Annotated in this window: 868 protein-coding genes, 5 tRNA genes, 3 rRNA genes, 1 other RNA gene, 5 pseudogenes and 3 riboswitches (2 of these 885 cut by a window edge); of the genes and pseudogenes, 432 read left to right on the top strand and 450 right to left on the bottom strand. The window is 72.4% G+C overall.

The genetic code is table 11. The features are described from left to right. Nucleotides 1–326, bottom strand: partial view of an FGGY family carbohydrate kinase gene (locus tag DEJ43_RS11165; protein ID WP_015033455.1) — the 5' end (the start) only. Its footprint begins 1,114 nt before the window's first position; the window shows 326 of its 1,440 coding nt (coding positions 1–326); it begins with the start codon at nucleotides 324–326; its stop codon lies beyond the left edge, outside the window. 29 nt (nucleotides 327–355) lie between these two features. Beyond that, nucleotides 356–667, bottom strand: a complete 312-nt coding sequence (locus tag DEJ43_RS11160; protein ID WP_015033454.1) for a hypothetical protein — start codon at nucleotides 665–667, stop codon at nucleotides 356–358. A 170-nt stretch (nucleotides 668–837) separates the two neighbouring features. On the opposite strand from DEJ43_RS11160, the gene DEJ43_RS11155 reads away from it, so the two are divergent. From DEJ43_RS11155 to DEJ43_RS11145, 3 genes are all read left to right on the top strand, one after another. Beyond that, a tRNA-Asn gene (locus tag DEJ43_RS11155) sits at nucleotides 838–910 on the top strand. Between the two features lie 5 nt (nucleotides 911–915). Continuing rightward, a tRNA-Asn gene (locus DEJ43_RS11150) sits at nucleotides 916–988 on the top strand. A 166-nt stretch (nucleotides 989–1,154) separates the two neighbouring features. Then, nucleotides 1,155–1,231: transfer RNA gene (locus tag DEJ43_RS11145), tRNA-Ile, on the top strand. A 264-nt stretch (nucleotides 1,232–1,495) separates the two neighbouring features. On the opposite strand, the gene DEJ43_RS11140 is transcribed toward DEJ43_RS11145, so the two are convergent. The 8 genes from DEJ43_RS11140 to DEJ43_RS11105 all read right to left on the bottom strand — a co-directional run bounded on the left by DEJ43_RS11140 (nucleotide 1,496) and on the right by DEJ43_RS11105 (nucleotide 9,329). Beyond that, complete coding sequence (locus tag DEJ43_RS11140) at nucleotides 1,496–2,746, bottom strand: chloride channel protein (protein ID WP_015033453.1); 1,251 nt, start codon at nucleotides 2,744–2,746, stop codon at nucleotides 1,496–1,498. Nucleotides 2,747–2,768: 22 nt separating this feature from the next. Further along, entirely contained in the window at nucleotides 2,769–3,179 is a 411-nt protein-coding gene (locus DEJ43_RS11135; RefSeq protein ID WP_015033452.1) for an amphi-Trp domain-containing protein, read from the bottom strand. An 82-nt stretch (nucleotides 3,180–3,261) separates the two neighbouring features. Beyond that, a complete protein-coding gene (locus tag DEJ43_RS11130) occupies nucleotides 3,262–3,939 on the bottom strand; it encodes a GAP family protein (RefSeq protein WP_015033451.1) in 678 nt (225 codons plus the stop codon). 41 nt (nucleotides 3,940–3,980) lie between these two features. Continuing rightward, entirely contained in the window at nucleotides 3,981–4,397 is a 417-nt protein-coding gene (locus DEJ43_RS11125) for an SHOCT domain-containing protein (protein ID WP_015033450.1), read from the bottom strand. A 94-nt stretch (nucleotides 4,398–4,491) separates the two neighbouring features. Next, nucleotides 4,492–5,910 carry a DUF2252 domain-containing protein gene (locus tag DEJ43_RS11120; protein ID WP_015033449.1) on the bottom strand — a complete coding sequence of 473 codons (1,419 nt, stop codon included), beginning with the start codon at nucleotides 5,908–5,910 and terminating at the stop codon, nucleotides 4,492–4,494. A 35-nt stretch (nucleotides 5,911–5,945) separates the two neighbouring features. After that, nucleotides 5,946–6,401 (bottom strand): DUF7144 family membrane protein, encoded by a 456-nt coding sequence (locus DEJ43_RS11115; protein WP_041662359.1) that lies wholly within the window; start codon nucleotides 6,399–6,401, stop codon nucleotides 5,946–5,948. 220 nt (nucleotides 6,402–6,621) lie between these two features. Beyond that, nucleotides 6,622–8,676, bottom strand: coding sequence for a phosphocholine-specific phospholipase C (locus tag DEJ43_RS11110; RefSeq protein WP_015033447.1), 2,055 nt, complete (start codon nucleotides 8,674–8,676; stop codon nucleotides 6,622–6,624). 236 nt (nucleotides 8,677–8,912) lie between these two features. After that, nucleotides 8,913–9,329, bottom strand: a complete 417-nt coding sequence (locus tag DEJ43_RS11105; RefSeq protein ID WP_015033446.1) for an organic hydroperoxide resistance protein — start codon at nucleotides 9,327–9,329, stop codon at nucleotides 8,913–8,915. A gap of 108 nt (nucleotides 9,330–9,437) precedes the next feature. Between DEJ43_RS11105 and DEJ43_RS11100 the strand changes: the two genes are divergently transcribed. Then, the gene (locus DEJ43_RS11100) at nucleotides 9,438–9,920 is read left to right on the top strand and encodes a MarR family winged helix-turn-helix transcriptional regulator (protein ID WP_015033445.1); all 483 of its coding nucleotides are present in this window, start codon (nucleotides 9,438–9,440) and stop codon (nucleotides 9,918–9,920) included. On the opposite strand, the gene DEJ43_RS11095 is transcribed toward DEJ43_RS11100, so the two are convergent. The 5 genes from DEJ43_RS11095 to DEJ43_RS11075 form a co-directional block, all read right to left on the bottom strand. After that, complete coding sequence (locus DEJ43_RS11095; protein ID WP_015033444.1) at nucleotides 9,917–11,515, bottom strand: prenyltransferase/squalene oxidase repeat-containing protein; 1,599 nt, start codon at nucleotides 11,513–11,515, stop codon at nucleotides 9,917–9,919. The genes DEJ43_RS11100 and DEJ43_RS11095 overlap by 4 nt on opposite strands. A 45-nt stretch (nucleotides 11,516–11,560) precedes the next feature. Continuing rightward, on the bottom strand, nucleotides 11,561–12,067 hold the full coding sequence (locus tag DEJ43_RS11090) for an NUDIX domain-containing protein (RefSeq protein ID WP_041662358.1): 507 nt from the start codon (nucleotides 12,065–12,067) through the stop codon (nucleotides 11,561–11,563). Nucleotides 12,068–12,200: 133 nt separating this feature from the next. Continuing rightward, nucleotides 12,201–13,682: an MFS transporter gene (locus tag DEJ43_RS11085; protein ID WP_015033442.1), complete on the bottom strand. Its 1,482-nt coding sequence runs from the start codon at nucleotides 13,680–13,682 to the stop codon at nucleotides 12,201–12,203. Beyond that, nucleotides 13,679–14,377 (bottom strand): NAD(P)H oxidoreductase, encoded by a 699-nt coding sequence (locus DEJ43_RS11080; protein ID WP_015033441.1) that lies wholly within the window; start codon nucleotides 14,375–14,377, stop codon nucleotides 13,679–13,681. The genes DEJ43_RS11085 and DEJ43_RS11080 overlap by 4 nt, the downstream gene beginning before the upstream one ends. A gap of 120 nt (nucleotides 14,378–14,497) precedes the next feature. Further along, entirely contained in the window at nucleotides 14,498–15,265 is a 768-nt protein-coding gene (locus DEJ43_RS11075) for an SDR family oxidoreductase (protein WP_015033440.1), read from the bottom strand. A 132-nt stretch (nucleotides 15,266–15,397) separates the two neighbouring features. On the opposite strand from DEJ43_RS11075, the gene DEJ43_RS11070 reads away from it, so the two are divergent. The 4 genes from DEJ43_RS11070 (at nucleotide 15,398) to DEJ43_RS11055 (ending at nucleotide 24,433) form a co-directional block, all read left to right on the top strand. Continuing rightward, a complete protein-coding gene (locus DEJ43_RS11070) occupies nucleotides 15,398–18,817 on the top strand; it encodes an AfsR/SARP family transcriptional regulator (RefSeq protein WP_015033439.1) in 3,420 nt (1,139 codons plus the stop codon). A 46-nt stretch (nucleotides 18,818–18,863) separates the two neighbouring features. Next, a complete protein-coding gene (locus DEJ43_RS11065) occupies nucleotides 18,864–19,310 on the top strand; it encodes a GNAT family N-acetyltransferase (protein WP_015033438.1) in 447 nt (148 codons plus the stop codon). A gap of 89 nt (nucleotides 19,311–19,399) precedes the next feature. Then, the gene (locus tag DEJ43_RS11060; RefSeq protein WP_051026045.1) at nucleotides 19,400–20,596 is read left to right on the top strand and encodes an MFS transporter; all 1,197 of its coding nucleotides are present in this window, start codon (nucleotides 19,400–19,402) and stop codon (nucleotides 20,594–20,596) included. A 153-nt stretch (nucleotides 20,597–20,749) separates the two neighbouring features. Continuing rightward, a complete protein-coding gene (locus DEJ43_RS11055) occupies nucleotides 20,750–24,433 on the top strand; it encodes a S8 family serine peptidase (RefSeq protein WP_015033436.1) in 3,684 nt (1,227 codons plus the stop codon). Between the two features lie 66 nt (nucleotides 24,434–24,499). Here DEJ43_RS11055 and DEJ43_RS11050 read toward each other — a convergent pair whose 3' ends face one another. The 4 genes from DEJ43_RS11050 to mreB all read right to left on the bottom strand — a co-directional run bounded on the left by DEJ43_RS11050 (nucleotide 24,500) and on the right by mreB (nucleotide 30,016). Beyond that, on the bottom strand, nucleotides 24,500–25,948 hold the full coding sequence (locus tag DEJ43_RS11050) for an acyl-CoA synthetase (RefSeq protein ID WP_015033435.1): 1,449 nt from the start codon (nucleotides 25,946–25,948) through the stop codon (nucleotides 24,500–24,502). 59 nt (nucleotides 25,949–26,007) lie between these two features. After that, nucleotides 26,008–27,192 carry a nitrate/nitrite transporter gene (locus tag DEJ43_RS11045; RefSeq protein WP_106433835.1) on the bottom strand — a complete coding sequence of 395 codons (1,185 nt, stop codon included), beginning with the start codon at nucleotides 27,190–27,192 and terminating at the stop codon, nucleotides 26,008–26,010. 138 nt (nucleotides 27,193–27,330) lie between these two features. After that, complete coding sequence (locus tag DEJ43_RS11040) at nucleotides 27,331–28,887, bottom strand: GAF domain-containing protein (RefSeq protein WP_015033433.1); 1,557 nt, start codon at nucleotides 28,885–28,887, stop codon at nucleotides 27,331–27,333. Nucleotides 28,888–28,954: 67 nt separating this feature from the next. Continuing rightward, nucleotides 28,955–30,016 carry a rod shape-determining protein gene (mreB, locus tag DEJ43_RS11035; RefSeq protein WP_015033432.1) on the bottom strand — a complete coding sequence of 354 codons (1,062 nt, stop codon included), beginning with the start codon at nucleotides 30,014–30,016 and terminating at the stop codon, nucleotides 28,955–28,957. A gap of 255 nt (nucleotides 30,017–30,271) precedes the next feature. Between mreB and DEJ43_RS11030 the strand changes: the two genes are divergently transcribed. Continuing rightward, nucleotides 30,272–31,168 carry an SCO2400 family protein gene (locus DEJ43_RS11030; protein ID WP_015033431.1) on the top strand — a complete coding sequence of 299 codons (897 nt, stop codon included), beginning with the start codon at nucleotides 30,272–30,274 and terminating at the stop codon, nucleotides 31,166–31,168. Between the two features lie 28 nt (nucleotides 31,169–31,196). Here DEJ43_RS11030 and DEJ43_RS11025 read toward each other — a convergent pair whose 3' ends face one another. Then, on the bottom strand, nucleotides 31,197–31,646 hold the full coding sequence (locus tag DEJ43_RS11025; protein ID WP_015033430.1) for a MarR family winged helix-turn-helix transcriptional regulator: 450 nt from the start codon (nucleotides 31,644–31,646) through the stop codon (nucleotides 31,197–31,199). Between the two features lie 105 nt (nucleotides 31,647–31,751). Here DEJ43_RS11025 and DEJ43_RS11020 point away from each other — a divergent pair, with 105 nt between their 5' ends. The 5 genes from DEJ43_RS11020 to DEJ43_RS11000 all read left to right on the top strand — a co-directional run bounded on the left by DEJ43_RS11020 (nucleotide 31,752) and on the right by DEJ43_RS11000 (nucleotide 35,374). Beyond that, complete coding sequence (locus DEJ43_RS11020) at nucleotides 31,752–32,771, top strand: NADP-dependent oxidoreductase (protein ID WP_015033429.1); 1,020 nt, start codon at nucleotides 31,752–31,754, stop codon at nucleotides 32,769–32,771. Between the two features lie 64 nt (nucleotides 32,772–32,835). Further along, nucleotides 32,836–33,261, top strand: a complete 426-nt coding sequence (locus DEJ43_RS11015; protein ID WP_041662357.1) for an organic hydroperoxide resistance protein — start codon at nucleotides 32,836–32,838, stop codon at nucleotides 33,259–33,261. 103 nt (nucleotides 33,262–33,364) lie between these two features. Then, nucleotides 33,365–34,204: an EI24 domain-containing protein gene (locus DEJ43_RS11010; RefSeq protein WP_015033427.1), complete on the top strand. Its 840-nt coding sequence runs from the start codon at nucleotides 33,365–33,367 to the stop codon at nucleotides 34,202–34,204. Between the two features lie 14 nt (nucleotides 34,205–34,218). Beyond that, nucleotides 34,219–35,049 (top strand): pectate lyase, encoded by an 831-nt coding sequence (locus tag DEJ43_RS11005; protein WP_015033426.1) that lies wholly within the window; start codon nucleotides 34,219–34,221, stop codon nucleotides 35,047–35,049. Nucleotides 35,050–35,170: 121 nt separating this feature from the next. Then, nucleotides 35,171–35,374: a transposase gene (locus DEJ43_RS11000; protein ID WP_015033425.1), complete on the top strand. Its 204-nt coding sequence runs from the start codon at nucleotides 35,171–35,173 to the stop codon at nucleotides 35,372–35,374. A 15-nt stretch (nucleotides 35,375–35,389) separates the two neighbouring features. On the opposite strand, the gene DEJ43_RS10995 is transcribed toward DEJ43_RS11000, so the two are convergent. Beyond that, entirely contained in the window at nucleotides 35,390–35,779 is a 390-nt protein-coding gene (locus DEJ43_RS10995; RefSeq protein ID WP_015033424.1) for a helix-turn-helix transcriptional regulator, read from the bottom strand. Between the two features lie 111 nt (nucleotides 35,780–35,890). Here DEJ43_RS10995 and DEJ43_RS10990 point away from each other — a divergent pair, with 111 nt between their 5' ends. Together DEJ43_RS10990 and DEJ43_RS10985 are read left to right on the top strand one after the other, a co-directional pair. Continuing rightward, nucleotides 35,891–36,319: an STAS domain-containing protein gene (locus tag DEJ43_RS10990; protein WP_015033423.1), complete on the top strand. Its 429-nt coding sequence runs from the start codon at nucleotides 35,891–35,893 to the stop codon at nucleotides 36,317–36,319. Between the two features lie 53 nt (nucleotides 36,320–36,372). Next, nucleotides 36,373–36,720, top strand: a pseudogene (locus tag DEJ43_RS10985) (IS5 family transposase); the annotation flags it as partial. A 157-nt stretch (nucleotides 36,721–36,877) separates the two neighbouring features. Here the strand turns inward: DEJ43_RS10985 and DEJ43_RS10980 are convergent. Continuing rightward, on the bottom strand, nucleotides 36,878–37,840 hold the full coding sequence (locus DEJ43_RS10980; protein WP_041662355.1) for a LysR family transcriptional regulator: 963 nt from the start codon (nucleotides 37,838–37,840) through the stop codon (nucleotides 36,878–36,880). 158 nt (nucleotides 37,841–37,998) lie between these two features. Between DEJ43_RS10980 and DEJ43_RS10975 the strand changes: the two genes are divergently transcribed. Then, nucleotides 37,999–40,185, top strand: coding sequence for a M4 family metallopeptidase (locus DEJ43_RS10975; protein WP_233447941.1), 2,187 nt, complete (start codon nucleotides 37,999–38,001; stop codon nucleotides 40,183–40,185). Nucleotides 40,186–40,282: 97 nt separating this feature from the next. Here the strand turns inward: DEJ43_RS10975 and DEJ43_RS10970 are convergent, their stop codons facing one another. Both DEJ43_RS10970 and DEJ43_RS10965 read right to left on the bottom strand, forming a co-directional pair. Continuing rightward, on the bottom strand, nucleotides 40,283–40,996 hold the full coding sequence (locus tag DEJ43_RS10970; protein ID WP_015033419.1) for a carbon-nitrogen hydrolase family protein: 714 nt from the start codon (nucleotides 40,994–40,996) through the stop codon (nucleotides 40,283–40,285). Continuing rightward, nucleotides 40,993–41,583 (bottom strand): TetR/AcrR family transcriptional regulator, encoded by a 591-nt coding sequence (locus tag DEJ43_RS10965; RefSeq protein ID WP_015033418.1) that lies wholly within the window; start codon nucleotides 41,581–41,583, stop codon nucleotides 40,993–40,995. Before DEJ43_RS10965 ends, DEJ43_RS10970 begins: the two co-directional genes overlap by 4 nt. 162 nt (nucleotides 41,584–41,745) lie before the next feature. Here DEJ43_RS10965 and DEJ43_RS10960 point away from each other — a divergent pair, with 162 nt between their 5' ends. After that, on the top strand, nucleotides 41,746–44,193 hold the full coding sequence (locus DEJ43_RS10960) for a glycoside hydrolase family 3 protein (protein ID WP_015033417.1): 2,448 nt from the start codon (nucleotides 41,746–41,748) through the stop codon (nucleotides 44,191–44,193). Between the two features lie 63 nt (nucleotides 44,194–44,256). On the opposite strand, the gene DEJ43_RS10955 is transcribed toward DEJ43_RS10960, so the two are convergent. Next, nucleotides 44,257–45,150: an SGNH/GDSL hydrolase family protein gene (locus DEJ43_RS10955; RefSeq protein ID WP_015033416.1), complete on the bottom strand. Its 894-nt coding sequence runs from the start codon at nucleotides 45,148–45,150 to the stop codon at nucleotides 44,257–44,259. Nucleotides 45,151–45,409: 259 nt separating this feature from the next. On the opposite strand from DEJ43_RS10955, the gene DEJ43_RS10950 reads away from it, so the two are divergent. Beyond that, entirely contained in the window at nucleotides 45,410–45,904 is a 495-nt protein-coding gene (locus tag DEJ43_RS10950; RefSeq protein WP_015033415.1) for a DUF3145 domain-containing protein, read from the top strand. Nucleotides 45,905–45,992: 88 nt separating this feature from the next. Here DEJ43_RS10950 and fabF read toward each other — a convergent pair whose 3' ends face one another. From fabF to fasR, 5 genes are all read right to left on the bottom strand, one after another. Further along, nucleotides 45,993–47,255 (bottom strand): beta-ketoacyl-ACP synthase II, encoded by a 1,263-nt coding sequence (gene fabF / locus DEJ43_RS10945; protein ID WP_015033414.1) that lies wholly within the window; start codon nucleotides 47,253–47,255, stop codon nucleotides 45,993–45,995. A 79-nt stretch (nucleotides 47,256–47,334) separates the two neighbouring features. Further along, entirely contained in the window at nucleotides 47,335–47,583 is a 249-nt protein-coding gene (locus DEJ43_RS10940; RefSeq protein WP_015033413.1) for an acyl carrier protein, read from the bottom strand. A 56-nt stretch (nucleotides 47,584–47,639) separates the two neighbouring features. After that, the gene (locus tag DEJ43_RS10935) at nucleotides 47,640–48,671 is read right to left on the bottom strand and encodes a ketoacyl-ACP synthase III (RefSeq protein ID WP_041662353.1); all 1,032 of its coding nucleotides are present in this window, start codon (nucleotides 48,669–48,671) and stop codon (nucleotides 47,640–47,642) included. Nucleotides 48,672–48,689: 18 nt separating this feature from the next. Further along, nucleotides 48,690–49,607 (bottom strand): ACP S-malonyltransferase, encoded by a 918-nt coding sequence (locus tag DEJ43_RS10930; protein ID WP_041662352.1) that lies wholly within the window; start codon nucleotides 49,605–49,607, stop codon nucleotides 48,690–48,692. An 89-nt stretch (nucleotides 49,608–49,696) separates the two neighbouring features. Beyond that, a complete protein-coding gene (gene fasR / locus DEJ43_RS10925) occupies nucleotides 49,697–50,878 on the bottom strand; it encodes a fatty acid biosynthesis transcriptional regulator FasR (protein WP_015033410.1) in 1,182 nt (393 codons plus the stop codon). Between the two features lie 116 nt (nucleotides 50,879–50,994). Between fasR and DEJ43_RS10920 the strand changes: the two genes are divergently transcribed. Beyond that, nucleotides 50,995–51,663 (top strand): pirin family protein, encoded by a 669-nt coding sequence (locus DEJ43_RS10920; protein ID WP_015033409.1) that lies wholly within the window; start codon nucleotides 50,995–50,997, stop codon nucleotides 51,661–51,663. A gap of 19 nt (nucleotides 51,664–51,682) precedes the next feature. Here the strand turns inward: DEJ43_RS10920 and DEJ43_RS10915 are convergent, their stop codons facing one another. Continuing rightward, a complete protein-coding gene (locus DEJ43_RS10915; RefSeq protein WP_015033408.1) occupies nucleotides 51,683–52,852 on the bottom strand; it encodes a L,D-transpeptidase in 1,170 nt (389 codons plus the stop codon). 206 nt (nucleotides 52,853–53,058) lie between these two features. Between DEJ43_RS10915 and DEJ43_RS10910 the strand changes: the two genes are divergently transcribed. The 5 genes from DEJ43_RS10910 to DEJ43_RS10890 are packed head-to-tail and all read left to right on the top strand — an operon-like array spanning nucleotide 53,059 to nucleotide 58,828. Continuing rightward, on the top strand, nucleotides 53,059–54,234 hold the full coding sequence (locus tag DEJ43_RS10910) for a lipid II:glycine glycyltransferase FemX (RefSeq protein WP_041662350.1): 1,176 nt from the start codon (nucleotides 53,059–53,061) through the stop codon (nucleotides 54,232–54,234). Continuing rightward, entirely contained in the window at nucleotides 54,231–55,895 is a 1,665-nt protein-coding gene (murJ, locus tag DEJ43_RS10905) for a murein biosynthesis integral membrane protein MurJ (protein ID WP_015033406.1), read from the top strand. The genes DEJ43_RS10910 and murJ overlap by 4 nt, the downstream gene beginning before the upstream one ends. Nucleotides 55,896–55,947: 52 nt before the next feature. Then, a complete protein-coding gene (locus DEJ43_RS10900) occupies nucleotides 55,948–56,631 on the top strand; it encodes a response regulator transcription factor (protein ID WP_015033405.1) in 684 nt (227 codons plus the stop codon). Between the two features lie 8 nt (nucleotides 56,632–56,639). After that, nucleotides 56,640–58,217, top strand: a complete 1,578-nt coding sequence (locus DEJ43_RS10895) for a sensor histidine kinase (RefSeq protein ID WP_106433834.1) — start codon at nucleotides 56,640–56,642, stop codon at nucleotides 58,215–58,217. Beyond that, nucleotides 58,214–58,828: a hypothetical protein gene (locus tag DEJ43_RS10890; protein ID WP_015033403.1), complete on the top strand. Its 615-nt coding sequence runs from the start codon at nucleotides 58,214–58,216 to the stop codon at nucleotides 58,826–58,828. Before DEJ43_RS10895 ends, DEJ43_RS10890 begins: the two co-directional genes overlap by 4 nt. A gap of 84 nt (nucleotides 58,829–58,912) precedes the next feature. Here DEJ43_RS10890 and DEJ43_RS10885 read toward each other — a convergent pair whose 3' ends face one another. Beyond that, complete coding sequence (locus DEJ43_RS10885) at nucleotides 58,913–59,743, bottom strand: serine hydrolase domain-containing protein (protein ID WP_015033402.1); 831 nt, start codon at nucleotides 59,741–59,743, stop codon at nucleotides 58,913–58,915. Between the two features lie 61 nt (nucleotides 59,744–59,804). Between DEJ43_RS10885 and DEJ43_RS10880 the strand changes: the two genes are divergently transcribed. Together DEJ43_RS10880 and DEJ43_RS10875 are read left to right on the top strand one after the other, a co-directional pair. After that, nucleotides 59,805–60,212: a MerR family transcriptional regulator gene (locus DEJ43_RS10880; RefSeq protein ID WP_015033401.1), complete on the top strand. Its 408-nt coding sequence runs from the start codon at nucleotides 59,805–59,807 to the stop codon at nucleotides 60,210–60,212. After that, nucleotides 60,209–61,225, top strand: a complete 1,017-nt coding sequence (locus DEJ43_RS10875; RefSeq protein WP_015033400.1) for an aldo/keto reductase — start codon at nucleotides 60,209–60,211, stop codon at nucleotides 61,223–61,225. Before DEJ43_RS10880 ends, DEJ43_RS10875 begins: the two co-directional genes overlap by 4 nt. Before the next feature lie 14 nt (nucleotides 61,226–61,239). Here the strand turns inward: DEJ43_RS10875 and DEJ43_RS10870 are convergent, their stop codons facing one another. The 7 genes from DEJ43_RS10870 to DEJ43_RS10840 form a co-directional block, all read right to left on the bottom strand. Beyond that, a complete protein-coding gene (locus DEJ43_RS10870) occupies nucleotides 61,240–62,457 on the bottom strand; it encodes an acyltransferase family protein (RefSeq protein WP_015033399.1) in 1,218 nt (405 codons plus the stop codon). Then, on the bottom strand, nucleotides 62,454–63,434 hold the full coding sequence (locus DEJ43_RS10865) for an alpha/beta hydrolase (RefSeq protein ID WP_015033398.1): 981 nt from the start codon (nucleotides 63,432–63,434) through the stop codon (nucleotides 62,454–62,456). Before DEJ43_RS10865 ends, DEJ43_RS10870 begins: the two co-directional genes overlap by 4 nt. 181 nt (nucleotides 63,435–63,615) lie before the next feature. Further along, nucleotides 63,616–64,296, bottom strand: a complete 681-nt coding sequence (locus DEJ43_RS10860) for a response regulator (RefSeq protein WP_015033397.1) — start codon at nucleotides 64,294–64,296, stop codon at nucleotides 63,616–63,618. Beyond that, the gene (locus DEJ43_RS10855; protein WP_041662348.1) at nucleotides 64,293–65,669 is read right to left on the bottom strand and encodes a sensor histidine kinase; all 1,377 of its coding nucleotides are present in this window, start codon (nucleotides 65,667–65,669) and stop codon (nucleotides 64,293–64,295) included. Before DEJ43_RS10855 ends, DEJ43_RS10860 begins: the two co-directional genes overlap by 4 nt. A gap of 104 nt (nucleotides 65,670–65,773) precedes the next feature. Next, nucleotides 65,774–66,652, bottom strand: coding sequence for a DUF4429 domain-containing protein (locus DEJ43_RS10850; protein WP_041662347.1), 879 nt, complete (start codon nucleotides 66,650–66,652; stop codon nucleotides 65,774–65,776). 74 nt (nucleotides 66,653–66,726) lie between these two features. Continuing rightward, the gene (locus DEJ43_RS10845) at nucleotides 66,727–67,941 is read right to left on the bottom strand and encodes an alpha/beta hydrolase (protein WP_015033394.1); all 1,215 of its coding nucleotides are present in this window, start codon (nucleotides 67,939–67,941) and stop codon (nucleotides 66,727–66,729) included. A gap of 50 nt (nucleotides 67,942–67,991) precedes the next feature. Beyond that, the gene (locus tag DEJ43_RS10840) at nucleotides 67,992–68,627 is read right to left on the bottom strand and encodes a TetR/AcrR family transcriptional regulator (protein WP_015033393.1); all 636 of its coding nucleotides are present in this window, start codon (nucleotides 68,625–68,627) and stop codon (nucleotides 67,992–67,994) included. Nucleotides 68,628–68,744: 117 nt separating this feature from the next. Here DEJ43_RS10840 and DEJ43_RS10835 point away from each other — a divergent pair, with 117 nt between their 5' ends. Both DEJ43_RS10835 and DEJ43_RS10830 read left to right on the top strand, forming a co-directional pair. Then, nucleotides 68,745–70,370 carry an MFS transporter gene (locus tag DEJ43_RS10835; protein ID WP_015033392.1) on the top strand — a complete coding sequence of 542 codons (1,626 nt, stop codon included), beginning with the start codon at nucleotides 68,745–68,747 and terminating at the stop codon, nucleotides 70,368–70,370. 150 nt (nucleotides 70,371–70,520) lie between these two features. Next, nucleotides 70,521–70,892, top strand: coding sequence for a peptidase inhibitor family I36 protein (locus tag DEJ43_RS10830; protein WP_041662346.1), 372 nt, complete (start codon nucleotides 70,521–70,523; stop codon nucleotides 70,890–70,892). Here DEJ43_RS10830 and DEJ43_RS10825 read toward each other — a convergent pair. Further along, nucleotides 70,873–71,730, bottom strand: coding sequence for a potassium channel family protein (locus DEJ43_RS10825; protein ID WP_015033390.1), 858 nt, complete (start codon nucleotides 71,728–71,730; stop codon nucleotides 70,873–70,875). The genes DEJ43_RS10830 and DEJ43_RS10825 overlap by 20 nt on opposite strands. A gap of 112 nt (nucleotides 71,731–71,842) precedes the next feature. Then, entirely contained in the window at nucleotides 71,843–74,575 is a 2,733-nt protein-coding gene (aceE, locus tag DEJ43_RS10820) for a pyruvate dehydrogenase (acetyl-transferring), homodimeric type (protein WP_015033389.1), read from the bottom strand. Nucleotides 74,576–75,026: 451 nt separating this feature from the next. Between aceE (DEJ43_RS10820) and DEJ43_RS10815 the strand changes: the two genes are divergently transcribed. The 6 genes from DEJ43_RS10815 to DEJ43_RS10790 all read left to right on the top strand — a co-directional run bounded on the left by DEJ43_RS10815 (nucleotide 75,027) and on the right by DEJ43_RS10790 (nucleotide 79,464). Continuing rightward, the gene (locus tag DEJ43_RS10815; RefSeq protein WP_041662345.1) at nucleotides 75,027–75,449 is read left to right on the top strand and encodes a DUF3052 domain-containing protein; all 423 of its coding nucleotides are present in this window, start codon (nucleotides 75,027–75,029) and stop codon (nucleotides 75,447–75,449) included. Nucleotides 75,450–75,568: 119 nt separating this feature from the next. After that, a complete protein-coding gene (locus DEJ43_RS10810) occupies nucleotides 75,569–76,027 on the top strand; it encodes a peroxiredoxin (protein ID WP_015033387.1) in 459 nt (152 codons plus the stop codon). Nucleotides 76,028–76,189: 162 nt separating this feature from the next. Then, entirely contained in the window at nucleotides 76,190–76,765 is a 576-nt protein-coding gene (locus tag DEJ43_RS10805; RefSeq protein ID WP_015033386.1) for a TerD family protein, read from the top strand. 80 nt (nucleotides 76,766–76,845) lie between these two features. Then, nucleotides 76,846–77,421, top strand: a complete 576-nt coding sequence (locus DEJ43_RS10800; protein ID WP_015033385.1) for a TerD family protein — start codon at nucleotides 76,846–76,848, stop codon at nucleotides 77,419–77,421. Between the two features lie 29 nt (nucleotides 77,422–77,450). Continuing rightward, complete coding sequence (locus DEJ43_RS10795) at nucleotides 77,451–78,596, top strand: DUF475 domain-containing protein (RefSeq protein WP_015033384.1); 1,146 nt, start codon at nucleotides 77,451–77,453, stop codon at nucleotides 78,594–78,596. 130 nt (nucleotides 78,597–78,726) lie between these two features. Next, a complete protein-coding gene (locus DEJ43_RS10790; protein WP_015033383.1) occupies nucleotides 78,727–79,464 on the top strand; it encodes a TerD family protein in 738 nt (245 codons plus the stop codon). Nucleotides 79,465–79,497: 33 nt separating this feature from the next. Here DEJ43_RS10790 and DEJ43_RS10785 read toward each other — a convergent pair whose 3' ends face one another. Then, the gene (locus DEJ43_RS10785) at nucleotides 79,498–80,487 is read right to left on the bottom strand and encodes a TerD family protein (RefSeq protein ID WP_015033382.1); all 990 of its coding nucleotides are present in this window, start codon (nucleotides 80,485–80,487) and stop codon (nucleotides 79,498–79,500) included. Between the two features lie 177 nt (nucleotides 80,488–80,664). On the opposite strand from DEJ43_RS10785, the gene DEJ43_RS10780 reads away from it, so the two are divergent. The 3 genes from DEJ43_RS10780 to DEJ43_RS10770 all read left to right on the top strand — a co-directional run bounded on the left by DEJ43_RS10780 (nucleotide 80,665) and on the right by DEJ43_RS10770 (nucleotide 85,232). Further along, nucleotides 80,665–81,861 carry an HpcH/HpaI aldolase/citrate lyase family protein gene (locus DEJ43_RS10780; RefSeq protein WP_015033381.1) on the top strand — a complete coding sequence of 399 codons (1,197 nt, stop codon included), beginning with the start codon at nucleotides 80,665–80,667 and terminating at the stop codon, nucleotides 81,859–81,861. A gap of 18 nt (nucleotides 81,862–81,879) precedes the next feature. Then, the gene (locus tag DEJ43_RS10775; RefSeq protein ID WP_015033380.1) at nucleotides 81,880–84,324 is read left to right on the top strand and encodes a phosphoribosyltransferase; all 2,445 of its coding nucleotides are present in this window, start codon (nucleotides 81,880–81,882) and stop codon (nucleotides 84,322–84,324) included. Nucleotides 84,325–84,437: 113 nt separating this feature from the next. Beyond that, nucleotides 84,438–85,232 carry an HAD family hydrolase gene (locus DEJ43_RS10770; protein ID WP_041662344.1) on the top strand — a complete coding sequence of 265 codons (795 nt, stop codon included), beginning with the start codon at nucleotides 84,438–84,440 and terminating at the stop codon, nucleotides 85,230–85,232. Between the two features lie 13 nt (nucleotides 85,233–85,245). On the opposite strand, the gene DEJ43_RS10765 is transcribed toward DEJ43_RS10770, so the two are convergent. After that, entirely contained in the window at nucleotides 85,246–85,461 is a 216-nt protein-coding gene (locus DEJ43_RS10765; protein ID WP_015033378.1) for an FmdB family zinc ribbon protein, read from the bottom strand. A gap of 60 nt (nucleotides 85,462–85,521) precedes the next feature. Then, nucleotides 85,522–86,841, bottom strand: a complete 1,320-nt coding sequence (locus DEJ43_RS10760) for a coiled-coil domain-containing protein (RefSeq protein ID WP_051025862.1) — start codon at nucleotides 86,839–86,841, stop codon at nucleotides 85,522–85,524. A gap of 237 nt (nucleotides 86,842–87,078) precedes the next feature. Here DEJ43_RS10760 and DEJ43_RS10755 point away from each other — a divergent pair. The 4 genes from DEJ43_RS10755 (at nucleotide 87,079) to DEJ43_RS10740 (ending at nucleotide 88,539) form a co-directional block, all read left to right on the top strand. Next, nucleotides 87,079–87,150: transfer RNA gene (locus DEJ43_RS10755), tRNA-Val, on the top strand. A gap of 518 nt (nucleotides 87,151–87,668) precedes the next feature. Continuing rightward, on the top strand, nucleotides 87,669–87,899 hold the full coding sequence (locus DEJ43_RS10750; protein ID WP_233447940.1) for a helix-turn-helix domain-containing protein: 231 nt from the start codon (nucleotides 87,669–87,671) through the stop codon (nucleotides 87,897–87,899). Between the two features lie 183 nt (nucleotides 87,900–88,082). Continuing rightward, a complete protein-coding gene (locus tag DEJ43_RS10745; RefSeq protein ID WP_015033375.1) occupies nucleotides 88,083–88,262 on the top strand; it encodes a hypothetical protein in 180 nt (59 codons plus the stop codon). A 10-nt stretch (nucleotides 88,263–88,272) separates the two neighbouring features. Continuing rightward, nucleotides 88,273–88,539: a hypothetical protein gene (locus DEJ43_RS10740; protein ID WP_015033374.1), complete on the top strand. Its 267-nt coding sequence runs from the start codon at nucleotides 88,273–88,275 to the stop codon at nucleotides 88,537–88,539. Nucleotides 88,540–88,550: 11 nt separating this feature from the next. Here DEJ43_RS10740 and DEJ43_RS10735 read toward each other — a convergent pair whose 3' ends face one another. Further along, the gene (locus tag DEJ43_RS10735; protein ID WP_041662341.1) at nucleotides 88,551–88,967 is read right to left on the bottom strand and encodes a DUF6221 family protein; all 417 of its coding nucleotides are present in this window, start codon (nucleotides 88,965–88,967) and stop codon (nucleotides 88,551–88,553) included. Nucleotides 88,968–89,112: 145 nt separating this feature from the next. On the opposite strand from DEJ43_RS10735, the gene DEJ43_RS10730 reads away from it, so the two are divergent. Together DEJ43_RS10730 and DEJ43_RS10725 are read left to right on the top strand one after the other, a co-directional pair. Then, nucleotides 89,113–89,457: a DUF6233 domain-containing protein gene (locus DEJ43_RS10730; RefSeq protein WP_015033372.1), complete on the top strand. Its 345-nt coding sequence runs from the start codon at nucleotides 89,113–89,115 to the stop codon at nucleotides 89,455–89,457. 24 nt (nucleotides 89,458–89,481) lie between these two features. Beyond that, entirely contained in the window at nucleotides 89,482–89,691 is a 210-nt protein-coding gene (locus DEJ43_RS10725; RefSeq protein ID WP_015033371.1) for a hypothetical protein, read from the top strand. Nucleotides 89,692–89,792: 101 nt separating this feature from the next. Here DEJ43_RS10725 and DEJ43_RS10720 read toward each other — a convergent pair whose 3' ends face one another. The 53 genes from DEJ43_RS10720 to DEJ43_RS10470 all read right to left on the bottom strand — a co-directional run bounded on the left by DEJ43_RS10720 (nucleotide 89,793) and on the right by DEJ43_RS10470 (nucleotide 127,306). Beyond that, nucleotides 89,793–89,990 carry a hypothetical protein gene (locus DEJ43_RS10720; RefSeq protein ID WP_145953700.1) on the bottom strand — a complete coding sequence of 66 codons (198 nt, stop codon included), beginning with the start codon at nucleotides 89,988–89,990 and terminating at the stop codon, nucleotides 89,793–89,795. A gap of 36 nt (nucleotides 89,991–90,026) precedes the next feature. Next, nucleotides 90,027–90,491 carry a hypothetical protein gene (locus tag DEJ43_RS10715; RefSeq protein ID WP_015033369.1) on the bottom strand — a complete coding sequence of 155 codons (465 nt, stop codon included), beginning with the start codon at nucleotides 90,489–90,491 and terminating at the stop codon, nucleotides 90,027–90,029. A gap of 117 nt (nucleotides 90,492–90,608) precedes the next feature. After that, entirely contained in the window at nucleotides 90,609–90,758 is a 150-nt protein-coding gene (locus tag DEJ43_RS37420; protein ID WP_158506257.1) for a hypothetical protein, read from the bottom strand. 11 nt (nucleotides 90,759–90,769) lie between these two features. Next, on the bottom strand, nucleotides 90,770–90,988 hold the full coding sequence (locus DEJ43_RS37415; RefSeq protein WP_148281994.1) for a hypothetical protein: 219 nt from the start codon (nucleotides 90,986–90,988) through the stop codon (nucleotides 90,770–90,772). Nucleotides 90,989–91,136: 148 nt separating this feature from the next. Next, nucleotides 91,137–91,559 (bottom strand): hypothetical protein, encoded by a 423-nt coding sequence (locus DEJ43_RS10705; protein ID WP_015033367.1) that lies wholly within the window; start codon nucleotides 91,557–91,559, stop codon nucleotides 91,137–91,139. Further along, nucleotides 91,560–91,913, bottom strand: coding sequence for a hypothetical protein (locus DEJ43_RS10700; RefSeq protein WP_015033366.1), 354 nt, complete (start codon nucleotides 91,911–91,913; stop codon nucleotides 91,560–91,562). Between the two features lie 18 nt (nucleotides 91,914–91,931). Further along, a complete protein-coding gene (locus tag DEJ43_RS10695; RefSeq protein ID WP_015033365.1) occupies nucleotides 91,932–92,855 on the bottom strand; it encodes an N-acetylmuramoyl-L-alanine amidase in 924 nt (307 codons plus the stop codon). A gap of 69 nt (nucleotides 92,856–92,924) precedes the next feature. Next, nucleotides 92,925–93,176 carry a hypothetical protein gene (locus DEJ43_RS10690; RefSeq protein WP_015033364.1) on the bottom strand — a complete coding sequence of 84 codons (252 nt, stop codon included), beginning with the start codon at nucleotides 93,174–93,176 and terminating at the stop codon, nucleotides 92,925–92,927. 13 nt (nucleotides 93,177–93,189) lie between these two features. Next, nucleotides 93,190–93,783: a hypothetical protein gene (locus tag DEJ43_RS10685; protein ID WP_015033363.1), complete on the bottom strand. Its 594-nt coding sequence runs from the start codon at nucleotides 93,781–93,783 to the stop codon at nucleotides 93,190–93,192. A gap of 12 nt (nucleotides 93,784–93,795) precedes the next feature. Continuing rightward, on the bottom strand, nucleotides 93,796–94,479 hold the full coding sequence (locus DEJ43_RS10680; RefSeq protein ID WP_015033362.1) for a hypothetical protein: 684 nt from the start codon (nucleotides 94,477–94,479) through the stop codon (nucleotides 93,796–93,798). Next, nucleotides 94,476–95,513: a DUF5047 domain-containing protein gene (locus DEJ43_RS10675; RefSeq protein WP_233447939.1), complete on the bottom strand. Its 1,038-nt coding sequence runs from the start codon at nucleotides 95,511–95,513 to the stop codon at nucleotides 94,476–94,478. The genes DEJ43_RS10680 and DEJ43_RS10675 overlap by 4 nt, the downstream gene beginning before the upstream one ends. A 55-nt stretch (nucleotides 95,514–95,568) precedes the next feature. Beyond that, nucleotides 95,569–97,800, bottom strand: a complete 2,232-nt coding sequence (locus DEJ43_RS10670; RefSeq protein ID WP_015033360.1) for a hypothetical protein — start codon at nucleotides 97,798–97,800, stop codon at nucleotides 95,569–95,571. Between the two features lie 3 nt (nucleotides 97,801–97,803). Further along, nucleotides 97,804–102,147: a hypothetical protein gene (locus tag DEJ43_RS10665; protein ID WP_015033359.1), complete on the bottom strand. Its 4,344-nt coding sequence runs from the start codon at nucleotides 102,145–102,147 to the stop codon at nucleotides 97,804–97,806. Between the two features lie 22 nt (nucleotides 102,148–102,169). Beyond that, nucleotides 102,170–102,523: a hypothetical protein gene (locus tag DEJ43_RS10660; RefSeq protein WP_015033358.1), complete on the bottom strand. Its 354-nt coding sequence runs from the start codon at nucleotides 102,521–102,523 to the stop codon at nucleotides 102,170–102,172. Between the two features lie 65 nt (nucleotides 102,524–102,588). Continuing rightward, nucleotides 102,589–102,915, bottom strand: a complete 327-nt coding sequence (locus DEJ43_RS10655) for a hypothetical protein (protein ID WP_015033357.1) — start codon at nucleotides 102,913–102,915, stop codon at nucleotides 102,589–102,591. Nucleotides 102,916–103,002: 87 nt separating this feature from the next. Next, entirely contained in the window at nucleotides 103,003–103,587 is a 585-nt protein-coding gene (locus DEJ43_RS10650; RefSeq protein ID WP_015033356.1) for a phage tail tube protein, read from the bottom strand. A 69-nt stretch (nucleotides 103,588–103,656) separates the two neighbouring features. Continuing rightward, nucleotides 103,657–104,058 carry a hypothetical protein gene (locus DEJ43_RS10645; protein WP_015033355.1) on the bottom strand — a complete coding sequence of 134 codons (402 nt, stop codon included), beginning with the start codon at nucleotides 104,056–104,058 and terminating at the stop codon, nucleotides 103,657–103,659. A gap of 352 nt (nucleotides 104,059–104,410) precedes the next feature. Then, nucleotides 104,411–104,647 carry a hypothetical protein gene (locus DEJ43_RS10635; protein ID WP_233447938.1) on the bottom strand — a complete coding sequence of 79 codons (237 nt, stop codon included), beginning with the start codon at nucleotides 104,645–104,647 and terminating at the stop codon, nucleotides 104,411–104,413. Between the two features lie 125 nt (nucleotides 104,648–104,772). After that, nucleotides 104,773–105,189, bottom strand: a complete 417-nt coding sequence (locus DEJ43_RS10630; protein WP_015033352.1) for a hypothetical protein — start codon at nucleotides 105,187–105,189, stop codon at nucleotides 104,773–104,775. A gap of 10 nt (nucleotides 105,190–105,199) precedes the next feature. Next, nucleotides 105,200–105,805, bottom strand: coding sequence for an HNH endonuclease signature motif containing protein (locus DEJ43_RS10625; protein ID WP_015033351.1), 606 nt, complete (start codon nucleotides 105,803–105,805; stop codon nucleotides 105,200–105,202). 8 nt (nucleotides 105,806–105,813) lie between these two features. Continuing rightward, complete coding sequence (locus tag DEJ43_RS10620) at nucleotides 105,814–106,803, bottom strand: glycosyltransferase family 4 protein (RefSeq protein ID WP_106433702.1); 990 nt, start codon at nucleotides 106,801–106,803, stop codon at nucleotides 105,814–105,816. Nucleotides 106,804–106,832: 29 nt separating this feature from the next. Then, nucleotides 106,833–107,789, bottom strand: a complete 957-nt coding sequence (locus DEJ43_RS10615) for a phage major capsid protein (RefSeq protein ID WP_015033349.1) — start codon at nucleotides 107,787–107,789, stop codon at nucleotides 106,833–106,835. A 12-nt stretch (nucleotides 107,790–107,801) separates the two neighbouring features. Then, nucleotides 107,802–108,389 carry a coiled-coil domain-containing protein gene (locus DEJ43_RS10610; RefSeq protein WP_015033348.1) on the bottom strand — a complete coding sequence of 196 codons (588 nt, stop codon included), beginning with the start codon at nucleotides 108,387–108,389 and terminating at the stop codon, nucleotides 107,802–107,804. A gap of 54 nt (nucleotides 108,390–108,443) precedes the next feature. Further along, the gene (locus tag DEJ43_RS10605) at nucleotides 108,444–109,214 is read right to left on the bottom strand and encodes a VG15 protein (RefSeq protein ID WP_015033347.1); all 771 of its coding nucleotides are present in this window, start codon (nucleotides 109,212–109,214) and stop codon (nucleotides 108,444–108,446) included. Continuing rightward, on the bottom strand, nucleotides 109,195–110,622 hold the full coding sequence (locus tag DEJ43_RS10600) for a phage portal protein (protein ID WP_015033346.1): 1,428 nt from the start codon (nucleotides 110,620–110,622) through the stop codon (nucleotides 109,195–109,197). The genes DEJ43_RS10605 and DEJ43_RS10600 overlap by 20 nt, the downstream gene beginning before the upstream one ends. After that, nucleotides 110,619–112,349 carry a phage terminase large subunit protein gene (locus tag DEJ43_RS10595; protein WP_015033345.1) on the bottom strand — a complete coding sequence of 577 codons (1,731 nt, stop codon included), beginning with the start codon at nucleotides 112,347–112,349 and terminating at the stop codon, nucleotides 110,619–110,621. Before DEJ43_RS10595 ends, DEJ43_RS10600 begins: the two co-directional genes overlap by 4 nt. Beyond that, nucleotides 112,342–112,776, bottom strand: a complete 435-nt coding sequence (locus DEJ43_RS10590; protein ID WP_015033344.1) for a phage terminase small subunit — start codon at nucleotides 112,774–112,776, stop codon at nucleotides 112,342–112,344. Before DEJ43_RS10590 ends, DEJ43_RS10595 begins: the two co-directional genes overlap by 8 nt. A gap of 340 nt (nucleotides 112,777–113,116) precedes the next feature. After that, nucleotides 113,117–113,392: a hypothetical protein gene (locus tag DEJ43_RS10585; protein ID WP_015033342.1), complete on the bottom strand. Its 276-nt coding sequence runs from the start codon at nucleotides 113,390–113,392 to the stop codon at nucleotides 113,117–113,119. A 289-nt stretch (nucleotides 113,393–113,681) separates the two neighbouring features. Next, on the bottom strand, nucleotides 113,682–113,879 hold the full coding sequence (locus DEJ43_RS10575) for a hypothetical protein (RefSeq protein ID WP_015033340.1): 198 nt from the start codon (nucleotides 113,877–113,879) through the stop codon (nucleotides 113,682–113,684). A gap of 17 nt (nucleotides 113,880–113,896) precedes the next feature. Beyond that, nucleotides 113,897–114,763 (bottom strand): NAD-dependent epimerase/dehydratase family protein, encoded by an 867-nt coding sequence (locus tag DEJ43_RS10570; protein WP_015033339.1) that lies wholly within the window; start codon nucleotides 114,761–114,763, stop codon nucleotides 113,897–113,899. Continuing rightward, the gene (locus DEJ43_RS37410) at nucleotides 114,763–115,362 is read right to left on the bottom strand and encodes a class I SAM-dependent methyltransferase (protein WP_015033338.1); all 600 of its coding nucleotides are present in this window, start codon (nucleotides 115,360–115,362) and stop codon (nucleotides 114,763–114,765) included. The genes DEJ43_RS10570 and DEJ43_RS37410 overlap by 1 nt, the downstream gene beginning before the upstream one ends. Continuing rightward, nucleotides 115,359–116,057 carry a glycosyltransferase family 2 protein gene (locus tag DEJ43_RS37405; protein WP_041662340.1) on the bottom strand — a complete coding sequence of 233 codons (699 nt, stop codon included), beginning with the start codon at nucleotides 116,055–116,057 and terminating at the stop codon, nucleotides 115,359–115,361. The genes DEJ43_RS37410 and DEJ43_RS37405 overlap by 4 nt, the downstream gene beginning before the upstream one ends. 76 nt (nucleotides 116,058–116,133) lie before the next feature. Continuing rightward, nucleotides 116,134–116,712 carry a DUF4352 domain-containing protein gene (locus DEJ43_RS10560; RefSeq protein WP_041662339.1) on the bottom strand — a complete coding sequence of 193 codons (579 nt, stop codon included), beginning with the start codon at nucleotides 116,710–116,712 and terminating at the stop codon, nucleotides 116,134–116,136. Between the two features lie 99 nt (nucleotides 116,713–116,811). After that, nucleotides 116,812–117,096, bottom strand: a complete 285-nt coding sequence (locus DEJ43_RS10555; RefSeq protein WP_015033335.1) for a hypothetical protein — start codon at nucleotides 117,094–117,096, stop codon at nucleotides 116,812–116,814. Nucleotides 117,097–117,105: 9 nt separating this feature from the next. Next, complete coding sequence (locus tag DEJ43_RS10550) at nucleotides 117,106–118,026, bottom strand: hypothetical protein (protein ID WP_015033334.1); 921 nt, start codon at nucleotides 118,024–118,026, stop codon at nucleotides 117,106–117,108. A 33-nt stretch (nucleotides 118,027–118,059) separates the two neighbouring features. Beyond that, on the bottom strand, nucleotides 118,060–118,506 hold the full coding sequence (locus DEJ43_RS10545) for a hypothetical protein (protein ID WP_015033333.1): 447 nt from the start codon (nucleotides 118,504–118,506) through the stop codon (nucleotides 118,060–118,062). Nucleotides 118,507–118,531: 25 nt separating this feature from the next. Further along, nucleotides 118,532–118,774, bottom strand: coding sequence for a hypothetical protein (locus DEJ43_RS10540; protein ID WP_106433701.1), 243 nt, complete (start codon nucleotides 118,772–118,774; stop codon nucleotides 118,532–118,534). 233 nt (nucleotides 118,775–119,007) lie between these two features. Then, nucleotides 119,008–119,490, bottom strand: a complete 483-nt coding sequence (locus DEJ43_RS10535) for a hypothetical protein (RefSeq protein ID WP_015033331.1) — start codon at nucleotides 119,488–119,490, stop codon at nucleotides 119,008–119,010. Next, nucleotides 119,487–120,077: a DUF6197 family protein gene (locus DEJ43_RS10530; protein ID WP_015033330.1), complete on the bottom strand. Its 591-nt coding sequence runs from the start codon at nucleotides 120,075–120,077 to the stop codon at nucleotides 119,487–119,489. Before DEJ43_RS10530 ends, DEJ43_RS10535 begins: the two co-directional genes overlap by 4 nt. A 97-nt stretch (nucleotides 120,078–120,174) precedes the next feature. Further along, nucleotides 120,175–120,366 carry a hypothetical protein gene (locus tag DEJ43_RS10525; protein ID WP_015033329.1) on the bottom strand — a complete coding sequence of 64 codons (192 nt, stop codon included), beginning with the start codon at nucleotides 120,364–120,366 and terminating at the stop codon, nucleotides 120,175–120,177. Between the two features lie 100 nt (nucleotides 120,367–120,466). Then, entirely contained in the window at nucleotides 120,467–120,865 is a 399-nt protein-coding gene (locus DEJ43_RS10520) for a hypothetical protein (protein WP_015033328.1), read from the bottom strand. A 21-nt stretch (nucleotides 120,866–120,886) separates the two neighbouring features. Continuing rightward, nucleotides 120,887–121,129, bottom strand: coding sequence for a hypothetical protein (locus tag DEJ43_RS10515; RefSeq protein ID WP_015033327.1), 243 nt, complete (start codon nucleotides 121,127–121,129; stop codon nucleotides 120,887–120,889). Nucleotides 121,130–121,331: 202 nt separating this feature from the next. Beyond that, the gene (locus tag DEJ43_RS10510) at nucleotides 121,332–123,362 is read right to left on the bottom strand and encodes a hypothetical protein (RefSeq protein WP_015033326.1); all 2,031 of its coding nucleotides are present in this window, start codon (nucleotides 123,360–123,362) and stop codon (nucleotides 121,332–121,334) included. Next, nucleotides 123,359–124,633 carry an SPFH domain-containing protein gene (locus tag DEJ43_RS37400; RefSeq protein WP_015033325.1) on the bottom strand — a complete coding sequence of 425 codons (1,275 nt, stop codon included), beginning with the start codon at nucleotides 124,631–124,633 and terminating at the stop codon, nucleotides 123,359–123,361. Before DEJ43_RS37400 ends, DEJ43_RS10510 begins: the two co-directional genes overlap by 4 nt. 20 nt (nucleotides 124,634–124,653) lie before the next feature. Further along, nucleotides 124,654–124,872 (bottom strand): hypothetical protein, encoded by a 219-nt coding sequence (locus tag DEJ43_RS10495; protein ID WP_015033324.1) that lies wholly within the window; start codon nucleotides 124,870–124,872, stop codon nucleotides 124,654–124,656. Then, complete coding sequence (locus DEJ43_RS10490) at nucleotides 124,869–125,408, bottom strand: DUF6919 domain-containing protein (RefSeq protein WP_015033323.1); 540 nt, start codon at nucleotides 125,406–125,408, stop codon at nucleotides 124,869–124,871. Before DEJ43_RS10490 ends, DEJ43_RS10495 begins: the two co-directional genes overlap by 4 nt. Then, on the bottom strand, nucleotides 125,405–125,563 hold the full coding sequence (locus tag DEJ43_RS37395; RefSeq protein ID WP_158506256.1) for a hypothetical protein: 159 nt from the start codon (nucleotides 125,561–125,563) through the stop codon (nucleotides 125,405–125,407). Before DEJ43_RS37395 ends, DEJ43_RS10490 begins: the two co-directional genes overlap by 4 nt. Then, complete coding sequence (locus tag DEJ43_RS10485) at nucleotides 125,563–125,790, bottom strand: hypothetical protein (RefSeq protein ID WP_015033322.1); 228 nt, start codon at nucleotides 125,788–125,790, stop codon at nucleotides 125,563–125,565. Before DEJ43_RS10485 ends, DEJ43_RS37395 begins: the two co-directional genes overlap by 1 nt. Before the next feature lie 108 nt (nucleotides 125,791–125,898). Then, nucleotides 125,899–126,111, bottom strand: a complete 213-nt coding sequence (locus DEJ43_RS10480; RefSeq protein WP_015033321.1) for a hypothetical protein — start codon at nucleotides 126,109–126,111, stop codon at nucleotides 125,899–125,901. 105 nt (nucleotides 126,112–126,216) lie between these two features. Next, entirely contained in the window at nucleotides 126,217–126,621 is a 405-nt protein-coding gene (locus DEJ43_RS10475) for a RapZ C-terminal domain-containing protein (protein ID WP_015033320.1), read from the bottom strand. A gap of 75 nt (nucleotides 126,622–126,696) precedes the next feature. Further along, nucleotides 126,697–126,834, bottom strand: a complete 138-nt coding sequence (locus tag DEJ43_RS37390) for a hypothetical protein (RefSeq protein WP_158506255.1) — start codon at nucleotides 126,832–126,834, stop codon at nucleotides 126,697–126,699. Beyond that, the gene (locus tag DEJ43_RS37385; protein WP_015033318.1) at nucleotides 126,831–126,995 is read right to left on the bottom strand and encodes a hypothetical protein; all 165 of its coding nucleotides are present in this window, start codon (nucleotides 126,993–126,995) and stop codon (nucleotides 126,831–126,833) included. Before DEJ43_RS37385 ends, DEJ43_RS37390 begins: the two co-directional genes overlap by 4 nt. Continuing rightward, nucleotides 126,992–127,306, bottom strand: a complete 315-nt coding sequence (locus tag DEJ43_RS10470; RefSeq protein WP_015033317.1) for a hypothetical protein — start codon at nucleotides 127,304–127,306, stop codon at nucleotides 126,992–126,994. Before DEJ43_RS10470 ends, DEJ43_RS37385 begins: the two co-directional genes overlap by 4 nt. A 237-nt stretch (nucleotides 127,307–127,543) precedes the next feature. Here DEJ43_RS10470 and DEJ43_RS10465 point away from each other — a divergent pair, with 237 nt between their 5' ends. The 6 genes from DEJ43_RS10465 to DEJ43_RS10440 all read left to right on the top strand — a co-directional run bounded on the left by DEJ43_RS10465 (nucleotide 127,544) and on the right by DEJ43_RS10440 (nucleotide 130,533). Continuing rightward, nucleotides 127,544–127,786 (top strand): hypothetical protein, encoded by a 243-nt coding sequence (locus DEJ43_RS10465; RefSeq protein WP_041662336.1) that lies wholly within the window; start codon nucleotides 127,544–127,546, stop codon nucleotides 127,784–127,786. A gap of 189 nt (nucleotides 127,787–127,975) precedes the next feature. Further along, nucleotides 127,976–128,545 carry an NUDIX hydrolase gene (locus DEJ43_RS10460; protein WP_202490739.1) on the top strand — a complete coding sequence of 190 codons (570 nt, stop codon included), beginning with the start codon at nucleotides 127,976–127,978 and terminating at the stop codon, nucleotides 128,543–128,545. Then, nucleotides 128,542–128,949: an NUDIX hydrolase gene (locus DEJ43_RS10455; RefSeq protein WP_015033314.1), complete on the top strand. Its 408-nt coding sequence runs from the start codon at nucleotides 128,542–128,544 to the stop codon at nucleotides 128,947–128,949. The genes DEJ43_RS10460 and DEJ43_RS10455 overlap by 4 nt, the downstream gene beginning before the upstream one ends. A gap of 134 nt (nucleotides 128,950–129,083) precedes the next feature. Further along, nucleotides 129,084–129,461, top strand: coding sequence for a type II toxin-antitoxin system RelE/ParE family toxin (locus tag DEJ43_RS10450; RefSeq protein ID WP_041662335.1), 378 nt, complete (start codon nucleotides 129,084–129,086; stop codon nucleotides 129,459–129,461). A gap of 113 nt (nucleotides 129,462–129,574) precedes the next feature. After that, nucleotides 129,575–130,228, top strand: coding sequence for a helix-turn-helix domain-containing protein (locus DEJ43_RS38675; RefSeq protein WP_323806178.1), 654 nt, complete (start codon nucleotides 129,575–129,577; stop codon nucleotides 130,226–130,228). Nucleotides 130,229–130,335: 107 nt separating this feature from the next. After that, nucleotides 130,336–130,533 carry a hypothetical protein gene (locus DEJ43_RS10440; RefSeq protein WP_145953697.1) on the top strand — a complete coding sequence of 66 codons (198 nt, stop codon included), beginning with the start codon at nucleotides 130,336–130,338 and terminating at the stop codon, nucleotides 130,531–130,533. A 1-nt stretch (nucleotide 130,534) separates the two neighbouring features. Here DEJ43_RS10440 and DEJ43_RS10435 read toward each other — a convergent pair whose 3' ends face one another. The 41 genes from DEJ43_RS10435 to DEJ43_RS10245 all read right to left on the bottom strand — a co-directional run bounded on the left by DEJ43_RS10435 (nucleotide 130,535) and on the right by DEJ43_RS10245 (nucleotide 146,698). Beyond that, nucleotides 130,535–130,765 carry a hypothetical protein gene (locus tag DEJ43_RS10435; protein ID WP_041662333.1) on the bottom strand — a complete coding sequence of 77 codons (231 nt, stop codon included), beginning with the start codon at nucleotides 130,763–130,765 and terminating at the stop codon, nucleotides 130,535–130,537. Then, the gene (locus DEJ43_RS10430; protein WP_015033311.1) at nucleotides 130,762–131,379 is read right to left on the bottom strand and encodes an acyl-CoA synthetase family protein; all 618 of its coding nucleotides are present in this window, start codon (nucleotides 131,377–131,379) and stop codon (nucleotides 130,762–130,764) included. The genes DEJ43_RS10435 and DEJ43_RS10430 overlap by 4 nt, the downstream gene beginning before the upstream one ends. A 39-nt stretch (nucleotides 131,380–131,418) precedes the next feature. Next, entirely contained in the window at nucleotides 131,419–131,676 is a 258-nt protein-coding gene (locus DEJ43_RS10425) for a hypothetical protein (RefSeq protein WP_015033310.1), read from the bottom strand. Between the two features lie 250 nt (nucleotides 131,677–131,926). Further along, the gene (locus DEJ43_RS10415; RefSeq protein ID WP_041662332.1) at nucleotides 131,927–132,106 is read right to left on the bottom strand and encodes a hypothetical protein; all 180 of its coding nucleotides are present in this window, start codon (nucleotides 132,104–132,106) and stop codon (nucleotides 131,927–131,929) included. A gap of 74 nt (nucleotides 132,107–132,180) precedes the next feature. After that, a complete protein-coding gene (locus DEJ43_RS10410) occupies nucleotides 132,181–132,684 on the bottom strand; it encodes a hypothetical protein (protein ID WP_015033308.1) in 504 nt (167 codons plus the stop codon). Beyond that, a complete protein-coding gene (locus DEJ43_RS37380; protein WP_158506254.1) occupies nucleotides 132,681–132,851 on the bottom strand; it encodes a hypothetical protein in 171 nt (56 codons plus the stop codon). Before DEJ43_RS37380 ends, DEJ43_RS10410 begins: the two co-directional genes overlap by 4 nt. After that, on the bottom strand, nucleotides 132,848–133,051 hold the full coding sequence (locus tag DEJ43_RS10405) for a hypothetical protein (protein WP_015033307.1): 204 nt from the start codon (nucleotides 133,049–133,051) through the stop codon (nucleotides 132,848–132,850). The genes DEJ43_RS37380 and DEJ43_RS10405 overlap by 4 nt, the downstream gene beginning before the upstream one ends. Continuing rightward, nucleotides 133,048–133,365 (bottom strand): hypothetical protein, encoded by a 318-nt coding sequence (locus DEJ43_RS10400; protein ID WP_015033306.1) that lies wholly within the window; start codon nucleotides 133,363–133,365, stop codon nucleotides 133,048–133,050. Before DEJ43_RS10400 ends, DEJ43_RS10405 begins: the two co-directional genes overlap by 4 nt. Continuing rightward, nucleotides 133,362–134,135, bottom strand: a complete 774-nt coding sequence (locus DEJ43_RS10395) for a hypothetical protein (protein ID WP_015033305.1) — start codon at nucleotides 134,133–134,135, stop codon at nucleotides 133,362–133,364. Before DEJ43_RS10395 ends, DEJ43_RS10400 begins: the two co-directional genes overlap by 4 nt. Before the next feature lie 58 nt (nucleotides 134,136–134,193). Further along, a complete protein-coding gene (locus tag DEJ43_RS10390) occupies nucleotides 134,194–134,559 on the bottom strand; it encodes a hypothetical protein (RefSeq protein ID WP_015033304.1) in 366 nt (121 codons plus the stop codon). An 82-nt stretch (nucleotides 134,560–134,641) separates the two neighbouring features. Further along, on the bottom strand, nucleotides 134,642–134,932 hold the full coding sequence (locus DEJ43_RS10385; RefSeq protein WP_015033303.1) for a hypothetical protein: 291 nt from the start codon (nucleotides 134,930–134,932) through the stop codon (nucleotides 134,642–134,644). A 25-nt stretch (nucleotides 134,933–134,957) separates the two neighbouring features. Further along, nucleotides 134,958–135,176 carry a hypothetical protein gene (locus DEJ43_RS10380; protein ID WP_015033302.1) on the bottom strand — a complete coding sequence of 73 codons (219 nt, stop codon included), beginning with the start codon at nucleotides 135,174–135,176 and terminating at the stop codon, nucleotides 134,958–134,960. Further along, the gene (locus tag DEJ43_RS10375; RefSeq protein ID WP_051025861.1) at nucleotides 135,173–135,592 is read right to left on the bottom strand and encodes a P-loop NTPase family protein; all 420 of its coding nucleotides are present in this window, start codon (nucleotides 135,590–135,592) and stop codon (nucleotides 135,173–135,175) included. The genes DEJ43_RS10380 and DEJ43_RS10375 overlap by 4 nt, the downstream gene beginning before the upstream one ends. Continuing rightward, nucleotides 135,486–135,803 (bottom strand): hypothetical protein, encoded by a 318-nt coding sequence (locus DEJ43_RS10370; RefSeq protein ID WP_015033300.1) that lies wholly within the window; start codon nucleotides 135,801–135,803, stop codon nucleotides 135,486–135,488. Before DEJ43_RS10370 ends, DEJ43_RS10375 begins: the two co-directional genes overlap by 107 nt. Nucleotides 135,804–135,880: 77 nt before the next feature. Next, a complete protein-coding gene (locus tag DEJ43_RS10365) occupies nucleotides 135,881–136,132 on the bottom strand; it encodes a hypothetical protein (RefSeq protein ID WP_015033299.1) in 252 nt (83 codons plus the stop codon). Nucleotides 136,133–136,254: 122 nt separating this feature from the next. Further along, nucleotides 136,255–136,506: a hypothetical protein gene (locus DEJ43_RS10360; protein ID WP_015033298.1), complete on the bottom strand. Its 252-nt coding sequence runs from the start codon at nucleotides 136,504–136,506 to the stop codon at nucleotides 136,255–136,257. Then, nucleotides 136,503–136,811 (bottom strand): zinc finger domain-containing protein, encoded by a 309-nt coding sequence (locus DEJ43_RS10355; RefSeq protein ID WP_015033297.1) that lies wholly within the window; start codon nucleotides 136,809–136,811, stop codon nucleotides 136,503–136,505. Before DEJ43_RS10355 ends, DEJ43_RS10360 begins: the two co-directional genes overlap by 4 nt. Then, nucleotides 136,808–137,146 (bottom strand): hypothetical protein, encoded by a 339-nt coding sequence (locus tag DEJ43_RS10350; protein ID WP_015033296.1) that lies wholly within the window; start codon nucleotides 137,144–137,146, stop codon nucleotides 136,808–136,810. Before DEJ43_RS10350 ends, DEJ43_RS10355 begins: the two co-directional genes overlap by 4 nt. Further along, nucleotides 137,139–137,423, bottom strand: coding sequence for a hypothetical protein (locus DEJ43_RS10345; RefSeq protein WP_015033295.1), 285 nt, complete (start codon nucleotides 137,421–137,423; stop codon nucleotides 137,139–137,141). Before DEJ43_RS10345 ends, DEJ43_RS10350 begins: the two co-directional genes overlap by 8 nt. Continuing rightward, nucleotides 137,420–138,157 carry an ATP-binding protein gene (locus DEJ43_RS10340; protein WP_015033294.1) on the bottom strand — a complete coding sequence of 246 codons (738 nt, stop codon included), beginning with the start codon at nucleotides 138,155–138,157 and terminating at the stop codon, nucleotides 137,420–137,422. The genes DEJ43_RS10345 and DEJ43_RS10340 overlap by 4 nt, the downstream gene beginning before the upstream one ends. 2 nt (nucleotides 138,158–138,159) lie before the next feature. After that, nucleotides 138,160–139,023 carry a hypothetical protein gene (locus DEJ43_RS10335; RefSeq protein WP_015033293.1) on the bottom strand — a complete coding sequence of 288 codons (864 nt, stop codon included), beginning with the start codon at nucleotides 139,021–139,023 and terminating at the stop codon, nucleotides 138,160–138,162. Nucleotides 139,024–139,060: 37 nt separating this feature from the next. Beyond that, nucleotides 139,061–139,477, bottom strand: coding sequence for a hypothetical protein (locus DEJ43_RS10330; RefSeq protein WP_015033292.1), 417 nt, complete (start codon nucleotides 139,475–139,477; stop codon nucleotides 139,061–139,063). Beyond that, entirely contained in the window at nucleotides 139,474–139,860 is a 387-nt protein-coding gene (locus tag DEJ43_RS38765) for a WhiB family transcriptional regulator (RefSeq protein ID WP_015033291.1), read from the bottom strand. The genes DEJ43_RS10330 and DEJ43_RS38765 overlap by 4 nt, the downstream gene beginning before the upstream one ends. Next, on the bottom strand, nucleotides 139,857–140,030 hold the full coding sequence (locus tag DEJ43_RS38045) for a hypothetical protein (protein ID WP_233447936.1): 174 nt from the start codon (nucleotides 140,028–140,030) through the stop codon (nucleotides 139,857–139,859). Before DEJ43_RS38045 ends, DEJ43_RS38765 begins: the two co-directional genes overlap by 4 nt. Continuing rightward, nucleotides 140,027–140,398, bottom strand: a complete 372-nt coding sequence (locus tag DEJ43_RS10320) for a hypothetical protein (RefSeq protein ID WP_015033290.1) — start codon at nucleotides 140,396–140,398, stop codon at nucleotides 140,027–140,029. Before DEJ43_RS10320 ends, DEJ43_RS38045 begins: the two co-directional genes overlap by 4 nt. A gap of 28 nt (nucleotides 140,399–140,426) precedes the next feature. Continuing rightward, nucleotides 140,427–141,395 (bottom strand): AAA family ATPase, encoded by a 969-nt coding sequence (locus DEJ43_RS10315; RefSeq protein WP_015033289.1) that lies wholly within the window; start codon nucleotides 141,393–141,395, stop codon nucleotides 140,427–140,429. Further along, a complete protein-coding gene (locus tag DEJ43_RS10310; protein ID WP_015033288.1) occupies nucleotides 141,392–142,231 on the bottom strand; it encodes a PD-(D/E)XK nuclease-like domain-containing protein in 840 nt (279 codons plus the stop codon). The genes DEJ43_RS10315 and DEJ43_RS10310 overlap by 4 nt, the downstream gene beginning before the upstream one ends. Nucleotides 142,232–142,322: 91 nt before the next feature. After that, nucleotides 142,323–142,568, bottom strand: coding sequence for a hypothetical protein (locus DEJ43_RS10305; RefSeq protein WP_015033287.1), 246 nt, complete (start codon nucleotides 142,566–142,568; stop codon nucleotides 142,323–142,325). Nucleotides 142,569–142,674: 106 nt separating this feature from the next. Next, nucleotides 142,675–143,163, bottom strand: coding sequence for a hypothetical protein (locus DEJ43_RS10300; protein WP_015033286.1), 489 nt, complete (start codon nucleotides 143,161–143,163; stop codon nucleotides 142,675–142,677). Between the two features lie 62 nt (nucleotides 143,164–143,225). Next, nucleotides 143,226–143,405: a hypothetical protein gene (locus tag DEJ43_RS10295; RefSeq protein WP_015033285.1), complete on the bottom strand. Its 180-nt coding sequence runs from the start codon at nucleotides 143,403–143,405 to the stop codon at nucleotides 143,226–143,228. An 85-nt stretch (nucleotides 143,406–143,490) separates the two neighbouring features. Then, on the bottom strand, nucleotides 143,491–143,694 hold the full coding sequence (locus DEJ43_RS10290; RefSeq protein ID WP_015033284.1) for a hypothetical protein: 204 nt from the start codon (nucleotides 143,692–143,694) through the stop codon (nucleotides 143,491–143,493). After that, nucleotides 143,691–143,879 (bottom strand): hypothetical protein, encoded by a 189-nt coding sequence (locus DEJ43_RS10285; RefSeq protein ID WP_145953696.1) that lies wholly within the window; start codon nucleotides 143,877–143,879, stop codon nucleotides 143,691–143,693. Before DEJ43_RS10285 ends, DEJ43_RS10290 begins: the two co-directional genes overlap by 4 nt. Nucleotides 143,880–143,899: 20 nt before the next feature. Next, nucleotides 143,900–144,409, bottom strand: coding sequence for a hypothetical protein (locus DEJ43_RS10280; protein WP_015033282.1), 510 nt, complete (start codon nucleotides 144,407–144,409; stop codon nucleotides 143,900–143,902). Then, the gene (locus DEJ43_RS10275) at nucleotides 144,406–145,056 is read right to left on the bottom strand and encodes a hypothetical protein (RefSeq protein WP_015033281.1); all 651 of its coding nucleotides are present in this window, start codon (nucleotides 145,054–145,056) and stop codon (nucleotides 144,406–144,408) included. Before DEJ43_RS10275 ends, DEJ43_RS10280 begins: the two co-directional genes overlap by 4 nt. Continuing rightward, nucleotides 145,053–145,250: a hypothetical protein gene (locus DEJ43_RS10270; RefSeq protein WP_015033280.1), complete on the bottom strand. Its 198-nt coding sequence runs from the start codon at nucleotides 145,248–145,250 to the stop codon at nucleotides 145,053–145,055. The genes DEJ43_RS10275 and DEJ43_RS10270 overlap by 4 nt, the downstream gene beginning before the upstream one ends. Continuing rightward, on the bottom strand, nucleotides 145,247–145,408 hold the full coding sequence (locus DEJ43_RS37375; protein WP_158506253.1) for a hypothetical protein: 162 nt from the start codon (nucleotides 145,406–145,408) through the stop codon (nucleotides 145,247–145,249). The genes DEJ43_RS10270 and DEJ43_RS37375 overlap by 4 nt, the downstream gene beginning before the upstream one ends. After that, nucleotides 145,405–145,653, bottom strand: a complete 249-nt coding sequence (locus DEJ43_RS10265) for a hypothetical protein (protein ID WP_015033279.1) — start codon at nucleotides 145,651–145,653, stop codon at nucleotides 145,405–145,407. The genes DEJ43_RS37375 and DEJ43_RS10265 overlap by 4 nt, the downstream gene beginning before the upstream one ends. Next, nucleotides 145,650–145,865 (bottom strand): hypothetical protein, encoded by a 216-nt coding sequence (locus tag DEJ43_RS10260; RefSeq protein ID WP_015033278.1) that lies wholly within the window; start codon nucleotides 145,863–145,865, stop codon nucleotides 145,650–145,652. The genes DEJ43_RS10265 and DEJ43_RS10260 overlap by 4 nt, the downstream gene beginning before the upstream one ends. After that, the gene (locus DEJ43_RS10255; RefSeq protein ID WP_015033277.1) at nucleotides 145,862–146,077 is read right to left on the bottom strand and encodes a hypothetical protein; all 216 of its coding nucleotides are present in this window, start codon (nucleotides 146,075–146,077) and stop codon (nucleotides 145,862–145,864) included. Before DEJ43_RS10255 ends, DEJ43_RS10260 begins: the two co-directional genes overlap by 4 nt. A gap of 97 nt (nucleotides 146,078–146,174) precedes the next feature. After that, entirely contained in the window at nucleotides 146,175–146,492 is a 318-nt protein-coding gene (locus DEJ43_RS10250; protein ID WP_015033276.1) for a hypothetical protein, read from the bottom strand. After that, nucleotides 146,489–146,698 (bottom strand): helix-turn-helix domain-containing protein, encoded by a 210-nt coding sequence (locus tag DEJ43_RS10245; protein ID WP_015033275.1) that lies wholly within the window; start codon nucleotides 146,696–146,698, stop codon nucleotides 146,489–146,491. Before DEJ43_RS10245 ends, DEJ43_RS10250 begins: the two co-directional genes overlap by 4 nt. 213 nt (nucleotides 146,699–146,911) lie before the next feature. On the opposite strand from DEJ43_RS10245, the gene DEJ43_RS10240 reads away from it, so the two are divergent. From DEJ43_RS10240 to DEJ43_RS10215, 5 genes are all read left to right on the top strand, one after another. Beyond that, nucleotides 146,912–147,415, top strand: a complete 504-nt coding sequence (locus DEJ43_RS10240) for a helix-turn-helix domain-containing protein (protein ID WP_015033274.1) — start codon at nucleotides 146,912–146,914, stop codon at nucleotides 147,413–147,415. 364 nt (nucleotides 147,416–147,779) lie between these two features. Next, nucleotides 147,780–149,072 (top strand): site-specific integrase, encoded by a 1,293-nt coding sequence (locus DEJ43_RS37765; protein ID WP_015033272.1) that lies wholly within the window; start codon nucleotides 147,780–147,782, stop codon nucleotides 149,070–149,072. A 247-nt stretch (nucleotides 149,073–149,319) separates the two neighbouring features. Next, a complete protein-coding gene (locus DEJ43_RS10225) occupies nucleotides 149,320–149,505 on the top strand; it encodes a hypothetical protein (protein WP_106433830.1) in 186 nt (61 codons plus the stop codon). Between the two features lie 135 nt (nucleotides 149,506–149,640). Beyond that, a complete protein-coding gene (locus DEJ43_RS10220) occupies nucleotides 149,641–150,261 on the top strand; it encodes a hypothetical protein (RefSeq protein ID WP_041662330.1) in 621 nt (206 codons plus the stop codon). Between the two features lie 251 nt (nucleotides 150,262–150,512). Then, nucleotides 150,513–151,091 (top strand): hypothetical protein, encoded by a 579-nt coding sequence (locus DEJ43_RS10215; RefSeq protein ID WP_233447935.1) that lies wholly within the window; start codon nucleotides 150,513–150,515, stop codon nucleotides 151,089–151,091. On the opposite strand, the gene DEJ43_RS10210 is transcribed toward DEJ43_RS10215, so the two are convergent. Next, nucleotides 151,078–151,377: a hypothetical protein gene (locus tag DEJ43_RS10210; protein WP_015033268.1), complete on the bottom strand. Its 300-nt coding sequence runs from the start codon at nucleotides 151,375–151,377 to the stop codon at nucleotides 151,078–151,080. The two genes, DEJ43_RS10215 and DEJ43_RS10210, sit on opposite strands and share 14 nt — an antisense overlap. A gap of 159 nt (nucleotides 151,378–151,536) precedes the next feature. Between DEJ43_RS10210 and DEJ43_RS10205 the strand changes: the two genes are divergently transcribed. Continuing rightward, nucleotides 151,537–152,181, top strand: coding sequence for a DUF4231 domain-containing protein (locus tag DEJ43_RS10205; RefSeq protein WP_015033267.1), 645 nt, complete (start codon nucleotides 151,537–151,539; stop codon nucleotides 152,179–152,181). A 21-nt stretch (nucleotides 152,182–152,202) separates the two neighbouring features. Here the strand turns inward: DEJ43_RS10205 and DEJ43_RS10200 are convergent, their stop codons facing one another. After that, nucleotides 152,203–152,961: a GntR family transcriptional regulator gene (locus tag DEJ43_RS10200; RefSeq protein ID WP_015033266.1), complete on the bottom strand. Its 759-nt coding sequence runs from the start codon at nucleotides 152,959–152,961 to the stop codon at nucleotides 152,203–152,205. 186 nt (nucleotides 152,962–153,147) lie between these two features. Between DEJ43_RS10200 and DEJ43_RS10195 the strand changes: the two genes are divergently transcribed. Then, nucleotides 153,148–153,372: a hypothetical protein gene (locus DEJ43_RS10195; RefSeq protein ID WP_015033265.1), complete on the top strand. Its 225-nt coding sequence runs from the start codon at nucleotides 153,148–153,150 to the stop codon at nucleotides 153,370–153,372. A gap of 184 nt (nucleotides 153,373–153,556) precedes the next feature. Beyond that, nucleotides 153,557–153,817, top strand: a complete 261-nt coding sequence (locus tag DEJ43_RS10190; RefSeq protein WP_041662329.1) for a DUF2277 domain-containing protein — start codon at nucleotides 153,557–153,559, stop codon at nucleotides 153,815–153,817. Here DEJ43_RS10190 and DEJ43_RS10185 read toward each other — a convergent pair. The 5 genes from DEJ43_RS10185 to DEJ43_RS37370 form a co-directional block, all read right to left on the bottom strand. Beyond that, a complete protein-coding gene (locus DEJ43_RS10185; protein WP_411572266.1) occupies nucleotides 153,777–154,406 on the bottom strand; it encodes a DedA family protein in 630 nt (209 codons plus the stop codon). The two genes, DEJ43_RS10190 and DEJ43_RS10185, sit on opposite strands and share 41 nt — an antisense overlap. 296 nt (nucleotides 154,407–154,702) lie before the next feature. Further along, the gene (locus tag DEJ43_RS10180; protein ID WP_078508642.1) at nucleotides 154,703–155,275 is read right to left on the bottom strand and encodes a DoxX family protein; all 573 of its coding nucleotides are present in this window, start codon (nucleotides 155,273–155,275) and stop codon (nucleotides 154,703–154,705) included. Nucleotides 155,276–155,461: 186 nt separating this feature from the next. Continuing rightward, the gene (locus DEJ43_RS10175; protein ID WP_015033261.1) at nucleotides 155,462–156,112 is read right to left on the bottom strand and encodes an HNH endonuclease family protein; all 651 of its coding nucleotides are present in this window, start codon (nucleotides 156,110–156,112) and stop codon (nucleotides 155,462–155,464) included. A gap of 425 nt (nucleotides 156,113–156,537) precedes the next feature. After that, nucleotides 156,538–157,206, bottom strand: coding sequence for an HAD-IA family hydrolase (locus tag DEJ43_RS10170; RefSeq protein ID WP_015033260.1), 669 nt, complete (start codon nucleotides 157,204–157,206; stop codon nucleotides 156,538–156,540). A gap of 184 nt (nucleotides 157,207–157,390) precedes the next feature. Next, nucleotides 157,391–158,104: a peptidoglycan-binding domain-containing protein gene (locus DEJ43_RS37370; protein ID WP_146250776.1), complete on the bottom strand. Its 714-nt coding sequence runs from the start codon at nucleotides 158,102–158,104 to the stop codon at nucleotides 157,391–157,393. Nucleotides 158,105–158,650: 546 nt separating this feature from the next. Here DEJ43_RS37370 and DEJ43_RS10160 point away from each other — a divergent pair. Both DEJ43_RS10160 and DEJ43_RS10155 read left to right on the top strand, forming a co-directional pair. Then, nucleotides 158,651–160,723, top strand: a complete 2,073-nt coding sequence (locus tag DEJ43_RS10160; protein ID WP_041663801.1) for an MDR family MFS transporter — start codon at nucleotides 158,651–158,653, stop codon at nucleotides 160,721–160,723. A 110-nt stretch (nucleotides 160,724–160,833) separates the two neighbouring features. Continuing rightward, nucleotides 160,834–161,640 (top strand): hypothetical protein, encoded by an 807-nt coding sequence (locus DEJ43_RS10155; RefSeq protein ID WP_015033257.1) that lies wholly within the window; start codon nucleotides 160,834–160,836, stop codon nucleotides 161,638–161,640. A gap of 12 nt (nucleotides 161,641–161,652) precedes the next feature. On the opposite strand, the gene DEJ43_RS10150 is transcribed toward DEJ43_RS10155, so the two are convergent. The 6 genes from DEJ43_RS10150 to DEJ43_RS10130 form a co-directional block, all read right to left on the bottom strand. Then, entirely contained in the window at nucleotides 161,653–162,138 is a 486-nt protein-coding gene (locus DEJ43_RS10150) for a GNAT family N-acetyltransferase (protein ID WP_015033256.1), read from the bottom strand. 51 nt (nucleotides 162,139–162,189) lie between these two features. Continuing rightward, the gene (locus DEJ43_RS10145; RefSeq protein ID WP_015033255.1) at nucleotides 162,190–162,531 is read right to left on the bottom strand and encodes an antibiotic biosynthesis monooxygenase family protein; all 342 of its coding nucleotides are present in this window, start codon (nucleotides 162,529–162,531) and stop codon (nucleotides 162,190–162,192) included. Between the two features lie 178 nt (nucleotides 162,532–162,709). After that, nucleotides 162,710–162,868: a hypothetical protein gene (locus DEJ43_RS37365; RefSeq protein WP_158506252.1), complete on the bottom strand. Its 159-nt coding sequence runs from the start codon at nucleotides 162,866–162,868 to the stop codon at nucleotides 162,710–162,712. A gap of 589 nt (nucleotides 162,869–163,457) precedes the next feature. After that, a complete protein-coding gene (locus tag DEJ43_RS10140; protein WP_015033254.1) occupies nucleotides 163,458–164,126 on the bottom strand; it encodes an O-methyltransferase in 669 nt (222 codons plus the stop codon). Beyond that, nucleotides 164,123–165,220 (bottom strand): DUF2330 domain-containing protein, encoded by a 1,098-nt coding sequence (locus tag DEJ43_RS10135; protein WP_015033253.1) that lies wholly within the window; start codon nucleotides 165,218–165,220, stop codon nucleotides 164,123–164,125. The genes DEJ43_RS10140 and DEJ43_RS10135 overlap by 4 nt, the downstream gene beginning before the upstream one ends. A 168-nt stretch (nucleotides 165,221–165,388) precedes the next feature. Continuing rightward, nucleotides 165,389–166,654 carry a cytochrome P450 gene (locus tag DEJ43_RS10130; protein WP_015033252.1) on the bottom strand — a complete coding sequence of 422 codons (1,266 nt, stop codon included), beginning with the start codon at nucleotides 166,652–166,654 and terminating at the stop codon, nucleotides 165,389–165,391. A 228-nt stretch (nucleotides 166,655–166,882) separates the two neighbouring features. Between DEJ43_RS10130 and DEJ43_RS10125 the strand changes: the two genes are divergently transcribed. Continuing rightward, complete coding sequence (locus tag DEJ43_RS10125) at nucleotides 166,883–168,052, top strand: steroid 3-ketoacyl-CoA thiolase (RefSeq protein WP_015033251.1); 1,170 nt, start codon at nucleotides 166,883–166,885, stop codon at nucleotides 168,050–168,052. Nucleotides 168,053–168,141: 89 nt separating this feature from the next. Here the strand turns inward: DEJ43_RS10125 and DEJ43_RS10120 are convergent, their stop codons facing one another. The 7 genes from DEJ43_RS10120 to DEJ43_RS10090 form a co-directional block, all read right to left on the bottom strand. Then, nucleotides 168,142–168,543, bottom strand: coding sequence for an aggregation-promoting factor C-terminal-like domain-containing protein (locus DEJ43_RS10120; RefSeq protein WP_015033250.1), 402 nt, complete (start codon nucleotides 168,541–168,543; stop codon nucleotides 168,142–168,144). Nucleotides 168,544–168,829: 286 nt separating this feature from the next. Next, nucleotides 168,830–169,693, bottom strand: a complete 864-nt coding sequence (locus DEJ43_RS10115; protein ID WP_015033249.1) for an ECF transporter S component — start codon at nucleotides 169,691–169,693, stop codon at nucleotides 168,830–168,832. 125 nt (nucleotides 169,694–169,818) lie between these two features. After that, the gene (locus tag DEJ43_RS10110; RefSeq protein WP_015033248.1) at nucleotides 169,819–171,567 is read right to left on the bottom strand and encodes an ABC transporter ATP-binding protein; all 1,749 of its coding nucleotides are present in this window, start codon (nucleotides 171,565–171,567) and stop codon (nucleotides 169,819–169,821) included. After that, complete coding sequence (locus DEJ43_RS10105; RefSeq protein WP_015033247.1) at nucleotides 171,564–172,676, bottom strand: energy-coupling factor transporter transmembrane component T family protein; 1,113 nt, start codon at nucleotides 172,674–172,676, stop codon at nucleotides 171,564–171,566. Before DEJ43_RS10105 ends, DEJ43_RS10110 begins: the two co-directional genes overlap by 4 nt. Beyond that, nucleotides 172,673–173,353: an SCO2322 family protein gene (locus DEJ43_RS10100; protein WP_015033246.1), complete on the bottom strand. Its 681-nt coding sequence runs from the start codon at nucleotides 173,351–173,353 to the stop codon at nucleotides 172,673–172,675. Before DEJ43_RS10100 ends, DEJ43_RS10105 begins: the two co-directional genes overlap by 4 nt. Continuing rightward, on the bottom strand, nucleotides 173,350–174,597 hold the full coding sequence (locus DEJ43_RS10095; protein WP_015033245.1) for an SCO2321 family membrane protein: 1,248 nt from the start codon (nucleotides 174,595–174,597) through the stop codon (nucleotides 173,350–173,352). Before DEJ43_RS10095 ends, DEJ43_RS10100 begins: the two co-directional genes overlap by 4 nt. A 350-nt stretch (nucleotides 174,598–174,947) precedes the next feature. Then, entirely contained in the window at nucleotides 174,948–176,009 is a 1,062-nt protein-coding gene (locus DEJ43_RS10090; protein ID WP_015033244.1) for a Strvi_7410 family MBL fold metallo-hydrolase, read from the bottom strand. A 122-nt stretch (nucleotides 176,010–176,131) separates the two neighbouring features. Between DEJ43_RS10090 and DEJ43_RS10085 the strand changes: the two genes are divergently transcribed. The 4 genes from DEJ43_RS10085 (at nucleotide 176,132) to DEJ43_RS10070 (ending at nucleotide 179,231) form a co-directional block, all read left to right on the top strand. Then, nucleotides 176,132–177,595, top strand: coding sequence for an aldehyde dehydrogenase (locus DEJ43_RS10085; protein WP_015033243.1), 1,464 nt, complete (start codon nucleotides 176,132–176,134; stop codon nucleotides 177,593–177,595). After that, nucleotides 177,595–177,828: a ferredoxin gene (locus DEJ43_RS10080; RefSeq protein WP_041662327.1), complete on the top strand. Its 234-nt coding sequence runs from the start codon at nucleotides 177,595–177,597 to the stop codon at nucleotides 177,826–177,828. The genes DEJ43_RS10085 and DEJ43_RS10080 overlap by 1 nt, the downstream gene beginning before the upstream one ends. Nucleotides 177,829–177,989: 161 nt before the next feature. Next, the gene (locus tag DEJ43_RS10075) at nucleotides 177,990–178,583 is read left to right on the top strand and encodes a hypothetical protein (RefSeq protein ID WP_145953695.1); all 594 of its coding nucleotides are present in this window, start codon (nucleotides 177,990–177,992) and stop codon (nucleotides 178,581–178,583) included. Nucleotides 178,584–178,682: 99 nt separating this feature from the next. Then, complete coding sequence (locus DEJ43_RS10070) at nucleotides 178,683–179,231, top strand: hypothetical protein (protein ID WP_015033240.1); 549 nt, start codon at nucleotides 178,683–178,685, stop codon at nucleotides 179,229–179,231. A gap of 56 nt (nucleotides 179,232–179,287) precedes the next feature. Here the strand turns inward: DEJ43_RS10070 and DEJ43_RS10065 are convergent, their stop codons facing one another. Beyond that, on the bottom strand, nucleotides 179,288–179,926 hold the full coding sequence (locus DEJ43_RS10065) for a TetR family transcriptional regulator (RefSeq protein ID WP_015033239.1): 639 nt from the start codon (nucleotides 179,924–179,926) through the stop codon (nucleotides 179,288–179,290). 207 nt (nucleotides 179,927–180,133) lie between these two features. Between DEJ43_RS10065 and DEJ43_RS10060 the strand changes: the two genes are divergently transcribed. From DEJ43_RS10060 to DEJ43_RS10045, 4 genes are all read left to right on the top strand, one after another. Beyond that, on the top strand, nucleotides 180,134–181,468 hold the full coding sequence (locus DEJ43_RS10060) for a glycosyltransferase family 4 protein (protein WP_015033238.1): 1,335 nt from the start codon (nucleotides 180,134–180,136) through the stop codon (nucleotides 181,466–181,468). A gap of 46 nt (nucleotides 181,469–181,514) precedes the next feature. Then, nucleotides 181,515–182,249 carry a class I SAM-dependent methyltransferase gene (locus tag DEJ43_RS10055; protein ID WP_015033237.1) on the top strand — a complete coding sequence of 245 codons (735 nt, stop codon included), beginning with the start codon at nucleotides 181,515–181,517 and terminating at the stop codon, nucleotides 182,247–182,249. Beyond that, nucleotides 182,246–183,337, top strand: coding sequence for a prenyltransferase/squalene oxidase repeat-containing protein (locus tag DEJ43_RS10050; protein WP_015033236.1), 1,092 nt, complete (start codon nucleotides 182,246–182,248; stop codon nucleotides 183,335–183,337). The genes DEJ43_RS10055 and DEJ43_RS10050 overlap by 4 nt, the downstream gene beginning before the upstream one ends. 123 nt (nucleotides 183,338–183,460) lie before the next feature. Next, nucleotides 183,461–184,012, top strand: coding sequence for a hypothetical protein (locus tag DEJ43_RS10045; RefSeq protein WP_015033235.1), 552 nt, complete (start codon nucleotides 183,461–183,463; stop codon nucleotides 184,010–184,012). 18 nt (nucleotides 184,013–184,030) lie between these two features. Here the strand turns inward: DEJ43_RS10045 and DEJ43_RS10040 are convergent, their stop codons facing one another. From DEJ43_RS10040 to DEJ43_RS10030, 3 genes are all read right to left on the bottom strand, one after another. Next, complete coding sequence (locus tag DEJ43_RS10040) at nucleotides 184,031–185,041, bottom strand: LLM class F420-dependent oxidoreductase (protein ID WP_015033234.1); 1,011 nt, start codon at nucleotides 185,039–185,041, stop codon at nucleotides 184,031–184,033. A gap of 311 nt (nucleotides 185,042–185,352) precedes the next feature. Further along, nucleotides 185,353–186,219, bottom strand: coding sequence for a hypothetical protein (locus DEJ43_RS10035; protein WP_015033233.1), 867 nt, complete (start codon nucleotides 186,217–186,219; stop codon nucleotides 185,353–185,355). A 111-nt stretch (nucleotides 186,220–186,330) separates the two neighbouring features. Then, entirely contained in the window at nucleotides 186,331–187,254 is a 924-nt protein-coding gene (locus tag DEJ43_RS10030; protein WP_079179224.1) for an N-acetylmuramoyl-L-alanine amidase, read from the bottom strand. A gap of 777 nt (nucleotides 187,255–188,031) precedes the next feature. Here DEJ43_RS10030 and DEJ43_RS38040 point away from each other — a divergent pair. Further along, the gene (locus DEJ43_RS38040) at nucleotides 188,032–189,243 is read left to right on the top strand and encodes a hypothetical protein (protein WP_244322128.1); all 1,212 of its coding nucleotides are present in this window, start codon (nucleotides 188,032–188,034) and stop codon (nucleotides 189,241–189,243) included. Continuing rightward, complete coding sequence (locus DEJ43_RS38035; RefSeq protein ID WP_244322127.1) at nucleotides 189,173–189,772, top strand: hypothetical protein; 600 nt, start codon at nucleotides 189,173–189,175, stop codon at nucleotides 189,770–189,772. The genes DEJ43_RS38040 and DEJ43_RS38035 overlap by 71 nt, the downstream gene beginning before the upstream one ends. A gap of 32 nt (nucleotides 189,773–189,804) precedes the next feature. On the opposite strand, the gene DEJ43_RS10015 is transcribed toward DEJ43_RS38035, so the two are convergent. Beyond that, nucleotides 189,805–190,434 (bottom strand): class I SAM-dependent methyltransferase, encoded by a 630-nt coding sequence (locus DEJ43_RS10015; RefSeq protein ID WP_015033230.1) that lies wholly within the window; start codon nucleotides 190,432–190,434, stop codon nucleotides 189,805–189,807. A gap of 46 nt (nucleotides 190,435–190,480) precedes the next feature. Next, nucleotides 190,481–190,837, bottom strand: a complete 357-nt coding sequence (locus tag DEJ43_RS10010; RefSeq protein WP_015033229.1) for an ATP-binding protein — start codon at nucleotides 190,835–190,837, stop codon at nucleotides 190,481–190,483. Nucleotides 190,838–190,972: 135 nt separating this feature from the next. Here DEJ43_RS10010 and DEJ43_RS10005 point away from each other — a divergent pair, with 135 nt between their 5' ends. Genes DEJ43_RS10005 through DEJ43_RS09995 form a run of 3 tightly spaced genes read left to right on the top strand, consistent with a single transcriptional unit; the run spans nucleotide 190,973 to nucleotide 192,517 of the window. Beyond that, complete coding sequence (locus tag DEJ43_RS10005) at nucleotides 190,973–191,821, top strand: helix-turn-helix domain-containing protein (protein ID WP_015033228.1); 849 nt, start codon at nucleotides 190,973–190,975, stop codon at nucleotides 191,819–191,821. Further along, nucleotides 191,781–192,065 (top strand): DUF397 domain-containing protein, encoded by a 285-nt coding sequence (locus DEJ43_RS10000; RefSeq protein ID WP_015033227.1) that lies wholly within the window; start codon nucleotides 191,781–191,783, stop codon nucleotides 192,063–192,065. The genes DEJ43_RS10005 and DEJ43_RS10000 overlap by 41 nt, the downstream gene beginning before the upstream one ends. Nucleotides 192,066–192,067: 2 nt before the next feature. Further along, complete coding sequence (locus tag DEJ43_RS09995; RefSeq protein WP_015033226.1) at nucleotides 192,068–192,517, top strand: hypothetical protein; 450 nt, start codon at nucleotides 192,068–192,070, stop codon at nucleotides 192,515–192,517. On the opposite strand, the gene DEJ43_RS09990 is transcribed toward DEJ43_RS09995, so the two are convergent. After that, nucleotides 192,501–193,376 carry an NAD(P)-dependent oxidoreductase gene (locus DEJ43_RS09990; RefSeq protein ID WP_015033225.1) on the bottom strand — a complete coding sequence of 292 codons (876 nt, stop codon included), beginning with the start codon at nucleotides 193,374–193,376 and terminating at the stop codon, nucleotides 192,501–192,503. The two genes, DEJ43_RS09995 and DEJ43_RS09990, sit on opposite strands and share 17 nt — an antisense overlap. A gap of 139 nt (nucleotides 193,377–193,515) precedes the next feature. On the opposite strand from DEJ43_RS09990, the gene DEJ43_RS09985 reads away from it, so the two are divergent. From DEJ43_RS09985 to DEJ43_RS09970, 4 genes are all read left to right on the top strand, one after another. After that, entirely contained in the window at nucleotides 193,516–193,881 is a 366-nt protein-coding gene (locus DEJ43_RS09985; protein ID WP_015033224.1) for a winged helix-turn-helix transcriptional regulator, read from the top strand. Nucleotides 193,882–193,957: 76 nt separating this feature from the next. Then, nucleotides 193,958–194,647, top strand: coding sequence for a hypothetical protein (locus tag DEJ43_RS09980; protein ID WP_106433697.1), 690 nt, complete (start codon nucleotides 193,958–193,960; stop codon nucleotides 194,645–194,647). Next, entirely contained in the window at nucleotides 194,644–195,102 is a 459-nt protein-coding gene (locus DEJ43_RS09975) for a hypothetical protein (RefSeq protein ID WP_015033222.1), read from the top strand. The genes DEJ43_RS09980 and DEJ43_RS09975 overlap by 4 nt, the downstream gene beginning before the upstream one ends. A 336-nt stretch (nucleotides 195,103–195,438) precedes the next feature. Then, complete coding sequence (locus DEJ43_RS09970) at nucleotides 195,439–195,861, top strand: hypothetical protein (protein ID WP_015033221.1); 423 nt, start codon at nucleotides 195,439–195,441, stop codon at nucleotides 195,859–195,861. Nucleotides 195,862–195,947: 86 nt separating this feature from the next. Here DEJ43_RS09970 and DEJ43_RS09965 read toward each other — a convergent pair whose 3' ends face one another. From DEJ43_RS09965 to DEJ43_RS09955, 3 genes are all read right to left on the bottom strand, one after another. Continuing rightward, nucleotides 195,948–196,352, bottom strand: a complete 405-nt coding sequence (locus DEJ43_RS09965; RefSeq protein ID WP_015033220.1) for a DUF4259 domain-containing protein — start codon at nucleotides 196,350–196,352, stop codon at nucleotides 195,948–195,950. A gap of 85 nt (nucleotides 196,353–196,437) precedes the next feature. Beyond that, the gene (locus DEJ43_RS09960) at nucleotides 196,438–198,045 is read right to left on the bottom strand and encodes a serine/threonine-protein kinase (protein WP_324603798.1); all 1,608 of its coding nucleotides are present in this window, start codon (nucleotides 198,043–198,045) and stop codon (nucleotides 196,438–196,440) included. After that, complete coding sequence (locus tag DEJ43_RS09955; protein WP_015033218.1) at nucleotides 198,042–199,772, bottom strand: serine/threonine-protein kinase; 1,731 nt, start codon at nucleotides 199,770–199,772, stop codon at nucleotides 198,042–198,044. Before DEJ43_RS09955 ends, DEJ43_RS09960 begins: the two co-directional genes overlap by 4 nt. A gap of 135 nt (nucleotides 199,773–199,907) precedes the next feature. Between DEJ43_RS09955 and DEJ43_RS09950 the strand changes: the two genes are divergently transcribed. Further along, entirely contained in the window at nucleotides 199,908–200,873 is a 966-nt protein-coding gene (locus tag DEJ43_RS09950) for an endonuclease/exonuclease/phosphatase family protein (RefSeq protein ID WP_015033217.1), read from the top strand. A 22-nt stretch (nucleotides 200,874–200,895) separates the two neighbouring features. Here DEJ43_RS09950 and DEJ43_RS09945 read toward each other — a convergent pair whose 3' ends face one another. Continuing rightward, nucleotides 200,896–201,399 (bottom strand): YfbM family protein, encoded by a 504-nt coding sequence (locus tag DEJ43_RS09945; protein ID WP_015033216.1) that lies wholly within the window; start codon nucleotides 201,397–201,399, stop codon nucleotides 200,896–200,898. Between the two features lie 196 nt (nucleotides 201,400–201,595). Here DEJ43_RS09945 and DEJ43_RS09940 point away from each other — a divergent pair, with 196 nt between their 5' ends. Genes DEJ43_RS09940 through DEJ43_RS09925 form a run of 4 tightly spaced genes read left to right on the top strand, consistent with a single transcriptional unit; the run spans nucleotide 201,596 to nucleotide 207,873 of the window. Continuing rightward, nucleotides 201,596–203,860: an acyl-CoA dehydrogenase family protein gene (locus DEJ43_RS09940; RefSeq protein ID WP_071891267.1), complete on the top strand. Its 2,265-nt coding sequence runs from the start codon at nucleotides 201,596–201,598 to the stop codon at nucleotides 203,858–203,860. A 12-nt stretch (nucleotides 203,861–203,872) separates the two neighbouring features. Further along, a complete protein-coding gene (locus DEJ43_RS09935; RefSeq protein ID WP_015033213.1) occupies nucleotides 203,873–205,081 on the top strand; it encodes a lipid-transfer protein in 1,209 nt (402 codons plus the stop codon). Nucleotides 205,082–205,130: 49 nt separating this feature from the next. After that, complete coding sequence (locus DEJ43_RS09930) at nucleotides 205,131–206,576, top strand: MFS transporter (RefSeq protein WP_015033212.1); 1,446 nt, start codon at nucleotides 205,131–205,133, stop codon at nucleotides 206,574–206,576. Between the two features lie 10 nt (nucleotides 206,577–206,586). Then, nucleotides 206,587–207,873: a phospholipase D-like domain-containing protein gene (locus tag DEJ43_RS09925; RefSeq protein WP_015033211.1), complete on the top strand. Its 1,287-nt coding sequence runs from the start codon at nucleotides 206,587–206,589 to the stop codon at nucleotides 207,871–207,873. 22 nt (nucleotides 207,874–207,895) lie between these two features. On the opposite strand, the gene DEJ43_RS09920 is transcribed toward DEJ43_RS09925, so the two are convergent. From DEJ43_RS09920 to DEJ43_RS09905, 4 genes are read right to left on the bottom strand one after another with little or no spacing between them, the layout of a single operon-like run. Next, nucleotides 207,896–208,501: a response regulator transcription factor gene (locus DEJ43_RS09920; RefSeq protein ID WP_015033210.1), complete on the bottom strand. Its 606-nt coding sequence runs from the start codon at nucleotides 208,499–208,501 to the stop codon at nucleotides 207,896–207,898. Continuing rightward, nucleotides 208,498–209,652, bottom strand: a complete 1,155-nt coding sequence (locus DEJ43_RS09915; RefSeq protein ID WP_015033209.1) for a sensor histidine kinase — start codon at nucleotides 209,650–209,652, stop codon at nucleotides 208,498–208,500. Before DEJ43_RS09915 ends, DEJ43_RS09920 begins: the two co-directional genes overlap by 4 nt. Before the next feature lie 10 nt (nucleotides 209,653–209,662). Continuing rightward, the gene (locus DEJ43_RS09910) at nucleotides 209,663–210,385 is read right to left on the bottom strand and encodes an ABC transporter permease (RefSeq protein WP_015033208.1); all 723 of its coding nucleotides are present in this window, start codon (nucleotides 210,383–210,385) and stop codon (nucleotides 209,663–209,665) included. Then, nucleotides 210,382–211,305, bottom strand: coding sequence for an ABC transporter ATP-binding protein (locus DEJ43_RS09905; protein ID WP_015033207.1), 924 nt, complete (start codon nucleotides 211,303–211,305; stop codon nucleotides 210,382–210,384). The genes DEJ43_RS09910 and DEJ43_RS09905 overlap by 4 nt, the downstream gene beginning before the upstream one ends. Nucleotides 211,306–211,601: 296 nt before the next feature. Between DEJ43_RS09905 and DEJ43_RS09900 the strand changes: the two genes are divergently transcribed. From DEJ43_RS09900 to DEJ43_RS09890, 3 genes are all read left to right on the top strand, one after another. After that, entirely contained in the window at nucleotides 211,602–212,456 is an 855-nt protein-coding gene (locus DEJ43_RS09900) for a MaoC/PaaZ C-terminal domain-containing protein (protein ID WP_015033206.1), read from the top strand. 19 nt (nucleotides 212,457–212,475) lie between these two features. After that, complete coding sequence (locus DEJ43_RS09895) at nucleotides 212,476–213,552, top strand: Zn-dependent alcohol dehydrogenase (protein ID WP_015033205.1); 1,077 nt, start codon at nucleotides 212,476–212,478, stop codon at nucleotides 213,550–213,552. 87 nt (nucleotides 213,553–213,639) lie between these two features. After that, nucleotides 213,640–214,584 carry a 3-oxoacyl-ACP reductase gene (locus DEJ43_RS09890; RefSeq protein ID WP_015033204.1) on the top strand — a complete coding sequence of 315 codons (945 nt, stop codon included), beginning with the start codon at nucleotides 213,640–213,642 and terminating at the stop codon, nucleotides 214,582–214,584. Nucleotides 214,585–214,745: 161 nt separating this feature from the next. On the opposite strand, the gene DEJ43_RS38515 is transcribed toward DEJ43_RS09890, so the two are convergent. Beyond that, nucleotides 214,746–214,874 carry a hypothetical protein gene (locus tag DEJ43_RS38515; protein WP_086024633.1) on the bottom strand — a complete coding sequence of 43 codons (129 nt, stop codon included), beginning with the start codon at nucleotides 214,872–214,874 and terminating at the stop codon, nucleotides 214,746–214,748. 48 nt (nucleotides 214,875–214,922) lie between these two features. Beyond that, entirely contained in the window at nucleotides 214,923–216,068 is a 1,146-nt protein-coding gene (locus DEJ43_RS09885) for a hypothetical protein (RefSeq protein ID WP_015033203.1), read from the bottom strand. A gap of 210 nt (nucleotides 216,069–216,278) precedes the next feature. Here DEJ43_RS09885 and DEJ43_RS09880 point away from each other — a divergent pair, with 210 nt between their 5' ends. From DEJ43_RS09880 to DEJ43_RS09860, 5 genes are all read left to right on the top strand, one after another. Continuing rightward, nucleotides 216,279–217,313, top strand: a complete 1,035-nt coding sequence (locus DEJ43_RS09880; RefSeq protein WP_015033202.1) for an ABC transporter substrate-binding protein — start codon at nucleotides 216,279–216,281, stop codon at nucleotides 217,311–217,313. Between the two features lie 75 nt (nucleotides 217,314–217,388). Continuing rightward, nucleotides 217,389–218,207 carry a Nif3-like dinuclear metal center hexameric protein gene (locus tag DEJ43_RS09875; protein WP_015033201.1) on the top strand — a complete coding sequence of 273 codons (819 nt, stop codon included), beginning with the start codon at nucleotides 217,389–217,391 and terminating at the stop codon, nucleotides 218,205–218,207. Continuing rightward, a complete protein-coding gene (locus tag DEJ43_RS09870; RefSeq protein WP_181399431.1) occupies nucleotides 218,204–218,947 on the top strand; it encodes a zinc ribbon domain-containing protein in 744 nt (247 codons plus the stop codon). The genes DEJ43_RS09875 and DEJ43_RS09870 overlap by 4 nt, the downstream gene beginning before the upstream one ends. Beyond that, complete coding sequence (locus DEJ43_RS09865) at nucleotides 218,947–220,446, top strand: bifunctional RNase H/acid phosphatase (RefSeq protein WP_015033199.1); 1,500 nt, start codon at nucleotides 218,947–218,949, stop codon at nucleotides 220,444–220,446. The genes DEJ43_RS09870 and DEJ43_RS09865 overlap by 1 nt, the downstream gene beginning before the upstream one ends. A 58-nt stretch (nucleotides 220,447–220,504) precedes the next feature. Beyond that, complete coding sequence (locus DEJ43_RS09860) at nucleotides 220,505–221,329, top strand: GNAT family N-acetyltransferase (RefSeq protein ID WP_015033198.1); 825 nt, start codon at nucleotides 220,505–220,507, stop codon at nucleotides 221,327–221,329. Here the strand turns inward: DEJ43_RS09860 and eda are convergent. Together eda and yaaA are read right to left on the bottom strand one after the other, a co-directional pair. Next, nucleotides 221,310–221,963, bottom strand: a complete 654-nt coding sequence (gene eda / locus DEJ43_RS09855) for a bifunctional 4-hydroxy-2-oxoglutarate aldolase/2-dehydro-3-deoxy-phosphogluconate aldolase (protein ID WP_015033197.1) — start codon at nucleotides 221,961–221,963, stop codon at nucleotides 221,310–221,312. The two genes, DEJ43_RS09860 and eda, sit on opposite strands and share 20 nt — an antisense overlap. A 64-nt stretch (nucleotides 221,964–222,027) precedes the next feature. After that, complete coding sequence (gene yaaA, locus DEJ43_RS09850; RefSeq protein ID WP_015033196.1) at nucleotides 222,028–222,795, bottom strand: peroxide stress protein YaaA; 768 nt, start codon at nucleotides 222,793–222,795, stop codon at nucleotides 222,028–222,030. Nucleotides 222,796–222,970: 175 nt separating this feature from the next. Here yaaA and DEJ43_RS09845 point away from each other — a divergent pair, with 175 nt between their 5' ends. Next, nucleotides 222,971–224,413 (top strand): RNB domain-containing ribonuclease, encoded by a 1,443-nt coding sequence (locus DEJ43_RS09845; protein ID WP_015033195.1) that lies wholly within the window; start codon nucleotides 222,971–222,973, stop codon nucleotides 224,411–224,413. Here DEJ43_RS09845 and DEJ43_RS09840 read toward each other — a convergent pair. Together DEJ43_RS09840 and DEJ43_RS09835 are read right to left on the bottom strand one after the other, a co-directional pair. Beyond that, a complete protein-coding gene (locus DEJ43_RS09840; RefSeq protein WP_015033194.1) occupies nucleotides 224,358–225,440 on the bottom strand; it encodes an integral membrane protein in 1,083 nt (360 codons plus the stop codon). The genes DEJ43_RS09845 and DEJ43_RS09840 overlap by 56 nt on opposite strands. Next, entirely contained in the window at nucleotides 225,437–226,207 is a 771-nt protein-coding gene (locus tag DEJ43_RS09835; protein ID WP_015033193.1) for a MerR family transcriptional regulator, read from the bottom strand. The genes DEJ43_RS09840 and DEJ43_RS09835 overlap by 4 nt, the downstream gene beginning before the upstream one ends. Before the next feature lie 98 nt (nucleotides 226,208–226,305). Here DEJ43_RS09835 and rnpB point away from each other — a divergent pair. Next, an RNA gene (rnpB, locus tag DEJ43_RS09830) (RNase P RNA component class A) lies at nucleotides 226,306–226,704 on the top strand. Between the two features lie 188 nt (nucleotides 226,705–226,892). Here the strand turns inward: rnpB and DEJ43_RS09825 are convergent. The 6 genes from DEJ43_RS09825 to DEJ43_RS09800 form a co-directional block, all read right to left on the bottom strand. Continuing rightward, nucleotides 226,893–227,609 (bottom strand): hypothetical protein, encoded by a 717-nt coding sequence (locus tag DEJ43_RS09825; RefSeq protein ID WP_051025859.1) that lies wholly within the window; start codon nucleotides 227,607–227,609, stop codon nucleotides 226,893–226,895. Between the two features lie 83 nt (nucleotides 227,610–227,692). Then, on the bottom strand, nucleotides 227,693–227,986 hold the full coding sequence (locus DEJ43_RS09820) for a DUF6087 family protein (RefSeq protein WP_015033191.1): 294 nt from the start codon (nucleotides 227,984–227,986) through the stop codon (nucleotides 227,693–227,695). Nucleotides 227,987–228,003: 17 nt separating this feature from the next. Further along, nucleotides 228,004–229,167 (bottom strand): ATP-grasp peptide maturase system methyltransferase, encoded by a 1,164-nt coding sequence (gene tgmC, locus DEJ43_RS09815; protein ID WP_015033190.1) that lies wholly within the window; start codon nucleotides 229,165–229,167, stop codon nucleotides 228,004–228,006. Then, nucleotides 229,104–230,123 carry an ATP-grasp ribosomal peptide maturase gene (gene tgmB / locus DEJ43_RS09810; RefSeq protein ID WP_078508867.1) on the bottom strand — a complete coding sequence of 340 codons (1,020 nt, stop codon included), beginning with the start codon at nucleotides 230,121–230,123 and terminating at the stop codon, nucleotides 229,104–229,106. The genes tgmC and tgmB overlap by 64 nt, the downstream gene beginning before the upstream one ends. Before the next feature lie 5 nt (nucleotides 230,124–230,128). After that, nucleotides 230,129–230,389, bottom strand: coding sequence for a putative ATP-grasp-modified RiPP (gene tgmA / locus DEJ43_RS09805; protein ID WP_015033188.1), 261 nt, complete (start codon nucleotides 230,387–230,389; stop codon nucleotides 230,129–230,131). Nucleotides 230,390–230,462: 73 nt separating this feature from the next. Continuing rightward, nucleotides 230,463–230,669, bottom strand: a complete 207-nt coding sequence (locus DEJ43_RS09800) for a hypothetical protein (protein ID WP_015033187.1) — start codon at nucleotides 230,667–230,669, stop codon at nucleotides 230,463–230,465. A 347-nt stretch (nucleotides 230,670–231,016) separates the two neighbouring features. On the opposite strand from DEJ43_RS09800, the gene DEJ43_RS09795 reads away from it, so the two are divergent. Together DEJ43_RS09795 and DEJ43_RS09790 are read left to right on the top strand one after the other, a co-directional pair. After that, on the top strand, nucleotides 231,017–232,273 hold the full coding sequence (locus DEJ43_RS09795) for a helix-turn-helix domain-containing protein (RefSeq protein ID WP_041662322.1): 1,257 nt from the start codon (nucleotides 231,017–231,019) through the stop codon (nucleotides 232,271–232,273). 16 nt (nucleotides 232,274–232,289) lie between these two features. Next, nucleotides 232,290–232,643 (top strand): hypothetical protein, encoded by a 354-nt coding sequence (locus DEJ43_RS09790; protein ID WP_015033184.1) that lies wholly within the window; start codon nucleotides 232,290–232,292, stop codon nucleotides 232,641–232,643. 113 nt (nucleotides 232,644–232,756) lie between these two features. Here DEJ43_RS09790 and DEJ43_RS09785 read toward each other — a convergent pair whose 3' ends face one another. Further along, nucleotides 232,757–233,221: an Lrp/AsnC family transcriptional regulator gene (locus DEJ43_RS09785; RefSeq protein ID WP_015033183.1), complete on the bottom strand. Its 465-nt coding sequence runs from the start codon at nucleotides 233,219–233,221 to the stop codon at nucleotides 232,757–232,759. Between the two features lie 108 nt (nucleotides 233,222–233,329). Here DEJ43_RS09785 and DEJ43_RS09780 point away from each other — a divergent pair, with 108 nt between their 5' ends. After that, on the top strand, nucleotides 233,330–234,289 hold the full coding sequence (locus tag DEJ43_RS09780; protein ID WP_015033182.1) for an SMP-30/gluconolactonase/LRE family protein: 960 nt from the start codon (nucleotides 233,330–233,332) through the stop codon (nucleotides 234,287–234,289). 7 nt (nucleotides 234,290–234,296) lie between these two features. Here DEJ43_RS09780 and DEJ43_RS09775 read toward each other — a convergent pair whose 3' ends face one another. Continuing rightward, on the bottom strand, nucleotides 234,297–234,827 hold the full coding sequence (locus DEJ43_RS09775; RefSeq protein WP_015033181.1) for a DUF1203 domain-containing protein: 531 nt from the start codon (nucleotides 234,825–234,827) through the stop codon (nucleotides 234,297–234,299). Nucleotides 234,828–234,911: 84 nt separating this feature from the next. Then, complete coding sequence (locus tag DEJ43_RS09770; RefSeq protein WP_015033180.1) at nucleotides 234,912–235,916, bottom strand: helix-turn-helix transcriptional regulator; 1,005 nt, start codon at nucleotides 235,914–235,916, stop codon at nucleotides 234,912–234,914. 85 nt (nucleotides 235,917–236,001) lie between these two features. Here DEJ43_RS09770 and DEJ43_RS09765 point away from each other — a divergent pair, with 85 nt between their 5' ends. Continuing rightward, nucleotides 236,002–236,463, top strand: a complete 462-nt coding sequence (locus DEJ43_RS09765) for a VOC family protein (protein ID WP_015033179.1) — start codon at nucleotides 236,002–236,004, stop codon at nucleotides 236,461–236,463. Between the two features lie 63 nt (nucleotides 236,464–236,526). Here the strand turns inward: DEJ43_RS09765 and DEJ43_RS09760 are convergent, their stop codons facing one another. Next, nucleotides 236,527–237,708, bottom strand: a complete 1,182-nt coding sequence (locus tag DEJ43_RS09760; RefSeq protein ID WP_411572264.1) for a serine hydrolase domain-containing protein — start codon at nucleotides 237,706–237,708, stop codon at nucleotides 236,527–236,529. A gap of 135 nt (nucleotides 237,709–237,843) precedes the next feature. On the opposite strand from DEJ43_RS09760, the gene DEJ43_RS09755 reads away from it, so the two are divergent. Together DEJ43_RS09755 and DEJ43_RS09750 are read left to right on the top strand one after the other, a co-directional pair. After that, entirely contained in the window at nucleotides 237,844–239,112 is a 1,269-nt protein-coding gene (locus DEJ43_RS09755; protein WP_041663787.1) for a sensor histidine kinase, read from the top strand. After that, complete coding sequence (locus tag DEJ43_RS09750) at nucleotides 239,109–239,822, top strand: response regulator transcription factor (RefSeq protein WP_015033174.1); 714 nt, start codon at nucleotides 239,109–239,111, stop codon at nucleotides 239,820–239,822. Before DEJ43_RS09755 ends, DEJ43_RS09750 begins: the two co-directional genes overlap by 4 nt. A gap of 59 nt (nucleotides 239,823–239,881) precedes the next feature. On the opposite strand, the gene DEJ43_RS09745 is transcribed toward DEJ43_RS09750, so the two are convergent. Then, the gene (locus DEJ43_RS09745) at nucleotides 239,882–240,319 is read right to left on the bottom strand and encodes an RICIN domain-containing protein (protein ID WP_015033173.1); all 438 of its coding nucleotides are present in this window, start codon (nucleotides 240,317–240,319) and stop codon (nucleotides 239,882–239,884) included. 226 nt (nucleotides 240,320–240,545) lie between these two features. Between DEJ43_RS09745 and DEJ43_RS09740 the strand changes: the two genes are divergently transcribed. After that, nucleotides 240,546–240,869, top strand: a complete 324-nt coding sequence (locus DEJ43_RS09740; protein ID WP_015033172.1) for a hypothetical protein — start codon at nucleotides 240,546–240,548, stop codon at nucleotides 240,867–240,869. A 97-nt stretch (nucleotides 240,870–240,966) separates the two neighbouring features. On the opposite strand, the gene DEJ43_RS09735 is transcribed toward DEJ43_RS09740, so the two are convergent. Next, the gene (locus tag DEJ43_RS09735) at nucleotides 240,967–241,743 is read right to left on the bottom strand and encodes an SDR family oxidoreductase (protein ID WP_015033171.1); all 777 of its coding nucleotides are present in this window, start codon (nucleotides 241,741–241,743) and stop codon (nucleotides 240,967–240,969) included. Between the two features lie 102 nt (nucleotides 241,744–241,845). Here DEJ43_RS09735 and DEJ43_RS09730 point away from each other — a divergent pair, with 102 nt between their 5' ends. Next, complete coding sequence (locus tag DEJ43_RS09730) at nucleotides 241,846–243,489, top strand: alkaline phosphatase D family protein (RefSeq protein WP_015033170.1); 1,644 nt, start codon at nucleotides 241,846–241,848, stop codon at nucleotides 243,487–243,489. On the opposite strand, the gene DEJ43_RS09725 is transcribed toward DEJ43_RS09730, so the two are convergent. After that, the gene (locus DEJ43_RS09725) at nucleotides 243,476–244,519 is read right to left on the bottom strand and encodes a Gfo/Idh/MocA family protein (protein WP_051025858.1); all 1,044 of its coding nucleotides are present in this window, start codon (nucleotides 244,517–244,519) and stop codon (nucleotides 243,476–243,478) included. The two genes, DEJ43_RS09730 and DEJ43_RS09725, sit on opposite strands and share 14 nt — an antisense overlap. Before the next feature lie 92 nt (nucleotides 244,520–244,611). Between DEJ43_RS09725 and DEJ43_RS09720 the strand changes: the two genes are divergently transcribed. Together DEJ43_RS09720 and DEJ43_RS09715 are read left to right on the top strand one after the other, a co-directional pair. After that, the gene (locus tag DEJ43_RS09720; RefSeq protein ID WP_015033168.1) at nucleotides 244,612–245,916 is read left to right on the top strand and encodes a Bcr/CflA family multidrug efflux MFS transporter; all 1,305 of its coding nucleotides are present in this window, start codon (nucleotides 244,612–244,614) and stop codon (nucleotides 245,914–245,916) included. A gap of 9 nt (nucleotides 245,917–245,925) precedes the next feature. Then, nucleotides 245,926–246,918, top strand: coding sequence for a small ribosomal subunit Rsm22 family protein (locus DEJ43_RS09715; protein WP_015033167.1), 993 nt, complete (start codon nucleotides 245,926–245,928; stop codon nucleotides 246,916–246,918). Here the strand turns inward: DEJ43_RS09715 and ddaH are convergent. Next, nucleotides 246,915–247,745 carry a dimethylargininase gene (gene ddaH, locus DEJ43_RS09710; protein WP_015033166.1) on the bottom strand — a complete coding sequence of 277 codons (831 nt, stop codon included), beginning with the start codon at nucleotides 247,743–247,745 and terminating at the stop codon, nucleotides 246,915–246,917. The genes DEJ43_RS09715 and ddaH overlap by 4 nt on opposite strands. Before the next feature lie 171 nt (nucleotides 247,746–247,916). On the opposite strand from ddaH, the gene DEJ43_RS09705 reads away from it, so the two are divergent. Then, nucleotides 247,917–248,537: a TetR/AcrR family transcriptional regulator gene (locus DEJ43_RS09705; protein ID WP_015033165.1), complete on the top strand. Its 621-nt coding sequence runs from the start codon at nucleotides 247,917–247,919 to the stop codon at nucleotides 248,535–248,537. 115 nt (nucleotides 248,538–248,652) lie between these two features. Continuing rightward, entirely contained in the window at nucleotides 248,653–249,432 is a 780-nt protein-coding gene (locus DEJ43_RS09700; protein WP_015033164.1) for a bifunctional DNA primase/polymerase, read from the top strand. A 208-nt stretch (nucleotides 249,433–249,640) separates the two neighbouring features. Here DEJ43_RS09700 and DEJ43_RS09695 read toward each other — a convergent pair whose 3' ends face one another. From DEJ43_RS09695 to DEJ43_RS38030, 5 genes and pseudogenes are all read right to left on the bottom strand, one after another. Then, the gene (locus DEJ43_RS09695) at nucleotides 249,641–250,699 is read right to left on the bottom strand and encodes an SCO2278 family lipoprotein (protein ID WP_015033163.1); all 1,059 of its coding nucleotides are present in this window, start codon (nucleotides 250,697–250,699) and stop codon (nucleotides 249,641–249,643) included. Continuing rightward, nucleotides 250,656–251,537, bottom strand: a complete 882-nt coding sequence (gene efeU / locus DEJ43_RS09690) for an iron uptake transporter permease EfeU (RefSeq protein ID WP_015033162.1) — start codon at nucleotides 251,535–251,537, stop codon at nucleotides 250,656–250,658. The genes DEJ43_RS09695 and efeU overlap by 44 nt, the downstream gene beginning before the upstream one ends. A 30-nt stretch (nucleotides 251,538–251,567) precedes the next feature. Beyond that, a complete protein-coding gene (gene efeB / locus DEJ43_RS09685; RefSeq protein WP_015033161.1) occupies nucleotides 251,568–252,842 on the bottom strand; it encodes an iron uptake transporter deferrochelatase/peroxidase subunit in 1,275 nt (424 codons plus the stop codon). A 28-nt stretch (nucleotides 252,843–252,870) separates the two neighbouring features. Beyond that, nucleotides 252,871–254,025, bottom strand: a complete 1,155-nt coding sequence (efeO, locus tag DEJ43_RS09680; RefSeq protein WP_015033160.1) for an iron uptake system protein EfeO — start codon at nucleotides 254,023–254,025, stop codon at nucleotides 252,871–252,873. 154 nt (nucleotides 254,026–254,179) lie between these two features. Further along, nucleotides 254,180–254,656: pseudogene (locus DEJ43_RS38030) on the bottom strand (ABC transporter ATP-binding protein); the annotation flags it as partial. Here DEJ43_RS38030 and DEJ43_RS38025 point away from each other — a divergent pair. Further along, on the top strand, nucleotides 254,613–254,891 hold the full coding sequence (locus DEJ43_RS38025) for a hypothetical protein (protein ID WP_261340885.1): 279 nt from the start codon (nucleotides 254,613–254,615) through the stop codon (nucleotides 254,889–254,891). The pseudogene DEJ43_RS38030 and the gene DEJ43_RS38025 overlap by 44 nt on opposite strands. 105 nt (nucleotides 254,892–254,996) lie before the next feature. Further along, nucleotides 254,997–255,707 carry a PhzF family phenazine biosynthesis protein gene (locus DEJ43_RS09670; protein WP_015033158.1) on the top strand — a complete coding sequence of 237 codons (711 nt, stop codon included), beginning with the start codon at nucleotides 254,997–254,999 and terminating at the stop codon, nucleotides 255,705–255,707. A gap of 18 nt (nucleotides 255,708–255,725) precedes the next feature. Here DEJ43_RS09670 and DEJ43_RS09665 read toward each other — a convergent pair whose 3' ends face one another. Together DEJ43_RS09665 and map are read right to left on the bottom strand one after the other, a co-directional pair. Continuing rightward, nucleotides 255,726–256,376, bottom strand: a complete 651-nt coding sequence (locus tag DEJ43_RS09665) for a biliverdin-producing heme oxygenase (RefSeq protein ID WP_015033157.1) — start codon at nucleotides 256,374–256,376, stop codon at nucleotides 255,726–255,728. A gap of 115 nt (nucleotides 256,377–256,491) precedes the next feature. Beyond that, complete coding sequence (gene map, locus DEJ43_RS09660) at nucleotides 256,492–257,349, bottom strand: type I methionyl aminopeptidase (protein ID WP_015033156.1); 858 nt, start codon at nucleotides 257,347–257,349, stop codon at nucleotides 256,492–256,494. Nucleotides 257,350–257,410: 61 nt separating this feature from the next. Here map and DEJ43_RS09655 point away from each other — a divergent pair, with 61 nt between their 5' ends. Continuing rightward, nucleotides 257,411–257,650: a hypothetical protein gene (locus tag DEJ43_RS09655; protein ID WP_015033155.1), complete on the top strand. Its 240-nt coding sequence runs from the start codon at nucleotides 257,411–257,413 to the stop codon at nucleotides 257,648–257,650. A 26-nt stretch (nucleotides 257,651–257,676) separates the two neighbouring features. On the opposite strand, the gene DEJ43_RS09650 is transcribed toward DEJ43_RS09655, so the two are convergent. Both DEJ43_RS09650 and DEJ43_RS09645 read right to left on the bottom strand, forming a co-directional pair. Next, nucleotides 257,677–258,993: an MFS transporter gene (locus DEJ43_RS09650; protein WP_015033154.1), complete on the bottom strand. Its 1,317-nt coding sequence runs from the start codon at nucleotides 258,991–258,993 to the stop codon at nucleotides 257,677–257,679. A gap of 93 nt (nucleotides 258,994–259,086) precedes the next feature. After that, nucleotides 259,087–259,689 carry a hypothetical protein gene (locus tag DEJ43_RS09645; protein ID WP_015033153.1) on the bottom strand — a complete coding sequence of 201 codons (603 nt, stop codon included), beginning with the start codon at nucleotides 259,687–259,689 and terminating at the stop codon, nucleotides 259,087–259,089. A gap of 136 nt (nucleotides 259,690–259,825) precedes the next feature. Between DEJ43_RS09645 and npdG the strand changes: the two genes are divergently transcribed. Continuing rightward, nucleotides 259,826–260,551: an NADPH-dependent F420 reductase gene (npdG, locus tag DEJ43_RS09640; protein WP_015033152.1), complete on the top strand. Its 726-nt coding sequence runs from the start codon at nucleotides 259,826–259,828 to the stop codon at nucleotides 260,549–260,551. A 36-nt stretch (nucleotides 260,552–260,587) separates the two neighbouring features. Further along, a complete protein-coding gene (locus DEJ43_RS09635; RefSeq protein WP_015033151.1) occupies nucleotides 260,588–260,827 on the top strand; it encodes a hypothetical protein in 240 nt (79 codons plus the stop codon). Between the two features lie 27 nt (nucleotides 260,828–260,854). Here DEJ43_RS09635 and DEJ43_RS09630 read toward each other — a convergent pair whose 3' ends face one another. Continuing rightward, nucleotides 260,855–261,649, bottom strand: coding sequence for a site-2 protease family protein (locus DEJ43_RS09630; protein ID WP_015033150.1), 795 nt, complete (start codon nucleotides 261,647–261,649; stop codon nucleotides 260,855–260,857). Nucleotides 261,650–261,763: 114 nt separating this feature from the next. On the opposite strand from DEJ43_RS09630, the gene DEJ43_RS09625 reads away from it, so the two are divergent. Beyond that, nucleotides 261,764–265,144 carry an AfsR/SARP family transcriptional regulator gene (locus tag DEJ43_RS09625; protein ID WP_015033149.1) on the top strand — a complete coding sequence of 1,127 codons (3,381 nt, stop codon included), beginning with the start codon at nucleotides 261,764–261,766 and terminating at the stop codon, nucleotides 265,142–265,144. A gap of 15 nt (nucleotides 265,145–265,159) precedes the next feature. Here DEJ43_RS09625 and DEJ43_RS09620 read toward each other — a convergent pair whose 3' ends face one another. The 3 genes from DEJ43_RS09620 to panB all read right to left on the bottom strand — a co-directional run bounded on the left by DEJ43_RS09620 (nucleotide 265,160) and on the right by panB (nucleotide 267,987). Further along, complete coding sequence (locus DEJ43_RS09620; protein ID WP_015033148.1) at nucleotides 265,160–266,014, bottom strand: ABC transporter permease; 855 nt, start codon at nucleotides 266,012–266,014, stop codon at nucleotides 265,160–265,162. After that, nucleotides 266,011–267,003 carry an ATP-binding cassette domain-containing protein gene (locus DEJ43_RS09615; RefSeq protein WP_041662315.1) on the bottom strand — a complete coding sequence of 331 codons (993 nt, stop codon included), beginning with the start codon at nucleotides 267,001–267,003 and terminating at the stop codon, nucleotides 266,011–266,013. Before DEJ43_RS09615 ends, DEJ43_RS09620 begins: the two co-directional genes overlap by 4 nt. Nucleotides 267,004–267,123: 120 nt before the next feature. Continuing rightward, nucleotides 267,124–267,987 carry a 3-methyl-2-oxobutanoate hydroxymethyltransferase gene (panB, locus tag DEJ43_RS09610; protein ID WP_015033146.1) on the bottom strand — a complete coding sequence of 288 codons (864 nt, stop codon included), beginning with the start codon at nucleotides 267,985–267,987 and terminating at the stop codon, nucleotides 267,124–267,126. Between the two features lie 217 nt (nucleotides 267,988–268,204). Here panB and DEJ43_RS09605 point away from each other — a divergent pair, with 217 nt between their 5' ends. The 4 genes from DEJ43_RS09605 to DEJ43_RS09590 all read left to right on the top strand — a co-directional run bounded on the left by DEJ43_RS09605 (nucleotide 268,205) and on the right by DEJ43_RS09590 (nucleotide 273,322). Further along, the gene (locus DEJ43_RS09605; RefSeq protein WP_015033145.1) at nucleotides 268,205–269,911 is read left to right on the top strand and encodes an MFS transporter; all 1,707 of its coding nucleotides are present in this window, start codon (nucleotides 268,205–268,207) and stop codon (nucleotides 269,909–269,911) included. Between the two features lie 57 nt (nucleotides 269,912–269,968). After that, the gene (locus DEJ43_RS09600) at nucleotides 269,969–270,730 is read left to right on the top strand and encodes a TetR/AcrR family transcriptional regulator (RefSeq protein WP_015033144.1); all 762 of its coding nucleotides are present in this window, start codon (nucleotides 269,969–269,971) and stop codon (nucleotides 270,728–270,730) included. A gap of 203 nt (nucleotides 270,731–270,933) precedes the next feature. Next, nucleotides 270,934–271,956 carry an endonuclease/exonuclease/phosphatase family protein gene (locus DEJ43_RS09595; protein ID WP_015033143.1) on the top strand — a complete coding sequence of 341 codons (1,023 nt, stop codon included), beginning with the start codon at nucleotides 270,934–270,936 and terminating at the stop codon, nucleotides 271,954–271,956. A 127-nt stretch (nucleotides 271,957–272,083) separates the two neighbouring features. Further along, a complete protein-coding gene (locus DEJ43_RS09590) occupies nucleotides 272,084–273,322 on the top strand; it encodes an MFS transporter (RefSeq protein ID WP_071891262.1) in 1,239 nt (412 codons plus the stop codon). Here DEJ43_RS09590 and DEJ43_RS09585 read toward each other — a convergent pair. Further along, nucleotides 273,291–275,048, bottom strand: coding sequence for an NAD+ synthase (locus tag DEJ43_RS09585; protein WP_181399447.1), 1,758 nt, complete (start codon nucleotides 275,046–275,048; stop codon nucleotides 273,291–273,293). The genes DEJ43_RS09590 and DEJ43_RS09585 overlap by 32 nt on opposite strands. A 105-nt stretch (nucleotides 275,049–275,153) precedes the next feature. Here DEJ43_RS09585 and gadC point away from each other — a divergent pair, with 105 nt between their 5' ends. The 3 genes from gadC to DEJ43_RS09570 are packed head-to-tail and all read left to right on the top strand — an operon-like array spanning nucleotide 275,154 to nucleotide 278,147. After that, nucleotides 275,154–276,632, top strand: a complete 1,479-nt coding sequence (gene gadC / locus DEJ43_RS09580) for a glutamate/gamma-aminobutyrate antiporter GadC (RefSeq protein WP_015033140.1) — start codon at nucleotides 275,154–275,156, stop codon at nucleotides 276,630–276,632. A gap of 13 nt (nucleotides 276,633–276,645) precedes the next feature. After that, nucleotides 276,646–277,332, top strand: coding sequence for a DUF998 domain-containing protein (locus tag DEJ43_RS09575; protein ID WP_015033139.1), 687 nt, complete (start codon nucleotides 276,646–276,648; stop codon nucleotides 277,330–277,332). After that, on the top strand, nucleotides 277,329–278,147 hold the full coding sequence (locus DEJ43_RS09570) for an alpha/beta fold hydrolase (protein WP_015033138.1): 819 nt from the start codon (nucleotides 277,329–277,331) through the stop codon (nucleotides 278,145–278,147). Before DEJ43_RS09575 ends, DEJ43_RS09570 begins: the two co-directional genes overlap by 4 nt. Here DEJ43_RS09570 and DEJ43_RS09565 read toward each other — a convergent pair. The 4 genes from DEJ43_RS09565 to DEJ43_RS09550 form a co-directional block, all read right to left on the bottom strand. Beyond that, complete coding sequence (locus DEJ43_RS09565; protein ID WP_015033137.1) at nucleotides 278,132–278,551, bottom strand: CBS domain-containing protein; 420 nt, start codon at nucleotides 278,549–278,551, stop codon at nucleotides 278,132–278,134. The genes DEJ43_RS09570 and DEJ43_RS09565 overlap by 16 nt on opposite strands. Before the next feature lie 123 nt (nucleotides 278,552–278,674). Then, nucleotides 278,675–279,343: a DUF305 domain-containing protein gene (locus tag DEJ43_RS09560; RefSeq protein WP_015033136.1), complete on the bottom strand. Its 669-nt coding sequence runs from the start codon at nucleotides 279,341–279,343 to the stop codon at nucleotides 278,675–278,677. Further along, nucleotides 279,340–279,987 carry a DUF3105 domain-containing protein gene (locus tag DEJ43_RS09555; protein WP_015033135.1) on the bottom strand — a complete coding sequence of 216 codons (648 nt, stop codon included), beginning with the start codon at nucleotides 279,985–279,987 and terminating at the stop codon, nucleotides 279,340–279,342. The genes DEJ43_RS09560 and DEJ43_RS09555 overlap by 4 nt, the downstream gene beginning before the upstream one ends. A gap of 74 nt (nucleotides 279,988–280,061) precedes the next feature. Further along, nucleotides 280,062–280,406, bottom strand: coding sequence for a hypothetical protein (locus DEJ43_RS09550; protein WP_224272680.1), 345 nt, complete (start codon nucleotides 280,404–280,406; stop codon nucleotides 280,062–280,064). A gap of 293 nt (nucleotides 280,407–280,699) precedes the next feature. On the opposite strand from DEJ43_RS09550, the gene DEJ43_RS09545 reads away from it, so the two are divergent. Further along, entirely contained in the window at nucleotides 280,700–282,061 is a 1,362-nt protein-coding gene (locus tag DEJ43_RS09545) for a glutamine synthetase family protein (protein WP_015033133.1), read from the top strand. A gap of 75 nt (nucleotides 282,062–282,136) precedes the next feature. Here the strand turns inward: DEJ43_RS09545 and DEJ43_RS09540 are convergent, their stop codons facing one another. From DEJ43_RS09540 to DEJ43_RS09465, 16 genes are all read right to left on the bottom strand, one after another. Beyond that, nucleotides 282,137–283,402 carry a tyrosine-type recombinase/integrase gene (locus tag DEJ43_RS09540; protein ID WP_015033132.1) on the bottom strand — a complete coding sequence of 422 codons (1,266 nt, stop codon included), beginning with the start codon at nucleotides 283,400–283,402 and terminating at the stop codon, nucleotides 282,137–282,139. An 80-nt stretch (nucleotides 283,403–283,482) separates the two neighbouring features. Beyond that, entirely contained in the window at nucleotides 283,483–283,704 is a 222-nt protein-coding gene (locus tag DEJ43_RS09535; protein WP_015033131.1) for a helix-turn-helix transcriptional regulator, read from the bottom strand. A gap of 433 nt (nucleotides 283,705–284,137) precedes the next feature. After that, on the bottom strand, nucleotides 284,138–285,613 hold the full coding sequence (locus tag DEJ43_RS09530; RefSeq protein ID WP_015033130.1) for a hypothetical protein: 1,476 nt from the start codon (nucleotides 285,611–285,613) through the stop codon (nucleotides 284,138–284,140). A gap of 1 nt (nucleotide 285,614) precedes the next feature. After that, nucleotides 285,615–286,454 carry a bifunctional DNA primase/polymerase gene (locus tag DEJ43_RS09525; protein WP_015033129.1) on the bottom strand — a complete coding sequence of 280 codons (840 nt, stop codon included), beginning with the start codon at nucleotides 286,452–286,454 and terminating at the stop codon, nucleotides 285,615–285,617. A 129-nt stretch (nucleotides 286,455–286,583) separates the two neighbouring features. Then, nucleotides 286,584–286,862, bottom strand: coding sequence for a hypothetical protein (locus DEJ43_RS09520; RefSeq protein WP_015033128.1), 279 nt, complete (start codon nucleotides 286,860–286,862; stop codon nucleotides 286,584–286,586). Nucleotides 286,863–286,871: 9 nt separating this feature from the next. Next, nucleotides 286,872–287,060 carry a hypothetical protein gene (locus DEJ43_RS09515; RefSeq protein WP_015033127.1) on the bottom strand — a complete coding sequence of 63 codons (189 nt, stop codon included), beginning with the start codon at nucleotides 287,058–287,060 and terminating at the stop codon, nucleotides 286,872–286,874. A gap of 23 nt (nucleotides 287,061–287,083) precedes the next feature. Beyond that, nucleotides 287,084–287,335, bottom strand: coding sequence for a hypothetical protein (locus DEJ43_RS09510; RefSeq protein WP_015033126.1), 252 nt, complete (start codon nucleotides 287,333–287,335; stop codon nucleotides 287,084–287,086). A 141-nt stretch (nucleotides 287,336–287,476) separates the two neighbouring features. Continuing rightward, the gene (locus DEJ43_RS09505) at nucleotides 287,477–289,663 is read right to left on the bottom strand and encodes a cell division protein FtsK (RefSeq protein WP_015033125.1); all 2,187 of its coding nucleotides are present in this window, start codon (nucleotides 289,661–289,663) and stop codon (nucleotides 287,477–287,479) included. A gap of 83 nt (nucleotides 289,664–289,746) precedes the next feature. Continuing rightward, nucleotides 289,747–289,950 carry a DUF6257 family protein gene (locus tag DEJ43_RS09500; protein ID WP_015033124.1) on the bottom strand — a complete coding sequence of 68 codons (204 nt, stop codon included), beginning with the start codon at nucleotides 289,948–289,950 and terminating at the stop codon, nucleotides 289,747–289,749. 82 nt (nucleotides 289,951–290,032) lie between these two features. Further along, nucleotides 290,033–290,410 carry a DUF6251 family protein gene (locus tag DEJ43_RS09495; RefSeq protein ID WP_015033123.1) on the bottom strand — a complete coding sequence of 126 codons (378 nt, stop codon included), beginning with the start codon at nucleotides 290,408–290,410 and terminating at the stop codon, nucleotides 290,033–290,035. 13 nt (nucleotides 290,411–290,423) lie between these two features. Beyond that, complete coding sequence (locus tag DEJ43_RS09490) at nucleotides 290,424–290,666, bottom strand: hypothetical protein (protein WP_015033122.1); 243 nt, start codon at nucleotides 290,664–290,666, stop codon at nucleotides 290,424–290,426. A 21-nt stretch (nucleotides 290,667–290,687) separates the two neighbouring features. Then, nucleotides 290,688–291,023: an RRQRL motif-containing zinc-binding protein gene (locus tag DEJ43_RS09485; protein ID WP_015033121.1), complete on the bottom strand. Its 336-nt coding sequence runs from the start codon at nucleotides 291,021–291,023 to the stop codon at nucleotides 290,688–290,690. After that, on the bottom strand, nucleotides 291,020–292,156 hold the full coding sequence (locus DEJ43_RS09480; protein WP_015033120.1) for a hypothetical protein: 1,137 nt from the start codon (nucleotides 292,154–292,156) through the stop codon (nucleotides 291,020–291,022). Before DEJ43_RS09480 ends, DEJ43_RS09485 begins: the two co-directional genes overlap by 4 nt. After that, entirely contained in the window at nucleotides 292,153–292,419 is a 267-nt protein-coding gene (locus DEJ43_RS09475; protein ID WP_015033119.1) for a DUF6284 family protein, read from the bottom strand. Before DEJ43_RS09475 ends, DEJ43_RS09480 begins: the two co-directional genes overlap by 4 nt. Nucleotides 292,420–292,633: 214 nt before the next feature. Next, a complete protein-coding gene (locus DEJ43_RS09470; RefSeq protein WP_015033118.1) occupies nucleotides 292,634–292,831 on the bottom strand; it encodes a hypothetical protein in 198 nt (65 codons plus the stop codon). A gap of 89 nt (nucleotides 292,832–292,920) precedes the next feature. Then, on the bottom strand, nucleotides 292,921–293,379 hold the full coding sequence (locus DEJ43_RS09465) for a hypothetical protein (protein WP_015033117.1): 459 nt from the start codon (nucleotides 293,377–293,379) through the stop codon (nucleotides 292,921–292,923). Between the two features lie 464 nt (nucleotides 293,380–293,843). Between DEJ43_RS09465 and DEJ43_RS09460 the strand changes: the two genes are divergently transcribed. Further along, a complete protein-coding gene (locus DEJ43_RS09460) occupies nucleotides 293,844–294,977 on the top strand; it encodes an NsdA family TPR-like regulatory protein (protein WP_015033116.1) in 1,134 nt (377 codons plus the stop codon). Here the strand turns inward: DEJ43_RS09460 and DEJ43_RS09455 are convergent. Both DEJ43_RS09455 and DEJ43_RS09450 read right to left on the bottom strand, forming a co-directional pair. Then, on the bottom strand, nucleotides 294,961–295,737 hold the full coding sequence (locus tag DEJ43_RS09455; RefSeq protein WP_015033115.1) for an NUDIX domain-containing protein: 777 nt from the start codon (nucleotides 295,735–295,737) through the stop codon (nucleotides 294,961–294,963). The genes DEJ43_RS09460 and DEJ43_RS09455 overlap by 17 nt on opposite strands. Before the next feature lie 93 nt (nucleotides 295,738–295,830). After that, nucleotides 295,831–297,801 (bottom strand): AAA family ATPase, encoded by a 1,971-nt coding sequence (locus tag DEJ43_RS09450; protein ID WP_015033114.1) that lies wholly within the window; start codon nucleotides 297,799–297,801, stop codon nucleotides 295,831–295,833. Nucleotides 297,802–298,006: 205 nt separating this feature from the next. Between DEJ43_RS09450 and DEJ43_RS09445 the strand changes: the two genes are divergently transcribed. From DEJ43_RS09445 to DEJ43_RS09430, 4 genes and pseudogenes are all read left to right on the top strand, one after another. Further along, complete coding sequence (locus DEJ43_RS09445; RefSeq protein ID WP_015033113.1) at nucleotides 298,007–299,341, top strand: SRA domain-containing endonuclease; 1,335 nt, start codon at nucleotides 298,007–298,009, stop codon at nucleotides 299,339–299,341. A gap of 180 nt (nucleotides 299,342–299,521) precedes the next feature. Continuing rightward, nucleotides 299,522–299,608, top strand: a pseudogene (locus DEJ43_RS37760) (glutamine synthetase); the annotation flags it as partial. A gap of 23 nt (nucleotides 299,609–299,631) precedes the next feature. Further along, entirely contained in the window at nucleotides 299,632–300,057 is a 426-nt protein-coding gene (locus tag DEJ43_RS09435) for a hypothetical protein (RefSeq protein WP_233447931.1), read from the top strand. Nucleotides 300,058–300,158: 101 nt separating this feature from the next. After that, nucleotides 300,159–300,653 carry a GNAT family N-acetyltransferase gene (locus DEJ43_RS09430; RefSeq protein ID WP_015033110.1) on the top strand — a complete coding sequence of 165 codons (495 nt, stop codon included), beginning with the start codon at nucleotides 300,159–300,161 and terminating at the stop codon, nucleotides 300,651–300,653. 65 nt (nucleotides 300,654–300,718) lie between these two features. Here DEJ43_RS09430 and DEJ43_RS09425 read toward each other — a convergent pair whose 3' ends face one another. After that, complete coding sequence (locus DEJ43_RS09425; protein ID WP_015033109.1) at nucleotides 300,719–301,150, bottom strand: VOC family protein; 432 nt, start codon at nucleotides 301,148–301,150, stop codon at nucleotides 300,719–300,721. 110 nt (nucleotides 301,151–301,260) lie between these two features. Then, entirely contained in the window at nucleotides 301,261–303,339 is a 2,079-nt protein-coding gene (locus tag DEJ43_RS09420; RefSeq protein WP_041662313.1) for a PIG-L family deacetylase, read from the bottom strand. Nucleotides 303,340–303,597: 258 nt separating this feature from the next. On the opposite strand from DEJ43_RS09420, the gene DEJ43_RS09415 reads away from it, so the two are divergent. Next, nucleotides 303,598–306,585, top strand: a complete 2,988-nt coding sequence (locus DEJ43_RS09415; protein WP_015033107.1) for a bifunctional [glutamine synthetase] adenylyltransferase/[glutamine synthetase]-adenylyl-L-tyrosine phosphorylase — start codon at nucleotides 303,598–303,600, stop codon at nucleotides 306,583–306,585. A gap of 8 nt (nucleotides 306,586–306,593) precedes the next feature. Here the strand turns inward: DEJ43_RS09415 and DEJ43_RS09410 are convergent, their stop codons facing one another. Together DEJ43_RS09410 and DEJ43_RS09405 are read right to left on the bottom strand one after the other, a co-directional pair. Next, nucleotides 306,594–307,472: a DUF4344 domain-containing metallopeptidase gene (locus DEJ43_RS09410; RefSeq protein ID WP_015033106.1), complete on the bottom strand. Its 879-nt coding sequence runs from the start codon at nucleotides 307,470–307,472 to the stop codon at nucleotides 306,594–306,596. A gap of 134 nt (nucleotides 307,473–307,606) precedes the next feature. Next, nucleotides 307,607–308,215, bottom strand: a complete 609-nt coding sequence (locus DEJ43_RS09405) for a TetR/AcrR family transcriptional regulator (RefSeq protein WP_015033104.1) — start codon at nucleotides 308,213–308,215, stop codon at nucleotides 307,607–307,609. 99 nt (nucleotides 308,216–308,314) lie between these two features. Here DEJ43_RS09405 and DEJ43_RS09400 point away from each other — a divergent pair, with 99 nt between their 5' ends. Together DEJ43_RS09400 and DEJ43_RS09395 are read left to right on the top strand one after the other, a co-directional pair. Then, nucleotides 308,315–309,820, top strand: a complete 1,506-nt coding sequence (locus DEJ43_RS09400; protein ID WP_015033103.1) for an APC family permease — start codon at nucleotides 308,315–308,317, stop codon at nucleotides 309,818–309,820. Then, nucleotides 309,766–311,334 (top strand): amidohydrolase, encoded by a 1,569-nt coding sequence (locus tag DEJ43_RS09395; protein ID WP_015033102.1) that lies wholly within the window; start codon nucleotides 309,766–309,768, stop codon nucleotides 311,332–311,334. Before DEJ43_RS09400 ends, DEJ43_RS09395 begins: the two co-directional genes overlap by 55 nt. Here the strand turns inward: DEJ43_RS09395 and DEJ43_RS09390 are convergent. Both DEJ43_RS09390 and DEJ43_RS09385 read right to left on the bottom strand, forming a co-directional pair. Next, nucleotides 311,318–312,280 carry a phosphatase PAP2 family protein gene (locus tag DEJ43_RS09390; protein ID WP_015033101.1) on the bottom strand — a complete coding sequence of 321 codons (963 nt, stop codon included), beginning with the start codon at nucleotides 312,278–312,280 and terminating at the stop codon, nucleotides 311,318–311,320. The genes DEJ43_RS09395 and DEJ43_RS09390 overlap by 17 nt on opposite strands. Nucleotides 312,281–312,391: 111 nt before the next feature. After that, on the bottom strand, nucleotides 312,392–313,420 hold the full coding sequence (locus DEJ43_RS09385; protein ID WP_015033100.1) for a LacI family DNA-binding transcriptional regulator: 1,029 nt from the start codon (nucleotides 313,418–313,420) through the stop codon (nucleotides 312,392–312,394). A 348-nt stretch (nucleotides 313,421–313,768) separates the two neighbouring features. On the opposite strand from DEJ43_RS09385, the gene DEJ43_RS09380 reads away from it, so the two are divergent. The 7 genes from DEJ43_RS09380 to pulA all read left to right on the top strand — a co-directional run bounded on the left by DEJ43_RS09380 (nucleotide 313,769) and on the right by pulA (nucleotide 326,965). Beyond that, on the top strand, nucleotides 313,769–315,043 hold the full coding sequence (locus tag DEJ43_RS09380; RefSeq protein WP_015033099.1) for an extracellular solute-binding protein: 1,275 nt from the start codon (nucleotides 313,769–313,771) through the stop codon (nucleotides 315,041–315,043). 19 nt (nucleotides 315,044–315,062) lie between these two features. Further along, a complete protein-coding gene (locus DEJ43_RS09375; protein WP_041662312.1) occupies nucleotides 315,063–316,076 on the top strand; it encodes a carbohydrate ABC transporter permease in 1,014 nt (337 codons plus the stop codon). A gap of 44 nt (nucleotides 316,077–316,120) precedes the next feature. After that, nucleotides 316,121–316,960: a sugar ABC transporter permease gene (locus tag DEJ43_RS09370; RefSeq protein WP_086024677.1), complete on the top strand. Its 840-nt coding sequence runs from the start codon at nucleotides 316,121–316,123 to the stop codon at nucleotides 316,958–316,960. Between the two features lie 62 nt (nucleotides 316,961–317,022). Next, entirely contained in the window at nucleotides 317,023–318,690 is a 1,668-nt protein-coding gene (locus DEJ43_RS09365; RefSeq protein ID WP_015033096.1) for a glycoside hydrolase family 13 protein, read from the top strand. Further along, nucleotides 318,678–319,745: a LacI family DNA-binding transcriptional regulator gene (locus tag DEJ43_RS09360; protein WP_078508631.1), complete on the top strand. Its 1,068-nt coding sequence runs from the start codon at nucleotides 318,678–318,680 to the stop codon at nucleotides 319,743–319,745. Before DEJ43_RS09365 ends, DEJ43_RS09360 begins: the two co-directional genes overlap by 13 nt. 136 nt (nucleotides 319,746–319,881) lie before the next feature. Beyond that, complete coding sequence (locus DEJ43_RS09355) at nucleotides 319,882–321,597, top strand: carbohydrate-binding module family 20 domain-containing protein (protein ID WP_015033094.1); 1,716 nt, start codon at nucleotides 319,882–319,884, stop codon at nucleotides 321,595–321,597. A gap of 79 nt (nucleotides 321,598–321,676) precedes the next feature. Next, the gene (gene pulA / locus DEJ43_RS09350) at nucleotides 321,677–326,965 is read left to right on the top strand and encodes a pullulanase-type alpha-1,6-glucosidase (RefSeq protein ID WP_015033093.1); all 5,289 of its coding nucleotides are present in this window, start codon (nucleotides 321,677–321,679) and stop codon (nucleotides 326,963–326,965) included. 3 nt (nucleotides 326,966–326,968) lie between these two features. Here pulA and DEJ43_RS09345 read toward each other — a convergent pair whose 3' ends face one another. Continuing rightward, the gene (locus DEJ43_RS09345; protein ID WP_015033092.1) at nucleotides 326,969–327,487 is read right to left on the bottom strand and encodes a GNAT family N-acetyltransferase; all 519 of its coding nucleotides are present in this window, start codon (nucleotides 327,485–327,487) and stop codon (nucleotides 326,969–326,971) included. Nucleotides 327,488–327,539: 52 nt separating this feature from the next. Here DEJ43_RS09345 and DEJ43_RS09340 point away from each other — a divergent pair, with 52 nt between their 5' ends. Then, a complete protein-coding gene (locus tag DEJ43_RS09340; protein WP_015033091.1) occupies nucleotides 327,540–327,872 on the top strand; it encodes a 5-carboxymethyl-2-hydroxymuconate Delta-isomerase in 333 nt (110 codons plus the stop codon). On the opposite strand, the gene DEJ43_RS09335 is transcribed toward DEJ43_RS09340, so the two are convergent. Continuing rightward, nucleotides 327,857–328,591, bottom strand: a complete 735-nt coding sequence (locus DEJ43_RS09335) for a TetR/AcrR family transcriptional regulator (protein ID WP_015033090.1) — start codon at nucleotides 328,589–328,591, stop codon at nucleotides 327,857–327,859. The two genes, DEJ43_RS09340 and DEJ43_RS09335, sit on opposite strands and share 16 nt — an antisense overlap. Before the next feature lie 37 nt (nucleotides 328,592–328,628). Here DEJ43_RS09335 and DEJ43_RS37360 point away from each other — a divergent pair, with 37 nt between their 5' ends. After that, nucleotides 328,629–329,075, top strand: a complete 447-nt coding sequence (locus DEJ43_RS37360; protein WP_015033089.1) for a hypothetical protein — start codon at nucleotides 328,629–328,631, stop codon at nucleotides 329,073–329,075. 21 nt (nucleotides 329,076–329,096) lie between these two features. Here DEJ43_RS37360 and DEJ43_RS09325 read toward each other — a convergent pair whose 3' ends face one another. The 5 genes from DEJ43_RS09325 to DEJ43_RS09300 all read right to left on the bottom strand — a co-directional run bounded on the left by DEJ43_RS09325 (nucleotide 329,097) and on the right by DEJ43_RS09300 (nucleotide 335,683). Then, nucleotides 329,097–330,164, bottom strand: a complete 1,068-nt coding sequence (locus tag DEJ43_RS09325) for a PDR/VanB family oxidoreductase (protein ID WP_015033088.1) — start codon at nucleotides 330,162–330,164, stop codon at nucleotides 329,097–329,099. Beyond that, the gene (locus DEJ43_RS09320; protein ID WP_015033087.1) at nucleotides 330,164–331,048 is read right to left on the bottom strand and encodes a metal-dependent hydrolase; all 885 of its coding nucleotides are present in this window, start codon (nucleotides 331,046–331,048) and stop codon (nucleotides 330,164–330,166) included. Before DEJ43_RS09320 ends, DEJ43_RS09325 begins: the two co-directional genes overlap by 1 nt. A gap of 138 nt (nucleotides 331,049–331,186) precedes the next feature. Continuing rightward, nucleotides 331,187–333,712, bottom strand: a complete 2,526-nt coding sequence (locus tag DEJ43_RS09315) for a hypothetical protein (protein WP_015033086.1) — start codon at nucleotides 333,710–333,712, stop codon at nucleotides 331,187–331,189. A 65-nt stretch (nucleotides 333,713–333,777) separates the two neighbouring features. Further along, on the bottom strand, nucleotides 333,778–334,578 hold the full coding sequence (locus DEJ43_RS09305) for a tyrosine-protein phosphatase (RefSeq protein ID WP_015033085.1): 801 nt from the start codon (nucleotides 334,576–334,578) through the stop codon (nucleotides 333,778–333,780). A gap of 103 nt (nucleotides 334,579–334,681) precedes the next feature. Then, nucleotides 334,682–335,683 carry an NAD-dependent epimerase/dehydratase family protein gene (locus DEJ43_RS09300; RefSeq protein WP_071892419.1) on the bottom strand — a complete coding sequence of 334 codons (1,002 nt, stop codon included), beginning with the start codon at nucleotides 335,681–335,683 and terminating at the stop codon, nucleotides 334,682–334,684. 223 nt (nucleotides 335,684–335,906) lie between these two features. Here DEJ43_RS09300 and DEJ43_RS37355 point away from each other — a divergent pair, with 223 nt between their 5' ends. Together DEJ43_RS37355 and DEJ43_RS09285 are read left to right on the top strand one after the other, a co-directional pair. After that, a complete protein-coding gene (locus tag DEJ43_RS37355) occupies nucleotides 335,907–336,536 on the top strand; it encodes a hypothetical protein (RefSeq protein ID WP_158506250.1) in 630 nt (209 codons plus the stop codon). 51 nt (nucleotides 336,537–336,587) lie between these two features. After that, nucleotides 336,588–338,018 (top strand): PepSY-associated TM helix domain-containing protein, encoded by a 1,431-nt coding sequence (locus tag DEJ43_RS09285; protein WP_015033082.1) that lies wholly within the window; start codon nucleotides 336,588–336,590, stop codon nucleotides 338,016–338,018. A 4-nt stretch (nucleotides 338,019–338,022) separates the two neighbouring features. On the opposite strand, the gene DEJ43_RS09280 is transcribed toward DEJ43_RS09285, so the two are convergent. The 4 genes from DEJ43_RS09280 to DEJ43_RS09265 form a co-directional block, all read right to left on the bottom strand. After that, nucleotides 338,023–338,571 carry a winged helix-turn-helix domain-containing protein gene (locus DEJ43_RS09280; RefSeq protein WP_015033081.1) on the bottom strand — a complete coding sequence of 183 codons (549 nt, stop codon included), beginning with the start codon at nucleotides 338,569–338,571 and terminating at the stop codon, nucleotides 338,023–338,025. A 386-nt stretch (nucleotides 338,572–338,957) separates the two neighbouring features. Then, nucleotides 338,958–339,989, bottom strand: coding sequence for a glutamine synthetase (gene glnII, locus DEJ43_RS09275; RefSeq protein WP_041662309.1), 1,032 nt, complete (start codon nucleotides 339,987–339,989; stop codon nucleotides 338,958–338,960). 138 nt (nucleotides 339,990–340,127) lie between these two features. After that, the gene (locus DEJ43_RS09270) at nucleotides 340,128–341,297 is read right to left on the bottom strand and encodes an ARPP-2 domain-containing protein (protein WP_015033078.1); all 1,170 of its coding nucleotides are present in this window, start codon (nucleotides 341,295–341,297) and stop codon (nucleotides 340,128–340,130) included. Continuing rightward, nucleotides 341,294–342,706, bottom strand: coding sequence for a hypothetical protein (locus DEJ43_RS09265; RefSeq protein ID WP_233447930.1), 1,413 nt, complete (start codon nucleotides 342,704–342,706; stop codon nucleotides 341,294–341,296). Before DEJ43_RS09265 ends, DEJ43_RS09270 begins: the two co-directional genes overlap by 4 nt. Before the next feature lie 269 nt (nucleotides 342,707–342,975). On the opposite strand from DEJ43_RS09265, the gene DEJ43_RS09260 reads away from it, so the two are divergent. Next, complete coding sequence (locus DEJ43_RS09260) at nucleotides 342,976–343,896, top strand: Gfo/Idh/MocA family protein (protein ID WP_041662307.1); 921 nt, start codon at nucleotides 342,976–342,978, stop codon at nucleotides 343,894–343,896. Nucleotides 343,897–343,928: 32 nt separating this feature from the next. On the opposite strand, the gene pdxR is transcribed toward DEJ43_RS09260, so the two are convergent. Together pdxR and DEJ43_RS09250 are read right to left on the bottom strand one after the other, a co-directional pair. After that, nucleotides 343,929–345,347, bottom strand: coding sequence for a MocR-like pyridoxine biosynthesis transcription factor PdxR (pdxR, locus tag DEJ43_RS09255; protein WP_015033075.1), 1,419 nt, complete (start codon nucleotides 345,345–345,347; stop codon nucleotides 343,929–343,931). Then, complete coding sequence (locus DEJ43_RS09250; RefSeq protein ID WP_015033074.1) at nucleotides 345,344–345,799, bottom strand: MarR family transcriptional regulator; 456 nt, start codon at nucleotides 345,797–345,799, stop codon at nucleotides 345,344–345,346. The genes pdxR and DEJ43_RS09250 overlap by 4 nt, the downstream gene beginning before the upstream one ends. 56 nt (nucleotides 345,800–345,855) lie before the next feature. Here DEJ43_RS09250 and DEJ43_RS09245 point away from each other — a divergent pair, with 56 nt between their 5' ends. After that, on the top strand, nucleotides 345,856–346,767 hold the full coding sequence (locus tag DEJ43_RS09245) for an alpha/beta fold hydrolase (protein WP_015033073.1): 912 nt from the start codon (nucleotides 345,856–345,858) through the stop codon (nucleotides 346,765–346,767). Here DEJ43_RS09245 and DEJ43_RS09240 read toward each other — a convergent pair. Next, nucleotides 346,764–347,123 carry an arsenate reductase family protein gene (locus tag DEJ43_RS09240; RefSeq protein ID WP_041662305.1) on the bottom strand — a complete coding sequence of 120 codons (360 nt, stop codon included), beginning with the start codon at nucleotides 347,121–347,123 and terminating at the stop codon, nucleotides 346,764–346,766. The two genes, DEJ43_RS09245 and DEJ43_RS09240, sit on opposite strands and share 4 nt — an antisense overlap. Nucleotides 347,124–347,271: 148 nt before the next feature. Here DEJ43_RS09240 and DEJ43_RS09235 point away from each other — a divergent pair, with 148 nt between their 5' ends. Continuing rightward, a complete protein-coding gene (locus DEJ43_RS09235) occupies nucleotides 347,272–347,547 on the top strand; it encodes a hypothetical protein (protein WP_015033071.1) in 276 nt (91 codons plus the stop codon). Nucleotides 347,548–347,638: 91 nt separating this feature from the next. Here DEJ43_RS09235 and DEJ43_RS09230 read toward each other — a convergent pair whose 3' ends face one another. The 3 genes from DEJ43_RS09230 to glnA all read right to left on the bottom strand — a co-directional run bounded on the left by DEJ43_RS09230 (nucleotide 347,639) and on the right by glnA (nucleotide 351,209). Beyond that, the gene (locus DEJ43_RS09230; protein ID WP_015033070.1) at nucleotides 347,639–348,832 is read right to left on the bottom strand and encodes a cytochrome P450; all 1,194 of its coding nucleotides are present in this window, start codon (nucleotides 348,830–348,832) and stop codon (nucleotides 347,639–347,641) included. After that, entirely contained in the window at nucleotides 348,829–349,554 is a 726-nt protein-coding gene (locus DEJ43_RS09225; RefSeq protein WP_015033069.1) for a cyclodityrosine synthase, read from the bottom strand. The genes DEJ43_RS09230 and DEJ43_RS09225 overlap by 4 nt, the downstream gene beginning before the upstream one ends. A 230-nt stretch (nucleotides 349,555–349,784) precedes the next feature. Further along, entirely contained in the window at nucleotides 349,785–351,209 is a 1,425-nt protein-coding gene (gene glnA, locus DEJ43_RS09220; RefSeq protein ID WP_015033068.1) for a type I glutamate--ammonia ligase, read from the bottom strand. A 223-nt stretch (nucleotides 351,210–351,432) separates the two neighbouring features. Here glnA and DEJ43_RS09215 point away from each other — a divergent pair, with 223 nt between their 5' ends. After that, the gene (locus DEJ43_RS09215; RefSeq protein WP_015033067.1) at nucleotides 351,433–351,900 is read left to right on the top strand and encodes an RDD family protein; all 468 of its coding nucleotides are present in this window, start codon (nucleotides 351,433–351,435) and stop codon (nucleotides 351,898–351,900) included. Between the two features lie 69 nt (nucleotides 351,901–351,969). On the opposite strand, the gene DEJ43_RS09210 is transcribed toward DEJ43_RS09215, so the two are convergent. The 4 genes from DEJ43_RS09210 to lipB all read right to left on the bottom strand — a co-directional run bounded on the left by DEJ43_RS09210 (nucleotide 351,970) and on the right by lipB (nucleotide 355,061). Continuing rightward, nucleotides 351,970–352,674, bottom strand: a complete 705-nt coding sequence (locus DEJ43_RS09210) for a DUF4191 domain-containing protein (protein WP_015033066.1) — start codon at nucleotides 352,672–352,674, stop codon at nucleotides 351,970–351,972. A gap of 10 nt (nucleotides 352,675–352,684) precedes the next feature. Next, nucleotides 352,685–352,900, bottom strand: a complete 216-nt coding sequence (locus tag DEJ43_RS09205) for an SCO2195 family GlnR-regulated protein (RefSeq protein WP_015033065.1) — start codon at nucleotides 352,898–352,900, stop codon at nucleotides 352,685–352,687. 254 nt (nucleotides 352,901–353,154) lie between these two features. Beyond that, nucleotides 353,155–354,111, bottom strand: a complete 957-nt coding sequence (lipA, locus tag DEJ43_RS09200; protein WP_015033064.1) for a lipoyl synthase — start codon at nucleotides 354,109–354,111, stop codon at nucleotides 353,155–353,157. Between the two features lie 152 nt (nucleotides 354,112–354,263). Then, on the bottom strand, nucleotides 354,264–355,061 hold the full coding sequence (gene lipB / locus DEJ43_RS09195; protein WP_041663771.1) for a lipoyl(octanoyl) transferase LipB: 798 nt from the start codon (nucleotides 355,059–355,061) through the stop codon (nucleotides 354,264–354,266). Nucleotides 355,062–355,349: 288 nt separating this feature from the next. On the opposite strand from lipB, the gene DEJ43_RS09190 reads away from it, so the two are divergent. Next, the gene (locus DEJ43_RS09190; protein WP_015033061.1) at nucleotides 355,350–356,888 is read left to right on the top strand and encodes an NsdA family TPR-like regulatory protein; all 1,539 of its coding nucleotides are present in this window, start codon (nucleotides 355,350–355,352) and stop codon (nucleotides 356,886–356,888) included. 65 nt (nucleotides 356,889–356,953) lie between these two features. Here DEJ43_RS09190 and DEJ43_RS09185 read toward each other — a convergent pair whose 3' ends face one another. Together DEJ43_RS09185 and DEJ43_RS09180 are read right to left on the bottom strand one after the other, a co-directional pair. Then, nucleotides 356,954–358,282, bottom strand: a complete 1,329-nt coding sequence (locus DEJ43_RS09185) for an NAD(P)/FAD-dependent oxidoreductase (RefSeq protein ID WP_041663770.1) — start codon at nucleotides 358,280–358,282, stop codon at nucleotides 356,954–356,956. 243 nt (nucleotides 358,283–358,525) lie between these two features. After that, nucleotides 358,526–359,446, bottom strand: a complete 921-nt coding sequence (locus DEJ43_RS09180) for a TIGR01777 family oxidoreductase (RefSeq protein WP_015033059.1) — start codon at nucleotides 359,444–359,446, stop codon at nucleotides 358,526–358,528. 38 nt (nucleotides 359,447–359,484) lie between these two features. Here DEJ43_RS09180 and DEJ43_RS09175 point away from each other — a divergent pair, with 38 nt between their 5' ends. Continuing rightward, nucleotides 359,485–359,985 (top strand): GNAT family N-acetyltransferase, encoded by a 501-nt coding sequence (locus tag DEJ43_RS09175; RefSeq protein ID WP_041663768.1) that lies wholly within the window; start codon nucleotides 359,485–359,487, stop codon nucleotides 359,983–359,985. A gap of 5 nt (nucleotides 359,986–359,990) precedes the next feature. Here DEJ43_RS09175 and DEJ43_RS09170 read toward each other — a convergent pair whose 3' ends face one another. Beyond that, nucleotides 359,991–360,593 carry an MBL fold metallo-hydrolase gene (locus tag DEJ43_RS09170; protein ID WP_015033057.1) on the bottom strand — a complete coding sequence of 201 codons (603 nt, stop codon included), beginning with the start codon at nucleotides 360,591–360,593 and terminating at the stop codon, nucleotides 359,991–359,993. A gap of 152 nt (nucleotides 360,594–360,745) precedes the next feature. On the opposite strand from DEJ43_RS09170, the gene DEJ43_RS09165 reads away from it, so the two are divergent. Next, entirely contained in the window at nucleotides 360,746–361,660 is a 915-nt protein-coding gene (locus DEJ43_RS09165) for a helix-turn-helix domain-containing protein (protein ID WP_051026036.1), read from the top strand. A gap of 13 nt (nucleotides 361,661–361,673) precedes the next feature. Here the strand turns inward: DEJ43_RS09165 and DEJ43_RS09160 are convergent, their stop codons facing one another. Beyond that, entirely contained in the window at nucleotides 361,674–362,324 is a 651-nt protein-coding gene (locus DEJ43_RS09160) for a TetR/AcrR family transcriptional regulator (protein WP_041662301.1), read from the bottom strand. Between the two features lie 132 nt (nucleotides 362,325–362,456). Here DEJ43_RS09160 and DEJ43_RS09155 point away from each other — a divergent pair, with 132 nt between their 5' ends. Continuing rightward, nucleotides 362,457–363,251 (top strand): SDR family NAD(P)-dependent oxidoreductase, encoded by a 795-nt coding sequence (locus DEJ43_RS09155; RefSeq protein ID WP_015033054.1) that lies wholly within the window; start codon nucleotides 362,457–362,459, stop codon nucleotides 363,249–363,251. Between the two features lie 141 nt (nucleotides 363,252–363,392). On the opposite strand, the gene DEJ43_RS09150 is transcribed toward DEJ43_RS09155, so the two are convergent. After that, entirely contained in the window at nucleotides 363,393–363,914 is a 522-nt protein-coding gene (locus DEJ43_RS09150) for a DUF4240 domain-containing protein (RefSeq protein WP_015033053.1), read from the bottom strand. 99 nt (nucleotides 363,915–364,013) lie between these two features. Between DEJ43_RS09150 and DEJ43_RS09145 the strand changes: the two genes are divergently transcribed. After that, nucleotides 364,014–364,943, top strand: coding sequence for an SDR family oxidoreductase (locus tag DEJ43_RS09145; protein WP_041662300.1), 930 nt, complete (start codon nucleotides 364,014–364,016; stop codon nucleotides 364,941–364,943). A 31-nt stretch (nucleotides 364,944–364,974) separates the two neighbouring features. Here DEJ43_RS09145 and DEJ43_RS09140 read toward each other — a convergent pair whose 3' ends face one another. The 6 genes from DEJ43_RS09140 to DEJ43_RS09115 all read right to left on the bottom strand — a co-directional run bounded on the left by DEJ43_RS09140 (nucleotide 364,975) and on the right by DEJ43_RS09115 (nucleotide 374,833). Continuing rightward, the gene (locus DEJ43_RS09140; RefSeq protein ID WP_015033051.1) at nucleotides 364,975–365,934 is read right to left on the bottom strand and encodes a helix-turn-helix transcriptional regulator; all 960 of its coding nucleotides are present in this window, start codon (nucleotides 365,932–365,934) and stop codon (nucleotides 364,975–364,977) included. A gap of 35 nt (nucleotides 365,935–365,969) precedes the next feature. Next, nucleotides 365,970–368,675, bottom strand: a complete 2,706-nt coding sequence (gene aceE / locus DEJ43_RS09135; protein ID WP_015033050.1) for a pyruvate dehydrogenase (acetyl-transferring), homodimeric type — start codon at nucleotides 368,673–368,675, stop codon at nucleotides 365,970–365,972. 292 nt (nucleotides 368,676–368,967) lie between these two features. After that, complete coding sequence (locus tag DEJ43_RS09130) at nucleotides 368,968–369,591, bottom strand: GntR family transcriptional regulator (RefSeq protein ID WP_015033049.1); 624 nt, start codon at nucleotides 369,589–369,591, stop codon at nucleotides 368,968–368,970. Between the two features lie 131 nt (nucleotides 369,592–369,722). Next, a complete protein-coding gene (gene sucB, locus DEJ43_RS09125) occupies nucleotides 369,723–371,513 on the bottom strand; it encodes a 2-oxoglutarate dehydrogenase, E2 component, dihydrolipoamide succinyltransferase (RefSeq protein WP_015033048.1) in 1,791 nt (596 codons plus the stop codon). Between the two features lie 62 nt (nucleotides 371,514–371,575). Next, a complete protein-coding gene (gene lpdA / locus DEJ43_RS09120; RefSeq protein ID WP_041662298.1) occupies nucleotides 371,576–372,964 on the bottom strand; it encodes a dihydrolipoyl dehydrogenase in 1,389 nt (462 codons plus the stop codon). A gap of 360 nt (nucleotides 372,965–373,324) precedes the next feature. Next, nucleotides 373,325–374,833 (bottom strand): leucyl aminopeptidase, encoded by a 1,509-nt coding sequence (locus DEJ43_RS09115; protein ID WP_015033046.1) that lies wholly within the window; start codon nucleotides 374,831–374,833, stop codon nucleotides 373,325–373,327. Between the two features lie 317 nt (nucleotides 374,834–375,150). Here DEJ43_RS09115 and DEJ43_RS09110 point away from each other — a divergent pair, with 317 nt between their 5' ends. From DEJ43_RS09110 to DEJ43_RS09090, 5 genes are read left to right on the top strand one after another with little or no spacing between them, the layout of a single operon-like run. Further along, a complete protein-coding gene (locus tag DEJ43_RS09110) occupies nucleotides 375,151–377,235 on the top strand; it encodes a hypothetical protein (protein ID WP_015033045.1) in 2,085 nt (694 codons plus the stop codon). Nucleotides 377,236–377,261: 26 nt separating this feature from the next. Beyond that, nucleotides 377,262–378,818, top strand: a complete 1,557-nt coding sequence (gene pelF / locus DEJ43_RS09105) for a GT4 family glycosyltransferase PelF (protein ID WP_015033044.1) — start codon at nucleotides 377,262–377,264, stop codon at nucleotides 378,816–378,818. Beyond that, the gene (locus tag DEJ43_RS09100; protein ID WP_015033043.1) at nucleotides 378,815–380,344 is read left to right on the top strand and encodes a hypothetical protein; all 1,530 of its coding nucleotides are present in this window, start codon (nucleotides 378,815–378,817) and stop codon (nucleotides 380,342–380,344) included. The genes pelF and DEJ43_RS09100 overlap by 4 nt, the downstream gene beginning before the upstream one ends. 12 nt (nucleotides 380,345–380,356) lie before the next feature. Next, nucleotides 380,357–380,974, top strand: coding sequence for a spherulation-specific family 4 protein (locus DEJ43_RS09095; RefSeq protein ID WP_015033042.1), 618 nt, complete (start codon nucleotides 380,357–380,359; stop codon nucleotides 380,972–380,974). Then, nucleotides 380,971–381,771, top strand: coding sequence for an endo alpha-1,4 polygalactosaminidase (locus DEJ43_RS09090; RefSeq protein ID WP_015033041.1), 801 nt, complete (start codon nucleotides 380,971–380,973; stop codon nucleotides 381,769–381,771). Before DEJ43_RS09095 ends, DEJ43_RS09090 begins: the two co-directional genes overlap by 4 nt. Before the next feature lie 25 nt (nucleotides 381,772–381,796). Here DEJ43_RS09090 and DEJ43_RS09085 read toward each other — a convergent pair whose 3' ends face one another. Beyond that, nucleotides 381,797–382,603: an adenosylcobinamide-GDP ribazoletransferase gene (locus DEJ43_RS09085; RefSeq protein WP_015033040.1), complete on the bottom strand. Its 807-nt coding sequence runs from the start codon at nucleotides 382,601–382,603 to the stop codon at nucleotides 381,797–381,799. A gap of 25 nt (nucleotides 382,604–382,628) precedes the next feature. Here DEJ43_RS09085 and DEJ43_RS09080 point away from each other — a divergent pair, with 25 nt between their 5' ends. After that, entirely contained in the window at nucleotides 382,629–383,393 is a 765-nt protein-coding gene (locus tag DEJ43_RS09080; protein ID WP_015033039.1) for a hypothetical protein, read from the top strand. Here the strand turns inward: DEJ43_RS09080 and DEJ43_RS37755 are convergent. The 4 genes from DEJ43_RS37755 to DEJ43_RS09060 form a co-directional block, all read right to left on the bottom strand. Next, nucleotides 383,333–384,058, bottom strand: coding sequence for a hypothetical protein (locus DEJ43_RS37755; protein WP_015033038.1), 726 nt, complete (start codon nucleotides 384,056–384,058; stop codon nucleotides 383,333–383,335). The two genes, DEJ43_RS09080 and DEJ43_RS37755, sit on opposite strands and share 61 nt — an antisense overlap. Then, on the bottom strand, nucleotides 384,055–385,833 hold the full coding sequence (locus DEJ43_RS09070; protein WP_015033037.1) for a phosphatidylglycerol lysyltransferase domain-containing protein: 1,779 nt from the start codon (nucleotides 385,831–385,833) through the stop codon (nucleotides 384,055–384,057). The genes DEJ43_RS37755 and DEJ43_RS09070 overlap by 4 nt, the downstream gene beginning before the upstream one ends. Nucleotides 385,834–385,944: 111 nt before the next feature. Then, nucleotides 385,945–387,039 (bottom strand): nicotinate-nucleotide--dimethylbenzimidazole phosphoribosyltransferase, encoded by a 1,095-nt coding sequence (gene cobT / locus DEJ43_RS09065; protein WP_015033036.1) that lies wholly within the window; start codon nucleotides 387,037–387,039, stop codon nucleotides 385,945–385,947. A 56-nt stretch (nucleotides 387,040–387,095) separates the two neighbouring features. Further along, nucleotides 387,096–388,298 (bottom strand): bifunctional adenosylcobinamide kinase/adenosylcobinamide-phosphate guanylyltransferase, encoded by a 1,203-nt coding sequence (locus DEJ43_RS09060; protein WP_015033035.1) that lies wholly within the window; start codon nucleotides 388,296–388,298, stop codon nucleotides 387,096–387,098. 91 nt (nucleotides 388,299–388,389) lie between these two features. Between DEJ43_RS09060 and DEJ43_RS09055 the strand changes: the two genes are divergently transcribed. Continuing rightward, nucleotides 388,390–388,596 (top strand): hypothetical protein, encoded by a 207-nt coding sequence (locus DEJ43_RS09055; RefSeq protein WP_015033034.1) that lies wholly within the window; start codon nucleotides 388,390–388,392, stop codon nucleotides 388,594–388,596. A 58-nt stretch (nucleotides 388,597–388,654) separates the two neighbouring features. On the opposite strand, the gene DEJ43_RS09050 is transcribed toward DEJ43_RS09055, so the two are convergent. The 3 genes from DEJ43_RS09050 to DEJ43_RS09040 all read right to left on the bottom strand — a co-directional run bounded on the left by DEJ43_RS09050 (nucleotide 388,655) and on the right by DEJ43_RS09040 (nucleotide 391,307). Then, nucleotides 388,655–389,731, bottom strand: coding sequence for a S1C family serine protease (locus DEJ43_RS09050; protein WP_015033033.1), 1,077 nt, complete (start codon nucleotides 389,729–389,731; stop codon nucleotides 388,655–388,657). A gap of 128 nt (nucleotides 389,732–389,859) precedes the next feature. Beyond that, nucleotides 389,860–390,636, bottom strand: coding sequence for a class I SAM-dependent methyltransferase (locus tag DEJ43_RS09045; RefSeq protein ID WP_015033032.1), 777 nt, complete (start codon nucleotides 390,634–390,636; stop codon nucleotides 389,860–389,862). A gap of 65 nt (nucleotides 390,637–390,701) precedes the next feature. Continuing rightward, the gene (locus tag DEJ43_RS09040) at nucleotides 390,702–391,307 is read right to left on the bottom strand and encodes a DUF3043 domain-containing protein (protein WP_015033031.1); all 606 of its coding nucleotides are present in this window, start codon (nucleotides 391,305–391,307) and stop codon (nucleotides 390,702–390,704) included. 272 nt (nucleotides 391,308–391,579) lie between these two features. Between DEJ43_RS09040 and DEJ43_RS09035 the strand changes: the two genes are divergently transcribed. The 5 genes from DEJ43_RS09035 (at nucleotide 391,580) to DEJ43_RS09015 (ending at nucleotide 398,085) form a co-directional block, all read left to right on the top strand. Beyond that, a complete protein-coding gene (locus tag DEJ43_RS09035) occupies nucleotides 391,580–392,383 on the top strand; it encodes a PspA/IM30 family protein (RefSeq protein ID WP_015033030.1) in 804 nt (267 codons plus the stop codon). 42 nt (nucleotides 392,384–392,425) lie between these two features. Beyond that, nucleotides 392,426–392,704, top strand: coding sequence for a PspA-associated protein PspAA (pspAA, locus tag DEJ43_RS09030; RefSeq protein ID WP_015033029.1), 279 nt, complete (start codon nucleotides 392,426–392,428; stop codon nucleotides 392,702–392,704). Between the two features lie 176 nt (nucleotides 392,705–392,880). Continuing rightward, on the top strand, nucleotides 392,881–394,083 hold the full coding sequence (locus DEJ43_RS09025) for a sensor histidine kinase (RefSeq protein WP_051026035.1): 1,203 nt from the start codon (nucleotides 392,881–392,883) through the stop codon (nucleotides 394,081–394,083). Continuing rightward, nucleotides 394,080–394,769: a response regulator gene (locus DEJ43_RS09020; protein ID WP_015033027.1), complete on the top strand. Its 690-nt coding sequence runs from the start codon at nucleotides 394,080–394,082 to the stop codon at nucleotides 394,767–394,769. Before DEJ43_RS09025 ends, DEJ43_RS09020 begins: the two co-directional genes overlap by 4 nt. 187 nt (nucleotides 394,770–394,956) lie before the next feature. Continuing rightward, nucleotides 394,957–398,085: an efflux RND transporter permease subunit gene (locus tag DEJ43_RS09015; protein ID WP_015033026.1), complete on the top strand. Its 3,129-nt coding sequence runs from the start codon at nucleotides 394,957–394,959 to the stop codon at nucleotides 398,083–398,085. A gap of 74 nt (nucleotides 398,086–398,159) precedes the next feature. On the opposite strand, the gene nadA is transcribed toward DEJ43_RS09015, so the two are convergent. After that, nucleotides 398,160–399,356 carry a quinolinate synthase NadA gene (nadA, locus tag DEJ43_RS09010; protein ID WP_015033025.1) on the bottom strand — a complete coding sequence of 399 codons (1,197 nt, stop codon included), beginning with the start codon at nucleotides 399,354–399,356 and terminating at the stop codon, nucleotides 398,160–398,162. 262 nt (nucleotides 399,357–399,618) lie between these two features. Between nadA and DEJ43_RS09005 the strand changes: the two genes are divergently transcribed. Next, on the top strand, nucleotides 399,619–399,975 hold the full coding sequence (locus DEJ43_RS09005) for a HesB/IscA family protein (RefSeq protein ID WP_015033024.1): 357 nt from the start codon (nucleotides 399,619–399,621) through the stop codon (nucleotides 399,973–399,975). Nucleotides 399,976–400,059: 84 nt separating this feature from the next. On the opposite strand, the gene DEJ43_RS09000 is transcribed toward DEJ43_RS09005, so the two are convergent. Continuing rightward, on the bottom strand, nucleotides 400,060–401,565 hold the full coding sequence (locus tag DEJ43_RS09000; protein WP_015033023.1) for a hypothetical protein: 1,506 nt from the start codon (nucleotides 401,563–401,565) through the stop codon (nucleotides 400,060–400,062). Nucleotides 401,566–401,627: 62 nt separating this feature from the next. After that, complete coding sequence (locus DEJ43_RS08995; protein ID WP_015033022.1) at nucleotides 401,628–401,834, bottom strand: hypothetical protein; 207 nt, start codon at nucleotides 401,832–401,834, stop codon at nucleotides 401,628–401,630. 129 nt (nucleotides 401,835–401,963) lie between these two features. On the opposite strand from DEJ43_RS08995, the gene DEJ43_RS08990 reads away from it, so the two are divergent. Further along, complete coding sequence (locus DEJ43_RS08990; protein WP_015033021.1) at nucleotides 401,964–402,938, top strand: carbohydrate kinase family protein; 975 nt, start codon at nucleotides 401,964–401,966, stop codon at nucleotides 402,936–402,938. Between the two features lie 550 nt (nucleotides 402,939–403,488). Here DEJ43_RS08990 and DEJ43_RS08985 read toward each other — a convergent pair. After that, complete coding sequence (locus tag DEJ43_RS08985) at nucleotides 403,489–404,871, bottom strand: cysteine desulfurase/sulfurtransferase TusA family protein (protein ID WP_041662295.1); 1,383 nt, start codon at nucleotides 404,869–404,871, stop codon at nucleotides 403,489–403,491. Between the two features lie 444 nt (nucleotides 404,872–405,315). Between DEJ43_RS08985 and ctaC the strand changes: the two genes are divergently transcribed. The 4 genes from ctaC (at nucleotide 405,316) to DEJ43_RS08965 (ending at nucleotide 409,789) form a co-directional block, all read left to right on the top strand. Further along, complete coding sequence (gene ctaC / locus DEJ43_RS08980; RefSeq protein ID WP_015033018.1) at nucleotides 405,316–406,281, top strand: aa3-type cytochrome oxidase subunit II; 966 nt, start codon at nucleotides 405,316–405,318, stop codon at nucleotides 406,279–406,281. Continuing rightward, complete coding sequence (gene ctaD / locus DEJ43_RS08975) at nucleotides 406,278–408,014, top strand: aa3-type cytochrome oxidase subunit I (RefSeq protein ID WP_071891256.1); 1,737 nt, start codon at nucleotides 406,278–406,280, stop codon at nucleotides 408,012–408,014. Before ctaC ends, ctaD (DEJ43_RS08975) begins: the two co-directional genes overlap by 4 nt. Further along, on the top strand, nucleotides 408,011–408,409 hold the full coding sequence (locus DEJ43_RS08970; protein WP_071891253.1) for a cytochrome c oxidase subunit 4: 399 nt from the start codon (nucleotides 408,011–408,013) through the stop codon (nucleotides 408,407–408,409). The genes ctaD (DEJ43_RS08975) and DEJ43_RS08970 overlap by 4 nt, the downstream gene beginning before the upstream one ends. Nucleotides 408,410–408,532: 123 nt before the next feature. Continuing rightward, entirely contained in the window at nucleotides 408,533–409,789 is a 1,257-nt protein-coding gene (locus DEJ43_RS08965) for a L,D-transpeptidase (RefSeq protein WP_015033015.1), read from the top strand. 137 nt (nucleotides 409,790–409,926) lie between these two features. Here the strand turns inward: DEJ43_RS08965 and DEJ43_RS08960 are convergent, their stop codons facing one another. After that, a complete protein-coding gene (locus DEJ43_RS08960) occupies nucleotides 409,927–410,328 on the bottom strand; it encodes a DNA-binding transcriptional response regulator (protein ID WP_015033014.1) in 402 nt (133 codons plus the stop codon). A 202-nt stretch (nucleotides 410,329–410,530) separates the two neighbouring features. On the opposite strand from DEJ43_RS08960, the gene ctaE reads away from it, so the two are divergent. The 6 genes from ctaE to DEJ43_RS08930 all read left to right on the top strand — a co-directional run bounded on the left by ctaE (nucleotide 410,531) and on the right by DEJ43_RS08930 (nucleotide 417,795). Then, on the top strand, nucleotides 410,531–411,151 hold the full coding sequence (gene ctaE / locus DEJ43_RS08955) for an aa3-type cytochrome oxidase subunit III (protein ID WP_015033013.1): 621 nt from the start codon (nucleotides 410,531–410,533) through the stop codon (nucleotides 411,149–411,151). Between the two features lie 74 nt (nucleotides 411,152–411,225). Continuing rightward, nucleotides 411,226–412,035: a cytochrome bc1 complex diheme cytochrome c subunit gene (qcrC, locus tag DEJ43_RS08950; RefSeq protein ID WP_015033012.1), complete on the top strand. Its 810-nt coding sequence runs from the start codon at nucleotides 411,226–411,228 to the stop codon at nucleotides 412,033–412,035. Then, nucleotides 412,032–413,084, top strand: a complete 1,053-nt coding sequence (gene qcrA, locus DEJ43_RS08945) for a cytochrome bc1 complex Rieske iron-sulfur subunit (protein WP_015033011.1) — start codon at nucleotides 412,032–412,034, stop codon at nucleotides 413,082–413,084. The genes qcrC and qcrA overlap by 4 nt, the downstream gene beginning before the upstream one ends. Then, nucleotides 413,081–414,703 (top strand): cytochrome bc1 complex cytochrome b subunit, encoded by a 1,623-nt coding sequence (gene qcrB, locus DEJ43_RS08940; RefSeq protein WP_015033010.1) that lies wholly within the window; start codon nucleotides 413,081–413,083, stop codon nucleotides 414,701–414,703. Before qcrA ends, qcrB begins: the two co-directional genes overlap by 4 nt. Nucleotides 414,704–414,858: 155 nt before the next feature. Further along, complete coding sequence (gene trpD / locus DEJ43_RS08935; protein WP_015033009.1) at nucleotides 414,859–415,923, top strand: anthranilate phosphoribosyltransferase; 1,065 nt, start codon at nucleotides 414,859–414,861, stop codon at nucleotides 415,921–415,923. Between the two features lie 89 nt (nucleotides 415,924–416,012). Then, a riboswitch (SAM riboswitch) is annotated at nucleotides 416,013–416,129 on the top strand. 244 nt (nucleotides 416,130–416,373) lie between these two features. After that, nucleotides 416,374–417,795 (top strand): aminotransferase class V-fold PLP-dependent enzyme, encoded by a 1,422-nt coding sequence (locus DEJ43_RS08930; protein WP_015033008.1) that lies wholly within the window; start codon nucleotides 416,374–416,376, stop codon nucleotides 417,793–417,795. A 70-nt stretch (nucleotides 417,796–417,865) separates the two neighbouring features. Here the strand turns inward: DEJ43_RS08930 and DEJ43_RS08925 are convergent, their stop codons facing one another. Then, complete coding sequence (locus DEJ43_RS08925; RefSeq protein WP_015033007.1) at nucleotides 417,866–418,147, bottom strand: Lrp/AsnC family transcriptional regulator; 282 nt, start codon at nucleotides 418,145–418,147, stop codon at nucleotides 417,866–417,868. Continuing rightward, nucleotides 418,144–418,887 (bottom strand): rhomboid family intramembrane serine protease, encoded by a 744-nt coding sequence (locus DEJ43_RS08920; RefSeq protein WP_015033006.1) that lies wholly within the window; start codon nucleotides 418,885–418,887, stop codon nucleotides 418,144–418,146. The genes DEJ43_RS08925 and DEJ43_RS08920 overlap by 4 nt, the downstream gene beginning before the upstream one ends. A gap of 157 nt (nucleotides 418,888–419,044) precedes the next feature. On the opposite strand from DEJ43_RS08920, the gene DEJ43_RS08915 reads away from it, so the two are divergent. From DEJ43_RS08915 to DEJ43_RS08895, 5 genes are all read left to right on the top strand, one after another. Beyond that, complete coding sequence (locus DEJ43_RS08915) at nucleotides 419,045–419,287, top strand: hypothetical protein (protein ID WP_015033005.1); 243 nt, start codon at nucleotides 419,045–419,047, stop codon at nucleotides 419,285–419,287. 33 nt (nucleotides 419,288–419,320) lie between these two features. Next, a complete protein-coding gene (locus tag DEJ43_RS08910) occupies nucleotides 419,321–420,685 on the top strand; it encodes an NYN domain-containing protein (RefSeq protein ID WP_015033004.1) in 1,365 nt (454 codons plus the stop codon). Between the two features lie 258 nt (nucleotides 420,686–420,943). Beyond that, on the top strand, nucleotides 420,944–421,993 hold the full coding sequence (locus DEJ43_RS08905; RefSeq protein WP_015033003.1) for a C40 family peptidase: 1,050 nt from the start codon (nucleotides 420,944–420,946) through the stop codon (nucleotides 421,991–421,993). Nucleotides 421,994–422,185: 192 nt separating this feature from the next. After that, complete coding sequence (locus DEJ43_RS08900) at nucleotides 422,186–423,196, top strand: C40 family peptidase (protein WP_015033002.1); 1,011 nt, start codon at nucleotides 422,186–422,188, stop codon at nucleotides 423,194–423,196. Nucleotides 423,197–423,244: 48 nt separating this feature from the next. After that, complete coding sequence (locus DEJ43_RS08895; RefSeq protein WP_015033001.1) at nucleotides 423,245–424,471, top strand: hypothetical protein; 1,227 nt, start codon at nucleotides 423,245–423,247, stop codon at nucleotides 424,469–424,471. Here the strand turns inward: DEJ43_RS08895 and DEJ43_RS08890 are convergent. Then, nucleotides 424,468–424,998 (bottom strand): PadR family transcriptional regulator, encoded by a 531-nt coding sequence (locus DEJ43_RS08890; RefSeq protein ID WP_015033000.1) that lies wholly within the window; start codon nucleotides 424,996–424,998, stop codon nucleotides 424,468–424,470. The genes DEJ43_RS08895 and DEJ43_RS08890 overlap by 4 nt on opposite strands. 112 nt (nucleotides 424,999–425,110) lie before the next feature. Between DEJ43_RS08890 and DEJ43_RS08885 the strand changes: the two genes are divergently transcribed. Further along, nucleotides 425,111–426,439, top strand: coding sequence for an MATE family efflux transporter (locus DEJ43_RS08885; protein ID WP_015032999.1), 1,329 nt, complete (start codon nucleotides 425,111–425,113; stop codon nucleotides 426,437–426,439). Here DEJ43_RS08885 and DEJ43_RS08880 read toward each other — a convergent pair. Then, complete coding sequence (locus DEJ43_RS08880; RefSeq protein WP_015032998.1) at nucleotides 426,400–427,674, bottom strand: glycosyltransferase family 87 protein; 1,275 nt, start codon at nucleotides 427,672–427,674, stop codon at nucleotides 426,400–426,402. The two genes, DEJ43_RS08885 and DEJ43_RS08880, sit on opposite strands and share 40 nt — an antisense overlap. Nucleotides 427,675–427,761: 87 nt before the next feature. Between DEJ43_RS08880 and DEJ43_RS08875 the strand changes: the two genes are divergently transcribed. Then, a complete protein-coding gene (locus DEJ43_RS08875) occupies nucleotides 427,762–428,904 on the top strand; it encodes a glycosyltransferase family 4 protein (RefSeq protein WP_041662291.1) in 1,143 nt (380 codons plus the stop codon). Between the two features lie 86 nt (nucleotides 428,905–428,990). Here DEJ43_RS08875 and DEJ43_RS08870 read toward each other — a convergent pair whose 3' ends face one another. Next, nucleotides 428,991–430,787, bottom strand: a complete 1,797-nt coding sequence (locus tag DEJ43_RS08870; protein WP_015032996.1) for an AMP-dependent synthetase/ligase — start codon at nucleotides 430,785–430,787, stop codon at nucleotides 428,991–428,993. Nucleotides 430,788–431,042: 255 nt separating this feature from the next. Here DEJ43_RS08870 and DEJ43_RS08865 point away from each other — a divergent pair, with 255 nt between their 5' ends. The 6 genes from DEJ43_RS08865 to DEJ43_RS08840 all read left to right on the top strand — a co-directional run bounded on the left by DEJ43_RS08865 (nucleotide 431,043) and on the right by DEJ43_RS08840 (nucleotide 435,857). After that, complete coding sequence (locus tag DEJ43_RS08865) at nucleotides 431,043–431,810, top strand: metallophosphoesterase family protein (protein WP_015032995.1); 768 nt, start codon at nucleotides 431,043–431,045, stop codon at nucleotides 431,808–431,810. 91 nt (nucleotides 431,811–431,901) lie between these two features. Continuing rightward, nucleotides 431,902–432,339 (top strand): SRPBCC family protein, encoded by a 438-nt coding sequence (locus DEJ43_RS08860; RefSeq protein WP_015032994.1) that lies wholly within the window; start codon nucleotides 431,902–431,904, stop codon nucleotides 432,337–432,339. Nucleotides 432,340–432,370: 31 nt separating this feature from the next. Then, nucleotides 432,371–433,501, top strand: coding sequence for an ArsA family ATPase (locus DEJ43_RS08855; RefSeq protein WP_015032993.1), 1,131 nt, complete (start codon nucleotides 432,371–432,373; stop codon nucleotides 433,499–433,501). Between the two features lie 43 nt (nucleotides 433,502–433,544). After that, a complete protein-coding gene (locus DEJ43_RS08850; RefSeq protein ID WP_015032992.1) occupies nucleotides 433,545–434,030 on the top strand; it encodes a DUF5304 domain-containing protein in 486 nt (161 codons plus the stop codon). Between the two features lie 66 nt (nucleotides 434,031–434,096). Beyond that, on the top strand, nucleotides 434,097–435,038 hold the full coding sequence (locus DEJ43_RS08845) for an ROK family glucokinase (protein ID WP_015032991.1): 942 nt from the start codon (nucleotides 434,097–434,099) through the stop codon (nucleotides 435,036–435,038). A gap of 72 nt (nucleotides 435,039–435,110) precedes the next feature. Beyond that, nucleotides 435,111–435,857: an endonuclease/exonuclease/phosphatase family protein gene (locus DEJ43_RS08840; protein ID WP_015032990.1), complete on the top strand. Its 747-nt coding sequence runs from the start codon at nucleotides 435,111–435,113 to the stop codon at nucleotides 435,855–435,857. 74 nt (nucleotides 435,858–435,931) lie between these two features. Here DEJ43_RS08840 and DEJ43_RS08835 read toward each other — a convergent pair whose 3' ends face one another. Together DEJ43_RS08835 and DEJ43_RS08830 are read right to left on the bottom strand one after the other, a co-directional pair. After that, nucleotides 435,932–436,603 (bottom strand): hypothetical protein, encoded by a 672-nt coding sequence (locus tag DEJ43_RS08835; RefSeq protein WP_015032989.1) that lies wholly within the window; start codon nucleotides 436,601–436,603, stop codon nucleotides 435,932–435,934. Continuing rightward, entirely contained in the window at nucleotides 436,596–437,378 is a 783-nt protein-coding gene (locus DEJ43_RS08830; RefSeq protein WP_041662287.1) for an alpha/beta hydrolase, read from the bottom strand. Before DEJ43_RS08830 ends, DEJ43_RS08835 begins: the two co-directional genes overlap by 8 nt. A gap of 201 nt (nucleotides 437,379–437,579) precedes the next feature. Between DEJ43_RS08830 and DEJ43_RS08825 the strand changes: the two genes are divergently transcribed. The 4 genes from DEJ43_RS08825 to DEJ43_RS08810 all read left to right on the top strand — a co-directional run bounded on the left by DEJ43_RS08825 (nucleotide 437,580) and on the right by DEJ43_RS08810 (nucleotide 441,309). Further along, a complete protein-coding gene (locus DEJ43_RS08825; RefSeq protein WP_015032987.1) occupies nucleotides 437,580–438,311 on the top strand; it encodes a lysophospholipid acyltransferase family protein in 732 nt (243 codons plus the stop codon). A 36-nt stretch (nucleotides 438,312–438,347) separates the two neighbouring features. Next, nucleotides 438,348–439,571: a MacS family sensor histidine kinase gene (gene macS, locus DEJ43_RS08820; protein ID WP_015032986.1), complete on the top strand. Its 1,224-nt coding sequence runs from the start codon at nucleotides 438,348–438,350 to the stop codon at nucleotides 439,569–439,571. Further along, nucleotides 439,568–440,239, top strand: coding sequence for a response regulator (locus DEJ43_RS08815; RefSeq protein ID WP_015032985.1), 672 nt, complete (start codon nucleotides 439,568–439,570; stop codon nucleotides 440,237–440,239). The genes macS and DEJ43_RS08815 overlap by 4 nt, the downstream gene beginning before the upstream one ends. A 71-nt stretch (nucleotides 440,240–440,310) precedes the next feature. After that, the gene (locus DEJ43_RS08810) at nucleotides 440,311–441,309 is read left to right on the top strand and encodes a 2-hydroxyacid dehydrogenase (protein ID WP_015032984.1); all 999 of its coding nucleotides are present in this window, start codon (nucleotides 440,311–440,313) and stop codon (nucleotides 441,307–441,309) included. A gap of 27 nt (nucleotides 441,310–441,336) precedes the next feature. On the opposite strand, the gene DEJ43_RS08805 is transcribed toward DEJ43_RS08810, so the two are convergent. The 3 genes from DEJ43_RS08805 to DEJ43_RS08795 all read right to left on the bottom strand — a co-directional run bounded on the left by DEJ43_RS08805 (nucleotide 441,337) and on the right by DEJ43_RS08795 (nucleotide 446,293). After that, the gene (locus DEJ43_RS08805; RefSeq protein ID WP_015032983.1) at nucleotides 441,337–443,208 is read right to left on the bottom strand and encodes a phenazine-specific anthranilate synthase component I; all 1,872 of its coding nucleotides are present in this window, start codon (nucleotides 443,206–443,208) and stop codon (nucleotides 441,337–441,339) included. 101 nt (nucleotides 443,209–443,309) lie between these two features. Continuing rightward, complete coding sequence (locus DEJ43_RS38760; protein ID WP_071892416.1) at nucleotides 443,310–443,366, bottom strand: trp operon leader peptide; 57 nt, start codon at nucleotides 443,364–443,366, stop codon at nucleotides 443,310–443,312. A gap of 92 nt (nucleotides 443,367–443,458) precedes the next feature. Next, nucleotides 443,459–446,293 (bottom strand): N-acetylmuramoyl-L-alanine amidase, encoded by a 2,835-nt coding sequence (locus DEJ43_RS08795; protein WP_041662283.1) that lies wholly within the window; start codon nucleotides 446,291–446,293, stop codon nucleotides 443,459–443,461. Nucleotides 446,294–446,448: 155 nt separating this feature from the next. On the opposite strand from DEJ43_RS08795, the gene DEJ43_RS08790 reads away from it, so the two are divergent. Continuing rightward, complete coding sequence (locus DEJ43_RS08790) at nucleotides 446,449–447,801, top strand: class II 3-deoxy-7-phosphoheptulonate synthase (protein ID WP_086024632.1); 1,353 nt, start codon at nucleotides 446,449–446,451, stop codon at nucleotides 447,799–447,801. Between the two features lie 132 nt (nucleotides 447,802–447,933). Further along, a complete protein-coding gene (locus tag DEJ43_RS08785; protein ID WP_015032979.1) occupies nucleotides 447,934–448,173 on the top strand; it encodes a (2Fe-2S)-binding protein in 240 nt (79 codons plus the stop codon). A 10-nt stretch (nucleotides 448,174–448,183) separates the two neighbouring features. Here the strand turns inward: DEJ43_RS08785 and bfr are convergent, their stop codons facing one another. After that, nucleotides 448,184–448,660 carry a bacterioferritin gene (gene bfr, locus DEJ43_RS08780; protein ID WP_015032978.1) on the bottom strand — a complete coding sequence of 159 codons (477 nt, stop codon included), beginning with the start codon at nucleotides 448,658–448,660 and terminating at the stop codon, nucleotides 448,184–448,186. Between the two features lie 178 nt (nucleotides 448,661–448,838). Between bfr and DEJ43_RS08775 the strand changes: the two genes are divergently transcribed. After that, the gene (locus DEJ43_RS08775; RefSeq protein ID WP_041662280.1) at nucleotides 448,839–449,483 is read left to right on the top strand and encodes a sulfite oxidase-like oxidoreductase; all 645 of its coding nucleotides are present in this window, start codon (nucleotides 448,839–448,841) and stop codon (nucleotides 449,481–449,483) included. A 40-nt stretch (nucleotides 449,484–449,523) separates the two neighbouring features. Here DEJ43_RS08775 and DEJ43_RS08770 read toward each other — a convergent pair whose 3' ends face one another. The 6 genes from DEJ43_RS08770 to thiO all read right to left on the bottom strand — a co-directional run bounded on the left by DEJ43_RS08770 (nucleotide 449,524) and on the right by thiO (nucleotide 455,268). Then, nucleotides 449,524–450,081, bottom strand: coding sequence for a DUF4396 domain-containing protein (locus DEJ43_RS08770; RefSeq protein ID WP_015032976.1), 558 nt, complete (start codon nucleotides 450,079–450,081; stop codon nucleotides 449,524–449,526). Between the two features lie 85 nt (nucleotides 450,082–450,166). Continuing rightward, entirely contained in the window at nucleotides 450,167–451,018 is an 852-nt protein-coding gene (locus DEJ43_RS08765) for a deoxyribonuclease IV (protein WP_015032975.1), read from the bottom strand. A 6-nt stretch (nucleotides 451,019–451,024) separates the two neighbouring features. Beyond that, nucleotides 451,025–452,935: a Stk1 family PASTA domain-containing Ser/Thr kinase gene (gene pknB / locus DEJ43_RS08760; RefSeq protein ID WP_181399445.1), complete on the bottom strand. Its 1,911-nt coding sequence runs from the start codon at nucleotides 452,933–452,935 to the stop codon at nucleotides 451,025–451,027. Nucleotides 452,936–453,062: 127 nt separating this feature from the next. Further along, nucleotides 453,063–453,857 (bottom strand): thiazole synthase, encoded by a 795-nt coding sequence (locus tag DEJ43_RS08755; protein ID WP_015032973.1) that lies wholly within the window; start codon nucleotides 453,855–453,857, stop codon nucleotides 453,063–453,065. Nucleotides 453,858–453,862: 5 nt separating this feature from the next. After that, entirely contained in the window at nucleotides 453,863–454,063 is a 201-nt protein-coding gene (gene thiS / locus DEJ43_RS08750; RefSeq protein WP_015032972.1) for a sulfur carrier protein ThiS, read from the bottom strand. Beyond that, entirely contained in the window at nucleotides 454,060–455,268 is a 1,209-nt protein-coding gene (gene thiO, locus DEJ43_RS08745) for a glycine oxidase ThiO (protein WP_015032971.1), read from the bottom strand. The genes thiS and thiO overlap by 4 nt, the downstream gene beginning before the upstream one ends. After that, nucleotides 455,266–455,379, bottom strand: a riboswitch (TPP riboswitch). It overlaps the preceding gene by 3 nt. Before the next feature lie 82 nt (nucleotides 455,380–455,461). On the opposite strand from thiO, the gene DEJ43_RS08740 reads away from it, so the two are divergent. The 5 genes from DEJ43_RS08740 to DEJ43_RS08720 all read left to right on the top strand — a co-directional run bounded on the left by DEJ43_RS08740 (nucleotide 455,462) and on the right by DEJ43_RS08720 (nucleotide 459,849). Then, the gene (locus DEJ43_RS08740; protein WP_015032970.1) at nucleotides 455,462–456,676 is read left to right on the top strand and encodes an NAD(P)/FAD-dependent oxidoreductase; all 1,215 of its coding nucleotides are present in this window, start codon (nucleotides 455,462–455,464) and stop codon (nucleotides 456,674–456,676) included. 43 nt (nucleotides 456,677–456,719) lie between these two features. Then, nucleotides 456,720–457,085 carry an Rv2175c family DNA-binding protein gene (locus DEJ43_RS08735; RefSeq protein ID WP_015032969.1) on the top strand — a complete coding sequence of 122 codons (366 nt, stop codon included), beginning with the start codon at nucleotides 456,720–456,722 and terminating at the stop codon, nucleotides 457,083–457,085. A gap of 169 nt (nucleotides 457,086–457,254) precedes the next feature. Then, the gene (gene thiE / locus DEJ43_RS08730; protein ID WP_041662277.1) at nucleotides 457,255–457,914 is read left to right on the top strand and encodes a thiamine phosphate synthase; all 660 of its coding nucleotides are present in this window, start codon (nucleotides 457,255–457,257) and stop codon (nucleotides 457,912–457,914) included. A 129-nt stretch (nucleotides 457,915–458,043) separates the two neighbouring features. Beyond that, a complete protein-coding gene (gene metF, locus DEJ43_RS08725) occupies nucleotides 458,044–458,961 on the top strand; it encodes a methylenetetrahydrofolate reductase [NAD(P)H] (protein ID WP_015032967.1) in 918 nt (305 codons plus the stop codon). Between the two features lie 54 nt (nucleotides 458,962–459,015). After that, the gene (locus DEJ43_RS08720) at nucleotides 459,016–459,849 is read left to right on the top strand and encodes a hypothetical protein (RefSeq protein WP_071891250.1); all 834 of its coding nucleotides are present in this window, start codon (nucleotides 459,016–459,018) and stop codon (nucleotides 459,847–459,849) included. A gap of 47 nt (nucleotides 459,850–459,896) precedes the next feature. Here the strand turns inward: DEJ43_RS08720 and DEJ43_RS08715 are convergent, their stop codons facing one another. From DEJ43_RS08715 to DEJ43_RS08695, 5 genes are all read right to left on the bottom strand, one after another. Then, nucleotides 459,897–461,306, bottom strand: coding sequence for a phytoene desaturase family protein (locus tag DEJ43_RS08715; RefSeq protein WP_015032964.1), 1,410 nt, complete (start codon nucleotides 461,304–461,306; stop codon nucleotides 459,897–459,899). A gap of 42 nt (nucleotides 461,307–461,348) precedes the next feature. Next, complete coding sequence (locus DEJ43_RS08710; protein ID WP_051025856.1) at nucleotides 461,349–461,996, bottom strand: DUF4126 domain-containing protein; 648 nt, start codon at nucleotides 461,994–461,996, stop codon at nucleotides 461,349–461,351. 269 nt (nucleotides 461,997–462,265) lie between these two features. After that, nucleotides 462,266–462,874, bottom strand: a complete 609-nt coding sequence (locus tag DEJ43_RS08705) for a TetR/AcrR family transcriptional regulator (RefSeq protein ID WP_041662273.1) — start codon at nucleotides 462,872–462,874, stop codon at nucleotides 462,266–462,268. A 43-nt stretch (nucleotides 462,875–462,917) separates the two neighbouring features. Then, nucleotides 462,918–465,014: a YhgE/Pip family protein gene (locus tag DEJ43_RS08700; RefSeq protein WP_015032961.1), complete on the bottom strand. Its 2,097-nt coding sequence runs from the start codon at nucleotides 465,012–465,014 to the stop codon at nucleotides 462,918–462,920. Beyond that, nucleotides 464,986–465,906, bottom strand: coding sequence for an ATP-binding cassette domain-containing protein (locus DEJ43_RS08695; protein WP_015032960.1), 921 nt, complete (start codon nucleotides 465,904–465,906; stop codon nucleotides 464,986–464,988). Before DEJ43_RS08695 ends, DEJ43_RS08700 begins: the two co-directional genes overlap by 29 nt. Nucleotides 465,907–466,070: 164 nt before the next feature. Here DEJ43_RS08695 and DEJ43_RS08690 point away from each other — a divergent pair, with 164 nt between their 5' ends. The 3 genes from DEJ43_RS08690 to DEJ43_RS08680 all read left to right on the top strand — a co-directional run bounded on the left by DEJ43_RS08690 (nucleotide 466,071) and on the right by DEJ43_RS08680 (nucleotide 468,120). Beyond that, complete coding sequence (locus DEJ43_RS08690) at nucleotides 466,071–466,589, top strand: SAV_6107 family HEPN domain-containing protein (RefSeq protein WP_015032959.1); 519 nt, start codon at nucleotides 466,071–466,073, stop codon at nucleotides 466,587–466,589. 66 nt (nucleotides 466,590–466,655) lie between these two features. Further along, nucleotides 466,656–467,444 (top strand): class I SAM-dependent methyltransferase, encoded by a 789-nt coding sequence (locus DEJ43_RS08685; protein WP_015032958.1) that lies wholly within the window; start codon nucleotides 466,656–466,658, stop codon nucleotides 467,442–467,444. Nucleotides 467,445–467,715: 271 nt separating this feature from the next. After that, entirely contained in the window at nucleotides 467,716–468,120 is a 405-nt protein-coding gene (locus DEJ43_RS08680; RefSeq protein WP_015032957.1) for a DUF3040 domain-containing protein, read from the top strand. 170 nt (nucleotides 468,121–468,290) lie between these two features. Here the strand turns inward: DEJ43_RS08680 and DEJ43_RS08675 are convergent, their stop codons facing one another. The 4 genes from DEJ43_RS08675 to DEJ43_RS08660 all read right to left on the bottom strand — a co-directional run bounded on the left by DEJ43_RS08675 (nucleotide 468,291) and on the right by DEJ43_RS08660 (nucleotide 473,742). After that, nucleotides 468,291–470,672: a transglutaminase TgpA family protein gene (locus tag DEJ43_RS08675; RefSeq protein WP_015032956.1), complete on the bottom strand. Its 2,382-nt coding sequence runs from the start codon at nucleotides 470,670–470,672 to the stop codon at nucleotides 468,291–468,293. Then, nucleotides 470,669–472,024 (bottom strand): DUF58 domain-containing protein, encoded by a 1,356-nt coding sequence (locus tag DEJ43_RS08670; RefSeq protein ID WP_015032955.1) that lies wholly within the window; start codon nucleotides 472,022–472,024, stop codon nucleotides 470,669–470,671. The genes DEJ43_RS08675 and DEJ43_RS08670 overlap by 4 nt, the downstream gene beginning before the upstream one ends. Beyond that, the gene (locus DEJ43_RS08665) at nucleotides 472,024–473,043 is read right to left on the bottom strand and encodes an AAA family ATPase (protein WP_015032954.1); all 1,020 of its coding nucleotides are present in this window, start codon (nucleotides 473,041–473,043) and stop codon (nucleotides 472,024–472,026) included. Before DEJ43_RS08665 ends, DEJ43_RS08670 begins: the two co-directional genes overlap by 1 nt. A gap of 159 nt (nucleotides 473,044–473,202) precedes the next feature. Beyond that, nucleotides 473,203–473,742, bottom strand: a complete 540-nt coding sequence (locus DEJ43_RS08660) for a beta-class carbonic anhydrase (protein WP_041662272.1) — start codon at nucleotides 473,740–473,742, stop codon at nucleotides 473,203–473,205. Between the two features lie 327 nt (nucleotides 473,743–474,069). Here DEJ43_RS08660 and rsmH point away from each other — a divergent pair, with 327 nt between their 5' ends. From rsmH to DEJ43_RS08575, 16 genes are all read left to right on the top strand, one after another. Beyond that, complete coding sequence (rsmH, locus tag DEJ43_RS08655) at nucleotides 474,070–475,026, top strand: 16S rRNA (cytosine(1402)-N(4))-methyltransferase RsmH (protein ID WP_015032952.1); 957 nt, start codon at nucleotides 474,070–474,072, stop codon at nucleotides 475,024–475,026. Between the two features lie 50 nt (nucleotides 475,027–475,076). Further along, the gene (gene ftsL / locus DEJ43_RS08650) at nucleotides 475,077–475,640 is read left to right on the top strand and encodes a cell division protein FtsL (protein ID WP_051025855.1); all 564 of its coding nucleotides are present in this window, start codon (nucleotides 475,077–475,079) and stop codon (nucleotides 475,638–475,640) included. 7 nt (nucleotides 475,641–475,647) lie between these two features. Beyond that, nucleotides 475,648–477,630 (top strand): peptidoglycan D,D-transpeptidase FtsI family protein, encoded by a 1,983-nt coding sequence (locus tag DEJ43_RS08645; RefSeq protein WP_041662270.1) that lies wholly within the window; start codon nucleotides 475,648–475,650, stop codon nucleotides 477,628–477,630. Nucleotides 477,631–477,646: 16 nt separating this feature from the next. Next, nucleotides 477,647–479,344, top strand: a complete 1,698-nt coding sequence (locus DEJ43_RS08640; protein ID WP_015032949.1) for a UDP-N-acetylmuramoyl-L-alanyl-D-glutamate--2,6-diaminopimelate ligase — start codon at nucleotides 477,647–477,649, stop codon at nucleotides 479,342–479,344. A 4-nt stretch (nucleotides 479,345–479,348) separates the two neighbouring features. Continuing rightward, nucleotides 479,349–480,773, top strand: a complete 1,425-nt coding sequence (locus DEJ43_RS08635) for a UDP-N-acetylmuramoyl-tripeptide--D-alanyl-D-alanine ligase (protein ID WP_015032948.1) — start codon at nucleotides 479,349–479,351, stop codon at nucleotides 480,771–480,773. After that, on the top strand, nucleotides 480,770–481,840 hold the full coding sequence (gene mraY / locus DEJ43_RS08630) for a phospho-N-acetylmuramoyl-pentapeptide-transferase (protein WP_015032947.1): 1,071 nt from the start codon (nucleotides 480,770–480,772) through the stop codon (nucleotides 481,838–481,840). Before DEJ43_RS08635 ends, mraY begins: the two co-directional genes overlap by 4 nt. Further along, nucleotides 481,822–483,261: a UDP-N-acetylmuramoyl-L-alanine--D-glutamate ligase gene (murD, locus tag DEJ43_RS08625; protein WP_041662269.1), complete on the top strand. Its 1,440-nt coding sequence runs from the start codon at nucleotides 481,822–481,824 to the stop codon at nucleotides 483,259–483,261. The genes mraY and murD overlap by 19 nt, the downstream gene beginning before the upstream one ends. 56 nt (nucleotides 483,262–483,317) lie before the next feature. Continuing rightward, nucleotides 483,318–484,658 carry a putative lipid II flippase FtsW gene (ftsW, locus tag DEJ43_RS08620; protein WP_015032945.1) on the top strand — a complete coding sequence of 447 codons (1,341 nt, stop codon included), beginning with the start codon at nucleotides 483,318–483,320 and terminating at the stop codon, nucleotides 484,656–484,658. A 6-nt stretch (nucleotides 484,659–484,664) separates the two neighbouring features. After that, entirely contained in the window at nucleotides 484,665–485,759 is a 1,095-nt protein-coding gene (gene murG / locus DEJ43_RS08615; RefSeq protein ID WP_015032944.1) for an undecaprenyldiphospho-muramoylpentapeptide beta-N-acetylglucosaminyltransferase, read from the top strand. A 28-nt stretch (nucleotides 485,760–485,787) separates the two neighbouring features. Further along, on the top strand, nucleotides 485,788–486,603 hold the full coding sequence (locus DEJ43_RS08610) for a cell division protein FtsQ/DivIB (protein ID WP_015032943.1): 816 nt from the start codon (nucleotides 485,788–485,790) through the stop codon (nucleotides 486,601–486,603). A gap of 278 nt (nucleotides 486,604–486,881) precedes the next feature. Then, nucleotides 486,882–488,096: a cell division protein FtsZ gene (gene ftsZ, locus DEJ43_RS08600; RefSeq protein ID WP_015032942.1), complete on the top strand. Its 1,215-nt coding sequence runs from the start codon at nucleotides 486,882–486,884 to the stop codon at nucleotides 488,094–488,096. After that, on the top strand, nucleotides 488,093–488,821 hold the full coding sequence (pgeF, locus tag DEJ43_RS08595; protein ID WP_015032941.1) for a peptidoglycan editing factor PgeF: 729 nt from the start codon (nucleotides 488,093–488,095) through the stop codon (nucleotides 488,819–488,821). The genes ftsZ and pgeF overlap by 4 nt, the downstream gene beginning before the upstream one ends. Nucleotides 488,822–488,829: 8 nt before the next feature. Then, complete coding sequence (locus DEJ43_RS08590; protein WP_015032940.1) at nucleotides 488,830–489,549, top strand: YggS family pyridoxal phosphate-dependent enzyme; 720 nt, start codon at nucleotides 488,830–488,832, stop codon at nucleotides 489,547–489,549. Between the two features lie 139 nt (nucleotides 489,550–489,688). After that, the gene (locus DEJ43_RS08585; protein ID WP_015032939.1) at nucleotides 489,689–490,312 is read left to right on the top strand and encodes a cell division protein SepF; all 624 of its coding nucleotides are present in this window, start codon (nucleotides 489,689–489,691) and stop codon (nucleotides 490,310–490,312) included. Between the two features lie 80 nt (nucleotides 490,313–490,392). Further along, a complete protein-coding gene (locus tag DEJ43_RS08580; RefSeq protein WP_015032938.1) occupies nucleotides 490,393–490,683 on the top strand; it encodes a YggT family protein in 291 nt (96 codons plus the stop codon). Between the two features lie 55 nt (nucleotides 490,684–490,738). Further along, nucleotides 490,739–491,833 carry a DivIVA domain-containing protein gene (locus DEJ43_RS08575; RefSeq protein ID WP_015032937.1) on the top strand — a complete coding sequence of 365 codons (1,095 nt, stop codon included), beginning with the start codon at nucleotides 490,739–490,741 and terminating at the stop codon, nucleotides 491,831–491,833. Nucleotides 491,834–492,007: 174 nt separating this feature from the next. Here DEJ43_RS08575 and ileS read toward each other — a convergent pair whose 3' ends face one another. Then, complete coding sequence (gene ileS / locus DEJ43_RS08570) at nucleotides 492,008–495,145, bottom strand: isoleucine--tRNA ligase (RefSeq protein ID WP_015032936.1); 3,138 nt, start codon at nucleotides 495,143–495,145, stop codon at nucleotides 492,008–492,010. A gap of 542 nt (nucleotides 495,146–495,687) precedes the next feature. Between ileS and DEJ43_RS08560 the strand changes: the two genes are divergently transcribed. From DEJ43_RS08560 to DEJ43_RS08535, 6 genes are all read left to right on the top strand, one after another. Beyond that, nucleotides 495,688–496,554, top strand: coding sequence for a TraR/DksA family transcriptional regulator (locus DEJ43_RS08560; protein WP_015032935.1), 867 nt, complete (start codon nucleotides 495,688–495,690; stop codon nucleotides 496,552–496,554). Nucleotides 496,555–496,689: 135 nt separating this feature from the next. After that, the gene (gene lspA, locus DEJ43_RS08555; protein WP_015032934.1) at nucleotides 496,690–497,313 is read left to right on the top strand and encodes a signal peptidase II; all 624 of its coding nucleotides are present in this window, start codon (nucleotides 496,690–496,692) and stop codon (nucleotides 497,311–497,313) included. A 53-nt stretch (nucleotides 497,314–497,366) separates the two neighbouring features. Next, complete coding sequence (locus DEJ43_RS08550) at nucleotides 497,367–498,308, top strand: RluA family pseudouridine synthase (RefSeq protein ID WP_015032933.1); 942 nt, start codon at nucleotides 497,367–497,369, stop codon at nucleotides 498,306–498,308. Then, nucleotides 498,305–498,772 (top strand): GNAT family N-acetyltransferase, encoded by a 468-nt coding sequence (locus tag DEJ43_RS08545; RefSeq protein ID WP_015032932.1) that lies wholly within the window; start codon nucleotides 498,305–498,307, stop codon nucleotides 498,770–498,772. Before DEJ43_RS08550 ends, DEJ43_RS08545 begins: the two co-directional genes overlap by 4 nt. Before the next feature lie 44 nt (nucleotides 498,773–498,816). Further along, nucleotides 498,817–500,403 carry a Na+/H+ antiporter gene (locus tag DEJ43_RS08540; protein ID WP_041663759.1) on the top strand — a complete coding sequence of 529 codons (1,587 nt, stop codon included), beginning with the start codon at nucleotides 498,817–498,819 and terminating at the stop codon, nucleotides 500,401–500,403. 38 nt (nucleotides 500,404–500,441) lie between these two features. After that, nucleotides 500,442–501,011: a dienelactone hydrolase family protein gene (locus tag DEJ43_RS08535; RefSeq protein WP_041662267.1), complete on the top strand. Its 570-nt coding sequence runs from the start codon at nucleotides 500,442–500,444 to the stop codon at nucleotides 501,009–501,011. A 66-nt stretch (nucleotides 501,012–501,077) separates the two neighbouring features. On the opposite strand, the gene DEJ43_RS08530 is transcribed toward DEJ43_RS08535, so the two are convergent. From DEJ43_RS08530 to DEJ43_RS08510, 5 genes are all read right to left on the bottom strand, one after another. Continuing rightward, entirely contained in the window at nucleotides 501,078–502,037 is a 960-nt protein-coding gene (locus DEJ43_RS08530) for a zinc metalloprotease (RefSeq protein WP_106433690.1), read from the bottom strand. Between the two features lie 349 nt (nucleotides 502,038–502,386). Next, nucleotides 502,387–504,036 carry an alkaline phosphatase D family protein gene (locus DEJ43_RS08525; RefSeq protein WP_015032927.1) on the bottom strand — a complete coding sequence of 550 codons (1,650 nt, stop codon included), beginning with the start codon at nucleotides 504,034–504,036 and terminating at the stop codon, nucleotides 502,387–502,389. Between the two features lie 138 nt (nucleotides 504,037–504,174). Beyond that, nucleotides 504,175–504,990, bottom strand: coding sequence for a thioredoxin domain-containing protein (locus DEJ43_RS08520; RefSeq protein WP_015032926.1), 816 nt, complete (start codon nucleotides 504,988–504,990; stop codon nucleotides 504,175–504,177). A gap of 64 nt (nucleotides 504,991–505,054) precedes the next feature. Then, a complete protein-coding gene (locus DEJ43_RS08515; RefSeq protein ID WP_071892411.1) occupies nucleotides 505,055–505,741 on the bottom strand; it encodes a hypothetical protein in 687 nt (228 codons plus the stop codon). Between the two features lie 70 nt (nucleotides 505,742–505,811). Then, on the bottom strand, nucleotides 505,812–507,137 hold the full coding sequence (locus DEJ43_RS08510; protein ID WP_015032924.1) for a DUF2252 domain-containing protein: 1,326 nt from the start codon (nucleotides 507,135–507,137) through the stop codon (nucleotides 505,812–505,814). Nucleotides 507,138–507,296: 159 nt separating this feature from the next. On the opposite strand from DEJ43_RS08510, the gene dnaE reads away from it, so the two are divergent. Then, the gene (gene dnaE / locus DEJ43_RS08505) at nucleotides 507,297–510,836 is read left to right on the top strand and encodes a DNA polymerase III subunit alpha (protein WP_015032923.1); all 3,540 of its coding nucleotides are present in this window, start codon (nucleotides 507,297–507,299) and stop codon (nucleotides 510,834–510,836) included. Nucleotides 510,837–510,921: 85 nt separating this feature from the next. On the opposite strand, the gene DEJ43_RS37350 is transcribed toward dnaE, so the two are convergent. Beyond that, the gene (locus DEJ43_RS37350) at nucleotides 510,922–511,095 is read right to left on the bottom strand and encodes a hypothetical protein (protein WP_015032922.1); all 174 of its coding nucleotides are present in this window, start codon (nucleotides 511,093–511,095) and stop codon (nucleotides 510,922–510,924) included. Between the two features lie 216 nt (nucleotides 511,096–511,311). On the opposite strand from DEJ43_RS37350, the gene DEJ43_RS08500 reads away from it, so the two are divergent. The 4 genes from DEJ43_RS08500 (at nucleotide 511,312) to DEJ43_RS08485 (ending at nucleotide 515,248) form a co-directional block, all read left to right on the top strand. After that, nucleotides 511,312–512,664 carry an NYN domain-containing protein gene (locus tag DEJ43_RS08500; protein WP_041662260.1) on the top strand — a complete coding sequence of 451 codons (1,353 nt, stop codon included), beginning with the start codon at nucleotides 511,312–511,314 and terminating at the stop codon, nucleotides 512,662–512,664. Between the two features lie 20 nt (nucleotides 512,665–512,684). Further along, a complete protein-coding gene (locus DEJ43_RS08495) occupies nucleotides 512,685–513,656 on the top strand; it encodes an ABC transporter ATP-binding protein (RefSeq protein WP_181399449.1) in 972 nt (323 codons plus the stop codon). An 85-nt stretch (nucleotides 513,657–513,741) separates the two neighbouring features. Next, nucleotides 513,742–514,572, top strand: coding sequence for an ABC transporter permease (locus tag DEJ43_RS08490; RefSeq protein ID WP_015032919.1), 831 nt, complete (start codon nucleotides 513,742–513,744; stop codon nucleotides 514,570–514,572). Between the two features lie 34 nt (nucleotides 514,573–514,606). Beyond that, complete coding sequence (locus DEJ43_RS08485) at nucleotides 514,607–515,248, top strand: hypothetical protein (protein WP_015032918.1); 642 nt, start codon at nucleotides 514,607–514,609, stop codon at nucleotides 515,246–515,248. A 24-nt stretch (nucleotides 515,249–515,272) separates the two neighbouring features. Here the strand turns inward: DEJ43_RS08485 and ybaK are convergent, their stop codons facing one another. The 4 genes from ybaK to DEJ43_RS08465 form a co-directional block, all read right to left on the bottom strand. Further along, on the bottom strand, nucleotides 515,273–515,770 hold the full coding sequence (gene ybaK, locus DEJ43_RS08480; RefSeq protein ID WP_015032917.1) for a Cys-tRNA(Pro) deacylase: 498 nt from the start codon (nucleotides 515,768–515,770) through the stop codon (nucleotides 515,273–515,275). 10 nt (nucleotides 515,771–515,780) lie between these two features. Next, nucleotides 515,781–516,518 carry an LON peptidase substrate-binding domain-containing protein gene (locus DEJ43_RS08475; RefSeq protein WP_015032916.1) on the bottom strand — a complete coding sequence of 246 codons (738 nt, stop codon included), beginning with the start codon at nucleotides 516,516–516,518 and terminating at the stop codon, nucleotides 515,781–515,783. Nucleotides 516,519–516,528: 10 nt separating this feature from the next. Further along, nucleotides 516,529–517,620 (bottom strand): hypothetical protein, encoded by a 1,092-nt coding sequence (locus DEJ43_RS08470; protein ID WP_015032915.1) that lies wholly within the window; start codon nucleotides 517,618–517,620, stop codon nucleotides 516,529–516,531. A 157-nt stretch (nucleotides 517,621–517,777) separates the two neighbouring features. Further along, nucleotides 517,778–519,391, bottom strand: coding sequence for a hypothetical protein (locus DEJ43_RS08465; RefSeq protein ID WP_015032914.1), 1,614 nt, complete (start codon nucleotides 519,389–519,391; stop codon nucleotides 517,778–517,780). A gap of 203 nt (nucleotides 519,392–519,594) precedes the next feature. Here DEJ43_RS08465 and hisD point away from each other — a divergent pair, with 203 nt between their 5' ends. The 10 genes from hisD to DEJ43_RS08420 all read left to right on the top strand — a co-directional run bounded on the left by hisD (nucleotide 519,595) and on the right by DEJ43_RS08420 (nucleotide 527,298). Beyond that, nucleotides 519,595–520,947 carry a histidinol dehydrogenase gene (gene hisD, locus DEJ43_RS08460; protein ID WP_015032913.1) on the top strand — a complete coding sequence of 451 codons (1,353 nt, stop codon included), beginning with the start codon at nucleotides 519,595–519,597 and terminating at the stop codon, nucleotides 520,945–520,947. Continuing rightward, complete coding sequence (locus DEJ43_RS08455; protein ID WP_015032912.1) at nucleotides 520,944–522,074, top strand: histidinol-phosphate transaminase; 1,131 nt, start codon at nucleotides 520,944–520,946, stop codon at nucleotides 522,072–522,074. Before hisD ends, DEJ43_RS08455 begins: the two co-directional genes overlap by 4 nt. After that, nucleotides 522,071–522,664, top strand: a complete 594-nt coding sequence (hisB, locus tag DEJ43_RS08450) for an imidazoleglycerol-phosphate dehydratase HisB (RefSeq protein WP_015032911.1) — start codon at nucleotides 522,071–522,073, stop codon at nucleotides 522,662–522,664. Before DEJ43_RS08455 ends, hisB begins: the two co-directional genes overlap by 4 nt. 2 nt (nucleotides 522,665–522,666) lie before the next feature. Then, a complete protein-coding gene (locus DEJ43_RS37345) occupies nucleotides 522,667–522,831 on the top strand; it encodes a hypothetical protein (RefSeq protein WP_015032910.1) in 165 nt (54 codons plus the stop codon). Further along, nucleotides 522,828–523,475 (top strand): imidazole glycerol phosphate synthase subunit HisH, encoded by a 648-nt coding sequence (gene hisH / locus DEJ43_RS08445; protein WP_015032909.1) that lies wholly within the window; start codon nucleotides 522,828–522,830, stop codon nucleotides 523,473–523,475. The genes DEJ43_RS37345 and hisH overlap by 4 nt, the downstream gene beginning before the upstream one ends. 2 nt (nucleotides 523,476–523,477) lie before the next feature. Further along, a complete protein-coding gene (gene priA, locus DEJ43_RS08440) occupies nucleotides 523,478–524,209 on the top strand; it encodes a bifunctional 1-(5-phosphoribosyl)-5-((5-phosphoribosylamino)methylideneamino)imidazole-4-carboxamide isomerase/phosphoribosylanthranilate isomerase PriA (RefSeq protein WP_015032908.1) in 732 nt (243 codons plus the stop codon). Continuing rightward, nucleotides 524,206–524,604 (top strand): RidA family protein, encoded by a 399-nt coding sequence (locus tag DEJ43_RS08435; RefSeq protein WP_015032907.1) that lies wholly within the window; start codon nucleotides 524,206–524,208, stop codon nucleotides 524,602–524,604. The genes priA and DEJ43_RS08435 overlap by 4 nt, the downstream gene beginning before the upstream one ends. Continuing rightward, entirely contained in the window at nucleotides 524,601–525,356 is a 756-nt protein-coding gene (hisF, locus tag DEJ43_RS08430) for an imidazole glycerol phosphate synthase subunit HisF (protein WP_015032906.1), read from the top strand. The genes DEJ43_RS08435 and hisF overlap by 4 nt, the downstream gene beginning before the upstream one ends. Before the next feature lie 119 nt (nucleotides 525,357–525,475). Next, entirely contained in the window at nucleotides 525,476–526,063 is a 588-nt protein-coding gene (locus tag DEJ43_RS08425) for an ArsR/SmtB family transcription factor (protein WP_015032905.1), read from the top strand. After that, entirely contained in the window at nucleotides 526,060–527,298 is a 1,239-nt protein-coding gene (locus DEJ43_RS08420) for an MFS transporter (protein ID WP_015032904.1), read from the top strand. The genes DEJ43_RS08425 and DEJ43_RS08420 overlap by 4 nt, the downstream gene beginning before the upstream one ends. 55 nt (nucleotides 527,299–527,353) lie before the next feature. Here DEJ43_RS08420 and DEJ43_RS08415 read toward each other — a convergent pair whose 3' ends face one another. Beyond that, a complete protein-coding gene (locus DEJ43_RS08415) occupies nucleotides 527,354–527,989 on the bottom strand; it encodes a TIGR03085 family metal-binding protein (RefSeq protein ID WP_015032903.1) in 636 nt (211 codons plus the stop codon). 84 nt (nucleotides 527,990–528,073) lie between these two features. On the opposite strand from DEJ43_RS08415, the gene hisI reads away from it, so the two are divergent. The 11 genes from hisI (at nucleotide 528,074) to lgt (ending at nucleotide 537,177) form a co-directional block, all read left to right on the top strand. Beyond that, nucleotides 528,074–528,448, top strand: a complete 375-nt coding sequence (gene hisI / locus DEJ43_RS08410; protein WP_015032902.1) for a phosphoribosyl-AMP cyclohydrolase — start codon at nucleotides 528,074–528,076, stop codon at nucleotides 528,446–528,448. 11 nt (nucleotides 528,449–528,459) lie between these two features. Then, nucleotides 528,460–529,965 carry an anthranilate synthase component I gene (locus tag DEJ43_RS08405; RefSeq protein ID WP_015032901.1) on the top strand — a complete coding sequence of 502 codons (1,506 nt, stop codon included), beginning with the start codon at nucleotides 528,460–528,462 and terminating at the stop codon, nucleotides 529,963–529,965. A gap of 14 nt (nucleotides 529,966–529,979) precedes the next feature. After that, nucleotides 529,980–530,630 (top strand): TIGR02234 family membrane protein, encoded by a 651-nt coding sequence (locus DEJ43_RS08400; protein ID WP_015032900.1) that lies wholly within the window; start codon nucleotides 529,980–529,982, stop codon nucleotides 530,628–530,630. 157 nt (nucleotides 530,631–530,787) lie between these two features. Next, complete coding sequence (locus DEJ43_RS08395; RefSeq protein WP_015032899.1) at nucleotides 530,788–531,036, top strand: HGxxPAAW family protein; 249 nt, start codon at nucleotides 530,788–530,790, stop codon at nucleotides 531,034–531,036. 77 nt (nucleotides 531,037–531,113) lie between these two features. Beyond that, a complete protein-coding gene (locus DEJ43_RS08390; RefSeq protein WP_411572262.1) occupies nucleotides 531,114–531,689 on the top strand; it encodes a DUF2752 domain-containing protein in 576 nt (191 codons plus the stop codon). A gap of 155 nt (nucleotides 531,690–531,844) precedes the next feature. Further along, entirely contained in the window at nucleotides 531,845–532,654 is an 810-nt protein-coding gene (gene trpC, locus DEJ43_RS08385) for an indole-3-glycerol phosphate synthase TrpC (RefSeq protein ID WP_041662254.1), read from the top strand. A gap of 7 nt (nucleotides 532,655–532,661) precedes the next feature. Then, entirely contained in the window at nucleotides 532,662–532,934 is a 273-nt protein-coding gene (gene trpM / locus DEJ43_RS08380) for a tryptophan biosynthesis modulator TrpM (protein ID WP_041662252.1), read from the top strand. Nucleotides 532,935–533,163: 229 nt separating this feature from the next. After that, nucleotides 533,164–534,402 (top strand): tryptophan synthase subunit beta, encoded by a 1,239-nt coding sequence (trpB, locus tag DEJ43_RS08375; protein WP_015032895.1) that lies wholly within the window; start codon nucleotides 533,164–533,166, stop codon nucleotides 534,400–534,402. Further along, the gene (trpA, locus tag DEJ43_RS08370; RefSeq protein WP_015032894.1) at nucleotides 534,399–535,232 is read left to right on the top strand and encodes a tryptophan synthase subunit alpha; all 834 of its coding nucleotides are present in this window, start codon (nucleotides 534,399–534,401) and stop codon (nucleotides 535,230–535,232) included. The genes trpB and trpA overlap by 4 nt, the downstream gene beginning before the upstream one ends. Nucleotides 535,233–535,295: 63 nt before the next feature. After that, the gene (locus tag DEJ43_RS08365; protein WP_015032893.1) at nucleotides 535,296–536,120 is read left to right on the top strand and encodes a DsbA family protein; all 825 of its coding nucleotides are present in this window, start codon (nucleotides 535,296–535,298) and stop codon (nucleotides 536,118–536,120) included. A gap of 64 nt (nucleotides 536,121–536,184) precedes the next feature. Next, on the top strand, nucleotides 536,185–537,177 hold the full coding sequence (gene lgt / locus DEJ43_RS08360) for a prolipoprotein diacylglyceryl transferase (protein WP_015032892.1): 993 nt from the start codon (nucleotides 536,185–536,187) through the stop codon (nucleotides 537,175–537,177). Nucleotides 537,178–537,240: 63 nt separating this feature from the next. Here the strand turns inward: lgt and DEJ43_RS08355 are convergent, their stop codons facing one another. The 7 genes from DEJ43_RS08355 to DEJ43_RS08320 are packed head-to-tail and all read right to left on the bottom strand — an operon-like array spanning nucleotide 537,241 to nucleotide 545,255. After that, nucleotides 537,241–538,038: an HpcH/HpaI aldolase/citrate lyase family protein gene (locus DEJ43_RS08355; protein WP_071891244.1), complete on the bottom strand. Its 798-nt coding sequence runs from the start codon at nucleotides 538,036–538,038 to the stop codon at nucleotides 537,241–537,243. After that, nucleotides 538,035–539,294 (bottom strand): CaiB/BaiF CoA transferase family protein, encoded by a 1,260-nt coding sequence (locus DEJ43_RS08350; protein WP_015032890.1) that lies wholly within the window; start codon nucleotides 539,292–539,294, stop codon nucleotides 538,035–538,037. Before DEJ43_RS08350 ends, DEJ43_RS08355 begins: the two co-directional genes overlap by 4 nt. Beyond that, nucleotides 539,291–540,229, bottom strand: a complete 939-nt coding sequence (gene rbsK / locus DEJ43_RS08345) for a ribokinase (RefSeq protein ID WP_015032889.1) — start codon at nucleotides 540,227–540,229, stop codon at nucleotides 539,291–539,293. The genes DEJ43_RS08350 and rbsK overlap by 4 nt, the downstream gene beginning before the upstream one ends. Then, nucleotides 540,226–541,599, bottom strand: coding sequence for an ADP-ribosylglycohydrolase family protein (locus DEJ43_RS08340; RefSeq protein ID WP_071891239.1), 1,374 nt, complete (start codon nucleotides 541,597–541,599; stop codon nucleotides 540,226–540,228). The genes rbsK and DEJ43_RS08340 overlap by 4 nt, the downstream gene beginning before the upstream one ends. Further along, nucleotides 541,596–542,750 (bottom strand): ADP-ribosylglycohydrolase family protein, encoded by a 1,155-nt coding sequence (locus DEJ43_RS08335; protein ID WP_015032886.1) that lies wholly within the window; start codon nucleotides 542,748–542,750, stop codon nucleotides 541,596–541,598. Before DEJ43_RS08335 ends, DEJ43_RS08340 begins: the two co-directional genes overlap by 4 nt. Beyond that, nucleotides 542,731–544,260 carry an ADP-ribosylglycohydrolase family protein gene (locus DEJ43_RS08330; RefSeq protein WP_015032885.1) on the bottom strand — a complete coding sequence of 510 codons (1,530 nt, stop codon included), beginning with the start codon at nucleotides 544,258–544,260 and terminating at the stop codon, nucleotides 542,731–542,733. The genes DEJ43_RS08335 and DEJ43_RS08330 overlap by 20 nt, the downstream gene beginning before the upstream one ends. Then, on the bottom strand, nucleotides 544,260–545,255 hold the full coding sequence (locus DEJ43_RS08320; RefSeq protein ID WP_015032884.1) for an ADP-ribosylglycohydrolase family protein: 996 nt from the start codon (nucleotides 545,253–545,255) through the stop codon (nucleotides 544,260–544,262). The genes DEJ43_RS08330 and DEJ43_RS08320 overlap by 1 nt, the downstream gene beginning before the upstream one ends. A 255-nt stretch (nucleotides 545,256–545,510) precedes the next feature. Here DEJ43_RS08320 and DEJ43_RS08315 point away from each other — a divergent pair, with 255 nt between their 5' ends. The 3 genes from DEJ43_RS08315 to DEJ43_RS08305 all read left to right on the top strand — a co-directional run bounded on the left by DEJ43_RS08315 (nucleotide 545,511) and on the right by DEJ43_RS08305 (nucleotide 552,777). Continuing rightward, complete coding sequence (locus DEJ43_RS08315) at nucleotides 545,511–546,239, top strand: VIT1/CCC1 transporter family protein (RefSeq protein ID WP_015032883.1); 729 nt, start codon at nucleotides 545,511–545,513, stop codon at nucleotides 546,237–546,239. 522 nt (nucleotides 546,240–546,761) lie between these two features. Further along, complete coding sequence (gene gltB, locus DEJ43_RS08310) at nucleotides 546,762–551,324, top strand: glutamate synthase large subunit (RefSeq protein WP_015032882.1); 4,563 nt, start codon at nucleotides 546,762–546,764, stop codon at nucleotides 551,322–551,324. Beyond that, nucleotides 551,317–552,777 carry a glutamate synthase subunit beta gene (locus DEJ43_RS08305; protein ID WP_015032881.1) on the top strand — a complete coding sequence of 487 codons (1,461 nt, stop codon included), beginning with the start codon at nucleotides 551,317–551,319 and terminating at the stop codon, nucleotides 552,775–552,777. The genes gltB and DEJ43_RS08305 overlap by 8 nt, the downstream gene beginning before the upstream one ends. Nucleotides 552,778–552,914: 137 nt before the next feature. Here DEJ43_RS08305 and DEJ43_RS08300 read toward each other — a convergent pair whose 3' ends face one another. The 3 genes from DEJ43_RS08300 to DEJ43_RS08290 are packed head-to-tail and all read right to left on the bottom strand — an operon-like array spanning nucleotide 552,915 to nucleotide 555,645. Further along, nucleotides 552,915–553,805: an alpha/beta hydrolase gene (locus DEJ43_RS08300; protein WP_015032880.1), complete on the bottom strand. Its 891-nt coding sequence runs from the start codon at nucleotides 553,803–553,805 to the stop codon at nucleotides 552,915–552,917. Beyond that, entirely contained in the window at nucleotides 553,802–554,521 is a 720-nt protein-coding gene (locus tag DEJ43_RS08295) for a glucose 1-dehydrogenase (RefSeq protein ID WP_015032879.1), read from the bottom strand. Before DEJ43_RS08295 ends, DEJ43_RS08300 begins: the two co-directional genes overlap by 4 nt. Further along, on the bottom strand, nucleotides 554,518–555,645 hold the full coding sequence (locus DEJ43_RS08290; protein WP_015032878.1) for an LLM class flavin-dependent oxidoreductase: 1,128 nt from the start codon (nucleotides 555,643–555,645) through the stop codon (nucleotides 554,518–554,520). The genes DEJ43_RS08295 and DEJ43_RS08290 overlap by 4 nt, the downstream gene beginning before the upstream one ends. A 95-nt stretch (nucleotides 555,646–555,740) precedes the next feature. Here DEJ43_RS08290 and DEJ43_RS08285 point away from each other — a divergent pair, with 95 nt between their 5' ends. The 3 genes from DEJ43_RS08285 (at nucleotide 555,741) to DEJ43_RS08275 (ending at nucleotide 557,381) form a co-directional block, all read left to right on the top strand. Beyond that, nucleotides 555,741–556,331 (top strand): PadR family transcriptional regulator, encoded by a 591-nt coding sequence (locus DEJ43_RS08285; protein WP_041662250.1) that lies wholly within the window; start codon nucleotides 555,741–555,743, stop codon nucleotides 556,329–556,331. Between the two features lie 44 nt (nucleotides 556,332–556,375). Further along, complete coding sequence (locus DEJ43_RS37340; RefSeq protein ID WP_015032876.1) at nucleotides 556,376–556,765, top strand: VOC family protein; 390 nt, start codon at nucleotides 556,376–556,378, stop codon at nucleotides 556,763–556,765. A gap of 97 nt (nucleotides 556,766–556,862) precedes the next feature. After that, the gene (locus tag DEJ43_RS08275) at nucleotides 556,863–557,381 is read left to right on the top strand and encodes a pyridoxamine 5'-phosphate oxidase family protein (RefSeq protein WP_041662249.1); all 519 of its coding nucleotides are present in this window, start codon (nucleotides 556,863–556,865) and stop codon (nucleotides 557,379–557,381) included. A 7-nt stretch (nucleotides 557,382–557,388) separates the two neighbouring features. Here the strand turns inward: DEJ43_RS08275 and DEJ43_RS08270 are convergent, their stop codons facing one another. Together DEJ43_RS08270 and DEJ43_RS08265 are read right to left on the bottom strand one after the other, a co-directional pair. Next, nucleotides 557,389–558,408 (bottom strand): acyl-CoA dehydrogenase family protein, encoded by a 1,020-nt coding sequence (locus DEJ43_RS08270; RefSeq protein WP_015032874.1) that lies wholly within the window; start codon nucleotides 558,406–558,408, stop codon nucleotides 557,389–557,391. After that, entirely contained in the window at nucleotides 558,408–559,553 is a 1,146-nt protein-coding gene (locus DEJ43_RS08265) for an acyl-CoA dehydrogenase family protein (RefSeq protein ID WP_015032873.1), read from the bottom strand. Before DEJ43_RS08265 ends, DEJ43_RS08270 begins: the two co-directional genes overlap by 1 nt. 57 nt (nucleotides 559,554–559,610) lie before the next feature. Here DEJ43_RS08265 and DEJ43_RS08260 point away from each other — a divergent pair, with 57 nt between their 5' ends. From DEJ43_RS08260 to DEJ43_RS08240, 5 genes are all read left to right on the top strand, one after another. Then, on the top strand, nucleotides 559,611–560,747 hold the full coding sequence (locus tag DEJ43_RS08260) for an acyl-CoA dehydrogenase family protein (RefSeq protein WP_015032872.1): 1,137 nt from the start codon (nucleotides 559,611–559,613) through the stop codon (nucleotides 560,745–560,747). Continuing rightward, the gene (locus DEJ43_RS08255) at nucleotides 560,744–561,535 is read left to right on the top strand and encodes an SDR family oxidoreductase (protein ID WP_015032871.1); all 792 of its coding nucleotides are present in this window, start codon (nucleotides 560,744–560,746) and stop codon (nucleotides 561,533–561,535) included. Before DEJ43_RS08260 ends, DEJ43_RS08255 begins: the two co-directional genes overlap by 4 nt. Before the next feature lie 15 nt (nucleotides 561,536–561,550). Beyond that, on the top strand, nucleotides 561,551–562,171 hold the full coding sequence (locus tag DEJ43_RS08250; protein WP_015032870.1) for a TetR/AcrR family transcriptional regulator: 621 nt from the start codon (nucleotides 561,551–561,553) through the stop codon (nucleotides 562,169–562,171). Between the two features lie 46 nt (nucleotides 562,172–562,217). Next, nucleotides 562,218–563,375, top strand: a complete 1,158-nt coding sequence (locus DEJ43_RS08245) for an acetyl-CoA C-acetyltransferase (RefSeq protein WP_015032869.1) — start codon at nucleotides 562,218–562,220, stop codon at nucleotides 563,373–563,375. Nucleotides 563,376–563,989: 614 nt separating this feature from the next. After that, complete coding sequence (locus DEJ43_RS08240) at nucleotides 563,990–565,696, top strand: DEAD/DEAH box helicase (RefSeq protein WP_071891236.1); 1,707 nt, start codon at nucleotides 563,990–563,992, stop codon at nucleotides 565,694–565,696. Here DEJ43_RS08240 and DEJ43_RS08235 read toward each other — a convergent pair. The 5 genes from DEJ43_RS08235 to DEJ43_RS08215 are packed head-to-tail and all read right to left on the bottom strand — an operon-like array spanning nucleotide 565,621 to nucleotide 569,960. Beyond that, on the bottom strand, nucleotides 565,621–566,529 hold the full coding sequence (locus DEJ43_RS08235; protein ID WP_015032866.1) for a tyrosine-protein phosphatase: 909 nt from the start codon (nucleotides 566,527–566,529) through the stop codon (nucleotides 565,621–565,623). The two genes, DEJ43_RS08240 and DEJ43_RS08235, sit on opposite strands and share 76 nt — an antisense overlap. 47 nt (nucleotides 566,530–566,576) lie before the next feature. Then, entirely contained in the window at nucleotides 566,577–567,629 is a 1,053-nt protein-coding gene (locus DEJ43_RS08230) for an NAD(P)H-dependent flavin oxidoreductase (protein WP_015032865.1), read from the bottom strand. Further along, complete coding sequence (locus DEJ43_RS08225) at nucleotides 567,629–568,360, bottom strand: CoA-transferase subunit beta (RefSeq protein ID WP_015032864.1); 732 nt, start codon at nucleotides 568,358–568,360, stop codon at nucleotides 567,629–567,631. Before DEJ43_RS08225 ends, DEJ43_RS08230 begins: the two co-directional genes overlap by 1 nt. Beyond that, a complete protein-coding gene (locus DEJ43_RS08220; protein WP_015032863.1) occupies nucleotides 568,357–569,214 on the bottom strand; it encodes a CoA transferase subunit A in 858 nt (285 codons plus the stop codon). Before DEJ43_RS08220 ends, DEJ43_RS08225 begins: the two co-directional genes overlap by 4 nt. Further along, nucleotides 569,211–569,960 carry an enoyl-CoA hydratase family protein gene (locus DEJ43_RS08215; protein ID WP_015032862.1) on the bottom strand — a complete coding sequence of 250 codons (750 nt, stop codon included), beginning with the start codon at nucleotides 569,958–569,960 and terminating at the stop codon, nucleotides 569,211–569,213. Before DEJ43_RS08215 ends, DEJ43_RS08220 begins: the two co-directional genes overlap by 4 nt. Nucleotides 569,961–570,025: 65 nt before the next feature. Between DEJ43_RS08215 and DEJ43_RS08210 the strand changes: the two genes are divergently transcribed. From DEJ43_RS08210 to DEJ43_RS08200, 3 genes are all read left to right on the top strand, one after another. Further along, the gene (locus DEJ43_RS08210; protein WP_015032861.1) at nucleotides 570,026–570,817 is read left to right on the top strand and encodes an SDR family oxidoreductase; all 792 of its coding nucleotides are present in this window, start codon (nucleotides 570,026–570,028) and stop codon (nucleotides 570,815–570,817) included. A 1-nt stretch (nucleotide 570,818) separates the two neighbouring features. Continuing rightward, nucleotides 570,819–571,694, top strand: coding sequence for an SDR family oxidoreductase (locus tag DEJ43_RS08205; protein WP_015032860.1), 876 nt, complete (start codon nucleotides 570,819–570,821; stop codon nucleotides 571,692–571,694). Nucleotides 571,695–571,859: 165 nt separating this feature from the next. After that, entirely contained in the window at nucleotides 571,860–572,285 is a 426-nt protein-coding gene (locus tag DEJ43_RS08200) for a guanyl-specific ribonuclease (RefSeq protein ID WP_015032859.1), read from the top strand. A 15-nt stretch (nucleotides 572,286–572,300) separates the two neighbouring features. On the opposite strand, the gene DEJ43_RS08195 is transcribed toward DEJ43_RS08200, so the two are convergent. Next, nucleotides 572,301–573,818 carry an ankyrin repeat domain-containing protein gene (locus tag DEJ43_RS08195; protein ID WP_041662246.1) on the bottom strand — a complete coding sequence of 506 codons (1,518 nt, stop codon included), beginning with the start codon at nucleotides 573,816–573,818 and terminating at the stop codon, nucleotides 572,301–572,303. Nucleotides 573,819–573,920: 102 nt separating this feature from the next. Here DEJ43_RS08195 and DEJ43_RS08190 point away from each other — a divergent pair, with 102 nt between their 5' ends. Further along, nucleotides 573,921–574,397, top strand: a complete 477-nt coding sequence (locus DEJ43_RS08190; RefSeq protein ID WP_015032857.1) for a GNAT family N-acetyltransferase — start codon at nucleotides 573,921–573,923, stop codon at nucleotides 574,395–574,397. Here DEJ43_RS08190 and DEJ43_RS08185 read toward each other — a convergent pair. Beyond that, a complete protein-coding gene (locus tag DEJ43_RS08185) occupies nucleotides 574,394–575,278 on the bottom strand; it encodes a hypothetical protein (protein ID WP_015032856.1) in 885 nt (294 codons plus the stop codon). The two genes, DEJ43_RS08190 and DEJ43_RS08185, sit on opposite strands and share 4 nt — an antisense overlap. Before the next feature lie 177 nt (nucleotides 575,279–575,455). Here DEJ43_RS08185 and DEJ43_RS08180 point away from each other — a divergent pair, with 177 nt between their 5' ends. After that, nucleotides 575,456–576,223, top strand: a complete 768-nt coding sequence (locus tag DEJ43_RS08180) for a S1 family peptidase (protein ID WP_071891233.1) — start codon at nucleotides 575,456–575,458, stop codon at nucleotides 576,221–576,223. A 137-nt stretch (nucleotides 576,224–576,360) separates the two neighbouring features. Here DEJ43_RS08180 and DEJ43_RS08175 read toward each other — a convergent pair whose 3' ends face one another. Then, a complete protein-coding gene (locus DEJ43_RS08175; RefSeq protein ID WP_071891228.1) occupies nucleotides 576,361–578,112 on the bottom strand; it encodes a glycoside hydrolase family 35 protein in 1,752 nt (583 codons plus the stop codon). A gap of 109 nt (nucleotides 578,113–578,221) precedes the next feature. Between DEJ43_RS08175 and DEJ43_RS08170 the strand changes: the two genes are divergently transcribed. The 6 genes from DEJ43_RS08170 to DEJ43_RS08145 all read left to right on the top strand — a co-directional run bounded on the left by DEJ43_RS08170 (nucleotide 578,222) and on the right by DEJ43_RS08145 (nucleotide 586,022). Then, nucleotides 578,222–579,109, top strand: a complete 888-nt coding sequence (locus tag DEJ43_RS08170) for a helix-turn-helix transcriptional regulator (RefSeq protein WP_015032853.1) — start codon at nucleotides 578,222–578,224, stop codon at nucleotides 579,107–579,109. 11 nt (nucleotides 579,110–579,120) lie between these two features. Next, the gene (locus tag DEJ43_RS08165) at nucleotides 579,121–579,435 is read left to right on the top strand and encodes a chorismate mutase (RefSeq protein WP_015032852.1); all 315 of its coding nucleotides are present in this window, start codon (nucleotides 579,121–579,123) and stop codon (nucleotides 579,433–579,435) included. After that, entirely contained in the window at nucleotides 579,435–580,421 is a 987-nt protein-coding gene (locus DEJ43_RS08160) for an asparaginase (RefSeq protein ID WP_015032851.1), read from the top strand. The genes DEJ43_RS08165 and DEJ43_RS08160 overlap by 1 nt, the downstream gene beginning before the upstream one ends. A 69-nt stretch (nucleotides 580,422–580,490) precedes the next feature. After that, nucleotides 580,491–582,977: an aminopeptidase N gene (pepN, locus tag DEJ43_RS08155; protein ID WP_015032850.1), complete on the top strand. Its 2,487-nt coding sequence runs from the start codon at nucleotides 580,491–580,493 to the stop codon at nucleotides 582,975–582,977. A 253-nt stretch (nucleotides 582,978–583,230) separates the two neighbouring features. After that, the gene (locus tag DEJ43_RS08150; protein ID WP_015032849.1) at nucleotides 583,231–584,613 is read left to right on the top strand and encodes a pyridoxal phosphate-dependent decarboxylase family protein; all 1,383 of its coding nucleotides are present in this window, start codon (nucleotides 583,231–583,233) and stop codon (nucleotides 584,611–584,613) included. Further along, nucleotides 584,610–586,022 carry a lysine N(6)-hydroxylase/L-ornithine N(5)-oxygenase family protein gene (locus DEJ43_RS08145; protein ID WP_015032848.1) on the top strand — a complete coding sequence of 471 codons (1,413 nt, stop codon included), beginning with the start codon at nucleotides 584,610–584,612 and terminating at the stop codon, nucleotides 586,020–586,022. Before DEJ43_RS08150 ends, DEJ43_RS08145 begins: the two co-directional genes overlap by 4 nt. A gap of 14 nt (nucleotides 586,023–586,036) precedes the next feature. Here the strand turns inward: DEJ43_RS08145 and DEJ43_RS08140 are convergent, their stop codons facing one another. Further along, nucleotides 586,037–587,839 (bottom strand): bifunctional metallophosphatase/5'-nucleotidase, encoded by a 1,803-nt coding sequence (locus DEJ43_RS08140; protein WP_015032847.1) that lies wholly within the window; start codon nucleotides 587,837–587,839, stop codon nucleotides 586,037–586,039. Between the two features lie 158 nt (nucleotides 587,840–587,997). Between DEJ43_RS08140 and DEJ43_RS08135 the strand changes: the two genes are divergently transcribed. Together DEJ43_RS08135 and pyk are read left to right on the top strand one after the other, a co-directional pair. Continuing rightward, nucleotides 587,998–588,681: an SIMPL domain-containing protein gene (locus tag DEJ43_RS08135; protein ID WP_041662244.1), complete on the top strand. Its 684-nt coding sequence runs from the start codon at nucleotides 587,998–588,000 to the stop codon at nucleotides 588,679–588,681. A 146-nt stretch (nucleotides 588,682–588,827) separates the two neighbouring features. Next, nucleotides 588,828–590,255 carry a pyruvate kinase gene (gene pyk, locus DEJ43_RS08130; RefSeq protein WP_015032845.1) on the top strand — a complete coding sequence of 476 codons (1,428 nt, stop codon included), beginning with the start codon at nucleotides 588,828–588,830 and terminating at the stop codon, nucleotides 590,253–590,255. Between the two features lie 107 nt (nucleotides 590,256–590,362). Here the strand turns inward: pyk and DEJ43_RS08125 are convergent. Next, a tRNA-Leu gene (locus tag DEJ43_RS08125) sits at nucleotides 590,363–590,437 on the bottom strand. Nucleotides 590,438–590,535: 98 nt separating this feature from the next. Here DEJ43_RS08125 and DEJ43_RS08120 point away from each other — a divergent pair. Beyond that, nucleotides 590,536–591,189 (top strand): ANTAR domain-containing response regulator, encoded by a 654-nt coding sequence (locus DEJ43_RS08120; protein WP_015032844.1) that lies wholly within the window; start codon nucleotides 590,536–590,538, stop codon nucleotides 591,187–591,189. Nucleotides 591,190–591,256: 67 nt separating this feature from the next. Here DEJ43_RS08120 and DEJ43_RS08115 read toward each other — a convergent pair whose 3' ends face one another. The 7 genes from DEJ43_RS08115 to DEJ43_RS08085 all read right to left on the bottom strand — a co-directional run bounded on the left by DEJ43_RS08115 (nucleotide 591,257) and on the right by DEJ43_RS08085 (nucleotide 600,400). Further along, on the bottom strand, nucleotides 591,257–591,973 hold the full coding sequence (locus tag DEJ43_RS08115) for an ABC transporter ATP-binding protein (protein ID WP_015032843.1): 717 nt from the start codon (nucleotides 591,971–591,973) through the stop codon (nucleotides 591,257–591,259). Further along, nucleotides 591,970–592,959: an ABC transporter ATP-binding protein gene (locus DEJ43_RS08110; RefSeq protein ID WP_015032842.1), complete on the bottom strand. Its 990-nt coding sequence runs from the start codon at nucleotides 592,957–592,959 to the stop codon at nucleotides 591,970–591,972. The genes DEJ43_RS08115 and DEJ43_RS08110 overlap by 4 nt, the downstream gene beginning before the upstream one ends. Nucleotides 592,960–592,962: 3 nt before the next feature. Then, nucleotides 592,963–594,801 (bottom strand): branched-chain amino acid ABC transporter permease, encoded by a 1,839-nt coding sequence (locus DEJ43_RS08105; protein ID WP_015032841.1) that lies wholly within the window; start codon nucleotides 594,799–594,801, stop codon nucleotides 592,963–592,965. After that, on the bottom strand, nucleotides 594,798–595,727 hold the full coding sequence (locus tag DEJ43_RS08100) for a branched-chain amino acid ABC transporter permease (protein WP_041662242.1): 930 nt from the start codon (nucleotides 595,725–595,727) through the stop codon (nucleotides 594,798–594,800). Before DEJ43_RS08100 ends, DEJ43_RS08105 begins: the two co-directional genes overlap by 4 nt. Before the next feature lie 97 nt (nucleotides 595,728–595,824). Further along, nucleotides 595,825–597,057: a branched-chain amino acid ABC transporter substrate-binding protein gene (locus DEJ43_RS08095; RefSeq protein WP_015032839.1), complete on the bottom strand. Its 1,233-nt coding sequence runs from the start codon at nucleotides 597,055–597,057 to the stop codon at nucleotides 595,825–595,827. A gap of 514 nt (nucleotides 597,058–597,571) precedes the next feature. Beyond that, the gene (locus DEJ43_RS08090; protein ID WP_015032838.1) at nucleotides 597,572–598,042 is read right to left on the bottom strand and encodes a PaaI family thioesterase; all 471 of its coding nucleotides are present in this window, start codon (nucleotides 598,040–598,042) and stop codon (nucleotides 597,572–597,574) included. Nucleotides 598,043–598,117: 75 nt separating this feature from the next. Then, on the bottom strand, nucleotides 598,118–600,400 hold the full coding sequence (locus DEJ43_RS08085; protein WP_015032837.1) for an FdhF/YdeP family oxidoreductase: 2,283 nt from the start codon (nucleotides 600,398–600,400) through the stop codon (nucleotides 598,118–598,120). 134 nt (nucleotides 600,401–600,534) lie between these two features. Between DEJ43_RS08085 and polA the strand changes: the two genes are divergently transcribed. Together polA and DEJ43_RS38670 are read left to right on the top strand one after the other, a co-directional pair. After that, a complete protein-coding gene (polA, locus tag DEJ43_RS08080; RefSeq protein ID WP_041662241.1) occupies nucleotides 600,535–603,246 on the top strand; it encodes a DNA polymerase I in 2,712 nt (903 codons plus the stop codon). 170 nt (nucleotides 603,247–603,416) lie between these two features. Next, a pseudogene (locus DEJ43_RS38670) lies at nucleotides 603,417–604,061 on the top strand (serine hydrolase); the annotation flags it as partial. A gap of 208 nt (nucleotides 604,062–604,269) precedes the next feature. Here the strand turns inward: DEJ43_RS38670 and DEJ43_RS08070 are convergent. Continuing rightward, nucleotides 604,270–605,190 carry a DUF4184 family protein gene (locus DEJ43_RS08070; protein WP_015032834.1) on the bottom strand — a complete coding sequence of 307 codons (921 nt, stop codon included), beginning with the start codon at nucleotides 605,188–605,190 and terminating at the stop codon, nucleotides 604,270–604,272. Between the two features lie 240 nt (nucleotides 605,191–605,430). Between DEJ43_RS08070 and DEJ43_RS08065 the strand changes: the two genes are divergently transcribed. The 3 genes from DEJ43_RS08065 (at nucleotide 605,431) to pgfA (ending at nucleotide 608,535) form a co-directional block, all read left to right on the top strand. Next, the gene (locus DEJ43_RS08065; RefSeq protein ID WP_015032833.1) at nucleotides 605,431–607,218 is read left to right on the top strand and encodes a lytic transglycosylase domain-containing protein; all 1,788 of its coding nucleotides are present in this window, start codon (nucleotides 605,431–605,433) and stop codon (nucleotides 607,216–607,218) included. Nucleotides 607,219–607,387: 169 nt separating this feature from the next. Further along, nucleotides 607,388–607,528, top strand: a complete 141-nt coding sequence (locus DEJ43_RS08060) for an SPW_0924 family protein (RefSeq protein WP_106433689.1) — start codon at nucleotides 607,388–607,390, stop codon at nucleotides 607,526–607,528. An 11-nt stretch (nucleotides 607,529–607,539) separates the two neighbouring features. Then, complete coding sequence (gene pgfA / locus DEJ43_RS08055) at nucleotides 607,540–608,535, top strand: cell envelope lipid trafficking protein PgfA (RefSeq protein ID WP_015032831.1); 996 nt, start codon at nucleotides 607,540–607,542, stop codon at nucleotides 608,533–608,535. On the opposite strand, the gene hrpB is transcribed toward pgfA, so the two are convergent. Together hrpB and DEJ43_RS08045 are read right to left on the bottom strand one after the other, a co-directional pair. After that, nucleotides 608,504–611,149 carry an ATP-dependent helicase HrpB gene (hrpB, locus tag DEJ43_RS08050; protein ID WP_041663745.1) on the bottom strand — a complete coding sequence of 882 codons (2,646 nt, stop codon included), beginning with the start codon at nucleotides 611,147–611,149 and terminating at the stop codon, nucleotides 608,504–608,506. The genes pgfA and hrpB overlap by 32 nt on opposite strands. Nucleotides 611,150–611,239: 90 nt before the next feature. After that, nucleotides 611,240–612,079 (bottom strand): class I SAM-dependent methyltransferase, encoded by an 840-nt coding sequence (locus DEJ43_RS08045; RefSeq protein ID WP_015032829.1) that lies wholly within the window; start codon nucleotides 612,077–612,079, stop codon nucleotides 611,240–611,242. Nucleotides 612,080–612,426: 347 nt separating this feature from the next. Between DEJ43_RS08045 and rpsA the strand changes: the two genes are divergently transcribed. From rpsA to DEJ43_RS08025, 4 genes are all read left to right on the top strand, one after another. Further along, the gene (gene rpsA, locus DEJ43_RS08040) at nucleotides 612,427–613,938 is read left to right on the top strand and encodes a 30S ribosomal protein S1 (RefSeq protein ID WP_015032828.1); all 1,512 of its coding nucleotides are present in this window, start codon (nucleotides 612,427–612,429) and stop codon (nucleotides 613,936–613,938) included. Nucleotides 613,939–614,116: 178 nt separating this feature from the next. After that, nucleotides 614,117–615,055 carry a PAC2 family protein gene (locus DEJ43_RS08035; protein WP_015032827.1) on the top strand — a complete coding sequence of 313 codons (939 nt, stop codon included), beginning with the start codon at nucleotides 614,117–614,119 and terminating at the stop codon, nucleotides 615,053–615,055. 31 nt (nucleotides 615,056–615,086) lie between these two features. Next, the gene (coaE, locus tag DEJ43_RS08030; RefSeq protein WP_015032826.1) at nucleotides 615,087–615,692 is read left to right on the top strand and encodes a dephospho-CoA kinase; all 606 of its coding nucleotides are present in this window, start codon (nucleotides 615,087–615,089) and stop codon (nucleotides 615,690–615,692) included. Between the two features lie 123 nt (nucleotides 615,693–615,815). Beyond that, complete coding sequence (locus DEJ43_RS08025) at nucleotides 615,816–616,199, top strand: tetratricopeptide repeat protein (protein ID WP_041663743.1); 384 nt, start codon at nucleotides 615,816–615,818, stop codon at nucleotides 616,197–616,199. 87 nt (nucleotides 616,200–616,286) lie between these two features. Here DEJ43_RS08025 and DEJ43_RS08020 read toward each other — a convergent pair whose 3' ends face one another. Both DEJ43_RS08020 and DEJ43_RS08015 read right to left on the bottom strand, forming a co-directional pair. After that, on the bottom strand, nucleotides 616,287–616,556 hold the full coding sequence (locus DEJ43_RS08020; RefSeq protein ID WP_041663742.1) for a DUF6343 family protein: 270 nt from the start codon (nucleotides 616,554–616,556) through the stop codon (nucleotides 616,287–616,289). A gap of 74 nt (nucleotides 616,557–616,630) precedes the next feature. Next, nucleotides 616,631–616,969, bottom strand: coding sequence for a hypothetical protein (locus tag DEJ43_RS08015; RefSeq protein ID WP_041662237.1), 339 nt, complete (start codon nucleotides 616,967–616,969; stop codon nucleotides 616,631–616,633). Nucleotides 616,970–617,177: 208 nt separating this feature from the next. Here DEJ43_RS08015 and DEJ43_RS08010 point away from each other — a divergent pair, with 208 nt between their 5' ends. The 3 genes from DEJ43_RS08010 (at nucleotide 617,178) to DEJ43_RS08000 (ending at nucleotide 622,211) form a co-directional block, all read left to right on the top strand. Further along, the gene (locus DEJ43_RS08010; protein ID WP_015032823.1) at nucleotides 617,178–620,024 is read left to right on the top strand and encodes a DEAD/DEAH box helicase; all 2,847 of its coding nucleotides are present in this window, start codon (nucleotides 617,178–617,180) and stop codon (nucleotides 620,022–620,024) included. Beyond that, nucleotides 620,021–621,289, top strand: coding sequence for an SWIM zinc finger family protein (locus tag DEJ43_RS08005; protein ID WP_015032822.1), 1,269 nt, complete (start codon nucleotides 620,021–620,023; stop codon nucleotides 621,287–621,289). The genes DEJ43_RS08010 and DEJ43_RS08005 overlap by 4 nt, the downstream gene beginning before the upstream one ends. A gap of 124 nt (nucleotides 621,290–621,413) precedes the next feature. After that, nucleotides 621,414–622,211, top strand: coding sequence for a chaplin (locus DEJ43_RS08000; protein ID WP_015032821.1), 798 nt, complete (start codon nucleotides 621,414–621,416; stop codon nucleotides 622,209–622,211). A 47-nt stretch (nucleotides 622,212–622,258) separates the two neighbouring features. Here the strand turns inward: DEJ43_RS08000 and DEJ43_RS07995 are convergent, their stop codons facing one another. From DEJ43_RS07995 to DEJ43_RS07985, 3 genes are all read right to left on the bottom strand, one after another. Beyond that, entirely contained in the window at nucleotides 622,259–622,948 is a 690-nt protein-coding gene (locus tag DEJ43_RS07995; RefSeq protein ID WP_015032820.1) for a DUF2293 domain-containing protein, read from the bottom strand. A 13-nt stretch (nucleotides 622,949–622,961) separates the two neighbouring features. Beyond that, the gene (locus DEJ43_RS07990) at nucleotides 622,962–623,420 is read right to left on the bottom strand and encodes a hypothetical protein (protein WP_015032819.1); all 459 of its coding nucleotides are present in this window, start codon (nucleotides 623,418–623,420) and stop codon (nucleotides 622,962–622,964) included. Nucleotides 623,421–623,510: 90 nt separating this feature from the next. After that, nucleotides 623,511–624,722 (bottom strand): pyridoxal phosphate-dependent aminotransferase, encoded by a 1,212-nt coding sequence (locus DEJ43_RS07985; protein ID WP_015032818.1) that lies wholly within the window; start codon nucleotides 624,720–624,722, stop codon nucleotides 623,511–623,513. Nucleotides 624,723–624,813: 91 nt separating this feature from the next. Here DEJ43_RS07985 and DEJ43_RS07980 point away from each other — a divergent pair, with 91 nt between their 5' ends. Continuing rightward, on the top strand, nucleotides 624,814–625,458 hold the full coding sequence (locus DEJ43_RS07980; RefSeq protein WP_015032817.1) for a winged helix-turn-helix transcriptional regulator: 645 nt from the start codon (nucleotides 624,814–624,816) through the stop codon (nucleotides 625,456–625,458). 5 nt (nucleotides 625,459–625,463) lie between these two features. Here DEJ43_RS07980 and DEJ43_RS07975 read toward each other — a convergent pair whose 3' ends face one another. The 3 genes from DEJ43_RS07975 to DEJ43_RS07965 form a co-directional block, all read right to left on the bottom strand. After that, nucleotides 625,464–625,847 carry a MerR family transcriptional regulator gene (locus DEJ43_RS07975; protein ID WP_041662235.1) on the bottom strand — a complete coding sequence of 128 codons (384 nt, stop codon included), beginning with the start codon at nucleotides 625,845–625,847 and terminating at the stop codon, nucleotides 625,464–625,466. 26 nt (nucleotides 625,848–625,873) lie between these two features. Beyond that, nucleotides 625,874–626,671, bottom strand: coding sequence for an SDR family NAD(P)-dependent oxidoreductase (locus DEJ43_RS07970; RefSeq protein ID WP_015032815.1), 798 nt, complete (start codon nucleotides 626,669–626,671; stop codon nucleotides 625,874–625,876). 88 nt (nucleotides 626,672–626,759) lie between these two features. Next, nucleotides 626,760–627,176 (bottom strand): VOC family protein, encoded by a 417-nt coding sequence (locus DEJ43_RS07965; RefSeq protein WP_015032814.1) that lies wholly within the window; start codon nucleotides 627,174–627,176, stop codon nucleotides 626,760–626,762. 110 nt (nucleotides 627,177–627,286) lie between these two features. On the opposite strand from DEJ43_RS07965, the gene DEJ43_RS07960 reads away from it, so the two are divergent. Next, the gene (locus tag DEJ43_RS07960; RefSeq protein ID WP_015032813.1) at nucleotides 627,287–627,922 is read left to right on the top strand and encodes a nucleoside/nucleotide kinase family protein; all 636 of its coding nucleotides are present in this window, start codon (nucleotides 627,287–627,289) and stop codon (nucleotides 627,920–627,922) included. A 48-nt stretch (nucleotides 627,923–627,970) separates the two neighbouring features. Here the strand turns inward: DEJ43_RS07960 and DEJ43_RS07955 are convergent, their stop codons facing one another. Both DEJ43_RS07955 and DEJ43_RS07950 read right to left on the bottom strand, forming a co-directional pair. Continuing rightward, entirely contained in the window at nucleotides 627,971–628,885 is a 915-nt protein-coding gene (locus DEJ43_RS07955; protein ID WP_015032812.1) for a carbohydrate kinase family protein, read from the bottom strand. Next, nucleotides 628,882–629,850, bottom strand: coding sequence for a pseudouridine-5'-phosphate glycosidase (locus DEJ43_RS07950; RefSeq protein WP_106433688.1), 969 nt, complete (start codon nucleotides 629,848–629,850; stop codon nucleotides 628,882–628,884). The genes DEJ43_RS07955 and DEJ43_RS07950 overlap by 4 nt, the downstream gene beginning before the upstream one ends. 274 nt (nucleotides 629,851–630,124) lie before the next feature. On the opposite strand from DEJ43_RS07950, the gene DEJ43_RS07945 reads away from it, so the two are divergent. From DEJ43_RS07945 to DEJ43_RS07930, 4 genes are all read left to right on the top strand, one after another. After that, nucleotides 630,125–630,481 (top strand): cupin domain-containing protein, encoded by a 357-nt coding sequence (locus DEJ43_RS07945; protein WP_015032810.1) that lies wholly within the window; start codon nucleotides 630,125–630,127, stop codon nucleotides 630,479–630,481. 312 nt (nucleotides 630,482–630,793) lie between these two features. Then, entirely contained in the window at nucleotides 630,794–632,137 is a 1,344-nt protein-coding gene (locus DEJ43_RS07940) for a discoidin domain-containing protein (RefSeq protein ID WP_015032809.1), read from the top strand. After that, complete coding sequence (locus DEJ43_RS07935; RefSeq protein WP_015032808.1) at nucleotides 632,137–633,507, top strand: MFS transporter; 1,371 nt, start codon at nucleotides 632,137–632,139, stop codon at nucleotides 633,505–633,507. Before DEJ43_RS07940 ends, DEJ43_RS07935 begins: the two co-directional genes overlap by 1 nt. A 3-nt stretch (nucleotides 633,508–633,510) precedes the next feature. After that, nucleotides 633,511–634,506, top strand: a complete 996-nt coding sequence (locus tag DEJ43_RS07930; RefSeq protein ID WP_015032807.1) for a TolB-like translocation protein — start codon at nucleotides 633,511–633,513, stop codon at nucleotides 634,504–634,506. Nucleotides 634,507–634,618: 112 nt separating this feature from the next. On the opposite strand, the gene DEJ43_RS07925 is transcribed toward DEJ43_RS07930, so the two are convergent. Both DEJ43_RS07925 and DEJ43_RS07920 read right to left on the bottom strand, forming a co-directional pair. After that, nucleotides 634,619–635,911 carry an MFS transporter gene (locus DEJ43_RS07925; protein WP_015032806.1) on the bottom strand — a complete coding sequence of 431 codons (1,293 nt, stop codon included), beginning with the start codon at nucleotides 635,909–635,911 and terminating at the stop codon, nucleotides 634,619–634,621. 70 nt (nucleotides 635,912–635,981) lie between these two features. After that, nucleotides 635,982–636,551 carry a methylated-DNA--[protein]-cysteine S-methyltransferase gene (locus DEJ43_RS07920; RefSeq protein WP_015032805.1) on the bottom strand — a complete coding sequence of 190 codons (570 nt, stop codon included), beginning with the start codon at nucleotides 636,549–636,551 and terminating at the stop codon, nucleotides 635,982–635,984. Nucleotides 636,552–636,796: 245 nt separating this feature from the next. Between DEJ43_RS07920 and DEJ43_RS07915 the strand changes: the two genes are divergently transcribed. The 5 genes from DEJ43_RS07915 (at nucleotide 636,797) to DEJ43_RS07895 (ending at nucleotide 643,965) form a co-directional block, all read left to right on the top strand. After that, nucleotides 636,797–637,690 (top strand): MHYT domain-containing protein, encoded by an 894-nt coding sequence (locus DEJ43_RS07915; RefSeq protein ID WP_015032804.1) that lies wholly within the window; start codon nucleotides 636,797–636,799, stop codon nucleotides 637,688–637,690. Between the two features lie 62 nt (nucleotides 637,691–637,752). Beyond that, nucleotides 637,753–639,882, top strand: coding sequence for an excinuclease ABC subunit UvrB (uvrB, locus tag DEJ43_RS07910; protein ID WP_041662234.1), 2,130 nt, complete (start codon nucleotides 637,753–637,755; stop codon nucleotides 639,880–639,882). A gap of 142 nt (nucleotides 639,883–640,024) precedes the next feature. Beyond that, nucleotides 640,025–640,603 carry a TerD family protein gene (locus DEJ43_RS07905; protein ID WP_015032802.1) on the top strand — a complete coding sequence of 193 codons (579 nt, stop codon included), beginning with the start codon at nucleotides 640,025–640,027 and terminating at the stop codon, nucleotides 640,601–640,603. A 174-nt stretch (nucleotides 640,604–640,777) separates the two neighbouring features. Beyond that, nucleotides 640,778–642,724, top strand: coding sequence for a TerD family protein (locus tag DEJ43_RS07900; RefSeq protein WP_041663735.1), 1,947 nt, complete (start codon nucleotides 640,778–640,780; stop codon nucleotides 642,722–642,724). A gap of 233 nt (nucleotides 642,725–642,957) precedes the next feature. Beyond that, nucleotides 642,958–643,965, top strand: coding sequence for a TerC/Alx family metal homeostasis membrane protein (locus DEJ43_RS07895; protein ID WP_015032800.1), 1,008 nt, complete (start codon nucleotides 642,958–642,960; stop codon nucleotides 643,963–643,965). 122 nt (nucleotides 643,966–644,087) lie between these two features. On the opposite strand, the gene DEJ43_RS07890 is transcribed toward DEJ43_RS07895, so the two are convergent. From DEJ43_RS07890 to DEJ43_RS07870, 5 genes are all read right to left on the bottom strand, one after another. Continuing rightward, entirely contained in the window at nucleotides 644,088–646,220 is a 2,133-nt protein-coding gene (locus DEJ43_RS07890; RefSeq protein WP_015032799.1) for a hypothetical protein, read from the bottom strand. 83 nt (nucleotides 646,221–646,303) lie between these two features. Further along, nucleotides 646,304–646,672 carry a hypothetical protein gene (locus DEJ43_RS38015; protein ID WP_051025849.1) on the bottom strand — a complete coding sequence of 123 codons (369 nt, stop codon included), beginning with the start codon at nucleotides 646,670–646,672 and terminating at the stop codon, nucleotides 646,304–646,306. 387 nt (nucleotides 646,673–647,059) lie between these two features. Next, a complete protein-coding gene (locus tag DEJ43_RS07880; RefSeq protein WP_041662233.1) occupies nucleotides 647,060–648,346 on the bottom strand; it encodes an MFS transporter in 1,287 nt (428 codons plus the stop codon). A gap of 152 nt (nucleotides 648,347–648,498) precedes the next feature. Further along, a complete protein-coding gene (locus DEJ43_RS07875; protein ID WP_071891225.1) occupies nucleotides 648,499–649,155 on the bottom strand; it encodes an MBL fold metallo-hydrolase in 657 nt (218 codons plus the stop codon). A gap of 21 nt (nucleotides 649,156–649,176) precedes the next feature. After that, entirely contained in the window at nucleotides 649,177–649,860 is a 684-nt protein-coding gene (locus DEJ43_RS07870) for a maleylpyruvate isomerase family mycothiol-dependent enzyme (protein ID WP_015032793.1), read from the bottom strand. Nucleotides 649,861–650,070: 210 nt separating this feature from the next. Here DEJ43_RS07870 and uvrA point away from each other — a divergent pair, with 210 nt between their 5' ends. Together uvrA and DEJ43_RS07860 are read left to right on the top strand one after the other, a co-directional pair. After that, on the top strand, nucleotides 650,071–653,163 hold the full coding sequence (gene uvrA, locus DEJ43_RS07865) for an excinuclease ABC subunit UvrA (protein ID WP_015032792.1): 3,093 nt from the start codon (nucleotides 650,071–650,073) through the stop codon (nucleotides 653,161–653,163). A 134-nt stretch (nucleotides 653,164–653,297) separates the two neighbouring features. After that, complete coding sequence (locus DEJ43_RS07860) at nucleotides 653,298–653,723, top strand: Rieske (2Fe-2S) protein (protein ID WP_015032791.1); 426 nt, start codon at nucleotides 653,298–653,300, stop codon at nucleotides 653,721–653,723. A gap of 76 nt (nucleotides 653,724–653,799) precedes the next feature. Here the strand turns inward: DEJ43_RS07860 and DEJ43_RS07855 are convergent, their stop codons facing one another. Further along, nucleotides 653,800–654,729, bottom strand: a complete 930-nt coding sequence (locus tag DEJ43_RS07855) for a hypothetical protein (RefSeq protein ID WP_015032790.1) — start codon at nucleotides 654,727–654,729, stop codon at nucleotides 653,800–653,802. A 242-nt stretch (nucleotides 654,730–654,971) separates the two neighbouring features. Here DEJ43_RS07855 and DEJ43_RS07850 point away from each other — a divergent pair, with 242 nt between their 5' ends. Beyond that, a complete protein-coding gene (locus DEJ43_RS07850; RefSeq protein ID WP_015032789.1) occupies nucleotides 654,972–655,595 on the top strand; it encodes a papain-like cysteine protease family protein in 624 nt (207 codons plus the stop codon). Between the two features lie 5 nt (nucleotides 655,596–655,600). Further along, nucleotides 655,601–656,353, top strand: a complete 753-nt coding sequence (locus tag DEJ43_RS07845; RefSeq protein WP_041663730.1) for a hypothetical protein — start codon at nucleotides 655,601–655,603, stop codon at nucleotides 656,351–656,353. 74 nt (nucleotides 656,354–656,427) lie between these two features. Here the strand turns inward: DEJ43_RS07845 and DEJ43_RS07840 are convergent, their stop codons facing one another. Further along, complete coding sequence (locus tag DEJ43_RS07840) at nucleotides 656,428–657,180, bottom strand: SDR family NAD(P)-dependent oxidoreductase (RefSeq protein WP_015032787.1); 753 nt, start codon at nucleotides 657,178–657,180, stop codon at nucleotides 656,428–656,430. Between the two features lie 58 nt (nucleotides 657,181–657,238). Between DEJ43_RS07840 and uvrC the strand changes: the two genes are divergently transcribed. The 14 genes from uvrC (at nucleotide 657,239) to DEJ43_RS07770 (ending at nucleotide 674,497) form a co-directional block, all read left to right on the top strand. Continuing rightward, nucleotides 657,239–659,215 (top strand): excinuclease ABC subunit UvrC, encoded by a 1,977-nt coding sequence (gene uvrC / locus DEJ43_RS07835; RefSeq protein WP_015032786.1) that lies wholly within the window; start codon nucleotides 657,239–657,241, stop codon nucleotides 659,213–659,215. After that, nucleotides 659,212–660,174 carry an RNase adapter RapZ gene (gene rapZ, locus DEJ43_RS07830; RefSeq protein ID WP_015032785.1) on the top strand — a complete coding sequence of 321 codons (963 nt, stop codon included), beginning with the start codon at nucleotides 659,212–659,214 and terminating at the stop codon, nucleotides 660,172–660,174. Before uvrC ends, rapZ begins: the two co-directional genes overlap by 4 nt. Next, complete coding sequence (locus DEJ43_RS07825; RefSeq protein ID WP_015032784.1) at nucleotides 660,171–661,196, top strand: gluconeogenesis factor YvcK family protein; 1,026 nt, start codon at nucleotides 660,171–660,173, stop codon at nucleotides 661,194–661,196. The genes rapZ and DEJ43_RS07825 overlap by 4 nt, the downstream gene beginning before the upstream one ends. Next, complete coding sequence (gene whiA / locus DEJ43_RS07820) at nucleotides 661,187–662,176, top strand: DNA-binding protein WhiA (RefSeq protein WP_030205188.1); 990 nt, start codon at nucleotides 661,187–661,189, stop codon at nucleotides 662,174–662,176. Before DEJ43_RS07825 ends, whiA begins: the two co-directional genes overlap by 10 nt. A 175-nt stretch (nucleotides 662,177–662,351) precedes the next feature. Further along, nucleotides 662,352–665,303 (top strand): M14 family metallopeptidase, encoded by a 2,952-nt coding sequence (locus DEJ43_RS07815; RefSeq protein WP_015032782.1) that lies wholly within the window; start codon nucleotides 662,352–662,354, stop codon nucleotides 665,301–665,303. A gap of 218 nt (nucleotides 665,304–665,521) precedes the next feature. Then, nucleotides 665,522–666,532: a type I glyceraldehyde-3-phosphate dehydrogenase gene (gene gap, locus DEJ43_RS07810; RefSeq protein WP_015032781.1), complete on the top strand. Its 1,011-nt coding sequence runs from the start codon at nucleotides 665,522–665,524 to the stop codon at nucleotides 666,530–666,532. 103 nt (nucleotides 666,533–666,635) lie between these two features. Then, the gene (locus tag DEJ43_RS07805) at nucleotides 666,636–667,847 is read left to right on the top strand and encodes a phosphoglycerate kinase (protein ID WP_015032780.1); all 1,212 of its coding nucleotides are present in this window, start codon (nucleotides 666,636–666,638) and stop codon (nucleotides 667,845–667,847) included. 30 nt (nucleotides 667,848–667,877) lie between these two features. Next, nucleotides 667,878–668,633: a triose-phosphate isomerase gene (gene tpiA, locus DEJ43_RS07800; protein ID WP_041663728.1), complete on the top strand. Its 756-nt coding sequence runs from the start codon at nucleotides 667,878–667,880 to the stop codon at nucleotides 668,631–668,633. A gap of 97 nt (nucleotides 668,634–668,730) precedes the next feature. Continuing rightward, nucleotides 668,731–668,961: a preprotein translocase subunit SecG gene (gene secG / locus DEJ43_RS07795; protein ID WP_030205174.1), complete on the top strand. Its 231-nt coding sequence runs from the start codon at nucleotides 668,731–668,733 to the stop codon at nucleotides 668,959–668,961. Between the two features lie 77 nt (nucleotides 668,962–669,038). Next, nucleotides 669,039–669,374 (top strand): RNA polymerase-binding protein RbpA, encoded by a 336-nt coding sequence (locus DEJ43_RS07790; RefSeq protein WP_071891222.1) that lies wholly within the window; start codon nucleotides 669,039–669,041, stop codon nucleotides 669,372–669,374. A 93-nt stretch (nucleotides 669,375–669,467) separates the two neighbouring features. Next, nucleotides 669,468–670,697 carry an MFS transporter gene (locus DEJ43_RS07785; RefSeq protein WP_015032777.1) on the top strand — a complete coding sequence of 410 codons (1,230 nt, stop codon included), beginning with the start codon at nucleotides 669,468–669,470 and terminating at the stop codon, nucleotides 670,695–670,697. Between the two features lie 56 nt (nucleotides 670,698–670,753). Next, nucleotides 670,754–672,415 (top strand): glucose-6-phosphate isomerase, encoded by a 1,662-nt coding sequence (gene pgi, locus DEJ43_RS07780; protein WP_041663726.1) that lies wholly within the window; start codon nucleotides 670,754–670,756, stop codon nucleotides 672,413–672,415. Between the two features lie 4 nt (nucleotides 672,416–672,419). Then, nucleotides 672,420–672,920, top strand: coding sequence for a PH domain-containing protein (locus tag DEJ43_RS07775; RefSeq protein WP_041662228.1), 501 nt, complete (start codon nucleotides 672,420–672,422; stop codon nucleotides 672,918–672,920). Further along, the gene (locus tag DEJ43_RS07770) at nucleotides 672,917–674,497 is read left to right on the top strand and encodes a PH domain-containing protein (protein WP_015032774.1); all 1,581 of its coding nucleotides are present in this window, start codon (nucleotides 672,917–672,919) and stop codon (nucleotides 674,495–674,497) included. Before DEJ43_RS07775 ends, DEJ43_RS07770 begins: the two co-directional genes overlap by 4 nt. Before the next feature lie 22 nt (nucleotides 674,498–674,519). On the opposite strand, the gene pgl is transcribed toward DEJ43_RS07770, so the two are convergent. The 5 genes from pgl to tkt are packed head-to-tail and all read right to left on the bottom strand — an operon-like array spanning nucleotide 674,520 to nucleotide 681,110. After that, nucleotides 674,520–675,302: a 6-phosphogluconolactonase gene (gene pgl, locus DEJ43_RS07765; RefSeq protein WP_015032773.1), complete on the bottom strand. Its 783-nt coding sequence runs from the start codon at nucleotides 675,300–675,302 to the stop codon at nucleotides 674,520–674,522. Continuing rightward, a complete protein-coding gene (gene opcA / locus DEJ43_RS07760) occupies nucleotides 675,299–676,333 on the bottom strand; it encodes a glucose-6-phosphate dehydrogenase assembly protein OpcA (RefSeq protein WP_015032772.1) in 1,035 nt (344 codons plus the stop codon). Before opcA ends, pgl begins: the two co-directional genes overlap by 4 nt. Then, a complete protein-coding gene (gene zwf, locus DEJ43_RS07755) occupies nucleotides 676,330–677,862 on the bottom strand; it encodes a glucose-6-phosphate dehydrogenase (RefSeq protein WP_015032771.1) in 1,533 nt (510 codons plus the stop codon). The genes opcA and zwf overlap by 4 nt, the downstream gene beginning before the upstream one ends. A gap of 5 nt (nucleotides 677,863–677,867) precedes the next feature. Then, complete coding sequence (tal, locus tag DEJ43_RS07750; RefSeq protein ID WP_015032770.1) at nucleotides 677,868–678,986, bottom strand: transaldolase; 1,119 nt, start codon at nucleotides 678,984–678,986, stop codon at nucleotides 677,868–677,870. 36 nt (nucleotides 678,987–679,022) lie between these two features. Beyond that, the gene (gene tkt / locus DEJ43_RS07745) at nucleotides 679,023–681,110 is read right to left on the bottom strand and encodes a transketolase (protein WP_015032769.1); all 2,088 of its coding nucleotides are present in this window, start codon (nucleotides 681,108–681,110) and stop codon (nucleotides 679,023–679,025) included. 313 nt (nucleotides 681,111–681,423) lie between these two features. Here tkt and DEJ43_RS07740 point away from each other — a divergent pair, with 313 nt between their 5' ends. From DEJ43_RS07740 to DEJ43_RS07730, 3 genes are all read left to right on the top strand, one after another. Next, complete coding sequence (locus tag DEJ43_RS07740; RefSeq protein ID WP_015032768.1) at nucleotides 681,424–682,371, top strand: heme o synthase; 948 nt, start codon at nucleotides 681,424–681,426, stop codon at nucleotides 682,369–682,371. A gap of 118 nt (nucleotides 682,372–682,489) precedes the next feature. Then, nucleotides 682,490–682,810 carry a hypothetical protein gene (locus DEJ43_RS07735; protein WP_015032767.1) on the top strand — a complete coding sequence of 107 codons (321 nt, stop codon included), beginning with the start codon at nucleotides 682,490–682,492 and terminating at the stop codon, nucleotides 682,808–682,810. A gap of 75 nt (nucleotides 682,811–682,885) precedes the next feature. Further along, on the top strand, nucleotides 682,886–683,986 hold the full coding sequence (locus DEJ43_RS07730) for an amidohydrolase family protein (RefSeq protein WP_071891218.1): 1,101 nt from the start codon (nucleotides 682,886–682,888) through the stop codon (nucleotides 683,984–683,986). A 24-nt stretch (nucleotides 683,987–684,010) separates the two neighbouring features. Here DEJ43_RS07730 and DEJ43_RS07725 read toward each other — a convergent pair whose 3' ends face one another. Genes DEJ43_RS07725 through DEJ43_RS07715 form a run of 3 tightly spaced genes read right to left on the bottom strand, consistent with a single transcriptional unit; the run spans nucleotide 684,011 to nucleotide 686,770 of the window. Next, nucleotides 684,011–685,000 (bottom strand): COX15/CtaA family protein, encoded by a 990-nt coding sequence (locus DEJ43_RS07725; protein ID WP_015032765.1) that lies wholly within the window; start codon nucleotides 684,998–685,000, stop codon nucleotides 684,011–684,013. 52 nt (nucleotides 685,001–685,052) lie between these two features. Continuing rightward, nucleotides 685,053–685,838 (bottom strand): ABC transporter permease, encoded by a 786-nt coding sequence (locus tag DEJ43_RS07720; RefSeq protein WP_015032764.1) that lies wholly within the window; start codon nucleotides 685,836–685,838, stop codon nucleotides 685,053–685,055. Then, nucleotides 685,835–686,770 (bottom strand): ABC transporter ATP-binding protein, encoded by a 936-nt coding sequence (locus DEJ43_RS07715; RefSeq protein WP_015032763.1) that lies wholly within the window; start codon nucleotides 686,768–686,770, stop codon nucleotides 685,835–685,837. The genes DEJ43_RS07720 and DEJ43_RS07715 overlap by 4 nt, the downstream gene beginning before the upstream one ends. 300 nt (nucleotides 686,771–687,070) lie before the next feature. Here DEJ43_RS07715 and DEJ43_RS07710 point away from each other — a divergent pair, with 300 nt between their 5' ends. From DEJ43_RS07710 to DEJ43_RS07675, 8 genes are all read left to right on the top strand, one after another. Further along, complete coding sequence (locus tag DEJ43_RS07710) at nucleotides 687,071–687,796, top strand: helix-turn-helix transcriptional regulator (protein WP_015032762.1); 726 nt, start codon at nucleotides 687,071–687,073, stop codon at nucleotides 687,794–687,796. Further along, on the top strand, nucleotides 687,793–689,208 hold the full coding sequence (sufB, locus tag DEJ43_RS07705) for a Fe-S cluster assembly protein SufB (protein ID WP_015032761.1): 1,416 nt from the start codon (nucleotides 687,793–687,795) through the stop codon (nucleotides 689,206–689,208). The genes DEJ43_RS07710 and sufB overlap by 4 nt, the downstream gene beginning before the upstream one ends. Nucleotides 689,209–689,269: 61 nt before the next feature. Then, nucleotides 689,270–690,451: a Fe-S cluster assembly protein SufD gene (gene sufD, locus DEJ43_RS07700; protein ID WP_015032760.1), complete on the top strand. Its 1,182-nt coding sequence runs from the start codon at nucleotides 689,270–689,272 to the stop codon at nucleotides 690,449–690,451. After that, entirely contained in the window at nucleotides 690,451–690,768 is a 318-nt protein-coding gene (locus tag DEJ43_RS07695; RefSeq protein WP_015032759.1) for a bifunctional 3-phenylpropionate/cinnamic acid dioxygenase ferredoxin subunit, read from the top strand. Before sufD ends, DEJ43_RS07695 begins: the two co-directional genes overlap by 1 nt. Before the next feature lie 7 nt (nucleotides 690,769–690,775). Further along, on the top strand, nucleotides 690,776–691,540 hold the full coding sequence (gene sufC, locus DEJ43_RS07690; protein WP_015032758.1) for a Fe-S cluster assembly ATPase SufC: 765 nt from the start codon (nucleotides 690,776–690,778) through the stop codon (nucleotides 691,538–691,540). Continuing rightward, nucleotides 691,537–692,805, top strand: coding sequence for a cysteine desulfurase (locus DEJ43_RS07685; RefSeq protein WP_015032757.1), 1,269 nt, complete (start codon nucleotides 691,537–691,539; stop codon nucleotides 692,803–692,805). Before sufC ends, DEJ43_RS07685 begins: the two co-directional genes overlap by 4 nt. Before the next feature lie 9 nt (nucleotides 692,806–692,814). Further along, the gene (sufU, locus tag DEJ43_RS07680; RefSeq protein WP_015032756.1) at nucleotides 692,815–693,285 is read left to right on the top strand and encodes a Fe-S cluster assembly sulfur transfer protein SufU; all 471 of its coding nucleotides are present in this window, start codon (nucleotides 692,815–692,817) and stop codon (nucleotides 693,283–693,285) included. Then, entirely contained in the window at nucleotides 693,282–693,620 is a 339-nt protein-coding gene (locus DEJ43_RS07675; protein ID WP_015032755.1) for a metal-sulfur cluster assembly factor, read from the top strand. Before sufU ends, DEJ43_RS07675 begins: the two co-directional genes overlap by 4 nt. A 106-nt stretch (nucleotides 693,621–693,726) precedes the next feature. Here the strand turns inward: DEJ43_RS07675 and DEJ43_RS07670 are convergent, their stop codons facing one another. Then, on the bottom strand, nucleotides 693,727–694,800 hold the full coding sequence (locus DEJ43_RS07670; RefSeq protein WP_015032754.1) for a hypothetical protein: 1,074 nt from the start codon (nucleotides 694,798–694,800) through the stop codon (nucleotides 693,727–693,729). 44 nt (nucleotides 694,801–694,844) lie between these two features. Between DEJ43_RS07670 and DEJ43_RS07665 the strand changes: the two genes are divergently transcribed. The 4 genes from DEJ43_RS07665 to DEJ43_RS07650 all read left to right on the top strand — a co-directional run bounded on the left by DEJ43_RS07665 (nucleotide 694,845) and on the right by DEJ43_RS07650 (nucleotide 697,097). Next, entirely contained in the window at nucleotides 694,845–695,183 is a 339-nt protein-coding gene (locus DEJ43_RS07665; RefSeq protein WP_015032753.1) for a DMT family transporter, read from the top strand. Next, nucleotides 695,183–695,731: a TetR/AcrR family transcriptional regulator gene (locus DEJ43_RS07660; RefSeq protein ID WP_015032752.1), complete on the top strand. Its 549-nt coding sequence runs from the start codon at nucleotides 695,183–695,185 to the stop codon at nucleotides 695,729–695,731. The genes DEJ43_RS07665 and DEJ43_RS07660 overlap by 1 nt, the downstream gene beginning before the upstream one ends. Nucleotides 695,732–695,840: 109 nt before the next feature. Beyond that, nucleotides 695,841–696,824, top strand: coding sequence for a 2,3,4,5-tetrahydropyridine-2,6-dicarboxylate N-succinyltransferase (dapD, locus tag DEJ43_RS07655; protein WP_041662226.1), 984 nt, complete (start codon nucleotides 695,841–695,843; stop codon nucleotides 696,822–696,824). Between the two features lie 63 nt (nucleotides 696,825–696,887). Beyond that, nucleotides 696,888–697,097, top strand: a complete 210-nt coding sequence (locus DEJ43_RS07650; protein ID WP_015032750.1) for a hypothetical protein — start codon at nucleotides 696,888–696,890, stop codon at nucleotides 697,095–697,097. On the opposite strand, the gene dapA is transcribed toward DEJ43_RS07650, so the two are convergent. Further along, on the bottom strand, nucleotides 697,076–697,969 hold the full coding sequence (gene dapA / locus DEJ43_RS07645) for a 4-hydroxy-tetrahydrodipicolinate synthase (protein ID WP_015032749.1): 894 nt from the start codon (nucleotides 697,967–697,969) through the stop codon (nucleotides 697,076–697,078). The two genes, DEJ43_RS07650 and dapA, sit on opposite strands and share 22 nt — an antisense overlap. A gap of 136 nt (nucleotides 697,970–698,105) precedes the next feature. Between dapA and DEJ43_RS07640 the strand changes: the two genes are divergently transcribed. After that, the gene (locus DEJ43_RS07640) at nucleotides 698,106–698,861 is read left to right on the top strand and encodes an SDR family NAD(P)-dependent oxidoreductase (protein WP_015032748.1); all 756 of its coding nucleotides are present in this window, start codon (nucleotides 698,106–698,108) and stop codon (nucleotides 698,859–698,861) included. A gap of 61 nt (nucleotides 698,862–698,922) precedes the next feature. Here DEJ43_RS07640 and DEJ43_RS07635 read toward each other — a convergent pair whose 3' ends face one another. After that, nucleotides 698,923–699,366, bottom strand: a complete 444-nt coding sequence (locus DEJ43_RS07635; protein ID WP_015032747.1) for a GNAT family N-acetyltransferase — start codon at nucleotides 699,364–699,366, stop codon at nucleotides 698,923–698,925. A 93-nt stretch (nucleotides 699,367–699,459) separates the two neighbouring features. Here DEJ43_RS07635 and DEJ43_RS07630 point away from each other — a divergent pair, with 93 nt between their 5' ends. Further along, nucleotides 699,460–700,176 (top strand): antibiotic biosynthesis monooxygenase family protein, encoded by a 717-nt coding sequence (locus DEJ43_RS07630; RefSeq protein WP_015032746.1) that lies wholly within the window; start codon nucleotides 699,460–699,462, stop codon nucleotides 700,174–700,176. A gap of 24 nt (nucleotides 700,177–700,200) precedes the next feature. On the opposite strand, the gene DEJ43_RS07625 is transcribed toward DEJ43_RS07630, so the two are convergent. Continuing rightward, complete coding sequence (locus tag DEJ43_RS07625) at nucleotides 700,201–702,063, bottom strand: endonuclease/exonuclease/phosphatase family protein (protein ID WP_015032745.1); 1,863 nt, start codon at nucleotides 702,061–702,063, stop codon at nucleotides 700,201–700,203. Between the two features lie 212 nt (nucleotides 702,064–702,275). Here DEJ43_RS07625 and DEJ43_RS07620 point away from each other — a divergent pair, with 212 nt between their 5' ends. The 4 genes from DEJ43_RS07620 (at nucleotide 702,276) to DEJ43_RS07605 (ending at nucleotide 707,330) form a co-directional block, all read left to right on the top strand. Next, the gene (locus DEJ43_RS07620; RefSeq protein ID WP_015032744.1) at nucleotides 702,276–703,748 is read left to right on the top strand and encodes a hypothetical protein; all 1,473 of its coding nucleotides are present in this window, start codon (nucleotides 702,276–702,278) and stop codon (nucleotides 703,746–703,748) included. 302 nt (nucleotides 703,749–704,050) lie between these two features. Beyond that, entirely contained in the window at nucleotides 704,051–705,505 is a 1,455-nt protein-coding gene (locus DEJ43_RS07615) for an alkaline phosphatase PhoX (RefSeq protein ID WP_015032743.1), read from the top strand. A 66-nt stretch (nucleotides 705,506–705,571) separates the two neighbouring features. Then, nucleotides 705,572–706,255, top strand: coding sequence for a GntR family transcriptional regulator (locus tag DEJ43_RS07610; protein ID WP_015032742.1), 684 nt, complete (start codon nucleotides 705,572–705,574; stop codon nucleotides 706,253–706,255). A gap of 58 nt (nucleotides 706,256–706,313) precedes the next feature. Further along, nucleotides 706,314–707,330, top strand: coding sequence for a 1-aminocyclopropane-1-carboxylate deaminase (locus DEJ43_RS07605; protein ID WP_015032741.1), 1,017 nt, complete (start codon nucleotides 706,314–706,316; stop codon nucleotides 707,328–707,330). 19 nt (nucleotides 707,331–707,349) lie between these two features. Here DEJ43_RS07605 and DEJ43_RS07600 read toward each other — a convergent pair whose 3' ends face one another. After that, the gene (locus tag DEJ43_RS07600) at nucleotides 707,350–708,585 is read right to left on the bottom strand and encodes a TerD family protein (protein WP_041662224.1); all 1,236 of its coding nucleotides are present in this window, start codon (nucleotides 708,583–708,585) and stop codon (nucleotides 707,350–707,352) included. Between the two features lie 45 nt (nucleotides 708,586–708,630). Beyond that, nucleotides 708,631–708,870: a hypothetical protein gene (locus tag DEJ43_RS07595; RefSeq protein ID WP_181399448.1), complete on the bottom strand. Its 240-nt coding sequence runs from the start codon at nucleotides 708,868–708,870 to the stop codon at nucleotides 708,631–708,633. A gap of 274 nt (nucleotides 708,871–709,144) precedes the next feature. Between DEJ43_RS07595 and DEJ43_RS07590 the strand changes: the two genes are divergently transcribed. Continuing rightward, nucleotides 709,145–710,080, top strand: coding sequence for an AraC family transcriptional regulator (locus DEJ43_RS07590; protein WP_041662223.1), 936 nt, complete (start codon nucleotides 709,145–709,147; stop codon nucleotides 710,078–710,080). A 257-nt stretch (nucleotides 710,081–710,337) separates the two neighbouring features. Here DEJ43_RS07590 and DEJ43_RS07585 read toward each other — a convergent pair whose 3' ends face one another. Continuing rightward, on the bottom strand, nucleotides 710,338–711,114 hold the full coding sequence (locus DEJ43_RS07585; RefSeq protein ID WP_015032736.1) for an SDR family oxidoreductase: 777 nt from the start codon (nucleotides 711,112–711,114) through the stop codon (nucleotides 710,338–710,340). After that, the gene (locus tag DEJ43_RS07580) at nucleotides 711,102–711,911 is read right to left on the bottom strand and encodes an NAD-dependent epimerase/dehydratase family protein (RefSeq protein WP_015032735.1); all 810 of its coding nucleotides are present in this window, start codon (nucleotides 711,909–711,911) and stop codon (nucleotides 711,102–711,104) included. The genes DEJ43_RS07585 and DEJ43_RS07580 overlap by 13 nt, the downstream gene beginning before the upstream one ends. Nucleotides 711,912–712,150: 239 nt before the next feature. Between DEJ43_RS07580 and DEJ43_RS07575 the strand changes: the two genes are divergently transcribed. Both DEJ43_RS07575 and DEJ43_RS07570 read left to right on the top strand, forming a co-directional pair. Further along, nucleotides 712,151–713,083 (top strand): 5-dehydro-4-deoxyglucarate dehydratase, encoded by a 933-nt coding sequence (locus tag DEJ43_RS07575; RefSeq protein WP_015032734.1) that lies wholly within the window; start codon nucleotides 712,151–712,153, stop codon nucleotides 713,081–713,083. Nucleotides 713,084–713,163: 80 nt separating this feature from the next. Next, a complete protein-coding gene (locus DEJ43_RS07570) occupies nucleotides 713,164–714,297 on the top strand; it encodes a hypothetical protein (RefSeq protein ID WP_041662222.1) in 1,134 nt (377 codons plus the stop codon). Here the strand turns inward: DEJ43_RS07570 and DEJ43_RS07565 are convergent. From DEJ43_RS07565 to DEJ43_RS07525, 10 genes and pseudogenes are all read right to left on the bottom strand, one after another. Then, nucleotides 714,294–714,479 (bottom strand): FCD domain-containing protein, encoded by a 186-nt coding sequence (locus DEJ43_RS07565; protein ID WP_233447928.1) that lies wholly within the window; start codon nucleotides 714,477–714,479, stop codon nucleotides 714,294–714,296. The two genes, DEJ43_RS07570 and DEJ43_RS07565, sit on opposite strands and share 4 nt — an antisense overlap. 13 nt (nucleotides 714,480–714,492) lie before the next feature. Continuing rightward, nucleotides 714,493–714,665, bottom strand: a pseudogene (locus DEJ43_RS37750) (cytosine deaminase); the annotation flags it as partial. Between the two features lie 18 nt (nucleotides 714,666–714,683). Next, nucleotides 714,684–717,458, bottom strand: coding sequence for a SpoIIE family protein phosphatase (locus DEJ43_RS07560; RefSeq protein WP_015032731.1), 2,775 nt, complete (start codon nucleotides 717,456–717,458; stop codon nucleotides 714,684–714,686). Beyond that, a complete protein-coding gene (locus DEJ43_RS07555) occupies nucleotides 717,455–719,521 on the bottom strand; it encodes a SpoIIE family protein phosphatase (RefSeq protein ID WP_015032730.1) in 2,067 nt (688 codons plus the stop codon). The genes DEJ43_RS07560 and DEJ43_RS07555 overlap by 4 nt, the downstream gene beginning before the upstream one ends. Nucleotides 719,522–719,671: 150 nt before the next feature. Continuing rightward, on the bottom strand, nucleotides 719,672–721,711 hold the full coding sequence (locus DEJ43_RS07550) for a HEAT repeat domain-containing protein (protein WP_015032729.1): 2,040 nt from the start codon (nucleotides 721,709–721,711) through the stop codon (nucleotides 719,672–719,674). Next, complete coding sequence (locus DEJ43_RS07545) at nucleotides 721,708–722,091, bottom strand: hypothetical protein (protein WP_051026031.1); 384 nt, start codon at nucleotides 722,089–722,091, stop codon at nucleotides 721,708–721,710. The genes DEJ43_RS07550 and DEJ43_RS07545 overlap by 4 nt, the downstream gene beginning before the upstream one ends. Nucleotides 722,092–722,292: 201 nt before the next feature. Beyond that, complete coding sequence (locus DEJ43_RS07540; protein WP_015032727.1) at nucleotides 722,293–723,741, bottom strand: peptidoglycan D,D-transpeptidase FtsI family protein; 1,449 nt, start codon at nucleotides 723,739–723,741, stop codon at nucleotides 722,293–722,295. Between the two features lie 97 nt (nucleotides 723,742–723,838). Further along, complete coding sequence (locus DEJ43_RS07535) at nucleotides 723,839–724,456, bottom strand: response regulator (RefSeq protein ID WP_051026030.1); 618 nt, start codon at nucleotides 724,454–724,456, stop codon at nucleotides 723,839–723,841. Nucleotides 724,457–724,491: 35 nt separating this feature from the next. Continuing rightward, nucleotides 724,492–725,748, bottom strand: coding sequence for a sensor histidine kinase (locus tag DEJ43_RS38010; protein WP_015032725.1), 1,257 nt, complete (start codon nucleotides 725,746–725,748; stop codon nucleotides 724,492–724,494). Continuing rightward, nucleotides 725,745–726,740, bottom strand: coding sequence for a hypothetical protein (locus tag DEJ43_RS07525; RefSeq protein ID WP_015032724.1), 996 nt, complete (start codon nucleotides 726,738–726,740; stop codon nucleotides 725,745–725,747). The genes DEJ43_RS38010 and DEJ43_RS07525 overlap by 4 nt, the downstream gene beginning before the upstream one ends. Nucleotides 726,741–726,926: 186 nt before the next feature. On the opposite strand from DEJ43_RS07525, the gene DEJ43_RS07520 reads away from it, so the two are divergent. Then, nucleotides 726,927–727,427: a cupin domain-containing protein gene (locus DEJ43_RS07520; protein WP_015032723.1), complete on the top strand. Its 501-nt coding sequence runs from the start codon at nucleotides 726,927–726,929 to the stop codon at nucleotides 727,425–727,427. Between the two features lie 12 nt (nucleotides 727,428–727,439). On the opposite strand, the gene DEJ43_RS07515 is transcribed toward DEJ43_RS07520, so the two are convergent. Beyond that, nucleotides 727,440–728,210, bottom strand: coding sequence for an IclR family transcriptional regulator (locus tag DEJ43_RS07515; RefSeq protein ID WP_041662221.1), 771 nt, complete (start codon nucleotides 728,208–728,210; stop codon nucleotides 727,440–727,442). A 149-nt stretch (nucleotides 728,211–728,359) separates the two neighbouring features. On the opposite strand from DEJ43_RS07515, the gene DEJ43_RS07510 reads away from it, so the two are divergent. After that, nucleotides 728,360–729,871, top strand: a complete 1,512-nt coding sequence (locus DEJ43_RS07510) for an aldehyde dehydrogenase (NADP(+)) (protein WP_041663718.1) — start codon at nucleotides 728,360–728,362, stop codon at nucleotides 729,869–729,871. Nucleotides 729,872–729,876: 5 nt separating this feature from the next. On the opposite strand, the gene DEJ43_RS07505 is transcribed toward DEJ43_RS07510, so the two are convergent. Continuing rightward, nucleotides 729,877–730,884: a zinc-dependent alcohol dehydrogenase family protein gene (locus tag DEJ43_RS07505; RefSeq protein WP_015032720.1), complete on the bottom strand. Its 1,008-nt coding sequence runs from the start codon at nucleotides 730,882–730,884 to the stop codon at nucleotides 729,877–729,879. A 91-nt stretch (nucleotides 730,885–730,975) separates the two neighbouring features. On the opposite strand from DEJ43_RS07505, the gene DEJ43_RS07500 reads away from it, so the two are divergent. After that, nucleotides 730,976–731,890, top strand: a complete 915-nt coding sequence (locus DEJ43_RS07500; protein WP_041662219.1) for an AraC family transcriptional regulator — start codon at nucleotides 730,976–730,978, stop codon at nucleotides 731,888–731,890. Between the two features lie 33 nt (nucleotides 731,891–731,923). Here DEJ43_RS07500 and DEJ43_RS07495 read toward each other — a convergent pair whose 3' ends face one another. Beyond that, nucleotides 731,924–733,306, bottom strand: coding sequence for an MFS transporter (locus tag DEJ43_RS07495; RefSeq protein ID WP_015032718.1), 1,383 nt, complete (start codon nucleotides 733,304–733,306; stop codon nucleotides 731,924–731,926). A 70-nt stretch (nucleotides 733,307–733,376) separates the two neighbouring features. On the opposite strand from DEJ43_RS07495, the gene DEJ43_RS07490 reads away from it, so the two are divergent. The 4 genes from DEJ43_RS07490 (at nucleotide 733,377) to DEJ43_RS07475 (ending at nucleotide 736,842) form a co-directional block, all read left to right on the top strand. Further along, nucleotides 733,377–734,402: a GlxA family transcriptional regulator gene (locus tag DEJ43_RS07490; RefSeq protein WP_015032717.1), complete on the top strand. Its 1,026-nt coding sequence runs from the start codon at nucleotides 733,377–733,379 to the stop codon at nucleotides 734,400–734,402. A 6-nt stretch (nucleotides 734,403–734,408) separates the two neighbouring features. Next, the gene (locus tag DEJ43_RS07485; protein WP_015032716.1) at nucleotides 734,409–734,885 is read left to right on the top strand and encodes a GNAT family N-acetyltransferase; all 477 of its coding nucleotides are present in this window, start codon (nucleotides 734,409–734,411) and stop codon (nucleotides 734,883–734,885) included. 64 nt (nucleotides 734,886–734,949) lie between these two features. Beyond that, nucleotides 734,950–735,657: a DsbA family oxidoreductase gene (locus DEJ43_RS07480; RefSeq protein ID WP_015032715.1), complete on the top strand. Its 708-nt coding sequence runs from the start codon at nucleotides 734,950–734,952 to the stop codon at nucleotides 735,655–735,657. A gap of 126 nt (nucleotides 735,658–735,783) precedes the next feature. After that, a complete protein-coding gene (locus DEJ43_RS07475; RefSeq protein ID WP_015032714.1) occupies nucleotides 735,784–736,842 on the top strand; it encodes an aminotransferase class V-fold PLP-dependent enzyme in 1,059 nt (352 codons plus the stop codon). Nucleotides 736,843–736,960: 118 nt separating this feature from the next. Here the strand turns inward: DEJ43_RS07475 and DEJ43_RS07470 are convergent, their stop codons facing one another. Beyond that, nucleotides 736,961–737,470, bottom strand: a complete 510-nt coding sequence (locus DEJ43_RS07470) for a MarR family winged helix-turn-helix transcriptional regulator (RefSeq protein WP_015032713.1) — start codon at nucleotides 737,468–737,470, stop codon at nucleotides 736,961–736,963. 112 nt (nucleotides 737,471–737,582) lie between these two features. On the opposite strand from DEJ43_RS07470, the gene DEJ43_RS07465 reads away from it, so the two are divergent. After that, nucleotides 737,583–738,650 carry an alkene reductase gene (locus tag DEJ43_RS07465; RefSeq protein ID WP_041662218.1) on the top strand — a complete coding sequence of 356 codons (1,068 nt, stop codon included), beginning with the start codon at nucleotides 737,583–737,585 and terminating at the stop codon, nucleotides 738,648–738,650. Nucleotides 738,651–738,756: 106 nt separating this feature from the next. Here the strand turns inward: DEJ43_RS07465 and DEJ43_RS07460 are convergent, their stop codons facing one another. After that, nucleotides 738,757–739,860, bottom strand: coding sequence for a pyridoxal-phosphate-dependent aminotransferase family protein (locus DEJ43_RS07460; protein ID WP_041663715.1), 1,104 nt, complete (start codon nucleotides 739,858–739,860; stop codon nucleotides 738,757–738,759). 105 nt (nucleotides 739,861–739,965) lie between these two features. Here DEJ43_RS07460 and DEJ43_RS07455 point away from each other — a divergent pair, with 105 nt between their 5' ends. Next, nucleotides 739,966–741,051, top strand: coding sequence for an amidohydrolase family protein (locus DEJ43_RS07455; RefSeq protein ID WP_015032710.1), 1,086 nt, complete (start codon nucleotides 739,966–739,968; stop codon nucleotides 741,049–741,051). A 153-nt stretch (nucleotides 741,052–741,204) separates the two neighbouring features. Here the strand turns inward: DEJ43_RS07455 and DEJ43_RS07450 are convergent, their stop codons facing one another. Beyond that, on the bottom strand, nucleotides 741,205–741,774 hold the full coding sequence (locus DEJ43_RS07450; protein WP_015032709.1) for a GNAT family N-acetyltransferase: 570 nt from the start codon (nucleotides 741,772–741,774) through the stop codon (nucleotides 741,205–741,207). Next, nucleotides 741,771–743,891: a penicillin acylase family protein gene (locus DEJ43_RS07445; protein WP_041663714.1), complete on the bottom strand. Its 2,121-nt coding sequence runs from the start codon at nucleotides 743,889–743,891 to the stop codon at nucleotides 741,771–741,773. Before DEJ43_RS07445 ends, DEJ43_RS07450 begins: the two co-directional genes overlap by 4 nt. A 112-nt stretch (nucleotides 743,892–744,003) precedes the next feature. Here DEJ43_RS07445 and DEJ43_RS07440 point away from each other — a divergent pair, with 112 nt between their 5' ends. Next, nucleotides 744,004–744,723, top strand: a complete 720-nt coding sequence (locus DEJ43_RS07440; RefSeq protein WP_015032707.1) for a siderophore-interacting protein — start codon at nucleotides 744,004–744,006, stop codon at nucleotides 744,721–744,723. Between the two features lie 311 nt (nucleotides 744,724–745,034). Continuing rightward, nucleotides 745,035–746,033, top strand: a complete 999-nt coding sequence (locus tag DEJ43_RS07435) for an SCO1860 family LAETG-anchored protein (protein WP_015032706.1) — start codon at nucleotides 745,035–745,037, stop codon at nucleotides 746,031–746,033. 168 nt (nucleotides 746,034–746,201) lie between these two features. On the opposite strand, the gene cobC is transcribed toward DEJ43_RS07435, so the two are convergent. Further along, a complete protein-coding gene (cobC, locus tag DEJ43_RS07430) occupies nucleotides 746,202–747,848 on the bottom strand; it encodes an Rv2231c family histidinol phosphate aminotransferase CobC (RefSeq protein ID WP_078508625.1) in 1,647 nt (548 codons plus the stop codon). A gap of 42 nt (nucleotides 747,849–747,890) precedes the next feature. On the opposite strand from cobC, the gene DEJ43_RS07425 reads away from it, so the two are divergent. Beyond that, a complete protein-coding gene (locus DEJ43_RS07425) occupies nucleotides 747,891–748,619 on the top strand; it encodes a ZIP family metal transporter (RefSeq protein ID WP_041663712.1) in 729 nt (242 codons plus the stop codon). A gap of 2 nt (nucleotides 748,620–748,621) precedes the next feature. On the opposite strand, the gene DEJ43_RS07420 is transcribed toward DEJ43_RS07425, so the two are convergent. From DEJ43_RS07420 to DEJ43_RS07390, 7 genes are all read right to left on the bottom strand, one after another. Beyond that, nucleotides 748,622–750,022 carry a cobyrinic acid a,c-diamide synthase CobB gene (locus DEJ43_RS07420; protein WP_015032703.1) on the bottom strand — a complete coding sequence of 467 codons (1,401 nt, stop codon included), beginning with the start codon at nucleotides 750,020–750,022 and terminating at the stop codon, nucleotides 748,622–748,624. Continuing rightward, the gene (gene cobO, locus DEJ43_RS07415; protein ID WP_015032702.1) at nucleotides 750,016–750,624 is read right to left on the bottom strand and encodes a cob(I)yrinic acid a,c-diamide adenosyltransferase; all 609 of its coding nucleotides are present in this window, start codon (nucleotides 750,622–750,624) and stop codon (nucleotides 750,016–750,018) included. The genes DEJ43_RS07420 and cobO overlap by 7 nt, the downstream gene beginning before the upstream one ends. Continuing rightward, a complete protein-coding gene (locus tag DEJ43_RS07410; RefSeq protein ID WP_015032701.1) occupies nucleotides 750,624–752,693 on the bottom strand; it encodes a putative cobaltochelatase in 2,070 nt (689 codons plus the stop codon). Before DEJ43_RS07410 ends, cobO begins: the two co-directional genes overlap by 1 nt. A gap of 73 nt (nucleotides 752,694–752,766) precedes the next feature. Then, on the bottom strand, nucleotides 752,767–754,275 hold the full coding sequence (locus DEJ43_RS07405; protein ID WP_015032700.1) for a cobyric acid synthase: 1,509 nt from the start codon (nucleotides 754,273–754,275) through the stop codon (nucleotides 752,767–752,769). Beyond that, on the bottom strand, nucleotides 754,272–755,234 hold the full coding sequence (locus DEJ43_RS07400; protein ID WP_015032699.1) for a cobalamin biosynthesis protein: 963 nt from the start codon (nucleotides 755,232–755,234) through the stop codon (nucleotides 754,272–754,274). Before DEJ43_RS07400 ends, DEJ43_RS07405 begins: the two co-directional genes overlap by 4 nt. 34 nt (nucleotides 755,235–755,268) lie before the next feature. Next, a riboswitch (cobalamin riboswitch) is annotated at nucleotides 755,269–755,408 on the bottom strand. Nucleotides 755,409–755,536: 128 nt separating this feature from the next. After that, nucleotides 755,537–755,758: a hypothetical protein gene (locus DEJ43_RS07395; RefSeq protein WP_015032697.1), complete on the bottom strand. Its 222-nt coding sequence runs from the start codon at nucleotides 755,756–755,758 to the stop codon at nucleotides 755,537–755,539. 12 nt (nucleotides 755,759–755,770) lie between these two features. Then, the gene (locus tag DEJ43_RS07390; protein WP_015032696.1) at nucleotides 755,771–757,036 is read right to left on the bottom strand and encodes an inorganic phosphate transporter; all 1,266 of its coding nucleotides are present in this window, start codon (nucleotides 757,034–757,036) and stop codon (nucleotides 755,771–755,773) included. A gap of 382 nt (nucleotides 757,037–757,418) precedes the next feature. On the opposite strand from DEJ43_RS07390, the gene DEJ43_RS07385 reads away from it, so the two are divergent. Together DEJ43_RS07385 and DEJ43_RS07380 are read left to right on the top strand one after the other, a co-directional pair. Beyond that, nucleotides 757,419–758,546 (top strand): alpha/beta hydrolase, encoded by a 1,128-nt coding sequence (locus DEJ43_RS07385; protein ID WP_015032695.1) that lies wholly within the window; start codon nucleotides 757,419–757,421, stop codon nucleotides 758,544–758,546. 101 nt (nucleotides 758,547–758,647) lie between these two features. After that, nucleotides 758,648–760,084: a hypothetical protein gene (locus tag DEJ43_RS07380; protein ID WP_078508623.1), complete on the top strand. Its 1,437-nt coding sequence runs from the start codon at nucleotides 758,648–758,650 to the stop codon at nucleotides 760,082–760,084. A 25-nt stretch (nucleotides 760,085–760,109) separates the two neighbouring features. On the opposite strand, the gene DEJ43_RS07375 is transcribed toward DEJ43_RS07380, so the two are convergent. Further along, nucleotides 760,110–760,511: a VOC family protein gene (locus tag DEJ43_RS07375; protein ID WP_015032693.1), complete on the bottom strand. Its 402-nt coding sequence runs from the start codon at nucleotides 760,509–760,511 to the stop codon at nucleotides 760,110–760,112. A 67-nt stretch (nucleotides 760,512–760,578) separates the two neighbouring features. Next, complete coding sequence (gene ypfJ / locus DEJ43_RS07370; protein WP_015032692.1) at nucleotides 760,579–761,469, bottom strand: KPN_02809 family neutral zinc metallopeptidase; 891 nt, start codon at nucleotides 761,467–761,469, stop codon at nucleotides 760,579–760,581. Nucleotides 761,470–761,737: 268 nt separating this feature from the next. Between ypfJ and abc-f the strand changes: the two genes are divergently transcribed. The 3 genes from abc-f to DEJ43_RS07355 all read left to right on the top strand — a co-directional run bounded on the left by abc-f (nucleotide 761,738) and on the right by DEJ43_RS07355 (nucleotide 764,831). Then, nucleotides 761,738–763,336, top strand: a complete 1,599-nt coding sequence (abc-f, locus tag DEJ43_RS07365; RefSeq protein ID WP_015032691.1) for a ribosomal protection-like ABC-F family protein — start codon at nucleotides 761,738–761,740, stop codon at nucleotides 763,334–763,336. Nucleotides 763,337–763,677: 341 nt separating this feature from the next. Continuing rightward, the gene (locus DEJ43_RS07360; protein ID WP_006123601.1) at nucleotides 763,678–763,899 is read left to right on the top strand and encodes a helix-turn-helix domain-containing protein; all 222 of its coding nucleotides are present in this window, start codon (nucleotides 763,678–763,680) and stop codon (nucleotides 763,897–763,899) included. Between the two features lie 131 nt (nucleotides 763,900–764,030). Then, the gene (locus DEJ43_RS07355) at nucleotides 764,031–764,831 is read left to right on the top strand and encodes an enoyl-CoA hydratase/isomerase family protein (protein ID WP_041662216.1); all 801 of its coding nucleotides are present in this window, start codon (nucleotides 764,031–764,033) and stop codon (nucleotides 764,829–764,831) included. Between the two features lie 250 nt (nucleotides 764,832–765,081). On the opposite strand, the gene DEJ43_RS07350 is transcribed toward DEJ43_RS07355, so the two are convergent. Beyond that, entirely contained in the window at nucleotides 765,082–765,870 is a 789-nt protein-coding gene (locus DEJ43_RS07350; RefSeq protein ID WP_015032688.1) for a hypothetical protein, read from the bottom strand. A gap of 93 nt (nucleotides 765,871–765,963) precedes the next feature. Between DEJ43_RS07350 and DEJ43_RS07345 the strand changes: the two genes are divergently transcribed. The 5 genes from DEJ43_RS07345 to amaP are packed head-to-tail and all read left to right on the top strand — an operon-like array spanning nucleotide 765,964 to nucleotide 768,268. Beyond that, entirely contained in the window at nucleotides 765,964–766,437 is a 474-nt protein-coding gene (locus DEJ43_RS07345) for an Asp23/Gls24 family envelope stress response protein (protein WP_041662215.1), read from the top strand. Between the two features lie 58 nt (nucleotides 766,438–766,495). Further along, the gene (locus DEJ43_RS07340; RefSeq protein WP_015032686.1) at nucleotides 766,496–766,687 is read left to right on the top strand and encodes a hypothetical protein; all 192 of its coding nucleotides are present in this window, start codon (nucleotides 766,496–766,498) and stop codon (nucleotides 766,685–766,687) included. 6 nt (nucleotides 766,688–766,693) lie between these two features. Further along, nucleotides 766,694–767,059 (top strand): Asp23/Gls24 family envelope stress response protein, encoded by a 366-nt coding sequence (locus DEJ43_RS07335; RefSeq protein WP_015032685.1) that lies wholly within the window; start codon nucleotides 766,694–766,696, stop codon nucleotides 767,057–767,059. After that, the gene (locus DEJ43_RS07330) at nucleotides 767,056–767,676 is read left to right on the top strand and encodes a DUF6286 domain-containing protein (RefSeq protein ID WP_015032684.1); all 621 of its coding nucleotides are present in this window, start codon (nucleotides 767,056–767,058) and stop codon (nucleotides 767,674–767,676) included. Before DEJ43_RS07335 ends, DEJ43_RS07330 begins: the two co-directional genes overlap by 4 nt. A gap of 4 nt (nucleotides 767,677–767,680) precedes the next feature. Then, nucleotides 767,681–768,268 carry an alkaline shock response membrane anchor protein AmaP gene (amaP, locus tag DEJ43_RS07325; protein ID WP_015032683.1) on the top strand — a complete coding sequence of 196 codons (588 nt, stop codon included), beginning with the start codon at nucleotides 767,681–767,683 and terminating at the stop codon, nucleotides 768,266–768,268. Between the two features lie 3 nt (nucleotides 768,269–768,271). Here amaP and DEJ43_RS07320 read toward each other — a convergent pair whose 3' ends face one another. From DEJ43_RS07320 to DEJ43_RS07295, 6 genes are all read right to left on the bottom strand, one after another. Further along, a complete protein-coding gene (locus DEJ43_RS07320) occupies nucleotides 768,272–769,027 on the bottom strand; it encodes an SDR family oxidoreductase (RefSeq protein WP_015032682.1) in 756 nt (251 codons plus the stop codon). A 4-nt stretch (nucleotides 769,028–769,031) separates the two neighbouring features. Then, nucleotides 769,032–770,822, bottom strand: coding sequence for a glycoside hydrolase family 15 protein (locus tag DEJ43_RS07315; RefSeq protein WP_015032681.1), 1,791 nt, complete (start codon nucleotides 770,820–770,822; stop codon nucleotides 769,032–769,034). Nucleotides 770,823–770,856: 34 nt separating this feature from the next. Beyond that, the gene (locus DEJ43_RS07310) at nucleotides 770,857–771,675 is read right to left on the bottom strand and encodes an SURF1 family cytochrome oxidase biogenesis protein (protein WP_015032680.1); all 819 of its coding nucleotides are present in this window, start codon (nucleotides 771,673–771,675) and stop codon (nucleotides 770,857–770,859) included. A 78-nt stretch (nucleotides 771,676–771,753) separates the two neighbouring features. Beyond that, a complete protein-coding gene (locus DEJ43_RS07305) occupies nucleotides 771,754–771,987 on the bottom strand; it encodes a hypothetical protein (protein WP_015032679.1) in 234 nt (77 codons plus the stop codon). A 64-nt stretch (nucleotides 771,988–772,051) separates the two neighbouring features. Continuing rightward, nucleotides 772,052–773,044 carry a DEDDh family exonuclease gene (locus tag DEJ43_RS07300; RefSeq protein ID WP_015032678.1) on the bottom strand — a complete coding sequence of 331 codons (993 nt, stop codon included), beginning with the start codon at nucleotides 773,042–773,044 and terminating at the stop codon, nucleotides 772,052–772,054. After that, entirely contained in the window at nucleotides 773,041–773,766 is a 726-nt protein-coding gene (locus DEJ43_RS07295; RefSeq protein WP_015032677.1) for a TetR/AcrR family transcriptional regulator, read from the bottom strand. Before DEJ43_RS07295 ends, DEJ43_RS07300 begins: the two co-directional genes overlap by 4 nt. Nucleotides 773,767–773,862: 96 nt before the next feature. On the opposite strand from DEJ43_RS07295, the gene DEJ43_RS07290 reads away from it, so the two are divergent. From DEJ43_RS07290 to DEJ43_RS07255, 8 genes are all read left to right on the top strand, one after another. Continuing rightward, the gene (locus tag DEJ43_RS07290) at nucleotides 773,863–774,660 is read left to right on the top strand and encodes an acetoacetate decarboxylase family protein (RefSeq protein ID WP_015032676.1); all 798 of its coding nucleotides are present in this window, start codon (nucleotides 773,863–773,865) and stop codon (nucleotides 774,658–774,660) included. Then, nucleotides 774,660–775,544: an SDR family NAD(P)-dependent oxidoreductase gene (locus DEJ43_RS07285; RefSeq protein ID WP_015032675.1), complete on the top strand. Its 885-nt coding sequence runs from the start codon at nucleotides 774,660–774,662 to the stop codon at nucleotides 775,542–775,544. Before DEJ43_RS07290 ends, DEJ43_RS07285 begins: the two co-directional genes overlap by 1 nt. A 10-nt stretch (nucleotides 775,545–775,554) precedes the next feature. Then, nucleotides 775,555–776,838 carry an amidohydrolase family protein gene (locus DEJ43_RS07280; RefSeq protein ID WP_015032674.1) on the top strand — a complete coding sequence of 428 codons (1,284 nt, stop codon included), beginning with the start codon at nucleotides 775,555–775,557 and terminating at the stop codon, nucleotides 776,836–776,838. Beyond that, a complete protein-coding gene (locus DEJ43_RS07275) occupies nucleotides 776,838–778,061 on the top strand; it encodes an amidohydrolase family protein (protein ID WP_015032673.1) in 1,224 nt (407 codons plus the stop codon). The genes DEJ43_RS07280 and DEJ43_RS07275 overlap by 1 nt, the downstream gene beginning before the upstream one ends. A gap of 42 nt (nucleotides 778,062–778,103) precedes the next feature. Next, entirely contained in the window at nucleotides 778,104–778,817 is a 714-nt protein-coding gene (locus DEJ43_RS07270) for a VIT1/CCC1 transporter family protein (RefSeq protein WP_041663710.1), read from the top strand. Between the two features lie 136 nt (nucleotides 778,818–778,953). After that, nucleotides 778,954–779,808, top strand: a complete 855-nt coding sequence (locus DEJ43_RS07265; RefSeq protein WP_015032671.1) for a sterol desaturase family protein — start codon at nucleotides 778,954–778,956, stop codon at nucleotides 779,806–779,808. Then, the gene (locus DEJ43_RS07260; protein WP_015032670.1) at nucleotides 779,805–780,449 is read left to right on the top strand and encodes a lysoplasmalogenase; all 645 of its coding nucleotides are present in this window, start codon (nucleotides 779,805–779,807) and stop codon (nucleotides 780,447–780,449) included. The genes DEJ43_RS07265 and DEJ43_RS07260 overlap by 4 nt, the downstream gene beginning before the upstream one ends. Before the next feature lie 18 nt (nucleotides 780,450–780,467). Beyond that, nucleotides 780,468–781,511 carry a zinc-dependent alcohol dehydrogenase family protein gene (locus tag DEJ43_RS07255; RefSeq protein WP_015032669.1) on the top strand — a complete coding sequence of 348 codons (1,044 nt, stop codon included), beginning with the start codon at nucleotides 780,468–780,470 and terminating at the stop codon, nucleotides 781,509–781,511. Between the two features lie 9 nt (nucleotides 781,512–781,520). On the opposite strand, the gene DEJ43_RS07250 is transcribed toward DEJ43_RS07255, so the two are convergent. Together DEJ43_RS07250 and DEJ43_RS07245 are read right to left on the bottom strand one after the other, a co-directional pair. Beyond that, complete coding sequence (locus DEJ43_RS07250) at nucleotides 781,521–782,825, bottom strand: CoA transferase (RefSeq protein ID WP_051025846.1); 1,305 nt, start codon at nucleotides 782,823–782,825, stop codon at nucleotides 781,521–781,523. A gap of 108 nt (nucleotides 782,826–782,933) precedes the next feature. Then, complete coding sequence (locus DEJ43_RS07245; RefSeq protein WP_015032667.1) at nucleotides 782,934–784,472, bottom strand: S8 family peptidase; 1,539 nt, start codon at nucleotides 784,470–784,472, stop codon at nucleotides 782,934–782,936. Nucleotides 784,473–784,745: 273 nt separating this feature from the next. On the opposite strand from DEJ43_RS07245, the gene DEJ43_RS07240 reads away from it, so the two are divergent. The 3 genes from DEJ43_RS07240 (at nucleotide 784,746) to moaA (ending at nucleotide 787,913) form a co-directional block, all read left to right on the top strand. Next, on the top strand, nucleotides 784,746–785,120 hold the full coding sequence (locus tag DEJ43_RS07240; protein WP_015032666.1) for a DUF485 domain-containing protein: 375 nt from the start codon (nucleotides 784,746–784,748) through the stop codon (nucleotides 785,118–785,120). Beyond that, on the top strand, nucleotides 785,117–786,757 hold the full coding sequence (locus tag DEJ43_RS07235; RefSeq protein WP_015032665.1) for a solute symporter family protein: 1,641 nt from the start codon (nucleotides 785,117–785,119) through the stop codon (nucleotides 786,755–786,757). Before DEJ43_RS07240 ends, DEJ43_RS07235 begins: the two co-directional genes overlap by 4 nt. A gap of 166 nt (nucleotides 786,758–786,923) precedes the next feature. Then, nucleotides 786,924–787,913, top strand: a complete 990-nt coding sequence (gene moaA, locus DEJ43_RS07230; RefSeq protein WP_015032664.1) for a GTP 3',8-cyclase MoaA — start codon at nucleotides 786,924–786,926, stop codon at nucleotides 787,911–787,913. Between the two features lie 47 nt (nucleotides 787,914–787,960). Here moaA and DEJ43_RS07225 read toward each other — a convergent pair whose 3' ends face one another. Together DEJ43_RS07225 and DEJ43_RS07220 are read right to left on the bottom strand one after the other, a co-directional pair. Continuing rightward, entirely contained in the window at nucleotides 787,961–788,176 is a 216-nt protein-coding gene (locus DEJ43_RS07225; RefSeq protein ID WP_041662214.1) for a hypothetical protein, read from the bottom strand. A gap of 182 nt (nucleotides 788,177–788,358) precedes the next feature. Next, entirely contained in the window at nucleotides 788,359–788,703 is a 345-nt protein-coding gene (locus tag DEJ43_RS07220) for a DUF3099 domain-containing protein (protein ID WP_015032662.1), read from the bottom strand. A 170-nt stretch (nucleotides 788,704–788,873) separates the two neighbouring features. On the opposite strand from DEJ43_RS07220, the gene DEJ43_RS07215 reads away from it, so the two are divergent. Further along, nucleotides 788,874–789,149, top strand: coding sequence for a GlsB/YeaQ/YmgE family stress response membrane protein (locus tag DEJ43_RS07215; RefSeq protein WP_041662213.1), 276 nt, complete (start codon nucleotides 788,874–788,876; stop codon nucleotides 789,147–789,149). 75 nt (nucleotides 789,150–789,224) lie between these two features. Here the strand turns inward: DEJ43_RS07215 and tyrS are convergent, their stop codons facing one another. The 3 genes from tyrS to DEJ43_RS07200 all read right to left on the bottom strand — a co-directional run bounded on the left by tyrS (nucleotide 789,225) and on the right by DEJ43_RS07200 (nucleotide 793,545). Beyond that, nucleotides 789,225–790,493, bottom strand: a complete 1,269-nt coding sequence (gene tyrS / locus DEJ43_RS07210; RefSeq protein ID WP_015032660.1) for a tyrosine--tRNA ligase — start codon at nucleotides 790,491–790,493, stop codon at nucleotides 789,225–789,227. 54 nt (nucleotides 790,494–790,547) lie between these two features. Further along, entirely contained in the window at nucleotides 790,548–791,939 is a 1,392-nt protein-coding gene (locus tag DEJ43_RS07205; RefSeq protein ID WP_015032659.1) for a metallopeptidase TldD-related protein, read from the bottom strand. Between the two features lie 82 nt (nucleotides 791,940–792,021). Continuing rightward, nucleotides 792,022–793,545 carry a TldD/PmbA family protein gene (locus tag DEJ43_RS07200; RefSeq protein WP_015032658.1) on the bottom strand — a complete coding sequence of 508 codons (1,524 nt, stop codon included), beginning with the start codon at nucleotides 793,543–793,545 and terminating at the stop codon, nucleotides 792,022–792,024. Between the two features lie 208 nt (nucleotides 793,546–793,753). Here DEJ43_RS07200 and DEJ43_RS07195 point away from each other — a divergent pair, with 208 nt between their 5' ends. From DEJ43_RS07195 to DEJ43_RS07170, 6 genes are all read left to right on the top strand, one after another. Then, the gene (locus DEJ43_RS07195; protein WP_150253454.1) at nucleotides 793,754–795,421 is read left to right on the top strand and encodes a hypothetical protein; all 1,668 of its coding nucleotides are present in this window, start codon (nucleotides 793,754–793,756) and stop codon (nucleotides 795,419–795,421) included. Between the two features lie 177 nt (nucleotides 795,422–795,598). Then, nucleotides 795,599–800,125, top strand: a complete 4,527-nt coding sequence (locus tag DEJ43_RS07190; RefSeq protein ID WP_150253452.1) for a P-loop NTPase family protein — start codon at nucleotides 795,599–795,601, stop codon at nucleotides 800,123–800,125. A gap of 1 nt (nucleotide 800,126) precedes the next feature. Beyond that, a complete protein-coding gene (locus DEJ43_RS07185; protein WP_015032656.1) occupies nucleotides 800,127–801,857 on the top strand; it encodes a hypothetical protein in 1,731 nt (576 codons plus the stop codon). Nucleotides 801,858–802,047: 190 nt separating this feature from the next. Beyond that, nucleotides 802,048–802,767: a 3-oxoacyl-[acyl-carrier-protein] reductase gene (gene fabG / locus DEJ43_RS07180; protein ID WP_041662209.1), complete on the top strand. Its 720-nt coding sequence runs from the start codon at nucleotides 802,048–802,050 to the stop codon at nucleotides 802,765–802,767. Nucleotides 802,768–802,770: 3 nt separating this feature from the next. Then, the gene (gene fabI / locus DEJ43_RS07175) at nucleotides 802,771–803,547 is read left to right on the top strand and encodes an enoyl-ACP reductase FabI (RefSeq protein ID WP_071891204.1); all 777 of its coding nucleotides are present in this window, start codon (nucleotides 802,771–802,773) and stop codon (nucleotides 803,545–803,547) included. A gap of 160 nt (nucleotides 803,548–803,707) precedes the next feature. Beyond that, nucleotides 803,708–804,118, top strand: coding sequence for a hypothetical protein (locus tag DEJ43_RS07170; RefSeq protein WP_015032653.1), 411 nt, complete (start codon nucleotides 803,708–803,710; stop codon nucleotides 804,116–804,118). Here the strand turns inward: DEJ43_RS07170 and DEJ43_RS07165 are convergent. Continuing rightward, nucleotides 804,063–804,776, bottom strand: coding sequence for a FadR/GntR family transcriptional regulator (locus tag DEJ43_RS07165; RefSeq protein WP_015032652.1), 714 nt, complete (start codon nucleotides 804,774–804,776; stop codon nucleotides 804,063–804,065). The two genes, DEJ43_RS07170 and DEJ43_RS07165, sit on opposite strands and share 56 nt — an antisense overlap. A gap of 63 nt (nucleotides 804,777–804,839) precedes the next feature. On the opposite strand from DEJ43_RS07165, the gene DEJ43_RS07160 reads away from it, so the two are divergent. The 4 genes from DEJ43_RS07160 to DEJ43_RS07150 all read left to right on the top strand — a co-directional run bounded on the left by DEJ43_RS07160 (nucleotide 804,840) and on the right by DEJ43_RS07150 (nucleotide 807,289). Continuing rightward, nucleotides 804,840–806,240: a CynX/NimT family MFS transporter gene (locus DEJ43_RS07160; RefSeq protein WP_015032651.1), complete on the top strand. Its 1,401-nt coding sequence runs from the start codon at nucleotides 804,840–804,842 to the stop codon at nucleotides 806,238–806,240. A 17-nt stretch (nucleotides 806,241–806,257) separates the two neighbouring features. Beyond that, entirely contained in the window at nucleotides 806,258–806,374 is a 117-nt protein-coding gene (locus tag DEJ43_RS38510; RefSeq protein WP_015032650.1) for an SGM_5486 family transporter-associated protein, read from the top strand. 157 nt (nucleotides 806,375–806,531) lie between these two features. Continuing rightward, nucleotides 806,532–806,735 carry a hypothetical protein gene (locus DEJ43_RS07155; protein ID WP_041663706.1) on the top strand — a complete coding sequence of 68 codons (204 nt, stop codon included), beginning with the start codon at nucleotides 806,532–806,534 and terminating at the stop codon, nucleotides 806,733–806,735. Nucleotides 806,736–806,770: 35 nt separating this feature from the next. Continuing rightward, on the top strand, nucleotides 806,771–807,289 hold the full coding sequence (locus DEJ43_RS07150; protein ID WP_015032648.1) for a SixA phosphatase family protein: 519 nt from the start codon (nucleotides 806,771–806,773) through the stop codon (nucleotides 807,287–807,289). Between the two features lie 103 nt (nucleotides 807,290–807,392). Here DEJ43_RS07150 and serB read toward each other — a convergent pair whose 3' ends face one another. Beyond that, nucleotides 807,393–808,610, bottom strand: a complete 1,218-nt coding sequence (gene serB, locus DEJ43_RS07145) for a phosphoserine phosphatase SerB (protein WP_015032647.1) — start codon at nucleotides 808,608–808,610, stop codon at nucleotides 807,393–807,395. A gap of 221 nt (nucleotides 808,611–808,831) precedes the next feature. On the opposite strand from serB, the gene DEJ43_RS07140 reads away from it, so the two are divergent. Further along, on the top strand, nucleotides 808,832–811,450 hold the full coding sequence (locus DEJ43_RS07140; RefSeq protein WP_015032646.1) for an ABC transporter ATP-binding protein/permease: 2,619 nt from the start codon (nucleotides 808,832–808,834) through the stop codon (nucleotides 811,448–811,450). A gap of 86 nt (nucleotides 811,451–811,536) precedes the next feature. Here the strand turns inward: DEJ43_RS07140 and DEJ43_RS07135 are convergent, their stop codons facing one another. Beyond that, nucleotides 811,537–812,313: a transglycosylase SLT domain-containing protein gene (locus tag DEJ43_RS07135; RefSeq protein ID WP_015032645.1), complete on the bottom strand. Its 777-nt coding sequence runs from the start codon at nucleotides 812,311–812,313 to the stop codon at nucleotides 811,537–811,539. Between the two features lie 429 nt (nucleotides 812,314–812,742). Here DEJ43_RS07135 and DEJ43_RS07130 point away from each other — a divergent pair, with 429 nt between their 5' ends. The 3 genes from DEJ43_RS07130 to DEJ43_RS07120 all read left to right on the top strand — a co-directional run bounded on the left by DEJ43_RS07130 (nucleotide 812,743) and on the right by DEJ43_RS07120 (nucleotide 814,934). Continuing rightward, complete coding sequence (locus DEJ43_RS07130) at nucleotides 812,743–813,888, top strand: GAF domain-containing sensor histidine kinase (RefSeq protein ID WP_015032644.1); 1,146 nt, start codon at nucleotides 812,743–812,745, stop codon at nucleotides 813,886–813,888. Then, complete coding sequence (locus DEJ43_RS07125; RefSeq protein ID WP_015032643.1) at nucleotides 813,881–814,525, top strand: response regulator; 645 nt, start codon at nucleotides 813,881–813,883, stop codon at nucleotides 814,523–814,525. The genes DEJ43_RS07130 and DEJ43_RS07125 overlap by 8 nt, the downstream gene beginning before the upstream one ends. Nucleotides 814,526–814,688: 163 nt before the next feature. Next, the gene (locus DEJ43_RS07120; RefSeq protein ID WP_015032642.1) at nucleotides 814,689–814,934 is read left to right on the top strand and encodes a chaplin; all 246 of its coding nucleotides are present in this window, start codon (nucleotides 814,689–814,691) and stop codon (nucleotides 814,932–814,934) included. Between the two features lie 142 nt (nucleotides 814,935–815,076). Here the strand turns inward: DEJ43_RS07120 and DEJ43_RS07115 are convergent, their stop codons facing one another. Continuing rightward, nucleotides 815,077–815,868: a hypothetical protein gene (locus tag DEJ43_RS07115; RefSeq protein ID WP_015032641.1), complete on the bottom strand. Its 792-nt coding sequence runs from the start codon at nucleotides 815,866–815,868 to the stop codon at nucleotides 815,077–815,079. Nucleotides 815,869–816,024: 156 nt separating this feature from the next. Here DEJ43_RS07115 and DEJ43_RS07110 point away from each other — a divergent pair, with 156 nt between their 5' ends. The 4 genes from DEJ43_RS07110 to DEJ43_RS07095 all read left to right on the top strand — a co-directional run bounded on the left by DEJ43_RS07110 (nucleotide 816,025) and on the right by DEJ43_RS07095 (nucleotide 819,223). Then, on the top strand, nucleotides 816,025–816,822 hold the full coding sequence (locus tag DEJ43_RS07110) for an ABC transporter ATP-binding protein (protein WP_015032640.1): 798 nt from the start codon (nucleotides 816,025–816,027) through the stop codon (nucleotides 816,820–816,822). A gap of 74 nt (nucleotides 816,823–816,896) precedes the next feature. Further along, nucleotides 816,897–817,325, top strand: a complete 429-nt coding sequence (locus DEJ43_RS07105) for an NfeD family protein (RefSeq protein ID WP_041662208.1) — start codon at nucleotides 816,897–816,899, stop codon at nucleotides 817,323–817,325. 93 nt (nucleotides 817,326–817,418) lie between these two features. Further along, nucleotides 817,419–818,357 (top strand): SPFH domain-containing protein, encoded by a 939-nt coding sequence (locus DEJ43_RS07100; RefSeq protein ID WP_015032638.1) that lies wholly within the window; start codon nucleotides 817,419–817,421, stop codon nucleotides 818,355–818,357. A 92-nt stretch (nucleotides 818,358–818,449) separates the two neighbouring features. Next, the gene (locus DEJ43_RS07095) at nucleotides 818,450–819,223 is read left to right on the top strand and encodes a sulfite exporter TauE/SafE family protein (RefSeq protein WP_015032637.1); all 774 of its coding nucleotides are present in this window, start codon (nucleotides 818,450–818,452) and stop codon (nucleotides 819,221–819,223) included. A gap of 63 nt (nucleotides 819,224–819,286) precedes the next feature. Here the strand turns inward: DEJ43_RS07095 and DEJ43_RS07090 are convergent, their stop codons facing one another. From DEJ43_RS07090 to DEJ43_RS07080, 3 genes are all read right to left on the bottom strand, one after another. Continuing rightward, nucleotides 819,287–819,793, bottom strand: coding sequence for an HNH endonuclease (locus DEJ43_RS07090; protein WP_015032636.1), 507 nt, complete (start codon nucleotides 819,791–819,793; stop codon nucleotides 819,287–819,289). A gap of 167 nt (nucleotides 819,794–819,960) precedes the next feature. Then, the gene (locus DEJ43_RS07085; protein WP_015032635.1) at nucleotides 819,961–820,500 is read right to left on the bottom strand and encodes a YbhB/YbcL family Raf kinase inhibitor-like protein; all 540 of its coding nucleotides are present in this window, start codon (nucleotides 820,498–820,500) and stop codon (nucleotides 819,961–819,963) included. Nucleotides 820,501–820,552: 52 nt separating this feature from the next. Beyond that, a complete protein-coding gene (locus tag DEJ43_RS07080) occupies nucleotides 820,553–821,335 on the bottom strand; it encodes a sporulation protein (RefSeq protein ID WP_015032634.1) in 783 nt (260 codons plus the stop codon). An 87-nt stretch (nucleotides 821,336–821,422) separates the two neighbouring features. Here DEJ43_RS07080 and DEJ43_RS07075 point away from each other — a divergent pair, with 87 nt between their 5' ends. From DEJ43_RS07075 to DEJ43_RS38850, 5 genes are all read left to right on the top strand, one after another. Next, nucleotides 821,423–822,085, top strand: coding sequence for a DNA-3-methyladenine glycosylase (locus DEJ43_RS07075; protein WP_015032633.1), 663 nt, complete (start codon nucleotides 821,423–821,425; stop codon nucleotides 822,083–822,085). 515 nt (nucleotides 822,086–822,600) lie between these two features. Then, a 16S ribosomal RNA gene (locus DEJ43_RS07065) occupies nucleotides 822,601–824,126 on the top strand. A 286-nt stretch (nucleotides 824,127–824,412) separates the two neighbouring features. Next, nucleotides 824,413–827,536: ribosomal RNA gene (locus DEJ43_RS07060) — 23S ribosomal RNA — on the top strand. 106 nt (nucleotides 827,537–827,642) lie between these two features. Further along, nucleotides 827,643–827,759 (top strand): 5S ribosomal RNA (gene rrf, locus DEJ43_RS07055). Together the 16S, 23S and 5S rRNA genes form the textbook arrangement of a ribosomal RNA operon. A gap of 137 nt (nucleotides 827,760–827,896) precedes the next feature. Then, complete coding sequence (locus tag DEJ43_RS38850) at nucleotides 827,897–829,960, top strand: tetratricopeptide repeat protein (RefSeq protein ID WP_086024629.1); 2,064 nt, start codon at nucleotides 827,897–827,899, stop codon at nucleotides 829,958–829,960. A 67-nt stretch (nucleotides 829,961–830,027) separates the two neighbouring features. Here the strand turns inward: DEJ43_RS38850 and DEJ43_RS07045 are convergent, their stop codons facing one another. After that, the gene (locus DEJ43_RS07045; protein ID WP_015032630.1) at nucleotides 830,028–831,320 is read right to left on the bottom strand and encodes a DUF1015 domain-containing protein; all 1,293 of its coding nucleotides are present in this window, start codon (nucleotides 831,318–831,320) and stop codon (nucleotides 830,028–830,030) included. 79 nt (nucleotides 831,321–831,399) lie between these two features. Between DEJ43_RS07045 and DEJ43_RS07040 the strand changes: the two genes are divergently transcribed. After that, the gene (locus tag DEJ43_RS07040; RefSeq protein ID WP_015032629.1) at nucleotides 831,400–832,491 is read left to right on the top strand and encodes an HAD hydrolase-like protein; all 1,092 of its coding nucleotides are present in this window, start codon (nucleotides 831,400–831,402) and stop codon (nucleotides 832,489–832,491) included. Between the two features lie 52 nt (nucleotides 832,492–832,543). Beyond that, nucleotides 832,544–833,386 (top strand): ABC transporter ATP-binding protein, encoded by an 843-nt coding sequence (locus DEJ43_RS07035; RefSeq protein WP_015032628.1) that lies wholly within the window; start codon nucleotides 832,544–832,546, stop codon nucleotides 833,384–833,386. A gap of 5 nt (nucleotides 833,387–833,391) precedes the next feature. On the opposite strand, the gene DEJ43_RS07030 is transcribed toward DEJ43_RS07035, so the two are convergent. Next, nucleotides 833,392–833,739, bottom strand: coding sequence for an SCP2 sterol-binding domain-containing protein (locus DEJ43_RS07030; protein ID WP_015032627.1), 348 nt, complete (start codon nucleotides 833,737–833,739; stop codon nucleotides 833,392–833,394). Nucleotides 833,740–833,782: 43 nt separating this feature from the next. Here DEJ43_RS07030 and DEJ43_RS07025 point away from each other — a divergent pair, with 43 nt between their 5' ends. From DEJ43_RS07025 to DEJ43_RS07000, 6 genes are all read left to right on the top strand, one after another. Next, nucleotides 833,783–834,067 (top strand): hypothetical protein, encoded by a 285-nt coding sequence (locus DEJ43_RS07025; protein ID WP_041662207.1) that lies wholly within the window; start codon nucleotides 833,783–833,785, stop codon nucleotides 834,065–834,067. Nucleotides 834,068–834,074: 7 nt separating this feature from the next. Then, complete coding sequence (locus DEJ43_RS07020) at nucleotides 834,075–834,890, top strand: TlyA family RNA methyltransferase (RefSeq protein WP_015032625.1); 816 nt, start codon at nucleotides 834,075–834,077, stop codon at nucleotides 834,888–834,890. Beyond that, nucleotides 834,887–835,810 carry an NAD kinase gene (locus DEJ43_RS07015; protein WP_015032624.1) on the top strand — a complete coding sequence of 308 codons (924 nt, stop codon included), beginning with the start codon at nucleotides 834,887–834,889 and terminating at the stop codon, nucleotides 835,808–835,810. The genes DEJ43_RS07020 and DEJ43_RS07015 overlap by 4 nt, the downstream gene beginning before the upstream one ends. Before the next feature lie 145 nt (nucleotides 835,811–835,955). Then, the gene (gene recN / locus DEJ43_RS07010; protein ID WP_015032623.1) at nucleotides 835,956–837,698 is read left to right on the top strand and encodes a DNA repair protein RecN; all 1,743 of its coding nucleotides are present in this window, start codon (nucleotides 835,956–835,958) and stop codon (nucleotides 837,696–837,698) included. Beyond that, on the top strand, nucleotides 837,695–838,504 hold the full coding sequence (locus DEJ43_RS07005) for a hypothetical protein (RefSeq protein ID WP_015032622.1): 810 nt from the start codon (nucleotides 837,695–837,697) through the stop codon (nucleotides 838,502–838,504). The genes recN and DEJ43_RS07005 overlap by 4 nt, the downstream gene beginning before the upstream one ends. 109 nt (nucleotides 838,505–838,613) lie before the next feature. Continuing rightward, on the top strand, nucleotides 838,614–839,696 hold the full coding sequence (locus DEJ43_RS07000) for a glycosyltransferase family 4 protein (RefSeq protein WP_015032621.1): 1,083 nt from the start codon (nucleotides 838,614–838,616) through the stop codon (nucleotides 839,694–839,696). A 43-nt stretch (nucleotides 839,697–839,739) separates the two neighbouring features. On the opposite strand, the gene DEJ43_RS06995 is transcribed toward DEJ43_RS07000, so the two are convergent. After that, the gene (locus DEJ43_RS06995) at nucleotides 839,740–841,368 is read right to left on the bottom strand and encodes a PucR family transcriptional regulator (RefSeq protein WP_015032620.1); all 1,629 of its coding nucleotides are present in this window, start codon (nucleotides 841,366–841,368) and stop codon (nucleotides 839,740–839,742) included. A gap of 161 nt (nucleotides 841,369–841,529) precedes the next feature. Here DEJ43_RS06995 and DEJ43_RS06990 point away from each other — a divergent pair, with 161 nt between their 5' ends. Together DEJ43_RS06990 and DEJ43_RS06985 are read left to right on the top strand one after the other, a co-directional pair. Continuing rightward, nucleotides 841,530–843,044 (top strand): APC family permease, encoded by a 1,515-nt coding sequence (locus tag DEJ43_RS06990; RefSeq protein WP_015032619.1) that lies wholly within the window; start codon nucleotides 841,530–841,532, stop codon nucleotides 843,042–843,044. A 45-nt stretch (nucleotides 843,045–843,089) separates the two neighbouring features. Beyond that, nucleotides 843,090–844,733, top strand: a complete 1,644-nt coding sequence (locus DEJ43_RS06985; RefSeq protein WP_015032618.1) for a flavin monoamine oxidase family protein — start codon at nucleotides 843,090–843,092, stop codon at nucleotides 844,731–844,733. Nucleotides 844,734–844,758: 25 nt separating this feature from the next. On the opposite strand, the gene DEJ43_RS06980 is transcribed toward DEJ43_RS06985, so the two are convergent. Next, nucleotides 844,759–846,144 carry an FAD-binding oxidoreductase gene (locus DEJ43_RS06980; RefSeq protein WP_015032617.1) on the bottom strand — a complete coding sequence of 462 codons (1,386 nt, stop codon included), beginning with the start codon at nucleotides 846,142–846,144 and terminating at the stop codon, nucleotides 844,759–844,761. A 99-nt stretch (nucleotides 846,145–846,243) separates the two neighbouring features. Continuing rightward, nucleotides 846,244–848,046 carry a glycoside hydrolase family 15 protein gene (locus DEJ43_RS06975; RefSeq protein WP_041662206.1) on the bottom strand — a complete coding sequence of 601 codons (1,803 nt, stop codon included), beginning with the start codon at nucleotides 848,044–848,046 and terminating at the stop codon, nucleotides 846,244–846,246. A 616-nt stretch (nucleotides 848,047–848,662) separates the two neighbouring features. On the opposite strand from DEJ43_RS06975, the gene DEJ43_RS06970 reads away from it, so the two are divergent. From DEJ43_RS06970 to DEJ43_RS06905, 14 genes are all read left to right on the top strand, one after another. Continuing rightward, nucleotides 848,663–850,312 (top strand): CTP synthase, encoded by a 1,650-nt coding sequence (locus DEJ43_RS06970; protein ID WP_041662204.1) that lies wholly within the window; start codon nucleotides 848,663–848,665, stop codon nucleotides 850,310–850,312. Nucleotides 850,313–850,399: 87 nt separating this feature from the next. Then, nucleotides 850,400–851,026, top strand: coding sequence for an NUDIX domain-containing protein (locus tag DEJ43_RS06965; RefSeq protein WP_015032614.1), 627 nt, complete (start codon nucleotides 850,400–850,402; stop codon nucleotides 851,024–851,026). Nucleotides 851,027–851,179: 153 nt separating this feature from the next. Further along, on the top strand, nucleotides 851,180–853,165 hold the full coding sequence (locus DEJ43_RS06960) for a tetratricopeptide repeat protein (protein WP_041662203.1): 1,986 nt from the start codon (nucleotides 851,180–851,182) through the stop codon (nucleotides 853,163–853,165). A 147-nt stretch (nucleotides 853,166–853,312) separates the two neighbouring features. Next, a complete protein-coding gene (ald, locus tag DEJ43_RS06955) occupies nucleotides 853,313–854,428 on the top strand; it encodes an alanine dehydrogenase (RefSeq protein WP_015032612.1) in 1,116 nt (371 codons plus the stop codon). Between the two features lie 449 nt (nucleotides 854,429–854,877). Then, nucleotides 854,878–855,903 (top strand): ParA family protein, encoded by a 1,026-nt coding sequence (locus DEJ43_RS06950; protein ID WP_030212665.1) that lies wholly within the window; start codon nucleotides 854,878–854,880, stop codon nucleotides 855,901–855,903. Beyond that, complete coding sequence (locus DEJ43_RS06945; protein ID WP_106433687.1) at nucleotides 855,888–856,403, top strand: hypothetical protein; 516 nt, start codon at nucleotides 855,888–855,890, stop codon at nucleotides 856,401–856,403. Before DEJ43_RS06950 ends, DEJ43_RS06945 begins: the two co-directional genes overlap by 16 nt. A 45-nt stretch (nucleotides 856,404–856,448) precedes the next feature. Next, nucleotides 856,449–857,468, top strand: a complete 1,020-nt coding sequence (locus tag DEJ43_RS06940; RefSeq protein ID WP_071891192.1) for a segregation and condensation protein A — start codon at nucleotides 856,449–856,451, stop codon at nucleotides 857,466–857,468. Then, nucleotides 857,465–858,079 (top strand): SMC-Scp complex subunit ScpB, encoded by a 615-nt coding sequence (scpB, locus tag DEJ43_RS06935; protein WP_015032608.1) that lies wholly within the window; start codon nucleotides 857,465–857,467, stop codon nucleotides 858,077–858,079. The genes DEJ43_RS06940 and scpB overlap by 4 nt, the downstream gene beginning before the upstream one ends. Further along, the gene (locus DEJ43_RS06930) at nucleotides 858,079–859,437 is read left to right on the top strand and encodes a pseudouridine synthase (protein ID WP_041662202.1); all 1,359 of its coding nucleotides are present in this window, start codon (nucleotides 858,079–858,081) and stop codon (nucleotides 859,435–859,437) included. The genes scpB and DEJ43_RS06930 overlap by 1 nt, the downstream gene beginning before the upstream one ends. Nucleotides 859,438–859,582: 145 nt before the next feature. Beyond that, nucleotides 859,583–860,236 (top strand): nicotinamide riboside transporter PnuC, encoded by a 654-nt coding sequence (pnuC, locus tag DEJ43_RS06925; RefSeq protein WP_041662201.1) that lies wholly within the window; start codon nucleotides 859,583–859,585, stop codon nucleotides 860,234–860,236. Next, on the top strand, nucleotides 860,233–861,312 hold the full coding sequence (locus tag DEJ43_RS06920) for an AAA family ATPase (RefSeq protein WP_015032605.1): 1,080 nt from the start codon (nucleotides 860,233–860,235) through the stop codon (nucleotides 861,310–861,312). Before pnuC ends, DEJ43_RS06920 begins: the two co-directional genes overlap by 4 nt. Next, complete coding sequence (locus DEJ43_RS06915) at nucleotides 861,309–862,076, top strand: NUDIX hydrolase (protein WP_015032604.1); 768 nt, start codon at nucleotides 861,309–861,311, stop codon at nucleotides 862,074–862,076. Before DEJ43_RS06920 ends, DEJ43_RS06915 begins: the two co-directional genes overlap by 4 nt. Further along, nucleotides 862,073–863,095 (top strand): ADP-ribosylglycohydrolase family protein, encoded by a 1,023-nt coding sequence (locus DEJ43_RS06910; protein WP_015032603.1) that lies wholly within the window; start codon nucleotides 862,073–862,075, stop codon nucleotides 863,093–863,095. Before DEJ43_RS06915 ends, DEJ43_RS06910 begins: the two co-directional genes overlap by 4 nt. A 3-nt stretch (nucleotides 863,096–863,098) precedes the next feature. Then, a complete protein-coding gene (locus DEJ43_RS06905) occupies nucleotides 863,099–863,872 on the top strand; it encodes a nucleotidyltransferase domain-containing protein (RefSeq protein ID WP_015032602.1) in 774 nt (257 codons plus the stop codon). Nucleotides 863,873–863,963: 91 nt separating this feature from the next. Here DEJ43_RS06905 and DEJ43_RS06900 read toward each other — a convergent pair whose 3' ends face one another. From DEJ43_RS06900 to DEJ43_RS06890, 3 genes are read right to left on the bottom strand one after another with little or no spacing between them, the layout of a single operon-like run. Beyond that, nucleotides 863,964–864,656: a nucleotidyltransferase domain-containing protein gene (locus DEJ43_RS06900; RefSeq protein ID WP_015032601.1), complete on the bottom strand. Its 693-nt coding sequence runs from the start codon at nucleotides 864,654–864,656 to the stop codon at nucleotides 863,964–863,966. Nucleotides 864,657–864,677: 21 nt separating this feature from the next. Then, nucleotides 864,678–865,166 carry a Rieske (2Fe-2S) protein gene (locus DEJ43_RS06895; RefSeq protein WP_015032600.1) on the bottom strand — a complete coding sequence of 163 codons (489 nt, stop codon included), beginning with the start codon at nucleotides 865,164–865,166 and terminating at the stop codon, nucleotides 864,678–864,680. Nucleotides 865,167–865,211: 45 nt separating this feature from the next. Next, a complete protein-coding gene (locus tag DEJ43_RS06890; protein ID WP_015032599.1) occupies nucleotides 865,212–865,547 on the bottom strand; it encodes a DUF952 domain-containing protein in 336 nt (111 codons plus the stop codon). A gap of 48 nt (nucleotides 865,548–865,595) precedes the next feature. On the opposite strand from DEJ43_RS06890, the gene DEJ43_RS06885 reads away from it, so the two are divergent. From DEJ43_RS06885 to der, 6 genes are all read left to right on the top strand, one after another. Continuing rightward, the gene (locus DEJ43_RS06885) at nucleotides 865,596–866,093 is read left to right on the top strand and encodes a YidB family protein (RefSeq protein WP_469843795.1); all 498 of its coding nucleotides are present in this window, start codon (nucleotides 865,596–865,598) and stop codon (nucleotides 866,091–866,093) included. Between the two features lie 120 nt (nucleotides 866,094–866,213). Beyond that, nucleotides 866,214–866,576, top strand: a complete 363-nt coding sequence (gene aroH / locus DEJ43_RS06880) for a chorismate mutase (RefSeq protein ID WP_041663701.1) — start codon at nucleotides 866,214–866,216, stop codon at nucleotides 866,574–866,576. Next, on the top strand, nucleotides 866,573–867,661 hold the full coding sequence (locus DEJ43_RS06875) for a prephenate dehydrogenase (RefSeq protein ID WP_015032596.1): 1,089 nt from the start codon (nucleotides 866,573–866,575) through the stop codon (nucleotides 867,659–867,661). The genes aroH and DEJ43_RS06875 overlap by 4 nt, the downstream gene beginning before the upstream one ends. A gap of 164 nt (nucleotides 867,662–867,825) precedes the next feature. Continuing rightward, a complete protein-coding gene (gene cmk, locus DEJ43_RS06870; RefSeq protein WP_051025844.1) occupies nucleotides 867,826–868,527 on the top strand; it encodes a (d)CMP kinase in 702 nt (233 codons plus the stop codon). 53 nt (nucleotides 868,528–868,580) lie between these two features. Then, a complete protein-coding gene (locus DEJ43_RS06865; protein WP_051026027.1) occupies nucleotides 868,581–869,168 on the top strand; it encodes a lysophospholipid acyltransferase family protein in 588 nt (195 codons plus the stop codon). Between the two features lie 70 nt (nucleotides 869,169–869,238). Further along, complete coding sequence (gene der, locus DEJ43_RS06860) at nucleotides 869,239–870,687, top strand: ribosome biogenesis GTPase Der (protein ID WP_015032593.1); 1,449 nt, start codon at nucleotides 869,239–869,241, stop codon at nucleotides 870,685–870,687. A 99-nt stretch (nucleotides 870,688–870,786) separates the two neighbouring features. Here the strand turns inward: der and DEJ43_RS06855 are convergent, their stop codons facing one another. Together DEJ43_RS06855 and DEJ43_RS06850 are read right to left on the bottom strand one after the other, a co-directional pair. Continuing rightward, nucleotides 870,787–871,092: a hypothetical protein gene (locus DEJ43_RS06855; RefSeq protein WP_202490722.1), complete on the bottom strand. Its 306-nt coding sequence runs from the start codon at nucleotides 871,090–871,092 to the stop codon at nucleotides 870,787–870,789. A gap of 215 nt (nucleotides 871,093–871,307) precedes the next feature. Next, nucleotides 871,308–872,090 (bottom strand): hypothetical protein, encoded by a 783-nt coding sequence (locus DEJ43_RS06850; RefSeq protein WP_015032591.1) that lies wholly within the window; start codon nucleotides 872,088–872,090, stop codon nucleotides 871,308–871,310. Between the two features lie 341 nt (nucleotides 872,091–872,431). Here DEJ43_RS06850 and DEJ43_RS06845 point away from each other — a divergent pair, with 341 nt between their 5' ends. Continuing rightward, on the top strand, nucleotides 872,432–873,031 hold the full coding sequence (locus DEJ43_RS06845) for a LysM peptidoglycan-binding domain-containing protein (protein WP_015032589.1): 600 nt from the start codon (nucleotides 872,432–872,434) through the stop codon (nucleotides 873,029–873,031). Nucleotides 873,032–873,046: 15 nt separating this feature from the next. On the opposite strand, the gene DEJ43_RS06840 is transcribed toward DEJ43_RS06845, so the two are convergent. From DEJ43_RS06840 to DEJ43_RS06830, 3 genes are read right to left on the bottom strand one after another with little or no spacing between them, the layout of a single operon-like run. Then, nucleotides 873,047–873,691 (bottom strand): ATP-binding cassette domain-containing protein, encoded by a 645-nt coding sequence (locus tag DEJ43_RS06840; RefSeq protein ID WP_015032588.1) that lies wholly within the window; start codon nucleotides 873,689–873,691, stop codon nucleotides 873,047–873,049. Continuing rightward, the gene (locus DEJ43_RS06835) at nucleotides 873,688–876,312 is read right to left on the bottom strand and encodes an ABC transporter permease subunit (protein ID WP_015032587.1); all 2,625 of its coding nucleotides are present in this window, start codon (nucleotides 876,310–876,312) and stop codon (nucleotides 873,688–873,690) included. Before DEJ43_RS06835 ends, DEJ43_RS06840 begins: the two co-directional genes overlap by 4 nt. Further along, nucleotides 876,300–876,704, bottom strand: coding sequence for a hypothetical protein (locus DEJ43_RS06830; RefSeq protein ID WP_015032586.1), 405 nt, complete (start codon nucleotides 876,702–876,704; stop codon nucleotides 876,300–876,302). Before DEJ43_RS06830 ends, DEJ43_RS06835 begins: the two co-directional genes overlap by 13 nt. Nucleotides 876,705–876,818: 114 nt before the next feature. Between DEJ43_RS06830 and DEJ43_RS06825 the strand changes: the two genes are divergently transcribed. The 4 genes from DEJ43_RS06825 (at nucleotide 876,819) to DEJ43_RS06810 (ending at nucleotide 881,150) form a co-directional block, all read left to right on the top strand. Next, a complete protein-coding gene (locus tag DEJ43_RS06825) occupies nucleotides 876,819–877,346 on the top strand; it encodes an MTB12 C-terminal domain-containing protein (RefSeq protein ID WP_015032585.1) in 528 nt (175 codons plus the stop codon). Further along, complete coding sequence (locus DEJ43_RS06820) at nucleotides 877,324–878,652, top strand: ABC transporter substrate-binding protein (RefSeq protein WP_015032584.1); 1,329 nt, start codon at nucleotides 877,324–877,326, stop codon at nucleotides 878,650–878,652. Before DEJ43_RS06825 ends, DEJ43_RS06820 begins: the two co-directional genes overlap by 23 nt. A gap of 90 nt (nucleotides 878,653–878,742) precedes the next feature. Further along, nucleotides 878,743–880,017 carry a glycosyltransferase family 4 protein gene (locus DEJ43_RS06815; RefSeq protein WP_015032583.1) on the top strand — a complete coding sequence of 425 codons (1,275 nt, stop codon included), beginning with the start codon at nucleotides 878,743–878,745 and terminating at the stop codon, nucleotides 880,015–880,017. A gap of 146 nt (nucleotides 880,018–880,163) precedes the next feature. Continuing rightward, nucleotides 880,164–881,150: a helix-turn-helix transcriptional regulator gene (locus tag DEJ43_RS06810; RefSeq protein WP_015032582.1), complete on the top strand. Its 987-nt coding sequence runs from the start codon at nucleotides 880,164–880,166 to the stop codon at nucleotides 881,148–881,150. Here the strand turns inward: DEJ43_RS06810 and ctaD (DEJ43_RS06805) are convergent. Continuing rightward, entirely contained in the window at nucleotides 881,089–882,801 is a 1,713-nt protein-coding gene (gene ctaD, locus DEJ43_RS06805; protein ID WP_015032581.1) for an aa3-type cytochrome oxidase subunit I, read from the bottom strand. The genes DEJ43_RS06810 and ctaD (DEJ43_RS06805) overlap by 62 nt on opposite strands. A gap of 310 nt (nucleotides 882,802–883,111) precedes the next feature. On the opposite strand from ctaD (DEJ43_RS06805), the gene DEJ43_RS06800 reads away from it, so the two are divergent. After that, nucleotides 883,112–883,327, top strand: a complete 216-nt coding sequence (locus DEJ43_RS06800; protein ID WP_041662199.1) for an I78 family peptidase inhibitor — start codon at nucleotides 883,112–883,114, stop codon at nucleotides 883,325–883,327. A gap of 96 nt (nucleotides 883,328–883,423) precedes the next feature. On the opposite strand, the gene DEJ43_RS06795 is transcribed toward DEJ43_RS06800, so the two are convergent. Beyond that, nucleotides 883,424–884,308, bottom strand: coding sequence for a phosphatase PAP2 family protein (locus DEJ43_RS06795; RefSeq protein ID WP_237531594.1), 885 nt, complete (start codon nucleotides 884,306–884,308; stop codon nucleotides 883,424–883,426). A gap of 471 nt (nucleotides 884,309–884,779) precedes the next feature. Between DEJ43_RS06795 and DEJ43_RS06790 the strand changes: the two genes are divergently transcribed. Then, nucleotides 884,780–886,552, top strand: a complete 1,773-nt coding sequence (locus DEJ43_RS06790) for an MFS transporter (protein WP_015032578.1) — start codon at nucleotides 884,780–884,782, stop codon at nucleotides 886,550–886,552. Nucleotides 886,553–886,594: 42 nt separating this feature from the next. On the opposite strand, the gene DEJ43_RS06785 is transcribed toward DEJ43_RS06790, so the two are convergent. Next, nucleotides 886,595–887,029: a cell division protein SepF gene (locus DEJ43_RS06785; protein ID WP_015032577.1), complete on the bottom strand. Its 435-nt coding sequence runs from the start codon at nucleotides 887,027–887,029 to the stop codon at nucleotides 886,595–886,597. Nucleotides 887,030–887,352: 323 nt separating this feature from the next. Between DEJ43_RS06785 and DEJ43_RS06780 the strand changes: the two genes are divergently transcribed. After that, nucleotides 887,353–888,212 carry the 5' portion of a DUF5685 family protein gene (locus DEJ43_RS06780; RefSeq protein WP_015032576.1) on the top strand. 394 nt of this gene lie beyond the right edge of the window, so the window shows 860 of its 1,254 coding nt (coding positions 1–860); the start codon lies at nucleotides 887,353–887,355; its stop codon lies beyond the right edge, outside the window.

Genomic DNA, 888,212 nt, shown 5'->3' with positions numbered 1-888,212 from the left:
CCGAGGGATTCGACGAGGTCGGCGGCGGCGACCTGGGCCCGCTTGTCGTTGCGGACGAGCGCGGGCCGCACCAGGCCGCCCTGCGCGTCGAGCGGCACGAGGCCGTGCTGCTGCGCGGACACGCCGATGGCCTGGACGCCCTCCAGGAGCCCGCCGGTGGCGGCCTCCCCGAGCGAGAGCAGCCAGGTCTGCGGGTCGACGTCGACGGCCTTGGGCTCGCCCGGGTGCGGGGCGTAACCCTGCCGCAGTACGGCACCCGTGTCCGTGTCACAGACGACGATGCGTGTGAACTCCGCTGAGCTGTCGAGTCCGGCGACTATCCCCATGACACATGATTCTGCCGCACGCGCGGCGTTCAGGTGTTGCTGGTGCCCCAGTCGTCCTCCTCGACCTTCCCGTTGGCGCCGCCGCGCCCGGACAGCGCGTGGAACCGGTCGGTCACGGAGGACGGCAGCCGGTCGCCGACCTTGTCGCCCACCACGTGCGCGGCCTTCCCGGCGACCTGGCGGCCGGTCTGGGCGGCGGACTCGGCGGCGTTCCGCACGGCCGGGTTCCGGGCGAGGTCCTTGGCGGACTTCTTCATCTGCTCGTAGCGCTCGCGTCCGGCACGCGTGCCGACCACGTAACCGAGGGCGAGTCCCACGACGAACGTCAGCTTGTATCGCATGGCCACCACCTTCCCTGGAGAGCTTCCTTGATGCATCGCTGGTGCCCAGGCGGTGCCCACGGCGATACCGATTGGCGGAGCACCCCCCTGCTTGCGCTAATGTATGTGTCGCAGCGAGCAACCGCCCGCCCGGAGCATCCGGAGTGGGTACGTTCGGTGCAACGCAGCAATCCCCTGTAGCTCAATTGGCAGAGCAGCCGGCTGTTAACCGGCAGGTTACTGGTTCGAGTCCAGTCGGGGGAGCGCGATCCCCTGTAGCTCAATTGGCAGAGCATTCGGCTGTTAACCGGAGGGTTGCTGGTTCGAGTCCAGCCGGGGGAGCGAAACGGAAAAGGACCCTTCGGGGTCCTTTTTCGCGTCTCCGGGAACCATGCGGTGCGCGGCGGGGTCTTCATGGTCGAGCAGAGCCGATCATCCGGAGCAGGAGATCGTATGAGCGGCTATGCTGCGGCAGACGGCGCGCACACATGTACGCGCCTCACCGTACGGGGCGGTAGCTCAGCCGGTTAGAGCAGCGGACTCATAATCCGTCGGCCGTGGGTTCGAGTCCCACCCGCCCCACCACAGCACCGCAGCAGCAGGAAGGTTTTACCTCCTGGCGGTCATCTCCACGGTGCACTCGGACCGGGCTGCCACGTCGGCGCGACACGCCGAGGTCACCCGGACGCACCACACCCCACGTACGGCCGCGGCCCCCGGATCCGATCCGGGGGCCGCGGCCGTTTCACCCGCGCGCGGGCTTCGCTCACGCGGGAGGCGCGGCCTTGGCCTTCGGGAGGACCTCCGTCGTGACGAGGGAGATCACCGCGGCGAGGATGACGACGGGGATCATCGCGGTGCCGCCGAGCAGGAGGACGACGAGGACGACGCTGCTGACCGGCAGGCGGCGGCGGTCGCGGCCGCCATGCCGGCCGCCAGGGCGGGGACGAGGCCGAAGCCGGGGAGAGGGGCCAGCAGGACGCCGGCGGCGGCCCCGAGGAACAGGGCCGGGAAGACGAGACCGCCGCGGAGGCTGCCCAGGCAGAGGGCGTACGCGGTCCCCTTCAGGAGGAGGACCGCGACGAGGGCGCCGACCCCCCAGGCGTGCGGGTCGGCGGCCAGCTGCCCCAGGGTGGCCTGGCCCGACAGGGCGACCTCGGCGGGGGAGCGGTCGGTGAGCAGGGCGTAGAGCGCCGCGCAGGCCGCCGCGGCGAGGGCGCAGAGGGCGGTGCGGGCGACCGGGCCCGCGGCGACGAAGGCGGCGACGCGACGGGCCGCCCTCAGGAGCGGGTGCAGGAGGGCGGCGACGGCGAGGGCGAGCGGGATCGTCCAGAGCACGTCGCCGATGTCCAGCGCGGGGAAGGGCGTCGGCATGCGGAGGGCGAGGCTGCCGGTCTCGAGACCGGTCCAGCGCCCGAAGCCGGTGAAGACCAGGGCGCCGACGCCACTGGAGAGCAGCGCCGGCAGCATGACCGCGAACAGCCGGGGGCCGCCGGCGCCCGCCACCTCCATCAGGAGCACCGCGGCGACCAGCGGGTTGCCGAAGATCGCGGCGATGGCGGCCGCGGCGCCGGCCGCGCCGAGCAGGACGGTCGTGGCGGGCGTCGCCGGACCTCGCGTCAGGTCTCGTACGAGCAGGGCAAGCCCGCCGCCGAGCGCGATCAGCGGTGCCTCGGGGCCCAGGACGGCGCCGAGCGGCAGGGACGCGGTCGCGGCGATCACGACGCCGGGCAGCGTGGCCGACGAGGCGCCGCCGGCGTGCAGGCCGGACGCCGGGACCTGACCGCCGCCGCCGGGCAGGCGTGCGGCGACAAGGCCGACGACGGCCCCCGCGACCAGCAGGAGGGGCAGCGGCCACCACCAGGGCGGGGTGTCCCAGCCGAGGTCGTGCGGCAGGTCGGCCCAGAGGAGGTGTTCGAGTGCGTGCAGCCCGACGAGGAACCAGAACGCGACGAGCGAGACCGGGACGCCGATCAGGGCGGAGACGGTGAGGGTCTTGAGGTAGCCGGGGGCGAGGAGCAGGCCGCGCAGCCGGTCCGCCTCCAGGGGCTGCTGTTCCCCGCTGCCGGGTTCCTCCGGACGGGCGTCGGTCTCGGCCATGGGCGGCCTCCTCGGTCGCCGCTCAGGACTTCTTCGCGGCAGGCGGCCGGGAACCGGCGGTCTTCTTCGTGCCGGCGGCGGTCCGCTTGGTCCCGGCGGCGGTCCGGGCGGTCCTGGCCGGCGCGCTCTTGCGCCGCGGCGGGGCCTTCGCCGGTTCCGGCTCGGGTGCGGGCTCCTCCCGCCCGCTCTCCCGGGCCTTGCGGGCCCGTGCGGTCGGCCACTTGAACTCGATCTCCAGCTCGATCTCCCCGTTGCCGACCTCGACCTCCACCTCGGAGCGGAGCTCCTCGGGGATGGAGAGGCTCAGCGTCCCCTGGCCGTATTCCAGTTCGACGTCGCCGCCTTCCCGTAGCGCCGCCGCGAGCGCGGCGAGCTGGTCGGCCGCTTCGAGACGCGTCATCGAGCGCTTCTGCTCGAACTTGAGGTCCTTCATCGAAGGTCTCCGATCGGGGAGGAATGGTAGATATCGCCCATTGTGATCTCGGGGGCGCGATCCGACATCCCCTGACCGGGACTCATCCCGTCAGCTGGTACAGACTCCGGCCGACGAGCCACAGCCCGAGCAGGAGGCAGAGCAGGACGATCGCCTGGTCCTTGTGGCGCGACAGCCACGCCCGCAGCCGCGTCAGGTCCCGCTGCGCGTCCTCCGGCGCGAAGACCGTGTACAGCTCCATGGCCAGCAGGGTGGAGGTGGCCAGGACGCAGAAGCCGAGGAGCGCCAGGAAGGACTGGGCGTGCGAGGCGTCGGCCTTCACCACGGTGGCGGCCGCGGCGCTCACCATGCCCCAGGGCTGGAGGAGGACGGCGAGCCCGGCGGCGGACCACCCGGTGGCCTGGTCCATCCGGGAGGCCGGCGAACGCCCGGACCCGGCCGTCCCCTCCCCGTCGTCGGACGCGGCGGTGACGCGGCGGCTGCGGCGGCGCCGGTGCTCGCTGTAGACGACCAGGCTCAGGCCGATGACCAGCGTGGCCGCGAGGGACGCGAGCGACGGAGGAGAGCGGGGCGCCGGCGGCTCTCCGCCCGTGCAGAGCAGGACCAGGGCGATCACGGCGACGAGGCAGGCGAGCCAGGCCGTGATGAACGCCAGCCCCTTGTACACCCCACGGGGCGAGGAGAGCACCAGCACCAGCGCCATGCCCGGCAGCGGGTAGAGCGCGATGGCCAGGCCGATGAGGAAGAGGTCGAGGACCACGGGCGCTCACCCCGCGCCGAAGCCTGCCGGGTCCGGCCCGGTCAGCTCGCGAGGACCTTCGCCTTGGCCTGGGTGAACTCGGCCTCCGTGATGGCGCCGCTGTTCTTCAGCTCGGCGAGCCGGGACAGTTCCTCCGCCTGGCCGCCGCCGCTCCCGGTGGTCTCGCGCACGTACGAGCGGAACTGCTCCTCGTTCTGCCGGATCCGCTTCAGCTCGCGCTCGCCCATGGAGCGCCCGCGGGCGATCAGGTAGACGAACACGCCCAGGAAGGGCAGCAGGATGACGAAGGCGCTCCACCCCGCCTTGCCCCAGCCGTTCAGGTCGTCGTCGCGGAAGATGTCGCCGATGATGCGGAACAGCAACATGAACCAGAGGATCCACAGGAACAGCATCAGCATGGTCCAGAACATGTTCAGCAGCGGGTAGTCCACTGCCAGGTTCACCATCGAGTCCCTCATGGCCGATCTCCTGCCGGTCGTGACGGGCCGCCGCCCTTCACGAGGGCCGCGGTCCGGCGGAACGATCTCTGTCCAGATTGCGCCGCCCCGGAGCTCACCGCACGCCGGGCAACCGGCCCGCGCGTACGGCGTCGACCAGGGCCCGGTGGTCGCGCTCGTTCTGGTCGGCATAGGCCTCCGCGAAGCGCGCGAGCGCCCGGTCGAACGAGTCGCCGCGGCCCAGGTACGCGGCGATCGCGATCCGGTCGCCGGAGCGCGCGTGGGCGCGGGCCAGGGTGAGCCCGCACATGTCGCCGAAGGCCCCCATGCCGCGGGGCAGCATCCGCTCCGGTTCGGCGATGCCCTTCCAGTCACGCAACTGGCGCACGTAGAAGTCGCGCCGCCTGCCGTCGATCCCGTCCACGCGCTCCCAGCCGAGGAGGATGTCGCTGGTGGCCTGCATCAGCCGCTGGCCGGAGACGACGCGCTCGCCCTGGTTGCGGTACGCGCTGGCGCCCGCGTACGGGGCGAGGACGGAGGTGTCCGCCTCCTTGGCCTGGAGGAAGAGCGGGTCCCGGTTGTCACGGCCGAGGAGCAGGAAGATCCAGCAGCGGGTGCCGACGCTGCCGACGCCGACCACCTTGCGGGCGACGTCGGCGAGGCGGTAGTCCGCCAGGAGGGTGCGCCGGTCGGAGGGCAGGGTGGCGCCGTACCGCTCGATGAGGCCGCGGAACTGGCGCTCCAGGGCGGTGCGCCGGAGCTCGGGCAGCAGGTCGGACACCGGCACGAGCAGCGGCGGGTCCGCCGCGATCACCGGCCGGCCGTCGACGGTCCGGGTGAGCCGGTCGAAGGCCTGCAGGCTGTCGCGGGTACGGGCCTTCGCCAGGGCGCGGCTCAGGTCCTTGCGGCCGCGCTTGGCGAGCAGGTCCTTGGTCAGTGCCTCCAGCCGGGCCGCGTCGATCTTCGCGTACCAGACGTCGATGGTGCGCATGCCCGCGAAGCGGATCATCGCCTCGCGGTACGCGCGGACGGTGCGCCGGACGATCCGGGCCCGCTCGGCGTCGTCGAAGCCGTTCGCCCGGGCGGCGATGACGAGGCTCGCCGCCAGCCGTTTGACGTCCCACTCCCAGGGGCCGGGGAGCGTCTCGTCGAAGTCGTTGATGTCGAACATCAACTGCCGCTCCGGCGAGGCGAGGAGACGGAAGTTCAGCATGTGCGCGTCCCCGCACAGCTGGGCCGTGAGCCCCGAGCGGGGGGTGCCGGCCAGGTCGGACGCCATGATCGCGGCGGCGCCCCGGTAGAAGCGGAACGGCGACTCGGTCATGCGGCCGTAGCGGATCGGGACCAGCTCGGGGACCCGGGTCGCCGACTGCGCCTCCAGGATCGTCAGCGGGCCGGGACGGTCCGCGGACGGCCGGTACTCGGCGTGGCCCGACCGCGGCGAGCGGCGCCGGGCCTTCCTGCCGAGCGCCGCACGCTCCTCGGGTGTGGCGTGGTGCGCCGCGCGCAGCGCCGTGGTGACTTTCCGGGGCATCGGCACCCTTCCTGCTCGTCCTCCCGGGGACCGGGTCAGCCGGCGGTGGTGCGCGACCAGCTGGCGCACAGGGCCCAGATGATGAACACGTTGATCGCCATGAGGGTGAGCGCCCACCACGGCTGGTACGGCAGCCAGAGGAAGTTGGCGATCATGCTGAGGCCGGCCAGACAGATACCCGCCGCCCTCGCCCAGTTCGCGCCCTTGAAGAGGCCGACGCCGGTCAGCGCGACGAAGATCCCGAGGATGAGGTGGATCCAGCCCCAGGACGTCAGGTCGAACTCGAAGACGTAGCTGCCGACGCGGGCGTAGACGTCGTCCTCGGCGATGGCCGCGATGCCCTGGAGCACGGCCAGGACGCCCGAGACCGAGAGCAGTACCGCGGCGAACACCGTGCCTCCGCCGGCGACGCCGCCGCCTCCGGGCCGATGGGCCCTCCCCGGTGCGGTACCGGCGCTCCCCTGCCCTCCGGTGGGTGTGTGCTGGCTCATGGCAGTCACCTCGCAGCGTGCGATCCCTTGCCGAGCGACCCCGGGGCCGTCGGTCCGCCCGTGCCTCTCCTGTTCGCCGGGTCGGAGTGCCCTCCTCCGATTATCACGGCCGCAGGGGCGGGGTGCGCGGTGGCGGCCGCTCCGGCCGGGCGCGGGGGCACGGGGCGAGGGCCCGTACCCGTCGGTGGACGGGTACGGACCCCCGGGGCTTTCGCGCGGGTCAGTACGTCAGGATCGCCGGGTCGGACTGGCTCGGCGCGCCTGTCTCGACGTGGCCCGCGAGGCGGCGGACGTAGTCCGTGCTCGCGGAGGACGTGACGGTGATGTCGTACCAGCGGTGGGCGGCGGAGACGTCCACGGCGCGGGTGACCGTGGCGCCCTTCGCGACGGTGAGGGTGGCCGGGGTGCCGCCGTAGGCGTTGGTGAGGGTCACCGTGGCGGTCGTGCCCGCGTTGGTGAAGGTGAGGTCCAGCTGGCCGGTGGTGGCGTTGTGGCGGGCCGTGACCTCGGGGACGGCCGTCTTGCCGGGGGAGCGGAAGCGCCGGACGAAGCCGTTGGGGCCGTGCACCGTGAGGTCGGTGACGCCCTTCGAGTACGTCGTGTTCCAGGTGTCCGAGATCGACTTGGCGGCCTCGGCGGTGTACGTCCACGGGGCGTCCGTGCGGTTCGCCGAGGTCACGTAGAACTGGGCGCCGGCCGCGGGGCCGCCGCTGAAGGTCAGACGGAACTTGCCCGCCGCGATGTCGGCGGCGCCGTCGACGTACGGGGCGTACTTCAGCGGGCGGGTGGGCTTGGCGCCGCGTTCCTGGCGGGGCATCGTGCCGGACGCCGGGGCGGTGGCGAGGAAGTCCGGGTGACGGTTCTTGTCCGGCGGGTAGTAGCCCGCGACCGGCGGCAGCGGGGCCGCCGAGGTGTCCGTGCGCGAGAAGTCGAAGGCCGAGGTCAGGTCGCCGCAGACGGCCCGCCGCCAGGGCGAGATCTGCGGCTCGGTGACGCCGAAGCGCTGCTCCATGAAGCGGATGACCGAGGTGTGGTCGAAGGTCTCGGAGCAGGTGTAGCCGCCGGTGGACCAGGGCGAGACGACGATCATCGGGACGCGCGGGCCGAGGCCGTAGGGGCCGGCGACGTAGCCGGTCTTGCCGCCGAAGTAGTCGAGGGCGGTGGGGGCCGTCGACAGGCCCTGCGCCGCGGAGCCGGGGGCGTACGGCGGGACCACGTGGTCGAAGAAGCCGTCGTTCTCGTCGTACGTGATGAACAGGGCGGTACGGGCCCACACGTCCGGGTTGGAGGTCAGCGCGTCCAGGACCTGGGCGATGTACCAGGCGCCGTAGTTGGAGGGCCAGTTGGCGTGCTCGGAGAAGGCCTCCGGGGCCGCGATCCAGGAGACCTTCGGCAGCCGCCCGCCCTGCACGTCGGCGCGGAGGATGTCGAAGAAGCCCTCGCCGGCCTTGGCGTTCGTGCCCGTGCGGGCCTTGTCGTAGAGGGGGTTGCCGGGCTGGGCGTTGCGGTAGTTGTTGAAGTAGAGCAGCGAGTTGTCGCCGTAGTTGCCGCGGAAGGCGTCGTTGATCCAGCCCCAGGAGCCGGCGGCGTTCAGGCCGTCGCCGATGTCCTGGTAGATCTTCCAGGAGACGCCGGCCGCCTCCAGGCGCTCGGGGTAGGTGGTCCAGCCGTAGCCCGCCTCGGCGTTGTTCAGGACGGGGCCGCCGCCCTTGCCGTCGTTGCCGACGTAACCGGTCCACATGTAGTAGCGGTTGGGGTCGGTCGCTCCGATGAACGAGCAGTGGTACGCGTCGCAGATGGTGAAGGCGTCGGCGAGCGCGTAGTGGAACGGGATGTCCTCGCGGGTGAGGTGGGCCATGGTGGCCTTGGTCTTGGCGGGCACCCAGTTGTCGTACTTGCCCTTGTTGAAGGCGCTCTGGCCGCCCGCCCAGTCGTGGTTGAGGCCCTGGAGGTACTCCATGCCGAGCTTGTCGCTGGTCGGCCGGAACGGGAGCGTGACCTTGCTGCCGTCGGACTGGTTCCAGACGGACTTGCCGCTGGGCAGGGTCACCGGGCGCGGGTCGCCGAAGCCCCGTACGCCCTTCATCGCTCCGAAATAGTGATCGAAGGAACGATTCTCCTGCATCAGGACGACAATGTGCTCGATGTCCTGGATCGTGCCGGTGGAGCCCTGCGCCGGTATCGCGGCGGCCCGCGCGACGCTCTCCGAGAGCATCGTGAACGCGGCGGCGCCGCCGGCGAGTTGAAGGAACCGGCGACGGTCGAGGTCGGCCATGGGGAGTTCTCCTCCGGGTCGGGTGGGGACGGGCACGGGTGGGGGTGCGCGTGCGGTGGCCGGGGGCCCGGCCGAGGGGCGCCCCAAGGAGAGCGCCCGTGAACCACCGCCCGGCGGCCGTTCCATGACTGCCCGTCGTACGGCAGAAGAATCCCCCGTGCCCGAACGGAAAAACCCAGGAACGAACGCCCCCGGTGGTCGTTGACCACCGGGGGCGTACGTGAAGCGACAGAAACCTACTCGACGACGAGGTCGACCTTGATGTTGCCGCGGGTCGCCTTGGAGTACGGGCAGAAGGCGTGGGTCTTCTCCAGGAGGGCGGCGCCGGCCGCGCCCTGGAGGTGGTCGGGGAACTCGGCGCGCATCACGACCGAGAGGCCGAAGCCGCCGTCCGCGGGGTCCTTGCCGATGGAGACCTCGGCGGTGATCGAGGCGTCGGTGATGTCGATCTTCTCCTGGCGGGCGACCAGGTTCATCGCGCTGGCGAAGCAGGCCGCGTACCCGGCGGCGAAGAGCTGCTCGGGGTTGGTGCCCTGGCCGTTGCCGCCGAGGGCCTGGGGGTGGGCCAGCGGGAGGTCGATATGGCCGTCGGAGCTGACGGCGCGGCCCTCGCGGCCGTTGGCGGTGGCGACGGCGGTGTAGATCGCGTCCATGGTGTTCCGTTCCTGTCCTCGGGAGGCGGTGTGTCTCCATTAGTAGCGCACTATTCAGTTGTGCACAACTTAATCGCGTGTGAGCTGCCCCTCGCGTATCCTGAAGCCATGGAGACGCTCGACACCGCCCCCGACGAGGACTTCCTCCGGCTCGACGACCAGATCTGCTTCTCGCTGCACGCCGCGACCCGCGCCTTCAACGGCGTCTACCGCGAAGCGCTCAAGGACCTCGGGATCACCTACCCCCAGTACCTCGTCATGCTCGTGCTCTGGGAGCACGGCGAACTGCCGGTGAAGGGCATCGGAGAGCGCGTCCGGCTCGACTCCGGCACCCTGTCCCCGCTGCTCAAGAGGCTGGAGGCGGCCGGATACGTCGAGCGGCGCCGCAGCCCCGAGGACGAGCGGTCCGTCACCGTGCGGCCCACCGCCGAAGGGACCGCGCTCCGGGAGAAGGCCCGCGGAGTGCCCCGCCGGATCGCCGCCGCCACCGGGCTCGAGCTCGGGGAACTCCGCGACCTGCGGGAACGGCTCGACGCCCTGGCCGTCCGGCTCGGCGGCGTCGACCCGGACGACCTGAACACCTGCCGCTAGGCCCCCGCCCGGCCGCGCGCGGCCGCCGCGTGGTTGAGGCCGAGCAGCACGCACACGTCCGTCAGAAGCGGGACGTGATAGGCGAAGGGCCTCGGCCCCGCCTGGTCCGGCCGGGACACGAAGCCGCCGTCCGGGCGCTGCCGGTCCAGCAGGTACCGCACCGCCCGCTCCGTCGCGGCCACGGCGGCCGGCTCCGCCGGCGTCCGGGCCACCGCGATCAGCGCGTACGCCGTGCTGATCGGGTCGCTCGGATCGGACGGCACGTGCCCCCAGCCGCCGTCCTCGTTCCGGGTGGCCAGCAGCCGCGCCACCGCCCGCGCCCGGGCCCGCCCGGCCCCGGCCGCCGCCGGGCCACCGGGCACCGCCGCCCGGCAGGAGTCGTACGCCAGGACCGTACGGAACAGGGCGTTGCTCTCGTTCAGACTCCAGCTGCGCTCGACCGGGCCCGCCGCCCCCTGCCGGTCCACCAGGAACCGCACCCCGGCCTCCACCACGGATCGGTGCGCCGGAACGGGCGCCAGCGCGTTCACCGCAGCCGCCGTTATCGCCACCTCGGAGGCGGTGCCCGGCTCGAAGGTCGGGAAGCCGCCGTCCGCCCCCGCCCGGGACAGCAGGTACCGCTCACCCGCCGCCACCTCGGCGCCGCACCGCTCGGGGGCCGCCGCCCGCAGGAACTCCACGCAGTACGAGGTGTCGTCCACGTCGCTCTGCGCCACCCCGCGGTCGAAACCCCAGCCGCCGTCGGCGTTCTGGCGCTCCGTCAGCGCCGTCGCCAGCGCCCGCAGGGTGAGCGCCGACGCCCCCGCGCCCGCCAGGGCGAGACCTCCGAGGGCCGTGGCGAACACGTCGAGCCCGGTGATGTAGGGCAGCCCGCCGTCCTCGCGGAGCCCCGCGCGCAGCTCCCGGGCCCGCGCGGCCACGGCCGCCGCGTGCCGGGTGCTGTGCCGGAGCGCGAGCAGCCCGAGGGTCCGGACGAGATGGTTGCCGTACGGGGGAGGGCCCGGCCGCGCGCAGGGGGCGAGCGCCCGCCAGTCCGCCTCGGCGACGAGCCGGGGCGAGCCGGTGCCGAAGGCGTGCAGCACCTTCAGGGCGGCCATCTCCGTGACCAGCCAGCGCTGTTGCCCGCGGGCCTCGAAGACGTCCCCGGGGGAGCGGAGTTCGGGGTACGGATGCGCGCCGAGCTCCGCCAGGACCGTCTGGAACATCAGCCGCTTGCGCCCGGCGGTGAAGTGGTCGAAACCGTCGAGCAGCCGGGCCAGCGCGGCCGGCCCGTCCACGTACTCGCCGAGCGCCGCACGGGCCGCCGCCTCCTGCACGGGATCGGTGCCGCCCTCGTCCAGGGCGGTCTTCAGCCGGCGCGTCAGCCGCTCCTGGGCGTCCGGATCGACCCCGGTCACGGTGAGCAGCCGCAGCGCGAGCGCGGACTCCAGGACGCGGCTCTCGCACGGTGCGCGGAGCAGCCCGTCGGGTGCCGCCGCCGCCACGAGGCGGGTGGCGAGGCGGGCGCGGGCGTGATCGAGCCCGTCGGCGGAGGGCCGGCCCGCTCCGGGGGCGGCGAGGGAGGCACCGGGTAAGGGCGGCGCGCAGTACGTCATGGGGGTGTCCTTCTTCTGTGGGGGAGGGGCGGAACGGGCTTCGGCTCAGAGGGGGAAGAGGCGCCGGACGGCCTCCGCGCCCGCCGGGACCATCGGGGTGTAGCCGCCCGTCATGACCGTGAGCGGTGCGACGAAGCCGCACCAGGCGATCTCCCGTGGATCGGGCCGGGGCGGCCGGTCCGCCACCCAGCGGTGGACGGTCAGGAAGCAGGCGCCGTGCGGATCGTCCACGCGGACGCGGTACGCCTCGGCGATGCCGGGGGCCGCCGTCCAGCCCAGCTCCTCCCGGAGTTCCCGGAGCGCGGCCGCGAGGTACTCCTCGCCGGTCCGCACCGCGCCGCCCACCAGGACGTCGTAGTGGTCGGGGTAGGTCCGGACCGTGGGGGTGCGCCGGTAGAGGAGGACCCGGCCCGCGTGGTCGCTGCAGACGGTGGCCGCGTACCGCCGGAGCAGCCCCGCGGGCGGGGCGTCGGTCCGGCGGCCCTGGGCGACGACCCGGTCCCCGGGGTCGACGTGGTCGACCTGTTCGTGGGTCACGCGTCGTGTTTGCATGACGACACATCGTAGCCTCATGTGGAATGGTCAATTCCACTTCGTCTTCTCGCCTCCCGCCCGGCCCCCACGCACGACCGCTCGCCGCGCGGTGGGCGCGGCGAGCGGTGGCGGGGCCTGGCGAGACGGGCGGTCAGGTGCGGGGGACCTTGCGGAGGAGGGTCAGTACCACCACCGCCGTGACCAGGGCGAAGACCGCGCTCAGCGTCGAGGCCGAGTGGAGGGCCGTCGTGAACGCCTCCCGGGCCTGCTCCCGCAGCCCCTCGTCCGGCAGGGCGAGCGCCGCGCCCACGCTCTCGTGGGCCGCGGCCGGGGCGTCCGCCGGGATGCCGCCCCGGTAGACGGCGACCGCCACGCTGCCGGTGACCGCGATGCCCAGGGCGAGCCCGAGGTCGTAGGCGGTCTGACCGGTCGCGGCCGCCGCACCCGCCTTCTCGGCCGGGGCCGAGCCGACCGCGAGGGCCGTGCCCAGGACGCTGATCGGCGCCGCGCCGAACATGATGACGGCGAGGCCGAGGGCGGCCGCGGTCACCCCTTCGGCCAGGGCGATCACCGCGTACCCGGCGAGGGAGATCAGCAGCCCGCCGGCGAGCACGTACGCCGGGCGGACCCGCCGCGCCGCGAAGGGGGTCAGCTGCGAACCGGCGATCAGACCGGCCGCCCCCGGCAGCAGCCACAACCCCGCTTCGAGCGGCGGGAGTCCGGCGACCGCCTGGAGGTACTGCGGGACCAGGTACTCGACGCCGTTGAGCGCGGTCATCCCCAGGAGCAGGGTGAGCAGGGCGCCGGTGAAGGCCCGGTTCCCGAACAGGCGCAGGTCGAGGAGCGGCGACGCCAGCCGGTTCTGGCGGCGGACGAACAGGACCGTGAAGGCCAGGCCCAGGGCGAAGGCGAGGGCGGCCTCGGCCGTCGGGCCGTGCGCGGCGAGGGACTTGACGCCGTACACCAGCGGAAGCACCGCGAGGAGGAACAGCAGCACGCTCGCCGGGTCGAGCCGGCCGGGGTTCGGATCGCGGTACTCGGGCAGCAGCTGCGGGGCCGTGACCAGGGCGATCACCATGACCGGCAGGCCCATCAGGAACACCGAGCCCCACCACCAGGAGGCGAGCAGCACGCCGCCGATCACCGGGCCGATGGCGAGGCCGACGGAGAGGGCGGTCACCCACATCGCGATGGCCGTCGCCCGCTGCCGGGCGTCCGTGAACATGTGGCTGATCAGGGCGAGCGTGGAGGGCAGGACCGCCGCTCCCGCGACGCCGAGGAGGGCGCGGGCCGCGATCAGCGTCCCGGCGTTCGGGGCGTACGCGGCGAGGACGGAGGCGAGCAGGAAGCCGGCCGAACCGGCCATCAGGAGCTTGCGGCGACCGAGCCGGTCACCGAGGGTGCCCATGATCACCAGGGTGGCGGCGGTGAGGAAGCCGTAGATGTCGGTGATCCAGAGCAACTGGGCGCCACTGGGCCGCAGATCGGCCGAGAGGTACGGGGTGGCCAGCCACAGCACGCCGAGGTCGGCGGTCATCAGGGTGACGGGGAGCAGCAGGACGGCGAGACCGAGCCACTGGCGGGCGCCGGCGCGGGGCGGAGTCGCGGTGTTCTCCGCGAGGGTCGTGGTCATCGGGCCGGCTCCTCGTCGACGCTCTTCGGGGCGGGGTTGACTGCGGGGGCGGCGGGGGTCTCGGGGGTGCCGGGGGCCTCGGTGGCGCCGGGGGTGAGCAGTTCCTCCGTCAGGGTGCGCTCGGCCTGGTCGAGCAGTTCGGCGACCCGGTCGGCGCGCAACTCGGCCGGAACACCGGAGAGTTCGGTGCCGTGCAGGACGCGCAGGGAGGCGTCCGGGAGCCCGCAGAAGGCGGAGATGCCCGTCACGAGCATCAGGCCCAGGGCCTCGGTCATGCCGAGCCGCTCGATCTCCTCGGGCGTCCCGCCCATCAGGGCCAGCCAGAGCAGCCGCTTCCCGGCGAGCCGGGGGCGGCTCCGGCCGTACGCGAAGCCGTAGTTCCACACCCGGTCGATCCAGCCCTTGAGGATGGCCGGCGGGGTGAACCACCACACCGGGAAGACGACCAGGACGTCGTCGGCGGCCAGGACGCGGTCCATGTGGGCGTGGACCACGGGGGAGTAGACCTTCTCGCGGTTCTCCCAGTCCGGCTCGTCCTCCGGCCGCAGCACCGGATCGAACCCCTCGGCATACAGGTCGAGTACGTCGACGGTGCCGCCCTCGTCCTTCAGCCGGGCGTGCAGCCGGGCGGCGACCTGGGCGGTGAGCGAGTCGGAACGGGGGTGGGCGAGGACGAGGAGGGTGTGACGTGCCATGGTCCGGGCTTCCTTCGGGGGAGTGGGCGGGTACAGCGGTGGGTGGCGGGCGGATCGTGCGGGGCGGGGCGGGCCCGGGGTGGTCGCGGGCCCGCCCGGAGGTGGCCGGCACGGGGGCCGTCAGAGGCCGAGGCCGGAGCCGCCGCTCGCGTCGATGTTCTGGCCGGTGACCCAGCGGGCGTCGTCGGAGGCGAGGAAGCCCACCACATCGGCCACGTCACCCGGCCGGCCCACCCGGTTGAAGACCGAGAACCGGGCGGCGTGCGCCTTGGCGGCCGGGTCGGCCATCCACGGGTGGATGTCGGTCTCGATCGTGCCCGGCGAGACCGCGTTGACCGTGATGTCCCGGGAGCCGAGGGTCTGGGCGAGGGTGAGGGTCAGCACCTCGACGGCGCCCTTGGAGGCGGCGTACGAGGTCATGCCCGGGAAGGCGACCTTGGTGACCCCGGAGGAGATGTTGATGATCCTGCCGCCGTCGCGGAGCCGGTCGAGCCCCTTCTGGATGATGAAGAACGGCGCCTTGGCGTTGACCGCGAACACCCGGTCGTAGTCGGCCTCCTCGACCTCGTGGATCAGGCCGGGGCCGGCGATTCCGGCGTTGTTGACCAGGATGTCCAGCCCGTGGTCGTCCCCGGCGTGCTCGTCGAAGGCGGCCCAGAGGGCGTCGGCGTCGCCCGGGACGCCCAGCTCGGTGCGGAAGGCGAAGGCGGAGCCGCCGGCCGCCTCGATCGCGTCGACCGTCTCCTTCGCGGCCGTCTCGTTGCCGGCGTAGTGGACGCCGACCCGGGCGCCGTCCGCGGCGAGGCGGAGGGCGATCGCCCGGCCGATCCCACGGCTGCCGCCGGTGACGAGGGCGGTCTTGCCGGCGAGGGGTTCGGTGCTGCTCATGTCCTGCTCCTTGGTGGTCCGTGTGCCGTTTCCTGCTGACGGGGACGACTCTGGCGGCCGGCTGTTCGGGTCCGGCTCGGGTTCTGTTCGGGCCGCGTTCGGGCCGCGTTCGGGCCGGGTTACGGTGGCCGCATGCGATTCGCGGTGCTGGGGGAGACGGCCGTACGGACCGAGGACGGCACGCTCGTCCGGGTCCCGGAGCGCAAGGTGCGGGCCCTGCTCGCCGCGCTCCTCGCCGACGCGGGACGGCCGGTGGCCGCGTTCCGGCTCGTCGACGACCTCTGGGGCGAGGAACCGCCCGGCAACCCCCTGCGGGCCCTCCAGGCCAAGGTCTCCCAGCTGCGCCGCGCCCTGGACGAGGCCGAGCCCGGCGGACGCGGCCTCGTCGTCACCCAGGCGCCCGGCTACCTCCTCGCCGTACCCGAAGGCGCGCTGGACGTCCATGAGTTCACCCGGCTCGCGGCCCTCGCCCGGGAGACGCCCGAGCCCCGGGCCCGGGCCGCGGCGCTCCGCGAGGCGCTCGGCCTGTGGCGGGGCCCGGCCTTCGCCGAGTTCGCGGAGGAGCCGTTCGCGCGGGCCGCGGCGGACCGCCTGGAGGAGGAACGGCTCGTCGTTCAGGAGGCCCTGGCCGAGGCACGCCTGGAAGCCGGCGAACAGGACGTGCTCGCCGGGGAGCTGGCGGAGCTCGTCGCCCGGCACCCGCTGCGCGAACGGCTCAGGGCCGTACAGCTGCGCGCCCTGTACCGGGCGGGACGGCAGAGCGAGGCGCTCGCCGGGTACGAGGAGCTGCGCGCCCTCCTCGCCGACGAGCTCGGACTCGACCCGAGCCCCGAACTGACCGCGCTGCACGCGGCGATGCTCCGCCAGGACGCCTCGCTCTCGCCGCCGCCGGCCCCCGCGCCCGCCGGAGCCCCCGCCCCCGCCGGAGCCCCCGCGCCCGCCGGAGTCCTCGCCCCCGCCGGAGTCCCGGCGCCCCGGCCGGACCCCGCCCCCGCTGCCGCCGGAGCCCCGGCGCCCCGGCCGGCCGCCGACGGCGGCCCCCCGCGCGGCAACCTCCTCGCGCCGCTCACCGGGATCGTCGGCCGGGAGGCGGCCGTCGCCGAGGTGTGCGGACTCCTCACCGAACGCCGGCTCGTCACCCTCACCGGCCCCGGCGGCGTCGGGAAGACCCGGCTCGCCGTCGAGGCGGCGGGGCGGCTGCGCGAGGAGTTCGCCGACGGGGTGTGGCTGGTCGAGTTCGCCGGCGCGCGCGGCGAACTCGCCGAGGTCGTCGCCGCCGCGCTCGAACTCCGCGACGACGGGGTGTGGGGGCTGCGGCCCGAGGGCGAACGGGCCCTCACCACGGCCGAGCGCCTCGCCGAGGTGCTGCGCGGCAGACGCGCGCTGCTCGTCCTCGACAACTGCGAGCACGTCGTCGACGAGGCGGCCACGCTCACCGAGCTGCTGCTGCGCACCGCGCCCGGCCTCGTCGTCCTGACGACCAGCCAGGAGCCGCTCGCGCTCGCCGGCGAGACGCTCCGGGCGGTGGAGCCGCTGGACGACGACGGGGCGTTCGAGCTGTTCACGGCGCGGGCGGCCGCGTCCGCGCCGGGGTTCGGGGCGGGCGCCGGGCTCGACCCCGCCGAGCGGGAGGCGGTACGGGCCGTCTGCCGCTGCCTCGACGGCATCCCGCTCGCCCTGGAACTCGCGGCGACGCGCGTCCGTGCCCTCGGTGTGCACGGGCTGCTCGCCCGGCTCGACGACCGCTTCCGGCTGCTCGACCGGGGCCTGCGCGGCGCGCCCGCCCGGCAGCAGACCCTGCGGGCGGTCATCGACTGGAGCTGGGAACTCCTGACCGAACCGGAACGAACGGTCCTGCGCCGCCTCGCCGTCCACGCGGAGGGCTGCTCACTGCGGGCGGCGGAGGAGGTCTGCGCGGACGACCCCACCACCGGGTCCGGGCCGGAGGGCGCCCTCCCGGGTGCGGCGCGCGTGCTCCCGGGGGACGTGTTCGGGCTGCTCGCGCGGCTCGTCGACCGGTCGCTCGTCGTGGCCGTCGACGGGGCGGACGGGCCGCGCTACCGGCTTCTGGAGTCCGTCGCCGCCTACTGCCTCGAACGGCTGGCGGAGGCCGGTGAGACGGAGGCCGTACGGGAACGCCACCTGGTCCACCACCTGCGGCTCGCCGAGGAGGCCGGGCCCGCGCTCCGTGGCGCGGACCAGCGCCGGAGCCTCGCCCGGCTCGACGCCGAGACGCCGAACCTGCGCGCCGCCCTGGACCGGGCGCTGGCCGCGCCCGGCGTCGGGCGGAACGCCGAGGCGGCGCTCCGGCTCGTCGACGCGCTCGCCTGGTACTGGGTCATGCGCGGCCGGCTGGGCGAGGCCCTGCGCTCGGCGACGGCGGCGCTGCGGCCGGTCGCCCCGCAGGACCCGGCCCGGCCCGAACCGGCCGCGCTCCGGGCCCGCGTGGAGGTCTGGCGTACCGGGATCTCCGTCATGGGCGGCGACGGCACGGACCGGCGGCAGCGGATCGCGCGGGCGCTCACCGCGTACGACGAGGCGGAGCCCGGTCGCCCGGCGGAACGCGCCTGGGCGCGCTGGTTCCTCGCCCACGCGCTCTGCGGGACGGGCAGCCAGAGCGAGGGCGGCGAGCTCACGGGGCAGGCCCTCGACGGCGCCCGCGCGCACGGCGACCGCTGGGTGGAGGCGGCGGCGCTCGCGGACCGCTCGGTGCAGCGGCTGCTCGCCGGGGACGTGGCGGGCGCGGAGGTGGACGCGGCGCGGTCGGACGCGCTGTTCGCGGAGGTCGGCGACGCCTGTTCGCGGCTGTGGTCGGTGTATCCGCTGGCGGCGGTCGCGGAGATCCACGGCGCGTACGAGCGGGCGGACCGGCTCCAGCGGGCGGGGCTGGCGGCGGCGGAGGGCTTCGGCCTGACGACCGCGGTGCCGGACCTGCTGGCCGGGATCGGGCGTACCGCGCTGCTGCGGGGGGAGCCGGCCGAGGCGCGGGCGTACCACGAGGCGGCGCGGGAGCGGGCGGTGGAGGCCGGCTTCCGCGCGGGCGAGATCAACGCGGTGCTCGGGCTCGGCCTGGGGGCCCGCCGCGAGGGCCTGTTCGAGGAGGCCGAGGGGCACATGCGGGAGGTGCTCGACTGGCACCGGGCGGTGGGCCTCGACTCGGCGAACGCCCTGATCCTGGCCGAGCTGGGCTTCTCGGCCCTGGCGCGCGGCGATGTGGTGGGCGCGGCGAAGCTCCAGGAGGAGGGCTATGGCACGGCGGTGGCCTCGGGCGACCCGCGGGCGGTCGCCCTCGCCCTGGAGGGCCTGGCCTCGGCCCGGGCGGGCGCGGGCCGTGCGGAGGGCGCCGCCCTCCTCCTGGGCGCCGCGTCCGCCCTCCGCGCCTCGACGGGCGCCCCCTTGCCCCCGGCGGAGCGCGGGGACGTCGACGCGACGGAACGCACGGTCCGCACCGGCCTGGACCCGGCCGCGTTCACGGCGGCCTTCACCCGGGGCACGACCCTGACGCCCGAGGCCGCGGTGGCGGAGGCGGCGCTGTCCGCCGAAGCCCCTTGACCAAAACGTAAGGATCAACTGCCCTATCCACCCCTATACTCGCCCCATGTCCGAGTTCACCGTCCGGCGTGCCGTCGCCGAGGATTCCAAGCGGCTCACCCGGCTCGTCCGGTCCTCCCGCGCCTATCGGGGCGACTACGGGGCCATGGTCGAGGGGTACCAGGTCGGTGGCGCGTACATCGAGCACCACCCCGTGTTCGTCGCCGTCGACGCGAGCGACCGCGTGCTCGGGTTCTACGCCCTGCTCCTCGACGAGGCCGAGCTCGACCTCGCGTTCGTCGCCGACAGCGCCCAGGGTCTCGGCATCGGACGGCTGCTCATGGAGCACATGACCGGGCAGGCCAGGGCCGCCGGGCTCACCGCCGTGCGGGTCGTCGCGCATCCGCCCGCCGAGGAGTTCTACCTGCGTACCGGCGCCGTCCGCACCGGGACCGTCCCGGCCGCCGGGCGCATCCACTGGGACCGCCCCGAGCTCCGGTACGACATCGCGTGACCGCCACGGAGCCCCAGCCCCAGTCACAGCATCAGCCCCCTGAGCCCCGGCGCGCCGAGCGCCGCAGGCTCTTCGCCGACCTCACCCCGCTGCGGACCTCCGCCGACTACCGCCGCCTCTGGTTCGGGAGCACCGTCTCCTGGGTCGGGCAGGGCATGACGGCGCTCGCCGTCTCGCTCCAGGTGTACGACATCACCCGCTCGCCCTTCGCCGTCGGGCTCGTCGGCCTGTTCTCGCTCGTCCCGCTGGTCGTCTTCGGCCTGTACGGCGGTGCCATCGCCGACACCGTCGACCGCCGCAAGCTCGGCCTGTTCAGCGCCTGCGGCTCCGCCGCGCTGTCGATCGCGCTCGCCACCGCCGCGTTCGCCGGCTTCCACCGTGTCTGGTTCCTGTACGCCGTCGTCGCCCTCCAGGCCGTGTGCGCCGCGCTCAACGCGCCCGCCCGCTCCTCGATGATCCCCCGGCTGCTGCCGCCCGAGCAGCTGCGCGCCGCCAACGCGCTGAACTCGATGGTCACCACCTTCGGCACGCTCGTCGGCCCCAGCCTCGGCGGCCTGATCGTCGGTCTCGCCGGCTACCAGACGGCGTACCTCGTGGACGCCGTCGCCTTCTCCGCGAGCCTGTACGCGATGTGGCGGCTGCCGGCGATGCTGCCGGACCGCACGGGGAGCAAGAGGGCCTCCGTCCTCGACGGGCTGCGGTTCCTCGCCACCCGCCCCAACCTGCGCATGACGTTCCTCTCGGACTTCTGCGCCATGATCCTCGCCCACCCCCGCGCCCTGTTCCCCGCCGTCGCCGTCCTCTGGTACGGCGGGGACGCCAGGACGACCGGACTCCTCGTCGCCGCGCCCGCGTTCGGCGCGCTGCTCGGCGGCGTACTGTCCGGCTGGCAGGGCCGCATCCGCCACCACGGGCAGGCGATCCTGATCGCCGTCGCCTCCTGGGGCACCGCCATCGCCGTCTTCGGACTCACCCGGAACCTGTGGCTGGGGCTGCTCCTGCTCGCCCTCGCCGGGTACTCCGACACCGTCTCGATGATCTTCCGGAACACGATGATGCAGGTCGCGGCCCCGGACGAGATGCGCGGCCGGCTCCAGGGCGTCTTCATCGTGGTGGTCGCCGGCGGGCCCCGGCTCGGGGACTTCCTCGCGGGCTCGATCGCCGACCTGACCTCGCCCGCCGTCGCCGTCACCGGCGGCGGAATCGCCTGCGTCGTGGCGGTCGGCGCCCTCGCCGTGTACGCGCGCGGTTTCCGCCGGTACGACGCCCTCGACCCGACTCCGTGAGCAATTCTCCCCGAAAGGCCGTTCCTGTTCTGGCGGTTCGCCGCCACGGCGCATAACCGCCAGGAACGACCGGAGTCAATCCCCCTCCACTGGCCAAGACTCCCCCCGGCACCCGGAAAACCCCCTACCCCGGGTCCGCGAGGAGTTCGCACGATGACGTCGAGGACCACACCCTTCGACAGGGGGAGAGCCGCGCTGATCGCCGCGGGCGTCTCCCTCGTGATGCTCTCGACAGGGCAGACCGCCGCCGCCGGGACCACCACATCCGCCGTACCGGACACCTTCAAGGCGACGGCGAGCACCACCGTCACCCTCGTCACCGGCGACCGCGTCACCCTCACGGACCTCGGCGGCGGCCGGAAGACCGTCACCGTCGACCGGGCCGAGGGCGCCACCGGCGCGATACGCAGCCGGATCGACGACGGCCGGGTCACCGTCGTCCCCGACGAGGCCCGCCCCTACCTGGACTCCGGCGCGCTCGACCCGCGGCTCTTCGACGTCACCGGCCTAGTCGAACAGGGCGTCACCGGCGAGCTCCCGCTCATCGTCACCTACGGCGGCAAGACCGCCAGGACCGCCGCCGCGGCCCCCCGCGGCGCCGAGACCGTCCGCCCGCTGCCCAGCATCGGCGGGGCCGCCGTCACCGCCACCGACCCCGCCTCCTTCTGGCGCGGTTTCACCGCCGCCCCGACCGCCCGGGCCGCCGCCCCCGCCAAGGTCTGGCTCGACGGGCGGGTCAAGGCCGCGATGGCCGAGTCCAACGCCCAGATCGGCACCCCGAAGGCCTGGGAGGCGGGGCTCACCGGCAAGGGCGTGAAGGTCGCGGTCCTCGACACCGGCGCCGACCTCGCCCACCCCGACCTCGCGGGCCGGGTCACCGAGTCCAAGTCGTTCATCGCCGGCCAGGAGGTCGCCGACCGCAACGGCCACGGCACCCACGTCGCCTCCACCGTCGGCGGCAGCGGTGCCGGCTCCGACGGCAAGGAGAAGGGCGTCGCCCCCGGCGCCACCCTCGCCGTGGGCAAGGTCCTCAGCGACGAGGGCAGCGGCTCCGAGTCGGAGATCATCGCCGGCATGGAGTGGGCCGCCAAGGACATCGACGCGAAGATCGTCTCGATGAGCCTCGGCTCCCGTGAACCGAGCGACGGCACCGACCCGATGGCCCTGGCCGTCAACACCCTCACCGCCGAGACCGGCGCCCTCTTCGTCATCGCCGCCGGCAACTCCGGCTACCCCGGCTCCATCGGCTCGCCCGGCGCCGCCGACTCCGCGCTCACCATCGGCGCCGTCGACTCCGCCGACGAGGCCGCCTACTTCACCAGCCAGGGCCCCCGCTACGGCGACCAGGCCCTCAAGCCCGACCTGTCGGCGCCCGGCGTGGACATCCTCGCCGCCCGCTCCCAACTGCTCCCCGGCAGCGGCCTCTACACCTCCATGAGCGGTACGTCGATGGCGACCCCGCACGTCGCCGGTGTCGCCGCGCTGCTTGCCGAGCGGCACCCCGACTGGACCGGCGCCCAGCTCAAGGACGCGCTGATGTCCTCGTCGAAGACGCTCGACGCCTCCTCGTACGCGCTCGGCTCCGGCCGGGTCGACGTGGCCGCCGCGATCGCCGCGAACGTCACCGCGACCGGCTCCGCCGACCTCGGCTTCGTCGCCTGGCCGTACGCGTCGAGCAAGCCGGTCACGAAGACCGTCACCTACACCAACTCCTCCGACGCGCCGGTCGAGCTGAACCTGGCCGTCGAGGGCATGCCGGCCGGCGTCGCCGCCCTCGCCGACACCACCCTCACCGTCCCCGCCCACGGGACCGCGAGCACCACCGTCACCGGTGACGGCACGAAGGCCCCCGTCGGCCAGTCCTCCGGCCGGATCACCGCCACCGCCGCCGGCACCGTCGTCGCGCACACCGCGCTCGGCCTGGTCAAGGAGGAGGAGCGCTACACCCTCACCGTCCACGTCAAGGACCGCGACGGCGCCCCCACCCCCGCCCACCTCGGCGTGAAGCAGCTCGCCGAGGACACCGACCCCTTCCCGGCCGCGGTCGGCGACTCCGGCACCCTCGAACTCCGCCTGCAGCCCGGCACGTACACCGTCGACACCTTCCTCGACGTACGCGGCTCCCACGGCGAGGACTCCCTCGGCCTCGGCTTCCTCACCGCGCCGGAGATCACCCTCGACCGTGACCGCGAGATCACCCTCGACGGACGGCAGCTGCGTGAGATCCGCGCCGAGGTCGACCGGCGCACCGAGACCCGCCAGCTCCTGATGGAGTTCGACCGGAAGGCCAACGGCGCCTCCTACGGCGGCGCCGTCCAGGTCCCGCCGATGTACGACTCGATCTTCGCGGCGCCCACCGCCAAGCCCGCCACCGGCACCTTCGAGTACCGGACGGTCTGGCGCCTCGGCAAGCCGATGCTGGAGACGAGCGTCGACGGTTCCCGCCTCTCCGGGGCCACCCCGCAGGCCGGCGCCACCCTCCTGGAGGGCCGCCACCGCCTCGGCCTCGTCGACGCGGGCACCGGAACACCCGCCGAGTACACCGGCAGGAACGTCACCGGCAAGGCCGTCCTCGTCCGGCTGACGGAGGGCGCCGACCCGGCGCAGGTCGCCCAGACCGCCCAGGACGCGGGCGCCAAGGCCCTGTTCGTCACCGACGACCGGCCCGGCCGCCTGATGGAATGGTTCGGCACCGCCGACTACCAGGACCGGCCGCTCGCCGTCGCCACCGTCAACGCCGCCGACGCCCGGCGCCTCGCCGCCGGCGCCGCCCGCGGCAAGCGCGTCGACCTGACCGGCACCCGCTTCACCCCCTTCACGTACGACCTCTCCGAGGGCCACCCCGGCGCCATCGGCAAGGACCTGGTCTTCCGGCCCGACGAGGACGAACTCGCCACCGTCCGCTCCACCTTCCACGCGCCCACCAAGCGCGCCGAACTGGGCGGCGAGTTCCGCTACTCGATCACCGACACCTTCCCGATCGGCTTCGGCTTCAAGGAGTGGATCTCCTTCCCGGCCGAGCGCACCGAGTACGTCTCCACCGGCACCGGCCAGCGCTGGCACGAGTCCGTCGACCTCGGCGAGTCGCTCGAGGAGCGCGGCGGCCAGTCCGTGTACCGGGGCGGCAGCCGGGTGGACCTCGACTGGTTCGGTCCCGTCTGGCACCCCTGGCTGGGCACCGGCCTCGGCTGGGGCCAGCAGCGCACCGGCAACGACCTGCGCTTCAACACCCCCGGCTGGGGCGACTCCGGCAACGACCACACCGGCTTCGGCAACGTGTGGAGCGACGACTCGATGACCCAGTACACCGAGGTGTACGTCAACGGCACCCGCGTCGACCGCAAGACGAGCTCCGGCGCCTACGCCTGGGACGCGCCGGCCGAAGAGGCCGCGTACAAGGTCGTCACCGACACCACGCTCGACCCGGCGCGCTGGCGGCTCGCGACCAAGGGCCACAGCGAGTGGACCTTCCGCTCCGCCGAGACCCCCCACGACAAGATCACCTATCTGCCGATGCTCAACCTCGGCTTCGACGTGGACACCGACATCAACGGTGACGTCCGCGCCGGGAGCAGGCTGCCCGTCGGGATCTCCGCCGAGTACGTGAAGGGCGCCACCGGCACCGGCAGCATCGGCACCGGCACCCTGGAGGTCTCCTACGACGAGGGCAGGACCTGGACGAAGGTCGCCCTCAAGAAGGCGCGGCACGGCGCCGCCTGGGACGGCGAGCTGCGCGTCCCGTCCGGCGCGGACTCCGTCTCGCTGCGGGCCGGGGCGAGCGACGACCGGGGCGGCTCGGTGACGCAGGAACTGATCCGCGCGGTGGGCGTGAAGTAGCCACCGGAACACGGAAGGCCCGGGCCCCCTCCCGCGCACGGCGGGAGGGGGCCCGGCGCGTCCCGCTCAACCCGCCCCGGGCAGCGCCTTCTTGAGGATCTTCCCCATCTCGTTACGGGGCAGGGCATCGAGGTACCGCACCGACCGGGGCCGCTTGTGCGGGGCGAGGAGACGGGCCACGTGGTCGGCGAGCTCGGCGTCCGACGGAGGCTTCTCCGCGTCCTCGGGGACGACCCAGGCCACGATCCGCTCGCCCAGATCCGGATCGGGCTCGCCGGTGACGGCCGCCTCCCGCACGCCCGGGTGGTCGAGCAGCGCGTTCTCGATCTCACCCGCGCCGATCTTGTAGCCGCCGCTCTTGATCAGATCGGTCGCCTTGCGGCCCACCAGACGGACCGTGCCGTCCGCCTCCAGGACCGCCATGTCGCCGGTCCGGAACCAGTCGCCGTCGAGCGCGGCGGCCGTCGCGTCCGGCCGGTTGAGATAGCCCGAGAACAGCTGCGGACCGCGCACCTGCACCTCGCCGACCGTCTCCCCGTCCAGCCCCGCGAGGACGGAACCGTCCTCGTCGACGAGCCGCAGCTCCACCCCCGCCAGCGGGACGCCGACCGTCCCGGGGCGCGGCTCACCGCCCGGCAGGACGCTGGTGTTCATGAGCGTCTCCGTCATCCCGTACCGCTCGACGACCGTCCGGCCCGTCGCCGCCGCGATCCGCTCGTGATCGTGGACCGGCAGCGCCGCCGACCCGGAGACGAGCAGCCGGGCCCGCCGCAGCGCCGCGGCAAGCCCGGCGTCCCCGGCGAGCGCGTCCGCGAGACGGTGGTACATCGTCGGCACGCCGAACAGCATGGTGCCGCCGCCCGCGCCGCCCAGCTCCCGCGCCACCCCCTCCACCGAGAACGCCCCCAGGTGCCGGACCTCGCCGCCGCGCCGCAGCGGCCCCAGGACACCCAGGATCAGACCGTGCACGTGGAACAGCGGCAGCGCGTGCACCAGGACGTCGTCCGCCGTCCACGACCAGGCTTCGGCGAGGGCGTCGAGAGACGCGGCGATCGCCCGCCGGGAGAGCAGGACGCCCTTCGGCGGGCCGGTGGTGCCCGAGGTGTAGACGATCAGGGCCGTCGACTCGGCGTCGGCGGGCTCGACGACGGGCGGGCCGACGGCGCCGAGATCCACCGCGATCCGGGGGAGCCCGGCGAGGCCGGCGGGCAGCACGTCGTCGGGCCCCGTGAGCACCGCCGACGGCTTGCTGTCCCCGAGGATGTGCGCGAGCTCCCGCTCGCCGGTGCGCGGATTCAGCGGTACGGCGGGGACGCCCGCGAGCAGGGCGCCGACGACGGCGACGGCCGTGTGCGCGGTGGGCGCCGCCCACACGGCGACCCGCCCCGCGTCCCCGATCCGCGCCGCGAGCGCCCGGGCGGCCCGCGCGAGCTCCTCGTACGTCAGGGTGTCCGTGCCGCAGCGCAGCGCGGGCCGGTCGGAAGGGGCCGCAAGGGCCGGGAAGAGCGCACTCACCGGTCGTACTCCTCGGGTCGGGTCGAGAGCGAGGGTTCCGGGAGGCATTCTGCCGTCCGTCAGGGACGGCCCGCCGTGACCTTCGCCGCCTCGGGCGCCGGGTCCTCGCCCTCCGGCCGGACGCCCCGCATCCGGCCCCAGGCGTACACGCACCCCGCCAGCGCCAGGTCCGACAGCAGCATGAAACCGATCGAGTACGAGTCCTTCGCGCTGTAGATCGCGCCCATCACCAGCGGCGGCAGGAACCCGCCGAGCCCGCCCATCGCGCCCACGATGCCCGTCACGCTGCCGACCTTCGCCTGGGGAGTGACCTGCGAGACCAGGGCGAAGACCGAGCCGCTGGCCGTGCCGAGCCCGGCGGCCATGATGAGCAGGGCGATCGTGCCGCCGGGGTTCAGCGGCGGGTCGAAGGCCTGCACGATGGCGAGCAGCGCGACGACGCCGAGCGCGACGGCGGTGACGAGGGCGGGGTGGATCCGGTCGGAGAGCCAGCCGCCGATCGGCCGGAAGACGACGGTGACGAGGGCGAATCCGGCCGCCTTGGTGCCCGCGTCCGTCGGGTCGAGTTCGTACCAGGTCTTGAGGTACGTGGGCAGGTAGACGCCGAACGCGACGATGCCGCCGAACCCGATCGCGTACAGCGCCGACAGCTCCCAGGTCACCCGCAGCCGCCCGGCCGCGCCGAGCCGTGTCGCGAGCGAGGCGGTGGGGACGGGCCGGTCGGGCCGGTCGGTGATCAGGAAGGTGGCGAGCACCGCGTACGCCGCGAGTGCGATCGCGACCACGATGAACGGCAGGTTCTCGCCGTGCTTGGCGATGCGCGGGGTGAAGTAGCCGGAGAGCGCCACGCCTCCCATGCCCATGCCGAACACGCCGAGGGCGAGTCCGCGCTTCTCCGGCGGGAACCAGGAGTTGACGAGGGGGATGCCGATCGCGAAGGTCGTGCCGCCGAGGCCGAGGAGGAAGCCGACGACGAGCATCAGGCCGTAGCTGTCCTTGACCACGATGAGCAGCAGCACGGGGATGATCGTCAGCGCCGAGACGAGCGGGAACATCAGCTTCGCGCCGTACCGGTCGGTGAGCGCGCCGGCCGGGACCCGGCCGACGGAGCCGACGAGGACGGGCACCGCCACGAGGAGCGACTGCTGGAACGAACTGAGTTCCAGCCGGTCGCCGTACCAGCTGGCGAGGGGTGCGATGAGGTCCCACGCCCAGAAGGTGAGCGCGAAGCCGATGGTGGCCATCACCAGGTTGCGGTAGGCCGCCGCGGTCGGGGGCTTGGTCTCGGTGTCCACGCCTTCAGTCAAGATCGGGGCGGGGTGCGCGGCGCGCGGGGCTGCTCCGTACGGGTGCCCGGTGTCGCCGACGGTTCGCGGACCCGGTCAGGTCGGCCACGTCACCACCGTCGGTGGCGTCCCGTCGTCCGTGACCCGCAGGTGCGCGCCGCCGCCGTCCCCGGCCGACACCTCGACGGTGATCGCGCCGATCCCCGGCCGCCGGTGCGCCGCCGCGAGCGCCCCGCGCAGCGCGCCGAGGAGCCGGCCGGCGGTCTCCTCGTCGACGAGGGTGTCGACGGCGCCGGAGAAGTGCACGGACGGCTGGAAGCCGAGCAGGACCGCGGCGCCGCCGGTCTCCCGCAGCACCTTCCCGCGGAAGGAGGTCGGCGCGTCGGCCGGTGGCTGCTGGAGGGCGAAGATGGTGGTGCGGACCTCCTGGATCGTGGAGTCCAGCTCGTCGACGGCCCGGCCGAGCAGCGCGCTGTCGTCGGAGGACTCGCCGGCCCGCCGCCGGGTGGACTCCAGCATCATCTCGGTGGCGAACAGCCGCTGGACGACCAGGTCGTGCAGGTCGCGCGCGATCCGGTCGCGGTCCTCGAAGACGGCGAGCCGTTCCCTGTCGTGCCGGGCGTCCGCGAGGACCAGGGCCAGGGCCGCCTGCGAGGCGAACTGGGAGGCGAGCAGCCGGTCGACCGCCGTGTACGGGGCGTCGCCGCGCCGCCGGGGGAGGGCGAGGGTGCCGATGAGTTTTCCGCCGCTCTGCAGCGGCAGCATCATCGACGGGCCGAACCGGGTGCGGACATGGGTGGTCATCCGGGGGTCGTTCGCCGAGTCCTCGATGAAGACGGGCTCGCCGCCGAGGAGTTGGACGAGGACGGCGGAGCCGGGGGCGATCGTCGTGCCGACCAGGTCGCCGGGGTCGTCGGTGGTCGAGGCGGCGACGATCTCCATGCCGCCCTCGGTGGTGGGCTGGAGGACCACCCCGGCGGAGGCGCCGGAGAGGATGCGGGCCTGTTCGGCGACGGTCATCAGGGCGTTCTCGGCGGAGGCGCCGGTGAGCAGGGCGGTGGTCACCGCGGCCGCGCCCTCGATCCAGCGTTCCCGCTGCCGGGCGGTCTCGTACAGCCGGGCGTTGCCGATGGCGATGCCGGCCTGGGAGGCGAGGACCCGGAGCAGGGACAGGTCCTCCTCGGTGAAGCCGCCGGGTTTCTCGGTGAGGTACAGATTGCCGAAGACCTCGGTGTGGACCCGGATGGGGACGCCGAGGAAGCTGTGCATCTCGGGGTGTCCCGCGGGCACGCCGGAGGAGCGCGGGTCGGCCGTCAGGTCGTCGAGGCGCAGCGGCTGCGGGTCCTGGATGAGGACGCCGAGCAGCCCGGTGTGGCCGTCGGGGAGGCGGCCCGCGCGCTGCCGCTCCTCGTCGGTCATGCCGGAGGTGAGGAGTTCGGTGATGCGGCGGCGCTCGGGGTCGACGACCCCGAGCGCGCCGTAGCGGGCCCCGGTGAGTTCGGTGGCGGAGTCCACGATGTGCTGGAGGGTGGCGCGGAGTTCGAGGTCCGTGCCGACGCTGAGGACGGCTTCGAGCAGCATCGGCAGCCGGGGCGCGTCCTCGTCCTCGGCGGTGCCGTCGCGCTCGTCCCTGTCCTCATCCATGATCGTCATGGTCTCATTGTCGTACGAATCATGAGCTTTCGCCGGGAGTGTCCGATGGGCCGGACGCCCGGGCGGCTCAGTCCTCGTCCGCCGACGGGTTCCGCTCCGAGAGCGGGTCGAGGACCATCGGCTGGACCTTGCCCTCCAGCATCGCGCCGAGGCCCAGGACCGCGCACACGTCCGGCCGTTCGGCGATGTGCACCGGCATGCCGGTCGCCTCGCGCAGCATCTGGTCGAGGCCCGGCAGCAGGGCGCTGCCGCCGACCATCATGATCCCGCGGTCGGCGAGGTCGGCCACCAGGTCGGGCGGGCAGTCCCGCAGCACCTTCCCGATGCCGTCGAGGACGGCGGTCAGCGGGGTGTGGATCGCCTCCCGCACGGCGGCGGTGTCGACGGTGACCGAGCGGGCCAGGCCGGTGGCGACGTCACGGCCGTGGATCTCGGTCCAGGCCGGGCCCTGCGGCGTCAGCCCGTTCCCGCTGAGGGCGAGTTGGAGGGGGCGTACCGACTGGCTTGGCAGCATCAGCTCGTGGTGGTGGCGCAGGTGCTGGATGACGGCGTGGTCGATGGCGTCGCCGCCGACCGGCATCCGCTCGGCCGTGACGATCGAGCCGAGCGACAGCACCGCGACCTGGGTGGTCGCCGCCCCGCACACCAGGATCATGGTCGCGGTGGGCTGTTCGACCGGGAGCCCGCAGCCGACGGCGGCCGCGATGAGGGTGTCGACCAGCTCGACCCGGCGGGCGCCGAGACCGACGAGGGTCTCCACGGCGGCGCGCTGGGCGAGCGGGTCGCTGTCGTGCGGGGTGCAGGCGGCGGCGCGCAGCCGGGGCTTGCGGCGCAGCTGGCGGCGGAGCTTCTCGCCGAGGAGGTGGCGGAGCATGCGCTGCGCCATCTCGATGTCGACGACCGTGCCGCCGGAGACGGGGCGGACGACCCGGATGTAGTCGGGGGTGCGGCCGGTCATCTTCTCGGCCAGCGCGCCGACGGCGATCAGCGCTCCGGTACGGGTGTTGACGGCGGCGACGCTCGGCTCGTCGACGACGAGTCCGGCGCCCTTGACGAAGACCCGGGTGCGGGCGGCACCCAGGTCGACGGCGACATGGCAACGACGCAGCTGATCAAGGCTGACGGTCACGGCGGATCCTCCGGAGTGCGGTGCTGGCACGGGCGAGGTGGGGTCGCGGGTAGCGCGGTCCTGTTGGCATCGTCCGGCCGTCCGGGGCGCGGCGCGCGCTGGGCTGAGCCGCCCGGGGCCCGGCCCGCGCGGCCCGGCAGTACGTACCGAAGCGGGAGAATCACGGCGCACCGCCGCCGACCTGCGCTTTCCTCACAGGATCCTCACGTCTGCGCCTACCTGTGGCCGTACCGCGCCGCATAGCCTGCGGGCCCCATGGACTACTGCCACGCGTGCCGGCGGCATCTCAACGGGGCCCTCGCCTGTGCCGGGTGCGGGACTCCCGTCGAGGAACTGCGGTACGAGACCCCCCACATACCCGTCCAGCCGGTCCAGTCCTACGCGCCGGCGTACGGCGCCGTGCCGCGGCGGCCGGAGCCCGCCGCCGAGGCCGAGGCCGAGGCCGGGCCCGGTCGTGAGCCGGCGCCCGCGCCCGAGCACGTCTACGAGCTGGACGTCCTCGAACCGCCCCGCCCGCCCGCGGGAGGCCGCCGGGCCGCCCGGGGCCGCTCCGCCGCGCGCAAGGGCAGGCGGGGGAGGAGCCGCCGGGGCCGAACGGTCCTGGTGGGGACGCTGGGGCTGGTGATGGCGGCCGGGGCGCTGAGTCTGGCCCGGCTGGCGGTGGAGGACACGGACGCGCCGGGGGCCGCGACGGCGGTGGAGGAGCTGGAGGTCGACGCGACCCCGCTGCCCCCGGACCCCGTCCCGACCACCGCGGAGGCCACGGACGGCGCGAGCCCGTCCCCCGTCACGGCCACCCCGACGCGCCCGCGCCAGGTGAGCGCCGACGCGGGCACCCCGACGGGCAAGGGCTCGGGAGGCGGGTCGGGGTCGGGATCGGGATCGGGGGCAGGCTCCGGCTCGGGTACGGGTACGGGCTCCGGCTCCGGTACGGGCACGGGTGACGGCTCCTCCCCGCCGCCGGCCCCCACCGCCCCGACGGCCACGCCGGACGGGCCCACGGTGACCCCTTCGGCCACGGACGGCGGCGGTACGACCCCGCCCGCCCCGCCGACACCCACCGGCCCCGCCCCGACGGCCACGGGCCCGACGCCGAGCACGACGCCCTCACCGAGCCAGACCTGCACCTGGTTCCTCTGGTGGTGCGTCTAGGACGGACCCCGGGGCTGCCCGCGGGACCTCAGCCCTGGGCCGGGCCGGTCACGTCCTCGCCCAGCATCCGCTTGAGCAGGTCCCGCAGGAGGGTGCGCTCGGTCTCGGTCAGCTCGCCGAGCGGCTCGCGGGCGAAGTTCAGGGATTCGCGCAGGCGGCGGGCGGTCTCGCGGCCCTCCTCCGTGGCGGCCGCCAGCTTCACCCGGCGGTCCGCCGGGTCCGGGCGGCGCTCGGCCAGGCCCCGGGCCTCCAGGCGGTCGACGATGCCGGTGATGTTGGACGGCTCGCACTTCAGCTTCTGGGCGATGTGCCGCATCGGCAGAGGGTCGAGGGAGAGCAGGCCGAGGACGCGGGCCTGGGCGCCGGTCAGCGCGTGCTGCGCGGCCGCCTGCTCGTACTCCTCGTAGTAGCGCGCCACGACCGTGCCGATCAGCTCGACGACTTCGAGGGTCAGGGGGTCCGTGCGTGAGGTGGCCATGGGCCTCATCCTACCCGGATACTTGACAACATAAAATATCCAGGTGCATGGTTGTTTCAGGTAGTGAACATTTTGTGATCAGAAGCTTTTCTGGAGGCCGTGCTCATGTCCGTACTTCCCGCGTCCAGCCGTGAGTGGCACCTCGTCGCCCGCCCGCACGGCTGGCCGACCCCCGCCGACTTCGCCCTGCGCGAGACCCCGGTCACCGAGCCCGCCGAGGGCCGCATCCTGGTGCGCAACCTGCACTTCTCCGTCGACCCGTACATGCGCGGCCGGATGAACGACGTGAAGTCGTACATCCCCCCGTTCAAGCTCGACCACCCCATGGACGGCGGCGCGGTCGGCGAGGTCGTCGCCTCCAACGCCGAGGGCTTCGCCGTCGGCGACCACGTCCTGCACGGCCTCGGCTGGCGCGAGTACGCCGACGTCCCGGCCCAGCACGCCACCAAGGTCGACCCGGCGCTCGCCCCCCTCTCCGCCTACCTCGGCGTCCTCGGCATGACCGGCCTCACCGCCTACGCCGGCCTCTTCGAGGTCGCCTCCTTCAAGGAGGGCGACGCGGTCTTCGTCTCCGGCGCCGCCGGGGCCGTCGGCAGCCAGGTCGGCCAGATGGCGCGGCTCAAGGGCGCCTCCCGGGTGATCGGCTCCGCCGGCTCGGACGAGAAGGTCAAGTTCCTCGTCGAGGAGCTCGGCTTCGACGCCGCCTTCAACTACAAGAACGGCCCGGTCAAGGACCAGCTCCGCGAGGCCGCCCCGGACGGCATCGACGTCTACTTCGACAACGTCGGCGGCGACCACCTCGAAGCCGCGATCTCCTCGCTCAACGTGCACGGCCGCGCCACCATCTGCGGCATGATCGCCCAGTACAACGACACCGAGCCGGTCGCAGGACCGCGCAACATGGCGATGATCATCGGCAAGCGGCTGCGCCTCCAGGGCGTCCTCGTCGGCGACCACTACGGCCTCCAGCAGCAGTTCGTCCAGGAGGTCGGCGGCTGGCTCGGCTCCGGCGAGCTGAAGCACCGGGAGACCTTCGTCGAGGGCATCGAGAACGGCGTCGACGCCTTCCTCGGACTGCTCCGCGGTGACAACACCGGAAAGATGATCGTCTCGGCGACCCGTTAGTCTTCCCTCAGCCGTCGCGATCGTGGGCGCGAGTCGCGGCGAACCCATGAAGGAAGTACCTCGCATGTCGATCCAGCACTCCGACGTCCTCTACACCGCCGTCGCCACCGCCGAGAACGGGCGCGACGGCCGGGTCGCCACCGACGACGGCAAGCTCGACCTCGTCGTCAACCCGCCCAAGGCCATGGGCGGCTCCGGCGAGGGCACCAACCCCGAGCAGCTCTTCGCGGCGGGCTACAGCGCCTGCTTCCAGGGCGCGCTCGGCGTGGTCGCCCGTAACGAGAACGCCGACATCTCCGGCTCGACGGTCACCGCCGAGGTCGGCATCGGCAAGAACGACGACGGCTTCGGCATCATCGTCAAGATCTCGGCGACCATCCCGAACCTGGACGCCGAGACCGCGAAGAGCCTGATCGAGAAGGCCCACCAGGTCTGCCCGTACTCCAAGGCGACCCGCGGCAACATCACGGTCGAGCTGCTCGCCGTCTGATCCGGCGACGCACCACAGACCCGAGGACCGCACCCCGACCGCCGTCGGGGTGCGGTCCTCGCCCGTATCCGGACACGAACGGGCCCCCGATAGGGTGACCCCCATGCGTGATCTCGGGGTGGGTTTCGGTTTCCTGCTACAGGGCCAGAAGTGGGTGGGCCGGCACGGACGGTGGTTCGGATTCGGGCTGCTGCCCGGACTGGTCACCCTCGTGCTGTACGCGGGCGCCCTCGTCGGCCTCGGCTACGGGGCCGACGACCTGACCGCCTGGGCGACCCCGTTCGCCGACGACTGGACCTCGCCCTGGCTCGGCATCTTCCGCGGCACCCTGACCGCGCTGGTCTTCGCCTTCGGGCTGTTCCTCGCGGTCATCACCTTCACCGCCGTGACCCTGCTCGTCGGCCAGCCCTTCTACGAGTCGCTCTCCGAAGAGGTCGACCGCAGCGAGGGCGGCGACGTGCCCGAGTCCGGGCTGCCGCTCTGGCGCGAACTGTGGATCTCCGCCCGGGACAGCCTGCGCGTCCTGCTGCGGGTCGCCTGCTACGGCATCCTCCTCTTCGCCTGCGGGTTCATCCCGGTGATCGGCCAGACCGTCGTGCCCGCCGTGGGCTTCTGCGTCTCGGGCTTCTTCCTCGCCGAGGAGCTGACGGCCGTCGCCTTCCAGCGCCGGGGCGTCGAGCTCAAGGAGCGGCTGGTGCTGCTCCGCGGGCGCCGGATGGCCGTCCTGGGCTTCGGCGTTCCGCTGACCCTCGCCTTCCTGGTGCCCTTCGTCGCCGTCTTCCTGATGCCGGGAGCCGTCGCCGGGGCCACCCTGATGGCCCGTGAGCTCGGCGGCGAGACGGCCGGCGGCGACCGCGACGACGACTCCGGGGAAAACGATCACCCGGGCGGCAACCTTCCTTCCTCCGGCGGCGACCAGGGGGTGCACCACCTCCCCCACTGAAGGAATGAGCAACCATGACGTCATCGTCACCGTCCCACCGGCGCAAGACCGCCCGCCGCCGCGCGGTCATCGGCGGTCTGAGCGCCCTCGGCATCACCGGCGCGGCCGTCGTCACCACCACCCTGCTCGCCCCGGCCGGCGCCGCGAGCGCCCTGCCCGCCTGGCCGCAGGCGAACGGCAGCAAGCCCGTCCCCGCGTCCATCGAGGTCTCGGGCAGCTACGACGGCAAGCTCCAGCGCTTCTACGGCACCGGTGAGCTCGGCTCCGACGGCCAGGACGAGGACCAGCCGCCGGTCTTCGTCCTCAAGGACGGAGCGGTCCTCAAGAACGTGATCATCGGCTCCCCGGCCGCCGACGGGGTGCACTGCCTGGGCAGCTGCACCCTGCAGAACGTCTGGTGGGAGAACGTCGGCGAGGACGCCGCCACCTTCAAGGGCACCTCGGCCTCCTCCGTGTACGCGGTGTACGGCGGCGGCGCGAAGAGCGCGTCCGACAAGGTCTTCCAGTTCAACGGCGCGGGCAAGCTGGTCGTGACCAAGTTCCAGGTCGCCGACTTCGGCAAGCTCGTCCGCTCCTGCGGCAACTGCAAGAAGCAGTACCCCCGCACGATCCTGGTCAACGACGTGGACATCACCACGCCCGGGAAGTCGATCGTCGGCGTGAACGCCAACTACGGCGACACCGCGTCCCTGCGCAACGTCCGCGTCCACGGCGACACCAAGAAGAAGATCAAGCCGTGCACCCGCTTCACCGGCAACAACACCGGCAAGGAGCCCACGGAGATCGGCACCGGACCGGACGGCACCACCTGCCGGTACGCGGCCACCGACATCACGTACGACTAGGAGCTGTCCGGTCGATCATGAGCTGAGCCGGTTGCCGGCTGATGCCGCCGCTGTCGATGCGATGGTTACGTGGTGAGGGGCCGGTATCTGTCGGTACCGGCCCCTCAGGAAGCCCGTCAGCGTGGCCGCCGACAAGGCGTACAGCAACGGGCCGTGCCGCGACTACCTGCGCAGACGCGACATCCGGCATACGATCCCGGAGAAGACCGACAGCCGCAACAAGCTCAAGCACGCTCGCGCGGTCGCGACTCGGTACGACAAACGCGGCTACGTCTACCTCGGTACCGTCACCTTCGTGGCCCTCGCCATCTGGCTCCGTACATGATCGGCAGGACAGCTCCTAGCCGGCGACCGGCTGCTGCTGCGTGTTGGCCTGGGGGGCGGCGACGTGCTGCTGGGGGTCGGCCTGCTGTTGGGCGGCGGTCCGCTCCGTCTCGCTGTGGACGAGCAGGGACAGGAGGGAGGCCAGCGGAAGGTTGGCTTCCGCGGGATGACGCAGCGCCTTGCCCGGCGCTATGCGGTACGTGTTCGTCCGCCCCTCCCGCGTATGGGAGAGATAGCCGTCCTGTTCGAGGTCGGCGATGATCCGCGACACGGCCCGCTCGGTCAGCCGGCAGCGGGCGGCGATGTCACGGATGCGGGCGTTCGGATTGTCCGCAATAGAAGCCAGGACGCGGGCGTGGTTCGTGATGAACGTCCATCCGGTGTGGGACTCAGGAGCTTCCAGCATGGTCCCGCATTCTACGTGACCCGGTTTGCCGGAACGGAAAAGCATGACATAGTTTTCCTGCATTCGACGTCGCTTCCCCCTCGCGCGAGGGGCGCCGGAGGGAGTACACGCATGCCCTGGGACGATGCTGCCATCATCGATCTCCCGTCCAGGTCCGAAGGCGAGCCGCCGGCGGTGGAGCGAGCCGAGGGCGCGGCGCCGCGCCCGGCCCAGGACACGACGCCGCAGAACGCGGTCCTCCGGTACGAATACCGCGGGGCACAGGTCGTCGAGGCCCAGGGCGAGTACGACCTCCACTCCGTCGGGCCCCTGGCCGACGCGCTGTGGAGGGCGGTCGAGACGCACCCGATGGTGATTCTGGACGCCTCCCGGATCACCTTCGCGGACTCGTCCGCCCTGAACCTGATGCTCCTCGTCCACCGGACAGGAAAGCTGCGCGTGACGGCGCCGTCAGCGCAGGTCCAGCGCCTGTGCGCGATCACCGGCGCCGACGGCGTCCTCCAGATCCGGGACACGATCGCCGACGCCGTCGCCGGCTAGGACTTGTCCGGCCGATCATGCGGCTACTGCGCAGCCGTGTCGTTGATGTGGGCATGGGGCGGGGTGACCTGACGGATGCCGAGGGGGAACGGCTGCGGCCGTTCCTGCCGGTCAGCAGGGGGCGTTGGGGCCGGTGGCGGAACCACCGGCAGGTGATCGACGGCATTCGGCACCGGGTACGGACCGGCGTGCAGGGGCGTGACCTGCCCGCAAGGTTCGGGCCGTGGAAGACGGTCTACGAACGCCACCGCCTGTGGTCGGCGGACGGTACCTGGGAGCGTCTGCTCCAGCAGGTCCAGGCCGCGGCCGACGCCGCAGGCGAGATCGACTGGGACGTCTCGGTCGACTCCACCCTCGTGCGGGCCCATCAACACGCCACCGATGCCCGCACCGAATCGCCGCCGGCCCTCGCTTCAAAGGGGGCCGAAGGGCCAGAACACGTCTACTTGGGCACTGCCACCGCCGCGGCTCTCGCCATCTGGCTCCGCACATGATCGGCCGGACAAGTCCTAGTCGCCCGCCGCCCGCCGGCCCGCGGCACCCGGTCCTCCCTGCGGCTCAGCCCTCGAGGACCGGGTGCAGCTCCGGCCGGGCCTCCCACCACTCCCGGTAGAAGGCGTTGTTGCCGACGTTCGCCAGATAGGCGTGCACGGCCGCCCGGTACAGCAGCTCCGCGTGCCGGGCGGGCACCGCCGCCCGGTTCCAGGCGAGCCGGATGCGCCCCAGGACCGGGTCGCCCTCCAGCGGGCGCAGGACCGTTCCCTCGGCGTACGGGGCGGTCGGCTGGCTCATCGAGATCGCCCGGCCCGAGGCGATCAGGTCGTAGTGCATCTTCCGGTCGGCCACCCGGTGCCGCAGCGCGGGCGTGAACCCGGCCTTGGCGCAGGCGGCGACCAGCGCCTCGGGCCCGCCGTCGTCGTCCTCCACCAGCGTCATCCAGGACTCGTCCGCCAGCTCGGCCAGGGCGATCCGTTCCTTCCCGGCCAGCGGGTGCGCCGCCGAAAGCCGCACACAGAACGGCTCCTTGGCGACCAGGGTCCGGGCCGAGGCGCCCTCCGGCAGCGCCACCTCGTGCTCGTTCACCTCGCCGTACAGCACCGCGTCGTACCGTCCGGCGCCCAGCTGACGGGTCAGGGTGGTGGCCGAGTGCTCCACCGTGACCGCGATGTCCCTGCCCGCCATCACCCGCTCCAGCTGCCCGAGCAGCCCGTCGACCAGGACGAGCAGGATGCAGCCGAGGCGCAGCGGGGTGTGCGGGGCGACGGCCCGCGCCCCGGCGGCCAGCGCGTCCATCTCGCCGAGCACGAGACGCGCCTTGGAGAGCACGAACTCGCCCAGCGGCGTGGGCTCCACGCCGTGCCGTCCCCGGGTGAACAGCTCACCGCCCGCGACCCGTTCGATGCGGCGGAGCTGGGCGGAGAGCGCCGGCTGAGAGACCCCGAGCCGCACGGCCGCGCGCCCCAGACTGCCCGCTTCCGCTATCCGGCAGACGGCCTCGAGATGCCTCAACTCCAGCTGCATTTCGGCAGCGTACGCAGCACCGGGCGGCCGCACCATAACCCGCGTCTTATGTCGGATGAGATGTCCCGAACTCGCCATGTCCACGCTCATACTCGGCGCGACGATCCGTCTCCCCCACCGCGATCCGCACCGCGATCCCCACCCCGATCGGAGCAGACGTGCACCCCAGCAGACTCACGGCGGCCGTGGCCGCCCTGGCGCTCTCGGCGAGCCTCGCGACCGCCCTCGCCGGCACCGCCGCCGCGGCCCCGCAGGCGCAGCCCGTACCCCCGGGCCAGGGCAGGTCCCTCGCGCTCGCCGCCGCCGACGGCGCCGCCGCGAGCGGCCTCGACGAACTGCGGCACGGCGCCGACGAGGAGCTCGTCCGGACGTCCGTCACCCCCTGGGCCAACGGCCTGTACTTCGCCTCGTACGAGCGCTCCTACCGGGGCCTCCCCGTCGTCGGCGGCGACGCGGTCGTCGTCTCCGACAGCGCGGGCAAGGTCCGCGAGGTCACCGGTGCCGCCGCGCCCGTCATCAAGGTCTCCACCCGGGCGAAGGTGACCGCGGCCGCCGCCCTCGCCACCGCCCGGAAGCAGCTCGCCTCGGTCGAGAGCGCGAGCGCCCCCGAACTGACCGTGCTCCTCAAGGGCGGCAAGGCCGTCCTCACCTGGCGCACCCTGGTGATCGGCCGGACCGCGCAGAACGCCCCGAGCTCCCTCGACACCTACGTCGACGCGCACACCGGCTCCGTCGCCCGGGCCACCGACAAGATCCTGCACGCCGAAGGCCGCGGATACCACAACGGCAACGTCACCATCGACACCGCCGCGAGCTCCATGACCGATACCAGCCGCGGCTCCTTCAAGTGCGGCGGACAGAACGGCAGCGCCTACACCGGCTCCTCGCCGTGGGGCAACAACGGCGCCAACGACCTGGTGACCGCCTGCGTCGACATCATGTACGCGGCGCAGAAGGAACACTCCATGCTCAAGGAGTGGTTCGGCTACAACGGCCAGAACGGTCAGGGCGGCATGGTGCCGGCCCGCGCCGGACTCGGTGAGGTCAACGCGTACTACGACGGCACGAAGACGACCTACGGGCGGGCCCAGACCGGCTCGAACCAGCTCACCGCCATCGACGTCGTGGCCCACGAGTACGGCCACGAGATCTTCGACCGGACGCCCGGCAGCGCCGGCTCCTCCAACGAGAACGGCGGGCTCAACGAGTCCACCGGCGACATCTTCGGCGCGCTCACCGAGCACTACGCCAACAACCCGAACGACACCCCGGACTACACCGTCGGCGAGGAGGTCAACTTCTTCGGCGACGGCAAGCCGATCCGCAACATGTACAACCCCTCGCTCGTCGGCGGCGACCCCAACTGCTACCCCCAGCTGAACTCGGGCACCGAGGTGCACGCGGCGGCCGGACCGCAGAACCACTGGTTCTACCTGCTCGCCGAGGGCTCCAACCCGGGCGGCGGCAAGCCCAACAGCCCCATATGTTCCGGCGGTCCGTCCTCCGTCACCGGCATCGGCATCCAGAAGGCCGGCAAGATCTTCATGGGCGCCCTGCTCATGAAGACCTCCTCCTGGAACCACCTCGCCGCCCGCCGGGCGACGCTGACCAGCGCCAAGAACACCTACGGCAGCGTCGAGTGCAACGCCGTGAAGGCGGCCTGGAACGCGATCGGCGTCCCCGCCCAGTCCGGTGAGACCGACTGCGGCGGCACCACCACCCCGGACTTCTCGCTCGCCCTGAACCCGTCCTCGGGCTCGGTCCAGGCGGGTGCCTCCGTCACCTCCACGGTGAACACCAGCACCACCGGCGGCAGCGCGCAGACCGTCCAGCTCTCCGCGAGCGGCGCCCCGAGCGGGGTCACCGTCTCCTTCAGCCCGAGCTCGGTGACCTCCGGCTCCTCGTCCACGATGACCGTGCAGGTCGCGGCGGGCACGGCCAACGGAACCTACCCGATCACCGTCACCGGCACGGGCTCCGTCACCCACACCGTCACGTACCAGCTGTCGGTGGGCACCACGACCCCGCCCACCGGCTGCGCCAACTCCGAGCACACCTACCAGGGCAGCCTGACCTCCGGCCAGACCGCGGTCCAGCCGGACGGCTCGTACTACTACTCGGCGACCTCGGGCACCCACGTGGGCTGCCTGCGCGGCCCGGCCGGCAAGGACTACGACCTCTACCTGCAGAAGTGGAACGGGTCGGGTTGGGTGGACGTGGCCGTCGGCGGCACGGCGTCGGCCGACGAGGACACCAGCTACTACGGCACCGCGGGCTACTACCGGTACATCGTCCACGCGTACAGCGGCTCCGGCGCGTACACGCTGGGCCTGAGCGCCCCGTAACGGGGGCGGGAAGGGGCGCCGTCACGGACCGGGGGTTCCGTGACGGCGCCCGCCCACGTCGGCGCCCGCCCGTCGACCCGCGTCCGCCCGCCCGTGCTCAGCCCACCTCGGCGAGCACGAACCCCGGTTCCGTGCCGCCCGCGTCCGCGATCCGGCGGCCGTCCGGGCCCCAGGCCCCGGCGCCGCCGACGGCCACGCCGTCCTCGTTCGCCCCGAGCGCGTTGCCGAGCACCACCGTCAGGCCGTGGTCCCGGGCCCGTACCGGATACACCTTCTCGAACGAGTCGTTGTCCGCCGACAGCACCGAACTCGCCAGGTACACCGCGCAGTCGTCGGCGGCGGCCCGCTCGGCCAGCTCGGGGAAGCGGTTGTCGTAACAGGTGGCCAGGGCGAACCGGACCCCGTCGAGCGTGAACCGCCCGTCGGCGCCGCCCGGCGCGAAGACCTCCCGCTCGATCCCGTACAGGTGCTGCTTGTCGTAGCGGGCGAGGAGCCCGCCGTCCGGGCCGACGACCAGCGAGGTGACGGCGGCCCGGCCGTCCGCCGTCCGCACCGGCCCGTTGACGACGGCCGCCGCCGAGACCGCGCGGCAGGCCTCCCGCACCGGTTCGAGCCGGGGGTCGTCCTCGGTGAGCACCAGCGCGGGGGTGTCCCGGATCAGGGACGGCTCGTACCCGCTGAGGCAGAGCTCGGCGAACACGACCACCCGGGCGCCCGCCGCCCCGGCGGCCCTAACCAGGCCGGCGACGGTCTCCCCGTTGGCGGCGATGTCCCCGGCGACCGGGGCGAACTGTGCGGCTGCGACGATCATGAGCCCATCATCCCCGGCCGCGGACCGTCGCCGTGCAGCAGGTGCAGGAAGTCGCGGAAGGCGGCCGGCATGTCGACGGCCGCGGGATCCAGGAGCCACTGGTACTGGAGGCCGTCCATCACCGCCGTCAGGAGCGGGGCCGCCCGCTCCGGGGTGAGGCCGCTCGGCAGCCGCTCCCCGTACTCAAGGCGCAGCACCTGCGCCATGCTCGAACGGACCTGGGCGTACCGCTCGGTGAAGAAGGCGCGCGCCGGGTGCTCGTCCGTGACGCTCTCGCCGAGCAGCGCGGAGAAGGTCTGCACGATGCCGGGCCGCATCGCGTTGTACTCGACGAGGGATTCCAGCAGGTCGAGCCGCCACCCCGCGCGGTCGCGGCCGCCGCTCGTGTCCCAGCGGTCGCGCTCCTCCAGGACCGCGACGAGGAGCGCCTCCTTCGTCGGGAAGTAGTGCAGCAGTCCCTGCTGGGTGAGGCCGACGCGCTCGGCGACGGAGCCGAGGGTGGCGCCCCGGTAGCCGCGCTCGGCGATCACCTCCAGGGCGGCGCGGAGGATGTCCGCCCGCCGTTCCTCGCTCCTGGCCCGCACCATCGCCGTGGCCCCCTCACCGCTCGTCCGCCTGTCCGCCGCCTACGGGAGGACCGTACCTCCCGGAAAAGTAACAGAATAATAACGTCACCTACCGGTCTACAGGTAGGTGGGTGCACGATGGGGCCATCGGGGTCACCAGTACGTCAACGAGGAGGTACGGCCATGACGGAGACCGGCGCGCACACGGCAGCGGACGCGGCACGGGAATCGGTGGTCGAGGCGGCGCTCGCCAAGCTCGACCTGGACAGCAAGACCCGGCTGCTCGCCGGCCAGGACATGTGGTCCCTGCCCGCCCTGCCGGAGATCGGCCTGACGTCCCTGGTCATGTCCGACGGCCCCATCGGCGTCCGCGGCGTCCGCTGGACCGCCGACGACCCGTCCGTCGCCCTGCCCTCCCCGACCGCGCTCGCCGCCGCCTGGGACCCCGCACTCGCCCGCCGGGCCGGCCGGCTGCTCGCGCAGGAAGCCCGCCGCAAGGGCGTCCACGTCCTGCTCGCCCCCACCGTCAACCTCCACCGCACCCCGCTCGGCGGCCGCCACTTCGAGGCCTACAGCGAGGACCCCCTCCTCACCGGCGCCATCGGCACCGGCTACGTCCAGGGCGTCCAGGACGGCGGCGTCGGCACCACCGTCAAGCACTTCGTCGCCAACGACGCCGAGACCGACCGCTTCACCGTCGACAACAGGATCGCCCCCCGCCCCCTCCGCGAGCTCTACCTCGCCCCCTTCGAGGCGATCGTCAAGAACGCCCACCCCTGGGGCATCATGACCGCCTACAACCAGGTCAACGGCGTGACCATGACCGAGCACCGCCACCTGGTGAACGAGGTCCTGCGCGGGGAATGGGGCTTCGACGGCTTCAACGTCTCCGACTGGATGGCCGCCCGCTCCACCACCGGCGACATCGAGGGCGGCCTCGACGTCGCCATGCCCGGTCCGCAGACCGTCTACGGCGAAGCGCTCGCCGCCGCCGTCCGCGCCGGCGAGGTCGAGGAGTCCACCGTCGACGCCGCCGTACGCAACGTCCTGCGGCTCGCCGCCCGCGTCGGCGCCCTCGAAGGCGCCCCGCCGGTCGTCACCGACCCCCCGGCCGCGATCGACGGCGACGCCCTCGCCCGCGAGATCGCCCACCGCGGCTTCGTCCTCGTCCGCAACGAGAACGGCGCCCTCCCCCTGAAGAACGGCACGGTCGCCCTCTCCGGCGCCGCCGCCCGCGACGCCCGCGTCCTCGGCGGTGGCTCCGCCCAGGTCTTCCCCGAGCACATCGTCTCCCCGCTCGACGGCCTCACCGCCGCCCTCCCCGAAGGCGCCCTCACCTACACGATCGGCGCCGACCCCAGCGACGAACTCACCCCCGCCGACCAGGGCTTCACCCTCCGCGCCGTCTGCCGCGACGCCTCCGGCACCGTCCTCGGCGAAGGCACCCTGCCCAACGGCCAGGTCCAGTGGATCGGCGACGACCTCCCCGCCGGCGTCACCCACGAGGCCCTCGCCTCCATCGAGGTCGTCGGCCGCTTCACCCCGCGCGAGACCGGCGAGCACGCCTTCGGCACCCGCGGCCTCGGCGCCTTCCGCCTCTCCGTCGACGGCGAGACCCTCTTCGACGGCGTCCAGGCCCTCGGCCCCGAGACCGACCCCTTCGAAGCCTTCTTCGGCTCCCCGGTCGAGCGCGCCAAGGTCGTCCTCACGGCGGGCGAGACCGTCGACGTCTCCCTCCTCCACACCCTCGACAAGGAGTTCGCGGCCCCGCTGCCGGCCGTCATGTTCTCCTTCGTCCACCTCGGTCCGCGCCGTGACCCCGACGAACTGATCGCCGAGGCCGTCGAGGCCGCCCGCGCCGCCGACACCGCCGTCGTGGTCGTCGCCACCACCGAACGCGTCGAGTCCGAGGGCTTCGACCGCAAGGACCTCGCCCTCCCCGGCCGTCAGGACGACCTCGTCCGGGCCGTCGCCGCCGCCAACCCGAACACCGTCGTCGTGGTCAACGCCGGCTCCCCGGTCGAGCTGCCCTGGCGCGAGGAGGTGGCCGCGGTCCTGCTCAGCTGGTTCCCCGGCCAGGAGGGCGGGGCGGCCCTCGCCGACGTCCTCACCGGCGCCGAGGAACCCGGCGGCCGCCTCCCCACCACCTGGCCGGCCGCCCTCGCCGACGCCCCCGTCACCGAGGTCACCCCCACCGGCGGCGAACTCGACTACGCCGAGGGCGTCTTCATCGGCTACCGCGCCTGGGACAAGGCCGGCGCCGTCCCCGCGTACGCCTTCGGCCACGGCCTCGGCTACACGACCTGGACGTACGAGTCCCTGACCGCGCGCCCCGGCACCGCGACCGTCCGGCTCACCAACACCGGCGACCGCCCCGGCCGCGAGGTCGTCCAGGTCTACCTCGCGCCGGTCGACGACGGCGTGGAGCGCCCGGCCCGCTGGCTGGCCGGCTTCGGATGCGTCGAAGCGGGCCCCGGCGAGACCGTCGAGACCGAGATCGCGCTGCCCCGCCGCGCCTTCGAGATCTGGGACGAGGAGAAGAACGACTGGAGCTTCGTCGGCGGCGCCTACGAAGTCCTCGCCGCCCGCTCCCTCACCGACGCCCGCCTGAGTGCGACCCTGGAGGTCTGAGGTCCCGGCGCGGACCCACCCGACCGGCCCCGGGGCGGCACCTGACAACCGCCCCGGGGTCCCTCACTCCTCCGTGATCCGCCGGTACGCGAGCTCCGCCAGCCGCGCCTGCCCGTCCCTGCTCGGATGGAACCAGTCCCAAGGGCTCAACTGCCCGCCGTCGAAACGGAATCCGAAGACCGCGCCACCGTCGTACCGGCAGCGCTCATCCTTCGCGCACACCTCCGAGAGCACCCGGTTGTACGCCACCACCCGGTCCCGCACCCCGGTGCGGCGCCGGTCCGCCGCCGTGCTCAGGTCCTCCGCGTCCGCCAGCATCGCGCCGCAGATCCCCAGCTTCCACACCTCCCGCCCGACGGGGCTCACCCGCCCCGTCGACCACAGGCGCATCAGATCCGGCACGCTCGCCACGTACACCTGCGCCTTCGGCGCGCCCTTCCGCAGCCGGGCGAGCGCCGTCTCGAACGACGCCCGGAAGTCGGCGACCGGGGTCATCAGCGCAGGGGTGGCCCGGCAGGCGTCGTTCGCGCCCATCATCACCGTCACCAGCTCGGGCCGCTCGGCCGCCGCGGCCGCCATCTGCCCGGGCAGCTCCGCCATCAGCGCGCCCGTCCGCGCCAGGTTCCAGCTGTGGGTGGCCACCTTCTCCGGCCCGAGGAGGCGCAGCGCGAGGCTGTTCACGGTGGTGTCCGTGCCGGTCGCCCAGGACACCTCGGGGCAGTCGTCAAGGACCGAACAGGCGTCGAAGGCGCGCGTGACGGAGTCGCCGACGGCCGCGACGGAGGCGGGGGAGACGTCCCACAGCGGCGTCGGCCGCGGGGCCGGTTTCGGTGCGGCCCGCGTCGCCGGGGCGCCGGCCGGGGGCTCCCCGGCGGTGCAGCCGGACAGGGCCCCCGCGCCCAGCAGTGCGGCCGTCGCGGCGGCGACTGCGGTACGGAATCGGCGTCGGCCGCGCATCCCCGGCCCCTCCTTCGGCGTCCTGGCGGGTGAAAGCTTCGTGTTCACCGGCCCCCGGACCGACCGTACGTCACACCGATGACGGTGCGGCACGGTAGCTTTTCCCCCGTCGAACCAGAGGCACCTTTGCCAACCGGCTCCGGTAAATTACATCACGTCACATACTGTCCCCTTTTTGAGGGTTTGTGACGTTTTGCTCCTGATGCTGTTTACTGAGGCCGCTGGGAAAGGCGAACCTCGTCCCACACTGGAGGTCCCGGTGACGACACGTGGAGTCCTGTACGTTCACTCCGCACCGCGCGCGCTGTGCCCGCACGTCGAATGGGCGGTCGCGGGTGTCCTCGGTGCGAGGGTCCAGCTCGACTGGATCCGCCAGCCGGCGTCCCCCGGCACCTGGAGAGCCGAGTTCTCCTGGCAGGGCCGGACCGGCACCGCCTCCGAACTCGCCTCCGCGCTGCGCGGCTGGCAGATGCTCCGCTTCGAGGTGACCGCGGAACCCTGCCCGACCGCCGAGGGCGAGCGCTACAGCGCCACCCCCGACCTGGGCATCTTCCACGCCGTCACCGGCATGCACGGGGACATCCTGATCCCCGAGGACCGGCTGCGAGCCGCCCTCGCGCGCTCCGCGCAGGGCGAGACCCAGCTGGAGGCCGAGATCGCCAAGCTCCTCGGAAAGCCCTGGGACGACGAACTGGAACCCTTCCGCTACGCAGGCGAGGGCGCCCCCGTCCGCTGGCTCCACCAGGTCGTCTGACCCACCCACCGGCCCCCCTCCGCCGCACAACGCCGGAGGCCCACCCCCCGGGCGGGGAGTGGGCCTCCATCAGGCGTCGGGCGGGGCGTCAGACCGAGCGGAACGCCAGGACCACGTTGTGGCCGCCGAAGCCGAACGAGTTGTTGATCGCGGCGATCGTGCCCTGCGGGAGTTCGCGGGGGGCGTCGCGGACGATGTCCGCCTCGACCTCCGGGTCCAGCTCGGCGACGTTGATCGTCGGCGGGGCCAGGCGGTGGTGGAGCGCCAGGACCGTCGCGACGGTCTCGATGCCGCCCGCGCCGCCGAGGAGGTGACCCGTCATCGACTTCGTGGCGGAGATCGCGACGTGGTCCAGGTCGTCGCCCAGCACCTTCCGCAGCGCCTTGATCTCGGCGACGTCACCCTGCGGCGTCGACGTGGCGTGCGCGTTGAGGTGGACGACCTCGGACGGCTTGAGGTCCGTCGAGTCGAGCAGGTACTGCAGCGCGGCGGCGATGCCACGGCCTGTCGGCTCGGGCTGCGCGATGTGGTGGGCGTCGGAGGACACGCCCTGGCCGAGGGCCTCGCAGTAGATGCGCGCGCCGCGTGCCTTCGCGTGCTCCTCGGACTCCAGGATCACGACGCCCGCGCCCTCGCCGAGCACGAAGCCGTCACGGCCCGTGTCGTACGGACGCGAGGCACCCTCGGGGTCCTCGTTGTTCTTGGACATCGCCATCATGTTGGCGAAGGCGGCGATCGGCAGCGGGTGGATCGCGGCCTCGGTACCACCGGCGACGACCACGTCGGCACGGCCGGTACGGATCATCTCGACGGCGTAGCCGATCGCCTCGGCACCCGACGCGCAGGCGGAGACGGGGGTGTGGACGCCCGCCCGGGCGTTCACCTCCAGGCTCACGTTCGCGGAGGGGCTGTTCGGCATGAGCATGGGCACGGTGTGCGGGGACACGCGGCGGACGCCCTTGTCCTTCAGCACGTCGTACTGGTCGAGCAGGGTCGTGACGCCGCCGATGCCGGAGGCGATCACGGAACCGAGCCGCTCGGGCGCGATGGACGCGTCCTCGCCGGCCGGCCCGGTGTAGCCCGCGTCGGCCCACGCCTCACGGGCCGCGATCAGCGCGAACTGCGCCGAGCGGTCCAGCTTGCGGGCCAGCGGGCGGGGCAGGACGTCACCGGGGTCGACGGCGGCCGTCGCGGCGATCTGGACGGGCAGCTCCGCGAAGCGCTCGCCTTCCAGGGGCCGGACGCCGGAGCGCCCCGCGAGAAGACCCTCCCAGGTCGACGCGGAGTCGCCACCCAGCGGTGTGGTTGCGCCGATACCGGTGACGACCACGGTGCGATTGGTCGAGCTCACAGGAATTCGTTCTCCATGTGTGTGATGGTCGGAATACGGCGCCACCGCCGGGTGGCGGACCGAGTCAGCGAGGGCCGAATCAGGCCTGGTGCTTCAGGATGTAGTCGGCAGCGTCGCCAACCGTCTTGAGGTTCTTGACGTCCTCGTCCGGGATCTTGACGTCGAAGCGCTCTTCGGCGGCGACGACGACCTCGACCATGGAGAGCGAGTCGACGTCCAGGTCGTCGGTGAAGGACTTGTCCAGCTGGACGTCCTCGACCGGGATGCCGGCGATCTCGTTGACGATCTCGGCGAGGCCTTCGACGATCTGGTCCTGGGTGGCGGCCATGGTGGCGCTCCTTCTTGTGATTACTGGGGAAAGGGCTTCCGGGGGAACCGGAGTGCCTAGGGGAGGGTAACGACCGTCGCGGCGAAGACGAGACCCGCCCCGAAGCCGATGATGAGCGCCGTGTCGCCGCTCTTCGCCTTGCCGGTGGCCAGGAGTCGTTCCATGGCGAGCGGAATCGAGGCCGCCGACGTGTTGCCGGTGGTCTCCACGTCGCGGGCGACCGTGACGTGCTCGGGCAGCTTGAGCGTCTTCACCATCGAGTCGATGATCCGCATGTTCGCCTGGTGCGGGATGAAGACGTCCAGGTCGTCGGCCGAGATGCCGGCGGCGTCCAGGGCCTGCTGCGCGACCTTCGCCATCTCGAAGACGGCCCAGCGGAAGACCGCCTGGCCCTCCTGCGTGATGGCCGGGAACTTGATCTCGCCCTGCTCGTTGAGGGGGAGCTTGGAGACGTCGCCGACGTGGAACTCGTTCCACGGCACGGTCTGCTTGATCGTCTCGGACTTGTCGCCCTCGGAACCCCAGACGGTGGGGCCGATGTGCGGCTCGTCCGAGGGGCCGACGACCACGGCGCCGGCGCCGTCGCCGAACAGGAAGGCCGTCGCGCGGTCCTCCAGGTCCGTCAGGTCGCTGAGCCGCTCGACGCCGATGACGAGGACGTACTCCGCGGAACCTTCGACGATCATGCCCTTGGCGAGCGTCAGGCCGTAGCCGAAGCCCGCGCAGCCGGCGGAGATGTCGAACGCGGCCGGCTTGCCGGCGCCGATCTTGTCGGCGATCTCGGTGGCGACGGCCGGGGTCTGCTTGAAGTGCGAGACTGTGGAGACGATCACCGCGCCGATCTGGTCCGGGTCGATCCCGGCGTCGGCGATGGCCTTGCCCGAGGCCTCCACCGACATCGCGGCGACGGTCTCCTCGGCCGAGGCCCAGTGCCGGGTGGCGATTCCGGAGCGCGAGCGGATCCACTCGTCGGACGAGTCGATCTTCTCGAGGATCACCTCGTTCGGCACGACCCGGGTGGGGCGGTAACCGCCGACACCGAGGATCCGTGCGTACGGGGCGCCCTTGCTGGGCTTGATCTTCGACATGCTTCTCGACACTCCTTGTCAGACGGCCGCGTGCTCGGCGATGAGCGTACGGGCCGCGTCGAGGTCGTCAGGAGTCTTGAGAGCGACCGTGGCCACGCCCTTCATGGCGCGCTTGGCGATGCCCGTCAGGGTGCCGCCGGGGCAGACCTCGATCAGCGCGGTGGCGCCGAGCTCCTGGAAGGTCTCCATGCACAGGTCCCAGCGGACCGGGTTCGCGACCTGGCCGACCAGGCGGGCCACGATCTCGGCGCCGTCGGCGACGACCTGCCCGTCCTTGTTGGAGACGTAACGGGTGGTCGGGGCGGCCGGGGACAGCTCCTTCGCCGCCTCGTCCAGCTTCGCCACGGCCGGGGCCATGTGGTGGGTGTGGAAGGCACCGGCGACCTGGAGCGCGACGACCCTGCGGACGCCCTCGGGCTTGTCCGCCTCCAGGGCGGCCAGCTGCTCCATGGTGCCGGCGGCCACGATCTGGCCCGCGCCGTTCACGTTGGCCGGGGTCAGGCCGAGCTTCTCCAGGTGCGGGACGGTCACCTCGGGGTCGCCGCCGAGCAGCGCCGACATGCCGGTCCGGGTGATCGCGGCGGCCTCGGCCATTGCGAGTCCACGGGTCCGGACGAGACGCAGCGCGGTGGTGTCGTCGACGACGCCCGCGAGCGCGGCGGCGGTGAACTCGCCGACGCTGTGGCCGGCGACGACACCGGGGGACACCTCGCCGAGCGCGGCGGCGGACAGCAGGCCGGCGGCGACGAGGAGGGGCTGTGCGACGGCGGTGTCACGGATTTCGTCCGCGTCCGCCTTCGTACCGTAGTGGGCGAGGTCGAGCCCGATGGCGTCGGACCAGGCCGCGATGCGGTCGGCGGCGCCGGGGAGTTCGAGCCAGGGGGTCAGGAAGCCGGGCGTCTGGGCGCCTTGGCCGGGAGCGACGAGTACGAGCACCCTCACACTCTCTCTTGGGGACGGCTCCGAGCGCCCGTGGGGACAGGGACGAAGAACCGTCGGGGGAATTGTTGGTGTTCGACAAAAGTCTAGGACTGCGGATCTCCGTCGGCCAAGCGTCCCAGGATGAGGGCGATCCGCAGCGTGAACGCGGAACGGACGTCGGAGGGTGACCAGCCGGTGACGTCGGTCACACGTCGAAGCCGGTAGCGCACGGTGTTGGGGTGGACGAACAGCATCCGCGCCGCGCCTTCCAGGCTGCTGGCCTGCTCCAGATAGACACTGAGAGTTTCCAGCAGGGCCGAGCCCGCTTCTTCCAGCGGTCTGTAGATCTCCTCCACCAGCTGCTCGCGTGCCGACGGGTCGGAGGCGATGGCGCGCTCCGGGAGGAGATCGTCGGCGAGCACCGGGCGGGGGGCGTCCTGCCAGGCCGAGCAGGCCTTGAGGCCCGCCGCGGCGGCCTGCGCGGAGCGGGTCGCGGCGAGCAGGTCGGGGACGACGGGGCCGGCCACGACCGGGCCCGCCGCGTACGGGCCGATCAGGGATTTCGCCACGGCGAGCGGGTTGTCGTTGCCGCCGGCGATGACGACGAGGCGGTCGCCGAGGACGCCGGTGAGGACCTGGAGCTTGGCGTGGCGGGCGGCCCGGCGGATCGCCTCCACGGTGAGCTCGCTGTCGCCGTCGGGGGCGGTGCCGAGGATCACGCACACGTGGTCGGGGGAGTTCCAGCCGAGGGCGGCGGCGCGGGAGACCGCGCCCTCGTCGGCCTCGCCGGAGAGCACCGCGTTCACCACGAGTGACTCCAGGCGGGCGTCCCAGGCGCCCCGGGCCTCGGCGGCCTGGGCGTACACCTGGGCGGTCGCGAAGGCGATCTCCCGGGCGTAGACGAGGAGCGCCTCGCGGAGGATGGATTCGTCGCCGGGGGCGGCGACCTCTTCGATCGCCGTCTCCATGACCTCGATGGTGGTGCGGACCATCTCGACGGTCTGGCGGAGGGTGATCGCGCGGGTCAGCTCGCGGGGCGCGGTGCCGAAGACGTCCGTCGAGATGGCCTGCGGGGTCTCCGGGTGCCGGAACCACTCGGTGAACGCGGCGATGCCGGCCTGGGCGACCAGACCGATCCACGACCGGTTCTCGGGCGGCATCGCCCGGTACCACGGCAGCGTCTCGTCCATGCGGGCAATGGCGTTGGCGGCGAGCCGCCCGGAGGACTGTTCGAGGCGCTTCAGGGTCGCGGCGTGCGGGTGAGGGGCGTTCGTGGGTTCTGGCACGGGGACAAGACTGCCTTATCGGGACGGCAGCGTGCGGGGTCGGGGCGGGTTCGCCTCCGGCGGGGGCCGACGGGGTCTCCCGCTCGGCGGGCGGCGGCCGGACTACCGTAGGCCCCGTGATACGCATCCAGCGCGCCGGCGAGCGGTATCCCGGGGGCGACCCGGCGGCCGGGATCGAGACCCGGCACGCCCTGTCCTTCGGGCCGCACTACGACCCCGACAACCTCCGCTTCGGCGCGCTCCTCGCCTGCAACGAGGAGCGGCTCGCGCCCGGCGCGGGCTTCGACGAGCATCCGCACAGCCACACCGAGATCGTCACCTGGGTCGTGGAGGGCGAGCTCACCCACCACGACACGGCCGGGCACACCACCGTCGTCCGCCGCGGGGACCTCCAGCGGCTCAGTTCCGCGGGCGGCGTCCGGCACGTGGAGCGCAACGACGGCGCCGGGCCGCTGGTCTTCGTGCAGATGTGGCTCGCCCCGCTGGCGCCGGGCGGGGAGCCCTCGTACGAGGTGGTGCGCGGCATCGGTGACGGCTACGAGCTGCCGGCGGCGGACGCGCGGCTGCGGGTCCACCGGCCGGCCGCCGGGGAGGGCGTCGCCGTACCGCCCGCCGATTTCGCGTACGTCCATGTGGTGCGCGGCGCGGTCCGGCTCGGCGACGAGGACCTGGGTCCCGGCGACGCGGCCCGGATCACCGGCGGCGCTGGCCGCACCCTCGTCGCCACGACCGGTGCGGAGATCCTGATCTGGGAGATGCGGGACCGGCGCGGGGCGCTGGGCTGAACCGCGGCGGGGCGGGCCTTCAGGCGAGGGCGCTCTTCGCCTTCCACTGCGCCCAGCTCAGGTTCCACGCGCCGTAGCCGTTGCCCTCGGCGACCGTGCCCTTGGTCTCCGCGCCGGTGATCTCGAAGGGGTCGCCGACGTTCACCGAGGCGTAGAAGGAGGCGGCGTTCTCGTCGCTCATGCCGATGCAGCCGGAGCTCTTGTTGGCCCTGCCGAAGTACGGCGCGTTCCACGGGGCCGCGTGCGCGTACATGCCCGACCAGGTCAGCCGCATCGAGTAGTCGACCATCTTGTCGTAGGCGTCGCCGAGGCCGACCGTCTCGGAGTTCATGTTGATGGTGCCCTCCTTCGCCATCAGCACGGCCGTGCCCCGCCAGGACCGCTTGTCGCCGCCCGGGGTGCCGCCGGAGACCGGGATCGTACGGACGGTGCGGCCGTCCTTGTTCAGGGTCAGCGTGTGGCGGTCCAGGTCGACCTTCACGATCTGCGCGGCGCCGATCGTGAAGCCGGTGCGGTAGTCCCGTACGAACCAGCCGCCGCCCGAGTCCGTGCCGTTCAGGTCCGCTTCGAGGGTGACCTTCGTGCCCGGCTTCCAGTACTCCTTGGGCCGCCAGTCCGCCCGGTCCCGGCCCGAGTAGTCCTTGACCCAGCCCCAGGAGCCCTCGGTGGCGTTCGACGTGGTCACCTTGAGCTGCTTTTCCACGTCCGCCTTCCTGGTCACCGGGAGGTCGAAGACGATCGAGAGCGGATGGGCGATGCCGACGGTGGTGTTCTTGCCGGGCGCCAGGGTGACCTTGTTGACCTTCGCCGGCTCGGGGGTGGTGAAGGAGGACGTGCTCGTCGACTCCTTGCCGTCGGCGGTGCGGGACCTCACCTCCACCGTGTACGTGGTTCCCGGGGCCGCCTTGCGGTCCGACGTCCAGTCCGCCCCGCCCGCACCCGTCCGCCCGGCGAGCGAACCGCCGTCCGCGTCCACCACCTTCACCCCGGCGATCGTGCCGCCGGTGGCGGTCACCTTCACCGGCCGGCCCGCCGCCGGGTCCACGACCTTCACCTTCGCCGGGGGAGCGGCCGAGGCCGGCGCCCCGCTCCGCTCGGGGCCGCTCGCCGCCTGGGCCGTACAGGCGGTGAGGGAGACGGTCAGCGCCACGGCGGCGAGGGCGGGACGGGGAGTGCGTATCGGCAGCACGGAAGACCTCCGCGGGATGGAGACGAGTGGGATGTTCCGGACTGTAGGTCGCTCCTGACGCCTCGTGCGGGGCCGGAGGCCCTTGTGACGAGGGCTGGGTCGGAACGGTCATCGTCCGGTCACATTCGACGCGCGACCCGGTCGAATTCTGCTGTGAGCCTGCTGTGCGCCCCACCACCGAGGGGCGGAACAAGGAGGCTCCCGTTGTGTCAGCCCTGCTCGTGACGGCCGCACCCACCGAGCGCCGCGCCCTGCGGCTCGGCCCCGTCACCCCCGAGGTCTACCGCGCCTTCCTCGCGTCCCGCTCCGGTGCGGACGGGCCCAGCTTCCTCCAGGTCCCGGCCTGGGCCCGGGTGAAGGACGGCTGGCAGCACCAACTGGTCGGCTGGGGACCGGAGTCCGGTGAGCTGACCGGCGTTGCCCTGGTCCTCCTGCGGCCCTTCCCCGGCACCCGCAAGTACTTCGCCTACCTGCCCGAAGGGCCCGTCGCCGACTGGGCCGACCCCGACCTCGACCGGTGGCTCGCCCCGCTCCTCGGGCATCTGCGCGCCTGCGGCGTCTTCGCCGTCCGGATGGGCCCCGGCCCCGCCTACCGGCGCTGGAACGCCGCCACCGTGAAGGCCGGCACCGGCACCGGCCGTCGCCTCTCCGACGTCCTCGCCGACGAGGTCGACCCGCTCGGCACCGCCGTCGCCGAACGGCTGCGGGCCCGGGGCTGGCGGCGCTGCGGCGGCGAGTCGGAGGACGGCGCCGACGCCCAGCCCCGCCACGTCTTCCAGGTGCCGCTCACCGGGCGCACCCCCGACGACCTGTGGACCGGGCTCAACCAGGAGTGGCGGCGCAACGTCCGCAAGGCCCGCAAGTCCGGCGTCGAGATCACCGTCGGCTCCGCCGCCGACCTTCCCGAGTTCTACCGGCTGCTCCGCGTCACCGAGGAACGCGACGGCTTCCGGCTCGGCCGCTCCCTCGCGTACTACGAGCGCCAGTACGCCGTCCTCAACGCCGAGCACCCCGGCCGCATGAAGCTCTACCTGGCCCGCCACGAGGGCGAGATCCTCGCCGCCCACACCATGGTCACCGTCGGCGGACGCGTCTGGTACCAGACCGGCGCCTCCGCCGACCACCGCCGCGAGGTCCGCCCCTCCAACGCCCTCCAGTGGCGCATGATGCTCGACGCCCACGCCCTCGGCGCCGCCGTCTACGACCTGCGCGGGGTACCCTCCACCCTCGATCCGGACGACCGCGCCCACGGCCTGCTGCGCTGGAAGCTCGGCACGGGCGGACAGGTCGTCGAGACGCTGGGGGAGTGGGAGACACCGATGCAGGGCACGACCAACCACGCGCTGTACCGCGCCTTCCAGGCGTACCTGGCCCGCCGATGACGGCCACGCTCACCGCGCAGCGCCCCGGCGGGCGCCGGGCGAAGGCGAAACCGTCCGCGCTGCGCAGCGGCGCGCTGATGGCCGCCGGGTCGCTGGTCTCCCGGGCCACCGGCTTCGTCCGGGCCTCCGTCGTCGCGGCCGCGCTCGGCGCCGGCTACGTCGCCGACGGCTACGCGGTCGGCAACTCGGTCCCCACCATCGTCTACACCCTGCTCCTCGGCGGCGCCCTCAACGCCGTCTTCGTGCCCGAGCTGGTCAAGGCCGCCAAGGAGCACGAGGACGGCGGCGCCGCCTACACCGACCGGCTGCTCACCCTGTGCGCCCTCGCCCTCGTCGCGCTCACCGCCGGCGCGGTCCTCGCGGCGCCCCTGATCGTCGACACGTACACCGATTACACGGGCGCGCAGCGGGAGACGACCGTCGCGTTCGCGCGCGCCTGCCTCCCGCAGATCTTCTTCCTCGGGCTGTTCACCCTGCTCGGACAGGTCCTCAACGCCCGTGGCCGCTTCGGCGCCATGATGTGGACCCCGGTCCTCAACAACGTCGTGGTCGTCGCCGTCTTCGCGCTCTTCCTCGTGGTCGCCGACGGCGGCTCGCTCACCCCCGGCGAGACCGCCCTGCTCGGCTGGGGCACCACCGCCGGCATCGCGCTCCAGGCACTCGCCCTGCTGCCCTCGCTGCGCGCCGCCCGCTTCCGCTGGCGGCCCCGCTTCGACTGGCGGGGCAGCGGCCTCGCCGAGCCGCTGCGCTCGGCCGGCTGGCTGGTGCTGCTCGTCCTCACCAACCAGGGTGCGTACTGGGTGACCACGCTGCTCGCCACCTCGGCGGGCGGCACCGTGAGCGGCGGCGGTCTCGCCGCGTACAACAACGCCTATCTGCTGTGGACCGTCCCGCACGGCATCATCACGGTCTCCCTCGTCACCGCGCTGCTGCCCCGGATGAGCGGCGCCGCCGCCGACGGCGACCTCGCCGGGGTCCGGCGGGACGTCTCGTACGCGCTGCGCACCAGCCAGGCGGCCGTCGTCCCCGCCGCCTGCGCGCTGCTCGCGCTCGCCGTGCCGCTGATGACGGTCGTCTTCCGGTACGGGGCGACCACCGGCGACGACATCCGCGCGATGTCCTGGATCCTGATGGCCTTCGCGCCCGGACTCGTCGCCCTGTCCGGCCAGTACGTGTGCACCCGCGCCTTCTACGCGCTGCGGGACACCCGTACCCCCTTCCTGCTCAACCTGGTCATCGCCGGGCTCAACGCGGGCCTCTCCGTGACCGCCTTCCACGTCCTGCCCACCCGGTGGGCGGTCACGGGGATGGCGGCCGGGTACTCGCTGGCCCTGTGGGCGGGCTGGGCCGTCACGGCGTACGCGCTGAGGCGGCGGCTCAAGGGGAGCGCCCCGGTGTCCGGGGGCGCGGAAGGTCCGGTCTCCGGCGGCTCGCTCTCCGCGCTCGCGCGGCTGATGTTCGCCGCCGTGCCCGCCGCCGGGTACGGGCTCCTCGTCACCGACCTCACCGGACCCGCCGGAGCCGTACCCTCCGGGCTCGCCGGGGCGCTGACCGTCCTCGGCGCCTTCGCCGTCCTGGCCCGGCCCCTCGGGCTCACCGGGGTCCAGGCCCTCCTCACGGCCGCGACCGGCCGACTGCGCGGCCTCGCCCGCCGCACCTGAGCCACCGCCCCCTCCGGCAGGAGGCGCCCTACGACCTTGGGATACTGCACAGATGCCCCGCGTGCTGCTGATAGAAGACGACCCCTCCGTCCGCGAAGGCGTCGAGCTCGGGCTCCGCCGCCGCGGGCACGAGGTGCGCACCGCCGCCACCGGAGAGGCCGGCCTCGACGCGCTCGCGGAGTTCCGGCCCGACCTGCTGCTGCTCGACCTCATGCTGCCCGGCATGAACGGCGTCCAGGTCTGCCACCGGGTCCGCGAGAGCAGCCAGCTGCCGATCATCATGCTGACCGCCCGCGGCGACGACTTCGACGTCGTCATAGGCCTGGAGGCCGGCGCCGACGACTACATCGTCAAGCCCGCCCGTACCGAGGTCATCGAGGCCCGGATACGGGCCGTGCTGCGGCGCATCGAGGAGCCGGGCGGCGCCAGGTCCGCCGTCGAGTTCCACGGGGACCTGGCCGTCGACCGGGCCGGGCTGACCGTCGCGAAGTCCGGCGAGCGCATCGCCCTCGCCCCCTCGGAGCTGAAGCTGCTGCTGCATCTGACGGCCGCCCCCGAGCAGGTCTTCAGCCGCCAGCAGCTCCTCGAACACGTCTGGGAGCACAGCTACCACGGCGACGCCCGGCTGGTCGACGCCTGCGTCCGGCGGCTGCGGAACAAGATCGAGGACACCCCCGGCGAACCCCGCTACATCCAGACCCTGCGCGGCTTCGGCTACCGCTTCGGACCGCTGTGAAGGCCTGCGTGAGCCCCGAGCCGGACACCGGACCGGGCGGCGGGGCGCACCACGGCCCCGACGGCGCTCCCGGCACCGGCCCGGACCCCGGGCCCGGCGGGCTCGCCGAGCTGCGACGCGGCCGCGCGGCCCGGCGCCGGGCCCGGAGCCCCCGGCTGCGCCCGCACCCCTTCGGTCTGCGCACCCGGCTCGTGCTCGCCTTCCTGCTCGTCGCCGCCGTCGGCTGCGGCACCACCGCCGCCCTCACCTACCGGGCCGCCCGCAGCGCCATCCTGGAACAGGCGCAGGACACCGCCGTCTCCGCCTTCCGCGAGCAGGTCGACGCCCTCAACATCCGGCTGCCCGTCGCCGAGGACGACCTGCGGCCCCTGCTCATGCAGATCGCCCGGCAGGGCAAGCCCCGCCCCTGGCGCGTCTACGCCGAGTACGGCACCGTCCGCGTCTCCTCCACCGACCGGCCCTCCTCCTCCGTCATCACCCCGGAGCTGCGGGCCCGCGCGGCCGACCAGCGGCTGCCGCACGGCAGCTTCCAGCGGGTCGTCAAGGGCGGCACCCCGTACCTCACGATCGCCGTGCCCGCCGTCTTCCTGACCCGCTCGGCCGAGGGGGCGCCGCAGCGCACCGGTCTCGTCCTCTACGCGGTGATGGCCCTCGACGAGGAGGAGGCGAACGTCGAGGCCATGGTGACGGCCGCCCGCGACGGCGCGCTGCCCGCGCTCGCCGTCGCCCTCATCCCGGCACTGATCGCCGCGCGCGGGGTGCTCCGGCCCGTCCGGGAGCTGCGGCACGCGGCCCACAGCATGGGGCGCGGCCGGCTCGACACCCGGATCCACGCCAAGGGCAGCGACGAACTCGCCGACCTCGCCCGGACGTTCAACGAGTCCGCCGCCGAGCTGGAACGTTCCGTCGCGGAGCTCCGCAACGCCGAGGCCCGTGCCCGCCGCTTCGCCTCCGACGTCTCGCACGAACTGCGCACCCCGCTCGCCGGGATGCTCGCCGTCACCGAGGTCCTCGACGAGGACGCCGACGGCCTCGACAGCGACACCGCCCGGGCCGTCCGCCTGATCAGCGCCGAGACCGGGAAGCTCGCCGTGCTCGTCGAGGACCTCATGGAGATCTCCCGCTTCGACGCCCGCGCCGCCGAACTCCACACCGACGAGGTCGACGCCGCCGACTGCGTCCGCAAGACCCTGCAGAACCGGCACTGGACCGATCCGGCGCAGGTCGCCCCGTACCTCGGCGAGGGGATCAGGGCCCGGCTCGACCCGCGCCGCTTCGACGTCGTCGTCGCCAACCTCGTCGGCAACGCGCTGCGGCACGGCGGGGCGCCGGTGACGGTCCGGCTGTGGACGGAGGGCGACCAGCTCGTGACGGAGGTCGCCGACCGGGGCCCGGGCATCCACCCGGACGTCCTGCCGCACGTCTTCGACCGCTTCTACAAGGCCGACCAGGCCCGTACCCGCTCGGCGGGCAGCGGCCTCGGCCTCGCGATCACCCTGGAGAACGTACGGCTCCACGGGGGCACCGTCACGGCCGCCAACGACCCCGAAGGCGGGGCGGTCTTCACGGTCCGGATGCCGCTGTGAACCGCCGGAGGAACACCGCCGCGGCCCTGCTCGCCCTGCTGGCACTCGCCGGCTGCGGCATCCAGGGCACCGACGTCGTCGAGGCGGGCGGCGCCGCGACCGTCGCGGTCCAGCCGATCCCCGAGGACCGGATCGTGCTCTACTTCCTCGGCCCCGACGGCCGGTCGATGCCGGTGGCCCGGAGGTTCGCGGACGGGGGCCCGGTGCCCTCCGACGCGCCGGAGTCGGGGGCCACCCGGCTCCCCTACGACGGGTTCGGGCCGGACTACGAGATCACCCCCGAGGGGCTGCGGCGCGCGCACAGCACCACCGACAAGATCCTCGCCATGCTCCTCGCCGGCCCCCGGGCCGACGAGGCCGCGGCGGGCATCACCACCGGACTGCCACCGGCCGGGGGGAAGGGGCCGCACGTCGAGCCGGACGCGACGGCCGGGGCGACCCCGCGCCGGCTGCTCCGGCTGCGGGCCCCGTTCCCGGTGATGGAGCTGACCGAGGGCGCCGCCCGTCAGCTGGTGTGCACGACGGCCTACGCGGAGCACCCCGCCGGCCTGGTCGACGTCTCCGTCAGCGGCCCCGACGGGACGCTGCCCACGGCGCGCTGCGACGAATGACGGCCGGCGGCCGCCTACTGTTCGCCGCCTGTCGCCTGCCGCCCGCTCTTCGTCGCCTGCCGCCCGGCCGACGGCGCCCGGTTCCTAGCCGGCGCGCAGGTCCGCGAGGACCGCGTCCGTGAACGGCGGCCACGCCTCGACCGCCCACGGCCCGAAGGGCCGGTCGGTGAGCGCCACACAGGCCGCCCGCGCGTCCGGGTCGACCCACAGGAAGGTGCCGGACTGCCCGAAGTGCCCGAAGGTACGCGGCGAGGAACCGGCGCCCGTCCAGTGCGGGGACTTGCCGTCCCGGATCTCGAAGCCCAGCCCCCAGTCGTTCGGCTTCTGGTGCCCGTAACCGGGCAGGATGCCGGTCAGCCCGGGGTACGCGACGCTCATCGCCTCCAGGACCGTGCGCGGGTCGAGCAGCCGCGGCGCCTGCACCTCGGCGGCGAACCGCACCAGGTCGTCCACGGTCGAGACGCCGTCCTTGGCGGGCGAACCCTCCAGCGTCGTCGACGTCATGCCCAGCGGCTCCAGGACCGCCTGGTGCAGGTACTCGGCGAAGGGGATGTCGGTCGCCTTCGCGAGATGGTCGCCGAGCGCCTCGAAGCCGGTGTTGGAGTAGATCCGGCGGGTGCCGGGGGCGGCCATGACCCGGTTCTCGTCGAAGGCGAGGCCCGAGGTGTGGGCGAGGAGGTGCCGCACGGTCGCGCCCTGCGGCCCGGCGGGCTCGTCGAGGTCGATCGCCCCCTCCTCGTACGCGACGAGGACGGCGTACGCCGCGAGCGGCTTGGTGACCGAGGCGAGCGGGAAGCGCCGCCCGGTGGGGCCGTACGACCCGGCCAGGGTGCCGTCCGCGCGGACCACGGCGGCCGCCGCGGTGGGGACGGGCCAGTTCTCGATCGACGCCAGGCTCGGCACGCTGCTCTGCATGGGGCCGAGCCTACTTGCTTGGAGTGCACTCCAACGTTTTAGCGTGGGGGGCATGAGCGTGATGGCGAGCACGAGCACGACCCCGAGTGGAACCCGGACCCACCACACCATCAGCGAGGTCTCCGCGCTGACCGGTCTTTCGGCGCACACCCTGCGCTGGTACGAGCGGATCGGCCTCATGCCGCACGTCGACCGTTCGCACACCGGCCAGCGCCGCTTCACCGAGCAGGACCTGCACTGGCTCGCGTTCGTCGGCAAGCTGCGGCTCACGGGGATGCCGGTCGCCGACATGGTCCGGTACGCCGAGCTGGTGCGCGAGGGCGACCACACCCGGGACGCACGCCGTGAACTCCTGGAAGCCACCAGGCGGGACGTCCTCTCCCGGATCACCGAGCTCCAGGACACGCTCGCCGTGCTCGACATCAAGATCAGCCATTACGGGACCGCATGCGGAGGAACACCTTCATGACCAGGATCGACACCGTACGTCTCGGCGGCCAGGACGGACCCGAGATCGGCGTCCAGGGCTTCGGCGCCATGGGCATCAGCGAGTTCTACGGCGCCACCGACGAGGCCGCCGCCCGGGACACCCTCGACGCCGCCCTGGAAGCCGGCGTCACCCTGATCGACACCGCCGACATCTACGGCAGCGGAGCCAACGAGGAGTTCCTCGCCCCGTTCCTCGCCGCCCACCGCGACGAGGTCACCCTCGCCACCAAGTTCGCCATCGAGCGGCGCGCCGACGTCCCCGCCCACCGGGCCGTCCGCAACGACCCCGCCTACATCAGGAAGGCCGTCGAGGGCAGCCTGCGCCGCCTCGGCATCGAGACGATCGACCTCTACTACATGCACCGCCGCGACCCGGAGGTCCCGTTCGCCGAGTCCGTCGGCGCGATGGCCGAACTCGTCCGGGAGGGCAAGGTCAAGCACCTGGGCCTCAGCGAGGTCACCGGCGCCGAGCTCCGCGAGGCCCACGCCGTCCACCCGATCAGCGCCCTCCAGTCGGAGTGGTCGCTCTTCTCCCGGGACGTGGAACGCAGCGCCGTCGGCGCCGCCGCCGAACTCGGCGTCACCTTCGTGCCGTACTCCCCGCTCGGCCGCGGCTTCCTCACCGGCGCGTTCGCGGACGCCGGCAAGGACCTGTCGGACGGTGACTTCCGCCGCTTCCAGCCCCGCTTCACCGGCGAGAACGCCGAGCGGAACGCCACCCTCCTCGACCCGGTCCGCAAGATCGCCGCCGCGCACGGGGCGACCCCGGCGCAGATCGCCCTCGCCTGGGTCCAGCAGCGGGCCTCGGTGCACGGCCTCACCGTCGTCCCGATCCCCGGCACCCGCAAGCGCTCCCGCCTGGAGGAGAACGCCGCCGCCACCCGCATCACCCTCACCGAGGCCGAACTCGCCGAACTGGAGCCGATCGCCGGCCAGGTGGCGGGCGACCGCTACCCGGACATGCGCTCCACCTCCGCGGCGCGCGAGGCCTGAGCCCCCCGGGGCCCTCACGCCAGCCCCAGCGCGAAGACCGCGAAGCCCGCCGCCAGCACGCCCGCCACGGTGCGGCGGGCCGTGCCGGTCCTCGTCCACGGGGACTCGAAGCCCCGGGCGTACCGGCCGATCAGCACGAGCAGTCCGGCGAAGACCGGCATCCAGGCGAGCCGGGCGAGGATCCAGCCGACCGAGTCCGGCGCGCCGACCAGACCCGGCACCTCTCCGAGGTACGAGGCGGGGATCGCGGCCGTCAGCATCGCCGTCTGGTGCCAGCACAGGATCGTCATCGCCGACAGGTTGACCACCACGACCGGCGCCCAGAGCGCGGGCCGTTTCAGGAGCCGGCCGAGCCGGTCCCTGAGCAGGATCGCCGCGCCGCTCTGCGCGGCGGCGAGGGCGAGGACCAGCAGCGACGGCGGGTGCGAGTTGGTGCGGGCCTCGCCGGGCACGCCGACCATGGACGCCGGGTAGCCGAAGGCGAGCAGCAGGGCGGCGAACAGCGCGGCCCCGCCGAGCAGCAGCGCCCAGGCGTGCCGCCGGGTGACCCGGCCCTCGCCCCACGAGACGCCCAGCTGGTACGCGAAGAGCCAGCCCGGCAGGATGTTCAGCAGGCTCAGCCAGGACGGCACGGCGTCGGCGTACGGCCCGTACCGCAGGAAGTCCACGACGGCGACCGAACCGAGCAGCGGGGCCGCGGCCCACACCCCGAGGCGGCGGGCCGCCCGGACGCACAGCGGGGTGAGCGCGGTGACCACCGTGTACACCCCGACGAACCAGAGCGGCTGGATCACCAGCGTCGACGCCGTCCGCAGACTGTCCACCGGCACGTCGAACCCGAAGTGCAGCAGCGGCAGCAGCGCCGCCCAGACGGCGGTGACACCGAGCACCGGCCGGCCGAGGCGGGCGAGCCGGCCCTTCAGCCACTCGCCCGAGGAGCCCTTCCTCCGCCGGTAGGAGAGGACGGAGGCGTAACCGCCGACCAGGAAGAAGATCCCCAGCATCTGCAGGACCCAGCTGACCGGCGCGAGACCCGCGAAGGTGCCGAGCGGGCTGGCGTTGTGGATCGCCCCGTCGGAGGAGAGCGTGAACCCGCCGAGCAGCCAGTGCCCGGTCGGCACGGCCAGCAGGGCCAGGGCGCGCAGCCCGTCGACGGCCCGGTCGCGGTGGGCGGGGGTGCTCGACTCGATCTTCCGGACGGCCCGGCGGGCCGTGGTCGCGAGGGTGCTCATCGGACGTCCCCCCCGGCGATCGCGGCGAACGTGCGGAGGGAGGCGGTGCCCGGCGCGAAGTAGCCGCCGTGGCCCGCGGCGTCGTCGGCGGCGATCCGACGCGCCCCGAAGGCCGGGTCGGCGGGATCGGCGCCGTGCCCGAGGTCCCCGACCTCGACGTTCGGGACCCAATCGATCCAGTCGGTCGGATCCTTCGCGGCCCAGACGCGGGCGGAGGTGCCGAGCTCGGCCACGTTGTCGGCGCGCATCCCCGGGGAGCCGAAGACCACCAGGTCCTTGGCCTTCAGGTCGTGGGCGGCGAGCCCGCACACCACGGAGCCGTAGCTGTGGCAGAACAGCGAGGGCTCGGCCGCCCCGGCGGCCGCGAGACCGTCCACGAACCGGGTGAGCCGCTCCGCGCCCGCCTCGGCGAGCCGGCCGGTGGCCGCGTCGAGACCCACGCCGACCGGGGTGGTGTAGCCGGCCCAGGCGACGACCGCCGTCCGGCCGCCGGTGGCCCGGCGCAGCTCGTTCGCCATGTCCGTGAGCGGGTGCAGGCGGCCCGCGTCGATGTCGGAGCCGGGCACGATCACCGACACGTGCTCCGCCCGCGCCAGATCCCCGTACACCAGGGCCACCTGGCCGCGGCCGCGCGCGTCGTGGGCGAGGACCCGGGCGCCGCCGAACGCCCCGTGCGTGACCCGGGCGTTGGCCGCGTACCGCAGCTCCAGGGGCGCCCCGTCGAGGTTCCCGACGACCGTCGGATGCGTCCGGGCCAGCTCCCGCTGCCGTACCGGGCTCAGCCCCGCGAAGAACCGCGCCACCTCCGCCGGGGTCATCCGCTCCGGGTCCGGCAGCCCGGCCGCCCGCCACTCGGCGGTCCCGGCCGGCGCCCCCGTCACGGGCTGCTGGCTGTCGCCGGACGCGAAGCCCGCCGTCCCGCCGATCACCGCGGCCACCAGGGCCGCGGTGATCAGGGTCCTCGAAATACGGCGCATGGGGTCGCCCTCCCTCTCCGGTACTCGCTCGTTCGCTGGCGAGAGGAAGGTAGGAAGACGACGGGTGACGGCACGTCACACCGGGGAGCCAACTCCCGCCCGATACCGGGGTAGGGGGTGGAGGAGCAGGCAACACCAGGCGGGGGGTGGGGTTTTCCCCCGGGGGACAGCTACCCGGGCGTCAGGACGCGCCCGGGGTCACCAGGCCCGACTCGTACGCGAAGACCACCGCCTGCGCCCGGTCGCGCAGGTCCAGCTTGGCCAGGACCCGGCCGATGTGGGTCTTCACGGTCTGCTCGGCGAGCACCAGATGGTCCGCGATCTCCTGGTTCGAAAGACCGCGGGCGATCAGCTCCAGTACCTCGGTCTCACGCGGGGTGAGCCCGTTCAGGCGCAGCGCCGTGGTGTCCTTGCGCGGAGCCGGCCGGGAGGCGGCGAAATCGGCGATGAGCCGGCGCGTCACCGACGGGGCGAGCAGCGCCTCGCCCGCCGCCACCACCCGCACCGCCGAGATCAGGTCCGCGGGCGGCGCGTCCTTCAGGAGGAATCCGGACGCCCCGGCGCGCAGCGCCTCGTACACGTAGTCGTCCACGTCGAAGGTGGTCAGCATGAGCACCTTCGGCCGGTGGGTGACCCCGACGGGCGGGTGGAGGAGCTCCCGCGCGGCGGCGAGGCCGTCCAGCTCGGGCATCCGGACGTCCATGAGGACCACGTCCGGGTGCGCCGCGCGCGCCACGTCGACACCCTGCCGCCCGTCCGGGGCCTCGCCCACCACGTCGATGTCCGGCTGGGCGGCGAGCAGGGCGGCGAAACCGGCCCGCACCATGGCCTGGTCGTCGACGATGATCACGCGGATGGTCACTCGGATTCCTCGGTGGTCGGGGGCGGGGCGGCCGGGGCCGCGGGCAGGGGCACGGCCGGCATCGGGTCCGCCGTCAGCGGCAGCCGCGCGGCGACCCGGAAGCCGCCGTCCGGCAGCGGCCCGGTGTCGAGCGAGCCGCCCGTCAACCGTACGCGCTCCCGCATCCCGACGAGCCCGTGCCCGGTGCCGGAGGCGCCGCGCTCCACCTGGGAACCCGCCTCCGCGGAGGGCCCGTTGACGACGAGGACGGTCAGCCAGCCGCCGTCCGCCCGGACCGACACCCGGGTCGACGCCCCCGGCGCGTGCCGGACGACGTTCGCGAGGGCCTCCTGCACGATCCGGTACGCCGACAGGTCCACCGCCTGCGGTACGTCCCCGAGATCGGCGGCGAGCCGCAGCTCGGCCGGCACCCCGGCCCGTACCGTCGCCTCGACCAGCTGCTGCAGCCGGTCCAGCCCCGGCTGCGGGGCCCGCTCGCCCTCGGTGCCGTCACTGCGCAGCACGGCCAGCAGCCGCCGCATCTCGGCCAGCGACTCCCGGGCGCTCGTCGCGATCGAGCCGAACTCCTCGCGGGCCGCGTCCGGGAGTCCGGGGATGCGGTAAGGGGCGGAATCGGCCTGCACCGTGATCACGGACATGTGGTGGGCCACCACGTCGTGCAGCTCGCGGGCGATCCTGGCCCGCTCCTCCAGGAGCGTGCGCCGGGACCGCTCGGCCTCGCTGATGGTCTCCTGCTCGACGAGCCGCCGCTGGGCGTCGCCCCGCGCGCGTACCGCCGAGGTGAGGAGGGGCAGCACTCCGCTGAGGACGACGAGCAGGGTGTGGACGCTGGTGCTTCCGGCGGGCCGGACGACGTCCAGGGCGTACCCGGCGACACCGGTCGCCAGCCAGACCCCGAACAGCGCCCGGCGGGACTCGCGCAGACCGAGCGCGATCATCAGCGCGCAGTAGCCGACGACGACCGTCGGGGGCCACGGCCAGAGCCGGGCCTGGTCCCCGTCGGCGCCGAGCAGCACGACCGCGCCGAGCACGTCGGCGGTGAAGATGACCCACCAGGCCTGGAGCGGCCGGTTGACGGCGAGCAGCAGCGGCGCGGTCTGGGCGGTGCCGATGGCCCCCGCGAGCGCTCCGTTGACCCCGTAGTCGGTGGCAAGGAGATTGACCGTGGTGGGGAGCAGCGAGGCGACGAACGCGAGGGCGATGCCGTACGGCAGGAGGCGCACCCACCGGGAGGACGCGTCGCCGAGGAGGGGCGCGCCCGGGGTGGTGGGCGTGGTGAGCGCGGTCCCGAGCCCCTGGAACATCTCGCGTGTCCGGGTGCTGAGCTGTCGGAGGGTGGGGGTGGGCGGCTCGTGCCGCGGTTCGGTAGCCATGACCCGCCCAGGGTAGGCAGCGGGCCCCGCCACCGACGTCATACCGGGGACCGGGCTCGGCCCTGATACTTGGGTATGAGGCGGGGTCTCCGGGGCCCCGCCTCCTAAAGCTCCGCCAGGAGCTCCGCCTTCTTCGCCGAGAACTCCTCGTCCGTCACCAGCCCCGCCTGGTGCAGTTCACCCAGGTGCCGAATCCTTTCGGCGACGGCGCCGGGAGCGGCGGCGGTCCGGGCGGGCACGCGGTCCGTGGTCCTGATCGCCGCGAGAACCGCGGCCGCGAAGGGGAGGGACAGGTGCACCGGCCCGTACCCGAGGCCGAAGAGGACGGACGCCGGGTCCCGGTCGGGCTGCGCGGCCCGCGGTTCACCACCCCGGGGCACCAGACGCAGATGCCCGTCGAGGACGTCCGGCGAGCGCCATTCGACCGCCCGGAGGTCCCGTACCTGGAAGAACTGGTCACCCGCCTTCCACTTCTCGGAGGACGCACCCGTCCAGGACCAGCGGAACGAGACCTCCGACTGTCCGTCGAAGCTCGCCTTCCCGTCGTACGCCTTGAAGGACTGCGGACCCGACGGCGCCGCCACCAGGAAACGGTCGGCGGGCGTCACGTCCAGGCCCTCCGAGGGGTCCTCGGCGTACGGGCTCCGCAGCCCGAGGGCCGTCCGCAGTTCGTCCCGGTAGTACTCGGCGAGCGTCTCCCGGTCCGCCGGGAGCACCAGGCGGTACGGATCGCAGCCCTCCGCGAGCTGTCCCGCCGCCGCCTCCATCAGGGGATCGGCGCCCGGTCTCGGCACGGCGTGCAGCACGACGGTGCCCCGCTTGCCGGGCGTGAGCGTCACGGACGCCAGCGCCTCGTGCGGTACTCGACGTTCGCGCAGCACACCGAAGAGCCTCGGCGCACGGTTCCCCCGGTCGAAGCGGATGACGAGGGCGTCGCTCTCGAACTCCCAGGTGGCATGAATTCCGGCCAGCACATCACCCATGCGCCTCATCGTAAGCGGCGCGTGCCCGCGCGTCGCCCCTGTGAAAGGTCCTGAAATCGCGTGATCTACGCGCGTCAGGACCCTTCCGCGCCGGATATTCCGTCGTGGCAAGCGCTGTCGGCACGTGCGCAGACGACATCGCCGTACGCGCCGACGCCTATCGCGGCGAAGTTGCCGAGGCTCTCGGTCCCCGGCGCGAAATAGCCGCTGTGGCCGACCGCGCCCCGCGCCGAGAGCAGCCGCGCCCCGAACTCCCGGGCCACCGGGTCGGCGCCGTGCCCGACACCGCCCACCTCCAGATGCGGCACGTCCGCGATCCAGTCGTCGGCGTCCCGCATCGCCCACACGCGCGCGCGGGTGCCGAGCTCGGCCGCCCGCTCCACCCGCATGCCGGGGCTCCCCGCCACCGCGAGGTCCGTCACCCGGGCGGGCAGCCGCGGCGCGGCCACCCCGCACACCACGGAGCCGTAGCTGTGGCAGAACAGCGCCACGCGCGCGTGCCCGGGCAGCGCCTCCGTCAGCCGTACGAGCCGGGCGGCGCCGTTCTCGGCGAGCCGGCCCGTCATCGCGTCGACGCCGACGCCGGCGGGCGCGGTGTAGTCGGCCCAGGCGATCACCGCCGACCGGGCGCCGGGGGAGGCACGCCGCTCCTCGGCGTACAGGGCCTCGGCCATGCCGGCGGGAGCCCCGTACCGGCCGTGGGTCTTCTGGAAGGTGAGCAGATTGGTGTCGACGCCGGGCACGACCACCGAGACGCGTTCCGCGTGCTCCAGGTCGCCCAGGACCTCGGCCGCCCGCCCCGTACCGGTGGGGTCGAAGGAGAGGATCTGCCGCCCGGGCCGCAGCATGGAGGCGAAGCGGTCGAGCCGGCGCCGCGCCTCGTGCCGGCCCTCGTCGGAGAGCCGGGGGTCGTCGACCCGGCCGCCTTCGGCGGCGAGCGCCCGGTCGAGGGTGATCCGGTTGGCGCGGTAGCGCAGGGCGACCGGGGCGCCGTCGAGGTTGCCGACGACGAGCGGGTGCCGCTCGGCGAGCGCGACCGCGCGCGCGTGCCCGAGCCGCGCGAAGAACGCGGCGACGCGGGCGGCGGGGCTGCCGGGGGCGGGCAGCGGGCCGTGCTCGGTCCGGTCGCGCGCCCAGGCGGCGAGGGCCGCCTCACGGGACGGGCCGGGCACGGGCCGGTGCTTGATCGTCGTCCACCCGGTGGTCGCGAGCAGCACGAACACGACGGCGAGCGCCAGCAGGGTGCGCACGACGACGAGCAGGGGGGAGGTGGCGTCGACGGAGGTCATAGGGCGGACACCCTACGGGGCGCGGGTGAACGCCCCGGCCGCGCGGGGGCTCAGGACCGGTCGCGCCAGCGGGGCGCGAGGGCCGGGCCGAGGTGGTCGAGGTACTCCTCGGTCAGGCCCCGGATGGCCTCCAGGCTCTGATCCGTGCCCCGGCCCCAGAGCTGGCCTGTCACGCGCATCACACCGCTGAAGGCCGCCACGGCGATCCGGGGGCGCGGGTCCGCGTCGACGTCGAGGCCCTCGCGCCCGGCGATGATCCCGGCGATGATCTCCTCCATCTCGGTGGAGCGGCGCAGATGGACGGCGAGCAGCGCGGGCGTCGACTCGATCATCTGGAAGGTGCGCAGATACAGCTCGACCGGTACGACCTCGGTGATGGCGTCGCCGATGGTGTCCCAGGCGCAGAGCACGGCGTTGCGCATCGCGTCGAACGGGCCCTCGTCCGGCGGCCGCACCCGCAGCGCCTCGACGAAGCGCTCCTCCACCATGTGCTGGACGGCGAAGGCGACTTCCTCCTTGGAGGAGAAGTACCGGAAGAAGGTGCGCTGGGAGACCTCGACGGCGTCGACGATCTCGTCGACGGTCGTCCGCTCGTATCCCTGGGTGGTGAAGAGCTGCAGGGCGACCCGGGTCAGCTCGTCGCGCGTGCGTTGCTTCTTGCGCTCGCGCAGGCCGGGCACGGTCACGTCAGCGTCCTCTTTTCAGGCATTTCGTCCAGCTCAGCCTACCTGTGAGCTACGTGACAGTTACCGACGTGTGAATCGCTTTGTCAATTGTCAGTGACTGTCACTAGCCTCGTTCTCATGACTAGTCAGACCACCGTGGAAAAGGCCCCGCAGGGTCAGGGGGACGCCCGGGAACCCGCACCGGTCCCGGCGAAGGGACTGCGCGGCCACCCGTGGTTCACCCTGTTCGGCGTGGCTATCGGCGTGATGATGGTCGCCCTCGACGGCACCATCGTCGCCATCGCCAACCCCGCCATCAAGACCGACCTCGGCGCCTCCCTCGCCCAGGTCCAGTGGATCACCAACGGCTATCTGCTCGCGCTCGCCGTCGCGCTGATCACCGCCGGCAAGCTCGGTGACCGCTTCGGCCACCGGCAGACCTTCCTCATCGGCATCGCCGGCTTCGCCCTGGCCTCCGGCGCCATCGGCCTCTCCAGCTCCATCGGCGCCGTGATCGCCTTCCGCGTCCTCCAGGGCCTCTTCGGCGCCCTGCTGATGCCGGCCGCGCTCGGCCTGCTGCGCGCCACCTTCCCCGCCGAGAAGCTGAACATGGCCATCGGCATCTGGGGCATGGTCATCGGCGCCTCCACGGCCGGCGGCCCGATCGTCGGCGGCCTGCTCGTCGAGCACGTCAGCTGGCAGTCCGTCTTCTTCATCAACGTGCCGGTGGGCGTCGTCGCGCTCGCCCTCGGCCTGGTCATCCTCAAGGACCACCGCGCGGAGAACGCGCCGCGCTCCTTCGACGTCCTCGGCATCCTGCTGCTCTCCGGCGCCATGGCCTCCCTCGTCTGGAGCCTCATCAAGGCCGGCGAGTCCTGGGGCTGGTCCAGCGGCAAGACCTGGGGCTGTCTGCTCGGCGCGGTGCTGCTCTTCGCCGTCTTCGCCTTCTGGGAGACCAAGGTCAAGGAGCCGCTCATCCCGCTGGCCATGTTCCGCTCCGTGCCGCTCTCGGCCGGTGTGGTGCTGATGGTCCTGATGGCCTTCGCCTTCATGGGCGGCCTCTTCTTCGTGACCTTCTACCTCCAGGGCGTGAAGGGTCTCAGCCCGGTCGACAGCGGTCTGCACCTGCTGCCGCTGACCGCGATGATGATCGTCTCCTCGCCGCTGGCGGGCGCGCTGATCACCAAGTTCGGCCCGCGGGTCCCGCTGGTCGGCGGCATGGTCTGCACGGCCGTCGCGATGTTCGGCATGATCACGCTCTCCGCCGGCACGGGCACCTTCGTCATGTCCCTCTGGTTCGCCCTGCTGGGCCTCGGCCTCGCCCCGGTCATGGTCGGCGCCACCGAGGTCATCGTCGGCAACGCGCCGCTGGAGCTCTCCGGCGTGGCCGGCGGTCTGCAGCAGGCCGCGATGCAGGTCGGCGGCGCGCTCGGTACGGCGGTGCTCGGCGCGGTCATGTCCTCCAAGGTCGCGGACGCCTTCGAGGGCAACTGGAAGGAGGCCGGAATCCCGGCCCCGGTCAACCCGCAGCTGGAGCAGGCCGCCGAGTTCGGCATGGCGCCGCCGGAGCTGGCCCAGGCGCCGGGGATGACCCCCGACCTCTTCCAGCAGATCACCGGCGTCATCCACGACACCTTCCTCGACGGCATGGGCCTGGCCTTCACCGTCGCCGGTGCCGTGGCCGTCGTCGCGGCGCTCGTCGCCACGCTCACCAAGCGCGGTGCGAACGCGGAGGCGGGCGGCGGCATGGGCGGTCACATCTGACGCCCGCTCGGACGTCTCTCGGGAGCCCCTCGGGGTTCCCGTAAGGGGCCGTCACCCGTTCGCGTGAACGGGGGCGGCCCCTCTTCCGTCGTGGGGTGACCTCCGCCATGCTTTTGATTACGGAGAGTGACGACATGGGGGTTCATCAGCATGTATACGAAGATCACGCTTGCCGTCGCGGCCGTCCTGACCGCCCTTCTCGCGGCCCCGGCGGCCGGGGCGGCGCCGTCCGCCACGACACTCGGGGCCTGCGGGCCGGGGCGGCTCTGCCTCTGGTCCAAGCCCGACTTCAAGGGCCGGACACAGAGCCACGAACTGGCCACGACGGAGCTCGACAGCTGCGTCGCACTGCCGCCGGGCACCTCGGCGCAGTCCCTCGCCAACCGCACGGGACGGCCGGTGACGACCTACCAGTCGGCGGAGTGCGCGGAGACGGGGGAGTTCGAGACCTACCCGGGGAAGGGCACCTGGGTGCCGCAGACGCCCTACGAGGTCAGAGCGTTCAAGCTCTGGGAGCGGTAGGCGCGGGCACGTCCTGGGGCTCGTGGGGCACGGGCACGCCCTGGGGGTCGTGGGGTACGGGCACGCCCTGAGGGTCGTGGGGTACGGAGACGTCCTCGGCCTGCGGCGCGGGAGGCCCCGCCGGGGCCGACAGCCGGGCCACCTCCGCGCGCAGTTCGCGGACCTCCTGGGTCAGCGCCTCCAGGAGCTCGGTCTGGCGGCGCTCCACCGCGTCGTCCCGGTCGAACCGGGAGATGAACCAGGCCGCGATGTTCGCGGTGACGACACCCAGCAGGGCGATGCCCGAGAGCATCAGCCCCACCGCGAGGACCCGGCCGAGCCCCGTGGTGGGGGCGTGGTCGCCGTAGCCGACCGTGGTCATCGTGGTGAACGACCACCAGACCGCGTCCCCCAGCGTCTTGATGTTGCCGTTCGGCGCGTCCCGCTCGACGTGCAGCACGGCCAGCGAGCCGAACATCATCAGCCCGACGACCGCGCCCGCCACATAGGTGGTGAGCGTTATCTGCGGCGCCATCCGGGCCCGCCGGCCCACCAGGAGGAGCGTGGAGACGACCCGCAGCAGCCGCAGCGGCTGCACCATCGGCAGCAGGACCGCGAGCAGATCGAGGGGATGGGAGCGGACGAAGGACCAGCGGGCCGGAGCGAGCACCAACCGGACCAGATAGTCGAGGGCGAAGGCCCCCCAGACCGCCCACTCGGCATGGGTGCACAGCCGGTGCACCCAGGGGGCGGCGCCGGGAGCCACGATCGGCACGGCGTACGCGACGCCGAACGCCACGGCCAGCACCAGCAGCGGTGCCTGCGTGCGTTCTTCCCAGCGTTCCCGGCGAGCCTTCATGCGAGGAATCGTAGAGAACGCCGAAGGGCGGCAGGACCACGGTCCCACCGCCCCTCACCAGGCGCTCCGTGCTACGTGACGGTCACCGGGCAGTCGCCCGCGCGGCGCCGGATCAGGCGTCGCCGCCCGCCGGGCCGGGATCGGCGGCGGCCACGTCGAGGAGCTGGTAGCGGTCCACGGCCTGCTTCAGGGCCGAGCGCTCGATCTTGCCCTCGCGGGCGAGCTCGGTCAGCACGGCGAGCACGATCGACGGGGCGTCGATGTGGAAGTAGCGGCGGGCGGCGCCCCGGGTGTCCGCGAAGCCGAAGCCGTCCGCGCCGAGCGAGGTGTAGGTCCCCGGCACCCAGCGGGAGATCTGGTCCGGCACCGAGCGCATCCAGTCCGAGACCGCCACGAACGGGCCCTCGGCGCCCTGGAGCTTGCGCGTCACGTACGGGACGCGCTGCTCCTCGTCCGGGTGGAGCAGGTTGTGCTCCTCCACGGCCACGGCCTCGCGGCGCAGCTCGGTCCAGGAGGTCGCGGACCAGACGTCGGCCCGGACGTTCCACTCCTCGGCGAGGATCCGCTGCGCCTCGATCGCCCACGGCACGGCCACGCCGGAGGCCATGATCTGCGCCGGGATCGTGCCGGCCTCGGCGGGCCGGAAGCGGTGGATGCCCTGGAGGATGCCCTCGACGTCCACGTTCTCGGGCTCGGCCGGGTGCTGGATCGGCTCGTTGTAGACGGTGAGGTAGTAGAAGACGTCCTCGGCCTGGGCGCCGTACATGCGGCGCAGGCCGTCCTTGACGATGTGCGCGATCTCGAAGCCGAACGCCGGGTCGTAGGCGATGCAGGCCGGGTTGGTCGAGGCCAGCAGCTGGGAGTGGCCGTCCGCGTGCTGGAGGCCCTCGCCGGTCAGCGTCGTACGGCCGGCGGTGGCGCCGAGCACGAAGCCGCGGGCCAGCTGGTCGGCCATCTGCCAGAACTGGTCGCCGGTCCGCTGGAAACCGAACATCGAGTAGAAGACGTACACCGGGATCAGCGGCTCGCCGTGCGTGGCGTACGCCGAACCGGCGGCGATCAGCGAGGCCGTGCAGCCGGCCTCGGAGATGCCGTCGTGCAGCATCTGGCCGGTCGGCGACTCCTTGTAGGCGAGCAGGAGTTCGCGGTCCACCGCCTCGTACTGCTGGCCCAGCGGGTTGTAGATCTTGGCGCTCGGGAAGAAGGCGTCCATGCCGAAGGTGCGGTACTCGTCGGGGGCGATCAGCACGAAGCGCTTGCCGATCTCCTTGTCCCGCATGAGGTCCTTCAGGATGCGGACGAAGGCCATGGTGGTGGCGATCGACTGGTGCCCGGAGCCCTTCTTGGCGGCCGCGTAGGTCTTGTCGTCGGGCAGGACCAGCGGCTTCGCCCGCACGACCCGGGTCGGGACGTACCCGCCCAGCGCCTTGCGGCGGTCGTGCATGTACTGGATCTCCTCGGAGTTCCGGCCCGGGTGGTAGTACGGCGGCAGGCCGTCCTCCAGCTGCCGGTCGGTCACCGGGATGTGCAGCCGGTCGCGGAAGCGCTTGAGGTCGTCGACCGTCAGCTTCTTCATCTGGTGGGTCGCGTTGCGGCCCTCGAAGTTCGGGCCGAGCGTCCAGCCCTTGACGGTCTGGGCGAGGATCACGGTCGGCTGGCCCGCGTGGGCCTTGGCCGCCGCGTACGCCGCGTAGATCTTCTTGTGGTCGTGGCCGCCGCGGCCCAGGTGCAGGACCTGCTGGTCGGTCATGCCCTCGACCATCGCCCGCAGCCGGTGGTCGTCGCCGAAGAAGTGCTCGCGGATGTAGCCGCCGGTCTCCGTGGCGTACGTCTGGAACTGGCCGTCCGGGGTGGTGTTCAGCTTGTTGACCAGGATGCCGTCGCGGTCCTGCGCGAGCAGCGGGTCCCAGGAGCGGTCCCAGATCAGCTTGATGACGTTCCAGCCGTTGCCCCGGAAGATCGACTCCAGCTCCTGGATGATCTTGCCGTTGCCGCGCACCGGGCCGTCGAGGCGCTGGAGGTTGCAGTTGACGACGAACGTGAGGTTGTCCAGGCCCTCGCGGGCGGCGATGGAGAGCTGGCCGAGCGACTCGACCTCGTCCATCTCGCCGTCGCCGAGGAACGCCCAGACGTGCGACTTGGAGGTGTCGGCGATGCCGCGCGCCTCCATGTACCGGTTCATCCGGGCCTGGTAGATCGCGCCGAGCGGGCCGAGACCCATCGACACGGTCGGGAACTCCCAGAAGTCCGGCATCAGCCGCGGGTGCGGGTACGACGAGAGCCCGTCGGGGTACTTCGACTTCTCCTGGCGGAAGCCGTCGAGCTGACGGTCGTTCAGCCGGTCCAGGAGGTAGGCGCGGGCGTAGATGCCGGGGGAGGCGTGCCCCTGGAAGAAGATCTGGTCGCCGCCGTCGCCCTCGTCCTTGCCCCGGAAGAAGTGGTTGAAGCCGACGTCGTACAGCGAGGCGGAGGAGGCGAAGGTCGCGATGTGGCCGCCGACGCCGATGCCCGGGCGCTGGGCGCGCGAGACCATCACGGCCGCGTTCCACCGGGTGGCGTTGAGGACCTTGCGCTCGATCTCCTCGTTGCCGGGGAAGAAGGGCTCGTCCTTGGTGGCGATGGTGTTGACGTAGTCCGTGCTGCGCATCTCGGGCACGGCCACGCGCTTCTCGCGGGCCCGCTCGATGAGCCGGAGCATGAGGTAGCGGGCCCGCTCACGGCCCCGCTCGTCCACGGCCGCGTCGAGGGAGTCGAGCCATTCCTGGGTCTCTTCCGGGTCAAAATCCGGGACCTGGCTGGGAAGGCCGCCAATGATGATCGGGTTGCGATCGGATCCGGGAGCCACGCTCTTCCTTCGCTGTTCGGGGGTGCCCACGGGGCCACGAAGTGGTCGGGATGTCCATCGTGTACCCCGCCTGCGCCAGACGTCACATTTACCGAGGGGTAACCCCCGGCGGTGTCCTCCACGGGTCGGGGGACGCGGCGGGCACGCGGTGGGTACGCCTCGGGTGTGCTCAAATCGCAACCTTACGCCCAACCCGCGCATGCGTTTCGTCCGGGCGTTCGGCAGACTGAAACCGCAGAAGTCATCAAAAAGGGATGAATCATGTGTGCCTGATCACGGAGCGACAGTCCCCGGCGCCGGAAGTTGCGGCGAGACGGCCCCAAACGTCACCGTTTCGGCGGTCTCCACGGCCGGGTACTTGCGCGATCCGCCCCGGCACGTGTGGACTACGGCCAGCGCCGCGCGCATACGCGCGGCCCACAGCATTTACCGAATGAGCAGGAGGCAAGCCGTGAGCGCGACCGCGGACCACGCGGAGGAGCGGACCAACCCGGCCGGCAGGCTGGGGTTCGAGCCCGGACAGGTGGTCCAGGAGATCGGCTACGACGACGACGTCGACCATGATCTCCGTGAAGGCATCGAGTCCATCATCGGGGCCGAGCTCGTGGACGAGGACTACGACGACGTCGCCGACGCCGTCGTGCTCTGGTTCCGCGACGAGGACGGCGATCTCACCGACGCCCTGGTGGACGCCATCGGTCTTCTGGAGGACGGCGGCACCATCTGGCTGCTGACGCCGAAGACCGGCCGCGACGGCTACATCGAGCCGAGCGACATCAACGATGCCGCGCAGACAGCTGGTCTCTCCCAGACCAAGAGCATCAGCGTCGCCAAGGACTGGACGGGCACCCGCCTGACCGCCCCCAAGCGCTGATCACCACGCTGCGAGAAGCCCCCGCCGGATCGTCGGCGGGGGCTTTCGTGCGCAGGCCGTAGGGTGGGACTCACCGGTTCGGCCCAAGGTCAGGGCCCCGTCGAAGGGACGCGTACGCGATGGCGATCGAGGTCGGCACCGAGGCCCCGGATTTCGAGCTCAAGGACAACCACGGGCGCACCGTCCGGCTCTCCGACTTCCGCGGCGAGAAGAACGTGGTGCTGCTCTTCTACCCCTTCGCCTTCACGGGTGTCTGCGCGGGCGAGCTCGGCGAGCTGCGCGACAACCTCCCGGTCTTCGTCAACGACGACACCCAGCTCCTCGCGGTCTCCAACGACTCCATCCACACCCTGCGCGTCTTCGCCGAGCAGGAGTCCCTGGAGTTCCCGCTGCTCTCCGACTTCTGGAAGCACGGCGAGGCCTCCCGTGCCTACGGTGTGTTCGACGAGGAGAAGGGCTGCGCGGTGCGCGGCACCTTCATCATCGACAAGGCGGGCGTGGTCCGCTGGACCGTCGTCAACGCCCTGCCGGACGCCCGTGACCTCGGCGCGTACGTCAAGGCGCTCGACGCCCTCTGACCCGCCCGGCCGGGGCCCGATCAGGGCCCGGGCGGCCCGACACCTGGATTCACCGGGCGAATCGACTGTTTCGAGCGGGAACCCGTCACTAGGATCCACTCGTTGATCCGATGCCAACGCACGACTGGGGGCGCTGCCCCTGGAAACCACATGGAGGGACTCGTGGGAGTCAGCCTCAGCAAGGGCGGCAACGTCTCGCTGACCAAGGAGGCCCCTGGCCTCACCGCCGTGACCGTCGGTCTGGGCTGGGACGTCCGCACCACCACCGGTACGGACTTCGACCTCGACGCCAGCGCCATCCTGGTGAGCGCGGAGGGCAAGGTCCGCAACGACCAGGACTTCGTGTTCTTCAACAACCTGAAGAGCGCCGACGGGTCCGTCGAGCACACCGGTGACAACCTCACCGGCGAGGGCGAGGGTGACGACGAGCAGGTCAAGGTCAGCCTGGCCACCGTGCCGGCCGACGTCGCCAAGATCGTCTTCCCGGTGTCGATCTACGACGCCGAGAACCGCCAGCAGTCCTTCGGCCAGGTGCGCAACGCGTTCATCCGCGTCGTGAACCAGGCCGGCGGCGCCGAGATCGCCCGTTACGACCTCTCCGAGGACGCCTCGACCGAGACCGCCATGGTCTTCGGCGAGCTGTACCGCAACGGCGACGAGTGGAAGTTCCGCGCCGTCGGCCAGGGCTACGCCTCGGGCCTGCGCGGCATCGCGCAGGACTTCGGCGTCAACGTCTGAGCCGATCCGTTCGAACCGTCCGGCGCCGCACACCGTGCGGCGCCGGACGTGCCTCATCACCACCGGGGAGGAAACGAAACATGGGCGTCACGCTCGCCAAGGGAGGCAATGTCTCCCTCTCCAAGGCCGCACCCAACCTCACCCAGGTCCTCGTCGGGCTCGGCTGGGACGCGCGCTCCACCACCGGAGCCCCCTTCGACCTCGACGCCAGCGCGCTGCTGTGCCAGGCCGGACGGGTGCTCGGCGACGAGTACTTCGTCTTCTACAACCAGCTGCGCAGCCCCGAGGGCTCGGTCGAACACACCGGCGACAACCTCACCGGCGAGGGTGACGGGGACGACGAGTCCCTGATCGTGGACCTCTCCAAGGTGCCGGCCCACTGCGACAAGATCGTCTTCCCGGTGTCGATCCATGACGCCGACAACCGGGGCCAGAGCTTCGGCCAGGTCAGCAACGCGTTCATCCGCGTCGTGAACCAGCTCGACGGCCAGGAGCTCGCCCGCTACGACCTCTCCGAGGACGCCTCCACGGAGACCGCGATGATCTTCGGCGAGCTCTACCGCTACAACGGCGAATGGAAGTTCCGGGCGGTCGGTCAGGGGTACGCGTCCGGGCTCCGGGGCATCGCTCTAGACTTCGGGGTCAACGTTTCGTAAAGCCATGTAATTTCACGATGGGGTAGACAGTGGTTCTGAAAACCTTCGGCTGGTCGTTCGCGATCACTGCGCTCGGTCTGGTCGCAGCAGTGCTCTACGGGGGGTGGGAGGCGTTCGGGATCGTCGCGATCCTCTGCGTCCTCGAGATCTCGCTGTCCTTCGACAACGCGGTGGTCAACGCCGGAATCCTGCAGAAGATGAATGCCTTCTGGCAGAAGATCTTCCTCACGATCGGTGTGCTCATCGCCGTCTTCGGCATGCGCCTCGTCTTCCCTGTCGTGATCGTGGCGATCAGTGCCAAGATCGGCCCGATCGAGGCCGTCGACCTGGCGCTCAACGACGCCGACCGCTACCAGGAGCTGGTGACCGACGCGCACCCGTCGATCGCCGCCTTCGGTGGCATGTTCCTGCTGATGATCTTCCTCGACTTCATCTTCGAGGACCGTGACATCCAGTGGCTGCGCTGGATCGAGCGCCCGCTGGCCAAGCTCGGCAAGGTCGACATGCTGTCGGTCTGCATCGCCCTCATCGTCCTGCTCGTCAGCGCCATGACCTTCGCGACCCACGCCCACCAGCACGGCGGCACGCACGTCGACAAGGCGCAGACCGTCCTGATCTCCGGCATCGCCGGCCTCATCACGTACCTCGTCGTCGGCGGTCTCTCCGGCTACTTCGAGAACAAGCTGGAGGAGGAAGAGGAGCGCGAGCACGAGGCCGAGGAAGCGGCCAAGCGCAGCGGCAAGAAGGTCACCGCGGTCCAGCTCGCGGGCAAGGCCGCCTTCTTCATGTTCCTCTACCTGGAGGTCCTCGACGCCTCCTTCTCCTTCGACGGTGTCATCGGCGCCTTCGCCGTCACCAACGACATCGTCCTGATGGCGCTGGGCCTCGGCGTCGGTGCCATGTACGTCCGTTCGCTGACGGTCTACCTGGTCCGCCAGGGCACCCTCGACGACTACGTCTACCTGGAGCACGGCGCCCACTACGCCATCGGCGCCCTCGCCGTGCTGCTCCTGGTCACCATCCAGTACGAGATCCCCGAGGTCATCACCGGCTCGATCGGCGTCATCCTGATCGCCTGGTCCTTCTGGTCCTCCGTCCGCCGCAACAAGCGGATCGCGGCGGCCGGGGGCGGATCCGGCTCGGACGAGAAGACCGAGGTGCCGTCCGGGGTGTGACACCCCCGGCAATGAGGAACGCTCTCTGCGGGGCGGCCGGTGCACCCGGCCGCCCCGCAGGCATGTGTGCGGCACCGGCGATCGGACGCCGGTGGCCGGTGGGGTCGCGAGCAGTGGGGGTGAAGGAGCCATGGCCTTCTGGGACAACCTGTTTCCGGGGAGGGCGGCACAGTTCGACTCGGGCAGCGCCGCGTCGAACTCGATCGACCTGACGAGACGGCGCCCGTCGGTCTCGCTCACCAAGCAGGGCGCCGCCACCGGCAACCTCCGGGTGAACCTCTCCTGGCGGATGCGCACCTCCGACCTCGAGGGCCGCTCCCGCCAGAGCGGGCGGCTGCTGCGCAACCCCTCCCAGCTCTTCAAGCCCGAGGTCGTGCAGGCGCACACCCAGGGCATGGTCAACGTCGACCTGGACCTGGGCTGCCTCTACGAGCTGGCCGACGGCAGCAAGGGCGTGGTGCAGCCGCTCGGCGGCTTCTTCGGCGACCTGAACGCCGCGCCGTACGTGAAGCTCAGCGGCGACGACCGCTTCGGCGGCTCCTCCGGGGAGACGATCTTCGTCAATCTGGACCACAAGGACGAGATCAAGCGGCTGCTGTTCTTCGTGTACATCTACGACCAGACGCCGGCCTTCGACCGTACGCACGCCAAGATCACGCTCTACCCGAGCAACGGCCCCCGGATCGAGATCGAGCTGGACGAGCGCGCCCCGCAGGCCCGGTCCTGCGCGGTGTTCTCCGTGGAGAACGCCAAGGGCGAGCTGACGGTCCGCCGCGAGGTGCGCTTCGTGTACGGCTTCCAGGCCGAACTGGACCGGCTGTACGGCTGGGGCCTCCAGTGGGGGCGCGGCTACAAGACCAAGGCGTAGCCGTTGCCCACGGGCCGGAGGCCGTCGGGGACGTCAGGACCGGACGAACTGGGGGCCCATGGGAGGCATCCGGAACTCCGGCGCCGGGTTCTGCTCGGGCCCGGTGACCGGCTGCGGATAGCCGTACGCGGGGGCCGCGTGGTTCACCGGCGCTCCCCCCGGGCCCTGCGGCCCGCCGGCCGCCCCCTGCGGGTATCCGTAGGCGGGCGCGCGGTCGGGCATGGGCGGCGGCATGGTCGGCTGCGGCGGCACGGGGCCGGGTACGGGGGCGTGGGCGACGGTCAGGTCGAGGTCCGGGCCGGGAGCGGGCGCGGGGAGGGCCGTGGTGGCCTCCAGGTCGTCGCCGGCGGTGCCCCGGCCACCGGGGGCCTCGGGGAAGCTCCCGGGGCCGCTCCGGGCCCCCTCGCCCGCTTCCCGGGCCTGGCCAGGGGTCTCCCGCGCCTCCCGTGCCTCCTGGGCCTCCTGCGCGTCCTCGTCGACCGAGATGCCGAAGTCGGTGGCGAGGCCGACCAGGCCGGTCGGGTAGCCCTGGCCCACGGCGCGGAACTTCCAGCCGTCCCCGCGCCGGTACAGCTCGCCGCAGATGACCGCCGTCTCCTCGCCCGTCTCCGCCGTCACGGAGAACAGCGCCAGCGGCTCGGCGTCGGGCCCGGCCGTGGCGTCGTACAGCAGGATCCGCAGGTCGGAGACGGAGCGGAAGGTGCCGCCGTCGGAGGAGGCCGCGATCACGACCCGGTCGACCGAGACGTCCAGGCTGCCGAGGTCGGCTTCCACGGTGTCCGTGAGACCCTGGGAGTCACGCTTCTTCGGCAGCCGTCGCACCAGGCCCGAAGGGTGGCGCGGCTGGTTGTAGAAGACGAAGTCCTCGTCGGACCGCACCCGGCCGGAGGGCCCGAGGAGCAGGGCCGAGGCGTCCACGTCGGGGACCCCGGAGCCCGGGGTCCAGCGGAGCACGGCCCGTACGGCCGCGGTGTCGAGAGGGACGTTGGAGCCCTTCAGCATCGCGTGCGTCATGACCGTCATCCTGCCCTCCCGCCCGACCCGCGGACAACGCGGGGGCAGTACCTATACCGGGCCGACACGACGGATGCTGACGAGTTACCTGAATTTCATACGCGAAGGGAACTGAGGACACCCGCACCTACGTACTATTACCGGCCACATGTCGTCAGGGTCCAGAGAGGTAGACGGGGGACTTATATGCGTCATTTCGGGCACATCCCGTCCGTGACACGGGCCGGCCTGTTCCATCGGGAACCGGTCGTGTTCACGGCAGATTCGCCCGCGCGCACGCTCGCCACGGCCCTCGGAGCCACGCTCTACAGCCCGGCCACCCGGCCCCGGCTCGCCGACGACGTGCGCAAGCAGGCAGCCCGTGGAGTGGTCTCCATGGTGCTCTGCCTGGAGGACTCCATCAGCGACGCCGACGTCGAGGCGGGCGAGGACAACCTCGTCCACCAGTTCGCCGACCTCGCCGCCGGGACCGTGACGGACGCCGACACCGCCACGGACACCACCACCGACCTGCCCCTGCTCTTCATCAGGGTCCGCGAACCGCGCCAGATCACCGAGCTCGTCGACCGGCTCGGAGAAACGGTCCGCCTGCTGTCCGGATTCGTACTCCCCAAATTCACCGAGACCCGCGGCCACGCCTTCCTCGAAGCGCTCACCCAGGCCGAGCGCACCAGCGGCCGGCGCCTCTTCGCCATGCCCGTCCTGGAATCCCCCGAACTCCTCCACCTGGAGACCCGGGCCGAGACCCTCGCCGGCATCGCCGCGATCACCGAGAAACACCGCGACCGCGTCCTCGCCCTCCGCCTCGGCGTCACCGACTTCTGCTCCGCGTACGGACTGCGCCGCTCACCCGACATGACCGCCTACGACGTCAAGATCGTCGCCCACGTCATCGCCGACGTCGTCAACGTCCTCGGCCGCTCCGACGGCACCGGCTTCACCGTCACCGGACCCGTCTGGGAGTACTTCCGCCCCGGCGAGCGCATGTTCAAACCCCAGCTGCGCCGCAGCCCCTTCCTCGAAGGCCGCGCCGAAGACCTGCGCACCGCGCTCATCGAGCACGACCTTGACGGCCTGCTGCGCGAGATCGAACTCGACCGCGCCAACGGCCTCCTCGGCAAGACCTGCATCCACCCCACCCACGTGGTGCCGGTGCACGCCCTCTCCGTGGTCAGCCACGAGGAATGGAGCGACGCCCAGGACATCCTGCGGCCCGACCAGGGCGGCGGCGGGGTCCTCCGCTCCGCCTACACGAACAAGATGAACGAAGTGAAGCCGCATCGCGCGTGGGCCGAACGCACCCTCCTACGCGCCGAACTCTTCGGCGTCGCCAAGGAGGACGTCGGCTTCGTGGATCTGCTCACCGCCGGACTTGCCGGCTGACGAAGGGACGTCGACGACGTGGTGTGGACCGGAACGTGGGTCGCGGAGCGACTGGGCGTCGAACTGATCGGCGACGAGGCGCTACCGGCCCTGTTGGGCCTCGCACTGCGCCGCAACCCCAAACGCGCGCACCTGCTGGTCTCCAGCGTGCTCGGCAAGCACGTGCCCCAGCGGCCGTCCGTGGTGTACGGCTCCGGCCTCGACCTCGGCCGGCGCGTCCGGGCCCTCCTCGGCGACGAGGAGACCGCCCGCGCGGTCGTCCTCGGGTACGCCGAGACCGCCACCGCCCTGGGCCACGCCGTCGCCGACGGCCTCGGCCTCGCCCCCTACCTCCACTCCACCCGGCGGCCGGTGGCCGGCGTCGCCCGCGCCGGCGGCTTCGAGGAGTCCCACTCCCACGCCACCTCGCACCTGCTCCTCCCCGAGGACCCCAAACTCCTCGCCGGCCACGGCCCGCTGGTCCTCGTCGACGACGAGTTCTCCACCGGCAACACCGTCCTCAACACCGTCCGCGCCCTGCACGAGCGCTACCCGCGCGACCACTACGTCGTCGTCGCCCTCGTCGACATGCGCTCGGCCGCCGACCTCGGCCGCCTGGACGCCTTCGCGGACGAGATAGGCGCCCGCGTCGACCTGATATCCGGCGCCGCCGGGACCGTACGGCTCCCGGACGGCGTACTGGAGAAGGGGCAGGCACTGGTCGCCGCGCACGACACGGCCTACCGGCCCGCCCCCGCGACCGGCCCCACCCCCGTACGCATCGCACTCGACTGGCCCGACGGGCTGCCCGACGGCGGCCGGCACGGCTTCACCCCCGAGCACCGGGAAATCCTCGAAGCCGCCCTGCCCGCCCTCGCCGACCGCGTCGCACGAGAGCTCGACGGCGCCACCCGCCCCCTCGTCCTCGGCTTCGAGGAACTGATGTACGCGCCCCTGCGACTCGGCACCGCCCTGGAGGACGCCGGGCTCGACGTCCGGTACTCCACCACCACCCGCTCGCCCGTCCTCGCCGTCGACGACCCCGGCTACGCGATCCGCACCCGGCTCGCCTTCCCCGCCCACGACGACCCCGCCGACGGCCCCGGCGAGCGCTACGCCTACAACGTGGCCGGCGCCGGCTTCGACGCCGTCGTCCTCGTCGTCGACTCCACCGCCGACACCCCGGCCCTGCACGCCCCGGACGGCCTGCTCGCCCAGCTCGCCGCGCACATCCCGCACGTCGTCCTGGCCGTCGTCCCCTCGTACACCCCGGCCTACGCGACCACGCCCACCGAAGCTCCCGAAAGGAGCTCCATGCTGCCCGAGCCCCTCCGCGGCCCCGCCTTCTCCTCGTACGCCCCCCAGGAGGTCGGCTGGCTGCTCCAGGACCTCTCGGACGTCGAGCTGGAGGCGCCCACCGAGGAACGCGAGGAAGCCATCCAGAGCGGCGGCGCCCACTACGCCGAATCGCTCCCCGTCGAATACCAGCCCAGCGCGCGCTACCAGGAGCTGTTCCACGCGGCCCTCGAGACCTCCGCCGCCCGGATCGCCCGCGCCGTCGGCACCGTCACCGAGACCGTCCTCGCCGAGCGCGAGCGGCCCGGCCACCGCCCCGTCCTCGTCTCCCTCGCCCGCGCCGGCACCCCCGTCGGCGTCCTCATGCGCCGCTGGGCGCAGGCCCGCCACGGCCTCGACCTGCCCCACTACGCCGTCTCCATCGTGCGCGGCCGCGGCATCGACGCCAACGCGCTGCGCTGGCTCGCCGCCCACCACGACCCCGCCGACGTCGTGTTCGTCGACGGCTGGACAGGCAAGGGCGCCATCACCCGCGAACTCGCCGAAGCCGTCAAGGAGTTCGAGGCCACCGAGGGCGTCAAGGGCTTCGACCCGGAGATCGCCGTCCTCGCCGACCCCGGCTCCTGCGTCCGCACCTACGGCACCCGCGAGGACTTCCTCATCCCCTCCGCGTGCCTCAACTCCACGGTCTCCGGCCTGATCTCCCGCACCGTCCTCCGCGCCGACCTCGTCGGCCCGAACGACTTCCACGGCGGCAAGTTCTACCGCGAGCTGGCCGGCGCCGACGTGTCGAACACCTTCCTCGACGCCGTGGCCGCCCGCTTCGACGAGGTCGCGGCGGCCGTCGACACCGACGTCAAGAACCTCCTGGCCGCCGACCGCACCCCCACCTGGGAGGGCTGGGCCGCCGTCGAGCGGATCAGCGAGGAGTACGGCATCCACGACGTCAACCTCGTCAAGCCGGGTGTCGGCGAGACCACCCGCGTCCTGCTCCGCCGCGTCCCCTGGAAGATCCTCGCCAAGCGGGGCGCCGACGCCGACCTCGCCCACGTCCGGCTGCTCGCCGAGCAGCGCGGCGTACCGGTCGAGGAGGTCGACGAACTCCCTTACAGCTGCGTGGGACTGATACACCCTCAGTACACGAGGGGCGCGACGGGCGCCGACGGCAAGGCGGTGGTGTCCCAGTGACCACGACGACAACCCCCGCCCCGGTGCCGCCGCCCGACCCGTCTGCCGTCCCGGCGCCGGAGCCGACCCCCGTACGGTCTCCCGTCCCGTCCGCTGCCCCTGTCGCGGCTCCGGTGCTGGTCGCGAGCGACCTCGACCGCACCCTCATCTACTCGTCCGCGGCCCTCGCCCTCGGCATGCCAGACACCCACGCCCCCCGGCTGCTCTGCGTCGAGATCCACGAGTCCAAGCCGCTCTCCTACATGACCGAGCACGCCGCCGGACTCCTCGCGCGGCTCACCGACGAAGCCGTCTTCGTCCCCACCACCACCCGCACGCGCAAGCAGTACCAGCGCATCCAACTCCCCGGCCGCGCACCCACGTACGCGATCTGCGCCAACGGCGGCCACATCCTCGTCGACGGCGTCTCCGATCCCGACTGGCACGCCTCGGTGATGCGCCGCATCGACGACGAATGCGCGCCGCTCTCCGAGGTCCGCGCCTACCTCACCGCCACCACCGACCTGTCCTGGGTGCGCAAGCACCGCGTCGCCGAGGACCTGTTCGCCTACCTCGTCGTCGAGCGGGAACGGCTCCCCGAGGAGTGGACCGAGCGCTTCGGTGCCTGGGCGGGCGAGCGCGGCTGGACGGTCTCCCTCCAGGGCCGCAAGGTGTACGCGGTCCCCAAGCCGCTCACCAAGAGCGCCGCCGTCCGCGAGGTCGCCCGCCGCACCGGCGCCACGCTCACCCTGGCCGCGGGCGACTCCCTGCTCGACGCCGACCTGCTGCTCGCCGCGGACCGGGCCTGGCGCCCGGGCCACGGCGAACTGGCCGACAACGACTGGACCGCCCCCCACCTCGACGTCCTCGCGGAACGCGGAGTGGCGGCGGGCGAAGAGATCCTGCGCCGCTTCAGAGCAGCGGTGTGACGCGGCCTACGGCCTAGCCGCAGCATCCACCGCCGCAGCACCCGCCCCCGCCCCCGCCCGGCGCGGGGGCGGAGCTGCCGGCGGAGCCGCCGACGGCCACGGCCGAGAGCAGCTTCACGGTGTCGTCGTGCCCGGCGGGGCAGGAGGCCGGGTCGGAGGACTCGGCCATCGGACGGCTGAGCTCGAACGTGTCGCCGCAGGTGCGGCAGCGGAATTCATAACGAGGCATGGACACAGGCTAGAGCCTGCGAAGAACTACGGGCAGGGCCCCGCGGCGCCCCGCGGCCGCTCACTGCGCGCCGCCGCCCCGATCCTCCCGGATCTGCCCGACGACGTGCGCGGCCGTGGCCCGTACGCCCTCCAGCTCGGTCAGGAAGTGCCAGTAGTCCGGGTGCCGCCCCTCCAGGCCGTCCACCGCCCGGTCGAGCCGCGCGACCGCCTCGTCGAGGGGCCGGGCGTGCCGGGGGTCGGGGGTGCTGCGCCCGGCCATGGCGAGCCGCTGGGCGTCCCGTACGGCGAACCGGGCACGGTCGATCTCCGCCTTCGGGTCCTTGGCGACGGCGTCGAGCCGCCGGAGCCGGTCCCCGGCGGCCGACACGGCCTCGTCGGTGGAGTCGAGCAGCGCGCGGACGGTCGACAGGAGCGAGGTCGCGTCGGGCCAGCGCTGCTCGGCCCGCGCCTTCCCGGCCTCGGCGAGCCGCTCCTCGGCCTGCCGGAGCGTGGCGGCGGCCTGCTCGGGCACGTGCTGGAGGTCCTGCCAGCAGGGCGCGGTGAAACGCCGCCGCAGCTCGGACAGGACCGGCTCGACACCCCCGGTGCGGGTGGTGAGCGCCTCGGTGCGGGTACGGAGCGAGACGAGGCGCCGGTCGATCTCGGCGGCCCGTTCGGGCAGCCGCTCGGCCTCGGCCCGTACGGCCTCGGCGTCCCGCAGTACCCGGTCGGCCCGCTGGAGGGTCTCGGGGACGCCGTGCCGTCCGGCGCCTTCGTTGAGCCGGGTGAGCTCGGGCCCGAGCGCGGCGAGCCGGGCGGCCAGGTCGTCGGCGCGCAGCCCGCCGTCCCGTACGGAGTCGAGGGCGCCGCTCGCGCCGCGCAGGGCCTGCCGGGCCCGCTCGACGGCCGGGGCGAGCCGGGCGAGCTGGGTCTCGGCCCGCCCGAGGAGCGGCGCGAGCCCCTCCTCGTACCGGTCGAGCTCGCCCTTCACCCGGTCCAGCTCCTCCTTGGCGCGGGCCAGTTCGGACCGGGCGCGGTTGGCGGTGGCGGCGTCGAGCTCGTCGCGGTCGAGGTCGTGGGCGTCCACCGCCGCGATGTAGGTGTGGCTGACCTCGTCGATCCGCCGCCCGAGGGCCTCGAAACCCTCGACGGCCCGGCGGGCCTCGGGGGAGCTGTCGACGGCCGTGATGGTCTCGACGGAGATGCGCAGCCCGCGCTGGGCGGTGTCCAGCTCGTAGAAGGCCGCGGCGGCGGCGTCCTTGGCGGCCTGCGCCTCGGCCCGCTGCCCCTCGCCGCGCCCGCCGAACCAACGACGGGTCCCGCCGCCGGCGAACGCGTGCGGCACCAGGGCCCCGACCAGCAGAGGCAGAACGAACGCGAGCCGCACCCCGGAAGGCACCCGCCCCCCACCACCGGCCCGCCCGCCCCGCCCGAAGCCGGACCCGGCCGCCCCCCTAGCCTCGCTCGCCGCCACGTACCTCTCCCGTGCTGTGTCCGCCGTGCCCGGTCCGGTTCATTCTCCCACCCGGTAAGGACGAACACACGACCCGATCAGTTCACCCCACCCCCCCCCGCCACCCCAGATACCGGATTGCGGCACCCACCCGTGCGCCATGTAGGCTGTTGCCTCTTCCACGGGTGCGTAGCTCAGGGGTAGAGCGCTGCTCTTACAAAGCAGATGTCGGCGGTTCGAAACCGTCCGCGCCCACCGTGTTGACCTCGCGAAAGGTCGAAGAAGACCCAGGTCAGAGCGTTCTTTGGCCTGGGTCTTCTGCTTTGTGCGGCACTTTGAGTACACCTTCACTACCCTTCTAGGCACTCTCAGTACAGCGGTTCGCCCCCTAAAAATCCCCCAAGAGGATCGGGTGAACCTGCAGGTGGGAGCACGAAAGCGGCGACCCCCCTTCTGCCGTCGAAGGGGGGTCGCCGTGTGTGCCGAGCCCGCCAACATGGGGGCCACCCTGAGAGCCGACTCGGCACGTCTATGAGAACGACTCCTCACCCTGTCTAACGGATGCAGCCCCGGGGAGTTGTTCACCCTTTCGAGTGAACAAGCGTTCGAATCATGGAAACTACACGTAGCCCTGCGGCTGGCGCTAGGTGCCGCAGGGCTGTCGGTCTTGCGTTACTTCCGGCCATACCCTTCCAGCCTCGCTTGAATCATGATCATAAAAAGCCGCAAAGTAGCTGCTGACAAATGATCTTGATCGGTCGACCGTTTGTCTGGTGCCCGCCGATCAGCCCGAATGGATCACCAGCGCCCAGCAGGCGCTAGGGCGGCGGATCCGTGATGCCCGGCTCTATGCAGACCTCACGCAAGAAGAGCTCGCGCACCGGGCCGAGATCGATCGGTCCACGATCCAGCGCATCGAGGGCGGCCAGAACGATGCCAAATTCAGCCACCTCCTTCGCGTAGCTCGCGCGCTTAACGTCCCCACGCGCGATCTCCTCCCCTAGCTGTGCAGCCACGGCCCATCGACCGCGACACCCCTTACGGCAGAGCATGACGACTCCTGCCCTCCGGCAACAGTGGCTCAGGGCATCTATTTGGAATCAGACATTCCCCTGGCGTGTGTCCGTGGCGGAACGCACGCCCGATTCCTGCCAGCTTTGTCAGACCCGGGCCCTAGCCTTGGCTGCATGCCCGACCGCCCCAGAGAGACCCCGAGCCTCGAAGCCCTGAACGACGCCATCCGCTGCCTCTACGCGCGCGCCGGCGAACAGCGTCGCCCGCTGACGGCGGACGAGCAGCGGATCTACCAGGTGCTCGTGGCCGCGTGGACCGAGGCGGTACAGGACGACCAGGAACTCGCCGCTTAGGATCCGTGCCGTGCCGATCAAACTCTCTGACGAACTCATCCAGATCCAGCAGGCTGCTGTCGATGCCCAGCGGGAAGCCCAGGCCGGGCCGTACAGCGCCGAGGCGTGGACGCCCTGGCTCGAGGCCGCGACGGTCATCCAGGCCGCGATCACGGAGCACGCGAAGGCCACGGGCCAGTCGCGCTTCGACGTCGAAGCCGAGGTGAAGCTCGCCGTGCTCAACCCGGAGGGGTACGCGGAGAAGAAGCGCAAGGAAGCCGAGAAGGCGAAGAAGTAGGGCGCCGACAGCTACGGCCGCCACATGTCCTGATAGTCCGGGTGGTCGGCATAGGCCAGGGAGAGGCACTCGATCGCGGTCCGCAGGGAGCTGACGGACCCGACCATTCGGTCGTAGCTCACCATGCCGGGCCCAATGTCCTGGAACTCGGTTGCGGCTTCCTCGTAGGCGGTCACGATCCGCCGTTTGGCGTCGACGTCGGCCAGCACCCGCGCGGGATCGTGACGGGCGGCGTGCGCCTCTACGGCGTCCTGCAAGGCATCCGGTACGCCCTGCTCGGCCAGACGGCGACGCGTCTTGAGGCCGGGAAGCAGCAACACATCGGCGGCCGAGTCCCAGGAAGGCGCACCGCCCAGCTGCTGCGCCTGGAGAGCCAGTTCCTCGTCTTCGTCGAGGCGGGCGCGGAGGAACGCGATCAGGTCTTCCATGGAGTCTCCAGAGGGTGTCCCGCCCCGGTGCATCACGCCGGGGCGGGTCCGAGTGCCGCATCAGCCAGTAGACGCGGATGGATGGCCTCACTGTACGAGCAGCCGCTGACAGCCGGGGGCGATCCACAGGACTAGAATCGAACATGTGCCCGATGAGCCGACGTCGCCCGAGCTGGAGAAGCTGCGGTTCCTGTATCGCGTGCAGTGCTCCCAGCTCGCCCAGACCGAGCGCTGGATCGAAGCCGAGCTCGCGAAGGTACGGGAGCGTGCCTCCCGCCGGCCGCTGCCCGAAGGTCCCGCCTTCGTCCTCTCTTACCTGCGCGTCGGCGGCAAAGCGTCTGCGGACTCCGTGCACCTCGGCGACTGCCGCATGGCCAGCCACCACACGAAACCCCTCAGCCAGGAACAGGCCCGGCAGGCCATCACCAGCGGCGGCCTCCGCGCCTGTGAGATCTGCCGGCCCGACTCCGAGCTCGGGGTGCTCGAGTAGCTGACCCCGGTGCACCCTGGAGGCATGGGTGCTCCGATAGTCGTCCACCGTCCCAGCCCGACGGGCGGCCGCCGTGTCACCGCCGGCGGCGAGATCCTCGGCCTGGCCCATGACGACCACGATCTCGTCGAGTTCCTGCGCCGGGCCGGGCTGCCCGACGGCGAGCGGATCCTAGACGACCCAAGCTGGGTCGAGTGGCGGGGCGGGCGGGCGCACCAGTACCAGGCGGCGTGAAAGTCGCAGGCTGTTTCATTCGCAAGCCGAGGTGGCGGCAGTCTTCGGGTCAGGAACGGCGAAGAGCCCCCTCCCGTGGGAGGGGGCAAGGTGCTTCGGCCTCAGCGTCCGAGGTGCAAGGAAGCGGCCGGCTGCCAGGCCGCGCCGTCGGTTCGCTGTACGAGGTACACGTCGGGCCACTGCCTTCGGCTGTCATTCAGGATGGTCTCGGCGCGTCGCTGGGTGATCTGCCCCAGGGGCTCGATGTCTTCGAGGGACTTGGAGGCGAGGCCGTACTCGGTGGCGGTGATCTGACTCATCATGCCCTTCCTTGGAGTGTTGTTCCTGTCGACGGGTCAGGTGCGCGGCTTCAGTTTGATCAGGCGGACGGGCTGGCCGTCGAGGAAGAATCCGTCGATCTCGGCGTCGCTGGTGTCTTCGTCGTGCTCGCCGGTCTGCAGCAGGTCCAGGGTGATGTGGAAGGCGCGCAGCGCGTCCCGGATCCGCGTCGGCAGGGAGGGGTAGTCGGGGGTCTCCTCCGGATCTGCTGCAGGGATCAGCCGCGCTTCGCGCGGCGTGTCGATACCGCTCACCAACACGTCGGCGGCGAAAGCGAGCCCAGCCTCATCCAGGGCCTTTCGGGCCTTGTCCGCCAGAGCGACGGCAGACAGGTACTGGGTCACCTGGTCCCGGCTGAAGGCCGGTGCGACCGTGCGGGCGATCTCCTTGGCCGGTGTGCCGGCGCGGAACTCGCGTGCGATCGCGTCGACCAGCGCGCGCTTCTCGCCGAGGAAGTTGTCGAGTTCGGTCCTGATGTCCATGGATCCAACCTAGCACGCGGACTGAATTCAGGCCAGACGTAATTCAGTCCTTTTGCGTCCCGCCAGCGCATGCAGCACAGCAGAAGGCCCCCGCCGCGTAACGCGGCGGGGGCTCTGTCATTTCTCAGGGATCGGCTCGGGTGCCGGCTCGTCCGGCGGGGGTTCGGGCTGCGGCTCGAGTACGCCCAGGTCGACGAGGGCAGCCACGTCGCCGCCGGTCTCGTCGACCCTCAGGTAGACACGCCGCTCAGACAGCGGTTCGCTCATAGCAATCCAGTTCACACGTCGTGGTGGATGAACTCGCGGGCCCGCTCCGGCACGGGCGGTGCGGCCGGCGGCTCAAGGCCCGCAGCCCGCACCCATGTCGTCAGCCCGCGGACCCGCTCGATGAGATAGCTGATCGCGACACCGGCGCCCTCCAGGCGCTGGTCCTGCCGGTCGGAGCTCTGCTCCAGCTCGGCGATCCGCTTCTCCTGCCGGACGATCGCGGTCTCCATTCGGTCCGTGACGACAGTGAAGTCGTCGCGCCTTCGGTCGCCTCTCGTTCGGCGGGCCGCCCATCCGCCCCAGAAGGTCGCCACAGCTGAGGCGGCCCCCACCACGCCCCCGGACACTGCGGTCCACATCTCGGCGTTGCTCATGGGCTCACTCCAGATTCTTGGGGCGTGGAGGCTCGCGCCATCCCGCCACCACGATCACCGGCACTGCGGCTACCGCCCAGATCAGCGCCGTCACCCACCCCCTTGCGTTGTCTCCGAGAGGCCACCACGACACGAGGTACGCGAGCATCCAGGGAACGACGATGGCCAGCAAGGCGGGGAAGGCAAGCCAGTCCCGCCCTTCCGGCAGCGCAGACGACGCCACAGCGAGCAGGCCGGACACGATCCAGCAGCAAGCCCAGGCGTCGAGAGGCATCAGGTTGAGCAGCAGCCGGATGCCGCGGGTGTCCGGCAGAGGCTCGACGAGCTGCCCGAATCCGTACAGCGCCCACAGCGTCCCGAAGGAGGCGAGGAACGCGCCGCGGCGGCCGAGGATCCGGGACAGACGCCGGGCTACGCGGCGCGGCACCTACACCCCAGACAGCGGTCGGCTGCTGGCCGAGACCGGGCTGACCTGGCCGCGGGTGACGAGACCAAGCACCGCCAGCACCACCGCGTTCAGGGCGCCGACGGTCTCCGGGGCCACGTTGAAGTTGTAGGCCGCGAGCAGGGCGACGCCGGCGGCGACGAGACCGGTGAACGCCGACGGGGCGACCGGTCGGGTCACGGCCGCGGTCGCGGCTGCCAGGACGGCGGAGATGACGGCGACGATGGCGCCTGCCTGCTCGCCTGACAGGCCAACGTTGAAGGTGACGAGGAGGGAGAGGCCGGCCGAGACGGCGGCGACGACGAGCGCGGGCTCGCGTCCGAGAATGCTTCTCATGGGTGGGATCCGTTCTGGTCAGGAGTTGGTGGGGCCGGTGACGTCGACGGACACCTTCACGACGGCGTCCTTGATGGCCTTCTCGACCGCGGCCACGACGGTGGCGGTGTCGACGTCGTCACCGAGCTGGCCGGCAAGTGCCTTGATCGCGGCGGTCTGGGCGGCGACCTGGGCGGTGAGGTTGTTGAGCAGGCCCCATGCGTCGGTCTTGCCGGCGCCCTTGTACTGCCAGCCCATGTAGGGCACGAGGACCTTGTATACCTCGGCGAGCTGCTTCGCCTGCGTGGCGTCCATGTCGGGGACCTCCTGGGGTGGTGTGCCGCCCTTGGCGACAGCGAGGATGCGGGCGAACGGCAGGGCGCCGGGGTCGCCGTGGTCGTTCTCGGGGACGTGTTGGTGGCCGCACCAGCCCTTGAAGCTGGTCCACTCGGCGAAGCTCATCCGGACGCGGCTGTTGCCGTAGCTGGCCGGGTACGCCATCCACTCGGCCCGGCCCGTTAGCGGGATGCCGTGCTGCTGGTTGAGCCACCGCATCAGGGCGGCTACGTCACGCACGGCCCAATCGGGCGGCTCCGGCCAGTAGATGTGGGCGATGCCCTGCCGCGTCCACTTCGAGTGGGTGGCTGGGTCGCAGGTGCCGACGAGCTCCCACTGGAACACGTTTGCCGTGTTGGTCTGCACGCCGCCGGGCTTGTTGACGAGGGCGCGTGCGGACTCGTCGACGTCGAAGTGCTGGTGGTGGACGAGCCGCTTGTTCTTGAAGTCAGGCACCGAGGTGACCGTGGGCGCCGACGCGCCGTCCTGGTAGTCGTAGAGGGTCGGGCCCTCGGTGGTGTGAATGACGCCGCAGTTGACCTCCATGTCGGACCCGCTGTACCGGCCCGTGCCGAAGAAGAGGTCGAAGACGGCGCCGGGAATGCGCTGCGGCCCGGTCATGGCCATGTGGGCTCCAGGGATGACGAAAGCCCCGGCCTGAACGGCGCGGGGCGGACGAGGTGCGGACTGTTCGAGCTACTGGGGCGGCGGGCCCGTGACGGGGAGCTCGCTGCTCACGGACTCGTGGCGGATGATGCTCGTGATGTCGGTCCCGAGGCGTGTGGACAGGGCCCGCGCGAAGGCGCCGACCTCTTCGACGACGGCCTCGGCGTCGATGTCGCCGCGGGTCGGGACGCCGATGACGACGGGCACGCCGCCGGTGAGTTCCGACCAGAGGTTGATCTTGTAGACGATGCCGTCCGGGTCGAGTCCGGGGAATCGGATCACGTGAGGTCTCCTGTCAGGTGAGGGAGTATCGGACGTTGTCGAGGGATGCCCACGAGGCGGCCGTGCCGGTCGATGTCGGAATGACCAGCTGGACGTCGCCGTCGGGGGTTACCTCGATGCGGCAGTAGACGTCGGCGGCGAGCTCTGTCGCGCAAGTGAAGTAGCGGTAGGCCGGGGGGTGTACAGCCGCCGGCAGGTTGATGATGGTGAGCGCGACACCCTTGGTGAACGGGGTGCCGTCGCTCTTCTCGAAGTTGCCGCGCATCTCGGCCGCGCCGTTGACGACTCGGTAGGCCGGGCTGCCGAATCGGGCCACGAACCCGGAGGCGAACTCAATCGGGATCCACGGGCCAGGCGACAGCGCCTGCCAGGTGCCGTCTGCCATCCGGCCCTCGTACCGGTCCTCGGTTGCCAGGTAGGTGACCATGCCGGCGACCGGGGCAGCCGCTCCTGTGAGCGCCGCTGTCCGGGCCGACGCGGAGGTGAACCGCATGACGGTCCGCGGTGCGACGGCGTCGGCAATGCCCGCCGCGAGGGCCTGGGCGTTCGGGGCATCCGTGAGGGCCGCGATGCTGATGGACTGCCCATACGGGTCCGTTGTGGACATGGAGAGCTCCCGTCAGGCGATCTTGTAGGTGAAGCCGAAGCTGGCGTAGTCGCCGTTGGCCCAGGTGAAGGGTGTCGTGGCGCGCCATTCGGTGGCCGCGCTGCCAGTAGCCGTGGTGGGGCTGATCCCGACCACGTAGTTGGTGCCGCTGCTGATGCGGCAGATGCCCGAGTAGTAGGCGAGCCCTGCGTCGCTGCACATCGCCGACCCGGCCCAGAACATGTTGGCGCTCGGCAGGCTCGCGGCTGTGACGGGTAGGCCCCAGCGCAGGCCTCCCGACCCGAACGTCGTGGTGCTGCCAGCAACGAAGGAGATCCGGCCCCGGCATTCGTCGCCGTCGAGGGTGTACTCGGCGTCCAGGAGTCCGTTGCCGAGCGCGGCGCCGCCACCCGACGCGGCGTAGGTCGGCGTGTAGGGGATCCATGCAGAGCCTGACCCGGAGGCGAACCGGCCCCAGCACGCCCAGCCGCCGGCCTGCGAGACGGTGATGACCACGACGTCACCTGCCTTGGCGCCCACGTAGGGCTCCATACGGCGGGCGATGATCCCATCGGTGGTCGTGACGGTGCCGTCCGAGCCGACCGTGGCGACGACGGCGTGGCGCCAGTCCGCACCCCGGATGCCGGAGTCTGCTGCCGCGGCCCTCTTGCTCTCCGCCGTCAACGCCTCGACGAGGCTGACCCCGAGCGATGTCATGCGCCCTCCTTCGCGGAGACGGTCTGCACCGTGAAGGAGCCGCCAGCGGTGAGCGGCACCGTGAACGATGCGACCTGGTGCAGCTCCCGTGTTCCGTCCGGATAGACCACGCGGAGGACGTCGCCGGGGGCCAGGGCGGGGTTCGGCAGGGTGGAGAAGTCGGCCCTCGCGTTCGGCGCCTTCGCACCCCGCAGCAGCACGGTGGCCGCCTGGGTGCAGGCGCCGGTGGTCGTCAGGGTCGTTGAGCTGTGAAACGTGGGCCGCCTGCCGAACGGCCCGCCCCAGTAGGTGCTCGAGGTGGGGTCGGAATCGGTGACGAGCGCGGACACCGGGGCCGCGCCGGTCTCAGTGGACTCGCCGCGGGCGTGGACGGCGTTGAAGACGCCCTCGGCGGAAGTGCCGCGGACCGCCGAGATGTACACGCCGCCCTCCCCGCCGGCGACGGTCCACACAGGCGTGACGGTGGTGATGTCGGGCAGCTCCCGGATCACGAACTGGCCGTCCGCGTCGCAGTACACCTGGGCGCCCAGGACAGCCGCGATCTCCTGGGCGGCAACCCACGGGTCGTCGCCGACGTCCCACGTGCGAGCCCCGATCGCGGCGTCGGCGACCATGCTGACGACTGCAGCATCAGGGAGGCTCCGCAGGACGAGAGCAGTGATCGCCGCCACCGCAGTACCAGCTGCCCGATACGGGGTCGTGAACTTGTCGTCAGAGACGACGCATTCCAGGCTCTTGCCCCCGAGGGACACCGGTCCGACGTCGACGTCGCCCTCGACCTCGTCGATGCGGAACACGCCGAGCGGCACCAGCTCGGACGAGCCGTCGGAGTAGCGCACGCCGCGGCTGATCCGCAGCCGGGCCCCGTTGGCCAGGATCTCGTCCAGCGGGCTGCGCGGGATCAGCCCCAGATCGGTGGCGCCGACCGAGCAGGTGCGGCGGCACACCGACCGCTGGTCGACCGTGACTGATCCGCCCTCGTGTTCCAGCAGCTCGGCACTGCCATCAGTACGCAGGAGGACGACCTCCGTCACCGGCACATGGTCGCCGGCGAGGGTGGCCAGGAAGCGATCAGAGACCGGATACACGTCACCCCCCGATCGGACGGTTGAGGAAGACGTCCTCCCACGTGGCGTACCGGTTCAGAACGTCCTCCCACGTGGCGTTCTCGGTGAGGACGTCCTGCCAGGTACGGCCCGCCGACCCGGCGACGCCGACCGTGGTCGGCATGTCGGCCTCCCGCAGCGGCAGCTGCCACTCTCGCCACGGCTCCGGCGCGTAGGACGTGACCCGCGCCTCGTCGACCTGGCCCACGTTGACGTACATGTCGGAGACGCCCATCCCCGGCATGGCCTGCCACAGGAGGACGTTGCCGGAGTCGAGGAGCCAGTGCAGGGCTCCACGTTCCTCGTCGGTGCGCGTCCAGAGGGCAAGGCCGCCCTCGAGTCCGCCCCGGACGTCGGACAGGACGACGCTGTTACGCCGGCCCCTGACGCGGTACTCCGCTTGGGCGATCGGGCGCTGCCAGTTGGGGCCCTGCTTCACCAGGACTCGCAGATTTCGCTGCGGGTTACCGGGGTCCTTCAGCCAGCACTCGTTACGGTCGGCGAGACTGATCGTCACCGTGTCGCTTGTGCGATGGCTTGCCAACGTTGCTCCCGGAGCAAGCATCTCCGCGTAGTAGTAGACCGGTATGCCCAGTGGCGCCTCGTAGTCCTCGATCACCATGGAGCTGGAGGTCACCGTCGTACCGCTGATGAGCCCTGCGGTGCCGCGCACGTGCGTTCTGCGGCCGTCCGGAGTGACGCGCCACAGGCTGACGGCGTCGCCGAGGTTCAGCTCTCGGAGCGTGATCCTGACCGATCCGGTGGCATCGTCCGGTTCGACCTCGAATGCCGGCAAGACGGGCCAGATCGCTGCAACATCGACCCGCAGAACGGAGGATGGCGCCGTCGCTACGAGGGTCCATTCGAATGCGACCTGCGTGGCCCCTACGGGCCGGACGAAGTCGTTGGAGAGTTTCCACCAGCCCGGTGTCGGCGCAGCACCCGCAAGGCCCGTAGTCAGGCCGAGGCTGGCATTGGCTGCGTCGTACCAGCGCAGTCCGCGTGTCAGGGTCCACCCGCCAGCGGTGACTGTCGCCGTGAGAGAGGACCGGAAGTTCACCTCTCCGTCAGGGAGGGGGTACCGACCGGACCGGATCACGGATGTGGTCGCGGTCGACGACGTGATCGTCATCGCGTAGAAGGCGTCGATCGAAGGCGCCCACGGAGAGGTGCGGCCCAGAGTGGCCACGCCAGAAACGACCGTCCAGGTCCCCACTCCCGCCTCGAAGCTTGTGTCGGAGTAAGGGACAACGGAGTCCGTCACCAGGACGGGAGCGACGGTAATGGCCGAGGTGTCGGTGCGCAGCACCTGCCCCGCGGTGGCGCCCGTCAGCCCGAAGGCGACCGACGCATAGACGGCCGTGGGCGGCGCCACGTCGGAGACAGACTGCATGTAGTAGTTCGTGCCCGGCGCAGCCAGATTCGCCCGAGTGGCCTGGATCTGGGAGTGCGCCGCGTCGTAGAACCGGAGCTCGATCCAGGCGGTGGACCCGCTGGTCGGCGGATTCAGGTGCGAGGAAGCCAGATACTCCTGGCCGGGCGTGACCAGCGCCTGCTCAGTACACCTGAACGACGCGTCGCCGTTGGCGGTAACGGTCATCGTCGCGACTGCCCCGCCGCCGACATAGTTGATCGTCGGCCAGGAAACGGGCGGCATGGTCCGGGCGATCGAGCAGTTCGTCGCCGCGACATAAGGCCAGTTGGTCGCCAGCTCGTGGCCTTCTGCGCCGTGCGTCAGCAGGTTGCCGCCGGTCCGGATCGGGAGGCCGAAGTACACGTTCTCCAGATACGAGGACACGGCGCCGGCGGCGGGCGTCGAGGAGAACAGCACCTGCGCCATGGTGGCGTCGGTCGGAGCCGTGGCGGTGACCGCGATCCGGTGCCACGACGCCGACGCCGAGGACGTCGTCATCGACCAGCTGACGCTGATCTCCACGTTCGAGGCGGTCATCCACCGGATGCCGATGCGCTCCGGAACGGTGCCGCCCGCCGCGTCCGCGAACACCTCGTAGTCGTTGCCCGCGACCACCGCATACGAAGAGACCGTGCGGCACTGCATCTCCCCAGCCGCCACCGACTTCATGGTCAGGCAGCCGTCACCAACCCGGCCGCCGGTGCCCATGAGCAGCGTGCAGTTCGTCTTCGGAGTCCAGCCGGTGATGGCCGGATCCATCGACGATGTCGACTCGCTGAGGAAGTTGCCGGGGATCGCCATGCTCTACCCCTTCCTGCCTGCGCGTGCTGCGGCGATCGCGGGCATCAGCGTGTTCGAGACCTGCAGGTTCGCCCGGTCGTCGACGTAGGCGGTGAACTCGTGGCCGTCGACGACGAGAGCAAGGGCGTCGCCCGGCTGCAGCCCGCCCGGCCCCTGGCTTGCCGCCCTGGTGAGGGCGTTGGCCTGCGCCATGGTGAAGACGGGCTCGGGCCGGCCGGTGCCGTTGTAGGCGAGGTTCAGGCCCGGCTGCAGGTAGCCGCCGCTGTCGAATGTGCCCTGGTAGGCGTAGTGGTGGGTGAACAGCTTGTCGTTCCAGGCCCTGGCCCCCTTCCCGATGACGACCCCGTCGCCTCCGCGGGACTCGACGTTGACGCCGTTGATCGTTCCTGCGGTGTGGCCGACGCCGGCGTTCGTGATGCCGATGCGGTAGGGGCTGCGGCCGTTCAGGACCCATCCGGGCGGGGCTGTCTTGCCGGAGAAGGCGCCTGTGGCCCATCGGCGGTGAGGGGTCTGGCCGCGGATCACGGACTCGATGGCGGAGACGAGGCCTGAGCAGTCCCAGCTGGGGTTGCCGTTGCCGCCCCACTGGTAGGGCAGGCCTGCCTGGGTCCGAGCCCAGGACAGGCCGCGAGTAAACCCGCCGCCGCCGATACCGGCCGCCTCGAGCCGCTCGTCGGCCTCCCCGGAGAATCCCACGATCGTCTTCACGATCTTGCGGGGGATGCCGGTGACCATGTCGCGGTACAGCGACGCCGATCCGGAGATCCGCTTGATCAGCGGTTCCACCACACTGTTCAGGCCTGCGGTTGCGGACGCCTTGACGCCGTCCTTCAGCCATGACGCGCCCGTCTGGGCGAGGTCGACCACCTTGGACGTGGCGTCGCCTACCCAGTCGAAGATGCCGCCGCGGGCGAACCCCTGGTACTGGTCCAGCGGCTTCCCGGCCATCGCCGCACGGTTGACGGCGTGGAGTCGGGCCCGTTCGTAGGGGTCCCGCATGGCCTCCGAGACGTAGACGCCTTCGCCGCGGCGCATCGGTACGAGCTGGTCGTCGCCCTGCCGGAATGAGGACTGTCCGGGGAGGATGCCGCCACGTGCCCAGCCCTTGGTTTCCATCTTCTCGATCGCGGGGGCGCCGAACGCCTTCGCGATCAAGTTCCAGGTCGGCACGATGCCCGCGTTGTAGATTTTGTCGATGATGAAGCGGACGGGCTTCTTCGCTATGTCAGCGATCTTCGACCAGGCCTGGTCGATGAAGCCGCGGGCGGAGTCGAAGCTCTTCCCGACGGATTCGATGCCCGTCTTGATGTTGGCGAAGGCGGGCTTGAGGGCTCTCTGCCAGAGCCAGTTGGCCTTGTCGCCGATCCAGCCGAGCACGGGCTGCAGGGCGTTGCCCCACACCCACTTCGCCACCTCGCCGAGCTGCTTGAAGCCCCTCTTGAAGTGCTCGAAGACAGGCTTAGCCACGTTCTCCCACAGCCACCTCAGCGCCGCGGCAATCGCCTGGAAGACAGGCTTCAGGATCGTCTGCCACAGCCATGTGGCGTCCTTCGCGATGCCCTTGAAGGCGGGCGCCAAGACGTTGTTCCACAGCCACTCGGCAACCGCGGCCAGAGCCTTGAAGGCGAGCACCAAGGGCGCGATGAGGATCGTCAGGACGACGGTGGCGAGGATCGCGGCCGCGTCGGCGATGAACGTGAAGACGGGCTTGAGGATCGTCTGCCACAGCCACACCGCAGCTGCCGCGACCACCTTGAACGCGACCACCAGAGCCGCGAACACCGGCTTGAGGACGTTCTCCCACGCCCACTTCGCAGCGACCTGGATGCCTGCCCACACTGCCTGAACGGTGTCCCGGAACCAACCGAAGTGCTTGTAGGCGTAGACGACCGCGGCGACGAGGGCCACGATCCCGATGATGATCAACGTGATGGGGTTGGCCGCCAACACGAGATTGAACGCGATCATCGCGAGCGTCCACAGCTTCGTCACCACCCACGCCGCGTACATCAGCTGGATCAGCCACGGGAGCGTCTCGGCGATGCTTGCCAGCGCCGAAGCCACCGCACCCAGCGCGGTGAGGACCGGCCCGGACAGCGGCGCAGCAGCCTTCGCGATCTGGTAGAGAGCCGAGCCGATGTCGCCCAGGACCCCAGCAAGGATCGGCCCCTGCTTGGAGGCGTAGGCGAGGAAGCGCTCAAACTTCTCCGAGCCCTTCAGGCCAGTGCCCCAGGTCGCGAACCTGCCTGTGATGTCCTGCATCCGCTGGCTGATGGAGTCCATGTGCGGCAGAAATGCCTGGACGATGCCGGCCGCGCCCTTGAAGATCCGGCCGAAGCCGACTCCGAACCCGATGAGAGCCGGGTACACCGAGCCGGCCAGGTCCTTCTTGAACTGCAGCCACCAAGGCGACTTGAAGCCTCGAGAGACCCGGTCCTGCAGGTCTCCGATGGCCCGCGCCGCGGCCATGACGAACGGCGTGAGCCCCGGCAGGCTGTTCTTCAGGCCCTCAAGGGCACGGGTGAAGATGGGCATGACCTGCGGCTGCAGCGCTGTCGACCATGCCTTGAACATCGTCCGCAGGGACTGGAAGGCGTCGAACGTTGCCCGCGCCGACGGAGACAGCTTGTCGAGGGCCGCCTGGTATTTCGCCTGCGCCAGGGCAGCCTGATCTATGCCTCCGGCCGCCGAGAGCGACGCGGAGGCGATCTGGCGCTGGGCGGAAGCCACTGCCTCAGCAGCGGACTGCTGCGCCTGGGCCACATTCGCCGTTGCTTCGCCGACCCGCTCCTGGGCTTGAGCGATCTGCCGGGCAGTCTCGACCTGCGTCCGAGCGGCCTCGATCTGCGCGTCCCGTACCGCGCGCGACTTGTCGGCCACTTCCTGCTGAGCGTCAGCGAGTCGCTCCTGCGCTGAGCGAACCGTGTCCGACCCCTCGATGCCCGCCCGGTTCGCCTCCGTGGTCTCCTGCTTGAGCCGCTTGGTCTCGGTGGACTGCTCCTTGAGGCGCTGCACAGCCTGGTCGTAGGCGAGCTGGGCACGGTCCTTGTCGATCTGCGACGCGCTGGCGTCCCGCATGGTGGCGTTGAGCTCGGCCTGAGCCTCCTTCACGCCAAGCACAGCGTCCCTCTGGGACAGCTCGGCTCCTGCCAGGCGGGAGTTCAAATCCTCGAGCTCCTGCGCCGCCTCCCGACGGGCATCCGTGAGGTCTTCCTGCGCGCGCTTGGCGTCCTTCTGGGAGCGGGCCAGGGACCGCTCGGCGTCCTCGATTGCGCGAGCCGCCTGAGCGTTCCGTTCTGCGGCCTGCACGACCGCATCCGCAGCCGCGACGCGAGCCTGCCGGACCTGCTGCTGTGCCTGCGCCACCTGGCGTGCGCCGTTTCGCTCAGCCGCCGCCAGTGCCTGCTGCGCGCCGGCCATCTGCAGCACCTGAGCCGCGCCTTGACTGGCCGCCTGGGCGCCCTTGAGCGACGAGGCAGTCGCAGCGTCTTGGGCGGCCTTCTGAGCCTGCAGGGCGCCTGCTATGCCGACGAAGGCCGGGATTGCGACGGCAGCTAGCGCGCCCACGCCGACGCCCGCCGCGATGGCAGCCGAGCCGATCGCCCCGATACCTGCAGCGAGAACGGGGATCGCGGGAAGCGCCGCGAGACCGCCGATCGCCACAGCGAGGTGGAGGACCGCTGACGTCGCGCCGGCCGTGTCGACGTCGATGCGTGCCCGCTTCCCGTCGACGGCGTCGATGGCCGCATGGACGGCGCCGAGCTCGGCCAGAGCCCTTGCCGTATCCGCCCGGACCTGTACGTTCGGGTGGCTGGCGCCGAGACGGGTCAGCTCCGCCTCGATGAGGCGGATTTCGGCGCGAGCGTCAGTGGCCTCGATGTCGATGCCGATGCGCTGGTTGGCCAGCGTCTCCATACGGAAGCGCAGGGCCTGAAGGTCGGAGTCCGCCTCAGACGTATCGGCGTCGATCGTGAGCCGGGGAAGCGCCCTGAAGGCGGCCTCCAGGCGGGTCCTGAGAGCCCTGGAGAACGCCCCGGCTGTCTCGTCGCCCTGGCGGGTGGCGGCAGGCCGCGCGGTGCGTCCCGCCTGGTTGACGCCGTCGCGGACCGAATCCCGCAGCGACGCGGTGAGGCGGGTAGCGATCTGCTGCCCGATCTCCTCCCCGATCCGCAGGCCGACGTCACCGACCTGCCGCTGCATGGCCGGCCCGAAGCTTCGCCCCGCCGCTGCACCGGCATCCTCGCCAGCTCGGGTGGCTGCCGGCACAAGACCTGCCCGCAGTTGGGCGTAGATGCCGCGAGTGTTCGGGACGACATCAACCTCGACGGAGCCGACCTGGATCGCCATCGGGAGGCCTCCCCTCAGCGCGTCAGGCCGCGCCTCCGTTGATGAGCGAGAACAACCGGTCCGCGTTGGACTGCGTGAGCCGCGCCGTCTTGGCCTTCTTCGGGGCGGCCCCGGGGCGTCGCAGGGGCTCCGGACGAGCCGGCCATGCCGCCTTCTTCTCCGTGTTCACGCAGATCAGGACGTGCTCGATTCGCCGCAGCGCGTCGTAGCAGGACGCGAGCAGCTGCTGGTCCTGCGACCAGCGGCCCTTCTCTGGCTGCCCCTCGTCCGCCTGTGCCTCAAGCTCTTCCGGCGTGAGGGCGTTGCGTAGCGCGGTCATCGTCGACGACTCCGGAGGCAAGTGCTGGATCAGCACCCGCAGCCGGCGGGAGGTCATCTCGCCCCGCCACCAGGCGTCGATCTGGTCGGAGTCGCGGGGGTAGTAGCGGGCCAGGTCGGCCTCTACTTCCTCCGCGTGCGCCTCGACGATGCCGACGGTCCACTGGACTTTCCCATCGTCTCGCCCGACGCCTCGCCAGCCGCGTTGGCGAACTCGCCGACCTCGTCGTTGGTGGGATCGAGGTCCAGGTACATCTCGTAGGAATCGGGGCTCAGCACGTCCTCCATGAAGCCGTCGATGTCGCCGGCCCGCAGCTTGCGCATGGTGGACTGGCGCCAGGCTCCGCCCGGGACGACCTCGACGTCCTTGCCGGCGAGTTGAGTGGTGATGAAGTGCCCCTCGGCTTCGGCTTCCTGAGCCGTGGCAGGCGTGGTGCTCTGTGCGGTCATGGCGCGGACCTCCTAGGTTGATGGCGCGGGCGAAGTGCAGGTGGACGGGCCGGGCCCGCGCCGACGGTTGACGGCCCGTCCACCCGATCAGGAACCCGTGTAGGCGGGGGTCGCCGGGACGCGGTCGGCGTGGTAGACCGTGTTCCCGGACTCGTCCGGGTAGGACGTGATCGTCCACTGGAAGCCGGCGACCTCGTCCTGCTTGTGAGTGACGTCCGACCTCTCGGTGATCTCGCCCTGCGGGATGTAGAAGCCGCGCTGCAGCTCACCGTCCAGGACGACGAACCAGAAGGCTCGGCGGTCCGGCACCGGCGACGCGGTCTCGGCGAACGTCGTCAGGCCCGACGCCGGCTCCAGCTCCTCGACCGGGATGCGGTACTGCAGGGACTGCACCGTGGTCCGTCCTGTCTCCCAGGCGGTCACAGCGAACGTCCTGATGGAGCTGGTGATCGTCGTCCGGATCGGCGACGTGTACCCCCACGGCGTGAACGACTGGGAGTCCTCCTCGAAGCCCTGGACGAGGCCATCGTCGGACAGGGCGCCGAGCGGGAGCCAGGGGGCGAGCGGCTGGACCTGCGGGTCGCCGGGCGATGCGGTGCCGAGCGGCGCGACCCAGCCGCCTCCGTTGGCGCCGACCTCGAGCAGGTCCGCGGCGCGGGTGATGTTGACCATGACGTCTCCAGACGTGAGGAAGCCCGCGCACGGGCGGGAGCTGATGGGTCCGGCGCGGGCCCAGGCCGGTCAGGAGACCGGGTGACTGTAGATTTCGTAGGTGGCGCCCACTCGGCGCAGAGCCGTGTTCTCGTAGGGGCGGACTGCCGGCGGAGGTGACGAGGTGACCCGGCCGAAGACGGCAGCGGCGGTGACGCTGCCGGGCAGGTCCGTAAGCAGCCAGCCCCGGACCTGGGCGGCCAGAGCGATGGCCGCGGCCCGAGTCGAGTGGTAGACGTCGACGTCAACCAAGGCTCTGTCGAGCCGGATGCCGTCGTCACCGCCAGCAGGCAGCCGCTGGACCTGGATCGTGGGGAGTTCGCCAAGGAGACGGTTGTCGACCTCGTCGCGGACGACGACATCCGGCCCGGTTCGGGCCTGGAGCCACTGGATGAGCTCAAGCTCGATGTCGACGCTCCCGACCGCCGCCATCAGCGGCCGCCTGCCTGAGCGGCGCGCAGAAGGACGTGGTGGGCGCGGACACGTTCCGTGCCGTACTCGACGTGCGCCCCGTGGGGAGCCGTGTTGCCCACGACCGCGACAGCTCGATCCCGTCGCCGGCCACCGCGGCGTACCGGCTGCACGAAAAAGCTGTCCTTGTACAGGCCGCGGTGCGGATCCTCTGGGCCGCCGACAGGCGCGATAGCCTCCGCGACTCCCTTGATGACCTCAGCGCGGCGGACCATCTCAGCGAGCACCAGGTCGCTGCGCAGGAGCTGCCCCACTCCCCGCCTGGACATCCTGAAACGAGCTGCGGCCACGGCAGCCTCCTTGTCTCGGTTGGCTATCCGGTGACGCGGTCTGCCGCGAACTGCACAGGCCCCGCGGTGCCGGTGAACACCGAGCGTCCCCAGTCGCCCGGCTCGCCCGTGATCTCGCACGTCTCGCCGCGGATCCTGACCTGGTCGGTGGTCAGCCAGTTCGTGCCGGGCGGGGCGTACACCGTCCAGCCGACGATCACCGTGTCCCGGGCCTGCTGTTCGTCGCCGCCGACCTGAGGAGCCGCCTGGCGGGGAGTCACCACACACCCCAGGACCAGGGTCTCGACGAGAGGGCCTGGGATCGGCTGGCCTCGAGGATCACGGCCTGGCGAGGGCCCGCGCCGTAGACGTACCACGGTCTCGCCGAACGGGTACGGGCCGGGCATCAGCGGTACCCCCAGCCTGGTTCGTAAGGCTCACCCGGAACTCGCCCGTCGATCACCGGCCACGTAGGCGACGCTGTCGCCTCGTCGGGAGTCGGGTCGACCGTGAAGGCCCCGCCCCTACCGGCCAAAGCCTTCAGAGCCGCCTTGTCCGCCTTCGTGAGGTACAAGCCGCCAGACCCGGCCGGGCGCTGCACAGACTGCGGCCCGATCGTCTCGTAGGTGACCTGCTGCGGGTTGATGTAGGCACGGCCGGCGACCGAGAGGACTACTGCCGTGGCCTGATCGGGAAGCGGCTTCACCACCGACTCGGCCAGTGCGACAGCCTGCTTGATCAGCAGGTCAGCCCGCTCGCCGTCGATCTCCGCCAGGCCCAGATAGAGGCCCAGCTCCTCAGCCGTCGGGGGTACGAAAGTCACCGCCGCCTCCTTACTGGGCTTCTACTGAGACGGCACGGGCTCTCGCCCGTGCTGCGACCTTGTTCTGTCGCTTGCACGTCCGGCACTGACGGCCGCGGCCGTCAGGCTCCAGGTATGTGTTCTCGGTGTCGTATGGGTGCCCTTTGGGGCAGTGCGTCTTGTCTCGGTTGTAGACCTCGGCTGGCCTGCCCAGCTTCTTCTCCCTGTACCTCTTGAAGGAGGCACGGCGGCAGGCCTTGCACTGCCTACTCCCCGCCTTGTTGAACGAGGTGTTCTCCGGCGTCATCTCGTGCCCGTGCTTGCACCTTCCAGTGCGGTAGCTGAGGCCGGGCGGGCTGTCGCTGCGCAACACGTTCTCTCGCGGAGTTACCGGTTCGAGGTGCTCCGGATTGACGCACTGACGAATCCGACACAGATGATCGATCTGCATGCCAGCGGGTATGGGGCCCACCCAGTACTCGTAGGCCCATCTGTGAGCGGGAACCTTGCGGATCCCGTCCCAAAAGTTTCCGTACCCATTAGAGAGCACCCCGGCCCACACCCAGTGGCCATTGGGGGACTTGCCGACCTGCTCTTCGAACCGTTCGAGAGGATCACGTCTGACGTTGGATGCCATGCTCCATTCTATCGCCTAGCCAGACTCTCTACGGCGTCAACCCAGGCGGATAGATCGGCAGTTGGGTCGAGCTCCGCCGAGCGGGCCTTAGCCCGTTTAGACACCAGCCGGTACTCCGCAGGATCCGACAGGAGCTTCCGGATCACCGACTCGTACCCCTCGGCATCGTGAAGATCGACGAACACGCCAGCCTCGCCCAGGGACTCACACAATCCAGGCGTCGGGTGGGCCACCACGGGCAAACCGCTCGCGAGCGCCTCCACGCCTGCCCTACCCCACGACTCATACGAGGACGGCATCAGCAGCACCTTCGTGCGGCTGTACACCTTCTCCCGCATGTCGTGGCCGCACATGTGGCTGATCACTTCGACGTTCGGCAGGTCGGGAACGATCTGCTCGCCGTAGGCGCCGGTCACCGCGAGAAACTCGACGTCCGGCATCCGGCGTGCGAGCTCCCCGAAGAGCCGACCGCCCTTCTCCTCGTTCAGGTTGATGAGCGTCACCTTGGAGCCTGGCTTCGTCCGGTACTCCTCGGCGAAGACCGGCGGCCTGACGATGACTTCGCTGCCCGGCCGGATTCCCTTCGGGTACTCGGCGAAGAACAGCTCGGCTTCGCGCTTCATCCAGTTCGAGTTGTAGACGGCCAGGTCACAGCCGCCCGCCATCTCCCGGAAGCTCTGCCGGTGGGTGTTGTGACAGACCACCGCCAGAGGCTTCCCGTACCCGCGGGCCAGCGCACCGGCTGCGGGCACGTTCTCCAGGTGAGAGACCACGACGTCGGCCTTGCGGATTGCGGATCCGGCGTCGAGGCGAGACTGGAGCGGGATGACCTGGACGCCGTCGAGCTCGTAGTCGGCCCTGTCATCCGTGTAGCGGGATAGCCACACCGACACGTCGTGGCCCCGCTCGACGAGGGCCCGGAGCTGGGAGTGGACCATCCACTCGGCACCGGCGTTGTGGCGCGGCGGGTAGCCGTGCAGCCGGGCGACGATCCGCATCGGCGCCCGGCCACCCTCCACGCCCGGCATCAGGAGGAGCCGCCGGCCGCCAGGTACTTCACGAAGGCCTCCTCGTCGCCGAGGACGAAGCCGTAATAGGCCTCCGCGAGGAGGAGCACGAGGTTCTCCTGGAAGGCGGAGTGCACGCCGCCATCCTCGTCGATGTACGTCGCCTCGCGGGAAATCTTGACGGTGATGTCCATGCCGACGCCGTAGGCGGTCTGCGACCAGTCGCCGCCGATGCCGCGCAGACCAGTGTCGATGGTCCCGGACTGGCGACGGAGCTTGCCGGACACGCTGCGGGAGTATGCGACCGGCTCGCCGACCAACGTGCCGGCCAGTGCGGCGCCGGTACCCGGCTGGGTCGTATCGACGAAGATGGGACGGCCGGTGGTGTCCGTCGCTCCGAGGAGGCTGGGCTTCATCCGGTGGTCCAGGACCGTGCCGGTGTAGTCCCAGTCGTCGTCGATGGTCTCCTTCATACCCTTGACGATGTCGCCGTAGATGCCACCGTTGGCCTGCGTCGTGCCGCCGATGGTGACCGACTTCGTGGTCATCGCCAGGTAGTCCGCGAAGGGCCCGGTGGCGCCCTTCATCGTCTTGCCGTGGATCGTGGCGCGGTCGAAGGCCCGGGCGAACGCGGTCGGCAGGTCGCGCTGCAGCTGCGTCCACAGGCCCGCCGCGTTGGAGTCGGCGACCTCCATGGCGACCGGGATCAAGACCGCGATCTTCTTGCCGGTCATCTGCTTGATGTCGACGCCGCCGGTGCTGATCGGCTTTCGGCCGGCCTGCTCGACCCAGTCAGCCGTCGGCACGTCGAGCGGCACCGGGACTGCGGTGTTCGCCGTCATCGCCAGCGGTACGCGCTTGGCGAGCGACATGACCGCCGACTGCTCGACGGACTTCTCGAAGATGGGCCCGACGAGGGTCTCGGGCAGGAAAGTGCTGTCGATGTCCGACAGCTTGATGGGCGGCGTAGCAGCCATGGTCTACCTCTCTCAGCGGCCCCCGTTGAGGGCCCTCTTCATGAAGCCCGCGAACTCTTCCGCCGGGCTGTTGGGGGTTCGGTTGCCGTTGCCTGACGAGCCCTGCGTGCGGTCCGGTCGCGGGGATCGCGGCCCTTCGGGGGCCTTGGCCCAGTGCGGCTTGCGCTTGAGGAGGTCGGCGAGGTCGCTCTTGATGGCGTCGGTGTCGATGGCCCCGTCGTCGTCGACATAGCCAGACAGGTCCAGCGCGCCGGCGGCGTCCTCCGGGTCGGCGAACTCCTTCGCGGCGAGCGCCTCCACCTTCGAGGCCACGGCTGTGCGGATGGCCTTAGCCGCCTTCTCCTGCTGGGCGGTCAGCTGCTCGGAGAGCCGTTCCTGCTCGGACTTCTGGGCGTCCTCGAGCTCCTTCGCCTTGCGGGCGAGCGGTTCGAGCTCCTTGAGGCGATCGCGGAGGCTCTTGTTCTCCGCGTTCTTCTTGTTGATCGCCTTTTTGGCGCGGTCCGCGTCGAACGGCTCCTCCTCGGCGCCCTCCGCCTCCGGGGCGGTGTCGAGCTCCTGCGGCTGCTCTTCGACCTGCTCGGTCTGGGTCTCTTCAGGCATGGTGAACTGGCCCTCCAGGGGCTGAGAAAGGCCACCTCCAGGGCAGCCGCGGGTTTACAGAGCGGGCGAGTGCCCGTGTTCGGCGAGGGCCAGGCGGAACCGCCTCAGCTGATCGCCCGAGTGAGGCGCCGCGAACTCGCGGTACAGCCGCTCCCACTCGCGTGCGTGGTCGGACAGCTCGAACCGCTGCCCTTTGAACACCGGCACGACGCCGCAGTGGCAGCCGTCGTGGGCCTGGAAGTCGGCCGTGTCCTCCTTGTAAATCGCTCCGCGGGTCGCCAGGAGCTTGCAGAAGCTGCACGCGCCCAAAGCCGCAGAACGCGCCCATGCGGTGGCCTGCCGGTCGCGTTGCACTGCACCTTGAACCGTGCCGCGGCCCTGGTCAGAGACCAACTTCTGGGCGACCGCCTCAGCCTTCTTCTCGGCCTGCTCAAGGCGGACGTCCATCGGCTGGCGCTGGGCGTCGGTAGTCTCCGGGTCCTCCGGGTCTCGCGGCCACAGATCCTTCGTCGCCCACCGCAGGCTGTTCTCGACCTGCTCCTCCGGGGGCGGGTCGACGAGCGGGACGGTGAAGCTTCCCGTGACGCGGGCCGCGGCTCGCTGCGCTTCGTAGTAGTCCGCCGAGAGAGCGGACGACGCGGCGCCGTACTGGTCCACCAGGGACCTGACTGCCGTAATCCATTCGGGCACCGTGGCCTGGAGCCGGGAAGGGATGATGATCCGCCGCAAGGAGCGCATGTCGCGGACCAGCAAGCGCGTCACCCCGCGCTGGGCCTGCCGCTGCCGTACCGCGGCAGGCCCAGAATCAGAGGTCGTACTCGCCATCGCCAGCCTCCGGTACCGCGGTCTCCTCGGCGCCCTGGCCCACAAGGGAGGCCAGGACCTGGCGGCCCTGGGCCCGGCGTCGCTCGGCGGCGACACGCTCGCGCTGGTCCTCGGTCAGACCAGCCATCTCCAGCGCCACCTCGGAATCTGCAGGCAGCAGGCCGGCGGCGACCATCTTCACCGCCGCGTCGGTCTGGGCCGCGATCGTAGGCGTCGCCGGGTTGCGCCACACCGTCTCAATGCGGCGTGACGGATCAGGCTGTTCGCCGTCCCGGACCCACAGCGCCAGCTGCATCGTCGCCTTGTGCGTGGCCCCGAACCGTCTGATTCTCCGCTCGGCCTTCTTGACCAGGGCGCCCTCGGCTGAGCGGATGGCGTCCGCACTCGCAGGGTTGTCGCTGGTGTAGCCGAGCATGTGTGGTGGGACCGACAGCTGCGACGACATGATTCGCGCATACAGGTCGATGATCTTCGTCTGGCCCGACGGGTCATGCGCCGTGAACGCGCCTACCGTCGGGACGTCACCGTCCTCGTCCCGCTCCAGGGCCAGAACGCGCCCGATGTAAGTCTCCCACGCGCTCTTGGCGTTGCCCTCGGCGTCCTGGAACGCGGACTCGCTCGCGCCCAAGATGTAGCGCTGAGGGGCGCCGAAGAACTCGGCAGCCACCTCGATGCCCATCAGCCGGCGGCATGCAGCATCCGTGATGGACCGGACCTCGGGAGTGATCTCCGACTTTCCGACCCGGTCACCGGTTCGCTGCCGGTTCGCCATACGCAGGACCGTCACCACGCCGAGACCGTGCTCGTCCCGGTCGATGACTTCCCAGTCGTTCCCCTGCTGTACCGCGTAGATGTTCTGGTCTGGCAGGTACAGCGTGACCAGCCGCTCGTCCGGCGTCAGACCGAAGTCGTAGCGGTCCTGGCACTCCCGCAGCGCGTATAGCGGCTTGCGTAGCCGGGCATCCCAGGCGAGCGTCATGTCGAGCGGCGACTCGTAGGTGATGATCGGCGGGGCGCCGTCGTCGTCCGCCGTGCCGACCGTCACGTACTCGTGGCCGTAGGTCAGGGCGTCCAGATGGGCCAGGCTCGACTCGTCATACAGGTCGTTCGCCTCGGCGATCTCCTCCAGCTCGGTGGAGTCCGACCCGTCAGCCCAGCGAAACGCCTCCAGGTCGAGGCGTTGCTCCAGAGCCTCCACCCCGACTCGCGGCCAGCCGATGACCGTGTGCAGCGTCTTCAGTTGCGGCGGGATGCTGATCCCCAGGTCTCGGATGATCTGCTCGCCGTTGAAGTAGGCGTCCAACACCTCCAGCTTGAATCGGTGGGCCAGCAGATCGGTTCGGAGAAGGGTAAGGATCTGCTGCTCGTCGTCCGACAGGCCGACCAGGGGCAGGGTGGGAATCGTCATCGCAGGACCACCACCCTTCCCGCACCGCGGGCCTTCGACCGTTTCGTCCAAGCCGGGCTGTTCATGACCATCCGGCGGAGCATTCGGGCGCCGATTGCGCACACCGCCAAGTCCACCTTCCGGGCGGACTCGCGATGCTCCTTGCCGATCGTGTAGCCCCAAGCGTTCGTGCGGCGACGCGCGTTGGCGATGTGCTGCCGGAGAACCTTGTGGCCGTCGTGGGTCACCTGCCGCTCCAGCACATCCCGGTAGAAGCGGTCCACGGCCTCTGTGAAGGCCTGCTGGCGCCGGCGGTCACGCATGTCCCACATCACCGCGTGAGCACCGTGCCCGGACGAGACCGCCTTCAGTTTCAGCCGCTTGCCGTACCGCTGCGCCCACGTGTCGATGTAGCTGTCCCAGTACCGTTCGCCGTCGGCGTCGTCGAAGCCTGACCCTGGGTCGGCGAAGAACGCCAGCGGCCTGTACGTAGCGAAGGTGAAGTCCACGACGCCGTCGACCTCCTCTCGCGGCACCCGCCAGGGCACCCCATCCGGCCAGTTCGGCCGCCTCTGCCACACGCCGAGCGTCTGCAGGTGACCGTCGGACAAACGGCATGCCACCAGGCCTGTCGCGTCGTCCGACTTGGAGCCGTCGAAGAAGAGGACGATCTCGTCGCCCGCCTGCAACTCGATGCCCTCGTGCGGGCACGCATTCCATTCGTAGGGCGCCAGATAGGCGTCCTCCGAGGCGGTGATCTGGTTGAACCAGAACCGGCGCGACCGACTGGGCGGGTTGCGGACATCGAGGATCGACGCCTTCAGCCGCTCGAGGTCCAGCCAGACCGAGTCGCCCCGGACAGCGCGCAGTGTCGGTTCGATCCACTCCTCGGACAGCTTCGCCTCCGCCGGCGCCTCCAGGCTGTCGTAGAACAGCCCGACCTCCGCAGCGCGGCCAGCCTCCGCCGATTCGAACGCCTCGCGGGTCCGCTCGGCGACACTGTCCTCGCCAGGCTCGTAGGCGTTGGTGTTCGCCAGCGTCCGGGACTGTCCGTCAGCCGACTTCGTGGCGTTGCGCTCGATGACCGCGGCCATCTCGTGCCCCTGGTTCGACTCCAGCCAGTGATGCGTCTCACCCAGATTCACCGCCGTCGGCCGACCGCCCTCCAGCGCGCGCGGCGAGCTCGTGACGGCTTCGATGCGGGCGCGGCCCTTGTCGGCGTAAATGATCTCCTTGCCGAGGTCGATGCGGAACTCCTCGATCGCCCGCTTCGTCAGGATCGACGGGAACAGCGTCATCGTGTTCCGCGTCTGGTCCTGGCTCACCGCGGCGATCTGCACCCAGGCCGCCGGATGCGGCTGGCCGAGCGGCTGGCCCGGAGGAACACCCCACTCATTACCCTCATCCGCGACCTGCCCGAACCGGCAGGGGCCCACGAACTCGAACGCCGACCAAGTGGCGATCAGGGGATCCTTGCCCCAGCCCTTCAGCCGCTGGATGACACCGTCGCGCCACACGAACCGGTTCGTCACCGGATCCATGGCGTACCACCACAGCGTCAAGCGGGCCTGCTCGGCCGTGTAGCGCCACGGAGCCCCGACATAGTGCTGAAGGTAGGTCGCTGTCCACGCCAGGGCATGCCATCCGAGCGTGTACTCAGGAAGGAGGAACTTGCCGTCCTCTCCGCGCTGCCACGTAGGACCGATCGTGAAGGGCGTGACGACCTCGGGGACCTCGTTCTCAGCCACCGATCGAAGCTCGGTAGGCGTCGATCGCTGTCACCGAAGCCGGGACCGCCTTGACGGCCGGCTTGCGCTCCAGCTCGATACGGACCCGGCGCCGGTCGCCCTCCGTTGTCAGCAGGCTGGCCATCACCGAGTTCAGGGCCGCGACGTACTGGCCGTTCGGGGGGCGGTCGCCTGTCAGGCCGCGGGACATGAGCTCGGCGGCATACCGGGCCATCGCCCAGTCTGACGGCTGGTAGAACGCAGCTTGGCCAGAGTCCCGCAGCGACAGGTACCAGTCAGCGGCGATCGGGTGCCACAGCGGATCCGGCTCGGGCAGGTCCGGCAGGTCGGTCGGCGTCGACGGCGCCTTCACCAAGGCGACGTCGTCGGTCTTGTTGCGTCGCCGGCGCGCTTCGGAGCGCTCCGGGATGGGTCCACGCGTGCCCATGGCGACCTCCAGGGTCTGACGCGCGCCTCCGGGACGCGCTGGGGGCGAGAGGTGGCGCCGTGGGGGGCGCCAGGGAAACCCGTACAGACAGTCGCTATCTATACGGCCCCGATCAGGGAGAACGCCGGCAGGGGGGTATCCCCCCACCCCGGCAGCCGGCCGACGGGCGAACCGGTCGGCAATGATCAAGGGTCGTCGTGCGTCCAGCTGTGAGCCCAGAGGTCGGTGTAGTCGGCCTCGACCGCGAGCTGCAGCACGTTGTGCTGGCTCGTCATGCCTCTGGCTTGCAGGGTCATCGGGACTGGCGTGCCGCAGTCGGGACACTGGACATGCACTGTGCCTACGTCGCCCATGGTCCTGCCTCCTGCTGCCCCGTGGCGCCGGCCGTGCTCTCCAGGTCCACTGCCTGCTCGCCCTGCGTCTGGAGCTGTTCAGCTGCGCTGCTGTCGACACGTTGGATGTGTGCTCCCTGGCCGGCCGGGACGGCAAGGCATACGCCTTGGCCGTCAGTGAAGACGGCCCATCCGCCGACGAAGGCGAGCGTGAGTTCGTCGTCCTCGATGAGCATGTCTTCGCGGCGCTGCTCTGCGGGGTGCTGGATGAGGTAGGACGGCATCACTTCATCCCGGGGTGGGGTTCGGGTGGGCGAGCACGTCCTGGTCGAGGGTTGGCCTTCTGCGCTGCGTTGCCCTCTCGGCTGCTCTTCTGGTCGTGGCATGGACCGCAGACGCCTTGCAGGCCCGTCTCGCTGTGGTCGTCGGCCTTGGCGACGATGTGGTCGCAGAAGGCGGACGGTCGGACGCCGCAGATTTTGCAGACGGGGTCTCGGGCGAGGATCTGGGCCCGGATGCGCCGCCAGTTTGGCGGCAGCCGGCGGGCTCGGTTCGAGTCTTTCCATCTGCCGCTCATGAGGGATGGCATGCGAGCGTCTCGACCCTGTAGAGCCCGGTGTCGTCGGGGTACGGCCTGATGCACGGCTTGGCATCTGCGGGGACGGCCAGGCCCTGTCTCGCGGCGAAGTAGCGGGCGTAGACGAGTACGACGTCAGGAGGAGGCGGTTGCTCGGGAGTGAGGACGTCGTAGTAGATGTACGTGTCGCCCATGGCTCGGCTCCTCTCGGTCAGGCGGCGAGTGCCCGCTCGATGCCCTCTTCGAGGGTGACGCGGGGCAGGTGGAAGTCGAGCATGCGGCTGGGGTCGCAGACCCTGTGGTGAACGCCTTGCGGTGCGGCCGGCAGGTGCTTCAGCTCGGGCCGGTAGCCAGCCGCCGCGGTGACCATCTTCGCGAGCTGGTCGAAGGTGGTCGCGCGCCCCGTGCCCAGGTTGACGGGCCCCGTGACACCTTCCTCCACAGCCGCGAGGGTGGCGTCGACGATATCGTCTACGTGGATCCAGTCGCGGGTGGAGGTGCCGTCGCCCCAGATCTCGAAGGGGTCCTGCCGCTCCCTGGCTCGCCGGATGAACGCGGGGAACGGGTATGCCTCGTCCTGGTCCCCGCCGTACCCGGAGAAGGGCCGCAGGATCGTCATGCGGGTGCCTTCGGCTTCGGCGTACTGGCAGAGCTGTTCGCCGGTCAGCTTGGCAAGCCCGTAGGTGGCGTCGGGCCGGCCGGGCTGCTGGTAGCCGATGTCGGTTTCGACGAGGCGCCGAATCGGTCCGGGCTGCTGCAGGGCGACCGGGTAGGCGGCGGAGGAGCTGAAGTAGACCGCCCTGGGCGTGCCTGAGCGGGCTAGCCACCGCATGTACCAGGCGTCGAGCCCGAGGTTCGTTCCGACGCCAAGAGGCGAGCCATCGATGCTAGCCCGGCCTCCGACGATCGCAGCGCAGTGGATGGCGAGGTCGTATGGAGCGCTGTTGAACCGGAAGAGGTCCAGCGCGTCGGGCCCGTTGACGATGTCGATGGCGGTGACGTTGTCGCCGCGGGCGTCGAGGGCAGTGTGGAGGTGGCGGCCGATGAACCCGGCGGAGCCGGTGAGGAGTACGCGCATCAGCTGCCTGCCTTCACGGCCCGGAAGACGGGCCAGGGCAGGTCGCTGTCGAGGCGCTTGAGCCCGATCCGCTTGCAGATGGCGTCCTGCTGTTCGCGGGACCAGGTGGTGACGCTGATCCAGCTGCTGCCTTCGGCAGGTTCGTCGGAGGCTGGCCAGTCGAGGACGAGGAGGCCGTTGATGCGGACTGCTGAGCGGAGGCCTTCGATGATGGCTTCGCCGGCTTCGTAGCCGTGGTGAATGACGACGGCGAGGGAGATGACGGCGTCGGCCTTCTTACCGATGACGGCGGCCAGGTCGAGCCCGTCACTGAGGACCCGCGGCATGTCGGGGTCGCGTTGGGCGAGTCGGTCGAGCATGGTCTGGGAGCCGTCGGCACCCGTGACGTCGTACCCGGCCTGCCTGAGGGGGATGGCCACACGCCCGTCGCCGCAGCCGAAGTCGATGACGCGGCAGCCTTCGGGGAGGACGGTGGCGAGGAGTTCCGCCTGCACTTCGCCCGAGATCTGGTAGGCCTCCTCGGACACCTCGCGGGTGGGGTGGATGGCGGCCGGGTCGGCCTCGTTCCAGGCCACGATGACGTCGTTGATGCTGCTCATGCCGCCTCCTCCACGAGTGCCCGCAGCTTCTCCAGGTCGGCTTCGAGGCCGCCTTCGTCGCGGTAGGCGTAGTAGGCGGTCGCGTCGGCCGTGGCCTGCTCGGAGCTGTTGCACTCCTGGTAGCCCGCATCCATCGCGGCTTTGCCGTTGGCGGGGTGCATGTGCTCCAGCACGACGTCGCCAAGGTAGGTGATGCGGCCCATGCCGCGGCCCCAGTCGAGCCAGACGAGGTCGAGGCAGAGGTGAACGAGGGCCGGGGGTGCCATGTAGCCGAGGGTCTGCACGATGTCGCTGGTCATGGCGACGGCGGTCGGCATCCGCTCGCCCATGAGGAGGTCGTTGCCGTAGACGACACCAGGCCCGCCGGAGAGGCAGACACGGAAGCGCTCGTCCCATCCGGCGCTCCTCGGCCGGTGGTCGTCGCCCATGAATGCGAGGAAGCGGTAGCGAAGAGCCATCTCGGCGGCGGCCTTGTTGAGGGTGCCGCAGAGCCGGAGCCGTGGGCCGGTGACCCAGTGGACGCGGGGGTCGTCGATCTGCTCCATGTGCTCGCGGTAGCCGGCGAGCATGGGGTCGTCGTCATCGACTGCGAACAGCAGGTCGGCGGTGGCGCCGGTCTGCCGCCAGCAGTCGAGGATGGCGGGGACGCTGTTGGGGCGGCCACGCGTGGGCACGATCATCAGCAGGTCGTCCATGTGGCGCCCTTCTTCGGTCGGGCGCGGGTGCTGCGGGGCGCCGGGAGGCGTCATCGCACCTCCCGGCGTCCTGGGTTTACTTGAGCGTCCACTCACCGGTCTGGTCGGAGAAGCCGCTGTTCATGCCGAACTGCACGGTGGTGATCTTCGAGTTCTTGGGCGCCTCGAAGACGAGCCAGCCGAGAGCCTTCGCGCCGGGCTTGAGGGTGACGCCGGCGGCCATGGCGGGGCCCGCCTTGATTTCGGCGATGACGCCGTTGAACCGCTGGCCGTCGGCGTCGGCGACTTGCATGCCGTTGCTGGGGCTGTCGTCGTACACGGCGGTGCCGCTGTTGACGATCTCGATCTGGATGCCGATCCAGCGGTTGCCTTCGTCGGGGTTGAAGAACTCGTCCTTCGGGACAGCCGGGTCGGAGACCTTCTTGAGCGTGACGGAGATCTGCTCCCCGTCTTCGAGGCCCTTGAGGGTGATGGTGTCTCCCAGGCCGGCGTCCTTCGGCGCGGGTGCTTCCGTCGTTTTGGCGGGCGCTTCGCTGGCTGCGGGCGAGGTCGGCTTGGGGTCGGGCTTGGTGGCGACCTCGGGCTCGGTGCCGGTACAGGCAGCGAGGGTGAGGGCGAGGGCCGCGGTGGTTGCGGCGATGGCGGTGCGTCGCATGGTCCCCCCAGGACTTTGCGTGATGAGAGGTCTCATCGTTGTTGCTGCTGTGGGGGTTGGAGGCGTTGTCTCCGTTTCGTGACCTATGCGGTACGCACCTCAGTCGATGCTGAACCGCGGGCTTGCGACGACGGGCTTCTCGGGTGGGGCAGTGATCTCAGCCCAGACGCGGTAGGCGCCTGGCCCTAGCTCTACGGCACCTCCGGGCCCGACGAGCAGCGCAGCGTGGTGAACGCCGTCGACGGTGCGCCACTCGGCGACGTGCCAGTCGCTGGCTTCGGGCCGCTCGCCGTCGAGGAGGACGGCGACGCGGACGCTGTACGAGGTGGGGTCGCTGGCGGAGTTGATCGGGGTGAGGAGCTCTTCGAGGCTGCTGCGGTCCACGGTGCCCCCTTACGTCCGTGGCGTCCCGGCGCTCCAGGCGGGTGCGCGGGTTCGTCCTGCCGTCCACAGGCTGTGGGGTGTTCCGGCCACGACCCTGTCGACGCCGCCCCCGCCTGCCGCCGCAAGCGGCCTCGCAGTGCTGGTCTCGACGGCGACGCCGAGGACCGCGGTCTTGGTGCCGGTCAGCGGCTGGGCGGTCTCGACGCCGGCGGCCGTCGTGAGGCTTCGGCTCGTCCCGCCAGTGAGGGCTTGCGCGGTCTCGGCGGCCACTGACGTGGCGAGCAGCCGCGCCTTAGCGCCTGCCAGGGCCTGCGCCGAACCGACCTCCGAGGAGGCGGTGAGTGCGGTCGTCTTGCTGCCGGCCAGCGCCTGGGCCGCGTCGGTCTCGCCTGCGGCTGCGAGCGCCACGCCGGCGGTCACGTCCGCGGCGGAAAAGTCGTCGAACCGGATGGCGCTGGCCGACGTGGACCGGAGGCCGACGCTGGTGCCCGTTGCGACGGCCGTGTTGACGACCGAGACCCGCTCGACACCGTTGACGAATCCCTTGATCGCCGACCCGACGGCCTGGACCTTGGCGACGTCGCCCGGGGCCGCGGCCGCCGCGTAGGAGCCGATGACGGTGAACGTGCCGCTGACGACGCTGAACAGGTCCCAGCTCGCGCCGTCGTTCCGCCACAGGTAGCCGCTGCTGATGTTCGAGTTCCCGCGACACCACACGCCGTGGCTGGCGGCCGTGGTGGCGGCGATGGTTATCTGGGCGGAGTGGTCGCTGCTGTCCATGGGGCTGGCCGCCCGCAGAATGATCGTGCCGCCGTCCGAGCCCGGGGACAGCTGGTTGGAGACGATCGACCAGAAGCCGCTGACCTGGACCCAGCCGGCGCCGAGGTCGGTGGAGTTGGGGCGGTTGAAGTCGTCAGCGAAGGCTGCCATGGCGACCTCCCGCCTCCGTCGGTGAGCCGGCCGTCACGCGGTGGAGGTCGCGCGGTAGAAGTCGGCGACGCTCAGGGTGAACGAGTTCCCGTCCGGGGTCAGCGACACGTCGTGCTTCGTCAGCGGTACGAGGTCGGCGTCGGTGCCGCCTGTCGTGTCGGGGTCGTAGCAGATGACGACGGCGCCGACCGCGTTGCCGGTCGCGGCGGTCCACGTAATGTCGGCGCAGTCGACGGCCACCCGGTCGTTGGCGTCGTCGACGGTGACGGTGACACCCGTGAGGGTCTTGCGGCCCATCGTCGTCTGCTCGTTGGAGGCGCCGGCGAGAAGGGATGCGAGGTCGTCGTAGTCGCGCATCGTCGTGTCGGTGACGAGGCCGGTCGCTTCGAGAGGGACTGCGACGAGGGCGTCGTTGGCTGCCGGGAGGGCAGCGAGGGCCGCGACGCGTCCCAGGGCGGTGTTGAAGACGAGGTTCGACATCGTCGGCTCCTCTCGCGGGGGTGGATCAGGCGGCTCGGGCCCGCTGAGGTGTGGGCTTGTACCGGGCGGCCAGCGCCTCTATCTCGGGGAGCGCGTACATGGTCTTGTACTCGTGGCCTTGACCGGAGTACTGGCGGGGGTCGCCTTCGTAGCGGGCGACCTTCCCGCGCGAGGCCCATTTCCGGATGACGGGCTCAGGCACGCCGGTGGCGGCCGAGGCTTCGTGGGCGTAGACGAGATCCGTGGGGTAGAGCTCGGTCGGGTCCATGACGCCCCCTGACATGCAGAAAGCCCCCGGCGGATGCTGGGGGCTCTAAGTAGCGGCGGACACACTGGTATCCGGATGGGGGCAGTGTGACATATGGCTGCTCGGCCTGACAACTACTGATCTGCTGCGCGCCTTCTCGCTGCTGTCGTGCGAGGGCGGCGATGCACCGGCCGCAGAGGTCTCCGGGCTCCTCGCCGCTATCACCGCTCCTTGGCGTGGCCGTTGGCGGTGGGTTAGCGGATGCGGGCCAGCTGCCGCCCTGAGAGTTTCGCCTCGGCCATGAGGACGTTGGTGGCCCGGATGACTCGCGGCCAGGACGCGCCTAGGAGTCGGCGGGCGTCGTCTTCGGCCTGGATGCCGGCCTGGGGGTTGGGCTGGTACTGGGCGACCTTGTCCAGGTCGGCTCGGGAGGATGTGCGGGAGATGCTCAGGCGGTGGCTGGTGATCAGCCCGTACTGACGCATCCAGAGGTCTTGGGCAATGTGCCCGCCGTGAGCGCAGACGAGGTTAGCGTGGATGTCGTGATTCGGTGCGCACACGACCCGCCCTCCGTGGATTCTGCCCTTCCTGGCGTTGATCTCGATCTTCCGCACCTTCATTCCGGCGGCTTCGCCGGCGACGGCGTGTCCGATCTCGTGGATCGCCGTCCAAGCGATGTACTGCGCGTCGGTGAAGCCGAGGGCTCGCTGGACGTCTGCTGTGGTCGTGACGCTCACTGGGCCACCTCGTGGGCAGCGGCGCTGTGGATCAGGTGCAGGATGTCGTCAAGGGTGCGTTCGGACCGGTCGTTCCATCGGTGGTAGGGCTCGTTGATGCCGCGCCGCCGGAGGGCGTTCTGGAGGCGGGCTCCTGCGGCCTGGGCTGTGTGTTCGTCGCCGTAGCCGAGTCGGTAGAGGACGGCTTGCGCGCCGAGAATGCACCGACGCCCCCCTCGGGAGCGGAGTCCGCCGCGGTGGTGTCCGTACTGCTGGATGACGAGTGCGGTGAGTTCGAGGTGCTGCTGGACGGTGATCTGGCGGCCGGCGCCGTGGAGCCGGCGGGCAGGGGTCAGAGCGAGGGCCCAGTCGGGGATGATCCGCCACAGCCGCCGCGGGGCGGCCAGGGCCGGGGTGGCTTGCTCGGTGGCGGCCTCCAGCGTGGCGAGGGCTTCGGCAACGAGCTGGGCGGTGGTCTTGGTGACGAGCGGGTGCGCGGTCTTCGGGGCCTGTTCGGCGAGGTAGGCCTCGATGGAGGCGATGAGCGCGGCCGCGTCAACGGGTAATGCCCTGGGTGGGGTTGCTGTGAGGGGCATGGTCGTGGTCATCTCGAAGTCCTCCTGTACGTGGGTGTGCGGGTGGGGTGGGGCGCTCCCGTTGCTGCCAGGCGGAGGGGGCGCCCCGTTCATGGCGTGTTGTCTCGGGTCAGTGCTTCTTGCACTTGCCGCGGCTGCAGTTGGTGCAGCTCGCGTTGATCTGGTTGCGGATGGGGGCCAGGACGGCGTTGGCGATGGTGTCGCCAACTCGCCCGCCGGCGTTTCCGGCGACCTTCTTGCCGGTGTCGTGGAGAGCGGCTGCTGCGTTATCGAGGGCGGCGGCGGCCTTGCGTCCGAACATGGGGTCCTCCTGCTGGTCTGTGGTTGGTCCGGGTCTGTCCCGGCTCCCTGCCCGTCCCCGATCCGTGGTGGCGGCGGGGGCGGACAGGCAGCCGTCAGGCTCAGCGGCTTCCGGCGTAGCGGCGGATGAGGGCCTTGGCGGCGTCCTCGGCGTGCTTGTTGGCGACCTTCTGGGCGGCCTGGTGGGCGGCGGCGCTGTAGGTCTCGTGGGTGACCATGGCTGCCCGGTTGGGGATGCCGGCGGGCCGGGCGGTGTGCACGGCGCGTTCCTGTGCGAGGAGGGAGGGCACGGGGATGGTGGCGCCGCTGGTGGGGTTCTGGGCGATGCGGTTGCCGGTGAAGGGCATGGTGTCGTCGGTGACGATCCATTCGGTGTAGGTGGTGCTGGGCTCGCCCTTGATGGCGACGTGGTCGTGGATGACGTAGAGGGGGGTGCCGGGCTTGGCGTCGCGGCAGAGGGCCTTCTTGTCGCCTCGGGTGGCGTGGTAGGTGGTCTTCATGTCGGGTCCTTTCGGGGGTGGTCAGGCGTGGGTGGGGGGCTGGGTGAAGATGCCGCCGCAGCGGGCGAGGAGTTGGGCGAGGGTGATGGAGCCGGGGCCAGCGGCGTCGATGGGCCGGACGAGGTGGCTGCCGAAGGCGGGGCTGGTGTCGTCGGTGACGATGAACTCGCCGTTGAGGGCGTAGAGCCGGTCACCGGGCTGGGCGTCCCGTGCGAGCTCGGCGGCGTCGGCGCGGGTGGGCTGGTAGTGGGGCTTGAGGGGCATGTCGGGGTCTCCTTTCAGGTCGGGATGTTCTTCGCATATGGGGCGTGGCACGGCCTGGTACGGCCCGTGACGCTGCAGGTCAGGGCGTTGTGTGGGGGTGTGACGGGGGTGTGACGCGTCACGGCCTGGAGGGGGTCGTCACGCCCCCGTCACGGGGTGCGTCACGGCCGTGACCTGCGACGTCACACCCACCAGAGGCCGTTTAGACGAGCAATCCGGCGGTGAGGGCTTCGATCGTGGAGAGGTAGTAGCCGCGGCCTCCACGCCACTGCTTGGTCTTCATGTCGGCGTGCGGGTCGAGCTGGGCGGCCTGCTTGCGGAGGGCCTCCTGGAAGCGGGCGAGGGCCTGCTTCGGCTCTTCGTCGTCCTGCGGCGCCCAGGTCTCGGAGGCGGAGGAGACGTAGTCGTAGATCTCCTCGCTGGTCATGCGCTCGGGGTCGTTGTTGGCGGTGAACGCGAGCCGGGCGAGTTCGACGGCCTCGGGGAGTTCGATGCGGGGCTTGACGGTGTGGAGGTCGTCGAAGGTGACACCGGCGGCCTTGAGGGAGATGTCGTCGATCCAGGGGCGTCCGGCGGCGGCGCGGGCCGCCGCGCGCTCCTTGCACTCAGCGGGGGTCATGGAGATGAACTTGTGGATGAGCGGGTCGCGTTGGCCGGCGCCCATGATGTACGCCTTGCCGGCGTCGGCCGGGTCCTCGCCCTGGGCGGGGTGCAGGCGGTCGGGCCTGTAGCCGTTGGCGCCCGCTCCGGCGCCGCAGACCTGGACGATGTCCTGGTGCCGGGCCGGACCGACAATCTTGAGGGCGATGCTGTCGGCGATCGCGGCGCCGATCGAGTCCTTCGTTGCTTCCTGGGCGGCGAGACCGACCTGGACGCATGCCTTGCGCCCAACGCGGAGGATCGCGACGACGAGCGCTTTGGCCTTCGGGGACAGCTGCGGGTACTCGTCGATGAGCGCGACGATCGCCGGATAGTCCCAGGACGGGACCCAGTTGTCGCCCATGCCGAGCTTGCCGAGGAGTGTCGCCCGCGCCTTGGCGACCTTGAGGAGCTTCTCCAGGACGGCTTCGATGACGTGCATCTGGTCCGCACCGACGACTCGCACGCCCACGGCTTCCGCGAGGGGTTCGAGCCCGTTGCCGCCCGGGTCGAGGTCGATGACGACGACGTCCTCGCAGGCAGTGAGGACGTCACCGATGGACCGCATGGTGACGGACTTCCCGCCGCCGGACGAGGCGATCACGATGAAGTGCAGGCCCAGGAACGACAGTTCGGTGGGCTGGCCGTCCATGCGCAGGGCGAGCAGGGCCTTGTCGCGCAGACGGCCGCTGTTGGGGGCCCGGTCGGGCAGGGGCGGCATCTTCACGAACGGGTCGCCTTCGACGAGTCGGAGGGTGGCGCGGGCCCGGCTGGCGCGCAGCGGCTGGCAGAGGAGGCCGTCGACGGGCAGGTCGAGCGGGGTTTCCAGGTCGCCGGCCTTGGCGATGAGGTCGGCGGGGGTGCCCTTCTGGAGGCGGACGTTGATTTCCCAGCCCCAGTCGTAGCGGCGGCCGGCCTCGACCTCGGCGACCGCGATGCCTTCGGAGACGAGGGCGCGGCGGACACATTCGGCGGCTTCGGTGCGGCTGGTGGCGTCCGCGATCGGGAACGGCGCGCCTTCCTCGGCGAGGATCTCGATGCGGCCGGGGTCGTCCTCGGCGGCGATGATGGCGGGCCGGCCATGCCAGGCTCCGTAGGCGACGGTGGCGATGCCGAGGAGGAGGCTGGTCCATACTCCGCCGGCGGCGACGCCGACGGCGCTGGCGGTGCCGGTGGTGGCCATCCAGGCGCCGGTTTTCGCGCCGTAGACAAGCCGGTGGTGGGTGTACTCCTGGCGGAGGCGCTGCACGGTGCGCTTGGCGCTCTGTTCGAAGTCGGCGTCGCCTTTGGCGGCCTTGAGGTCGGCACGGGCGGTGTGGATCATCTGCGGGTAGTCGTCGCGCCAGCCGTCGGTCCAGCGGGCGGCGAGGCGCCAGTAGCCGCGGGCGGTCCAGGGCAGGTAGCCCCAGTTCGTCAGGGCGTGGCGCCGGGCGAGCTGGGCCCGCTCGGCGGCGGACACGGCCCACGCGGGCCGGGCAACGACGGTGCCCTGGTGCTCGACGACCGTGCCCTCGACGGGGGTGCCGCCGTTGTCCTTGACGATCGTGAGCGTGGGCCGCTCGGCGCTCTGCTCGGCGTGGGTGGCGGTGGTCACTGCTCCTCCTTCTTGGCGGCCTCGCGGGCGGTGATCGCTGCCTGCCGGCGGGCGACTGCCGCGTACTTCGGGGTGTCTCCGGCGCGGCGCGTGGCACGAGCCTTCGGGCCCGGGTGCCGGGCAGGGGGCATTTGAGGCGCACGCTGGGCGTTCGTGACCTTGACGGGCTTCTCGCCGGGGGCTTCGGAGCGGGCCGCGAGGACGCGCCGGGCGGCTGCGTTGCGGCCGCGGATGATGTCGACGGACTCGCTCGGGTCGGTGCCTTCGATGTCGTTGTGCGCGCGCTTCCAGACAGCGTCGGTGACGGTGGTCTCGCCGAGCGCGGCCGCGAGCTTGACGGCGTGCTGCCACACCTTCGGGAAGTGCTTCTCGCGCTGGGTGGCCAACTCCTGGTCCCGCTCCTCGGCCGCCTTGCGTGCGGCCTCCTGCTCAGCCGCTGCCTGCTTGTCCGCAGCCGACTTCTCGGCGGCTGCCTTGCGGCAGGCCTTCTCCTCGGCGCGTCGTTGCCGCCAGGTGAGGGTGCCGTCGCGGCGGGCGATGCGGCCGTGCTCGTGGAGGTCCCACATGCCGGGGCCGGCGATCGAGGCGAGCGCGGTACCGAACGCGGTGGCCGGGTCGAACGCCTCCAGGCCGTGCACGATGTTGATCGTTGCGGCGGTGAGCGCGCCGCCCCAGGCGACGAGCCGGTAGTGCCAGTGCGGGCGCCCGGCAGTGACTGCGGCGGCGGCGCCGACGAGGGCGACGAGGGCGATCACCTCGATGAAGACCGGGGCGACGAGGAGGTACTTGGCGTCGGGCTTGTAGAAGGCGGCCATCTGGACGGGGAGGGCGACGGCGGCGCACAGGGCGTAGAAGCCCTTGGCGGTGTTCCTCCAGCGGCCGGTGGCGGTCTCGACGGCCTGGGCGGTGGCGGCTTCGGCTTGCTTGGCGGCTTCGGCCTGCTCTCGCTCTTCGGCTGCGGCGCGTTCCTCGGCTTCCTTCTTCCGGTTTGCCTCGGCGATCTTCGCGAGTTCGGTGGCCTTCTCTCGCTCGAAGCGGAGCGCGGCTCGCTCGTTGGCGAGACGCTGCCGCACGGCTTCCTCGGTGGCCTTGATGCGGATGGCGTCGGCTTCGGCTTCGGCCTTGATCCGGCGGTCTTCCACCTCGGCGGCGGTGAGTGCGCGGATCTTCTCGGCTTCGGCGTCTGCAATGCCGGCCCGCGCCCACGACTCGGCGTGCGAGGTCTCGGGCAGCACGTGGCCGTTGACCTTGTCGAGGGGCGTGATGCTCACGGTGATCGCTTCCTTCCGGGTTAGGCGGGGGTGCGCTGCGGCGGGATGGTGGTGGTCTGGGTGGGGGTGCGGGTGCGCTGGTTGTCGAGGAAGCCGTCGAAGGCGACCGCGACGGCGGCGAGGAGGACGAGGGCGAGGCGGGTGAGGAACGGGACCTGAAGGCCGACGAGCCATGCCAGACCGGTGAAGATCAGGAAGACCCTGGCGCGGGTGAGGCCGATCAGCCAGCCGAGGCTCACCGGACCGCTCCCGCCAGCGCGGGCCACAGCCGGTCGTCGCGGCCCCATTCGGTATCGATGATGTGGAGCCTGGCGCCGTGCTCCTTCAGCTCGCGAAGTGCCTGACTGCCCACTCCGCGCCACGTGGCGTGGATGTCGTTACGGCGCATCCGCCAGCCGCCGATCGTGGTGACCGGGCGGCGGGCGTCCTCGGTGAGGACGATCTGGCGCTTCGGCCAGCCGCGGACCACGGTCAGCCCCTGGTCCTGCAAGGCGAGGAGCCGGTCGAGGAGCGGGCTGTGGTCGTGGACGACACCTTCGACGCAGGCCCGCTGCCGGTAGCCGCCGCCGATCTCGCCGGGCTGGGAGGCGACGGTGACGAACCCGGCCCGATTCAGGGCGATCAGGGTGGGGACGAGATGACGGGCGCCACCCGTCTCCTCCTGCCCGAACGGGCCGTCGTACCCGGGCCAGGACGAAATCCGGCCCTCCAGCCAACCGGCCATGTTCTGACCGAGGTCGGCGATCGTGCGGGCGTCACGCCACACGTTGCTCACTGGGACTCCTCTCGAATGTCTCGGGCGATCAGGGCGGCGGCATCGTTCAGGGCTTCGATCTGGGCGCCGGCTTCCGGGTCTCCCTGCTGCTGCTTGACCGACAGGACGGCGAGGCCTGCGCAGGCCGCGGCGAGTGCCTGGTCGGCGGTGACCATCAGGCGGCGAGGTTGCGGAGGGCGTCGAGCTCGTCGCGAAGCCGCGGGCCGTCGGGGGTGGACTCGTCGATCCGCTCGGCCAGGTACTCGGCGGCGAACCGGTCGAGGACGCTGCCGGTACGCAGGGCGGCCAGGTAGTCGGTGATGACGCCGGCGCGGACCGACGCCTCGACCTCGGCGAGCTGCTCGGACGGGCCATCGGACGGGATCAGGACGAGAGCGGGCATGGCGTGCTCCTTCAGGTGAGCGGGGTGGCCGGGTGGAGTGCCCCGGGCCGGATTCGATCCGGCAGCGTCACGCCGGGTCCGGGGCTGGGGAAGTCGGAGCTCCCACAGCTAGCGCGGAGTGAAGACCGCGCTCACGATCCGGATCTCCGAGAGGGGGACATGCCGCCGCTCAGCGCAGACCCGACGGATGTGCTCGAGCTGCTCGTCCTCGGTCTCTCCTGATCCGAGGACGTGCCCCCAGTGCTCCTGCCGAATCTGGCCGACCTGGCTGGTAACCATCCAGTCGTAGGTCGTGCCGGCGATGAGCCTGGACTTGGACATGGCAAATCTCTCCTTGTGGCAGAGGTGCGGGATGGGGTGGGTAGCCGGGGCCGGCAGCAGGGGGATGGACCGCCGGCCCCGGCGGCTAGAGGGGGATGGACGGGGCTAGCGGGTGAGAACCGGCTTCGCCAGGTCCCTGTGCTGCACATCGACCAACAGGCCGCGGCGGCGCAGACGGCGGGCGAGGTAGTGGGCAGTCGTCGCGCTCCTGTGCCGGCCGCCGACGCATCCAACGGCGACGACGACCTGGCCGGCGGACGGGCCCTTGCGGAAGGCGAGGACCTGGCCCACGGTCGCCTTGAGCAGCGCCCGGATACCCGGGGTACGCAGGACGGCCTTGCGGACCGGACGGTCGACAGCGGTCATGTAGCGGAGCCGGGGGTCGACGTGCGGGTCACGGAACGCGTGCCGCAGGTCGAGGGTGATCGTGGCGTCGGGGGCGGCCTCGTGGCCGTACCCGAAGGAGATGACCACGACGTCAATCTCCGCCTTGGGTTCCGAGCGGGACATGGGTGTCTCCCTGGCTGTGGCTTGGGGGCGGTCCAGGCGCGCCGCACGGCGGCCTGTCCGGAAGAGGAGGGGGTGCTAGCGCTGGGCTTCGGCGGCGAGCCGGGCCTGGCGAGCGGCCTCGGCGTCGGCGGCAGCCTGCATGGCGGCCTGGATCCGCTGCTGGGCGAGAGCCTCGGCGGCCTGCTGCTCGGCGATGTCCGACACGGCGATCACCGACCCTTGCGGACAAAGGAGGCGGCGGCGTGCGCGGCCTTGTCGGCCTCGGACATCGGCGGGTACTCCATCACGATCGACCCGCTGCCCTTCTTGCGGCCGACCGCGATCAGACGACGCGGAGCCGGGACGGTGGCGGCCTCAACCGCGGGGGCGGTCACTTCGCACCGCCGTAGGTGCGGACATCCAGCGACGGCGGGACCGGGCGCATCGGGGCGCCGGCCAGCTTGCCGACGAGGATGCGGATCACGGTGTCGCGCTCGAAAGCCGAGCGGCCGGTCGGCATCGTCAGACGGGCGGCGCCGAGGCGGCCCTCGATCCGGCCGAGGGCCTCGTCGGTCGCCGGGGCGTCGATCAGCTCGGCGCCTACCTCCGCCAGCAGCTCCGACAGCGGGGCCGAGAGGAGGCGGTCGACGGTGAGGGTGTTCGAGGCAGCGGGCACACGGGTGCCGCTAGACTTCTGCGTAGCCATGAGGGTGACCCTTCAGAGATTCCTCGTGGTGGGGCCGGCCTGCGATGTGAGAGTCGCAGTGTCCGGCCCGTTCTGTTCTGTTGTGATGTCGCCCGCGGACTGGGTCCGGTGAGAGTGGGCTATGACCAACTTCAAGCGTTTGCTTGGAGCCTGTCGCTGAGGAAGACAGTAGGGCTCTCGCGAATCCCCGTCAAGCAGAAGCTTGTAGCGAGTCGAGAAGTTCCCTACGCTCACCTCATGACCGAACTCCTCGAGCAGCAGCGCGCGGCGCTGATCAGCGATCTGGCCGCTCTGACCGATGGCCCTGCCGACCGCTTCAAGAAGCTCGACGAGCTCGGCAAGCTCCTTGCCTCGGACATCAAGAAGGCCAAGGCCGACGCGGTGATGGAGCTCCACGAAGGTCGCTCCTGGAACCAGGTGGGGGTGCTCCTTGGGGTCACCGGCTCGCGAGCGGAGCAGATCTCGCGCGCCTCTCGGTAGCAGCGTTTTCCTCATGCCTGAAAGTCAACCGGCATGGAGGCACTCAAGCCATGGCCGCCCAGTGCGATGCCGATGCAGCGCGAGCGCAGCGACAGTGCAAGATCTCGGATTCGATCTCGCGAGGGGCGGACAGTGGAAGTCGTGACCTGGACTGGCCGCACGGCGTGCGCCCTGCAGCAGGCTCTCCGGATGACCAACGAGCAGTTCGCCGAGCACCTCGATGTTGGGGTCCGCACGGTGGCCAGCTGGCACAGTGCACCGGACAAGATCCCGAAGAACGACACCCAGCAGCTCCTCGACACCGCCTACGAAAGGGCCCCCGCATCGGTGATCCGTCGCTTTGCCGCCTTATCCCGCCCGACCCCAAGTGCCGCTCAGGCGCAGGCTTTCCGCGTGGCGGTCGCGGTCGTAACCAGGGGCGCCGATGTGCTCCTGGTCTGCCGACGGGGCGACGATGCCCTCACCTGGCAGTTCCCAGCTGGCACGGTGAAGCCCGGCCGCAAGGCCGAGGTGGTCGCCGTCGAGGAGACCCGAGCGGAGACCGGCGTGCGGTGTGCGGTCCGGCAACGGCTCGGCGAACGCGTGCACCCCCGGACAGGGGTCCTAGTCGACTACTTCCTCGCGGAGCACCTGATGGGCGAGGCCGAGAATCGAGACCCCGACGAGAACAGCGACGTGGCTTGGGTGCCGCGCGCTGACCTGACCCGTTTCATCCCTGAGCAGCAGATCTACCCGCCGATCCTGGAGGCACTGGCGTGACCGAGCAGACGACTGAGCAGGGCATCTCCACGGCCATCATCACGAGGGACGACCGTGTCTTGATGATCAGGCGCCGGGAGCGGGAGGGGAAGCTGCTGTGGGCGTTCCCGGGCGGCGGCATCGAGGCCGGGGAGACCGCCGAGCAGGCCGCGGTCCGGGAGACGGCCGAGGAGGTCGACCTGGAGGTGAAGGCGGTCCGGTCGCTCGGTGAGCGCGTGCACCCGCAGACCGGCCGGCACATGTCCTATGTCGCCTGCGAGGTCGTCGGTGGCGACGCCAGGGTCGCCGACGAGGAGGAGCTGGCCGAGGTCGCGTGGATCCGGCTGGACGAGATCCCCGACTACGTGCCGTGGGGGCTGTTCGGGCCAGTGCAGGAGTACCTCGACGAGACGCTTGGCGCCTGACGCCGCACGCAAACGAGCCCGCCACCGTGAGGTGGCGGGCTTCGTCGTGCTACCCGGTCGCAGATGTCTCGCCATGATCGGCTTGTGACCTGCAGGTTTGGGGTATATCTTTCGAGGTATATACCATGAAAGGTATGGTGGAGCTGTATGCGGTGGAGGCGGAGCCCGAAGTGGTCTCCTGGATGACTGGTCTCATCGACAGGCATCACGCTCACGTGGATTTCGCGGTCGGGATGCTGGCCGAGCAGGTCGAGACCCTGCGCGGCCCGTACTGCAAGCACCTCGGCGGCAAGACGTGGGAGCTCCGCTTCAACCTGGGCACGCAGGCGCACCGGGTCTCGTACTGGGTGGCCCCTGGGAAACGGATCGTGCTCTTGACGCACTTCCGCAAGACGAAGATGAACGAGAAGGCCGAGGTGGCCCGCGCGATCGCTGCGCAGGCCGCGTGCGAGGCCCGGCACGCAGGTGAGGCCACTCACGAGTACAGCCGCGCGACCAAGAAGGGAGAGTAGGCGTGAACCACACTAGTTGGAGGTCAGTCCGCTCCCAGCGGCTCGCTTCCGCCGACACGGATGAGTACGAGAAGGCCCACCAGGATGCACGCCTCGCATTCATGCTGGGGCAGATGGTCTATGACCTGCGTACCAAGCTGGGGCTGACGCAGACGGCGCTAGCGGAACGTGCGGGCATGAAGCAGCCGGCGATTTCCCGTATTGAGGGTGGCGGCACCGTGCCGACGCTGCCGCTGCTGCGCCGGCTGGCGGACGCCTTGGATGCTGACCTCAACATCAGCTTCACTCCACGGAACACACCTGCCGAGGCTGAAGTGCCCGCCGAGGTTGCACGCGGGCTGACGGTGGCGGAGGCTGCTGAAGAATCCGTTGAGCCGGAGATCACCGAGGCCGTCGAGCAAGACGAGCCTCTGTTTCGATCGACCATGGCTTGGCTGGAGGGTTCCGGACAGGTTGATATGGGCTCCTTGCCTGAGGCGTGCCTGGTCTATGGGGCTGGGGAGTTGGTTGCTCCGACTCGGCGCCTAACTCGCCATGCCAGCAGTCTTCGTCTGCATCACTGGCTGGTCCGAGCCGCCTTGCTACGGCGTGATGATCCCTCTCGGCAGTTCTTCTTCCAGAGGAGCAAGGTCGTGAGGTTGCTAGCTCAAGAGTCGTCCGAGCGTAGGAGCGAGCAACTGCACTCGTCCTTGCAGTCCGTGCGCGAGCTGTTCGACTCGCTAGCGGCGGAGTTGGAAGACGAAGCGGAGCGCTTGGCTGACGCATGACCATCGTGCGTGGCATGCGTGCAGTGGCGCCCCATACGGGGGACCGCCACACGATCGTGTGGCGGTCCTAGTAGTGCCTGTTCGCAACCGTGCGCGTTGCTCTTGTCGTGGATACCTCTGAGCCCGTCATCGGCAGCTACCCGACTGGCCCCCGCTTGCCGCTTCTCACCGCCGCCGAGGCTCACAGGCTGATTGAGCTGTTGCTGTATGTCGAGCTGTTGTTGCGCTTCCACGACGACTTTGAGAAGGGTGCGGCGGCTGGCCAGCTCGCGTCGGAGCTGGCGCGGCGGCTGCCTGCGGAGTAGGTCACCGGGTTTGCATGATGGCTCGGCATGCGATGGTGTCGGCTTCGGTGTCGATGGCTGCTGCGGTGGTGAGGAGGTCGCAGTCGGGGTTACCGCCGTGTTCGCGGCAGCCTCTCGCGATGGCGCGGAGAAGTAGGGCGACGTCGGAGGCCTTGATCCAGGCGCGACCGTTGCGGTCGGTCCGTATCGGGATCGTGTTGCAGACGCGTTCGATCGGCCGTCGGTCGTTCACGCCGCGGCCCGCCTGTCCGCCAACGGCAGTCGCAGCACTTCGCTGTGTCCGTACTCGGCGCCGCATCGGGGGCAGGTTTCGCCGCGGGTGTCGAGGGTGATGCGGAGGGTCTGCTCGCAGGGGCAGGTGACGGCGATGCGGCGGGGCGCGGTCTCGCCGGTGACGGTGCGGCTGAGCATGCGCCAGATCGAGGCGATCTCGTCGGCTGCTTCGTCGATCGCCGGATGCTGGGCGGCGGCGCGGGAGAGGTTGAACCGCAGCGTCCGGCAGGCGTGGGTGACCCTGTCGGTGGCGGTGCCGGCCTCGTTGACCTCGGCGTATCCGGCTTCCTCCCAGTCACGCACCCAGGTTTCCAGCGGTGCGAGGATGGGGCCGCGTTCGGTCTGCATGTCGAGGATGCCGATGCGGAGCGGGGCAGGCGCAGTCTTGCTGCCGGAGACAGTCGGGCCGCTGCTGCTGCCGCGGGCGAGGTGCTGGTCGAGCTGGACGAACAGGCCGGGGATAGCTCCGAGATGAACAGCCACCCGGTCCTCGCAGTGGTTGCACAGGTAGCGGCCGGCCTCGTGGTCGCGGAGCTCGCGGCGGCAGCGGAGGCAGGTGTCGAGGTCGTTCACGGCGGTCTCCTTGCAGCGGTGCTGGTGCGGGCGGGGCGGTCAGGCGGGGGTGTCGGACTGCTCGCCCTGGACGGCAAGTACAGCGGCGACGATGGCCTGTTTGCCGTCGGCGGGGAGCCAGTAGCCGGCGGCGTTGAGGGCGGTGGAGATGGTGTCGAGGAGGACGGCGCGGGGGTCAGCGTCCTGAGCGGCCGTCTGCGGGCCTGGCGTCGCGCCGACGTCGCGGACTGCCTTCTCGCCTCGTTCGGCCGCCTCGCGGGCGCTCAGGCCCCCTGGCGGGGTCGAGTTGGGGTTCACGCTGCCTCCCCTTGCGTCTCGGCGGGGATCAGTCCCCGCTTCCGGGCCACACGGACCGCTGCTGGCCGGCGATCGCTTCGTTCCATCCAGGCGACGTCCAGTCGGCGGTACGCCTCGGAGAGTCGAGCGGCGACCTGCTCGCGGGTTGTTCCGAGCCGCTGGGCCACAACGGTGAGGGTGGAGCCGTCGGCGGCTGCGGTGAGGACTTCGGCTTGGCGGCGGGTCAGAGGCTGTCGTGCGGGTCCACTCATCACAGGCTCCTGATGACGTTGACGACGCGGCGGTGGGGTATCTGGGGCCGGGTGCAGGGCCGGCCGTGGTCGGTGGGTACGGACCGGGCCCAGCGGCGGGGCTGGCGGTGGGTGCCGGCTTTGGCGTCGGCTTCGTGTTCCCAGCCGTCGGGCCAGAGGGGTGGCTGTTCGACGATCACGGCAGTCCTTCCTGAGCTGGGTGGGGCGCGCCGCGGGTAGCGCGCCCCAGGGTTTGTCAGGGGTTTGTGGGTGGTCAGGTGGTGGTCGGCCCGGTGGTGTGCGCGTCGATGGCGGCGCGGATGGCGCTGGCGAAGTTGCTGTAGCTGATGTCGGAGCCCTCCCAGTCGGCGAGGACGGCGCGGACGGCGTCGAGGGCGGCCTCGGCCCGCTCGGCACGCTGCTGCTGCTCCAGTGCCTGGCGCTTCCATGGGTCGCGGTTGGCGACGTGGCGGAGGACGCCTTCGCCAAGGGCTTGGGCTCGGTCCCGGGCGCTGTTCCAGCAGAACCTGTAGCGGTCCCTCTCGGCCTCGGCCCGCTCGGCGCGGAGGTTCTGCGTGGCGGCTTCGGCAGCCCACGTGTCCCGGGCAGCTTCGGCGCCTCGGTAGCGGTCGGCGAGGTGGTCGACGGCCCGCTCGGCCTTCTCGGCGCGGGTGACGGCGTCGGTGGCTTCCTGCTGGGCGGCGAGGAGCTGTTCGCGGGTCCAGGCGAGGTCGTCGTCGACGGTGTGCCGGGTCTGAGTGGGCTCGGGCTGGGTCATCGCCGTCCGGCCTTCCAGCAGTCGGGGCACAGGTCGCGACCGCCGGCGCGCTGCCGCCAGGCCCGGTTGAGGCGGCGGACGTCGGCGATGGTGTGGGCGTCGGGGTGGGTGGCGGTGTTGGTGCAGCCGGGGGTGGAGCAGTGGATGGTGGGCGTGGGCTGAGTCATCGGTTGGCCTTCCGGGCGAGGGCCCGCTCACAGGCCGCGCAGGTGACGGGGGTGGTGTCGGGCAGCCACTGGTGAGGTGCCTTGGGGTCGAGCCAGATGAGGCAGGCGGTGTTGTGGCCGCCGGCGAGGATGGAGCGGGCGGCGTGGACGGGGTCTGTTCCGGCGTGCTTGGCGCGGAGCGGGTGGGCGGGGGTGGTCACTGGGCTTCTCCGTTCAGGGCGCGGGCCACCGCGAGGGCCCAGGGGTTGATGACGCCTTCGTCGTCGCCATCGGCCTGGTCGTCGAGGAGGTCGGCGAGAGCCGTGCCGACGCCGGGGTGCATGAGAGCGATGTACGTGGCGTTGGCGCTGGGGTTGGCTTGGAGGGGCCAGACCTCGGCCATCTCCTCACGGCCGGCGGTCTCGACGTTGTCCCACTGGTTCACATGCCAGGGCGCGGGGCTGGTCGTGCTGGTGTAATCGCGCAGCTTCTCGGCGGCGGCCCGGAGTTCGTCGGCGGGGCTGGGCTGGGTCATCGGGTTTCGTCCTCCACGACGGCGCGGGTGGTGGTCTCGCAGATGATCCGCATGGGCCTGGTGCCGACCTTCGCGCGGAGGCGCGTGCGCTGCTGTCGGGTGGCGACGAGGGTGTCGAAGATGGCGGTGATCTGGGTCCACCCGTCGGTGGAGTGGACCTCGACGGCGTAGCCGGTGGTGGGCGGGTGGGCTTCGGTGGCCGGCTGGTTGTCGTCCAGCCCGGCAGCGGGGGCGGCTTCGGAGTAGTCGGGTGCGATGCCGAGAATCGCGGCCGGGTCCATCGGGGGCTGCTTCGGCCGGTTCGGGTTGGTGAGGCAGGTGTCCGGATCGATGCCGTCGCAGTTGCCGCAGCAGTGCGCGGTGTCCTTTGAGGCGGCTTTGGGGTCGGCCTCGCTGTCCATGGCTGCCTCAAAGACACCCGGGTCCGGCTGCTGTCCGCTGGCCTGGTGGGCGGCGTCCTGGATCCCGGCGGAGAGCATGAACTGCAGCAGCAACGGGCCGAGGGTCTCGCCTCCCGCACTGCCTTCCTGAGCGAGCCAGCAGTCGGTGTAGCCGCGCATGGTGAACTCGCCGCCCTTCCAGCCCGTGAAGGTGGTTCCGAGGGCGCTGCGGGCGTCGGCCAGCATGTCGGCGACGCTCACGTTGGTGGCGGGCTCGAAAGCCAGCTCTTCGTAGTAGCCGCGGTAGGAGTGCGGGTTGGTGAAGCCGTGCGGGAGGACGAGGGTGGGGTCGGCCGCGTCGAGGGTGGTGATGAGTTCGTCGAGGGTCACGTGGTGGCTCCTTGGGTGGGCCGGGCCGTGGTGTGCGGCCCGGCAGCAGGGCGGGGGGTCAGGCGGCGGGCTGGAGCGCGTCGAGAAGCGGCTCCCACGTGGCACGCATGGTCTGAGCGCACTCGGTCAGCCACGCGTGGATAGCCGACTCGTCGACTTCGGTAACGGGCATCTCCACCGAGCACAGCCACGCTTTGCGCTGGAGGACGAAGAACAGCAGCAGCGTCTCTTCGCCCTCCCACTCGTAGTGGCCGGGCTTGCGCCAGTCCCAGCGGATGAGCAGGTTCTGGTCCCGGTCTCCGCGGTAGAAGAGCGTCTCCTCGGTGAAGTCCGTCCACGAGGCGAACAGCGTGTGCTGGCCGCTCTTGAAGTAGTTGCCTTCCTGGCAGTAGTACGGGTGGTCGATCTCCCAGAGGTGGGCCATGGGTGTTGCTCCTTCGGTGGGTAGGGTCGAGGTGTCCAGACCGCCCCGCTTGGTTGCGACGAGCGGGGCGGTCTGCGGCATGTCAGGCGCCGGGTCGGGTGGGCACCGCGGCGTAGTCGAAGGTCTCGGCGTGGGCGGGTGCCGGCTCGAAGCGGGCCATGGGGTGCGGCTCGTCAGCCTGCTGCGGCCACAGGGACACCCGCAGCGGCCCGAAGTAGTTGTGCGCCAGGCGGGTTTCCTGGGCGATGTCGATGGCGATGGCCTCGGTGGGGGCGTTGCGGCGGGCCGGGGCCCATCCGCCGCTGAGGGCACGACGGTCGGGGGCGGTGTCGTCGTTGCGTTCGACGAGGTAGGTGTACATGGCGATGATCACGGGGTTCTCCTGGGTGTGGTGGCGGTCAGCGGGCGGGGGTGATGGTCCAACCGGACGAGGCGAGGTAGAGGGCGGCGCGTTCGGCGCGGGCGTGGCCGGTTTCGCCGAGGCGGTCGGCGTCGTCGAGGGCGGCCTCGATGTCGGCGACGGCGGCGGCGGGGATGGCGAGCTGTCCGGGGACGGGGGTGACGGGCGGCTGGTCGAGGAGGGCGCGGGTGGCGGCCAGCCGCCGGGCCGGCGTCACGCGGCGCCTCGGCGGCGGCGGTCGGTGCCGGTCATGGCGACGACGGTGGTGTCCTCCGACAGCCGGGACACGATCCGCTCGCCGAGGGCGGTGGTGAGGTCCGGACCGAGCGGACGGCCCTGCTCGTCGAGGACGGCACGAGCGGGAAGGTTCGAGGTGTAGATGGTCGGTCGGCAGGCGTTGTACCGCTCGTTGACCAGCCGGTAGGTGACCTCCTCGGTCCACTCGGTGGCCTTGGCGGAGCCGAGGTCGTCGAGGAGGAGGAGCGGGACGCGGGCGAGGCGGCGGCGTAGGGGAGGGCGTGGCGGTTCATGCGGGCCGCCCGGTGGTGAGGAGGAGGTGGGTGCGGGCGGCGGCCTCGGTGATGGTGTCGGCGCCGAGGGGCTGCGGGTCGGGGACGTGGTCGGCGCGGCCAAGTCCCCAGTCGATGCCGGCCCGCTCGGTCCATCCGATAACGAGCTGCTCGCCCGGGTCGGCGTCGAGGGTGCGCATCGTGGTGGGGGTGAGGTTGATGACGATGGCGGACTCGTGGCAGTCGGTCACCTTGTGGCCGCGGGCCTCGATGGCGGTGGTGAGGGCCTGGACCCAGGTGTCGGGCATCTCGTCGGTGATGGGCAGGTCGGTCATGGTGTGGCTCCTTCGGTGGGTAGGGTCGAGGTGTCCAGACCGCCCCGCACTTCGACCGCGGGGCGTTCTGCGGCATGTCAGGCCGTGGGCGAAGCGGGCGGGAAGACCTCGTCCAGCACGGCACGGATCTCGTCCGCGTCCCGCTGCGTCAGCTCCACCGTCCGCAGGTTCCGGGACCGGCCGAGGTACTTGGGACCCATCAGCCGGTAGCCGTGGCCGTGGTTCTCGTCGCGCATGGCGTTGATGCTGATCTGGTAGATCGGGAACTCGCGGTCGCTGGTAGCGGAGTCCAGGGTGATGGTGGCCTTGCGGGTGGGCTGGTCGGTCATGTCGGGTCTCCGGGGTGTGGGTTCCGTTGCAGCGTCGGGGCGAGGCGGCAACGGAACGGGCGGGTTCGTTGCCCGGTGGGGGCCGCCCGGGTGCGGGGGCGGCCCCAGAGGGACGGGCAGGATCAGGTGGCGCGGAGGGCTTCAAGGAGCGTGGCCCGGTTGGCGGCCTGCTGTGCGGGCGAGGTCGGCATGCGGTCGGGCCGGTAGTCGCGGACCTGCCCGGTGGGGACTTCCTCGGCGTACAGGCGGTCGATGGCGGCGAGGGCGCGGCGGTTCTCGTTGGCGGTGCTGCGGCCGCAGTTGAGGCGGTGGGCGATGGAGGCGTCGGTGTGGCCGTCGCGGACGAGGGCGGCGATGTCGGGGCGGATCTTCACGCGGCCGTCTCCTCGGCTACGAGGTAGCGCCGGGCGTGGACCTGGTCGGGGAGCGGGATGCCTTCGGTGTGGCAGGGGGTGCCGGGGGCGACCTGGCAGTGGGGGCAGACGGCGGTGGTCTCGGCCCAAGCGGAGCGGCGGGCGGGGTGGATGTCGGGGAGGGGGTGGCCGGTGGCCTTGACGCGGCAGGGCCGGTGCGGGGCGGCGTCGCAGTGGGGGCAGGCGACGGAGCGGGCGGGGTGCTGGCCGGCGCGCATGAAGTGGCGGAGTTCGGCGGGCATCGGTGCGTTGCGGCGGATGGTCACTGGTCCTCCTTCTGGGTGGGCGGGGTGCAGCCGGTGCAGCCGCAGGTCTGGCCTTGGTCCATGAGCTCGGGGTGGTTGGTGGTGGTGAGCCACTGGCGGTACTCGTCGAGGGCTCGGGTCCAGTCGGCTGCGGTGTGCCGTGAGGGCGTCTGGCTGACGGGCGTGGCGTTGGTGGGCCAGGCGCCGGGCGGCCGGCCCGTGGGACGCCTGGGGGCGGGGATGACGGGCTGCTCGCGGCGGGCGCGTCCGGCCCGGAGCTGTTCCCGGAGGAAGCTGGACAGGTCGCCCTCGCGTCGCATGGCCGCGATGTCCTCGGGGGTGAAGTCGTCAGGCACCAGGTGCCTCCGGGAGGTCGAGGCATTCGCCGTCCGGAGGCCGCCAAACCGCGTCGAGGAGGCGGGCGATGATGCGTCGGGCGGTCTCCTCGACTGTGCCTTCGCCGTAGCCGGGGAAGGCCGCAGGGTTCTTGGCTCGGGCTTCACGGACGGCGAGGAGTGCCTCGACGTGGGGAACGATCCATCCCTCGGCGATCTCGATGCCGCTCTTGCCGCTGGCGTATCCCAGCTGGGCAATGGCGCAGACGACGTCTGCCATGCGCGCGTTGTCGCTCATGCGGCACCCCGCCGCCGGCTGGGTCCGTCCATCGGGACGATGCGGGTGATCTCCCGAAGCCGGTCCGCAATCCGCTCGCCGAGCTTCTCAATGAGGTCGGGCCCCTGCTTGACGCCCTTCTGGTCGCGCGAGTCGGCCGGCAGGTTGCTGGTGATGAGCGTCGGCAGCGACTCGTTGTACCGCTCGTTGAGGAGCCGGTAGGTGGCTTCCTCGGTGAACTCGCTGACCTTCTCGGTGCCGAGGTCATCGATCAGCAGGAGCGGGATCTTCTTGAGCCGCTTCACTTCGTACTCGGTGCCGCGCTCGCTGCCGCCGGGGCGCATCAGGGCGTACATGTCGGGCGCGGTGGTGGCGATGACTTCGTAGCGGTCGGGGCCGGCGTCGGCGATGCGCCGGAAGGCGCCGTAGGACTCGTGGGTCTTGCCGGTGCCGAACGTGCCGGTGAGGAGCAGGAAGCCGGCGCTGCGCGGGTCGGCGGCGACCTTGTCGGCCCACTGCTGGAGTGCGGGGTGGGTGCAGGTGGCGTGCTGGTAGCGGTACGGGGTGACTGCCGCCCATCGCTTGAGGTTCCATTCGGCGCGTCGGCGCCGGTGGTACTCGGGGTGGCCGGGCTCGTCTTCGGCGGGGGTGTTGTCGATGGGGCCGGGGTCGATCTGGTCGAGGCCGCGGGCTGCGAGTGCGCGCTGGAGGCGGTCGGTGATGTTGCCGCCGAACGCGGGGCTGGGTTCGGGCATGGTCAGAATCCGTTCGCGTAGACGGAGGTGTCGGCGGGCGGTTCGAAGGGCTTGTGGCGCTGGCTGCCGACGGCGTGGAGGCGGGGGCGCTCGGTGCCGGGGGCGGGGGTGGGCGGGAGTTCCCCCCAGCCCTTGAGGAAGTAGTTGGCCGACTCGACGGAGGTTCGAGAGGCGGCCTTCACGGCGTGGTCGACCATCGCGGGGACGCCGGACTTCTGGATGAGCGCGAGAACGGGGAACCAGCTGTTGCCCTTGAAGGGCCAGCGGACGTAGATGCCGGCTGCGGTGATGCCGTCGACGAGTGGGCGGGCGGCTTCTGGGATGCCGTGGCCGAGTGCGTCGGGCTGGCTCTCCTGCTTGCTAGCTAGAGGGGTAGTAGTTGAGGGGTTAAGAGGGGTAGGGGTCCCGGATTCCGGGACACTGACGTCCCGGATTTCCTGACACTGAGACGCGTCAGTGTCCGCATTTCCGGGACGCTGACCGTTCGCGTCAGTGTCAGGGATTCCGGGACTCTGAGGGGCTTCAGTGTCAGCGTTTTCGGGACGCTGAGGGGTGGTCTCAGTGTCAGGAAATCCCTGACACTGAGGGCCGGGGAACTTGGAAATCTGGTATTTGGCGGTGCCGTTCTTCTGGCCTGCCGTGAGCTTCGCCAGGACCCCCTTGGCGGTCAGCGACTTGAGGACGGCGTACAGCTGCGAACGGCTGAGTTTGGCGCCGCGGAGGACCTCGGGGCGCTCGACGCTGTTCCACGTCACGCGGGTCTCGTCGTTGGCGTCCTCGGCCAGGACGACGAGGAGGAGCTTCTCCCTGTGCGTCAGGGCCAGGGGTGCGCTGGTGAGCACCTCGACGATCAGACGGATTCCCACGGTGTCTTCTCTCGATCATGGCTGGCGGGTGGGTGGTCTAGGCGGCGGTCTGCTGCCGCTTGGCGGCCCGACGCTGCCTGGCCGCGTCTCGGGCGCCTGTGCGGCAGCGGAGGCAGCGGCAGCCCTTCGTGTAGCCGGAGCGGCCGTGGCTGGCGTTGCCGATGTCCAGGGGCGCGGTCTCGACGGAAGAGCTGGGTACGACCCAACCGTTCTTCGCCCAGGCCTGGACGGTGGAGAGGCTGAGGCCGATGCGTCTGCTGATCTCCGCCTGGGGGACGTCGCGGGCCTGGAGCCTGCGGCCGGCCTCGGCCTTCTCGGCGTCGGTGAGGTCGGCGTTGCCGCCGTTGACGACTCGCTCCACGGCGATCAGGTCGAGGCCGTCGGCGAAGGTGAGGGTGGTGGAGATGGCGATGTGCTCGCGCGCTCCGTGCCCCACCCGGATCCCGGGGATCATGCCGCCTCCCCGAGGTCGGATCGCCGCTGACTGGCGACGCGCCACACGGTGCGGGTACTGCATCCGACGATGTCGGCGACGGTGTCGGCGGGCAGGCCGCGCTTGACGAGGTGGACGATCTGCCCATGAGTTGTCTGCTGGGGCGCTGTGGGGTCGGCCGCGCGATAGCGGTCCCGACCGGTCTGTCCGGCCCAGGTTCCGACGCGCTGGTCCCGGGAGAAGCCCTCCTCCAGGAGCTGGGTGTGGGCCTCGCAGTCCAGCTTGACGGGGCAGGCGTGGCAGACCTTCCGGGCTTCTGCGACGTTCCCGCTGTCGGGAAAGAAGAGCTCGGGGTCTGTCTGGGCGCAGGAGGCCTGTTCCATCCAGTCGAAGTTGCGGGTCACTGTCCGGTCTCCTTCCGGTCGGGTGTGCGTGCGGGGAGGACCCAGAGGGCCTGGCAGGTGTGGAGGTCTCGTGCGGCTCGCCATCGGCGGAGGTCGTCGAGGATGCGGATGGCGGCGAGCTCTCGGAGGCAGTTGCGTTCCGGGCGGCGCCGGAAGTCCTGGAAGCTCATGCCGCCGGCCTCTGCTGGGTGCGTGTGCGGCGCTGCTCGGCTATCAGCAGGCCCTTGACGGACAATCGCCACAGGGCGATGGGGTGGCCGTGTGTGGCCGGCGACGTCGAGGGCACGTACTGGCCGGTGTGCTGCAGGATGCCGCCCTGCCGGAGGGCGTTGATCGCGGCGCCGAGGAAGCCGTGGCCCAACTCGGGCAGGACGTCTCGCAGCTGGTTGCAGCTGAACGTGTCGTGCTCGGCGCCGTAGACGAGGACGGCCTGCATGACGAGGAACTGGGACCAGCCGGACTGCTCGGAGATGCGGTCGAGGAGGATGTCCTTCTCCTCGGAGGCGAGCTGCTCGGCAACGGTGAGACGGCGGGCCATGACGATGTCCTTCCGGTCGAGGTTGGGGTTACTGCGCTGCCTTGAGCGCGAGTCCGCGCTCCTTGATGTAGGCGCCGAGGCTGGTGGGCTGGCCGGTCTCGGGGTGCATGAGCGGGGTGGCGAGGGCGCTGGCCGCTTCGATCTCGCGGTACAGGGCGAGGAGGCTGTCCGCAGTGGCGGTGGCGGAACTGGCGTGGTCGACCCAGGCGGTGGTGTCGATGTCCTTGGCGCCGGCGCGCAGCCAGTCGAGGTACGGCTTGGCGATGTCGCGGGCGCCGTCGGGCTTGTCGATCTCGCGGCCGTTGAACACGGGGCAGCGGGACTTGATGAACCGCATCGTGTTCGCCCGGTTCAGTTCGGCGGCGACCCCGAACTCGAACTCGATTCCCTGCCGCTGCTCGGCGAGCATCCCCTTGCTGACCGGGGTCTTGCTGCCGTTCTCCAGGACCATCTTGATCGAGGACCTCATGGTCGCGACCACGTGTCCGGGGTAGGACATGAGGGCTTCGACCATTTCGTCCTGGATCTCGCCGCCGTCCTTCCAGGCCGCGAACGTGTTGCCGCGGTACTTGCTGTCGGCGACCTGCGAGACCTGGTCGAGGGTGCCGTCCGCGCCCTTCCAGAAGTGGGTGAGGGAGTCGACCATGACGACCGGGTAGCCGGCCTGGACGGCGACGGCGAGCGCCTTGACGAGGCCGCGAGGGTTGTACCGGCGCATGGGGAGGACGTCGTAGGGGGCGCCGACCTCGTTGACGTAGAGGCCGGAGGCGCCACGTTCGGTGTCGACGACGGCGAACCGTTCCCCTTCGGCGAAGCCCGCGGCGGCGTGCAGTCCGGTCCACGTCTTGCCCGATCCGGAGGGCCCCTGGATGGAGAGCCGGGCGTAGTGGCCGTCCTTGCTGGCGGGCCGGAAGGTGGCCGGCCCGTCGTCGTACTCGTCGACGGCCGGGGCCTGCGGGGCCTGTGCTCGGCGGACGGGCGGGGGGAGCTGGCTCACGAGTTCTCCTCGATGTACTTGCGCTCGAACCAGGGCGGGAGCGAGACGTGCAGGGTGGTGAGGCTGTAGCCCGGCCACTCGCCTGTGGCCTGGCAGTCGCGGTAGATGTCGATGGCCTCGCGGTTCATCTCGTCGCCGATGACGCGGGCCGGGAAGTCGATCTCGACGACCTGCACCAGGTACGGCGGCTCCTTCTCCTGCATCACGAACTTGAAGGCGCCGTGCGGCGGGATGAGGCCGAGTTCGATGGCCACTCGCCGGTAGTGCGGGTCTTGCTGGAAGTAGCCGTGCTGGTAGATGGCCTTCTGGATGGCGTCGGGATGGACGGACCGGGCGCTCTTGTAGTCGACGATCTCCTCGTCGCGGAGCCAGTCGAAGCGAGTCCGGAGCCAGGTGCCGTGCTCGTCGGGCCAGAAGGCGGACTGCTCGGCGATCCCGCTGCCGGGGGTGAAGAGTTCGGAGGCTTCGGTGTGGCGGGCGAGGACTTCGGCCATGTCGTCGATCCGCTGCTTGGCCTCGGGCTTGAGGGGCACGTTGCCGGCGGCGCGGATCTCGGCGACCTTCGCCTTGGTCTCCTTGGTGTCCCAGCGGGCGGCGTCGACGACGATCAGTTCGGGCCCGTCGCCGAGGACGACGGTGTGGGCGGCGGTGCCGAACTCGTAGGCGGGCTTGTAGGGCTCGGGGTTGTCGAGGTGGTGCTTGAACCGGGCGGGGCAGTCGGTGAGGCGCCGGATGCCGGTGGAGGAGAGGCTGCCGCCGGGGACGGGGTCCTGGTGGTACAGCTCGGCGGGGATGTCGTACAGGCCGGGCTCGACCTCGCCCCCGGCGGCGGTCACTGGGTCACCTTCTTCTCGACGCAGTCCTCGCAGCGGACGCCCTTCGGGGTGCGGACGAACGGGCCAGCGGTGTCGCCGCACGGGCAGGTGATCATGCGGCCACCTCGCCGGGGTTCGCGACGGCGGTGAGGCGGGCGACGCCGTCGGGGTCGCCCTTGATGGCGACGACGGCGGCCACGTACTCGGGGAAGCCGAGAGCGAGCTTGTCGCGGTTGGCCGGGTCGGCCATGTCGATGGTCGTGATGAGCTGCTCGGTGAAGCCGCCGGCCTGGTAGCCGCCGCGGCCGTAGTGGAACAGGACGTGGTTCGCGACTTCCAGGGTGATGGCGTGGTCCATGAAGGGCTCCTGAGGGTGTGAGGAACCAGGCCCGCCCCGGAACGGGGGGATAGGGCGGGCCTGGTCGGCGCGGAGCTGGGGGCTCGACGCGCCGGTCTGGAGGGGGCTAGGCGGCGTAGTGCTCGGGGTGCACGATCCGCATGACCTTGCCGAAGGCCTCGTTGAACGTGTCGGTGCCGAGGCCAGCGAACTTCGACGACTGGGCCATGGCCGAGATGATGGCGAGCCCGTCGGTGGTGTCGCCCTGGTGGTAGGTGGCCGCGGCCTGGATGTCGGCGTCGGTGTACGTCGCCGGCAGCTGCGGCATGTGGCGCTCGGGGAGGGTGGCGCTGGCCTCGTAGCTGATGAGGAACCGCAGCTCGTCGAGGGAGGCAGCGACGGTTTCGTCGCCGCGGATGTCGTCGGCGGACCGGGTCCAGTCCGTGAAGCCAGCGATGAGGCGGGCCGTGTCCTCGGCGTGCTGCTGGTCGCGGCAGTAGGCGAGGGCGAGTCCGGAGTGGTGGGTGAGCCGCCACTCGGTCTGGCCGGGGATCTGGTACGCGAGGAGGCCCGGGGCGGGCTCGATGGCGTCGACGGTGGGGCGGGTGCTGATCACGGGTTCTCCTTGGTGGCTTGTGCGCCGGGCCGGCGGGTCGGTTCACCGCGGGGCCCGGCGAGCTAGGCGGCGGCGCGGGGGCCAGTGATGGGGAGGAGCATCTGCGCCTGGTAGCTGGCGGAGACTTCGGGGAACTTGTGGACGGCGACGAGGTGGTCGGTCATGTCCTCGGCGGCCCGGGAACCGAACGCGGCCACGCGGTGGTCGCAGTGGGGCGCCGGGCAGCGCAGGTAGGCACTCACGAGGGCTCCTTGGAGAGGTGGCGCCCGAGCGCGAGCAGGGCGAGGGATGCGGCGGTGATGGCGGCGAGCTGCAGCCAGACCCGGGTCATGCGGCGTCCTCCGGCCCCAGAACCCGTGTGGCCCACGTGTCGAGGTCTTCGATGTGGCCAGCGGCGAGCGAGGCGGCGTAGTCGGGGTCGACGACACGAAGGGCTCGGAGGAGCGGGCCGCCGACCGTCTGCCGGACCGGGGCGGGCGCGGCGTCCAGGTCGCACAGGAGGGCGGACACGATCGCCGTCTGCGGGGTCATGAGGCGGACTCGGCTGCGGCCAGCTCCGCGTTGGCCTCGTCCATGAACCGCTCGAAGCGCTCACGCGTGCAGCCGGGCTTCGGGCAAGGCCACGGGTCCACGACCATGAAGACGTTGTCGCTGATCGGGCCCATGACCAGGACGCCGTGCGGGCAGTACGTGCCCCGCTCGTTCGGCGTAGGCATTCCCGGGTTGTCGAAGTAGGTCACGACGCCACCGCCTGCCGGACGTAGAAGCTGCCGTCGGCACGCCGGATGATCATGTCGCCGAACCGGGCGACCACCCGGTCTGCATAGTTCGAGCCGATCCGCAGTCCGGTGACGGCGAGCTTCCCATCGACGGGCTCCCAGTAGGGCTTCGCGAAGACGCCGAGCTTGTCGAGCCAGTTGTCGAACCGGGTCAGGTTGTCGACGGTCAACGTGTGGGCAAGGAGCTCGCCGTCGCCGAGCGGACTGTCGTGGTCGATGTCGACGTGCTCAAGGCTGATGCCGCCGGCGTAGCCGTGGACGGACACGACAGGCTCTCCGCATCCGAGAGACCAGGCCGGGGTGCGGGTCGTGGTGACGAGCCTCTCGAAGAGGCTGGGCGTGTTGTCCTCGGGGCGCGTCAGCGGGTAGGCGACGACACGGGTGCCCACAGGGTGGACTGCGTTGAAGGTGTCGGCCAGCCGCTGGCCCTTGGCCTTGAGTGCTTCACGCTTGGCGTGGGAGCTCATGCCGACACCGCCCCGGTCTTGCGGGCCGCGCCGTACAGCTCGATGCCGTACCGGATGGCGTAGCAGGACCACAGGAAGGCCGGCGAGAACTCGGTCAGGCGCCACTCAGACCAGTCGTCGAAGGCGTAGGGGTAGTCGCCGGGCTTGGCGTCCTTCGGCCGGAAGGAGAAGTCGTGCAGCGCCCGGTTGGCTTCCTCGCGGTACTCCAGGTTGTACTCCGGCCACTCCCCGAAGAAGTGCTCCTGGACCGCCTCCCGCAGACCGGCCACCGGGGAGCCCTGCTCCCACTGCTGGACCGTGTCCTCGATCTCCTTCTTGAGGAGTTCCTCGGAGAACGCCTCGATCTGGTCCCGGCCGGCGGTGACCTTCTCCTGCCAGTAGCTGGGGTTGATCTCGCCGGGGAAGGACGTGCGACGGAACAGGTCGAACATGTCCTCAGTGGCGTCGATGCTGAACGTGAACGTCCAGCCGCCGCGGATGACGAGGTTGTACGGCCAGGTGATCAGGTCGTAGCCGTAGGAGCTGCCGTTGCCAGGGGTTCGGAAGCGGAGGTGGCGGTAGAGGCCGTCCTCGTGCAGGACGGTCACCTGGTGGCCGGCTGTGGCGCTCTTGAAGTAGTCGGCGGCCTCGGCGTACTTGTTGCTCATGCGGCCTTCCCAGGGGTCCAGTCGGGGTACGTGTCGGCGGTGGAGCAGCGGTCGCCGTGCTCGCAGGCGAGGCGGGCGAACGCGGCGTCGAGGGCGTCCATCTGGTGGGCCTGCTCGGCGAGACAGCCGGGGCGGAGAGCCGCCAGCAGTTCGGCGAGCGGTACGTCCAGGCGGGCGTTGTCGGCGGCGGTCATGCCGGCACCTCGGCATCGGTCCCGTAGCTGTGGCCGGGGCACCAGACGTGCGGCTGATCGGCCCACTCGTGGGGGTCGTGGTAGTCGCTGTAGCCGCACTGCCCACCCGTGGGTTCCGGCAGGTCGTCGCGTCGCGTCGGTTCCTGGCGGGCGTTCATGCCGCGCTCCCGGGGGTGACGGCGAGCTTGGGGTTGTACTTGGCGAGCGTCTTGTTCGCGCGGGCCAGTTCGGCGAGGGCGTACTCGCGGGCCTCGGCGTACTCCGGCTTCCGGCAGAGGCTGATGACGTAGGCCTGGTTCGTCGCCTTGATCTCGGCGTCCAGCACGTGCTCGGGGACCTGCCGGCCGATCATCACGGCCACCGCGTCGGGGACGGGCACCTGGGTGGAGGGGAGGGCGATCACCGGGCCACCTCCGTCCAGACGGTGGAGTCGAGGTGGCGCTCGTACACGAGGGCGTGCGGGCCCTCCGCGGCGGCGGCCTTCGTGATGGCCTTGCGGCTCGCTCCGGTACGGACGATCAGGGCGTTCGGGCCGTCGACGTCGACGAACGGGATCGCGACGCCATACTCGCGGCGGGCGGGGACGGGGACACTCGTGAGGTCGCGGGTGTTCACAGGGAGACCGCCTCGGTGCGCATGTCGAGGATCAGGCCGAGCTGCTTGTGCTCGAGGCGGTTGAGGCGGCCGATCGCCCTACGGCGGTCGGCGGCGGCCTCGGTGGCCGCGCGACAGCGGCCGCAGTGCTTCTCGTGGGCGGCCTGGGCGGCGTCCCGGTACTTGGAGGTGAGCCCGGCGCTAACCGGGTGGGAGTTAACGTTGCTGGACACGGGGTCCTCTTCTCTCTCGCAGGTGATTGCGGTGGAGGGGTGGATCTCGGAGGGCCGGTCGTCGGGTGTAGGAGCCCGGCGTCGGCCCGCATAGCCGCTAGGCGGCGAGGGGAGCGACGAGCGTCCTCGCGTGCTCGGCGCGGATCGACATGGGGCTGAAGGTGATCCGGCCGCCGTCGTTGTGGTGGAAGACCTGGCGCTTGTAGCACTTCTCCCGGAGGACCCGGGCGCTCCTGTACGGCAGGAGCTTCTCCTTGACGACGTACTCGGCGTCCCAGCGGATGAGGTCCGCCTTCTCGGCTGCCTCCACCGCGGCGAGGTCCGTGGTCGAGGCGGCTTCCACGCTGACAAGGTGCTTGGACTTGGCGGCTCGCGTGGCCTTCCGTGCCTTGTTCTGCACCGGCTGGGCGGTCACGTCTTCTCCTCCTGGGTGATGGCCGCGGGCTTCACCTGAAGCGCGTCGGCGATGGTTCGGACCCGGTGGTCCGCCGACCTGCGAATCTGCCCACGTTCCATGCGGGACAGGTATCCGCGGTCGAATCCGGTCAGCTGCTGGAGGGTGCGCAGGCTCATGTTCTGGGCCCTGCGTACCCGCCTTATCGCGGGTCCGTCTGGCGTCACACCCAGAATGTACGCACAGCCTCCCTACGTGCGCAAGCAAGCTGCCTACATTCAATGCATGGATTCTATGCGTGACACGCAGTGACAGGCCCGCTCGACGCATATGCCAGTGCGCCCCCTGCAACCGCCGGTGCTTGAAATGTCTACTTAAGTGCAGGTCAAGGCGTGGGATGTGGGCTTCGCGGTTGCATGGACTTAGGGCATCATGACCACATGGACCTGGACTGGACCCGCCTCGGAAAGGCACTGCGAGACGCTCGCAGGGCCGCCGCCGTCTCCCTGACGCAGGAAGAGATGGCGGAAGAGATCGGCGTCGGCCGCTCTGTCATCCAGCTCATCGAGGCCGGCAACGAGTACAAGAAGCCCACTCCCAGCATCCGCGCCTACGCGACCCGCGTCGGCTGGGCGGAGGGATCCGTTGAAGCCGTCCTCGCCGGAGGTGAGCCCACCTTCAAGGAGATTGCCGCGCCCGCGCCGGAAACTGGCCCTCCGGTCGACGCGGGGCTGCCGCTGCGGATCGTCCACGAACTCAAGGGCAAGGGTGACCTGCTCGACACCGCGGTCATCCCGCTTGGCGACGACGCCAGCATGGTCGTCGTCGTGAAAGGCAAGCCGGGGGCCAGTCTGGCGGAGATCGAGCGCAGTCTCGAAGCCTGGCGGAAGGCGCAGGGGCAGCTGCTCGAGATCGACTATCGGGACGAACCGGACCCCTCGTAGCAGGAGTTGAGATCGCTTTTTGCAATCCATCCACATGTGACTCAAAAGTGTGGTTGCATGACTGAGCGCTGACGTTGGGGGCCACCAATCGGACAAGTGGGGTGCCGATGTGTGTCCATGTCTTCTGCGTCGACGATCTGCCGCTCGGAGTATCGGTGTGGGTGGACTCCCGTGAGGCCCACACCCTCGTGTACGCCGACAGATCCCTCACCCATCAAGGCCGGCTCACCGACGCCGGTGCGACTGCCGTCAACCGCGCGCTCGGTGCCCGGCCCGGTAATCCGTCTCTCGCTACCGCCAAGCCCTGCCACTGAGTCAGTTTCGTGGTCCAGGATTGGATCAGGGGATCAAGCGAGGAGGCACCATGGCCTACGCGGAGAAGGTCTACAAGGTCCGCAACGGCAAGCAGACCAAGCAGTTCACCTGGAAGGCCGTCTACAAGAAGCCCGACGGGACCAAGGGGACCGCATCTGGATTCCCCACGAAGAAGACGGCCGAGGACTGGGGCAACGCCCAGGAGGCCGCGATTCGGACGGGCCGTTGGATCGACCCCAGCCTCATGCAGCGGACGTTCGGTTCCTGGGCCCGGGAATGGATGAAGGGGCAGGCGCCCCGAGGCACGACGACGGCCCGGCGCTGGGACCGCCTCGAAGCGGTCATCTTCCCCCGCTGGGGGAACGTGCCGATGTCCCAGATCACCTGGTACGAAGCAGAGTCGTGGGCCAACGCCCTGGCGATCGACGACGTCTCCGTCACCCACGCACTGTCCCTGATGTCGACGATCCTCAACGGCGCCGTGGATGCCAAGCACTTGCTGGTGAACCCGCTGGCCGGCCGGAGACGCCGACGAACCGCCGCGGCCAAGGAGGCGCTGCAGGCGAAGGAGGAGGCCAAGGGCAACCAGTACGCGCCGCCGGAGGTCGTTCTTCAGCTCGCACGCCGGGCCGGGCCTCTCGACGGCATGCACATCCTCACGGTCGCCTTCACGGGGCTGCGGTGGGGCGAGAGCATCGGCCTTCACCGCGACAACGCCCTGCTGACTCGCAGCGAGCACTACGACGGCGGCCTCTTCGAGTGCAAGGTGCTGCGGGTGGTCGAGGAGGTTGCCGAGTACCAGGAGCGCCTTCCTGACGGCAGCAAGGGCCCTCTTGTGCTCGCGCTGGAGCCGGTGAAGACGAGGGAGTCCAACCGGCGGATCGATGTGCCGCCTTTCCTAGAGGTGCTGCTGCACCAGCATCTCGAGAATGTGAAGACGCCGCAGCTCTTCATGACGCGGTCCGGCGCGTTCTGGAGGCGCGGCAACTTCGGGCGGCAGGTGATGAAGCCGGTAAGCGGTGGGAGGGCTGCGGCGCCGGCGGTTCGCGGGCACGCGCAGCGGGAGGGGTGGGAGCCGATCATGCCGGGCCTCACTATGAGGGCGATGCGGCATACGCACGACACATACCAGGCGCAGATCGGGGTGAAGCCGATCTTGGAGTTCGAGCAGGCCGGGCACAAGTACCCGGGCATCAAGGGCCGTTACCAGCACCCCACTCCGGAGATGCGGCGTGAGAGACTGGAAGGGCTGCAGGAGATCTACGAGCGCGCGATGCGGGCGCTCGGGTGGACGGAGATCTGGCCCCCGGCGGAGCCCAGCCCCCAGGATTCCCCTAAATGATCTCTGTGGTGGGCATGGTTGCAGGTCAGGGCCACGGTAACCCGGCTCTTACAAAGCAGATGTCGGCGGTTCGAAACCGTCCGCGCCCACCGTGTTGACCTCGCAGAAGGTCACCGTAGGCCCAGGTCAGAGCGTTGCTCGACCTGGGCCTTCTGGTTTTCTCCAGCGGCGCTCCCGGGATGGCCGTGTCGGATCCCACGCTCGTGGAGTGCTGGGTCTGTCGGACCTGGCGCCTACGCTGGAAGGCATGTCTGATACCCGCCTGCACAGAGAGGCCCCTGGCCCTGCCGCGCTCAATGACGCCATCCGTACCCTCTGGGTACGCGCCGGCGAGGAGCAGCGGCCACTGACGGCGGACGAGCAGCGGATCTATCAGGTACTCGTGGCCGCCTGGACCGAGGCGGTGCAGGTCAAGCAGGAGCTCGCGGCTTAAGGGCCCGACCGGCTCCTGCAGTGCCTAGGCCTGGCGCACGGTCACGGTCTGGTGCAGGTCGTTCACGCATTGTTTGCGGTGGGCTACCTTGAGCGTCTGTGTCGGCACCACCGGGGGGAACCCGTGCGAACCCGCATGCTCACCACTGCCGTGCTCTGCGTCACGCTGAGCGGCGCCGTCGCCTGCCAGCCCTCCGACGACTCCAAGGCACCATCGGCGCCCGCCGCCCCGACGACGACGGCGGCCCCCACGACCAGCAAACCTGCCAAGGCCAAGAAGGCCATCGTGCCGAACTTCGTCGGCATGGGCCTGCAGTCCGCTCAAGACGCGGCGCAGGAACGGGGCTTCTACGGCCTCACCTCTCACGACGCGCTCGGCCGCGGCCGCATGCAAGCCTTCGACAGGAACTGGAAGGTGTGCAACCAGAACCCCCCGGCCGGCGTGACGACGGCCACCAGCACCGTCCTCGACTTCGGGGCCGTGAAGCTGGAAGAGACGTGCCCGGCGAAGGAGGGCGAGGCGCCCTCCACCGCCGAAGGGAAGATGCCGGACTTCACCGGTAAGTCGATGAAGGCCGCTCGGGCGGCCCTCGACTCCAGCACGTCCATCACCGCGACCGACGCCACGGCCGAGGGGCGAATGGTCCTGATGGAGTCCAACTGGCAGGTGTGCGGCCAGACCCCGTCGCCGGGTGCTGCACTCAACGGACAGCCCGTCGAGTTCCTGGTCGTCAAGTTCGGTGAGGACTGCCCGTAGAGGCTGCTGAGTACGACGAACATCCCTCCCGCCAGCGGCGGGAGGGCTTGTCGCCTGAGCCCGTTCCCCGGGTCGTGCAGCGGTGGCGGCCTTACGAGCGACCACCGGCAGGGTGCCGAACTTCTCCTGGTCCAGGCGGTAGAGCGCCTCGGCGTGCCGCTCGGCGAAACCGACGCGTACCTCTGGAGGCGTTCGAGGCGGAGGTGCGTGGGTGGCTCGGGGTGGAGCCCTCCGGCGAGGAGGGCTTCGAGGTGATCGAGAATGTCGTTCTCGCGCTCAATGCCGGACCAACTCGGGGAGGGGTGAAGGTGGCAGGTGGTCTGCGGTTCAGCTGGGAGTTGGTCGGTGTCGGGGGTGCCACGTATCGGATCGGCGATGGTGCTTCGGAGCACGGGGCCCATGTCGGTTACTGCACGGACGCCCTCGCCGACCTGCTGTACGCCATGACCGGGCTCTACGGAGGCTCGTCCGGTGAACGCTTCTCGTTCGATTGCGAGCCCATGGAGGTGAGGTGGCTGCTCCGGCGCCAGGGGGCGGATGTCGGCATCGCCGTCTTCGAGTTCCCGGACGGGGGAACGACCTGGGGCTCGTCCGACGAGACGGGCGGTGTTCTTCTCTGGAGCTCGACCCAGCCCCGTACCGTGCTGTGCCACGCCGTGATGGAGGCCGCCGAGACAGTACTGCGGGAGCACGGTGAGGAGGGGTACCAGGAGATGTGGATGATGCACCCGTTCCCGGTTGCCGCTCTGCAGGATCTGCGGCGCATGCATCGACGGAGCGACGACTGCCGCCATCCGCAGTGCCGGCCGGCGCCGGCTACAGGCGGCTGAAGGTTTTCGGGGCGAACCAGGTGGACTGTTTGACCGCGTCGGCGAAGTCGATCGACAGGCCGTGCGGGCGTCCCTGCGTGAAGGTTCCCAGGTAGTGGACGGAGCCGATCTCGAACGTGATGTCCTTGTCGGTGACCGTGCCCGCCACGGGTTCCGTGGTCTGGACGCCGGAGGCGTCGATTTCCGCCTCGCCGGAGAAGGAACCGCCGTCCTGGGTGAGAGACAGGTTGATCGTCAGCCCGTTGCTCTGGGCCAGGCCCCAACGCCCCTTCACGTTCATGGGCATGACGTGCTCCTTAGCCGGGTGGCGTCATTCCCCTCTACGGTCCAGGTTAGCGCCGTGACCAGGCTCGCACCTGTCAGGGACGGGCCGGCGGGCGACCGCACCCCTGGGCGGCTGGATCGCGGTTGACGGGGGACCGACAAGGCCGGTGTACTCCGGGGTATGGCTGAGGTGGGGGACGCGCCCGGATCCGGGGTGCAGGGCGGTGAGATGACGCCGCAGCGGTACGTCGAGACGCGGGTCTCGCAGTACCAGGAGTGGTACGACGTCAAGGCGACGCGGATGAAGGCGATGCACCTGCGGATGCGGACCGTGTCCGTGGTCGGCGGGGCGCTCGTGCCCGTGTTCGTCAACCTCGACCTGGGGTTCGCGCGGGTCACCGCCACCGTGCTGAGTGTCGTGGTCGTCGCCGCCATCTCCCTGGAGAGCGTCTACCGCTACCGCGAGCAGTGGAAGAACTACCGGTCGACCGAGCAGCTGCTCGGGCACGAGCGGGTCTACTTCGAGGCGCGTGTGGGGCCGTATCACGGGCTGTCCAGGCGGGAGGCGTTCCAGACGCTCGTCGCCCGGGTGGAGAAGGCCATCGCCAACGAGAACTCCGCCACCCTGAACGTCATGACCCTCGGCGGTCAGGTCAGTGCCGACGTGCAGCAGGGGCTTCCGGCCGCGCGGGCCGCCGAAACCGTGGAGGCCGTGGAGGCCGTGGAGGCTGTCGAGTCCGTGAAGGCCGTGAAGGCCGTGACCGTCGTGAGGGCCGGTGAAGTGTCCCAGGAGGCGCCCGAGGGTGCGCCTGGAGCCCGTCCCTAGCACCCCGTCCCGGTTTCGGCGTCACGCGTCGAAGTCGTACTCCAGGACGTACGACGACGAGTCCAGCGTCATCTCGTTGAGCTCCACCGCCACCCCCGGGCCGGTGAACGCCGTGCGCCCGATCAGCACCACCGGCGTGCCGAACTCCAGGGCCAGCCGCTCCGACTCGTCCGCCGTCGGCATCCGGCAGCGGATCTCCTCGCGGAACCGCACCGGCCCGTGCCCCAGTTCGGCGAGCCGCGCGTAGGTTCCGCCCGGTCCCGTGTCCGGCTCGGTGATCGGCGTACCGCGCACCAACTCCGCCGACAGGTACGAGACCGACAGCAGGACCGGCTTGGCGTCGAGGACGAACCTGCGGCTGCGGACGCAGACGGGCGCGCCCGGTGCCAGGTTCAGCGCCCCCGCGACCCGCGCGCCGGCCTCCGTCTCGCCCACCTCGATCTGGTCCACGACCAGTTCCCGGTCCTCCACGTCCGCCGACCAGACGGAGCGCCCGTTCCCCCACCGGTCCCCGGCCAGGCGCGGGATGCCCCGGCGCCGCAGCGGACGGAAGACCCGGACGAAGACCCCGGCGCCCTTGCGCGCCTCCGCGAGCCCCTCGTTGCGGAGGACGGAGAGGGCCTGGCGGGCCGTCATGCGGGCCACGGCGTAGGTGGTCATGAGGTCGTTCTCGCCGGGGAGCCGGTCGCCCGGCGCGAAGGCGCCTGACTGGATCGCGGTTCTCAACTCATCGGCGATGCGCTGGTACTTGGGCCGACGAGCGCTGTCCTGGTCAGTCACGGGTGGACCACTCCCTTCATCTGCGGACACCCTACGGCGCACCCCGAGGCCAGGGTGCACGCGTGTACGCCGTCCCACCGGGTCGATCCATCCATCGGGGGACATCTCTAGAGATACGTTGACAGGGAGAGGGCGGGGGGCTTCTCTGGTTCTCCCCAGCTTCAGGAATCGGGACGGAGGGGATGCGTGCAGCCACTGCCCGAGGTCGGTGACCTCGTCCGTGACACCGCCACCGAGCGGGTCGGCTTCTACGTCGGGAGCGCCTCCGGACGCCTTCTGATCCGCGCCGTCCACGGCGGCGCCGAGTGGGAGGCCGACCCCGGCGACGTCCAGCCCGCCACCCCGCTGCGCGAGCTGCGCGCCCGCGCCGCCGAGATCAACGCGCGTAGCCGGCGTGGGCTTGGGGCGTGAGCCACGCCGCCCCCGGGCCTGAGTACGGGGCCGAGGCGGGCGTGGGTACGCGGCCGACGCGGGCGTGGGTACGCCGCCGAGCCGGGTGTGCGTACGGTGCCGAGCCGGGTGTGCGTGCGGTGCCGAGTCCGGGCCGCCGGTTCTGGTCGCGGCGGTTGTCAGTGGGGCGCGCCACACTGGAGGCATGTGCCGCAGCATCAAGACGCTCCGACCGCCCGCGCTGCCCGAGGAGGCGACCGAGGACGACATCCGCGCCGCCGCCCTGCAGTACGTCCGCAAGGTCTCCGGCTTCCGCGCCCCCGCCGCCCACAACCGCGAGGTCTTCGAGCGGGCCGTGGACGAGATCGCCGACGCCACCGCGAGACTCCTCGACGGCCTGGAGGTGCGCGGCGCGCACCCCGCCGTCAGGAGGCAGGCGCGGGAGCCGCAGCCGGACGCCGTATGAGGTAGGCGGCGAGGCCGCCCGCCAGGAAGAGCGCGAGGGTCGACACCCCCGCGCTGAACCAGGTCGCGCCCAGCCACTGACCGCCGAGCCAGCCGAGCCCCACGCTGTACGAGGCCCAGGTGACGCCCGCCAGGGCCGACCACGGCAGGAACTCCTCGGCGCGGCGCTTCGCCGTGCCCGCGCCCAGTGAGACCACCGACCGGCCCGCCGGGGCGAACCGCGCCAGGACCACGAGCAGGCCGCCGCCCCGTGTCAGCGCGGTGCCGAGACGTTCCTGCGCCATCGACAGGCGGCGGGACCGCGCGATCGTCCGGTCCAGCCGGGCGCTGCCCCGCAGCGCGAGCCGGTACGCGAGGAAGTCGCCGAGCACCGAGGCCGTGGCCGCGCAGAGGAGGAGGGGGAGCAGGGAGGGCACGTCCGGGGTGGCCGCGGTGGCGGAGGCGGCCGCCGTCGCGGCGGTGATCACCAGGAAGCCGCTCGGCAGCACGGGCAGGAAGACGTCGAGCAGGATCGACGTCGCCACCACCGGGTAGATCCACGGACCGGCGGTGAGCGACCGCAGCGATCCAAGGCTGTCGAGCAGATTCACAGGGCCAGAGCCTACGCGGGGGCCGGAGACCGTTCGGCGGGTGGGTGCCGGGGGCGTGAGCGGCGGACGGGTGCGGCGGCTGCGTGAACCTGTGCGGCTTTGCGGGAACCCGCCCGGTGCGAGGGGCCGGTTCCGGCGGGTGGTGCGACGGGAAAGGGCCGGAAGACGTGCTGCGGGTTCCGGCCCTTTCCTGTACGGCGATCCTCGGCTCACGGTGACCTCAGGCGGAGGTCATGGTGAGCTCAGGCGGAGGTCACCGTGGTCTCAGGCCGAGGTCACCGTGGCCTCGTGCCGGGTCAGGCCGTGACCGGCGTGGCCTTCTCCTCGCGTTCCGCGCGCGGCGCCGAGCCCGCGCCGACCCGGCCGCCGAAGAGCCGGTCGAGGGCCAGCGCGCCGGGGCCGGTGAAGACGAGCAGCACGAAGGCCCAGCAGAACAGGGCCGCGGTCTCGCCGCCGTTCTGCAGCGGGAAGAGGGACTCCGGCTGGTGGACCTTGAAGTACGCGTACGCCATCGAGCCAGAGGCCAGGAACGCGGCGGTCCGGGTGCCCAGGCCCAGCAGGACCAGGCCGCCGGCGCCGAGCTGGATCACGGCCGCGTACCAGCTGGGCCAGGTGCCGGCCGGGACCGTGCCGCCGCCCATCGCGCCGCCGAGGACGCCGAAGAGGGAGGCGGCGCCGTGGCAGGCGAAGAGCAGGCCCACGACGATGCGGAAGAGGCCGAGCGCGTACGGCTGCGCCTGGTCGAGACGGCCCGTGAGCGTGCTCGCGCCGCTGCCGGACGCGCCGGAGCCGGTCGGACCGGTCGGACTGGTCGGACCGGACGGACCGGTCGGGCTGCCCGTGGTGCTCGTGGTGTTCGGGTTGTTCATGGGGGGACTCCTTCGGCCTGACCTCGTCCGTGGGGCGGACGGGGAGTGGGGGACGGAAACCGATGAGGCCGTAAGGTTAGGCACCCCTCACTAGTACTTGCAAGTTCAACATTCAGCCACCGGGAAGTGTGCGATGCGGTGCGCTTCCCGGTGGCTGAGGCTGATGCGGCGTCAGGAAGCTTGTTGTCAGCAGCCGTTGAGCACCGACTGCAGCGCGCTCTTCTCGGCGGAGTCGACGCTGAGGTTCCAGTAGTACTTCACGTGCACCCAGGCGCGGGCGTACGTGCAGCGGTAGGCGGTCCGTGAGGGCAGCCACTCCGCCGGGTCTTGGTCGCCCTTCGACTGGTTGACGTTGTCCGTCACGGCGATCAGCTGCGGGCGGGTCAGGTCGTTCGCGAAGGACTGGCGCTGCGAGGTGGTCCAGGAGTTGGCGCCCGAGCGCCAGGCCTCGGCGAGCGGGACCATGTGGTCGATGTCGAGGTCGGAGGCGACGGTCCAGGTGGCGCCGTCGTACTGCGAGTACCAACTGCCGCTGGTCGCCGCACAGCTGGAGTCGGTGACGACGTTGACGCCGTCGCGCTTGAGGACGGTCTCGCGGGTGTTGCAGGCGCCGGACTGGGTGATCCAGTGCGGGAAGAGATCCCGGCTGTAGCCGGAGGAGGAACCTTCCGCCTTCACGGTCAGGGCGGCCAGGTAGGTGCGGGCGGTGGCGGCGCTGACCGGCGTGGGCATGGCGGCCTGGGCGGCGGGGGCGGTGGCCAGGAAGCCGGTGCCGGCGAGGGTGGCGGAGGTGGCGAGTACGGCGAGTCGACGCGCGTAGATCATGCCGACGGGCATGTGAACTCCCTTGATGTGGGGGGACCTTGGCGGGTGCCGTCCCCGTGGGGGCGCCGGGCGGCGGCCCGGTCATCGTCGCGGCGCGAGGTTTCGGTGGGGGGTGCGCCAGGTAACAGAGTGGCGACATGGACACGTCACATCAAGGGGTGTGAGGGGTCCGGTGGTGCGCCAAGTCGGTTCGGGGCGTGTCGGGTGGGCATGTTGCGCCGGGTCGGCGTGGTCGCGTCGGGTCGGCATGGCCGCGTCCGGGGGCCATGACCGCGGCCGTTGCGGCGGTTCGCGGCGAGTGCGCGACCAGGCCCCCGGATCACCCCGTGCGGGAAGGTTCCTGACGTTCCGTCCGGAACGGCTCGAGAACGGGCGGACGACGAGACCCCGGGCCGTTCCCGGCCCGGGGTCTCGTCGTCGTACGGAGCCTGGAGGCGCTACGGAAGGACGGTCAGCGCGATGCCGCCGTCGGCGGCGGGCTCCACCCGCAGGTGCGTGAGGTCGGCGACGTGCACGTCCGGCGCGAAGGCCGCCGCGCGCGGGCCCACGCCCACGACGCGCATGCCGGCCGCGCGGCCCGCCTGGATACCGGCCTCGGAGTCCTCGAAGACGACGCAGTCCGCGGGGGCGAAGCCCAGCTCGGCCGCACCCTTGAGGAAGCCCTCCGGGTCCGGCTTGCTCGCCCCGACGCACTCCGCGGTGACCCGGGTCTCCGGCATCGGGAGCGCCGCCGCGCCCATCCGCGCCTGCGCGAGGGCCTCGTCCGCCGACGTCACCAGGGCGTGCGGCAGCTCCGCGAGCGCGGCCATGAAGGCGGGGGCGCCGGGGACGGGTACGACTCCGTCGAGGTCGGCGGTCTCCTCGGCGAGCATCACCCGGTTGTCGGCGTAGTTCTCTTCCATCGGGCGGTCCGGGAGGAGGACGGCCATCGTCGCGTACCCCTGGCGGCCGTGGACCACCTTGAGGGCGGCGTCCGCGTCGAGGCCGTGCCGCTCGGCCCAGCGCCGCCAGCAGCGCTCGACGACGGCGTCCGAATTGACGAGGGTGCCGTCCATGTCGAGGAGGAGGGCGCGGGCGGTGAGCGTTGCCGGGGTGGTGGCAGGCATCAAGGGTCTCCAGAGGGGGTGGCGCGGAGAACGAAGCGGTCCCGCCCACCGGTCAGGGATTGCGGGCGGGGCCACTTTGTTTTTCCACGATACAAAACCGTCGGCCATCTTGGCCAACCCGTCCGCATGACGGGACCCCGGGACCCCCGGGCCCCGCGCCGCCGCCGGGGTCACACCTCGGGGGTCACACCTCGGGCGTGTTCTCCTCCAGCAGCCTGCGCGTCGTCGGGCCGTACACGCCCTCGGGGTCGTCCTGGACGTACCGCCACGACTGGTAACGGGCCACGGCCTCCTGGACCTCCTCGTCGAACCTGCCGTTGATGCGGCCGTGGTACGCCCACACGGCCTCAAGGCGCCGCTGGAGCTCCCTCACCTCGGGCCCGGAGGAGCCGAGGCTCAGCGTGACCGCTTCCTCCTCGCCCTCACCCGGCACCTCCGCCGGAGGCGTCGTCGTGGCCGGGCGCGTGGTCGTGGGCGCGGTGACCGGGGCCGAGGAGGAGGCCGGCGGCGCCGCCGCGCCGGTCGTACGTGCCGGGGCGCTGGGCGTCGACGTGGTGCGGCTCGCCGAGGGAGAGGGGGAGGAGGACGTGGGCGTCGGCGTCCGGCTGGGCGTGGGGGAGGACGTGCGCGGTTCCGGGCTCCCGGAGCTCGCGGACGGAGCCTCCGAGACGGCGAGGTTCAACGACGCGCTCGTGGTCACGTCGGGCACGGCCGCGCGGTCGTCGGTGCCCTCCCCGCCGCCGAGCACCGCCGCGGCCAGCGCCGCGGTGCCCGCCACGGCGACGGCGGCCACCGCGGCCACCAGCATGCCCCGCCTGCGGCCCCGCCCCCGCCCCTCGCCCCGCTCGTGGCCGGGCGGCGGGGGTACGTCGCTGACGCCGCGCAGGAGCAGGGGCATGGTCTCGGACGGGTCGCCGGCGGGCCCTGTCGGGTACGCGTCGGCCGGATGCGGCGCGGTCGGGTACGCGCCGGTCAGGTGCGTATCGGTCGAATGCGACGCGGTCGACGCGGTCGGGTACGCCTCAGGCCCCCCGCCCACCCCCTCCGGCCGGATCGCCGCGAGCTGGGCCGTCGGCGGGCCGTCCGCCCCGTACGAGCCAGGCCCCCCGACCCCGCCCCCCGGTGCGTCCTGCGCCCCGCCCCCCGGTGCGCCCCCCGGCAGGTCCTCCGGTGCGTCCAGTGTCACGTACGGCCTGATTCGGAGCGGATCGAAGTCTTCCGCCGCCGCCAGTTCTGCCTGGGCGCAGGCGCAGCCAGGTCTCTGTACACCGCATTCAGGACAGGCATGTCCGGTCATGATGGGTCCCCTCCCCGAGACAACTGCTGGCGATTATGCAGCCCGTCCCCTCCCGGAGGGCGAACAGTCGTGCGCTTCCGCAGGCCATATCCGGACATACGGACCAGGATGGGAATGCCGTACGCCGTGTTGCCCGAGGAGACGCCCATGGCCCAGGAAGTTCGCCCGGCCCCGCCCGGCGGCGGTGCGCCCGCGCCGGGGGAGGCGCAGAGCCACCGCACCGTCCTCGTCGCGATCGGCGCGCTGCTGCTCGGCATGCTGCTCGCCGCGCTCGACCAGACCATCGTCTCCACGGCCCTGCCGACGATCGTCAGCGACCTGGGCGGCCTGGAGCACCTGTCCTGGGTGGTCACCGCGTACCTGCTGGCGTCGACGGCGGCGACTCCGCTCTGGGGCAAGCTGGGCGACCAGTACGGGCGGAAGAAGCTGTTCCAGGCGGCGATCGTCCTCTTCCTCATCGGTTCCGCCCTCTGCGGCATGGCCCAGAACATGCCGCAGCTCATCGCCTTCCGCGCCCTCCAGGGCCTCGGCGGCGGCGGGCTCATGGTGCTGTCGATGGCGATCGTCGGCGACCTCGTCTCGCCCCGGGAACGCGGCAAGTACCAGGGGCTCTTCGGCGCCGTCTTCGGCGCCACCAGCGTCCTCGGCCCGCTGCTCGGCGGCCTGTTCACCGAGCACCTCTCCTGGCGCTGGGTCTTCTACATCAACCTGCCGATCGGCATCGTCGCCCTCTTCGTGATCGCGGCCGTGCTGCACATCCCGGTGCGCTCCACCCGGCACACCATCGACTACCTCGGCACCTTCCTCATCGCCTCGGTCGCCACCTGCCTGGTCCTCGTCGCCTCCCTCGGCGGCACCACCTGGGCGTGGGGTTCGGCGCAGATCATCGGTCTCGCCGTGCTCGGAGCCGTACTCCTGGTGTGGTTCGTGTACGTCGAGCGGCGGGCCGCCGAACCGGTTCTGCCGCTCAAGCTGTTCAGGATCCGCACCTTCAGCCTGGTCGCGGTCATCAGCTTCGTCGTCGGATTCGCGATGTTCGGCGGGATGACCTATCTGCCGACCTTCCTCCAGGTCGTGCAGGGCGTGACCCCGACGATGTCCGGCGTGCACATGCTGCCGATGGTCGCGGGCATGCTGATCACCTCGACCGCCTCGGGCCAGATCGTGTCGCGCACCGGCCGCTGGAAGGTCTTCCCCATCGCCGGCACGGCCCTCACCGCCCTCGGCCTGCTCCTCCTCAACGAGCTCACGGAGACCACCTCCACCTGGGTGATGAGCGTCTACTTCTTCGTCTTCGGCGCGGGACTCGGCCTGGTGATGCAGGTCCTCGTGCTGGTCGTGCAGAACGCCGTCGCCTACCAGGACCTCGGCGTCGCCACCTCGGGGGCCACCTTCTTCCGCTCCATCGGGGCCTCCTTCGGGGTCGCCGTCTTCGGCACGATCTTCACCAACCGGCTCACGCACAAGCTCGACGACGTGTTCGCGGGCGCCGCCGCCTCCGGGCAGGAGCTGCCGCCCGGGGTCGGCGCCGACCAGGTCGCCGCCGACCCCCGCGCCATCGGACAGCTCCCGGCCGCACTGCGTCCCTCGGTGCTGCACGCGTACGCCACCTCCATCACCGACGTCTTCCTGTACGCGGCGCCCGTCGTGCTCGTCGCCTTCGTCGTCGCCTGGTTCCTCAAGGAGGACAAGCTGCGGGCCTCGGTCACCGCGCCCGACACCAGCCAGACGCTCGCCTCCAACCCGGTCGAGCGCTCCTCGTACGACGAATGCGCCCGCGCCCTGTCGGTCCTCGGCTCCCGCGAGGGACGCAAGGCGATCTACGAGAAGATCACCGCCCGCGCCGGCCTCGATCTGCTGCCCGCGGCGAGCTGGTTGCTGCTGCGCATCCGCCGCCACGGCACCGTCGAACCCGCCCGGCTCGCCGAGCACGTGCCCGTACCCCTACGGGTGATCACCGAGGCCTCCCGGCAGGTGGAGGAGCGGCAGCTCGCCACCAGGGAAGGGCTCCAGCTGGTGCTCACCGAGGAGGGCGTGGCCGTCGCGACCCGGCTCGCCGCCGCGCGCGAGGAGTCACTCGCCGAGCTGCTCGGCGACTGGTGGGGGCCGGACCGGCCCACCGACCTGGTGAAACTCGTGGAGGAGCTGACGGCCGAACTCAGCGGCTCGGACGGGGAACGGCCGCACGACCCGGAGCCGCCCCGCGACCACCACGCCTGACCGCCGTGCTCCCCGACTCGGCGGCCCCCAGCCCGGTATGACAGTCATTCAGGAATCGTCGTTACGCTGTCCACCGCCCAAGATCACATCACAGGGGGACGGACAGCGGTATGAACAGCGAAGAGCCACGACAGGGCTGGCCGGCACCACCGGGACACCCGCCGACCGGACCCGCCGGCGGGCCCGGCGGCTACGGCGGACCCCAGGGTTACGGCGGCTACGCCGCCCCCGCGGCCCCACCCACCCCGCCGCGTACGACCTCGCACCGAGGGGCCTGGATCGGCGCGGCCGCGACCCTGGTGGCGGCGGTCATCGGCGTCGTCGGCACGTACCTCGTGAGCAGCAACAACAGCAACAACAGCAACAACGCAGCGAAGCCCACGCCCCCTCAGGCGCAGGGCCCGGCGACGTCGGCCGGCAGCCCGCAGACCCCGGAATCCACCGCGACCGCCGGGTCCACCCCGGGCGCGGAGTCCTCGGCGACCCCGTCGACCGAGCCGCCGGCCACCCCCACCGGGAAGCCCTCGGGGAAGCCCGCCGGGACGGTCGAATGGCAGGGCCCGCTGGCGATCGAGTACGCGGAGCCCAAGGACCTGGACTCCGCGCCCCCGGCGGAGTCCGAGATCAGGGAGGAGAACGATCTCTCCGTCTACCCCTTCGGCGACCACATGCTGCGCCCCGAGGACGGCACCAAGGTGCTGGTGTGGAAGGACGCCACGAACAAGACGCCCTCGTACGAGGAGTGCGCGCGGGACATCGAGACCCTGGGCACGACGACGGACCTGAAGCTGAAGACGGGCCTCGTCGTCTGCGCCACCACGGACGACGGCCGCCTCGCCCGACTGACGGTCAAGGAGCTGAGCGGCCTCGCCAGCGACACCCGCGGTGTCTTCGACGTCGTGGTGTGGAGCCGCTGACCGGCGTCCGGGTCACAGCTCCTTGCCGTACCAGATGTCCATGTAGGGGCCCGTGCAGTAGGCCGGTATCTCCGCGTACCCGTGCCGCGTGTACACGGCGCGGGCCTCGACCAGGTCCAGGCGGGTGTTGAGGACCATCCGGCGCGCGCCGAGGGCGCGCGCCGCGTCCTCCAGGTTCCGCATCAGCCCGGCGGCGCCGCCGAGGCCGCGGAAGGCGTGGCGGAGGAAGACCCGGGTCAGCTCGGCGCGTTCCGCGTCGAGCAGGAGCACTCCGCCACAGCCGGCCGGCTCGCCCTCGTGCCGGGCGACCAGGAACTGACCGGTCGGCGGGGTCAGCCGCTCGACCCCGTCGCCGGCCAGGCCCTCGTCGATCTCCGCCTCGGTCGCGGGGCGCTTCCAGTAGCGGCTCGCGACGTCGTCGTAGTAGCCGCGGCGCAGGGCGACGGCGTCCGGGGTGTGGACGTGCTCGGGGGTGAAAGTCCAGGTCATGCGCGCCATTGTGCGGCGCGCACGGCCGGGGACGCAGCCGGGTTTCCGGGCCGAGGCGGGTCAGCCCTTCGGGGAGGCCTGCTGGACGACCTCGAAGGACCAGAGGGTGGAGCCGGACGCAGCGGGCTTGGGCCGCTCGCCGCCGCCCTCACCACCGCCCTCGCCGCCGCCCCCGTGGGCGGCCTTCATGGAACCGTTCATCCAGTTCTGGAAGTCCTCCTCGCTGCGCCACCGGGTGTACACCAGATACTGGTCGGTGCCCTCGACCGGCCGCAGCAGCTCGAACCACTCGAACCCGTCGGACCCCTCCACGGCCCCGGCCCGAGAGGCGAAACGCTGCTCCAACACGGCCCGCTGCTCGGCCGGCACGGTCAGGACGTTGATCTTTACCACACTGGGCACTTGACACCTCTCAGAAGCACAGGCCGGGCGCTGCGCCGAGCCTTGATCGCATACGTGCAGTCTCGTACATCCGCCGGTCAAAGCGGCGTGAGGACGACTCGCAGGCGTCACTCGTGGCGCAGCGCGAGTGGGCTGGACTGCCCCGACCGTACTGAGCAGCGCCGATCGGAGACGACCCCTACCGCTGCGCCCACCACGTTCCCGCTGCCCCGCCGGCGGTGGTGATCAGGGCGACGAGCAACGGCGGGATGCGCTGCACGGTCAAGTGCAGGCCTCCGATGCGGAGTTCAAGGGCCGGTCGAATCGTGTGCTCTGAGGCGCCGCGCTTCGTCGTCATGGTTTGCAGTCCTCTCGATGGCTGGGGTGATGCGGTTCGCGCGTTCTCTGGCTCCTGTCGCGCGCCGTTGCGTACATCGAGAGATGAGGGACGCAACGCCACGAGGCGACGTGGGGTGCCCGGTGCGCATCACCCTTGTGCGGCAATGGCTGAGGGCCAAGGCCATGTAAAGCGAGTTCATGGGGTGCGGGGATCAGGAGCACTAAGCGTGGTCGTGTCCTTCGAACCAACCCCGGGGGCTGCGCTGGCCCCTCGGCGTATCGCGCTGATCACGAGAGAAGGCTATCGCTCCTGACCCCCGTGCCGTCATGAGCCGTATGCGTACAAAGCAAAGGCGGAAGTTTGACGCTATGGACAGCGCGGCCTCTTGGGGGCACGTCTGACATGCGGTTATGGCCTAGCCGGCGCCAGAGGTCCGCAGCGGCACCGTAGGCATTCCAGCGCTACTACCTGCACACCGAGGCACGGGCGAAGTTGGGCACGCTCGACGGCATCGCACGCCTCCCGGATCATCGAAAGAGGGGGGCCCGCGCCTGGACGCGTCCGGTGAGGTGCCGCTGTTCACCGGGCCGCGGCAGAGCGCGCCCGGTCAGGCGACCACGCGGGCGAGCAGTAGGCCGTCGTAGCCCTTGGCGCCGACGGTCTGGAGGGCCGTCGCGTCCAGCCGGGGTTCGGCGGCGACCAGGTCGAAGAGTTCGCGGGTGCCGGTGATCGCCGGGTCCTCCGGGTGCGGGGTGGTGATCTTCCCGCCGCGCACCACGTTGTCCACGATGATCAGCGTGCCGGGGCGGGAGAGCTTCAGGGCCCACTCCACGTAGCGCGGGTTGTTGACCTTGTCGGCGTCGATGAACACCAGGTCGAAGGGGCCGGCGTCCTCCGCTTCGAGGAGCGGCAGGCTGTCCAGGGCCGCGCCGGTGCGGACCTCGACGATTTTCTCCAGACCGGCGCGGGCGATGTTGGCACGGGCGACGTCGGCGTGCGCCGGGTCGTACTCCAGGGTGATGAGCCGGCCGTCGGCGGGCAGGGCGCGGGCCAGCCAGATCGTGCTGTAGCCGCCGAGGGTGCCGATCTCCAGGACCGTCCGCGCGCCCTGGGTGAGGGCGAGCAGGTGGAGCAGTTTGCCCTGGTTGGGGGCGACGGCGATCTCGGGCAGCCCGGCCGCCGCGGAGTCGGCGAGCGCGGCGGTGAGCACCTCGTCGGCGGGGGCGATCGTCTCGGTGAAGTAGGCGTCGACTGCGTTCCACTGAGGGTTCGTCATGGGGCCGAACGTACACCGGTGTCCGCCGTCGGGCGGCGCCTCGCCGCGCGTACGGCGAGCAGCGCCGCGACCGCCGCGAGGATCACGGCGCCGCCGACCGTGAGGAGCCAGACGGGGATTCCGTCGCCGACGGTCAGCAGCCGGTCGGTGTACTCGACCTGGCGGTACGGGGTGTCGGCGACGGCCCGCAGGTGGTGGTCGTCGTCGATCCGCTCCGGGTGCGGGAACTCCTGTTCCAGGACCGTCAGATGGACGGGGCGGTCTCCGGCGAGCGCGGCGAGGGCGCCGGAGGGGCGCTCGATCCGGCCGGCGAAGGTCACCTCGGGGGCGTCGCCGCCGATGGGCGAGCGGGGTTCCATCCGGTGCTCGGAGAGGATGGAGAGGCCGAGCGACTGGGAGGTCGTGGCGAGCCGCGAGAGGCGCATGGGGTAGACGAGTTCGGTGGACGCGAAGGTGATCCGCAGCGGGGTCAGTTCGCCCTGGAGGGTGGCGTCCTTCTCGTCGGGGGCGAGGCGGACGGCGACGTACTCCCACCGGCGGTCGACGTACGGCTGGAGCGCGCCGGTCAGCCGTTCGGGGAGTTCGTAGCCGTGGGTGCGCAGCCAGTCGCCCAGGGCCTCCGGGTCGGTGGCGGTGAGCCGGGCGACGTCGAAGGGGCCGAGCCGTTCGCGGCCGACGACGCCGACGGTGCCCGCGCCGGGAGCCGGGGCGCCGGCGCCGTCGCCGTAGTCGGTGTCGAACGGCCAGTCGTCGGCGCGCGGCCAGAAGTGGAAGCGGTCGCGCTGCTCGGGCTCGGTGAGCCGGCCGATCTCGTCGAAGAGTTCCGGGTCGCCGAGGCTCACGTCGGCGCGGTGCGGCACCGGCATGATCCAGGCGGCGTGCCGGGCGTTGCCGTGGACGTTGAAGCGCATGACGACGGTCTCGGTGCGGCCGTCCCAGCGGACGGCCGATTCCTCGCGGTCGACGCCGATGCGCTGTTCCTTCGTCGGGATCATGGCGCCGCAGCCGCAGGCGTACGCCGGTGCGACGAGCGAGCCGAGCTGGAGCGCGAGCAGCGCGACGATGGTGGCCAGAATTCTGTGTGTCCCCCGCATGCGGGGTGGGACGTGTGAGGTGACCTTCCGGTTCCGGCCGGGTTCCGGCGCCGCCGGGTCGCTTCCGGCCGGGCTCCGGTTCCGGCCGGGTTCCGGTTCCGGCGGGGTTCCGGCGGTCGCCGGGCCCCCGCCACGCCCCCGCCCCGCCCTCGCCCCACCCCCTACGGCTCACGCGGAGGCGCGGACCCGGAGTTCCTTGACGCCGTTCAGCCAGGCGGCCCGCAGTCGGCGCGGTTCGCCCGCGAGGGTGAGGTCGGGCAGGGCGTCCGCGATCGCGTTGAAGATCAGCTCGATCTCCTTGATGGCGAGGGACTTGCCGAGGCAGAAGTGGGGGCCGCCGCCGCCGAAGCCGAGGTGGGGGTTGGGGTCGCGGGTGATGTCGAAGCGTTCGGGGTCGGTGAAGACCTCGGGGTCGTTGTTGGCGGAGGAGTAGAAGAGGCCGACGCGGTCGCCCTTGGTGATCTTCTGTCCGCCGAGTTCGGTGTCCTGGGTCGCGGTCCGCTGGAAGGAGACGACGGGGGTGGCCCAGCGGACGATCTCCTCGGCGGCGGTCGCGGGCCGCTCGCGCTTGAAGAGCTCCCACTCGTCGGGGTGGGTGAGGAAGGCGTGCATGCCGTGGCTGATGGCGTTGCGGGTGGTCTCGTTCCCGGCGACGGCGAGCAGCAGCACGAAGAAGCCGAACTCGTCGGAGGAGAGGTTGCCCTGGCCCTCGGCGGCGACGAGCTGGCTGACGATGTCGGCGGCGGGGCACTCCTTGCGGGCGGCGGCCATGTTCATCGAGTAGCCGATGAGTTCCATGGCGGCCTCGGCGCCGATCTCCTCGGTGATGGCGTATTCGGGGTCGTCGTACGCGACCATCTTGTTCGACCAGTCGAAGATCCGGGAGCGGTCCTCCTGGGGGACGCCGATGAGTTCGGCGATGGCCTGGAGGGGCAGTTCGACGGCGACCCGGGTGACGAAGTCGAAGGTGCCGTCGGCGTCCGCGCCGCGCCGGGCCTCGTCGACGATGGCGTGGGCCCGGTCGCGCAGGGCGGTTTCCAGGCTGCGGATCGCGCGGGGGGTGAAGCCGCGCTGGACGATCTGGCGGACCCGGGTGTGCTCGGGCGGGTCCATGTTGAGCATGATCAGCTTCTGGACCTCGATCTGGTCCCGGGTGATGTGCTCGTTGAAGCGGATGACGGCGGTGTTCTCGTTCGAGGAGAACAGCTCGGGGTGGGTGGAGACGTACTTGACGTCGGCGTGGCGCGTGACGGCCCAGTACCCGCCGTCCGCGAAGCCGGTGACGCCGGGCGGCTGCGGGCACCACCACACCGGTGCGGTCTGCCGCAGCCGGGTGAACTCCGGGAAGGGGACGCGTTCGCGCAGCAGGTCGGGGTCGGTGGCGTCGAACCCCTCGGGAAGGTGCCCTTCGGGGAGATGGGGGCAGGCGGCCATCGGCAACACTCTCCAAATCTGATGGACCATCAGAAGTTGCCGGGAAAGTTAGTAACGAGTTCTACAAGTAGCAAGGGTCGGAACGGGAACTGTTGCCTCCCGGACCCTTGCGTACCCGCGGTAGCAGTCATAAGACTGCACTCAGAACTAGAACGCGTACTAGTTCCCCCGTGACGCCGACCGACGGGCTGCCGGGACGCCCCGTCCGGTCGAGGAGAGGACGAGCTCATGGCCGCGGAACCCGTCATCGTCGAAGCCGTACGCACCCCCATCGGCAAGCGTGGAGGCGCACTCGCCAACCTCCACCCCGCCTACCTCCTGGGCGAGACCTACCGTGAACTCCTCGGCCGCACCGGCATCCACGCCGACTGCGTCGAGCAGATCGTCGGCGGTACGGTCACCCACGCCGGCGAACAGTCCATGAACCCGGCCCGCACCGCCTGGCTCACCATGGGCCTGCCGTACGAGACCGCCGCCACCACCGTCGACTGCCAGTGCGGCTCCTCGCAGCAGGCCAGCCACATGGTCGCCAACATGGTCGCGGCCGGCGTCATCGACATCGGGATCAGCTGCGGCGTCGAGTCCATGACCCGCGTCCCGCTCGGCTCCGGGTCCAAGCACGGCCCCGGCAAGCCCTTCCCCGACGAATGGAACGTCGACCTCCCCAACCAGTTCGAGGCCGCCGAGCGCATCGCCCGCCACCGCGGCCTCACCCGCGAACGCGTCGACTCCCTCGGCCTGCTCTCCCAGGAACGCGCCGCGAACGCCTGGTCCGAGGAACGCTTCAAGCGCGAGACCTTCGCCGTCCAGGTCCCCACCACGGAGGAGGAGCAGGCCGCCGGACAGGGCATGTGGCGGCTCGTCGACCGCGACGAGGGCCTGCGCGACACCACCATGGAGGGGCTCGCCCGGCTCAAGCCGGTCATGCCGACCGCCGTCCACACCGCCGGGAACTCCTCCCAGATCTCCGACGGCGCCGCCGCGATCATGTGGGCCTCCAAGCGGATGGCCCGCGCCCTCAAGCTGAAGCCCCGCGCCCGGATCGTCGCCCAGGCCCTGGTCGGCGCCGACCCGCACTTCCACCTCGACGGGCCCGTCGACGCCACCCGCGCCGTGCTCGGCAAGGCCGGGATGTCGCTCCGGGACATCGACCTGGTCGAGATCAACGAGGCCTTCGCGTCGGTGGTGCTCAGCTGGGCGCAGGTCTTCGACCAGGACCTGGAGAAGGTCAACGTCAACGGCGGCGCCATCGCCCTCGGCCACCCCGTGGGGGCGACCGGCGCGCGGCTGATCACCACGGCGCTGCACGAGCTGGAGCGGACGGACAAGGAGTTCGCGCTGGTCACGATGTGCGCGGGCGGGGCGGTGGCGACCGGGACGATCATCCAGCGGCTGTAGGGACCTGTAAGGACCGGAAAACGCCGCAGGCCCCGCCCTCCCTGACGGGAGGCGGGGCCTTGCGGAGGGCGCTGGTGCGGCGGTGACTCTTAGTACCAGCCGTTGGCCTGCCAGAACGCCCAGGCGGCGTTCGGGGAGCCGTAGCGCTCGTTCATGTAGTTGAGACCCCACTTGATCTGGGTGGCGGGGTTGGTCTTCCAGTCGGAACCGGCCGAGGACATCTTCGAGGCCGGCAGGGCCTGGACCAGGCCGTAGGCGCCGCTGGAGGAGTTGGTCGCGGTGTGGTTCCAGTGCGACTCGTGCTCCACGATCTTGCTGAACGACGCGTACTGCGAAGCGGGGACGATCTCTCGGGCGAGCTCCTGCGGGCTGGCGGCCGAGGCCGAGCCCGTCGTGCCGAGCACCGCACCCGACGCGCCCAGCAGCACGGCTGCGGAGGCGGCGAAGGTCTTCTTGCGGGCAGAGACGCGAGTGGCGAGCGAGCGGATCAAGGTTTCGACCTAACGTCGGGGACAAGGGGCGCGCCAGGCGTTTTCGGCAAGCCGGAACCAGAGCCCGGGGAACCCGGGAACTGGGGGGAACCGGCCGTCCGAGGCGCTGCGGTGAGCACCGGCTGCCTGGCGACGTCCACCAGAGAAGCAGGGCCGGAACGCCGATGCAACGACCCCCTGTACGAGGAAGGTTCGGACCCCGGGGGAAGGTCCCGGACCTGGTCCGGTGGGCGTTTGCGCAGGTCATGCCCTGCTGTGGGCGATTTGGGAGGGTACCGCCCGGCTACTATTCCGGCTCGTACGTGACGTAGGTCCTGTGGGGCGCCTCACCCGCCGGGGGCTTTTCGAGGCCCCCGAATGTGACCTGGGCCTCGAAGTTGGCCCGCCGCGTCGCCCGCCGCAGAGCCCTGAGGAGGGTGCCGCCGATGGTCAGGGTGAGGACCACGGTGAGAACGGCGCGGCCCAGGTCCCAGCCGAGGGAGGTGGCCGTGACATAGGCGAGGAAACGGACCAGGTTCTCGTACGGCGGGGCGCCCGGCTGGAACGAGATGCCGCTGCTCAGGCCCTGGAGCAGCACCCAGCCCTGCAGATTCATGATCGTGCCGTACGCGAACGCCGCCGCGAAGCCGTACGCCGAGAGCATCAGCAACTCGCCCCGGCCCCGCAGCCGGCCCGGCCCCGGCAGCAGCCCGGCGCCCATCGTGAACCAGCCCATCGACAGCATCTGGAACGGCATCCACGGCCCCACACCACCCGTGAGCAGGGCGGACGCGAACATCGTCACCGCGCCGAGGACGAAGCCGAAGCCCGGGCCCAGGACCCGGCCGCTCAGCACCATCAGGAAGAACATCGGCTCCAGACCGGCCGTCCCCGCCCCCAGCGGCCGCAGGGCCGCGCCGACCGCCGCGAGCACGCCCAGCATCGCCACCGCCTTCGCGTCCATCCCGCAGTCGGCGATCGTCGCCACCACCACCGCGACGAGCAGCGGAAGCAGCGCGGCGAACAGCCACGGGGCGTCACCGGCGTGCGAGGTGACGGCCGAGCCGGCGTCCGCGAAGAGGGGCCAGCAGAAGGCGGCGAGCCCGACGAGGGAGACGAGGACGAGGGCGGTCACGGAACGTGGACCGAGCCGTACGGGGCGTGCGCCCACCTTGCCGCCGCGGCCGCCCGCCGGGCCTCCCGCCTTGCCACCGCGGCCGCCCGCCGGGCCTCCCGCCCCGCCGCTCGCCTTCCCGCCGCGCTCGCCCGCCGGTCCGCCCGCCTTGGTTGTTTCGCTCACCGCAGTGCCTCCGCCACCTGCTCGACCGTGAGCCACGGCTGCGGGGCCAGGATCTTCGCGACCTGCGGCGAGAACGCCGGGGAGGAGACCACCACCTCCGCCGTCGGGCCGTCCGCCACCACCTCGCCGTCCGCGATGATCACCACCCGGTGCGCCAGCTCCGCCGCCAGCTCCACGTCGTGCGTCGCGAGCACGATCGCGTGCCCCTCGGCGGCGAGCGTACGGAGCCGGGCGACCAGCCGGGCCTTCGCCGCGTAGTCCAGGCCCCGGGTCGGCTCGTCCAGGAGCAGCAGGGGCGGGCGACCGGTCAGGACGACGGCCAGCGCGAGCGCGAGCCGCTGCCCCTCCGACAGGTCCCGGGGATGGGTGGCGTCCGAGACCCCCGGCAGCAGCTCGGACACCAGCGCACGGCACGTCCCGGGCTCCGCGCCCGCGTCCGCGTCGGCCGCGACGCACTCGGCCGCGACGGTGTCCGCGTACAGCAGGTCCCTCGGCTCCTGCGGTACGAGGCCGACCTGCCGGATCAGCTCCCGGGGGCTGGTGGCGTGCGGGGCCCGGCCGGCGACGCGGACGGTGCCGGAGGTGGGGGCGATCATGCCGACGAGGGCGGAGAGCAGGGTGGACTTGCCGGCGCCGTTGCGGCCCATGAGGGCGATGGTCTCGCCCGCCTGGACCCGGAGGTCGACGCGACGGAGCGCCTCGACGCGGCCGCGGCGGACGGCGAGGGCGTCGGTCAGGACGAGGGGAGTCGTGGCGGGGGCCGGGGCGGGGGTGCGGCGCCGCTTGAAGGGGTTGATTCCCCCACCCCGCCCCTTCCCGAAACCAGGGGCTCCGCCCCCGGACCCCCGCGCCTCAAACGCCGGCGGGGCTGAATTTTCCGGCCCGTCCGAACCCCGGTCCTCAAACGCCGGACGGGCTGGATTCCACGTCCGCCCCTCCAGCTCCGCCTTCAGGCCCCCCGCCCGCCGTCGCGCGTCCCGCACCGTGAGCGGCAGCGGGTCCCAGCCGGCCAGGCGTCCGAGGCCCACCACGGGCGGATGCACCGGCGACACGGCCATGATCTCGGCGGGGGATCCCATCACGCCCTCCGGCAGCGTCAGCACCTGGTCCGCGTACTGCACGACCCGCTCCAGGCGGTGCTCCGCGAGGAGGACCGTCGTGCCCAGGTCGTGGACCAGGCGCTGGAGCACCGCCAGGACGTCCTCCGCCGCCGACGGGTCCAGCGCGGACGTCGGCTCGTCGAGGACCAGGACCTTCGGGTGCGGGGTGAGGACGGAGCCGATCGCGACCCGCTGGCGCTGGCCGCCGGAGAGCGTGGCGATCGGGCGGTCGCGGAGTTCGGCGAGGCCCAGCAGGTCCAGGGTCTCCTCGACGCGGCGCCGCATGACGCCGGGCGCCAGGCCGAGGGACTCCATCCCGTACGCCAGCTCGTCCTCGACCGTGTCGGTGACGAAGTGCGCGGACGGGTCCTGCCCCACCGTGCCGACCAGGTCGGCCAGCTCACGCGGCGGATGCGTGCGGGTGTCGCGGCCGTCGACGGTGACCCGGCCGGTCAGGGTGCCGCCGGTGAAGTGGGGGACGAGGCCGGAGACCGCGCCGAGGAGGGTCGACTTGCCGACCCCGGACGGTCCGACGAGCAGCACGAGCTCGCCCTCGGGGACGGTGAGGTTCACGTCCCGCAGGGTGGGCTCGTGTCGCTCGTCGGCCCCCTCGTATGTCACCGAGACGTTCTCGAAGCGGATCACGTCTTCTCCTTCGCGGGGGGTACGGGGGCCACGAACGCCGGCACCAGGCCCACCAGGACCGACACCGCCGGCCACAGCGGCAGCTCCGGCGCCTCCAGCGGGACGACCCCCGGGTGCAGTTCCTCCGGCGCGTACGCGTTCGCCCAGATCATCAGGACCGCGACCGCCACCCCCGAGCCCGCGACCAGCCAGGCCCGGGCCCCCCAGCGGTCCGGCCGGTAGCGGGTGCGGACCGTGCGGCGGCCGCCGAGCCGCAGCCCGGCCATGGCCGCGAGCAGCCCGGCGCCGAGCAGCGGCAGCCCGTACCCCGCGCCCTCCGCCGCGAGCAGCCCGTACGAACCGGCGCAGACGCCGAGGAGCCCGCCCAGGGTCAGGACGTTCGTGGTGCGCCGTACCGAGGCCGGGACCCGGGCCGTCCGCCCGTAGCCGCGCGCGTCCATCGACGCCGCCACCGCGATCGACCGTTCGAGGGCGCCCTCCAGGACCGGCAGGCCGATCTGGAGGACCGCGCGCACCCCGCCCGTGGGGCGGCCGCGCAGCCGGCGGGCGGTCCGGAGCCGGGCCACGTCCGCGACCATGTTCGGCGCGAAGGTCATCGCCACGACGACGGCGACCCCGGCCTCGTACAGCGCGCCCGGCAGCGACTTGAGCAGCCGCGCCGGGTTGGCGAGCGCGTTCGCCGCGCCCACGCAGATCAGCAGGGTCGCCAGCTTGGCACCGTCGTACACCGCGAAGACGAGCTGCTCGGCCGTCACCCGCCCGCCGATCCGTACCCCCTGCGCCCAGTCGGGCAGCGGCACCTCGGGCAGCGTGAACAGCTGGTGCGTCCCGGGGATGGGGGAGCCGAGGATCAGCGAGAACACGACCCGCAGCGCCACCACGAACAGGCCTAGCTTGACGAACGCGCCGTACGAGCGCGCCCAGGGCGCGTCCGTGCGGCGGGCCGCCACGACATAGCCGGCGACCCCCACGAGCAGCCCGAGCAGGAGGGGGTTCGTCGTGCGGGAGGCGGCGACGGCGAGGCCGAGCGCCCACAGCCACCACGCGCCCGCGTGCAGGGCGTTGGCCCGGTCCGCCTCGGGCGCACGGAGGGCGACGCGCAGGTTCATCCGCGGCGGCGGGCCTTCCAGACCGCCGCCCCGCCCAGCGCCAGGACGGCCGCGCCGCCGACGAGCACGCCGAGCGACGGGCCCCCGCCGCCTTCGCCGGCGGACGCCGAGGCGCTCGGCGCGGCCGACGCCGCGGCCTGGTCGCCGACCGGTTCGCCGCAGCCCCGCGCCGGGTAGCCCGCGATGCCGCACAGCATGGCCGCGCTGTCGTACCGCAGCGGCTTCGCCACCGCCGCGAGCGCCTCCGCGCCCGTCGCGTCCTCGCGGACCTGCGCGCAGCCGACCTTGATCAGCTTCTCGGGCGGGGTCTCGCCGGGCGGCGCGTCCGCGGGGCCGCCGAAGTCGACGACGACCGCGACCCGCTTGGTGCCGTCCTTCTGCGCCACGCCTCCGCAGATCCCCGGGAAGTCGGGGGTGACGGTCGGCTGGGAGGTGTCGTTCGTGCCGTTGCTGATCGCGAAGCGGAAGCCGATCGCGTCGCCGTCCGCGGGGCGGGCGGTGGCCGGGCCCTGGGTGGCGTACGCCCACGGCTTGCCGCCGGCGCTCTCCCAGAACGACCAGTAGCGGTAGCCGGCCGCCTGCGCGGGGGCCGCCGCGGCGACCACCCCGGTCAGGGTCAGCAGCGCCCCGGCCGCGGCGCCCGCGACCCGGGCGCCGTTCCTTCTCGCGAGGGTCACTTCTTGCGGCCGCTCACGAGGAAGCCGATGCCGACGCCGACGACCATGCCGATGCCGATGATCCACCAGACGTCGAAGCCGCCCTCGTCGTCGCTCGTCGAGGAGGCCGAGGTGTCCGGGGTCTTCGGCGCCGGGCCGGTGGCGTTGAGCTGCTCCACCAGGTCCGCCGTGCCGAACTCGCGCGGGTCGGTGTCGGTCGCGCGGGCCGCCAGGATCAGCTGGGCGTACGCGGCCGGGCCGCCTTCCTTCGCCCAGGCGGCGGAGTTCTTCTCCAGCCACTCCAGGGCGGGCTTCGCCTCCTTCGCGGCGCCGGACGCGGCGAGCGCGACGACGGCGTCGGCGGTGTTGCCGACGTCGGGCTGCTCGCTGGTGTCGGTGGCGCCCGGCATCGGCGGCAGGTTCAGGTGACCGGTCTTGGCGAGCGCCTTGGCGAGGTAGGAGGCGCCGTTGAGCGAGGCCCGCTCGATCGTCGGCTTCGACAGGTCGTTGCAGACCGGCGGCTGCTCGGGGGAGGCCTTGGTGGCGACGACGCCCTTGCCGAGCCCGGCGAGGGTGGCCGCGGCGGTGGCGTCCGCGTTGGCGAGCAGCTTGCCCGCCTTGTCCGGCTGGTACGCGAAGGCGCCCGGGCCGGCCTTGTCCGAGCAGGGCAGCGCGAAGGTGAGGAGCGCGTCGTACGGCGTGCGGCCCTCGGCCGAGGTGAACGAGGCCGGCCGGGCGCCCGTCGCGGCGAGCGCGCCGATGACGACCGAGGTGGAGTTGGCGTCGCTGGCGCCGCCGGGGTTGTAGCCCCAGCCGCCGTCCTTGTTCTGCACGCTCCGCAGCCAGTCGCTGCCCGCCTTGACGGCCTTGTCGGCCTTCTCGGGGAAGGTGGACTGGTTCCGGACCGCCTGGAGCGCCTGCACGGCGAGCGCGGTGGCGTTGGTGTCCCGCATGGTCTTCGCGTCGCAGGGCGCCTTGTCGTCCGCGCGGAACGAGCTGAACGAACCGTCCTCGCACTGCTGGTCGAAGAGCCAGCCCACGGCCTTGTCGGAGGGCTGGAAACCGGCGGCGCGCTGGGCGAGGAAGGCGAGGGACTGACGCCAGACACCGTCGTACGTCGGGTCCTTCGTGCCGTACAGGCCGTCGGGGATCGTGACGGGCGAGGGGGAGGGGGACGGCGCGGCGGTGGCCGCTCCGGCCGCTCCGGTGCCGAGCAGGGCGGTGGCGGCGGCGAGCGCGGCGGCGCCGCGGCGGACGGTGTTCATGGGGCCCTCTCCTGCGGCCGGGCACCGGCACGCCTCTGGGGCACCAGGCTCCGGCTCCGTATTCCTCGACGGTGCCGGCGGTCACGTCCCGGACGGGGCCTTCCGACTCGCGTCTCCCGGCGGGGAGCGCTCACGGGCCGGGGTGTCCCCTGCTCGAGCGGAGCCGAGAGCTTGGGGAGGGGTCAGGGCCGGATTCGCACCGGCTTCCCCCCCGTACGGGCATGATGACGACCCGCCCACTCTACCGGCCCGTACGCCCGCCGCCCGGGCGGGTGCGAGCCGCCTCACACCGGCCGCCCGGGCGGGTGCGAGGCGCCTCACACCGGCCACCTCGGCGGGTGCGAGCCGCCTCACACCGCCACGTACGCCACCGGCTCCGTCCCCGGCACCGCCTCCGCGCGGCCGAGTTTCACCAGGCGGCGGACGTGGGCCTCGGCCTCGCTGACGGCGATGTTCCGGGAGCCGTAGGGGATCTGGTCCCAGGGGCGGTTCCACTCCATCCGTACGGCGAGCTGCCAGGGGGTGAGCGGGGTGGCGAGGAGGCCGAGGAGACCGGTGAGCCGTTCCTCGTGGTGGTCGAGGAGTTCCCTGACCCGGCCCGCGGCGTCGGTGAAGGAGTGCTGGTGGGCGGGGAGGACCTCGGCGACCCCGAGGCGCCCGATCCGTTCGAGGGAGTCGAGGTAGTCGCCGAGGGGGTCGGTCTCGGTCGCGTCGTCGGGGTCCTCGTAGAGGCCGATGTGCGGGGTGATGCCGGGCAGCAGGTGGTCGCCGGAGAAGAGCCGGCCGTGGCCGGGCCGTCGGGCGGGGTGCTCCTCCTCCAGGTGGAGGCAGACGTGGCCGGGGGTGTGGCCGGGGGTCCAGATGGCGCGCAGCCGCCGGCCGGCCAGGTCGAGGAGTTCGCCGGGGACGATCTCGCGGTCGGGGAGGGCGGCCCGCAGCCCGGGGAGGGTGCGCGTCCGGCCCGGGGCGCGGGCGGCCCGCAGCGGGGCGAGGTGGTCCTCGGGGGCGCCGACGGCGGCGAGTTTGCGGGCGAGGTAGTCGAGCCAGGTGCCCGGCTCGGCCTCGCGGGTGCGGCGGACGACGGCGGTGTCGGCGGCGTGCATGGCGATCCAGGCCCCGGACTCCTCGCGGACCCGTCCGGACAGGCCGTGGTGGTCGGGGTGGTGGTGGGTGATGACGACGCCGTGCACGTCCCGTACGGAGAGCCCCAGCGCGTCGAGGCCGGCGGTGAGTTCGGTCCAGGAGTCGGGGTCGTCCCAGCCGGTGTCGACGAGGACCGGGCCGCGGTCGGTGTCGAGGACGTGGACGAGGGTGTGGCCGAGCGGGTTGTCGGGGATGGGCACCCGGAGCGCCCAGACGCCTCCGCCGTGCTCGGTCACCCGGGGGGCGGGTCCCTGCGTGGATCCCTGCATGGGTTCCTCATCTCTCCACGGCGGTACGGGGTGCGTGCCTGAACCGTTGCCCATCATAACTAGAACTGGTATCAGTTCTGAGGCATCGTCAGGGAATTCATCTCCTCGTGAAGGCGGCGGTCATGACCGAGCTTGTGGAGCACGGAAAGCTGTTCATCGGCGGGGAGTTGACCGACCCGCTCGGCGCGGACGTCATCGAGGTCGTCTCCCCGCACACCGAGGAGGTCATCGGCCGCGTCCCGCACGCCTCCACCGCCGACGTCGACGCCGCCGTCGCCGCCGCGCGCCGGGCCTTCGACGAGGGGCCCTGGCCGCGGATGACGCTGGAGGAGCGGATCGCGGTCGTCGGCCGCATCAAGGACGCGATCGCCGTCCGGCACGAGGAGATCGCCCGCTCCATCAGCGCGCAGAACGGCTCCCCGTACTCCTGGTCCGTGCTCGCCCAGGCGCTCGGCGCGATGATGGTGTGGGACGCGGCGATCACCGTCGCCCGCGACTTCACGTACGAGGAGCGGCGCGGCGGCGTCCTCGGGCCGCTGCTCGTGCGGCGCGAGCCGGTGGGGGTGGTCGCGGCCGTCGTCCCGTGGAACGTGCCGCAGTTCACCGCCGCCGCCAAGCTGGGGCCCGCGCTGCTCGCGGGCTGCACGGTGGTCCTCAAGCCCTCGCCGGAGTCGCCCCTCGACTCGTACATCCTGGCCGACATCGCCACCGAGGCCGGGCTGCCCGAGGGGGTGCTGAGCATCGTGCCCGCCGACCGCGAGGTCAGCGAGTACCTCGTCGGCCACCCCGGGATCGACAAGGTGTCCTTCACCGGCTCGGTCGCCGCCGGCAAGCGGGTCATGGAGGTCGCCTCCCGCAACCTCACCCGCGTCACCCTCGAACTCGGCGGGAAGTCGGCCGCCGTGATCCTGCCGGACGCGGACCTCGCGACCGCCGTCGCCGGGATCGTCCCGGCGGCCTGGATGAACAACGGCCAGGCGTGCGTGGCCCAGACCCGCATCCTCGCCCCCCGCTCGCGGTACGAGGAGATCGCCGAGGCCTTCGCGGCGGCGGCCGGCGCGCTGGTCGTCGGCGACCCGCTCGATCCGGCCACCCAGGTCGGCCCGCTGGTGGCCCAGCGGCAGCAGCGGCGTTCGCTCGACTACATCCGGATCGGCCAGGACGAGGGCGCCAAGGTCCTCGCGGGCGGCGGCCGCCCGGCCGGGCTCGACCGGGGCTGGTACGTCGAGCCGACCCTCTTCGGCGGGGTCGACAACTCCATGCGGATCGCCCGCGAGGAGATCTTCGGCCCGGTGATCTGCCTCCTGCCGTACGGGGACGAGGCCGAGGCCCTGCGGATCGCGAACGACTCCGACTTCGGGCTCAGCGGCAGCGTCTGGACCGGCGACGTGGAGCACGGCGTCGACTTCGCCCGGGGCGTCCGCACGGGCACCTTCAACGTCAACACCTTCAGCCTCGACATGCTCGGCCCGTTCGGCGGCTACAAGAACTCCGGCCTGGGCCGGGAGTTCGGCCCCGAGGGCCTCGGCGAGTACCTGGAGCACAAGATGATCCACCTGCCCGCCGGCTACGAGGGCGGCGCGTGATGGGAGACCGCTGGCACGTCGAGGTCGACCGGAGCGTCTGCATCGGCTCCGGCATGTGCGTCAACCACGCCCCGGACGGCTTCCGCCTCGACACGGCCCGCCAGTCGCACCCGGTGGAACCGGAGTCCGACGCGGGCGAACGCCTCCTCGCGGCGGCCGAGGGGTGCCCGGTGGAGGCCATCACGATCACCCTCGCGGACGGCGGGGAACCGGTGTTCCCCCCGGAGGAGTAGCCGGCTGCCCCGCCCCGGCTGCCCCGGTTCGGCGGCCCCGACCGGCTGTCCCGGCCCGGCCACCCCCGCCCGGTTCGGCTCAGGAACCGCCGTGACCTGCGCGTACCGCGTGTGTGAGACTCCCTCGGCACATGTACACAGGCGCAGGGAGCGGGGCAGTCATGCGGGGTCGGGGCAGCGGGTGGGTGACGGTCGCGGGAGCGACGGCGGCGGTGGCCCTCGTGGCCGGGTGCGGGACCGGCGCGGGTACCGGGGGCGGGGCCTCCGCCGCTTCGGCCTTCGGCCGCGAGGAGGCGCAGGCCGAGATCGTCGCCGCCGTCGAGACGTCGGGGCTGCCGAAGTCCGGCCGCGCGGGAGCCGGCGCGACCCCCACGGCCGCCACGCCGCGTCCCACGCCGTCCACGGAGCGGGAGCGGCTCGAGGAGCGGGCCGCCGCCTGCACCGCCGCCTGGCAGTACCTCGGCCCGTCCGTCGACGGGGTGAAGGGCGCCTTCGAGAAGGCGGTCACGGCCCTCGCCGGCGAGGACTGGGTGCAGGGGGAGCGCCAGGTGGAGAAGCTCGACGAGAAGGGCGGCAGCACGGTCCAGATCACGCTCAGGAAGCGCGGCTGGGTGTTGTACGCCCGGCACGTCGGCTCCGGAGGGTCGATGGACATGGAGATGGTCTCGCTGCAGGCGACGGAGACCGCGTGCTGGAACCGGTTCACCGAGGAGGAGCAGAAGACCCTGTTCGGGGAGGACGCCGAACAGGGCTGAGGAAAAGCCCTGTTGCGTACGCGGTCCGTTTCCACGTGCAAAACTGTGCCCTTGAAAACGGGGGCAACAGGCCTTCGTGCGTGCGTATTCGGGAGTGTTGTGCGCAAGGCGATGGTGGCGGCCGCGGCCGCCGGTGTGGTGCTGCTGGTCGCGGGCTGCGGGAGCGAGGGCGGTGCGGACAAGGGCGGTTCGGCGTCCGGCGGTTCGTCCTCGGCCGGCTCGTCCACGACGGGCGGCTCGGGCGGTTCGAGCGACGGGCGGCTCACCGTGGCCGCGGTCACGAAGGAGCTCACCGACGCGGCGACGGGGGCCGGCTTCACCCAGGACAGCTCGGGCGACCCGGTGCCGGCCGAGGCCAAGGAGTGCATGGTCAGCTGGACGGCCGACGCCGAGAAGGCGAAGGACCCGGCGAAGTCCTACACGGACACGGTCGCGACCCTGACCAAGGGCGGCTGGAACGAGGAGCGGAGCTCCGGGCAGGGCGGCTCGGTGATCAAGTCCCTGAAGAAGAGCAGCTGGCAGCTCCAGGCCAGCAACCACTCCGCGGGCCCGCTGAAGCTCGTCATGTTCGTCGCCGTCGACAGCGGCCCGGACTGCGCGGCCGCCCTCGCGGAGGCCAACGCCAAGGCGGGAGCCAAGACCTCCTGACCCGCGGCCGCCCGCGCCCCCGGTGGACCGGCCGCCGGGGGCCCGGGCGGGACGGCTCAGCTCGCCGGGGAGTCCGTCCCCGGGGACGGTGCCGTCAGGTCGATCAGCCGGCAGACCGTCTCGATGTCGATCTTCACCTGTGCGATCGAGGCGCGCCCCGAAAGCCAGGTGATCAGCGCCGAGTGCCAGGTGTGCTCGATCACCCGCACCGCCGACAGCTGCTCAGGGGTGGGGTGCTCCGCGCCCATCGCGTCCAGGATGATCGCCGTCGTCAGCCGCGAGACGGTGTCCACCTCGGGGCTCACCCCGCGGTCCGCGAAGGTCAGCGCCCTGACCATGGCGTCGGCGAGCTGCGGCTCGCGCTGGAGCGCCCGGAAGGCCCGCATCAGGGTCTCCGCGACCCGGTCCGCCGGGTCCGCGCCGGCCGGCGGCCGCTTCCGCAGGGTCGTGTGCATGTGCTGGAGCTGGTCCTGCATCGTCGCGACCAGCAGATGGATCTTGGACGGAAAGTAGCGGTACAGCGTCCCCAGGGCCACCCCGGCCGCTTCGGCCACCTCCCGCATCTGCACGGCGTCGAAGCCGCCGCGGGCCGCGAGCTGGGCGCTGGCGTTCAGGATGCGGCGGCGCCGCGCCTCCTGGCGCTCCGTGAGGGGCGGCGACGCCGGTCTGTGGTCCGCCCTGATGTCTGCGGTCATGAGGTCCCGTTCCGTGCGGTGGGGAGCGACAGTATGGCGGGGCCGGGGCCGTGGCGCGAATCACCTGTTCCGGCTCTCACCACGGAGCTACCTGCCGGTAGATTCTGTGGCTCTCGGACGATCGAGAACGATCAAGTCTGTAACTTGTTCTAGATTAGCGCGAGCGGTTACGCTCCGGCGAAACGCACGCTCGAAGGGGGTCGCGCAATGACCGCTGAGGCCATAGAGGCGAGCCCCCGACAGGGCGTCACCGCGACGGGCCGCGATCCGCTGCGGATCGCTCTCCTCACGTACAAGGGCAACCCCTTCTGCGGTGGCCAGGGCGTCTACGTCCGCCACCTCTCCCGCGAACTCGTCCGCCTCGGCCACCACGTCGAGGTCATCGGCTCCCAGCCGTACCCCGTCCTCGACGAGGGCGAGGACCTGGCGGGCCTCACGCTCACTGAGATCGCCAGCCTCGACCTCTACCGCTCCCCGGACCCGTTCCGTACGCCGAAGCGCGAGGAGTTCCGGGACTGGATCGACGGCCTCGAGGTCGCCACCATGTGGACCGGCGGCTTCCCCGAGCCGCTCACCTTCTCCCTGCGGGCCCGGCGGATGCTCGCCGCCCGCCGCGGCGACTTCGACGTCGTCCACGACAACCAGACCCTCGGGTACGGGCTCCTCGGCGGCCCCCGCGCGATCGGCGCCCCGCTGGTCACCACGATCCACCACCCCATCACCGTCGACCGGCAGCTCGACCTCGACGCGGCCGCCGACTGGAAGCGCCGCGCGTCCGTCCGCCGCTGGTACGCCTTCACCCGCATGCAGAAGCGCGTCGCCCGCCGCCTGCCGTCCGTGCTCACCGTCTCCGGCACCTCCCGGCGGGAGATCGTCGACCACCTCGGCGTCCGCGAGGACCGCATCCGGGTCGTCCACATCGGCGCCGACACCGACCTCTGGTCGCCCGACCCGGCCGTCGCCGAGGTCCCCGGCCGGATCGTCACCACCTCCAGTGCGGACGTTCCCCTCAAGGGCCTGATCCACCTGATCGAGGCGCTCGCCAAACTCCGCACCGAGAACCCCGACGCCCACCTCGTCGTCGTCGGCAAGCGCGCCGAGGACGGGCCGGTCGCCGCGGCGATCGAGCGGTACGGACTTGACGGGGCGGTCTCGTTCGTCAAGGGCATCAGCGACGCGGAACTCGTCGACCTGGTGCGGTCGGCGCAGGTCTCCTGCGTGCCGTCGCTGTACGAGGGGTTCTCGCTGCCGGCCGCCGAGGCGATGGCCACCGGGACGCCGCTGGTCGCGACGACCGGCGGGGCGATCCCCGAGGTCGCGGGCGCCGACGGCGAGACGTGCCTGGCGGTGCCGCCGGGGGACGCGGGGGCGCTCGCCGTCGCGCTGGGGCGGGTGCTGGGCGACGCGCAGCTGCGGGCGCGGCTCGGCGCGGCCGGGCGGGCCCGGGTCCTGGAGCGGTTCACGTGGGCCCGTGCCGCCCAGGGCACCGCCGAGCTGTACCGCGAGGCGGTGGCCCGTCAAGGCGCCGGGGCCCGCCGGTGACCCCTCGTCGCCCCCAACCATCCTCCCACCGCGAAAGGCAGACCTCGTGCTGACCGTCGACTTCACCCGCTTCCCGCTCGCCCCCGGCGATCGTGTGCTCGATCTGGGCTGTGGGGCCGGGCGGCACGCCTTCGAGTGCTACCGGCGCGGCGCCCAGGTCGTGGCCCTCGACCAGAACGGCGAGGAGATCCGCGAGGTCGCCAAGTGGTTCGCCGCCATGAAGGAGGCCGGGGAGGCCCCCGCGGGTGCGACCGCCACCGCGATGGAGGGTGACGCGCTCAACCTGCCCTTCCCCGACGCGTCCTTCGACGTCGTCATCATCTCCGAGGTCATGGAGCACATCCCGGACGACAAGGGCGTGCTCGCCGAGATGGTCCGCGTCCTCAAGCCGGGCGGCCGGATCGCGATCACCGTGCCCCGCTACGGCCCCGAGAAGATCTGCTGGACGCTCTCCGACGCGTACCACGAGGTCGAGGGCGGCCACATCCGCATCTACAAGGCGGACGAACTGCTCGGCAAGATCCGCCAGGCCGGCCTCAAGCCGTACGGCACCCACCACGCGCACGCCCTGCACTCGCCGTACTGGTGGCTGAAGTGCGCCTTCGGCGTCGACAACGACAAGGCGCTGCCGGTCCGGGCGTACCACAAGCTCCTGGTCTGGGACATCATGAAGAAGCCCGCCCTGACCCGGGTCGCCGAGCAGCTGCTCAACCCGGTCGTCGGCAAGAGCTTCGTGGCGTACGCGACCAAGCCCCACCTCCCCAAGGCCGACACCCAGTGACCTCACCCGAGCGGATCGCGGAACACCTCGTCCTGCCCGGGGTGCTCACCGCCGAGCAGGCCGCCGAGACCGTGGCCGGCATCCTCGCCGTCCAGCGCGAGGACGGCGCCCTGCCGTGGTTCCGGGGCCACCACCTCGACCCCTGGGACCACACCGAGGCCGCCATGGCCCTGGACGCGGCCGGCGAACACACCGCCGCCGCCCGCGCCTACGAGTGGCTCGCCCGCCACCAGAACGGCGACGGCTCCTGGTACGCGGCCTACCACGACGGCGAGCCCGACCAGGTCACCGACAGCGGCCGGGAGTCCAACTTCACCGCCTACATAGCCGTCGGCGTCTGGCACCACTACCTGTCCACCGGCGACGACGCCTTCCTCGACCGGATGTGGCCGACCGTATACGCCGCCGTCGAGTTCGTCCTCGGCCTCCAGCAGCCGGGCGGACAGATCGGCTGGAAGCGCGAAGCCGACGGCACCCCCGTGAACGACGCCCTGCTCACCGGCAGTTCGTCGATCCACCAGGCGCTGCGCTGCGCCCTCGCCATCGCCGAGGCCCGCGAGGAGCCGCAGCCCGACTGGGAGCTGGCGGCGGGCGCGCTCGGCCACGCGATCCGCAGGCACCCCGAGCGGTTCCTCGACAAGTCCCGCTACTCGATGGACTGGTACTACCCGGTCCTCGGCGGCGCGATCACCGGGCCCGAGGCGAAGGCGCGGATCGAGGCGGACTGGGACACGTTCGTCGTGCCCGGCCTCGGCGTGCGCTGTGTGGTCCCCAACCCGTGGGTGACCGGCGGCGAGAGCTGTGAACTCGCCCTCGCCCTCTGGGCGGTGGGGGAGTCCGACCGGGCCCTGACCATCCTCCAGGACATCCAGCACCTGCGGGCGGCGAACGGCATGTACTGGACGGGGTACGTCTTCGAGGGCGAGACGGAGAGCGACAAGGCCATGTGGCCCGAGGAGCAGACCAGCTGGACGGCCGGCTCCCTGCTGCTCGCGGTGGCGGCGCTCGGCGGCGAGGAGGCGACCGTGGCCGTCTTCGGCGGCGAACGCCTCCCGGCCGGCCTCGAACCGGACTGCTGCGGGACCTGAGGCGCCCTGGGGCAGGCGCCGCCCGTACGGGGGAGGGCGGCGGCACCCGTACGGAGCCGCCCCGGTGGCGGGGGCGCGGGGGCGGGGCGAGGCTGGCGCCACAAGCCCCAGGGAGGTCCTGTCGTGCCCAGAAGTCTTTCGCGCGGTGTCGTGGCGCTGCTGCTGTCGTGCACTCTGCTCATGACCACCGCCGCGTGCAACGACGGCGACGACACACAGAGCGCGAGCAGCGCCGTGACACCCACGAGTTCGGCCGGCTTCGAGCAGCAGAAGCTCGCCAAGACCCGGTTCGTGGCCAACGCGGGTCTGGCCGCGGGTGCCGCGTACCAGTGGATCGTGAAGCCCTACCGCGCGGGCAAGTTCAAGAAGGGCGCCGACGGCCGGACCTTCGCCCTGGTGAAGGCGGGTCTCGCGGGCGCGTTCACGTACAACCGGCTCAAGGCGGCGGTCAACAACGCCAAGGGCGACCCGCTGCTCTCGAAGGCGGTCGCGCCGCTCACCGCGGGGATCGACTCGCTCAAGGACCTCGGGACGAAGCTCCGCAAGGGCGAGGCCGGCGACGCCGACGTCGGCGCCTTCGAGAGCGTCATCAACAGCGTGAAGGACGCGGGCAAGAGCGCCGGCGCCGAGGTCGTCGACAAGGTGCCCAGCGCCTCGCAGCTCAGCGGCGGGTGACCGGCGGCCCAGTCGGGCTCAGGAGTTGAGCTCCGCGAGCAGGCGGAGCGTGGCAGGGTCCGGTGAGGTGACCAGGAGGTCCGTCACCGGGCCCCGCCGCCATGTCTCCAGCCGCTCCGCGATCCGCTCCCGGGGCCCGACCAGCGAGATCTCGTCCGCGAAGGCGTCCGGCACCGCGAGGACCGCCTCCTCGCGCCGCCCGGCCGCGAACAGCTCCTGGACGCGCCGGGCCTCCTTCTCGTACCCCATCCGTCCCATCAGGTCGGCGTGGAAGTTGCGGGCCGCGTGCCCCATGCCGCCGATGTAGAAGCCGAGCATCGCCTTGACGGGCAGCAGCCCGGCCGCCACGTCCTCGCAGAGCTGGGCGCGGACCATGGGGGCCACCAGGAAGCCCTCGGGGAGCCGCTCGGGCAGCGCGTACACCTCGGCCCAGCGCCCGGGCGACCAGTACAGCGGCAGCCAGCCGTCGGCGATCGCGAGGGTCTGCGCGATGTTCTTCGGCCCCTCGGCGCCCAGCAGGATCGGCAGGTCGGCCCGGAGCGGGTGGGTGATCGGCTTGAGCGGCTTGCCGAGTCCGGTGCCGTCGGGGCCGGTGTACGGGTGCGAGTGGTGGCGTCCTTCGAGCCGCACCGGGGCCTCGCGGCGCAGGACCTGGCGGACCACGTCCACGTACTCGCGGGTCGCCGTCAGCGGGGAGCGGGGGAAGGGCCGCCCGTACCAGCCCTCGACGACCTGCGGCCCCGACAGGCCGAGTCCGAGCATCACGCGCCCGCCGGAGAGGTGGTCAAGGGTGAGCGCGTGCATCGCGGTGGTGGTCGGCGCCCGGGCCGCCATCTGCGCGACGGCGGTGCCCAGCCGGATGCGGCTGGTGTGGGCGGCGATCCAGGTCAGCGCCGTGAAGGCGTCCGAGCCCCAGGCCTCGGCCGTCCACACGGAGTCGTAGCCGAGCCGCTCGGCCTCGCGGGCGAGGTCGAGATGAGCGGCGGAGGGGCCGCGGCCCCAGTAACCGAGGGCGAGTCCGAGGCGCATGCCCACACCCTTTCTGACGCTCCGTCAGTTCACGCGGATGCGGGGACTGTACGCCAACGGCCCCCCGCCCGGAAGGGATTCCGGGCGAGGGGCCGTCGGGGAGCGAACGCCGGGGAACGGGCCCCGGGGGTCGGCGGTGCGGGCCGGCAGGCGGTGGATCGGCGGTGCGGGACCGGCCGCGCGCGGGATGAGCCACGCTGGGCCGGCCGCGGCGTGGGATCAGCCGCGCTGGACCGGCCGCGGTGCGGGGTCAGCGCGCTCGACCGGCCGTGGCGTGGGATCAGTCGCGCTGGACCGGCCGCGGCGCGGGGTCAGCCGCGCTGGATGCCCGTCGTGTCCTGAAGGACGCCGCGACGGCCGTCCTGCGTCTGCGCCACCAGCGCGGCACCGCGCTGCTCGACCGCCAGGTACCAGGTACCCGGGGCCAGTTCGGCGATCGGCGCCTGCGAACCGTCCTCCGCGTACAGCGGACGGGCGACCGGCACCGCGAACCAGAACGGCGAGAAGTCCCCGGCCGGCTGCGCCTGCGGGGCCGGGGCGGCCTGCCCCTGCGGCTCGGACTGCTGGGCGGCCTGCGGCTGCGCGGCAGCGGCCTGCGCGCCGAACGGCTGACCCGCACCCTGCGAGGCGTCCTGCGGACCGCCGTACTGCGGGTGCTGCGCGCCCGGGTAGCCGTAGCCACCGGGGACGCCCTGCGGGCCGGGCTGGCCCGGCTGCATGCCGTACGGCTGCGGGGTGGGCGGCTTCGGGGCGCCGACGAGCGGGGCCTTGAGGGCCGGGACCATCGGACCGGCCACGGCCGCGCCGGCCAGGACCAGGGCGGCGATCAGGCCCAGGACCAGGCCCGCGCCGGCGTTCTCCGCCTCGAAGATCCACATGAGCAGGTTCCACGCGGCGGCGACGGTGAACGCGGCACCGACCTGGCCCAGGTCGAGCCCGGCCACCTTGAGGGGCTGCGGCAGGCTGCGGGAGAAGACGACGAGCGCCGCACCGGCGAGGCCGAGGAAGAAGGCGCCCCAGCCGAGGTAGGACAACTCCCAGGAGTTCGGGTTGTTCACCTGGTCGCAGATCGCCTCGGGGGCGTCGCAGCCGGAGATGCCGAGGAACGAGGCGATGAACAGCACCACCGCTGCACCGATCAGCACGCCATCGCCTCGGGTGAGGGAGCGGATATTCACGTAAGAGTCCTTCGTCGGGTCGTCGCGTCGGGGTGGCGCTCAAGGTCATGGCACGGGGGGCGGCACGGGGGCGGCCCCCATCGTACGGAGCGAATCTATCGCTCGCGGGTCCTACCCCTTGAGGTAGGTGGCGATGCCGTCCGCGATCCCCTGGGCCGCCCGCTGCCGCCACGCCGCCGACGTGAGCAGCTGGGCGTCCTTCGGATCACGCATATTGCCGCATTCGACGAAGACCTTGGGCACGGTTGAGAGATTGAGGCCGCCGAGATCGTCCCGTACGTCCAACCCTGTACCGGAACCGAGGTAGTTGGCGGGGGCCGTTCCGGTCGCGCGGGCGAACTGGGCGGCGATCCGCTCGCCCAGTTCGCGGGAGGGGCCGACGATCTTCGCGGTGTCGGCCGCGCCCTCGCGCACGCGTGCGGGCAGGATCACATGGAAGCCGCGGTGGCCCACGGCGGAACCGTCCGCGTGGACGGAGACGACGGCGTCGGCGCGGGCCGCGTTGCCGATCTTCGCCCGCTCGTCGATGCAGGGCCCCCAGGCGCGGTCGGCGTCGTGGGTGAGGACCACCTTCGCGCCGCGCGCGGTGAGGAGCTCGCGCAGCCGGCGGGAGACGTCGAGGGTGAACGAGGCCTCGGTGTAGCCGCCGTTCGTGGACGTGCCCGTGGTGTCGCACTCCTTGCGGTTCGTACCGATGTTCACCTTCTGGTCGATCTCGGACGAGTGGCGGAAATTGCCGGAGTTGTGACCGGGGTCGATGACGACGGTCCGCCCGGCGAGCGTGCGCGCCCCCGCCTGGACGCTCGGCCCGCCGTGCCCGGCCGTGGGACTCCCCTGCGGGGCGGGCGCGGTGGTGGTGGCGCCGCCGTTGGTCGTCCGGGAGGCCGTCGGGCTCTCCGCGGACTTCCCGCCCGGCGGCGACACCTCCGGCGCCCCACACCCGGCGAGCACGGCGCAGCAGCCCGTCGCGGCGAGCACGAGGGCGAGGGTACGGGGGCGGGCGCGGCGGGAGGTCTTCCGGTGGTCGTACGGCACCTGGCGACTCTAGGCCCTGCGTGGGGCGAAAACCGGTAGCGGGTACGTCGCAGGTTGGTCACCGGCTTCCCGGAACGGTGGACGCGTGTGAGGAGACCGTGAAGGGTAGGCCCATGAGGCGACGGTGGGGTGCCACCGCGCATGGGCCCACGAGGGGGAACCGTGGTGGGGGAAGAACCGAACGACGCACGTCCCGAGCCGTCCGACCGGCCTGTGGGGGACGACACATCGACCAGACCGGCAGGACCGGCGGACTCGTGGGGGAGCTCGAACGTGGAGGATTCGCCGGGAAGCCCGGGTAAGGCGGACTCGCCGGGGAGCCGGCATGTGGCGGACTCGCCGGGGAGCCCGCACGTGGCGGGCTCGCCGGCGAGTTCGGACGCGGACGTGGCGGACTCGTCGACGCGGATGCTGAAGGCGGCGTCTCCGGCACCGTCCGCGTCCCCGTCGGACGAGGGGCCCCGGGCCTCGGGGGGCGGGGCGCCTGGGGCGCCGGGGAGCGGGGGTGCGGCTTCCGGGCCGTCGGGCGGCGGGGCCGTGACGCCCGCGCCCTCGGGCGGCGGGGGTGCGGCCTCCGGGCCGCCGGACGGCGGGACGCTTGCTTTCGGGCCGTCGGTGGGCGGCGCTGCCGCCTCCGGGCCTCCGGCGGGCGGGGCTCCCGCCGCCGGGCCGTCGGGCGGCGCCGCGACGCCCGCGCCCTCGGGTGACGGGACTCTCGCTTTCGGGCCTCCGGCCGGTGGGGCTCCCGCCTCCGGGCCTGCGGCCGGTGAGGGTGCCGTGGGGCCCGCGCCCTGGGAGGCGCGGCCCTCGGCGGGCTTCGGCCCGCCCCAGGCCGCCGCAGCGGACCACCCCGCCGGCCCCACCGGTCCCGCGGCCTCCGGCCCCTCCGGCCCCGCCGCCTCCGGGCCCGGCGGCGGCGGGCCCGCCGTGGCGCCCGGCTGGGCCGGGGTGGGGGCGCCTCCGCCGCCGCCCGGGGCTCCGCCCGGCTTCGGGCCGCCGCCGGGCTTCGGGCCGCCGCCGCGCGGGGAGGCCAACCCGGCGCAGGCCGTCATGACCGGCCTGCTCAACCTCTCCTGCCTGGGCCTCGGTTACGTCCTCCTGCGCAACTGGATCGGCGCCGCGCTCTGCTGGATCGCCACCGCCGCGCTGCTCGTCCTGGCCCTCCCCGCCGACGTGGACGGCGTGCCCGTCGGCGTCCTCGCCGGATACGGCGTGTTCCTGCTGGCCGTCGCGGCCGACGGCGCCCGGCGCGGGCTGCGCGCGACCCTCCGGGTCGGCGCCTCCCTGCGGCGCCTCGCGCTGCCGCTCGCCGTCGTCCTGCTCGCCGTGCCCGCGGGCGGTTCGCTCGCGTACGGGGCGGCCCGCGACGAGGCCAGGGAGCAGGCCCTGCTCGAACGCCTCGCGGCCGCCGACGCGCTCGTGAAGTCCGCCGAAGGCCTCGCCTTCGACAAGGCCGAGCCGACCTTCCGCAAGGCCCTCGGCGAGTACGAGGAGCTGGGCACGAAGCACGCGGGCTCCCGCGCGGGGAAGCTCGTCCCCGCGCGCCTCGACAGCTACTTCGCGACGGTCTCCGCCCCGTACGCCGACAAGAAGTACTGCGAGGCCGTCCCGCAGCTCACGTTCCTGCGGGGGCTCCAGGGCACGTCCGACAAGCCTCCTGGGCACCCGGCCGGCCAAGACCGAGGACCCGCTGGCGCACTCGCTCTACGAGTGCGGCGCGGCCGCGCTCGGCGTCGCGACCTCCGACCCGGACGCCAAGGAGAGCTTCAGCACGCTGCTCACCGAGTTCCCGAAGTCGAGCTACGCGACCCGCGTCGCCCCCGCCGTCGAGGCGTCGGTCAAGACCCGCTCGGACGCGCTCGCCGGCAGCGCCGAGCCCTGCGACACGACCGCGGAGCTGCGCGTGATCCGCGCGTCGGTGAGCGGCATCACGGACCCCTCCCTCCAGAACGCCACCGAGCAGGCCGCCGCGGCGGTCCAGAAGGGTGACTTCGCCTGTGGGACGGACCAGTTCAAGGACAAGGAGTTCAAGGCCGCGCTCGACACGATGACGGCGTACGCCAAGGACTACCCGAACAGCCCGCAGGCCGCGCACGCGCGCTCCATCGCCATCGCCGCCGAGATCGCCGAGGAGGAGGCCGACGCGGGCCGGACGCTGCCCTCGGCCGACGTCCCCGGCGGTACGCGGATGGTGATGGTGGTGAGCAACGACGGCCCCGGCGAGGTCGAGCTGCTCTACACGGGTCCGATGACGGGCAAGATCACGCTCACCTCGTGCGGGACCTGCACCAAGTACCCCGGCCCGATCTTCTCGCAGGGCAAGAAGATCAAGGCCTGCACCGGTCCTGCCTCGAAGTACCCGAAGGCGACCCTGTGGCTGCCCGCGGGCGACTACCACTTCCTCCAGAAGCGGGCGTCGACCGGTACGTCCACGGCCGGTGACACCAAGTCGAGCAAGGCGAAGATCGAACCGGGCTACAGCTACACCAACTGCCTGTACGTGACGTCCGGGTACTGAGCCCTGGTGGCCGGCCCGCCCCGGCGGGCCGGTCAGCGGCGGCGCAGCACCCGCAGCGAGTCGGTGACCGAGACCTCATCGAAGTCACCCGACTCCAGCGCGCGCAGGTAGATCCGGTACGGCGCCTGGCCGCCGTCCGCCGGGTCGGGGAAGACGTCGTGGATGACGAGCAGGCCCCCGGGGGCGACCTTGGGGGCCCAGCCCTCGTAGTCGTTGGTGGCGTGCTCGTCGGTGTGCCCGCCGTCGACGAACACGAGGCCGAGCTGTCCGCCCCACACCTTCGCGACCTGCGGCGACCGCCCGACGACGGCGATCACGTACTCCTCGAGGCCCGCCTTGCGCAGGGTCCGCCGAAACGTCGGCAGGGTGTCCATGAGCCCCACCTCGGGGTCCACCACGGTCTCGTCGTGGTACTCCCAGCCCGGCTGCTGCTCCTCGCTGCCCCGGTGGTGGTCCACGGTCACCGCGACGGTCCCCGCCCGGCGGGCCACGTCGGCCAGCAGGATCGTGGAGCGCCCGCAGTACGTGCCGACCTCCAGCAGCGGCAGCCCGAGCTTCGCGGCCTCGGCGGCCGCCGCGTACAGGGCGAGCCCCTCACCGACGGGCATGAACCCCTTCGCGGCCTCGAAGGCGGCGAGGATCTCGGGCGCGGGCTCGGACATGGTGACTCCTACTGGCGGGTACGCGGGTGACGGCGCCCATCGTGCCCTACGCGTCGCACTCGAACCACACCGTCTTCCCGTCGGCCCGCTCGTCGACCCCCCACCGGTCCGTCACGGCCTCCACCAGGACGAGCCCCCGCCCGCCCGCGTCCAGCGGATCGGCCGCCTTGGCGTGTACGGCACCGGGCACGGCGTCGGCGACCTCGACCCGGAGCCCGTACGGCTCGCGCAGGATCAGCACCGCGCAGTGCCGGCCGGGCACGTGCCGTACGACGTTGGCGACGAGCTCGGTGAGCGCGAGGCCCGCGGCGTCCGCCAGCCGGTCGAGCTCCCACCGCGTGAGGAACATGCGCAGGATGCGGCGCATGTGACCGGCGGAGTGCTCACCGACGGTGAACCGCATGCGGTAGCTCGTCGCAAGTACCGCAGGATAGAGGTCTGTTGCCTGATTCATGCCACCAGAGTGGGCTCGGTTCGTTACGCTCGGCTACGGCCTGAATACAACGCCTCACCGCGTGAACTTGGGGGTGACCTCGCCGTGGTCAACATCCGCAGCCTGGATCCGAGTGCCTCGCCGCTGGACTACTACGGGTACGAACTCCGCCGCCTGAGAGAGGAGGCGGGCCTCGGCCAGGCCGAGTTGGGTTCGATCCTCTACTGCACGGGCTCGCTCGTGGGCCAGATCGAGACGGCGAGAAAGGTCCCGACCAGGGAGTTCTCGGAACGGCTCGACGCGGCGCTGATGACGGGCGGATTCTTCACGCGGCTGGTGGGCCTCGTACTGAAGAGCCAACTGCCGTCGTGGTTCAGGCCGTACGCGGAGATGGAGGCGAAGGCGACGTACCTATGCTCGTTCCAGGCGCAGCTGGTCCACGGACTGCTCCAGACTGAGGACTACGCCCGGACGCTGATGGGGTCCCGCTTCGAGAGCGATCTCGATGGACAGGTCGCAGCCCGCATCGAGCGTCAGCGAATCCTGGACCGGGAGAACCCGCCCCTGTTCTGGGTCGTCATGAGTGAGGCGGCCTTGCGTCAGGAAGTCGGAGGGTCGGAGGTGATGCGCGCGCAACTGACCCACCTGTCGAGGATGCAGGAACGCGAGTGGGTGAAGATCCAGATCCTTCCGTTCGAGGTCGGCGCGCACGCGGGGTCACACGGATCCTTCACTCTCCTCCGCTTCGAGAGCGACCCCGATCTCGTCTACACCGAGGACTTCGTCCAGGGGCATATGACCGTGGATTCGGCCGCGTTCAGGGAGGGGTCGCTCCGTTACGATCACCTCCGAGCGGCCGCTCTCTCGGTGGAGGATTCGTCCGCGCTGATCACCCGCGTCATGGAGGAACACTATGGAGACCAACCAGAACCTGGCGGGAGCGCGCTGGCGTAAGTCCTCGTTCAGCGGCGACAACGGCGGTGAGTGCATCGAGTGCGCTCCCCTCGGCTCTGCCGCCTGGCGTAAGTCCTCGTACAGCGGCGACAACGGGGGCGACTGCATCGAGGTCGCCGACCTCGCCGCCCACGTGGCCGTCCGTGACTCCAAGAACCCCGAAGGCCCCGCCTTCCTCGCCACCCCCGCCGCCTTCACGGCCTTCGTGAGCGCCGCCGCCGAGGGGCGCATCGGCAGTCGCTGATCATGGCGACGCTCATAGGGACGATGATCCTCGCCATCGGCCTGCCGGCCTGGGCGGGGATCACGTACGTCGGTCTCGTCCGGGCACGGCGGGGCGACGAACTGCCCCAGCCGCGACCGCCCCGGCGCCCCCGCTCGCCCGCCAGGAAGGCGGCCTGGGGCGCGGGGCTCGCCTACCTCGCGGGCGGGGCGCTGCACCTGTACGGGCTGTCGTACATGCCGTTCCTCTTCCCCGAGGACGCGTGCTGGTTCGGCGTGGGGATCAAGGCGTACCCGGACTCCAGCAGTGCGCTGCCCGTGAGTCTGGTGTGCCGGGGCATCGAAGTCGTCCCGTGGTGGGTCAACCCGGGGCTTCTCGTCCTCGCGGTCACGGCCGTCGCGGCGACCGTGGCGAGTGTCGTCCTCGCCGTCCGGGGGTCGCGGCGGGCGGCGGCTGTCAGGCGGGGTGCCTGAGGCTCTCGAAGATGCGGGCGAAGCCCTCCGTTCCGTGGCCCGCGTCGATCTGGCGCTGGATGAGCCGCTGGACCATGTCGACGACCTCGGTGCTGATGCCCTGCTCGGCGCTGGCGGCCTGGAGGTCGCCGAGATGGGAGAACTCAAGGCTCTGCTGGCCCGCGACGGTGTAGTCCCCGCCGTCGATGACCTCGGCGAAGCCCGCGAGGCCGCCGGTCATGGCGGACAGCCACGGGGCGGCCGAGGCCGCGAACTGGCGGGCGGTGATTCCGGCGGGGGCGACCATGGCGGCGCCGTGGATGAAACCGGCGAACATGACGTACATGCCCGCGAGCAGGGCGAGGTCGTACAGGGACGCGAGACCGGCGTCGTCGCCGTAGTAGGTGCTGGTTCCCCACAGGTCGAGCAGCGGCTTGTGCTGGTGGAAGGCGTCGGCCGATCCGCTGTAGAGGATGGACGACCCGGGCAGGCCGATCATGTGCGGTACGGCCATGATGCCGCCGTCCAGGTAGGTGACGCCGGCGCGGGCGGCCCAGGCGGCCAACTCCCGTGACTGGGTGGGGGAGGTGGTGGTGACGTTGATCAGGGTGCGTCCGGCGAGGTCGTCGGTGAGCGGGTCGAGCACGTCGTGGACGGAGGCGTGGTCGAGGAGGCAGGCGATCACCAGCGGGCTCGCGCGGACGGCGTCGGCGGTGGTGCCGGCGGGCGTGGCGCCGAGGGCGACGAGGTCGTCGGCCCGGCCCGGGGTCCGGTTCCAGACGGTGGTGGGGTGCCCGGCCTTCAGCAGCGCGGTGGCCAGGGCGCTCCCCATCGCTCCGAGTCCGAGGACGCTCACCTGGAGGCTGTTGTCGTTCGTCATTTCTTGGGCTCTCCCTCGTGTTCTTGTCTCTGAGGGAATGCTCTTCGCCACCGGTGAAGTTGACCAGTACGGACTAATTAGTGGGGTACGCACCCGGGGGTAAGTACCCCTTGATGGTGGACGGTTCGAGGAGGGGCGGATGGCGGCATCGGCACGGCGTGGCCCGTACTTCTGCGGCATCGACGCGGCGATGGACGTGGTGTCCGGGAAGTGGAAGGTGCTCATCCTGTGGGAGCTGGACCACCACGGGGTCCGGAGGTTCGCCGAGCTCCGGCGGGGGCTGCCGGGCGTCAGCGAGAAGATGCTGGTCCAGCATCTGCGGGAGATGGAGGAGGACGGCCTCGTCCACCGCGAGGTGTACGCGGAGGTGCCGCCGAAGGTCGAGTACTCCCTGACGGCACGAGGCACCTCCCTCAACGCCGCACTGGCCCCCCTGGGGGCGTGGGGCGGCGAACGCATCCGGGAGATCGGGGCGGAAAAGGTCTCCGTCGGCAGCTTCGGCTGACGGGTTCCACGCACGGAACGCCCCCCGCTTCCGGCTGGGAAGCTGGGGGAACGCCTTGCCGATCAGGCCTGAGGAGATGGACGTGGAAACCCACGCGGAAGACCCGTACCCGGACGTGACCGCCGCGGGTGGCCTCGTCGCGGCCCTGCGGCAGACGGCGGAGGCGCGAGGCCGTGACATCGGCCTGTCGCCCTACGTCACCGAGGCCGTCGGCATGGAGAGCCGACGGGGCTACCTGTCGGTCGACACGGCGAGCGGGGAGCGGCTGTTCCGGCTCCGCACGTCCATCCCCGACTTCGGCTGGTACATCGGCGGTACGGACGACCTGGGAACGCTCGTGGACGCGATCGCCGCGTGGCGGGAAGACGTGCCGTTGGACGCGCTGAAGGCGAGGTTCGACTTCCTGGACCTCGACGAGTTCACCAGGGCGCTCGCGTCCGGAGAGCCCACGTCCTCGCAGTGGGCGCATCTCCTGTCGTCCGAGTACTACCGCCCGCAGCGGAACCTGCTGCGCCGCCTCCACGCGGACGAGGTGCTGCGGAACGCCTTCCCGACCATGACCCACCGAGCCGTCCGCCTGCGGGTGGACCCGATGGACTACACGAGCCGTCAGGCCCTGGTGGAGGAGACGGACGAGGGACGGTACTCCACCGTGACCGTCGGAGCCCCCGGCGCGACCTGGACGGAGGTGCCGGACGAGCAACTGATCGCCTACCTCCGCACCGCCCTCCACGAAAACCGCCTCCAGTGTGAGAAGAGACGATGACCGAGTTCGGATTCGCCCGTGCGTCAGATGACGTCATCGCCAGGCGCGGGGAGTTGGCCGAGCAGGTCGTCCAGGCGCTCCGGCGCGCGGGCCTGCCCGCGTTCCGCGACGGGGGCTCCGGCAGCCCGGATCGTGTGGGCGCCGTGGTCCACGTCGATCCCGACGCCGAAACCGCCTCGGCGGCCGTGTCGGTGGGATGGCGGTGCGACCCCGGCGTTGCCCGGGCCGCCCTGGACGCGCTCGCCGCCGGAAGCCCGGCCGACGCGCCGGTCGTCCGGCGGCCCGGATCGATCGGTCTCCGCATGCAGGGTGCGCTGGTCGGGATCCTGCTCTCGGCGGGGCTCATCGCGACGCCGGAGCACGATGAGATGAACCCGGATCACGTCCTGGTCTTCGGGCAGATGTCGGACCTCCCGCCCGCTCTGCGGCCCACGTTCGTTCCACCGGGGAGCTAGTCCGGGACCTTTGAGGGCGCGGCCCGCCGGATCCTTGGGCGGGCCGCGCCGGCTGTTCCTGGACCGGCGGGCAGACGTCTGCCCATCGCGGAGGCCGCGGGACGGGTGTCGGCTTCGTCGACGCCTACCGGACGCTGCGTTCCCTCGGTCTGTCAGATGAGGCCATCGCCGACATCAGCAACACGCAGTTCCAGCGGCTCAAAGCGACGCGTCTGACAGGCCTGGCCCCGCTCAAGGCACATAATGAGTGATCTCGAAGATGTCGCGGACAAGCTGACGGCGGGGTGATGGTGCGCTCTGGGGCGAACGGTCACCAGGTCGAGGTGCGAGGGGTGCATGAATAAGCCGAGGTTCGACCTCCCTCCCCAAGCCCCGCCCGAACTCATCGCCCAGTGGAACGAGCTGGCCGCTCAGGTCTGCCGTGAACTGGCCCGGGCCGGACTTCCCGCCCGCAGAGCCGACCTCGACGGTGGCTCGCTGGACAAGCCCGGGGCGGACGTCCACGTGGACAGGGTTCTCGACGGCGGGGTGTACGTGGACTGGAGGGCGAATGCAGAGCTGCGGGCCGCTGCCGCGGAACTGTTCGCGAAGGGGATCGACTACGCGGATCCGCCTGCCGTCGTGCGCCACTTCGAGAACGTTCAGAATTCCATGCAGAAAGCTCTGTTGGGTATCCTCGCCTCGGCCGGATTCCAGGTTGAGGAATCGGACCCCTTCACGCACGGCAGCGCGGTGTACGTGAAGGGTCTCCGGCCCTGATCCACTGAGCGTCGGCCCGACAGCCTGACGCAACGGAAACCCCGCCGGTCCCCGGCGGGGTTTCTTCGTCGTCCCCGCTCGGCGGGTCACGTCCCGGCGAGCACCGCCCGGAGCTGTCGGACGCCGGCCTTCCACTCCTCGCCGTCCGACTCCTCCCAGAGTTCCAGGAGTTCGGAGGGCTCCGTGAGGATGCGGTCCAGGGCCGTCACGGCCTGGGGGCGGAGGTCCGTCGGGAGGGGTGGCAGGGGGTGCTTCGGGCCGTACGAGGTGGTGACGGGGGTGCCGCCCGGGCACTGGGCCGCGAGCAGGGCCGCCGAGGCGATGGCCTCGTCCGCCAGGTCCGCGTCCAGGTACTCGTCACCCGTCTCGATCACCTCACGGAACGCCGTCCGCAGCACCTCGGCCTTCTTCTCCGCCGGGGCCTCGTCCACCCGGTACGAGAAGTCGGCGGCGGTGTCGTTGTCGAAGGGGCCGATGTCCCAGGTGCCCATGGCGTGCTCGCTCTCTCCGCGCTCGGTCGTTCCGCTGTACCGACAGCCTGGCAGGCACCACTGACAACGCCCCGTGGGGCTGTTCTCAATGACCCTGCGGGGGGACGGCCGCCAGGGCCGCGCGGGCGATGCGTGCGGCCTCCGTCTTGCAGGTCGCCTCCGGATGCTCGTCGCCGCCCAGTTCCACCCAGAGGGTCAGGTTGCCGTCACGCACGCGCAGGTCGCAGTGTTCGTCGGGGCCGTCGGGCCGGTCCCAGTACGCCTCGTCGCCGATGCCGAGTCCGCTGTCGCGGGTGCCGTCGGCCGCGCCCTCGGCGAACTCCGCGCGCTGCAGGCCGGTCGCGTTCTTGTCGTTCTCCACGGTGCGCTTCAGCGTCCACTGGACGTAGGCGAGCGTATAGGCGTTCTCCAGGACGTAGCCGCCCCCGAGGTCCAGCGTGCCGATCCAGGTGCAGCTCGTCGAGGCCTCGTTGGTGCGGTCTCCGTACGCGTCGCGGTCCTTCTTCCGCTCCGGCAGCCCGAGTCGACCGGCCGCCTCCGCGCAGGTGGGGATCTTCGCGTACTTGTCGGGTGGCCCGGACGCACCGCCCGCGCCGTCGCCGCGAGTCGTCAGTACGTACGCGCCGACGCCGAGGCCCGCGACGGCGAGCACGCCTGCGAGCACGAGGGCCGTGATCTTCCTGGCGCGTCCGCGTCGGGGCGTACCCGCGACAGGCAGCGGTGGCCCGAAGCCGGGACCAGGAGCGGAGGGGGAGACCCGGGTGGGGGAGTACGCGTCCGGGGCGGGGGTGCGGTCCGTGGTGTCGAGCAGTCGGTCGATCTCGGTCTGCTGGGTGGCGATCAGGCCGTGTACCGAGGGCGGCCAGGGCCGTTCGGCGGCTGGGATCGGGCCGAGGAGGGCGAGGAGTTGCCGCGGGGTCGGCCGGTCGGCGGGGGCCTTGGCCAGGCACGGTCCGACGAGGGCGGCAAGACCTGGCGGCAGCGTGGTCAGGTCGGGCTCTCTGTGGACGACGTTGTAGAGGGTCCCCGCCATCGACGTGCCGGAGAACGGGCTGTCGCCGGTGGCCGCCATCGCGAGGACCGCGCCGAGCGCGAACACATCGCTCGCCGGCGTGAGTTCCCGGCCCTCCGCCTGCTCCGGCGACATGAAGGCGGCCGAGCCGACCACCCAGCCGGTGTGGGTGAGGGCGGTGGCGTCCGCGCCCTCGGCGACGCGGGCGATGCCGAAGTCGATGACACGTACGCCGTCCTCGGCGAGCAGCACGTTCTCCGGCTTGAGGTCGCGGTGGACGATGCCGGTGCGGTGGATCTCGACCAGCGCGGTGGCCAGGCCCGCGGCGAGACGGCGTACCGCCTCCTCGGGCAGCACCCCGGCGTCCTCCACCGCCGCGCCCAGTGACGGACCTGCCACGAACGCCGATGCCAGCCAGGGCAGTCGGGCCTCGGTGTCGGCGTCCAGGACCGCCGCCGTGTAGGCGCCGGAGACCTGGCGCGATGCGGCGACCTCGCGACGGAAGCGGGCGCGGAACCCGTCGTCGGCGGCGAACCGGGCGTGCACCTGCTTGACCGCGACGAGGCGGCCGTCCGGTGCGGCGCCGAGCAGCACCCGGCCCATGCCGCCCTGGCCGAGCTCGGCGAGCAGCCGGTACGGTCCGGCCGTGGCCGGGTCGGCCGGGCCCAGTGGCTTCATCATGCCGAGCCCGCCTCGTAGGTCCCCTTGGCCACGGAGACGGCGAGGGCCTCGCACTTGTCGCCGGTGGGGTAGGCGGTGCCCTCCACGGCCACGAACACATAGAAGTTGACGTCCCGCGCGTACAGCACACAGCCGCGGTCCGGCTCGCCGTGCCAGAACGCCTCCTCGCCGGTCCCGATGTCTTCGCGGTGGGTGGTGCCGGCGATGTAGAGGGACTCGTAGTGTTTCTTCGCCCGTTCCGCGCCGGTCTTGTCCTTCGCTGTCCGGTACTGGTCCCACGTGAGGTCGATCTTGTCGCCGGAGCGGCTCTGCCAGATGCAACGGCCCTGCTGGTAAAGGGCCTTGTCGTCGAAGTCCTCGTGGTCCGAGATCTCGGAGCCGTACGGCATCGGCTGGAGCGCGAACTCGGCCGGCACCTTCACCTCGCCCGAGATCTCCTTGCAGGACGGGGGAGTGCCGGTGTACTTGTCGGCGACTTGGGCGAGGGGCGTGTTGCCCGGCGTCGGGACGGCCTCCGTGTGGAACGGGTTCATCTCCGGCGGCAGGAACGTGGCGAGCAGCGCGATGGCGGTGGCCAGCGCGGCGACGGAACCGCCGGCGATCCAGGCGCGGCGCTTGCGCCGTAAGCCGGGGGTGGGAGGGGATGCGGGGGGCGACGGATACCCCTGTTGCCCCTGATTCCCGTCGTACCCCTGATACGCCGGATGTGGCGGAGCGGCGGGCAGGTGCGGGGCCTGGGCGGCCGCCGTCATGGTGGGGGCGTGGTGGAGGGAAGCGGGGGCGAAGGGGGCCGCATCGGCGGGCGGAGGCGCGGCATCGGTGCGCGTCGCGCTTCCGCCGGCCCCGGCGACGTACCGGTCGATCTCGGCCCGCTGAGCGAGCGCGAGTCGGTGCACCGCCTCCGGCCACGGCCGCGCCGAGGGCCGTACCGGCCCGATCATGGAGAGCAGGGCCTGCGGCGACGGACGCTGGGCCGGATCCTTGGCCAGGCACGCCTCGATCAGGGGCAGCAGGGCGGGCGGCACAGCGCTCAGGTCGGGCTCGGAGTGCGCGACGTTGTAGAGGATGCCCGGCACCGAGGTGCCCGTGAACGGCGGCCTACCGGTACAGGCCATGACCAGGGTCGAGCCCAGCGAGAACACGTCGGCGGCCGCGGTCAGTTGGCGCCCGTCCACCTGTTCCGGCGCCATGAACGGGGGCGACCCCACCATGGCCCCGGTGTGCGTGAGCTTCGTCTGCCCCTCCGCCGCCCGGGCGATGCCGAAGTCGATGACGCGGACGCCGTCCTCGGCGAGCAGCACATTGGACGGCTTGAGGTCCCGGTGGACGAGACCGGCCCGGTGCACGTCGGCCAGCGCCTGCGCGAGACCGGCCGCGAGCAGTCGGCTCGACTCCAGCGGCAGCGCACCCACGGCGTCCAGGGCCTGGCTGAGCGAGGGCCCGGGTACGAACTGGGCGGCGAACCACGGGGTTTCCGCGTCCGGATCGGCGTCGACCACGGGCGCGGTGTAGGCGCCGGACACCTGCCGGGAGGCCGTCACCTCGCGCCGGAACCGGGCCCGGAAGCCGTCGTCCCCGGCCAGTTCGGCATGCACCTGCTTGACCGCGACGAGCCGTCCGTCGGGGGCGACGCCCAGGAGAACCCGGCCCATGCCGCCCTGTCCGAGCTCGGCCACCACCCGGAACGGCCCTATGTGCGCCGACCCCGGCACTCCGGAAACCCCCATGTCGCCCCGCCTTCCCCCGCAGACCGTCGAAGCGAGGCGATCATACGGGTAGTGCGGTTCCCGCACGGCCTTTCCCGGCGCTGTGCGGATGCCCGAGGATGAGCCGTCTTCCACCGATCATGAAAGGACGTGCTGATGCGCGCGTCGTTCAGAACGCTGCTCGCGGCGCTCTTCTCGATAGGCCTGCTCCTCGGCGCCGGTCCCGCTCAGGCTGACGTGGTCACCCCGCAGGACGCGAAGCCGCTGCGGTTCATCTCGTACAACGTGTGCGGTGCGTCGTGTCCCCTCCCGGCGGAGACGGACGCGGCCAGGGCCGCGTGGGTGTCCGGTCTGGTGGCGGAGATCGACGCCTGGGACTCGGACCTGATCATGCTTCAGGAGCTCTGCTACGGGCAGTGGACGCTGATCCGCGACCGGCTGGCCCAGCGGACCGGGGAGGACAGCTACGACTCGGTGTGGGGGGCGGCGCTGCCCTCCGCCGCCAAGTGCGGCCAGTGGAACGCGAACGACCGTCGGTTCGGCCTGGCGATCTTCTCGAAGGGCAAGGCTTCGTTCGTCGACGGCACGAGGTCCGTCACGTTCCTCCCCGAGGACCCGCTGAACCCGACGGAGGACCGCATCCTGCTGTGCGCGCAGACCGCGCTGCGGGGGGTCGCGGTCAGGGCGTGCAACACCCATGTCGACTTCAACGACACGACCACGGCGCTCCAGGTCCCGAAGGTGGCGGAGCTCGTCGATGCCGCCAGGCAGGGCGGCGAGCCGGCGATCCTCGCGGGGGACTTCAACCAGGTTCCGGAGCACGCGGACATGAACGCCCTCTACAACCACGGCGGGGGTTCGGCCGGGCGGTTCCAGGAGGTCGACGAGAACGACAAGGAGCAGTTCAAGGGCGACGGCTGTCCGCAGACGGCGGACCGCTGCCGCAGCGGTGAGCCGACCGCCAGCCCGACCTGCTCGGATCACACGAAGGAGACCAGCAAGATCGACTACGTCTTCCTGAGCTACGAGTGGTTCAAGACCGTGCAGGGAGACGCCCTGCCCTGCCCGCCGGGGATGTCCGACCACCACCTCCTGCGCGGCGCCGCCGCCTGGGAGCGGTAGCGGCGCGCGGCGTTACCCGTGGCTAGTCGAGCCAGATGAGCATGGCGTCTCCGGCGCGTGCTGCCGCTTGGAAAAACGGAACCAGTTCCTGGTAGTGGCCGGTCACGTAATCCAGCGATTCGCCGCGTTCCCAGATGACGTTGGGATAGATGTCAGCCTCGGCAAGGTCTGCCGGACTCACGTCCTCGGTCAGAGCATGGTGCGGCGTGATGGCGAGTGCCTCTGCGGCGACACGGACGCGTTCGGGGGTGAGGTAGCGGGGCGGTCCGTAGCCCCAGTCTTCGGCTTGGGGGAGGTCCTTCTCGCCGTGGATGATGTCGACGGGAAAGGTGATGCGGCGCAGTAGGAAGTCCAGGGCGTGCCACGCTTTGTCGACATCGTGGCAGCGCGCTTGGGGCACATCGGGTTTCTCGTCCAGCTCCGCCTCGATCAGCTCGTTGACGAACTCTTGGACCCAATCGGGGTCGCGAACAGCGCGATCGAGTTCGGCAGGGGTCAGGCGGGCGTACTCGCCGATCATGCTCATGGCTGGATGCTAAAGGCAGGTACTGACAGCAGCGGTCAGCTCAGGTGGAGCTGTTCTCTCGGTGGCTGAGGCGTGAGGGTGCTGCGTAGCCGGTTGATGGTCGCCTCCCGTGGGGCGCCGTCCGTGTCCGGATGCCGAGTCCCCGATCCCGTATCTGACCTTCCGTCAGACTGGAACGTGTTCTAGTCTGCCGCGCATGGGCATCGCCATCACGCACGAACAGCGGGAGCTCGCCCGATCCGTCCGGGGCTGGCTCAGTCGCGCCGTACCTCCCGAGGAGGTCCGCAAGCACCTGGACGTCCCCGACACCGCCACCGGCCGACCCGGGTACTGGGACGCCGCCGCCGAGCAGGGGCTCCTCGGGCTCCATCTCCCCGAGGAGTACGGGGGAGGCGGCGGCGACCTCCTCGACCTCGCCGTGGTCGTGGAGGAGGCCGCCCGGGCGCTGCTGCCCGGGCCCTACCTGCCCTCCGTGCTCGCCGCCGAGCTCCTCCACCGGTCCGGCCACGGCGCACTCGCCACCGCCCTCGCCCACGGCGAGCGGATCGGGGCGGTCGCCTTCAGCGGCGGGACAGACGCCGGGGCCGGCGGCGGGGCGGGCAACAGCGCCGGGGCCGGCGCCCGTACCGGCAGCGGCGCCCGCGCCGGCTCCCGTACCCCTGCCGCCCCGCCCGCCCCCCTCGTCGCCGTGCACGCCGTCGGCGGGTGGCGGCTCGACGGTGTCGCGCCACCCGTCCTCGGTGGCGCCCAGGCCGATCTCGTCCTTCTGCGGGCCGCCACCGCCGACGGTTCCGTCTGGCTCGCCGTCGACGTCGACGGGCTCGCCGTCCGGCCCCACGAGAGCGCCGATCCGACCCGGCCCACCGCCGAGATCACCGCCCGCGGCCTGCACGTCCCCGCCGCCCGTGAACTCGCCCTCGACACCGCCCTCGTCCACGACCTCGCCGCCGTCCTCCTCGCCGCCGACGCCTGCGGCACCGCCGCCCGCGCCGTCGAGACGGCCGCCGAACACGCCCGTACCCGCGAGCAGTTCGGCCGCCCCATCGGGCAGTTCCAGGGCGTCAAGCACCTCTGCGCCGACATGCTCGTCCGGCTCGAACAGGCCCGCGCCCTCACCTGGGACGCGGCCCGCGCCCGGGACGACGAGGCCCGTTCGCTCACCGCCGCGCTCGCCGCCGCCACCGCCCTCGACACCGCGTACACCTGCGCCAAGGACTGCATCCAGATCCTCGGCGGCACCGGCTTCACCTGGGAGCACCACGCCCATCTGCTGCTGCGGCGCGCGGTCGTCGCCCGTCAGCTCCTCGGCTCCGGCGACCGTCACCGGCTGGCCGCCCTCCGGCACGCCGCCGACGGCGTCCGGCGCGGCCTCCGCCTCGACCTGCCGCCCGAGGCCGACGCGTACCGGCGGGAGGCCCGCGAGGCCGTCGCCCCCGCCGCCGGACTCGACCCGGCCGCCGCCCGGCGGGTCCTCGCCCCCACCGGGTACGCGGCCCCACACCTGCCGGAGCCGTACGGGCTCGGCGCCGGCCCGCTCCAGCAGCTCGCCGTGCAGCGCGAGCTCGACGAGGCGGGGATCGGCGTCTCCGGTCTCGGCATCGCCACCTGGGTGGTGCCCTCGCTCCTCGCCCACGGCACCGCCGCCCAGCAGGACGAGCACCTCGGCCCGACCCTGCGCGGCGAGCGCCTGTGGTGCCAGCTGTTCTCCGAGCCCGGCGCCGGTTCCGACCTCGCCTCCCTCCGTACGCGGGCGGAGCGCACCGAGGACGGCCGCTGGCGGATCAACGGCCAGAAGGTGTGGACGAGCGCCGCCCAGTGGGCCCACTACGGCATCCTGCTCGCCCGGACCGACCCGGCCGCCCCGAAGCACAAGGGCCTCACGTACTTCCTCGTCGACATGCGGAACACCCCCGGGATCGACATCCGGCCGCTCAAGGAGATCACCGGGGAGTCCCTCTTCAACGAGGTCTGGTTCGACGACGCGATCCTCCCCGCCGACGCCGTCGTCGGCGAGGTCGACGACGGCTGGCGGGTCGCCCGCAACACCCTCGGCAACGAACGCGTCCACATGGCCGACCAGGTCGCCTTCGACACCGGCCTCGAAGCGCTCATCGAGCGCGCCGGACAGCAGGACGCCTCCGTGCGGGTACGGATCGGGGGCCTGCTCGCCGAGGCGCACGCGCTCGCGTGCATCGGCCTGCGCACCACCCTGCTCCAGGTGTCCGGGCTCGAACCGGGCGCGGGCGCCAGCGTCCGCAAGCTCGTGCAGACCCTCCACCAGCAGAAGCTCGCCGAACTCACCCTCGAACTCCTCGGCCCCGAGGGCGCCGTGCGCGAGGGCCCCGGCGAACGGGCCGTGCACGGCCTGCTCATGTCCCGCTGCCTCACCATCGCGGGCGGCACCACCCAGGTACAGCTCAATGTCGTCGCCGAGCGGCTGCTCGGCCTGCCGCGAGACTGAGGGGAACCGGAGATGACCAGGGAAACGACCGGCAAGGCGTATGTCGTCGGGGTCGGGATGACCAAGTTCGAGAAGCCGGAGACCCGGGACTGGCAGTACTGGGACATGGCCGAGGAGGCCGGAACCGCCGCGCTCGCCGACGCCGGCGTCCCCTACACGCGCGTGGAGCAGGCCGTCGTCGGCTACTGCTTCCAGGCCTCCACCGCCGGACAGCGCGCCGTGTACGCACTGGGGCTCTCCGGCATCCCCGTCTACAACCTCAACAACAACTGCGCGACCGGCTCCACCGCCCTCATGACCGCCCGCCAGTTCGTCGAGGGCGGCGTCGCCGACTGCGTCCTCGCCCTCGGCTTCGAGAAGATGAGCCGGGGCTCGCTCGGCGGCGGAGCGGCGGCCGGCGACTTCTCCACCTCGCCCGTCGCCCGGCACTACGGCATCATGGCCGCCCGCCACGGCTTCGAGGCGAGCCCGCCCACCGCGCAGATCTTCGGCAACGCCGCCCGCGAGCACATGGAGCGGTACGGGACGACCGAGGTGCAGCTCGCGGCCGTCGGCGCCAAGAACCACCAGCACTCGGCGAACAACCCCCACGCCCAGTTCCAGGACGTGTACACGGTCGACGAGATCCTCGCGGCGAAGACCGTCCACCGGCCGCTCACCAAGCTCCAGTGCTCGCCCACCTCGGACGGCGCGGCGGCGGTCCTCGTCGTCTCCGAGCGCTTCGCCGACGAACACGGGCTGCGGGACCGGGCGGTGGAGATCGCCGGACAGGCGATGACGACGGACACCGAGGAGTCCTTCGCCTCCGGCTCCTGCATCGACGCCGTCGGCCGCCCGATGTCCCGGGCCGCCGCCCGGCAGGTGTACGAGCGCTCCGGGCTCGGCATCGAGGACGTCGACGTGATCGAGCTCCACGACTGCTTCTCGATCAACGAACTCCTCACCTACGAGGCGCTCGGCATGTGCGAGGAGGGCGCCTCCGGCAAGCTCGTCGAGTCCGGCGCCACGACGTACGGCGGCCGCTGGGTGGTGAACCCCTCCGGCGGCCTCATCTCCAAGGGCCACCCGCTGGGCGCCACGGGCCTTGCGCAGACCGCCGAACTGGTCTGGCAGCTACGGGGCCAGGCCGGCGCCCGGCAGGTGGCGGGCGCGCGGGTCGGGCTCGCGCACAACATCGGGCTCGGCGGTGCGGCGGTGGTGACGCTGCTGCGGAAGGCGTAGGACCTTCTCCCGATGTACGGGGCGGATGCGGTCTGCGACCATCACACTCATGCCGCAGACCGACTCCCCACGGACGACCCCCGCCCCCTCCTCCCTCCGCACGCCCCGCGCCTGGGCGGTCGTCCTGACCGCCTGCGCGGGCCAGTTCCTCGTCGTCCTCGACGTCTCCGTCGTGAACGTGGCGCTGCCGTCGATGCGGACCGACCTCGGGCTCTCGGCGCTCGGTCTGCAGTGGGTGCTCAACGCGTACGCGATCGCCTTCGCCGGCTTCATGCTGCTGGGCGGCCGGGCCTCCGACCTCTATGGGCGGAAGGCGATGTTCCTGCTGGGGCTCGGTCTCTTCACCGCCGCCTCGGTCGCCGGCGGCCTCGCCCAGGAAGGCTGGCAGCTCGTCGCCGCCCGGGCCGTGCAGGGCCTCGGCGCCGCCGTCCTCTCGCCCGCCACGCTGACCCTGGTCACCGCCGCGGTCCCGGCCGGCGCCGCCCGCACCGGGGCCATCGGCACCTGGACGGCGGTCGGCGCGGCCGGCGGCGCGGCGGGCGGCTTCGTCGGCGGCGTCCTCGTCGACCTGCTGTCCTGGCGCTGGGTCCTCCTCATCAACGTCCCGGTCGGCGTCCTCGTCCTGGCCGGCGGGCTGCTCTGGCTCCGCGAGTCCCGCACCGGCGCGGGCCGCCGGCTCGACCTGCCGGGCGCGGTCCTCGTCACCGCCGGGCTCGCCACCCTCGCGTACGGCATCGTGCAGACCGAGGAGGCGGGCTGGACGGCCCCGGCGACCCTGCTCACGCTCCTCGGCGGCCTGCTGCTCCTCGGCGTCTTCGTGGCGGTCGAGGCCCGCACGGCCGGCCCGCTGATGCCGCTGAAGATCTTCCGTACGCGTGCGGTGTCGGCGGCCAACGTGGCGATCCTGCTGTGTGGTTCGAGCTCCTTCGCCATGTGGTTCTTCATGACCAACTACGCGCAGAGCGTCCTCGCGTACACCCCGCTCCAGGCGGGTCTCGCGCTGGTCCCCAGCTCCCTCAGCGTCGTTCTGGGCTCCAAGCTCGCCCCGCACCTGATGCCGGCGGTCGGCGCCCGGAACCTGGCCGTCATCGGCGCCCTCGTCGCCGCCGTGGGCTTCGGCTGGCAGTCGACGCTCACGGCCGACGGCACGTTCCTCGGCACGATCCTGGGCCCCGGCATCCTGATGATGGCCGGCATCGGCCTCGCGACGACCCCGCTCGCCACCCTCGCCACCTCCAGCGCCTCACCGTCGGACGCGGGCCTGGTCTCAGGCCTGGTCAACACCTCCCGCACGATGGGCGGCGCCCTGGGCCTCGCGGTGATGTCCACGATCGCCGCGGCGGCCACCCCCGCGCACGCGACCCCGGACCCGTCGTCCCTGGTCCCCGGCTACGCGATGGCCTTCCGCACGTCGACGGCCGTCCTGGTCGGCGCGGCGGCCCTGATGTACCTGTGGCTGCCGAAGCCGTCCAGGGCGGGCGCCGTCCAGGGGTGACAATGCCCCGGTGATATCGATCAAGAGCAAGTTCAGAACGACCGTGACCGCGCTGGCCGTCGGCGCCTCCCTGCTGGTCGCGCCCTCGGCCTCGGCGGAGCCGGTCCTGGCCGTCACCACCGGCCCCGTGTTCAACGACCCCAACAGCGCCGACGCCTCCGCCAGGGGGCGCATCCTCTCGCACCTGGCGGGCCTCGTCGACGGGGCGGAGCCGGGCTCGTCCATCCGGATCTCCCTGTACCTGTACCAGTCCGTCTACCTGGCCGAGAAGCTGGGCGCCGCCCACCGCAGGGGCGTCACCGTCCAGGTCGTCGTCGACGCCGACAGCAGGTCCACCGGGCTCGACACCCTGAAGAGCCGGCTCGCGGACCCGACGGGCAGCCCGGACTCCTGGGTCCGGACCTGCAAGGCGGAGGAGGCCTGCCTGGCCCTGGACCCGGGCACCACGGCGGCGGACCCGAACGGCACGTACGACAACGTCAACCACAACAAGTTCTTCCTGTTCTCCCGTACCAAGGGCAAGGGCACCGTCCCGGTCGACGACGTGGTGGTGCAGGGCTCCGGCAACCTCACGAGCAACGACACCGACGACTGGTGGAACGACGCGCTGACTGTCGCCGGCAACACCGAACTGTTCGCCGCGTACACCCGGTACTTCGACGACCAGGCGGCCGCCGCCGCCGGCCAGGCGCCCCAGGTCGCGGACTACCCGCACGACACCCAGGCGGGCAAGGCGAAGGTCTACTTCTTCCCGCGGTCCGGCACCGACACGGTCGTCAACATCCTCGGGACGGTGGCGCCGGTCGGCACCCCCGACTCCTGCGCGGGCAACTCCGCGGGCTACGGCACCCCGGACGGCCGCACGAAGATCCGGATCGCCCAGGGCCACATCACCCGCACCGAGGTGGCCAGGAAGCTGTGGGAACTCGCCGAAGCGGGCTGCGACATCGAGATCGTCTACCGGTCGCTCGACAACTGGACGGCCGACGACAAGCCCATGGGACAGGTGGCCAACTGGCTGACCAGGCCCGTGACGGGCAAGGGCCGCATCACCCTGCACCAGCTCGACAACGACAAGCGCGGCGGCTCCGACTCCCACACCAAGTACCTGCTGGTCGAGGGCACGTACAACGGCGGCGTCAACAAGAAGATCGTCTTCACCGGCAGCCACACCTACACGACGACGGCGCTCAAGTACAACGACGAGGCTCTGCTCAAGTACGAGGACGCCGCCGTCTTCGACGCGTACGTGGGGAACTTCGAGGCCCAGCGGGCGGCCGCCCTCGCGGGCCTGTAGCCGACGGGCCGGGACACCCCCCCTACAGCCACCCCTGCTGCCGCGCCGCCCGGACCGCCTCCATGCGGTTGCGGGTGCCGGTCTTGCCGATGGCCGACGACAGGTAGTTGCGGACCGTCGACTCCGACAGGTGGAGGGCCGCCGCGATGTCCGCGATCGTCGCGCCGTCCACCGCCGCCGCCAGCGCGTCCCGTTCGCGGGCCGTCAGGGGGTTCGGGCCGGCGCCCAGGGCCGCCGCGGCGAGGGCCGGGTCGATGACCGTCTCGCCGCGCAGCGCCTTCCGGACGGCCTCGGCCAGCTCCTCCACGGGGCCGTCCTTCACCAGGAAGCCCGCCGCGCCCGCCTCCATCGCGCGGCGCAGATAGCCCGGGCGGCCGAAGGTCGTCAGGATCAGGACCCGGCAGTCCGGGGCCTGGGCGCGCAGGTCCGCCGCCGCGTCCAGGCCCGAGCGCCCCGGCAGCTCGATGTCGAGCAGTGCCACGTCCGGCCGCGCGAGCAGCGCCGCGTCCACGATCTCGTCGCCCCGGCCCACCTGCGCGACGACCTCCATGTCGTGCTCCATGCCGAGCAGCAGGGCCAGCGCCCCGCGCATCATGCCCTGGTCCTCCGCCAGCAGCAGTCGGATCATGTCGTCGGCTCCCCCTCGTCCGGCCCGGGGGCCTCCACGGGGAGCTCCGCGGTGACCCGGAACCCGCCCCGTGGGGCCGGTCCCGAGTCAAGAGTGCCGCCTGCCGCCGCGACCCGCTCGCGCAGGCCCCGCAGACCGCTCCCCGGAGTGGTGGTGCCGGCCGTGCCCCGGCCGTCGTCGGTGACCGTGAGGCGGACCCGGTCGGCGGTGCCGGAGAGGGTGATCTCGCAGTGGGCGGCGCCGCTGTGCCGGATCGCGTTGGTCGCGGACTCCCGGACCACCCAGCTGAGCAGGGCCTCCGTCTGCGGCTCGAGGAGCGGTCCCGAGCGGCGTACGACCGGTTCGATGCCGGCCGAGGAGAGCGCGTCGCGCGCCCGGTCGAGCTCGGTGGCGAGGCTGCCCTCGCGGTAGCCGGTGACGGCCTCCCGGATCTCGGTGAGCGCCTGGCGGCCCACCGACTCGATGTCCGCGACCTGCGCGAGGGCCGCGTCCAGGTCGCGCGGGGCGAGCCGGCGTACGACCTCGGACTTCACCACGATCACCGAGAGCGTGTGGCCGAGGAGGTCGTGCAGGTCGCGGGAGAACCGCAGCCGTTCCTTCTCGACCGCCGTGCGGGCCAGTTCCTCGCGGGTCCCGCGCAGTTCCCGGACCGTCTCGTCCAGGGCGAGGATGGCGGCCGTCACCATCACCGAGATGAACGTTCCGTACACGACGCCGAGGGAGTCCCAGCCGTCGCGCCAGTACGTCACCACTCCGACCGCGGCGACCAGGGGGAAGACGATGAGCCGCAGCCGTTTCCTGCCCCGTACCACCGCCCCGACGGCGAGGCCCAGGAGCGGGAAGAGCAGCAGCCATCCGCTGCCGTAGCCGATGGCGAGGGCGAAGGTCAGCGCCCCGAGGGCGACGAGGAGGACCCGGGTCAGCGGTGCCTCGCGGCGGGGCGGGTCGAAGGCGCGGAAGACGATCGCGATGTAGAGGGTGTTGAAGGCGAGGAGGCCGAGGGCGCCGAGCCAGGGGTTGGCGGCCTTGCCCTCGATGAGGTGGGAGAGCGCGCCGAGGCCCATCAGGAGCCAGGGGAGCAGGCTCAGCCCGCTGGGTCCCCGGTCGGGGCGCTCGCACCGCGCCTCCCGGCGCCGCTGCCGGTTCGTCATGTCCCGCTCCTTACGCCGTCCTCGCCGAACGACGGTACGAGGTCGCGGCGTACACCCCGAACAGTGCCGCCCAGACCGCGAGGACGGCGAGCGCCGCCACGCCGGGGGCGTGTCCGTCGGCGACCGAGACGCCGAGTTCGGCGAAGCGGTGGGTGGGGGTGTACTCGGAGAGGGCGCGCAGCCAGCCGGGGAAGAGGCTCACCGGGAACCACAGTCCGCCGAGGACGGCGAGGCCGAGGTTGCAGGCGATGTTGACGACGCCGGTCGTCTGGGCGGTGAGCCGGTAGCCGTTGCCGATGCCGAGGAGGGTGAAGGGGAGCGAGCCGAGCCAGAGGGTGAGGGCGACCGTGGCCCACTGCCAGGCGGCGAGCCGGACGTCGTTGAACAGGCCGCCGGCGAGGAGAACTCCGAGGATCGCCGGGAGCACCACCACCGAGCCGGTCAGGGCGCGGCCGATGACGACCTGACGCGGTGACATCGGTGTGATCCGCAGCTGTCGCAGCCAGCCGGTGCCCTTGTCCTCGGCGACGCCGGTGCCGATCGACAGGGCGGAGCCGAGCGCTCCGTACGCCGCCATGCCGACCATGGAGGCGGCCTTCCACTCCGGTTCGTTCTGGCCGCCGAGGTTGGTGAAGAGGAGGTACATCATCACCGGGACGGCGACGGTGCCGATGGCGAAGCCGGTGTCGCGCAGGGTGCGGCGCACTTCGAGGCGTACGTACTCGGTGATCATCGGGTCGTCTCCAGGGTGCGGGTGCCCGCCGCGGGGGCGTGCGCGGTGAGGGTGAGGAAGGCGTCGTTGAGGGAGACGGGGGCGACTTCGAGGCCCCGGATCGCGTTCCGTTCGGCGAGCGCGCGGACGGTCGCGTCGGAGTCGTCGGTGTGCAGCCGGGCGCGGTCGCCGCGGATCTCGACGGAGGTCACTCCGGGCAGCAGGGGCAGGTCCTCGCTGGGGGCGCCGGCCAGGTCGAAGGAGACGAGGCTGCCGCCGGCGGCGCGCTTGAGCTGTTCGCCGGTGCCGTCGGCGAGGACGCGGCCGGAGTCGATGAGGACGATCCGGTCGGCGCTTGCGTCGGCCTCCTCCAGGTAGTGGGTGGAGAACAGGACCGTGTTGCCGCGCCGGGCGTAGCCCCGCATCGACGTCCAGAAGACCTCGCGGGCCTCGACGTCGAGGGCGGCGGTGGGCTCGTCGAGGACGATCAGTTCGGGGTTGCCGACGAGGGCGACGGCGAACCGGACCCGCTGGGTCTGGCCGCCGGAGAGCCGGTCGACCCGGCGGCCGGCGAGGTCGGTGAGGTCGGCGAGCGCGAGGGCCTCGGAGACCGGCATGGGGTGGGGGTAGGTCCGGGCGACGAAGGCGACGAGCTCGCGCACGGTGACCCGGGGGACGGGGCGTCCCTCCTGGAGCATGGCGCCGACCCGGCCGGCCGCGACGGCGCGGTCGGGGGAGCCGCCGAAGAGGGTGACGCGGCCGGTGTCGGGCTCGTCGAGGCCGAGGAGGAGGCTGATGGCCGTGGACTTCCCGGCGCCGTTGCGGCCGAGCAGGGCGACGGTCTCGCCGCGCGGGATGGTGAGGTCGATGCCGTCCACGGCGCGGACCGGCCCGAAGGACCGGGTGACTCCGGTGAAGGCGACCGCTGTCTCGTTCGTCATGGGTACGACGCTACGAATCGGGGGCCGGGGTCCGGCAGGCGTGGATGTACGGACCTGGCCGTGACAAATGTCCCGGGTGCCGCCGCGGTGCGCATCCCGCCATACCTGACGTACCGTCAGTTGACGCCTGTCGGGAGGGTTCCCAACTCCCCCCGCCTCGGCTATACATGGGGTCCACCGACCTAGAACGCGTTCTAGAACGGCCGCGTACGGGACGGTCCCCGCACGGCCTCGGTGCGGCCGACGGTGCGGACGGCCGCGCCGAGGTCTTCACCGCCACGAGGAGCAGCAGCCCGATGCCCATCGACCCCGCCAAGGCCGTCGCCGCCGAACCCCGCAGCGCCGAGATCTCCTGGGACCACAAGGACGTCCAGCTCTACCACCTGGGACTGGGCGCCGGCAGCCCCGCGACCGACCCCGACGAGCTCCGCTACACCCTCGAATCCAGGCTCCACGTCCTGCCCAGCTTCGCGACCGTCGCGGGCGCCGGCATGGGGGTCGTCGGCGGGCTCTCCGCCCCCGGCATCGACATAGACCTCGCCGCCGTCCTGCACGGCGGCCAGTCGATCACCCTCCACCGCCCCGTCCCGGCCGGCGGCCGCGCCGTCTCCACCTCCCGCGTCGCCGCCGTGTACGACAAGGGCAAGGCCGCCGTCCTCGTCCTGCGCTCCGAGGCGTCCGACGCCGACGGGCCGCTCTGGACCAGCGACGCCCAGATCTTCGTCCGCGGTGAGGGCGGCTGGGGCGGCGACCGCGGCCCCTCCGAGCGCCTCGCCCTCCCCGACCGCGAACCCGACAAGACCGTCGAGCGGCCCGTACGCGAGGACCAGGCGCTGCTCTACCGGCTCTCCGGCGACTGGAACCCGCTCCACGCCGACCCCGAGTTCGCCGCGCTCGCCGGCTTCGACCGGCCGATCCTGCACGGCCTCTGCACGTACGGCATGACGCTCAAGGCGGTGGTGGACACGGTGCTCGGCGGCGACGTCGCCCGCGTCCGCTCGTACCGCACCCGATTCGCCGGGATCGTCTTCCCCGGCGAGACCCTGCGCATCCGGATGTGGGCCGACGAGGGCCGCGTCCAGGTGACCGTGACGGCCGTGGAGCGCGACGACGCCCCCGTGCTCGCCGACACCCTCGTCGAACACTCCTGATCGCGATTGGAGCCGCACCATGCGCGCAGCCGTACTGCACGAGATCGGCCAGGACAAGCTCGAAGTCCTCGACGACGTCGAGGCGGTGGGCTTCGGCCCCGGCAAGGTGAGGATCCGGGTCCGGGCCACCGGCCTCTGCCACTCCGACGTCTCCGCCATGAGCGGCGTCCTCCCGCAGCCCGCCCCCTTCATCCCCGGCCACGAGGGCGCCGGCGAGATCCTCGACGTCGGCGACGGCGTCACCGGACTCGACCAGGGCCAGCGGGTGCTGCTCTGCTGGCTGCCCGCTTGCGGCAGCTGTCCCGCCTGCAAGCGCGGCCAGACCCAGCTCTGCCTCGCCGGCTTCATGAACGCCGGAACGCCCAACTTCAAGCGTCCCGGCGGAGACGTCTTCGGCTTCGCGGGCACCGGCACCTTCACCGAGGAGGTCGTCGTCGACGCCGGCTGCGCCGTCCCGATCCCCGACGACGTGCCCTTCGACATCGCCGCCCTCATCGGCTGCGGCGTCACCACCGGACTCGGCGCCGCCATCAACACGGCGAAGGTGGAGGCCGGTTCGTCCGTCGCCGTCATCGGCTGCGGCGGCGTGGGCATCTCCGCCATCCAGGGCGCCAAGCTCCAGGGCGCCGCCCAGATCGTCGCCGTCGACCCCGTCGCGTCGCGCCGCGAGGCCGCGCTCCGCTTCGGCGCCACCGAGGCGGTCGCCCCGGACGCGCTCGCCGACGCCAAGCAGCGGATCACCGCGGGCGAGGGCTTCGACTACGTCTTCGAGGTCGTCGGCAAGTCCGCCACCGCCCGCACCGCCTACGAGAACACCCGGCGCGGCGGCACCCTCTGCGTCGTCGGCGCGGGCGCCCTCGACGACTACTTCCAGGTCAGCATGTTCGAGCTGTTCTTCGACGAGAAGCGCATCCTGCCCTCCATGTACGGCGGCGGGGACGTGCTCCGCTCCTACGAGCGTGCCATCGCGCTCTGGCGGGCGGGCCGCATCGACCTGGAGTCGCTCATCACCCACCGGGTACCGCTGGCCGGGATCAACGAGGCCCTGGAGCAGATGCGTACCGGCGCCGCGCTCCGTACCTGCATCGAGATCTGAGTGACCCGCATCGAGATCTGACCCGCACCGAGATCCGACCCGCATCGAGATCTGACCCGCATCGCGATCTGAGAGGACTTCTGCGAGATGTCACTCCCTCTTGAGGGTTTGAGCGCGATCGTCACCGGCGCCGGGCGCGGCCTCGGCCGCGCCGAGGCCCTGGAACTGGCCCGGCTCGGCGCCGCCGTCGTCGTCAACGACTACGGACAGCCCGGCCGCGACGGCTCCGGGGCGGCCTCCGCCGCGCCCGCCGAGGAGGTCGCGGCGGAGATCGTCGCGGCGGGCGGCCGGGCGGTCGCGCACCTCGGCGACGTCTCCGACTTCGAGACCGCGCGGGGCCTGGTCGACCTGGCCGTGACGGAGTTCGGCAAACTGGACGTCCTGGTCAACAACGCCGGCATCCTGCGCGACCGGATGGTCTTCTCGATGACCGAGGACGAGTGGGACTCGGTCGTACGGGTCCACCTCAAGGGCCACTTCAACACCACCCACTTCGCCGCCGTGCACTGGCGCGGCCGGTCCAAGGCGGGGGAGACCGGCGTGTACGGCCGGATCGTCAACACCTCCTCCGAGGCCTTCCTCGCCGGTTCCGCCGGACAGCCCAACTACGCGGCGGCCAAGGGCGGCATCGTGGGCCTCACCACCTCGTCGGCGCTGGCGCTCGCCCGGTACGGGGTCACCGCCAACGCCATCTGCCCGCGGGCCAGGACCCGGATGACCGAGGACGTCTTCGCCGGCTTCGCCGAGCCGACGGCCGAGGGCGAGCTCGATCCGCTCTCCCCGGAGCACGTGGCACCGCTCGTCGGCTACCTCGCCTCCCCCGCGGCGGCCGGGGTCAACGGCCAGCTGCTCGTCGTGCACGGCGGGATGGTGGCGATCGTGGAACGGCCCAGGGTGTCGGCCAAGTTCGACACGGCCAAGGAGGCGTTCACGTACGAGGAACTGGACGGACTCCTGACCCCGCACTACGCGTCCCGTCCGACGGGCGAGACCTTCGCGGCGTCGGAGGTGCTCGGCCTGAAGAAGGGCTGAGTCCGCCAGGGCCGTCAGAGCTGTCAGGAGCCGTCAGGGGTTCACGCCGGGTTTCCACCGGCCGGGGTGCGGTCCGGCCGGCGGAATGGTGGGGAATGAAGGGTGGGGAAGCCGAAGGGCCCCGGGTCGCCCCGGGGCCCTTCGCCTTGCCTGCCCGCCCGTTACTGCCCGTCGGGCTCGCGGCGGTGGCGGCCGTGCGGGGAGGACGCGGAGTCCTCCGTCGGCGCGGCCTCACCGCGGTGCTTGCCGGAGCCGCTCGGCTCCTGCCCGTCCGTGCTGGTGTGCGACATGGTCCAACTCACCCCGTTGACATCGGTCCTGCTGTGCAGCCCGAGATTCTAACCAGCGGGTCTGCGGTCCGTGAGAGGCGCCTGCTGCAGAGGCACCGGACGGCACACCCGGGGCTCCTCGGCGACCGCCGCCACCGGCCCGGGCTCCGGTTCCGGTTCGGGCGGCACCTCCACGTCCGCGAGTCCGCACGGCGCCCCGGGGGTCGCGTACGGCAGCCGGAGCACACCGCCCGCCGTCCACAGGCCCGCACCGGCCAGCCAGCCCACGGGGGCGGCCAGTTGACCCATCCGGCGGGCCGAGGGCTGCCAGGTCCCGACCCAGCTGCCGCCCGCCGCGTCGATCCGCAGGGCCACCGCGCAGCTCTCCGGCATCAGCACCTGCCCCGGCTGGACGGCGAACGGCGTCACCGCCGCGTCGTCCAGCCGCAGGCACTCCGGGAACCGCACCGGCAGCAGGCTGCCGAGCACGCCCCAGCCGAGCCGGTCGTGCCCCGGCGACGGCGCGTCGGAGCGGATCAGCAGCAGCCCGCTGTCCGGGTCCGCGAGGAGCAGCCGGTCGTCGCTGTCCTCGGTGATCTGGAGCAGCGGCGTCACCTCCCCGCCCCGCTCCAGGTCGACGGCGACCGCCTTCACCGGCCCGTCGCCGAGCCGCCGGTCGAGCGCCAGCATCCGCCCCGTACGGTCGAGCCAGACCCCGCCCGAGCAGCGGCCGGGGACCTCCGCGACCCGCTCGGGGCCGAAGGCGCCGCCCGCGACCAGCCAGAGCGTGCTCGTCTCCGCGCCGACGCACAGGGCGTACGCGCAGATGCCGTCCGGCGAGGGCGGCAGCAGCACCAGGTGTTCGGAGCCCGGCGCCTCGACCGCGCCGAGCTGGAGCTCCCCGGTGGCCGGGCCGGTGGGGTAGAGCAGCGAGAACGTGTTCCGCCGCCCGTCCACCCGGCGCGCGACCAGGACCCGTCCGTCGGCGAGCGGGAGCAGCTGGGTGCCGGGTTCCTCCGGCTGGTCGAGGGGGAGCGGCACGGCGTACGGCTCCGGGCCGTCGAGGGTCCACCTCTCCACGTACAGGGCGGCACCGCCGCCCGCGAGCCTGGCCGCGTACGCGCCGTTGGCCGTGATCGTGAATCCCGTCGGCCAGGCCGCGCCGGGGTCGCGGTCGTCGTCCTCGGCCGTGGTCTCGATGGCACACGCTGTCATCGACTCGTCACCTCCGGCCACGAAGCTAGTTTTCGCACTTCCAGCCGAACAACACGAGCAGGGTCACTTCACACATAAGGGTGGCCGTCCGGCGGTTCGGCTGAAGGGCGGGGGGTGGTTGTGCTGGAGTGACCCGTGATGAGTAAGGTAAGGCGAACCTAAACGGAGTCTCTGGCTCCGGCCGGCCAGGACCCGTACAGGAGCCTTCTCATGTCCCTCCGCCGCCGCGGCACCGCCGCCGTCGTCGCCCTCGCCGCCGCGCTCTCGCTCGCGGCCTGCGGAGGAGGCGACGGAGGATCCGACGCCTCCAAGAAGGAGGACACGGGCAAGAAGAAGGACGTCGCCACCGGCGGCAAGGACTTCGGCGACGCCGCCGCCAAGACCGCGGCCATGGGCACGGACGCCAAGGCCGGCCAGTTCCCCCGCACCGTGACCCACGCCCTCGGCAAGACCGAGCTGAAGGCCGCCCCGAAGCGCGTCGTCGTCCTCGACGTCGGCGAGCTCGACAACGTCGTCTCGCTCGGCCTCAAGCCCGTCGGCTACGCCCCCTCCGAGGGCGACGACGGCATCCCGGGCTACCTCGCGAAGGACGCCGGCTCCCCGAAGTCCGTCGGCACGATCAACAACCTCAACCTGGAGGCCATCGCCAACCTCCAGCCCGACCTCATCCTCGGCAGCCAGCTGCGCGCCGCCGACAAGTACGACGAGCTGTCGAAGATCGCGCCGACCGTGTTCTCCATCCGCCCGGGCTTCACCTGGAAGGAGAACTACCTCCTCAACGCCGCCGCGCTCGACAAGACCGCCGAGGCGAAGGAGAAGCTCGCCGCCTACGAGACCAAGGCGAAGCAGCTCGGCACGGACCTCGGCCCGAACAAGCCGACCGTCTCCATGGTCCGCTACCTCCCCGGCAAGATCCGCCTCTACGCCAAGGCGTCCTTCATCGGCACCATCCTCGAGGACACCGGCGTGCCGCGGCCCAAGAACCAGCAGATCAACGAGCTGGCCGCCGAGATCAGCCCGGAGAAGATCGACGAGGCCGACGCCGACTGGATCTTCACCGGCGTGTACGGCGACGCCAAGGCCACCAAGAAGGACGCCGCCCAGGCCAACCCGCTCTGGAAGAACCTCAAGGCGGTCAAGGCCGGCCAGGCCAAGGACGTCCCGGACGAGACCTGGTACCTCGGCCTCGGCGTGACCGCCGCGAACAGCGTCCTCGACGACCTGCGCGAGGACCTGGTCAAGTAGGTCCGGACGAGGTTGTCCACAGGCCGGGACCTCGGCCAGAGCAAGGGGGCGCGGGGGACAGGTAGCCTTTCCCTCGTGCCCCGTCTGTCTGAAGTCATCGCCGCGCTCGACGCCCTCTGGCCCCCGGAGCGGGCCGAGTCCTGGGACGCGGTCGGGACCGTCTGCGGCGACCCCGACGCCGGGATCACCCGGGTGCTCTTCGCCGTCGACCCCGTCCAGGAGATCGCCGACGAGGCGATCGCCCTCGGCGCCGACCTGATCGTCACCCACCACCCGCTCTATCTGCGCGGGACGACGACCGTCGCCGCCGGCCACTTCAAGGGCCGCGTCGTGCATACGCTCATCAAGCACGACATCGCCCTGCACGTCGCGCACACCAACGCCGACACCGCCGACCCCGGCGTCTCCGACGCCCTCGCCGGCGCCCTCGACCTCCGCGTCACCGGCCCCCTCGTCCCCGAGACCGGTCTCGGCCGGATCTGCGAGCTCGACCACCCCGAGACCCTCGCCGAGTTCGCCGCCCGCGCGGCGAAGCGGCTGCCGGCCACCGCGCAGGGCATCCGGGTCGCGGGCGACCCCGGCATGACCGTGCGCCGCGTCGCCGTCAGCGGCGGCTCCGGCGACAGCCTCTTCGACGCCGTACGGGCCGCGGGCGTGGACGCCTTCCTCACCGCCGACCTGCGCCACCACCCCGTCTCCGAGGCCACGCAACAGTCCCCGCTGGGCCTGGTCGACGCCGCCCACTGGGCCACCGAATGGCCCTGGTGCGAGCAGGCCGCCGCCCAGCTCGACGAGATTTCCGACCGCCACGGCTGGGGCCTCCGGGTCCACGTCTCGAAGACGGTCACCGACCCCTGGTCCTCCCACTACACCTCCCCTGGAGCCCCCAACTGAACGCCGCGCCCGCCGACCAGATCCGCCTCCTGGACGTCCAGTCCCTGGACGTCCGCCTCCAGCAGCTCGCGCACAAGCGCCGCTCGCTGCCCGAGCACGCCGAGATCGAGTCGCTGACCAAGGACCTCACCCAGCTGCGCGACCTGCTCGTCGCCGCGCAGACCGAGGAGAGCGACTGCGGCCGCGAGCAGACCAAGGCCGAGCAGGACGTCGACCAGGTCCGCCAGCGGGCCGCCCGCGACCAGCAGCGCCTCGACTCCGGTGCCGTGTCCTCCCCGAAGGACCTGGAGAACCTGCAGCGCGAGATCGTCTCCCTCGCCAAGCGCCAGGGCGACCTGGAGGAGATCGTCCTGGAGGTCATGGAGCGCCGCGAGTCCGTGCAGGAGCGCCTCGCCGAGCTGACCGAGCGGGTCGGCGCCGTGCAGAGCAAGGTCGACGACGCCACCGCGCGCCGCGACGCCGCGCAGGCCGAGCTGGACTCCGAGTCCGCCTCCGTCACCAAGGAGCGCGAGCTCGTCGCGGGCTCCGTCCCGGCCGACCTCCTGAAGCTGTACGAGAAGCTGCGCGAGCAGCAGGGCGGCGTGGGCGCGGCCCGGCTGTACCAGCGCAAGTGCGAGGGCTGCCACATCGAGCTCAACATCACCGAGCTCAACGAGGTCCGCGCCGCCGCCAAGGACGCCGTCGTCCGCTGTGAGAACTGCCGCCGCATCCTGGTCCGCACCTCGGAGTCCGGCCTGTAATGACGGCTTCGTCTTCGCGTGAGGTGATCGTCGAGGCGGACGGCGGTTCCCGGGGCAACCCGGGGCCCGCCGGGTACGGCGCCGTCGTCCTGGACCCGGTGACGGGCGAGACGCTCGCGGAGGCCGCCGAGTACATCGGCGTGGCGACGAACAACGTCGCCGAGTACAAGGGCCTGGTGGCCGGCCTGAAGGCGGCGCGGGAACTCTTCCCCGATGCCACCGTCCACGTCCGGATGGACTCCAAGCTGGTCGTCGAGCAGATGTCCGGCCGCTGGAAGATCAAGCACCCGGACATGAAGCCGCTGGCGGCCGAGGCGGGCCGGGTCTTCCCGGCGGGCCGGGTGCGTTACGAGTGGATCCCGCGCGAGCGCAACAAGCACGCGGACCGGCTGGCGAACGAGGCGATGGACGCGGGCAAGCTCGGCCGCGCGTGGGAGCCGTCCGCGTCGACCGCCGCCCTGGACTCGGCGGCCGCCCGCAACGCCGCGACCCTCCCGCCGTCGGGCCCGCCGGGCGACGCGACGGCGGGCGCGGCCCGCGCACGCGCCGCGCTCGCGACCGCCGGAGGCCTGGAACCGGGCGGTACGCGTACGGCCCCGGGCGGTACGCATCCGGCCCCGGGCGGCGGTACGGCCCCGGGCGGCGGTACGGGCACGGGTGCCTGGCCGGGCGCGGTGTCGCGCCCGACGACCCCGGACGTTCAGACCGGTCCGGGCACCGGCGCGGCGGACGGCCTGTTCGCCGCCGAGGAGGCGGCTCCGCCCGCGACGGCCTCCGGCGACTTCGAGGCCGAGGCGGCCGCCGCGCGGCCCGCCGCCCTCCAGCCGCCGCCCGCCGCCGCCCCCCGCCAGGGCTGGTCCGGTGGGCCCGACATGGGGGCGCCCGCCACGTTCGTCCTGCTGCGGCACGGCGAGACCGCCCTCACCCCCGAGAAGCGGTTCTCCGGGAGCGGGGGGACCGACCCCGAGCTGTCGCCGGCCGGGCTGCGGCAGGCCGAGGCCGTCGCGGAGGCGCTGGCCGCCCGCGGCACCGTCCAGGAGATCGTCAGCTCGCCGCTCACCCGCTGCCGCCAGACCGCCGCCGCCGTCGCCGCCCGCCTCGGGCTCGACGTGCGCGTCGAGCAGGGGCTGCGCGAGACCGACTTCGGCGCCTGGGAGGGGCTGACGTTCCGCGAGGTGCGCGAGCGGTACGCCGAGGACCTCGACGCCTGGCTGGCCTCCCCGAAGGCCGCGCCGACCGGCGGGGGCGAGAGCTTCGCGACCGTCGCCCGGCGGGTCGCCGCGACCCGGGACCGGCTGACCGCCGCCTACGCGGGCCGCACGGTCCTCCTCGTCACCCACGTCACGCCGATCAAGACCCTGGTCCGGCTCGCGCTCGGCGCCCCGCCGGAGTCGCTGTTCCGGATGGAGCTGTCGGCCGCGTCGATCTCCGCGGTGGCGTACTACGCCGACGGCAACGCGTCCGTCCGCCTCCTCAACGACACCTCCCACCTCCGGTAGCGGAACCCCGCGCAAAGGGGTGGCGCGACGCCCCGTCCCCGTACCACCATCACCGTCCATGACGTGGCACTTCACCGAGGACCCGGCCGTCTTCCGGGCGGGCGCCGCGGCCCTGCTCGCCGCCGAGCCCGCCCGCAACACCGCCGTCCTCACCCTCATGGACACCGCGGACCGCCTGGGCTGGTGGACCGAGCCGGACGGCCGCGTCACCGGGGTCCTCGCGGTCTCCCCACCGCGCGTGCCCGCCCTCGGGGTGGTCACGGTGGAGGCGGCCCGCGCCCTCGCGGCACTCGACGGCGAGGAGGAGGAGGAGGCGACGGCGGTGCGGGGCGAGACGGCGGCCGTCGAAGCCTTCGCCGAGGCCACCGGCCGCCCCTGGGAGCCCACCGTCCGGATGCGGCTCTTCCGGCTCGGCACCCTCACCCCGCCGGACCCCGCGCCCGCCGGACGCGCCCGGGTCGCGGGCCCCGCCGACGTCCCGCTCGCCGCAGCGTGGGCGCGGGAGTTCTCCCGGGACATCGGCGAGGACCCCACGGACGACCCGGACGCCTTCACGGAACTGGTCACGGACCGGATCTCCGGAGGCCGGCTGCTGCTCTGGGAGGATCCCGAGGGGCGCCCGGTGTCGACGGCGAGCGTCTCCCGCACGATCGAGGGCCAGGCCCGCGTCTCTCTCGTCTACACCCCGCCGACCGCCCGCGGGCACGGTTACGCGGCCGGGGTCACCACGGCCGTCAGCCGCCGCGCCCTGGAGGCCGGAGCCGAACAGGTGCTGCTCTTCACGGACCTCGCCAACCCCACCAGCAACGCCCTCTACCAGCGCCTCGGCTATCGCCCGGTGACCGACCACCTGGGCGTGAAGTTCACCGGGACCGTACGGTGAAGGGCTCTCCCAGCGCCGCCGCCTCCCGTGCCAGCGCCTCCACCCGGCCCCAGTCGCGGGCCGCGAGGGCGTCGGGCGGCAGCATCCACGTACCGCCGACGCAGCCGACGTTCGGCAGGGACAGGTAGGAGGGGGCGGAGGCGAGGGAGACGCCGCCGGTCGGGCAGAAGCGGGCCTGGGGGAGCGGTCCGGCGAGGGACTTCAGATACGGGACGCCGCCGGCCGCCTCGGCCGGGAAGAACTTCATGTCGTGCACGCCCTGTTCGAGCAGCGCCACGACCTCCGAGGTCGTCGACACCCCGGGCAGGAACGGTACGCCCGACGCGCGCATCGCCCCGAGCAGCCGCTCGGTCCACCCCGGGCTGACCAGGAACCGCGCCCCGGCGCCGACCGCGTCCGCGACCCCCGCCGCCGAGACGACGGTGCCCGCGCCGACGACCGCGTCGGGCACCTCGGCCGCGATCGCGCGTACGGCGTCGAGCGCGGCCGGGGTGCGCAGGGTGACCTCGATGAGCGGCAGGCCGCCGGTCACCAGGGCGCGGGCCAGGGGGACGGCGTCGGCGGCGTCCTCGATCACGACCACCGGGACGACCGGGACGGGGGTTTCCGGGGCAAGGGCGAAGACGCTCGTCATGGGCCTCATCCTCCCCACGGCGAGCGTCATGCGCAACGAGCGTTGCGCCCTCTGCAATGACGTCTCAGTGGATCTCGTCCACCAGCACGTCGAGCGCCCCCGGCTTCCCGCTCTCCTCCACCACGTACCCCAGATCCCGCAGCGCCACGACCAGCTCCTCGGGCGAACGCGGAACCGCACCCGCCGTGAGGAGACTGCGGACGATCCGGCCCTTCGTCGCCTTGTTGAAGTGACTGACCACCTTCCGGGTCGGCGCGTGCAGCACCCGCACCGTCGCCGTCCGCGCCGCCACCTCCCCCTTCGGCTTCCACGCCGAGGCGTACGCCGACGAGCGCAGGTCAAGCACCAGACCGTCACCGGCCTCCTCGGGCAGCACCGACGCCATCGCGCCCCGCCAGTGCGCGCCCAGCGCCCCGAGCCCCGGCAGCTTCACCCCCATCGAGCAGCGATACGACGGAATCTTGTCGGTCACCCGCACCGCGCCCCACAGCCCCGAGAAGACCAGCAGGGACCGCCCCGCCCGCCGCCTGGCCGCCGCGTCCAGGGTCGCCAGACCCAGCGCGTCGTACAGCACGCCCGTGTAGATCTCGCCGGCCGGCCGCGCGCCCGCCGTCCGCAGCTCCACGTTCTTCGCGATCTCGCCGCGCAGGCCCTCGCTCAGGCCCAGCACCTCACGCGCCTTCTCCTCGTCGGCCGCGCACAGCTCGACCAGCTCGTCCAGGACCGCCGCCCGCGCCTCCGCGAGCCCCGGCAGGGACAGCGACTCCGGCTTGAGCGGCGCCCCGCGCCCCGAGGAGGCCTTGCCCTCGGAGGGCGGCAACAGCACGAGCACGGTGGTTCTCCTTCGTCGTACGGGGATGGGGGTGCGGCCCCAGGAGCCCAGCGTACGAGGTTCCGGAACCCGCCCCCCACGCACACGGGCCCCGGCACCGTCCGGCGCCGCGCCTCGCATGAGGCGCCCCCCCGCACGAGGTGCCGCCCCCCGCCCCTCCCCATACGCTCGGTCCATGCCCCGCCGCCACATCCACGTGACCGGCGCAGCCGAGGCTCCGCTGCGGGCCGCCCTGCGCGCACTCCGTACCGAGCTCGCGATCCCCGAGGACTTCCCGCCCGCCGTCCTCGCCGAGGCCGAGGTCGCCGCCAAGGCCCCCAGACTCCCCGCGCACGACGCCACCGACCTGCCCTTCTTCACCGTCGACCCGCCCACCTCCACCGACCTCGACCAGGCCATGCACCTGGCCCGCCGGTCCGACGGCGGCTACCGCGTCCACTACGCCATCGCCGACGTCGCCGCCTTCGTCACCCCCGGCTCCGCCCTCGACGCCGAGGCCCACCGGCGCGTCCTCACCCTCTACTTCCCCGACGGCAAGGTCCCGCTCCACCCCGCCGTCCTCTCCGAAGGCGCCGCCAGCCTCCTCCCCGGCGAACCCCGCCCCGCCCTCCTCTGGCGGATCGACCTCGACGCCGAAGGCCGCCGCGTCGCCACCGACGTCCGCCGCGCCCTCGTCCGCAGCCGCGCCAAACTCGACTACGCGGCCGTGCAGCGGCAGATCGACACCGGGACGGCCGAGGAGCCCGTCGCCCTGCTCCGGGAGATCGGCCGCCTCCGCGAGACCCTCGAAGCCGAACGCGGCGGGATCTCCCTCAACGTCCCCGAACAGGAGATCGTCGAGCGGGACCACACCTACTCCCTCGCCTACCGCGCGCCGCTCCCCGCCGACGGCTGGAACGCCCAGATCTCCCTCCTCACCGGCATGGCCGCCGCCGACCTCATGACCGCCGCCGGCACCGGCATCCTCCGCACCCTCCCCACCGCCCCCGACGGCGCCGTAGCCCGGCTGCGCCGCTCCGCCGAGGCCCTCGGCGTCGACTGGCCGCACCACGTCTCGTACGCCGACGTCGTCCGCGCCGCCGACCCCGCAAACCCGCGCCACGCCGCCTTCCTCCAGGAGTGCACCACCCTGCTCCGGGGCGCCGGATACACCGTCTTCACCGACGGCCACATCCCCAGCCCCGCCGTGCACGCCGCCGTCGCCGACGAGTACACCCACTGCACCGCGCCGCTGCGCCGCCTCGTCGACCGGTACGCGGGCGAGCTGTGCGTGGCGGCGGTGGCGGGCGACGAACCGCCCGAGTGGGTACGGGCCGCCCTGCCCGCCCTCCCCGACGAGATGGCCGACGGCTCGCGCCGCGCCAACACCGTCGAGCGCGAGAGCGTCGACATCGTCGAGGCGGCCCTGCTGCGGGAACGGGTCGGCGAGGTCTTCGACGCGTACGTGATCGACGTCAAGGACCGCGAACCGGCCGTCGGCACCGTCCACCTCGACGAGCCCGCCGTCGTCGCCCGCATCGCGGGCGGCGACTCCCGCCTGCCGCTGGGGGAGTGGCTCCGGGTCAGGCTCGCGGAGGCGGACCCGGGGACGGCGAAGGTGCTGTTCGCACCCGCGTGACGGCCTCGTCGAGCGCGCGGTACAGGGCACGGGCGTCGTCGGCGTGACAGCGGATCAGCCGTACGGGCCGGGACGCGCCGAAGAACCGGGGCGCGTCGACCGGCTCCGTCAGCTCGACGGTGACGGAGGTCTGCGAGCCGACGGCGAGGTTCAGCTCGCCCTCGGCCTTCTTGTCGTGGGTGAACAGCAGCTCGTGCCGGACCGACGCGATCCGGTCCAGGGGCACGGACACGTCGACGTGGGCGGCCTGGCGCAGCCGCAGGACGTCCCCGGTCAGCGTGTGCGGGCGGGTCACGGCGGCGGCCTGCAGCCCGAGCACGAAGAGCACGGTGTAGACGTCGAGGACGAGGACGATCGCGTGGACCACGGGCCAGTCGGCCAGCAGGTACGACATGCCGGCGGACTCCACCAGGCAGACGAACGCGAAGCCGTACATCAGCGCGGCCTGGTCCCGCGCGTGGGGGAACACCGCGTCGGCGTCCGCCACGTCCACCGGGCGGCGCGCCACCCACCGCCCGAGGCTCGCCATGATCCGCAGCTCGTGCCCCATGATCCGCAGCACCGACTCGGGCACCAGCTCGGCCACGGCCGCCCGCCGGGACAGCCCGCGCCGGCGCAGCCGCAGATAGGTGAGGCCCTCGGCGAGGAGCAGGGCGAGGAGGACGACCTCGGAGACGGCGAAGACGCCCCGGGGGATGGGTACCCCGCCGAGCAGGACGACGAAGAGCACGAGCTCGGCGGGGAGAGCGACGTACGCGACGAGCCGGAGCAACCGCACGGCCCGGGAGCGGACGGGCGGCGCGGGGGGCTCGACGGGCTCGGCGGGCTCGGCGGCGGGCCCCGGGGCGGGCGTCACCGGCTCGGCGGCGGGCTCCGGGGCGGGCGTCACCGGCTCGGCGGCGGGCTCCGGGGCGGGCGTCACCGGCCCGGCGGCGGGCTCCGGGGCGGTCTCCAGAGGCTCGGCGGAGGCCGTGGACGGCTCTCCGTCCCGCGCCCCCGCTGGGCGGGTCTCCGCGAGGTCGGTCATCGGGTCCGCTCCCGTCGTTCCCGGACCAGGCGCATCGCCTGGTGGATGGCGGCGGACTGCGCGGGGGCGAGGTCCGCGAAGAGGGCGTCCGCGAGGGAGGTGTCGGAGGAGCCGGCGCCGTCCGGGCCCCCGGACGGCACGTCCACTCCCAGCTCGTCCGGCAGGCAGGCGGCGAGCACCCGCGCGGCCTCGGCGACCCGGGGGTCGTCCGCGTCCGCCCCGGAGAGCGCGTCGAGCAGCGGGTACACCTCACGCGCGTGTTCGGCCGCCCCCGCCATCAGGCCCATCAGCCGGGCCCGCTCCTCCTCGGGCACGACGACGTCCATCAGGGCCAGGATCTGCCGGTCCTTCGCCGCCATCGGCGACTCGGGCAGCTCGCCCAGGCCGGCGAGCAGCGCCGTGAGCTCCGGCGAGAGAGGCCCGTCGGCGGGCAGCCGCCCGGCCCGGGCCTCGTCGAGGAGGGCGGACAGCCGCTCCCGGCGCGCCCGGATCTCCTCCTCCTGGCGGGCCAGGTCCTCCGCGAGCTCCTCCAGGACCTCGGCGAGCCCCCGCCCCTGGTCGTCGGCGAGCACGCCCCGCACCTCGTCGAGGCCGAGACCCAGCTCGGTGAGCCGCCGGATGCGGGCGAGCAGGACGGCGTCCCGGATGCCGTACTCCCGGTACCCGTTGGCCCGCCGCGCGGGCTCGGGCAGCAGACCCGACTGGTGGTAGTGCCGCACGGCCCGGGGGGTGACCCCGACCAGGGCGGCGATCTCGCCGATGCGCATGCGCTCAGTAGAAACCCTGACGCTGCGGCAAGGTCAAGCGTGGTCCGCCGCCCGTCCGGATCATCCGCCGCGGCGGGTAGCATGGTCGGCACGGCAGACGAGCCGGGCGGACGGCCGCGTGGAGATCCTTGGATCTCCCCGAGGAACGTCCGGGCTCCACAGAGCAGGGTGGTGGCTAACGGCCACCCGGGGTGACCCGCGGGACAGTGCCACAGAAAACAGACCGCCGGGGACTTCGGTCTCCGGTAAGGGTGAAACGGTGGTGTAAGAGACCACCAGCGCCTGAGGTGACTCAGGCGGCTAGGTAAACCCCACTCGGAGCAAGGTCAAGAGGGGACACCCCGGTGTCCCTGCGCGGATGTTCGAGGGCTGCTCGCCCGAGTCCGCGGGTAGACCGCAGGAGGCCGGCGGCAACGCCGGTCCTAGATGGATGGCCGTCGCCCCGACGACCGCGAGGTCCCGGGGCACAGAACCCGGCGTACAGCCCGACTCGTCTGCCCCTCAGGCTTCTGACCTGCAATATCGCAGGTCAGCGGCCTTTTCTCGGAGAATCGTGGGCGTCGCCCCACCCCGTTCCGCACCGGTCCAAACTGGACCTCGCGGCTACGAAAGTAGCCATGAAGGTAGCCACGCTGGGTGGCTTGGTGCGGGTGTTGGCCGAGTCGGAGCCCTCCGCGTTACACGTCTACGCCTCGGTGTCCTCTGTTGCGGTCCCGGGGTCGGCGGAATTCTGCTCGTCAAGCCAAGCTTGAATGCCACCAGGGTTCTGCGCGGGCGCGTCGAAGGGGATGATCGGAACAGGGGGCAAGGTGGCCAGCAGCGCCGCCATGTCCGCGGGGAGTGCGGCCACCGAGGGCTCAAGCTCCTCGATCTGGGTCAGGAGTCGCTGAAGTTCCTCAGTCATGCAACGCAGGTCCAGGTCCGCGCCGGCGACTTGGATCGTTCCGGACTCTATGTCTATGAGGCGCATGGGAGGAGCCGGGAATGTGGGCTTGGTGCCCGCCTGCCACTCTTCGACGGTGGGGCGAGGCCGGCTGACGACCCACTCGTCAAGACGCTCGTCGAAGTGCTCACTTCCGTTACGGACTTCGCGGGCCTTCAGCGGGGACGAGTCCTCCACCTCAAGAATCTTTCGTAGAAACGGACCTCGCTGCGTCCGCCACTCCAAGCCCTTGTCGGTTCCGTTCGGACCCTTCCCAGGGGCGGGCCACAGAGTCCGGGAGACCTTTCCGAGGAAGGAAAGGAAGTCCTCGAAGCAGACCCAGGCGGCTGGCGGGACCGGAGTGCTCTGCGCATAGGCGATCAGGGCGGTCAGGGAGGTCAGAGCGTAGCGAGTGTCACGGGCCAGCCACGTCAGATACACCCGCCGGGCCCACGGGTCATCGGATATGTCGTTGCTCACGGGCGTCATTGTGCCGCCGGTGGTCTACCGGGTGGGAGCAGATTTCAGAGGTATGGCATGGCCGCTAATCTCCCGCCGAGTTATCAGGGCGTCGGAGGCTTCCGATGTCTGCCGGTCCCGGGCCCGAGCTTCGGTGACGCCTCAGGAGTGGCGGTGGCCTCGGCGTGGGGAAACAGGATGCGCCGTGCTTCCGCGAGGTTCGCCGCGAAGCCGTGCGCCTCCCACAGATGGCCGTTCCACCGCTGGATCGCCCGGGGCGCATCGGGGTTCAGATGCGATGCCCTCGGGCCGTCGCCGGTCACGAGGGGTACGGCGCGGAGCTGCCCGATCCTCGCGTCGCGACGCTCGGCCCACTGGGAGAGCGGTTCGTCGTCCATGTTCGGAGCGTAGTGGGTCAGGCGAGCCGGTGCTCCCAGCGTAGGGAGGGGACCTGGTCGATCCAGTACTGGTGGGACGCGGGCGTCACACGGAGCCGTACGGAGTCGATCTCCGGCGCCCCGGCGTCCTGCCAAGCTACGAGGGAACGTTCCACGTCGTCCCACAGGGCCACGGGCCCGCCTTGGCGGACGGTCCAGCCTTCGCCGTCGACGACGAACTCGGCGAACGACTCCTTCTCCGGATCGAACAGGTACTGCAAGAGCAACCCGTCACCGTCCGTCGCGCGGACGAACTGAACGCCTGGCGCGGCCAACTGTGCCAGGAAGGCGGGCATCCATTCCTCAAGGACCAGAGGGGACAGCAGAGTGGGCCGCTCACTGTCCGCGTACGCGGTCCGGGCGGAGAGATCGCCGGCCACGGGGGTCACTGCCTGGGCACGTGCCTGCATGAAGGAGGAGCGCCCGACGAACGAGCCCTCGGCGGTGCCGTCATCGCCGACGGTCAGTTTCGCGAGTCCTGTTCCCCACGGCCACGAGCCGACCGTGCTGAGGATAACGCCTCCGGGTCTCGTCTGTCTGATCCACGCGTACGGGATGCGGCGGACCGCGCAGGTGGCGATGACCCGGTCGTACGGTGCCCGGTACGGGTGGCCGAGGAGTCCGTCGCCCGTCACCGCCCACGTCGAGAAGCCGACGGCTTCGAGAGCGGCATCGGCGCGTGCGGCCACCTGTGCGTCGACCTCGACCGTGGTGACGTTGTCCTCGCCGAGGTAGTGGCACATCAGGGCGGTGGAGTAGCCGGTGCCCGTGCCGATCTCCAGGACTCGGTGGCCCCTCGCGAGATCCAGGGTCTCGATCATGCCGACGACGGTGGCCGGGTCGGTCGAGGAGGACGTGGGCACACCCACGACGGGTCCGCCGGCCTGGTCGGCGGTGAGGTGGCCGTCGAGCTGGGTGGTGAGGGTGTCGACGCTGTATGCGATCTTCAGCCACTCGGCCGGGTCCGTGTCGGCGGCGGTGACGGGCCGCCAGGTCCGCCCCTCGTCCAGGAAGACTCCCGGGTGGAGAAACCGCTCGCGGGAGACGGTCTCTACGGCTGCACGCAGCCAGGGGGATTTCAGAACCCCTTCGACCATGAGCACGGTCGCCATGCGGCGTCGCTCGGATGCCGGGTCGGCCATCGGCGGTCTCCTTGTGTGAGTAGGTCGGCGAAGGCGGCGGACATCGGGAGGCCGGTCTCGGTCTCCAGCCACCCCCACTGTCCGTTGGGGTTCAGTTCCAGCCACCAGTAGTCCCCGGCCCGGTCGACCGCGAGGTCGAAACTTCCCGATACCAGATCCAGTCGGTCCAGGTAGGCGTGCAGTGCCTGAGCTAGCCGGTCGGGTAGGTGCTCCACGGTGTAGGTCAGGGCGCTGTAGTCCTTGCGCCAGTCCAGGAGGTCGGAGTCGATGCGTACGGCGAACGTATGCCGACCTACGAGCAGTACGCGAACGTCGGCGACCTTGTCCACGCGGGCCTGGAACAGGTGGGGCGCGACCCGAACGCTGTCGTCGATCTCATCGGGGGTGACGGGGGCAGCCCATCCCGTCACCGGCATGTCGTCACGCGTGTAGGGGGTCCATCGCAGCGTCTTGAAGATCGCCCGCCCCTGAGCGTGGACGAACTCGCGAGCTTCGTCCGGGTCGTTGGTGACAAGGGTGGGCGGGATGGTGAAGCCGAGCTGCTGGGCGAGGACGAGTTGTGCGGGTTTGTAGTCGGCTGCGGCAACGCGCAGGGGGTGGTTGACCCAGAGCGGGCCGCCCAGGGCGTAGAGGGTGCCACCGAGTCCGTAGCGGACCTGCGCCGCCGCGAACCGGGAGTCGTCAGCGGACAGGTGGGGAAATGTGGGCCACTCCGGGCGGCGCCAGTACACCGACCGGACCTGGGTCACATCAGCGGTTCTCGACGGGGTGCGGACCTGCCCGACCACCGGGGCCGGGCAGGTGCCGAACCGAGCCGAGACCGTGAGGTTCTCGCCGATGTCGGCGGGGTTGAACCGGACCACCGGCACCTGGCGCCGGTTGAGTTCGGTGATCACCATGTCGGCGGTGATGTCGTCCGCCTCGGTGGCCACCAGAACCGGCCTCTCCTCGGTCATGGCCATCAATCCTGATTGCTGTCCTGGTCGTGACCCTGGTCGTTCCGGGAGTCCGAGTTCGTCGTCGTGGAGGTCTCGGTACCGGAGCTGGTGCCGTGCTTGCCCATCTCGACCACCTGCCCGGCGCGGTCGCGGAACACTCCGAGCTGTGTCGTGGGGTCGATGGCGACCGTGGCGTGGGGGCGGCGGGTGATCGTCGGGTAGGGCGCGAGTCGGCCCGCACCCCACGGCCGCGTGGGGGAGGGGAGTGCGACAGCGGTGGTCATGAGACTCCTTGGGGTGAAGGGGGTGGTGCGGGAATCCGCGCCAGGGGCGCGGACGGCGTATGCGGGCCGCGGCTCAGGGGTGAGCGGCCTGGATGTTGTCGGCCGCGGTCGTCCATTCGACTCCGGAGGCGGGCCGGATGTGCGCGATGCGGACCGTGCCGTGGCTGTGGAGCTCGTGTGTGACGGCGACGAGCACACCCTCCCCACGCGAAGCGATGTCACGGACGTGCGTGTCCAGGAGCGGGTGGTGCTCGTAGCCGTCGGAACCGACCGGGTTCACTCCTCCGGCTCCTGCCGGCCCTCGATGCGGCGCATGAACTTCTCCCAGCCGCCGGCCGCTCGCACCCGAAGAGCCCGGCTCGGCGCACCCAGCCGGGGCTCCGGTGGCGTGTACGTACGGCCACTCGCGCCAGGGTTCCTGCGGGGCAGTCCGGAGGTTGTCACTCGGTCGCTCCTCTCCGTGGGGAGCCGCCCGGAGGGTCCTTCGACCTCCGAGCGGTGTGTGACCAGTGAACGACGATCCGTTACCTTCTCCCAGAGCGCACCTCGCGCAATACCCGGGCGTTTTCCAGGCGTTGGCGCGTGGCGGGTATGAGTGCGTGAAAGGGTTCTCGTGAGGGGAGACCTATGACGTCGAGGCGTAAGCACTTTGCGGAACGGCGCGCGGCCCGGGGTTACTCTCAGGAGGAATTCGCAGAAGCGCTCTCAGTGGCCGCGTCCACCGTGGTCCGTTGGGAAAGCGGTCGCGCCACCCCGCGTCCCCACCAACGGCCGAAGATCGCAGCGCTGTTGGGAGTGACCCTCCCCGAGCTGGCAGATCTGCTCTCCGACGAACAGCCGGCCGAGACAGCCGGGCTCTCCGCTGCTCCACCCCTCCTCCATGGTGATGATGACGACATGAAGCGCCGCGAAGTCCTGGGTCTGCTCGCCGTTACGGGTGCGCTGGTCACTCTTCCCGATTCCGGTGAGGCCGCCCGAGGGCGGGCAGTATCGACGCTCCTGGCGTCGGGGGACGCCTTGCACCGCAGCCTCTGGCAGGTCTACGCGCTGTCGGACTCCAAGCAGGTCGTCTTCCCTGCGGTGCGCGCGCAGCTCGATGTGATGGCGAAGGGGCTGACCGAGACCCGTACTGCTGCGGATCGGTCCCGACTGTGCCGGATGACGGCCGACGTCTACCAGCTCGTCGGTGAGCTGTTCTTCGATGCCAACCGGTACACCGACGCCGCGCAGTGCTACACACTGGCCGCCAACGCGGCCTACGCCGGTGGCGACCACGATTTGTGGGCCTGTGCCATCACCCGCCACGCGTACGTCGAGCTGTACGCGCGCCGCGGGCACGCTGCCCAGCCCCTGCTCGCGGCAGCTTTCCGCATCGCCCGGAGGGGCGACGACACTCTCTCCACACGTCACTGGGTCGCGGCCGTCCAGGCGCAGGCGTACGCGGCCGTGGGCGATCTCGATGCGTGCAACCGGGCTCTTGACGAAGCCGAGAAAGTGCACGCCCTCGACGGCGCTCACTCCCACAACGGCGGTTGGCTCCGCTTCGACGGCTCCCGCCTGGCAGAGGAGCGAGGAGCCTGCTACCTCCAACTGGGCCGCCCTGATCTCGCCGAGGAAGCGCTGACCGCGGCCCTTGCCCAGACTCTGTCCCTGCGTCGCCGCGCCGCTGTTCTGAGCGACCTCGCCGTGCTCGGGGCGCACAGGCGGGACATCGATCAGGTCGTGCACTACGCGGAGCAAGCACTCGGACTGGCCGACCGGTCGAATTCGGGATTCATCGGCAAGAAGCTGGACGGGCTTCGGGGGCGTCTTGCCCCGCTCATGTCCGATGACCGAGTCTCGACTCTTGATCACCGAATCGCGGCGCTTCCGCGCACCGCATGACGAGAGGGACACGCGCATGAATGACGGCCGGATCTTCCGCGAAGCGTGGATCGACGGAGTGAACAAGCACTACCCCGGCGAGCCCAAGCCCGGCTACGTCACGCCGTGGGACGAGACGCCCGAGTGGGAGCGCGATGCCGCCGCCGCCGTGTGCGGGCAGGTGCGCGACTTCATCGCGGTCAGCGGCGGGCATGCGGCCCGGCTCACCCGCGAGCAGAAGGGGCGATTCGTCGCGATCTGCTGGACTGCCCAGATGTTCCGGCATTTCGAAGACCCGAAGCCTGGATATGTCGCCGACTGGTCCGATCTGCCGGTCTGGCAGCGGGAGACGGACGCGGACATCTTCGAACGCATCGAGGGGACCGTCTGAATCTCAGGAGCGGTCCCCGGCGTACAGCCCGACTCGTCTGTCGGCCCACGTGGGGAGGGCCCCCGGCCAGGCGACACGCCTGGCCGGGGGCCCTTCTCGTCCGCCGGGGCCGGTCAGCCGGGCAGCCCGGGAGGGGCGCCGAGCTCCGGGGAGACCGGGCGTTCGAAGAAGGTCTCCAGGACGACCGTGGCCTGCGTTCCGCTGACCCCGTCGATCGCATAGATCCGGCGCAGCACGTCCTGCAGCTGCTCCGTGGTCGCGGTCCGCACCTTCACGAGGACCGAGGCGCTGCCGGCGATGACGTGCGCCTCCAGGATCTCGGGGACCGCGGCGAAGTCCGCCGCGGAATCGCCCATCCAGGAGACCGAGTCGACCATCACGTAGGCCAGGACGGCGCCGCCCACCGCCGCCGGGTCCACCTCGACGGTGGTGCGCCGGATGGCGCCGCGTTCCCTCAGCTTCCGTACCCGCTCGTGGGCCGCCCCGGCCGAGAGGCCGACGGCCTGGCCCAGCGCGGCGTAGGACTGGGTGGCGTCCTGCTGGAGCTGCGCCAGCAGGGCACGGTCGATGTGATCCACAACTCTCCGTTCGGTGTGATCTTGCGATGACCGTACCTCATTCGGATATCTTCGCTGTGAGCCGTACGGGATTCGGTAACGGTATCCGTGTGAGGGGAAGGAACCCGCATGCCCAGCGAGCGCCCGGCACTGTACGAGATGTTCGACGACCGGTTCCGTACCGGCCGCTGCATGAACGGCGACGACGGCCTGGAGGTCCTGTACACCGGCTGCCGCTGGGCCGAGGGGCCGATCTACCTGCCCGCCTGGAAGCAGCTCGTCTGGAGCGACATCCCCAACGACCGGATGCTGCGCTGGGACGAGGAGACCGGCGCCGTCAGCGTCTTCCGCCGCGACGCCGGACACACCAACGGCAACACCCTCGACCGCCAGGGCCGTCTGATCACCTGTGAGCAGGGCAACCGCCGGGTCACCCGCACCGAACACGACGGCACGGTCACGGTGCTCGCCGACCGCTGGCAGGGCAGGCGGCTCAACAGCCCGAACGACGCGGCGGTCAGGTCCGACGGCTCCATCTGGTTCTCCGACCCGGACTTCGGCATCACCAGTGACTACGAGGGCTACCGCGCGGAGAGCGAGATCGGTGCCAACAACGTCTACCGCATCGACCCCGGCACGGGCGAGGTCCGGCTGGTCGCCGACTGCTTCGCCGCCCCCAACGGCCTCGTCTTCTCCGCCGACGAGCGGCAGCTCTACGTCTCCGACACCCGGGCCGGCGTCATCCGCGTCTTCGACGTGCGCGAGGACGGGACCCTGTCGGACGGTGACGTCTTCGCCGAGGCCAAGGCCCGGGACGCGGCCCGCTTCGACAACCTCCGCTTCGACGACGGCGGCCGCCTCTGGGCGGCCGCGATGGACGACGGAGTGCACTGCTACGACCCCGACGGCACCCTGATCGGGCGGCTCGTCGTCCCGGAGGCGGTCGCCAACATCGCCTGGGGCGGCGCCAAGCGCAACCGTCTCTTCATCGCCGCCGAGACCAGCCTCTACTCGGTCGTCATGGCGGTCACGGGTACGCACCCGACCGGGCCGGGCCGCAGGCCCTGGCTGGACGGGCGCGCCCGCTGACGCCGCCTCAGGGGCGGCGGACCTCGAAGTGGAAGCAGCCGTACTCCACCGCTCGGACGTGGACCAGTGCCACTGCCGGGTCGGCGAAGGCCTCCGCGAAGGCACGGTCGAAGCCCTCGGAGGTCTCCTCCGGGATCTCCAGGAGCCGGCCCCCGACGATCCGGCCCGCCGCGTCGTACCGGCGGACGGTGCGCAGCGCCCCGGCCCGGGCGAAGGGGTACGTCTCCGAGGGTGCCGGGCCGCCGCACTCCTCGGCGTGCAGGAAGACGGGGCCCTGCTCGTCGTACGCCCCCGGGTCCGCCCCCGTCCCGGCGGCCCAGCGCCGCAGCGGCGCGTAGGAGACGAGGGCGATCCGCTCGCCCGGCGCGGCGAGGCGCAGGCAGCAGCGGAGCGGCTCCCCGCCGTCGGGGGTGGCGTACGGCGCGCAGGCGCGGCCGGCGTCGTCGGTGACCCGCAGTTCGGCGAGGGCGGCGGGCGGGACGGGCCGGGCGGCGTAGGCCGTGGCGGTGGTCGTGGTCGTGGTCGCGGTCGTCGTCATACGTTCAGGCTCGCGGCGCGCCCGCCCTGCCGCTGGCGCAATTCGGACACGGAGCTCCGAGCACGCCCACGCCTCCCCTGACGGTCAGCCCTCCGGATCGGGCCGGACAGCCGTAGGACCCTGCGCGGCCGCTCCCGATGGGGGTGTGGTGACCGTGACCGACAGGAGGCGTTGTGCCAGGGCGTGGCAGTGGGAGGCGAGGTCCGGGGGGTCGAGGGCCTCGAAGGGGTGGCCCAGGAGGAGGACGCGCATGATCAGGAAGTCGAGGTCGGCGGCGCCGGTCACCAGCTCGCAGCGGTCGTCCCCCAGGGGCCGAACGAGGGCCGCCGAGGGCGGGACCTGGCCGCGGACGACCGACGCCGGGGCGTGCACGAGGAAGCGGGCCTGCCGCGCGTAGACGCGGCTGGCCACGCCCTCCTGCACGTACTGCGCCGCGTCGGGGGCCGGCCGGGGGCGGAACCGCCAGGTCCGGGGGGCGACTTCGGTCATCCGGTCGACGCGGAAGGTGCGCCAGTCGTCGCGGTCCAGGTCGTACGCGAGGAGGTACCAGCGCCGGTCGGAGGCGACCAGGCGGTGCGGCTCGACCCGCCGCCGGCTCGTCGTGTCCCCCGACGGGTAGTCGAAGCCCGTCTCCACCTCGTCGCGGCACGCCCTGGCCAGGGTCATGAGCACATCGGGGTCGACCGGGGTGCGGCCCGAGCCGAAGAACTCCACCGTGTCCGACAGGGCCCGCACCTCGTGCCGCAGCCGGCTGGGCAGCACCTGGTCGAGCTTGGTGAGGGCCCGCAGCGCGGCGTCGCCCGTGCCCGAGGCCGCGCCCGCGAGCAGCGCCACCGCCGTGGCGATCGCCTCCTCGTCGTCGAGGAGGAGCGGCGGCAGTTCCTGCCCCCGGCCGAGCCGGTAGCCACCGCCGACCCCCATGCCGGCGTGCACCGGATAGCCCAGGGCGCGCAGCCGTTCGACATCGCGGCGCACCGTGCGCGCGGTGACCCCGAGGCGCTCGGCGAGTTCCGGGCCCGTCCACACCTGACGCCGCTGCAACAGCCCGAGCAGGGTGAGCACCCGCTCCGTCGTCCCCCGCTCGTCCATGTGGCCCAGCCTGCCAGAGATGGCGGACCGATCCTGTCCGCCATGGGTGTCAGGGTGGCTTCACCACGACGAACGGAGCCGCACGATGAGCCGCCACTTCCAGGTCACCTTCGACGCCCATGACCCCGGGGCCCTGTCGGTCTTCTGGGGTGAGGTGCTGGGGTACGTCCACCCCGGCCCGCCCGGAGTCGAACTGCCCGAGGGCGCCGACGCGCTGGCCGCCTGGGACGAGTTCCTCGCGAAGATGGGCGTACCGGAGGAGCAGCGCAACTCGCGGTCGGCCCTGGAGGACCCCGACGGGGAGGGGCCCCGGATCTTCTTCCAGCAGGTGCCGGAGGGCAAGGCGGCCAAGAACCGCGTCCACCTCGACGTCAGGGCGGCGCCCGGTCTCGAGGGGGAGGAGCGGATGGCGGCCCTGGAGGCCGAGTGCGCCCGGCTCGTGGCGCTGGGCGCCGAGCGGCTGCGCCGCTTCGAGCCCGACCCGCCGATGAGCACCGGGTGGATCGTGATGGCCGACCCGGAGGGCAACGAGTTCTGCCTGGACTGAGGGGGCGGGATACGGGGGAGGGGGGCGGGGTCCACGCCGGGCCCGGCCCCCGCCCCACTCCTCTCACCCGCACAAAGCCGTGTCCACCACCCCGGTCACCCCCTTCACGGCCTCCGCCTCCGTCGGGATGCTCGTCACCGCCACGTTCGCCGCCCGTCCGTCGTCCGTGACCCCGCCCCTGGTCTCGTAGCCCGTGATGTCGCCGCCGTGGCCCCAGTAGAAGCCTCCGCACGACAGCGGCCTCTTCATGAGCCCCAACCCGTAGTGGAACTCCGTCCCCGCGATCGGGACCGTCGTCCGCATCTGCTTCCGCTGCGCCTCGCGCAGCAGGCGGTCGCCGCCGATCAGCTCGCCGAAGAAGCGGTTCAGGTCCGAGTTCGTCGAGATCATCTGCCCCGCCGCCCAGCCGGCCGAGGGGTCGAGCCGTGTGACGTCCCGCAGCGGCTCACCCTTCTTCATCCGGTGGTAGCCCTTCGGGTGCGCCTCCCTGATGCCCCTGTCCCCCTGCCCAGGGAAGTACGTGTGCCGCAGTCCGATCCTCCGCACGATGCGGCGGTCGATCTCCTCGGCCAGCGGGCGCCCCGTCACCTTCTGGACGATCAGGCCCGCCAGCACGTAGTTCGTGTTGCTGTAGCTCCACTTCTTCCCCGGTTCGAACTCGGCCCCGTGCTTGAGCGCCACGTCCACGAGATCACGCGGCTCGAAGTACCGGTGCAGCATCTCCTCGTCGCTGATGTCCGCCCCGTAGTCCGGAATCCCGCTCGTGTGCTGCAGCAGCTGACGTACGGTGATCTTCCCTCCGTCGAGGCCCTTCCCCCGCACCACCCCCGGCAGGTACGTGTCGACCCACCCGTCGAGGCCGATCTTCCCCTCGCCGACCAGCTGCAGCACCACCACCGCGGTGAACGTCTTGGTGTTGCTGCCGATCCTCACCTGGCCGTCCCTGGGCACCTTCGCGCCCGTGGCCAGGTCTCCGACCCCCGCGGTGTACGTACGGGCGCGGCCCCCGGCGTCCTCGACGCTCGCCAGCGCCGCCGGCTGGCCCCCGCGCACCAGGGCGTTCAGGCCCTGCTGCACGGCGTCCGGCCGAGTCGCGGCGACCGCCGCGGGCGGCGCGAGCGCGCCCGCCGTCATCACCGCGGCGACCACCGCCGCCGCGGCCGCGGCGCCCCCGCGCCGGAGACCCTTCCGCGGTCGGGAGAGGCGGAACCTCGACGTCCCCGTCTTCATCGCTCGCGTGCTCATCGCTGTCCTTCCGTCGATCGGGCAGGACACGATCATGTTTTCCGGGGCCCCTGAGCGCATCGCGGAAAGGCGGGAGAAAGTGCTCCCCCGATCGGGGGAGGCCGGCCGCGGGCGGCCCGTCCATACTGGCCGATGATGATCAAGGCACTCCGGCCGCTGCTGCGCCGTTCCACGTACACGGGCGCGCTGTTCGCCTACGCGGCCGCCCTCGCGAGCCTCCCCCTGCTGTCCTTCGCGCTGCTTCCGGCGCTGGCCTGGCGATCGGCCCCCGAGGGCGTCCTGTTCGGCGTGGTTCTGGTCGTCTGGGCCGCGCTGATCGCGCTGGTCGGCCTGGCCCGCACCACACGGCGGGTGCTGGTCCTGGCCGCCCGCCGACTGCTGCACGTGGTCCTGCCCGCGCCCTCGGCCGCCCGCCCGCCCGGGACGCCCCCCGGGGCCGGGCAGCGCTGGCGGACTCCTCTCTGGCTGCTGCTGCACGTGACCGTCGGCTGGACGGGTGCGCTCGCGAGCGGGCTGCTGCTCTTCCTCGCCGTGGCCCTTCCCGGGGGCTGGCTCCGGGCCGAGCTGGCGTTGAGCCTGTTCGGCCGGTCCACGCGGGTGACGGGCGGCTGGCAGAGCTGGGCCGCGGCGCTCGGCTGTCTGCTGCTCGCCGCGGTCGTCTGCGTCCTCGTGACGCGCGCGCTGCGGTGGTCGGCGCCCCGGCTCCTCGGGCCGTCGACGACCGAGCGGCTCGCGCTCGCGGCCGAGCGGGAGCGGCGGCTCGCCGAACGCAACCGGCTGGCCCACGAGTTGCACGACTCCATCGGGCACACGCTGACGACGACCACGATCCAGGCCGCGGTGGCGGGCGAGCTGATGTCCACCGACCCGGTGGCGGCGCGGGCCGCCCTGCGCAGCATCGAGGAGTCCGCCAGGGCCGCGTTGGAGGACCTGGACTACGTCCTCGGCGTCCTGCGCGAGCGCGAGGCGGAGAAGGCCGGGACCGGTACGGCCGCGCCGATCCGCACCTTGGCCGACCTGCCCGAGCTGCTCGAACGGGTCCGGCACACGGGCGCGGTGGTGGAGTGGGAGCGGTCGGGGGACCCGGCGCGGGTGCGGGGGACGCTCTCCCGGGCCGCGTACCGGATCGTCCAGGAGGGGCTGACCAACGCCGTCCGGCACGGCTCCGGCGGCCCGATCACGGTACGGGTGGCGGCCGGCCCGGACGCGCTGGAGCTGGCCGTGGTCAACGAGACGGGGGCCGCGCCGCGTACGGGCCGGCCGCGGGCCTTCCCGACCTCCGGGCACGGGCTGCCCGGTCTCACCGAGCGCGTACGCCTCCTGCACGGCGAGATCGACGCAGGACCGGACGGGCCGAGGCACTGGCGGCTCGCGGTCAGGCTGCCCGTACGGTTGTCGGCATGACCGGCCCCGACGGCACCGAGACCCCGACGACGCTCCTGATCGCGGACGACGACGAGGTGACCCGTACCGGTCTGCGGATGCTGCTCGCCGCACAGCCGGGCATCGAGGTGGTCGGGGAGGCCGCCGACGGCGTCGAGGTGGTCGAGCAGGCGCGGCGGCTGCGGCCTGACGTGGTCCTGATGGACGTACGGATGCCCCGCCGCGACGGGATCGAGGCGACCCGCCGGCTCCTCGCGGGGACGGACGAGCCGGCGGGGCCGGGGGGCGGCCCCGCCCCGGCGCCGCCGAAGGTCGTCGTGATCACCACCTTCGAGAACGACGACCACGTCACCGCCGCGCTCAGCGCCGGTGCCAGCGGATTCGTGCTCAAGCGGCTTCCGGTCCGGCAGATCGCGGAGGCGGTGCGGGTGGTGGCGGCGGGCGAGGCGATCCTCTTCCCCGCGACCCTGCGCCGGATGGTCGCCGTCCGTCCGCTGGACTCCGCGGCGGCGCTGCCGAGGGCGGCGCTGACCGGACGGGAGGAGGAGGTGCTGCGGCTGATGGCCACGGGCCTGTCCAACCCGGAGATCGCGGAGTCCCTCACCGTGAGCCTGGAGACGGTCAAGACGCACGTCGGGAACGTGCTGACCAAACTCGGCGCGCAGAACCGGACGCACGCGGTGGTCATCGCGTACGAGTCGGGCCTGGTCGTACCGGGCTTCACCGGCTGACGTGGAGGCCGCCCGGCTGCCCACCCGGACCCCGGACGGGGCACGCGCGGGCGGTCGGCTCAGCCGAGGACCTCGATCCGCCACTGCGGGTCCCGGTCGTCGGTGCGGACGAAGATGCGCTTGGGGAGCAGGGAGCGGTCCTCGAACAGGTCGCGGCCGAGGGCCAGTCCGTTCTGGTCGATCACATAGGTGCCGTCCCGGAGGTCGGCGAGCGAGGTGATCGTGGTGGTGTCGCCGTCGCGGCCGACGCGCTGGAGACGCCAGACGGAGGCGGGGGAGTCGTCGGGGCGGACGGCCACGGGCGCGCGCTCGGGGCCCTCCGCGGTGACGGTCTCCTCCGTGCCCTTGGCGGTGAGGCGGAAGCCCTCGTCCTGCCGGGTGACCAGCCACTCCCCGGCCTGCGCCGGGTCGGTGAGGAAGCCGACCAGGGCCCCGTCCAGCACCCCGACCGGGGCCTCCTTCGCGTACAGCTTGACGACCTTGCCGGCGTTCGGCATCGCTCCTCCAGGGATGTGTGCGGTGGTGCGCGGAAGCTGTGCCGGAGCCTGCCCGGCCGACCCGGACCGGTGCCAGCGAACACGCGGCCCATAGGGCTGTGTGGCGCTGAGAAGCCGCCTCGGGCGGCGCGCCGCTCGGCCAGGTGGCGGAGTGCGGCCGCCGACACGCGGCGGGTGTGCGGCGGGTTCGCGGGGGGAGGGGGTCGCCGGGGTGTACGGGTAGGGCATGACCATCCCCGTGGACCGGCTCACCGATCCGGCCGTGCGCGCGTTCGTCACGGCCCTCAACGCCCAAGACCAGGCGGCTTTCCAGGAGGCCCTGACTCCTGGTGCGACCATGTCCGACGACGGGTCCGACCGTGACCTCCGGGACTGGACCGAGCGGGAGATCTTCTCCTCGCGCGGGCACATGGAGATCGAGTCGGAGAAGGGCGACGGGCTCGATCTCGTGGCCCGCTTCCGGAACGACACCTGGGGCGAGATGAAGACGCGCTGGCGCTTCGTCGTCGACGGCGGCAAGGTCGCGCGGTTCGAGACCGGCCAGGCCTGACGCCGGGCCGGTCCTCAGGGGGTCGGCCACGCTGACGCCGGATCGGTCCTCAGCGGATCGGCCGGTCTGACGCCCGGCCGATCCCTCCGGGCGGGGGTTATCCCCGGCCGATGTACGGCATCGTCGTGGCCATCACCGTCGCGAACTGCACGTTCGCCTCCAGCGGCAGGGCCGCCATGTGCACCACCGTCGCCGCCACGTCCGCCGCGTCCATCACCGGCTCCGCCGCCAGCTGTCCGTTGGCCTGGAGGATGCCGGTCTGCATCCGGGCGGTCATCTCCGTCGCCGCGTTGCCGATGTCGAGCTGACCGCACGCGATGCGGTACGGGCGGCCGTCGAGCGACAGGGACTTGGTGAGGCCCGTCATCGCGTGCTTCGTCGCCGTGTACGCGATCGAGTGCGGGCGCGGCACGTGCGCGGAGATCGAGCCGTTGTTGATGATGCGGCCGCCCTGCGGTTCCTGTTCCTTCATGGTGCGGAAGGCCGCCTGGGCGCACAGGAACGCGCCCGTCAGGTTGACGTCGACCACCGCCCGCCAGGTGTCCGGGTCCAGGTCCTCGACGGGGACGCCGCCGCCCGCGAACGTACCGGCGTTGTTGAAGAGCAGGTCGACGCGGCCGTAGCGGTCCCGTACCGCCGTGAAGAGGGCCGCGACCTCGTCCGCCGAGGTGACGTCCGTGGGGACGACCAGGAAGTCCCCGGCCGGCGCGGCCGCCGCCGTCTCCTCCAGCGCGGCCGCGCGGCGGCCCGCCAGGGCCACCGACCAGCCGGCCGCCGCCAGGGCGAGGGCCACACTGCGGCCGATGCCCGATCCCGCTCCCGTCACCACTGCGATGCTCATGGGCGCGCAGCGTACGCGAGACCCGTGCCCCATGAACTCATCGTTCCGACACGTGGATGTTCTGTACCCGACAACGCGAGGTCGTCCGGCCCCCCTCGAATGACGGACGGACAGCATCCGTCTGGGGAGGGGCACATGAACCGCGTACACCAGGACATACACGAGCATTCCGAAGAACTCCGCGCCGCCGCCCGGCACTTCGGCCGCCGCCGCTTCCTCACCGTCACCGGCGCCGCCGCCGCGCTCGCCTTCGCCACCCAGCTCCCGGCGGCCGGCTCCGCGGCCGCCGCTGAGCTCGACGGGCGGCGCATATCCGAGGACCCGTTCACCCTGGGGGTGGCATCCGGCGACCCGCTGCCGGGGTCCGTACTGCTCTGGACCCGGCTCGCGCCCCGCCCCTTCGAGCCCGGCGGTGGACTGCCCGCCCAGCGGGTCTCCGTCCACTGGGAGCTCGCCCGCGACGAGCGCTTCACCCGGACCGTCCGGCGCGGCCGGGCCACCGCGCACCCGGAGTTCTCGCACACCGCGCACGTCGAGGTCGAGCACCTCGACCCCGGCCGGGAGTTCTTCTACCGCTTCCGCGTCGGCGACTGGACCAGCCCCGTCGGCCGCACCCGCACGGCACCCGCCCCGTGGGCCCGCACCGGCGGTCTGAAGCTCGCCGCCGTCTCCTGCCAGGCCTACCACGACGGATACTTCACGGCCTACGGGCACCTCGCCCGGGAGGACGTCGACGTCGTCTTCCACCTCGGCGACTACCTGTACGAGTACGCCGTCAACGCCACCGGCGGCGCCCGCGCCTACACCGACCGCACCCTCCCGGCGGTCTTCAACCGCGAGACGCTCACCCTGGACGACTACCGGCTGCGGTACGGGCTCTACAAGTCGGACCCCGACCTGCGCGCCGCGCACGCCGCCCACCCCTTCGTCGTCACCTGGGACGACCACGAGACCGAGAACAACTACGCGGGCGGCACCCCCGAGAACGACGTCCCGCCGGAGGAGTTCCTGCTCCGCCGCGCCGCCGCCTACCGCGCCTACTGGGAGCACCAGCCGCTGCGCGCGCCGCAGCGGCCCGAGGGCCCCGACATGAGGCTGTACCGGCGGCTGCGCTTCGGGCGGCTCGCCCAGTTCGACATCCTCGACACCCGCCAGTACCGCTCCGACCAGGCGTACGGCGACGGCTGGCAGGTCCCGGGCCCCGAGTCGGAGGACCCGGCGCGGACGCTGACCGGGGCGGCGCAGGAGCGCTGGCTGCTCGACGGCTGGCGCGCCTCGGACGCCCGCTGGAACGTCCTGCCGCAGCAGGTCGTGTTCGCCGAGCGCCGCGACCGCGCCACCGCCGACTTCAAGCTCTCCATGGACTCCTGGGACGGCTACCCGGCCTCCCGGCAGCGGATCCTCGCGGGGGCGGAGGCCGCCGGGGTGGAGAACCTGATGGTGCTCACCGGGGACGTCCACGTCGGCTACGGCCTCGACCTCAAGGCCGACTTCCGCGACCCGGCCTCGCGGACCCTCGGCACCGAGATCGTCGCCACCTCGATCAGCAGCGGCAAGGACGGCGCCGACCGCCCGTCGAACTACGACAAGCTCATGGGGGCCAACCCCCACCTGAAGTTCTTCAACGGCCGGCGCGGATACGTGACGGTGGCGCTCGCCGAGGACGGCGCCCGCGCCGACTTCCGTACGGTGCCGTACGTGACGTCCCCGGGCGCCCCCGTCACCACGGCCGCCTCCTTCGTCACGGAGGCGGGCGACCCGGGCCTCAAGCCGGCGTGACGGCCGTCTCCCGGGGATCGGCCGTCTCCCGGGGACGTACGACCGCTTCCTGCGGGTAGCGGACGCCGACGCGGTCCCGTACCGCGTCGAGCGTCCGCATCACCGCGAGCGAGCCGTCGAGGGGGACGAGCGGGGATTCGGTCTCGCCCGCCCGCAGGCAGCGCATGACCTCGGCGGCCTCGTGCCGGAGGGAGTGGGGATCGTCCGAGGTCGTGAACTCCTCCGGCTCGTGGCCGGCCCGGTGGAGCGTGAAGCGCTCCGGGAAGAAGAAGCCGCTCGGGACGTCGATGCGGCCCAGCGAGCCGGTGACCGAGGCCGTCATCGGGGTGCCCGCGGCGATCGAGCAGGAGAGCAGGGCGGAGGCGCCCGAGTCCGACCAGCCGAGCAGCATCCCGGTGTTCAGGTCGACGCCCTCCGGCGAGAGCAGCGCGTGCGCCTGGACGCGGTCGGGTTCGCCGAGGAGCAGCTGGGCGAACGACACCGGGTAGACGCCCAGGTCGAGCAGGGCCCCGCCGCCCACCGCCGGGTCCCGCAGCCGGTGCCCGGCGTCGAAGGGGCCCGCGAGGCCGAAGTCCGCCTGGACGGTCCTGATCTCGCCGATCGCGCCCTCGCGGACCAGCTCCGCGATCCGCCGGATCAGCGGGTTGCAGTACATCCACATGGCCTCCATCAGGAAGAGGCCCCGGTCCCGGGACAGGGTGACGAGTTCCTCTGCCTCGCGGGCGTTGAGCGTGAGAGCCTTCTCGCAGAGCACCGCCTTGCCCGCCTCCAGGGCGCGGCCGGCCGCCTCCCGGTGTGCGTGGTGCGGGGTCGCCACGTACACCACGTCGACGTCCTCGTCGGCGTAGAGCCCGGCCCAGTCGCCGTAGGCCCGCGGAATGCCGAACCGGTCCGCGAAGGCCTTCGCGGAGGCCTCCTTGCGCGATGCCACCGCGACGACCTCGGCGCCGTCGAGCGTCCGGAGGTCCGTGGTGAACCGCTCCGCTATGCCGCCCGTCGCCAGGATTCCCCAGCGCACCGTGTCACCCATGTGCCCCACCCGTCCCATGTGTTCCGCAGAGGTCTCGACCATGCCGGTCGAGCTGAGAGCATAGGCAAGAATTCAACGAAAGGAAGCGGTCGATGCCGGAGAGCGGCCAGAAAACAACACAAGGACACATAACCGAAAGAGTCCCCGAGCCGATCGCCGGCCCGGCCGCCCGGCGCACCGGGCTGCTCGTCACCCTCGTCCTCGGCGGGCTCACCGCACTGCCCCCGCTCTCCATGGACATGTACCTCCCGGCCCTGCCGGAGGTCACCGGCGCGCTCGCCGCCCCCGCCGCCACCATCCAGCTCACCCTCACCGCCTGCCTCGCCGGGATGGCCCTCGGCCAGCTCGTCGTCGGCCCCATGAGCGACAAATGGGGCCGCCGCCGCCCGCTGCTCATCGGCATGGTCGTGTACGTCCTCGCCACCGCCGCCTGCGCCTTCGCGCCCACCGCCGAGACCCTCATCGGCTTCCGGCTGCTCCAGGGCCTCGCCGGCGCCGCCGGCATCGTCATCGCCCGCGCCGTCGTCCGCGACCTCTACGACGGCGTGGAGATGGCCCGGTTCTTCTCCACCCTGATGCTGATCTCCGGCGTCGCCCCGATCATCGCGCCCCTCATCGGCGGCCAGATCCTGCGGGTCACCGACTGGCGGGGCGTCTTCCACGTCCTCACCGTCATCGGCGTCCTCCTCACCCTCGTCGTGTGGCGCTTCCTCGGCGAGACGCTGCCGCCCGAGCGGCGGCACGAGGGCGGGGTCGGCCAGGCCCTGCGCACCATGCGGGGGCTGCTCGCCGACCGGGTCTTCGCCGGGTACATGCTGACCGGCGGCCTCGCCTTCGCCGCCCTCTTCGCGTACATCTCCGCCTCGCCGTTCGTCGTCCAGGAGATCTACGGGGCCTCGCCGCAGACCTTCAGCCTGCTCTTCGGCCTCAACTCCATCGGGCTCGTCGCCGTCGGCCAGATCAACGGCAAGCTGCTCGTCGGCCGCGTCAGCCTCGACAAGGCGCTCGGCTGGGGCCTCGGGACCATCCTGGTCGCCGCCCTCGCCCTGCTCCTGATGACCTCCGGAGCCTTCGGGAAGGTCGGGCTCGTGCCGATCGCCGCCGGACTCTTCGTCCTCATGTCGGCGATGGGCCTCGCCATGCCCAACACCAACGCCCTGGCCCTGATGCGCACCCCGCACGCCGCCGGGTCCGCGTCCGCGCTCCTCGGCACGACCTCCTTCCTCGTCGGCGCCGTCGCGTCCCCGCTCGTCGGCATCGCGGGCGAGCACACCGCCGTCCCGATGGCCGTCGTCCAGCTGACCTGCGCGGTCCTGGCGCTCGTCTGCTTCCTCGGCCTGTGCAGGCCGTGGCGGGCCCCCGCCGCGACCGCCGGGACCCCGGCGGCCGGCGCCTAGACTGTCTCGGTGAACGTCTCCGCCGCCTCCGCCGACTCCCTGCGCGCCGCCCTCGCCGGGCTCCTCGCCGGACTGCCGCCCAAGCAGGCCACGCAGGCCGTCGACCGGCTGATCGCCAACTACCGGGGGACCACCCCGACGGACGCCCCCGTGCTGCGCGACCGCTCCGACGTCGCCGCGTACGCCGCGTACCGGATGCCGGCGACCTTCGAGGCGGTACGGGGCGCCCTCGACGCGCTGCGCGCGGCCGTGCCCGACTGGGAGCCGCGTACCCACACCGACGTCGGCGGCGGCACCGGCGCGGCGAGCTGGGCCGTCGCCGAGGCCTGGGAGGAGGCGCCGCCCCGCACCACCGTCCTCGACTGGGCGGAACCCGCCCTCGCGCTCGGCCGCGAACTCGCCGCCGGGACCCTGGACGCCGAGTGGCGCACGGCGAGGATCGGCGGCGCGCTGCGGCTCGACGACACCGACCTCGTCACCGTCTCGTACGTGCTCAAGGAGCTGACCGCGGCCGACCGGACGGCGCTGGTGACCGAGGCGGCGCGGGCCGCGCGGACGGTCGTGATCGTCGAGCCCGGCACCCCCGACGGCTACGAGCGGATCATCGCCGCCCGGACCCTGCTGATCGACGCCGGGTTCACCGTCGCCGCGCCCTGCCCGCACAGCGGGGCCTGCCCGATCGAGCCGGGCACCGACTGGTGCCACTTCGCCGCCCGGGTCAGCCGCTCCTCGCTGCACCGGAAGGTGAAGGGCGGCTCGCTGCCGTACGAGGACGAGAAGTACAGCTACGTGGCGGCGACCCGGGTCCCGCCGGCGCCGGCGGTCGCCCGCGTCACCCGCAGGCCGCAGATCCGCAAGGGTCTCGTCCTCCTCGACCTGTGCGGCCCCGACGGCCTGACCCGCGACACGGTCACCAAGCGCCACGGACCCCTGTACAAGCAGGCCCGTGACGCCGAGTGGGGCGACGCCTGGCCGCCCGAGGGCGGCGAGGGCACGGCCTAGGGCCGCAGCTCCTGGGTGCAGCACTTCACGCTGCCGCCGCCCTTGAGGAGTTCGCCGAGGTCCATCCCGATCGGTTCGAAGCCGCGCTCGCGCAGCGGTGCGAAGAGGCCCACCGCCGCCTGCGGGAGGAGGACGTTCCGGCCGTCGCTGACCGCGTTCAGCCCGAGGGCCGCCGCGTCCGCCTCCGTGGCGATCAGCGCGTCGGGGAAGAGCCGGGCGAGGACCGCGCGGCTGCCGGGGGAGAAGGCGTCCGGGAAGTACATGACCTCGTCGCGGGCGTCGTCGAGGACGCACAGCGCCGTGTCCAGGTGGTAGTACCGCGGGTCCACCAGCTCCAGACCGATCACCGGCCGCCCGAAGAACTCCTGGGCCTCGTCGTGCGAGAGCGGGCTGGAGCGGAAGCCGCGCCCGGCGAGGATCCAGGAGGCGGTCACGGCGAAGTCGCCCTCGCCTTCGTTGACGTGCTCCGGGACCCGTACGGCGTCGTCCGCCCAGCCGTTCCGGCGGAACCACGCCAGATGCGCCGCGGCCTCGGCCGCGCGCTCCGCGTGGGCGAACTTCGCGCCGAGGACCCGGCCGTCGACGACGGTGGCGCCGTTCGCCGCGAAGACCATGTCGGGCAGCGCCGGGTCGGGGACGAGGAGCTCGACGCGGTGACCGAGCGCGCGGTAGCGGTCCCGCAGGTCCTCCCACTGGGCGAGGGCGAGCGGCAGGTCGACCGGTTTCGTGGGGTCCATCCAGGGGTTGATGGAGTACGTCACCGTGAAGTGCGTGGGTGGGCACATCAGATAACGGCGGGGCGAGGACGCGCGCGGAGTGGTGCGCAATGAGGGCTCCTCACGGACGGGCGGACGGAGTCACCGGCGGGCGAAGATCCGCCGGATCGGTGACCCCATGGTCCGCCTTCGAGGCCTCCGGCGCTGTGGACCGTTCGGGTGGTTCGGCCCTGGCCACCAGCCCGCGAGACGTGGCGTCTCGTACGCTGTTAGATTGGGCCCATGTCCGACACCAAGGCCCCCGACGCCTCCCGCCGCAGCGAGCGCTCCCGCCGCGCCATCTTCGACGCCGCCCTCGCCCTCGTCTCCGAGACCGGCTACGCGAAGACCACCATCGAGGGCATCGCCGCCCGCGCCGGGGTCGGCAAGCAGACCATCTACCGCTGGTGGCCCTCCAAGGCCGCCGTCCTCCTCGACGCCTTCCTCGACCTCGCCGCCCGGGCCAACGAGGCCTTGGGGGGCGACGCCGACAGTGAGATCCCCGACACCGGCGACCTCGCCGCCGACCTGAAGTACGTCCTGCGCGCCACCGTCGACGAGATGAACGACCCCGCCTTCGACGGCCCCACCCGCGCCCTCGCCGCCGAGGGCATGGTCGACCCCGAGCTCGGCGCCCGCTTCACCGAGGCGCTCCTCGAACCCCAGCTCGGGTACTACGCGCGCCGCATCGAGGCCGCCCAGGCCGCCGGTGACGTCGACCCCGACGTCGACCCCCGGATCGCCCTCGAACTCCTGGTCGGCCCGCTCCACCACCGCTGGTCGCTCCGCACCCTGCCGCTCACCCACGACTACGCCGACACCCTCGTCGACCTGGCCCTGCGCGGACTCGCCCCGAGGGCCTGAAAGGTCCGTCGCACACCGGTTCCCCACCCCGGTTCCGCACTCCGGTCACCCGAGGCGCAGGATGGTGGGACCATGGGCAGAGCCGAACGGGCGAGCATGAGGTGTGAGGGGATAGATGGGCGACGGCATCGGCCGCTACCGCGGCACGGAGAGCAAACTCGCACAGTGGCTGCGCAGGCGCCCCAAACGCACCGCGGCCGAGGACGAGAACGACCGCGAGAAGCTGCTCCTGGCCACCGCCGCCGCCGGGCTGCCCCTGGCCCCCGCCGCGTACCCCGTCGGCTACAGCTGCTCCTGTGAGCGGATCGGCTGTCCCACCCCCGCCCGCCACCCCGTCTCGTTCGCCTGGCAGACCCAGTCGACCACCGACCGCGCCCAGATCGAGCGCTGGGCCCGCAACGAGCCCGCGGCGAACTTCGTCACCGCGACCGGCATGGTCCACGACGTCCTCGACGTCCCGCTCGCCGCGGGCCGCGCCGCCCTGGAGCGCCTTCTCGCCGAGGGCGTCGAGGTCGGGCCCGTCGCCGAGGCCGCCGACGTCGACACGGTCGGCGGCCGGATGCTCTTCTTCACCGCCACCCGGGGCACCCCCGAGGACGAGGACGAGTGGTGGCCGTGCGAGCTCGACTGCCACCCCGAGACCATGGACGAGCACCCGGGGCTCCGCTGGCACTGCCGCGGCAGCTACGTCCTCGTACCGCCGGCCCGGCTCCCCGGCGACGAGAGCGCCCATCCCGTCGTCGCCTGGCTCCGCGGCCCCGAGCACCCGCTGCCCGACCCGCTGAACCTCCTGGAGACCCTCCAGGACGCCTGCGCGCGCCACGCGGCCGCCCGCGAGGCGGAGGGCGACGGGGAACACGGAGCCCACGAGATCGCCTGGCCCCTGACCCGCTGATCCCCGCGGTCCGGTCACGAGCCCGAGGGCCGGTCACGGCCCCCCGCGCCGGTCGCGAGCCCGAGGGCCGGTCACGGCCCCCCGCGCCGGTCGCGAGCCTGCGGGCCGGGCACAGCAGCCGCGCCCGTCACGGCCCCGCGGTCCGGTGACGAGCCCGCGCGCCGGACATGGCCCCGCGGTCCGGTCCGGTCGCGAGCCCCCGCGCCCGTCACGAGCCCTGTGCGCCCACCACGCCCTGGAGCCGGGCCTTGATCGTGACGCCGTCATGGGCCGTGCCCGCCGGCTTCACCAGGGCCGCCTGGTTGGACACCCATTCCTTGGTGACCGTGTTCTTGACCTCGCCGGTCAGCAGCGCCTTGACGGACGGGTCGACCTTGGGCCGGTAGCCCGGCGCCGCCGTCTGCCGCTCGAAGAACCGGGTGGCGAAGAAGACGAACGCGTCGCCGTCCTCCGTCCGCAGCCCCAGCGGCGCGAAGTCGCCCTGGTTCGCGACCCGGTCGAGGTACTGGGTGGCGAGGCCCGGCCGCTTGGCGCCCTTCTGCCGCTGCTCCCGCCAGAGCGTCGTGTGCGGGCCGGCGGCGAGCGCCCCCTGCTGCCCGTCCTTCAGGAACGAGACGTACCCCGCGCCGAGCTCCTCTGGCGCGACCGCGTACGCGTCGCTGCCGGCGGCGACCGGCACCGCGTAGCCGTCCTCCTCGGCGAACCGCGGCACCTCGGACGGGGCGAGGATCACCAGGTGGGCGACCTCCCACAGCTCCTGGGGTCCGTTGCGGACGAAGACGAGCAGCCAGCGCTGGTCGCCGGGGCCCGCGTCGGTGTCCAGGTTGGAGTCGGTGTCCGCGAGGAACCAGCGCGGCCAGCCCGCCTTCCTGGGCAGCACGAACCGCGCGTCCGTCAGCTCCAGCGGCCGGTGGGCGGCGTTGCCCCCGGGGCTGGTGGCCGCCCGGGCGCGCAGCCCCGCCTGGTTGATCTCGCCGAACGGCCCGGTGACCCGGCGGGCGTCGAAGGCCGGATCGTAGGCCTTGTCGGCCTGGTTGTAGGCGCTGGTGAAGTCGGCCAGGGCCTGCGCGGCCTCGGCCGGGGTGGCCGGCGGCATCAGCGCGAGCTCACCGTGCACGGTGACGCAGCCGCTCGCCGTCAGCGCGAGGACGGCGGCGGCCGCCGTCACGCCGAGCAGCCGGGCGGGTCTCAGGGGTCTCGTGGACCGTCGGGCCGTGAGCCGCTCAAGCGGTCGTCCCGGCGCTCGCCTCAGCGTCAGCCTTCTCATCGGTCGCCTTCTGCTTCTTCACCCGCACGGACGGACCCGACCCTATCGGGGCCAGGAACAGCGCGAGCGTCGGGACCAGATACAGCGCCCACACCGTGACCTGAAGGACCGTCGGGTTCGGCTGGAAGTTGAAGACGCCCTTGAGGAGGGTGCCGTACCAGCTGTCCGGCGGGATCGTCGCCGAGATGTCGAAGGCCTTGTCGGCGAGGCCGCCGAGGAAGCGGGCCTCCTGGAGGTCGTGCACGCCGTACGCGAGGACGCCCGCCGCCACCACGACCAGCATGCCGCCGGTCCAGGTGAAGAACTTCGCCAGGTTGATCCTCAGCGCGCCCCGGTAGAACAGCCAGCCGAGGAGCACCGCCGTGAGCAGGCCGAGCAGGACGCCGGTCAGCGGCGCGTACGAGCCGTCGGAGGAGGCCCGTACCGAAGCCCACACGAAGAGCGCCGTCTCCAGGCCCTCGCGGCCCACCGCGAGGAACGCGGTGGCGACCAGCGCGCCCGTGCCCATCCGGAGGGCGGCGTCCAGCTTGCCGTGGAGTTCCGCCTTGAGGTGCCGGGCGGTGCGCCGCATCCAGAAGACCATCCACGTCACCAGGACCACGGCGACGATCGACAGGGAGCCGCCGAGCAGTTCCTGGGCCTCGAAGGTCAGCTCCTGGGAGCCGAACTCCAGGCCGGCGCCGAAGGCCAGCGCCACGGCGACGGCGACGCCGATGCCCAGCCAGACGGGCTTCAGGGCGTCGCGCCGGCCGGTCTTCACCAGGTAGGCGATGAGGATGCAGACGACGAGGCTGGCTTCGAGGCCCTCGCGCAGGCCGATCAGATAGTTACCGAACACGCCGGTTCCCTCCCGGGGTTGCGTGGTGTGTCACGAGAAGAGCGCCCGGCCCCACCAGTCGTCCTTGTCGCGGACGCCCGGCGGGATCGCGAAGAGCGCCGAACCCACGTGCTGGATGTACTCGTTGAGGGCGTCGGCCCGCGCCAGGGAGGTCTGCACCGGGACGAAGCCGGTCCGCACGTCCTTCTGGTACGCGAGGAAGAACAGCCCGGCCTCCAGGCGGCCGAGGCCGTCGGTGCCGTCGGTGAAGGAGTAGCCGCGCCGCAGGATCGTCGCCCCGGCGTTGGTGTCCGGGTGGGCGAGCCGGACGTGGGAGTCCGGCTTCATCGCCTTCAGGAACGGCTCGTCGTGCTCCTTGGCCTTGCCGACGGGCGCGCCCTCGCGCTTGTCGCGGCCGAAGATGTCCTCCTGCTCGGCCAGCGGCGTACGGTCCCAGGTCTCGACGTTCATCCGGATGCGGCGGGCGACGAGGTACGAGCCGCCGTCCATCCAGGCGGCCGCTCCTTCGGCGTCCTTGCCGGAGACCCACACGTGCTTCGCCAGCCGCTCGGCGTCGGTGCCCGCGATGTTGCGGGTGCCGTCCTTGAAGCCGAAGAGGTTGCGGGGCGTCTGGGCGTCCGGCGTCGTCGAGGACGTCTTGCCGAAGCCCAGCTGGGACCAGCGCACCGCGACCTTGCCGAAGCCGATCCGCGCCAGGTTCCGGATGGCGTGCACGGCGACCTGGGGGTCGTCCGCGCACGCCTGGACGCAGAGGTCGCCGCCGCTGCGCGCCGGATCCAGGTTGTCGCCCGGGAACTTGGGCAGCTCCACCAAGGCCCCGGGCCGCTTGTCCTTCAGCCCGAAGCGCCCGTCGAAGAGCGAGGGGCCGAAGCCGATCGTGAGGGTGAGACGGGAGGGCTTGAGGCCGAGGGCCTCGCCGGTGTCGTCCGGCGGGGCCTCCGGGAGACCGCCGTAGGCGCCCTCGCCTACCTCGGCGCCCGCCGTCATGCGCTCGGCGGCCCGCGTCCAGTCCTTGAGGAGCTGGACGAGCTCCGCACGGTCCTTCGTCTTCACGTCGAAGGCGGCGAAGTGCAGCCGGTCCTGCACGGCGGTGGCGATGCCGGCCTGGTGCGGTCCGTGGAAGGGCACGGCGGCGCCGCTCTCGGCGACGGGCACCGCGGTGTCCCCGTCGCGGGTGAGCGCGACGGCGCCGCCGGCCACGGCGGCACCGAGCGCGAGCCCGGCGCCGCCCCAGCCGATGACGCTGCGGCGGGAGGGCGCGGCGGCCCCGGTTCCCGTCGTCGTCTCCTGGGTGTCCTCGGCCATGTCCGCGTCTCCCGTCTCTCGGCGCTCGTTACTTGACGACGGCGGCGGCGAGCTTGGAGAGCGGCTCGGCCAGCGCGTTGACGCCGTCCGACAGCTCCTTGCGCTCGGGCTTGCCGACCTTGTCGTACGAGGTGAAGTCGTAGCCGGTCTTGTCCGCGCGGTACTTGTCGAGCAGCGTGTTCAGGGCGGCGAACTGCTTGTCGAGTTCGGCGACGAGCTTCGGGTCGTTCTTGGTGGCGACCGGCTTCAGCAGGTCGAAGGACTTCTGCGCGCCCTCGACGTTCGCCTTGAAGTCGACGAGGTCGGTGCGGGAGTAACGCTCCTCCTCGCCGGTGACCTTGCCGGTGGCGACCTCGTCCAGGAGCTCCTTGGCGCCGTTGGCCATCGAGGTCGGGGTGATCTCGGCCTTGCCGACGCGCTTCGCCCAGTCGGCGAGGTCCTTGTCGAGGGTGTCGGCGAGCTGCTTCTCGCGGTCGCCGATCTTCTTGTCCTGCCAGAGGGCCTTCTCCAGGCGGTGCCAGCCGGTCCAGTCCTTGGCCGGGTCCTGGCCCGCCTCCAGGCCGTCCTCGCGGACGTCGACCTTGGGGTCGATGTCGCCGAAGGACTCGGCGACCGGCTCGGTGCGCTCCCAGCCGATGCGGGAGGCGGCGTAGGCCTTCTTCGCGGCCTCGACGTCTCCGGCGCGGACGGCGTCGGTGAAGACCTTCACCTTGGGGAGGGTGGCGTCGGCCTGCGCCTGGACGTACTGGCGGTAGGCGGCGACGGCCGCGTCCATCTCGGGGGAGCGCTTGGCGCCCGCGGCGCCGCCGGTGGCCTTGACCTGCTGGCGGATGCCGTCGCCCACCATGCCGGGCTTGCAGGCGATCTCGTAGTCGCCGGCCTTGATCTCGGCGGTCAGGCTCGCCTTGGTGCCGGGGCCGATGTTCTCGCGCTCGGTGACGATCCGGTCGTCCGGGTAGAGGACGTAGACCTCGGTGACCTTGGAGCCGCGGTTCTCGACGGCGAGGTTCACGTGACCGGCCGGGAACTCCTTCTTCGAGACCTCGCAGGAGTCGTCCTTGGCGACGACGGTGACGGTGCCGTCGTCGGCCTTGGCGTCGCTCTTCTCGGTGCAGCCGGTGACGGCGGCCAGCGCCGCGGCGGTCGCTGCGGCGGTGACGACGGAGAGGCGAACGGCTCGCATGAGGGCTCCAGGAACGCGGGAAGGGGACTGAGGCGGACCTAACTTAACCGAGGCTTACCTGAGCCATACCCGCCCGTCCAGTGATTCAGCTCTCAGGTCCCGGGGCCCGGACACAGCCGGATCACAGGCTTCTCATGGGGTCCTCATGGCAGGGTCAAGGGCCGGTCAAGCGTGGCGAATTGTCCGCATTTTCATTACGCCTCGGTACGACGAGGGGCACCCCGGTCCGCGGGTGCGGGAACACCTCCACCGGCTGCCGGTACACCCGGCTCAGCAGCTCCGCCCCGAGGACCTCCGAGGGCGGCCCCGCCACCGCGACCCCGCCGTCGTGCAGCACCGCGACCCGGTCCGCGTGGGCCGCCGCGAGCCCGAGGTCGTGCAGCACGACGACCACGGCGTCGCCCGCCGCCGCCCGCTTCCGGCAGACCGACAGGACCAGTTCCTGGTGCCGCAGGTCGAGGGCGGCGGTCGGCTCGTCGAGCAGCAGCAGCCCGGTCCGCTGGGCGAGCACCCGGGCCAGCGCCACCCGGGCCCGCTCGCCGCCCGAGAGCGCCGAGAACGGGCGCCCGGCGAAGGCCTCGACCTCCGTGGCCGCCATCGCCTGGGCGACCGCCGCGTCGCCCTCGGCCTCCGGCGGCTCCGGCTCCACCGGCGGCGGCACGGCCGGCGGCCCGTCCACCACGGGCGGCGGGACCGCCGGCGGCGCGGGCTCCGTAGGCGGCGCTGGCTCGGTGGGCGGTTCGGGCGCCCTCGCCTCGACCGGCTCCGGTGCCCCGACCGGCCTCCTGCTCGCCGCCTCCGGCACCCTCGCCGCCGCCGGCGCGGCCGTCGTCGTCGCCGTGCGCCGCCGCGCCACGGAGTCCTGAGCGGCCGCTCCTCCCGTAGACCGCCACCCCCCGAAAGGCGCAGGGCCGCACCCGATTACCGGGTGCGGCCCTGCCGCGCGCTCCGAAAATGGTTGAATTCCCGCCATGAACACGACTGTGCCCGGCGCCGCCACCGACATCGACGTCCTCCGGGTCTTCTGCTCGGCCGACGGCCGGTACGGCAACGCCCTCGGAGTCGTACGGGACGCCCGGTTCCACCCCGACGAGGCCTCCCGGCAGGCGCTCGCCAAGGAACTCGGGTTCAGCGAGACGGTGTTCGTGGACGACCCGGAGCGCGGGACCGTCGACATCTACACCCCCGGCGTGCGGCTGCCGTTCGCCGGGCACCCGCTGGTCGGCGCCGCCTGGCTGCTCGACCTCGAGGTGGTCCGCCCGCCCGCGGGCGAGGTGTGGGTGCGCGGTGACGGGGAGTTCACCTGGATCGAGGCGCGCGCCGAGTGGGCGCCGCCGCGGACCCTGCGCCGGTACGGCTCCGCCGCCGAGGTCGACGCCCTCGACGTGCCCGAGCCGGGGGTTGGGGCATCCCCTGGACGGAGTCCTTGGGGAGGGATCTACGCCTGGGCCTGGGAGGAGGAGGCCGCCGGGCGGGTCAGGGCGCGGGCGTTCCCGGGGCGCGGCGACGGCATCGACGAGGACGAGGCGACCGGCGCGGCGGCGCTGCTGCTCACGGCGGAGCTCGGCCGGGCCCTGAACATCACGCAGGGCCGGGGTTCGCAGCTGCTCACCGCGCCCGGCCCTGACGGCATCGTGGAACTCGGCGGACGGGTCCGCCTGGAGGGCACCCTCACGCGCTGAGGCCCTCCGGGTGCACCCTCACGCGCTGAGCGGGAACTCCCCGCCCAGCTCGTGGAAGACCGCGCTGTTGAAGGCGAACGCGCGCTTGCACTCGTCGACGATCCGCTGCTTCTCCAGGTCGTCCGCGTTCACCCCGTCGAGCAGCTCGCGGTACGTCCGCTTGAACGCGGCGGGGTTGGAGATCGCGTCGAAGACGTAGAAGCGGACGCCGTCGCCCTTGCGGGCGAAGCCCCAGGTGCGCTCCGCCTTGTCGCGGATGATCTGGCCGCCCGACAGGTCGCCCAGGTAGCGGGTGTAGTGGTGGGCCACGTATCCCGCGGGCCAGTCACGGGCGCACTCGGCGACCCGCTCGGCGTACGCGACGGTGGCGGGCAGCGGGGAGACCCCGGCGCGCCAGCCGGTGCCCCGCAGATGGGCCAGGTCCTGCTCCAGGGCGGCCGTGCGGAACAGCTCGGGCTGTATGAACGGCCCGGCGACCGGGTCGTCGCGCAGGGCCTCGGCGCCGTCCTCCAGGGCCTTGTACACGAACCAGAGCTGCTCGGTGTACCGCGCGTAGGCGTCGACGGCCAGGCGTCCGCCCAGGAGGTCGCCCATGAAGGACGAGGTCTCCGCCTCCGTGTGCTGCTCGTGGGAAGCCGTACGGATGAGCGTGGAGAAGGGCGTGTCCAAGGCGTGCCTCCGAGACCGATGGGACGGGAACCAGTGACGATCCTGCCAAGTTAGGCTTACCTAAGTCAACTGGTTCCCGACGTCCTGTCGGTAAAAGTGGTACCCACCCGAGGGACTACGGCAACGTGAGGATTTCGGCCCCGGTCTCCGTCACCACGAGGGTGTGCTCGAACTGGGCGGTCCGCTTGCGGTCCTTGGTCACCACGGTCCAGCCGTCGTCCCACATGTCGTAGTCGTGCGTCCCGAGCGTCAGCATCGGCTCGATCGTGAACGTCATGCCGGTCTTGATCTCGGTGGTGTGGTGGGGCGAGTCGTAGTGCGGCACGATCAGGCCGGAGTGGAAGGACGAGTTGATGCCGTGACCGGTGAAGTCACGGACCACGCCGTAGCCGAAGCGCTTGGCGTACGACTCGATGACCCGGCCGATGATGTTGATCTGGCGGCCCGGCTTCACCGCCTTGATCGCGCGGTTCAGGGACTCCCTGGTCCGCTCCACGAGCAGCCGCGACTCCTCGTCCACGTCGCCGCAGAGGTAGGTGGCGTTGTTGTCGCCGTGGACGCCGTTGATGTACGCCGTGACGTCCAGGTTCACGATGTCGCCGTCCCGCAGGACGGTCGAGTCGGGGATCCCGTGGCAGATGACCTCGTTGATCGAGGCGCACAGCGACTTCGGGAACCCGCGGTAGCCGAGGGTGGACGGATACGCGCCGTGGTCGCACATGAACTCGTGCGCGACCCGGTCGAGCTCGTCGGTGGTGACACCGGGAGCGATGTGCTTGGCGGCCTCCTCCATCGCCTGAGCGGCGATGCGGCCGGCGATCCGCATCCGTTCGACGGTGTCGGAATCCTGCACCTCGGGCCCGGTGTACGGGGACGGGGCGGGCTTCCCCACGTACTCGGGGCGGCGGATGGAGCCCGGAACGGAGCGGTGGGGGGAGAGCTCCCCCGGGACGAGAAGCGACTGGCCAGACATGCCAGCGAGTCTAACGACCGGGTCTGGGGCAGCATGGTCTCGGAGGAAGGAGCCGACGACGATGGCCCTGTTCAAGAAGCGCACCGTGGGCAAACCGGGTGAGTGGTACTACTGCCTGGAGCACAAGAAGGTCGAAGAGGGCCCCGAGTGCCCGGCGAAGAACCGCTTCGGCCCGTACGCCACCCGTGAGGAGGCCTCGCACGCCATGGAGACCGCCCGCGAGCGGAACCTGGAGTGGGAGACGGACCCCCGCTGGCACGACAGCGGCGGGAAGCCGGAGGCCCAGGAGCCCCCGGGCTAGGGACGGACCGATACGGCCGGGACCGCTCAGGCGGTCCCGGCCGCCTCCCGCGGGTCCGCCCCACGGGCGGCCTCCTGCTGGGCCTTGCGGCGCAGCGAGTCCTCGTCGGTCTCGGAGTCGTACGTGAGGAGCTTCGGCAGCGCCAGGCACAGCAGGCCCACCGAGGCGACACACGCCACGCCGCCCGTCCAGATCGCCGACCGGGTGCCGGTCCAGCCCGCCATCGCACCCGCCCGCACCTGACCCAGCTGCGGCCCCACGCTGTAGGAGAGCACCTCGATGCCGGCGAGCCTGCCGCGCAGCTCCTCCGGGATCGTCTGGTTCCAGATGGTCGAGCGGCCGAGACCGCTCAGCATGTCGCCCGCCCCCGCGAAGGCCAGACAGAGCAGCACCAGCCAGATGTTCCCGAACCATCCGGCCGCCGCGATGGCCAGCCCCCAGCCCGCCGCGCCGCCGACGACGAGCAGCCCGTGCCGCCGCACCTTCGAGGTCCAGCCGCTGGTCAAGCCCAGCACCAGGGAGCCGGCCGAGCCCGCCGCGTACATCAGGCCGAGCGACCAGTCGGCGTCCAGCTCGTCCGCGAGGAACGGGAAGATCGTGTTCGGGAAGGCGAAGAACATCGCCGCCAGGTCGATCGCGTACGTGCCCAGCAGCACCGGCCGCGACCAGGCGTACCGCGCGCCCTCCGCGATGCCCCGCAGCGAGGGCTTCTCCGCGTCGTGCGCGGGCGGCGCCGGGGAGAGCCGGCGGCACAGCAGCACCGAGACGGCGAAACCGGCGATCGTCACCCCGTAGGCGTACGGGTGCCCCGCGTAGGCCACGACGAGGCCCGCGAGCGCCGGACCGGCGATCGCGCCCATCTGCCAGCGCAGCGAGTTCAGCGCGGCCGCCGCCGTCTGGTGCTCGTGCGGCACGATCCGGGCGAGCAGCGAGTCCAGGGCCGGGCGCTGGAGCCCCGCGAGGGCCGAGACCCCGGCCGCGACCACGTACAGCGGCCAGAGCATCGGCTCCGGGAGCAGCGCGTTGACAAGGAGGACCGCCGCCAGCAGACCGAGGCCCGCCTCGGTCAGGAGGATCACCTTGCGCCGGTCGACCGCGTCCGCGAGCGCCCCGCCGTACAGGCCGAACACCACGAGCGGCACCAGCTCGACCGCGCCCATCGCGCCGACGGCGAGCGGCGAACCCGTCAGTTCCTTGATCTGCAACGGCAGGGCGATCATCGCCATGGCGCTGCTGAAGAACGTCACGAGCCCCTGGACCCAGAGGAGCCGGAAGTCGCGCGAGGCGCGCCACGGCGCCAGATCGGGCAGAAGGGCGGAAAACTTCGCGAGAGCGGGGGACACGAGGGGCCATGCTCCGACGGAGAGATGCCGGAGGCAACCGAATTTCCGCCCGGGCCGGGACGGCGTCCCCCGGGCTCCCCGGCCGGCCGGTCGCTACCAGCGGGGCGGCGGCGGGGCCGTCAGCCGGTCCGCGAGGCCCGACAGCCGGTCACGGAAGCGCCGGGTCCCCCGCGGGGAGGGCAGGCTGTTCTCCCCGGCCGCCGCGCTCACCAGGTGCTGCACCGTGTCCAGGTCCACCTCCGCCCCCTCCGCCACGGTGAGCGTCTCGTGCGCGAGCCCCCGCACCTCCTCGTCGCCGCCGTCCAGGGACAGCACCGTCGCCCCGGCCCGCCGGGCGTCGTGCACCCGCTGCAACAGCCCCGCGTCCGGCCGCTCCGGCGCCACCATCAGCAGCGTCACCCCGCGCCCCGCCCCTTCGAGCCGGCCGAGGCCGACCGCCAGGTGCGCCGGATCCCCGGGCCGCACCCGGTGCCGCACCAGCGTCGGCGCCAGCTCCGGCAGCCCCGACCAGGCCGACTCGTCGACCAGGTGCGCGGCCAGGTGCCACGGCTCGTACTCCGCCGTGCCGACGAGCAGCAGCCCGCCCCGGTGCGGGACGACCGAGGACCGCAGCGCCCCCGCGAACCGGCGGGCCGCCCGGGGCCACTCCGTCCCGGCCAGCACCTCCCGCAGCAACGCGACCCGTACGGCATCCATGGGTCCGCATCCTGCACCAGACCGGGGCCCGCGCGCGGCCGGTCGCGGGAGTTCCACCCGTACGGGACAGGCCCGGCGCGAGTCCGCCCGTACCGGACCGGTCCCGGCGGCCCGACCGGTCGGTAATGTCGGGTCCATGACTTCCTCCACTCCCAGCACCCCCGCCTCCGGGACCGCCCCCAAGGCCGCGCCCAAGGACCCGTGGGACCTCCCCGACGTCTCCGGTCTCGTCGTCGGCGTCCTCGGCGGCACCGGCGACCAGGGCCGCGGCCTCGCCTACCGGCTCGCCAAGGCCGGACAGAAGGTGATCATCGGCTCCCGGGCCGCCGACCGCGCCCAGGGGGCCGCCGAGGAGATCGGCCACGGCGTCGAGGGCGCCGACAACGCCGACTGCGCCCGCCGCAGCGACATCGTCATCGTCGCCGTGCCGTGGGACGGACACGCCAAGACCCTCGAGTCGCTGCGCGAGGAGCTCGCGGGCAAGCTCGTCGTGGACTGCGTCAACCCGCTCGGCTTCGACAAGAAGGGCGCCTACGCCCTCAAGCCCGAGGAGGGCTCCGCCGCCGAGCAGGCCGCCGCGCTCCTCCCCGACTCCCGGGTCGCCGCCGCCTTCCACCACCTCTCGGCCGTCCTCCTCCAGGACACCTCGCTCGAGGAGATCGACACGGACGTGATGGTCCTCGGCGAGGAGCGCGCCGACGTCGAGCTCGTCCAGGCCCTCGCCGGCCGCATCCCCGGCATGCGCGGCGTCTTCGCCGGCCGGCTGCGCAACGCCCACCAGGTCGAGTCGCTCGTCGCCAACCTGATCTCGGTCAACCGCCGCTACAAGGCCCACGCCGGGCTCCGCGTCACCGACATCTGAGCCGGCCGCCGAGCCGGAGTCGGGACGCTTCAGGGCATGGGGGACACTGGACGGGCACAGCAGCCGCACCCCGGACAGGAGCCGACCCCCATGCCCCGCCTCGCCCTCTACGCCCTCGTGGTCTGCGCCCTGGCCGTGGCCGCGGCCGTCGTCTCCTTCGTCGAGGGCAGCTTCCTCGGCGTCGTCTGGGTGCTCATCGCCGGCCTCTCCTCCAACATGGCCTGGTACTACGTCCGCCGCGCGAAGATGGAGAAGGCCGCCGCCACGGAGGCGTGACCCCCGGCCTCGGACCGGCCCGCGGTCTCAGACCTGGCAGAACTCCGGCGTCTCCTGCCAGAACCGGAACAGCTGCGATCCGCAGTAGCGGGAGAGCTCCGGCACCCCGAGCGACCGCATCAGCGCGTCGATCGCGTCGAAGAACCCGTCGTTGATCGCGGGGACGAACAGCAGCGCGATCACGATGAAGAAGCCGTACGGCGCGTACGGCTCGATCTGCCGCTTCACCTTGTACGAGAGCCAGGGCTCAAGGACCCCGTAGCCGTCGAGACCCGGCACCGGCAGCAGGTTCAGGATCGCGGCCGTCACCTGGAGGAACGCCAGGAACGCCAGCGCGAACCGGAACGCGAGCGGCACGCCGTCGAGCGCGTCCAGCCAGAACGGGGCCGTGCAGACCAGCGCGAACAGCACGTTCGCCAGCGGTCCCGCCGCCGAGATCAGACTGTGCTTCCAGCGGCCGCGGATCCGGCCCTGCTCGATGAAGACCGCACCGCCCGGCAGACCGATCCCGCCCATGATCACGAACAGCACGGGCAGCACGATGCTGAGGACGGCGTGGGTGTACGCCAGCGGGTTCAGCGTCAGATAGCCCTTCGCGCCGACCGTGATGTCCCCGCCGTGCAGGGCCGTGCGGGCGTGCGCGTACTCGTGCAGACACAGCGACACCACCCACGCCGAGGTCACGAAGAGGAAGACGGCGAGCCCGGGCGAGGCGGCGAAGTCCGTCCACACCGCCCAGCCCGTGACGGCCATGACGGCGAGGATCGCCAGGAAGACGGGGCTGATCCGCCGTTCGTGGCGCCGGGTGGTGGCCGTGGTCATCGCGGAAGCTCCCAGGGGACGGAGACGGGCTCGTACGGTGCCTGATGTGCGGGAAACGTACCGGGTACCGGGGCGAGTTCCGGCGGCGGGGGCCCGTTCGACGAGAATGGGGCCGTGCTCTACTCCGTCCTCGGCCCGACCCTCGCCCGTACGCCCGACGGCACCGACGTGGCCGTCGGCGGCCCCCGGGTCCGCGCGCTCCTCACCGTTCTCGCCCTGCGGGCCGGCCGGACCGTGCCCGTGGGCGAGCTCGTCGCCGAGGTGTGGGCGGGCGACGAGCCGCCCGCCGACGCCGTCGCCGCGCTCCAGGCCCTCGTCGGGCGGCTCCGCAAGGCCCTCGGCCGCGAGCGGGTGCTCTCCGCCGAGGGCGGCTACCGGCTCGACGCCCGGCCGGAGGACGTAGACGCCCGCCGCTTCGAACGCCTCACCACCGAAGGCGCCGCCGCGCTCGGCGCCGGAGACCCGGCGCGGGCGGCCGCCCTCCTCGACGAGGCCCTCGGACTCTGGCGCGGATCCGCCCTCGCCGACCTGCCGGACCGGGACGCCGAGGCCGCCCGCTGGGAGGCCCGCCGCCTCGACGCCCGCCGTGCCCGGCTCGACGCGGCCCTCGGGCTCGGCGCGGCCCCCGCGGCCCTCCCCGAACTGACCTCCCTGTGCGCCGCCCACCCGCTGGACGAGCCGCTGCAGGCGCTGCGGATCCGCGCCCTGCGGGACACCGGCCGCGTCGCCGAGGCCCTCGTCGCGTACGAGTCGGTCCGGCGGGCCCTCGCCACCCGCCTGGGCACGGACCCGTCACCGGCCCTGCGCGCCCTGCACGCGGAGCTGCTCGCGGGCGCGAAGGCCCCCGGACCCGCCGGCCCGACGGCCCCCGGACCGGCCGCCCCGACGGCCCCCGGACCCGCCGCCGTCCCGCCGCCGGAGAAGCCGGTCGTACGGGGCAACCTGCGCGCCCGGCTCACCAGTTTCGTCGGACGCGACGAGGACATCGCCGCCCTCCAGGACGATCTGCGCGGCGCCCGGCTCGTCACCCTGCTCGGGCCCGGCGGCGCTGGGAAGACCCGGCTCGCCCAGGAGGCGGCCGAGCGCGGCGCCGCCGACGGGGCCTGGCCGGACGGCGTCTGGGTCGCCGAACTCGCCCCCGTCGCCGACCCGGAGGCGGTCGTGGACGCCGTCCTGGCGGCCGTCGGCGCCCGCGAGACGGTGCTGCGCGGCGCCGGAGCCGAGGAGCTGCGACAGGCCGAGGACCCGGTCGACCGGCTCGTCGAGCGCTGCGCGGGGCGCCGGATGCTGCTGCTCCTGGACAACTGCGAGCACCTCGTGGCGGCCGCCGCCGCACTCGCCGAGACCCTGCTCGCCCGCTGCCCCGGTCTGCGGGTCCTGGCGACGAGTCGGGAGCCGTTGGGGGTGCCGGGGGAGGTGGTGCGGCCGTTGGGGCCGTTGCCGTTGGGGATGGCGTTGCGGTTGTTGGGTGAGCGGGGTGCGGCGGCGCGGCCGGGGTTCTCGGTGGGGGAGGACCGGGGTGCGGCGGAGGAGGTGTGCCGTCGGCTGGACGGGTTGCCGTTGGCGATCGAGTTGGCGGCGGCGCGGTTGCGGTTGTTGTCGGTGCGGCAGATCGCGGATCGGTTGGACGACCGGTTTCGGTTGTTGACGTCGGGGGCGCGGACGGTGTTGCCGCGGCAGCAGACGTTGCGGGCGGTGGTGGACTGGTCGTGGGAGTTGCTGGAGGACTCGGAGCGGGCGGTGCTGCGGCGGTTGGCGGTGTTCACGGGGGGTGCGGATCTGGCGGCGGCGGAGGCGGTGTGCGGGGCCGGGGACGGGGCCGGGGCCGGGGCCGGGTTGGACGTGCTGGATGTGCTGGGTGCGCTGGTCGACAAGTCGCTGGTGGTGGCGGGGGTGGGCCGGGACGGTGAGGAGACGCGGTTCCGGCTGCTCGAGACGGTGGCGGAGTACGCGGGGGAGCGGTTGGCGGAGTCGGGGGAGCGGGCGGCGACGGAGCGGCGTCATCTGACGTACTACCGGGAGCTCGCCCGGCGGACCGATCCCGAGCTGCGCGGAGCCGGCCAGGTCGCCGCCATCGCCCGCTTCGAGCGCGAGTACGGCAACATCCGCACCGCCCTGCGCCGGGCCGTCGACGCCCACGACGAGGACGAGGCGCTCGTCCTCGTCCACTCCCTGCTCTGGTACTGGCGGATGCGCGACCTGCGCTCCGACGCCCAGCACTGGGCCCGGGCCGCCGCCGCGCTCGGGCCCGACCCGTTCGCCCCGCCCGCCGCCCCCGTCGTCCCCCTGCACGAGCCGTGCACGGCGGCGCCGCCGCCGCTCTCCGAGGAGCAGCGCTGGGAGGCCCGGCGCGGAGTGCGGCTCGTCGAACTCCTCAACATGGACCACGAGACGGCCCGGTGGACCCAGCCCGAGGGCGTCGCCCAGCTCCGCCGGATGACCGGCGTCTACACGCCCGGCATGCCCCAGACCTGCCGGCTGCCCGGCTCCTTCGCCGTCTTCGCGGTCCTCCTCATCGGCGAGGCCGGCCGGCTGCGCGAACTCCTCGACACCACCGTCGCCGCCTGCCGCCGCCACGGCTACACCTGGGAACTCGGCAACGCCCTCCACATGCGGGCCAACATGTTCGCCAACCGGACCGACCGGGCCGAGGAGGCGGGCGCCGACGCCGACGAGAGCCTGGCGATCTTCGAGCGCCTCGGCGACGCGTGGGGGGCGGCCGAGGCGCTGTCCGCCCGCGCCGAATCCCGGGAGCGCCGGCTGGAGTTCGCGGGCGCGGCGGAGGACTACGTCGCCGCCATCGGCTACGCGGAGCGGATCGGCGCCCAGTCGCAGATGGCCCTGCTGCGCGCCCGGTACGCCGGGGTCCTCGTCGAGGAGGGCCGGTCGGAGGAGGGCGAGAAGATCCTGCGCGAGGTCATGGACGGGGTGCACGGCCTGGGCCACGAACCGCAGGTCGGCGCCCGGCTGTTCCTCGCGCTCACCCTCGGCCGCACCGGGCGGACCGCCGAGGCCCGGGAGCACCTGATGGCGCTGCGGGAGGAGTTCAGCGCCGCGACCCTGGCCATCTTCGAGGGCTTCACCCTCGGCAGCCTGGGCTGGCTGGACAACCTGGACGGGCGGTACGCCTCGGCGTTCGCCCTGACCAAGGAGGCGTACGACCGCTCCCTCGGCTCCCTGTCGATGATGGTGGCCCCGCAGATGCCCTCGGTCCATCTGGCCGTCGCGGCCTGGGCGCTGGCGGGTCTCGGCGGTGCCGAGGCGCGGACCGCCGCCGTGCTGCTCGGGGCCCGGGACGGTCTCCTCCCGCCGGGGCACCTGCCGCCGCCGCTGGAGGCGCAGAACCTCCGGACGGCGACGGAGCTGACCCGGTCCGTCCTGGGCGAGGAGGCGTTCGCGGCGGCACACGCCGAAGGCGACGGCCTCTCCCTGGAAGAGGCCGCCGCCCTGCTCGGTCGCGCCGCCGACGCGATCAGTGAGCGCGCCGAGTCCTGAACCCCCGTGCCGGACTCAGGTCTTCTTGCGGAACTTGGTCACCGCGAGCGGCGCCGTGACGACCGTGATCACCAGCGCCCAGCCGAGGGTCATCCACACGGAGTGGGCGACCGGGCCGCCGTTGATCAGGTTCCGGGAGGCGTCGGCGAGGTTGGACAGCGGGTTGTAGTCGGTGAAGCTCTTCAGCCAGCCGGGCATCGACGTCGGCGGGGCGAAGATCGAGGAGCCGAACTGCAGCGGCATCAGGACCAGCATCGCCATGCCCTGGACGGCCTGGGCCGTCTTCAGGGTGAGACCCAGCAGGATGAAGATCCACATCAGCGACGCTCCGAAGACCATCGACAGGCCGATCGCGGCCAGCAGGTGGAAGAACGAGGTGTGGATCTCCAGGCCGAGCAGGAAACCCATGCCGAGCAGGATCGAGGTGGCGATCAGCATCCGGCCGACCTCGACGACGATCTTCGCGATCAGGACGGAGGACCGGGCGATCGGCATCGTCCGGAACCGGTCCATGACCCCCTTCTTGAAGTCGTCGTTGATGCCGACGCCGACGGCCATCGCGATGTTCATGCCCATCATCGCCATCAGGCCAGGCGTCACGTAGTTGACGTAGACGTCGTTGTTGCCCTTGCCGGAGATCGCGCCGCCGAAGACGTACACGAACAGCAGGATGAAGATGATCGGCATCAGGACGGCGTCGAACATCGACTCCGGGTCCTGCTTGATCTGGAGCGCGTTGCGCCGGGCCAGGGCGCCGATGTGGCGGAGGTTGGCCCGCAGGCCGATCCGGCCCTCGGCGACCGGTGCGCGCCGCTCGGTGGCCGGACCCGGGGATCCGACGGGGGACTTGGTGACCGTGGTCGTGCTCACGCGGCGACCTCCTCGTTGATCGCGTCGGAAACGGTGGTCTTCTGGCCGGTGATCGCCAGGAACACCTCGTCCAGGCTGGGCAGGTGGGTGCCGATGTGGGCGATGCCGAAGCCGCGCGCACCGAGCAGGGAGACGACCGCGGTCAGCTGCTGGTCGGTGAGGATCGGCACGTACAGCGCGCCCTCGTCCGGGACGACGGTCGCGCCGGCGACCCCGTCGAGTCCGGTCTCGCGGAGCGCCGCGGCCATCGCGGGCAGCTGGTCGGGGTCCACCGGGCGGACCTTCAGGGTCCGGCCGCCGACCTTCGCCTTCAGCTCGTCGACGCCCCCCTTGGCGATGACCTTGCCCTTGTCGACGACGGTCAGCTCGCTGGCGAGCTGCTCGGCCTCCTCCATGTACTGGGTGGTGAGGAGGACGGTGACGCCCTCGGAGACCATCCGCTGCACCTCGTCCCACACCTCGTTGCGGGTGCGGGGGTCGAGGCCGGTGGTCGGCTCGTCCAGGTACAGGACGGCCGGCTGACCGATCATCGAGGCGGCGAGGTCGAGGCGGCGCCGCATGCCGCCGGAGTAGTTCATGGCGGGCCGCTTGGCGGCGTCCGTGAGGGAGAAGCGCTCCAGCATCTCGTCGGCCCGGTGGCGGGCGTCGGCGCGGGAGAGGTCGAGCAGCCGCCCGATCATGTACAGGTTCTCGAAGCCGGAGAGCTTCTCGTCGACCGAGGCGTACTGACCGGTGAGGCCTATGGTGCGGCGCAGCTGGCGGGGGTGCTTCACCACGTCGTACCCGGCGACGGTGGCGGTGCCCGCGTCCGGGACGAGGAGGGTGGAGAGGCAGCGGACGAGGGTGGTCTTGCCGGCGCCGTTCGGCCCGAGGACGCCGAGGACGGTGCCCTCCCGGACGTCCAGGTCGACCCCGTCGAGGGCCTTGGTGTCGCCGAAGTGCTTCACGAGGCCCCGGACCTCGACGGCGTTGGTGTGTGATCGCGTCATGGCCACCACTAGACCAGGTGCCACCGACAATCCCCCGACAGATGACCGACAGCCCGCCGATGGGGGATGTCGGCGGGCTGTCGGTGTCGTACCGCGGTGGTCAGCGGGGTGTCACGGCGGTCAGTGGAAGGTGTGCTCCTCGGCGGGGAAGACCCCGCCGCCGACGTCCTCGGCGAAGGCGCGGGCGGCGTCGCCGAGCGTCTCGCGGAGGTTGGCGTACTGCTTGGTGAAGCGCGGGACCTTGCCGCCGGTCAGACCGGCCATGTCGGTCCACACGAGCACCTGGGCGTCGGTTCCGGCGCCCGCGCCGATCCCGATGGTCGGGATGTGCAGCGAGCGGGTGACCTCGGCGGCCAGCTCGGCCGGTACGAGTTCGAGGACGACCGCGAACGCGCCGGCGTCCTGCGCCGCCTTCGCGTCGCGGAGCAGCTTGTGCGCGGCCTCGTCGGAGCGGCCCTGCACCCGGTAGCCCATGGTGTTCACGGACTGCGGGGTGAGTCCCAGGTGGGACATGACGGGGATGCCGGCCTGGACGAGCAGCTCGGTCTGCGGCAGCGAGCGCTCGCCGCCCTCCAGCTTGATCGCTCCGACGCCCGCGTCCTTGACGAGCCGGGTGGCGTTGCGCAGGGCCTGGACGGGCCCTTCCTGGTACGAGCCGAAGGGGAGGTCGCCGACGACGAGGGCCCGCTTGGTGCCCCGGACGACGGCGGCGGAGAGCAGGGTCATCTCGTCCATCGTGACGGGCACGGTGGTGTCGTAGCCGAGGTGACAGTTGCCCATGGAGTCGCCGACGAGGATCACCGGGATGCCGGCCTCGTCGAAGACGGAGGCGGTCATCGCGTCGTAGGCGGTGAGCATGGGCCACTTCTCGCCGCGGGTCTTGGCGGCGGCGATGTCGTGGACGGTGATGCGGCGCGTGCCCTTGCCGCCGTACAGCGCCTTGCTGCTGTCGGCGGGCGGTTTCTGGGCAGCCTGAAGCGTCATGGTGCACGGCTCCTTGTGTCATCTCGAGGCGCCCTGACGGCGTCCCCGGACCACATCCATGGTGGCACTTCGCCGGGCGGGCGGGGAAGTGGGCCGGAGTGGCGCTGTTCACACCGGCGTGGCGGTTGGCGCGTTCCGGTGCCCCGCAACGTAAAGGCTCGGTCAGGATTTCCAATACGAGACGGTCTCGTATCGTAATCACCCCTAGGCTGGTGCCATGTCACAGCCGTCCTCCGCACCTGCCGGGCCCCGCGTCCCCGAGGCCGTCCACCGGCGCCGCTGGGCCGTCCTCGGCGTCCTGATGCTCAGCCTGCTGATCGTCGTCCTCGACAACTCGATCCTGAACGTCGCCGTCAAGACGATCGCCGCCCCCGCGCCCACCGGCCTCGGCGCCACCCAGAGCGAGCTGGAGTGGGCGATCAACTCCTACACGCTCGTCTTCGCCGGCCTCCTCTTCACCTCCGGGCTGCTCGGCGACCGGCTCGGCCGCAAGAAGGTGCTGCTCTTCGGCATCACCGTCTTCGGCATCGGCTCCGCCCTCGCCGCGCTCTCCGGCTCCCCGGGCGAGCTCATCGCCTTCCGGGCCGTGATGGGCCTCGGCGCCGCGTTCGTCATGCCCGCGACCCTCGCCGTCCTCATGAACGTCTTCGAACGCGACGAGCAGCCCAAGGCCATCGGCATCTGGGCGGGCAGCGTCGGCCTCGCCATCGCGATCGGCCCCATCACCGGCGGCATCCTGCTCGAACACTTCTGGTGGGGATCGATCTTCCTCATCAACGTCCCCGTCGTGCTCCTCGCCCTCGCCCTGATGATGTGGCTGGTTCCCGACTCCCGCGACCCCAGGCCCGGCCGGGTCGACGTCCCCGGCGTCCTGCTCTCCGTCGTCGGACTCGTCCTCCTCGTGTACGGGATCATCCGCGGCGGCGAGCTGGCCGACGCCACCGACCTCACCGTCCTCGCCCCGGTCCTCGGCGGCCTCGCGGTCCTCACCCTCTTCGTGCTCCACGAGCGGCGCAGCGACCACCCGGCCATCGACATGACGTACTTCAAGCGGCCCGCGTTCTCGGCGGCCGTCGCCGCGATCGCGCTCGTCTTCTTCGCCCTCATGGGCGTGACCTTCTTCTCCGCCTTCTACCTGCAGAGCGTGCGCGGCTACAGCGCGCTGCAGTCGGGGCTGCTCATCCTGCCGCTCGCGGTCGCCCAGATGACCTTCGCGCCCCGGGCGCGGCTCGTCGTCGAGCGCTTCGGCGCCAAGGCCGTGTGCACCGGCGGCATGGTGCTCGTCGCCGTCGGCCTGACCGCCTTCGCCTTCTTCGACGCCTCGACCCCGCTCTGGGTCCTGGAGGTCGTCTTCTTCCTCCAGGGCGCGGGCATGGCGCACATCATGCCGCCGGTCACCGTCGCGATCATGCAGGCGCTGCCCCGGGAGAAGGCGGGCTCCGGCTCGGCGATCAACAACACCTTCCGGCAGGTCGGCGGCGCCCTCGGGGTGGCCGTCCTCGGTTCGGTGCTCTCCTCCGCCTACCGGGGCGGGATCGAGGGACACCTCGAAGGCGTGCCGGCCGCCCTGCGCGGCACGGCGGGCGAGTCCATCGAGGCGACGCTCGCGGTCGCGGAGAAGCTCGGCCCGGCGGGCCGGGACCTGGTGGCCCCGGCGTACGACGCCTTCCTCGGCGCCATGCACGTCACGGCCCTCGCCTCGGCGGCGATCGCCGTGGCCGGCGCGGTGGTCGTCGCCCTCTTCCTCCCGGGCCGCACCCCGGCGGGCCACGCGGAACCGGGGCCGGGAGCGGGGCCCGCGGCGGCCCCTGGAGCCGGGCCGGGAGCGGTGCCCGAGCCGGACGGAACCGACCGCGCCGGTGACGCGCGGCGGGCCTCGGTGCCGGCTCCCGCCGCCGAGGCGGGAGAATCGGCCCGACAGTAGACCGCGGACCCGGGCGCGCCCCGAGGGTCCCGGACCGGACGGAGAGGCGGAGCTCACGTGTCGCGGCAGGACGGCGGGACCCCCGGAACCCCGGAACCCCACGAGGACGTACGGGACCCGCTCCCCTGCGGGACCTCCGGAGCGACCGGCCCCGGTTCCGGCGGGGCCGCCCTCGGTCCGGGAGCGACCGCCCCCGGCCCCGGAGCGACCGCCTCCGGTCCCGGCGGGGCCGCCCCCGCGCGGCGTGGGCGGCCCCGGAGCGAAGGGGTCGAGCAGGCGGTCTTCGACGCGATCGTCGGGCTCCTGGAGGAGGGCGTCCCGCTCGCCGAGCTGTCCATCGAGCGGATCGCCCGCACCGCCGGCGTCGGCAAGGCCACCCTCTACCGCCGCTGGGCCGGCAAGGAGGAGCTCCTCGTCGACCTGATGCGCTCGGTCGAGCCCCCGGAGCCGGTGCTGCCCGGCACCTCGGCCCGGGACGACCTCGTCGCCCTCCTGGAGTCGATGCGCGAACGCGGCCTCGCCAAGCGCAACTCCGCCCTGCTCCACAACGTGTTCGCGCAGATGCGGCACTACCCCAAGCTGTGGGACGCGTACCACGCCACCGTCATCGAGCCCCGCCGCCGCCTCGGCCGGGACGCCGTGCGGCGCGCGATCGAGCAGGGGGAGATCCGCGGCGACCTCGACATCGAGTTCGTCAACGACCTCCTGACCGCGCCCCTGCTCCTGCGGACCGTCATCCGCCCCGGCGGCTCCCTGGAACCGGGTCTCGCCGAGCAGGTCGTGGACGCCGTCTGGGAGGGCCTGCGCCCGCGCGACTGACCGGACCGGATCGGTCCGGACCGGAGCAGGCCGAATATGCGCGTTCTGTCACAGCCCGCCCGCGGGCGTCACCTGCAGGAACCCGCCACGCCGCCGGTGTCGTCCTCCGGGGGGTACGAGTGACCCGTCATCGCCTAGTGTCGACGTCGGGTCACGGAGCAAGTCGGCAAGACAGCACGGCAGCAAGGCAGTGAGGACGGGCGATGGCGCGGGTGGACATGACGGAGACCGAGCAGGGCGGCGCGGAGAACGAGCGCCGCACCTCCCGCTTCCGGACCGCCCTCGACAGAATCCGCCGCGATCCCGGCATCTGGCGCCGCGGCATCCTGCTCGCCGCCTGCGCGGTGGCCCTGACCCTGCTGATGGGCCTGCACGCCGAGATCCCCAACCGGATCGGCAACCTGGGCAGTCTGACCGAGACCTTCCTGCCCTGGCTCGGTCTCTTCGTCCCCCTGCTGTTCGTCCTCGCCCTGCTGCGCCGGTCCGCGACCGCGCTGATCGCGCTGCTGCTTCCGGCCGTGGTGTGGCTGAACCTCTTCGGCGGTCTGGTGGCCGACAAGTCGGCGGCCGGCGGCGACCTGACCGTCGCCACCCACAACGTGAACGCCGACAACCCGGACCCGGCGGGCACGGCGGCGCAGCTCGCCGCGTCCGGGGCGGACGTGCTGGCCCTGGAGGAACTGAAGGGCGACGTGGTCCCGGCGTACGAGAAGGGCCTCGCGGAGGCCTACCCGTACCACTCCGTGCAGGGCACGGTCGGCCTGTGGAGCAAGCTGCCGCTGCGCGACCCGCAGCCGGTCGACATCCAGATGGGCTGGACCCGCGCCATGCGGGCCACCGTCGTCAGCCCGAAGGGCGAGGTGGCCGTGTACGTCGCCCACCTGCCGTCCGTCCGGGTCAGGCTGAACGCCGGGTTCACCGCCAACCAGCGGGACAACAGCGCCAACGCCCTCGGCGAGGCCATCTCCCACGACCGGCACGAGCGGATCGTCCTCCTCGGCGACCTCAACGGCACCATGAACGACCGCGCGCTCAACGGCGTCACCTCGCAGCTCCGCTCCACCCAGGGCGCGGCCGGCGACGGCTTCGGCTTCAGCTGGCCGGCCTCGTTCCCGATGGCCCGCATCGACCAGATCCTGGTCAAGGGAGTCGAGCCGATGTCGTCCTGGGCCCTGCCGGAGACCAGGAGCGACCACCTCCCCGTCGCGGCCCGGGTGAAGTTCTGACCGGTCGGGGCCGGCCGGGTCGGACACGGGACGAAACCTTCCCTTCACGCCCCGGCGGCCACGGGGAAGAAAACATCTGAGAGCCTTTGTTCCGTTGAAGAACTTTTTCACCGGAAAGGCCCTCCCCATGCCCCTGGCGCTGCTCGCCCTCGCCGTGGCCGCCTTCGGCATAGGCACCACCGAATTCGTCATGATGGGCCTGCTCCCGCAGGTCGCCGACGACCTCGGCACCTCCGTCCCCACCGCCGGACACCTCGTCTCGGCGTACGCGATCGGCGTCGTCGTCGGCGCCCCGCTGCTCACCGCCCTCGGCTCCCGCGTCCCGCGCAAGCGGATGCTGCTCCTGCTGATGGCGCTGTTCACGGTCGGCAACCTCGCCTCCGCGCTCGCCCCCGGCTTCGGCTGGCTGGTGGCAGGCCGGGTCCTCGCCGGGCTCCCGCACGGGGCCTTCTTCGGCCTCGGCGCGGTCGTCGCCGCCCGGCTGGTGCGCGAGGACCGGCAGGCGCGGGCGGTCGCCACGATGTTCCTCGGCCTGACCGTCGCCAACATCCTCGGCGTACCGGCCGCGACGCTGCTCGGACAGCACCTCGGCTGGCGGGCCACCTTCCTCGTCGTCTCCGCCGTCGGCCTCCTCGCGATGGCCGCGCTGGCCCGGCTCGTGCCGTACGTCCCCGTGGACGAGCGGCAGGGCCTGGGCCGCGAGCTGCGCGCGCTCGGCCGCCCCCAGGTGCTGCTCGGCCTGCTCACCGCCGTCTTCGGCTTCGCGGGCGTCTTCGCCGTCTACTCGTACCTGGCCTCGATGACCACCGAGGTGATGGGCTTCGGCGACTCCACCGTCACCGTCGTCCTCGCCCTCTTCGGCCTCGGCATGACCGGCGGGGCGCTCGCCGCCGGCCCGCTGACCGACCGGGCGCTGCGCCCCACCCTGTACGGCTCGCTCACCGCGCTCGTCCTCGCCCTGGTCGCCTTCCGCTTCACGGTCCACGTGCCCTGGCTCGCCCTGGTCACGGTCGTGGTGCTCGGCGCGGTCGGCTTCATGACCACCACCCCGCTCCAGATGCTGGTCATGAACAAGGCCAAGGACGCCCCCACGCTCGCCTCCGCCTCCAACCACTCGGCCTTCAACCTCGCCAACGCGGGCGGCGCCTGGGCGGGCGGCGCCGCCGTCGCCGCCGGCTGGGGCTGGACCTCGCCGACCCTCGTCGGCGCCGGCCTCACGGTGCTGGGCCTTGCGGTCGCGATCGTGGCCGGCCTGCTCGACCGCGACCGGGGGAGCGGAGAGGGGGCCTCGCGCGTGGTCGCGCAAAGCCCCCTCACCACCGCCGGACAGCAGGTCAGCCCGGTGTCTCCCGCCAGCGGTTCGTGATCGGCAGCCGGCGGTCCTTGCCGAAGCCCTTCGCCGAGATCTTGGTGCCCGGCGGGTACTGGCGCCGCTTGTACTCCGCGGTGTCCACCATCCGCAGCGTGCGGGTGACCAGCTCCTCGTCGTAGCCCGCCGCCACGATCTCCTCCCGGCCCCGGTCCTGGTCCACGTACAGCGCGAGGACCGCGTCCAGGGTGTCGTAGTCCGGCAGCGAGTCCGTGTCGACCTGGCCCGGGCGCAGCTCGGCGCTCGGCGGCTTGCTGATCGAGCTCTCCGGGATGGGCGGGGTCTGGCCGCGCTCCTCGGCCGCGCGGTTGCGCCAGCGCGCGAGCCGGAACACGGTCGACTTGTAGACGTCCTTGATGGGCCCGAAGGCGCCGACGGAGTCGCCGTACAGCGTCGAATAGCCCACCGCGAGCTCGGACTTGTTGCCCGGCGCGAGGACGATGTGCCCCTCCTGGTTGGAGAGCGCCATCAGGGTGGTGCCGCGCAGCCGCGACTGGAGGTTCTCCTCGGCGAGGCCGGTGAGACCGAGCGAGCCCATGTACGCGTCGAACATCGGCTCGATCGACACCGTGCGGTAGTGGAGTCCGGTGCGGCGGGCCAGCTCGGCGGCGTCGCCGCGCGAGTGGTCGGAGGAGTACTTCGAGGGCATCGACACCCCGTACACGTTCTCCGCGCCGAGCGCGTCGCAGGCGATCGCCGCGACGAGCGCCGAGTCGATGCCGCCGGAGAGACCGACGAGCACCGAGCGGAAACCGTTCTTCGCGACATACGCGCGGAGGCCGATGACCAGCGCCGAGTACACCTCCTCCTCGTCCTCGAGACGGTGCGCGTAACCGCCCGTCAGCTCCGGCTCGTACGCCGGCAAAGGCTCCTCAGAGACCACCACCCGGTCGACCGTCAGACCGTCGTTCACCAGGCCTTCCGGCGCCTCCGGGTCGGCCGCCGGCAGCTCCAGGTCCAGGATCACGCTGCCCTCGACGAACTGCGGGGCGCGCGCGATCACCTCGCCGGCCGCGTCCACCACGATCGAGTCGCCGTCGAAGACCAGCTCGTCCTGGCCGCCCGTGCTCGCCAGGTACGCCGTCACGCACCCCGCCTCCTGCGCCCGCTTGCGGACCAGTTCGAGGCGCGTGTCGTCCTTGTTCCGCTCGTACGGCGAGGCGTTGACCGACAGCAGCAGCCCCGCCCGCGCGTGGCGCGCCGCCGGGACGCGGCCCCCCTCCTGCCACAGGTCCTCGCAGATCGCCAGGGCCACGTCGATCCCGTGCACCCGGAGGACCGGCATGGTGTCGCCCCGCACGAAGTAGCGGTACTCGTCGAAGACGCCGTAGTTGGGCAGGTGGTGCTTGGCGAACCGCAGCACCACCTCGCCGCGGTGCAGCACGGCCGCGGCGTTCTCCGGCGAACCGGCGGGCAGCCCGAGCTTCGGCTCCGCCCGCTCCGAGCGGTCCAGATAGCCGACGACCACCGGCACCTCCCCGAAGCCCTCGTCCGCGAGCCGCCGGGCGAGACCGCGCAGGGCCGCCCGGGACGCCTCGACGAACGAGGAGCGCAGCGCGAGGTCCTCGACGGGGTATCCGGTCAGCGCCATCTCGGGGAACGCGACGAGATGCGCGCCCTGTCCGGCGGCGTGCCGGGTCCAGTGCACGATCGCCTCGGCGTTCCCGGCGATGTCTCCGACGGTCGAGTCGATCTGATTCAGGGCGAGGCGTAGTTGAGGCACCCCGCCAGTGTAATCGTCAGACCGACGCGATGTCCTGGGAAACGACCGCGTCCGGCCCCTCCCGCTCGACATGCGGCCCCGCCCCACCCCATTGATCATGTCTCCATGACGACCACTGACGACCCGGCAGAGTCGGCACGCCCCGCCGGGACCGACCCGACGGCCCTCCAGGACGACGGCACCAGACGACAGTTCATCTCCTGGCTCACCCTCGCGTTCATGACCACCGCGTCCGTCGCCAGCCTGCGGCCCTCGCCGTCCATGGCCATCTACGGCCTCGCCGCGATCTTCCTCTACCTGCTGCCCGCCGTCGTCTTCCTGCTCCCCACCGCCCTCGTCGGCGCCGAACTGGCCTCCGGCTGGAACGGCGGCATCTACCGCTGGGTGAGCGAGGCACTCGGCAAACCGCTCGGCTTCCTCGCGGTCTGGTGCCAGTTCGCCATGACCATCGCGTACTACCCGAGCCTCCTCGCCTACGTCGCCTCGACCTTCGCGTACGTCATCGACCCCTCCCTCGCCGAGAACGGCCTCTACGTCGCGATCGTCATCATCGTCATCTACTGGAGCGGGGTCTGGATCTCCTCCCGCGGCACGAAGACCATCGCCGGGCTCTCCTCCTTCGGCCTGATCATCGGCACCCTCATCCCCGGAGTGCTCCTCGTCGTCCTCGGCATCGTCTTCCTCGGCCAGGGCAACCCCTCCGCGCAGCCCATGAGCCCCGACCACTGGCTCCCGCCGTGGACCGGCCTCGCCAGCCTGGTCCTCATCGTCAACAACTTCCTCTCCTACGCGGGCATGGAGATGAACGGCGTCCACGTCTCCTCGCTGCGCGAGCCCAAGCGCGAATACCCGAAGTCGATGTTCCTGGCGACCGGCCTCGTCCTGCTGATCTTCATCCTTCCGGCCCTGGCCATCGCCTGGGTCATGCCGTCCTCGCAGCTCAGCCTCACCGCCGGACTCATGCAGGCCTTCCAGGCCTTCTTCGACCACTTCTCCATCGGCTGGATGACCAAGGTCGTCGGCGTCATGCTGGTCTGCGCCGCCCTCGGCGGCATGCTCACCTGGCTCGCCGGACCCGCCAAGGGCCTCGTGCTGCTCTCCCGGCAGGAGGGCTACCTGCCGCCCGCGTTGCAGAAGTTCAACAAGGACGGCGCCCCGCAGAACATCATGATCGCGCAGGGCGTCGTCACCACCCTGATCGGCGTCCTCTACGCCTTCAGCGACGACGTCTCCAGCGCCTACTGGATGTTCTCCGTCATCACCGTGCAGATCTACCTCATCGCCTACCTGCTGATGTTCGTCGCCGTCGTCCGGCTCCGCAGGACCCAGCCCGGCGTCGAACGCGGCTTCCGCGTCCCCGCCGTCCAGTGGGTCGCCGGCGTCGGCTTCGTCGCCTCCGTCGCCGCGCTCGCCATCGGCTTCGTCCCGCCCGACCAGTTCGGCAACCAGCCGCTCTGGCGCTATCTGCTGATCGTCGGCGGCGGCCTGCTGCTCCTCGGCCTCGCCATCCCCGCCGCACTCCTCAAATACCGCAAACCCAGCTGGATCCACCCCGACCACCGGCAACCCTCCGGCACCCCCTAGCGTCACACCCACCATGCCCGGAAACGTGACGCGCGCCTCGGCCGCCCTGCTCGCCCTCGGCGCGCTCGCGTACACCGCGTGGGTCCTCGAAGTCCTCGTCAGGACCGGGCTCGACCCGGTCCGGACGTACGTCTCCGAACTCGCCGCCGCCGACCAGCCGCTGGGCGCCTTCTTCCGGACCACCGACCTGGTGTCCGGCGCGCTGGTCCTCGCCGGGGCCGTCCTCGGCGCCATCGGCACCCGGCGGCCCGGCCGGCCCTGGGCGCTGCTCGGCTGGGGCGCGCTCGCCCTCTTCGGGGCCGCCACCGTCGCCGACTCGCGCCTGCCGCTCAGCTGCGCCGCGACCGCCGACCCCGCATGCGCGGCCCGCGAGACCGCCGGACTCGTGCCCGCCACCCATACGGCCCACGCCGTCAGCTCCGGTCTCGCCATGACCGGCGCCCTCGTCGCCCTGGTCGCCCTGACCCTCGCCGCCCGCCGCTACGGCCGCTGGCCGCCCCTCGCCCGCACCGGCCCGGTCGTCGTCGCCCTGGAGCTCGCCGCCACCGTCTGGACCCTCGCCGCCGTCGCCGCCTTCGAGGCCGGGCACGGCACCTGGGCGCTCGGCGCGGCCCAGCGGGCCCAGGTGCTCCTCCTCGCCGGGTGGCTCGCCCTCCTCGCCTACTCCCTCGCGACCACCGCGCCCGAGGAGACACCATGACCTTCGAGGGGTTCCGCCGGATCGGCGGCGTCGCCCACCACGTCCTCGTCGACGGCTCGGGGCCCGTCTGCGTGCTGAGCGCGGGACTCGGCCTGAGCTGGTTCGACTGGGACCCCGTCGTCCCGCTCCTCGCCCGGCACCGTACGGTCGTCCGCTTCGACCGCCCCGGACACGGCCTCTCCCAGCCCGCCGCCGGACCGCCCACCGCCGCCGGCGAGGCCCACCGGATCGCCGCCGTCCTCGACGCCCTGGAAGTCCCCGGGCCCGCCACCGTCGTGGGGCACTCCATCGCCGGGTTCCACGCCGAGGCCTTCGCCCGGCTCCACCCCGACCGGACCGCCGCCCTGCTGCTCGTCGACCCCTCCGTCGAGGAACACCCCCGCACGCCCCGCGCCCCCGGAGCCGTCACGGGCGCCCTCGGAGCCGTACTCTCCGCCGCCGGAGTCCCCGCCGCCCTCGGCCCGGCGGTCCGCCGCGCCGCCGTCCGCCACGACCCGGCCCCCGCCGCCCTCGTCCGCCGCGTCTACCGCACCTCACGGGTGCTGCGCGGCACCCTCCTGGAGAACGCCCACTACGGAGCCGTCGCCGCCCAGCTCCTCGGCCTGCGCGCCGGCCACCCGCTCCCGCCCCGACTCCCCGTCACCGTCCTCGCCGCGCCCGACGGCTCCGCCCGCTGGGAGCGCCGCCAGCGCGCACTGGCCCGCCGGCTCGGCGCCCGCTACGAGGCGGCCGAGCCGTCGGGCCATCTGGTCATGCTGGACCGCCCCGACGCGGTCGCGGACGCGGTCCTGCGCCCGGCTCAGGACGGCGCGTAGACGCTCTCGCAGAACGCCTTCAGCTGCTCGTCCGACAGGTGCTGGGCCAGATCCGCCTCGCTGATCATGCCGACCAGACGCTTGTCCTCGATGACGGGAAGGCGCCGGATCTGGTGGCCCTGCATCTCCTCCAGGACCGCCCCCACGTCCGCGCCCGACTCGACCCAGCGCGGGGTGCCCTTGCACATCTCACCGCAGGTCGTCCGCGCCGGGTCGTGGCCCATGGCCACACAGCCGACCACGATGTCGCGGTCCGTGATGATGCCGCAGAGCCGTTCGTTCTCGTCGGCGACGGGCAGTGCGCCCACGTTCAGATTGCGCATCAGCTGGGCGGCGCGGTCGAGCGTCTCGTGTGCCGGGATCCACTGGGCCCCGGGATGCATGATGTCCTTCGCCGTGGTCATGGGGTGCGTACCTTTCCTCGGACGTGGTCACACGTACGTCCCCGAGCCCACTCATTGTCGGCGCACGGCACGGCCCCCGCGACCGCAGCGGGTCACGGGGGCCGGCCGGGAACACCGTCCCGCTCAGGCGCCGCGCTTCCTCAGCATGTCCGCCATCAGCAGCATCTCGGACTTCTGCGCGTCGACCATGCCCTGGGCGAGGCCGCGCTCGATCTCCACCGAGCACCTCTGGACACAGCCCTCGGCCATGTGGACCCCGCCCCTGTGGTGCTCCGTCATGAGCTTCAGGTACAGGACCTCGGCCTCGCGGCCACTGGCCTTCCGCAACTCGTCCAGCTGCGCGTTGGTCGCCATGCCCGGCATGAGGGCCCCGTCGAGCGGACCGGTGTCGCCGGAGCCGCCCATGCCCATCCAGGTCATCGGCTCGACGCCGGACTCGACCTTGGGCAGCCCCCACAGGTCGAGCCAGCCGAGCATCATGCCCCGCTGGTTGGCCTGGGTGTTGGCGATGTCGTACGCGAGGCGGCGCACCTCCTCGTCCTGGGTGCGGTCCCGGACGATGAACGACATCTCGACGGCCTGCTGGTGGTGGACGGCCATGTCACGGGCGAAACCGGCGTCCGCGGACAGCGACGTGGGCGTCCGCGGGGCCTCCTCCCGCTCGGCGGAGGCGACGGTGACCGCGCCCCCGGCGAAGAGCAGCGCGAGCGCGACGGCGGTGACCGCCGCCCACCGCGTCCGGTCCGTACGCCGGGAGGGTTCCGGCGCCGGGAACTCCTCGTCCGCGCTCACTGGGCGAGCCCGCCGGTGCAGGCCGCACCGGGCTCGGGGGTCTGCGTACCCTGCACGTACTTGGTGAAGAAGGCGTCGATCCGCGGGTCGCTCGCGTTGTCCACGGTGACCTGCTTGCCCCAGGCGGAGAGCATGATGGCGCCGGCCTGGTCGTCCACCGGGCTCATCAGCGTGTACTTCGTCTTGCCGACCTTCTCCTCGAGCTTCTTCACGTCGTCGGCGGCGGCCTTCTTGTTGTACGTCACCCAGACGGCGCCGTGCTCCAGCGAGTGCACCGCGTTCACCTCGGCGATGGCCTTCTTGTAGACCACGCCGTCGCAGTTCATCCAGACCGGGTGGTGGTCACCGCCGACCGGCGGCTTCATGTCGTACTTCACGGCCGTCTCGACGTGGTTGCGGCCGAGCTTCGCGGCGTCCCACGACTTCTCGGCGGCGATCGGCGCCTTCGCGGCGGCGTCCTTCTTGTCCTGCTCGTCGGACTTCTTCATCAGCACGAAGGTGCCGAAGCCGACGAGACCCAGGACGACGACGCCCGAGATGCCGATCGTGATGAGGCGGTTGCGGCGCTCACGGGCCTGCTCGGCGCGGCGCATCTCCTCTATTCGGGCGCGGCGGTCGGCGTTGGCGGAGCTCTTGGCGGCCATGGTGATGTCGTCCTTCTTCAGGGATGGGGTGGAGTTCGGGGGTGGACGTGCGGGGGCGGGGACGCCCGCCGCCGCTACGTCCGGAGAACTTGAAGGACGTGCAGATCCGGCGCGCGCGGCCGGACGCCGGCGCGACGCGCGGGGCCGTCACCGGAGGGCGGGTCGAGGCGCGGCAGGCCGTCCGCCGCGTGCAGCGGCGGGTCGAGCGGGGGCGCGCTGAGCACCGCGGGGGAGAGCGAGGGGAAGAGCGAGCAGCCGCCGCGGTCGTACGGGCAGACGTACTCGGCGGTGGCCGCGGACACCGGGTGCGTGGCCCGGGCCGCCGCGGAGGGCGCGGCCTCGTGATGCCGCTCCGGCCCCGAGCCCAGACAGAAGAAGAGCGCGGCGAGGAGCGTCGCCACGGCACTCACCAGTGCCATGGGACGCGCGTGCCGGGACGGGCGTACGAGCCGTGGGGCCCCCATGGGCCGAGATCGTAGTGGGCGCGGGGCCTCCGTGGGCCGAACGGGGTACCACTCGGTACCGGCGGGCGGGCGGCGGAGGGGCGTACGGATACCCGGACGCGGCCGTTCCCGCGTTACCTGAGTCACACCCGAGCAGGCACTATGGGTGTGCAACGTGCGCGAAACCATGTGGTGGGATGCTCAGGTGCCCCCCGATGTGCCCGAGGCGGTGGGAGCAGGCGGCCTGACCAGCGAGGATGGGTGTGGAAATGGACAAGCAGCAGGAATTCGTGCTCCGTACGCTCGAGGAGCGCGACATCCGCTTCGTACGCCTGTGGTTCACCGACGTGCTCGGTTTCCTCAAGTCGGTGGCCGTGGCGCCCGCCGAGCTGGAGCAGGCCTTCGACGAGGGCATCGGCTTCGACGGCTCCGCGATCGAGGGCTTCGCCCGCGTCTACGAGTCGGACATGATCGCCAAGCCCGACCCGGGGACCTTCCAGATCCTGCCGTGGCGCGCCGAGGCACCGGGCACGGCCCGGATGTTCTGCGACATCCTCATGCCCGACGGCTCGCCGTCCTTCGCGGACCCCCGGTACGTCCTGAAGCGGGCCCTGGCCAAGACCTCGGACCTGGGCTTCACCTTCTACACCCACCCCGAGATCGAGTTCTTCCTGCTGAAGGACAAGCCGCTGGACGGCACCCGCCCCACCCCGGCGGACAACTCGGGCTACTTCGACCACACCCCGCAGAACGTGGGCATGGACTTCCGCCGCCAGGCGATCACGATGCTCGAATCGATGGGCATCTCGGTGGAGTTCAGCCACCACGAGGGCGCGCCGGGCCAGCAGGAGATCGACCTGCGGTACGCGGACGCGCTGTCCACGGCCGACAACATCATGACCTTCCGCCTGGTCATGAAGCAGGTCGCGCTGGAGCAGGGCGTCCAGGCCACCTTCATGCCGAAGCCGTTCTCGGACTACCCCGGCTCGGGCATGCACACCCACCTGTCGCTCTTCGAGGGCGACCGGAACGCCTTCTACGAGTCGGGCGCCGAGTACCAGCTGTCGAAGGTCGGCCGCTCCTTCATCGCGGGCCTCCTGAAGCACGCGGGCGAGATCTCCGCCGTCACCAACCAGTGGGTCAACTCCTACAAGCGCATCTGGGGCGGCTCGTCCCGCACCGCCGGCTCGGGCGGCGAGGCCCCCTCGTACATCTGCTGGGGCCACAACAACCGTTCCGCCCTCATCCGCGTCCCCATGTACAAGCCGGGCAAGACGGGCTCGTCCCGCGTCGAGGTCCGCTCCATCGACTCGGGCGCCAACCCGTACCTGACCTACGCGGTCCTCCTCGCCGCCGGCCTCAAGGGCATCGAGGAGGGCTACGAACTCCCGGCGGGCGCCGACGACGACGTCTGGGCCCTCTCCGACGCGGAGCGCCGCGCGATGGGCATCGAACCGCTCCCGCAGAACCTGGGCGAGGCGATCGCCCTGATGGAGAAGAGCGAACTGGTCGCGGAGACCCTCGGCGAGCACGTCTTCGACTTCTTCCTCCGCAACAAGAAGCAGGAGTGGGAGGAGTACCGCTCCGAGGTCACCGCCTTCGAACTGCGGAAGAACCTGCCGGTGCTGTAGGCGCAGGTCAGAGCGGGTAGAGCTTGGAACTGGCGATCAGGGCCGACGGCGGCGAACCGTCGGCCCTGACCCGTCTCACTCGCCCTGGGCCGTCCCTGGGCCGTCAGGGGCGGAACCGGGCCCCTCATAGAGTCCGTCCACGGCCCGTCGGGCCCGCCCGTCGCTGCTCGGCATCAGGTGCGTGTAGACCCGGAGCGTGAACCCGGGGTCGCCGTGACCGAGGTACGTGCTGAGGGCCTTGATGTTCTCGCCGGCGTCGAGGAGCACGGACGCGTAGAAGTGCCGCAGCGCGTGCATTCCGTGCTCGCGGGCCGCCTGGTGCCGCTCGCCCTCCTTGGGCTCCGGAATGACGCCGGCCCGGACGAGGGCGAGCTTCCACACACGGGTGTTGAAGTCGGTCCGCCGCACGGCGCCGCCGCCGGTGAGTGAGAAGAACAGCCGCTTCGTGACGAGTGGTCCGTCCGGCTTCAGCCACGGCAGGGAGACGTCGACGGGTGGGAATTCCTCGGCGTGCTCGCGGAGAACGCGGGCGACCTGACGGGGGAGCGGGACGTCCCGCTCCTTTCCGCGCTTCGGCGGGCCGAAGACGAGATGCCCGTTGACGACCTTCACCTGATTCGCGACGTGGAGCCAGCCGGTGTCGAACCTGACGTGCTCCTCGGCCAGGCCGAAGATCTCGCCTTGGCGGAGACCGCAACCGCCGCCGACGTCGACCATCGCCTGATAGCGCTTGGGGAGCGCCGCGCGAATGGCGAACACCCGCTCCGGTGTCCACGGCCTTACCCGGGGATCACCAGGCGCCGGCGCCCGGACCGAACGGGACCTGCACGGGTTCTTGGCGAGCAGCTCGTCGTCCACGGCCGCAGCGAGCACGGCCGAGACGCTTGCGAAGATGACCCGGCGGTACGAGGAGACGGGCAGGGGCTTCTCCAGTGCCGCGAGCCACTCGCGGATGTGCTCGGGCCGGAACGAGTCGATCGGCCGCGTCCCGAGGTACGGGAACGCGTGCAGCCGAAGGTGGACGCCCACCGTCGTGCGTGTCGTCGGGTCCGTGGTCTGGGAGGCGAGCCACTTCTCGCCGTACTGCCGGAACGTGATCCGCCCGGCGGACGGATCGATGTACCGCCCCCGGGACATGTCGGCCTCGGTGGTGGAGAGCCACTTCTCGGCGAGCCGCTTCTTCTTGTTCGGGAAGCTCTTGGACTTCTCGGTGCCGTCGGGGCCGATGTAGCGGGCCCGATAACGCATGCCGATGCCGTAGCGGTCGGTCTTGACCCGGCGCTCCTTGCCGTCGGCGTCGGTCTCGGTCTTGTACCAGCGGTCCTGCACGTGGCCGGCCATGGGTGGCTGCGGTTCCTTTCGACGTACGGGAAGGCCCGTGCCGCCCTGGTTGGGGACGGCACGGGCCGGTGCGGGACGGGTCAGGCGGCGGCGTCGAACTCGCTCTGCTGGGCTACCCACGCTCGGACGGCGGCGGGGTCGTAGCGGACGTGCCGACCCACGCGGAATCCGGGCGGTCCGGTGCGCTGCTTGCGCCAGTGGTAGACGGTCTCCAGGGGGACGCCGAACAGCTCGGCGATGTCGTCGGGGGTGAGGTAACGGTCGGGGAGTCCCGCCCGCAGGGCGGTGACGGCGGATGCCATGGGCGGCTGTCCTCTCGGGTGTGTCCGAGGTCGGGATTTCTGCGTCATCGCGTCATTCGCGTCACTCGGCCGTCTGACCTGCGGGTTTCAGTGACGCAGGGGTCCTTGGTCTGCGTCATTGGTGACGCGGGGGCCCGTCACCGAGGTGACGTGGGTGACGCGGAATGACGCAGACTTTGGCGTCTGCGTCACCGCTGTAGCAGCAGGTCAGGTGCCGTTTGGGGCCGCCTGTGACACAGGTGACGCAGCGTTTCTCTCTTAGGAAAAGAGAGGGGCGGGTGTCTGTGGTTGTGCGCGCCTCAGGGCGTGAAGAAGGAGCCGCTGCGCGGCACGACCATTGAGCGGCGGCGAGCCGCCGAAGAACAAGAGGAGCACCGCTGCGCCGGGGCGGGCCCGTGCTCCTCTTGCTTGTGCGGCGGCCCGTGCGGCCGGTCTAGAACATCCCGCCCTGCTCGCCGGGCGACGGTTGCGGCGGGCGGGCCATCTCGATGTAGCGGGCGGTCTTGGTGCGGCCCCAGTCGATGACGACGCCGCGGGCGGCCAGGACGGGCTGGAGGCGCTTGAGGCGGTCGGAGAGGACTTTGCCGGTGGTCGGCCAGCCCTTGGGGGCGGGCCGCAGGCCTTCGCGGGTGTAGAGCTGGGTGAGGCAGTGCAGCCACTCGGACGACGTCATCCTCACGTCCGCGCCCGGCTCGATGCCGGCGGCGTGGTCGAGGACGGTCTGGGCGAGCACGTCGCCCTCGATGACGTCGTCGTTGAGGTCGTCCAGGCTGGCCCGGTAGGCGTCCAGCGCGCCGAAGCCGGTGGCGGTGTCGAGCTGGGCACACAGGTGGGCGAAGTCGGCCATGCGCAGGTCGGTGGGGATCTGGGCCTGGGCGGCGCGGACCTTGACGGTGAGGTCGAGCAGGGAGCCGAGGATGACGGGGAGGATCTCCTCGAACTCCGCCCACAGCTCCGCCTCGGTCCGCCGGACGCGGGGGCGCTCCAGGCGGAGGGGGAGGAGGCGTTCGGCGAGGTCGGGGCGGATGACGCCGACGTCGATGCCGGTCAGGAGCAGGGGCTTGCGGTAGCGGGAGCGCACGACGTCGCCGTCGGTGAACAGGGCCCGCTTGATGGTTTCGGCGCCGGTGACGATGCAGCACATCAGGTCCGAGAGGTCCGGGCCGAGGTGGGAGAGGTTGTCCAGGGCGGTGACCCACCCGGCCGCGACGGCCGCGATGAGGTTCTCCTCGTCCTTCGGCGCGCGGCGCAGGTCACTGGTCATGCCCTCGATGATCCGCAGCAGCATCCGGGCGCCGGTGGACTTGCCCGCGCCCTGCGGCCCGGTGAGGAACGGGGCGGGGACCGGCACGGACGGGCCCAGGCAGCCGATGAGCCAGGCGATCGCGAGGGACTCGGTCTGGGCGTTGGCGAAGTTGCACAGCCGCATCAGCAGGTCGATGCCCTTGCCGTCGGTGTCCTTGACCGGCAAGGGGAGTTCGCCGGTGAGCTGGGTGCGCCGCCAGCACACCTCCTGCGGGTCGGGGGTGAGGATGTCCCAGCCGGTGGGGTGGATGCGTACGGACTGGCCGTCGTTGCGGCCCAGGTCGAGCCAGGTCGCGCCGTCGAAGCCGGGGGCGACGCGGATGTGGACGGGCTGCACCTGCTCGGTGATGGCCAGTGCCTCGATCAAGTCGAGTGCCTCCTTCAGTGCGGTTCCGTTGAAGACGCCGTAGCCGTCCCTGAACAGGCCGACCATGAGTTCCTGGCGGTGGCTCCCGGTCGTTCCCTGGGAGCGGATGGGGCGGGCCACGGGGTGGCCGTTGCGCTGGGCGTAGACGGTGCCGTCGGCAGTGCGGAAGTACCGGAAATGGGCCTGCGCGTAGTTGGAGATGACCTCACGGGCCGGGCTCTTCTCGTCCTCGGACATCTCACATCCCCAGCACGGTCTGGGCATTGGTCCACGCGTCCGTGCAGTGCCGGGGGGACTCACCCTTGGCCTGCGCGGCGGTGAACAGGCGGCCGACGTGCGCCTCGGTGAGACAGCCGCACCGTCCGTGCGCGGACAGCACCGCGAGGAACGTGCGGTACACCGTGGCGTGGACCGCGCTCGTGGCGTCGGTGATGCGCTGCTCGGCCATGGCGATACCGCGCTCCAGGTAGGCGGGCGTCCGGTGGCGGCACGACCCGCCCCCGGCCGGCGCGGGCACCGCGACCGCACGGGGCGCGGGCCGGACGGCGGTGGGCGCCTTCTCGGCGAGCGCGCGCACCACGTCCGGCAGGTTCGTCAGGGTGCCGTTGCCTGGGCCGAGCCAGCGGGCGTAGGACATAAGGGACTTGAGGTCGACTCCGGGTCGGACGCCGTTCACCGACCGCATGGCGCCCCGGTAGATCCAGTGCTCCCCGCGCGTGGTGGCCACCGTCGCGGTGGGCGGCAGGGCGGCGCGGGCCCAGTCGACGGCGGCCGGGTTGTCGAGGTCGACCACGGTCACGTCGGCGCCGCCGGGGTGGTAGCCGATCGTCCGGGCGCGGCGCCAAGCAGCCGTCCACTGCGGGGAGGCGAGAACGGTCGAGTCGGTGGTGGCGGCGGCCCAGCCGTGGCACGGCCACGGGCAGACACACGGCCCGGGGGTGGCCATGTTCGGCCGGCCGCCGCAGGCCAGGTCCTCACACTCGGGGCAGTTCCCGAACGGGCGCTTGTCGGCCCGCAGCGGCAGGACCGGCAGCCCGCTCTCGGCGAGGCCCAGGGCGGTGGTGGGGATGCTGTTCACGCGATCCCCTCGCGGTCTCGTCGGATCGGGGTCGGATGGGTCATGCTAGGTGTCTCCAGTTCTGTGAGAAGTGCTGGCAGGTGAGGGCGGCCCGAGGCTTTGGCGAGACGCGGGCCGCCCTCGGCGTTGCTAGAACGGCGGCTCGTCGCTGTAGCCGTTGCCCCACGGGTCGACGTGCGGCTGACGACGGCGAGGGAACCGAGGGAGCGGGAGGAGAACCCAGGAGCGGTCCTCGTCCCAGCAGGGGCACGGGTCCCACTCGGTGCCGACGTACTCGCCGGTCTCGTGGTCGCCGTAGTCGTAGGCGCGTCCGCCCTCGCCACCGCAGCGGGTGCAGCCAGGGCGGGGGGTGTCGGCCAGGACCAGGGCCGGACGGGGCCACGTGATGGGACGGATACGGAGACGCATGTGGGCTCCTCAGAGGTGGGAGAGGGCGTCGGCGAGGGAGGCGGTGAGCCGGTTGATGGGTTCGGCGGCGCCGGTGGAGGCGAGGAAGAACCCGAACCCGGCGGCGATGAACGCGGCGCCGCCGCTGAGGGTGCGAGAGCGCAGGAGGAAGAACAGGACGAGTCCGAAGAGCGCGACCATGGAGACGGTCACGGCCATGGCGGTACCTCCTTCGATGTGAGTCAGCGGGTGCCGGCGCGGTAGGTGGCGGTGGCACGGTTGTAGAGCCGGCGGCCGACGCGGATGCGCTTGCCGGTGGCGTGGCAGCGGCGGCAGTCCTTGCCGCGCTTGGGGCGTCCCTTGCGGTCGGTCCGGGTCAGGTGGCCCATGCCGTGGCAGGTGCGGCAGGTCCCGAACGGCGACGCCACACACTTCCCGGCATAACCGAGGGTGACGGCTAGCAGGCAGGCGATAGCGAGCAGGGCGGGGGTCATGAAGGGCCCTCCCAGGCGGTTTCCAGGGGTTTTCGCAGGTGGGCCGCTATCCGCTAGCGGCCTGATCAGAGCGGGTTTGGGGCGCTAGCGGGGCCGCTAACGTTAGCGGGGGTGGCCGCTAGCGCTAGCGGCCCCGGAGGGTCAGCTCGCGTCTCGCTTTCCGTCACGCTCCGCGACGGTGGTGGTGATGTGGGCGCGGGTGATGCCCCGCCGGTTGACGACCTTGCCCTCCACCCGGCGGCCGACCTGGACGGTGGTGATGCCGTGCGGCTTGAGGGCGGCGGCGAGCGCGTCGGGCTCCCATCCGCCGTAGACGTCGGGGCGCAGTTCGGCGAGGCGGGCGACGACGGTCTCGGACCACACCTTGGTCTCGGCGGCGGGGACGACGGCGAGGATGTCGGCGAGCAGGTCGTAGGCCGGGCCGGTCACGACCTCCGCCGCCTCCCCGGCCGCGTAGCCGGTGAGGAGTCCGGCCTTCTTGCGGGTGGTGCGGGCGCGGGCGGCGATCGCCTCGGCGCCGGGGGCGTCGACGTAGACGGAGGAGACGATCCTCGCGTCGGAGCCCTCGCCGACGAAGTAGTGGATGCCCTTGTCGCCCCAGGCGAACATCGTGGCCCGCACCCCGCGCTTGTAGGCGGAGGTGCCCAGGACCATGTCGTTCTCGGTCTGCCCCATGACCTTGAGACACCAGCGGGCGCCGGCGTTCGCCGAGATGCCCGTGGGCAGGGACTTCGCGTCGGGCCGCTGAGTGGCGAGCAGCAGCACGATCCCGGTGGCCGGGCCGCGCTTGACGAGGTCGGTGGCGATCTCCTCGAACTCCTTGCCGTGCGCGGGATGCTCGAAGAGCACCTGGCACTCGTCCACACCGATCACGACCGGGTGCAGGCCCAGGGAGGCCTTGTCCGCGAGCTGGGAGGTGACCTTGTTCTCCGGGCAGATGTCCCGGGGCAGGGAGCGGATCACCCCGGTGCGGCGGCGCAGTTCCTCACGCAGCGCGCGGAAGTCGGCGAGCGCGTACTCGATGGCCTCGTCGTCGTCGCCGGCGGCGTGCCGGTGGGAGACGGCGTTGCCGACCGGGTCGAGGTCGCCGGTGCCCTTCATGTCGTAGGTGTGCAGCTCGGCGCGCGGGTCGAGCGCGGCGATGAGCAGCAGCAGCCGCAGGAGGAACGTCTTGCCCATGCGGGGGATCGCGCCGATCACCCCCGCGATGTACATGAGGGTGACGTCGACCCAGCGTCCGCGCTGGTCGGTGCCGTACGCCACGGACTTGAACAGGTCCACAGACCCGGACTTGGCCAGCGGCCACGCGGGCTTCTTCGCTTTGGTCAGGTCCTGGTCGCCGACCCAGAGGACCATGCGGCCGGGGTGTTCCTCGGACGCGGGCTCGGGCCACACGCAGCCGAGCGGACGCCTGAGGCCGGAGGCGAGACGCTCGCGGCGCTCGATGACGTCGGTGACCGTGACGCCGTAGGGGAGGTTGCCCTCGGCACGCCAGCCGGGGCCGTCGCGGGTGATCGGGGCGGTGAACTCGAACCCGTCCCGCCCCTTGCCCTGCGCCTGGTTGATCGCCGGAATGCCGAGCGCTCCGAGCGCGCGGAGCACGATGTCGGAGGTCAGCCTGGCCGCCCGCGGCAGCTCCACCGCGCGGTGGGCGACCGGGCTGTCCGCCTTCCGGCCGGCCGCACCCAGGGCGAGCAGCACCGTGCCCACCGACACCGCCTGCACCCAGCCCGGGGCCAGGACGTAGACGGCGAGCGCGGTCATCAGACCGACGAACAGGGCGAGGGCGGCGATGATGCCGCGCAGTCGCACTCGGCTGTCGCGCTGTGCGGACAGCCGCAGGTACTCGGCGGCGTCCTCGCGCCGCACGGCGGCGAGCCGGACCGCCTCACCCTCGCGGTCGGTCACCCAGCGCATCGCACCGCCGACGAACCGGGCGGCGCCCACGGGCGATTGCAGCCCGAGCCGGGCCGCGTAGACCGGGGCGCGCAGCGCGTGGTATCCGACGGTGTGGGTGTAGTGGCGGGCCACCCACCCGGCGGCGGTGCGCAATTCAGCGGCCGACCGCAGCCAGACCGGAATCACGTCCCGGCGCTTGGCTCCGGCCAGTCGACCGAGGTAGCCCGGACCGGCCGCGACCGGGGTCGGCCGGTCGACCACCACCCGATCGGTCTCCGGCTCCTCCGGGTCGGCGATCGGGAGCGTCTCGCGGGCGGCGCGGGCCTTGTCCAGGTCGACCACATCGGCGTCGTGGTCGGCCCATTCATCGTCGGCCATCTCGGCTTCCAGCCGGGTGAACAGCTCGTGGTCGTCGTCGGGGTGCTTCACTGAAGGGTCCTCTCCTCGCGAGGGAACAGATGGGCCCGGGGCGGTCGGGATGCTTGGCGGCTGTCGGCCGCCCCGGGGCACAGCTACTTGCGCTTGGCGTCCTTCTCGGCGCGCTCGCGGGCGCCGTCGAGGATGCGGTCGACCTTCGCTTCCAGGTCGCCCTGGTAGACGGACTCGCCCGCCAGTCCCCGCTTGGCCATCCGGCCGACGTACCAGGCGAACTTCGCCTTCTCGCCGGTGGTGAGCGGGGGATGCTTCGGGTCGTACTCGTTCTTCTTGCCGGCCATGACGCGGACCCCTTCTGGGGCCGGGGCTGTCCCGACTCCCCACCCCCCCCGACCCGGTGGGCTGGGGGCGGGCAGGCAGCCGTCAGCGGCGCTTGCGCGTCTTGGCGAGGGTCTTGGCGGCGGCCTTGCCGTCCGTCCCACCGACCGACTTCACGACGGAGACGACGCCCCAGGCGAGGACTGCGGCGAGGAACGCGAGCAGGGCCAGGTTCGCGGCGATCGCGGTCAGCGCCCCGACCAGCAGCGGGCCGAAGTAGACCCCGGCGGCCACCGTGCCGGCGCCGATACCGGAGCCGAGCGCTATCCGCTGCACCGTCCGGTCCGGTGGCGCCTGGTGGATGTGCTGGTGGACCACGTGCGGCACGGCGTTGGGCTGGATAGAGGTGGGACGGTGGTCGGCGTACGTGTAGGTGCCGTCCGGGAGCTGCACGACTCGGACCGGCTCAGGGAGGTTGTTCATGACCGTGCTCCCTTCAGAGCCGATTGGGCTCCAAGGAGAAGAAGGCGACGTTGGCGCGGGCGTACTCAGGCAGCTCGGCCGTGACGTGCTTGCGCAGGAAGACGTACAGGTCGTGGCGCGTGTCCTTGGCGCCGGGGGTGATGGTGCCGGTCCACGTCGCCGCCATCCGACCGGGCAGATCCAGGGTCAGCACGTAGTGGTGCGTGCCCTGCTGCGGGACGGCGGGAGAGGCGTTCTGCACGGTGGTGCTGGACATGCTGGTCTCCTTCGATGCCGCTCAGGCGGCGGACGTCGCGGGGTAGGCGCAGGGGGTGCACATGCCGAGCGAGGGCGGGATGCGGTACCCGGCGTCCCGCCCGCACTCGGGGCAGACCCGCCGGGCGGCGTTCGCCCGCTCCAGCGCCGCCCACCGGGCCGGAGTCATCGGCCGGACCGGCGCAGCGAGGTCGATCTGGTAGAGGAAGGCGACCAGCGGTCCGCGCCGGCGGCGGGGGCGTTCGAGCTGGGCCACGACCGGCTGACCACCCGGGCGGAGCCCCAGCGCGCGGAGCTGCCGGAACGTCGCCAGCCCCTCCGGGGCGAGCCGCCACGGGTAGACGGGGAGGATGCTCATGCCGCGTCACCGCGCTCGCTCTTGAGGGTGTCGCGCAGCCAACGGCCCTTCTCCGGCGACGTCCGCACAGCCTTACGGATGCCATCGGCGGTCAACTGCTCCACCGGCCAGGACTCAGTCAACTGCCGCGCCTCGGAAAGCAGTTCATCCTTCGTTCGGCGCTGCTGAACCGATCGGGCGACCTGCGGAACGCGACCGGTCGCCCGGCGGCGAACCGGCTGCTCGGCGGCGACCGCCCGGACCGGCGCCCGACCGGTCGACTCCTCCACGGCGTTCCCCGAGATGCGCGGGGTGGGCTCTTCCTGCTCGCTCGGGGCGGCAGCGACCGGCGCCGGGTCCAGAGCGGGTACGGGCAGGTCAGAGGTAGACCGTTCTGTAATGTTCCGGGTAGATTCCTCCGCATTCGCGGAGTCGATCGGTCGGGTGGACCGGTCCACCTCCAGTTCGACCACCGGCGCAGCGGTACCGGCGGTCATGTTCGGGGCGACGGTGGTGGCGCCGAACATGGCGGCGAGGGCGGCATCGGCTCCGGCGGTGACCCGCTGCCGCTGGACGTCGAGCAGTCGATCGCCCAGCGCAAGGTCACCGACGCCGACCTTGCGGGCCAGCTTCCAGGACTTCTCCTCAGCCCGCTTGCGGACCTTCACGTCCGGGTGGTTCGCGGCCATCGCCTGATGGAAGGCGAGGGCCTGAACCACCCCGGCGGCGTGCGCTTCAGCCTCGGCGTCGCGGCCGTCGCGGTAGACCACGATCCGGCGGGCGAGGAACGCGGCGCCCTCGGCGGAAGCGGTCATGCCCATGGGGGTGAGGGCGTAGATGACCATCTCGCCGGGGGTCTTGGCGGCGGTGGCGGACATGGCCGACGCGGCGGCGGGCAGCGCCCACAGCCCCGCCCGGATCACGCGCGGCGAGGACTGCCCCAGCATCGTCAGCCCGAGCAGCACGATCGCCAGCACGGCGGTCGCACCCTCACCGGCCGCGACCGCACCGACCGCCGTCCCCGACCCGAACATCGTCGAGATGTTGGAGTAGGTCCCGACACCGCCGGCCACACCCGTGCCGAGCATCGGCACGAACGCGGCACCCAGCACGACCTTCTGCCCCCGGCTCAGGGGCTTGCCGGTGACGCTCATGCCGCCCCGCCCCTCAGCATCACGCCGGCGTGGTTGGTCAGGTCGCGGCGGGCCGCGAGGACCCGGTGGCGGGCCCGGCGCATGCGCCGCTCGTCCAGCACGGTGACCGGACGGTCCAGCATCCAGATCTCCACGTCGAGCAGGTCGACCTCCGCCAGGATCAGCGGGATCTCCTGCTCGATCGCGTCCAGCTCGGCGTTCGTCGGCTCACCGTCGAACGGGGCGGCCGTAACAACGGCCTGAAGTGCAGCGATGGACTTCATTGGGTGTGTTCCTCTCAGACAGGAACGGCCCGAACCGACCCCCCGGTGCTCCAACACCGGGGGGTCTCGCCGTTTGGAACCATCCGGCTCCCCTCAGCCCCGCCCGTACGGAACCCCAGGTGCGGGGGCCGGACGGGCAGGGGAGGCAACCGGCCGCAGCACGGCGGCTGCGAAGGGAAGGCGGCGAGACGCTCACGCCACCGGCACCGTGGGGTTACTTGCGGCGGAGCCAGCCGCCCTTGGTGTCGGTCCAGCCCCGGCTCTGGGCCTCGTCGATCATGCCGTTCAGTACCTCGTGGAACTCGCTCTCGCGCTTGCGGTTGCCGTCCTTGCGCGCCTGATCGGCGCAGTGGCTGGCCATCTCCATGCTCTGCTGGAGGTCGGCGTCCGATGCCTTCTTGAACCAGGCCATGTCTGTCTCCTTGTCGGGTGAAGCCGCAGGACGCGGCAGTGCCCCGGCCGGGAGTCGAACCCGGCCTGCCGACCATCGGGGCGGAAGGATCACAGCGCGGCGGCGGCCGCGTGAACGAGCTGGTCGGCCGCCTCGATCGCAGCGGCGCGGCGCGCGTTGAGGGTGTCGGCGTCCGGCGCGTGCCGCAGGGCGTAGACAGCGCTGGCAGCGGCCGACGCGGCGTCGGTCAGCGAGGGGGCGAGAATCCGCACGGCGGTGAGCGGGGCAGTGATCGCGGCCCGGGTGGCGTGACTCTCCGCCCGCGCCTGGTCGTACGCCGCCTCCTTCGCACCGGACAGCCGCAGGTCCTCGCGAACCCACATCGCCCGCCGGTGCTCCGACAGCGCCGCGACCAGATCCGTGACCGCGCCGAGCCGCTCGCGACGTAACTCGCCGGCCTGGACCTCGACACGCTCCTGGCGGGCCAGGCGCCGCTGAAGCACTCCGGCGACGATCGCGCCGAGCAGGGTCCCGAGAACGGCGATCACGCTGGTGACGAGAGCTTCCATGACATCTCCTTCAGAAAGTGGATGGGGTGTTCCGGCTCCCCTCGACCCCGCCCGTACGGAACCCCAGGTGCGGGGGCCGGACGGGCAGAGGAGGCAACCGGCCGCGACACGGAAGCGCCGCGAAGCGGTGGCGTGGATCAGATGTCTCCTCCGGGTGCGAACCCAAGGCGTATGGAGACGTGGCCTTTCGGCCTCAAGCCCTCCGGTTAATGACAAGGCGCCGGGTCGCCTCCCCCCGTCCAGTGCGGGGCTCCTGGTAGAGCACGCCTCAGCGAGCCCCTTCGGGCCGATCTGGTGCGCACCAGTAGATTGGCATCTGGTGCGCACCAGATGCAAGCCCTTCGGTCTACTTACCTTCGGTGTGCGTCTCCAGAGAACGACCGAAGTGGGGTGTCCCGGTAGCCAACTGGGGTTAACCTCAAGGGGGTTAACCGGCTCTCACCTGGGGCTTTACAGGAGGTGGCGTGGCTAAGGGGTTAAGGGCGCTCAGGACGGCGCGTGGCTGGTCGCAGGATCGACTCATCCACGAGATGCGGCGGTTCGCAGAGCAACGGCTACTCGACATTGCCTCGGCAGCCAGCCTGAAGACCTACGTGTCGGAGTGGGAGAACGGTCGACGAACCATCACGGATCGATACGCCGGTATCCTCCGGCCGCTCCTCGGCGCCACCGATGTCGAACTGCGGGGTGACGCCGAGGCGCCCGAATCTCAGGTGGATGGCTACTCGGACCTGCTGAGCCGGATCGACGCGGCAGGCAGTCTTAGTGAGTCCATGGTCCCTTCGTTCCTGGCTCAGACCGAGCTGCTCAGGACCATGGACCGACAGATGGGCGCGACCGGCCTGGTAGACCAGATGAACGGCCATCTGGCGGCGATGGAGGAAGCGTTGACCTTCGCTGTGTTGCCAGGGGCGCGAAAGCCTATTGCGACCGCGCTCGCGGGAGCGTCCACTCTCGCCGCGTGGCAAGCGCTGGACGCCGGGGCAGTGGACAGGGCATGGCGAAGATACGAGCTGGCCAAGAAGGCCGCTCTGGATGCCGAGTCTCCGCTCTACCTGGCGCACGCCATGGGCGAGCAGGCGTACGTTCTCGCGGACGCCGGCCGTCCTCACCTCGCCGTGGAACTGGTGCGGGATGCCCAGCGCACCCACACCGAGCGTCAGTCGCCTCGGCTGCGGGCGTGGCTCGCGGCGGCCGAAGCCGAGCTGTGCGCTGCTGTCGGCCCCGGGATGGAGTCCGCGGCGCGGGCCGCACTTGAGCGGGCGACCGAGCTCCTGCCCGACGATGGCGAGACGCGCGACGCCGACATGCTGAGCATCTTCCTCAATACCGGTCACCTGATGAGGTGGCGCGGAAACGTGCTCGCCAAGCTCGGTGACGCCTCAGCGATGGAGGAGCTGTACGCGTCGCTCGACCGAGCCGACGAGTCCTTCGTGCGCGCGACCTCCGGCCTGCACTGCGACCTCAGCCAGGCGCACCTGGCCCGGGGCGAGCTGGACGACGCGCGCTCGCATCTCCAGAAGGCCAGGTTGCTGGCGAACCGCACGGGCTCCGTGCGGTTCCGCCGACGGGTGGAACTCCTTACCGGTCGCCTCTAGTTCGGGTGGCAAGGATGTGGAGCAGGGCCACGAGCGTGCCGGAGCCCATGAGCTTGCCCTCGGACATGAGACGAGGAATGTCGTCGAGGGGGATCCAGGCGATCTCGCCTGCCTCCTCGGCGTCGGTCGGCTCGCTGACCTTCTCAGCTCCCCGGGCCACGAAGATCTCATGCGGGGAGTCGACCATGCCGATCATCGGCTGGTAGCTGACGACGTGCTTGACAGGGCCGGGCCGCCAGCCGGTCTCTTCCTCGGTCTCTCGGGCCGCCGTGGCGGCGGCGTCCTCGCCCGCGTCCACGATTCCGCCGGGCAGCTCCCAACCCCACTGCTCCGGAACGAAGCGGTAGCGCCACAGCATGAGTACGCGGTCTTGGTCGTCGATCACGGCGGTGATGGCCACGCGGAAGAGCCGGACGACGTGATGCTCGAAGCGCTCGACGCCGGGAGGCTCGACGTCGACCAGGTCCAGCGTCACCCATGGGTTCTCGTAGACGTGGCGAGAGCCGTGGATCTTCCACGGCTCCATCTCCGCTGGCGTCGGGACGCTCGCGCTACCAAGGACGCGGTAGGAGCTGCGGTCGTGAGCCTTGATGAAGTGCTCGTTCGCCAGACGTGCGAGTACCTGACGCAGTGCGGTACGGCCGATCTCAAGCTCGCCGGTCAGCGTCCGCTCGGACGGCAGCTTGTCGCCGGGTCCGTAGCGGCCTGACTCGATCCAGGATCGAATCGTCTCGTAGACCCTCTGCGTCTTGGGTCCCATCCTTGGCGCACTCTCCCGGGTAGTCGGTTCCTGCATCTCAGCGTAGCGGCGAACAACCCTGAGGGTCTCCCCCATATGACTTTCCCTCACAACCTAGGACGGTTCAGGATCATTGTCCGACATGAATCGCTCCAGGGCCGCAGCCAAATCTACTGGTGGATTTTCAATAGCAGCAGCAAGTTCACCTCCGTCTTTTGTCTTTTTGAAGCGGCGCCCAAGGAAATGCATATAGATGCCGTCTAGAATCTCTTCCCCAGGTGCCCACTTGATCAACTGCTCCTCTGTCATTTCCGACACTTCGCGGCTAGCTACCTCCCAGAGGTCGCGAAGGTCAGAGCGCATCCGATTAGGGTCAGGAAGGCGCCCCTTAATTACTTCCCAGAAATCCTCCTCGGATGCCCCAGACTTCGCCAAAGTGCCACGCATCTGATTATCTACAAGCCGGACCCCAGGGAGCCGGCGCGCAACTCGATTGACGACCATGAAAGGCTTCAACTCTTCAATGCTCTGGTGAATCAACTCCTGCACGGCCTCAGGAGTTGCCTCACACTTCAGGCCCGACTCGCGAGCCAGTACGGAAGTAATCGCATCAGGGGAGAGTAGGTAGTTTTCGATTTCTCGACAGCCGAGAACGTACACGTTCCCTGCTCTCGTCAACTTATCCACGACCTCAGGGGTCAGCTCATCCCTATCGCGAAGATAGAGGACGTGTCGCGCCCCAAGGCGATCTGAGTGCGTCAACCACTCAACAAAGAGGTTGGCGAACCGTGCGTTATCGCCACCACCTCCAGGGATTACCGACACCCTCGGATTTCTCATTATCTCGGGGAACCACGTGTTGAGAACGTCTATATCGGAGGGTCCCTCGACTACCAGGATGCGGTCAGCCGACAGGACGTCGGAAATCCGAACGCCGAGAGAACGGAGTAGTTCTAGCGGTGGCTCGTCAATCATAGAAAGTTGTGAAATTCCGTTACTTCGCGTAATTTGCCAAAGCTGATTTCCGCCGGGGGCCCAGTCCAACATTACCGGGCTGTGTGTGGCGGCAATGATCAGTCGATCTGATGCCCACTCTTTCAAGAGGCTTAGCAGTGCCCGTTGTGCAGCGGGATGCAGGTTCGTCTCCGGCTCCTCGACAACAAGAGTTGAGGGAGATTTTTCTGTTAGGCCGACGACGAGAGTCAGCAGTAGCTGCTCGACGCCCGTACCCAACTCCTTAAGGTTGTGCTGAAAACCTCCATTGAAGGGATCAGTGAAGGCGACAGAGAGCCGATTACTTTGCGTTGGAGTTTCCAGTCTGCCGACATCTGGGACCATTTGCGAAATAATCGAACGCAATTTATCCATAAGGAGTGAGCGGTTCGTTTGAAGGTCAAGTAGAACCGCAGGGAGATTACTTCCAGTAGGATCGAGGAGGCTTTGGCTAGAAAGCTCCATGGACCGGGGTGATCCTCCCCGTAGCGCCTTAAAGTGGTAGAAGCGAGATCGCCAATTGTTGAATGCATCCCATAGCGGGCGCAGTTCGTTTGAGTGAACATGGAGGCTCTCCAGTGCACGATCCACTGCTCCCTCTATGCGCTTAGACAAACCGATGCTGCCGAGAGGGGTGCCAGACTGGTCAGGGCCAATTGCGAAATAGCTGTACTGGTGGCCGTTGGGAGATTCGGCATACGCTACGGCGACCATCCCGCTTTCCGGCCACTCGGCTGTGATCTGGGAGATGATGAACCCCTTGTCTGGAATGAGGTCGAATATGAATTCGACTTTCCTGAAGGCCTCCTCTTCCCTTTTGATTCCAGTAATGCGTGAGAGTATCTCTTTCCGCGTCCCCTTTGATAGGCTGAATGTGGCTATTATGCGGGCAGGGGCCTGGCATTGGGCGTTCTGGTATCCCATTCCAGGTCCAAACTCGGCAATTCCAGCAATGATATCCAAGCTGGACAGTAGGGACGACTTCCCTGCGTTATTAGTTCCCGCTACGAAGACAAGGCCCGTGGGCGGCAGTTCCCATTCGGCTTTCTGGAAAGCTCGGTAGCCTTCGAGGGTGACACGGCACAGTTCCATGAGTGAATGCTGTCATGCGAGCCACCGTGACGCAGCGTTTTCGATGGTTGGGAGCCTGAGTTCCGGCCGTGGTGCGGCGGGTGCCGTTGGAGGTGCAGGGAGTCTGGTGTTTGGGTGCAAGCGCCCAGTTGGACAGGCTCCGCGGCTCGTCGGTGTGCTGTCGTAGCCTCATGGGGTTGATCTCATCGACCCAACGGGGGTGGGCATGGCGACGTGGCTTCTGGCGTGCAACCAGGAGATGTTCGAGCTCGACAGGTACCGGCAGGATGGGCACAGCCTCAGGTCCTGGAGCGTCGGAAGGCACCTGAAGGAGCTGGCTGCCGGCGACCAGTTCGTTATGTGGGTCACGGGACCTCGCGGAGGGCTTGTTGGCCGCGGGCGCATCACCGGAGTGCCGACGCAGCAGCCGAGCGCCCCGGATGAGTACTGGCAGCAGGACCCTGGAACGCGCTGGTACGCGCCGCTGGTCATGGATGAGTGGCTTGCGCAGCCGATACCGCGGCAGCGATTCAAGGAGGACCCGCGCTTCGGGGAGCGGTCGCCTCTGGGCACCCTGTTTGCCTCAAATCCGCACCGGGTGACGGAGGAGCAGTGGAGTGCCTTCGAGGAGGCTTTCACTGACGGACAGGTTATGGACACCACGCCTGCCTGGCACCTCCTGCCTGGCCAGACCATCAAGCGCAAGGAGCTGCACGACCGCTACGGTGGTAGCCGCCAGGGCGGTATGAGCAAGTGCGCCAAGTCGAACAACGTGCTGCTGTTCAGCGATCCCAAGACGGGGCACCAGCACGGCTACTTCGACAAGTGGGCTGAGGACGGCACCTTCCACTACACCGGCGATGGACAGACCGGACCGCAGACCTTCGACAGCTTGGGCAACGCGTCTACTCGCGACCACGTGAAACTCGGGCTCGCCTTGCGACTCTTTGAGGGGTCGCGCGGCATCGTTCGGTACGTCGGCGAGTTCGCGGTGGACCCGGAGCAGCCGTACTCCTGGGGCGAGGCACCGGAGACGGGCGGCGGCCCGCTCAGGCCTGTCATCCAGTTCCATCTCGCGCCAGTAGGCCGCTCTACTCAGCCGGCGAGCGTCCCGGTCGGTTGCGGATATCGCGAGGCGGACGAGTCAGTCGCGCCGTCGCCTGCTCAGCTCAGCCCTTCTGACTCGGATCTCGTCGGGAGGAACCTCAAGGCGCACCGCAAGCTGCAGAACGACCTGGCCAAGGCTGCTGCCGCGCGTGGACTGGATGTGTTCTCGCCAGGTGTCGCGGACCCCGACTTCGACCTCGGATGGCGTCTGACTACTGACGAGCTGACGGTGTGCGAGGTGAAGTCGCTGACACCGGCCAACGAGACACGTCAACTGCGCGCGGGGATCGGTCAACTGCTCGACTACCACGACAGGCTCAGGGACAGGGCCGCTTCTGTAAGGGCCGTTCTGTGGGTGGAGCGTGAGCCCTCGGACTCACGATGGGTCGCCCTGTGCGAGAGAGTTGGGATCACCCTTGCTTGGCCCGGTTGTGAGGACGACGTGCTCGCGTGAACTCCTGCCGGCGCGAGAACCATCAGGCGCGCGTCCCAGCCGAACCGGACAGGACTGGGCCGTCTGTGGGCCGTCCCGGGGCCGCCATCCGTAGCCACAGATACCCAACAACAACCACATGGGAGACGATCTCAAGTGCTCGTTTCAGCTGGAGCTGAGGTGCCCTCAGCGTCTCGTCACTTCCTCCGCAACAAGAAGCAGGAGTGGGAGGAGTACCGCTCCGAGGTCACCGCCTTCGAACTCCGCAAGAACCTGCCGGTGCTGTAGGCGCGGAAGGGCCGGTGCGGGGCGTGCGCGGTGCCGAGCTCGTGCCCACCGTCGCGAACCGGGTGGCCAACGCCCTGCTCGGCGCCCTGCTCGCGGCCGGGTGCGCCGCGTACGCCGCCGAGGCCGACGGGGCCCGGGTGTGGGCGGCCGTGGGGCTCGGGGCGGGGGGCGTGGTGCTCGCCGTGCGGGGGTACCGGGCCGGCGTCCGGTGCGAGGCCGAGCGGCTCGTCGTGCGCGGGTTCCTGCGCACGCGGGTCGTCCCGCGCGCGGCCGTGACCGGCGTGACCGGACTTCCGGCCGTCCGGTGGGTCTCCGCACGGGGGCGGAGCCGGTGGACCCCCGTCACGGCGTTCGCGGTGGTGTCGGGGGAGACCGGCGCCGCGCGGGCGCGCAAGCGGCAGAACACCACGAGGCTGCGGCGCTGGGCGGCCGGCGGGCGGGCCGGCTGACGCCCGGTGTCGGCCGGCGGGCGGGGCACCTGGCGCCCGGTCGCGGCCGGCGGGGGGGAAATGCGTTGCCCGGCGGGCCGGTGCCGTCCCAGACTGCGCGGGTGAAGATCCTCTCCGTCGCCACCGCGCGACTCCTGCTGCATCCGCTGACCGTCGCCGAGGCCGAGCGCATCGTCGCCCGGGAGCCCGGCGACGGGGACCGGTGGGGGGAGGGGTATCCGTCGGACGGAGACGTCCGCGCGAACACCGGGTTCCTGCGGGGCGCCGCCGAGCGGGGCCATCCGGGAGAGTTCGGGCTCTATGAGATACGGCTGCTCGACACGGGTGTCGCCGTCGGCGGGATCGGGTTCCACGGCCCGCCCGACGAGGTCGGCTTCGCCACCGTCGGATACGGTCTCGTGCCCGCCGCGCGCGGGAAGGGGTACGCCTCCGAGGCGCTGAGGGCGCTCCTCGAGATCGCCCGGACGGCCGGCGCCGCCGGGGTGAAGGGCGACGCCGACCTGGACAACCCGGCCTCGCACCGGGTGATGGAGGCCGCCGGGATGCGGTGCGTGGCCGAGGACGACAAGCTCCGGCACTTCTCCGTGGCGTTCTAGTCCGGACACGGCCCGGGGGGCGCCCGGCCCGATCGGCGAGGCGCCCCCCAGCGGCTGTCTCCGGCTCAGCGCTCCGAGAGCTCCGACGGGGCCTCCTGGACCACCCAGCCGTTGCCGTCCGGGTCCTCGAAGGTCATGAAGGAGTTCCAGGTCTCGCCCTTGCCCGGCTCCCAGCCGTTCTCACCCACGTGCTGGACCGGGGAGACGTCGATGCCACGGCCGACCAGCTCCGCCCGGGCCGCCTCGATGTCCGTGACGCAGAACTGGAGGCCCTGCAGGGTGCCGGGGGCCATCTCCTTCGTGCCCGGCATCGCCGGCATCCCGCTCAGCAGCGTCAGCGAACAGCGCGAGCCCGGCGGCGTCAGCTGGACCAGGCGCATGCCCGGTGCCAGCTCGGTGTCCAGGTCGACCGTGAAGCCGCACTTCCCGGCGTAGAACTCCTTGGCCTCGTCCAGGTCCGTGACCGGGACGGGAACGACTTCGAGGGTCCAGTTCATGGGGGGTCTCCTTCACGCGCGACCGCGAACACCAGGGCCGTACCACCGTCGCCCAGGAACGCGCCGTCGCGCACGCCGAATCGCCATTCCCGCCCGGTCTTTTCCCGGACTCACCGGCCGGCGGGCGTCCAGTACAGACGGCCGTCCAGGCCGATCGCCGCGACCCCGTCCGTGCCCGCGTCCGGCGCCCCCGCGAACAGGAACTTCTCCAGCTTCCAGGCCGGCGCCGCGCCCGTCCTGCCGTGCGAGGCCGTCGCCAGGTACCCGGTCCGGGAACGGACCGCGAGCAGGGAGTCGCCGCCGCTGACCGGGCCGAAGCCCGCCACCCGGCCGCGCAGCTCCTTGATCGGGGAGACCGGGCCCACGCCGGAGAAGTCGGCGCTCCGCAGGTCGCCCGAGGACGGCTTGCGGAACCAGAGCCGGACGCCCTTGCCGGTCGGGTCCGGCGCCGCGCTCAGCGCCTGCGTCGTCGTCGGAAGCCCGGTCAGCGCCGGGCCCGTGAGCGGCCCGCCGGGGACGTGCTGCGACCAGATCAGGACGGTCTTCGGGGTGCTCGCGAAGACGTACGTCCGGCCCTTCGCGTCCTTCGTCGCGACCGGGTCGCCGGTCACCTCCGTGCCGCCGAGCACCTGCCACGGCCCCCAGCCGCCGTCCGCGCGCTGCTCGCGGGCGGTCAGCCGGCGCTTGCTGTCGCGCAGGAACACGGTCGTCCGCCCGTCGGCGCCCACGGCCACGGCCGGCGCGCTGATGTCGGAGGTGCCGAGCGCGTCGTTCTTCTCCGGCGTGCCGAGCGAGCGCCACGGGCCGAACGCCCCGCCCGGGGTGGTCTGCGTGGTGCCGACCACCTCCCGGTGGTAGTTCGTGAGCACCGTGCGGGTGCCGTAGACCGCGATGCGGCCGTCGGCCAGCCGCACCGAGGTGACCCCGCTGTCCAGGCCGCCGTCGCCGGGCAGCAGCTCCGGGCCGCGCCAGGCGCCGCCGCCGGCGGGCTTGCGCCAGGTCGCGAGGCGTCCGTCGAGTACGGAGAAGGCGTGGAGTCCGCCGTCCCGGTCCCGCTGGACCCAGGAGGTGGAGGTGCCGCGGGCGTAGCGGATGGTCGAGGTCCAGCCCCGGCCGGCCGGCCGGGCGGCGACCTTCAGGTCGCCGCAGCCCGCGATGGTGCCGCAGTCCTCGGCGCCGTCCATCCAGGCGTAGGTCTTCACGGTCTTGAGCTTCTCGCCCGCGGTCTGCGGGTCGAGGGTGTGCGGCAGCCAGGTGGTGGGGTAGCCGAGGTAGTTCTGCACGGCGACGTGCGGGTGGCCGGGGAGCTCGCCGTACCGGGCGAGGGCGGCCTGGGTGAAGCGGGCCCCGTACAGGTGGTCCTGGTGGTCGGTGATCTTCCCCTTCTTGTTCGTGCCGGGGCTCGGGTCCTGCATGCGGACGAAGGTGGGCCGGAAGCGGTCGAGCAGCCCCGCTATCGTGGCGACGACCTCGTCCTTCGTGTACCGGAAGTCGGCGGTGACCGGGGTGCCGGCGGAGAGCTGCGACTCCAGCGTGCTGATCCGGCCGTGCCAGAGGCCGTTGAGGCTGTGCGGGCGGTCCTGGTTGGTCGCGCCCGCCTCGCGTATCTGGAGCCAGACCAGCTTGATCTTCGGCTTCGCCCGCAGGGTGTCCATCTCGGCGGCCCCGCCGCCGGCGGTGGGTATCGCGACCCGGTCCCAGGGGCTGGTCCGGTCGCCGGTCACCATCTCGGCGTACGCCGCGCGTATGCCGTTCTGGCGGGCCTCGGCGTAGCCCGCCTTGTCGGGCTCCATGCCCTTGGCGTCCCGCGGGCGGGCGTTGACGCCGTCCGACTCGCCGGCCGTCAGGTAGACGGCGGTCAGGGGGTCTCCGGAGCGAAGCGACTGCGACACGTCCGGGTTCATGAAGTACAGGTCGTCGTCCGGGTGCGCCACTATCTGCATCACCGACGCCCCGGCCTTGTCCCGTGCGGCGCCGGTCGGCGGGACCGGCATCGGCTTCACGTACATCACCGGGTCGTCCGTGGGCGCGGGCGTCTTCGCCGTCGGCACCGCCTGGGCCGAGGGCGTGCTCGGCGTGCCCGTGACGGTGAGGAGACCGGCGACGGTGCCGGCCACCAGGACGGCGGAGACCGTCGTGGATATGGCCGTGCGGCGGGACGGGAGGCGGCGGCGAAGACGTACGGGCATGGTGGGTGGGCGCTTTCCAGAGGAGTCGGGGCGGCGGGGCATGCGGAGCCGGGTCGTGGCCGACCGGGGTGGTCCGCCCCGAGCAAGACGGACTTTCAAGGAATACGGTTCATCGCCCGGGAAAAGCCATTGATGTGCGGGACATCACGTGTGATCCGCTCCGGGGTGAAGCTCTGAACGCCCCCGCCCCCGGCTCCCGATAGGCTCGATCCACCCCGGTTCCACCACGGGGCTGACGTGCTCGGAAGGAGCGGCGGAATGACGGTGCCGGGACGCAGGAGCAGCACGTTCTCACGTCTGCTGCGGCACGGGTTCACCGACCCGTCCGGGGCCGAGCGGCTCCTGGACGTGCCCGGGCTCTCGGCCCTGCGCGGTGATCCCGTCCTCCTCGACGCCCTCGGTGCCACCGCCGACCCCGACCTCGCCCTGCGCGGCCTGGTCCGTCTCGTCGAGGCGCAGCCCGAGACCGAGCGGCAGACCTTCACGGCCACCCTGCTCGCCGCCAAGCCGTTCCGGGACCGGCTCCTCGGGGTCCTGGGCGCGTCCGAGGCGCTCGCCGACCACCTGGCCCGGCACCCGCGCGACTGGGAGTCGCTCGTCACGTACGAGGCGGTGGACCTGCATCCGGGGGTCGCCGAGTTCGAGCGGGGGCTCGCCGAGGCCGTCGACGCGGTCTCGCTGCGGGTCGCCTACCGCCGGTGCCTGCTGGCCATAGCGGCCCGTGACGTGTGCGGCACCACCGACGTCGCCCAGGCCGCCGCCGAGCTCGCCGACCTGGCGACCGCGACCCTGCGGGCCGCGCTCGCCATCGCCCGTTCGGCCGCACCCGCCGACGCCGCCATGTGCCGGCTCGCGGTGATCGCGATGGGCAAGTGCGGCGGCCACGAGCTGAACTACGTCTCCGACGTGGACGTGATCTTCGTCGGGGAGCCCGCCGAGGGCGCCGACGAGGGCAAGGCGATCCAGGCCGCCACCCGGCTGGCCTCGCATCTGATGCGGATCTGCTCGGAGACCACCGTCGAGGGCACGATCTGGCCGGTGGACGCCAATCTGCGCCCCGAGGGCCGCAACGGTCCGCTCGTCCGTACGCTCTCCTCCCACCTCGCGTACTACCAGCGCTGGGCGAAGACCTGGGAGTTCCAGGCCCTGCTCAAGGCGCGCGCGGTCGCCGGCGACCCGGAGCTCGGCGCCCAGTACATCGACGCCGTGTCCCCGCTCGTCTGGCAGGCCGCGGAGCGCGAGAACTTCGTCACCGACGTACAGAAGATGCGCCGCCGGGTCGTCGACAACATCCCCGCCGCCCAGATCGACCGGGAACTGAAGCTCGGCCCCGGCGGCCTGCGCGACGTCGAGTTCGCCGTCCAGCTCCTCCAGCTCGTGCACGGCCGCAGCGACGCCGGACTGCACAGCGGCACCACCCTCGACGCGCTCGCCGCCCTGGCCGCCGGCGGCTACGTCGGCCGGGCCGACGCCTCCCAGCTCGACGAGGCCTACCGCTTCCTGCGGGCCATGGAGCACCGCATCCAGCTGTACCGGCTGCGCCGCACCCACCTGGTCCCCGAGGACGAGGCCGACCTGCGCCGCCTCGGCCGCTCGCTCGGGCTGCGCACCGACCCGGTCGCCGAGCTCAACAAGGAGTGGAAGCGGCACGCGGCCGTGGTCCGCCGGCTGCACGAGAAGCTCTTCTACCGGCCGCTGCTCGACGCCGTCGCCCAGCTGGCGCCCGGCGAGATCCGGCTCAGCCCGAAGGCGGCCGGCCAGCGGCTCGAAGCGCTGGGGTACGCGGACCCCGCCGCCGCCCTGCGCCATCTGGAGGCGCTGGCCTCCGGGGTCAGCCGGAAGGCCGCGATCCAGCGGACGCTGCTGCCGGTGCTGCTCGGCTGGTTCGCGGACTCGGCCGATCCGGACGCCGGTCTGCTCGGCTTCCGCAAGGTCTCCGACGCCCTCGGGAAGACCCCCTGGTACCTGCGGCTGCTCCGGGACGAGGGCGCCGCCGCCGAGAACCTCGCCCGGGTCCTCTCCGCCGGGCGCCTCGCCCCCGACCTGCTGCTGCGGGCCCCGGAGGCGGTGGCGCTGCTCGGCGACCCGGGGGGCCTGCGGCCGCGCGGCCGGGACCATCTGGAGCAGGAGGTCCTGGCGGCGGTGGGCCGCGCCGACGACGCCGAGCAGGCCGTGGCGGCGGCCCGCGGGGTGCGCCGCAGGGAACTGTTCCGTACCGCCGCCGCCGATCTCATCGGCTCGTACGGCACCGAGGACAGTCCCCGCGAGCCCGATCCGGGCGCCCTGGTCGACCGGGTGGGGGAGGCGGTCACCGACCTCAACGCGGCGACGATCGCGGGCGCCCTGCGGGCCGCCGTGCGCGCCGAGTGGGGCGAGGAGCTGCCGACCCGGTTCGCGGTCATCGGCATGGGCCGCTTCGGCGGTCACGAGGTGGGGTACGGCTCCGACGCCGACGTGCTGTTCGTGCACGAGCCGCGCGAGGGCGTGGACGAGCAGGAGGCGGCGAGGGCCGCCAACCGGGTGGTCGCCGAGATGCGCCGGCTCCTCCAACTGCCCACCGCCGACCCGCCGTTGCTGATCGACGCCGATCTGCGGCCGGAGGGCAAGAGCGGGCCCATGGTCCGCACCCTGAAGTCGTACGCGGCCTACTACCACCGCTGGTCCCTCGTCTGGGAGAGCCAGGCGCTGCTGCGCGCCGAACCCATGGCGGGCGACCGGGAGCTGGGCGACCGCTTCATCGAACTCGTCGACCCGCTGCGCTATCCCGCCGAGGGGCTCGGCGAGGACGCGGTCCGGGAGATCCGCCGCCTCAAGGCCCGGATGGAGTCCGAGCGGCTGCCGCGCGGCGCCGATCCGACGCTCCACGCCAAGCTGGGGCGCGGCGGTCTGAGCGACGTCGAATGGACGGTCCAGCTCCTCCAGATGCGGCACGGCTGGGCGGAACCGGGGCTGCGGACGACCCGTACCCGGGAGGCGCTCGCGGCGGCCCACGCGGCCGGTCTCATCCCGACGGAGGAGGCGCAGACCCTGGACGAGGCCTGGGTGCTCGCCACCCGGGTGCGCAACGCGGTGATGCTGGTGCGCGGCCGGCCCGGCGACACCTTCCCCTCGGACCCCCGTGAACTCGCGGCGGTCGGCCGCTACTTGGGTTACGAGGCGGGGCACGTCGGCGAGATGGTCGAGGACTACCGGCGGATCACCCGCCGGGCCAGGGGGATCGTCGACGAGCTGTTCTACGGCGCGTAACCGCGGCCTCAGGTCTTCAGGTAGGGCTGGAGCAGGGTGCTCCAGGCCCGGTTGATCTTGTCGTACTCGTCGGGGCAGCGGACGGCCCGGGACTCCGGCAGCGGTGCTTCGGGGTTGGCCGAGGTCTGGACGACGACTCCCTCGTACACGGCGGGGTCGGAGCCGTACAGCCAGCAGATCGCGTTGTAGTAGCGCTGGGCGTCGAGCGAGTGCTCGTCGGCCAGCTGCCCGGTGAGGTCGCCCTGCTCCGAGGCGCGGGCGAGGGCGCCCCAGGCCTCGATGGCGCTCACCGCGTATCCCTGGTGCAGGGAGTCGCCCGCGAGCAGCAGGGTGGCCAGCTGGTCGGCCGCGTCCTCCTCGCGCCCGGTGCTGGGCAGCTCGTAGATGTCGATCAGGGCGTGCCCGAACTCGTGGAAGACCACGCTGTTGGAGATGCCGATGAGGTCGTCCTCGGTGGCCCGGTTCTGCTGGGCCTCGGTGCCGGTGGTGTTGAGTTCGCCGAAGAGGCCGCGGTAGGCGGAGACGAGTCCGTAGCAGAAGGTGATCGACCCGGTCTCCGGGTCCCAGAAGGCGTTCACCTCGTCGCAGCTGGTGGCCGTCAGCGGGACGTCGGCGGGCAGTCCGATCAGGGCGTTGGCGTGCGCCGCCGCGCTCTCCAGGACCTCGTTCTCCTGCAGGAACTCCTGTTCCACCAGGTCCTGGGATGTCGCGGCGGGTTGGTAGTCCACGACGAGAAGTCCCGGTCCGGGGGCGGCGGGTGCGGCAAGTCCCGGTCCGGGGGCGGCGGGTGCGGCGGCCGGGGCGGGCACGGCGGGTGAGGTGAACGCGAGGGCCAGCAGGGTCGCGACGGTCGTCAGCGCGGCCGCCCAGGTCCGGCGGAACAGCATGCTCGTCTCCGATCGTCACCGGTCCCGTCCGGGTCCGGGGATGCCAGGAGCGGAGGGCACGAGCCACCTCCGTGGTGCGGCCGAGGCGCCAGGGCGACGGGTCCCGACGGACCGCACACAAAAAGCATAGGCCTCTACGGGGCGTTCAGCAGCCTCCGGACGTGCGCCAGGTAGCCCGCGAGCGCCAGCTCGAAGGACCGGTCCGTGGGGCCTCCCGCCACCGCGGCGAGGGCGCGGGCCAGTTGCGGGGTGGCCGCCTCGTCCGTCAGCTCCCACATGGCCTCGGGGGCGGCCATGTCGAGGGCCGAGCCGAGGACCAGGTTCTCCAGGGCGATGATCACCGGCATGACGTCCGGGAGGGCGAAGCCCGCGTCGAGGAGGAGGGCGACGGCCTTCTCGTACTGCTCCAGGACCCGGGGGGCGCGCACCGGTGAGGTGGTGAGCAGCGGAATCGCCTTCGGGTGGGCGGCGAAGGCGGCCCGGTAGGACCGTGCCCAGGCGGCGACGGCCGTCTCCCAGGGGCGTTCGTCGAGGGTGCCGCTGTCGATGGCGGCACAGACCCGCTCCCGCAGGAGCTCGACGATGCCGTCCCTGCCGTCCACATGGTGGTACACCGACGCCGTCTGCACGCCGAGTCGCCTGGCGATCTGGGGGACGCTGAAGTCGCCCTGTTCGTCGACGAGTTCGAGTGCCGTGGTGGTGATGCGCACCCGGTCGAGGAGGGGCTTGTGGGGCCGGCCCATGGACGTTCTCCCGCTGTTCAGGTCTTCCCGAATCGTTGGACACGAGGCTACATTGCGCCAACCGAAAGCCTTTAGGTTTACGAGAAGGGCTTCTCCCGCATGTCCTCACCCACCCCCGACGAGCCCCCACGACTGAGAACCGGCACCCTCACCACCGCCGACATCTCCTTCTTCGTCGTCTCCGCCGCCGCCCCGCTCACCGTGATGGCCGGCGTCGCCCCCATCGCCCTCGTCCTCGGCGGCATCGGCGCCCCCGCCGGCTACCTCCTCGCCGGCATCACCCTGGCGATCTTCGCCGTCGGCTTCACCACCATGAGCCGCCACGTCCGCAGCGGCGGCGCCTTCTACGCGTACATCGCCCAGGGCCTCGGCACCCCGCTCGGCATCGCCGCCGCCCTCGTCGCCATGGTCGGCTACAACGGCATGGAGATCGGCGTCTACGGACTCCTCGGCTCCGCCACCAACGACACCGCCCACGCCCTGTGGGGCGCCGACCCGCCCTGGCTCCCCATCGCCCTCGCCGGCCTCCTGGTCATCTGGTACGGCGGCTACCGCTCGATCGACTTCGGCGCCAAGGTCCTCGGCATCCTGCTCGTCGCCGAGACCGGCATACTCGTCCTCCTCGCCGGCGGCGTCCTCATCGAGGGCGGCGCGAACGGGCTCTCCCTCGCCTCTTTCGCCCCCGGCAACGTCCTCGTCCCCGGCACCGCCGCCGTCCTGGCCTTCGCCTTCTCGGCCTTCACCGGCTTCGAATCCACCGTGATCTACCGCCGCGAGGCCCGCGACCCCGCCCGCACCATCCCCCGGGCCACCTACATCGCCGTCGGCTTCCTCGGCCTCTTCTACGCCTTCGTCGTCTGGACCGTCATCCAGGCCTTCGGCGACGACCGGGTCGTCGAGGCCGCGGCGGGCGACACCGGCGGACTCTTCTTCGCCGCCATCACCACCTACGTCGGGTCCTGGGCCGCCGACCTGATGCACGTCTTCATCGTGACCAGCATCATCGCCTCGCTGCTCGCCTTCCACAACGCCATCAACCGCTACTGCCTGGCCCTCGCCGAGGAGGGCGTCCTGCCCGCCGCGCTCGGCCGGATCCACCCCCGCCACCGCTCCCCGTACGTCGCGGGCCTCGCCCAGACCGCCCTCGGCGCGGCCGTCGTCCTCGGCTTCGCGGCCGCCGGCGCCGACCCGTACACCCAGCTCCTGCTCTGGGTGAACACCCCCGGGATGCTCGGCCTCATGGCGCTGATGCTGCTCGCCGCCCTCGCCGTCGTCCGCTACTTCCGGCGCGTCCCCCACCAGGAGGGCGCCCTGCGCACCCTCGTCGCCCCCGGCACCGCCGCCGTCCTCCTCGCCGTCGTGATCTGGCTGGTCGCCTCCAAGGTCGAGCTCTTCACCGGGGCGTCCCCGACCGTCAACGCGGTCCTCGTCGCCGTCGTCCCCGCCGTCCTCGTCCTCGGGCTCGTCCTCGCCCACCGGCTGCGCCGCACCCGCCCCGAGACCTACGCCCGCTTCGCGGCGGAACCCACCACCGAAGGAGAAGCGGAACCGTGTCCGCACCCGACCTCGTCCTCGTCAACGGCCGCGTCCGCGACCCCGAGCTGACCGGCGCCACCGCCGTCGCCGTCCGGGACGGACTGATCACCGCCCTCGGCGACACCACCGACGCCCGCGGCTGGCGCGGCCCCGGCACCGAGGTCGTCGACCTCGGCGGCGCCACCCTCACACCCGGCCTCACCGACGCCCACAGCCACCCCGTCTGGGGCCTGGAGATGTTCACCGGCACCGACCTCTCCGGCGTCACCGACCTCGAAGGACTCCGGGAGGCACTGCGCACCGCCGAGCGCCGCGACGGCTGGATCACCGGCTTCGGCCTCGACCACAACGTCTTCGGCGGCCGGCCCGTCCACCACGACCTGATCGAGGACGTCCTCGACGGCGCCCCCGCCCACCTGCGCCTCTACGACGGCCACTCCGCCCTCGTCAGCGCCACCGCGCTCAAGGCCGCCGGCATCACGGGACCCCGGGCGTTCGCCCAGCTCTCCGAGGTCGTCTGCGACGCCGACGGCCGCCCCACCGGGCACCTCGTCGAGCACGCCGCCATGGACCTGATGACCCCGGTCCTGCCCGCCCAGCCGTACGCCGAGCGCCGCGACCGGCTCGTGGAGCTGCTCACCGCCATGGCCGCCACCGGCCTCACCTCCGCGCACGTCATGGACCTCGGCGGCCACGACGTACCCGGGCTCCTGACCGCCCTGGAGGAGGACGGCGAGCTGCCGCTGCGCCTGAGGCTCGCGCCCTGGTGCATGCCCGGCGTCGGCGAGGAGGAGCTGGACGGGCTCGTACGGCTCCAGGGCCGGGCCGGCCGGCTGTGGGCGGTCGGCGGCGTGAAGTTCTTCATGGACGGCACCGTCGAGGGCGGCACCGCCTGGCTGGAACACGCCGACTGCCACGGCCGGGGCACCGACGCCTTCTGGCCCGACCCGGCCGCGTACTCCGCCGCCGTCGGCCGGCTCCACCGCGCGGGCGTCGGCACCGCCACCCACGCCATCGGCGACGCCGCCGTCCGGCACGTCCTCGACACCGTGGAAGGCCTGGGTACGGGCGGTCCCCGCCACCGGATCGAGCACATCGAGACGGTCCCCGACGACCAGCTGGGCCGCTTCGCCGCGCTCGGTGTCGTCGCCTCCATGCAGCCCCCGCACACCGCGTACACCCGCGCCGACCACACCGACGAGTGGTCCAGGCGGCTCGGCGAGGAGCGGGCGGCCCGCGCCTGGCGCTGCCGTGACCTGCGGGACGCCGGGGCGCACCTCGCGCTCGGCTCGGACTGGCCCATCGCGCACTTCGACGCCCGTCAGGTCCTCGCCACCGCGCGGGCCCCGCGCGGCGCGGCCTCGGCCCGGCACGGGCTGACGGGGCTGATGGCGCTGGAGGGGATGACCACGCACGCGGCGGTCGCGGCGGGGGAGGAGCGGTTCGCGGGCCGGATCGCGCCCGGCTACCGGGCCGACCTCACGGCCTTCGCCGTCGACCCGGTGGAGGCGCCGGCGGACGAGACCGGGCAGGCCCCGATCCGGCTCACCGTCGCCGGCGGCCGGATCACCTTCCGGAGCTGACCGACTCCTCGGAGCCGCTCTTCTCCCGGACGGCCTTCGCCGCGGCGCCGGTGTCCGTGGCGTCGTCCGCGTCCTCGCGGTCCGCCTCCGTCTTCGGGGGCGGGCCGCTGCGCGTCACCGCGCCGGGGACCGGTTCGACGAGCTTGGGCAGTCGGTGCGGCCGGGAGCCGTACCAGAAGTAGGAGACGGCGAAGCCGAAGGAGAGGCAGATCATGCCGCCGACCGCGTCCAGCCAGAAGTGGTTCGCGGTGGAGACGATCACGACGAGGGTCGCCGCCGGGTAGAGCAGGCCGAGGATCTTCGCCCAGGGCGCCTTGGCCAGCAGGAAGATCGTCAGGCCGCACCAGAGCGACCAGCCGATGTGCATCGACGGCATCGCCGCGTACTGGTTCGACACGTGCTTGAGGTTGCCCGAGGCCATCGAGCCCCACGTCTGGTGGACCAGGACCGTGTCGACGAAGTCCTGGCCGTTCATCAGCCGGGGCGGCGCGAGCGGGTACAGGTAGTAACCGACCAGGGCCACACCGGTGGTGGCGAACAGCACGGTGCGGAACGCCGCGTAACGGCCCGGGTGCCATCGGTACAGCCACACGAGCACACCGATGGTCACGACGAAGTGCAGCGTCGCGTAGTAGTAGTTCATCGACACGATCAGCCATGTCACCGAGTTCACGGCATGGTTGACGGCGTGCTCGAAGGCGAGCCCGAGGGACTCCTCCGCCTGCCAGATCCAGTCAGCGTTCTTCAGCGCCTGGGCCTTCTGCTCCGGCACCGCGTTGCGGATGAGCGAGTACGTCCAGTAGCTCACCGCGATGAGCAGGATCTCGAACCAGATCGTGGGACGCCGGGGCGCGCGCGCACGCAGGCGCGCGAACCTGCCGTCGGCCACGATGGGTGACGACGGGGTCGTCCGGTTGTCCAAACTCTTCACGGTCGTTTCACCCATAGGGAGAGAGTCTGCCAGATCCCTTCCCCCCGACCGATCATCCCTCGGACGGGTTCGGGGCGCACCCGGTCCACCTCAGGAATGACACCGGCGGGGCGGGAGCCGTAGGGGTCAGGCGCGTACGGGGGGCGGGGCCGACGCGGTCGATCCGCGGACGACCAGCTCGGGCATGAAGACGAACTCGGAGTGCGGGGCCGGGGTGCCCCCGACCTCTTCGAGCAGCGCGCGGACCGCCGCCTGCCCCATCGCCTGCACCGGCTGCCGGATGGTGGTCAGCGGCGGATCGGTGAACGCTATGAGCGGGGAGTCGTCGAAACCGACGACGGAGACGTCCCTGGGCACGTCGAGCCCCTGCTGCCGGGCGGCCCGGATCGCGCCGAGCGCCATCATGTCGCTCGCGCAGACCACCGCCGTGCAGCCCCGGGAGATCAGCGCCCCGGCCGCCGCCTGGCCGCCCTCCAGGGTGTAGAGCGAGTGCTGGATCAGCGCCTCGGACTCCTCGGGGGAGAGCCCGAGCCGCTCCGCCATGCCCTGCTGGAAGCCCTCTATCTTGCGGAGCACCGGCACGAACCGCTTCGGTCCGACGGCCAGCCCGATCCTGGTGTGCCCGAGCGCGGCCAGGTGCGTCACCGCGAGGCGCATGGCGGCCCGGTCGTCCGGGGAGACGAAGGGCGCCTGGACCTTGGGGGAGAAGCCGTTGAGCAGGACGTACGGGACGCCCTTGCCGCGCAGCTGGTCGTAGCGCGTCATGTCGGCGGTGGTGTCGGCGTGCAGCCCGGAGACGAAGATGATGCCGGCGACGCCCCGCTCCACCAGCATGTCGGTGAGCTCGTCCTCGGTGGACCCGCCGGGGGTCTGGGTGGCGAGGACCGGGGTGTATCCCTGCCGGGTCAGGGCCTGCCCGATGACCTGCGCGAGCGCGGGGAAGATCGGGTTGTCCAGTTCGGGGGTGATGAGCCCGACGAGCCCCGCGCTGCGCTGGCGCAGTCGCACGGGCCGCTCGTAGCCGAGCACGTCGAGCGCGGCAAGGACGGATTCACGGGTGGCCCCGGCCACACCGGGCTTGCCGTTGAGCACGCGGCTGACTGTGGCCTCACTGACCCCCGCCTGGGCTGCGATGTCGGAGAGCCGCGCGGTCATGAGGATGGACTGTACCGGTCACAGGGCGTATTGCCCACCGCACAGGTGATGCAAGCCACCCTGCAAGGTCTTGCAGGAGTTGCGGGGCGCCCGGGGCGGGGCGGGGGCGTGCGCGCGGGGCCGCGCGCCGCCCGAGGGGCGTGTGTCAGCTGGTGTCAAGCGATTCAACGGCAACCTTCGGGACACGCGGATGTAACGATCGCCGGTCCTTGCAGAAAGTTCTCGCAAGGTCTTTCGGCTCGTTTTCATCCCTGTTACGTTCCTGGCAACCCGGAGCGCCGCGAGGGAGCGGTCGCATGAGGAAGGTTCCTGCCCCTCGTCACCCCGGGATCAGTTGAAGGAGTTCACATGCGGCGTGGCATAGCGGCCACCGCGCTGGTCGCCGCCCTGGGCGTGACCCTGGCGGCGTGCGGAAGTGACAGCGGTTCGGGCGGCGGCTCGAAGGGCTCGGGCGAGCTCTCCGGCACCGTGACCTGGTGGGACACCTCCACGGTCGGCTCCGAGGACAAGGTCTTCAAGAAGGTCGCCGAGGACTTCAAGAAGAAGCACCCCAAGGTCACCGTCAAGTACGTGAACGTGCCCTTCGGCGAGGCGCAGAACAAGTTCAAGAACGCCGCGCAGTCCGGCTCCGGCGCCCCCGACGTCATCCGCTCCGAGGTCGCCTGGACCCCCGAGTTCGCCGACCTCGGCTACCTCGCGCCGCTCGACGGCACCCCGGCCCTCAAGGACGCGGACGACTTCCTCAAGCAGGCCTCCGCCTCCACCCAGTACAAGGGCAAGACCTACGCGGTCCCGCAGGTCATCGACTCCATGGGCATCTTCTACAACAAGAAGATCTTCAAGGAGGCCGGCGTCGAGGTCCCCAAGACCATCGCCGAGCTGAAGACCGTCTCCGCCACCATCAAGCAGAAGACCGGCAAGACCGGCCTGTACCTGCGCGGCGACGACCCGTACTGGTTCCTCTCCTTCCTGTACGGCGAGGGCGGCGACCTCGTCGACGCCGAGAAGAAGTCGATCACCATCGACAACCCGGCCGGCGTGAAGGCCCTCGCCACCGTGAAGGACCTGGTCGACTCGAAGGCGGCGATCACCGACGCCACCAACGGCTGGGACAACATGCAGGCGTCCTTCAAGGACGGCAAGGTCGCGATGATGATCAACGGCCCGTGGGCCGTCGCCGACACCTTCGCCGGCAAGGAGTTCGCCGACAAGGCCAACCTGGGCATCGCCCCGGTCCCGGCCGGTTCCGCCGGCCAGGGCGCCCCGCAGGGCGGCCACAACCTCGCCGTCTACGCGGGCTCCAAGAACCTCGACGCGTCCTACGCCTTCGCCGAGTACATGACCTCGGCCGAGACCCAGACGACGATCGCGAAGGAGCTCAGCCTGCTCCCGACCCGCCAGTCCGTCTACATCAAGCCGGACGTCGCGACCAACGAGCTGATCACCTTCTTCAAGCCGGTCGTCGAGAAGTCGGTCGAGCGCCCCTGGATCCCCGAGGGCGGCAGCCTCTTCGAGCCGGTCAAGGTCGAGTACACCAAGGTGCTCACCGGCCAGACCACCCCGGAGGCCGGCGCCAAGGCCATCGGCGACTCGTACCGCAAGCTCCTGAAGGACTGGAAGTAGAAGGAAGGCAGGCCGGCTGATGGCTGTGGACACTCCCAGCCAGTCGGTGGCGAAGGCCGCGGGTGACGGTGTCACCCGCGGCCGGAGCCGCGGTACTGGTGACAACGGCGGCGCCGTGCGTCGATCCCTCTCCACCCACTGGTACGCCTGGGCCATGGTCGCCCCGGTGGTCGCCGTGCTCGGCGTGATCATCGGATACCCGCTGGTCCGCGGCGTCTACCTGTCGTTCACCGACGCCAACGAGCGGAACGTCGCCCGCAGCATCGGCGTGAACGAGATCCCGGCCACCTACGAGTTCGTCGGCCTGGACAACTACGTCGACGCGGTCACCGGCAGCCAGTTCCTCGCCACCCTGGGATGGACGGTCCTGTGGACCGTCTCCTGCGTGGCCGTCACCTTCGGCCTCGGCCTCGCCCTCGCCAACGTCCTCAACCGCAGGATCGCCGGCCGCTCCCTCTACCGGATGCTGCTGATCCTGCCCTGGGCCGTCCCCGGCTTCGTCTCCGTCTTCGCCTGGCGCTTCCTGTACGACGAGCGCCGCGGCATGCTCAACCAGATCCTCTCGGGCGTCGGCATGGACGGCATCCCGTGGCTCAACGACCCCACCTGGGCCAAGTTCTCGGTCATCGCCGTCAACGTCTGGCTCGGCATCCCGTTCATGATGGTCGCCCTCCTCGGCGGGCTCCAGTCCATCCCCGGCGAGCTCTACGAGGCCGCCGAGATGGACGGCGCCAGCGCCTGGCAGCGCTTCCGGCACATCACCATGCCCGGGCTGCGGTCCGTCAGCACCACGGTGATCCTGCTCAGCACCATCTGGACCTTCAACATGTTCCCGGTGATCTTCCTGCTCACCCGGGGCGGGCCCGGCGAGGCCACCCAGATCCTCGTCACCCAGGCGTACAAGTTCTCCTTCGAGATCAGCCCGCGCGACTTCGCCCAGTCGTCCACCTGGGGCGTCCTCATCCTGGTCCTCCTGATGGTCTTCGCCGCGTTCTACCGGCGCGTCCTCCGCAAGCAGGGAGAAGTCTGGTGACCACCACGACCCCCGCCCCCCGTACCGCGGGCACCCCCCAGGTCATGAACGCCCCGGTCCGCAACCGGCGTTCGCCGCTCGCCTCGGTGGGGCTGCACGTCACGCTGATCGTGACCTCCGTGATCGCCGTCTTCCCGGTGCTGTGGGTCCTGCTGACCTCGCTCAAGCCGGCGAAGTACGCGACCACGACGGACTTCGTCAAGGAGACGACGCTCGAGAACTACACGAACCTGCTGAACGACACCCCGTTCCTCACCTGGTTCGGCAACTCGCTGCTCGTCGCCGGCCTCACCACCGTCATCGGCGTCTTCATCGCCGCCACCACGGGCTACGCGGTCAGCCGCTTCCGCTTCCCCGGCAAGCGCGGCCTGATGTGGACGCTGCTCATCACCCAGATGTTCCCGGTCGCCGTCCTCATCGTGCCGATCTACAACATCATGGGCACGATGGGCCTGCTCAACCAGCCGGCCGGCCTGGTCATCACGTACCTGACCATCGCCGTCCCGTTCTGCGCCTGGATGATGAAGGGCTTCTTCGACACCATCCCGCGCGAGATCGACGAGTCCGGCTACGTCGACGGCCTCACGCCCTTCGGCACGTTCTGGCGGCTGATCCTGCCGCTCGCCAAGCCGGGCATCGCGGTCACCGCGTTCTACTCCTTCATCACCGCCTGGGGCGAGGTCGCCTACGCCTCCGCCTTCATGGTCGGCGACGAGAACCTCACGCTCGCCGGCGGACTGCAGAAGTTCGTCAACCAGTACGGCGCCCAGTGGGGCCCGATGTCCGCGGCCTCCGTGCTCATCGCCATCCCCGCCGCCCTGGTGTTCCTCTTCGCCCAGCGGCACCTCGTCACCGGCATGTCCGCCGGTGCCGTCAAGGGCTGACGGCCCTGAGCCCGCCCGCCGAACGCAACCCTGTACGCACCTCCTTACCTCCCAGGGAAGACATGACCCAGCATCTCGCCACCCCGGCCGACGCCCCGACCACCGGCACGCACACGGGCTGGTGGAGAGACGCGGTGATCTACCAGGTCTACCCGCGCAGCTTCGCCGACGGCAACGGCGACGGCATGGGCGACCTGGAGGGGATCCGCAGCCGGCTGCCGTACCTCAAGGACCTCGGCGTCGACGCCGTCTGGCTCTCCCCGTTCTACGCCTCCCCGCAGGCCGACGCCGGCTACGACGTCGCCGACTACCGGGCCATCGACCCCATGTTCGGCTCGCTGCTCGACGCCGACGCCGTGATCCGCGACGCCCACGAACTGGGCCTGCGCATCATCGTCGACCTGGTCCCCAACCACTCCTCCGACCAGCACGAGTGGTTCCAGCGCGCGCTGCGCGAGGGCCCCGGCTCGGTGCTCCGCGAGCGCTACCACTTCCGCCCCGGCAAGGGCGAGAACGGCGAACTCCCGCCCAACGACTGGGAGTCCATCTTCGGCGGCCCCGCCTGGACCCGCACCGAGAACCCGGACGGCACCCCCGGCGACTGGTACCTCCACCTCTTCGCCCCCGAGCAGCCCGACTTCAACTGGGAACACCCCGCCGTACGCGACGAGTTCCGCTCCATCCTGCGCTTCTGGCTCGACATGGGCGTCGACGGCTTCCGCGTCGACGTCGCCCACGGCCTGGTCAAGGCCGCCGGCCTGCCCGACCTCGGCGCCCACGACCAGCTGAAGCTGCTCGGCAACGACGTCATGCCCTTCTTCGACCAGGACGGCGTCCACGAGATCTACCGCTCCTGGCGGCAGATCCTCGCCGAGTACGACGGGGAGCGCATCCTCGTCGCCGAGGCCTGGACCCCGACCGTCGAGCGCACCGCCCACTACGTGCGCCCCGACGAGATGCACCAGGCCTTCAACTTCCAGTACCTGGGCACCCACTGGGACGCCGCCGAGCTGCGCCGCGTCATCGACGACTCGCTGGCGGCGATGCGCCCGGTCGGCGCCCCCACCACCTGGGTGCTGTCCAACCACGACGTCACCCGGCACGCCACCCGCTTCGCCAACCCGGCGGGCCTCGGCACCCAGCTCCGCGAGCCCGGCGACCGCGAACTCGGCCTGCGCCGCGCCCGCGCCGCCACCCTGCTGATGCTGGCCCTGCCCGGCTCGGCCTACGTCTACCAGGGCGAGGAGCTCGGCCTGCCCGACGTCACCGACCTGCCCGACGAGGTCCGCCAGGACCCGTCGTTCTGGCGGGCGTCCGGCCAGGACGGCTTCCGCGACGGCTGCCGGGTGCCGATCCCGTGGACCGTCGAGGGCGGCTCGTACGGCTTCGGCGCCGGCGGCTCCTGGCTGCCGCAGCCCGCCACCTGGGGAGCCCTGAGCGTCGAGGCGCAGACCGGCGACCCCGGCTCCACCCTGGAGCTGTACCGCAGCGCGCTCGCCGTGCGGCGCGCGCAGCCCGGACTCGGCGCGGGCGAGACCGTCGAGTGGCTGGAGGCACCCGAGGGTGTGCTCTCCTTCCGCCGCGACGGCTTCGCCTGCGTCGCCAACACCACCGGCCGGGCCATCTCCGTCCCGCTGCCCGGCCGGTTCCTTCTCTCCAACGAGGAGATCTCGATCGTCGACGACGAAGCCGTTCTGCCCGCCGACACCACCGCCTGGTGGGCGGTGTGACGATCCCCCTGCCGCGGGGCGCCGGGAACGGCGCGCCGCGGCTCGCGGACATCGCGGCCCAGTCCGGGGTGAGCGAGGCCACCGTCAGCCGGGTCCTCAACGGCAAGGCGGGGGTGGCCGGGGCGACCCGGCACAAGGTGCTCGCCGCGCTGGACGTGCTGGGCTACGAGCGTCCGGTACGGCTGAAACGCCGCAGCGCGGGTCTCGTCGGGCTCGTCGTGCCCGAGCTGACCAACCCGATCTTCCCGGCCTTCGCGCAGGTCGTCGAACAGGTCCTGGCCGGGCACGGCTACACCCCGGTGCTCTGCACCCAGATGCCCGGCGGCGCCACCGAGGACGAGCTCGTCGAGCAGCTGGTGGAGCGCGGGGTGGCCGGCATCGTCTTCCTCTCCGGCCTGCACGCGGACGCCTCCGCCGACCCGGCCCGCTACGCCCGGCTGACCGCCCGGGGCGTGCCGTACGTCCTCATCAACGGCTACAACGAGCACATCGACGCCAACTTCGTCTCCCCGGACGACCGGGCGGCGGCCCGGATGGCCGTCCGGCACCTGGTCGAGCTGGGGCACGAGCGCATCGGCCTCGCCATCGGCCCGACCCGCTACGTGCCCTCGCGCCGCAAGGCCGAGGGTTTCACCGCCGAGCTGTACGAGCTCCTCGGCATCGAGCGCGCGGACGCCGAACGGTTCATCAGGCCCACGCTCTTCGGCGTCGAGGGCGGCCACGCGGCCGCCGACATCCTGCTCCGCGAGGGCTGCACCGGCATCGTCTGCGGCTCCGACCTGATGGCGCTCGGCGTGATCCGCGCCGTCCGGGCCCGTGGCCTCGACGTGCCCGGGGACGTCTCCGTCGTCGGCTTCGACGACTCGCCGCTGATCGCCTTCACCAGCCCGCCGCTGTCCACCGTGCGCCAGCCCGTCCAGGCCATGGCGACGGCGGCCGTCGGCGCGCTCCTGGAGGAGATCGAGGGCAATCCGGTGCAGCGCACGGAGTTCGTGTTCCAGCCGGAGCTGGTGGTGCGCGGCTCGACGGCGCAGCCGCCGCAACTCCTTGCGTAACGCGTTGCATTGCGGCGCGCGAACCCTTGACCGCACGCCTGTACGCCCCTAGCGTCGCGGCTGAAAACAGTTGCTGAACTTTTCGGCAACTTCTTGCGAGCCGCTCTTGCGACAGGGACGTCGTACAGGAGGAAACATGGCAAGGAAGTCCGTGGCCGCCGCACTCGCCCTCGTGGCGGGAGCCGCCGCCGTGGCCGTCACGGGAAACACGGCGGCGCAGGCCACACCGCCCGGGGAGAAGGACGTCACCGCGGTGATGTTCGAATGGAACTTCGCCTCCGTCGCCCGCGAGTGCACCGACCGCCTCGGCCCCGCCGGATACGGATACGTCCAGGTCTCCCCGCCCCAGGAACACCTCCAGGGCGGCCAGTGGTGGACCTCCTACCAGCCGGTCAGCTACAAGATCGCCGGACGCCTCGGTGACCGCACCGCCTTCAAGAAGATGATCGACACCTGCCACGCGGCCGGCGTCAAGGTCGTCGCCGACTCCGTCATCAACCACATGGCGAACGGCTCCGGCACGGGAACGGGCGGGACCCCGTTCTCCAAGTACGACTACCCGGGCCTCTACTCCGGCGCCGACATGGACGACTGCCGCGCGACGATCTCCACCTACCAGGACCGGGGCAACGTCCAGAACTGCGAACTGGTCCAGCTCCCCGACCTCGACACCGGCGAGGACCACGTCCGCGGGAAGATAGCCGGCTACCTCAACGACCTGCTCTCCCTCGGCGTCGACGGCTTCCGCGTCGACGCCGCCAAGCACATGCCGGCCGCCGACCTCGCCGCCATCAAGGCGCGGCTCAGCAACCCCGGCGCGTACTGGAAGCAGGAGGCCATCTTCGGCGCGGGCGAGGCCGTCTCCCCGAGCGAGTACCTCGGCAACGGCGACGTCCAGGAGTTCCGCTACGCCCGCGACCTCAAGCGCGTCCTGCAGAACGAGAAGCTCGCCTACCTCAAGAACTTCGGCGAGGCCTGGGGGTACATGCCCTCCGCCCAGTCCGGCGTCTTCGTCGACAACCACGACACCGAGCGCGGCGGCGACACCCTCAGCTACAAGGACGGCGCGAACTACACCCTCGCCTCCGTCTTCATGCTCGCCTGGCCCTACGGCTCCCCGGACGTCCACTCCGGCTACGAGTGGACCGACAAGGACGCCGGCCCGCCGAGCGGCGGACAGGTCAACGCCTGCTACACCGACGGCTGGAAGTGCCAGCACGCCTGGCGCGAGATCTCCTCCATGGTCGCCTTCCGCAACACCGCGCGCGGCCAGGCCGTCACCGGCTGGTGGGACAACGGCAACAACGCGATCGCTTTCGGCCGCGGCTCCAAGGCGTACGTGGCCATCAACCACGAGACCTCGGCGCTCACCCGCACCTACCAGACCTCGCTGCCCGCCGGCACCTACTGCGACGTCCAGTCGAACACCCCCGTGACGGTGAACGGCTCCGGCCAGTTCACCGCCACCCTCGGCGCCCACACCGCCCTCGCCCTGCACGTCGGCGCGATGAACTGCGGCTCCGGCACGACCACGCCACCGCCGACGACCCCGCCCGCCACCCCGGGCGCGTCCTTCAACGCCACCGCCACCACCGTGGTCGGTCAGGACATCTACGTCACCGGCAACCGCGCCGAGCTCGGCAACTGGTCCCCGGCCGCCGCCCTCAAGCTCGACCCCGCGACGTACCCCGTCTGGAAGCTGACCGTCGGCCTGCCCGCCGGAACCGCCTTCGAGTACAAGTACCTCCGCAAGGACGCCGCCGGAAACGTCACCTGGGAGTCCGGCGCCAACCGCACCGCGACCGTCCCCGCCTCCGGGCGCATCGTCCTGAACGACACCTTCCGCAGCTGACCTCCCGCACCTGACAGGGCCGCCCCACCGGGGCGGCCCTCCCACCCGTACCCCCGTCCCTCCTCCAGGGAGCACCCCCGTGACACGCAAGAGAACGGCGGTCGCACTGGCCGCCGCCCTGTGCGCCGCCCTCGTGCCCGCCGTCCCGGCGGCCGCCGCGCCCAGGCCCCCCGCCCCGCCCTCCGACCGGGCGCTGGCGGCCGAGCCCGCCCGCCAGGACCTCACCCGCGAGCAGTTCTACTTCGTCCTGCCCGACCGGTTCGCCAACGGCGACACCTCCAACGACCGGGGCGGCCTCACCGGCAGCCGTACCCAGACCGGCTTCGACCCCACGGACAAGGGCTTCTACCAGGGCGGCGACCTCAAGGGCCTCACGGAGCGCCTCGACTACATCAAGGGCCTCGGCACCACCGCCATCTGGATGGCGCCGATCTTCAAGAACCGGCCCGTGCAGGGCGAGGGCAAGGACGCCTCCGCCGGCTACCACGGCTACTGGATCACCGACTTCACCCAGGTCGACCCGCACTTCGGGACCAACGAGGACCTGACGAAGCTGATCGCCGCCGCCCATCGCAAGGGCATGAAGGTCTTCTTCGACGTCATCACCAACCACACCGCCGACACCGTCGACTACGCCGAGAAGAAGTACGGCTACCGCCCCAAGGGCGCCTACCCGTACCTCGACGCCTCGGGCCGTCCCTTCGACGACCGCGACGGCGTCGGCAGGGTGGACGCGGACTCCTTCCCGTACACGCCGACGACGACCGGCGGGAAGGTCCCAGCCTGGCTCAACGACCCCACGATGTACCACAACCGGGGCGACTCCACCTGGGCCGGCGAGTCCGCCGAGTACGGCGACTTCGTCGGCCTCGACGACCTGTGGACCGAGCGCCCCGAGGTCGTCGAGGGCATGAAGAGGATCTACGAGAAGTGGGTCCGCGACTTCAAGATCGACGGCTTCCGCATCGACACCGTCAAACACGTCGACCTCGACTTCTGGACCCAGTGGGCCACCGCCCTCGACGCCTATGCCGAGAAGCAGGGCCGCGAGGACTTCTTCATGTTCGGCGAGGTCTACTCCGCCGACACCGCCGTCACCTCCCCGTACGTCACCCGGGGCCGGCTCGACGCCACCCTCGACTTCCCCTTCCAGGACGCCGCCCGCGCCTTCGCCTCCCAGGGCGCCGGAGCCGACCGCCTCGCCAAGGTCTTCGCCGAGGACTACCGGTACACCACCGACAAGGCCAACGCCTACGAGCAGGTGACCTTCCTCGGCAACCACGACATGGGCCGCATCGGCGCCTTCCTCAAGCAGGACAACCCGGGCGCCTCCGACGCCGAACTCGTCCGCCGCGTCACCCTCGCCAACGAGCTGATGTTCCTCTCCCGTGGCAACCCGGTGATCTACTACGGCGACGAGCAGGGCTTCACCGGCCCCGGCGGCGACAAGGACGCCCGCCAGACCCTCTTCGCCTCCAAGACCGCCGACTACCTCGACGACGACCAGCTGGGCACCGACCGCACCCACGCCACCGACGCGTACGACCCCACGCACCCGGTGTACCGGTCCGTCGCCGCCCTCTCCAAGCTGACCCGCGACAACCCCGCGCTCCGCGACGGCGTCCAGCAGGAACGGTACGCCGAGGGCTCCGTCTACGCCTTCTCCCGTACGGACCCGAAGACGCGGACCGAACACCTCGTCGCCACCAACAGCGCCACCACCGCGAAGACCGTCACCGTCCCCGTCGACTCGACCAACTTCCGTGTGCTGTACGGAGGTCAGGGCACGGTCGCGGCGAACGGCGGCAAGGTCACCGTCACCGTCCCCGCCCTCTCCTCCCTGGTCCTCAAGGCCACCGGACCCCTCCCGGCACCCGCCGTGAAGCCCTCCGTCAGCCTCAAGGCCCCCGCCGCCGGAGCCACCGGCACCGTCGAACTCACCGCCGACGTCAGCGGCGGCGGCCTCAACCGCGTCGTCTTCGCCGCCCAGACCGGCAACGGCCGCTGGCAGACCCTCGGCACCGCCGACCACGCCCCCTACAAGGTCACCCAGCACGTCACCGCGCCCGCCGGCACCGCCCTGCGCTACAAGGCCGTCGTCGTCGACAGCGCGGGCCGCACCGCGAGCGCCACCGCCGCGAGCACCGCGGGACAGACCCCCGCGCCCGAGAAGCCGGTGGCCGTCGAGCGCCCGTACGCCGTCGTCCACTACCGGCGCGAGGACGGGAACTACGACGGCTGGACCCTGAAGGCCGCGGGCCAGGAGGTCGCCTTCACCGGCCGCGACGCCCACGGCGCCTTCGCCTGGGTCAAGGTCCCCGAAGGGGCCTCCACCGTCACGTACACCGTCGAGAAGGCGGGCGCCGCCGACGGCCCGCAGCGCAGCGTCAACCTCGGCCGCACCGGCGAGGTCTGGATCACCCAGGGCCAGGACGGCCAGTCCGACACCAACCCGGCCCCCGCCACCCCGGACAAGACCAAGGCCGTCCTCCACTACCAGCGGCCCGACGGGAACTACGACGGCTGGGGCCTCCACACCTGGACCGGCGCCGCCCAGCCCACCGACTGGTCCAAGCCCCTCATGCCGACCCGGATCGACGCCTACGGCGCCGTCTACGAGGTCCCGCTCACCGAGGGCGCGACCTCCCTCTCGTACATCCTCCACAAGGGCGACGAGAAGGACCTGCCCACCGACCAGTCCCTCGACCTCGCCACCTACGGCCACGAGATCTGGGCCCTCTCCGGACAGCCCAAGTACCTCCTCCCGACCGTCGGCGGCGCCCCGAACCTCGACCTCGGCAAGGCCGAGGCCCAGTGGATCGACCGGACCACCGTCGTCTGGAAGGTCAAGGCCACCGAGGCCACCAGCCAGCAGCTGGTGTACGCCGAGGACGGCGGGATCACCGTCACCGACGGCGCCCTGAACACCGAGGGCCAGTGGATCCGGCTCGCCCCCTCTTCTCTGAGCGACGCCCAGAAGGCGAAGTTCCCGCACCTCAAGGACTACCCGGCCTTCACCGTCGACCCGCGCGACGCCGACCGCGTCCGCGACTCCCTGCGCGGCCAGCTGATCGCCACCCAGCGCGCCGCCAACGGCGCCCTGCTCGCCGCCACCGGCGTCCAGACCGCGGGCGTCCTCGACGACCTGTACGCGAGGAAGGCGACCGGCGCCGCCCTCGGCCCGGTCTTCCGCGGCGGCAAGGTCGGCCTCTCCCTGTGGGCCCCCACCGCGCGGTCCGTCGCCCTCGAACTCGACGGCAGGACCGTGCCCATGCGGCGCGACGACGCCTCCGGCGTCTGGTCCGTCACCGGCCCTCGCAGCTGGGCGGGCAAGCCGTACCGGTACGTGGTGAAGGTCTGGGCGCCCAGCGTCCAGAAGATCGTGGTCAACAAGGTCACCGACCCCTACTCCACCGCCCTCACCACCGACTCCGCCCGCAGCCTCGCCGTCGACCTCGCCGACCCGAAGCTCGCCCCGCAGGGCTGGAAGACCCTGAAGAAGCCGGCCGCCGTGCCGCTGCGCGACGCCCAGATCCAGGAACTCCACGTCCGCGACTTCTCGATCGCCGACCCGACGGCCGAGGAAGCCCACAGGGGCACCTTCCTCGCCTTCACCGACAAGAACAGCAAGGGCTCACAGCACCTGAAGGCGCTCGCCGCCTCGGGCACCTCCTACGTCCACCTCCTCCCGGCCTTCGACATCGGCACCATCCCCGAGAAGAAGTCCGCGCAGACCACCCCCGCCTGCGACCTGTCGGTCTACGCCCCCGACTCCGAGGAACAGCAGGCCTGCGTGGCCGCCGCCGCGGCCAAGGACGCCTACAACTGGGGCTACGACCCGCTGCACTACACCGTCCCCGAGGGCTCCTACGCCACCGACCCCGAAGGCACCCGCCGCACGGTCGAGTTCCGGCAGATGGTCCAGGCCCTCAACGGCGACGGCCTGCGCACCGTCATGGACGTCGTCTACAACCACACCGTCGCCGCCGGACAGTCCGACAAGTCCGTCCTCGACAAGATCGTGCCCAGCTACTACCAGCGGCTCCAGGCCGACGGCACCGTCGCCACCTCCACCTGCTGCGCCAACACCGCGCCCGAGAACGCGATGATGGGCAAGCTCGTCGTCGACTCGATCGTCACCTGGGCCAAGGAGTACAAGGTCGACGGCTTCCGCTTCGACCTCATGGGCCACCACCCGAAGGAGAACATCCTCGCGGTGCGCAAGGCCCTCGACGCCCTCACCGTCGCGAAGGACGGCGTCGACGGCAAGGCGATCATCCTCTACGGCGAAGGCTGGAACTTCGGCGAGATCGCCGACGACGCCCGCTTCGTCCAGGCCACCCAGAAGAACATGGCCGGAACCGGCATCGCCACCTTCTCCGACCGGGCCCGCGACGCCGTCCGCGGCGGCGGCCCCTTCGACGAGGACCCCGGCGTCCAGGGCTTCGCCTCCGGCCTCTACACCGACCCCAACACCTCCACCGCCAACGGCACCCCGGAGCAGCAGAAGGCCCGGCTCCTCCACTACCAGGACCTGATCAAGGTCGGCCTCACCGGCAACCTCGCCGACTACACCTTCACCGACACCTCGGGCCGTACGGTCAAGGGCAGCCAGGTCGACTACAACGGCGCCCCCGCCGGATACGCCGCCGCCCCCGGCGACGCCCTCGCCTACGCCGACGCCCACGACAACGAGTCCCTGTACGACGCGCTCGCCTTCAAGCTCCCGGCGGGCACGCCGGCCGCCGACCGGGCCCGCATGCAGGTCCTCGCCATGGCCACCGCCACCCTCTCGCAGGGCCCGGCGCTCTCCCAGGCGGGCTCGGACCTGCTGCGCTCCAAGTCCCTCGACCGGAACTCGTACGACAGTGGCGACTGGTTCAACGCGATCCACTGGGACTGCGCCGACGGCAACGGCTTCGGCCGCGGACTGCCCCCGGCCCCCGACAACAAGGCCAAGTGGGGCTTCGGCAAGCCGCTGCTCGTGAACCCGGCCCTGACGGTCGGCTGCGCGCAGATCGACGGCGCCTCGGCCGCCTACCGCGACCTGCAGAAGATCCGCACCACCGAGCCGGTCTTCTCCCTGGCCACGGCCGGGCAGGTGCAGGAGGCCCTGACCTTCCCGCTCTCGGGCACCGACGAGACCCCCGGCGTCATCACGATGCGCCTGGGCGACCTGGTCGTCGTCCTCAACGCGAGCCCGCGGAGCGCCGCCCAGCGGGTCACCGGCCTGGCCGGCTCCTCCTACGCCCTGCACCCGGTGCAGGCGGCGGGCTCGGACCCGGTCGTGAAGTCGGCCTCGTACGAGGCCGGTTCGGGCACCTTCACCGTCCCGGCGCGGACGGTGGCGGTCTTCAAGGCGAACTGACGCCTACCGAGGGGTGAGCGCCCGTTCCATCAGGACCACCCCGTACGTCGTGCCGTCGGCGGCGAGCTTCCCCGGCTCCTCGCCGACGGCACGGTACCCCGCGGCCTCGTAGTACGTACGGAGCCGCGGATTGTTCGACAGACAGTCCAGCCGCGCCACCGACCGGCCCCCGGCCGCGATGCGCCCCTCCGCGTGCGCGAGCAGCGCCCGCCCCGTCCCGCTCGGCGCGGACGCCCGGTCGGTCATCAGCCGGTGCACGTACCCGGCGACCGGCGGCTGCGGCCCCCACGCCTGCTCGTCCTCCCACCACAGTTCGTACGCCCCCACGGCCGCACCGTCCCGAGTGGCCAGCCACACCTCCCCGGCGGCGACGCGGGCGCGGAAGTGCGAGACGGGCTTCCCGCCGGGCTTCCACTGGTCGATCCCGTTCCGCAGCATCCACCGGGCCGCGCCGTCGTACATTCCCGCCAGCAGGTCCAGGTCCCGCTCGTCCGCCTGCCGGAAGGTCACTTGTGCCGTCATGGAGATCACCGTAAGGGTGTGGCCAGACGCCTTCACCACCGGGAGCGAACCCATGCCGCAGATCACCGTCGACCACTCCGCGCCCCTCGACCGGCGCGGCTTCGCGCTCGCCCTGCACCCGCTCGTCGTGAAGACGGTCGACACCACCCTCGACGCCTGCAAGACACGGTTCCGCGAGGCAGCGGAGACGGTCGTCGGGGACGGAACGACCGAGGACGCCCTCGTCCACGTCGAGATCGCGCTCCTGGCCGGCCGCGCCGACGAGCTCAAGGCGCGCCTTTCCCAGGCCGTCCTCGACCTGCTGCCGGAGTTCCTCAAGGCACCGGAGAACGTACGGCTGTCCGTCGAGATCCGGGACCTCGAGCCGTCCTACCGCAAGCGCTGACCGGGCACGGAGGGCGCCTCCGGCGAGGCCACGGGCACCAGCGCGACGAGCCGGGCCACCAGGTCCCCGAAGGGGCCGTCGGCCGGCTCGTCCGCGAGCAGCCCGACCAGGATCTCCGCCATGTCCGCGTCGTACGCGGCACTCACCGCCGCCAGCGCCGCGAAGTCGTGCACCAGCTGCAACTCCAGCTCCGCGCGCGGCACCCGGCGCCCGTCCAGCCAGATCAGCGCCGTCGACTCGGCGAGCGACACCCAGGAACGGACGACCAACTCCAGCCGGGCGGACGGCTCCGCGACCCCGAGATGGGCGAGGATCTGCACGTACGCGGCGTGCCGCACCTCGTCGATCATCGCGTTCGTCGTGGACGAACCCACGGCGGGCCCGCCCCGCATCAGCGCCGCGAAACCCGGCCCGTGGTCGTCCACGAAGTCGAAGAACCGGCCCATCACCCGCAACAGCCGCGCCCCGAGCGGCCCCTGCGGCGGCTCCACGAACCGGGCCGCCAACTCGTCGGCGGCCCGTCGCAGCGCCGCTTCGTACAGGCTCTGCTTGCCGGGGAAGTAGTGGTAGACCAGCGGCCGCGAGATCCCCGCGGCCGCGGCGATCTCGTCGATGGAGACCTCGTCGGGAGAGCGGTGGCTGAAGAGTTCGAGAGCCACCCCGATCAGCTGCTGCTTGCGCTCCTCGACGCCCATCCTGCGGCGCACCCCGGTCGTCATACGAACAGCCTAACGGGGTCGGATACGCTCCTGCCCCATGAGCGCTTCCGACCGCGACACCCCGGCCACCAAGGCCCCGGAGGCCCCTGTGGCCGAAGAGGCCGACGACGTACGCGAAGAGACCCCCGAGGCCGCGCGGGCCGCGGACGCCGCCGAGGCTGCGGAGGCCGCCGACGAGGGGGACGGGCCGGCCGGGCAGGACGAGCTGGACGAGCTGGACGAGCAGGACGGGCTCACGCCCAAGCAGGCGCGGCGGCTGCGGGTCGCCGTCGCCTCCGTCCTGCTCGTGGCGATGGCCGTCGTCCTGGTGATCCGCCTCGCGAGCCGGACCTCGGTCCTGGTCGTCGGCGTCTACGGGCTCGCCATGATCCTCTGCGGGGTCGTGATCGAGCTGTCCCGCAACGGCCGTACGCGGCTCGGCACCTGGCTGCTCGTGGCGGGCCTCCTCGGCGCGCTCGCCCTCGACTGGCTCGTCCTGCCGTAGCGCTCACGGCGCCCAGGCCGCTCACAGGTCCAGGACGAGCCGCTTCCCCGCGCAACGCGAGACGCAGATCAGCATCGAGTCGCTCCGCTCGGCCTCGGTGAGCAGCTCGTCCCGGTGGTCGACCTCGCCCTCCAGGACCCGCTGCCGGCAGGTTCCGCAGAAGCCCTGCCGGCAGGAGTACATCAGGCCCGGGACCTCCTCGCGGACCGCCGCGAGGACCGACTGGTCGGCGGCCACCCGCACCGTACGCCCGGAGCGGCGCAGTTCGACCTCGAAGGCCGTGCCGCCGGTCGTCGCCGCCGCCGAGAAGCGTTCGAGGCGCGGGGTCCGGCCCGTCGGCAGCGCCGCCGCCACGGCGTCCATCAGCCCGTCGGGGCCGCAGCAGTAGACGAGGGTCTCGGCCGGCACGTCGGCGAGGAACCCCAGGTCGGGGTGGCCCGACTCGTCCTCGGCGACCACGGTCACCCGGTCGGCGGCCCGGCCGAGCGCCTCGATCTCCGCCAGATACGGCATGGTGGCCCGGCTCCGGCCGCAGTACACCAGCCGCCAGTCGGCCCCGGCGGCCTCGGCGGCCCGCAGCATCGGCAGGACCGGGGTGACGCCGATGCCGCCGGCGACGAAGACGTACGCGGGGGCCTCGGCCAGCGGGAAGCGGTTGCGCGGGCCCCGGATCTCGATCTCCACGCCCTCGTGGAGCTGTTCGTGGACCTCGCGCGAGCCGCCCCGGCCGCCCTGCCCGGCCCCGATCAGCCGGGTCGCGACGGTGTACGCGGTGGGGTCGGCCGGGTCGCCGCAGAGCGAGTACTGCCGCACGAGCCCGGAGGGCAGCACGAGGTCGATGTGCGCGCCGGGCTGCCAGGCGGGCAACCCGCGCCCCTCCAGGCGCAGTTCGACGACCCCCTCGGCGGGTGTCGTACGCGAGGCGACGCGGACCTTGCGGGGGACGGTGCTGCCCCGGCCGTAGCCGGAGACGGGCTCGTCGAGGGCGGGCATCGGCCACAGCGGGGCCGTGGTCATCCGGCTGCGGACGGCCCGGCGGACCAGCAGCGCGGCCCCGGCGACGAGGGCGACGGTGGTGAACCGGGGCATCAGCGGCCTCCGTTGGCGCCGGGGGAGGAGGCCAGATAGGCCATCGCCTGCGCCGTGTCGCCCTCCTGGGAGGGGTGGTAGGCGCGGCTGAGGTAGCGGGGTATCGAGCGCAGCATGTCCGGGGTGGAGGGCAGCACGCCCTGGCGGCCCTTGCGGACGAACTGGCCGAACGACGCCTTGCGTTCGAGGAGCGTCGGGTCGTTCTCCATGAAGAAGCGGACGCCCCGCTGCCAGAGGAAGACCAGCGCGGAGAAGGCGAGGGCCCAGGTGCGGGCGCGGCGCCGGTAGCCGCCGTCGAGGTGCATGAACAGCTCGAAGGCGACCGAGCGGTGCTCGACCTCCTCCGCGCCGTGCCAGCGCAGCAGGTCGAGCATGGTCGGATCGGCGCCGACCCGGTCCAGCTCGTCGGCGTTGAGCACCCAGTTGCCGAGGAAGGCGGTGTAGTGCTCGATCGCGGCGATCAGCGCGACCCGCTCCAGCAGCCACCAGCGGCGCGGCCGGCCCGGCGGCAGGGTCCGGTCGCCGAGGAGCTTCTCGAAGAACCAGTCGACCTGCGCGGTGTACGGGGTGGGGTCGAGGCCCTGCTCCCGGAGGTGGGGCAGGACGTCGTCGTGGGCCTGGGAGTGGATGGCCTCCTGGCCGATGAAGCCGATGACGTCCGCGCGCAGCCGGTCGTCGGTGATGTACGGCAGCGCCTGCTGGTAGACGTGCACGAACCAGCGTTCGCCGGCCGGGAGCAGCAGGTGCAGCACGTTGATGGTGTGCGTGGTGAAGGGATCGCCGGGCACCCAGTGGAGCGGGGTCTCCTCCCAGTCGAAGGAGACCTTGCGGGCCTTGAGCTCGACGTGCTCCGACGCCACCGGTGCAGGCTGCGTATTAGACATGGCGTCAATGTACTGAGGGGTAAGGCGGTGACAACAGGCCTGTGCACCGTCTTTTTGGCGCCACGACGGGCGAGCGCGGCGGGCGGCGGGCGGCGGGGGCCCGCCGACCGCCCGCCGCCCCCTCGCCGCCGCCCGGGCTCACCTCAGCGCGCCCACCCTGGTCCCGTCCGCCAGGGTCCCGCCCAGGTCGGCGCGCGCCCCCGCCGCCGCCCGCACCGCGAGCACGGGACCGTCGGACCGGCCCTTCACCCCGCCCGAGACCTCCAGGGCCGTGAACCCCGCACTGCCCGCGGCGAGGACGTACCAGCCGCCGCCCGGGGCCTGCCACAGCACGCCCGCCAGGACCCGGGGCTCCCGCACCCCGCACGCGGGCGAACCCTCCGAACGGGCCGCCAGCGCGGCGGGCACGGCGGGCGACGGGACCAGGAACTGGGCGAGGACCCGGCTCCCCGTACCCCGCCAGGTCTCCGCGCGGGTGCACAGCCAGGTGCCGTGCCCCGCGCCCTCGGGCAGCGCCTGCCGGGCGAACCGCCAGGCGTTCACGGACCGGACGCCGTGCGCCCGCACCGCCGTCAACTGGCACGCGGTCCGCGCCCAGGCCCCCCGGGCCTCCGCGCCCGTGGCGTCGGCCGGGGCGGCGGGCGGACCCCACAGCAGCCTCGCCGGGGTCAGCTCGCCGAGATCGGTGAGCAGCCGCCGCCCCGAACCGTCCACCACCTCAAGGGTGTTCCAGCGGGTACAGCCCTGCGCCAAGGCGGGGCTCGTCATCGGCTCGGTCACCCCGGCGGCGTCACGGGGCAGCGGCAGCGGGGCCTTGCCGGGTACGAGGAGGTCCCGTACCACCGTCTCCTTCACCCAAGGGGCCGTCAGGTAGCGGACGTTGCCCGCCGCGCGGGAGACGACGAGGGCCGCCGAGCCGACCGTGTCCGCCCCGTCGGTCCGCGCGAAGTCCAGCGCCGTGCCCGCCGTCCCCTCGACCGGCTCCGCGTACCGGACGGCCCGCAGCCCGTCGTGCAGGAGCACCACCCGGGCCCCGTCGACCACCCCGGCGAAGAGCAGCTGCGGCGGCCCCATCGGCGGGCCCACGGGCGTCCCGGGCGTGGCGGACGAGTGCACGGACGTCCCCGGCCGCGCCCACACGGCGAGCGCCCGCCGCAGCAGCGCGCGGTCGCCGGTGAGCCCGCCGCGCGCGGGCCACACGGAGAAGTCCTGCCGGGTGGAGACCGGCCAGACGGCCGGGGGCACCCGCTTGAGCGCGGCGGGGTCGAGAGCGGCCTCGGCGGCCGGGTTACGCGCGTACGAGGGCGCGGCAGCACCGTTTCTGCCCCACCCGTCCCCGGGCAGCCCGAGCAGCGCCCCGCACACGAGCAGCGCGACGACCCCGACGACCACGGCCCGCACGTGCTGCCGCCGCCGCACGAGATCGGTGGGCCGCGCCTGCAGAGCACAAGGATCAAACTCATCCGACTCGAGCAAGGCGACCCCACTACGCCGCAGCCCCGGATCGAACACCCCGGCCCGCGAGCCGCCGACCCCGGCCGGGTCCCCGGTTCCCGGCCGCCCGGCGCTGCCACCGGCCGTTGGCCCGGCCTCCGGCCGCCCGCGGCCGACCCCGGCCGGGTCCCCGGCCCCCGGCCGGCCGGCGCCGCCGCCGGCCGCTGGCCCGGCCCCCGGCCGCCCACGGCCGACCCCGGCCGGGTCCCCGGCCCCTGACCGTCCACCGCCGCCACCGGCCGACGGCCCGGCCTCCGGCCAACCGCCGCCGACCCCGGCCGGGTCCCCGGCCCCCGGCCGACCGGGGCCGCCACCGGCGGCTGGCCCGGCCGCCGTCCGCCCACCGCCTCGGGCCCCAGGCCCGGCTTCGGCCTCGCCGCCTTCCGATCCGGTGCCGTCCGCCGGGCGGCCGGCACCGCCGCCGGTGCCGTGGCCGCCGGGGCGGCCCGCGCCGGCGCCGGCGCCGAGGGCGGATGGCCCGGTTGCGGTCCCCGTGCCGGTCGGGCCGGGCGTGGGGCCCCGGTCGCCGGGGCCCGGCTGTTCGCCGACCCGCTCCGGGTGGTCGGTAGGCGTGCCGGGGGCGCGCCGGGTCTCGGGGGCGTCCACCGCGTCCACCGCGTCCGCCTCCGCCAGGGCCGACTCCGGGTCCTCCACGCCCGCCGCGGCGAGCACCCGCAGGACCTCCGGGTCGCCCTGGCGCTCCAGGCCGCGCAGGACGTAGGCCGCGCGGCCCGGCCCCGAGAGCCGGGACAGCCGCTGGTCCAGGGCGAGTTCGTCGGCCCCGCCCACCCGGGGGAACAGCCGCAGCCCCCACACGTGCGGAAGCAGCGGCGGGAACTGCGCCCGGCGCGGCAGCGCGAGGCGCCGCAGCGGCAGCCCCGCGACGAGCGCCTGCCGCAGCACCTCACCCCGTACGTACGCGTAACCGGGATCGACCGCGTCCTCGGCCGCCCGCGGCTGCGGCACGGCGGGCCCCGGCACCCGTCGGCGCGGCAGCGAACGCTGGACGAGCGCGTGCGCGGTCAGCACCCGGCGGTTGCGGCCGAGCGACGGCGGCAGCACGAGATAGGCGATGCGGACGAGACGCGGATAGCGCTCGACGAGCGCGGCCTCGGCCTGCTCGACGTCAACGGGGCCCACGGGCGAGGGAACGAGATCCTGGGTGCTCACGTTCAGCAGAACGAGCGATTCTTCCGATGGTCACCCCGGCCCGCCGGGTCCCGCCCCGCCCCCGCTCAGCCCACCCCCGCCGTCAGCCGCTCCCGCATCCGCCCCGTCACCGAGTCCGGGACGCCGAGCCCGTCCCGTACGTACGCCTCCATCGACCCGTGCCGGATTGCCACCTCGTCGAGCGCCGAGTCCAGGTACTCCGGCAGGACACCGATGAGGTCGAGCGCGAGGTCGGGGTCGCCGCCCTGGGTGATGAACCCCTCGATCATCGGCGCGAACGCCTGCCGTACCGCCGTGTTGACCGACAGGTACTCCTCCCGCACGGTCGCCTCGTCCGCACCGAGCAGCGTCAGGACGACCGTCGCCGCCCATCCCGTCCGGTCCTTGCCCGCCGAGCAGTGGAACAGCAGCGGCCCCGCGTCCGGCGCGCCCAGCTCGGTGAGCAGCGCGCGGTAGGCGGCGCGGGCGGCCTCGCCGGAGACGAAGGTCCGGTAGGTCCGGGCGAAGGCCTTGCGGACCTGGCCCCCGCCGAGGTGCTCCTCGGCGAGCGCCGGATCGGCCAGCAGCGCCTTCAGCCGGGCGGCGGGCGGCAGTCCGCTGATGGCCAGGTGGTCGGCGAGGACGTCCGCGACGAGCAGCCGGGCACCGGTGGGCAGCCGGTCGGGCCGTTCGGCGCGCTCGTGTTCGGTACGGAGGTCGACGACGGTACGGATGCCGAGGCCGGCCACGACCGGTTCGGCGGCGTCCAGCCGGTCGAGCTGGGCGGCCCGCAGGACGAGGCCGGGGCGGACGGAGTGCCCGGCGCCGAGCGGCAGGCCGCCGAGATCGCGGAGGTTGGCGACGGAGGTGGCGGGGATGGCGGGCATGGCGTCGACTCCTCCGGTACGTGCGCGTTCGAGTCGACGTTAGTGGATCACCCGGATATGAGCAGTTTGAGGTGGTTCAGGACTGACGTCTCCTCGGGGAGCGTCACTCCGTCCCCAGCGCCGCCCGCACCTCCGCCTCCCGCTCGGGGGAGAGCCCGACCTCCGGCCGGTCGGGGCGCCGGGGCGCCACCCCGCCGATCGATTCCAGCCAGGCCCAGGTGTCCGCGACCGTCTCCTCGACGGGGCGGCAGTGCAGCCCGGCCGCCACGGCCCGGGAGACGTCGGCCCGGTGGATCGCGTCGTACGTCTCGCCCGGCGGCAGCCACACCGGCAGTTCCGACCAGGGCGCCACCCCGGCCGCGACGAGCGCCTCGGGCGCGGTCCAGCGCAGTTCGGCGCCGGCGCCGGTGGCCCGTACGCAGGCGTGGAGCAGCTCGCCCATGGTGGTGTGCCCGGGCGGCGAGATCAGGTTGTACGGCCCCGAGAGCCCGGCGGACACCGCGTCGAGCGTCCACTCGGCCAGGTCGCGGGCGTCGACGTACTGGATCGGCAGCGAGGAGGGCCCGGGGGCGATCACGGAGCCGCCGCGCGCGATCCGGCCGAGCCACCAGGGGAGCCGGCCCACGTTCTCGTACGGGCCGAGGATCAGACCCGCGCGGACGAGCAGCGTCCGGTCCGCCCCGAACGCCGCCGTGGCGGCGAGCTCACCACCCCGCTTGGCCTCGGCGTACGGCACGTCACCGTCGTCCGGCGACCCTTCGACCAGCGGGCCGTCCTCCGCGAGCCCGGCGGCCGCGGGCCACGCGTACACCGAACGGCTCGACACGTACGCGTACCGCCCGGCCCGGTCCGTGAGCAGCCGCGCCGCGTCCCGCACCGCCGAAGGCGCCGCCGACCAGGTGTCCACGACGACGTCCCAGGACCCCGTGGCGAGCGCGGCGAGCCCGTCGGGACCGGTCGTGCGGTCGCCGATCAGCGAGGTGACGCCCGCTGGGGGCGCGTGCCGGCCGCGATGGAAGACGGTCACCTCCCATCCCCGGTCGAGCGCGGCCTCGACGACCGCGCGGCCCACGAACTCCGTACCACCGAGCACCAGAAGTCTCATGGTCCCGAGCCTGCCCGGCGGCACCGCCCGGGACCAGGACTTTCGCTTCCGGAGGATTCCGCCGCGGGAGGAACGTCATCACTTCCCGAGGGGGTCTCGTCCCGCGTGGGGCGGGGTGACACCATGACGGGCGATGACGAATGCCCGATCGCCTCTGCGCGTGTTGCGAGCCGCCCTGTTCGCGGTGGTGTGCGTGACATTGGCCGCCGTGGGGCATTCGTCCATGTCTGCGCATCAGCTTCCGGCGCTCACCCTCCTCGGCGCCTTCGCCGTGACGGCGGTCGTCGCCTGGGCGGCGGCGGGCCGGCGCCGGGGCGCGGCGACGATCGCGGGCGCGCTGTTCGCCCTCCAGGGGGCCCTGCATCTGATGTTCTCGATGGCGGGGTCACGGGCGGGGGACACGGGCCACCCGGTGGCGACGCCACCGCGGGAGCCGACTGGGACGCACGCCATGCACGCCATGCACCACACCATGCCGACGGCCCCCACCATGCCCGCGGACATGAACATGGAAATGGGCGGCGGCATGGACATGAGCTCTGGCATGGACATGAGCTCCAGCACCGGCATGCTCGCCGCCCACCTCCTCGCCGCACTCCTCTGCGGCCTCTGGCTGGCCCACGGCGAGGCCGCGTTCCTCACGCTCGCCCGAGCCGCCCTCGCGTACGCCTTCACACCCCTGCGCCTGCTCGTCGCGCGCGTGCGGGTCCCCGACCTCCCGCGCCGCCCGGTCCGCCGGGCCCGGCGCGACGCCCACCGGCCGCCCACGGTCGTCCTCGCGCACACCCTCTCCCGGCGCGGTCCGCCCCGGCTGTCCGTACCCCGCGCCACGGCCCTCGGAGCACACGTCTGACCCGGGGGTCCCTTCCCCCTGTCTGCACCGAACTCCAAGGACAGCCACGTCATGACCATCGACGATCCCGCACGCCCGGAAACCACCGAGGCGCCACCGTCGCACCCCGCCCCCGCCTCCCCCGCCGCCCCGGCGAAGCCCACGGCCTGGAGCGCACTGCGCCCCCTCGTCCTGCGCATGCACTTCTACGCGGGCGTCCTCGTCGCCCCGTTCCTCCTCGTGGCCGCCGCCAGCGGCCTGCTCTACGCGCTCTCCTTCCAGGCCGAGAAGGTCGTGTACGCGCACGAGCTGGAGGTCCCCGTCGGCGAGACCACCCTGCCGCTCTCCCAGCAGGTGAACATCGCCCGCAAGGTCAACCCGAACGGCACCGTCACCGCCGTCTGGCCCGGCGCCGAACCCGGCGCGACCACCCGGGTCCTGATGGCCGACCCCGACGTCCCCGAGGACACCCAGCTGGCCGTCTTCGTCGACCCGTACACCGGTGACGTACGCGGACAGCTGCCCAGCTACGGCAGCTCCGGCGCCCTGCCGCTGCGCACCTGGATCGACGGCCTGCACCGCGATCTGCACCTGGGCGAGACCGGCCGCAACTACAGCGAACTCGCCGCGAGCTGGCTCTGGGTCATCGCGCTCGGCGGCCTGCTGCTCTGGCTCGGCCGGCGCCGCAGGAACCGCCGCGCCCTGTTCGTACCGGAGGGCGGTCCGGCCTCGCGCCGCCGCACCCTGTCCTGGCACGGCTCGGTCGGCCTGTGGGCCGTGACCGGTCTCGTCCTGCTCTCGGCGACGGGCCTGACCTGGTCGCGGTACGCGGGCGAGAACATCGGCATCGTCCAGGACGGCCTCGGCGGCGCGACCCCCACTCTCACCGCGACCGTCGGCGGCGTGGCCGGCGGCTCCTCGGAGCACGAGGGCCACGGCGGCGCCCACACCGGCGGCGCCGCCGCCCAGGGCCCGGACATCGGCCTCGACAAGGCACTCGACGCCGCCCGGGCGGCCGGCATCGACAGCCCGAAGATCTCCCTGGTCCTGCCGACCGGGGGCAAGGGGTACGTGGTCAAGGAGACCGACACCCAGTTCCCGCTTGAGCTCGACTCGGTGGCGCTCGACCCGGCGGACGGCACGGTCCTCGACCGGCTCCGCTTCGCCGACTACCCGCTGCTGGCCAAGCTCACCCGGATAGGCATCGACGGGCACACCGGCGTGTTCCTCGGCCTGTTCAACCAGCTGGCGCTCGCCGCCCTGGCGCTCTCCCTGATCCTTCTGATCCTGTGGGGCTACCGGATGTGGTGGCTGCGCCGCCCGGGCCGCCCGGCGGCCCGAGGGGCGTGGCGGAGGATCCCGGTCACCCTGCTGCTCCCGCTGCTCGCGGTCACGGCGCTGGTGGCCTGGTTCGTGCCGCTGCTCGGCATCAGCCTGCTGCTGTTCCTCGCCGTGGACCTCGTCCTGGGACTGGTGTCCAGGACGAGGGCGAAGGCGAACTGACGGATCAGGGCGTGTACTTGTAGCCGACCCGCCGCACGGTCTGGATCGTGTGGCGGTGCTCGGCGCCCAGCTTGCGCCGCAGCCGGGCCACGTGCACGTCGACCGTGCGCCCGTCGCCGACGTGTCCGTACCCCCACACCGTGGTGACCAACTGGTCGCGGGTGTGCACCCGGTGGGGGTGTGCCACCAGATGGGCGAGCAGCTCGAACTCCAGATACGTCAGGTCGAGCGCCACCCCGTCCACGACGGCGACCCGCCGCACCCCGTCGATGACCACGGGACCGGGCTCGTCGACCGCGGCGGCCACGGGCGCGGGAGCCGCGAGCGGCAGCCGCGCCTGCTGGTCGGCGGGGACGAGCACGAGGTAGCCGACCATCGGCGGCCGCCCCGGCAGCGTGGGCAGGGTGTGCGGGGGAGCGGGCAGCAGGGTGGCGCCGGGCGGCAGGAAGTCCGCGACCTGGGCGAAGTCGACGATCTCGTCGGGATCGACGGCACGCAGCCGATGACGGCCGGGGCGGACGGCGGTGGGGGTGCTGTGAGCGGTCTGGGCCATGAGGTCTCAGCTCTTTCGCGCGAAGAAACGAACGGACAGGAGTCGTACGTCGTGCGCGTCGGCCGAAGGCCGGGATCGGACCGTTCCGATCGGGGCGTTAGAGGGCCGACGCGTTCCTCGCGCGGCAACACACCCGGTCGAAGTCGTGGTGCTGCCGGGAAGGCCAGAACGGCTCGAGGTCGTGACGACCCGTCGCGGTGTCGTTCTGAGTGATGGCCATATCCCTATTGAACCAGAAGGGAATGCCGTCGACGACCCCTCTGCCGGCCAAACCCCGTGTCATCCTTCCCACATGCCGGGAGAGAGGGTGCCTCCCGGACCCCCGTGCGCATGCCGAAGGGGCGCCCCCCGTCCCTGACGGTGGGCGCCCCTTCAGAGGGTGCGGGTCAGACCTGGCCGGCCTTGGCCAGGGCCTCGCAGCAGGTGTCCACCAGGAGGCGGGTCACCACGTACGGGTCCACGTTGGCGTTGGGGCGGCGGTCCTCGATGTAGCCCTTCTGGTCCTGCTCGACCTGCCACGGGATGCGGACCGAGGCGCCGCGGTCCGAGACGCCGTAGGAGTACTGGTCCCACGGGGCGGTCTCGTGCAGGCCCGTCAGGCGGTCGTCGATGCCGGCGCCGTAGTTCTTGACGTGGTCGAGCGGCTTCGAGCCCTCGCCGAGGGACTCGGCGGCGGTGATGATCGCGTCGTAACCCTCGCGCATCGCCTTCGTCGAGAAGTTGGTGTGCGCGCCCGCGCCGTTCCAGTCGCCCTTCACCGGCTTCGGGTCCAGCGTCGCGGAGACGTTGAAGTCCTCGGCCGTGCGGTACAGCAGCCAGCGGGCGATCCACAGCTGGTCCGAGACCTCCAGCGGGGCCAGCGGGCCGACCTGGAACTCCCACTGCCCGGGCATGACCTCGGCGTTGATGCCGGAGATGCCGAGACCGGCCTTGAGGCAGTTCTCCAGGTGCGCCTCGACGATCGGGCGGCCGAAGATCTCGTCCGCGCCGACACCGCAGTAGTAGCCGCCCTGAGCGGCCGGGAAGCCGTTGACCGGGAAGCCGAGCGGGCGGGTGCCCTCGAAGAACGTGTACTCCTGCTCGATGCCGAAGATCGGCTCCTGAGCGGCGTACTTCGCGGCGACCTCGGCCAGCGCGGCACGCGTGTTGGACTCGTGCGGCGTCATGTCCGTGTTGAGGACCTCGCACAGCACCAGGACGTCGTCGCCGCCGCGGATCGGGTCCGGGCAGACGAAGACCGGCTTGAGAACACGGTCCGAGGCGTGGCCCTTGGCCTGGTTCGTGCTGGAACCGTCGAAGCCCCAGATCGGCAGCTCGCCGAGCGCGGCGCCCCCGCCCACGATGATCTTCGTCTTCGAACGAAGCTTCGCGGTCGGCTCGGTGCCGTCGATCCAGATGTACTCAGCCTTGAAGGTCACGGGCCTCATCCTTTGGGCGTGCTGCTGCGGGTGTCGCGGCGGCTCGCGACGCTGCGAGAAGCTGCGGTGTCTGTGTCCGGTCGCAGCTTCGCAACACGGGATTTCCCGTCGGTTGCCCGAATGTGAACCCCGTGTTACTCAGCTTTCCTGATCTTCGCGGAGCCGTTCCGTGACCACATGGGCGTTCAGGAGCGGGTCGAGCCCGGCGCTCCGGATCCGCCGCACGACCTCCGCGTACGAGGTGCCGAGCGCCTCCGCCGTCCTCCCCAGGTGCCAGTCGCAGTCGGCGAGCCGCCGCAGCAGGTGCCCCTTTCGGATCTGGTTCTCCGAGAGTCGGAACGTCTTCAGATAGACGGTCCGCCCCTTGCGGTCGGTGATCAGCTCCCCGATGTGCTGCTCCGCCCCGCCCCGCAGGAACGGCGGCAGGAACCGGTACAGGTCGAACGGCCCCATCCGCTGCACCCGCTCGAAGGCGTACGAGGTCTCCAGGAGGTCCCGCGCCATGAGGCCGTCGTGCGCCGCCGCCCAGGCCCGCTCCTGCTCCCGGGCCGCCGCCCGCAGGTCCGCGAGGCTCCGGACGCCGCCGGCCCCGTCCCGGATGCGCGCGGTGAACTCGGGCACGGGGGCGCCGTAGTACGCGTACTGGTGGACCAGCTCCCCGTACAGGTCCTCGACCAGCGTCGGGTGCAGCAGCCGGTAGTCCTCCGGATGCGGGACGACGAAGGCCGCGGCGAGCGCGTCGGCGACGTACAGGAGCATGCCGCACTGGCCCGGGTGCAGCTCGAAGATCCGCAGCGCCTCCGCGAGCCCCGGCACGCTCCACCCCGCGTACGCCGCCTCGGAGCGTGGCGAGAGGCCGTGCCGGACCGCCTCCCGGGACCACTCGTCCCAGACCACGGACGGCCCGCCGAAGTGCAGCGCGAGGTAGCCCTCCAGGGCGAGGTGCAGCGGCAGGAAGCGGAGCCTGCGCTCGGCGCGTCCGTCCTTGTCGCGGCGCCGCTTGGCCATCCGGTGGAGACGGCGCACGGGCATGCTGTCCGCCGCCGTCACCTCCCCGCCGAGCCGGGTCCCGTACGCGGCGGACTCCGCGCCCGACCCCGTCCCGGTCCAGTCGGCGACGAAGCCGTGCGGGACGTACGAGAGGTAGGTGGTGCGGTCGGGCAGGTCGACCGCGCCGAAGCCGCCGTAGACCTCCCGGTGCAGCCGAAGGCCCGGCACCGGCTCGGCCCGGACGAGCGGCACGAGCCGTACCCCGCCCCACACCTGCGCGGGCCGCACGTCGAGCCCGCTCAGATCGATCCGGCTCACCCCCGGGCCCCCTCTCCCGTCGCCCCTGCCAGGAACAGCTCCACCCGCCGGTCCAGATACGCCCGCAGTTCCGCGAACCCCGTCCGCCCCTCGGCGAACTGCGCGATCTCCACGAGCGCCGCCAGGTCCTCCGCGTCGCGGATTCCCGCGACGGGCACGCTCGGGGCCAGCCGGCGCACATCGAAGCCCTCCGCGTCGTATACGGGGTTCAGGTGCACCACGCTCGTCCGCCGCTCCGGGTCGAGCCGCGAGCGCCACACCCGCAGCACCTCGCCGGCGAGCCCCGGCGGCGCGTTGTCCCAGCCGTCCGAGACGATCACAAGACGCTCCGGGCCGGTGTCGAGCGCGTCCAGGATCCGGGTGCCGAGCGGCGTCGGGCCGTACGGCCGTACGAGCAGCGGATCGTCGCCGCCCGAGGTCCAGAGCGGGGTGTACGCCCCGGGCGCCGCGAGGGCCTCGAGGAGGTGGTGGCAGCCGAGGGCGACCGCCAGCGGACGGCGCCGCTTCACCGCGGAGCCGGAGGAGGAGAAACTGTCGTCGAGCACGGCCGCGACCCGTCCCCAGCTCCCGGCGTACGGCCCGGCCGCGCGCCGGGCGGCGGCCCGCAGCGCGGCCGTCAGCTCGGCCCGGCGGGCCACCCGCTCCCCGTACGGCAGCGACAGGACGTACAGCGCGAGGCGGGTCAGCGGCATGACGGTCAGGTCGGCGGCCCGCTCGGTCCTGAGCTGTTCGAGCCGGGTCATCCGGGGCGCGATCCGCTCCAGGAACAGCTCGCGCGGCACGCCGTGCCGGGCGGCGAAGCCCTCCGCGACGGTGAACGGCAGTTCGTAGAGCGCGCTCTGCTCGTAGCGGGCCCGGCGGAAGGCGTCGAGCGTCGGGTTCTCGTACCGGACGCGGCGGCCGGGCGCGAAGAGGAAGTCGCCGGTCTCGGGGTCGGGCAGCCGCCCGTGGACGTGCCGGAGGGCGGCCTTGAGCCCGCTCCGGTACTTCACCGCGTCCAGGGCCGGGTCGGGCCGGGCCGCGAGCCACGCGCGCGTGATCGCGCGCGTACGCCGGTTGTTGACCCCGGCGGCGCGCAGCGCGCGGAACAGCCGGTAGACCCGCTGCGGCGGCAGCAGCGCGAGCCGGGCCGCGATCAGCCGTCCCTCGGCCCGCTTCTCCTCGGGGCCGCCCGCCTCGTCGGCGGTGCGCAGCAGCTGCTCGACGATGAGGGCGGCGTTGTGGTGGTTGATGTCCAAGGCGAGGGCGGCGGCGTACACGGGGCGGTAGTTGACCCGGACGTACTCGTGGACGAAGCGGAGCGAGAAGTGCTGCGCGGCGGCCGTGGAACGGAACTCGCGCTGACCGGTGGCGGTCACGGCGGCGTTGACGAAGAGGAGGACGTCCTCGGCGGCGACGAGCTCGGACACGACCCCTCCCTTTCCCAAGCCGTGGGTGCCGGCCGGGGAATGGGGGTGCGAACAGCGAAGACGTTGCTTCAGAGGCAGGTTCCGGAAGTCGCACCGGAGTCCCGCGGCCGGCCCGGAAACGCTAGCACCGGGCGGGGGGAAGGAGTCGAGCGGTTTACGGCGCCGGGGCCCGAGCACCGGGCGGGGCACGGGGCGACGGACCGAGTGGGGCCTTGGGCCCGGACCGGGTGGGGAAGGCCGTTGTCGGACCCACCCGGCACACTGGGGGCATGGCGAAGCACCTGGGCGACAGGCCCCGCATCGGACTCCTCGGCACCGGCCCCTGGGCCGGTCGTACGCACGCGCCGGCCCTGGCCGCGCACCGGGGGATCGAGTTCAGCGGGGTGTGGGGCAGACGCCCGGAGGCGGCGGCCGCGCTCGCCGAGGCCTCGGGCACGCGCGCGTACGAGGACGTGGACGCCCTGTTCGCGGCCAGCGACGCCGTGGCCCTCGCGCTCCCGCCGGACGTCCAGGCCCCGCTGGCGGTCCGGGCGGCGGAGGCCGGCTGTCACGTCCTGCTGGACAAGCCGGTCGCCACGACCGTCGCGGGCGCGCGGAAGGTGGCCGAGGCGGTGGAGGCGGCCGGGGTCGCCTCGGTGGTCTTCTGCACGCTGCGCTTCGCGGAGCCGACGGCCCGCTGGATCGAGGAACAGGCGGCGGCCGGCGGCTGGTTCCTCGGCGAGGCGCACTGGCTCGGCTCGCTGTACGGGACGGGTTCGAGCAGCGCGTACGCCGCCTCGCCCTGGCGGCGGGAGAAGGGCGGCCTGTGGGACGTGGGCCCGCACGTCCTGTCGGTCCTGCTGCCGGTCCTCGGCGACGTCACGGAGATCACCGCCGCCCGGGGCCCGGCGGACACCCACCACCTGGTCCTCCGTCACGCCTCGGGCGCGGGCAGCACGGCCACCCTCACCCTGAGCGCCCCGCCGGAGGCGGCGGAGGCGGCCCTCACCCTGTACGGCACCGGGGGCAAGGCCGTACTGCCGGGCTGGGACGGCGCGGTGGGTGCGTTCGGCGCGGCGGTGGACGCCCTGGTCGGCGCGGCCCGCTCCGGCGAGCCCGACGCCTGCGACGCCCGTTTCGGCCTGCGCCTGACGGAGATCCTGACGGAGGCGGAGACGAAGGCGGAAGGCGCCACGAGCCCCGAGGCGTGACGGCGAGCCCGGCCTGACCGGCAAGGCATCCCCTAGGACGGCGCGTCCGCCAGCGCCTCCGACAGGGCGGCGCACAGCGCGTCGAGCGCCGCCCCGTACAGCCGCTCCGGCGGGGTGGCGTAGCCGACGACGAGCCCGTCGGGACGGGCCGGGCCCCGGGCCTCGGGATGGCGGTAGGAGGCAAGGCCCTCCACGGCGACACCGTGCCGGACCGCCGCGGCGAGGGCCGGCCGCTCCGTGCCCGGCGGCAGTTCCACCACGGCGTGCAGTCCGGCGGCGATGCCCGTCACGCGCGCCTGCGGCACGCGCTCGGCGAGCAGGGCCGTCAGCCGGTCGCGCCGCCCCCGGTACCGCTGCCGCATCCGCCGCACGTGCCGGTCGTACGCCCCGGAGACGAGGAAGTCGGCGAGGGTGAGCTGTTCGGTCGCGGAGGCGTACGGCTCCCGGAGGCCCTTCGCGGCGACCACCTCGTCCACGAGCGCCGCCGGAAGGCACATCCAGCCGATCCGCAGGGCGGGGGAGAGGGCCTTGCTGGCGGAGCCGACGAGGACGGTCCGCTCGGGGTCGAGACCCTGGACGACGCCCACCGGCCGCCGGTCGTAGCGGAACTCCCCGTCGTAGTCGTCCTCGACGACCAGTCCGCCGGAGGCCCGCGCCCACTCCAGGACACCGGCCCGGCGCTCGGGGTGCAGCGGCCCGCCGGTGGGGAACTGGTGGGCGGGGGTGAGGAGCACGGTCCGCGCGGGGCGGGGGATGTCGGCGACGCGCGCCCCGTCCCCGTCGACGTCGACCGGCACCGTGCGCACCCCGGCCTCGGCGAGGAGTCCGCGATGGAAGGGCAGTCCGTACGCCTCGACGGCCCAGGTGCCCGCCGGGCCGCCGAGGACCCGCGCGAGGAGCCGCAGGGCGTGCGCGGCGCCCGAGCAGATCACGATGCGGTCCGGGGTGGTGCGGACGCCCCGGACGCGCCCGAGGTACTCGGTGAGCGCCAGCCGGAGTTCGACCCGGCCCCGCGGGTCGCCGATCCCGAAGGCCTCGTGCGGGGCGGCGGTGAGCGCGCGCCGGGACGAGGCGAGCCAGGCGGCGCGCGGGAAGGCGGCGGGGTCGGGCTTGCCCTGGACGAGGTCGTACGGGAGCGGGGCGGGCGCGGGCGGCCGCGGCGGCCCGGGGGCGGGCGCGGCGACCCGGTCGGCGACCCGGGTCCCGGAGCCCTGGCGGGAGGTGAGCCACCCCTCGGCGACGAGTTCGGCGTAGGCGTCGGCGACGGTGTTGCGGGCGATGACGAGGTCGGCGGCGAGCGACCGGTAGGGCGGCAGCCGGGTCCCGGGGGCGAGCCGGCCGTCGCGCACGGCCGCGCGCAGGGCCTCGACGAGCGCGGCCCGGCGGCCGCCGGCGGCGGCGAGGTCCAGGTGCAGGTCGGCCCCGGGGCCCTGGGCGTCGGTTCCGCTCACCGCTCCTCCCCGGTGTCGCCGAGGAGGTCCCGTACGCCGCTCAGGAACCGTCGTACGGCTTCCTTCTCGTGCTCCTCGAAGGTGCCGAGCAGGGCCGTGGCTCCGTCGATGAGCGGCCCGAAGTGCGCCCGGCCGAGCTCCTTGGCCCGTTCCTCCACCACGAGGAGCACGCGCCGCCGGTCCCGGGTGTCGCGGACGCGGGCGACGAGGCCGAGGTGGGCGAGCCGGTCGACGACGGCGGTCGTGCCGGCCGAGTTGAGTCCGAGCCGCTCGCCGAGGCGCCCGGCGGTCGTGTCGGTGCCGGCCCGCTCGGCGTCGAGGAGGCTGATCAGGGCGCGGACGTCGGTGGGGTGCATGCCGTTGCGTGCGGCGAACTCGCCCTGCCGGAGGCCGTATTCGACGGTGACCTCGCGCAGCAGATGAAAGATGGTCAGCTCGGGTGACTCGGCCACCGCGTCCTCCTATTATCTCGCTGAGCGAGATTATCGCCGAACGAGAGGACAAGGGAATGCCCCCGGCCGCCGACTCCGCCCACGACTCCGCTTCCGACTCCGCCGCCCCCGCTCCCGCTCCCGCTTCCGCCCCCGCCTCCGCCTCCGCCTTCGACTCCGCGTACGACGAACTCCTCGCGGCCTGGCCCCGCTCCACCACCGTCGCGGAACTCCCCACCCCGTACGGCGCCACGCACCTCCTGCGGCACGGCCCCGAGGACGGCCCGCCGGTCCTCCTCCTGCCGGGCGGCGGATCGACCGCCGCCTCCTGGCGCACCACGGCCGAGGCGCTCGGCGCCACGCACCGGGTGTACGCCGTCGACCTCGTCGGCGGGCCGGGCCGCAGCCGGCCGGACGGCCGCCCCATCCGTACCGCCGCCGACCTCACGGCCTGGCTGGACGCCGTGCTCGACGGCCTCGGACTCTCCTCGGCGGCCTTCTGCGGCCACTCGTACGGCGGCTGGATCGCGCTCCGGTACGCCCTGGCGGCCCCGGACCGCACCGACCGCCTGGCCCTCCTCGACCCGACGGGCTGCTTCGCCGGCTTCCGCCCCGGCTACCTGCTGCGGGCCCTGCCGACACTGCTCCGCCCCACGGCCGCGCGCACGGCGGCGTTCCTGGCGTGGGAGTCGGGCGGCGCGGAACACGACCCGCTGGTACGGCGCCTCGACGCCCTGGCCGCCGAACGCCCGAGCCGCCGCCCGGTCACCGGTCCCCGCCCGACCCCCGCCGAACTCGCGGCCCTGCGCCCGCCGGCCCTCGTCCTCCTCGCGGAGGGCAGCCGGGCGCACGACGCACGCGAGGTGGCGCAGCGGGCGAAGGCCCTCGGCCTGCGGACGGACACCGTCCCGGGGGCCACCCACCACACCCTTCCGGCGACCCTGCCGCCGAGGGCTCTGGAGGTCCTGACGGCGTTTCTGACGCCCTAACGGGACAGGGCGTCCCGCACGGCCTCCTCGGACCGGCCGACGACGGCGGTGCCGTCCTCGGCGGTGATGATCGGCCGCTGGATCAGCTTGGGGTGCGCGGAGAGGGCCTCGATCCACCGCTCCCGGCTCTCGGCGTCCCGGGCCCACTCCTTCAGCCCGAGCTCCTTGGCGGCGTCTTCCTGCGTCCGCGTGATGTCCCACGGTTCGAGCCCGAGCCGGTCGAGCACCTGCCGGATCTCGTCGGGCGAGGGCACGTCCTCCAGGTAGCGGCGGACGGTGTAGTCGGCGCCCTCGGCGTCGAGGAGGGTGAGGGCGCTGCGACACTTGGAACAGGCGGGATTGATCCAGATCTCCATGCCCCCACGGTACCCCCCAGAGCCCTCTCCACCACCCCCCAAACCCCCTCTGGCCAGCGGCGATTGTCAGTGGGGGTCACTAAAATGGTGGGAGAAGGTGAGGGTCCCGGGGAGGGCCCGCACCCCGTCGTTCGCCAGGAGGTAGCCCATGGCTCTCGCCGTGATCCGGACACCGTCCCTCGAACCGTGGAAGCTGCTCCAGAGGAAGCCGCTCCCCGCGGGCCGCCCCCGCGAGTGGTACGTGACGCACAACCGCCGTCTGAAGGCCATGCGCCTCGCGATCGCCCTCCTCGACGCCGGCGTCTACGTCCCGTCGAAGGCGACGAACGCGACGATACGCACGACCGCCGAGACCCTCGGCATCCACCCGCCCTCCGACACCACCTGCCGCATGGTCAGGGCCCTGATCCGCTACGGGCGCTGACGGGGGAGGGGCGCTGCCCGGCAAGGCGACCGGGCAGCGCCGACACCGGGCGCCGCCCGTCACCGGACCGCGCCCGTCACCCGCCCACCGGCTACCAGGCCACCGGCAGCCGCTCCGGGAGCCGCTTCATGAAGTTGGTGCGCCACACCAGCTGCTCGACCGGCACCGCGAGCCGCAGCTCCGGCAGCCGGTCGAGGAGCGTCTCCAGGGCGATCTCGGCGTGCCGCTTGCCCAGCGCCGTCGCCGGGCAGTAGTGCCGACCGCCGCCGAAGGAGAGGTGGTCGGCGGCGTTCTCCCGGTCCGGCCGGAAGGCCAGCGGGTCCGGGAAGTGCAGCGGATCGTGGTTCGCGGCCTCCACCAGCACCAGGACCAGTTCACCGGCCCGCACCTCGACGTCGCCGAGCCGCACGTCCTCCAGGGCGAGCCGGGGCAGCCCGTCGCCGATGGACAGGTTCACCCGCAGCAGTTCGTCCATCGCCCCGGCGACCCCGTGCCCGCCGCCGGCGGTCAGCGCCGCCCGCACGTCCGGCCGGGTCAGCACCGACACGAGCGCCATCGTCAGGAACCCGGCGGTGGAGATCACCCCGGCCCCGAACAGCGTCACGCCCACCGTCGCCAGCATCTCGTCCGTCAGATGCGCGTACTCGGGATCCTCGCGCAGCGCCGCGAGCTCCGCCATCAGCCCGCCCGTCGCCGGATCGTCGAGACGCTCGGTCATGTACGCGATGTCCCGGTCCCAGTGGAGCCGGGCCGCCTCGATCTCGGACGGGGCGTTCATGAAGGCCACGTCCAGGCTGCGCAGCAGCCGCGGCCCGTCCTCCTCCGGGATGCCCAGCATCCGGCAGTGCAGCCCCGACGAGTACGGGTCGGCGTAGGCGCCCCGCAGCTCCCCGGGCGCGCCCTCGGCGACCAGCGCGTCCACCAGGGCCCCGGCCCGCGCCCGCAGCCACTCCTCCAGGCCGGGCGCCTTCGGGTTGATCGCCTTCATCACGGCCTTGCGCAGCCCGGCCCCGGTGATGTTGCCCATGTTGTTCACCACGTGCGGCGGGATCGTCAGCGCGTACTGCCGCGGCGCGCCCGGCGCCGAGGTGTCCTTCAGGCTGAACCGCGGGTCCTCCAGGACCTGCCTGCACAGCTCGTACGAGGAGACCAGCCAGGCCTCGGCCCCGGCGATCGTCCGCACCCGGCGTACGGGTTCGGCGCGGAGCGCCTCGACCTCGGCGGGCAGCCGGGTCCCGTCCCAGTCGAAGGGGAAGGCCGGCAGGGTCTCGACGGCGACGCTCATCGCGCGGCTCCTCGGTCGGGGGTGTCGGTGGGGGTGAGGATTCCGTGGCCCTGGTTGCGCGAGGCCCGGAGCCCGGGCCCGCGGCCGTACAGCAGATCGGCCAGCGGCAGTGCCTGGTGGTAGCAGTTGAGCGAGGACGGGACCCCGAGGATCGCGGGGGTGTCCAGGAACAGCGGCACCTCGGCGCAGATGTACGCCCGGCACACCTCCCGCTGCCGCTCGTCGGTCCGCTGCCCCGGCGCCAGCTTCCCGGCCAGGAAGATCCCGGTCAGCGCGTCACAGGTCTCGCGCACCAAGGGGTCCGCCGCCACCGCGTCGAGCACCGTGCGGTGCAGCGCGCGGTAGGCCGGGACGTCGCCGAACTCCGACATCCCGCGGCCCCGTACCCGTACCCCCGTGGGATCGGCCTCGGCCACGGCGGCCGCGACCTTCGCCCGCACCCCCCGCAGGTTCTTCACGGCTTTCCGTCGCGCCTCGTCGGCCCCGTACCCCAGCGCCTCGTACATGTCGGAGACGTGCAGATCGGTGTAGACGAGATCGACCTGGTCGAAGTGGTCCATGCCCCAGCGCGTCAGCTCGCGCAGCCGCTGGGCGGTGAAATAACTGTTTCCCGGGGAGACGCCGATGACCACGTGCGCGCCCTCGTCGGCGATGACGCGGCAGTGATCGGTGTACGGCTGGAGTCGGAGCGTCTCTGCAGGGGCGAAAGCCGCCTGAGTCACGTCGGCAGTCCTCAAGTCGCGCCAGCTAGTCCCAGCGGAGCCCTGTGCTCCGGGTGTGGCGGCCGCGACGACGACACGCTATCGACCAGTCGCGGAGCGTGAACCCCTTACCCGTAGGTACGCACGAGAGTTCGTCACCTGTTCGCATTCCTGTGATCTTGGCCGGAAACGGCGAGACCCGCCGCCCCCGGGAAGGGGGCGACGGGCCTCGTGACGAACCGCGGTACGGCTTAGAGGTCGAAGTACAGCTCGAACTCGTGCGGGTGCGGGCGGAGCTGGATCGGGGCGATCTCGTGGGTGCGCTTGTAGTCGATCCAGGTCTCGATCAGGTCGGAGGTGAAGACACCGCCGGCCTGGAGGTACTCGTTGTCCGCCTCGAGGGCGTTGAGGACGGCCTCCAGGTTGGTCGGGACCTGCTGGACGTTCGCGTGCTCCTCGGGAGCGAGCTCGTACAGGTCCTTGTCGATCGGCTCCGCCGGCTCGATCTTGTTCTTGATGCCGTCGAGGCCCGCGAGGAGCAGCGCCGAGAAGGCGAGGTACGGGTTCGAGGACGGGTCCGGCGCGCGGAACTCGACGCGCTTGGCCTTCGGGTTCGAGCCCGTGATCGGGATGCGCATGGCGGCGGAGCGGTTGCGCTGCGAGTACACCATGTTGACCGGGGCCTCGAAGCCCGGGACCAGGCGGTGGTACGAGTTCACCGTCGGGTTGGTGAAGGCGAGCAGCGACGGGGCGTGCTTGAGGATGCCGCCGATGTAGTAGCGGGCGGTGTCCGAGAGGCCCGCGTAGCCCGTCTCGTCGTAGAACAGCGGGTCGCCGTTCGACCAGAGCGACTGGTGGACGTGCATGCCCGAGCCGTTGTCGCCGAAGATCGGCTTCGGCATGAAGGTCGCGGTCTTGCCGTTGCGCCAGGCGACGTTCTTCACGATGTACTTGAAGAGCATCAGGTCGTCGGCGGCGGCGAGCAGCGTGTTGAACTTGTAGTTGATCTCGGCCTGGCCGGCGGTGCCGACCTCGTGGTGCTGGCGCTCGACCTGCAGGCCGACGTTCTCCAGCTCGAGGGAGATCTCCGAGCGCAGGTCGGCGAAGTGGTCGACCGGCGGGGCCGGGAAGTAGCCGCCCTTGTAGCGGACCTTGTAGCCGCGGTTGTTCTCCTCCGCACCGGTGTTCCAGGCGCCGGCCTCGGAGTCGATGTGGTAGAAGCCCTGGTTCGCCGAGGTCTCGAAGCGCACCGAGTCGAAGACGTAGAACTCGGCCTCGGGGCCGAAGTACGCGGTGTCGGCGATGCCGGTGGAGGCGAGGTACGCCTCGGCCTTCTTCGCGATGTTCCGCGGGTCACGGCTGTACTGCTCGCCCGTGATCGGGTCGTGGATGAAGAAGTTGATGTTCAGCGTCTTGTCGCGGCGGAAGGGGTCCACGCGGGCCGTCGACAGGTCGGCGCGGAGCGCCATGTCGGACTCGTGGATCGCCTGGAAGCCGCGGATCGACGAACCGTCGAAGGCGAGCTCCTCCGACGGGTCGAACGCCGTCGCCGGGATCGTGAAGTGCTGCATCACGCCCGGGAGGTCGCAGAAGCGGACGTCGACCATCTTGACGTCGTTGTCCTGGATGAACTTCTTGACCTCGTCGGCGTTCTGGAACCCGTGCGTCTCGGACATCCCACTCCTCCTACTCCCGGCCCGGGGAGGGGCGGGGTTTGCAGCTGGTTCGTGCGGCCAGTGCGGTGGCACACGCTGGACCCGACCATAGGCAGACGGGATTTCTCAAGCATGACCCAATTGTTTCGTCGAAGTTAACCGGGGTGGGTGCCCGCCCCGCCCGGCGGCGCCGTTCGCCGACCCGGGCCGAAGTGATCAAAAACGGGCGCAGTACCGTGGTCGGGTGGACAACAGGCAAGCACTCGGATCTTGGCTCTCCGGCCCCCGCGCGGCGGCCGAGGACGCAGGCGTCGACTTCGGTTACCGCGGCCGGCAGCTGGGGCTGCCCGAGGAGGGCCCCGGTTCGATCGCCCGCCCCGGCAGGCGCCTCGGCGCCCTCGCCGTCGACTGGGCCCTCTGCACGCTGATCGCATACGGCCTGCTCACCGACGGCTACAACCAGGCCACCGGCAACTGGGCCCTCGGCCTGCTGCTCGTCCTGAGCGTGCTGACCGTCGGCACCGTCGGCTCGACCCCCGGCAAGCGCCTCTTCGGCCTCCGGGTCGTCTCCGTGAACGGCGGCCGGCTCGGCCTGCCCCGCGTGGTCATCCGCTCCCTGCTCGTCTGCCTGGCGATCCCGGCCCTCATCTGGGACCGCGACGGCCGCGGCCTCCACGACCGCCTCTCGGGCGCCGTCCAGGTCCGCATCTGATCCACGGGGACACGAGAAGGGCCCCGGACCGTGTGGTCCGGGGCCCTTCTCTCGTTCAGGTCGGGCGCGTCAGCGCATCTTCCCGCCCCGCGGCATCCGCATGCCCTTCGGCATCGGACCCTTCGGCAGCGGCATGTTGCTCATCAGGTCGCCCATCGCCCGCAGCCGGTCGTTGGCCGCCGTCACCTGCGGGCCGGAGAGCACCCGAGGCAGCTTGAGCATGGTCGTACGGACCTTCTTGAGCGGCACCTGGCCCTCGCCGTCGCCGACGATGATGTCGGTCACCGGGACGTCCACCACGACGCGGTTCATCCGCTTCTTCTCGGCCGCCAGCAGGGTCTTCACCCGGTTCGGGTTGCCCTCGGCCACCAGCACGATGCCCGCGCGGCCGACCGCGCGGTGCACGACGTCCTGGTTGCGGTTCATCGCGACCGCGGGGGTCGTCGTCCAGCCTCGGCCGACGTTGTCCAGCACCGCCGCCGCCGCGCCGGGCTGTCCCTCCATCTGCCCGAAGGCCGCGCGCTCGGCACGCCGTCCGAACACGATGGCCGCCGCCAGGAGCGCCAGGACGAAGCCCAGGATGCCCAGGTAGACCGGGTGACCGATCAGGAAGCCGATCGCGAGGAGGACACCGAGTACGACGATGCCCACGCCTGCGACGACAAGCCCGACCTTCGGGTCGGCCTTTCGGGTCATCTTGTACGTGAGGGCGATCTGCTTGAGTCGCCCGGGGGTCGCAGCGTCAGCGCTGCCCGTGTTTGCCTTCCTCGCCATGTCCTGAAGTTTACGTGGCCCGGGAAGCCCGGCCCGACGCGACCTCCATCACGTGCTGGGCCTCGACCCGGTCCTTGGCGCGACGGCGGTCCTCCAGGACGGAGTTCCAGGCGTTGCGCCGGGCGGTGCGCTGCCCGGCGCCGAGGAGCAGGGACTCCACGGCCTTCAGGGCGTCGGTGACGGACGGGATCGCGGTGACGCGGACGTGCGTCGATGCGGCCGGCATGGGCGGGGTCCTCCCTCGATTGCGGGTGAGACGAGGCGGGGGTGTGAGCGAGTCGTGGCGGTGAGTGAAACCAGGCTCACAGACTGGTGTTACCAGGGCGTGACCCGGTGGTCAAACACTGATGAAACGTTGATGGGCCCATCTGGACGGCCGGGCGAACGCCGGCGCGGCCCGTACGTCCCCGCTGAGCTGCGGGGCCGTACGGGCCGCGTCCGATCCGGCCACTACCGGCCGGTAACTACTTGTGCTCCGATTCACACGGTCTGCGTGGCCGCGCGCTTCTCCATCGCCTGCTGGTACAGGCGGCCGGCCCGGTAGGAAGAGCGGACCAGCGGGCCCGACATCACACCGGAGAAGCCGATCTCGTCGGCCTCCTCCTTCAGCTCCACGAACTCCTGCGGCTTCACCCAGCGCTCCACGGGGTGGTGCCGGACGGAAGGACGCAGGTACTGGGTGATCGTGATCAGCTCGCAGCCCGCGTCGTGCAGCTGCTGGAGCGCCTCGCTGATCTCCTCACGGGTCTCGCCCATGCCGAGGATCAGGTTCGACTTCGTGACCAGACCGTAGTCCCGCGCCTGGGTGATGACGTCGAGGGAGCGCTCGTAACGGAAGCCCGGGCGGATCCGCTTGAAGATCCGCGGCACCGTCTCGACGTTGTGCGCGAAGACCTCGGGGCGGGAGGCGAAGACCTCCGCGAGGAGCTCCGGCACCGCGTTGAAGTCGGGGGCCAGCAGCTCGACCTTCGTCCGGCCGTCGGCGCGGTCCGCCGTCTGCTGGTGGATCTGGCGCACGGTCTCCGCGTACAGCCAGGCGCCGCCGTCCTCCAGGTCGTCGCGCGCGACGCCGGTGATGGTGGCGTAGTTCAGGTCCATCGTGACGACCGACTCGCCGACCCGGCGCGGCTCGTCCCGGTCCAGCGCCTCGGGCTTGCCCGTGTCGATCTGGCAGAAGTCGCAGCGCCGGGTGCACTGGTCACCGCCGATGAGGAAGGTCGCCTCGCGGTCCTCCCAGCACTCGAAGATGTTGGGACAGCCCGCCTCCTGGCAGACCGTGTGCAGGCCCTCGCTCTTCACGAGGCTCTGCATCTTCGTGTACTCGGGCCCCATCTTCGCGCGGGTCTTGATCCACTCGGGCTTGCGCTCGATGGGGGTCTGGGCGTTCCGGACCTCCAGGCGCAGCATCTTGCGTCCGTCGGGTGCGACTGCGGACACATCGGCTCCTGTAGCTTCGATTCTTCGGCGCACACCAGGGTACGCCCGTTGCTTCCCATGCCTTACGTGTGGCCAACCTGTGGCCGGGGCCCTGCATTCCTGAAGGGTCCGCCGGGCCCGGGCCGAGGCGGGACCTCAAGCCGGGCCGGGCCTCAGGCCGAGGCCGGCTCGATCTCGCGCGGCTTCAGCTCCGCGCCCTCCAGGACCGCCCGCAGGTGCTTCTCCACGACCGGCACCACCTCCTCGACCGTGACGTCCCGGCCCAGCTCGTTGGCGAGCGAGGTGACCCCCGCGTCGCGGATGCCGCACGGGATGATCCGGTCGAACCACGCGTTGTCCGGGTTCACGTTGAGCGAGAAGCCGTGCATGGTGACGCCCTTGGCCACCCGGATGCCGATCGCCGCCAGCTTCCGGTCCTCACGGCGCTGGCCCGCGTTGGACGGGGCGTACTCCGGGCCGTTCAGCCGGGGGTCGAACTCCTCGTCCGTCAGCCGCGGGTCGAAGTCGAGCGAGAGGCCGCCCAGCACCGGACGGTGCTCGACCGGGTCGCCCAGCACCCACACGCCGCTGCGGCCCTCGATCCGGGTCGTGTCCAGACCGAACTCGGCGGCGGTGAGGATCAGCGCGTCCTCCAGACGGCGGACGTGCGCGACGACGTCCACCGGCCGGGGCAGCTTCATGATCGGGTAGCCGACCAGCTGGCCGGGGCCGTGCCAGGTGATCTTGCCGCCGCGGTCGACGTCCACCACCGGCGTCCCGTCCAGCGGGCGCTCGCTCTCCGCCGTGCGCCGGCCGGCCGTGTAGACCGGCGGGTGCTCCAGCAGCAGACAGGTGTCGTCGATCTCGTCGGCGAACCGCGCGGCGTGCACCTCGCGCTGCTTGTCCCAGGCCACCTGGTACTCGACGGCTTCTTCGCCGAACCCAAGGCGGACGAATCGCAGCTCACTCACGGCCATGCCTCCTCCTGGGTGCCGAGGGCCGGACTCCGGGGATCATCCCGGGCCGGACCGGCACCATGCGTCATTCGCGCCCATGCCACTGTACGGCGGCGCAGGGGACGCCCCTCCGGCAGGTGGACGGGGGCGCCTACGTCAGCGGTGCCGTCAATCCTCACACGATCGGATGAATGTGGGGCGAAGGTGGCGGTACAGGCGGTGAGGACCGCTAAATTCGCGCCGTTCCATGAGGGTCCGACGGGGCTGCCGCCCGGACCCGGAAGGCAGGAGACCGCACAGCTGATGACGGAACGACCACCGCAGCGCATCCCGAACCGCCAGCTCGCCGCGCTCATCGCCGAAGCCGGGTTCTCCCATGCGGGCCTGGCGAGACGGGTGGACCAGCTCGGTCTCGAGCACGGTCTCGATCTGCGGTACGACAAGACCTCCGTGACCCGCTGGCTCCGCGGCCAGCAGCCCCGCGGCACCACCCCCGCCCTCATCGCCGAGGTGTTCACCCGCCGGCTCGGCCGCCGCCTCTCCGCCCAGGACCTCGGCCTCGACGCCTGCGCGCCGGTCTACGCGGGCCTGGAGTTCGCCGCGACCCCCGAGGAGGCCGTCGACATCGTCAGCGGGCTCTGGCGCAAGGACTCCGGCAGCCACGCCGAACTCCGCAAGATCGCCTTCACCCCGGCGGGTCTCGTCGTCCCCAGCCGCGACTGGCTCATCGGCCGCGCCGACGACCGGGTGGCCCGCGGGGACCTGCCCCCCGGCTCCCGCTCCCCGTCGCCCCCGGCGGCCACGGCCACCGCCACCGGCGTCGTCGGCGGCGCGGACGGCCGGCTCCCGCATGACGTCCGCCTCGCCCACGACCCCCGGGTGCCGCCCCAGGGCCGCTTCTCCGTGCCCCGGCAGCGCGGCACGGACCGGGCGCCCGGCCAGCGGGTCTCCAGCGGCGACATCGCCGCGCTCCGCTCCGTCGGCGAGCTCTTCCGCACCCTCGACCACGCCTACGGCGGCGGCCACGCCCGCCAGGCCCTCGTCCGCTACCTGGAGCACGAGGCCGAGCCGATGCTGCGCGGCACGTACGGCGAATCCGTCGGCCGGCGCCTCTTCGCCGCCGCCGCCGACCTCACCCGGCTGGCCGGCTGGACCTCGTACGACATCGCCGCCCACGGACTCGCCCAGCGCTACTTCGTCCAGGCACTGCGCCTCGCCCAGGCCGCCGGCGACCGGGCCTACGGCTCGTACGTGCTCCTCACCATGAGCTGCCAGGCCGTCTACCTCGGCCACGGACGCGAGGCCGTGCAGCTCGCCCGGGTCGCCCAGCAGGGCGTCGGCCCCGCCGCGCCGCCCGTCGTCCAGGCGATGCTGCACGCGGTCGAGGGCCGCGGGCACGCCGTGCTCGGCGAGGCGCGGGCGTGCAGTGCCTCGCTCGTACGGGCCGAGCGCGCGCTCGAAGCGGCGCGGCCCGGGGACGAGGTGCCGTACTGGGCCCGGATGTTCGACGAGGCCCAGCTCGCCGACGAGCTCGGCCACTGCCACCGGGACCTCCAGCAGTACCGCCCCGCCGCGCAGCACGCCGAACGCGCCCTCCAGCTCCGCGCCCCCGGCTTCGCCCGCAGCCGCCTCTTCTGCCGCGTCGTCCTCGCCACCTCCCGGCTGGCGCTCGGCGAACTGGAACAGGCGTGCGCGCTGGGGGCGGAGGCGGCGCAGCAGGCCTCGGAGATGCGGTCGGCGCGGGCCGTGGAGTACGTCCGCGACTTCGAACGCCGCCTTGAGCCCTACCGGGACGCGGCCCCGGCCCGCACCTACCGCGACCGCGTGGCCGCGATCGGCTGACCGCGATCGGCTGACCACGCGCCCCTGTGCGGCGCGTGCGGCGCTGTCGTGGGCGGTGCGGTGCGTCACGCCGCCTCCGTCGACTCCGATTCCCTCGGTGCCGGGATTCCCAGGTCCGTCAGGAGGGCCGTCGCCGCGCGGTGGGCCGAGGCGAGGGCGCCCTGGGGGGTGCTCGTCGCGCGGTGGTCGCCGCAGACGTACAGGCCCGAGAGCAGTCGGACCGAGCGGCGCCCGTCGTGCGGCGGCGGCATCGCCGGCACCGCGTGCGCCGTGTGCCGCAGGCCGAGCAGCTCCCATTCGTCGGTCGACGTCCCGTACAGCGTGGCCAGGTGCTTGCGGACCCGCCGTTCCGTGTCGTCCGGCGGCGTCCCGAGCACCGTCGACGTGATCAGGACCCGCCCCTCCGGCGCACGGCTCGGATCGACCGCGCTCATCACCGCCGTGTGCGCGACGGGCCCGCCGGGGTCGGACTCCAGGAGCAGGGTGGGGTCCGTGGTGGGGGCGACGGGCGCCGTGTGGTGGAGCACCGTCAGGGCGTGGAAGGCCGGGACGCGGAGCCCCGGCAGCAGTTCGGCGGCCGTCCGCGCCCCCGTCGCGAGGACGACCGAACGGCAGCGGATCACCCCGTGCTCCGCCGTCGTCACCCGCGAGATCGACGCCTCGGTGACCCGGACCCCGGTCCGCACCGTGCCCGCCGGCAGCGCCGCCGCCAGCCGCTCGGGCAGCGCCGCCGCCCCGCCTTCCGGTACGGCCGTCCGGCCCCGGGCGAAGGCGCGCAGCGCGAGGTCGGCGCGACGGCTCGACATGCCGAGGTCAGGGTCTCCGAGCAGCGCCGCGAGGAGCGGCCGGAGCACGCCCTGCACGGTCCGGGCGGGCAGCCGGGCCGTCAGGGCCTCGCGCGCGGTCCGTTCGGGCCGGGCCAGGATCCGCTGGGTCGGGGTCGCCGCGAGCCGCACGAGGGACGCGCCGAGCCGCGCCTGGTCGAGTGAGGCGGCCGGATGACGGGGGGCGCTCGCGAGGGCGCGCGCCACGCTGAACGCTCCCCCCACGCTCCGGTTGCCCGGGCTGCGGGGCCCGAGGGCGGCCCGGCGCGGATGCGGCGCGCCCCAGCGCGCGTACCGCCCGTCGCTGTGCACGAGCACCCCGGGCGCGAAGGGGCGCAGCACGAGGCCGTCCAGCCCCGGGGTGGCCCGCAGTTCCTCGTACGACTGGGTGAGCAGCGGCCCGACCCGGTCGAGCAGGAAGCCGTCGACCGATTCGGTCGCCATCCGGCCCCCGATCCGCGGCTCCGCCTCGAGGACGGCCACGGAGAGCCCGGCGCCGGTCAGCCGGTGGGCGGCGGCGAGCCCCGCGAGCCCGGCTCCCACGACGACGACGTCCACGGCCTCCACGATGTCGGGTTCGACGTCCGTACGCTGTGCGGTCCTTGCGCTGTCTGCGCTGTTGAGCACGTGCCCCTCCCCAGGTCGGCGCGGCCGGTGGGAGGCCTATGCCCCCAACGGGCCTCCGGAATGCCCGAGTTCGCCGTTCGTGTCGAGCCTAGGCAGCGCTCCCACGCGTGCCAGCCGCGCGCACCGGGGTGCGTGCGGCACGGGGGAGCGCAGGGGAGGGAGCGGGCGGGGTCGGGGCGTACGGGGTCAGCGCGCCGCCGCCCGGATCGCGTCGTCGATCCCCGGGAACGCGAAGTCGAAGCCCGTCTCCAACAGCCGTCCCGGCAGCACCCGCTGACTGCCCAGCACGTCCTGCGCGAAGTCCCCCAGCACCACCCGCAGGGCGGGCGCGGGCACGGTGAGGAGGGTCGGGCGGCGCAGGACCCGGCCCATCGCCGCCGTGACCTCGCGGTTGGTGACGGGGTCGGGGGCGGTGAGGTTGACCGGGCCGGCCAGGGACGGGGTGTCGACGAGGTGACGCAGGGCGGCGACCTCGTCGTGGAGGGAGATGAACGACCAGTACTGGCGGCCGTCGCCCATCCGTCCGCCGATCCCGGCGCGGAAGAGCGGGAACAGCCGGCCCCAGGCGCCTCCCTCGCGCGCCACGACCAGACCGGTGCGGGCGTAGGTGACGCGGATGCCGGCCTCCTCGGCGGGGGCCGCCGCGGCCTCCCACTCCACGCAGACCGAGGGCAGGAAGCCGGTGCCCGCGGGGGCGCTCTCGTCGACCGCGCGGCTGCCGGTGTCCCCGTACCAGCCGAGCGCCGTCCCGCAGACCAGGCTCTCCGGCGGGTCCGCGAGGGAGGCGAGGGCCTGGGAGATGGCGGTGGTGCCGAGCACCCTGCTGTCCCGGATCTCCCGCTTGTACGCCTCGGTCCAGCGGCGCTCGCCGACGCCGGCGCCGGCCAGGTGGACGACGGAGTCGACGCCGACGAGTCCGGCGGCGTCCACGTACAGCCGTGCCGGGTCCCACTCGACCTCGTCGGCGGTCCTCGCGGGACGGCGGACGAGCCGGAGGACGTCGTGGCCGTCGGCGCGCAGGGAGCGGACGAGGGCGGAGCCGATGAGCCCGGAGGCGCCGGTGACGGCGACGCGCTTGCGGAGGGCGGAACGCTGCATGGGGTCCATCCTGCCCTCCCCGGCGGGCGCGTGGCACAGTGGCCGTCATGATCGTGCCGGAGACCCTGATCCGTACCGCCGAACGGGCGGACGACGACGTCCTCGCCGAGCTCGACCGGGTCACCTGGTCTCGCCTGCACGCGGTCCTGCCCGCGCCGGTCCCGCCGTACGGACCGTTCTTCGACGACCGGCACCGGCCCGAGGACTACCTCGTCGCGGTGCGCGGGGGCGTGGTCGTGGGTTACGTCCGGACCGTGCCGCCGACGCCGCTCGCGGCCACCGCCCACGTCCGCCAGATCCAGGGACTCGTGGTCGCCGAATCCGCCCGGGGACTCGGGGTGGCGCGGGCGCTGCTGCGGGCCGCGATGGACCGGGCGCGGGCGGACGGCGCCGTCCGGATGACGCTGCGGGTGCTCGGCCACAACGCGCCCGCCCGCGCGCTCTACGCCTCGGAGGGCTTCGGGGTGGAGGGCGTGCTGCCGGGGGAGCTGTTCCTGGACGGGGAGTACGTGGACGACGTCCTCATGGGCCGTTCGCTGACCCGCTAGGGGTGTCAGCGCGGGGCCGTGTCGTCGGCCGGGAAGGCCGGGCCGTGGCCGGGGACGATGACGTCCGCGGCGGCGAGCACCCGGAGCCGGGAGTCGCGCAGGACCGTGTGGTCCGGGGCGACCGGGTCGTCGACGGGGCCGTTCGGCCGCCACCAGAGGTCGCCCACGAAGGCGACGATGTCCGTGTCGGTGCCGGCGAGGAGCGTGATGTCCTCGCGGCTGTGGCCGGGGGTGCGGATCAGGCGGAGTGACGGGGTGAGTTCGTAGCCCTCGGCGTCCCGGTCGGTCCACTGGTCGTTCTCGTAGATCGCGTGGTGGTCGTGGACGCGCGCCCGGCCGAAGAGGCCGACGTTCATGGTGTTGTCCGGGTGGTGGTGGCTGAGCACGACGTCGGTGATGTCGTCGGGGCCGAGGCCCAGTTCGGCGAGCGGTCCGAGGATCCGGTCGCGGCCGGCCACCATGCCGGGGTCGACGATCACGTGCCGGTCGCCGTCGTGCACGTAGGAGACGGTGGCGGCGACCCCAGGGCCGGTGGAGAGGGTGTAGCCGGTGGTCAGGACCGTGTAGCGGGCGGTGCGGCCGCGCAGTGCGTCGTCGTTGGTGTTCATGGACCCAAGTCTTCGCTTCCGGCGGCCCCTTCACGAGTGGCCGCACTGCCATCGATCGCGTGAATCGTGCCAGGTGTGGCGGCGGCCCGTGCCACACTCCTGGAGTGCCGCCCTTCGTGACCGTCGCCGCCTACGCCCCGCCCGGCGTCGGCATGCTCGGCGCCGGGATCGTCTCCGAGGTGTTCGACTTCCGCGGACAGGGCCTGCCGCGCTTCGACTTCGCCCTGTGCACCGACCGGCCCGGCCGCGTCCGCACCGACGTGGGTCTGCCGCTCGTCGTCGAGCACGGCCTGGACCGGCTCGCCTCGGCCGACCTCGTCATCGCCCTGCCCTGGAGCGACTTCCGTACGCCCCCGGCCCCGGCCGTACTCGACGCGCTGACCGCCGCCCACGGGCGCGGCGCACTGGTCGCGGCCCACTGCGTCGGCGCCTTCGCGCTCGCCGCCGCCGGGCTCCTCGACGGGCGGCGGGCCACCACCCACTGGCGGTTCGCCGGCCTCCTCGCCGAGCGCCACCCGGACGTCACCGTCGACCCCGACGCGCTGTACGTGGACGAGGGCAGCGTCGCCACGGGCGCGGGCGCCGCCGCCGGCTTCGACCTGTGCCTGCACCTCCTGCGGCGCGAGTACGGCGCCACCACGGCCAACGCCATCGCGCGGGACCTGGTGCTCCCGTCCCACCGGGACGGCGGCCAGGCCCAGTACCTGGCCACTCCCGTACCCGAGGACAGTCAGGACGAGAAGCTCGCCGAGGTGCTCGCCTGGGCCCGGGAGCATCTCCACGAGCCGCTGCCCGTTGCCGAGCTGGCCCGCCGGGCCCTGATGAGCCGGCGTTCCTTCGCCCGCCGCTTCGCCGCCTCCACGGGCACCACCCCGCACGCCTGGCTGCTCGGGCTGCGCCTCAGCCGCGCCGAGGAGCTCCTGGAGACCACGGACCTGCCGGTCGAGGAGATCGCCCACGCGGTCGGCTTCGGCAGCGCGGCCGTGCTCCGCGCCCAGTTCGTCCGCCGCCGGGGCGTCCCGCCCCGCTCGTACCGCCGCTCCTTCACGCGTACGCCCACCGTCTGAGGCCGGACAGGCCCTAGGGGTTCAGGAGCCGCATCCCGCCCATCAGTTCGCGCAGGCAGCGGACCGCGAGTTCCGCCGGGGCGCCGTCGCCGCCGGCCGGGGCGTCCGTCTCGGCCCAGCTCTCCAGGGCGATCCGGATGGCGTCCGTGGCCGCCGCGGCCGCGAGGCGCACCTCCAGGGGGTCGGCGTCCGGGCCGGCGAGTCCGGCGACGACCTCGCGCAGCCGCTCCTCCGACTCCTGGTTGACCCGGTACCAGACGGCGCGCAGGGCGGGGTCCTCGGTGGCCGCGCGCAGCAAACCGCGCGTCCAGCGCAGCCCTTCCTCCGCCGCCGCGTCCGCGGGGGTCAGGGAGGCGGCGATCGAGCGTTCGAGGGCCGCGGGGAGCCCCGCGCCGGGTTCCGTCGCGGCGAGCAGTTCGCGCCAGCGGTCGCCGCCGCCCGCCAGGAGCGGGGCCACGGCGTCCTGCTTGGAGCGGAAGTACCGGTAGAAGGTGCGCAGCGCGACCCCGGCCCGCAGGGCGATGTCCTCGGCCGTGGTGCCGTCGGGGCCGCGCTCGGTGAAGAGCTCGGCGGCGGCGCGCGCGATGTCCAGCTGGGTGGCGGCCTTGCGGCGCTCCGTCAGCGTCCGGGTGGGGGGCGTGGCGCCCTCGGGCTTGGTGCTCACCGTACGAAGCGTACGCCCGCGACTGCCGAGGGTGCACATCGTGCAGCTATGGCAAAACGTGCCACTTGGGCGTACGGTGGCATGGTTCCACCGGAGAGCCCTCCGGAACCTTGACTTCGAGAGGTTGCCGCCATGAACCAGCTGACCCGATACGCAGGACGCCGCGCGCTCATCACCGGCGGCGGCTCCGGCATCGGCCAGGCCACCGTCCTGCGGGTGCTCGCCGAGGGCGGCCGGGTCGTCGCCGCCGACATCAGCGAGGACGGCCTCAAGGACACCGTCGCCAAGGCGGGCGACGCCGCCGACCGCCTCACCACCGTCGTCCTGGACGTCGCGGACGAGGCCTCCGTGCGCGCCGGCGTCGCCGCCGCCGTCGAGGCGCTCGGCGGCCTGGACGTCCTGGTCAACGCGGCCGGCGTCCTGCGCTCCTCGCACACCCACGAGACGAGCCTCGACTCCTTCGAGCAGGTCGTGCGGATCAACCTCACCGGCACGTTCCTGGTGATCCGCGAGGCGATACCCGCCCTCCTCGAAGGCAACGGCTCCGCCGTCGTGAACTTCTCGTCCACCTCCGCGATGTTCGCGCACCCCTACATGGCGGCGTACGCGGCCAGCAAGGGCGGCATCCAGTCCATGACCCACGCGCTCGCCGCCGAGTACGCCAAGCAGGGCATCCGCTTCACCGCCGTCCAGCCCGGCTCCATCTCCTCCGGCATGACGGACGGCACCGGCGCCAGCCGCCAGAGCGTCGGCCCCGGCCTCCCCGAGGACACCGACTGGTCCCTCTTCGCGAAGCTCGCCCCCGCCCTCGGCCAGGGCTTCGCGGGCCCCGAGACCGTCGCCGGGGTCGTCGCGATGCTGGCGTCCGAGGACGGGAAGTTCATCACCGGCACCGAGGTCCGCGTCGACGGCGGCACGCACTTCTGACGACCGCCGCACGGCGCCGGTCCCGCTGAGCCACCCGGGGCGCGGATCCCTCCGTCCGCGCCCCGGGCCCGCGGCCGCGCCGCCCCGTCACGACGGGCCCGTCGTCGCGGGCGTACTCCCGGGCCCGTCACCCCGGCCCCGTCACCCCGTCCCGAACCGCTCCCACAGCCGGGGGAAACGGGCCGCGAGCACCTTCTCGTCGTCCAGGTCGAAGGGGGCGCCCAGCGGCTCCCCGCCCGGCATCGGAATGCCCAGGTCCGGGGTCTCGGCGCCGGTCAGCTGCTCGTACGCCTCGTCGGCCGCGAAGCCGATCTCCTCACCGTCCCCGTCGATCTCCACGTCGAAGTCGCCGAGCAGCTCCGCGAGCGCGTCCGGATCGTGCACCGCGCCCTCGTAGACCTCCCGGCCCTGGCCGATGAGCCAGCAGCGGAACGAGTCGAAGGTCTCCTCGCCCGCCCCGTCGAACAGCACGGCCGCCGCGCCCCACAGATCCCAGAGGTACGCGCGGTTGTAGCGGGCCTCGAAATGGCGGGCGTAGTCGAGCACGGAGTCGGGGTCCAGCCGGGTCAGCCGCTCCACGAGCAGGTCGGCCTGTTCCTCGGGGTCGCCCTCGGCTTCCTCGCGGCTGGCGTCGATGATCTCCCAGAACTCCGTCTCGTCCATCACGGGACCAGCATCCTGGTTCGGGGGGTGCGACGCACCCGGAAAGCCCGAAATGAAACCAGACAGAAGATGTCTGATTTCCCTGTCACGCTGGTGCGCATGACGACGGAGAAGAAGGACACGAACAGCCTGCGCGGACGGATCTGCCTGGTCGCCGGGGCCACCCGGGGCGCCGGACGGGGCATCGCCGTCCAGCTCGGCGCGGCGGGCGCCACGGTGTACGTCACCGGACGGACCACCCGCGCGAAGCTCAGCGAGGTCGGCCGGGCCACCGAGACCATCGAGGAGACCGCCGAACTGGTGACGGCCGCCGGCGGCGAAGGCATCGCCGTCCCCACCGACCACCTGGACGTCGAGCAGGTGAAGGCGCTGGTCGAGCGGATCGACCGCGAGCACGGGCGGCTCGACGTCCTCGTGAACGACGTGTGGGGCGGCGAGCACCTCCTCTCCTTCGGGAAGAAGACCTGGGAGAACGACCTCGCCGGCGGCCTGCGGATGCTCGAACTGGGCGTGAAGACCCACGCCATCACCTCGCACACGGCGCTCCCGCTGCTCATCCGGCACCCGGGCGCCCTGGTCGTCGAGATCACCGACGGCACCTCCGCGTACAACGGCACCCGCTTCCGCGAGAACCTCTTCTACGACCTCGCCAAGAACGCCCCGATCCGGATGGCGTTCGGCCTCGGCAAGGAACTCGCGGAGTACGGCGGCACCGCGGTCTGCGTCAGCCCCGGCTGGCTCCGCTCCGAGCAGATGCTGGAAGGCTTCGGCGTCACCGAGGAGAACTGGCGCGACGCCGTCGCGAAGATCCCCGACTTCGCGGTCGCCGAGTCCCCGGCGTACGTGGGCAGGGCGGTGGCGGCCCTCGCCGCCGACGCGGACCGCCACCGCTGGAACGGCCGGTCGCTCGACAGCGGCGGGCTCGCCCGGGAGTACGGCTTCACCGACGCGGACGGCTCACAGCCCGACGCCTGGGGCTTCATCCTCGCGGGCGAGACGGGCAAGCCGGACGTGAACGACTACCGGTGACCGCCACACCGGGCCGGGTCCGGGCAGCCGGTCAGCCGTACAGCGACGTCATGGCCCGGGCGGCGTCCCGGAACCGGGCGCGCAGGGAGGCGGGGGCCAGCACCTCGGCCTCCGCGCCGAGGGTGAGCAGCTGGGAGTACGCGACGTCCTCGCTCTCCACCGGCAGGACCACCCGGAGCAGCGGCCCCTCGGGGACCGCGGCCGCGAGCGACTCCTCGGCGGCCGCGCGGTCCGTCACGTACGGCAGCCGGCGCGCGCCCGCCTCCGTGAGCCGTACGACGACCTCGGCCCGCAGGATCGAGCGGGCGAACTCGGCCGCGCGCTCGGCCCAGAAGGCGGACAGGTCGAAGGCCGCGTCCCGCTCGAAGCGCGCCACGCCGAGGGCGACGGCGGTGAAGCGGTCGACCCGGTAGGTACGGAAGGCGCTGCCGGAGCGGGCGCACAGGTACCAGACGCCCGCCTTCAGGACGAGGCCGTACGGGTCGAGCTCGCGCTCCACCTCGCGGTCGCCCCGGCGGTAGCGGGCGGAGATCGTACGGTCGTCCCAGACGGCCTCCGCGATCGGCGGCAGCGCCTCCGGCGTCTCCGGCTCCTGGTACCAGCCCGGCGCGTCGAGCAGGAAGCGCCGGGCCACCGAGTCGGGGGCGTCGCGCAGCGACGGCAGCAGCGCGGCGGACACCTTCAGGCGGGCCGCCGATGCCGCGTCCTCCAGGCCCATGTCCCGCAGCGCGCCCGGCAGTCCGGACAGGAACAACGCCTCGGCCTCGCCGCGCGCGAGGCCGGTGAGCCGGGTCCGGTAGCCGCCGACGAGCCGGTACCCGCCGCCCCTGCCCCGGTCCGCATACACCGGAACCCCCGCCTCCGAGAGGGCGAGGGCATCACGGGTGATGGTCCGCTCCGACACCTCCAGCTCGGCCGCGAGTTCGGCCGCCGTCATCGAGGGACGGGACTGGAGGAGGAGGACCAGCTTGATCAGACGGGCGGCGCGCATGAACCCATCATGCGCGCCCGCACCGACAGGCCGGACTACAGGCCGTAGCGCTCGCGCGCCTCCTTCACGGCCGAGGCCGGGACCTCGCCGCGGCGGGCGAGCTGCGCGAGGGCCGCGACGACGATCGACTGGGCGTCGACACCGAAGTGGCGGCGGGCCGCGTCACGCGTGTCCGAGAGGCCGAAGCCGTCGGCACCGAGCGAGGACCAGTCCTGCTCGACCCACTGCGCGATCTGGTCCGGGACCTGGCGCATGTAGTCGGAGACCGCGAGGACCGGGGACTCGACGCCCTCCAGGGCCCGGCGGATGTACGGCACCTGCTCCTCGCCGCGCAGCAGCGCCGCGTCGGCCTCCAGCGCGTCGCGCCGCAGCTCCGTCCAGGAGGTCGCGGACCACACGTCGGCGCCCACGCCCCACTCGGCGGCGAGCAGCTTCTGCGCCTCCAGGGCCCAGTGGATGGCGGTGCCGGAGGAGAGCAGCTGGATGCGCGCGGCGTTGGCCGGCAGGTCGAGACCCGCGGACTCCGCCGTGTTGAAGCGGTACAGGCCCTTGACGATGCCCTCGTCGATGCCGGCCGGCTTGGCGGGCTGGGGCATCGGCTCGTTGTAGACCGTCAGGTAGTAGAAGACGTTCTGGTCCTCGCCCTCGGCGGCCTCGCCGTACATCCGGCGCAGACCCTCCTTGACGATGGCCGCGACCTCGTAGGCGAACGCCGGGTCGTACGTCAGGGCGGCCGGGTTGGTCGCCGCGATCACCGGCGAGTGGCCGTCGGCGTGCTGGAGGCCCTCACCGGTCAGGGTCGTACGGCCCGCGGTGGCGCCGACGAGGAAGCCGCGGCCGAGCTGGTCGCCGAGCTGCCACATCTGGTCGGCGGTCCGCTGCCAGCCGAACATCGAGTAGAAGATGTAGAACGGGATCATCGCTTCGCCGTGCGTGGAGTACGCGGTGGACGCGGCGATGAAGTCGGCCATCGAACCGGCCTCGGTGATCCCCTCGTTGAGGATCTGGCCGTTGACGGCCTCCTTGTAGTACATCAGCTGGTCGCGGTCGACCGGCTCGTACGTCTGGCCCTTCGGCGAGTAGATGCCGAGCGACGGGAACAGCGACTCCATGCCGAAGGTGCGGGCCTCGTCCGGGACGATCGGGACCCAGCGCTTGCCGGTCTCCTTGTCGCGGATCAGGTCCTTGACCAGGCGGACGAACGCCATCGTCGTGGCCATCGACTGCGAGCCGGAGCCCTTGTCGAAGGCGGTGAAGGCCTTCTCGGCCGGGGCCGGCAGCGGGGCGATCGCGTGGGTGCGGCGGGCCGGGGCCGGGCCGCCGAGCGCCGCGCGGCGCTCCTGGAGGTAGCGGACCTCGGGGGAGTCGGCGCCGGGGTGGCCGTAGGGCACCTGGCCGTCGGCGAACTGCGCGTCCGAGATGGGCAGTTCGAGAAGGTCACGCATGTTCTTGAACTCGTCGTTCGAGAGCTTCTTCATCTGGTGGTTCGCGTTCTTCGACGCGAAGCCCTCACCGAGGGTGAAGCCCTTGACGGTCTGCGCGAGGATGACCGTCGGCGCGCCCTTGAACTCGACGGCGGCCTTGTACGCGGCGTACACCTTGCGCGGCTCGTGGCCACCGCGCGAGAGGTGGAAGCACTCCAGGATCTTGTCGTCGGACAGCAGCTGCGCCATCGCGACGAGCGCCGGGTCCTTGCCGAAGAAGTCCTCGCGGATGTAGGCGGCGTCGCGGGTCTGGTACGTCTGGACCTGCGCGTCCGGGACCTCGCGGAGGCGGCGGACGAGGGCGCCGGTGGTGTCGAGCGCGAACAGCTCGTCCCAGGCGTTGCCCCACAGCGACTTCACGACGTTCCAGCCGGCGCCGCGGAACTGGGCCTCCAGCTCCTGCACGATCTTGAAGTTGGCGCGGACCGGGCCGTCGAGGCGCTGCAGGTTGCAGTTGATGACGAAGGTCAGGTTGTCCAGGCCTTCGCGGGCGGCCAGTGCGAGGGCCGCGGTCGACTCGGGCTCGTCCATCTCGCCGTCACCGAGGAACGCCCACACGTGCGAGGCGGAGACGTCCTTGATGCCGCGGTTGGTCAGGTAGCGGTTGAAGCGCGCCTGGTAGATCGCGGAGAGCGGGCCGAGACCCATGGAGACGGTGGGGAACTCCCACAGCCAGGGGAGGCGGCGCGGGTGCGGGTAGGAGGGCAGGCCGTTGCCGCCGGACTCCTGCCGGAAGTTGTCGAGGTGGGCCTCGTTGAGGCGCCCGTCCAGGAACGCGCGGGCGTAGATGCCGGGCGCGGCGTGGCCCTGGATGTAGAGCTGGTCGCCGGAACCGTCGGCTTCCTTGCCCTTGAAGAAGTGGTTGAAGCCGGTCTCGTACAGCCAGGCGGCCGACGCGAAGGTGGCGATGTGGCCGCCGACGCCGTACTTCGAGCCGCGGGTGACCATCGCGGCCGCGTTCCAGCGGTTCCAGGCGGTGATCCGGCGCTCCATGTCCTCGTCGCCGTCGAAAGCGGCGCCCGTCGGCTCGGCGGAGGTCGGGATGGTGTTGACGTAGTCCGTCTCCAGCAGCTTGGGGAGGGCCAGGCCCGCGCCCTCGGCGTGCTGGAGCGTGCGGCGCATCAGGTAGGCGGCCCGGTGGGGGCCGGCGGCCTTGGTGACGGCGTCCAGGGAGGCCGCCCACTCGGCGGTCTCCTCGGTGTCACGGTCCGGGAGCTGGTCGAGCTCGCTCGGAATCTTGCCTACGGGATCGGTCATGATCGCCGCCTTCCGGACAGGTGGGGGTGGAGAAGGGGTGCCTTGTCTGGCAGGACAGGGCGAAGGGCCGGGTAGCGGCCCGCCGAAGACTGTAAACCGGCGATCGATGATCGATCAAAGGGTTGAAGGGGAAAACCTCTTCAGATCGAGAAAGTCGGCACAGGGTGCCGCGAAACAGGGCACCCGGTGCCTTGTTTTCGCAGGTGAGGAAGGGTTTCTGAGACCCTGCCCGCACGAATGAGCGGGCCCACCCGAGGGTGGACCCGCTCACTGTCCGTGACGAGAAAAGAGGTCAGGCGCGCGGCGCGCACCCCAGCACATGCGCCTTCACCAGGGCGCCGATGTTCGGGTCGCCCCGCCGGAAGGCCTCCACCAGCTCCTGGTGCTCCTCCGCGTACGACTTCTGGACCGTGCCGAGCCAGCGGATCGACAGGGCCGTGAAGACCTCGATGCCGAGCGTCTCCCAGGTGTGCAGCAGCACCGCGTTCCCCGCGGCCTTCACCAGCTCCCGGTGGAACGCCACCGTGTGCCGCACCTGCGCCGTGCCGTCGGAGGCCGCGTCCGCCTCGTACAGCGCCGCCACGTGCGGTTCCAGGGTCGAGCAGTCCGAGGCGAGCCGCCCCGCCGCCAGCTCGGCCGCGATCTGCTCGAGACCGGCCCGTACGGGGTAGCTCTCCTCCAGGTCGGCGGCGGTCAGATTGCGGACCCGGACGCCCTTGTTCGGCGCCGACTCGATCAGCCGCAGCGACTCCAGCTCCCGCAGCGCCTCGCGCACCGGGGTCTGGGAGACCTCCAGCTCGGTCGCGATCCGGCGCTCCACGATCCGCTCGCCCGGCTTCCAGCGGCCGCTGACGATCCCCTCCACGATGTGCTCGCGGATCTGCTCGCGCAGCGAGTGGACGACGGGGACGGTCATGAAGCGGCTCCTCGGGGAGTGTTGACTCTAAAGACAATACGGCGGCGCCCCCGTCCGGAAACACTTCCGGACGGGGGCGCCGCAGGTGAGGCTCGTTACGTTGCCTCCGACCCTGCCTTTCGGCACGTGCCTTACAGGCCGAGGTCGACCTCGAACTCGCCGGCCTCCAGGATCGCCTTGACCGAGGTCAGGTAGCGGGCGGCGTCGGCGCCGTCCACCAGACGGTGGTCGTAGGACAGCGCGACGTACGTCATGTCGCGGATCGCGATCGTCTCACCCAGGTCCGGGTGGTTGATGACGACCGGACGGCGCACGGTGGCGCCGATGCCCAGGATGGCGACCTGGTTCGGCGGCACGATGATCGTGTCGAAGAGCGCGCCGCGCGAACCGGTGTTGGAGATGGTGAAGGTCGCACCGGCGAGGTCGTCCGGCGTGATCTTGCTGGCGCGCACGGCGCCGGCCAGCTCCGCGGTCTTCTTCGAGATGCCGGCGATGTTGAGGTCGCCCGCACCCTTGATGACCGGGGTCATCAGACCCTTCTCGGAGTCCACCGCGATACCGATGTTCTCGGTGTCGAAGTAGGTGATCGTGCCCTCGTCCTCGTTGATCCGGGCGTTGATGACCGGGTGGGCCTTCAGCGCCTGGGCCGCCGCCTTCACGAAGAACGGCATCGGGGACAGCTTGACGCCCTCACGGGCGGCGAAGGCGTCCTTCGCGCGGGCGCGCAGCTTCATCAGCTTGGTGATGTCGACCTCGACGACCGAGGTCAGCTGGGCCTGGCCGTGCAGCGCCTTCATCATGTTGTCGCCGATGACCTTGCGCATGCGGGTCATCTTGACGGTCTGACCGCGCAGCGGGGAGACCTCCAGGGCCGGAGCCTTGGCGGCGGCGGCCGGAGCGGCCGCGGCCGGGGCGGCGGCGGTCTTCTTGGCCTCGGCGGCCGCGAGGACGTCCTGCTTGCGGATCCGGCCACCGACGCCGGAGCCCTTGACGGCCGCCAGGTCGACACCGTTCTCGGTGGCGAGCTTGCGGACCAGCGGGGTCACGTACGCGCCGTCCTCCGCGGGCGCGGCCGGGGCCGCGGGGGCCGCCGGAACCGGGGTGACGACCGCCGGGGCGATCGACGGGGCCTGCGCGGCCGGCGCCGGAGCGGCGGGGGCGGCCGGCGCGGGGGCCGGAGCCGGAGCGGCCGGGGCGGCCGGGGCCGGAGCAGCGGCGGCCGGGGCCGGAGCGGCCGGAGCCGGAGCGGCGGCGGGGGCGGCCGGAGCCGCGGCCGGGGCGGCCGCCGGAGCGGCACCCGCGGCACCGATGACGGCGAGCTTGGCGCCGACCTCGGCGGTCTCGTCCTCGGCGACGACGATCTCCAGGAGAACGCCGGAGGCCGGGGCGGGGATCTCGGTGTCGACCTTGTCCGTGGAGACCTCGAGCAGCGGCTCGTCGGCCTCGACGGTCTCGCCGACCGACTTCAGCCAGCGGGTCACGGTGCCCTCGGTGACGGACTCGCCGAGCGCCGGCAGCACGACGTCGGTGCCCTCGGCGGAACCGCCGCCGGCGGCCGCCTCGGCCGTCGGGGCCGGAGCCGGCTCCTGGACCTCGGTGGACGGGGCGGCCTGCGGCGCCGGGGCGGCGGCCGGAGCCGGCGCGGCCTCGGCGGCCGGGGCGGGGGCCGCGGCGGGAGCGCCGGAGCCGTCGTCGATGATGGCCAGCTCGGCGCCGACCTCGACCGTCTCGTCCTCGGCGACCTTGATGGAGGCCAGGATGCCCGAGGCGGGGGCGGGGATCTCGGTGTCGACCTTGTCGGTCGAGACCTCGAGCAGCGGCTCGTCGGCCTCGACACGCTCACCCTCGGCCTTGAGCCAGCGGGTGACGGTGCCCTCGGTGACGCTCTCGCCGAGCGCCGGCAGGGTTACGGAAACCGACATGGTTTCAGTTGCTCCTAACGAATTGCGGGAAGTGGTCGTCGCGCCCTGTGATGACGTGAGCGTCAGTCGTGGGAGTGCAGAGGCTTGCCGGCCAGGGCCAGGTGGGCCTCGCCGAGCGCCTCGTTCTGCGTCGGGTGGGCGTGGATGAGCTGCGCGACCTCGGCCGGCAGCGCCTCCCAGTTGTAGATCAGCTGCGCTTCGCCGACCTGCTCGCCCATGCGGTCACCGACCATGTGGACGCCGACCACGGCACCGTCCTTGACCTGGACGAGCTTGATCTCGCCCGCGGTCTTGAGGATCTTGCTCTTGCCGTTGCCCGCGAGGTTGTACTTCAGGGCCACGACCTTGTCCGCGCCGTAGATCTCCTTGGCCTTGGCCTCGGTGATGCCGACGGAGGCGACCTCGGGGTGGCAGTACGTCACCCGGGGCACGCCGTCGTAGTCGATCGGGACGGTCTTCAGGCCGGCCAGGCGCTCCGCGACGAGGATGCCCTCGGCGAAGCCGACGTGCGCGAGCTGGAGCGTCGGGACGAGGTCGCCCACGGCCGAGATCGTCGGCACGTTGGTACGCATGTACTCGTCGACCAGGACGTAGCCGCGGTCCATCGCGACGCCCTGCTGCTCGTAACCGAGACCGGCGGAGACCGGGCCGCGGCCGATGGCGACCAGGAGGACCTCGGCCTCGAAGGTCTTGCCGTCGGCCAGGGTGACCTTGACGCCGTTGTCGGTGTACTCGGCCGACTGGAAGAAGGTGCCGAGGTTGAACTTGATGCCGCGCTTGCGGAACGCGCGCTCAAGAAGCTTCGAGCTGTTCTCGTCCTCGACCGGGACGAGGTGCTTCATGCCCTCGATCACCGTGACGTCGGTGCCGAAGGACTTCCACGCGGAGGCGAACTCGACGCCGATGACACCGCCGCCGAGGATGATCGCGGACTCCGGGACCCGGTCCAGGGTCAGCGCGTGGTCCGAGGTGATGATCCGGTTGCCGTCGATCTCCAGGCCGGGCAGGGACTTCGGCACGGAACCGGTGGCCAGCAGGATGTGGCGGCCCTCGACGCGGCGCCCGTCGACGTCGACGGAGGTCGGGGAGGAGAGGTGCCCGGTGCCCTCGATGTAGGTCACCTTGCGGGAGGCGACGAGGCCCTGCAGACCCTTGTACAGGCCCGAGATCACGTCGTCCTTGTACTTGTGCACGGCCTTGATGTCGATGCCCTCGAAGGAGGCCCTGACACCGAACTGCTCCGCCTCGCGGGTCTGGTCGGCGACCTCGCCGGCGTGGAGCAGGGCCTTCGTCGGGATGCAGCCGTTGTGCAGGCAGGTGCCGCCGAGCTTGTTCTTCTCGATCAGTGCGACGTCCAGGCCCAGCTGCGCTCCGCGCAGCGCCGCGGCGTAACCGCCGCTACCGCCGCCGAGGATCACTAGGTCGAAAACGGTGCTGGCGTCGTTCGCCACGTCACGTCCTCCATGCATGTGCGCTCGTCGCCGGTCGTCGATGACCGGGCGGCGGCTGGTGTCCGGCCGCATTATTTTCGGCCCTGTGGTGGGGGCCCTGTCCTGCCGAGAACCCATCTTCGCACTTGTTGACGGAAGGCGGGACGCGGGGCCGGTGTGTGAGACCGGCCGATCGCCCGTACGCACGCCCGATCGGGGTGTACGAACGTACGGATTTCGTCGCGGGCGAACGGCGACGGCGATCCCGCCCGGGGACGGCCACGGCGGTCCCGCACCGCGACGGCGGCGGCGGCGGTCCCGCACGGCGAACGGCGACGGCCCCGGGCACGAAGCCCGGGGCCGTCGCCGTCACGCGGCTGCTCAGAGCTCGCCGGCCGCCGTGCGCTCGGCCAGCTTCACCAGGGTGCGCACCGAGGAGCCGGTGCCGCCCTTCGGGGTGTAGCCGTACGGGGCGCCCTCGTGGAAGGCCGGGCCCGCGATGTCCAGGTGGGCCCAGGTGATGCCCTCGCCCACGAACTCCTGGAGGAAGAGACCGGCGACCAGGCCGCCGCCCATCCGCTCACCCATGTTGGCGATGTCGGCGGTGGGGGAGTCCATGCCCTTGCGCAGGTCGGCGGGGAGCGGCATCGGCCAGGACGCCTCGCCGACCTCCTCCGCGATCTCGTGGATCGCCGAGCGGAACTCGTCGTCGTTGGCCATGATGCCGAAGGTGCGGTTGCCCAGCGCCAGGACCATCGCACCGGTCAGGGTCGCGACGTCGACGATCGCGTCCGGGTGCTCCTCGGAGGCCTTGGTCAGCGCGTCGGCGAGGACGAGCCGGCCCTCGGCGTCGGTGTTGAGGACCTCGACGGTCTTGCCGCTGTACATGCGCAGCACGTCACCCGGGCGGGTGGCGTTGCCGGACGGCATGTTCTCGGCGAGCGCGAGCCAGCCGGTGACGTTGACCTCGAGGCCGAGGCGGGCCGCGGCGACGACGGTGGAGAACACGGCGGCGGCGCCGCTCATGTCGCACTTCATCGTCTCGTTGTGGCCGGCCGGCTTCAGGGAGATGCCGCCCGAGTCGTAGGTGATGCCCTTGCCGACCAGGGCGAGGGTCTTCTCCGCCTTCGGGTGGGTGTAGGCGACGCGGACGAGGCGCGGGCCGCGGGCGGCGCCCTGGCCGACGCCGAGGATGCCGCCGTAGCCGCCCTTCTCCAGCGCCTTCTCGTCGAGCACCTGGACCTTGAGGCCGTGCTCCTTGCCGGCGGCCGTGACGGCGGCGGCGAAGGTCGCGGGGTAGAGGTCGTTCGGCGGCATGTTGATCAGGTCGCGGGCGCGGTTGATCTCCTCGGCCACGGCCTGGGCGCGCTCGGCGGCGGCCTTGTGGGCCTTGTCGCGCGGCTTGGCACCGAGCACGGCCACCTCGGCGAGGGGCTTCTTCGCGTCCTTGCCGTTCTCCTGGTACGCCGTGTACGCGTACGCCCCAAGCAGGGCGCCCTCCGCGATCGCGGCGACGTCCTCGGCGGCGGCGACGGGCAGCGCGAACGCGGCCTTCTTCGAGCCGGTCAGGGTGCGGGCCGCGGTGCCGGCGGCCCGGCGCAGCGTCTCGGCGGCGTAGGAGTCGCCGTCCTCGGGGGCCGAGCCGAGGCCGACGGCCAGGACGACGGGGGCCTTGAGACCGGCGGGGGCGGGCAGCTTGGTCGCCTCACCCTCGGCACCCGAGGCGCCCAGGGTCTCCAGGACGGCGGCGAGCCGGCCGTCGAAGGCCTTGTCGACGGCTTCGGCACCCGGGGCGACGACGAGCGTCTTCCCGGACTTGGCGACGCCGACGACGAGGGCGTCGGCGCGGAGCGTCGCCGCGCCGGCAGTGCTGAGAGTGAGAGCAGTCACGGTGGTGAAATCTCGCTTCCATTGAGTTCTGTGGCGGTCGAGGGATGGGCCGACCGTGCCCGCCGCATCGTATTTCGGCCCGGTGAGCGCCGAGAACGAGCCTACGCTCGCTCACCCGCTTCGCTCACGGCGGCGCTGATTCACTCATCCGTGGTGTCTCTTTCATGTTTACCTTCCAGGCTCGGAGCGCCCGTTTCACACTCGCCTCAGCCACGCGAGGACGACCCGCTCGTCTTCGCATCATCTGCATCATCTCCACAGGTCCCCCGCCCCGGCCCCCGGCGCGGAGGGGGCCTGCCGAGGGGGGACACCACCTGATGGACTCCGGCCGAATCCGTACGCCCAGAACCGCTCACCGCGGCCGCCCCGGCGCCCGCACCGCACCCCGCGGCGCGCGGGTCGCGGCCCTCGCCGCCGCCGCGCTGCTCGCCACCGTCGTGCCGTCCGCGCAGGCCCTCGCGGCCCCCGTGCCCCGGATCGACCTCACCGTCCTCGTCGTCGACGACGGCGGCAGCGCGGTCGGGGCCATCACCGCCGAACTGAAGGGCTCCGGCGTCCCGTACCGCCGGATCGACCTGAACGACCCCGACCGGCCGGTGCTCGACCCCGCCTTCCTCAGCGACACGGTCGACGGACGGCCCCGCGCCAAGTACCAGGGCGTCGTCCTGCCCCACGAGAGCGCCTTCGGGCCCGACTCGGCCGAGCACACCGCCCTCCAGGCGTACGAACGGACCTTCGGCATCCCGCAGGTCGACGCCTACACCTGGTCGCACCCCGGCGTCGGCCTCGACTACACCAACGAGGGCGGCTGGTCCGGCGTCCTCGACGGGACCACCGCCGGCGTCACCGCCGCCGGGAAGGCCGGCCCCTTCCAGTACCTCGCCGGAGCGCTCACCTTCGAGGACAACGACCCCTCGATCGCCGAGAGCTACGGCTACGCGGGCCGCCCCCGGGCCGGCTACACCAGCTACCTCGACATCCCCGTCCAGGGCGGCACCCGGGCCAGCCTGGTCGGCGAGTACACCGCCGACGGACGCCGCGAACTGGTCGTCACCTTCGCCTACAACCAGTACCAGCGGCAGTTCCGGGCCCTGGCCCGCGGCATCGTCGAATGGCTCACCCAGGGCGTCCACCTCGGCCAGAGCCGCAACTACCTCTCCGTCCACGTCGACGACGTCTTCGCCCCCGACGCCCGCTGGGACACCGGCCTCAACTGCACCCCCGGCGACTTCGACTGCGTCGGCGACGACGGGGAGGGCGCCAATCCGATCCGGATGACCGTCGCCGACGCCCAGTACGCCGCCGCCTGGCAGAAGTCCGCCGGCTTCACCCTCGACATGGTCTACAACGGCGGCCAGGGAGAGCAGTGGAAGACCGAGCACGGCGGCGCCGACGCGCTCACCGACCGGCTCGTCGCCGACCGCGCCCAGTACCGGTGGATCAACCACACGTACACCCACCCCTTCCTCGGCTGCGTCCAGAACAACGCCGTCGTCCCTTGGCAGTGCGCCCAGGACGCCACCGGCAAGACCCTCTGGGTCAGCCGCGCCGAGCTCTCCGCCCAGATCCGCGACAACCACAACTGGGCCGTCCGCAAGGGCATCTCCGTCGACCGCACCGAACTCGTCACCGGCGAGCACTCCGGCCTGAAGACCCTGCCCCAGCAGCCCGCCGACAATCCGAACCTCGCCGGCGCCCTCGCCGACAACGGCGTCAAGTGGACCGGCAGCGACAACTCCCGCGAGCCCCAGCAGCGGTCGGTCGGCGCGGCCAGGACCGTCCCGCGCCACCCCATGAACGTGTACTACAACGTCGGCACCGCAGCCGAGATGACCGACGAGTACAACTGGATCTACACCTCCCGCGCCGACGGCGGCAGCGGCATCTGCGAGTCCAACCCGGCCTCCACCTGTCTGCCCGCCCCGCTGCCCACCTCCACCGGCTACGCCGACCACATCGTGCCGCAGGAGGCCCGCACCGCCCTCTCCCACGTCCTCGGCAACGACCCCCGGCCGCACTACGTGCACCAGTCCAACCTCGCCGAGGAACGCCTCCTCTACCCCGTCCTCGACCGCGTACTGGCCGACTACCGGGGCCTGTTCGCGCCGAGCGCGCCCCTGGTGAACCCGGCCCAGAAGGACGTCGGCACCGAACTGAGCCGCCGCACCGCCTGGGACCAGGCGCTGGCCGCCGGACAGGTCACCGCCTACCGCATCGGCACCGCGGTCACCGTCAAGGCCCCCGCGGGCGTCACCGCACCCGTCACCGCGCCCGAGGGCACCCGCAAGCGGCTCCTCCTCGGCACCACCGCCTTCGGCACGCCGTACGCCGGGACCCGCTCCGCCTGGACCTCGCCCGAGCTGCTCCAGACCAGCGTCACACTCACGCTCCCGACCGCCTGACCAGCACGTTCTGGGGGGAACCGCACATGCCGAGCAGTGGCCGTCACGTCACCATGCTCACCGAAGGCACCTACCCGCATGTCCACGGCGGCGTCAGCACCTGGTGCGACCAGCTCGTCCGTGGCATGCCGGAGGTCGACTTCGAGATCCTCGCCCTCACCGGCAGCGGCCGCGAACCCGTCACCTGGGAGCTGCCGCCCAACATCACCCGGCACACCGCGTACCCCCTCTGGGGACTCCCGCAGGGGCCGGCCGCCCCCGGCCTGTTCGCCGGAGCGCGCCGGCCCCTGCGGGGGCGCGCCCGCCGCCACTTCCTCGACACCTACGAGCGCCTGCTGCTCGCCCTCCTCGACCCGGACGCGGGCTACGACTTCGGCACCAGCCTGTACGAGCTCGCCGCCCTCGCCCGGCAGGGCCGGCTCACCGCCGCCCTGCGCTCCGAGGCCGCCCTGCGCTCCCTGATGTGGATCTGGACCATGCCGCACCTGCCGACGCTCGCGGCCCGGCCCACCGTCCACGACGCGCTCACCGCCACCGACCTGCTGGAACACGCCCTGCGGCCGCTCGCCGCCCGGATATCCACCGACGGCGTCGCGCACGCCGTCTCCAGCGGCCTCGCCACCCTCCCGGCGCTCGCCGCACAGCACTTCGAAGGAGTGCCCTTCCTGCTCACCGAACACGGCATCTACCTCCGCGAGCGCTACCTCGGCTACCGCACCGAGGCGCAACGCTGGCCCGTCAAGGCCCTCATGCTCGGCTTCTACCGCGAGCTCAACACCCTCGGCTACCGCAAGGCCGACCTCATCACCCCGTGCAACCAGTACAACCGGCGCTGGGAGGAGCGCGGCGGCGCCCCCGCCGACCGCATCCGCACCGTCTACAACGGCGTCGACCCGGCCCTCTTCCCGGAGGCCGGACCCGAACCCGAGACCCCCACCCTCAGCTGGTGCGGGCGGGTCGACCCCATCAAGGACCTGGAAACCCTGATCCGGGCGTACGCGATCTGCCGCGCCGAACTCCCCGCGCTGCGGCTCCGGTTGTTCGGACCCGTCCCGGCCGGGAACGAGGACTACCTGACCCGTCTTGAGAAGCTCGCCGCCGAACTCGGCGTCACCGACGGGATCACCTTCGAGGGCCGCGTCTCGGACGTGCCCAGCGCCTACGCGGCCGGCAGCGTGGTGATGCTCTCCTCCATCAGCGAGGGCTTCCCCTTCTCCCTCATCGAGGCCATGTCCTGCGGCCGCGCCACCGTCTCCACGGACGTCGGCGGGGTACGGGAGGCCGTCGGCGACGCCGGGCTCGTCGTCCCGCCCCGCGAACCGGCCGTCATGGCCGCCGCCGTCACCGCCCTCCTCCGCGACGGGGCCCGCCGCGCCGAACTCGGCCGCCAGGCCCGGCAGCGGGTGATCGACCGCTTCACCCTGAACCGCTCGGTGGACGGCTTCCGCCGGATCTACCGCGAACTGGCCGACGACCGCCCGCCGCGTCCCGCGCCGGCCGTCACCCCCGCGCAGCTGCGGCTGCGCATCCCCGCCCCGCGCCGTACCTCCGCGCCCCTCGTCACAGGAGGCACCCCGGCATGAGCGGCTCCCTCTGGCTGAAACCCCCGACGACCCCCCTCCCGGCCCAGCTGCCGCTGATCCCGCGACCGAGAAGGGAGAACGCGCCGGGACCGGCGGCCACCGCCGCCACCCCACGGCCCTCCACCGGCGACACCGGCCCCGTCGGCGGCACCGGGGAAACCGCCACGGACGGCACCCCCACCGGCGACACCGGCGGCGCCCTCGCCACCGACCCCATCGACGAACTCGCCGAGCGGCTCGACGGGTTCGCCGCCGTCGCTGTGCACCCCGACGAGATCGCCGCGATCCTCGAGTCCGACGGCATGACCGACGACCACATCCGGCTCACCTACGGCCGGGCCGACTCCTTCACCCTCGCCGAGGACCTCTACGCGCGCGTGGAGCGGCGCCACCCCGCCCCCGCCGCCCCACCCGGCGACGCCTGGCACGCCGGGCTCGCCGGCTGTCTCCTGCGCGGGCTCGTCTTCGCGCTGCCCGGCCTCGCGTACGTGCTCGCGGCGCCCCTGCTCGCCGGCGAACCCGGCCGGTTCGGGCTCCCCGGCGGAACGGTTCCGCTGCTCGCCGGCGCCGTCACCGGCTGGGTGTGGAACCAGGCCCTGTCCCACCGCGCCTACACCTGGCTCGGCCTCGGCGACCGGCGCGCCGCCGCCCGCGCCCTGCTCGTCGGCGCCCCGGCGGGCGCCCTCGCCGGCACCGCCGTCGCCCTCGCCACGGCGGCGCCCGGCGAGACCCCGGCGGCGCTGTTCGCCGCCGGGCAGTCCCTCTACCTCGCCGCCGCGACCGTGCTCCTGGTCCTCGGCCGCGAACGGGCCCTGCTCTGCGCCCTGTCGCCGCTCGCCGGAGCCGTCCCCGCCTTCCGCTGGGACCTGCCCGACCCGGTGCGCGCCGCGCTGCTGCTCACCGCGCTCACCGCGAGCGTCGCCTTCGCCGTGGCCGTCCTGCGGCCGGGCGTCCGGCGCGGCGCGGCGGGACGCGGCGGCCCACCGCGCGCGGCGTCCCTCCCGTACGGACTGTTCGGTCTCGGCAGCGGTCTGCTGGTGCTCCAGGCGGGCGTGGGCGACACCCTGGTCAGCGGCGCCGGGGCGGTCGTGGCGCTCACGCTGTCCATGGGGCCCGCCGAGTGGCTGCTGCACCGCTTCCGGGGCGAGAGCCTGAGCCGGCTGCGGACCCTCACCACCGCCCGTGAGTTCCGCCGCGCGGTCACCGGCACCCTGGTGCTCTGCCTCGGCGGCTACCTCACCGTGCTCGTCGCCCTCACCCTCGCCGCGACCCTCGCCTGGCCGGGAGCGCCGCTGCCGGAGCCCGCCCGGCTCGTCACCCTGCTCCTGATCGGCACGGTGCTCTGGCTGGGCCTGCTGCTCCAGGCCTTCGGGGCGGTGCTCAGCGCCGCCGCCGTGTGCCTGCTGGCGGCGGCGGCCGAGACGGTCGAGCCCGCGGCGGGTCCGGTGGCGGCCGGCGGAGCGGCGGCCGTGCTCGCCGTCCTCACCTGTGTCCTGCTGGTACGACCGACCGCCCACCGCGTCTAGGGGATCCGGCCCGTGAATCGTTTCCTCCTGGTGCCGTTCTACGAGCACCCGGCCGACCGCCCCGAGGCCTGGTCGGCACTGGTCGAGGCGGCGCCCTCCCTGTACGGCGTCGTCGTCAACCCGGCGAGCGGCGCGGGCGAGGCCCCCGATCCGGCGTTCGCCGCGGTGGCCGGCCGGCTGCGGGCGGCCGGCGTACCGCTCCTCGGGTACGCGGACACCGCCTACGGGCGCCGGCCGCACGCCGAGGTCGTCACCGATCTGCTCCGCCACCGCGACTGGTACGGCACCGACGGCGCCTTCCTCGACCAGGTGGCGACCGCGCCCGCCGCCCTCGCCCACTACCGCCGGATCGCGGTCGCGGCGAGGGCGGCCGGGGCGGGGACGCTGGTGCTCAACCACGGTGCCCACCCGGACCCGGGCTACGAGGAGTTCGCCGACCTCCTCGTCACCTTCGAGGGCCCCTGGGACACGTACCGGACGCTCGACCTGCCGGTCGCCGCCCACTACTGCCACCTCGTGTACGCGGCCCCGCCCGGCGTCCGCCCGGTCACGCCGGTGCACTGCGCCGTCCCGGGCACCGGCGCCCACCCCTGGGGCACCCTTCCGCACCTCCTGGAGCCCGCCCGATGAGACGAGTCCTTCCGCTGTTCGCGGTCCTGCTGCTGCTCGCCACGGCCTGTACGACGAGTCAGGACCCCGGCCCGGGCCCGGATCCGAGGCCGTCCGGCGAGCGGTGGCGGCCGAAGCCGGGCCTCGCCTGGCAGTGGCAGCTCAGCGGCCGGCTCGACCCGGCGGTCGACGTGCCCGTGTACGACATCGACGGCTTCGACCATCCGGCCGCCACGGTCGCGGACCTGCACCGCAGGGGCCGCAAGGTCATCTGCTACCTCTCCACCGGCGCCTGGGAGGACTTCCGCCCGGACGCCGGCGCGTTCCCGAAGTCGGTACTCGGCCAGGGCAACGGCTGGGAGGGCGAGCGCTGGCTCGACATCCGCCGGATCGACGTCCTCACCCCCCTCATGGCGAAGCGCCTGGACATGTGCCGGGCCAAGGGCTTCGACGCGGTGGAGCCGGACAACATGGACGGCTATCGCAACCGCACCGGCTTCCCCCTGACCGCCGCCGACCAGCTCCGCTACAACCGTCTGATCGCCCGGCTGGCCCGCGAGCGGGGCCTCGCGGTGGGCCTCAAGAACGACCTGGACCAGATCCCGCAGCTGCTGGCCGACTTCGACTTCGCGGTCAACGAGCAGTGCGCGGAGTACGACGAGTGCGGCCGGCTGGTCCCGTTCGTGAAGGCGGGCAAGGCGGTCTTCCACGTCGAGTACGAGCTGGAGACCGAGGAGTTCTGCCCGGAGGCGCGCGAGCTGGGCCTCAGCTCGATGCGGAAGAAGTACGAGCTGGGGGTCTGGCGCCGGGCCTGCTGAGGCCCGTCCACGGGCCCCTGCCCGGTCACCCCAGGGCGAGCGCCACCAGCCCCGCCGTCGCCGCGGTCTCCTCCACCGCGCCGAACACGTCCCCGGTGACCCCGCCCAACCGCCGTACGCAGCGGCGCAGCAGCAGGGCCGCCGCCCCGAGGGCCGCGCCGGCCGCCAGCACGTTGTGGACCGCGTCGTACGGCGAGAACAGCAGGCCCGTCGCGGCGAGCAGGACCAGGACGCCACCGGTCGCGAGCGTGGCCGCGCGGACCGGGACCGTCGCGGCGACGATCGCGCCGAGGCCCTCGGGCCTGGCGGCGGGGACGCCGTGACGGGAGGCGTGGGTGAGGGCGAGCCGGGCGACGGTCGCGGCGAGGACGGCCGCGACCGCGCCGTGCGCCCAGCCCTCCTCGTACAGCGCGAAGAGGGCGGCGACCTGGGCGAGCAGCACGAGCAGCAGCACGATGACGCCGAACGGGCCGACGTCCGACTGCTTCATGATGCGCAGCGCGTCCTCGGCGGGCTTGGCGCTGCCGAGGCCGTCGGCCGTGTCGGCGAGGCCGTCGAGGTGGAGGCCCCGGGTGAGGGCGGCGGGGACGGCGGTGGTGACGACGGCCGCGAGCAGCGGGCCGGAGCCGAGCGCCAGGAACGCGCCGCCGAGCGCCGCGGCGCAGAGGCCGACGGCGAGGCCGGCCAGCGGGGCGCAGAGCATGCCGGCGCGCGCCGCGTCCCGGTCCCAGCGGGTGATGCGGGCGGGGAACACGGTGAGGGTGCCGAAGGCGAAACGCAGGCCGTCCATCCGGGCAGGGTAATCGCCGCCTCCGGACGGTAGATTGCGCATACCGCTCAAATCGGAACGGGGTGGCATGGGTCACTGGTTCTCCCGCAACATCGTCGAGCCGGGCAAGCTCCCGATGCTCCTCGCCCTGACCTCGTTCATCGTGACGTTCCTGGTCACGAGGACCATCGTCCGTCTCATCAGGGCGGGGAAGGGGCCGTTCGGGAACGTCTCCTCCGGCGGCCTCCACATCCATCACGTCGTGCCCGGTGTGGTCCTCACCGTCATCGGCGGATTCGGCGCCGTCGGCAGCGACCGGCACGGGATCGGCGCGGCCGTCTTCGCCGTGGTCTTCGGGATCGGCGCGGGGCTCGTCCTCGACGAGTTCGCGCTGATCCTCCATCTCGACGACGTGTACTGGAGCGACGAGGGCCGCAAGAGCGTCGAGGTGGTGGTCCTCACCGCCGCCCTCGTCGGGCTCACCCTCAGCGGCTTCTCACCGCTCGGCGTCGACGACATGACCGCCGAGGAACGCCAGGACCGGGCCACCTTCATCCTCACCCTGGTGGTGAACTTCCTCTTCATCCTGATCAGCCTGGTGAAGGGGAAGTTCCGGATGGCGGTCTTCGGCGCCTTCGTGCCGTTCGTGGCGATCGTCGGCGCCGTCCGGCTCGCCCGCCCCGGCTCCTGGTGGTCCCGCCGGTTCTACCGGCGCCGTCACCGGGCCCGGGCCCGCTCCCGGATCCGCACCTACCGCCACGACAAGCGCTGGACGAAGATCCGGCGGGTGGCTCAGGACTGGATCGGCGGCTTCCAGGAGCGGGTCCCCGGCCGGGACTCCACGCCCTCCTGACCACGCTCCCGCCAGGACTGGACCGCGATCAGGACGAGGACGCCGGCGATCGCCGCCAGGTGCTCCTTGCCCGCCAGGTTCGGCTTGACGACGACCTCCACCACCATCGCCAGGACCACCAGCGCGCCGGTCCACCGGGCCCCGTACCGCCAGCAGACGTACACCGCGAGGCCCACCACCGCCGCCGACGGTCCGGTGTCGACGACCCGGGCGTCGGAGGCGGGCAGCCCGAACGGGCCGTCCGGGCCGAGGGCGATGCCCACCCGCGCGTACAGCGTCCCGCAGAGGGTGGCCAGATAGGCGACGGCGAGCGTGCGCCACCGCCCGACGCAGATCTCGGCGATCCCGAACACCAGCAGCACCTGGGCGAGGGCGCCCCACACCGGCAGGTCGAGCGCGGGCACGAACAGCGAGAGCGGGGTCCGCAGCAGCGCGAGCCACAGCGGGTCCTCGGCCCGTACGGAACCGATGTTCTGGACCGGCCGGTAGCCCCATTCCTGGTTCTGCACCAGCTGGAAGAGAGCGGTGAGACAGACGGCGCCGAGCGTCATGGCCACCGCCCGCCAGCGCCGGGTCACCAGCGCCGTCCGGACCGTGAAGAACAGCGGACCCCACTCGCGGCGGGCGAAGCGACGGACGGCGGACTCCTCGTGCGACCGGCTCAACGGCCGCTCTCCAGGTGGCGGCGGTGCAGCCACTTCGGCAGTCCCGGAGCCTCCAGGAACCCCTCGGCGCGGCCGGCCGCGAGGCCGATGCGCAGCAGGTCCGCACTCTTCTCGAAGAGCATGAATCGGGGCTCCCAGATCGGTCGGTACTTGGCGTTGGCGCGGTACAGCGACTCGATCTGCCACCAGCGGGAGAAGAAACTGAGCAGCGAACGCCACATGCGCAGCACGGGTCCCGCCCCGAGCTTCGAGCCACGTTCGAAGACGGACCGGAACATGGCGAAGTTCAGCGAGACCTGAGTGATCCCGATCTCCTTGGCGCGCTGGAGGAGTTCGATGACCATGAACTCCATCAGGCCGTTCTCGGAGTCCCGGTCCCGGCGCATCAGGTCGAGCGAGAGCCCCTTCGGCCCCCACGGCACGAACGACAGCACCGCCCGCAGCTCGCCCGCACCTTCCCCGTCGCCGCCGTCCCTGCACTCCAGCATCACGCACCGCCCGTCCCGCGGGTCCCCCAGCCGGCCGAGCGCCATCGAGAAGCCGCGCTCGGTGGCGCCGTCCCGCCAGTCGTCGGCCTTCCGCAGCAGCTCGGCCATCTCCTCGGCGGGGATGTCCTCGTGGCGCCGGATGCGGACCTCGTACCCGGCCCGCTTGACCCGGTTGAAGGCCTGCCGGACCGTCCGCATGGCCCGCCCGTCCAGGGTGAACTCGTCGGTCTCCACGATCGCCTCGTCGCCCAGCTCCAGGGCGTCCAGACCGTGCCGGGCGTAGATCACCCCGGCCTCCTCGCTCGCGCCCATCACGGCCGGGATCCAGCCGTGCTCCCGGGCCTCGGCCAGCCAGGGCTCGATCGCCCCCGGCCAGGCCTCGGGGTCGCCGATCGGGTCGCCGGAGGCGAGCGACACCCCGCCCACCACCCGGTAGGTGACGGCCGCCTTCTCGCTCGGCGACCACACGACGCTCTTCTCGCGGCGCAGCGCGAAGTAGCCCAGCGAGTCGCGGTCGCCGTACTTGTCGAGCAGGATCCGCAGCTTCTCCTCGTCGCCCTCGGTCAGCGGGTCGGTGGCCCGGCGGGAACGGAAGGCGGCGAAGAGGACCGCGAAGAGCAGCAGCGTCGACAGGACGTTGATGGTGACGTCGACCCAGCCGGGCGTGCTGATCCCGGCGAACCGCGAGTCGTCGGCGGCCAGCGTGATCAGCCGCATCACGCCGTACCGCCAGCGCTCGAGGAACGTCGAGGGGGCGGTGGAGGTGTTGGTGACGGTGACCAGGACGGCGGCGAGCAGCGAGGTGACGAGCAGTCCGCCCACGGCGACGACCGCCGCGAGCCACGGATTGGACCGGTCGCCCTTCGCGTAGAACTCCTTGCGGCCCAGCAGCAGCGCCAGGACGAACGCGGCCGTCAGGACCAGCGAGATCCAGTTCTGGGCGTGCTGCCGGATCTCCGGGAAGAACATCACCAGCGCGAAGAGCAGCAGGAAGAGACCGCTCAGCACCAGGTTGAGGATCCACGCGGCCCGTTTGCGGCGCCGCATGGTGATCGCCAGGAAGAGCGTGAACACCCCCGAGGCGAAGCCCGCCGTGAGCAGGTACGGGGTGAAGTAGTTGTCCTCGTTGTGGCGGCGCAGGTCCTGCCCGAAGGAGACCCAGACGGCACTCAGGAAATTGATGAACGTGACGACGCGCAGGTACCAGACGGCGAACGCGGCACTGCGCCGCGACCGCGGCGTGCTGCCCCGGGGCGCTGCTTCGGCGGACAAGCGGACCTCTCCCATGAAAAGCGATCATATGGGGCATCGCTTGTCGTGCGGCGACGCCGGAGGCGGCCGCACGCGCGTGGCGTGCGACCGCCTCCGGAGTCGCTGAGTCCGTCCCGCTCCCGCCCGTCAGACCCCGGGCGTCCCGTGGACCCCGGAGTCGCCCTCGGCGTCCGGAGTGGTCGGATCCGGACGCTCGGGGAGCTCCGCCGCGAACGCCGCCGCGGCCCTGACGAGGGGAAGCGCGAGCAATGCCCCGGTTCCCTCACCCACATGGACGCCGTGGTCGAGCAGAGGGTTGAGCGCCATCCGGTCCAGCGCCTTCGCCTGCGCCGGCTCCCCGCTCACCTGCCCCGCAAGCCACCAGTCCGGCGCCCGGAACGCCGCCCGCTGCGCCACCAGCGCGCAGGCCGCGCCCACCACACCGTCCAGGATCACCGGCATCCGCCGCACCGACGCCTGCAACAGGAACCCGGTCATCGCCGCCAGGTCCGCCCCGCCGACCGCCGCGAGCAGCTCCAGCTGGTCCCCGAGGACCGGCCGGGCCCGCCGCAGCGCGTCCCGGATCGCCGCGCACTTGCGCATCCACGCCAGGTCGTCGATCCCCGCGCCGCCCCGGCCCGTCACCACCGACGCGTCCGTCCCGCAGAGCGCCGCGATCAGCGTGGCCGCCGGAGTCGTCCCGCCGACGCTGAGATCCCCCAGCACCACCAGATCGGTGCCCGAGTCCGCCTCCTCGTCGGCGATCGCGATCCCGAGCCGGACCGCCGCCTCGGTCTCCTCGACCGTCAGCGCGTCCTCCACGTCGATCCGGCCGCTGCCGCGCCGCACCCGATGGCGCACCACCTCGGCCGGCAGCAGCTCCGGGTCGCAGTCCAGACCCGCGTCCACCACCCGTACCGGCACGTCCGTGGACCGGGCCAGCACCGCGACCGGGCTCGCCCCGTCCAGGACCGCGCGCACCAGCTCGTGCGCGGTGCCCGCAGGACGGCCCGACACGTCGAGCGAGGCCACCCCGTGGTCGCCCGCGAACAGCACCACCTTCGGCTGCTCGATCGCCCGCACCTTGACCGAGGCCTGGGCGGCCGAGAGCCACTCGCCGAGCTCGTCGAGCCTGCCGAGCGCGCCCGGCGGCACGGTCAGCCGCTCACGGCGCTCCTCGGCGTCCCGCCGGATCCCCCCGTCGGGGCGCTCGATCAGATCGGAGAAGTCGTCCAGGTTCACGGGTTCCGCCTTGGGAAAAATCAGCGAGGGCCATCGGTGACATCGGTGACCGCACCCTACCCGCGCAGCACCAGGGCCTGACCGGCGACCACGAGGAGGACCTCCTCGCACTCGTCGGCGAAGGCCGCGTTCAGCCGGCCCAGCTCGTCCCGGAAGCGGCGGCCCGCCGCCGTCGCCGGCACCACCCCCGAGCCGACCTCGTTCGTCACCGCCACGACCGTACGGCGGGTCGCGCGCACCGCGGCCACCAGCTCGGCGGTCCGCTCGCGCAGCGCCGCCTGCCCGCCGTCCGCCCACCTCTCGTCGTCCCAGGCACCCACCCGGTCCATGGCGTCCGTCAGCCACAACGACAGACAGTCCACCAGCAGCGCCGGCCCGTCCTCTTCGAGCAGCGGTACGAGATCACAGGTCTCGGCGGTACGCCAGGAGCCCGGCCGCCGCTCCCGGTGCAGGCCCACCCGCTCCGCCCACTCCGGGTCGCCCTCCCGGGTCCCGCCCGTCGCCACGTACAGCACCTCGGGGAAGGTCTCCAGACGCCGCTCGGCCTCCACGGACTTCCCCGACCGGGCCCCGCCGGTCACCAGCGTCCGCCGGGGCACGTCCGGCACCTCGTGGTACTCGCCCACGTACAGCGTCGTCCCGTCCGGCACCGCCCGGGCGCCCGCCGCCGCGAGCCGCCGGTCAAGCTCGGTCCCCGTCGGCACGTCGTGGTCCAGATGCACGGCGATCACATCGGTCGCCGGGCCGACCGCCCCGGTCGCCCGCAGCCGGGCCAGCGCGTCAGGCCGGCCCGTCACATCGGCGACCACCATGTCGTACGGCGCCCGGTGATCGTCCATAAGCCCGGCGGGGGAGCCGCCCGGCGGCAGATAGAGCAGCGTCTCGCCGTCGGCCGAGGTCACCTCGTACCCGGTGCCCGGCGAGTCCATCGGCACCGCCCGCACCCGGTGCCCCGAGATCAGCGTCAGCTCCCGCCCGTCCGGCACCCGGCCGGCGCTCGGCAGCCCCGCGGGCACCTCGACGGCCGGCCCGTCGTGCGGATGCGTGAGGAGCACCTGCCGCACGCCCACCAGCGAATGACCCGACCGGGCGGCCGCGAGCGCCGCCCCCGGGGTCAGATCCAGCAGCAGGGCCCCGTCCACGAGCAGCGCCGTCGCGGCGCGGACCCGTGGTCCACGGGAGAGCGCGCAGACGGCGCAGGGGCAGTCGGGACGGGGCAGTCCGAGCGGGGCGCCGGTGCCGAGCAGAGTCAGTTCCACCCTCAGATCCTCCCGCGCCACCGCGAGCCGTGCGCGCCCGGCTACTCTGCGGGCAGGAAACCGATCATCCGGTGAGCGCCAGGAGGCGGACATGGCATGGACGTGGCGGTTCGAGAAGTCCGACGGCACGGAGGTCGAGCCGGTGGTGACTCCGGAGGAGTTCACCACCCAGGGCGACGCCGAGAGCTGGATCGGAGAGCACTGGCGTGACCTGCTGGGCGGCGGGGCGGACCAGGTGACCCTCTCGGAGGACGGCACCAAGATCTACGGCCCGATGCCCCTGAACGCCGAGTCCTGACCGCTCCCTCGCGGTGGGCCCCGCCCGTGGGGGCGGGGCCCACCCGGTGGTGCCGGGGTCACATCTCGCCCAGGGTGACCTCGGTCTTCCGGGTCGACGTGCCACGGGTGTACGTCACCGGCACCACGTCCCCCGGCTTCCGCGCGGCCAGCGCCTCCGACAGCGACGTGATCGTCGTGATGTCCGTGTCCCCGAGCCGGGTGATCACGTCCCCCGGCTTCAGCCCGGCCTTCCCCGCCGCCCCGTTCGCCGGCGCTTCGACCACCGCGACGCCCGCCGGCTCGTAGTCGTCGTCGAGGACCGTGCGGCCGGTGATGTTGAGCGCGGCGCGGCCGGAGTCCGTCACCTTGCCGTCCTTGATGATCTGGTCGGCGACGGTCCGCACCATCGAGGCGGGGATCGCGAACCCGATGCCGGGCGCGGAGCTGCCGCCCATCCCCGGGTCGGTGGCCGCGAGCGTGGGGATGCCGACGACCTCGCTGTCGAGGTTCACGAGCGCGCCCCCGCTGTTTCCGGGATTGATCGCGGCCGAGGTCTGGACCATGTTCGCGATCGTCGCGCCGGTGCCGCCGCCGGTCCGGCCCTCGCTGACGGTGCGGCCGGTGGCCGAGACGATGCCCTGGGTCACGCTGCCGGACAGGCCGAGCGGGGAGCCCATGGCGAGGACGATCTGCCCCATGTCGACCGCCCCGGAGTCGCCGAACTTCGCGGGTTTGAGTCCCTGGGGCAGCGACTCCAGTTTGATGACCGCGAGGTCCTGCTCGGGGTACGAGGAGACGAGCCGCGCGGTGACCGGCTGCCCGCCCGTGGCGGCGGTGACCTTGAAGGACTTCTCCTGGCCGACGACGTGCGCGTTGGTGACGATGTGGCCCTTGTCGTCGTAGACGACCCCGGAGCCGAGGCTTTCGGCGGCGTCGATCTGGACGACGGACGGCAGGACGTTCTTGATGACGGCCTGGTAGTCGTCCTGGAGGTCGTTGGCGGCGAGCGGCGCCGCCGCCTGGGTGGAGCGCTCGGGCGCGGGCGCGTCCCCGCCGGCGGAGGTGCAGCCGCCGGCGAGCGCGACGGCGCAGGCGGCGGCGGTGAGGGGGAGGGCGAGGCGGGGGGTACGGCCACGGGCACGGGATACGTCCATGTCCGGAGTATCCGATTCCGCCCCGGCCCGGGCCCGGCGAGCGCACCCGATCAGGGGTGCGCGACCACCGGGCACCCGGCAGGGAGGCCGGCGGCCCCCTGCCCGGTGGAGCGGTCAGCGGCGGCCCGTCAGCCCCGTACCCCGCACAGATGGAGGAGCGCCGCCACCCGCCGGTACGGCTCGGTCCGGCCGGCCCGGTCCTCGGCGGCGAGCAGCCGGTCCAGTTCCTCGGCGGCCGGCAGGCCCGCCTCGGCGGGGACGCCGTCGGTGAAGACGCGTACGCCGTACCAGGCGTGCAGCGGCGCCGCGATCCCGGCGAGCGTCGCCGTCAGCGCGTCCAGGCGGTCGGCCCGCACCTTCACGCCGTTGTCGTCGGTGTAGACGTCCGAGTCGAAGCCGTGCAGCGCACCGGTCCAGTCCCCGGCGAGCCCCGGCCGCATGGCGAGGGCTTCGGCGTTGCGCACGACGAGGGAGAGGAGGCCGCCGGGGGCCAGCATCCGGGCCAGGCCGGCGAGGAGCGCGTCGGGCTCGTCCGCGTACATGAGGACGCCGTGGCAGAGGACCACGTCGAAGCTGCCGGGGAGGAAGTGCACCCCGGTCTCGCGGCCGTCGCCCTCGATCAGCCGGACCCGCTCGCGGATTCCGGCGGGCTCGGTCGCCAGCGACTCCCGGGCCGTCTTCAGAAGGTCGGGATCGGCCTCCAGGCCGGTCACGGTGTGTCCCGCGCGGGCCAGTCGCAGGGCCTGGGTGCCCTGTCCCATGCCGGCGTCGAGGATGCGCAGCCGCTGCCCCACGGGGTAGCGGCTGGATATCTGCTCGTCGAGCTGGCGGGCGACGATCTCCTGCCGGATGGTGTCACGCAGCCCGCCGGAGCCGGCGGGCCACTGCGCGACGGCGGGGAGCACCGGGCCCCCCGATTCCGAGGTCGCCGCGCCGAAGGCGCGCTCGACGGGCTCCGAGCTGTCGGCGCTCAGGGCCGCTCTCCGCGCTTGACCTGCGGCTTCGGCAGTCGCAGTCGGCGCATCTGGAGCGTCCGCATCAGGCCGTAGGCGATGGCGCCGCGCTTCGACTCGTTCGGGAAGCGCTCGTTGAGCTGCTTGCGGAGCCGGATCCAGATGCCGATGGAGTCGATGACGATCAGGATGATCACACCGAGCCACAGCAGCAGCGAGATGTTCTGCAGGCCCCGGTTGGCGTTGCCGAACAGCGACAGCACGAGGATCACCACGGCCATCGGCAGGAAGAACTCGGCGATCGCGAACCGCGAGTCGACGAAGTCGCGCACGAAGCGGCGGACCGGACCCTTGTCGCGGGCGGGCAGGTAACGCTCGTCGCCGCTGGCCAGCGCCTCGCGCTGACGGGCCAGGTCCGAGCGGCGTGCCTCGCGCTGGCGCTTGGCGGCCTCCTTGCGGTCGGTCGGCACCGTCGCGGCGCGACGGCGCTGGGTCTGCGCCTCGCTCCGCTTCGGGGTCGGGCGGCCCTTGGGGGCCTCGGGGTCGCGGGGCTGCTTGGTGGAGAGGTCCGCCGTCACCTTGTCGGTGGGGGCCTTCTCGTCCTTCGAACGGCTACGGAACACAAAACCCAAGGGTACGGGGTGCGGGGCATGAACCCCATGCCGGGCGGGAACGATCCGCTAACGGAGTGCGTCTACGGCGGTACGTACGCGGAAGGACGCGGTCGTCCCCGAGATCCATCTACTCCCTGCGCGGGAGGAAAAGCCGGGGGCACTCGTCCTTGGGGAGGAGCGCATCGCGCTCCGAACAGTGCGGTAATGGAGACAGGGCCCGTACTGTGGATCCTGTCGAAGAGCTGGAGCCGAAGTCCGTCAGAAGGGGGCGCGCGAAGCCCATGAGCGGTGTCATGAAGCGTATGGGGATGATCTTCCGCGCGAAGGCGAACAAGGCCCTTGACCGGGCCGAGGATCCGCGCGAGACGCTCGACTACTCCTACCAGAAGCAGCTGGAGCTGCTGCAGAAGGTGCGACGGGGCGTCGCCGACGTCGCCACCTCCCGCAAGCGGCTCGAACTCCAGCTGAACCAGCTGCAGGGCCAGTCCGCCAAGCTGGAGGACCAGGGCCGCAAGGCGCTGGCGCTCGGCCGGGAGGACCTGGCGCGCGAGGCGCTGTCCCGCCGCGCCGCGCTCCAGCAGCAGGTCAGCGACCTGGAGGTGCAGCACCAGACGCTGCAGGGCGAGGAGGAGAAGCTCACCCTCGCCGCACAGCGTCTGCAGGCCAAGGTGGACGCCTTCCGCACCAAGAAGGAGACCATCAAGGCGACCTACACGGCGGCCCAGGCGCAGACCCGGATCGCCGAGTCCTTCTCCGGCATCTCGGAGGAGATGAGCGACGTCGGCCTCGCGATCCAGCGGGCCGAGGACAAGACCGCCCAGCTCCAGGCGCGCGCGGGCGCGATCGACGAGCTGCTCGCCTCGGGCGCCCTGGACGACCAGTCCGGGCTCGCGAAGGACGACATCCAGGCGGAGCTCGACCGGCTCTCCGGCGGTACGGACGTCGAGCTGGAGCTCCAGCGGATGAAGGCGGAGCTGGCGGGCGGTCCGTCGGCGCAGCAGCAGGCGATCGAGGGCGGCGGCGCGGCCGCGCCGCAGGACACCTCGCAGCAGCAGCAGCAGTCCCACCCGCGCTTCGAGAAGTAGCCGCCGCTCGGGGCGGCCGCTCGCGAACAGACAGGACGCGTCATGATCGTACGGATCATGGGGGAGGGCCAGTGGAAGCTGGCCGACAGCCACCTCGTCGAGCTGAACAAGCTCGACGACGAGCTGCTCGAAGAGATGGACTCGGGGGACGAGGACGGCTTCCGGCGCACGCTGAACGCCCTCCTGGAAGCGGTCCGGCGGCTCGGGGCGCCCCTGCCGGACGACGCGCTCGAACCCTCGGAGCTGATCCTGCCCGCTCCGGACGCGAGCCTGGACGAGGTCAGGGAGATGCTCTCGGACGACGGCCTCATCCCCGGCTGACACCCACGCGCCACGCGGCACGAGGTCCCGCCGCCCTCCGGGGCGGCGGGACCTCGTGCGTTCCCGGCACGCTGGGCCGGCCCGTACCGTTGGTCCCCGTGACCCCCACCGGACCCGCCACCGGCCCTGCCACCTCCGCCGCCGCCGGACCCGCCACCGGCACCGTCTTCACCCGTCTGCGCGACCGGTTCCGCGCCCATCCCCTCGCGTTCGACGCCACGCTCGCCTTCGGCGTGCTCGTCTGCATGATCGCCGGGTCCTTCACCGACCCGCACGGGAGGGGCGACGGGCCGCGCTTCGGCGAGCACGTGCCCGAGGTGTCGAGCGTGCTGCTCATGGTCGCCGGGGCCGCCGCCCTGGTGCTGCGCCGGCGCTACCCCTTCCGGGTGCTCTGCTTCACGGGGGCGGTCAGCTTCGCCGAGCTGGTCAACGACACCCGCCCCGCCACCATCGCGATGAGCGCCGTCGTCGCGCTCTACACGGTCGCCTCCCGCACCGACCGGCCCACCACCTGGCGGGTCGGCCTGGTCACCACGGTGCTGCTGACCGCCGCCGCCATGGCCTTCGGCCCGACCCCCTGGTACGCCCAGGAGAACATCGGCATCATCGCGTGGACCGGCATGGCCGCCGCGGCGGGCGACGCCGTCCGCAGCCGCCGGGCCTTCGTCGACGCCATCAGGGAACGCGCCGAACGGGCCGAACGCACCCGCGAGGAGGAGGCGGGCCGCCGGGTCGCGGAGGAGCGGCTGCGGATCGCCCGCGACCTCCACGACGTCGTCGCCCACCACATCGCCCTGGTGAACGTCCAGGCCGGGGTCGCCGCCCACGTCATGGACAAGCGCCCCGACCAGGCCAAGGAAGCCCTCGCGCACGTGCGGGAGGCGAGCCGGTCCGCGCTCGACGAGCTGCGCGCCACCGTCGGCCTGCTGCGCCAGTACGGCGACCCCGAGGCCCCCACCGAGCCGGCGCCCGGTCTCGCCGTCCTCGACGGCCTCCTCGACAGCTTCCGCAAGGCCGGGCTCCCGGTCGCCCTGGCCCGCGCCGACGGCGACCCGCCGCTGCCCGCGACCGTGGACCTGGCCGCGTACCGGATCGTGCAGGAGGCCCTGACCAACGTGCGCAAGCACGCGGGACCGGACGCCGAGGCCGAGGTGAGCGTCGTCCGGGTGGGCCGTACGGTCGAGATCACCGTCCTCGACAACGGCGCCGCGCCCGCCGCCCCCGCCGAACCCCCGCCGCACAGCGGCCACGGCCTGCTCGGCATGCGCGAGCGGGTCGGCGCGCTCGGCGGCACCCTGACCGCGGCACCCCGGTACGGCGGCGGCTTCCGGGTGCAGGCGATACTGCCCGTGACGTCCCGTACGGGGGAGGACACATGACCATCCGGGTGCTGCTCGCCGACGACCAGGCCCTGCTCCGCAGCGCCTTCAAGGTCCTGGTGAACTCCGAACCCGACATGGAGGTCGTCGGCGAGGCCGCCGACGGGGCCCAGGCCGTGGCCCTCGCCCGTTCCGAGCGGGCCGACGTCGTCCTGATGGACATCCGGATGCCGGGCACGGACGGCCTCGCCGCCACCCGCATGATCACCGCCGACCCGGAGCTCTCCGACGTCCGGATCGTCATGCTCACCACCTTCGAGGTCGACGAGTACGTCGTGCAGTCGCTGCGGGCCGGCGCCTCCGGCTTCCTCGGCAAGGGCGCCGAACCCGAGGAACTCCTCGGCGCGATCCGGATCGCCCACGCGGGCGAGGCGCTGCTCTCCCCGGCCGCCACCAAGGGCCTGATCGCCACCTTCCTGGCGCAGGGGCCCGGCGCGGAGGCCGTCGGCGAGGCCGGCCGGGCCCGCTCCGAGCGGCTCGCCGCGCTGACCGCCCGGGAGCGCGAGGTGCTGGTCCTGGTCGCGGGCGGGCTCTCCAACGACGAGATCGCCGAGCGGCTCGACGTGAGCCCGCTGACCGTGAAGACCCACGTCAACCGGGCGATGGCCAAGCTCGGCGCCCGCGACCGGGCCCAGCTGGTGGTCACCGCCTACGAATCGGGACTGGTACGTCCGAGGGTGGAGTGACCGGGGGCCCCGGCGTACTCCAGACGCGGTATGCGCGGGATAAGGATCTGGACCCGGGGGGCGAGGACTTCCGGCGGCCGATGGCAGATCGTATAGGCGGGGGGCACCTCCGGCGGATCCAGCGGATCCCGGCCGGACTCTTGGCTGCTCCCGTCTGCCGACGAGTACGCCACAGAAGAGAGACCCCATGTCCTGGCTGTCCAGATTCAGCCTCGCGCAACGGGCCCTGATCGGGCTGATCTCCATCGTCGCCCTGGTGTTCGGGGCGATCGCGATACCGCAGCTGAAGCAGCAGTTGTTCCCCTCGATCGAGCTGCCGATGGTCTCGGTCCTCGCCCCGTACCAGGGCGCCTCTCCCGATGTGGTCGAGAAGCAGGTCGTCGAGCCCCTGGAGAACAACCTCAAGAACGTCGACGGCCTGAAGTCGGTCACCTCCACCGCCTCCGAGGGCATGGCCCTCGTCATGGCCTCCTTCGACTACGGCGACGAGTCGACCAAGCAGCTCGTCGCCGACGTCCAGCAGGCCGTCAACCGCGCCCGCGCCGAGCTGCCGGACACGGTCGACCCGCAGGTCGTGGCGGGCTCCACGGACGACATCCCGACCGTCGTCCTCGCCGCGGCCTCCGACAAGGACCCGCAGGCCCTGGCCGACCAGCTGGAGCGGACCGTCGTGCCCGCCCTCGAGGACATCGCGGGCGTCGGCCAGGTCTCCGTCACCGGCGTCCAGGACCTCCAGGTCTCGGTCACCCCGGACGACGGGAAGCTCGCCGCGGCCGGACTCAGCACCATGAAGCTCGCCGAGGCCCTCCGCTCCGGCGGCGGCACGATGCCGGCCGGCTCCTTCTCCGAGACGGGCAAGAGCCGCACCATCCAGGTCGGCGGCGGCTACACCTCGCTGAAGCAGATCGAGGACCTGCGGATCCCCTCGGCCACCCCCGGCAAGGGCAAGGCCGTCCGGCTCGGCGACGTCGCCACCGTCCGCCAGGAGGAGTCGCAGCGCGTCTCCCTCACCCGTACCAACGGCAAGCCCAGCCTCGCCGTCATGGCCACCATGGACAAGGACGGCAGCGCCGTCGCCATCTCCGACGCCGTGAAGGAGAAGCTGCCCGAGCTGCGCGCCGACCTCGGCGCCGGCGCCGAGCTGACCGTGGTCTCCGACCAGGGCCCGGCCGTCGCCAAGGCCGTCTCCGGACTGACCACCGAGGGCGCCCTCGGCCTCGTCATGGCCGTCCTGGTGATCCTGGTCTTCCTCACCTCGATCCGCTCGACCCTGGTCACCGCGGTCTCCATCCCGCTCTCGGTCGTCCTGGCCCTGATCGTGCTGTGGACCCGTGACCTCTCGCTCAACATGCTGACCCTCGGCGCGCTCACCATCGCCATCGGCCGGGTCGTCGACGACTCGATCGTGGTCCTGGAGAACATCAAGCGGCACCTGGGCTACGGCGAGGAGCGCCAGTCCGCGATCCTCACCGCGGTCCGCGAGGTGGCCGGCGCCGTCACCTCCTCGACCCTCACCACCGTCGCGGTCTTCCTGCCGATCGGTCTGACCGGCGGCATGATCGGCGAGCTGTTCGGCTCGTTCTCGCTGACGGTCACGGCGGCCCTGCTCGCCTCGCTGCTCGTCTCCCTGACCGTGGTCCCGGTCCTCTCGTACTGGTTCCTGCGCGCCCCCAAGGGCGCTCCGGAGGACCTGGCCGAGGCCCGCAGGCTGGCCGAGGAGAAGGAGGAGAAGAGCCGTCTCCAGCGCCTGTACGTGCCCGTCCTGAGGTTCGCGACCCGGCGCCGGTTCATGAGCCTGGCCATCGCACTGGTCGTCCTGGTCGTCACCTTCGGCATGGCCCCGCTCCTGAAGACCAACTTCTTCGACCAGGGCGAGCAGGAGGTCCTGAGCATCCAGCAGGAGCTGCCGCCCGGCACCTCCCTCGACGCCTCCGACGAGGCCGCGAAGAAGATCGAGAAGCTCCTCGCCGGCACCGACGGCGTCAAGGACTACCAGGTCAACGTCGGCTCGTCCGGCTTCATGGCGGCCTTCGGCGGCGGCACCGGCAGCAACCAGGCCACCTACCAGGTCAGCCTGGAGGAGTCCGCCTCCTTCGAGAAGACCCGGGACGCCATCGAGAAGGGCCTCGCCGCCCTCGACGGCATCGGCGACACCAAGCTGGCCGCCGGCGACGGCTTCGGCAGCCAGGACCTGAGCGTGGTCGTCAAGGCCGGCGACGCGGAGGTCCTCAAGAAGGCCTCCGAGCAGGTCCGTACCGCGATCGCCGGGATGAAGGACGTCACCGACGTCCAGAGCGACCTCGCGCAGTCCGTCCCGCGCATCTCCGTCCGGGCGAACGAGAAGGCGGCCGACGCCGGCTTCGACTCCGCCACGCTCGGCGCGGTCGTCGCCCAGGCCGTCCGGGGCACCCCGGCCGCCAAGGCGATCCTCGACGACAGCGAGCGGGACGTCCTCATCACCTCGGCGAAGCCGGTCACCACCCTGGCGGGGCTCAGGGCGCTGCCCGTCGGCCCGGTGAAGCTCGGTGACGTCGCCACCGTCGAGCTGGTCCCCGGCCCGGTCTCGATGACCCGGATCGACGGCGCCCGCGCCGCGACGATCACGGCGAAGCCGGTCGGCGACAACACCGGCGCGGTGAGCGCCACCCTCCAGTCGAAGATCGACGCGCTCGACCTGCCGGAGGGCGCCACCGCGACCATCGGCGGTGTCTCCGAGGACCAGAGCGAGGCCTTCCTCAACCTGTTCCTGGCGATGCTCGCGGCCGTCGCGATCGTCTTCATGCTGCTGGTCGCGACCTTCAGGTCGCTGATCCAGCCGCTGATCCTGCTGGTGTCGATCCCGTTCGCGGCGACCGGCGCGATCGGCCTCCTGGTGGTCACCGACACCGCGATGGGCGTCCCGGCGATGATCGGCATGCTGATGCTCATCGGCATCGTGGTCACCAACGCGATCGTCCTGATCGACCTGATCAACCAGTACCGGGCGCAGGGCCTGGGCGTCGTCGAAGCGGTGGTCGAGGGCGGCCGGCACCGGCTCCGCCCGATCCTGATGACCGCCCTGGCGACGATCTTCGCCCTGCTGCCGATGGCGCTCGGCATCACCGGCGAGGGCGGCTTCATCGCCCAGCCGCTGGCCGTGGTGGTGATCGGCGGTCTGATCACCTCGACGCTGCTGACGCTGCTCCTGGTCCCGACGCTCTACGCGATGGTGGAGCTCCGCAAGGAGCGCCGCGCGAAGAAGAAGGCGGCCAAGCGGGACGCGAAGGCCGGTGGCGCACCGGTCCCGCCGCAGACGAAGGAGCCGGCCGCGGTCTGATCCGCACGGAACGCACGGAGGGGCGCCCCGCGGGCATGCGGGGCGCCCCTTCGGCGTACGTGCCGGGAGAACCGTTACGGCAGGGCGAGCATGCGCTCCAGCGCGAGCTTCGCGAAGCTCTCGGTCTCCTTGTCGACCTGGATCTGGTTGACGAGGTTGCCCTCGGCCAGGGACTCCAGGGTCCACACCAGGTGCGGCAGGTCGATGCGGTTCATCGTCGAGCAGAAGCAGACCGTCTTGTCGAGGAAGACGATCTCCTTGTCCTGGTCGGCGAATCGGTTCGCCAGGCGCCGGACCAGGTTCAGCTCGGTGCCGATGGCCCACTTGGAACCGGCCGGGGCCGCCTCCAGGGTGTTGATGATGTACTCGGTCGAGCCCACGTAGTCGGCCGCGGCGACGACCTCGTGCCGGCACTCGGGGTGGACGAGCACGTTCACGCCCGGGATGCGCTCGCGGACGTCGTTGACCGAGTCCAGCGAGAAGCGGCCGTGCACCGAGCAGTGCCCCCGCCACAGGATCATCTTGGCGGCGCGCAGCTCCTCGACGGTCAGGCCGCCGTTCGGCTTGTGCGGGTTGTACAGGACGCAGTCGTCCAGGGACATGCCCATGTCGCGGACGGCGGTGTTGCGGCCCAGGTGCTGGTCCGGCAGGAACAGCACCTTCTCGCCCTGCTCGAACGCCCAGTTCAGGGCCCGCTCGGCGTTGGACGAGGTGCAGATCGTGCCGCCGTGCTTGCCGGTGAAGGCCTTGATGTCGGCCGAGGAGTTCATGTACGAGACGGGCACGACCTGCTCGGCGATCCCGGCCTCGGTCAGCACGTCCCAGCACTCGGCGACCTGCTCGGCGGTGGCCATGTCGGCCATCGAGCAGCCGGCCGCGAGGTCCGGCAGGACGACCTTCTGGTCGTCGCCGGTCAGGATGTCCGCCGACTCCGCCATGAAGTGCACGCCGCAGAAGACGATGTACTCGGCCTCCGGCTTGGCCGCCGCGTCGCGCGCGAGCTTGAAGGAGTCACCGGTGACGTCGGCGAACTGGATGACCTCGTCACGCTGGTAGTGGTGGCCGAGCACGAAGACCTTGTCCCCGAGCTTCTCCTTGGCCGCGCGGGCACGCTCCACGAGGTCCGGGTCGGACGGCGACGGCAGATCGCCGGGGCACTCCACGCCGCGCTCGCTCTTGGGGTCGGCCTCGCGGCCGAGCAGGAGGAGGGCGAGCGGCGTGGGCTGCACGTCGAGATCATGACGGGTTGGGGCCGTGGTCACGTCACGCACCCTTTCTTCGGGGAACCTTTTCGTCTAAATGACGCTATCTATCATAACCCCTTCACGTCACGTTGACGATGGCCATAGTGTCGATGTGACGAATTCGCTCTCGCCGCAGCAGCCATGGCAGCTGGACTTCACCGTCCCCGTCCCTGGACAGGGTGTGCGAGCATGAAGAGAGAAAGACCCCACGCGGCCCGGAATGAATCCGGGGCACCGGCGGTTGCAACCGTCGGCAAGCAGTCTCCGTACACCACCGGGAGAGAAGCAGATGTCCGTATCGGACGAGAAGACCACTGTCAGCGACGGCATCCTCCTGTCCGACGCCGCCGCGGCCAAGGTCAAGGCCCTCCTCGACCAGGAAGGCCGCGAGGACCTGGCCCTGCGCGTCGCCGTTCAGCCCGGCGGCTGCTCCGGCCTGCGTTACCAGCTGTTCTTCGACGAGCGTTCGCTCGACGGCGACGTCGTGAAGGACTTCGACGGCGTCAAGGTCGTCACCGACCGCATGAGCGCCCCGTACCTGGGCGGCGCCTCGATCGACTTCGTCGACACGATCGAGAAGCAGGGCTTCACCATCGACAACCCGAACGCCACGGGCTCCTGCGCCTGCGGCGACTCGTTCAGCTAAGCCGTACGCACACGAGGGCGGCGACCCGGGACCTCTCCCGGGCCGCCGCCCTCGTGCATGCCGCCGCGCTCCCGCCCCGCGGACTCAGCGGCGCGGCACCGCCTCGCCGCTCGCCGCGTCGACCACCGGCCGGTCGCCCAGCGGGCTCCCGAGCGTCACCGTCTTCGTGAAGTCCTTGGCGACCATGATGCAGACCCGCTCCGGATCGGACTTCTCGACGATCCGCACGATCACCCGGTCCGGCCGCTCCTCGGCCTGGACGGTGTACGTGCTGCACACCCCGCCCCAGAAGGTCACGGCCAGCTCCCGGCCGTCGCCCTGGACCTTCACCGACTCGACCACCCGCGCGGCCGCCGTGCCGTCCCCCGGGGACGGCGTGGGCGTCGGCGCGGGCTTCTCAGGCGCCAGGAACTCCGGGGCCACCGCCGTCCTCGGCACCGTGTACGGCGCCGTCTCCGCCGGGTCCGCCGTGAACAGCCACGACGGTACGAGCAGCCGCTCGCCGGCCACGTCCCGCGCGGCGAGACCGAACACCGCCGCCGTCACCGGCACCCGCGTCGGGGCGACCGTGTCCACGACCGTCCGACAGGGCGCGATCGGCTCGACCGGCCCCGAGGCCGGCTTCTCGACGGTGCCGTCGTTCTTCCCGTTCCCGTCCACCGCCGGCGGATCGGTCGCGCAGCCGCCGATGCCGATCGGCCCGGTGCCCTTCGCGTCCTCGTTCAGCTGCGCGAGCGCCTTCGCCGCGCCGACCACCGGGTACGTGTCGCCCTTCACCGGCTCCTTGAGCATCCCGCTGCCGGCCACCGGCCGGCCGTCCCGGGCGATGTGCAGCCCCGTCGACCAGCCGTAGGTCGGCAGCCCGCCCACCACCGGATCGGCGTTGACCACCCGCACCGAACCGTTCATGACCTGGGTCGCGGAGACCTTCGCGTCGTCCTGGCCGAGCGCCTTCAGGACGGGCGCGGCCGCCGCCTTCGCCGCGGCCTCGCTCAGCGGCGTACCGCCCGGCGCGGGCTTCGACTCGCCCGGCGGCGGACACGCCTTGCCCTTGAGACAGGCGTCGCCGGCCGGCCCGCCGTCGTACCAGGAGTACGTCCAGGCCCCCGGCGCCTTCCGGGCCACGTCGAGACGGGGCCCCGAACCGTCCTTCTCGGGCCGGATCGTCCAGACCTCACCCACCAGTGCGGGGCTCCCGGAGATGCCCAGCGCTCGGGCCAGCCTGGTCACCTCCGCCGAGGTGACCAGGCCCTCGGGCCGGTGGACCGCGGCCGAGGAGGGCCCTTGGGGGAGTGGGCCCTTGGCTGTGTAGACGGTCCCGTTCGGGCCGCCTCCGGGGTCGGGCTCGCCCGGCGCGATCCCCGGACCGCCCGGGGTGCCGCCGCTCGGGGCCGCAGCGCCGCCGTCGCCGTCGAGGCGCAGCGGCGGAGGCGGCCCCGCCGCGTCCGCGGCCCGGGTCGCGGCGCCGGTGCCGTCACCGGACGCCGTCGTGGCGAGGTAGACCCCGCCGCCACCGGCGAGCAGCACACCCGCCGCCACCGAGGCGGCGAGGACACCCCGTCGCCTCTGTACGTTCTCCGTACCGCTCACCGCAACGCTCCCTCGTCTCGACCGGACGCCGATGGGACGGAGCGGGCGGGCGGACGGTTCCGTCAGCCCCCGTACTCGGTGGTCGCGTCGATCAGCCGCGCCGAGGCCGCGGGGACGACCACGCCGTGGATCAGGGCGGGGGAGACCGGAGCGGGCGCGGGCGAGGACGGGGTCACCCAGTGCGGAGCCATCCGCGCGCCGGCGCCCCGCAGCTCGGCGAGGCTCAGCTCGGACTCGTGTCGCTCACGTGAAGCGGGGTAGAGGGTCATGGCCGCACCGTATGCACCGCACGCCCCCGGGGAAAAGACCTACTCTGGGGTAGTTTCCACTGTTCGGCAGGGCGCCCCCCACCCGGTAGCGTGAACTGTCATTACCGCCTTCCCGCAGGAGCACCCGCCGTGCGCATCGCAGTCACCGGCTCCATCGCCACCGACCACCTCATGACCTTCCCCGGCCGGTTCGCCGACCAGCTGGTGGCCGACCAGCTCCACACGGTGTCCCTCTCCTTCCTCGTCGACAACCTCGACGTCCGGCGCGGCGGCGTCGGCCCCAACATCTGCTTCGGCATGGGACAGCTCGGCGGCAGCCCGATCCTCGTCGGCGCGGCCGGGTACGACTTCGACGAGTACCGCGCCTGGCTCGACCGCCACGGCGTCGACACCGGCTCCGTGCGCATCTCCGAGGTCCTGCACACGGCCCGCTTCGTCTGCACGACCGACAAGGACCACAACCAGATCGGCTCCTTCTACACCGGCGCGATGAGCGAGGCCCGGCTGATCGAGCTCAAGGCCGTCGCCGACCGGGTGGGCGGGCTCGACCTCGTCCTCATCGGCGCCGACGACCCCGAGGCGATGCTCCGCCACACGGAGGAGTGCAGGACCCGCGGGATCCCCTTCGCCGCCGACTTCTCCCAGCAGATCGCGCGGATGGACGGCGAGGAGATCCGCACCCTCCTGGAGGGCGCCACCTACCTCTTCTCCAACGAGTACGAGAAGGGCCTCATCGAGTCCAAGACCGGCTGGACCGACGCCGAGATCCTCGCCCGCGTCGGGCACCGCGTCACCACGCTCGGCTCGCGCGGGGTGCGCATCGAGCGCGTCGGCGAGGACCCGATCGAGGTCGGCTGCCCGGAGGAGACGGCGAAGGTCGACCCGACGGGCGTCGGCGACGCGTTCCGCGCGGGGTTCCTGACGGGCCTGTCGTGGGGCGTGGGCCGGGAGCGCGCCGCGCAGGTCGGCTGCATGCTGGCCACGCTGGTCATCGAGACGCTGGGAACGCAGGAGTACACGCTGCGGCGCGCGAACTTCATGGACCGCTTCACGAAGGCCTACGGCGAAGAGGCCGCGGCCGAGGTCCAGTCCCACCTGAAGTAGCCGCCGGCCCCCCGCCCGCCCCACGGCGGGCGGGGCGCCGCCGCCCCGCGGCCGGACCGGGCCGCAGGCGCCTGGCCCCGGCGGGCCGCCGCCGCCCCGCGGCCGGCCCGGGCCGCAGGCGCCTGCCCTGGCGGGGGCGTCAGCGCACGCGGGCCCGCACGGGCCGCAGGCGCCTGGCCCCGGCGGGGGCCGCCGTCCCGCGCCCGGCCCCGGGCCGGAGGCGCCTGCCCTGGCGGGGGCGTCAGCTCATGCGGGCCCGCACGGGCCGCAGGCGCCTGGCCCCGGCGGGGGCGTCAGCGCACGCGGCCGGCGCGGGCCGGAGGCGCCTGGCCCCGGCGGGGCGCCGCCGTCCCGCGCCCGGCCCCGGGCCGCAGGCGCCTGGCCCCGGCGGGCCGCCGCCGCCCCGCGGCCGGACCGGGCCGCAGGCGGCGCCTGGCCCCGGCGGGCCGCCGCCGCCCCGCGGCCGGACCGAGCCGCAGGCGCCTGCCCTGGCGGCTGCGTCAGCGCACGCGGGCAGCCCGGGCTGGAGGCGCCTGGCCCGGCGGTGGCGTCAGCTCACGCGGCGGACCACGTAGGCCACTCCGCCGCCCGGCCGGGCGCTCTCGCCCACGTACTCCTGCCCTCGCATCTCGCACCACGCCGGAATGTCCAGCCGCGCCGCCGCGTCGTCCGACAGCACCGTCACCGTGCCGCCGACCGGCACGTCGCCGATGACCTTCGCCAGTTCGATCACCGGGATCGGGCAGCGGCGCCCGAGCGCGTCCACCACGAGGGACTCCCGCCCCGGCGTGGCCACCGGCGCCGTCGGGGCGCCGAGCCGCTCCCGTACCCCCGCGACGACCCCCGGCAGCACGTCGAGGAAGCGGTCCACGTCCTCCGCCGTCGTGCCCGCGGGCAGCGACACCCGGACGTTCCCCTCGCTCAGCACGCCCATCGCGCGCAGCACATGGCTGGGCGTCAGCGTCGAGCTCGTACACGACGAACCGGACGAAACGGAGAAACCCTCCCGGTCCAGCTCGTGCAGCAGCGTCTCCCCGTCGACGTACAGACAGGAGAAGGTGACGAGGTGGGGGAGGCGCCGCACCGGATCGCCCACCACCTCCACGTCCGGCACGAGCTCCGGGACCCGCGCCCGGATCCGGTCCACCAGGGCCCGCAGCCGCGCGCCCTCGGCCGCCGCCTCGGCCCGGACGGCCCGCAGCGAGGCCGCCGCCGCCACGATCGCCGGCAGGTTCTCGAAGCCGGGCGCCCGGCCCGACTCCCGTTCGTCCGACGGGCCTTGGGGAGCGAACCTGACCCCCTTGCGTACGGCGAGCAGGCCGACCCCCGCCGGACCGCCCCACTTGTGCGCGCTGGCCGCGAGCAACGACCAGCCCTCCGGCACCGGGCCCAGGCCCAGCGACTGCGCCGCGTCCACGAGCAGCGGCACCCCCGCCGCCCGGCAGGCCTCGGCGACCTCCGCCACCGGCTGCTCGGTCCCCACCTCGTGGTTGGCGGACTGGAGACACGCCAGGGCCGTGCCCGGGTCCAGGGCGGCCGCGAAGACCGCCGGGTCCACCGCCCCCGTCCGCCCCACCGGCACCTCCGTCACCGTGCCGCCGGCCGCCGTGTGGGCCTCGGCGGAGTGCAGGACGGAGGAGTGTTCGACCGCGGACACCACGAGCCGGTCCCCGACACGCCGACGCCCCGCGAGAGATCCGGAGATTCCCGCGTGAACCGCGCGCGTCCCCGAAGGAGTGAACACGAGCTCGTCGGCGCGGCAGCCCACGGCCTCCGCCGCGGCCTCCCGCGCGGCGTCGAGCAGCAGCCGGGCGCGCCGCCCCTCGCGGTAGAGCCGGGCCGGGTCGGCCCAGCCCTCGTCCAGGGCGGCGAGCAGCGCCTGACGGGCGACGGGGTGCAGCGGGGCGGCGGACGCGGCGTCGAAGTACGGCATCCGCCCACGGTAGGGCCTGCGCCCCGGCACCCCGCGCCGGGCCGCCCCGCGCCCTGGCAGCCGCACCCGACCGCCCCGCACCCGCCCGCCCCGCGCCCTGGCAGCCGCACCCGACCGCCCCGTGCCCGGACGCCCCGCCGCCGGGCCGCCCGCCCCCGTGAGCCCCGTGAGCCCCCGCGTGAGCCCTCGTCAGAACCGCCTCGCGACGCACCGGCAGACCGCCGAACGGACGCGTCCGACCCCCCTGCGGAAGCATGGAGTCCACCCCTTCGGGGACTCGGACGGCGCGTTGGGCACCCTCCCCGCGCGACCCCAAATAGCGTCCAGTAGGGTTTGGTCCGCATAAACATCCAAACCCCTGCCCGCGGCCGGGGCGGCGACCGACCAGCGAGACGGACGGCCGTGGCCGACCACTGCGGGCCGAGACTCTCGGGAAGGCGCTACGTGAGTCCCAACGGCTCCGACCGCTCGTCGCGGCGCCCGATGCGGCGGAAGCTGCCGCAGGTGCTGACTGCGGGCCTGATCCTGGCGACAGCCACGGGCTGCTCGTACAACTGGGAAGACTTCCCCCGCCTTGGCATGCCCACCCCCGTCACGGAAGAGGCGCCTCGGATCCTCTCCCTCTGGCAGGGATCGTGGGCGGCCGCGCTCATCACCGGAATCCTGGTGTGGGGCCTGATCATCTGGTCCGTCATCTTCCACCGGCGGAGCAGGACCAAGGTCGAGGTACCTCCGCAGACCCGTTACAACATGCCCATCGAGGCCCTGTACACGGTCACCCCGCTCATCATCGTCTCGGTGCTCTTCTACTTCACCGCGCGCGACGAGTCGAAGCTCCTCGAGCTCACCCCGAAGCCGGCTCACACGGTCAACGTGGTCGGCTACCAGTGGAGCTGGGGCTTCAACTACGTCGAGAACGTGCCCGGTGTGAAGGGTGACGCCAAGACGGACAAGAACCTCGCGTCGATCCCGGACAAGTTCCTCGCGGACTTCCCGGAGAACGCGGGCGGTGTCTACGACGCCGGTATCCCCGGTGACCGCAACCCGCAGACCGGCAACCCGGGCCCGACCCTGTGGCTGCCGAAGGGTGAGAAGGTCCGGTTCGTCCTGACCTCCCGTGACGTCATCCACTCCTTCTGGGTGGTCCCCTTCCTCATGAAGCAGGACGTCATCCCGGGTCACACGAACTCCTTCGAGGTGACCCCGACGCAGGAAGGCACCTTCCTCGGCAAGTGCGCCGAGCTGTGCGGTGTCGACCACTCCCGGATGCTCTTCAACGTCAAGGTGGTCTCCCCGGAGCGCTACCAGCAGCACCTGAAGGAGCTGGCCGAGAAGGGGCAGACCGGCTACATCCCGTCTGGCATCGAGCAGACGGACCCGGCCAGGAATGCGGAGAAGAACCAACTGTGAGCATCCACAACGAAACCCAGGGTGCCGCCGCGGCTGAGGACTCTTACGAGAACGAGCTGCCCGTACGGCGCAAGCAGCCCGGCAACGTCGTGATCAAGTGGCTGACCACCACCGACCACAAGACGATCGGGACGATGTACCTGGTCACGTCGTTCGTCTTCTTCTGCATCGGCGGACTCATGGCGCTCTTCATGCGCGCCGAGCTGGCCCGTCCGGGTACGCAGATCATGTCGAACGAGCAGTTCAACCAGGCGTTCACGATGCACGGCACGATCATGCTGCTGATGTTCGCGACGCCGCTGTTCGCCGGATTCGCGAACTGGATCATGCCGCTGCAGATCGGCGCGCCCGACGTGGCGTTCCCGCGGCTGAACATGTTCGCGTACTGGCTGTACCTCTTCGGCTCGATCATCGCGGTGGCCGGCTTCCTCACCCCGCAGGGTGCGGCCGACTTCGGCTGGTTCGCCTACTCCCCGCTGTCGGACGCCGTCCGCTCGCCGGGTGTCGGCGCCGACATGTGGATCATGGGTCTGGCCTTCTCCGGCTTCGGCACGATCCTCGGTTCGGTCAACTTCATCACCACGATCATCTGCATGCGCGCTCCGGGCATGACGATGTTCCGCATGCCGATCTTCACCTGGAACGTGCTGCTGACCGGTGTCCTGGTCCTGCTCGCCTTCCCGGTCCTGGCGGCCGCGCTGTTCGCCCTCGAGGCGGACCGCAAGTTCGGTGCCCACGTCTTCGACGCCGCCAACGGCGGCGCCCTGCTGTGGCAACACCTCTTCTGGTTCTTCGGACACCCAGAGGTGTACATCATCGCCCTGCCGTTCTTCGGCATCGTCTCCGAGGTCATCCCGGTCTTCAGCCGCAAGCCGATGTTCGGCTACATCGGTCTGGTGGCCGCGACCATCGCGATCGCCGGTCTGTCCGTGACGGTGTGGGCGCACCACATGTACGTCACCGGTGGCGTGCTCCTCCCGTTCTTCTCCTTCATGACGTTCCTCATCGCCGTACCGACCGGCGTGAAGTTCTTCAACTGGATCGGAACGATGTGGAAGGGCTCGTTGTCCTTCGAGACCCCGATGCTCTGGACGATCGGCTTCCTGGTCACCTTCACCTTCGGTGGTCTGACGGGCGTCATCCTGGCCTCGCCGCCGATGGACTTCCACGTCTCCGACTCGTACTTCGTCGTCGCGCACTTCCACTACGTCGTCTTCGGCACCGTGGTCTTCGCGATGTTCGCCGGGTTCCACTTCTGGTGGCCGAAGTTCACGGGCAAGATGCTGGACGAGCGGCTCGGCAAGATCACGTTCTGGACGCTGTTCATCGGCTTCCACGGCACCTTCCTGGTGCAGCACTGGCTCGGTGCCGAGGGCATGCCGCGTCGTTACGCGGACTACCTGGACGCCGACGGCTTCACCGCGCTGAACACGATCTCGACGATCTCCTCCTTCCTGCTCGGTCTGTCGATCCTGCCGTTCCTCTACAACGTCTGGAAGACCGCCAAGTACGGCAAGAAGATCGAGGTCGACGACCCGTGGGGCTACGGCCGTTCGCTCGAATGGGCGACGTCCTGCCCGCCGCCGCGGCACAACTTCCTCACCCTGCCGCGGATCCGTTCGGAATCCCCGGCGTTCGACCTGCACCACCCTGAGATCGCCGCTCTCGACCAGCTCGAGAACAAGGGGCACGAGGCCGAGGCCCTCACGGGCAGCAAGGAGGCCGGCAAGTGAAGATCCAGGGCAAGATGTTCATCTGGCTGAGCGTCTTCATCCTTGCCATGGCGATCCTGTACGGCGTCTGGTCCAAGGAGCCGGTCGGTACGACGGCGCTGTTCCTCGCGTTCGGCCTGGCCATCATGATCGGCTACTACCTGGCCTTCACGGCCAAGCGGGTCGACGCCATGGCGCAGGACAACAAGGAGGCCGACGTCGCGGACGAGGCCGGGGAGCTGGGCTTCTTCGCCCCGCACAGCTGGCAGCCGCTGTCGCTGGCCATCGGCGGCGCGCTCGCCTTCCTCGCCATCGCGATGGGCTGGTGGCTGCTGTACTTCTCCGCCCCGCTGATCCTGGTCGGCCTCTTCGGCTGGGTCTTCGAGTTCTACCGCGGCGAGAACCAGAACCAGTAGCGGCACCCCGCTCCGCACCGGAGCACCCCGAGGGGCCCGGACGCTTCGTCACCGAAGCGCCCGGGCCCCTCTTTTGCAGCACTCGGACGCGCTGGAGCCGAGGATTGTCCTTAGCGTGAAGTCATGAACGACACGCCGCGCATTCGGACTGTTCTGAGCTGCACTCTTCTGGCCGTCACCGTCACCGCGGGCGCCTCGGCGTGTGCGGGCTCCGACGGCCATCCGCTGTCGGCGAGGGCGTACGACGCGGCGGACCAGCTCGCGGTCAACGCCCCCGCCGACGGCGCCAAGGCGGACCCCGAGAAGCCCCTGGAGATCACCGCCAAGGGCGAGGACGGCCGGATCACCGACGTCACCGCCACCGACGAAGCGGGCCACCACCTGGCCGGCGAACTCACCGCCGACGGGCAGCGCTGGCGCTCCACGGCCGCCCTGGCGGCCGGCGCGCGCTACACGGTCCGGGTCGCCACCGAGGACGAGGACGGCGCCCCAGGCGCCCGTACGTACACGTTCGAGACGGCTCCGGCCAAACGGGCCCTGACCGTGACCTTCGGCCCGGAGGCGGGCACGTACGGCGTCGGACAGCCCATCACGGCCGACCTCAGCCTCCCCGTCAAGGACCGCAAGGCCCGCGCGGTCGTCGAACGGGCCCTCAAGGTCCGCTCCACGCCCTCCGTCGAGGGCTCCTGGTACTGGGTGGACGACAAGAAGCTGCACTTCAGACCCAAGGAGTACTGGCCGAGCGGCGCCCGCGTCACCGTCACGGGCAACCTGGACGGCCTCAAGGTCGGCGACAAGCTCTACGGCGGCGCGTCCAAGCCCCTGAAGCTCACCATCGGCGACCGGATCGAGGCCGTCGCGGACGCCGGGTCGCACTACATGACCGTGCGGCGCAACGGAGAAGTGATCAACACCATTCCGGTGACCACCGGCAAACCGGGCTTCTCCACCCGAAACGGCATCAAAGTCATCCTCGGCAAGGAGTACTACGTCCGGATGCGGGGCACCAGCATCGGCATCTCCGAGGGCAGCTCCGAGTCGTACGACCTGCCGGTCTACTACGCGACCCGGGTCACCTGGAGCGGCGAGTACGTGCACGCCGCGCCCTGGTCCGTCGGCTCGCAGGGCGTGGCGAACGTCAGCCACGGCTGTGTGGGCATGTCGACCGGGAACGCGGCCTGGTTCTACGAGACCGTCCGCCCCGGCGACATCGTCCGCGTCGTCAACAGCTACGGCGACACGATGGACACCTTCGGGAACGGCTTCGGCGACTGGAACCTGCCGTGGGAGAAGTGGCGCACGGGCAGCGCCCTGGTGGAGGCCACCGGAAGCCCGGTGGCCGCCACCGAGAAGGCCCGCCTGCGGCCGCTCGCTCTCTAGGCTCGGTTCGCCTCCGGGGCGCCGATGCCGGGCTCACGGGGTCGACCGTGCTCGCCTCCCTCGTCCCTCGGGAGGCTCCGCGCGCTCGACCCCGTTCCCCCGGCGCGCCCCTTCGGCTCACTCGCCTCGCGCGGCGACTACGCGTCGATCGACAGGCGCGAGCGGATCAGGGCGGCCAGGGACGCCGCGAACTCGACCGGTTCCACCGGAAGGGTGACCGCGGCGTCCGCGCGGCTCCAGGTGGCCAGCCAGGCGTCCTGGGGGCGGCCGATGAGCAGCAGCACCGGCGGGCAGCGGAAGACCTCGTCCTTGATCTGGCGGCACACGCCCATGCCGCCCGCGGGCACCGCCTCGCCGTCCAGGACGCACACGTCGACGCCGCCCTCGTCCAGGCGCTTCAGCACCGCCGGCAGGGTCGCGCACTCCACGAACTCCACCGGGGGGACGTCCGACGCGGGCCTGCGCCCCGCCGCCAGCCGTACCTGCTCGCGGGTGTTCGCGTCGTCGCTGTAGACCAGGACCGTGGCACTCGACTGCATCGTTCCTCCGGCTGGGAAGGCGGGTGGGTCGTCGTCGACCGATGCGCGGATGCTACTCCGGTCCACACCCCGTCAACACCCGTTCAACACCTGTTCGAAGGGTGCCGGAGGGCCCTCGCACTGGGCCGTTCGGGCTGGACACACCCCTCTGACACTCCGAACGGCACCCCCCGGAGTGAGGGCGGGATAAGCGACCGACATAATGTCGGTCGTGGCGACAGTAACGACAGTAGAAACAGGGCACGCGCACCCGTCGGTCAATCGACCGAACCTCACCAGCGTCGGAACCATCATCTGGTTGAGCTCCGAGCTGATGTTCTTCGCGGCCCTCTTCGCGATGTACTTCACCCTGCGATCGGTGACGGGTGCCGAGTTCTGGGCGGAAAAGGCCTCGGCCTTGAACTTCCCGTTCTCGGCGACCAACACCACGATCCTGGTGCTCTCCTCCCTCACCTGTCAGCTCGGCGTCTTCGCCGCCGAGCGGGGCGACGTGAAGAAGCTCCGGACGTGGTTCATCATCACGTTCGTGATGGGTGCGATCTTCATCGGCGGCCAGGTCTTCGAGTACACCGAGCTGGTGAAGCACGAGGGCCTCTCGCTCTCGTCGGACCCGTACGGCTCCGTGTTCTACCTGACCACCGGCTTCCACGGCCTGCACGTGACGGGCGGTCTCATCGCCTTCCTGCTGGTCCTCGGCCGGACGTACGCCGCCAAGAGGTTCACTCACGAGCAGGCAACCGCCGCCATCGTCGTGTCCTACTACTGGCACTTCGTCGATGTCGTCTGGATCGGCCTCTTCGCCACGATCTACATGATCAAGTAATCGGCGCCGCCGTCACGGCGGACCGAGACATCCAGCAAGCATCGACGCAGAAGATCCTGACACCGGGGTAATCCGTGAAAAAGCTCTCCGCACGACGACGCCATCCGCTGGCGGCGGTCGTCGTCCTACTTCTCGCGCTGGCGGCCACTGGGGGGCTGTACGCCGCGTTCGCGCCCGCGGGCACGGCGAAGGCCGATGAAACCGCCCAGTCCCTCGCCATCGAGGAGGGCAAGAAGCTCTACTCCGTCGGCTGCGCCAGCTGCCACGGAACCGGCGGTCAGGGCACCTCTGACGGCCCGTCCCTCGTCGGCGTCGGTTCGGCCGCCGTCGACTTCCAGGTCGGCACCGGCCGGATGCCGGCCCAGCAGCCGGGCGCCCAGGTCCCGAAGAAGAAGGTCATCTACTCGCAGGCTGAGATCGATCAGCTCGCGGCGTACGTCGCCTCTCTCGGTGCCGGTGCGGTCACGCCGACCGAGAGCCAGTACAGCCCTGACGGTGCCGACATCGCCAAGGGTGGCGAGCTGTTCCGCACCAACTGTGCCCAGTGCCACAACTTCACCGGTGAGGGTGGCGCGCTGACCTACGGCAAGTACGCCCCGAGCCTCGAAGGCGTGAGCCCGAAGCACCTCTACGAGGCCATGCAGACCGGCCCGCAGAACATGCCCTCCTTCCCGGACACGACCATGCCGGAGAAGGAGAAGAAGGACATCATCGCGTACGTCCAGGCCGTCAACAGCGACAAGGCCGACAACCCGGGCGGTCTCAAGCTCGGTGGCCTCGGCCCCGTCTCCGAAGGCCTGTTCGCCTGGATCTTCGGTCTGGGTGCGCTGATCGCAGTTGCCATCTGGGTCGCGGCCCACACCGCTAAGGCCAAGAAGTCATGAGTAGCCAAGAGATTCCAGAAGAGAACCTGCCGGCAGGGCAGGACACCGCGCACGGCGCGGTGAAGGTCGCCGACGACCCGTTCGCCGACCCGGGCCTCCCGCCCCACAAGCCCCGCATCCAGGACATCGACGAGCGGGCCGCCCGTCGGTCCGAGCGCGCGGTGGCGTTCATGTTCACGCTGTCGATGCTGGCCACGATCGGCTTCATCGCCTCGTACGTGATCTTCCCGGTCGACAAGATCGTGTACATCTGGCCCTTCGGCCGGGTGTCCGCGCTCAACTTCGCGCTGGGCTGGACCCTGGGCCTCGCGCTCTTCTTCATCGGCGCGGGCGCGGTCCACTGGGCCCGCACCCTGATGTCCGACGTCGAGATCGCGGACGAGCGGCACCCGATCCAGGCCGACGCCGAGACCAAGGCGAAGGTCATGTCGGACTTCGCGGCCGGTGCCGCCGAGTCTGGCATGGGCCGCCGCAAGCTCATCCGCAACACGATGTTCGGCGCGCTGTCGCTCGTACCGCTCTCCGGCATCGTCCTGCTGCGTGACATGGGCCCGCTGCCCGAGAAGAAGCTCCGGACCACCATGTGGACCAAGGGGCTCCAGCTCATCAACATGAACACGAACGAGCCGCTGCGTCCCGAGGACGTCGCGGTCGGTTCGCTGACCTTCGCGATGCCCGAGGGCCTCTCGGAGCACGACCACCACTTCCAGACCGAGATCGCCAAGGCCGCCCTGATGATCGTCCGGATCCAGCCGGAGGACATCAAGGACAAGCGCGAGCTCGAGTGGTCGCACGAGGGCATCGTCGCCTTCTCGAAGATCTGCACCCACGTGGGCTGCCCGATCTCCCTGTACGAGCAGCAGACGCACCACGTCCTCTGCCCGTGCCACCAGTCCACCTTCGACCTCTCCGACGGCGCCCGCGTCATCTTCGGCCCGGCCGGTCACGCCCTCCCGCAGCTGCGGATCGGCGTGAACGACAAGGGCTTCCTGGAGGCGCTCGGCGACTTCGACGAGCCCGTCGGCCCTGCCTTCTGGGAGCGCGGATGAGCACCGTGACCGATACGAAGAAAGCACCCGCCGGTGAGCGGGTGGCCGACTGGGCCGACGGACGCCTGGGGATCTACACGCTGGCCAAGGCCAACATGCGGAAGATCTTCCCGGACCACTGGTCCTTCATGCTCGGCGAGATCTGCCTCTACAGCTTCCTCATCATCATCCTGACGGGCGTCTATCTGACGATGTTCTTCCACCCGTCGATGAACGAGGTGGAGTACGTCGGACCGTACGTCCCGCTCCAGGGACAGCTGATGTCCGAGGCGTTCAACTCGACCATGCACATCTCGTTCGAGGTGCGCGGTGGTCTGCTCATCCGGCAGATCCACCACTGGGCGGCGCTGATCTTCCTCGCCGGCATGTTCGTGCACATGATGCGCGTGTTCTTCACGGGCGCGTTCCGCAAGCCGCGTGAGATCAACTGGCTGTTCGGCTTCCTGCTGTTCTTCCTGGGCATGTTCACCGGCTTCACCGGTTACTCGCTCCCGGACGACCTGCTCTCCGGCACCGGTGTCCGCTTCATGCAGGGCGCGATCCTGTCCGTGCCGGTCATCGGCACGTACCTGTCGATGTTCCTGTTCGGCGGGGAGTTCCCCGGCGGCGACTTCGTGGCCCGGTTCTACTCGGCCCACGTCCTGCTGCTGCCCGGCATCATGCTCGGCCTCGTGGTCGCCCACCTCATCCTGGTGTTCTTCCACAAGCACACGCAGTTCGCCGGCCCCGGCCGTACGAACAAGAACGTCGTGGGCATGCCGCTGCTGCCGGTCTACATGGCCAAGGCCGGAGGCTTCTTCTTCCTGGTCTTCGGTGTCATCGCGGTCATCGCGGCGATCGCCTCGATCAACCCGATCTGGGCCATCGGCCCGTACCGCCCGGACCAGGTGTCCACCGGCGCCCAGCCCGACTGGTACATGGGCTTCGCCGAGGGTCTGATCCGTGTCATGCCGGGCTGGGAGATCAACCTCTGGGGCCACACGCTGGTCCTCGGCGTGATGATCCCGCTGGCGATCTTCCCGGCGGTCCTCGCGGCCATCGCGGTCTACCCGTTCATCGAGTCCTGGATCACCGGCGACAAGCGCGAGCACCACATCGCGCAGCGCCCGCGCAACGCTCCGACGCGCACCGCCTTCGGTGTCGCCTGGATCACCGCGTACATGATCATGCTCGTGGGTGGTGGAAACGACCTCTGGGCGACCCACTTCCACCTGTCGCTCAACTCGATCACCTGGTTCGTGCGGATCTTCTTCTTCGTCGGCCCGGTCATCGCGTTCGTCGCCACCAAGCGGATCTGCCTCGGCCTCCAGCGCCGCGACAAGGACAAGGTGCTGCACGGCCGCGAGTCCGGCATCATCAAGCGCCTGCCGCACGGTGAGTTCGTCGAGGTCCACGAGCCGCTCAGCCAGGGCGAGCTGCACCGCCTCACGGCGCACGAGCAGTACGAGGCCGCGGAGCTTCCGCCGGCCGTCGACGAGAACGGCGTGGAGCGCAAGATCGGGCGCATGGAGAAGCTCCGGGTCAAGCTCAACAAGGGCTACTACGGCGACGACAACCAGATCGCCAAGCCCACGGTCGAGGAGTACAAGGAGATCCAGAGCGGCCACGGCCACCACTGATCGCCTGAACTTCCGACTTCCTGACGGAAAGTCGCCACGGCAGGAGCCCCGTCCATTCGCTGGACGGGGCTCTTTGCCGTCCCTGGGGGTCGATAGGGTGAGACTGCTATCTGTTGCGTGCGCAACAGATAGAAGCGACCGACTGAGGAGCTGCCATGAGCGCTGTGACCCCCGCTGGAGGACCTACGTCGGCGGGCCGCTCCTGGCCCGTCGTCCTGGACGGTCTGCTGTCCGGCCGCGACCAGAGCGCGGAGGACACCGCCTGGGCCATGGACCGGATCCTGCGCGGCGAGGCCACCGACGCCCAGATCGCCGGCTTCGTCGTGGCGCTGCGCGCCAAGGGCGAGACCGTCGAGGAGATCACCGGCCTGGTCCGGACGATGTACGCCCACGCCAACACGATCGAGGTGCCCGGCGCCACCGTCGACATCGTCGGCACCGGCGGCGACGGCGCCAAGACCGTCAACATCTCCACCATGTCGGCGATCGTCGTGGCCGGCACCGGCGCCAAGGTCGTCAAGCACGGCAACCGGGCGGCCTCCTCCGCCTCCGGCGCCTCCGACGTCCTGGAGAAGCTCGGCGTCAACCTCGACCTGACCCCGAAGCGGGTCGTCGAGGTCGCCGAGGAGGCCGGGATCACCTTCTGCTTCGCCGTGAAGTTCCACCCGGCGCTGCGCCATGTGGCGATGGCCCGCAAGGAGCTCGGCATCCGGACCGTCTTCAACTTCCTCGGCCCGCTGACCAATCCGGCCCGCGTCCGGTCCCAGGCGACCGGAGTCGCCGACGCCCGGGTGGCCCCCATCGTCGCCGGGGTGCTCGCCGAGCGCGGCTCGTCCGCGCTCGTCTTCCGCGGCGACGACGGTCTCGACGAACTGACCACCACCGCCACCTCGCGGGTCTGGGTGGTCCGGGACGGCGCGGTGCGCGAGGAGGCCTTCGACCCCCGGGACGTGGGCATCGACCTGGTCCCCGTGGAGGCGCTGCGCGGCGCGGACGCCTCGTACAACGCCGACGTGGCCCGCCGGCTGCTCGCGGGGGAGACCGGTCCGGTACGGGACGCGGTGCTGCTCAACTCGGCGGCGGCGCTCACCGCGCTGGCGCCGGGCGAGGGCTCCCTGGTGGAGCAGATCCGGACCGGCATGGCGAAGGCGGCCGAGGCGATCGACTCCGGTGCGGCCCGCCAGGCCCTGGAGCGGTGGATCGCCGCCAGCAACGCCTGACCCCGCGCGGGTCCGACGGGACACGACCCCGGTCCAGTATGCGGACCGGGGTCTTGCGCTTCGTCGATCATGTGGCAGGATGCTTCCCAGGTCACGAGTGACAGCGTTTTGGCCCCGGCTTGCTGTCCGGCAACCCTCCGTCCGTGGCGGGGTGCCCCGGGTGATGACCAGGCCGTAGGCAGCGAGGTCTACGGCAAGCGCGGACCCCTCGAACACCAGGGGTCCTGGTCTCTCGAGGAGCGTTTTCCGTGAGCAAGCGAATGCGATAGGGCGAATACGCCCCTTCTTCACCCTCGGATCACCGGATCAGGGTCGCTTCCGCGCACCCCGTGTGCCCCTTTCGTTCCCCGTGCACCCGTGTCTTCCGAGGCATCACCCGTACTCCGCCGTGTCCGGCCGCGTACGGGATCACCGAAGCCGTTTCCGCACCGCCCGCCGGGAGATACCGCCATGTCCGCACGCCCTGACGCCGCCGCCACCGCCACCGTCGAGACCGCCGCCACCGCCACCCGCGTCGAGACGGAGTCCGCCGACCCCTGCTGCGCCGCCCCGCTGCCCGTCCTCGGCCGGGACGTCACCGTCCCGCTCGTCACCGGCGGCGAGGTGACCTACGCGGCGCTCGACTACGCGGCCAGCGCGCCGGCCCTCCAGCGGGTGTGGGACGACGTCGCCGCGTACGCCCCCTACTACGGCAGCGTCCACCGCGGCGCCGGCTACCTCTCCCAGCTCTCCACCGACCTCTTCGAGAACAGCCGGGTCACCGTCGCCGAGTTCCTCGACTGCCGCCCCGGCGACCAGGTCGTCTTCACCCGCTCCACCACCGACTCGCTCAACCTGCTCGCCGCCACCCTCCCGGCGGACTGCCAGGTCTTCGTCTTCGAGACCGAGCACCACGCCTCGCTGCTGCCCTGGCGGGACGCCCGCGTCAGCTACCTCAACGCGCCGCGCACCCCGGAGCAGGCCGTCGCCACCCTGGAGCGGGCCCTCGCCGACCGTGACCCTTACGGCCCCGCCCTGGTCTGCGTCACCGGCGCCTCCAACGTCACCGGTGAGCTGTGGCCCGTGAAGGAGCTCGCCGCCGCCGCGCACGCCCACGGCGCCCGGATCGTGCTCGACGCCGCCCAGCTCGCGCCGCACCACCCGGTCTCCGTCCAGGACCTCGACGTGGACTGGATCGCCTTCTCCGGGCACAAGCTGTACGCGCCCTTCGGCTCCGGCGTCCTCGCCGGCCGCGCCGACTGGCTCCAGGACTCCGAGCCCTACCTCGCGGGCGGCGGCGCCTCCCGCAAGGTGGCCCGCCGGGCCGACGGTGGTGTGGACGTGGAGTGGCACACCACCGCGGCCCGGCACGAGGCCGGTTCGCCCAACGTCATCGGCGTCTACTCCATCGCCTCCGCCTGCAAGGCGCTCACCGAGGCGGGCTTCGACTCCCTCGTCGAGCGCGAGCAGCACCTGATCGCCAAGGTCCGCGCGGGTCTCGCGGAGGTGCCCGAGGTCAGGGTGCTCTCGCTGTTCGGCGACGACGCCCCCCGCGTCGGCGTCATCTCCTTCGTCGTGGAGGGCTGGAACAGCTCCCACTTCGCCGCCGCGCTCTCCGCCGAGTACGGCATCGGCGTCCGCGACGGCCTCTTCTGCGCCCACCCGCTGGTCCGCACGCTGCTCGGCAGCGACCCGCAGGACCCGGGCGAGTGCGGCGCCCCCGAGGCGGCCCCGGGGGAGAGGTCCCTCAACGCCATCCGGGTGAGCTTCGGCGCGGGGACGCCGGACGAGCACGTGGAGCGGTTCGTCGGCGCCGTGAAGGAGCTCGTCCGCGACGGCGCGCAGTGGAAGTACCGTACCGAGGACGGCCGCTGCGTCCCCGACCGCGGCTGACCGCTCACTCGTACGGGTGAAGGGGGCCTCCCGAGCGGGAGGCCCCCTTCACCTGCGCCGTGAATGAGTCTCAGGACTCCAGACCGATGGCGAAGGCCGCCTCCAGGTCGTGCTGCGAGTACGTACGGAAGGCGACGTGGGTGTCCGTGGCCTCGACGCCCGGGATCTTGCTGATGCTGCCGGGGATCACGTCCGCCAGGTCGTCGTGGCGGGGCACGCGGACCATGGCGATGAGGTCGTAGGTGCCGGTCACCGAGAAGACCTCGCTGACGCTGTCGAGCCCGGCGATCGACTCGGCGATCTCGGGGATGCGGTCCACGCTGGTCTTGATGAGCACGATCGCGGTGATCACGGCTGGCTTTCTCCCTCGGTCGCCGCGGTTTGGGCTTTCACTCTATCCCCACCCCGGTGGCGCGCCCAGGCGTAGAGGAAGCCGACGGAGAAGCCCACCACATGGGCCAGATAGGCGACCCCGGGGCCCGCGCCCGCCGCCCGCGCCGCCAGCCACTGCAGCACGAACCAGAAGATCAGCACGATCCAGGCGGGGAAGCGCAGCGGCAGGAAGAAGAGGAAGGGGAAGAGACTGGTGACCCGGGAGCGCGGGAAGAGGAAGAGAAAGGCCCCGAGCACCCCGGAGATCGCCCCGGACGCCCCGACCAGGGTCTGCTCGCTGCTCGCGTACGCCACCGCGTAGCCGAGCAGCGCGAGGTACCCCGCGCCCAGGTAGAAGAGGGCGAACTCGACGGGACCCATGCGCTCCTCGGCCATCGCCCCGAAGACGTACAGGAACAGCATGTTTCCCAGCAGGTGGAGCCAGCTGCCGTGGACGAACAGCGCGGTGAGCGGGGTGAGCAGGGCGCCGGGGACGCCGCTCATCAGATCGGCCGGGACGACCCCCCAGCGGCGGAAGTACGCGCCCTGCGCCGCGAGGAGCTGGTCCCCCGTGCCGTACGCCGGGTTGAGACCGGACACCGGGCCGATCACGAAGAGCAGACAGCAGGCGGCGATCAGCCCGTACGTCACCGTGGGTCCGCGGCGGACGCCGCGCAAGGCGCCCAGGACGGCGCGGACCGCGCCTCGCCAGTCGATCATGGACAGATCATGGCGTACCGGGGCCGAACTGGACAGAGTGCCTCGCCGTGCCCCCGGATACCGGCGAGGCCGTAGGGTAACGGGCAGTACGACCGCAGTTCGACGGCGCACCGCGGCTCCCGCACCTGGTACACGCAACAGGAAGAAGGACGGCTCGATGACGACGGTTCCCCTGCCGACCGCCGAGACCCGCTGGCGCTGCACGCTCTGCGGCAACCTGACCCGCTTCGACGTGACCCGCTCCTCCAAGGTCGTGGAGTACGTCCATCTGGACCTCGCCGGGGAGCCGACGGTCGAGGAGCGGCAGGTGGTCAGTGAGACCATCGAGTCGGTCCGCTGCCGCTGGTGCAACGCGGTGGACCAGATCGAACTGGTGGACAGGCCGGGCGCCGCCTCCTGAGGGACGGCGCGGAAGACATAGGGGTGACGGATCGTGGAGCAGCCCGCGCACGGTGGAGAGCCGGCCGGCGCGGCAGGTGACGCTGCCGAGACGCTCGACCACCCACTGCCGGAAGCCGTCCGGCGGCGGGTGGTCGCGCTGGTCGCCGACGCCTTCGGCGGGCTGACCGTCGCGGAGCTGCCCGCGCCCCTGAGGCAGTACGCCCGGTTCACCGCGAGCCGGCGGGCCAAGTTCGCCGGGAACGCGATGGCGGCGGCCCTGGAGAGCGACCCGCTCTTCCGGCAGCGGATCGGCGAACGGCTCAAGCAGGGCCAGCCCGAACTCACCGGAGCCGTCGAGACCGGCACCCCGCCCGCCGCCGCCGACCCCGTGGACGTGGCGGCGGCCGCCTATGTGCTGCGCCCGCCCGGCTGGGTCAAGCTCGTGGCCGCCGCCGGCGAGGAGGCCCAGCGGGTCGACGCCGAGCGGGCCGACGAGGCCGGCCGGCGCGAGGTCGAGCGGCTGCGCGAGGAACTGGCCGCAGCCCGGGACCGCTCCCGGAGCGAGACCGAGCAGTTGCGGCACGACCTGGAGGCGGCAAGGAAGGAAGCGGAATCGCTTCACCGCAAGCTGCGCAGCGCCCAGAGCGACGTGAAGCGCGGCGAGGCGGCGCTGCGCCGCGCCCAGGGCGAGATCGACGCCGCGAAGGCGGAGGCAGCCGCCCAGGTGTCGGCCGCCGAGAGCGAGAGCCGGCGGCTCAAGGCCCGGCTCGGCGAGGTCGAGTCGGCCCTGGAGGCGAGCCGCAGGACGGCCCGCGAGGGACGCTCGGTGGAGGACATGCGGCTGCGGCTGCTGCTCGACACCGTCCTCGACGCGGCCCAGGGGCTGCGCCGTGAACTCGCGCTGCCGCCCGTCTCGGTGCACCCGGCGGACACGGTGGACGCGGTGGAGCCGGGCCGGATGTCGCCGAAGGACATCGCGGCGCGGGCACTCTCGGAGACCGACCCGGCGCTGCTCGACCAGCTCCTCGCGCTGCCGCAGACGCATCTGGTCGTCGACGGCTACAACGTCACCAAGACCGGCTATCCCACGATGCCGTTGGAGAAGCAGCGGCTGCGGCTGCTCGGCAGCCTGTCGGCGCTCGCGGCCCGTACGGGCGCCGAGGTGACCTGTGTCTTCGACGGGGCGGAGCTGGCCGCCCCGGTGCTGCTCGCGCCGCCGCGCGGGGTGCGGGTGCTGTTCTCCAAGCCCGGGGTGACGGCGGACGAGTTGATCCGTCAGCTGGTACGGGCGGAGCCGCCGGGCCGGCCGGTCGTGGTGGTCTCCACCGACCGCGAGGTGGCCGACGGCGTGGCGAAGGCGGGCGCGCGTCCCGTGACGTCCGCCTTGTTGCTGAAGAGGCTTTCACGGCTCTCGTGACGCATCGGCAACTCCTGGGCCTTATGCCCGAATTCTGGGGGGCGCACCGTCAACTGCTCATCACTGCCCGTGCGGTGCGTGTAAATAAAGTGGTGCGTGCGCGATATTTTTGCCAGTGGGATTTGAACTGATCACAACTTGGTCACTAGGGTCGGGCTTCGAACCTTCGCGCGGTTGATCACCCATCCGGGGTGGCGGCGGAGGAACCGCCTGCCCCTCACCGGATGGGCGGCTCTGAGGAAGAAGGAGCTCGCCTTCGTGGCGTCCCACCGTCGACCCAAGCAGCCGAGCCGCATGCGTGTGACCGTACTCACCGCGACCGCGGCCGCCGCCGTAGCGCTCACCGCCCAGTCGGGCGCCCAGGCGGCCCCCGCCAAGCCCTCGATAGACGAGGTCAAGTCGAAGGTCGACAAGCTCCACCACGAGGCCGAGGAGGCCACGGAGCAGGCGAACCTGGCCGAAGAGCGCCGCGGCAAGCTGCAGAAGGAGATCGGCCAGCTCCAGGACAAGGTGGCCCGCGGTCAGCAGGAGCTCAACACCCTGCGCGACCAGATCGGTTCGGTCGCCAGCGCCCAGTACCGCTCCGGCGGCATCGACCCGGCGCTCCAGCTCTTCCTCTCCGCCGACCCGGACACCTACCTCGACAAGGCCTCCGCGGTCGACCAGCTCGGCGCCCAGCAGGCCGACGTCCTCAGCTCGATCCAGTCCAAGCAGCGGAGCCTCGCGCAGCAGCGCGCCGAGGCCACCACGAAGCTGGCCGACCTCGAGGACGTCCGCAAGACGCTCAGCGAGAAGAAGAAGAAGTACCAGGGCAAGCTGGCCGAGGCCCAGAAGCTCCTCAACACCCTCACCGCCGCCGAGAAGGCCAAGCTGGCCGAGGAGGAGCGGCAGAAGTCGCAGCGCGCCAGCCGCGCCGCCGGCGAGCGCCTGGACCTCGGCAACGAGGCCCCCGCCTCCGGCTTCGGCGCCGCCGCGCTCAGTGCCGCCGCCACCCGGGTCGGCATGCCGTACGCCTCCGGCCACGAGGGCCCCAACTCGTTCGACTGCTCCGGTCTGACGCAGTGGGCCTACGGCAAGGCCGGCGTCGACCTCACCCGCACCACCTACACCCAGCAGAACGACGGCACGAAGATCGGCCGCAGCCAGCTCAAGCCGGGCGACCTGGTCTTCTTCAACGGCCTGCAGCACGTGGGTCTCTACGCGGGCAACAACACCGTTCTGCACGCCCCGTACTCGGGCGCCTTCGTCCGCTACGAGTCGATGAACACGATGGGTTCGTTCCAGTTCGGCGTCCGCATCGCCGGCTGACCCCCGACGAGCCGCGCCGAACCGCCCAATCGGGTGGTTCACCGCGACGCGAACTGACCTGACGCCCCGCCGGTGACCTGTGATCTCCGGCGGGGCGTCACTTTGTGTGTCCGACGGCTTCGTTGGACGCGGAGTGATCAGCGGCTACTGTCTGCCGCGCCAGTCTGCGTCGAGCCGAACGGAGCGCGATTCGTGGCGTCCCACCGCCGACCCGCCAGGGTCACCGTCCTCACCGCCGCCGCGGCCACCGCGGCGGCGTCCTTCGGGGCCGTCCCCGCGAGCGCCGACCCCGGGGCCGGCCAGGCGGCCACGCGTGCCACCGTGGACCGGCTCTTCGAGGAGGCCGAGCAGGCCACGGAGGGCTACAACCGGGCGGACGAGAAGGCGGACGCGCTGCGCCGCGCGGTCTCCCTGGCCCAGGACGGGCTCGCCCGGGGCCAGGAGCGCATCAACCACATGCGGGGGGCGCTCGGTTCGGTCGCCGGCGCCCAGTACCGCTCCGGCGGCATCGACCCCGCCCTCGCCCTGCTGCTCTCCTCCGACCCGGACAGCTACCTGGAGCGCGCCTCGGCCCTCGACCGGCTCACCGCCCGGCAGGGCGTCGCCCTCGCCGAGCTCCTGCGCGAGCAGCGGCGGCTCGACCAGAAGCGGTCCGAGGCCCGGACCACCCTGGGCGAGCTGGAGCGCAGCCGGGCCGAGGTCGCCCGCCACAAGCGCACCGTGGAACGCAAGCTCGCCGAGGCCCGCCGGGCGCTCGCCGCCCTCACCGTCGAGGACCGCGCCGAGTTCGACCGGGCCTCGCGCTCCGGCGGGCGCGCGGAGGACCTGCCGCCCATGGCCGACCTCCCGGCGGGCTCCTCACGGGCCGCCGCCGCGGTGATCGCCGCCCGCAGCGCGATCGGTAAGCCGTACGTGTGGGGCGCCACCGGACCCTCCGCCTTCGACTGCTCGGGCCTGATGGTCTGGTCGTACCGGCAGGCCGGGATCAGCCTGCCCCGCACCTCCTCCGCACAGCGCCACGCGGGCCGTCAGGTGCCGCTGTCGCAGGCGCAGCCCGGGGACCTCGTCACCTACCGCGGCGACGCCAGCCACGTCGGGATCTACGCGGGCAACGGGCAGGTCATCCACGCCCCCTACCCGGGCGCGCGGGTGCGCTACGACCCGGTGAACATGATGTCGAACGTGACGGTGACCCGGGTCTGAGCCGGTCCGGTACGCCGCCGGCGCCGATCCGACCGTACGATCGGAGGCGTGTCAGGTCAGGGGTGCGGAACGCGGCGGTCGGCGACGGCCTGCGCGCTCGCCCTGCTGCTCACCCTCGTGGGTCTTGTCGGCTGCGGCGCCCAGGCCGGGCCCGTCGACACCACGACCCGGGAGATACAGACGCTCCTCGACCGGCAGTCCAGGGCGCTCCTCGACCGTGACCAGGCCGCCTACCTGGTCGGCGTGGACCCCGCGTACGCGCCGGCCGCGCTCGCCGTGTTCCGGCGGCTCGCGGCGGTGCCGGTCGACGGCTGGACGTACCGGCTCACCGGCGTCGACCGCACGGCGTCCGACCGGGTCACCGCCCGCGCCGAGCTGGGCTACCGGCTCCGGGACCACGACAAGCGGCCCGCCACCGGCGCCCGGGTCCTCGACCTGACCGAGCGGGACGGACGCTGGTACGTGGCCGGTGACCGGCCGGCCGACGGCGCCCCCCGGCACCTGTGGGAGCAGGGCGAGGTCGCGACCGTGCGGGGCGACCGTTCGCTGGTGCTCGGCGTCGGCCAGAAGCCCGAACGGCTCCGGGAGATCGCCGCGGCGGCCGACCGGGCCGTCCCCGCCGTCTCCGCCGCCTGGCCCTCCGACTGGGCCCGCGAGGTGGTCGTCCTGGTCCCCGGCTCGCTCCAGGGGATGGGGGAACTCCTCGGCGCGCCCGGGGCCTCCTACCGGGGCATCGCGGCCGTCACCACCGGGGAGACCCGGGGCGGCGCGGACGCCCCCGCGGACCGGGTGATCGTCAACCCGGAGGCGTACGGCGTCCTCGGGGACTTCGGCCGGCAGCTCGTCCTCACCCACGAGACCACGCACGTCGCCACCCGCGCCGCCACCACCCCCTCCACCCCGGTCTGGCTCTCCGAGGGCTTCGCGGACTGGGTCGCCTACCGGGACGCCGGCCGCGGCCCCGCCCAGGCCGCGCCCGAGCTGCGCCGCGCGGTGCGGGCGGGCGAGCTGCCCGCCCGGCTCCCGGAGGACGCCGACTTCGCCTTCGGCGGCGAGGCGGACGCGCTGGCCAGGGCGTACGAGGGCGGCTGGCTGGCCTGCGAGCTGATCGCCGACCGCTGGGGCGAGGGGGAGCTGCGGGACTTCTACCGGGCGGTGGGCGCGCACCCGGCCCGGGAGGGCGCGGTGGAGAAGGCGCTCCAGGAGGTGCTGGGCACCACGCCGGAGGAGTTCACCGCGGACTGGCGCGCGTACGTGGGGGAGCGGCTCGGTTAGCCGGTTCCCTCCAGTTCGGCCAGGGCCTCCGCCAGCCAGGCCTTCTCGGCCGTGCCCGTCGCGCGGGCGATCCGCAGCATGCCCTGGCGGAAGAGGTCCGGCTCCCGCTCGGCCCTGACCGGGGTCCCGTCCTCGTAGAAGAAGCTGGCCGGGGTGTTCAGGAAGTCCTGGCGGCGGCGCAGCACGGCCGCCTGGTCCGCCGGGTCGGGCAGGTGGCCGAGGAACGCGAGCAGCGTGAAGAAGCGCTGGCCGTCGGTGATCTCGGCGTCCTTGGGCGCCCGCAGCCTGGCGAGCAGCTCCCGGCGGCCCTCGGGGGTGAGCGAGAGCGTCCGGCGCGGGGCCGCGCTGGCGCCCGGCTCCGTACGGCTGTCCACCAGGCCGTTCTTCACCAGGCGGGTGATCGCCGGGTAGAGGGCGCCGTCGCTGACGGGGCGGACGTGGCCGCTGAGGCCGTGGATGCGCTCCTTCAGCTCGTACCCGTGCAGGGGCTTCTCGTACAGGAAGCCCAGGATCGACAGTTCCAGCACCGGGCGCCTCCTTCGGGCTCGTCGTCCGTGCTTGTCGTCGGAACGCTCGCCATGCTACCTCTTTTCGAGGTGCCTCTAATCGAGGTACAACGAAACGAGGGGGACCCGTCCCATGTCCGCACACCGCCGCACGCTCGTCCGGCTCGCCCGCCCGGTCTATCTCGAACTCCTCGCCGGAGTCGCCGCGGGGATCATCAATGTCGTCTGGGTCGCCCGGCTCGGCGGGGACGCCGTCGCCGCCGTCGCGGTCGCCACCAACGTCGAGAACCTGCTCCTCGGCGTCGTCCTCGTCGCCGGCTCCGGCACCACCGTGCTCGTCGCCCGGGCCCGGGGCGCGGACGACCCCGGCGCCGTCCGCGCGGCCGTCCGCGGCGGCGCCGCCCTCGGCGCCCTGCTCGTACCGCCCGTCGCCCTCGGCGGGTACCTGCTGCGCGAACCGCTCGCCGCACTGCTGCTCGGCGGCCACGACCACCCCGCCCACGCCCTGGCCGTCGCCTACTTCGCCGTCTCGCTCCCCGGCACCGCCGTCTTCTTCGCCGTCACCGTGCTCGACGGCGTCCTCAAGGGCGCCGGCGACACCCGCACCCCCATGCGGCTCGCCTTCCTCGCCAACGGGCTGATCCTCGTCCTCGACCCGCTGCTCATCCAGGCGTACGGCGTGCGGGGCGCCGCCCTCGCCACCGTCACCGGCCGGACCGTCGCCCTCGCCGCCGGACTGCTCGTCCTGCGCCGCCACCCGCTGCTCAGGGCCGCCCGCGCCGCCCGCCCCGCCGAGCGGACCACCGCCGCCCTGCGCCGTACCGCGGGCACCGGCCTGCCGATGGGCGTCGACTTCGCCGTCCGGATGGCGGGGGCCCTCGCGCTCGTCTCCGTCGTGGCCCGGCTCGGCGTCACCGAGATCGCCGCCTACGGCATCGCCACCAAGGCCATGTACGTCGCGACCATGGCCTTCTACGCCGTCCGGCAGGCCGCCGCCATCCACAGCGCGCACCTGCTCGGGGCGGGCCGCGACGAACGCCGGGCGGTCGGACGCCAGGCCCTGCTGCTCGGCGGGGCCCTCGGGGCGGGAGCGGCGGGGCTGCTGCTCGTCTGCGCGGGACCCGTCATGCGGGCCTTCGGCGCCGAACCCGCCGTGGCGGAGGCGGGCGCGCTGTTCCTGCGCTGCCTCGGCCCCTATCTGCTGCTCATGGCCGGATACATCGCGCTCGCCGGGGTCTTCGAGGGCACCGGCGGCAGCCCGTACCTGGCCCGGATCACGGTCGCGGGCGTCCTCGTCCAGCTGCCGCTCGCGTACGGCCTCTCAGGTCTCGGACTGCCCGGCGTCTGCCTGGCCATGGCCCTCGCCATGGCGGCCCAGTGCGCGGCCCTGGGCCTGCTGCGGCGCCGTGTCCACGGCGCCGGTCAGCGCGAGCCGGACAGGGCCTTCGCGCGGTCCGAGTGAGTCGCCTGCGCGGGCACCACGGCCCTGGCCCCGAGCCGGGGCTCCGTCACCGTCTGCTGCCACAGGATGCGGCAGGCGATGACCGTGGCGGCGATCAGCAGGCCGTTCCGGGTGAACAGCACCGCGATGCCCAGCGGGTCGCTCCGCGTCACGTGCGAGAACCACACCGGGAACTCGAACTGCGTCACCGCCGTCGCCCAGACGACCAGGTGCACCGGCCGCTGCATCCGGCTCGACCGGTACGCCAGGCACACCGCCGCCAGACCCACCAGCCACAGCATGTACTGCGGGGAGAGCACCCGGCTCGTCGTCGTGAACAGCAGCACGGCCACGAAAGCCGCGTCCGCCACCGTCGACGAGGTGAAGCGCCGCGCCTTGAACCGCCACAGCAGCAGCCAGCCGAAGGCGAGGAAGGTCAGCACCATCGCGGCCGTCGAGACCGTCGAGACGTACGGTCCGAGGAACTCGATCGAACCGAAGTTCATCCGCGCCTCGCCGCTCCAGCCGAAGTGCCGGGCCACGTGGAAGACCATCGCGCCCAGCGACTCGACCTCCGTGCCCCGGTCGCGCTGGAAGGAGAGGAAGGCCAGCGCGCCCGGCATCCACAGCACGCAGAACAGCAGCACCGCGGCCGCCGCGCCCACCGCGACCGGCCAGGAGCGGAAGGTCGCACGCCCCTTCGGGGTGCCCGCGAGCAGCAGCACCGGCCACACCTTCAGGACCGCGCCGAAGCCCGCGAGCGCCCCGAGGACTCGCGGCGAACGGCTCGCCGCGAGCAGCGCCGCCACCGCGACGGCGGTCACCATCACGTCGTACCGGGCGTACGTGGTCGGGCCGAACAGCGCGACACCCGCGATCCATATCCAGGCACCGCGCGGCGACCGGCCCGCCCGGCGGCCGGTGTGCAGCAGCAGCCCGAAGACGAACGCGTCACACAGGAGGGCGAGCACGAAGAAGGCGGCCGAGTAGCCGAGGAAGGGCAGCACCGCGGGGGAGAGGATCGCGAAGGCGGCGGCCGGCGGATACTGCCAGGTCACGTCGTCCAGCGGATACGTGCCCGTCCGCAGGACCTCGTACCAGCCCTGGTAGATCTCCTCGATGTCGAACGTGATGTCCGGACCCGGGATCACCACGACCTTGAAGACGCACAGCAGCAGGAGCACCCGGGTCAGGGCCCAGAGGCCGACCGGAAGCCGCAGACCTGAGCGTGACCACTTCCCCACTGCGCCCGTCATCACTGTCTCGTCCTTGTCCTGTCGGCCCGCTGACGCGGGGAGTGGTGGTGCTGGGCGGTGGGTGCGCTCGCGGTAGATTCGGCCACGATGCACAAGACCCTGATCGTAACCAACGACTTCCCGCCGCGTCCCGGCGGAATCCAGGCCTTCCTGCACAACATGGCGCTCCGCCTGGATCCCGAACGGATCGTGGTCTACGCCTCCACCTGGAAGCGCAGCCGCGAAGGGATCGAGGCGACGGCCGCGTTCGACGCCGAACAGCCTTTCACGGTCGTGCGCGATCGCACCACCATGCTGTTGCCCACACCCCGGGTCACCGCCCGCGCCACCGCGCTGCTGCGCGAGCACGGCTGCGAGTCCGTGTGGTTCGGCGCGGCCGCCCCGCTCGGCCTGATGGGCCCCGCCCTGCGCAGGGCCGGCGCCCGGCGGCTCGTCGCCACCACGCACGGCCACGAGGCGGGCTGGGCCCAGCTGCCCGGCTCCCGGCAGCTGCTGCGGCGGATCGGCGAGGGCACCGACACGATCACCTACCTCGGCGAGTACACCCGCTCCCGGATCGCGGCGGCCCTCACGCCCGCCGCGGCCGGCCGGATGGTCCAGCTGCCGCCCGGCGTCGACGAGAAGACCTTCCACCCCGGCTCCGGCGGCGCCGAGGTCCGCGCCCGCCTCGGGCTCAGCGACCGGCCCGTCGTCGTCTGCGTCTCCCGGCTCGTGCCGCGCAAGGGCCAGGACACCCTGATCCGGGCGATGCCCCGGATCCTGCGCCGGGTGCCGGACGCGGTCCTCCTGGTCGTCGGCGGCGGCCCGTACGAGAAGGACCTGCACCGCCTCGCCGCCGAGACCGGCGTGGCCGGATCCGTGCGCTTCACCGGCGCCGTCCCCTGGTCGGAGCTCCCCGCCCACTACGGCGCCGGAGACGTCTTCGCGATGCCCTGCCGCACCCGCCGCGGCGGCCTCGACGTCGAGGGCCTCGGCATCGTCTACCTGGAGGCCTCCGCGACCGGCCTCCCGGTCGTCGCGGGCGACTCGGGCGGCGCCCCGGACGCGGTCCTCGACGGCGAGACCGGCTGGGTCGTCCGCGGCGAGTCCCCCGAGGACACCGCCGACCGCGTCACCACCCTCCTCCTCGACCCGGAGCTCCGCGCCCGCATGGGCGAGCGCGGCCGGGCCTGGGTCGAGGAGAAGTGGCGCTGGGACCTGCTGGCGGAGCGTCTCAGGGAGCTGCTGTAGCGGCCCGCTTCCGGGACCCGCACACGCATACGGCCGGAGGCCCGGGGTGATGCCCCGGGCCTCCGGCCGTATCCGTGCCGTACGGCTCACGCCGTGTAGATCGCCTCGATCTCGTCCGCGAAGTCCTTCGCCACCACGTTGCGCTTCAGCTTCAGGGACGGGGTGATGTGGCCCGCCTCCTCCGTGAACTGGGCCGGGAGGATGCGGAACTTGCGGACCGACTCCGCCTTCGAGACCGCCGCGTTGCCGTCGTCGATCGCGCGCTGCACCTCCGCGACCAGGTCCGCGTCGTCGCGCAGGGTGGCCGCCGTCGAACCCGTCGGCTTGCCGTGCTCCGAGGCCCAGCGGCCCAGGAACTCCTCGTCGATCGTGACCAGCGCGCCCACGAACGGGCGCCCGTCGCCGACCACCATGCACTCCGCGACCAGCGCGTGCGCCCGGATCCGGTCCTCGATGACCGCCGGGGCGACGTTCTTGCCGCCCGCCGTCACCAGGATCTCCTTCTTCCGGCCGGTGATCGCGAGGTAGCCGTCCTCGTCGAGGGTGCCGATGTCGCCGGTGTGGAACCAGCCGTCCGCCAGCGCCTCGGCCGTCGCCGCCTCGTTGTTCCAGTACCGCGAGAAGATGTGCTCGCCGTGCAGCAGCACCTCGCCGTCGTCGGCGATCCGCACCACCGAGCCCGGCAGCGGCTGGCCGACCGTGCCGATCTTCTGCCGGTCCCAGGGGTTGAACGCCGTCGCCGCGCAGGACTCCGTCAGGCCGTAGCCCTCCAGGACCGTGAAGCCGATGCCGCGGAAGAAGTGGCCGAGCCGCTCGCCCAGCGGCGCGCCGCCCGAGATCGCGTACTCGCCGCGCCCGCCGAGGACCGCCCGCAGCTTGCTGAAGACCAGCTTGTCGAAGATCTTGTGCTTCAGCTTGAGACCGAAGGACGGGCCCTGCGGGGTGCTCAGCGCCCTGCTGTACGCGATCGCCGTGTGCGCGGCCTTGTCGAAGATCTTGCCCTTGCCGTCGGCCTGCGCCTTGGCCCGCGCCGAGTTGTAGACCTTCTCGAAGACCCGCGGCACACCCAGGATCAGCGTCGGCCGGAACGAGGCCAGCTCGTCCGTGAGGTTCTTGATGTCCGGGACGCAGCCGAGCCGGATCGGCGCCATCACGGACGCGACCTCGACCAGCCGCCCGAAGACGTGCGCGGCCGGCAGGAACAGCAGCACCGAGCACTCGCCGGTACGGAAGAGGGGCTTCAGCCGCTCCACCACGTTGCCGCACTCGGCGAAGAACGCCCGGTGCGTCAGCACACAGCCCTTGGGGCGGCCCGTCGTGCCCGAGGTGTAGACGATCGTCGCCGGGTCGTCCGCGTTCGCCGCCGACATGCGCTCGTCGAGCAGCTCGTCGGAGACGTCCAGGCCGGTCCCGATCAGCTGGGCGACCGCGTCGTCCTCGATCTGCCAGATGCCCTTCAGGTCCGGCAGGTTCCCCTGGACCGACACCACCGCCTCCTGGTGGGCCGCGCTCTCCACGAGCACCAGGGTCGCGCCCGAGTCACCGAGGATCCACTGGATCTGCTCCGGCGAGCTCGTCTCGTACACGGGGACGGTCACGCCGCCCGCGCTCCAGATCGCGAAGTCGAGGAGCACCCACTCGTAGCGCGTACGCGACAGCAGCGCGACCCGGTCGCCCGGCTCGACACCGGCCGCGATCAGCCCCTTGGCGGCCCCCCGGACCTCCGCGAGGAACTCCTTGGCGGTCACGTCGGTCCACACGCCGTCGACCTTGCGGCCCATCACGGCCACGTCTGGGTGCTGGGAGGCGTTGCGGCGGATGAGATCCGTCAGGTTGCCGTCCGCGGGGACCTCGTACAGGGCCGGAAGGCTGAACTCGCGCAAGACTGCTGCTCCTCATCGGGCGCCGGCGCCACGGCTCTGTGTGATGCACCGGTGAAGTCCAAGAACTGGCGGGTGCTCCGTGGGGGAGAGCACGACTGGACTGCCCGGACGTTACCCATCAGTACATGGTTCCGGATAGGGGGTCCAGGCCAGATGTTCCGTGCGTCACACATACGTGGCGGTGCTCTGCGCACAGTAATCCACAGGTTTCCCGACTCGGAAGTAACCGCAGGTGACACCCCCTAAGGTGGGCCCATGCGAGTCCATGTGGTCAGTGACGTGCACGGCAACGCCGGAGACCTCGCCAGGGCGGGGGACGGGGCCGACGCCCTGATATGCCTCGGGGACCTGGTCCTCTTCCTCGACTACGCCGACCACAGCCGCGGGATCTTCCCCGACCTCTTCGGCGTCGAGAACGCCGACCGGCTCGTGGAGCTGCGGACCGCCCGCCGCTTCGACGAGGCCCGTGAGCTGGGACGACGCCTCTGGGCGGAACTCGACGTCGACCGCGAGACCGCCATCGAGGCCGCCGTCCGCCGCCAGTACGCCGAACTCTTCGCCGCCTTCCCCACCCCCACGTACGCCACCTACGGCAACGTCGACATCCCCCGCTTCTGGCCCGAGTTCGCCCGGACCGGGACGACCGTCCTCGACGGCGAGCGGGTCGAGCTCGGCGGCCTCGTGTTCGGCTTCGTCGGCGGCGGACTGCGCACCCCCATGCGCACCCCGTACGAGATCTCGGACGAGGAGTACGCGGCGAAGGTCGAGGCCCTCGGCGAGGTCGACGTCCTCTGCTCCCACATCCCCCCGGACGTGCCCGAGCTGACCTACGACACCGTCGCCCGCCGCTTCGAGCGCGGCAGCCGCGCCCTGCTCGACGCCATCCGGCGCACCCGGCCCCGCTACGCCTTCTTCGGCCACGTCCACCAGCCGCTGGCCCGGCGGATGCGGATCGCCTCGACCGAATGCGTCAACGTCGGCCACTTCGCCTCCACCGGCCGGCCCTTCGCCCTGGAGTGGTGACGGGGGCGGAGTCACGGCGCGATAGCCTTCCGTCGGCACGCCTGTGCCCCCCTTGACTTCCGCCGGACCGCACAGTGGAGGAGCCACCGCGATGGCCGAACACACCAGCTCGAGCATCACCATCGAGGCGGCGCCGGCCGACGTCATGGGCGTGATCGCCGACTTCGCCCGCTACCCCGAGTGGACCGGCGAGGTGAAGGAGGCCGAGGTCCTGGAGACCGACGACTCCGGCCGCGCCGAGAAGGTCCGGCTGCTGCTCGACGCCGGAGCGATCAAGGACGACCACACCCTGGCGTACACCTGGACCGGGGCCAACGAGGTCAGCTGGACGCTGGTCAAGTCCCAGATGCTCCGCTCCCTCGACGGCTCCTACCGGCTGACCGCGGTCGGCGACCGCACGGAGGTCACCTACCAGCTGACCGTGGACGTCAAGATCCCCATGCTCGGCATGATCAAGCGCAAGGCGGAGAAGGTCATCATCGACCGGGCGCTGGCGGGCCTGAAGAAGCGCGTGGAATCCGCCGCCTGAGCCCCCGGAGGGCGCGGGTAACGTCCTCCGCATGCGGATCATCCTTGTCACCGGCCTCGGCGGCGCCGGGCGCACCACCGTCGCCGTCGCGACCGCCCTCGCCGAAGCGCGGGCGGGCCGCCGCGTCCTGCTCGTCTCCGAGGACGCCGACGTCCTGCCGAGCGAGGGCGGCCTCCGGGTCCTGCGCCCCGAGCCCGCCACCGACTTCCGTCGCGAGTTCCTCGCCCTCCAGGCCCGCTCCGCCACCGCCCTCGACCTGCTGGGCGCCTCGCCCTTCGAGGAGGCCGAGCTCACCGAGCTCCCCGGCAGCCGCCAGTTCGCCCTGCTGCGCTCCCTGCGCGACGCCGCCGAAGGCGGCCACGAGCTCGCCGTCGTCGACCTCCCGCCGCTCCCCGAGGCCCTCGCCGTCCTCGCCCTGCCCGAGCAGCTCCGCCGCTACCTGCGCCGCCTCCTGCCCCCGGAGCGGCAGGCCGCCCGCGCCCTGCGCCCGATGCTCGCCCAGCTCGCCGGGGTGCCCATGCCCGCCCAGTGGCTGTACGAGACCACCGCCCGCTGGGAGGCCGAGCTGGCCGCCGTACAGGCCGTCGTCGACGCCCCCACGACCAGCGTCAGACTGGTCCTCGAACCCGGGCCCGCCGCCGTCCGCGCCCTGCGCGCCGCCCGGCTCGGCCTCGCCCTCCAGGGCCTCGCCCTCGACGCCGTCGTCGCCAACCGGCTGCTGCCCGCCGACTCCGACGACCCGTGGCTGGCCGGTCTCACCACCCAGCAGCACCGCCACCTCGCGGAACTCCGCGCCGCCGGAGCCCTCGTCGACGAGCTGCCCCACCTCGGCCGTGACCCGCGCGGGCCCGAGGACCTCGCGCTGCTCGCGCCCGCCCGCCCCGCCGCCGACCCCGACCCCGTACCGGAGTGGACCGTCGAGGACCGGCGGGAGGCGGACGGCGTCCTGGTGTGGCACATCGGCCTGCCCGGGGCCGTCAAGGAGGAGCTGTCGCTCGTCCGCAGGGGTGACGAACTGCTCCTCACCGTCGGCGCCTTCCGCCGGAACATCCCGCTGCCGGCCGCCCTGCGCCGCTGCACCGTGACCGGCGCCGGGCTCGTCGAAGGAGACCTCCGGGTGCGCTTCACCCCGGACCCCGGCCTCTGGCCCCGCACCTCCTGAGCGGGCGTGTACCGTCGAAGTACCAGCCACTGAGGAGTACGCCATGAGCGATTCGGACGCCTGGGCCAAGGCCTGCGCCGAGGACCTGGAGGCGGAGAAGGCCCGCCGCCGGGCGCAGCGCGGGGCGGAGACCGGCTCCGCCGCCGACGAGTTCCGCAAGCTCTTCGAAGCCGTCGCCGAGAAGGTCTCCGGCGGCCTCGGGAACCCGCTGCTCGCCGGGCAGGCCGCGCAGACCGTGCAGCAGCTCGTCAACCAGGCGAAGTCGGTCGTCGAGCCCGTCATCGAGCGCAACCCGCAGGTCTTCGACCACCTCGCCGCCGCCGGGAACGAACTGCTCGCCGCCTACCGCTCCGCCGTCGAGGCCCACGAGAGCCGCTGGACGCGGGACGAGAAGGTGTCCCCGGACGACCCGAGCGACCCGCGCCGGGACACGGAAGGGCCGGTCGGGCAGTCCGACGGGGACGGCACCGAGGACCCCCGCAAGGGCGACGAGGGGCCGGGAACCGGCCAGCACATCGACCTCGACTGATCGGGACGCCCGTCCCCCTCGGGTACGGTGGGCCCTAGCGGGGCTCGACCGAAAACTGAGGGACACATGGGACTCACCATCGGCGTCGACATCGGCGGCACGAAGATCGCGGCCGGCGTGGTCGACGAGGAGGGCAACATCCTCGACACGCACAAGGTGCCCACCCCGCCGACCCCCGAGGGCATCGTCGACGCGATCAGCGCCGCTGTGTCCGAGGCCGGCAAGGGCCACTCGATCGAGGCCGTCGGCATCGGGGCCGCGGGCTACGTCGACGACAAGCGTGCCACCGTCCTCTTCGCGCCGAACATCGACTGGCGGCACGAGCCGCTCAAGGACAAGGTCGAGCAGCGGGTCGGCCTCCCCGTCGTCGTCGAGAACGACGCCAACGCGGCGGCCTGGGGCGAGTACAAGTTCGGCGCCGGCAAGGGCCACGAGGACGTCATCTGCATCACCCTCGGCACCGGCCTCGGCGGCGGCATCATCATCGGCAACAAGCTGCGCCGCGGACGCTTCGGCGTCGCCGCCGAGTTCGGCCACATCCGGGTGGTCCCGGACGGCCTGCTGTGCGGCTGCGGCAGCCAGGGCTGCTGGGAGCAGTACGCCTCCGGGCGCGCCCTCGTGCGGTACGCCAAGCAGCGCGCCAACGCCACCCCCGAGCGGGCCGAGGTCCTCCTCGGGCTCGGCGACGGCACCCCCGAGGGCATCGAGGGCCGTCACGTCAGCCAGGCCGCCCGCGCGGGCGACCCGGTCGCCATCGACTCCTTCCGCGAGCTGGCCCGCTGGGCCGGGGCCGGCCTCGCGGACCTGGCCTCGCTCTTCGACCCCTCGGCGTTCATCGTCGGCGGCGGCGTCTCGGACGAGGGCGACCTGGTCCTCGACCCGATCCGCAAGTCCTTCCGGCGCTGGCTGATCGGCGGTCAGTGGCGCCCGCACGCCCAGGTCCTGGCGGCCCAGCTCGGCAACAAGGCCGGTCTCGTCGGCGCCGCGGACCTCGCCCGCCAGGGCTGAGCGAACCCTCGTACGGCAACCGCCCGTCGCGTCCCCCTGGACGCGGCGGGCGGTTGCCGTACGTTACCTGTCATGGCGATCAGTGAGCTGCCCAACTCCCGCACCGAGGCGGACGGTTCGGCCGTCCTCCGGGTCCTCAGCTACAACGTGCGCTCGATGCGCGACGACGAGGACGCCCTCGCCCGGGTGATCCGGGCCTGCGACCCGGACCTCGTCTTCGTCCAGGAGGCCCCGCGCTTCTTCCGCTGGCGCAAACACGCCGCCCGGCTCGCCGCCAAGAGCGAGCTCGTCATGCTCAGCGGCGGCGCCACCGCGGCCGGACCCATGCTGCTGTGCTCCCTGCGGGCCACCGTGGAACGCACCGAGGACGTGCTGCTGCCCCTCACCCCCGGACTGCACCGGCGCGGCCTCGCGACCGCCGTCGTCCGCTTCGCCGGGGCCCGCGTCGGACTCGTCAGCTGCCATCTGAGCCTGCGGCAGGACGAGCGGTACGCGCAGGCGGGGATGGTCCTCGACCGGGTCGCCGCCCTGGGCACCCCGTACGCCCTGGTCGCCGGCGACCTCAACGAAGGGCCCGGGGGACCGGCCTTCCGCCGGCTGGCGAAGGAGCTCCAGGACGGCTGGGAGGTCAGCCCGTGGGGCGGCGAGCACACCTCGACGCCCGCCGATCCGCATCAGCGGATCGACGCGATCCTGGCCACCCCGGGGGTCGAGTTCCTCGGCTGCGGGGTGCCGACGGACCTCGACCCCGCGGACCTGCGGGCCGCCACCGACCACCTCCCGGTCCTGGCGGCGGTCCGGGTCCCGGCGACGCCGTAGGGGGCGCCGTGCCGATCAGGCCGGGCTCGCGGCTGATCCGGCCGCCTGATCGACGAGACACCCCCGAGGCCCGCTCACACCACCGCGCCGCGGCCCGGGTCGTCGAAGCCGTCGTCATCGTCGTCGTGCTTCATGCGGCCCACCAGGGTCGCGAAGCCGCCGAGGAAGCCGCCGACGCAGAGCGTGGTCAGCCACCAGGTCATGTCCCAGCTGAGGAGCACGGCGACCAGCATCAGGACCGGGCCGCCGACCACCGCGAGCCAGGCGAACTTGGTCGTCACGTCCGCCTCGGGCAGCGGCGGCGGCTCCGGCGGCACGAAGTGCCCCTCGTCGGCGCCGCCGGGGCCGTCGTCCGGCTCGGCCGGCGCATAGTCCCGGGGGCCGGCCGGCCGCACTCCGGGGGCGAAGACGATCGAGCTGCCGAGCGCGGGCCGCTCGGGGCCCGCCTCCGGCTCCTCGTCCGCCCCGGACCCGGGCTCCTCGGCGGTGTCCGCCGGGGCCCCGGGCGTCGGCCTGGGCTTCCAGGGCGTGGCCTCGCCGAGGGTCGGCCGCACCTCGCCGCCGGCATGGTCGGCGTCGCCGTCGTCGTCGGGTTCCGGCAGCGACAGGTTCTCCACGGTCCGGTACGGCTTCGCACCCGGCGGGTCCGCGGGCTCCTCGCCGTAGCCGGCGACGATCGCGGCCCAGGCCGCCTCCTCGTCGATGGGCTGCGGCTCCCGCTCGCCGCCGTCCTGCTGCTCAGCCACCGCTCCTGCTCCCCTGCTCGTCGACCAGTCCCGGGGCGAGACGCTCGACGAAGGCCAGGCTCTCGTCGAAGATCCGCTCCGCGTCATGGTCCAACGTCGCCACGTGGTAGCTCTGTTCCAGCAGGATCTCCTTGACGTCCGTCGAGGAGATCCGGGAGAGGATCCGGGCCGAGTCGGCCGGCGGCACGACGTGGTCCTGGGGGCTGTGGAGCAGTACCACCGGCTGTGTGACCTGTGGGAGCTCCGCGTCCACGGTCCGGAAGAAGTGGCGCAGGGAGTGCGCCGAGTGCAGCGGCACCCGGTCGTAGCCGATCTCGGTCACGCCCTCCTTGGCGATGTCGCTCGCGATGCCCTTGGTGGAGGGGACCAGGTGGCGGACGACCGGCAGGGCGTACGCCGCGAGGCCGTGCACCTTGTTGCCCGGGTTGACCAGGACGACGCCCTTCACGGCGTCCCCGTGCTTCGCGGCGAGCCGCAGGGCGAGCGCCCCGCCCATGGAGAGGCCGAAGACGAACACGGTCGCGCACCGCTCCAGGAGCTCGCTCAGGGCCCGGTCCACCTCCGCGTACCAGTCGCGCCAGGTGGTGAGCTGCATGTCCTGCCAGCGGGTGCCGTGGCCGGGCAGCAGGGGCACCGACACCGTCAGGCCGCGGGCGGCCAGGAACTCGGCCCACGGACGCATCGACTGCGGGGAACCGGTGAATCCGTGACAGAGAAGGACGCCGACCTCTCCGCCTTCATGGCGGTACGGCTCGGCTCCGGGAAGGACCGGCACCGGGGTCTCCTGTTCGCTCGACTTCGCGTTCGCCTTCGGATGCGCCTTCGGGTGCGCCGAAGCGACGGAAAATGGGGAAGGACCTTCACGGTACGCGACCGGACCGACACCGACCAGGGCCGTAGCGGGGGCCGTACCCCGGTACGGGATAAAGTCGTCGCGACGGCACACGGAAGGCATGGCGAGTTGATCTACGGCGCAATGAAGTTCTCCCTCGGAGGCTCCCTGAAGCTCGCCTTCCGGCCCTGGGTGGAGGGTCTGGAGAACATTCCCGCCGAGGGGCCCGCGATCCTGGCGAGCAACCACCTGTCGTTCTCGGACTCCTTCTTCCTCCCCGCCGTCCTCGACCGCAAGGTCACCTTCATCGCCAAGGCGGAGTACTTCACCTCGCCCGGCGTCAAGGGCAAGCTGACGGCCGCCTTCTTCAAGGGCGTCGGCCAGCTCCCGGTGGACCGTTCGGGCGCCCGGGGCGCGGGCGAGGCGGCGATCAAGGCCGGCATCGAGGTCATCGAGAGCGGCGGGCTGTTCGGGATCTACCCCGAGGGCACCCGTTCGCCCGACGGCCGCCTCTACCGGGGCAAGCCCGGCGGTCTCGCCCGGGTGGCCCTGGCCACCGGCGCGCCGGTGATCCCCGTCGCCATGATCGACACGGAGAAGATCCAGCCCCCCGGCAAGGTCGTCCCCAAGCTGATGCGTCCGGGCATCCGGATCGGCAAGCCGCTGGACTTCACCCGCTACCAGGGCATGGAGGGGGACCGCTTCATCCTCCGCTCGGTGACCGACGAGGTCATGTACGAGATCATGAAGCTGTCCGGCCAGGAGTACGTCGACATCTACGCGACCGCCGCCAAGCGGCAGATCGCGGACGCGGAGAAGGCGGCCAAGGAGGCCGTGAAGGCCGAGATCGCCGCTCGGGAAGAGTCCGGCGCGTAACCGTCCCCCAGGGGCGGATTCCGGGGGGTGGGGGAGATGGCCAAGCGCGAGCGTGTCGTGCGCATGTCGGTCGAGCAGCCGCTGTGGCGGGCGCTGACCGGCTACCGCGTCCTGACGATGATCTACGCGGTCCTGCTGTTCGCCTTCGGCCGCGACGACTTCGAGCGGCCCTGGATCGCCGTCGCCTATCTGTCGGGGATGAGCGTCTGGACCCTCGCCACCCTCCCCAAGGTGGCGAACGCCGCCGGCTGCACCAAACGCTTCCTCGGCGCCGACCTCACCGTCGCCCTCGTCGGCATCCTCCTCACCCCGCTCGCCGACGCCCAGGCCAGGACCGTCGACGGACCCACCCTGCCGTCGATATGGACCGCCGGGGCCGTCCTCGCGTACGCGCTCAAGGGCGGCTGGCGCTGGGCCGGCTTCGCCTCCACCATCGTCGCCGTCGCCAACATCGTCGAGCGCGGCCACCCCAGCCGGGACACCCTCCACAACGTCCTCCTGGTCTGGGTCGCCTCCATCGCCATCGGATACGTCGTCGAGGTCGCCCGGGCCTCCGAGCGCACCCTGGCCCGCGCCCTGGAGATCGAGGCCGCCACCCGGGAACGGGAGCGGCTCGCCCGGGACATCCACGACAGCGTCCTCCAGGTCCTCGCGATGGTCCAGCGGCGCGGCACCGCGCTCGGCGGCGAGGCCGCCGACCTCGGCCGGATGGCGGGGGAGCAGGAGGTGGCCCTGCGCACCCTGGTGGCCGGCGGGCTCATCCGGCCCAGCCTGGTCTCCGAGGACGAGGCCGAAGGAGCCGTCGTGCGGGTCGTCGAGGTGGACGACGAGCCCCCCTTCGGCGCGGACGACACCCCCGTCGACCTGCGGGTGCTCCTCGCCCCGCGGGCCGGGGCGAAGGTCACCCTCTCCGAGCCGGGCGCGCCCGTCCTCCTTCCGCCGTCCGCCGCGCGGGAGCTGGCCGCCGCCGTCGGCGCCGCCCTGGACAACGTGCGGGTGCACGCCGGCGAGGGCGCCCAGGCCTGGATCCTCGTCGAGGACTGGCCGGACGAGGTGATCGTCACCGTCCGGGACGACGGCCCCGGCATCGCGGAGGGCCGCCTCGCCCAGGCGGAGGGCGAGGGCCGGATGGGCGTCGCCCTCTCCATCCGGGGGAGACTGCGGGATCTGGGCGGCACGGCCGAGCTGATCTCGGTCCCCGGACAGGGCACGGAAGTCGAGTTGAAGGTTCCACGGGGGAAGGCAGGACAAGGAATATGAACGAGCAGCAGATCAGGGTGATGGTCGTGGACGACCACCCGATGTGGCGGGACGCGGTCGCCCGCGACCTGGCGGAGGCCGGCTTCGACGTCGTCGCCACCGCGGGCGACGGCGAGCAGGCCGTGCGCCGCGCCCTCGCGGTCACCCCGGACGTCCTCGTCCTGGACCTCAACCTGCCGGTGAAGCCGGGCGTCCAGGTGTGCAAGGAGCTCGTCGGCGGCCGGCCCGAGCTGCGGGTCCTCGTCCTCTCGGCGAGCGGCGAGCACGCGGACGTCCTGGAGGCGGTCAAGTCCGGCGCCACCGGCTACCTCCTCAAGTCGGCCAGTACGGAGGAGCTCATCGACGCCGTGCGGCGGACGGCGGTGGGCGACCCCGTCTTCACCCCCGGTCTCGCCGGACTCGTCCTCGGCGAGTACCGCCGGCTCGCCTCCGAGCCCGCCCCGGCGGCCGGCGCCGACGAGCCGAAGGCCCCGCAGCTGACCGAGCGCGAGACCGAGGTCCTGCGGCTCGTCGCCAAGGGGCTCAGCTACAAGCAGATCGCCGAGCGCCTGGTGATCTCGCACCGCACGGTGCAGAACCACGTGCAGAACACCCTCGGCAAGCTCCAGCTGCACAACCGGGTGGAGCTCGTCCGGTACGCCATCGAGCGGGGTCTCGACGACGCCTGAGGCGGCCGGGCGCCACGTGGGGCCGTATATTCGCGCGTATACGGCCCATCGTGACGTCTGAGGGGAAAAGCGTGGAAATCCTGGCATTCGGCGTGCAGGCGGACGAGAAGCCCCTCATCGAGAAGGCCTTCGAGGGCCACCACGACGTCCGCTGCCTGGGCGTCTTCCTCTCCGAGGACACCGCCCCGATCGCCGCCGGCTACGAGGTCGTCTCCACCAGCGTCAACGCCGTCCTGGACCACCGCGTCCTGCAGACCCTCGCCGCCGGCGGCACCCAGATGATCGCCCAGCGCTCCACGGGCTTCAACAACATCGACCTGGAGGTCGCCGAGCGCCTCGGCCTCACCGTCGCCCGGGTCTCGTCCTACTCGCCGTACTCCGTCGCCGAGTTCGCCTGGACCCTCGCCATGGCCGTCAACCGCCGGATCGTCCGCGCCTCCAACCGCACCCGCGACTTCGACTTCAGGCTCGACGGGCTGATGGGCCGTGACCTGCGGGGCCGTACCGTCGGCGTCCTCGGCACCGGCAAGATCGGCGAGGCCTTCACCCGGATCGCCCACGGCTTCGGCATGAACCTCCTCGGCTGGGACGTCGCCGAGAACCCCGCCTGCCTCGAACTCGGCATGACGTACGTGGAGAAGGAGCGGCTCTTCGCCGAGGCCGACCTGATCAGCCTGCACGTGCCGCTGCTGCCGGCCACCCGGCACCTCGTCGACGCGGCCGCCCTCAAGACCATGAAGGACGACGCCGTCCTGGTGAACTCCAGCCGGGGCGGGCTCGTCGACACCGACGCCCTCGTCACCGAGCTGCGGGCCGGACGCTTCGCCGGCGTCGGCCTCGACGTGTACGAGGCGGAGGCCGGGCTGTTCTTCCTCGACAAGTCCCTGGAGGTCGTCGAGGACGACACCCTGGCCCGTCTGGTCACCTTCCCGAACGTGGTGGTCACCTCGCACCAGGCGTACTACACGGAGGACGCCGTCGGCCAGATCATCGACACCACCGTCCAGAACGTCCTCGACTACACCGCGGGCCGGCGGAGCGAGAACGTCCTGGTCCCGAGGGCCTCCTAGGGCCCGCGGGCGGGGGCGTCCGGCCGCCTAGACCAGCACCCCGGCCAGCAGCGAGGCGGTCAGGGCCGCGCCGTCCGTGGTCAGCACCGACTCGGGGTGGAACTGCACGCCCGCGAAGCCGGGCCCGCGCAGCGCGTGCACCTCACCGGTCTCCGCGTCCCGGCTCACCTCGATCCGGTGCAGGGCCAGTTCCGTCGCCGTCCGCTCGTCGCAGCGGGCCGTGAAGCTGTTGTAGAAGCCGACCGTCCGCTCCTGCCCGAAGAGGTCGATCCGCATCTGGGCCCCCTGGAACGGGGTCCGCTTGCGGACGATCTCCAGGCCCAGCTCGGCGGCGATCAGCTCGTGCCCGAGGCAGACGCCGAGGAGACCGTGCCGGTGGTCCCGCACCAGATCGGCCGTCAGGGCGCGCAGGAAGCGCATCTTCGGGTCGGCGGCGTCCGAGGGGTTCCCGGGACCGGGGCCGAGGACCACCGGACCCTCGTGGGCGAGCGCCAGCTCGCGCAGCCCCGGTTCGTCGTAGCGGAGCACCGACACGTCGAGGCCCGAGGAGCGCAGCACGTGCGCCAGCATCGCCGTGAAGGTGTCCTCGGCGTCGATCACCAGCGCGTGGCCGGACAGTTCGGCCGAGCGGACCTGCATCCGCAGCCAGAACGGCGCCAGATCGGCCCGGCGCGCGTCCAGGGCGGCCCGCACCCGGGGGTCGTCGGCCAGGGCCGTGGGGGCCGGGGCGGGGCCGCCGGCCGGGCGGCCTTCCCGTACCCCCAGCGCGGTGAGCACCCCGGCCGCCTTCGCGTGGGTCTCGGCGACCTCGCCCGCCGGGTCCGAGTGCCGGACGAGCGTGGCGCCGACCGGGACCCGCAGGTGCCCGTCCGCGGCGATGTCGGCGGTGCGGATCAGGATGGGGGAGTCCAGGCTCTGGGCGCCGTTCTCGTCGGTGCCGAGCAGCGCGAGCGCGCCCGCGTAGTAGCCGCGGCCGCCCACCTCATGACGCTCGATCACCCGGCACGCGTTCTGCACCGGCGAACCGGTCACGGTCGCCGCGAACATCGTCTCCCGCAGCACCTCGCGCACATCGAGGGAGGAGCGGCCCCGCAGCTCGTACTCGGTGTGGGCGAGATGGGCCATCTCCTTCAGCCGCGGACCGATCACCACCCCGCCCATGTCGCCGACCGTGCACATCATCTTGAGCTCCTCGTCGACCACCATCGACAGCTCCTCGGTCTCCTTGCGGTCCGCGAGGAAGGCCAGGAGCCCCTCGGCGGTCGGGGCGGCCCCGGCCGGGTAGCGGTAGGTGCCGCTGATGGGGTTCATCACGACCGTGCCGCCCGACATCCGTACGTGCACCTCGGGGCTCGCCCCGACCAGGGTCCGGTCGCCGGTGTGCACGACGAAGGTCCAGTACGCGCCCCGCTCGCCGGCCAGCAGCCGCCGGAAGAGGGCGAGCGCGTCGGCGCGCCCGAAGCCCGGGATCTCTCCGGTGTACGTCCGCCGGATGACGAAGTTCGCGCCTTCGCCGGAGCCGATCTCCTCGTCGATGACCCGCCGCACGATCCCGGCGTACTCCTCGTCGGAGACGTCGAAGCCGCCGTCCTCGACGGTCACGTCATGGGCGGGAAGCCGGTCCAGGGCCTCGGCGAGCGGCAGCGTGTGCGTCTCCTCCGCGACCAGGACGGAGAGCGGGGTGCCGTCGTCGCGGACGTCGAAGCCCCGCTCCCGGATCTGCCGGAACGGCACGAGGGCGAGCGCCGGCAGCGGGCCCACGGGCAGCTCCGCGAGGCGCTCGGCCTCGTGGACCCGGCCGATCAGCACCTCGACGGTGTCGTGGTCCCGGCCGGGGGTACGGCGGCGCAGCAGGGCGAAGGGCGGGCAGGAGGGGTCGAGGAGACGGGAGAGGTCCATGGGGTCCGTCGTTCCTTCCGTGGGTGTGCGGAGAGGAACGGCCCGGGCACGAGAAAGGCCGCCCCTCGGGCGGCCTGTGCGTGTGATCCGTGTACGCGCGATCAGTGGGCCGCCGGGTGAGCGGTCCACCACCAGTTCTGGATCTGAGGCGCGAACATGGGAGCACTGTAACCCAGCCGGGAACGGGAACGGGGCCCGGTCCGCACCGTGGACGGTGCGGACCGGGCCCCGTTCGAGGGGCGCTACCGGATCAGAAGATCATGTTGTAGATCTGCCAGCCGCCGCCGACCTTCACCTTGGCGGCGTACGGGTTCGGGTAGCCGCCGGTGTTCTTGTAGAAGTACACGACGCCGGTGCCGTCCCGGGCGATCAGGTCCGGCCTGCCGTCCCTGTCCAGGTCGCTCGGGCCGACCATGGAGTTGTAGACGCCCCAGCCGCCGCCGACCCGGCCACGGGTGGCGAACGGGTTCGGGGAGCCGCCGTTGTTCTTGTACAGCCACAGGACACCGGCCGCGTCGCGGGCCACCAGGTCCGGCTTGCCGTCACCGGTCATGTCGCCGGTGCTGATCAGCTGGTTGAAGATGTTCCAGCCGCCGCCGACCTTGAGGCGCGGCGCGAACGGCTTCGCCGGGTCACCGGTGCCCTTGTAGTACCAGAGCACGCCGGACTTCTCGCGGGCGATCAGGTCCGGCTTGGCGTCGCCGTTCAGGTCACGGATGCCGAGGATCCGGTCGTAGATCTCCCAGCCGCCACCGGTCCTGATCCGGCCCTTGAACGGCACGGACGGGTTGCCGCTGCCCTGGTAGTACCAGAGCACACCGGCGGTGTCACGGGCCACCATGTCGCCGGTGCCGTCGGCGCGCAGCGCGGTCATGGGCGTGATGGCGTTGTACCCGCCCCAGCCGCCCCCGACCCGGAACCGCGCCAGGAACGCGCCGCTGCCGTTGCCCTGGTACTGCCAGAGGACACCCGAGGTGTCGCGGGCGAGGAGGTTGTAGCGGTTGGTGGCGGCGACGGGAGCGGCGGCGGAGACCACCTGGACGTCCGTGGACTGCACCCACGCGATGCGGTGGTTGTAGTGGATGGGCATGAACTTGGTCGTCCCCTGGACGCGCGTCCCGTCCTTGTTGTAGGCGCTGGAGTAGTAGTCGCCGAAGACCTCGGCGCCGGCCGCGACGTACGCCTGACCCGCGGGGATCGTGTACTTCTTCAGCGGGTCTTCGTTCTTGGTGCCGTTGGCGGTGTCGTCCTGGATCGGGACACCGGTACCGGCGTAGGCCTCGCGGTTCGGGTAGGCGCGTCCGTAGACCTTGATCGGGGTCGTCCCGACCGGCTTGACGACCGTCTTCGCGGTGTTCACCTGGGAGGTGTACTGGCCGCCCGGGTTGTAGAACCAGGCCTTCTGCGAGCCGTACCAGATGGCGGTCCAGTCACCGGAGGTCCCGGCGACGACGTACTGACCGCCCGCGACGACCTTGTTGCCCCAGTTGTCGCCGCTGTTCCAGACCGCCCCGGAGATGTAGGGGTCCTTCAGCGTGGCGGACGTGGTGGTCGGCTGCGTGTAGAGGTAGCCGAAGTTCGCCGGCTGGGCGGGCGCGGTCTTCCGCGTCACGGTCCCGTTGACCGACTCCGTGTACGTCAGCGACGGCTGGTTGGCGGAGGTGAACGGCGGGACCACGCGGACCGTCTGCCCGGTGGCCAGCGGGCCGCCGGCACCGCCGGCACCGGTCGGCGCACCGACCTTGCCCATGAAGCGGTTCCAGTCCCAGAACGGGCCCGGGTCCCAGTGGACGCCGGCGGCGAGGCGGTCGAGCACACCCGGCACCTCGTCGTGGCCGATCACGTGCTCGCGGTCGAGCGGCACCTTGTACTTGGTCGCCAGGTACTTCACCAGCTCCGCGGTGGTGTCGTACTGGGACTCCTTGTACCAGTTGCTGCCGCCCTTGATGGCGTAGCCCTCGTGCTCGATGCCGATCGAGTGCATGTTGACGGTCTTGTTGCCGGCGTGGAACGCCTCGTTCTTGGTCTCGACCATCTGCGTGACCTTGCCGGTCGCGTCCACGATGTAGTGGGCGCTGGCCCACCGGTTCGGGTCCTTGAAGGTGTTCACCGCACCGGCGAGGGTGCCCTCGACGTCGTGGATGACGATCTGGCGGATGTCGAAGCCGCCGGTGCCGTACGGGACGCGGGTCGCGATGTTGTAGTTGCCCAGGTCCTGCACGTAGGCGGCGGGGTTGAAGCTGCACGCGAGACCGGTCGGGCACTCGGGCGTCGTCGCCGTGGTGGCCGTGGACGTCGCGGCGAGCGGCACGTTCGACGGCTTGACCGGCTCGACCGCCGGGGAGGCCGGCAGGACGACCTGCTCGCCGTCGGTCGTGATCTCGCTCTCGCCGGTCCTGATCGACTCGAAGACGCGCTCGGCGAACTGGTCGGCGCCCTTGCGGTCCGTCGACTGGCTGTAGCGCGCGACGGCCGGGTACCAGTCGCCCGGCTCCTCCGACAGTTCGGCGCCGGCCTGCTTCTGGTACTCGGCGAGCAGCGCCGCACCGGCCCGGATGGAGGCGGTGGTGTCGTTCTGGACGGTGTCGGTCGAGCTGTCGATCAGCTCGGCGGCCTTGTCCAGGGTGTGCAGCTTCGGGTCGTCGGTGTCGACCTCCTGCTTGGGCAGCGGCGCCAGCAGCTTCTTCTTGTCGATCTTCTTCTCGATCGACGGGTCGCCGGTGCCGTCGACGAGGTGCTCGATGTGCTCCTCGGTGTCGCTCTCGAGGTCCTCGGGGTCGACCTTCGTCAGGCCCATGACGTTGTAGTCGCCGGTGACGCTCGGCAGGCCGTCGTGCGACTCCCACCGCGTCTGGCGGTACGACACCGCCATCAGCACGCTCTGCGGCACGTCGAACTCGCGCGCCGCGTCGGCGAACCGGTTCTGAAGGGAAACGTCACTGCTGGGCGCCTTGTCGCCCGCCGCGCCGAGGAGGCCCGGTGAGGCGACCGCGATGGTGCCGATCGTGGCCGTGGCGACGACCGCGGCCGCCGTGCCGTACAAGAGACGTTTCTTCTTGCGATCCCTGCGGTGCCTCTGGGTCACACCCACCCCTGTGAATTCGACTGTTGTTTTGTTAAACGGGCCAGAGGGTAACACCACTCGATGGAGTGAAGATCACCGCCGGACAAATCGGGCGCGCGTCTCAGTCACTGGGCAGGGGGACAGGACCGGACGAAGAACCCCGTAATGTTGTGGGTGTGACCGTGAACGCTGAATCCCACGCCGTCGCCAAGGCGACCTGGCGAGACCTGCCCGCGGCGCAGCAGCCCGAGTACCCCGATGCCGAGGCTCTGCGCGATGTGATCGCGGACCTCGAGTCGTATCCTCCGCTCGTCTTCGCCGGCGAGTGCGACCAGCTGCGCGCCCGGATGGGAGCCGTCGCCCGTGGCGAGGCGTTCCTGCTCCAGGGCGGCGACTGCGCCGAGGCCTTCGACGCCGTGTCCGCCGACCACATCCGGGCCAAGCTCAAGACGCTGCTCCAGATGAGCGCCGTCCTCACCTACGCGGCCTCCGTGCCCGTGGTGAAGGTCGGCCGCATCGCGGGCCAGTACTCCAAGCCCCGCTCCAAGGGGACCGAGACCCGTGACGGCGTGACCCTGCCGACGTACCGCGGCGACTCGGTCAACGGCTTCGACTTCAACGAGAAGGCCCGCATCCCGGACCCCGAGCGCCTGAAGCGGATGTACAACGCCTCCGCCTCCACGCTCAACCTGGTGCGCGCCTTCACCACCGGCGGTTACGCCGACCTGCGCCAGGTGCACGCCTGGAACCAGGACTTCGTGAAGTCGTCCCCCTCGGGCCAGCGCTACGAGGCGCTCGCCCGCGAGATCGACAACGCGCTGAACTTCATGAAGGCCTGCGGGACCGACCCGGCCGAGTTCAAGGCCGTCGAGTTCTACGCCTCCCACGAGGCGCTGCTGCTCGACTACGAGGGCGCCCTCACGCGGACGGACTCGCGCACCGGCAAGCTGTACGACACCTCCGGCCACATGGTCTGGGTCGGTGAGCGCACCCGCCAGCTGGACCACGCCCACATCGAGTTCGCCTCGCGCATCGCGAACCCGATCGGCATCAAGCTGGGCCCGACCACCTCGGTGGACGAGGCGCTGACGTACATCGACCGGCTCGACCCCGAGCGTGAGCCGGGCCGGCTGACCTTCATCGTCCGGATGGGCGCCGACAAGGTCCGCGACAAGCTCCCCGAGCTGGTCGAGAAGGTCACCGCCTCCGGCGCCGTCGTCGCCTGGGTCACCGACCCGATGCACGGCAACACCTTCGAGGCCGCCTCCGGCCACAAGACGCGCCGCTTCGACGACGTGCTCGACGAGGTCAAGGGCTTCTTCGAGGTCCACAAGGCGCTGGGCACCCACCCGGGCGGCATCCACGTCGAGCTCACCGGTGACGACGTCACCGAGTGCGTGGGCGGCGGCGACGAGATCTTCGTCGACGACCTGCACCAGCGCTACGAGACGGCCTGCGACCCGCGGCTCAACCGCAGCCAGTCGCTGGACCTGGCGTTCCTGGTGGCGGAGATGTACCGCGATCAGTAGGTAGGAACCCACGACGACGGGGCGCGGATCCATGTGATCCGCGCCCCATCGTCGTATCCAGGGCTTTTGCGGTCCACCAGCGCCGGGTAAGGTTAGGTTAGCCTTATCGATCACGGCGGGAGGTGAACCGCGTTGTACGTCTGCTCATGCTTCGGCGTCACGGAGAAGCAGGTCAAGGCCCATGCCGACGCGGGCGCCTGCACGCCCCGCCAGATCGCCTCGGCCTGCAAGGCCGGCACGGACTGCGGTTCCTGCGTCCGTCGCATTCAGGCCATTCTCGGCCGCGGCAACTGCCCGCGGCGTGAACTCCTCGACCAGGGGATGCCCGCCCTGACGGCGGAGAACGTCACCGAACTCGGGGAAGCGGCGTAGGGGGGAACCCTTAACTCGGCTGCTCGATGAGCGTCGAGATGTAGAGGGCCTCACCCAGGGACTCGATCAGCTCCAGCTGCGTGTCCAGGTAGTCGATGTGGTGCTCCTCGTCCGCCAGGATCTCCTCGAAGAGGTTGGCCGAGGTGATGTCGCCCTTGGCCCGCATGACCTCGATCCCGCGCTTCAGCCGGTCGATCGCCTCCACCTCGACCTGGCGGTCCGCCTGGAACATCTCGGTGATGGTCTGGCCGACCCGCACGTGGAAGAGCCGCTGGTAGTTGGGCAGGCCGTCGAGCATCAGGATGCGCTCGGTCAGCTTGTCCGCGTGCTTCATCTCGTCGATGGACTCTTCGCGGGTGTATTTGGCGAGCTTCGTCCACCCCTTGTTGTCCTGGATGCGATAGTGCAGCCAGTACTGGTTGATGGCCGTCAGCTCGCCGGTCAGCTGCTCGTTGAGGAACTCGAGGACCTCGGGGTCGCCCTGCATCGCAGAGGCTCCTTCCACGTTACGTGTCTATGCCGTCACTGGGCAGGATGGCCGCATCCTCGCACCACGAATGGGGGGCGTCCAGTAAGTGCAGGCTTAGTGGGAGTTGCCCCGAATCCCCTGCCGCCGGTGGTCGCCTGGTCATGACCACCCCTCGCCGTCTGTCACCATGGATGACATGGGTCAGCCGGAGAGCGGAGTACACCGGGAAGCGGGGCAGCCGGATCGTTCGCCGGACCTTCCGCCGGGCCAGCGGCTCCAGCGCGGCTGGCCGGTCACCCATTACGGGCCCGTCCCCAAGTTCAAGCCGGACCGCTGGGAGTTCCGCGTCTTCGGGGCGACGGCCGACGGTGACAAGCGCTGCTGGAACCACGAGGAGTTCTCGGCGCTGCCGTTCTCCACGGTCGAGGCCGATCTGCACTGCGTCACGAAGTTCAGCATGCTCGGGGCCGAATGGGGTGGGGTGCCGGCCCGGACGATCCTGGCGCTCGCCCCGCCCGCGCCGCAGGTCACCCATGTGATGGTGTGGGCCGAGTACGGCTACAGCGCCAACATGCGGCTCGCCGATTTCGCCGCCGACGGCACGATTTTCGCCACCCACAAGGACGGGGAGCTGCTCACCGCCGAGCACGGCTTCCCGCTGCGCCTGGTCGTCCCGCACCTGTACGCCTGGAAGGGTCCGAAGTGGGTCCGGGGCGTGGAGTACATGGCCGCCGACCGCCGGGGCTTCTGGGAGGAGCGGGGCTACCACAACCTCGGCGACCCCTGGACGGAGCAGCGGTACTCGTACCAGGAGGAACCGGGAGACGGCCCGGAGCTGTAGCTCCGGACCGCCGCCCCGCCCGCTGGCCTGATCTCGTCCCTCAGTGGTGGTACTGGTGCACCACCGCGTGGCCCTTGCCGCGGCCGATCATCCACTTGTTGACCGGGGTCGTGATCACGAAGGCGGCGGCGAGCGCGATGGCGAGCACGATCCAGAAGACCGGCTCGGAGAGGTGCGCGTCCATGGCGCCCGGCCAGAGGGCGATCACGCCGTTGTCGATGAGCTCCATGACCGCGATCGAGAGGGTGTCGGCGGCGAGGGCGACCTTGAAGGCGGCCTTGAAGTCGACGCCGGCGGCCAGGATGCCGCGCAGGGTGAGCGCGTAGCCGAAGAAGAAGGCCAGGATGATCGCGAGGATCATCGTCTGGACGTTGCCCCAGCCGAACGCGGTGCCGATGACCATGCCGAGGACCTCGCCGATGGCGCAGCCGGTGAGGCAGTGCAGGGTCGCCTTGGCGGCCATGGCCCAGGAGGCCTTGCCGGGGGCGTGGTGGTCGCCGTGAGGGGCGCCGTGAGGGGCGCCGTGGTGGCCCTCGTGGCCGGCGTGGCCGTCGTGGCCCTGGTGTTCGTGATGATGGCTGTGCGCGTCGTGCTGCATCGGGTGTCCCCCATGGTCCGGTAGCGGTTCCTGCCGCTGCAAGAACCGTATACCCCCCTGGGGTATTCCTCAACGGGAAATCGTGTCAGCCCCTCAGCTTCTTGAGCAGCTCCACGTCCGCGAGGTGCCCCGCCTTGCCGCCCGGCGTCTCGATGATCAGCGGCACACCGTCCGTCGCCGGGTGCTGGAGCAGGTTCCGGAACCCGTCCTCACCGATGTGCCCCACCCCGATGTTCGCGTGCCGGTCCTTGCGGGCGCCGACCACGTCCTTCGAGTCGTTGGCGTGGATCAGCTTCAGCCGCCCCTCGCCCACCGTCGCCACCAGCGCGTCGAGCGTCTGCGCCGCGCCGTGCGGACCCGTCAGGTCGTGACCCGCGGCGAAGATGTGGCAGGTGTCCAGGCAGATCCCGAGCTTCGGATGCCGGTCGAGCGCGTCGAAGTACGGCCCGAAGTCCTCCGCGCGCGAACAGAGCGAGAAGCCCTGCCCGGCCGTCGACTCCAGGAGCAGATACGGGTCGTCCTCGTGCGTCAGCTCGTCGAGCAGCGGCAGCAGCCGCTCCCGCACCTGGGCCAGCGCCACCGCGCGCGGGCGGCCGCCGGTCGCCGAGCCGGTGTGCACCACCACGCCCTTCGCGCCGATCTCCCGGCCCCGCCGCAGCGAGTGCCGCATCGACTCCACCGACTTCTCCACCGTGGCCTCGGTGTGGGAGCCGAAGTTGATCAGGTACGGGGCGTGCACCCAGGCCGAGATCGACTCCGCCTCGCACGCGGCGCGGAAGCGCTCGTCCTGGGCCGGACTGCCGGGCGGGGTGGCCCAGCCGCGCGGGTTGGCGACGAAGACCTGCACGGTCTCGGCGCCGAGCTCACGGGCGTACCCGAGACCGATCGTGGCGAGGCCACCGGCCACGGGGACATGGCCGCCGACGGGGTTGCGCATCAGTTCCTACAGTCCCTTGATCGTGATCGTGACGGTGGAGCCCTCGGGGGCGGTGGAGCCGCCCTCCACGGACTGGCTCGCGACCGTGTCGCCCAGGTAGGGGAAGGACTTCTTGACCTCCACCTCGAAGCCCTCGTCCTCCAGGGCCGTCCGCGCGTCGTCGAGCTTCTCGCCCGTCACGTCCGGGACCTCGACGAGCTTCGGGCCCTTGGAGACGGTGAGCGTGACGGTGTCGCCCTTCGCGGCGCGGCTGCCCTCGGCCAGGGACTGCGCGGCGACCGAACCGGCCGCCTCGGAGGAGTTGATCCGCTCCGGCGCGAGCACCACCTTCAGGCCGGCGTCCTGGAGCGTGGCCGTCGCGGCGTCGACCGTCTCCCCGGTGACGTCGGGCACGTCGATCGGCGCGCCCTTGCTGACCACCAGGGCGATGGCCGAGTCGGGGGCGCGGCCGGTGCCGGGCTCCGGGTCGGAGCTGATCACCGCTCCCTGCGGGACGCCCTCGCTGAACGCCGTGGTGACCACCCCGGTGGCCAGTCCCTCCCGCTCCAGGATCCGCTTGGCCTCGGCGAGCGGCTTGTTCTTGAGGTTGGGCACCTTCACGATCTCCGGGCCCCGGGAGAGGGTCAGGGTGACCGTGCCGTTGCCCCGCAGCCGCTCACCGGGAGCCGGGTCGACGGCCATGACGGTGCCGCGCTCGTACACGTCGCTGAAGGCGCGCTTCGTCGAGCCGACCTCGAGACCGGCGTCTGTGATGCGGCGGGTCGCCGCCGCCTCGGTCTGGCCGAGCACGGCGGGGACCCGGGTGAACTGGCCGGAGTTGATGTACCAGACGCCGGAGCCGATGCCGAGCGCCAGCAGGACGCCGAGGACGATCAGCAGCGGGCCGCGCGGCGGCCGCCGGCGACGGGCCGGCGCCGTCGTCGGCTCGGGGGCCGGCAGCCGGTTCGTGTGCAGTACCTGGTGGGCGTCGGCCGCGGCCGGGACCGGCCGGGCGATCACGCTCGTCCGGTCGTTGGCGGTGTCCCGGGTCTCCCCGCCCCGCGCCCGCGGGGGCACCGCGTCCAGCTGCTCGTCGCCGAGCGCCGCGCGGGCCTCCAGGACCAGGGCGAGCAGGGCGACGGCGTCGTGCGGGCGGACCTCGGGGTTGCGGGCCGTGGCGGCCGCGACCAGCTCGTCCAGCTCCAGGGCGAGCCCGGGGACGGTGGCGGACGGGGCGGGCACGTCGGTGTTCAGGTGCTGGAAGAGGACCTGCGCCGGGGTGTCGCCGCCGTGCGGCTTGCCGCCGGTGAGCATCTCGTACAGGACGACACCGCAGGCGTACACGTCGGCGCGGGTGTCGGCGGTGCCGTGCTCGATCTGCTCGGGCGCCAGGTACGAGACCGTCCCGAGGACCGCGCCGGTGGTGGCGGTGGCCGAGCCCACGGCCCGTACGAGCCCGAAGTCGGCGACCTTGACCCGGCCGTCGTCCCCTATCAGGACGTTCTCCGGCTTCATGTCCCGGTGCACGAACCCGGCCCGGTGCGCGGCGCCGAGCGCGGCGAGCACCGGCTCCAGGATGTCCAGCGCGGCCCGGGGCGGCAGGGCGCCGCGCTCCCGCAGCACGTCACGCAGGGTGCAGCCGGCCACGTACTCCATCGCCAGATAGACGTACGCGCCTTCCGCGCCCTGGTCGAAGACGCCGACCACGTTCGGGTGCGAGAGGCGGGCCACGGACTTGGCCTCGCGGATGAAGCGCTCGACGAACGCGGCGTCGGTGGCGAGCGCCGGGTGCATCACCTTGAGCGCGAGGACGCGGTCGAGGCGGGTGTCCACGGCCCGGTAGACCGTGGCCATCCCGCCGACGGCGATGCGCGCGTCGACGCGGTAGCGGCCGTCGAGCAGCCGCCCGACGAGGGGGTCCTGAAGGGTCGTGTCCACGGCGACGAGTCTACGAGCCGCGACACGGCCCCCCACGTGTCCGTCCCCCCTTGCAGCCCACCTGTGACACGCCCCACGCCCGCCCCCGTCCCCGCCCCGGCGGGACGACCGGCCGGGGCGGGCGTGGTCAGAAGGCGGGGCGCTCGGGGTCCAGGTGCGCGCGGCCCTCCGCGGGGGAGGAGGCCTCCGCGAAGTGGCGGCGGGGGATCCGGCCCGCCCGCCGGGCGAGCCGCCCCGCCTCCACCGCGTGCCGCATCGCCGCCGCCATCAGCACCGGCTCCTGCGCACGCGTCACCGCGGAGGCGAGCATCACCGCCGAGCACCCCAGCTCCATCGCGAGCGCCGCGTCGGACGCCGTGCCGGCGCCCGCGTCGAGGATCACCGGCACCCCGGCCCGTTCCACGATCAGCTGGAAGTTGTGCGGGTTGCGGATGCCGAGGCCGGAGCCGATGGGGGAGCCGAGCGGCATGATCGCCGCGCAGCCGACGTCCTCCAGTTTCCGCGCGAGGACGGGGTCGTCGTTGGTGTAGGGGAGGACGGTGAAGCCGTCGTCCACGAGGGTCTCGGCCGCGTCGAGGAGTTCCTCGCAGTCCGGCAGCAGGGTCCGCTCGTCGGCGACGACCTCCAGCTTGATCCAGTCGGTGCCGAGCGCCTCGCGGGCGAGCCGGGCCGTGAGGACGGCCTCGCCCGCCGTGTAGCAGCCCGCCGTGTTCGGCAGGACCTGGATGCCGAGGCGTTCCAGGACGGAGAGGACCGAGCCCTGGACGGTGGGGTCGAGCCGCCGCATGGCGACGGTGGTCAGCTCCGTACCGCTGGCGACGAGGGAGCGTTCCAGGACGTCGAGGCTGGGGGCGCCGCCGGTGCCCATGACGAGGCGGGAGGAGAACTCCGTACCGCCGAGGACGAAGGTGTCGTCGGACATCGCGCTCAGCCTCCCTGCACCGCGGTGAGGACTTCCACCCGGTCGCCTTCGCCGAGCAGCGTCGACGCCCATTCGCCGCGCGGCACGACCGTCTCGTTGAGCGCGGCGGCCACCCCGGAGCGGGCGCTGGTGAGGGTGGCGACGAGGGCGTCGAGGGTCAGCGGGCCGGGGAGCACGCGCGCCTCTCCGTTCACGGACACGTTCATGCGGGCTGCTCCTGTCGTACGGGAGGGGCGGGGGAGAACCGTCGGGGGGTGAAGGGGCGGGCCTCGTCCGGGAGGCTGCCCGTGGTGAGCACCTCGGCCATGACGTCGCCGGTGACGGGGGTGAGCAGGACGCCGTTGCGGTAGTGCCCGGTGGCCAGGTGCAGGCCGGGCAGGGCGGTGGGGCCGAGCAGGGGGGCGTTGTCGGGGGAGCCGGGGCGCAGGCCCGCGAGGGTCTCGGTGAGCGGCAGTTCGGTCAGGCCGGGGACCAGCTCGTGGGCGTCGCGCAGCAGCTCGTACACCCCGCCCGCGGTCACGGTGGTGTCCCAGCCCAGTTCCTCGCTGGTGGCGCCGACGACGAGCTCGCCGTTCTCGCGGGGCACCAGGTAGACGTGGCTGCCGCGGACGACGGCCCGGACGGTCCGGGAGAGGAAGGGGGCGTACGCGGGGGGCACCCGCAGGCGCAGCACCTGGCCCTTCACGGGGCGGACCCGCGGCAGCACCTCGTCGGGCACGCCCGCGAGGCGTCCGCTGAGGCTGCCCGCGGCGAGGACGACCTGGTCGGCCGTCAGTTCCTCGCCCCCGGCGAGGACGACACCGCGCGCCCGGTCCCGTACCACCGTGAGGCGCTGGGCGAGGACGCGGTGGAAGACCACTCCGGCCCGTTCGCAGGCGACGAGGAGCGCGGCGGCGAGCCGGCGCGGGTCGACCTGGTGGTCGCCGTCCACCCGGAGGCCGCCGCGCACGCCGGGGGCCAGCATCGGTTCGAGGCGGCGGCACTCGCGGCCGCTGAGCCACTCCGATGTGAGCCCGCAGCGGGTCTGCAGGGCGTGCAGTTCGCGCAGGTGGGCGCGGTCGTCGGCGTCGAGGGCGACGGCGAGGGTGCCGCAGGCGCGGTAGCCCACGTCGTGGCCGGTCGCTTCCCGGAGCTCGGCGACGAACGCGGGATAGCGCGCGGCGGAGGCGAGGTTGAGCCCGAGCAGGGTCTCCTCGCCGTAGTGGAGTTCGGTGACGGCGGCCAGCATGCCGGCCGCGACGCGCGCGGCGCCGCCGCCCGGGTCGGGGTCGACGACGGCGGTGCGCAGCCCGCGCCGGGCGGCTCGCCAGGCCGTGACCAGGCCGATGATGCCGCCGCCGACGACGAGGACGTCGGGCGTACCGTCCTCGGGCGTATCGCGAGCGGACACGTGGACATCGGAAGAACGCATGGGCGTCCAGCCCCTCCCTTCGCCGGCATGACCCGGATCAGGTTCGTACGGTCGGAGGCCGTCCCAGCCTCCCTCTCAGCCCGGTGCGTCCGGGCTCCCGCGAGTGCTTTACGTCCGCCACACTAGCCGCCGCCTCCGCCGGTCCACAGACCCCTCCCTTCCTGACGGTCCGTCAGATGCGTAAGGTGGTCGGGTGAGCGAGCAGAAGCATGCACAGCAGCACGTCGTGATCGTCGGCGCCGGGATGGCGGGCGTACAGACCGCCGTCGCCCTGCGCGAACAGGGCTTCACCGGCCCCGTGACCCTCATCGGGGCCGAGCCCCACCAGCCCTACGACCGGCCCCCGCTCTCCAAGGCCGTCCTCCTCGGCAAGGCCGAGGACTCCGCCTTCGACGTCGACTTCGAGGAGCTCGGCGTCGAGCTCCGCCTCGGCCTCGACGTCACCGGACTGCGCGCCTCGGACCACGAGATCGACACCGAGGCCGGACCCGTGGCGTACGACACCCTGGTCGTCGCCACCGGGGCCCACCCGATCGTGCTCCCCGGCGCCGAGGGCGTCCCCGGGGTCCATCTGCTGCGCACCCTCGACGACGCGGTACGCCTCGGACCCGTCCTGGAGCGCCGCCACGACGTCGTGGTCGTCGGCGCCGGCTGGATCGGCGCCGAGTTCGCCACCGCCGCCCGCGCGGCGGGCTGCGCCGTCACCGTCGTCGAGGCCGCCGAACGCCCGCTCGCCGGGGCCCTGCCCGCCGAGGTCACCGCACCGATGGCCGACTGGTACGGGGAGAGCGGCGCCGAACTCCTCGTCCACGCGCGCGTGGCCACCGTCGAACCGGGCCGGATCGTCCTCGCCGACGGCCGCGAACTGCCCGCCGACGCCGTCGTCGTCGGCATCGGCGCCCACCCCGCCACCGGCTGGCTCGCCGGCTCGGGCATCGCCCTCGACGCGAGCGGCGCCGTCACCGCGGACGAGCGGCTGCGCACCTCGCTGCCCGATGTGTACGCGGTCGGCGACTGCGCCTCCTTCCCCTCCGCCCGCTACGGCCGGCGGCTCCTCGTCCACCACTGGGACAACGCGCTCCAGGGGCCCCGCACGGTCGCGGCGACGATCACCGGCGCCGAGTCGGGGCCGTACGACCCGGTGCCGTACTTCTGGTCCGAGCAGTTCGGCCGCTTCGTCCAGTACGCCGGGCACCACGCGGACGCCGACGAGCTGCTCTGGCGCGGCGACCCGGCGGACGAGGCCTGGTCCGTGCTCTGGCTCCGCGCCGGGGTGCCGGTGGCGCTCCTCGCGGTCGGCCGCCCCCGCGACCTGGCCCAGGGCCGCAAGCTCGTCGAGACGGCCACCCCCGTCGACCCCGTGCGCGCGGCGGACCCCTCCGTCCCCCTGAAGGCGGCGGTCGCGTAGGGCCCGACTACCGGGTGTCAGTCCGGGATGGCAGGCTTGTCCTGTGACCGAGATTGACGTAAAGATCGATGCGCTCGTCCCCGCCTGGCTCTATGTGCCCGACATCGCGGAGATGCTCGATGTCGAGGTGACGCGCGTGCGGCAGCTGATCAAGGAAGGTCAGCTCATCGCCGTGCGCCGTGGAGAGAACAACGCCCTGCAGGTCCCCGCCGCCTTCATCCAGGGCGACAGGATCGTCAAGGGTCTCGTCGGGCTCCTGACCGTGCTGCGGGACGACGGCTTCACCGACGAGGAGATGCTGGAGTGGCTCTTCACTCCGGACGAGAGCCTGCCGGGCACGCCCGCCCAGGCGCTCAACGAGAACCGCGGCACGGAGGTGAAGCGCCGGGCCCAGGCGCTCGCCATCTGACGCGGCACCGAAGGACACCATGAGCGGGTGTCGCGGCGACCGGCCCCCGACGGGCCGGCCGCCGCGGCCCCGCACCACGGGCGGGGTACCCATCCCGGCCCACCCGCGGGGGCCCACCCCGTGACACCGACGGGGGACGCACCCCGTGACACCGACGGGGGAACCAGTCATGTCCACGCCTCGCGAGCAGCTCGCCGACGCCCGGCTGTATCTGTGCACCGACGCCCGGAAGCGCCAGGGCGACCTGCCCGCCTTCCTTGACGCCGTGCTGTCCTCCGGCGTGGACATCGTGCAGCTGCGCGACAAGGGCATGGAGGCCGGTGAGGAGCTGGAGCACCTCGCCGTCTTCGCCGAGGCGGCCCGCCGCCACGGCAGGCTCCTCGCGGTGAACGACCGGGCCGACGTGGCCCACGCCATCGGCTCCGACGTGCTGCACCTGGGCCAGGGCGACCTGCCCGTGCCCGCCGCCCGCGCGATCCTCGGCGGCCCCGACGGCGTACTGATCGGCCGTTCCTGCCACGCCGAGGCGGAGGTGGCCGCGGCCGCCGCCGAGCCGGGCGTGGACTACTTCTGCACCGGCCCCTGCTGGCCCACCCCGACGAAGCCCGGGCGGTACGCGCCGGGCCTCGACCTCGTGCGGTACGCGGCCGGTCTCGCCCAGGACCGGCCCTGGTTCGCCATCGGCGGCATCGACGAGTCGAATCTGGACGAGGTCCTGGACGCCGGCGCGCGCCGGATCGTCGTCGTCCGGGCGATCACCGAGGCCGACGACCCGGCCGCCGCGACGGCCGCCCTCGCCAAGCGGGTCAGGGAGCGCGCGGGGGAGTAGCGCCCGGCGGGCGTCCCCGGGCTCCGCTCGGAGCTTCGTCCAGGAATCCCTCCGGCCGCCTGTCCGAAAAGGTGTCCATCACTCGGACACCGTGTACGCGGCTCGGCGCACCGCGTCTAACCTGCCCGTATGGCCCTTGGTACCGCTTCCGTCCGCTCGGACCGCGCCCGCACGGTCCGCGAGATCCTCGCCTCCGGCGGCACGTCGTACTCCTTCGAGTTCTACGCGCCCCGGACCGCGAAGGGCGAGCAGGGCCTCTGGAACGCGATGCGCCGGGTCGAGGCGGTCGGACCGAGCTTCGTCTCCGTGACCTACGGCGCCGGCGGCTCCACCCGCGGCGGCACCGTGAAGGCGACCCAGAAGATCGCCTCCGACACCACGCTCACCCCGGTCGCCCACCTCACGGCCGTCGACCACTCGGTGGCCGAGCTGCGCAACGTCCTCGGCCAGTACGCCGACGCCGGCATCCGCAACATGCTCGCGCTGCGCGGCGACCCGGCGGGCGACCCGCTGGGGGAGTGGGTGGAGCACCCCGAGGGCGTCCGGTACGCGGTCGACCTGGTCCGGCTGATCAAGGAGTCGGGCGACTTCTGCGTGGGCGTCGCCGCCTTCCCCGAGATGCACCCCCGCTCCACCGACTGGGACACCGACATCCGGCACTTCGTGGCCAAGTGCCGCGCGGGCGCGGACTACGCGATCACCCAGATGTTCTTCGACCCGGAGAACTATCTGCGGCTGCGGGACAGCGTCGCGAAGGCGGGCTGCGAGACCCCGATCATCCCCGAGGTCATGCCCGTCGTGAACGTGAAGACCCTCGACCGGCTGCCCCAGCTGAGCAACGCGCACTTCCCGGCGGATGTGAAAGAGCGCATCCTCGCCGTCAAGGACGATCCCGCCGCTGTACGCTCCATCGGTATCGAGTTCGCGACGGAGTTCTGCGCGCGGCTGCTCTCCGAGGGTGTCCCCGGACTGCACTTCATCACGCTGAACAGCTCCACCGCGACGCTCGAGATCTACGAGAATCTCGGACTGCACCAGCAGTCGTGACCGGTCGTACCCGCCCCGACCCGCGGCGGTGACCGTGGAGAGGGGCGGCGGGGCATGGGGTGGACGGTCCTCTACATCGCGTTCGGCGTGGTCGCACTATGGCTGCTGGGGGAGGTGCTCCTCCAGTACAAGGCGCGGCTGCGCTGGCGGGTTCTCGCCTTCTGCGGCTTCCTCGGCGTGGTCCTCGGCGTGCTGCTGCCCTCGGTGGCGGTCATCATCGCCGGGGCGGTCGCCTTCGCCGTCGGCCAGACCTATGTGACGCTCTCCTTCCGCCGTGGCTTCTCCACCGGCTGGGCGATCGGCGGCAGCCCCGGCGCGAGCCGCCGCCGCAGGTCGGGCGCGCCCGCGCAGGCCGGGCCCACCCTTGAGGTCACCGAGCTCTCGTACGACGCCGAGGACGCCCCGTACGACGCTCCGGAGGGGGCGGCCGAGCCCTCCGCCGCGGAGAGCACCGCGGTCTACGAGCCCCTGCCGATGCCCGACGACACCGGCCAGTACGGGGTCTACGGCAGCGGCCACGAGGCCGGCCAGGACACCGGCCACGGCGCCGCCCACACCACCACGGGCTACGAGACGGGGTCGTACCCGACGGGATACGACCCCTACGCCCCCGCGTACGAGCAGCAGCCGGCCTACGACTACGGCCAGGCCGCCGGCCAGCAGCAGTACGCCGCCTACTCCGACCCGTACATCGGCCCGGGCACGGACGGCCAGCAGTACGGCTCCTACTACGGCGACCCGTACGCCCCGTCGTACACCTACGACACCCCGCCCGGCGGGGTCTGGGTCCCCCAGCAGCGCGACACCGAGCAGACCCCCCAGCAGCCGCAGCAGGCCCCCTACGGCTACGAGCCGCACCCGGACGACCAGCAGCAGTACCGCTACTGACCCCGCCCGTCAGGGGGGACACGGTCACCGTGTCCCCCCTGACGCGCTCACCGTGAGCCGCGGAACTCCGCGCCCTCCACGATGAAACCCGCCACCAGCGCCCCCGACATGCCCGCGTGGGCCAGCCCGCCGCCCGGCTGCGACCAGCCGCCCGCGAACCAGAGACCCGGCAGCGGCGAACGGTTGTCGGCCGGGAGCAGCCGCCCCTCGGCGCCGGCGAGCGCCGGACCCGGCACCTCGGCGGACCCGGTGTCCCGGCGTACGTCCTCCGGTGTGCGGACGTGCCGCCACAGCAGTCGCTCCCGCAGCTCCGGGACCGCGGACCCGGCCGCCTCGGCCATCCGGTCCGCGAAGGCCTCCCAGTCCTGCTCCGGGGCGGTCCGGACGGTCGCCGTGACCGTCACCGACTCGTGGTCGTCGTCCGGCCGCAGTGCCGGCTCGTCCGGGCGCAGCACGGTCACGGTCGGCCGCCCGCCCGCCGCGTGCACGACGGTCCGGTGCACCGCGTCCGCCTCCCGGGGCCCGCGCAGGGCCAGACAGACCGTCACCCGGCTCGTGCCGACGCCCTGGTGGCGCGGCGCGTCCCCGCCGGGGTGGAGCGCGGGCACCGGGGCCCCGGACACCACGTGGTCCGCCTCGACGCTCTCGCCGCCGGCCAGCCGGACGCCCACCGCCCGGCCGTCCTTCTCCAGGACCTCGGCCACGGCCGTGTCGAAGACGAACTCGACCCGCCGCTGCCGGCACCGCTCGAACACCGCGTCGGCCAGCGCCCGCAGCCCCCCGGCCACGTACCAGCTGCCGAAGGTCTGCTCCATGTACGGCAGCACGGCGGCCGAGGCGGGGGCGGTGGCCGGGTCGAAGCCGTACGACCAGGCGTACGCGTCGAGCAGCGCGGCGAGCCGGGGATCGCGCAGCTCCCGCGCCCCGACCTGGGCGAGGGTCGTCGTCGGGCGGCGCAGCAGACCCGCCTTCAGGGCCGGGTACGGCTCACGGGCCAGCGGCGCCGGGTCGGCGGGCAGCGGCTCCTCAAGGAGCGGACGGCGGGTGTGGTCCCAGGCCTCGCGGGCCCGGACCAGGAAGTCGCCCCAGCGCTCGCCCGCGCCCGAGCCGAGCGCCGCGTCGAGCGCGGCGACCGTGCCGGCCCGGGAGGCGTTCGGCAGGTCCACCCGGGTGCCGTCGGCGAAGACGTGACGGCTCGCCGGATCGACCTGCGTCAGCGTGACACACTCCTCCAGCGGCTCCTTGCCGGTCTTCACGAACAGGTCCCGGTACACGGCGGGCAGGTGCAGCAGCCCCGGGCCGGTGTCGAAGGCGAACCCGTCCCGCTCGTGGCGGCCGACCGCCCCGCCGTACGTCGCCGCCCGCTCGTACACCGTCACCCGGTGTCCCGCCACGGCCAGCCGGGCCGCCGCCGCCATGGCGCCGAGTCCCGCGCCGATCACCACAATCCGTGCCATGCCGGCGACTTTATCGGGCGCCTCCGACGGCCCCGAACGGGCTCAGAAGTGCTCCGACCCGTCGCCCGACGGAGCACGCGCGCGCGTGCGTGCCTCCGCGTCGGCGAGCCGTCTCTCCTCGCGCCGCAGCGACCTGCGGCGCAGGAAGCGGCGGATCCGCTGGGCGAGGAAGATCAGTATCACCAGGCCGCCGATGAGCAGCACGCCCGCGATGCTCGCCGCCGCCACCGGATGGAAGACCGCGAAGGTGACGATGCCCGCCACCCCGAGGTCCTCGGCCAGGCTCAGGGCGACGTTGGAGAACGGTTCGGGCGAGGTGTTGACCGCCATCCTCGTCCCCGCCTTGACGAAGTGGCTCAGCAGGGCCGTCGAACCGCCGACCGCGCCCGCCGCCAGCTCGGGCAGCGAGCCGTTCTGCCCGGCGAGCAGGGCGCCGACCACGGCCCCCGCGATCGGCCGGATCACCGTGTGGACGGCGTCCCATATCGAGTCGACGTACGGGATCTTGTCCGCCACCGCCTCGCAGAGGAAGAGCACGCCCGCGACGACGAGGACATCGGTGCGCTGGAGGGACTCGGGCACCTCGTCGGTGAGCCCGGTCGCGCCGAAGACGCCGAACAGCAGGACCACCGCGTACGCGTTGATCCCGCTCGCCCAGCCGCTGGTGAACACCAGGGGGAGTACCGACACGCCCGCGATCGTAACCAGGTCTGAGTATCCGTACCTAGAGGGCGAGATGAGTAGGTGCGCGGATGGGCGCAGGACGGCCCGGACGGAAGAGTGGGGTGCACGGAAGGAGCGCGGCTCCGGGCACCGCCGGCACGGGGCTGCGGAACCGGGGTCGCGCACCTGCCGGTACGGGGGGTACGGGGGTGCACGGGGGTGCACGCGAAGAAGCCGGTGCGGTGGGGCTCGGGGGGATCGAGCCTCGCCGCACCGGCCTTTGCCGTACGGACCGGTCAGCGGCCGCCCACGCGGCCGTGCAGCAGTCGGGACAGCGCCGCGTGCACGTCGTCGAGCGAACGCTCGCTCTGGAAGGCCTGCCAGTCGAGCGCCGCCACGAGCACCATCCCGACCAGCGCCGCCGCCGTCAGCTGGACGTCGATCTCCTCGCTCAGCTCACCGGCCGCGACCGCCTCGCGCAGCACCCCCTCCACCACCGCGACGGCCTCCTGGCGGACCACCAGGAGCGTCGAGTTCCAGGCCCGGTTGGTGCGCCAGAGCTCGGCGACGTACAGCTGGGTGAAGGCCGGGTAGCGGTCGATGAAGACGAGGCCCGCCCGGATCATCGCGTCCAGCGCGTCGATCCGGCTGCCGCCGCGGCCGGCGGTCTCCTCGGCCGCCGTCCGCAGCGAGGCGGTGAGCAGCGACACCCCGTGGCGCAGCAGCTCCTCGAACAGCTCGGTCTTGCTCTTGAAGTTGTAGTAGACCGTGCCCTTGGCCACGCCGGCCCGCTCGGCGATCTCGTCCACCGTCGTCGCCGAGAAGCCCTGTTCGGCGATGAGGGTGACGGCCGCCTCGTAGAGCTTCGCGCGGGTGGCCTGGCGTCGGGTGCTGCTGCTGTCCATGGGGTCGATTCTCACAGGTGTCGCGGGTGTCACCGGCCCCGTCTCACAGGGTCAGTTCGGGGTGGAGCCGGTCGAGCGTCCAGACCTGCTTGCGGCGGGCGGACACGGCGGTCAGGGCCAGGGCGCCCAGGGTGAACGCGGCCAGGACCGCGCAGGCCTGCCAGACGGGCCCGATCCCGCCGCCCGAGATCAGCCGGCGCAGTGCCTCGACCACGTAGCTCATCGGCAGGAAGGGGTGGACGGCGTTGAAGAAGCCGGGACTGGTCTGGACGGGGTATGTGCCGCCCGCCGAGGTCAGCTGGAGCATCAGGACCGCGAGCACCAGGATCCGGCCGGCCGCGCCGAAGCGGGCGTTGAGCCACTGGATGATCGCGGAGAAGCAGCAGGTGACCAGGGCGAGGAAGCCGACGGTGCCGGCGGCCCGGTCCATCTGGAGGCCGAGGCCCCAGTGCAGGACCGACATGAGGGCCGCGACCTGGAGGACGCCGATCGCCGCCACCGGGAGCCAGCCCGCGAGCGCGATCCGCCAGGCGGAGCCGCCGGCGGCCAGGGCCCGCCGGTTCAGCGGCTGGATGATCATGTACGCGACCATCGCGCCGACCCAGAGGGAGAGCGGGATGAAGTACGGGGCGAAACCCGTGCCGTAGTTGGGGGCCTTGTGCAGGGACTGGGAGGCGAGCTGCACCGGGTCGGCCATGACCTCGGTCCGCCGGTCCCGGTCCTGCTGGTCGTAGTCGGGGATCCGGTCGACCCCGTCCTTCAGGCCGGAGGCGAGGGTGCCCGAGCCGTCGGCCAGCTTGAACAGGCCGCCGTCGAGGTCGCCCGCGCCCTTCTTGAGCTTGCCGACGCCGGTGTCGAGGCTGACGGAGCCGGTCCGCGCCTCGCTGACGCCGGTGTGCAGCTTCGCCGCGCCCGCCGAGACCTTCTTGGCGCCCGCGTTCAGCTCGTTGATCTTCCGGATGGCGCCCTCGACGTCCTCGTCGAGGTGCGGGGCGCGGCGGGCCAGCTCGTCGGCCTGCTTCTTCAGCGTGACGAGCCGGGCGTCCAGCGTCTTCAGGTCGCCGCCGCTGTCCTTGGTCAGCTCGTGCACGTCGTCCGCGATCGTGGCGACGTCGTCGGCCGTGACCGAGGCCTTCTTGAGCTTCGCGCAGAACTGGGTGAGCCGGGGGTCGGTCACCGGCTTCGCCGCGCACTCCTCCCGGTGGAACGTGGCCAGCTCGTCGTCGGCGGCGTGCGCCGCCGCGCGGACCACCGGGGCACGCTTCACCAGGTCGTCGAGGTTGTGGCGTACGGCGGTGGCGGAGTCCGAGACGAGACGGGCGGTGTCGCGGATCGACCTGCCGTTGTTGGCCAGGTAGGGGCGGACCTTGTCGGCGGTGCCGTTCACCTTGTCGGCGAGCGCCTGGGTGCCGTTGGCGACCTTGCGGGAGCCGCTCTCCAGGTCCTTGGCGCCCTTGTCGAGCTTCTTCAGGCCTTCTGCCAGGTCACCGCTGCCGTTCTTGGCGTCCTTGAGGCCGTTCGCCAGGTCCTTCGAGCCCTTCTTCGCCTTGTCCACGCCCTGCTTGAGGTCGGTCGCGCCCTTGGCCGCCTTGGCGGTGGCGTCGTGGATGTCGGAGAAGGAGATGAAGATCTTGTCGAGGAAGGTGCGGGAGGACTTGGTGGAGGCCGCCGTGCGGACCTCGGAGAAGACCGGCCGGGAGATCTGGCCGACGATGTAGTTGTTGGCGTCGTTCGTCCGCACCCGCAGCGCGCCCGTCTCGGGGGAGTCGCCGGAGCTGGAGGCGATGCGCGAGCTGAAGTCGCCGGGCATGGTCAGGGACAGGTAGTACGTGCCGTCCTCGACGCCCTTGCGGGCCTCCTCGTCGCTCACCTGGTGCCAGGCGAAGGTCTTGCTCTCCAGGAGCCCCTTCGTGATGTCGTCACCGGCGTTGACCGGCTTGCCGTCGGCGCTGGCGCCCCTGTCCTCGTTGACGAGGGCGACGGGGATCTTGTCGAGCCTGCTGTACGGGTCCCAGAACGAGTACAGGTAGAGGGCGCCGTAGAGCAGCGGCAGCAGCAGGATCGCGACGAGCGCGGCGCGCGGCAGCTTTCCCCTGCCGAAGCGCTTCAGCTCAAGCGCGGCCAGTTTCGGCGAGCGCATCGGCCGCCCCCTCCTCGGTCGTGTCTTCGGTGACGTGGTCGGCGTCGGTGTCGGCGGTGCGGGTGTCGGTGTCAGCGCCGCTGTCGGTGTCGGCGTCGGCGTCGGTCTTGGAGGCCTCTGTGGTCTCGGGGGTCTCGGACGCCTCTGTGGTCTCGGGCGTCTTGCGGTCCTGGCCGTCCTGGCCGTCGAGCGTGGTGATCCGCAGGGCGTCCTCGGGGGCCTCGCTGCACACCGCGAGGACCGTCGTGCCCGACTCGGCCACCGAGCGCAGCAGCGCCCAGGCCTCGGCCCGGTCGGCGTCCGAGAGCTTCAGGTCGGTGTCGTCCACGGCGAGCAGCCGGGGCCGGCCGATCAGGGCCAGGGCGATCGAGAGCCGCAGCGCCTCCAGGCGCTCCAGGTCCCGCACCGAGGTCCGCTCGCCCTTCGGCAGGGCGGCCAGGTCGAGCCCCGCGGCCGCCACGGCCTCGTCGATCCGGGCCCGGGTCGACGCGGCCCGCTCGGCCGGGCGCCGCAGCAGGGCCCGGACGGAGCCGTCGAAACGGCGCTGGAGCAGGGCCCGCTCGCCCAGGTGCTCGGCGACCGTGAAGGCCGGGTCGAGTTCGCTGACCCCGGGGACCTGCCCGAGGGCGGTGAAGCGGCGCACCCCGGCCATCTTCCGGGGCAGGGGCAGGCCGCCGACCTCGGCGGTGCCCTCCGTGGCCTTCATCCGGCCGGTGAGGGCGAGCAGCAGACAGGTGCGGCCCGAGCCCGAGGGCCCCTCGATCGCCACCAGCGCGCCCGGACCGGCCCGGAAGGAGACCTCCCGGAAGGCCCAGCCGCGCGGCCCCTTCAGTCCGAAGCCGTCCGCGACGACGGCGGCGCCGTGCGGCCGCTCATCGGCTTCCGCTCCCACGGACCCACCCCCCGATTCCCCTTTTGAACTGACTGGTCAGTTCAAAAGATAGCCCTGGGACGGCAATTCAGGCAAAGCCCCAGGTCAGAGCGATTGTCAGTGGGTGCCCTCACGATGGACACATACGGCCACAACGCCGTCACGCGACGACAGGAGGACTCGTCATGGCAAGCCCTTCCGCAGCAGCCGCGCCCCGCCGCCGTCCCGCCCCCGCGCAGGCGGGCCCCGCGTCCGACATCCACCCCGTCACGCGCCGCGCCGACGCCCCGCCCGCCGCCCTCGACCTCCTCGCCAAGGCCCGCGCCGGGCTCGTCGAGGCCGCCGCCCTCGACCGCCCCCACGAGCGGTACGCCGCGGCCCACCTCGCCGCCCTGCGGGCCGCCGCCGCCGTGCTCGCCGCCCGCGCCAGGCCCGAGGCCGGCCCCCGCCGCCGGCAGCGCATAAGGAGCGCCTGGGAGCTGCTCGCCGAGCTGGCGCCCGAGCTCGCCGAATGGAGCGCCCTCTTCGCCTCCGGCGCCGAGCGCAGGGCCCGCGCCGAGGCCGGCATCGCCGGCGCGGCGACCCGGCGCGAGGCCGACGACCTGCTCAGGGACTCCGCGTTCTTCCTGCGCCTGGTCGAGCGCCTGCTCGCCCTCCAGCCGGTACTGCCCCGGCAGCCGGGCGCGGACGAGGCCGACGGATGATCCGAAAGGCACCTTCCAGGCCATAGGGTGGGGACGTCCGTACCCGTCACCGAGGAGTCAACAGCCGTGCCGGACCCTTCCCCTGTCTTCGGTCGAGAGGCGACGTCGCGCCCGTCGCGCGCCTCCCTGCGTACCGCCGTCGTCTGGGACGTCCTCAAGGACGCCCTCGACCGCCGGGTCGAGGCCACCGGGAAGGACAGCCTCGACGTCCTCGACACGGGCGGCGGCTCCGGGAACTTCGCGGTCCCCGTCGCCCGCCTCGGCCACCGGGTCACGGTCGTCGACCCCAGCCCCAACGCGCTGTTCGCGCTGGAGCGCCGGGCCGCCGAGGCCGGGGTCGCCGACCTCGTCACCGGCGTCCAGGGCGACATCAGCGGACTGTTCGACGTGGTCGGCCGCGCGGGCTACGACGCCGTGCTCTGCCACGGGGTCCTGGAGTACGTCGACGACGAGGCCGAAGGCGTACGGAACGCCGTCGCCGCGCTCCGGCCCGGCGGCAGCCTCAGTCTGCTCGCCGCCGGACTGGGCGGCGCGGTCCTCGCCCGCGCCCTCGCCGGACACTTCACCGAGGCGCGGAACGCTCTTTCCGACCCGGCGGGCCGCTGGGGCGCCGGCGACCCCGTGCCCCGCCGCTTCACCGCCGAACAGCTCACCGCGCTCGCCGACGCGGCCGGCCTCGAGGTCGGCGCCGTGCACGGCGTGCGGGTCTTCGCCGACCTCGTCCCCGGCGTCCTCGTCGACACCGAGCCCGGCGCGGCCGAGGCCCTCCTCAAGCTGGAGGCGGCGGCCGCCGAGCTGCCCTCCTTCCACGCCATCGCCACCCAGCTGCACGTCCTGGGCGAGAAGCGGGCCTGAGCTGGACGGCCACCCGTTCGGCGGCGCGGGCCGAGCACCCCATGGAGTACGCCACAGCCCGCCCGGTAACGGGCTCCGCCCCGTATGATCGGGGGACAGCATCCGGCATGACGGACGAGGGGCTGGGGAATCAACGCCTCAGCAACCGATCCGCATGGCGGCCCGGATTGGCTATTCGGCATTGAGGGCGGGTTTCACGGGGGCGATTCCCTGCCTATCCTGAAAGGGCCGCAAACCGGTCGCCCCCGCGACCGACGACTAGGAGGACTCCGTGCCGCTCTCGGAGCACGAGCAGCGAATGCTCGAGCAGATGGAGCGAGCGCTGTACGCCGAAGACCCCAAGTTCGCGACAGCGCTCGAGGGAAGCGGACTGCGTACGTACACCCGGCGACGGGTCTACCAGGCAGTCGCCGGCTTCCTGGTGGGTATCGCGCTCCTCATGGCCGGAATGGTCGCACAGCAGATCTGGATCAGCGTGGTGGGGTTCCTCGTCATGCTGGGCTGCGCGGTCCTGGCGGTCACCGGATGGCGCAAGGCGCCCAAGCCGGGTGAGCAGCAGGCCAGGGGTGGGGTGGCGGCCGGAGGCCGTCAGACCCGGCAGCGACGCTCCATGATGAACCGGATCGAAGAGCGGTGGCAGCGCCGCCGTGACGAGCAGCAGGGCGGCGGCCACTGACGGCCCCCTGAGCGGAGGCCCCGCACCCCCTGAGTGATGACCGAGCCCCGTGGGCCCGCGCGTGATCGCGGCCCCCCGGGGCTCAGTCATGCCCCCGGGCGGCGGTGGGCGACGGCGCCCCGGGCGGGTGGGCGGTGTCCCGGCGGGACGGCCGCCCACCCGCCCGGGGGTCAGGCGGATTCGGTCGGGGTCCTGCGGAAGCGGGCCCCCAGGGCGTGGCGCTGGAGGGACCAGCGGGTGGTCGTCTCCGACCAGCGGGCCGCCGCCTTCCAGCGCAGGCGCGCCGCCGAGCGCGGCGCCAGCGTCGCCCGCAGACGCCCCAGCCGGTCCGCCCCCGCGTGGAAGCCCGAACGGATCAGCTCCGCGTCCCGCGCCAGGCCCACGCCCGGCCGCGGGTTCGGCGCGTACAGCGCCTCCTCCACCGCCCGGGCCACCCGGTGCACCGCGTCCGCCGCCTCGCCGCTCAGCTCACCCACGCGGACGATCCGCGCCGCCGTCCTCCTCGGCGTCCGTGACTCGTCGGGCTCGATCCCGTAGTCCCAGGCGGTGTCGTTGATCTCCTGCCAGACGCCGAGCGTCGAGCCGAGCCGCCGTGCCCGTACCCGGCGCCGCCACAGCAGGGGGAGCAGAGGGAGGGCGAGGACCACGAGCGCGCCCACCACGACGAGGAGCACCAGCAGGAGGTTCGGCCCGCCACCGGACGAGTCCGCGCCGGCCGCGGCCTCCTCCCGGCCGCAGTCGCCGAGGCGCCGCTCCTGCGGCGTGCAGCTCGCCGAGGCGCTGGGGGCGACGGAGGGCTGCGCCGAGGCGCTCGGCGTGGGCGTGGCGGGCCCGGTGGCCGCGTCCGAGGGCGTGTCGGACCGGGTGTACGCCGGGGTGGAGCCCCGCGAGGGCGTCGGCTCGAAGCGGGTCCAGCCCGCCCCCTCGAAGTACAGCTCGGGCCAGGCGTGCGCGTCCCGGATGCCGACCGAGACCGAACCGTCGGTCTGCGTCGTGCCCGGCATGAAGCCGACGGCCACCCGGGCGGGGATGCCCAGCGAGCGGGCCATCGCCGCCATGGAGAAGGAGTAGTGGACGCAGAAGCCCCGCTTGTCCTTCAGGAAGCGGGAGATCGCCTGGACCCCGGTGCCGGACTCCACGTCGATGTCGTAGCGGAAGCCGCCGTCCCGGGCGAACCAGTCCTGGAGCTTCACCGCCTGCTCGTAGTCGGAGCGGGCGCCCTTGGTGACGTCGAGCGCGGTGGCCTTCACGTCGGCCGGCAGCGAGGCCGGGACCTTCGTGTACTCCTGGCGCAGCTTCTCGGGGGCGGGCCCGGCCACGGCCAGCTGGTCGGCGGTGGGCTGCACGTCGAGGCTGGACACCTGGTAGCGGACGCCGCGGGTGGTCTGCTTGCCGTCGCCGACGAGCATCCGGCCGGCCGGTTCGTACCGCCAGCGCCCGTCGATGTCGACGCGGCCGGCCGGGAACGGCATCGGCAGCCACTTCTGCTCATAGTTCTCGGAGGCGACGATGTTGCTGGTCACCTCGGTGATCCGGACGTTCTGGGAGAGTCCGTCCGGCCAGGGGAGCTGGTCGGGGACGTCCTCGATGGGCCGGACCGAGGACTTCCACGAGGTGCCGTCGAACTGGTCGAGCGCGACGAGCCGCAGGTACATGCCGGAGGTGTCGCGGGCGTTGGTCCGGTAGCGGAGGACCTCGCGGTCCTCGGGCTGGCGGAGGTTGTCCTGGAGGGAGACCAGCGGGTTCACCGCCGAGATGGTGCCGCCCTTGCCCGTACCCCCGGTCTCCTCGCCCGCGCCGTTGCCGATCAGGCCGCCGCTGAAGCCGGGCAGGGCGAGCGGGACGACCATGGCGACGCCCATGGCCACGGCGCCGATCCGGCGGCCGGTGCGGGCCGGGGCGAAGGCGGTGCCGCCGCCGGCCGCGACGGAGGAACCGGGCCGGCCGGTGCGCTGGGCGCCGCCGAAGACCCGTCCCCAGGCCGAGAGCCGGTCGCGGCCCTCGGCGAGGAGCAGCAGCAGATAGCCGGAGGCGGCGAGCAGGAACCAGAGCCAGCCCGCGCCGCCGCCGGAGAGGCCGGCGGCCACCGAGTACAGGGCGAGCAGCGGAAGGCCGGCCGGGGCCGCCTTGCGGAAGGTGACGGCGAGGGTGTCGACCAGGAGGCCGATCGCCACGACGCCGCCGACCAGCATGAGCCGGATGCCCTCGGTGTCGGGGGCGGGGACCCGGTACCGGCTGACGTCGTCGGCGCCCGCCGCGAACAGGTCGGCGGCGTGGGCGAGGACCTGCGGGCCGGGCAGGAACCAGAGGATCGCCTGCTCGCGGGCGAAGATCACGGTCAGCGCGAGCAGCGCGACGGCGATCTGGGCGAGCAGGGTCAGCGGCCGGGCCAGCGGTGCCCGCCTGGCCAGCGTGCCCGCCCCGCTCACCAGGCCGAGGACGAAGGCGGCCGTGAAGATCCAGGTCGCCGGCTTCACCAGCGGGAGCAGCGCTCCGGCGGCCATCAGGGTGGCGCCCCAGGAGGCAAGCGTCAGCCGTGCGCGCCCGCTCATGACCATCCTCCGTAGGTGTCGGCGGCGGCGGACTCGGCGCGGACCCCGGCCGCCTGCTGCCACAGGTCGGTGAGCCGCGCTCCGGCCGGTACGGCCAGCGCCGTCCAGCCCGCCTCGCGCAGCTGCAGTACCCGGTCCTCGACGGCTCCGGCGACCGCGCCGCCGGTGAGCCAGGTACCGGAGTCGAGGACGAAGGCGACGGCCGCGCCGGCCCGCCCGCGCATCCGGGCGGTGAGGGCCGTCTGCTCCTCGTCGAGGTCGCCGAGGAAGGCGACGAGGAGTCCTTCGTCGCCGCCGCGCAGCACGTCGGAGGCGCGGGAGAGGCCGCCGCCCTCGGAGTGGTCGACGATCGCGAGGGTGTCCATCATCAGTCCGGCCGACTCGGCCGAGTCCTGGGCGGAGGCGGCGAAGCCCTCGGCGCCCTCGCCGGGCACGGCGCTGCCGGTGTCGGTGACGAGCCGGACGGCGTAGCCGCGCTCCAGCATGTGCAGGAGGGCGGAGGCGGCGCCGGAGACCGCCCACTCGAACGCCGAGTCGGGACCGGCGCCCTGGTAGGCGATCCGGCGGGTGTCGAGCAGGACCGTGCAGCGGGCCCGCTGCGGCTGCTCCTCGCGGCGGACCATCAGCTCGCCGTAGCGGGCGGTCGAGCGCCAGTGCACCCGGCGCAGGTCGTCGCCGTGGCGGTAGGCGCGCGGGATGATGTCGTCGTCGCCGGCGAGGGCGAGCGAGCGCTGCTGCCCGTCGCCGTACCCCGAGGACTCGCCGACCAGCTTCACCGGTGGCAGCGCCTCGGTCCTGGGGACGACGGTGAGGGTGTCGTAGGCGCTGAAGGAACGGGTCAGCTCGCACATCCCGAAGGGGTCGCTGAGCCGCAGCTGGAGCGGGCCCAGCGGGAAGCGGCCGCGCAGGTCGGAGCGGACCCGGTAGGACACCTCGCGCCGCCCGCCCGCCTCGACCCGGTCGAGGACGAAGCGGGGGCGGGGCCCCAGCATGTACGGCACGTGGTCCTGGAGCATCAGCAGCCCGGTGGGCAGCTTGGAGACGTTCTCCATCCGCAGCTGGACCCGGGCCTCGGAGCCCGCCTCGACCCGCTGGGGGGTGAGCCGGCGGGAGGCGGCGACCCGGTAGCGGGTGCGGTGCAGCACGAGGACGCAGATCAGCGGCAGCGTGGCGAGCAGCAGCCCGACGCGCAGCAGATCGGCCTGGCCGAGGACGTACGCGCAGACGGCGGCGGCCACCCCGGCGGCGAGGAAGGAGCGGCCGCGGGTGGTGAGACCGCCGAGGGCGGCCCGCAGACCGCCCCGGTCGTCCTCGTCGCCCCGCTGTCCGTCCGGCACGGCAGCGGTGGTCATCACAGCCGCCGGGCGCCGGGCTGCTGCTGGCCGTAGAGCGGTCCGGCGGGCGGCGCCGCGGCCGGGACGGGGGTGCGCTGCAGGATGTCCTGGACGACCTGCTCGGCGGTGCGCCGGTTCAGCTGGGCCTGTGACGTCGGCAGCAGCCGGTGGGCGAGCACGGGCGCGGCGAGGGCCTGGAGGTCGTCGGGCAGCACGTACTCGCGGCCGCTGAGCGCGGCGGAGGCCTTGGCGGCCCGCAGCAGGTGCAGGGTGGCCCGCGGCGAGGCGCCGAGCCGCAGGTCGGGGTGGGTGCGGGTGGCGGCGACGATGTCGACGGCGTAGCGGCGTACGGCGTCGGCGACGTGCACGGCGCGCACGGCCTCGATCAGCTTCAGGATGTCGTGGGCGTGGGCGACCGGCTGGAGGTCGTCCAGCGGGGAGACCGAGCCGTGCACGTCGAGCATCTGCAGCTCGGCCTCGGCGCTCGGGTAGCCGATGGAGACCCGGGCCATGAAGCGGTCGCGCTGCGCCTCGGGCAGCGGGTAGGTGCCCTCCATCTCGACCGGGTTCTGCGTGGCGACCACCATGAACGGGCTGGGCAGCTCGTAGGTCTGGCCGTCGACGGTGACCTGGCGCTCCTCCATGGACTCCAGGAGCGCGGACTGGGTCTTCGGCGAGGCGCGGTTGATCTCGTCGCCGATCACGATCTGGGCGAAGATCGCGCCCGGCTTGAACTCGAAGTCCCGGCGCTGCTGGTCGAAGATCGACACGCCCGTGACGTCCGAGGGCAGCAGGTCGGGGGTGAACTGGATGCGCCGCACCGAGCAGTCGATGGACCTGGCCAGGGTCTTGGCGAGCATGGTCTTGCCGACGCCGGGGACATCCTCGATGAGGAGGTGCCCCTCGGCGAGCAGCACGGTCAGCGAAAGCCGTACGACCTCGGGCTTGCCCTCGATCACACTCTCCACCGATCTGCGCACCCGCTCCACAGTGGTGGTCAGATCAGTGAGGCTCGCTCGATCGTCATAGGTCGTCACCCGGCCCTCCTCGGCCTTCCGGAACACGGACACCTGCCCCCGTGGGAACGTCGGGGGGTGTCGCACCCGAGCATTCTTGTTCGCATGGCCGGGTCGTGTCACTTGCCCGCGGACAAGCGCGGTGGGATTGCCGGGCTTTGGGTGATTACGGCAGGTCGATTACGCGGGGTCGATCTCGCGCAGCAGGCCGGTCGTCACGTCGAAGACGAATCCCCGGACGTCGTCGGTGTGCAGGAGGAACGGGGAGGTCCGCACCCGCTGCATCGACTGCCGCACGTCCTGGTCGACGTCGCGGAAGGCCTCGACCGCCCAGGACGGCCGCTGGCCGACCTCGTCCTCGAGCTCGTGCCGGAAGTCCTCGGTCAGCGACTCCAGGCCGCAGCCCGTGTGGTGCACCAGCATCACGCTGCGGGTGCCGAGGGCGCGCTGGCTGATGGTGAGGGAGCGGATCACGTCGTCGGTGACCACGCCGCCCGCGTTGCGGACGGTGTGGCAGTCGCCGAGCTGGAGGCCGAGTGCGGCGTGCAGGTCGATCCGGGCGTCCATGCAGGCGACGACGGCGACGCGCAGCACGGGGCGCGCGTCCATTCCGGGGTCGGTGAAGTCGGCGGCGTAGCGCGCGTTCGCGTCGACGAGACGGTCGGTGACCGTGCCGCCGGCGTGTATGGCGTCGGCAGGGGGGTGCGCGGAAGTCGACATGGTTCCGACGTTAAGGGGCACGGCCCTGCCGAGCCCGCTGTGAGAGGGGACAAAGAACCGCATCGAGCCTTGTTGTGAGGTAACCCACAGGGCTGCGGGGCGTCGCCCCCGAACGGGTGAGGCGTCCGGAATGTCCGTCCGGGCCGCCGGCGCCGTGCGACGCGCCAGCCGGTTGATTGACCGGCGCGTCCCGTGGACTAAAGTGACGCGAAGTTCACGGAGACAACGAGCGATTTCCGCGGTTTCTCCCCCCGTGTGTGCGGCGGTACCTACGGCTCGGCCTCCTCCCGCTCGCCCGTACCTCCGCGCCGGATCTGAGAGGGCGCATTGAGCAACGACCGACACGTCCCGGTCATGCTCCAGCGGTGCCTGGACATGTTGGCCCCCGCACTGGAGCGCCCCGGCGCGGTCGTCGTCGACTGCACCCTGGGCCTCGGCGGCCACAGCGAGGCACTCCTGCGGCGGTTCCCCGAGGCGCGGCTCGTCGCCCTCGACCGCGACAAGGAGGCCCTGCGGCTCTCCGGCGAGCGGCTCGCCCCGTACGGGGAGCGCGCCACCCTCGTGCACGCCGTGTACGACGAGCTGCCCGAGGTCCTCGACCGGCTCGGCCTCGCCACCGTCGACGGCGTCCTGTTCGACCTGGGCGTCTCCTCCATGCAGCTCGACGAGGCCGACCGCGGCTTCGCGTACGCCCAGGACGCCCCGCTCGACATGCGCATGGACCAGACGACCGGCATCAGCGCCGCCGAGGTCCTCAACACCTACGCGCCCGGCGAGCTGGTCCGCATCCTGCGCGCGTACGGCGAGGAGAAGCAGGCCAAGCGGATCGTCTCCGCGATCGTGCGCGAGCGCGAGAAGGAGCCGTTCAGCAACAGCGCCCGGCTCGTCGAGCTCATCCGCGAGTCCCTGCCGCAGGCCGCCAAGCGCACCGGCGGCAACCCGGCCAAGCGCACCTTCCAGGCCCTGCGGATCGAGGTCAACCGCGAGCTCGACAGCGTCGAGAAGGCCATCCCCGCGGCCGTGAAGGCCATCGGCGTCGGCGGGCGGGTCGTCGTCCTCTCCTACCAGTCGCTGGAGGACCGGATCGTCAAGCAGGTCTTCGCGGCCGGCGCGGCGACCACCGCCCCGCCCGGGCTCCCGGTCGTCCCCGAGAAGTACCAGCCCCGGCTGAAGCTGCTCACCCGCGGCGCCGAGCTGCCCACCGAGGAGGAGGTCGCCGAGAACCGGCGCGCCGCCCCGGCCCGGCTCCGGGGCGCCGAGCGGATCCGGGAAGACGTCCAGTGAGCACGGCGAAGGGGCCCCTCAAAGGACGGGCCGCGCGACTCGGACGGCTCATGCCGTCCGGGCCCAGCTCGGCCGCCCGCACCCCCTTCGTCCTGCTGGTCGTCGTCCTCCTCGGCGGCGGCCTGATCAGCCTGCTCCTGCTGAACTCGGCCCTCAACCAGGGTTCCTTCCAGCTCAACGAGCTCAAGGACAGGACCACCGAGCTCACCGACGAGGAGCAGGCGCTCCAGCGGGACGTCGACGACTACGCGGCCCCCGACGCCCTGGAGCGGCGGGCCCGTGAGCTCGGCATGGTCCCGGGCGGCAGCCCGGCCTTCCTCGGCCCGGACGGCAAGGTGCTCGGCCGGCCGTCCAGGGCGGAGGCCCCGAAGCCGTCCCCGACGCCCTCGAAGCCGGCGAAGCCCACGTCGGCGCCGCCGAGCACCGGCGCCCCCGCGGCCACCGGCGCCACGCGGACCGGCGCCACCACGGGAACGCCGGGGACGAACACCGATCCGGCCGAGGCGGACGCCGGCCCCCCCGGCGGGCGTCCCAGCACCTCGGGCCCCACCGGGTCCGGCCCCGCAGGGCGGGGTCCGGCACCCGCCACCTCTCCCACCACTTCCGGCAGGTGACTGAGCAGTGCCCCCCAAGGAGCCCCCGCGCCGCCGCGTTCCCGGACCCGCCCGGCCCGCGCGCCCCCGGCCCGCCTCCGCCGGCGCCCGCCCGTCCCGCCCCGCGCCCCGGCCGGCCGCGCGGCGGACCCCGCCCCGGCCGCCGGCCCGCCGGCCCCGGACCATCAAGCTCGGCAGCCCGCGGCCCCGGCTGCGGCTGGTCTCCCTCGGGCTGACCCTGGTCATGCTCGCCTTCGTGGTGCGGCTGCTCCAGGTCCAGGCCGTCGACGCCAGCGCGTACGCGGCCAAGGCCGACAAGTACCGCTTCCAGGAGTACACGCTCTCCGCCGAGCGGGGCGAGATCACCGACCGCAACGGCATCGCCCTGGCCGCCAGCGTCGACGCGTACGACATCACCGCCGACCCGAAGCTCTTCACGCCCGAGGAGGCCAAGGTCCCCGACGCGCCCGAGCAGGCCGCCGCCCTCCTCGCCCCGCTCCTCGGCAAGGAGCCCGCGGAGCTCGCGAAGAAGCTCCGCACCCCCAAGTCCCGCTACACCCTGCTGGCCCGCAAGCAGACCCCGCAGGTCTGGAACCAGATCAAGGACCTCCGGCGGGTCTACGGGCAGAAGGCCCAGCCCTCCGCCGGCGGCAACGGCGTCAACCTCCTCGGCGGCATCCTCAGCGAGCCCAGCACCAAGCGCGTGTACCCGAACGGCGAGCTCGCCGCCGGGATACTGGGCTACGTCAACGCCGAGGGCAAGGGCGCCGGCGGCGTGGAGTCCATGCTCGACGGGGAGCTCGCCGGCCAGGACGGCAAGATCCGCTTCACCCAGTCCGGCGGCCGCCAGGTGCCCACCGCCGGCTCCCAGGGCACCCCCGCCGTCCCCGGCTCCGACATCGAGCTGACCATCGACCGGGACATCCAGTGGGCCGCCCAGCAGGCCATCACCGAGCAGGTGACGAAGTCCAAGGCCGACCGGGGCTACGTCGTCGTGCAGAACACCCGGACCGGCGAGGTCCTCGCCATGGCCAACGCCCCCGGCTTCGACCCCAACGACCTCTCCGCCGCCAACGCCGCCGCCATGGGCAACGCCGCCCTCCAGGACGCCTACGAGCCCGGCTCCACCAGCAAGGTCATGTCCATGGCCGCCGTCCTGGAGGAGGGCAAGGCGACCCCCGACACCCACGTCACCGTCCCCAACCGGCTCCACCGCGGCGACCGGCTCTTCAAGGACGACGTCGACCACGAGACCTGGTACCTGACGCTCAACGGCGTCCTCGCCAAGTCCAGCAACATCGGCACCATCCTCGCCACCGGGCAGCTCGGCGCCACCCAGGCCGAGTCGAACAAGGTGCTCCACTCCTACCTGCGCAAGTTCGGCATGGGCAGCCCCACCGGCCTGGACTACCCCGGCGAGACCCCCGGCATCCTGGCCAAGCCGGAGGACTGGTCGACCTCGCAGCAGTACACGATCCCCTTCGGCCAAGGCCTCTCGGTGAGCGCCATGCAGGCCGCCTCCGTGTACTCGACCATCGCCAACGGAGGCGTACGCGTCGAGCCGACCCTGGTCCGCGGCACCAAGGGCCCCGACGGGCGCTTCACCCCCGCCGCCAAGCCCCAGGAGTCCCGGGTCGTCAGCGAGAAGACCGCCAAGACCCTCGCCCAGATGCTGGAGTCCGTCGTCGACGACCGGGAGGGCACCGGCAACAAGGCCGCCATCCCCGGCTACCGCGTCGCCGGGAAGACCGGCACCGCCAACCGCGTCGACCCCGAACTCGGCCGCTACAAGGGCTACACCGCCTCCTTCGCCGGCTTCGCCCCCGCCGACGACCCGCAGATCACCGTCTACTGCGCCATCCAGAACCCCACCAAGGGCAGCTACTTCGGCGGCCAGCTCTGCGGACCCATCTACAAGAAGGTCATGGAGTTCGCCCTCAAGACCCTCCACGTCGCCCCCACGGGCAGCCAGCCCGCCCGACTGCCGGTCACCTTCGAACCCACCCCGTGACTCTCCGGGAGCACCAGTGACAACGATCACCCCCCATTCCGGGAACCGGAAATCGAACTCCGGCGAGGCCCCCGGCTCTTTTGGCCCCCCACAGGGTGCGCCCGGTACGCTCACCGCCGTGCCACACGCTGATCAGTACCGAACCGCCCCGCCCCGCCCGGAGCAGGCCCGCCCGACACCCCTGGGCGACCTGGCCGCGCAGCTGGGGGTCGACGTCCCCGACGCCCCGCGGCCCACCGAGATCTCGGGCATCACCCACGACTCCCGGGCCGTGCGCCCCGGCGACGTGTACGCGGCCCTGCCCGGCGCCCGCGCACACGGCGCCGACTTCGTCGCCCAGGCCGCCGGACTCGGCGCCGCCGCGATCCTCACCGACCCGACGGGCGCCGAGCGCGCCGCCGCCACCGGCCTGCCCGTCCTGGTCGTCGAGAACCCGCGCGGCCGGATGGGCGAACTCGCCGCCGAGATCTACGGGCGGCCCGGCGCCGACCTCCTCCAGATCGGCATCACCGGCACCTCCGGCAAGACCACCACCGCCTACCTCGTCGAAGGCGGACTGCGCGGCACCGGACACCACACCGGCCTGGTCGGCACCGTCGAGATGCGGATCGGCGACGAACGCATCAAGTCCGAGCGGACCACCCCCGAGGCCACCGACCTCCAGGCGCTCTTCGCCGTCATGCGCGAGCGGGGCGTCGACGCCGTCGCCATGGAGGTCTCCAGCCACGCCCTCGTGCTCGGCCGGGTCGACGGCTGCGTCTTCGACGTCGCCGTCTTCAACAACCTCAGCCCGGAGCACATGGAGTTCCACTCCGACATGGAGGACTACTTCCAGGCCAAGGCCGGGCTCTTCACGCCCGAGCGCAGCCGCCTGGGCGTGGTCAACCTCGACGACGCGTACGGCCGCAGGCTCGTCGGGGAGGCGACCGTCCCGGTCCTCACCTTCTCCGCCGAGGGCCGCGCCGACGCCGACTGGCGCGCCGAGGACCTCGTCCTCGGCTCCCACGACTCGACGTTCACCGCCGTCGGCCCCGGAGGCGAGCGGATCTCCGCCACCGCCCCGCTGCCCGGCCCGTTCAACGTCGCCAACACCCTCGCCGCCATCGCCACCCTCGCCGCCGCGGGCCTCGACCCGAAGGCCGCCGCCGAGGGCGTCGCCGCCGTCCCCGGCGTACCGGGCCGCCTGGAGCGCGTCGAGGCGGGCCAGCCGTACCTCGCCGTCGTCGACTACGCGCACAAGACGGACGCCGTCGAATCGGTCCTGCGCTCCCTGCGCGAGGTCACCGAGGGCCGGCTGCACGTGGTCATCGGCTGCGGCGGCGACCGGGACACCACCAAGCGCGGCCCGATGGGCGCCGCCGCCGCCCGGCTCGCCGACACCGCCGTCCTGACCTCAGACAACCCCCGCTCCGAGGACCCGCTCACGATCCTCACCGCCATGCTCGCGGGCGCCGCGGAGGTGCCCGCGGAGGAACGCGGCGAGGTGCTCGTGCTCGCCGACCGGGCCGCGGCGATCGCCGCGGCCGTGGCCCGCGCCCGGCCGGGAGACACCGTCCTGGTCGCGGGCAAGGGCCACGAACAGGGCCAGGAGATCGCCGGAGTGGTACGCCCCTTCGACGACCGCCAGGTCCTGCGCGAGGCCATCGCCGACCGCTCGCCCACCCAGGCCTCCGCGCCGAGCGGAACCGACAGCCCCCAGAACAGTCAGGGATGAAGCAGTGATCGCCCTCTCCCTCGCCGAGATCGCCGAAATCGTCGGCGGGCAGGCGCACGACATACCGGATCCGGCCGCCCGGATCACCGGCCCCGTCGTCATCGACTCCCGCGAAGTGCGGGCCGGCAGCCTCTTCGCGGCCTTCGCCGGTGAGCACGTCGACGGCCACGACTACGCGGAACGCGCCGTCGCCGCCGGTGCGGTGGCCGTGCTCGCCGCCCGCCCGGTCGGCGTCCCCGCGCTCGTCGTCGACGACGTCCAGACGGCGCTCGGGGCCCTCGCCCGAGCCGTCGTCGAACGGCTCGGCACCGATGTCGTCGCCCTCACCGGCTCGGCCGGTAAGACCTCCACCAAGGACCTGATCGCCCAGGTCCTCGACCGGCACGCGCCCACCGTGTGGACGCCCGGCTCGCTCAACAACGAGATCGGCCTGCCGCTCACGGCGCTCCGCGCGAGCGACGAGACCCGGCACCTGGTCCTGGAGATGGGCGCCCGCGGCATCGGGCACATCCGTTACCTCACCGGCCTCACCCCGCCCCGGATCGGCCTCGTCCTGAACGTGGGCACCGCCCACATCGGCGAGTTCGGCGGCCGGGAGCAGATCGCCGAGGCCAAGGGCGAGCTCGTCGAGGCGCTGCCGGCGGCCGAGGACGGCGGCGTCGCCGTCCTCAACGCCGACGACCCGCTCGTCCGCGCGATGGCGAGCCGCACCAAGGCCCGCGTGACCCTCTTCGGCGAAGCGGACGAAGCGGCCGTACGGGCCGAGAACGTCCGCCTCACAGAGAACGGACAGCCTTCTTTCAGGCTTCACACACCCACCGGGTGCAGCGACGTGACCTTGCGCCTGTACGGTGAGCACCACGTGTCGAACGCGCTCGCAGCGGCCGCCGTCGCGCACGAGCTGGGCATGCCCGTCGAAGAGATCGCCACCGCGCTCTCCGAAGCGGGCACCCTGTCGCGCTGGCGCATGGAGGTCACCGAGCGTCCGGACGGCGTGACGATCGTCAACGACGCCTACAACGCGAACCCCGAGTCCATGCGAGCCGCCCTGCGCGCGCTCGCGGCCATGGGCAGGGCCGCACAGGCCCGAGGGGCTCGTACGTGGGCGGTGCTCGGCAAGATGGCCGAGCTCGGTGACGCATCGCTCGTCGAGCACGACGCGGTCGGACGGCTCGCCGTCCGGCTCAACGTCAGCAAGCTCGTCGCGGTCGGGGACAGGGAAGCGTCCTGGCTGCAACTGGGCGCATATAACGAGGGTTCGTGGGGTGAGGAGTCGGTGCACGTGTCCGACGCGCAGGCGGCTGTCGACCTGTTGCGCAGTGAGCTGCGCCCGGGGGACGTCGTCCTTGTGAAGGCTTCCAGGTCGGTCGGTCTCGAACAGGTCGCCCTGGCCCTCCTCGACACCGAGGGCGAGGTCACCGTCCGATGAGGCAGATCCTCTTCGCCGGGGCCATCGGGCTCTTCCTGACCCTGATCGGCACGCCGCTGCTGATCAAGCTCCTCGCCCGCAAGGGCTACGGGCAGTTCATCCGCGACGACGGCCCGCGCGGCCACGCGGGGAAGAAGGGCACGCCCACCATGGGCGGCATCTCCTTCATCCTGGCCACGCTCATCGCGTACGCCCTGGCGAAGGTCATCACCGGTGAGGACCCGACGTACTCGGGCGTCCTGGTGCTGTTCCTGATGGCCGGCATGGGCCTCGTCGGCTTCCTCGACGACTACATCAAGATCGTCAAGCAGCGTTCGCTCGGTCTGCGGGCCAAGGCGAAGATGGCCGGCCAGCTGATCGTCGGCATCGCGTTCGCGGTGCTCGCGCTCCAGTTCTCCGACGCGCGCGGTCTCACCCCGGCGTCCGAGAAGCTCTCGTTCATCACGGACTTCGGCTGGGCCATCGGCCCGGTGCTCTTCGTGGTCTGGGCGCTCTTCATGATCCTGGCCATGTCCAACGGCGTGAACCTGACGGACGGTCTGGACGGCCTCGCCACCGGCGCCTCGGTGATGGTCTTCGGCGCGTACACCTTCATCGGGCTCTGGCAGTTCCAGGAGTCCTGTGCGAACGCCATGACCCTGACCAACCCCAACGCCTGCTTCGAGGTGCGCGACCCGCTCGACCTCGCCGTCGTCGCCTCCGCGCTGATGGGCTCCTGCTTCGGCTTCCTGTGGTGGAACACCTCACCCGCCAAGATCTTCATGGGTGACACCGGCTCGCTCGCCCTCGGCGGCGCCCTCGCCGGTCTCGCCATCTGCTCCCGTACGGAGCTGCTGCTGGCCCTGCTCGGCGGCCTGTTCGTGCTGATCACGATGTCCGTGGTCATCCAGGTCGGCTCGTTCAAGATGACCGGCAAGCGCGTCTTCCGGATGGCACCGCTCCAGCACCACTTCGAACTCAAGGGGTGGTCGGAGGTCCTGGTCGTCGTCCGGTTCTGGATCATCCAGGGCATGTGCGTGATCGTGGGCCTGGGCCTCTTCTACGCGGGATGGGCATCGGAGAAGTGACAGAACAGCTCGACTGGAACGGCAAGAGGGTCACCGTCGCGGGGCTCGGGGTGTCCGGCATCCCGGCCGCCCGCGTCCTGCACGGCCTGGGCGCCCTCGTGACCGTCGTCAACGACGGCGACGACGAGCGCTCCCGGGCCCAGGCGGCCGAACTGGAGGCGGAGGGCATCACCGTCCGCCTCGGCGACGGGGCGACCCTGCCGGCCGGCACCGAGCTGATCGTCACCACCCCCGGCTGGCGGCCGGACAAGCCGCTCTTCACGGCCGCCGCCGAGGCGGGCGTGGAGATCTGGGGCGACGTCGAACTCGCCTGGCGGCTCAGGGGCCCCGACGCCGCCCCTTGGCTCGCGGTCACCGGCACCAACGGCAAGACCACCACCGTACGGATGCTCGCCTCGATCCTGGAGGCGGCCGGCCTGCGGACCGCCGCCGTCGGGAACATCGGCGTCTCGCTCCTCGACGCCGTCCTCGGCGAGGAGACGTACGACGTGCTGGCCGTCGAACTCTCCAGCTACCAGCTGCACTGGGCGCCGTCCGTCCGCGTCCACTCGGCCGCCGTGCTCAACCTGGCGCCCGACCACCTCGACTGGCACGGCTCCATGGAGGCGTACGCCGCCGACAAGGGCCGGATCTACCAGGGCAACCAGGTCGCCTGCGTCTACAACGTGGCCGACAAGGTCACCGAGGACCTGGTCCGTGAGGCCGACGTCGAGGAGGGCTGCCGTGCCATCGGCTTCACCCTCGGCACCCCCGGCCCGTCCGAACTCGGTGTCGTCGAGGACCTCCTCGTCGACCGGGCCTTCGTGCCCGACCGGCAGAAGAGCGCGCAGGAGCTCGCCGAGGTCTCCGACGTCCAGCCCCCGGCCCCGCACAACATCGCCAACGCCCTCGCCGCCGCCGCCCTCGCGCGCGCCTTCGGCGTCGAGGCGAAGGCCGTACGGGACGGACTCAAGGCCTTCCGGCCCGACCCCCACCGCATCGAACTGGTCGAGGAGGTCCAGGGAGTCACGTACGTCGACGACTCCAAGGCCACCAACACCCACGCCGCGGAAGCCTCGTTGGCGGCCTACGACCCGATCGTCTGGATCGCCGGCGGACTCGCCAAGGGCGCGACCTTCGACGAACTGGTGGAGAAGTCGGCGAAGCGCTTGCGCGGGGCCGTCCTGATCGGTGCCGACCGCGCCCTGATCCGCGAAGCCCTGGCGCGACACGCCCCGGAGGTACCGGTGGTGGACCTCGACCGGACCGACACTGGGGCGATGTCCGAGGCGGTCCGCGAGGCGGCCCGGCTCGCCCGGGCGGGGGACACGGTCCTGCTGGCCCCGGCCTGCGCCTCGATGGACATGTTCACCAACTACAACAAGCGGGGCGAGGCCTTCGCGGACGCGGTCCGCGCCCTCGCCGCCACCGGGGACGCCTGACCCGACCAGTGGGAGGGTCCGGCCGGACCGGGCACGACCAGGAGGGGGCAGCGACCATGCCGAGCAAGATCGCAGGGACACGCGGGCCCTCCGCCGTACGCGGCGGAGGGCGGACCCCCGCGACCCCGCGGCGGACGCGCGGCGGAGGCGTACGACGGCTCCACGAGCGGGCGCGGAAGGCCTGGGACCGGCCGCTCACGGCGTATTACGTGATCATCGGCGCGGGCATGCTCATCACCGCCCTCGGCCTCGTGATGGTCTACTCCGCGTCGATGATCACGGCACTCCGCTACGACCTGGTGCCCTCCTACTTCTTCCGGAAGCAGTTCTTCGCCGCCCTGCTCGGCACCGGACTGCTCCTGGTCGCCTCCCGGATGCCGGTGAAACTGCACCGGGCCCTCGCCTACCCGATCCTGGTCGGCGCGGTCTTCCTGATGGTGCTCGTGCAGATCCCCGGGATAGGGCACGCGGTCAACGGCAACCAGAACTGGATCTCCCTCGGCGGCCCCTTCCAGCTCCAGCCCAGCGAGTTCGGCAAACTGGCGCTGATCCTGTGGGGGGCCGACCTGCTGGCCCGCAAGCACGACATGCGGCTGCTGACGCAGTGGAAGCACATGCTGGTGCCGCTGGTACCCGGCGCCTTCATGCTGCTCGGGCTCATCATGCTCGGCGGCGACATGGGCACCTCGATCATCCTCGCCGCGATCCTCTTCGGCCTGCTGTGGACCGCCGGAGCGCCCACCCGGCTCTTCGTCGGGGTGCTCACGGTGGCCGGTGCCATCGGCGTCCTGCTGATCAAGACGAGCGCCAACCGGATGAAGCGCTTCGACTGCATCGGCGCGACCGACCCCGGCGGGGAGGGAGCCCCCTGTCTGCAGGCCGCGCACGGAATCTATGCTCTGGCCTCGGGCGGATGGTTCGGTTCCGGACTCGGTGCGAGCGTCGAGAAATGGGGCCAACTGCCCGAGGCGCACACCGACTTCATCTTCGCGGTCACCGGTGAGGAACTGGGTCTCGCGGGGACGCTGTCGGTACTCGCCCTGTTCGCGGCTCTAGGCTATGCGGGTATCCGCGTGGCCGGAGGCACGGAGGACCCCTTCGTGAGGTTCGCCGCGGGAGGTGTGACCACCTGGATCACGGCTCAGGCCGTGATCAACATCGGTGCGGTGCTCGGTCTGCTGCCGATCGCCGGGGTCCCGCTCCCGTTGTTCTCCTACGGTGGGTCGGCCCTGCTGCCGACCATGTTCGCCGTCGGGCTCCTCATCGCCTTCGCGCGACAGGAACCCGCCGCGAAAGCGGCCCTGGCCCTGCGCCGCCCCGGCTGGGGCAAGCGGGCCGGGGTGAGATGGAAGTCGATGCGACGGCGCGTCAAGAAGCGCCCGTCCGGAGAGCGGTGAATTTCGGTGCATGTCGTACTCGCCGGCGGGGGGACCGCCGGCCACATCGAGCCCGCGCTGGCCCTCGCGGACGCCCTGCGCAGGCAGGACCCCAGCGTGGGGATCACGGCGCTCGGCACGGAGAAGGGTCTGGAGACCCGGCTGGTGCCCGAGCGGGGCTACGAGCTGGCCCTCATCCCCGCCGTACCGCTGCCCCGCAAGCCCACCCCCGAGCTGATCACCGTCCCCGGGCGGCTGCGCGGCACCATCAAGGCCGCCGAGCAGATCCTGGAGCGCACCAAGGCGGACTGCGTGGTGGGCTTCGGCGGCTATGTGGCGCTGCCGGGTTACCTCGCCGCCAAGCGTCTCGGGGTGCCGATCGTGGTCCACGAGGCCAACGCCCGGCCCGGTCTCGCCAACAAGATCGGTTCCCGGTACGCGGCCGGGGTCGCCGTCGCCACCCCGGACAGCAAGCTCCGCAACGCCCGCTACATCGGCATCCCGCTGCGGCACACCATCGCGACCCTCGACCGGGCGCGGGTGCGCCCCGAGGCGCGCGCGGCCTTCGGGCTCGACCCGAACCTGCCGACCCTCCTCGTCTCCGGCGGCTCGCAGGGCGCCCGGCGGCTCAACGAGGTCATCCAGCAGATCGCCCCGGTGCTCCAGCGCTCCGGGATCCAGATCCTGCACGCGGTGGGCCCGAAGAACGAAATGCCGCGCGTCGACAACATGCCCGGTATGCCGCCCTACGTGCCGGTACCGTACGTGGACCGGATGGATCTCGCGTACGCCGCGGCCGACATGATGCTCTGCCGCGCGGGCGCGATGACCGTCGCCGAGCTCTCCGCCGTCGGGCTGCCCGCCGCGTACGTCCCGCTGCCCATCGGCAACGGCGAACAGCGGCTCAACGCCCAGCCGGTGGTCAAGGCCGGCGGTGGACTCCTCGTCGACGACGCGGAGCTGACGCCGCAGTGGGTGCAGGGCAACGTCCTGCCCGTACTGGCCGATCCGCACCGGTTGTACGAGATGTCCCGCGCCGCCGCCGAGTTCGGCCGCCGGGACGCCGACGATCTGCTCGTCGGCATGGTGTACGAGGCGATCGCCGCCCGCCGACAGGCGTAGCGCGGCGGCTGAGGGCAGGAGGCGCCAGGTGGCAGCCGGACCGACGACCGCCGAGAAGAGCGGCGCGAGCGGGGCGAAGAGGTCGTCGAAGGGCTCGTCGGACGGTCCGTCCCGGCCGGGCACCCGGAACCGAAAGTTCCGGATGCCCGGCACCCGGGCGCTCCTCATCACCCTCGGCGTGCTGCTGCTCGTGGCCGGCGGCCTCTGGGCGCTCTACGGCTCGACCTGGTTCCGTGTGGAACGTGTGAAGACTTCCGGAACCTCGGTCCTGACCCCCCGTGAGGTCGAGGCGGCGGCCGCCGTGCCCCTGGGGGCGCCGCTCGTCACCGTCGACACCGACGCCATCGAGGCGCGTATCCGGAAGGAACTGCCGCGCGTCGACTCGGTCGACGTCGTCCGGTCCTGGCCGCACGGAATCGGGCTGAAAGTGACGGAACGGAAGCCCGTTCTTCTCATCGAAAAGGGCGGAAAGTTCATCGAAGTGGACGCGACCGGAATGCGGTTCGCGACCGTCGACACCGCCCCCCGGAATGTCCCCCGGCTCGTCCTCGACAGTGCCTCCTCCCCGAGCCTGCGCCGCTTCGACGCGGACCGGTTGCTCCAGGAGGCGGTCGGCGTCCGGGGTGAACTCCCGGCGGAAATCGCCCGGGACACTCGTGTCGTGCGCATCACCTCGTACGACTCCGTCACTCTGGAGCTGACCAGGGGGCGCACCGTCTTCTGGGGCAGCGGCGAACACGGCGCGGTCAAGGCCCGTGTCCTCACCGCGCTCCTGAAGGCCACTCCCAAAGCGGGGCACTTCGATGTAAGTGCCCCCACGGCGCCCGCCTCGTCCGGGAGTTGACGGGTATCACCCCTGGCCAGCACCCTGGTTGGCCAGCGCTACGGGTGATCACATAGGGTGAAAAGAAAAACGGGAGGTTCGGCGTGTTCGTTGAACGTGCGCCACTTGTCGACTTAGTGTCCTGTTCGGAAGAGTCCAGCGAACAGAGACACTGGTAACCCTAAACTTCAACGTTAGGGTTTGGGTCGGCGTTTCGGACCGTCCCAATCGGCATCCGTCGGAGCGGCGCGAACCAACGCGCGGCGACGACACGTAACTCGAGGCGAGAGGCCTTCGACGTGGCAGCACCGCAGAACTACCTCGCAGTCATCAAGGTCATCGGTGTCGGCGGCGGTGGTGTCAATGCCATCAACCGAATGATCGAGGTCGGTCTCAAGGGCGTCGAGTTCATCGCGATCAACACCGACGCGCAAGCGCTGTTGATGAGCGACGCCGACGTCAAGCTCGACGTCGGCCGTGAACTCACCCGCGGCCTCGGGGCCGGGGCGAACCCGGCCGTCGGTCGCAAGGCGGCAGAGGACCACCGTGAGGAGATCGAGGAGGTCCTCAAGGGGGCCGACATGGTCTTCGTCACCGCCGGCGAAGGCGGCGGCACCGGCACCGGCGGCGCCCCCGTCGTCGCCAACATCGCGCGCTCGCTCGGCGCCCTGACGATCGGTGTGGTCACCCGGCCGTTCACCTTCGAGGGCCGCCGTCGCGCCAACCAGGCGGAGGACGGCATCGCCGAGCTCCGCGAAGAGGTCGACACCCTCATCGTCATCCCCAACGACCGGCTCCTGTCGATCTCGGACCGCCAGGTCTCCGTGCTCGACGCCTTCAAGTCGGCCGACCAGGTGCTGCTGAGCGGTGTGCAGGGCATCACCGACCTCATCACCACCCCGGGCCTGATCAACCTCGACTTCGCCGACGTCAAGTCGGTCATGTCCGAGGCCGGTTCGGCCCTGATGGGCATCGGCTCCGCCCGCGGCGACGACCGCGCCGTGGCGGCCGCGGAGATGGCGATCTCCTCGCCGCTCCTCGAGGCCTCCATCGACGGCGCCCGTGGCGTCCTGCTCTCCATCTCCGGCGGCAGCGACCTCGGTCTCTTCGAGATCAACGAGGCCGCGCAGCTGGTCAGCGAGGCCGCCCACCCCGAGGCCAACATCATCTTCGGCGCCGTCATCGACGACGCCCTCGGCGACGAGGTCCGGGTCACCGTCATCGCGGCCGGCTTCGACGGCGGCCAGCCGCCGGCCCGCCGGGACAACATCATCGGCTCGGTCTCCGCCAAGCGCGAGGAGCCGGCCCCGGCCCCCCGCCACGTCGAGACCTCCCGCCCGCTGGGCGGCCTCGGCACCGTCGCCCCGCGCGACGAGCCGGCCCAGGCCCCGGCCGAGCCGGCGCCGGCGGTCAACGAGACCCCGCTGCCGGCCGCCCCTCCGGTCGTCCCGCCGGCCCGTCCGTACGCGGACAGCCAGGCCGAAGAGCTGGACGTCCCGGACTTCCTGAAGTGATAGGACAGCGCTTCGACGCGAACGGCGCGCACTTCGCCTTCACCGACCGGTGGGGCGGGGTGAGCGCCGTTCCGTACGTGGAGCTCAACCTCGGCGGCGCGGTGGGGGACGACCCCGAAGCCGTACGGACCAACCGCTCGCGCGCCGCCGGGGCCCTCGGGCTCGACCCGGCCCGGGTGGTCTGGATGAACCAGGTGCACGGCGCGGACGTCGCCGAGGTCGACGGGCCGTGGGGCAGCGACGCGATCCCGTCGGTGGACGCGCTCACCACCTCCCGGCCCGGACTCGCCCTCGCGGTCCTCACCGCCGACTGCGTCCCGGTGCTCCTCGCCGATCCCGTCGCCAGGGTCGCCTCGGCCGCCCACGCGGGACGGCCCGGCATGGTCGCCGGAGTCGTCCCGGCCGCGGTCGGGGCGATGGTGAAGCTCGGCGCCGACCCCGCCCGGATCGTCGCCCGCACCGGACCCGCCGTCTGCGGCCGGTGCTACGAGGTGCCGGAGGCGATGCGCGCCGAGGTCGCGGCCGTCGAACCCGCCGCCTACGCGGAGACCTCCTGGGGCACCCCGGCCGTCGACGTCGCCGCCGGAGTGCGCGCGCAGTTGGAGCGGCTCGGGGTCCTGGACGTCGAGGACGCCGGGGTCTGCACCCTGGAGTCGCGCGACCACTACTCGTACCGCCGCGATCGCACCACGGGGCGACTCGCGGGATATGTCTGGTTGGACTGAGAAGAGACATGACGGACCGCACGTCGGAACTCGCCGAGAACCTGGCCCGGGTGGAGGAGCGCATCGCCGCGGCCTGTGCCGCCGCCGGGCGCGCGCGGGAGGAGGTGACGCTCATCGTGGTCACCAAGACCTACCCCGCGAGCGACGTGAGAATCCTCCACGGGCTCGGCGTGCGGAACGTCGCCGAGAACCGGGACCAGGACGCCGCCCCCAAGGCGGCGGCCTGTGCCGACCTTGATCTGACCTGGCACTTCGTGGGTCAGTTGCAGACCAACAAGGTCAGATCCGTGGTGGGTTATGCCGATGTGGTGCAGTCCGTCGACCGCTTGAAGCTCGTTTCCTCGCTCTCCGCCGCGGCGGAGAAGGAGGGCCGGGAGCTCGGCTGCCTCCTGCAGGTCGCGCTCGACGCCGAGTCCGGCGAGCGGGGCGACCGCGGCGGTGTCGCACCGGACGGGATCGAGGAGTTGGCGGCCGCCGTCGACGCGGCTCCCGGGCTGCGGCTCGACGGACTGATGACCGTCGCCCCGCTCGCCGGACCGTACGCCGGGCGGCAACGCGCCGCCTTCGACCGGCTGATGGATTTGTCGACTGCCCTGCGCGCGACCCGTCCGGCTGCGAACATGGTGTCAGCAGGGATGAGTGCGGACCTCGAAGAGGCCGTCGCTGCCGGGGCGACACACGTACGCGTCGGTACGGCGGTACTCGGTGTCCGCCCGAAGCTCGGGTAACGTCGCGAAGCAAGTCGGACCACAGCAGAAAATATGGTCATTCCGCAGAACGGCGGCATGACCCGTGGATCGCGGGCACTTGGTGACGCTGCGACATTGGCCAGTAGGGCGATCCACCACAGAGCGGAGGACTCAGAGAATGGCCGGCGCGATGCGCAAGATGGCGGTCTACCTCGGCCTCGTGGAGGACGATGGGTACGACGGCCGGGGCTTCGACCCCGACGACGACTTCGAACCCGAGCTGGAGCCGGAGCCCGAGCGAGACCGGCGCCACATCGCCCCCCCGCGTCAGGCGGAGCGTGAGGAACCGGTACGTGTGGTGCAGCCCCCGGCGCCCCGTGAGCCGATCGCCCATTCCGTCCCGGTACTCGCCGAAAGCGGACGTCCGGCCCGAATTGCCCCCGTGGCATCCATCACACCCGAACGTCCCAGCATGGAGAAGAACGCACCGGTGATCATGCCCAAGGTCGTGTCCGAGCGGGAGCCCTACCGCATCACCACACTCCACCCCCGGACCTACAACGAGGCCCGTACCATCGGGGAACACTTCCGTGAGGGCACCCCGGTGATCATGAATCTCACGGAGATGGACGACACGGACGCGAAGCGACTTGTCGACTTTGCCGCCGGACTCGTCTTCGGGCTCCATGGCAGCATTGAGCGCGTGACGCAGAAGGTGTTCCTGTTGTCGCCTGCTAACGTCGATGTCACGGCGGAGGACAAGGCCCGGATCGCAGAGGGCGGATTCTTCAACCAGAGCTGAGAACACGAGAACCGGACGGACCGGTCGCGAAGCGGCCGGACAAGCGAGAGCACGTAAGTCAGGGGAGAGGGAAACGCGGGATGGGCGTCGCACTACAGGTGGTCTACATCGTGCTGATGTGCTTCCTCGTCCTCCTCATCGTCCGACTTGTCATGGACTACGTCTTCCAGTTCGCCCGTTCATGGCAACCCGGTAAGGCGATGGTGGTCGTCCTTGAGGCCACCTACACTGTCACCGATCCACCGCTCAAGCTTCTGCGGCGACTCATCCCGCCGCTGCGTCTCGGGGGCGTGGCACTCGACCTGTCCTTCTTCGTTCTGATGATCATCGTCTACATCCTGATCAACATCGTGAGCAGCTTCGCGAGGTGAATGTGGACGATACGGTCTTGCCGACTGCCGACGACTACGTAGAGGTGAAGAAGAGATGCCGCTGACCCCCGAGGACGTGCGGAACAAGCAGTTCACGACCGTCCGCCTCCGAGAAGGCTATGACGAGGACGAGGTCGATGCCTTCCTCGACGAGGTCGAGGCCGAGCTGACCCGCCTGCTCCGCGAGAACGAGGACCTGCGCGCCAAGCTGGCCGCCGCGACCCGTGCCGCCGCGCAGAACCAGCAGCAGCAGGGCATGCGTAAGCCCCCGGAGCAGCAGGATCGTCCCGTCGGTCCCGGCGCGCCCGTGCCCGCCGCCATATCCGGACCGCCGGTCCAGCAGCAGCCGCCGCAGATGGGCCCGCCGCAGCTGCCCTCCGGCGCCCCGCAGCTTCCCGCCGGCCCCATGCAGGGCGGGCCCATGGGCCCCGGCCCGATGCAGGGCGGCCCGATGGGTCCCGGCCCGATGCAGGGCGGCCCCATGGGGCACCCGCAGCAGCAGCAGATGCAGCAGCAGATGCCGCCGCAGATGCAGCAGCCGCAGCAGGGCCCCGGTGGCGACAGTGCCGCGCGTGTCCTCTCGCTGGCCCAGCAGACCGCCGACCAGGCGATCGCCGAGGCCCGCTCCGAGGCCAACAAGATCGTCGGCGAGGCGCGCTCCCGCGCCGAGGGCCTGGAGCGGGACGCCCGCGCCAAGGCGGACGCTCTTGAGCGGGACGCGCAGGAGAAGCACCGCGTCGCGATGGGCTCCCTGGAGTCCGCCCGCGCCACGCTGGAGCGCAAGGTCGAGGACCTGCGCGGCTTCGAGCGCGAGTACCGCACGCGGCTGAAGTCGTACCTGGAGTCGCAGCTGCGTCAGCTGGAGACCCAGGCCGACGACTCGCTGGCCCCGCCGCGCACCCCGGCGACGGCCTCCCTGCCGCCGGCCCCGTCGATGGCCTCGGCGGGCGCGAGCGCGCCGTCCTACGGCGGCAACGGCGCGATGGGTGGTGCGCCGTCCATGGGCGGCGCCCCGTCCTACGGCGGCCAGCAGCAGATGTCCCCGGCGATGACCCAGCCGATGGCTCCGGTCCGGCCGCAGGCTCCGCAGCCGATGCAGCAGGCGCCGGCGCCGATGCGCGGGTTCCTGATCGACGAGGACGACAACTGACGGCGGGCGCTCGCGCGCTGAGCGCGTAGCCGTCGGCAGGCTGAAGGGCCGGGCCCCGGGAAACCGGGGCCCGGCCCTTTGCCGTGCCCGCCGTGCGCCAGCTGCCACCCACTTCGCGGGGATGCGCAAAGGCCCGGCACCCGAGAGGGGTGCCGGGCCTTTCCTTCGGGCTCGTTACGCCTTGCGGAGGCGGAACGTGAGGCCGAGGGGCTCGTCCGTGAAGGGGCTGCCGTACGTGGCGTCCGCCTCGCCCTCCGCGTGGTCCGTCGCCAGGACCTCGTCCGCGATGAGGCCCGCGTGCGCCCGCAGGGCCTCCGCGGTCTCCGCGGAGTCCGCCTGCCAGCGGAGCGCGATGCGGTCCGCGACGTCCAGGCCGCTGTTCTTGCGGGCCTCCTGGATCAGCCGGATCGCGTCACGGGCCAGGCCCGCCTTGCGGAGCTCCGGGGTGATCTCCAGGTCGAGGGCGACCGTCGCGCCCGCGTCCGAGGCGACCGACCAGCCCTCACGGGGGGTCTCCGTGATGATGATCTCCTCGGGGGTGACCGTGATCTCCTCGCCGTTCACCGTGAGGGTCGCCTCGCCGGAGCGCAGCGCCAGCGACAGCGCCGCCGCGTCCGCGGCCGCCACCGCCTTCGCCACGTCCTGCACGCCCTTGCCGAAGCGCTTGCCCAGGGCGCGGAAGTTCGCCTTCGCCGTCGTGTCGACCAGCGAGCCGCCCACCTCCGAAAGGGACGCCAGGGACGAGACGTTCAGCTCCTCCGTGATCTGGGCCTGGAGCTCGGGGGAGAGGGCCGCGAAGCCCGTCGCCGCGACCAGCGCGCGGGACAGCGGCTGGCGAGTCTTCACGCCCGACTCCGCGCGCGTCGCCCGGCCGAGCTCCACCAGCCGGCGGACCAGCAGCATCTGCTCCGAGAGCGTCTTGTCGACGGCCGCCGCGTCCACCTCGGGCCAGGTGGCCAGGTGGACGGACTCGGGGGCGTCCGGCGACACCGGCACCACCAGGTCCTGCCAGACCCGCTCGGTGATGAACGGGGTCAGCGGGGCCATCAGGCGGGTGACGGTCTCCACCACGTCGTGCAGGGTGCGCAGGGCCGCCTTGTCGCCCTGCCAGAAGCGGCGGCGGGAGCGGCGCACGTACCAGTTGGAGAGGTCGTCGACGAAGGCGGAGATCAGCTTGCCGGTGCGCTGGGTGTCGTACGACTCCATCGCCTCGGTCGTCTCGGCGACCAGCGTGTTCAGCTCGGAGAGCAGCCACTTGTCGAGGACCGGGCGGTCGGCCGGGGCCGGGTCCGCGGCCGAGGGGGCCCAGCCGGACGTGCGGGCGTACAGCGCCTGGAAGGCGACCGTGTTCCAGTACGTCAGGAGGGTCTTGCGGACGACCTCCTGGATCGTGCCGTGGCCCACCCGGCGCGCCGCCCACGGGGAGCCGCCGGCCGCCATGAACCAGCGGACCGCGTCGGCGCCGTGCTGGTCCATCAGCGGGATCGGCTGGAGGATGTTCCCCAGGTGCTTGGACATCTTGCGGCCGTCCTCGGCGAGGATGTGGCCGAGGCAGACCACGTTCTCGTAGGACGACTTGTCGAAGACCAGCGTGCCGACGGCCATCAGCGTGTAGAACCAGCCGCGCGTCTGGTCGATGGCCTCGGAGATGAACTGCGCCGGGTAGCGGGACTCGAACAGTTCCTTGTTCTCGTACGGGTAGCCGTACTGCGCGAACGGCATCGAACCCGAGTCGTACCAGGCGTCGATGACCTCGGGGACGCGCGTCGCCGTCTTCGCGCAGGAGGGGCAGTCGAAGGTCACCGCGTCGATGTACGGGCGGTGCGGGTCGAGCTCCGACTGGTCGGTGCCGGTCAGCTCGGTGAGCTCGGCGCGCGAGCCCACGCAGGTCAGGTGGCCGTCCTCGCAGCGCCAGATCGGCAGCGGGGTGCCCCAGTAGCGGTTCCGGGAGAGGGCCCAGTCGACGTTGTTGGTGAGCCAGTCGCCGAAGCGGCCGTGCTTGACCGACTCGGGGAACCAGTTCGTCCGCTCGTTCTCCGCGAGGAGGCGGTCCTTGACCGCGGTCGTGCGGATGTACCAGGACGGCTGCGCGTAGTACAGCAGCGCCGTGTGGCAGCGCCAGCAGTGCGGGTAGCTGTGCTCGTACGCGATGTGCCGGAACAGCAGCCCGCGCGCGTCCAGGTCGGCGGTGAGCGCCTCGTCGGCCTTCTTGAAGAAGACGCCGCCGACCAGCGGCACGTCCTGCTCGAAGGTGCCGTCGGGGCGGACGGGGTTCACGACCGGCAGGCCGTACGCCTTGCAGACCTTGAGGTCGTCCTCACCGAAGGCGGGGGACTGGTGGACCAGACCCGTGCCGTCCTCGGTCGTCACGTACTCGGCGTTGACGACGTAGTGCGCCTCGGCCGGGAACTCCACAAGCTCGAAGGGACGCTGGTAGGTCCAGCGCTCCATCTCCGCGCCCGTGAACGACTCGCCCGTGGTGACCCAGCCCTCGCCCAGCGCCTTCTCGACCAGCGGCTGGGCGACGACGACCCGCTCGTCGCCGTCGGTGGCGACCACGTAGGTGACCTCGGGGTGGGCGGCGACCGCCGTGTTGGACACCAGGGTCCACGGGGTCGTCGTCCAGACCAGGAGCGCCGCCTTGCCGGCCAGCGGGCCGGAGGTCAGAGGGAAGCGGACGTACACGGAGGGGTCGACGACCGTCTCGTAGCCCTGGGCCAGCTCGTGGTCGGAGAGACCGGTGCCGCAGCGTGGGCACCAGGGGGCGACCCGGTGGTCCTGGACGAGGAGGTCCTTGTCGAAGATCTGCTTCAGGGACCACCAGACCGACTCGATGTACGAGGGGTCCATGGTCCGGTACGCGTCGTCCAGGTCGACCCAGTAGCCCATGCGGGTCGTCAGCTCGGCGAACGCGTCGGTGTGCCGGGTCACGGACTCGCGGCACTTGTCGTTGAACGCGGCGATGCCGTATTCCTCGATGTCCTTCTTGCCGGAGAAGCCGAGCTCCTTCTCGACGGCGAGCTCGACCGGCAGGCCGTGGCAGTCCCAGCCGGCCTTGCGGGCCACGTGGTAGCCGCGCATGGTCCGGAAGCGGGGGAAGACGTCCTTGAAGACGCGGGCTTCGATGTGGTGCGCGCCGGGCATGCCGTTGGCGGTGGGCGGGCCCTCGTAGAACACCCACTCGGGGCGTCCCTCGGACTGCTCGAGGGTCTTGGCGAAGACCTTGTTCTCGCGCCAGAAATCGAGCACGGCGTGCTCCATCTCGGGCAGGTCGACCTGGGCGGGTACCTGGCGGTACTGCGGCGGTGTCATCGAGTTCCTCCGGCGGACTGTCGTCGTTCCGTCGGAGGGACGAGAGCGCTGCTCCCGCGGTACCACCCTCCTTGGCCCGGGGCGCGCACGCCCTGAGCCCCCTCATTGGGGTCGCGACGCCGGGTCTAGTCACCGCGCTGTCCTGCGGCTTTCTTCCGACGGCTCCGGGGTGATGCTTCACATCGGGCTCGCCCCCGGGCTCTCACCGTCCCCGGGTCGCTCATGGCTGCGTACGACGCTACTCGTCCCCATCCAAGCCTTTCGCTGTGGCCAGTGTACGGGGCCCGGCCGGGGGCGGCAGACCGGTTTTCCCGTGACCCGAATGGCCATACGGGGCGGTCCGGAGTTGGCGTACGGCCATGTGGGGGAGGGGCGGGACGGATTACCCGGCGGGGAGCTGGGGCACAACCGAGGCAGGCCCGCCCCGAGGGGCGCGGGGGCGGGCGGGTACGGCGGCGTGCCCCGTTGCCGCGGGCCCTGGGCCGATTTATCGTCCCAGCACGATTCGCGAGCAAGATCACAAAATGTGAAGGGGCCGCGACATGGTGGCGAAGAAGACCGCCGCGAAGAAGCCCTCGGCCGCCGGTTCCACCGGTTCGGCGGAGGGCGCCAAGGACGTGGCCGGGAAGAAGACGACGGTCGCGGAGCCGCCGACGGCCGCCGGGAGAGCGCCCGCGCGGAAGACGGTCGCGAAGAAGTCGGCCGCCAAGAAGACCACCGCCAAGAAGACGGCGGCCGGGAAGGCCGTCGCCAAGAAGGCCCCCGCGAAGAAGGCGGTCGCCGGCGGACCGGTCGACGGGACGGCCCTCGACGGCGCCGTCGCCGAGGAGGAGGCGGCCCCCGGGGCCGCCGCCAGGAAGACGCCCGCCAAGAAGGCGACGGCGAAGAAGACGGCGGCCGGGAAGGCGCCCGTCGCGAAGAAGCAGACAGGAGCCAGGACGGTGGCAGCGAAGAAGACCGCGGGAGGCGTCACGACCGCCGGGGACGAGGCCGCCGTACCGCCGGCCCGCACCGGCGAGCTCGCGGTGCGCCCTGGCGAGGACCCCTGGACCCCGGCGGAGGTCACCGAGGCCCGCACCGTGCTCCAGTCCGAGGTGCTGCGGCTGCGCAGCGAGCTCGCGCACTCCCAGGAGGAGCTCACCGGCCTCATGCGGGACTCGGGCGACGGCGCGGGCGACGACCAGGCCGACACCGGCACCAAGAACATCACCCGCGAGCACGAGCTCGCCCTGGCCGCCAACGCCCGGGAGATGCTGGAGCAGACCGAGCACGCCCTGGAACGGCTCGACGCGGGCACGTACGGCCTCTGCGAGGTGTGCGGGAAGCCGATCGGCAAGGCGAGGATGCAGGCCTTCCCCCGGGCCACCCTCTGCGTCGAGGACAAGCAGCGGCAGGAGCGGCGCGGCTGACCGCCGGGGACGCCGCACCGGCGCGGGCCCGCACCGTCCGGGGGCGGCGCGGCAGACGATCTGGCTGCCGGTCTCGTACGCCTGTGCCGTACCCTCGGTGCACGGTCAGGCATCGAGGTCGAGGGACTCACTCACGTGGCAGAGGCGGAGCGCATCATCGGTACGCCGGATTCAGCAGGGGCCGAGGAGCCGGCCGCCTCCGACGAGACGGTGGCCGCCGACGGGACGGCCACGCCCGCCGACGGGACGGCCGCTCCCGAGGAGCGGCCCCGGGGCAGGCGCAGGATCGTCGCCCTCTTCGTCGTGGCCGTCCTCGCCTACCTGCTCGACCTGGGCAGCAAGATGCTGGTGGTCGCGAAGCTGGAGGGCCACGAGCCGATCCAGGTGATCGGCGACCTGCTGCGCTTCGACGCCATCCGGAACCCGGGCGCCGCGTTCGGCATGGGCGAGGCCTTCACGATCATCTTCACCTGCATCGCCGCCGCCGTGATCGTCGTGATCATCCGGCTGGCGCGGAAGCTGTACAGCCTGCCCTGGGCGATCGCGCTCGGGCTGCTGCTCGGCGGTGCGCTGGGCAACCTCACGGACCGGATCTTCCGCTCGCCCGGCGTCTTCGAGGGCGCGGTCGTCGACTTCATCGCCCCCGCGCACTTCGCCGTCTTCAACCTCGCCGACTCGGCGATCGTCTGCGGCGGCATCCTCATCGTGATCCTGTCGTTCCGGGGCCTTGACCCCGACGGCACCGTCCACAAGGACTGAGTCCGGAACCGTGCGGAAGACAGAGTGTCTTCCGCACAAGGCATACTCGACGAGTGAGTACGAGTCCCGAGATCCGCACGCTGCCCGTTCCCGATGGCCTGGAGGGCGAGCGCGTCGACGCCGCCATCGCCCGTATGTTCGGGTTCTCCCGTACGAAGGCGGCCGAGCTGGCCGCCGCAGGGAAGGTCCAGGTCGACGGCTCCGTCGTCGGCAAGTCCGAGCGGGTCAGCGGCGGCGCGTGGCTCGAGGTCGAGATGCCGGGCGCGGCCGCTCCGGTGCAGATCGTCGCCGAGCCCGTCGAGGGCATGGAGATCGTCCACGACGACGACGACATCGTGGTGATCATGAAGCCGATCGGCGTGGCCGCGCACCCCAGCCCCGGCTGGACCGGCACCACGGTCATCGGCGGCCTCGCCGCCGCCGGGTACCGCATCTCCACCTCCGGCGCCGCCGAGCGCCAGGGCATCGTGCACCGCCTCGACGTCGGCACCTCCGGTCTGATGGTGGTCGCCAAGTCGGAGTACGCGTACACCTCGCTCAAGCGCCAGTTCAAGGAGCGCACGGTCGACAAGCGCTACCACGCGCTGGTGCAGGGGCACCCGGACCCGATGAGCGGCACCATCGACGCCCCCATCGGCCGGCACCCGAACCACGACTACAAGTGGGCGGTCACCGCCGACGGCAAGCCGTCCGTCACGCACTACGACCTCATCGAGGCGTACCGCTCGGCGTCGCTGCTCGACATCAAGCTGGAGACGGGCCGCACCCACCAGATCCGGGTGCACATGTCCGCCCACCGCCACCCCTGCGTCGGCGACCTCACCTACGGCGCCGACCCGACCATCGCCAAGCGCCTCGGCCTGACCCGGCAGTGGCTGCACGCCGTCCGGCTCGGCTTCGAGCACCCCGGCGACGGTTCGTGGGTCGAGTTCGCCAGCACCTACCCCGAGGACCTGCAGAAGGCCCTGGACCGCATCGCGGCGGAGAGCCAGTGAGCGCCGCGTACCGCGTCCGCGAGGCGGTCGGCCCGGCGGACCGGGAGGCCTGCTTCGCGGTCCGCCGTGAGGTCTTCGTGGTGGAGCAGGGCGTTCCGCAGGAGCTGGAGTACGACGCGTACGACGAGACCGCCGTGCACGTCCTCGCCGTGCGCGAGGACGGGCTGCCGCTGGGCACCGGCCGACTGCTGTTCGGCGCGGACGCGCTCGGCAAGACCGGCGCCGACGCCTCCGTCGGCTCGCTCGGCCGGCTCGCGGTCTCCGAGGCCGCGCGCGGCCTCGGGGTCGGCGCCGCGCTCGTGCGGGGCATCGAGGACGTGGCGCGCGAGCGCGGTCTGAGCGCCGTCGACCTGCACGCGCAGACCCATGCGCTCGGCTTCTACGAGCGGCTCGGCTACGAGGCGTACGGCCCCGAGTTCCCGGACGCGGGCATGCCGCACCGGGCCATGCGGCGCTCGCTCTAGGCCCCGGTCACCGATAAAACGGACATACGTGGCAGGGTGTGGCCGTGGATCAATTGGCCCTGTTGTTCTTGCTGCTGCTCGGCGCCCTGCTCACCGTCCCCCTCGGTGAGCGGCTGGGACTGCCCGCGCCGGTCCTGATGACCCTCGTCGGGATCGCGCTGGCCTTCCTGCCCTTCGTGCCGAACGTCGAGATCCCGCCGGAGCTCATCCTCCCGCTGGTGCTGCCGCCCCTCCTGTACGCCTCGGTGCAGCGCACCTCCTGGCGGCAGTTCGCGGCCAACAGACGGCCCATCTTCCTGCTCGCGGTCGCCCTGGTGTTCGTCACCACGGCCGCCGTCGGCGCGGTCGCGAACGCCCTGGTGCCCGGGCTGCCGCTGGCCGCCGCGATCGCGCTCGGCGCGCTCGTCGCGCCGCCGGACCCGGTCGCGGCGACCGCGGTGGCCGGCTCGCTCGGGCTGCCCCGGCGGCTGGTGTCGATCCTGGAGGGCGAGGGGCTCTTCAACGACGTCACCGCCATCGTGCTGTACCACGTGGCCATCAGCGCCGCCGTCAGCGGTTCCTTCTCCTGGCCCGACGCGCTCGGCGAGTTCGTCCTCTCCGCGGTGGTCGCGGTGGCGGTCGGTCTGGCGCTCGGCTGGCTCTCCAACAAGCTCATCGGGCTGCTCGGCGACGCCACCCTGCAGACCGGGCTCACCCTCCTCGTGCCCTTCGTGAGTTACGTCCTCGCCGAGGAGCTGCACGGTTCCGGCGTCCTCTCCGTCCTGGTGACGGCCCTCTTCCTCGCCGAGCACGCGACGGACGCCGACGACGTCATGGGGCGGCTCGCCGGACAGACCTTCTGGCAGGTCGTCGACACCCTCGTCACCGGCATCGCGTTCGGCCTGATCGGCCTCGAACTCGTCCATGTCTTCGGGGTCGCGGAGGGTCGCGGCGGGGAGATGCTCGGCTGGGGCGCCGCCGTGGTCGGGGTGGTCGTCGGTGTCCGGCTGCTCTGGCTGCTTCCGGCCACCTGGCTGGCGAAGCGGCTGCACACCCGCAGGGACGTCGACGAGGAGATCCCGACGAGCTGGCGGGAGACCATCGTCATGTGGTGGGCGGGGATGCGCGGGGTGGCCTCGGTGGCGCTCGCGCTCGCCATCCCGCTGCGCACCGACGACGGCTCGCCGTTCCCCGGCCGCGACGAGATCGTCTTCATCGCCTTCTGCGTGATCATCGCCACGCTCGTCTTCCAGGGGCTCACGCTGCCCTGGCTGGTCCGGCGGCTCGGCGTGCGGGCCGACGCGGACGCGGAGCGGGTCCTGGAGCGCGACCTCGCGATCCGGGCCGCGAGGGCCGCCAAGCGCAGGCTCAAGGAGATCGAGGAGGTCGAGGAGCTGCCCGAGGAGGTCCAGGAGCGGCTGCTGCGCGGGGCGTACGACATCGGGGCGCGGATCAGTCCCGACATGGTCGACGAGGAGCGGAGGGCCGCGTTCATGGAGCGGACGCAGCGCTTCAAGTCGGTGCAGCGGATCCAGCGGGAGCTGATGTCGGCCGCCCGGCACGAGGTGCTCGCGGCGCGCAGCGAGCCGGGCGCCGACCCGGAGGTGGTGGACCGGGTGCTGCGCCAGCTGGACGTGCGCAGCATGCGGTGATTCCGGTGCCCCGCGGGCCGGGTGGCAGGATGGGACGCATGGACATCATGCTCTTCCACTCGGCCTACGGGCTGACCCCTTCCGTCGAGGCCGCCGCCGAGCGGCTCCGCGCCGCCGGGCACAAGGTCTGGACCCCGGACCTCTACGGGGGCCGGACGGTCGGGACCGTCGAGGAGGGCGTGGCGCTGCGGGACGAGATCGGCAAGGACGAGCTGCTGAAGCGGGCGGTGCTGGCCGCCGCGCCCTACTCCGAGCGCGGCCTGGTCTACATGGGCCTCTCGCTGGGGGCGTCGATCGCGCAGACCCTGGCGCTCGGGGACGAGAAGGCGCGCGGGCTGCTGCTGTTCCACGGCACCTCGGACCTCGCGGAGTCGGCCTCGGTGGACGAGCTGCCCGTGCAGCTGCACGTGGCCGATCCCGATCCGTTCGAGACGCACGACTGGCTGTCCTCCTGGTACCTGCAGATGCGCAGGGCCGGGGCGGACGTGGAGATCTACCGGTACCCGGGCGCCGGGCACGTGTACACCGACCCGGAGCTGCCCGACTGGGACGAGGAGTCGGCGGAGCGGACCTGGTCGGTGGCGCTCGCCTTCCTGGACAGCCTGTAGGACCGTGCCGAACGGGTGTGGCCCCCGGGGGAGTTCCCCCGGGGGCCACACGCGCGTGGGGCCGGATCAGGCGCGGTACGCCGTCCAGTACTCGTTCATCCGGGTCACCTGGCCCGAGGTGAACTGGTACATGCAGGCGTCGTAGGTGTAGTCCATGAAGTTGTGGATCGGGTCCACGCCGGTCTTGTTGGTGCAGGAGTCACGGCCGGTGGGGCACTCGTACGCCGGGCTCTTCTCGGCCGGGGTGTCGGCGACGCCGTCACCGCTGCCGCTGCAGCCGCCCTGGAACGTGTGGTAGAGGCCCATCCAGTGGCCGACCTCGTGGGTGGCGGTGTCGCCCTGGTTGTAGTTGGCCGCGGAGCCGCCCGGCAGGGAGGCGTCGAGGACCACGACGCCGTCCATCTGCGGGTTCGAGGCGTACGAGGACGGGAAGGTCGCCCAGCCGAGGAGGCCGCCGCCGAGGTTGGCGGTGTAGAAGTTCAGCGCGCCGGCGCCGCCCTTGCGGAGGGTCTGCTTCATCTGCTTCTCGGCGGTGGAGCCGGAGGAGAGGTTGTACCAGCTGGCGTTGTCCGTGTAGTCGGTACCGGCCAGGGTGAACTGGAAGTTGGAGTTCACATTGCCGGTGCCCTGGCCCGCGTAGGCCGCGTTCAGGACGTTCATCTGGCTGGTGATCGCGCTCGCGGAGAGCTTGCCCGTCGTTCCGGAGTGGATGACGTGGAAGTAGACGGGGATGTTCACCACCGCGGCGGCTCTGCCGGCGGAGGCGCTGAGACGGCCCTCGGAACGGGCGGCGGACAGCTTCTTCTTGAAATCGGCGTCCATGGCCGCGGCCTTGGCGGCCGTGACCTCGTTGGGCTCGGCGGCGTGGTTCGCGGCGCCGCGCGCCTTGCGGGCGCCGGAGAGGGCGCCGGCGTCGTCGGCGCACTCCTCGGCGGAGGCGCCGGCCAGGGTGGTGGTGCCGCTCGCCACCGGGGCGGAGAGCGGGGCAAGGGCCAGGGTTCCGGCCATGACGGCCGTACCGAGCATCCGACGTGACATACGCGGGGATATGCGGACAAGAGCACGCATGGTGACTCCTCGTGGGGGGGTGGGGGGAGGAACTTCCTCCGCCACGCCGGGGAGATTACGCGTCCATGTCAGACACTGTTGAGGAGTGATCAGGCCCAATCATTCATGGGTCAATTCGGGGCATCGGGAAGAAAATCTTGCGCGTCTTCCGGAGTTTGAGACGTCGACGTAACAGGCGAGGTGACGGAGGCGGGTGGTGTGTCCGGATTCGATCTCCGAAATCAGCCACCCGCCGTGACGATGTGATCTCCCGTTAACAGAAGAGATCATGGCTGAAAATCGTCGTTGAGGGGCCGTCAGGGGAACATCAGTGGACGGGCTGGTACACCCGCTCGACACGCTGCGTTCCGCTGAGCGTCCGGTACGAGCGCGCCCACGCCGTCGTCGCGCCCGGGTCCGCCTTGTCGGAGACCGTGTAGTAGTCCATCTGCGAGCGCTCGGCGGTCACGTCCAGGACGCCGTAGCCGTGGTGGTCCATGTCCACCCACTTCACGTGCCGGTTGGCGGCCTTGACCGCGCCCGCGGCCACCACCGAGAGCGTCCCCGGCGCCACGTGCAGCAGGTCGTCCAGGTTGTCCGAGGTCACCGAGGTGACCACGAACTCGGTCGCGGCGGACGCCGAGAAGGGGTACGTCGCCGCCTTCACCGGTACGTCGTTGGCCCAGGCCATGTGGATGTCACCGGTCAGGAAGACCGTGTTGCGGATCGCCCGCGAGGTCAGGTGCCCGAGCAGCTCCTTGCGGTCGTCCGTGTAGCCGTCCCACTGGTCGACGTTGACCGCGAGCCCCTCCTTCGGCAGGCCCATCAGCTCGGCGATCGGCTCCAGGAGGTGGGCGGGCAGCGCGCCGAAGGCGACCGGCGAGATCATCACCGAGGTGCCGACCAGCTGCCAGGTCGCGTCCGAGCCGGCCAGACCGGACTTCAGCCAGTCGAGCTGGGCGCGCCCGGTGATGCTCCGCTCCGGGTCGTCGACCGAGCCGCTGCCCGTCTTCGCCGGGGCGGAACGGAAGGAACGCAGGTCGAGCAGGTGCAGATCGGCCAGCTTGCCGAAGCGCAGCCGGCGGAAGACCGTGCCCTCCGTGGAGGTGCGGACCGGCATCCACTCGAAGTACGCCTGCTTGGCGGCGGCGACCCGGGCCGCCCAGTCGCCCTCGGCGCCGGGGGTGTGGTTCTCGGCCCCGCCCGTCCAGGCGTCGTTGGCGAACTCGTGGTCGTCCCAGATGGCGACGAACGGGTGGGCCGCGTGCAGCGCCTGGAGGTCGGGATCCGTCTTGTAGTGGCCGTGCCGGGTGCGGTAATCGGCCAGGGAGACGATCTCGTGGCGCGGCTCGTGCTGCCGGACGGTGTACTCGGCCGCCGGGTAGGTGCCGCTGCCGTACTCGTACACGTAGTCGCCGAGGTGCAGGATCGCGTCCAGGTCGGCGCGGGCGGCGAGATGGCGGTACGCGGCGAAGTGGCCGGCCTCCCAGTTGGCGCAGGAGACCACGCCGAAGCGCACGCCGGGCGCCGTGGCGTCGGCGGCCGGGGCGGTGCGGGTGTGCGCGGCGGGGGAGACGGCGGAGCCCGCGGTGAAGCGGAACCAGTAGGAGGTGGCCGGGCGCAGGCCGCGGACGTCGGCCTTGACCGTGTGGTCGGAGCCGGCGCTCGCCGTGGTCGTGCCGGAGGCGACGACCCGGCCGAAGGAGCGGTCCTCGGCGAGCTCCCAGTCGACCTGGACGTCGGGGCCGAGGCCGGAGCCGGGCACGGCCTCGGGGGTGGGGGTGACGCGCGTCCAGAGCAGGACGCCGTCGGGCAGCGGGTCGCCGGAGGCGACGCCGTGGAGGAACGCGGGCGCCCCGGAGCCGGCGTGGGCCGTGGAGGCCGCGCCGAGGAGGGCGGGCGCGGTGACGGCGGTGACGGCGGCGGCCTTGACGACCGTGCGCCGCGTGGGGGCGGAGGATATGAAACGACTGGTCACGGGCAGTCAGATTACTGACGGGTACGCCCGTTGGGCAGGCTATTTCCGGAAGTTCGCCGAGTCGTCGCCCCCACGTCGCCCGGCCCCCGTACCCCCGTGGAGGGGGGGCGCGGGGGCCGGGCGAAGGGCGGGCGGCCGTCAGCCCTTGAGGGCCGCGTCGATCGCCGTGGTGAACTCGGCCGCGGTCATCGGCGGGTTGTCGGAGCCCGCCGTCGTGACCTTCTTGCCGTCCATCTTCAGCGTCGGGGTGCCCGTCACGCCGCTGTCGTCGAAGGCCTTGGACATCTTCATGGCCCAGGCGTCGAACGTGCCGTCCTCGACGTTCTTCTTGAACTCGGCGTTGCCCTTGAGGGCCGGCACCGAGTCGGCCACCTTCAGGAGGTAGGAGTCCTCGGCGAACTTGTCGTCGTTCTCCTCGGGGTGGAACTCCGCCGAGTAGAGCGCCGACTTGTACTTCAGGAAGGCCTCGGGGCTCACGTTCAGCGCGGCGCCGAGCGCCGAGAGGGCGTTCTTCGAACCCTCGCCCGGAGCGCCGTTGTCGATGAAGGTGGCGCCGATGTACTTGATCTTGTACTTGCCGGCCTCGACGTCCTTCTCGACCGTGGCGCCCACGGACTGCTCGAAGGTCGCGCAGACCGGGCAGCGGGAGTCCTCGTACAGCTCCAGGGTCTTCTTCGCGGACGCCTTGCCCACCACGACGGTCGTGCCGTTCGTGCCCGTGGTGTTCTTCGGGGCCGTCACGGTCGTCGCCTTGCCCGCCTCCTCCCACTGGGAGGGCTTGTTCGACTGCACCACGGCGTAGCCGATGCCGCCGGCGGCGGCCAGCACGGCCACGGCCGAGACGCCGACGACGAGCTGCCGGCGCGCCCGGTCCTTCTTCGCCTGGCGCTCCCGCTCGACGCGGAGCCGCTCGCGGGCGGCGGCCTTGTTGGCCTGGGTGTTGCGTGCGCTCATGATCGTGATCTCCGTGAGGGTGAGAAAGAGAAAGGGGGACTGCGTGCCTGGAGGCCTGCGCCGCTCAGACGAGAGCGAGGCCGGGGCACGGAGGTCCCCGCCGTCCCACGGAGTGCGTGAGGAGCCGGGTGCGGGAGGGCCGCGGCCCTCCCGCCGGGCGTCCGGCGCGGCGCGGCGCCGGACCACCGGTACGGAAGAACGCCGCCATGAGCAGCAGCGGACGGAACGCGAACGCGGCCACCGCGCCGAGCAGACGGGCGAGCGCCCGCTCCCCACCGCGCAGCCAGACCGCCGCCGACAGGCCCACGCCCACGTGGGCCAGGAGCAGCAGCCACGGCAGCGCCGGGTCGGGGGAGTCGAGCAGGGCGACCGCGGCACCGCTCTCGGGGGCCGCGACACCGGGCAGCGGGCCGCCCACGGCGCCGCCGCAGAACACCTCCACGCCCACCGCGCGCAGCGAACCGGCGACCGGCCCGCCGGCGGCGCCGTAACAGACCGCCTGACCGCTGGTGAAGAGCGTGTCCGCCGCCAGCTCCAGCGGGACGAGAAGCCCGGCGATCGGGCCGAGACCCCGCTCCCGGCCCGCCAGGGCGTACGCCACGGCGAAGACGCCGACCGCGACCGGGACGACCGTCCCGAGCGGCAGCGGCACGCGCGAGAGCAGCACGTGGGACGCCACGGACAGCGTCACGACCAGTGCCGTGAAGATCGCCGCCCGCAGCGCCCTCAGCTGCGTCCCTGCCATGTCCATCGTCGTGGAGTGTCCCATGCGGGACCGTAAGACGTCCCTAAAGGCAGTCTGTGAACGGTCCCCGCCGTCCCTACAGCCCCGGGATCCGCCCGTTGCGGAAGAGGTCCACGAAGATCTGGTGGTCGGCCCGGGCCCGCGCCCCGTACGCGTGCGCGAAGTCCACCAGGAGCTCCGCGAAGCCCTCCTCGTCGGCCGCGATCGCCGCGTCGATGGCCCGCTCCGTCGAGAACGGCACCAGCGAGTGCCCGCTGGAGTCGTCCGCCGCCGCGTGCATGGTCGCCGTCGCCCGGCCCAGGTCGGCGACGGTGGCCGCGATGTCCCGCGGGTCGTCGATGTCCGACCAGTCGAGGTCCACCGCGTACGGCGAGACCTCCGCGACCAGCTGCCCGGCGCCGTCGAGCTCCGTCCAGCCGAGCCACGGGTCGGCGTGCGCCTGGAGCGCCCGCTGCGAGATCACGGTGCGGTGTCCCTCGTGCTGGAAGTACTCCCGTACCGCCGCGTCCGTCACATGGCGGGAGACCGCGGGGGTCTGCGCCTGCTTGAGGTAGATCACGACGTCGTTCTCCAGGGCGTCGCTGTTGCCCTCCAGGAGGATGTTGTACGAGGGGAGGCCGGCCGAGCCGATGCCGATCCCGCGCCGCCCGACCACGTCCTTCACGCGGTACGAGTCGGGGCGGGCCAGGCTGGACTCCGGGAGGGTCTCCAGATAGCCGTCGAAGGCCGCGAGGACCTTGTACCGGGCGGCCGCGTCCAGCTCGATGGCGCCGCCGCCGGCGGAGAAGCGGCGCTCGAAGTCGCGGATCTCGGTCATCGAGTCGAGGAGTCCGAAGCGGGTCATGGAGCGGGCGTCGCGCAGCGCGTCGAGCAGCGCGCCCTCGGCGGTGTCCAGCGTGAACGGCGGCAGCTCGTCGGTCTTCGCGCCGGTCGCCAGGGCGTGGATCCGCTCCCGGTAGGAGGCGGCGAAGATCCGGACCAGGTGGGTGATCTGCTCGTCGCTGAGCGCCTTCGCGTAGCCGAGGAGGGCGAGGGAGGCGGCGAGCCGCTTGAGGTCCCAGGTGAAGGGGCCCACGTACGCCTCGTCGAAGTCGTTGACGTTGAAGATCAGGCGGCCGTTGGCGTCCATGTACGTGCCGAAGTTCTCGGCGTGCAGATCGCCGTGGATCCAGACCCGGCCGGTGCGCTCGTCCAGGTAGGGGCCGCTGTGGGCCTCCCGCTCCAGGTCGGAGTAGAAGAGGCAGGCGGTGCCGCGGTAGAAGGCGAAGGCGGAGCCGGCCATCTTCCGGAACTTGACGCGGAAGGCCGCCGGGTCGGCGGCGAGGAGCTCGCCGAAGGCGGTGTCGAAGACGGCGAGGATGTGCTCACCGCGCTCCGTGGCGGTGGGCTGGGGGACCGACATCGAGGTGCCTCCTGGTGCGAAGCCGTGCATAGACAAAAGGGGACAGGTGTTCCTGTCTCCCAACGCGCGACGGTACCCCCGAGTGCCCGGCCGCTGTCAGTCCGGCGACGTAGACTTCGACGCTGTCCCCCCTGAAGTTCACCGCCGGAGGCCTCCCCCGTGACCAAGCCGCCCTTCACGCACCTCCACGTCCACACCCAGTACTCGCTGCTGGACGGTGCCGCGCGGCTGAAGGACATGTTCAACGCGTGCAACGAGATGGGCATGACCCACATCGCGATGTCCGACCACGGCAATCTCCACGGGGCGTACGACTTCTTCCACTCGGCGAAGAAGGCCGGGGTGACGCCGATCATCGGCATCGAGGCGTACGTCGCCCCCGAGTCCCGCCGCAACAAGCGGAAGATCCAGTGGGGCCAGCCGCACCAGAAGCGGGACGACGTCTCCGGTTCCGGTGGTTACACCCACAAGACGATCTGGGCGGCGAACAACACCGGACTGCACAACCTCTTCCGGCTCTCCTCCGACGCGTACGCCGAGGGCTGGCTGCAGAAGTGGCCCCGGATGGACAAGGAGACCATCTCCCAGTGGTCCGAGGGGCTGATCGCCTCCACCGGCTGCCCCTCCGGCGAGCTGCAGACCCGGCTCCGGCTCGGCCAGTTCGACGAGGCCCTGAAGTCCGCCTCCGAGTACCAGGACATCTTCGGCAAGGACCGGTACTTCCTGGAGCTGATGGACCACGGCATCGAGATCGAGCGCCGGGTCCGCGACGGACTCCTGGAGATCGGCAAGAAGCTCGGCATCCCGCCGCTGGTCACCAACGACTCGCACTACACGTACGCGCACGAGGCCGCCGCCCACGACGCGCTGCTGTGCATCCAGACCGGCAAGAACCTCTCCGACCCGGACCGCTTCCGCTTCGACGGCACCGGCTACTACCTGAAGTCCACCGACGAGATGTACGCCGTCGACTCCTCGGACGCCTGGCAGGAGGGCTGCCGCAACACCCTCCTGGTCGCCGAGCAGGTCAGCACCGACGGCATGTTCGTCGAGAAGAACCTGATGCCGAAGTTCGACATCCCCGAGGGCTACACCGAGGTCACCTGGTTCCGCGAGGAGACCATGCGCGGGATGCACCGCCGCTTCCCCGACGGCATCCCCGAGGACCGCATGAAGCAGGTCGAGTACGAGATGGACACCATCATCTCGATGGGCTTCCCCGGCTACTTCCTCGTCGTCGCCGACTTCATCATGTGGGCGAAGAAGCAGGGCATCGCCGTGGGCCCCGGCCGAGGCTCCGCGGCCGGCTCGATCGTCGCGTACGCCATGGGCATCACCGACCTCGACCCGATCCCGCACGGACTGATCTTCGAGCGCTTCCTCAACCCCGAGCGCATCTCGATGCCCGACGTCGACATCGACTTCGACGAGCGTAGGCGCGTCGAGGTGATCCGGTACGTGACGGAGAAGTACGGCTCCGACAAGGTCGCCATGATCGGCACCTACGGCAAGATCAAGGCGAAGAACGCCATCAAGGACTCGGCCCGCGTCCTCGGCTACCCGTACGCCATGGGCGACCGGCTCACCAAGGCCATGCCCGCCGACGTCCTCGGCAAGGGCATCGACCTCAACGGCATCACCGACCCCTCCCACCCGCGCTACAGCGAGGCCGGCGAGATCCGCGCGATGTACGAGAACGAGCCGGACGTCAAGAAGGTCATCGACACCGCCCGCGGCGTCGAGGGCCTGGTCCGCCAGATGGGCGTGCACGCGGCCGGCGTGATCATGTCCAGCGAGCCGATCGTCGACCACGCGCCGATCTGGGTGCGGCACACCGACGGCGTCACCATCACGCAGTGGGACTACCCGCAGTGCGAGTCGCTGGGCCTGCTCAAGATGGACTTCCTGGGCCTGCGCAACCTGACCATCATGGACGACGCCGTCAAGATGGTGAAGGCCAACAAGGGCATCGACCTCGACCTGCTGGCCCTGCCGCTCGACGACCCGAAGACCTTCGAACTGCTCCAGCGCGGTGACACCCTCGGCGTCTTCCAGTTCGACGGCGGGCCCATGCGCTCGCTGCTGCGGCTGATGAAGCCCGACAACTTCGAAGACATCTCCGCCGTGTCCGCCCTGTACCGGCCGGGCCCGATGGGCATGAACTCGCACACGAACTACGCGCTGCGCAAGAACGGGCAGCAGGAGATCACCCCGATCCACCCCGAGCTGGAGAAGCCGCTCGAAGAGGTGCTCGCGGTCACCTACGGCCTCATCGTGTACCAGGAGCAGGTGCAGAAGGCCGCCCAGATCATCGCCGGCTACTCGCTCGGCGAGGCCGACATCCTCCGCCGCGTGATGGGCAAGAAGAAGCCCGAGGAGCTGGCGAAGAACTTCGTGATCTTCGAGGCCGGCGCCAAGAAGAAGGGCTTCAGCGACGAGGCCATCAAGGCCCTCTGGGACGTCCTGGTCCCCTTCGCCGGCTACGCCTTCAACAAGGCCCACTCGGCCGCGTACGGCCTGGTCTCCTACTGGACCGCCTACCTCAAGGCCAACTACCCGGCCGAGTACATGGCCGGTCTGCTGACCTCGGTCAAGGACGACAAGGACAAGTCCGCGGTCTATCTGAACGAGTGCCGCCGCATGGGCATCAAGGTGCTCCCGCCCAACGTCAACGAGTCCGAGTCGAACTTCGCCGCCCAGGGCGACGACGTGATCCTCTTCGGCCTCTCCGCCGTCCGCAACGTCGGCACCAACGTCGTCGAGTCGATCATCAAGACGCGCAAGGCCAAGGGGAAGTACTCCACCTTCCCCGACTTCCTCGACAAGGTCGAGGCCGTCGTCTGCAACAAGCGGACCATCGAGTCGCTGATCAAGGCCGGCGCCTTCGACGAGATGGGCCACACCCGCAAGGGCCTGGTCGCCCACCACGAACCGATGATCGACAACGTGGTGGCGGTCAAGCGCAAGGAGGCCGAGGGACAGTTCGACCTCTTCGGCGGCATGGGCGACGAGTCCACGGACGAGCCGGGCTTCGGCCTCGACGTCGAGTTCTCCGACGTCGAGTGGGAGAAGTCCTACCTGCTCGCCCAGGAGCGCGAGATGCTCGGTCTGTACGTCTCCGACCACCCGCTCTTCGGCATCGAGCACGTCCTGTCCGACAAGACGGACGCGGCGATCTCCCAGCTCACCGGCGGCGAGCACGCCGACGGCGCGGTCGTCACCATCGGCGGCATCATCTCCGGCCTCCAGCGCAAGATGACCAAGCAGGGCAACGCCTGGGCCATCGCCACCGTCGAGGACCTGGCCGGTTCCATCGAGTGCATGTTCTTCCCGGCCACCTACCAGCTGGTGTCCACCCAGCTCGTCGAGGACACGGTCGTCTTCGTCAAGGGCCGGCTCGACAAGCGCGAGGACGTGCCCCGGCTGGTCGCCATGGAACTGATGGTCCCCGACCTGTCGAACGCCGGGACCAACGCACCGGTCGTCCTCACCATCCCCACCGTGAAGGTGACCCCGCCGATGGTCACCCGGCTGGGCGAGATCCTGGGCCACCACAAGGGCAACACCGAGGTGCGGATCAAGCTCCAGGGCCCCCGCACCACCACCGTGCTCCGGCTCGACCGGCACCGGGTGCAGCCCGACCCGGCGCTCTTCGGCGACCTGAAGGTCCTGCTCGGCCCGTCCTGCCTGGCCGGCTGACCGGTCCGCCGGCCCCCGCCGGAAACGCACGCGCAAGGGGCGCGCCCGTCGTCACGGGCGCGCCCCTTTGCCGTACGCGGACGCGTCAGTTGTGGCCGAAGCGCTTCTGACGGCCCTTGCGCGCCATGTCACCCGGCGTGACCTGGCCGGCGCGCTGTTCGGCCTGCGACTCCATCGCCGACTGCTGCGCCTGCTGGGCGCCGCGCTCGGCGGGGGACTGCTGCTTCTGACTGCGGTTCTGGTTGCGGTTCTTGGCCATGGGGATGCCTCCTCAAAGGGACCTAGGGGCCAGGGCCGCTGTCAGACTCACATACGGTGTGAACCGGCGCATGTTGGATCATTACGGAGCGTGAGCCCGCCGAGAACGTGACATCCGCCACGCCGATGATCCAGTTCCGGCCGTCGAGCCCCCGGCCTTCGGGCAGACTCGAAGGAAATCCGAAGCAACTTCCGATCCCGAGGTTCCCGAAAGAGGGTGGAACACGTGGACCGCTGCGTCGTCCTGGTGGACGCCGGCTACCTGCTGGGTGCCGCCGCCAGTCTCCTCGCCGGGGAACCGGCCCGCTCCCGGATCACCGTCGATCACGCCGGGCTCATCCAGCAGCTGAGCCAGCGCGCCGAGGCCGAGACCGCGCTGCCCCTCCTGCGGATCTACTGGTTCGACGGCGCGCCCGACCGGGTGCCCCAGCCCGAGCACCGCAGGCTGCGGGTGATGCCCCGGGTCACCGTACGGCTGGGCGCCCTGACGAGGAGCGACGGACGCTGGGCCCAGAAGGGCGTCGACGCGGCCATGCACACCGAGCTCACCGAACTCGCCAGGAACCGGGCCTGCTCCGACATCGTGCTCGTCACCGGCGACGGCGACCTGCTGCCCGGGCTGATGTCGGCCAAGGAACACGGCGTCGCCGTCCACCTCTGGGCCGTCCAGGCCGCCGACGGGGACTACAACCAGTCCGAGGACCTGGTCGCCGAGGCCGACGAGCGGCGGGTCCTCGACCGGGCCTGGATCACCCGGGCCGTCCGCGCCAAGGACCTCACCGGGATCTGCTCGCCGCCGCCCGCGCCGCGCCCGGAGATCGCCGCCATCCTCTCCGCGCCGCTGCCGGAAGCCGCCCTCGCGGCCTCCGCGGAACGGGCCGCCGAGGCCGCGGCCGCCGGGAACACCGCGGAGGCCTCCCGCGGCGACGGTCACCTCCACCACACCAACGGGCACGTGCAGGGCAACGGTCACCTCCGCGAGGACGAGCACGACCGCGACCGCGGCGCCGGTACGGGCGTGCCCGCGCCGGCGGCCGGCAAGGGCGTCCCCACCCCGAAGGACCTGGCCGGCCTGCGCGCCCCCGGCACCACCCCGGGCGCCCCGGGCGCCGCCGTGCCGCAGGGCACGAGCGCGCTCCGCTGGTCCTCCGACCGGGGCTGGGTCGAGCGCCCGGCCCCCGCCCTGGGCGAACCGGCCGAGACGGCGTCCCTGCCCACCCTCGCCGCCCTCACCAGCGCCGAGCAGCGCTGGGCGGACCGCGAGGAGGACATCACCACCGTCGGCGGTGACCCCTTCGAGGTCGGACAGGTGTTCGCGCGGCGGTGGATGGAACGGCTCCCCGAGCAGAGCCACGTCCAGAAACTCTCCACCCTCTACCCCCGCATCCCGCACCGCATCGACGGCGAACTCCTCCGCTACGCCGCCCGATTCGGGCTGCTCGCCCACAAGGACGACCAGATCGACGAGCACGACCGCTATGCGATCCGGGCCGGCTTCTGGCGCGAGATCGACGTCCGGGCCGCCGCCGAACACGCCCCCGCGCCCGGGGCGGGCCCGGCGACCCCGTAGGCTCTTCCCCCGTGAGTACGGTGTGCGTGGTGCGGGATCTGGTCAAGACGTACCCCGCCACGCGCGGCAGGCGCGGTGCGCCGGCGACTCCCGAGGTGCGGGCCACCGACGGGATCAGCCTCGACGTGCGCGGCGGCGAGATCTTCGGCCTGCTCGGTCCCAACGGGGCCGGCAAGTCCACGCTCGTGCGCCAGCTCACCGGACTGATGCGCCCCGACTCCGGCAGCGTCCGGCTGCTCGGCCACGACCTCGTGCGCCACCCCGAGCGGGCCTCCCGGCTCCTCGCCCACCTCGGCCAGGAATCCACCGCCCTCGACGAGCTGACCGTCTCCCTCGCCGCCGAGACCACCGGCCGGCTCCGCGGCCTCGGCGCCCACGACGCGCGCGCCGAGCGCGACGCCGTCCTGGACGAGCTCGGCCTCGGCCCGCTCGCCTCCCGGCCGCTCAGGAAGCTCTCCGGCGGACAGCGGCGGCTCGCCTGCTTCGCCGCCGCGCTCGTCGGCGAACGCCCCGTCCTCGTCCTCGACGAGCCCACCACCGGCATGGACCCGGTCGCCCGCCGCGCCGTCTGGGCCGCCGTCGACCGGCGCCGCGCCGAACGCGGCACCACCGTGCTGCTCGTCACCCACAACGTCATCGAGGCCGAGACCGTGCTCGACCGGGTCGCCGTCCTCGAACACGGCCGGGTCATCGCCTGCGACACGCCCGCCGGACTCAAGGAACGCGTCGCGGGCGAGATCCGCGTCGAACTGGTCTGGCGCGAGTCGGCGCCGCTCCAGCTGCCCGAGGTCGCCGCGCTGCGCGAACTCGCCCAGGAGACCGGACGGCGCTGGGTCCTCCGGCTCGCCCCCGACGCGGCCCGCGCGGCCGTCGCCACCGTCACCGGCGGGGCCGCGTTCGCCGCGCTCGACGACTTCACCCTCGCGACGCCCAGCCTGGAGGACGTGTACCTGGCGCTGGGCGGCGCGACCGAAGGACTGGTGAAGGCATGACCCCGCACGTACCCCACGTATCGCAGGTACCGCAGGTACCGCCCGTGTCCCCGGGACCGCAGGTGACCGTCAGGAGCCGTACGCAGTGAGCACCGTGCCCGCCGAGGTCCTGCCGACCGGCGCGCCGTCCGTCCCGGACCGGTTCGGCGACGACGAAGCCGCCGCCCCCCTCGCCCCGCGCGCCCGGCTGCTCCCGGCCCTGGCCGCCGTCTACCGGGCGCAGCTCTCCCGCGCCCGGGTCGCCCGCATCCCCCTGCTCTTCGTGGCGACCTTCCAGTCCATCGGGATCATGATCCTGATGCGCGGGGTCGTCGACGGAGGCTCCGAGGCACGGGCCGTCGTGGCCGGCTCGACCGTCCTCGTCGTCGCCTTCGTCGCGCTCAACCTGCTCGCCCAGTACTTCGGCCAGCTGCGGGCCACCGGCGGCCTCGACCACTACGCCACCCTGCCCGTGCCGCCCGCCGCCGTCGTGCTCGGCGCGGCCGGGGCGTACGCCTCCTTCACCGTGCCCGGGACCGCCGTCACCGCCGTCGCCGGCTCCGTGCTCTTCGGACTGCCGCTCGGCCACCTCTGGATCCTGGCCGCCGTCGTCCCGCTCGCCGGGGCCGCCCTCGCCGGACTCGGCGCGGCCCTCGGCCTCCTCGCGCCCCGTCAGGAACTGGCCACCCTCCTCGGCCAGCTCGGCATGTCCGCCGCGCTCCTCCTCGGCGTCCTCCCGGCGGAGCGGCTGCCGCAGCCCATCGGCTGGGCGCGGGACCTGCTGCCGTCGACGTACGGCGTGGAGGCCCTGGCCCGCACCTTCGACCCGAGCCCCGACTGGGCCGCCGTCGGCCTCGACCTCGCCGTGTGCGGGGCCGTCGGCGTGGTCTCGCTTGCGGTCGCCACCTGGGCGTACCGGCGGGCCGCCGTCCGCTGAGGCGGGCCACGGACACACCTGGCACGATGGCGGGGTGACCGCACCCCTTACTCCGCCTCACCAGCCGCCGCCGCACGACCAGCACAAGACCCCGCCGCCCCCGCCGATGCCCGACCCGGCCGGGGACCCGATCACGGCGACCGAGGTCCTTCAGGGCGTCCTGGTGACCGTCGTCTCGGCGATCGCGGGAGCGGTCCTCGGGGTGCTGTGGCTGAACCTCGCCCCGCGCGTCCTGCTCATCTCGGACGGCAAGGGGGTCTTCCTCCGCAACTCCGAGGGGGAGGCGGCGATCGGCTCCGACGGAACGTTCGTCCTGCTCGCCCTGGCCTTCGGCGCGGTCGCCGCGCTCGTCGTCTTCCTGCTGCGCCGCAAGGGCGGCGTCCCGCTGGTGCTCGGCCTCGCCGTCGGCGGCGTGCTGGGCTCGCTGCTCGCCTGGGGCCTCGGCACGTACTTCGGCCCGACCTCGGACGTGGTCGCCCACGCCAAGGCGGTCGGCCCCGGGGTCGCCTTCGAGGCACCGCTCGAACTCAACCTGGGGGCCGCCGCGATGCTGGCCTGGCCGCTCGCCGCGATGATCGTGCACCTGGCGCTCACCGCCGTCTTCGGCCCGCGCGACCCGGAGCCGGAGCTGTGGGACCAGCCGAAGCCGTACACCCAGGGCCCGGGCCGGAGCTGACCGGACCGGAAGACACCCCTACCGTCAGGCGCGGCCGATCGGGGCCACCACCGCCGAGGTGAGGGCGGCCAGGTCGGCGGGGGAGAGCTCCACCTCGAGGCCGCGCCGGCCGGCCGAGACGCAGATCGTGGCGTGCTCCGACGCCGAGGCGTCCAGCACCGTGCGGAGCCGCTTGCGCTGGCCGAGCGGCGAGATGCCGCCCCGGACATAGCCCGTGGTGCGCTCGGCCGCCGCCGGGTCCGCCATCGCCGCGCGCTTGCCGCCCACCGCCGAGGCCAGCGCCTTCAGGTCCAGCTGACCCGCGACCGGGACGACCGCGACCGTCAGCTCGCCGTCGACGTCCGCCACCAGGGTCTTGAAGACCCGGCCCGGCGAGACGCCCAGCGCCTCCGCGGCCTCCTCGCCGTACGAGGGGGAGGCCGGGTCGTGCTCGTACGCGTGCACGGTGAAGGCGGTGCCGGCCTCCGTCAGGGCGACCGTGGCCGGCGTGCCGCCGCTGTTCTTCCTCTGCTTCTTCGCCACGCGCTCTTCCTCAGTTGGGGTACGTCGGGCCCTGCGTCAGGTCCACCGCAGGCAGCGACGGCAGGTGCCGCAGCACCGCCGTCTCCGCGCGCAGCAGCGTCAGCTCCTCGCGCAGCCGGGTCGCGGTGTCCGGGGCCTGGAGGAGCCGCTGCTTCGACGGGGTGTCGAGCACGGCGGCGGCCGCGACCAGGTACGACACCACCGACGGGTCGTCCGGCAGCTCGCTCGTGGTCAGGGACCGCTCACGCGCCCCCGCCAGCCGCTTCTGGTAGCTGCGGAAGGCCCGCAGCACCCCCTCGGAGAGGGTGCCGGCCTCCTCGCCCTGCTCCTCCGGGATCTCCTCGACCTCGGCGACGAGGAACGGGCCGCTCGCGTCGACCGAGAGCAGCTTCACCCGGGTCGTGCCGGTGGCCATCACCTCGAAGCTGCCGTTCGACCGCTCCCGGATCGTCGCCGCGTCGGCGATGCAGCCGACCCGGTGGAAGGCCTGGATGGGGTCGGAGCCGAAGCCCGCGGCGGGGCCCTTCTCCGGCAGCGCCGTCTGGTCCGGCATCCCGGGGGCCGTCGGCGCGACCTCGCGGCCGTCGCGGATGGCGACGACGGCGAAGCGCCGCGGCTCGGAGTCGTCGACGGTGAGCAGCTCGCGCATCATGGCGCGATAACGCTCCTCGAAGACGTTCAGCGGCAGCACGAGGCCCGGGAACAGCACCGCGTTGAGCGGAAAGAGAGGCAGGCGAGCGGTGGTCACAGCGGTCAGCCTAATGGCCGCCGGGCCCGCCCCGTCCGGCCCGTCCGTGTCCGGGCTCCCAGAGCGGCGTACGGCGGGCCAGCTCGCCCCGCACCCGGTCGCGCGCGGCGAGGAACCGGCGCAGCGGGTCCGCCCTGTTCGAGCGGGGCTGAGAGCCCGGGGGAGCGTCCTCCCGTACGGCTCCGCGTCCGGCGCCCGGCGCCCCGCCCCACGGGAACGAGGTGGCGTGCGCCCCGATCCGGCCGAACTCCTCCCGCGCCTCCCCCCACCGCTCCCGCTCCACCAGCACGTACGCCAGCACGTTGCGGACCTCGGCCGGCCAGGGGTCGCCCACCGGGAAGGCGGCCGACAGTTCGAGGGCGCGGTCCGCCGCCAGGTCGACCCGGGCCGGCGGCACGGCCGGGTCCCGGTCCGGCGGCACCCGGAGCCGGTCGTGGGCCGCGCGGACCGGAAGGGCCCGCACGAGCGAGCCGGGGGCGGCGTCGTCGGCCGCCTGCTCGGCGAAGTCGAAGGCGGCCCGGTGCGAGCCGTACCACTGCGCGGAGAGGTACTTGAGCGCCGCGACATGGCTGCCGTAGTGGTGCGGGGAGCGGCGCACGGCCTGCTCCCAGAGCGACTCGAAGACGGCGTGCCCGGCGTGCGAGCCGCGGGCGTGGTCCAGGGCGAGGCGCCACGGCACCGGGTCGTGCGGCGCGTCCTCGGCCACCGCGTGGATCAGCGGGCCGAGCTCGCGCAGCCGCTCGGCCCGCGCGGGCGACTCCCAGGCCCGGCGGACGGCGAGCTGGGTCGCCACGAGCAGCGCGTCGGGGTCGCGGGGGGCGACGGCGAGCCAGTGGGTGAGCCACTCGCCCCTGCTGTACGCGAAGGTGGCGAGCCGGGTGACGTATCGGTCGCGGTCCTCCCACTCGCAGGCGTCCCGGGTGGTGGCGAGGAGTTTCGCGGCCGGCTCCGGATCGGCGAGGGCGGCGGCGACCAGCGCGGGGGCGAGCCGCTCGTCCGGGGCGTCGAGCAGCACGTTGTCGTCCGGCACGAACCCGGCGGCGAGCCGCGGGGCGTGCCGGGCCGCGCGGACGGCGCCGATCAGAGCACGGAACAAGGACATGGTGTGACGTATTGTCTCCCGGCCTCCGCCGCCGCGGCAGCCGGTCTCACGGCCCGCACACCAAACCTTCGCCGCCGCCCGCCACGCTCACCGAAACTCCGCCTCATGACCAAACGCGCGGCACGGAGCGCGTCCCCCGCCTCGCCCGTCCCTCTGCTCACCCCCTGCTCAGCAGTCGGGTGGCGCCCGCCGCGACCGTCGTGGCCAGGATCCAGCCCAGCATGATCAGCACGGCCGCCGCCCACTGCCAGATCCCCTCCAGGCGCCAGTAGCCGTCCTGGCCGAGGTTGATCACCGGGATGAGCAGGTCCAGCGCGTACAGCGTGCCGTTCCACTCGGGGGCCTCGTCCGCCTTCAGCGGCACCGGCGGGTAGTGCGAGAAGGCCACCGTGCCCGCCGCCCACAGGACCGCCATCCACAGCGCCGCCCGGCCGGGCCGGTAGCCGTAGGCCACCGTCCAGTCCTGGAGGTACCCCCACAGCTTCCCCGCCAGCGGCAGCGTCTCCCGTCTGCGCCGCTGCTTGGCCAGCAGCACCTGACGGGCGTCGGCGTCCTCCCCGCTGTTGCGCAGGACGGTCGCCAGGCGCTCGTACGGCTCGGGGGCGTACTCCGGGGTCGCCGCCGCCACCCACTCCAGCCGCCGGGCCAGCGGGAAGTGTCCGTACGGCACGAGGTTCTCGTAGGCGAAGCCGCCCATCGCCAGCCCGCCGGGCCCCGGCCAACTGGTCGACAGGTCGATCAGGGTGACGACCTTGGCGCCGTTGAGCACGACGCGGCCCTCCGCGGGACGCTCGCCGTTGAACCGGAGCTCCGGTGTGACGATCCGGCGCAGCGAGACCTCCTCCCGGCGCGCCCCGCTCAGCAGGAAGCGGGCGTGGTGCAGGTCCACCGCGTCGCCGAACCGGCCGTCGTCGAGGCGCACCCCGCCGTGGCACTCGACCGGTTTGCGGCGGGCGCCCTGCACGGGCGTCACCCCGTACGGCGGGGTGGCCGTGGCGCTGCCGGCCTGTCCGGCGCTGCCCGACTCCTCGTACACCCAGGCGGCGTTCAGATAGAGGGAGCGCTCCACCGTCAGCTGCGGGGCGTTGAGCGCGCGGCGGCCCTGCGCGCCGCGCAGCACGCTGCCCCGCAGGCTCAGCGACACGCCGATCTTCGCCCCGCGCAGGCTCAGCTCCCCGTGCGTCTCGATCAGCTCTGCCTGGAGGTCCTGGGCGACCACCATCCCGTCCGCGGTGATCGCCCGGCCCCGCCGGTCGGGCCACACCCGGATCTGGTTGACGAGCAGGTCCGTGCCGATCTGGGCGTCGGTCAGCCGGATGCCCCGGTCCACCCGGCAGCGCGGCAGATGCAGGTCCCCCTCGGTGTGCAGCCGGGCCGCCTCCAGGCGCGGCAGCGCGCACTCGATCATCCGCAGCGTCCCGAACCGGGCCTCGGGCAGCACCACCTCGCCGTCGAACCGGCAGCCCTGCAGCTCCACGTACGGCCCTATCGTGCCGCCCGCCAGGTCCAGCACGCCGGTGATCCGGACCCCGCGCAGCTTCAGCGCGGCGACCCGCCCGGACCTGGCCGGCGGACCGGCGAGCAGCAGCAGCGCCACGACGTCCGCGCGGACACTCCGCGCCTCCCCCCACTCCCGCCCCCCGAAGGGGTCGTCCCGCTCCGCGATCCCCTCCGTCAGATCACACGTCCTGCCGATGCGGAACGCCCGCCACACGGCCCGCTCCGGGCCCGTGAGACCGTCCGGCATCCCGTCCTCGTGCGGCTCGGTCACTGCCGCCCCCCTCGCTTTCCACGATCCGTTCCCACGATCCCGCGATTCCGTTTCCGGATCTTCGTGGATTCGTACAGCCGTTCTTCCCGCTGAGTGACGGGCTGAACGCTAACGGTCAGGAGTGGCGACAAGACGCCAGTGTGGCGTGTATCAGCCAGTGATACGCGCGTCCGGCGCCGTGGGCCGTCTGCGAGAATTGACCCGTGATCTCTCGAATCGATCTGCGCGGCGAGCCCCTCCCCGAGGGTGCCGCCCTGCGTGACCTGCTGCCCCGTGCCGAGTTCGACGTGGAAGCCGCCCTGGAGAAGGTGCGGCCGATCTGCGAGGACGTCAGGCATCATGGCGCGGCCGCGGTGATCGACTACGGGGAGAAATTCGACGGCGTCCGCGTCCCGAGCCTGCGCGTCCCCGCCGAGGCGATCACCCGCGCCCTCGAAGAGCTCGACCCGGCCGTCCGCGCCGCCCTCGAGGAGTCCATCCGCCGCGCCCGCCTCGTCCACCGCGAGCAGCGCCGCACCACCCACACCACCCAGGTCGTCCCCGGCGGCACCGTCACCGAGAAGTGGATCCCGGTCGAGCGCGTCGGCCTCTACGTGCCGGGCGGCCGCGCCGTCTACCCGTCCTCCGTCGTGATGAACGTCGTCCCGGCCCAGGAGGCCGGCGTCGAGGGCCTGGCCGTCGCCTCGCCACCGCAGAAGGAGTTCGGCGGACTGCCGCACCCGACGATCCTCGCCGCCTGCGCCCTGCTCGGCGTCGACGAGGTGTACGCCGCCGGCGGCGCCCAGGCCATCGCCATGTTCGCGTACGGAACCCTCGGCGGCGCGGGCACCGAAGCCGACCCCGGCTGCGCCCCCGTCAACCTGGTCACCGGCCCCGGCAACATCTACGTGGCCGCCGCCAAGCGCCTCCTGAAGGGCCGCATCGGCATCGACGCCGAGGCCGGCCCCACCGAGATCGCGATCCTCGCGGACTCCACCGCCGACCCCGTGCACGTCGCCGCCGACCTGATCAGCCAGGCCGAGCACGACCCGATGGCCGCCTCCGTCCTCGTCACCGACTCGGAGGAGCTGGCCACCGCCACCGAGGCCGAACTGAAGACGCAGGTCGCCGCCTCCAAGCACGTCGACGACCGGATCGTGCCGGCCCTCGCCGGCCGCCAGTCCGCGATCGTCCTCGTCCGCGACCTCGCCGACGGCCTCACGGTCGTCGACGCGTACGGCGCGGAGCACCTGGAGATCCAGACCGCCGACGCCGCCGCCGTCGCCGACCGCGTCCGCAACGCCGGCGCGATCTTCGTCGGCCCCTGGGCCCCCGTCTCCCTCGGCGACTACTGCGCCGGCTCCAACCACGTCCTGCCCACCGGCGGCTGCGCCTGCCACTCCTCGGGCCTCTCCGTGCAGTCCTTCCTGCGCGGCGTGCACATCGTGGACTACACGCGGGACGCGCTCGCCGACGTCGCCCACCACGTGGTGACCCTCGCCGAGGCGGAGGACCTCCCCGCCCACGGCGCCGCGATCAAGGCAAGGTTCGGATGGAAGGTGCCGGAGACCACGTGACCGAGACCCCGAATCCCGACCGGTCCGCCTGGGACGAGCTGCCCGTCCGTGACGAGCTGCGCGGCAAGTCCCCCTACGGCGCGCCGCAGCTCGACGTCCCCGTCCAGCTGAACACCAACGAGAACCCCTACCCGCTGCCCGAGCCGCTCGTCGCCCGGATCGCGGAGCGGGTGGCCGAGGCCGCCCGTACCCTCAACCGCTACCCCGACCGGGACGCCGTCGAGCTCCGCACCGAGCTCGCCCGCTACCTCACCCGGACCGGCAAGCACCCGGTCGCCGTCGAGAACGTCTGGGCGGCCAACGGGTCCAACGAGGTCCTCCAGCAGCTGCTGCAGACCTTCGGCGGCCCCGGCCGCACCGCGATCGGCTTCGAGCCCTCGTACTCGATGCACGCCCTGATCGCCCGCGGCACCGGCACCGGCTGGATCTCCGGCCCGCGCAACGACGACTTCACCATCGACGTGGCGGCGGCGGAGCAGGCGATCGCCGGGCACCGGCCCGACGTCGTCTTCATCACCTCGCCCAACAACCCCACCGGCACCGCGGTCGCGGCCGACACCGTCCTCGCCCTGTACGAGGCGGCCCAGGCGGCCAAGCCCTCCCTGGTGGTCGTCGACGAGGCGTACGTGGAGTTCAGCCACCGGGACTCGCTGCTGCCCCTCATCGAGGGCCGCCCGAACCTGGTGATCTCCCGGACCATGTCCAAGGCCTTCGGCGCCGCCGGACTGCGCCTCGGCTACCTCGCCGCCCACCCGGCCGTGGTGGACGCCGTCCAGCTGGTCCGGCTCCCGTACCACCTCTCCGCCGTCACCCAGGCGACCGCGCTCGCCGCCCTCGAGCACACCGACACCCTCCTCGGGTACGTCGAGCAGCTCAAGGCCGAGCGCGACCGGCTCGTCACCGAGCTGCGCGGGATCGGCTGCGAGGTCACCGATTCGGACGCCAACTTCGTGCAGTTCGGGAAGTTCCCCGACAGCCACGTGGCCTGGCGGCGGATCCTCGACCGGGGCGTCCTGGTCCGGGACAACGGCGTACCGGGATGGCTGCGGGTCACCGCCGGCACCCCCGAAGAGAACGACGCGTTCCTCGACGCGGTTCGTGAATTGATGAAGGAGCAGGAACGATGAGCCGCGTAGGCCGCGTTGAGCGCACCACCAAGGAGACCTCCGTCGTCGTCGAGATCGACCTCGACGGAACCGGAAAGGTCGACGTGTCGACCGGGGTCGGGTTCTACGACCACATGCTCGACCAGCTCGGCCGGCACGGTCTGTTCGACCTCACCGTCAAGACCGACGGCGACCTGCACATCGACTCGCACCACACCATCGAGGACACCGCCCTCGCTCTCGGCGCCGCCTTCAAGCAGGCCCTCGGCGACAAGGTCGGCATCTACCGCTTCGGCAACTGCACCGTGCCGCTCGACGAGTCGCTCGCCCAGGTCACCGTCGACCTCTCCGGCCGCCCGTACCTCGTGCACACCGAGCCCGAGAACATGGCGCCGATGATCGGCTCGTACGACACGACGATGACCCGGCACATCTTCGAGTCCTTCGTCGCCCAGGCCCAGATCGCCCTGCACATCCACGTGCCCTACGGGCGCAACGCGCACCACATCGTGGAGTGCCAGTTCAAGGCCTTCGCCCGCGCGCTGCGCTACGCCTCCGAGCGCGACCCGCGCGCCGCCGGAATCCTCCCCTCCACGAAGGGCGCGCTCTAGCAGTGAACGGCCTCTCCACCATCCTCATCGTCGTCGGGCTCTTCCTGCTCGGCGGCATCTACTCCTTCGTCAAGCAGCAGATGCCCAAGGGCCTCATCGTGCTCGTCTCCATCGGCGCCGCCATGTGCCTCTCGGCCGGCGTGCTGCGGCTGGACGTGTGGTCATGACCGCGACCGCCGCCAAGAAGGTCGTCGTCTTCGACTACGGCTTCGGCAACGTGCGCTCGGCCGAGCGCGCCCTCGCCCGGGTCGGCGCCGACGTCGAGATCACCCGCGACTACGACACCGCGATGAACGCCGACGGACTCCTCGTCCCCGGCGTCGGCGCCTTCTCCGCCTGCATGGCCGGCCTGAAGCAGGCCCGCGGTGACTGGATCGTCGGCCGCCGGCTCGCCGGCGGCCGCCCGGTCATGGGCATCTGCGTCGGCATGCAGATCCTCTTCGCCCACGGCTTCGAGCACGGCGTGGAGACCGAGGGCCTCGACGAGTGGCCCGGTACGGTCGAGCCGTTGAACGCCCCCGTCGTCCCGCACATGGGCTGGAACACGGTCGACGCGCCGCAGGAGACCGAGATGTTCGCGGGCCTCGACGCCGACGCCCGGTTCTACTTCGTGCACTCCTACGCGGTGCGCGAGTGGACCCTCGAGGTCGGCAACAAGAACATCCGCGCCCCCAAGGTCACCTGGGCCACCCACGGCGAGCCCTTCGTCGCGGCCGTCGAGAACGGCGCCCTGTGGGCGACCCAGTTCCACCCCGAGAAGTCCGGCGACGCCGGAGCCCAGCTCCTCACCAATTGGATCGAGACCCTCTGATCATGGCTCAGAAGCTTGAACTCCTCCCCGCCGTCGACGTCCGTGACGGTCAAGCCGTCCGCCTCGTGCACGGCGAGTCCGGCACCGAGACCTCCTACGGCTCCCCGCTCGAAGCGGCCCTCGCCTGGCAGAACTCCGGCGCCGAGTGGCTGCACCTGGTCGACCTGGACGCGGCTTTCGGCACCGGTGACAACCGGCAGCTGATCGCCGAGGTCGCGCAGGCCATGGACATCAAGGTCGAGCTCTCCGGCGGCATCCGCGACGACGCCTCCCTCGCCGCCGCGCTCGCCACCGGCTGCACCCGCGTCAACCTCGGCACCGCCGCCCTGGAGACCCCCGAGTGGGTCGCCAAGGTCATCGCCGAGCACGGGGACAAGATCGCCGTGGGCCTCGACGTCCGCGGCACGACCCTGCGCGGCCGCGGCTGGACCCGCGACGGCGGCGACCTCTACGAGACCCTCGCCCGCCTCGACTCCGAGGGCTGCTCGCGCTACGTCGTCACCGACATCGCCAAGGACGGCACCCTCCAGGGCCCCAACCTGGAGCTCCTGAAGAACGTCTGCGCGGCCACCGACAAGCCCGTCGTCGCCTCCGGCGGCGTGTCGTCCCTGGACGACCTGCGGGCCCTGTCCGGCCTGGTGCCGCTGGGCGTCGAGGGCGCGATCGTCGGCAAGGCGCTGTACGCGAAGGCGTTCACCCTCGAAGAGGCGCTGGAGGCGGTGGCGTCCGCATGACCGACGGCGTGAAGAAGATCGTCACCGGCGCCCCCTGGGAGGAGCAGTTCGGCTACTCCCGCGCGGTGGAGCTGCCGAACGGTCTGGTCCTGGTCTCCGGCTGTACGTCCGTGATCGGCGGCCAGATCGCCGGCGGCGGCCCGTACGAGCAGGCGATCAACTCCTTCAACGTGGCGTTCGACGCGCTGAAGCAGCTGGGTCTCGGCCCGGAGGACGTCGTCCGCACCCGGATGTACATCACCCACGCGCGGGACGTGGACGAGGTCGGCCGGGCCCACAAGGAGCTGTTCGACGGCGTCCGCCCGGCCGCCTCGATGATCATCGTGTCCGGCTTCGTCGACCCGAGCCTGGTCGTCGAGGTCGAGGTCGAGGCCTTCAGGACCGGTGCGGCATGAGCCTTGCGGTACGGGTGATCCCCTGCCTGGACGTCGACAACGGCCGGGTCGTGAAGGGCGTCAACTTCCAGAACCTGCGGGACGCCGGCGACCCCGTCGAGATGGCCAAGCTGTACGACGCCGAGGGCGCCGACGAACTGACCTTCCTCGACATCACCGCCTCCTCCGGCAACCGGGAGACCACCTACGACGTGGTGCGCCGCACCGCCGAGCAGGTCTTCATCCCGCTCACGGTCGGCGGCGGCGTCCGCGCGGCCGAGGACGTCGACAAGCTGCTGCGGGCCGGTGCCGACAAGGTGGGCGTCAACACGGCAGCCATCGAGCGGCCCGAGCTGATCCAGGAGATCGCCGAGCGCTTCGGCCGCCAGGTGCTGGTCCTGTCGGTCGACGCCCGGCGCACGCCCTCGGGCTCCTTCGAGGTGACGACGCACGGCGGCCGCAAGGGCACCGGCATCGACGCCGTCGAGTGGGCGCACCGGGCCGCCGAGCTGGGGGCGGGGGAGATCCTGCTCAACTCGATGGACGCGGACGGCACGAAGGACGGCTACGACACGGAGATGATCGCGGCGGTGCGCAAGCACGTGACCGTCCCGGTGATCGCGAGCGGGGGAGCGGGCAAGCTCGCCGACTTCCCGCCGGCGGTGGCCGCCGGCGCGGACGCGGTGCTCGCGGCCTCCGTCTTCCACTTCGGCGACCTGCGGATCTCGCAGGTCAAGGACGAGCTGCGGGGGGCGGGCCACCCGGTCCGCTGACCCGTCGTTCCGTCTGGTGCGCGGGGCCCCTTCGGGGGCCCCGCGTTTTCCCCGAATGCGCAAGATCTGTTGTGCAATTCTTGTTGTGCAACTTTTCTTTCGCATCTAGGGTCGGTGTCATGACCTCGCCGGAGAACCGCCGGATCACCGATCTCGGCACCCTCAAGGCCATCTCGCACCCGCTGCGGATGCGCCTCTACCGCGCCCTCTTCGTGGCCCGCACCGCCACCGCGTCCCAGCTCGCCGACCAGGTCGACGAGGCGGTCTCGCTGGTCAGCTACCACCTGCGCAAACTCGCCGAGCACGGCCTCATCGAGGAGGCCGAGACCCAGTCGGCGGACGGCAGGGAACGGTGGTGGCAGCCGAGCTCGTACGGCTTCAGCATCCACGACGAGGACCTCCGCGACGCCCCCGAACTCGCCGCCGCGAGCGCCGCCTTCGGCCGCACGGTCGACGAGCAGCGCACCCGGATGTACGCCCGCTTCCTCGACGAACGGCACACCTGGTCCGACACCTGGCGCTCCGCCTCCCTCAGCGCCGAGTGGCTCCCGCGCCTCACCGCCGCCGAGCTCACCGCCCTCGGCGCCGAACTCGACGCCGTCCTGCGCAAGTACGACCAGCAGGCCCGCGCCGCCGAGGCCGCCGGCGACAACGAGGGCCGCGAGAACGTCGCCATCCACCTCCACGGCTTCCCCTACCGCTCATGACCGCCGTCCTGACCGCCGCCGCCCCGGCGCGGCCCGCCCACCGCGACCCCCAGGTGCTGCGCTGGCTCGGCGCCTTCACCGCCTCCACCCTCGGCGACAGCGTCTACCACCTGGCGCTCTCCTGGGCCGCCGTCCGCGGCGGCACACCGGCCGAGGCCGGACTCGTCATGGCCGTCAGCGCCGTGCCGCGCGCCCTGCTGATGCTCGGCGGGGGAGTGATCGCCGACCGCCTCGGCCCGCGCCGGGTCGTCCTCGCCTCCGACACCGTCCGCTGCGTCGTCGTCCTCGGCGTCGCCGCGCTCGTCCTCGTCACCTCGCCCACCCTCTGGGTGCTGGCCGGCGTCGCCCTCGTCTTCGGCGTCGTCGACGCGCTCTTCATGCCCGCCGTCGGCGCCCTGCCGCCGAGGATCGCCCCGCACGACCAGCTCGCCCGCGTCCAGGGCCTGCGCGGCCTCGCCTACCGCTCCGGGGCCGTCCTCGGCGCCCCGCTCGGCGGCCTCGCGGTCGCCCTCGGCGGACCGGGCGCCGCCTTCGCCGTCGCCGGGGCGCTCTTCGCCCTCTCCCTGCCGCTGCTGCTCGCCCTCCGGCTCCGCCCGCTCACCGGCGAGGCCGCGAAGGAGAACGGCACGGCGTACGGCGATCTCGTCGACGGACTGCGCTATCTCCGCGGCCACCGGGTCCTCGGGCCGCTCATGATCGTCATCGCCCTCAGCGACCTCGGGTTCGTCGGCCCCCTCAACGTCGGCCTCGCGCTCCTCTCCGACCAGCGCGGCTGGGGCGCCTCCGGCATCGGCTGGGTCCTCGCCGGCTTCGGCGTCGGCGCCGGAAGCGCCTCGCTGCTGCTCGGCGTCAAGGGCCGGGTGCCGCGCGCCGGAGCGGTCCTCGGCTGGACCATGACTCTCGGCGCCGTCTCGATCGGCGCGCTCGCCTTCGTCCCGCGGCTGCCCGTCGCCGTCGCGGTCGCCCTCGCGATAGGCCTGCTCGCCGGCCTCTCCGGAGCGCTCTGCGGGGCCCTCGTCCAGACCGAGTGCGACCCCGCCTACCTCGGCCGTGTCTCGGCCGTCTCCAGCCTGGTGAGCCTGGGCCTCGCCCCGCTCACCTACCCGCTCACGGGCGCCGCGATCGGCCTGTGGGGCGTCGGGCCTGTCTTCACCGTCAGCGCGGCGATCTGCGCGCTCGCCGGCGTCTACGGCCTCGCGGTCAGGACCGTACGCAGGGCCGAGCTGCCCCGGTAGCCCTGGTGGGGGCGTCCGGGGCCGGTCGGGGCCCGTCAGGGGCCGGGGTGGCCGCTCAGAGGCCCAGCTGCTTCGTCTCGCGCAGCCGCTCGATCGCCTCCGGCTCGCCCTCCACCTCCACCTTGGCCGCGGACTGGCGCCCGTACAGGTACATCGTGAGCTCGCCCGGCTCGCCGGAGACCGTCACCACCGGGGTGCCGCGGTGCGCCACCGCCGTCTGGCCGTTCGGGCGGCGCAGCACCAGGCCCACCGGGACCTTGCGGCCGAGCAGCCGCGCGGTGCGCTCCAGACGCGACCAGAGGGCGTCCGCGAAGACCGGGTCGAGCTCGCGCGACGACCAGTCGGGCTGGGCACGGCGTACGTCCTCGGCGTGCACGTAGAACTCGACGACGTTGGCCCCCTCGTCCACCTGCTTGATGGTGAACGGCGAGAACCTCGGGGGCCCCGTTCGGATGAGCTGGATCAGCTCCTCGTACGGCTTGTCGGCGAACTCCGCCTGCACCCGGTCCTGCCTGTCCTTCAGCGCCGGTACGAGCGAACCGGCCGCCGCGTCGGGCCGCCGCTCCCGCACCACCACATGGGCCGCGAGGTCCCGGGTCCGCCAGCCCTCGCAGAGCGTCGCGGCGTCCGGACCGGCCGCCTCCAACAGATCGGCGAGCAGAAGCCGTTCACGTTTGGCATGGGTCGACATGACCGCCAGCGTACGGCGGGCGCCGCCGGTCCGCCCAGTGGACGCCCCGCCGGACCCCACCCCGAAGGGCGGCACAATGGCGCCATGAGCAGCAATCTCGACCCGGCCATCTCCGCCCGGCTCAAGCGCAGCCCCGACGGGCTCGTCCCCGCCATCGCCCAGCAGTACGACACCGGCGAGGTGCTGATGCTCGGCTGGATGGACGACGAGGCCCTGCACCGCACCCTCACCACCGGCCGCTGCACCTACTGGTCCCGCAGCCGCCAGGAGTACTGGGTCAAGGGCGACACCTCCGGCCACGTCCAGCACGTCAAGGCCGTCGCCCTCGACTGCGACGCCGACACCCTCCTCGTCAAGGTCGACCAGGTCGGCGCCGCCTGCCACACCGGCGCCCGGACCTGCTTCGACGCCGATGTGCTCCCCGTCTCCGGGTCCGCCGCGGACCCCGTGTCCGAGTAGGGTCTGGCGCCATGGATCTCGACACCTTCCGCAAGCTGGCGGCCGACCGCCGCGTCATCCCCGTCAGCCGCCGGCTGCTCGCGGACGGCGACACCCCGGTCGGGCTCTACCGCAAGCTCGCCGCCGAACGGCCCGGCACCTTCCTCCTCGAATCCGCGGAGAACGGCCGCAGCTGGTCCCGCTACTCCTTCATCGGGGTCCGCAGCGACGCCACCCTCACGGTGCGGGACGGCGAGGCCCACTGGCTGGGCACCCCGCCCGTCGGCGTCCCCACGGACGGCGACCCGCTGCACGCCCTGCGCGCCACCGTCGAGACCCTCCACACTCCCCGCGACCTCGCCTCGGGCATGCCCCCGTTCACCGGCGGCATGGTCGGCTACCTCGGGTACGACATCGTCCGCAGGCTGGAGAAGATCGGCGACTCCACCCGGGACGACCTGGAGCTCCCCGAGCTGACCATGCTCCTCACCAGCGACCTCGCGGTCCTCGACCACTGGGACGGCTCGGTCCTGCTGATCGCCAACGCGATCAACCACAACGACCTGGAGACCGGCGTCGAGGAGGCGTACGCGCACGCCGTCGCCCGGCTCGACGCCATGGAGGCCGACCTGGCCCGCCCGGTCGCCACCGCCCCCACCGCCCTGCCCGCCTCCGAACTGCCCAGTTTTGAGGACGGCACAGTCTCGGCGCTCTGGGGCGGCCCGGCCTACCAGGACGCCGTCGAGGACATCAAGGAGCGCATCCGGGCCGGCGAGGCCTTCCAGGTCGTGCCCTCGCAGCGCTTCGAGACCCGCTGCACCGCCTCCGCACTCGACGTCTACCGGGTCCTGCGGGCCACCAACCCGTCCCCGTACATGTACCTCTTCCGCTTCGAGAACGGCTTCGACGTCGTCGGCTCCAGCCCCGAGGCCCTGGTCAAGGTCGAGGACGGCCACGCGCTGCTCCACCCCATCGCCGGCACCCGGCACCGCGGCGCCACCCCGCAGGAGGACCACGACCTCGCCGAGGAGCTGCTCGCCGACCCCAAGGAGCGCGCCGAGCACCTCATGCTCGTCGACCTCGGCCGCAACGACCTGGGCCGCGTCTGCACGCCCGGCTCCGTCGAGGTCGTCGACTTCATGTCCGTCGAGCGCTACTCGCACGTCATGCACATCGTCTCCACCGTGACCGGCGAGGTCGCCGAGGGACGGACCGCCTTCGACGTCCTCACCGCCTGCTTCCCGGCCGGCACCCTCTCCGGCGCGCCCAAGCCCCGCGCCATGCAGATCATCGAGGAGCTCGAACCCTCCCGGCGCGGCCTGTACGGCGGATGTGTCGGTTATCTCGATTTCGCCGGGGACGCCGACACCGCGATCGCCATCCGCACCGCCCTGCTCCGGGACGGCACCGCGTATGTGCAGGCCGGAGCGGGTGTCGTCGCCGATTCCGACCCGGTCGCCGAGGACAACGAGTGCCGGAACAAGGCCGCGGCGGTCCTGCGGGCCGTCCACACCGCCAACCGGATGAACACGGTCTGACCCCGTAGGGGATAGTGGGGTACGTGAGTGCCGTACCCGTACCCCAGCCCCGCGCCGCCCGCGCGGCCGTCCCCGGCGGCGGCCGCCGCAGCCTGGCCGCGGCCCTCTTCCTCGGCGCCCTCGGCGCCACCGTCGTCCTGCTCTCCGCGGGCCAGATCTGGGCGGAGGGCACCGCCTCCGTCGGCGGCGGCACCGTCCCCGTCGAGGCCGACGGCGGCACCGTCACCGGCGTGCCGACCGCGCTCGCGATCGTCGGTCTCGCCGCGCTGTTCGCCGTCTTCGCCGTCCGCCGCACCGGCCGCACCCTCGTCGCCGCGCTCCTCGCGCTCAGCGGCGCGGGCGCCGCGCTCGCCGCCGTCCTCGGCGCCTCCGACCGGGCGGCCCTGGACGCCGAGGCCGCCCGCATCAGCGGCGACACGGCCGCCGCCGTGGCCGGGCTGAGCCACACCGTATGGCCGTACGTGACCGCCGCGGGCGCCGTCCTCATCCTGCTCGCCGGCCTCTTCGCGCTGCGCTTCGGCAAGAGCTGGCCCGCGATGGGCGGCCGGTACGAGCGCTCCGGCGCCCCCCGCGCCGCGCGCAAGGCCGCCCAGGCCGACCCCGACCGGCCCGAGGACCTGTGGAAGGCCCTGGACCGCGGCGAGGACCCCACCCACGGCGCGTGACGGGGCGACCGGCGGACCCGACGGGACCGCCGGCCGCGACGCGTGATCGTCCCGGCACCCCCGATTCATCCTCGCGCGCCCTCGTGCGGGACAATGAGCGCCGAGAGTCCGCGCACGCGAGACCTCACCATCGAGCAACTGCAACGAGGAGCAACTCATGGCGGGCAGCGCCCACGGACACACCCCGGCCGCCTGGACCGGTGTCATCATCTCCTTCATCGGCTTCTGCGTCGCCGGAGTCTTCATGGTGGCCGCCAACGTGCCCGGTTTCTGGGCGGGCGTGGGTGTCATCGTGCTCGGCGGCATCGTCGGCGGCGCGATGAAGGTGGCGGGTCTCGGCATGCCGAAGGAGTCGGCCTCCGTCACCGCCGCCCGCGAGGCCGCGACGCTCCAGGCCCGTTCCTGACGCGAGACGACGCATCCGAGAGCGCAGTCCGGCCGTGCCGGGCTGCGCTCCCGCGCGTCCAGGGCGAGAATCACCGGGTGGACCCGCAGCCGACGGCCGGAGCCGTGACCGACACATCCAGCACCCGACCGGGTGAACCCGCGGGCGGTCCCGTACCGCCGGCGTCACCGCCACCGCCGACGGCCGCGCCCCAGCACGCGCAGGCGCACGCGCCCGCGTGGCCCGGCCCCGGGGGCCCCGTGCCGCCGCCGCCCCGGTCGCTCGCGCGTCGGCTCCTCGCCCCGGTCGCGACGCTCGCCGGGGTCGCCGCCGCCTTCGCGTACGTCGGGACCGTCGACCCCAACGAGCCGGGGCACTACCCCGTCTGCCCGCTGCTCCGCTTCACCGGCATCTACTGCCCCGGCTGCGGCGGCCTCCGCAGCGCCCACGCCTTCGTCCACGGCGACCTCCCCGCCGCCCTCGGCGCCAACGCCCTCGCCGTCGTCGGCTACGGACTCTTCGCCGTCCTCATGGCCGTCTGGCTGATTCGTGCCATCCGCGGGGTCCCCATGCGCCTCGCGGCCTCCCCGGTCCTGTGGTGGGGCGTCGGGGCCGTCCTCGCCCTCTTCACCCTGGTCCGGAACCTTCCCTTCGGCTCCGCACTGGCCCCCTGAGCGCCCGTACGACACCGCGACGGATCCCTACGGGAGTCCCAGCAGATGGGACGCGACTCCGGTCGATGCGATTCCGGGGCCGTCCTGCGGATAGGATCGATGTGGCTGAACCTGGTTCATCATCACCATCACCGTCCCGGAAGGGGGCCCCTCGCGTGAGTGTGCTCGACGAGATCATCGAAGGCGTGCGCGCCGACCTCGCAGAGCGGCAGGCGCGGGTCACCCTCGACGAGCTCAAGGAGCGCGCCGCCAAGGCGCCGCAGGCCAAGGACGGCGTCGCCGCACTGCGCGGCGACGGCGTCAAGGTGATCTGCGAGGTCAAGCGCTCCAGCCCGTCCAAGGGCGCACTCGCCGCGATCGCCGACCCGGCCGGACTCGCCGCGGACTACGAGGCGGGCGGCGCGGCCGTCATCTCCGTCCTCACCGAGCAGCGCCGCTTCGGCGGCTCGCTCGCGGACCTGGAGGCCGTCCGCGCCAAGGTCGACATCCCCGTCCTGCGCAAGGACTTCATCGTCACCGCGTACCAGCTCTGGGAGGCCCGGGCGTACGGAGCCGACCTCGCGCTCCTCATCGTCGCCGCCCTGGAGCAGGAGGCGCTGGTCTCCCTCATCGAGCGCGCCGAGTCCATCGGGCTCACCCCGCTCGTCGAGGTGCACGACGAGGAGGAGGTCGAGCGGGCCGTCGACGCCGGCGCCCGGATCATCGGCGTCAACGCGCGCAACCTCAAGACCCTCAAGGTCGACCGCTCCACCTTCGAGCGCGTCGCCCCCGAGATCCCCGCGCACATCGTCAAGGTCGCCGAGTCCGGCGTCCGGGGCCCGCACGACCTCATCGCCTACGCCAACGCGGGCGCGGACGCGGTCCTGGTCGGCGAGTCCCTCGTCACCGGCCGCGACCCCAAGGCCGCCGTCGCCGACCTCGTCGCCGCCGGCGCCCACCCCGCCCTCCGGCACGGCCGGAGCTGACCCCACCATGACCCGCCGCCGCGCCACGCCGACCCCTCCGGGCACCGCCCGGGGGACCGTCGGCGTGCCGGGCGGCAGGCTGCGTACCGCGGCCGAGACCGTACCCGCGCCGCACGCCCCGCTGGCCAGGGGCTGCCGTCCGCGTGGCTGCCGCGCGCCCGCCCGCCGTGTCCACGGCCGCCGGGTGCGGTATGTCATCGGCGACGAGCCGGGCCAGGTCAACGGCATGCGATGGCGCCGGCGCGTCGCGCGCCCCACCACGAACGACAGCGACGCCTAGCCGGACGGCGCCTTCTGGCGACCCCTCCGCCCTGTGTGCCCCACGGGCGGCCTCCGGCGCGCCCGCCCTCCCCCGCATCGTCCGGGGGACCTCCACCGCCCCCGGCGGACGAATGCCCACAACTGGGCGGAGGCCGGGGACGGGGCCGTCGTACGTGGTTGGCTTGCGTGCACACCGTGACCATCAACCCCACGTCACACGGGGCACCCGCCCCGCGAGGAGCAATCGCATGTCCAGCGAGTTCTTCATTCCCGACCCGGAGGGTCAGGTCCCGACCGCCGAGGGCTACTTCGGCGCCTACGGCGGCAAGTTCATCCCGGAGGCCCTCGTCGCCGCCGTCGACGAGGTCGCCGTCGAGTACGACAAGGCCAAGTCCGACCCGGAGTTCGCCCGCGAGCTCAACGACCTGATGGTCAACTACACGGGCCGTCCGAGCGCCCTCACCGAGGTCCCGCGGTTCGCGGAGCACGCCGGCGGCGCCCGGATCTTCCTCAAGCGCGAGGACCTGAACCACACCGGCTCGCACAAGATCAACAACGTGCTCGGCCAGGCCCTGCTGACCAAGCGCATGGGCAAGACGAGGGTCATCGCGGAGACCGGCGCCGGCCAGCACGGCGTGGCCACCGCCACCGCCTGCGCCCTCTTCGGCCTCGACTGCACCATCTACATGGGCGAGGTCGACACCCAGCGCCAGGCCCTCAACGTGGCCCGGATGCGGATGCTCGGCGCCGAGGTGGTGGCCGTGACGTCCGGCAGCCGCACGCTCAAGGACGCGATCAACGAGGCCTTCCGCGACTGGGTCGCGAACGTGGACCGGACGCACTACCTGTTCGGCACCGTCGCGGGACCGCACCCCTTCCCCGCCATGGTCCGCGACTTCCACCGGGTGATCGGCGTCGAGGCCCGCCGCCAGATCCTGGAGCGCGCCGGCCGCCTCCCCGACGCGGCGATCGCCTGCGTCGGCGGCGGCTCCAACGCCATCGGCCTCTTCCACGCCTTCGTCCCGGACGCGGACGTGCGCCTGATCGGCTGCGAGCCGGCCGGCCACGGCGTCGAGACCGGCGAGCACGCGGCCACCCTCACCGCCGGCGAGCCGGGCATCCTGCACGGCTCGCGGTCGTACGTCCTCCAGGACGACGAGGGCCAGATCACCGAGCCGTACTCGATCTCGGCGGGCCTCGACTACCCCGGCATCGGCCCGGAGCACGCCTACCTCAAGGACAGCGGCCGCGGCGAGTACCGCGCCGTCACCGACGACGCCGCCATGCAGGCGCTGCGGCTGCTCTCCCGCACGGAGGGCATCATCCCCGCCATCGAGTCGGCGCACGCCCTCGCCGGAGCCCTGGAGGTCGGCAAGGAGCTCGGCAAGGACGCCCTGCTCGTCGTCAACCTCTCCGGGCGCGGCGACAAGGACATGGACACGGCCGCCCGCTACTTCGGCCTGTACGACGGGGAGGGCTCCAAGTGACGACCGGGAACATCCAGCTGCTCAGCGACACCCTCGCCAAGGCGAAGGCGGAGAACCGGGCCGCGCTCATCGCGTACCTCCCGGCCGGCTTCCCGACCGTCGACGGCGGCATCGCGGCGATCAAGGCCGCCTTCGACGGCGGCGCGGACGTGGTCGAGGTCGGCCTCCCGCACAGCGACCCGGTCCTCGACGGGCCGGTCATCCAGACCGCCGACGACATCGCCCTGCGCGGCGGCGTCAAGATCGCCGACGTCATGCGCACGGTCCGCGAGGCCCACGAGGCCACCGGCAAGCCGGTCCTCGTCATGACGTACTGGAACCCCATCGACCGGTACGGCATCGAGCGCTTCACCGAGGAGCTCGCGGCGGCCGGCGGCGCGGGCTGCATCCTGCCCGACCTGCCGGTCCAGGAGTCCGCGGTCTGGCGCGAGAACGCCGACAAGCACGGTCTCGCCACCGTCTTCGTCGTCGCGCCCAGCAGCAAGGACGAGCGCCTCGCCACCATCACGGCGGCCGGCTCCGGCTTCGTCTACGCCGCCTCCCTCATGGGCGTCACCGGTACCCGGGAGTCGGTCGGCGAGCAGGCGGCCGACCTGGTCCGCCGCGCCCGGGCCGCCGCCGCGCCCGGCCGGGAGCTCCCCGTCTGCGTCGGCCTCGGCGTCTCCAACGCCACCCAGGCGAAGGAGGTCGCGGCCTTCGCCGACGGCGTCATCGTCGGCTCCGCGTTCGTGAAGCGGATCCTCGACGCCGACGGCGACGAGAACGCGGGACTCGCCGCCGTAAAGGAACTGGCGGCCGAACTCGCCGAGGGTGTCCGGCGCGTTTCGTAACCCGTTGGGGTGGATCTGCGACCGGGGAGGCACGCACGTGCCTCCCCGGTTCGTTTCCGAGGCGTGAGCCAGAAGAACAGTGGTGACGGTAATCGGAGCGCGCGGGAGCGCCTCCAGCAGCAGCGCGAGCGCGAGAAGGCCCGCGAGAAGCAGCGGCGGATCCTGATCGTGTCCGCGGCGGTGGTCGGCGTCCTCGGCCTCGCCGCGGTCGTCGGCGTGATCGCCGCCGGGGGAGACAAGGACAGCGGATCGGACAAGGCGGGCCCGGTCGTCGCGCCGACCGGCGCGACCGAGGAGGACGGCAAGCCGGCCATCCCGACCGGCAAGGCGGACGCCCCGTCGACGCTGGCGATCTGGGAGGACTTCCGCTGCCCGGCGTGCGCCCAGTTCGAGAACGCGTTCCGGGACACGATCCACGAGCTGGAGGCCACCGGCGCGCTGAAGGCCGAGTACCACCTCGCCACCCTCATCGACGGGAACATGGGCGGCAGCGGCTCGCTGCGCGCGGCGAACGCGGCGGCCTGCGCCCAGGACGCGGGGAAGTTCACCGCGTACCACGACACGCTCTACATCAACCAGCCACCGGAGACGGACGACGCCTTCGGGAAGAACGACAAGCTGATCGAGCTGGCGGCGAAGGTACCCGGGCTCGACACGCCCGCCTTCCGCGGCTGTGTCAACGACGGCACGCACGACAGCTGGGTGGCCAAGTCGAACGAGGCCTTCCGGAACGGCGGCTTCCGCGGCACGCCCTCCGTCCTCCTGAACGGAGAATCGATCTTCCCGCAGAAGGGGAACGAGCAGATCTCCCCGGAGAACCTGAAGAAGTGGGTCGCCGAGGCCAACAAGGGCAAGAAGCCCGGCACGGCCTCCCCGTCCGCCGGTTAGTTACCCATACGTTGCCGGGTGGGCTGCCGTCCCGCCCGCCCGGCAGGGTAGCGTCGGACCTGCCATGGACCTTGCCTACATTCCCAGCCCGTCGACCGGCGTGATCAACCTCGGACCGATCCCGCTGCGCGGCTATGCCTTCTGCATCATCATCGGTGTCTTCGTCGCCGTCTGGTACGGCAACAAGCGCTGGATCGCCCGGGGCGGCACCGCCGGCACCGTGGCCGACATCGCCGTCTGGGCGGTGCCCTTCGGCCTCGTCGGCGGACGCCTCTACCACGTGATCACCGACTACCAGCTGTACTTCAGCGAGGGTGAGAACTGGGTCGACGCCTTCAAGATCTGGGAGGGCGGCCTCGGTATCTGGGGCGCCATCGCGCTCGGTGCGGTGGGCGCCTGGATCGGCTGCCGCCGACGGGGCATCCCGCTCCCGGCGTACGCCGACGCCATCGCCCCCGGCATCGCGTTCGCCCAGGCCATCGGCCGCTGGGGCAACTGGTTCAACCAGGAGCTCTACGGCAAGCCGACCGACCTGCCCTGGGCGCTGAAGATCACCGAGAGCGCGAACCGCGAGGCCGGGCTCTACCACCCGACCTTCCTGTACGAGTCGCTCTGGTGCGTCGGCGTCGCCGTCCTGGTCATCTGGGCCGACCGCCGCTTCAAGCTGGGCCACGGGCGCGCCTTCGCGCTGTACGTGGCCGCGTACTGCGCGGGCCGGGCCTGGATCGAGTACATGCGCGTCGACGAGGCGCACCACGTGCTCGGACTGCGGCTGAACGTGTGGACGGCGATCATCGTCTTCGCCCTCGCCGTGGCCTACATGGTGATCTCGGCGCGGGTCCGTCCGGGCCGCGAGGAGGTCGTGGAGCCGAAGGCCGCGAAGGCCGCCGCCGAGGCCGCTGCCGATGGCGACGACGATGTCGCGGACGCCGCTCCGGACCTGGAGAAGCGCACCGACGCCTCGGGAGATTCGGCCGACTCGGGCGACTCCGGCGACTCCGCCGGGGACGTGGAGCACGGGGCCGACAACGGCGCCGGGTCCGCCGCCAAGAGCTGATCCCTTCCCCAGCCGGCCGAAAGGGCCGCCGGGACCGACAGGTCCCGGCGGCCCTTTCGCGTCTCAGGCCGTCCGCGCCGCGAGCGCGAGGACCCGGTGGGCGCCCGCCACCACCGCCGCGTCGACGAAGCGGCCGTCCGGGAGGGCCTGGGCGCCCGCGCCCGAACCGGCCGCCGCGACGACCTCACGCGCGGCGTCGACCTCCTCGGGGGTGGGCAGGTAGGCGCGTTCGATGACGGGGAGCTGCCGGGGGTGGATCGCCGCCCGGCCGAAGAAGCCCAGGGTCCGGCCGCGGGCGCAGCCGGCCGCCAGCGCCTCCAGGTCGCCGATGTCGGGATGCACCGACTGCGCCGGGGGCGGGAGGGCCGCCGCACGGGCCGCGACGACCACGCGGCCGCGCGCCCAGTCGAGAGCGCTGTCGTCCCGCACGCCCAGATCGGCGCGGAGATCGGCCTCGCCCAGGGCGATCCCCCGGACGGCGGGGTGGGCCGTGGCGAGGGCGTACGCGTGCTCCACGGCGAGGGCGCTCTCCAGGAGCGGGTAGAGGGGGAGGCCCGGGGCGAGCTCGGCGATCCGGTGGATGTCAGTGGGGTGTGTCACCTTGGGAACACGAAGACCGTGGAGGCCGGGGAGGGGGGCCAGGGTGGGGATGTCGTGCGGGGTGTGGACACGGACGTGGACCGGGACCGGGTGGGAGTCCGCGAGCAGATCGACCGTGGCGTCGAGGGCGTACGCCTTGCGGTCCGGGGCGACCGCGTCCTCCAGATCCACGATGACCACGTCGGCGCCGGAGACGAGGGCCTTGCGGACCACCTCGGGCCGGTCGCCCGGGGCGTACAGCCAGGTGAGGGGGAGGCTCATACCGCCCCCTGGTCGCGCAGGGCGTCGATCTCGGCGGGCGTGAGGCCGAGTTCGGCGAGGACGGCGGCGGTGTCGGCGCCGTGCGGGCGGCCGGGCCAGCGGATGGCGCCGGGTGTCTCGGACAGGCGGAAGAGGACGTTCTGCATCTTGATCGGGCCGAGTTCGGGGTCCCGCACCTCGGTGACGGTGCCGAGCGCCTGGTACTGGGGGTCGGTGACGACGTCCCGGACGTCGTAGACCGGGGCGATCGCCGCCTCGGCCTTCTCGAACGCCGCCATGACGTCGTCCCGGGTGCGGCGGGCGATCCAGGACCCGACCGCCTCGTCCAGGACGTCCGCGTGCTCGGCGCGCCCGGCGCCGTCGGCGAACCAGGGCTCGTCGATCAGCTCCGGGCGGCCGACGAGCCGCAGGACCCGCTCGGCGATCGACTGGGCGGAGGTGGAGACCGCGACCCACGAGCCGTCGGAGGTCCGGTAGGTGTTGCGGGGCGCGTTGTTGCGGGAGCGGTTGCCCGTGCGGGGCTGGACATAGCCGAGCTGGTCGTACCAGAGGGGGTGGGGTCCGATGACCGCGAGCATCGGTTCGATGATCGCCATGTCGACGACCTGGCCGCGCCCGGTGGTCGTCCTCGCGGTGAGCGCGGTCATCACCGCGTACGCCGTGGCGAGGGCGGCGATCGAGTCGGCGAGGCCGAAGGGGGGCAGGGTCGGCGGGCCCTCGGGCTCGCCGGTGATGGCGGCGAAGCCGCTCATCGCCTCGGCGAGGGTGCCGAAACCGGGCCGGTGGGCGTACGGGCCGAACTGGCCGAAGCCAGTGACGCGGGCGAGGACCAGACGGGGGTTGACGGTGGAGAGCTCCTCCCAGCCCAGACCCCAGCGTTCCAGGGTGCCGGGTCGGAAGTTCTCCACGATCACGTCCGCGTCGGCGGCCAGCGCGAGCAGGGTGTCGCGGCCGCCGGGGGAGGACAGATCGAGGGTGATCGCCCGCTTGTTGCGGCCGAGGACCTTCCACCAGAGACCGATGCCGTCCTTGGCGGGGCCGTGGCCGCGGGACGGGTCGGGCTTGCGGGGGTGCTCGACCTTGACGACGTCGGCGCCGAAGTCGCCGAGCATCATGGCCGCGAGGGGGCCGGCGAAGAGGGTCGCGAGATCCAGGACGCGCAGGCCCCGCAGGGGGCCCTGGGGCGCCTGAGCGGGGGGTGCGGGCACGGGGCCGGCGGCGGGGGGTGCCGTGGGGGAGTGCGGTGTGGTGGTCATACGCGGTCGGTCTCCCTCTCGTCCCTGTCCTCGTCCCCGCCGGTGGCGCCGAAGGCGGCCTCGATCTCGGTGCGGAACGGCATCGACGTCGACGCGCCCTCGCGCTGGACGGAGAGCGCGGCGGCGATCCCCGCCCAGGCCAGAGCTTCGGGCGCGGGACGGCCCTCACCGAGGGCGACCGCGAGCGCGCCGACGAAGGTGTCACCGGCCCCGGTGGTGTCCACCGCCCGGACACGGGGCGCGGGCACCACGACCGGATCGGCGCCCCGGGCCGCGTACAGGCTGCCGGCCGCGCCCAGGGTGACGACCACCTCGGGGACGTCCCGGAGCAGCGCCAGGGCGGCCTCCCGGGGGTCGGTCAGTCCGGTGAGCGCCGCCGCCTCGTGCTCGTTCGGCACCAACAGATCGGTGGCGGCGAGGAGTTCGGGGGGCAGGGGCTGCGCGGGGGCGGGGGTGAGGACGGTGCGGACACCGAGACGGCGGGCGGTCGCGGCGCCCTCCACGACGACGGAGAGGGGGAGTTCGAGCTGGAGGAGCAGGAGGTCGGCGGTGCCGATGAGGGCCTCGTCGCCGTGGTCGAGGGAGGTGACGGTGCCGTTGGCGCCGGGGACGACGACGATCGCGTTGCCGCCCTCGTCGTCGACGACGATGTGCGCGGTGCCGGAGGCGCCCTCGACGGTGCGCAGGAGGTCGGTGTCCACCGCGCCGTGGTCGAGCGTGGCCCGGAGCCGTACCCCGAACTCGTCCGTGCCGACCGCGCCGATCATCGACACCTCGCCGCCGGCGCGGGCGGCGGCCACGGCCTGGTTGGCGCCCTTGCCGCCCGGGATCGTGCGGAACGAGCGGCCGGTGACGGTCTCGCCGAGGGCCGGGGCCCTCGGGACGTAGGCCACGAGGTCCATGTTGGTGCTGCCGAGTACGACGATGCTGGTCATGGGCGTACTGCCTCCAGGTGGGTCAGCTCGGCCAGGGTGTCGAAGCCGATGCCGTCGAAGGACGGGACCGAGGTCGCGAGACGGTTCTTGAGAGGGGAGGTCCAGCGCTCCGGCAGCCGGTCGGGGTGCCCTGCGAGCAGCCCGGCGACCGAACCGGCGGTGGCGCCGTTGGAGTCGGTGTCCCAGCCGCCGGAGACCGCCGCGCAGATGGAGCGGCCGAAGTCGCCGTCCGCGTAAGTGAGGGCGGCGGCGAGCAGGGCGGCGTTGGGAACGGCATGCACCCAGTGGTACCCGCCGAGTTCGGCGTGCAGCCGGTCGACGACCAAGTCCCAGTCGGTCGTCTCCCGGGCCAGCCCGATCCCCCGGCGGACGGCCACCGCGAGGCGGGAGCGCGGCGGGATCACGGCGAGGCCCCCGGCGAGCGACCGGTGGACGTCGGCGGTGCCCGTCGCGGCGGTGGCGAGGGCGCCGGCGACGAACATGGCGCCGTAGACGCCGTTCGCGGTGTGGGTGAGGGCGGCGTCGCGGTACGCCTGCCCGGCGGCGGCGACCGGGTCGCCGGGGTGCGTCCAGCCGTGGACGTCGGCCCGGATCTGGGCGCCGATCCACTCGCGGAACGGGTTGCGGTGGACGGCGGTCAGCGGGGGTTCGACGCCGTCGAGGAGGTTGCGGTAGGCGACGCGCTCGGCCGTGAAGGTGCGGCCGGCGGGCAGTTCGTCCAGCCAGAGGCGGGCGACGTCGGTGGTGGTGAAGCCGCGGCCGTACCGCTGGAGCAGCAGCAGGTTGAGGAGGGGGTAGTTGAGGTCGTCGTCCTCGGGCATCCCGTCGATGTTCTCGGCGAGCGAGGTGGCGGCCGAGCGACGGTTCCAGGGGTGGGCGGCGAGCAGTTCGGGCGGGACGCCGCGGGCGGTGAACCAGGAGGAGAGGGGCCAGTTGCCGGTGGCTCGGGCGAGGGAGCGGAGGCCGGCCAGGGGGAGCTTCTCGACGGGCTTGCCGAGGAGGCAGCCGGCGGCCCGGCCGAGCCAGGCGGCGTGCAGCCGGTCACGGAGGGCGGTGTCGCCGCGCGCCCCGCTCTCCGCGGGAGGGGCGGGGGGCGGGGTGGTCAGGGCCCTGATCTCGGGGAGGGCGGTGGGCTCGTCGGCGGACAGGGGGGCGGGGAGGTCCGCCAGGGCCGTCAGGAGGGTGTCCGCCAGGGGGCGGAGGTCCGGGCGGGGGGTCCCGGAGGCGCCCGCCGTCCTCGGGGCCGGGGGGCCGCCCGCGTTCTGCCAGCGGGCGGCGATCGCGCGGGCGTCGCGGCCGTCCTCCGCCGCCTGGCGGAGTTCGTGGCCCACCAGGTCCTCCGGCTGGACCCAGGTCAGGCGGAGGTTCATCGGGCCGCCGCACCGGTCAGGGTCGCGAAGGCCGCCTCGTGGGCGCGGCGGCGGTCCCGGTCCTGGGCGAAGATCTCGCGGGCCACCTCCGTCAGGGCCCGCGCCGGGGCGTGGAGGTCAAGACGGCTCGCCTCCGCCACCCGCTTCGCCCACTCCGACGGCACCGCCGACTCCCCGTGCAGCGCGCCCACGATCGCCCCCGCCATCGTGGCGATCGAGTCGCAGTCGCGGCCGTAGTTGACGGAGCCCAGCACCGTACGCCGGTAGTCGCCCTCGCCGACCAGGAGCATGCCCAGGGCGATCGGGAGCTCCTCGATCGCGTGGAGACGGGACGGGCGGCGGGCGCCGAGGGACGGAGCGCGGTAGTCGGGGCCCACCGAGTCGAAGGGGGCCACCGCCTTGCGGAGCGGCGTGAGCGCCGACTCGAAGTCCCGGTGCCGACAGGCCACTTCCGCCACCGCCTCGATCGCGGCCCGCGTCCCGTCCTTGGCCAGCGCCAGGGCCGTGCCGACCACCGAGGACGGCGTGGCGCCGGGGACGCACGCCGCCGCCACCGCCGCCGCGAAGACGCCCGCCGCCTCGCGGCCGTACGAGGACTGGTGGGCGCCCGCGAGGTCGAGGGCCTCGGCGTACGCGGCCTCCGGGTGGGCGGCGTTGACGAGTCCGACCGGCGCCATGTACATCGCGGCGCCGCAGTTGACGATGTTTCCGCCGCCCGCCTCGCGCGGGTCCACATGGCCGTAGTGCAGGCGCGCCACCAGCCACTTCTCCGCCAGGAAGATCCGCTGGAGCGGGAGCGCCTCCGCCTCGAGTTCGGGGATCCAGACGGGGGAGCCCATGAGTTCGGGGACGAGGTGGTCCGCCGCCGCGTACGCGTCGAGGTGGCCGCGGACCTTCTCGTACACCCGGATCAGGGCGTGGGTCATCAAGGTGTCGTCGGTGACGTGCCCGTCGCCCTTGTGGTACGGGGCGATGGGCCGGGCCGTGCGCCACTCGTCGCCGTTCCAGGGGCCGACGATGCCGGTGACGCGGCCGCCGTGGCGCTCCACGATCTGCTCGGGGGTGTAGCCCTCGACGGGGCCGCCGAGCGCGTCGCCGACGGCGGCCCCGAGGAGACTGCCGGTGATCCGGTCATCCAGTGTGGGTGTCATGTCGGAATTGTCCACCCGGGGTGGCCGGTTCCGTGGCTGCGAGCAGCCCGGCGAGTTCGACCAGATCCGTCCCCGCGAGCCGTGGCAGCGCGCACCCCGCCAGCGTCCGGCACGCCTCGCGCCAGGTCGGCGGCACCGAACGGCCCCCGCCCAGCGCCCCGGTGAGCGCGCCGGCCAGCGCGGGCGCGGAGTCGGCGACCCGGGAGAGGCACACGGCGGCCGGTACCGCGGCCGTCATCCCGCCCCGGGCGGCGGTGGCCAGCGCGAGCGCCACCGGGACGGTCTCGGCGGCGGCGATGCCGTAGCTGTAGACGTGGTCCACGATCTGGTGCTCCAGGAGCGGGACCAGCTCGAAGGCCGAACCGGCGGTCTGGGCGAGCTTCACCGCGTACCGGGCGTTGCGGCCGATCTCGGTGACGGGCGGGAGTTCGGCGAGCGCCGCCTCGACGGACTCGTCGACCGTCGCCCCGCCGAGGGCCGCGGCGACGGCCGCCGCCATCGCGCGGGCGCCGTGCACACCGTCGCCGTCCTGGGTGTACCGGGCGTCGAACTCGGCGAGTTCGGCGGCGGCACGGGGGTCCCCGGGGTGGACGACGGCCAGGACGGCGGCGCGCACGCAGGCCGCGTCGTCGAAGAAGTGCGGGTTGTCGTGGCCGGTGGCGGGCGGCCGCAGTCCGGTGGCGAGGTTGCCGAGACCCGCGCGGACGGAGATCCGGGCGCGCAGCGGGAGGACGGCGGACTCGACCTCGGGCGCGCGGGCGGCCGCTGCGGCGACCTGTCCGGCGAGGGCGTTCCAGGCGAGGTCGACGGCGGCGCGCAGACGGCGCTCCGGGGGGAGGCCGGTGAAGACCGGGCCCGAGGCGGTGAGGATCGCCTCGGCGGTGAAGACCGCCCACTCGGCGTCGTCGGAGGGGCCGAGGCGGAGGGGCTCGGGGGGCTGGTTGAGGGCGATGGGGACGGGAAGGGTGGTGGTGGCGTTCTGCTCGGCGAAGGTGTCGAGTTCGCGGGTGAGGCGGCGGGTCCATTCGGGCATGCGGGCGGCGCGGTGCCGGGCGGCGGGCCATCCCGCGGCGTCGCCCGCGGCCAGGCCCAGGAGCAGCCCTTCGACCGCTTCGCGCGGGGCGGTGTGGGGGACGTCGGGGCGGGGGGCGCCGGGCGTGCCGCCCCAGGTGCCGGTGCCGTGGGGCATCGGGGAGGCCGCCGGGTCCTGGTGGTCGCCGAGCAGGGGGCCGGCCGCCGGGTCCTGGTGGTCGCCGAGCAGGGGGCCGGCCGCCGGGTCCTGGTGGTCGCCGAGCAGCGGGGAGGCCGCCGGGTCCTGGTGGTCGCCGAGCAGCGGGCCGGCCGCCGGCGACGGGTGCGGTGCCCACCCTCCCCCGGACTCCGTGTCGGGGTTCCCCCACCGCCCCGCGGAACGATCGCCCACCGGGGTGGGGGCGTTGTCCACGGCGGTCGGGGCGCTGCCCACGCCGGCGGCGGTGGCCGCGGCCGTCGTCGTCGGGTCCGCGCTCATCAGGATTCCCCCTCCGGGGTCAGGAGGTCCGCCACGTCCAGGACGTGGTAGCCGCGCATCGAGGGCAGGCAGCTGCCCGTGACCGGAGTGATGGCCGAGGCCCACTCCTCGGGGATGGACCGCACTCCGCCGGCCGCGCCGGCCAGCGCGCCCGCCACCGCCGCCGTGGTGTCGGCGTCGCGGCCCATGTTGACGGCGGTCAGGACCGCCGTACGGAAGTCGCCGCGCGCCGCCGCGAACGCGCCGAACGCCAGGCCGACCGCCTCAGGGGCCAGGTCCGTCCACGGGTAGCCGCCGATGACGACCGCCGAGCGGACCTGGCGTTCGCGGGTGAGCGGGTCCGGCTGGACGCGCTGCGCGGCGACCACCGCGCGGCGCATGGAGCGGGCCGTCCACGAGTCCATCGGGACGGCCGAGAGGGCCGCCGCGATCACCGAGGTCACCCCCGCTCCCGCCATCGCCGCGGCGACGCCCGCCGCGACGGCCTGGCCCCCGTAGATGCCCTCGCCGTCGTGGCTGACGCTGCCGTCGATCGCGACGAGGCGCGCCGCCTCCGCCGGGCGTCCGGCCGCGAACACCCCGAAGGGCGCCGCCCGCATGGCGAGGCCGTCCGACCACGCGTGGCGGTGCTGGGCCGAGATGGGGGCGGCCAGGCCCCGGCGGAGGTTCTCCAGCGTGCCGCGCTCCGAGAAGCCCGCGCCGCGGAAGGGGCCTTCGTCGAGGTCGGCGATCCAGTGGTGCCAGGCCCTTTCGACGTGCTGGACGGTGAGGGCCGAGCCGTGCCGGGCGAGCAGCAGCGCCGAGAAGATGGCGTACTCGGTGTCGTCGGTCCCGGCCGGGCTGTCCGTCACGAAGCCCTTGATCCGGCCCCAGCGGCGGCGGATCTCGGAGGGGCGCATGTTCTCGGCGGGCGCGCCGAGCGCGTCGCCGACGGCGAGGCCGAGGAGCGCCCCTCTCGCCCGTTCGCGCACATCGCGTGCCGTGGTGGTCACCATGTCCGTGGCCCCTTCCTCGGTGGGGGCGCATCGACGGCGCCCCGATGCCTGGATCTGTGCCACCGCGGGCGGCGAACTCGCCGAAGAAACGTCTCTGTCACCCGCCTGACACCCCGCCAGAACCCGTTCCCGCAGCAAGGTTCGCCTTAGTAAGTACGGCCTGCCTTGCTGGCGCGCCCCTTACATCGCGCGTATTTTCGAGGGCGTTGGGGGTAGGCGGGTGCGACCCGGGCCCGCCGGAACGAGGGGAGAGCCATGTCCATCATCGAAGCTCAGGCACCACTGCACGAGGCCCACCGCGACAACCACACGCACCGTGACGTGAACGGCGGTTGGCTCCGTCCCGCGGTGTTCGGCGCGATGGACGGACTGGTGTCCAACCTCGCCCTGATGACCGGTGTCGCCGGCGGTTCGGTCTCCACGCAGACCGTCGTCATCACCGGCCTCGCCGGACTCGCGGCAGGTGCCTTCTCCATGGCCGCCGGCGAGTACACCTCCGTCGCGTCGCAGCGCGAGCTCGTCCAGGCGGAACTGGATGTCGAGCGCGTCCAGTTGCGCAAGCACCCCGTCGACGAGATGGAGGAGCTCGCCGCGCTCTACGTCTCGCGCGGCGTCGAGCCCGCCCTCGCCCGCGAGGTCGCGATGCAGCTGTCGAGGGACCCCGAGCAGGCCCTGGAGATCCACGCCCGCGAGGAGCTCGGCATCGACCCGGACGACCTGCCGTCGCCGACGGTCGCCGCGGTCTCGTCCTTCGGTTCCTTCGCGCTCGGCGCCCTGCTTCCCGTGCTGCCGTACCTGCTCGGGGCGACCGCGCTCTGGCCTGCCGTGCTGCTCGCGCTCGTCGGGCTCTTCGCCTGCGGCGCGCTCGTGGCCCGGGTGACCGCGCGCGGCTGGCTCTTCAGCGGAATGCGCCAGCTCGTCCTCGGCGGCGCCGCGGCGGCCGTCACCTATGGACTCGGCATGCTCCTCGGGGCCGCGCTGTAGCCCCGCCGGCTGCTCCGCTCCCGCCGTCGGGAGCCGGTACGGATTCCGTACCCCTCCAGAAGACCGAGAGGCTCCCGAAAGGGGCCTCTCGGTCTTTTCGCGCCCCTTTTCCGGGGCGAAAGCCCCGTACCGGCTGTGACGTATATCCCTGGCCCGATCCGCCGCCGCGATGAGACACTATGCACGACGCCACATATGTAGCCGGTTACCCGGCGGTTTCGAACCCGTGACCAACGGGAATGAGGCATGAGCGTCGCTGGGCAACGAAGCCCACACAGTGACGGGTCGCAGGAGACCCGGAGATCCTCCGGACCGCGCCGACCCGTCCCCCGCGGGACAGTCTCTGTCGCCGCGAACCACAGGTGAACCCACACCACCGCTCCGTATCGGCGGTGTCCGCATGCTGGAACGAGCTATCCGCTAGGCGAGAAGCACGCCATCATGTAACCTGCACGAAATTTCGCGGAGGGCCAACGTCGTCCCTCGGCATCTGCATATGCCACGACGACGACGGGAGAGCCGATGCGTTCCGACGCCTGGTCGCCCATGGACGGTCGCCCCGCTCCGCAGGGGATGTACGACCCCCGTAACGAACACGACGCCTGCGGCGTCGGGTTCGTGGCCACCCTCACCGGTGTTGCCAGCCACGCGCTGGTCGAGCAGGCGCTGACCGTACTGCGCAACCTCGAGCACCGAGGCGCCACCGGCTCCGAGCCCGACTCCGGTGACGGCGCCGGCATCCTGCTCCAGGTCCCGGACGCCTTCCTCCGCGAGGTCGCCGGATTCGAGCTCCCCGAGGCCGGCGCGTACGCCGTCGGCATCGCCTTCCTCCCCGCCGACGGCTCCGCACAGGCCGTCTCGCGGATCGAGACGATCGCGTCCGAAGAAGGCCTCACCGTCCTCGGCTGGCGCGAGGTCCCCGTCGCCCCCGAGCTGCTCGGCGCCTCCGCCCGCTCGACCATGCCGGTCTTCCGCCAGCTCTTCGTCGCCGACGGAACGAGCACCGGCATCGCGCTCGACCGCAAGGCCTTCGTGCTGCGCAAGCGCGCCGAACGCGAGGCCGCGACCTACTTCCCGTCGCTCTCCGCCCGCACCATCGTCTACAAGGGCATGCTGACCACCGGCCAGCTGGAGCCCTTCTTCCCGGACCTGTCGGACCGCCGCTGCGCCACCGCCGTGGCCCTGGTCCACTCCCGGTTCTCCACCAACACCTTCCCGAGCTGGCCGCTGGCCCACCCGTACCGCTTCGTCGCCCACAACGGTGAGATCAACACCGTCAAGGGCAACCGGAACTGGATGACCGCCCGCGAGGCCCAGCTCGAGTCCACCGTCTTCGGTGAGGGCGCGCTGGAGCGGATCTTCCCCATCTGCACCCCGGACGCCTCCGACTCGGCCTCCTTCGACGAGGTCCTCGAGCTGCTCCACCTCGGCGGCCGCTCCCTGCCCCACGCGGTCCTGATGATGGTCCCGGAGGCGTGGGAGAACCACGAGACGATGGACCCGGCCCGCCGCGCGTTCTACCAGTACCACTCCACGATGATGGAGCCCTGGGACGGCCCGGCCTGCGTCACCTTCACCGACGGCGTCCAGGTCGGCGCGGTCCTCGACCGCAACGGTCTGCGCCCCGGCCGCTACTGGGTCACCGACGAGGGCCTCGTCGTCCTCTCCTCCGAGGTCGGCGTCCTCGACATCGACCCCGCCAAGGTCGTCCGCAAGGGCCGCCTCCAGCCCGGCAAGATGTTCCTCGTCGACACCGCCGAGCACCGCATCGTCGAGGACGACGAGATCAAGGCCGCCCTCGCCGCCGAGCACCCCTACGCGGAGTGGCTGGAGACCGGCGAGATCGAGCTCTCCGACCTCCCCGAGCGCGAGCACATCGTGCACACCCACGCCTCGGTCACCCGCCGCCAGCAGACCTTCGGCTACACCGAGGAAGAGCTCCGCGTCATCCTCGCCCCGATGGCCCGCACCGCCGGCGAGCCCCTCGGCTCCATGGGCACGGACTCGCCGATCGCGGCCCTCTCCGCCCGCCCGCGGCTGCTCTTCGACTACTTCACCCAGCTGTTCGCGCAGGTCACCAACCCGCCGCTGGACGCCATCCGCGAAGAGCTCGTGACCTCGCTGCGCTCCTCGCTCGGCCCCGGCAGCAACCTGCTGGAGCCCACCGCCTCGACGTGTCGCAGCGTCACCCTGCCCTTCCCGGTGATCGACAACGACGAGCTGGCCAAGCTCATCCACATCAACGCCGACGGCGACATGCCCGGCATGAAGGCCGCGACGCTCTCCGGCCTCTACCGCGTCTCCGGCGGCGGCGACGCCCTCGCCGCCCGCCTCGACGCCATCTGCGCCGAGGCCGACACCGCCATCGAGGGCGGCGCCCGCCTCATCGTGCTCTCCGACCGGCACTCCGACGCCGAGCACGCGCCGATCCCCTCGCTGCTGCTCACCGCGGCCGTCCACCACCACCTCATCCGCACCAAGCAGCGCACCAAGGTGGGCCTGCTCGTCGAGGCCGGTGACGTCCGCGAGGTCCACCACGTCGCCCTGCTCATCGGCTACGGCGCCGCGGCGGTCAACCCGTACCTCGCCATGGAGTCCGTCGAGGACCTGGTCCGGGCCGGCACCTTCATCGAGGGCCTGGAGCCCGAGCAGGCCATCCGGAACCTGATCTACGCGCTCGGCAAGGGCGTCCTCAAGGTCATGTCCAAGATGGGCATCTCCACCGTCGCCTCCTACCGCGGCGCCCAGGTCTTCGAGGCCGTCGGCCTCGACGAGACCTTCGTCGCCACGTACTTCAACGGCACGGCCACCAAGATCGGCGGCGCCGGCCTCGACGTCATCGCCAAGGAGGTCGCCGCCCGGCACGCCAAGGCGTACCCCGTCTCCGGCGTCGCCTCCGCGCACCGCGCGCTGGACATCGGCGGCGAGTACCAGTGGCGCCGCGAGGGCGAGCCGCACCTGTTCGACCCGGAGACCGTCTTCCGCCTCCAGCACGCCACGCGCACCAAGCGGTACGACATCTTCAAGCAGTACACGGAGCGGGTGAACGAGCAGTCCGAGCGCCTCATGACGCTCCGCGGCCTCTTCGGCTTCGCCTCCGAGGGCCGCACCCCGATCCCCCTCGACGAGGTCGAGCCGGTCTCCGAGATCGTCAAGCGCTTCTCCACCGGCGCCATGTCGTACGGCTCCATCTCCCGCGAGGCGCACGAGACCCTCGCCATCGCCATGAACCAGCTGGGCGCCAAGTCCAACACCGGTGAGGGCGGCGAGGACCCGGACCGCCTGTATGACCCGGCGCGCCGCTCCGCGATCAAGCAGGTCGCCTCCGGCCGCTTCGGCGTCACCAGCGAGTACCTGGTCAACGCCGACGACATCCAGATCAAGATGGCCCAGGGCGCCAAGCCCGGCGAGGGCGGCCAGCTGCCCGGCCACAAGGTCTACCCGTGGGTCGCCAAGACGCGTCACTCGACGCCCGGCGTCGGCCTCATCTCGCCGCCGCCGCACCACGACATCTACTCCATCGAGGACCTGGCCCAGCTGATCCACGACCTCAAGAACGCCAACCCGGTCGCCCGCATCCACGTGAAGCTGGTCTCCGAGGTCGGCGTCGGCACGGTCGCCGCCGGTGTCTCCAAGGCCCACGCGGACGTCGTCCTCATCTCCGGCCACGACGGCGGTACGGGCGCCTCGCCGCTCACCTCGCTGAAGCACGCGGGCGGCCCCTGGGAGCTGGGTCTCGCCGAGACGCAGCAGACCCTGCTGCTCAACGGTCTGCGCGACCGGATCGTCGTCCAGACCGACGGCCAGCTCAAGACCGGCCGCGACGTCGTCATCGCCGCGCTGCTCGGCGCCGAGGAGTTCGGTTTCGCGACCGCGCCGCTCGTCGTCTCCGGCTGCGTCATGATGCGCGTCTGCCACCTGGACACCTGCCCGGTCGGCATCGCCACCCAGAACCCGGTCCTGCGCGACCGCTTCTCCGGCAAGCCCGAGTTCGTCGTCAACTTCTTCGAGTTCATCGCCGAGGAGGTCCGCGAGCTCCTCGCCGAGCTGGGCTTCCGCAGCATCGAGGAGGCCGTCGGCCACGCCGAGCTCCTCGACACCAGCCGCGCGGTCACGCACTGGAAGGCGCAGGGCCTCGACCTGGAGCCGCTCTTCTACGTGCCCGAGCTCGCCGAGGGCGAGGTGCGCCACGCCCGGATCGAGCAGGACCACGGCCTGGAGAAGGCCCTCGACAACGAGCTGATCCAGCTCGCCGCCGAGGCCCTGAACGCCGCCTCCGCCGAGGAGGCCCAGCCGGTCCGCGCCCAGGTCGCCATCCGCAACATCAACCGCACGGTCGGCACCATGCTCGGCCACGAGGTGACGAAGCGGTTCGGCGGCGCCGGCCTCCCGGCCGACACCATCGACATCACGTTCACCGGTTCCGCGGGCCAGTCGTTCGGCGCCTTCCTGCCGGCCGGTGTCACCCTCCGCCTGGAGGGCGACGCCAACGACTACGTCGGCAAGGGCCTCTCCGGCGGCCGCGTGATCGTCCGCCCCGACCGGGGCGCCGACCACCTCGCCGAGTACTCGACCATCGCGGGCAACACCATCGGGTACGGCGCGACCGGCGGCGAGCTGTTCCTCCGCGGCCGCACCGGCGAGCGCTTCTGCGTCCGCAACTCCGGCGCCCTGGTCGTCTCGGAGGGCGTGGGCGACCACGGCTGCGAGTACATGACCGGCGGTACGGCGGTCGTCCTCGGCGAGACCGGACGCAACTTCGCGGCCGGCATGTCGGGCGGTGTCGCCTACGTCGTCGACCTCGACCGGGACAACGTCAACTCCGGCAACCTGGAGGCGATCGAGGCCCTGTCGGACTCCGACAAGGTGTGGCTGCACGACGTCGTGCGCCGCCACCACGAGGAGACCGGCTCCACCGTCGCCGAGAAGCTCCTTGCCGACTGGACCGCGAACGCGGACCGGTTCAGCAAGATCATCCCCACCACGTACAAGGCAGTGCTCGCCGCCAAGGACGCCGCTGAGCTCGCCGGTCTCTCCGAGGCCGAGACCACCGAGAAGATGATGGAGGCGGCGACCCATGGCTGACCCCAAGGGCTTCCTGACCACCGGTCGCGAGGTCGCCGAGACCCGCCCCGTGGCCGAGCGTGTGCGCGACTGGAACGAGGTCTACGTTCCCGGCTCCCTGCTGCCGATCATCAGCAAGCAGGCCGGCCGCTGCATGGACTGCGGCATCCCGTTCTGCCACAACGGCTGCCCGCTCGGGAACCTCATCCCGGAGTGGAACGACTACGCCTACCGCGAGGACTGGTCGGCGGCGTCGGAGCGGCTGCACGCCACCAACAACTTCCCGGAGTTCACCGGCCGGCTGTGCCCGGCCCCGTGCGAGTCGGCGTGTGTCCTCGGCATCAACCAGCCGGCCGTCACCATCAAGAACGTCGAAGTCTCCATCATCGACAAGGCGTGGGACGCCAACGACGTCAAGCCGCAGGTGCCCGAGCGCCTCTCCGGCAAGACCGCCGCCGTCATCGGCTCGGGCCCGGCGGGCCTCGCCGCCGCCCAGCAGCTGACCCGGGCCGGCCACACCGTGGTCGTGTACGAGCGCGCCGACCGCATCGGCGGCCTGCTGCGCTACGGCATCCCCGAGTTCAAGATGGAGAAGCGCCACATCAACCGCCGCATCGAGCAGATGCGCGCGGAGGGCACCAAGTTCCGCACCGGCATCGAGATCGGCCGCGACCTGACGTCGACGGACCTGCGCAAGCGGTTCGACGCGGTGGTCATCGCCGCCGGCGCCACCACCGCCCGCGACCTGCCCGTCCCGGGCCGGGAGCTGAACGGCATCCACCAGGCGATGGAGTACCTGCCGCTGGCGAACAAGGTCGTCGAGGGTGACTTCGTCGCCCCGCCGATCACCGCCGAGGGCAAGCACGTCGTCGTCATCGGCGGCGGCGACACCGGTGCCGACTGCGTCGGTACGGCCCACCGCCAGGGCGCGGCCTCGGTCACGCAGCTGGAGATCATGCCCAAGCCGGGCGAGGAGCGGAACCCGGGCCAGCCCTGGCCGACCTTCCCCATGCTGTACAAGGTCACCTCCGCGCACGAGGAGGGCGGCGAGCGGGTCTACTCCGTCTCCACCACCCACTTCGAGGGCGACGAGGACGGCAACGTCCAGTTCCTCCACCTCGTCGAGGTCGAGTTCGTCGAGGGCAAGCTGACCCAGAAGCCGGGCACGGAGCGCAAGATCCCCGCCCAGCTGGTCACGCTCGCGATGGGCTTCACCGGCACGGACGTGGAGAACGGCCTGGTCGCCCAGTTTGGTCTGGACCTCGACGAGCGGGGTAACATCGCCCGTGACGCGGACTTCGCCACCAACGTCGATGGCGTGTACGTCGCCGGTGACGCCGGCCGCGGTCAGTCGCTCATCGTCTGGGCCATCGCCGAGGGCCGCTCGGCCGCCCGGGGCGTGGACCGCTACCTGACCGGAGCCAGCTCCCTGCCGGCCCCGATCCGCCCGACGGACCGTTCGCTGATGGTCTGATCCGACCGGATCACCCCCCCAACGTCCCGTACAACGACGTACGGAACTGAGCGCGGCGCCCCCCGAATGTCCCCGACCGGACGACTGGGTGGGCGCTGTTGCGCGTCCGCGACGAGGGACCCCGGCGCCCCCGGGCCTCACCCGCACAGGGTAGTGAGCCAGGCCGCCGCCCCGGCCAGTGCTTCGTCGGCTTCCGGGAGGAGGCCCGTGCCGCCGAGGAAGCCGTGGAACATGCCGGTGTGGAGGTGGACCCGGGCGGGGACGCCCGCGGCGGAGAGGCGGCGGGCGTAGGCGAGGCCCTCGTCGCGCAGGGGGTCGCAGTCGGCCAGGACGATCAGGGTCGGCGGGAGGCCGGTGACGTCGGGTGTCAGGCCGGGGGAGGCGGCCGCCGGGTCGCCGTCGGGGCCCACGTACTGCCGCCAGTACCACCGCATGTGGGCCGTGGTGTGGAAGTAGCCCTCCGCGAAGTCGTGGGCCGACCGCCCCTCCAGGCGGTGGTCCAGGGCCGGGTAGACGAGGAGCTGGCCCGCCGGTGCCGGGCCGCCTCCGTCGCGGGCGCGCAGGGCCGCCGCCGCGGCCAGGTTCCCGCCGCTGCTGTCGCCCGCCAGGACCAGCGGGCGGCCCGGATACCGGTCGGCCGCCCACCCCAGGGCCGTACACACGTCGTCCTCGGCCGCCGGGAAACGGTGCTCGGGCGCCCGCCGGTAGTCGACGGACACGACGGTCGCGCCGGTACGGGAGGCGAGCGCGCGGCAGGTCCGGTCGTGGGTGTCCAGGTCGCACAGGACCCAGCCGCCGCCGTGGGCGAAGACGACGACCGGGTCCCCGGGGCCTTCGTAGAGGCGGACGGGAACGCCGTTCGCCGATGCGCCGGGCGCCGGGGGCAGCTCGCCCAGGTGTGCCCTCGCCGCCGCCCGCAATGCTTCCGCGCCCGCCTCCGGGCGCGGGAAGCCCGCCGACATCGCGTCGCAGAGGGCGCGGGCGGCCGGGGTGAGGGGGTCGCCGGGCCGTGCGTGGGGCGTCGTCATGCCGTCAGGCCTCCGTCCACGGTGAACTCCGCGCCCGTCACGTACGACGACGCCTCCGAGAGCAGGAAGACGACGAGTTCGCCGATCTCCTCGGGGCGGCCCATCCGGCCGAGCGGCAGGTGCGACCAGTCCCGCCCAGCGACCGCCGCCGTCATGGGGGTGTCGACGGCACCCGGGTGGACCGTGTTGACGCGGACGCCGTACGGGGCGAGGTCGCGGGCCGCCGAGCGGCTGAGGCCCCGCAGGCCGAACTTGCCCGCCCCGTAGGCGGCGTGGCCGGGGAGGCCGGTCAGCCCGGCCGTGGACGACACGTTCACGACCGAGCCGCCGCCCGCCTCGCGGAGCGCGGGCAGCACGGCCTGGATGCCGAGGAACGGGCCCAGCAGGTTGACCCTGAGGAGGAGTGCGAAGTTCTCGTACGTCTCCGCCTGCACGGGCGCGGTGCGCCACAGGGCCGCGTTGTTGACGAGCCCGTCGAGCCTGCCGTAGGCGGCGGCCGCCGTGTCCGTCACCGTCCGCCAGTCGTCCGCCGACGTCACGTCGTGCCGGACGAAGACCGCCGCCCCGCCGAGCTCCGCCGCGACCGCCCGGCCCTCCTCCTCCCGGACGTCGGTGAGGACCACCCGCGCCCCGGCCGCCGCCAGGAGCCGGGCCTCGGCCGCGCCCTGGCCGCGGGCCGCGCCGGTGACGACCACGACCTTGCCGTCGAGGGTCATGACCGGGGCTCCGGCTGCCTGAAGTGGGGGATGACCTTCGTGCCCCACTGGCGGATCGTCTCCAGACAGGCCTCCTGCGGCACCGTGCCCATCTGGATCAGGCACATCACCTCGTCGACCCCGATCTCGCGGAGCCGCTCGACGTAGCTGATCGCGGTGGCCGCGTCCCCGTAGGCGTGGTCGGTGTTGTAGGTGCCGGTGTCGACGGGCCGGGCCGGGATGTCCGCCTCGTGCAGCCGGGCCACCAGCGCCTCCCGTTCGCGGGCGAGCGCGGCGGTGTGGTCCTCGTCCTCCGCGTACCCGGTGGGCGCGGGGGCGCCGCCGTACCAGTGGGCGATGGACTCCGCGAAGAAGCGCTGGCCCCGGGTGCCGAGCCGGAGCGCGCGGTCGGCGTCGTCGAGGACGACCGTGGGGCAGAGGGCGGAGAAGTGGTCGTTGACCTCGGTGGAGACGAGGCGCGAGCCGTCCCGGGCGGCGCGGGCCTCGTCGTACACCGTGCGCATCGCGCGGACGTCCTCGGCGCCCGCGAAGCCCATCACCAGGGCGCCGATGCCGAGTTCGGCGGCCTGCCGGAGCGACGCGTGCTGCGAGCAGGCCATGAAGAGCGGCGGGTGGGGTCGCTGGACGGGGCGGGGGAGGACCGCGCCGGGGCCGATGTCGAGGGTGCCGTGCCACTCGAACTCCGGCTCGCGCCACGCGGCGGCGAAGATCCGCAGGGCCTCCTCGGTCTGCGGCCGGGTGTCCTCGGGGCGGACCCCGAACATCCGCATCTCCTGGCGGGTCGCGCCGCGTCCGGCGCCGATGTCGACCCGGCCGCCGGAGAGCACGTCGAGCATGGCGGCGCGTTCGGCGACGCGGACGGGGTGCTGGTAGCCGAAGGGCATGGTGACCACGCCGTGGCCGACGCGGAGGGTGCGGGTGCGGGCGGCGACCCAGGTCAGGAAGATCTCGGAGGCGCTCATGTGGGCGTACTGGGTGAGGGAGTGGTGTTCGACCGCCCAGACGCGGTCGAAGCCCATCTCCTCGGCGAGGACGGCTTGTTCGACGCAGTCGTGGAGGACGCGGTGTTCGCGGTCGGGGGTCGGGTCGACGAGCTGTGCTTCGAAGATCATGGAGAACTTCACGGGGAGCTCCTCCCGGAGAGGATCGGCGACTATGCCTAATCGAAATACTTCTAGCAGGCATAGGTGGGGGAGGGAAGGGCCGTAGACTGCCGACCGTGGCGGACGAAGAGACCGTGCCGGCGCTCCCGGCGACCAGCTGGGCCGTGCTCGGACTGCTCTCCTTCGGGCGGGAGTTGTCCGGCTACGACATCAAGAAGTGGTCCGACCGGTCGTTGGGGCTCTTCTACTGGAGCCCCTCCTTCAGCCAGATCTACAGCGAGCTCAAGCGCCTGGAGCAGGCCGGCCTCGCCGGCTCCCGCCTGGTCCCGCCCGAGGCCGGCTCGCGGGACAAACGCGTCTACCGGATCACCGACGAGGGCCTCGCCGCCGTCCGCACCTGGGCCCGCACCGCCCCGCTCGACCCGCCCGTCCTCAAGCACGGACCGATGCTCCGGCTCTGGCTCGGACACCTCCTGGAACCCGAGCGGATGCGGGAGATCCTGGCCGCGCACCGGGCGCACGCCGAGGGCATGCGGCTGCGCGCCGAGGCCGACGCGGCGGACGCGTCGGCGGACGAGGCCTGGGCGTACCCCCGGCTCACCCTCCGGTGGGCCGAGCGCTACTACGCCGCCGAACGCGACCTGGCCGACGCCATGCTCGCGGACATCGAGGAGTTGGATCCTCCGGAGGGAACCGGCCGCTCCTGAGAAAGCGTTGGCCGTCTCCCGGGCCGCTGGGAGAGCATGCCCCCATGAGCTCTCTCGTACGACACGTCACCATCGACTGCGCCGACGCCTACGCCCTGGCCGGCTTCTGGGCGAAGGCGCTGGACTCCACGATCTCGGACGCGGACAAGCCGGGCGACGAGGAGGTGCTCGTCGAGGCACCCGGCGTCGGCCTCCTCTTCATCCAGGTCCCCGAGGCGAAGTCGGTCAAGAACCGCATCCACCTGGACCTCAAGCCGCTGGACCGCACCCGTGACGAGGAGGTCGAGCGGCTGATCGGCCTCGGCGCCACCCTGTTCGAGGACCACCGGAACCCGGACGGCAGCGGCTGGGCGACCCTCGCCGACCCGGAGGGGAACGAGTTCTGCGTCGAGCGCAGCGCGGCCGAGCGCGCCGCGACCGCCCCCGCCTCCTGACCCCGTTCCCGTTCCTGACCCTGCTCCCGTCCCCGTTTCTCGGACGTACGGAGTAATCCGGACCGTAGGTGTCGGGTATCCGGTGTTTCCTGGAGTCATGGGAGACACCGGACACCCGACGACGACCTGGTCGGCCTTCGAGGCCGCCGAGCCCGAACTCGCCGCGACCGTACGCGAGCGCTTCGGGCAGCACACCCACCACGCCCTCGCCACCCTGCGCGCGGACGGCTCGCCCCGGCTCAGCGGGATCGAGGTCGGCTTCCGCTTCGGCGAGCTCTGGCTCGGCATGATGCCCGGCTCGCGCAAAGCCCGCGACCTGCGCCGCGACCCCCGGCTCTCGCTCCTCGCCAACCTCGGCCGCGGCACCGACATGGGCGGCGGGGACGTCCGGATCTCCGGGCGGGCGGTCGAGATCACCGACCCCGAGACCATCGCCCGGTACGTGGCCGAGGCGGACGAGCCCCAGCCCTTCCACCTCTTCCGGGTGGAGCCCACCGAGGTCGTACGGACCTGGGTGGACGGCGACGAACTGGTCCTCCGCTCCTGGACCGCCGGCCGCCGCGCCCGGACCTTCCGGCGCGGCAACGACGAGAGCCCGCCCCGCGAAGGAGTCTGAGCACCCCTCAGGCGTACGGGGCGAGGACGGCCGCCCGGCAAGCGGCCGGGGCGCCCCAGGCGTCGCGCAGCGGACGGGCCTTGCGGAGCCACAGGGAGAGGTCCAGCTCCTCCGTGTAGCCGACCGCCCCGTGCACCTGGAGGGCGGTCCGGGCCGCCCCGTACCCGGCCTCGCCGGCCGTCACCTTGGCCGCCGCCAGGTCGCCGTCCGGGGCGCGCCCGTCCGCCAGCGCCACCGCCGCGCCGAACAGCAGCGGCCGCGCGAACTCCAGGGCGAGCAGCGTGTCGGCCAGCCGGTGCTTGACCGCCTGGAACGACCCGATCGGGGCGCCGAACTGGGTGCGCTGCCGGGCATAGGCAACCGACCGGTCGAGCAGCGCCAGGCCCACGCCGAGGGACTGCGCCGCCGTCGCCAGCATCGCCCACCGCCGGGCCGCCGCGGCCGCCGCGGCCACCGCGGGACCCTCGGCGAGCAGCTCCCCGCCGGGGGCCGGGCGGGCGAGCCGCCGCGCCGGGTCGGCGGAGACCCGGACCGGGCCGTGACCGGGCGCCCGCCACAGCTCCTCGCCCCGGACGACGAGCACCGCGTCGGCCCGGTCGGCGTCGAGGGCGTACGGGACCGGGTGCCGTGCGGCCCGGGTCGCGGGGGCCGCGAGCGTCGCCGTCCACTCGCCCGCCGCGAGGCCGGGCAGGAGCCGTTTCGCCGGACCCGGCTCGCCCAGGCGGGCCAGCTCGCCGAGGAGCACCGCCGTCGCCACCGTCTCCACCACCGGGCCGGGCACCGCGTGCCGCCCCAGCTCCACGAAGGCGTGGGCCAGTTCGACGGGGAGCGGCCCCATCCCCTCGTACGCCTCCGGTACCGCGAGCGCGAACACGCCCGCCTCCGCGAGCCGCCCCCACAGCGCCCGCCCCGGTCCTGGCTCGCCGCCCGCCCAGGCCCGTATCGCCGCCGGGGTGTCGGAGGCGGTGAGCATCGCGTCCAGGGAGCGGGCGAAGGCCCGCTGTTCGTCGGTCGGCAGGAATCCCATCAGCGGCGCCCCTTCGGGAGGCCGAGCAGCCGCTCGGCGATGATGTCGCGCTGGATCTCGTTGGTGCCCGCGTAGAGGGGGCCCGCGAGGGAGAAGACGTACCCCTCGGCCCAGGCGCCGTCCGCCAGTTCGCCGTCCGGGCCCAGGAGGTCGAGCGCCGTCTCGTGCAGGGCCAGGTCGTACTCCGACCAGAAGACCTTGTTGAGGCTGGAGTCGGCGCCCGCCGCCGCGCCCGTCGCGAGCCGGGCCGCCGCGCCCGCCGTGAACAGCTGGTACGCGCGCGCCCCGATCACCGCGTCCGCCACCCGGTCCCGCAGCGCGGAGTCGGCCGGGTCGCCCTCCGCGCGCCAGAGCCCCACGAGCCGGTCGGCGGCGGCGAGGAAGCGGCCGGGGGAGCGGAGCATCAGGCCCCGTTCGTTGCCCGTGGTGGACATCGCGATGCGCCAGCCCTGGCCCGGCTCCCCGATCACGTCGGCGTCGGGGACGAAGACCTCGTCGAGGAAGAGCTCCGCGAAGGCCGGCTTCCCGTCGAGCCGGCCGATCGGGCGGACCGTCACCCCCGGCGCCCGCAGGTCGAACATGAGGTAGGTGAGCCCCCGGTGGGGCCGGTCCGCGTCCGGGTCGCTGCGGAAGATGCCGAAGGCCCGGTCGGCGAAGGCGGCCCGGGAGGACCAGGTCTTCTGCCCGGAGAGCAGCCAGCCGCCGTCCGTGCGGACCGCGCGGGAGGTGAGGGACGCCAGGTCGGAGCCGGCCTCGGGTTCGGACCAGGCCTGCGCCCAGACCGTCTCCCCGGTCGCCATCGAGGGCAGCACCCGGGCGCGCTGCTCCGCCGTGCCGTGGTCGAAGAGGGTGGGGGCGAGGAGCTGGACGCCGTTCTGCGAGACGCGGCCGGGCGCCCCGGCGGCCCAGTACTCCTCCTCGAAGACCAGCCAGTGGGCGAGGTCGACGCCCCGGCCCCCGTACTCCTCGGGCCAGGAGACCACCGACCAGCGGGCGGCGGCCAGTTCGGCCTCCCAGGCGCGGTGGGCGGCGAAGCCCGCGGCCGTCTCCAGGGAGGGCAGGGGCTCCGCGGGGACGTGCTCCCGCAGCCATTCGCGGGCCTCCGCCCGGAAGGCCTCCTCGGTCCGTGTGTACGAGAGATCCATCGGTCACCCCGCCCTCACCCGTTCCCTAACAAGTGTTTGGTAGGTTAACGTACGGCCATGAGCAGCGTCGAGGAGTTCCGGACGGAGATACGGGGCTGGCTGAAGACCCACCTCAGCGGCTCCTTCGCCGCCCTCAGAGGACGCGGCGGACCCGGCCGCGAGCACGAGGCCTTCGCCGAACGCCTCACCTGGGAGCGGCACCTGGCCGCCCACGGCTGGACCTGCGTCGGCTGGCCCAAGGAGTACGGCGGCCGCGGCGCGAGCGTCGCGGAACAGATCGCCTTCCACGAGGAGTACGCCCTCGCCGACGCCCCCGCCCGGGTCAACCACATCGGCGAACAACTCCTCGGCCCCACCCTCGTCGACCACGGCACCGAGGAGCAGAAGGCCCGCTTCCTGCCCCCGATCCGCGCCGTCGAGGAACTCTGGTGCCAGGGCTACAGCGAACCCGGCGCCGGCTCCGACCTCGCCGCCGTCCGCACCCGCGCCACCCTGACCGGCGGCAGCTGGGTGATCGACGGCCAGAAGATCTGGACCTCCCTCGCCCACGAGGCCCAGTGGTGCTTCGTCCTCGCCCGCACCGAACCGGGCAGCACGCGCCACACCGGGCTCTCCTACCTCCTCGTCCCCCTCGACCAGCCCGGCGTCGAGATCCGGCCCATCGTCCAGCTCACCGGCACCAGCGAGTTCAACGAGGTCTTCTTCGACGGCGCCGTCACCGACGCCGCCCACGTCGTCGGCGCACCCGGCGACGGCTGGCGCATCGCCATGGCCACCCTCGGCTACGAACGCGGCGTCTCCACCCTCGGCCAGCAGGTCGGCTTCCGCCGCGAACTCGACGCCCTCGTCGCCCTCGCCCGCCGCAACGGCGCCGCCGCCGACCCCGACATCCGCGACCGCCTCACCCGCGCCTGGGCCGGACTCGAAGCCCTCCGGGCCGGCGCCCTGCGCGGCACCGACCCCTCCGCCGCCAAGCTGTACTGGTCCCACTGGCACCGCGACCTCGGCGAACTCGCCCTGGAGGTGTGCGGCCCCGCCGCCACCCTCGCCGCCGGAGCACCCTACGAACTCGACGACTGGCAGCGGCTGTTCCTCTTCTCCCGCGCCGACACCGTCTACGCGGGCTCCAGCGAGATCCAGCGGAACATCATCGCCGAGCGGGTGCTCGGCCTCCCGAAGGAGCCGCGCCCATGACCCGTACCCCACCGCCCCCCTACGTACCGGGCCACGGACTGCTCGCCGGCCGGACCGCCGTGATCACCGCCGCCGCCGGCGCCGGCATCGGCGGCGCCACCGCCCGCCGCTTCCTGGAGGAGGGCGCCCGTGTCCTCCTCAGCGACGCCCACACCCGACGGCTCAAGGAGACCGAGACCGCGCTCGCCGCCGCGTTCGGCGCGGACTCCGTCGCCGCCCAGACCTGCGACGTCACCGACGAGGCCCAGGTCCAGGCGCTGTACGACACCGCCGTACGGCTCCACGGACGCCTGGACATCACCGTCAACAACGCCGGCCTCGGCGGCACCGCCGACCTCGCCGACATGACCGACGAGCAGTGGAACCGGGTCCTCGACGTCACCCTCGGCGGCACCTTCCGCTGCACCCGCGCCGCCCTGCGCCGCTTCCGCGACACCGGCACCGGCGGCGTCGTCGTCAACAACGCCTCCGTCGTCGGCTGGCGCGCCCAGACCGGACAGGCCCACTACGCCGCCGCCAAGGCCGGGGTCATGGCCCTCACCCGCTGCGCGGCCGCCGAGGCCGCCGCCTACGGCGTCCGCGTCAACGCCGTCTCCCCGTCCCTCGCCATGCACCCCCACCTGGCCAAGGTCACCACCACCGAGCTCCTCGACGAGCTCACCGCCCGCGAGGCCTTCGGGCGGTACGCCGAGCCCTGGGAGATCGCCAACGTCATCGTCTTCCTCGCCGGCGACTACTCCTCCTACATGACCGGCGAGACGGTCTCCGTCAGCAGTCAGCACGCCTAGGACCAGAATGGACCCGTGCCGAACACTGCAGACAAGAAGAAGACCCAGGTGAGCGGCGGGCCCGAGCGGCGCCGTGAACTCCTCGACACGGCGGCCGAGGTGTTCGCCGCGCAGGGGTACAACGCCACCACCGTCCGCAAGATCGCGGACGCCGCCGGGATGCTCGCCGGCAGCCTCTATTACCACTTCGACTCCAAGGAGTCGATGCTCGACGAGATCCTCTCCACCTTCCTCGGCGAACTGTGGGAGGGCTACGACGCCGTCCTCGCCGCCGGCCGCGGACCCCGCGAGACCATCGAGGCCCTCGTCACCGAGTCCTTCCGCGAGATCGACCGGCACCGCGCCGCCGTCGCCATCTACCAGAAGGAGTCCCGGCACCTCACCGACCTGCCCCGCTTCCACTACCTCGCCGACTCGCAGCGCAAGTTCGAGAAGGCCTGGCTCGGCACCCTGGAGCGCGGGGTCGCCGCCGGGGTCTTCCGCGCCGACCTCGACGTCCGCCTCACCTACCGGTTCGTCCGCGACACCGTCTGGGTCGCCGCGTCCTGGTACCGCCCGGGCGGCCTGCACAGCCCCGAGGAGATCGCCCGCCAGTACCTGTCGATGGTCCTGGACGGGATCGCCGTACGCGCCTAGGGCCCGATCCGGCCCTCGACGCCAGGAACACACCGGAGGAGTCGCCATGCCCGAGGCCTACATCGTCGAAGCGGTCCGCACGCCCGTGGGGCGCCGAGGGGGCGGACTCGCGTCCGTCCACCCGGCCGACCTCGGCGCCCACGTGCTCAACGCCCTCGTCGCCCGCTCCGGGATCGACCCGGCCGCCGTCGACGACGTCGTGTTCGGCTGCCTCGACACCGTCGGGCCGCAGGCCGGCGACATCGCCCGTACGGCATGGCTGGCGGCGGGCCTCCCCGAGGAGGTCCCCGGGGTCACCGTCGACCGCCAGTGCGGCTCCTCCCAGCAGGCCGTGCACTTCGCCGCCCAGGCCGTCCTGTCCGGCACCCAGGACCTGGTCGTCGCCGGGGGCGTGCAGAACATGTCGATGATCCCCATCGCCTTCGCCTCCCGGCAGGCCGCCGAGCCCCTCGGCCTCACCGGCGGGCCCTTCCACGGCAGCGAGGGCTGGCGGGCCCGGTACGGCGACGCGCCGGTCAACCAGTTCCACGGCGCCGAGCTGATCGCCGAGAAGTGGCGGATCACCCGCCGCGACCAGGAGGAGTTCGCCCTCCGCTCGCACCGGCGGGCCCTGGCGGCGATCGACACGGGCCGCTTCACGCGGGAGACCGCGGCGTACGGGGACGTCACCACCGACGAGGGGCCGCGCCGCGACACCAGCGCCGAGAAGATGGCGGGGCTCCGGCCGGTCGTCGAGGGCGGCACCATCACCGCCGCCTGCTCCTCCCAGGTCTCCGACGGCGCGGCCGCCCTCCTCCTCGCGAGCGAGGACGCCGTCCGGGCACACGGGCTCACCCCCCGGGCCCGGATCCACCACCTCTCGGCCCGCGGCGAGGACCCGATCCGGATGCTGTCCGCGCCGATACCCGCCACCGCCCACGCGCTGAAGAAGACCGGCCTGGCCATCGACGACATCGACCTCGTCGAGATCAACGAGGCCTTCGCCCCCGTCGTCCTCGCCTGGCTCAAGGAGACCGGCGCCGACCCGGCCCGGGTCAACGTCAACGGCGGCGCGATCGCCCTGGGCCACCCGCTGGGCGCCACCGGCGCCAAACTGATGACCACCCTCCTCCACGAACTGGAACGCACCGGAGGCCGCTACGGCCTCCAGACCATGTGCGAGGGCGGCGGCCAGGCGAACGTGACGATCGTCGAACGGCTGTGAGTGGGCCGCAGCCGGCCGAAGCCCGGGAGGCCCCCTCGGGCCGAGCGGTGCGAGGGTGGCCGGTGGGGGAGGGGCCCATGTGCGAGGGCGGCGGTCAGGCGAACGTCACGGTCATCGAACGGCTGTGAGTGGGCCGCGGCCGGGTGCCGGGACCGTCCTGCCGGAGGCAGGCGCAGCCGGCCGAAGCCCGGGAGGCCCCCTCGGGCCGAGCGGTGCGAGGGTGGCCGGTGGGGGAGGGGCCCATGTGCGAGGGCGGCGGTCAGGCGAACGTCACGGTCATCGAACGGCTGTGAGTGGGGGAGGGGCCCGTGTGCGGGGGCGGCGGTCAGGCGGACGTCACGGTCGTCGAACGGCTGTGACGACCGCCCGGCGGCTGTGAGGTCGCCCACGTCCCACCCCGCTGGGCAGGTCTGATCCGTCCGGGGACCGATCGGGAGAGGCGGGAAGGTTCCGGGGCGCACTATTGTTCCGGTAGAGACATCCGGAGCTCGCACCGCGCGCTCCGGGACATACAGCCGGGGCCCGTATCGCGTGTTCCGGGTAGAGCAGCCGGGGCCCGCACCGTGCAGGTGCGGGCCCTGGCTGTGCCGCGAACGCCGGCCAGAAAGGCACGCATGACCCGCTCCGAACGCCCTCACAAGCGCAGCCCCCGCACCGCCCAGGCGAAGTCCACGTCACAGCCGAAGGCCTCCCGCGGCGGGCGCCGCCCCACCGCGCCCCCGCCGCCCAGCGAGTTCACGCCGCCGGAGACGGTGACGCCCGCGCTGCCCGCGGTGGCCGCCTTCGCCGACCTCGACATGCCCGAGGGCCTGCTGCGGACCCTGGGCGAGCAGGGCGTCACGGAGCCGTTCCCGATCCAGGCCGCTACCCTCCCGAACTCGCTGGCCGGCCGTGACGTGCTCGGCCGGGGGCGTACCGGCTCCGGCAAGACCCTGGCGTTCGGCCTCGCGCTCCTCGCCCGCACGGCCGGCCGCCGCGCCGAGTCCGGCGCGCCGCTCGCGCTGGTCCTGGTGCCCACCCGCGAGCTCGCCCAGCAGGTGACCGACGCGCTCACCCCGTACGCCGCCGCGCTGCGGCTGCGCATCACCACCGTCGTCGGCGGCATGTCGATCAGTCGGCAGTCCTCCGCGCTGCGACGCGGCGCCGAGGTCCTGATCGCCACGCCTGGCCGGCTCCACGACCTCATCGACCGCGGCGACTGCCGGCTCGACCAGGTCGCCGTCACGGTCCTCGACGAGGCCGACCAGATGGCCGACATGGGCTTCCTGCCGCAGGTCACGAAGCTCCTGAAGCAGGTCGAGCCGGGCGGGCAGCGCCTGCTGTTCTCGGCCACCCTGGACCGGAACGTCGACCGGCTGGTCAAGATGTTCCTCGACGACCCGGTCGTCCACTCCGTCGACCCCTCGGCCGGTGCGGTCACCACCATGGAGCACCACGTCCTGTACGTGATGGACGAGACCGACAAGAAGGCCGTCACGCTGAAGATCGCGGCCCGCGACGGCCGCACGATCCTCTTCCTGGACACCAAGCGGTCCGTGGACCGGCTGGTCAAGCGGCTCCTCGCCAACGGCGTACGGGCCTCCGGCCTGCACGGCGGCCGCTCGCAGCCGCAGCGCAACCGGACCCTGGACCAGTTCAAGAGCGGTCAGGTCACCACGCTCGTCGCCACGAACGTCGCCGCGCGCGGCATCCACGTCGACGACCTCGACATGGTCGTGAACGTCGACCCGCCGATGGACCACAAGGACTACCTGCACCGCGGCGGCCGCACCGCCCGCGCCGGTGAGTCCGGCAGCGTCTTCACCCTGGTCCTGCCCGAGCAGAAGCGCGACATGGGCCGTCTGATGTCGCACGCGGGCATCAGCCCCCGCACCGCGCAGATCAAGTCCAGCGACGAGCAGCTCGCCGAGCTGACCGGCGCGCGGGAGCCCTCGGGCGTCCCGGTCGTCATCGAGATCCCGCAGCCCACCCCGCCGCGCAAGCCCGCCGGCACCGGCGGCGGCGCGGGCAGCGGCAGCGGCGGCAACCGCCGTCGCCGCCGTCCGGCCACGGCCGGCGGCTCGGCTGCTACGGGTACGGGCTCCGGCCGCGCCACGGGCACGGCCACCGGCCGCTCGACCGGCTCCGCGGGCCGCGCGGCCGGCTCCACCGGTGGCGCGGGCCGCGCCACCGGCGGCGGCCGGGGCGCCGGCTCCGGCACGGGCGGCGGCCGTGGCGCCGCGGCCGGTGCCGGCCGCGGCGGGCGTCAGGCCGCGGGCACCAGCCGTTCGCGCAGCGCCAGCAGCTCGCGGAACTCCAGGCCGAGGCCCTCGGACACGTAGCGGAACACGCTCCCGTACGAGGAGCGCAGCTGCTCCAGGGCGGTGTCGAGGTACTCCGCCCGCACCTCCTGGAGCGGGATGATCAGGTCCGGGTTCTGCATGAGCCCGCCCTGCTTCAGCCCCTCCCGCACCCGGGCGTCGTACGCGGCGCGGAAGGTGTTGGAGGCCAGGTAGTCCTGGCGGGCGAGGGAATCGGGCACGCCGAGCAGCGTGAGCAGCAGCCAGCCGGTCCAGCCGGTGCGGTCCTTGCCCGAGGTGCAGTGCAGCAGCAGCGGCCCCCTGCGGGGATCGGCGAGGTCCCGCAGGGTGGCCGCGAAGGCGGCCCGGTTCGCCGCGTCGGTGACGAAGGTCCGGTACACCTCGCGCATGAAGGCGGCGGCCCGTCCGCCGCCCAGCATCTCCTCCTGCCGCACCGGGTCGCGGGAGCCGATCGCGGTGAGCAGCCGCCCGAACAGGCCGTTGTCGGTGACGGGCCGGGCGACCGGGACGACCCCGGCGGGGAGCCGGTCGGCGCCGTCGTACCCGACCTCCGTCGGGATGCGCAGGTCGACCACGGTGCGGAGGCCGAGCCCGGCGAGGGTGGTCAGGTCGGCGGCGGTGAGCTTGGCGAGGTGGTCGCCCCGGTAGGCGAGCCCGTGACGGACCCGGCTCCCGTCGTACGTGAGGTATCCGCCGAGGTCGCGGACGTTGACGGCGCCCTGGAGGGGGATCTGCCGGATGGCGGTCGCCCGCGCGGACCGGGGGCCGGTTCTGGCGATCGCCTCCGGGGGCAGGGCTGCCACCAGGGCGGTGGCCCCGGTGGCGGTGAGCAGCGCGCGTCGAGACAGGTGCACGGCCGGACTCCTTTGCGGCTCAAGGGGGTTGAGGGTGGGAGCGGGTGTTACGTCTCGGGGCGGGGGAGGGCGCGGAGCACCTGCGCGGCCTCGGCCATGATCCGGGTGATCAGCTCCTCGCAGCTGGGCAGGTCGTCGATCACCCCCGCCACCTGGCCCGCGGCCATCACGCCGAGGTCGGTGCGGCCCTCGACCATGGACGCCCGCAGGAGCATCGGGGTGTTCGCGGCGAGCAGGACCTGGCTCCAGCTCAGGTCCTTGCCGTGGCGCAGGGCCAGTCCGTCGCGGATCATCGCGGGCCAGGAGAGCCCGGAAAGCCGGCGGAAACCGTTCGCCCGGTGCAGGGCCCGGGTGAGCGACCGGACCCGGCCGGCGTTCTCCAGGGAGGCCACGAGTTCGGTGCGGAGCATCCGGTGCGGCAGCCCGTCCACGGCCGTCGTCACCGTGACGTCCTTGACCGTGGCGGCCAGATAGCGGGCCTTCACCGCCTCCGGCACCGTGGAGTCCGAGGTCAGCAGGAACCGGGTGCCCATCGCGATGCCCGCCGCCCCGTGGGCGAGGGCGGCGACCAGGCCCCGCCCGTCGTGGAAACCGCCCGCGGCGATCACCGGGATGCCGACCGCGTCCACCACCTGCGGCAGCAGCACACTGGTCGCGACCTCGCCGGTGTGGCCGCCGCCCTCGCCGCCCTGGACGAGGACCGCGTCCGCGCCCCAGCCGGCGACCTTCTCGGCGTGCCGCCGGGCGCCGACGGACGGGATCACGACGACCCCGGCGTCCTTGAGTTCGGCGATCAGGTCGCGGGAGGGCGCGAGGGCGAAGGAGGCGACCCGCACCCCCTCGTCGACGATGATCCGGACCCGTTCGCGGGCGTCGCCCGCGTCGGCCCGCAGGTTCACCCCGAAGGGCCGGTCGGTGCGGGACCGCACCTCGCGGACGGCGGCCCGCAGTTCGTCCACGGTCATCGTGGCGGAGGCGAGGACGCCGAGCGCGCCCGCGTTCGCGGTGGCGGAGACGAGCCGGGGGCCGGCGACCCAGCCCATGCCGGTCTGCACGATCGGGTGGCGGACGCCGACCAGCTCGGTCAGGGCGGTCTCCATCAGGCCCGGACCTCGCGGTCGCGCAGCCCGGCCGGGTCGATGACCTCGCGGATCAGCCGCAGTTCCGCGGCGGTCGGCTCGCGGGTGTCCGGGACGTCCCCGTCGGTCACCAGCTCGAAGCCGGTGGCCGCGCGCACCTCGTCGACCGTCACGCCCGGGTGCACCGACACCAGCCGCATGGCGTGGTCGGGCGTCTCGAAGTCGAGCACGGCGAGGTCGGTGACCACCCGGGGCAGCCGGTGGTACGGCCCGACGGCGTGGTCGTAGCCGACGCCGCAGATCATGTCGACCCGTGCCACGAAGACCCGGGTCGAGTGCTTGGGGATCCAGTAACTCACCGGATTGTTCAGGGTGTTGACCGGCGCGCCACGGACGCCGAGGAGCTGCCGGGCCGGGCGCTCCCAGTCGCCGATGCAGGAGATGTTCTGGTTGCCGTACCGGTCGATCTGGCTGGCGCCCATCATCACGTGCCGCTTGCCGCCGGTGACCATCGTGAGGTGCCTGCGGTACGGCAGCCAGCCCTCGGGCTCCCCGTCGGGGCCGACGAGCAGCGCCTCGCCGTCGGTGAGCAGGAGGCCGGGGGAGAAGGTCCGCTTGGCGAGCCGGGCGCCGAGGGAGGGGATCAGCCCCATGGGGCTGGCGAGCACCTCGCCGTTGTCGCGCCAGGCCTCGGCGCAGGCGATCACGCAGTACTCGGCCCGGCTGACGGCCGTCGTCGCTTCCGTCGTCACGTCCGCTGCTCCTCGCGCTCGGTGTGCCAGGCCCGTACGGCCGCCTGGTAGTCGTCCTCGGACTTGCCCGAGAGGAAGCGCTCGGCGAACTCGGGCCAGGGGGTGGTCGCGTAGAGCTTCTGGAACGGCTCGTCGCGGGGGTGGTCGGGGACGCAGGAGGTGAAGTGGGCCCCGTTCGGGGTCTCGACGACGCCGGTGACGCTGTGGCGGCTGACGACGAGGGTCTGGGGGACGGTGTCCGGTGGAAAGCGGTCGACGAGGCGTTCGCAGGAGACGTACGCGGTGTCGGCGGCCTCGCAGAACAGGTCGTCGAAGTACGGGTCGGGGCCGAGGTACTGGCCGTTGCCGAGCCGGTCGGCGCGGTTGAGGTGGACGAGGGCGGCGTCCATGCGCAGCGCGGGCACGGCGACGAACTCCTCGCCGTCCTCGTACGGGGAGGTGACGGTCCGCAGTTCCGGGTTGACCCGCATCACGTCGGAGCCGAGGCCGGCCCGGACCGGCAGGAAGGGCAGCCGGTTGGCGGCGGCGTGCAGGCCCCACATGAACATCGCCTCGTCGAGCTCGGTGAGGGCGAGGGTGCCGCGCTCGCGGGCGGCCCGGTAGTGGGGTTCGAGGGGAATCGAGTCCAGGGTCACGAAGGGCGCGACGAGCCGCCTGATCCGTCCGGCGGCGGCGAGCAGGCCGATGTCGGGGCCCCCGTACGAGATCACCGTGAGATCGCCGATCTCGGACCGGAGCAGTGCTCTGACCAGGGCCATCGGCTTGCGCCGGGAGCCCCAGCCGCCGATCCCGATCGTCATGCCCGACCGGAGCCGGCCCACGACGTCCTCGGGGGTCATGGTCTTGTCGGTCACGGGGAGCCCTCCTTTCCGAAGGTGTCGCGGACCCGGTCGGCGACACCGCTGAGATTGGCCTCGAAGGTGAAGCCCTGCTCGAAGCGGTAGCTGCGCCGCACGTCCACGGGGTCGATGCCGTTGAGCGCGGCCTTCGCGAGCCGGAGGAGGCTGCCGTCCTTGGCGGCGATCTCCCCGGCGAGCCCGAGGGCCGCGTCGAGCAGCCCGGGGCGCGGGACCACCCGCCACACCGAGCCGTGGGCGTGCAGTTCGGCGGCGGTCACGGTCCGCGAGGTGAAGTAGAGGGTGCGCATCAGGTGCTGCGGCACGAGCCGGGCCAGATGGGTGGCGGCGCCGAGCGCGCCCCGGTCCAGCTCGGGCAGCCCGAACACGGCGTCCTCGGCGGCGACGATCGCGTCGGCGTTGCCGACGAGGCCGATGCCGCCGCCCAGGCAGTGCCCGGCGACCGCGGCCACGACCGGCACCTCGCACTCGTACACGGCGGCGAAGGCCTCGGCGCAGCCGCTGTTGGCGCCGATCAGGGAGGTGTGCCCGGGGTCGCGCTGCAGCTCCTTGATGTCGACGCCCGCGTTGAAGCCGCGGCCCTCGGCGGTGAGCACGACACAGCGGACCTCCGGGTCGCGGCCGGCCGCGCGGACGGCGTCGGCCAGCGCGTACCAGCCCTTGACGGGCAGGGCGTTGACGGGTGGGAAGTCGACGGTGACCAGGGCCACGCCCGGAGCCGGGCGAGAGGTGCAGACACCCATGAGCGGATCAGCTACCTTTCCACCAAACGTTTGTTAGGTACCCTTGGGGAGGAAGGTAGCAGCCGATGGAGCTGGACGGGAGGGTCGTGCTCGTCACCGGCGGAACCCGCGGCGTCGGCGCGGGCATCACCCGCGCCTTTCTGCGGGCCGGCGCCCACGTCGCCGTCTGCGCCCGCAGACCCCCCGACACGCCGGTCCAAGCGGCGGGCCGCACCGCCGCGTTCCACCCCGTCGACCTGCGGGAACCCACCGCCGTACAGGAACTCCTCAGCACTCTCGCCGAGCGGTACGGACGGCTCGACGTCCTCGTCAACAACGCGGGCGGCACGCCGTACCGCCTGCTGGGCGAGAGCGACGCCGAACGCCACGCACGGGTGGTCGAGCTGAACCTCACCGCCCCGCTCACCGTCACCCTGGCCGCCCACCCCCTGCTCCGGGCCGCCCGGGGCACCGTCGTCATGATCGGCAGCGTCAGCGGCACCCGCCCCTCCCCGGGCACGGCCGCCTACGGCGCCGCCAAGGCGGGCCTGGAGAACCTCGCCCGCTCGATGGCCGTCGAATGGGCCCCCGAGATCCGGGTCAACACCCTGGTCCTCGGCATGGTGGAGACCGAAATGTCCCACCTCCACTACGGCGACGAGGCCGGGATCGCCGCCGTCGGCCGGACCGTACCGCTGGGCCGCCTCGCCGCCCCCGACGAGATCGGCGAAGCCGCCGTCTTCCTCGCCTCCGGCCGGGCGGCCTACGTCTCCGGAGCCTCGCTCCTCGTGCACGGCGGCGGAGAACGGCCCGCCTTCCTCGACGCCGCGAACGTCAACGGCACCACCACCGCCCCGACCGCCGACAAGGAGAGCTGAGATGGGAATCTGTGAGGGTCGCGTCGTGATCGTGACGGGAGCGGGCCGCGGACTCGGCCGGGCCCACGCGCTCGCCTTCGCCGCCGAAGGCGCCCGGGTCGTCGTCAACGACCTCGGGGTCGGACTCGACGGCCGCCCCGGCCCCGAAAGCCCCGCCGCCGCGGTCGTCGAGGAGATCCGCGCGGCGGGCGGCCGGGCCGTCGCCCACGGCGGCGACATCGCCACCACCGAGGGCGCCGCCTCCCTCGTCACGACCGCCCTGGACGCGTACGGACGGCTCGACACCCTCGTCAGCAACGCCGGCTTCCTCCGCGACCGGATGCTCGTGAACCTCGACGAGGAGGACTGGGACGCGGTCATGCGGGTGCACGCCAAGGGCCACTTCCTGCCGCTGCGGCACGCCGCCGCGCACTGGCGGGCCGAGGCCAAGGCCGGGCGCGCGCCGGACGCCCGGATCGTCCACACCACCTCCGGCGCCGGCCTGCTCGGCAGCGTCGGACAGGGCAACTACGCGGCGGCCAAGGCCGCGATCATCGGCCTCACCCTCGTCGCCGCGGCGGAACTCGCCCGCTACGGCGTCCAGGTCAACGCGATCGCCCCGGCCGCCAGGACCCGGATGACCGAGCAGGTCTTCGGCGGCCTCGACGCCCTGCCCGAGGACGTGTCCCCCCTCGTGGTCTGGCTCGGCTCGGCCGCGTCGGCGGGAGTGACCGGGCGGGTCTTCGAGGCCGAGGGAGGCCGCCTCACCGTCATGGAGGGCTGGCGCCCGGGCCCGACGGCGGACAAGGGGACCCGCAGGAGCCCGGCGGAAGCGGGGGAGACGGCCCGCCGCCTCCTCGCGGAGGCGACGCCGCCCCACCCGGTGTACGGGGCGTGAGGCAGGGCCCTCCCGGGGCCCGGCGGCCGGGCCGCGTACCCCGCGCGGCCCGGACCACGCCGGTCCTCACGGGATCCCCACGTAGGCGGGCAAGGAGTTAACGTCCGGCGAATACAAGGGCGTTGGGGTTCCCCGGCCGGATCTACGCGCGTCAAAATCGCAGCCATGCGAATCCCCCCTCGATTCACCCTCGCCGGCGGTGTCGCCACCGCCCTCCTCTCCTCCCTCCTCCTCGGCGCCCCGGCCACCGCCGCCCCGGCCCCCGCCCCCACCGCCGTCGTGACCTCCGTCGCGACGAACGCGGCCGTCGGACACATCTGCTCCTCCGCCCTCCCCGGCGAGGCCCACACGACCCTGCGCCTGATCGACGCGGGCGGCCCGTTCCCGTACAGCCAGGACGGCTCCGTCTTCCAGAACCGGGAGCGGGTCCTGCCGGCCCACTCGCTCGGCTACTACCACGAGTACACGGTCAAGACCCCGGGCGTCCCCACCCGCGGCGCCCGCCGGATCGTGACCGGCGCCTCCGCGCAGGAGGACTACTACACCGCCGACCACTACGCGTCCTTCGACCTGATCGACCACGGCTGCTGAGCGGTCCGCGTCCCCTCAGGCGCGGCGCGGGGTGGTCCATTCCAGCCGGGTCCTGACCCGGGGATCGCGGACGTACTCCAGGGCGGCGAGCGCCGTCTCCCGCGCCGTGCCCTCCGGATCGCCGTCCGCGAGGGCCGACGCCAACGCGTCGACGGCGCGCGGGTCCTGACGGATCGCCAGCCCGCGCGCCGCCTCCGCCGCCGTCTCCGGATCGGCGTCGCCGAGCCGCTCCGCCAGCCCCTCCCGTACGAGCGGGGTGTCGTCGGGCAGCTCGGCCAGCGCCAGCGTCGCCCAGTCCCGCACCCGCGCGTCCCCGTCCCGGCTCAGCGCGAGCAGCACCCCGAGCGCCTCCGCGTGCCCGGCCGGCACGATCCCGGCCAGGGAACCGGCGACCGCCCGCCGCACCGCCGCGTCCGGATGGGCGGCCGCCGCGAGCAGGTCGGGCACGGCCGCCGGATCCGCACACTCCCCGAGCGCCGAAACCACCGACAACACCGGCTCCCGCGCGGCGGGCCCGGCTGCGGCCCGCCCGGACGCGGCCTCGCGCGTCGGGGCCGATGTCACCACTTCCGCCGCGAGCCGTCGCAGCACCGGTACCGCGCTCGGGGCGAAGCCGGGCAGCGCCCCGAGGACCCGTGCGCCGAGCGCCCGGCGCAGCGGATCGCGGTACGCGCACCACGCCGCCGCCGCCACGAACGTCTCCTCGTCGGCCCGGCCCGACAGTTCGGCCACCGCCGTCGTCCAGTCGTCCAGCTCCGGATCGCCGCAGCGCAGCGCCCGCGCCGCCAGCTCCTCGTGCGAGGTGCGGAGCCCCAGCGAGGACTCCAGGAGCGTGGCGATCGCCGCGTGCCCGGTCTGGCGCTCGTCGCCCCGCCCGGGGGCGCCGTCCTCCCGCAGCAGCTCGACGACGACGGTCACCCCGCCGTCCTCCCGGACCCGGCGGACCACCGCCTCGAAGGTCTGCCCGCCCTCGTTCCCGGCGACGAGACCGCGCCGCAGCTCGGCGGCGATGTCGGCGCCGATCCAGCGCCGCGCCTCCCGCAGCGCCGCCTCCCGGGCGTCCGCCCCGTGGTCGAGGAGCGCCCGGACGCAGCCGGTGGAGCCGCGGCGGGCGGCGGCGACGAGCGGCAGGACGCCGTCGGGGCCGCGCCGGTCGGGATCGGCGCCGTACTCCAGGAGCGCCCGCGCCGTGTCGGCGTGGCCGAGCCGGAGGGCCCAGGCGAGGGCCGTGAAGCCGAACGCCTCCTCCTGGTCGGCCTCCGCGCCCGCCGCGAGCAGGGCGCGCACCACCTCGGTGTGCCCGCCGACGGCCGCGCCGCACAGCGGAAGGTCGGCGCCGTCCTCGCCGCTGCCCCGCCCCGGATCGGCCCCGGCGGCGAGCAACACCCGTACGATTCCGGCCTCGTTGCCCACCGCCGCGCGGTACAGCGCGGTCTCCCCGTCCTCCACGTCCTCGGGGCCGGCCCCGTCGCGCAGGGCCCGTACGGCCCCGTCCTCGTCCCCGTCCCGGATGGCGTCGAACAGCGTGCTCATGCCCCGACCCTGACCCGCCGTCCGGCCCTGGCGCAAATCGTTTGCCGCCCGGCTCCCGGCGCGCCCCGGCCCGCTCGTACGCCTGTGCCAGAATCGGGCCGCATGACGCACGATCAGGATCAGGGCCACGGTGACGCGACGCTGAGCGTCGGCGACGGGGACGCCGCCCTCGCCAAGGCCCTGGAGCGGGGCCTCGACGCGTTCAACTTCGCCGCCACGAACACCACTCCCGAGGACCAGGGAGAGCTGTCCGTGAAGGCCGTCGACGCGCACGGCGAACTCATCGGCGGGCTCACCGGCTGGACCTGGAGCGGCCTCTTCGGCATCGACATGCTGTGGGTCCGCGAGGACAGCCGCGCGGACGGCTGGGGGAGCCGGCTGCTGCGCGCCGCCGAGGACGAGGCCCGGCGGCGCGGCTGCGACCGCGCCACCGTCTCCTCGTTCACCTTCCAGGCCCCGGACTTCTACCGCCGGCACGGGTACGTGGAGACCGGCCGGGTCCTCGGCATCCCGGGCGGCGCCGAGGACGTCCACTTCCACAAGAGCCTGCTCCAGGACCCGTCGGGGGAGACCCCCTAGCCCGCGCACTCCAGGACCGTCCGGCACACCCCGCACCGGGCCCGCAGCGTCCGGCCGGCCGGGACGCGGAGGCGCTGGCGGCAGACCGGGCAGGGGAACGAGACGCCGGTCGCGGGCGCTCCGCCCTCGAAGGCGTACGGGGCTCCGGCGGCCGCCCTGCCCCGGCGCCGTTCCCAGCCGTACCGGCGGCGCTCGGCCCAGCCCGCCCCGGCGAGCGGCGGCGCCGCCCGTTCCCGGCCGGCCTCGGCCCGGCCGCGTACCCACGCCTCGTACGCCACCGCGCTGGTGAACCAGGGGGAGGGGTCCTCGCCGAACACCTCGGCCCGTTTGGCGAGGACGTAGCCGAACTCCTCGGGGGTGAGGTAGCCGAGCTTCTGGCTCTCCACGCCGTCCTGCCGGAACGCGTCGAGCAGCAGCCAGCCCGCGCCCAGGTAGGTGGTGACGACGTCGGTGAGGATCTCGTTGTCGGCGGTGCCGGGGAAGCCGAGGCCCAGCCGGTGCAGCAGCACGTGGGTGATCTCGTGGGCGAGGGCCGCGCCGATGTCCCGGCGGCGGCTGCGGAAGCGGTCGTTGAGCTCCACGAAGTACTCCGGTCCGGCCGTCAGCTCCACCGCCGCCGCGTACTCCATCGGGCGGAAGCTGACGACCATGCGGGCCTCCGGCAGCCGCAGGTGCCGGACGAGGGCGCGGGCCACCCGCTGGGTGCCGAGGTGCAGGTCCTCGTCGTCGCCGAGGGCGACGTCGGCGGCCGGGACGCTGGCCGGATAGCGGTGCACGCCGTCCGGGGAGAGGCGCCGGTAGAGCGCGGTGAGCGAGGCACCGACCGTGTCGCGGTGCGGGAAGCCCCGGGCGACACGGTCGCCCTCCTGCTGGTTCGGCATGCCGGATTCCCCCTTGTCTCCACTGTACGGTTCCGTCGTTCGGGTTGGCCGAAAAGGCTTCCTTGTGGGGGCAGTTGAGCGCTGTCCATAATCCGGACATGACTTGACGGGCGCATGTCATCACCCGTCGAGGCAACCCCCCATGAAAGAAGGAAGTGACACGTGAGTCAGAACCGAATGGTCCGTGCGCTCCAGAAGCTGGCCGCGGCCGGCGCCGTCGTCCTCGCGGCCGTCAGCCTCCAGCCCACCACCGCCTCCGCCGCCCCGGCACCCGTCGTCGGCGGCACCCGCGCCGCCCAGGGCGAGTTCCCGTGGATGGTCCGGCTCTCCATGGGCTGCGGCGGCTCGCTGATCTCGCCGCAGGTCGTCCTCACCGCCGCCCACTGCGTCAGCGGCTCCGGCAACAACACCAGCATCACCGCCACCGCCGGTGTCGTCGACCTGCAGAGCAGCAGCGCCATCAAGGTCCGGTCCACCAAGGTCCTCCAGGCCCCCGGCTACAACGGCAAGGGCAAGGACTGGGCGCTGATCAAGCTCGCCAGCCCCATCACCTCGCTGCCCAACCTGAAGATCGCCGAGACCACCGCGTACAACAGCGGCACCTTCACGGTGGCCGGCTGGGGCGCCGCCCGTGAGGGCGGCGGCCAGCAGCGCTACCTGCTCAAGGCGAACGTGCCGTTCGTCTCCGACGCCTCCTGCCAGAGCTCGTACGGCAGCGACCTCGTCCCCGCCGAGGAGATCTGCGCCGGCTACAGCCAGGGCGGGGTCGACACCTGCCAGGGTGACTCCGGCGGCCCCATGTTCCGCAAGGACAACGCCGGAGCGTGGGTCCAGGTCGGCATCGTGAGCTGGGGCGAGGGCTGCGCCCGCGCCGGCTACCCGGGCGTCTACACGGAGGTCTCGACCTTCGCCGCCGCCATCAAGTCCGCGGCGGCCACCCTGTAACCCGCCGCACCCCGCACACCGGGGCCCCGGGGCGACCACCGCCCCGGGGCCCCCGGCGTACGCGCTCCAGGGCGCCGACCGCCCCGGAGCACCCGTACGGAGCCAGGACCCGTCCCGCGATCCGGCCCGTACGGAGCTCAGCTCAGCTCCACCGTCGGCGCCCCCGCCCCCTCCAGCTCCAGCACCCACACCTCGTTCGCGCCCTCCCGCAGCACCGGACCCGGTACGAACAGCGCGTCCTGCGGGCCCGCCGCCGGCCAGTAGCGGCCCAGGCAGAAACCGTTCAGCCACACGAAGCCCCGGGTCCCGCCCGGCAGCCGCAGCCACGCGTCACCCGCGCCCGCCACCTCGAAGGTCCCCCGGTGGAGCCCCGGACCGCCGGCGCCCGCGCCGAACGGCACCTTGTCCACCGCCGCCGCCTCGAACGCGTCCAGCCGCAGGCCCCGCGCCCGCACCCCGTGCAGATACTGCCGCTCGTGCCGGACGCCGCCCGTGATCCCCTTCGGCTCCGCCTGCCGCGGCCCGTAGTTGACCCGGCCGAGCGACTCCACCCACAGATCGACGACCGCGGGCCCCGCCACCGGCTCGGACAGCGACACGTCCTCCCCGTCCACCGTGTCGAGCACCCCCGCCAGGACCCCGTCGACGTACACCACCGCCCGGTCCCGCAACCCCGTCACACCCAGCGGGTACGGCTGCCGGGGACCCGGCACCGCCACCCGGTAGCGCACCAGGCCCCGGTCCACCCCCAGCTCCTCGAAGACCGGCGGCACCGGCGTCACCGACTCCTCGCCGCCCAGCACCTCCAGGACCGCCTCCAGCGGAGCCCACCCGTCGAGCCCGCCCGACACCGGGGCCGCCAGCCGCGCCGGAGGCTCCGGAACCTCCGGCAGCGGCCCCTCCGCGTACGCCGCCAGCACCTCACGGAAACGCCAGAACTTCTCCGTCGGCCGCCCCGCCTCGTCCACCGGCGCGTCGTAGTCGTACGAGGTCACCGTCGCCCGCAGCGGACCGTCGTGCAGCTCACCGGCCCGGTTCGCCCCCGCGAAGCCACCGAAGTTCGTGCCCCCGTGCGCCATGTAGACATTGACCGACGCCCCGCACTCCAGGATCTCCCGCAGCGCCTCCGCCGCGTCCGCCGCGTCCCGCACCGCGTGCTCCGTGCCCCAGTGGTCGAACCAGCCGCACCAGAACTCCATGCACATCAGCGGCCCCGACGGCTGATGCCGCCGCAGCGTCGCGAAGCCCTCCCGCGCCCCCGAACCGAAGTTCGCCGTCGCGAGCACCCCCGGCACCGAACCCCCCGTCAGCATGTGGTCCTCCGGCCCGTCCGAGGTGAACAGCGGCACGGCCACCCCACAGCCCCGCAACAGCTCCGCCAGCCACTCCAGATACGCCCGGTCGCTGCCGTAACTCCCGTACTCGTTCTCCACCTGGACCAGGACCACCGGCCCGCCCCGGTCGATCTGCCGCTCCACCACCTGCGGAAGCAACCGCCGGAACCAGGCCTCCACCGGCGCGAGGAACTCCGGGTCGAAGCTCCGCACCCGCCGCCCCAGCGGCCCCGTCAGCCAGTGCGGCAGCCCGCCGTTCTCCCACTCGGCGCAGATGTACGGCCCCGGGCGCACGATCGCCCACATCCCGGCCCGGGCCACCGCGTCCAGAAACCGGCCGAGCGCCGCCACGTCCGCGTACCGCCCCGGCTCCGGCTCGTGCAGATTCCACGGCACGTACGTCTCGACACAGTTCAGGCCCATCGCCCGCAGCATCCCGAGCCGGTGCTCCCACTGCTCCTCGCGCACCCGGAAGTAGTGCAGCGCCCCCGAGAGCAGCCGCACCGGCCGGCCGTCGAGCAGAAAGTCCTCGTCACCCACAGCGAACGTGCTCATGGCCTCACCCTCGCCCTCTGGCGGCGAACCGGTCCATGGACAAAGATCGTCGCAGTTTGGACGTTACGCGGGGGCCTGAACCCCAGGCCCCGGGGAGGGGCACCACCGCATGTACCACACCTGGATGCGCTACTTCACACCCAGCCCCGTCCACCACCGCCTCGGACTGGTCTGCCTCGGCGTAGGGCTCCAGCACGGCACCCTCCCCACCGTCGGCCCCCGCACCCTCGACCACCACGTGGCCGTCGTCGTCTCCGCCGGCAGCGGCTGGTACCTGGGCGCCGACGGCCGCCGCACCACCGTCACCGCCCCCGCCCTCCTCTGGCTGACCCCCGGCACCCCCCACCACTACGGCGCCGACCCCGGCACCGGCTGGGACGAGGCCTTCGTCGACTTCACCGGCCCCGCCACCACCACCTACACCGAGCTCGGCTACATCGAACCCGACCGGCCCGTCGTCCCCCTCTCCGACGCCGCCCCCGCCCGCGCCGCCATCGGCCGGATAGCCCGCGCCGCCCGCCCCGGCAACCCCCTCCTGGAGGTCGAGACCGGCGCCGCCGTCCATGAACTCCTCGTCGCCCTGCGCCGCGCCCGCGCCGACACCAACGCCGACGGCGACCCCGTCCTCGCCGCCCTCGCCCGCGACGCCTTCCAGCCGCTCTCCGTCGCCGAGCACGCCGCCCGGCACGGCATGACCGCCGCCGAACTGCGCACCGCCGTCCGCCGCGCCGCCGGCTGCAGCCCCAAGGACTACCTGCTCACCGTCCGCCTCGGCCGCGCCAAGGAGCTCCTCGCCGCCACCGAACTGCCCGTCGCCGCCGTCGCCCGCCGCGTCGGCTACGACGACCCGGCCTACTTCTCCCGGCTGTTCACCCGCCGGGTCGGCACCGCCCCCATCCGCTTCCGCGAACAGCAGGGACGGTCCGTGCACGGCGGCTGGAGCACCACCGTTCCGGATCCCGAACACCCGCCCACGATCCTCCCCAGATCGGTCTAAGCTCGTCGATCATGAGCGACTCCACCGACATCGACCCGACCGTCACCGCCGAGCTGACCCGGCTGCGCGAAAGCATCGACAACATCGACGCGGCGGTCGTGCACATGCTCGCCGAGCGCTTCAAGTGCACCCAGCAGGTCGGCGTCCTCAAGGCCCGGCACCAGCTGCCCCCCGCCGACCCCGCGCGCGAGTCCCGCCAGATCGCCCGGCTGCGGGAACTCGCGGAGAGCGCCAAACTGGACCCGGCCTTCGCGGAGAAACTCCTGAACTTCATCATCGCCGAGGTCATCCGCCACCACGAGACGATTGCGGACGGAGCACGCTGATGGCCCGCGTCACGGTCTTCACCCTCGGAGGGACCATCTCCGCACGCGGCGGCGACGCGGCCCGCATGAGCGGACAGGAGGTCCTCGCCGAACTCGGCGGCGACCACGACATCGTCCTCAACGACTTCCGCCGCGTCCCCAGCTCCACCCTCACCCACGCGGACCTCGCCGCGCTCGCCGCCGAGATCCGCGCCACCGTCGCGGCCGGCTCCGGCGTCGTCGTCGTCCAGGGCACCGACACCCTGGAGGAGACCGCCTTCCTCCTCGACCTGCTCTGCACCACCGAGCAGCCGATCGCCGTCACCGGCGCCATGCGCCGCCCCGACCTCCCCGGCGCCGACGGCCCCGCCAACCTGGCCGCCGCGCTCGCCGTCGCCGCCGACCCGGCCTGCCGCGACCTCGGCGTCCTCGTCGTCCTCGCCGACGAGATCCACGCCGCACGGCTCGCCCGCAAGAGCCACACCACCTCGGTCGCCACCTTCACCTCGCCCGGCGCGGGGCCGCTCGGCACCGTCGTCGAGGGCGAACCCCGCATCCTGTTCCGCCCCGCCGTCCCGGCCGCCGCCTGCCCCCTCAAGCTCGACCCCGAGGTACGGGTCGCCCTGGTGACCCTCTCCCTCGGCGACCGCGGCGAACTCCTCGACGCCGTCGACGACCGCTTCCAGGGCCTCGTCGTCGCCGCCTTCGGCGCCGGCCACGCCCCCGGCTGGCTCGTCGAGCCGCTCGCCGAGATCGCCCGCCGCATCCCGGTCGTCCTTGCCTCCCGCACCGGCGGCGGAGCGACCCTCACCGACACCTACCGCAGCCCCGGCTCCGAATACGACCTGCTGCACCACGGACTGATCCCCGCCGGCCCCCTCGACCCCGCCAAGGCCCGGATCCTGCTCCACACGCTGCTCTCCAGCGGCGCGGCCGGCCCGGCCGGCTACGACCGCCCCCGGATCACCGCCGCCTTCACCCACCTGAACGGCTCAGGACTCGCCTGAGAACCACCGGGGACGTCCAGGCCCCCACCACCCCTGCCCGGCGCGAAGCGCATCGGGCAGCATAGGGCCATGTCCGTACTGACGCGCGACGAAGCGCAGACCCGTGCCCAGCTCCTCGACGTCCAGCACTACAGCGTGGACCTCGACCTCACCACCGGCGACGAGACCTTCGAGTCCACCACCCTCGTCAGGTTCACCGCCCGCACCGCCGGGGACACCTTCGTCGAGCTCAAGCCCGAGACCCTGCACGCGGCCCTCCTGGACGACGAGCCCCTCGACGTCACCACCCTGGAGGGGAACCGCCTGCCGCTGAGCGTCAGCGCGGGCGAGCACGTCCTGCGGATCAGCACGACCATGCGGTACTCCCGCACCGGCGAAGGCATGCACCGCTTCACCGACCCCAGCGACGGCGAGTCGTACGTCTACACCCAGCTCTTCATGGAGGACGTCCAGCGCGTCTTCGCCGCCTTCGACCAGCCCGACCTCAAGGCCGTCTTCGAGCTGACCGTCACCGCCCCCGAGGGCTGGACCGTCCTCGCCAACGGCATCACCGAACGGCAGCCCGACGGCCGGTGGAAGGCCGCCGCCACCCCGCCGCTCTCCACCTACTTCGTCTGCGTCGCCGCCGGCCCCTGGCACTCCGTCCACACCGAACACGCCGGGCTCCCCTTCGGCATCCACTGCCGCCGCTCCCTCGCCCCCCACCTCGACGCCGACGCCGACGAGATCCTCGCCGTCACCAAGGCCTGCTTCGACCGCTTCCACGAGAAGTTCGAGGAGCCGTACCCCTTCGACTCCTACGACCAGGCCTTCGTCCCCGAGTTCAACGCGGGCGCCATGGAGAACCCCGGCCTCGTCACCTTCCGCGACGAGTTCGTCTTCCGCTCCGCCGTCACCGTCACCGAGCGGCAGACCCGCGCCATGATCATCGCCCACGAGATGGCCCACATGTGGTTCGGCGACCTCGTCACCCTGCGCTGGTGGGACGACATCTGGCTGAACGAGTCCTTCGCCGAGTACATGGGCTACCAGACCGTCAACGAGGCCTGCTCCGACCTCTTCCCCGACACCTGGGTCGACTTCGGCGTCACCCGCAAGGCCTGGGGGTACGAGGCCGACCAGCGGCCCTCCACCCACCCCGTCGCCCCCGACCCGGACTCCGTCCCCGACACCGCCTCCGCCCTCCTCAACTTCGACGGCATCTCCTACGCCAAGGGCGCCTCCGCTCTCCGCCAGCTCGTCACCTGGCTCGGCGAGAAGGACTTCCTCGCCGGCATCAACATCCACTTCAAGCGCCACAAGTTCGGCAACGCCACCCTCGCCGACTTCATCGACAACCTCGCCGCCGCCACCGACCGCGACGTCCACGCCTGGGCCGAACAGTGGCTGCGGACCACCGGCGTCGACACCCTGACACCCGCCCTCACCGGCGGCGGCCTGCACTGGCAGCTCACCGTCGACCGCGACGGCAGCCGCCCCCACCGCGTCGCCGTCGGCCTCTACGACCGCGACCCCTCCGGCGACCTCGTCCTGCGCGAACGCCGCGAACTCGACGTACCCCAGACCGCACCCGCCGACCTCACCGGCCCGCGCCCCGCCCTCGTCGTCGTCAACGACGACGACCTCACCTACGCCAAACTCCGCTTCGACGACACCTCCGCGGAGTCCGCCGTGCGCGGCCTCTCCCGCATCCCCGACGCGCTGACCCGCGCCGTCATCTGGAACGCGCTCCGCGACATGGTCCGCGACGGCGACCTCGCCCCCGCCGACTACCTGGAGATCGCCCACGCCCACCTCGTCGACGAGACCGAACTCGCCCTCGTCCAGGGCGTCCTCGGCTTCGCCCGCACCCAGATCGCCGACCGGTACGTCACCGACGAAGCCCGCCCCGCCGCCCTCGCCACGATCTGCGAGATCGCCCGCGCCCTGCTGCGCCGCACCGAGGACGGCGAGGCACCGGGGCTGCGCCTCACCGCCGTCCGCGCGTTCATCGACAGCGCCACCACCCCCGACAAGATCGCGTCCTGGCTCGACGAGGGCACCGTCCACGGCGGCCCCGAACTCGACCCGGAGCTGCGCTGGCGCATCCTGGCCCGCCTCGCCGTCCTCGGCGCCACCGACGAGCCGACGATCGCCGCCGAACGGGAACGCGACCCGAGCGCCACGGGCCAGGAAGGCGCCGCCCGCTGCCGGGCCGCCCTCCCCACGGCGGAGGCGAAGGCCGCGGCCTGGTCGGCCCTCTTCGACACCGACGACCTCTCCAACTACCTCTTCACCGCCACGGCCCAGGGCTTCTGGCAGCCGGAGCAGGCCGAACTCGTACGGGAGTACGTCCCCCGCTTCTACCCCGCGGCCATCGCCCTGGGCGCCCGCCGCGGCGCCGCCATGGCCGAGGCGGCCGGCCGCCACGCCTTCCCCTCGTACGCGATCGACCCCGAGTCCCTCGCCCTCGGCGAGCACCACCTCACCTCCGACCCCATGGTCCCGGCCCTCCACCGCAAACTCGTCGACCAGCTCGACGACCTCCGCCGAGCCCTGAAGGCACGCACCTCGTAACCCCGGCGTTCCTGGCAGTCCCGGCGGCCCGGGCAGTTCCGGAAGTCCCGGCCGTCCGGGCAGTGCCGGAAGTCCCGGCCGTCCGGGCAGTGCCGGAAGTCCCGGCCGTCCGGGCAGTCCCGGCAGCCCGGGCAGTCCCGGCAGTCCCGCAGGCCTGAAGACGGCGCCCTGAACCCAGGGCGCCGTCCCCCTTTCGGGTCACACCCGCCGACTCCCCGGACATACCCCGACAACCCCCGGCACTCTGTCGTCCATGCGTGCCGAACCCCCACCCCTCGCCGCCGACACCACCGCCCTGAGCCGCCTCCTCGGCACCACCCTGGACGCCCTGCGCGACGGCGCGGCGGACCGCGGCGGCCCCCTCCCCGCCGGCGGCCCCGACACCGTGACCCGGCACCTCCGACAGACCCTCGGAGACCCCCTCCCCGACACCGGCACGGGCCCCGACCACGCCCTCACCACCCTCGTCCGCGCCCTCGCGGCCGGCGCCGCCGACCCCGCCCACCCCCTCTGCGCCGCCCACCTCCACACCCCGCCCCTCGCCCTCGCCGCCGCCGCGGACCTCGCTGCCTCCGCACTCAACCCCTCCATGGACTCCTGGGACCAGGCCCCCGCCGCCTCCGCCCTGGAAACCCTCGTCACCGCCGCCCTCGCCGCCGAGGTCTACCCCCACCCGACACCCCGCCCCGACGCCCTCGTCACCACCGGCGGAACCGAGTCCAACCAACTCGCCCTGCTCCTGGCCAGGGAACGCCACGGAACCGTCCACACCGTCGTCGGAGCCAACGCCCACCACTCCTTCCGACGCGCCGCCTGGCTCCTCGGCCTCCCCGAGCCCGTCGTCGTCCCCACCCCCCGCGGCACCCTCGACCCCGCCGCCCTCCAGGACGTACTCGCCACCCTCACCGGCCCGGTCCTCGTCGCCGCCACCGCGGGAACCACCGACGAGGGCCTCATCGACCCCCTCCCGGACATCGCCGACCGCTGCGACGCCGCGGACGCCGTCGAACTCCACGTCGACGCCGCCTACGGAGGCCCCCTCCTCTTCAGCCGCACCCACCGCGGCCTCCTCGACGGCCTGACCCGCGCCCGCACCGTCACCCTCGACCTGCACAAACTCGGCTGGCAGCCGGCCGCCGCCGGACTCCTCGCCGTACGCGACGGACACGACCTGACCGCCCTCGGACACACCGCCGCCTACCTGAACGCCGACGACGACACCGAAGCCGGCCTCCCCGACCTCCTCGGCCGCTCCCTGCGCACCACCCGCCGCCCCGACGTCCTCAAAACGGCCGTCACCCTCCGCGCACTCGGCCGCACCGGCCTCGGCGCACTCGTCGACGCCTGCATGGACCGCGCCCAGGACCTCGCCGACCTCGTCGAGAAGGCACCGGGACTCGACCTGCGGGCCCGCCCCACCCTCACCACCGTCCTGTTCCGGCCGAACGGCCCCGGCGTCACCGACGCGACCGTCGCCGACATCCGCCGCACCCTCCTCACCGAGGGCCGCGCCGTCCTCGGCCGGGCCGAGGCCGACGGCCGCCTCTGGCTCAAGGCCACCCTGCTCAACCCCCACGCCACCCCCGGCGACCTGGCCCAGCTCATCACCCTCGTGGAAGGCGACCCGCACCGATGACCGGCAGCACCCCCCAGCACGAACCCGACCAGCCCCACGACCTCGTGGGCGTCGGCATCGGCCCGTTCAACCTCTCACTGGCCGCCCTCGCCCACGGCATCCCCGGCGGCCTCGCCGCCACCTTCTACGAACAGAAACCGGCCTTCCACTGGCACCCCGGGCTCCTCATCGAAGGCGCCAGCCTCCAGGTGCCCTTCCTCGCCGACCTGGTCACCCTCGCCGACCCCGCGAGCCCCTGGACCTTCCTCAACTACCTCAAGAGCCGAGAACGCCTCTTCCCCTTCTACTTCGCCGAGAAGTTCCACATCCAGCGTGCCGAGTACGACGCCTACTGCCGCTGGGTCAGCGAACGACTGCCGGGACTGCACTTCGGCCACCAGGTCGACTCGGTCCGCTGGAACCCCGAACGACGCCTCTTCGAGGTCGACTTCACCCAGATCGACCCCGCCGGCGAGGCCGAGGCACTGGGCCGCGCCTACACCCGGAACGTCGTCCTCGGCGTCGGCACCGAACCCTACGTCCCCGAACCGCTCAAACCCCTCGCCGACGCCCCCGGCGTCCCCGTCTTCCACTCCGCCGACTACCTCACCCACCGCGAGACGCTGCTCGCCGCCGGACACGTCACCGTCATCGGATCAGGACAGTCCGGCGCCGAGGTCTTCCTCGACCTCCTGCGCGCCCGCCCCGCCGGCGCCGAACAGATCCACTGGCTGGCCAGGACCGAAGCCTTCGCCCCCATGGAGTACTCCAAGCTCGGACTCGAGCACTTCACCCCCGACTACACCCGCTACTTCCACGCCCTGCCCGAACCCGTACGCGGCGAACTCACGCCCCGCCAATGGCAGCTGCACAAGGGCATCGACGCCGACACCATCGCCGCCATCCACGACGAGCTGTACCGCCGCACCCTGCACGGCGGCTGGCCCGACGCCGTCCTCACCCCCGGCGTCCGGGTCCGCACCGCCGGCCGCGTCGCCACCACCCAGGTCGAACTGCACCTGGAACACGTCCAGCAAGGCACCCGCTCCCGGCTCACCACCGACGCCGTCGTCCTCGCCACCGGCTACCGGGAACGCCCGGTGGACCGCATGCTCGCCGGCCTCGACCCGTACCTGCGCCACGACTCGGCCGGCCGGGCCAGGATCGACGAACACTACCGACTCGTCCTCGACCCCTCCGTGACCGGCGCCGTCCACGTCCAGAACGCCGAGAAGCACACCCACGGCGTCGGCGCCCCCGACCTCGGCCTGGCCGCCTGGCGCAGCGCGACCATCCTCAACTCCATCACCGGCAAGGAGCCCTACCCGCTGCCCCGCCGGACCGCCTTCACCCGCTTCGGCCTGGAGACACGAGAGGCGCCGAGCATCCCGGCCCAGGGCCAGAAGCTGACGCCTCTCGTACAGAGCTGAGTCCCGGGCCGCGCCTAGAACACCGGCACACCGTCCCGGGTCAGCTTCCAGTCCACCGTCGCGAACTGGCCCGGGTCGACCGTCCCCTTCGCCTTCACCCACTGGATGATGGTGTTGCGGATCTCGTCCGAGTTCGCCCACAGCTGCTGGGCGTTCGCCACGTGCGGGAACGCGCCGCCGCCACTGGCCCGGTAGTTGTTGACCGCCAGGACGAACTTCGCCGCCGGGTCGAGCGGCCTGCCCTCGAACGCCAGGTTCACGATCCGGGAACCGGCCGGCTTGGCGATGTCGATCTCGTACGTCAGACCGGACACGGCGTCGTAGTTGTAGTCCGGGATGCCGTCCGCGTTGGTCAGCTTCGCGGTGTCGACCGGAGCGCCCGCCGGCGTCCGGACGTAGTACCGCGCCGAGAACTCCAGGTAGTCCTTGAGCTGGGCGCCGGTCAGCAGACGGGCCTCAAGGGTGTTCTCGAAGGGGTACAGACCGGCGGCGTCCTTGATGGAGACCTGGCCGGCCGGGATGCGGGCCGTACGGGAGAAACAGGAGGCCTGCGAGAGGACCGGCAGCGCCGCGTACGCGCCGCCCGCCAGGGCCGCCTTCACGGTCTCGGCCTGGACGACGTTGATCAGGTCGATGATCGGCTCGTCCTTCCACGGCGCGTCGGCCGTGGTCATGGCGGCGGTGGACGTGCCGATGATCTGGTTGACGTACGCGACGACCTTCTTGTGCTCGTCGGCGAGCAGCCCGGTGATCTCCGGGTCCTCCGCCACCGTGCTCGAGTTGAGGACCTGCGCGGCGACCTTCTCGACGGTCCAGCGGCCCTTCTCCCACACCAGGTCGAAGTCGAAGAGCGTCAGCCGCTGACCCCACTTCAGCGGCTCCGACAGGACGACGTCCTTGCCCGTCTCCTTGTTCTTCACCCGGTACTCCGGGATCTCGGTGTGGGCGTGCCCGACGAGGATGGCGTCGATGCCCGGCACCTGCTCGGCGACCAGCCCCGCGGCGTTCTCGATGTGGGGGAGCTGGTCACCGTACGAGGAGGTGCCGCTGGAACCGGAGTGCGCCGAGACGACCACCACGTCCGCACCCATCGACCGCAGCCTCGGCACCCACTTCGCCGCCTGCTCCTCAAGGCCCGGGAACACCATCTTGCCGCTGACGTTCGCCTTGTCCCAGATGGCGATACCGGGGTTGGTCAGACCGAGGACCGCGACCTTGACGTCCTTGCCGTGCGGGGTACGCAGCCGGTGCATGCTGTACGGCGCGAAGGCCGGGCGCAGGGTCTTGGCGTCCAGCGCGTTGGCCCCGAGCAGCGGGAAGTCGCACTGCTCCTCGAACTTGCGCAGCACCGGGATGCCGTAGTTGAACTCGTGGTTGCCGAGCGCGGCGGCGTCGTAGCCGATGGCGTTCATGGCCTGCGCCATCGGGTGGACGGGCCCGCGGCGCGCGGTGATCGGGTCGACCTTGGCGTAGTAGTACGACAGCTGGGTGCCCTGGATGGTGTCACCGGCGTCGATGAGGAGCGTGTTGCGGCGCCCCTTCGCCGCGCGGACCTGATCGACCAGCGTGGAGATCTTGGCGAGGCCGACGTCGTTGTGGGCCTTGTCGTCGAACTCCTTGTCCGTGAAGTAGTCCCAGTTGAAGACATTGCCGTGCAGGTCGGTCGTACCCATCACGGTGAAGGAGTACCGCTTCTGCGGACGCGGGCGGCCGTGGCCGCCGTGGGCCTCGGCGGGAACGGCGGCGGCTCCGACGATGGCCACTCCGGCCCCGGCGGCGGCCGAGCGCTCCAGGAACGTCCTGCGGTTCAGCGGCATGTGTTTCTCCCCTTTTGCTCTGTGGCGAGGGCGCCGACCGTGGCGCACAACGCGCGTAGATTCTGGCCCAGCGCAGACCGTGGGCAACAGCCCTTTCGGGTTACGGAGTGGGAAAGTGTTCGGTGGACGAACGCTGCCGAACACGGAGGAGCCAGGACGTGACCCAGGAACACCCCACCCCCCAGGCACCCCAGGTGACCGTCCGCGGCGAGGGCCGCCTCGAAATCGACCCCGAACTCGCCCGGATCTGGATCACCGTCTCCGCCCGCGGAGCCGACCGGCCCACCACCCTCGCGGACCTGACCCGCCGCAACGCCCAGGTACTCGACCTCGTCAAAGCCCAGGGCACCGCCGTCGAGAAGCTGGAGACCGGCAGCCTCTCGATCTCCCCCGAACTGACCCGCAAAGGACGCGGCGAGCGGATCCACGCCTTCCACGGACGCGTCCGCGTCACCGCCGAACTGACCGACTTCACCCTGCTCGGCGAGCTCGTCACCCGCCTCGCCGACCTGGAACTGACGAGCGTCGACGGACCCTGGTGGTCCCTGCGCCCGGCCTCCCCGGCCTACGCCGAGGCACGCCGGCTCGCCGTCACCGAAGCCGTACAACGGGCCCGCGCCTACGCCGAGGCCCTCGGCACCTCCCTGGCCTCACTCCTCGAACTCTCGGACGCGGGCGTCACCGACCCCCTCATGCCGAGGCGGGCCGCGTTCGGCTCGGCGGCCGTCGCGTACTCCGCGGAAGGCGCCGGAGAAGCCCCGCCCCTCGACCTCGAACCACAGCGCCAGACGGTGACCGCCGAGGTCGTCGCCCGCTTCACGATGAACCCGCCCAGCCTCTGAGACGGAGTGCGCCGGGGCGCCAGAAACGCTCATCAGAGCACCCCGGCGCACAGATTCAAGACTTGTCAACAGCCTTTCACGGAAAGGTGGTTGAGTAGTCATGTCCCGCCAACTCGCTACTGGTGGGTAAGCCCTAGGCTCGACCCATGCGCCGAGCGAAAATCGTTTGTACCCTTGGGCCCGCCACCGAAACATACGACCAGATCAAGGCGTTGATCGAGGCCGGAATGGACGTCGCCCGCTTCAACCTCAGCCACGGCACCTACGCCGAGCACGAGGAGCGCTACCAGCGCGTACGCAAAGCCTCCGACGAAACCGGCCGCAGCATCGGCGTCCTCGCCGACCTTCAAGGCCCGAAGATCCGTCTCGGCCGCTTCCGCGAAGGCCCCGTACTCCTTGAACGCGGCGACGAGTTCACCATCACCGTCGAGCCCATGGAAGGCGACCGCCACTGCTGCGGCACCACCTACCCCGGTCTCGCCGCCGACGTCACCACCGGTGAACGCATCCTCGTCGACGACGGACGCGTCACCCTCGAAGTCATGTCCGTCGACGGACCCCGCGTCAACACCCTCGTCATCGAGGGCGGCATGGTCTCCGACCACAAGGGCCTCAACCTCCCCGGCGTCGCCGTCTCCGTCCCCGCCCTCTCCGAGAAGGACATCGACGACCTCCGCTGGGCCCTGCGCACCGGCGCCGACGTCATCGCCCTCTCCTTCGTCCGCAGCGCCCGCGACATCGACGACGTCCACCGCATCATGGACGAGGAAGGGCGCCGGCTCCCCGTCATCGCCAAGATCGAGAAGCCGCAGGCCGTCGACAACATCGAAGAGATCGTCGCCGCCTTCGACGGCATCATGGTCGCCCGCGGCGACCTCGGCGTCGAAATGCCCCTCGAACAGGTACCGATCGTCCAGAAGCGCGCCGTCAAACTCGCCAAGCGGAACGCCAAACCCGTCATCGTCGCCACCCAGATGCTCGACTCGATGATCGACAACTCCCGCCCCACCCGCGCCGAGGCCTCCGACGTCGCCAACGCCGTCATCGACGGCACCGACGCCGTCATGCTCTCCGGCGAGACCAGCGTCGGCCGCTACCCCATCGAAACCGTCCGCACCATGAGTCGGATCGTCGAGGCCGCCGAGGAAGACGTCCTCGCCAAGGGCCTCCCGCCCCTCACCGAACGGAACAAGCCCCGCACCCAGGGCGGCGCCGTCGCCCGAGCCGCCGCCGAAATGGGCGACTTCCTCGGCGCCAAGTTCCTCGTCGCCTTCACCCAGTCCGGCGACACGGTCAAGCGCCTCTCCCGCTACCGCTCACCCATCCCCCTCCTCGCCTTCACCCCCGACCCGGCGACCCGCTCCCAGCTCAACCTCACCTGGGGCGTCGAGACCTTCCTCGGCCCGCACGTCGACTCGACGGACGCGATGGTGGCCCAGGTGGACGAGGAACTCCTCCGCATCGGCCGCTGCCGCCCGGGCGACATCGTGGTCATCACAGCCGGCTCCCCGCCGGGCGTCGCGGGCTCGACGAACCTGGTCAGGGTCCACCACATCGGGGAGTCGCTGACGTAGTCAGTGTGCGGTGGGCCGGCTCGCGCTGGCGGCAGGGCGGAGATAAGGCTTCACGCGTGTGGGTGACGATCACCCTGGGCCGCTTGCCCTTGGAATCGAAGGAAAAGTGCCCCAGGTGGGATTCGAACCCACACTGTCCGCTGTTTGAGAGCGGCCTCTCTGACCAGTTGGAGTACTGGGGCCTTAGAAAGCGAGGGCGCTGTGACCCCTGCGGGGCACCACATTACAGGAGCTAGGTAGGCTCGGGGGAGCAGTACTTGCCCCGTATCGAGGAGCCCCCGTGACCGCCCCCGAGTCGCCCCAGCCCGCCGACGACGCCGACGCGTCGCACGTCCCGCCGCTGACGACCCGTGTCGTCATCGCCGAGGACGAGGCCCTCATCCGTCTCGACCTCAAAGAGATGCTGGAGGAAGAGGGCTACACGGTCGTCGGCGAGGCCGGTGACGGTGCCAAGGCCGTCGAGCTCGCCCGCGAGCACCGCCCCGACCTCGTCATCCTGGACGTGAAGATGCCCGTCCTCGACGGCATCTCGGCCGCCGAGAAGATCGCCGGCGAGTCCATCGCCCCGGTCCTCATGCTGACCGCCTTCTCGCAGCGCGAGCTCGTGGAGCGGGCCCGGGACGCCGGTGCCATGGCGTACCTGGTGAAGCCGTTCAGCAAGAGTGACGTGGTCCCGGCCATCGAGATGGCCGTCTCGCGCTTCTCCGAACTGCGCGCCTTGGAGCAGGAGGTCGCCGATCTCTCCCAGCGCCTGGAGACCCGCAAGCTGGTGGACCGTGCGAAGTCGATCCTGCAGACGCAGTACGGGCTGACGGAGCCGGCGGCGTTCCGCTGGATCCAGAAGACGTCCATGGACCGCCGGATGTCGATGCAGCAGGTCGCGGAGGCGGTCATCGAGGACGCCGAGGAGAAGAAGGCGGCGAAGGGGCAGTAGGTCTTGGCCGAGCACGTGAGAAGGCCCGCCCCACGACTCTGTGGGGCGGGCCTTCTGTCTGGGGGGCTCAGTCCTCGCCGAGGTACGCCTTGCGGACGGACTCGTCGTGGAGGAGGTCCTGGCCGGTGCCCGAGAGCACGACCTTGCCGATCTCCATCACGTGACCGTGGTCGGCGAGGGCGAGCGCGGCCTGGGCGTTCTGCTCGACGAGCAGGATGGTGGTGCCCTGGGCCTTGAGCTCGGCGATCGTCGCCATGATCTTCTGCATCATGATCGGCGAGAGGCCCATGGAGGGCTCGTCGAGCATGAGGAGCTTGGGCTGGGACATCAGGGCGCGGCCCATGGCGAGCATCTGCTGCTCGCCGCCGGAGAGCGTGCCGGCGGCCTGCTTGCGACGTTCGCCGAGGATCGGGAAGAGGTCGTAGGCGCGCTGGACGTCCTTGGCGATGCCGGGGGTGTCCTTGCGGAGGAAGGCGCCGAGGAGGAGGTTCTCCTCGATCGTCATCCGGGGGAAGATGTGCCGGCCCTCGGGGGAGTGGGCGAGGCCCAGGGAGACGATCTTGTGGGCGGGGATCTTGCGGAGGGACTTGCCCTCGAACTTGATCTGGCCGCCGACCGGCTTGAGGAGTCCGGAGAGGGTCCGCAGGGTGGTGGTCTTTCCGGCGCCGTTGGTGCCGATGAGGGTGACGACCTCACCGGCGTCGACGGAGAAGGAGATGCCCTTGACGGCCTCGATCTTTCCGTAGGCGACGCGCAGGTCCTCGACTTCGAGCAGTGCGGTCATGCGTCGTTCTCCTTGCCCGAAGCAGGGTCGTGCGTGGTGTCCTCGGAAGCGTCGTCGGAGGCGTCTTCGGTGGCCGGTGCCTCGTCGGCGGGTGCCTCGGGGGCGTCCGGGGTCTCGTCGGCCTCAGGAGCCTCGGTGGCCTCGGCGGCCTCCTTGGCGGGGGCCTCCGGTGCTTCCGCGACGGGCTCGCCGAGGTACGCGGCGATGACCCGCTCGTCGCTCTGGACGGTCTGGCTGTCGCCCTCGATCAGCTTCTGGCCCTGGACGAGCACGGCGACGCGGTCGCAGAGGTTGAAGATGAACCGCATGTCGTGCTCGATGACGAGGACGGCGATGCCCATGTCCCGGATGGCGAAGATGAGTTCTTCGGCGGCCCGGGTCTCCTGGGGGTTCATGCCGGCGGTGGGTTCGTCGAGCAGGATGAGGCCGGGGTCGCTCGCGAGGGCGCGGGCGATCTCGAGCTTGCGCTGTTCGCCGTACGGGAGGTTCTTGGCGAGGTGCTGTGCCTTGTCCTCCAGGCCGATGAAGCGGAGGAGCTCCATGGCCCGCTCGGTGGCCTCGGCCTCGGCCTTCTTGAAGCCGGGGAGGCGGAGCAGTGCGGACCAGAGGCCCTGCTTCATCCGGGTGTGGCGGCCGACGAGGACGTTTTCCAGGACCGTCATGTTGTGGAAGAGACGGATGTTCTGGAAGGTGCGGGCGATGCCGGCGTCGGTGACCTTGAAGGACGTGGGGGGCAGGACCTTGCCCTTGTACCGGACTTCACCCTCGGTGGGGACGTAGAGGCCGGTGAGGCAGTTGAAGAAGGTGGTCTTGCCGGCGCCGTTGGGGCCGATCAGGCCGACGATCTCGCCGCTGTTCACGGTGAGGTCGACGTCGCGCACGGCGGTGAGGCCGCCGAAGCGCATGGTGACGCCGCGGGCGTCGAGCACGGTCTCGCGGGCGACGGGCTCCGTGGAGTCCGTGGTCTTCGTGGTGGTGGTCGTCATGGTTCAGGCACCTGCCTTGGCGAGCGTGGCGGGCGTCTCGTCCTTCTCGTGGAACTCCAGCTGGTTGCGCCGGTTGGCGATCATGCCTTCCGGGCGGAAGCGCATGAGGAGGATCAGCGCGACGCCGAAGGCGAGGAGCTGGTACTCGCCCATGAACTGGAGCTTGTTCGGGATGAGGAAGAGCAGGGAGGCGCCGACCAGCGGGCCGCTCATCGTGCCCATGCCGCCGAGGACGACGGCCGCGAGCAGGAAGGCGGAGTTGGGCGGGATGGGTCCGGCGAAGAGGTACTGCTCGGGGGTCACCGTGTAGGTGACGTGTGCCTGCACGGTGCCGGCGAGGCCGGCGAGCGAGGCGCCGAGTGCGAAGGCGATGAGCTTGACCCGGAAGCCGTTGATGCCCATGGCGAGGGCGGCGGTCTCGTCCTCGCGGATGGCGACCCAGGCGCGGCCGATGCGGGAGTCGCCGCTGCGCCGGAAGACCAGCACGACGACCGCCATGATCAGCAGCATCAGGAAGAAGTAGTTGGCGAAGCGGCCGATGGTGAAGCCGGCGATCGTGTGTTCGGCGCCGAAGTCGAACCCGAAGATGCTGAGGTTCGGGATGGACGCGATGCCGTTGGAGCCGTTGGTGACGTCGGGGCCGGAGGTGCCGTCGGTGTTCATGACGGCGATGCGGAAGATCTCTCCGAATCCGAGGGTCACGATGGCGAGGTAGTCGCCGCGCAGCCGCAGGGTGGGGGCGCCGATGAGGACGCCGAAGACCAGGGAGGCTCCGGCGCCGACCAGGATGGCGGCCCAGAAGGGGAGGTGCACGCCGAAGGGGGAGCTCGGGGCGCCGGAGACGAGGGCGGCCGCGTAGGCGCCGACGCCGAGGAAGGCGACGTATCCGAGGTCGAGGAGTCCGGCGAGGCCGACGACGATGTTGAGGCCGAGGGCGACCGTGGCGAAGATCAGGATGTAGACGCCGAGGGTCGCGTACTGGTCGTCGGTCTGGGTGAAGGGGAAGAGCGCCGCGGCGGTGAAGGCACCGGCGATGGAGAGGTTCTGGTGCTTCTTGGTGAGCTGGGTGGCCTGCTGCATGAGGCCCGACTTGTTGACGGCGGCGAAGCCGAAGCCGGCCGTGATCAGGAAGCCGAGGAACAGCTCGTCGTACTCGGTGCCGATGCCGTAGGTGAAGACTCCGAGCGCCACGGCGAGGACGGCCGTGATGATGAGGATCTCGACGGAGGAGTGCATCGCGGGCAGGCGGCGTACGGGGCCGGTCGCGAAGGCGGCCTTGAAGGTGGCCCAGTTGTTGGCGGAGCGGTGCTTGAACTGGTCCCAGCCGGTGTCCTCCGGGTCCACGGGCAGCAGCTTGGGCCGCTCGAAGGGGAGGGCGAGGGCGCCGAGGAGGGCGAGCAGGGTGGCGAGGGCGACGACGGCGCCGCCGGGCTCGAGGTTGACCGGGCCGCCGAGGTCGACGCTGATCGCGCCGACGGTGAACCAGGCGGTGGCGAAGGAGGCGAGCGCGGCGAGTTTGAGGGCCGCGTCGGGTCCGGCGGGGGTGAGCCAGCGGGTGCCCTTGACGCCGTAGGAGGAGAGGGCGAAGAGGGTGGTGAGCAGGCCCAGGACGAGGACTTGCAGCTGGAGGCCGCCGGGGGAGCCGTAGAACGTGAGGTCGCCGGGGAAGCGGGGGGTCCAGGTCCAGGCGAGGAAGGTGCTGGCGACGGTGAGGACGCCGCCGCCGAGGGCGAGGGCGCGGGCGATGCCGACGGGCAGGAAGCCGATGAGGCCGGTCGCCGTGGCGGGCTCGGTGGCCGCTGCCGCCTTGGGGTTCTCGGAGATGGTGGTCATGGTGCTCACGCCCTGTCCGCGACGCGCTCGCCGAGGAGGCCTTGGGGCCGGGCGAGGAGTACGACGATGAGGAGTACGAAGGCCCAGACGTCGGCCCAGGACTGGCCGCCGAGCTGTTCCATACCGGGGATGTGGCTGACGTACGCCGTCGCCATGGTCTCGGCGACACCGAGGACGACTCCGCCGATCATGGCGCCGTAGATGTTGCCGATGCCGCCGAGGACGGCGGCGGTGAAGGCCTTGAGTCCGAGGAGGAAGCCCATCTTGTAGTCGACGACGCCGTACTTGAGGCCGTAGGCGACGGCGCCGACGGCGGCCATGGCGGCGCCGAGGGCGAAGGCGATCACGATGATCCGGTCGGTGTTGACGCCCATCAGCTTCGCGGTGTCCGGGTCCTGCGCGGTGGCCTGCATGCCGCGGCCGGTGCGGGTGCGCATGACGAAGAAGGCGAGGAAGGCCATGCAGATCGGGGCGGCGATCAGGAGGAAGACGTCGCCGGTCTGGATGGTGACGGGGCCGAGTTCGATGGGGCCGCCGGGGATCTGGGGGAAGGTCCGGGCGGACTTCGCCTCCGGGTAGAAGGCCCAGACGGCCTGCTGGAGGGCGAGCGAGAGGCCGATGGCGGTGATGAGCGGGGCGAGGCGTGGGCCTCCGCGGAGCGGGCGGTACGCGAGCCGTTCCGCTCCGACGGCTATGGTCGTGGCGACGAGTACGGCACCGACGATCATGAGGGGCAGTGCCACCCACATGGTGGTGCCGCCGGGCAGGATGAGCCAGACCGTGAGGGCCCCGAAGCCGCCGGTCATGAAGATCTCGCCATGGGCGAAGTTGATGAGCTGGACGATGCCGTAGACCATCGTGTAGCCGACGGCGACGAGCCCGTACATGGATCCCAGTAGCAGGCCGTTGACCAGCTGCTGCGGCAGTTCGTTCACCGCATTGTCCTCCGAGACTTTCGACGGATGTGACACCGCGCGGGGAGCCAGGTGCGGCCCCCCGCGCGGTGAAGGTGGTGCTGAGTGGTGGGGTTGGTCAGCCGCCGAAGGTGCCGGACTTGACCGGCTTGAAGGCGCCGCCCTCGACCTTGTAGACGGTCAGCTGCTTGTTGGTGGTGTCGCCGAACTCGTCGAAGGCGACCGAGCCGGTCACGCCCTCGAAGGAGACGCTCTGCATGGCCTCGACGACCTTGGCGCGCTCGGGGACCTTGCCGCCGTTGCCCTCGGTGGCCTTCTTGACGGCCTCGATGATCGCCCAGGTCGAGTCGTAGGCGTAGCCGCCGTAGGCCTCGTAGGCCTCCTTGTAGTTCTCGGCCTTGTAGTTGGCCAGGAAGTCCTTGGCGGAGGGGAGGGACTCGATGGGCGCGCCGACGGAGGTGGCGATGTCGCCGTCGGCCGCGGCCGGGCTGGCGAGCTTGACGTACTCGGGGCTGAAGATCGCGTCGCCGCCGACGACGGTGACCTTGGCGCCTGCCGCCTTGATCTGCTTGGCGAGCGGGCCGCCGGCCGGGTACTCGCCGCCGTAGTAGACGACGTCGGCGCCGGAGCTCTTGACCTGGGTGGCGACGGCGCTGAAGTCCTTGGTGTCGGGGTTGATGTGCTGGGTGCCGACGACCTTGCCGCCCAGCTTCTCGAACTCGCCCTTGAAGGTGCCCGCGAGGCCGGCGCCGTAGGTCTTCTTGTCGTCGATGATGAACGCCTTGGTCTTCTTGGCTTCCTTGAAGACGTACTGGGCGGCGAACGGGCCCTGGATGGCGTCGGTGGTGGCGGTGCGGAAGTACGACTTGTAGCCGCGCTTCTTCTCGCCGGTGCTCCAGTTGATGCCCTGGCTGAGCGACGGGTTGGTGTTGGCCGGGGAGACCTGGACCAGCTTCGCGTCGTCGAAGACCTTCTGCATGGACTCGGCGACGCCGGAGTTCAGCGGGCCGACGACGCCGAGGACGGTCTTGTCGGCGACGAACTTGGTGGCGTTCTGCTGGCCCGAGGAGGGCTGCGCCTGGTCGTCCAGGGACTCCAGCTTGAAGGTGACGCCCTTGACGTAGGACTTCTTGTTGGCCGTCTTGACCGCGAGGTCGGCGGAGTTCTTGATGCCGAGGCCGAGGGCGGACAGCTCACCCGTGAGGGGCGCGTCGAGACCGATGGTGACGGTGACGTTGCCGCTGTCGCCGTTCTCGGCGCCGCCCTTGTCGTCGCGCGAACCACAGGCGGTGAGCGTGAGCGCTCCCGTGGTGACCGCGGTGGTGAGTATGAGCAACGAACGGTTTCGCACGAAGGGGTCCTTTCCCTGGCGCGGCCCCCTCGGATGAGGCGGTGCCGTGAAGCTGCGGAGCGAGGGGTGCCGTTGTGGACGCCGGGCCGTACTGGGTTGGTACAGGGCCGTGCAGTAGGACGCGCCCGGCGGCGCGGTGACTGGCGGTGACTCTAAGCGCAGGTGGGGAGGGTCGGGGAGCGGCGAGGACAGGATGTGACTGTCTTGTTATGCCGACGGGGAAAGAGTGTGCGCGTCGGGTGGGAAAACCGGGGCATAGGGGGCCGTAACGCGGTGTTCACATAGTGAGAACGCCCAGTTCCGCTAAGGGGCTTGAGCGATTCTTGGTACTGACGGTCCGCTCAGCGGACTCTCCGGATATCGGACAGCGGCGGAAAGCTGAGCGGACGAACCGGCCCCTCCGGTTCGGCTCCGCAACCCCCTTGTGTATGTGACACAGCGTGACGGCGGCCGGTGTGCGAAAGGGGGCGGCACCCCGTGGGTGCCGCCCCCTTCCGCCGATCCCGTGCGCTGGTCAGACGGTGTCCTTCGGGCCGACCTCACGCAGCAGACAGGTCAGCCGCGCCGTGCACACCCGCTTGTCCTGCTCGTCGGTGATCACGATCTCGTACGTGGCCGTCGACCGCCCGCGGTGCACCGGCGTCGCCACGCCCGTCACCAGGCCGCTGCGCACCCCGCGGTGGTGCGTGCAGTTCAGGTCGACGCCCACCGCGATCTTCGACACCCCGCCGTGCAGCATCGAGCCGACCGAGCCGAGCGTCTCCGCCAGCACCGCCGACGCGCCGCCGTGCAGCAGACCGTACGGCTGGGTGTTGCCCTCCACCGGCATGACCCCGACGACCCGCTCGGCGGAGGCCTCCAGGATCTGGACGCCCATCCGGTTCCCCAGGTGCCCGGCCGAGAAGAGGGCCGGGAGGTCCACGCCCAGCGCCGCGTACTCGTCGATGACCTCCTGCGGGAACTTCACGTGCTGCTGCTCACCCATGCCCGGCTCCGTTCGTCTGCGTACGTCGTGGTGTGGCTGCGTACTGCTGTGTTCCTGAGCTGCCTGAGCAAACGCTTAGGCGGAGGGGGATTGTTCCAGACGGACGATCACGGACTTGCTCGCGGGGGTGTTGCTGACGTCCGCCGTCGACTCCAGCGGCACCAGGACGTTCGTCTCCGGGTAGTAGGCCGCCGCGCACCCCCGGGACGTCGGGTAGTGCACCAGCCGGAAACCGGGCGCCCGCCGCTCGCTGCCGTCGGTCCACTCGCTCACCAGATCCACGTACGCCCCGTCCTCGAAGCCGGCCGCCGCCGCGTCCCGGGGATGGACCAGGACGACCCTGCGGCCGCCCTTGATGCCCCGGTAGCGGTCGTCGAGACCGTAGATCGTGGTGTTGTACTGGTCGTGCGAGCGCAGGGTCTGGAGCAGCAGCCGCCCCTCCGGCACCTTCGGGTACTCCACGGGCGCCGCCGTGAAATTGGCCTTGCCCGTCGCCGTCGGGAAGCGGCGCTCGTCCCGCGGACCGTGCGGCAGCCGGAAGCCGCCCGGGTCCGCCGCCAGCCGGGCGTTGAAGTCCTGGAAGCCGGGCACCACACGCGCGATGCGGTCCCGGATCGCGGCGTAGTCCGCCTCGAACTCCTCCCAGGGCGTGGCCGACCCGTCGCCCAGGACCGCCCGCGCCATCCGCGCCACGATCGCCGGCTCCGACAGCAGGTGCGGGCTCGCCGGCGGCAGATTGCCCCGCGAGGCGTGCACCAGGCTCATCGAGTCCTCGACCGTCACGAACTGCTTCCCGCTCGCCTGCACGTCCTTGTCCGTGCGGCCGAGCGTCGGCAGGATCAGCGCGCGCGTGCCCGTCACCGCGTGCGAGCGGTTCAGCTTCGTCGAGACGTGGACGGTCAGCCGGGCCCGGCGCATCGCCGCCTCCGTCACCTCCGTGTCGGGCGTCGCCCCCACGAAGTTCCCGCCCATCGCGAAGAACACCTTCGCCTCGCCGTCGCGCAGCGCCTGGATCGACCGGACCACGTCGAAACCGTGGTGGCGCGGCGACACGATCCCGAACTCCTTGTCCAGGGCGTCGAGGAAGGCCGGCGCGGGACGCTCGAAGATCCCCATCGTGCGGTCGCCCTGCACGTTCGAATGGCCGCGCACCGGGCACACCCCCGCGCCCGGCCGGCCGATGTTCCCGCGCAGGAGAAGGAAGTTGACGACCTCACGGATCGTCGGCACCGAGTGCTTGTGCTGGGTGAGACCCATCGCCCAGCAGACGACGGTCCGCTCCGAGGCGAGCACCATCTCCAGGGCCCGCTCGATCTCGGCACGGCCGAGCCCGGTCGCGGCCAGGGTCTCGTCCCAGTCGGCCTCCTTGGCCGCCGTCACGAACTCCTCGTACCCATGGGTGTGGTCCCGGACGAACTCCTCGTCGACCGCGCCCGGCGTCTCCAGGACCAGCTTGTTGAGGAGCCGGAAGAGGGCCTGGTCGCCGCCGATCCTGATCTGAAGGAAGAGGTCGCCCAGGGCGGCGCCCCGGAGCATGCCCTGCGGCGTCTGCGGGTTCTTGAACCGCTCGAGGCCCGCCTCGGGCAGCGGATTGACCGAGATGATCCGCGCGCCGCCCGCCTTGGCCTTCTCCAGGGCCGAGAGCATGCGCGGATGGTTCGTCCCCGGGTTCTGCCCGGCGACGATGATCAGGTCCGCCCGGTGCAGGTCCTCCAGGGAGACGCTGCCCTTGCCGATGCCGATGGTCTCCGTCAGGGCCGAGCCCGAGGATTCGTGGCACATGTTGGAGCAGTCCGGCAGGTTGTTCGTGCCGAACTCGCGGGCGAAGAGCTGAAGCAGGAACGCCGCCTCGTTGCTCGTCCGCCCCGAGGTGTAGAACAGCGCCTCGTCGGGGGAGGCGAGCGCCCGGAGCTCCTCCGCGATGATCGCGAAGGCCCGCTCCCAGCTCACCGGCTCGTACCGGTCGCCGTCCTCCGCCAGCAGCATCGGCTGCGTGATCCGGCCCTGCTGGCCCAGCCAGTACCCGCTGCGCGTCGCCAGGTCCGCCACCGGGTGCGCGGCGAAGAACTCGGGGGTCACCCGGCGCAGGGTCGCCTCCTCGGCCACCGCCTTCGCGCCGTTCTCGCAGAACTCCGCCACGTGCCGCTTGTCCGCCTCGGGCCAGGCGCAGCCGGGGCAGTCGAAGCCGTCCTTCTGGTTGACCTTGAGCAGGGTCCGCGCGGTGCGCCGCAGCCCCATCTGCTCCTGGGCGATCCGCAGCGTGTGCCCGATGGCGGGCAGCCCGGCGGCGGCGTGCTGCGGCGGCGTGACCTGCGGTGCGTCCTGGACCGGGTCGCCGACCGGCGGCTTGCTGACCATCGCGCTCTCCCTTGAGCGGTGAACCTGTGGCGTACGTCTCCGATCCTGTCACGCGGCACCGACAGCCCGGCACCCCGCCGGTGCGGACGGGAACGGTGGACGGGATTGTCAGTCGTCCGTGGCAGGATCGTCATGTGGCCGAGACAGCATCGAAGAACCCCGCAGACACCCGCCCCCGCCTGCTCCTCATGGACGGGCACTCGCTCGCGTACCGGGCGTTCTTCGCGCTGCCCGCGGAGAACTTCACCACCGCGACCGGACAGCCGACGAACGCGATCTACGGCTTCGCCTCGATGCTGGCGAACACGCTGCGCGACGAGGCGCCCACGCACTTCGCGGTCGCCTTCGACGTGTCCCGCAAGACCTGGCGGTCCGAGGAGTTCCCGGAGTACAAGGCGAACCGCTCGAAGACCCCCGACGAGTTCAAGGGCCAGGTCGAGCTGATCGGCGAGCTCCTGGACGCGATGAACGTGCCGCGCTTCGCCGTCGACGGCTTCGAGGCCGACGACGTCATCGCGACCCTCACCGTCCAGGCCGAGGCCGAGGGCTTCGACGTCCGGATCTTCACCGGCGACCGGGACTCCTTCCAGCTGGTCTCCGACCGCACCACCGTGATCTACCCGACCAAGGGCGTCTCCGAGGTCACCCACTACACCCCGGAGAAGGTCCAGGAGAAGTACGGCCTCACGCCCTCGCAGTACCCCGACTTCGCGGCCCTGCGCGGCGACCCGTCGGACAACCTCCCCGGCATCCCCGGCGTCGGCGAGAAGACCGCCGCCAAGTGGATCAACCAGTTCGGCTCCTTCGACGAGCTCGTCGCGCGCGCCGAGGAGGTCAAGGGCAAGGCCGGCCAGAACTTCCGCGACCACCTGGAGTCGGTCAAGCTCAACCGCCGCCTGACCGCCATGGTCACGGACGTCGAGCTGCCGAAGGGCGTCGCGGACCTCGCCCGCGAGCCGTACGACCGGGGGGCCGTCGCCCTCGTCCTCGACACCCTGGAGATCCGCAACCCCTCGCTGCGCGAGCGGCTCCTCGCCGTCGACCCGGGCGCCGCCGAGGACACCGCCCCCGCCCCGCAGGCCGGCGTCGAGATCGACGGCACCGTCCTCGGCGCCGGCGAGCTCGCCCCCTGGCTCGCCGAGCACGGCACCGAGCCCCTCGGCGTCGCCACCGTCGACAGCTGGGCCCTCGGCACGGGCAACGTGAGCGAGGTCGCCCTCGCCGCCGCCGGAGGCGCCGCCGCCTGGTTCGAACCGAGCGCGCTCGACGAGGCCGACGAGCGGGCCTGGGCCGCGTGGATCGCCGACCCCGACCGGCCGAAGGTCCTGCACAACGCCAAGGGCGCGATGCGGGTCTTCCCCGAGCACGGCTGGAGCATCGCGGGCGTCACCATGGACACCGCCCTCGCCGCCTACCTCGTCAAGCCCGGCCGGCGCTCCTTCGCCCTCGACGCGCTCTCCGTCGAGTACCTCCACCGCGAGCTCGCCCCCGCGGCCGCCGCCGACGGCCAGCTCGCCTTCGGCGCCGACGACACCGCCGAGGCCGAGGCCCTCATGACCCAGGCGAGGGCCGTCCTCGACCTCGGCGACGCCTTCGCGGAGAAGCTGGACGAGGTCGGCGCCCGCGAGCTCCTGCACCAGGTCGAGCTGCCCACCTCCGCCCTCCTCGCCCGCCTGGAGCGGCACGGCATCGCCGCCGACCGCGACCACCTGGAGGCCATGGAGCAGCAGTTCGCCGGGGCCGTCCAGCAGGCCGTGAAGGAGGCGCACGCCTCCGTCGGCCACGAGTTCAACCTCGGCTCGCCCAAGCAGCTCCAGGAGGTCTTCTTCGGCGAGCTGAACCTGCCGAAGACCAAGAAGACCAAGACCGGGTACACGACGGACGCGGACGCGCTCGCCTGGCTGGCCGCCCAGACCGAGCACGAGCTGCCCGTGATCATGCTCCGCCACCGCGAGCAGGCCCGGCTGCGCTCCACCGTCGAGGGCCTGATCAAGACGATCGGCGCCGACGGTCGCATCCACACCACTTTCAGCCAGACCGTCGCCGCCACCGGCCGGCTCTCCTCCACCGACCCCAACCTGCAGAACGTGCCGGTACGGACGGACGAGGGCCGGGCCATCCGGCACGGCTTCGTCGTCGGCGAGGGTTTCGAGGCCCTCATGACCGCCGACTACAGCCAGATCGAGCTGCGCGTCATGGCCCACCTCTCCGAGGACGCCGGCCTCATCGAGGCCTTCACCTCCGGTGAGGACCTCCACACCACCGTCGCCTCCCAGGTCTTCGGCGTCGAGCGGTCCGCCGTCGACGCCGAGATGCGCCGCAAGATCAAGGCCATGTCGTACGGCCTGGCCTACGGCCTCTCGGCCTTCGGGCTCTCCCAGCAGCTGAACATCGACCCGGGCGAGGCCCGCGGCCTGATGGACACCTACTTCGAGCGCTTCGGCGGGGTGCGCGACTACCTGCGCCGGGTCGTCGACGAGGCCCGCGCCACCGGCTACACCGAGACCATGCTCGGCCGCCGCCGCTACCTGCCCGACCTCAACAGCGACAACCGGCAGCGCCGCGAGGCCGCCGAGCGCATGGCGCTCAACGCCCCGATCCAGGGCACGGCCGCCGACATCGTCAAGGTCGCCATGCTGAACGTCGACCGGGCCCTGACGGAAGCGGGCCTCGCCTCCCGGATGCTCCTCCAGGTCCACGACGAAATCGTCCTCGAACTCGCCCCCGGCGAGCGGGACCGGGTCGAGACCTTGGTCCGCGCACAGATGTCGGCGGCAGCCGACCTCCGCGCCCCCCTCGACGTCTCCGTCGGCGTCGGCCAGAACTGGGACTCGGCGGCGCACTGACCCCGGGCCCCCGGGCCCCGGGCCCCCGGAGCGCCCGGGGCCGTCGCCCCGCCCGGACCCGCACCACACGGCGCGGGTCCGGGCACGGCGCGGGGTCCGGGCACGGCGGGGGTGAGCCAGGTGGACCAGTAAGGGCGCGCCCCGAGCGCCCGGCTCCAGAGACTGGGCCCATGGTCACCCGCCCCCACCTCCGCACCTGGGCCCTGCTGGGCACCCTCCTGGGCACGGCCACGGCCTGGCCCGCCGAAGCGCACAGCGCCCCCGCCCTCTGCACCTCCACCCGGGAGCCCACCCTCGCCGGCCGCCTCTCCGAGGACATCACCACCGCCCTCAAGGCCCGCGACGGCCAGGTCTCCCTCGCCCTCCACGATCCCGCGCGCGGCCTGCGCTGCCGGCTCGGCGACGCCCAGCTGTACGACTCCGCCAGCATCGCCAAGGTCCTCATCATGCAGGCCGTCCTCGGCCGCGCCGAAGAACTCGGCCGGGCCCCCACCGCCATGGAGTCCCGGCGGATGAAGGCGATGATCACCCGCTCCGACAACACCGCCGCCAGCGACCTGTGGCAGGGCCTCTCCCGCGCCCGGCTGAACCGGGTGCTGCGCGAGGCGGGCGCCCGGGACACCGTCCTCGGACACGACCGCTACTGGGGCCTCACCCGCACCAGCGCCCGCGACCAACTGGCCCTGCTCGCCGCGGTGTCACGCCGCCCCCAGGCGATGGACCTGATGGGCCAGGTCGTCCGCGACCAGGCCTGGGGCGTCACCGCGGGCGCGCCCCGTACGGTCAAGGTGCACCTCAAGAACGGCTGGCTGCCCCGCGCCACCCACGCCTGGCGCGTCCACAGCATCGGCATCGCGCGGCCCGCGCCCGACGCGCCCCCGGTCGACTACCGGATCGCCCTCCTCAGCCACGACAACCCCACCATGCGGTACGGCGTCCGCACCCTGGAAGGAGTCGCCCTCGCCGTGCACCGCAGACTCTCCGGCGCCGCCGCGGCCCGCGGCTTCACCCCGCCGGAGAAGATCAGCGAGATCCCCGACGGGAGCGCTCCGACGGAACCGGCCGGCCCGTCCCTTCCCCCGCTCCCGGCACCGGGGGCGGGGGAGGACCGGCCGGGGCCTCCGGCACAGGAGCCGGCCACGCCCCCCGGAGCCGTACCCCCGTCCCGTACAGCACGAGCCCGACGGCGAGCCCCGCGCCGGCCCCGAAGCAGGCCGTCGGAATGACGTCGAGCGGCGTCTCGATCCGGTCCCAGCCCCAGTACGCCGCCCAGCGCAGCACCCGGTGGGCGACGCCGGCGAGGACGCAGCCGCCGATCAGCCCGGCCGCGAGCAGCCGGCCGCGCCGACCGGGCACGCGCACCCCGGCCGGCAGCTCCCCGCCGGGCGCCGAGGAGCGCAGCGCCCGCGCGGCGCACCACGCCAGCAGGCCCAGGGCCAGCGCCGAACTCCCGTACTGCACGTAGAGATAGAAGGGGAACCCGGCCACGACGTCACCGAGGACCGGCAGCGCCCGGGTGCCCCAGCGGTCGAGGTGGGTGAAGGAGTCCCAGACCACATGGGTGGTCGCGCCGAGGACCGCGGAGAGCCCGAACCAGCCGGCCAGGAGCGCGGGATGGCGCTCGCGCCAGGCCCGGCCCCGGACGAGCCCGTACACCCGGCCCCGCCACCGGGCGGGCAGCAGCGCCACGAGCGGCTCCCGCACGACCAGCCACAGGGCCACCAGCGAGCCGGTGATCAGGACGTCGACCGTGACGATCCCGACGGGGGAGTGGGTGACGTCCCCGAACGTCATCGCCCCGGGGAACGCCGTCGCGGCGAAATAGGTCATGTCGGGGGCGAAGGAGCCCGCGACGAGCCCGGAGGCGACCAGCGGCCCGCGCGCGGTCCCGTCACGGCGCAGCCCGGGGAGCACGGCGGCGGCATGGCTCAGAGTGAACGGCAACGGTGTTCCCCCAGGTTCCGGTGGCGAGGGCCGGAGTCCATCATCGGCCGCTGTCCAAGAGGCGCCCGCACCGCCGTCCGGTTCCCGCCGCCCCGTTCCGGAAGCGGCCGAGAGGTGACGAAAGCGTGAAACACGGTCAGGCCGCGGTACCTGGCGGGCCGGAGTTGGCATAGGGTCGCCAGAGGTCTCGCGCGGGGAGCACGGGACCGCAGTCGAGGGGGAAGGGACGGGACCACGGACATGTCAGCGCACTTGGGCCGCAGGCTGCGCAGGGGGGCCACCAGCGGTGCGGTGGTGGCGGCGGCGGTCGCCGCGCTCGCCGCCTCGCAGGCGCCGGAGACGACGGCGCCGCCCACGGACAACGCCGGAGGGGACCGCGCCGTCGGCGCCGGAGACACGGCGTCGCCGTCCGGCGAGGACTCCGCCACGGGCGATTCGCCCTACTACACGGACCTCCCGCCGCTGAACACGCCGAACAAGCCCGGGGCGCCCACCCAGCTGCCGGTGATCACCGGACCCGCCGAGGCCGGCATACCCGCGTCGGTGCTCGCCGCCTACAAGCGCGCCGAGCAGTCGATACGCTCGACCGACCCCGGCTGCAACCTTCCCTGGCAGCTGCTCGCCGGCATCGGCAAGGTCGAGTCCGGGCAGGCGCGCGGCGGAGCGGTCGACGCCAACGGCACGACCCTCAAGCCGATCCTCGGCCCGGTCCTCGACGGCGTCGGATTCGCCAACATCTCCGACACCGACCGCGGTGCCTACGACGGCGACACCACGCACGACCGCGCCGTCGGCCCGATGCAGTTCATCCCGTCCACCTGGGCCACCTGGGGCCAGGACGCGAACAGCGACGGGAAGAAGGACCCGAACAACATCTACGACGCCGCGCAGGCAGCCGGTCTCTACCTCTGCGCCAACGACCGCAACCTGGCGCTCAAGGCGGACCTCGACCGGGCGATCCTCAGCTACAACCGCTCGACCGAGTACCTGAACACGGTCACCTCCTGGTTCGAGTTCTACCGGCGCGGCAGCCACCAGGTCCCGGACGGCACCGGTGTCCTCCCCGTCGACCGCAGCGACGGCCGCGGCCAGGGCAACCGCCCCAGCTCGCCGTTCCCGCCCGCTCCGACGACCCCCGCTCCCAAGCCGTCCGGCACGGGCCAGCCCAAGCCGAACCCCTCGAAGCCGGGCGGCCCCTCGGAGGTCACCCCGCCGCCGACGAAGCCGTCCAAGCCCCCGGTCACCCCGCCGACGAAGCCGCCGACGGTCCCGCCCGCCGCCCGGGTCGCGCGGCTCGCCCCCGTCTCCACCGGGCAGCTGACCGCGACGACCGGCCGCGACTTCGCCAAGTCGCCCTCGGTCGCGGCCCTCGACGCCGCGGGCGCGCCGGTCGCCGGCGTCAGCGTCCGCTACGAGATCACCGGCACCACCGACGCCCGCTTCGCCGGCGGCGCGACGACCGCCACCGTGACCTCCGGTTCGGCCGGCATCGCCGCCGCCCCCGTCCTGCGGGCGGGCGAGAAGACCGGGACGTTCACCGTCAAGGCCACCGTCGTGGGCCGCGGCCTGGACGCGGCCGAGTTCACCGCGACCGTCACCGAACGCCCGGCGGACAAGCTGGCCCGGGTCGGCGGTGACCCGCTGTCGGCCGACACCGGCACCACCTTCGCCCAGCCCGTGCAGGTCAAGGCCACCGACAAGGGCGCACTCGCCCCCGGTGTGCGGGTCACCGCCATGGTCGTGGCCTCCGCGTCGGACACCGAGGCGAGCGCCGAAGGCCCGTACTTCAAGGACGCCTCCGGCAACGCCCTGCGCACCCTCGTCCTGACCACCGACGAGAACGGACTGATCTCCCTGCCGGCGCTCCTCGCGGGCGACAAGGCCGGAGAGTACGTCCTGCGGCTGACCGCGCCGGGCGGCGGCAGCGCCGAGATCAAGCTGACGGTCACCGCGCCCGCCACGACGACCCCGGAGCCGGCTCCTTCCGGCAGCGGCTCGCCCGAGGCCTCCCCCTCGCCCTCGGCCTGACCCCGCGCCACCGCGCCGCGTCCCTCCGCGCCGCCCCTCCGCCCCGCCGGGCGAGGGGCGGCGCTTCGCGTTCCCCGGGCAGGACGGTGCAACGTGTTCTCATCTCGCGGTCGCGTTGCTACGGTGCCCCAGCCCTGACGACCCATCAGATCGCACCGGGAGGCCGACCATGCGCGCCCTCGTCGCCGCCGCCATCGGACTCGCCCCAGTCCTCCTCTTCATCCTCCTGATCTCCGTGGTCGATCTGCCGCCCGACGGGCCCACCTCGCCCAAGCCCCTCCTGACCGCCGATCCCGGCCCCAAGAAGTAAGGGAGCCGACCGTGCGCCGCCGAGCCAGCCTCGTCCTGCTCGCCCTCGCCGTCTTCTGTGTCGCGATGGCCCCGACCCTGCGCTGGTACGCCTTCCCGCGCCTGGCCAAGATCCCGCCGAACCAGTACCAGGAGACCGTCCTGGAGGCGAAGCCCGCGACCCTCCTCAACTACTCCACGCTCAAGTCCGAGAAGGTCGACAAGATCACGATCATCCAGACCCTCAAGGGCAACGTGGAGGAGTCACGGCGCATCGAACGCGACGCCGGACGCGACGTCGTGGTCTGGGACGCCCTCGCCTACATCACCGGCCCCGACGGCAAGATGGTCTCCAAGATCCCCGAGCGCTACATCTTCGACGCCCACAGCCAGGACCCCGTCCACGCCACCGGCGAGTCCGTCGACGGCGAGCCGGTCCGGCGCGAGGGCATCGAGTTCAAGTGGCCGTTCCTCACCGAGAAGCGGGACTACCAGTACTTCGACGCCCAGACCCGCACCTCGGCCCCCATCCACTACAGGGGCACCCGCACCTTCCGGGGCACGGAGGTCTACTACTTCGAGCAGACCATCCCCTGGACCAAGGTCCCCATGCCCAAGACCATGCCGGTCAAGATCCCCCCGGAGGTCATCGCCGACTCCGGCCTCACCCGCTGGTACACCACCAAGCGGATGTTCTGGATCGAGCCGGTCACCGGCGCCCCCCTCAACGGCGAGGAGATCCACAAGGAGGAACTCCGCAACGCCGGGAAGCTGATGGGCCAGGACACCCTCACGGTCTTCGAGGGCCACGTGAAGATGCGCGAGGACTACATCAGGAGCGTCGGGGAGTACGTCTCCTCGAACCGCCTCACGATCCTCCTGCTCGTCTCCTACCTCCCCTGGAGCCTCACCCTCCTCTCCCTGATCCTCCTCGCCCTCGCCCTCTGGCTGGAGGCCCGCTCCCGCCGTCCCTCATCGGGACCCGCCACCGGCCCGCTCACCCCTCCCGTCTCAGCCGCGCGCTCGTGAACCGGGTCGGCTCCGCCGTCGACGGGTCCTCCGGCCACGGGTGCTTCGGATACCGCCCCCGCAACTCCGCCCGGACGGACCGGTAGCCGTCCCGCCAGAACGACGCCAGGTCCGCGGTGACCGCCGCCGGCCGGCCCGCCGGGGAGAGGAGATGGACCAGCACCGGCACCCCCGCCACCCGGGGCGTCTGCGCCAGACCGAACATCTCCTGGAGCTTCACCGCCAGGACCGGCCGCTCGCCCCCGTACTCGACCCGGATCCGGGAACCGCTCGGCACCTCGATGCGCTCGGGAGCCAGCTCACCCAGCCGGCCCGCCTCGCCCGACGCCCACGGCAGCAGCCGCCGCAGCGCCTCACCGGCGTCGATCCGCCCCAGATCGGCGCGCCGCGCCGCCCGGGACAACTCCGGCTCCAGCCACTCCCCGGCCCGCTCCACCAGCGCCCCGTCCGCCACGTCCGGCCACGGGTCACCCAGCTCGCGGTGGAGGAAGGCGAGCCGCTCCCGCAGCTCCCCGGCCTCCCGGCTCCACCGCAACAGACCGAGCCCCTCACGGCGCAGCCCGTCCAGCAGCGCCTCCCGCACCAGCGCGGGCTCCGCCCTCGCCCCCAGCGGCCGGACCGTCAGCTCCACCGCACCGAGCCGGTCCACCGAGCGCGCGACCACGTCCCCGTCCTCCCAGCGGACCTCCTCACCGGTGGACCGCAGATGCCCGGCCGCCCGCCGCGCCATCTCCTCGTCCACCACGGCCGCCAGCCGCACCCGGGCCGTCGCGTCCCGGGCCGTACGGTCCGCCACCGCCACGGCCAGCCACGGGGTGGCCCGCAGCCCGGAACCCTCGGCGAGCCGGGCCCCGCTCCCCGACACCATCAGATAGCCCCCCTGCTCCCGCGCCCTGGCCACCCGCTCGGGAAACGCCAGCGCCGTCACCAGACCGGCGACCCCGTCGTCACCGAACCCGGCGGCCGCACCCCCAGTCGCCGCGTCGGCCCCGCCCCGCGCGCCGGCGGCCACGCCCCCGGCCGCGTCCCCCCTGCCCAGGGCATCGGCGGCCGCACCCCCGGCCGCCGCGTCCCCCTTGCCCAAGGCGTCGGCGGCCGACCGCTCCAGTCTGCGGGCCTCCGCCTTCCACCGGGCGCCGTACCCGTCGGCCCCCCGGCGGGCCGCCCGCCAGGCCGCCGCGAGATCGTCCCCATACTCCCGCGGCGGCTCCTCGCTCAGCAGCGCCACCACCTCCGCGGCCCGCCTGACCCCCACCTCCGCCGCACCGTCCAGCAGGGCGCGGCCGAGCCGGGGATGCAGCCCCAGCCGGGACATCCGCACCCCGCGATCGGTGGCCCGGCCCCCCGCGTCCACCGCCCCGATCGACTCCAGGACCGAGCGGGCCGCCGCCATCGCCCCGGCGGGCGGCGGGTCGAGCAGCGCGAGGCCCGTCGCCGCCGGATCGCCCCAGCAGGCCACCCGCAGGGCGAAGTCGGCGAGATCCGCGACCTTGATCTCCGGGGACGGGAAGCGCGGCCTGCCCCCGTCGTTCGCCTCCGCCCAGCAGCGGTACACGGATCCGGGGGCCTCCCGGCCGGCCCGGCCGAGCCGCTGGGTCGCCGTCGCCTCCGAGACCGTCACCGTCGCCAGCGAGCCGAGGCCCCGAGCGTGGTCCGTGCGCGGCTCCCGGGCCAGCCCCGAGTCCACCACGACCCGCACCCCCGGCACCGTCAGGCTGGACTCCGCCACCGACGTCGCCAGCACCACCCGGCGCCGGCCGCCGGGCTCGGTGCCCCGCAGCACCGCGTCCTGCACCGCCGCCGGAGCCCGCCCGTGCAGCTGGAGCACCTCCGCGTCGACGTCGGCCAGCAGCCCGGCCGTCCGCGCGATCTCCCCCGTACCCGGAAGGAAGCAGAGGACGTCCCCCTCGTGCCGCTCCAGCGCGAGCCGGACCGTCGCGGCGACGTGCCGCAGCAGCGCGGGGTCCACCCACGTGCCGTGCGCGGGCCGGATGCCCGACGGCGGCGCCGCGAAGTAGACCCGGCAGCCGTGCCCCTCTCCCTTGCTCCGCACGACCGGCGCCGGCCCGGTGCCGTCCAGGACGGTGAGGAGATCCGCCCACGCCGCCGCGTCGCTCGTCGCCGAAGCCGCGATCAGCTTCAGCTCCGGCCGCAGGGTGGCCCGTACGTCCACGAGGAAGGCCATCGCCGTGTCGGCGTCCAGATGCCGCTCGTGGCACTCGTCGAGCAGCACCACGTCCACGCCGGCCAGCTCCGGGTCGCGCTGGAGCCGCTGGAGCAGGATGCCCGTGGTCACCACCTCGACCCGGGTCGCCGGCCCCGTCCGCCGCTCGCCGCGCACCGAGAAGCCGACCGCTCCGCCGACCTCCTCGCCGAGCAGCCACGCCATCCGCCGCGCCGCCGCCCGGACCGCCATCCTGCGCGGCTCGGCCACCAGGACCCGGCGCCTCGGCCCCTCCCCTATGAGACCCGCGAGCGCGAGCGGCACGAGCGTCGTCTTGCCGGTGCCGGGAGGCGCGGACAACACGGCCGTACCGCGCCGGTCGAGCGCGCTCAGCAGCTCGGGGACGGCGTGGCGGACGGGGAGACGGTCGAGAGCGTCGTTTCGGATCACGCACTCAGTCTCGTACGCGACGCGAAAAAGGTGGGTCCCGTTGTCCACAGGACCCACCTGTTCATATGACGAATGCGGCGCCGCTGGTCGTCAGTCCGTGCGCTCGCAGACGAAGATCGCCGTGCCCGGGATCAGGTTCCCCCGCAGCGGGGACCAGCCGCCCCACTCCTGACTGTTCCACTCCGGCCACTCCGGCTCGACGAGGTCCACCAGACGGAACCCGCCGGCCACCACGTCCCGTACCCGGTCGCCGATCGTCCGGTGGTGCTCCACGTACACCGCCTCGCCCCGCTCGTCCTGCTCGACATAGGGAGTGCGGTCGAAGTAGGAGGCCGCGACCGACAGGCCCTCGGGCCCCGGCTCGTCGGGGAACGCCCACCGGATCGGGTGCGTCACCGAGAACACCCACCGGCCGCCGGGCCGCAGCACCCGCCGCACCTCCCGGAACACCTTCACCGGGTCGGCGACGAACGGCACCGCGCCGTACGCCGAGCACGCCAGGTCGAAGGAACCGTCCCGGAACGGCAGGTCGCCGGCGTCCGCCTCCACCAGCGGCACCTCTCCGCCGATCCGCAGCGCGTGCTGCAACTGCCGGTGCGAGAGGTCGAGCGCCACCGGCCGCGCCCCCTGCGCCGCAAGCCAGCGCGAGCACTGCGCCGCGCCCGCGCCGATCTCAAGCACGTCGAGGCCCTTCAGCGAGGAGGCGGGACCGAGCAGCCCCGCGTCGGCCTCGTCGAGCCCCTCCGGACCCCAAACGAAGCGGTCGTCGCCGAGGAAGGAACCGTGGTCGCTCTGGTACTCGTCGGCGTTCCTGTCCCACCAGCCGCGGTTCGCCCTGCTGCTCTCCGCGTCCCCCGCGTCACGCCGGGTCGCCTCCGCCTCGTCCTCGTCCGAGTCCCGCGTGACTTCGTGTCCGTACTCTTGGTTCATCTCGCCCGCCGATGTAGTTTGCGCTCAGTGCCGCCGTGCGGCGGACCCCACCTTCGCGGCGTGGAAAGACACGAGTGGTGCCGGAGTTGAGTGGATCTGCCCCGGGTGCGCGCTTCGCGCATTGACCCTGTCCGGCCGCCCCCGTATGCTAAAGGTTGCGCTGCGGGCCTGCGCGCCTCAGACGGAGCAGGCCGCGCTCGTACCTGTTGTATGTCCCCTCGGTTTTCGAGGCTCCTCCCCCTGGTGGGAAGTGGGGCCTCATTGGCTGTCCGGCTTCTTGGTGCGATACGGGCTCTCGGCGTAGCAGTACCTACGACTTTCTGTCCGTAACCGGAGCCCTTTCCCACATGACGAGCAGCACCGAGACCACCGCCACCAGCACCACCCCGCAGGTTGCGGTCAACGACATCGGTAACGAGGAAGCCTTCCTCGCCGCGATCGACGAGACGATCAAGTACTTCAACGACGGCGACATCGTCGACGGCGTCATCGTGAAGGTCGACCGGGACGAGGTCCTGCTCGACATCGGTTACAAGACCGAAGGTGTCATCCCGAGCCGCGAGCTCTCGATCAAGCACGACGTCGACCCGAACGAGGTCGTCAAGGTCGGCGACGAGATCGAGGCCCTGGTTCTCCAGAAGGAGGACAAGGAAGGCCGCCTGATCCTCTCGAAGAAGCGTGCCCAGTACGAGCGCGCCTGGGGCACCATCGAGAAGATCAAGGAAGAGGACGGCATCGTCACCGGTACCGTCATCGAGGTCGTCAAGGGTGGTCTCATCCTCGACATCGGCCTCCGTGGCTTCCTGCCGGCCTCCCTCGTCGAGATGCGTCGTGTCCGCGACCTCCAGCCCTACGTGGGCAAGGAGCTCGAGGCGAAGATCATCGAGCTGGACAAGAACCGCAACAACGTGGTCCTGTCCCGCCGCGCCTGGCTGGAGCAGACCCAGTCCGAGGTTCGCCAGACCTTCCTCACGACCCTCCAGAAGGGTCAGGTCCGTTCGGGCGTCGTGTCCTCGATCGTCAACTTCGGTGCCTTCGTGGACCTGGGTGGCGTCGACGGCCTCGTGCACGTCTCCGAGCTCTCCTGGAAGCACATCGACCACCCCTCCGAGGTCGTCGAGGTCGGCCAGGAGGTCACCGTCGAGGTTCTCGACGTGGACATGGACCGCGAGCGCGTCTCCCTGTCGCTGAAGGCGACGCAGGAGGACCCGTGGCAGCAGTTCGCCCGGACCCACCAGATCGGTCAGGTCGTCCCGGGTAAGGTCACCAAGCTGGTTCCGTTCGGTGCGTTCGTCCGCGTGGACGAGGGCATCGAGGGTCTGGTCCACATCTCCGAGCTGGCCGAGCGCCACGTGGAGATCCCGGAGCAGGTCGTCCAGGTCAACGACGAGATCTTCGTCAAGGTCATCGACATCGACCTCGAGCGTCGTCGCATCAGCCTCTCGCTGAAGCAGGCCAACGAGTCCTTCGGTGCCGACCCGGCCTCGGTCGAGTTCGACCCGACCCTGTACGGCATGGCCGCGTCCTACGACGACCAGGGCAACTACATCTACCCCGAGGGCTTCGACCCCGAGACCAACGACTGGCTCGAGGGCTTCGAGACCCAGCGCGAGGCCTGGGAGACCCAGTACGCCGAGGCGCAGGCTCGCTTCGAGCAGCACCAGGCTCAGGTCATCAAGTCCCGCGAGGCCGACGAGGCCGCCGCTGCCGAGGGCGCTGCCGCCCCGGCCGCCGGCAACGCCGGTGCGGGCATCTCGGGTGGTTCGTACTCCTCGGAGTCGGACGACAACTCCGGCGCCCTGGCGTCGGACGAGGCGCTCGCCGCCCTGCGCGAGAAGCTGGCCGGCGGCCAGAGCTGAACAGGCTCTGCGCTGAGCGCTAGCCGCTAGCGAATCGAGGCCCGCTCCCCTCCGGGGGAGCGGGCCTCGGTCATGTCCGGGAAGCCTCCGAAGATCGTTCGCCGGAAGATCACGCCGCGCGGGAATGGCGGTGCGGCGCGAGACGTTCCCAGAGAGAACACGAGGAGGAGCGGTAATCGTGCTTGATCCCCAGGATTTGTACGAGTGGGACGCGAAGGGTCTGGCCGTCGTCGACCTGGCACTGGCGCAGGAGTCGGCCGGGCTGGTCATGCTGTACCACTTCGACGGCTACATCGACGCGGGCGAGACCGGTGAGCAGATCATCGACGGCCTGCTCGACACCCTTCCCCACCAGCTCGTCGCCCGCTTCGACCACGACCGGCTGGTGGACTACCGCGCCCGCCGCCCGCTGCTGACCTTCCGGCGCGACCGCTGGACCGCGTACGAGACGCCGTCCATCGAGGTCCGCCTCGTCCAGGACGCCACCGGAGCCCCCTTCCTGGTCCTCTCCGGCCCCGAGCCCGACGTGGAGTGGGAGCGGTTCGCCGTCGCCGTCCGGCAGATCGTCGAGCGCCTCGGTGTGCGCCTCTCCGTCAACTTCCACGGCATCCCCATGGGCGTGCCGCACACCCGCCCCGTGGGCCTCACCCCGCACGGCAGCCGCACCGACCTGATGCCCGGGCACCGCAGCCCCTTCGACGAGGCCCAGGTCCCCGGCAGCGCCGAAGCCCTCGTCGAGTACCGGCTCACCGAATCCGGTCACGACACCCTCGGCGTGGCCGCGCACGTGCCGCACTACGTGGCCCGCTCCCCGTACCCGGACGCGGCGCTGACCGCCCTGGAGGCCGTCACGGCCGCCACCGGTCTCGTCCTCCCCGGGGTCGCCCACGCGCTGCGCACCGAGGCCCGCCGCACCCAGACCGAGATCGACCGCCAGATCGGCGAGGGCGACGAGGAGCTGGTCGCGCTCGTCCAGGGCCTTGAGCACCAGTACGACGCGGCGGCCGGGGCCGAGACCCGTGGCAGCCTGGTCGCCGAGCCCGTGGACCTGCCGTCGGCGGACGAGCTGGGCCGGGAGTTCGAGCGCTTCCTCGCCGAGCGGGAGGGCGACGCCTGACCCGCCCGGGCCAGGCCCTAAGCTGCCGCTCATGCTGAAGGTGGGCCTGACCGGCGGGATCGGCGCCGGCAAGAGCGAAGTGTCACGGCTGCTCGTCTCGTACGGGGCCGTGCTGATCGACGCGGACCGGATCGCCCGCGAGGTCGTCGAACCCGGGACCCCGGGTCTGGCGGCGGTCGTCGAGGCCTTCGGGCCCGAGGTCCTCACCGTTGAGGGGACGCTCGACCGGCCCAAGCTCGGTTCCGTCGTCTTCGCCGACGCCGAGCGCCTGGCCACGCTCAACGCCATCGTGCACCCGCTGGTCGGGGCCCGGTCGGCGGAGCTGGAGAGCCGGGCGGGCGCCGGTGACGTCGTCGTCCACGACGTGCCCCTGCTCGCCGAGAACGGTCTCGCGCCGCTGTACGACCTCGTGGTCGTGGTGGACGCCTCCCCGGAGACCCAGCTCGACCGGCTGGTACGGCTCCGGGGCATGGCCGAGTCCGAGGCGCGGGCCCGGATGGCCGCCCAGGCCACCCGGGAGCAGCGGCTTGCCGTCGCGGAGCTGGTGATCGACAACGACGGACCGCTCGACGCGCTCGAACCGCAGGTGCGCAAGGTCTGGGACGAGCTGGAGCGCCGCGCGTCGGAATCCGCGTAGCACCGCCCCGCCCCGCTGAGGCCGGTGGCGGACGGCGGAGGACGGCCCGGGCGGCGCCGGGCGGCGGAATGAGGGTGCCGGGTCCGGTGTTCAACCACCTGATCGAAGGGGAAGGATGCCATGGTGGCCGACAGAAACCCGGAAACGCACGTCATCGACTTCCGCGCCGCCGAGCACCTGCTGGCCGCCCGGGACCCTCGTGGCGCCGTGAAGCTGCTGGACTCGGTGATCGCCGCCCACCCCGAGAACACGGCGGCACGCCTGCTGCGCGCCCGTGCGTTCTTCGCCGCCGCGCAGCTGCGCCCGGCCCAGCTGGAGTTCGAGCTGGTCCTGGAGCGGGAGCCGGACAACGCCTTCGCGCACTTCGCGCTGGCCCGCACCTTCGAGCGCTCGGGGCAGACCGCCCAGGCCACCCGGCACTTCCGGCTCGCCGCCGCGCTCGACCCGAAGCCGGAGTACCTCCAGGCCGCCGGGTTCGACACGGAGAAGTTCGACACGGGGAACTAAGGGCGCGGAAGACGAGGGCGCGGAAGACGCAGGCGGCGGAAGACGAGGGCGGGGAAGCAGGGGGGGCGGAGCAGGAAGGGCGGGCGCTCAGCGTCCGCCGCCGCCGTGATCCGGTTCGTACGGCGGGATGTTCCGGCCGGGCTGCCAGTGCGGGCCCTGGCGGATGTGGCGCACCACCATCGTCAGGTCGACCAGTACGACGAGGAACAGCACGCCGCAGGCCGCGGCCCATCCGGGCCGGCCGAGCAGCGCGAAGACGGTCGTCCCGAAGGCGGCCCACAGCAGTCCCCACAGGCCCAGCCAGAAGCGCATGCGCAGGGGGCTGCGCGCGGTCGCCGGTTCGTTCCCGGAACGCATGACGGTCACCATCTCCCGTCGGAGCCCTGAGGGGCACTTCCAGGATGGACCCCGCGGCGGGCCGAGGGAACCGTCTAGTGGATGACGTTGTAGCTGCGCCACGGCAGCGCGTCCGGCCCGACGCTGTTGCTGCTGTTGCTGGGGAGGTAGATGTTGTGCTTCCCCTTGCAGTCGCGCGTCGGGAACAGCCTGATGTCGACCAAGGTGTTGTTCTCGACCCTGGTCACCCCGCTCGGGGCGACGAGGCGGTGGCAGCCGTTCACCGAGGGGCTGGTCTCCGTCACCACGAACTCGCGCTCCGTCTCGTACGAGAGCGTGCCGACCATCGTGCGGCCCAGGCTCGAACAGCCGGCGACGGAGAGAGTGAGCAGCACGGCCCCGGTGGCGGTCGTGAGACGCCGGCGAACGGACATGGCGGTTCCTCTTCTGTCGGAGTCCAGGGCGGGCGGCCCGGCGGCGGCTCGGGTGCACCCGGTCCAGGCCACCTTCGCGCCCCCGGGGCCCCGTGTCATCCGCTGCTGGGCCGCCCGGGCGAACCGGCCTGGCGGCCGTTGTCAGACCCCCGCCGTAAGGTCGGAGGTCCAGTCGCAGAACGTGACACCGACAGGAAGGAGCGGAGCCGTGGCACACACCTGGATCACCAGCGCCGCCGTCTTCCTGCCGGCCGCCCTGCCCCGCGAGGGCCGGGTCGCGTTCTGGGCGCCCGACGGCCGCCCGCTGCCCGACCCGGGGGACAGCGGCGCGGAGCGCGTCGAGCTGACCGTCGCCCGGCGGCACGGCAGCGGCGCCCGCGGCCGGTCCGTCCCCGCCCTCACCCTCCCGATCGACGCCGCCCTGCCCCGTCTCGTCGAGGCCCGCCACCACCCGGCCGCCCACCCCGCGACGGCCGGCTGGGGCGCCGCCGCCCTGCACGCCCTGCATCTGGCCGCCCGGGGCCGCATGCTGCCGGGGCTGACCGCCGACGACCTGGACGCCTGGCGGGCCGGCCCGCTGGACGCCGACGACATCGCCCACCTGCGGGCCGTCGCCGCCGCCCTGCCGTACGAGGCGCACGCCGTGCCGGTCCCCGGAACCGGGCCGCTGCGGCTGCCCGACCCCGAGGCCCTCGTGCGCGCCTTCCTCGACGCCGTCGCCGACACCCTGCCCAGGACCCCGGCCGCCGCGCACGCGGTGGGGGCTCCGTTCGCGGCCCGGGAGCCCCAGCACCTGCCCCGCGCGCGTGCCTGGGCCGCCGAGGCGGCGGCCGGGATGGACGCCGGTGTCCGGGTCTCGCTCCGCCTCGACCTCTCGCCGTACGAACTGTTCGACACGGCGGACGGCACGGACACCACCGACACCCCCGCGGGGGAGCGGCACGCCGCCGCCGCGGTCCTCCAAGTCCACAGCCTCGCCGACCCGACCCTCGTCATCGACGCCACCGCCCTCTGGGCGGGCGACGGCGAGCACTTCGGGCCGCGGGCCCGGATCGACGCCGTCCTCGCCCTGCGCCGGGCCGCCCGCGTCTGGCCCCCGCTCGGCCGGCTCCTGGAGCGGGACGTGCCCGATGTCCTCGCCGTCACCGAGAACGAGCTGTACGAGCTGCTCGGCCCCGCGGCCGCCCGGCTCGCCGACGCCGGGGTCGCGGTCCACTGGCCGCGCGAGCTGGCCCGCTCGCTCAGCGCCTCGGCCGTCGTCCGGACCGCCGCGCCCGGCTCCGCCACCGACGGCACCGCGTTCTTCGACAGCGAGGAACTCCTGCGGTTCAACTGGCAGCTGGCCCTCGACGGCGATCCGCTCACCGAGCGCGAGATGGACCGGCTGGCCGAGGCCCACCGGCCCGTCGTGCGCCTGCGCGACCAATGGGTCGTCGTCGACCCCGACCTCGTCCGCAAGGCCCGCAAGCGGGAACTCGGCCTGCTCGAACCGGTCGACGCCCTCGCCGTCGCCCTCACCGGCACCGCCGAGGTGGACGGCGAGACCGTGCCCGCCGTCCCCGTCGGCGCCCTGGCCGCGCTCCGTGACCGGCTCCTCGCGGGACCCGAGGACGTGCAGGCCCCGCCCGGGCTCACCGCCACCCTCCGCGACTACCAGCTGCGCGGTCTCGCCTGGCTGGACCTGATGACCTCGCTCGGCCTCGGCGGCTGCCTCGCCGACGACATGGGCCTCGGCAAGACCGTCACCCTCATCGCCCTCCATCTGCGGCGCGCCCGCACCGCCCCCACCCTCGTGGTCTGCCCGGCGTCGCTGCTCGGCAACTGGCAGCGCGAGGTGGGGAAGTTCGCCCCCGGCGTGCCCGTGCGGCGCTTCCACGGCACCGACCGCGACCTCGACGGCACCGAGGGAGGCTTCGTCCTCACCACCTACGGCACCCTGCGGACGAGCGCCGCCGAACTGGCCGGGCGGGAATGGGGCATGGTCGTCGCCGACGAGGCCCAGCACGTCAAGAACCCGTTCTCGGCGACCGCGAAGGCACTGCGGGAGATCCCCGCGCCCGCCCGGGTCGCGCTGACCGGCACCCCCGTGGAGAACAACCTCTCCGAACTCTGGGCGCTCCTCGACTGGACCACGCCCGGACTCCTCGGCCCGCTCAAGGCCTTCCGCTCCCGGCATGCCCGCGCCGTCGAGAACCACGAGGAGATCGAGCACGAGGAGGCCGTCGAGCGGCTCGCCCGGCTCGTGCGGCCCTTCCTGCTGCGCCGCCGCAAGTCCGACCCCGGCATCGTCCCCGAACTGCCGCCCAAGACCGAGTCCGACCACCCCGTCTCCCTCACCCGGGAGCAGGCCTCGCTGTACGAGGCGGTCGTCCGCGAGACCATGGCGCAGATCGAGGAGGCCGAGGGCATGGCCCGCCGCGGCCTCGTCATGAAATTGCTGACCTCGCTCAAGCAGATCTGCAACCACCCCGCGCAGTACCTCAAGGAGGCCGCGCCGCGCGGCAGCGGCACCGCGCGCCTGGCCGGCCGCTCGGGGAAGCTGGCCCTGCTCGACGAGCTCCTCGACACGATCCTCGCCGAGGACGGGTCGGTGCTCGTCTTCACCCAGTACGTGTCGATGGCGCGGCTCCTCGCCGACCATCTGGCCGCGCGTGGCATCCAGGCCCAACTCCTGCACGGCGGCACCCCGGTGGCCGAGCGGGAGCGCATGGTCGACCGCTTCCAGGCCGGTGAGGTCCCCGTCTTTCTGCTCTCCCTGAAGGCCGCGGGCACCGGCCTCAACCTCACCCGGGCCGGCCATGTCGTCCACTACGACCGCTGGTGGAACCCGGCGGTCGAGGAGCAGGCCACCGACCGCGCCTACCGCATCGGGCAGACCCAGCCGGTGCAGGTCCACCGGCTCGTCGCCGAGGGCACCGTCGAGGACCGGATCGCCGAGATGCTCCGCGCCAAGCGGGCGCTGGCCGACGCCGTCCTCGGCTCCGGCGAGGCGGCCCTCACCGAACTGACCGACCGGGAGCTCGCCGACCTGGTGTCCCTGAGGAGGCCCTCGTGACCACCCCACGGGGCGCGCGCGGAGCCGCCCCCCGCCACGACGACCGCCGTCGCAGCTTCCCGCAGGTCGCGCCCCGCGAGGCGCCCGACGGCCGGTTCGCCGCCACCTGGTGGGGGAACGCCTGGGTGGAGGCCCTGGAGGACACCGCCCTCGACCCGGCCCGGCTCGCCCGCGGCAAGGCGTACGCGGGCCGCGGGCACGTCGACGCGATCACCGTCACCCCCGGCCGGGTCGTCGCCTACGTCCACGGCAGCCGTCCCCGTCCGTACCGCACCGAGATCAGGATGCGGACCCTCGGCGACGACGGCTGGGAGCGTTTCCTCGACGAGGCCACCGCCCGCCCCGACCACATCGCCGCGCTGCTCGACAAGGACGTGCCGCATGCCCTGGAGGCGGTCGCCGGACTGCTGCCCGCGCCGGGCGACCTCGTCCCCGACTGCTCCTGCCCGGACGACGGTTACCCCTGCAAGCACGCCGCCGCCCTGTGCTACCAGGCCGCGCGGCTGCTCGACGAGGACCCGTTCGTCCTCTTCCTGATGCGCGGCCGCGGCGAGCAGGAGCTGCTCGCCGAGCTCACCCGGCGCAACGCCGCCCTGTCCGCCGCCGAGACCAGCGCCGCCGCGCCGCCGATGCCCACCGTTCCCGCCCGCGCGGTGCTCGGGGCGGCGGAGCGGGCCGGGCCGCCGCTGCCCCCTCCGCTGCCGCTCCCGGACCGGCCGGGCCGGCCCGCCGTCTTCCCGCCCGACCCGGCGGCCCCCGACCCGCTCGCGCTCGACCTCCTGGCCTCCGAAGCCGCCGCCCGCGCCCACGCGTTCCTCGTCACCGGGCAGGACCCGGTCGCCGCGCTCACCCCGTGGCAGGACGCCGTCCGGCTGGCCGCCGCCCACCCCGGCTCCGGGCTCACCGCCTCGACCCGCGCCCTCTACCGGGACCTGGCGTACGCGCTCGACCGCACCCCGACGGACCTCGCGCGGGCCGTCGCCGCCTGGAGACAGGGCGGGGCCGCCGGTCTCGCCGTACTGGAGGAGCCCTGGGATCCGCCGGCCGGTCCGTTCGACCGGGCCAGACCCGCGCTGATCGCCGCCGACTTCCCCGCGTTCCGGCCCTGGCGCAACCGGCTCTCCACCGAGTCCCTCCAGCTCCGCCTCGGCCGGGACGGCCTCTGGTACGGCTACGAGTCGGACGCCGGCCGCGAGGACTGGTGGCCGCGCGGCGCCCCCGACCGTGATCCGGTGGGGGCCCTCACCGACCTCCTGGGGCGTTGACGCACACACGAACGGGCCCCACTCGATGGAGTGAAACCGGTCAACGGCCGGATCCGGCACGTGCGTTTGTCGCGTTGATTCCGGTACGGGCACTTGCCCGCACACCTCCGGAAGGCAGGAAGCCATGAGGCAGATTCGCCGAAGTGGTCTGGCCACACTGTTGGTCACGGGCGGGGCGCTCGCCCTCTCGGCCGGCGCCGCGCACGCCGACTCCGGCGCACAGGGCGCCGCGGTCGGTTCGCCGGGCGTCGGCTCCGGCAACACGGTTCAGCTGCCGGTGCACGTGCCGGTCAACGTCTGCGGCAACACGGTCAGCGTCGTCGGCCTGCTCAACCCGGCCTTCGGAAACGGCTGTGCCAACCGCTCCGCCGAGAAGGAGCCCGACGGTTACGGCTCCGAGGGCGGCTCCCACAAGGACGAGCCCGGCACCCCGCGCGGCGGCGAGCAGGCTGGCGGCTCGCACGGCGGGGGCTCCTCCGACGGCGGTTCGGTCAACGGCGGCGGGTCCTCGGCCGAGACCCATGTCGCGGGCTCTCCCGGCGTCCTCTCCGGGAACGGCATCCAGCTGCCCGTCGACCTCCCCGTGAACGTCAGCGGGAACTCGGTCAACGTGGTCGGTGTCCTCAACCCGGTCTTCGGCAACACCGCGGTCAACGGCCCCTCGAAGCCCGAGCAGCCGATCGAGACGCCGACTCCGCGCCCGCAGACCCCCGTCCGCAACGTCCCGGTCCCGCAGACCGAGACCGAGACCGAGACGGAGAAGCCCGCCCCGGCCCCCGCGCCGCAGGGTGAGACCAGCACGGTCCAGCTCGCGTCCACCGGCTCCGACACCATCGGCTACGCCGCCCCCGCGAGCGCCGCGCTGCTGCTCGGCGGCGCCCTGCTGTACCGCCGCGCGCGCCGCGCCGGGGACCAGGCCTGAGGGTCGGCCCCACGCGGCCGGGCCGACGCACGCTGACGCCCGAGCTGTCAGCCGCGCACCCGGCCGCCGGCCTCCGCGCCGCCGCGACGCCAGGCCCGGAGCACCGCCTCGATGGCCGGTGCGACCCTCGTCCGGGCCTGGTGCCGGGGAACCCCGCCCATCAGCAGCGCGTCGTAGGGCGTGTCGACATGGCGTACGGAGGCACGCACCGCGGCCGTGACCGCGCCGCGGTCCAGCGAGCGGCCGGCGGCCGTGCGCCCCACCCGGCCGCTGCCCTTCGCGGAGGCGTGGACGGCGATCTCCTCCGCCCGGTCCGCCGGGCAGGACGGGAAGAGCCGCAGGATCTCCGCCCGGAGGACCTCGGTGATCTCCGTGTCGAGCGCCGCGCGCCGTACCGCGTCCCTCGCCCGGCGCCTGGCCCGGGCCTCCGCGTCCGCCAGGCAGGCCGCCTCCGCCTCGGCGAGGGCCGCCTCCTCGACGAGCAGGCCCTGGCGTTCGTACCGGGTGCGGCGCCGGTTGTGCCGTACGACCACGGCCCAGAGCGTGCTGTTCTCACGGGCGCGGCGGGTGAGCGCCGTGTCGCCCCGGCGCAGGAACACGAGATGCCCCAGGTCGGCGCAGTCCAGGCAGACCGGGGCGTTGAACTCGACGATCATCCGCTCCAGCGGCCCCTGCCGGCACTCCGAGCAGCGGCGGCGCCGGAGCGGCTCGACGACGACGGGGGCGACGAGGTCCATCGCGCCGCCCCGGTCAGCGCACGCCGGGCGCGGCGGCGGCGATGAACACGGCGAGCGCTTCCTTGGCCTCGGCCGAGCGGCGGGCCCGCTCGCTCTCGTCCACCGCCTCGTGCATGCAGTGGGTCTGCTCGAAGGCCGTCTCGGCGAGCCGGCGGACGTGCGGGTCGTCGCAGACCAGCTGGACGCGGAAGAGCGCCTGCCGGGCGGCGGTGCGCTGCCGGTAGGAGGCGTGGCGGGACTCCTCCGCCTCGTCCGAGCCGGGCTCCTCGACCGCCCGGAACCAGCGGTCGTTCTGGCTGTGCCGGTAGTCGACGACCGCGCCCGCGTAGGCGCTGTAGGTCGCGATCCGCTCCTGGCGGAGCTGTTCGGTCCGGGCGAGCGAGGCGGTGCGCTCGGTGGCCCGCCCCTGGAACCAGTGGGTGGCGATCACGCCCAACAGGGTCCCCGCCACCGCTATCAGCGCCACATCCATGACCGGACGCCCCCTCCTGTCCCGCTGCCGTGTCCGTCGGCCCGAAGGATCTTCAGGCCCTCAGATCATGACAGTCGAGGGGGTGGCGCGTCACTGCCGGTAGCCGCTCAGGAAGCGGCCGATGCGGCTGATCGCGGCGTCGAGGTCGTCGGCGTACGGCAGGGTGAGGATGCGGAAGTGGTCGGGGCGGGGCCAGTTGAAGCCGGTTCCCTGGACGACCTGGATCTTCTCCCGGAGCAGCAGGTCGAGGACGAACTTCTCGTCGTCGTGGATCTTGTGCACGGCGGGGTCGAGGCGCGGGAAGGCGTACAGCGCGCCCTTGGGCTTCACGCAGGAGACGCCCGGGATCTCGTTGAGCTTCTCCCAGGCCCGGTCGCGCTGTTCGCGCAGCCTGCCGCCCGGGGCGGTGAGCTCGTGGATCGACTGCCGGCCGCCGAGCGCGGCCTGGATGGCGTACTGGGCGGGGGCATTGGGGCAGAGCCGCATGGAGGCCAGCATGGTGAGGCCCTCCAGGTAGTTCCTGGCGTGCTGCTTCGGGCCGGTGACGACCAGCCAGCCGGAGCGGAAGCCCGCGACGCGGTAGGTCTTGGAGAGGCCGCCGAAGGTGAGGACGACCAGGTCGGGGGCGAGGGAGGCGGCCGGGTGGTGGACGGCGTCGTCGTAGACGATCTGGTCGTAGATCTCGTCGGCGAGGACCATCAGGCCGTGGCGCCGGGCGAGTTCGAAGATGCCCTCCAGGATCTCCTTCGGGTAGACGGCGCCGGTGGGGTTGTTGGGGTTGATGACGACGACGGCCTTGGTGCGGTCGGTGATCTTCGAGGCCATGTCGTCGAGGTCCGGGTACCAGTCGGCGGACTCGTCGCAGAGGTAGTGCACCGGCTTGCCGCCCGCCAGGGTGGTCACCGCCGTCCACAGCGGGTAGTCCGGGGCGGGTACGAGGACCTCGTCACCGTCCTCCAGGAGGGCCTGGACGGCCATCGAGATCAGCTCGGAGACGCCGTTGCCGAGGAAGACGTCGTCGACGTCCACGTCCGGAAGCCCCATGGACTGGTAGCGCTGGGCGACCGCGCGGCGGGCGGAGAGGATGCCGCGGGAGTCGGTGTAACCGTGGGCCTTGGGGAGCATCCGGATCATGTCCTGGACGATCTCCTCGGGCGCCTCGAAGCCGAAGAGCGCCGGGTTGCCGGTGTTGAGGCGCAGGACGCTGTGGCCCGCCTCCTCCAGCGCGTTGGCGTGCTCGATGACCGGGCCCCGGATCTCGTAACAGACCTCGCTCAGCTTGCTCGACTGCCGGAACTCCATGTCCGATCTCCCCACGTCCCCGGAATCAGTGTTGCTTGGTTTTACCAAGTTCAAGCTTGGAAAGTCCAACAACATGTCTAGACTGCGTCGCATGCCACGTCAGCCACGCCGCCGCAGCTACGACCAGCACTGCGCCGCCGCGCGCGCCCTCGACCTCGTCGGCGACCGCTGGACCCTGCTCGTCGTCCGCGAACTCCTCGCCGGGCCGCGCCGCTACACCGACCTGCACGCCGACCTCCCCGGCGTCAGCACCGACATGCTCGCCGGCCGCCTCAAGGACATGGAGGGCGCCGGGCTCGTCACCCGCCGCCGACTGCCCCCGCCCGCCTCCGCGTTCGTGTACGAGCTCACCCCGCGCGGCCGCGACCTGCTGCCCGTGCTGCGCACCCTCGCCGCCTGGGGGGCGCCCGACCTGGGCGAGCCGCGCCCCACCGACGCCGTCCGCGCGCACTGGTACGCGATCCCGCTGCTCGGCGCGCTCACCGGGCTCGGCGCGGGCGTCGTCCAGATCACCCTGGACGAGGGCGAGTTCTTCGTACGGGTCGGGGACGACGGAGTCCTGGCGTACGGCGACGGGGTCTACGGCGCCGATACGGCGGAGGTGCCCGACGCCCGGCTCAGGACCGACGCGGCGACCTGTCGGGCCCTCGCGGGCGGCGAACTGACGCTCGACGAGGCGGTCGCGTCGGGGCGGGCGGTGCTGGAGAGGACGGAGCGGGTCGCCGGCGTCGGCTGAGGACCTCAGCCGACGGCACCGGCCGTCCGGCCGCCGCTTCCGGCGGACCGTACGGCCAGACTCCGCGCCAGCCGGTCCCGTGCCTCGGTCTGCGCCGCGATCCGCGCGTCGAGCACGGCCAGCCGCTCGCGGGCGATCTCCAGGCCGCGGGCGGACGGCGGGACCGAGGAGATGTCCCCGTCCAGGCAGGAGCGGAAGGCCGACACGTCGTCCAGGGTCAGCCCCGCGTCGAGCAGGTAACGGACGTTCGCCACCCGGGTGACGGCGCCCTCCCCGTACACCCGGTAGCCGTTGGCCGCGCGCTCCGCGGCGATCAGCCCCGCCGCCTCGTAGTGGCGCAGCGCACGCGGCGACACCCCTGTCCGCCGGGCCAGTTCACCGATGCGCAAGGGCGCCACCTCCACCCGCAGTCGTATCACGTGACCAGCGCGCCCCCGTCGACGGGCAGCACCGTCCCGGTCAGGAAGGCGGCGTCCGGAGCCGCCAGCGCGGTGATCGCCCAGGCGACCTCCTCGGGCCGCCCGATCCGGCCCAGCGGGGTGTGCGCGAGCTGCCAGGCCCGCAGCGCCGCGAGCCGCTCGGGGGAGAGGCCCATGTGCTCGGCGATCGGCGTCTCGATCGCCCCGGGCGCGACCGCCACCACCCGGACGCCGTCGGGCGCGAGTTCGAGCGCCCAGCAGCGCGTCAGGGTCTCCAGGGCGCTCTTGGTCGCCGGATAGACGGAGCCGCTCGGCCAGCCGCGCTGGCCGACCGTCGTCGTCACGTTCACCACGACGCCCCGGGACGCGCGCAGCGCGGGGACCGCGGCCTGGGTGAGCAGGACCGGGGCGACGAGGTTGGTCTCCAGGAGCGGGGCGAGCGCGGACCGGTCGAGGGTGCCGAGGGGGCCGCCGCCGGAGACCCCGGCGTTGTTGACGAGCACGTCGAGGCGGCCGTGGGCGGCCAGGGCGGCGGAGACGATCGCCTCGGCCGCGCCCTCCGCCGTGACGTCGGCGACGAACGGATGGATCCCCGGATGCCCTTCGGCGGTCTCCCGCAGCGGAGTCTCCCGGCGCCCGACGGCGACGACCGTCACCCCCTGCCCGGCGAAGGCCCGGGCGGTGGCACGGCCGATGCCGGTGCCCGCGCCGGTGACGACGGCGACCCTGGGGGGCGGGACGGTGTCCTGGGGCGGGTGGTGGAGGGGTGCGGTGGTCGTGACGTCGATGTCCATGCGGCCGATGGTGGAACCCTGACGCCAGTGACAAGGTCAAGCCGGCCCGGCGGAACGGTGTCCGGCCCGTCGTCCTTCGGCGGCCGGGTCAGTGCTCCGGGCTGAGGAACTCCAGCCGGTTCTCGTGGCAGTCGGTGATGTAGAAGCGGCGGTGCCCCGGGAAGTTGCCGTCCCACGTCACCTCGACGCCCCGGGCGGTCAGCCGCTCGGCCAGACCGTCGATGTCGGCGACCAGAATCCCCGGGTGGCCCTTCCGGGACGGACGGAAGTCGTCCTCGACGCCCAGGTGGATCTCCAGCGCGTCCGAGCGCACCCACAGTCCGCCCCGGGCCGCGAGCACCGGGGGCTTGCGGATCTCGGTCATGCCCAGCACGTCGACGTAGAATCGGCGGCACACCTCCTCCTCGCCCGGCGGCAGCGCGAGCTGCACGTGGTGCAGCCCGAGGCCGAAGGGCGATACCGCCTCCGGGGTCTCGTAGGGCAGGGGCGGCTGACGGCGACTCATGCGGAACGGGTCCTTCCCTCGCGGCTACCGGGCGGTCGCCCGGCCCGGTCACCGTAGTCCCGGGGTGTCGGCCGGTACACGTCAGGGGGAGCGGCGGCAGGATGAGCGGGATGCGATACGAGGCGATCACCTGGGAACGGCTGGCGGAGACGCTCGCCGGGCGGCTCGACGCGTCCGCGCCGGCCGACGGCAGCGACTGGCTCAAGGTCGCCGTCGACGGGCCGCCCGCCGCGCCCGGCGGTGAACTCGCCGAACTGCTCGCCGAGGCACTGCGCACGCGCGGGCGCGCGGTCCACGTCGTGGGGACGGCCGGTTTCCTGCGGCCCGCCTCGCTGCGGTACGAGTACGGGAAGCAGGACCCGGACGCGTACTACGACGGCTGGACCGACGTCGGGGCGCTGTGGCGGGAGGTCTTCGGGCCGCTGGAGACGGGCGGCACCGGGCGGGTCCTGCCCGACCTGTGGGACCCCGTCCGGGACCGGGCGACCCGCAGCCCGTACGTGACGCTGCCGCCCGGCGGGGTGCTCGTGGTGCACGGCCCCTTCCTGCTCGGGCACTGGTTCCCCTTCGACCTGACCGTGCACCTGCGCCTCTCACCCGCCGCCCTCGCCCGCCGCACCGAGGAGACCTGGACGCTGCCCGCCTTCGCACGCTACGCGACGGAGGTCGACCCGGCCGGAACGGCGGACGCGGTCGTCCGCGCCGACGACCCACGGCATCCGGCCTGGACGGGGCTGGGAGGGTAGCGGGAGGTGGTTCCGCGCGGAGGCGGCTCCGCGGTGGTGGGGTCTTCGTCAGGTGGGGTATGGCAGCTCCGGGGGGCGGCCGCCTACGACTGTGACCGCTTCCGCGCCCGCGCGGCAGCCCTGCGCGGCGGCCTTCGCCGGGGCCGCGCCCGCGAGCCGCGCCGCCAGGAACGCGCCGGTGAACGCGTCGCCCGCGCCCGTCGAGTCCACCGGCCGCACCGGTGGCGCCGCCACCCGCGCGACGACCGCGCCGCCCTCGGCGACCAGTGCCCCGGCCGCCCCGAGCGTCACCACGACCAGCGGGAAGCGGCGGCTCAACTCCGCTGCCGCCGCCTCCGGCCGGTCGACGCCGGTGAGCGACGCGGCCTCGTCCGCGTTGGGCAGCAGGACCTCGGCGCCGTCCGCCGCCGCCAGGAATCCGTCCACCCCCAGCTCCGCCAGGAACCCCGCCGAGGCCGGGTCCACGCTCACCGGCACCCCGGCGTTCCGGGCGTCCCGCAGCGCCCGCCGGGCCGTCTCACGGCTCGGCGCGGCGAAGAAGAGGTACCCCGACAGGTGCAGCCGGGCCACGCCGTCGAGGAACCCGGCGTTCCAGTCGCCGGGGGAGAGGCGGAGCGCGGCACCGCTGTCGGTGAGGAAGGTGCGCTCCGCCGAGGAGTCCACCAGCGCGATCACGGTGGCGGTCGCCGCCTCCGGGTCCTGGACCAGCAGGGGCCGCACCCCGGCCCGCCGCAGCGCCCGCTCGTGCCAGCCGGCCGCGTCCGCGCCCACCCGGCCGAGGAGCCGCACCTCGCCGCAGCCGGAACGCGCCGCCCAGCAGGCGGCGTTGGCCCCCGCGCCGCCCGGGAGGGTACGGATCTGCGCCGCCGTGTCGGTGGCGGGGGCCAGCGGAGTGCGGTGCCGCGCGACGACATCCGTGACCACGTCCCCGACGACGAGCAGCGCACCCGCCACCGGACTCACCGGCCGCCCGCGCCGGAGCCGGGCTCGGGCGTTCGGGGCGCCGGCCCCGCCCCGTACGCCCCCGTCCCGTACGCGCCCGCGATGCTCGCCGCGAGCCGCACATTGCCCCGTACCGCCGCGAGGTTCGCCTCCAGGGACGCCCCTTCCGTGTGCACCGTCAGGTACTCCAGGAGGAACGGGGTCACCGCCTGGCCCGTGATCCCCTTCTCCTTCGCCTCCGCCAGGCCTCCCGCGAGCACCCGGTCGTGCAGCGCCGGGTCCAACTGCTCCGCCACCGGCACCGGGTTGGCCACGATCAGCGCCGCCCGCGGGCCGCCGAGCCGGTCCTGCGCCCGTATCACCCCGGCCACCTCCGCCGGGCTGCGCAGGGTCCAGTCGACGGGCTCGCCCGAGGAGGAGAGGTAGAAGCCGGGGAAGTGCTCCGTGCCGTACCCGACGACGGTCACGCCCAGCGTCTCCAGGCGCTGGAGCGTCGCGGGCACGTCGAGGATCGACTTGACCCCGGCGCAGACCACCGTGATGCCGACCCGGGCGAGCAGCCGGAGGTCGGCGGACTCGTCCTGGGTCTCGGTCCAGCCGCGGTGCACCCCGCCGAGGCCGCCGGTCGCGAACACCCGGATGCCCGCCGCGTCCGCGAGCCAGGCCGTCGCCGAGACCGTCGTCGCCCCGGTCGCCCCGGCCGCCAGGGCGGGGGCCAGGTCGCGGTGGCCCAGTTTCCGTACGGCCGGGTCCTCGGCGATCCGGGTCAGGGCGGCCCGGTCCAGGCCGACCCTGGCCGTGCCGTCCACGACCGCGACGGTGGCGGGGACGGCGCCGCCGGCCCGCACCAGCTCTTCGAGCTCCAGCGCCACGGCGAGGTTCCGCGGGCGCGGCAGGCCGTGGGCGATGATCGTCGATTCCAGCGCGACGACGGGACGCCCCTCGTGGAGCGCCTCGCGTACCTCTTCGGACACCTGTGTGGACATGTCCCATTCCTGGCGCGACCGCCCGTCCCGCAAACCTCGTTGGCGAGCTCCGGCCACAGGGTGGCCGACGGCTGCGGAATCCGTCACGGGGCGCCCCGCGCGGTCGCGCGCCGGGGCCGCGGGACCGGCCGGGCGCTGCGCCGAAGGGGCGGTGCGGATTTCGTCGCGGTCCGGCGATCCGGGTATCGCGCCTGGTGGAAGGCGAAGCGGAGGGGCTCGCTCCAGCTGGTCCCGGTCCCGGGGCGGTCCCGGACCCCCGCTACAGTCACCGCCCATGACGACACATGACCAGCCTTCCTTCGCCGTGCACATCCCCGACGCGGAGCTTGAGGCCGAGCCGCTCGACCCCGCCCAGATCGTCTCGGGCACGCCCGAGGTGACGGGCAAGGTGCTGTGGGAGTCGGCCGACGGCAAGCAGCTGCGCGGCATCTGGCAGATCACCCCCGGCGTCGTCACCGACACCGAGGCCAACGAGCTCTTCGTGGTGGTCTCCGGCCGGGCGACCGTCGCCGTCGAGGGCGGCGAGACCCTGGAGATCGGCCCCGGCGACGCGTGCGTGCTGCGCGAGGGCGACCGGACGACCTGGACCGTGCACGAGACCCTGCGCAAGGCGTACCACATCAGCCTCTGAGGGACCCGCGTGGGCCTCGAAGTCCCGGAGGGCGGGGCTCCGTTGAGAGTCTGGTAGGAAACCTTCCTATCCGCTAGCATCCCCGGCAGCGGCTTGGCGCGGCGCCCCACCCCAAGGGCGTGACGCGCTCAGCGAGAGCTCTGACCCGGCCGCCGAGCATCACCCCGTCGTGTGGCGCCCCGAATCGCCACCCGGTCGGTCGCCCGTGTCCGCGTTCCGCGGCACGGGCGCCCCGGCCCGCCGCACGGCCGGTCCGTGGTGCCCCCGCACCGGTGTCCAGCTCTCGCCGACCCCCAGGCCAGGGAGCCAGGTATGCGCCTGAACGCCTCCGCCCCACCCCGCTCGACCACCACACCACTGTCCCTCGTCCTCACCGCCGTGCTGCTGCTCGTCGGAGGGCTCCTGCTCGCCCTCCCGGAGCGGGCCGGCGCCGCCGCCGACGTCCTGATATCCCAGGGCCGCCCGGCCACCTCCTCCTCCGTCGAGGACAGCACCTTCGGCCCGGAGAAGGCCTTCGACGGCGTCTCCAGCACCCGCTGGGCCAGCGCCGAGGGCATCGACCCGCAGTGGCTCCAGGTCGACCTCGGACCCTCCGCCACCGTCTCCCGCGTCAAGCTCGTCTGGGAGGCCGCGTACGCCAAGGCCTACCGCGTCGAGATCTCCACCGACGGCACCACCTGGACCCGTCTCGCCAACGAGACCGCCGGGAACGGCGCCACGGACGACTGGACCGGACTCACCGGCCAGGGCCGCTACCTCCGCGTGTACGGGACCGCCCGCGGCACCTCGTACGGCTACTCCCTCTTCGCGGTCGAGGTCTACGGCACCCCCGGCGGCACCACGCCCCCGCCCACCGGCTCCTTCACCGTCGTCGCGGCCGGTGACATCGCCGCCCAGTGCACCGCCTCCAGCAGCTCCTGCGCCCACCCCAAGACGGCGGCCCTCGCCCAGCGGATCGCGCCGTCCTTCTACCTGACGATGGGCGACAACCAGTACGACGACGCCCTGCTCTCCGACTTCCGGAACTACTACGACAAGACCTGGGGCGCCTTCAAGGCGAAGACCCGGCCCGTGCCCGGCAACCACGAGACCTACGACCCGGCCGGCTCGCTCGCCGGCTACAAGTCGTACTTCGGCGCGATCGCCTACCCGCAGGGCAAGCCCTACTACAGCTACGACCAGGGCAACTGGCACTTCGTCGCCCTCGACTCCAACTCCTTCGACGACGCCGCGCAGATCCAGTGGCTCAAGGACGACCTCGCCCGCAACACCAAGGGCTGCCTCGCCGCCTACTTCCACCACCCGCTGTACTCCTCCGGCGGCCACGGCAACGACCCGGTCTCCAAGCCGGTCTGGCAGATCCTCTACGGCGCCAAGGCCGACCTCGTCCTCAACGGACACGACCACCACTACGAGCGCTTCGCCCCGCAGGACCCCAACGGGCGGGCCACCGCCGACGGCATCGTCGAGATCGTCGGCGGCATGGGCGGCGCCGAGCCCTACGACATCGAGACGGTCCAGCCCAACAGCCAGAAGCGGATCAGCGGATCGTACGGCGTCCTGAAGCTCGACCTCACCGACACCACCTACACCTGGCAGTACGTCGGCACCGACAACCAGGTGAAGGACTCCGGCCCGACCTACACCTGCCACTGATGTACCTCGCGACCACCGGTCGCCCCGACGCGCCGCCCGCCCCCTCGGGGGTCCGGCGGCGCGTCCCCGGCACCGTCCTCGCCCTGGGCGCGGTCAGCCTCGTCACCGACGTCTCCTCGGAGATGGTGACCGCCGTCCTGCCGCTCTACCTGGTCCTCGGACTCGGCCTCTCCCCGCTCCAGTTCGGGCTGCTCGACGGCCTGACGACCGGCGCCACCGCACTCGTACGGCTCCTCGGCGGCGCCACCGCCGACCGCGGCGGCCGGCACAAGCAGATCGGCGGACTGGGCTACGCCCTCTCCGCCTGCTCCCGGCTCGGCCTGCTCCTCGCCGGCGGCGCGACCGGCTGGATCGCCACCGCGCTTGCCGCCGACCGGCTCGGCAAGGGCGTCCGCACCGCCCCGCGCGACGCCCTCATCACGCTGCACAGCCCCCCGGAGGACCTGGGACGCGCCTTCGGCACGCACAGGGCCATGGACACCACCGGCGCCCTCCTGGGCCCGCTGGCCGCCTTCGCCCTGCTGTGGGCGACGGCCGACGCGTACGACGCCGTCTTCGCCGTCAGCTTCTGCGTCGGATCGTTCGGCGTCCTGCTGTGGGTGCTGCTCGTCCCCGGCCGGGCCCGGGAGAAGGCCGGGACGGCCCCCGCCCCGGCGCCCGAAGCCCCGGCCGCGCCACGCGCGCGTGGCGGGCTGCTCGCCGGGCTGCGCTCGCCCGCGTACCGGCGGATCGTGCTGTGCGCCGGGCTCCTCGGCGCCGCCACCATCGGCGACTCCTTCCTCTACCTGCTGCTCCAGCGGCGGCTCGCGTTCGACGCGACCTGGTTCCCCTTCCTGCCGCTGGGCGCGGCCGGGGTCTATCTGCTGCTCGCCGTCCCCGCCGGGCGCCTCGCCGACCGGACCGGACGCCGCGGCCCCTTCCTGTACGGCCACGGAGCCCTGCTGCTCGCCTACGGGCTGCTGCTCGCCCCGCTGCCCGACGCGGCGGTCCTGCTCGGCGTCCTGGCCCTCCTCGGGGTCTTCTACGCCACCACCGACGGCGTCCTGATGGCCCTGACCGGCCCCCATCTGACCGAGGGAAGGCAGGCCGGAGGCCTCGCGGTCGTCCAGACCGCCCAAGCCCTCGCCCGGCTCGGGGCGGCCGTCGCGTTCGGCGCCGTGTGGACCGCGAGCGGACCGGAGGCCGCCCTCGTGGCGGCCCTGCTCGCCCTCACGGCGGCCCTCTGCTGCGCCGCGCGGCTGCTCCCCGCGCCACCGCGCACCGGCCGCCGCCGGAAGGCCCCGGAACTCCCCGAACCTCACCGGCCCGCCCCGGCCTCCCAGCCCTCCGAGCCCTCCGAGCCCTCCCAGCCTTCCGAGAGGACGGACTGACCCATGCCCGACCTGACCGGCGCCCGCCCGTCCACCCGTACGCGCGTGTGGATCCTCGTCCTCGCGCTCCTGATCCTGGGCGGCGGCGCCACCGCCTACACCCTGCGGGCCGCCACGGGGCGCGAGGCCGCGGCCACCGGAACCGCCGACCCCGGCTTCACCCTCGACGCCGGGACCGGCACGCTCTACGTCCGGGACACCACCAGCGGGCGCATCGCGCGCGTGGACCCGTCCGCGCCCGGCGGCCGGGTGGTCGGCGGTCCCTCCTGCGACCGCTTCCACGCCGCCGGCGGCACCGCTCTCTGCCTCCAGCGCAGACCGGGCGTCCCGGCCCGCTCGTACGCCCTCGTGCTCGACCGGCAGCTGCGCGAGGTGCGCCGCATCGGGCTGCCCGGCATCCCCAGCCGGGCCAGGGTCTCGGCCTCGGGGAACATGCTCGCCTGGACGATGTTCGCGACCGGCGACTCCTACGCCCGCTCGGCCTTCTCCACCCGCACCTCGATCCTCGACCTCAGGACCGGCTACCTGGTGAAGAACATGGAGCAGATCCCGCTCACCCTCGACGGCCGCCGCCACCACGCCCCCGACGTCAACTACTGGGGCGTCAGCTTCGCCGCCGACGACAACCGCTTCTACGCCACCGTCTCCACCGGCGGCCGCACCCACCTCGTCGAGGGCGACATGCGCGGCTGGTCGGCCCGGGCCCTGCGGGAGAACGTCGAGTGCCCCTCGCTCTCCCCTGACGGCACTCGCCTCGCGTTCAAGAAGCGGGTCTCCGACGGACCGGACGAGCCGTGGCGGCTGTACGTGTACGAGCTCGCCACCGGGCGGGAACACGCGGTGGCGGAGCGGCGCGGCATCGACGACCAGGCGCTGTGGACGGACCGGGACACCCTCGCGTACGGGTACGGGGGAGGGGTCTGGACGGTCCCGGCCGACGGCACGGGAGCCCCGAGGCAGCGGGCGGCCGGCGCCTCGTCCCCGGCCGCGCCGCACTGACCGGGCGGACGCGCGCGTGGGGCGGCCCGTACGGGCGCGGGGGGCGGCCCGTACGCGCGCTTGGGCCGGGCGTACGCGCGCGTGGGGCGCCGTACGCGGGCGTGAGCCGGCCTCAGGCCTTCCGGAGCGAGCCGCGCAGCGCGAGCGCCGCCATCGGCAGCAGCAGGCACGCGGCGACGGCGTTCAGCGGCCCGTAGCCCGCCTGCGCGACGATCAGGCCCGCCGCCAGGCCGCCGAGACCGGCGGCGGTGTTCATGACGAAGTCGGAGAGTCCCTGGACCGCCGCCCGGGCGGCCTGCGGCACCGAGTCCGTGAGCAGCGCGGAGCCGGAGACCAGCCCCGCCGACCACCCCAGACCGAGGACGAAGAGCCCCAGGGCGGTCCGGCCGTGGCTGGGCCCCGCCGTGCCCGCGACCAGCGCGGCCAGTCCGATCAGTCCGACCGCGAGTCCGATCACCGCGAGTCGGCCGAGCCGGTCGGAGAGCCAGCCCATCAGGGGTGAGAAGGCGTACATGCCCGCGATGTGCCCGCTGATCACGAGCCCGATCAGCTGGATGTCCGCGCCGTGGTGGGTGAGCGCCACGGGGGTCATCGACATGATCGACACCATCGCGGTGTGCGAGCCGGCCACCGTGACGAGGGCGAGCCGGGCCTTCGGGGACTCCCGGACCGCCCGCATCCCGGCGCGCAGCGAGCGCGCCTCCACCGTGTCGCCCGTCCCGGTGTCGGCCATCGCGCGGGCGGTGAGGAGCGGGTCCGGGCGCAGCAGCAGGGCCACCATGACCGCCGCGACCACGAAGACCCCGGCCGCCCAGACGAAGGGGCCCGCGGTGGCGGGTATCCCCAGGCCCGCGACGCTCCGGCCGGCCGGCGCGGCGATGTTCGGGCCGAGCACCGCCCCGATCGTGGTCGCCCACACCACGGTGGAGATGGCGCGTGCCCTGCGCTCGGGTTCGGCCAGGTCGGCGGCGGCGAAGCGGGCCGCCAGGTTGGCCGAGGACCCGGCGCCGAAGCCGACGAGGCCGAGGAGCAGCAGGGGGAAGCTGCCGACGACCGCCCCGAGCACGGCGACCCCGGCGCCGACGGCTCCGATGAGGTACGCGAGGACGAGCCCGGCCCGGCGGCCGCGTGCGGACATGAGGGCGGCCAGCGGCATGGCGAGCAGCGCGGGTCCGGCGACGGTCGCGGTCGACGCGAGACCGGAGAGGGCCTCGGAGCCGCTGACGTCCCTGGCCAGGACGGCGGCGAGGGCGACGCCGGTGGCGATGCCCAGACCCCCCAGGATCTGGGTGGCGACGAGCACGGCCTGGACGCGGCGGCGCAGCGCGGGCAGCTCGACGGCGGTGACGGGCGCGGATATGTGCTCGGGGAGCGTCGAGTCAGGGGCACCGGGGGTCTGGGTCACTTACGTGAGTGTGCCAGCCGTCCCACCCGAGGGGAACGCCACCCGGCCCGCGCGGGCCCGGGGCGGACGCTCAGAACAGCGGCGCGGGCAGCACGCCCTCCAGCGCGAGCAGTCGGCGCTTGGTCTCCAGACCGCCGCCGAAGCCGCCGAGCCCGCCGTCGCTCTCCACCACGCGGTGGCACGGCACGACCAGCGGCAGCGGATTGGAGCCCATCGCCGCCCCCACCGCCTGCGCGGCCCCCGGCTGCCCCACGCGCCTGGCCAGCTCCCCGTACCCGACGACCGTGCCGTACGGGACACCGCTCGCCAGTTCGCGCAGCACCTGCCGGTTGAATCCGGTGGTGAGGCTCCAGTCCAGGGGCAGGTCGAGCGCGTCCGGCTCACCGGCGAAGTACCGGTCGAGGCGTCGCACCGGCTCGGCGAGAAGTCCCGAGGCGCGCTCCACCGGCTCCGCGCCGAGCTGTCCCGCCAGCCGCGCCGGCATCCGCTCCCGGCGCTCCGCGTCGGCGTGGAACTCGACGCGGACGAGCCCGCGCCCGGTCGCGGCGAGGAAGAGCGGCCCGATGGCGCTCTCCACGACGGTCCACTCCACCACCGTGGCCGCCCGCCCGTCGTCCGTCGGCCCCGTTTCGATGTCCATGACGCCACCGTACGACCCGGCACCGACAGCGCGGTCGGAAGCGACTCCCGGCCGTCCGGCCGCGCGGGTCCCGATGCCGGGGAGAGAAGATCACGGGCCGGTCTCGCTCCGGTCTCGCGAGGGGAAATTCCCCGGTCACATGGTCGTGCGGCCCCCGGCGCGCCATAATCTCGCCCCGGTAGTACTACCCAGCGGTACCGACTGTTTTCGGACGACGTGGCACCAGGGGTGGAGGACATACGCTCATGCAGGGCACGGTCGACGGATTCAGCTACGGGCTCGTCACGCCGGTGGCCGCCTTTCTCATGGCGTGCCTGGGCGGCGCCCTCGGCCTTCGGTGCACCACGAGATCGCTCCGCCACCGCGACAGCTTCAAGGCGGGCTGGCTCGCCCTCGGCGCCACCTCGATCGGCACCGGCATCTGGACCATGCACTTCATCGCGATGATGGGCTTCTCCGTCGCTCAGGCGCCCATCAACTACGACCTCCCCATCACCTTCGCCAGCCTGGGCGTCGCCGTCCTCATGGTCGGCATCGGCATCTTCATCGTGGGATACCGCGGGGCGACCGCCCTCACCCTGGTCACCGGCGGGACCATCACCGGTCTCGGCGTCGCCACCATGCACTACCTCGGGATGGCCGGGATGCGCCTCCAGGGGCGCATCGAGTACGACACGCTCACCGTCGCCCTGTCCGTGGTCATCGCCGTCGTGGCCGCCACCGCGGCCCTCTGGGCGGCCGTCTCCGTCCATGGATTTCTGGCCAGTCTCGGCGCCAGCCTGGTGATGGGCGTCGCCGTCAGTGGTATGCACTACACCGCCATGGCGGCGGTCAGCGTCCATCTGCACGGCGGGGGCCCCGCCACCGCCACCGGGGGCACCGCCTCACCGCTGCTGCCGATGCTGATCGGCCCGGCGGTCTTCCTCATCCTGGCCGCCGTCGTCGTCATGTTCGACCCGCTGCTCGTGATGGGGGACCCGGACTGGCAGGCGACGGCCCGGGCGCCGTACCGCCCCGGTGTGCCCGCCCCGCGTCACGTCCCGTCCTACGGGGAGCCCGCGAACTGGACGGCCCGCCCCGCGGGCCGGGCCGCTCGCAGGGGCGTCCCGCGGGCCGGCCACCGCTCCCAGGACTGGTGACCGGGGCCCTCGCGGGGGCCGATCACCGCCCGACTGTCAGTGCCGGGTCGTACGGTGGTTGCATGCGGCCCGTTTCCAAGATCGAACGTTCGGTGGCGCCCTTCGAGGTCGTCAGTGAGTACAAGCCCAGCGGCGACCAGCCGGCGGCCATCGCCGACCTGGAGCGGCGCATCCGCGCGGGCGAGAAGGACGTCGTGCTCCTCGGTGCCACCGGCACCGGAAAGTCGGCCACCACCGCGTGGATGATCGAGAAGCTCCAGCGCCCCACCCTGGTGATGGCGCCGAACAAGACGCTGGCGGCCCAGCTGGCGAACGAGTTCCGCGAGCTCCTCCCGAACAACGCGGTGGAGTACTTCGTCTCGTACTACGACTACTACCAGCCCGAGGCGTACGTGCCGCAGTCGGACACGTACATCGAGAAGGACTCCTCGATCAACGAGGAGGTGGAGCGGCTCCGCCACTCCGCGACGAACTCCCTGCTCACCCGCAGGGACGTCGTCGTGGTCGCCTCCGTCTCCTGCATCTACGGCCTCGGCACGCCCCAGGAGTACGTGGACCGGATGGTCCCGCTCAAGGTCGGCGAGGAGGTCGACCGCGACCAGCTGCTGCGCCGCTTCGTCGACATCCAGTACACGCGCAACGACCTCGCGTTCACCCGCGGCACCTTCCGCGTCCGCGGCGACACCATCGAGATCTTCCCGGTGTACGAGGAGCTCGCCGTCCGCATCGAGATGTTCGGCGACGAGATCGAGGCCCTCTCCACCCTCCACCCGCTCACCGGCGAGGTCATCAGCGAGGACCGCGAGCTGTACGTGTTCCCCGCCAGCCACTACGTCGCGGGCCCCGAGCGCATGGAGCGCGCGGTCAACGACATCGAGCGCGAGCTGGAGGGCCGCCTCGCCGAACTCGACAAGCAGGGCAAGCACCTGGAGTCCCAGCGCCTGCGCATGCGCACCACGTACGACATCGAGATGATGCGCCAGATCGGCTCCTGCTCCGGCATCGAGAACTACTCGATGCACTTCGACGGCCGCGAGCCCGGCTCCGCGCCCAACACCCTCCTCGACTACTTCCCCGAGGACTTCCTCCTCGTCATCGACGAGTCGCACGTCACCGTGCCGCAGATCGGCGCCATGTACGAGGGCGACGCCTCCCGCAAGCGGACCCTGGTCGACCACGGCTTCCGGCTCCCGTCCGCCCTCGACAACCGCCCGCTGAAGTGGGAGGAGTTCCAGGAGCGCATCGGCCAGACCGTCTACCTCTCGGCCACCCCCGGGACGTACGAGCTGTCGCGCGGCGACGGCTTCGTCGAGCAGATCATCCGCCCGACCGGCCTGGTCGACCCCGAGGTCGTCGTCAAGCCCACCGAGGGCCAGATCGACGACCTGGTCCACGAGATCAGGCTGCGCACGGAGCGGGACGAGCGGGTCCTCGTCACCACCCTCACCAAGAAGATGGCCGAGGACCTCACGGACTACTTCCTCGAGCTCGGCATCCAGGTGCGCTACCTCCACAGCGACGTCGACACCCTGCGCCGGATCGAGCTCCTCCGCGAGCTGCGCGCCGGAGAGTACGACGTCCTCGTCGGCATCAACCTCCTCCGCGAGGGCCTCGACCTCCCCGAGGTCTCCCTCGTCGCCATCCTCGACGCCGACAAGCAGGGCTTCCTGCGCTCCGGCACCTCCCTGATCCAGACCATCGGCCGCGCCGCGCGCAACGTCTCGGGCCAGGTCCACATGTACGCCGACCGGATCACCCCGGCGATGGAGCAGGCCATCGACGAGACCAACCGGCGCCGCGAGAAGCAGATCGCGTACAACACCGAGCACGGCATCGACCCGCAGCCGCTCCGCAAGAAGATCAACGACATCGTCGCGACCATCGCGCGCGAGGAGATCGACACCGAGGAGCTGCTCGGCACCGGCTACCGCCAGGGCAAGGAGGGCAAGGGCACCAAGGCCCCCGTCCCCTCGCTCGCCGCGCACGGCGTCAAGGGCAAGGGCAAGGCCGGCTCCACCGTCGAGCTCGGCGACCGGCCCGCCACCGAACTGGCCGCGATCATCGAGGAGATGACCGACCGGATGCGCGCCGCCGCCGCCGAGCTGCAGTTCGAGGTCGCCGCCCGGCTCCGCGACGAAGTGGGGGAGCTGAAGAAGGAGTTGCGCCAGATGAAGGAGGCGGGACTCGCCTGACCGGACGCGGTCCGGTGTGTTGCAAGACCGACACAAAACCGGACCGCACCTCCGCGGTGTCGGTGGCGCTGCGTAGGGTGCTGGACAACCGCACGCACCGGGACACCGGACGCGGGGGAACGTCAACGAGAGGGGCAGACGCGTGTCGGTCAACATGACCAAGGGCCAGGCCATCAGCCTGGAGAAGCGGGGCGGGGGCAGCCTCACGCAGGTGCGGATGGGTCTCGGCTGGCAGGCCGCGCCGCGCCGTGGTCTCTTCGGTTCGCGCACCCGGGAGATCGACCTGGACGCCTCGGCCGTCCTGTTCGCCGAGAAGCAGCCGGTCGACGTGGTCTTCTTCCGTCACCTGGTCAGCGACGACGGCTCGGTCAAGCACACCGGTGACAACCTCGTGGGCGGCGCCGGGCAGGGCGGTGACGACGAGGCGATCCTCGTCGACCTGGAGCGCGTCCCGGTCCACATCGACCAGATCGTCTTCACGGTGAACTCGTTCACCGGCCAGACGTTCCAGGAGGTGCAGAACGCGTTCTGCCGGATCGTCGACGAGACGAACGGTCAGGAGCTCGCGCGCTACACCCTCGACGGTGGTGGCAGCTACACCGCGCAGATCATGGCGAAGGTGCACCGGGCCGGCTCCGGCTGGCAGATGACGGCCCTGGGCAACCCGGCCAACGGCCGCACCTTCCAGGACCTGATGCCCGCGATCCTGCCGCACCTGTAGGCGGACCCGCGCGGCACCCACCCACAGCTCCCGGAGGCGGCAGGCCACCGGGAGCTGTCCCGCATGAACCGGGACCGGTTCAGCACCGGGCGGACCGCACACGCTGAGCACACCGAACACGCTGAGAACGCCGAGCACACCGAAGACACCGAGCACGCCGAGGGGACAGAGTCGATGACGGCCGAGCTGGTCCGGGGGCAGAACCACCCCCTGCCCGACACCCGACTGGAGATCCGGGTGTCGGCCGGTCATCCCGTCGTCGCCGGAGCCACCCTCTGCGACGAGCAGGGCCGGGTGCCGGGCGTGGAATGGATCGCCCACCCCGGCGCGCCCTCCCTGCCCGGCGTCGACGTCCCCGGGCAGGCCGCCGCCGACCACCGGCTCACCGTCGACCTGGAGGCCGTCCCTGGCGCCGTCCACCGGGTCTCGGTCCTCCTCGCGCTGCCCGGCGCCCGCCTCGGCGGGGCGGCCCGCTTCGGCGCCGTCGCCGCTCCCTTCGTCGCCGTGTCCGGCTCCGACGGCGCCGAGATCGCCAGCTACACGATCACCGGCCTCGACAGCGAGTCCGCCGTGGTCGCCCTGGAGCTGTACCGGCGCCAGGGCGCCTGGAAGGTCCGCGCCATGGGCCAGGGGTACGAGGGCGGGCTCGCCGCACTCCTCGGCGACCAGGGCCTGGAGCGCCCCGCCGACCTCGCCGCCACCATCCTGGAGGCGGTGGCGCCCGAGCCCGCGCGCCGGCTCCCCGAGGCGGAGCGCGTCCGGCACACCGCACCGGTGACCGCCCAGGACGCGGCCCCGACCGCCGCCCCGGCCGCCGCCCCGCCCACCGTCCCGGACCCGGTCCCGAACGGCGCCCAGGACGCGGCGCCGACCGTCCCGGTCGGTGGCGGCCCGATCGACTACGCCCACCCCCGCCGCCGGACCGAGCCCCCGGCCGCTCCGCCCTCCGCCGCCGCCCCGGCCGCCGAGCAGCCCCGGCAGGGCCCGCCCGCCCCGGTCGCCGGGGACGCCTCCGGCTGGTCCATGGACGAGCGGCTGTACAACCAGGTGTGGGGCATGTTCGAGGACCTGGCCCGTACCACCGCCGCCTACCGCAGCGCTTGTGAGTTCGCGGAGTCCCGGCTCGACCGGGAGCTCGACGAGATGCTCTCGGACTACCGCGTCCGGGGCGGCGGCGCGAACGACGCGGCCCGCGCGGCCGCCCGTGCCCGGCACGACGAGCTGGTGCGGCGGGCCCAGGAGGCCCTCGACCGGGACCTCGCCCAGCTCGTGGCCGAGTCGGAGGTCGTGGAGCCCGCCCTGCCCGCCGCCTACGCCCGCTGGGACAACCCCGTCTGGCACGCCTACCGGGTCCCGGCCGAGGAGCCGATGGCGGTCCGCCTCGGCGACCTCCACCTCCCCGAGCGGACCGATCTGCGGATCCCGATGCTCGTCCGGCTGCCGCTGGAGCGCGGGCTGTGGGTCGACTCCGGCCGGGGCCGCTCGGAGGCGGCCGGTCTGCTCGACGAGGTCGAGCTGCGCCGGCTCGCCCTGGACAGCGCGGTGGCGCACACGGCCCGGCTGCTCGCGGCGCACCCGGCGGGCGGGTTCACGGTGCATGTCGTCGACGCCGCCGGGGCGGGCGCCGCCGCCCTCGCCCCGCTCGTGGAGACGGGTGTCCTCGCGGCCCCGCCGGCCCGGGGCGCGGCCGGTGTCTCGGCGGTGCTGGAGCAGCTCACCGAGCGGGTGGACCTGCTGCAGATGGCGATGCGGGGCGGCGCGGCCGACGCGCTGCCGCCCGGTCTGGACACGGCCCGGCAGCTGCTGCTCGTGCACGACTTCCCGCACGGCTTCGACGACCGGGCGGTCACCCGGCTCCGGTACCTCGCCGACGAGGGCCCGTCGGTCGGCGTCCATCTGCTGATGGTGGCGGACCGGGAGGACGCGGCGGCGTACGGGCCGCTGCTCGATCCGCTGTGGCGCTCGCTGCTGCGCCTCACGCCGGTGCCCGACGACCACCTCGCCGATCCATGGGTCGGTCACGCCTGGTCGTACGAGCCGCCGCTGCTTCCGCCGGGCAGTGCGGTGCTCCGGCAGGTGCTCGCGGAGGTGGCGTCCACTCGCCATGGAAAGCGCCCCTGACCTGCACTTTTGGTGGCCCTTTACCCTCCTCTTTACCTTCTCTTGGTCTTTCGGGTAGAGTTCTTGGTGCGGAGGGGAGTACTCCCCATTGCGCGGCGTACCCGTCAGTACGGAGGGGTCCTCATGGATCCGATCCCGGGGCGCCGGCCCGGCGGCGATCGTCCGTCGCCCGGGTGGAAGAGACCTCCGGCAGCGACGACGCTGATCAGTAGCCGTACGACGCCGGAGGCGCAGTGGACGTTTCAATGACCCTGTGGGTACTGACCATTCTCGGTCTGGGTGCCCTGATCGCGGCCGACTTCTTCATCGGGCGCAAGCCCCATGAGGTGTCGGTCAAGGAAGCCGGAACCTGGACGGTCGTCTGGATCGTCCTGGCGGCGCTCTTCGGCCTCGGCCTGTTGTTCTTCGGCAACAGCCAGGCGTCCGGCGAGTTCTTCGCCGGCTACATCACCGAGAAGTCGCTCAGTGTCGACAACCTCTTCGTCTTCATCCTGATCATGGCGAAGTTCGCGGTCCCCTCGCACCTCCAGCAGCGCGTGCTGCTCGTGGGTGTGGTGATCGCCCTGGTGCTCCGCACGATCTTCATCGCCGCGGGCGCCGCGATCATCGCGAACTTCTCCTGGGTCTTCTACCTCTTCGGCGCGTTCCTGATCTACACCGCCTGGAAGCTCATCCAGGAGGCGCGGGCCGACGAGGACGAGGACGAGTGGGAGGAGAACCGTCTCCTCAAGAGCGTCGAGAAGAAGTTCGGCGTCGCCGACCGGTACCACGGCACCAAGCTGTTCATCCGGAACAACGGCAAGCGGATCATGACCCCGCTGATGGTCGTCATGCTCGCCATCGGCACCACCGACGTCCTCTTCGCCCTCGACTCCATCCCGGCGATCTTCGGCCTCACCCAGGACCCGTACATCGTCTTCACCGCCAACGCCTTCGCCCTCATGGGTCTGCGCCAGCTGTACTTCCTGATCGGCGGCCTGCTCAAGAAGCTGGTCCACCTCAGCTACGGCCTGTCGGTGATCCTCGGCTTCATCGGCGTGAAGCTGGTGCTGCACGCCCTGCACGAGTCCGGGGTGCACGTCCCGGAGATCTCCATCCCGGTCTCGCTCGCCGTCATCGGCGGCGTCCTGATCGTCACCACGATCACCAGCCTCATCGCCTCCAAGCGGCAGGCCGAGCGGGAGGCCGCCGCCGGCGTGACCGACGCCGACGACACAGCCAAGGACAGCATCGGCGCCTGAAGGGCGTGAAAAGAGGCCTGAAGCGCGAAAGCGCCTCACGCGCCTGACATACGGCGACGGCCGGCCAGGGTCTCCCTGGCCGGCCGTCGCCGTCTCCGGAGCCGCCCGCCCCCGCCCGCTCCCTACGCGGGACCCAGATCGGCCACGGTCTCGGGGATCTTCCGCAGGGCCCGCAGGACCTGCAGCACCCGGCTAGCCATGTCCTGCGCCTCCGCCTCCTTCAGCGCGTAGTCCCGCCCCGCCGTCTCGGCGGCCGTGGCCACGTCCTTCACCGCCTCGGCCAGCTCCGTGACCGTCTCGGCGGTTTTCCCGATCTCGCGCTCCAGCACCTCGGTGAGCCGCTTCAGCGCCTGTTCGGGGGTCTCCTCCGGCGCGTCGGCGGGGGCGGCGGGATCGGTGAAGGGGCCGCTCGCGGTCTCCTCCCCGGCCCGGCCGGCCTCACCGGCGGCGCCGGGTTCGCCGCCCTCCTGGCTCCTGCGCTGCCGGTAGGGGCGGGTGCCGGTCTCCTTGGGGAAGGTGCGGTTGAACCAGGCGCGGTGGGCCCGGCCGTCCAGCGCCGTCCCCGTCTCGTCGACCTGCCGCGGGGGCCGGTCGCCCTCGTCCATCGCCGCGGCGAGCTCCCGCAGCAGCCCCACCGCCATCGCCGGACGCTTGCGCATCGCCTCGATGACGTTGGCGACGGTACGGCGCACCCGCTGTGCCTCCCGGCCCTCGTCGTCGGTCCGCTGACCGGAGAGGGAACCCCGGTCCGCGTCGATGATGTCGAACGCGGCGAGCCAGTGCGGGGCCCGGAAGGTGAGCAGCTCCTCGAAGGCCTCGCGGTCCGCCTCAGCCGTCGCGAGCAGCTCCGGCAGACGGCGCCCCAGCAGGGTGATGCCCTTGCGCCCCTGCACCGCCGTGACCACCTCGGCCACCCGGGGGTTCCACGGTTCGGGGTACGACTCCGAGGTCAGCGCCGACCAGGCCCGCACCCGGCGGTTGACGTCCCTGGCGGTCAGCTGGGACGGGGCCGGTTCGCCCAGCGCCGCCCGGATCCGGGTCCGCTTCGCCGTCTGGTCCTGGGTCGGGAACAGCTCCGTCAGCAGCCGCATCGAACGGAGGTCGCGCAGCTCGGAGACGGACGCGCCCGAAGGGGCGTCCGGCAGGTCGGTCACCGGCGCGAGCCCGGCCAGCACGTCGGCCGTGCGGTCGTCGAGGAGCCGCTCGGCGGTGTACGCGCCGAGGACGCCGCGCCCCAGCGCCCGGCCCCGGTCGTTGGGCCCGAACTCCAGCGGCGGGTGCACGTGGTCGCGCCGGTTGCTGCCCTGGGCGATGCGGAAGAGCCGCTCGGGCGCGGAGGAACCGATCACCAGATGCGCTTCCACCGAGGCGATCGCCACGGCTCGGTGCGCCCGGGTGTCCGTCCGCCCCTCCCGTTCCCCCTCGGCGTACTCCTTGTTGAGCACCTCCGAGAGCCGGCCCAGCCAGTAGCTCGGGCTCACGGAGACCCCGGGGCCGTCCTGGCCGAGCTTCTTGAACGGCACGCCGGTGAGCACCTCGGAGGAGGAGACGCCGAACAGCTCCTGGCGGAAGGTGGTGCGGTTGTTGCCCCGTACGGCCATCCAGCCCCAGTACGAGCCGGGGTAGCGCGGCGACCCGTCGGCCTGCTGCGGCGGCTGCTCGCCCAGGCCTATGTGCTGGGCCACGTACATGCACGGCTCGACCTGGCCGTTGAGCGCCAGGTCCTCCAGCAGGTCGTACGGCCGCATGCCCACCCGGTTGGTGAGGGCGCTGGCCGCCTCGTCGACGCTGCTGATCAGCGCCTCACGGGTGACGGCGGTGCTCTCCAGGGCGGTGAAGGTCCGCTCCTGGCCGTCCTCCGTCAGCCGGGTCCACGAGGTGACGCGGGGAAGCGGCCGCCGGCCCTTCGCCGCCCCGGTGCCGGGGTCGGCGAGCGAGCGCCACTCCGAGCTGATGCGCTCGTTGTGCTCCCACACGATGCCGCCGACCCCGTGCATCCGGATGGTGACGAGCAGCATCCGCCCCGCGTCGGTGGTGACCCAGCGGTACCGGTCGGGCCTGAGCCGCCGGACGCCGTCGGGTTCCTCGTCCGGGCCCGTCAGATCGTCCTTCGGGCGGACCACGAACGGCGCGATGTTCTCCAGGGCCGCGCGTGGCGCGGTGACGTCCCTGGTCGCGAGCACGGCCGCCACCCACCGCTCCTGCCACTCACGGGTGGGCGGGGACGGGAAGGGGCCCGAGGGCGACATCGACATGGCGGCTGCTCCACTCTGCGGGGTGCGCGGGTACGGCAGGGCCCGGTGCCGGACGAGGCGGGGCGCCCGGCACCGGGCCGGGACTACTTGACGAGGACGGTGAGGACGGCGCCGGCGGCTGCGATCCCGGCGGCCGCCACGGTGGCCACCAGCATGGCCGCGGGGATCGGCCAGCGCCGGTTCTCCAGGGCCCTGATGCGGTTCTCATGGTCCTGGACCCGCTCGTACGTCCCCTGGATGCCGTCCAGCTTCGAGGAGACGGCGGTGACCGACTCCCGGAGCGAGCGGAGCTCGGCGAACATCTCGGGCCCGAGGACGGCCGGCGGGGGCCAGGGGGAGGCGCCGAAGGCCGCCGGGTGGACGATCGGGGGGACGGCGGGATACCCGTGGGCCGTGTAGCGCTGCGGGTCCGCGGCCGTCGGCGCGGGGTGGTGGTCGGGAGTGGACGTCATGGGGTTCCTCGGTGCGATGCGCTCGCCTGTCAGGCCGGTGTCCACCGGCTCGCCTCCGAGGCCTGTCGGCCGTCGGGGAGGGGCGGAAGTCCGCTCGCGTGCACCGTCCGTCGCCACCCGCGGCCCGCTGCCGTCTGGTCGACGGAATAGCCGGACACAGGCCGCCTCTCCTCCCCGCGCCCCCGCCATCTCGGTGCTCGGCCGCGCGACGGCGGAGCACAGGTGAGACCTGACCGTGCAGGGATTCCTGTACAGGCCGCGGGAGTTCGGCTCGGCACGAGGCGCGCTCCGCGACCATGACTACACCCTCGGGCCGCGCGCGGGAGACGGAACGGGGGAAACTCCCCCCGGAGAGGGGGAGTTCAGGACAGGGAGGGACGGTTCAGGTCAGACGGCGGCCGGTTCGGGGGCCGTCTCCTCGGAGCGCTCGGGCAGTGTCTCCGGGAGGAGCGCGAAGCAGCCCAGGCTGACGAGCGCGACCACCGTCAGATAGGCGGCCACGCCCCACGGCGGCCCGGAGCCCCCGTCGGACAGCGCGGTGGCGACCAGCGGGGTGAGGGCGCCGCCGAGGACCCCGGCGAGGTTGTAGCCCACGGCGGCGCCGGTGCAGCGCACCCGCGGCTCGTACAGCTCCGGCAGGTACGCGGCGACCACCGCGAACATGGTGATGAAGGCGAGCAGCGCGCCCAGGAAGCCGAGGAACATCAGCGGCGGACGTGCCGTGTGCAGCAGCGCCACCATCGGGAACATCCAGAGCGCGGAGGCCGCGCACCCCGCCAGGCAGAGCGGCCGGCGGCCCCAGCGGTCGGCGAGGACCGCCACGAACGGCGTGGCCGCGCCCTTGACCGCCACCGCCGCCATCACACAGGTCAGCATCACGGTGCTGCTCACCCCGAGCCGCTCGGTGCCGTAGGCCAGCGCCCAGGTGGAGACCGTGTAGAACACCGCGTACCCGACGGCGAGCGCCCCGGCGGTCAGCAGCACGAGCCGCCAGTGGTCACGGGCCACCTCGGCCAGCGGGGCGCCCGCCCGCTTCCCCGACGCGGACAGCTCCTCGAACTGCGGGGTCTCCGCGAGGGAGGAGCGCAGCAGCAGCCCGGCGGCCGCGAGCAGGCCCGCCGCCCAGAACGGCACCCGCCAGCCCCAGGAGCGGAACTCGGCGTCGCTCAGGCCGGCCGAGAGCGCCAGCATCACCCCGTTCGCCAGGAGGAAGCCGATCGCCGGGCCGATCTGCGGGAAGCTCGACCACAGCGCACGGCGGTGCGCGGGGGCGTGCTCGGCGGTGAGCAGCACGGCTCCGCCCCACTCGCCGCCGAGCCCCAGGCCCTGGAGGAAGCGGAGCACGAGCAGCAGCACGGGCGCGGCGATGCCGAGCGTCGCGTACGTGGGGACGCAGCCGACCGCGACCGTGGCGCAGCCGGTCAGGAGCAGGGAGGCGAAGAGGACGGGGCGCCGGCCGTACCGGTCGCCGACGTGGCCGAAGAGGATCGAGCCGAGCGGCCGGGACAGGAAGCCGACGGCGAAGGTGCCGAAGGCGGCGAGGGTCCCGGCGAGCGGGGAGAAGGTCGGGAAGAAGAGCGGCCCCAGGACGAGGGCGGCGGCGGTCCCGTAGACGAAGAAGTCGAAGAACTCGATGGCGGTGCCGACGAGCGAGGCGGCGGCGAGCCGCCCCATCGACGGCGGGGGGACCGGGACGGGTGGCGACGGAGCGTTACTCGGGCTCATGTGGCGCCAACTACCCCGCCGCCGTCCGGGTTACGGGGGCGTGCGGAAGCGCGCGGCTGGTCAGCCGCGCGCTGTCGGTCCCGGCGGCCTCGGCCGACGCGCTACCAGCCGCGCTCGCGCCACACCGGGAGCGACGGCCGCTCGTCACCGAGCGTGGTGTCCTTGCCGTGGCCCGGGTAGATCCACGACTCGTCCGGGAGGACGGCGAACAGCTTGGTCTCCACGTCGTGGATCAGGCTCGCGAAGGCCTCCGCGTCCTTCCACGTGTTGCCGACGCCGCCGGGGAAGAGGCAGTCGCCGGTGAAGACGTGCGGGTGGCCGTGCGGGTCGTCGTAGACCAGCGTGATCGAACCCGGGGTGTGCCCGACCATCCGGCGCGCGGTCAGCTCGACCCGGCCGACCCGGATGGTGTCGCCGTCCTCGACGGGGACGTCGGTCGCGACCGGGATGCCCTCCGCGTCGTACGCGCCCGCGTAGGTCACGGCACCGGTCGCGGCGACCACCTCGGCGAGCGCCTGCCAGTGGTCGCCGTGCCGGTGGGTGGTGACGACGGCCTTGATGCCGTCGTCACCGATCAGCGTGAGGAGGGTGTCCGCGTCGTTCGCCGCGTCGATCAGCAGCTGCTCGCCGGTGGCCCGGCAGCGCAGCAGGTACGCGTTGTTGTCCATCGGGCCGACCGCGACCTTCGAGATCATCAGGTCCGTCAGCTCGTGCACGTCCGCCGGTCCGCCGACCTTCACCACTCCGCTGTACGTCATGCGCTCAGCCTAAGGCTTGGGCTACAGCGGCGGGAGCTCCGGCAGGGGGCCGCCCTCGGTCTTCAGGGCCGAGCCGTCGCGGCGGCCGGCGAGCCAGCCGAGCACCTCGGCGTCCGGTCCCGTGACGACGACGCCGCCGAGGCCGCCGCCGGTCGTCCGGTCGGGTCCGCCGGCGGTCCGCAGGACGGTCGCCGGGACGCTCTCCAGGCCCTTGAAGCGCTCGGCCAGGAAGTCGATCTCGCGCTGCACGAACTCCTCGGGCAGGTCCTCCAGCTCGTAGCCGACGCCCAGGTCGACGTGGTGCAGGGCGACCTCCACCCAGCGGCGGAAGGGGATGCGGGAGGCGCTGTCCAGGACGCCGTTGCGGAGCTCGACCGTCCGGCTCCAGTCGGCGGGCTCGGCGCCCACGGCCCGGAAGCGGTCGGCGCTCGCGCGCAGGTCGGCGAGGTGGACGTCGAGCGGGCGGCCGGAGTCGCGCTCGATGTCGGCGTCGCGGGTGGCGGCGTCGGGGTACATGGGGCGGCCCTGGAGGACGTTCACCAGGGCGTCGGCGTTACGGGCGACGTGGGCGAGCACATGGCCGCGGGTCCAGCCGGGCAGCCGTGACGGCTCGGCCGCCGCCGCGTTGTCCAGAGAGGCCGCCGCGTCCAGCAGCCGTTCGGTCGCTTCGTGGACGTGAGCAAGGTCGCGTTCGTGGTCGATCATGGCGCCGACCCTAGTGCCGACGGGGGTGCCGCCACTCGTTCGGGTGAAGAGGTCTTCGGAAGTCCGGAAATCGAATGTGCGTGCTATAAGCTCGAGGGAAGCATCCGGCATCCTTGAAGCGTTGGGTGTTTCAGGCCCAGCAGCTTCTGCGGCATCCCTCCGCGGCATCCGTCTGCGGCATCCGCTCTCTGAAGAAAGGTGCGGACCGGCGTGACCGACCGTCTCATCGTCCGTGGCGCTCGTGAGCACAACCTCAAGAACGTCTCGCTCGACCTCCCGCGTGACTCCCTGATCGTCTTCACCGGGCTCTCGGGGTCGGGCAAGTCCTCCCTCGCGTTCGACACGATCTTCGCCGAGGGGCAGCGCCGCTACGTCGAGTCGCTCTCCTCGTACGCCCGGCAGTTCCTCGGCCAGATGGACAAGCCGGACGTCGATTTCATCGAAGGTCTGTCGCCCGCGGTCTCCATCGACCAGAAGTCGACCTCGCGCAACCCGCGCTCGACGGTCGGCACCATCACCGAGGTCTACGACTACCTCCGTCTGCTCTTCGCCCGCATCGGCAAGCCGCACTGTCCCGAGTGCCACCGGCCGATCTCCCGCCAGTCGCCCCAGGCCATCGTCGACAAGGTCCTGGAGCTCCCCGAGGGCAGCCGCTTCCAGTTGCTGTCCCCGCTCGTGCGCGAGCGCAAGGGCGAGTTCGTCGACCTCTTCGCCGACCTCCAGACCAAGGGCTACAGCCGCGCCCGCGTCGACGGCGTGACCGTACAGCTGAGCGAACCGCCGACGCTGAAGAAGCAGGAGAAGCACACGATCGAGGTAGTCGTCGACCGCCTCACCGTGAAGGACAGCGCCAAGCGGCGGCTCACCGACTCGGTCGAGACCGCCCTCGGGCTCTCCGGCGGCATGGTCGTGCTCGACTTCGTCGACCTCGCCGAGGACGACCCCGAGCGCGAGCGGATGTACTCGGAGCACCTCTACTGCCCGTACGACGACCTGTCCTTCGAGGAGCTGGAGCCCCGCTCCTTCTCCTTCAACTCGCCCTTCGGCGCCTGCCCCGACTGCACCGGCATCGGCACGCGCATGGAGGTCGACCCGGAGCTGATCGTCCCCGACGAGGACAAGTCCCTCGACGAGGGCGCCATCCACCCCTGGTCGCACGGCCACACCAAGGAGTACTTCGGCCGGCTCATCGGCGGTCTCTCCCAGGCCCTCGGCTTCCGTACGGACCTGCCGTACGCGGCGCTCCCGCAGCGGGCCAAGAAGGCCCTGATGTACGGCCACAAGACCCAGGTCGAGGTCCGCTACCGCAACCGGTACGGGCGGGAGCGGGCCTACACCACCCCGGCCTTCGAGGGCGCCGTCTCCTTCGTGAAGCGGCGGCACACCGAGGCCGAGAGCGACTCCAGCCGCGAGCGCTTCGAGGGCTACATGCGCGAGGTGCCGTGTCCCACCTGCGAGGGCACCCGCCTCAAGCCGATCGTCCTCGCGGTCACGGTCATGGAGAAGTCCATCGCCGAGGTCTCCGCCATGTCGATCAGCGACTGCGCCGAGTTCCTGTCCCGCCTCACGCTGAACGCCCGGGACAAGCAGATCGCCGAGCGGGTCCTCAAGGAGGTCAACGAGCGACTGCGCTTCCTCGTCGACGTCGGCCTCGACTACCTCTCGCTCAACCGCGCCGCCGGCACCCTCTCCGGCGGCGAGGCCCAGCGCATCCGGCTGGCCACCCAGATCGGCTCCGGCCTGGTCGGCGTCCTGTACGTGCTCGACGAGCCGTCCATCGGACTCCACCAGCGCGACAACCACCGGCTCATCGAGACCCTCGTACGGCTCCGGGACATGGGCAACACGCTCATCGTCGTCGAGCACGACGAGGACACCATCAAGGTCGCCGACTGGGTCGTCGACATCGGCCCCGGCGCCGGTGAGCACGGCGGCAAGGTCGTCCACTCCGGCACCTTGAAGGAGCTCCTGGCCAACGAGGAGTCGATGACCGGGCAGTACCTGTCCGGCCGCCGGGCGATCCCCACCCCGGACATCCGCCGCCCGGTGGACCCCGGGCGCCGGCTCACCGTGCACGGAGCCCGCGAGAACAACCTGCGGGACATCGACGTGTCCTTCCCGCTGGGCGTCCTCACCGCCGTCACCGGCGTCTCCGGCTCCGGAAAGTCGACCCTGGTCAACGACATCCTCTACACCCACCTGGCGCGCGAGCTGAACGGCGCCAAGTCGGTGCCCGGGCGGCACACCCGCGTGGACGGGGACGACCTGGTCGACAAGGTCGTGCACGTCGACCAGTCGCCCATCGGCCGCACCCCGCGGTCGAACCCGGCGACCTACACCGGCGTCTTCGACCACGTCCGCAAGCTCTTCGCCGAGACGATGGAGGCCAAGGTCCGGGGCTACCTGCCCGGCCGGTTCTCCTTCAACGTCAAGGGCGGCCGCTGTGAGAACTGCTCCGGCGACGGCACGATCAAGATCGAGATGAACTTCCTCCCGGACGTCTACGTCCCGTGCGAGGTCTGCCACGGCGACCGGTACAACCGGGAGACCCTGGAGGTCCACTACAAGGGCAAGTCCATCGCCGAAGTCCTGAACATGCCGATCGAGGAGGCCCTCGACTTCTTCGAGGCCGTCCCGACCATCGCGCGCCACCTGCGCACGCTCAACGAGGTCGGCCTCGGATACGTCCGGCTCGGCCAGTCCGCTCCGACGCTCTCCGGCGGTGAGGCGCAGCGCGTGAAGCTCGCCTCCGAGCTCCAGAAGCGCTCCACGGGCCGCACGGTCTACGTCCTGGACGAGCCGACCACCGGTCTCCACTTCGAGGACATCTCGAAGCTGATCAAGGTCCTGTCCGGTCTCGTCGACAAGGGCAACTCGGTGATCGTCATCGAGCACAACCTCGATGTCATCAAGACCGCCGACTGGCTCATCGACATGGGCCCCGAGGGCGGCAGCGGCGGCGGCCTGGTCGTCGCCGAGGGCACGCCCGAGGAGGTCGCGGCGGTCTCCACCAGCCACACCGGCAAGTTCCTCCGCGAGATCCTCGGCGCCGACCGGGTCAGCGACGCGGTGGTGCCGGCGGCGCGCGGGACCAAGCGGACGGCGGCGAAGAAGGCCCCGGCCAAGGCGACCGCCAAGACCGCGGCGACGAAGACCGCCGCTCCCGCCAAGAAGACGGCGGCGAAGAAGACGGCGGCCAAGGCGACGGCGACGAGGACGACCGCCGCCAAGGCGACGGCGACGAAGTCGACCGCCACCAAGGCCGCCGCGAAGAAGGCGACGACGCGGGCCCGCAAGGCCTGACGTTCCCGGCAGGGCCCCTCCCCGGGGGCCCTGCCCCGTCCCCGGCCCACCCCGGGCCCGGCCGTCGGCGCCGGACGGCGCGCCGGTATCGTCGGTTCGGTCACGCCTTGCACCGATCCACCCGTGGAGCGCCCATGTCCGGCCAGTCCAGCCGCCGCACCGTACTGAAGGGCGCCGCTCTCGCCGGTGCCGCCGGGCTGGGAGTCGCCGCCTGCTCCACCGAGTCCAAGCTCGGCCACGCCGAGGTGCCGACCCCGACCGCCCCGGTCCCGCTCGGCGCCCCCGACGAGATCCCCGTCGGCGGGTCCAAGCTCTACCGCGAGCAGCGGCTCGTGGTGAGCTGCCCGGCAAAGGGCCAGTACAAGGCGTTCAGCGCCCAGTGCACCCACGCCGGCTGCGTCCTCGACAAGGTCGAGGACAACGAGGGCAACTGCCCCTGCCACGGCAGCCGCTTCGACGTCACCACCGGCAAGGCGCTCCGCGGCCCGGCCACCGTCCCGCTCCCCGAGGTCCCCGTCCGCGTCGAGGACGGCAAGCTGATCGCGGGCCCCAAGGCCTGAGGGCCCCGGGACCCTAGGCGTCGCCGCCTGCGCCGCGAGGCGGCCGCCCGCCGTCAGGACCCGGGGCGCCGCCGGCTCACGTCCAGTCCCAGTCGATCCCCAGGATCCCCGGGCGTACGCCCTGCTCCACCAGGTGCACCGTGCGGTGCCGGCCGCTCAGGGTCAGCTCCGCGCGGCCGCCGCGCGGCGCGCCCGCAGAGGCCTGCGCGAACCTCCGGCACCGCACCGGCAGCGCCGCCTCGTCGAACCGCACCTGCAGGACGTACTGCCCGCCCGCGAAGCTGAACCCGCGCACGTACTCCCCGCTCGGTCCCGCCGTACCGTCCTCGAAGCCGTACGAGAAGAGGTACGTGTCCCCGGCGCGCAGCCGCACGTCGAAGATCAGCTCCGCGATCAGCACCCCCGTCCCCGCGTGCCAGCGCACCCGCCCCGTCCGGCAGTTCTCCACCGCCCGCACCGCGACCCGGGACGGATCGCAGCCCGGGTCCCCGTGGTGGATGGCCAGATAGCGGTCCACGCCGTCCCGGTGCGCCCGCACCACGTGCTGCGACTCCCGCCCCACCAGCTCCCGCGCCGCCCCGATCCGCACCCGCTCGTGGTGGCCCACCGTGTGCAGGCCGCCGTCCGCCGGGGACTCGAGCTCCGCGAGCAGCTCCTCGACCGAGCCGGACGCCTCGACGAGCGAGCGGTACGAGCGGGCCGCCGGGCGCTCCACCTCCTGGCGCGCGGCCGAGTCCTCCGTGAGCAGCCGGAGGAGTGAGTTCCCCGGCAGCTGGAGCACCTCCTCCAGGGCCCGGACCGCCTTCAGCGACTCCGGCCGCTGCGGCCGCCGGGCCCCCTGCTGCCAGTAGCTCAGACTCGTCACCCCGACCTTGATCCCCCGGTGCGCGAGGTGGTGCTGGACCCGCTGGAGCGGAAGCCCGCGCACCGCCAGCGCGGTGCGCAGCGCCAGATGGAACGGGCCGGTGTGCAGCAGCTGCACCAGATCGGCCTCGGTGTGGCTCACGAGGGCTCCTCAGTGAACGTTCACGACGGGGGAGCGGGCCGTGGTGCCGCGCGGGGCGGGCGGGCAGGTGGGCCGAGGGTGTCCGTTCACACCCGGGTCACACCGTTCACAGTCCGATGTCACCCCGCATTGAAGCGTGTTGACCGGATCCGGACAACGGCAGATGCTCCTGACCAGCGTCCGGACGCGCTCCTCCACCCCACCCCCACATCCCCACACCCCCCGCTCCAGGGAGGAACGCGATGCGCAGAAGAATGCTGAACCTCGCGGCACTCGCCGCTGCCGCCCTCTTCCTCGTCCCGACGACCTCGGCATCCGCCGCCCCCGCCGTCCCCGCGGCCCCCGTCGTCCCGGCCGCCTCCGGTACCGGGGACGCCGCCGTCCTCGGCGCCAAGCGGCTGAACATCACCATGCAGGCCCAGCAGAAGAACAACTGGTGCTGGGCGGCCGGCGGCAACACCATCGCCACCTGGTTCGGCCGCACCTACAGCCAGAACCAGTTCTGCAACGCCGCCTTCGGGCGCCAGCAGGGCTACGACTGCCCCAACTGGCAGGCCACCCTCGGCAACGTCCAGACCGGCCTCGACTGGGCCGGCATCAACCCCGGCTCGTACGTGACCGGCTGGCTGCGCTACTCCACGGTCCAGACCGAGATCAACGCCGACCGGCCCGTCGAGACCCGCATCCAGTGGTCGAGCGGCGGCGGCCACATGCACGTGATCTACGGGTACGACGACGCCGAGAGCTGGGTCTACTGGGGCGACCCCTGGCCCTCCAGCAACCGCTACAACTGGGCCTCGCACGCCTGGTACGTCGACAACGGCTCCTTCTCCTGGACCCACTCGCTCTACCGGATCGGGGCGTGACGACGATGAACGCACGAGCCACCGGCGCCGGGCTCCTCGCCACCGCCGCCCTCGTCCTCCTCGGAGCGCTCCCGGCGGACGCCGCCGAAGCGCCGCCGGCCCCGACCCCCGAACAGGCCGCGTCCGCCCCCGCCACCCTGTCCACGCTGGCCCGGTTCTTCGCCCGGGACGGGGGCGCCGCCGCCCGCTCGGCGGGCGCGCCGCGCGTCGAGGGCGGGTCGGTGCCGGTACGGATCCTCTCCCCGGACTTCGTCGCGGGGAAGCCGGGGGCGCCCGTCGCCCGGGTCGAGTTCCGGGCCAGCCGGGCGGTGTCCGCCGACGGCCGGAAGGCCTCGCTGTGGACGGTCCGGCGGGCCGGCGGCTGGCAGGTGGTCAACATCGCCACCGGGGACGACGAGATCCGCTACGCGGAGATGGGCGGCGACGGCCTCGTGTTCCGGGAGCCGCAGATCGACGCGTGGTACGTCCAGAAGGGGGCGAAGGTACTGCCGCTGGACGAGGACGCGGTCCGGGCGGTGGGGCGGAACGGGACGAGCCTGTCGTCGTACCGGGAGCGGGTGTCCCGCGCGTACGGGGACAAGCTGCCGGGCTCGGCGTACGCGCGGAAGGGCGCGGCGGGCGGGTACGGCGCGCCCGGGCAGACGGCCGAGTCCACGCCGCCGACGGTCACGGTGGTGTCGGCGACGGCGGGGGCGGGAGCGGTCCTGGCCCTCGGCCTGCTGGGCGCCCGGGCCGTCCGCCGCCGCCGGCAAGGCTGACCGCCCGTCCCCCCGGACCCCGTCCGGGGGGACCCCCAGGGCGTCCCCGACGGGCGCCGGACCCGGCCCGGGTGTCAGCGGGCCAGGTAGCCGCCGTCCACCGGCAGGATCGCGCCCGTGACGAAGGACGCCTCGTCCGACGCCAGGAAGAGGATCGCCGCCGCCACCTCCTCCGGGCTTCCGAAGCGCCCCATCGGGTGGGCCCGGAGGACCTCCTCCAGGTACTCCGGGCCGCCCGGCTCCACCCGCGCCGCCACCACCCGTTCCGTCTCGATCGTGCCCGGGGCCACCGCGTTCACCCGGATCCCGTGCTCCGCCCACTCCACCGCGAGGTGCTTGGTCAGGCCGGTGGCCACGAACTTGGCGGGGCCGTAGACGGCCTGCCGGGCCTGCCCGGCGACGCCCGAGATCGACGACGTGCAGACGATGGACCCGCCGCCCGAGACGAGCATCGCCTCGATCGCGTACTTGCAGGTCAGGAACATGCCGCGGCCGTCCACCGCCATCACCCGGTCAAAGTCCCGGCCCTCCGCCTCCGTGACGGACAGGAGCGGGATCACGCCCGCGTTCGCCACCAGGACGTCCAGCCATCCGAAGCGGTCCACCGCCGTGGCGATCATGCGCCGGGCGTCCTCCTCCCGGGAGACGTCGCCGACGACCGGGACCACCCCCTCCAGCGTCGCGAGTCGCTCCTCGTCGAGGTCGGCGGCGATCACGTGCGCCCCCTCCCAGAGGAAGCGCTCCGCCGTCGCCCGCCCGATTCCGCTCGCCGCGCCGGTGATCACGCACACCCGGTCCGCGAGCCGTCCCGCCACCTGATTCGCCATGCTTCGCCAACGAGCGGGCGCGGCGGGAGTGTCGGTGCCCGCCAGTAGGGTGGGGAGCATGGCAGACCCCTCCAGCTACCGCCCCAAGCCGGGTCAGATCCCCGACTCCCCGGGGGTCTACAAGTTCCGCGACGAGCACCGCCGGGTGATCTACGTGGGCAAGGCGAAGTCCCTGCGCCAGCGGCTGGCGAACTACTTCCAGCCGATCACGAGCCTGCACCCGCGCACGGCGACCATGGTGACCACGGCCGCCTCCGTGGAGTGGACGGTGGTGTCCACCGAGGTCGAGGCGCTGCAGCTGGAGTACTCCTGGATCAAGGAGTACGACCCCCGGTTCAACGTCAAGTACCGGGACGACAAGAGCTACCCGTACCTCGCCGTGACCATGAACGAGGAGTTCCCCCGCGTCCAGGTCATGCGCGGCCACAAGAAGAAGGGCGTCCGCTACTTCGGGCCGTACGCGCACGCGTGGGCGATCCGCGAGACCGTCGACCTGATGCTGCGGGTCTTCCCGGTGCGCACCTGCTCCGCGGGAGTCTTCCGGAACGCCGCCTCCGCCGGCCGGCCCTGCCTCCTCGGCTACATCGGCAAGTGCTCGGCGCCCTGCGTCGGCCGGGTCACCCCGGAGGAGCACCGCGAACTGGCCGAGGAATTCAGCGACTTCATGGCCGGCCGCACCGGTACGTACATCCGCCGGCTGGAGAAGCAGATGATGCTGGCGGCCGAGGACATGGAGTACGAGAAGGCGGCGCGGCTCCGGGACGACATAGAGGCGCTGCGCCGGGCCATGGAGAAGAGCGCGGTCGTGCTCGCCGACGCCACCGACGCGGACCTGATCGCGCTCGCCGAGGACGAGCTGGAGGCGGCCGTGCAGATCTTCCACGTGCGCGGCGGACGCGTCCGCGGCCAGCGCGGCTGGGTCACCGACAAGGTCGAGGCGGTCGACACCGCCGGGCTCGTCGAGCACGCCATCCAGCAGCTGTACGGCGAGGAGAGCGGTGACACGGTCCCCAAGGAGGTCCTGGTCCCGGCCCTGCCGGAGGACACGGAGGCCGTCACCGCCTGGCTGGCCGGCCGCCGCGGGTCCAACGTCTCGCTGCGCATCCCGCAGCGCGGCGACAAGAAGGACCTGATGGCGACCGTCGCGCGGAACGCCCAGCAGGCCCTCGTGCTGCACAAGACGAAGCGCGCCAGCGACCTGACCACCCGCTCCCGCGCCCTGGAGGAGATCGCCGAGGCCCTGGACCTGGACTCGGCGCCGCTGCGGATCGAGTGCTTCGACATCTCGCACCTCCAGGGCGAGGACGTGGTGGCCTCGATGGTGGTCTTCGAGGACGGGCTGCCCCGCAAGAGCGAGTACCGCCGCTTCCAGATCAAGGGCTTCGAGGGCCAGGACGACGTCCGGTCCATGCACGAGGTGATCGGCCGCCGCTTCAGGCGCTACCTCGCGGAGAAGGAGAAGACCGGGGAATGGGACGCCGAGGGCGTCGTCGAGGACCCGGACGAGACCGGGCGGCCCAAGCGCTTCGCGTACCCGCCGCAGCTCGTCGTGGTCGACGGCGGGCAGCCGCAGGTCGCGGCGGCCCGGCGGGCCCTCGACGAGCTCGGGATCGACGACATCGCGGTCTGCGGCCTCGCCAAGCGCCTGGAGGAGGTGTGGCTGCCCGGCGACGACGACCCGGTGGTGCTGCCCCGCTCCAGCGAGGGCCTGTACCTCCTCCAGCGAGTACGTGACACGGCTCACGACTTCGCCATCCGCTATCAGCGCTCGAAGCGCGCGAAACGCATCCGGACCAGCCCTCTCGACGCGGTCCCCGGCCTCGGCGACACGCGGAAACGGGCGTTGATCAAGCATTTCGGCTCGGTGAAGCGGCTCAGGCAGGCGACAATCGAGCAGATCTGCGAGGTCCCCGGCATGGGCCGGAAGACCGCGGAGGCGGTCGTCGTGGCCCTCGCACAGGCGGCCCCGGCCGCACCCGCCGTGAACACGGCGACAGGAGAGATCATGGAAGACGACGGGGGCGGCACGGCATGACCGCGCACGAACGGCACGAACAGCACGACCGAGAAGACGGAGCAGGACACGTGAGTACGGGCACGAAGGAGACCCCCGGCGACAGCGGCGCCGAGGCGGCCATTCCAGAGCTGGTGATCATCTCCGGCATGTCCGGAGCCGGCCGGTCCACCGCGGCGAAGTGCCTGGAGGACCTCGGCTGGTTCGTCGTGGACAACCTGCCGCCCGCGCTGATCCCCACCATGGTGGAGCTCGGCGCCCGCTCCCAGGGCAACGTCGCCCGGATCGCCGTCGTCGTGGACGTCCGCGGCCGGCAGTTCTTCGACAACCTCAGGGAGTCCCTCGCCGACCTGGACGCCAAGCAGGTCACCCGCCGGATCGTCTTCCTCGAGTCCTCCGACGACGCCCTCGTCCGGCGGTTCGAATCGGTCCGCAGGCCGCACCCGCTCCAGGGCGACGGCCGGATCACCGACGGCATCGCCGCCGAGCGCGACCTGCTGCGCGAGCTGCGCGGCGACGCCGACCTGGTCATCGACACCTCCAGCCTCAACGTCCACGAGCTGCGCGCCAAGATGGACGCCCAGTTCGCCGGCGACGAGGAGCCCGAGCTGCGGGCCACCGTGATGTCCTTCGGGTTCAAGTACGGCCTGCCGGTCGACGCCGACCTCGTCGTCGACATGCGCTTCCTGCCGAACCCGCACTGGGTCCCCGAGCTGCGCCCCTTCACCGGGCTCAACGAGGAGGTGTCGAACTACGTCTACAACCAGCCCGGCGCCAAGGAGTTCCTCGACCGCTACACCGAGCTCCTCCAGCTGATCGCCGCGGGCTACCGCCGCGAGGGCAAGCGGTACGTGACCATCGCCGTGGGCTGCACCGGCGGCAAGCACCGCTCCGTGGCCACCGCCGAGCGGCTCGCGGCCCGCATCGCCGCCGAAGGGGTCGAGACCGTCGTCGTGCACCGGGACATGGGGCGCGAGTGAAGCCCTACCGCCGACGTGCCTCCACCCTCACGGCCCGGCGCACCCTCCGCAGGCGCGGCGCCCAGCCGAAGGTGGTCGCACTGGGCGGCGGCATGGGCCTCTCGGCCTCCCTCGCCGCCCTCCGCCGGATCACCGGCGACCTCACCGCCGTCGTCACCGTCGCCGACGACGGGGGCTCCAGCGGCCGGCTCCGGGAGGAGCTGGGCGTGCTGCCCCCCGGCGACCTGCGCAAGGCGCTCGCCGCGCTCTGCGGGGACGACGACTGGGGCCAGACCTGGGCCCGGGTCATCCAGCACCGCTTCCAGTCCAAGGGCGAGATCAACGGCCACGCCGTCGGCAACCTGCTGATCGTCGCCCTCTGGGAGCAGCTCGGCGACCCCGTGCAGGCCCTGGACCTGGTGGGCCGGCTGCTCGGCGCCCAGGGCCGGGTGCTGCCCATGTCCGCCGTACCGCTGGAGCTGCAGGCGCTGGTCAAGGGCCACGACCCGGAGCGCCCGGACGACGTGGACACCGTGCGCGGGCAGGCGACGGTGGCGCTCACCCCGGGCGACGTCCAGTCCGTGCACCTGGTGCCGAACGACCCGCCGGCGGTGCCGGAGGCGGTCGAGGCGGTCCTCGACGCGGACTGGGTGGTGCTCGGTCCCGGCTCCTGGTTCTCCTCGGTGATCCCGCACCTCCTCGTGCCCGAACTGCTGGACGCGCTGGCCGAGACGAAGGCCCGGAAGGTGCTCTCGCTGAACCTCGCGCCGCAGCCCGGAGAAACCGAGGGCTTCTCCCCGCAGCGTCATTTGGAGGTTTTGGGACGACACGCCCCTAAACTCGCCCTGGACGTGGTGCTGGCCGACGAGGCCGCCGTGCCCGACCGCGAGTCCCTCGCCGACGCCGCCAAGCGGCTCGGTGCCGCGGTCGAGCTGGCGCCGGTGGCCGGGCCCGACGGCTCCGCGAAGCATGACCCGGAGCTGTTGGCCGCCGCGTACGACCGTATTTTTCGGATGCATGGAAGGATCGGCCCATGGCGATGACGGCAGCGGTGAAGGACGAGATCTCCCGGCTCCCCGTCACCCGGACCTGCTGCAGGAAGGCAGAGGTCTCGTCGATCCTGCGGTTCGCCGGCGGGCTGCACCTGGTGAGCGGCCGCATCGTGATCGAGGCGGAGCTGGACACGGCGATGGCGGCCCGCCGGCTCAAGCGGGACATCCTGGAGATCTTCGGGCACAGCTCGGAGCTGATCGTGATGGCCCCCGGCGGCCTGCGGCGCGGCTCGCGCTTCGTGGTGCGGGTGGTGGCCGGCGGCGACCAGCTGGCCCGCCAGACGGGTCTCGTGGACGGCCGGGGCCGCCCCATCCGGGGCCTCCCCCCGCAGGTGGTCTCCGGGGCGACCTGTGACGCGGAGGCGGCCTGGCGGGGCGCCTTCCTCGCGCACGGTTCGCTGACCGAGCCCGGCCGGTCCTCCTCGCTGGAGGTCACTTGCCCGGGCCCGGAGGCCGCGCTCGCCCTGGTCGGCGCGGCGCGCCGGCTCTCCATCGCGGCGAAGGCCCGCGAGGTGCGGGGCGTGGACCGGGTCGTCGTCCGTGACGGCGACGCGATCGGCGCCCTGCTCACCCGGCTCGGCGCGCACGAGTCGGTGCTGGCCTGGGAGGAGCGGCGGATGCGGCGCGAGGTCCGCGCCACCGCCAATCGGCTGGCCAACTTCGACGACGCCAACCTGCGCCGCTCGGCGCGTGCCGCGGTCGCCGCCGGGGCCCGGGTGCAGCGTGCGCTGGAGATCCTCGGCGAGGAGGTGCCCGAGCACCTCGCGGCGGCGGGCCGGCTCCGCATGGAGCACAAGCAGGCCTCCCTTGAGGAGCTGGGCGCGCTCGCGGACCCGCCGCTGACGAAGGACGCGGTGGCCGGCCGGATCCGCCGGCTGCTCGCGATGGCCGACAAGCGGGCGCAGGACCTGGGCATTCCCGGGACCGAGTCCAACCTGACCGAGGAGCTCGACGACAGCCTGGTCGGCTGACCGGAGCCGTCCCCGGACGGAATTGACGAACTCCGCGCTGCCGGTGCCTTTCTGAGGCACCGGCAGCTTTTTCGTACGCTCGTGGCACTCCCGCGAGGCGCCCTTGACAGGCCCATGGGCGCCCATGAGCCTGGCGTCTGTTCACCTTCGTGGCAGACAACAGCAAGGGGGGCTCATGAGACGCAGAGCGAGATCGATCCTCGCCGCGGCTTCACTGCTGATCGCGGGCGTGGCGGCGGCACCCGTCGCCGGAGCGCAGCCGAACGACCGGGACGGCGGTGACGCCCTCTCCGTATGGCGCGCCGAGGTCACCAAGGAGCAGGTGCCGCTGCTCCTCGAAGCCGGTGCGGACGCCCATGAACTGACCGAGCGGGTGCCCGCGCGGGGCTCCGCGACGGTCGAGCTCTTCCTCACCGGCCGGCAGGCCGGGCAGCTGCGCGGCCAGGGCGTCGAACTCGCCGAGCACGACCTGACCGCCCAGGCCGAGAAGCGGGTGGCCGCCGCGGGGGACGGCGTCTTCCGCCCGTACAGCGGCCCGAACGGGCTGAAGCAGGAGATCCTCGACACCGCCCGGGCCAACCCCGGGATCACCAAGGTCGTCTCCATCGGCAAGACCCTCAAGGGCCAGGACATCCTCGCCCTCAAGGTGAGCAAGGGCGCCCCGCGGGCCAAGGACGGCTCCAAGCCCGCCATGCTGTACATGTCCAACCAGCACGCCCGCGAGTGGATCACCCCGGAGATGACCCGGCGGCTGATGCACCATTACCTCGACGGGTACGGCAAGGACGAGCGGATCACCCGGATCGTCGACTCCACCGAGCTGTGGTTCGTGCTCTCCGCCAACCCGGACGGGTACGACTTCACCCACGCCGACCCCGCGAACCGGCAGTGGCGCAAGAACCTCCGCGACAACGACGGCGACGGTCGGATCACCGCCGGCGACGGCGTCGACCTGAACCGCAACTTCGCCTACAAGTGGGGCTACGACAACGAGGGTTCCTCGCCCGACCCGGCCGACGAGACCTTCCGCGGCAAGGGCCCCATGTCGGAGCCCGAGACCAGGGCCCTCGACGCCTTCCAGAAGCGCATCGGCTTCGCGTACGGCATCAACTACCACTCGGCCGCCCAGCTCCTGCTGTACGGCGTGGGCTGGCAGGTCGCCACCGACACCCCCGACGACGTGGCCCTCAAGGCGCTCGCCGGCACCCCGCAGAACTCCGCCGTGCCCGGCTACCGGCCGCAGGTCTCCTCGGAGCTCTACATCACCAACGGCGAGGCGGACGGACACGCCGCCAACGTCAACGGCATGCAGATGTTCACCCCGGAGATGTCGACCTGCGCCACCGCCTCCCGGGTCGACCCGAACGACGCCTGGAACCCGGCCGACTGCGCCTCCGTCTTCACCTTCCCGGACGACGAGAAGCTGATCCAGGCCGAGTTCGCCAAGAACATCCCCTTCGCGCTCGCCGTCGCCGAGACCGCCGCCCACCCGGACCGGCCCGTCTCCCCGGTCGGCATCGAGGCCCCTGACCTCACCCCGAAGACCTTCACCACCTCCTACGCCCGCGGCGGGGAGCAGGAGGTCGCCGTCACCGCCCGCAAGTCGCTGCGCGACAAGACGCTGAAGTACCGGATCAACGGCGGCCGCACCCACAGCGAGCGGCTCGACGCCTGGAAGGGCGGCGAGACCTACGGCGGCGAGGACAACCTCTACTTCGACGAGTACCGCGCCGAGGTCGAGGACGCCGGGCCCGGCGACACCGTCCAGGTCTGGTTCACCGCCCGCACCCGCGAGGGCCGCGCCACCTCCTCCGCCCCCTTCACCTACACGGTGGCCGAGCGTCCCCGCGGCGACGTGCTCGTCCTCGCCGACGAGGGCGGCACCACCCCGGGCCGGCACACCGCGGCGTACGTGAAGGCACTCGCCGACAACGGCCGCCGGGCCGCCGTCTGGGACGTCGCCACCCAGGGCACCCCGGACGCGCTCGGCGTGCTCTCCCACTTCCGCACCGTCGTCTGGTACACCGGCGCCGAGCGGCCCTCCGGTGCCACCCAGCTCGCCGTCCGCGCCTACCTCAACGAGGGCGGCAAGCTGATCAACGCCGGTGAGAAGTCCGGCGGCCTCACCCAGGTCGGCCTGGCCGAGACCAACGACTTCGCCCAGTACTACCTCGGCGCCTACCACCGGGCGGGCCTGAAGACCCCGCCCGCCTTCGCCGGCACCGGTGCCTTCAAGGGCGTCGGCGCGGGCCTCGGCGACGCCGCCGACAATCCGCTCGACAACGCGGGCGCGTACACCGTCACCTCCGACACCCTCAAGGCGAAGGACTTCCCGCAGTTCGCGAGCAGCGCCTCCGCCGGTGACTACCCGGGCGTCCGCACCCCCTTCGAACCCGCCGAGGGCGCGTCGTTCGCCGCCGTCAAGCACACCGACGACACCTGGGCCAGGCTCAGCAGGACCGTCGACCTCACCGGCGTCCCCGCCGCGGCCGGGCCGCGGCTCGACTTCCAGGTCAGCTACGACACCGAGCCCGGCTACGACAACCTCGTCGTCGAGGCCCACACGGTCGGCCAGGACGACTGGACGACCCTGCCCGACCGGAACGGCGGCACCTCCACCCGGCCCCCCGCCGACTGCGGCGAGGGCTACTACGTCCGCGGTCACCCCTTCCTCGCCCACTACCTCACCGTCGGCGAGGACGGCTGCGCCACCACCGGCACCACCGGCTCCTGGAACGCCTTCACCGGCCCCTCCAACGGCTGGCGGCAGGCCTCCGTCGACCTGAGCGCCTGGGCCGGCCGGAAGGTCGAGCTCGCCGTCTCCTACATCTCCGACCCCGGTACGGGAGAGATGGGCGCCTTCGTCGACGACACCCGGCTCGTCACCGCGACCACCACCGAGACCGAGGGCTTCGAGACCTCCCTCGGCGCGTGGACCGCACCGGGCGCACCGGCCGGCAGTCCCGGCAACGGCTCCGACTGGACGCGCTCCGCGGCCCTCTTCCACTCCCAGGCCGCGGTCACCACGCGTGACACCGTCCTCCTCGGCTTCGGCCTCGAGCACGTGCCCGGAGCGAGTGACCGGGCCCGTCTCCTCGGCCGCGCCCTCGGGGTGCTCCGGCGCTGACGGAGAGTAGTGGGGACAAAGGTCCCATGGCGGCCCGTACCCGTTGGTAGGTACGGGCCGTCGGCCGTTTTCCCTCACTTTCCGGGCTCGTACGGATGCGCTCGATGTCACTCCCGGGCGCGGGGGGAGGTAGGGTCGTAAGCGGTCGGGGACATCCCAAAAAACAAAAATCTCGCCGGCGTCGAGCACACCGGCGTACCTAACGAGGAGATCGGTTCGTGACGATCCGCGTAGGCATCAACGGCTTTGGCCGCATCGGCCGGAACTACTTCCGCGCGCTCCTTGATCAGGGTGCGGACATCGAGATCGTGGCTGTCAACGACCTGGGCGACACCGCGACCACGGCCCACCTGCTGAAGTACGACACCATTCTGGGACGCCTCAAGGCCGAGGTCACCCACACCGCCGACACCATCACCGTCGACGGCCACACCATCAAGGTGCTCTCCGAGCGCAACCCGGCCGACATCCCCTGGGGTGAGCTGGGCGTCGACATCGTCATCGAGTCGACCGGCATCTTCACCAAGAAGGCCGACGCCGAGAAGCACCTGGCCGGCGGCGCGAAGAAGGTCCTCATCTCGGCTCCGGCCAGCGACGAGGACATCACCATCGTCATGGGCGTCAACCAGGACAAGTACGACCCGGCGCAGCACAACATCATCTCGAACGCGTCCTGCACGACCAACTGCGTCGCGCCGATGGCGAAGGTCCTCGACGAGAACTTCGGCATCGTCAAGGGCCTGATGACCACGGTCCACGCGTACACCAACGACCAGCGCATCCTGGACTTCCCGCACAAGGACCTGCGCCGCGCCCGCGCCGCCGCGGAGAACATCATCCCGACCACGACGGGCGCCGCCAAGGCCACCGCGCTGGTCCTGCCGCAGCTCAAGGGCAAGCTCGACGGCATCGCGATGCGCGTCCCGGTCCCGACCGGCTCCGCCACCGACCTGGTCGTGACGCTCGACCGCGAGGTCACCAAGGACGAGGTCAACGCCGCGTTCAAGAAGGCCGCCGACGACGGCGACCTCAAGGGCATCCTGTACTACACCGAGGACCCGATCGTGTCCTCGGACATCGTGAGTGACCCGGCTTCCTGCACCTTCGACGCCTCCCTGACCATGGTCCAGGAAGGCAGCACGGTGAAGATCCTGGGCTGGTACGACAACGAGTGGGGCTACTCCAACCGTCTCGTCGACCTCACCGTCTTCGTCGGCGGCCAGCTCTAAGCTTCGGGCGGGCTTTCGATGTGAGCAGGGCTCGGGCAGCGCAACGCCGCGCTGTGCGAGCCCTGTTTGTGTGCTCCACCGCGTACCAAGGAGTCTGTGACAGATGAAGACGATCGACGAGCTTCTCGCCGAAGGCGTCTCCGGCAAGCGGGTGTTCGTCCGCGCCGACCTCAACGTGCCGCTCGACGGCACCACCATCACCGACGACGGCCGCATCCGCGCCGTCGTCCCCACGGTCAAGGCGCTCGCCGACGCGGGTGCCCGCGTCGTGGTCGCCTCGCACCTGGGCCGCCCGAAGGGCGCCCCGGACCCGGCGTTCTCGCTCGCCCCCGCCGCCGCGCGGCTCGGTGAGCTGCTCGGCGCCGACGTGGCCTTCGCGACGGACACGGTCGGCGAGTCCGCCACCGCCACCGTCGCCGGCCTCGCCGACGGCCAGGTCGCCGTGATCGAGAACCTGCGCTTCAACGCGGGCGAGACCTCGAAGGACGACGCCGAGCGCGGCACCTTCGCGGACCGGCTCGCCGCCCTCGCCGACGTCTACGTCGGCGACGGCTTCGGCGCCGTGCACCGCAAGCACGCCTCGGTCTTCGACCTCCCGGCGCGCCTGCCGCACGCCGCGGGCTACCTCATCGCCACCGAGGTCGGCGTCCTGAAGAAGCTCACGGAGGACGTCCGGCGCCCGTACGTGGTCGCGCTCGGCGGCGCCAAGGTCTCCGACAAGCTCGGGGTGATCGACCACCTCCTGGAGAAGGCCGACCGCATCCTCATCGGCGGCGGCATGGCGTACACCTTCCTCAAGGCCCAGGGCCACGAGGTCGGCATCTCGCTGCTGCAGGAGGACCAGATCCCGGCGGTCCTGGACTACCTGAAGCGCGCCAAGGAGCGCGGCGTGGAGTTCGTGCTCCCCGTCGACGTGCTGGTCTCGGCGGAGTTCCCCGACCTGAAGACCAAGGCCCCGGCCCACCCCACCACGGTCGCCGCGGACGCCATCCCGGCGGACGAGGAGGGCCTGGACATCGGTCCGGAGACCCGTAAGCTCTACGCCTCGAAGCTCGCCGACGCCGGCACCGTCTTCTGGAACGGTCCGATGGGCGTCTTCGAGCACCCCGACTACGCCGAGGGCACCAAGGCCGTCGCCCAGGCGCTCGTCGACTCCCCGGCCTTCACGGTCGTCGGAGGCGGCGACTCCGCCGCCGCCGTCCGCATCCTGGGCTTCGACGAGAAGGCATTCGGCCACATTTCGACCGGCGGCGGCGCCTCCCTCGAATACCTCGAGGGCAAGACGCTTCCCGGCCTCGCCGCACTGGAGGACTGAAATCCTGTGAGCAGCACCCGCACCCCGCTGATGGCGGGCAACTGGAAGATGAACCTCAACCACCTCGAGGCCATCGCCCACGTCCAGAAGCTCGCCTTCGCGCTGACGGACAAGGACTACGACGCCTGTGAGGTCGCGGTCCTGGTTCCCTTCACCGACCTGCGGTCCGTACAGACCCTGGTCGACGGCGACAAGCTCAAGATCAAGTACGGCGCCCAGGACATCTCGGCGCACGACTCCGGTGCCTACACCGGAGAGATCTCGGGCCTGATGCTGTCCAAGCTGAAGTGCTCCTACGTGGCCGTCGGCCACTCCGAGCGCCGCCAGTACCACGCCGAGGACGACGAGGTCTGCAACGCCAAGGTGAAGGCCGCCTTCAAGCACGGCGTGACCCCGATCCTCTGCGTCGGCGAGGGCCTCGACATCCGCAAGGCCGGCCAGCAGGTCGAGTACACCCTCGCCCAGCTCGACGGCGGCCTGAAGGACGTCCCGGCCGAGCAGGCCGAGTCCATCGTGATCGCGTACGAGCCGGTGTGGGCCATCGGCACCGGCGAGGTCGCGACCCCCGAGGACGCCCAGGAGGTCTGCGGGGCGATCCGCGGCCGCCTCGCCGAGCTGTACTCGCAGGAGCTGGCCGACAAGGTCCGCATCCAGTACGGCGGCTCCGTCAAGTCCGGCAACGTCGCCGCGATCATGGCGCAGCCCGACGTCGACGGCGCCCTGGTGGGCGGCGCGGCACTCGACGCCGACGAGTTCGTCAAGATCGTCCGCTTCCGCGACCAGTGAGTATGCGGTAGCCGCGTTACGTCGTACCCTTGCGGGGGTCGGGCAGGTGCCCGGCCCCCGTCCGTATAAGTCCGAGGAAGTTGGTCCAGCCGTGGTTATGGGGTTCTCGATCGCCCTGATCGTCTTCAGCGCGCTGCTGATGCTGCTCGTGCTGATGCACAAGGGGAAGGGTGGCGGCCTCTCCGACATGTTCGGTGGCGGCATGCAGTCCTCCGTGGGTGGCTCCTCGGTCGCCGAGCGCAACCTGGACCGGATCACCGTCGTGGTCGGTCTGCTCTGGTTCGCCTGCATTGTGGTACTTGGTCTGCTGATGAAGTTGGACGGGTAACTCCAATCACTGGACGCGCGTTGGGCCTTACGTAGACTGGGGCATCTTCGAGCACCATCACGCAGGGAGTTACGACCGTGGCAAGTGGCAACGCGATCCGGGGAAGCCGGGTCGGGGCGGGGCCGATGGGCGAGGCCGAGCGGGGCGAATCGGCGCCGCGCGCCCGCATCTCCTTCTGGTGCTCGAACGGGCACGAGACGCAGCCGAGCTTCGCCAGCGACGCTGCGATCCCCGAGACCTGGGACTGCCCACGGTGCGGCTTCCCGGCAGGTCAGGACCGGGACAACCCGCCGGACCCGCCGCGCACGGAGCCGTACAAGACCCACCTCGCCTATGTGCGTGAGCGGCGCAGCGACGCCGACGGCGAGGCGATCCTCGCCGAAGCGCTGGCCAAGCTGCGCGGCGAGATCTGAGCGTGCTGTGACGGTGTGACCGACGGGCCTTGCCCGCGAACTCGATTCGCGGGCAAGGCCCGTTGTCAGTGGTCCCCGATACCGTCGGGCACCATGGCGACGCCCGCGACGACGACCCCGACGACCCCGAGCGGCAAGGCCGTGCCCGCGTGGCGCGGTGGATTCGGGCGGCTCTGGACGGCCGCGGTCGTCTCCCGCTTCGGCGACTCGCTGCGCACCGCCGCGCTGCCCCTGCTCGCCGCCTCCCTCACCGACGACCCCCTCCTCATCGCCTCCGTCACCGCCTGCGGCTACCTGCCCTGGCTGCTCTTCGGACTGCTCGGCGGGGCCGTCGCCGACCGCGTCGACCAGCGGCGGGCCATGTGGGCCGTCGACCTCGTCCGCGGCGCGCTCATGGCCGCGTTCGCCGTCGCCGTCGCCCTCGGACACGCCGCCATCGCCCTGCTGCTCGTCCTCGCCTTCGCGCTCACCACCCTGGGCACCCTCTTCGACAACGCCGCCACCGCGCTGCTCCCCTCCCTCGTGCCCACCGAGACCCTGGCCGCGGCCAACGCCCGCCTGATGACCGGTCAGCAGCTCGCGGGCGGCCTCCTCGCCGCCCCGCTGGTGCCCGCCCTGCTCCTCGCCGGGCCCGCCGTGCCGTACGCCGCGGACGCCGCCACCTACGTCCTGGCGGCGCTGCTCATCGCCTCCCTGCGGACCGGGGCCCCCGAGCGGCCGCCCCGCCCCGCCGGATCCACCCTCCGCGCCGAGATGGCGGAGGGACTCGCCGTCCTGCGCGCGGACCGCTCCCTGCGGTGGCTCTGCACGGCCACCACCCTCTGCAACATCGGCATGGGCGCCCTCGTCGCCACGCTCGTCGTCCTGGTCACCGACGGCCTCCACGCCGGGAACGCCGGATACGCGGCCCTCCTCACCGCCTTCGCGGCCGGCGGTGTCGCCGGCGGCTTCCTCGCCCGCCGGCTCGCCGAACGCACCGGACGGGTCCGCGCGGTGTTCCTCGCCGGCACCGTCCAGACCGGCTGCCTGGTCCTGTTGGGGACGGTCCCCGTCCTCGAGGTGTCGATCGGGGCCATGGTGGTGTTCGGCTCCATGGGGACGGTGTGGAACGTCCAGCAGACGACCCTCATGCAGGAGCGGGCCCCCGACGGCATGCTCGGCCGCATCGCCGCCGCATTCCGCACCCTCGCCGTCGCGGGCACGCCGCTCGGGGCGGTGCTGGGCGGCGCGGCGGCCGCCGGCTGGGGACCGCTCTCGCCCGCCCTCGTCGCGGCGGCGCTGTTCGCGCTCGCCGTCGCGTCACTCGCCCCCCTGATCAACTAGGTTGGAGAGGCAGCGGGGCAGACAAGCAGTACGAGAAGAAGTGGGCGATGTCCGAGATGAACAACGAAGGCCGCACCAGGCTCAACCGGCTGCCCGAGTGGGCGGCCCTCGGCAAGCACCGTGAGCAGCTGGGCGACGCCCATCTGCGCGACCTGTTCGCCGCCGACCCGGAGCGTGGCACCGGCTACGCCCTGCGCGTCGGCGACCTCTACCTGGACTACTCCAAGCACCTCGTCACCGACGAGACGCTGACCCTCCTGCGCGAACTCGCCGCCGTCACCGGCGTCGCCGAGCTGCGCGACGCCATGTTCCGCGGCGAGAAGATCAACACCACCGAGGACCGGGCGGTCCTCCACACCGCGCTGCGCGCCCCGCGCGATGCCGTCATCGAGGTCGACGGGGAGAACGTCGTCCCCGGCGTGCACGCCGTCCTCGACAAGATGGGCGGCTTCGCCGACAAGGTCCGGGCGGGCGAGTGGACCGGCCACACCGGCAAGCCGATCAAGAACGTCGTCAACATCGGCATCGGCGGCTCCGACCTCGGCCCCGCCATGGCCTACGAGGTGCTGCGCTCCTTCACCCAGCGGGACCTGACGTTCCGTTTCGTCTCCAACGTCGACGGGGCCGACCTCCACGAGGCCGTCCGCGACCTCGACGCCGAGGAGACCCTGTTCATCGTTGCCTCGAAGACCTTCACCACCATCGAGACGATCACCAACGCCACCTCCGCCCGCAACTGGCTCCTCACCGAGCTGCGGGCCGGCCAGGAGGCCGTCGCCAAGCACTTCGTGGCCCTGTCGACCAATGCCGAGAAGGTCGAGGAGTTCGGCATCGACACCGCGAACATGTTCGAGTTCTGGGACTGGGTCGGCGGCCGCTACTCGTACGACTCCGCCATCGGCCTCTCCCTGATGATCGCCATCGGCCCGGAGCGCTTCCGCGAGATGCTCGACGGCTTCCACCTCGTCGACGAGCACTTCCGTACGGCCCCGCCCGAGGAGAACGCGCCGCTGCTGCTCGGCCTCCTCGGCGTCTGGTACGGCGCCTTCTTCGACGCCCAGTCGCACGCCGTCCTGCCGTACTCCCACTACCTCTCCAAGTTCACCGCCTACCTCCAGCAGCTCGACATGGAGTCCAACGGCAAGTCGGTGGACCGCCAAGGCAACCGGGTCGACTGGCAGACCGGACCCGTCGTCTGGGGCACCCCCGGCACCAACGGGCAGCACGCCTACTACCAGTTGATCCACCAGGGCACCAAGGTCATCCCGGCCGACTTCATCGGCTTCGCCAAGCCCGTCGCCGATCTGCTGCCCGGCCTCGTGGCCCAGCACGACCTGCTCATGGCCAACTTCTTCGCCCAGACCCAGGCGCTCGCCTTCGGCAAGACCCCCGAGGAGGTACGGGCCGAGGGCGTCCCCGAGGAGCTCGTCCCGCACAAGACCTTCCAGGGCAACCACCCGACCACCACGATCCTCGCCGACGAACTGACCCCGTCCGTCCTCGGCCAGCTGATCGCCCTCTACGAGCACAAGGTCTTCGTCCAGGGCGCCGTCTGGAACATCGACTCCTTCGATCAGTGGGGCGTCGAACTCGGCAAGGTCCTCGCCAAGCGGATCGAGCCCGTCCTGACGGACGCCGACGGGGCCCGGGCCGGCGAGGGGCTCGACAGCTCCACCGCCGGACTGGTCTCCGCCTACCGCTCGCTGCGCGGACGGTAGAACCATGAGGGGGGAGAACGCGGTGCGGCTGCGGCCGCCCAGGAACGCCGTGGACGAGCGGGCCGTCACCTGGTGGCGGAGCCAACTCCTGGCGACCACCGCCGTACCGGTGGTGGTCCTCGCCGTCCTCGGCGCCTTCATCGAACCCGCCCGGTTCTGGCTGCTGGTCCCGGCCGCGGCCGTGGCGGCCGTCGGCCTCGCCTGCACCGCGTTCTTCCCCTCCTGGTGGTTCCGGGTACACCGCTGGGAGGTCACCGAGGACGCCGTGTACGTCCGCTCGGGGGCCTTCTGGCAGGAATGGCGGATCGCGCCGATGTCCCGCATCCAGACCGTGGACACCTCGCGAGGTCCGCTTGAGCAGGCCTTCCGGCTCGCCACGGTCACGGTGACCACGGCCTCCTCCAAGGGCGCCCTCCGGATCGAGGGCCTCGACCACGAACTGGCCGCCGATCTCGCCGAACGGCTCACCGCCATCACCCAGGCCACCCCCGGGGACGCCACATGAGCGTGGCCGACGACGCGCGGGTGGCGCGGGACACCGACTGGCTCCGCCTCGATCCCCGCACCGTGCTCGTCCGCGTCGTGCTCTTCGGCGGGGTCCTCACCGGCGCCGCGCTGCCCGTCGGCTTCGCCCTTTCCGGGTCACGGCCGCTCGGGCAGGCCTTCGCCTGGGTCGCCGCGGGCTTCGCCCTCGCCCTGCTCGCCGACGCCGCCGCCGAGACCGTGCGCTACCGCCGCACCCGCTACCGCGTCGGCACCGACAGGGCCGAGCTGCGCACCGGGCTTCTGGTCGTCCAGCGCCGCTCGCTCGCCCGTGAGCGCATCCGCAGCGTCGACCTCACCGCCAACCCGCTCCAGCGCGTCCTCGGCCTCGTCAAGGTCCGCATCGGCACCGGTGAGCACACCGGCGGCGGCGAATCGACCCTCGAACTCGACCTGGTCACCCGGGCCGAGGGCGACCGGCTCCGCCAGGAACTGCTCACCCGGGCCGTCACCACCCCCGGGGACCCGGACCAGGACCACACCCTCGCCGCCCTCGACCCCCGCTGGATCCGCTACGCCCCCGTCTCCTTCGTCGCCCCCGCCCTCGGCGGCGCCGCGGCCGGCGCCGTCATGCAGGTCAGCGAGTGGTTCGGCGCCCAGGGGAAGGTCATCGACTGGATAGGGGACCGCTTCGAGGACGTCTCCATCCCCTGGATGATCCTCTCCCTGGCGCTGCTCGCCACCGTCGCGGGAGCCGTCGGCGCCCTCGGCCTCTGGGTCGAGATGTGGTGGAACTACCGCCTGGAGCGCGAGCCCGGCGGCACCCTGCGGGTCACCCGGGGCCTGTTCACCGCCCGCTCGGTCTCCATAGAGGAACGCAGGCTGCGCGGGATCGAGCTGGTCGAGCCGCTCGGTGTCCGGCTGTTCGGGGCGGCCCGGGTCGACGCCGTCGCCACCGGGCTCGCCAAGGACGACGACGACAAGCACGCCGACCTGAAGAACCTGCTGCCGGCCGTGGAGCGGGTCGTGGCCGACCGGGTCGCCGCCCGGGTGCTGCGCGAGCCCGAGCCGCCCACCGGGGCGCCCCTGGCCGCCCACCCGAGGGCCGCCCGCTCCAGGAGGCTGCGCCGGGCCCTGTGGGGCGTCCTGGGGCCCGTGGCGGTCCTCGCCCTCCTCGGGCTGTTCCTGACCCCGGTCCTGCTGTACGTGGCGGCCGGCTGCGCGGTGGTGCTCACCCCGGTCGCCGTGCTGTTCGCCCTCGACGCGTACCGCGGTCTCGGACACGGCGTCAGCGGCGCCTATCTGGTGACCCGTTCGGGCACGGTCCGGCGGGCCACCGTCGCCCTCCAGCGGTCCGGCGTCATCGGCTGGACCGTCAGGCAGTCGTACTTCCAGCGGCGGGCCGGGGTGCTGACCCTCACCGCCACCACGGCGGCCGGAGCGGGCGCGTACGACATCCTCGACGCGGGCCGCAGCCAGGGCCTGACCTTCGCCGCCGAGGCCGTGCCGGACCTCCTGACGCCCTTCCTGGAACCCGTACCGACGCCGGAGGCCCGGTCCACCTGGGCGTCCCCCCGGACGAAGTCCGGGGGGAGGTGAACCGGGCCTCCCTGGCGTCGCGTCAGGCGGACGCCGGCGGGTACAGACTCCGCGGCAGCTCCGAGGCCGCCGCCGCGTCGAGCAGCCACAGCGTGCGCGAGCGGCCGTAGGCGCCCGCCGCCGGGGCCTGCACCTCTCCCGCGCCCGACAGCGCGATCGCCGCCGCCTTCGCCTTGTCCTCGCCGGCCGCGAGCAGCCAGACCTCCTTGGCGGCCCGGATCGCCGGAAGGGTCAGCGAGACCCGGACCGGCGGCGGCTTGGGCGCGCCGTGCACCCCGACCACCGTGCGCTCGGTCTCGCGGACCGCGGGCAGCTCCGGGAAGAGCGAGGCCACATGGGTGTCCGGCCCGACGCCCAGCATCAGGACGTCGAAGGTCGGCACGCCGCCGTGGTCGCCGGGGCCCGCGGCGGCCGCCAGCTCCCGCGCGTACGCGGCGGCCGCCGCGTCGACGTCGGAGCCGTACGGGCCGTCCGAGGCCGGCATGGCGTGCACCCGGGCCGGGTCGAGCGGCACCCGGTCGAGCAGCGCCTCCCTGGCCTGGGTGACGTTCCGCTCGGGGTCTCCCTCGGGCAGGAAGCGCTCGTCGCCCCACCACAGGTCGAGCCGCGACCAGTCGACCGCGTCCCGCGCGGGCGCCGCACCGAGCGCGGCCAGCAGGCCGTTGCCGTTGCGGCCGCCGGTGAGCACCACCGAGGCCGAGCCGCGGGCGGCCTGGGCGTCCACGATCTTCGTGATCAGCCGGGCCGCCGCGGCCTCGGCCATCAGCTCCTTGTCGCGGTGCACGACCAGCTGGGGAGTGCTCACTTGGCCGCCGCCTTCTTGGCCGGGGCCTTCTTCGCGGCCGGCTTGGCGGCCGGGGCCGGCTCGGTGACGGGCTCCGCGGCGACCTCGGGCGCGGTGGTGGACGCCTCCTCGTCGAGCCGCTCGAGACCGAACTTGAGCGCGGTCGCGTAGGTGTCGTCCGGGTCGAGCCGGCGCAGCTCCTCGGCGATCAGCTCGGCCGTCTCGCGGCGCTTGAGCGCCACGGCACGGTCCGGCTGCCCCTGGATGGAGAGCGTCGCGAGCGAGCCGTCGGGCCGGTCGAGGACGATCGGCCCGGCGTTGGTCTCCATCCGTACGGAGGTGAGACCGGGGCCGGCCGACTTCGAGCGGCGCACCGGGACCTTCAGCCGCTCCGCCAGCCACATGGCGAGCAGTTCGACGCTCGGGTTGAACTCCTCGCCCTCGACCTCGGCGGAGGTCACCTCGCACACGACCTGGTCGAGCGCGGCGGCGAGCATCGAACGCCACGGGGTGATCCGGGTCCACGAGAGGTCCGTGTCGCCCGGGGTGTAGGCGTCCGCGCGCGCGGTCAGCTCCTGGATGGGCTGCTCGGCGGCGTACGTGTCGGTCACCCGGCGCTGGGCGAGCGCGCCCAGCGGGTCCTTCGCCGGGTCGGTCGGCGAGTTCACCGGCCACCAGACGACGACGGGCGCGTCCGGCAGGAGCAGCGGCAGGACCACCGACTGGGCGTGGTCGCCGACCTCGCCGTACAGCCGGAGGACCACCGTCTCGCCGGTGCTGGCGTCGGCGCCGAGGCGGACCTCGGCGTCGAGCCGTGCCTTGGAGCGGTCCCGCGGGGAGCGCGAGACCCGCTTGATGACGACGAGGGTCCGCGAGGGGTGCTCGCGGGACGCCTCGTTCGCGGCCTTCAGCGCGTCGTAGGCGTTCTCCTCGTCGGTGACGATGACGAGGGTGAGCACCATGCCGACGGCCGGCGTGCCGATCGCCCGCCGCCCGAGCACCAGCGCCTTGTTGATCTTGGAGGACGTGGTGTCCGTCAGGTCGGTCTTCATGGCCGGCGCCAGCTCCGTCCGTCTCGTGCGAGCATCTCGTCCGCCTCGACCGGACCCCAGGTCCCGGACTGGTACTGCGCGGGCTTGCCGTGCTTGTCCCAGAACTGCTCGATCGGGTCGAGGATCTTCCAGGACAGCTCGACCTCCTCGACGCGCGGGAAGAGGTTCGAGTCGCCGAGCAGGACGTCGAGGATGAGCCGCTCGTACGCCTCGGGGCTGGACTCCGTGAAGGACTCGCCGTACGCGAAGTCCATCGACACGTCCCGGATCTCCATCTGGGTGCCGGGCACCTTGGAGCCGAACCGCACGGTCACGCCCTCGTCCGGCTGGACCCGGATGACGATGGCGTTGCGGCCGAGTTCCTCGGTCGCGGTGTGGTCGAAGGGGGAGTGCGGGGCGCGCTGGAAGACGACCGCGATCTCGGTGACGCGGCGGCCGAGCCGCTTGCCGGTGCGCAGGTAGAACGGGACGCCCGCCCAGCGGCGGTTGTCGATCTCCAGCTTGATGGCCGCGTAGGTGTCGGTCTTCGACTGGGGGTCGATGCCGTCTTCCTGGAGGTAGCCGACGGCCTTGGCGCCGCCCTGCCACCCGGCCGCGTACTGGCCGCGGACCGTGGACTTGCCCAGGTCCTTGGGCAGCTTCACCGCGCCGAGGACCTTGGTCTTCTCGGCGGCGAGCGCGTCGGCGTCGAAGGAGGCGGGCTCCTCCATCGCGGTCAGCGCGAGCAGCTGGAGGAGGTGGTTCTGGATGACGTCACGGGCGGCGCCGATGCCGTCGTAGTAGCCGGCGCGGCCGCCGATGCCGATGTCCTCGGCCATGGTGATCTGCACGTGGTCGACGTACGACCGGTTCCAGATCGGCTCGAAGAGGGTGTTGGCGAAGCGGAGCGCCAGGATGTTCTGGACGGTCTCCTTGCCGAGGTAGTGGTCGATCCGGAAGACCTCGTTCGGCGGGAAGACCTCGTGGACGACCTCGTTGAGCTCCTTGGCGGAGACCAGGTCGTGCCCGAAGGGCTTCTCGATGACCGCGCGGCGCCAGGAACCGTCCTTCTGGTCGGCCAGGCCGTGCTTCTTGAGCTGCTGGACGACCTTGGGGAAGAACTTCGGCGGGACCGACAGGTAGAAGGCGAAGTTGCCGCCGGTGCCCTGCGCCTTGTCCAGGTCCTCGATGGTGGACTTGAGCTGCTCGAAGGCGTCGTCGTCGTCGAAGTCGCCCTGGACGAAACGCATCCCCTGGATCAGCTGCTGCCACACCTCCTCGCGGAACGGGGTGCGCGAGTGCTGCTCGACGGCGTCGTGGACCTCCTGCGCGAAGTCCTCGTCCTGCCACTCCCGGCGGGCGAAGCCGATGAGCGAGAAGCCCGGCGGCAGCAGGCCGCGGTTGGCCAGGTCGTAGACGGCGGGCATCAGCTTTTTCCGGGACAAATCGCCCGTGACGCCGAAGATCACCAGACCCGACGGCCCCGCGATGCGCGGGAGCCGTCGGTCTGCGGCGTCACGGAGCGGGTTGGCTCCGTGGACTGCGCTCAAAGTGCTTACGCCTCCGAAGGTGCGAGGCGCGAGAGCTCCGCCTCGGTGGACTTGAGAAGGTCGTTCCAGGACGCCTCGAACTTCTCGACGCCCTCGTCCTCCAGGAGCTGGACGACCTCGTCGTAGCTGATGCCCAGCTTCTCGACGGCCGCCAGTTCGGCACGCGCCTGCTCGTAGGTGCCGCGCACGGTGTCACCGGTGACCACGCCGTGGTCGGCGGTGGCCTCCAGGGTGGCCTCCGGCATGGTGTTGACCGTGCCGGGGGCGACCAGGTCCACGACGTACAGGGTGTCCTTGTACGCCGGGTCCTTGACGCCGGTCGAGGCCCACAGCGGACGCTGCTTGTTGGCCTGCGCCTTGTCGAGGGCGGCCCAGCGCTCCGAGGAGAAGACCTCCTCGAACGCCTCGTACGCCAGTCGCGCGTTGGCCAGCGCGGCCTTGCCCTTGAGGGCCTTGGCCTCGTCCGTGCCGATGCCGTCCAGGCGCTTGTCGATCTCCGAGTCCACCCGGGACACGAAGAAGGAGGCCACCGAGTGGATCTTGGAGAGGTCCAGGCCGCGCTCGCGGGCCTTCTCCAGACCCGCCAGGTAGGCGTCCATGACCGCGCGGTAGCGCTCAAGCGAGAAGATCAGCGTCACGTTGACGCTGATGCCGAGACCGATGACCTCGGTGATCGCCGGCAGACCCGCCTTGGTGGCCGGAATCTTGATCAGCGTGTTGGGGCGGTCCACCAGCCAGGCCAGCTGCTTGGCCTCGGCGACGGTGGCGGTCGTCTCGTGGGCGAGCCGGGGGTCGACCTCGATGGAGACCCGGCCGTCCTGGCCGTCGGTCGCGTCGAAGACCGGCCGCAGGATGTCGGCGGCGTCCCGGACGTCCGCCGTCGTGATCATGCGGATCGCCTCGTCGACGGTCACCTTGCGGGCGGCGAGGTCGGCGAGCTGCTGCTCGTAGCCGTCACCGTGCGAGATGGCCTTCTGGAAGATCGACGGGTTGGTGGTCACACCGACCACGTGGCTCTGGTCGATGAGCTCGGCCAGGTTGCCGGACGTGATCCGCTTGCGCGAGAGGTCGTCCAGCCAGATCGCGACGCCTTCGTCGGAGAGGCGCTTGAGAGCGTCTGTCATGAGAATTGCATCTCCATTAAGTCGTACGTATGCGGGTCAGCGCGCGGCGGCGTCGATCGATTCCCGGGCGGCGGCGACGATCGCCTCCGGCGTGAACCCGAACTCGCGGAACAGGACCTTCGCGTCCGCCGAGGCGCCGAAGTGCTCCAGGGAGACGATCCGGCCGGCGTCCCCGACGTACCGGTGCCAGGTGAGACCGATGCCGGCCTCGACCGCGACGCGGGCCTTGACCGACGGCGGCAGGACGGAGTCCTTGTACTCCTGGTCCTGCTCCTCGAACCACTCCACGGACGGCATCGAGACCACGCGGGTCGGAACGCCGGCGGCCTGGAGCTGCTCGCGGGCCTCGACGGCCAGGTGCACCTCGGAGCCCGTGCCGATCAGCACGACCTGGGCGTCGCCGCCCTCGGCGTCGAACAGCACGTAGCCGCCCTTGACCGTGTCCTCGTTCGGCGCGTACGTCGGCACGCCCTGGCGGGTGAGCGCCAGACCGTGCGGGGCGCCCTTGCCGAAGACCTTCGTGTGGCGCTGCATGATCTCGCGCCAGGCGATGGCCGTCTCGTTGGCGTCGGCCGGACGGACCACGTTGAGACCCGGGATCGCGCGCAGCGAGGCCAGGTGCTCCACCGGCTGGTGCGTCGGGCCGTCCTCGCCCAGACCGATCGAGTCGTGGGTCCAGACGTACGTGACGGGCAGGTGCATCAGCGCGGACAGCCGCACGGCGTTGCGCATGTAGTCGGAGAACACCAGGAAGGTGCCGCCGTAGATGCGGGTGTTGCCGTGGAGGGCGATGCCGTTCATCTCCGCGGCCATGGAGTGCTCGCGGATGCCGAAGTGGATCGTGCGGCCGTACTTGTCGGCCTCCGGCAGCGGGTTGCCCTCGGGCAGGAACGACGAGTCCTTGTCGATCGTCGTGTTGTTGGAGCCGGCGAGGTCGGCCGAGCCGCCCCACAGCTCCGGGATGACCGCGCCGAGCGCCTTGAGGACCTGGCCCGAGGCGGCGCGGGTGGCGACGCCCTTGCCCGGCTCGAAGACCGGCAGCTTCTCGGCCCAGCCGGCCGGCAGCTCGTTCGCCTGGATGCGGTCGAACTCGGCGGCGCGCTCCGGGTTGGCCGTACGCCACTCGGCGAGCGACTTCTCCCAGGCGGCGCGGGCCTCACGGCCGCGGTCGCCGAGCGCGCGGGTGTGCGCGATGACCTCGTCGGTGACCTCGAAGGTCTTCTCCGGGTCGAAGCCGAGGACGCGCTTGGTGGCCGCGATCTCCTCGTCGCCGAGCGCCGAGCCGTGCGCGGCCTCGGTGTTCTGCGCGTTCGGCGCGGGCCAGGCGATGATCGAGCGCATCGCGATGAACGACGGACGCTCCGTCTCGGCCTCGGCGGCCTTGATCGCCGCGTACAGCGCGGCCGGGTCCAGGTCGCCGTTGGCCTGCGGCTCGACGCGCTGGACGTGCCAGCCGTACGCCTCGTACCGCTTCATCGTGTCCTCGGACACGGCGGTCTCGGTGTCGCCCTCGATCGAGATGTGGTTGTCGTCCCACAGCAGGATCAGGTTGCCGAGCTTCTGGTGGCCGGCGAGCGAGGACGCCTCCGCGGAGATGCCCTCCTGCAGGCAGCCGTCGCCGGCGATCGCGTAGATCCGGTGGTCGAACGGGGAGGTGCCGGCGGCGGCCTCCGGGTCGAACAGACCGCGCTCGAAGCGGGCGGCCATCGCCATGCCCACGGCGTTGGCGACACCCTGGCCCAGCGGGCCCGTGGTGGTCTCGACCGCGGCGGTGTGACCGTACTCCGGGTGCCCGGGGGTCTTCGAACCCCAGGTGCGGAAGGCCTTCAGGTCGTCCAGCTCGAGCCCGAAGCCACCCAGGTACAGCTGGGTGTAGAGGGTCAGGGACGAGTGTCCCGCGGAGAGGACGAACCTGTCGCGCCCGACCCACTCGGGGTCGGCCGGGTCGTGTCGCATCACCTTCTGGAAGAGGGTGTACGCGGCGGGCGCCAGGCTCATGGCCGTACCGGGATGGCCGTTGCCGACCTTCTGTACGGCGTCCGCGGCCAGGATGCGGGCGGTGTCGACAGCCCGCTGGTCCAACTCGGTCCACTCGAGGTCTGTGGTGGTCGGCTTAGTGCTCACCCGGGTCAGGGCTCCTCTCCACATGTCTGAAGCCGGTGACTGAGGGTGTACCGGCGTTGTCGAGCCTACCCCCGCCGGAACGTCCCTCTTTTCGTGTTCATGCCCCTCAAATGAGCGGACACAGCAAGACTGCCGCCGCCCGTGTGAGTTCGCCTCCCGAAGCGTGTCCACGCCTTGGGACACACCCCCTCAACACGACCCCACCCCCGCGAAGATCGGCGTCTGGGCAACGTCTACAGTGGCGTGGTACGCGCAAGCTCCACCCCGTCTTCCACAGGGGAGCTTGCTGGGAATTTCTCTGTCAGGGGTGTGCGTGACGGCCGTCGAGTCCCGACCCGCAGGGGTCGTCTTGACTCCCAGCCCGGGGGGCCATCGGCCGTTCGGGGCCCGCGTCAAGGCATATGTGGCGCTGACCAAGCCGCGGATCATCGAACTGCTGCTCATCACCACCGTTCCGGTGATGTTCCTCGCCGAGCAGGGCGTGCCCGACCTGTGGCTGGTACTCGCCACGTGCTTCGGCGGCTATCTGTCGGCGGGCGGCGCCAACGCGCTGAACATGTACATCGACCGCGACATCGACGCGCTGATGGACCGCACCTCGCAGCGTCCGCTGGTCACCGGCGTGCTGACGCCGCGCGAGGGCCTGGTCTTCGGCCTCACCCTCGCCGTGGTCTCCACGCTCTGGTTCGGCCTGCTGGTCAACTGGCTCTCCGCAGCCCTCTCGCTCGGCGCGCTCCTCTTCTACGTCGTGATCTACACGATGATCCTGAAGCGCCGCACCGCGCAGAACATCGTCTGGGGCGGCATCGCCGGCTGTCTGCCGGTGCTCATCGGCTGGTCCGCCGTCACCGACTCGATGTCCTGGGCCGCCGTCATCCTCTTCCTCGTCATCTTCTTCTGGACGCCGCCGCACTACTGGCCGCTGTCGATGAAGGTCAAGGACGACTACGCGCGCGCGGGCGTGCCGATGCTCCCGGTGCTCGCCTCCAACAAGGTCGTCGCCAAGCAGATCGTCGCCTACAGCTGGGTGATGGTCGCCGTCTCGCTGCTGCTGACCCCGCTCGGCTACACCGGCTGGTTCTACCTGGCCGTGGCGCTGCTGACCGGCGGCTGGTGGCTCTGGGAGGCGCACGCGCTGCTCCACCGCGCGAAGAACGGCGCGACCGGCGCGAAGCTCAAGGAGATGCGCCTCTTCCACTGGTCCATCACCTATGTCTCGCTGCTCTTCGTGGCGGTCGCGGTGGACCCGTTCCTCCGCTAGCTCCGCCATCCGGGCGGTCGCGCTCAGATGATCAGCCCGTCCGACGGCCGGGTCACGTGGGATAGGCCACGTGACCCGGCCGTCGCCAGTGGATCTACCGCTCGGTAGCATCCCTTTCATGGCAGAAACGAAGCAGGAAGAGCGCAAGGCGGCCCGCCTCGCCAAGGAGATCAAGGCCTTCTCCGAGCAGCACGGCGGCTCCGAGGGACACCTCGCGCACATCGGCCAGGCGGGCACCCGGATCGTCCTCGTCGGCACCGACGGCGGCTGGGGCGACCTCGTCGCGCCCAGCTACGAGGTGGCGAAGCAGGCCGCCGAGAAGGCCGGCCTCACGCTCCACGAGGAGTTCGACGGCGAGTTCGCCGCCAAGGTGACCACCGGCCCGTACGAGTGGACCCGGATGGCCGGTATCCAGATCGGCGGCCCCTCCAACAGCTGAGGCAACAACCTCGCGCGGGGCTCACCCGTTAGGACGTGTGGAGACGCGACACGTCCACACAGGGAGCCCCCCGAGATGATCGACACGCCGAACCTGGTGGACCAGTACTGCCACGGGGTGCTCCGCACGGAACTCGGCCTCGGCACCTTCGAGGCCCACCTCGGCGCCCAGCTCGGCGGGAGCTCCGCGCTGCCCGCCGCGGGCACCACCTTCTTCGACACCCAGACCGGCTTCGCCCTCCGCCGCTGGTGTCCGCCGCTCCTCGGCCTGGAACCCCACTGCCCGCCCGCCCGGTACCTCGCACGCCGCCGCGAGCTCGGCGCCGCCGAGGCGGGCCGGCGCCTCCTGCGGGCCTCCGGGATCGCCACGTACCTCGTGGACACCGGGCTCCCCGGCGACCTCACGGGACCCGCAGAGCTCGGCGCCGCCGGAGCGGCCGAGGCCCACGAGATCGTCCGCCTCGAACCACTCGCCGAGCAGGTCGCCGACACCTCGGGGACCGTCGAGGCCTTCCTCGCCAACCTCGCCGAGGCCGTCCACGGGGCCGCCGCCCACGCCGTCGCCTTCGCCTCCGCGGCGGGCGTAGGCCGAGGGCTCGGGTGCACGCCCGAACCGCCGGGACCCGGGGAGGTGCGCGGCGCGGCGGGGCGCTGGCTGGCCCGGCGCCCGGCCGGCGGCCGGCTCACCGACCCCGTCCTGCTGCGCCATCTGCTCTGGATCGCGGTCACCGCGGGGCGCCCCCTCCAGCTGCACACCGGCGACCGGGACCCGGCCGTGACGGCCGGCTTCGCCGCCGCCACCGCGGGGCTCGGCGCCGACCTGGTGCTGCTGCACTCCTACCCGTACCACCGGACCGCCGCGCAGCTGACCGGGGTGCACCCGCACGTGTACGCGGACCTCGGTCCGGTCCTCGCGCACACCGGGGCGCGGGCGGCGGCCGTCCTGGCGGAGGTCCTGGAGCGGGCCCCCTTCGGGAAGCTGCTCTTCTCCAGCGGAGCCCACGGGCTGCCCGAGCTCCACGTGGTCGCCGCGAGCGTCTTCCGCACCGCCCTCGCCCGGGTGCTCGGCGAGTGGGTCATGGACGGCGCCTGGTCCCGTACGGACGCCCAGCGCGTCGCCACGATGATCGCGGCGGGAAACGCGCGACGGGTCTACCGGCTCGCGGGGAGCCGGTAGACCCGTCGGGTCGGTGCGCGAGGGTCAGGCCTTCGCCAGTTCCGCGTCGGCCTGGGCCGGGATCCCGGCGGTCGGGAGCGGACGCTCGCGCAGGCTCAGGGCCAGGCGCAGGACCGCGATCCACATCAGGGAGGAGCCCAGCATGTGCAGGGCGACGAGGAGCTCCGGGACGCCGGTGAAGTACTGGACGTAGCCGATCGCGCCCTGGGCGAGCAGCACGACCAGCAGGTCGCGGGCGCGGGCCCGGGTGTCGAGCGGGGCGTCCACCACGCGCAGGACCAGCCACATCGCGAGCGCGAGGGCGCAGACCACCCAGGCCGCGATGGCGTGGACGTGCGCGGCGTTCGTCCAGTCCCACGGCATGCGCGGGACGTCGCTGCTGTCACCGGCGTGCTTGCCGGCGCCGGTCACCGTGGTGCCGAGCACGATCAACAGCCCCGAGGTGATGGTGATCGCCCAGGACAGCTTGCGGACCGGGCGCGGTACCCGCGGGCGGGGGGCGGTGTCGCCCTCGCCGGTCCGGTGCCAGGTGATGACGGCGACCGTGAGCAGGGAGTTCGCGGCGAGGAAGTGACCGGCGACCGTCCACGGGTTGAGGCCCATCCAGACCGTGATGCCGCCGATGACGGCGTTGCTCATCACGATCCAGAACTGCGCCCAGCCGAGCCGGGTGAGGCCGCGCCGCCACGGCTTGGTGGACCGGGCGGCGATGATCGCCCAGCCGACCGCGGCCGACAGGACGTAGGTCAGCATCCGGTTGCCGAACTCGATCACGCCGCGGTAGCCCTGCTCGGGCGTCACGATCAGGCTGTCGTCGGTGCACTTCGGCCAGGTGTCGCAGCCGAGACCGGAACCGGTCAGCCGGACCGCGCCACCGGTGACGATGATGAGGACGCTCATCACGACGGCGGAGAGCGCGGCGCGCCGGAGCGTCCGCGGGGACGGGGTCCAGCGCCGGGCGATGAGGGCGAGGGGGGTCAGCACGGGCCCTATCGTAGGCCGGGGCTTGTGCACGCTTTCACGAGGGGTGCCTTGTCGGGAAACGTCACCCTCTGGGACCCGTCCGCTACTCCCAGCGGAAGAACTTCGCCGCCGCGCCGAGACCGAGGACGGCCCAGACCGCCAGCGTCAGCGCGTCGCCCCACGGGAGCGCGGCGCCGTCCTGGAGGACCGCCCGCAGGCCGTCCGAGAGCGCGGAGATCGGCAGCAGCTCCAGGACCGAGCGCGCCGCGTCCGGGAACTTCTCCAGCGGGACGATGACCCCGCCGCCCACCAGCAGCAGCAGGAAGACCAGGTTGGCGGCGGCCAGCGTGGCCTCCGCCCGCAGGGTGCCGGCCATCAGCAGCCCGAGGCCGGAGAACGCGGCCGTGCCGAGCACGAGCAGCAGCAGCACGGAGCCGGGGTCGCCCTGCGGGGACCAGCCGAGACCCAGGGCGATCGCCGTCAGGAGCGCGATCTGGAGCACCTCGGTGACCAGGACGGCGAGCGTCTTCGCGGTCATCAGCGCCCAGCGGGGGAGCGGGGAGGCGCCGAGGCGCTTGAGCACCCCGTACCGCCGCTCGAATCCGGTCGCGATGGCCTGGCCGGTGAAGGCGGTCGACAGGACGGCGAGGGCGAGGACGCCCGGCGCGAGGAAGTCCACGGCCTTGCCGCTCCCGCCCGTCGTCGACACCGGCACGGTGACGATGTCGACGGTGGAGAAGAGCACCAGGAGCAGCGAGGGGATGATCACGGTGAGCAGCAGCTGCTCGCCGTTGCGCAGCAGCATCCGGGTCTCCAGGGCCGCCTGCGCCGCGATCATCCGGCCGACCGGGGCGGCGCCCGGCTTCGGGGCGTACGTACCGGTGCTCACGACCTCAGCTCCTTGCCGGTCAGCTCCAGGAAGACGTCTTCCAGGGTGTGGCGCTCGACGGAGATGCCGTCGGGCATGACGCCGTGCTGGGCGCACCAGGTGGTCACCGTGGCGAGCAGCTGCGGGTCGACCGTGCCGGTGATCCGGTAGGTGCCCGGGAGCGGCTCCGCCGCGGCCGTGCCGTCCGGGAGCGCCTTGAGCAGCGAGCCCAGGTCGAGGCCGGGGCGTCCGGTGAAGCGCAGGGTGTTCTCGGCGCCGCCCCGGCACAGTTCCTCGGGGCTGCCCTGGGCGGCGACCCGGCCGGCGTCGACGATCGCGACGTCGTCGGCGAGCTCCTCCGCCTCCTGCATGAAGTGCGTGGTGAGGACGGTGGTCACCCCGTCGGCGCGCAGCTCGCGCACGAGGTCCCAGGTGGCGCGGCGGGCCTGCGGGTCGAGTCCGGCGGTGGGCTCGTCGAGGAAGACCAGCTCGGGGCGGCCGACGACGGCCATGGCGAGCGCGAGGCGCTGCTGCTGGCCGCCGGAGAGGCGCCGGTAGGTGGTGCGGCCGCAGGAGCCGAGCCCGAGCCGCTCGATCAGCGCGTCGACGTCCAGCGGGTGGGCGTGGAGCTTCGCCATGTGGCGGAGCATCTCGTCGGCGCGGGCGCCGGAGTAGACGCCGCCGGACTGGAGCATCACGCCGATCCGGGGGCGCAGCGCGGCCGCGTCCGCGACCGGGTCGAGGCCGAGGACGCGCACGGTGCCGGCGTCGGGCCGCCGGTAGCCCTCGCAGGTCTCGATCGTGGTGGTCTTGCCGGCCCCGTTGGGGCCGAGGACGGCGGTGACGGTGCCGGACCGCACGTCGAGGTCGAGGCCGTCGACGGCGGTTTTGTTGCCGTACCGCTTGACCAGGCCACGGACCTGGACGGCGGATCCGACGGACTCGTTTCGCATGCCGGGAAGTCTAGAGAGCGGGAGAAGCCCTCTCGGGCGCGGGTCCCAGGTGGCCGGAATGGGGCCTTCCAGGCAATCCCCGCATCGCCGCGCCGGGTGTCATCGGGGTCGCCGGAGCCCCTGTGGCCTGCGCGTACGGGCTCGCGGGGCGGCCGGAAGGGGCCTGCGAGCGAGCCGCTGATTCGTCCTACGAATGATCGTTTCCGCAGGTCAGGTAAGCCTTACCTGAGTGATGCACGGCACCGTCGCCGCTCCCGGCGGCGCTTGTCAGGCCGAGATTAATTACGCAACAATGGCGTTGTGAAAAACGTTGGCGCGGCTCCGGTGGAGGAACTCGCGACCCGAGAGCGTTCGACGCGCAACCGGGTCGCGCGGTCGATCCTGGACCACGGGCCGTCGACCGTCGCCGACCTCGCCGGGCGGCTCAGCCTCACCCAGGCCGCCGTCCGCCGCCACCTCGACGCGCTCGTCGCAGAGAACGTCGTCGAGGCCCGTGAGCAGCGCGTCTACGGCGCCCGCGCCCGCGGCCGCCCCGCCAAGGTCTTCGCGCTCACCGACTGCGGCCGGGACGCCTTCGACCAGTCGTACGACTCGCTGGCCGTCGAGGCACTCCGCTGGATCGAGCGGAACGCCGGAGGGGAAGCGGCCGTCGCCGCCTTCGCCCGCGACCGGATCGAGGCCCAGGCCGGGGCGTACCGCGAGGCGGTCGAGTCGGCCGAGCCCGACCGGCGGACCGAGGCGCTGGCCAAGGCCCTCACGGCGGACGGGTACGCTGCCACTGCGCGGAACGCGCCGGTCGGCGAGCAGCTCTGCCAGCACCACTGCCCGGTCGCCCACGTCGCCGAGCAGTACCCACAGCTGTGCGAGGCGGAGACGGAGTTCTTCTCCCGCCTCCTGGGAACGCACGTCCAGCGTCTCGCCACCATCGCGCATGGTGACGGCGTCTGCACCACGTTCATCCCGCACGGCGCACCACAGACCACCGAATCAGCATCCGCAAGCACGGCCGGGAGGAACCCCGCATGACCACCGAGATCAGCCACCCCGAGCTCGAGGGCCTGGGTCGGTACGAGTACGGCTGGGCCGACTCCGACGCCGCCGGTGCCACCGCCAAGCGCGGTCTGAACGAGGACGTCGTCCGCGACATCTCCTCGAAGAAGAACGAGCCCGAGTGGATGCTGAAGCTGCGTCTCAAGGGTCTGCGGCTCTTCGACAAGAAGCCCATGCCGACCTGGGGCTCCGACCTCTCCGGCATCGACTTCGACAACATCAAGTACTTCGTGCGGTCCACCGAGAAGCAGGCCGAGTCCTGGGAGGACCTGCCGGAGGACATCAAGAACACGTACGACAAGCTCGGCATCCCCGAGGCGGAGAAGCAGCGCCTCGTCGCCGGTGTCGCCGCCCAGTACGAGTCCGAGGTCGTCTACCACCAGATCCGTGAGGACCTGGAGGAGCAGGGCGTCATCTTCGTCGACACCGACACCGCGCTGAAGGAGCACGAGGAACTCTTCAAGGAGTACTTCGGCACCGTCATCCCGGTCGGCGACAACAAGTTCGCCTCCCTGAACACCGCCGTCTGGTCCGGCGGATCGTTCATCTACGTGCCGAAGGGCGTGCACGTCGAGATCCCGCTCCAGGCCTACTTCCGCATCAACACGGAGAACATGGGCCAGTTCGAGCGGACGCTGATCATCGTCGACGAGGACGCCTACGTCCACTACGTCGAGGGCTGCACCGCCCCGATCTACTCCTCGGACTCGCTGCACAGCGCCGTGGTCGAGATCATCGTGAAGAAGGGCGGCCGCTGCCGCTACACGACCATCCAGAACTGGTCGAACAACGTCTACAACCTGGTGACCAAGCGCGCCGTCGCCTACGAGGGCGCCACCATGGAGTGGGTCGACGGCAACATCGGCTCCAAGGTCACCATGAAGTACCCGGCCGTCTACCTGATGGGCGAGCACGCCAAGGGCGAGACCCTCTCCATCGCCTTCGCGGGCGAGGGCCAGCACCAGGACGCCGGCGCCAAGATGGTCCACATGGCCCCGAACACCTCCTCCAACATCGTCTCCAAGTCGGTGGCGCGAGGCGGCGGCCGCACCTCCTACCGCGGTCTCATCGAGATCGGCGAGGGTGCCCCGGGCTCCAAGTCGAACGTGCTCTGCGACGCGCTGCTCGTCGACACCATCTCCCGCTCGGACACGTACCCGTACGTCGACGTCCGCGAGGACGACGTCTCCATGGGTCACGAGGCCACCGTCTCCAAGGTCTCCGAGGACCAGCTCTTCTACCTGATGAGCCGCGGCCTCACCGAGTTCGAGGCCATGGCGATGATCGTCCGCGGCTTCGTCGAGCCCATCGCCAAGGAACTCCCGATGGAGTACGCCCTGGAGCTCAACCGGCTGATCGAGCTGCAGATGGAAGGCGCGGTCGGCTAACAGCCCCCGCACCAGCAGCGACCGACTTACACGTACGCAGGAAGAGAGCACCCCAACAGCCATGGCTGAGGCTCAGAACATCCCCGCGGGCTCGACCACCGCGGGCTCGATCGCGGTGGCCGCCGAGTCCACCGTCGCCACGCGCATGAGCGCGCCCCCGTCCTTCGACGTCGCGGACTTCCCCGTCCCGCACGGCCGCGAGGAGGAGTGGCGGTTCACCCCGCTCGCGCGCCTCCGTGGCCTGCACGACGGAACCGCCGTCGCCTCCGGCGAGGGCGTCAAGGTCGAGATCGAGGCCCCCGAGGGCGTCACCGTGGAGACCGTCGGCCGCGACGACGAGCGGCTCGGCAAGGCCGGTACGCCCGTCGACCGCGTCGCGGCCCAGGCGTACTCCTCCTTCGAGAAGGCCTCGGTCGTCACCGTCGCCAAGGAGGCCGTGCTCACCGAGCCGATCCGCGTCACCGTGCACGGTGAGGGCGGCGTCGCCTTCGGCCACCAGGTCATCGAGCTCGGCGCCTTCGCCGAGGCCGTCGTGGTCATCGACCACACCGGTGACGCGGTGCTCGCCGCCAACGTCGACTACGTCCTCGGCGACGGCGCCAAGCTGACCGTCGTCTCCGTCCAGGACTGGGACGAGAAGGCCGTCCACGTCGCCCAGCACAACGCGCTGGTCGGCCGCGACGCCTCCTTCAAGTCGGTCGTCGTCACCTTCGGCGGCGACGTCGTCCGCATCCACCCGCGCGTCTCCTACGCGGCGCCGGGCGGCGAGGCCGAGCTCTTCGGCCTGTACTTCACCGACGCGGGCCAGCACCAGGAGCACCGCCTCCTGGTCGACCACAACACCCCGCACTGCAAGTCCAACGTGGCCTACAAGGGCGCGCTGCAGGGCCAGGACGCGCACGCCGTCTGGATCGGCGACGTGCTCATCCAGGCCGCCGCCGAGGGCACCGACACGTACGAGCTCAACCGGAACCTGGTCCTCACGGACGGCGCCCGGGTCGACTCCGTACCGAACCTGGAGATCGAGACCGGCGAGATCGCCGGCGCCGGTCACGCCTCGGCCACCGGCCGGTTCGACGACGAGCAGCTCTTCTACCTGATGTCCCGCGGCATCCCGCAGGCCGAGGCCCGTCGCCTCGTCGTCCGCGGCTTCTTCGCGGAACTCGTCCAGCAGATCGGTCTGCCGGACGTCGAGGAGCGCCTCATCGCCAAGATCGAGGCCGAGCTGGAGGCCTCCGTCTGATGGCCTTCGTCCGAGTCTGCACGCTGAGCGAGCTGGAGGCCGACACCCCGAAGCGGGTCGAGGTCGACGGCACGCCGGTGTCGGTCGTGCGCACCGAGGGCGAGGTGTTCGCGATCAACGACATCTGCTCGCACGCGAACGTCTCCCTCTCGGAGGGCGAGGTCGAGGACTGCGCCATCGAGTGCTGGCTGCACGGCTCCAGCTTCGACCTGCGCACCGGCAAGCCCTCCGGCCTTCCCGCGACGCGTCCCGTCCCCGTATACCCCGTAAAGATCGAAGGGGACGATGTGCTCGTCTCCGTCACCCAGGAGTCCTGAGTCACCCATGGCAACGCTTGAAATCCACGACCTGCACGTCTCCGTCGAGGCGGAGAACGGCCCCCGCGAGATCCTCAAGGGCGTCGACCTGACCATCAAGCAGGGCGAGACCCACGCCGTCATGGGCCCCAACGGCTCCGGCAAGTCGACCCTGGCCTACTCCCTCGCCGGTCACCCGAAGTACACGATCACCGGCGGCACCGTCACGCTCGACGGTGAGGACGTCCTGGAGATGTCGGTCGACGAGCGCGCCCGCGCCGGCGTCTTCCTCGCCATGCAGTACCCGGTCGAGGTCCCCGGCGTCTCGGTCTCCAACTTCCTGCGCACCTCCGCCACCGCCGTCCGCGGCGAGGCGCCCAAGCTGCGCACCTGGGTGAAGGAGGTCAAGTCCGCGATGGAGCAGCTCCAGATGGACCCGGCCTTCGCCGAGCGCAACGTCAACGAGGGCTTCTCCGGCGGTGAGAAGAAGCGCCACGAGATCCTCCAGCTGGAGCTCCTCAAGCCGAAGATCGCGATCCTCGACGAGACCGACTCCGGCCTCGACGTCGACGCCCTGCGCGTCGTCTCCGAGGGCGTCAACCGCGTCCGCGAGACCGGCGAGGTCGGCACCCTGCTGATCACGCACTACACGCGGATCCTCCGCTACATCAAGCCCGACTTCGTGCACGTCTTCGCGAACGGCCGCATCGCCGAGTCCGGTGGCGCCGAGCTCGCCGACGTCCTGGAGAACGAGGGCTACGACAAGTACGTGAAGGGTGGCGCGTCCGCGTGACTTCTGCCCATCAGGGGCTCTCCGGCCTCCTCGACACCGAGGCGATCCGCAAGGACTTCCCGCTCCTGGATCGCGTGGTCCACGACGGCAAGAAGATCGTGTACCTCGACTCCGCGGCGACCTCGCAGAAGCCGCGGCAGGTCCTCGACGCGCTCAACACGTACTACGAGCGCCACAACGCCAACGTCCACCGCGGCGTCTACACGGTCGCCGAGGAGGCGACGGCGCTGTACGAAGGCGCCCGTGACAAGGTCGCGGCCTTCATCAACGCCCCGAGCCGCGACGAGGTGATCTTCACCAAGAACGCCTCGGAGTCGCTCAACCTGGTGGCCAACATGCTGGGCTGGGCCGAAGAGCCCTACCGCGTGGACCACGAGACCGAGATCGCCATCACGGAGATGGAGCACCACTCCAACATCGTGCCGTGGCAGCTGCTCTCGCAGCGCACGGGCGCGAAGCTGAAGTGGTTCGGCCTCACCGACGACGGCCGTCTCGACCTCTCGAACATCGAAGAGGTCATCACCGAGAAGACCAAGATCGTCTCGTTCACGCTGGTCTCGAACCTGCTGGGCACGGTCAACCCGGTCGAGACGATCATCCGCCGCGCCCAGGAGGTCGGTGCGCTCGTCTGCATCGACGCCTCCCAGGCGGCCCCGCACATGGTCCTGGACGTGCAGGCGCTCCAGGCCGACTTCGTGGCCTTCACCGGCCACAAGATGTGCGGCCCGACGGGCATCGGCGTGCTGTGGGGACGGCAGGAGCTCCTGGAGGACCTGCCGCCGTTCCTCGGCGGCGGCGAGATGATCGAGACCGTCTCGATGCACTCCTCGACGTACGCGCCGGCCCCGCACAAGTTCGAGGCGGGTACGCCCCCGATCGCGCAGGCCGTCGGCCTCGGCGCGGCCGTGGACTACCTCTCGGCGATCGGCATGGAGAACATCGCGCGCCACGAGCACGCGATCACCGAGTACGCCGTCCGGCGCCTCCAGGAGGTCCCGGACCTGCGGATCATCGGCCCCACCACGGCCGAGGACCGCGGCGCGGCGATCTCCTTCACGCTCGGCGACATCCACCCGCACGACGTGGGCCAGGTGCTCGACGAGGAGGGCATCGCGGTCCGGGTCGGGCACCACTGCGCGCGACCGGTCTGCCTGCGGTACGGAATTCCTGCGACCACGCGGGCGTCGTTCTATCTGTACTCCACCCCGGCCGAGGTCGACGCCCTGGTCGCGGGTCTCGAGCACGTACGGAACTTCTTCGGGTAGGGGTTGGTCGTGAAGCTGGATTCGATGTACCAGGACGTCATCCTGGACCACTACAAGCACCCGCACGGGCGCGGTCTCCGGGACGGCGACGCCGAGGTGCACCACGTCAACCCGACGTGCGGCGACGAGATCACGCTCCGCGTGAAGTACGACGGCTCGCGGATCGCGGACGTGTCGTACGAGGGCCAGGGCTGTTCCATCAGCCAGGCCTCGGCGTCCGTCCTCAACGAGCTGCTCGTCGGCAAGGAGCTGGCCGAGGCGCAGAAGATCCAGGGCACCTTCCTGGAGCTGATGCAGTCCAAGGGCCAGATCGAGCCGGACGAGGCGATGGAGGAGGTCCTGGAGGACGCGGTCGCGTTCGCCGGAGTCTCCAAGTACCCGGCCCGTGTGAAGTGCGCGCTGCTCAGCTGGATGGCGTGGAAGGACGCGACCGCCCAGGCGCTGGGGGACTCAGAAAAGTCTGTGAGGAAGTCGGCATGACCGAGAACGCCGAGGCCACGATGAAGCCGGCCTCCGAGGAAGAAGTCCGCGAGGCGCTGTACGACGTCGTCGACCCCGAGCTGGGCATCGACGTCGTCAACCTGGGCCTGATCTACGGCATCCACATCGACGACTCGAACGTCGCGACGCTGGACATGACCCTGACGTCGGCGGCCTGCCCGCTGACCGATGTGATCGAGGACCAGGCGAGGTCCGCGACGGACGGCATCGTCAACGACCTGAAGATCAACTGGGTCTGGATGCCCCCGTGGGGCCCCGACAAGATCACCGACGACGGCCGCGAGCAGCTCCGCGCGCTCGGCTTCAACGTCTGATCGACCCACGCGTCTCGTGTGAACGGCCGTGCCCTTCCGGGCACGGCCGTTTCGCGTCGTCGGCGGCCGGGGCCTGCCTCTCGGATCGGGCCCGGACAGTCGGCCGCTAGCCCAGGCCCGCCGCGCGGGCCAGGTCGGGGGCCAGGTTTTCGCGGCGGATGCGCTGGTCCACGTAGAGGAGCGCGGTGACCAGGGGCGGGAAGACGGAGACGACCGCCTGGCTGATCAGCTGGCCGAGGGTGAGGAACGCGAGGACCGCGATCAGGGACGCCACCACCGCGGCCGAGTCCTCGCCGGAGAAGTCGGCGGCCGCCAGCGGGGTCGACGCCAGCGCGGAGAGGACCTGCTGGATCAGCATGCCGACGACCGAGGCCATGACCGAGGCGGCGAGCAGGCAGCCGAACAGGCGCCACCAGTAGCCGTGGACCAGGTGCGAGGAGCGGCGCATCGAGGCGACCGGGCCCTGGCCCTCCATCACGGCCGCCGCCGGGGCCAGGCTGAACTTCACCCAGATCCAGACGCCGAACGGCAGGGCCACGAGGGCGACCAGGAACAGGACGACGGGCAGGGCGAACGAGACCCCGGAGCCCGCACCGTCGGCCCCGTCGGCGTAGTCGGCGACGAACGCGATCACCATCGCGGTGAAGGCGCCGAGGAAGAGGAACATCGGGATCAGCAGCGCCGCGCTCGTCAGGAAGACGGTGCCGAGCACGGCCGGCATCCGGGACCAGGACCGGCGCCAGATCACGCCGAAGGTCGTGGGCCGGCCGAGGACCGCCTCCTGGATCACGGCCGGACAGGCCGCCGCCACCACGGCATTGGCGCAGACCATCGCGATCATGCCGACGAGCCAGACGCAGACGAACGCGACGATCAGCGGCCGGACGTCGTCCCACCGCGGTTCCTGCCCCGCGGGCAGGTCGAACACGGCGGGGAGGAGATCGCCCACGGCCGCGTACCCGATGCCGATCGCCGCGCCGACGACCAGCAGGGCGCCGAGGTAGGCCGCCCCGGCGACGCCAAGGAGCTGCTTCCAGTAGCGGCCGAAGGCCGTGAAGGCGCCGGTCAGGATCACGCTGAAGGTGAGCGGCGCCAGGGGTATCACACCGGGCTTCGGCGGCGGCGGGGGCGGCGGCGGATAGCCGTAGCCGTAGGGCGGCGGCCCTGGGGGAATCGTCATGCGGGACACCGTATCGGTCGCCGTTGTGTACGGTCGTACGCATCATGAGTACGCTTGTACACATGGGTTACGGACTGCTCGCGGGCGCGATAGCGGCGGAGATACTCGCCACCACCTCCATGAAGTACAGCGAGGGCTTCAGCAAGCTCTGGCCCTCGATCATCACCGGCGCCGGCTATGTGATCGCCTTCGCGCTCCTCGCGCAGGCCCTCAAGACCCTCCAGGTCGGCACCGCGTACGCCATCTGGTCCGGGGTCGGCACCGCCGCCGTCGCCGCCATCGGCATCCTCTTCCTCGGCGAGACCCTCAGCCTCGCCAAGGTCGCCGGGATCGTCCTCATCGTCGCCGGGGTCGCCGTCCTCAACCTCGGGGGCGCCCACTGATGCCCCGCCCGCGCCGCCACGACCCCGCACGGCGGGAACGGATCGTCGACGCGGCCCTCCGGGTCGCCGCCCGGTCCGGGATCGCCGGACTCAGCCACCGCACGGTCGCCGCCGAGGCGGACGTGCCGCTGGGCTCCACCACGTACCACTTCGCCTCCCTCGACGAACTCCTCGTCGCCGCGCTCCGCAAGGCCAACGAGGGCTTCGACCGACTGCTGCGCGAGAACTCCGCCCTCACCGCGCCCGGCACCGACCTCGCGGCCGCGCTCGCCCGGCTCCTGGGGGAGTGGCTGGGCGGCGAACGCGCCCGCGTGGAGCTGGAGTACGAGCTCTACCTCGCCGCGCTGCGCCGCCCCGCGCTCCGGCCCGTCGCCGTCGAGTGGGCCGAGACCGTCGTCGCCGCCCTCTCCCCGCACACGGACCCCGTCACCGCCCGCGCCCTGGTCGCCCTCATGGACGGCATCTGCCTGCAGTCCCTGCTCACGGACGAGCCGTACGACGAGGTGTACGCGCGCGAGATGCTCGGCCGGGTGCTGCGCAAGCCCTGACGGAAGGGCCGAAGGGAGGGGGTTCGCGTTCGTGGGAAGCGCCGACTCCCTCGACCGACACCTGAGACCGGTTGGCCCGGGCGGGGCCCCGCCGGTTAGGTTTTCCGTCATGACCACTGCTCCTCGCGCCACCGGCGCCGTCGCCGCCGGCCTCGCCACCATCGCCGGCGACGGCACCGTTCTCGACACCTGGTTCCCCGCCCCCGAGCTGACCGAGGCGCCCGGCCCGGCCGGCACCGAGCGGCTCACCCCCGACGAGGCCGTGAACGCCCTCGGTGAAGGCGCCGCCAAGGCCCTCGGCGTGGACGCCCGCCGGGGCGTCGAGGTGGTCGCCGTCCGTACCGTCATCGCCTCGCTCGACGAGAAGCCGCTCGACGCGCACGACGCCTACCTCCGCCTCCACCTCCTCAGCCACCGGCTCGTCCAGCCGCACGGCCAGAGCCTGGACGGCGTCTTCGGCCTGCTCGCCAACGTCGCCTGGACCTCGCTGGGTCCGGTCGCCGTGGACGACATCGAGAAGGTCCGCCTCAACGCCCGCGCCGAGGGCCTGCACCTCCAGGTGACCTCCATCGACAAGTTCCCGCGCATGACCGACTACGTCGTACCCGCCGGGGTCCGGATCGCCGACGCCGACCGCGTCCGGCTCGGCGCCCACCTCGCGGCCGGCACCACCGTCATGCACGAGGGCTTCGTCAACTTCAACGCCGGCACCCTCGGCACCTCGATGGTCGAGGGCCGGATCTCGGCCGGCGTCGTCGTGGGCAACGGCTCGGACATCGGTGGCGGCGCCTCCACCATGGGCACCCTCTCGGGCGGCGGCAACGTCGTCATCTCGATCGGCGAGCGCTGCCTGATCGGCGCCGAGGCGGGCGTCGGCATCGCGCTCGGTGACGAGTGCGTCGTCGAGGCCGGCCTGTACGTCACCGCCGGCACCCGGGTGTCGATGCCCGACGGCCAGATCGTGAAGGCCCGCGAGCTCTCCGGCGCCTCGAACATCCTGTTCCGCCGCAACTCGGTCACCGGCGCCGTCGAGGCCCGCCCGAACAACGCGGTCTGGGGCGGCCTGAACGACATCCTCCACAGCCACAACTGATCCGGTGACTCTGCGTTAACCAGAACGCAGAGTCACTGCACGCAGACAAGGCGAGGAGTCGACATGAAGACGAAGCCCACGGTCGCCGGAGTGCTCACGCTGGCGGCGGTGCTGTTGCCGGCCGGGACGGCGGCGGCGGACGAGACGCACAGTCACTCGCACAACGGGCCGAACGTCTCCCTGATCTCCACCGGGCAGATCGACGACCCGCTGGAGGACGTCCTGGAGCACGCCGCGATCCTCGGGCGGACCTACACGACCGACTCCGCCTGATCCGGACGGATCAGCGCCTCGTACAGCTCGCGCAGCCCGTCGGCCGTCTCCCGGTCGGCGGGCTGCAGCGGTTCGCGGACCGGGCCGCCGAGGAGGGCCTTGACGGTGACCGTGCCCGGCAGGCCCGCGGCCATCATCCGTTCGGCGAGCGGCAGGAGCCGGGCGTTGAGCCGGGTGGCCGCCGCGGTGTCGCCGGCGTCGAAGGCGTCGAGGACGGCCCGCAGCTGACGGGGTGCCACGTTCGCCACCGTGCTGACGTAGCCGGCGCCGCCGACCGCGTACAGCGGCAGGTTCGTCTCCTCGGAGCCCGAGTAGTACGCCAGTCCCGTCTCCGCGATCAGCCGGGCGGAGCTCAGCAGGTCGTACGAGCAGTCCTTCACCGCCACGATCCGCGGGTGCTCGGCGAGCCGCCGCATCGTGGCCGGCTCGACGCGGGTGCCGGTGCGGCCGGGGATGTCGTAGACCATCACCGGGAGTCCGGTCGCGTCCGCGACGCGCCGGAAGTGCGCCTCGACGGCGGGCTGCGGCGGGCGGCTGTAGTACGGGGTGACGACGAGCAGTCCGTCCGCCCCCGCCTGCTCGGCCTGCCGGGCCAGTTCGGCGGTGTGCCGGGTGTCGGCGGTCCCGACGCCCGTCAGGACCGAGGGCCCGGGCCCGACGGCCGCGCGGACGGCGCGGACCAGGGCGGCCTTCTCGGCGTCGGTGGTGGTCGGCGACTCGCCGGTGGTGCCGTTGAGGACGAGGCCGTCGCAGCCCTCGCCGACCAGTCGGGCGGCCAGCTTCGCCGCCTCGTCGAGGTCGAGCGCACCGTCGGGGGTGAACGGGGTGACCATCGCGCAGAGCGCCCGGCCGAAAGGTCGTGCAGAAGTCATCCGCCCAGTCTGGGCGCCCCGGACGGTGAAGGTCCACTTAGATCTGCTTGGTTCGAGAGATAACGGCTGCTGAACTGTCCGCCGGGTCTGACATGATCGAAGGGCGCGACAGGGGGACATGGAGAAACAGCACCGCATGAGCTCGCACAGCACGGACGACGCCCGCCGCGTCGCCCTCGTCACCGGATCCTCCTCGGGCATCGGCGCCGCCGTCGCCCGCCGCCTCGCCGAGGCCGGCTACCGGGTCGTCGTCAACTCCGCCCGCTCCGTCGAGGCCGGAACCCGGCTCGCCGCCGAACTGCCCGGCGCCGTCTACCTCCGGGCGGACGTCTCCGACGAGGCCCAGGCCAAGGACCTCGTCGAGCGGACCGTGGACACCCTCGGCCGCCTCGACCTCCTGGTCAACTGCGCCGGCACCACCCGGTTCATCCCGCACGACGACCTCGAAGCCGCCACGCCCGAGATCTGGCGCCACCTCTACGACGTCAACGTCATCGGGGTCTGGCAGACCGTCACCGCCGCCGTCCCGCACCTGCGCAGGACCCGCGGCGCCATCGTCAACGTCTCCTCCCAGGCCGGTGTCCGGCCCGGCGGCAGCTCCATCCCGTACGCCGTCTCCAAGGCGGCCGTCAACCACATGACGAAGCTCCTCGCCAAGACCCTCGGCCCCGACGTCCGGGTCAACGCGGTCGCGCCCGGACTCGTCGACACCCCCTGGTTCGACGGGGTGGACGGCGCCGACGCCGCCAAGGCGCACGTCGCGGACGTCGTCCCGCTGCGCCGGGTCGGCCGCGCCGAGGACATCGCCGGGGCCGTCCACGACCTGGCCCACTCCTCGTACATCACCGGCGAGGTGCTCCTCGTCGACGGCGGCGGGCACCTCCTCGGCTAGCTGGACGCTTCCCGGTCAGGCGGGCGGTCCCGCGCTCGGAGGGCCGGCTTGAAGCCCGCGCTCAGAGGGCCAGCTTGAAGCCGTCGTGGCTGCGCGCGAAGCCCAGCGAGGCGTAGAAGCGGTGGGCGTCGGTCCGCCGCTTGTCGCTGGTCAGCTGGACGAGCGCGCAGCCCCGCTGCTTCGCACGCGCCACGGCACGCTCCATCAGCTCCCGGCCGAGACCGCCGCCGCGCCGGTCGGCCCTGATCCGGACCGCCTCGATCAGGGCCCGCTCGGCACCGCCCTTGCCGAGTCCGGGGATGTACGTGAGCTGCAGGCAGCCGAGGACGAGTTCGCCGTCCGTCAGGACCAGCATCTCGTTGCGGGGATCGGCCGCGATGTCGGCGAAGGCCCGCTCGTAGGGCTCGGTGACGGTGACGGAGGCGGGGTCGACGAGCCTCTCCTCGTCGGCCAGGAGGGCGAGGACGGCGGGCAGTTCGGCGCGGGTGGCGGGGCGGAGGATCACGGTGCGAAGTCTCCCACGAGGAGAACCCTTGACCTCAACCATGGTTGAGGGAGGAGGGTCGGGTCATCCGCACCGAACGCGAGGAGACACCCGATGAACGCCGTAGCCCGTCCCGACGCCCGTCCCGACCTCCACCGCCCCGGAGTCGGCGCCGTCTTCGTCAGCACCTGGAACGTCGGCACCCCCGAGCGCCAGCGCGCCGCCGTCGAGGCGATCCGCACGGCCTGGGAGAACCGGGAATGGCCGGACCTCGGGCTGCTCTCGTACAGCGTCTTCATCGGGACCGACGGGGAGACGCTGATGCACTACTCGCAGTGGACCGGGGAGCAGGAGTACGAGGACTTCGTCCGCACCTACCGCGACGACCGGAACGCCGAGATCGACAAGGCCGTGCCCGGCATCGAGCGGGTGGAGCTCCGCCGCTACGGGGCCGTCCACCGCTCCACCGCTCGCGGCGCGACGAGCACGGGGGAGCTGCCCGGGGTCGTCGTGATCGTCGAGGCGGACTTCACGGAGGACGCCGGGCCGGGCGCCCGGGAGGAGTGGGTGGACAGCGTGTTCGCCGCCCTGGACGAGGACGCGGTGTCGCGGCCCGCGCCCGGCGGCATCAGCGCCCAGTTCCATCTCTCCCTCGACGGCGGCCGGGTCCTCAACTACGCCGAGTGGGAGAGCGAGCAGGCCCACCTGGACTGGCTGGCGGACGACGCCCCGCTGAGCGAGGCCTGGCGGCGGGTCCAGCACGACCCCCGGCTCGCGGGCGGCCGGGTGCGGCGGTACACGCCCGCGCTCAGTCTGAGCGCGGGCGTGTGACGGGGCCGGCGGGCCCCGGAGCCGCTACGGGCGGAAGCGCAGGACCTGCGGGTCGTGGTCGCTGTCCTGGTCGGCGAACTCCGCGTTGATGTGGACGCTGTCGTACTCGAAGTGGTGCACGCCGGGGCTCGTCAGGATCTGGTCGAGCACCTGGCTGTTGCCCTGGAAGACGTACGAGTAGCGCTCGCTGCGCGGCAGCGACTTCACGGCCGGGTACAGCGCGCCGCCGTCGGTCAGCGCCTTCGTCGTGCCGGAGAACTCGAAGTCGTTGATGTCACCGACCACCAGCACGTCGGCCTGCTTCTCGACCGCGAGCAGCTGCTTCACGAAGCCGTTGACGGCCTGGGCCTGGAGCAGGCGCTTCGCCTCGGAGGAGCGGACCGGCGGCTGGTGGTGCGAGACGATGGACTCGTCGCCGCCCTTCGAGCCGAAGTGGTTGGCGATCACGAAGACCGTACGGCCACGGAAGACGAACTCGCCCGCGAGCGGCTTGCGGCTGGCCTCCCAGGCGGTGTTCGCCGGGTCGATGCGGCCGGGGGAGAGGGTCAGCTCGGCGTGGCCCTTGCGGCCCGTCACGGCGGTGGCGGTGGTCGCGTCGGCGCCCGCGCGGTCCGTGAAGGAGACCCGCTCGGGGTTGAAGAGGAAGACCTGACGGATGTTGCCGCCGGGCTCGCCGCCGTCCTTGTTGTTCTCCGGGTCGACCGAGCGCCACTCGTACGCCGGTCCGCCGGCCGCCACGATCGCGTCCGTGAACTTCTTCACCGTCAGGTCGGCGGCGACGGTGCCGTCGTTCTTGGCGCCCGTGTTGTCCTGGATCTCCTCCAGGGCCAGGATGTCGGGCGAGGCGAGGTTCTCGACGACCGCCTTCGCGAGGGCGTCGAACTTCTCCTGCGGGTCGCTCGGGTCGAGGTTCTCCACGTTGTACGTGGCCACGGCCAGCTCGTTCTTGTGCTGCTTGTCCGTGGACTCGCGCTCAAGGCCGCGGTCGACGACCGTGCCGAGGGTGCGGGCGGTGATCGTGTAGCCGCCGAACTGGTTGAAGTCGAGCGGGCCCTCGGTCACGCCCTGCAGCACGTCGCCGACGTTCGCCTTGGGGAAGGGCTGCTGGGCGATCGGGGCCAGCTGCTGGATCTGGAGCCGGCCGGTGTTCTGCGAGGCGTACGAGCCGTAGACCGTGCCGCCGCGCCAGTTGCGGTTCTCCCAGGGCTTCACCGTCACCCAGAGCTCGGAGTACGGGTCGGTGGCGCCGACCACCCGCGAGGTGCCGATCCGGACGTTGGTGCCCTCGAGCGACTCGTAGTAGTCCAGGGCGTACGTCTCCGGGTCCAGGGTCAGGCCGTTGATGGAGCCGGCGGCGGCCGGGTCGCCCTCGGGCGCGTACTCCTCGGGGACGGACCAGGCCGAGACGGTCACCGGGGCCGGGACGGCGTTGCCCTGGGAGAGGACGGTGACGACCGGCTTGGAGATCTGGGTCAGCGACTGGTTGCCGGAGTTCAGGCCGCCGGGGACGTACTCGGTGACCGTGCCGCTCACGCTGACCGCGTCGCCGACGGCGACCGTCGGGACGGAGCTGGTGAAGACGAAGACGCCCTCGCTGGTGGCCGGGTTCGCGTCGGCCTCGGGGTCCTGGATCCAGAAGCCGCGCGAGCCGTAGGTGCGGACGCCGGTGACGATGCCCGTGACGCCGGTGACCTGCTTGCCGACGAGCGGCGAGACGCGGGTCGTGCCCTGGATGTCGTGGATGCGGACGCCGGTCGCGGCGTCCTCGGCGGCGGCGCTCGTCGAACCGGCGAGCAGTCCGGCGGCGAGGGCCGAGGCGACGACGGCGGAGACCGCGGCGGAGCGCGCGACGGTGCGGCCGGCAGATCTCGGTATGGAGGAAGGCATCAGGGGACTCCGAGGGTGCTTGGAGGAACGGCAGAAGAATCTACGCGCGTCAATCTCTTTGCAGAGCCCCCCACTTGTCAAGAGTCGACGGGTGTACGAAGGCTGACGGGCACGTGAACCGGCGGACGCCCGCCCGGATGCGTCTACGCTGAGAACCGCTCTTTGAGCCCCTGCCCTTCCCACCCCACGGACGTGTCGAGGAGACCCCCCAGATGTCAGCGGAGCACCCCACCCTTCCCCCCGTTCGGCTGCCTGCGGACGCGGAGCTGGCGCGGGACGCCCTGGCCGCCCCCCTCCTCGCGCACGCCGTCCGGCTCGCCCGCTGGGCCGGACCCGACACCCGGGTCGACGCCGGCGGCGAACTCGTCGACGAGCAGCTGCCCCAAGCCGTCGAGGTGCTCGGCCTCACCGACGACGAGGACGGCGAGATGTGGGCGGGCGACGCCTGGCGGCTCGCCGTCGACACCGGCCTCGTGAGCGTCGAGGACGGCGAGGACGGCGGGACGGGCGAGGACGGCGCGACGGGCGACCTCCCCGGCCGGGCCGCGCCCGGCGAGAACCTGGCCGTCGTCACCGGCGGTTCGCCGCAGGACGTCCTCGCGCTCTGGCTCGACGGCTTCGACACCGTCTTCGCCGACGCCGTCGCACCCGTCCTCGACGACCTCGACGCGATCCTCGGCGAGGACGGCGAGATCGACATCGAGGCCCTCGACTGGGACCCCGAGGTGGAGGCCGAGTTCCTCGAGGGCGTGCTCGGCAACCTCTACCTGCTCACCGTCAGCGAGGGCGGGCCCGGCGAGGGACCCGTACCGCTGCCCGCGCTCGCCGCGTCGATGGTCGTCCCCGACGACATGGGCGAGCCCACCGACGACGTCCTCGAGCAGGTCTCGGAGGCGATGATGCGGCTCGACGAGCAGTTCCGGCTGCTCGAACCGATCGGACTCGTCGAGTACCAGCCCGTCGACGAGGCCCTGATGGCCGAGGAGGGCGAGGAGCCCGCGCCGCCCGTCGACGACGAGGACGTCACCCGCTACGGCATGGTCCGGCTCACCCCCCTCGGCCTCTACGGCGTCCGGGCCCGCATGCTGGAGGCCGGCGTGGACGCGCCCGCCGTCGGCGACCTCGCCGAGAAGGGCGCCGACGCGCTCCTCGACGGCATCGCCGGCTACCCGCAGGCCGCCGCGCGCGAGGAGACCACCGCCTGGCTGGCCGGCCGGGACGCGCTCGGCGCCGCCCGGGAGCTGCTGCACGCCGCGCGCGGCGCGGACGCCGGCTCGCCGCTGCGCCGCCTGCACTGCCAGCAGACGCTGTCGCTGGTCGGCGCGGAGGCGGAGCCCGCGGTACGGGAGGTCCTGGACGACGCGGAACTCGGCGGCCTGGCCCGGGTCTGGCTCGCCGAGCGGGGCGCGACGGACGTCCCCGCCCCGCCGGAGTCGATGGTCTTCTGGCTGGCCGTCGACACCATCGCCGCCCAGCTCGACGCGGACGGCGACCTGGAGGAGCTCCAGGAGCTCATCGAGGGCCTCACGGGCCGTCACAGCGGCTTCTTCGAGGCGGCCTGGCGGGTGGAGCACCCGGCGACGGCGGAGGTCCTGGAGGCGATGGGCCGGCTGCACCGGGACAAGACCGTGGCGAAGGAGGCCCGCAAGGCCGCCTTCAAGGCCCGCTCGAAGCGCGGCGCCTGACGCCGGACCGCCGCCGCGCGCCGGCGGAGGCCTGTCGGGGCCCGTCCGGCGGCTGCTCGGCGTGCGGCCGGCGGGGCTCGTGCGGTGGGTGCCGCGGCGGTGTGACGGCGGCGACGCGCGCCGGCGGAGGCTTGGCGGGGCCCGTCCGGGCGGCCGCTCCAAGTACGGCCGACGTGGCTCGTGCGGTGGGTGTGACGGCGACGCGCGCCTGCCGGTGTTCCCGTGCCGTTCAGGCGGTGTTCTCGGTGGCACGGGAAGGTGGCCCCGCGACATCAGGGCCACCACAGGGAGACCGTCACACCATGCCCCTCAACCGCAGAGAGTTCACCAAGCAGTCCGCCGCCGCCGGTGCGGGCCTCGCCCTCACCGGTGTCGTCGGGGCTCTCGCCACCGCGCCCGAGGCGCTCGCCTCCGACGAGCCGGAGGCGTACGGAGCCGGCCACGGTCATGACCACGACCGCGACCACGGGCACGGCCACGGCCATCGGCTCGGGTACGGGCCGCTCGTCGAGGACCCCGAGGGGATGCTCGCCCTGCCCGCCGGCTTCTCGTACCGCGTCGTCACCCACAGCGGTGTGACCCGGCTGGAGTCCGGCGAGTTCACGCCCTCCAACCACGACGGCACCGCCGCCTTCGCCGGCCCGCGCGGCACCACGTACCTGGTGAACAACCACGAGCTCAAGGGCACCCGCGACAAGTGGGAGCACCCGGTCCCGCTCACCGAGGGCCTCGTGTACGACCCGGCCGCGGCCGGCGGCTGCACGGTCGTCGAGGTGCACCGGGACGGCACCGTCGCCGAGTGGGTCGGCATCGCCGGCACCTCCACCAACTGCGCCGGCGGCAGCACCGCCTGGGGCACCTGGCTGACCGGCGAGGAGAACTCCGACCGGGCCGGCGTCAACGGCATGACCAAGGACCACGGCTACGTCTTCGAGGTCGACCCGCGCGACCGCCGCGCCAACCGCGCCCCGAAGCCGATCAAGGCCTTCGGCCGGTACGACCACGAGGCCGTCGTCATCGACCCCAGGCGCGGCCACGCCTACCTCACCGAGGACGCCTCCAACCCCAACGGGCTGCTCTTCCGCTGGACCCCGCCGAAGGGCTTCGAGCACGGCCGCGGCAAGCTCCGCACCCTCGCCGACGACGCCGGTGTCCTCCAGGCCGCCAAGTGCGTCGACTCCGGGGGCCGCTTCGTGGACGACCTCTCCCGGGCCACCCGGATCGGCACCGTCTACGGCGTCGACTGGGTCGACGTCCCCGACCGTGACGGCCGTACGGTCTCGGTCCGCAAGCAGTTCACGGACGGCCAGATCACCCGCGCCCGCAAGCTGGAGGGCATGTGGTGGGCCGACGGCGGCGCGTACGTCGTCTCCTCCTACGCGCGCGCGGAGAGCCCCGGCACCGCGCACGACGGCCAGGTCTGGTTCTACGACCCCAAGCGCCGCACCCTCACCCTCAAGGTGCTGCTCGGCGTCAACGCCGATCCGGCCGTGGACGGCGCCTTCGACGGCCCGGACAACATCACCGTCTCGCCCTACGGCGGGCTCGTCATCGCCGAGGACGGCGAGGGCGTGCAGCACCTCTTCGGCGCGACCGACTCGGGCCGCACCTACCCGATCGCCCGCAACGACCTCAACGACAGCGAGTTCACCGGCGTGACCTTCTCGCCCGACGGTGACACGCTGTTCGCCAACATCCAGACCCCGGGCATCATGGTCGCGATCACCGGCCCCTGGCGCCGCCAGCCCCGCCGCTGACCCTCACCGGGCCTTCACCACTGACCTCTGGTCAGGTCCATGGACTGACATCTAACATGTCAGTCCATGGACGCCTTACGGCCCGTGGGCCGGACCCTGCTGCGTGACCGGGCCTACGAGGCGCTGCGCGAGGCCATCGTGCGCGGCGACCTCGCCCCCGGAGCCCCGCTCAAGGACGCCGACCTCGCCGACCGGCTCGGGCTCTCCCGCGCACCCGTGCGCGAGGCCCTGGCCCGGCTCGGCCAGGAAGGACTCGTCGAGTCCAAGCCGCAGAGCTACACCCGCGTCACCCGGCCCGTCAGCCGGGTCGTCCGCGACGCCGCCTCGGTGGTGCGGGTGATGCACGAACTCGCCGCCAGGACCGGCGTACCCCTGCTCGGGCCCGAAGGGATCCGGGCCATGCGCGAGGCCAACGAGCGCTTCGCGGCCGCCGTCCGCGCCTCCGACGTGGAGGCCGCCCTCACCGCCGACGACGAGCTCCACCAGGTCCTCGTCATCGCCAGCGGCAACCACGCCGCCGCGGCGACCATCGCCCGCTACACCCCCCTGATCCGCCGGGTCGAACGGCGGCTCTTCGGCGACGCCGGAAGCTGCGGATCGGCGGAGCTGCACGCGCGGCTCATCGACGCGTGCGAGGAAGGGGACGCGGCGGAGGCGGTCCGGGTCACCACGGAGATCTGGGCGGCCCTCGAACAGCTCGCGGACGACGCCATCGAGGTCGCCGAGGTGACGGGCATCCCGGCGCCGTAGCGCGCCCCCACCGCGTCCAGGAACGCCGACCAGCAGCCGTCACTCAACGGGAGCCGCCTTGCCGATCACCGACTTCGAACGCTATCCGCTCCTCTTCGGGCCCTCGCCGGTCCATCCGCTCGAACGGCTCACCCACCACCTCGGCGGCGCCACCCTCTGGGCCAAGCGCGAGGACTGCAACTCGGGCGTCGCGTACGGCGGGAACAAGACCCGCAAACTGGAGTACCTGGTCGCCGACGCCCTCGCCCAGGGCTGCGACACCCTCGTCTCCATCGGCGGCGTGCAGTCCAACCACACCCGCCAGGTCGCCGCCGTCGCCGCCCGCGCCGGGCTGCGCTGCGTCCTCGTGCAGGAGAGCTGGGTCGACTGGCCCGACTCCGTCTACGACAAGGTCGGCAACATCCTGATCAGCCGCCTCGCGGGCGCCGACGTCCGCCTGGTGAAGGCGGGCTTCGGCATCGGCTTCAAGGAGAGCTGGGAGCAGGCCCTGCGGGAGGTCGAGGAGAGCGGCGGCAAGCCGTACGCGATCCCGGCGGGCGCCTCCGACCACCGGCTCGGTGGTCTCGGCTTCGCGAACTGGGCGTACGAGGTGGCCGAGCAGGAGAGCGCGCTGGGCGTCTTCTTCGACACGGTGGTGGTCTGCTCGGTGACCGGCTCGACCCAGGCCGGCATGGTCGCGGGCTTCGCCGCGCTCGCCGAGGACGGCGGGCGGGCCCGCCGGGTCATCGGGATCGACGCCTCGGCGAAGCCCGTACCGACCCACGAGCAGATCACCCGGATCGCCCGGGACACCGCGGCCCTCATCGGGGTCGAGCGGGCCGTGACGGCGGCCGACGTCGAGCTGGACGAGCGCTACCACGCCGGCGTGTACGGCATCCCGGACGAGGCGACCCTCGACGCGATGAGACTCGCCGCCCGCACCGAGGGCATGGTCACCGACCCCGTCTACGAGGGGAAGTCGATGGCGGGCCTGGTCGACCTGGTGGACCGGGGAGAGATCGGCCGGGACTCGACCGTGCTCTACGCCCACCTCGGCGGCCAGCCCGCCCTCAACGCCTACAGCGCCCTGTTCTGATCCCGGGGGACCCGGCCGCTCAGAGTGCCTGGGCGGCCGGCTTCACCATGCCGCGGACGGTCCGGGACTTCACGAACTCGCCCATCGCCGTCATCTCCCACTCGCCGGAGAACTGCTTGATCAGCTTGGCCATCATCACGCCGGTCTGCGGCTCCGCGGTGGTCAGGTCGAAGCGGACCAGCTCCTCGCCGGTGGCCGCGTCGATCAGCCGGCAGTAGGCCTTGGCGACCTCGGTGAACTTCTGGCCGGAGAAGGAGTTGACCGTGAAGACCAGTCCGGTGGCGTCGGCGGGCAGCCGGCCGAGGTCGACGACGATCACCTCGTCGTCGCCCGCGCCCTCGCCGGTGAGGTTGTCGCCGGAGTGCTTCACCGAGCCGTTGAGGATGGAGAGCTTGCCGAAGTAGCAGCTGTCCAGGTGGTTGCGCTGCGGGCCGTACGCGATGACGGAGGCGTCCAGGTCGATGTCCTTGCCGCGGTACGCGGGCTCCCAGCCGAGGCCCATCTTGACCTGGGAGAGCAGCGGGCGGCCGCCCTTGACGAGGGACACCGTCTGGTTCTTCTGGAGGCTGACCCGGCCCTTGTCGAGGTTGATCTTGCCGCTGGGCGCGGGGGCCGCGGCGGCGGGCGGGGTGGCGGCCGCGATCCGGGGGTCCACCGGGGCGGCGGGGGGCGCCGGCGGGGCCGGGGGCGCCACCGGGGGCGCGGCGGGGGCGGGCGCGGCGACGGGGGCGGGTGCGGCGGCCGCCGGGGCGGCGGCGGGCTCGTCGTCCACCGAGACGCCGAAGTCGGTCGCGATGCCGGCCAGGCCGTTCGCATAGCCCTGGCCGACGGCGCGGGCCTTCCACGCGCCGTTGCGCAGGTAGATCTCGACGACCACGAGGGCCGTCTCGGTGGCCAGCCGGGGCGGGGTGAAGGTGGCGAGGACGGTGCCGTCGTCCGCGTTGCGCAGGGTGGCCGTGGGCTCGATGCCCTGGAAGGTCTGGCCCGCGGCGTCGGGGCTCGCGGTGACGACGATCCGCTCGATGCCGGCCGGCAGGGCGCCGGTGTCCACCAGGATCGCGTCGGGGGCGGCACCGCCGCCGGAGCGGTAGGTGACGCCGGGGCCGGACGGCTGGTTGTAGAAGATGAAGTCGTCGTCCGAGCGGACCTTGCCGTTGGCGCCGAGCAGCAGGCCCGAGACGTCGAGCCGCACCGGGGCGGCGACGTCCACCGCCACACGCGCGACGGTGAGAGGGATGTTCGAGCCGGGGGTCATAGCGGTCATGCCAGGGCTAACGAACCGGGTGCCTTTGCCGTTCCCTTACCCTCGCCCGGTTCGGCCACCTTGATTACGGGGGTGGTTCCTGGCCTGGCGCTCGTTGCCGAAGCGGTACGAGCCGGTCCAGCGGGCCATGACGAGCTGGGCGTCGCCGGACTCGACCTCGGCGAGGAACTTCTCGGCGCGTCCGCCGCGGAGCACGCCGGCGGCGCGGCCGAGGTGGGTGAGGACGACCGAGCCGTCCCGGCGCTGTTCGTAGGTGAATCCATGGGGGCGTGGCATGGCGGGCATCCTGCCGTTCCCGGTCAGATCCGTCATATGAATATTCTTTCGACCCATGGGTGCAGTGGGGGTGCGGGGGCCGGTGGGACCGGCGGGGGCAGGGGACGCTGTGGGCGGGGCCGACGGGAGCCCGGGCGGGGTCGGCGCGAGCTCGGGCGGGGTCGGCTCGAGTTCGGACGGGGTCGGTGCGAGCTCGGGCGGGGCCGGTGCGAGCTCGGGCGGGGCCGGTGCGAGCTCGGGCGGGGTCGACGGGAGCTGTTTCCGGACGCGGGACGTGGACGAGGCGCGCGAGGAGCTCGACGCCCGCTACTACGCGAACCGCATGGACGTCGTCGACCGCGAGCGGCGCCCCTTCGCGGCCCGCTTCGACACGGTGGCGCTCGGCCCGCTCGTCATCGGCGATCTCAGCTGCGGGGCCGACGTGCGGATGAGCTTCGGCGAGCTGGGCGCGTACCACCTGAACGCACCGCTCAGCGGACGGATGGAGATGCGCCAGGGCGGGTCCCCGATCGTCGCGACGACCGGCCAGGCGCTGCTGCTCGACCCGGCGGGCGACACCTATCTCGACCGCTGGACCGGGGACTGCCGGACCCTCTCGGTGAAGGTCGGGGCGGCCGAGCTGCGCGACCGCCTGGAGCAGCTGATCGGCCGTGCGCCGCAGGGCCCGCTGGTCTTCGCGCCCGGCCTGGACATCACCCGCGGCCCGGGGCTCAGCTGGGTGCGCTTCGCCCGCCAGGTCGCGGCGGAGGCGCTCGCCGGGGAGGGTCTCGCCCGGCACGAGCTGGTGGCGCGCCCCTTGCAGGAGGCGCTGCTGAACGGGCTGCTGCTCGCGGCCGAGCACCCCTGGCGGGAGGCGCTCGCCCACCCGGGGGAGCCCCGGCGCCCGGCTCCGGTCAAGCGGGCGATGGACGCGGTGCGCGAGCGCCCCGAGCACCCCTTCACGACGACCGAACTCGCGACCCTGGCCCGGGTGAGCGTCCGGCGCCTCCAGGAGTCGTTCCGGGAGTACGTGGGGATGTCGCCGATGGCGTACGTACGGGAGGTCCGCCTCGACCGGGTCCGGGAGGAGCTGCGGGCGGCGGCGCCGGACGAGGCGAGCGTGAGCGAGGTGGCCTGGCGCTGGGGCTTCGCCCATCAGGGCCGCTTCGCGGCGCGCTACCGGGAGAAGTTCGGCGAGTCGCCGTCGGCCACGCTGCGGGGCGGTCGCTGACTCTCTGCGCCCCTTCCTGTCGTACCCGGCGTGCGCCGGGGCGTGCATGGGGCGCATATCGCGGCCACCCGTGCTTCCGTGCGCCAACCCACCGCGCATTCCGGACAGGTGCCGCGTTCCGCGGCTCGCGATGATCTTCGTCCCGCCCTACGGTGAACAGGTCCGGCTGCCAGCGCGCACCGTGACCCGGGCCCCGGCCGGCTCCCCCGTATCAGTCCGGCCGGGTCCTGTGTACCTGTGCCGCGCGGACCACCGCCTCAGGCCAGTCCGCCGTTGCTCATCAGCAGCTGCCCGTTGATCCACTGCCCCTCGGGCGAGCAGAGGAAGTCCACCAGGTGCGCGGTGTCGCGGGGGGTGCCGAGCCGGCCGAGCGGCGTCTGCCGGACCATCTCCTCCCGTAGCGGCTCCGTCATCCAGCCGGTGTCCACCGGGCCCGGGTTGACGACGTTCGCCGTGATCCCGAGGTGCGCGAGCTCGCGCGCGGCGGCCAGGGTGATGCGGTCCAGCGCGCCCTTGCTCGCCCCGTACGGCAGGTTCCCCACGGTGTGGTCGCTGGTCAGGGCGATGATGCGGCCGGTGCCCGGCGCGCCGGCGAAGCGGCGGCCGTACTCCCGGATCAGCAGCCACGACGCCCGCGCGTTGACCGCGACATGGCGGTCGAAGCTCTCCACCGTGGTGTCGAGGAGCCCGGAGTCGACCGACTCGCAGTGGCACAGGACGAGCGCCGTGACCGGACGGCCGAACCGCTCCCCGACCGTGTCGAAGACGCGCGCGGGCGCCCCGGGGTCGGCGAGGTCGGCCTCGACGGCCGTGCACTGCGCGCCCCGCCCGGCGAGCCCCTCGGCGATCAGCTCGGCCGCGCCCCGCTCCTCGCCCCAGGCCATCCGCCGGTCGTACGGGGTCCAGTACGTGAACGCGATGTCCCAGCCCGACTCCGCGAGGCGGTGGGCGATGCCCGCGCCGATGCCGACCGTCCGCCCGACCCCGGTCACCAGGGCGAGCGGGCGGACCGGTGCGCCGCTCAATGCGGCCACCGGGGCGGGTCCACGCAGAAGTGGCCGCCCAGATAGCGGGCGTCGGCGCTGTCCTCGGGCGGGAGGCCCTTCTCGGCGATGAGCTTCTCCGCGTGGACCTCCGAGTCGTCCACCGGCTCGAAGCCGAGCGCCCGGGCCGTGGAGAGGTCCCACCACGCGCGCGTGTTGGCGGACGAGCCGTACACCACCGTGTGGGCCACGTCCTCGGCGGTGAGCGTGGCGTGCAGGAGCCGGGCGCAGTCGGCCGGGCTCAGCCACATCGACAGCATCCGGACCGAGGTGGGCTCCGGGAAGCAGGAGCCGATGCGGACGGAGACGGTCTCGATGCCGTGCAGGTCCCAGTAGAGCTGGGCCAGGTCCTCGCCGAAGCACTTGGAGAGGCCGTAGAAGGTGTCGGGGCGGTGCGGGGTGTCGACCGGGACGAGCGGATCGCCCGGGCGCGGCTGCCGGATGAAGCCGACGGCGTGGTTGCTGGACGCGAAGACCACGCGCCGGACGCCCTCCTCGCGCGCGGCCTCGTAGAGGTTGTAGGTGCCCGCGATGTTGGCGGCCATGATCTTGTCGAAGGTCGACTCCAGCGAGATGCCGGCCAGATGGACGATCGCGTCGACGCCCCGGACCGCCTCGCGCAGCGCCGCGCGGTCCGCGAGGTCGGCGACGATCGCGTCCGGCGCCCCCGGGACGGGGGCGACGTCCAGGAGGCGGAGCTCGTAGCCGTACGGGGGCAGCAGCTCCCGCATCAGCGTGCCGACGCCTCCGGCGGCGCCGGTGAGCAGGACCGTGCGGGGTGGGGACATGGAGCGGGTCTCCTCCGTCGAGCGGCATACCGCAGCATGCACATGAGTGGCATTCACAACTGTGGACACGCTAGGGAGCGGCCCGATGGAGCGTCAAGAGTGTGCGACGGAGCGTGCAATCGCCTTGACCGGCCCTTCGGGGCTGCTCTACCGTGCGACCCGTAGGTGTTCAAGAATATGGACGACAGTCATAACTGTGCACGAGATGGCCTTGTGCGACGGACTTCCTGGGAGCGCCCGTGACCACTGCCCCGCTCGCCGGCCGGCTCGACGGCCTGCTGTTCTTCCCCGTCACCGCCTTCGCGCCGGACGGCTCCGTCGACCTCGCCACCTTCCGCGCGCACGTGCGCGCGGGCGTGGACGCGGGCGCCGCCGCCGTCTTCGCGTGCTGCGGCACGGGCGAGTTCCACGCCCTCACCCCCGAGGAGTTCCGGGACTGCGTCGCCGCCGCCGTCGAGGAGACGGCCGGCCGCGTCCCCGTCGTCGCGGGCGCCGGATACGGCACCGCCCTCGCCGTCCGGTACGCCCGGCTCGCCGAGGAGGCCGGCGCCGACGGGCTGCTCGCCATGCCGCCGTACCTCGTCGTCGCCGACCAGGCAGGACTGCTCCGCCACTACACCGAACTCGCCGCCGCCACCTCGCTCGACGTCATCGTCTACCAGCGCGACAACGCGGTCCTCACCCCGGCCACGGCCGTCGCCCTCGCCCGTACGGACGGCATCATCGGGCTCAAGGACGGGCTCGGGGACCTCGACCTCATGCAGCGGATCGTCAGCGCCGTCCGCGCCGAGGGCCTCGACCTGCTCTACTTCAACGGCATGCCGACCGCCGAACTCACCGGCGCCGCCTACCGGGGCATCGGCGTCACCCTCTACTCCTCCGCCGTCTTCTGCTTCGCCCCCGACATCGCGCTCGCCTACCACCGCGCCCTCACCGCCGGCGACGACACCACCGTGAACCGGCTCGTCGACGACTTCTACCGGCCGCTGGTCGAACTCCGCGCCCAGGGACGGGGATACGCCGTCTCGCTCGTCAAGGCGGCGGTACGCAGGGGCGGCCTGGACGTGGGCGAGGTGCGACCGCCGCTGAGCGAGCCCGCCCCCGAGCACGTCGACGCCCTCATGCTGCTCGTCGAGCAGGGCCGCGCCGCACTGAAGGAGCTCGGCGCGTGAGCGGGGTGAGTGGGGCGAGCGGCGCGGGCGGAGTGAGCGGCGTGAGCGGGGTGGACGGAGGCAGCGGGGTGAGCGGAGGCATGCGGGCCGGCGCCTTCGTCTACCCCTGGGACGTCGACGGCGACCCCGCCGCCCCCGAACTCCTCGCCGGGCTCGGCCTCGCGCAGGTCACCCTCGCCGCCGCCTACCACTCCACCCGGGCCCTGACCCCCCGTCACCCCGCCCACCGGATCGTCACCGCCGAGCACGCCGCCGTGCTCTACCCGCCGGACCCGGAGCGCTGGGCGGGCCGCCCGCTCCGCCCCTACCCGGCGGGGGCGTGGGCCCCCGGCGACGCCTTCGGGCGGGCCGCCGAGGCCCTCGCGCCCACCGGCCTCGACGTACACAGCTGGGTCGTGCTCGCGCACAACTCCCGCCTCGGCGCCGAGCACCCGGAGACCTCCGTCGTCAACGCCTACGGGGACCGCTACCCCTGGGCGCCCTGCGTCGCGGGCCCCGAGACCCGCGCCCTGCTCGTCGCCCTGGCCGCCGAGGCCGCCGTGCGCCCCGGCGCGGTCGGCACCGAGCTGGAGTCCTGCGGCTGGTACGGCCTCGCCCATCTGCACGCCCACGACAAGACCGGCGGCGTCGCCCTCGGGGAGCGCGAGCAGTACCTGATGTCGCTCTGCTTCTGCCCCTCCTGCCGCCAGGGGTACGCGGGCGAGGGCGCCGATCCCGACGAGCTGGCCGCCGCCGTGCGGGGCGCGCTGGCCCCCGTCTGGTCCGGATCGGGCCCCGCCGGCGGACTCGGCGACCTGGAGGCCCCGGCCCTGGCCTGGCGCGCCGGGACCGCCCGCGCCTTCCAGGAGGCCGCCGTGGCCGCCGTACGGGCCGCCGCGCCGCCCGGCTTCCGCATCCTGCTGCACGCCGACCCGGACCCGTACCGCTGCGGCGCCGACGCGGGCACCGACCCGGCGCACGTCCTGGGCCTCGCGGACGGGGTGGTCGCCCGGCCGCCCCGGGTCGCCGCGTTCGCGGCCCACGCGCGCCCGGACACCGTCCTCGCGGCGAACCTGTCGATCGTCACCGGCATGGGTGGAACGCCCGACCGGCTGACCGACACCGCCGAGCGGGCCCGCGCCGCGGGCGCCACCGAACTGCGGCTCTACCACGCGGGCCTGGCCTCGGACGAGGACCTGACCGCGGTCCGCACCGCCCTGCGGAAGCTCGGCTAGGAGCACCCGGGGGCGGCGGCGGGGGCGGTCTCTAGACCGTCCCGTCCTGCCCCCGGGGCCGCCGCCAGGAGGCGGGCCGCGGAGGCGCGGGTGTCCGCGACGTGGGCGCGGGCCAGGGCCTCCGCGCCGTCCTCGTCGCGGTCCCTGACCGCCTCGTAGAGGCGCTCGTGGGCCCCGCACATCGGCTCCCCGTCCGCCTTGGCGGAGGTCCGCCCTCGGCTGGCCCAGGAGGTCCGCGCCGCCGTCCGAGGCCAGCCGGAAGCAGGCTCCAGCTCCTCGTCGAGCCGCGCGTCCAGGGCCCGGGCGGCGAGCCACGCGCGGTGCAGCACGTCCGCGTTGCCGAACGGGCTCCAGTTGTCCCGGACCCCGTACCCCCGCCCCGGCCCTCACCAGGCAAGATCCTCCAGCGCGTCCAGATCCGGCACCACCGTCACGACCGGCTCCGCACCGTCCGCGCCCACCCTCAGCTCCGCCCAGATCGTCTTGCCGCGCCGGCCGTAACGCGTCCCCCAGCGCTCCGCGTACTGCGCCACCAGATACAGCCCCCGCCCGCCCTCGTCCGTCGCCGCCGCGTGCCGCAGGTGCGGGGAGGTGCTGCTGCCGTCCGACACCTCGCAGATCAGCGTCCGGTCGTGGAGCAGCCGTACCCGGACCGGATCGGCCCCGTACCGCACCGCGTTCGTGATCAGCTCGCTCAGGACCAGCTCCGCCGTGAACGCCAGCCCGTCAAGGCCCCACTCCGACAGCTTCGCCGCCGCCGCGTTCCGCACCGGCGAGACCGCCGAGGGATCGCGCGCCACCTCCCACTCGGCGATCCGCTCCCGGTCCAGCAGCCGGGTCCGCGCCACCAGCAGGGCGATGTCGTCCCGCGGCGTCGGCGACAGCAGGGTCGCCAGCACGTCCGCGCAGGTCTCCTCCGGGTTCCGGTCCCGCCGCGCCAGCGTCGACCGCAGCAGCGCGAGGCCCTTGTCGAGGTCCCGGCCGCGGTCCTCCAGGAGCCCGTCCGTGAACAGCACCAGCTTGCTGCCCTCCGGCAGCCGCAGCTCCGTCGCCTCGAACGGCACGTCACCCAGACCGAGCCCCAGTGGCAGCCCCGGCGACAGCTCGGGGAACTCGACCCGACCGTCGGGCCCCACCAGCGCCGGACCCGGATGCCCCGCACTGGCGACCGTGCACAGCCCGGACGCCGGATCGTAGATCGCGTACAGACACGTCGCGCCGGTGATGCCCTCCTCCCGGCGCCGCCCCTCGGCATCCGGCCCCTCCGCGTCGCGGTTCTCGATCCGCCCCGTCAGCTCGTCCAGGTGCCCGAGCAGCTCGTCCGGCGGCACGTCGAGCGTCGAGAAGTTGTGCACCGCCGTCCGCAGCCGCCCCATGGTGGCCGCCGCGTGCAGCCCGTGCCCGACGACGTCCCCGACCACCAGCGCCACCCGGGCCCCCGGCAGCGGGATCACGTCGAACCAGTCGCCGCCCACCCCGGCCTTCGCCGGCAGATAGCGGTACGCCACCTCCACCGCGCTCTGGTCCGGCAGCACCCGGGGCAGCAGGCTCCGCTGCAGCGTCACCGCCATCGCGTGCTCCCGGGTGAACCGGCGGGCGTTGTCGATGGCGACCGCCGCCCGCGCCGCCAGCTCCTCCGCGAACGACAGGTCCTCCTCCCCGAACGGCTCCGGGGTGTCCGCCCGCCAGAAGTTCGCCATGCCCAGGACCACCCCACGGGCGAGCAGCGGCACCGTCAGCAGCGAGTGCATCCCGAACGCCAGGGCCTGCGCCGCGCCCTCCGGGTCCTGCTCCCGCCAGCCCTCCGCCGACGCCAGCTCCGACTGCACCACCGCGTGCCCCGCGTCCAGGGCGGTCGCCATCGGGGTGCTGGCGACGTCGAACCGCACGATGTCCCCGACCGGCTGCAGCGGCTGGTCGGGCCGCAGCCCGCTCAGCGCCGTCCGCCGCATCTCCGTGGTCGCCGACGCCGAAGCCGTCGGTTCCTCGCCGCGCAGCACCGGCTCCAGCAGCTCCACCGTCGCGAAGTCCGCGAACCGCGGCACCGCCACCTCCGCCAGCTCCTCCGCCGTCCGCACCACCTCCAGGGTCGTCCCGATCCGCACCCCCGCCTCGTAGAGCAGCTGGAGCCGGCCACGGGCCACCGCCGCCCGGCCGGTCAGCGCGGCCAGCTCGGTGGTGTCCCGCATGGTCATCACGCTCCCGGACTCGGAGCCGTCCGGGGCCGTGGGCCGCACGCTCACCGCGAGCAGCCGGTCGCCCGCCCGGTGCACCTCGTCCGTCGCCGCCCTGCCCGATTCGAGGAGTTCGACCGTACGGGGGTCGAGACCGAGCTCCGAGACGTGCCGCCGCTCCATGTCCGGCGTGACGCCGAGCAGCCGGCGCGCCTCGTCGTTGGCGAGCAGCAGCCGCCGGTCGGCGTCCACGATCAGGACGCCTTCGCGCACCGCGTGCAGGACCGCCTCGTGATGCTCCTTCATCCGGGTCATCTCGGCCGGGCCGAGGCCGTGGGTCTGCCGCCGCAGCCGTCTGCTCACCAGGGCGGCGCCGCCCACCGCGATCACCAGCGCGCCGGCCGCCGCGCCGACGAGCAGCGGCAGCCGGTCCGACAGCGCCTCCGAGATGTTCTCCACCTCGACGCCGCTGGTGACCATGCCCACGATCCGGCCCTGGTCGTTCACGACCGGGACGACCGCCCGCACGGCGTCGTTGGGCGCGCCGTGGAAGAGCTCGGTGTACGACTCGCCGTCCACCACCGCCTGGTTGAAGTCCCCGGTCGCCCGCCGGCCGATCAGCTCCGGCTGCGAGTCGGTGTACCGCACGCCGTCCGGGCTCAGGACGGCGATGAAGTCCACCCCCGTCGCCCGCCGGGTGGCCTCCGCCCGGCCCTGGAGGGCGGCCGTCGGATCGGGCGAGGCGAGCGCCGCGTCCATGCCGGGCGCCTTCGCGAAGGCCTCCGCGACCGCGAGCGAGCGGACCCTGGCGTCCCGCTGGGTGTCGCTGCGCGCCTGGTAGAACGTCACGAAGACGGCCGCCGCGATCACCAGGAGCGCGATCAGCGCCTCCAGGGCGAACACCTGCCCGGCGAGGCTCCGCAGCCCGGTCCCGCGCTCGCCCGGGCCGCCCCGGCCCCTGCCGCGCGCGCCGCCCCGGGGCGTCATCCCGTGCTCCGGGCGATGAGCAGCGCCACGTCGTCCGGGGCACCCGGCCGGCGCAGCGCCTGGAGCAGCCGGTCACAGGTCTCCTCAAGGGGCCCGCGCAGGTCGTCGAGGAGACCGACGAGCAGCGCGAGGCGCTCGTCGATCGCCTCGTGGCGGGTCTCGATCAGTCCGTCCGTGTACAGCACGAGCCGGTCCCCGGGCCGGAACGGCACCTTGCTCGTACCGAACGTCCCGCCGCCCACCCCCAGCGGCACCCCCGGCGGAACGTCGAGCAGCTCGGCCGGGCCGTCCACCGGCACCCGCACCGGCGGCAGATGGCCCGCGTTGGAGATCCGGCAGCGGCCGAGCGCCGGGTCGTGCACGGCGAAGAGACAGGTCGCGATGTAGTGCTCGAGGCCCGCGGTGATCCGGTCCAGGTGCCGCAGGACCTGGGCGGGCGGCAGATCGAGGTCCGCGAAGGCGCAGGTCGCCGTCCGCAGCCGGCCCATCGTCGCCGCCGCGTCGATGCCGCTGCCCATCACGTCCCCGACGACCAGCGCCGTCTTGTCGTCGGGCAGCGGGATCACGTCGTACCAGTCGCCGCCGACCTCGCTGGACGCCTGCGCCGGCTGGTAGCGGGCCGCGACCTCCAAGCCCGCCCGCTCCGGAGGCGCCCCCGGCAGCAGACTGCGCTGGAGCGTCACCGCCGAGTTCCGCACGCTCTGGTACCAGCGGGCGTTGTCGATGCTCACCGCCGCCCGGGCCGCGAGCTCCGTCGCGAGCAGCACGTCGTCGCCGTCGAAGGGCAGCGGATTGCGGTCCCGCTTGAGGTCAAGGGCGCCGAGCACCTCGCCGCGCGCGATCAGCGGCACCGCCAGATACGAGTGCACCCCCGCCCGGGCGAGCAGCTCGGCCGCCTCGGGGCTGCGGGCGATCCGCGCCAGGTCACCGGAGCCGACGTGCTCCACCAGGACCGGCACCCCGGTGTGCACACAGCGGGTGACGAGCCGGTCCGCGCCGTACATCGCGACCGCGCCGGGCGGGTCCGCCGCGGGCAGCGCGTCCGTCCGGCCCGCGGCCTTCACCGCGAGCGCCCGGAACAGCTCGGGCCCCTCCTCGGGGGCGCCCGGCCTGCGCAGCGCGAGGACCGAGTCGAGGACGTCGACGGCGGCGATGTCGGCCAGCTCGGGCACCACCACCGAGGCCAGCTCGTCGGCGGTCCGCTCCACCTCCAGCGTCGTGCCGACCCGGGCGGAGGCGTCCGCGATGAGCGCGAGCCGCCGCCGCGAGCGGTCGGCGTCCACGTCCGCCCGGTGCCGCTCGGTCACGTCGATCACCGAGGCCGCCACCCCCAGGACCCGGTCGTCGGCGCCTTCGAGGCGGTAGAAGGACACCGACCAGGCGTGGTCGCGGTCCGGGTCGGCGGGGGTCCGCCCGACGGTGGGGTGGTCGAGCAGGGGTTTGCCCGTCTCCAGGACGGAGCGCAGCGCGGCGTCCAGGGCGTCCGCGTCGATGCGCGGCAGCATGTCGCCGATCCGCCGTCCGATGTGCAGCGCCGCGGGCAGGCCGTTGATCCGTTCGAGGGCCGGGTTCACCAGGACGTACCGCAGATCGGTGTCGAGGACGGCCAGGCCGATCGGGGACTGGGAGACCAGCCGGTCGGAGAGCGCGAGCTCGGCCTCGACGCGTTCGACGACGGAGCGGTCGGCGGCGATCCCGAGCGCGTAGAGGCCCCCCAGGTCGTCGGTGAGCCGGACGTTGCGGAACTCCACCTGCCGCTCGCTGCCGTCCTTGTGCCGTACGGGGAAGGTGCCCGCCCAGGTCGTGCCCTCCCGCAGCACGTCGCCGAAGAGGCGCATCGCCTCCTCGCGGTGCTCCGGGCTGACCAGCACCCGCGCCACGTACCCGCCGAGCGCCTCGTCGGCGGAGTAGCCGAAGAGGTCCTCCGCCTGGGGGCTCCACAGCACGATCCGGCCGTGGGCGTCGACGACGACGGCGGCGACCCCCAGCACGTCCAGCAGGCCCTTGCCGTCCAGGGGCACGCCGACCCGCCCCGTCGTCCCCGGGAAGGAACCGGCCGTCACACTGCCCTCCTCCCACCGACGCCGCGCCTCCTTCCATGCTCGCCGCCCACGGGTCGCACCGCACCGCGAACGGCCCCGGCACGCCCCCTGCCGGCCCCCGGCGCAGGGCGCGCGGACGGGCGCCCGAGGCCCTCCGGCGGATCGGAGGCCTCAGCCGGCGGCCCCCTGGATCGCCCGCAGGGCCGTCCGGGCCGCCTCGCACAGCTCGTCGTCCTCCGGCACCGACCGCCAGGTGCCGTGCCCGACCGGACGCTCGTCCGTGTCGAGGAAGGCCCGCAGGGCCGGTACGGCGGGGGCGGCGGCCGGGCCGATCTCGCCGAGCAGCCGGACCGCGAGGACGACCGCCGGGGTGACGTCGCTCCGGACGAACGGCTCGATCGCCCCCACCAGGGCCGGCACCACCTCGTCGGCCCGCCCGGTGATCCGCCACAGCGCCTCGCCCGTCCGCAGGGGCAGCCACCCGGTCGCGTGCTCGCGGAGCAGCGGGCGCAGGCGGTCGACGTACGGGGCGCCGGCCGCGCCGAGCTCGCCGAGCACGATCGCCGAGTTCTCGTTCCCGTACGGCTCGCCAAGACGGGGCAGGAACAGCGCGAGCGCGGGCTCCCAGTCCCCGGTCAGCCTGCCGTACGCCAGGGACAGCGAACGCGGCGCGAAGGTCTGCCCCCGCGGCGGGGCGTCGATCAGCGCCCGCAGCCGCGCCCGGTCCCCGGCCGCCGCGGCCTCAGGCCCGATCGCCGCCAGGGCGTCCGCCGCCCACACCGCGGCGTCGGTGCGCAGGAGCCGCCGCAGCCCCGGGACCGCGGGCGCCGCCACCGGCCCCCAGTCGGTCAGGACCTGGCGCAGCGCCCGCGCCTCGTCGACCGACCCCACGGCCTCGAGGCGGGCCTGCAGCGGCGGAAGCAGCACGTCGGCGTGGGCGGCGAGCGGGGCGAGCGTCTGGCGCAGTCCGAGCTCATGGGTCCACCAGCTGGGGGAGTGCACCTCGAAGTACGAGAAGCCCTGGCGCTCCCCGGCCAGGTGGCGCGCCAGGGGCTCGGCGCAGCGCGGGTCGCCGATCCGGGAGAGCGCCCACAGCGCGTGGTCCCGCACGGGCGGATACGGTTCGCCGTCGTCGTCGACCAGGCCGGCCAGCCGGTCCACCCACGGTCGCGCGGCCGCCCCGCACATGCCGAGGACCCGTACGGCGAAGAGCCGGTTGTCGGGCTCCGGGTCGTCGAGGAGTCCGGCGACCGACGGCAGCAGCGCCGGTACGGCCGAACGCCACCGGCTCATCTCCCCGGCCGCCGCCTCCAGCGCGCCGCGCCGGACCGCCGCGTCGGCGTTCCTCAGCAGCGGCGCGATCAGGGCGGCGCGCCCGGCCCTGTCGTCGCCGAGGAGGGCGACCGCGCCGGCCACCGAACGCCCGCCGAGGTCGCCGCCGTTCAGGACGTCGGCGACCACGCGCGCGTACCGGGGGTCGTCGCCGTCGGGGGCCACCGTCCGCAGCGCCTCCACGGCCCGCAGCCGCTCCCCGGGGTACGCCCCCGGCTCCGTCAGCTCCCAGAGGCGGCGCACCGTCCCGGCCTGCTCCCGGTCGGCGTGCTCGGCGAGCTCACCGGCCGCCTCCACGATCCGGTGCCGGACGACGGGGACGGTCTCCAGGGGCCACCGGGTCCACAGGGCGGCCAGCACCTCGTCGGCCCGCTCCCGGGCCGCGGCGAGGGTCTCGGCGGTCCCGGACCGCACCTCGGGGGCGGGGTCGTGGAGCAGTGGGAGCAGCGCCGTGACGGCCAGGTCCCAGGCCTCCGCCCAGCCGGGGGCGACCCAGCGGGGCTCGGCCCTGTTGCCCTCGTGGGCGAGGCACCCGACCAGCTCCAGGAGGTCCTGCCGCGCCGTCACGGCGGGGTCGGCTGCGGCCCGGACCACGAACGGAAGTGCCGCCACGGCGGACGAGAAGACGCAGCCGCCCTGGTGGTGGACCTTCGTGAGCAGGTCGTCGGCGGCCGCGACGGCCTCGTCGGGTCGGTACAGGGCCCGCAGGTGGGCGGGGACGTCCGCGGCATCGCCGTACGCGTGTTCCAGGGAGCTCCAGGCGATGTCGTCGAGTCCGGTGAGCCCGTTGAGGCCGTCGCGGTGGTCGCTTCCGCGGGGCCGGTCGCTCCCGTCGGACCGGCCGTTCCCGTCGGGCCGGTCGTGAGGTGCCTCCGTCACGCCTCCGGCGCTCCCCGCTTCTCGTACCGCAGGGCGGCCCCGGTCACCACCGCGCCCAGGCCCTCCCACAGGCCCACGCCCAGGAAGCCGGACGGGGCGCGGCCGGTGACGACGGCGAGGGTGAAGACCGCGCAGGTGAGGAGGCGGAACGGCACCGTCCAGCGGAAGAAGGGCTTCCAGTCGGCCAGCGCGGCCAGCACGTAGTAGACGCCCATGTTGAGCGCGGCCATGGAGGAGGCGGTCAGGAAGACGAGCGTGTGGTCGCCGTCCGCGCGGCCGCCGTCGGGCACCGGCTCGAAGCCCATCACCGTGAGCAGGGCGTCCGGTGCGACCAGGCCCACCACCCCGAGCGCGGCGGCGAGCACGCCGAAGACCGCCATGGTCCAGCCGGACAGGGAACGGGGCAGACGCACGGCGGTCCTCCGCGAGGTGAGCAGGATCAGTGGTTCGAGTTCGAATGCGTGCTCGGACGCGAGCGGGACCCTGCATATCGTGTGACGGGCACCGACGGCCAATCGGGGCCCCCGTCACCTCACTTCACGGCCCCGGCCGTCTCGCCTCACGGCCTCGGACGCCCCACCTCACTTCAGCGCCGCCGCCATCATCTTCTGCGCCACCGGGGCCGCGAGGCCGTTGCCGCTGACCTCGGAGCGGGCCGCGCCCGAGTCCTCGATCATCACCGCGACGGCGACCTGCTTCCCGGTCGCGGGATCCTTGGCGTACGAGGTGAACCAGGCGTACGGCGTCTTGCTGTTGTTCTCGCCGTGCTGCGCCGTGCCGGTCTTGCCGCCGACCTCGGCCCCGCTGATCGCCGCGTTGGTGCCGGTGCCCTTCTCCACCACGGTCACCATCGCGCTGCGCAGCTGCTCGGCCGTCGAGGAGGAGACGATCCGCTCGGTGTCCCCGTCCTTGTACGAGGTCAGCGCGTCGCCGTCGGAGTCGACGACCTGCGACACCATGTGCGGGGCGGCCAGCAGGCCGTCGTGGGCGATCACCGCCGACACCATCGCCATCTGGAGCGGGGTGGCGGTCACGTCGAACTGGCCGATGCCGGTCAGCGCCGTCTGCGCCTTGTCCATCTTGGACGGGTACACGCTCGCGTAGGCGCGCACCGGCACGTCGAGCTCGGTGTCGTTGAAGCCGAACTTCTCCGCCATCGCCTTCACCTTGTCCTGGCCCAGGTCGGCGGCCATCTTGGCGAAGACGTTGTTGCAGGAGTACCGGAGCGCGGTGCGGATCGTGGCGTTCTCGCAGGGCGCGGAGGCGTTCTCGTTCTTCAGCACGGTCCGGGTGTTCGGCAGGGTGTACGGGTCGGGGCTCTTCGTCGCCGTGTCCACCGAGCCGTACAGACCGTCCTCCAGGGCGGCCGCCGCGACGACCAGCTTGAACGTCGAGCCCGGCGGCAGCGGCTGGCGCAGGGCCCGGTTGACCAGCGGCTTGTCCTCGTCGGTGGTCAGCGCCTTCCAGGCGTCTCCGTCCGTCGTCCCGGCGATCTTCGACGGGTCGTAGGACGGGGTGGAGACCATCGCGAGGATCCGGCCGGTCGCCGGGTCGACGGCCACGGCCGCGCCTTTCTTGTTCCCGAGCGCCTCGTAGGCCGCCTTCTGCACGGCGGGGTCGATCGTGGTGACGACCGTGCCCGGCTCCTGCTGTTTGCGGGTGATGGCGTCGAGCGGGTTCTTCAGCCGGTCGTCGGTGCCGTCCAGGACGTCGGAGTAGATGCCCTCCAGCTGGGTGGCGCCGTACGCCTGCGAGCTGTATCCGGTGACCGCCGCGTACAGCTCGCCGTCCGTGTACGTGCGCTGGTACGCGAGGTCCGTTCCCTCCGTCCTCTTCGAGCCGGTGACCGGGGAGCCGGCCACGACGATGTTCCCGAGCGGCTGCGCGTACTGCGCGATGGTCTGCCGCCGGTTCTTCTTGTCGTCCGCGAGCGCCTTGCCCTCGTACGCCTGCACCCAGGTGGCCCGGCCCAGCAGGGCGAGCACGAGGATGAGGACGAAGACCGAGGTGCGCCTGATCGTCTTGTTCATCGCACCTGGGGGGACGAACGGACCGGTGGCAGACGTTCCGCTTGTGCTCCGTTTCTCAGCGAACCTTCATACGGACCGGGCCTCCGTGTGGCCGCCGTCACCCCGCCCGGACGAACCCCGACTCGTACGCGAGGATCACCGCCTGCGTGCGGTCCCGGGCGCCCGACTTCGCCAGGACCGACGCCACGTGCGTCTTCACCGTCGCCGGGCCCACGCCCATCCGGCCGGCGATCTCCGCGTTCGTCAGGCCCGTCGCGACCAGGCGCAGCACCTCCGCCTCCCGCTCGGTGAGCCGCGCCACCCAGGGCGGTGCCACCGGCGGCCGGTTCCTCGCGTGCTCGGCGGCCAGGCCGCGTACCGCCGCCGGGTACAGCAGAGAGTCGCTCCGGGCGACCAGCCGGACCGCGCTCACCAGCTCCTCCGCCGCCGCCCGCTTCAGCAGGAACCCGGCCGCGCCGACGCGCAGCGCGTCGTAGACGTACGCGTCGTTCTCGAAGGTGGTCACGACCACGATCCGGGGCGGCTCCGCCATCCCGGCGAGGATCTGTTCGGTGGCCCGGATGCCGTCGATCTCCGGCATCCGCACGTCCATCAGGACGACGTCGGGCCGCTCCGCCCGCACCACCGACACCGCCTCGGCGCCGGTGGACGCCTCGCCGACGACGGTCAGGTCGGGCTCCGCGTCGAGGATGACCCGCAGGGCCGTCCGCACCATCCGCTCGTCGTCGGCCAGGACGACCCGGACGGCGCTCACCGGGGGATCCTGACCGCGAGGCGCCAGACGCCGGCCGCCGCTCCGGCCTCGGCGGTGCCGCCGAGCAGCCGGGCCCGTTCGCCGATGCCGCGCAGGCCGTGCCCGCCGTGCGGGCGGGCGACCGGCGGCCGCGCGGACAGGGGGTTCTCCACGGTGATCTCCCATGCTTCGGTACGGGCCTCGACCCGTACGGTGACGGGCTCGCCGCCCGCGTGCCGGGCCGCGTTCGTCAGCCCTTCCTGAACGATCCGGTACGCCTCACGGGACAGCGTCTCCGGTACGGCGGAGAGGTCGCCGGACACGGTGAGCGCCACCTTCGGCCCCGCGCCCCGCACCAGCGCCGCCAGCGAGTCGAGCCCGGGGCCCACCCCCTCCTCGACCTCGTCGCCGCGCCGCAGCAGGCCCAGGACCCCGTCCAGCTCGCCGACCGTGCGCCGGGTCGTCTCCTCGATCGCGGTCAGCGCCTCCCGGACGAACTCCAGGTCGGCCCCGGCGCCGGCGTCCAGCACCCGGCGGGCCGCCCCGGCCTGGAGGGTGACCGCGCTCAGCGCGTGGCCGACCGAGTCGTGCAGCTCCCGGGCCAGCCGGTTGCGGGACTCGGCCTCCGCCGCGCGCCGCTCGGCGGCCGCCAGCCGGTCCGCCGGGCTCGGCCCGAGCAGCCGGGGCGCCGACCGGGCGAGCAGGGTCCCCGTCGCGGCCGCCACGGCGGCCAGCGCGACCAGCATCAGGAGCCCCGCCGGGAGCGCCGCCCAGTCCCACCAGGGCCGGTCGAGGCCCCAGAACCGGCCGAGCTCCGACGCCCGGAGGGCCGGCGAGAACGGCAGCGCCGTCACGGAGACCGCGAACGGCGGCAGGGCGAGCGTCGCCCCGCTGACCAGTGCCCCGGCGCCCAGGTGCAGGACGAACCAGCCGGAGGTCCGGGCCTTCGCCGCCCGGCCCCGGGCAGGACCGTCCGCGAGCCGCTCCGCCGGGACCCCGCAGAGCGCCCGCGCCGCCGCCACCGCCATCGGCCGGGCCAGCGGGAACAGCGCGGCGACGGCGACGAGCGGGAGTCCCACCGCGTACGCCCCGAACTGCACGCCGAGACCGCCGGAGAACATCCCGCCCTCGTCGAGCAGCGGGCCCATGAGCAGCGTGCCGACCATCCAGAACGGCATGAACAGCGCGCCGCCCACGATCAGATGGAGCCAGCGCCGCCGGGCCCGCTGCCCGAGCAGGGCCGCCGCGAGGGCGGCGGGGGCGTACCGCCTCACGCCTCGGCGCTCCGCCGCCGCAGGACCGCGGCCAGACAGGCGGCGAGGAGGAACCCGGTGATCATTTCGCCAGCGTAGGCCAGTCGCGCGAGGGCCGTGACCTGCTGGGCGGGATCGGACGTCGGCGCCAGCGCGACCAGCGACAGGTACGCGCCCCAGCAGCCCGCCGCGCCCGAGCCGGTCCAGGCGAGGGCGACGAGGGCGCGGGTCCTCGGCGGCGCGGGCCGGCGCAGGACGAGGAGGAGCGTGGCGGCCACGGCGACGAGGAGGAAGACGATCCACTGGGCTTGCAGGACGGCGAAGTCGGCGTCACGTCCGGCTGCCTGACGGGGCGACAGGCCCTCGGTGGCGCCGGACAGCCACATCGTGTGGAGCGTGAGGGGCACCAGCGCGACGGCGGTGGCGGCCAGGGCGACCGCCCGTACGCCGGGCCCGGCCGTACGGGCGGCCGGTTCACCGAGCCGGGCCCGCAGGAGCCGGCCCCAGCGGTCGCGCGCGTACAACACGAAGAGGGTGCCGAGGGAGAGGCCCTGGAGGATGAAGCCGCCGTAGACGACGGCGAAGACCCAGGAGTGCAGGAAGGGTTCGGCGGGCGGGGCGGCCTGCTCGCCGCCGGTGAGGAGGGCGACCGCGAGCTGGGCGGGGTAGCCGGTCATGATCGGGGCGAGCAGCCCGGTCGCCGCCCACATCGGGAGCACCAGGAGCCAGGCGGGCACCCGCCGCCCCCAGGGCCGGGTGAGGAGCAGGGCGAGGACGACCACGAGGGCGTCGGCCACCACCGAGACCGCGTTGGCGACGATCATCATCTGGCGGTGTTCGAGGAGCGCGCTTCCGGCGGGGATGCCGATCTCGCTGCCCGCCACCCACGCGGTCTTGAGCGCGATGTACGGGACGCAGGCGAGGATCGCGAGGGCGCGCAGGGCCCGGCGGGCGGGGCTGATGCCGGCCTCGGGAGGGGCGGCGGGGGAGCGGAGGAGTTCGGTCCTGGTCATGGCTCAAGGCTCGGCCGCGGACCGGGGGCGGCGCGTCCTGCCCGCCGGTGATCCGCCTCCGCCGCGCGGGGGAGGGGAGGGCGGCGCCTGGGGGAGGGGCGGGCGGCGCCTGGATGAAATTGACCCACGTTTTTCTAGATCGATTGCACCCTTCGGGGTGGTCAATGCCGCTCTAGAGTAGTGATCATGAACGACAACAACGCGCCCTTCGCCCCGCTCCTGACCCGCGCCGCCGACGCCGAGACCACGGCGGACCCCAGCAGCGTGATGACCCTCCTCGCCGACTCCGGCACCACCGGTGGACAGCTCACCAGCTACCGCTCCACCTTCGCCGAGGGTGCGGTCGGCGCCCCGGCGCACTTCCACACCAAGGCCTCGGAGATGTTCTACGTCATCGACGGCTCGCTCCAGGTCCTGGTCGGCGAGGAGCTCTCCGTCCTGGAGAAGGGCGACTTCCTCCTCGTCCCGCCGCACACCGCCCACGCCTTCGCGGCGGCGCCCGGCGCCGAGGCGGACGTCCTGTTCGTCTTCACGCCGGGCATGGCCCGCTTCGACTACCTGCGCCTGCTCGGCCGGGTCATGCGGGGCGAGGCGAGCTTCGAGGAGATCAAGGCCTCCTCGGAGCAGTACGACAACCACTACGTGGACAGCCCGGCCTGGCAGAAGGCACTGGCCGAGCGCGGCTGACCGGCCGTGCGGTCAGAGGCGGCGGGTCGCCAGCGTCAGCCGGTCGCGCGCGTCGAAGAGCGCGTCCTTGATCATCTGCTCGTGGGCCGGGGTGAGCCGCGCCACCGGCACCGAGCAGCTGATCGCGTCCCGCGCGGGGGTCCGGTACGGGATCGCGACGCCGAAGCAGCGCAGCCCCAGGGTGTTCTCCTCCCGGTCCACCGAGATCCCCTGCTCGCGGATGGCGTGCAGCTCCTCGATGAGCTGCTCGCGGTCGGTGATCGTGTGCTCGGTGAGCGCCGGGAGGGTCTCCGGGAGCAGCTTGCGCACCTGGTCGTCGGTGTGGGTGGCGAGCAGCGCCTTGCCGAGTGAGGTCGAGTGCGCGGGCAGCCGGCGCCCGACCCGGGTGAACGGCCGCAGGTAGTGCTGGGACTGACGGGTCGCCAGATAGACCACGTTGGTGCCGTCGAGGCGTGCGAGGTGGATGGTTTCGGTGGTGTCGTCGGAGAGCCGGTCCAGGGTGGGCCGGGAGGCGGCCACCACCTCGTCCCCGTCGATGTACGAGGTGCCGACGAGCAGCGCCCGCACCCCGATGCCGTACCGGGTGCCCGTCGCGTCGGTCTCCACCCAGCCGAGTTCGACCAGCGTGCGCAGCAGCATGTACAGGCTGGACTTGGGGTAGCCGACGGCCTCCTGGACGGCGGCCAGCGAGTGCATTCCGGGCCGTCCGGCGAAGTATTCGAGCAGCTCCACGGTCCGCACCGCGGACTTCACCTGCGCTCCGCCCGCGTCGGCTGTCGCCATGACCCTCGCCCCTTTTCCGTCGTCCGGTCGTCCCGTGGCCACCTGGCTGAACGGGGCCCCTTGTGGAGACGGCCGGGCCGTCCCTAGAGTCCCGTCAGATACGTTCATCTACGGGAACTGTGTTCAGAATAGCGAACAGGGGCGTGGCGGTGGCGGCAGAACCAGTGTGGAGTGTGGACCCCCGGACGGGGAAGCCGCGCGAGCGGGTCGGGACGGAGTCCACGGCGGCGGACGTCGACCGGGCCGTACGGGCCGCCCACCAGGTCCGGGAGGCGCTCGCCGACCGGACCGTACGGGCCGCCTTCCTCCGTACCGCGGCCGACCTCCTCGACGGGGCCGGCGAGCGGATCGTCGGGACGGCGGACGCCGAGACGGCCCTCGGACCGGTCCGCCTCACCGGCGAACTCGCCCGCACCACCGCCCAGTTGAGGGCCTTCGCCGAGGTCGTCGAGGAGGGCTCCTTCCTCGACGTCCGGATCGACCTGCCCGACCCCGGAGCCACCCCGCCACGGCCCGACATGCGCCGCTGGAAGATCCCGCTCGGCGTCGTCGCGGTCTACGCCGCCAGCAACTTCCCGCTCGCCTTCTCCGTCCCGGGCGGCGACACCGCGAGCGCCCTCGCGGCCGGCTGCCCCGTGGTCGTCAAGGGCCACCCGGACCACCCCGCCACCTCCGAGCTCTGCGCCTCCCTGCTCCGCGGGGCCGCCGCCAAGACGGGCCTCCCCGAGGACGTCGTCGTCCTCGTCCACGGCTTCGACGCGGGCGTCGAACTGGTCCGCCACCCGCTCGTCGCGGCCGCCGGCTTCACCGGCTCGGTCCGCGGCGGCCGGGCCCTCTTCGACGCCGCCGCCGCCCGGCCCGTCCCCATCCCCTTCCACGGCGAACTCGGCTCCCTCAACCCCGTCGTGCTGACCCCCGCCGCCGTCGAGGAGCGGGCCGAGGAGATCGGCGCCGGTCTGGCCGGTTCCATGACCCTGGGCGCCGGCCAGTTCTGCACCAAGCCCGGCTTCGTCCTGGCCCCCACGGGCGAGGCGGGCGACCGCTTCCTCGACGCCCTCGCCGCCGGGGTCTCCGCGGCCGCACCGGCCGTCCTGCTCGACCACCGGATGCGCGAGGCCTTCGTCGCCGGGGCCGCCGAGCGCGCCGCCCTCGCCGGGGTGGCGGCCCCCGTCACCCCGGGCCCTGGCGGCACCCACACGGTCAGCGCCGGCGTCCTCGCCGTCGACGCCGCACGGCTCACCGGCGGCCCCGACGGGGAGGGCCACGACCTCCTCCTGGAGGAGTGCTTCGGCCCGGTCACCGTCGTCGCCCGCTACGACTCCCGTACGGAGATCAGCGAGGTCCTCTCCCGGCTGCCCGGCAACCTCACCGCCACCCTGCACATCGCCGAGCGGGGCGAGGACGCCGACGCGGCCTCGCTCCTCGCCGAACTCACCCCGCTCGCGGGCCGCGTCCTCGTCAACGGCTGGCCCACCGGCGTCGCCGTCGCCGCCGCCCAGCACCACGGCGGCCCCTACCCGGCCACCACCTCCACCTCCACCTCGGTCGGGGCGACCGCGATCGAGCGCTGGCTGCGTCCGGTCACCTACCAGTCGACCCCCGGCCACCTGCTGCCGCCCGAACTCCGCGACGGCAACCCGCTGGGAGTTCCGAGGCGCTGACTCCGTCAGGAAGGGACGCGCACCACGATCTTCCCGAGGTGCGCGTTCGACTCCATCAGCCGATGGGCGTCGGCGATCCGCTCCAGACCGTCGAAGGTCTCGGCGATCACCGGCGCCAGGGAGCCGTCCCTGAGCCCCGAACCGATGAAACCGGCCGCCCGCCGGCGCCCCTCCTCGCTCCTGGCCAGTTCCCCGTTCGCGTACGTGTGCGTGGTCAGCGGCCAGTTCCGCGACAGCTCGGTCGGCCGGGGGTCGAGCCAGCCGTACAGCACGGCCGTGCCACCGGTCCGCAGCGCGTCCCCGAGCCGGGCGAAGCCGGGCCCGCCGATCGCGTCGAACGCCAGGTCCGCGCCCGCCCCGCAGGTGATCCGGCGGACCTCCCCGACCAGGTCCTCGGTGTCCGTCACGACCACGTGCGCGGCCCCCAGCTCCAGGAGCCGCTTCCGCTTGGCCTCCGTGCGCGTGGTGGCGATGGGCACCGCGCCGACCCGCAGCGCGACCTGGAGCGCGGCGGTGCCCACCGAACTGGACGCCCCCGTGATCACCACGTGCTCACCCGCTCCGAGACCGCCGGTCAGCACCATCCCGCCGTACGCGGTGAAGTAGCTCAGCCAGACCGCCGCCGCCGTCACCGCGTCCACGCCCTCCGGCCGGGCCACCACGTACTCCTGGGGCAGCACCACCCGCTCCGCGTACACCCCGTGGACCCCGAAGTCGAAGTTGGCCGCCGCCATCACCGGGTCGCCCGGGGCGTACGCGGTGACCCCGGCGCCCACCGCCTCGACCACGCCCGCCGCCTCGTAACCGAGCCGCGAACCCGGCAGCGTGGCCGGGTAGTAGTAGGTGCCCGCGCGGAACAGCGCCTCGGCCCGGTTGAGCCCGATCGCCTCGACCCGGACCAGGACCTCGCCGGGGCCGGGCGCGGGCAGCGGCACCTCCTCCACGGTCAGCACCTCGGGCCCGCCCAGCTCGTGGAACAGAACCGCCTTCGTCGTCATGCCTGTTGTCGTCATGACCTCGACGTTAGGAGGGGCCGGAAAGACGATCCATGTCTCCTTGGCTTCCCACCATGTCCGATCGTCTCGCCCGCTACCGTTTCCCACCATGGACGTACTGAGCGATGCCATCGCCGCCATGCGCACCGGCCGCCCCCACTCCTCCCGCACCGTCCGCTTCGCCCCCTGGGGCATCCGCTTCCCTCCCGGCAAGGGCGCCGGATTCCACGTCGTCCTCCAGGGCACCGCCTGGCTGCTGCCACCGGACGACGCCGCCCCCGTCAGACTCGGCCCCGGCGACGTCGTCCTCCTCGCCCACGGCACCGGCCACGGCCTCGCCGACCACCCCGGCACCCCCCTCGTCGACGCCCTGCCCGCCCCCGACGGCTCCTGGCCCACCCCGCCCGACCGCGGCCCGATCGGCGCCGACGAGACCCTGCTCCTGTGCGGCGCCTACCAGCTCAGCCGCGCCCGCGCCCACCCGCTGCTCACCGACCTGCCCCCGTTCGTCCACCTCCCCGCCCGGGTCGGCGCCCACCCCCGGCTGCGGGCCGCCGTCGACCTGCTCGGCGCCGAACTCGCCGAACCCCAGCCGGGATCCGACGCCATCGTGCCCGCCCTCCTCGACACCCTCCTGCTGTACCTGCTGCGCACCTGGTGGCTCACCGAGCGCCCCGACCGTTCCACCGGCTGGTCCGCCGCCCTCGCCGACCCGGCCGTCGCCGGCGCGCTGCGGGCCCTCCACGGCGACCCCGCGCACGCCTGGACGGTCGAGGAACTCGGCGCGCTCACCGGCCTGTCCCGGGCCGCCTTCGCCCGCCGCTTCACCACCCTGGTCGGCCGGGCGCCCCTCGCGTACCTCACCTGGTGGCGCATGACCACGGCGGGCCGGCTGCTGCGCACCGACGACCTCCCCCTCCGCGCGGTCGCCCAACGCTCCGGTTACTCCTCGGAGTTCGCCTTCGCCAAGGCCTTCAAGCGGGCGTACGGGGTGGCTCCCGGCCAGTACCGCAAGGGGGCCTGAGCGGGTCCCGCCGCCGGGCCCGGGCGGGGCCGCTCAGGCCCGGCCCGGAAGACGCCCCGGAAGCCGCAGGGAGAGCAGGGTGGTCAGGGCCAGCAGGGCCGCGCTGACGAGGAGTCCGGTGCGCAGCGCCGCCTCCACGGACGCGGCCGCGAGGGAGCCGAAGACCGCGATCGCCAGGGCGCCCGCCGTCTGCCGGACCGCGTTCAGGAGGCCCGCCGCCGTGCCCGCGCGCTCGGCCGGGACCGCCTCCATCATCGAGGCGATCAGCGGCGGCAGCGAGAAGCCCGCCCCGAGCGCCAGCGGGACCAGCAGCAGGGCCTGGAGCGGGCGGGAGGTGTCCGCGTCCACCGTGAGCAGCCCGAGCAGACCCGCCACCGCGACCGCCTGGCCGACGACGATCGGCAGCCTCGCCCCGTACCGCGCCGCCGCCCGCGCGGACAGGATGTTCACCCCGGCCAGCAGCCCCGTCATCGGCAGGAACATCAGCCCGGCGCCCAGCGCCGAGAGCCCCAGCACCTGCTGGAAGAAGAGGCTGAAGACGAAGAGCATCCCGTAGAAGGCCACGCTGTTCGCCGAGCCCGCCGCCACCGCGACCGCCACCGTCGGGTTGCGGAACAGTCCCAGCGGCACCACCGGGTGCCGCCGCCGCGCCTCGACCACCAGGAACGCGGCGAAGGAGACGACCGCGAGGCCCAGCGCCCACCAGCCCTCCGTGCCGCCCTCGATGGCGGCGAAGGTGAGCGCCCCGAGCGCCGTCATCGCCGTCAGCTGTCCCGGCAGGTCGAGCGGCGCGGGCCGGCGGGCCGAGCGCGCCACCCGGCCCAGCAGCGCGAGCGCCACGAGGCCCAGCGGCAGGTTGACGAAGAAGACGCCCCGCCAGCTCCACGCCGTCGTCAGAGCCCCGCCGGCGACCGGCCCCAGCGCCACCGCGAGCGTGCCGCCGGCCGCCCACAGCGACACCGCGCGGGCCCGCCGCCCGGGATCGCCGTACGCCTCCCGGACGAGCGCGAGGGAGGCCGGCAGCATCACCGCGGCCGCCGCGCCCTGCACCGTACGGGCCGCGAGCAGGGCCGGCAGGCCGGGGGCCAGACCGCAGGCGGCGGAGGCCAGGACGAAGACGACGGCCCCCCAGCCGTACGCCCGGCTCGCCCCGACCCGGTCGGCGAGCGCCCCGCTGGACAGCAGCAGCGCGGCGAACACCAGCGTGTACGCGTCCACCACCCACTGGAGGCCCGACATCCCCGCCCCCAGGTCGGCGCCGATCGCGGGCAGCGCGACGTTCACGACGGAGGTGTCCAGGGTGATGAGCGCGAAGCCGAGCATCGCGGCGGCCAGGGCCGGGCCCGGGGAGCGGGAGGGGGCGGCAGGAGGTGCGGCGGGGACAACGGAGGCTCGTGCGAGTTCGGTCGAGGTCATGCCCCCAGCTTCATGATCGGCGGCGCCATACAGTAGTGGCCCGAATGCCATATGCCCGGAGGTTCTGGCCATGCCCGTCGAGTCCCGCGTCCGGCGCGTCGCCGTGATCGCCGCCCCGCCCGTCTCGATGTTCAACCTGGCCATCCCCGAGATGCTGTTCGGCAAGGTCGAGATCGACGGCGCACCCGGCTACGAGACCGTCATCTGCGCCCCCGACCCCGGGCCCGTCCCCACCACCGGCGGTCTCGACCTCGTCGTCCCGCACGGCCTCGACGCCGTCGCAGGCGCCGACACCGTGGTCCTCGCGGGCAGCGGCTCGTACACCGACCCCGACCGGCGCATCCTCGACGCGCTGCGCGGCGCCGCCGCGGCGGGCAGCCGGATCGCGTCCATCTGCACCGGTGCCTTCGCGCTCGCCGAGGCAGGACTGCTCGACGGGCGGGCGGCGACGACGTACTGGGCGTACAGCTCGCTGCTCGCCGCCCGCCACCCCACCGTCGACCTCCAGGACGACGTCCTCTTCGTCCAGGACGGGCCGGTGCTCACCTCCTCCGGGTACGCGGCGGGCATCGACCTCTGCCTGCACGTCATCCGCACCGACTTCGGCGCCGCCGTCGCCAACACGGTCGCCCGCCTCGCCCTCGTCGCGCCCGTACGGCCCGGCGGCCAGACCCAGTTCACCCAGACCCCGCTGCCGCCCGAGCGCGGAGCCTCCTTCGCCGACACGCGCGCCTGGGCGATGGAGCACCTCGACGAACCGCTCGGCCTCACCGACCTCGCCCGGCACGCCGGGGTCTCCGTCCGCACCCTCTCGCGCCGCTTCCACGCCGAGACCGGGGTCAGCCCGCTCCAGTGGCTGCTGCACCAGCGCGTGGAGCGCGCGAAGGAACTCCTGGAGACCACCTCGCTCGCCATGGACGGAGTGGCCCGCGCCAGCGGCCTCGGCACGGCGGACTCCCTGCGCCAGCACCTGCTGCGCCGCACCGGCCTCACCCCCAGCGCCTACCGCTCCTCGTTCAGCCGCCTGACCACGCCCGCCCCCACACCCACGCCCGCCCGCACTCCCGCAACCGTCCCCGCCCCCCGCGCGTCCTGACAGTTCATGATCAGACTCGCCACCGCCGCCGATCTCGACGCCGTCGTCGCCCTCCACACCGAGGCCCGCGCGACCTACTACCGGGGCCACCTCCCCGACGCCGACTTCCTCGGCCCCGAGGAGATCGCCCGCTCCCGCGCGGGCTGGGCGGCCGCCGTCGACCGCGGCGCCGTGCTCTGCGCCGTACGGGACGGGGAGATCGCGGGCATCGCCGCGTACGGCGAGCGCGAGGGCCTCATGCACCTCACCCAGCTCCATGTGCTCCCCGCCCGCTGGCGCGCGGGCATCGGCGCCGAGCTGCACGCGGCCTGCGTCGAGAAGTGGCGCGCCGCCGGGGTCACCACGGTCCGCCTCGACGTCTTCGACAAGAACGAGCGCGCCCAGGCCTTCTACACCGCCCAGGGCTGGACCCCCGACCCGCAAACCCCGCGCCACGGCGACCACCTCGTGCTCCGGCTCACACTGGCGGCCGAAACGGAATGATCCGGACCGGTGGGGGCGTTCCCCCGAGGAACACCCCCACCGCCGAACCCCGGAGAGAAGTCACATGCGCGTCGAGATCTGGAGCGACATCGCCTGCCCCTGGTGCTACATCGGCAAGGCGCGCTTCGAGAAGGGGCTCGCGGCCTTCGCCCACCGCGACGACGTCGAGGTCGTGCACCGCTCCTTCGAGCTCGACCCGAACCGCGCCAAGGGCGACACCGGCCCCGTCCTGGAGATGCTGGCGAAGAAGTACGGCCGCACCCTCGAAGAGGCCCGCGCCATGGAGGCCCACGTGGCGTCCAACGCCCACGCGGAGGGCCTGGGCTACCGCACCGAGGGGCGCGACCACGGCAACACCTTCGACATCCACCGGCTGCTCCACCTCGCCAGGGACCGCGGCCTGCAGAACGAGCTCCTCGACCTGGCCTACCGCGCCAACTTCGCCGAGGAGCGCTCCGTCTTCGACCCCGAGACCCTGGTGACGCTGGGCGTCGAGGCGGGCCTCGACGAGGCCGAGGTGCGGGCCGTCCTCGCCGACGACTCCGCCTACGCCGAGGCCGTACGCGAGGACGAGCGCGAGGCCGCCGAGCTCGGCGCCAACGGCGTGCCGTTCTTCGTCCTCGACCGCCGCTACGGCATCTCCGGCGGCCAGCCCGCCGAGGTCTTCACCCAGGCACTCGAACAGGCCTGGCAGGGCCGGGTCCTGCAGCCCGTCGGCGGGGACGCGGCCGTCTGCGACCCCGACGGCAGCTGCGAGGTCCCCGGCGCCTGAGGAACCGCGAGGTACCCAGGGTCGACCCACTGCACCCACGCTGACCTGCGGAAATAAGCGCGGCTTGGAGATTCCCCATGATCGGCGCCCATTGACGGGTGATCGTGGGGAATCCAGGCTGGGGGCATGGATTCCCTGGAAGAGCCCCTCGGCGGCGCCGAGTTCGCGCCCGAGCACACCTACCTCAACACCTCCGCCTGCGCCCTGCTGCCGCGGCGCACCATCGAGGCCGTCGTGCTCCTCGCCGAGGAGACCGCGGCCGGGCGCCCGGACGGCGCCGGGGACTTCGCGGTCGTGGACGAGGCCCGCGCCACCTACGCCCGGCTCATGGGCGTCACGCCCGAGCGCGTCGCCGTCGGCAGCTCGGTCGCCGTGCACTGCGGCATGATCGCCCAGTCGATGCCCGCCGGGGCCGAGATCCTGTTCCCGGAGGGTGACTTCTCCTCCGTCATCACCCCCTTCACGATCCGCGGCGACCTCAAGGTCCGCTTCGCGCCGCTCGACCGGCTCGCCGAGTCCGTCGGCCCCGACACGGCGCTCGTCGCCTTCTCCGCCGTGCAGTCGGCGGACGGCCGGACGGCCGACTTCGCGGCGATCCGCGCCGCGGCGGCCGCGCACGGGGCCCGGACCCTCCTGGACGCCACGCAGTCGGCCGGCTGGCTGCCGCTGCGCGCGGGGGAGTGGGACTACACGGTCGCCGGAGGCTACAAGTTCCTGCTCTGCCCGCGCGGGGCGTCCTTCCTCACCGTCACCGAGGAGGCGCAGGACTCGCTCCTCGCGATCCACGCCAACTGGGTCACCGGCGAGGAGCGCTGGGTGAACAGCTACGGCCCGGTCCGCGAACTGGCGCGCAGCGCACGCCGCTTCGACGAGCCTCCGGCGTTCCTCTCGTACCACGGGGCGGCCCGCTCGCTGGCGCTCCTGGAGGAGATCGGCATCGAGCGGATCGAGGCCCACGTCAAGGGGCTCGCGGCCCGCTTCCGCGCCGGTCTGGTCGCCCTCGGCCACGCGCCGGTCATGGACGAGTCGGCGGTCGTCGCCGTCCCCGGCCTCGGGGACCGCGAGGACGCGCTGCGCGAGGCCGACGTCCTGCTCTCCGCCCGCGCGGGCAATCTGCGGGCGTCCTTCCACCTGTACAACACGGCGGCGGACGTGGACCGCGCCCTGGCGGCCCTCAAGGCCTGACCCGGCAGACGGGTCCGGGTCGAGTCCGGGAAGTCCCGCCCGGCCCGCAGTGACCGACAGGGCCTGGCGCCGCGTGGGCGCGGCGGGCAGTTGCCCGACTCGCCCCGACCGTCACGCCCTAGCAGCCGCGCGGCGGGGGCGGGCAGTCGCCCGACTCGCCCGCCTCCGCGCGGAGGTTGTCCGCCACGAGGCCGAGGAGCCGGGCCAGTTCCGCGCGGTCCGCCGGGTCGAGGCCGTTCAGGGAGACCTTCTCCAGGTCCGACCAGACGCCCTCGACGCCGGCGCGCAGCGAACGCCCCTCCTCGGTGGCCTCGACGAGGACCGCGCGGCGGTCGGCCGGGTCGGGGCCGCGGCGGACGTGGCCGCACTGCTCCAGGCGCTGGAGCATCTTGGTCACCGTCGAGGCGTCCAGGCCCAGGGACTGGATCAGCTCGGACTGGCGGACCGGTCCGCAGTCCCAGAGCCGCATCATCATCATTTCCTGGCCCGGATAGAGGTCGAGTTCCCGCAGGCGCCGCCCGGCGGCGAGCCGGTGCATCCGGGCCACCCGGGCGAGCGCGATGCCGACGGGTCCGCCGCGCGCGGCAGACGGTGTCGTGTCGGTACAGGCGGGGTCGTTCGCTGGCATCGGGGCTCCTCGGGAAGGTCTCCCCACAGATTACCTTGGCTGGCCAATGAATGGGTTACAGTGACATCCGGGCCAATGCTTGGCCGACCACATATTTCTGAAGGGGACAGCCATGACCACCGCCTTCGACCCCGTCGACCTCGCCGGCACGCGGCTCTCCAACCGCATCGCCATGGCCCCGATGACCCGCAGCCGGGCCGACGCCGTCCGCCGCACCCCCACCGCGCTCGTCGCCGAGTACTACGCCCAGCGCGCCTCCGCCGGCCTGATCATCAGCGAGGGCGTCCACCCCGTCGCCGAGGGACAGGGCTACCCCTTCACTCCCGGAATCCACAGCCGCGAGCAGATCGCCGCCTGGCGCGAGGTCACCGACGCCGTCCACGAGCGCGGCGGCCGGATCTTCGCCCAGCTGATGCACTCCGGCCGGATCGGACACCCCGACCTCCTCGACGGCGACCTCCACCCCGTCGGCCCCTCCGCCGTCGCCCCCGCCGGCCAGGCCTTCACCCCCGAGGGCCCCAAGGACTACGTCACCCCGCGCGTGCTCACCGGCGACGAGGTGCGCGAGACGGTCGCCGGCTTCGCCGCCGCCGCCCGCCACGCCGTCGAGGCCGGCTTCGACGGCGTCGAGATCCACGGCGCCAACGGCTACCTGATCCAGCAGTTCCTCGCCACCGGCTCCAACCACCGCACCGACGAGTGGGGCGGCCCGGTCGAGAACCGCATCCGCTTCGCCGTCGAGGTCGTCCGGGCCGTCGCCGCCGAGATCGGCCCCGAGCGCACCGGCCTGCGCATCTCCCCGGCCAACACGCTCAACGACATCGCGGAGACCGAGACCGAAGAGCTGTACACGGCCCTGCTCGACGCGATCGAACCCGTCGGCATCGCGTACCTCCACGTCCTGGAGACCGCCCCCGAGCTCCGTCCGCTCGTCCTCGACCTGCGCAAGCGGTTCGCCGGAACGTTCATCCTCAATCCGTCCACCGAGGGCCCGACCAGCTCCGAGTCCCTCGCCCTGATCGAGGACGGCACCACCGACCTCGTGGCCTTCGGCCGGCTCTTCATCGCCAACCCCGACCTGCCCGCCCGACTGCGGGCCGACGGCCCCTACAACGAGCCGGACGGCGCCACCATGTACGGCGGCGACCACCGCGGCTACGTCGACTACCCCGCGCTCTGACCGAGCCGTACGGCCCCCACCCGGGCCGCGCGAGAAGGAAGGGGCGGGGGTCCGGCGCCGGACCCCCGCCCCTCTCCGTACGGGGACGCTCCCCGTACGCGGACGATCAGACCGCCCACGCCTCCGTGACCGCCCGGCGCGCGCCCTCCAGGTCCACCGCGCGGCCCGCCTCGCCCAGCGCCGCGCCCAGGGCCGCCAGCGAGGACTGCACGGCGCCCGGAGTCGCGTCCACCCCGTAGTGGTTGACCCGGATCATCTCCCCGGCCAGCGCCCCGCCGCCCGCGATCAGCGGCAGCGACGGATCGGCGGCCAGCGCCTTCGCCACCAGGGCCGAGGCGTCCACCCCGGCCGGCACCCGCAGCGTCGTCGCCACCGGAGCCGCGTCCTTCGCCTCGTACACGAACGGCTCCAGACCGCCGCCGAGCGCCAGCGCGCCCGCGCGGGTCGCGGCCGCAGCCGACGCGTGCCGCGCCATCAGCGCGTCCAGGCCCTCCGCCTCGATCCGCTCCACACAGGCCTCAAGGGCCAGCATCTCCAGCTGCGCCGGAGCGTGCAGCAGCGCCTTACGGCCGCCGTCGATCCAGCGCTCCTTCCAGTCCAGGAGGGAGAGGTACGAGCGGCGCGGGGCCGCCGGGTTGGCCGCGAACCGCTCCCAGGCGCGGGCGCTCACCGACACCGCCGACACACCCGCGGGACCGCCCATCGCCTTCTGCGCGCCGATGATGCACATGTCCACGCCCCAGGCGTCCGGCAGCACCGGCTCGGCACCGATCGACGCCACCGCGTCCAGATAGAACAGCGCCCCGTGCGCCCGGACGACCTCACCGATCTCCGCCACCGGATTGGTGTTGCCGGTCGCCGCCTCCGCGTGCACCAGCGACACGAAGTCGATCTCGGGGTGCGCGGCCAGCGCCTGCTCCACCTGCGCGGCCGTCACCGCCGTGTGGAACGGCACCTCCAGGTCGACCACGGTCGCGCCGCAGTCCCGCAGCCAGTTGCCGAAGGTCTGCCCGTACGGTCCCGTGACCACGTTCAGGGCGGTCGAACCGGCCCGCGCCCCGCTGCGGATGCACCCCTCCAGAGGGAGCAGCGCCTCGCCCTGGGTGATCACCACGTCCTGCTCCGTGGAGAGCAGCGCGGCCACCCGCCGCTCGATCGACGCGAAATGCGCGGCGGTCAGCGGGGCCAGGTCCAGGAGCGGATGTGTCACGGTCACGGCGGTGCCTCTTCGACTCGGATTCGTGCGGGCGGAACTCCCGATCAGGGTACCGAGGGCCCCTCCCCGGCCCGGGTCCCGTCCTCGTACAGTGCAGACATGAGCGATCACGCGGTGCTGCACGTGAAGGGGCGGGTGCTCGTCGGCCCCGAGGACGTACGGGACGAACTGTGGTGCGTCGACGGGCGGATCACCTTCGACCGGCCCGCCGCCGAGGCGGTGACCGTCGAGGGCTGGGTACTGCCCGGGCTCGTCGACGCCCACTGCCACGTCGGCCTCGACCGGCACGGCCCCGTCGACGCGGCCACCAGCGAGAAGCAGGCCCTCACCGACCGGGACGCGGGCACCCTGCTCATCCGCGACGCGGGATCGCCCTCCGACACCCGCTGGATCGACGAGCGGGAAGACCTGCCGAAGATCATCCGCGCGGGCCGGCACATCGCCCGCACCCGCCGCTACATCCGCAACTACGCCCACGAGATCGAGCCCGCCGACCTCGTGGCGTACGTCGGCCGCGAGGCCCGGCGCGGCGACGGCTGGGTCAAGCTCGTCGGCGACTGGATCGACCGCGAGGCCGGCGACCTCACGGCCTGCTGGCCGCGCCCGGAGGTCGAGGCGGCCATCGCCGAGGCGCACCGGCTCGGCGCCCGGGTGACCGCGCACTGCTTCGCGGAGGACTCGCTGCGCGATCTCGTCGAGGCGGGCATCGACTGCGTCGAGCACGCCACCGGCCTCACCGAGGACACCATCCCGCTCTTCGCCGAGCGGGGCGTCGCGATCGTCCCGACCCTGGTCAACATCGCGACCTTCCCGCACCTCGCCGACGGCGGCGAGGAGAAGTTCCCCCGCTGGTCGGCCCATATGCGCCGGCTGCACGAGCGCAGGTACGACACCGTGCGCGCGGCCTTCGACGCGGGCGTCCCGGTCTTCGTCGGCACCGACGCGGGCGGCTCGCTCGCGCACGGCCTGGTCGCCGAGGAGGTGGAGGAGCTGACGAAGGCCGGCATCCCGCCGCTCGACGCGCTCGCCGCCACCGCCTGGCGGGCCAGGGCCTGGCTGGGCCGCCCCTCCCTGGAGGAGGGCGCCCCGGCCGACCTCGTGGTCTACGGCGAGGACCCCCGCGCGGACGTCCGCGTCCTGGCGGCGCCACGCCGGGTCGTCGTCAACGGCCGGGTGATCGGCTGACCCCGGCCGCACCGGGCCCGCCGGGGCCCGCCCGCGCCCGGACGGACCGCGGGCCGACCCCGGAGCGAGTCAGAGCCGGCCTCGGACCGGGTCGGAGCCGACCCTGGCCCGGAGCCGGCCCCGGGCCCGCCCGGGGCCCGTTGCGGCCCGGTGTCAGCGGCGGGTCAGGAAGGCCAGTCGGGCCTTCTTCTCCGGGATGAAGACCTCCGGGAGGTCGACCTCGGGCAGTACGACCTCCGGGCCCAGTTCGAACCCGGCCCGCACCATCCGGGCGATCGCCTTCTCGTTCGCGGCGTCCGGTTCGACGACGAGCCGGGTGCGGTCCTTCAGCGCGAAGGCGATGAGCGCCGTGAGGAGCATGCCCGTGAAGCCGGGGCGCGGGGCCGGGTTCGGCGCCACCAGGAAGTGGGCGCCGACGTCCCCGGGCTCCACCTCGTAGCACTCGCTGACGCGGTCGGCCTCGGGGTCGTACGTCTGGAGCAGCGCGACCGGCTCCCCGTCCAGGCTCACCAGGAAGCCGTGGTGGGTGGTGAGGGAGTCGAGGTGGGCGTAGACGTCCCGGACCTGCTCGACGGTCGTCCCGACCATGCCCCAGAAGCGGGACCGCTCCTCGTTGACCCAGGCGTGCAGCAGCGGCGCGTCGCGCTCGGGCTCCACGGGCCGGACGGTGACGGTGCCGAAGCCCTCGATCCGGTGGACGTAGGCGGCGGTGGCGGTGGTCATCCCTGCTCCTTGGTGAGGTTCTGCCAGTCGGTGGTGACGGGGGCGAGCTCGCCCCTCAGCCACAGGGGTAGCTGGTCGTCGCGGTGCGGGTCGCCGGGGACGCCGGACGCGCCGAACGGCACGATCCAGCCGCTGCGTTCGCGGTCGGCGAGGTCCCAGACGTAGCGGGCGGCGGAGGCGCGGGCGCTGCGGTCGGTCCAGCCGGGCACGCTGGAGGTGGAGAGCACGCAGTCGTGGTCCCCGCCGAGCCCCGGCCACTTCGCGTCGTCGGGGTCGGGCAGCGCCTGCCAGGGCGCGAGCCGGTGCGTGACGCCCCAGGCGGCGGGCGGTTCGCCGGCCCCGACCTCGTCGAGCGCCTCGCGCACGATCCGGTCGACGTCCCCGGCGGGCACGGGCCCGGCCACCAGGAGGGTCTCCAGGGCGTAGGCGACGCGCGGGCCGAGGGCCAGCCAGGGGCGGAACACCTCGGGGTACGGGGCGGGTTCGCGCAGCGCGGCGAAGGCCTCGTGGGCGGCGAGCCGGCGCACCACGGCGCCGCGGACGGCGGCGTAGAGACCGGCGTCGACGCTGTCCGCGTCCATCCGCCGGTCCCAGCCGAGCAGCCGCTCGCGTACGGCCGAGGCGGCGGGGGAGAGCGCCGCCGGGGACCCGGCGCCGTCGGGACCGGGCGCGCCCGCCCGGTCCACGGCCGCCAGGAGGCGGGCCGCGGAGGGGTTGTCGGTGTCCCGGTGGACGGCGGTCATCGCCTCCGGGGTCCACTCCGCCGAGGCGCCGAGGAGCGCGTCGATCCGGGCCGCGCGGTGCGGCGGCGCGAACTCGATGCCGAGCGGCGCGGCCAGGCCCCGGGCGTTGGCCATCACGGCGTGGCCGTCGACCTCGGCGCGGGGCAGCGGCGCCGGGGCGTCCTGCCACGCGTGCGCCGGGTCCCAGGCGGGCACGATGCGCAGGGAGTTGGTCCGGTGGCGGACGGGGACGTGGCCGGCGACCCGGTGCAGCAGTCCGCCCCGCGTGTCGGCGGCGAGGACGACGTTCACGGGCTCGATCCAGCCGTCGAGCGCGGTGTCCACGTCGGCGACGGTCCGGGCGCGCAGCAGCGCGGGCAGCACGCCGAAGCCGAGCTCCCCGGTGACGCGCGGCGGGTAGCGCAGGCTGACGGCCTCCCACGGGGCGTCCTCGGGCGCCTCGCCCGCGGGCTCGTCGTCGAGGCCGATGATCACCGGGCCGCGGTCGGTCTCGACGACCTCGATCACGACCGGGTTCCCGCCCGCGACCTCGATGGTCTCCCGGTGCGCCGTGGCGGGCCGGTGACCCTCGGGGCCGTACGCCTCGATCCCGCCGTCCGGGAGCCGCCGCAGCCGCTCCCGGTAGAGGTCCTGGTAGTCCGACATGGCGTTGGTGATGGCCCAGGCGACGGGGCCGGTGTGGCCGAAGTGGGCGAGTCCCGGGATGCCGGGCACGGCGATGCCGACCACGTCGTACGAGGGGCAGGCGAGCCGGATCTGCTGGTAGACGCCGGGGGCCTCGATGAAGCGGTGGGGGTCTCCGGCGATCAGCGCCGCCCCGCTCGCGGTCCGCTCGCCGGCGACCAGCCAGCCGTTGGAGCCCGAGGTTCCCGGTCCGTCGGTCGCGAAGAGCTCGGTCCACTCCTCGCCGAGCCGCCGGGCGACCTCCTCGCGCCACAGCTTGGTGGGGAAGCCGGCGAACAGGATGTGGGTGGTCAGCCAGACGGCGAGCGGGGTCCACGGCTCCCACCGGCCGGGGGTGAGGCCGGTCTCGGCGAACTCGGGGGCGCGTCCGGCGCCTTCCGGGAGGCCGTCGTTGACGCCGGCCACGTAGGCGCGGACCCAGGCCGCCGTGTCCGGGTCGTCGCGTTCGAGCCGCTCGAAGCAGCGGCGGGCGGTGTCGGCGAGCCGGGACCGCCGGGCGAAGGTGTCCCAGGCGACCTCGGCGGCGCCGAGGAAGGCGGCCGTGGTGCCCTGGGCGCGGTGCCGTTCGACCTCCAGCTGCCAGGCGCGGTCGTGTGCGGTGACCCGGCCCTGGGCGAAGGCGAGCTCGTCCGGGTCGGCCGCGCGCAGATGGGGGACGCCCCAGGCGTCCCGGTAGACCTCGATGCTCACGGAGACCCCGATCCCGTCCATGTCCCTGACATGGCAGGGCCATGTCGGCTGCGATTTTCTTAGGTTAGGCTGACCTAAATTAATCTACAGGAGTTCAGGGGAGGGGATTGCGGTGGGTCACGGCTGGCAGGGTGCCGTTCTCAAGCTGATGCGCGGCAAGGACTTCACGTTCACCGTGACGGGGGCCGAGCAGGTCACCGAGGACTACCGCAGGGTGCGCTTCACGGACGGCGGACTGCTCGCCGCCGCCGGGATCCACCCCACGATGTGGGTGCGCCTCTGGTTCGAGAACGCGGGCAAGCCGCACCAGCGCGCCTACACCCTGGTCGACCCCGACCTGGAGGCCGGCACCTTCAGCCTGGAGTTCGCCCTCCACGACGGCGTCGCCAGTCACTGGGCCCGCGGCTGCGCCCCCGGCGACACCGTGGAGGCCACCCTCCAGGGCACCGGCTTCGAGGCCCCCGCCCCGCTCCCCGGGCGGCTCCTGGTGGTCGGCGACCCGGCCTCGCTGCCGGCCGTCAACTCCCTGCTCGACGCGCTCCCGGGCGTCCCCGCCACCGTCTGGTTCGAGACCCAGCACGCCTCCGACGAGGAGCTGCCGATCCGGCTCGACCCCGAGCACCACGAACTGCGTCGGGTACCGCGGCGGAACGACGGCGCCGACCTCGTCGCCCGGGTCAAGGCCGAGCTGCCCGGGCTCGCCGACTCCGATCCGTACGTCTGGATCGCCTGCGACACCGCGACCACCCGCACCCTCGCCACGTACGCCCGCAAGGAGCTGGCCCTCCCGAAGGAGCGCGTCCACGCCCTCGGGTACTGGCGCGCGAGCTGAACCGTTCCGCCGGGGCGCTGGGTTGACGATCCGTTACCCCGGCGCGCGGCGGATCGTTCACACCTTTCTCAGGGGTGCCCGCCGTGCGCCCGCGCGTGCGAAAGACGCGGGGCACCCGGGAACGGTTGTGTCGAAAAAAATCGAAAATGAACACGGAAACCCCCCTTTGGAGTGAACTCACGCCAGGCGACTGCCGGTTCACTCTCCGTGCGTAAAGATTCCGGTGTCTCAAGTCGCCGAGGCCGCGCCGACCCACCGTCCCCGTGGTGAGCGGCCGGCGACGCCATGTCTCTTGTGGGGGTTCCACCATCTTGAACAGCAACACCTTCGGCCTGCCCGTACGCCGCACCGCCGCCGCCGCGACCGTCGCCGCGCTGACCGTCGGCCCCGTGCTGCTCGCGGCCCCGGCGGCGCACGCCACGGGCGGCGAAGGGCGCGCCACCGCCGTCGTCCTGCGGACCGGCCTCGACGTCTCGCTCCTCGACAAGACCGTCGACGTGCCGCTGCGGGTCTCCCTCAACGAGGTGCGGGCCCCGCGGACCGAGAGCGAGACCGCGCTCTCCGTGAAGGTGCAGGGGGCCGAGGGCAACAAGCCGATCGACATCCTCGCCGCCGACGTCGCCACCTCGAAGGCCACCGTCGACGAGGCGAAGGCCGAGGGATACGTGAACCTCGTCAAGGCCCGGGTCCACGTCCCCGGCATCCCGCTGCTCTCCCTCATCGAGGTCGAGAAGGTGACCTCCAAGGCGCTGTGCGAGACCGGCAAGAAGCCGGTCGCCGAGTCCAACGTCCTCGGTCACGTCACCGTCTTCGGCAAGAAGACCACCCTCTCCACCGGCGGCCGCACCCAGGTCACCGTGCCCGGCGTCGGCAAGGTCACCCTCGACCTCTCCCGTACCTCCACGACCTCGCGCACGGCCGCGGCGACCGCCCTCGAACTCGCGGTGGAGGTCGACCCGCTGAAGCTCGGCGTCGCCGAGGTCAACGGCACCGTGACCCTCGCCCAGGCCACCTGCGAGACGCCCAAGGGCCCGGCCCCCACGCAGAAGCCCACCGAGAAGCCCACACAGCCGCCCACCCAGGAGCCCAGCGAGCGGCCCTCCGAGCAGCCCACCCAGCAGCCCACGGCCAAGCCCAGCGACGCCGGCGGCATCAAGACCAACAACGGCGGCACCACGCCCACCCAGAACCTCGCCGAGACCGGCGGCAGCTCCACCACCCCGTACATCGCGGGCGGAGCGCTCGCCCTGCTCGTCGCCGGCGGCGGCGCCCTCGCGCTGACCCGCTCGCGCGCCCGCTCCCGGGGCTGACGGCCCGAGGGGGACGCACACCGGGAGCCTGCCGGGGGACGCGCCGGGGGGCGCGGGCAGGAGCGGCGGAAACGGGTCGGGGGAGGGCGACGGTGGCGACGTCGCCCTCCCCCGACCCGTACGCACCCGGCCGGGCGGCGCCCGCCCGGCGACACGCGGGCGGGGTGCTCAGCCGCCCATCAGCAGAGCCTGGTCCAGGGCCTGGAGGAAGCGGTTCGTCGTCACCCGGTCCCGGACCGCGATCCGCAGCCAGTTCCGGTCGAGACCCGGGAAGGTGTCGCCCCGGCGGGCCGCGAACCCCAGCGACCGCAGCCGCTCCCGCACCGCGTCCGCCCCGTCGATCCGCAGCAGCACGAACGGGCCCTCCGACCCCGCCACCGTCCGCACCTCGTCGAACTCCGCGAGCCCCGCCAGCAGATGGGCCCGCTCCACACCGATCCGGTGCGCCGCGTGCTCGGCCTCCGCGAGCGCCACCCGCGACATGCAGGCCTCCGCCGCCACCAGGGCCGGCGTCGACACCGGCCACAGCGGCTGCGTCCGCTCCAGCGCGACGATCGTCTCCGGCTCCGCGAGCACGTACCCGATCCGCAGACCGGCGAGACCCCACGTCTTGGTGAGGCTGCGCAGCACCACGAGCCCCGGCACATCGGTCCGCCCGGCCAGCGACTCGCGCTCGCCCGGCACCGCGTCCATGAAGGCCTCGTCCACGACCAGCGTCCGCCCCGGCCGCGCGAGGGCGGCGATCGTGGCGGCCGGATGCAGCACGGACGTCGGGTTCGTGGGATTCCCGATCACCACCAGGTCCGCGTCCTGCGGAACCGACGCCGGGTCCAGCCGGAAACCGTCCTCCTCGCGCAGCAGCACCCGGCCCACCTCGTGGCCCGCGTCGCGCAGCGCCGCCTCAGGCTCGGTGAACTGCGGATGCACCACGACGGGTCTGCGCACCGGCAGGGCTCTGGCGAGCAGCACGAAGGCCTCCGCCGCACCGGCCGTGAGCAGCACCCGGTTCGAGGGCAGATCGTGCCGCTCGGCGACCGCCGCCCGCGCGGACCGCCCGTCGGGATAGGCGGCGAGTCCGGTCAGGGAGGCGGCGATCCGCTCCCGGAGCCACTCCGGTGGGGTGTTCGTCCGGACGTTGACCGCCAGATCGATGAGTTTCTCGTCCCGGACCTCGGCGTCACCGTGGTGGCGCAGGTCGTGGGCGTCGGTATGCGTGTGCATGTCCATGGCCGCCGTCGTGTGGGGGGTGGGGATGGTGGGGGGTGAGCCAGGCTCGCCAGCGATGTACCCGTGGGGCAGGTGCAACAACCGTACGGCTGGGGCATCTTCGTTCGTGCGAACCGGGACGGAAGCGGCGAGAGCGCACGTTACGCGCGCGGATTTCCGTTTCGGTACGAGCAGCACGGCTCCGCCGCCCGCCCCGACCCCGGCCGCAGCCCCGGGGCCGTCACCCGTCGCCCCGACCCCGGCCGCAGCCCCGGTGCCGTCACCGCCCGCCCCGACCCCGGCCCCGGCCCCAGGGCCGTCACCCGCCGCCGCGAGCAGTGCCGCCGCCTCCGCCACCGACGCCGTGCCCGTCGCCGCCAACGGCAGCTCCGACGGATGCGGTACGGGTACGGCCGCGAGCTCCCCGGCCGTGAACCCCCGCAGCGGCACGCCGAGGACGGCCGCCGCCGCCACCAGGCCCGGCTCCGCCGCCCGCGCGTCGAGCGTGCCGAGCGACCGGACCCCGGCGCGCCCAAGACCCGCCTCCCGCAGCACGCCGTCGACCAGCGCGAGCACCTCGTCCACCGGGGCACCCGACCGGACACCCACGCCGAGGTGCGCGGACGCCGCCCCATCCGATACCAAAGGCCCATGGCTGTAGTCGTCGCGCTCGGCGCGTTCCTCATGACGCTCTTCGGCGGCTGGGTCGCGCAGCGCGTCACCGACCGCCGTCACCTCGTCCTCGGGCTCGCCGGCGGACTGATGCTCGGCGTCGTCGGACTCGACCTCCTGCCGGAGGCCCTGGAGGCGGCGGGCGACGAGGTCTTCGGAGTCCCCGAGGCCCTGCTGCTCTTCGTCGGCGGCTTCCTCCTCGCGCACGCCGTGGAACGCCTCCTCGCCGTACGCCGGGCCGCGCACGGCGTGGCGGCCGACGAGCGGGTCCCGCAGGTCGGCATGACGGCGGCCGCCGCGATGGTCGGCCACAGCCTGATGGACGGCATCGCGCTCGGCGCCGCCTTCCAGGTCGGCGGCGGCATGGGCGCCACCGTCGCACTCGCCGTCATCACCCATGACTTCGCCGACGGCTTCAACACGTACACGATCACCAGCCTCTACGGGAACGCCCGCCGCAAGGCCCTCACCATGCTCGTCGCCGACGCCCTCGCCCCCCTCGTCGGCGCCGCCTCCACCCTGCTGTTCACCCTTCCGGAGGAACTGCTCGGCGGCTATCTCGGCTTCTTCGGCGGCGCGCTGCTCTACCTCGCCGCCGCCGAGATCCTCCCGGAGGCCCACCACGACCACCCCGCCCGCTCCACCCTGCTGTGCACGGTGGGGGGCGTCGGCTTCATCTGGCTCGTGGTGGGAGTCTCCGGCGGCTGATCTCACGCGCAGTGCTCCACGAACCGGGCGGCGACTTCGGGGGCACCCGCCCAGTGGGTGTGCACATAGCTGGCGTGCACGCCCCCCTGCACGAAGCCCTCGACCCGGCGCTCCGGCTGCCGCAGCCCCCAGGCCGCCGTCGCGCCGGCGCCCGGCTCGACGACCGTCCGGTGGAACTCGTGGCCCCGCATCCGCGCCCCGGCGGGCGCGAGCACGCTGTCGCTCACGGCGACGGCGTCCCGGTACCCGAGCGTGAGCCGCTCCGACATCCGCGCGTCCGCGTCGAGCACCCCGCACATCGGGTGCCCGTCGAGCGACCGCGCGAGGTACAGCAGCCCGGCGCACTCGGCGGCGACCGGCGCGCCCGAACGGGCGAGCTCGGCGACGGCCTTGCGGAGCGGCTCGTTGGCGGACAGCTGCTCGCCGTACATCTCGGGGAACCCGCCCCCGATGACCAGCCCGCTCGTCCCCTCGGGGAGGGCCTCGTCCCGGAGCGGGTCGAACGTGACGACGTCGGCCCCCGCGGCCCGCAGAAGCTCCGTGTGCTCGGCGTACGAGAACGTGAACGCGGCCCCGCCGGCGACGGCGACGACCGGCCGTCGGCCGGACCTGTCCGCCGTCCGCGGCCCGGGGGCCGGACTGTGCCCACCCGTTCCGCCCTGCGGAACGCCCGCCCCCGATCCGTGCGGCACCCACGGCTCGGCGTGCAGCTCGGGCGCGCTGCGCGCCAGCGCGAGCAGCGCCTCCATGTCGCACCCGGCGAGAACCTGCTCCGCCTGCGCGGCCACCGCCGCCACGGCCGCCGCCTGCCGCTCGGCCACCGGCACGAGCCCCAGGTGCCGCGACGGAGTCGCGACCGCCGGCGCCCGCCGCAGGACACCCAGCACCGGCACCCCGGACTCCCCGAGCGCCTCCCGCAGCAGGTGCTCGTGCCGGTCCGTCGCCACCTTGTTGAGGATCACGCCCCCGATCCGCACCTCCGGGTCCCACGACGCGAAGCCGTGCACCAGCGCCGCCACCGACCGCGACTGCGAGGACGCGTCGACGACGAGCACCACCGGCGCCTTCAGCAGCTTGGACACCTGCGCGGTGGAGGCGAGCTCACCCTGGTCGGCGGCGCCGTCGTACAGGCCCATGACCCCCTCGACGACCGCCAGGTCGCACCCGCGCGCCCCGTGCTCGAAGAGCGGCGCGATCAGGCCCGTACCGCACATGTACGCGTCGAGGTTGCGGCCCGGGCGGCCGGTCGCGAGCGCGTGGTAGCCGGGGTCGATGTAGTCCGGGCCGACCTTGTGCGGGGAGACCGCGAGACCACGGCCGGCGAACGCGGCCATCAGGCCGGTCGCGACCGTGGTCTTGCCCGCGCCGGACGACGGCGCGGCGATGACGAGACGTGCTACCACTCGATGCCCCGCTGGCCCTTCTGACCGGCGTCCATGGGGTGCTTGACCTTGGACATGTCGGTGACGAGATCCGCGAAGTCGATCAGCTCCTGCGGCGCGTTGCGTCCGGTGATGACGACGTGCTGCTGCCCGGGGCGGTCGCGCAGCACTTCGACGACCTCCTTGACGTCGATCCAGCCCCAGTGCAGCAGGTAGGCGAACTCGTCGAGGACGTAGAAGGTGTACTTCTCCTCGGCGAGGTCCCGCTTGACCTGCTCCCAGCCCTCACGGGCCTTGTCCTCGTGCGACTGCTCGCCCTCGGCGACCTCGCGCTGGATCCAGGACCAGCCCTCACCCATCTTGTTCCAGGTGACGGTGCCGCCCTTGCCGGTCTCGCCGAGCGCCTTGAGGGCGTTCTCCTCGCCGACCCGCCACTTGGCGGACTTCACGAACTGGAACACCCCGATCGGCCAGCCCTGGTTCCAGGCGCGCAGCGCCATGCCGAACGCGGCGGTCGACTTCCCCTTGCCGACACCCGTGTGCACCATCACCAGTGCGCGGTTGCGGCGCTGACGGGTGGTCAGACCGTCGTCGGGAACGACGGTCGGCTGTCCCTGCGGCATTAAGCGGCCCTCCTGGTTGTCTGTCCTGCCTGGACGTCTCGTACGTCGCGGACGAGACCGGCGATCGAGTCGGCGCGCAGCTCGTCCAAGGTGACGGCGGTGCCGCCGAGTTCACGGGCGAGCTCCCGGGCGAGCCCGAGCCGCACGGGACCCGTCTCGCAGTCGACGACCACGGAGGCCGTGCCCTCGGCGGCGTGCAGCCGCGCCGCCCGGCCGGCCAGCGCCACCGGGTCGGCGCCGCCACCGGTCGCCCGGCCGTCGGTGACCACGACCAGCAGCGGGCGGCGCGAGGCGTCCCGCAGCCGCTCGACCCGCAGCACGTCGTGGGCCTTCAGGAGCCCGGCGGACAGGGGCGTGCGGCCACCGGTCGGAAGCTTCTCCAGGCGGGCGGCGGCCGCGTCCACGGACGAGGTCGGCGGCAGCGCCACCTCGGCGTCCCGGCCCCGGAAGGTGATCAGACCGACCTTGTCGCGCCGCTGGTAGGCGTCGAGCAGCAGGGAGAGGACGGCGCCCTTCACGGCGCTCATCCGCTGCCGGGCCGCCATCGAACCGGAGGCGTCCACGACGAACAGCACCAGGTTCCCCTCGCGCCCCTCCCGCGTCGCCTGCCGCAGGTCGTCCCGGCGGACCACGAGCCCGGGCCCGGTCCGGCCCCTGGCCTTCTGGTGCGGGGCGGCGGCCTGCACGGTCGCGGCCAGGTGCAGCTTGGTCAGCGCCCCCCGGGGGCGTACGGAGCCGGTGGTACGGCCGTGCTCGGTGCGGGCCCGGGAGCGCCGCCCGGCCGCACCCTCGCCGAGTCCGGGCACGCTCAGCACCTTGGTGCGGAAGGGCTCACCGGCGGCGACGGCGGCGCGCTCGCCGGAACCGGCGCCCTGAGGCGCGGACGCGGGTGCGGGCTCGGACGCGGGCTCGGGCGACGGCGGGGAGGTCTCCTCGGCAGCGGGCGCGTTCTCGGCGGCGGGACCGTCACCCTGCGGCGGAACACCCCCACCGGGCCCGCCGTCGCCGGGACCACCGTCACCGGGGCCGTCGGGCTCGGGGTCCTCGTCCGGCTCCTGCCCCTTGAACTGCTCCAGGGTCTCGTCGAGCTTGTCCTCGTCGAGACCGGGCGCGTCGAAGGGGGAGCGGCGGCGCCGGTGGGGGAGCGCGAGGAGCGCGGCCTGCCGCACGTCCTCGGAGGTCACCTCGGTACGCCCCGCCCAGGCGGCGAGCGCGGTCGCGGTCCTGGCCATGACGATGTCGGCGCGCATGCCGTCGACCTCGAACGCGGCGCAGGTCGCGGCGATCTGGAGCAGCACGGCGTCGCCGAGCGTCACCTCCGGCAGCAACTCCCGTGCGGTGACGATCCGTTCCCGCAGCGCGGTCTCCTCGTCCGCCCAGCGGGCCGCGAACGCGCCCGGGTCGTCCTCGTACGCGAGCCGCCGCCGCACCACCTCCACCCGCTGCTCGGGCTCCCGGGAGGCCGCGACCTCCACGGTCAGCCCGAACCGGTCGAGCAGCTGCGGCCGCAGCTCGCCCTCCTCGGGGTTCATGGTGCCGACGAGCAGGAACCGGGCGGCGTGCCGCACGGAGACGCCTTCGCGTTCGACGTACGAGGAGCCCATGGCGGCGGCGTCGAGCAGATGGTCGATGAGGTGATCGCTCAGGAGGTTGACCTCGTCGACGTACAGGATGCCCCGGTGGGCTGCGGCGAGCAGCCCCGGCTCGAAGGCCTTCACGCCGTCGGCGAGCGCCTTCTCGATGTCGAGCGAACCGACGAGCCGGTCCTCGGAGGCGCCGACGGGCAGCTCGACCATCCGCGCGGGCCGCTGGACGCCCGGCTCCGTCCCGTGCGGGCCGTCGGGGCAGCCGAGGTCGGGCGAGGCCGGGTCGCAGCTGAAGCGGCAGCCGGCGACGACGGGCACGGCGGGCAGCAGCTCGGCGAGCGCGCGCACGGCGGTGGACTTGGCGGTCCCCTTCTCGCCGCGCACGAGGACACCGCCGACGGCCGGGCTGACGGCGTTCAGCAGCAGCGCGAGCCGCAGATCGTCCATGCCGACGACGGCGGTGAACGGGTAGCGGGTGTTCATCGAATGCTCGCTCCTTCGAGTCGTACGGAATCTCGTACGGCGTCTCGTACGCGGGGACGGGTGGACGCGGTGCTCACGGCGCACCCGGCGGCACGAACGGCAGCCCCTTCGGCGGGCCCTGTTCGATCAGCCGCAGCAGCGCGTCCGTGTCGGCGTGTTCCTCGATCAGGTCGCCGAGCCGGTCGAGCTGTTCCTCGCGCAGCGCGCCGAACGAGGTGTCGGGCGCCGGGACGAACCGTCGGCCCGCCGCCGCCGCGACCTCCCGCAGGAACGCCCGGCGGAAGCCGTCGCTCTCCAGCGAGCCGTGCCAGTGGGTGCCCCACACGGCGCCGACCCGGCAGCCGTCCAGGAACGGTTCCCCGCCCCGCACGTCGGCGACGCCGTGGTGGATCTCGTACCCCTCGACCCGCTCGCCGAGCGCCTCGCCGACCGGCCGGGCCAGTGTCTTCCCGGGCGCGAACCGCACCCGTACGGGCAGCAGACCGAGCCCGTCGACGGCCCCGGCCTTCGACTCGACCTCGTCCTCGATGTGCTCGCCGAGCACCTGGAAGCCGCCGCAGACGCCGAGCACCGGCCGCCCCTCGGCGGCCCGCCGCACCAGCGCGTCGGCGAGCCCCCGCTCCCGCAGCCAGGCGAGCGCCCTGACCGTGCCCCGCGTCCCCGGTACGACCACCAGGTCCGCGTCGACGAGCTCCTCCGCCCGGTCCACGAACCGCACGACCACACCCGGCTCGGCGGCCAGCGCGTCCACGTCCGTGAAGTTGGACATCAGCGGCACCGCGCAGACGGCGACCCGCAGCACGTCCTCGCCGACCGGCGGCGCGACGACCGACTCGCGGACCGCACCGCGCAGGGAGACCCGCAGGCCGTCCTCCTCGTCGATGCCGAGCCCGTGGGCGTACGGCAGGACGCCGAAGGTCCGCCGTCCGGTGAGCCCGTGCAGCATGTCGAGGCCCGGTTCGAGCAGGGTCACGTCACCGCGGAACTTGTTCACGAGGTAGCCCGCGATCAGCTCCTGGTCCTCCGGCGCGAGCAGCGCCGTGGTGCCGAAGAACTGGGCGAACACCCCGCCCCGGTCGATGTCGCCGACGACCACGACGGGCAGCCGCGCGGCCCGCGCGATGCCCATGTTCACGATGTCGGTGCGCCGCAGGTTGATCTCGGCGGGGCTGCCCGCCCCTTCGCAGATCACCGCGTCGTACGTGCTCCGCAGCTCCTCGAGGCAGGCGAGCACCGGCTCGAAGAGCTCCTTCTGCCGCCCCCCGTGGTAGCCGCGCGCGCTCAGCTCGCCGACCGGCTTGCCCATCAGGACGACCTGGCTGGAGCGGTCGCTGCCGGGCTTGAGCAGCACCGGGTTCATCAGCGCGGTCGGCTCGACCCGAGCCGCCTGCGCCTGCATGGCCTGTGCCCGGCCGATCTCGGCGCCCTCGCGGGTCACGAAGGAGTTCAGGGACATGTTCTGTCCCTTGAACGGCGCGACCTTGATCCCCTGCCGGACCAGCCACCGGCAGATGCCGGCCGTGACGACGCTCTTGCCCGCGTCGGACGTGGTCCCGGCGACGAGCAGCCCCCCACCCCTCATGCGTTCCTCCGCTTCAGCGCGCTCGCGATCAGCCGTCCGCCGACGCAGACGGCCAGGGTCAGTCCGGTGACCCGGCGGGACAGCCGTACCGCCCGGTCGATGTCGGCGACCTCGACGGGCCGCCCCTCCCCGTTGAGCACCGGCCGGTGCTCGACCCGTCCGCCGTACGACAGGGTGCCTCCGAGCCGTACGCCGAGGGCGCCCGCGAACGAGGCCTCGACGGGGCCCGCGTTGGGGCTGGGATGCCTGGCCGCGTCCGCCCGCCAGGCCTTCAGCGCGCCGCGCGGATCGCCGCCGGCGACGGTCGCGAGCGCGGCCGTCAGCCGGGCGCCGGGCCAGCCGGCCACGTCGTCGAGCCGGGCCGAGGCCCAGCCGAAGCGGCGGTGGCGCGGCGACTTGTGGCCGACCATCGCGTCCAGGGTGTTGACGGCCCGGAAGCCGACGAGGCCGGGGACGCCCGCGACCGCGCCCCAGAAGAGGGCGCCGACGACGGCGTCGGAGGTGTTCTCGGCGACCGATTCGACGACGGCGCGGGCCATCGCGGGTCCGTCGAGGGAGTGCGGGTCGCGGCCGCAGAGGTGCGGGAGCCGTTCCCGGGCGACGTCCAGGTCTCCGGCGGCGAGCGCCCCGCCGATCGCGCGGGCCTCGCGTCCCAGGGTGGTGCCGCCGACGACGGCCCAGACGGAGGCGGCGGTGAGGGCGACGGCGGCGGCCGGCCGGTCGCGTACGGCCCGGGCGGCGAGCGCTCCGAGGGCGACGGTGGTCCCGGCGCAGACGGCGGTGTGCAGGGCGCCCCAGCCGCGGTGGTCGTGGTGGAGGCGGTTCTCGACCGCGGCGGCGGCCCGGCCGAAGGCGGCGACGGGATGGCCGCGGCGGGGGTCGCCGACGAGCAGGTCGACGGCGAGGCCTGCGGCCGCGCCGTAGGCGAAGACACCTGTGGTTCTGCTGCGGCCGGGCATGGCGCATGTCCTCACTCAGGGTCCGCGCCCTGGATCGACGTGACCGGCGGCGAGAGTTCCTGACTCCCGGACCCTTCGGATCCGGTCACAGTGGCGGGACCGCGCCGGATTCGCACCGGACTTCCTCTACTGCCGCCGTAATGGCCTCGGCAGTCCACCACGGGCCGAGAACACCCGTCAACTCACCCTTGACCTGCGCCGGGTCACTGTGCGAAGCACCACAGACACGGCGCCGGGCACACGGGAAGGGCGGCCCGCACCCGAGGGTGCGGACCGCCCTTCCCGTCGAGCGGGGGCGACCGTCAGACGACGATCAGGTAGATGCCGTAGGCCACGGCCGCGAGGCAGAGGCCGAAGCAGGCGTAGGCGCCGGTGCGGGCCAGGGCGGCGGAGCCTCCCTGGGCGGCGGCCCGCTCCTGCTTGGAGAGGCCGATGACGCCGAGGGTGAAGAGGCCCACGAGGGCGACGGTCGCCACGAGGCTGACTCCGAAGACGGAGCCGAGAGCTGCCCAGTCGATCTTCATGTCGTTCGTTCCTTACACCGCGGCGGCGGGGGCCGGGGGAGCGGTCGGGTCGGTGGGGACCGGCGCGGGGATGGTGGTCTTGAGGTCCTCGTCCGTGACGGCGGCGACGGAACCGGCGGCCGGCGGCGGGGTGACGGCCGCGATGGCGGTGGTCACGACACCGGCGGGCTCGTCGAGGTCGTCGGCGGTGACGTTGTGGTGGTCGACCGGCTTGCGGCGGGAGAGCGACCAGATGACGCCGGAGCCGGCGATCAGGAGGACCGCGACGGCGGCGATGCCCCAGGGGCCCTGCTTGGTGAGGAACTCGGCGCCGGCGCCGACCAGGCCAGCGGCGGGAAGGGTCAGGCCCCAGGCGACGAACATCCGGGTCGCGGTCGACCAGCGGACGACGCCGCCCTTGCGGCCGAGCCCGGCGCCCATCACGGCACCCGAGCAGGACTGGGTGGTGGAGAGGGAGAAGCCGAGGTGCGAGGAGGCGAGGATGACCGTCGCGGCGGAGGTCTGGGCGGCGAAGCCCTGCTGCGGCCGGAGGTCGGTGAGGCCCTTGCCCATGGTGCGGATGATGCGCCAGCCGCCGAGGTAGGTGCCGGCGGCGATGGCGACGCCCGCGGAGACGATGACCCACAGGGGCGGGTTGGAGCCGGGGGCGATGGCGCCGCCGGTGATCAGGGCCAGGGTGATGATGCCCATCGTCTTCTGGGCGTCGTTGGTGCCGTGGGCGAGGGAGACGAGACCGGCGGAGGCGATCTGGCCGACTCGGTAGCCCTTGGCGGTGTGCTTCTCGTCGGTCTTGGCGCCGAGCTTGTACGTCAGCCGGGTGGCCAGCATCGCGGCGAGGCCGGCGACGATCGGCGCGGCGACGGCCGGGATGAGGACCTTGGTGACGATGGTGGGGCCGTTCACGGCCGACCAGCCGGCCGACATGACCGCGGCGCCGATGAGGCCGCCGAAGAGTGCGTGGGAGGAGCTGGACGGGAGTCCGAGCAGCCAGGTCAGCAGGTTCCAGAGGATGGCGCCGACCAGGGCGGCGAAGATCACCTCTGTCCGGATGCCTTCTTCGTTGATGATCCCGCCGGAGATCGTCTTGGCGACCTCGACGGACAGGAACGCGCCGACGAGGTTCAGCACGGCGGACATGGCCACCGCCGTCTTCGGCTTGAGCGCACCGGTCGAGATGGTCGTGGCCATCGCGTTCGCGGTGTCGTGGAAACCGTTCGTGAAATCGAACACGAGAGCTGTCACGACCACAATGGCGAGCAGCAGCGTGATGTGTTCCATTTACCCAGGCAATCGTTTGACGTCAGTGGCTGGACGAACGTAAGCAACCTGAGTGAACGGAAGATGAACTGGGCCGGGCGTTGTGGTGTCCCCAACCGGGTTCCAGGGATTCCGTTTACGGCTCCGGCGGGTCCGCTGTCCACGATGCGGTCACCTAGCAACCCCGGGTAATCCCGGCCATCACCGGGCACATGCGACCTGTCCGGGTTCCTCCGCCCCCACCCGGTTCCGCTCCCTGGACCGAACCGCCCGACCGGGGGACCCCCTGGACGAGACCCACGTCACTCCCCGGAGGGGCCGCCCCGCCCCGACCGGCCCCCCACGGAGGGCCATCCGGCCCCGTCCGGTGGCAGGCCGCCCCCACCCTGCCGAGACTGGGAGCGTGCGCCCGGCTACAGCGACGGCAGCGGCCGTCACCACACTGCTCGGTGTCGGCGCGGCCGCGATCGCGGCCGGCCGGTACGCCAGCGACGTCGCCCTCAGGGCGCCGTCCGGACGTCCCCTGCCCGGAGATCCCCGGCTGACCGTGCACGCCACGGGCCCCGAGCGGATCACCCTCACCCGCAGCCTCGCCTCGCTGCGCCCCGGCACGTACGGGATCGAGGGCCCCGGCCTGCACGCCGTCGTCGGCCCCGTCCTCGACCGGGTCCCGCACACCGCCGACACCGTCGTCCGGCGCCTCGAACGGGTCGAACAGGGGGTGCTCGGCCCCGGCTCCCGCGTCCGGCTCACCCCCCAGCTGCACATCGGCACACCGATCAGCGCCCTCGGGCTCGCCCACGAGGACGTCGAGATGCCCGGCGAACTCGGCCCCCTGCCCGCCTGGCTGGTGGCGGCGCCCCGCACCACCTGGGTCATCGCCCTGCACGGCCTCGGCACCACCCGCGAGCACCCCCTGAACGTCGTCCCCTTCTACAACCGCCGCAAGATCCCCGTCCTGCTCCCCGCCTACCGCGGCGACGAGGGGGCACCCGCCTCCCCGGACGGCCTCGCCCACCTCGGCGACTCCGAATGGCGCGACGTCGACGCCGCCATCCGCTACGCCGTCCACCGCGGCGCCGCCAAGGTCGTCCTGCACGGCTGGGGCACCGGGGCCTCGATGGCCCTGCGCGCCGCCGCCGAGTCGGGGGTGCGCGACCGGATCAGCGGCCTCGTCCTCGACTCCCCGGTGCTGGACTGGGAGGCCACCCTCCGCAACCTCGCGGCGGCCCGCCACGTCCCCGCCCCCCTGCTCCCGCTCGCCGTCCGCGCCGCCCAGGGCAGGACCGGCCCGCACGGCGACCTGCTCGACGCCGCCTCGGCGCCCGACGCCCTGCGCGTCCCAGCCCTCCTCTTCCACGGCCCCGACGACACCCTCGCCCCCTGGGAGCCGTCCGTCGAACTCGCCGCCCGCCGCCCCGACCTGGTCAACCTCCAGGTCGTACGGAACGCACCCCACGCGGCGATGTGGAACGCCGACCCGGTCCGCTACGAGGAGGCCCTGCGCCGCTTCCTCACCCCGCTCCTCTAGGACCCCGGCGGCCCCTCCGCCGCGGGACCGGCGGAGGGCGCCCGGGACGGGGCGGCCGATTCCGATTGGGCTTTCGGGCCGTCAGCGGGAAGACTGCCCCCGTGACGTCTCGAAAGCCCGATGAACCATTGGCGCGCAACTCCAGACTCCGACTCGTCCGCCCGCGGGCGCTGGCCACCGCCCGACGGGCCGTGACGACCCGGCGCACCCGGCCGGCGCCGCGGCCGCCCGAGGGCACTCCGCCCCGGGCGGAACTCGCCCGCCAGGCCCGCCACGTCCTCGCCGACGCCGTACGGATCGCCCGCTGGGCCGCCGTCGAGCGCGGCGCCGAGACGGCCCTCCGCACCGGCCCGGGAGCCGCCCCGGCCCACGAACGGGCCGCCGCCGCACTGGACCTGACACCCGAGCAGATCCGGGCCGGCTGGGACCGCGCCCGGCTCGCCGGACTCGTCGAGCTGCACGGCGACACCGCCCGCCCCGGCTGGCGGCTGCACGCCTGGGACCGCGACGACTCCGCCGTGCTACGCGGCTGGGTCGCCCTCTTCGACGCCTGGTCCCTGGTGCACCCGGCCGCCGAAGGGGTCGAGCCGAGCGCCGTCGCCGAGGTCGTCGAGGCCGTCCCGCAGGTGCTCTCGCTGCTCCAGCTCTCCCAGGGCCCGGTCCTCGTCCCCGCCCTCCTCGACCTCCTCGGCCAGCGCGTCGAGGAGCTGCGCGAGGAGCGCTGCGAGGTGCCCGTCACCGGCCCGGCCCCCGAGACCCCCGGCGCACCGGCCGGGGCGGCCCCCGGCGCGGCCGACGCCGCCGACGGCCTCCCCGCCCTCCTCGACTGGGCCCTCGAAGGCCTCGCGGCCGTCGGCGCGCTCACCCTCGACCGCGGCCCGGAGGGGCGTCACGCCACCCTGACCCCGCTCGGCAACTGGGCGGTCTGGGTCAAGCTGGAGCAGATCTGCGTCGCCGCGCAGAGCCCCGCCGGAAACATCGAGCAGTCCGCCGAGGACATGCTCCGCGGCTGCGCCCGGCTCACCCCCGGCCCGGCCCGCGCCGAGTACCGCGCCTGGCTCGCGGCGCGCACCCTCTCCAGCGCCGTGGCCGAACTCCTCGCCGTCGCCCGCGGCGAGGACGCCCTGCTGCGCGGCCTGGCCTTCGAGGCGCTCCGGGTCGTCGGCGCCCCCGCCGAGGCCGAGGTGCGGGCCACCGTCGCCGAGCCGTCCCTGCGCCCCTACGCCCTGCTGTGGCTGGCGGAGTACGAGGGGGCCGACCCGGACGACGCCCAGGAGGTGCTCACCCGCGAGGAGTCCACCTGGCTCTGGGTGGACACGGCGGCCGCCGTCGCCGACCACGGCGAGAGCGCGCTGCTGGTGCGGCACCTCGAATCCGCCGTGCAGGGCACCGTCCCGGCGCTGCTCGACGAGGTCCGTGCGGTCGGCCATCCCCGTACCGTCCAGGTCCTGGTCGCCCTCGCCGCCGCCCATCCGGACCCGGCGCTCGCCAAGGCGGTCCGCAGGGCGGCGTTCCAGGTGCACACCGGGGGAGCGTGACCGCGGGCCCGTCCCCGGCGCCCGGCTACTCCGCGGCGCCGGGGGTGTACGTCCCGAAGCTCCAGACGTTGCCCTCGACGTCCCGGGCCGTGTAGTCCCGCGAGCCGTACTCCTGGTCCTTGGGCGGCATCACGATCTCGACGCCGTGCGCCACCGCCCGCGCGTGGTGCTCATCGACGTCGTCCACGTGCACGAAGATCCCGACCGGGCCCGCCTTGGCCATCAGCTTGTCGAACTCGCTGCCGGTGCCCTTGCTGCCCAGCATCACCATGCCGTTCCCGTACGAGAGCTCGGCGTGCGCGACGAGCCCGTCCTCGCCCTCGTACACCGCGGTGGCCCGGAAGCCGAAGCCCTCCGTCAGCTGGGTGATCGCCGCCTTCGCGTCCTGGTACGTCAGCGCCGGACAGATGTGGGGGGCCTCAGCCATCCCGATCACTTCCCTTCGATCCAGCCGAATGTGACCTGGGTCTCAGTCTGGCAGTCCCCGCGGGCAATCAGCGGAAGGTGTTGCACCGGGCCATGTCGCCGGTCCGGTAGCCCTCGTAGAACCACTGCTGGCGCTGGGCCGCGGAGCCGTGCGTCCAGGTCTCCGGCGTCACCCGCCCCTGGAACCGCTCCTGGATCCGGTCGTCGCCCACCGCGGCCGCCGCGTCCAGGCCGTCCCGGATGTCCGCGTCCGTGAGCCGGGTGAGCACCGGCCGGCCCGTCCGCTCGTCGGGGGTGGTCGTGGCGTGCCGCGCCCAGACGCCCGCGTAGCAGTCGGCCTGCAGCTCGACCCGTACCGCGTTGGAGTTCGCGCCGGTCCGCCCGTCCTGGGCGCGGCTCAGCGTCCCCATGAGGTTCTGGATGTGGTGGCCGTACTCGTGCGCCACCACGTACGCCTGGGCGAAGGGTCCGCCGCTCGACCCGAACTTGGTGCGCAGCTCGTCGAAGAAACCCAGGTCGAGATAGACCTGCCGGTCGCCGGGGCAGTAGAAGGGCCCCACGGCCGAGGTCGCGGACCCGCAGGCGGTGGGGACCCGCTGGCTGAACACCACGGTGGCGGCGCTCCCGTAGGTGCCGCCCCGGCGCGCATACTCGCTCCGCCAGAAGTCCTGGACGCTGTTGACGACGGCGACGATCCGGCAGTCCTCGCGGGTGTTGGCGTCCGAGCCCTTCCGGCAGCTCTGGGAGACCTGGGCCGCCGACGAGGCGCTGGCGGCCGGCTCGTCGCCGCCGCCGGAGAGCCCGAGCTGGTCCGGTCCGACCCCGAAGAGGACGCCCAGGATCAGGGCGATGAAGCCGATGATCCCGCCGCCGACGGTCGCCCTGCCGCCCGGGATGCGGCTGTTCCGGACGTCCTTGACCTCCGAGGTGTCCAGATCGGCGTCGTCGTCGAACTGCACGGTCCACCACCCTCCGCGTCACTGCCGCGGCAGTGGCCGCCGCCCTGCGCCGAGTATCGACCGTTATCACGACCCTCGCCCCTTTTGGTGGCCTCTACCGGAGATGCGAGAAACCTCCCGATCGGCCCCGTACCCTCCCGCATGGCCGAAAACCAGTTGCAGGGGCCCGTTAGACTGGCCGTATGGCCATTCTCCCCGTGCACTAGCGGCGTCGAAGCCCTCCCTCAGCCCTCCTTCCGCCGTTTCCACACCGCCCTGGAGTCTGTCCGTGATCACCGCTTCCGGCATCGAGCTGCGCGCCGGCGCCCGCGTCCTCATCGAGTCCGCTTCCTTCCGCGTCGCCAAGGGCGACCGCATCGGCCTCGTCGGCCGCAACGGAGCGGGCAAGACCACCCTCACCAAGTGCCTCGCGGGCGAGGGCATGCCCGCGGCCGGCCAGATCGCCCGCTCCGGCGAGGTCGGCTACCTCCCGCAGGACCCGCGCACCGGCGACCTCGACGTGCTGGCCCGCGACCGCATCCTCTCCGCCCGCGGCCTCGACGTCCTCCTCAAGAAGATGCGGATGAACGAGGAGCGCATCGCCACCGGCTCCGGCGCCACCCGCGACAAGGCGATGCGGCAGTACGAGCGCCAGGAGACCGAGTTCCTGACCAAGGGCGGGTACGCGGCCGAGGCCGAGGCCTCCACCATCGCCGCCGCCCTCGGCCTGCCCGACCGGGTCCTGGGCCAGCCGCTGCACACCCTCTCCGGTGGCCAGCGCCGCCGGGTCGAGCTCGCCCGGATCCTCTTCTCGGACGCCGACACGCTCCTCCTCGACGAGCCGACCAACCACCTCGACGCCGACTCCATCGTCTGGCTGCGCGACTACCTGAAGACCTACCGCGGCGGCTTCATCGTGATCTCCCACGACGTCGACCTCGTCGAGACCGTCGTCAACAAGGTCTTCTACCTGGACGCCAACCGCTCCACCATCGACGTCTACAACATGGGCTGGAAGCTCTACCAGCAGCAGCGCGAGGCCGACGAGAAGCGCCGCAAGCGCGAGCGCCAGAACGCCGAGAAGAAGGCCGCCGCCCTCAACTCGCAGGCCGACAAGATGCGCGCCAAGGCCACCAAGACCGTCGCCGCGCAGAACATGGCCAAGCGCGCCGAGCGGCTGCTCTCCGGCCTCGAGGAGGTGCGCGCCTCCGACAAGGTCGCCAAGCTGCGCTTCCCCGAGCCCGCGCCCTGCGGCAAGACCCCGCTGACGGCCGAGGGACTGTCCAAGTCCTACGGCTCGCTCGAGATCTTCACCGATGTGGACCTCGCCATCGACAAGGGCTCCCGCGTCGTCATCCTCGGCCTCAACGGCGCGGGCAAGACCACGCTGCTCCGGCTGCTCGCCGGCGCCGAGAAGCCCGACACCGGCGAGGTGACCCCGGGCCACGGCCTCAAGCTCGGCTACTACGCCCAGGAGCACGAGACCCTCGACCCCGAGCGCAGCGTCCTGGAGAACATGCGCTCGGCCGCGCCCGACCTCGACCTGGTCCAGGTCCGCAAGACGCTCGGCTCCTTCCTCTTCTCGGGCGACGACGTCGACAAGCCGGCCGGGGTGCTCTCCGGCGGCGAGAAGACCCGTCTCGCCCTGGCCACCCTGGTCGTCTCCTCGGCGAACGTGCTGCTCCTCGACGAGCCGACCAACAACCTGGACCCGGCGAGCCGCGAGGAGATCCTCGGCGCCCTGCGGACGTACAAGGGCGCCGTCGTGCTCGTCACCCACGACGAGGGCGCGGTCGACGCGCTGGAGCCGGAGCGGATCATCCTGCTCCCGGACGGCGTCGAGGACCTGTGGGGCCCGGACTACGCGGACCTGGTGGCGCTCGCCTGACCCGGAGGCGGCCGGGTGATCATGCCCGGCTGGATCATTCGGCTCATGGGTGATCCTTCATCTGAGTGAGGGCGTCTCGTACCCCCGGCGCGGTGCTCTGCGGAATCCTTCCGGCAGACCCGCGCCGTACGTGTGTTCCCATGGTGTCGCTGACCTGGCACTTCCCGCTCCGGGCGAGGTGAAGACGGGTTCCAGGCCCTGCGGAATCCGTTCTTCCGGTCGTGATGAACGCGCGCTCGTCCACAAACCCGGCGGCATCGACCTTGTCGAATGGGTGGCCAGGACGGACAGGAGGGGTGATCATGAGAAGTCCAGAGCGCACTTCCCATGAGGAGGCACGGGTGGCCGAGACTCTGAAGAAGGGCAGCCGGGTGACCGGCGCCGCGCGCGACAAGCTCGCGGCAGACCTGAAGAAGAAGTACGACTCCGGTGCGAGCATCCGGGCGCTGGCCGAGGAAACCGGCCGCTCCTACGGATTCGTCCACCGGATGCTCAGCGAGTCCGGAGTCACGCTGCGTGGACGCGGCGGAGCGACACGAGGCAAGAAGGCGGCCTCGGCCTGACATAGGACGCCTCGACCGGGCCACCGGGTCTTCCCCCGGTGGCCACCCGGTCGGCCCTCGGGCCGGCCAGGTGGTTACTGTGCAGTCACTTAGCATCGGATGCAGTGCTGCACCGGAACCGGAGGCGCCCCATGACTACGCTCGACGACTCTGAGCTCGTATTCGACAAGGACGGTGTACGGCTCACCGTCGAGGACGCCGTTGCCACGGTGACCCTGACCAATCCGGCGAAGCGCAACGCTCAGTCTCCCGCTCTGTGGCGGGCGTTGACGGAAGCCGGCCGGTCGTTGCCCGGCAGCGTGCGGGTCGTCGTCCTGCGCGGCGAGGGACAGTCCTTCTCCGCCGGACTCGACCGGCAGGCGTTCACGCCCGAGGGCTTCGACGGAGAGCCGTCCTTCCTCGATCTCGCGCGCGGTTCCGACGAGGACCTCGACGCGGTCATCGCCGAATACCAGGAGGCGTTCACCTGGTGGCGCCGTAGCGACCTCGTGTCGATCGCGGCCGTCCAGGGCCATGCCATCGGCGCGGGCTTCCAGCTCGCTCTCGCCTGCGACCTGCGGGTCGTCGCCGAGGACGTGCAGTTCGCCATGCGCGAGACCAGCCTGGGTCTCGTCCCGGACCTGACCGGGACGCACCCGCTCGTCTCGCTCGTCGGCTACGCCCGCGCGCTGGAGATCTGCGCCACCGGGCGCTTCGTCGGCGCGGAGGAGGCCGAGCGCATCGGCCTCGCCAACCTGTCCGTGCCCGCCGACGAGCTCGACGCGGCGGTACGGGACCTCAGCGGCGCCCTGCTCGCGGCGCCGCGCGACGCGGTCACCGAGACCAAGGCGCTGCTCCAGGGCGTCTCCGGCCGCTCGTACGAGGAGCAGCGCGTCGCCGAGCGCGCCGCCCAGGCCCGCCGCCTGCGCGACCTCGCGGGCCTCGGCGACTGACCCGCCCCACCCCACGACCGACGGCCCGCCCGCCCCGGCCCGACAGCCGGACCGGCCGGGCCGTCGCCCGTCCCGAGCGACGCGAACCCCGGCCCGAGCCGGCCCGGGTCCGGCGACCACCCGCTCAGACCTCACCCGGACCGCGGGGCGGCGGTATCGCCCGCTCCAGCCCGCTCGGGCCAACGGCGGCGGCTCCCGCCCGCTCCGACCCCACCCGGGCCGCACGGCGGCGGCTGCCGCACGGCCGTGGCTACCGCACGTCCGAGACCAGCACCGTGACCGATGCCGTTCCCGTGGCGGCGGCCGTGGCCGCCGCCGTCCGGGCCGCGCGGGCCACGTCCAGGGCCCGGCGGCCCGCCGTCACCGCCAGTTCCACCCGCAGCCGGTCCGCGTCCCGGTGCACCGGCGGACCCAGCGCGTCGGTCACGGCCGCCACGCCCTCGACCGCGAGCACGGCCAGCGCCACCGGGTCGTCCGTGGCAGGGGAGGTCGGCCTCGGCGGCGGGGCCGGGGAGTCGCGGGGCGGGGGAGCGTCGAGCAGCTCCGTCACCCGCAGGTCCACCCGCGCCACCGGAAGGCCCAACGCCTCCCGGGCCACCGCGAAGAGTGCCTCCCGCAGCTCCCCGGTGAGCTCCGGCAGCGGCCGACCGGCCACCGCCCCGAGCGCGGCGGTGATCACCAGGGGCCCGGTCACGGCCCCGCCGGGCGGCACCGGCGGCAGCTCCACCGCCCCGCCCGCCGCCCCGTCCGGCGGTCCGTCCTCCGCCACTCCCGCCGGCCCGCCCGCCGGCACGTCCGCCGCCCCGTCCGCCGGTTCGGTCCCGGCCGCGGCCCCCGTCACCTCATCGGGCTCCTCCGCCGGGCCGATCCGCAAGCGGCCCGGCACCACGCCCCGTACCGCCGAGGCGGCCCGGCCGAGGACCTCCCGGGCCGCCCGCTCGGTGATCCACGCCCCTTCCGCCGCCGCTCCGAGCGGCAGCAGCCTGCCCGGCGCGAGGCGGTCTCGTACCGCCGCCGTCCATCCCTCAGCCGTCGTCATTGCCCCAGCCTGCCGTATCCCCGGGGCGAGATCGGGTAACCGCCCTTAATGTGGGCGAAGAACCCCGAAATATCCCAGAAGGGGCGCAATGTGATGACCGACACCACTCACACCAGCGACACCGGCGACGAACCCCGCCGCACCTCGGTGACCAAGCGGGGCGGCGGCGCGGCGGCCACCCGGGGCCGGACCACGATCGCGGACGGAGTCGTCGAGAAGATCGCCGGTCTCGCCGCCCGCGACGTCGACGGCGTCCACGCCATGGGCAGCGGACTCTCCCGCACCTTCGGCGCCGTCCGCGACCGCGTACCCGGCGGCGGCAGCGGGAAGTCGAACGTCAGCCGAGGCGTCAAGGCCGAGGTCGGCGAGGTGCAGACCGCGCTCGACCTGGAGATCGTCGTCGACTACGGCGTCTCCATCGCCGATGTCGCCGGCGACGTCCGGGAGAACGTGATCGCCGCCGTCGAGCGGATGACCGGACTCGAAGTCGTCGAGGTCAACATCGCGGTCAGCGACGTGAAGCTGCCCGACGACGAGGAGGACGAGCCGGAGCCGCGGCTTCAGTAGCCGCTGACGGCGGGGTACGCGTACAGGGGGCTCAGGAGGACTCGGAAAGGGGTCAGGAATGAGCATGTCGGTGGTCGGCCTGGTGGCCGGCATGGCTCTCGGCTTCGCCGGATACTTCGGCGGTTTCGGAGCGTTTCTGCTGGTCGCGGCATTGGGCGCGGTCGGCTTCGTGGTGGGCCGCTTCCTCGAAGGCGACCTCGAACCCGGCGATCTGTTCCGGGGACGCGAACGCGGCGACCGGCGGCGGTGACCGGGGGTGGCGACAGCAGCAGACCTCGCCCCCCGGGCCCCCGCGCGGGATCGGGGGGCGACGGCGATCGCCGACCGGGTCGTCGCGAAGATCGCCGCCCAGGCGGCGCGGGAGGCCGCGGGCGCCGTCCCCGAGGGCGGCTCGAAGCCCCACGCCTCGGTCGTCGTCCACCGGGACGTCGCCCGGGTCGCGGTGAGCCTCGAACTCGACTACCCCAGCGACATCGGCCGCCGCTGCGGGGCCGTACGGAGCCGGGTCAGGACGCGCGTCGAGGAACTGGTGGGCATGGAGGTCCACGAGGTCACCGTCCACGTGGAGCGGCTCCACTCCCCGCTCACCCGGCAGAACGCACCGAGGGGGCGACTGTCATGACCACCGCCCCCGTCCCGCGGTCCGCCCCGGACGCCGACGACGTCCCCGTGCTGGCCGAGCCCGCCCCCGCAGGACCCGTCCGGCGCTTCTGGGCCGTCCGCCGCATCCCGGCCGCCCTGCTCGCGGCCCTCGTCCTCGGCGGAGCCGGGCTCCTGCTCTACGACGTCGCGGCCGTACGGGCCGACCGCAGCGCCATGGCCTGGCGGCGGGAACTCGCCGACGGCCTCGCGACCCGGCCGCTCGACGACACCTGGGTCGTCCTGGGCGCCGCCCTCGCCGTCGTCCTCGGCGTCTGGCTCCTGGTCCTGGCCGTGACGCCCGGGCTGCGCGCCGTCCTCCCGATGCGCCGCGAGCACGCCGACGTACGGGCCGGGCTCGACCGGGAGGCGGCGGCCCTCACGCTGCGGGACCGCGTCATGGAGGTCTCCGGCGTGCAGTCCGTCCGGGTCAAGGTCGGCCGCGGCAAGGTGGCCGTCAGGGCGGTCTCCCACTTCCGGGCGCTCGACGAGGTACGCGCCGACGTCGAGACGGTCCTCGCGGCCGGCGTCGAGGAGCTCGGCCTCGCCCGCCGGCCGGCGCTCACGGTACGGGTGGCCCGCCCGCCCAGGAAGGGGTGACCCGGTGACGGTCGTCCTCCGGCGCGTCAACCGCGCCCTGCTCGGGCTCGCCGGGCTGCTCCTCGTCGTCCTCGGCGGCGGAGTCCTCGCCGCCGCCCTCGATCTCCCCGTGCCGTCCTGGTGGCCCTGGTCGGGCCCCTCGGACGTGCTGCTCTCCACCGCCGACCGGCAGCGCTGGCGGGACGAGGGCTGGTGGTGGCCGGTGGTCATCGCCGTCCTCGGGATCATCGTCCTGCTCGCCCTGTGGTGGCTGCTCGTCCAGTTCCGCCGGGCCCGGCTCGCCGAGGTCGTCGTCGACAGCGGCGACGGCGAGGAGGCGATCGTGCGCGGCCGGGCCCTCGAGGGTGTCCTGGAGGCGGACGCCACCGCCCAGGAGGGCGTGGCCCGCGCCCAGGTCGCACTCACGGGCCGCCGGGCCGCCCCCCGTACCCGCGTCGCGCTCCACCTGGAGCCGTACGCCTCGCCGGGGGACGCCCTGACGACCCTCAGCACCCAGGCCCTGGCCCACGCCCGGACGGCCACGGGCCTGCCCGCGCTGCCCACCGAGGCGCGGCTGCGGGCGGTCAAGCACCGGGCCCGCCGGGTCGCCTGAGGGTCAGAACCCGGCGCGCGCCCCGCCGTCCACCGGGAGCATCAGGCCCGTGAGGTACGAGGCGGCCGGCGACAGCAGGAAGGCCGCCGTCCGCCCGAACTCCTCCGGGGTGCCGTAGCGGCGCAGCGGGATGGTGGCCTCGTTGGCCGCGCGGGCCGCGTCCGCGTCGCCGGAGAGCGCGTCGAGGGACCGCACCCGGTCGGTGTCGATGCGGCTCGGCAGCAGCCCGACGACCCGTACCCCGCGCGGGCCCAGGTCGTTCGCCAGGGACTTCGCGAAGCCGGCGAGGCCCGGGCGGAGCCCGTTGGAGATGGTCAGGCCGGGGATCGGCTCGTGGACCGAGCCGGACAGGACGAAGCCGATGACCCCGCCCTCGCCGAGCGTCGCGGCGGCCGCGCGCGCCAGCCGGACGGCTCCGAGGAAGACGGTGTCGAAGGCGGCGGCCCACTGCTCGTCGGTGTTGTCCGCGGCGAAGCCGGGCGCCGGACCGCCGACGCTGATCAGGATGCCGTCGAAGCCGCCGAACCGCGCCCGGGCCTCGGCGATCAGCCGGGCGGGGGTCTCCGGGTCGGTGTTGTCGGCGGCGAGCCCGGCCGCCCCCGGCCCCAGCTCGGCCACGGCCTCGGCGACGCTCTTCTCCTCACGCCCGGTGACGAGCACCTGGGCGCCCTCGGCGAGCAGGGCCTCGGCGGAGGCCCGCCCGAGCCCGCGCGTCGCCCCGGTCACCACGTACACACGGTCCTTCAGTCCAAGATCCATGGCCCTATCCTGCCGGGTCCCGATCCTCCCGGGCCAGTGCGAAGGCCGTGCCCACCAGGCCGATGTGGCTGAAGGCCTGCGGGAAGTTGCCGAGCTGGCGGTCCGTCACCGGGTCGTACTCCTCCGCCAGGAGCCCCACGTCGTTGCGGAGGGCCACGAGCCGCTCGAAGAGCTCGCGGGCCTCCTCGGGCCTGCCGGTCAGCCGCAGGGCGTCCGCGAGCCAGAACGAGCAGACCAGGAAGGTGCCCTCGTCGCCCGGGAGGCCGTCCACCGCGCCCGAGTCGGTGCTGTAGCGGCGTACGTAGCCGCCGTGCAGCAGCTCGGCCATCACGGCGTCCACCGTGCCCACCACCCGGGGGTCGTCCGGCGGCAGGAAGCCGACCTGCGGGATCAGCAGGGTCGCCGCGTCCAGCTCCAGCGAGCCGTACGACTGGGTGAAGGTGTTCCGGGCGGGGTCGTAGGCCATCGCGCACACCTGTGCGTGGATCTCGTCCCGCATCGTCCGCCACCGCGCCGCGTCGCCCGGCAGTGAGGGGTCGGCCTCCAGGGTGCGGACCGCGCGGTCGGCGGCCACCCAGGCCATCACTTTGGAGTGGGTGAAGTGGCGGCGGGGCCCGCGGACCTCCCACAGGCCCTCGTCGGGTTCGCGCCAGGTCGACTCCAGGAAGCCGAGCAGGCTCAGCTGGAGGTTCCAGGCGTGCCGCTCGGCCGGGATGCCGGCCTCGCGCGCCCGGTGCAGCGAGTCCATGACCTCGCCGTACACGTCGAGCTGGAACTGGTCCACGGCCGCGTTCCCGGTCCGTACCGGCGCCGAGTCGGCGTACCCCCGCAGCCACGGCAGGGTCGTCTCGGGGAGTCGGCGTTCCCCGGCCGGGCCGTACATGATCTGCAGGTCGGCCGGGTCCCCGGCGACCGAGCGGAGCAGCCAGTCCCGCCAGGCGCATGCCTCGTCGACGTATCCGGCGGCGAGCAGCGCGCCGAGGGTCAGGGAGGAGTCCCGCAGCCAGCAGGCGCGGTAGTCCCAGTTCCGCACGCCGCCGACCTCCTCGGGGAGGGAGGTGGTGGGGGCGGCCATGATCCCGCCGGTCGGGGCGTAGGTGAGCGCCTTGAGGGTGATGAGGGAGCGCAGCACCGCCTCCCGGTAGGGGCCCTGGTACGTGCAGCGGGCCGCCCATGCGCGCCAGTCAGCGAGCGACTGCTCCAGGGCCTCGTAGGGGTCGACGAGGTCGGGGCGGGGTTCGTGCGAGGGATGCCAGGTCAGCACGAAGGCGACCTTCTCGCCGGCGGCGACGGTGAACGAGGAGCAGGTGGAGAACTGCTGGCCCCAGGTCTTCACCGGCGGCTCGCTGCGCAGCCAGACCGCGTCGGGACCGGCGACCGCGACCCGGTGGCCGTCGGAGCGGCGCATCCAGGGCACGACCGAGCCGTAGTCGAAGCGCAGCCGCAGCACGCCGCTCATCTCGACGCTGCCGCTGAGGCCCTCGACGATCCGCATCAGGTCGGGGGCGCGGTCCCGCTGCGGCATGAAGTCGGTGACCTTGACCGTGCCCGTACGGGTCTCCCAGTAGGTCTCCAGGACGAGGGAGTCCTCCGCGTACCGGCGGGTGGCGCAGGTCGTGGCGCCCTTGGGGGCGAGCCGCCAGTGGCCGTTGTCCTCGTCGCCGAGGATCGCGGCGAAGCAGGCGGCGGAGTCGAAGCGGGGCAGACACAGCCAGTCGACCGATCCGTCGCGGCCGACGAGTGCGGCGGTCTGGAGATCGCCGATGAGGGCGTAGTCGTCGATACGTTGCGTCACGCTTTGGGCTGTTCCCGGATGTGGCGCCGGTCAATCAGCGGGACGGAGTGGCCTGGATCGCGTCCGCGTCCCGATCGGGGTTCTCCGGGGCCTCGGGGGCCTCCGCTGCGGCCTGCTGGTCACGCTTCTCCCGGCGGACCAGGATCACCCAGCCGACGGGCACGCCGGCCGCGAAGAGCCACCACTGCACGGCGTACGCCATGTGGGCGCCGATCGAGTCGTGGTCGGGCGCGGGGATCGGCTCGGGGGTGCCGCCGGCGGGCTCGGGAGCGATCAGTTCGAGGTAGCCGCCGAGGACCTCGCGGCCGATGAGCTCGGCCTGCTGCCGGCTGTTGATCAGCATGACCTGGCGGTCGGGCAGGCCCTTCAGGTCCTTGATGCCGCTGGCGCCGGTCGTCTCGTCGGCCTTGAGGCGGCCGGTGATGGTGACCTCGCCCTTGGGGGCGGGCGGCACCGGCGGGTAGGAGTGCTGGTCGGCGGCGGCCTCCACCCAGCCGCGGTTGACCAGGACGGTCTTCCCGTCCCGGAGGACCAGCGGGGTGAGGACGTGCACGCCCACCCGGTCGTCGGAGGAGGTACGGCGCCGGACCACCACCTCGTGGGCGGTGTCGAAGGTGCCGGTGGCGGTGGCGGGCCGCCAGTAGTCGGAGCGCGGGACCGTGTGCCCGGGGGAGGTGAGCTCCTCGACCGGGACCGGCTTCGCCGCGATGCTGTCCGCGATCAGGGAGTTCTGGGCGACCCGGCGTTCGTGCCGGTGGAACTGCCAGAAGCCCAGCTCGATCATCGTCGGGACGAGGACGAGTGCGATGAGGGTGAGGATCACCCACTGCCGGGACAACAGGAAGCGGTACACCCCATGACCGTACAACTCGGTCCATGGGGTGCACGCACGGGGGGTTCGGCTCGACCGGGCGAGCCGAGGATCGTTTCCTCAGACCCTGTCGACGATGCCCACCTTTCCCTCCGCGCGGGCGCAGTGGCCGCCGCAGTACCAGCTGCCGTCGACCTCGACGCCCTGTCCGATGATCTGGACCCGGCAGTGCTCGCAGATGGGCGCCATGCGGTGGATGGCGCAGGCGAAGCAGTCGAAGACATGGATCGCGCCCTGTGCATGAACCTCGAAGGACATGCCGTAATCGTTTCCGCAGACCTCACAACGTGCCATGCGCCACAGGGTGGAGCCCCCGGCGGGCGTGCGCAGCTCGGCACGCCCGCAGGGGCGGGGGGTGTCACCCGTCTGCCGGGGCCACGTCCCTCAGGAGCTGGGTGTAGGCGGCCTCGTCGACGATCGGCGTGCCGAAGGACTTGGCCTTGACGGTCTTGGAGGTGGCGGAGTCCGGGTCGTTGGTGACCAGCAGGCTGGTCAGCCGGGAGACGCTGCCGGCGACATGGAGTCCGGCGTCGACGGTGCGGTCCTCCAGGAGCTCGCGGTCGACGGAGGTGTCCCCCGAGAACGCCACCCGCATGCCCTGCTTGAGAGGTTTGTCCGTCTCGTACCGGCCGGGGTTGGGGTACGGGCACGGCGGACGCTTCCGCGAGGGACGCCAGCTGCCGGCCCGGTACGAGGAGCCGTACGGGGACGAGGCCTGCTGCCCGATCCGGGGCCGCTCGGACGAGGAGGCCCACTCGGTCAGCGGCCGGCACTCCAGCAGCGGCAGCCTGACGTTCCGCTCGGCCGCCGCGTGCAGACTCGGCCGGAACGCCTCGGCGAGCACCCGCGCGTCGTCGAGCGCGTTGTGCGCGCGCTGCTGCACGACGCCGAAGTGCGCGGCGAGCGACTCCAGCTTGTGGTTGGGCAGCGGCAGCGACAGCTCCTTGGCGAGCGCGATCGTGCACAGCCGCTGCCGCACCGGGGCGGCGGACTCCGCGCGCGCGTACTCCCGGGCGATCATCTGCCAGTCGAACATGGCGTTGTGAGCGACGAGCACCCGCCCGTCCAGCCGGGCCGCGAACTCCGCCGCGATCTCCGGGAAGAGCGGCGCGCCCGCCAGGACGTCGGTGGTGAGCCCGTGGATCCAGACGGGTCCCGGATCGCGCTCGGGGTTGACGAGGGTGTACCAGTGGTCCTCGACGTTCCCCTGGGCGTCCAGCCGGTAGACGGCAGCCGACACTATCCGGTCGTCGCGGGCGAGTCCGGTGGTCTCCACGTCGACGACCGCGTACCCCTGCGGGTAGGCGGCCGGCCACGTCGCTGCTGTCGTACGGTCGTCAAGCACGGTCAATGAGAATACGGCCCACGACCGACCCCTCCGTCCCCGGTGTCCCGCTCCGGGTCCCCGACGGGCCGTCCACCGGCCGGGGCGGTCGGCGCGGCCGGGGCGTTCCCGGGGGTCAAAAGCCCGTCCACCAGGGCGCGTACGGAGGTGGTGAAGAGCCGCTCCGGGTCGATCGGGGCGGCCAGGGCGCGGGTGAGAGCCGGGTCCGGCGGGTCGGTCGTGGCGGTCTGCCAGAGCTCCACCTCGGCCGGGGACTGGACCGGGGCCCGTTCGCGGTTGCGCTCGACCAGCACGTGGCCGACGACCTGGATCTGCACCGCCCGGACCGCCTCCGCCGCCCGCGCGCCGCGCAGCCCGGCCGCGTGCACCTCCTGGGCCAGGGTGCGCTGGGCGGGCAGGAACATGCGTTCCGTCAGACCCCGTTCGTGGACCATCGCCACCAGGTGCGGGCGCGCCCGCAGCTCCCGGCGCAGCGCGCGGGCCACCGAGACGATCCGGGCGGCCGGCGTGCGGCCGCGCGCGGTGATCGCGGCGAGGTCGGCGACGGTCCGCTCGACCAGCGCGTCCAGGAGGGACTCGCGGTTGCCGACGTGCCAGTAGATCGAGGTGACCGCGGTGCCGAGCTCGGCCGCGAGCTTGCGCATGGTGAGGGCGTCCGGACCGTGCTGCTTCACCAGGGCGGCGGCGGTCTCCAGGACCTCCTCCCGGGTGAGTGCGGTGCGCGCCATCCGGTCCCCCAACTCTGTCGCGTGCACGGGTCTTTACCCTTCATCGCCGCCGGTGTAACTCTGTTACAGACCCGACCCCCTGAAGGGTGGTACGTCATGGCACGAGTACGGTACGGGGCGCGCACCGACGCCGAGATCACCGCGGCCCGGACGAAGAGCGCGAAGCTCCCCGACATCTGGTCCACCGGAGTGGTCGCCGTCTGGGAGACCGATCCGGACGTGGTGGCGGCCGTTCTGCCGCCCCCGCTCAAACCCACCGAGCGGCCCCTCGTCCGGGCCAACATCTCCCGGGTCGACCTGCCCGGCTACCCCCTCGGCGCCGGCTCCGTGGCCGTCGCCGCCGCCCACGGCGACCGCGAGGGCTGGTACCCGCTGGTCATGCCGATGACCCACGAGCGGGCACTCGTCGGCGGCCGGGAGGTCTTCGGCGAGCCCAAGAAGCTCGGCGACGTCGTCGTCGAGCGCGAGGGACTCGTGGTCCGCGCCGCGCTCGGGCGGCACGGCATCGACTTCGTCGAGGTGCGCGGCGCGGTGTCCGGCCCGCTGCCGCTGCCCGAGCCCGCCGAGAAGACCGACTTCTACTTCAAGTTCCTGCCGGGCGTCGACGGCACCGGCTTCGACGCCGAACCCGTCCTCGTCCACTGCGTCCGCAACGAGAAGGTGCGCAGGCTGGAGCGGATCACCGGCGACGTCGTCCTGCGCGAGTCCATGTACGACCCGGTCGCCGACCTGCCGGTCCGCCGGATCGTCGAGATCACCATCGGCGAGAAGACCACCGACCAGAAGGGCACGGTCGCCGAACGCGTCTCCGCCCGCGCCCTGCTGCCGTACATCCACCAGCGGTACGACGACCCGCAGCAGATCCTCGACGGCCCGCCGGAAGGGAGCGTGTGATGAAGCTGCGCGCGGGACAGGTCGCCGTCGTCACCGGCGCGGCGAGCGGCATCGGCCTCGCCATGGCCCGCCGCTTCGCCGCCGAAGGCCTCGCCGTCGTCCTCGGCGACGTCGAGGAGGGCCCGCTGGCGGAGGCCGCCGACGAGCTGATGGAGGGCGGGGCGCAGGTCCTCGCCCGGACGGTCGACGTCTCCGACGCCGACCAGGTCCGGGCGTTCGCGGACGCCGCGTACGAGACCTTCGGCGCCGTCCACGTCCTCTGCAACAACGCGGGCGTCGGCTCGGGCGCCGAGGGCCGCATGTGGGAGCACGAGCCCAACGACTGGAAGTGGGCCTTCGCGGTCAACGTCTGGGGCGTCTTCCACGGCATCCAGGCCTTCGTCCCCCGCATGATCGCGGGCGGCGAACCCGGCCACGTCGTCAACACCTCCTCCGGCGACGGCGGCATCGCCCCGCTGCCCACCGCCTCGGTGTACGCGGTGACCAAGGCGGCCGTGGTCACGATGACCGAGTCGCTCTACGCCCATCTGAGGGCCGAGCACGCGCGCGTGGGCGCGTCCGTGCTCTTCCCGGGGCCCCACATGCTCCGCACCGGACTCTGGGAGTCGCACCGCAACCGGCCCGAGCGGTACGCCAAGCAGCGCCCGCGCAAGACCCCGTACCGCAGCCTCGACCAGTGGGAGGCCGCCATGAAGGAGGCCGGACACGAGGTCGCCTTCACCCCGGTGGAGGAGGTCGCCGAGCACGTCGTCGACGGCATCCGCGCCGACCGCTTCTGGATGCTGCCGGAGAGCGAGCACAGCGACCGGCAGATCACGGCGCGCTCGCGGTCGATGCTCGACCGCTCGAACCCGTCGTACCTGGAGAACTTCATCCTCGACTGAGGGGGCCCCGATGGCCGATCCGAACGACCCGTATCTGATCATCTCCTCCGACTGCCACGCCGGGCTGCCCACCGAGGAGTACCGGCCCTACCTCGACTCCCGCTTCCACCGCGCGTTCGACGAGTTCCTCGCCGGCCGCGAGGCGCGCCGGGAGGCCATGACCCGGCTCGGGGTCCGCAACGAGGCCTTCGCGAACAAGTGGTTCAGCGACAACGAGGAAGGGCTGCGGGGCGGCTGGGACGCCGGGCAGCGGCTCAAGGAGCTCGACGGCGACGGGGTGGCGGCCGAGGTCGTCTTCCCCGACGCGGACGCCGTCGACAGCCAGACCGCCGCGCCCTTCGGCGTCGGCCTCGGCCTCTCCGGCGACCAGGACCCGGAGCTCGGCATGGCGGGCGCGCAGGCGCACAACCGCTGGCTCGCCGAGTTCGTCGGGCAGAATCCCGAGCGGCACTGCGGGGTGGCGCTGCTGCCGATCACGGCCGAGCCCGCGAAGGTGGTCGCCGAGATCCACCGGGCCAAGGAGTCGGGCCTCGGGGCGCTGATGATCCCCTCCATGTGGGTGGACAAGGAGCCGTACCACGACCGGCGCTACGACCCCGTCTGGGCGGCCGCCGCCGAGACCGGGATGCCGCTGGTCACCCACTCCGGGGCGGCGCCGCGCGAGGAGTACGGCGACCACCTCGGCATCTACGTCTCCGAGGTCACCTGGTGGCCGGCCAGGCCGCTCTGGTTCCTGCTCTGGTCGGGCGTCTTCGAGCGGCACCCCGGGCTGCGGTTCGGCGTCGCCGAGTCCGGCTGCTGGTGGCTGCCGAACCTGCTCTGGTTCATGGACCGGCTCTACCTGGGCGCGCACGGCGGCAAGAAGCTGTCCCCGTTCGCGGAGCTGCGGCGGCCGCCGAGCGAGTACCTCGACCGGCAGGTCTTCATCTGCGCGACCAACACCAAGCGGCGGGAGCTCGCGCAGCGGTACGAGATCGGCGTGGACAACATCCTGTGGGGCTCGGACTTCCCGCACCCGGAGGGCACCTGGCCCACCACGCGCGCGTGGCTGCGGAACACGTTCCACGACATCCCGGTGGCGGAGACGCGGCGGATGCTGGGTCTCGCGGCGGCCGAGGTCTTCGGATTCGATGTCCAGAAATTGGATCCGATCGCCAGGCGGATCGGTCCCACCCCCGCCGACCTCGGCCAGCCCGCCGACCAGGCCGCCGTGGAGGCCTCCTGGGCCCGCTCGCGCGAGGTCGGCAGGCACTGGCTGACGGACCACGACTTCCCCGCCCTGGGGGTGAACTGATGGACCGCTACACGGTCGTGTCGGCCGACTGCCACGCGGGCGCCGACCTCCTGGACTACCGGCCGTACCTGGAGAGGAAGCACCACGAGGCCTTCGACGCCTGGGCCGCCGGCTACGTCAACCCGTACGAGGACCTGCTCGCCGACACCGCCGACCGGAACTGGAACTCCGAGCGCCGGCTGCGCGAACTGGAGGCCGACGGCATCGTCGCCGAGGTCGTCTTCCCGAACACGATCCCGCCGTTCTTCCCCAAGGCCTCCCTGATGGCCCAGCCGCCCACCGCGGCCGAGTACGAGCTGCGCTGGGCCGGGCTCCAGGCGCACAACCGCTGGCTGGCCGACTTCTGCGCGGCCGCGCCGGGCCGCCGGGCGGGCGTGGCCCAGATCCTCCTCAACGACGTGGACGCGGCGGTCGCCGAGATCCGCCGCGCCCGCGAGGCGGGCCTGACCGGCGGCATCCTGCTGCCCGGGGTGCCGCCGGGATCGCCCGTGCCGGACCTGTACTCGGAGGCGTACGACCCGATCTGGGCGGTCTGCGCCGAGCTCGGCCTCCCCGTCAACCACCACGGCGGCTCGGCGTCCCCGCCGCTCGGCGACGAACCGGCGGCCCGGGCGGTCTTCATGGTGGAGACCACCTGGTTCTCCCACCGGGCGCTGTGGCACCTGGTCTTCGGCGGCGCGTTCCGGCGCCACCCGGGGCTCAAGCTGGTCCTGACCGAGCAGGGTTCGGGCTGGATCCCGGGCGTGCTCGACATGCTGGACTACTACCACGGGCGGCTGGTGTCGGCGGTGACGAAGGCCTCCACCGCGGAGTCGAAGTTCGGCGCCGGTCTCGCCGAGGCCATGGGCAAGGGCCCCAGCGCGGTCTGGCGCGACAACTGCTTCGTCGGCGCGAGCTTCATGCGCCCCCACGAGGTGCCGCTGCGCGACCGGATCGGCCTCGACAAGATCATGTGGGGCAGCGACTACCCGCACGACGAGGGCACCACCCCGTACTCCCGCGAAGGCCTCCGGATCGCCTACGCGGGACTGCCGAAGGAGGAGGTCGCGGCGATGGTCGGCGGCAACGCGGCCCGCGTCTACGGCTTCGACCTGCCGTACCTGGACTCCCTGGCGGCCGTCCACGGTCCGGCGGTCGAGGAGATCGCCGAACCCCTCAAGGAGGTCCCCGCCGGGGCCACCAGCCCGGCCTTCGCGCCGGGCGGGTCGGTCCGCGTCTGGTGACCCGCCGGGTGCGAGGCTCCTGGGGTGACCGACGCTCCCCGGGTGACCGACGCACCTGAACACGACGAGGCCCACGGCGGCGGCCTCGGCTCCCGTCTCAACTGGCTCCGGGCCGCGGTGCTCGGAGCCAACGACGGGGTCGTCTCCACCGCGGGCCTCGTCGTCGGCGTCGCCGGCGCCACCGAGTCCCAGGCCGCGCTGCTCACCGCGGGCCTCGCGGGACTGCTCGCCGGATCGATGTCGATGGCGGCGGGGGAGTACGTCTCGGTCTCCACCCAGCGCGACTCGGAGAAGGCCGCGCTCGCCCAGGAGAAGCGGGAACTGCGCGAGGACCCGGAGGCGGAGCTCGCCGAACTGACCGGCCTCCTGGCCGCCCGCGGCCTCTCCGCCGACGTGGCCCGCGAGGCCGCCGAGCAGCTCACCGCCCGCGACGCGCTGCGGGCCCACGCGCGCGTGGAGCTGGGCATCGACCCGGACCAGCTGACCGTGCCCTGGCACGCGGCCGCCGCCAGCTTCCTCGCCTTCACCGTCGGCGCCCTGCTCCCGCTCCTCGCGATCGTGCTCCCGCCGGCCTCCGCCCGGCTCTGGGTCACCGTGGTCTCCGTCCTCGCCGCCCTGACGCTCACCGGCTGGTGGAGCGCCCGCCTGGGCGCCGCCCCCGCCGGCCGGGCCGTCCTGCGCAACGTGGCCGGCGGGGCCCTGGCGATGGCGGTCACCTACGGGGCGGGATCGCTGCTGGGGGCGACGGGGGTCTAGGAGGGCCCTGCCGATCGGGCAGGGCCGGCGGTCGTGCCTTGTCGGAAGGTGCCAAAGCCTGCTGACAACTCGTCTCGCATACTTGTCGGTAACACCGTCTAGCCGCACCCCCGCCCCCGCCCCTACCGTCGTCGGCATGCCGAACCTGCCCGACGTCGTGCTCTGGTCCATACCGGCGTTCGTCCTGCTGACCGTCCTGGAGATGATCAGCCACCGCATCCACCCCGACGAGGACGCCGCCGGGTACGAGACCAAGGACGCCGCCACCAGCATCGGCATGGGACTCGGCAGCCTGGCCTTCGACGCGCTGTGGAAGATCCCCGTCGTCGCGCTCTACACCGCCGTGTACGAGCTGACCCCGCTCCGCGTCCCCGTCCTCTGGTGGACGATCCCGCTCATGCTGCTCGCCCAGGACTTCCTCTACTACTGGCAGCACCGCGGACACCACGTCATCCGCGTCCTCTGGGCCTGCCACGTCGTCCACCACAGCAGCCGCAAGTTCAACCTCAGCACCGCCCTGCGGCAGCCCTGGACCGGCGTCACCTCCTGGCCGTTCTACCTGCCGATGATCGCGCTCGGCGTGCACCCGGCCGCCGTCGCCTTCTGCTACTCGGTCAACCTCGTCTACCAGTTCTGGATCCACACCGAGCGGATCGACAAGCTGCCCCGGCCCTTCGAGTACGTCCTGAACACCCCCTCGCACCACCGCGTCCACCACGCCTCCCAAGGCGGCTACCTGGACCGGAACTTCGGCGGCATCCTCATCGTCTGGGACCGGATGTTCGGCTCCTGGACCGGCGAGACCGAACGGCCCGTCTACGGCCTCACCAAGAACATCGAGACCTACAACCCGCTGCGCGTCGCCACCCACGAATACGCCGCCATCGCCCGCGACCTCCGGGCCGCGCACGACTGGCGCGAGCGCGCAGGCCGGGTCTTCCGGGGCCCCGGCTGGCAGCCCGCCGAGGCCACCCCGGAGCGCACCGCGTGACGCCCCTCCCCGGCCGGACGCCCGGCGCGCTGCTCGCCCTCTTCTGGCTCGCGGCCGCCGTCGACCTGGGCTCCCTGCTCTGCGGCGCCGAGCTCGGCCACCAGATCGCCAAGCCGCTCCTGATGCCCCTGCTCGCCGGGTACGCCCTCACCCGGGGCGCCCCCAGGCCGCTGACCGCCGCGCTCCTCCTCGGCTGGGGCGGCGACGTCCTCCTGCTCTCGGACGCCGACGGGACCTTCCTCGTCGGCATGGCCTCCTTCGCAGCCGGGCACGTCTGCTACCTGGCCCTCTTCGGACGCCGTCGTACGTCCCCGGTCCTCGGCGCCCTGTACGCGGCCGTCCTCGTCGGCACCGTCGTGCTCCTCTGGCCCGATCTCCCCGCCGACCTGCGCGTCCCCGTCGCCGGGTACTCGCTGCTCCTGACCGCCATGGCCTACCGGTCGAGCTCCCTCGGGCCGGTCGCCGGACTCGGCGGCGCCCTGTTCCTGCTGTCCGACACGCTCATCGCCACCGGGGTGGCCGAGTGGCCCCAGCTGCCGGTCCCGGACTTCTGGGTCATGCTGACCTACATCGCGGCGCAGTACCTGCTGACGGCGGGAGCGCTCCGCGCGATGTACGGTGAACGTCGTACAACCGTCTGACAGCAAGGACCGTCCGCCATGCGCGCCACCACCATCCACGCCCCGTTCGACATGCGCGTGGAGGACGTGCCCGACCCGGTGGTGCAGGACCCCACCGACGTCGTCGTCCGAGTCCTGCGCGCCTGCGTCTGCGGCAGCGACCTCTGGGCCTACCGCGGCGAGTCCGCCCGGCAGCCCGGCCAGCGCATCGGCCACGAGTTCCTCGGCATCGTCGAGGCCGCGGGCTCCGAGGTCACCGGCTTCACCGCGGGCGACCTCGTCGTCGCCCCCTTCGTCTGGTCCGACGGCACCTGCGACTACTGCGCCGAGGGCCTCCAGACCTCCTGCCCGCGCGGCGGCTTCTGGGGCTCGGTCGGCTCCGACGGCGGCCAGGGCGAGGCCGTCCGCGTCCCCTTCGCCGACGGCACCCTCGTCAAGCTCCCCGCCGACGCCGCCTCCGACGACCGGCTCCTCACCGCGCTCCTCGCCCTCTCCGACGTCATGGGCACCGGCCACCACGCCGCCCTCGGCGCCGGCGTCCGCGCGGGCTCCACGGTCGCCGTCGTCGGCGACGGCGCCGTCGGCCTCTGCGGCGTCCTCGCCGCCAAGCGCCTCGGCGCCGAGCGGATCATCGCGCTCGGCCGCCACACCGCCCGCACCGACATCGCCCGCCGCTTCGGCGCCACCGACGTCGTCGCCGAGCGCGGCGAGGCCGCCGAGGCCGCCGTCCGCGAGCTCACCGGCGGCCAGGGCGCCCACGCCGTCATCGAGGCCGTCGGCACCGAGCAGTCCATGCGGACCGCCGTCGCGATCTCCCGCGACGGCGGCTCCATCGGCTACGTCGGCGTCCCGCACGGCAGCGGCACCGGACTCGACCTCTCCGTCATGTTCGACCGGAACATCGCCCTGCGCGGCGGAGTCGCCCCGGTCCGCGCGTACATCCCCGAGCTGCTCCCGGACGTCCTCGACGGCACCATCGACCCGTCCCCGGTCTTCGACCTGACCGTCGGCCTCGAAGGCGTCCCGGGCGGCTACAAGGCCATGGACGAGCGCACCGCGCTCAAGGTCCTCGTCAAGCCGTAGGACGGGGGGTCACGCCGGACTCGCCCACGCGGGGGCGTCGGCCCCCGCCAGGCCCGGCGGGCGCGACCAGGAGGACGGCCCGCCCTCGTACGACACCGGGGACAGCGCGTGCCGCAGCCGCCCCAGCGGGCCGTCCGACTCCGTGAGGTACCGCTCGGGCTCGTACCGGGGCAGGGCGTGCGTCAGCCAGTGGCCCGTCTGCGCCAGCGCGAGCCGGACGAGCCGGGTCCCGCCCTCCCGGTCCTGCTCCGTCAGCGACCGCAGCACCGCCGCCGCGAGCAGATAGCCGGTGCCGTGGTCCAGGGCCTGCGCGGGCAGCGCGCCCGGCTCCTGCGGCGAACCCTCGGTCACCCCGATGCCGGTCGCCACCTGGACCAGGCTGTCGAAGCCGCGCCGCTCGCCCCACGGCCCGTAGTCGCCCCAGGCGGAGAGCCGGGCGGTGACGAGGCCGGGGCGGTGCAGGCCGAAGCGGTCGAGGGCGCCGGGCCGGTAGCCGGTGACCAGCACGTCGGCGGAGTCCAGGAGTTCGTCGAAGGTCCGCCGGTCGGACGGCCGCTCCAGGTCGAGCGCGGCCGTCCGCTTGCCGACGTCCGTGTCCGCGTGCTGGTCGGGGAGTTCGGGGTTGCCCGGCGGGTCGATCCGCAGCACGTCCGCGCCGAGCAGCGCGAGCGTCCGGGTCGCGACCGGCCCGGCGATCACCCGCGTCAGGTCGAGCACCCGCAGCGGGCCGGTACGGCGCCGGGGCGGGGCCTCGTCGAGCCGCTCCTGGCTCAGCAGCGGCCGCGCGGCGACCTCCCGGCCCTGCGGGTGCGCCGCCCACTGCGCGGGCGTGCGCAGGGCGACGGCCAGGCCCCCGGCCGCGTACACCGCCGTCTCGACGTCGACGGCCTTCCGCCCGGCGACCGCCGCCGCGACGGCCTCCACGGACCCGTCGGGCACGCCGAGGGCGGCGAGCAGCGCGGCGCGGTGGTGCGGGTAGTTGGCGTGGGTGCGGACCCAGCCGTCGGCGGCCCGCCAGAACCGGGAGAGCGGCGCGAAGTTCACCGGGGCCCGCCCGTCGACCCGCAGATGACGCTCGCTCACGAAGGCGGTGGCGACGGCCCCGTCGTCCACCCGTACGGGACCGGGCAGACCGGCCCGCTCGACGGCGGCGAGTCCGGCGACGGCCACCGCCGCCCTGGCGAGGTCGAGCACGGGCAGCCGGGCCGGCAGCAGTCCGCCGGGTCCGCCGTACTCCACCCGGTCCACCAGGGCGGGATCGCCGCCGAGGGCCGACCACAACAACTCCGTACCGGTGCGCACTGTGTTGTCCATGACGGCAGTGTGGCACTCAGTGCCATGCGCAAGGGCCCTGGTGTGGCGCACCCCACCAGGGCCCCTCGTCCACTCGTGCGCCCACTAGCCGACTAGCGGACTGGCCGACTAGCGGCGGACGGCGTCCAGCGCGTCGATCAGACCGGCCCCGTAGAAGCCGTTCTTGTTCTTGCCGCCCTCGCAGACGGCGTCGATCTTGCCGTCGCCCTCGATGTCGTACGGGTTGGTGCAGGCGAGCTTGTCGGCCTGCGCGTACAGCAGCGCCTTGAGCGCGGCCGGGCTCGCGTACGGGTGCGTCGACTTGATCAGGGCCAGGACACCCGCCGCGTGCGGCGAGGCCATCGACGTACCGGCCTTGTAGTTGTAGCCGCCGTTGACCGTGGTCGACAGGATGAGGCCGTTGTTCGCGGGGGCCTCCGGCGCCTGGTACTGGGTGCGGTCACCGCCGGGGGCGGCGATGTCGATGACACCGAGACCGTAGTTGGAGTACGAGGACTTCAGGTTCTTCGCGCCGGTCGCGGAGACCGTCACGACGCCCGGGAGCATCGCCGGGTAGTCCAGGCACTCCTTCGGGTCGATGACCCGGTCGCCCGGCGTGGTGTCGTTCGGGCTGCTGTTGTCGAGGATCTCGTCGGCCGCCAGGTCGAACTTGGAGTTGCCGGCCGCCGCGACGTTGACCGTGCCCTTGCGCTCCGCGTAGCGGGTCGCCCGGGTGACCGCCTCGATGAGGGCCTTCTGGTCCTCGTCGTTCTTGCAGGCGAACATCCACGGGTCGGTGTAGTAGCTGTTGTTCGTGATGTCGACGCCGTGCTCGGCCGCCCACACGAAGCCGCAGACCACGGCCTCCGTGTAGAAGAAGCCGTCCGGGGTGGACACCTTGATGCCGGAGACCTTGACGCCCGGGGCGACACCGGTGATGCCGATGCCGTTCTTGGCGGCCGCGATCGTACCGGCGACGTGCGTCCCGTGGTCGCTCTCGCCCGGGTTCGGACGCCACGAGCCCGCCGTCGTGTCCGGCTTGCCGGAGACGCAGTTGGCCGAGGCCTTGGCGTCGAAGTTCGGCGCCAGGTCCGGGTGGGTGTCGTCGACACCGGTGTCGATGACACCGACGGTGACGCGCTTGCTGCCCAGCGTCCGCTGGTGGGCCTTGTCGGCCTTGATGGCCGGCAGGTCCCACTGGAGGGGCTCGAGGGCGTCCTGCTCGTCCGTCGCGCGGGCGGCGGCGGCCTTGGCCTCGGCCTCGGTCAGCGCCTGCGAGCCGCCGCCGACCGAGTTGTCGGTCTGCACGGAGAGCGGGGCGGTACGGGTCGAGCCGGCCGACACCACGCCGCGGGCCTTGCGGATCGTCTTCGCGAACTCGGGGTTCTGCGAGTGGACGACGATGACACCTATCTGGTCGTACGAGATGACCACCTCGCCGCCCGCGGCGGCGATCGCCTTCTTCACCGAGGCGGCGGTCCAGCGGCCACCCGCGACGTTCACGACGTACGACAGCTTCGGGCCGTTCGTCGCCACCGTCGCCGCCGGAGCGTCACTCAGTTCCGCGGCGGAGGCGGCGCCGGAGGGAAGGAAGCCGAGCGAGGCCGTGAGCGCGAGACCAACCGGCAGAGCGAGAGCTCGGCCGCGCCTCGATCCCAGATGAGCCATGGGTTCTCCACATCATCCGTATGTACTGTCCGCGCGCGGGTTTACGCGCGGACAGGTGCATGACGAGTGAAGCTATCGCTGATCTTCCATGCCCTTCAATGAGTTGAGAAGACTTCATGAAGATCTGACCGAAGAAATCCCCCGCGTGAACCACTTCCCGTTCCGCTCCGTGCCGTTGGACAGGGGAGGGGCTCCAGACGGCGCCCCTGTTCCCGCACCCCTGGTGAGGCCCCCTTGACCATGCCGTCCGCCCCCGCGTCACGAGGAGATTCCGTGGCTACCGAAGCACCGCCGCCGCCCAGAGACGGGACGGGGTCCGCATCCGCGCCCGCGTCGCCCACGACGGAACAGTTCGTCGAGGTGCAGGAGGGCGAGGAGTTCGGCGAACTGCGCCGCACGTACCGCTCCTTCGCCTTCCCGCTCACCCTGGCCTTCATCGCCTGGTACCTGCTGTACGTGCTGCTCTCCAACTACGCGGGCGGCTTCATGGGCACCAAGGTCTTCGGCAACATCAACGTGGCGCTCGTCCTCGGCCTCGGCCAGTTCGCCACCACCTTCCTCATCGCCTGGCTCTACTCGCGGCACGCGGCGAACCGGCTCGACCCCAAGGCCGAGGCCATCAGAGAGCGCATGGAGGCCGACGCATGAGCACCCCCGTCCTGCTCGCGGCGGGCAACGCCACCAGCGAGCACCGGCCCCTGATCATGGCCCTGTTCGGCGCCTTCGTCCTGGCGACCCTGGTCATCACCGTCTGGGCCGGCCGCCAGACCCGCAGCGCCGCCGACTTCTACGCCGGCGGAGGCCAGTTCACCGGCTTCCAGAACGGCCTCGCGATCTCCGGCGACTACATGTCCGCCGCGTCCTTCCTCGGCATCAGCGGCGCCATCGCCCTCTACGGCTACGACGGCTTCCTCTACTCCATCGGCTTCCTGGTCGCCTGGCTCGTCGCCCTGCTCCTGGTCGCCGAACCGCTGCGCAACTCCGGCCGGTTCACGATGGGCGACGTCCTCGCGTACCGGATGCGCCAGCGGCCCGTCCGCACCGCCGCCGGCACCTCCACCATCGTCGTCTCGATCTTCTACCTGCTCGCGCAGATGGCCGGCGCGGGTGTGCTCGTCTCGCTGCTGCTCGGCATCACCAGCGACGGCGGCAAGATCGGGATCGTCGCCCTCGTCGGCGTCCTGATGATCGTCTACGTGACGATCGGCGGCATGAAGGGCACCACCTGGGTGCAGATGGTGAAGGCCGTCCTGCTCATCGCGGGCACCCTCCTCATCACCTTCCTCATCCTGCTGAAGTTCGACTTCAACCTCTCCCAGCTGCTCGGCGCCGCAGCCACCAACAGCGGCAAGGGCGACGCCTTCCTGGAGCCCGGCCTCAAGTACGGCATCTCCGGCGTCTCGAAGCTCGACTTCATCTCGCTCGGCATCGCCCTCGTCCTGGGCACCGCCGGCCTGCCCCACATCCTGATCCGCTTCTACACGGTGCCGACCGCCAAGGCCGCCCGTAAGTCGGTCAACTGGGCCATCGGCATCATCGGCGCGTTCTACCTGATGACGATCGTCCTCGGCTTCGGCGCCGCCGCCCTGCTCAGCGGCGACACCATCAAGGCGTCCAACAAGGCGGGCAACACGGCGGCACCGCTCACCGCCCTGGAAGTCGGCGGCGGCGCCGACTCCACCGGCGGCGCGATCCTGCTCGCCGTCATCTCCGCCGTCGCCTTCGCCACCATCCTCGCCGTCGTCGCCGGTCTCACCCTCGCCTCGTCCTCGTCCTTCGCGCACGACATCTACGCGAACGTGATCAAGCGCGGCAAGGCCACCGAGAAGGAGGAGATGCGGGCCGCCCGCTGGTCCACCGTCCTCATCGGCATCGTGTCGATCGCCCTCGGCGCCCTCGCCCGCGACCTCAACGTCGCCGGTCTGGTCGCCCTCGCCTTCGCGGTCGCCGCCTCGGCCAACCTGCCGACGATCCTCTACTCGCTGTTCTGGAAGAGGTTCACCACCACGGGAGCGCTCTGGTCGATCTACGGTGGACTGATCTCCTCCGTCGTCCTCGTGCTCTTCTCGCCGGTCGTCTCCGGCGGCCCGGCCTCGATGTTCAAGGGCGTGGACTTCCACTGGTTCCCGCTGGAGAACCCCGGCCTCGTCTCGATCCCGCTCGGCTTCCTCCTCGGTTGGCTCGGCTCGCTCCTCTCCAAGGAGGAGCCGGACGCGGGCAAGTACGCGGAGCTGGAGGTCAAGTCCCTCACCGGCGTCGGGGTCGCCGCCGCGGTCAAGCACTGACCGGAACGGAGCCGGACGCACACGCTCCGCAGCGATCCGCCGGCCGCGTCGTAGAGTTCTACGACGCGGCCGCGCCGGTCCTCGTGACAATCTGCCCTGCTCGTTGTCCGAGGGCTCACGTAGGCTCGAACCACACGCCGACACACGAACGGGGAGGGGGCCCACAGTGCTCATCGACACCTTTGGCCGCGTGGCCACCGACCTGCGCGTCTCGCTGACGGACCGGTGCAACCTGCGCTGCACGTACTGCATGCCGGAGGAAGGTCTCCAGTGGCTCGCCAAGCCGGACCTGCTCACCGACGACGAGATCGTCCGGCTGATCCGCATCGCCGTCACCGACCTCGGCGTCACCGAGGTCCGCTTCACCGGCGGTGAGCCGCTGCTGCGTCCCGGACTCGTCGGCATCGTCGAGCGCTGCGCGGCCCTGGAGCCCCGCCCCCGGATGTCCCTCACCACCAACGGCATCGGACTCAAGCGCACCGCCGCCGCCCTGAAGGCCGCCGGACTCGACCGGGTCAACGTCTCCCTGGACACCCTGCGCCCCGACGTCTTCAAGACCCTCACCCGGCGCGACCGCCACCAGGACGTCCTCGACGGCATGGCCGCCGCGCGCGACGCCGGCCTCACCCCGGTCAAGGTCAACGCCGTCCTGATGCCCGGGCTCAACGCCGACGAGGCCCCCGACCTCCTCGGCTGGGCGATCGCGGAGGGTTACGAGCTCCGCTTCATCGAGCAGATGCCGCTGGACGCCCAGCACGGCTGGAAGCGCGACGGCATGATCACCGCCGGGGACATCCTGGACTCCCTGCGCACCCGCTTCACCCTGACGCCCGAAGGCTCACAGGAGCGCGGCTCGGCGCCCGCCGAGCGCTGGGTCGTCGATGGCGGCCCGCACACCGTCGGGGTCATCGCCTCCGTCACCCGGCCGTTCTGCCGGGCCTGCGACCGGACCCGGCTCACCGCCGACGGCCAGGTGCGGACCTGTCTGTTCGCCACCGAGGAGACGGACCTGCGGGCCACGCTCCGCTCGGACGCCTCCGACGCCGAGGTCGCGGAGATCTGGAAGAAGGCGATGTGGGGCAAGAAGGCCGGCTCCGGTCTCGACGACCCGAGCTTCCTCCAGCCCGACCGCCCGATGTCGGCGATCGGCGGCTGAAACCCTAGGCCGGCGCCCGGATCCGGGCGCCGGGCGGCCCGGCGTCCTCAGGCCTCGTCGGACTCCCAGTCCGCCAGCGGCACGACGTCCTTGAGGAAGCCCCGTACCCCCAGGAACTGGGACAGATGCTCGCGGTGCTCCTCGCACGCGAGCCAGGTCTTGCGGCGCTCGGGCGCGTGCAGCTTGGGGTTGTTCCACGCGAGGACCCAGACGGCGTCGGCGCGGCAGCCCTTGGCGGAACAGATCGGCTTCTCTTCGCTCACCTGATCATTGTCCAGCAAGGGCGATGCCGGGCAGCCACGGGGGGAGCTGCCCGGCATCGGTCCGTCGCTCCGACGGGGGATGCGGAGCGCGTAGGCAGTATGTCACGGCACATGGGGTGCGGTGCACCGGAACTTCATGATTGATCTGAGCTTTTCTTGAGGTTTCCGGCCACTGTCCGTGATCAATTCCGGCCGTACGGTCGCTCCGCGTCCCCGCCCGCCGAGGTCTCGCCGGCGCCGAGCGCGGGCCGCACCGGAGCCGGCACGAAGGTCGAAGGGAGCGACGGAGCCGTCTCGCGGCCCGCGTTCGCGATGACCACGGCGATGTAGGGGAGCAGGATGCCCAGGGCGAGCGCCACGATCGCCACGTGCCGCTCGACGTTCCACAGCACCGCGGCCGCGATCACCGAGAGCGTCCGGACGGTCATCGAGATGACATAACGCCGCTGCCGTCCCCGGACGTCGTCCGCGAGCCCCTGCCGGGCCCCCGTGATCCGGAAGACCTCGCTCCCGCCACGCTTCGCCATCGCCGTCCACCACCCACCGGTCGCGCCGGACCCTCCCCGGTCCGGACCTCGCTCCCACCGTACGCCCGCCCCTGTGCGCCGACGAGACCGGGGCACGGATGGAGCTGTCCGACATGCGCCGTATGGCGGATGGGCCGAGACTGGGCGCAGTTGCGTACAAGGAGGCGACGATGAGTTGGTTGTGGGCGATCATCGTGGGATTCGTCCTCGGACTGATCGCGAAGGCGATCCTTCCCGGGAAACAGCAGATCCCGCTCTGGCTGACGACCGTGTTCGGCATTCTCGGCAGCGTGCTCGGCAACGCCGTCGCGACCTGGATCGGTGTCAACGACACCAAGGGCATCGACTGGACCCGCCACCTGCTCCAGCTGATCGGCGCCGTCGCCGTGGTCGGGGTGGGCGACATGCTGTGGGCCTCGATGAAGGGCAACAGACGGCGGGCCTAGCACCGCGGGAACGGCTGGGAGGCCCGGTACGGCACTGCCGTACCGGGCCTCCCGCACGTCCGGGGCGCTATGCGATCACGCGCCGGCGAACTCGATCGCCGCCAGGTTCTTCTTGCCGCGCCGCAGCACCAGCCAGCGCCCGTGCAGCAGCTCCTCCGCCGACACCTCGGCGTCCTCGGCGGTGACCTTCACGTTGTTCACGTACGCCCCGCCCTCCTTCACCGTGCGGCGCGCCCCCGACTTGCTCGGGGCGAGACCGACCTCGGTGAACAGGTCCACGACCTGGCCCAGCTCGGTGACCCGCGCGTGCGGCAGCTCCGAAAGGGCGGCGGCCAGCGTCGCCTCGTCGAGCTCGGTCAGCTCGCCCTGGCCGAACAGCGCCTTGGAGGCGTTGATGACGGCCGCGCACTGGTCCGCGCCGTGCACCAGCGTGGTCAGCTCCTCCGCCAGCGCCCGCTGCGCCGCGCGCGCCTGCGGCCGCTCCGCGGTCTGCGCCTCCAGCTCCTCCAGTTCCTCGCGGGACTTGAAGGAGAGGATGCGCATGTACGTCGAGATGTCCCGGTCGTCCACGTTCAGCCAGAACTGATAGAACGCGTACGGCGTGGTCATCTCCGGGTCGAGCCAGACGGCGCCGCCCTCGGTCTTGCCGAACTTGGTGCCGTCCGCCTTGACCATCAGCGGGGTCGCGAGCGCGTGGACCTCGGCGCCCGGCTCCAGGCGGTGGATCAGGTCGAGCCCGGCCACCAGGTTGCCCCACTGGTCCGAGCCGCCCTGCTGGAGGGTGCAGCCGTAGCGGCGGTACAGCTCCAGGAAGTCCATGCCCTGGAGCAGCTGGTAGCTGAACTCGGTGTAGCTGATGCCCTGCTCGGACTCCAGACGGCGGGCGACGGAGTCCTTGGTCAGCATCTTGTTGACCCGGAAGTGCTTGCCGATGTCCCGCAGGAACTCGATCGCCGACATTCCGGCGGTCCAGTCCAGGTTGTTCACCATGACCGCGGCGTTCTCCCCCTCGAAGGAGAGGAACGGCTCGATCTGCGAACGCAGCCGGTTCACCCAGTTCGCGACCGTCTCGGGGTCGTTCAGGGTGCGCTCGGCCGTCGGCCGCGGGTCACCGATCTGCCCGGTGGCCCCGCCGACCAGCGCCAGCGGCCGGTGCCCGGCCTGCTGGAGCCGGCGGACGGTGAGGACCTGGACCAGGTGGCCGACGTGGAGACTGGCCGCGGTCGGGTCGAAACCGCAATAGAAGGTGACGGGACCGTCCGCGAGAGCCTTGCGCAGTGCGTCCTCATCGGTGGACTGGGCGAAGAGCCCACGCCACTTCAGCTCGTCGACGATGTCGGTCACGTCGTCCGTCTCCTCGTGATGCGTGCGGGTAAGAGTCGTCCCAGTCTAGGTGGGTCAGACTCCCTTGCTGACCGAGCTCATGTTGAAGTCCGGGATCCGCAGGGCGGGCATCGCCGCCCGGGTGAACCAGTCGCTCCACTCGCGCGGCAGCGTCTTCTCCGTCCGGCCCGCCTCCGAGGCCCGCGACAGCAGGTCCACCGGCGACTCGTTGAACCGGAAGTTGTTCACCTCGCCGACCACCTCGCCGTTCTCGACGAGGTAGACGCCGTCCCGGGTGAGCCCGGTGAGCAGCAGCGTCGCCGGGTCGACCTCGCGGATGTACCAGAGGCAGGTGAGGAGCAGCCCGCGCTCCGTGGCGGCGACCATCTCCTCCAGGGAGTGCTCGCCCCCGCCGTCCAGGATCAGGTTCCCGGCTCCGGGCGCCACGGGCAGGCCGGTGAGTTCCGCCGTGTGCCGGGTGGTGATGAGCCGGTCCAGCGTCCCGTCCCGCATCCAGTCCGTCGGCGCGATCGGCAGACCGTTGTCGAAGACCGAGGAGTCGTCGCCGGAGGAGTGGGCGATCACGAACGGCGCGGACTCCAGGCCCGGCTCGTTCGGGTCGCTGCGCAGGGTCAGCGGCAGCGGGGAGAGGGTCTCGCCGAGCCGGGTGCCGCCGCCGGGCTTGGAGAAGACCGTCCGGCCCTCCACCGCGTCCCGGGCCGTGGAGGACCACAGCTGGTAGATCAGCAGGTCGGCCACGGCCGTCGGCGGCAGCAGCGTCTCGTACCGCCCGGCGGGCAGCTCGATCCGGCGCTCGGCCCAGCCGAGGCGGGTCGCGAGCTCCGCGTCGAGGGCGGCCGGGTCGACGTCCTTGAAGTCCCGGGTCGAGCGGCCCGCCCAGGCGGAGCGGGCGCGGTCGGGCGACTTGGCGTTGAGCTCCAGGGTGCCGTTCGGCTGGTCGTGGCGGAGCCGCAGGCCCGTGGACGTCCCCAGGTAGGTGGAGGTCAGCTCGTGGTTGGCGAAGCCGTAGAGCTCCCGGCCACCCGCCCGGGCACGGGCGAAGGCCTCGCCGAGCGCCGGGGCGAAGTCGGCGAACACGGCGGAGGAGGTCTCCGCCGGCGCGTCCGTGAAGTCGGGGGACGAGGGCACGTCCGTCACCAGCGGCTGGGCGTCCTCGGCAGGCCCGGCGGCGCGCGCGGCGGCCTCGGCGGCCCGCACCAGCGGCTCCAGGTCGTCCACGGTCACCGCGGACCGGGAGACGACGCCGGACGCGGTGCCCTGCGCGCCGTCGACGGTCGCGATGACCGTGAGCGTACGGCCCCGGGTGACGCCGTTGGTGGTGAGCGCGTTGCCCGCCCAGCGCAGATTGGCCGAGGACTCCTCGTCGGCGATGACGACACACCCGTCGGCGCGGGACAGCTCAAGGGCCCGCTCGACGATCTCGTACGGCTTGCTGACGCGGCTCATCGCCCGGCCTCCTGCGTCGTGTTCAGGCTGTGCTCGCCCGGGGGACGACCCCCGGACCCCCAGCAGATGTCGTGGCTGACGCTCATCGCCCGGCCTCCTGCGTCGTGTTAAGGATGTTGACGCCCCGGAAGAGGGCGGAGGGGCAGCCGTGGGAGACCGCGGCGACCTGGCCCGGCTGGGCCTTGCCGCAGTTGAAGGCGCCGCCGAGGACGTACGTCTGCGGGCCGCCGACCTGCTCCATCGAGCCCCAGAAATCGGTGGTCGTCGCCTGGTAGGCCACGTCCCGCAGCTGGCCGGCGAGCCGGCCGTTCTCGATGCGGAAGAAGCGCTGCCCGGTGAACTGGAAGTTGTAGCGCTGCATGTCGATCGACCAGGACCGGTCACCGACCACGTAGATGCCGCGCTCCACGCCCCCGATCAGGTCCTCCGTCGACAGACCGCCCGGATCCGGCTGGAGCGAGACGTTCGCCATCCGCTGCACCGGCACGTGCGCGGGGGAGTCGGCGAACGCGCAGCCGTTCGACCGGCCGAGGCCGGTGAGCTTCGCGATCCGCCGGTCCAGCTGGTAGCCGACGAGCGTGCCGTCCTTCACCAGGTCCCAGCTCTGCGCCTCGACGCCCTCGTCGTCGTACCCGATGGTCGCGAGGCCGTGCTCGGCGGTCCGGTCACCCGTCACGTTCATGATCGAGGAGCCGTACGCCAGCTTGCCCAGCTGGTCGAAGGTGGCGAACGAGGTGCCCGCGTACGCCGCCTCGTACCCGAGGGCCCGGTCAAGCTCGGTCGCGTGCCCGATCGACTCGTGGATGGTCAGCCAGAGGTTCGACGGGTCGACGACCAGGTCGTACCGGCCCGCCTCGACGCTCGGCGCGCGCATCTTCTCGGCGAGCAGCGCCGGGATCTCGTCGAGCTCCTTGTCCCAGTCCCAGCCGGTGCCGGTGAGGTACTCCCAGCCGCGCCCGACCGGCGGCGCGATCGTCCGCATCGAGTCGAACTCACCGGTCGTCTCGTCGACGGCGACCGCCGTGAGCTGCGGATGCAGCCGGACGCGCTGCTGGGTGGTCACCGTGCCCGCCGTGTCCGCGTAGAACTTGTTCTCGTGCACGGTGAGCAGCGAGGCGTCCACATGCGCCACGCCCTCCGCCCCCAGCAGCCGGGAGCTCCAGTCGGCGAGCAGCGCGCTCTTCTCCTCGCCGGGGATGGAGAAGGGGTCGATCTCGTACGAGGAGATCCAGGTGCGCTCCTCGTGCACCGGCTCCGCCGCGAGCTCCACCCTCTCGTCCGACCCGGCCGCAGCGATCACCTTCGCCGACAGCTTCGCCATGGCGACCGCCTGCGAGGCGACCTTCGCGGCCCCGTCCATGGTCAGGTCCACGCCGGACGCGAAGCCCCAGGCCCCGCCGTGCACCACCCGCACCGCGTAACCGAGGTCCGTGGTGTCCGAGGAACCGGACGGTTTGGCGTCACGCAGCCGCCAGGAGGCGCTGCGCACCCGCTCCAGACGGAAGTCGGCGTGCTCGGCACCGAGCGCGCGCGCTCGGGCGAGCGCCGCGTCGGCGAGCGCCCGCAGGGGCAGCGCGACGAACGAAGGGTCGATCTGATGGACCACGAGCGGCCTCGCTCTCGGTGATCGGAAGGCGGTGGGTGCGGCGGTTGATCTGTTCCGGAAGTCAATCACGGGACGGGCCGCCGAGTCGGCGCATTGTTGTGCGCCCGTCGCGGAACCGCCCCAACGCGCCCTCACCCACCGCGTATTGGGGCATCGGAATAGAGCGTTGGCATAGCCCCCGGGTTGATGGGATGAGATGATCGACGCCATGCACGGGTGGGTGAACGGAGTCAGGTCCTGGCTGTCGGCGCTGGACGAGGACGCACTCAGATCCCTGCTGACCTGGCACCAGTGCTTACGCGGCGACAGACACGCCCACACGTCGGACCGGCCCCCGCGCCCCACACCCCCCTCACGGCGGGAACTGCACACGGCCCGGGTGCGCCTCGCCAAGGCCCAGCAGGGACAGCTGACGAGCATCGCCGCCTGCGGTCTCGTATGGGCCGTCAAAGCACTCCACACGGAGTACGGCTTCTCCCAGCGGGCCCTCACCGAGCCCACCCTCGACGAACTCCTCGCCATGCTCCGGGTGCTCGACCCGCCGCTCGCGCGCTGCGCCCTCTACGGAATGCTCCTGCCCGGCACCAGCCGACTGCCGGTGGGACCGCTGGCCCGGGAACACGAGGCCGCGTTACAGGCCGCGGCGGACAGCGGCCCGCCGCCCGACGCACACGCGATTGGCCCGCGCTTCGAGGCCCAGGAGGCCCCGCCGGAACCCCCGGACGACTCCCGGAGCTTCGCCCCGTCCGGCTCCGGCCTTCCGACCACGAACCCCGACTGTGAGGATGCCGCCTCCGTGCCCGCTCCCGGCCCCGACCCCCTGGTCGACCTTCCCGCGTCGCTCGCCCGGCTGACGGAGGACGGCGCCCGGCTCGCCGCCGTCCTGCGCGCCGCCGCCGACGCCGTCGAGGCCGGCCCGCTGCCCGCCGACGCCCCCGGCGAGGGGCTCGCCGCCTGGACGGAGGGCCGCGCCCGGCTCGCCGCGGCGCTCGCCGCCGAGGGCTTCGTCTGGGAGCCGGACCTCGGATACGCCGACGCCGGGGCCGGGCTGGCCCGGGTCCGGGAGGCCCGGGCCGAACAGATCGACGCCCTGCGCCGCAAGGCGAGCCGCTACGCCGAGCTGTTGGAGTGGGCCGACGACGAGGAGGAGGCCGCCGACCTCCGCCGTCACCTGGAACGCATCGAGACCCAACTGCGCGAACTCGACGCCCCGGCGGGGGAGGCCCCGGCCGGCCGGACCGAGCACGGCACCGGCGACGCGACCGCGATGACGGGCGGCGGCCGGGTCCGGGTGGGCGCCTCCGCGATCGAGGCGGTCCGCCGAGCCGTGGAACCCCCACCCCCGACCCCCCTGCTCACCCACCCCACCCCGCCGCAGGGCGCCGCCCCGCCGCAGGGCGCCGCGCCCGCGCGGACCGCCGCACCGGCCCAGGGCGCCGCGGCGACGCAGGGCGGAGGACCCGCACAGGCCTCCGCACCCACCCAGAGCACCGCACCCGCGGAGGCCTCCGCCCCGGCGCAGGGCGCCGCGCCCGCCCAGGCCCCGGCGCAGGGCGCCGTGCCCACGCAGAGCACCGCACTCGCGCAGGGCGCCGCCGCGGGGCGGGGCGGCGGGTCCGCGCCGACGTCCGGGTCCGCGCACCCCTCCGTGCCGGCCCAGGGGACCGCTTCCACTCAGGCCGCCCCGCCGGCCGAGTGTGCCGGGCCCACCCAGGGCGCCGTGCCCACGCAGAGCGCCGCGTCCGCGCAGGGCGCCGCCCCGGCCCAGAGCGCCGCACCCGCGGAGGCCTCCGCCCCGGCCCAGAGCGCCGCGTCCGCCCAGGCCTCCGCCCCGGCGCAGAGCACCGCGCCCGCCCAGGCCTCCGCCCCGGCGTAGACCGCCGCGCCCGCGCAGACGCACGGCTCCGCCGCCGCGCCCCCGCAGAAGCCCGCCTCCGCCCAGGCCCCGGCGTCCGCCCCCTCCGCGCCCGCGCAGCCCGCCCCGCCCGGGCAGGCCTCCGGGTCGGACCGGGCGGACGCGCCCGCGCAGCCGGCCGGGACCGCCCGGGTCTCCGTGCCCGCTCAGGGTGCCGCGCCCGCCCCCGTACCGGCCCCGGCGCACCCCCAGCCCGCCGTCGAGGAGGAGCCCTGGCCCGTCGGGGTGCCCGCGCCCGACTGGGACCCGTACGCGCCCTGGGACACCGGCAGTGAGCCGCCCGTCGGCCGGCTGCTCAGGGACGGGCGGCTCGCCGAGGCGTACTGGATGACCGTGGCGTCCCGCGAGAGCGACGTCCGGGCGCGGACGCTCGCCTTCGCCACCGCCGCGTTCGGCTGTGTCTCGGACAGCGAGGCCACCCCCGTACAGATGGCGCACGAGTTCGACCCCGCGCTCGCCGCCCAGGACCGCGAGGCGCACCTCGTGGCCCTCGCCGCCGCCCTGCGCACCGGGCTCACCGCCCGCTGGCCGCACGGTCTGATCAGCGGTTTCGTCATGCCGTCCGGGCTCACCGGCCCCTGGCAGCAGCTGCTCACCGTGCTCGTCGCCGCCGTCCGGGACGGCCGCGCCTTCGAGCCCGGCATGCTCCAGGGCAGCGCCGAGGGCCTGGAGGCCGCCACCCGCGAGGAGATCGGCCTGACCGCCCGGCAGCTCCTCGACGACCTGCCGCGCCGCAAGATGAAGTACCAGCGGGCCTCGCAGGTGCTCCAGTACCTCGTCGGCCCCTCGGGCCCGGTGCGCGAGGCGCTGAACGAGGTCATCGAGTGGTCCGCCCAGAGCCCCGCGCAGTACACCGGCACCCCCGGCTTCCGCGCCCTCGGCGAGCAGCTGTGGCGGGCGGAGGACATCGACCGGCTCATCGAGGACACGGACGCCCTGTTCCGTACCTCGAAGCAGGCCAAGGAGCCGATCACCGCGGGGGCGCTGCGCCAGCTGCACACCGCCTGCCGGTCCGTCGGCGAGCTCCTCATGCGCGCCGAGGCCGCCCACGCCGCCGCCCGCCCGCACCAGGGCGTGAGCGAGCGCGGCATCCCCGAACTGGCCTCCGTGCTGCGGCACCTGGCCGAGGAGCCCGCCCCGGCCGGCACCGGAGGCGCGGCCCTCGGGCTGCTGCGCGCGTGGCTCACCGGCGAGCAGGTGCGGTCCGCCGACACGGCCGCCGACCAGCTCCGCGAGAACGGCGGACCCGTCCCGCCCTCCGACGCCCTCCTCCGCCTCCCCGACCTGCCCCGGGACGCCCTGGGCGACCCGGACCTCGCCGACCCCAGGGCGGCCCGCCGGATCGCCGCCCTGCTGACCCCCGCCGACGCCGAGTACGCGCTCGCCCGCTACCTCGACGACGGCGACCTGCACCTCGCCAGGGCGCTGATCGCCGCAGTCGAGAGCGAGCCGGAGGAGTACGGGTGCACCGACCCCGAGTGGGGTGAGACGGCGGCCCGGCGGCTGGCCCAGGGCCACGAGGACTGGCGGCGCGCCGTCGCCGAGCGCCACCGGGCGGCGGCCGGACTGCTCGCGCAGATGCGGACGCTCAACCAGCTCGCCGCCGACGAGGAGCGGGAGTTCGTGGGCCGCCTCCAGGAGTTCGCCGACGGCGAGGAGTCGGGCCGTTACCGCTTCGCCGTGGAGTCGCTGCGCGCCCTGGAGGCGGAACTCGTCACCCTCGTCGAGAACTACACCCGGCAGCTCCGCGAGAACCTCGCCCAGCTGCGCTCCCGCCCCGACCGGCCGCTCTCCGCCGCCGACCACGACCGCATCGCCCGGCTCATCGACGAGGGGGACACGGTCACGGCGCAGGAGTTCCTCGCCCTCGCGACGAGCCACAAGCCGTTGCCGGAGCGCCCCGCCGACGACGGTTCGGAGCTGGTCGCCTTCCTGGCCGGGGTCACCGCGGCCGACGCGCCGAAGGCCGGCGGCGAGGGCATCGACGCCGACTGGTGGGCCAAGCGGTACGGCGACCCCGACGCCTCCCTGACCCCGGCGGCCGGAAACGGCCTGGAGTCCTGGGCGGCCCTCTGCACCCCGCAGGGCAGGCGCGGCGAATGGCAGCAGCACATCCCCCGGGTGCTGCGCCTGCTCGGTCTCGAACTCTCCACCCACCAGGTCACCGCCGAGCGGGTCGCCCTCGGCCAGGGCATGCGCCGCTTCAAGGTGCGCGCCCGCGTCGCCGAACGCGCCGGCTACGTCGCCGCGCTGGGTTCCCGGGCCTCCTCGTACACCGTCCTGCTCATCTGGGAGGAGCAGCCGGCCGACGGGCCGCTGGCCCATCTGGAGGACGCCGACGTCGGCGCCAACATCGTGCTCTACCTGCATCCGCTCGGCATGGAGGGGCGGCGCGGACTCGCCGAGTCCGCCCGCTCGTTCGCCCAGCAGGCGCTGGTCGTCGACTCCGCGGTGATGGGCTGGATGGCGGCCCGCGCCCCCGGTTCGTTCCGCTCGCTCCAGCGCGTGACGCTGCCCTGGGCCGCGTACAACCCGTACACGCCGTTCGTCGCGGGCCTCGTCCCGCCCGAGGTGTTCTACGGCCGCGACGAGGAGATGCGGGAGGTGATGGGCCGCGAGGGCGGCATGTTCCTCTACGGCGGCCGCCAGCTCGGCAAGTCCGCGCTGCTGCGCCGCGTCGCGGAGATCTTCCCCAGCCGCGCCGACGCCCACGTCGCCGTCTACCTGGACCTCCTGAAGGCGGAGATCGGCCACGCGGAGGCCCCCGACCGGATCTGGAGCAGACTGGTCGAGGACCTCAAGCGCAAGGGCGTCTTCGGCAACAAGATGTCGGAGCAGGCCAACCCCGACGTGGTCGTCCGCAACATCCAGTCGTGGCTCGACGAGGACGACACCCGGCGCATCCTGGTCCTCGCCGACGAGGCCGACGCCTTCCTCAACACCGACTCGCGGCGCGCCTACCGGGTGGGCAGCGAGTCGACGTTCCCCAACGTCATGCACTTCCAGCGGCTGATGGAGCAGACCGAACGCCGCTTCAAGATCGTCTTCGCGGGTCTGCACCAGGTCCAGCGCTTCGGACACCTCTCCAACGTCTCCACCGTGCACGGCGGCCCCGACGTCCTCGTCGGCCCGCTCGGCACCCAGGCCGCCGTCCGGCTCGTCACCGAACCGATGGCCGCGCTCGGCTACTTCTTCGAGCGCCCCGAGCTGGTCTGGCGGATCCTCGCCATCACCAACTACCAGGCCAACCTGGTGCAGATCTTCTGCCGCGAACTCGTCCGCGTCCTCCACGACCGCCCGTACACCTGGTCCGGGAACCCGGTCCGGATCACCGAGGACGACGTCCAGAAGGTCGCAGCATCGGAGACCGTACGCCGCCAGATCGCCGAGCGGCTCCGCTTCACCATCAACCTGGAGGACCGCTACCGGGTCCTCGCCCTCGTCATCGCCCTGCGCAGCCTCAAGGACAACTACCGCGGCGACTACTCCGCGAGCGAACTGCTCCAGGAGGCCCGGGAGGCCTGGCCCGAGGGCTTCGAGATGCTCAGCGCCAAGCAGGCGCAGATCTTCCTCACCGAGATGGTCGGCCTCGGCCTGCTCATCCAGCTCGGCGACCGCTCCCGCTTCGCCGTCCGCAGCCCCAACGTCGTCAACATGCTCGGCACCCGCGAGGAGCTCGAACTCGAACTCCGCGAGACCGAGTTCGGCCTGCCGTACGACTACAACCCGCACGCCGCCCGGCGCATCCTCGGCCGCGACGCCCGCCACGTCCAGACCTACAGCCCGCTCACCGAGGAGCAGCTGCACGAGACCGCGCAGTCCGGCGTCAGCCTCATCGGCGCCACGGCGCTCCACCGGCCCGAGCTGGTCCGCCGGGCGGTCGCCGCGTTCGCCGAGAACCGGGGCGTCGACGTCGTCCCGTACACCCACGGCGACGACCTCGCCGCCCTCCTCAAGAGCCGCCGCCGCAAGGCCCATGTGATCATCGCCGACCTCCGCGGCGCCGACACCGACGCGCTGCGCGAGACCGTACGCGCCCTCCTCGTCCACGCCGGACCCGCCGCCGACCGGCTCGTCCGGCAGACCGAGCGGCGCAGCGGCGGCAACGAGAACCGGTCCGTCGTGGTCGTCGCCGACCCGGCCGGCCTCGCCGAACTCGCCGCGGACGACGGGCACGAGGAGCTGTCCGTACGGTGGCTGCGCCCCGAGCGGTGGACCGCGGACGCGCTGCGCGCCTGGTCGGAATGCCCCTTCGTGTCCCGCGAGGACCGCGACCGGCTGGTCGCCGCGACCGGCGGCTGGCCCCGCTGGATGGAGGCCGCCGTGACGGACGTGTCCGTGCACGGCGCGACCCTGGACAACGCCGTGGAGCGGATCCGCACCCTCATCGCCGGCTCCCGCAACATCGCCGAGCACCTGCACCTCTCCGGACTCGACGCCCGGGACCTGGACCTCCTCGCGGCCTGGACGGGCTACGTGGAGGAGGGCCAGGGCGTGCCGCGCGACGACGTGTCCGCGGCGGTCGAGCTCTCCGACGCGGACACCGACGCCTGGCTCCAGCACCTGGGCCGGCTCGGCGTCCTCGACGAGACGCCCGAGGGCTTCGCGGTGGAACCGGTCACCTACCGCGCGGTGCGGTCCCGGGCGGCCGCGGGGGAGAAGTGAGGTGACGCGGACGGAGCCGCGCACGGGGGCGCGGGCCGTGCCTCCCGGCGACCTGCCGGGGGTACGGGCGCAGCTGCGCGGGGTCACCGCCGACCTCGCCGCCGGACGCAACTGCCTCTGGCTGGTCACCGACGCCATGGTGGAGTCGGGGCTCGCGGACGAGCTGTACCGGGGTGCGCTGTTCGGCACTCCGGTACGCGTCGACGTACCGCCCCCGCCGTCCCCACGCGCGCGTGGACCGGAACCGAAGCGCGAACCCGCGACCGGGGAGGGCGCCGGCTGGGCGACCGGGGACGGCGGCGCTCGGGCCGACGGGGACGCCGGCGTTTGGGCCGGCGGTGACGGCGGCGCTTGGGCGGACGGGGAGGGCGACGGCTGGGCGGCCGGGGAGGGCGACGGCTGGGCCGACGGTGACGCCGGCGCTTGGGCCGACGGGGACGACCTGCCGTATCTCGACCTGCCCGATGACGGCTTCGACCTCGACCTCGGCTGGTCCCTCGACGCCCGTGCGCCCCGCGTGCCGGCACCCCGTACGGAACAGCCGGGCCCCCGGCACGACCCGCACGGCCTGCTCGCCCGCCTCGCCAAGGAGCTCTCCGTCGACGCCGACGAGGCCGTCGCGACCCTGGTCGACCCGGGCCGTGGCCGCCGCCCGGTCGTCGGCGTCCGCGCCTGGACCGAACCGGACGACCACGACGGCGGTACGAGCCCCGGCCCAGGCACCGGCCCCGGCACGGGCACGCGCGCGCGGGGCGCCGCCGTCGAGCGGCTCTTCCGGCTGCTCGCCGCCGCCGTCAAGGACGCCGGGCTCCCGCCGGGCGAGCGGCCCCGCCTCCTCGTCGTCGCCCGCCTCCGCGACCTGCCCGAACCGCTCCCGGACGAGCTCCGGCACGGCCTCGGCGACACGGCCGTGCACTGGTGGTGGGGCGCCCTCGGCCGGCTCGACACCGCCACCGCCGTCGCGCCGATCCTCGACCACGGCCCCGACACCTCCGGCCGCGACCGCGACCCGCTCGCCGAGCGGATCCGCCGCGCGGTGCGGTCCGAGACGGTCGTCGAGATCTGCGGCCCCGACCTCGAACTCGCCCGGCTGCTCGCCCTGGAGTGGGACGGCGCGCAGCACACCCTCGGCGCCGCCGTCGGCCGCTGTCTCGCCGCCGCCCCCACCCCCGTCCCCTCCGCGTGCCCGCCGCTGCGGCGGATCGGCGCCCTGCTCAGGCCGGGCGCCGAGCTCCGCCAGGCCTGGGCGGCCGGCGCCGTCGTCTCCTGGGAGGGCAGACTCCGCGCCCACGTCGGCGTCTGGCATCCGGCGGCCCCCGCCGACGGCCCGCAGCCCGCGCCGGACGGGGACGTGCGGGCCCGGCTGACCGCACTGGTCTCCCAGGCGCAGCAGCGGGTCCTCGCCCCGTGGATAGAGGAGGCCCGGCAGCGCCTCGCGGTCCGGGCGCTCGGGCACCTCAACCGCCCGGTGGCGACCCTCGTCGCCGACTACGCCGACCGTCCTCCCGCCTATCTCGGCGGCGATCCGGAACGCGCCTTCCTGGAGCTCCAGGTGGGCGAGCTGCTGCGCGCCCACGTCAGCGGAGCGCTCGCGCTGCCCCCGCGCGACGCGGCCCTGCTCCGGCTCCTGGTCACCACCCGTAACGTGCTCGCGCACCGGTCCGTGCTGTACGACCGGACACTCGACGAGCTCTGCGCCGAACTCTCGCAGGCGGACCTCAGGGCTGCCTAGCGGCGCGGAGGGCCACGTCAGGGACGGCCCGGGGCGGTGCCCGGAAGCGGGCAGCGCCGCCGCCGGCCGTTCCCGAGCTGTAGGGACCCGACAGTGACACCCCGACGCCACTGTCGGAGGTCGATTCCTCATGGCGGCAGCTGTACCGATAGGTTTTCGGATACCAGACCGCTATCGAAAGGGTGATCCGTTGAGCCGCTCGGTTCTCGTCACCGGAGGAAACCGGGGCATCGGCCTCGCCATCGCCCGCGCGTTCGCCGAGGCCGGCGACAAGGTCGCCATCACGTACCGCTCCGGTGAGCCGCCGGCCGCCCTCACGGAATTGGGCTGCCTGGCCGTGAAGTGCGACATCACCGACGGCGAGCAGGTGGAGCAGGCGTACAAGGAGATCGAGGAGAAGCACGGTCCGGTGGAGGTCCTCGTGGCCAACGCCGGCGTGACGAAGGACCAGCTCCTCATGCGCATGTCCGAGGAGGACTTCACGTCCGTCCTCGACACCAACCTCACCGGCACCTTCCGCGTCGTCAAGCGCGCCAACCGGGGGATGCTGCGGGCCAAGAAGGGCCGCGTCGTCCTGATCTCCTCGGTGGTCGGTCTGCTGGGCTCGGCGGGCCAGGCGAACTACGCCGCCTCGAAGGCCGGACTGGTCGGTTTCGCGCGTTCCCTCGCCCGGGAGCTCGGTTCGCGCAACATCACGTTCAACGTCGTCGCGCCCGGTTTCGTCGACACCGACATGACCGCCGTGCTGACCGACGACCAGCGCGCCGGCATCGTGTCCCAGGTGCCGCTGGGCCGCTACGCGCAGCCCGAGGAGATCGCCGCCACGGTGAAGTTCCTCGCCTCGGACGACGCCTCGTACATCACTGGAGCCGTCATCCCGGTTGACGGCGGACTGGGAATGGGTCACTGAACCATGGCTGGAATCCTCGAGGGCAAGAAGATCCTCATCACCGGTGTGCTGATGGAGTCCTCCATCGCCTTCCACGCCGCGAAGCTGGCCCAGGAGCAGGGTGCGGAGATCATCCTCACCGCCTGGCCCCGGCCGACCCTGACCGAGCGCATCGCCAGGAAGCTGCCCCAGCCCGAGAAGGTCAAGGTCCTGGAGCTCGACGTCTCGAACGACGAGCACCTCGCCCGCCTGGAGGGCCAGGTCCGTGAGCACCTGGGCGACCGCCTCGACGGCATCGTCCACTCCATCGGCTTCGCCCCGCAGGACGCGCTCGGCGGCAACTTCCTCAACACGCCGTTCGAGTCCGTGGCGACCGCCATGCACGTCTCCGCCTTCTCGCTGAAGTCGCTGACGATGGCGCTGCTGCCGCTGATGAGCGAGGGCGGCTCGGTCGTCGGCCTCACCTTCGACGCCAAGTTCGCCTGGCCGCAGTACGACTGGATGGGCCCGGCCAAGGCCGCCCTGGAGGCCACCAGCCGCTACATGGCCCGTGACCTGGGCAAGCAGAACATCCGCTGCAACCTGATCTCGGCGGGCCCGCTCGGCTCGATGGCCGCGAAGTCCATCCCGGGCTTCGGCGAGCTGGCCTCCGTGTGGGACAGCCGTTCCCCGCTGGAGTGGGAGCTCTCGGACCCGGAGCCGGCCGGCCGCGGCATCGTCGCGCTGCTCTCGGACTGGTTCCCGAAGACCACGGGCGAGATCATCCACGTCGACGGCGGCCTGCACGCGATCGGGGCCTGACCGCCTTCCACAGCAGCACCGGGGCCGTGTGCCCGCCCGAGCGGCGGACACACGGCCCTCGCCGTTCCGCAACTCCTGCCCGACTCGAAAAGTCGCGCGAATCACCCCAGACTGGGGCAGAGCGTGATGTTCCTGTCGCTGACGGGGAGGAGGTACGGGCATGCGCGCGATACGTCACGGCTTCGGTGCCTTCGCCTCCGTCGCCGTACTGCTCACCGGGATCGCCGTCGCCGCCGAGGTGCGGGCCGCCCCCGCCCCGGCCGAGGAGGTCCCCGTCGCCGGCCCGGCCACCGAGGAGCCGGAGAACTTCGGCGCCTCCTGCCGCACCGAGATCCAGGGCTCCCGCGTCACCGCCCACTGCCAGAACCCGTACCCCCGCACCGACCGGATCCGGCTCCACGTCGAGTGCGAGCGCTGGTGGGACGTCGACTCCGACAGCGCCCCCGTGGACGTCGGACCCGCCGACTACGGCAAGGTCACCGGCCGCTGCTGGAAGGAGGTCCGGTCGGCCTGGATCACCCACCAGCCGGCGGACCAGGCTCCCGAGCCGGCTGTGCCGCGGGGCTCCTGAGGCACATGAAGGGGTAGCCGGCCGCCTCCGCGGCCGCCCGCTCGGCGTCGCCCTCCCGGATCGCGTCCACCAGGCGCGCGTGGTCCATCCAGTTCTCCGGCCGCAGCTCCTGCCCCACGTCACCGCGCAGCCAGTCCCGCAGCAGGTCGCCGAGGTCGGCGTAGAGCTCGGTGAGCACCTCGTTGCCCGAGGCGGCGACGACCGCGTGGTGGAAGGTGGCGTCGGCGGTCACGAACCGCTCCGCGTCACCGGACTCCCACGCCTCCTCGCGCCGGAGCAGCAGGGCGTCCAGCTGCTTCAGGTCCCGTTCGGTGCGCCGCCCGGCGGCGAAGCGCGCGGCGGCGGACTCCAGGGTGGAGCGCAGCTCGGCGACGTGCCGCGGGTCGGAGCCGGCGAAGCGCCGGTGCATGACGCCGGCCAGCTCGCTGGTGGCGATGACGTACGTCCCGGAGCCCTGGCGGATGTCGAGCAGCCCGTTGTGGGCGAGCGCCCGGACCGCCTCGCGCACGGTGTTGCGGGCCACTCCCAGCTGCTCGACCAGTTCGGGTTCGGTCGGGATGCGCGAACCCACCGGCCACTCGCCGGAGGTGATCTGGTTCCGCAGTTCGGCGATCACCTGATCGGAGAGGCCTGCGCGCCGGGGGTGGCCGAGGGCCATGGGGCACCTTCCCATTCGTTCGAGATTGGACAACCAATCATCCCATGATTCTATGATGGCTCCATGCCTGACGAGCCGAAGACCCTCGACCCCGCCGTACGACCGGCCAGGACCAGCGCCCCCGCCGCCACCACGACGCAGCCCGGAGCGGCCGCCACCGCCGGCGATTCTCCCGCACCGGGACCCGCGCGGCGCCTGACCCTCGGCCTCGTCACCGTCGGACTCGTCCTGGCCGCGCTGAACCTCCGCCCGGCCATCACCAGCCTCGGCGCCCTCCTCGAAGAGGTCAGCTCCGACCTCCACATGAGCGGCACCGTCGCCGGCGTCCTCACCTCCGTCCCCCCGCTCTGCTTCGCCGTCTTCGGCATCACGGCCCCGCGCCTCGCCCGCCGCTTCGGCCCCGCCGCCGTCGTCTGCGCGGGCATGGCCGCCATCTTCGCGGGCCTCCTCCTGCGCCCCTTCGCGGGCGGCACCGCCGGCTTCCTCGCCGCCAGCGCCCTCGCCCTGATGGGCATCGCCGTCAGCAACGTCCTGATGCCGGTCATCGTCAAGCGGTACTTCCCCGAGCGCATCGGCAGCATGACCGGCCTGTACTCCATGGCCCTGGCCCTGGGCACCTCCATCGCCGCGGCCGCGACCGTCCCGATGACCGACGCCCTCGGCGGCGACTGGCGCGTCGGCCTCGGCGTCTGGGCGGCCATCGCCGCGCTGGCCGTCCTGCCCTGGATCCCGCTGGTACGCGACCGGGACCGGACGGCGACGACACCGGCCGGCCCCCAGGCCGAGGCCACGGCCACGTCCCGGGCGGCGGCCGGGGCTACGGTCCGCCCGGGCGCGGCCGGGGCCACCGCCGCCGCGGGCACGGGCGCGACCACCGCCGCCGCGCCGCGCATCACCCGCAGCCGCACCGCCTGGGCCCTGGGCGTCTTCTTCGGCCTCCAGGCCACCGGCGCCTACATCACCATGGGCTGGATGCCGCAGATCTTCCGGGACGCCGGCGTCCCCGCCTCCACCGCGGGCGTGCTCCTCGCCGTCACCATGGTCATGGGCGTCCCGCTGGCCTTCGTGATCCCCCGGCTCGCCACCCGGATGAAGAACCAGGGCCCGATCGTCGTCGCGCTCGGACTGTGCGGCCTCACCGGCTACACCGGCCTCTTCCTCGCCCCGTCCGCCGGAGCCTGGGTCTGGGCCGTGCTGCTCGGCATCTCCAACTGCTCCTTCCCGCTCGCCCTCACCATGATCGGCATGCGCTCCCGCACCGGTGCCGGAGTCGTCCGCCTCTCCGCCTTCGCGCAGAGCGTCGGCTACCTGATCTCGATCCCCGGCCCGCTCCTCGTCGGCGTGCTCTACCAGCACAGCGGCGGCTGGGGGCTCCCGATCGTCCTCATGGGCAGCCTCATGATCCCGCAGATGATCGTCGGAACCCTGGCCGGCCGGGACCGGACGGTCGAGGACGAATGCTGAGATGCGAGACTGTGGGCATGCCAGTCCTCGAACCCAATCCCCAGAACGGTCAGAAGAAGCTGCTCATCGTGCTCGGCGCGATGCTCGGCATCTCGGTCGTCATCGCCGTCATCGCCTCGGTCGCCTCCCCGTGAGCCCCCGTCACCCCGGCCCGAGGTAGGGCTGACCCCCCTGTCCCCTAGGGGGCGGGTGTCAGGGTGAAGTGGGTGGATCACCGGATGGGCCGAGCGGTCCGCGATCCCTAGGTTGGAGACAACAGGGAAAGCGGAGCTCTCACCCATGGAGGCGGTCATGACGGCCCGTACGTACACCCGCGTCCGGCCGGGCGCCACCGGCGTCGACACCCGGCTGCCGTGGTGGGCCCTCGTCCTCCCGGCGGCCGCGTTCGTCGCCCTTCTGCTCCTCATGGCCGGGCCCGCCGAGGCCCACGCGCCCTCGGGTGACGCGGGGGCCGGACGGGTCCTGGAGCGCATCCAGCAAACGCTCTCACTCTGAGTCGCCGCGCGTCGTTTCGTGCGAAGCTGAGGACCATGAGCGTCGACACACCCCGCAGGATCGTGCTGCTCCGACACGCGAAGGCGGACTGGAACCAGGAGTCCGACCACGAGCGCCCCCTCGCCGAGCGAGGCCGCAAGGACGCCCCCGTCGCGGGCCGCAGGCTCGCCGAGACCGGTATCGCCTTCGACCTGGCTCTCTGCTCCACCGCCACCAGGACCCGCGAGACCTGGAAGCTGGCCGTGCCGGAACTGCCCCAGCGCCCCAGGACCGTGTACGAGGAGCGGCTGTACGAGGCCTCGCTGGGCGAGCTCATCGCCCTGCTCAACGAGACCTCGGAGGACGTCGCCAACCTCGTCGTCATCGGCCACAACCCCGGCATGCACGCCCTCGCCGACGCCCTCGCGGGCGAGGCCGACGGCGACCTGCCGGCCCGGATGAACCGCAGCGGCTTCCCGACCTCCGCCTTCGCCGTCCTCACGTTCACCGGCACGTGGAAGTCCGTCGAGCACGGCGTCGGACGCCTGGTCGACTTCTGGACCCCGCACGCCTGACCCGTCCGTGTGATCCGTCCCCGCAGCGCGTACGCGAAAGGGCCCGGCCGTCAGCCGACGACCGGGCCCTTCCCCGTACCGGAGCACCGGGCGGACGCACCGCTCAGTGCAGCAGGTCCTCCTCGCCGCCGTCCGCGGCCTCGACCTCCTCGCGGGTGATCCCCAGCAGGTACAGCACGGTGTCGAGGAAGGGCACGTTCACCGCGGTGTGCGCCGCCTCGCGCACCACCGGCTTCGCGTTGAAGGCGACGCCGAGCCCGGCCGCGTTCAGCATGTCCAGGTCGTTCGCCCCGTCACCGATCGCCACCGTCTGCGCCAGCGGCACCCCCGCCTCCGCCGCGAACCGGCGCAGCAGCCGCGCCTTGCCCGCCCGGTCCACGATCTCGCCCGTGACCCGCCCGGTCAGCTTGCCGTCGACGATCTCCAGCGTGTTGGCGGAGGCGAAGTCCAGCCCGAGCCGCTCCTTCAGATCGTCCGTGACCTGCGTGAACCCACCGGAGACGACGCCCACCTGGTAGCCGAGCCGCTTCAGCGTACGGATCAGGGTCCGGGCCCCGGGCGTCATCCGCACCTCGGCGCGGACCTTGTCGACCACCGAGGCGTCGAGCCCGGCGAGCAGCGCCACGCGCGCGTGCAGCGACTGCTCGAAGTCCAGCTCCCCGCGCATCGCGGCCGCCGTCACCTCGGCGACCTTGTCCTCGCAGCCCGCGTGCGCCGCGAAGAGCTCGATCACCTCGTCCTGGATCAGGGTCGAGTCGACGTCCATCACGACGAGCCGCTGGGCCCGCCGGTGCAGGCCTGCGGAGACCACGGCCACGTCCACGCCGACGGAGTGCGCCTCGGTGGCGAGGGCCGTCCGCAGCGGCTCGGTCTCGCAGCCGGAGACGGCGAACTCGACGGCCGTGACCGGATACTTCGCCAGCCGGAAGACCCGGTCGATGTTGCCGCCCGCGCCGGCGATCCTGGCCGCTATGGCCGCCGTCTGCTCGGCCGTGAGCGGGTTGCCGAGCACGGTGACGTGCGAGCGCCCCTCACCGCGGGGACGGTTGTCGCCCGTGCCGGAGATGATCTCGGCCTGCAGCTTCAGCGACTCGGCCCAGCTGTGCACGGTGGCCCGGAGCTCGCCCTGCGTGGCGACGGTCGGCTCCGTGACCAGCGCGCACAGGACGAGCCGGCCGCGGGAGACGACCTGCTCGATGTCCACGACGTCGACGGAGTAGGCGGCGAGGGTGTCGAAGAGTCCCGCGGTGATCCCGGGACGGTCCTTCCCGAAGATCTTGACGAGAAGGGTGGGAACGTCTGAGGTCTGCGATGCGCTCATGGTGCTTCCACCGTATCGGGCACCGTGTGCCACCCGACCCCCCGTCCCGCCCTGCGGACACCCGAGTGGGCGCCCGCGTGCCGCCAGGGGCGTCCTGCGGGACCCTGCGCGGGGTCTTCACGCGGCCCGACTTTCGGAGAGGGGACCGGGCCTGAAATAGTTCCCCAGGATGATTCGCATCCCTGGACTCCCCGCGACGGGGGTACATCGGGGGACAAGTAGTGGGGCATGGAGTGCCAGAACTCGTACTGGAATTGAACGGCAGGACCTGGACGCTCGATCCGTCCAGGTCGTACACCCTGGGCCGCGACCCGCAGGGTGACCTGGTGATCGACGACGCCAGGGTCTCGTGGCGGCACGCCACCATCAGCTGGGGCGGCCGGAGTTGGGTCATCGAGGACCACGGTTCCACCAACGGAACCTTCCTGCTGGGGCAGCGGATCCACCAGGTGGAGATCGGCCCCGGCTCGGCGGTCCACCTCGGCAACGCCACCGACGGCCCGCGGCTGAATCTCGCCGCCGCCGGCGCACCTCAGCAGCAGGCCCCGCACCAGCAGGCCCCGCACCAGCATGCCCCGGCCCACGCCCAGCAGGCCCCTGCCCACCAGGCGTCCGCCGCGGCCCAGGCCGACTGGGCCACGCACCAGGCGCCGCCGCAGCAGAACTGGCAGCAGCAGGCCCCGCCGCAGGTCCCGCACCAGCAGGTCCCGCAGGGCCCTGCCGGCCACCAGGGCCCCGTCGGCCACCCGGGCCAGGGCGGCCCCGTCGAGCAGCTCGCGCAGAAGGTTCCCGCCACCGGCGGAGCCGGGAGTGCCTCCTCGGCCTACGCCGACCGCAGCCCGACCACGTTCCACCAGCTGGCCCTCGGCCACGTCATGCGCATCGGCCGTGCCCTCGAGAACGAACTGGTCGTCTCCGACCTCCAGGTCTCGCGGCACCACGCCGAGTTCCACGCGACGCCCGACGGCCGCTTCGAGATCCGCGACCTCGGCTCGCACAACGGCACGTACGTCAACGGTCAGCCGATCACCAAGGGCGGCACCGCCCTCCTCGGCCCGCAGGACATCGTCGGCGTCGGCCACTCGACCTTCCGGATCGTCGGCGGACAGCTCGAGGAGTTCGTCGACACCGGCTCGGTCTCCTTCTCGGCCCGCCACCTCACGGTCACGGTCGACGGCGGCAAGCAGATCCTCAAGGACGTCTCCTTCGGCGTCCCCGAGAAGTCGCTGATCGGCGTCATCGGCCCGTCCGGTTCCGGAAAGTCCACCCTGCTCAAGGCGCTGACCGGCTACCGCCCGGCCAACGAGGGCGACGTCCTCTACGACAACCGAAGCCTCTACAAGCAGTTCGCCGAGCTGCGCCAGCGCATCGGTCTGGTCCCGCAGGACGACATCCTGCACAAGGAGCTGACCGTCCAGAAGGCGCTGCGCTACGCGGCCAAGCTCCGCTTCCCCGGTGACACCGCCGAGTCCGAGCGCGAGGCCCGCATCGGCGAGGTGCTGCGCGAGCTCAAGCTCGACATCCACAAGGAGAAGAAGGTCACCTCCCTCTCCGGTGGCCAGCGCAAGCGCGTCTCCGTCGCCCTGGAGCTCCTCACCAAGCCGTCGCTGATCTTCCTGGACGAGCCGACCTCCGGCCTCGACCCGGGCATGGACCGCGACGTCATGCAGCTGCTCCGCGGCCTCGCCGACGACGGCCGCACGGTCCTCGTCGTCACCCACTCGGTGGCCGAGCTGGGCCTGTGCGACAAGCTCCTCGTCATGGCCCCCGGCGGCTCGGTGGCGTACTTCGGCCCGCCGGACGAGGCGCTGAACTTCTTCGGCTACTCGACCTGGGCCGACGTCTTCTCCGCCTTCGAGAACTACCGCGACTACGACTGGGCGGGCCGCTGGAAGGGCTCGCAGCACTACCAGCTGTACGCCGCGGACATCGACGCGGTCGCCGCGCAGCCCGTCCAGATGCCGCAGCAGGCGATGTCCAGGCCGCCGAAGCCGCAGGGCTGGGGCTCCCAGCTGTGGACCCTGATCCGCCGCTACGTCTCCGTCATCGCCTCCGACGTGGGCTTCATGGCCCTGATGGTGATCCTGCCGGCCGTCCTCGGCGCGGTGTCCGTGGTCATCCCCGCCGACTTCGGCCTCGGGAAGCCCACGCCCCCGTCCCGGTTCAACGGCGACGCCGGCACGATCATGCTGATCCTCGCGGTCGGCATGTGCTTCAGCGGCGCCGCCAACTCGGTCCGCGAGCTGATCAAGGAACGGGTCATCTACGAGCGGGAGCGCGCCGTCGGCCTGTCCCGCTCCGCGTACCTGATGTCCAAGGTCATCGTCCTCGGCGTGATCACGGCCCTCCAGGGCGTGATCATCTGCGCCATCGGCTTCTCGACCCGCGCGCTGCCCGAGGAGGGCCTGCTGATGCCGCCGGCCGTCGAGCTGTGCATCCAGGTCATCGGTCTCGGCCTGACCTCGATGATGGTCGGCCTGGTCATCTCCGCCCTGGTGAAGACCGCCGAGAAGACCATGCCGCTGCTCGTCATGTTCGCGATCATCCAGGTCGTGTTCACCGGCATCCTCTTCCAGGTGTACGACTCGCCCGGCCTGGAGCAGTTCGCCTGGCTCATGCCCTCCCGCTGGGGCATCGCCGGCGCGGGCGCCACCCTGGACCTGGCTCACCTGATGCCGCCGTGGGACCAGAAGAACCCCGCGAACACCGACCCGCTGTGGGAGCACACGGTCGGCCAGTGGAGCCTCAACCTCGGCATCCAGCTGTTCATGGCGGCCATCTGCTGCGTCGCCGTGGCGCGCCTGCTGCGCCGCCACGAGCCCGAGGTCATGCGCAAGTGACCGGCTGAGCGACCGTACGCCCAAGGGCGGCACCCCGCACGGGGTGCCGCCCTTCGGCGTTGTCCTTCGGTGCTGTCCCGGAAGGCTCAGTAGGCGCTGTTGACGTTGTCGATCGAGCCGTAGCGGTCGGCCGCGTAGTTGGCGGCGGCGACGATGTTGGCGACCGGGTCGTACTGGTCGAACGCGGTGCCGGGCACGTGGTAGGCCTTGAAGGTCGGGTAGATGACCTGGAGCAGACCCTTGGACGGCACGCCGTTGATGGCGTTGATGTCCCAGTTGTTGATGGCCCGCGGGTTGCCGCTGGACTCGCGCATGATGTTCTTGTGCAGGCCGTGGTAGCTGCCCGGGATGTTGTGCTTGTCCATGATGAACAGGGCCTCGCGGATCCAGCCGTCGAGGTTGTTCGCGAAGACCGGGGTGCGGGCGACGGAACGGCTCGCGGCCGTCTTCGCCGCGGCGCGCTTCTTCGCGTCGGCCTTCGCCTTGGCGGCGGCCTTCGCCTTCGCGTCGGCCTTGGCCTTGGCGTCCGCCTTCGCCTTGGCGGCGGCCTTGGCCTTCGCGTCGGCCTTCGCCTTGGCGGCGGCCTTCGCCTTCGCGTCGGCCTCCTGCTTGGCCTTCAGGCCGACGGTGGTGTGCTGCTCGGTGACGCTGGCGGCCAGGGCCTTCGCCTGCGGGCTGTTCGCGTTGTACGACCAGGCCACCTGCTGCGTACCGGCGAGAGCCTGCGGCTCGGTCTCGGTGGAGCCGTTGCCGGGGACCAGGGAGAGGGTGAGCGCGGCGGCGCCCAGGGCGGCGACACCGGCGATCGTGGCCTTGTGGGTCTTCTTCAGACCACGACTGTGGCCAGGGGTGTTCGCAGACATAACGGACTACCTCTTCGAATCGCTGGGGGGTCGCTCCACCGGGGCGGTGTCTCGCCAGCTCGGCGGCGACGGGGGCAATTCTTAGCGGCCGCAAAATGCCGTGGCAAAGGTGTGACGTACGATCCCGGGTAGTGGATCAGGGGCCCGTGCACGGACCACGAAGGCGCCCTTATGTCGGGCTCACCCCACCCTGACCGCCCCTCCGGGCGTCCACTAGGGGGGTTCGTAAGTGACCTGCGTCCTATGCGCGGGCTCACATCGGGCACGTAACGAACTCACCAGGCGTTGCGTCGGCAACGCGCAGGGTGAACCCCCTCCTCCTCCGGTATGACGGGCAACCCCGGGCACTACGACCTAGGTCCCCGGTCCCCCTCCGCCGCCGTCCCCGGACGGATACGGACCGTCACGGCCCGCCGGTACGGTGAACACATGAGCCATCGACCGAGCTCCGGCCTGGCCGCCGTGAGCACCGCCCTCCTGGCGATGAGCCGCCACCTGGAGGTCCGCGACGTCCTCAAGACGATCGTCGCCTCCGCCCGCGAGCTCCTCGACGCCGAGTACGCCGCCCTGGGCGTCCCCGACGACCACGGCGGCTTCGCCCAGTTCGTCGTCGACGGCGTCAGCGACGAGCAGTGGAAGGCGATCGGCCCGCTGCCCCGCCAGCACGGCATCCTCGCCGCCATGCTCCACAAGGCCGAGCCCGAGCGCCTCGCCGACGTCCGCGAGGACCCCCGGTTCGGCGGCTGGCCCTCCGCCCACCCCGAGATGTCCGACTTCCTCGGCCTCCCCGTCAGGGACGGCGACGAGATCCTCGGCGCCCTCTTCCTCGCCAACAAGCGCTGCCCGAAGGAGACCGGCGGCTGCGGCTTCACCGCCGAGGACGAGGAACTCCTCTCGATCCTCGCCCAGCACGCCGCCATCGCCCTCACCAACGCCCGCCTGTACGAGCGCAGCCGCGAGCTCACCATCGCCGAGGAGCGCTCCCGCCTCGCCCACGAGCTGCACGACGCCGTCAGCCAGAAGCTGTTCTCGCTCCGGCTGACCGCCCAGGCCGCCGCCGCCCTCGTCGACCGCGACCCCGCCCGCGCCAAGGGCGAGCTCCAGCAGGTCGCCGCGCTCGCCGCCGAGGCCGCGGACGAGCTGCGGGCCGCCGTCGTCGAGCTCCGCCCCGCGGCCCTCGACGAGGACGGCCTCGTCCACACCCTCCGTACCCAGATCCAGGTCCTGGACCGCGCCCACACCGCCCGGGTCACCTTCGAGAGCCCCGGGACCCGCGCGCTGCCCGCCGCGCAGGAGGAGGCCGTGCTCCGGGTCGCCCAGGAGGCCCTGCACAACGCGCTGCGGCACGCGGACGCGGAGCTCGTCACCGTCGCCCTCACCCGCGCGGGCCAGGGCGCGCGGCTCACCGTCGCCGACGACGGGAAGGGCTTCGACCCCAGTACGGTCCGGAGCGCGGGCCGCCACCTCGGCCTGGTCTCCATGCGGGACCGGGCGAGCGGGGTCGGCGGATCGCTCACCGTCACCTCGGCCCTCGGCGAGGGCACCACGATCGAGATGGAGGTTCCCGGTGGCTGACAAGCAGATCCGTGTCCTGCTGGTCGACGACCACCAGGTCGTCCGCAGGGGCCTGCGCACCTTTCTGGAGGTGCAGGACGACATAGAGGTGGTGGGGGAGGCCTCCGACGGCGCCGAGGGCGTCGACCGGGCCGAGGAGCTCCGCCCCGACGTCGTCCTCATGGACGTGAAGATGCCCGGTACGGACGGCATCGAGGCGCTGAAGCGGCTCCGCGCGCTCGACAACCCCGCGAAGGTCCTCGTCGTCACCAGCTTCACCGAGCAGCGGACGGTGGTCCCCGCGCTCCGCGCCGGCGCCGCCGGATACGTCTACAAGGACATCGACCCGGACGCGCTCGCCGGCGCGATCCGCTCCGTCCACGCGGGGCACGTCCTGCTCCAGCCCGAGGTCGCGGGCGCGCTCCTCGCCCAGGAGGACTCCCACGGCGGTACGGGCCGGGGCTCGACCCTCACCGAGCGGGAGCGCGAGGTGCTCGGCCTGATCGCGGACGGGAGGTCCAACCGGGAGATCGCCCGCGCGCTCGTCCTCTCCGAGAAGACGGTCAAGACGCACGTCTCGAACATCCTCATGAAGCTGGATCTCGCGGACCGCACCCAGGCGGCCCTCTGGGCGGTCCGCCACGGCCTCACCCACTGACGCCCGCCCCACGCGCCCCCGGGTGCGCCGGGCGCACGACCGTTCAGTCCTTCATACCGTCGTGTGTATGTCCCCCGTTCGGCGCAACCTGGCGGGGGGTGCGGCGTTCTCCATGGCGTGCTGCGGCTGACCGGCCGCAGCGATGACCAGGAGGATGTACCAAGTGAAGAACCTCAAGAAGGCCGCTGCCCTCACCATGGTCGCCGGTGGCATCGTCGCCGCCGGTGCGGGTGTCGCCTCCGCCCACGGGGGCGCCGAGGCCGTGGGCAAGGCCGTCGAGTCGCCGGGCGTCGCCTCCGGCAACCTGGTGCAGGTCCCGGTCCACGTCCCCGTGAACGTCTCCGGCAACACGGTCAACGTGATCGGCCTGCTCAACCCGGCCTTCGGCAACCACGCCCTCAACGGCTGACACCCCCAGAACCAGCCGGCCCCCGGGACGATCCCCCCGGGGGCCGGCTTCTCTGTCCGCACCCGCGTCAGAAGCCCCACTCCCGCCGACGGCCACGAGCCCGCGTCAGAAGCCCCGCTCCCGCCGACGGCCACGAGCGGCGTCAGAAGCCCCGCTCCCGCTCCCTCTCCTCCACATAGGCGTTGTACGCGGCCACCTGCGCCCGCCGCGCCACCCGCTCCACCGGCCGCAGCGCCTCGCCCCGTGCCGCCATCTCCGCGGCGCTCACCGCGCCCCCGTGACCGTGGTCGTACGCCAGGTCCACCAGGAGCCCGATCCGCTGGGCCAGCTCCAGGACCCGCACCGCGCGCGGCGGGTAGCCCGGGGCCAGCACCTCCCGTCCGACCTCCGCCCGCGCCCGGTACGCCTCGCGCGCCGCGTCCGCCGTAGGGCCCGAGGCCGCCACGTCCAGCCGGGTCAGGACCGCCGTCGCGTCCCGCAACGCCTCCGCGAGCTCCCGCTCGGCCTCCCCGAGCGACGGCACGTCCGCCGGCGGGGCCTCCCGCACCGCCAGACACCGCCAGACCACCTCCACGTGGACGTCACCCGGCGGCCCCGCCTCCGAGACCTCCGGCACGAGTCCGTACGGCGCGCCGAACCCGACCGCGGCCTCCTCCGCCTCCAACGCGCGCGCGTTGAAGTCCGGCGGCCCGCTCAGCCCCAGCGGATGCCCCGGCGCGGGCAGCGCCACCCGCCACCCGGTCACCCCCAGCCGCCGCAGCCGGCCCAGCGCCAGCGTCAGCCCCACCGGCCGCGCCTCACCCGGCAGCCCCTCCACGCGGTGCACCGCGTCCTCCCCGACAATGGCCAGCGCCGCCTCGTCCGGCGACACCGCCCCGGCCAGCAGGGCGTTGCCCCATGCGGCCAGGCGTCCTGAGCGTGGTTCCGAAAGCATTCCCCAAGACTAGGGGGCGCCTCGGGCGCACCGGTGACCCAAAGCAAGCCCTAGGGACCGGCCCGCTCCGTCGATAACGTAGGTTTTCCCCTGGACGCCGCGCCCATCCGCGCGAGGCGACGACCCGACTCGACCGCAAGGGGAGACAACGCGCTCATGAGCGATGTACTGGAGCTGGTGGACGTATCCGTGGTCCGCGACGGACGGGCTCTGGTGGACGAGGTCTCCTGGTCGGTCAAGGAGGGCGAGCGCTGGGTGATCCTCGGACCCAACGGCGCCGGCAAGACCACCCTTCTGAACATCGCCTCCAGCTACCTCTTCCCCACCAAGGGCACCGCCCACATCCTGGGCGAGCGGCTCGGCGGCGTCGGCACCGACGTCTTCGAGCTCCGTCCCCGCATCGGCATGGCCGGCATCGCGATGGCGGAGAAGCTCCCCAAGCGCCAGACCGTCCTGCAGACCGTCCTCACCGCCGCGTACGGCATGACCGCCACCTGGCACGAGGACTACGACCCGGTCGACGAGCAGCGCGCCAAGGCCTTCCTCGACCGCCTCGGCATGAACGACTACCTGGACCGCAAGTTCGGGACCCTCTCCGAGGGCGAGCGCAAGCGCACCCTGATCGCCCGCGCGATGATGACCGACCCCGAGCTCCTCCTCCTCGACGAGCCCGCCGCCGGCCTCGACCTCGGTGGCCGTGAGGACCTCGTCCGCCGTCTCGGCCGCCTCGCCCGCGACCCGTACGCCCCCTCCATGATCATGGTCACCCACCACGTCGAGGAGATCGCCCCCGGCTTCACCCACGTCCTGATGATCCGTCAGGGCAAGGTGCTCGCGGCCGGCCCCGTGGAGATGGAACTGACCTCCCGCAACCTCTCCCACTGCTTCGGCCTGCCGCTCGTCGTCGAGCGCGTCGGCGACCGCTGGACCGCCCACGGCCTGCCCCTGAAGTAGCGGACGCGGCGCCGGTGTCCCGCACAGCCGCCCGCGCCCTGTCCCGCAGGACCCCACCGCCCTACCATGACCATGTGGACATCGACGCATGGGTCTGGTGGCTGATCGGCGCGGTGGGGCTCGGCATTCCGCTGGTCCTGACCGCGATGCCCGAGTTCGGCATGTTCTCGGTCGGAGCGGTCGCGGGGGCGGTGACCGCCGCCCTCGGCTTCGGCGTCGTCCCCCAGGTACTCGTCTTCGTCGTCGTCTCGGTGGCGCTCATCGCGGTCGTACGCCCGATCGCCACCCGGCACCGCGACGACAGACCCCGGCACGCCACCGGGATCGACGCCCTGAAGGGCCGTCAGGCCGTCGTCCTGGAACGGGTCGACGTCCACGGCGGCCGCATCAAGCTCGCCGGGGAGATCTGGTCCGCGCGGACGCTCGACACCGGACAGAGCTTCGAACCGGGCGAACAGGTGGACGTCGTGGACATCGACGGGGCCACCGCCGTCGTCATGTGACCGAACCTCGCCCATGACATTGCGTCATCTGCGAAAATCGATCATCGAAGGCCACCCGGCCGTCAACCGGCAGCGAAGGGCACGGGGAACACGATGTCAGCAGTCATCATCGTCCTGATCATTCTGGTGGTGCTCGTCTTCATCGCCCTGATCAAGACGATCCAGGTCATTCCGCAGGCGAGCGCGGCGATCGTGGAGCGCTTCGGCCGTTACACCCGCACGCTCAACGCCGGACTGAACATCGTCGTCCCGTTCATCGACTCGATCCGCAACCGGATCGACCTCCGCGAACAGGTCGTGCCGTTCCCGCCGCAGCCGGTCATCACCCAGGACAACCTCGTCGTCAACATCGACACGGTCATCTACTACCAGGTGACCGACGCCCGCGCCGCGACCTACGAGGTCGCCAGCTACATCCAGGCGATCGAGCAGCTCACCGTCACCACCCTGCGGAACATCATCGGCGGCATGGACCTGGAGCGGACCCTGACCTCCCGCGAGGAGATCAACGCGGCCCTGCGCGGCGTACTCGACGAGGCCACCGGCAAGTGGGGCATCCGCGTCAACCGCGTCGAGCTCAAGGCGATCGAGCCGCCGACCTCCATCCAGGACTCGATGGAGAAGCAGATGCGCGCCGAGCGCGACAAGCGCGCCGCGATCCTCACCGCCGAGGGCACCCGCCAGTCCGCGATCCTCACCGCCGAGGGCGAGAAGCAGTCCGCGATCCTCCGCGCCGAGGGCGAGTCCAAGGCCGCCGCCCTGCGCGCCGAGGGCGAGGCCCAGGCGGTCCGCACGGTCTTCGAGGCCATCCACGCCGGCGACCCGGACCAGAAGCTCCTCTCGTACCAGTACCTCCAGATGCTCCCGAAGATCGCCGAGGGCGACGCCAACAAGCTCTGGATCGTCCCCAGCGAGATCGGCGACGCACTCAAGGGCCTCTCCGGCGCCTTCGGCAACAAGGACGGCAGCGTCCCCGGCTTCAACACCAAGGCCGCGGGGACCGAAAGGCGAGACGAACCGCCGGTTGACTGACACGTACACGTAATCCTCGTGCATGATCGGTGCGAGCCCCTCGACCCTGACGGCCTCAGGGCGGGGAGGCGACTCACTGACCATGTAAGGAGATGGCGTTGTCCATCTGGGAAGCCCTGGCAGTCCTCGCCGCCGGCATCGGCGCCGGCACCATCAACACCATCGTCGGATCGGGAACGCTCATCACGTTCCCGGTCCTGCTCGCGACCGGACTCCCCCCGATCACCGCGAACGTCTCCAACGCCCTGGGCCTCGTCCCCGGCTCCATCAGCGGAGCCATCGGCTACCGCGCCGAACTCAAGGGCCAGAAGCGCCGCATCCTCCGCCTCGGCGGCGCCGCCCTCCTCGGCGGACTCATCGGCGCGATCCTCCTCCTGGCGCTGCCGTCCGACGCGTTCGACGCGATCGTCCCGATCCTCATCGGCCTCGCGCTCGTCCTGGTCCTCCTCCAGCCCCGGATCGCCGCCGCCGTCAAGCGCCGCCGCGAACAGACCGGCACCGAGGCCCACCCCGACGGCGGCCCCGTCCTCCTCGGCGGCCTCTTCCTCGCCAGCATGTACGGCGGGTACTTCGGCGCCGCCCAGGGCGTGCTCTACCTCTCCCTGATGGGCCTGCTCCTCCACGACAACCTGCAGCGCATCAACGCCGTCAAGAACATCCTCGGCGCCCTCGTCAACGGCGTCGCCGCCGTGTTCTTCCTCTTCGTCGCCGACTTCGACTGGACGGCCGTCCTGCTCATCGCCGTCGGCTCCACCATCGGCGGCCAGATCGGCGCCAAGGTCGGCCGCAAACTGCCGCCCACGGTCCTGCGCGGAGTGATCATCGCGGTCGGCGTCGTCGCCATCCTCCAGCTCACCCTCCGCTGACCGGAACACCACGAGGGCCCGCCTCCCCACCGGGGGAGACGGGCCCTTCCGTACGAGACGGCGTTACGCGGCCGCCCTCGCCAGCCACTCCGGGAGCTCCGACCGCTCGCTCGCCCGCATCGCCAGCAGCATCGCGTCCGCCGGCGTCGGCTCGAACGGCTGGTGCAGCAGCGGCATCCCCGCCTGCTCCGGCGTCCGGTCCGCCTTGCGGTGGTTGTCCTCGGCGCAGGACGCGACCGTGTTCAGCCAGGTGTCCCCACCACCCTGCGCCCGCGGCACCACGTGGTCGACGGTCGTCGCCCGCCGCCCGCAGTACGCGCACCGGTGCTGGTCCCGCACCAGCACACCCCGCCTCGACCACGGCGCCTGTCTTCGGAACGGCACCCGTACGTACCGGCAGAGCCTGATCACCCGCGGCACCGGAAGATCGACGGCGGCACCACGGACCCGCAGATCGGGATGGGCGTGCTCGACGACGGCCTTGTCCGTCAGGACGAGGACCACCGCACGGTTGAGAGTGACCGTCGACAGCGGCTCGAAGCTCGCGTTGAGTACCAGCGTGTCCCGCATTGTGCCCACCTCCCGTGTGCAGGCCCGGCCCCGGAGCGGGGCGGTGGGGCCTGGATCAACGATGGCCGGGCCGGCCGGGGTCGGACAACGCAATATTTCCCGCGCAACAAAAGATGCCCGCTTCTGATCTCTCCAGGACCAGAAGCGGGCAAACAACAAACGAACGATCAGCCCGCCGCGGGAGCCGCGTACTCACCGATCAACTGGGCGCGCCCCAGCGTGTGGAACCGCAGATTGAAGCCGATCGCCGCCGGCGACGCGTCGCTGTCGGGACCCAGCTTCTCGCTGTCCACCGCGTACACGGTGAAGACGTAGCGGTGCGCCGGATCGCCCGCCGGCGGAGCGGCACCACCGAAGTCCTTCGACCCGTAGTCGTTCCGGACGTGCACGGCCCCGGCCGGCAGCCCCTCGAACGACCCCGACCCGGCACCCGCCGGCAGCTCCGTCACCGACGCCGGGATGTCGAACAGCACCCAGTGCCAGAACCCGCTGCCCGTCGGAGCGTCGGGGTCGAAGCAGGTGACGGCGAAGCTCTTCGTCCCCGGTGGGAACCCCTCCCAGCGCAGCTGCGGCGAGGTGTTCCCCGCCGCGTACACCTGAGCGTCCTTCAGGACCCCGCCCGGCGCGATGTCGTCGCTCACCACGGTGAACGCCGCCACCGGCGGGTGGAAGTCGTGGGGGAGCGGCGCCCTCTTGCCCTCGGACACGTCGAAACCTCCGTATCGCCCGTACTGCCTCGGCAGCCTTTACGGCCCGAGCCTAGAGCCAGTTGCGACGGCCGCCGACCTCGGCGAGCCACTGGTTCAGGTAAGCCGCCCAGTCGGTCGTGTGGAAGTCGTGCAGACCCACCTTGAAGGCGCGGAACGAGTCGCTGCCCTCACCGAACAGACCCGGCTTCTTGTCCATCTCCAGGACGACGTCCATCTCACGGTCGTCCGCGACGAAGCTGACCTCGACCTGGTTCAGGCCCCGGTACTGCTGCGGCGCGAAGAACTCGATCTCCTGGTAGAACGGCAGCTTCTGCCGCGTCCCGCGGATGTGCCCGCGCTCCATGTCCGCGCTCTTGAAGCGGAAGCCCAGCTGGAGGAAGGCGTCCAGGATCGCCTGCTGCGCCGGCAGCGGGTGCACGTTGACCGGGTCCAGGTCACCGGAGTCCACCGCGCGCGCGATCTCCAGCTCGGTCGTCACACCGATGTGCATGCCGCGCAGCTGCTGCCCCGACACCGAGGTCACCGGCGTCTCCCACGGGATCTCCAGACCGAACGGCACCACGTGCACCGCACCGGCCTTCACCTCGAAGGCACCGCCCAGGCGCACCTTGACGAACTCGATGTCCTGCTTGTGCTCCTGGTCACCGCCCTCGACCTCGACCCGCGCCTGCAGCCCGACGGAGAGCCCCTCGATCTGCTGGTCGACACTGCCGCCCTGGATGCGCACCTCGCCCTGGACGACGCCGCCCGGGACCACGTTCTCCTCGGTCAGCACCGTCTCGACACTGGCCCCGCCGGCACCCAGGCTCGCGAGCAGCTTCTTGAATCCCATGACCTTCACTCCTTCTCAGTCCTGACCCCTACATACGCGCGACGACCGTAGCCGGTTCCGCACCGGACCCCACTACGCTCGGACGCCATGAGTGAGAGCCCCGACCGTACGCCGCTCCCGCGCGCCTTCTTCGACCGCCCGGTCCTCGAGGTCGCCCCCGACCTCCTCGGCCGCACACTCGTCCGTCGCTCACCGGAAGGAGTGATGGAACTGCGCCTCACGGAGGTGGAGGCGTACGCGGGCGCGATCGACCCCGGTTCGCATGCCTTCCGGGGCCGCACGGCCCGCAACGCCGTCATGTTCGGCCCGCCCGGACACGCGTACGTCTACTTCACCTACGGCATGTGGCACTGCCTCAACCTGGTGTGCGGCCCCGAGGGCAAGGCGAGCGGGGTGCTGCTGCGCGCGGGGGAGATCCTGAAGGGCGTCGAGCAGGCCCGGCCCCGCCGTCGCTCGGCCCGCCGGGACCACGAGCTGGCGAAGGGCCCCGCCCGCCTGGCCACGGCCCTCGACATCGCCCTCTCCCTGAACGGCACGGACACCTGCGACGGCCCGGACTCGCCCCTCGCCGTCCTCACCGGCACCCCGCCCCGCGCCCGGAACATCCGCAGCGGCCCCCGCACCGGAGTGGGCGGCGACGGCGCCCCGCACCCCTGGCGGTTCTGGATCGACGAGGACCCGACGGTGAGTCCGTACCGGCCCCACACGCCCCGGAAGCGCCCACTTGACTCGAACCGCCCGACCGCCTAACGTAGCCCGAGCAGCTGGTTACGGGCTTGCCTCTCTGGCACCCCCGCAGCAGCCACCCACTACTCAAGACGACTCCCCAGCAGGGGCTTATTCCGGCATGCCGGAATTCGAATTCGATTGACTCGATTATGAGTCACCGAGGAAATCGGCTAAAGTAGTGAACACGCCGAGAGGCGAAAGGCAGCCAACAGGCCACCGGATACAAACTCCGAACCGGAAACGGAACGGAAAACGATCTGGTAAGGTTGGAAACACGAAGGGAAAAGCCCGGAGGAAAGCCCGAGAGGGTGAGTACAAAGGAAGCGTCCGTTCCTTGAGAACTCAACAGCGTGCCAAAAATCAACGCCAGATTAGTTGATACCCCGTCCATCTTCGGATGGCGAGGTTCCTTTGAAAGTCCTGCCGGCCCTTGTGGCGGGTAGGCAACATACACAGCGAGGACGCTGTGGACAGTCGGCCCTATTCCGGCCTGACTGTCCCGCTCAACGCGAGTGTCACCCGATTACGGGTAAACATTCACGGAGAGTTTGATCCTGGCTCAGGACGAACGCTGGCGGCGTGCTTAACACATGCAAGTCGAACGATGAAGCCCTTCGGGGTGGATTAGTGGCGAACGGGTGAGTAACACGTGGGCAATCTGCCCTTCACTCTGGGACAAGCCCTGGAAACGGGGTCTAATACCGGATAACACCGGCTTCCGCATGGGAGCTGGTTGAAAGCTCCGGCGGTGAAGGATGAGCCCGCGGCCTATCAGCTTGTTGGTGGGGTAATGGCCTACCAAGGCGACGACGGGTAGCCGGCCTGAGAGGGCGACCGGCCACACTGGGACTGAGACACGGCCCAGACTCCTACGGGAGGCAGCAGTGGGGAATATTGCACAATGGGCGAAAGCCTGATGCAGCGACGCCGCGTGAGGGATGACGGCCTTCGGGTTGTAAACCTCTTTCAGCAGGGAAGAAGCGAAAGTGACGGTACCTGCAGAAGAAGCGCCGGCTAACTACGTGCCAGCAGCCGCGGTAATACGTAGGGCGCAAGCGTTGTCCGGAATTATTGGGCGTAAAGAGCTCGTAGGCGGCTTGTCACGTCGGGTGTGAAAGCCCGGGGCTTAACCCCGGGTCTGCATCCGATACGGGCAGGCTAGAGTGTGGTAGGGGAGATCGGAATTCCTGGTGTAGCGGTGAAATGCGCAGATATCAGGAGGAACACCGGTGGCGAAGGCGGATCTCTGGGCCATTACTGACGCTGAGGAGCGAAAGCGTGGGGAGCGAACAGGATTAGATACCCTGGTAGTCCACGCCGTAAACGTTGGGAACTAGGTGTTGGCGACATTCCACGTCGTCGGTGCCGCAGCTAACGCATTAAGTTCCCCGCCTGGGGAGTACGGCCGCAAGGCTAAAACTCAAAGGAATTGACGGGGGCCCGCACAAGCAGCGGAGCATGTGGCTTAATTCGACGCAACGCGAAGAACCTTACCAAGGCTTGACATATACCGGAAAGCATTAGAGATAGTGCCCCCCTTGTGGTCGGTATACAGGTGGTGCATGGCTGTCGTCAGCTCGTGTCGTGAGATGTTGGGTTAAGTCCCGCAACGAGCGCAACCCTTGTCCTGTGTTGCCAGCATGCCCTTCGGGGTGATGGGGACTCACAGGAGACCGCCGGGGTCAACTCGGAGGAAGGTGGGGACGACGTCAAGTCATCATGCCCCTTATGTCTTGGGCTGCACACGTGCTACAATGGCCGGTACAAAGAGCTGCGATGCCGTGAGGCGGAGCGAATCTCAAAAAGCCGGTCTCAGTTCGGATTGGGGTCTGCAACTCGACCCCATGAAGTCGGAGTTGCTAGTAATCGCAGATCAGCATTGCTGCGGTGAATACGTTCCCGGGCCTTGTACACACCGCCCGTCACGTCACGAAAGTCGGTAACACCCGAAGCCGGTGGCCCAACCCCTTGTGGGAGGGAGCTGTCGAAGGTGGGACTGGCGATTGGGACGAAGTCGTAACAAGGTAGCCGTACCGGAAGGTGCGGCTGGATCACCTCCTTTCTAAGGAGCACAGTACCGATTGCAGGCAAACGTTCTGCACGGTCAGCTCATGGGTGGAACGTTGATTAGTTGGCACAGTCTCTCTCCGAGAAACCGTTAGTACTGCTTCGGCGTGGAAAACGGGCTTCGAGGAACGGACTGTGCTTGGCACGTTGTTGGGTGTCTGAGGGTACGGCCGTAAGGTTTGTATCTTCGCGATGCCGGCCCCGGTAAAGCGTCACTTCGGTGATGTGTGACGGGTGGCTGGTCGTTGCTTGAGAACTACACAGTGGACGCGAGCATCTGTGGCCAAGTTTTTAAGGGCGCACGGTGGATGCCTTGGCACCAGGAACCGATGAAGGACGTGGGAGGCCACGATAGTCCCCGGGGAGCCGTCAACCAGGCTTTGATCCGGGGGTTTCCGAATGGGGAAACCCGGCAGTCGTCATGGGCTGTCACCCATGCCTGAACACATAGGGCATGTGGAGGGAACGAGGGGAAGTGAAACATCTCAGTACCCTCAGGAAGAGAAAACAACCGTGATTCCGGGAGTAGTGGCGAGCGAAACCGGATGAGGCCAAACCGTATGCGTGTGATACCCGGCAGGGGTTGCGCATGCGGGGTTGTGGGATCTCTCTTCTGTCGTCTGCCGGCGACAGGACGAGTCAGAAACCGTTGATGTAGGCGAAGGACATGCGAAAGGTCCGGCGTAGAGGGTAAGACCCCCGTAGCTGAAACATTGACGGCTCGTTTGAGAGACACCCAAGTAGCACGGGGCCCGAGAAATCCCGTGTGAATCTGGCGGGACCACCCGCTAAGCCTAAATATTCCCTGGTGACCGATAGCGGATAGTACCGTGAGGGAATGGTGAAAAGTACCGCGGGAGCGGAGTGAAATAGTACCTGAAACCGTGTGCCTACAAGCCGTGGGAGCGTCGCTCATTGGGTTTACCCAATGGGTCGTGACTGCGTGCCTTTTGAAGAATGAGCCTGCGAGTTTGCGGTGCGTTGCGAGGTTAACCCGTGTGGGGAAGCCGTAGCGAAAGCGAGTCCGAATAGGGCGATTCAGTAGCGCGCTCAAGACCCGAAGCGGAGTGATCTAGCCATGGGCAGGTTGAAGCGGAGGTAAGACTTCGTGGAGGACCGAACCCACCAGGGTTGAAAACCTGGGGGATGACCTGTGGTTAGGGGTGAAAGGCCAATCAAACTCCGTGATAGCTGGTTCTCCCCGAAATGCATTTAGGTGCAGCGTCGTGTGTTTCTTGCCGGAGGTAGAGCACTGGATAGGCGATGGGCCCTACCGGGTTACTGACCTTAGCCAAACTCCGAATGCCGGTAAGTGAGAGCACGGCAGTGAGACTGTGGGGGATAAGCTCCATGGTCGAGAGGGAAACAGCCCAGAGCATCGACTAAGGCCCCTAAGCGTACGCTAAGTGGGAAAGGATGTGGAGTCGCAGAGACAACCAGGAGGTTGGCTTAGAAGCAGCCACCCTTGAAAGAGTGCGTAATAGCTCACTGGTCAAGTGATTCCGCGCCGACAATGTAGCGGGGCTCAAGCGTACCGCCGAAGTCGTGTCATTGCAGCAATAAGCCCCAACGGGTGCTGTGATGGGTAGGGGAGCGTCGTGTGCCGGGTGAAGCAGCCGCGGAAGCGAGTTGTGGACGGTTCACGAGTGAGAATGCAGGCATGAGTAGCGATACACACGTGAGAAACGTGTGCGCCGATTGACTAAGGGTTCCTGGGTCAAGCTGATCTGCCCAGGGTAAGTCGGGACCTAAGGCGAGGCCGACAGGCGTAGTCGATGGACAACCGGTTGATATTCCGGTACCCGCTTTGAAACGCCCAATATCGAGCCCATTAATGCTAAGGCCGTGAAGCCGTTCCGGACCCTTCGGGGAAAGGAAAGTGGCGGAGCCGCTGACCCAAGGTGGTAGTAGGTAAGCGATGGGGTGACGCAGGAAGGTAGTCCAGCCCGGGCGGTGGTTGTCCCGGGGTAAGGGTGTAGGCCGTGTGATAGGCAAATCCGTCACACATTAAGGCTGAGACCTGATGCCGAGCCGATTGTGGTGAAGTGGATGATCCTATGCTGTCGAGAAAAGCCTCTAGCGAGTTTCATGGCGGCCCGTACCCTAAACCGACTCAGGTGGTCAGGTAGAGAATACCGAGGCGTTCGGGTGAACTATGGTTAAGGAACTCGGCAAAATGCCCCCGTAACTTCGGGAGAAGGGGGGCCACGCCTGGTGATGGAGTTTTCCTCCTGAGCTGGGGGTGGCCGCAGAGACCAGCGAGAAGCGACTGTTTACTAAAAACACAGGTCCGTGCGAAGCCGTAAGGCGATGTATACGGACTGACGCCTGCCCGGTGCTGGAACGTTAAGGGGACCGGTTAGCTCTGTTTCGACAGGGCGAAGCTGAGAACTTAAGCGCCAGTAAACGGCGGTGGTAACTATAACCATCCTAAGGTAGCGAAATTCCTTGTCGGGTAAGTTCCGACCTGCACGAATGGCGTAACGACTTCTCGACTGTCTCAACCATAGGCCCGGTGAAATTGCACTACGAGTAAAGATGCTCGTTTCGCGCAGCAGGACGGAAAGACCCCGGGACCTTTACTACAGTTTGATATTGGTGTTCGGTTCGGCTTGTGTAGGATAGGTGGGAGACTTTGAAGCCGTGACGCCAGTCATGGTGGAGTCGCCGTTGAAATACCACTCTGGTCGTGCTGGATGTCTAACCTCGGTCCGTGATCCGGATCAGGGACAGTGTCTGATGGGTAGTTTAACTGGGGCGGTTGCCTCCCAAAGGGTAACGGAGGCGCCCAAAGGTTCCCTCAGCCTGGTTGGCAATCAGGTGTTGAGTGTAAGTGCACAAGGGAGCTTGACTGTGAGACCGACGGGTCGAGCAGGGACGAAAGTCGGGACTAGTGATCCGGCGGTGGCTTGTGGAAGCGCCGTCGCTCAACGGATAAAAGGTACCCCGGGGATAACAGGCTGATCTTCCCCAAGAGTCCATATCGACGGGATGGTTTGGCACCTCGATGTCGGCTCGTCGCATCCTGGGGCTGGAGTCGGTCCCAAGGGTTGGGCTGTTCGCCCATTAAAGCGGTACGCGAGCTGGGTTTAGAACGTCGTGAGACAGTTCGGTCCCTATCCGCTGTGCGCGTAGGAATATTGAGAAGGGCTGTCCCTAGTACGAGAGGACCGGGACGGACGAACCTCTGGTGTGCCAGTTGTCCTGCCAAGGGCATGGCTGGTTGGCTACGTTCGGGAGGGATAACCGCTGAAAGCATCTAAGCGGGAAGCCTGCTTCGAGATGAGTATTCCCACCTCCTTGAGAGGGTAAGGCTCCCAGTAGACGACTGGGTTGATAGGCCGGATGTGGAAGCCCAGTAATGGGTGGAGCTGACCGGTACTAATAGGCCGAGGGCTTGTCCTCAGTTGCTCGCGTCCACTGTGTTAGTTCTGAAGCAACGAACGGTTGCTGGTTTCTAGAGCTAGAACACAACTACAGAGTGTGCTTGTTCGCTCGAAACCGATAGGGTTTCGGTGGTCATAGCGTTAGGGAAACGCCCGGTTACATTCCGAACCCGGAAGCTAAGCCTTTCAGCGCCGATGGTACTGCAGGGGGGACCCTGTGGGAGAGTAGGACGCCGCCGAACAATTCTTCAGGACCCCTGGTCCCAGCGTTCACGCTGGGACCAGGGGTCCTTTTGTTTTTCACTTGACTTTTTCGATGCGCGGCGGAGTGCCGGCTGCGCGAGAATGACAGCAGTACCCGAAGACAGGAGTCACACCGATGTCCACCAACTCTCCCGACGACCGTCCGGAGCGCGAACCGCGTCGCAGGGACGGTGCCGGTGGCGACCGGGGCGGCTTCCGCGGGCCGCGCCGGGACGACAACCGTGGTGGCGACAACCGTGGCGGTGGCTTCCGTCGCGATGACAACCGTGGTGGTGGCGGCTTCCGCCGCGACGACCGCGGCGGTGACAGCCGTGGTGGCGACCGCAGTGGCGACCGCGGTGGGTTCCGTCGGGACGACCGCCGCGACGACAACCGTGGCGGCGACAACCGCGGTGGCGGCTTCCGCCGTGACGACAACCGCGGTGGTGGCGGTGGCTTCCGTCGCGACGACCGTGGTGGCGACAACCGCGGTGGCGGTGGCTTCCGCCGTGACGACCGTGGTGGCGACAACCGTGGCGGTGGCTTCCGCCGCGACGACCGCCGTGACGAGCGTCCGTCGTCCTTCCGCCGTGACGACCGGCCTTCCTTCCCGCGCGACGACCGTGGTGGCGACAACCGCGGTGGCGGCTTCCGCCGCGACGACCGGCGTGACGAGCGTCCCTCGTCGTTCCGCCGGGACGACAACCGCGGTGGCGGCGGCTTCCGTCGCGACGACCGTGGTGGCGACAACCGTGGCGGTGGCTTCCGCCGTGACGACCGGCCTTCGTTCCCGCGTGACGACCGTGGCGGCGACCGGGGTGGGTTCCGTCGTGACGACCGTGGTGGCGACAGCCGTGGTGGCGACCGAGGTGGGTTCCGTCGGGACGACCGCCGCGACGACAACCGTGGCGGCGACAACCGTGGCGGCGGGTTCCGCCGCGACGACCGGCGTGACGAGCGTCCCTCGTTCCGTCGGGACGACCGGCCGTCGTTCCGCGACGACCGTCGTGATGACAACCGTGGCGGTGGCTTCCGCCGTGACGACCGTCGTGACGACCGTCGGGACGAGCGTCCGTCGTCGTTCCGTCGGGACGACCGGCCCTCCTTCCCCCGTGACGACCGTGGTGGCGACAACCGCGGTGGTGGCTTCCGCCGCGACGACCGCCGTGACGAGCGTCCCTCGTCGTTCCGCCGGGACGACAACCGCGGTGGCGGCGGCTTCCGCCGTGACGACCGTGGTGGCGACAACCGTGGCGGCGGATACCGTGGCCGTGACGACCGTGGCGGCGACCGTGGTGGGTACCGCGGCCGGGACGACCGTGGCGGCGACCGCGGTGGCTACCGTGGCCGCGACGACCGCGAGCGCAGCGACCGCGCGCCCATCAAGCGGCTGCCGATCCCGCCGGAGGTCACCGGTGAGGAGATCGACCCGGATGTCCGCCAGGAGCTCATGAGCCTGCCCAAGGGGCTCGCCGAGGACGTCTCGCGCAACCTCGTCATGGTGGCGCAGCTGATCGACGAGGACCCGGAGAAGGCGTACGGGTACTCCCGGGTCGCCCTGCGGCTCGCCTCCCGTGTCGCCGCCGTGCGCGAGGCCGCCGGCTTCGCCGCGTACGCCACGCAGAAGTACTCCGAGGCGCTGGCCGAGTTCCGTGCCGCCCGCCGGATGAGCGGTGGCGTCGAGCTGTGGCCCGTCATGGCCGACTGCGAGCGCGGTCTCGGCCGCCCCGAGCGCGCGCTGGCGATGGCCGGGGAGCCCGAGGTGCAGAAGCTGGACAAGGCCGGTCAGGTCGAGATGCGGCTCGTGGCCGCCGGCGCCCGACGGGACATGGACCAGCTCGACGCGGCCATCGTGACGCTGCAGAGCCCCGAGCTCGCTTCCAGCGCCGTTCACCCGTGGACCGCGCGTCTGCGGTACGCCTACGCCGACGCGCTGCTCGCGGCCGGCCGTGAGCGCGAGGCGCGTGAGTGGTTCGCCAAGGCGCTGGAGGCCGACAAGGACGGGGCGACCGACGCCTCGGACCGGCTGGCGGAGATGGACGGCGTCGAGTTCGTCGACGCGTTCGTCGAGGACGAGGCCGACGAGGACGAGTCGGGCCTCGTGGTCGAGGGTGACCTCGACGACGACCTCGATGAGGACGACGAGGACGACGAGGACGAGGACGACGTCCTCGGCCGGGGCGACGGCGACAAGAGCTGACGCTTCTGACGCGATGAGAAGGGCGGCACCCCTGCGGGTGCCGCCCTTTTTCGTTCTCCGGGGTTCCTCAGTCCAGTGCCAGGCTGCGCAGGACCAGGCCCGTGGCCGGCTTGGGGCCGAAGGAGGTCGACTTGCGGGGCATCGTGACGCCCTGGCGGGCGAGGTCCCGTACGACGTCCTCGCGGACCGGGTGCATGAGGACCGCCGTACCGCCACGGCGTTCCGCCTGGGCGACCGCGGCCTCCGTGTCGTGGATGTAGCTGATGTCCTCGGGGGCGTCCGGGATCTGCCAGACGTGCTCCAGGAGGGTGGAGTGCAGGACCGTGGCGTCCAGGGTGCGCCAGGCGTCGGGGCGGTCCGTGCGGATCGTCCGGTCGAGGAGGGCGGGGTCCGGGCGGTCGACGAGGTGGAAGCCGCCGTCGCCCGCGAGGAGGAAGGCGTTGCCCTCGGCCGTGGCCTCCGCGAGGGCGTCGAGCGCCGCCGACAGGGGCCGCTCGATCCGGCGTACCCGGAAGGAGCCGTCCAGGGCCGTGAGGGCGTCGGCGAGCGGCAGACGGTTGAGGAGACGGTGGATCGCGCGGACCCGCAGGGGGTAGCGGGCGGTGTCGATGAGGAGCACCAGGCCGTAGTTCCACGGGCCGGGTGAGGGGTGCTCCTCGCGGAGCCGGAGGTAGGTCGCCCAGCGGTGGTGGCCGTCGGCGATGAGGGCCTGGTGGCGGCCGAGCTCGGCGGTCACGGCGGCCTGCTCCGCCGGGTCGGTCACGGCCCACAGGCGGTGGTGGAAGCCGTCCTCCGTGGTCGTGGCGAGCAGCGGGGGGCGCTCCACGGTCCGCTCGACGACCCGGCCGGCGCCGTCGCCGTCGCCCACGTACGTGAGGAGCAGCGGCTCCAGGTTGGCGGCGGTGGTCCGCATCAGGGCGGCGCGGTCCTCGACGACGTGCGGCATGACGTCCTCGTGGGGGAGGACGACGCCCTCGGCGGGGGTGGTGAGCTCCAGGGCGCCGATGATGCCGCGCTGGAGGATGCCGTCGCCGTGCTGCTCGTACACGTAGAGCGCGGGTTCGGGGTCCGGCGCGAGGACGCCGTCCGCGAGCCAGCGGTCGAGGGTGACGGCGGCCTTGCGGTGGCGGGTGCCGGCGGTGATCGCCTGCGGGAGGATCAGCCGGACGATGTTGTGCGGATCGGCGGACTCCAGATGGAGCAGTCCGTCAGGTCGTACGACGACGTCGTAGGGCGGAGACGTGACGGCGGCGAGGCTGCCGACCCGTTCGGGGACGTAACGGAGTCCGCGGAACGGTGTCAGGTGCAGTCCGACTGTGTCGTCGCGGACATCGGCGGCCGCGTGACCCGAGGTGTTCATCTCGTCATCGTATGTGGGCGGTGGGATGAGCGATGATCGGGGGAGCGGGGAACCCATCCGGTGAGGCGAGGAGCGTGCGGTGACGGTGCGGAACGGTCAGGGGCGGCGGGGCGTCGGCAGGACTCGGCCGGGTGGCAGCGCGGTGCCGCTGAGCGAGGCGTACGACACGGCGCTGCTCGATCTCGACGGGGTCGTGTACGCGGGCGGGGAGGCCGTGCCGCACGCCGTGGAGGCGCTCGGGGCGGCCAGGGCCGGCGGGATGCACCTTGCGTACGTCACCAACAACGCGCTGCGGGCGCCCGACGCGGTGGCCGAGCACCTCACCGAGCTCGGGGTGCCCGCCGAGGCCGGGGACGTGATCACCTCGGCGCAGGCGGTGGCCCGGCTGATCGCCGACGACGTGCCGCCCGGTTCCCGGGTGCTCGTCATCGGCGGTGAGGGGCTGCGGGTGGCGCTGCGGGAGCGGGGGCTGGTGCCGGTGGACTCGGCGGAGGACGGGCCGGTGGCCGTCGTGCAGGGGTACGGCGGTCCCGAGATGCCGTGGGGGCGGTTCGCGGAGGCGAGTTACGCGGTGGCGCGGGGGCTTCCCTGGTACGCCTCGAACACGGACCTGACGATTCCGGGCGCGCGCGGGATCGGGCCCGGGAACGGGGCGGCGGTCGAGGTCGTGCGGATCGCCACGGGCGGGCGGGTGGAGCCGAAGGTCGCCGGGAAGCCGCTGCCGCCGATGCACCGGGAGACGGTGCTGCGGACCGGGGCGAAGCGGCCGCTGGTGGTCGGGGACCGGCTGGACACGGACATCGAGGGCGCGTTCAACGGCGGGGTGGACTCGCTGCTCGTCTTCACCGGGGTGACGGACGCGGCGCAGCTGCTGGCGGCCGTGCCCGAGCACCGGCCGACCTATGTGGCGGCGGACCTGCGGGGGCTGCTCGTGGGGCAGCCGGAGGTCGTCGCCGGGGAGGGCGGGGTCTTCGTGTGCGGGGCGTGGCGGGCCTCGGTGAGCGCGCCGGACGGGGGCGAGCTGGTCCTTGAGGGGCCGGCGGGGGACGCGGCCGGTGCGGACCCGATGGACGGTGTGCGGGCGCTGTGCGGGGCGGCCTGGTCGGCGGCCGACGCCGCGGGTGGAGCCGTACCGGACGGGGGGAAGGTGCTGGCGCGGCTCGGATTCTGAAATTGGGTAGGCTAACCTAACTTCATCTGGGTTGAGGGTCGGGAGCAGCGGCATGGACGGTCGACAGCAGCGGTTGAGCGCGGAATCGGTCACCCTGGCGTACGAGCAGCGGGTCATCGCCCGTGACCTGTCCGTCGAGATCCCCGACAACTCCTTCACCGTGATCGTCGGGCCGAACGCCTGCGGCAAGTCCACCCTGCTCCGTGCCCTCTCCCGGATGCTGAAGCCCAGCCAGGGCCGGGTGCTCCTCGACGGGCAGTCGATCCACGCCCTGCCCGCGAGGAAGGTCGCCAAGACCCTCGGCCTGCTGCCGCAGACCTCCGTGGCCCCCGACGGCATCACCGTCGCCGACCTGGTCGCCCGCGGCCGCTACCCCCACCAGGGGCTGTTGCGGCAGTGGTCGCCGGAGGACGAGCGGATCACCCGGGAGTCGATGGCGGCGACCGGCGTCGCCGAGCTGGCCGGGCGGTACGTCGACGAGCTGTCCGGCGGTCAGCGGCAGCGCGTCTGGATCGCGATGGCGCTCGCCCAGCAGACCCCGCTGCTGCTGCTCGACGAGCCGACGACGTACCTCGACATCCAGCACCAGATCGACGTTCTCGACCTGTGCGCCGAGCTGCACGAGACCCAGGGGCGGACGCTCGTCGCCGTCCTGCACGACCTCAACCACGCGGCCCGGTACGCGACCCATCTGATCGCCGTCCGCGACGGCGAGGTGGTCGCCGAGGGGCCGCCCGCCGAGGTGGTCACCGCCGAGCTCGTCGAGCGGGTCTTCGGGCTGCGCTGCCAGGTCATCGAGGACCCGGAGACGGGGACGCCGCTGGTCGTGCCGGCCGGGCGGAAGGCCCGGGTGCCCCGGCCCGCCGCGTCGCCGGAACCCGCGCTGCGGAAGTAGGGGTTCTAGAGCAGCGAGCGGAGGCGGAGGAGGTCACGGAAGCCCGCCTCCAGCCTGACCCGGCCCGAGGCCCAGGCCTTCGCGAAGTTCAGCTCGCCGCCCACCATCGCCACCAGGTCGTCCCCGGTCATCGCGAGCCGGATCTGCGCCTTGGCCGGCGGCGGGCCCGCCACCAGGGACTCGACCTCGATCCGGCCGCCCGCGAGGCGGCCCGTGAACGTGCTGTCCAGGTCGGTGATGTGGCAGCTCAGGGTGCGGTCGAACGCCGCCGCCCCGCGCACGTCGCCGTCCGCCCGCGCCAGGTTGTCCGAGAGTCTGTCGAGTGCGTCGCGGCACTCCGTGATCGTCGCCATCGCCGTCGACCGTACCCCAGGGGTTCGCGGTAGCGTCGGGAGCATGAACGACGTGATGCCCGAGCCGGTGGAGGCGACGCCCGAAGTGGAGGCCGAGGCTCCGCGGGGCGGTGCCGACGAGCCCGCCGCGGCCGCACCGCTGGAGGTCGTACGGGAGCTCACCGGGCACCCCGGCGTCGACGTCCACCTGGCGCGTCTCGACGAGGTCGACCACCTCCCGGCGGACGGACACCTGGAGGTGTACGAGGATGTACACCGTGGACTGCGCGCCGAGCTGACCTCGCTCGACGCGCATCCCGCCCCTCGACCGCACGACAACAGGAGCTGAACCGAACGTGGCAGGAGTGGCACGCCGCCGTCTCGACGCCGAGCTGGTCCGGCGCAAGCTCGCGCGCTCGCGCGAGCACGCCAGCCAGCTGATCGCCGCGGGCCGGGTGACCGTCGGCAAGACCGTCGCCACCAAGCCCGCCACCCAGGTCGAGACCGCCGCGGCCATCGTCGTCGTCCAGGACGACTCCGACCCCGACTACGTCTCGCGCGGCGGCCACAAGCTCGCCGGGGCCTTCGAGGCCTTCGTCCCGCTCGGTCTGAAGGTCGAGGGCCGCCGCGCCCTGGACGCCGGAGCCTCCACCGGCGGCTTCACCGACGTGCTGCTGCGCGCGGGCGCCGCCCACGTCGTCGCCGTCGACGTCGGCTACGGACAGCTCGCCTGGTCGCTGCAGAGCGACGAGCGGGTCACCGTGAAGGACCGCACGAACGTACGCGAGTTGACGCTCGACGCGATCGACGGCGTCCCGGTCGACCTCGTCGTCGGAGACCTCTCCTTCATCCCGCTCGGCCTCGTGCTGCCCGCCCTCGCGGCCTGTACGGCACCCGACGCGGACCTCGTCCTGATGGTGAAGCCGCAGTTCGAGGTGGGCAAGGAGCGGCTCGGCACGGGCGGCGTCGTGCGGAGCGCCGAACTCCGCGCCGACGCCGTGAAGAACGTGGCCCGGCGGGCCGCCGAACTCGGGCTCGGCGTCCTGGGCGTCACCGCCAGCCCGCTGCCCGGCCCCTCCGGCAACGTCGAGTACTTTCTGTGGCTGCGGGCAGGGGCGCCCGCGCTGGATCCGGCGGACGTCGACCGCGCCGTGGCGGAAGGACCTCGTTGAGCTCAACGGCAGCAGCACCAGAGACCGCACCCCGTACCGTCTTCCTGCTCGCGCACACCGGCCGGCCGGCCGCCGTGCGCAGCGCCGAACTGGTCGTCCTCGGCCTGCTGCGCTGCGGCATCGGCGTCCGGGTCCTGGAGGCCGAGGCGGAGGACCTGCCGCTGCCGCCGGCCGTCGAGAGGGTGAAGGAAGCCTGCTCCGACGCCCTCGACGGCTGTGAACTCCTCGTCGTCCTCGGCGGCGACGGCACCCTGCTGCGCGGCGCCGAGTTCTCCCGCGCCTCCGGCGTGCCGATGCTCGGCGTCAACCTCGGCCGGGTCGGCTTCCTCGCCGAGGCCGAGCGGGACGACCTCGACAAGGTCGTCGACCGGGTCGTGACGAAGGCGTACGAGGTCGAGGAGCGGATGACCCTCGACGTCGTCGTGTACGAGAACGGTGACGTCCTGCACCGCGACTGGGCGCTCAACGAGGCCGCCGTGCAGAAGGTGTCCCCGGAGCGGATGCTGGAGGTCGTCCTCGCCATCGACGGGCGGCCGGTGACCGGCTTCGGCTGCGACGGGGTGATCTGCGCGACACCCACCGGTTCCACCGCGTACGCCTTCTCGGCGGGCGGCCCGGTCGTCTGGCCCGAGGTCGAGGCGCTCCTCATGGTTCCGATCGGGGCCCACGCCCTCTTCGCCAAGCCGCTGATCACCACCCCCGAGTCGGTGCTCGCCGTCGAGGTCGAGCCGCACACCCCGCACGGCGTGCTCTGGTGCGACGGGCGGCGGACGGTGGAACTCCCGGCGGGGGCGCGGGTCGAGGTGCGGCGCGGTGCCGTGCCGGTCCGGCTCGCCCGGCTCCACCACGCCTCCTTCACCGACCGGCTGGTCGCCAAGTTCGCCCTCCCGGTGTCGGGGTGGCGGGGCGGGGCGCGCTGACGGGCGGTCCCCCGGCGGCGCCGGTCGTTCCGCACGACCGGCCGGCCGGAACGAGCGGCTGAACCGCCCGGCGCGGGCCCGAACGATCGGCGCGCCGGAGAGTTACGCCCGGGGGCGATGTCGCATCGCGGCAGGGAAACCTCGTATGGTCTGGGGCGTGCTGGAGGAGATGCGGATACGGTCGCTCGGGGTCATCGACGACGCGGTGGTCGAGCTGTCGCCCGGCTTCACCGCGGTGACCGGTGAGACCGGTGCGGGCAAGACGATGGTCGTGACCAGCCTCGGGCTGCTGCTCGGTGGCCGGGCCGACCCGGCCCTGGTGCGGATCGGCGCGGCCTCGGCCGTGGTCGAGGGGCGGATCAGCGTGCCCGCGGGCGCGCCCGCCGCCCTGCGCGCCGAGGAGGCCGGGGCGGAGCTCGACGACGGCGTGCTGCTCGTCAGCCGCACCGTTTCCGCCGAGGGACGCTCACGGGCCCACCTCGGCGGGCGTTCCGTGCCCGTCGGGCTGCTCGCCGAGCTCGCCGACGAGCTCGTCGCCGTCCACGGCCAGACCGACCAGCAGGGCCTGCTCAAGCCCGCCCGGCAGCGCGGTGCGCTCGACCGGTACGCGGGCGAGGCCGTCTCCGGACCGCTGGCCGCCTACGCGGAGGCGTACCGGCGGCTGCGGGCCGTCAGCGGCGAACTCGACGAGATCACCACCCGGGCGCGCGAGCGGGCCCAGGAGGCCGATCTGCTGCGCTTCGGGCTCGGTGAGATCGAGGCCGTCGCCCCGCGCGCCGGGGAGGACACCGAACTCGCCGCCGAGGCGGAGCGGCTCGGGCACGCCGAGGCCCTGGCCTCCGCCGCCGCGCTCGCCCACGCCGCGCTCGCGGGCGTGCCCGAGGACCCCGAGTCCGTCGACGCCACGACCCTCGTCGCGGGCGCCGGGCGGGCGCTGGAGTCCGTACGGTCGCACGACCCGGCCCTCGCCGCCCTCGCCGACCGGATGGGCGAGATCTCCATCCTGCTCGGCGACGTGGCCACCGAACTCGCCGGATACGCCGACGACCTCGACGCCGACCCGCTGCGGCTCGCCGCCGTCGAGGAGCGGCGCGCGGCGCTCACCCAGCTGACGCGGAAGTACGGCGAGGACATCGCGAGCGTCCTCGCCTGGGCCGAGGAGAGCGCCGGCCGGCTCGGCGAGCTCGACGGCGACGACGACCGCGTCGAGGAACTCACGGCCGAGCGGGACCGGCTGCGGGACGAGCTCTCGGTGCTCGCGCAGCGGCTCACCGACGCGCGTACCGAGGCGGCCGACCGGTTCGCCGACGCCGTCACCGCCGAACTCGCCTCGCTCGCCATGCCCCACGCGCGCGTGTCCTTCGACATCCGGCAGACCGAGGACCCCGACGGCGTCGAGGTCGGCGGCCGCCGGGTGGCCTACGGCCCGTCCGGCGCCGACGAGGTCGAGCTGCTGCTGGCCCCCCATCCCGGCGCCCCGCCCCGGCCGATCGCCAAGGGCGCGTCCGGCGGTGAGCTGTCCCGGGTGATGCTCGCGGTCGAGGTCGTCTTCGCCGGGGTCGACCCGGTGCCGACGTATCTCTTCGACGAGGTCGACGCGGGGGTCGGCGGCAAGGCGGCGGTCGAGATCGGCCGCCGGCTCGCCAAGCTCGCGAGGACCGCGCAGGTCGTCGTCGTCACCCACCTGCCGCAGGTCGCGGCCTTCGCCGACCGGCAGCTGCTCGTCGAGAAGACCAACGACGGCTCGGTCACCCGGTCCGGTGTCACCGTCCTGGAGGGCGAGGAGCGGGTCCGGGAGCTGTCCCGGATGCTCGCCGGCCAGGAGGACTCCGAGACGGCCAGGGCGCACGCGGAGGAACTGCTCGCGACCGCCCGGGCGGACGGGTGAGGGGGCGCCTCGTCTCCTTCGGGGTCGCCGCCGTGGTGAGCCGGGCGGTGTACGGGGCGCTGCGCGGGCGGGTGGCCGGTGGGGGCGTGTCCCCGGTGGCCGGTGGGGGCGTGTCCCCGGCGGCCGGTGAGTCCGGGTCTCCGGTGGACCGCGGGTCCGTGTCCGGGGGGCCGTGGACCCGGGTCAACCACGGCGGGCGGGTCGTCGATCTGTGTGCCGGGCCAGCGGTGGCGCTCGGGGCCGCCGTCGGCGCCGGGAGCGGGCCCGTCGCGTTCGCCGTGCTCGCCGCCGGCGCGTGCGGGGCGTACGACGACGTGAAGGGGGACTCCCGGCGGGGCTTCCGGGCGCACCTCACGGCGCTGCGGGACGGCGAGGTGACCAGCGGGACCGTCAAACTGTTCGGGATCGGGGCCGCCTCGCTGGTGGCCGGGGCGCTCCTCAAGGAGCGGGCCGTCGACAAGGTCCTCGCCGGGGTCGTCATCGCCGGCACCGCCCACCTCGTCAATCTCGTGGACGTACGGCCGGGGCGGGCGGGTCTCGCCGTTCTCGCCCTCGGTGCGCCCGGGCTGCTGCGCGGTGCGTCGGCCGCCGCCCCCATGGGAGCCGTCACGGCCGTCCTCGGTGACGACCTCGGTGAGCGCACCATGCTCGGCGACACGGGCGCGCACGCGCTCGGCGCCGCCGTCGGCTGTGCGATCGCCGTCGGCAACGGACGGCTGGGACTCGCCGTCCACGCGGCCGGGTTGACCGCCGCCGCGGCCTGGGGGGAGCGCGAGACCGCGTCGCGCGCTCACCCGAGTGGGTGAACCCGTGGAGTGAGTCGCGGAGCCGTACGCCTTCCGTGCGGGGGAACGACGCCACTTCGGTGCCGGAACGTGCGTACGGTCAGGGGTACGGGCTGGCATCCTTGGGCGCGTGACACAGCTCCGTACGGTCCAAGTGCTGGGCGGCGGCAGCGCGGGCAGCAGCGCTCACGTCCGATCACTTGCCTCGGGGCTGGTGGCGAGGGGCGTGCGGGTGACCGTGTGCGCCCCGGCCGAACTCGACCGCGTCTACGACTACCTCGGGGTCGGCGCCCACTTCGTGCCCCTGCCGCGCCTCGGCGACCCCGCGACCGTCACCGCCCTCCGCAACGCCTGCATCGGGGCGGACGTCGTCCACGCGCACGGCCTGCAGGCCTCCGTACGCGCCGCGCTCGCGCTCTCCGGCGGCGCGGCCCACGCACCGCTCGTCACGACCTGGGACAGCCGGTGCCATGTCGACGGTCCCGGGGGCGGTGTGCTGCGGATGGTGGAGCGCCGGACCGTGCGGGCGGCGACCGTCGTCCTCGCCACCTCCTCCGAACTCGTCGACCGGGCCCGGCGGCGCGGCGCCCGTGACGCCCGGCTCGCGCCCGTCACCGTGCCGCCCGCGCGGGGGCCCGTATGTCTGCACGACGGCAAGGCCCGGGCCGAACTGGGCGCGGTCGACCGGCCGTTGCTGATGGCGGTCGGGGCGCTGGAGCGGGGGCGGGGGTACCGGACGCTGCTCGACGCGGCGCGGGTGTGGCGTGAGCTCGATCCGCAGCCGCTGCTGGTCATCGCGGGGGAGGGGCGCGAACGCGCCGCCCTCCAGCGGCGGATCGTCGCCGAGAGCCTGCCGGTGCGGCTGATCGGCCGGCGTGAGGACGTCGCCGAGCTGCTCGCCGCGGCGGATGTCGCCGTGCTGCCGTCCCGGTGGGAGGCGCGGTCGCTGCTCGCGCAGGAGGCGCTGCGGCTGGGTGTGCCGCTGGTCGCCACCGCGGTCGGCGGAGTGCCGGAACTCGTCGGGGACGCCGCGGAGTTGGTGCCGTACGGCGACGCGGAGGCGCTGGCGCTTGCGGTGCGGGGGCTGTTGGAGGACGTCGAGCGGCGGATGGACCTGGCGGCGGCCGGGCGGGTGCAGGCGGGGTCCTGGCCCACGGAGGACGAGACGGTGGCGCACGTCCTGAGCGTGTACGACGAGCTGGCGGGGCGGTGACCGACTCCCGGTCCGCCCCGCCACGGACCTGGCGGGGCCCCGGCTACGGGGTGTGGCGGCGGGCCCGCAGGGCCAGGGAGAGGGCCAGGACCGTCTGGGGGTCGTCCAGGTCCGTGCCCAGGAGTTCCGAGATGCGGGCCAGGCGGTTGTAGAGCGTCTGGCGGTTGAGGTGCAGCTCGCGCGCCGTCTCCGCCTTGCGGCCCGCGTGCGCCAGATACGTCTCCAGGGTGGGGAGGAGCGGGGGGCGGGACGTGCGGTCGTGGTCCCGCAGCGGGCCGATCGCACGGTCCACGAAGGCCGCGAGGACCGTGTCCCCGTGGAAGTGCAGCCGCCACAGCAGCAGGTCGATGTCGAGGCGTCGGGCGTCGTACCAGGGGAGGTCCGAGAGGCCCTGCGCGGCCGTCGCCGTCTCCGCCGCGTGCCGCAGCCCCGCCGAGGCCGCCGCCCAGCTGCCGGCGACGCCGACCACGACGACCGGCGGGTGGACCCCGGCGCGTTCGAGGCCGGCCCGCTCCACGCCCGCGCGGAGCGCCGCCGCGACCCGGTCCGCCACCGCCGTGCGCTCCGATTCCGAGCGCAGGCCGAGCAGGAGGGGCACGCGGCCTTCCACCGGGCGGACGCCCAGGAGGACCGGCACGCCGACGGAGGCCAGTTCCTCCAGGACCGCGCGGGCCAGCAGGGCCCAGTTGCCCGAGGGGGAGAGCTCCGACGCAAGGCGCATGACCACCGGCAGCAGCGGGCCGTCGCCCGGCTTGAAGCCGAGGACCCGGGCCTGCGCTGGGGCGTCCTCGGCCGTGATCCGCCCCTCCGCCAGGTCCGTGAGGAAGTCGCCGCGGCCCCGCGCGGCCAGTTCCTCCTCCTGCCGTGCCTGCATGAGGACGACCGCGAGCAGGCCCGCGGCACGTTCGGCGGCCATCCGGTGGACGGGGGAGAGGGCGCCGGAGACCGAGAGCAGCACCAGGCGGGCCCGTACCGAGGACGTGCCGGGGCCGCCGCCCGGGACGTCCACCAGGACCGTGCCCGTCGGCGGGCCGGACTCGCGGGCCGCCCGCTGGCCGCGCAGCCCGTCCCACACCTGGAGCGGGTCGGCGGGAGCGGACTCGGTGCCCGCCGCGTACAGCAGCTGTCCGTCGGCGGTCTCCAGGAAGACGGGGTTGGCGGCGAAGTCGGAGAGGATGCGCAGGACCTGCGGGACCCCGCCGCCGCCGAGGAGCGCCTCCGTGCACTGCCGGTGGACCTCCTCGGCCTGCCGCTGGAGGGCGTAGTGGCCGTTGACGATCTCGGTGTGGATCTCCTCCGTGACGGCCACGAAGGGGACCTCGCGGTGGAGCTGCACCAGGGGCAGCCCGGCGGCCCGCGCGGTCTCCACTATGGTCGCCGGGAGGCGGGCGAACCGCGGCCCCAGCTCGACGACGAGCGCCGCGATGCCCCGGTCGGCGAGCCTGCGGACGAACGCCCGCTGTTCGGCCGGGCGGGTGCCCAGGCCGAGGCCCGTCGTGAGGAGCAGTTCGCCGCCCTTGAGCAGCGACGCGATGTTCGGCACCTCGCCCGCGTGCACCCAGCGCACGGTGCGGTGCAGCCGGTCGGCGCCGGCCACGACCTCCGGGAGCCCGCCGCGCAGCCCGGGGAGTTCCAGCGCCCGCTGCACGGTGATCCCGCCCTGATTGTCCATGGGCCCGGACGCTACCCGCGTCCGTGTTTCGGCGACATCACCCCACGGTCACGGGACCGGACAGTTCGTACACCGGGGCGACAACTCGTCGCCCCGTGGCGGGAATTGTGCGACCGCATGTCGATTGTGGCCTACGTCACTCCCGAGGATCCTCTCGGCCCATGGCAGAGAACCCCACCCCAGAAGTCCACCGGCTCAAGGCGAACTCGGTCGGACTCGTCGGCGTCGTCTTCATGGCCGTCGCCACCGCCGCGCCGATCACGGCGATGACCGGAAACCTCCCCATCGCCGTCGGATTCGGCAACGGCACCGGCGCCCCCGCCGGATATCTCTTCGCGACGCTCGTCCTGACCGTCTTCTCGGTCGGCTACGTCGCCATGGCGAAGCGGATCACGGCCGCCGGCGCCTTCTACGGCTACATCTCGCACGGCCTCGGCCGGATCGCCGGCATGGCCTCCGGCATGCTCGCCGTCCTCGCGTACGTCGTCTTCGAGGCCTCGATCGTCGGGGTCTTCGCCTACTTCGCCAAGACGACGGTCGCCGACCAGCTCGGCGCCGACCTGCCGTGGATCCTGTACGCGGCGGTCATGCTGGCCGTCACCGCCGTCCTCTCGTACTTCGACATCAACCTGACCGCCAGGGCGCTCGGCGTGATGCTTGTCGCCGAGATCGCCGTGCTCTTCGCGGTCGCCACCGCCGTCCTGATCGCCGGCGGCGGCCCGGACGGCATCCCCGTCGAGCCGATCGACCCCAGGAACGCCTTCACCGGCACCTCCGCCGGCCTCGGTCTCTTCTTCGCCTTCTGGTCCTGGGTCGGCTTCGAGTCGACCGCGATGTACGGGGAGGAGTCCCGCGACCCGAAGAGGGTCATCCCGCGCGCCACCCTGATCTCCGTCATCGGCGTCGGCCTCTTCTACATCTACGTGTCGTGGATGACGATCGCCGGGAACGGGCTGACCGGCTCGGTGAAGCTGTCCGCCTCCGCCAGCCCGCTCGACCTGTTCTTCGCGCCCACCGAGTCCTTCATCGGCGCCTGGGCCGTCGACGCCTTCCAGTGGCTGCTGCTCACCGGCTCCTTCGCCTGCGGCATGGCGTTCCACCAGTGCGCCTCGCGCTACCTCTACGCCATCGGCCGCGAGGGCTTCCTCCACCCGGCGCTCGGCCGCACCCACGCCCGTCACGGGTCGCCGTACATCGCCTCGTTCGTGCAGAGCGCGATCGCCGTGGCCCTCGTCGGCGCCTTCTGGCTGACCGGCCAGGACCCCTACATCCACCTCTACACCCTGCTCGCGATCCTCGGCACCATGGCGATCCTCATCGTCCAGACGCTCTGCTCCTTCGCCGTCATCGGCTACTTCCGCAAGAACCACCCCGAGGACCGGCACTGGTTCAAGACCCTCACCGCCCCGCTCCTCGGCGGCGTCGGCATGATCGCCGTCGTCGTGCTGCTGATCATGAACATGGAGACCGCGGCCGGGCTCGCCGCCGACTCGCTCTTCTTCAAGGCGATCCCGTGGATCGTCGGCGCCGTCTTCTTCGGCGGCCTCGGCCTCGGCTTCCACCTCAAGGCCAAGCGGCCCGAACGGTACGAGATCATCGGCCGGATCGTCCTGGAGGACGCCACCGAACGCCCCGCCGACGAGGCCGCCGCGCCCGCCCCCGTACCCCAGAGCTGACCCTCCCTCCCCGGGTTCCGTCCCCTCTTCCTCCAGGAGCGCCCCATGGCACGCACCAACCCGATGCACCTCCTGAAGCACCTCGCCGCCGAGCACGCCGACGCCCGACGGCTCGGCCTGCCCGTCGACGAGCTCCGCGGCATGCGGGCCGACGCCCTCGGGCGCCGGTCCCTCCTCAAGTACGCGGCAGCCGCCGGGATCGCGGTCGGCGCGGGCACGGCGGCCACCGTCGCGCCCGCCGCGGCCGCCACCCCGACCCCGCCGATCAGCAGCACCGCCCGGATCGCCGTCGTCGGCGCCGGGATCTCCGGCCTCACCGCCGCCCTCACCCTCCAGGACGCCGGCCTGAGCCCGGCGCTCTACGAGGCGAACCCCTCCCGGGTCGGCGGCCGCATGTGGACCCAGCGCGCCCACTGGGCGTACGGCCAGACCTCCGAGATCGGCGGCGAGCTGATCGACACCGGCCACAAGAAGATCCTGGCGCTCTGCCGCCGCTTCGGCCTGTCCGTGGAGGACTTCCTCGGCGGCGGGCCCAACGGAGCCGAGGAAGTCCTCTGGTTCAACGGCGCCTACTACCCGCGCGCCCAGGCCGACGAGGACTTCAAGGCGGTCTACCAGCAGTTGCGCCGGGACCTCTCCGAGGCGGGGGAGGTGTCCTGGAACCGGACCACCCCCACCGGCACCGCGCTCGACAACATGTCGATCCACGAATGGATCGAGACCCGGGTCCCCGGCGGCCACTCCTCGCCGCTCGGCCGCTTCCTCGACGTCGCCTACAACGTCGAGTACGGCGCCGACACCACCGAACAGTCCTCGCTCGCCCTCGTGCTGCTCATGGGCTACCAGACCAATCCCGGCAACTTCAACGTCTGGGGCCTGTCCAACGAGCGGTACCACATCGTCGGCGGCAACGACCGGCTCCCCCACGCCATCGCCGGGGCGCTCGCCCCCGGCACCCTGCGCCAGGGCTGGTCCCTGACCGCCGTACGGGCCAACGCCGACGGCACCCAGACGCTGACCTTCACCGAGGCCGGCGCCACCCGGACCGTCACCGCCGACCACACGGTCCTCTGTCTCCCGCTGCCCGTCCTCCAGCAGCTCGACCTCTCCCGGGCCGCCTTCGACCCGCTCATGAGGAACCTGCTGCGGGACGCGCGGATGGGTTACTGCACCAAACTCAACATGCAGTTCGGCACCCGCCCCTGGCGCGGCACCGGCGCCTGGCCCGGCGTCTCGGCCGGTGACTGCTTCACCGACACCGAGGTCCAGCAGACCTGGGACACCACCAAGATCCAGGGCGGGACCGGCGGCATCCTCCTCCAGTACGGCGGCGGCGCCCTCGCCCGCTCGCTCACGCCCGCCGGGCCCTTCTCCACCGAGTCGGACCCGTACGTACGGAGCCTCGTCACCCGCCACCTGGCGGGCATCGACGCCTTCTTCCCCGGCACCTCCCGGGCGTACGCGGGCCGCGCCCAGCTCTCCGCCTGGCACCGCGACCCGTACACGCTCGGCGCGTACTCCTGCTGGCCGGTCGGCTACCTCCACCGGTACGCGGGGTACGAGGGCACCGCCCAGGGCAACGTGCACATCGGCGGCGAGCACTGCTCGTACGACTTCCAGGGCTTCATGGAAGGCGGGGCCACGGAGGGCGAGCGCGCCGCCCTGGAGGTGATCGCCGCGCTGAGCTGAGCCCCGGGGCCGGCGGGCGGTGGGCTCAGGCGGCGGTCGGCGTGATGTTGTGGTTGAAGCGGAACACGTTGTCGGGGTCGTACGCGGCCTTGACGGCGGCGAGCCGGCGGTAGTTCTCCTCGCCGAAGGAGTCGACGACCCGCTGCTCGCCCTCGGCTCCGGTGAAGTTCAGGTACACCGAGTCGATCGACCACGGCCGCGCGTCGGCCCGTACGTCCTTCACCCACTGGATCGCTGGCTCGTCCATCGCCGGGTCCTCCCAGGTCGCGAACGGATGCACGCCCCACGGGGCGGTCCGCCACGGCTGCGGGTACGGGCCCGCGCCGGCCGTCACCGCGCCACCCAGCGGGAACAGCACGTGCTGGGTGGCCGTCGGCATCGGGATCTCCGCGCCGCGCGCGCAGAACACGTCCACGGCCTCGTCGGGGAAGGACGTCAGGTACTCGGCCGACCAGTAGTTCCGCAGCCCCGGCGGGTCGTCGAGCATGCACTGCAGGTCGGTGTACGCGATGTCCGTGTCGATCGCGATCTCGGGCTTCAGGGCGAACAGCGGCGCCGCGAGTTCCCGTACCTCCTCGACCGGCCCCGCGTACGTCAGCAGTGCCCCGCAGACCAGCTTGCCGACGAGCTCCGGGGGGACGAACGGTTCGGGCGGCGCCGGCAGGTAGATCGCCCCGCCGCCCACCTCGTCCGGCGCGGCGGCCGTGAGGTCCCGGTAGGCGCGCACCACCTCGGGCGCCTTGTCGGGCAGGAAGAAGAGCATCACGAAACTCATCCGCGGCAGCTCGTGCAGACGCAGCGTCAGCGAGGTCGCCACCCCGAAGTTGCCGCCGCCGCCGTGCAGGGCCCAGAACAGGTCCGGGTTCTCCTCCGTGTCCGTGTGGACGTGCTTGCCCTCGGCCGTGATCAGATCGGCCGCCAGCAGGTTGTCGCTGGCGAGGCCGAACTTCCGCTCCAGCCAGCCCGATCCGCCGCCCAGCGCGAAGCCGGCCACCCCGGTGGTGGAGACCCGGCCGCCGGTGGTCGCCAGGTGGAACGGCTGACAGGCGTGGTCCAGCCGGCCCATCGTCGCGCCGCCCTCGACGCGTACGGTCATGTCCTCCGGATCCACGACGACCGCGTGCATCCGGCTCAGGTCGATCACGAGCGCGCCGTCGATCATGGAGGACCCGGCGACGCTGTGTCCGCCGCCGCGCACGGCGACCGGCAGTTCGCAGGAGCGGCCGAAGAGGATCGCGTTGGACACGTCGGCCGGGGTCGCGCACCGGGCGATCACCGAGGGACGCCGGTCGATCATGGCGTTGTGGATCCGGCGGGCCTCGTCGTAGTCCGGGTCGCCGGGGACGATCACCTCGCCGGCGAGGTCCTCGACCAGTCCGGACAGGGCGCTTTCGGAGATGTGGGGACCCATGGGAGCCCCCCTTTCACGCGGGGGACGGGACTTTCTCATCGTAGGTCCGGGTCCCGTCCTCCGCGTGCCGGAAGGTCCGCGCGGCCCCGTACGTCCCGGTCAGCCGCCGTACGCTCCGCTCGCCGTCAGGCGCAGGGCCGTGTCGATCAGCGGGACGTGGCTGAACGCCTGCGGGAAGTTGCCCACCTGCCGCTGGAGCCTCGGGTCCCACTCCTCGGCGAGCAGCCCCAGGTCGTTGCGGAGCGCGAGCAGCCGCTCGAAGAGCGAACGCGCCTCGTCGACCCGGCCGATCATCGCGAGGTCGTCCGCCAGCCAGAACGAGCAGGCCAGGAACGCGCCCTCGTCGCCCTCCAGGCCGTCGACGCCGGCCTCCTCGCCGGACGTGGGGTAGCGCAGCACGAAGCCGTCCTCCGTGGACAGCTCGCGCTGGATCGCCTCGATCGTGCCGATGACCCGCTTGTCGTCCGGCGGCAGGAAGCCCATCTGCGGGATCAGCAGCAGCGAGGCGTCCAGTTCCTTGGAGCCGTACGACTGCGTGAAGGTGTTCCGCTCCGGGTCGTAACCCTTCTCGCAGACGTCCCGGTGGATCTCGTCGCGCAGCGCGTACCAGCGCTCGAGCGGTCCGTCGGCGTCGCCGGACTCGATCAGCTTGATCGTGCGGTCGACGGCCACCCAGGCCATCACCTTGGAGTGGACGAAGTGGCGGCGCGGGCCGCGCACCTCCCAGATGCCCTCGTCGGGCTGGTCCCAGTGCTTCTCCAGGTAGTTGATCAGCTTGATCTGGAGGAGCGAGGCGTAGTCGTTGCGGGAGAGGCCCGTCATGTGCGCGAGGTGGAGGGCTTCCGTGACCTCGCCGTACACGTCCAGCTGGAGCTGGTTGGCGGCGCCGTTGCCGACCCGGACCGGGCCGGAGTTCTCGTACCCGGGCAGCCAGTCCAGCTCCGCCTCGCCCAGCTCCCGCTCGCCGGCGATGCCGTACATGATCTGGAGGTTCTCCGGGTCGCCGGCGACCGCGCGGAGCAGCCAGTCGCGCCAGGCGCGGGCCTCCTCGCGGTAGCCGGTGCGCAGCATCGAGGAGAGGGTGATCGCCGCGTCCCGCAGCCAGGTGTAGCGGTAGTCCCAGTTGCGGACGCCGCCGATCTCCTCCGGCAGCGAGGTCGTCGGCGCGGCCACGATCCCGCCCGTCGGCGCGTACGTCAGCGCCTTCAGGGTGATCAGGGAGCGGATCACCGCCTCCCGGTAGGGCCCGTGGTACGTGCAGTGCTCGACCCACTCGCGCCAGAAGTCGGCGGTCGCCTCCAGGGAACCCTCGGGGTCCGGGAGCGCCGGCGGCTCCTTGTGGGAGGGCTGCCAGGAGAGCGTGAACGTGACCCGGTCACCGGGGTTCACGGTGAACTCGGAGTACGTCGTCAGGTCCTTGCCGTGCGTCTCGGCGTCCGTGTCCAGCCACACCGAGTCGGGCCCCGCGACGGCGACCGTGCGCTCGCCGACCTTGTGGACCCACGGCACGATCCGGCCGTAGCTGAACCGCATCCGCAGCGCGGAACGCATCCGGACCCGGCCCGAGACGCCCTCCACGATCCGGATGAGCTGCGGGGCGCCCTCACGGGGCGGCATGAAGTCGGTCACCCGGACCGTGCCGCGCGGGGTGTCCCACTCGGACTCCAGGATCAGCGAGTCGCCCACGTAGCGGCGGCGGTCCGCCGGGACGGGCTCGCCGTCGGCCGGCCCTGCGGGGCTCACCCGCCAGAATCCGTGTTCCTCCGTGCCGAGCAGTCCCGCGAAGATCGCGTGCGAGTCGAAGCGTGGGAGGCACAGCCAGTCGACGCTGCCGTCGCGGCAGACCAGTGCGGCGGTCTGCATGTCTCCGATGAGTGCGTAATCTTCGATGCGCCCGGCCACGTGCTTCACTCCAGTCGAACGGCCACGTCCGCCCCGCGGGGCGCTTGCTCAGATGCGCCGGCTGGTGTCAGCCGGGTCTGCGTGTGTCAGCGGTCAAGGGATCTTCGACGAGCTCTTGGCCGGGTGGGGGGTCTCCCCAGGTGTTCGGCTCCGGGGGAGGGCGGGGTGGTGCCGCTGGCCGGCCGGCTCGGCGGGCAATCGTCCGAGCAGGATACGTCGCACCCTAGTGACCCGGTGATCACACCGGTAACGGCGTTGCTCCGATCAGGTGAACGAGTCCTTTCCCCCGGAGGAAGATCCTTGGCGGGAGCCTCCGCCCCGCCCCTGCGGCGGGCCCGATCCCGCCCGTCGGCCGGTCCGATCCCGCCCCGCGGGGGGCCCGGCCCGCTCCACGAGAGGCCCGTCCCGCCCTTGCGTCGCCGTCCGTGAACACCCGACTGCCGCGTGTGGCCGGAAGCGGTCTCCCGATGTCGCTGATACCCTGGTACCCCGTGGACCGGTGGGAAACGGCGACAGCCGAGGACCCCGAAACCGCAGCGACGGCACCCCCCGATTCTTCCGGAGGGGACGCCGGTACGCACCTCCAGAACGCGACCACGGGAGCCCCCTCTTGGCGATGCCGCCCAAAACCACGACGACCAAGCACATCTTCGTCACCGGGGGTGTCGCCTCCAGCCTCGGCAAGGGACTGACCGCCTCCAGCCTGGGTGCGCTGCTCAAGGCCCGGGGCCTGCGGGTCACCATGCAGAAGCTCGATCCGTACCTGAACGTCGACCCCGGCACGATGAACCCGTTCCAGCACGGCGAGGTGTTCGTCACCAACGACGGCGCCGAGACCGACCTGGACATCGGCCACTACGAGCGCTTCCTCGACGTCGACCTCGACGGCTCGGCCAACGTCACCACCGGCCAGGTCTACTCGCAGGTCATCGCCAAGGAGCGGCGCGGCGAGTACCTCGGTGACACCGTGCAGGTCATCCCGCACATCACCAACGAGATCAAGGGCCGGATCCGCCGCATGGCGACCGACGACGTCGACGTCGTCATCACCGAGGTCGGCGGCACCGTCGGCGACATCGAGTCGCTGCCCTTCCTGGAGACCGTCCGCCAGGTCCGCCACGAGGTCGGCCGCGACAACGTCTTCGTCGTCCACATCTCGCTGCTGCCCTACATCGGCCCCTCCGGCGAGCTGAAGACCAAGCCGACCCAGCACTCCGTCGCCGCGCTCCGCAACATCGGTATCCAGCCGGACGCCATCGTGCTGCGCGCCGACCGTGAGGTCCCGACCGCCATCAAGCGCAAGATCTCGCTGATGTGCGACGTCGACGAGGCCGCGGTCGTCGCCGCCATCGACGCCAAGTCGATCTACGACATCCCGAAGGTGCTGCACTCCGAGGGCCTGGACGCCTACGTCGTCCGCAAGCTCGACCTGCCCTTCCGCGACGTGGACTGGACCGTCTGGGAGGACCTCCTGGACCGCGTCCACAACCCCGACCACGAGGTCACCGTCGCGCTCGTCGGCAAGTACATCGACCTTCCCGACGCGTACCTCTCCGTCACCGAGGCCATGCGCGCCGGCGGCTTCGCCAACAAGGCGCGGGTCAAGGTCAAGTGGGTCACCTCCGACGACTGCAAGACCCCGGCCGGGGCCAAGAAGCAGCTCGGCGACGTCGACGCGATCCTCATCCCCGGCGGCTTCGGCGACCGCGGTGTGAGCGGCAAGGTCGGCGCGATCCAGTACGCCCGCGAGAACAAGGTGCCGCTGCTCGGCATCTGCCTCGGTCTGCAGTGCATCGTCATCGAGGCCGCCCGGAACCTGGCCGACATCCCCGAGGCCAACTCCACCGAGTTCGACCCGGCCACCGCGCACCCCGTCGTCTCCACGATGGAGGAGCAGCTCGCGTACGTCGAGGGCGCCGGCGACCTGGGCGGAACGATGCGCCTCGGTCTGTACCCGGCGAAGCTCGCCGAGGGCTCGATCGTCCGCGAGGTCTACGGCGACCAGCCGTACGTCGACGAGCGCCACCGGCACCGCTACGAGGTGAACAACGCCTACCGCGCGGAGCTGGAGAAGAAGGCCGGTCTGGTCTTCTCCGGCACCTCCCCGGACAACAAGCTCGTCGAGTACGTCGAGTACCCGCGCGAGATCCACCCCTACCTGGTCGCCACCCAGGCGCACCCCGAGCTGCGCTCGCGCCCGACGCGTCCGCACCCGCTCTTCGCCGGCCTGGTGAAGGCGGCCGTGGAGCGCAAGACGGGCAAGTAGGACCAGGCGTTAACGTTGCCGGGGTACGGGTCCTTCCGGGGCCCGTACCCCGGTTTTCGTCTGTGTGCGCATGTGGGAGGACAGCTCATGGAGTTGCAGGACACCCCTGAGGAGTGGCGGGTCGTCGCGACCACGACCCCCTTCCGGGGAAACAAGACGAGCGTCCGCACGGACGACGTGGTCATGCCGGACGGCACGGTCGCGCGCCGCGACTACCAGGTCCACCCCGGCTCCGTGGCCGTCCTCGCCCTCGACGAGCAGGACCGGGTCCTGCTGCTCAAGCAGTACCGGCACCCCGTGCGGCAGAAGCTCTGGGAGATCCCGGCCGGGCTCCTCGACGTGCCCGGTGAGAACCCGCTGCACGCGGCGCAGCGCGAGCTGTACGAGGAGGCGCACGTCAAGGCGGAGGACTGGCGGGTCCTGACCGACGTCTACACGACGCCGGGCGGCTGCGACGAGGCCGTACGGATCTTCCTCGCTCGCGGGCTCTCCGAGGCGGAGGGGGAACGCTTCGAGGTCTCCGAGGAGGAGGCCGACATGGAACTCGCCCGGGTGCCGCTCGGGGAGCTCGTACGGGCGGTCCTGGCGGGGTCGCTGCACAACAACTGCCTGGTGGTCGGGGTGCTGTCGCTGGCGGCGGCGCGGGCGGAGGGTCTGGACGAGTCCCTGCGCCCCGCGGACGCGCCGTGGCCGGCGCGACCGTTCGAGGCGTAGCGCAGCGGGTGGTGTGACGATCTGTTGATCCGATCGGGGGACGGGGTGGTCGTGCTTCGCCGGGGGCGTGTGCCGGGCTGAACTACGCTCGGAATCGCCCGTGCGGAGCCCCCGCGGGATCGGCTCGTGCGCAGGTGGACGGGAGCGTGGCCCGTGACGGATCAGGCGGTGGCGGCGGCCGGCAGCCGGCAGTTCTTCGGCCGGCAGCGGGAGTTGAAGGCCCTGCGCGCCGACATCGAGCGGACCGGCCTCGACACCCTCACCGGCCGCAAGGCCCCCCGCGCCCGCGTGCTGCTCGTCGCGGGCAAGCCCGGCTCCGGGCGGACCGCGCTCGCCGAGGAGCTGGCCGCCGGTCTCGCCGACCGGTATCCCGACGGGGTCTTCCGCGCGCGGCTCACCGAGCCCGGGGGCGACCCCGTCCCCACCGCCCGGGTCGCCCAGGAACTCCTCGCCGCGCTGGGCGTCGCCGAACCGCCCGGCGCCGCCGAGGACGAGCTGACCGAGCTGGTCCGGGAGGCGCTCGGCGCGCGGCGGGCCGTGCTGGTCCTCGACGACGCCGTCGACGCCGAGCAGGCCGACCCCCTCATCCCCGACAACCCCGACTCCCTGGTGATCGGCGTCGCCCGCGGGCCGCTCACCGGCATTCCCGACGTGCGGCCCTGCACGCTCGGCGGGCTCGACCCGAAGTCGGCCATCGAGCTGCTCACCGCCTTCACCGGTTCCGTACGCGTCACCGTCGATCCGCAGGCCGCCGAAAGCCTGGTCGAGGAGTGCGGCGGGCTGCCCGCCGCGGTGGTCCTCGCCGGCGGCTGGCTCTCCTCCCGCCCCAAGGCCTCGGTCGCGGATCTCGCGAAGCGGCTGCGGGCGCTCAGCGGCGATCCGCTGACCCGTGCCTTCTCGCTCGCCCACGAGGGGCTGCCGGGGCCCGCCGCGCGGATACTGCGATACCTGTCGCTCGCCCCGCTCGGCCGGGCCGACGCGCACACCGCTTCCGCGCTGGCCGGCTGTTCGGTCTCGGCCGCCGCGACCACCCTCGCCGACTTCGCCGCCCTGGGGTTGCTCGAAGCCGGTGAGGACGGGCAGTACGAGGTGCCCGGCCATCTCGTCCCCCTGCTCCGTGCTCAGCTGGAGGAGCGCGACCGGCCCGCCGAGGTGCAGCTCGCGCGGGCCCGGATGCTGGAGCGGACCGTACGGCTCCTCCAGTCCTGCCGTGCGGTCACCGAGCCCGAGGGCTCGCCGGCCCGCAAGAAGCTGGCCGGTCTGCCCCGGGCGCTCCGCTTCCCGAACGCGGCGGCGGGCGAGCTCTGGCTGCGCACCCGGCAGTCCGTCCTGCTCGCCTCCGCCCGGCTCGCCGTCGCCGACGGGGAGCTGGACACCCTGGCCCGCCGGCTTGTCGCCTCCCTCGTGCGGGCGCTGGCCGCGCACCAGGGCGCGGAGGCGGCCGCGCCCCAGCTGTACGGGCTGCACCAGCTGGTCCTGGACGTGGCCGAGCGGCGGGGGCTGCACCGGGAGCGGGCGGCCGCCCTGCTGAACCTGGCCGATCTCGATGCCCGCACGGGCAGGACGAAGGAGGCTCTGCTGCGATATCGGTCGGCTTTGGATGCCGGACGCGCAGCAAATGACCCGTACGCGACCGGTCGCGCGATGGAATCCGTAGGTGGCTCGTATCAGGAGCTGGGGGACTGGCAGCGGGCCGGCGACTGGTACGGCCGGGCGCTCGCCCAGCGTCTCGCCCGGGACGAGCGTCCGGACCAGGCCAGGCTGTACGCCCGGCTCGGCGCCGTGCAGACCTATGCGGGCCGCTACGGGGAGGCGCTGCGGAACTGGCGGGCGGCCGCCGCGGGCTACCGCAGGCTCGACGATCTCCCGGGCTACGCGCGGGCGTTGAGCGAGGCGGCCCGGGTCCAGGAGTACGCGGGGCGGCCCGAGGAGTCCCTGCGGACCTGCGAGGAGGCCGTCGAGTGGGCCCGGCGCGCCCAGGACACCCGGCTCCAGGCGGCGCTGCAGCTGCGGCTTGCCGACACCCTCGACCGGCTGGGCGACCCGGCGGCCGCCCGGCTGCACCGGTCCGCGGCCGACAGACTGCTGGAAACGGAATCATCCGCCTACGAAATCCGCAGTGGGTCCGGCGAAGATTAGTACTTTGAAAGGCTAGACACCGGGAACTCCTTCATTAGACTGGGTGCGCCGCGTTCGAACGTGGTCTGCCCCGGTGCGCCGCAGTGCATCCGGGTATGTATCGCATTGCCCCATGTATCCCCCCTGATTCAAGGACCGTGATCGACGATGAAGGTCGGCATCCCCCGCGAGGTCAAGAACAACGAGTTCCGCGTGGCCATCACCCCTGCCGGTGTCCACGAGCTCGTCCGCCACGGCCACCAGGTCTTCGTCGAGCAGAACGCCGGTGTCGGCTCCTCGATCACGGACGAGGAGTACGTCGCCGCCGGCGCCGAGATCCTCCCCACCGCCGACGAGGTCTGGGCCACCGCCGACCTGCTGCTCAAGGTCAAGGAGCCCATCGCGGAGGAGTACCACCGCCTCCGCAAGGACCAGACGCTCTTCACCTACCTGCACCTCGCCGCCTCCAAGGAGTGCACGGACGCGCTCCTGGCCTCCGGCACCACCGCCATCGCGTACGAGACGGTCGAGACCGCGAACCGCGCGCTCCCGCTGCTCGCCCCGATGTCCGAGGTCGCGGGCCGCCTGGCCCCGCAGGTCGGCGCGTACCACCTGATGCGCTCGGTCGGCGGCCGCGGCGTCCTCCCCGGCGGCGTCCCCGGCACCCACGCCGGCGAGGCGGTCGTCATCGGCGGCGGCGTCTCCGGCTGGAACGCCACCCAGATCGCCGTCGGCATGGGCTTCCACGTGACCCTGCTCGACCGCGACATCAACAAGCTCCGCGAGGCCGACAAGATCTTCGGCACCAAGGTGAAGACGGTCGTCTCCAACGCCTACGAGCTGGAGAAGGCCGTCGTCGAGGCCGACCTCGTCATCGGCGCCGTCCTCATCCCGGGCGCCAAGGCCCCGAAGCTGGTCACCAACGAGCTCGTCGCCAAGATGAAGCCCGGAAGTGTCCTTGTCGACATTGCGATCGACCAGGGCGGCTGCTTCGAGGACTCGCACCCGACCACCCACGCCGAGCCGACCTTCCAGGTCCACAACTCGGTCTTCTACTGCGTCGCCAACATGCCGGGCGCGGTCCCGAACACCTCTACCTACGCCCTCACCAACGCCACGCTGCCCTACATCGTGTCGCTGGCGAACAACGGCTGGGTCGAGGCGCTGCGCCGCGACTCCGCGCTCGCCCTGGGCCTCAACACCCATGACGGCAAGGTGGTTTACAAGGAGGTCGCCGAGGCGCACGGCCTCGAGCACGTCGAGCTGAGCACCCTCATCGGCTGACCCCTTCGGCACGTCCGTCAACGCGTGCCGTCAATGCCACACGCCCGGCCGGACCTTGTTCGACAAGGTCCGGCCGGACGCGTGTCCGGACCCGCCGGAACGTTCGGCCAACTCGCCTCGAACGTAACCCTTTAACCGTTTCGCACACCCCTGAAACGTGTGGATGCATGCCTGCGCACCCTTGACAGAGGGGTGTTCGGTTGCCGACACATCGGGCCGGGTCCGGCGGATTGTGTTGCTGCGGAGCGGTGACACGCCATAGAGTCGCCAACCGTCGGCATGGTGCCACGCTGACCTATCGATAAATGTTCCTGGTGACATCCAAGGAGGTAAGACGACTTGTGAATGAGTCGACAATTACTCCCGGGAGCGGTGCGCCAGGTGCTCCGATCGGCTCCGTCGCGGTGCGGACCTTCGCGACGCACCAGCCCATGACGACAGCCCACACGATGAAGACGATGGACGGCCTACACGTGAACGCCACGGCCGGCAACGAGATGGGCCGAGAGTCCACCCACTTCGCCGCCTACGACGAGGTGCCCGAGGGGCACTTCTACGACCCCGACGCCGAGTACGAGCCCGACCCGGAGTACGCGGCCACCCTCGCACCCGACGCTGCCCGCCAGCGCCGCGAGCGGATCGGCCCCACCGGACGGCCCCTGCCGTACTTCCCGATCCCGGGTCCCCTGACCGACCACGGACCCGCCAAGATCATCGCGATGTGCAACCAGAAGGGCGGCGTCGGCAAGACCACGTCGACCATCAACCTGGGTGCCGCGCTCGCCGAGTACGGACGACGGGTGCTGCTCGTCGACTTCGACCCGCAGGGAGCCCTGTCGGTCGGCCTCGGCGTGAACCCGATGGAGCTCGACCTCACCGTCTACAACCTGCTCATGGAGCGGGGCATGTCGGCCGACGAGGTCCTCCTCAAGACCGCCGTGCCCAACATGGACCTGCTGCCGAGCAACATCGACCTCTCGGCCGCCGAAGTCCAGCTCGTCAGCGAGGTCGCGCGCGAGTCGACGCTCCAGCGCGCCCTGAAGCCGCTGATGAACGACTACGACTACATCGTGATCGACTGTCAGCCCTCGCTCGGCCTGCTGACCGTGAACGCCCTGACGGCCGCTCACAAGGTCATCGTGCCGCTGGAATGCGAGTTCTTCGCGCTCCGCGGCGTGGCGCTGCTCACCGAGACCATCGAGAAGGTCCAGGAGCGGCTCAACCCCGAGCTGGAGCTCGACGGCATCCTCGCCACGATGTACGACTCCCGCACGGTGCACAGCCGCGAGGTGCTCGCGCGCGTCGTCGAGGCCTTCGACGACCACGTGTACCACACGGTCATCGGGCGGACCGTGCGCTTCCCGGAGACCACGGTCGCCGGTGAGCCCATCACCACCTACGCCTCCAACTCCGTGGGCGCCGCCGCCTACCGCCAGCTCGCCAGGGAGGTGCTCGCCCGGTGTCACGCCGAGTGAGTCTGCCCGGAGCCGACGAACTCTTCCGTACGACCGGGGGGACGGCGCTCCAGGCGTCCGCGCCCCGTCGGGCCGCCGTTCCGGCTCCCGCCGGGGAGAGCGACCCGACGGCGGCCGAGGGCTCCGCGGAGCACACGGCGGCGGACTCCGAGGCGACGGAACCGCGCGCCCGGACGGCGGAGCCCGAGGGCGCCGCCACCGCTCCCGCGAAGTCCGCGCCGGCCGCGGCGGTGCCCGCCCCGGCGGCCGCCCGCAGGCGCGGCGGCCGGGCCCCGAACCGGCGGCCCAGCGGACGCGAGCGCCACGACGAGAAGATCACGGTCTACGTCTCCGCCGAGGAGCTCATGGACCTGGAGCACGCCCGGCTGGTGCTCCGGGGCGAGCACGGCCTCGCCGTCGACCGGGGCCGGATCGTCCGGGAGGCCGTCGCGGTGGTCCTGGCGGACCTGGAGTCCCGCGGCGACGCGAGCATCCTCGTGCGCCGCCTGCGCGGCCGCTGACGGTAGCCTGCGGGCTGCCGCGCTCCCCGTTCCCCCTGGACCTCCATGCACCACACCCCTGACGAAACGTCCCGCCCGCCGCGCCGCCGCGCCCTCGGGCGCGGCCCGGGCGAGCCGGGGGCCCCGGCCCCCGCCACGGAGCCGGGACCGGAGCCGGAGCCGGGATCGGGGCAGGAGCCGGCGGCTGGGACCGTGGGCGGTGCCGACGGGGCCGCGGCCGGTGCTTCCGGCGCCGGGGGCGGTGAGGCCGGTGACGGGGGCGTGGGGGCCGGTGACGGGCGGTTCACCGTGCGGCTCGCCAATTTCGAGGGGCCCTTCGATCTGCTGCTCCAGCTGATCACCAAGCACAAGCTCGACGTCACCGAGGTCGCGCTCTCCCAGGTCACCGACGAGTTCATGGCGCACCTGCGGGCCCTCGGGCCCGACGGGGACCTCGACCAGACCACCGAGTTCCTCGTCGTCGCCGCCACCCTGCTCGACCTCAAGGCCGCCCGGCTGCTGCCCGCCGCCGAGGTGGAGGACGAGGCCGACCTCGCGCTCCTGGAGGCCCGGGACCTGCTGTTCGCCCGGCTCCTCCAGTACCGCGCGTACAAGCGCATCGCGGCGATCTTCGAGGAGCGCTGGGAGTCCGAGGGGCGCCGCCGTCCCCGTACCGTCGGACTCGAACCGCACCACGCCGAGCTGCTCCCCGAGGTGGTCATCTCCATCGGCACCGAGGGCTTCGCCCGGCTCGCGGTCAAGGCCATGCAGCCCAAGGCCGAGCCCCAGGTGTACGTGGACCACATCCACGCCCCGCTCGTCAGCGTCCGCGAACAGGCCGCCGTGGTCGTCGCGCTGCTGCGGGAGCGGGGGACCGCGCTCTTCCGGGAGCTGATCGAGGACGCCGGCGACGACACCCTCACCGTCGTGGCCCGCTTCCTCGCCCTCCTGGAGCTCTACCGGGAGCGGGCCGTCGCCCTGGACCAGGAGACCGCCCTGGGGGACCTCACGGTCTCCTGGACCGGCGGGGAGACCGATCCCACGGCGGCCGTCACCGACGAGTTCGACCAGGAGTCCGCCGCATGAGCGATGCCACGCCCGCCCTCAAGCCCGCTCTCGAGGCCGTCCTGATGGTCGTCGACGAGCCCGCCACCGAGGCGCACCTCGCCAAGGTCCTGGAGCGCACCCCCCGCGAGGTCGCCGACGCCCTGCGCGAGCTGGCCGACGAGTACACCGTCCAGGGCCGCGGCTTCGAGCTGCGGCGGGTGGCCGGCGGCTGGCGCTACTACACCCGCGCCGAGCACGCCGCCGCCGTCGAGGCCTTCGTCCTGGAGGGCCAGCAGGCCCGGCTCACCCAGGCGGCCCTGGAGACGCTCGCGGTCGTCGCGTACCGCCAGCCGGTCAGCCGTTCCCGGGTCTCGGCGGTCCGCGGGGTCAACTGCGACGGCGTGATGCGCACCCTCCTCCAGCGGGGTCTGGTGGAGGAGACGGGCGCGGAACCCGAAACAGGTGCGATCCTGTACAGGACGACGAACTACTTCCTGGAGCGGATGGGCCTGCGCGGCCTGGACGAGCTCCCCGAGCTGGCTCCCTTCCTCCCCGAGGCGGAGGCGGTCGAACCGGACTCGCTGGAAGGGGTGCCGTCGTTCGATCCGGATGCACCGGATCGTGAGGACGACGACAAGACGGAAGTTTGATGCGAAGCAGCAGCGGCAGGAACAGCAGCGGAAACAACGGCGGGAGCCGTGGTGGCAACAGCGGCGGCCGCGGCGGCAGCAGCGGTGGCGGCCGCGGTGGCAGCGGCGCCGGCGGTGGCGGCTACCGGGGCTCCGGTGGCGGCAGCGGCAGTGGCGGCGGCCGGGGCGGCAGCGGCGGTGGCGGTGCCTACCGCGGCGGCAGCGGCTCCGGCGGCGGCGGCCGCGGTGGCAGCGGCTCCGGTGGCGGCGGTGGCTACCGCGGCGGCTCCGGTGGCGGTGGCTACCAGGGCGGCGGCGGTGGCGGCTACCAGGGCGGCGGTGGCGGCTACCAGGGCGGCCGTGACGGCCAGAAGAGCCCGAGCAATCCGCGCCGGCCTCGCCCCGAGGAGCGCTCCTACGACGTGAGCCCCCCCTCCGAGGCCCCGAAGAAGGGGCGCGGCTCCGCGGCCCGCGGCGGCGCCAAGGGCGGCCCCAAGGCCCCGCAGGGCGGCATGCCGCCCCGTCGTGGACCGCACGGCCAGCGGCAGGCCCCGGCCCGCTCCCGCGAGCTCGACGCCAAGATCGAGCAGCGCAACCGGGAGCGGTACGAGAACCGGCCCGAGATCAAGACCCCGAAGACCTTCCCCGGCGCCGAGCAGGAGGGCGAGCGACTGCAGAAGGTGCTCGCCCGGGCCGGCATGGGCTCGCGGCGCGCCTGCGAGGAGCTCATCGAGCAGGCCCGCGTCGAGGTCAACGGCGAGATCGTTCTGGAGCAGGGCAAGCGCGTCGACCCGGAGAAGGACGAGATCAAGGTGGACGGCCTGACCGTCGCCACCCAGTCGTACCTGTTCTTCGCGCTGAACAAGCCGTCCGGCGTGGTCTCCACCATGGAGGACCCGGACGGCCGCCAGTGCCTCGGCGACTACGTCACCAACCGCGAGACGCGCCTCTTCCACGTGGGCCGGCTCGACACGGAGACCGAGGGCATCATCCTGCTCACCAACCACGGTGAGCTGGCCCACCGCCTCACGCACCCGAAGTACGGCGTGAAGAAGACCTACCTGGCCGCCATCACCGGCCCGCTGCCCCGCGAGGTCGGCAAGCGGCTCAAGGACGGCATCCAGCTGGAGGACGGCTACGCCCGCGCCGACCACTTCCGCGTGGTCGAGCAGACCGGCAAGAACTACCTGGTCGAGGTCACGCTGCACGAGGGCCGCAAGCACATCGTGCGCCGCATGCTGGCCGAGGCCGGCTTCCCGGTCGAGAAGCTGGTGCGCACCGCGTTCGGCCCGATCGCCCTGGGCGACCAGAAGTCGGGCTGGCTGCGCCGTCTGACCAACACCGAGGTCGGCATGCTGATGAAGGAAGTCGGCATGTAAGGCCCCGCGCCGCAGGACGAGAGCCCGTGACCGCCACCCGGCGGTCGCGGGCTTCCGCGTTTCACGGGCTCGCCGCCGTGCCTTTCGGGCTTGTGGCCCGGACCCCTCCGCCTTTATAGTCAGCATGACTCTTAAGGAGGCGGGCGTGAGCCTCGCAAGCATGCTGGAACCCCTGCAACAGCCGCTCTTCACCGTCCTGGACACCCCGGTCAGCTGGACCGAGGTGCTGGGATTCGGCAGCGGGGCGCTCTGCGTCTGGCTCGTCGCCCGTCAGCACCTCGCGAACTGGCCGATCGGCATCGCCAACAACCTGTTCTTCGTCCTGCTCTTCACGCAGGCGGGGCTCTACGCCGACGCCGGCCTCCAGATCGTCTTCATCACCCTCGCCGTGTACGGCTGGTGGACCTGGACCCACGGGGGTGGACCAGGCTCCGACGCCCTCCCGGTGCGCCGCACCACGCGCACCGAGTGGACGTGGCTCCTCACGGCGGGGGTGGTGGGGACCCTCGCCCTCACCCTGCTGCTCGACCGCGCCACCGACTCGACCGTCCCCTTCTGGGACGCCCTGACGACCGCGCTCTCCCTGATGGCGACCTACGGCCAGTGCCGCAAGCGGCTCGAGTCCTGGTGGCTGTGGATCGCCGCCGACGTGGTCTACGTACCGCTGTACGCCTACAAGGAGCTGTACCTGACGTCCCTGCTGTACGTCGGCTTCATGACGCTCTGCGTCATCGGCCTGCGCGGCTGGACCAGGGACCTCACCGCACGCCGGACCCTCCGGACGGAGATGGCGGCATGAAGCGCTACGGCCACGGCCTGGTCCTCGGCAAGTTCTATCCGCCGCACGCCGGCCACCACCACCTCGTCGACACCGCCCTCGACCGCTGCGAACGCCTCACCGTCCTCGTCTGCGCCTCCTCCGTGGAGAGCATCTCCCTGGAGGACCGGGTCGGCTGGATGCGCGAGGCCCACCCCGACGCCCTCGTCGTCGGCGCCGTCGACGACATCCCCGTCGACCTCCAGGACCCCGACGTCTGGGACGCCCACATGGCCGTCTTCCGGGCCGCCGTGCCCGAGCGCGTCGACGCCGTCTTCACCTCGGAGCCGTACGGGGAGGAGCTCGCCCGCCGCTTCGGCGCCGAGTCCGTCTGCGTCGACCCCGGGCGGAACCGTTTCCCCGTCTCCGGCACCGCCGTCCGCGCCGACCCCGCTGCCCACTGGGACTTCCTGACGCCGCCCGTGCGCTCCGCACTCACCCGGCGCGTCGTCGTCCTCGGCGCCGAGTCCACCGGCACCACCACCATGGCCCTCGCCCTCGCCGACCACTACCGGCGGCGCGGCGGCGTATGGGCCCGCACCCGGTACGTACCGGAGTACGGGCGCGAGTACAGCGAACTCAAACTCGCCGAACTCCGCGCCGAACGCCCCGACGCCCAGTGGTCCGACGTCTCCTTCCACTCCGCCGACTTCCCCGTCATCGCCCAGCGCCAGGCCGAACTGGAGGAGGCGGCGGCCCGCGACGGCTCACCCGTCCTCTTCTGCGACACCGACGCCTTCGCCACCACCATCTGGCACGAGCGGTACATGGGCACCACCAGCCCCTCCACCGGCGAGATCGCCGCCCTCGGCCGACAGCACCTCTGGCTGCTCACCGACCACCGGGGCGTCGACTTCGAGGACGACGGACTGCGCGACGGCGAGCACCTGCGACCCTGGATGACCGCCCGCTTCCTCACCCAGCTCGCCCACACCGGACGCCGCACGGCCGTCCTCAGCGGACCCCACGAGGAACGCCTCGCGGCCGCCGTCGCCGCCGTCGACGAACTCCTCGCCGAGGGCTGGCAACTGGCCGACCCCCTGCCGGAACGCCGATGAACGCCGATCCGGCGCCGGGACACGCGCCGCGCGCGGGGGGCGCTCCCGAGGGCTACGACCCGCACGCCTTCGAGCCGTTCGCCGTCACCGTCGACCTCGCCGTCCTCACCGTCCGCGAGGACCGCCTCCACGTCCTGCTCGTCGAACGCGGCCAGGAGCCGTACGCCGGAACCTGGGCGCTCCCCGGCGGCTTCGTGCTGCCCCGCGAGTCCGCCGAGCGGGCCGCCCGCCGCGAACTCGCCGAGGAGACCGGCCTCTCCGGAACCACCGTCGCGGGACTCCACCTCGAACAGCTCCGCACCTACAGCGACCCGGACCGCGATCCGAGGATGCGGGTCGTCTCCGTCGCCTTCGCCGCCCTCGTCCCCGACGCACCCGAACCACGCGGCGGCTCAGACGCGGCGCAGGCCCGCTGGATGCCGTACGGGACGCACGGGCCGCTCGCCTTCGACCACGACCGCATCCTTGCCGACGCCCACGAGCGGGTAGGCGCAAAGCTGGAGTACACCTGCCTCGCGACCGCCTTCTGCCCGCCCGAGTTCACCCTCGGCGAGCTGCGGCAGGTATACGAGACGGTCTGGGGCGTCGAGCTCGACCGCCCCAACTTCCGGCGCAAGGTCCTCACCACGCCCGGCTTCGTCCAGGCCGTGGTAGGACCGCCGCGCCTCACCGGCGGACGGGGGAAACCGGCCGCCCTGTACCGGGCGGGCGGGGCCAGCACCCTGCACCCGCCCCTCCTGCGACCGGAAGGACGATCCACGTGAACCTCACCCGCACCGCCACCAAACAGGCCGCGACCGGCTCCCTGATCGGACTGGCGCTCGGCGACGCGCTGGGGCGGCCCACCGAGTTCATCGACGTGCCGCGCATCATCAGCTGGTACGGCCCGTGGCGGGATCTTCCCCTTCCCGACCCGGCCCGCGTCACCGACGACACCCAGATGGCCCTCGCCTTCGCCCGCGGCATCCGGACCGTCACCGACCACGGCGTACTCGCCCCGGAGCGCCTCGCCCAGCCCGTACGGGACGAGTTCGTGGACTGGTACCGGTCCCCGGAGAACAACCGGGCGCCCGGACGCACCTGCATGGTCGCCTGCCAGCTCCTGTCCCTCGACTCGCCCTGGCAGGACGCCAGCCAGCTCGGCTCCAAGGGCTGCGGCGCCAACATGCGCGTCACGCCCGTCGGGCTCGTCCCCGGGCTCAGCGACGAGCAGCGGGCCGGCGCCGCCCAGCTCCAGGCGGCCCTGACCCACGGTCACCCCACCGCGCTCGCCGCCTCCGACCTCACCGCCCGCGCCGTCCACCTCCTCGCCCAGGGCGTGGAACCCGCCGGACTCGTCGGACAGCTGCGCTCCTACGCGTACGAGAACCGCTCCCGCTACCACGAGAACTGGCTCGGCGACCTCTGGACCCGCTCCCAGGACCCCTCCGCCGAACACTTCGCCGAGCGCGGCTGGGACGAGTGCCTGGCCGTCCTGGAACGGCTCGACGCCGTCCAGCGCACGGCCGACCCGGAGCTCGACCCCTGTGCGTACACGGGGGACGGCTGGATCGCCGAGGAGGCCCTCGCGACCGGGCTCCTCTGCTTCCTCCGCTTCCCCGAGGAGCCGCTCACCGTGCTGCGCCGGGCCGCCTGCACCCGGGGCGACTCCGACTCGATCGCCGCCCTCGCGGGCGCCTTCGCCGGAGCCCACCTCGGCGCCGACGCCTGGCCCAAGGAGTGGGAGGAGCGGATCGAGTACCGGAGCGACCTGCTGACCTTCGGCGCGCTCTGGGACGCTTGACCCATGACGCTCTCCCTCGAGTCCGCCCTCGACGCCGACCTCGTCGCCGTCGTGGCCGAACAGCCCGACCCCCTGCTCTTCGCGACCGTCTCCGGCGCGCACCTGTACGGGTTCCCGTCCCGCGACTCGGACGTGGACCTGCGCGGAGCGCACCTCCTGCCGGTGGACGCCCTGATCGGGCTGCGCGAACCCGAGGAGACCCGCAGCCGGATGTGGGACCGGGACGGCGTCGAGATGGACCTCGTCACCCATGACCTGCGGAAGTTCGTCCGGCTGATGCTGCGCCGCAACGGCTACGTCCTGGAGCAGCTCACCTCGCCGCTCGTGGCGCACACCACGGAGACCCACGCGGAGCTGGTCTCCCTCGTGCCCGAGGTGCTCACCCATCACCACGCCCACCACTACCGGGGCTTCGCCGGGACGCAGTGGCGGCTCTTCGAGCGCAGCGGTGAGCTCAAGCCGCTGCTCTACACCTACCGGGCGCTGCTCACCGGCATCCATCTGATGCGGGCGGGCGAGGTGCAGGCCCATCTGCCCACCCTGGTCGAGGAGGTGGCCGAGGCGCCCGCCCGGCTGCCCGACCTCGTCGCGGCGAAGGCGGCGGCGGAGCACGGGCTCGCGGAGGTGCCGATCGAGGAGGTCCGCGCGGAGACCGAGGCCCTGCACGGCGTCCTCGACGAGGCGCAGGCGGCGTCAGGTCTGGGCGATGCGGCGGTACGGGCCCACGACCTGCTGCACGATCTCGTCGTACGGGCCAGGCTGAAGGGCGGCTGCTAGAGCCGGCCGCTCGGACCGCGCCCGGGGCGGGTCACTCGGACCGTGCACGGGGACGGTCCCCCGGACCGTGCCGGACCCGGAAGCTCGGGTCTCAGGGGAGCACGGACGTCGCCGAGGCGCGGCGCGCGCGGATCAGGAAGTCCTGCACGCGCGCGTGGTCCGGCGCGGCCGGCAGCGGGGTCGCGTCGAGGGCGCGGTCGGCCTCGTCCTGGAGGCGGTTCATCCAGGACTCGACCTCGGGCCAGGGCACCTCGCCGCGCTTGACCGCGAGGAGGCGCTCGCGCTCCTCGCCGACGTCGATCCTCAGCTCGCCCGAGCGCAGCAGGTCCCGGCAGCTGGTCAGCAGCCGCAGCAGGTGCATGGCGTGCTTCCAGCGCGGGTGGCCGTACTGCCGGACGTCCGCGTCGAGCTTGCGGCGCTGGCCGCCCGCGTACCGCACGAAGGTCTGGTGGGCCTGCCGGGAGAGGAAGGCGCCGCGCAGCGAGAGCAGTTCGCGCCCGAGGTCGTCGACGTGCCGGACGACGGGGGAGTGGAGGCACTCCAGGACGTTCGGGTTGTTGCGCAGGGCCAGCTCGCAGAAGCGTTCCAGCTCCCAGCTGAACTGCTCCTCGCCCGGCCCCTCCACATGGGCGGGGGGCTTGTCGAAGTGCCAGAACAACGGCGTCGGGGCGAGGTACACGCCCCGGACGTCCGTGTCGCTGTCCTCGGTCGCGAGACCGAAGGCGCGGGAGCCCATGACACAGGAGTAGATCGTGTGTGCGCTCACCAGCTCGTCCGGAGTCATGGCGGTCAGGGTACGGCAGGGCTACCCGAGCGTGATCGAGTCCCCCGAGACGGTGATCCGCTCCGCCGGGAGCGGGCGGGGCGCGGGACCCGCCACCACCGCGGCATCGGCGATGGCGTACTTGGAGCCGTGGCAGGGACAGTCGATGGTGCCGTCCGCGACCTTGTTCACCAGACAGCCCTGATGGGTGCAGACCGCCGAGAACGCCTTGAACTCCCCGGCCTTGGGCTGGGTGACGACCACCTTCCGGTCGGCGAAGACCGTGCCTCCGCCGACGGGGATGTCCGAGGTCTTGGCCAGGGCGGGCCCGGCGGCGGACGCGCTTCCGCGGGGAGTCGCGCCGGCCGTCTCCGTGGCGGCCGGGGCGCTCGTGTCCGCGGGGGTGCTCGGGGTGGCCGGGGCGCTGGTGGTCGTACCGCCGTCGCCTTCGTCGTCCGAGCCGCAGCCCGCCGTCAGGGCCGCGGCGGAGGCGAACAGGACGGTACGGCGGTTCGTGGCGCGTGAAGTCATGCGGCCCAGCTTGGCGCCGAGCCGCCGCCGGGTCCGGCAACACGCCTACGCCCGGGGCGTCAGCTCCCTCGCACGGCCGTCCGCGTCCCGCCGCACCTCCAGGACCCGGGTCACCGCGTCCCGCTCGATCGGCCCGTACACATGGGGGAAGAGCGTCCCGCCCGAACCCTCCCAGCGGACCTCCCCGGCCAGCCGCTCCTCGTCGATCACCAGCACCAGGAGCGGACCCGGCACGTCCCGGTAGCGGGCCTCGGCGACCACGAGGGCCGAGGCCTCGTCCGCCGAGCAGTGGACGAAGCCCTCGGTGGCGAGCGAACCGGGGGCGTACGGGGCATCGGGGGCGGCCGACCAGACGGCCGACGGTACGACGTGCAGCAACATGACGACAGTTCTACCGCGCGGAGCCGCCCGGACCTGCCCTTACCCCGAGTGGCGGAACAGGACGGTTCGGGTGACATTGGGCCTGTTCCGAACCGGACGAAAGGCAGGACCATGGCGGGAAACGACCTCGGCAGTCTCCTCGGAAGCCTTCTCGGCGGCTCCGGCGGCCAGAGCGGCGGCGCCGGCGGCATCCTCGGCTCCCTGATCGGCGCCCTCGCCGGCGGCCAGGGCGGCGGCTCGGCCGGCGCGGGCGGCGGCTCGAACCCGCTTGGCGGCCTCCTCGAGATGCTCACCAGGTCGGGCCTCACCGATCAGACCCAGTCCTGGGTCGGCACCGGTGAGAACCAGCCCGTCAGCGGCGCCCAGATCGCCGAAGCCCTCCCCGACGGCACCCTGCAGAAGGTCGCCCAGGACGCCGGCGTCACCCCGCAGGAGGCCGCCGACCAGATCGCCCAGTCGCTGCCGCAGGCCGTCGACAGGCTGACCCCGACCGGGTCGATGCCCTCCGGCTCCCTGGAGGACATCATCCGCGAGCAGCGGCTCTGACCACCGGGCCCAGGACCTTCGCCGCGCCCGTCCTCCGTCTCGGAGGGCGGGCGCCGCGACGCGCCCGCCCGGCCGCTGACTAGGGTGAACGGAGCAATGACGCAGGCGAAGGAGCACGACGTGGCGGTACGAGCGGTCCGAGGCGCCGTCCAGCTGGAGCGGGACGAGGCCGGACACATGAGCGAGCAGGTCGAGGAGCTGCTCACCGCCGTCCTCGAACGCAACGGACTCGACGCCGACGACCTCATCAGCATCTGGTTCACGGCCACCCCCGACCTCCACAGCGACTTCCCCGCCGCCGCGGCCCGCCGGATCGGCATCGTCGACGTCCCGCTGATCTGCGCCCAGGAGCTCGACGTCGACGGCGCGATGCCGAGGGTCGTCCGGCTCCTCGCCCACGTCGAGACCGAACTGCCCAAGTCCCGGATCGCGCACGTCTACCTCGGTGCCGCGGCCGCCCTGCGCAAGGACATCGCCCAGTGAGAACAGCGCTCGTCATCGGCACCGGACTGATCGGCACCTCCGCCGCCCTCGCCCTCGCGGGCCGCGGCGTCGCGGTCCACCTGCGCGACCACGACCCGGCGCGCGCCCGCACGGCCGCCGCGCTGGGCGCCGGCACCGACGAGGCGCCCGAGGGCCCCGTCGACCTCGTCCTCGTCGCCGTACCCCCGGCGCACGTGGCCGCCACCCTCGCCGAGGCCATCACCGCCGGGCTCGGCCGCGGCTACCTCGACGTGGCCAGCGTCAAGGGCGGACCCAAGCGGGAACTGGAGGCCCTCGGCCTCGACCTCACCGCCTACCTCGGCACCCACCCCATGTCCGGCAAGGAGCGCTCCGGCCCGCTCGCCGCGACCGCCGACCTCTTCGAGGGACGGCCCTGGGTCCTCACCCCGACCCGGGACACCGACACCGAGGTCCTCAACCTCGCCCTCGAGCTCGTCGCGCTCTGCCGGGCCGTCCCCGTCGTCATGGACGCCGACGCCCACGACCGCGCCGTCGCCCTCGTCTCCCACACCCCGCAGCTGGTGTCGTCGATGGTCGCCGCGCGCCTGGAGGAGGCCGACGAGACCGCCGTACGCCTCTGCGGGCAGGGCATCAGGGACGTCACCCGGATCGCGGCCTCCGACCCGCGCATGTGGGTCGAGATCCTCTCCGCCAACCCCGGGCCCGTCGCCGACGTCCTCTCCGGCGTCGCCGCCGACCTCGACGAGACCGTCCGCGCGCTGCGCGCCCTGCAGTCCGCCGACGAGGACAAGCGCCGGGACGGAGCCTCGGGCGTCGAGGACGTGCTGCGGCGCGGCAACGCCGGCCGGTCCCGCGTCCCGGGCAAGCACGGCGCCGCGCCCACCGTCTACGAGACCGTCGCCGTCCTCATCAGCGACCAGCCGGGCGAGCTGGCGCGGATCTTCGCGGACGCGGGACGGGCCGGGGTCAACATCGAGGACGTGCGGATCGAGCACGCGACGGGACAGCAGGCGGGTCTGGTCCAGCTGATGGTGGAGCCCTCGGCGGCCCCGCTCCTCGGCAAGGCCCTCCAGGACCGGGGCTGGTCCCTCCGCACCACCTGAGGCCCGCGACGGGCGGGGCCCGGCCCGGCGGGACGGGGGTCCGCGGCGGGGCGGGTGCCGTGGTGTTCGGGTGCGGCCGAACGGGGGCCGGGGACTCGGTAACCTTGTGGGGGTGCCCCGCGTCCCGCCGGGCCCCCCACTCACCCCAGGAAGGTGTTCCCACCGTGGAATCCGTGATCGTCGCCATCGACGGGCCCTCCGGCACGGGCAAGTCCAGCACCTCGAAGGCGGTCGCCGCCAAGCTGGGGCTGAGCTACCTCGACACCGGTGCCCAGTACCGGGCGATCACCTGGTGGATGATCAGCAACGGCGTGGACGTCCACGACACCGAGGCCGTGGCCAACGCCGCGTCCAAGCCGGTCATCGTCTCCGGCACCGACCCGGCCCGCCCCACCATCACCGTCGACGGCGCCGACGCCTCCGGCCCCATCCGTACCGAAGAGGTCACCTCCAAGGTCAGCGCCGTCAGCGCCGTCCCCGAGGTGCGGGCGCTCATCACCGAGCTCCAGCGGACCATCGCCCGCGGCGCCGAGACCGGCATCGTCGTCGAGGGCCGGGACATCGGCACCACCGTCCTCCCCGACGCCGACCTGAAGATCTTCCTCACCGCCTCGCCCGAGGCCCGCGCCGCCCGCCGCTCCGGCGAGCTCAAGGGCGCCGACGTGACGGCGACGAAGGAGGCCCTGGTCAAGCGGGACGCGGCCGACTCCAGCCGGAAGACCTCGCCGCTGGCCAAGGCCGACGACGCCGTCGAGGTCGACACCACCGAGCTCACCCTCGACCAGGTCATCGAGTGCGTCGTCACCCTCGTCGACGAGCGGCGCGGCGCGACCACGGGCGCCGAGAAGAGGACGGCCGCCAAGTGACCGTGCCCTCCGAGAAGGGCGCCGCCGTCGGCCGACGCATCGGCATCGGGCTGATGTACGGGCTGTTCAAGCCGCGCGTCCTCGGCGCCTGGCGGGTGCCGGCCTCCGGCCCCGCCATCCTCGCCGTCAACCACGCGCACAACATCGACGGCCCCATGCTCATGGGCACCGCACCGCGGCCCGTGCACTTCCTCATCAAGAAGGAGGCGTTCGTCGGACCGCTCGGCAGCTTCCTGGAAGGCATCGGGCAGCTCAAGGTGGACCGCCACGGCGCCGACCGCAACGCGATAGGCAACGCCCTCGGCGTCCTTGAGCAGGGCGGCGTCCTCGGGATCTTCCCCGAGGGCACCCGGGGCGACGGCGACTTCGCCTCGCTCCGCGCGGGCCTGGCCTACTTCGCCCTCCGCAGCGGCGCGCCCATCGTCCCGGTGGCCGTCCTGGGAAGCACCGAGCGCCGCGGGCGGTTGGTCAAGGCACTGCCTCCGCTGCGCGGCCGCGTCGACGTCGTCTTCGGTGACGCCTTCGACGCGGGTGACGGCACGGGCCGCCGCACCCGCAAGGCGCTCGACGAGGCCACCGTACGGATCCAGGGGAAGCTCACCGACCACCTGGAAAACGCCAGGCGCCTCACCGGGCGCTGAGCGAGACTTTCAGTAGTGGGCCCCGCGGCCCGGGGACCCACCGACCACGAATGATCAAGGAACGGACTTCATGAACGACCAGCACGACCACGGGGCACTTGGCGACGCCGAGTACGCGGAGTTCATGGAGCTCGCCTCCGAAGAGGGCTTCGACGTCGAAGAGGTCGAGGGCGCGATCGAGGAGGCGGGCCACGGCCCGCTGCCCGTCCTCGCCGTCGTCGGCCGTCCGAACGTCGGCAAGTCGACCCTGGTGAACCGCATCATCGGCCGCCGCGAGGCCGTCGTCGAGGACAAGCCGGGCGTCACCCGCGACCGCGTCACCTACGAGGCCGAATGGGCCGGCCGCCGCTTCAAGGTCGTCGACACCGGCGGCTGGGAGCAGGACGTCCTCGGCATCGACGCCTCCGTCGCCGCCCAGGCCGAGTACGCCATCGAGGCCGCCGACGCCTGTCTCTTCGTCGTGGACGCCACCGTCGGCGCCACCGACACCGACGAGGCGGTCGTCAAGCTGCTCCGCCGCGCCGGCAAGCCGGTCGTCCTCGCCGCCAACAAGGTCGACGGCCAGTCCGGCGAGGCCGACGCCGCCATGCTCTGGTCCCTGGGCCTCGGCGAGCCTTTCCCCGTCTCGTCGCTGCACGGCCGCGGCACCGGTGACCTCCTCGACGAGGTCCTGAGGAAGCTGCCCGAGGCCCCCGAGCAGCGCTTCGGCAACACCGTCGGCGGCCCGCGCCGCATCGCCCTCATCGGCCGCCCGAACGTCGGCAAGTCCTCGCTGCTGAACAAGGTGGCGAACGAGGACCGCGTCGTCGTCAACGAGCTGGCCGGCACCACCCGCGACCCGGTCGACGAGCTCATCGAGCTCGGCGGCGTGACGTGGAAGTTCGTCGACACCGCCGGCATCCGCAAGAAGGTCCACCTCCAGGAGGGCGCGGACTACTACGCCTCCCTGCGGACCGCGGCCGCCGTCGAGAAGGCGGAGGTGGCCGTCATCCTCATCGACACCACCGACAACATCTCGGTCCAGGACCAGCGCATCATCACGATGGCGGTCGAGTCGGGCCGCGCCATCGTCATCGCCTACAACAAGTGGGACGAGCTCGACGAGGAGCGCCGCTACTACCTCGAGCGCGAGATCGAGACCGAGATGCAGCAGGTCGCCTGGGCGCCCCGGGTCAACGTCTCCGCCAAGACCGGCCGCCACATGGAGAAGCTGGTCCCGGCCATCGAGACCGCCCTCGCCGGCTGGGAGACCCGGGTCCCCACCGGCCGGCTCAACGCCTTCCTCGGCGAGATCGTCGCGGCCCACCCGCACCCGATCCGGGGCGGCAAGCAGCCCCGCATCCTCTTCGGCACCCAGGCGGGCACCAAGCCGCCCCGCTTCGTGCTCTTCGCCTCGGGCTTCCTGGAGGCCGGCTACCGGCGCTTCATCGAGCGCCGGCTGCGCGAGGAGTTCGGCTTCGAGGGCACCCCGATCCACATCTCGGTCCGCGTGCGCGAGAAGCGCGGCCGCAAGAAGTAGCCGGGAAGCGGCCCGCCCGTCGGCGGGCCTGGCACACGGCGGAGGGCCGGGGCGATCGCGCCCCGGCCCTCCGCCGTTCCCCCGTGTGCCCCGCCGCCGCTAGACGCCCCTGCGGGGGCCCGGCGGCAGCGCCGCCTGCGGGTGCGCAGAAGAGTAGGGCCCGGACGGCGACGACGGCATGGACGGTGTGGACCACGCGGTCGGATACGCCGACGCGTACCGGGGGCCCTGCCCCGGCCCGTACACGCCCGTGCTCACCGCCGTACCGAAGGCCCGGAAGCTCAGCTCCTCCTCGCCGCTGCGGTCACCCGGCAGCGTGCGGAACGTCCTGCGGTACTCCGAGTACAGGGCGTCGTAGATCGGCGTGGGGGATGCCCCCGCCGTGACGTCCTGCGCGGGGCGCATCGGAGGGATCGGACTCGGATACGGGGGGAGGAAGGGGTCGTATGCGTGCACGTAGGTGCCAACGACCCCGCCGCCCGTCGGATGCGGGCGGCTCTCCGAAAGGGGCGCCCGGCGCGGATGCGGCACGGTCGGGAGCCCCGGCCCCGCGGAGCCCGCGGGCCCCGTCGGTCCGCCGGGGACCCGCGACCACCCTATGCCCGGCCGGCCGTCCTCCATCAGGTACCGGCCAGCGGCATCGCGGCGGCGACCAGGCGCCCGTTCGCCGCGGCCTTCTCCAGCGCGTCCCGCAGCAGGTCCTCACGCGGCTGCTGGCCGATCGAGCCCACCGGGGCCGCGAAGACCAGCACGGTGTGCGACTTGTTGGCCGCCGCGCGCCAGCCCTCGGTGACCTGGAGCGGCTGGTGCGCCTGCCACCAGGCGGCCTGCCCGGCGCCGCCGGGGCCCGGCTGGAGCACGGAGTGCAGCTGACCCATGGCGACCAGGACCGACCAGCCCGGGAGCGCCGCCGGCTTCTCGTCCAGGGTCGTCACCTGGTGGAAGCCCTGGTCGGCCAGGAGCGGCAGGAACTCGTCGGTGAGACCGTCCGAACCCGGACGGGCGACCGGGGCGGTGGGCTCCACGACGAGCGCCGGGTGCAGTTCGCCCTCGATCAGGACGAGACCGCTGGTGACGCCGAGCACGGCCTGCTCGGGGTGGGCGGCGGACAGCGCGTCGGCGGTGTCGGCGGCCGTGATCGAGGCGACGGCGCCCTGGAGCTGCTCCTCGGCGACCCGGACGACCTGCGAAGGAATGCAGCTGGCGTGGGCGAACGCCAGGACCGCGGTCTCGTCGCCGACGAACAGCACCGTGCTGGTGCGCTCCTGCTCGGAGTCACCCGGCGTGCGGCAGGAGGTGCAGTCGTAGCTGCCCGGGGCGTTGTCGCCGGCGAGCAGCCGGTCCGCTTCTTCGTCGCCGATCTCGGCGCGTACGTCCTCGCTGACGTCGAGCATGCGCGGCACGGGGGGCTCCCTGGACTCGGTACGGGGGGACGCCGGGCCGTTCCCGGTCGCCTCATGCCGAGTTCAACGGGTCAGGCTCGGCCGGGGTCACGCGTGGAAGCGAGGCAAGTTGCCACCGGCTCGTGCGCGAGGCCGGCGACGGGCATACGCGGGGCAGACGTGGAGCCGACGAGGAGCCGGTGGGAGGCGGGCGAGCAGGCGGCGATCGGGCGGCCATCCGGCGGCGGGGGCTCGCGGCGGGAGGGGCCCGGGGGAGGCCGGTGACTCCGACCGGGTGGGGTGTGAACGGTGTTCCGCGCGGCACGGGCCGGGGGCGGCGGGCGGCTGCCTAGCCTGCCCCGATGTCGAAGATCCGATTTTGGACGACCGGTTCCCTCGTGGTGTCCGCGGCCGCGCTGCTGGCCCTGGCCCCGGCACCCGCCCAGGCCCGGGACGTGGCGGACGGGCCACGGACCACCTCCGCGGCGCCGCGGACCGTGTCCGCCGGGCTTCGCGCGGCCACCGCCGTGCCCCCGTACGCCTGCGCCGTGGACCAGTGGCCCTGGGGCTGCGTCGCCGAGTGCGAGAGCAGCGGTGACTGGCACACCAACACCGGCAACGGCTTCTACGGCGGGCTCCAGTTCTGGCACCCGACCTGGGTCGAGCACGGCGGCCTCCGCTTCGCGCCGCGCGCCGACCTGGCGACCCGGCCGCAGCAGATCACCGTCGCGGAGGAGGTGCTCCGCACCCAGGGCTGGGCGGCCTGGCCCGTCTGCTCCAAACGGTACGGGCTGAGCGGGCGCGTCCACACCGTCCAGCCCGGCGACACCCTCAGCTCCATCGCCCGGCGCTTCGGGATCGAGGGCGGCTGGGAGGCGCTGTACGCGGCGAACCGGGACGTCGTCGGACCCGACCCGAACCGCGTGGTGGTCGGGACGATGCTGCGGATCGACCCGCTGTGACGGCTCCCGTGGCCGTCACCGGAGCTCGGCCGGCTCCCCGCTGAACGCGAGGGAGCCGCGGCGCAGCTCGTGCACGAGCGTCCCCCTCGGCAGCCCGTCCGGTACGGCCTGCTCCGCCAGGACCACGGCCGCGCCGCCGTCCACGGCGAGCGCCACGAGACCGCGGTACGTGCGGGCCGCGACCGGCGGGGCCAGGCCGAGGGACGGCTCGTCGACCAGCACCACGCGCGCGTGCGGCGCGAGAAGGGCCCGTGAGAGGGCGACCATGCGGCGCTCGCCGCCGGAGAGGGTGCCGGCGGGGCGGGCGAGGAGGGGGACGAGCTCGGGGTACGGGGGCTCGGCCGCCGGGCCGGTGAGCGCGAGGTTCTCCGCGACGGTGAGGCTCGCGTACACCGCACGCCGGTCCGGTACGAAGCAGAGCCCCCGGCGCGCCCGTTGGTGCGCCGTCAGGCGGCTGACGTCGGTGCCCCGCCACAGGACCCGGCCGGCCGAAAGACGGACCGTGCCCGCGAGGGCGCGCAGGGCCGTGGTGCGTCCCGAGCCGTTGCGGCCCAGGAGGACGGTGACCGTACCGGCGGGGACGGGCAGGTCAAGGCCGTGCAGGGCCTCCAGGGGGCCGTAGCGGACGCGGGCGGCCCGCAGGGCGATCTCGACGCTCATGGCCCGGCCCCCACGATCCGGCCGCCTTCCATGGTGTGCACCGTGTGGGCGATCCCGGCGACGAGGTCCGGGTCGTGCTCGACGACGAGGACGGTCAGGCCGTCGGCCGCCAGGGCGGCGAGGGCCCGGGCGAGCGCGGCCGTCTCGGCGGCGTCGAGGCCCGCTGCGGGCTCGTCGAGGAGCAGGGTGTGCGGCTGCCCCGCCAGCGCCCGGGCCAGCTCCACCCGGCGCAGGGTCCCGGTGGGCAGGTCGGTCGCCGTCGCGTGCCGGACGGGCCCGGCGAGGCCGAGGAGGCGCAGGCTCCGCTCGACGGCCGCGGGGTCCCCGCCGGGGTGGCCCCGCTCCGCGCCGAGGCGGACGTTCTCCTCGACGGTGAGGGAGGGGAAGACGGCGAGGCGCTGGAAGGTCCGGGCGATGCCGAGCCGGGTGCGGGCGTGGGCGGAGCGGTGGGTGATGTCGGCGCCGTCGAGGGTGATCCGGCCCTCGTGGGGGCGGAGGGTGCCGGCGAGACAGTCGAAGAGGGTGCTCTTGCCGGCGCCGTTGGGGCCGACGAGGGCGGTGACGCGGGAGGGGGCGAGGTCGAGGGTGACGCCGGTCAGCGCGGTGACCCCTCCGGGATAGGTGAGGGTGAGGTCGCGGGCGTGGAGACGGGGGACGGGCGGGGGCGCGCCGTCGGGCGGGGGCGCGCGGTCGGGCGGGGGCGCGCGGTCCGGCGCGGGCGCGCCGTCGGGCGCGGGCCGGTGGGGGCGGGCCCGGCGCACGGCGGGACGGGGGCCGTCTCCCGCACCGGCCGTCACCCCGGCCGACAGGGCCGCGGGCCCTCCCGAAGCGGTCCCCCCGCCGACGTCCGCGGGCGGCCGGGTCCTGCTCGGCAGCAGGCTCGTCAGCGGCGGGACCCGGCCCGTGAGCGCCGCCAGGAGGCCCAGCACCAGCGCCGCCGTGCCCGCGTACCCGCCGGCGTCCAGGGTGGTCAGGAGGGCCGCCGCGGCGAGCGGGGTCAGCAGGCTGTCGGCGCCCAGGACCAGGACCGCGGCGAACCAGAGCAGGCCGCGGACCGGGTCGTACGCCTCCGGGTCGAAGGCGCGGAGCCCCATGCCGAGGAGGCCGCCGCCCAGGGCCGCCAGGGCCGCGCCCAGGACGAAGGCCAGGAGCTTGAGGCGGGGCACGGGGACGCCCGCCGCCTCCGCGCCCGGCTCGTGGTCCCGCAGCGCCGCGAGCGCGCGGCCCGTACGGCCCCGGCGCAGCGCCGCGACCAGGGCCAGGCAGCCCGCGAGGACGAGCAGTTCGAGGGCGTAGAAGGCGCGGTCGTCGGAGAAGCCCGCCGGGCGGCCGAGGGACAGGCCGGCCGTCGCGTACGGCTGGGTGAGGACGAAGCGGCTCACCGCGACCCCGGTCGCCAGCGTCACCAGGGCCAGCGCCAGGCCGTGCCGCCGGATCGCCGGCCAGCCGGTCAGCAGGCCCACCGCCCCGGCCAGCGGCACCGCGAGGCCGAGGGCCGGGAGCCCGGGGACGCCGCCCGCCGTGAGCAGCGCGGTGAACAGGGCGCCCAGGCCCGCGTACGCGGCCTGGCCCAGCGCGATCTGCCCGCCCCGGCCTGCCACCACGACCAGGGACAGCAGGATCACCGCCAGCGCCGGGACCTGCACGGCGGTGTGCAGGTCCGCGCCCGCGAAGCCGAGCGGGAGGAGGAACAGGACGCCCGTGACGAGCCACACGGCCCCCGGTACCCGCCCCGGGCGCGCCGGCGGCGGCAGCGCGTCGCGGCCCTTGCCGCCGACGCCCGGCAGGACGAGCGCGGCGACGAGGAGCGCCACCACGAACAGGTTCGCCCCGACGGCCTGGAGCAGCGGCCCCGCCCACCCCTCCGGGTGCAGCCGGGTCAGCTGGGCCTGGGCCACCCCGAGGGCGAGCGCCGCCGCGACCGCGACCGGCAGCGACCGCATCCGGGCGATCACCGCGACGGCGATCACCTCGACCACGAGCAGCGGCAGCCCGTACGGGTCGAGCCGGACGTACGGGGCGAGGAGGACGCCGGTGAGCCCGGCCGTGAAGGAGCCGAAGGCCCAGCCGGCGGCCGCGACCCGGTCCGCGTCGATCCCCGACAGGGCGGCGAGCGGGCGGTTGTCCACCACGGCCCGCAGTTCCCGGCCGAAGCGGGTCCACCGGGTCACCGCCCCGACCAGGCAGGCGAGCGCCACCACCACCCCGAGCTGGGTCCAGGGGTCGTCGCCGAGGAGCACCGGCGCGTCGTCCCGGGCGCCGGGGCCCCACAGCAGCACGGCGGCGCCGACGAGCAGCACGAAGACGCCGATGGAGGCGACCAGGGACCGCGCCGGGTTCGCCTCGCGCCGTGCGAGGGGCCGGAACACCGCGAGGTCGAGGACGAGGCCGATTCCGGGCGCGACCACGAGGAGGGTGACGAGGGCGGCGGCCGGCAGCGGCCAGCCCCAGCCGACCGCCAGCTGGCGCAGCACGTACGCGCAGATCATGGCGACGGCGCCGTGCGCGAGGTTCAGGACGCCGGTCGCCCGGTAGGTGACGACGAGTCCGATCCCGGTGAGCGCGGCGGCGCTGCCCACGGCGAGGCCGGCGAGCGTCAGTTCGTACGTCAGGGAGGCCACGGCTCACACACCGGACAGGGGTCGAGCACCGCGTCGCCGACCTCCACCGCCTCCGGCCTGCCCGCGACGAGCGGACAGTCGGACCGGTGCGCCAGCGTCCCGGCCGGGACCCGGACGAACGGTCCCGCCGCGGAGGGCGCCGGGGGCTCCTCCTCGGAGGCCGCCGGCCGACGCGGCTGCGGAGGGCGTACGGGAAGGGCGCACGCTGCCACGAGGAGCACCGCGCCCGCCACGATCAGCGCGGCCCCCGGCACCGTGCAGGAGGCGAGGTAGGGCAGCTGGCGCTCCGCGAACCGCTCGCCGGAGATCCCGTACCAGCCGAGGACGCAGAGCACCGCGCCGCCGGCGGCCGCCACGAGACCGCTCCACAGCAGGATCCGGGGTGTCGGCACGACGACCTCCCTCGCCTCTCCCTGGTGTTGTGCGTACTATGCCCCGATCTTGCACTATGTCCTGAACCGTCCCACCCTGGAAGCATCGGGCCGCTCGGCCCGCAGGGACACCCGGTGGTGAGCCAGATGGTTTTCGCACGACCCGGCCGGCGCCCCCGGCTCGCCGCCCTCGCGGCCGCCGCCGTCCTGGTGCTCACGCCCGCGCTCGCGAGCTGCTCCGACGACGAAGGCGAGGGCCGCTCCGAGGAGATGAACACCTCCGCCCCGGCCGCGACTGCGGACGAACCCGACGACCCGGCGGCCGCCAAGGCGGAGATCACCAAGAACTGGACGGCCTTCTTCGACCCGAAGACCCCCACCGCCGACCGGGTGAAACTGCTCGAGGACGGCGAGCGGATGCAGGCCGTCCTCGGCGCCTTCGCCGGCGACAAGAACGCGGCCATGACCTCGGCGAAGGTCACGGGCGTCACGTTCGACTCCGCCACCGAGGCCGGCGTGACCTACGACCTGCTGGTCGGCGGGTCCCCGGCGCTCCCCGGCGCACAGGGCACCTCCGTCCTCCAGAACGACACCTGGAAGGTCTCGGTGAAGACGCTCTGCGGCCTGGTCGAGCTGAGCGGTGCCACCGTTCCGGGCTGCTGAGGCCAGGGCGAGGCCGCTCGTCGCCCTGCTGCTCGCCCCGCTGCTCCTGCTCCTCGCGGCCTGCGGCAGCCGGCTCCCGGAGCGGGCCTTCGAGACGCGGCCCACCGCCCACCCCTCCGGCGGTGAGCCGCTCCGCGTCGGGATCATCACCAGCGTCACCAGCCCGGTCGGCGGCCAGGCCTTCACCGGCCCCCGCGACGGAGCCCGCGCCTACTTCGACGCCCTCAACGCGCGCGGAGGCCTCGACGGCCGCCGGATCGAGGTCGAGACGTGCGACGACGGCGGCAGCGGCGTCGGCAACAACGCGTGCGTGCACCGGCTGGTCGACGAACGCCGGGTCTTCGCCCTCGTCGCCACCACCGCCCTGAACTACGCGGGCGCGCCACTCGTCGCCCGCGCCGGGGTCCCCGACATCGGCGGCCAGCCCCTCACCCCCGCGTACGACACCTACCCGCACCTCTACGGGATCTACGGCAGCTCCGCGCCCCGCACCGGGAAGGAACCCGGCTGGGGCGGCACGCTGTACGGCGGGACCGAGGTCTACCGTTGGTTCGCGAAGGAGCGCGGGGCGAGGACCGCGGCCGTCGTCTCCTACAACCAGGCCGCGTCCGCCGGGTACGCCCGGCTGGTCACCCGGGGCCTGCGCGCCGAGGGCTACCGGGTCGTCGAGGAGCAGGTGGACTTCGCCCTGCCCAACTTCCGCGCCGTGGCCGCAGACCTGCGCGCCCAGCACGTCGACGTCCTCTTCGACGCCATGGACACCCATGGCAACGTGCGCCTCTGCGAGGCGATGCAGAGCCTCGGGGTGACGGTCGACGCCAAGGTCACCAACGTCCAGAACTGGTCCTCTTCGGTCGCCCGGGAGTACGCGCGCGCACCCGGCTGCCGGCAGGCCCTGTGGGTGACCGGCGCCAGCCGCAACCACCAGGACACCGGGAGCCCGGCGGTCCGCGAGTTCCGGGCGGCGATGGGGGACCGGCCGTTGTCCCAATGGCAGCTGGAGGGGTGGGCGGCGGCGATGTGGTTCACCGACGCGGCGCGCTCCTGCCTCGCGGGGAGCGGGAGCGGGCCGGGCGGCGGTGGCGGACTCACCCGTGCGTGCGTGGAGCGGTACCTGAACCGCCCGGAGCCGTACACCGCGCGGGGACTGCTGCTCCCGGTCCGCTACGAGCACCTCGCGCGACCGCCCGCGACCCGGAACACCTGTCTGTCCGTGGCCCGTTGGCAGGACGGCCGGGGCTGGGTGAGCCAGGGCGAGATGACCGAGAACTGCGCGACCGTGCCCCAGCTGGGCTACCGCCCCTGAGCCCCCTCCGCCACGGCCCGCGAACACCCGCCCTTCACCGGCAGTACAGTCGAGCGACCGATCAACTGACCGGGGGGAACCGGCAGCGCGATGCGTATCTCCTTTCTGCTCCACAACGGCTACCACTACGGCGGCACGATCCGGACGACCTTCACCCTCGCCGAGGAACTGGCGGAACGTCACGAGGTGGAGATCGTCTCGGTCTTCCGCCACCGCGACCGGCCGCTCCTCGGCCTGCCCGCCGGGGTGGCCCTGCGCCACCTCGTCGACCTCCGCAAGGACAGCCCCGGATACGACGGCGACCACCCCGACTTCCACCGCCCCGCCGAGGTCTTCCCGCGCGGCGACGGACGCTGGAAGCAGTACAGCGCCCTCACCGACGCCCGGATCGGGGAGCACCTGCGCGGCGTGGAGGCCGACGTCCTCGTCGGCACCCGCCCCGGGCTCAACGTCCACCTCACCCGGCAGGCCCGGCGCGGCCCGGTCCTGGTCGGCCAGGAGCACCTGGTGCTCGCCGGGCACAGCTACCGGCTGCGCCGGGACATCGGCCACGAGTACGCGCTCCTCGACGCCCTCACGACCGTCACCGAGGCGGACGCCCGCGCCTACCGGAAGCTGGCGCTGCCCGGCGTACGGATCGAGGCCGTGCCCAACAGCGTGCCCGCGCCCACGGTGGGGCCCGCCGACCCCTCCGCGCGGACCGTCGTCGCGGCGGGCCGGCTCACCGGCGTCAAGCGGTACGACGTGCTGATCGACGCCTTCGCCGAGGTGGCCGCGGACCACCCGGAGTGGAAGCTGCGGATCTACGGCACCGGTGACGCCGTCCAGGACCTCAAGGGGCCGCTGACCCGGCAGATCAAGGAGAAGGGCCTCACCGAGCGGGTCTTCCTCATGGGTTCGGTGACCCCGCTGGAGCCCGAGCTGGTCAAGGCGTCGATCGCGGCCGTGACCTCGCAGCGCGAGTCCTTCGGCATGACCATCGTCGAGGCGATGCGCTGCGGCCTTCCGGTGGTGTCCACCGACTGCCCGCACGGGCCGCGCGAGATCATCGAGGACGGCGTCGACGGGTTCCTGACGCCGGTCGACGACGTGGCCGCGTTCGCGCGGGCGCTGCGCCGGCTCGTCGAGGACGACGAGCTGCGGGCCAAGACGGCACGGGCCGCGCTCGAAGCCTCCGAGCGCTTCGACCCCGCCCGGATCGCCGCCCGCCACGAGGAGCTGTGGACAGAGCTCGTCGAGCGGGGCGCGGGCCGGCGCACCCATCCGCGGGGACGGGTGGCGGTGCACGCCGGGACCGGCCGGGCGATCGACGCGGTCTACACGCTGAAGGCGAAGGCCGGCCGGCTCGTCCGCCGCTTCCGCTGAACCGGCGGCGGCCGACTCGTCCGCGGCCTGCGCCGGACCTCGCGGCGGCGGGCTCGACCGCGGCCCGCGCCGGTCCCGCGCCGGGCGGTCGGTCGGCCGTTCATCGCGGACAGTACCTGTCCGCGAGGGCTGGCAGACTCGGGGCCATGTTGGAGACCTCCGCACGGCTCTTGCGTCTGCTCTCGCTGCTCCAGGCCCACCGCGAGTGGTCCGGCGCCGACCTCGCCGACCGGCTCGGCGTCACACCCCGCACCGTACGGCGGGACGTCGACCGGCTCCGCGAGCTCGGCTACCCGGTCAACGCCAGCCCCGGGACCGGCGGCGGCTACCAGCTGGGCGCCGGTGCCGAGCTGCCGCCGCTGCTCCTCGACGACGAGGAGGCCGTCGCGGTCGCGGTCGGCCTGCGCGCCGCCGCCGGACAGGGCGTCGAGGGCATCGGGGAGAGCTCCGTACGGGCCCTGGCCAAACTGGAACAGGTGCTCCCCGGGCGGCTTCGGCGCCGGGTGAGCGCCCTGAACGCCTTCACCGTGCCGATGCTGCGCACCCCCCGCGAGCGGACCGACCCGGCCGTGCTTACCGAGCTCGCCCACGCCTGCCGGGACTCCGAGCGGCTGCGCTTCGAGTACCGGGACCACGGCGGGTCCGCCACCCGCAGGACCGTCGAGCCGCACCGCCTGGTGTGCAGCGAGCGGCGCTGGTACCTGGTCGCCTGGGACGTGGACCGGGCCGGCTGGCGGACCTTCCGGGCCGACCGGATCGTGCCGACACCGCCGCACGGGCCGCGCTTCCCGCCCCGTGAGCCGCCCGCCGAGGACCTGGCCGCCTATGTGGCGAAGGGCGTGTCCACCTCCGCGTACACCACGGAGGCGACGGTCCGGCTGCACGTGCCGCTCGCCGAGGCCGCCACGGCCGTCGGCATCGCCGACGGCGTCCTGACGGCCGAGGGGGACCACTCCTGTCTGCTGCGCACCGGCGCCCACAGCCTGGACGTGATGGTGATCCACGTGTCGATGATCGGCTTCGAGTTCGAGGTGCTCGACCCGCCGGAGCTGGCCGACCGGGTGCGGGCGCTCAGGGACCTGCTGTCCCGCTCCCTCGACCGGACGGCCGCCGCTCCGGCGGAGGGCCCGTGAGCCGCGCCCGCTCGTAGGCCGCGAACTCCGGGTGGTGCAGGTCGAAGGCCGGTGACTCGGAGCGGATCCGGGGCACGGCCTCGAAGTTGTGCCGGGGCGGCGGGCAGGAGGTGGCCCACTCCAGCGAGCGCCCGAAGCCCCAGGGGTCGTCGACCTCCACCTTGGGCGCGTCGAGGGCGGTCCGCCACACGTTGTAGAGGAACGGCAGCGTGGACGCGCCGAGCAGGAACGCGCCGATGGTGGAGACGGTGTTGAGCGTGGTGAAGCCGTCCGCGTTCAGGTAGTCGGCGTACCGCCGGGGCATGCCCTCCGCCCCCAGCCAGTGCTGCACCAGGAACGTCAGGTGGAAGCCGACGAACAGGGTCCAGAAGTGGATCTTGCCGAGCCGTTCGTCGAGCATCCGGCCGGTGAACTTCGGCCACCAGAAGTAGAAGCCGGCGAAGGTGGCGAAGACGACCGTGCCGAAGACCGTGTAGTGGAAGTGGGCGACCACGAAGTACGAGTCGGTGACCTGGAAGTCCATCGGCGGCGAGGCGAGGATCACTCCGGTGAGGCCGCCGAAGAGGAACGACACGAGGAAGCCGACGGACCACAGCATCGGAGTCTCGAAGGAGAGCGAGCCCCGCAGCATCGTCCCGGTCCAGTTGAAGAACTTCACCCCGGTGGGCACGGCGATGAGGAACGACAGCATCGAGAAGAACGGCAGCAGCACCGCGCCCGTCACGAACATGTGGTGCGCCCAGACGACCACCGAGAGTCCGGTGATCGCCATGGTGGCGGCGATCAGCGTCGTGTAGCCGAAGATCGGCTTGCGTGCGAAGACCGGGATGATCTCGCTGACGATCCCGAAGAACGGCAGCGCGATGATGTAGACCTCGGGGTGGCCGAAGAACCAGAAGAGGTGCTGCCAGAGCAGCGCCCCGCCGTTCTCGGGCTGGAAGACCACCGAGCCGAGCCGCCGGTCGGCCTCCAGGACGAGCAGGGCCGCCGCGAGCACGGGGAAGGCGACGATCACCAGGACCGCGGTGAAGAGCACGTTCCAGGTGAAGATCGGCATCCGGAACATGGTCATGCCGGGGGCCCGCATCCCGACGATGGTGGCGAGGAAGTTCACCGAGGTCAGGATGGTGCCGAAGCCGGAGAGCGCGAGTCCCGTGATCCACAGGTCGACGCCGACGCCGGGGGAGCGTTCCAGGCTGTTGAGCGGGGCGTACGCGGTCCAGCCGAAGGCCGCCGGGCCGGTCGGGGTGAGCAGCGAGCCGATCACCATCAGGCCGCCGAAGAGGAACAGCCAGTACGAGAACATGTTCAGCCGGGGGAAGGCGACGTCCGGCGAGCCGATCTGGAGCGGCACCAGCTCGTTGGCGAAGCCGGCGAAGGTGGGGGTCGCGAAGAGCAGCAGCATGATCGTGCCGTGCAGGGTGAAGGCCTGGTTGAACTCCTGGTGGGTGAGCAGCTGGAGTCCGGGGCGGGCCAGCTCGGCCCGCATCAGCATCGCCATCAGACCGGCCACCAGGAAGAAGAGGAACGCGGTCACCAGATAGAGGTGGCCGATCTTCTTGTGGTCGGTGGTGGTGAGCCAGTCGATCAGCACCCGGCCGTGTCGCTCCGGCGCCGATTCGACGGTCGCGGTCGCTGTCCCGTTGCCCATCCCGCTGCCTCCGCCTCGCCGTCGTCCCGGCTCCGCGTCTCCGGGCGTTCGGCCAGCGTAAGCATTGTGTAAGGGAAGAGTGAGCGGCTCGCGTGCGCGTCGCCGAGACAATTCGGGACGGCGGTGCGGGAACGGGGAATTACCCACGCTCCATCGGCACTTCGGAACCCTTCGTGTGAAGTACCCGAGGCCCTCCGGAATTACTGGAGAAACGGCCGGAATCACTCCCGTCGAGTGACCGGGAGCACGCCAAACATATGTCGAGAACTTGTGACACAAGCGTGACCGCCAAGGGACTAACGTGAGGGACATGGCACCCACTTCGCGCACTCCCCAACCGCCCCGCGACGCCCCCGAGTCCTATGTGGGCCTCGACGCGGAAGGCGCCACACAGCTGGCCAGGACCCGGGGCTGGAAGACCGTCAGGTCGCTGCCGCCGGGCTCGATCATCACCATGGAGTACTTGGCCGGACGCATCAACTTCGAGGTCGAGGACGGCACCGTCAACCGCTGCTGGATCGGCTGAGCGGGCCCGCCGGGCACGCGGAAGGGCCCCGGCCGAGGTCGGCCGGGGCCCTTTCCCGTACGTAGGGGGCGTGCGCCCGTGAGATGCGTCCCGCGGTCAGCCGCGGGTCGCCGGGGCGCGGCCGGCGGCCACTCCCGTGCGCGTCGCGGGCGCGCGGCCGGCCACTCCCGTGCGGGTCGCCGGTGCGCGGCCCGCGGCCACTCCCGCGGTCTCCCTGGCCGGCTCCTCCGAGCCGGCGGGGCGCTGCGGGAAGAAGCCGGGGCGCGGTCCGCCGGAGGCCACGGGCAGCGAGGGCACCAGGCGGCGGCGGTCCCGCAGCCGCTCCCGTACCCGGTCGCGGGCGGCCAGGATCCACGACTCCGCCACGGCCAGGACCGGCTCGCACCAGGGCAGGGCCAGCAGGATGAGCAGCCCGGCGGCCCAGCCGAGGAGCACGTCGCTCAGCCAGTGCGTGCCCAGGTAGACGGTGGTGAGGCCGACGCCGAGCGCGACCACGGCGGAGAGTGCCGACAGATAGCGCCTGGCCCGTGGGGTGGTCGCCAGGTAGGCGAGGATGCCCCAGGTCACGACCGCGTTGGCGGTGTGACCGGAGGGGAATATGTCGCCGCCCGCGAAGAGCTCGGCGGAGCCGATCTCGGTCGCGTAGTGGGGGCCGAGCCGGCCGAGTCCGAGCTTGACCGCGCCGACCGTGACGTTCAGCAGCAGGAGGGCGGCGCCGAGGCAGAGCAGCGGCCGCAGGGTGTGCTGGCGCCAGGAGCGCCAGCCCAGCCAGGCGGCCACCATGACGGCCGTGGGGCCGCGCTGGCCGAGGACGACGTAGTAGTCGAGGAAGGCATGCAATTCGGGCCACTGCTGATAGGGCCGGAAGAGCATGATCTTCCAGTCGAGGGTCACCAGCCACGTCGACAGCAGTACGGCGACGACGATGGCCAGATAGAACGCCGACGTCCCGCCGAAGAGGGCGAGACGCGTGCGGGTCATCCGCGGGACCTCTATCTTCGGCGGTTCCGGCTCCCGGTCCAGCCGGGCAAAGATGTCGGTACGCACCCAATCGACGTTACAGGGAGTGAGAAGCCGACCCGGTCGATCCGGTCCCTTCGTGATGTTGATGTGATGTGGAGTAGGTCTCAGTGCCCGGCCTATTCCGGGCGTCCGTCGGGAAATCCGATGACCTTCCGCCCTAATGCAGCAGGGGCGATTCCGGAAGAGTGTTTGAGCGTGCGGGAATTGCTTCAAACAGGCGTCCGTACGGAATTCCATGCGACGCGCGGGCCGCCCCGAGTGGCGTACGCCACACCGCGAGCCCCGCCGAGGTGAGAGCTGCACCACGCGCTCGGGGCTTGAACTCGCGTACGCTGACGGCTCACTCGCCCGTCGATGCCGGGCCGCCCCAGGGGCATAAGCCCTGGTCGGGGCCCGCCGAGCGCGAGAGCTTCACTGGGAGGTACGTACATGTCGCGGACGAACACGGCCCCAGCACCACCGCGTGCCGCAGCCGACGGCGGAGCCAACCGCTGGGTCGTCCTCGTCGTCCTCTGCGTCAGCCTCCTCGTCGTCGCCCTCGACGCGACCATCCTCCACGTCGCGATCCCCTCGCTCACCGAGGACCTGCGTCCCAGCTCCACGTCGCTGCTCTGGATCGTCGACGCCTACCCCCTGGTCTGCGCCTCGCTGCTGATCCTCTTCGGCACGCTCGGCGACCGGGTCGGACGGCGCAGAGTCCTCCTGCTCGGTTACGCGCTCTTCGGCATCGCCTCGGCGGTCGCCGCGCTCGCCACCGAACCCTCGGTCCTCATCGGGGCCCGGGTGCTCCTCGGCGTCGGCGGCGCCATGATCATGCCCGCCACCCTCTCCATCCTCCGCGCGGTCTTCCCCGACCGGCGAGAACGCGCCACCGCCATCGGCGTCTGGACCGCGGTCGCCGCGATCGGCGCCGCCACCGGACCGGTCCTCGGCGGCTTCCTCGTCGAGAACTACTGGTGGGGTTCCGTCTTCCTCATCAACATCCCGCTGATGGCCCTGATCCTGCCGCTCGGCCGCCGGCTCCTCCCCGAGTCCCGGGGCGCCACCGACGGCCCCTGGGACGTCCTCGGCGCGCTGATGGCCGCCGCCGGTGTGCTCGGCTGCGTCCTCGGGGTCAAGCGCGCCGGCGCAGGCGACCAGCTCCTCGCCCTGCCGACCGCCGGGCCGCTGCTGCTCGGCGCCGCGCTGCTCGTCCTCTTCGTCCGGCGGCAGAAGCGACGTCCGCATCCGCTGATCGACATGCGGCTCTTCTCCCGGGCGGCCTTCACCACCTCCGTCGGCTGCATCGTGCTCGCCATGCTGGCCCTGGTCGGCCTCCAGCTCATCGCCGTCCAGTACCTCCAGCTGGTGCTCGGCCTCAGCCCCCTGGAGACCGGGCTGCGGCTGCTCCCGCTCACCTTCGCCGCCATGGCCGCCGGCGCCACCGGCTCGTACACCCTGCGCAGGATCGGACCGCGCCGGATGGTCGGCTGGGGCTTCGTCCTCACCGCCGCCGCCGTGCTGCTGCTCACCTTCATGGGGCAGCACGACCGGCCGCTGCTGCTCACGGTCGGCTTCGTGCTGCTCGGCTTCGGCCTGCAGACCACGCTCTTCTCGGCGTACGAGTCGATGCTCAGCGAGGCGCCCCAGCGGAGCGCGGGAGCGGCGGCCTCGATCGGGGAGACCTCGTACCAGCTCGGCGCGGGCATGGGCACCGCGCTGCTCGGCAGTGTGATGAACGCGGCGTACGCCCCCGGGCTCGCCTCGGTCCCCGGGGTGCCCGCCGAGGCGAGCCGGGCCGCGGGGAACTCGCTGGGCGAGGCCTACCAGGTCGCCCGGCAGCTCGGTGGCGCGGCGGGCGAGGCCCTGCACCAGGCCGCCCGGCACGCCTTCGTGAACGGCCTGCACATGACGCTCTTCGTGAGCGCCGGGCTGCTGCTTTTGGGCGCGGCGATGGCGCGGCGACTGCCCCCGGTGATGGAGTGCCCGGTGGACGCGCACGCGGACCCGGATGCGGACCTCGGCGTGGACATGAACGTGGGCGCGGCCGCGGATCCGGGCGCGGACCTGGACGTCGACCTGGACGCGGGGTCGGGGTCCGGGCCGGTGTCGGTGGCGGAGGGGGCGCCGGCGCCGGTGGGGCTCTCCGCGTCCGTCGAACCGCGGGTGCCCACGACCCGGGAAGCGATCGAGCCCGCCGGCTCGGGGCGTCCGGCGCACTGACCCGATCCCTCGGGGGGTGCCCGGCCGGGCCGGCGGACCCGCTCAGCTCTGGTTGAAGAAACCGTCCTGCTGGCGCCGGCCCGTCTCGCCGGTGACGATCTGGGTGTCGGCGGGGGTCAGCAGGAAGACCCGCGTCGCCACGCGCTCGATCGAACCCCGCAGACCGAAGGCGAGACCGGCGGCGAAGTCGACCACGCGCTTGGCGTCGTTCGGCTCCATCGCGGTCAGGTTCACGATCACCGGAACACCGTCCCGGAAGAGCTCGCCGATGCCCCGGGCGTCCCGGAAGCCGTCCGGGGAGACGGTGGCGATCCGGCGGCCCCGCTCCTCGGCGGTGTCGGTGGCCACCCGGACGCGGGGGTCCGTCACCCAGGCGTCGCCGCCCTCGGCACCGTCGGCGTACTCGTCGTCGTAGTAACGCTCGTCGTTGTCCTCGACGAGTCCCAGCCAGGCACTCGCCTTACGCACCGATCCCATGGACGCCTCCTTTCAGCGCGGTCACTTGTGGTTCCGCATTTCCCTATCGTCCTTCATGATGCGGATCGCGCGCCAAGTGGATAGTCGGCGCGCAGGGGATTCGTGACGGTACTGGTGCAGAACGTGAGCACCGTTTTCTGGCGATTCGTCAGGAAACTTGCGGTATGCGGGGCCTGAGAGAGGGCCATGCAGCTGAAAATATGAAAGTCGTGCCACAAGGGTGACGATGGGCGCGTTCGGGTGAACGGAGCCGCTCGCTACGATGCCGCGAGGCCGCCCCGCGGGCAGCCGCACCGCCAGGTCCACGACTCACGGGGGAGTCCATGTTCGGAATCGTCAGACCCTGCACCCATCGGCTCACCGACGGCCTCAAAGTCGAGTGGATGGCCCATCTCTGCGGCCTCTGCCTGGCACTTCGCGCCGACCACGGACAGTTCGCCCGGGTCGTCACCAACTACGACGGCCTCATCGTCTCGGTCCTGACGGAGGCTCAGACCGGGGTCACGGCCGCGGACCGACGCACCGCCGGACCGTGCGCGCTGCGCGCCATGCGCACCGCCCCCGTGGCCAAGGGCGAAGGGGCCAGGCTCGCCGCCGCCGTCTCGCTCGTCCTCGCCTCCGCGAAGGTACGGGACCACGTCGCCGACCGGGACGGCCTGTTGGCCCGGCGGCCCGTCGCCGCCGCGGCCCGCCGGGTCGCCCGCTCCTGGGACCGGGCAGGCGCCAGGACCGGCCGCTCCCTCGGCTTCGACACCGCCGTCCTCGTCGACGCCGTCGACCGCCAGACCGGCATCGAGTCCCTCGCCGGACCCGGCACCCCGCTGCTCGCCGTCACCGAACCGACCGAGACGGCCACCGCGGCCGCCTTCGCGCACACCGCCGTCCTCGCCGGGCGCCCCGGGAACGCCGAACCGCTCGCCGAGGCGGGCCGGCTCTTCGGCCGGCTCGCCCACCTCCTCGACGCCGTCGAGGACCAGAACGCCGACGCGGAGAGCGGCGCCTGGAACCCGCTCACCGCGACCGGCACCTCACGCGAGGAGGCCCGCCGGCTCGCCGACGACGCCCTGCACGGCATCCGCCTGGCCCTGCGGGACGCCGAGTTCGCCGACGACAAGCTGGCGCACGTCCTGCTCGCCCACGAGCTCCGCGCCTCGGTGGACCGCGCCTTCGGCACGACCCGCTG

Source organism: Streptomyces venezuelae ATCC 10712 (genome assembly GCF_008639165.1).
GTDB classification, from domain to species: domain Bacteria; phylum Actinomycetota; class Actinomycetes; order Streptomycetales; family Streptomycetaceae; genus Streptomyces; species Streptomyces venezuelae.
The sequence above is the reverse complement of the archived record's forward strand: the minus strand, read 5'-3'. Positions and strand labels throughout refer to the sequence as shown.

What these genes read in the sequence shown, in the direction of transcription:
- DEJ43_RS11160 (WP_015033454.1), bottom strand. Translation starts at nt 667, where the DNA reads ATGCGATACAAGCTGACGTTCGTCGTGGGACTCGCCCTCGGTTACGTG.
- DEJ43_RS11140 (WP_015033453.1), bottom strand. Translation starts at nt 2,746, where the DNA reads ATGGCCGAGACCGACGCCCGTCCGGAGGAACCCGGCAGCGGGGAACAG.
- DEJ43_RS11135 (WP_015033452.1), bottom strand. Translation starts at nt 3,179, where the DNA reads ATGAAGGACCTCAAGTTCGAGCAGAAGCGCTCGATGACGCGTCTCGAA.
- DEJ43_RS11125 (WP_015033450.1), bottom strand. Translation starts at nt 4,397, where the DNA reads ATGAGGGACTCGATGGTGAACCTGGCAGTGGACTACCCGCTGCTGAAC.
- DEJ43_RS11120 (WP_015033449.1), bottom strand. Translation starts at nt 5,910, where the DNA reads ATGCCCCGGAAAGTCACCACGGCGCTGCGCGCGGCGCACCACGCCACA.
- DEJ43_RS11115 (WP_041662359.1), bottom strand. Translation starts at nt 6,401, where the DNA reads ATGAGCCAGCACACACCCACCGGAGGGCAGGGGAGCGCCGGTACCGCA.
- DEJ43_RS11110 (WP_015033447.1), bottom strand. Translation starts at nt 8,676, where the DNA reads ATGGCCGACCTCGACCGTCGCCGGTTCCTTCAACTCGCCGGCGGCGCC.
- DEJ43_RS11105 (WP_015033446.1), bottom strand. Translation starts at nt 9,329, where the DNA reads ATGGACGCGATCTACACCGCCGTCGCCACCGCCAACGGCCGCGAGGGC.
- DEJ43_RS11100 (WP_015033445.1), top strand. Translation starts at nt 9,438, where the DNA reads ATGGAGACGCTCGACACCGCCCCCGACGAGGACTTCCTCCGGCTCGAC.
- DEJ43_RS11095 (WP_015033444.1), bottom strand. Translation starts at nt 11,515, where the DNA reads ATGACGTACTGCGCGCCGCCCTTACCCGGTGCCTCCCTCGCCGCCCCC.
- DEJ43_RS11090 (WP_041662358.1), bottom strand. Translation starts at nt 12,067, where the DNA reads ATGCAAACACGACGCGTGACCCACGAACAGGTCGACCACGTCGACCCC.
- DEJ43_RS11085 (WP_015033442.1), bottom strand. Translation starts at nt 13,682, where the DNA reads ATGACCACGACCCTCGCGGAGAACACCGCGACTCCGCCCCGCGCCGGC.
- DEJ43_RS11080 (WP_015033441.1), bottom strand. Translation starts at nt 14,377, where the DNA reads ATGGCACGTCACACCCTCCTCGTCCTCGCCCACCCCCGTTCCGACTCG.
- DEJ43_RS11075 (WP_015033440.1), bottom strand. Translation starts at nt 15,265, where the DNA reads ATGAGCAGCACCGAACCCCTCGCCGGCAAGACCGCCCTCGTCACCGGC.
- DEJ43_RS11070 (WP_015033439.1), top strand. Translation starts at nt 15,398, where the DNA reads ATGCGATTCGCGGTGCTGGGGGAGACGGCCGTACGGACCGAGGACGGC.
- DEJ43_RS11065 (WP_015033438.1), top strand. Translation starts at nt 18,864, where the DNA reads ATGTCCGAGTTCACCGTCCGGCGTGCCGTCGCCGAGGATTCCAAGCGG.
- DEJ43_RS11055 (WP_015033436.1), top strand. Translation starts at nt 20,750, where the DNA reads ATGACGTCGAGGACCACACCCTTCGACAGGGGGAGAGCCGCGCTGATC.
- DEJ43_RS11045 (WP_106433835.1), bottom strand. Translation starts at nt 27,192, where the DNA reads ATGGCCACCATCGGCTTCGCGCTCACCTTCTGGGCGTGGGACCTCATC.
- DEJ43_RS11040 (WP_015033433.1), bottom strand. Translation starts at nt 28,887, where the DNA reads ATGACGATCATGGATGAGGACAGGGACGAGCGCGACGGCACCGCCGAG.
- DEJ43_RS11030 (WP_015033431.1), top strand. Translation starts at nt 30,272, where the DNA reads ATGGACTACTGCCACGCGTGCCGGCGGCATCTCAACGGGGCCCTCGCC.
- DEJ43_RS11025 (WP_015033430.1), bottom strand. Translation starts at nt 31,646, where the DNA reads ATGGCCACCTCACGCACGGACCCCCTGACCCTCGAAGTCGTCGAGCTG.
- DEJ43_RS11020 (WP_015033429.1), top strand. Translation starts at nt 31,752, where the DNA reads ATGTCCGTACTTCCCGCGTCCAGCCGTGAGTGGCACCTCGTCGCCCGC.
- DEJ43_RS11015 (WP_041662357.1), top strand. Translation starts at nt 32,836, where the DNA reads ATGTCGATCCAGCACTCCGACGTCCTCTACACCGCCGTCGCCACCGCC.
- DEJ43_RS11010 (WP_015033427.1), top strand. Translation starts at nt 33,365, where the DNA reads ATGCGTGATCTCGGGGTGGGTTTCGGTTTCCTGCTACAGGGCCAGAAG.
- DEJ43_RS11005 (WP_015033426.1), top strand. Translation starts at nt 34,219, where the DNA reads ATGACGTCATCGTCACCGTCCCACCGGCGCAAGACCGCCCGCCGCCGC.
- DEJ43_RS10995 (WP_015033424.1), bottom strand. Translation starts at nt 35,779, where the DNA reads ATGCTGGAAGCTCCTGAGTCCCACACCGGATGGACGTTCATCACGAAC.
- DEJ43_RS10990 (WP_015033423.1), top strand. Translation starts at nt 35,891, where the DNA reads ATGCCCTGGGACGATGCTGCCATCATCGATCTCCCGTCCAGGTCCGAA.
- DEJ43_RS10980 (WP_041662355.1), bottom strand. Translation starts at nt 37,840, where the DNA reads ATGCAGCTGGAGTTGAGGCATCTCGAGGCCGTCTGCCGGATAGCGGAA.
- DEJ43_RS10970 (WP_015033419.1), bottom strand. Translation starts at nt 40,996, where the DNA reads ATGATCGTCGCAGCCGCACAGTTCGCCCCGGTCGCCGGGGACATCGCC.
- DEJ43_RS10965 (WP_015033418.1), bottom strand. Translation starts at nt 41,583, where the DNA reads ATGGTGCGGGCCAGGAGCGAGGAACGGCGGGCGGACATCCTCCGCGCC.
- DEJ43_RS10960 (WP_015033417.1), top strand. Translation starts at nt 41,746, where the DNA reads ATGACGGAGACCGGCGCGCACACGGCAGCGGACGCGGCACGGGAATCG.
- DEJ43_RS10955 (WP_015033416.1), bottom strand. Translation starts at nt 45,150, where the DNA reads ATGCGCGGCCGACGCCGATTCCGTACCGCAGTCGCCGCCGCGACGGCC.
- DEJ43_RS10940 (WP_015033413.1), bottom strand. Translation starts at nt 47,583, where the DNA reads ATGGCCGCCACCCAGGACCAGATCGTCGAAGGCCTCGCCGAGATCGTC.
- DEJ43_RS10935 (WP_041662353.1), bottom strand. Translation starts at nt 48,671, where the DNA reads ATGTCGAAGATCAAGCCCAGCAAGGGCGCCCCGTACGCACGGATCCTC.
- murJ (WP_015033406.1), top strand. Translation starts at nt 54,231, where the DNA reads ATGACGGCCACGCTCACCGCGCAGCGCCCCGGCGGGCGCCGGGCGAAG.
- DEJ43_RS10900 (WP_015033405.1), top strand. Translation starts at nt 55,948, where the DNA reads ATGCCCCGCGTGCTGCTGATAGAAGACGACCCCTCCGTCCGCGAAGGC.
- DEJ43_RS10885 (WP_015033402.1), bottom strand. Translation starts at nt 59,743, where the DNA reads ATGCAGAGCAGCGTGCCGAGCCTGGCGTCGATCGAGAACTGGCCCGTC.
- DEJ43_RS10880 (WP_015033401.1), top strand. Translation starts at nt 59,805, where the DNA reads ATGGCGAGCACGAGCACGACCCCGAGTGGAACCCGGACCCACCACACC.
- DEJ43_RS10875 (WP_015033400.1), top strand. Translation starts at nt 60,209, where the DNA reads ATGACCAGGATCGACACCGTACGTCTCGGCGGCCAGGACGGACCCGAG.
- DEJ43_RS10870 (WP_015033399.1), bottom strand. Translation starts at nt 62,457, where the DNA reads ATGAGCACCCTCGCGACCACGGCCCGCCGGGCCGTCCGGAAGATCGAG.
- DEJ43_RS10865 (WP_015033398.1), bottom strand. Translation starts at nt 63,434, where the DNA reads ATGCGCCGTATTTCGAGGACCCTGATCACCGCGGCCCTGGTGGCCGCG.
- DEJ43_RS10855 (WP_041662348.1), bottom strand. Translation starts at nt 65,669, where the DNA reads ATGGCTACCGAACCGCGGCACGAGCCGCCCACCCCCACCCTCCGACAG.
- DEJ43_RS10850 (WP_041662347.1), bottom strand. Translation starts at nt 66,652, where the DNA reads ATGGGTGATGTGCTGGCCGGAATTCATGCCACCTGGGAGTTCGAGAGC.
- DEJ43_RS10845 (WP_015033394.1), bottom strand. Translation starts at nt 67,941, where the DNA reads ATGACCTCCGTCGACGCCACCTCCCCCCTGCTCGTCGTCGTGCGCACC.
- DEJ43_RS10835 (WP_015033392.1), top strand. Translation starts at nt 68,745, where the DNA reads ATGACTAGTCAGACCACCGTGGAAAAGGCCCCGCAGGGTCAGGGGGAC.
- DEJ43_RS10830 (WP_041662346.1), top strand. Translation starts at nt 70,521, where the DNA reads ATGTATACGAAGATCACGCTTGCCGTCGCGGCCGTCCTGACCGCCCTT.
- DEJ43_RS10825 (WP_015033390.1), bottom strand. Translation starts at nt 71,730, where the DNA reads ATGAAGGCTCGCCGGGAACGCTGGGAAGAACGCACGCAGGCACCGCTG.
- DEJ43_RS10810 (WP_015033387.1), top strand. Translation starts at nt 75,569, where the DNA reads ATGGCGATCGAGGTCGGCACCGAGGCCCCGGATTTCGAGCTCAAGGAC.
- DEJ43_RS10800 (WP_015033385.1), top strand. Translation starts at nt 76,846, where the DNA reads ATGGGCGTCACGCTCGCCAAGGGAGGCAATGTCTCCCTCTCCAAGGCC.
- DEJ43_RS10790 (WP_015033383.1), top strand. Translation starts at nt 78,727, where the DNA reads ATGGCCTTCTGGGACAACCTGTTTCCGGGGAGGGCGGCACAGTTCGAC.
- DEJ43_RS10785 (WP_015033382.1), bottom strand. Translation starts at nt 80,487, where the DNA reads ATGACGGTCATGACGCACGCGATGCTGAAGGGCTCCAACGTCCCTCTC.
- DEJ43_RS10780 (WP_015033381.1), top strand. Translation starts at nt 80,665, where the DNA reads ATGCGTCATTTCGGGCACATCCCGTCCGTGACACGGGCCGGCCTGTTC.
- DEJ43_RS10765 (WP_015033378.1), bottom strand. Translation starts at nt 85,461, where the DNA reads ATGCCTCGTTATGAATTCCGCTGCCGCACCTGCGGCGACACGTTCGAG.
- DEJ43_RS10745 (WP_015033375.1), top strand. Translation starts at nt 88,083, where the DNA reads ATGCCCGACCGCCCCAGAGAGACCCCGAGCCTCGAAGCCCTGAACGAC.
- DEJ43_RS10735 (WP_041662341.1), bottom strand. Translation starts at nt 88,967, where the DNA reads ATGGAAGACCTGATCGCGTTCCTCCGCGCCCGCCTCGACGAAGACGAG.
- DEJ43_RS10725 (WP_015033371.1), top strand. Translation starts at nt 89,482, where the DNA reads ATGGGTGCTCCGATAGTCGTCCACCGTCCCAGCCCGACGGGCGGCCGC.
- DEJ43_RS10720 (WP_145953700.1), bottom strand. Translation starts at nt 89,990, where the DNA reads ATGAGTCAGATCACCGCCACCGAGTACGGCCTCGCCTCCAAGTCCCTC.
- DEJ43_RS10715 (WP_015033369.1), bottom strand. Translation starts at nt 90,491, where the DNA reads ATGGACATCAGGACCGAACTCGACAACTTCCTCGGCGAGAAGCGCGCG.
- DEJ43_RS37420 (WP_158506257.1), bottom strand. Translation starts at nt 90,758, where the DNA reads ATGAGCGAACCGCTGTCTGAGCGGCGTGTCTACCTGAGGGTCGACGAG.
- DEJ43_RS37415 (WP_148281994.1), bottom strand. Translation starts at nt 90,988, where the DNA reads ATGGAGACCGCGATCGTCCGGCAGGAGAAGCGGATCGCCGAGCTGGAG.
- DEJ43_RS10700 (WP_015033366.1), bottom strand. Translation starts at nt 91,913, where the DNA reads ATGAGAAGCATTCTCGGACGCGAGCCCGCGCTCGTCGTCGCCGCCGTC.
- DEJ43_RS10695 (WP_015033365.1), bottom strand. Translation starts at nt 92,855, where the DNA reads ATGGCCATGACCGGGCCGCAGCGCATTCCCGGCGCCGTCTTCGACCTC.
- DEJ43_RS10685 (WP_015033363.1), bottom strand. Translation starts at nt 93,783, where the DNA reads ATGTCCACAACGGACCCGTATGGGCAGTCCATCAGCATCGCGGCCCTC.
- DEJ43_RS10680 (WP_015033362.1), bottom strand. Translation starts at nt 94,479, where the DNA reads ATGACATCGCTCGGGGTCAGCCTCGTCGAGGCGTTGACGGCGGAGAGC.
- DEJ43_RS10670 (WP_015033360.1), bottom strand. Translation starts at nt 97,800, where the DNA reads ATGGCGATCCCCGGCAACTTCCTCAGCGAGTCGACATCGTCGATGGAT.
- DEJ43_RS10665 (WP_015033359.1), bottom strand. Translation starts at nt 102,147, where the DNA reads ATGGCGATCCAGGTCGGCTCCGTCGAGGTTGATGTCGTCCCGAACACT.
- DEJ43_RS10660 (WP_015033358.1), bottom strand. Translation starts at nt 102,523, where the DNA reads ATGACCTCCCGCCGGCTGCGGGTGCTGATCCAGCACTTGCCTCCGGAG.
- DEJ43_RS10655 (WP_015033357.1), bottom strand. Translation starts at nt 102,915, where the DNA reads ATGACCGCACAGAGCACCACGCCTGCCACGGCTCAGGAAGCCGAAGCC.
- DEJ43_RS10650 (WP_015033356.1), bottom strand. Translation starts at nt 103,587, where the DNA reads ATGGTCAACATCACCCGCGCCGCGGACCTGCTCGAGGTCGGCGCCAAC.
- DEJ43_RS10645 (WP_015033355.1), bottom strand. Translation starts at nt 104,058, where the DNA reads ATGGCGGCGGTCGGGAGCGTCGACATCGAGCTTGAGCTCATCCAGTGG.
- DEJ43_RS10625 (WP_015033351.1), bottom strand. Translation starts at nt 105,805, where the DNA reads ATGGCATCCAACGTCAGACGTGATCCTCTCGAACGGTTCGAAGAGCAG.
- DEJ43_RS10620 (WP_106433702.1), bottom strand. Translation starts at nt 106,803, where the DNA reads ATGCGGATCGTCGCCCGGCTGCACGGCTACCCGCCGCGCCACAACGCC.
- DEJ43_RS10615 (WP_015033349.1), bottom strand. Translation starts at nt 107,789, where the DNA reads ATGGCTGCTACGCCGCCCATCAAGCTGTCGGACATCGACAGCACTTTC.
- DEJ43_RS10610 (WP_015033348.1), bottom strand. Translation starts at nt 108,389, where the DNA reads ATGCCTGAAGAGACCCAGACCGAGCAGGTCGAAGAGCAGCCGCAGGAG.
- DEJ43_RS10605 (WP_015033347.1), bottom strand. Translation starts at nt 109,214, where the DNA reads ATGGCGAGTACGACCTCTGATTCTGGGCCTGCCGCGGTACGGCAGCGG.
- DEJ43_RS10600 (WP_015033346.1), bottom strand. Translation starts at nt 110,622, where the DNA reads ATGACGATTCCCACCCTGCCCCTGGTCGGCCTGTCGGACGACGAGCAG.
- DEJ43_RS10590 (WP_015033344.1), bottom strand. Translation starts at nt 112,776, where the DNA reads ATGGGCACGCGTGGACCCATCCCGGAGCGCTCCGAAGCGCGCCGGCGA.
- DEJ43_RS10585 (WP_015033342.1), bottom strand. Translation starts at nt 113,392, where the DNA reads ATGCCGTCCTACCTCATCCAGCACCCCGCAGAGCAGCGCCGCGAAGAC.
- DEJ43_RS10575 (WP_015033340.1), bottom strand. Translation starts at nt 113,879, where the DNA reads ATGGGCGACACGTACATCTACTACGACGTCCTCACTCCCGAGCAACCG.
- DEJ43_RS10570 (WP_015033339.1), bottom strand. Translation starts at nt 114,763, where the DNA reads ATGCGCGTACTCCTCACCGGCTCCGCCGGGTTCATCGGCCGCCACCTC.
- DEJ43_RS37410 (WP_015033338.1), bottom strand. Translation starts at nt 115,362, where the DNA reads ATGAGCAGCATCAACGACGTCATCGTGGCCTGGAACGAGGCCGACCCG.
- DEJ43_RS37405 (WP_041662340.1), bottom strand. Translation starts at nt 116,057, where the DNA reads ATGGACGACCTGCTGATGATCGTGCCCACGCGTGGCCGCCCCAACAGC.
- DEJ43_RS10560 (WP_041662339.1), bottom strand. Translation starts at nt 116,712, where the DNA reads ATGCGACGCACCGCCATCGCCGCAACCACCGCGGCCCTCGCCCTCACC.
- DEJ43_RS10550 (WP_015033334.1), bottom strand. Translation starts at nt 118,026, where the DNA reads ATGGCAGCCTTCGCTGACGACTTCAACCGCCCCAACTCCACCGACCTC.
- DEJ43_RS10545 (WP_015033333.1), bottom strand. Translation starts at nt 118,506, where the DNA reads ATGTCGAACCTCGTCTTCAACACCGCCCTGGGACGCGTCGCGGCCCTC.
- DEJ43_RS10540 (WP_106433701.1), bottom strand. Translation starts at nt 118,774, where the DNA reads ATGGACCCGACCGAGCTCTACCCCACGGATCTCGTCTACGCCCACGAA.
- DEJ43_RS10530 (WP_015033330.1), bottom strand. Translation starts at nt 120,077, where the DNA reads ATGACCACGACCATGCCCCTCACAGCAACCCCACCCAGGGCATTACCC.
- DEJ43_RS10525 (WP_015033329.1), bottom strand. Translation starts at nt 120,366, where the DNA reads ATGTTCGGACGCAAGGCCGCCGCCGCCCTCGATAACGCAGCAGCCGCT.
- DEJ43_RS10520 (WP_015033328.1), bottom strand. Translation starts at nt 120,865, where the DNA reads ATGAAGACCACCTACCACGCCACCCGAGGCGACAAGAAGGCCCTCTGC.
- DEJ43_RS10515 (WP_015033327.1), bottom strand. Translation starts at nt 121,129, where the DNA reads ATGCCCCTCAAGCCCCACTACCAGCCCACCCGCGCCGACGCCGCCGAG.
- DEJ43_RS37395 (WP_158506256.1), bottom strand. Translation starts at nt 125,563, where the DNA reads ATGGTCACCGCCGACCAGGCACTCGCCGCGGCCTGCGCAGGCCTCGCC.
- DEJ43_RS10485 (WP_015033322.1), bottom strand. Translation starts at nt 125,790, where the DNA reads ATGCCCGCTCTCGTCCTGATCCCGTCCGATGGCCCGTCCGAGCAGCTC.
- DEJ43_RS10480 (WP_015033321.1), bottom strand. Translation starts at nt 126,111, where the DNA reads ATGTCCAAGTCCAGGCTCATCGCCGGCACGACCTACGACTGGATGGTT.
- DEJ43_RS10475 (WP_015033320.1), bottom strand. Translation starts at nt 126,621, where the DNA reads ATGTCCCGCTCGGAACCCAAGGCGGAGATTGACGTCGTGGTCATCTCC.
- DEJ43_RS10470 (WP_015033317.1), bottom strand. Translation starts at nt 127,306, where the DNA reads ATGGCTACGCAGAAGTCTAGCGGCACCCGTGTGCCCGCTGCCTCGAAC.
- DEJ43_RS10465 (WP_041662336.1), top strand. Translation starts at nt 127,544, where the DNA reads ATGACCGAACTCCTCGAGCAGCAGCGCGCGGCGCTGATCAGCGATCTG.
- DEJ43_RS10460 (WP_202490739.1), top strand. Translation starts at nt 127,976, where the DNA reads ATGACCAACGAGCAGTTCGCCGAGCACCTCGATGTTGGGGTCCGCACG.
- DEJ43_RS10450 (WP_041662335.1), top strand. Translation starts at nt 129,084, where the DNA reads ATGGTGGAGCTGTATGCGGTGGAGGCGGAGCCCGAAGTGGTCTCCTGG.
- DEJ43_RS38675 (WP_323806178.1), top strand. Translation starts at nt 129,575, where the DNA reads ATGGTCTATGACCTGCGTACCAAGCTGGGGCTGACGCAGACGGCGCTA.
- DEJ43_RS10410 (WP_015033308.1), bottom strand. Translation starts at nt 132,684, where the DNA reads ATGACCCAGCCCGAGCCCACTCAGACCCGGCACACCGTCGACGACGAC.
- DEJ43_RS37380 (WP_158506254.1), bottom strand. Translation starts at nt 132,851, where the DNA reads ATGACTCAGCCCACGCCCACCATCCACTGCTCCACCCCCGGCTGCACC.
- DEJ43_RS10400 (WP_015033306.1), bottom strand. Translation starts at nt 133,365, where the DNA reads ATGACCCAGCCCAGCCCCGCCGACGAACTCCGGGCCGCCGCCGAGAAG.
- DEJ43_RS10390 (WP_015033304.1), bottom strand. Translation starts at nt 134,559, where the DNA reads ATGGCCCACCTCTGGGAGATCGACCACCCGTACTACTGCCAGGAAGGC.
- DEJ43_RS10370 (WP_015033300.1), bottom strand. Translation starts at nt 135,803, where the DNA reads ATGACCGACCTGCCCATCACCGACGAGATGCCCGACACCTGGGTCCAG.
- DEJ43_RS10365 (WP_015033299.1), bottom strand. Translation starts at nt 136,132, where the DNA reads ATGACCGACCAGCCCACCCGCAAGGCCACCATCACCCTGGACTCCGCT.
- DEJ43_RS10345 (WP_015033295.1), bottom strand. Translation starts at nt 137,423, where the DNA reads ATGAGCGACAACGCGCGCATGGCAGACGTCGTCTGCGCCATTGCCCAG.
- DEJ43_RS10340 (WP_015033294.1), bottom strand. Translation starts at nt 138,157, where the DNA reads ATGCCCGAACCCAGCCCCGCGTTCGGCGGCAACATCACCGACCGCCTC.
- DEJ43_RS10330 (WP_015033292.1), bottom strand. Translation starts at nt 139,477, where the DNA reads ATGATCCCCGGGATCCGGGTGGGGCACGGAGCGCGCGAGCACATCGCC.
- DEJ43_RS38045 (WP_233447936.1), bottom strand. Translation starts at nt 140,030, where the DNA reads ATGAGCTTCCAGGACTTCCGGCGCCGCCCGGAACGCAACTGCCTCCGA.
- DEJ43_RS10320 (WP_015033290.1), bottom strand. Translation starts at nt 140,398, where the DNA reads ATGGCCCGCCGTCTCACCGTTGCCGAGCAGCTCGCCTCCGAGGAGAAG.
- DEJ43_RS10305 (WP_015033287.1), bottom strand. Translation starts at nt 142,568, where the DNA reads ATGGACCACGCCATCACCCTGGAAGTCGCGAACCACGTCCTGTTCCAC.
- DEJ43_RS10290 (WP_015033284.1), bottom strand. Translation starts at nt 143,694, where the DNA reads ATGACCCCGCAGACGGCGATCGTGTCCGCCCTCCTGTGCGACCTGGAC.
- DEJ43_RS10285 (WP_145953696.1), bottom strand. Translation starts at nt 143,879, where the DNA reads ATGCCTACGCCGAACGAGCGGGGCACGTACTGCCCGCACGGCGTCCTG.
- DEJ43_RS10280 (WP_015033282.1), bottom strand. Translation starts at nt 144,409, where the DNA reads ATGAGCTCCCACGCCAAGCGTGAAGCACTCAAGGCCAAGGGCCAGCGG.
- DEJ43_RS10275 (WP_015033281.1), bottom strand. Translation starts at nt 145,056, where the DNA reads ATGAGCAACAAGTACGCCGAGGCCGCCGACTACTTCAAGAGCGCCACA.
- DEJ43_RS10270 (WP_015033280.1), bottom strand. Translation starts at nt 145,250, where the DNA reads ATGACCGCCGCCGACAACGCCCGCCTGGACGTACCGCTCGCCGAACTG.
- DEJ43_RS37375 (WP_158506253.1), bottom strand. Translation starts at nt 145,408, where the DNA reads ATGAACGCCCGCCAGGAACCGACGCGACGCGACGACCTGCCGGAACCC.
- DEJ43_RS10240 (WP_015033274.1), top strand. Translation starts at nt 146,912, where the DNA reads ATGGACCTGGACTGGACCCGCCTCGGAAAGGCACTGCGAGACGCTCGC.
- DEJ43_RS37765 (WP_015033272.1), top strand. Translation starts at nt 147,780, where the DNA reads ATGGCCTACGCGGAGAAGGTCTACAAGGTCCGCAACGGCAAGCAGACC.
- DEJ43_RS10225 (WP_106433830.1), top strand. Translation starts at nt 149,320, where the DNA reads ATGTCTGATACCCGCCTGCACAGAGAGGCCCCTGGCCCTGCCGCGCTC.
- DEJ43_RS10220 (WP_041662330.1), top strand. Translation starts at nt 149,641, where the DNA reads ATGCTCACCACTGCCGTGCTCTGCGTCACGCTGAGCGGCGCCGTCGCC.
- DEJ43_RS10210 (WP_015033268.1), bottom strand. Translation starts at nt 151,377, where the DNA reads ATGCCCATGAACGTGAAGGGGCGTTGGGGCCTGGCCCAGAGCAACGGG.
- DEJ43_RS10205 (WP_015033267.1), top strand. Translation starts at nt 151,537, where the DNA reads ATGGCTGAGGTGGGGGACGCGCCCGGATCCGGGGTGCAGGGCGGTGAG.
- DEJ43_RS10190 (WP_041662329.1), top strand. Translation starts at nt 153,557, where the DNA reads ATGTGCCGCAGCATCAAGACGCTCCGACCGCCCGCGCTGCCCGAGGAG.
- DEJ43_RS10180 (WP_078508642.1), bottom strand. Translation starts at nt 155,275, where the DNA reads ATGAACAACCCGAACACCACGAGCACCACGGGCAGCCCGACCGGTCCG.
- DEJ43_RS10175 (WP_015033261.1), bottom strand. Translation starts at nt 156,112, where the DNA reads ATGCCCGTCGGCATGATCTACGCGCGTCGACTCGCCGTACTCGCCACC.
- DEJ43_RS10170 (WP_015033260.1), bottom strand. Translation starts at nt 157,206, where the DNA reads ATGCCTGCCACCACCCCGGCAACGCTCACCGCCCGCGCCCTCCTCCTC.
- DEJ43_RS37370 (WP_146250776.1), bottom strand. Translation starts at nt 158,104, where the DNA reads ATGCCCCTGCTCCTGCGCGGCGTCAGCGACGTACCCCCGCCGCCCGGC.
- DEJ43_RS10160 (WP_041663801.1), top strand. Translation starts at nt 158,651, where the DNA reads ATGGCCCAGGAAGTTCGCCCGGCCCCGCCCGGCGGCGGTGCGCCCGCG.
- DEJ43_RS10155 (WP_015033257.1), top strand. Translation starts at nt 160,834, where the DNA reads ATGAACAGCGAAGAGCCACGACAGGGCTGGCCGGCACCACCGGGACAC.
- DEJ43_RS10150 (WP_015033256.1), bottom strand. Translation starts at nt 162,138, where the DNA reads ATGGCGCGCATGACCTGGACTTTCACCCCCGAGCACGTCCACACCCCG.
- DEJ43_RS37365 (WP_158506252.1), bottom strand. Translation starts at nt 162,868, where the DNA reads ATGACGACGAAGCGCGGCGCCTCAGAGCACACGATTCGACCGGCCCTT.
- DEJ43_RS10140 (WP_015033254.1), bottom strand. Translation starts at nt 164,126, where the DNA reads ATGACGAACCCTCAGTGGAACGCAGTCGACGCCTACTTCACCGAGACG.
- DEJ43_RS10135 (WP_015033253.1), bottom strand. Translation starts at nt 165,220, where the DNA reads ATGCGGGGGACACACAGAATTCTGGCCACCATCGTCGCGCTGCTCGCG.
- DEJ43_RS10130 (WP_015033252.1), bottom strand. Translation starts at nt 166,654, where the DNA reads ATGGCCGCCTGCCCCCATCTCCCCGAAGGGCACCTTCCCGAGGGGTTC.
- DEJ43_RS10125 (WP_015033251.1), top strand. Translation starts at nt 166,883, where the DNA reads ATGGCCGCGGAACCCGTCATCGTCGAAGCCGTACGCACCCCCATCGGC.
- DEJ43_RS10105 (WP_015033247.1), bottom strand. Translation starts at nt 172,676, where the DNA reads ATGAACCTGCGCGTCGCCCTCCGTGCGCCCGAGGCGGACCGGGCCAAC.
- DEJ43_RS10095 (WP_015033245.1), bottom strand. Translation starts at nt 174,597, where the DNA reads ATGAACACCGTCCGCCGCGGCGCCGCCGCGCTCGCCGCCGCCACCGCC.
- DEJ43_RS10090 (WP_015033244.1), bottom strand. Translation starts at nt 176,009, where the DNA reads ATGCAGGGATCCACGCAGGGACCCGCCCCCCGGGTGACCGAGCACGGC.
- DEJ43_RS10085 (WP_015033243.1), top strand. Translation starts at nt 176,132, where the DNA reads ATGACCGAGCTTGTGGAGCACGGAAAGCTGTTCATCGGCGGGGAGTTG.
- DEJ43_RS10080 (WP_041662327.1), top strand. Translation starts at nt 177,595, where the DNA reads ATGGGAGACCGCTGGCACGTCGAGGTCGACCGGAGCGTCTGCATCGGC.
- DEJ43_RS10075 (WP_145953695.1), top strand. Translation starts at nt 177,990, where the DNA reads ATGCGGGGTCGGGGCAGCGGGTGGGTGACGGTCGCGGGAGCGACGGCG.
- DEJ43_RS10065 (WP_015033239.1), bottom strand. Translation starts at nt 179,926, where the DNA reads ATGACCGCAGACATCAGGGCGGACCACAGACCGGCGTCGCCGCCCCTC.
- DEJ43_RS10060 (WP_015033238.1), top strand. Translation starts at nt 180,134, where the DNA reads ATGACCGCTGAGGCCATAGAGGCGAGCCCCCGACAGGGCGTCACCGCG.
- DEJ43_RS10040 (WP_015033234.1), bottom strand. Translation starts at nt 185,041, where the DNA reads ATGCGCCTCGGACTCGCCCTCGGTTACTGGGGCCGCGGCCCCTCCGCC.
- DEJ43_RS10015 (WP_015033230.1), bottom strand. Translation starts at nt 190,434, where the DNA reads ATGTCCGAGCCCGCGCCCGAGATCCTCGCCGCCTTCGAGGCCGCGAAG.
- DEJ43_RS10010 (WP_015033229.1), bottom strand. Translation starts at nt 190,837, where the DNA reads ATGCGGTTCACCGTCGGTGAGCACTCCGCCGGTCACATGCGCCGCATC.
- DEJ43_RS10000 (WP_015033227.1), top strand. Translation starts at nt 191,781, where the DNA reads ATGGAGACCAACCAGAACCTGGCGGGAGCGCGCTGGCGTAAGTCCTCG.
- DEJ43_RS09995 (WP_015033226.1), top strand. Translation starts at nt 192,068, where the DNA reads ATGGCGACGCTCATAGGGACGATGATCCTCGCCATCGGCCTGCCGGCC.
- DEJ43_RS09990 (WP_015033225.1), bottom strand. Translation starts at nt 193,376, where the DNA reads ATGACGAACGACAACAGCCTCCAGGTGAGCGTCCTCGGACTCGGAGCG.
- DEJ43_RS09985 (WP_015033224.1), top strand. Translation starts at nt 193,516, where the DNA reads ATGGCGGCATCGGCACGGCGTGGCCCGTACTTCTGCGGCATCGACGCG.
- DEJ43_RS09980 (WP_106433697.1), top strand. Translation starts at nt 193,958, where the DNA reads ATGGACGTGGAAACCCACGCGGAAGACCCGTACCCGGACGTGACCGCC.
- DEJ43_RS09975 (WP_015033222.1), top strand. Translation starts at nt 194,644, where the DNA reads ATGACCGAGTTCGGATTCGCCCGTGCGTCAGATGACGTCATCGCCAGG.
- DEJ43_RS09970 (WP_015033221.1), top strand. Translation starts at nt 195,439, where the DNA reads ATGAATAAGCCGAGGTTCGACCTCCCTCCCCAAGCCCCGCCCGAACTC.
- DEJ43_RS09965 (WP_015033220.1), bottom strand. Translation starts at nt 196,352, where the DNA reads ATGGGCACCTGGGACATCGGCCCCTTCGACAACGACACCGCCGCCGAC.
- DEJ43_RS09960 (WP_324603798.1), bottom strand. Translation starts at nt 198,045, where the DNA reads ATGATGAAGCCACTGGGCCCGGCCGACCCGGCCACGGCCGGACCGTAC.
- DEJ43_RS09955 (WP_015033218.1), bottom strand. Translation starts at nt 199,772, where the DNA reads ATGGGGGTTTCCGGAGTGCCGGGGTCGGCGCACATAGGGCCGTTCCGG.
- DEJ43_RS09950 (WP_015033217.1), top strand. Translation starts at nt 199,908, where the DNA reads ATGCGCGCGTCGTTCAGAACGCTGCTCGCGGCGCTCTTCTCGATAGGC.
- DEJ43_RS09945 (WP_015033216.1), bottom strand. Translation starts at nt 201,399, where the DNA reads ATGAGCATGATCGGCGAGTACGCCCGCCTGACCCCTGCCGAACTCGAT.
- DEJ43_RS09940 (WP_071891267.1), top strand. Translation starts at nt 201,596, where the DNA reads ATGGGCATCGCCATCACGCACGAACAGCGGGAGCTCGCCCGATCCGTC.
- DEJ43_RS09935 (WP_015033213.1), top strand. Translation starts at nt 203,873, where the DNA reads ATGACCAGGGAAACGACCGGCAAGGCGTATGTCGTCGGGGTCGGGATG.
- DEJ43_RS09930 (WP_015033212.1), top strand. Translation starts at nt 205,131, where the DNA reads ATGCCGCAGACCGACTCCCCACGGACGACCCCCGCCCCCTCCTCCCTC.
- DEJ43_RS09920 (WP_015033210.1), bottom strand. Translation starts at nt 208,501, where the DNA reads ATGATCCGACTGCTGCTGGCGGAGGACCAGGGCATGATGCGCGGGGCG.
- DEJ43_RS09915 (WP_015033209.1), bottom strand. Translation starts at nt 209,652, where the DNA reads ATGACGAACCGGCAGCGGCGCCGGGAGGCGCGGTGCGAGCGCCCCGAC.
- DEJ43_RS09910 (WP_015033208.1), bottom strand. Translation starts at nt 210,385, where the DNA reads ATGATCACCGAGTACGTACGCCTCGAAGTGCGCCGCACCCTGCGCGAC.
- DEJ43_RS09905 (WP_015033207.1), bottom strand. Translation starts at nt 211,305, where the DNA reads ATGACGAACGAGACAGCGGTCGCCTTCACCGGAGTCACCCGGTCCTTC.
- DEJ43_RS09900 (WP_015033206.1), top strand. Translation starts at nt 211,602, where the DNA reads ATGCCCATCGACCCCGCCAAGGCCGTCGCCGCCGAACCCCGCAGCGCC.
- DEJ43_RS09895 (WP_015033205.1), top strand. Translation starts at nt 212,476, where the DNA reads ATGCGCGCAGCCGTACTGCACGAGATCGGCCAGGACAAGCTCGAAGTC.
- DEJ43_RS09890 (WP_015033204.1), top strand. Translation starts at nt 213,640, where the DNA reads ATGTCACTCCCTCTTGAGGGTTTGAGCGCGATCGTCACCGGCGCCGGG.
- DEJ43_RS38515 (WP_086024633.1), bottom strand. Translation starts at nt 214,874, where the DNA reads ATGTCGCACACCAGCACGGACGGGCAGGAGCCGAGCGGCTCCGGCAAG.
- DEJ43_RS09885 (WP_015033203.1), bottom strand. Translation starts at nt 216,068, where the DNA reads ATGACAGCGTGTGCCATCGAGACCACGGCCGAGGACGACGACCGCGAC.
- DEJ43_RS09880 (WP_015033202.1), top strand. Translation starts at nt 216,279, where the DNA reads ATGTCCCTCCGCCGCCGCGGCACCGCCGCCGTCGTCGCCCTCGCCGCC.
- DEJ43_RS09865 (WP_015033199.1), top strand. Translation starts at nt 218,947, where the DNA reads ATGACGGCTTCGTCTTCGCGTGAGGTGATCGTCGAGGCGGACGGCGGT.
- DEJ43_RS09860 (WP_015033198.1), top strand. Translation starts at nt 220,505, where the DNA reads ATGACGTGGCACTTCACCGAGGACCCGGCCGTCTTCCGGGCGGGCGCC.
- eda (WP_015033197.1), bottom strand. Translation starts at nt 221,963, where the DNA reads ATGACGAGCGTCTTCGCCCTTGCCCCGGAAACCCCCGTCCCGGTCGTC.
- DEJ43_RS09845 (WP_015033195.1), top strand. Translation starts at nt 222,971, where the DNA reads ATGCCCCGCCGCCACATCCACGTGACCGGCGCAGCCGAGGCTCCGCTG.
- DEJ43_RS09840 (WP_015033194.1), bottom strand. Translation starts at nt 225,440, where the DNA reads ATGACCGACCTCGCGGAGACCCGCCCAGCGGGGGCGCGGGACGGAGAG.
- DEJ43_RS09835 (WP_015033193.1), bottom strand. Translation starts at nt 226,207, where the DNA reads ATGCGCATCGGCGAGATCGCCGCCCTGGTCGGGGTCACCCCCCGGGCC.
- DEJ43_RS09820 (WP_015033191.1), bottom strand. Translation starts at nt 227,986, where the DNA reads ATGGACGACGAACCGCTCTCCCAGTGGGCCGAGCGTCGCGACGCGAGG.
- tgmC (WP_015033190.1), bottom strand. Translation starts at nt 229,167, where the DNA reads ATGGCCGACCCGGCATCCGAGCGACGCCGCATGGCGACCGTGCTCATG.
- tgmB (WP_078508867.1), bottom strand. Translation starts at nt 230,123, where the DNA reads ATGACCGAGGAGAGGCCGGTTCTGGTGGCCACCGAGGCGGACGACATC.
- tgmA (WP_015033188.1), bottom strand. Translation starts at nt 230,389, where the DNA reads ATGACCACCGCTGTCGCACTCCCCTCCCCCACGCGGCCGTGGGGTGCG.
- DEJ43_RS09795 (WP_041662322.1), top strand. Translation starts at nt 231,017, where the DNA reads ATGACGTCGAGGCGTAAGCACTTTGCGGAACGGCGCGCGGCCCGGGGT.
- DEJ43_RS09790 (WP_015033184.1), top strand. Translation starts at nt 232,290, where the DNA reads ATGAATGACGGCCGGATCTTCCGCGAAGCGTGGATCGACGGAGTGAAC.
- DEJ43_RS09780 (WP_015033182.1), top strand. Translation starts at nt 233,330, where the DNA reads ATGCCCAGCGAGCGCCCGGCACTGTACGAGATGTTCGACGACCGGTTC.
- DEJ43_RS09775 (WP_015033181.1), bottom strand. Translation starts at nt 234,827, where the DNA reads ATGACGACGACCGCGACCACGACCACGACCACCGCCACGGCCTACGCC.
- DEJ43_RS09770 (WP_015033180.1), bottom strand. Translation starts at nt 235,916, where the DNA reads ATGGACGAGCGGGGGACGACGGAGCGGGTGCTCACCCTGCTCGGGCTG.
- DEJ43_RS09765 (WP_015033179.1), top strand. Translation starts at nt 236,002, where the DNA reads ATGAGCCGCCACTTCCAGGTCACCTTCGACGCCCATGACCCCGGGGCC.
- DEJ43_RS09760 (WP_411572264.1), bottom strand. Translation starts at nt 237,708, where the DNA reads ATGAGCACGCGAGCGATGAAGACGGGGACGTCGAGGTTCCGCCTCTCC.
- DEJ43_RS09755 (WP_041663787.1), top strand. Translation starts at nt 237,844, where the DNA reads ATGATCAAGGCACTCCGGCCGCTGCTGCGCCGTTCCACGTACACGGGC.
- DEJ43_RS09750 (WP_015033174.1), top strand. Translation starts at nt 239,109, where the DNA reads ATGACCGGCCCCGACGGCACCGAGACCCCGACGACGCTCCTGATCGCG.
- DEJ43_RS09745 (WP_015033173.1), bottom strand. Translation starts at nt 240,319, where the DNA reads ATGCCGAACGCCGGCAAGGTCGTCAAGCTGTACGCGAAGGAGGCCCCG.
- DEJ43_RS09740 (WP_015033172.1), top strand. Translation starts at nt 240,546, where the DNA reads ATGACCATCCCCGTGGACCGGCTCACCGATCCGGCCGTGCGCGCGTTC.
- DEJ43_RS09735 (WP_015033171.1), bottom strand. Translation starts at nt 241,743, where the DNA reads ATGGGGCACGGGTCTCGCGTACGCTGCGCGCCCATGAGCATCGCAGTG.
- DEJ43_RS09730 (WP_015033170.1), top strand. Translation starts at nt 241,846, where the DNA reads ATGAACCGCGTACACCAGGACATACACGAGCATTCCGAAGAACTCCGC.
- DEJ43_RS09725 (WP_051025858.1), bottom strand. Translation starts at nt 244,519, where the DNA reads ATGGGTGACACGGTGCGCTGGGGAATCCTGGCGACGGGCGGCATAGCG.
- DEJ43_RS09720 (WP_015033168.1), top strand. Translation starts at nt 244,612, where the DNA reads ATGCCGGAGAGCGGCCAGAAAACAACACAAGGACACATAACCGAAAGA.
- DEJ43_RS09705 (WP_015033165.1), top strand. Translation starts at nt 247,917, where the DNA reads ATGTCCGACACCAAGGCCCCCGACGCCTCCCGCCGCAGCGAGCGCTCC.
- DEJ43_RS09700 (WP_015033164.1), top strand. Translation starts at nt 248,653, where the DNA reads ATGGGCGACGGCATCGGCCGCTACCGCGGCACGGAGAGCAAACTCGCA.
- DEJ43_RS09695 (WP_015033163.1), bottom strand. Translation starts at nt 250,699, where the DNA reads ATGAGAAGGCTGACGCTGAGGCGAGCGCCGGGACGACCGCTTGAGCGG.
- efeB (WP_015033161.1), bottom strand. Translation starts at nt 252,842, where the DNA reads ATGGCCGAGGACACCCAGGAGACGACGACGGGAACCGGGGCCGCCGCG.
- efeO (WP_015033160.1), bottom strand. Translation starts at nt 254,025, where the DNA reads ATGCGAGCCGTTCGCCTCTCCGTCGTCACCGCCGCAGCGACCGCCGCG.
- DEJ43_RS09670 (WP_015033158.1), top strand. Translation starts at nt 254,997, where the DNA reads ATGAACACGACTGTGCCCGGCGCCGCCACCGACATCGACGTCCTCCGG.
- map (WP_015033156.1), bottom strand. Translation starts at nt 257,349, where the DNA reads ATGTCTGGCCAGTCGCTTCTCGTCCCGGGGGAGCTCTCCCCCCACCGC.
- DEJ43_RS09655 (WP_015033155.1), top strand. Translation starts at nt 257,411, where the DNA reads ATGGCCCTGTTCAAGAAGCGCACCGTGGGCAAACCGGGTGAGTGGTAC.
- DEJ43_RS09645 (WP_015033153.1), bottom strand. Translation starts at nt 259,689, where the DNA reads ATGGATGCCGTACGGGTCGCGTTGCTGCGGGAGGTGCTGGCCGGGACG.
- npdG (WP_015033152.1), top strand. Translation starts at nt 259,826, where the DNA reads ATGACTTCCTCCACTCCCAGCACCCCCGCCTCCGGGACCGCCCCCAAG.
- DEJ43_RS09635 (WP_015033151.1), top strand. Translation starts at nt 260,588, where the DNA reads ATGGGGGACACTGGACGGGCACAGCAGCCGCACCCCGGACAGGAGCCG.
- DEJ43_RS09630 (WP_015033150.1), bottom strand. Translation starts at nt 261,649, where the DNA reads ATGACCACGGCCACCACCCGGCGCCACGAACGGCGGATCAGCCCCGTC.
- DEJ43_RS09615 (WP_041662315.1), bottom strand. Translation starts at nt 267,003, where the DNA reads ATGACGCGATCACACACCAACGCCGTCGAGGTCCGGGGCCTCGTGAAG.
- panB (WP_015033146.1), bottom strand. Translation starts at nt 267,987, where the DNA reads ATGACGCTTCAGGCTGCCCAGAAACCGCCCGCCGACAGCAGCAAGGCG.
- DEJ43_RS09605 (WP_015033145.1), top strand. Translation starts at nt 268,205, where the DNA reads ATGTCACAGCCGTCCTCCGCACCTGCCGGGCCCCGCGTCCCCGAGGCC.
- DEJ43_RS09595 (WP_015033143.1), top strand. Translation starts at nt 270,934, where the DNA reads ATGGCGCGGGTGGACATGACGGAGACCGAGCAGGGCGGCGCGGAGAAC.
- DEJ43_RS09590 (WP_071891262.1), top strand. Translation starts at nt 272,084, where the DNA reads ATGCCCCTGGCGCTGCTCGCCCTCGCCGTGGCCGCCTTCGGCATAGGC.
- gadC (WP_015033140.1), top strand. Translation starts at nt 275,154, where the DNA reads ATGACGACCACTGACGACCCGGCAGAGTCGGCACGCCCCGCCGGGACC.
- DEJ43_RS09575 (WP_015033139.1), top strand. Translation starts at nt 276,646, where the DNA reads ATGCCCGGAAACGTGACGCGCGCCTCGGCCGCCCTGCTCGCCCTCGGC.
- DEJ43_RS09570 (WP_015033138.1), top strand. Translation starts at nt 277,329, where the DNA reads ATGACCTTCGAGGGGTTCCGCCGGATCGGCGGCGTCGCCCACCACGTC.
- DEJ43_RS09565 (WP_015033137.1), bottom strand. Translation starts at nt 278,551, where the DNA reads ATGACCACGGCGAAGGACATCATGCATCCCGGGGCCCAGTGGATCCCG.
- DEJ43_RS09555 (WP_015033135.1), bottom strand. Translation starts at nt 279,987, where the DNA reads ATGGCCGCCAAGAGCTCCGCCAACGCCGACCGCCGCGCCCGAATAGAG.
- DEJ43_RS09550 (WP_224272680.1), bottom strand. Translation starts at nt 280,406, where the DNA reads ATGGCACTGGTGAGTGCCGTGGCGACGCTCCTCGCCGCGCTCTTCTTC.
- DEJ43_RS09545 (WP_015033133.1), top strand. Translation starts at nt 280,700, where the DNA reads ATGGACAAGCAGCAGGAATTCGTGCTCCGTACGCTCGAGGAGCGCGAC.
- DEJ43_RS09540 (WP_015033132.1), bottom strand. Translation starts at nt 283,402, where the DNA reads ATGGCCGGCCACGTGCAGGACCGCTGGTACAAGACCGAGACCGACGCC.
- DEJ43_RS09535 (WP_015033131.1), bottom strand. Translation starts at nt 283,704, where the DNA reads ATGGCATCCGCCGTCACCGCCCTGCGGGCGGGACTCCCCGACCGTTAC.
- DEJ43_RS09530 (WP_015033130.1), bottom strand. Translation starts at nt 285,613, where the DNA reads ATGTCCGAGGACGAGAAGAGCCCGGCCCGTGAGGTCATCTCCAACTAC.
- DEJ43_RS09520 (WP_015033128.1), bottom strand. Translation starts at nt 286,862, where the DNA reads ATGCGTCTCCGTATCCGTCCCATCACGTGGCCCCGTCCGGCCCTGGTC.
- DEJ43_RS09515 (WP_015033127.1), bottom strand. Translation starts at nt 287,060, where the DNA reads ATGGCCGTGACCGTCTCCATGGTCGCGCTCTTCGGACTCGTCCTGTTC.
- DEJ43_RS09510 (WP_015033126.1), bottom strand. Translation starts at nt 287,335, where the DNA reads ATGACCCCCGCCCTGCTCGCTATCGCCTGCCTGCTAGCCGTCACCCTC.
- DEJ43_RS09500 (WP_015033124.1), bottom strand. Translation starts at nt 289,950, where the DNA reads ATGGCCGGCAAGAAGAACGAGTACGACCCGAAGCATCCCCCGCTCACC.
- DEJ43_RS09495 (WP_015033123.1), bottom strand. Translation starts at nt 290,410, where the DNA reads ATGAACAACCTCCCTGAGCCGGTCCGAGTCGTGCAGCTCCCGGACGGC.
- DEJ43_RS09490 (WP_015033122.1), bottom strand. Translation starts at nt 290,666, where the DNA reads ATGTCCAGCACCACCGTGCAGAACGCCTCTCCCGCCGTCCCGCAGCAG.
- DEJ43_RS09485 (WP_015033121.1), bottom strand. Translation starts at nt 291,023, where the DNA reads ATGAGCATCCTCCCCGTCTACCCGTGGCGGCTCGCCCCGGAGGGGCTG.
- DEJ43_RS09480 (WP_015033120.1), bottom strand. Translation starts at nt 292,156, where the DNA reads ATGAGCGTCACCGGCAAGCCCCTGAGCCGGGGGCAGAAGGTCGTGCTG.
- DEJ43_RS09475 (WP_015033119.1), bottom strand. Translation starts at nt 292,419, where the DNA reads ATGAAGTCCATCGCTGCACTTCAGGCCGTTGTTACGGCCGCCCCGTTC.
- DEJ43_RS09470 (WP_015033118.1), bottom strand. Translation starts at nt 292,831, where the DNA reads ATGGCCTGGTTCAAGAAGGCATCGGACGCCGACCTCCAGCAGAGCATG.
- DEJ43_RS09465 (WP_015033117.1), bottom strand. Translation starts at nt 293,379, where the DNA reads ATGGAAGCTCTCGTCACCAGCGTGATCGCCGTTCTCGGGACCCTGCTC.
- DEJ43_RS09455 (WP_015033115.1), bottom strand. Translation starts at nt 295,737, where the DNA reads ATGGGACCCAAGACGCAGAGGGTCTACGAGACGATTCGATCCTGGATC.
- DEJ43_RS09450 (WP_015033114.1), bottom strand. Translation starts at nt 297,801, where the DNA reads ATGGAACTGTGCCGTGTCACCCTCGAAGGCTACCGAGCTTTCCAGAAA.
- DEJ43_RS09445 (WP_015033113.1), top strand. Translation starts at nt 298,007, where the DNA reads ATGGCGACGTGGCTTCTGGCGTGCAACCAGGAGATGTTCGAGCTCGAC.
- DEJ43_RS09425 (WP_015033109.1), bottom strand. Translation starts at nt 301,150, where the DNA reads ATGAACTGGACCCTCGAAGTCGTTCCCGTCCCGGTCACGGACCTGGAC.
- DEJ43_RS09420 (WP_041662313.1), bottom strand. Translation starts at nt 303,339, where the DNA reads ATGCCCGTACGTCTTCGCCGCCGCCTCCCGTCCCGCCGCACGGCCATA.
- DEJ43_RS09415 (WP_015033107.1), top strand. Translation starts at nt 303,598, where the DNA reads ATGACGGTGCCGGGACGCAGGAGCAGCACGTTCTCACGTCTGCTGCGG.
- DEJ43_RS09410 (WP_015033106.1), bottom strand. Translation starts at nt 307,472, where the DNA reads ATGCTGTTCCGCCGGACCTGGGCGGCCGCGCTGACGACCGTCGCGACC.
- DEJ43_RS09405 (WP_015033104.1), bottom strand. Translation starts at nt 308,215, where the DNA reads ATGGGCCGGCCCCACAAGCCCCTCCTCGACCGGGTGCGCATCACCACC.
- DEJ43_RS09400 (WP_015033103.1), top strand. Translation starts at nt 308,315, where the DNA reads ATGTCCTCACCCACCCCCGACGAGCCCCCACGACTGAGAACCGGCACC.
- DEJ43_RS09390 (WP_015033101.1), bottom strand. Translation starts at nt 312,280, where the DNA reads ATGGGTGAAACGACCGTGAAGAGTTTGGACAACCGGACGACCCCGTCG.
- DEJ43_RS09385 (WP_015033100.1), bottom strand. Translation starts at nt 313,420, where the DNA reads ATGACCGCGCGGCTCTCCGACATCGCAGCCCAGGCGGGGGTCAGTGAG.
- DEJ43_RS09380 (WP_015033099.1), top strand. Translation starts at nt 313,769, where the DNA reads ATGCGGCGTGGCATAGCGGCCACCGCGCTGGTCGCCGCCCTGGGCGTG.
- DEJ43_RS09375 (WP_041662312.1), top strand. Translation starts at nt 315,063, where the DNA reads ATGGCTGTGGACACTCCCAGCCAGTCGGTGGCGAAGGCCGCGGGTGAC.
- DEJ43_RS09370 (WP_086024677.1), top strand. Translation starts at nt 316,121, where the DNA reads ATGAACGCCCCGGTCCGCAACCGGCGTTCGCCGCTCGCCTCGGTGGGG.
- DEJ43_RS09365 (WP_015033096.1), top strand. Translation starts at nt 317,023, where the DNA reads ATGACCCAGCATCTCGCCACCCCGGCCGACGCCCCGACCACCGGCACG.
- DEJ43_RS09355 (WP_015033094.1), top strand. Translation starts at nt 319,882, where the DNA reads ATGGCAAGGAAGTCCGTGGCCGCCGCACTCGCCCTCGTGGCGGGAGCC.
- DEJ43_RS09345 (WP_015033092.1), bottom strand. Translation starts at nt 327,487, where the DNA reads ATGACGGCACAAGTGACCTTCCGGCAGGCGGACGAGCGGGACCTGGAC.
- DEJ43_RS09340 (WP_015033091.1), top strand. Translation starts at nt 327,540, where the DNA reads ATGCCGCAGATCACCGTCGACCACTCCGCGCCCCTCGACCGGCGCGGC.
- DEJ43_RS09335 (WP_015033090.1), bottom strand. Translation starts at nt 328,591, where the DNA reads ATGACGACCGGGGTGCGCCGCAGGATGGGCGTCGAGGAGCGCAAGCAG.
- DEJ43_RS37360 (WP_015033089.1), top strand. Translation starts at nt 328,629, where the DNA reads ATGAGCGCTTCCGACCGCGACACCCCGGCCACCAAGGCCCCGGAGGCC.
- DEJ43_RS09325 (WP_015033088.1), bottom strand. Translation starts at nt 330,164, where the DNA reads ATGCCCCGGTTCACCACCGTCGCCCTCGTCGCCGGGGCCGCGCTGCTG.
- DEJ43_RS09320 (WP_015033087.1), bottom strand. Translation starts at nt 331,048, where the DNA reads ATGTCTAATACGCAGCCTGCACCGGTGGCGTCGGAGCACGTCGAGCTC.
- DEJ43_RS09305 (WP_015033085.1), bottom strand. Translation starts at nt 334,578, where the DNA reads ATGCCCGCCATCCCCGCCACCTCCGTCGCCAACCTCCGCGATCTCGGC.
- DEJ43_RS09300 (WP_071892419.1), bottom strand. Translation starts at nt 335,683, where the DNA reads ATGAGACTTCTGGTGCTCGGTGGTACGGAGTTCGTGGGCCGCGCGGTC.
- DEJ43_RS37355 (WP_158506250.1), top strand. Translation starts at nt 335,907, where the DNA reads ATGTCTGCGCATCAGCTTCCGGCGCTCACCCTCCTCGGCGCCTTCGCC.
- DEJ43_RS09285 (WP_015033082.1), top strand. Translation starts at nt 336,588, where the DNA reads ATGACCATCGACGATCCCGCACGCCCGGAAACCACCGAGGCGCCACCG.
- DEJ43_RS09280 (WP_015033081.1), bottom strand. Translation starts at nt 338,571, where the DNA reads ATGGCCCAGACCGCTCACAGCACCCCCACCGCCGTCCGCCCCGGCCGT.
- DEJ43_RS09260 (WP_041662307.1), top strand. Translation starts at nt 342,976, where the DNA reads ATGGCGAAGCACCTGGGCGACAGGCCCCGCATCGGACTCCTCGGCACC.
- DEJ43_RS09245 (WP_015033073.1), top strand. Translation starts at nt 345,856, where the DNA reads ATGCCCCCGGCCGCCGACTCCGCCCACGACTCCGCTTCCGACTCCGCC.
- DEJ43_RS09240 (WP_041662305.1), bottom strand. Translation starts at nt 347,123, where the DNA reads ATGGAGATCTGGATCAATCCCGCCTGTTCCAAGTGTCGCAGCGCCCTC.
- DEJ43_RS09235 (WP_015033071.1), top strand. Translation starts at nt 347,272, where the DNA reads ATGGCTCTCGCCGTGATCCGGACACCGTCCCTCGAACCGTGGAAGCTG.
- DEJ43_RS09230 (WP_015033070.1), bottom strand. Translation starts at nt 348,832, where the DNA reads ATGAGCGTCGCCGTCGAGACCCTGCCGGCCTTCCCCTTCGACTGGGAC.
- glnA (WP_015033068.1), bottom strand. Translation starts at nt 351,209, where the DNA reads ATGTCCGAGACGCACGGGTTCCAGAACGCCGACGAGGTCAAGAAGTTC.
- DEJ43_RS09210 (WP_015033066.1), bottom strand. Translation starts at nt 352,674, where the DNA reads ATGGCGAGGAAGGCAAACACGGGCAGCGCTGACGCTGCGACCCCCGGG.
- DEJ43_RS09205 (WP_015033065.1), bottom strand. Translation starts at nt 352,900, where the DNA reads ATGCCGGCCGCATCGACGCACGTCCGCGTCACCGCGATCCCGTCCGTC.
- DEJ43_RS09190 (WP_015033061.1), top strand. Translation starts at nt 355,350, where the DNA reads ATGACGGAACGACCACCGCAGCGCATCCCGAACCGCCAGCTCGCCGCG.
- DEJ43_RS09180 (WP_015033059.1), bottom strand. Translation starts at nt 359,446, where the DNA reads ATGGACCCCATGCAGCGTTCCGCCCTCCGCAAGCGCGTCGCCGTCACC.
- DEJ43_RS09175 (WP_041663768.1), top strand. Translation starts at nt 359,485, where the DNA reads ATGATCGTGCCGGAGACCCTGATCCGTACCGCCGAACGGGCGGACGAC.
- DEJ43_RS09170 (WP_015033057.1), bottom strand. Translation starts at nt 360,593, where the DNA reads ATGAACACCAACGACGACGCACTGCGCGGCCGCACCGCCCGCTACACG.
- DEJ43_RS09165 (WP_051026036.1), top strand. Translation starts at nt 360,746, where the DNA reads ATGCTCGGCGCCGGGATCGTCTCCGAGGTGTTCGACTTCCGCGGACAG.
- DEJ43_RS09155 (WP_015033054.1), top strand. Translation starts at nt 362,457, where the DNA reads ATGAACCAGCTGACCCGATACGCAGGACGCCGCGCGCTCATCACCGGC.
- DEJ43_RS09150 (WP_015033053.1), bottom strand. Translation starts at nt 363,914, where the DNA reads ATGGACGAGACGGAGTTCTGGGAGATCATCGACGCCAGCCGCGAGGAA.
- DEJ43_RS09145 (WP_041662300.1), top strand. Translation starts at nt 364,014, where the DNA reads ATGACGACGGAGAAGAAGGACACGAACAGCCTGCGCGGACGGATCTGC.
- DEJ43_RS09140 (WP_015033051.1), bottom strand. Translation starts at nt 365,934, where the DNA reads ATGCGCGCCGCCCGTCTGATCAAGCTGGTCCTCCTCCTCCAGTCCCGT.
- aceE (WP_015033050.1), bottom strand. Translation starts at nt 368,675, where the DNA reads ATGACCGATCCCGTAGGCAAGATTCCGAGCGAGCTCGACCAGCTCCCG.
- DEJ43_RS09130 (WP_015033049.1), bottom strand. Translation starts at nt 369,591, where the DNA reads ATGACCGTCCCCGTCGTCCACTCGCTGCGCGAGCAGATCCGCGAGCAC.
- sucB (WP_015033048.1), bottom strand. Translation starts at nt 371,513, where the DNA reads ATGTCGGTTTCCGTAACCCTGCCGGCGCTCGGCGAGAGCGTCACCGAG.
- DEJ43_RS09110 (WP_015033045.1), top strand. Translation starts at nt 375,151, where the DNA reads ATGGACTCCGGCCGAATCCGTACGCCCAGAACCGCTCACCGCGGCCGC.
- pelF (WP_015033044.1), top strand. Translation starts at nt 377,262, where the DNA reads ATGCCGAGCAGTGGCCGTCACGTCACCATGCTCACCGAAGGCACCTAC.
- DEJ43_RS09100 (WP_015033043.1), top strand. Translation starts at nt 378,815, where the DNA reads ATGAGCGGCTCCCTCTGGCTGAAACCCCCGACGACCCCCCTCCCGGCC.
- DEJ43_RS09090 (WP_015033041.1), top strand. Translation starts at nt 380,971, where the DNA reads ATGAGACGAGTCCTTCCGCTGTTCGCGGTCCTGCTGCTGCTCGCCACG.
- DEJ43_RS09085 (WP_015033040.1), bottom strand. Translation starts at nt 382,603, where the DNA reads ATGCGCAATCTACCGTCCGGAGGCGGCGATTACCCTGCCCGGATGGAC.
- DEJ43_RS09080 (WP_015033039.1), top strand. Translation starts at nt 382,629, where the DNA reads ATGGGTCACTGGTTCTCCCGCAACATCGTCGAGCCGGGCAAGCTCCCG.
- DEJ43_RS09070 (WP_015033037.1), bottom strand. Translation starts at nt 385,833, where the DNA reads ATGGGAGAGGTCCGCTTGTCCGCCGAAGCAGCGCCCCGGGGCAGCACG.
- DEJ43_RS09055 (WP_015033034.1), top strand. Translation starts at nt 388,390, where the DNA reads ATGGCATGGACGTGGCGGTTCGAGAAGTCCGACGGCACGGAGGTCGAG.
- DEJ43_RS09050 (WP_015033033.1), bottom strand. Translation starts at nt 389,731, where the DNA reads ATGGACGTATCCCGTGCCCGTGGCCGTACCCCCCGCCTCGCCCTCCCC.
- DEJ43_RS09035 (WP_015033030.1), top strand. Translation starts at nt 391,580, where the DNA reads ATGAGCGGTGTCATGAAGCGTATGGGGATGATCTTCCGCGCGAAGGCG.
- pspAA (WP_015033029.1), top strand. Translation starts at nt 392,426, where the DNA reads ATGATCGTACGGATCATGGGGGAGGGCCAGTGGAAGCTGGCCGACAGC.
- DEJ43_RS09020 (WP_015033027.1), top strand. Translation starts at nt 394,080, where the DNA reads ATGACCATCCGGGTGCTGCTCGCCGACGACCAGGCCCTGCTCCGCAGC.
- DEJ43_RS09015 (WP_015033026.1), top strand. Translation starts at nt 394,957, where the DNA reads ATGTCCTGGCTGTCCAGATTCAGCCTCGCGCAACGGGCCCTGATCGGG.
- DEJ43_RS09005 (WP_015033024.1), top strand. Translation starts at nt 399,619, where the DNA reads ATGTCCGTATCGGACGAGAAGACCACTGTCAGCGACGGCATCCTCCTG.
- DEJ43_RS08995 (WP_015033022.1), bottom strand. Translation starts at nt 401,834, where the DNA reads ATGACCCTCTACCCCGCTTCACGTGAGCGACACGAGTCCGAGCTGAGC.
- DEJ43_RS08985 (WP_041662295.1), bottom strand. Translation starts at nt 404,871, where the DNA reads ATGCCGTACTTCGACGCCGCGTCCGCCGCCCCGCTGCACCCCGTCGCC.
- DEJ43_RS08965 (WP_015033015.1), top strand. Translation starts at nt 408,533, where the DNA reads ATGAACGACACGCCGCGCATTCGGACTGTTCTGAGCTGCACTCTTCTG.
- DEJ43_RS08960 (WP_015033014.1), bottom strand. Translation starts at nt 410,328, where the DNA reads ATGCAGTCGAGTGCCACGGTCCTGGTCTACAGCGACGACGCGAACACC.
- ctaE (WP_015033013.1), top strand. Translation starts at nt 410,531, where the DNA reads ATGTCGGTCGTGGCGACAGTAACGACAGTAGAAACAGGGCACGCGCAC.
- qcrA (WP_015033011.1), top strand. Translation starts at nt 412,032, where the DNA reads ATGAGTAGCCAAGAGATTCCAGAAGAGAACCTGCCGGCAGGGCAGGAC.
- qcrB (WP_015033010.1), top strand. Translation starts at nt 413,081, where the DNA reads ATGAGCACCGTGACCGATACGAAGAAAGCACCCGCCGGTGAGCGGGTG.
- trpD (WP_015033009.1), top strand. Translation starts at nt 414,859, where the DNA reads ATGAGCGCTGTGACCCCCGCTGGAGGACCTACGTCGGCGGGCCGCTCC.
- DEJ43_RS08930 (WP_015033008.1), top strand. Translation starts at nt 416,374, where the DNA reads ATGTCCGCACGCCCTGACGCCGCCGCCACCGCCACCGTCGAGACCGCC.
- DEJ43_RS08920 (WP_015033006.1), bottom strand. Translation starts at nt 418,887, where the DNA reads ATGATCGACTGGCGAGGCGCGGTCCGCGCCGTCCTGGGCGCCTTGCGC.
- DEJ43_RS08915 (WP_015033005.1), top strand. Translation starts at nt 419,045, where the DNA reads ATGACGACGGTTCCCCTGCCGACCGCCGAGACCCGCTGGCGCTGCACG.
- DEJ43_RS08885 (WP_015032999.1), top strand. Translation starts at nt 425,111, where the DNA reads ATGTCCGCACACCGCCGCACGCTCGTCCGGCTCGCCCGCCCGGTCTAT.
- DEJ43_RS08880 (WP_015032998.1), bottom strand. Translation starts at nt 427,674, where the DNA reads ATGACGGGCGCAGTGGGGAAGTGGTCACGCTCAGGTCTGCGGCTTCCG.
- DEJ43_RS08875 (WP_041662291.1), top strand. Translation starts at nt 427,762, where the DNA reads ATGCACAAGACCCTGATCGTAACCAACGACTTCCCGCCGCGTCCCGGC.
- DEJ43_RS08865 (WP_015032995.1), top strand. Translation starts at nt 431,043, where the DNA reads ATGCGAGTCCATGTGGTCAGTGACGTGCACGGCAACGCCGGAGACCTC.
- DEJ43_RS08860 (WP_015032994.1), top strand. Translation starts at nt 431,902, where the DNA reads ATGGCCGAACACACCAGCTCGAGCATCACCATCGAGGCGGCGCCGGCC.
- DEJ43_RS08855 (WP_015032993.1), top strand. Translation starts at nt 432,371, where the DNA reads ATGCGGATCATCCTTGTCACCGGCCTCGGCGGCGCCGGGCGCACCACC.
- DEJ43_RS08850 (WP_015032992.1), top strand. Translation starts at nt 433,545, where the DNA reads ATGAGCGATTCGGACGCCTGGGCCAAGGCCTGCGCCGAGGACCTGGAG.
- DEJ43_RS08845 (WP_015032991.1), top strand. Translation starts at nt 434,097, where the DNA reads ATGGGACTCACCATCGGCGTCGACATCGGCGGCACGAAGATCGCGGCC.
- DEJ43_RS08840 (WP_015032990.1), top strand. Translation starts at nt 435,111, where the DNA reads ATGGCGATCAGTGAGCTGCCCAACTCCCGCACCGAGGCGGACGGTTCG.
- DEJ43_RS08825 (WP_015032987.1), top strand. Translation starts at nt 437,580, where the DNA reads ATGAAGTTCTCCCTCGGAGGCTCCCTGAAGCTCGCCTTCCGGCCCTGG.
- macS (WP_015032986.1), top strand. Translation starts at nt 438,348, where the DNA reads ATGGCCAAGCGCGAGCGTGTCGTGCGCATGTCGGTCGAGCAGCCGCTG.
- DEJ43_RS08815 (WP_015032985.1), top strand. Translation starts at nt 439,568, where the DNA reads ATGAACGAGCAGCAGATCAGGGTGATGGTCGTGGACGACCACCCGATG.
- DEJ43_RS08805 (WP_015032983.1), bottom strand. Translation starts at nt 443,208, where the DNA reads ATGGACCTCTCCCGTCTCCTCGACCCCTCCTGCCCGCCCTTCGCCCTG.
- bfr (WP_015032978.1), bottom strand. Translation starts at nt 448,660, where the DNA reads ATGCAGGGCGACCCCGAGGTCCTCGAGTTCCTCAACGAGCAGCTGACC.
- DEJ43_RS08775 (WP_041662280.1), top strand. Translation starts at nt 448,839, where the DNA reads ATGGGTCAGCCGGAGAGCGGAGTACACCGGGAAGCGGGGCAGCCGGAT.
- DEJ43_RS08770 (WP_015032976.1), bottom strand. Translation starts at nt 450,081, where the DNA reads ATGCAGCACGACGCGCACAGCCATCATCACGAACACCAGGGCCACGAC.
- DEJ43_RS08765 (WP_015032975.1), bottom strand. Translation starts at nt 451,018, where the DNA reads ATGCGCAACCCCGTCGGCGGCCATGTCCCCGTGGCCGGTGGCCTCGCC.
- DEJ43_RS08755 (WP_015032973.1), bottom strand. Translation starts at nt 453,857, where the DNA reads ATGTCCGACGACACCTTCGTCCTCGGCGGTACGGAGTTCTCCTCCCGC.
- thiS (WP_015032972.1), bottom strand. Translation starts at nt 454,063, where the DNA reads ATGAACGTGTCCGTGAACGGAGAGGCGCGCGTGCTCCCCGGCCCGCTG.
- thiO (WP_015032971.1), bottom strand. Translation starts at nt 455,268, where the DNA reads ATGCGTTCTTCCGATGTCCACGTGTCCGCTCGCGATACGCCCGAGGAC.
- thiE (WP_041662277.1), top strand. Translation starts at nt 457,255, where the DNA reads ATGTCCACGCCTCGCGAGCAGCTCGCCGACGCCCGGCTGTATCTGTGC.
- metF (WP_015032967.1), top strand. Translation starts at nt 458,044, where the DNA reads ATGGCCCTTGGTACCGCTTCCGTCCGCTCGGACCGCGCCCGCACGGTC.
- DEJ43_RS08720 (WP_071891250.1), top strand. Translation starts at nt 459,016, where the DNA reads ATGGGGTGGACGGTCCTCTACATCGCGTTCGGCGTGGTCGCACTATGG.
- DEJ43_RS08715 (WP_015032964.1), bottom strand. Translation starts at nt 461,306, where the DNA reads ATGGCACGGATTGTGGTGATCGGCGCGGGACTCGGCGCCATGGCGGCG.
- DEJ43_RS08705 (WP_041662273.1), bottom strand. Translation starts at nt 462,874, where the DNA reads ATGGACAGCAGCAGCACCCGACGCCAGGCCACCCGCGCGAAGCTCTAC.
- DEJ43_RS08700 (WP_015032961.1), bottom strand. Translation starts at nt 465,014, where the DNA reads ATGCGCTCGCCGAAACTGGCCGCGCTTGAGCTGAAGCGCTTCGGCAGG.
- DEJ43_RS08690 (WP_015032959.1), top strand. Translation starts at nt 466,071, where the DNA reads ATGGCAAGCCCTTCCGCAGCAGCCGCGCCCCGCCGCCGTCCCGCCCCC.
- DEJ43_RS08675 (WP_015032956.1), bottom strand. Translation starts at nt 470,672, where the DNA reads ATGAGCGGGCGCGCACGGCTGACGCTTGCCTCCTGGGGCGCCACCCTG.
- DEJ43_RS08670 (WP_015032955.1), bottom strand. Translation starts at nt 472,024, where the DNA reads ATGACCACCGCTGCCGTGCCGGACGGACAGCGGGGCGACGAGGACGAC.
- DEJ43_RS08660 (WP_041662272.1), bottom strand. Translation starts at nt 473,742, where the DNA reads ATGTCGACTTCCGCGCACCCCCCTGCCGACGCCATACACGCCGGCGGC.
- ftsL (WP_051025855.1), top strand. Translation starts at nt 475,077, where the DNA reads ATGCCGTCCGGGCCCAGCTCGGCCGCCCGCACCCCCTTCGTCCTGCTG.
- mraY (WP_015032947.1), top strand. Translation starts at nt 480,770, where the DNA reads ATGAGGCAGATCCTCTTCGCCGGGGCCATCGGGCTCTTCCTGACCCTG.
- murD (WP_041662269.1), top strand. Translation starts at nt 481,822, where the DNA reads ATGGGCATCGGAGAAGTGACAGAACAGCTCGACTGGAACGGCAAGAGG.
- ftsW (WP_015032945.1), top strand. Translation starts at nt 483,318, where the DNA reads ATGCCGAGCAAGATCGCAGGGACACGCGGGCCCTCCGCCGTACGCGGC.
- DEJ43_RS08590 (WP_015032940.1), top strand. Translation starts at nt 488,830, where the DNA reads ATGACGGACCGCACGTCGGAACTCGCCGAGAACCTGGCCCGGGTGGAG.
- DEJ43_RS08585 (WP_015032939.1), top strand. Translation starts at nt 489,689, where the DNA reads ATGGCCGGCGCGATGCGCAAGATGGCGGTCTACCTCGGCCTCGTGGAG.
- DEJ43_RS08580 (WP_015032938.1), top strand. Translation starts at nt 490,393, where the DNA reads ATGGGCGTCGCACTACAGGTGGTCTACATCGTGCTGATGTGCTTCCTC.
- DEJ43_RS08575 (WP_015032937.1), top strand. Translation starts at nt 490,739, where the DNA reads ATGCCGCTGACCCCCGAGGACGTGCGGAACAAGCAGTTCACGACCGTC.
- ileS (WP_015032936.1), bottom strand. Translation starts at nt 495,145, where the DNA reads ATGACACCGCCGCAGTACCGCCAGGTACCCGCCCAGGTCGACCTGCCC.
- DEJ43_RS08560 (WP_015032935.1), top strand. Translation starts at nt 495,688, where the DNA reads ATGGTGGCGAAGAAGACCGCCGCGAAGAAGCCCTCGGCCGCCGGTTCC.
- DEJ43_RS08535 (WP_041662267.1), top strand. Translation starts at nt 500,442, where the DNA reads ATGGACATCATGCTCTTCCACTCGGCCTACGGGCTGACCCCTTCCGTC.
- DEJ43_RS08530 (WP_106433690.1), bottom strand. Translation starts at nt 502,037, where the DNA reads ATGCTCGGTACGGCCGTCATGGCCGGAACCCTGGCCCTTGCCCCGCTC.
- DEJ43_RS08520 (WP_015032926.1), bottom strand. Translation starts at nt 504,990, where the DNA reads ATGAGCGCACGCAACACCCAGGCCAACAAGGCCGCCGCCCGCGAGCGG.
- DEJ43_RS08515 (WP_071892411.1), bottom strand. Translation starts at nt 505,741, where the DNA reads ATGGACATGGCAGGGACGCAGCTGAGGGCGCTGCGGGCGGCGATCTTC.
- DEJ43_RS08510 (WP_015032924.1), bottom strand. Translation starts at nt 507,137, where the DNA reads ATGTCGGTCCCCCAGCCCACCGCCACGGAGCGCGGTGAGCACATCCTC.
- DEJ43_RS37350 (WP_015032922.1), bottom strand. Translation starts at nt 511,095, where the DNA reads ATGGCCAAGAACCGCAACCAGAACCGCAGTCAGAAGCAGCAGTCCCCC.
- DEJ43_RS08470 (WP_015032915.1), bottom strand. Translation starts at nt 517,620, where the DNA reads ATGTCCTTGTTCCGTGCTCTGATCGGCGCCGTCCGCGCGGCCCGGCAC.
- hisB (WP_015032911.1), top strand. Translation starts at nt 522,071, where the DNA reads ATGAGCCGCGTAGGCCGCGTTGAGCGCACCACCAAGGAGACCTCCGTC.
- hisH (WP_015032909.1), top strand. Translation starts at nt 522,828, where the DNA reads ATGACCGCGACCGCCGCCAAGAAGGTCGTCGTCTTCGACTACGGCTTC.
- priA (WP_015032908.1), top strand. Translation starts at nt 523,478, where the DNA reads ATGGCTCAGAAGCTTGAACTCCTCCCCGCCGTCGACGTCCGTGACGGT.
- DEJ43_RS08435 (WP_015032907.1), top strand. Translation starts at nt 524,206, where the DNA reads ATGACCGACGGCGTGAAGAAGATCGTCACCGGCGCCCCCTGGGAGGAG.
- hisF (WP_015032906.1), top strand. Translation starts at nt 524,601, where the DNA reads ATGAGCCTTGCGGTACGGGTGATCCCCTGCCTGGACGTCGACAACGGC.
- DEJ43_RS08425 (WP_015032905.1), top strand. Translation starts at nt 525,476, where the DNA reads ATGACCTCGCCGGAGAACCGCCGGATCACCGATCTCGGCACCCTCAAG.
- DEJ43_RS08420 (WP_015032904.1), top strand. Translation starts at nt 526,060, where the DNA reads ATGACCGCCGTCCTGACCGCCGCCGCCCCGGCGCGGCCCGCCCACCGC.
- DEJ43_RS08415 (WP_015032903.1), bottom strand. Translation starts at nt 527,989, where the DNA reads ATGTCGACCCATGCCAAACGTGAACGGCTTCTGCTCGCCGATCTGTTG.
- hisI (WP_015032902.1), top strand. Translation starts at nt 528,074, where the DNA reads ATGAGCAGCAATCTCGACCCGGCCATCTCCGCCCGGCTCAAGCGCAGC.
- DEJ43_RS08405 (WP_015032901.1), top strand. Translation starts at nt 528,460, where the DNA reads ATGGATCTCGACACCTTCCGCAAGCTGGCGGCCGACCGCCGCGTCATC.
- DEJ43_RS08395 (WP_015032899.1), top strand. Translation starts at nt 530,788, where the DNA reads ATGGCGGGCAGCGCCCACGGACACACCCCGGCCGCCTGGACCGGTGTC.
- trpM (WP_041662252.1), top strand. Translation starts at nt 532,662, where the DNA reads ATGACCCGCCGCCGCGCCACGCCGACCCCTCCGGGCACCGCCCGGGGG.
- trpB (WP_015032895.1), top strand. Translation starts at nt 533,164, where the DNA reads ATGTCCAGCGAGTTCTTCATTCCCGACCCGGAGGGTCAGGTCCCGACC.
- lgt (WP_015032892.1), top strand. Translation starts at nt 536,185, where the DNA reads ATGGACCTTGCCTACATTCCCAGCCCGTCGACCGGCGTGATCAACCTC.
- DEJ43_RS08355 (WP_071891244.1), bottom strand. Translation starts at nt 538,038, where the DNA reads ATGAGCCTCCCCCTCACCTGGCTGTACGCCCCGGGCGACCGGCCCGAG.
- DEJ43_RS08350 (WP_015032890.1), bottom strand. Translation starts at nt 539,294, where the DNA reads ATGACCACCACACCGCACTCCCCCACGGCACCCCCCGCCGCCGGCCCC.
- rbsK (WP_015032889.1), bottom strand. Translation starts at nt 540,229, where the DNA reads ATGACCAGCATCGTCGTACTCGGCAGCACCAACATGGACCTCGTGGCC.
- DEJ43_RS08340 (WP_071891239.1), bottom strand. Translation starts at nt 541,599, where the DNA reads ATGAACCTCCGCCTGACCTGGGTCCAGCCGGAGGACCTGGTGGGCCAC.
- DEJ43_RS08335 (WP_015032886.1), bottom strand. Translation starts at nt 542,750, where the DNA reads ATGACACCCACACTGGATGACCGGATCACCGGCAGTCTCCTCGGGGCC.
- DEJ43_RS08330 (WP_015032885.1), bottom strand. Translation starts at nt 544,260, where the DNA reads ATGAGCGCGGACCCGACGACGACGGCCGCGGCCACCGCCGCCGGCGTG.
- DEJ43_RS08320 (WP_015032884.1), bottom strand. Translation starts at nt 545,255, where the DNA reads ATGGTGACCACCACGGCACGCGATGTGCGCGAACGGGCGAGAGGGGCG.
- DEJ43_RS08315 (WP_015032883.1), top strand. Translation starts at nt 545,511, where the DNA reads ATGTCCATCATCGAAGCTCAGGCACCACTGCACGAGGCCCACCGCGAC.
- gltB (WP_015032882.1), top strand. Translation starts at nt 546,762, where the DNA reads ATGCGTTCCGACGCCTGGTCGCCCATGGACGGTCGCCCCGCTCCGCAG.
- DEJ43_RS08305 (WP_015032881.1), top strand. Translation starts at nt 551,317, where the DNA reads ATGGCTGACCCCAAGGGCTTCCTGACCACCGGTCGCGAGGTCGCCGAG.
- DEJ43_RS08300 (WP_015032880.1), bottom strand. Translation starts at nt 553,805, where the DNA reads ATGACGACGCCCCACGCACGGCCCGGCGACCCCCTCACCCCGGCCGCC.
- DEJ43_RS08295 (WP_015032879.1), bottom strand. Translation starts at nt 554,521, where the DNA reads ATGACCCTCGACGGCAAGGTCGTGGTCGTCACCGGCGCGGCCCGCGGC.
- DEJ43_RS37340 (WP_015032876.1), top strand. Translation starts at nt 556,376, where the DNA reads ATGAGCTCTCTCGTACGACACGTCACCATCGACTGCGCCGACGCCTAC.
- DEJ43_RS08275 (WP_041662249.1), top strand. Translation starts at nt 556,863, where the DNA reads ATGGGAGACACCGGACACCCGACGACGACCTGGTCGGCCTTCGAGGCC.
- DEJ43_RS08270 (WP_015032874.1), bottom strand. Translation starts at nt 558,408, where the DNA reads ATGGGATTCCTGCCGACCGACGAACAGCGGGCCTTCGCCCGCTCCCTG.
- DEJ43_RS08265 (WP_015032873.1), bottom strand. Translation starts at nt 559,553, where the DNA reads ATGGATCTCTCGTACACACGGACCGAGGAGGCCTTCCGGGCGGAGGCC.
- DEJ43_RS08260 (WP_015032872.1), top strand. Translation starts at nt 559,611, where the DNA reads ATGAGCAGCGTCGAGGAGTTCCGGACGGAGATACGGGGCTGGCTGAAG.
- DEJ43_RS08255 (WP_015032871.1), top strand. Translation starts at nt 560,744, where the DNA reads ATGACCCGTACCCCACCGCCCCCCTACGTACCGGGCCACGGACTGCTC.
- DEJ43_RS08245 (WP_015032869.1), top strand. Translation starts at nt 562,218, where the DNA reads ATGCCCGAGGCCTACATCGTCGAAGCGGTCCGCACGCCCGTGGGGCGC.
- DEJ43_RS08240 (WP_071891236.1), top strand. Translation starts at nt 563,990, where the DNA reads ATGACCCGCTCCGAACGCCCTCACAAGCGCAGCCCCCGCACCGCCCAG.
- DEJ43_RS08230 (WP_015032865.1), bottom strand. Translation starts at nt 567,629, where the DNA reads ATGGAGACCGCCCTGACCGAGCTGGTCGGCGTCCGCCACCCGATCGTG.
- DEJ43_RS08215 (WP_015032862.1), bottom strand. Translation starts at nt 569,960, where the DNA reads ATGGGTGTCTGCACCTCTCGCCCGGCTCCGGGCGTGGCCCTGGTCACC.
- DEJ43_RS08210 (WP_015032861.1), top strand. Translation starts at nt 570,026, where the DNA reads ATGGAGCTGGACGGGAGGGTCGTGCTCGTCACCGGCGGAACCCGCGGC.
- DEJ43_RS08205 (WP_015032860.1), top strand. Translation starts at nt 570,819, where the DNA reads ATGGGAATCTGTGAGGGTCGCGTCGTGATCGTGACGGGAGCGGGCCGC.
- DEJ43_RS08200 (WP_015032859.1), top strand. Translation starts at nt 571,860, where the DNA reads ATGCGAATCCCCCCTCGATTCACCCTCGCCGGCGGTGTCGCCACCGCC.
- DEJ43_RS08195 (WP_041662246.1), bottom strand. Translation starts at nt 573,818, where the DNA reads ATGAGCACGCTGTTCGACGCCATCCGGGACGGGGACGAGGACGGGGCC.
- DEJ43_RS08190 (WP_015032857.1), top strand. Translation starts at nt 573,921, where the DNA reads ATGACGCACGATCAGGATCAGGGCCACGGTGACGCGACGCTGAGCGTC.
- DEJ43_RS08185 (WP_015032856.1), bottom strand. Translation starts at nt 575,278, where the DNA reads ATGCCGAACCAGCAGGAGGGCGACCGTGTCGCCCGGGGCTTCCCGCAC.
- DEJ43_RS08180 (WP_071891233.1), top strand. Translation starts at nt 575,456, where the DNA reads ATGGTCCGTGCGCTCCAGAAGCTGGCCGCGGCCGGCGCCGTCGTCCTC.
- DEJ43_RS08175 (WP_071891228.1), bottom strand. Translation starts at nt 578,112, where the DNA reads ATGAGCACGTTCGCTGTGGGTGACGAGGACTTTCTGCTCGACGGCCGG.
- DEJ43_RS08170 (WP_015032853.1), top strand. Translation starts at nt 578,222, where the DNA reads ATGTACCACACCTGGATGCGCTACTTCACACCCAGCCCCGTCCACCAC.
- DEJ43_RS08165 (WP_015032852.1), top strand. Translation starts at nt 579,121, where the DNA reads ATGAGCGACTCCACCGACATCGACCCGACCGTCACCGCCGAGCTGACC.
- DEJ43_RS08160 (WP_015032851.1), top strand. Translation starts at nt 579,435, where the DNA reads ATGGCCCGCGTCACGGTCTTCACCCTCGGAGGGACCATCTCCGCACGC.
- pepN (WP_015032850.1), top strand. Translation starts at nt 580,491, where the DNA reads ATGTCCGTACTGACGCGCGACGAAGCGCAGACCCGTGCCCAGCTCCTC.
- DEJ43_RS08150 (WP_015032849.1), top strand. Translation starts at nt 583,231, where the DNA reads ATGCGTGCCGAACCCCCACCCCTCGCCGCCGACACCACCGCCCTGAGC.
- DEJ43_RS08145 (WP_015032848.1), top strand. Translation starts at nt 584,610, where the DNA reads ATGACCGGCAGCACCCCCCAGCACGAACCCGACCAGCCCCACGACCTC.
- DEJ43_RS08140 (WP_015032847.1), bottom strand. Translation starts at nt 587,839, where the DNA reads ATGCCGCTGAACCGCAGGACGTTCCTGGAGCGCTCGGCCGCCGCCGGG.
- pyk (WP_015032845.1), top strand. Translation starts at nt 588,828, where the DNA reads ATGCGCCGAGCGAAAATCGTTTGTACCCTTGGGCCCGCCACCGAAACA.
- DEJ43_RS08115 (WP_015032843.1), bottom strand. Translation starts at nt 591,973, where the DNA reads ATGACCGCACTGCTCGAAGTCGAGGACCTGCGCGTCGCCTACGGAAAG.
- DEJ43_RS08110 (WP_015032842.1), bottom strand. Translation starts at nt 592,959, where the DNA reads ATGACGACCACCACCACGAAGACCACGGACTCCACGGAGCCCGTCGCC.
- DEJ43_RS08090 (WP_015032838.1), bottom strand. Translation starts at nt 598,042, where the DNA reads ATGGGTGAGCAGCAGCACGTGAAGTTCCCGCAGGAGGTCATCGACGAG.
- DEJ43_RS08085 (WP_015032837.1), bottom strand. Translation starts at nt 600,400, where the DNA reads ATGGTCAGCAAGCCGCCGGTCGGCGACCCGGTCCAGGACGCACCGCAG.
- DEJ43_RS08065 (WP_015032833.1), top strand. Translation starts at nt 605,431, where the DNA reads ATGTCAGCGCACTTGGGCCGCAGGCTGCGCAGGGGGGCCACCAGCGGT.
- DEJ43_RS08060 (WP_106433689.1), top strand. Translation starts at nt 607,388, where the DNA reads ATGCGCGCCCTCGTCGCCGCCGCCATCGGACTCGCCCCAGTCCTCCTC.
- DEJ43_RS08045 (WP_015032829.1), bottom strand. Translation starts at nt 612,079, where the DNA reads ATGAACCAAGAGTACGGACACGAAGTCACGCGGGACTCGGACGAGGAC.
- rpsA (WP_015032828.1), top strand. Translation starts at nt 612,427, where the DNA reads ATGACGAGCAGCACCGAGACCACCGCCACCAGCACCACCCCGCAGGTT.
- coaE (WP_015032826.1), top strand. Translation starts at nt 615,087, where the DNA reads ATGCTGAAGGTGGGCCTGACCGGCGGGATCGGCGCCGGCAAGAGCGAA.
- DEJ43_RS08020 (WP_041663742.1), bottom strand. Translation starts at nt 616,556, where the DNA reads ATGCGTTCCGGGAACGAACCGGCGACCGCGCGCAGCCCCCTGCGCATG.
- DEJ43_RS08015 (WP_041662237.1), bottom strand. Translation starts at nt 616,969, where the DNA reads ATGTCCGTTCGCCGGCGTCTCACGACCGCCACCGGGGCCGTGCTGCTC.
- DEJ43_RS08000 (WP_015032821.1), top strand. Translation starts at nt 621,414, where the DNA reads ATGAGGCAGATTCGCCGAAGTGGTCTGGCCACACTGTTGGTCACGGGC.
- DEJ43_RS07995 (WP_015032820.1), bottom strand. Translation starts at nt 622,948, where the DNA reads ATGGACCTCGTCGCCCCCGTCGTCGTCGAGCCGCTCCGGCGCCGCCGC.
- DEJ43_RS07990 (WP_015032819.1), bottom strand. Translation starts at nt 623,420, where the DNA reads ATGGATGTGGCGCTGATAGCGGTGGCGGGGACCCTGTTGGGCGTGATC.
- DEJ43_RS07985 (WP_015032818.1), bottom strand. Translation starts at nt 624,722, where the DNA reads ATGGAGTTCCGGCAGTCGAGCAAGCTGAGCGAGGTCTGTTACGAGATC.
- DEJ43_RS07980 (WP_015032817.1), top strand. Translation starts at nt 624,814, where the DNA reads ATGCCACGTCAGCCACGCCGCCGCAGCTACGACCAGCACTGCGCCGCC.
- DEJ43_RS07970 (WP_015032815.1), bottom strand. Translation starts at nt 626,671, where the DNA reads ATGGACATCGACGTCACGACCACCGCACCCCTCCACCACCCGCCCCAG.
- DEJ43_RS07965 (WP_015032814.1), bottom strand. Translation starts at nt 627,176, where the DNA reads ATGAGTCGCCGTCAGCCGCCCCTGCCCTACGAGACCCCGGAGGCGGTA.
- DEJ43_RS07960 (WP_015032813.1), top strand. Translation starts at nt 627,287, where the DNA reads ATGCGATACGAGGCGATCACCTGGGAACGGCTGGCGGAGACGCTCGCC.
- DEJ43_RS07950 (WP_106433688.1), bottom strand. Translation starts at nt 629,850, where the DNA reads ATGTCCACACAGGTGTCCGAAGAGGTACGCGAGGCGCTCCACGAGGGG.
- DEJ43_RS07945 (WP_015032810.1), top strand. Translation starts at nt 630,125, where the DNA reads ATGACGACACATGACCAGCCTTCCTTCGCCGTGCACATCCCCGACGCG.
- DEJ43_RS07940 (WP_015032809.1), top strand. Translation starts at nt 630,794, where the DNA reads ATGCGCCTGAACGCCTCCGCCCCACCCCGCTCGACCACCACACCACTG.
- DEJ43_RS07935 (WP_015032808.1), top strand. Translation starts at nt 632,137, where the DNA reads ATGTACCTCGCGACCACCGGTCGCCCCGACGCGCCGCCCGCCCCCTCG.
- DEJ43_RS07930 (WP_015032807.1), top strand. Translation starts at nt 633,511, where the DNA reads ATGCCCGACCTGACCGGCGCCCGCCCGTCCACCCGTACGCGCGTGTGG.
- DEJ43_RS07920 (WP_015032805.1), bottom strand. Translation starts at nt 636,551, where the DNA reads ATGGACATCGAAACGGGGCCGACGGACGACGGGCGGGCGGCCACGGTG.
- DEJ43_RS07915 (WP_015032804.1), top strand. Translation starts at nt 636,797, where the DNA reads ATGCAGGGCACGGTCGACGGATTCAGCTACGGGCTCGTCACGCCGGTG.
- uvrB (WP_041662234.1), top strand. Translation starts at nt 637,753, where the DNA reads ATGCGGCCCGTTTCCAAGATCGAACGTTCGGTGGCGCCCTTCGAGGTC.
- DEJ43_RS07900 (WP_041663735.1), top strand. Translation starts at nt 640,778, where the DNA reads ATGACGGCCGAGCTGGTCCGGGGGCAGAACCACCCCCTGCCCGACACC.
- DEJ43_RS07890 (WP_015032799.1), bottom strand. Translation starts at nt 646,220, where the DNA reads ATGTCGATGTCGCCCTCGGGCCCCTTCCCGTCCCCGCCCACCCGTGAG.
- DEJ43_RS38015 (WP_051025849.1), bottom strand. Translation starts at nt 646,672, where the DNA reads ATGACGTCCACTCCCGACCACCACCCCGCGCCGACGGCCGCGGACCCG.
- DEJ43_RS07880 (WP_041662233.1), bottom strand. Translation starts at nt 648,346, where the DNA reads ATGGGGCGGCTCGCCGCCGCCTCGCTCGTCGGCACCGCCATCGAGTTC.
- DEJ43_RS07875 (WP_071891225.1), bottom strand. Translation starts at nt 649,155, where the DNA reads ATGACGTACAGCGGAGTGGTGAAGGTCGGCGGACCGGCGGACGTGCAC.
- DEJ43_RS07870 (WP_015032793.1), bottom strand. Translation starts at nt 649,860, where the DNA reads ATGATCGACCACGAACGCGACCTTGCTCACGTCCACGAAGCGACCGAA.
- DEJ43_RS07860 (WP_015032791.1), top strand. Translation starts at nt 653,298, where the DNA reads ATGTCCGGCCAGTCCAGCCGCCGCACCGTACTGAAGGGCGCCGCTCTC.
- DEJ43_RS07850 (WP_015032789.1), top strand. Translation starts at nt 654,972, where the DNA reads ATGCGCAGAAGAATGCTGAACCTCGCGGCACTCGCCGCTGCCGCCCTC.
- DEJ43_RS07845 (WP_041663730.1), top strand. Translation starts at nt 655,601, where the DNA reads ATGAACGCACGAGCCACCGGCGCCGGGCTCCTCGCCACCGCCGCCCTC.
- DEJ43_RS07840 (WP_015032787.1), bottom strand. Translation starts at nt 657,180, where the DNA reads ATGGCGAATCAGGTGGCGGGACGGCTCGCGGACCGGGTGTGCGTGATC.
- uvrC (WP_015032786.1), top strand. Translation starts at nt 657,239, where the DNA reads ATGGCAGACCCCTCCAGCTACCGCCCCAAGCCGGGTCAGATCCCCGAC.
- rapZ (WP_015032785.1), top strand. Translation starts at nt 659,212, where the DNA reads ATGACCGCGCACGAACGGCACGAACAGCACGACCGAGAAGACGGAGCA.
- whiA (WP_030205188.1), top strand. Translation starts at nt 661,187, where the DNA reads ATGGCGATGACGGCAGCGGTGAAGGACGAGATCTCCCGGCTCCCCGTC.
- DEJ43_RS07815 (WP_015032782.1), top strand. Translation starts at nt 662,352, where the DNA reads ATGAGACGCAGAGCGAGATCGATCCTCGCCGCGGCTTCACTGCTGATC.
- DEJ43_RS07805 (WP_015032780.1), top strand. Translation starts at nt 666,636, where the DNA reads ATGAAGACGATCGACGAGCTTCTCGCCGAAGGCGTCTCCGGCAAGCGG.
- tpiA (WP_041663728.1), top strand. Translation starts at nt 667,878, where the DNA reads ATGGCGGGCAACTGGAAGATGAACCTCAACCACCTCGAGGCCATCGCC.
- secG (WP_030205174.1), top strand. Translation starts at nt 668,731, where the DNA reads ATGGGGTTCTCGATCGCCCTGATCGTCTTCAGCGCGCTGCTGATGCTG.
- DEJ43_RS07785 (WP_015032777.1), top strand. Translation starts at nt 669,468, where the DNA reads ATGGCGACGCCCGCGACGACGACCCCGACGACCCCGAGCGGCAAGGCC.
- pgi (WP_041663726.1), top strand. Translation starts at nt 670,754, where the DNA reads ATGAACAACGAAGGCCGCACCAGGCTCAACCGGCTGCCCGAGTGGGCG.
- DEJ43_RS07775 (WP_041662228.1), top strand. Translation starts at nt 672,420, where the DNA reads ATGAGGGGGGAGAACGCGGTGCGGCTGCGGCCGCCCAGGAACGCCGTG.
- DEJ43_RS07770 (WP_015032774.1), top strand. Translation starts at nt 672,917, where the DNA reads ATGAGCGTGGCCGACGACGCGCGGGTGGCGCGGGACACCGACTGGCTC.
- opcA (WP_015032772.1), bottom strand. Translation starts at nt 676,333, where the DNA reads ATGAAGACCGACCTGACGGACACCACGTCCTCCAAGATCAACAAGGCG.
- tal (WP_015032770.1), bottom strand. Translation starts at nt 678,986, where the DNA reads ATGACAGACGCTCTCAAGCGCCTCTCCGACGAAGGCGTCGCGATCTGG.
- DEJ43_RS07735 (WP_015032767.1), top strand. Translation starts at nt 682,490, where the DNA reads ATGGCAGAAACGAAGCAGGAAGAGCGCAAGGCGGCCCGCCTCGCCAAG.
- DEJ43_RS07730 (WP_071891218.1), top strand. Translation starts at nt 682,886, where the DNA reads ATGATCGACACGCCGAACCTGGTGGACCAGTACTGCCACGGGGTGCTC.
- DEJ43_RS07715 (WP_015032763.1), bottom strand. Translation starts at nt 686,770, where the DNA reads ATGCGAAACGAGTCCGTCGGATCCGCCGTCCAGGTCCGTGGCCTGGTC.
- sufB (WP_015032761.1), top strand. Translation starts at nt 687,793, where the DNA reads ATGACCACCGAGATCAGCCACCCCGAGCTCGAGGGCCTGGGTCGGTAC.
- sufD (WP_015032760.1), top strand. Translation starts at nt 689,270, where the DNA reads ATGGCTGAGGCTCAGAACATCCCCGCGGGCTCGACCACCGCGGGCTCG.
- DEJ43_RS07695 (WP_015032759.1), top strand. Translation starts at nt 690,451, where the DNA reads ATGGCCTTCGTCCGAGTCTGCACGCTGAGCGAGCTGGAGGCCGACACC.
- sufC (WP_015032758.1), top strand. Translation starts at nt 690,776, where the DNA reads ATGGCAACGCTTGAAATCCACGACCTGCACGTCTCCGTCGAGGCGGAG.
- DEJ43_RS07675 (WP_015032755.1), top strand. Translation starts at nt 693,282, where the DNA reads ATGACCGAGAACGCCGAGGCCACGATGAAGCCGGCCTCCGAGGAAGAA.
- DEJ43_RS07670 (WP_015032754.1), bottom strand. Translation starts at nt 694,800, where the DNA reads ATGACGATTCCCCCAGGGCCGCCGCCCTACGGCTACGGCTATCCGCCG.
- DEJ43_RS07665 (WP_015032753.1), top strand. Translation starts at nt 694,845, where the DNA reads ATGAGTACGCTTGTACACATGGGTTACGGACTGCTCGCGGGCGCGATA.
- DEJ43_RS07660 (WP_015032752.1), top strand. Translation starts at nt 695,183, where the DNA reads ATGCCCCGCCCGCGCCGCCACGACCCCGCACGGCGGGAACGGATCGTC.
- dapD (WP_041662226.1), top strand. Translation starts at nt 695,841, where the DNA reads ATGACCACTGCTCCTCGCGCCACCGGCGCCGTCGCCGCCGGCCTCGCC.
- DEJ43_RS07650 (WP_015032750.1), top strand. Translation starts at nt 696,888, where the DNA reads ATGAAGACGAAGCCCACGGTCGCCGGAGTGCTCACGCTGGCGGCGGTG.
- dapA (WP_015032749.1), bottom strand. Translation starts at nt 697,969, where the DNA reads ATGACTTCTGCACGACCTTTCGGCCGGGCGCTCTGCGCGATGGTCACC.
- DEJ43_RS07640 (WP_015032748.1), top strand. Translation starts at nt 698,106, where the DNA reads ATGAGCTCGCACAGCACGGACGACGCCCGCCGCGTCGCCCTCGTCACC.
- DEJ43_RS07630 (WP_015032746.1), top strand. Translation starts at nt 699,460, where the DNA reads ATGAACGCCGTAGCCCGTCCCGACGCCCGTCCCGACCTCCACCGCCCC.
- DEJ43_RS07625 (WP_015032745.1), bottom strand. Translation starts at nt 702,063, where the DNA reads ATGCCTTCCTCCATACCGAGATCTGCCGGCCGCACCGTCGCGCGCTCC.
- DEJ43_RS07620 (WP_015032744.1), top strand. Translation starts at nt 702,276, where the DNA reads ATGTCAGCGGAGCACCCCACCCTTCCCCCCGTTCGGCTGCCTGCGGAC.
- DEJ43_RS07615 (WP_015032743.1), top strand. Translation starts at nt 704,051, where the DNA reads ATGCCCCTCAACCGCAGAGAGTTCACCAAGCAGTCCGCCGCCGCCGGT.
- DEJ43_RS07610 (WP_015032742.1), top strand. Translation starts at nt 705,572, where the DNA reads ATGGACGCCTTACGGCCCGTGGGCCGGACCCTGCTGCGTGACCGGGCC.
- DEJ43_RS07600 (WP_041662224.1), bottom strand. Translation starts at nt 708,585, where the DNA reads ATGACCCCCGGCTCGAACATCCCTCTCACCGTCGCGCGTGTGGCGGTG.
- DEJ43_RS07595 (WP_181399448.1), bottom strand. Translation starts at nt 708,870, where the DNA reads ATGCCACGCCCCCATGGATTCACCTACGAACAGCGCCGGGACGGCTCG.
- DEJ43_RS07580 (WP_015032735.1), bottom strand. Translation starts at nt 711,911, where the DNA reads ATGTCCCCACCCCGCACGGTCCTGCTCACCGGCGCCGCCGGAGGCGTC.
- DEJ43_RS07570 (WP_041662222.1), top strand. Translation starts at nt 713,164, where the DNA reads ATGCGGGCCGGCGCCTTCGTCTACCCCTGGGACGTCGACGGCGACCCC.
- DEJ43_RS07565 (WP_233447928.1), bottom strand. Translation starts at nt 714,479, where the DNA reads ATGTGCGGGGCCCACGAGCGCCTCTACGAGGCGGTCAGGGACCGCGAC.
- DEJ43_RS07560 (WP_015032731.1), bottom strand. Translation starts at nt 717,458, where the DNA reads ATGACGCCCCGGGGCGGCGCGCGCGGCAGGGGCCGGGGCGGCCCGGGC.
- DEJ43_RS07545 (WP_051026031.1), bottom strand. Translation starts at nt 722,091, where the DNA reads ATGGCGGTCTTCGGCGTGCTCGCCGCCGCGCTCGGGGTGGTGGGCCTG.
- DEJ43_RS07540 (WP_015032727.1), bottom strand. Translation starts at nt 723,741, where the DNA reads ATGAACAAGACGATCAGGCGCACCTCGGTCTTCGTCCTCATCCTCGTG.
- DEJ43_RS07535 (WP_051026030.1), bottom strand. Translation starts at nt 724,456, where the DNA reads ATGGTGCGGACGGCCCTGCGGGTCATCCTCGACGCGGAGCCCGACCTG.
- DEJ43_RS07525 (WP_015032724.1), bottom strand. Translation starts at nt 726,740, where the DNA reads ATGACCAGGACCGAACTCCTCCGCTCCCCCGCCGCCCCTCCCGAGGCC.
- DEJ43_RS07520 (WP_015032723.1), top strand. Translation starts at nt 726,927, where the DNA reads ATGAACGACAACAACGCGCCCTTCGCCCCGCTCCTGACCCGCGCCGCC.
- DEJ43_RS07515 (WP_041662221.1), bottom strand. Translation starts at nt 728,210, where the DNA reads ATGGCGACAGCCGACGCGGGCGGAGCGCAGGTGAAGTCCGCGGTGCGG.
- DEJ43_RS07505 (WP_015032720.1), bottom strand. Translation starts at nt 730,884, where the DNA reads ATGACGACAACAGGCATGACGACGAAGGCGGTTCTGTTCCACGAGCTG.
- DEJ43_RS07500 (WP_041662219.1), top strand. Translation starts at nt 730,976, where the DNA reads ATGGACGTACTGAGCGATGCCATCGCCGCCATGCGCACCGGCCGCCCC.
- DEJ43_RS07495 (WP_015032718.1), bottom strand. Translation starts at nt 733,306, where the DNA reads ATGACCTCGACCGAACTCGCACGAGCCTCCGTTGTCCCCGCCGCACCT.
- DEJ43_RS07490 (WP_015032717.1), top strand. Translation starts at nt 733,377, where the DNA reads ATGCCCGTCGAGTCCCGCGTCCGGCGCGTCGCCGTGATCGCCGCCCCG.
- DEJ43_RS07485 (WP_015032716.1), top strand. Translation starts at nt 734,409, where the DNA reads ATGATCAGACTCGCCACCGCCGCCGATCTCGACGCCGTCGTCGCCCTC.
- DEJ43_RS07480 (WP_015032715.1), top strand. Translation starts at nt 734,950, where the DNA reads ATGCGCGTCGAGATCTGGAGCGACATCGCCTGCCCCTGGTGCTACATC.
- DEJ43_RS07475 (WP_015032714.1), top strand. Translation starts at nt 735,784, where the DNA reads ATGGATTCCCTGGAAGAGCCCCTCGGCGGCGCCGAGTTCGCGCCCGAG.
- DEJ43_RS07470 (WP_015032713.1), bottom strand. Translation starts at nt 737,470, where the DNA reads ATGCCAGCGAACGACCCCGCCTGTACCGACACGACACCGTCTGCCGCG.
- DEJ43_RS07465 (WP_041662218.1), top strand. Translation starts at nt 737,583, where the DNA reads ATGACCACCGCCTTCGACCCCGTCGACCTCGCCGGCACGCGGCTCTCC.
- DEJ43_RS07455 (WP_015032710.1), top strand. Translation starts at nt 739,966, where the DNA reads ATGAGCGATCACGCGGTGCTGCACGTGAAGGGGCGGGTGCTCGTCGGC.
- DEJ43_RS07450 (WP_015032709.1), bottom strand. Translation starts at nt 741,774, where the DNA reads ATGACCACCGCCACCGCCGCCTACGTCCACCGGATCGAGGGCTTCGGC.
- DEJ43_RS07425 (WP_041663712.1), top strand. Translation starts at nt 747,891, where the DNA reads ATGGCTGTAGTCGTCGCGCTCGGCGCGTTCCTCATGACGCTCTTCGGC.
- cobO (WP_015032702.1), bottom strand. Translation starts at nt 750,624, where the DNA reads ATGCCGCAGGGACAGCCGACCGTCGTTCCCGACGACGGTCTGACCACC.
- DEJ43_RS07410 (WP_015032701.1), bottom strand. Translation starts at nt 752,693, where the DNA reads ATGAACACCCGCTACCCGTTCACCGCCGTCGTCGGCATGGACGATCTG.
- DEJ43_RS07405 (WP_015032700.1), bottom strand. Translation starts at nt 754,275, where the DNA reads ATGAGGGGTGGGGGGCTGCTCGTCGCCGGGACCACGTCCGACGCGGGC.
- DEJ43_RS07400 (WP_015032699.1), bottom strand. Translation starts at nt 755,234, where the DNA reads ATGCCCGGCCGCAGCAGAACCACAGGTGTCTTCGCCTACGGCGCGGCC.
- DEJ43_RS07395 (WP_015032697.1), bottom strand. Translation starts at nt 755,758, where the DNA reads ATGAAGATCGACTGGGCAGCTCTCGGCTCCGTCTTCGGAGTCAGCCTC.
- DEJ43_RS07390 (WP_015032696.1), bottom strand. Translation starts at nt 757,036, where the DNA reads ATGGAACACATCACGCTGCTGCTCGCCATTGTGGTCGTGACAGCTCTC.
- DEJ43_RS07375 (WP_015032693.1), bottom strand. Translation starts at nt 760,511, where the DNA reads ATGGCTGAGGCCCCCCACATCTGTCCGGCGCTGACGTACCAGGACGCG.
- DEJ43_RS07355 (WP_041662216.1), top strand. Translation starts at nt 764,031, where the DNA reads ATGACTACGCTCGACGACTCTGAGCTCGTATTCGACAAGGACGGTGTA.
- DEJ43_RS07350 (WP_015032688.1), bottom strand. Translation starts at nt 765,870, where the DNA reads ATGACGACGGCTGAGGGATGGACGGCGGCGGTACGAGACCGCCTCGCG.
- DEJ43_RS07345 (WP_041662215.1), top strand. Translation starts at nt 765,964, where the DNA reads ATGACCGACACCACTCACACCAGCGACACCGGCGACGAACCCCGCCGC.
- DEJ43_RS07340 (WP_015032686.1), top strand. Translation starts at nt 766,496, where the DNA reads ATGAGCATGTCGGTGGTCGGCCTGGTGGCCGGCATGGCTCTCGGCTTC.
- DEJ43_RS07330 (WP_015032684.1), top strand. Translation starts at nt 767,056, where the DNA reads ATGACCACCGCCCCCGTCCCGCGGTCCGCCCCGGACGCCGACGACGTC.
- DEJ43_RS07320 (WP_015032682.1), bottom strand. Translation starts at nt 769,027, where the DNA reads ATGGATCTTGGACTGAAGGACCGTGTGTACGTGGTGACCGGGGCGACG.
- DEJ43_RS07305 (WP_015032679.1), bottom strand. Translation starts at nt 771,987, where the DNA reads ATGGCACGTTGTGAGGTCTGCGGAAACGATTACGGCATGTCCTTCGAG.
- DEJ43_RS07295 (WP_015032677.1), bottom strand. Translation starts at nt 773,766, where the DNA reads ATGGCGCGCACCGCACTCACCCGGGAGGAGGTCCTGGAGACCGCCGCC.
- DEJ43_RS07290 (WP_015032676.1), top strand. Translation starts at nt 773,863, where the DNA reads ATGGCACGAGTACGGTACGGGGCGCGCACCGACGCCGAGATCACCGCG.
- DEJ43_RS07285 (WP_015032675.1), top strand. Translation starts at nt 774,660, where the DNA reads ATGAAGCTGCGCGCGGGACAGGTCGCCGTCGTCACCGGCGCGGCGAGC.
- DEJ43_RS07280 (WP_015032674.1), top strand. Translation starts at nt 775,555, where the DNA reads ATGGCCGATCCGAACGACCCGTATCTGATCATCTCCTCCGACTGCCAC.
- DEJ43_RS07275 (WP_015032673.1), top strand. Translation starts at nt 776,838, where the DNA reads ATGGACCGCTACACGGTCGTGTCGGCCGACTGCCACGCGGGCGCCGAC.
- DEJ43_RS07265 (WP_015032671.1), top strand. Translation starts at nt 778,954, where the DNA reads ATGCCGAACCTGCCCGACGTCGTGCTCTGGTCCATACCGGCGTTCGTC.
- DEJ43_RS07255 (WP_015032669.1), top strand. Translation starts at nt 780,468, where the DNA reads ATGCGCGCCACCACCATCCACGCCCCGTTCGACATGCGCGTGGAGGAC.
- DEJ43_RS07250 (WP_051025846.1), bottom strand. Translation starts at nt 782,825, where the DNA reads ATGGACAACACAGTGCGCACCGGTACGGAGTTGTTGTGGTCGGCCCTC.
- DEJ43_RS07245 (WP_015032667.1), bottom strand. Translation starts at nt 784,472, where the DNA reads ATGGCTCATCTGGGATCGAGGCGCGGCCGAGCTCTCGCTCTGCCGGTT.
- DEJ43_RS07235 (WP_015032665.1), top strand. Translation starts at nt 785,117, where the DNA reads ATGAGCACCCCCGTCCTGCTCGCGGCGGGCAACGCCACCAGCGAGCAC.
- DEJ43_RS07220 (WP_015032662.1), bottom strand. Translation starts at nt 788,703, where the DNA reads ATGGCGAAGCGTGGCGGGAGCGAGGTCTTCCGGATCACGGGGGCCCGG.
- DEJ43_RS07215 (WP_041662213.1), top strand. Translation starts at nt 788,874, where the DNA reads ATGAGTTGGTTGTGGGCGATCATCGTGGGATTCGTCCTCGGACTGATC.
- DEJ43_RS07205 (WP_015032659.1), bottom strand. Translation starts at nt 791,939, where the DNA reads ATGAGCCGCGTCAGCAAGCCGTACGAGATCGTCGAGCGGGCCCTTGAG.
- DEJ43_RS07195 (WP_150253454.1), top strand. Translation starts at nt 793,754, where the DNA reads ATGCACGGGTGGGTGAACGGAGTCAGGTCCTGGCTGTCGGCGCTGGAC.
- fabI (WP_071891204.1), top strand. Translation starts at nt 802,771, where the DNA reads ATGGCTGGAATCCTCGAGGGCAAGAAGATCCTCATCACCGGTGTGCTG.
- DEJ43_RS07170 (WP_015032653.1), top strand. Translation starts at nt 803,708, where the DNA reads ATGCGCGCGATACGTCACGGCTTCGGTGCCTTCGCCTCCGTCGCCGTA.
- DEJ43_RS07165 (WP_015032652.1), bottom strand. Translation starts at nt 804,776, where the DNA reads ATGGCCCTCGGCCACCCCCGGCGCGCAGGCCTCTCCGATCAGGTGATC.
- DEJ43_RS07160 (WP_015032651.1), top strand. Translation starts at nt 804,840, where the DNA reads ATGCCTGACGAGCCGAAGACCCTCGACCCCGCCGTACGACCGGCCAGG.
- DEJ43_RS38510 (WP_015032650.1), top strand. Translation starts at nt 806,258, where the DNA reads ATGCCAGTCCTCGAACCCAATCCCCAGAACGGTCAGAAGAAGCTGCTC.
- DEJ43_RS07155 (WP_041663706.1), top strand. Translation starts at nt 806,532, where the DNA reads ATGACGGCCCGTACGTACACCCGCGTCCGGCCGGGCGCCACCGGCGTC.
- DEJ43_RS07150 (WP_015032648.1), top strand. Translation starts at nt 806,771, where the DNA reads ATGAGCGTCGACACACCCCGCAGGATCGTGCTGCTCCGACACGCGAAG.
- serB (WP_015032647.1), bottom strand. Translation starts at nt 808,610, where the DNA reads ATGAGCGCATCGCAGACCTCAGACGTTCCCACCCTTCTCGTCAAGATC.
- DEJ43_RS07135 (WP_015032645.1), bottom strand. Translation starts at nt 812,313, where the DNA reads ATGTCTGCGAACACCCCTGGCCACAGTCGTGGTCTGAAGAAGACCCAC.
- DEJ43_RS07130 (WP_015032644.1), top strand. Translation starts at nt 812,743, where the DNA reads ATGAGCCATCGACCGAGCTCCGGCCTGGCCGCCGTGAGCACCGCCCTC.
- DEJ43_RS07115 (WP_015032641.1), bottom strand. Translation starts at nt 815,868, where the DNA reads ATGCTTTCGGAACCACGCTCAGGACGCCTGGCCGCATGGGGCAACGCC.
- DEJ43_RS07110 (WP_015032640.1), top strand. Translation starts at nt 816,025, where the DNA reads ATGAGCGATGTACTGGAGCTGGTGGACGTATCCGTGGTCCGCGACGGA.
- DEJ43_RS07100 (WP_015032638.1), top strand. Translation starts at nt 817,419, where the DNA reads ATGTCAGCAGTCATCATCGTCCTGATCATTCTGGTGGTGCTCGTCTTC.
- DEJ43_RS07095 (WP_015032637.1), top strand. Translation starts at nt 818,450, where the DNA reads ATGGCGTTGTCCATCTGGGAAGCCCTGGCAGTCCTCGCCGCCGGCATC.
- DEJ43_RS07090 (WP_015032636.1), bottom strand. Translation starts at nt 819,793, where the DNA reads ATGCGGGACACGCTGGTACTCAACGCGAGCTTCGAGCCGCTGTCGACG.
- DEJ43_RS07080 (WP_015032634.1), bottom strand. Translation starts at nt 821,335, where the DNA reads ATGGGATTCAAGAAGCTGCTCGCGAGCCTGGGTGCCGGCGGGGCCAGT.
- DEJ43_RS07075 (WP_015032633.1), top strand. Translation starts at nt 821,423, where the DNA reads ATGAGTGAGAGCCCCGACCGTACGCCGCTCCCGCGCGCCTTCTTCGAC.
- DEJ43_RS38850 (WP_086024629.1), top strand. Translation starts at nt 827,897, where the DNA reads ATGTCCACCAACTCTCCCGACGACCGTCCGGAGCGCGAACCGCGTCGC.
- DEJ43_RS07045 (WP_015032630.1), bottom strand. Translation starts at nt 831,320, where the DNA reads ATGAACACCTCGGGTCACGCGGCCGCCGATGTCCGCGACGACACAGTC.
- DEJ43_RS07035 (WP_015032628.1), top strand. Translation starts at nt 832,544, where the DNA reads ATGGACGGTCGACAGCAGCGGTTGAGCGCGGAATCGGTCACCCTGGCG.
- DEJ43_RS07030 (WP_015032627.1), bottom strand. Translation starts at nt 833,739, where the DNA reads ATGGCGACGATCACGGAGTGCCGCGACGCACTCGACAGACTCTCGGAC.
- DEJ43_RS07025 (WP_041662207.1), top strand. Translation starts at nt 833,783, where the DNA reads ATGAACGACGTGATGCCCGAGCCGGTGGAGGCGACGCCCGAAGTGGAG.
- recN (WP_015032623.1), top strand. Translation starts at nt 835,956, where the DNA reads ATGGTCTGGGGCGTGCTGGAGGAGATGCGGATACGGTCGCTCGGGGTC.
- DEJ43_RS06995 (WP_015032620.1), bottom strand. Translation starts at nt 841,368, where the DNA reads ATGGACAATCAGGGCGGGATCACCGTGCAGCGGGCGCTGGAACTCCCC.
- DEJ43_RS06990 (WP_015032619.1), top strand. Translation starts at nt 841,530, where the DNA reads ATGGCAGAGAACCCCACCCCAGAAGTCCACCGGCTCAAGGCGAACTCG.
- DEJ43_RS06985 (WP_015032618.1), top strand. Translation starts at nt 843,090, where the DNA reads ATGGCACGCACCAACCCGATGCACCTCCTGAAGCACCTCGCCGCCGAG.
- DEJ43_RS06980 (WP_015032617.1), bottom strand. Translation starts at nt 846,144, where the DNA reads ATGGGTCCCCACATCTCCGAAAGCGCCCTGTCCGGACTGGTCGAGGAC.
- DEJ43_RS06970 (WP_041662204.1), top strand. Translation starts at nt 848,663, where the DNA reads ATGCCGCCCAAAACCACGACGACCAAGCACATCTTCGTCACCGGGGGT.
- DEJ43_RS06965 (WP_015032614.1), top strand. Translation starts at nt 850,400, where the DNA reads ATGGAGTTGCAGGACACCCCTGAGGAGTGGCGGGTCGTCGCGACCACG.
- ald (WP_015032612.1), top strand. Translation starts at nt 853,313, where the DNA reads ATGAAGGTCGGCATCCCCCGCGAGGTCAAGAACAACGAGTTCCGCGTG.
- DEJ43_RS06950 (WP_030212665.1), top strand. Translation starts at nt 854,878, where the DNA reads ATGAAGACGATGGACGGCCTACACGTGAACGCCACGGCCGGCAACGAG.
- DEJ43_RS06940 (WP_071891192.1), top strand. Translation starts at nt 856,449, where the DNA reads ATGCACCACACCCCTGACGAAACGTCCCGCCCGCCGCGCCGCCGCGCC.
- scpB (WP_015032608.1), top strand. Translation starts at nt 857,465, where the DNA reads ATGAGCGATGCCACGCCCGCCCTCAAGCCCGCTCTCGAGGCCGTCCTG.
- DEJ43_RS06930 (WP_041662202.1), top strand. Translation starts at nt 858,079, where the DNA reads ATGCGAAGCAGCAGCGGCAGGAACAGCAGCGGAAACAACGGCGGGAGC.
- DEJ43_RS06920 (WP_015032605.1), top strand. Translation starts at nt 860,233, where the DNA reads ATGAAGCGCTACGGCCACGGCCTGGTCCTCGGCAAGTTCTATCCGCCG.
- DEJ43_RS06915 (WP_015032604.1), top strand. Translation starts at nt 861,309, where the DNA reads ATGAACGCCGATCCGGCGCCGGGACACGCGCCGCGCGCGGGGGGCGCT.
- DEJ43_RS06905 (WP_015032602.1), top strand. Translation starts at nt 863,099, where the DNA reads ATGACGCTCTCCCTCGAGTCCGCCCTCGACGCCGACCTCGTCGCCGTC.
- DEJ43_RS06900 (WP_015032601.1), bottom strand. Translation starts at nt 864,656, where the DNA reads ATGACTCCGGACGAGCTGGTGAGCGCACACACGATCTACTCCTGTGTC.
- DEJ43_RS06895 (WP_015032600.1), bottom strand. Translation starts at nt 865,166, where the DNA reads ATGACTTCACGCGCCACGAACCGCCGTACCGTCCTGTTCGCCTCCGCC.
- DEJ43_RS06890 (WP_015032599.1), bottom strand. Translation starts at nt 865,547, where the DNA reads ATGTTGCTGCACGTCGTACCGTCGGCCGTCTGGTCGGCCGCCCCCGAT.
- DEJ43_RS06865 (WP_051026027.1), top strand. Translation starts at nt 868,581, where the DNA reads ATGTACGGGCTGTTCAAGCCGCGCGTCCTCGGCGCCTGGCGGGTGCCG.
- der (WP_015032593.1), top strand. Translation starts at nt 869,239, where the DNA reads ATGAACGACCAGCACGACCACGGGGCACTTGGCGACGCCGAGTACGCG.
- DEJ43_RS06855 (WP_202490722.1), bottom strand. Translation starts at nt 871,092, where the DNA reads ATGCGCCCCGCGCAGGACGTCACGGCGGGGGCATCCCCCACGCCGATC.
- DEJ43_RS06845 (WP_015032589.1), top strand. Translation starts at nt 872,432, where the DNA reads ATGTCGAAGATCCGATTTTGGACGACCGGTTCCCTCGTGGTGTCCGCG.
- DEJ43_RS06840 (WP_015032588.1), bottom strand. Translation starts at nt 873,691, where the DNA reads ATGAGCGTCGAGATCGCCCTGCGGGCCGCCCGCGTCCGCTACGGCCCC.
- DEJ43_RS06815 (WP_015032583.1), top strand. Translation starts at nt 878,743, where the DNA reads ATGCGTATCTCCTTTCTGCTCCACAACGGCTACCACTACGGCGGCACG.
- DEJ43_RS06810 (WP_015032582.1), top strand. Translation starts at nt 880,164, where the DNA reads ATGTTGGAGACCTCCGCACGGCTCTTGCGTCTGCTCTCGCTGCTCCAG.
- ctaD (WP_015032581.1), bottom strand. Translation starts at nt 882,801, where the DNA reads ATGGGCAACGGGACAGCGACCGCGACCGTCGAATCGGCGCCGGAGCGA.
- DEJ43_RS06800 (WP_041662199.1), top strand. Translation starts at nt 883,112, where the DNA reads ATGGCACCCACTTCGCGCACTCCCCAACCGCCCCGCGACGCCCCCGAG.
- DEJ43_RS06795 (WP_237531594.1), bottom strand. Translation starts at nt 884,308, where the DNA reads ATGACCCGCACGCGTCTCGCCCTCTTCGGCGGGACGTCGGCGTTCTAT.
- DEJ43_RS06790 (WP_015032578.1), top strand. Translation starts at nt 884,780, where the DNA reads ATGTCGCGGACGAACACGGCCCCAGCACCACCGCGTGCCGCAGCCGAC.
- DEJ43_RS06785 (WP_015032577.1), bottom strand. Translation starts at nt 887,029, where the DNA reads ATGGGATCGGTGCGTAAGGCGAGTGCCTGGCTGGGACTCGTCGAGGAC.